The sequence below is a fragment of the Polymorphum gilvum SL003B-26A1 genome, assembly GCF_000192745.1.
GTDB classification, from domain to species: domain Bacteria; phylum Pseudomonadota; class Alphaproteobacteria; order Rhizobiales; family Stappiaceae; genus Polymorphum; species Polymorphum gilvum.
In genome coordinates this window covers 2,093,915-3,009,951 of the sequence record NC_015259.1, presented here as the reverse complement: position 1 = coordinate 3,009,951, position 916,037 = coordinate 2,093,915, and the positions used below count along the sequence as shown (strand labels likewise).

General features: G+C 67.7%; 793 protein-coding genes, 11 tRNA genes, 7 pseudogenes and 1 riboswitch (2 of these 812 running past the window's edge). Of the genes and pseudogenes, 391 read left to right on the top strand and 420 right to left on the bottom strand.

Annotation, left to right across the window (positions count from 1 at the left end):
* Positions 1-1,232, bottom strand: the 5' portion of a protein-coding gene (locus SL003B_RS14105) for an NAD-dependent succinate-semialdehyde dehydrogenase (protein ID WP_013653536.1). 226 nt of this gene lie to the left of the window's left edge; only the first 1,232 of its 1,458 coding nucleotides appear in the window; the start codon lies at positions 1,230-1,232; its stop codon lies off the left edge, out of view.
* 290 nt (positions 1,233-1,522) lie between these two features.
* Between SL003B_RS14105 and SL003B_RS14100 the strand changes: the two genes are divergently transcribed.
* Positions 1,523-2,557 carry an Ldh family oxidoreductase gene (locus tag SL003B_RS14100; protein WP_013653535.1) on the top strand — a complete coding sequence of 345 codons (1,035 nt, stop codon included), beginning with the start codon at positions 1,523-1,525 and terminating at the stop codon, positions 2,555-2,557.
* A gap of 13 nt (positions 2,558-2,570) precedes the next feature.
* Here the strand turns inward: SL003B_RS14100 and SL003B_RS14095 are convergent, their stop codons facing one another.
* The 5 genes from SL003B_RS14095 to SL003B_RS14075 all read right to left on the bottom strand — a co-directional run bounded on the left by SL003B_RS14095 (position 2,571) and on the right by SL003B_RS14075 (position 12,216).
* Positions 2,571-2,966, bottom strand: coding sequence for a helix-turn-helix domain-containing protein (locus SL003B_RS14095; RefSeq protein WP_013653534.1), 396 nt, complete (start codon positions 2,964-2,966; stop codon positions 2,571-2,573).
* 166 nt (positions 2,967-3,132) lie between these two features.
* Entirely contained in the window at positions 3,133-7,485 is a 4,353-nt protein-coding gene (locus SL003B_RS14090; RefSeq protein ID WP_013653533.1) for a translocation/assembly module TamB domain-containing protein, read from the bottom strand.
* 5 nt (positions 7,486-7,490) lie between these two features.
* Entirely contained in the window at positions 7,491-9,530 is a 2,040-nt protein-coding gene (locus tag SL003B_RS14085; protein WP_013653532.1) for an autotransporter assembly complex protein TamA, read from the bottom strand.
* A 510-nt stretch (positions 9,531-10,040) separates the two neighbouring features.
* Positions 10,041-10,952, bottom strand: a complete 912-nt coding sequence (gene folD / locus SL003B_RS14080; protein ID WP_013653531.1) for a bifunctional methylenetetrahydrofolate dehydrogenase/methenyltetrahydrofolate cyclohydrolase FolD — start codon at positions 10,950-10,952, stop codon at positions 10,041-10,043.
* A 40-nt stretch (positions 10,953-10,992) separates the two neighbouring features.
* Positions 10,993-12,216: an AGE family epimerase/isomerase gene (locus tag SL003B_RS14075; RefSeq protein WP_013653530.1), complete on the bottom strand. Its 1,224-nt coding sequence runs from the start codon at positions 12,214-12,216 to the stop codon at positions 10,993-10,995.
* 249 nt (positions 12,217-12,465) lie between these two features.
* Here SL003B_RS14075 and SL003B_RS23995 point away from each other — a divergent pair, with 249 nt between their 5' ends.
* From SL003B_RS23995 to SL003B_RS14050, 5 genes are all read left to right on the top strand, one after another.
* On the top strand, positions 12,466-13,620 hold the full coding sequence (locus SL003B_RS23995; protein WP_013653529.1) for a polysaccharide biosynthesis/export family protein: 1,155 nt from the start codon (positions 12,466-12,468) through the stop codon (positions 13,618-13,620).
* Between the two features lie 93 nt (positions 13,621-13,713).
* On the top strand, positions 13,714-15,075 hold the full coding sequence (locus SL003B_RS14065; RefSeq protein WP_013653528.1) for a capsule biosynthesis protein: 1,362 nt from the start codon (positions 13,714-13,716) through the stop codon (positions 15,073-15,075).
* Positions 15,059-16,387: a capsule biosynthesis protein gene (locus SL003B_RS14060; protein ID WP_013653527.1), complete on the top strand. Its 1,329-nt coding sequence runs from the start codon at positions 15,059-15,061 to the stop codon at positions 16,385-16,387. The genes SL003B_RS14065 and SL003B_RS14060 overlap by 17 nt, the downstream gene beginning before the upstream one ends.
* Complete coding sequence (locus tag SL003B_RS22405; RefSeq protein WP_013653526.1) at positions 16,384-18,303, top strand: capsular polysaccharide export protein, LipB/KpsS family; 1,920 nt, start codon at positions 16,384-16,386, stop codon at positions 18,301-18,303. The genes SL003B_RS14060 and SL003B_RS22405 overlap by 4 nt, the downstream gene beginning before the upstream one ends.
* A 100-nt stretch (positions 18,304-18,403) precedes the next feature.
* Positions 18,404-19,201 carry an SDR family NAD(P)-dependent oxidoreductase gene (locus tag SL003B_RS14050; RefSeq protein WP_013653525.1) on the top strand — a complete coding sequence of 266 codons (798 nt, stop codon included), beginning with the start codon at positions 18,404-18,406 and terminating at the stop codon, positions 19,199-19,201.
* A gap of 4 nt (positions 19,202-19,205) precedes the next feature.
* On the opposite strand, the gene SL003B_RS14045 is transcribed toward SL003B_RS14050, so the two are convergent.
* The 3 genes from SL003B_RS14045 to SL003B_RS14035 form a co-directional block, all read right to left on the bottom strand.
* Entirely contained in the window at positions 19,206-20,591 is a 1,386-nt protein-coding gene (locus tag SL003B_RS14045) for an aminotransferase class I/II-fold pyridoxal phosphate-dependent enzyme (RefSeq protein ID WP_013653524.1), read from the bottom strand.
* Positions 20,588-28,189, bottom strand: a complete 7,602-nt coding sequence (locus SL003B_RS14040; RefSeq protein ID WP_041375551.1) for a type I polyketide synthase — start codon at positions 28,187-28,189, stop codon at positions 20,588-20,590. The genes SL003B_RS14045 and SL003B_RS14040 overlap by 4 nt, the downstream gene beginning before the upstream one ends.
* 485 nt (positions 28,190-28,674) lie before the next feature.
* Positions 28,675-30,216: a trimethylamine methyltransferase family protein gene (locus SL003B_RS14035; protein ID WP_013653522.1), complete on the bottom strand. Its 1,542-nt coding sequence runs from the start codon at positions 30,214-30,216 to the stop codon at positions 28,675-28,677.
* A 258-nt stretch (positions 30,217-30,474) separates the two neighbouring features.
* Here SL003B_RS14035 and SL003B_RS14030 point away from each other — a divergent pair, with 258 nt between their 5' ends.
* A complete protein-coding gene (locus SL003B_RS14030) occupies positions 30,475-32,991 on the top strand; it encodes a GcvT family protein (RefSeq protein WP_013653521.1) in 2,517 nt (838 codons plus the stop codon).
* 77 nt (positions 32,992-33,068) lie between these two features.
* On the opposite strand, the gene SL003B_RS14025 is transcribed toward SL003B_RS14030, so the two are convergent.
* The 14 genes from SL003B_RS14025 to SL003B_RS13960 all read right to left on the bottom strand — a co-directional run bounded on the left by SL003B_RS14025 (position 33,069) and on the right by SL003B_RS13960 (position 47,139).
* Positions 33,069-33,668, bottom strand: coding sequence for a hypothetical protein (locus SL003B_RS14025; protein ID WP_013653520.1), 600 nt, complete (start codon positions 33,666-33,668; stop codon positions 33,069-33,071).
* Between the two features lie 3 nt (positions 33,669-33,671).
* A complete protein-coding gene (locus SL003B_RS14020) occupies positions 33,672-34,277 on the bottom strand; it encodes a hypothetical protein (protein ID WP_013653519.1) in 606 nt (201 codons plus the stop codon).
* A 51-nt stretch (positions 34,278-34,328) separates the two neighbouring features.
* A complete protein-coding gene (locus SL003B_RS14015; RefSeq protein WP_013653518.1) occupies positions 34,329-35,873 on the bottom strand; it encodes an ABC transporter substrate-binding protein in 1,545 nt (514 codons plus the stop codon).
* Position 35,874: 1 nt separating this feature from the next.
* Positions 35,875-36,744, bottom strand: a complete 870-nt coding sequence (locus SL003B_RS14010) for an ABC transporter permease (RefSeq protein WP_013653517.1) — start codon at positions 36,742-36,744, stop codon at positions 35,875-35,877.
* 1 nt (position 36,745) lies between these two features.
* Entirely contained in the window at positions 36,746-37,684 is a 939-nt protein-coding gene (locus SL003B_RS14005; RefSeq protein ID WP_013653516.1) for an ABC transporter permease, read from the bottom strand.
* 236 nt (positions 37,685-37,920) lie between these two features.
* Entirely contained in the window at positions 37,921-39,945 is a 2,025-nt protein-coding gene (locus SL003B_RS14000) for an ASKHA domain-containing protein (protein WP_013653515.1), read from the bottom strand.
* Between the two features lie 11 nt (positions 39,946-39,956).
* On the bottom strand, positions 39,957-40,913 hold the full coding sequence (locus SL003B_RS13995; protein WP_013653514.1) for a methyltetrahydrofolate cobalamin methyltransferase: 957 nt from the start codon (positions 40,911-40,913) through the stop codon (positions 39,957-39,959).
* Positions 40,910-41,806: a methylenetetrahydrofolate reductase gene (locus tag SL003B_RS13990; protein ID WP_013653513.1), complete on the bottom strand. Its 897-nt coding sequence runs from the start codon at positions 41,804-41,806 to the stop codon at positions 40,910-40,912. Before SL003B_RS13990 ends, SL003B_RS13995 begins: the two co-directional genes overlap by 4 nt.
* Positions 41,803-42,102 carry a virulence factor gene (locus tag SL003B_RS13985; RefSeq protein ID WP_013653512.1) on the bottom strand — a complete coding sequence of 100 codons (300 nt, stop codon included), beginning with the start codon at positions 42,100-42,102 and terminating at the stop codon, positions 41,803-41,805. The genes SL003B_RS13990 and SL003B_RS13985 overlap by 4 nt, the downstream gene beginning before the upstream one ends.
* Before the next feature lie 128 nt (positions 42,103-42,230).
* Complete coding sequence (locus SL003B_RS13980; RefSeq protein ID WP_013653511.1) at positions 42,231-42,869, bottom strand: DUF1638 domain-containing protein; 639 nt, start codon at positions 42,867-42,869, stop codon at positions 42,231-42,233.
* Between the two features lie 13 nt (positions 42,870-42,882).
* Entirely contained in the window at positions 42,883-43,584 is a 702-nt protein-coding gene (locus SL003B_RS13975) for a corrinoid protein (RefSeq protein WP_013653510.1), read from the bottom strand.
* A 284-nt stretch (positions 43,585-43,868) separates the two neighbouring features.
* Positions 43,869-45,539: a formate--tetrahydrofolate ligase gene (locus SL003B_RS13970; protein WP_013653509.1), complete on the bottom strand. Its 1,671-nt coding sequence runs from the start codon at positions 45,537-45,539 to the stop codon at positions 43,869-43,871.
* A gap of 256 nt (positions 45,540-45,795) precedes the next feature.
* Positions 45,796-45,999: a YgaP family membrane protein gene (locus SL003B_RS13965; RefSeq protein WP_013653508.1), complete on the bottom strand. Its 204-nt coding sequence runs from the start codon at positions 45,997-45,999 to the stop codon at positions 45,796-45,798.
* A 108-nt stretch (positions 46,000-46,107) separates the two neighbouring features.
* Positions 46,108-47,139 (bottom strand): GlxA family transcriptional regulator, encoded by a 1,032-nt coding sequence (locus tag SL003B_RS13960; RefSeq protein ID WP_013653507.1) that lies wholly within the window; start codon positions 47,137-47,139, stop codon positions 46,108-46,110.
* 368 nt (positions 47,140-47,507) lie between these two features.
* Between SL003B_RS13960 and SL003B_RS13955 the strand changes: the two genes are divergently transcribed.
* From SL003B_RS13955 to SL003B_RS13930, 6 genes are all read left to right on the top strand, one after another.
* Complete coding sequence (locus SL003B_RS13955) at positions 47,508-48,320, top strand: ferredoxin--NADP reductase (RefSeq protein WP_013653506.1); 813 nt, start codon at positions 47,508-47,510, stop codon at positions 48,318-48,320.
* A gap of 581 nt (positions 48,321-48,901) precedes the next feature.
* Complete coding sequence (locus tag SL003B_RS13950) at positions 48,902-49,846, top strand: N-acetylneuraminate synthase family protein (protein WP_013653505.1); 945 nt, start codon at positions 48,902-48,904, stop codon at positions 49,844-49,846.
* 172 nt (positions 49,847-50,018) lie between these two features.
* Complete coding sequence (locus tag SL003B_RS22400; protein ID WP_158306636.1) at positions 50,019-50,717, top strand: class I SAM-dependent methyltransferase; 699 nt, start codon at positions 50,019-50,021, stop codon at positions 50,715-50,717.
* The gene (locus tag SL003B_RS13940) at positions 50,714-51,451 is read left to right on the top strand and encodes a cytidylyltransferase domain-containing protein (RefSeq protein WP_083812094.1); all 738 of its coding nucleotides are present in this window, start codon (positions 50,714-50,716) and stop codon (positions 51,449-51,451) included. The genes SL003B_RS22400 and SL003B_RS13940 overlap by 4 nt, the downstream gene beginning before the upstream one ends.
* Before the next feature lie 9 nt (positions 51,452-51,460).
* Positions 51,461-52,441, top strand: coding sequence for an aminotransferase class IV (locus SL003B_RS13935; RefSeq protein ID WP_013653502.1), 981 nt, complete (start codon positions 51,461-51,463; stop codon positions 52,439-52,441).
* 15 nt (positions 52,442-52,456) lie between these two features.
* Positions 52,457-53,200, top strand: a complete 744-nt coding sequence (locus SL003B_RS13930) for an SDR family NAD(P)-dependent oxidoreductase (protein ID WP_013653501.1) — start codon at positions 52,457-52,459, stop codon at positions 53,198-53,200.
* 12 nt (positions 53,201-53,212) lie between these two features.
* Here the strand turns inward: SL003B_RS13930 and SL003B_RS13925 are convergent, their stop codons facing one another.
* From SL003B_RS13925 to SL003B_RS13910, 4 genes are all read right to left on the bottom strand, one after another.
* Positions 53,213-54,370, bottom strand: a complete 1,158-nt coding sequence (locus tag SL003B_RS13925) for a polysaccharide pyruvyl transferase family protein (RefSeq protein WP_013653500.1) — start codon at positions 54,368-54,370, stop codon at positions 53,213-53,215.
* Between the two features lie 25 nt (positions 54,371-54,395).
* Complete coding sequence (locus SL003B_RS13920; RefSeq protein ID WP_013653499.1) at positions 54,396-56,261, bottom strand: tetratricopeptide repeat protein; 1,866 nt, start codon at positions 56,259-56,261, stop codon at positions 54,396-54,398.
* A 99-nt stretch (positions 56,262-56,360) separates the two neighbouring features.
* Positions 56,361-57,767, bottom strand: a complete 1,407-nt coding sequence (locus SL003B_RS13915; RefSeq protein WP_148259314.1) for a globin-coupled sensor protein — start codon at positions 57,765-57,767, stop codon at positions 56,361-56,363.
* A gap of 394 nt (positions 57,768-58,161) precedes the next feature.
* Positions 58,162-58,236: transfer RNA gene (locus SL003B_RS13910), tRNA-Val, on the bottom strand.
* A gap of 358 nt (positions 58,237-58,594) precedes the next feature.
* On the opposite strand from SL003B_RS13910, the gene SL003B_RS13905 reads away from it, so the two are divergent.
* Positions 58,595-59,425, top strand: coding sequence for an FkbM family methyltransferase (locus SL003B_RS13905; protein ID WP_013653497.1), 831 nt, complete (start codon positions 58,595-58,597; stop codon positions 59,423-59,425).
* 28 nt (positions 59,426-59,453) lie between these two features.
* On the opposite strand, the gene gph is transcribed toward SL003B_RS13905, so the two are convergent.
* Together gph and SL003B_RS13895 are read right to left on the bottom strand one after the other, a co-directional pair.
* Entirely contained in the window at positions 59,454-60,137 is a 684-nt protein-coding gene (gph, locus tag SL003B_RS13900; protein WP_013653496.1) for a phosphoglycolate phosphatase, read from the bottom strand.
* Between the two features lie 117 nt (positions 60,138-60,254).
* Positions 60,255-62,033, bottom strand: a complete 1,779-nt coding sequence (locus SL003B_RS13895; RefSeq protein ID WP_013653495.1) for a methyl-accepting chemotaxis protein — start codon at positions 62,031-62,033, stop codon at positions 60,255-60,257.
* A 236-nt stretch (positions 62,034-62,269) separates the two neighbouring features.
* Between SL003B_RS13895 and rpiA the strand changes: the two genes are divergently transcribed.
* The 3 genes from rpiA to gor all read left to right on the top strand — a co-directional run bounded on the left by rpiA (position 62,270) and on the right by gor (position 65,018).
* Positions 62,270-62,962, top strand: a complete 693-nt coding sequence (rpiA, locus tag SL003B_RS13890; protein WP_041375549.1) for a ribose-5-phosphate isomerase RpiA — start codon at positions 62,270-62,272, stop codon at positions 62,960-62,962.
* Between the two features lie 81 nt (positions 62,963-63,043).
* A complete protein-coding gene (locus SL003B_RS13885; RefSeq protein ID WP_013653493.1) occupies positions 63,044-63,562 on the top strand; it encodes a DUF2059 domain-containing protein in 519 nt (172 codons plus the stop codon).
* A 79-nt stretch (positions 63,563-63,641) separates the two neighbouring features.
* Complete coding sequence (gor, locus tag SL003B_RS13880) at positions 63,642-65,018, top strand: glutathione-disulfide reductase (protein WP_013653492.1); 1,377 nt, start codon at positions 63,642-63,644, stop codon at positions 65,016-65,018.
* 31 nt (positions 65,019-65,049) lie between these two features.
* Here gor and SL003B_RS13875 read toward each other — a convergent pair whose 3' ends face one another.
* The gene (locus SL003B_RS13875) at positions 65,050-66,564 is read right to left on the bottom strand and encodes a diguanylate cyclase domain-containing protein (protein WP_013653491.1); all 1,515 of its coding nucleotides are present in this window, start codon (positions 66,562-66,564) and stop codon (positions 65,050-65,052) included.
* Positions 66,565-66,766: 202 nt separating this feature from the next.
* On the bottom strand, positions 66,767-67,957 hold the full coding sequence (locus SL003B_RS13870) for an aminotransferase class V-fold PLP-dependent enzyme (protein ID WP_013653490.1): 1,191 nt from the start codon (positions 67,955-67,957) through the stop codon (positions 66,767-66,769).
* Between the two features lie 86 nt (positions 67,958-68,043).
* On the opposite strand from SL003B_RS13870, the gene SL003B_RS13865 reads away from it, so the two are divergent.
* Positions 68,044-68,637 carry a hypothetical protein gene (locus tag SL003B_RS13865; protein WP_013653489.1) on the top strand — a complete coding sequence of 198 codons (594 nt, stop codon included), beginning with the start codon at positions 68,044-68,046 and terminating at the stop codon, positions 68,635-68,637.
* Positions 68,638-68,650: 13 nt separating this feature from the next.
* On the opposite strand, the gene SL003B_RS13860 is transcribed toward SL003B_RS13865, so the two are convergent.
* A complete protein-coding gene (locus tag SL003B_RS13860) occupies positions 68,651-69,409 on the bottom strand; it encodes a VIT1/CCC1 transporter family protein (RefSeq protein WP_013653488.1) in 759 nt (252 codons plus the stop codon).
* A gap of 184 nt (positions 69,410-69,593) precedes the next feature.
* Between SL003B_RS13860 and SL003B_RS13855 the strand changes: the two genes are divergently transcribed.
* From SL003B_RS13855 to gltX (SL003B_RS13840), 4 genes are all read left to right on the top strand, one after another.
* On the top strand, positions 69,594-70,976 hold the full coding sequence (locus tag SL003B_RS13855) for a class II 3-deoxy-7-phosphoheptulonate synthase (protein ID WP_013653487.1): 1,383 nt from the start codon (positions 69,594-69,596) through the stop codon (positions 70,974-70,976).
* Between the two features lie 367 nt (positions 70,977-71,343).
* Positions 71,344-71,907, top strand: a complete 564-nt coding sequence (locus SL003B_RS13850; protein ID WP_013653486.1) for a response regulator — start codon at positions 71,344-71,346, stop codon at positions 71,905-71,907.
* A gap of 46 nt (positions 71,908-71,953) precedes the next feature.
* Positions 71,954-73,642 carry an NAD+ synthase gene (locus SL003B_RS13845; protein ID WP_013653485.1) on the top strand — a complete coding sequence of 563 codons (1,689 nt, stop codon included), beginning with the start codon at positions 71,954-71,956 and terminating at the stop codon, positions 73,640-73,642.
* Positions 73,643-73,720: 78 nt separating this feature from the next.
* Positions 73,721-75,082, top strand: coding sequence for a glutamate--tRNA ligase (gene gltX / locus SL003B_RS13840; protein ID WP_013653484.1), 1,362 nt, complete (start codon positions 73,721-73,723; stop codon positions 75,080-75,082).
* On the opposite strand, the gene SL003B_RS13835 is transcribed toward gltX (SL003B_RS13840), so the two are convergent.
* Both SL003B_RS13835 and SL003B_RS13830 read right to left on the bottom strand, forming a co-directional pair.
* Entirely contained in the window at positions 75,045-76,382 is a 1,338-nt protein-coding gene (locus tag SL003B_RS13835) for a DUF2865 domain-containing protein (RefSeq protein ID WP_013653483.1), read from the bottom strand. The genes gltX (SL003B_RS13840) and SL003B_RS13835 overlap by 38 nt on opposite strands.
* 142 nt (positions 76,383-76,524) lie before the next feature.
* Positions 76,525-76,992, bottom strand: coding sequence for a MarR family winged helix-turn-helix transcriptional regulator (locus SL003B_RS13830; RefSeq protein ID WP_013653482.1), 468 nt, complete (start codon positions 76,990-76,992; stop codon positions 76,525-76,527).
* 368 nt (positions 76,993-77,360) lie between these two features.
* Between SL003B_RS13830 and SL003B_RS13825 the strand changes: the two genes are divergently transcribed.
* Both SL003B_RS13825 and SL003B_RS13820 read left to right on the top strand, forming a co-directional pair.
* Positions 77,361-78,353 (top strand): MBL fold metallo-hydrolase, encoded by a 993-nt coding sequence (locus tag SL003B_RS13825; protein ID WP_013653480.1) that lies wholly within the window; start codon positions 77,361-77,363, stop codon positions 78,351-78,353.
* 102 nt (positions 78,354-78,455) lie between these two features.
* Entirely contained in the window at positions 78,456-78,974 is a 519-nt protein-coding gene (locus tag SL003B_RS13820) for a CreA family protein (RefSeq protein WP_013653479.1), read from the top strand.
* Between the two features lie 28 nt (positions 78,975-79,002).
* On the opposite strand, the gene SL003B_RS13815 is transcribed toward SL003B_RS13820, so the two are convergent.
* From SL003B_RS13815 to SL003B_RS13805, 3 genes are all read right to left on the bottom strand, one after another.
* Positions 79,003-79,359 (bottom strand): ArsR/SmtB family transcription factor, encoded by a 357-nt coding sequence (locus SL003B_RS13815; RefSeq protein WP_013653478.1) that lies wholly within the window; start codon positions 79,357-79,359, stop codon positions 79,003-79,005.
* A gap of 40 nt (positions 79,360-79,399) precedes the next feature.
* The gene (locus SL003B_RS13810; RefSeq protein ID WP_041375548.1) at positions 79,400-79,588 is read right to left on the bottom strand and encodes a hypothetical protein; all 189 of its coding nucleotides are present in this window, start codon (positions 79,586-79,588) and stop codon (positions 79,400-79,402) included.
* Between the two features lie 125 nt (positions 79,589-79,713).
* Positions 79,714-81,345, bottom strand: coding sequence for a L,D-transpeptidase family protein (locus SL003B_RS13805; RefSeq protein ID WP_013653477.1), 1,632 nt, complete (start codon positions 81,343-81,345; stop codon positions 79,714-79,716).
* Positions 81,346-81,629: 284 nt separating this feature from the next.
* Between SL003B_RS13805 and cysS the strand changes: the two genes are divergently transcribed.
* The 5 genes from cysS to rarD all read left to right on the top strand — a co-directional run bounded on the left by cysS (position 81,630) and on the right by rarD (position 86,822).
* The gene (gene cysS, locus SL003B_RS13800) at positions 81,630-83,174 is read left to right on the top strand and encodes a cysteine--tRNA ligase (protein ID WP_013653476.1); all 1,545 of its coding nucleotides are present in this window, start codon (positions 81,630-81,632) and stop codon (positions 83,172-83,174) included.
* A 236-nt stretch (positions 83,175-83,410) separates the two neighbouring features.
* On the top strand, positions 83,411-83,782 hold the full coding sequence (locus tag SL003B_RS22805; protein WP_083812179.1) for an endonuclease domain-containing protein: 372 nt from the start codon (positions 83,411-83,413) through the stop codon (positions 83,780-83,782).
* Positions 83,779-84,282, top strand: coding sequence for a GFA family protein (locus SL003B_RS13795; protein ID WP_041375547.1), 504 nt, complete (start codon positions 83,779-83,781; stop codon positions 84,280-84,282). Before SL003B_RS22805 ends, SL003B_RS13795 begins: the two co-directional genes overlap by 4 nt.
* Positions 84,279-85,874, top strand: coding sequence for a citramalate synthase (gene cimA / locus SL003B_RS13790; protein WP_013653473.1), 1,596 nt, complete (start codon positions 84,279-84,281; stop codon positions 85,872-85,874). Before SL003B_RS13795 ends, cimA begins: the two co-directional genes overlap by 4 nt.
* A gap of 30 nt (positions 85,875-85,904) precedes the next feature.
* Positions 85,905-86,822 carry an EamA family transporter RarD gene (rarD, locus tag SL003B_RS13785; protein WP_013653472.1) on the top strand — a complete coding sequence of 306 codons (918 nt, stop codon included), beginning with the start codon at positions 85,905-85,907 and terminating at the stop codon, positions 86,820-86,822.
* A 9-nt stretch (positions 86,823-86,831) separates the two neighbouring features.
* On the opposite strand, the gene SL003B_RS13780 is transcribed toward rarD, so the two are convergent.
* Positions 86,832-87,443 carry an LOG family protein gene (locus tag SL003B_RS13780; protein WP_013653471.1) on the bottom strand — a complete coding sequence of 204 codons (612 nt, stop codon included), beginning with the start codon at positions 87,441-87,443 and terminating at the stop codon, positions 86,832-86,834.
* Positions 87,444-87,653: 210 nt separating this feature from the next.
* Between SL003B_RS13780 and SL003B_RS13775 the strand changes: the two genes are divergently transcribed.
* From SL003B_RS13775 to SL003B_RS13755, 5 genes are all read left to right on the top strand, one after another.
* A complete protein-coding gene (locus tag SL003B_RS13775; protein WP_041375546.1) occupies positions 87,654-89,138 on the top strand; it encodes a LysM peptidoglycan-binding domain-containing protein in 1,485 nt (494 codons plus the stop codon).
* A 189-nt stretch (positions 89,139-89,327) separates the two neighbouring features.
* Positions 89,328-89,711 carry an ArsR/SmtB family transcription factor gene (locus tag SL003B_RS22395; RefSeq protein ID WP_013653469.1) on the top strand — a complete coding sequence of 128 codons (384 nt, stop codon included), beginning with the start codon at positions 89,328-89,330 and terminating at the stop codon, positions 89,709-89,711.
* Complete coding sequence (locus SL003B_RS13765) at positions 89,708-91,654, top strand: ABCB family ABC transporter ATP-binding protein/permease (RefSeq protein ID WP_013653468.1); 1,947 nt, start codon at positions 89,708-89,710, stop codon at positions 91,652-91,654. Before SL003B_RS22395 ends, SL003B_RS13765 begins: the two co-directional genes overlap by 4 nt.
* An 87-nt stretch (positions 91,655-91,741) precedes the next feature.
* The gene (locus SL003B_RS13760; protein ID WP_277914629.1) at positions 91,742-92,554 is read left to right on the top strand and encodes a phosphatidylserine decarboxylase; all 813 of its coding nucleotides are present in this window, start codon (positions 91,742-91,744) and stop codon (positions 92,552-92,554) included.
* A 7-nt stretch (positions 92,555-92,561) separates the two neighbouring features.
* A complete protein-coding gene (locus SL003B_RS13755) occupies positions 92,562-93,449 on the top strand; it encodes a CDP-alcohol phosphatidyltransferase family protein (RefSeq protein WP_013653466.1) in 888 nt (295 codons plus the stop codon).
* A gap of 45 nt (positions 93,450-93,494) precedes the next feature.
* Here SL003B_RS13755 and SL003B_RS13750 read toward each other — a convergent pair whose 3' ends face one another.
* Genes SL003B_RS13750 through SL003B_RS13740 form a run of 3 tightly spaced genes read right to left on the bottom strand, consistent with a single transcriptional unit; the run spans position 93,495 to position 98,707 of the window.
* On the bottom strand, positions 93,495-97,010 hold the full coding sequence (locus SL003B_RS13750; RefSeq protein ID WP_013653465.1) for an efflux RND transporter permease subunit: 3,516 nt from the start codon (positions 97,008-97,010) through the stop codon (positions 93,495-93,497).
* On the bottom strand, positions 97,007-98,110 hold the full coding sequence (locus SL003B_RS13745; protein WP_013653464.1) for an efflux RND transporter periplasmic adaptor subunit: 1,104 nt from the start codon (positions 98,108-98,110) through the stop codon (positions 97,007-97,009). The genes SL003B_RS13750 and SL003B_RS13745 overlap by 4 nt, the downstream gene beginning before the upstream one ends.
* 48 nt (positions 98,111-98,158) lie before the next feature.
* On the bottom strand, positions 98,159-98,707 hold the full coding sequence (locus SL003B_RS13740; RefSeq protein ID WP_041375545.1) for a PadR family transcriptional regulator: 549 nt from the start codon (positions 98,705-98,707) through the stop codon (positions 98,159-98,161).
* A gap of 333 nt (positions 98,708-99,040) precedes the next feature.
* Between SL003B_RS13740 and SL003B_RS13735 the strand changes: the two genes are divergently transcribed.
* Positions 99,041-99,400, top strand: a complete 360-nt coding sequence (locus tag SL003B_RS13735; protein WP_013653462.1) for a hypothetical protein — start codon at positions 99,041-99,043, stop codon at positions 99,398-99,400.
* 49 nt (positions 99,401-99,449) lie between these two features.
* Here SL003B_RS13735 and SL003B_RS23990 read toward each other — a convergent pair whose 3' ends face one another.
* Positions 99,450-99,572: a hypothetical protein gene (locus SL003B_RS23990; protein ID WP_277914604.1), complete on the bottom strand. Its 123-nt coding sequence runs from the start codon at positions 99,570-99,572 to the stop codon at positions 99,450-99,452.
* Positions 99,573-99,769: 197 nt separating this feature from the next.
* Between SL003B_RS23990 and puuE the strand changes: the two are divergent.
* Both puuE and SL003B_RS13725 read left to right on the top strand, forming a co-directional pair.
* Positions 99,770-100,672: pseudogene (gene puuE / locus SL003B_RS13730) on the top strand (allantoinase PuuE); the annotation flags it as partial.
* Between the two features lie 64 nt (positions 100,673-100,736).
* Positions 100,737-101,609: a helix-turn-helix domain-containing protein gene (locus SL003B_RS13725; RefSeq protein ID WP_013653460.1), complete on the top strand. Its 873-nt coding sequence runs from the start codon at positions 100,737-100,739 to the stop codon at positions 101,607-101,609.
* Between the two features lie 48 nt (positions 101,610-101,657).
* Here the strand turns inward: SL003B_RS13725 and pobA are convergent, their stop codons facing one another.
* From pobA to pcaD, 9 genes are all read right to left on the bottom strand, one after another.
* Positions 101,658-102,827 carry a 4-hydroxybenzoate 3-monooxygenase gene (gene pobA / locus SL003B_RS13720; RefSeq protein WP_013653459.1) on the bottom strand — a complete coding sequence of 390 codons (1,170 nt, stop codon included), beginning with the start codon at positions 102,825-102,827 and terminating at the stop codon, positions 101,658-101,660.
* 381 nt (positions 102,828-103,208) lie between these two features.
* Complete coding sequence (gene pcaB / locus SL003B_RS13715) at positions 103,209-104,549, bottom strand: 3-carboxy-cis,cis-muconate cycloisomerase (RefSeq protein ID WP_013653458.1); 1,341 nt, start codon at positions 104,547-104,549, stop codon at positions 103,209-103,211.
* Positions 104,550-104,552: 3 nt separating this feature from the next.
* Positions 104,553-105,758, bottom strand: coding sequence for a 3-oxoadipyl-CoA thiolase (gene pcaF, locus SL003B_RS13710; protein WP_013653457.1), 1,206 nt, complete (start codon positions 105,756-105,758; stop codon positions 104,553-104,555).
* Positions 105,751-106,530, bottom strand: coding sequence for a CoA-transferase subunit beta (locus SL003B_RS13705; protein ID WP_013653456.1), 780 nt, complete (start codon positions 106,528-106,530; stop codon positions 105,751-105,753). Before SL003B_RS13705 ends, pcaF begins: the two co-directional genes overlap by 8 nt.
* A complete protein-coding gene (locus tag SL003B_RS13700; RefSeq protein ID WP_041375544.1) occupies positions 106,527-107,396 on the bottom strand; it encodes a CoA transferase subunit A in 870 nt (289 codons plus the stop codon). Before SL003B_RS13700 ends, SL003B_RS13705 begins: the two co-directional genes overlap by 4 nt.
* Positions 107,397-107,478: 82 nt before the next feature.
* Entirely contained in the window at positions 107,479-108,105 is a 627-nt protein-coding gene (gene pcaG / locus SL003B_RS13695) for a protocatechuate 3,4-dioxygenase subunit alpha (protein ID WP_013653454.1), read from the bottom strand.
* A gap of 4 nt (positions 108,106-108,109) precedes the next feature.
* A complete protein-coding gene (gene pcaH / locus SL003B_RS13690) occupies positions 108,110-108,868 on the bottom strand; it encodes a protocatechuate 3,4-dioxygenase subunit beta (RefSeq protein WP_013653453.1) in 759 nt (252 codons plus the stop codon).
* Positions 108,869-108,919: 51 nt separating this feature from the next.
* Positions 108,920-109,342: a 4-carboxymuconolactone decarboxylase gene (gene pcaC / locus SL003B_RS13685; RefSeq protein WP_041375543.1), complete on the bottom strand. Its 423-nt coding sequence runs from the start codon at positions 109,340-109,342 to the stop codon at positions 108,920-108,922.
* Positions 109,335-110,129 carry a 3-oxoadipate enol-lactonase gene (pcaD, locus tag SL003B_RS13680; RefSeq protein ID WP_013653451.1) on the bottom strand — a complete coding sequence of 265 codons (795 nt, stop codon included), beginning with the start codon at positions 110,127-110,129 and terminating at the stop codon, positions 109,335-109,337. Before pcaD ends, pcaC begins: the two co-directional genes overlap by 8 nt.
* Positions 110,130-110,266: 137 nt before the next feature.
* Here pcaD and pcaQ point away from each other — a divergent pair, with 137 nt between their 5' ends.
* The 6 genes from pcaQ to cysN all read left to right on the top strand — a co-directional run bounded on the left by pcaQ (position 110,267) and on the right by cysN (position 117,451).
* Entirely contained in the window at positions 110,267-111,193 is a 927-nt protein-coding gene (gene pcaQ / locus SL003B_RS13675; protein ID WP_013653450.1) for a pca operon transcription factor PcaQ, read from the top strand.
* Between the two features lie 171 nt (positions 111,194-111,364).
* Positions 111,365-112,393, top strand: a complete 1,029-nt coding sequence (locus tag SL003B_RS13670) for a TRAP transporter substrate-binding protein (protein ID WP_013653449.1) — start codon at positions 111,365-111,367, stop codon at positions 112,391-112,393.
* 75 nt (positions 112,394-112,468) lie between these two features.
* Complete coding sequence (locus tag SL003B_RS13665; protein WP_013653448.1) at positions 112,469-112,966, top strand: TRAP transporter small permease; 498 nt, start codon at positions 112,469-112,471, stop codon at positions 112,964-112,966.
* On the top strand, positions 112,959-114,347 hold the full coding sequence (locus tag SL003B_RS13660; protein WP_013653447.1) for a TRAP transporter large permease: 1,389 nt from the start codon (positions 112,959-112,961) through the stop codon (positions 114,345-114,347). Before SL003B_RS13665 ends, SL003B_RS13660 begins: the two co-directional genes overlap by 8 nt.
* A 237-nt stretch (positions 114,348-114,584) precedes the next feature.
* A complete protein-coding gene (gene cysD, locus SL003B_RS13655) occupies positions 114,585-115,499 on the top strand; it encodes a sulfate adenylyltransferase subunit CysD (protein WP_013653446.1) in 915 nt (304 codons plus the stop codon).
* On the top strand, positions 115,499-117,451 hold the full coding sequence (gene cysN, locus SL003B_RS13650) for a sulfate adenylyltransferase subunit CysN (protein WP_013653445.1): 1,953 nt from the start codon (positions 115,499-115,501) through the stop codon (positions 117,449-117,451). Before cysD ends, cysN begins: the two co-directional genes overlap by 1 nt.
* A gap of 85 nt (positions 117,452-117,536) precedes the next feature.
* Here the strand turns inward: cysN and SL003B_RS13645 are convergent, their stop codons facing one another.
* Positions 117,537-118,610, bottom strand: coding sequence for a zinc ABC transporter substrate-binding protein (locus SL003B_RS13645; RefSeq protein ID WP_013653444.1), 1,074 nt, complete (start codon positions 118,608-118,610; stop codon positions 117,537-117,539).
* 105 nt (positions 118,611-118,715) lie between these two features.
* Between SL003B_RS13645 and SL003B_RS13640 the strand changes: the two genes are divergently transcribed.
* The 3 genes from SL003B_RS13640 to SL003B_RS13630 are packed head-to-tail and all read left to right on the top strand — an operon-like array spanning position 118,716 to position 120,836.
* Entirely contained in the window at positions 118,716-119,591 is an 876-nt protein-coding gene (locus tag SL003B_RS13640; RefSeq protein WP_013653443.1) for an ATP-binding cassette domain-containing protein, read from the top strand.
* Positions 119,584-120,429, top strand: a complete 846-nt coding sequence (locus SL003B_RS13635) for a metal ABC transporter permease (protein ID WP_013653442.1) — start codon at positions 119,584-119,586, stop codon at positions 120,427-120,429. The genes SL003B_RS13640 and SL003B_RS13635 overlap by 8 nt, the downstream gene beginning before the upstream one ends.
* Positions 120,426-120,836 carry a Fur family transcriptional regulator gene (locus SL003B_RS13630; protein WP_013653441.1) on the top strand — a complete coding sequence of 137 codons (411 nt, stop codon included), beginning with the start codon at positions 120,426-120,428 and terminating at the stop codon, positions 120,834-120,836. Before SL003B_RS13635 ends, SL003B_RS13630 begins: the two co-directional genes overlap by 4 nt.
* A gap of 267 nt (positions 120,837-121,103) precedes the next feature.
* Here SL003B_RS13630 and SL003B_RS13625 read toward each other — a convergent pair whose 3' ends face one another.
* From SL003B_RS13625 to SL003B_RS13575, 11 genes are all read right to left on the bottom strand, one after another.
* The gene (locus SL003B_RS13625) at positions 121,104-122,375 is read right to left on the bottom strand and encodes an NAD(P)/FAD-dependent oxidoreductase (RefSeq protein WP_013653440.1); all 1,272 of its coding nucleotides are present in this window, start codon (positions 122,373-122,375) and stop codon (positions 121,104-121,106) included.
* A gap of 23 nt (positions 122,376-122,398) precedes the next feature.
* Positions 122,399-123,148 (bottom strand): c-type cytochrome, encoded by a 750-nt coding sequence (locus SL003B_RS13620; protein ID WP_013653439.1) that lies wholly within the window; start codon positions 123,146-123,148, stop codon positions 122,399-122,401.
* 41 nt (positions 123,149-123,189) lie between these two features.
* The gene (locus tag SL003B_RS13615; protein ID WP_013653438.1) at positions 123,190-123,897 is read right to left on the bottom strand and encodes a c-type cytochrome; all 708 of its coding nucleotides are present in this window, start codon (positions 123,895-123,897) and stop codon (positions 123,190-123,192) included.
* A complete protein-coding gene (gene soxC / locus SL003B_RS13610; protein ID WP_013653437.1) occupies positions 123,881-125,167 on the bottom strand; it encodes a sulfite dehydrogenase in 1,287 nt (428 codons plus the stop codon). Before soxC ends, SL003B_RS13615 begins: the two co-directional genes overlap by 17 nt.
* A 61-nt stretch (positions 125,168-125,228) precedes the next feature.
* Positions 125,229-126,920: a thiosulfohydrolase SoxB gene (gene soxB / locus SL003B_RS13605; protein ID WP_013653436.1), complete on the bottom strand. Its 1,692-nt coding sequence runs from the start codon at positions 126,918-126,920 to the stop codon at positions 125,229-125,231.
* Between the two features lie 151 nt (positions 126,921-127,071).
* Entirely contained in the window at positions 127,072-127,683 is a 612-nt protein-coding gene (gene soxX / locus SL003B_RS13600; protein WP_013653435.1) for a sulfur oxidation c-type cytochrome SoxX, read from the bottom strand.
* A 14-nt stretch (positions 127,684-127,697) separates the two neighbouring features.
* On the bottom strand, positions 127,698-128,522 hold the full coding sequence (soxA, locus tag SL003B_RS13595) for a sulfur oxidation c-type cytochrome SoxA (RefSeq protein WP_013653434.1): 825 nt from the start codon (positions 128,520-128,522) through the stop codon (positions 127,698-127,700).
* A gap of 112 nt (positions 128,523-128,634) precedes the next feature.
* A complete protein-coding gene (gene soxZ / locus SL003B_RS13590) occupies positions 128,635-128,961 on the bottom strand; it encodes a thiosulfate oxidation carrier complex protein SoxZ (RefSeq protein WP_013653433.1) in 327 nt (108 codons plus the stop codon).
* 19 nt (positions 128,962-128,980) lie between these two features.
* The gene (soxY, locus tag SL003B_RS13585) at positions 128,981-129,430 is read right to left on the bottom strand and encodes a thiosulfate oxidation carrier protein SoxY (RefSeq protein ID WP_013653432.1); all 450 of its coding nucleotides are present in this window, start codon (positions 129,428-129,430) and stop codon (positions 128,981-128,983) included.
* A gap of 274 nt (positions 129,431-129,704) precedes the next feature.
* Complete coding sequence (locus tag SL003B_RS13580) at positions 129,705-130,307, bottom strand: SoxW family protein (protein ID WP_013653431.1); 603 nt, start codon at positions 130,305-130,307, stop codon at positions 129,705-129,707.
* A gap of 29 nt (positions 130,308-130,336) precedes the next feature.
* On the bottom strand, positions 130,337-131,071 hold the full coding sequence (locus SL003B_RS13575) for a cytochrome c biogenesis CcdA family protein (protein ID WP_013653430.1): 735 nt from the start codon (positions 131,069-131,071) through the stop codon (positions 130,337-130,339).
* Between the two features lie 153 nt (positions 131,072-131,224).
* Here SL003B_RS13575 and SL003B_RS13570 point away from each other — a divergent pair, with 153 nt between their 5' ends.
* The 3 genes from SL003B_RS13570 (at position 131,225) to SL003B_RS13560 (ending at position 133,265) form a co-directional block, all read left to right on the top strand.
* On the top strand, positions 131,225-131,578 hold the full coding sequence (locus tag SL003B_RS13570) for a thioredoxin domain-containing protein (protein ID WP_041375541.1): 354 nt from the start codon (positions 131,225-131,227) through the stop codon (positions 131,576-131,578).
* 112 nt (positions 131,579-131,690) lie between these two features.
* A complete protein-coding gene (locus SL003B_RS13565; protein WP_013653428.1) occupies positions 131,691-132,041 on the top strand; it encodes an ArsR/SmtB family transcription factor in 351 nt (116 codons plus the stop codon).
* 120 nt (positions 132,042-132,161) lie between these two features.
* A complete protein-coding gene (locus SL003B_RS13560; protein WP_013653427.1) occupies positions 132,162-133,265 on the top strand; it encodes a YeeE/YedE family protein in 1,104 nt (367 codons plus the stop codon).
* Positions 133,266-133,287: 22 nt separating this feature from the next.
* On the opposite strand, the gene SL003B_RS13555 is transcribed toward SL003B_RS13560, so the two are convergent.
* A complete protein-coding gene (locus SL003B_RS13555) occupies positions 133,288-134,232 on the bottom strand; it encodes an MBL fold metallo-hydrolase (RefSeq protein WP_013653426.1) in 945 nt (314 codons plus the stop codon).
* Positions 134,233-134,383: 151 nt separating this feature from the next.
* Here SL003B_RS13555 and SL003B_RS13550 point away from each other — a divergent pair, with 151 nt between their 5' ends.
* Together SL003B_RS13550 and SL003B_RS13545 are read left to right on the top strand one after the other, a co-directional pair.
* Positions 134,384-135,469, top strand: coding sequence for a YeeE/YedE family protein (locus SL003B_RS13550; protein WP_041375540.1), 1,086 nt, complete (start codon positions 134,384-134,386; stop codon positions 135,467-135,469).
* A gap of 74 nt (positions 135,470-135,543) precedes the next feature.
* Positions 135,544-137,145, top strand: a complete 1,602-nt coding sequence (locus SL003B_RS13545) for an MBL fold metallo-hydrolase RNA specificity domain-containing protein (protein ID WP_013653424.1) — start codon at positions 135,544-135,546, stop codon at positions 137,143-137,145.
* Positions 137,146-137,163: 18 nt separating this feature from the next.
* On the opposite strand, the gene SL003B_RS13540 is transcribed toward SL003B_RS13545, so the two are convergent.
* Genes SL003B_RS13540 through SL003B_RS13520 form a run of 5 tightly spaced genes read right to left on the bottom strand, consistent with a single transcriptional unit; the run spans position 137,164 to position 142,661 of the window.
* Positions 137,164-137,925, bottom strand: coding sequence for a polysaccharide deacetylase family protein (locus tag SL003B_RS13540; protein WP_013653423.1), 762 nt, complete (start codon positions 137,923-137,925; stop codon positions 137,164-137,166).
* Positions 137,922-139,082: a glycosyltransferase family protein gene (locus SL003B_RS13535; RefSeq protein ID WP_013653422.1), complete on the bottom strand. Its 1,161-nt coding sequence runs from the start codon at positions 139,080-139,082 to the stop codon at positions 137,922-137,924. Before SL003B_RS13535 ends, SL003B_RS13540 begins: the two co-directional genes overlap by 4 nt.
* On the bottom strand, positions 139,082-140,200 hold the full coding sequence (locus SL003B_RS13530) for a glycosyltransferase family 4 protein (protein WP_013653421.1): 1,119 nt from the start codon (positions 140,198-140,200) through the stop codon (positions 139,082-139,084). The genes SL003B_RS13535 and SL003B_RS13530 overlap by 1 nt, the downstream gene beginning before the upstream one ends.
* Positions 140,201-140,204: 4 nt before the next feature.
* Positions 140,205-141,425, bottom strand: a complete 1,221-nt coding sequence (locus tag SL003B_RS13525) for a glycosyltransferase family 4 protein (protein WP_013653420.1) — start codon at positions 141,423-141,425, stop codon at positions 140,205-140,207.
* A 21-nt stretch (positions 141,426-141,446) separates the two neighbouring features.
* Complete coding sequence (locus SL003B_RS13520) at positions 141,447-142,661, bottom strand: glycosyltransferase family protein (RefSeq protein WP_013653419.1); 1,215 nt, start codon at positions 142,659-142,661, stop codon at positions 141,447-141,449.
* A 195-nt stretch (positions 142,662-142,856) separates the two neighbouring features.
* On the opposite strand from SL003B_RS13520, the gene SL003B_RS13515 reads away from it, so the two are divergent.
* From SL003B_RS13515 to SL003B_RS13495, 5 genes are all read left to right on the top strand, one after another.
* On the top strand, positions 142,857-145,451 hold the full coding sequence (locus tag SL003B_RS13515; protein WP_013653418.1) for an ABC transporter ATP-binding protein: 2,595 nt from the start codon (positions 142,857-142,859) through the stop codon (positions 145,449-145,451).
* A gap of 46 nt (positions 145,452-145,497) precedes the next feature.
* Positions 145,498-145,956, top strand: a complete 459-nt coding sequence (locus SL003B_RS13510; protein ID WP_013653417.1) for a cyclic nucleotide-binding domain-containing protein — start codon at positions 145,498-145,500, stop codon at positions 145,954-145,956.
* 10 nt (positions 145,957-145,966) lie between these two features.
* Positions 145,967-146,791 (top strand): MBL fold metallo-hydrolase, encoded by an 825-nt coding sequence (locus SL003B_RS13505; RefSeq protein WP_013653416.1) that lies wholly within the window; start codon positions 145,967-145,969, stop codon positions 146,789-146,791.
* 131 nt (positions 146,792-146,922) lie between these two features.
* A complete protein-coding gene (locus tag SL003B_RS13500) occupies positions 146,923-148,293 on the top strand; it encodes an adenylate/guanylate cyclase domain-containing protein (RefSeq protein ID WP_013653415.1) in 1,371 nt (456 codons plus the stop codon).
* Between the two features lie 151 nt (positions 148,294-148,444).
* Positions 148,445-149,212: an SDR family NAD(P)-dependent oxidoreductase gene (locus tag SL003B_RS13495; RefSeq protein WP_013653414.1), complete on the top strand. Its 768-nt coding sequence runs from the start codon at positions 148,445-148,447 to the stop codon at positions 149,210-149,212.
* Positions 149,213-149,493: 281 nt separating this feature from the next.
* Here the strand turns inward: SL003B_RS13495 and SL003B_RS13490 are convergent, their stop codons facing one another.
* Positions 149,494-150,708, bottom strand: coding sequence for a lytic murein transglycosylase (locus SL003B_RS13490; RefSeq protein WP_083812093.1), 1,215 nt, complete (start codon positions 150,706-150,708; stop codon positions 149,494-149,496).
* A 108-nt stretch (positions 150,709-150,816) separates the two neighbouring features.
* Positions 150,817-151,245, bottom strand: a complete 429-nt coding sequence (locus tag SL003B_RS13485) for an organic hydroperoxide resistance protein (protein WP_013653412.1) — start codon at positions 151,243-151,245, stop codon at positions 150,817-150,819.
* Between the two features lie 135 nt (positions 151,246-151,380).
* Between SL003B_RS13485 and SL003B_RS13480 the strand changes: the two genes are divergently transcribed.
* Complete coding sequence (locus SL003B_RS13480) at positions 151,381-151,845, top strand: MarR family winged helix-turn-helix transcriptional regulator (protein ID WP_013653411.1); 465 nt, start codon at positions 151,381-151,383, stop codon at positions 151,843-151,845.
* Positions 151,846-151,858: 13 nt separating this feature from the next.
* Here the strand turns inward: SL003B_RS13480 and SL003B_RS13475 are convergent, their stop codons facing one another.
* Positions 151,859-152,314, bottom strand: a complete 456-nt coding sequence (locus SL003B_RS13475; RefSeq protein WP_013653410.1) for a hypothetical protein — start codon at positions 152,312-152,314, stop codon at positions 151,859-151,861.
* A 235-nt stretch (positions 152,315-152,549) separates the two neighbouring features.
* Here SL003B_RS13475 and SL003B_RS13470 point away from each other — a divergent pair, with 235 nt between their 5' ends.
* Both SL003B_RS13470 and SL003B_RS13465 read left to right on the top strand, forming a co-directional pair.
* Complete coding sequence (locus tag SL003B_RS13470) at positions 152,550-153,932, top strand: hypothetical protein (RefSeq protein ID WP_013653409.1); 1,383 nt, start codon at positions 152,550-152,552, stop codon at positions 153,930-153,932.
* Positions 153,933-154,011: 79 nt separating this feature from the next.
* Positions 154,012-154,920, top strand: a complete 909-nt coding sequence (locus tag SL003B_RS13465; protein WP_049792590.1) for a methylenetetrahydrofolate reductase — start codon at positions 154,012-154,014, stop codon at positions 154,918-154,920.
* A 28-nt stretch (positions 154,921-154,948) separates the two neighbouring features.
* Here the strand turns inward: SL003B_RS13465 and SL003B_RS13460 are convergent, their stop codons facing one another.
* Positions 154,949-155,959, bottom strand: a complete 1,011-nt coding sequence (locus SL003B_RS13460) for an LLM class flavin-dependent oxidoreductase (RefSeq protein ID WP_013653407.1) — start codon at positions 155,957-155,959, stop codon at positions 154,949-154,951.
* A 224-nt stretch (positions 155,960-156,183) separates the two neighbouring features.
* Between SL003B_RS13460 and ilvD the strand changes: the two genes are divergently transcribed.
* The 5 genes from ilvD (at position 156,184) to speB (ending at position 161,003) form a co-directional block, all read left to right on the top strand.
* On the top strand, positions 156,184-158,028 hold the full coding sequence (gene ilvD, locus SL003B_RS13455) for a dihydroxy-acid dehydratase (RefSeq protein WP_013653405.1): 1,845 nt from the start codon (positions 156,184-156,186) through the stop codon (positions 158,026-158,028).
* A 159-nt stretch (positions 158,029-158,187) separates the two neighbouring features.
* A complete protein-coding gene (locus SL003B_RS13450; RefSeq protein ID WP_013653404.1) occupies positions 158,188-158,613 on the top strand; it encodes a PaaI family thioesterase in 426 nt (141 codons plus the stop codon).
* Between the two features lie 208 nt (positions 158,614-158,821).
* Positions 158,822-159,286 (top strand): 50S ribosomal protein L13, encoded by a 465-nt coding sequence (gene rplM, locus SL003B_RS13445; RefSeq protein WP_013653403.1) that lies wholly within the window; start codon positions 158,822-158,824, stop codon positions 159,284-159,286.
* A gap of 2 nt (positions 159,287-159,288) precedes the next feature.
* The gene (rpsI, locus tag SL003B_RS13440; protein ID WP_013653402.1) at positions 159,289-159,765 is read left to right on the top strand and encodes a 30S ribosomal protein S9; all 477 of its coding nucleotides are present in this window, start codon (positions 159,289-159,291) and stop codon (positions 159,763-159,765) included.
* A 278-nt stretch (positions 159,766-160,043) separates the two neighbouring features.
* A complete protein-coding gene (gene speB / locus SL003B_RS13435; RefSeq protein WP_013653401.1) occupies positions 160,044-161,003 on the top strand; it encodes an agmatinase in 960 nt (319 codons plus the stop codon).
* On the opposite strand, the gene SL003B_RS13430 is transcribed toward speB, so the two are convergent.
* Together SL003B_RS13430 and SL003B_RS13425 are read right to left on the bottom strand one after the other, a co-directional pair.
* Positions 161,000-161,590: a DUF6653 family protein gene (locus tag SL003B_RS13430; protein ID WP_083812092.1), complete on the bottom strand. Its 591-nt coding sequence runs from the start codon at positions 161,588-161,590 to the stop codon at positions 161,000-161,002. The genes speB and SL003B_RS13430 overlap by 4 nt on opposite strands.
* Positions 161,591-161,629: 39 nt before the next feature.
* Positions 161,630-163,435, bottom strand: a complete 1,806-nt coding sequence (locus SL003B_RS13425; RefSeq protein WP_013653399.1) for a PHA/PHB synthase family protein — start codon at positions 163,433-163,435, stop codon at positions 161,630-161,632.
* A gap of 376 nt (positions 163,436-163,811) precedes the next feature.
* On the opposite strand from SL003B_RS13425, the gene SL003B_RS23560 reads away from it, so the two are divergent.
* From SL003B_RS23560 to SL003B_RS13385, 8 genes are all read left to right on the top strand, one after another.
* On the top strand, positions 163,812-164,261 hold the full coding sequence (locus SL003B_RS23560; RefSeq protein ID WP_013653398.1) for a hypothetical protein: 450 nt from the start codon (positions 163,812-163,814) through the stop codon (positions 164,259-164,261).
* 162 nt (positions 164,262-164,423) lie between these two features.
* Positions 164,424-165,641, top strand: a complete 1,218-nt coding sequence (locus SL003B_RS13415; RefSeq protein ID WP_013653397.1) for an LL-diaminopimelate aminotransferase — start codon at positions 164,424-164,426, stop codon at positions 165,639-165,641.
* A gap of 26 nt (positions 165,642-165,667) precedes the next feature.
* Positions 165,668-166,993 carry a homoserine dehydrogenase gene (locus SL003B_RS13410; RefSeq protein WP_041375537.1) on the top strand — a complete coding sequence of 442 codons (1,326 nt, stop codon included), beginning with the start codon at positions 165,668-165,670 and terminating at the stop codon, positions 166,991-166,993.
* Between the two features lie 44 nt (positions 166,994-167,037).
* A complete protein-coding gene (glpX, locus tag SL003B_RS13405) occupies positions 167,038-168,033 on the top strand; it encodes a class II fructose-bisphosphatase (RefSeq protein WP_013653395.1) in 996 nt (331 codons plus the stop codon).
* 56 nt (positions 168,034-168,089) lie between these two features.
* A complete protein-coding gene (gene recJ, locus SL003B_RS13400) occupies positions 168,090-169,898 on the top strand; it encodes a single-stranded-DNA-specific exonuclease RecJ (RefSeq protein ID WP_013653394.1) in 1,809 nt (602 codons plus the stop codon).
* A gap of 113 nt (positions 169,899-170,011) precedes the next feature.
* Complete coding sequence (locus SL003B_RS13395) at positions 170,012-170,221, top strand: hypothetical protein (protein ID WP_041375536.1); 210 nt, start codon at positions 170,012-170,014, stop codon at positions 170,219-170,221.
* 119 nt (positions 170,222-170,340) lie between these two features.
* Positions 170,341-171,243 (top strand): nitrilase-related carbon-nitrogen hydrolase, encoded by a 903-nt coding sequence (locus tag SL003B_RS13390; protein WP_013653393.1) that lies wholly within the window; start codon positions 170,341-170,343, stop codon positions 171,241-171,243.
* A gap of 157 nt (positions 171,244-171,400) precedes the next feature.
* Positions 171,401-172,438 carry an LLM class flavin-dependent oxidoreductase gene (locus tag SL003B_RS13385; RefSeq protein WP_013653392.1) on the top strand — a complete coding sequence of 346 codons (1,038 nt, stop codon included), beginning with the start codon at positions 171,401-171,403 and terminating at the stop codon, positions 172,436-172,438.
* 45 nt (positions 172,439-172,483) lie between these two features.
* Here the strand turns inward: SL003B_RS13385 and SL003B_RS13380 are convergent, their stop codons facing one another.
* From SL003B_RS13380 to SL003B_RS13365, 4 genes are all read right to left on the bottom strand, one after another.
* The gene (locus SL003B_RS13380) at positions 172,484-172,822 is read right to left on the bottom strand and encodes a hypothetical protein (RefSeq protein WP_013653391.1); all 339 of its coding nucleotides are present in this window, start codon (positions 172,820-172,822) and stop codon (positions 172,484-172,486) included.
* A gap of 50 nt (positions 172,823-172,872) precedes the next feature.
* Positions 172,873-173,394: a hypothetical protein gene (locus tag SL003B_RS23385; protein ID WP_148259311.1), complete on the bottom strand. Its 522-nt coding sequence runs from the start codon at positions 173,392-173,394 to the stop codon at positions 172,873-172,875.
* Between the two features lie 116 nt (positions 173,395-173,510).
* The gene (locus tag SL003B_RS13370; protein ID WP_013653389.1) at positions 173,511-174,407 is read right to left on the bottom strand and encodes an ROK family protein; all 897 of its coding nucleotides are present in this window, start codon (positions 174,405-174,407) and stop codon (positions 173,511-173,513) included.
* 3 nt (positions 174,408-174,410) lie between these two features.
* Positions 174,411-175,124, bottom strand: coding sequence for a class II aldolase/adducin family protein (locus tag SL003B_RS13365; protein ID WP_013653388.1), 714 nt, complete (start codon positions 175,122-175,124; stop codon positions 174,411-174,413).
* A 208-nt stretch (positions 175,125-175,332) separates the two neighbouring features.
* Here SL003B_RS13365 and SL003B_RS13360 point away from each other — a divergent pair, with 208 nt between their 5' ends.
* Positions 175,333-175,923 carry a LysE family translocator gene (locus SL003B_RS13360; RefSeq protein WP_013653387.1) on the top strand — a complete coding sequence of 197 codons (591 nt, stop codon included), beginning with the start codon at positions 175,333-175,335 and terminating at the stop codon, positions 175,921-175,923.
* Positions 175,924-176,158: 235 nt separating this feature from the next.
* On the opposite strand, the gene SL003B_RS13355 is transcribed toward SL003B_RS13360, so the two are convergent.
* From SL003B_RS13355 to SL003B_RS13345, 3 genes are read right to left on the bottom strand one after another with little or no spacing between them, the layout of a single operon-like run.
* Positions 176,159-176,857, bottom strand: a complete 699-nt coding sequence (locus SL003B_RS13355) for a GntR family transcriptional regulator (RefSeq protein WP_013653386.1) — start codon at positions 176,855-176,857, stop codon at positions 176,159-176,161.
* Between the two features lie 8 nt (positions 176,858-176,865).
* Positions 176,866-178,023, bottom strand: a complete 1,158-nt coding sequence (gene argE, locus SL003B_RS13350) for an acetylornithine deacetylase (RefSeq protein ID WP_013653385.1) — start codon at positions 178,021-178,023, stop codon at positions 176,866-176,868.
* A 12-nt stretch (positions 178,024-178,035) separates the two neighbouring features.
* Complete coding sequence (locus SL003B_RS13345; protein WP_013653384.1) at positions 178,036-179,223, bottom strand: M24 family metallopeptidase; 1,188 nt, start codon at positions 179,221-179,223, stop codon at positions 178,036-178,038.
* A 299-nt stretch (positions 179,224-179,522) separates the two neighbouring features.
* Between SL003B_RS13345 and SL003B_RS13340 the strand changes: the two genes are divergently transcribed.
* The 7 genes from SL003B_RS13340 to SL003B_RS13310 all read left to right on the top strand — a co-directional run bounded on the left by SL003B_RS13340 (position 179,523) and on the right by SL003B_RS13310 (position 188,516).
* Positions 179,523-180,899, top strand: coding sequence for an aspartate aminotransferase family protein (locus SL003B_RS13340; RefSeq protein ID WP_013653383.1), 1,377 nt, complete (start codon positions 179,523-179,525; stop codon positions 180,897-180,899).
* 398 nt (positions 180,900-181,297) lie between these two features.
* A complete protein-coding gene (locus SL003B_RS13335; protein WP_013653382.1) occupies positions 181,298-182,392 on the top strand; it encodes an ABC transporter ATP-binding protein in 1,095 nt (364 codons plus the stop codon).
* A gap of 70 nt (positions 182,393-182,462) precedes the next feature.
* Complete coding sequence (locus SL003B_RS13330; RefSeq protein WP_013653381.1) at positions 182,463-183,563, top strand: extracellular solute-binding protein; 1,101 nt, start codon at positions 182,463-182,465, stop codon at positions 183,561-183,563.
* 89 nt (positions 183,564-183,652) lie between these two features.
* Positions 183,653-184,909 (top strand): ABC transporter permease, encoded by a 1,257-nt coding sequence (locus SL003B_RS13325; protein WP_013653380.1) that lies wholly within the window; start codon positions 183,653-183,655, stop codon positions 184,907-184,909.
* Between the two features lie 2 nt (positions 184,910-184,911).
* Complete coding sequence (locus SL003B_RS13320; protein WP_013653379.1) at positions 184,912-185,766, top strand: ABC transporter permease; 855 nt, start codon at positions 184,912-184,914, stop codon at positions 185,764-185,766.
* A gap of 368 nt (positions 185,767-186,134) precedes the next feature.
* Entirely contained in the window at positions 186,135-187,289 is a 1,155-nt protein-coding gene (locus SL003B_RS13315; protein ID WP_206771997.1) for a M24 family metallopeptidase, read from the top strand.
* 180 nt (positions 187,290-187,469) lie between these two features.
* Positions 187,470-188,516, top strand: coding sequence for an IS481 family transposase (locus SL003B_RS13310; protein WP_013653377.1), 1,047 nt, complete (start codon positions 187,470-187,472; stop codon positions 188,514-188,516).
* Positions 188,517-188,538: 22 nt separating this feature from the next.
* On the opposite strand, the gene SL003B_RS13305 is transcribed toward SL003B_RS13310, so the two are convergent.
* On the bottom strand, positions 188,539-189,018 hold the full coding sequence (locus SL003B_RS13305) for a MarR family winged helix-turn-helix transcriptional regulator (protein WP_013653376.1): 480 nt from the start codon (positions 189,016-189,018) through the stop codon (positions 188,539-188,541).
* 85 nt (positions 189,019-189,103) lie between these two features.
* Here SL003B_RS13305 and SL003B_RS13300 point away from each other — a divergent pair, with 85 nt between their 5' ends.
* From SL003B_RS13300 to SL003B_RS13290, 3 genes are read left to right on the top strand one after another with little or no spacing between them, the layout of a single operon-like run.
* A complete protein-coding gene (locus SL003B_RS13300; protein ID WP_013653375.1) occupies positions 189,104-190,879 on the top strand; it encodes an N-acetylglutaminylglutamine amidotransferase in 1,776 nt (591 codons plus the stop codon).
* A gap of 2 nt (positions 190,880-190,881) precedes the next feature.
* Positions 190,882-192,663, top strand: a complete 1,782-nt coding sequence (ngg, locus tag SL003B_RS13295; protein ID WP_041375534.1) for an N-acetylglutaminylglutamine synthetase — start codon at positions 190,882-190,884, stop codon at positions 192,661-192,663.
* Positions 192,660-193,847, top strand: coding sequence for an osmoprotectant NAGGN system M42 family peptidase (locus tag SL003B_RS13290; protein WP_013653373.1), 1,188 nt, complete (start codon positions 192,660-192,662; stop codon positions 193,845-193,847). Before ngg ends, SL003B_RS13290 begins: the two co-directional genes overlap by 4 nt.
* A gap of 9 nt (positions 193,848-193,856) precedes the next feature.
* On the opposite strand, the gene SL003B_RS13285 is transcribed toward SL003B_RS13290, so the two are convergent.
* Complete coding sequence (locus tag SL003B_RS13285; protein ID WP_013653372.1) at positions 193,857-194,324, bottom strand: RrF2 family transcriptional regulator; 468 nt, start codon at positions 194,322-194,324, stop codon at positions 193,857-193,859.
* 423 nt (positions 194,325-194,747) lie between these two features.
* Here SL003B_RS13285 and SL003B_RS13280 point away from each other — a divergent pair, with 423 nt between their 5' ends.
* Genes SL003B_RS13280 through SL003B_RS13265 form a run of 4 tightly spaced genes read left to right on the top strand, consistent with a single transcriptional unit; the run spans position 194,748 to position 199,250 of the window.
* Positions 194,748-196,349 carry a cytochrome ubiquinol oxidase subunit I gene (locus tag SL003B_RS13280; RefSeq protein WP_049792588.1) on the top strand — a complete coding sequence of 534 codons (1,602 nt, stop codon included), beginning with the start codon at positions 194,748-194,750 and terminating at the stop codon, positions 196,347-196,349.
* Between the two features lie 5 nt (positions 196,350-196,354).
* Entirely contained in the window at positions 196,355-197,563 is a 1,209-nt protein-coding gene (gene cydB / locus SL003B_RS13275) for a cytochrome d ubiquinol oxidase subunit II (RefSeq protein ID WP_013653370.1), read from the top strand.
* On the top strand, positions 197,556-198,878 hold the full coding sequence (locus SL003B_RS13270) for an NAD(P)/FAD-dependent oxidoreductase (RefSeq protein WP_013653369.1): 1,323 nt from the start codon (positions 197,556-197,558) through the stop codon (positions 198,876-198,878). Before cydB ends, SL003B_RS13270 begins: the two co-directional genes overlap by 8 nt.
* A 12-nt stretch (positions 198,879-198,890) precedes the next feature.
* Complete coding sequence (locus SL003B_RS13265; protein ID WP_013653368.1) at positions 198,891-199,250, top strand: DUF5368 domain-containing protein; 360 nt, start codon at positions 198,891-198,893, stop codon at positions 199,248-199,250.
* 128 nt (positions 199,251-199,378) lie between these two features.
* On the opposite strand, the gene SL003B_RS13260 is transcribed toward SL003B_RS13265, so the two are convergent.
* The 3 genes from SL003B_RS13260 to SL003B_RS13250 all read right to left on the bottom strand — a co-directional run bounded on the left by SL003B_RS13260 (position 199,379) and on the right by SL003B_RS13250 (position 203,575).
* On the bottom strand, positions 199,379-202,069 hold the full coding sequence (locus SL003B_RS13260) for a cation-translocating P-type ATPase (RefSeq protein WP_013653367.1): 2,691 nt from the start codon (positions 202,067-202,069) through the stop codon (positions 199,379-199,381).
* Between the two features lie 172 nt (positions 202,070-202,241).
* Complete coding sequence (locus SL003B_RS13255; RefSeq protein WP_013653366.1) at positions 202,242-202,916, bottom strand: phosphoribosyltransferase; 675 nt, start codon at positions 202,914-202,916, stop codon at positions 202,242-202,244.
* A complete protein-coding gene (locus SL003B_RS13250; protein WP_049792587.1) occupies positions 202,913-203,575 on the bottom strand; it encodes a dienelactone hydrolase family protein in 663 nt (220 codons plus the stop codon). The genes SL003B_RS13255 and SL003B_RS13250 overlap by 4 nt, the downstream gene beginning before the upstream one ends.
* 143 nt (positions 203,576-203,718) lie before the next feature.
* Between SL003B_RS13250 and SL003B_RS13245 the strand changes: the two genes are divergently transcribed.
* The 4 genes from SL003B_RS13245 (at position 203,719) to SL003B_RS13230 (ending at position 206,154) form a co-directional block, all read left to right on the top strand.
* Positions 203,719-204,063: a c-type cytochrome gene (locus SL003B_RS13245; RefSeq protein WP_013653364.1), complete on the top strand. Its 345-nt coding sequence runs from the start codon at positions 203,719-203,721 to the stop codon at positions 204,061-204,063.
* 126 nt (positions 204,064-204,189) lie between these two features.
* On the top strand, positions 204,190-204,741 hold the full coding sequence (locus tag SL003B_RS13240; RefSeq protein WP_013653363.1) for an HPF/RaiA family ribosome-associated protein: 552 nt from the start codon (positions 204,190-204,192) through the stop codon (positions 204,739-204,741).
* 34 nt (positions 204,742-204,775) lie between these two features.
* Entirely contained in the window at positions 204,776-205,687 is a 912-nt protein-coding gene (locus tag SL003B_RS13235) for a helix-hairpin-helix domain-containing protein (RefSeq protein WP_013653362.1), read from the top strand.
* A 41-nt stretch (positions 205,688-205,728) separates the two neighbouring features.
* Positions 205,729-206,154 (top strand): L,D-transpeptidase, encoded by a 426-nt coding sequence (locus tag SL003B_RS13230; RefSeq protein ID WP_013653361.1) that lies wholly within the window; start codon positions 205,729-205,731, stop codon positions 206,152-206,154.
* A 33-nt stretch (positions 206,155-206,187) separates the two neighbouring features.
* Here the strand turns inward: SL003B_RS13230 and SL003B_RS13225 are convergent, their stop codons facing one another.
* A complete protein-coding gene (locus SL003B_RS13225; protein ID WP_013653360.1) occupies positions 206,188-207,000 on the bottom strand; it encodes a universal stress protein in 813 nt (270 codons plus the stop codon).
* Between the two features lie 185 nt (positions 207,001-207,185).
* On the opposite strand from SL003B_RS13225, the gene SL003B_RS13220 reads away from it, so the two are divergent.
* Together SL003B_RS13220 and SL003B_RS13215 are read left to right on the top strand one after the other, a co-directional pair.
* Positions 207,186-209,672: a Lon protease family protein gene (locus tag SL003B_RS13220; protein ID WP_013653359.1), complete on the top strand. Its 2,487-nt coding sequence runs from the start codon at positions 207,186-207,188 to the stop codon at positions 209,670-209,672.
* Positions 209,673-209,676: 4 nt separating this feature from the next.
* Positions 209,677-210,462, top strand: coding sequence for a hypothetical protein (locus SL003B_RS13215; protein WP_013653358.1), 786 nt, complete (start codon positions 209,677-209,679; stop codon positions 210,460-210,462).
* A gap of 27 nt (positions 210,463-210,489) precedes the next feature.
* Here the strand turns inward: SL003B_RS13215 and SL003B_RS13210 are convergent, their stop codons facing one another.
* Positions 210,490-210,963 carry a YHS domain-containing (seleno)protein gene (locus SL003B_RS13210; protein ID WP_013653357.1) on the bottom strand — a complete coding sequence of 158 codons (474 nt, stop codon included), beginning with the start codon at positions 210,961-210,963 and terminating at the stop codon, positions 210,490-210,492.
* Between the two features lie 140 nt (positions 210,964-211,103).
* Complete coding sequence (locus SL003B_RS23105) at positions 211,104-211,700, bottom strand: TetR/AcrR family transcriptional regulator (RefSeq protein ID WP_013653356.1); 597 nt, start codon at positions 211,698-211,700, stop codon at positions 211,104-211,106.
* Positions 211,701-211,857: 157 nt separating this feature from the next.
* Here SL003B_RS23105 and gatC point away from each other — a divergent pair, with 157 nt between their 5' ends.
* The 6 genes from gatC (at position 211,858) to mdoH (ending at position 218,768) form a co-directional block, all read left to right on the top strand.
* A complete protein-coding gene (gene gatC, locus SL003B_RS13200) occupies positions 211,858-212,145 on the top strand; it encodes an Asp-tRNA(Asn)/Glu-tRNA(Gln) amidotransferase subunit GatC (protein WP_013653355.1) in 288 nt (95 codons plus the stop codon).
* A gap of 21 nt (positions 212,146-212,166) precedes the next feature.
* Positions 212,167-213,642 (top strand): Asp-tRNA(Asn)/Glu-tRNA(Gln) amidotransferase subunit GatA, encoded by a 1,476-nt coding sequence (gene gatA, locus SL003B_RS13195; RefSeq protein ID WP_013653354.1) that lies wholly within the window; start codon positions 212,167-212,169, stop codon positions 213,640-213,642.
* Positions 213,643-213,667: 25 nt separating this feature from the next.
* On the top strand, positions 213,668-214,768 hold the full coding sequence (locus SL003B_RS13190; RefSeq protein ID WP_013653353.1) for an NAD(P)/FAD-dependent oxidoreductase: 1,101 nt from the start codon (positions 213,668-213,670) through the stop codon (positions 214,766-214,768).
* A gap of 247 nt (positions 214,769-215,015) precedes the next feature.
* The gene (locus SL003B_RS13185) at positions 215,016-216,590 is read left to right on the top strand and encodes an OpgD/OpgG family glucan biosynthesis protein (protein ID WP_013653352.1); all 1,575 of its coding nucleotides are present in this window, start codon (positions 215,016-215,018) and stop codon (positions 216,588-216,590) included.
* 32 nt (positions 216,591-216,622) lie between these two features.
* On the top strand, positions 216,623-216,949 hold the full coding sequence (locus SL003B_RS13180) for a hypothetical protein (protein ID WP_041375533.1): 327 nt from the start codon (positions 216,623-216,625) through the stop codon (positions 216,947-216,949).
* Position 216,950: 1 nt separating this feature from the next.
* The gene (gene mdoH, locus SL003B_RS13175) at positions 216,951-218,768 is read left to right on the top strand and encodes a glucans biosynthesis glucosyltransferase MdoH (protein WP_013653350.1); all 1,818 of its coding nucleotides are present in this window, start codon (positions 216,951-216,953) and stop codon (positions 218,766-218,768) included.
* Between the two features lie 41 nt (positions 218,769-218,809).
* Here mdoH and SL003B_RS13170 read toward each other — a convergent pair whose 3' ends face one another.
* Positions 218,810-219,064 carry a hypothetical protein gene (locus SL003B_RS13170; RefSeq protein ID WP_013653349.1) on the bottom strand — a complete coding sequence of 85 codons (255 nt, stop codon included), beginning with the start codon at positions 219,062-219,064 and terminating at the stop codon, positions 218,810-218,812.
* Positions 219,065-219,314: 250 nt separating this feature from the next.
* Between SL003B_RS13170 and SL003B_RS13165 the strand changes: the two genes are divergently transcribed.
* A complete protein-coding gene (locus SL003B_RS13165; protein WP_013653348.1) occupies positions 219,315-219,650 on the top strand; it encodes a hypothetical protein in 336 nt (111 codons plus the stop codon).
* A 1-nt stretch (position 219,651) separates the two neighbouring features.
* On the opposite strand, the gene SL003B_RS13160 is transcribed toward SL003B_RS13165, so the two are convergent.
* Entirely contained in the window at positions 219,652-219,906 is a 255-nt protein-coding gene (locus tag SL003B_RS13160) for a DUF6455 family protein (RefSeq protein ID WP_013653347.1), read from the bottom strand.
* A gap of 188 nt (positions 219,907-220,094) precedes the next feature.
* Here SL003B_RS13160 and fliK point away from each other — a divergent pair, with 188 nt between their 5' ends.
* The 8 genes from fliK (at position 220,095) to SL003B_RS13120 (ending at position 227,867) form a co-directional block, all read left to right on the top strand.
* Positions 220,095-221,366 carry a flagellar hook-length control protein FliK gene (gene fliK, locus SL003B_RS13155; protein ID WP_013653346.1) on the top strand — a complete coding sequence of 424 codons (1,272 nt, stop codon included), beginning with the start codon at positions 220,095-220,097 and terminating at the stop codon, positions 221,364-221,366.
* Positions 221,363-221,680 carry an EscU/YscU/HrcU family type III secretion system export apparatus switch protein gene (locus tag SL003B_RS13150; protein WP_013653345.1) on the top strand — a complete coding sequence of 106 codons (318 nt, stop codon included), beginning with the start codon at positions 221,363-221,365 and terminating at the stop codon, positions 221,678-221,680. The genes fliK and SL003B_RS13150 overlap by 4 nt, the downstream gene beginning before the upstream one ends.
* Before the next feature lie 141 nt (positions 221,681-221,821).
* Positions 221,822-223,303 (top strand): Asp-tRNA(Asn)/Glu-tRNA(Gln) amidotransferase subunit GatB, encoded by a 1,482-nt coding sequence (gene gatB / locus SL003B_RS13145; protein WP_013653344.1) that lies wholly within the window; start codon positions 221,822-221,824, stop codon positions 223,301-223,303.
* A 76-nt stretch (positions 223,304-223,379) separates the two neighbouring features.
* The gene (locus SL003B_RS13140) at positions 223,380-223,688 is read left to right on the top strand and encodes a hypothetical protein (protein ID WP_041375531.1); all 309 of its coding nucleotides are present in this window, start codon (positions 223,380-223,382) and stop codon (positions 223,686-223,688) included.
* A 78-nt stretch (positions 223,689-223,766) separates the two neighbouring features.
* Entirely contained in the window at positions 223,767-224,456 is a 690-nt protein-coding gene (locus SL003B_RS13135; RefSeq protein WP_148259305.1) for a hypothetical protein, read from the top strand.
* 502 nt (positions 224,457-224,958) lie between these two features.
* Positions 224,959-226,533 carry a glycosyltransferase family 39 protein gene (locus tag SL003B_RS13130; RefSeq protein ID WP_013653340.1) on the top strand — a complete coding sequence of 525 codons (1,575 nt, stop codon included), beginning with the start codon at positions 224,959-224,961 and terminating at the stop codon, positions 226,531-226,533.
* Between the two features lie 26 nt (positions 226,534-226,559).
* Positions 226,560-227,033 carry a GNAT family N-acetyltransferase gene (locus tag SL003B_RS13125; protein WP_013653339.1) on the top strand — a complete coding sequence of 158 codons (474 nt, stop codon included), beginning with the start codon at positions 226,560-226,562 and terminating at the stop codon, positions 227,031-227,033.
* A 123-nt stretch (positions 227,034-227,156) separates the two neighbouring features.
* On the top strand, positions 227,157-227,867 hold the full coding sequence (locus SL003B_RS13120) for a glutathione S-transferase N-terminal domain-containing protein (RefSeq protein WP_013653338.1): 711 nt from the start codon (positions 227,157-227,159) through the stop codon (positions 227,865-227,867).
* A 34-nt stretch (positions 227,868-227,901) separates the two neighbouring features.
* Here the strand turns inward: SL003B_RS13120 and SL003B_RS13115 are convergent, their stop codons facing one another.
* Positions 227,902-228,372, bottom strand: coding sequence for a DUF2147 domain-containing protein (locus SL003B_RS13115; protein WP_013653337.1), 471 nt, complete (start codon positions 228,370-228,372; stop codon positions 227,902-227,904).
* A 318-nt stretch (positions 228,373-228,690) separates the two neighbouring features.
* Between SL003B_RS13115 and SL003B_RS13110 the strand changes: the two genes are divergently transcribed.
* Positions 228,691-228,960, top strand: a complete 270-nt coding sequence (locus tag SL003B_RS13110) for a hypothetical protein (RefSeq protein ID WP_013653336.1) — start codon at positions 228,691-228,693, stop codon at positions 228,958-228,960.
* A 537-nt stretch (positions 228,961-229,497) separates the two neighbouring features.
* Here SL003B_RS13110 and SL003B_RS23725 read toward each other — a convergent pair.
* The gene (locus SL003B_RS23725; protein ID WP_013653335.1) at positions 229,498-229,968 is read right to left on the bottom strand and encodes a BA14K family protein; all 471 of its coding nucleotides are present in this window, start codon (positions 229,966-229,968) and stop codon (positions 229,498-229,500) included.
* A gap of 262 nt (positions 229,969-230,230) precedes the next feature.
* Between SL003B_RS23725 and SL003B_RS13100 the strand changes: the two genes are divergently transcribed.
* The 7 genes from SL003B_RS13100 (at position 230,231) to SL003B_RS13070 (ending at position 241,923) form a co-directional block, all read left to right on the top strand.
* Positions 230,231-230,321 (top strand) — tRNA-Ser (locus SL003B_RS13100).
* Positions 230,322-230,714: 393 nt separating this feature from the next.
* A complete protein-coding gene (locus SL003B_RS13095; protein ID WP_013653334.1) occupies positions 230,715-230,897 on the top strand; it encodes a type II toxin-antitoxin system prevent-host-death family antitoxin in 183 nt (60 codons plus the stop codon).
* A 12-nt stretch (positions 230,898-230,909) separates the two neighbouring features.
* The gene (locus SL003B_RS13090) at positions 230,910-232,352 is read left to right on the top strand and encodes a DNA cytosine methyltransferase (RefSeq protein ID WP_013653333.1); all 1,443 of its coding nucleotides are present in this window, start codon (positions 230,910-230,912) and stop codon (positions 232,350-232,352) included.
* Positions 232,353-232,550: 198 nt separating this feature from the next.
* Complete coding sequence (locus SL003B_RS13085; RefSeq protein WP_206771930.1) at positions 232,551-234,464, top strand: hypothetical protein; 1,914 nt, start codon at positions 232,551-232,553, stop codon at positions 234,462-234,464.
* Positions 234,461-235,981, top strand: a complete 1,521-nt coding sequence (locus SL003B_RS13080; protein WP_013653331.1) for a hypothetical protein — start codon at positions 234,461-234,463, stop codon at positions 235,979-235,981. Before SL003B_RS13085 ends, SL003B_RS13080 begins: the two co-directional genes overlap by 4 nt.
* Entirely contained in the window at positions 235,978-241,464 is a 5,487-nt protein-coding gene (locus SL003B_RS13075; RefSeq protein WP_013653330.1) for a hypothetical protein, read from the top strand. Before SL003B_RS13080 ends, SL003B_RS13075 begins: the two co-directional genes overlap by 4 nt.
* Positions 241,465-241,473: 9 nt before the next feature.
* Positions 241,474-241,923, top strand: coding sequence for a very short patch repair endonuclease (locus SL003B_RS13070; RefSeq protein WP_013653329.1), 450 nt, complete (start codon positions 241,474-241,476; stop codon positions 241,921-241,923).
* 40 nt (positions 241,924-241,963) lie between these two features.
* Here the strand turns inward: SL003B_RS13070 and SL003B_RS13065 are convergent, their stop codons facing one another.
* On the bottom strand, positions 241,964-242,260 hold the full coding sequence (locus tag SL003B_RS13065; RefSeq protein ID WP_013653328.1) for a hypothetical protein: 297 nt from the start codon (positions 242,258-242,260) through the stop codon (positions 241,964-241,966).
* A gap of 133 nt (positions 242,261-242,393) precedes the next feature.
* Between SL003B_RS13065 and SL003B_RS13055 the strand changes: the two are divergent.
* The 3 genes and pseudogenes from SL003B_RS13055 to SL003B_RS22795 form a co-directional block, all read left to right on the top strand.
* Positions 242,394-243,373: pseudogene (locus SL003B_RS13055) on the top strand (IS3 family transposase); the annotation flags it as partial.
* 50 nt (positions 243,374-243,423) lie between these two features.
* On the top strand, positions 243,424-244,470 hold the full coding sequence (locus tag SL003B_RS13050; RefSeq protein ID WP_013651429.1) for an IS481 family transposase: 1,047 nt from the start codon (positions 243,424-243,426) through the stop codon (positions 244,468-244,470).
* Positions 244,471-244,478: 8 nt separating this feature from the next.
* Positions 244,479-244,637, top strand: a pseudogene (locus tag SL003B_RS22795) (IS3 family transposase); the annotation flags it as partial.
* Positions 244,638-244,886: 249 nt separating this feature from the next.
* On the opposite strand, the gene SL003B_RS23380 reads toward SL003B_RS22795, so the two are convergent.
* Positions 244,887-245,672 carry a hypothetical protein gene (locus tag SL003B_RS23380; protein ID WP_148259304.1) on the bottom strand — a complete coding sequence of 262 codons (786 nt, stop codon included), beginning with the start codon at positions 245,670-245,672 and terminating at the stop codon, positions 244,887-244,889.
* A 195-nt stretch (positions 245,673-245,867) separates the two neighbouring features.
* A protein-coding gene (locus tag SL003B_RS13045; protein ID WP_148259303.1) for an IS3 family transposase occupies positions 245,868-247,012 on the bottom strand; the annotation gives its coding sequence in 2 pieces (ribosomal slippage) (positions 245,868-246,757 and positions 246,757-247,012; 1,146 coding nt in all).
* 277 nt (positions 247,013-247,289) lie between these two features.
* On the opposite strand from SL003B_RS13045, the gene SL003B_RS22375 reads away from it, so the two are divergent.
* The 4 genes from SL003B_RS22375 to SL003B_RS13020 all read left to right on the top strand — a co-directional run bounded on the left by SL003B_RS22375 (position 247,290) and on the right by SL003B_RS13020 (position 251,294).
* Positions 247,290-247,829: a hypothetical protein gene (locus SL003B_RS22375; protein ID WP_049792586.1), complete on the top strand. Its 540-nt coding sequence runs from the start codon at positions 247,290-247,292 to the stop codon at positions 247,827-247,829.
* The gene (locus SL003B_RS13030; RefSeq protein WP_013653322.1) at positions 247,826-249,190 is read left to right on the top strand and encodes a GAF domain-containing protein; all 1,365 of its coding nucleotides are present in this window, start codon (positions 247,826-247,828) and stop codon (positions 249,188-249,190) included. Before SL003B_RS22375 ends, SL003B_RS13030 begins: the two co-directional genes overlap by 4 nt.
* A gap of 204 nt (positions 249,191-249,394) precedes the next feature.
* Entirely contained in the window at positions 249,395-250,750 is a 1,356-nt protein-coding gene (locus SL003B_RS22370) for an FAD-binding oxidoreductase (protein WP_013653321.1), read from the top strand.
* Between the two features lie 43 nt (positions 250,751-250,793).
* Positions 250,794-251,294, top strand: a complete 501-nt coding sequence (locus SL003B_RS13020) for a c-type cytochrome (RefSeq protein ID WP_013653320.1) — start codon at positions 250,794-250,796, stop codon at positions 251,292-251,294.
* A 203-nt stretch (positions 251,295-251,497) separates the two neighbouring features.
* Here the strand turns inward: SL003B_RS13020 and SL003B_RS13015 are convergent, their stop codons facing one another.
* Positions 251,498-252,871 carry an ATP-binding protein gene (locus SL003B_RS13015; RefSeq protein WP_013653319.1) on the bottom strand — a complete coding sequence of 458 codons (1,374 nt, stop codon included), beginning with the start codon at positions 252,869-252,871 and terminating at the stop codon, positions 251,498-251,500.
* Positions 252,868-253,527, bottom strand: a complete 660-nt coding sequence (locus SL003B_RS13010; protein WP_013653318.1) for a response regulator transcription factor — start codon at positions 253,525-253,527, stop codon at positions 252,868-252,870. Before SL003B_RS13010 ends, SL003B_RS13015 begins: the two co-directional genes overlap by 4 nt.
* 145 nt (positions 253,528-253,672) lie before the next feature.
* Here SL003B_RS13010 and SL003B_RS13005 point away from each other — a divergent pair, with 145 nt between their 5' ends.
* The 6 genes from SL003B_RS13005 (at position 253,673) to SL003B_RS12980 (ending at position 258,869) form a co-directional block, all read left to right on the top strand.
* Positions 253,673-253,993, top strand: a complete 321-nt coding sequence (locus tag SL003B_RS13005) for a PepSY domain-containing protein (RefSeq protein WP_013653317.1) — start codon at positions 253,673-253,675, stop codon at positions 253,991-253,993.
* Positions 253,986-254,648, top strand: coding sequence for a cytochrome b/b6 domain-containing protein (locus SL003B_RS13000; RefSeq protein ID WP_013653316.1), 663 nt, complete (start codon positions 253,986-253,988; stop codon positions 254,646-254,648). The genes SL003B_RS13005 and SL003B_RS13000 overlap by 8 nt, the downstream gene beginning before the upstream one ends.
* Positions 254,649-254,820: 172 nt before the next feature.
* Positions 254,821-255,180: a hypothetical protein gene (locus tag SL003B_RS12995; RefSeq protein ID WP_013653315.1), complete on the top strand. Its 360-nt coding sequence runs from the start codon at positions 254,821-254,823 to the stop codon at positions 255,178-255,180.
* A gap of 37 nt (positions 255,181-255,217) precedes the next feature.
* Positions 255,218-255,688: a DUF2271 domain-containing protein gene (locus SL003B_RS12990; RefSeq protein WP_013653314.1), complete on the top strand. Its 471-nt coding sequence runs from the start codon at positions 255,218-255,220 to the stop codon at positions 255,686-255,688.
* Positions 255,689-255,700: 12 nt separating this feature from the next.
* Positions 255,701-257,908, top strand: a complete 2,208-nt coding sequence (locus tag SL003B_RS12985) for a PepSY domain-containing protein (RefSeq protein ID WP_013653313.1) — start codon at positions 255,701-255,703, stop codon at positions 257,906-257,908.
* The gene (locus tag SL003B_RS12980; protein WP_013653312.1) at positions 257,889-258,869 is read left to right on the top strand and encodes an FAD:protein FMN transferase; all 981 of its coding nucleotides are present in this window, start codon (positions 257,889-257,891) and stop codon (positions 258,867-258,869) included. Before SL003B_RS12985 ends, SL003B_RS12980 begins: the two co-directional genes overlap by 20 nt.
* 323 nt (positions 258,870-259,192) lie before the next feature.
* Here the strand turns inward: SL003B_RS12980 and modC are convergent, their stop codons facing one another.
* From modC to chrA, 5 genes are all read right to left on the bottom strand, one after another.
* Positions 259,193-260,275 (bottom strand): molybdenum ABC transporter ATP-binding protein, encoded by a 1,083-nt coding sequence (gene modC / locus SL003B_RS12975; protein WP_013653311.1) that lies wholly within the window; start codon positions 260,273-260,275, stop codon positions 259,193-259,195.
* A complete protein-coding gene (gene modB / locus SL003B_RS12970; RefSeq protein WP_013653310.1) occupies positions 260,275-260,943 on the bottom strand; it encodes a molybdate ABC transporter permease subunit in 669 nt (222 codons plus the stop codon). Before modB ends, modC begins: the two co-directional genes overlap by 1 nt.
* A 3-nt stretch (positions 260,944-260,946) precedes the next feature.
* On the bottom strand, positions 260,947-261,735 hold the full coding sequence (gene modA / locus SL003B_RS12965; RefSeq protein ID WP_206771929.1) for a molybdate ABC transporter substrate-binding protein: 789 nt from the start codon (positions 261,733-261,735) through the stop codon (positions 260,947-260,949).
* Positions 261,736-261,799: 64 nt separating this feature from the next.
* On the bottom strand, positions 261,800-262,171 hold the full coding sequence (locus SL003B_RS12960) for a winged helix-turn-helix domain-containing protein (RefSeq protein ID WP_013653308.1): 372 nt from the start codon (positions 262,169-262,171) through the stop codon (positions 261,800-261,802).
* 131 nt (positions 262,172-262,302) lie between these two features.
* On the bottom strand, positions 262,303-263,520 hold the full coding sequence (chrA, locus tag SL003B_RS12955; protein ID WP_013653307.1) for a chromate efflux transporter: 1,218 nt from the start codon (positions 263,518-263,520) through the stop codon (positions 262,303-262,305).
* A gap of 332 nt (positions 263,521-263,852) precedes the next feature.
* On the opposite strand from chrA, the gene SL003B_RS22365 reads away from it, so the two are divergent.
* The 3 genes from SL003B_RS22365 to SL003B_RS12940 all read left to right on the top strand — a co-directional run bounded on the left by SL003B_RS22365 (position 263,853) and on the right by SL003B_RS12940 (position 266,645).
* Positions 263,853-264,200, top strand: a complete 348-nt coding sequence (locus tag SL003B_RS22365; RefSeq protein WP_013653306.1) for a hypothetical protein — start codon at positions 263,853-263,855, stop codon at positions 264,198-264,200.
* Positions 264,201-264,468: 268 nt separating this feature from the next.
* Entirely contained in the window at positions 264,469-265,002 is a 534-nt protein-coding gene (locus tag SL003B_RS12945; protein ID WP_013653305.1) for a YcnI family copper-binding membrane protein, read from the top strand.
* Positions 265,003-265,067: 65 nt separating this feature from the next.
* On the top strand, positions 265,068-266,645 hold the full coding sequence (locus SL003B_RS12940) for a copper resistance CopC/CopD family protein (RefSeq protein ID WP_013653304.1): 1,578 nt from the start codon (positions 265,068-265,070) through the stop codon (positions 266,643-266,645).
* 60 nt (positions 266,646-266,705) lie between these two features.
* On the opposite strand, the gene SL003B_RS12935 is transcribed toward SL003B_RS12940, so the two are convergent.
* A complete protein-coding gene (locus tag SL003B_RS12935; protein ID WP_013653303.1) occupies positions 266,706-268,178 on the bottom strand; it encodes a ferredoxin reductase family protein in 1,473 nt (490 codons plus the stop codon).
* A gap of 138 nt (positions 268,179-268,316) precedes the next feature.
* Here SL003B_RS12935 and SL003B_RS12930 point away from each other — a divergent pair, with 138 nt between their 5' ends.
* Entirely contained in the window at positions 268,317-269,432 is a 1,116-nt protein-coding gene (locus SL003B_RS12930; protein ID WP_206771928.1) for a polyheme membrane-associated cytochrome C, read from the top strand.
* A gap of 335 nt (positions 269,433-269,767) precedes the next feature.
* Here SL003B_RS12930 and SL003B_RS12925 read toward each other — a convergent pair whose 3' ends face one another.
* From SL003B_RS12925 to SL003B_RS22790, 3 genes are all read right to left on the bottom strand, one after another.
* Positions 269,768-271,822, bottom strand: coding sequence for a PhoX family protein (locus SL003B_RS12925; protein WP_013653301.1), 2,055 nt, complete (start codon positions 271,820-271,822; stop codon positions 269,768-269,770).
* Between the two features lie 172 nt (positions 271,823-271,994).
* The gene (locus SL003B_RS12920; RefSeq protein WP_013653300.1) at positions 271,995-273,725 is read right to left on the bottom strand and encodes a cation:proton antiporter; all 1,731 of its coding nucleotides are present in this window, start codon (positions 273,723-273,725) and stop codon (positions 271,995-271,997) included.
* On the bottom strand, positions 273,722-273,958 hold the full coding sequence (locus tag SL003B_RS22790; protein ID WP_013653299.1) for a helix-turn-helix domain-containing protein: 237 nt from the start codon (positions 273,956-273,958) through the stop codon (positions 273,722-273,724). The genes SL003B_RS12920 and SL003B_RS22790 overlap by 4 nt, the downstream gene beginning before the upstream one ends.
* Positions 273,959-274,102: 144 nt before the next feature.
* On the opposite strand from SL003B_RS22790, the gene SL003B_RS12910 reads away from it, so the two are divergent.
* Positions 274,103-274,966 carry a universal stress protein gene (locus SL003B_RS12910; protein ID WP_013653298.1) on the top strand — a complete coding sequence of 288 codons (864 nt, stop codon included), beginning with the start codon at positions 274,103-274,105 and terminating at the stop codon, positions 274,964-274,966.
* A gap of 61 nt (positions 274,967-275,027) precedes the next feature.
* Here the strand turns inward: SL003B_RS12910 and SL003B_RS12905 are convergent, their stop codons facing one another.
* The 5 genes from SL003B_RS12905 to gmd all read right to left on the bottom strand — a co-directional run bounded on the left by SL003B_RS12905 (position 275,028) and on the right by gmd (position 283,263).
* Entirely contained in the window at positions 275,028-276,266 is a 1,239-nt protein-coding gene (locus SL003B_RS12905) for a class I SAM-dependent methyltransferase (protein ID WP_013653297.1), read from the bottom strand.
* A 365-nt stretch (positions 276,267-276,631) separates the two neighbouring features.
* Positions 276,632-278,518: a glycosyltransferase gene (locus tag SL003B_RS12900; protein WP_041375527.1), complete on the bottom strand. Its 1,887-nt coding sequence runs from the start codon at positions 278,516-278,518 to the stop codon at positions 276,632-276,634.
* Positions 278,508-281,147: a glycosyltransferase gene (locus tag SL003B_RS12895; protein WP_013653295.1), complete on the bottom strand. Its 2,640-nt coding sequence runs from the start codon at positions 281,145-281,147 to the stop codon at positions 278,508-278,510. Before SL003B_RS12895 ends, SL003B_RS12900 begins: the two co-directional genes overlap by 11 nt.
* A gap of 93 nt (positions 281,148-281,240) precedes the next feature.
* Positions 281,241-282,221: an NAD-dependent epimerase/dehydratase family protein gene (locus SL003B_RS12890; protein ID WP_013653294.1), complete on the bottom strand. Its 981-nt coding sequence runs from the start codon at positions 282,219-282,221 to the stop codon at positions 281,241-281,243.
* Positions 282,222-282,282: 61 nt separating this feature from the next.
* Positions 282,283-283,263 (bottom strand): GDP-mannose 4,6-dehydratase, encoded by a 981-nt coding sequence (gene gmd / locus SL003B_RS12885; protein WP_013653293.1) that lies wholly within the window; start codon positions 283,261-283,263, stop codon positions 282,283-282,285.
* Positions 283,264-283,769: 506 nt separating this feature from the next.
* Here gmd and rfbC point away from each other — a divergent pair.
* The 5 genes from rfbC to SL003B_RS12860 all read left to right on the top strand — a co-directional run bounded on the left by rfbC (position 283,770) and on the right by SL003B_RS12860 (position 288,778).
* Positions 283,770-284,333: a dTDP-4-dehydrorhamnose 3,5-epimerase gene (rfbC, locus tag SL003B_RS12880; RefSeq protein WP_013653292.1), complete on the top strand. Its 564-nt coding sequence runs from the start codon at positions 283,770-283,772 to the stop codon at positions 284,331-284,333.
* A gap of 307 nt (positions 284,334-284,640) precedes the next feature.
* The gene (locus SL003B_RS12875; RefSeq protein WP_206771927.1) at positions 284,641-285,666 is read left to right on the top strand and encodes an NAD-dependent epimerase/dehydratase family protein; all 1,026 of its coding nucleotides are present in this window, start codon (positions 284,641-284,643) and stop codon (positions 285,664-285,666) included.
* A gap of 10 nt (positions 285,667-285,676) precedes the next feature.
* Complete coding sequence (gene rfbD / locus SL003B_RS12870; protein ID WP_013653290.1) at positions 285,677-286,549, top strand: dTDP-4-dehydrorhamnose reductase; 873 nt, start codon at positions 285,677-285,679, stop codon at positions 286,547-286,549.
* Positions 286,550-286,583: 34 nt separating this feature from the next.
* On the top strand, positions 286,584-287,453 hold the full coding sequence (gene rfbA, locus SL003B_RS12865; protein WP_013653289.1) for a glucose-1-phosphate thymidylyltransferase RfbA: 870 nt from the start codon (positions 286,584-286,586) through the stop codon (positions 287,451-287,453).
* Between the two features lie 230 nt (positions 287,454-287,683).
* Entirely contained in the window at positions 287,684-288,778 is a 1,095-nt protein-coding gene (locus SL003B_RS12860; protein ID WP_013653288.1) for a hypothetical protein, read from the top strand.
* 30 nt (positions 288,779-288,808) lie between these two features.
* Here SL003B_RS12860 and SL003B_RS23375 read toward each other — a convergent pair whose 3' ends face one another.
* Complete coding sequence (locus tag SL003B_RS23375; protein ID WP_158306634.1) at positions 288,809-290,635, bottom strand: class I SAM-dependent methyltransferase; 1,827 nt, start codon at positions 290,633-290,635, stop codon at positions 288,809-288,811.
* A 703-nt stretch (positions 290,636-291,338) separates the two neighbouring features.
* Here SL003B_RS23375 and SL003B_RS12850 point away from each other — a divergent pair.
* Genes SL003B_RS12850 through SL003B_RS12835 form a run of 4 tightly spaced genes read left to right on the top strand, consistent with a single transcriptional unit; the run spans position 291,339 to position 295,346 of the window.
* Positions 291,339-292,151: an ABC transporter permease gene (locus SL003B_RS12850; protein ID WP_013653285.1), complete on the top strand. Its 813-nt coding sequence runs from the start codon at positions 291,339-291,341 to the stop codon at positions 292,149-292,151.
* Positions 292,148-292,804 (top strand): ABC transporter ATP-binding protein, encoded by a 657-nt coding sequence (locus tag SL003B_RS12845; protein WP_013653284.1) that lies wholly within the window; start codon positions 292,148-292,150, stop codon positions 292,802-292,804. The genes SL003B_RS12850 and SL003B_RS12845 overlap by 4 nt, the downstream gene beginning before the upstream one ends.
* Positions 292,805-292,814: 10 nt before the next feature.
* Entirely contained in the window at positions 292,815-294,077 is a 1,263-nt protein-coding gene (locus SL003B_RS12840) for a KpsE/RkpR family capsule polysaccharide export protein (protein WP_013653283.1), read from the top strand.
* 6 nt (positions 294,078-294,083) lie between these two features.
* Positions 294,084-295,346, top strand: coding sequence for a KpsE/RkpR family capsule polysaccharide export protein (locus SL003B_RS12835; protein WP_013653282.1), 1,263 nt, complete (start codon positions 294,084-294,086; stop codon positions 295,344-295,346).
* Between the two features lie 43 nt (positions 295,347-295,389).
* Here the strand turns inward: SL003B_RS12835 and SL003B_RS12830 are convergent, their stop codons facing one another.
* The 3 genes from SL003B_RS12830 to SL003B_RS12820 all read right to left on the bottom strand — a co-directional run bounded on the left by SL003B_RS12830 (position 295,390) and on the right by SL003B_RS12820 (position 298,995).
* A complete protein-coding gene (locus SL003B_RS12830; RefSeq protein WP_013653281.1) occupies positions 295,390-296,016 on the bottom strand; it encodes a PRC-barrel domain-containing protein in 627 nt (208 codons plus the stop codon).
* Positions 296,017-296,271: 255 nt separating this feature from the next.
* Positions 296,272-296,472 (bottom strand): hypothetical protein, encoded by a 201-nt coding sequence (locus SL003B_RS12825; RefSeq protein WP_041375526.1) that lies wholly within the window; start codon positions 296,470-296,472, stop codon positions 296,272-296,274.
* 336 nt (positions 296,473-296,808) lie between these two features.
* A complete protein-coding gene (locus tag SL003B_RS12820) occupies positions 296,809-298,995 on the bottom strand; it encodes an anthranilate synthase component I (protein ID WP_013653280.1) in 2,187 nt (728 codons plus the stop codon).
* A gap of 366 nt (positions 298,996-299,361) precedes the next feature.
* Here SL003B_RS12820 and SL003B_RS23985 point away from each other — a divergent pair, with 366 nt between their 5' ends.
* The 3 genes from SL003B_RS23985 to SL003B_RS12805 all read left to right on the top strand — a co-directional run bounded on the left by SL003B_RS23985 (position 299,362) and on the right by SL003B_RS12805 (position 303,311).
* A complete protein-coding gene (locus SL003B_RS23985; protein WP_041375525.1) occupies positions 299,362-300,516 on the top strand; it encodes a polysaccharide biosynthesis/export family protein in 1,155 nt (384 codons plus the stop codon).
* A 93-nt stretch (positions 300,517-300,609) separates the two neighbouring features.
* Positions 300,610-302,010, top strand: coding sequence for a capsule biosynthesis protein (locus SL003B_RS12810; RefSeq protein WP_013653278.1), 1,401 nt, complete (start codon positions 300,610-300,612; stop codon positions 302,008-302,010).
* Complete coding sequence (locus tag SL003B_RS12805) at positions 302,007-303,311, top strand: glycosyltransferase family 4 protein (protein ID WP_013653277.1); 1,305 nt, start codon at positions 302,007-302,009, stop codon at positions 303,309-303,311. The genes SL003B_RS12810 and SL003B_RS12805 overlap by 4 nt, the downstream gene beginning before the upstream one ends.
* A gap of 31 nt (positions 303,312-303,342) precedes the next feature.
* On the opposite strand, the gene SL003B_RS12800 is transcribed toward SL003B_RS12805, so the two are convergent.
* On the bottom strand, positions 303,343-304,152 hold the full coding sequence (locus SL003B_RS12800; RefSeq protein ID WP_013653276.1) for a GntR family transcriptional regulator: 810 nt from the start codon (positions 304,150-304,152) through the stop codon (positions 303,343-303,345).
* Positions 304,153-304,373: 221 nt separating this feature from the next.
* On the opposite strand from SL003B_RS12800, the gene tcuA reads away from it, so the two are divergent.
* The 3 genes from tcuA to SL003B_RS12785 all read left to right on the top strand — a co-directional run bounded on the left by tcuA (position 304,374) and on the right by SL003B_RS12785 (position 307,774).
* The gene (gene tcuA / locus SL003B_RS12795; RefSeq protein ID WP_013653275.1) at positions 304,374-305,771 is read left to right on the top strand and encodes an FAD-dependent tricarballylate dehydrogenase TcuA; all 1,398 of its coding nucleotides are present in this window, start codon (positions 304,374-304,376) and stop codon (positions 305,769-305,771) included.
* Entirely contained in the window at positions 305,758-306,879 is a 1,122-nt protein-coding gene (gene tcuB, locus SL003B_RS12790) for a tricarballylate utilization 4Fe-4S protein TcuB (RefSeq protein WP_013653274.1), read from the top strand. Before tcuA ends, tcuB begins: the two co-directional genes overlap by 14 nt.
* Before the next feature lie 82 nt (positions 306,880-306,961).
* Entirely contained in the window at positions 306,962-307,774 is an 813-nt protein-coding gene (locus SL003B_RS12785) for a sugar phosphate isomerase/epimerase family protein (protein ID WP_013653273.1), read from the top strand.
* Here the strand turns inward: SL003B_RS12785 and SL003B_RS12780 are convergent.
* The 6 genes from SL003B_RS12780 to SL003B_RS12755 all read right to left on the bottom strand — a co-directional run bounded on the left by SL003B_RS12780 (position 307,771) and on the right by SL003B_RS12755 (position 315,639).
* Positions 307,771-308,496 carry a transporter substrate-binding domain-containing protein gene (locus SL003B_RS12780; RefSeq protein ID WP_013653272.1) on the bottom strand — a complete coding sequence of 242 codons (726 nt, stop codon included), beginning with the start codon at positions 308,494-308,496 and terminating at the stop codon, positions 307,771-307,773. The genes SL003B_RS12785 and SL003B_RS12780 overlap by 4 nt on opposite strands.
* 107 nt (positions 308,497-308,603) lie before the next feature.
* Positions 308,604-309,326 carry an SDR family oxidoreductase gene (locus tag SL003B_RS12775; protein ID WP_013653271.1) on the bottom strand — a complete coding sequence of 241 codons (723 nt, stop codon included), beginning with the start codon at positions 309,324-309,326 and terminating at the stop codon, positions 308,604-308,606.
* A 35-nt stretch (positions 309,327-309,361) separates the two neighbouring features.
* Entirely contained in the window at positions 309,362-310,825 is a 1,464-nt protein-coding gene (locus SL003B_RS12770) for an aldehyde dehydrogenase family protein (protein WP_206771926.1), read from the bottom strand.
* A 36-nt stretch (positions 310,826-310,861) separates the two neighbouring features.
* Positions 310,862-313,396, bottom strand: a complete 2,535-nt coding sequence (locus tag SL003B_RS12765) for a branched-chain amino acid ABC transporter ATP-binding protein/permease (protein WP_013653269.1) — start codon at positions 313,394-313,396, stop codon at positions 310,862-310,864.
* Positions 313,396-314,271, bottom strand: coding sequence for a branched-chain amino acid ABC transporter permease (locus SL003B_RS12760; RefSeq protein WP_013653268.1), 876 nt, complete (start codon positions 314,269-314,271; stop codon positions 313,396-313,398). The genes SL003B_RS12765 and SL003B_RS12760 overlap by 1 nt, the downstream gene beginning before the upstream one ends.
* Before the next feature lie 102 nt (positions 314,272-314,373).
* The gene (locus tag SL003B_RS12755) at positions 314,374-315,639 is read right to left on the bottom strand and encodes an ABC transporter substrate-binding protein (RefSeq protein ID WP_013653267.1); all 1,266 of its coding nucleotides are present in this window, start codon (positions 315,637-315,639) and stop codon (positions 314,374-314,376) included.
* A gap of 184 nt (positions 315,640-315,823) precedes the next feature.
* Here SL003B_RS12755 and SL003B_RS12750 point away from each other — a divergent pair, with 184 nt between their 5' ends.
* Positions 315,824-316,801, top strand: coding sequence for a LysR substrate-binding domain-containing protein (locus SL003B_RS12750; protein ID WP_206771925.1), 978 nt, complete (start codon positions 315,824-315,826; stop codon positions 316,799-316,801).
* Positions 316,802-316,865: 64 nt separating this feature from the next.
* Here the strand turns inward: SL003B_RS12750 and SL003B_RS12745 are convergent, their stop codons facing one another.
* From SL003B_RS12745 to SL003B_RS12735, 3 genes are read right to left on the bottom strand one after another with little or no spacing between them, the layout of a single operon-like run.
* Complete coding sequence (locus SL003B_RS12745; protein WP_013653265.1) at positions 316,866-317,234, bottom strand: cupin domain-containing protein; 369 nt, start codon at positions 317,232-317,234, stop codon at positions 316,866-316,868.
* A gap of 32 nt (positions 317,235-317,266) precedes the next feature.
* Positions 317,267-319,057, bottom strand: coding sequence for a thiamine pyrophosphate-binding protein (locus SL003B_RS12740; RefSeq protein ID WP_013653264.1), 1,791 nt, complete (start codon positions 319,055-319,057; stop codon positions 317,267-317,269).
* A gap of 24 nt (positions 319,058-319,081) precedes the next feature.
* On the bottom strand, positions 319,082-320,830 hold the full coding sequence (locus tag SL003B_RS12735) for an FAD-dependent oxidoreductase (protein ID WP_041375524.1): 1,749 nt from the start codon (positions 320,828-320,830) through the stop codon (positions 319,082-319,084).
* 459 nt (positions 320,831-321,289) lie between these two features.
* Here SL003B_RS12735 and SL003B_RS12730 point away from each other — a divergent pair, with 459 nt between their 5' ends.
* From SL003B_RS12730 to SL003B_RS12670, 13 genes are all read left to right on the top strand, one after another.
* A complete protein-coding gene (locus SL003B_RS12730) occupies positions 321,290-322,066 on the top strand; it encodes a FadR/GntR family transcriptional regulator (protein ID WP_013653261.1) in 777 nt (258 codons plus the stop codon).
* 146 nt (positions 322,067-322,212) lie between these two features.
* A complete protein-coding gene (locus SL003B_RS12725) occupies positions 322,213-323,052 on the top strand; it encodes an ABC transporter ATP-binding protein (RefSeq protein WP_013653260.1) in 840 nt (279 codons plus the stop codon).
* Positions 323,052-323,930 carry a branched-chain amino acid ABC transporter permease gene (locus SL003B_RS12720; RefSeq protein ID WP_013653259.1) on the top strand — a complete coding sequence of 293 codons (879 nt, stop codon included), beginning with the start codon at positions 323,052-323,054 and terminating at the stop codon, positions 323,928-323,930. Before SL003B_RS12725 ends, SL003B_RS12720 begins: the two co-directional genes overlap by 1 nt.
* A gap of 1 nt (position 323,931) precedes the next feature.
* Positions 323,932-324,975 (top strand): branched-chain amino acid ABC transporter permease, encoded by a 1,044-nt coding sequence (locus SL003B_RS12715; RefSeq protein WP_013653258.1) that lies wholly within the window; start codon positions 323,932-323,934, stop codon positions 324,973-324,975.
* Positions 324,976-325,008: 33 nt separating this feature from the next.
* Positions 325,009-326,178 (top strand): ABC transporter substrate-binding protein, encoded by a 1,170-nt coding sequence (locus SL003B_RS12710; protein ID WP_013653257.1) that lies wholly within the window; start codon positions 325,009-325,011, stop codon positions 326,176-326,178.
* 5 nt (positions 326,179-326,183) lie between these two features.
* The gene (locus SL003B_RS12705; protein WP_013653256.1) at positions 326,184-326,993 is read left to right on the top strand and encodes an ABC transporter ATP-binding protein; all 810 of its coding nucleotides are present in this window, start codon (positions 326,184-326,186) and stop codon (positions 326,991-326,993) included.
* A 10-nt stretch (positions 326,994-327,003) separates the two neighbouring features.
* Positions 327,004-328,818 (top strand): AMP-dependent synthetase/ligase, encoded by a 1,815-nt coding sequence (locus SL003B_RS12700; RefSeq protein ID WP_013653255.1) that lies wholly within the window; start codon positions 327,004-327,006, stop codon positions 328,816-328,818.
* Positions 328,819-328,886: 68 nt separating this feature from the next.
* Positions 328,887-329,648 (top strand): SDR family NAD(P)-dependent oxidoreductase, encoded by a 762-nt coding sequence (locus tag SL003B_RS12695; protein ID WP_013653254.1) that lies wholly within the window; start codon positions 328,887-328,889, stop codon positions 329,646-329,648.
* Between the two features lie 33 nt (positions 329,649-329,681).
* Entirely contained in the window at positions 329,682-330,890 is a 1,209-nt protein-coding gene (locus SL003B_RS12690) for an acetyl-CoA C-acetyltransferase (protein ID WP_013653253.1), read from the top strand.
* An 11-nt stretch (positions 330,891-330,901) separates the two neighbouring features.
* Complete coding sequence (locus tag SL003B_RS22360) at positions 330,902-332,284, top strand: enoyl-CoA hydratase-related protein (protein ID WP_013653252.1); 1,383 nt, start codon at positions 330,902-330,904, stop codon at positions 332,282-332,284.
* Positions 332,281-333,087 carry an enoyl-CoA hydratase-related protein gene (locus SL003B_RS12680; protein ID WP_013653251.1) on the top strand — a complete coding sequence of 269 codons (807 nt, stop codon included), beginning with the start codon at positions 332,281-332,283 and terminating at the stop codon, positions 333,085-333,087. The genes SL003B_RS22360 and SL003B_RS12680 overlap by 4 nt, the downstream gene beginning before the upstream one ends.
* Positions 333,084-334,226: a CaiB/BaiF CoA transferase family protein gene (locus SL003B_RS12675; RefSeq protein ID WP_013653250.1), complete on the top strand. Its 1,143-nt coding sequence runs from the start codon at positions 333,084-333,086 to the stop codon at positions 334,224-334,226. The genes SL003B_RS12680 and SL003B_RS12675 overlap by 4 nt, the downstream gene beginning before the upstream one ends.
* 48 nt (positions 334,227-334,274) lie before the next feature.
* On the top strand, positions 334,275-335,210 hold the full coding sequence (locus tag SL003B_RS12670; protein WP_013653249.1) for an NAD(P)H-dependent flavin oxidoreductase: 936 nt from the start codon (positions 334,275-334,277) through the stop codon (positions 335,208-335,210).
* Between the two features lie 14 nt (positions 335,211-335,224).
* Here SL003B_RS12670 and SL003B_RS12665 read toward each other — a convergent pair whose 3' ends face one another.
* Together SL003B_RS12665 and SL003B_RS12660 are read right to left on the bottom strand one after the other, a co-directional pair.
* Complete coding sequence (locus SL003B_RS12665; RefSeq protein WP_013653248.1) at positions 335,225-337,384, bottom strand: DUF294 nucleotidyltransferase-like domain-containing protein; 2,160 nt, start codon at positions 337,382-337,384, stop codon at positions 335,225-335,227.
* Positions 337,381-338,007, bottom strand: a complete 627-nt coding sequence (locus SL003B_RS12660; protein WP_013653247.1) for a hypothetical protein — start codon at positions 338,005-338,007, stop codon at positions 337,381-337,383. The genes SL003B_RS12665 and SL003B_RS12660 overlap by 4 nt, the downstream gene beginning before the upstream one ends.
* A gap of 256 nt (positions 338,008-338,263) precedes the next feature.
* On the opposite strand from SL003B_RS12660, the gene SL003B_RS12655 reads away from it, so the two are divergent.
* The 5 genes from SL003B_RS12655 to SL003B_RS12635 all read left to right on the top strand — a co-directional run bounded on the left by SL003B_RS12655 (position 338,264) and on the right by SL003B_RS12635 (position 343,912).
* Positions 338,264-338,530, top strand: a complete 267-nt coding sequence (locus SL003B_RS12655) for a DUF4212 domain-containing protein (protein WP_242390246.1) — start codon at positions 338,264-338,266, stop codon at positions 338,528-338,530.
* 13 nt (positions 338,531-338,543) lie between these two features.
* On the top strand, positions 338,544-340,403 hold the full coding sequence (locus SL003B_RS12650; RefSeq protein WP_013653245.1) for a sodium:solute symporter family protein: 1,860 nt from the start codon (positions 338,544-338,546) through the stop codon (positions 340,401-340,403).
* 70 nt (positions 340,404-340,473) lie between these two features.
* Positions 340,474-340,878 carry a hypothetical protein gene (locus SL003B_RS12645; protein WP_013653244.1) on the top strand — a complete coding sequence of 135 codons (405 nt, stop codon included), beginning with the start codon at positions 340,474-340,476 and terminating at the stop codon, positions 340,876-340,878.
* Between the two features lie 53 nt (positions 340,879-340,931).
* The gene (locus tag SL003B_RS12640; protein ID WP_013653243.1) at positions 340,932-341,852 is read left to right on the top strand and encodes a LysR family transcriptional regulator; all 921 of its coding nucleotides are present in this window, start codon (positions 340,932-340,934) and stop codon (positions 341,850-341,852) included.
* Between the two features lie 143 nt (positions 341,853-341,995).
* Positions 341,996-343,912 carry a bifunctional sugar phosphate isomerase/epimerase/4-hydroxyphenylpyruvate dioxygenase family protein gene (locus SL003B_RS12635; protein WP_013653242.1) on the top strand — a complete coding sequence of 639 codons (1,917 nt, stop codon included), beginning with the start codon at positions 341,996-341,998 and terminating at the stop codon, positions 343,910-343,912.
* 40 nt (positions 343,913-343,952) lie between these two features.
* Here the strand turns inward: SL003B_RS12635 and SL003B_RS12630 are convergent, their stop codons facing one another.
* The 6 genes from SL003B_RS12630 to SL003B_RS12605 all read right to left on the bottom strand — a co-directional run bounded on the left by SL003B_RS12630 (position 343,953) and on the right by SL003B_RS12605 (position 350,759).
* Complete coding sequence (locus tag SL003B_RS12630; protein ID WP_013653241.1) at positions 343,953-345,281, bottom strand: TRAP transporter large permease; 1,329 nt, start codon at positions 345,279-345,281, stop codon at positions 343,953-343,955.
* The gene (locus SL003B_RS12625; protein WP_013653240.1) at positions 345,278-345,835 is read right to left on the bottom strand and encodes a TRAP transporter small permease subunit; all 558 of its coding nucleotides are present in this window, start codon (positions 345,833-345,835) and stop codon (positions 345,278-345,280) included. Before SL003B_RS12625 ends, SL003B_RS12630 begins: the two co-directional genes overlap by 4 nt.
* A gap of 87 nt (positions 345,836-345,922) precedes the next feature.
* On the bottom strand, positions 345,923-346,981 hold the full coding sequence (locus SL003B_RS12620) for a C4-dicarboxylate TRAP transporter substrate-binding protein (protein WP_013653239.1): 1,059 nt from the start codon (positions 346,979-346,981) through the stop codon (positions 345,923-345,925).
* Between the two features lie 46 nt (positions 346,982-347,027).
* On the bottom strand, positions 347,028-349,412 hold the full coding sequence (locus tag SL003B_RS12615) for a xanthine dehydrogenase family protein molybdopterin-binding subunit (RefSeq protein WP_013653238.1): 2,385 nt from the start codon (positions 349,410-349,412) through the stop codon (positions 347,028-347,030).
* Entirely contained in the window at positions 349,409-349,921 is a 513-nt protein-coding gene (locus SL003B_RS12610) for a (2Fe-2S)-binding protein (protein ID WP_013653237.1), read from the bottom strand. Before SL003B_RS12610 ends, SL003B_RS12615 begins: the two co-directional genes overlap by 4 nt.
* A 1-nt stretch (position 349,922) precedes the next feature.
* Positions 349,923-350,759: an FAD binding domain-containing protein gene (locus SL003B_RS12605; protein WP_013653236.1), complete on the bottom strand. Its 837-nt coding sequence runs from the start codon at positions 350,757-350,759 to the stop codon at positions 349,923-349,925.
* Between the two features lie 209 nt (positions 350,760-350,968).
* Between SL003B_RS12605 and SL003B_RS12600 the strand changes: the two genes are divergently transcribed.
* On the top strand, positions 350,969-351,652 hold the full coding sequence (locus SL003B_RS12600) for a TetR/AcrR family transcriptional regulator (protein WP_013653235.1): 684 nt from the start codon (positions 350,969-350,971) through the stop codon (positions 351,650-351,652).
* A gap of 13 nt (positions 351,653-351,665) precedes the next feature.
* Here the strand turns inward: SL003B_RS12600 and uxuA are convergent, their stop codons facing one another.
* The 4 genes from uxuA to SL003B_RS12580 form a co-directional block, all read right to left on the bottom strand.
* Positions 351,666-352,892: a mannonate dehydratase gene (gene uxuA, locus SL003B_RS12595; RefSeq protein ID WP_013653234.1), complete on the bottom strand. Its 1,227-nt coding sequence runs from the start codon at positions 352,890-352,892 to the stop codon at positions 351,666-351,668.
* A 57-nt stretch (positions 352,893-352,949) separates the two neighbouring features.
* Positions 352,950-354,227 (bottom strand): TRAP transporter large permease, encoded by a 1,278-nt coding sequence (locus SL003B_RS12590; RefSeq protein WP_013653233.1) that lies wholly within the window; start codon positions 354,225-354,227, stop codon positions 352,950-352,952.
* The gene (locus SL003B_RS12585; protein WP_013653232.1) at positions 354,224-354,733 is read right to left on the bottom strand and encodes a TRAP transporter small permease; all 510 of its coding nucleotides are present in this window, start codon (positions 354,731-354,733) and stop codon (positions 354,224-354,226) included. The genes SL003B_RS12590 and SL003B_RS12585 overlap by 4 nt, the downstream gene beginning before the upstream one ends.
* Positions 354,734-354,813: 80 nt before the next feature.
* On the bottom strand, positions 354,814-355,788 hold the full coding sequence (locus tag SL003B_RS12580; protein WP_013653231.1) for a C4-dicarboxylate TRAP transporter substrate-binding protein: 975 nt from the start codon (positions 355,786-355,788) through the stop codon (positions 354,814-354,816).
* 92 nt (positions 355,789-355,880) lie between these two features.
* Between SL003B_RS12580 and SL003B_RS12575 the strand changes: the two genes are divergently transcribed.
* Positions 355,881-356,591 carry a GntR family transcriptional regulator gene (locus SL003B_RS12575; protein ID WP_013653230.1) on the top strand — a complete coding sequence of 237 codons (711 nt, stop codon included), beginning with the start codon at positions 355,881-355,883 and terminating at the stop codon, positions 356,589-356,591.
* Positions 356,592-356,597: 6 nt separating this feature from the next.
* Here the strand turns inward: SL003B_RS12575 and qhpR are convergent, their stop codons facing one another.
* Positions 356,598-357,623 carry an AraC-like transcriptional regulator QhpR gene (gene qhpR / locus SL003B_RS12570; protein ID WP_013653229.1) on the bottom strand — a complete coding sequence of 342 codons (1,026 nt, stop codon included), beginning with the start codon at positions 357,621-357,623 and terminating at the stop codon, positions 356,598-356,600.
* A 248-nt stretch (positions 357,624-357,871) separates the two neighbouring features.
* Between qhpR and qhpG the strand changes: the two genes are divergently transcribed.
* From qhpG to SL003B_RS12535, 7 genes are all read left to right on the top strand, one after another.
* The gene (gene qhpG / locus SL003B_RS12565; protein ID WP_148259298.1) at positions 357,872-359,206 is read left to right on the top strand and encodes a flavin-dependent monooxygenase QhpG; all 1,335 of its coding nucleotides are present in this window, start codon (positions 357,872-357,874) and stop codon (positions 359,204-359,206) included.
* Between the two features lie 16 nt (positions 359,207-359,222).
* Positions 359,223-360,788: a quinohemoprotein amine dehydrogenase subunit alpha gene (gene peaA / locus SL003B_RS12560; RefSeq protein WP_013653227.1), complete on the top strand. Its 1,566-nt coding sequence runs from the start codon at positions 359,223-359,225 to the stop codon at positions 360,786-360,788.
* Between the two features lie 11 nt (positions 360,789-360,799).
* Positions 360,800-362,236: a quinohemoprotein amine dehydrogenase maturation protein gene (peaB, locus tag SL003B_RS12555; protein ID WP_013653226.1), complete on the top strand. Its 1,437-nt coding sequence runs from the start codon at positions 360,800-360,802 to the stop codon at positions 362,234-362,236.
* Positions 362,233-362,565, top strand: a complete 333-nt coding sequence (gene qhpC, locus SL003B_RS12550; protein WP_013653225.1) for a quinohemoprotein amine dehydrogenase subunit gamma — start codon at positions 362,233-362,235, stop codon at positions 362,563-362,565. Before peaB ends, qhpC begins: the two co-directional genes overlap by 4 nt.
* A 31-nt stretch (positions 362,566-362,596) precedes the next feature.
* On the top strand, positions 362,597-363,685 hold the full coding sequence (peaD, locus tag SL003B_RS12545; protein ID WP_013653224.1) for a quinohemoprotein amine dehydrogenase subunit beta: 1,089 nt from the start codon (positions 362,597-362,599) through the stop codon (positions 363,683-363,685).
* 227 nt (positions 363,686-363,912) lie between these two features.
* Positions 363,913-365,667 (top strand): ABC transporter ATP-binding protein, encoded by a 1,755-nt coding sequence (locus SL003B_RS12540; RefSeq protein WP_013653223.1) that lies wholly within the window; start codon positions 363,913-363,915, stop codon positions 365,665-365,667.
* Entirely contained in the window at positions 365,664-366,296 is a 633-nt protein-coding gene (locus tag SL003B_RS12535) for a S8/S53 family peptidase (RefSeq protein ID WP_013653222.1), read from the top strand. Before SL003B_RS12540 ends, SL003B_RS12535 begins: the two co-directional genes overlap by 4 nt.
* Before the next feature lie 51 nt (positions 366,297-366,347).
* Here SL003B_RS12535 and SL003B_RS12530 read toward each other — a convergent pair whose 3' ends face one another.
* The 4 genes from SL003B_RS12530 to SL003B_RS12515 form a co-directional block, all read right to left on the bottom strand.
* Positions 366,348-366,968: a nuclear transport factor 2 family protein gene (locus tag SL003B_RS12530; protein ID WP_013653221.1), complete on the bottom strand. Its 621-nt coding sequence runs from the start codon at positions 366,966-366,968 to the stop codon at positions 366,348-366,350.
* A gap of 33 nt (positions 366,969-367,001) precedes the next feature.
* Positions 367,002-367,571: an NADPH-dependent FMN reductase gene (locus SL003B_RS12525; RefSeq protein ID WP_041375522.1), complete on the bottom strand. Its 570-nt coding sequence runs from the start codon at positions 367,569-367,571 to the stop codon at positions 367,002-367,004.
* A gap of 101 nt (positions 367,572-367,672) precedes the next feature.
* Positions 367,673-368,647, bottom strand: coding sequence for a tripartite tricarboxylate transporter substrate binding protein (locus tag SL003B_RS12520; protein WP_013653219.1), 975 nt, complete (start codon positions 368,645-368,647; stop codon positions 367,673-367,675).
* A gap of 190 nt (positions 368,648-368,837) precedes the next feature.
* Positions 368,838-369,605, bottom strand: coding sequence for an IclR family transcriptional regulator (locus tag SL003B_RS12515; protein ID WP_013653218.1), 768 nt, complete (start codon positions 369,603-369,605; stop codon positions 368,838-368,840).
* A gap of 124 nt (positions 369,606-369,729) precedes the next feature.
* Between SL003B_RS12515 and SL003B_RS12510 the strand changes: the two genes are divergently transcribed.
* Both SL003B_RS12510 and SL003B_RS12505 read left to right on the top strand, forming a co-directional pair.
* Positions 369,730-370,179: a tripartite tricarboxylate transporter TctB family protein gene (locus SL003B_RS12510; RefSeq protein WP_206771924.1), complete on the top strand. Its 450-nt coding sequence runs from the start codon at positions 369,730-369,732 to the stop codon at positions 370,177-370,179.
* Positions 370,180-370,184: 5 nt separating this feature from the next.
* A complete protein-coding gene (locus SL003B_RS12505; protein ID WP_013653216.1) occupies positions 370,185-371,684 on the top strand; it encodes a tripartite tricarboxylate transporter permease in 1,500 nt (499 codons plus the stop codon).
* A 70-nt stretch (positions 371,685-371,754) separates the two neighbouring features.
* Here the strand turns inward: SL003B_RS12505 and SL003B_RS12500 are convergent, their stop codons facing one another.
* The 7 genes from SL003B_RS12500 to SL003B_RS12470 are packed head-to-tail and all read right to left on the bottom strand — an operon-like array spanning position 371,755 to position 377,693.
* Positions 371,755-372,297: an NADPH-dependent FMN reductase gene (locus SL003B_RS12500; protein WP_013653215.1), complete on the bottom strand. Its 543-nt coding sequence runs from the start codon at positions 372,295-372,297 to the stop codon at positions 371,755-371,757.
* Positions 372,298-372,315: 18 nt separating this feature from the next.
* Positions 372,316-373,629, bottom strand: coding sequence for a TRAP transporter large permease (locus SL003B_RS12495; protein WP_013653214.1), 1,314 nt, complete (start codon positions 373,627-373,629; stop codon positions 372,316-372,318).
* Complete coding sequence (locus SL003B_RS12490; protein ID WP_013653213.1) at positions 373,626-374,195, bottom strand: TRAP transporter small permease subunit; 570 nt, start codon at positions 374,193-374,195, stop codon at positions 373,626-373,628. Before SL003B_RS12490 ends, SL003B_RS12495 begins: the two co-directional genes overlap by 4 nt.
* Positions 374,196-374,228: 33 nt before the next feature.
* Entirely contained in the window at positions 374,229-375,308 is a 1,080-nt protein-coding gene (locus SL003B_RS12485) for a C4-dicarboxylate TRAP transporter substrate-binding protein (protein ID WP_013653212.1), read from the bottom strand.
* 22 nt (positions 375,309-375,330) lie between these two features.
* Positions 375,331-375,729: a YciI family protein gene (locus SL003B_RS12480; protein WP_013653211.1), complete on the bottom strand. Its 399-nt coding sequence runs from the start codon at positions 375,727-375,729 to the stop codon at positions 375,331-375,333.
* Positions 375,730-375,750: 21 nt separating this feature from the next.
* Entirely contained in the window at positions 375,751-376,896 is a 1,146-nt protein-coding gene (locus SL003B_RS12475; RefSeq protein ID WP_013653210.1) for a CaiB/BaiF CoA transferase family protein, read from the bottom strand.
* Positions 376,896-377,693: a citryl-CoA lyase gene (locus SL003B_RS12470; RefSeq protein WP_013653209.1), complete on the bottom strand. Its 798-nt coding sequence runs from the start codon at positions 377,691-377,693 to the stop codon at positions 376,896-376,898. Before SL003B_RS12470 ends, SL003B_RS12475 begins: the two co-directional genes overlap by 1 nt.
* Before the next feature lie 135 nt (positions 377,694-377,828).
* On the opposite strand from SL003B_RS12470, the gene SL003B_RS12465 reads away from it, so the two are divergent.
* The 3 genes from SL003B_RS12465 to SL003B_RS12455 all read left to right on the top strand — a co-directional run bounded on the left by SL003B_RS12465 (position 377,829) and on the right by SL003B_RS12455 (position 381,073).
* Entirely contained in the window at positions 377,829-378,692 is an 864-nt protein-coding gene (locus tag SL003B_RS12465) for a dioxygenase family protein (protein ID WP_013653208.1), read from the top strand.
* A gap of 24 nt (positions 378,693-378,716) precedes the next feature.
* Complete coding sequence (locus SL003B_RS12460) at positions 378,717-379,520, top strand: IclR family transcriptional regulator domain-containing protein (protein WP_041376100.1); 804 nt, start codon at positions 378,717-378,719, stop codon at positions 379,518-379,520.
* Between the two features lie 98 nt (positions 379,521-379,618).
* The gene (locus SL003B_RS12455) at positions 379,619-381,073 is read left to right on the top strand and encodes an amidohydrolase family protein (RefSeq protein ID WP_013653206.1); all 1,455 of its coding nucleotides are present in this window, start codon (positions 379,619-379,621) and stop codon (positions 381,071-381,073) included.
* Positions 381,074-381,228: 155 nt separating this feature from the next.
* On the opposite strand, the pseudogene SL003B_RS23555 reads toward SL003B_RS12455, so the two are convergent.
* A pseudogene (locus SL003B_RS23555) lies at positions 381,229-381,594 on the bottom strand (TRAP transporter large permease subunit); the annotation flags it as partial.
* Here SL003B_RS23555 and SL003B_RS23550 point away from each other — a divergent pair.
* A complete protein-coding gene (locus SL003B_RS23550) occupies positions 381,541-382,068 on the top strand; it encodes an FCD domain-containing protein (protein WP_049792582.1) in 528 nt (175 codons plus the stop codon). The pseudogene SL003B_RS23555 and the gene SL003B_RS23550 overlap by 54 nt on opposite strands.
* A 175-nt stretch (positions 382,069-382,243) precedes the next feature.
* On the opposite strand, the gene SL003B_RS23370 is transcribed toward SL003B_RS23550, so the two are convergent.
* Entirely contained in the window at positions 382,244-382,468 is a 225-nt protein-coding gene (locus SL003B_RS23370) for a hypothetical protein (RefSeq protein WP_013653204.1), read from the bottom strand.
* Positions 382,469-382,671: 203 nt separating this feature from the next.
* Here SL003B_RS23370 and SL003B_RS12440 point away from each other — a divergent pair, with 203 nt between their 5' ends.
* The 4 genes from SL003B_RS12440 (at position 382,672) to SL003B_RS12425 (ending at position 385,740) form a co-directional block, all read left to right on the top strand.
* Positions 382,672-383,658, top strand: coding sequence for a thiamine pyrophosphate-dependent dehydrogenase E1 component subunit alpha (locus SL003B_RS12440; protein WP_013653203.1), 987 nt, complete (start codon positions 382,672-382,674; stop codon positions 383,656-383,658).
* 36 nt (positions 383,659-383,694) lie between these two features.
* Positions 383,695-384,714 carry an alpha-ketoacid dehydrogenase subunit beta gene (locus SL003B_RS12435; protein ID WP_013653202.1) on the top strand — a complete coding sequence of 340 codons (1,020 nt, stop codon included), beginning with the start codon at positions 383,695-383,697 and terminating at the stop codon, positions 384,712-384,714.
* A gap of 4 nt (positions 384,715-384,718) precedes the next feature.
* The gene (locus SL003B_RS12430) at positions 384,719-384,955 is read left to right on the top strand and encodes a biotin/lipoyl-containing protein (RefSeq protein ID WP_013653201.1); all 237 of its coding nucleotides are present in this window, start codon (positions 384,719-384,721) and stop codon (positions 384,953-384,955) included.
* Between the two features lie 71 nt (positions 384,956-385,026).
* Entirely contained in the window at positions 385,027-385,740 is a 714-nt protein-coding gene (locus tag SL003B_RS12425) for a lipoate--protein ligase family protein (protein WP_148259297.1), read from the top strand.
* Positions 385,741-385,761: 21 nt separating this feature from the next.
* Here the strand turns inward: SL003B_RS12425 and SL003B_RS12420 are convergent, their stop codons facing one another.
* From SL003B_RS12420 to SL003B_RS12365, 12 genes are all read right to left on the bottom strand, one after another.
* Positions 385,762-387,039, bottom strand: coding sequence for an amidohydrolase family protein (locus SL003B_RS12420; protein WP_013653199.1), 1,278 nt, complete (start codon positions 387,037-387,039; stop codon positions 385,762-385,764).
* Positions 387,039-387,986 carry an ABC transporter permease gene (locus tag SL003B_RS12415; RefSeq protein WP_041375520.1) on the bottom strand — a complete coding sequence of 316 codons (948 nt, stop codon included), beginning with the start codon at positions 387,984-387,986 and terminating at the stop codon, positions 387,039-387,041. Before SL003B_RS12415 ends, SL003B_RS12420 begins: the two co-directional genes overlap by 1 nt.
* Positions 387,983-389,032, bottom strand: coding sequence for an ABC transporter permease (locus SL003B_RS12410; RefSeq protein ID WP_013653197.1), 1,050 nt, complete (start codon positions 389,030-389,032; stop codon positions 387,983-387,985). Before SL003B_RS12410 ends, SL003B_RS12415 begins: the two co-directional genes overlap by 4 nt.
* Complete coding sequence (locus SL003B_RS12405) at positions 389,022-390,548, bottom strand: ABC transporter ATP-binding protein (RefSeq protein WP_013653196.1); 1,527 nt, start codon at positions 390,546-390,548, stop codon at positions 389,022-389,024. Before SL003B_RS12405 ends, SL003B_RS12410 begins: the two co-directional genes overlap by 11 nt.
* 12 nt (positions 390,549-390,560) lie before the next feature.
* On the bottom strand, positions 390,561-391,574 hold the full coding sequence (locus SL003B_RS12400) for a BMP family protein (protein WP_013653195.1): 1,014 nt from the start codon (positions 391,572-391,574) through the stop codon (positions 390,561-390,563).
* 251 nt (positions 391,575-391,825) lie between these two features.
* Positions 391,826-393,181 (bottom strand): amidohydrolase family protein, encoded by a 1,356-nt coding sequence (locus SL003B_RS12395; protein WP_013653194.1) that lies wholly within the window; start codon positions 393,179-393,181, stop codon positions 391,826-391,828.
* A 9-nt stretch (positions 393,182-393,190) separates the two neighbouring features.
* The gene (locus SL003B_RS12390; protein ID WP_013653193.1) at positions 393,191-395,146 is read right to left on the bottom strand and encodes a TRAP transporter large permease subunit; all 1,956 of its coding nucleotides are present in this window, start codon (positions 395,144-395,146) and stop codon (positions 393,191-393,193) included.
* Between the two features lie 90 nt (positions 395,147-395,236).
* A complete protein-coding gene (locus SL003B_RS12385) occupies positions 395,237-396,322 on the bottom strand; it encodes a C4-dicarboxylate TRAP transporter substrate-binding protein (RefSeq protein WP_013653192.1) in 1,086 nt (361 codons plus the stop codon).
* A 193-nt stretch (positions 396,323-396,515) separates the two neighbouring features.
* Positions 396,516-397,376 (bottom strand): enoyl-CoA hydratase/isomerase family protein, encoded by an 861-nt coding sequence (locus SL003B_RS12380; protein ID WP_013653191.1) that lies wholly within the window; start codon positions 397,374-397,376, stop codon positions 396,516-396,518.
* 53 nt (positions 397,377-397,429) lie between these two features.
* Positions 397,430-398,380, bottom strand: a complete 951-nt coding sequence (locus SL003B_RS12375; RefSeq protein WP_083812087.1) for an NAD(P)-dependent oxidoreductase — start codon at positions 398,378-398,380, stop codon at positions 397,430-397,432.
* A complete protein-coding gene (locus SL003B_RS12370; protein WP_013653189.1) occupies positions 398,367-399,371 on the bottom strand; it encodes a transketolase family protein in 1,005 nt (334 codons plus the stop codon). The genes SL003B_RS12375 and SL003B_RS12370 overlap by 14 nt, the downstream gene beginning before the upstream one ends.
* Positions 399,364-400,161, bottom strand: coding sequence for a 1-deoxy-D-xylulose-5-phosphate synthase N-terminal domain-containing protein (locus SL003B_RS12365; RefSeq protein ID WP_013653188.1), 798 nt, complete (start codon positions 400,159-400,161; stop codon positions 399,364-399,366). Before SL003B_RS12365 ends, SL003B_RS12370 begins: the two co-directional genes overlap by 8 nt.
* 605 nt (positions 400,162-400,766) lie before the next feature.
* Between SL003B_RS12365 and SL003B_RS12360 the strand changes: the two genes are divergently transcribed.
* Positions 400,767-401,471 (top strand): FadR/GntR family transcriptional regulator, encoded by a 705-nt coding sequence (locus SL003B_RS12360; RefSeq protein ID WP_013653187.1) that lies wholly within the window; start codon positions 400,767-400,769, stop codon positions 401,469-401,471.
* Between the two features lie 631 nt (positions 401,472-402,102).
* Here the strand turns inward: SL003B_RS12360 and SL003B_RS23545 are convergent.
* The gene (locus SL003B_RS23545; protein ID WP_013653186.1) at positions 402,103-402,336 is read right to left on the bottom strand and encodes a hypothetical protein; all 234 of its coding nucleotides are present in this window, start codon (positions 402,334-402,336) and stop codon (positions 402,103-402,105) included.
* 380 nt (positions 402,337-402,716) lie between these two features.
* Between SL003B_RS23545 and SL003B_RS12350 the strand changes: the two genes are divergently transcribed.
* The 5 genes from SL003B_RS12350 to SL003B_RS12330 all read left to right on the top strand — a co-directional run bounded on the left by SL003B_RS12350 (position 402,717) and on the right by SL003B_RS12330 (position 408,352).
* Entirely contained in the window at positions 402,717-404,318 is a 1,602-nt protein-coding gene (locus SL003B_RS12350; protein ID WP_242390245.1) for an ABC transporter substrate-binding protein, read from the top strand.
* Between the two features lie 64 nt (positions 404,319-404,382).
* Complete coding sequence (locus SL003B_RS12345; RefSeq protein WP_013653183.1) at positions 404,383-405,366, top strand: ABC transporter permease; 984 nt, start codon at positions 404,383-404,385, stop codon at positions 405,364-405,366.
* A gap of 93 nt (positions 405,367-405,459) precedes the next feature.
* Positions 405,460-406,374, top strand: a complete 915-nt coding sequence (locus SL003B_RS12340) for an ABC transporter permease (RefSeq protein WP_013653182.1) — start codon at positions 405,460-405,462, stop codon at positions 406,372-406,374.
* A gap of 3 nt (positions 406,375-406,377) precedes the next feature.
* Positions 406,378-407,361: an ABC transporter ATP-binding protein gene (locus SL003B_RS12335; RefSeq protein ID WP_013653181.1), complete on the top strand. Its 984-nt coding sequence runs from the start codon at positions 406,378-406,380 to the stop codon at positions 407,359-407,361.
* Positions 407,354-408,352, top strand: a complete 999-nt coding sequence (locus tag SL003B_RS12330) for an ABC transporter ATP-binding protein (RefSeq protein WP_013653180.1) — start codon at positions 407,354-407,356, stop codon at positions 408,350-408,352. The genes SL003B_RS12335 and SL003B_RS12330 overlap by 8 nt, the downstream gene beginning before the upstream one ends.
* 30 nt (positions 408,353-408,382) lie before the next feature.
* Here SL003B_RS12330 and uxaC read toward each other — a convergent pair whose 3' ends face one another.
* On the bottom strand, positions 408,383-409,789 hold the full coding sequence (gene uxaC / locus SL003B_RS12325; protein WP_013653179.1) for a glucuronate isomerase: 1,407 nt from the start codon (positions 409,787-409,789) through the stop codon (positions 408,383-408,385).
* Between the two features lie 95 nt (positions 409,790-409,884).
* Between uxaC and SL003B_RS12320 the strand changes: the two genes are divergently transcribed.
* A complete protein-coding gene (locus SL003B_RS12320) occupies positions 409,885-410,514 on the top strand; it encodes a GntR family transcriptional regulator (protein ID WP_085997580.1) in 630 nt (209 codons plus the stop codon).
* Here the strand turns inward: SL003B_RS12320 and istB are convergent.
* The 5 genes and pseudogenes from istB to SL003B_RS12300 all read right to left on the bottom strand — a co-directional run bounded on the left by istB (position 410,447) and on the right by SL003B_RS12300 (position 413,731).
* The gene (gene istB / locus SL003B_RS12315; RefSeq protein WP_013650723.1) at positions 410,447-411,217 is read right to left on the bottom strand and encodes an IS21-like element helper ATPase IstB; all 771 of its coding nucleotides are present in this window, start codon (positions 411,215-411,217) and stop codon (positions 410,447-410,449) included. The genes SL003B_RS12320 and istB overlap by 68 nt on opposite strands.
* Positions 411,214-412,710: an IS21 family transposase gene (gene istA / locus SL003B_RS12310; protein WP_013650724.1), complete on the bottom strand. Its 1,497-nt coding sequence runs from the start codon at positions 412,708-412,710 to the stop codon at positions 411,214-411,216. Before istA ends, istB begins: the two co-directional genes overlap by 4 nt.
* Before the next feature lie 58 nt (positions 412,711-412,768).
* Positions 412,769-413,266 (bottom strand): hypothetical protein, encoded by a 498-nt coding sequence (locus SL003B_RS12305; RefSeq protein ID WP_148259295.1) that lies wholly within the window; start codon positions 413,264-413,266, stop codon positions 412,769-412,771.
* A gap of 108 nt (positions 413,267-413,374) precedes the next feature.
* Positions 413,375-413,554 (bottom strand): annotated as a pseudogene (locus SL003B_RS24120) (DUF6538 domain-containing protein); the annotation flags it as partial.
* Between the two features lie 103 nt (positions 413,555-413,657).
* Positions 413,658-413,731 (bottom strand) — tRNA-Gln (locus SL003B_RS12300).
* Between the two features lie 253 nt (positions 413,732-413,984).
* Between SL003B_RS12300 and SL003B_RS22350 the strand changes: the two genes are divergently transcribed.
* From SL003B_RS22350 to SL003B_RS12280, 5 genes are read left to right on the top strand one after another with little or no spacing between them, the layout of a single operon-like run.
* Complete coding sequence (locus SL003B_RS22350) at positions 413,985-415,478, top strand: Ppx/GppA phosphatase family protein (RefSeq protein ID WP_242390244.1); 1,494 nt, start codon at positions 413,985-413,987, stop codon at positions 415,476-415,478.
* Positions 415,475-416,197, top strand: a complete 723-nt coding sequence (locus tag SL003B_RS12290) for an RlmE family RNA methyltransferase (RefSeq protein WP_013653175.1) — start codon at positions 415,475-415,477, stop codon at positions 416,195-416,197. Before SL003B_RS22350 ends, SL003B_RS12290 begins: the two co-directional genes overlap by 4 nt.
* A complete protein-coding gene (locus SL003B_RS23540; RefSeq protein WP_158306633.1) occupies positions 416,197-416,340 on the top strand; it encodes a hypothetical protein in 144 nt (47 codons plus the stop codon). The genes SL003B_RS12290 and SL003B_RS23540 overlap by 1 nt, the downstream gene beginning before the upstream one ends.
* 15 nt (positions 416,341-416,355) lie before the next feature.
* A complete protein-coding gene (guaB, locus tag SL003B_RS12285; RefSeq protein WP_041375518.1) occupies positions 416,356-417,858 on the top strand; it encodes an IMP dehydrogenase in 1,503 nt (500 codons plus the stop codon).
* Between the two features lie 54 nt (positions 417,859-417,912).
* Positions 417,913-419,208, top strand: a complete 1,296-nt coding sequence (locus SL003B_RS12280; RefSeq protein ID WP_013653173.1) for an RsmB/NOP family class I SAM-dependent RNA methyltransferase — start codon at positions 417,913-417,915, stop codon at positions 419,206-419,208.
* A gap of 34 nt (positions 419,209-419,242) precedes the next feature.
* Here the strand turns inward: SL003B_RS12280 and SL003B_RS12275 are convergent, their stop codons facing one another.
* A complete protein-coding gene (locus SL003B_RS12275; protein ID WP_013653172.1) occupies positions 419,243-420,445 on the bottom strand; it encodes a tetratricopeptide repeat protein in 1,203 nt (400 codons plus the stop codon).
* A gap of 424 nt (positions 420,446-420,869) precedes the next feature.
* Here SL003B_RS12275 and SL003B_RS12270 point away from each other — a divergent pair, with 424 nt between their 5' ends.
* The 3 genes from SL003B_RS12270 to SL003B_RS12255 all read left to right on the top strand — a co-directional run bounded on the left by SL003B_RS12270 (position 420,870) and on the right by SL003B_RS12255 (position 424,581).
* Positions 420,870-421,382, top strand: coding sequence for a MarR family winged helix-turn-helix transcriptional regulator (locus SL003B_RS12270; protein WP_013653171.1), 513 nt, complete (start codon positions 420,870-420,872; stop codon positions 421,380-421,382).
* Between the two features lie 37 nt (positions 421,383-421,419).
* Positions 421,420-422,967 carry a glutamine-hydrolyzing GMP synthase gene (guaA, locus tag SL003B_RS12265; RefSeq protein WP_013653170.1) on the top strand — a complete coding sequence of 516 codons (1,548 nt, stop codon included), beginning with the start codon at positions 421,420-421,422 and terminating at the stop codon, positions 422,965-422,967.
* A 948-nt stretch (positions 422,968-423,915) separates the two neighbouring features.
* Complete coding sequence (locus SL003B_RS12255) at positions 423,916-424,581, top strand: TetR/AcrR family transcriptional regulator (RefSeq protein WP_013653169.1); 666 nt, start codon at positions 423,916-423,918, stop codon at positions 424,579-424,581.
* A 9-nt stretch (positions 424,582-424,590) separates the two neighbouring features.
* On the opposite strand, the gene SL003B_RS12250 is transcribed toward SL003B_RS12255, so the two are convergent.
* The gene (locus SL003B_RS12250; RefSeq protein WP_049792580.1) at positions 424,591-425,724 is read right to left on the bottom strand and encodes an ABC transporter ATP-binding protein; all 1,134 of its coding nucleotides are present in this window, start codon (positions 425,722-425,724) and stop codon (positions 424,591-424,593) included.
* A gap of 205 nt (positions 425,725-425,929) precedes the next feature.
* On the opposite strand from SL003B_RS12250, the gene SL003B_RS22345 reads away from it, so the two are divergent.
* The 6 genes from SL003B_RS22345 to SL003B_RS12220 all read left to right on the top strand — a co-directional run bounded on the left by SL003B_RS22345 (position 425,930) and on the right by SL003B_RS12220 (position 432,179).
* Positions 425,930-426,727 carry a tyrosine-protein phosphatase gene (locus SL003B_RS22345; RefSeq protein WP_013653167.1) on the top strand — a complete coding sequence of 266 codons (798 nt, stop codon included), beginning with the start codon at positions 425,930-425,932 and terminating at the stop codon, positions 426,725-426,727.
* Between the two features lie 44 nt (positions 426,728-426,771).
* Positions 426,772-427,629, top strand: coding sequence for a metallophosphoesterase (locus tag SL003B_RS12240; RefSeq protein ID WP_013653166.1), 858 nt, complete (start codon positions 426,772-426,774; stop codon positions 427,627-427,629).
* A 39-nt stretch (positions 427,630-427,668) separates the two neighbouring features.
* Complete coding sequence (locus SL003B_RS12235) at positions 427,669-428,982, top strand: ABC transporter substrate-binding protein (RefSeq protein WP_013653165.1); 1,314 nt, start codon at positions 427,669-427,671, stop codon at positions 428,980-428,982.
* A gap of 61 nt (positions 428,983-429,043) precedes the next feature.
* Positions 429,044-430,342: an ABC transporter substrate-binding protein gene (locus SL003B_RS12230; RefSeq protein ID WP_013653164.1), complete on the top strand. Its 1,299-nt coding sequence runs from the start codon at positions 429,044-429,046 to the stop codon at positions 430,340-430,342.
* A gap of 81 nt (positions 430,343-430,423) precedes the next feature.
* A complete protein-coding gene (locus tag SL003B_RS12225) occupies positions 430,424-431,359 on the top strand; it encodes a carbohydrate ABC transporter permease (RefSeq protein ID WP_013653163.1) in 936 nt (311 codons plus the stop codon).
* A complete protein-coding gene (locus SL003B_RS12220) occupies positions 431,349-432,179 on the top strand; it encodes a carbohydrate ABC transporter permease (protein WP_013653162.1) in 831 nt (276 codons plus the stop codon). The genes SL003B_RS12225 and SL003B_RS12220 overlap by 11 nt, the downstream gene beginning before the upstream one ends.
* 32 nt (positions 432,180-432,211) lie before the next feature.
* Here the strand turns inward: SL003B_RS12220 and SL003B_RS12215 are convergent, their stop codons facing one another.
* On the bottom strand, positions 432,212-432,502 hold the full coding sequence (locus SL003B_RS12215) for a PilZ domain-containing protein (protein ID WP_013653161.1): 291 nt from the start codon (positions 432,500-432,502) through the stop codon (positions 432,212-432,214).
* A gap of 95 nt (positions 432,503-432,597) precedes the next feature.
* Positions 432,598-432,930 carry a TraR/DksA family transcriptional regulator gene (locus tag SL003B_RS12210; RefSeq protein ID WP_013653160.1) on the bottom strand — a complete coding sequence of 111 codons (333 nt, stop codon included), beginning with the start codon at positions 432,928-432,930 and terminating at the stop codon, positions 432,598-432,600.
* Between the two features lie 145 nt (positions 432,931-433,075).
* Here SL003B_RS12210 and SL003B_RS12205 point away from each other — a divergent pair, with 145 nt between their 5' ends.
* From SL003B_RS12205 to der, 4 genes are all read left to right on the top strand, one after another.
* Positions 433,076-433,648: an NnrU family protein gene (locus SL003B_RS12205; protein ID WP_013653159.1), complete on the top strand. Its 573-nt coding sequence runs from the start codon at positions 433,076-433,078 to the stop codon at positions 433,646-433,648.
* 170 nt (positions 433,649-433,818) lie between these two features.
* Positions 433,819-434,508, top strand: a complete 690-nt coding sequence (locus tag SL003B_RS12200; RefSeq protein WP_013653158.1) for a tetratricopeptide repeat protein — start codon at positions 433,819-433,821, stop codon at positions 434,506-434,508.
* Positions 434,509-434,585: 77 nt separating this feature from the next.
* Positions 434,586-435,857: an outer membrane protein assembly factor BamB family protein gene (locus SL003B_RS12195; RefSeq protein WP_013653157.1), complete on the top strand. Its 1,272-nt coding sequence runs from the start codon at positions 434,586-434,588 to the stop codon at positions 435,855-435,857.
* A gap of 31 nt (positions 435,858-435,888) precedes the next feature.
* Positions 435,889-437,307: a ribosome biogenesis GTPase Der gene (gene der / locus SL003B_RS12190; RefSeq protein ID WP_013653156.1), complete on the top strand. Its 1,419-nt coding sequence runs from the start codon at positions 435,889-435,891 to the stop codon at positions 437,305-437,307.
* A gap of 97 nt (positions 437,308-437,404) precedes the next feature.
* On the opposite strand, the gene SL003B_RS12185 is transcribed toward der, so the two are convergent.
* From SL003B_RS12185 to rpsF, 9 genes are all read right to left on the bottom strand, one after another.
* Positions 437,405-438,154, bottom strand: a complete 750-nt coding sequence (locus SL003B_RS12185; RefSeq protein WP_013653155.1) for an SDR family NAD(P)-dependent oxidoreductase — start codon at positions 438,152-438,154, stop codon at positions 437,405-437,407.
* Between the two features lie 6 nt (positions 438,155-438,160).
* Positions 438,161-439,633 (bottom strand): amidophosphoribosyltransferase, encoded by a 1,473-nt coding sequence (purF, locus tag SL003B_RS12180; protein WP_013653154.1) that lies wholly within the window; start codon positions 439,631-439,633, stop codon positions 438,161-438,163.
* Between the two features lie 49 nt (positions 439,634-439,682).
* A complete protein-coding gene (locus SL003B_RS12175) occupies positions 439,683-440,306 on the bottom strand; it encodes a CvpA family protein (protein ID WP_041375515.1) in 624 nt (207 codons plus the stop codon).
* 80 nt (positions 440,307-440,386) lie between these two features.
* Complete coding sequence (radA, locus tag SL003B_RS12170; RefSeq protein ID WP_013653152.1) at positions 440,387-441,781, bottom strand: DNA repair protein RadA; 1,395 nt, start codon at positions 441,779-441,781, stop codon at positions 440,387-440,389.
* Positions 441,781-442,923 (bottom strand): alanine racemase, encoded by a 1,143-nt coding sequence (gene alr / locus SL003B_RS12165; protein ID WP_041375514.1) that lies wholly within the window; start codon positions 442,921-442,923, stop codon positions 441,781-441,783. The genes radA and alr overlap by 1 nt, the downstream gene beginning before the upstream one ends.
* Positions 442,924-443,057: 134 nt before the next feature.
* Positions 443,058-444,542, bottom strand: a complete 1,485-nt coding sequence (locus SL003B_RS12160) for a replicative DNA helicase (RefSeq protein ID WP_013653150.1) — start codon at positions 444,540-444,542, stop codon at positions 443,058-443,060.
* A 229-nt stretch (positions 444,543-444,771) separates the two neighbouring features.
* Positions 444,772-445,341 (bottom strand): 50S ribosomal protein L9, encoded by a 570-nt coding sequence (rplI, locus tag SL003B_RS12155; protein WP_013653149.1) that lies wholly within the window; start codon positions 445,339-445,341, stop codon positions 444,772-444,774.
* Between the two features lie 151 nt (positions 445,342-445,492).
* Positions 445,493-445,741 (bottom strand): 30S ribosomal protein S18, encoded by a 249-nt coding sequence (gene rpsR, locus SL003B_RS12150; protein ID WP_013653148.1) that lies wholly within the window; start codon positions 445,739-445,741, stop codon positions 445,493-445,495.
* Positions 445,742-445,747: 6 nt separating this feature from the next.
* On the bottom strand, positions 445,748-446,209 hold the full coding sequence (rpsF, locus tag SL003B_RS12145) for a 30S ribosomal protein S6 (RefSeq protein ID WP_013653147.1): 462 nt from the start codon (positions 446,207-446,209) through the stop codon (positions 445,748-445,750).
* Positions 446,210-446,689: 480 nt separating this feature from the next.
* On the opposite strand from rpsF, the gene fabD reads away from it, so the two are divergent.
* From fabD to gmk, 7 genes are all read left to right on the top strand, one after another.
* Positions 446,690-447,634 carry an ACP S-malonyltransferase gene (fabD, locus tag SL003B_RS12140; RefSeq protein ID WP_041375513.1) on the top strand — a complete coding sequence of 315 codons (945 nt, stop codon included), beginning with the start codon at positions 446,690-446,692 and terminating at the stop codon, positions 447,632-447,634.
* A gap of 45 nt (positions 447,635-447,679) precedes the next feature.
* The gene (gene fabG, locus SL003B_RS12135) at positions 447,680-448,417 is read left to right on the top strand and encodes a 3-oxoacyl-[acyl-carrier-protein] reductase (protein WP_013653144.1); all 738 of its coding nucleotides are present in this window, start codon (positions 447,680-447,682) and stop codon (positions 448,415-448,417) included.
* A 256-nt stretch (positions 448,418-448,673) separates the two neighbouring features.
* Positions 448,674-448,910, top strand: a complete 237-nt coding sequence (locus SL003B_RS12130; RefSeq protein WP_013653143.1) for an acyl carrier protein — start codon at positions 448,674-448,676, stop codon at positions 448,908-448,910.
* Positions 448,911-448,975: 65 nt separating this feature from the next.
* Positions 448,976-450,241, top strand: a complete 1,266-nt coding sequence (fabF, locus tag SL003B_RS12125; RefSeq protein ID WP_041376088.1) for a beta-ketoacyl-ACP synthase II — start codon at positions 448,976-448,978, stop codon at positions 450,239-450,241.
* Positions 450,242-450,382: 141 nt separating this feature from the next.
* The gene (gene mltG / locus SL003B_RS12120; RefSeq protein ID WP_013653141.1) at positions 450,383-451,504 is read left to right on the top strand and encodes an endolytic transglycosylase MltG; all 1,122 of its coding nucleotides are present in this window, start codon (positions 450,383-450,385) and stop codon (positions 451,502-451,504) included.
* Positions 451,505-451,561: 57 nt separating this feature from the next.
* The gene (locus SL003B_RS12115; RefSeq protein WP_013653140.1) at positions 451,562-452,455 is read left to right on the top strand and encodes a YicC/YloC family endoribonuclease; all 894 of its coding nucleotides are present in this window, start codon (positions 451,562-451,564) and stop codon (positions 452,453-452,455) included.
* Positions 452,456-452,459: 4 nt separating this feature from the next.
* On the top strand, positions 452,460-453,152 hold the full coding sequence (gmk, locus tag SL003B_RS12110; protein ID WP_013653139.1) for a guanylate kinase: 693 nt from the start codon (positions 452,460-452,462) through the stop codon (positions 453,150-453,152).
* 114 nt (positions 453,153-453,266) lie between these two features.
* On the opposite strand, the gene rsmA is transcribed toward gmk, so the two are convergent.
* From rsmA to lptF, 6 genes are all read right to left on the bottom strand, one after another.
* Positions 453,267-454,118 carry a 16S rRNA (adenine(1518)-N(6)/adenine(1519)-N(6))-dimethyltransferase RsmA gene (gene rsmA / locus SL003B_RS12105; RefSeq protein WP_013653138.1) on the bottom strand — a complete coding sequence of 284 codons (852 nt, stop codon included), beginning with the start codon at positions 454,116-454,118 and terminating at the stop codon, positions 453,267-453,269.
* Positions 454,115-455,134 carry a 4-hydroxythreonine-4-phosphate dehydrogenase PdxA gene (gene pdxA / locus SL003B_RS12100; protein WP_041375512.1) on the bottom strand — a complete coding sequence of 340 codons (1,020 nt, stop codon included), beginning with the start codon at positions 455,132-455,134 and terminating at the stop codon, positions 454,115-454,117. The genes rsmA and pdxA overlap by 4 nt, the downstream gene beginning before the upstream one ends.
* A 10-nt stretch (positions 455,135-455,144) precedes the next feature.
* Entirely contained in the window at positions 455,145-456,068 is a 924-nt protein-coding gene (locus SL003B_RS12095) for a peptidylprolyl isomerase (protein WP_013653136.1), read from the bottom strand.
* Between the two features lie 160 nt (positions 456,069-456,228).
* Positions 456,229-458,550, bottom strand: a complete 2,322-nt coding sequence (locus SL003B_RS12090; protein ID WP_242390243.1) for an LPS-assembly protein LptD — start codon at positions 458,548-458,550, stop codon at positions 456,229-456,231.
* 68 nt (positions 458,551-458,618) lie between these two features.
* Complete coding sequence (gene lptG / locus SL003B_RS12085; protein WP_013653134.1) at positions 458,619-459,710, bottom strand: LPS export ABC transporter permease LptG; 1,092 nt, start codon at positions 459,708-459,710, stop codon at positions 458,619-458,621.
* A gap of 5 nt (positions 459,711-459,715) precedes the next feature.
* Entirely contained in the window at positions 459,716-460,903 is a 1,188-nt protein-coding gene (lptF, locus tag SL003B_RS12080; protein ID WP_013653133.1) for an LPS export ABC transporter permease LptF, read from the bottom strand.
* 224 nt (positions 460,904-461,127) lie between these two features.
* On the opposite strand from lptF, the gene SL003B_RS12075 reads away from it, so the two are divergent.
* The 3 genes from SL003B_RS12075 (at position 461,128) to SL003B_RS12065 (ending at position 464,193) form a co-directional block, all read left to right on the top strand.
* Positions 461,128-462,627, top strand: coding sequence for a leucyl aminopeptidase (locus SL003B_RS12075; RefSeq protein ID WP_013653132.1), 1,500 nt, complete (start codon positions 461,128-461,130; stop codon positions 462,625-462,627).
* Between the two features lie 418 nt (positions 462,628-463,045).
* A complete protein-coding gene (locus SL003B_RS12070; RefSeq protein ID WP_013653131.1) occupies positions 463,046-463,498 on the top strand; it encodes a DNA polymerase III subunit chi in 453 nt (150 codons plus the stop codon).
* Positions 463,495-464,193, top strand: a complete 699-nt coding sequence (locus SL003B_RS12065; protein ID WP_013653130.1) for a class I SAM-dependent methyltransferase — start codon at positions 463,495-463,497, stop codon at positions 464,191-464,193. Before SL003B_RS12070 ends, SL003B_RS12065 begins: the two co-directional genes overlap by 4 nt.
* A 167-nt stretch (positions 464,194-464,360) precedes the next feature.
* Here the strand turns inward: SL003B_RS12065 and SL003B_RS12060 are convergent, their stop codons facing one another.
* Positions 464,361-466,232, bottom strand: coding sequence for an ABC-F family ATP-binding cassette domain-containing protein (locus SL003B_RS12060; RefSeq protein WP_013653129.1), 1,872 nt, complete (start codon positions 466,230-466,232; stop codon positions 464,361-464,363).
* An 84-nt stretch (positions 466,233-466,316) separates the two neighbouring features.
* On the bottom strand, positions 466,317-466,829 hold the full coding sequence (locus SL003B_RS12055; RefSeq protein ID WP_013653128.1) for a DinB family protein: 513 nt from the start codon (positions 466,827-466,829) through the stop codon (positions 466,317-466,319).
* A gap of 251 nt (positions 466,830-467,080) precedes the next feature.
* Between SL003B_RS12055 and ndk the strand changes: the two genes are divergently transcribed.
* The gene (gene ndk, locus SL003B_RS12050) at positions 467,081-467,503 is read left to right on the top strand and encodes a nucleoside-diphosphate kinase (protein ID WP_013653127.1); all 423 of its coding nucleotides are present in this window, start codon (positions 467,081-467,083) and stop codon (positions 467,501-467,503) included.
* A 574-nt stretch (positions 467,504-468,077) separates the two neighbouring features.
* Complete coding sequence (locus SL003B_RS12045) at positions 468,078-470,174, top strand: molybdopterin-containing oxidoreductase family protein (RefSeq protein WP_041376085.1); 2,097 nt, start codon at positions 468,078-468,080, stop codon at positions 470,172-470,174.
* Positions 470,175-470,264: 90 nt separating this feature from the next.
* Here the strand turns inward: SL003B_RS12045 and purN are convergent, their stop codons facing one another.
* The gene (gene purN / locus SL003B_RS12040; RefSeq protein ID WP_013653124.1) at positions 470,265-470,921 is read right to left on the bottom strand and encodes a phosphoribosylglycinamide formyltransferase; all 657 of its coding nucleotides are present in this window, start codon (positions 470,919-470,921) and stop codon (positions 470,265-470,267) included.
* Between the two features lie 2 nt (positions 470,922-470,923).
* Positions 470,924-472,000, bottom strand: a complete 1,077-nt coding sequence (gene purM, locus SL003B_RS12035) for a phosphoribosylformylglycinamidine cyclo-ligase (RefSeq protein WP_013653123.1) — start codon at positions 471,998-472,000, stop codon at positions 470,924-470,926.
* A gap of 193 nt (positions 472,001-472,193) precedes the next feature.
* Between purM and SL003B_RS12030 the strand changes: the two genes are divergently transcribed.
* The 4 genes from SL003B_RS12030 to SL003B_RS12015 are packed head-to-tail and all read left to right on the top strand — an operon-like array spanning position 472,194 to position 477,761.
* Positions 472,194-473,276, top strand: coding sequence for an AI-2E family transporter (locus tag SL003B_RS12030; RefSeq protein ID WP_041375510.1), 1,083 nt, complete (start codon positions 472,194-472,196; stop codon positions 473,274-473,276).
* A gap of 12 nt (positions 473,277-473,288) precedes the next feature.
* Entirely contained in the window at positions 473,289-473,972 is a 684-nt protein-coding gene (locus SL003B_RS12025) for an AAA family ATPase (protein ID WP_013653121.1), read from the top strand.
* A 35-nt stretch (positions 473,973-474,007) separates the two neighbouring features.
* A complete protein-coding gene (locus tag SL003B_RS12020) occupies positions 474,008-476,239 on the top strand; it encodes an RNA degradosome polyphosphate kinase (RefSeq protein ID WP_013653120.1) in 2,232 nt (743 codons plus the stop codon).
* Complete coding sequence (locus SL003B_RS12015) at positions 476,232-477,761, top strand: Ppx/GppA family phosphatase (RefSeq protein ID WP_013653119.1); 1,530 nt, start codon at positions 476,232-476,234, stop codon at positions 477,759-477,761. Before SL003B_RS12020 ends, SL003B_RS12015 begins: the two co-directional genes overlap by 8 nt.
* Positions 477,762-477,823: 62 nt before the next feature.
* Here the strand turns inward: SL003B_RS12015 and rnd are convergent, their stop codons facing one another.
* Positions 477,824-479,008, bottom strand: a complete 1,185-nt coding sequence (rnd, locus tag SL003B_RS12010; RefSeq protein WP_013653118.1) for a ribonuclease D — start codon at positions 479,006-479,008, stop codon at positions 477,824-477,826.
* 204 nt (positions 479,009-479,212) lie between these two features.
* Between rnd and aspS the strand changes: the two genes are divergently transcribed.
* A complete protein-coding gene (aspS, locus tag SL003B_RS12005) occupies positions 479,213-480,994 on the top strand; it encodes an aspartate--tRNA ligase (RefSeq protein WP_013653116.1) in 1,782 nt (593 codons plus the stop codon).
* Between the two features lie 133 nt (positions 480,995-481,127).
* A complete protein-coding gene (locus SL003B_RS12000) occupies positions 481,128-482,924 on the top strand; it encodes an ABC transporter ATP-binding protein (protein WP_013653115.1) in 1,797 nt (598 codons plus the stop codon).
* A gap of 12 nt (positions 482,925-482,936) precedes the next feature.
* Here SL003B_RS12000 and SL003B_RS11995 read toward each other — a convergent pair whose 3' ends face one another.
* From SL003B_RS11995 to SL003B_RS11985, 3 genes are all read right to left on the bottom strand, one after another.
* Positions 482,937-485,033, bottom strand: coding sequence for a hypothetical protein (locus SL003B_RS11995; protein ID WP_013653114.1), 2,097 nt, complete (start codon positions 485,031-485,033; stop codon positions 482,937-482,939).
* Between the two features lie 113 nt (positions 485,034-485,146).
* Positions 485,147-486,316 (bottom strand): hypothetical protein, encoded by a 1,170-nt coding sequence (locus tag SL003B_RS11990; protein WP_013653113.1) that lies wholly within the window; start codon positions 486,314-486,316, stop codon positions 485,147-485,149.
* 122 nt (positions 486,317-486,438) lie between these two features.
* The gene (locus SL003B_RS11985) at positions 486,439-487,335 is read right to left on the bottom strand and encodes a sugar kinase (protein ID WP_013653112.1); all 897 of its coding nucleotides are present in this window, start codon (positions 487,333-487,335) and stop codon (positions 486,439-486,441) included.
* A gap of 87 nt (positions 487,336-487,422) precedes the next feature.
* Here SL003B_RS11985 and SL003B_RS11980 point away from each other — a divergent pair, with 87 nt between their 5' ends.
* A complete protein-coding gene (locus SL003B_RS11980; RefSeq protein WP_013653111.1) occupies positions 487,423-489,063 on the top strand; it encodes an EAL domain-containing protein in 1,641 nt (546 codons plus the stop codon).
* Positions 489,064-489,210: 147 nt separating this feature from the next.
* Here the strand turns inward: SL003B_RS11980 and SL003B_RS11975 are convergent, their stop codons facing one another.
* Both SL003B_RS11975 and SL003B_RS11970 read right to left on the bottom strand, forming a co-directional pair.
* Positions 489,211-492,225 carry an adenosylcobalamin-dependent ribonucleoside-diphosphate reductase gene (locus SL003B_RS11975; protein WP_013653110.1) on the bottom strand — a complete coding sequence of 1,005 codons (3,015 nt, stop codon included), beginning with the start codon at positions 492,223-492,225 and terminating at the stop codon, positions 489,211-489,213.
* 446 nt (positions 492,226-492,671) lie between these two features.
* A complete protein-coding gene (locus SL003B_RS11970) occupies positions 492,672-496,361 on the bottom strand; it encodes a vitamin B12-dependent ribonucleotide reductase (RefSeq protein ID WP_013653109.1) in 3,690 nt (1,229 codons plus the stop codon).
* Positions 496,362-497,008: 647 nt separating this feature from the next.
* Here SL003B_RS11970 and SL003B_RS11965 point away from each other — a divergent pair.
* Positions 497,009-497,767 (top strand): response regulator, encoded by a 759-nt coding sequence (locus SL003B_RS11965; RefSeq protein WP_013653107.1) that lies wholly within the window; start codon positions 497,009-497,011, stop codon positions 497,765-497,767.
* 150 nt (positions 497,768-497,917) lie between these two features.
* Positions 497,918-498,304 carry an NADH:ubiquinone oxidoreductase subunit NDUFA12 gene (locus SL003B_RS11960; protein WP_013653106.1) on the top strand — a complete coding sequence of 129 codons (387 nt, stop codon included), beginning with the start codon at positions 497,918-497,920 and terminating at the stop codon, positions 498,302-498,304.
* A 116-nt stretch (positions 498,305-498,420) separates the two neighbouring features.
* Here SL003B_RS11960 and SL003B_RS11955 read toward each other — a convergent pair whose 3' ends face one another.
* Positions 498,421-499,077 carry an alpha/beta hydrolase gene (locus SL003B_RS11955; RefSeq protein ID WP_013653105.1) on the bottom strand — a complete coding sequence of 219 codons (657 nt, stop codon included), beginning with the start codon at positions 499,075-499,077 and terminating at the stop codon, positions 498,421-498,423.
* A 280-nt stretch (positions 499,078-499,357) separates the two neighbouring features.
* Between SL003B_RS11955 and SL003B_RS11950 the strand changes: the two genes are divergently transcribed.
* From SL003B_RS11950 to tenA, 8 genes are all read left to right on the top strand, one after another.
* Positions 499,358-500,527, top strand: a complete 1,170-nt coding sequence (locus SL003B_RS11950; RefSeq protein WP_013653104.1) for a cysteine desulfurase family protein — start codon at positions 499,358-499,360, stop codon at positions 500,525-500,527.
* Positions 500,528-500,648: 121 nt separating this feature from the next.
* Positions 500,649-502,121 carry a Fe-S cluster assembly protein SufB gene (gene sufB / locus SL003B_RS11945; protein ID WP_013653103.1) on the top strand — a complete coding sequence of 491 codons (1,473 nt, stop codon included), beginning with the start codon at positions 500,649-500,651 and terminating at the stop codon, positions 502,119-502,121.
* Positions 502,122-502,196: 75 nt separating this feature from the next.
* Positions 502,197-502,955: a Fe-S cluster assembly ATPase SufC gene (gene sufC / locus SL003B_RS11940; RefSeq protein ID WP_013653102.1), complete on the top strand. Its 759-nt coding sequence runs from the start codon at positions 502,197-502,199 to the stop codon at positions 502,953-502,955.
* 16 nt (positions 502,956-502,971) lie between these two features.
* Positions 502,972-504,294 carry a Fe-S cluster assembly protein SufD gene (gene sufD, locus SL003B_RS11935; protein ID WP_013653101.1) on the top strand — a complete coding sequence of 441 codons (1,323 nt, stop codon included), beginning with the start codon at positions 502,972-502,974 and terminating at the stop codon, positions 504,292-504,294.
* A gap of 9 nt (positions 504,295-504,303) precedes the next feature.
* Positions 504,304-505,560, top strand: coding sequence for a cysteine desulfurase (locus SL003B_RS11930; protein WP_013653100.1), 1,257 nt, complete (start codon positions 504,304-504,306; stop codon positions 505,558-505,560).
* An 11-nt stretch (positions 505,561-505,571) separates the two neighbouring features.
* Positions 505,572-505,967, top strand: coding sequence for an SUF system Fe-S cluster assembly protein (locus SL003B_RS11925; protein WP_013653099.1), 396 nt, complete (start codon positions 505,572-505,574; stop codon positions 505,965-505,967).
* A gap of 85 nt (positions 505,968-506,052) precedes the next feature.
* Entirely contained in the window at positions 506,053-506,430 is a 378-nt protein-coding gene (gene sufA / locus SL003B_RS11920) for a Fe-S cluster assembly scaffold SufA (protein ID WP_013653098.1), read from the top strand.
* Positions 506,431-506,439: 9 nt separating this feature from the next.
* A complete protein-coding gene (gene tenA, locus SL003B_RS11915; protein ID WP_013653097.1) occupies positions 506,440-507,132 on the top strand; it encodes a thiaminase II in 693 nt (230 codons plus the stop codon).
* On the opposite strand, the gene SL003B_RS11910 is transcribed toward tenA, so the two are convergent.
* From SL003B_RS11910 to parE, 5 genes are all read right to left on the bottom strand, one after another.
* The gene (locus tag SL003B_RS11910; RefSeq protein WP_013653096.1) at positions 507,129-508,190 is read right to left on the bottom strand and encodes a GGDEF domain-containing protein; all 1,062 of its coding nucleotides are present in this window, start codon (positions 508,188-508,190) and stop codon (positions 507,129-507,131) included. The two genes, tenA and SL003B_RS11910, sit on opposite strands and share 4 nt — an antisense overlap.
* A 136-nt stretch (positions 508,191-508,326) precedes the next feature.
* Positions 508,327-509,787 (bottom strand): DEAD/DEAH box helicase, encoded by a 1,461-nt coding sequence (locus SL003B_RS11905; protein ID WP_013653095.1) that lies wholly within the window; start codon positions 509,785-509,787, stop codon positions 508,327-508,329.
* Positions 509,788-509,976: 189 nt separating this feature from the next.
* Positions 509,977-510,411 carry a hypothetical protein gene (locus tag SL003B_RS11900; RefSeq protein WP_013653094.1) on the bottom strand — a complete coding sequence of 145 codons (435 nt, stop codon included), beginning with the start codon at positions 510,409-510,411 and terminating at the stop codon, positions 509,977-509,979.
* A 40-nt stretch (positions 510,412-510,451) separates the two neighbouring features.
* Entirely contained in the window at positions 510,452-511,084 is a 633-nt protein-coding gene (locus tag SL003B_RS11895; protein WP_013653093.1) for a sulfotransferase family protein, read from the bottom strand.
* Positions 511,085-511,242: 158 nt separating this feature from the next.
* Positions 511,243-513,306, bottom strand: a complete 2,064-nt coding sequence (gene parE / locus SL003B_RS11890; RefSeq protein WP_041376081.1) for a DNA topoisomerase IV subunit B — start codon at positions 513,304-513,306, stop codon at positions 511,243-511,245.
* A gap of 388 nt (positions 513,307-513,694) precedes the next feature.
* Here parE and SL003B_RS11885 point away from each other — a divergent pair, with 388 nt between their 5' ends.
* Positions 513,695-514,957, top strand: a complete 1,263-nt coding sequence (locus SL003B_RS11885; protein ID WP_242390242.1) for a tetratricopeptide repeat protein — start codon at positions 513,695-513,697, stop codon at positions 514,955-514,957.
* Positions 514,958-515,454: 497 nt separating this feature from the next.
* On the opposite strand, the gene xth is transcribed toward SL003B_RS11885, so the two are convergent.
* Positions 515,455-516,237 (bottom strand): exodeoxyribonuclease III, encoded by a 783-nt coding sequence (gene xth / locus SL003B_RS11880; RefSeq protein ID WP_013653089.1) that lies wholly within the window; start codon positions 516,235-516,237, stop codon positions 515,455-515,457.
* A 104-nt stretch (positions 516,238-516,341) separates the two neighbouring features.
* The gene (gene erpA / locus SL003B_RS11875) at positions 516,342-516,683 is read right to left on the bottom strand and encodes an iron-sulfur cluster insertion protein ErpA (protein ID WP_013653088.1); all 342 of its coding nucleotides are present in this window, start codon (positions 516,681-516,683) and stop codon (positions 516,342-516,344) included.
* A gap of 132 nt (positions 516,684-516,815) precedes the next feature.
* On the opposite strand from erpA, the gene SL003B_RS11870 reads away from it, so the two are divergent.
* From SL003B_RS11870 to SL003B_RS11860, 3 genes are all read left to right on the top strand, one after another.
* Positions 516,816-518,033, top strand: coding sequence for a deoxyguanosinetriphosphate triphosphohydrolase (locus tag SL003B_RS11870; RefSeq protein ID WP_041376079.1), 1,218 nt, complete (start codon positions 516,816-516,818; stop codon positions 518,031-518,033).
* Positions 518,034-518,142: 109 nt separating this feature from the next.
* Positions 518,143-519,912, top strand: a complete 1,770-nt coding sequence (gene argS, locus SL003B_RS11865) for an arginine--tRNA ligase (RefSeq protein WP_013653086.1) — start codon at positions 518,143-518,145, stop codon at positions 519,910-519,912.
* A 76-nt stretch (positions 519,913-519,988) separates the two neighbouring features.
* Positions 519,989-522,640, top strand: coding sequence for an SPOR domain-containing protein (locus tag SL003B_RS11860; protein ID WP_013653085.1), 2,652 nt, complete (start codon positions 519,989-519,991; stop codon positions 522,638-522,640).
* 144 nt (positions 522,641-522,784) lie between these two features.
* On the opposite strand, the gene SL003B_RS11855 is transcribed toward SL003B_RS11860, so the two are convergent.
* Entirely contained in the window at positions 522,785-524,230 is a 1,446-nt protein-coding gene (locus SL003B_RS11855; RefSeq protein ID WP_013653084.1) for an acetamidase/formamidase family protein, read from the bottom strand.
* Positions 524,231-524,583: 353 nt separating this feature from the next.
* Here SL003B_RS11855 and SL003B_RS11850 point away from each other — a divergent pair, with 353 nt between their 5' ends.
* The 3 genes from SL003B_RS11850 to SL003B_RS11840 all read left to right on the top strand — a co-directional run bounded on the left by SL003B_RS11850 (position 524,584) and on the right by SL003B_RS11840 (position 528,819).
* On the top strand, positions 524,584-526,905 hold the full coding sequence (locus SL003B_RS11850) for an acetamidase/formamidase family protein (protein ID WP_013653083.1): 2,322 nt from the start codon (positions 524,584-524,586) through the stop codon (positions 526,903-526,905).
* 229 nt (positions 526,906-527,134) lie between these two features.
* Entirely contained in the window at positions 527,135-528,061 is a 927-nt protein-coding gene (locus SL003B_RS11845; protein ID WP_013653082.1) for a dihydrodipicolinate synthase family protein, read from the top strand.
* Entirely contained in the window at positions 528,061-528,819 is a 759-nt protein-coding gene (locus tag SL003B_RS11840) for an SDR family oxidoreductase (RefSeq protein WP_013653081.1), read from the top strand. The genes SL003B_RS11845 and SL003B_RS11840 overlap by 1 nt, the downstream gene beginning before the upstream one ends.
* Here SL003B_RS11840 and SL003B_RS11835 read toward each other — a convergent pair.
* From SL003B_RS11835 to SL003B_RS11820, 4 genes are all read right to left on the bottom strand, one after another.
* Entirely contained in the window at positions 528,816-529,565 is a 750-nt protein-coding gene (locus SL003B_RS11835; protein ID WP_277914628.1) for an MBL fold metallo-hydrolase, read from the bottom strand. The two genes, SL003B_RS11840 and SL003B_RS11835, sit on opposite strands and share 4 nt — an antisense overlap.
* Positions 529,566-529,723: 158 nt before the next feature.
* Positions 529,724-529,960 carry a thioredoxin family protein gene (locus SL003B_RS11830; protein WP_013653079.1) on the bottom strand — a complete coding sequence of 79 codons (237 nt, stop codon included), beginning with the start codon at positions 529,958-529,960 and terminating at the stop codon, positions 529,724-529,726.
* A 12-nt stretch (positions 529,961-529,972) separates the two neighbouring features.
* Positions 529,973-531,028: a permease gene (locus tag SL003B_RS11825; RefSeq protein ID WP_013653078.1), complete on the bottom strand. Its 1,056-nt coding sequence runs from the start codon at positions 531,026-531,028 to the stop codon at positions 529,973-529,975.
* Positions 531,025-531,324, bottom strand: a complete 300-nt coding sequence (locus tag SL003B_RS11820; protein ID WP_041375508.1) for an ArsR/SmtB family transcription factor — start codon at positions 531,322-531,324, stop codon at positions 531,025-531,027. Before SL003B_RS11820 ends, SL003B_RS11825 begins: the two co-directional genes overlap by 4 nt.
* Positions 531,325-531,565: 241 nt before the next feature.
* On the opposite strand from SL003B_RS11820, the gene SL003B_RS22340 reads away from it, so the two are divergent.
* The 4 genes from SL003B_RS22340 (at position 531,566) to SL003B_RS11800 (ending at position 538,322) form a co-directional block, all read left to right on the top strand.
* Complete coding sequence (locus tag SL003B_RS22340) at positions 531,566-533,845, top strand: PhnD/SsuA/transferrin family substrate-binding protein (protein WP_013653076.1); 2,280 nt, start codon at positions 531,566-531,568, stop codon at positions 533,843-533,845.
* On the top strand, positions 533,835-535,172 hold the full coding sequence (locus SL003B_RS11810) for a sigma-54-dependent transcriptional regulator (RefSeq protein ID WP_013653075.1): 1,338 nt from the start codon (positions 533,835-533,837) through the stop codon (positions 535,170-535,172). The genes SL003B_RS22340 and SL003B_RS11810 overlap by 11 nt, the downstream gene beginning before the upstream one ends.
* Before the next feature lie 149 nt (positions 535,173-535,321).
* Positions 535,322-535,846: an arsenate reductase (azurin) small subunit gene (locus SL003B_RS11805; protein WP_013653074.1), complete on the top strand. Its 525-nt coding sequence runs from the start codon at positions 535,322-535,324 to the stop codon at positions 535,844-535,846.
* A 16-nt stretch (positions 535,847-535,862) separates the two neighbouring features.
* The gene (locus SL003B_RS11800) at positions 535,863-538,322 is read left to right on the top strand and encodes an arsenate reductase (azurin) large subunit (protein WP_013653073.1); all 2,460 of its coding nucleotides are present in this window, start codon (positions 535,863-535,865) and stop codon (positions 538,320-538,322) included.
* Between the two features lie 189 nt (positions 538,323-538,511).
* Here the strand turns inward: SL003B_RS11800 and SL003B_RS11795 are convergent.
* Positions 538,512-538,587 (bottom strand) — tRNA-Lys (locus tag SL003B_RS11795).
* Between the two features lie 369 nt (positions 538,588-538,956).
* Here SL003B_RS11795 and SL003B_RS11790 point away from each other — a divergent pair.
* Positions 538,957-539,256, top strand: a complete 300-nt coding sequence (locus SL003B_RS11790) for a hypothetical protein (RefSeq protein ID WP_013653072.1) — start codon at positions 538,957-538,959, stop codon at positions 539,254-539,256.
* Between the two features lie 299 nt (positions 539,257-539,555).
* Positions 539,556-540,293 carry a cytochrome c biogenesis CcdA family protein gene (locus SL003B_RS11785; RefSeq protein ID WP_013653071.1) on the top strand — a complete coding sequence of 246 codons (738 nt, stop codon included), beginning with the start codon at positions 539,556-539,558 and terminating at the stop codon, positions 540,291-540,293.
* On the opposite strand, the gene SL003B_RS11780 is transcribed toward SL003B_RS11785, so the two are convergent.
* Positions 540,283-541,407, bottom strand: a complete 1,125-nt coding sequence (locus tag SL003B_RS11780; RefSeq protein ID WP_013653070.1) for an SPOR domain-containing protein — start codon at positions 541,405-541,407, stop codon at positions 540,283-540,285. The two genes, SL003B_RS11785 and SL003B_RS11780, sit on opposite strands and share 11 nt — an antisense overlap.
* 176 nt (positions 541,408-541,583) lie before the next feature.
* On the opposite strand from SL003B_RS11780, the gene glmU reads away from it, so the two are divergent.
* Positions 541,584-542,939 carry a bifunctional UDP-N-acetylglucosamine diphosphorylase/glucosamine-1-phosphate N-acetyltransferase GlmU gene (gene glmU / locus SL003B_RS11775; RefSeq protein WP_013653069.1) on the top strand — a complete coding sequence of 452 codons (1,356 nt, stop codon included), beginning with the start codon at positions 541,584-541,586 and terminating at the stop codon, positions 542,937-542,939.
* 106 nt (positions 542,940-543,045) lie between these two features.
* Complete coding sequence (gene glmS / locus SL003B_RS11770; RefSeq protein WP_013653068.1) at positions 543,046-544,872, top strand: glutamine--fructose-6-phosphate transaminase (isomerizing); 1,827 nt, start codon at positions 543,046-543,048, stop codon at positions 544,870-544,872.
* A 20-nt stretch (positions 544,873-544,892) separates the two neighbouring features.
* Here the strand turns inward: glmS and SL003B_RS11765 are convergent, their stop codons facing one another.
* Complete coding sequence (locus SL003B_RS11765; protein ID WP_013653067.1) at positions 544,893-545,258, bottom strand: YbaN family protein; 366 nt, start codon at positions 545,256-545,258, stop codon at positions 544,893-544,895.
* A 214-nt stretch (positions 545,259-545,472) separates the two neighbouring features.
* On the opposite strand from SL003B_RS11765, the gene SL003B_RS11760 reads away from it, so the two are divergent.
* Positions 545,473-546,150 carry a DUF502 domain-containing protein gene (locus SL003B_RS11760; protein WP_169313680.1) on the top strand — a complete coding sequence of 226 codons (678 nt, stop codon included), beginning with the start codon at positions 545,473-545,475 and terminating at the stop codon, positions 546,148-546,150.
* A gap of 25 nt (positions 546,151-546,175) precedes the next feature.
* Here SL003B_RS11760 and recG read toward each other — a convergent pair whose 3' ends face one another.
* On the bottom strand, positions 546,176-548,278 hold the full coding sequence (gene recG, locus SL003B_RS11755; RefSeq protein WP_013653065.1) for an ATP-dependent DNA helicase RecG: 2,103 nt from the start codon (positions 548,276-548,278) through the stop codon (positions 546,176-546,178).
* Between the two features lie 200 nt (positions 548,279-548,478).
* On the opposite strand from recG, the gene SL003B_RS11750 reads away from it, so the two are divergent.
* The 11 genes and pseudogenes from SL003B_RS11750 (at position 548,479) to SL003B_RS11700 (ending at position 560,661) form a co-directional block, all read left to right on the top strand.
* Entirely contained in the window at positions 548,479-548,781 is a 303-nt protein-coding gene (locus SL003B_RS11750) for an FAD assembly factor SdhE (RefSeq protein ID WP_013653064.1), read from the top strand.
* A gap of 51 nt (positions 548,782-548,832) precedes the next feature.
* Positions 548,833-552,333 (top strand): transcription-repair coupling factor, encoded by a 3,501-nt coding sequence (mfd, locus tag SL003B_RS11745; protein WP_013653063.1) that lies wholly within the window; start codon positions 548,833-548,835, stop codon positions 552,331-552,333.
* A 188-nt stretch (positions 552,334-552,521) separates the two neighbouring features.
* Entirely contained in the window at positions 552,522-552,857 is a 336-nt protein-coding gene (locus SL003B_RS11740; RefSeq protein ID WP_013653062.1) for an FtsB family cell division protein, read from the top strand.
* 177 nt (positions 552,858-553,034) lie between these two features.
* Positions 553,035-554,087, top strand: coding sequence for a pyruvate dehydrogenase (acetyl-transferring) E1 component subunit alpha (gene pdhA / locus SL003B_RS11735; RefSeq protein WP_013653061.1), 1,053 nt, complete (start codon positions 553,035-553,037; stop codon positions 554,085-554,087).
* A 14-nt stretch (positions 554,088-554,101) separates the two neighbouring features.
* A complete protein-coding gene (locus SL003B_RS11730) occupies positions 554,102-555,478 on the top strand; it encodes a pyruvate dehydrogenase complex E1 component subunit beta (RefSeq protein WP_013653060.1) in 1,377 nt (458 codons plus the stop codon).
* 16 nt (positions 555,479-555,494) lie between these two features.
* Positions 555,495-556,809: pseudogene (locus tag SL003B_RS11725) on the top strand (pyruvate dehydrogenase complex dihydrolipoamide acetyltransferase).
* 74 nt (positions 556,810-556,883) lie between these two features.
* Complete coding sequence (lpdA, locus tag SL003B_RS11720; RefSeq protein WP_013653058.1) at positions 556,884-558,326, top strand: dihydrolipoyl dehydrogenase; 1,443 nt, start codon at positions 556,884-556,886, stop codon at positions 558,324-558,326.
* A gap of 44 nt (positions 558,327-558,370) precedes the next feature.
* Positions 558,371-558,610, top strand: a complete 240-nt coding sequence (locus tag SL003B_RS11715; RefSeq protein ID WP_013653057.1) for a GlsB/YeaQ/YmgE family stress response membrane protein — start codon at positions 558,371-558,373, stop codon at positions 558,608-558,610.
* Positions 558,611-558,649: 39 nt separating this feature from the next.
* Positions 558,650-559,078 (top strand): acyl-CoA thioesterase, encoded by a 429-nt coding sequence (locus tag SL003B_RS11710; protein WP_013653056.1) that lies wholly within the window; start codon positions 558,650-558,652, stop codon positions 559,076-559,078.
* 64 nt (positions 559,079-559,142) lie between these two features.
* Positions 559,143-560,117: a lipoyl synthase gene (gene lipA / locus SL003B_RS11705; RefSeq protein WP_013653055.1), complete on the top strand. Its 975-nt coding sequence runs from the start codon at positions 559,143-559,145 to the stop codon at positions 560,115-560,117.
* Positions 560,118-560,187: 70 nt separating this feature from the next.
* Positions 560,188-560,661 carry a type II toxin-antitoxin system RatA family toxin gene (locus SL003B_RS11700; RefSeq protein ID WP_013653054.1) on the top strand — a complete coding sequence of 158 codons (474 nt, stop codon included), beginning with the start codon at positions 560,188-560,190 and terminating at the stop codon, positions 560,659-560,661.
* 14 nt (positions 560,662-560,675) lie between these two features.
* Here the strand turns inward: SL003B_RS11700 and SL003B_RS11695 are convergent, their stop codons facing one another.
* From SL003B_RS11695 to SL003B_RS11680, 4 genes are all read right to left on the bottom strand, one after another.
* A complete protein-coding gene (locus SL003B_RS11695; RefSeq protein WP_013653053.1) occupies positions 560,676-561,020 on the bottom strand; it encodes a hypothetical protein in 345 nt (114 codons plus the stop codon).
* A gap of 278 nt (positions 561,021-561,298) precedes the next feature.
* A complete protein-coding gene (locus SL003B_RS11690) occupies positions 561,299-561,769 on the bottom strand; it encodes a hypothetical protein (RefSeq protein WP_013653052.1) in 471 nt (156 codons plus the stop codon).
* An 87-nt stretch (positions 561,770-561,856) separates the two neighbouring features.
* Positions 561,857-562,366, bottom strand: coding sequence for a CinA family protein (locus tag SL003B_RS11685; protein WP_013653051.1), 510 nt, complete (start codon positions 562,364-562,366; stop codon positions 561,857-561,859).
* Complete coding sequence (locus tag SL003B_RS11680; RefSeq protein WP_013653050.1) at positions 562,363-563,595, bottom strand: bifunctional 2-C-methyl-D-erythritol 4-phosphate cytidylyltransferase/2-C-methyl-D-erythritol 2,4-cyclodiphosphate synthase; 1,233 nt, start codon at positions 563,593-563,595, stop codon at positions 562,363-562,365. Before SL003B_RS11680 ends, SL003B_RS11685 begins: the two co-directional genes overlap by 4 nt.
* A gap of 157 nt (positions 563,596-563,752) precedes the next feature.
* Between SL003B_RS11680 and dusB the strand changes: the two genes are divergently transcribed.
* From dusB to ntrC, 3 genes are read left to right on the top strand one after another with little or no spacing between them, the layout of a single operon-like run.
* Positions 563,753-564,769: a tRNA dihydrouridine synthase DusB gene (gene dusB, locus SL003B_RS11675; RefSeq protein WP_083812083.1), complete on the top strand. Its 1,017-nt coding sequence runs from the start codon at positions 563,753-563,755 to the stop codon at positions 564,767-564,769.
* Positions 564,766-565,905, top strand: coding sequence for a two-component system sensor histidine kinase NtrB (locus SL003B_RS11670; protein WP_013653048.1), 1,140 nt, complete (start codon positions 564,766-564,768; stop codon positions 565,903-565,905). Before dusB ends, SL003B_RS11670 begins: the two co-directional genes overlap by 4 nt.
* Before the next feature lies 1 nt (position 565,906).
* A complete protein-coding gene (ntrC, locus tag SL003B_RS11665; RefSeq protein WP_013653047.1) occupies positions 565,907-567,346 on the top strand; it encodes a nitrogen regulation protein NR(I) in 1,440 nt (479 codons plus the stop codon).
* 56 nt (positions 567,347-567,402) lie between these two features.
* Here ntrC and SL003B_RS11660 read toward each other — a convergent pair whose 3' ends face one another.
* From SL003B_RS11660 to SL003B_RS11650, 3 genes are read right to left on the bottom strand one after another with little or no spacing between them, the layout of a single operon-like run.
* Entirely contained in the window at positions 567,403-568,527 is a 1,125-nt protein-coding gene (locus tag SL003B_RS11660) for an ABC transporter permease (protein WP_013653046.1), read from the bottom strand.
* 1 nt (position 568,528) lies between these two features.
* A complete protein-coding gene (rbbA, locus tag SL003B_RS11655) occupies positions 568,529-571,267 on the bottom strand; it encodes a ribosome-associated ATPase/putative transporter RbbA (RefSeq protein ID WP_013653045.1) in 2,739 nt (912 codons plus the stop codon).
* 11 nt (positions 571,268-571,278) lie between these two features.
* Complete coding sequence (locus SL003B_RS11650; RefSeq protein ID WP_013653044.1) at positions 571,279-572,268, bottom strand: HlyD family secretion protein; 990 nt, start codon at positions 572,266-572,268, stop codon at positions 571,279-571,281.
* A gap of 329 nt (positions 572,269-572,597) precedes the next feature.
* Here SL003B_RS11650 and SL003B_RS11645 point away from each other — a divergent pair, with 329 nt between their 5' ends.
* The 6 genes from SL003B_RS11645 (at position 572,598) to hflX (ending at position 580,325) form a co-directional block, all read left to right on the top strand.
* Complete coding sequence (locus tag SL003B_RS11645; RefSeq protein ID WP_013653043.1) at positions 572,598-574,769, top strand: sensor histidine kinase NtrY-like; 2,172 nt, start codon at positions 572,598-572,600, stop codon at positions 574,767-574,769.
* Entirely contained in the window at positions 574,759-576,126 is a 1,368-nt protein-coding gene (gene ntrX / locus SL003B_RS11640; protein ID WP_013653042.1) for a nitrogen assimilation response regulator NtrX, read from the top strand. Before SL003B_RS11645 ends, ntrX begins: the two co-directional genes overlap by 11 nt.
* Positions 576,127-576,162: 36 nt before the next feature.
* On the top strand, positions 576,163-577,539 hold the full coding sequence (gene trkA, locus SL003B_RS11635) for a Trk system potassium transporter TrkA (protein WP_013653041.1): 1,377 nt from the start codon (positions 576,163-576,165) through the stop codon (positions 577,537-577,539).
* Between the two features lie 108 nt (positions 577,540-577,647).
* Positions 577,648-578,511 carry a D-amino-acid transaminase gene (locus tag SL003B_RS11630; protein ID WP_013653040.1) on the top strand — a complete coding sequence of 288 codons (864 nt, stop codon included), beginning with the start codon at positions 577,648-577,650 and terminating at the stop codon, positions 578,509-578,511.
* Between the two features lie 179 nt (positions 578,512-578,690).
* Positions 578,691-578,948, top strand: a complete 258-nt coding sequence (hfq, locus tag SL003B_RS11625; RefSeq protein WP_013653039.1) for an RNA chaperone Hfq — start codon at positions 578,691-578,693, stop codon at positions 578,946-578,948.
* Complete coding sequence (gene hflX, locus SL003B_RS11620) at positions 578,949-580,325, top strand: GTPase HflX (RefSeq protein ID WP_013653038.1); 1,377 nt, start codon at positions 578,949-578,951, stop codon at positions 580,323-580,325.
* Positions 580,326-580,370: 45 nt separating this feature from the next.
* Here hflX and mazG read toward each other — a convergent pair whose 3' ends face one another.
* From mazG to aptA, 9 genes are all read right to left on the bottom strand, one after another.
* Positions 580,371-581,192 (bottom strand): nucleoside triphosphate pyrophosphohydrolase, encoded by an 822-nt coding sequence (gene mazG, locus SL003B_RS11615; protein WP_013653037.1) that lies wholly within the window; start codon positions 581,190-581,192, stop codon positions 580,371-580,373.
* Positions 581,193-581,340: 148 nt separating this feature from the next.
* A complete protein-coding gene (locus tag SL003B_RS11610; protein WP_242390397.1) occupies positions 581,341-582,234 on the bottom strand; it encodes an ABC transporter permease in 894 nt (297 codons plus the stop codon).
* Positions 582,235-582,473: 239 nt separating this feature from the next.
* Positions 582,474-583,343 carry an ABC transporter permease gene (locus tag SL003B_RS11605; RefSeq protein WP_049792665.1) on the bottom strand — a complete coding sequence of 290 codons (870 nt, stop codon included), beginning with the start codon at positions 583,341-583,343 and terminating at the stop codon, positions 582,474-582,476.
* Positions 583,344-583,386: 43 nt separating this feature from the next.
* The gene (locus SL003B_RS11600; RefSeq protein WP_013653034.1) at positions 583,387-584,223 is read right to left on the bottom strand and encodes an ABC transporter ATP-binding protein; all 837 of its coding nucleotides are present in this window, start codon (positions 584,221-584,223) and stop codon (positions 583,387-583,389) included.
* 71 nt (positions 584,224-584,294) lie between these two features.
* Positions 584,295-585,752 carry a dihydropyrimidinase gene (gene hydA / locus SL003B_RS11595; protein ID WP_013653033.1) on the bottom strand — a complete coding sequence of 486 codons (1,458 nt, stop codon included), beginning with the start codon at positions 585,750-585,752 and terminating at the stop codon, positions 584,295-584,297.
* A 382-nt stretch (positions 585,753-586,134) separates the two neighbouring features.
* A complete protein-coding gene (locus SL003B_RS11590) occupies positions 586,135-586,422 on the bottom strand; it encodes a GIY-YIG nuclease family protein (protein ID WP_085997577.1) in 288 nt (95 codons plus the stop codon).
* A 160-nt stretch (positions 586,423-586,582) separates the two neighbouring features.
* A complete protein-coding gene (locus SL003B_RS23365; protein WP_148259293.1) occupies positions 586,583-586,876 on the bottom strand; it encodes a hypothetical protein in 294 nt (97 codons plus the stop codon).
* A gap of 4 nt (positions 586,877-586,880) precedes the next feature.
* Positions 586,881-588,137 carry a Zn-dependent hydrolase gene (locus tag SL003B_RS11585; RefSeq protein ID WP_013653031.1) on the bottom strand — a complete coding sequence of 419 codons (1,257 nt, stop codon included), beginning with the start codon at positions 588,135-588,137 and terminating at the stop codon, positions 586,881-586,883.
* Between the two features lie 97 nt (positions 588,138-588,234).
* Positions 588,235-589,569: an omega-aminotransferase AptA gene (gene aptA, locus SL003B_RS11580; protein WP_013653030.1), complete on the bottom strand. Its 1,335-nt coding sequence runs from the start codon at positions 589,567-589,569 to the stop codon at positions 588,235-588,237.
* A 411-nt stretch (positions 589,570-589,980) separates the two neighbouring features.
* On the opposite strand from aptA, the gene SL003B_RS11575 reads away from it, so the two are divergent.
* Genes SL003B_RS11575 through arfB form a run of 3 tightly spaced genes read left to right on the top strand, consistent with a single transcriptional unit; the run spans position 589,981 to position 591,802 of the window.
* Complete coding sequence (locus tag SL003B_RS11575; RefSeq protein ID WP_013653029.1) at positions 589,981-590,664, top strand: TetR/AcrR family transcriptional regulator; 684 nt, start codon at positions 589,981-589,983, stop codon at positions 590,662-590,664.
* A complete protein-coding gene (locus tag SL003B_RS11570) occupies positions 590,661-591,317 on the top strand; it encodes a TetR family transcriptional regulator C-terminal domain-containing protein (RefSeq protein ID WP_013653028.1) in 657 nt (218 codons plus the stop codon). Before SL003B_RS11575 ends, SL003B_RS11570 begins: the two co-directional genes overlap by 4 nt.
* Before the next feature lie 8 nt (positions 591,318-591,325).
* On the top strand, positions 591,326-591,802 hold the full coding sequence (gene arfB / locus SL003B_RS11565; RefSeq protein ID WP_013653027.1) for an alternative ribosome rescue aminoacyl-tRNA hydrolase ArfB: 477 nt from the start codon (positions 591,326-591,328) through the stop codon (positions 591,800-591,802).
* A gap of 265 nt (positions 591,803-592,067) precedes the next feature.
* Here the strand turns inward: arfB and SL003B_RS11560 are convergent, their stop codons facing one another.
* Positions 592,068-592,622 carry a regulatory protein RecX gene (locus SL003B_RS11560; RefSeq protein ID WP_049792576.1) on the bottom strand — a complete coding sequence of 185 codons (555 nt, stop codon included), beginning with the start codon at positions 592,620-592,622 and terminating at the stop codon, positions 592,068-592,070.
* Between the two features lie 506 nt (positions 592,623-593,128).
* Here SL003B_RS11560 and SL003B_RS11555 point away from each other — a divergent pair.
* On the top strand, positions 593,129-593,809 hold the full coding sequence (locus SL003B_RS11555; RefSeq protein WP_013653025.1) for a TetR/AcrR family transcriptional regulator: 681 nt from the start codon (positions 593,129-593,131) through the stop codon (positions 593,807-593,809).
* On the opposite strand, the gene SL003B_RS11550 is transcribed toward SL003B_RS11555, so the two are convergent.
* The 7 genes from SL003B_RS11550 to SL003B_RS23980 form a co-directional block, all read right to left on the bottom strand.
* Positions 593,806-594,612 carry an MBL fold metallo-hydrolase gene (locus SL003B_RS11550; protein WP_013653024.1) on the bottom strand — a complete coding sequence of 269 codons (807 nt, stop codon included), beginning with the start codon at positions 594,610-594,612 and terminating at the stop codon, positions 593,806-593,808. The genes SL003B_RS11555 and SL003B_RS11550 overlap by 4 nt on opposite strands.
* The gene (locus tag SL003B_RS11545) at positions 594,609-595,394 is read right to left on the bottom strand and encodes a TatD family hydrolase (RefSeq protein ID WP_013653023.1); all 786 of its coding nucleotides are present in this window, start codon (positions 595,392-595,394) and stop codon (positions 594,609-594,611) included. Before SL003B_RS11545 ends, SL003B_RS11550 begins: the two co-directional genes overlap by 4 nt.
* A 59-nt stretch (positions 595,395-595,453) precedes the next feature.
* On the bottom strand, positions 595,454-597,010 hold the full coding sequence (metG, locus tag SL003B_RS11540) for a methionine--tRNA ligase (protein ID WP_013653022.1): 1,557 nt from the start codon (positions 597,008-597,010) through the stop codon (positions 595,454-595,456).
* Positions 597,011-597,110: 100 nt separating this feature from the next.
* On the bottom strand, positions 597,111-598,184 hold the full coding sequence (locus SL003B_RS11535) for a DNA polymerase III subunit delta' (RefSeq protein WP_013653021.1): 1,074 nt from the start codon (positions 598,182-598,184) through the stop codon (positions 597,111-597,113).
* Positions 598,168-598,863 (bottom strand): dTMP kinase, encoded by a 696-nt coding sequence (gene tmk, locus SL003B_RS11530; protein ID WP_013653020.1) that lies wholly within the window; start codon positions 598,861-598,863, stop codon positions 598,168-598,170. Before tmk ends, SL003B_RS11535 begins: the two co-directional genes overlap by 17 nt.
* Before the next feature lie 34 nt (positions 598,864-598,897).
* Positions 598,898-600,079 carry a D-alanyl-D-alanine carboxypeptidase family protein gene (locus tag SL003B_RS11525; protein WP_013653019.1) on the bottom strand — a complete coding sequence of 394 codons (1,182 nt, stop codon included), beginning with the start codon at positions 600,077-600,079 and terminating at the stop codon, positions 598,898-598,900.
* 94 nt (positions 600,080-600,173) lie between these two features.
* Positions 600,174-601,412, bottom strand: a complete 1,239-nt coding sequence (locus SL003B_RS23980; RefSeq protein ID WP_013653018.1) for a septal ring lytic transglycosylase RlpA family protein — start codon at positions 601,410-601,412, stop codon at positions 600,174-600,176.
* Positions 601,413-602,346: 934 nt separating this feature from the next.
* Here SL003B_RS23980 and SL003B_RS11515 point away from each other — a divergent pair.
* Positions 602,347-602,436 (top strand) — tRNA-Ser (locus SL003B_RS11515).
* A gap of 7 nt (positions 602,437-602,443) precedes the next feature.
* Here the strand turns inward: SL003B_RS11515 and SL003B_RS11510 are convergent.
* Both SL003B_RS11510 and SL003B_RS11505 read right to left on the bottom strand, forming a co-directional pair.
* Positions 602,444-604,273: a hypothetical protein gene (locus tag SL003B_RS11510; RefSeq protein ID WP_013653017.1), complete on the bottom strand. Its 1,830-nt coding sequence runs from the start codon at positions 604,271-604,273 to the stop codon at positions 602,444-602,446.
* A 171-nt stretch (positions 604,274-604,444) separates the two neighbouring features.
* A protein-coding gene (locus tag SL003B_RS11505) for an IS3 family transposase (protein WP_085997570.1) occupies positions 604,445-605,574 on the bottom strand; the annotation gives its coding sequence in 2 pieces (ribosomal slippage) (positions 604,445-605,331 and positions 605,331-605,574; 1,131 coding nt in all).
* A 387-nt stretch (positions 605,575-605,961) separates the two neighbouring features.
* Here SL003B_RS11505 and SL003B_RS11495 point away from each other — a divergent pair.
* Positions 605,962-607,008, top strand: coding sequence for an IS481 family transposase (locus tag SL003B_RS11495; RefSeq protein WP_013651429.1), 1,047 nt, complete (start codon positions 605,962-605,964; stop codon positions 607,006-607,008).
* Here SL003B_RS11495 and SL003B_RS11490 read toward each other — a convergent pair.
* Complete coding sequence (locus tag SL003B_RS11490; RefSeq protein WP_013653016.1) at positions 607,005-607,733, bottom strand: hypothetical protein; 729 nt, start codon at positions 607,731-607,733, stop codon at positions 607,005-607,007. The genes SL003B_RS11495 and SL003B_RS11490 overlap by 4 nt on opposite strands.
* Before the next feature lie 81 nt (positions 607,734-607,814).
* On the bottom strand, positions 607,815-609,170 hold the full coding sequence (gene gdhA / locus SL003B_RS11485; RefSeq protein ID WP_013653015.1) for an NADP-specific glutamate dehydrogenase: 1,356 nt from the start codon (positions 609,168-609,170) through the stop codon (positions 607,815-607,817).
* Positions 609,171-609,430: 260 nt separating this feature from the next.
* Between gdhA and SL003B_RS11480 the strand changes: the two genes are divergently transcribed.
* A complete protein-coding gene (locus tag SL003B_RS11480; RefSeq protein WP_013653014.1) occupies positions 609,431-610,570 on the top strand; it encodes a PQQ-dependent sugar dehydrogenase in 1,140 nt (379 codons plus the stop codon).
* 53 nt (positions 610,571-610,623) lie between these two features.
* On the opposite strand, the gene SL003B_RS11475 is transcribed toward SL003B_RS11480, so the two are convergent.
* From SL003B_RS11475 to SL003B_RS11460, 4 genes are read right to left on the bottom strand one after another with little or no spacing between them, the layout of a single operon-like run.
* Positions 610,624-611,427, bottom strand: coding sequence for a heme ABC transporter ATP-binding protein (locus tag SL003B_RS11475; protein WP_013653013.1), 804 nt, complete (start codon positions 611,425-611,427; stop codon positions 610,624-610,626).
* Positions 611,424-612,527: a FecCD family ABC transporter permease gene (locus SL003B_RS11470; protein ID WP_013653012.1), complete on the bottom strand. Its 1,104-nt coding sequence runs from the start codon at positions 612,525-612,527 to the stop codon at positions 611,424-611,426. The genes SL003B_RS11475 and SL003B_RS11470 overlap by 4 nt, the downstream gene beginning before the upstream one ends.
* Before the next feature lie 13 nt (positions 612,528-612,540).
* Positions 612,541-613,440: a heme/hemin ABC transporter substrate-binding protein gene (locus SL003B_RS11465; protein WP_013653011.1), complete on the bottom strand. Its 900-nt coding sequence runs from the start codon at positions 613,438-613,440 to the stop codon at positions 612,541-612,543.
* Positions 613,441-613,455: 15 nt separating this feature from the next.
* Complete coding sequence (locus SL003B_RS11460; protein WP_013653010.1) at positions 613,456-614,517, bottom strand: hemin-degrading factor; 1,062 nt, start codon at positions 614,515-614,517, stop codon at positions 613,456-613,458.
* A 368-nt stretch (positions 614,518-614,885) separates the two neighbouring features.
* On the opposite strand from SL003B_RS11460, the gene SL003B_RS11455 reads away from it, so the two are divergent.
* The 8 genes from SL003B_RS11455 (at position 614,886) to SL003B_RS22325 (ending at position 621,009) form a co-directional block, all read left to right on the top strand.
* The gene (locus tag SL003B_RS11455; protein WP_013653009.1) at positions 614,886-616,979 is read left to right on the top strand and encodes a TonB-dependent hemoglobin/transferrin/lactoferrin family receptor; all 2,094 of its coding nucleotides are present in this window, start codon (positions 614,886-614,888) and stop codon (positions 616,977-616,979) included.
* Between the two features lie 2 nt (positions 616,980-616,981).
* Complete coding sequence (locus SL003B_RS11450) at positions 616,982-617,422, top strand: hypothetical protein (protein ID WP_041375505.1); 441 nt, start codon at positions 616,982-616,984, stop codon at positions 617,420-617,422.
* A 9-nt stretch (positions 617,423-617,431) separates the two neighbouring features.
* On the top strand, positions 617,432-618,151 hold the full coding sequence (locus SL003B_RS11445) for a MotA/TolQ/ExbB proton channel family protein (RefSeq protein WP_013653007.1): 720 nt from the start codon (positions 617,432-617,434) through the stop codon (positions 618,149-618,151).
* The gene (locus SL003B_RS11440) at positions 618,141-618,521 is read left to right on the top strand and encodes a biopolymer transporter ExbD (protein ID WP_013653006.1); all 381 of its coding nucleotides are present in this window, start codon (positions 618,141-618,143) and stop codon (positions 618,519-618,521) included. Before SL003B_RS11445 ends, SL003B_RS11440 begins: the two co-directional genes overlap by 11 nt.
* 20 nt (positions 618,522-618,541) lie before the next feature.
* On the top strand, positions 618,542-618,934 hold the full coding sequence (locus SL003B_RS11435; RefSeq protein WP_013653005.1) for an ExbD/TolR family protein: 393 nt from the start codon (positions 618,542-618,544) through the stop codon (positions 618,932-618,934).
* A complete protein-coding gene (locus tag SL003B_RS22330; RefSeq protein ID WP_013653004.1) occupies positions 618,931-619,989 on the top strand; it encodes an energy transducer TonB in 1,059 nt (352 codons plus the stop codon). Before SL003B_RS11435 ends, SL003B_RS22330 begins: the two co-directional genes overlap by 4 nt.
* A gap of 100 nt (positions 619,990-620,089) precedes the next feature.
* Positions 620,090-620,332 (top strand): DUF1653 domain-containing protein, encoded by a 243-nt coding sequence (locus tag SL003B_RS11425; RefSeq protein WP_013653003.1) that lies wholly within the window; start codon positions 620,090-620,092, stop codon positions 620,330-620,332.
* Between the two features lie 80 nt (positions 620,333-620,412).
* Positions 620,413-621,009 (top strand): DUF1176 domain-containing protein, encoded by a 597-nt coding sequence (locus tag SL003B_RS22325; protein ID WP_013653002.1) that lies wholly within the window; start codon positions 620,413-620,415, stop codon positions 621,007-621,009.
* A gap of 39 nt (positions 621,010-621,048) precedes the next feature.
* On the opposite strand, the gene SL003B_RS11415 is transcribed toward SL003B_RS22325, so the two are convergent.
* From SL003B_RS11415 to SL003B_RS11340, 16 genes are all read right to left on the bottom strand, one after another.
* On the bottom strand, positions 621,049-622,266 hold the full coding sequence (locus SL003B_RS11415) for a M20/M25/M40 family metallo-hydrolase (RefSeq protein ID WP_013653001.1): 1,218 nt from the start codon (positions 622,264-622,266) through the stop codon (positions 621,049-621,051).
* Entirely contained in the window at positions 622,263-623,531 is a 1,269-nt protein-coding gene (locus SL003B_RS11410; protein WP_013653000.1) for an allantoate amidohydrolase, read from the bottom strand. The genes SL003B_RS11415 and SL003B_RS11410 overlap by 4 nt, the downstream gene beginning before the upstream one ends.
* Positions 623,528-624,061 carry a 2-oxo-4-hydroxy-4-carboxy-5-ureidoimidazoline decarboxylase gene (gene uraD / locus SL003B_RS11405; protein ID WP_013652999.1) on the bottom strand — a complete coding sequence of 178 codons (534 nt, stop codon included), beginning with the start codon at positions 624,059-624,061 and terminating at the stop codon, positions 623,528-623,530. The genes SL003B_RS11410 and uraD overlap by 4 nt, the downstream gene beginning before the upstream one ends.
* Positions 624,058-625,251, bottom strand: a complete 1,194-nt coding sequence (locus SL003B_RS11400) for a urate hydroxylase PuuD (RefSeq protein ID WP_013652998.1) — start codon at positions 625,249-625,251, stop codon at positions 624,058-624,060. The genes uraD and SL003B_RS11400 overlap by 4 nt, the downstream gene beginning before the upstream one ends.
* 76 nt (positions 625,252-625,327) lie before the next feature.
* Positions 625,328-626,392, bottom strand: coding sequence for a BMP family ABC transporter substrate-binding protein (locus SL003B_RS11395; RefSeq protein ID WP_013652997.1), 1,065 nt, complete (start codon positions 626,390-626,392; stop codon positions 625,328-625,330).
* A 96-nt stretch (positions 626,393-626,488) separates the two neighbouring features.
* Entirely contained in the window at positions 626,489-627,403 is a 915-nt protein-coding gene (locus SL003B_RS11390) for an ABC transporter permease (protein WP_013652996.1), read from the bottom strand.
* Entirely contained in the window at positions 627,396-628,484 is a 1,089-nt protein-coding gene (locus tag SL003B_RS11385) for an ABC transporter permease (protein ID WP_013652995.1), read from the bottom strand. The genes SL003B_RS11390 and SL003B_RS11385 overlap by 8 nt, the downstream gene beginning before the upstream one ends.
* The gene (locus tag SL003B_RS11380) at positions 628,484-630,067 is read right to left on the bottom strand and encodes an ABC transporter ATP-binding protein (protein ID WP_013652994.1); all 1,584 of its coding nucleotides are present in this window, start codon (positions 630,065-630,067) and stop codon (positions 628,484-628,486) included. The genes SL003B_RS11385 and SL003B_RS11380 overlap by 1 nt, the downstream gene beginning before the upstream one ends.
* A gap of 24 nt (positions 630,068-630,091) precedes the next feature.
* A complete protein-coding gene (xdhC, locus tag SL003B_RS11375) occupies positions 630,092-631,087 on the bottom strand; it encodes a xanthine dehydrogenase accessory protein XdhC (RefSeq protein ID WP_013652993.1) in 996 nt (331 codons plus the stop codon).
* Positions 631,084-633,420, bottom strand: coding sequence for a xanthine dehydrogenase molybdopterin binding subunit (xdhB, locus tag SL003B_RS11370; RefSeq protein ID WP_013652992.1), 2,337 nt, complete (start codon positions 633,418-633,420; stop codon positions 631,084-631,086). Before xdhB ends, xdhC begins: the two co-directional genes overlap by 4 nt.
* Complete coding sequence (xdhA, locus tag SL003B_RS11365) at positions 633,404-634,882, bottom strand: xanthine dehydrogenase small subunit (RefSeq protein WP_013652991.1); 1,479 nt, start codon at positions 634,880-634,882, stop codon at positions 633,404-633,406. The genes xdhB and xdhA overlap by 17 nt, the downstream gene beginning before the upstream one ends.
* Positions 634,883-634,887: 5 nt before the next feature.
* Entirely contained in the window at positions 634,888-635,238 is a 351-nt protein-coding gene (gene uraH, locus SL003B_RS11360) for a hydroxyisourate hydrolase (RefSeq protein WP_041375503.1), read from the bottom strand.
* A gap of 108 nt (positions 635,239-635,346) precedes the next feature.
* Complete coding sequence (locus tag SL003B_RS11355; protein WP_013652989.1) at positions 635,347-636,279, bottom strand: LysR family transcriptional regulator; 933 nt, start codon at positions 636,277-636,279, stop codon at positions 635,347-635,349.
* Positions 636,280-636,295: 16 nt separating this feature from the next.
* Positions 636,296-637,273 (bottom strand): quinone oxidoreductase family protein, encoded by a 978-nt coding sequence (locus SL003B_RS11350; protein WP_013652988.1) that lies wholly within the window; start codon positions 637,271-637,273, stop codon positions 636,296-636,298.
* A gap of 43 nt (positions 637,274-637,316) precedes the next feature.
* Complete coding sequence (locus tag SL003B_RS11345) at positions 637,317-638,033, bottom strand: CDP-alcohol phosphatidyltransferase family protein (RefSeq protein ID WP_013652987.1); 717 nt, start codon at positions 638,031-638,033, stop codon at positions 637,317-637,319.
* 212 nt (positions 638,034-638,245) lie between these two features.
* Entirely contained in the window at positions 638,246-639,148 is a 903-nt protein-coding gene (locus SL003B_RS11340; protein ID WP_242390240.1) for a DUF2182 domain-containing protein, read from the bottom strand.
* A gap of 220 nt (positions 639,149-639,368) precedes the next feature.
* Between SL003B_RS11340 and SL003B_RS11335 the strand changes: the two genes are divergently transcribed.
* A complete protein-coding gene (locus SL003B_RS11335; RefSeq protein ID WP_422613593.1) occupies positions 639,369-640,640 on the top strand; it encodes a UbiH/UbiF family hydroxylase in 1,272 nt (423 codons plus the stop codon).
* A 5-nt stretch (positions 640,641-640,645) separates the two neighbouring features.
* Here SL003B_RS11335 and SL003B_RS11330 read toward each other — a convergent pair whose 3' ends face one another.
* Positions 640,646-641,599 carry an AEC family transporter gene (locus tag SL003B_RS11330; protein WP_013652984.1) on the bottom strand — a complete coding sequence of 318 codons (954 nt, stop codon included), beginning with the start codon at positions 641,597-641,599 and terminating at the stop codon, positions 640,646-640,648.
* A gap of 177 nt (positions 641,600-641,776) precedes the next feature.
* Here SL003B_RS11330 and SL003B_RS11325 point away from each other — a divergent pair, with 177 nt between their 5' ends.
* The 3 genes from SL003B_RS11325 to hspQ all read left to right on the top strand — a co-directional run bounded on the left by SL003B_RS11325 (position 641,777) and on the right by hspQ (position 644,245).
* Entirely contained in the window at positions 641,777-642,664 is an 888-nt protein-coding gene (locus SL003B_RS11325) for a lysophospholipid acyltransferase family protein (protein WP_013652983.1), read from the top strand.
* Between the two features lie 106 nt (positions 642,665-642,770).
* Positions 642,771-643,811 carry an HpcH/HpaI aldolase/citrate lyase family protein gene (locus SL003B_RS11320; protein ID WP_013652982.1) on the top strand — a complete coding sequence of 347 codons (1,041 nt, stop codon included), beginning with the start codon at positions 642,771-642,773 and terminating at the stop codon, positions 643,809-643,811.
* A 110-nt stretch (positions 643,812-643,921) separates the two neighbouring features.
* Positions 643,922-644,245, top strand: coding sequence for a heat shock protein HspQ (gene hspQ, locus SL003B_RS11315; RefSeq protein WP_041375501.1), 324 nt, complete (start codon positions 643,922-643,924; stop codon positions 644,243-644,245).
* A 71-nt stretch (positions 644,246-644,316) separates the two neighbouring features.
* Here the strand turns inward: hspQ and SL003B_RS11310 are convergent, their stop codons facing one another.
* A complete protein-coding gene (locus tag SL003B_RS11310) occupies positions 644,317-644,928 on the bottom strand; it encodes an invasion associated locus B family protein (protein ID WP_013652980.1) in 612 nt (203 codons plus the stop codon).
* A gap of 274 nt (positions 644,929-645,202) precedes the next feature.
* On the opposite strand from SL003B_RS11310, the gene SL003B_RS11305 reads away from it, so the two are divergent.
* The 4 genes from SL003B_RS11305 (at position 645,203) to SL003B_RS11290 (ending at position 650,682) form a co-directional block, all read left to right on the top strand.
* Positions 645,203-647,092 (top strand): extracellular solute-binding protein, encoded by a 1,890-nt coding sequence (locus tag SL003B_RS11305; RefSeq protein WP_242390238.1) that lies wholly within the window; start codon positions 645,203-645,205, stop codon positions 647,090-647,092.
* 24 nt (positions 647,093-647,116) lie between these two features.
* A complete protein-coding gene (locus SL003B_RS11300; RefSeq protein ID WP_013652978.1) occupies positions 647,117-648,748 on the top strand; it encodes an AMP-binding protein in 1,632 nt (543 codons plus the stop codon).
* A 4-nt stretch (positions 648,749-648,752) separates the two neighbouring features.
* Complete coding sequence (locus tag SL003B_RS11295; RefSeq protein ID WP_013652977.1) at positions 648,753-649,916, top strand: hypothetical protein; 1,164 nt, start codon at positions 648,753-648,755, stop codon at positions 649,914-649,916.
* Positions 649,917-650,013: 97 nt separating this feature from the next.
* A complete protein-coding gene (locus tag SL003B_RS11290) occupies positions 650,014-650,682 on the top strand; it encodes a DsbA family oxidoreductase (RefSeq protein ID WP_013652976.1) in 669 nt (222 codons plus the stop codon).
* Positions 650,683-650,760: 78 nt separating this feature from the next.
* Here SL003B_RS11290 and eno read toward each other — a convergent pair whose 3' ends face one another.
* The 3 genes from eno to kdsA all read right to left on the bottom strand — a co-directional run bounded on the left by eno (position 650,761) and on the right by kdsA (position 654,317).
* Positions 650,761-652,035 carry a phosphopyruvate hydratase gene (gene eno, locus SL003B_RS11285; RefSeq protein ID WP_013652975.1) on the bottom strand — a complete coding sequence of 425 codons (1,275 nt, stop codon included), beginning with the start codon at positions 652,033-652,035 and terminating at the stop codon, positions 650,761-650,763.
* A gap of 86 nt (positions 652,036-652,121) precedes the next feature.
* Entirely contained in the window at positions 652,122-653,441 is a 1,320-nt protein-coding gene (locus SL003B_RS11280) for a UDP-glucose dehydrogenase family protein (RefSeq protein WP_013652974.1), read from the bottom strand.
* Positions 653,442-653,477: 36 nt separating this feature from the next.
* A complete protein-coding gene (gene kdsA / locus SL003B_RS11275) occupies positions 653,478-654,317 on the bottom strand; it encodes a 3-deoxy-8-phosphooctulonate synthase (protein WP_041375500.1) in 840 nt (279 codons plus the stop codon).
* Positions 654,318-654,633: 316 nt separating this feature from the next.
* Between kdsA and galU the strand changes: the two genes are divergently transcribed.
* From galU to SL003B_RS11260, 3 genes are all read left to right on the top strand, one after another.
* On the top strand, positions 654,634-655,527 hold the full coding sequence (gene galU, locus SL003B_RS11270; RefSeq protein WP_013652972.1) for a UTP--glucose-1-phosphate uridylyltransferase GalU: 894 nt from the start codon (positions 654,634-654,636) through the stop codon (positions 655,525-655,527).
* A 138-nt stretch (positions 655,528-655,665) separates the two neighbouring features.
* Entirely contained in the window at positions 655,666-656,982 is a 1,317-nt protein-coding gene (locus SL003B_RS11265; RefSeq protein ID WP_013652971.1) for a nucleotide sugar dehydrogenase, read from the top strand.
* A gap of 84 nt (positions 656,983-657,066) precedes the next feature.
* Positions 657,067-657,507: a DUF4864 domain-containing protein gene (locus SL003B_RS11260; protein WP_013652970.1), complete on the top strand. Its 441-nt coding sequence runs from the start codon at positions 657,067-657,069 to the stop codon at positions 657,505-657,507.
* 45 nt (positions 657,508-657,552) lie between these two features.
* Here SL003B_RS11260 and tgt read toward each other — a convergent pair whose 3' ends face one another.
* The 6 genes from tgt to coaD form a co-directional block, all read right to left on the bottom strand.
* On the bottom strand, positions 657,553-658,701 hold the full coding sequence (tgt, locus tag SL003B_RS11255) for a tRNA guanosine(34) transglycosylase Tgt (RefSeq protein ID WP_013652969.1): 1,149 nt from the start codon (positions 658,699-658,701) through the stop codon (positions 657,553-657,555).
* A gap of 1 nt (position 658,702) precedes the next feature.
* Positions 658,703-659,800 (bottom strand): tRNA preQ1(34) S-adenosylmethionine ribosyltransferase-isomerase QueA, encoded by a 1,098-nt coding sequence (gene queA / locus SL003B_RS11250; protein ID WP_013652968.1) that lies wholly within the window; start codon positions 659,798-659,800, stop codon positions 658,703-658,705.
* Positions 659,801-659,852: 52 nt separating this feature from the next.
* Positions 659,853-660,263, bottom strand: coding sequence for a VOC family protein (locus SL003B_RS23360; protein WP_041375499.1), 411 nt, complete (start codon positions 660,261-660,263; stop codon positions 659,853-659,855).
* A gap of 1 nt (position 660,264) precedes the next feature.
* Positions 660,265-660,735, bottom strand: a complete 471-nt coding sequence (locus SL003B_RS11240; protein WP_013652966.1) for a peptidylprolyl isomerase — start codon at positions 660,733-660,735, stop codon at positions 660,265-660,267.
* A 57-nt stretch (positions 660,736-660,792) separates the two neighbouring features.
* A complete protein-coding gene (locus SL003B_RS11235) occupies positions 660,793-661,233 on the bottom strand; it encodes a peptidylprolyl isomerase (RefSeq protein WP_148259439.1) in 441 nt (146 codons plus the stop codon).
* Between the two features lie 149 nt (positions 661,234-661,382).
* A complete protein-coding gene (gene coaD, locus SL003B_RS11230; RefSeq protein ID WP_013652964.1) occupies positions 661,383-661,889 on the bottom strand; it encodes a pantetheine-phosphate adenylyltransferase in 507 nt (168 codons plus the stop codon).
* Positions 661,890-662,023: 134 nt separating this feature from the next.
* On the opposite strand from coaD, the gene SL003B_RS11225 reads away from it, so the two are divergent.
* The gene (locus SL003B_RS11225) at positions 662,024-662,365 is read left to right on the top strand and encodes a hypothetical protein (RefSeq protein WP_148259291.1); all 342 of its coding nucleotides are present in this window, start codon (positions 662,024-662,026) and stop codon (positions 662,363-662,365) included.
* Between the two features lie 210 nt (positions 662,366-662,575).
* On the top strand, positions 662,576-662,938 hold the full coding sequence (locus SL003B_RS22315; RefSeq protein WP_013652962.1) for a hypothetical protein: 363 nt from the start codon (positions 662,576-662,578) through the stop codon (positions 662,936-662,938).
* Between the two features lie 81 nt (positions 662,939-663,019).
* Here SL003B_RS22315 and gyrA read toward each other — a convergent pair whose 3' ends face one another.
* Entirely contained in the window at positions 663,020-665,758 is a 2,739-nt protein-coding gene (gene gyrA, locus SL003B_RS11215) for a DNA gyrase subunit A (protein WP_013652961.1), read from the bottom strand.
* Positions 665,759-665,981: 223 nt separating this feature from the next.
* On the opposite strand from gyrA, the gene SL003B_RS11210 reads away from it, so the two are divergent.
* Positions 665,982-666,617 (top strand): MarC family protein, encoded by a 636-nt coding sequence (locus SL003B_RS11210; RefSeq protein WP_013652960.1) that lies wholly within the window; start codon positions 665,982-665,984, stop codon positions 666,615-666,617.
* Between the two features lie 15 nt (positions 666,618-666,632).
* On the opposite strand, the gene SL003B_RS11205 is transcribed toward SL003B_RS11210, so the two are convergent.
* From SL003B_RS11205 to SL003B_RS11190, 4 genes are all read right to left on the bottom strand, one after another.
* The gene (locus tag SL003B_RS11205; RefSeq protein ID WP_013652959.1) at positions 666,633-669,851 is read right to left on the bottom strand and encodes an efflux RND transporter permease subunit; all 3,219 of its coding nucleotides are present in this window, start codon (positions 669,849-669,851) and stop codon (positions 666,633-666,635) included.
* Positions 669,848-670,849 (bottom strand): efflux RND transporter periplasmic adaptor subunit, encoded by a 1,002-nt coding sequence (locus tag SL003B_RS11200; protein WP_041375498.1) that lies wholly within the window; start codon positions 670,847-670,849, stop codon positions 669,848-669,850. The genes SL003B_RS11205 and SL003B_RS11200 overlap by 4 nt, the downstream gene beginning before the upstream one ends.
* Positions 670,850-671,075: 226 nt before the next feature.
* The gene (locus tag SL003B_RS11195) at positions 671,076-672,995 is read right to left on the bottom strand and encodes a L,D-transpeptidase family protein (protein ID WP_013652957.1); all 1,920 of its coding nucleotides are present in this window, start codon (positions 672,993-672,995) and stop codon (positions 671,076-671,078) included.
* Between the two features lie 374 nt (positions 672,996-673,369).
* Complete coding sequence (locus SL003B_RS11190) at positions 673,370-673,900, bottom strand: single-stranded DNA-binding protein (protein ID WP_013652956.1); 531 nt, start codon at positions 673,898-673,900, stop codon at positions 673,370-673,372.
* A gap of 479 nt (positions 673,901-674,379) precedes the next feature.
* Here SL003B_RS11190 and uvrA point away from each other — a divergent pair, with 479 nt between their 5' ends.
* The 3 genes from uvrA to SL003B_RS22770 all read left to right on the top strand — a co-directional run bounded on the left by uvrA (position 674,380) and on the right by SL003B_RS22770 (position 678,251).
* Positions 674,380-677,334, top strand: coding sequence for an excinuclease ABC subunit UvrA (uvrA, locus tag SL003B_RS11185; RefSeq protein ID WP_013652955.1), 2,955 nt, complete (start codon positions 674,380-674,382; stop codon positions 677,332-677,334).
* A gap of 229 nt (positions 677,335-677,563) precedes the next feature.
* Positions 677,564-677,713 (top strand): DUF1127 domain-containing protein, encoded by a 150-nt coding sequence (locus SL003B_RS22775; RefSeq protein WP_013652954.1) that lies wholly within the window; start codon positions 677,564-677,566, stop codon positions 677,711-677,713.
* Between the two features lie 388 nt (positions 677,714-678,101).
* Positions 678,102-678,251, top strand: a complete 150-nt coding sequence (locus tag SL003B_RS22770; RefSeq protein WP_013652953.1) for a DUF1127 domain-containing protein — start codon at positions 678,102-678,104, stop codon at positions 678,249-678,251.
* A gap of 307 nt (positions 678,252-678,558) precedes the next feature.
* On the opposite strand, the gene SL003B_RS11180 is transcribed toward SL003B_RS22770, so the two are convergent.
* Entirely contained in the window at positions 678,559-679,176 is a 618-nt protein-coding gene (locus tag SL003B_RS11180; protein WP_013652952.1) for a hypothetical protein, read from the bottom strand.
* A 154-nt stretch (positions 679,177-679,330) separates the two neighbouring features.
* Here SL003B_RS11180 and trmFO point away from each other — a divergent pair, with 154 nt between their 5' ends.
* Positions 679,331-680,746 (top strand): methylenetetrahydrofolate--tRNA-(uracil(54)-C(5))-methyltransferase (FADH(2)-oxidizing) TrmFO, encoded by a 1,416-nt coding sequence (gene trmFO / locus SL003B_RS11175; protein WP_041375497.1) that lies wholly within the window; start codon positions 679,331-679,333, stop codon positions 680,744-680,746.
* 12 nt (positions 680,747-680,758) lie between these two features.
* On the opposite strand, the gene SL003B_RS11170 is transcribed toward trmFO, so the two are convergent.
* The 5 genes from SL003B_RS11170 to yajC all read right to left on the bottom strand — a co-directional run bounded on the left by SL003B_RS11170 (position 680,759) and on the right by yajC (position 685,034).
* The gene (locus tag SL003B_RS11170; protein WP_013652950.1) at positions 680,759-681,616 is read right to left on the bottom strand and encodes a phytoene/squalene synthase family protein; all 858 of its coding nucleotides are present in this window, start codon (positions 681,614-681,616) and stop codon (positions 680,759-680,761) included.
* A 27-nt stretch (positions 681,617-681,643) separates the two neighbouring features.
* Positions 681,644-682,021, bottom strand: a complete 378-nt coding sequence (locus tag SL003B_RS11165; protein ID WP_013652949.1) for an Mth938-like domain-containing protein — start codon at positions 682,019-682,021, stop codon at positions 681,644-681,646.
* 16 nt (positions 682,022-682,037) lie between these two features.
* Positions 682,038-682,994 (bottom strand): protein translocase subunit SecF, encoded by a 957-nt coding sequence (secF, locus tag SL003B_RS11160; RefSeq protein WP_013652948.1) that lies wholly within the window; start codon positions 682,992-682,994, stop codon positions 682,038-682,040.
* 18 nt (positions 682,995-683,012) lie between these two features.
* Positions 683,013-684,623 (bottom strand): protein translocase subunit SecD, encoded by a 1,611-nt coding sequence (gene secD / locus SL003B_RS11155; protein ID WP_013652947.1) that lies wholly within the window; start codon positions 684,621-684,623, stop codon positions 683,013-683,015.
* Positions 684,624-684,701: 78 nt separating this feature from the next.
* Complete coding sequence (gene yajC, locus SL003B_RS11150) at positions 684,702-685,034, bottom strand: preprotein translocase subunit YajC (protein ID WP_013652946.1); 333 nt, start codon at positions 685,032-685,034, stop codon at positions 684,702-684,704.
* 253 nt (positions 685,035-685,287) lie between these two features.
* Here yajC and SL003B_RS11145 point away from each other — a divergent pair, with 253 nt between their 5' ends.
* Entirely contained in the window at positions 685,288-686,160 is an 873-nt protein-coding gene (locus SL003B_RS11145; RefSeq protein ID WP_013652945.1) for an ATP-binding protein, read from the top strand.
* 4 nt (positions 686,161-686,164) lie between these two features.
* Here the strand turns inward: SL003B_RS11145 and SL003B_RS11140 are convergent, their stop codons facing one another.
* The 11 genes from SL003B_RS11140 to nagZ form a co-directional block, all read right to left on the bottom strand.
* Positions 686,165-687,445, bottom strand: a complete 1,281-nt coding sequence (locus SL003B_RS11140; protein WP_013652944.1) for a M23 family metallopeptidase — start codon at positions 687,443-687,445, stop codon at positions 686,165-686,167.
* Positions 687,446-687,556: 111 nt separating this feature from the next.
* The gene (locus SL003B_RS11135) at positions 687,557-688,237 is read right to left on the bottom strand and encodes a protein-L-isoaspartate(D-aspartate) O-methyltransferase (protein WP_013652943.1); all 681 of its coding nucleotides are present in this window, start codon (positions 688,235-688,237) and stop codon (positions 687,557-687,559) included.
* Between the two features lie 40 nt (positions 688,238-688,277).
* Complete coding sequence (gene surE, locus SL003B_RS11130; RefSeq protein ID WP_013652942.1) at positions 688,278-689,036, bottom strand: 5'/3'-nucleotidase SurE; 759 nt, start codon at positions 689,034-689,036, stop codon at positions 688,278-688,280.
* A 3-nt stretch (positions 689,037-689,039) separates the two neighbouring features.
* Complete coding sequence (gene serS / locus SL003B_RS11125; protein WP_013652941.1) at positions 689,040-690,320, bottom strand: serine--tRNA ligase; 1,281 nt, start codon at positions 690,318-690,320, stop codon at positions 689,040-689,042.
* Positions 690,321-690,402: 82 nt separating this feature from the next.
* Entirely contained in the window at positions 690,403-691,200 is a 798-nt protein-coding gene (gene tatC, locus SL003B_RS11120; RefSeq protein ID WP_013652940.1) for a twin-arginine translocase subunit TatC, read from the bottom strand.
* Positions 691,197-691,634 carry a Sec-independent protein translocase protein TatB gene (tatB, locus tag SL003B_RS11115; RefSeq protein WP_013652939.1) on the bottom strand — a complete coding sequence of 146 codons (438 nt, stop codon included), beginning with the start codon at positions 691,632-691,634 and terminating at the stop codon, positions 691,197-691,199. The genes tatC and tatB overlap by 4 nt, the downstream gene beginning before the upstream one ends.
* Positions 691,635-691,672: 38 nt before the next feature.
* The gene (locus SL003B_RS11110; protein WP_013652938.1) at positions 691,673-691,912 is read right to left on the bottom strand and encodes a twin-arginine translocase TatA/TatE family subunit; all 240 of its coding nucleotides are present in this window, start codon (positions 691,910-691,912) and stop codon (positions 691,673-691,675) included.
* Positions 691,913-692,023: 111 nt separating this feature from the next.
* Entirely contained in the window at positions 692,024-693,157 is a 1,134-nt protein-coding gene (locus SL003B_RS11105) for an ABC transporter ATP-binding protein (RefSeq protein WP_013652937.1), read from the bottom strand.
* Complete coding sequence (gene scpB / locus SL003B_RS11100; RefSeq protein WP_013652936.1) at positions 693,154-693,861, bottom strand: SMC-Scp complex subunit ScpB; 708 nt, start codon at positions 693,859-693,861, stop codon at positions 693,154-693,156. The genes SL003B_RS11105 and scpB overlap by 4 nt, the downstream gene beginning before the upstream one ends.
* Positions 693,851-694,654, bottom strand: a complete 804-nt coding sequence (locus SL003B_RS11095; protein ID WP_013652935.1) for a segregation and condensation protein A — start codon at positions 694,652-694,654, stop codon at positions 693,851-693,853. The genes scpB and SL003B_RS11095 overlap by 11 nt, the downstream gene beginning before the upstream one ends.
* 2 nt (positions 694,655-694,656) lie before the next feature.
* On the bottom strand, positions 694,657-695,682 hold the full coding sequence (gene nagZ, locus SL003B_RS11090) for a beta-N-acetylhexosaminidase (RefSeq protein ID WP_013652934.1): 1,026 nt from the start codon (positions 695,680-695,682) through the stop codon (positions 694,657-694,659).
* A 144-nt stretch (positions 695,683-695,826) separates the two neighbouring features.
* On the opposite strand from nagZ, the gene SL003B_RS11085 reads away from it, so the two are divergent.
* Positions 695,827-696,834, top strand: coding sequence for an alpha/beta hydrolase (locus SL003B_RS11085; RefSeq protein ID WP_013652933.1), 1,008 nt, complete (start codon positions 695,827-695,829; stop codon positions 696,832-696,834).
* Between the two features lie 250 nt (positions 696,835-697,084).
* Here SL003B_RS11085 and SL003B_RS23355 read toward each other — a convergent pair whose 3' ends face one another.
* The 5 genes from SL003B_RS23355 to tpiA form a co-directional block, all read right to left on the bottom strand.
* Entirely contained in the window at positions 697,085-697,546 is a 462-nt protein-coding gene (locus tag SL003B_RS23355) for a hypothetical protein (protein WP_148259290.1), read from the bottom strand.
* 30 nt (positions 697,547-697,576) lie between these two features.
* On the bottom strand, positions 697,577-698,419 hold the full coding sequence (locus tag SL003B_RS11080) for a VOC family protein (protein WP_013652932.1): 843 nt from the start codon (positions 698,417-698,419) through the stop codon (positions 697,577-697,579).
* Positions 698,420-698,574: 155 nt separating this feature from the next.
* Complete coding sequence (locus SL003B_RS11075) at positions 698,575-700,203, bottom strand: CTP synthase (protein WP_013652931.1); 1,629 nt, start codon at positions 700,201-700,203, stop codon at positions 698,575-698,577.
* Positions 700,204-700,344: 141 nt separating this feature from the next.
* Positions 700,345-700,731, bottom strand: coding sequence for a preprotein translocase subunit SecG (secG, locus tag SL003B_RS11070; RefSeq protein ID WP_013652930.1), 387 nt, complete (start codon positions 700,729-700,731; stop codon positions 700,345-700,347).
* Between the two features lie 85 nt (positions 700,732-700,816).
* Positions 700,817-701,575 (bottom strand): triose-phosphate isomerase, encoded by a 759-nt coding sequence (tpiA, locus tag SL003B_RS11065; protein WP_013652929.1) that lies wholly within the window; start codon positions 701,573-701,575, stop codon positions 700,817-700,819.
* Between the two features lie 241 nt (positions 701,576-701,816).
* On the opposite strand from tpiA, the gene SL003B_RS11060 reads away from it, so the two are divergent.
* The 5 genes from SL003B_RS11060 to SL003B_RS11040 are packed head-to-tail and all read left to right on the top strand — an operon-like array spanning position 701,817 to position 707,310.
* The gene (locus SL003B_RS11060; RefSeq protein WP_013652928.1) at positions 701,817-703,709 is read left to right on the top strand and encodes a SurA N-terminal domain-containing protein; all 1,893 of its coding nucleotides are present in this window, start codon (positions 701,817-701,819) and stop codon (positions 703,707-703,709) included.
* A 40-nt stretch (positions 703,710-703,749) separates the two neighbouring features.
* Positions 703,750-704,763 carry an anthranilate phosphoribosyltransferase gene (gene trpD / locus SL003B_RS11055; protein WP_013652927.1) on the top strand — a complete coding sequence of 338 codons (1,014 nt, stop codon included), beginning with the start codon at positions 703,750-703,752 and terminating at the stop codon, positions 704,761-704,763.
* A 4-nt stretch (positions 704,764-704,767) separates the two neighbouring features.
* Entirely contained in the window at positions 704,768-705,598 is an 831-nt protein-coding gene (gene trpC, locus SL003B_RS11050; RefSeq protein ID WP_013652926.1) for an indole-3-glycerol phosphate synthase TrpC, read from the top strand.
* A gap of 4 nt (positions 705,599-705,602) precedes the next feature.
* On the top strand, positions 705,603-706,106 hold the full coding sequence (moaC, locus tag SL003B_RS11045; RefSeq protein ID WP_013652925.1) for a cyclic pyranopterin monophosphate synthase MoaC: 504 nt from the start codon (positions 705,603-705,605) through the stop codon (positions 706,104-706,106).
* A 1-nt stretch (position 706,107) separates the two neighbouring features.
* A complete protein-coding gene (locus tag SL003B_RS11040; RefSeq protein ID WP_013652924.1) occupies positions 706,108-707,310 on the top strand; it encodes a molybdopterin molybdotransferase MoeA in 1,203 nt (400 codons plus the stop codon).
* A gap of 7 nt (positions 707,311-707,317) precedes the next feature.
* Here the strand turns inward: SL003B_RS11040 and SL003B_RS11035 are convergent, their stop codons facing one another.
* Positions 707,318-708,223, bottom strand: a complete 906-nt coding sequence (locus tag SL003B_RS11035; protein WP_041375496.1) for a LysR substrate-binding domain-containing protein — start codon at positions 708,221-708,223, stop codon at positions 707,318-707,320.
* A gap of 227 nt (positions 708,224-708,450) precedes the next feature.
* Between SL003B_RS11035 and SL003B_RS11030 the strand changes: the two genes are divergently transcribed.
* The 6 genes from SL003B_RS11030 (at position 708,451) to SL003B_RS11005 (ending at position 715,421) form a co-directional block, all read left to right on the top strand.
* Positions 708,451-709,287, top strand: a complete 837-nt coding sequence (locus tag SL003B_RS11030; protein WP_013652922.1) for an HAD-IIA family hydrolase — start codon at positions 708,451-708,453, stop codon at positions 709,285-709,287.
* Complete coding sequence (locus SL003B_RS11025) at positions 709,287-710,213, top strand: ABC transporter permease (RefSeq protein WP_013652921.1); 927 nt, start codon at positions 709,287-709,289, stop codon at positions 710,211-710,213. The genes SL003B_RS11030 and SL003B_RS11025 overlap by 1 nt, the downstream gene beginning before the upstream one ends.
* A gap of 4 nt (positions 710,214-710,217) precedes the next feature.
* Positions 710,218-711,132 carry an ABC transporter permease gene (locus SL003B_RS11020; RefSeq protein WP_013652920.1) on the top strand — a complete coding sequence of 305 codons (915 nt, stop codon included), beginning with the start codon at positions 710,218-710,220 and terminating at the stop codon, positions 711,130-711,132.
* A gap of 62 nt (positions 711,133-711,194) precedes the next feature.
* Positions 711,195-712,742 carry an ABC transporter substrate-binding protein gene (locus tag SL003B_RS11015; protein ID WP_013652919.1) on the top strand — a complete coding sequence of 516 codons (1,548 nt, stop codon included), beginning with the start codon at positions 711,195-711,197 and terminating at the stop codon, positions 712,740-712,742.
* A 67-nt stretch (positions 712,743-712,809) separates the two neighbouring features.
* The gene (locus tag SL003B_RS11010; RefSeq protein WP_013652918.1) at positions 712,810-713,682 is read left to right on the top strand and encodes a metallophosphoesterase family protein; all 873 of its coding nucleotides are present in this window, start codon (positions 712,810-712,812) and stop codon (positions 713,680-713,682) included.
* Complete coding sequence (locus SL003B_RS11005) at positions 713,679-715,421, top strand: ABC transporter ATP-binding protein (RefSeq protein ID WP_013652917.1); 1,743 nt, start codon at positions 713,679-713,681, stop codon at positions 715,419-715,421. The genes SL003B_RS11010 and SL003B_RS11005 overlap by 4 nt, the downstream gene beginning before the upstream one ends.
* 7 nt (positions 715,422-715,428) lie before the next feature.
* Here SL003B_RS11005 and SL003B_RS11000 read toward each other — a convergent pair whose 3' ends face one another.
* From SL003B_RS11000 to SL003B_RS10945, 12 genes are all read right to left on the bottom strand, one after another.
* Positions 715,429-715,962, bottom strand: coding sequence for a permease (locus SL003B_RS11000; protein WP_013652916.1), 534 nt, complete (start codon positions 715,960-715,962; stop codon positions 715,429-715,431).
* The gene (locus tag SL003B_RS10995; RefSeq protein WP_013652915.1) at positions 715,959-716,498 is read right to left on the bottom strand and encodes a permease; all 540 of its coding nucleotides are present in this window, start codon (positions 716,496-716,498) and stop codon (positions 715,959-715,961) included. Before SL003B_RS10995 ends, SL003B_RS11000 begins: the two co-directional genes overlap by 4 nt.
* 162 nt (positions 716,499-716,660) lie before the next feature.
* Positions 716,661-717,602 carry an energy transducer TonB gene (locus tag SL003B_RS22310; protein ID WP_013652914.1) on the bottom strand — a complete coding sequence of 314 codons (942 nt, stop codon included), beginning with the start codon at positions 717,600-717,602 and terminating at the stop codon, positions 716,661-716,663.
* On the bottom strand, positions 717,599-717,997 hold the full coding sequence (locus tag SL003B_RS10985) for an ExbD/TolR family protein (protein WP_013652913.1): 399 nt from the start codon (positions 717,995-717,997) through the stop codon (positions 717,599-717,601). Before SL003B_RS10985 ends, SL003B_RS22310 begins: the two co-directional genes overlap by 4 nt.
* 20 nt (positions 717,998-718,017) lie before the next feature.
* On the bottom strand, positions 718,018-718,401 hold the full coding sequence (locus tag SL003B_RS10980; protein ID WP_013652912.1) for an ExbD/TolR family protein: 384 nt from the start codon (positions 718,399-718,401) through the stop codon (positions 718,018-718,020).
* Positions 718,391-719,110: a MotA/TolQ/ExbB proton channel family protein gene (locus SL003B_RS10975; protein ID WP_013652911.1), complete on the bottom strand. Its 720-nt coding sequence runs from the start codon at positions 719,108-719,110 to the stop codon at positions 718,391-718,393. The genes SL003B_RS10980 and SL003B_RS10975 overlap by 11 nt, the downstream gene beginning before the upstream one ends.
* A gap of 19 nt (positions 719,111-719,129) precedes the next feature.
* Positions 719,130-719,558, bottom strand: a complete 429-nt coding sequence (locus SL003B_RS10970; RefSeq protein ID WP_013652910.1) for a hypothetical protein — start codon at positions 719,556-719,558, stop codon at positions 719,130-719,132.
* A 22-nt stretch (positions 719,559-719,580) separates the two neighbouring features.
* Positions 719,581-720,360: an ABC transporter ATP-binding protein gene (locus tag SL003B_RS10965; RefSeq protein WP_013652909.1), complete on the bottom strand. Its 780-nt coding sequence runs from the start codon at positions 720,358-720,360 to the stop codon at positions 719,581-719,583.
* Entirely contained in the window at positions 720,351-721,415 is a 1,065-nt protein-coding gene (locus SL003B_RS10960; protein ID WP_013652908.1) for a FecCD family ABC transporter permease, read from the bottom strand. The genes SL003B_RS10965 and SL003B_RS10960 overlap by 10 nt, the downstream gene beginning before the upstream one ends.
* The gene (locus SL003B_RS10955) at positions 721,412-722,518 is read right to left on the bottom strand and encodes an ABC transporter substrate-binding protein (RefSeq protein WP_013652907.1); all 1,107 of its coding nucleotides are present in this window, start codon (positions 722,516-722,518) and stop codon (positions 721,412-721,414) included. The genes SL003B_RS10960 and SL003B_RS10955 overlap by 4 nt, the downstream gene beginning before the upstream one ends.
* Positions 722,515-722,916, bottom strand: a complete 402-nt coding sequence (locus tag SL003B_RS10950; RefSeq protein ID WP_242390368.1) for a DUF2218 domain-containing protein — start codon at positions 722,914-722,916, stop codon at positions 722,515-722,517. The genes SL003B_RS10955 and SL003B_RS10950 overlap by 4 nt, the downstream gene beginning before the upstream one ends.
* A gap of 7 nt (positions 722,917-722,923) precedes the next feature.
* Positions 722,924-724,903, bottom strand: coding sequence for a TonB-dependent receptor plug domain-containing protein (locus SL003B_RS10945; RefSeq protein ID WP_013652905.1), 1,980 nt, complete (start codon positions 724,901-724,903; stop codon positions 722,924-722,926).
* A 267-nt stretch (positions 724,904-725,170) separates the two neighbouring features.
* Here SL003B_RS10945 and SL003B_RS10940 point away from each other — a divergent pair, with 267 nt between their 5' ends.
* Complete coding sequence (locus tag SL003B_RS10940; protein WP_158306632.1) at positions 725,171-726,160, top strand: AraC family transcriptional regulator; 990 nt, start codon at positions 725,171-725,173, stop codon at positions 726,158-726,160.
* A 38-nt stretch (positions 726,161-726,198) separates the two neighbouring features.
* Here SL003B_RS10940 and SL003B_RS10935 read toward each other — a convergent pair whose 3' ends face one another.
* The 5 genes from SL003B_RS10935 to SL003B_RS10915 all read right to left on the bottom strand — a co-directional run bounded on the left by SL003B_RS10935 (position 726,199) and on the right by SL003B_RS10915 (position 730,778).
* On the bottom strand, positions 726,199-726,900 hold the full coding sequence (locus SL003B_RS10935) for an ABC transporter ATP-binding protein (RefSeq protein WP_013652903.1): 702 nt from the start codon (positions 726,898-726,900) through the stop codon (positions 726,199-726,201).
* Complete coding sequence (locus SL003B_RS10930) at positions 726,887-727,675, bottom strand: ABC transporter ATP-binding protein (protein ID WP_013652902.1); 789 nt, start codon at positions 727,673-727,675, stop codon at positions 726,887-726,889. Before SL003B_RS10930 ends, SL003B_RS10935 begins: the two co-directional genes overlap by 14 nt.
* Complete coding sequence (locus SL003B_RS10925) at positions 727,672-728,631, bottom strand: branched-chain amino acid ABC transporter permease (protein ID WP_013652901.1); 960 nt, start codon at positions 728,629-728,631, stop codon at positions 727,672-727,674. The genes SL003B_RS10930 and SL003B_RS10925 overlap by 4 nt, the downstream gene beginning before the upstream one ends.
* 3 nt (positions 728,632-728,634) lie before the next feature.
* The gene (locus SL003B_RS10920) at positions 728,635-729,507 is read right to left on the bottom strand and encodes a branched-chain amino acid ABC transporter permease (RefSeq protein WP_013652900.1); all 873 of its coding nucleotides are present in this window, start codon (positions 729,505-729,507) and stop codon (positions 728,635-728,637) included.
* Between the two features lie 116 nt (positions 729,508-729,623).
* On the bottom strand, positions 729,624-730,778 hold the full coding sequence (locus SL003B_RS10915; RefSeq protein ID WP_013652899.1) for an ABC transporter substrate-binding protein: 1,155 nt from the start codon (positions 730,776-730,778) through the stop codon (positions 729,624-729,626).
* 327 nt (positions 730,779-731,105) lie between these two features.
* Between SL003B_RS10915 and paaG the strand changes: the two genes are divergently transcribed.
* From paaG to SL003B_RS10895, 4 genes are all read left to right on the top strand, one after another.
* Positions 731,106-731,900 carry a 2-(1,2-epoxy-1,2-dihydrophenyl)acetyl-CoA isomerase PaaG gene (gene paaG, locus SL003B_RS10910; RefSeq protein WP_206771989.1) on the top strand — a complete coding sequence of 265 codons (795 nt, stop codon included), beginning with the start codon at positions 731,106-731,108 and terminating at the stop codon, positions 731,898-731,900.
* Between the two features lie 14 nt (positions 731,901-731,914).
* Positions 731,915-732,352, top strand: coding sequence for a hydroxyphenylacetyl-CoA thioesterase PaaI (gene paaI / locus SL003B_RS10905; protein WP_041376046.1), 438 nt, complete (start codon positions 731,915-731,917; stop codon positions 732,350-732,352).
* Positions 732,353-732,424: 72 nt separating this feature from the next.
* Positions 732,425-733,735 (top strand): phenylacetate--CoA ligase PaaK, encoded by a 1,311-nt coding sequence (paaK, locus tag SL003B_RS10900; protein ID WP_013652896.1) that lies wholly within the window; start codon positions 732,425-732,427, stop codon positions 733,733-733,735.
* Positions 733,736-733,813: 78 nt separating this feature from the next.
* Entirely contained in the window at positions 733,814-734,410 is a 597-nt protein-coding gene (locus SL003B_RS10895) for a TetR/AcrR family transcriptional regulator (protein ID WP_013652895.1), read from the top strand.
* A 13-nt stretch (positions 734,411-734,423) separates the two neighbouring features.
* Here the strand turns inward: SL003B_RS10895 and paaZ are convergent, their stop codons facing one another.
* The 9 genes from paaZ to SL003B_RS10850 form a co-directional block, all read right to left on the bottom strand.
* On the bottom strand, positions 734,424-736,481 hold the full coding sequence (paaZ, locus tag SL003B_RS10890) for a phenylacetic acid degradation bifunctional protein PaaZ (protein ID WP_013652894.1): 2,058 nt from the start codon (positions 736,479-736,481) through the stop codon (positions 734,424-734,426).
* A gap of 26 nt (positions 736,482-736,507) precedes the next feature.
* Entirely contained in the window at positions 736,508-737,269 is a 762-nt protein-coding gene (locus tag SL003B_RS10885; protein ID WP_013652893.1) for a Phenylacetic acid catabolic protein, read from the bottom strand.
* A 32-nt stretch (positions 737,270-737,301) separates the two neighbouring features.
* Positions 737,302-738,378 (bottom strand): 1,2-phenylacetyl-CoA epoxidase subunit PaaE, encoded by a 1,077-nt coding sequence (paaE, locus tag SL003B_RS10880; RefSeq protein WP_013652892.1) that lies wholly within the window; start codon positions 738,376-738,378, stop codon positions 737,302-737,304.
* A gap of 29 nt (positions 738,379-738,407) precedes the next feature.
* Complete coding sequence (gene paaD / locus SL003B_RS10875) at positions 738,408-738,911, bottom strand: 1,2-phenylacetyl-CoA epoxidase subunit PaaD (RefSeq protein WP_013652891.1); 504 nt, start codon at positions 738,909-738,911, stop codon at positions 738,408-738,410.
* Positions 738,912-738,918: 7 nt separating this feature from the next.
* Positions 738,919-739,674, bottom strand: a complete 756-nt coding sequence (paaC, locus tag SL003B_RS10870) for a 1,2-phenylacetyl-CoA epoxidase subunit PaaC (protein WP_013652890.1) — start codon at positions 739,672-739,674, stop codon at positions 738,919-738,921.
* A complete protein-coding gene (gene paaB, locus SL003B_RS10865) occupies positions 739,674-739,955 on the bottom strand; it encodes a 1,2-phenylacetyl-CoA epoxidase subunit PaaB (RefSeq protein ID WP_013652889.1) in 282 nt (93 codons plus the stop codon). The genes paaC and paaB overlap by 1 nt, the downstream gene beginning before the upstream one ends.
* Before the next feature lie 38 nt (positions 739,956-739,993).
* Positions 739,994-740,992, bottom strand: a complete 999-nt coding sequence (paaA, locus tag SL003B_RS10860; RefSeq protein ID WP_013652888.1) for a 1,2-phenylacetyl-CoA epoxidase subunit PaaA — start codon at positions 740,990-740,992, stop codon at positions 739,994-739,996.
* Positions 740,993-741,248: 256 nt separating this feature from the next.
* Positions 741,249-742,205: a PaaX family transcriptional regulator C-terminal domain-containing protein gene (locus tag SL003B_RS10855; protein ID WP_013652887.1), complete on the bottom strand. Its 957-nt coding sequence runs from the start codon at positions 742,203-742,205 to the stop codon at positions 741,249-741,251.
* A gap of 117 nt (positions 742,206-742,322) precedes the next feature.
* Positions 742,323-742,922: a TetR/AcrR family transcriptional regulator gene (locus SL003B_RS10850; RefSeq protein WP_013652886.1), complete on the bottom strand. Its 600-nt coding sequence runs from the start codon at positions 742,920-742,922 to the stop codon at positions 742,323-742,325.
* Between the two features lie 326 nt (positions 742,923-743,248).
* On the opposite strand from SL003B_RS10850, the gene SL003B_RS10845 reads away from it, so the two are divergent.
* The gene (locus tag SL003B_RS10845) at positions 743,249-744,082 is read left to right on the top strand and encodes an ABC transporter ATP-binding protein (RefSeq protein ID WP_013652885.1); all 834 of its coding nucleotides are present in this window, start codon (positions 743,249-743,251) and stop codon (positions 744,080-744,082) included.
* 6 nt (positions 744,083-744,088) lie between these two features.
* Here SL003B_RS10845 and SL003B_RS23720 read toward each other — a convergent pair whose 3' ends face one another.
* On the bottom strand, positions 744,089-744,337 hold the full coding sequence (locus tag SL003B_RS23720; protein ID WP_206771968.1) for a hypothetical protein: 249 nt from the start codon (positions 744,335-744,337) through the stop codon (positions 744,089-744,091).
* Between the two features lie 52 nt (positions 744,338-744,389).
* Here SL003B_RS23720 and SL003B_RS10840 point away from each other — a divergent pair, with 52 nt between their 5' ends.
* From SL003B_RS10840 to SL003B_RS10795, 10 genes are all read left to right on the top strand, one after another.
* A complete protein-coding gene (locus SL003B_RS10840; RefSeq protein ID WP_013652884.1) occupies positions 744,390-745,361 on the top strand; it encodes an ABC transporter substrate-binding protein in 972 nt (323 codons plus the stop codon).
* Positions 745,358-746,188, top strand: a complete 831-nt coding sequence (locus tag SL003B_RS10835) for an ABC transporter permease (protein ID WP_013652883.1) — start codon at positions 745,358-745,360, stop codon at positions 746,186-746,188. The genes SL003B_RS10840 and SL003B_RS10835 overlap by 4 nt, the downstream gene beginning before the upstream one ends.
* A 43-nt stretch (positions 746,189-746,231) precedes the next feature.
* A complete protein-coding gene (locus SL003B_RS10830) occupies positions 746,232-746,771 on the top strand; it encodes an OsmC family protein (RefSeq protein WP_013652882.1) in 540 nt (179 codons plus the stop codon).
* Positions 746,772-746,875: 104 nt separating this feature from the next.
* The gene (locus SL003B_RS10825; protein ID WP_013652881.1) at positions 746,876-748,042 is read left to right on the top strand and encodes an acyl-CoA dehydrogenase family protein; all 1,167 of its coding nucleotides are present in this window, start codon (positions 746,876-746,878) and stop codon (positions 748,040-748,042) included.
* A 69-nt stretch (positions 748,043-748,111) separates the two neighbouring features.
* Positions 748,112-748,966: a sulfurtransferase gene (locus SL003B_RS10820; protein WP_013652880.1), complete on the top strand. Its 855-nt coding sequence runs from the start codon at positions 748,112-748,114 to the stop codon at positions 748,964-748,966.
* A 71-nt stretch (positions 748,967-749,037) separates the two neighbouring features.
* On the top strand, positions 749,038-750,234 hold the full coding sequence (locus SL003B_RS10815) for an NAD(P)/FAD-dependent oxidoreductase (RefSeq protein WP_013652879.1): 1,197 nt from the start codon (positions 749,038-749,040) through the stop codon (positions 750,232-750,234).
* Positions 750,235-750,267: 33 nt separating this feature from the next.
* Positions 750,268-750,756, top strand: coding sequence for a cyanase (cynS, locus tag SL003B_RS10810; RefSeq protein WP_013652878.1), 489 nt, complete (start codon positions 750,268-750,270; stop codon positions 750,754-750,756).
* A 181-nt stretch (positions 750,757-750,937) separates the two neighbouring features.
* Positions 750,938-752,137, top strand: coding sequence for an amidohydrolase (locus tag SL003B_RS10805; protein ID WP_013652877.1), 1,200 nt, complete (start codon positions 750,938-750,940; stop codon positions 752,135-752,137).
* Between the two features lie 542 nt (positions 752,138-752,679).
* Positions 752,680-753,447: a formate dehydrogenase accessory sulfurtransferase FdhD gene (gene fdhD / locus SL003B_RS10800; protein WP_041376041.1), complete on the top strand. Its 768-nt coding sequence runs from the start codon at positions 752,680-752,682 to the stop codon at positions 753,445-753,447.
* 132 nt (positions 753,448-753,579) lie between these two features.
* Complete coding sequence (locus SL003B_RS10795; protein WP_013652874.1) at positions 753,580-754,176, top strand: DUF2478 domain-containing protein; 597 nt, start codon at positions 753,580-753,582, stop codon at positions 754,174-754,176.
* A 138-nt stretch (positions 754,177-754,314) separates the two neighbouring features.
* Here SL003B_RS10795 and SL003B_RS10790 read toward each other — a convergent pair whose 3' ends face one another.
* From SL003B_RS10790 to SL003B_RS10770, 5 genes are all read right to left on the bottom strand, one after another.
* Positions 754,315-754,542, bottom strand: a complete 228-nt coding sequence (locus tag SL003B_RS10790; RefSeq protein WP_041376039.1) for a formate dehydrogenase subunit delta — start codon at positions 754,540-754,542, stop codon at positions 754,315-754,317.
* 57 nt (positions 754,543-754,599) lie between these two features.
* Complete coding sequence (gene fdhF, locus SL003B_RS10785) at positions 754,600-757,479, bottom strand: formate dehydrogenase subunit alpha (RefSeq protein ID WP_013652872.1); 2,880 nt, start codon at positions 757,477-757,479, stop codon at positions 754,600-754,602.
* A 4-nt stretch (positions 757,480-757,483) separates the two neighbouring features.
* The gene (locus SL003B_RS10780) at positions 757,484-759,061 is read right to left on the bottom strand and encodes a formate dehydrogenase beta subunit (protein WP_013652871.1); all 1,578 of its coding nucleotides are present in this window, start codon (positions 759,059-759,061) and stop codon (positions 757,484-757,486) included.
* Positions 759,058-759,537, bottom strand: coding sequence for a formate dehydrogenase subunit gamma (locus SL003B_RS10775; RefSeq protein WP_041375495.1), 480 nt, complete (start codon positions 759,535-759,537; stop codon positions 759,058-759,060). Before SL003B_RS10775 ends, SL003B_RS10780 begins: the two co-directional genes overlap by 4 nt.
* A gap of 106 nt (positions 759,538-759,643) precedes the next feature.
* Positions 759,644-760,543, bottom strand: coding sequence for a LysR family transcriptional regulator (locus SL003B_RS10770; protein ID WP_013652869.1), 900 nt, complete (start codon positions 760,541-760,543; stop codon positions 759,644-759,646).
* Between the two features lie 221 nt (positions 760,544-760,764).
* Here SL003B_RS10770 and SL003B_RS10765 point away from each other — a divergent pair, with 221 nt between their 5' ends.
* The 4 genes from SL003B_RS10765 (at position 760,765) to SL003B_RS10750 (ending at position 765,036) form a co-directional block, all read left to right on the top strand.
* Positions 760,765-760,986, top strand: a complete 222-nt coding sequence (locus tag SL003B_RS10765) for a hypothetical protein (protein WP_013652868.1) — start codon at positions 760,765-760,767, stop codon at positions 760,984-760,986.
* A gap of 161 nt (positions 760,987-761,147) precedes the next feature.
* The gene (locus SL003B_RS10760; protein WP_013652867.1) at positions 761,148-762,299 is read left to right on the top strand and encodes a patatin-like phospholipase family protein; all 1,152 of its coding nucleotides are present in this window, start codon (positions 761,148-761,150) and stop codon (positions 762,297-762,299) included.
* Positions 762,300-762,427: 128 nt separating this feature from the next.
* Entirely contained in the window at positions 762,428-763,126 is a 699-nt protein-coding gene (locus SL003B_RS10755) for a response regulator (RefSeq protein ID WP_013652866.1), read from the top strand.
* A complete protein-coding gene (locus SL003B_RS10750; RefSeq protein ID WP_041375494.1) occupies positions 763,123-765,036 on the top strand; it encodes a sensor histidine kinase in 1,914 nt (637 codons plus the stop codon). Before SL003B_RS10755 ends, SL003B_RS10750 begins: the two co-directional genes overlap by 4 nt.
* A 28-nt stretch (positions 765,037-765,064) precedes the next feature.
* Here SL003B_RS10750 and SL003B_RS10745 read toward each other — a convergent pair whose 3' ends face one another.
* The gene (locus tag SL003B_RS10745) at positions 765,065-765,349 is read right to left on the bottom strand and encodes a hypothetical protein (RefSeq protein ID WP_013652864.1); all 285 of its coding nucleotides are present in this window, start codon (positions 765,347-765,349) and stop codon (positions 765,065-765,067) included.
* A gap of 772 nt (positions 765,350-766,121) precedes the next feature.
* Here SL003B_RS10745 and SL003B_RS10740 point away from each other — a divergent pair.
* The 6 genes from SL003B_RS10740 to SL003B_RS10715 all read left to right on the top strand — a co-directional run bounded on the left by SL003B_RS10740 (position 766,122) and on the right by SL003B_RS10715 (position 773,362).
* Entirely contained in the window at positions 766,122-766,766 is a 645-nt protein-coding gene (locus SL003B_RS10740) for a DUF5969 family protein (RefSeq protein WP_013652863.1), read from the top strand.
* A gap of 81 nt (positions 766,767-766,847) precedes the next feature.
* Positions 766,848-767,498, top strand: coding sequence for a DUF5969 family protein (locus SL003B_RS10735; protein ID WP_013652862.1), 651 nt, complete (start codon positions 766,848-766,850; stop codon positions 767,496-767,498).
* A 39-nt stretch (positions 767,499-767,537) separates the two neighbouring features.
* Positions 767,538-769,460, top strand: coding sequence for a RiPP maturation radical SAM C-methyltransferase (locus tag SL003B_RS10730; RefSeq protein ID WP_013652861.1), 1,923 nt, complete (start codon positions 767,538-767,540; stop codon positions 769,458-769,460).
* A gap of 16 nt (positions 769,461-769,476) precedes the next feature.
* Positions 769,477-770,562: a radical SAM protein gene (locus tag SL003B_RS22305; protein ID WP_013652860.1), complete on the top strand. Its 1,086-nt coding sequence runs from the start codon at positions 769,477-769,479 to the stop codon at positions 770,560-770,562.
* Positions 770,562-771,659 carry a methyltransferase gene (locus SL003B_RS22300; RefSeq protein ID WP_013652859.1) on the top strand — a complete coding sequence of 366 codons (1,098 nt, stop codon included), beginning with the start codon at positions 770,562-770,564 and terminating at the stop codon, positions 771,657-771,659. Before SL003B_RS22305 ends, SL003B_RS22300 begins: the two co-directional genes overlap by 1 nt.
* A complete protein-coding gene (locus SL003B_RS10715; RefSeq protein ID WP_013652858.1) occupies positions 771,644-773,362 on the top strand; it encodes an alpha/beta hydrolase in 1,719 nt (572 codons plus the stop codon). Before SL003B_RS22300 ends, SL003B_RS10715 begins: the two co-directional genes overlap by 16 nt.
* Here the strand turns inward: SL003B_RS10715 and SL003B_RS10710 are convergent.
* A complete protein-coding gene (locus SL003B_RS10710; RefSeq protein WP_041375493.1) occupies positions 773,252-773,851 on the bottom strand; it encodes an SdpI family protein in 600 nt (199 codons plus the stop codon). The two genes, SL003B_RS10715 and SL003B_RS10710, sit on opposite strands and share 111 nt — an antisense overlap.
* Before the next feature lie 182 nt (positions 773,852-774,033).
* Between SL003B_RS10710 and SL003B_RS10705 the strand changes: the two genes are divergently transcribed.
* From SL003B_RS10705 to lexA, 5 genes are all read left to right on the top strand, one after another.
* Positions 774,034-774,597, top strand: coding sequence for a hypothetical protein (locus SL003B_RS10705; protein ID WP_013652857.1), 564 nt, complete (start codon positions 774,034-774,036; stop codon positions 774,595-774,597).
* Between the two features lie 23 nt (positions 774,598-774,620).
* Positions 774,621-775,193, top strand: coding sequence for a hypothetical protein (locus tag SL003B_RS10700; protein ID WP_013652856.1), 573 nt, complete (start codon positions 774,621-774,623; stop codon positions 775,191-775,193).
* 11 nt (positions 775,194-775,204) lie between these two features.
* Positions 775,205-776,554: a radical SAM/SPASM domain-containing protein gene (locus SL003B_RS10695; protein ID WP_013652855.1), complete on the top strand. Its 1,350-nt coding sequence runs from the start codon at positions 775,205-775,207 to the stop codon at positions 776,552-776,554.
* A gap of 30 nt (positions 776,555-776,584) precedes the next feature.
* Positions 776,585-777,631, top strand: a complete 1,047-nt coding sequence (locus SL003B_RS10690) for a radical SAM protein (RefSeq protein WP_013652854.1) — start codon at positions 776,585-776,587, stop codon at positions 777,629-777,631.
* Positions 777,632-777,836: 205 nt separating this feature from the next.
* The gene (gene lexA, locus SL003B_RS10685) at positions 777,837-778,550 is read left to right on the top strand and encodes a transcriptional repressor LexA (protein ID WP_013652853.1); all 714 of its coding nucleotides are present in this window, start codon (positions 777,837-777,839) and stop codon (positions 778,548-778,550) included.
* Between the two features lie 266 nt (positions 778,551-778,816).
* Here lexA and SL003B_RS10680 read toward each other — a convergent pair whose 3' ends face one another.
* The gene (locus tag SL003B_RS10680) at positions 778,817-781,147 is read right to left on the bottom strand and encodes a ComEC/Rec2 family competence protein (protein ID WP_083812078.1); all 2,331 of its coding nucleotides are present in this window, start codon (positions 781,145-781,147) and stop codon (positions 778,817-778,819) included.
* A 107-nt stretch (positions 781,148-781,254) separates the two neighbouring features.
* On the opposite strand from SL003B_RS10680, the gene gltX (SL003B_RS10675) reads away from it, so the two are divergent.
* Both gltX (SL003B_RS10675) and gltA read left to right on the top strand, forming a co-directional pair.
* Entirely contained in the window at positions 781,255-782,679 is a 1,425-nt protein-coding gene (gene gltX / locus SL003B_RS10675; protein WP_013652851.1) for a glutamate--tRNA ligase, read from the top strand.
* A 234-nt stretch (positions 782,680-782,913) separates the two neighbouring features.
* Positions 782,914-784,206 carry a citrate synthase gene (gene gltA / locus SL003B_RS10670; protein ID WP_013652850.1) on the top strand — a complete coding sequence of 431 codons (1,293 nt, stop codon included), beginning with the start codon at positions 782,914-782,916 and terminating at the stop codon, positions 784,204-784,206.
* Between the two features lie 419 nt (positions 784,207-784,625).
* On the opposite strand, the gene lpxB is transcribed toward gltA, so the two are convergent.
* The 48 genes and pseudogenes from lpxB to SL003B_RS10430 all read right to left on the bottom strand — a co-directional run bounded on the left by lpxB (position 784,626) and on the right by SL003B_RS10430 (position 836,990).
* Positions 784,626-785,822 carry a lipid-A-disaccharide synthase gene (gene lpxB / locus SL003B_RS10665; protein WP_013652849.1) on the bottom strand — a complete coding sequence of 399 codons (1,197 nt, stop codon included), beginning with the start codon at positions 785,820-785,822 and terminating at the stop codon, positions 784,626-784,628.
* Positions 785,819-786,667: an LpxI family protein gene (locus SL003B_RS10660; protein WP_013652848.1), complete on the bottom strand. Its 849-nt coding sequence runs from the start codon at positions 786,665-786,667 to the stop codon at positions 785,819-785,821. The genes lpxB and SL003B_RS10660 overlap by 4 nt, the downstream gene beginning before the upstream one ends.
* Positions 786,668-786,695: 28 nt before the next feature.
* Positions 786,696-787,499, bottom strand: coding sequence for an acyl-ACP--UDP-N-acetylglucosamine O-acyltransferase (gene lpxA, locus SL003B_RS10655; RefSeq protein ID WP_013652847.1), 804 nt, complete (start codon positions 787,497-787,499; stop codon positions 786,696-786,698).
* Between the two features lie 7 nt (positions 787,500-787,506).
* Entirely contained in the window at positions 787,507-787,971 is a 465-nt protein-coding gene (fabZ, locus tag SL003B_RS10650; protein WP_013652846.1) for a 3-hydroxyacyl-ACP dehydratase FabZ, read from the bottom strand.
* Positions 787,972-788,035: 64 nt separating this feature from the next.
* Positions 788,036-789,088 (bottom strand): UDP-3-O-(3-hydroxymyristoyl)glucosamine N-acyltransferase, encoded by a 1,053-nt coding sequence (gene lpxD / locus SL003B_RS10645; protein ID WP_013652845.1) that lies wholly within the window; start codon positions 789,086-789,088, stop codon positions 788,036-788,038.
* Between the two features lie 95 nt (positions 789,089-789,183).
* Positions 789,184-791,472, bottom strand: a complete 2,289-nt coding sequence (gene bamA / locus SL003B_RS10640; protein WP_242390366.1) for an outer membrane protein assembly factor BamA — start codon at positions 791,470-791,472, stop codon at positions 789,184-789,186.
* A gap of 243 nt (positions 791,473-791,715) precedes the next feature.
* Complete coding sequence (gene rseP, locus SL003B_RS10635) at positions 791,716-792,852, bottom strand: RIP metalloprotease RseP (protein ID WP_013652843.1); 1,137 nt, start codon at positions 792,850-792,852, stop codon at positions 791,716-791,718.
* Between the two features lie 144 nt (positions 792,853-792,996).
* On the bottom strand, positions 792,997-794,220 hold the full coding sequence (gene dxr / locus SL003B_RS10630; RefSeq protein ID WP_013652842.1) for a 1-deoxy-D-xylulose-5-phosphate reductoisomerase: 1,224 nt from the start codon (positions 794,218-794,220) through the stop codon (positions 792,997-792,999).
* 21 nt (positions 794,221-794,241) lie between these two features.
* Positions 794,242-795,096: a phosphatidate cytidylyltransferase gene (locus SL003B_RS10625; RefSeq protein WP_013652841.1), complete on the bottom strand. Its 855-nt coding sequence runs from the start codon at positions 795,094-795,096 to the stop codon at positions 794,242-794,244.
* 5 nt (positions 795,097-795,101) lie between these two features.
* Complete coding sequence (locus SL003B_RS10620; RefSeq protein ID WP_041375492.1) at positions 795,102-795,869, bottom strand: isoprenyl transferase; 768 nt, start codon at positions 795,867-795,869, stop codon at positions 795,102-795,104.
* Between the two features lie 30 nt (positions 795,870-795,899).
* Positions 795,900-796,463, bottom strand: coding sequence for a ribosome recycling factor (frr, locus tag SL003B_RS10615; RefSeq protein WP_041375491.1), 564 nt, complete (start codon positions 796,461-796,463; stop codon positions 795,900-795,902).
* Positions 796,464-796,565: 102 nt separating this feature from the next.
* Positions 796,566-797,285 (bottom strand): UMP kinase, encoded by a 720-nt coding sequence (gene pyrH / locus SL003B_RS10610; protein WP_013652838.1) that lies wholly within the window; start codon positions 797,283-797,285, stop codon positions 796,566-796,568.
* Positions 797,286-797,362: 77 nt separating this feature from the next.
* Entirely contained in the window at positions 797,363-798,286 is a 924-nt protein-coding gene (gene tsf / locus SL003B_RS10605) for a translation elongation factor Ts (RefSeq protein WP_013652837.1), read from the bottom strand.
* Between the two features lie 141 nt (positions 798,287-798,427).
* A complete protein-coding gene (rpsB, locus tag SL003B_RS10600) occupies positions 798,428-799,228 on the bottom strand; it encodes a 30S ribosomal protein S2 (RefSeq protein WP_013652836.1) in 801 nt (266 codons plus the stop codon).
* Positions 799,229-799,445: 217 nt separating this feature from the next.
* Positions 799,446-802,886 carry a DNA polymerase III subunit alpha gene (gene dnaE / locus SL003B_RS10595; RefSeq protein ID WP_013652835.1) on the bottom strand — a complete coding sequence of 1,147 codons (3,441 nt, stop codon included), beginning with the start codon at positions 802,884-802,886 and terminating at the stop codon, positions 799,446-799,448.
* Positions 802,887-803,492: 606 nt separating this feature from the next.
* Complete coding sequence (locus SL003B_RS10590; protein ID WP_013652833.1) at positions 803,493-804,227, bottom strand: ABC transporter ATP-binding protein; 735 nt, start codon at positions 804,225-804,227, stop codon at positions 803,493-803,495.
* Positions 804,224-805,528: a lipoprotein-releasing ABC transporter permease subunit gene (locus SL003B_RS10585; protein ID WP_013652832.1), complete on the bottom strand. Its 1,305-nt coding sequence runs from the start codon at positions 805,526-805,528 to the stop codon at positions 804,224-804,226. The genes SL003B_RS10590 and SL003B_RS10585 overlap by 4 nt, the downstream gene beginning before the upstream one ends.
* A gap of 67 nt (positions 805,529-805,595) precedes the next feature.
* Positions 805,596-806,924 carry a proline--tRNA ligase gene (proS, locus tag SL003B_RS10580; protein ID WP_013652831.1) on the bottom strand — a complete coding sequence of 443 codons (1,329 nt, stop codon included), beginning with the start codon at positions 806,922-806,924 and terminating at the stop codon, positions 805,596-805,598.
* Positions 806,925-807,449: 525 nt separating this feature from the next.
* Positions 807,450-807,710 (bottom strand): DUF1467 family protein, encoded by a 261-nt coding sequence (locus SL003B_RS10575; RefSeq protein WP_041376033.1) that lies wholly within the window; start codon positions 807,708-807,710, stop codon positions 807,450-807,452.
* A gap of 13 nt (positions 807,711-807,723) precedes the next feature.
* Positions 807,724-808,128: a methylmalonyl-CoA epimerase gene (gene mce, locus SL003B_RS10570; RefSeq protein WP_013652828.1), complete on the bottom strand. Its 405-nt coding sequence runs from the start codon at positions 808,126-808,128 to the stop codon at positions 807,724-807,726.
* A gap of 59 nt (positions 808,129-808,187) precedes the next feature.
* Positions 808,188-809,855, bottom strand: coding sequence for a ribonuclease J (locus SL003B_RS10565; protein WP_013652827.1), 1,668 nt, complete (start codon positions 809,853-809,855; stop codon positions 808,188-808,190).
* 69 nt (positions 809,856-809,924) lie between these two features.
* Positions 809,925-810,710 (bottom strand): biotin--[acetyl-CoA-carboxylase] ligase, encoded by a 786-nt coding sequence (locus SL003B_RS10560; RefSeq protein ID WP_013652826.1) that lies wholly within the window; start codon positions 810,708-810,710, stop codon positions 809,925-809,927.
* A 4-nt stretch (positions 810,711-810,714) separates the two neighbouring features.
* The gene (gene nuoN / locus SL003B_RS10555) at positions 810,715-812,157 is read right to left on the bottom strand and encodes an NADH-quinone oxidoreductase subunit NuoN (protein ID WP_013652825.1); all 1,443 of its coding nucleotides are present in this window, start codon (positions 812,155-812,157) and stop codon (positions 810,715-810,717) included.
* A 27-nt stretch (positions 812,158-812,184) separates the two neighbouring features.
* Entirely contained in the window at positions 812,185-813,705 is a 1,521-nt protein-coding gene (locus SL003B_RS10550) for an NADH-quinone oxidoreductase subunit M (RefSeq protein ID WP_013652824.1), read from the bottom strand.
* Entirely contained in the window at positions 813,705-815,693 is a 1,989-nt protein-coding gene (gene nuoL, locus SL003B_RS10545; protein ID WP_013652823.1) for an NADH-quinone oxidoreductase subunit L, read from the bottom strand. Before nuoL ends, SL003B_RS10550 begins: the two co-directional genes overlap by 1 nt.
* 5 nt (positions 815,694-815,698) lie before the next feature.
* A complete protein-coding gene (gene nuoK / locus SL003B_RS10540) occupies positions 815,699-816,007 on the bottom strand; it encodes an NADH-quinone oxidoreductase subunit NuoK (protein ID WP_013652822.1) in 309 nt (102 codons plus the stop codon).
* Positions 816,008-816,098: 91 nt separating this feature from the next.
* Complete coding sequence (locus SL003B_RS10535) at positions 816,099-816,713, bottom strand: NADH-quinone oxidoreductase subunit J (RefSeq protein WP_013652821.1); 615 nt, start codon at positions 816,711-816,713, stop codon at positions 816,099-816,101.
* A 122-nt stretch (positions 816,714-816,835) separates the two neighbouring features.
* Positions 816,836-817,324: an NADH-quinone oxidoreductase subunit NuoI gene (nuoI, locus tag SL003B_RS10530; RefSeq protein WP_013652820.1), complete on the bottom strand. Its 489-nt coding sequence runs from the start codon at positions 817,322-817,324 to the stop codon at positions 816,836-816,838.
* Between the two features lie 27 nt (positions 817,325-817,351).
* A complete protein-coding gene (locus SL003B_RS10525) occupies positions 817,352-817,582 on the bottom strand; it encodes a hypothetical protein (protein ID WP_013652819.1) in 231 nt (76 codons plus the stop codon).
* A 4-nt stretch (positions 817,583-817,586) separates the two neighbouring features.
* Positions 817,587-818,636, bottom strand: coding sequence for an NADH-quinone oxidoreductase subunit NuoH (gene nuoH, locus SL003B_RS10520; RefSeq protein ID WP_013652818.1), 1,050 nt, complete (start codon positions 818,634-818,636; stop codon positions 817,587-817,589).
* Between the two features lie 13 nt (positions 818,637-818,649).
* Positions 818,650-820,713: an NADH-quinone oxidoreductase subunit NuoG gene (gene nuoG / locus SL003B_RS10515; RefSeq protein ID WP_013652817.1), complete on the bottom strand. Its 2,064-nt coding sequence runs from the start codon at positions 820,711-820,713 to the stop codon at positions 818,650-818,652.
* 28 nt (positions 820,714-820,741) lie between these two features.
* Positions 820,742-822,043, bottom strand: a complete 1,302-nt coding sequence (gene nuoF, locus SL003B_RS10510; RefSeq protein ID WP_013652816.1) for an NADH-quinone oxidoreductase subunit NuoF — start codon at positions 822,041-822,043, stop codon at positions 820,742-820,744.
* Positions 822,044-822,156: 113 nt separating this feature from the next.
* Entirely contained in the window at positions 822,157-823,293 is a 1,137-nt protein-coding gene (gene nuoE, locus SL003B_RS22295; protein WP_013652815.1) for an NADH-quinone oxidoreductase subunit NuoE, read from the bottom strand.
* Between the two features lie 21 nt (positions 823,294-823,314).
* The gene (locus SL003B_RS10500) at positions 823,315-824,304 is read right to left on the bottom strand and encodes an FkbM family methyltransferase (RefSeq protein WP_041375490.1); all 990 of its coding nucleotides are present in this window, start codon (positions 824,302-824,304) and stop codon (positions 823,315-823,317) included.
* 3 nt (positions 824,305-824,307) lie between these two features.
* Complete coding sequence (locus tag SL003B_RS10495; protein WP_013652813.1) at positions 824,308-825,492, bottom strand: NADH-quinone oxidoreductase subunit D; 1,185 nt, start codon at positions 825,490-825,492, stop codon at positions 824,308-824,310.
* Positions 825,493-825,502: 10 nt separating this feature from the next.
* Positions 825,503-826,108, bottom strand: a complete 606-nt coding sequence (locus SL003B_RS10490; protein WP_013652812.1) for an NADH-quinone oxidoreductase subunit C — start codon at positions 826,106-826,108, stop codon at positions 825,503-825,505.
* A gap of 85 nt (positions 826,109-826,193) precedes the next feature.
* Positions 826,194-826,775, bottom strand: a complete 582-nt coding sequence (locus SL003B_RS10485; RefSeq protein WP_013652811.1) for a NuoB/complex I 20 kDa subunit family protein — start codon at positions 826,773-826,775, stop codon at positions 826,194-826,196.
* Entirely contained in the window at positions 826,766-827,131 is a 366-nt protein-coding gene (locus tag SL003B_RS10480; protein ID WP_013652810.1) for an NADH-quinone oxidoreductase subunit A, read from the bottom strand. Before SL003B_RS10480 ends, SL003B_RS10485 begins: the two co-directional genes overlap by 10 nt.
* A 406-nt stretch (positions 827,132-827,537) precedes the next feature.
* Positions 827,538-827,614 (bottom strand) — tRNA-Asp (locus SL003B_RS10475).
* Between the two features lie 41 nt (positions 827,615-827,655).
* Positions 827,656-827,732, bottom strand: a tRNA-Asp gene (locus SL003B_RS10470).
* 279 nt (positions 827,733-828,011) lie between these two features.
* Positions 828,012-828,087 (bottom strand) — tRNA-Val (locus SL003B_RS10465).
* Positions 828,088-828,269: 182 nt separating this feature from the next.
* Positions 828,270-828,587: pseudogene (locus SL003B_RS10460) on the bottom strand (HU family DNA-binding protein); the annotation flags it as partial.
* A gap of 145 nt (positions 828,588-828,732) precedes the next feature.
* On the bottom strand, positions 828,733-831,138 hold the full coding sequence (lon, locus tag SL003B_RS10455; RefSeq protein WP_422613605.1) for an endopeptidase La: 2,406 nt from the start codon (positions 831,136-831,138) through the stop codon (positions 828,733-828,735).
* 342 nt (positions 831,139-831,480) lie between these two features.
* Positions 831,481-832,746 (bottom strand): ATP-dependent Clp protease ATP-binding subunit ClpX, encoded by a 1,266-nt coding sequence (gene clpX / locus SL003B_RS10450; RefSeq protein WP_013652807.1) that lies wholly within the window; start codon positions 832,744-832,746, stop codon positions 831,481-831,483.
* A 239-nt stretch (positions 832,747-832,985) separates the two neighbouring features.
* A complete protein-coding gene (clpP, locus tag SL003B_RS10445; protein ID WP_013652806.1) occupies positions 832,986-833,621 on the bottom strand; it encodes an ATP-dependent Clp endopeptidase proteolytic subunit ClpP in 636 nt (211 codons plus the stop codon).
* 201 nt (positions 833,622-833,822) lie between these two features.
* A complete protein-coding gene (gene tig / locus SL003B_RS10440; RefSeq protein WP_013652805.1) occupies positions 833,823-835,187 on the bottom strand; it encodes a trigger factor in 1,365 nt (454 codons plus the stop codon).
* A 126-nt stretch (positions 835,188-835,313) separates the two neighbouring features.
* Positions 835,314-835,398, bottom strand: a tRNA-Leu gene (locus SL003B_RS10435).
* Between the two features lie 92 nt (positions 835,399-835,490).
* Complete coding sequence (locus SL003B_RS10430; protein ID WP_013652804.1) at positions 835,491-836,990, bottom strand: NAD(P)H-hydrate dehydratase; 1,500 nt, start codon at positions 836,988-836,990, stop codon at positions 835,491-835,493.
* A 335-nt stretch (positions 836,991-837,325) separates the two neighbouring features.
* On the opposite strand from SL003B_RS10430, the gene SL003B_RS10425 reads away from it, so the two are divergent.
* From SL003B_RS10425 to tyrS, 3 genes are all read left to right on the top strand, one after another.
* Positions 837,326-837,664, top strand: a complete 339-nt coding sequence (locus SL003B_RS10425) for a P-II family nitrogen regulator (RefSeq protein ID WP_013652803.1) — start codon at positions 837,326-837,328, stop codon at positions 837,662-837,664.
* A gap of 131 nt (positions 837,665-837,795) precedes the next feature.
* Positions 837,796-839,205: a type I glutamate--ammonia ligase gene (gene glnA, locus SL003B_RS10420; protein WP_013652802.1), complete on the top strand. Its 1,410-nt coding sequence runs from the start codon at positions 837,796-837,798 to the stop codon at positions 839,203-839,205.
* Positions 839,206-839,357: 152 nt separating this feature from the next.
* A complete protein-coding gene (gene tyrS / locus SL003B_RS10415) occupies positions 839,358-840,614 on the top strand; it encodes a tyrosine--tRNA ligase (RefSeq protein WP_013652801.1) in 1,257 nt (418 codons plus the stop codon).
* A gap of 18 nt (positions 840,615-840,632) precedes the next feature.
* Here the strand turns inward: tyrS and SL003B_RS10410 are convergent, their stop codons facing one another.
* The gene (locus SL003B_RS10410; protein WP_013652800.1) at positions 840,633-843,911 is read right to left on the bottom strand and encodes a YhdP family protein; all 3,279 of its coding nucleotides are present in this window, start codon (positions 843,909-843,911) and stop codon (positions 840,633-840,635) included.
* A gap of 174 nt (positions 843,912-844,085) precedes the next feature.
* Here SL003B_RS10410 and bcp point away from each other — a divergent pair, with 174 nt between their 5' ends.
* The 3 genes from bcp to SL003B_RS10395 all read left to right on the top strand — a co-directional run bounded on the left by bcp (position 844,086) and on the right by SL003B_RS10395 (position 846,868).
* Positions 844,086-844,553 (top strand): thioredoxin-dependent thiol peroxidase, encoded by a 468-nt coding sequence (gene bcp, locus SL003B_RS10405; protein ID WP_013652799.1) that lies wholly within the window; start codon positions 844,086-844,088, stop codon positions 844,551-844,553.
* Between the two features lie 8 nt (positions 844,554-844,561).
* The gene (locus SL003B_RS10400; RefSeq protein ID WP_193371726.1) at positions 844,562-845,398 is read left to right on the top strand and encodes a ferritin-like domain-containing protein; all 837 of its coding nucleotides are present in this window, start codon (positions 844,562-844,564) and stop codon (positions 845,396-845,398) included.
* A gap of 150 nt (positions 845,399-845,548) precedes the next feature.
* Entirely contained in the window at positions 845,549-846,868 is a 1,320-nt protein-coding gene (locus tag SL003B_RS10395) for a M23 family metallopeptidase (RefSeq protein ID WP_013652797.1), read from the top strand.
* Positions 846,869-846,925: 57 nt separating this feature from the next.
* Here the strand turns inward: SL003B_RS10395 and prfB are convergent.
* The 3 genes from prfB to SL003B_RS10380 all read right to left on the bottom strand — a co-directional run bounded on the left by prfB (position 846,926) and on the right by SL003B_RS10380 (position 851,965).
* Positions 846,926-848,060 (bottom strand): peptide chain release factor 2 gene (prfB, locus tag SL003B_RS10390; protein WP_148259288.1). Its coding sequence is split into 2 segments (ribosomal slippage): positions 846,926-847,990 and positions 847,992-848,060, totalling 1,134 coding nucleotides; the frame shifts between segments, so codons are not numbered across the junction.
* Between the two features lie 130 nt (positions 848,061-848,190).
* Positions 848,191-850,638, bottom strand: coding sequence for a penicillin-binding protein 1A (locus SL003B_RS10385; protein ID WP_013652795.1), 2,448 nt, complete (start codon positions 850,636-850,638; stop codon positions 848,191-848,193).
* Between the two features lie 178 nt (positions 850,639-850,816).
* Positions 850,817-851,965 carry an N-acetylmuramoyl-L-alanine amidase gene (locus tag SL003B_RS10380; RefSeq protein ID WP_242390365.1) on the bottom strand — a complete coding sequence of 383 codons (1,149 nt, stop codon included), beginning with the start codon at positions 851,963-851,965 and terminating at the stop codon, positions 850,817-850,819.
* A 789-nt stretch (positions 851,966-852,754) separates the two neighbouring features.
* Here SL003B_RS10380 and SL003B_RS10375 point away from each other — a divergent pair.
* Entirely contained in the window at positions 852,755-855,226 is a 2,472-nt protein-coding gene (locus SL003B_RS10375; protein ID WP_013652793.1) for an Rne/Rng family ribonuclease, read from the top strand.
* A gap of 117 nt (positions 855,227-855,343) precedes the next feature.
* Here SL003B_RS10375 and SL003B_RS10370 read toward each other — a convergent pair whose 3' ends face one another.
* Positions 855,344-856,507 (bottom strand): pyridoxal phosphate-dependent aminotransferase, encoded by a 1,164-nt coding sequence (locus tag SL003B_RS10370; RefSeq protein ID WP_013652792.1) that lies wholly within the window; start codon positions 856,505-856,507, stop codon positions 855,344-855,346.
* Positions 856,508-856,742: 235 nt separating this feature from the next.
* Between SL003B_RS10370 and SL003B_RS10365 the strand changes: the two genes are divergently transcribed.
* The 6 genes from SL003B_RS10365 to aat all read left to right on the top strand — a co-directional run bounded on the left by SL003B_RS10365 (position 856,743) and on the right by aat (position 862,036).
* On the top strand, positions 856,743-858,089 hold the full coding sequence (locus SL003B_RS10365) for a M48 family metalloprotease (RefSeq protein WP_242390364.1): 1,347 nt from the start codon (positions 856,743-856,745) through the stop codon (positions 858,087-858,089).
* A gap of 67 nt (positions 858,090-858,156) precedes the next feature.
* Positions 858,157-858,927: a DsbA family protein gene (locus SL003B_RS10360; protein ID WP_013652790.1), complete on the top strand. Its 771-nt coding sequence runs from the start codon at positions 858,157-858,159 to the stop codon at positions 858,925-858,927.
* 95 nt (positions 858,928-859,022) lie between these two features.
* On the top strand, positions 859,023-859,463 hold the full coding sequence (gene aroQ / locus SL003B_RS10355; protein ID WP_013652789.1) for a type II 3-dehydroquinate dehydratase: 441 nt from the start codon (positions 859,023-859,025) through the stop codon (positions 859,461-859,463).
* A 29-nt stretch (positions 859,464-859,492) separates the two neighbouring features.
* A complete protein-coding gene (accB, locus tag SL003B_RS10350) occupies positions 859,493-859,954 on the top strand; it encodes an acetyl-CoA carboxylase biotin carboxyl carrier protein (RefSeq protein WP_013652788.1) in 462 nt (153 codons plus the stop codon).
* A gap of 12 nt (positions 859,955-859,966) precedes the next feature.
* On the top strand, positions 859,967-861,313 hold the full coding sequence (gene accC / locus SL003B_RS10345; RefSeq protein ID WP_013652787.1) for an acetyl-CoA carboxylase biotin carboxylase subunit: 1,347 nt from the start codon (positions 859,967-859,969) through the stop codon (positions 861,311-861,313).
* A gap of 18 nt (positions 861,314-861,331) precedes the next feature.
* Positions 861,332-862,036: a leucyl/phenylalanyl-tRNA--protein transferase gene (aat, locus tag SL003B_RS10340; protein WP_013652786.1), complete on the top strand. Its 705-nt coding sequence runs from the start codon at positions 861,332-861,334 to the stop codon at positions 862,034-862,036.
* 51 nt (positions 862,037-862,087) lie between these two features.
* Here aat and SL003B_RS10335 read toward each other — a convergent pair whose 3' ends face one another.
* The 5 genes from SL003B_RS10335 to SL003B_RS10315 all read right to left on the bottom strand — a co-directional run bounded on the left by SL003B_RS10335 (position 862,088) and on the right by SL003B_RS10315 (position 868,901).
* The gene (locus SL003B_RS10335; RefSeq protein ID WP_041375488.1) at positions 862,088-862,648 is read right to left on the bottom strand and encodes a DUF2155 domain-containing protein; all 561 of its coding nucleotides are present in this window, start codon (positions 862,646-862,648) and stop codon (positions 862,088-862,090) included.
* A gap of 121 nt (positions 862,649-862,769) precedes the next feature.
* Complete coding sequence (locus SL003B_RS10330; RefSeq protein ID WP_013652784.1) at positions 862,770-865,607, bottom strand: valine--tRNA ligase; 2,838 nt, start codon at positions 865,605-865,607, stop codon at positions 862,770-862,772.
* Positions 865,608-865,766: 159 nt separating this feature from the next.
* Positions 865,767-866,447, bottom strand: coding sequence for a PopZ family protein (locus SL003B_RS24115; RefSeq protein ID WP_041375487.1), 681 nt, complete (start codon positions 866,445-866,447; stop codon positions 865,767-865,769).
* A gap of 236 nt (positions 866,448-866,683) precedes the next feature.
* A complete protein-coding gene (locus SL003B_RS10320; RefSeq protein WP_013652782.1) occupies positions 866,684-868,045 on the bottom strand; it encodes a TolC family outer membrane protein in 1,362 nt (453 codons plus the stop codon).
* A 193-nt stretch (positions 868,046-868,238) separates the two neighbouring features.
* Positions 868,239-868,901 (bottom strand): protein-L-isoaspartate O-methyltransferase family protein, encoded by a 663-nt coding sequence (locus tag SL003B_RS10315; RefSeq protein ID WP_013652781.1) that lies wholly within the window; start codon positions 868,899-868,901, stop codon positions 868,239-868,241.
* Between the two features lie 230 nt (positions 868,902-869,131).
* On the opposite strand from SL003B_RS10315, the gene SL003B_RS10310 reads away from it, so the two are divergent.
* From SL003B_RS10310 to SL003B_RS10295, 4 genes are all read left to right on the top strand, one after another.
* Positions 869,132-869,205: transfer RNA gene (locus SL003B_RS10310), tRNA-Cys, on the top strand.
* Between the two features lie 263 nt (positions 869,206-869,468).
* Entirely contained in the window at positions 869,469-870,470 is a 1,002-nt protein-coding gene (gene cobD, locus SL003B_RS10305) for a threonine-phosphate decarboxylase CobD (RefSeq protein WP_013652780.1), read from the top strand.
* Positions 870,471-870,479: 9 nt separating this feature from the next.
* On the top strand, positions 870,480-871,478 hold the full coding sequence (gene cbiB / locus SL003B_RS10300; RefSeq protein ID WP_013652779.1) for an adenosylcobinamide-phosphate synthase CbiB: 999 nt from the start codon (positions 870,480-870,482) through the stop codon (positions 871,476-871,478).
* Positions 871,479-871,492: 14 nt separating this feature from the next.
* A complete protein-coding gene (locus SL003B_RS10295; RefSeq protein WP_013652778.1) occupies positions 871,493-872,101 on the top strand; it encodes a DUF938 domain-containing protein in 609 nt (202 codons plus the stop codon).
* Between the two features lie 8 nt (positions 872,102-872,109).
* On the opposite strand, the gene SL003B_RS10290 is transcribed toward SL003B_RS10295, so the two are convergent.
* The 6 genes from SL003B_RS10290 to SL003B_RS10265 form a co-directional block, all read right to left on the bottom strand.
* Positions 872,110-873,579 carry a cobyric acid synthase gene (locus tag SL003B_RS10290; RefSeq protein ID WP_013652777.1) on the bottom strand — a complete coding sequence of 490 codons (1,470 nt, stop codon included), beginning with the start codon at positions 873,577-873,579 and terminating at the stop codon, positions 872,110-872,112.
* 123 nt (positions 873,580-873,702) lie between these two features.
* Entirely contained in the window at positions 873,703-874,335 is a 633-nt protein-coding gene (gene cobO, locus SL003B_RS10285; protein WP_013652776.1) for a cob(I)yrinic acid a,c-diamide adenosyltransferase, read from the bottom strand.
* Positions 874,332-878,165, bottom strand: a complete 3,834-nt coding sequence (gene cobN, locus SL003B_RS10280) for a cobaltochelatase subunit CobN (protein ID WP_013652775.1) — start codon at positions 878,163-878,165, stop codon at positions 874,332-874,334. Before cobN ends, cobO begins: the two co-directional genes overlap by 4 nt.
* 193 nt (positions 878,166-878,358) lie before the next feature.
* Complete coding sequence (gene cobW / locus SL003B_RS10275; protein ID WP_013652774.1) at positions 878,359-879,441, bottom strand: cobalamin biosynthesis protein CobW; 1,083 nt, start codon at positions 879,439-879,441, stop codon at positions 878,359-878,361.
* On the bottom strand, positions 879,438-879,995 hold the full coding sequence (gene cobU / locus SL003B_RS10270) for a bifunctional adenosylcobinamide kinase/adenosylcobinamide-phosphate guanylyltransferase (RefSeq protein ID WP_013652773.1): 558 nt from the start codon (positions 879,993-879,995) through the stop codon (positions 879,438-879,440). Before cobU ends, cobW begins: the two co-directional genes overlap by 4 nt.
* Before the next feature lie 4 nt (positions 879,996-879,999).
* On the bottom strand, positions 880,000-880,644 hold the full coding sequence (locus SL003B_RS10265; protein WP_013652772.1) for a HupE/UreJ family protein: 645 nt from the start codon (positions 880,642-880,644) through the stop codon (positions 880,000-880,002).
* 33 nt (positions 880,645-880,677) lie between these two features.
* A riboswitch (cobalamin riboswitch) is annotated at positions 880,678-880,909 on the bottom strand.
* Positions 880,910-881,245: 336 nt separating this feature from the next.
* Here SL003B_RS10265 and SL003B_RS10260 point away from each other — a divergent pair.
* A tRNA-Asn gene (locus SL003B_RS10260) sits at positions 881,246-881,321 on the top strand.
* Positions 881,322-881,568: 247 nt separating this feature from the next.
* On the opposite strand, the gene SL003B_RS10255 is transcribed toward SL003B_RS10260, so the two are convergent.
* Positions 881,569-882,741 (bottom strand): phospholipase D family protein, encoded by a 1,173-nt coding sequence (locus tag SL003B_RS10255; RefSeq protein WP_013652771.1) that lies wholly within the window; start codon positions 882,739-882,741, stop codon positions 881,569-881,571.
* A gap of 396 nt (positions 882,742-883,137) precedes the next feature.
* Here SL003B_RS10255 and SL003B_RS10250 point away from each other — a divergent pair, with 396 nt between their 5' ends.
* The 3 genes from SL003B_RS10250 (at position 883,138) to SL003B_RS22290 (ending at position 887,182) form a co-directional block, all read left to right on the top strand.
* A complete protein-coding gene (locus tag SL003B_RS10250) occupies positions 883,138-884,871 on the top strand; it encodes an ABC transporter permease (RefSeq protein WP_013652769.1) in 1,734 nt (577 codons plus the stop codon).
* Positions 884,872-884,883: 12 nt separating this feature from the next.
* Positions 884,884-886,185 (top strand): ABC transporter ATP-binding protein, encoded by a 1,302-nt coding sequence (locus SL003B_RS10245; RefSeq protein ID WP_013652768.1) that lies wholly within the window; start codon positions 884,884-884,886, stop codon positions 886,183-886,185.
* Positions 886,186-886,300: 115 nt separating this feature from the next.
* The gene (locus SL003B_RS22290; protein WP_013652767.1) at positions 886,301-887,182 is read left to right on the top strand and encodes a universal stress protein; all 882 of its coding nucleotides are present in this window, start codon (positions 886,301-886,303) and stop codon (positions 887,180-887,182) included.
* A gap of 23 nt (positions 887,183-887,205) precedes the next feature.
* Here SL003B_RS22290 and SL003B_RS10235 read toward each other — a convergent pair whose 3' ends face one another.
* Both SL003B_RS10235 and hemA read right to left on the bottom strand, forming a co-directional pair.
* Positions 887,206-887,733 (bottom strand): isopentenyl-diphosphate Delta-isomerase, encoded by a 528-nt coding sequence (locus SL003B_RS10235; RefSeq protein WP_013652766.1) that lies wholly within the window; start codon positions 887,731-887,733, stop codon positions 887,206-887,208.
* Between the two features lie 106 nt (positions 887,734-887,839).
* Positions 887,840-889,057, bottom strand: a complete 1,218-nt coding sequence (hemA, locus tag SL003B_RS10230; RefSeq protein WP_013652765.1) for a 5-aminolevulinate synthase — start codon at positions 889,055-889,057, stop codon at positions 887,840-887,842.
* A gap of 577 nt (positions 889,058-889,634) precedes the next feature.
* Here hemA and SL003B_RS10225 point away from each other — a divergent pair.
* The 4 genes from SL003B_RS10225 to SL003B_RS10210 all read left to right on the top strand — a co-directional run bounded on the left by SL003B_RS10225 (position 889,635) and on the right by SL003B_RS10210 (position 894,090).
* On the top strand, positions 889,635-890,255 hold the full coding sequence (locus SL003B_RS10225; protein ID WP_013652764.1) for a hypothetical protein: 621 nt from the start codon (positions 889,635-889,637) through the stop codon (positions 890,253-890,255).
* 420 nt (positions 890,256-890,675) lie between these two features.
* Positions 890,676-891,977 carry an NAD(P)/FAD-dependent oxidoreductase gene (locus SL003B_RS10220; protein WP_013652763.1) on the top strand — a complete coding sequence of 434 codons (1,302 nt, stop codon included), beginning with the start codon at positions 890,676-890,678 and terminating at the stop codon, positions 891,975-891,977.
* Complete coding sequence (locus SL003B_RS10215; RefSeq protein ID WP_013652762.1) at positions 891,974-892,849, top strand: DUF1365 domain-containing protein; 876 nt, start codon at positions 891,974-891,976, stop codon at positions 892,847-892,849. Before SL003B_RS10220 ends, SL003B_RS10215 begins: the two co-directional genes overlap by 4 nt.
* Before the next feature lie 11 nt (positions 892,850-892,860).
* Positions 892,861-894,090: an SAM-dependent methyltransferase gene (locus SL003B_RS10210; protein WP_013652761.1), complete on the top strand. Its 1,230-nt coding sequence runs from the start codon at positions 892,861-892,863 to the stop codon at positions 894,088-894,090.
* 8 nt (positions 894,091-894,098) lie between these two features.
* Here SL003B_RS10210 and SL003B_RS10205 read toward each other — a convergent pair whose 3' ends face one another.
* Complete coding sequence (locus SL003B_RS10205; protein ID WP_013652760.1) at positions 894,099-894,914, bottom strand: SDR family NAD(P)-dependent oxidoreductase; 816 nt, start codon at positions 894,912-894,914, stop codon at positions 894,099-894,101.
* 53 nt (positions 894,915-894,967) lie between these two features.
* Complete coding sequence (locus tag SL003B_RS10200; protein ID WP_013652759.1) at positions 894,968-895,624, bottom strand: ChrR family anti-sigma-E factor; 657 nt, start codon at positions 895,622-895,624, stop codon at positions 894,968-894,970.
* A gap of 283 nt (positions 895,625-895,907) precedes the next feature.
* On the opposite strand from SL003B_RS10200, the gene SL003B_RS10195 reads away from it, so the two are divergent.
* From SL003B_RS10195 to sseA, 5 genes are all read left to right on the top strand, one after another.
* Positions 895,908-896,942, top strand: a complete 1,035-nt coding sequence (locus tag SL003B_RS10195; RefSeq protein ID WP_013652758.1) for a cysteine synthase A — start codon at positions 895,908-895,910, stop codon at positions 896,940-896,942.
* A gap of 12 nt (positions 896,943-896,954) precedes the next feature.
* Positions 896,955-898,454, top strand: a complete 1,500-nt coding sequence (gene cls / locus SL003B_RS10190) for a cardiolipin synthase (RefSeq protein ID WP_013652757.1) — start codon at positions 896,955-896,957, stop codon at positions 898,452-898,454.
* A gap of 58 nt (positions 898,455-898,512) precedes the next feature.
* A complete protein-coding gene (locus SL003B_RS10185; RefSeq protein WP_013652756.1) occupies positions 898,513-899,184 on the top strand; it encodes a LysE family translocator in 672 nt (223 codons plus the stop codon).
* A gap of 85 nt (positions 899,185-899,269) precedes the next feature.
* A complete protein-coding gene (locus SL003B_RS10180) occupies positions 899,270-899,986 on the top strand; it encodes an alanyl-tRNA editing protein (protein ID WP_013652755.1) in 717 nt (238 codons plus the stop codon).
* Positions 899,987-900,050: 64 nt separating this feature from the next.
* Positions 900,051-900,893 (top strand): 3-mercaptopyruvate sulfurtransferase, encoded by an 843-nt coding sequence (gene sseA / locus SL003B_RS10175; protein WP_013652754.1) that lies wholly within the window; start codon positions 900,051-900,053, stop codon positions 900,891-900,893.
* Between the two features lie 19 nt (positions 900,894-900,912).
* Here the strand turns inward: sseA and SL003B_RS10170 are convergent, their stop codons facing one another.
* The 5 genes from SL003B_RS10170 to SL003B_RS10150 all read right to left on the bottom strand — a co-directional run bounded on the left by SL003B_RS10170 (position 900,913) and on the right by SL003B_RS10150 (position 906,053).
* Positions 900,913-901,353, bottom strand: coding sequence for an META domain-containing protein (locus SL003B_RS10170; protein ID WP_013652753.1), 441 nt, complete (start codon positions 901,351-901,353; stop codon positions 900,913-900,915).
* Between the two features lie 176 nt (positions 901,354-901,529).
* Positions 901,530-902,333: an amino acid ABC transporter ATP-binding protein gene (locus SL003B_RS10165; protein WP_013652752.1), complete on the bottom strand. Its 804-nt coding sequence runs from the start codon at positions 902,331-902,333 to the stop codon at positions 901,530-901,532.
* 78 nt (positions 902,334-902,411) lie between these two features.
* Positions 902,412-903,563, bottom strand: coding sequence for an amino acid ABC transporter permease (locus SL003B_RS10160; protein ID WP_041376018.1), 1,152 nt, complete (start codon positions 903,561-903,563; stop codon positions 902,412-902,414).
* A gap of 21 nt (positions 903,564-903,584) precedes the next feature.
* Positions 903,585-904,802, bottom strand: coding sequence for an amino acid ABC transporter permease (locus tag SL003B_RS10155; RefSeq protein ID WP_041375486.1), 1,218 nt, complete (start codon positions 904,800-904,802; stop codon positions 903,585-903,587).
* 234 nt (positions 904,803-905,036) lie between these two features.
* Entirely contained in the window at positions 905,037-906,053 is a 1,017-nt protein-coding gene (locus SL003B_RS10150) for an amino acid ABC transporter substrate-binding protein (RefSeq protein ID WP_049792572.1), read from the bottom strand.
* Positions 906,054-906,311: 258 nt separating this feature from the next.
* Between SL003B_RS10150 and metC the strand changes: the two genes are divergently transcribed.
* Positions 906,312-907,490: a cystathionine beta-lyase gene (gene metC, locus SL003B_RS10145; protein ID WP_041375485.1), complete on the top strand. Its 1,179-nt coding sequence runs from the start codon at positions 906,312-906,314 to the stop codon at positions 907,488-907,490.
* A 23-nt stretch (positions 907,491-907,513) separates the two neighbouring features.
* Here the strand turns inward: metC and SL003B_RS10140 are convergent, their stop codons facing one another.
* From SL003B_RS10140 to SL003B_RS10125, 4 genes are read right to left on the bottom strand one after another with little or no spacing between them, the layout of a single operon-like run.
* Complete coding sequence (locus SL003B_RS10140; protein WP_013652746.1) at positions 907,514-907,828, bottom strand: lipid-A-disaccharide synthase N-terminal domain-containing protein; 315 nt, start codon at positions 907,826-907,828, stop codon at positions 907,514-907,516.
* A gap of 21 nt (positions 907,829-907,849) precedes the next feature.
* Entirely contained in the window at positions 907,850-908,626 is a 777-nt protein-coding gene (locus SL003B_RS10135) for a glycosyltransferase family 2 protein (protein ID WP_013652745.1), read from the bottom strand.
* A 7-nt stretch (positions 908,627-908,633) separates the two neighbouring features.
* Positions 908,634-909,575: a phosphatase PAP2 family protein gene (locus SL003B_RS10130; RefSeq protein ID WP_242390363.1), complete on the bottom strand. Its 942-nt coding sequence runs from the start codon at positions 909,573-909,575 to the stop codon at positions 908,634-908,636.
* Positions 909,572-911,293, bottom strand: coding sequence for an ArnT family glycosyltransferase (locus SL003B_RS10125; RefSeq protein WP_083812170.1), 1,722 nt, complete (start codon positions 911,291-911,293; stop codon positions 909,572-909,574). Before SL003B_RS10125 ends, SL003B_RS10130 begins: the two co-directional genes overlap by 4 nt.
* Positions 911,294-911,467: 174 nt before the next feature.
* On the opposite strand from SL003B_RS10125, the gene SL003B_RS10120 reads away from it, so the two are divergent.
* Both SL003B_RS10120 and SL003B_RS10115 read left to right on the top strand, forming a co-directional pair.
* Positions 911,468-912,304, top strand: coding sequence for a phosphodiesterase (locus SL003B_RS10120; RefSeq protein ID WP_041376015.1), 837 nt, complete (start codon positions 911,468-911,470; stop codon positions 912,302-912,304).
* A complete protein-coding gene (locus tag SL003B_RS10115; protein ID WP_013652741.1) occupies positions 912,301-912,888 on the top strand; it encodes a CAP domain-containing protein in 588 nt (195 codons plus the stop codon). The genes SL003B_RS10120 and SL003B_RS10115 overlap by 4 nt, the downstream gene beginning before the upstream one ends.
* Before the next feature lie 202 nt (positions 912,889-913,090).
* Here the strand turns inward: SL003B_RS10115 and SL003B_RS10110 are convergent, their stop codons facing one another.
* Complete coding sequence (locus tag SL003B_RS10110) at positions 913,091-914,425, bottom strand: YcaO-like family protein (RefSeq protein WP_013652740.1); 1,335 nt, start codon at positions 914,423-914,425, stop codon at positions 913,091-913,093.
* Positions 914,426-914,921: 496 nt separating this feature from the next.
* Between SL003B_RS10110 and SL003B_RS10105 the strand changes: the two genes are divergently transcribed.
* Complete coding sequence (locus tag SL003B_RS10105; protein ID WP_013652739.1) at positions 914,922-915,224, top strand: hypothetical protein; 303 nt, start codon at positions 914,922-914,924, stop codon at positions 915,222-915,224.
* A gap of 159 nt (positions 915,225-915,383) precedes the next feature.
* Positions 915,384-915,680 (top strand): hypothetical protein, encoded by a 297-nt coding sequence (locus tag SL003B_RS10100; RefSeq protein WP_013652738.1) that lies wholly within the window; start codon positions 915,384-915,386, stop codon positions 915,678-915,680.
* 19 nt (positions 915,681-915,699) lie between these two features.
* Here SL003B_RS10100 and SL003B_RS10095 read toward each other — a convergent pair whose 3' ends face one another.
* A protein-coding gene (locus tag SL003B_RS10095; RefSeq protein ID WP_013652737.1) for an AfsR/SARP family transcriptional regulator crosses the window boundary here: on the bottom strand, positions 915,700-916,037 show its 3' portion. Its footprint extends 1,663 nt past the window's final position; 338 of the gene's 2,001 nt are visible here — the last part of the coding sequence; its start codon lies off the right edge, out of view; it ends in the stop codon at positions 915,700-915,702.

Sequence of the window (916,037 nt, the reverse complement as noted above, 5' to 3'; positions counted from 1 at the left end):
TCGGTCGCGTTGGCGGCCGCGACCGCCTCCTCCTCGGTCTCGAAGCGGAACAGCGGCGCCAGCGGGCCGAAGGTCTCCTCGCGCGCCACCTTCATGGCGGCGGTGGCGTCGGCGACCAGGGTCGGTTTGAAGAACGAGCCGACGTTGCCGGCGCGCTCGCCGCCGGTCAGCACCCGGCCGCCCTTGGCCAGCGCGTCGGCGATGTGCTCCTCGACCTTGGCGATCGCCTTTTCGTCGATCAGCGGACCCTGGGTCGTGCCGGCGGCGCGGCCGTCGCCGACCTTGAGCTGCGCCTCGATCGCCGCCTTCAGCTTCTCGGCGAAGGCGTCGTAGACGCCGGCCTGCACGTAGAGCCGGTTGGCGCACACGCAGGTCTGGCCCGAGTTGCGGAACTTCGAGGCGATCGCCCCGGCCACCGCGGCATCGAGGTCGGCGTCGTCGAAGACGATGAACGGCGCGTTGCCGCCGAGTTCCATCGAGATCTTCTTCATGTGCCGCGTGGCGTTGGAAGCGAGCTTCTTGCCGACCTCGGTCGAGCCGGTGAAGGTGATCTTGCGCAGCAGCGGGTTCTCGCACATCTCGTCGGCGATCTCGCCGGCCGAGCCGGTGACGACGTTGATGACGCCGGCCGGGATGCCGGCCCGCTCGGCCAGCACGCCGTAGACGAGGCCCGAATAGGGCGTCTGGCTCGCCGGCTTGATCACCATGGTGCAGCCGGCGGCGAGCGCCGCGCCGAGCTTGCGCGCGATCATCGAGTTGGGGAAGTTCCACGGGGTGATGGCGCCGACCACGCCGACCGGCTCCTTGGTGACCAGGATCTTCTTGCCCGCCCAGGGAGAGGGGATGATGTCGCCGTAGATGCGCTTGCCCTCCTCGGCGAGGAAGCGGATGTATTTGGCGCTGAGCGTGATCTCGCCCTTGGCCTCGGCCAGCGGCTTGCCCATCTCGGTGGTCAGCAGTTCCGCCAGGCCGTCGAGTTCGGCCATGATCTCGTCGGCGAGCCGGTGCATCAGCGTGGCGCGTTCCTCCGCCGTCTTCGCCTTCCAGTCCTTGAATGCCGCCGCCGCGGCGTCGATCGCGCGCGCCGTCTCGGTTCGCCCGCAGCGCGGCACCGTGCCGATGACCTCGCCGGTGGCCGGATTGTTGACCTCGATGGTGGCGCCGCTGTCGGCGCCGGTCCAGCTGCCGGCGATATGGACCGCCTGCTTCATCAGCTTCGCATCAAGTCTCATGACTGTCTCCCGCTGTTCCTGTTCGTCTGCTTGACCCGGCCCGGCCGGCCCGTCTTAAGGGTGCCGCCGGAACGCCGGCCTGGCCATGCGGCAGGCCGAAGCACCGCCGAGAAGCACCGCCGGCGCGATGGATACTACTTAACACGTTAAATAATATCCGTCCCAGTGAATCCGCCGCCCAGATCTCGCATGCCGCGCGGCGCGGCTCAAGCGGTAGGGCCTCTCGCCAAGTCCGCCCGGGCGTGCTATGCGCCGCCGCACCCGCAGCCCTCCCCATGACGGATTGTTCCATGGCCGAGACCGAAACCCTGTCCCTGACGCAGGCGCACGACCTCGTCGTCGCCGCGCTGGTCGCCAACCGTACGGCGCCCGACAACGCCGCCTGCGTCGCCCGCGCCCTTGTCGCCGCGGAGGCCGACGGCCAGTCCGGCCACGGCTTGTCGCGCGTGCCCTCCTATGCCGCCCAGAGCCGGTCGGGCAAGGTCGACGGCTTCGCCAGGCCGGCGCTGGAGGACGTCACGCCGGCGCTGCTGCGCGTCGACGCCGGCCTTGGCTTCGCCTATCCGGCGCTCGATCTCGCGCTCGCCGTCCTGCCGGCCAAGGCCCGCGCGCTCGGCATCGCCATCGCTGCCGTCCGCCGCTCGCATCATTTCGGCCAGGCCGGCGCCCATTGCGAGAGACTTGCTGAGCAGGGCCTGGTCGCCTTCGTGTTCGGCAACGCGCCGAAGTCGATCGCGCCCTGGGGCGGGCGGACGCCGCTGTTCGGCACCAATCCGATCGCCTTCGCCGCCCCGGTCGCCGCCTCGGTCGACCCCGGCCATGCGCCGCTGGTCATCGATCTCGCCGTCTCGCGCGTCGCCAAGGGCAAGATCATGGCCGCCGAGAAGGCCGGCCGGACGATCCCCGAAGGCTGGGCGCTCGATGCCGACGGCAACCCGACCACCGACGCCTCCGCGGCCATGGCCGGCACCATGATCCCGATCGGCGAGGCCAAGGGTGCGGCGCTCGCCATGATGGTCGAGGTCATGGCTGCCGCGCTGGTCGGCGCCAGCCTCGCCTTCGAGGCCTCCAGCCTGTTTTCCGGAGACGGCGCGCCGCCGAACCTCGGCCAGACGATTATCGCCATCGATCCGGGCCTGACCTCCGCCGGCGCCTATGGCGAGCGCATCGCCGCCCTGGTCGCCGCCGTCGAGACCGAGCCCGGCGCCCGCCTGCCCGGCAGCAGTCGGCTTGCCGCCCGCGCCCGGGCGCGGGCTGAAGGCGTCGCGGTGCCCGCGCCGATCCTCGCCGAGATCCGCGCGCTCGCCGCCTGCCCGAACGGCTGACACAGGCGGACGCTCAGGCGTCGCCGAGGACCTCGAGCCGGCCGAGTGCGGAGTCGATCTGGTCGGTCAGGGCCTGCGCCTGCGCGCGCATGGCGAGGAGGTCCGCTCTCAGCCCGGCCGTTGCGACCGCCGTCTCGTCCGGCTCCATCGGGCCGTCGCCGCGCCCGACCAGCAGCCAGGTCGGGCTGACCCCGAGGACGCCGGCGAGCAGCACCAGCCGGTTTGAGCGCGGTTCCGCGCGGTCGCTTTCCCACGCCTGCAGCGTGGCCGTGCGCACGCCGAGCCGGCGGGCGAGCTGCGCCGTCGACAGTCCCGCGGCGTCGCGGGCAAGGCAGATCCGTTCGCCCAGCGTGCGCTCCGGCCCGCCGCCCCGGAGCGGCGCGAAGATACTCGAACCCTGCATGGTCATTGCGGCGTCTCCTCCTGGCTCTGGTCGTGGCGGCAAGCCTTGCACGGGCGCGCAGGGGTGGGCAACCGCGGGCGGGTCCTGTGCGTGGCCGCTGTCGCGCCGATGTCGCGCCGATGTCGCGCTTGGGCCACGATCGTGTCGCATCCGCGCGCCGGTGCGATCGGGCTCAGTATTCCCGCTCGTAGAAGATGCCGGCCTTGGACGAGCCATCCGCGCCGACCTCGCCGCGCATCTTCAGCCCTTTGGTGATGTCGATGTCGACCGTCACCCGGCTGGAATCGCGGCCCGTGCCCTGTTCGACGCCGAGATAGATGTTGTCGTTGATGTACTTGCCGACCGCCACCGAGGGGCCGCCCTCGACCGCCGCGTTGACGTCGATGGCGTCGAGGCCGAGCGACCGGCGCAGCTGCGCCAGCGGTCCGCGGTCGCTGCCGCCGGTCAGCGTCGCCACTGCGGCGGCGAGCTGGGCAAGCTGCGTCGGCGACAGCGTGCTCATGCTCCGGTCGAACAGCAGCTGCGCCAGGATCTCGTCCTGCGGCAGGCTCGGCACCGAGGTCAGCGCCACCACCGGATCGGCCGCGCTGCCGGTCACCGTCACGTTGACCGTCGTCGTGCCGGCGCTGGTCGTCGCCAGGAAGTCGAGCTCCGGCGTCAGCGAGCCGGAGAAGGTGGCGCTGCCGCGCGAGAAGGCCAGCCGCCGGGTCAGCACGTCGAGCTGGCCGCGCCTGAGTGTGAAGGCACCGATCGCCTGCGGCTCGGCCGTCGTGCCGACCACCCGCAGGCTGCCGGACAGTTCCGCGTCGACGCCGCGGCCGCGCACGAAGATCCGCCCCGGGGCATTCACGGTCACGTCGAGCCGCATCGGCGCCTCGCCGGTACCGCCGCTGCCGCCGCCGCCGTCGGCGCGCAGCTCCGCCATCTGTGCGCGCACCGCCGCCGGCGCGTTGACGTGCTGCACCGCGACCGGCGACACGCCGCCCGGCAGGGTCTCGGGAATGGCGATGTCGGCCCGTTCGACGCTGACGGTTCCCGACATCAGCGCGCCGGTGCGGCTGCCCGCCAGCGGCCCGCTGATGCGGATGTCGGCGTCGGCCACGGCGGTGACGACGCGCCCGTCGCTGTAGCGGCCTTTGTCGACCAGCGCGCGGATGTCGGCGGCCATGTCGCCGCCAAGGCCGACGCTGCCGCTGACCGACAGCGTGCCGCCGCCCGCCACCGCCGCCTTCAGCCCGTTGAGCACGATCCGCTCGCCGTCGATGTCGATGCTGCCCGTCACGTCCTGCAGCGTCAGCCCGGACGACAGTTCGGTCACGCGCACGCCGCTCGGCACCGCCGTCAGCGCAGGACGCGGCGCGGCGACCGTCCCGCCGACGCGGCCGGTCACGCGCATCGCGCCCTCGCCGCGGAAACCCGCTTCGGTCAGCGTCCGCCGCGCCAGCGCCAGCGGCACCGTGCCATCGAGCGCTAGGTCGAGCGCTCGCGCCCCCTCGAGCCCGACCGTGCCCTTGGCCGTCAGCGTCGTGCCGTCCGGCCCGCTTGCCGTCGTGGTCTGGTCGATGCGGTTTCCGGACAACCGCCCGCTGCTCGCCAGGCCGAGCGCGGGCAGGCCGAGGCCGGCGGTCGCCGACGCCGACAGGCCCGTGACGGACAGGTTCCAGGTCGCGACCGGGGCGCCGGCCGCGCCGCTCGCCGTCACCGTGCCGCTCGCGCTGCCGCCGAGCCCGAGCCCGGGCGCCACCGCATTGGCGAGCGCCAGCGGGACGTCGGCGACCCGCGCCGTCAGGTCGAGTCGCTCGCCCGCCGTGCCCGTCACGGTCAGCGTGCCGCTGCCGAGCGCAAGCGCCAGCGCATCGACGTGCAGAACCTCGCCGCGATAGGTGAACCGGGCCGGCTGCGCCAGCGCGGTCGTGAGCCCGGCATAGGCGCCGTCGAGCCGCGTGACGGCAAGGTCGAAGCCGCCGTCGGCGGCGGTCAGCGTGCCCGCTCCGGCCAGCCCGTCGCGTCCGCCCGCCGACGGCAGCCGGGCGTCGAGCGTGAAGTCGGTCCGCATCCCGTCGCTGCTTGCTTCCAGCGCCACCGTGTCGAGCGCGGTTCCCCCGGCCCTGACGCCGGAAGCCCCCAGCGTGCCGTTTGCCCGCGGCACGCCGAACGGGTCGAGCACGCTGGCCTCGGCCGTCAGGCCGGCGACATCGGCGCCCGGCACCGACAGGTCCGCGCCGTTCGCCGTGACGCGCAGCCGCGGCAAGCCGGCTTCGGCGGCGAGCGAGACCTCGGCGTTCAGCCGTCCGGTGATCGGCGTCAGCACCAGCGGCGACAGGTCGGCGAGCTGCGGCGCGTCGACCGAAACCCTGCCGGTCAGCGTCTCCAGCGCTCGGTCCAGGTCGCCGATCTCGGCCGAGCCCGCGATTCGGTTGCCGCCCGCGCGCGCCTCCAGGCGGTCGATCCGGGCGCCGCCGTTTTCGGACACGAGATCCGCGCTGGCCGTCAGCGGCGCGCCGTTCATCGTCCCAGCAAGCGCAAGCGTTCCCGCCGGCGCCTCCGGCGAGGCGGTGCCAGAGATCGTGAGCGTCACCGCCTCGACCGGCGTGCCGGTCAGCACCAGCCGGTCGGAGCGCGCCTCGAGCGCCACCTCTGCTGCCGCGAACGGGCCGCGCGCCGACGCGTTCAGCGCGATCTCGCCCTCCAGCCGCGGGTCGAGCCGGTGCAGGCCGCTCAGCCGGCCCTGCACCTCGGCCTCCAGGCTCCCGGCCGCGAGTGCGGCATCGCCGGCGAGCGCGAGGCCCGGACCGGTCAGCGACAGGCCGGTGACGCGCAGGGTGCCGTCCTCCGCGCGGTCCGCCGTCGCCTCGGCCGTCACCGTGCCGGCAAGCAGGCGATCCGCCTCGGCGCTGCCGGTCTTGAGGTCGCGCCCTTCGAGCGACACCGCCAGCGTGCCGCTTGCGGTTGCGGGCCTGCCGGTCGCCGCGAAGGCGCCCGTGAGCGTGCCGCCGAGCGGCCGGCCGGCCAGGGCGGACAGCGCGCCAAGGTCGGCGAGGTCGATCCGGCCGCGGGCCGAGGCGGCATCGCCGGCGTAGTGGGCTTCCGTCAGCACCAGGCGCCCGGCCGGCGCGCTCAGCTCCGCCGCCTCGATCGTCGCCGCTGCCTGCGCCCCGTCGATGCGGCCGGCGAGCGTCAGCAGCGTGTCGCCGGCGAGTGCCGCCAAGCGTCCATCGGCGGCGGCGACGCCGGCAAGCGCCAGGCGCGCGCGCAGCGGGCTGGTCAGATGCTCGGCGCGCAGGTCCGCGCCGCTGCCTGACGCGTCGAGCGTCAGCCGCTCGACCGCGCCCTCGGGGCCCGACAGCTGCGTCGCCGTCGCCGCCAGCGTCCAGTTGGCCTTGCTCAGTGCGCCGGAGAGCGTCAGCTCCGCGCTCACCGCGCCGAAGGCGACGCGCCGGCCGTCGATGTCGAGCGCGATCAGCGCGCCGCCGCCGGCGCCGACGGACAGCGTGCCCTTGCCCGAAAGCTGCTGGCTCAGCGGATCGAGGCCGCCGTCGGCGTCGAGGCGCACCGTCTGCGTCGTCAGCGATAGTCTGCCGGACAGGAACTCGAAGCTGGCGTTGAGCCGGGCTTCGCCCTTCAGCTCGGTGGAGCCGAGCAGGAATGCCGCGGCGACCGGCGGGGCGAGGGGGGCGAGGTCGCCGTCGAGATCGACCGACAGCATCCGCCCCGCGCCGTCCGTGCCGAGCCGGGCCGTGCCGGTCACGGTCTGCCGTCCGTCCAGCGCGACCGTCAGATCGGCGCCCCAGTCGTCCAGCGGCCCGTCGCCCGCGAGCCGGATGTCGAGGGCGGGCAGGTCGGGGATCTCCATCAGCCGAGCCACCAATCCGCCGCGCGGCTCGGACACGTCGAGGTCGAAGCCGAGCCGGCCGTCGCCGGGCGCGAAGTCGATCCGGGCGCCGATCGTCCCGGCGGTGCCGTCGGCGCGCCGGATGTCGAGCGTGGCCCGCACGATCTGCGGATCGTCGTCGATCCGCGCCGACCCGCTGGCGGTGAGCGTCAGCGGCGTGCCCGCCACCGGCGCCGCTAGCCGGATCTCCGCGACGGCGAGCCGCTCGAGCCGCAGGCGCGGCACCGGCAGGGACAGGGAACCTTCGGAGCGATCGGCGCCGTCGTTCCCGTCGGCGGCAGCCACCGGCCGGCGCGCGACATGGACGGCGCCGGCCGTCAGCGTGTCGACGAAGGCTTCGCCGGCGAGAAGCCGCGACGGCCGCCAGTCGAGCCGCAGGTCGGCGAGCGTCAGCCACGGCCCGGCCGCGTCGGCGACCGTCACCGCGTCGACGCGCAGGTCGCCCGTCCAGCCGATTCCGACGCCGGACACGGTCGTCCGGCCGCCGTCGCCTTCGAGCGCCGCGTTGACGATGCGCTCGATCACGATGCCGCCGAGCGGCGTCGGCAGCAGCGCGCCGAGCGCGACGACGCTCGCGCCGAGGGCAAGAGCGGTATAGGCGAGCCCCTTCAGGACCCGTCGCAGGGGATGCACTGTTCTCAAAAGGCCTGGCTCAAGCCGACATAGAGGGCGAAGTCGGGATCGTCCTTCTCGGGAGAAAGTGGGACCGCGACGTCGAGACGCAAGGGGCCGATGGGCGTGAAATAGCGCAATCCGGCGCCGACGCCGATCTTCAGCGGCCGCGACAGGTCGGGCACGCTGTCGGCATAGGCGTTGCCCGCGTCGACGAAGCCGACGATCCCGATGGTCTCGGTCGCCTTGACGCGCACCTCGCCGGACAGTTCGATCAGGCTCAGCCCGCCGGTGACCTCGCCGTTCAGCCGCGGCCCGACGTTGCGGTAGGCATAGCCGCGGATCGAGCCGCCGCCGCCGGCGATGAAGCGCCGGCTGGCCGGCACGTCCTGGATGCTGGCGCCGAGGATGCTGCCGACGCTCGCCTTGCCGGCCAGCACGAAGCGCGCGGCGTCGTCGAGCGCCGCATAGGTCGAGGCCGTGCCCTTGAGGAACAGCATGTTGCTCTTGCCGCGGATGTCGTAGGCCGGCTCGCCGAACAGGCTGGCGAACACGCCCTCGGTCGGGTTGAGCGGGTCGTCGCGGCTGTCGAAGCTCAGTTCGCCCGGCACGCCGACCAAGAAGTAAGTATGGTTGCCGTAGACGTCCTGCTCGTCGGCGTAATAGGCCTCGACGCCGGCGCGGCCCCTGATCTGGTCGGTGAACTCGCGCCGCAGGTAGGCGTCGGCGGTCACCGAGCGGCTGGTGTAGGCGTCCGGGGTTTCCTGCTTGGCGCCGAGGCTCGTCGTGAAGCGCGTCAGCGGGCCGAACACGCCCGGCTTCTCGAAGGCGATCCGGCCGGCATATTCCATGTCGCCCAGCTCGGTGTTGCCGAGGCGCCCGACCGAGCCCTCGACGCTCAGCAGCTCGCCGCGTCCGAACAGGTTGCGCCGCCGCCAGTAGGCTTCCAGCCCGATGCCTTCCGTGCTCGACCAGGTCGCGCCGGCGCCGATCACGTGTCGCTTGCGCTCGCTCACCTCGATGGTGATCGGCAGCCGGCCGTCGGGGCCGACCGTGTCGCCCTCGACGAAGCGCACGCTGGCGAAGATGCCGAGGTCGTTGAGCCGCTTCTGCGCTCGCGCCAGCACCTCCGGGTCGTAGGTCTCGCCCTCCGGGATCATCGCCTGCACGGCGACGAAGTCGGGATCGGTCACCTCGGTGCCGGCGACCGCCACTGGGCCGAAGCGTGCCTGCTCGCCGGCGGTGGCCGAGAGCGTCACGTCCAGCGTGTTGCTGGCGTGGTCGGCGACGATGACCCGTTCGGCGATGCGCGCCTTGGGATAGCCGCGCCCGCGCAGCAGGGTGACGATCTGCCGCTCGGCGTCGAGGATCTTGACCGAATCGGCTGCGGCGCCCGGCGCCAGGCCCCAGAAGGCCGGATCGGTCGAGATCGCGCCGGCGGCCGCGCCGCGCGTCTCGATGCGCACCGCGCCGAAGCGGAAGATCGGCCCGGCGTCGACCGCGATGGTCACCGGCACCGGCCGCGCGTCCGGGATGTCGCCGCTGTCCAGCGCCCGCTGCAGCGGCACGCCGCCGAGCCTGATGTCGACCGTGCCGCCGTAGCGCCCGGCGGTGTAGAGCCGGGCGACCAGCCGGTCGAGGTCGTTGAGCGCGCGCGAGATCAGCCCGGCCTCGCCCGACGGCGGATTGTCCGTCTCGCCGACCAGCAGCGAGGTCTCCTCCAGCAGCGCCTTGAGGTCGTCGTCGCCGCCGGCGAGCGTCAGCGTCGGCGCATAGGGCAGGGCGTCGGGCACCGTCTCCGCCGGCGTCTCGGCGCCGAACAGCGTGAAGCCGAACAGCTCGAAGCCCTGCGCCGACGCGCTCCAGGTCGCCAGCGCGAGCGCCAGAACGACCGCATGAGGCGCGCGCGCGTATAGCCCGGCCGCGGAAAACCCGCCCGAACTCGCCCCGCCCGAATGCGGCCCGTCCGCGCATACCCCGCCCGTCCGCCGGGCGGCCCCTGTCGGGGCCGGGCGCCGAGGCCGGCCTGCCAGCGGGCGGCCGGAACGGAAGGACGGTAGACGCATCACCTGCTGCCGCCTTGGTGTTTCGGTCAGGGAAGCGCCCCGCGCGGACGCCTCGCCACGCCCTATATGGCACGGCAAGACCGCCAAGGCGAGTTGCCCCGCCGCCGGGTCATTCCCAAGGGTCATCTTCCCAGGGGTGTCGCCAAAGTCGTCCCCCGGGTCGACCCCCGGCGTCATCCCTAACGAAGTCTTAGTCTAGCCGCAGAGGGTTAAGGGAAAGCTGTCAGGCGGCGGCGAGACCCACGGCGTGGTGCAGCTGAGGCTTGGCGCCCATGCTGTTCCGACTTGGCCTGGGTGGTCGGCCGGGCGGGGACTGCCGGCAAGCCGACGCGTGGATCGCCTTCTACCGTCACCAGCGGCCTCATGCTCCCCATGGCCGACAGCAAGGTCGCAGCGGTCTGCTTCAATCCCATCGAAACCGATCGGAACAGGCCCAGGCAATTGCTTGAATCAACCTGAAACCTGTCCAAGGGTCGGGGAGTAGCTCACCCTTCTTTGCCCCCGCCCGGGTCAGAACAGCGGCGGTTCCTCGGCGAGGCCGAGCTGGCGGCGGGCGGCGGTCAGCGTGTTGGCCATCAGCATGGCGATGGTCATCGGCCCGACGCCGCCGGGCACCGGCGTGATCGCGCCGGCGCGCGTGCGCGCCTCGTCGAAGGCGACGTCGCCGACCAGCCGCGTCGCGCCCGCGCCCCTGTCCGGCGCCGGGATGCGGTTGATGCCGACGTCGATCACCGTCGTGCCGGGCTTGATCCAGTCGCCGCGCACCATCTGCGGCCGGCCGACGGCGGCGACCACGATGTCGGCGCGCCGCACCACCGCGGGCAGGTCGCGGGTGCGGCTGTGGGCGATGGTCACCGTGCAGCTTTCGGCCAGCAGCAGGCTCGCCATCGGCTTGCCGACGATGTTGGAGCGCCCGATCACCACTGCCTCCAGCCCGGCCAGCGGGCCGGGAAGCGTGCGCTTCAGCAGCACCAGGCTGCCGGCCGGCGTGCACGGCACCAGCGCGCTGGCGCGCTCGCCCGCCGTCAGCAGGCCGACATTGACCGGATGGAAGCCGTCGACGTCCTTGTCCGGCCGGATCAGCCGCAGCACCGTGCTGGCGTCGATGTGGTCCGGCAGCGGCAGCTGCACCAGGATGCCGTGGATGTCGGCGTCGTCGTTGAGCCGCGCCACCAGGGCGACGAGCTCGGCCTGCGAGGTCGTCGCCGGCAGCGTGTGCTTGACCGAATGGAAGCCGCAGGCCTCCGCCGCCTTGTCCTTGTTGCGGACGTAGACCTCGCTCGCCGGGTCCTCGCCGACCAGCACCACCGCGAGCCCCGGCCGCCGACCGGTCTCGCGCACCAGCCGCGCCGCGCGGGCGGTGATTTCGGCGCGCACGGAGGCGGCGATCGCCTTGCCGTCGATCAGGATGGGCTCGCTCATGGGGAAGGCCTCGTGTCAGGGCGTCTCGTCTGGCGCCCTGTTACAGCCTGCGCGCGTGGGCGTCCAGTTCGCTGAGCGCGCAGACGATATGGTAGAACGAACTCGCCGGCGCCGGCTCGTCGCGGAAGCGCCCGTCGGCCTCCAGCTTGTCGCGCCACAGGCCGGCGAGCGGCACGTCGAGATAGGGGCGCAGCGCCGCCCCGGCGCGCAGCGCCGAGCCGAGATAGGCGCGCCGCGCCGCCGCTCCTTCCGCGATCTCCGCCAGCGCCAGTGCCGCCTTCAGCCATTCGGTCTGCGCCCACAGCCGGGCCACCGGGTCGAGCACGGCGAAGCGCTCGTCGAGCGCCATCATCGCCACCTGCCGGTCGGGGCAGACGCCGTGCTCCTCGCCGATCGCAAACAGCCGCCGTGCGGCGGCCAGCGCGCGCGCCTCGCCGCGCGCCGTGCCCCAGCGCACCAGCAGCCAGGCCCATTCGAACTGGTGCCCCGGCTCCAGGATGCGCCCGCGCGCGTCCGGCATCGGCCGCCAGTCGGCGTCGAAGAACTCGCGCAGGCCGCCGCTCGTCGCGTCGATGAAGCGCTCCAGCGCCAGGCCGGCGATCTCGTCGGCAAGCGCCGTCCAGGCAGGTCCGCCGCCGGCCGCCTCCCAGGCGAGCGCGGCCTCGAACAGGTGCATGTGCGGGTTTGAGCACAGCGGCAGCCGCTCCGGCGCGCCCTCGTGGAAGCCGCCGGCCGGATGGCCGCAGGCCGCCTTCAGGCGGGCGAGCAGCCGCGCCGCCCGTTCGCGGTAGGCCGGCGCCCGCCCGGCGTCCTCCGCGGCCGCATGGGCCAGCGCGAACAGCGCGAAGGCCTGGTTGTAAAGGTCGAAGCCCGGGTCGAGCAGGGCGCCCTCGGCCGACACCAGCGCGCCCACCGTGCCGTCGCCGAGGCCGTAGCGCTCCAGGAACAGGGCGAGCCCTTCGCGCGCCGGCGTGCGCCAGTCGCCGTCCCAGCCCATGCGTCCGGCCTCCAGGAAGCTGTAGACCTGGCGCGGCTGCACGCGCGCCCGGCGCGGCGCGTCGACCGCCGCGCCGGTGGCCACGTCGATGGCCTCGTGGAAGCCGCCGCGCTCCCGGTCGATGCCGGCCGCATGCCAGCGCGGCAGGGCGGCGGCGAACAGCCAGCCGCGCATCTCCTCGGCCATCGCCTTGACGGCGCGGGAAACGTCCCCGGCTTCGTCGGGGGCCGGGGCGTCGCGCGCTGCAGGGGGCTGGTCGATGGTCACGTCGGTCGTCCTCGGGAACGGAGGGAGGGGCGGTGCCGCGCCGCACTATAGGGCGCGTCGGCGGCCCGGAAAAGCGCCGACCGGCACCGACACGCCGGTCGGGCGGTAGCCTTAACGATTTGAATTCGATTGGTGTTGTAAACCGGGCACATAGGGTAACCTCTCTCGTCCCGCCGCCGTCCCGATTCTTGGATGCGGCCGTCCCGGATGCTAGGGAGGGACGGGACAGATCGACGGGATGGGATCGTGATGCGGATATTGGCCGTTCTGGCGCTTTTGGCGGCCCTTTCGGGCTGCGGCGCGCTTCCGGGTGAGGGGCCTTCGGCGATCGGGATCACGTCTGAGGAGATATCGGCGCAGGGGAGTTCGGTTCCGACTGGGTCTGAGTCCTATGCGGTTGTGTCGATCGAGCCGTCGAACATCGATGTGATCAAGGCGTACCGTCCTCTGGCGTTTTCGAACCAGTTCCGCGGGGTTGGCTCCGGCGGCGGGTCGTCGGCGCTTCTGGGGGTCGGCGACAGCCTGCAGGTCAAGATCTTCGAGGCCTCGCGCGAGGGTTTGTTCTCGCCGGGCGATTCGGACAGCACGCTGGTTCCCGCGGTGATCGACGAGACGGGTCACGTGTTCGTGCCCTATGCGGGGCGGATCGCGGCGGCGGGTCTGACGGTGGAGGGTCTGCGGGCGTCGATCGAGCAGAAGCTGGTCGGCAAGGCGGTCGAGCCTCAGGTCCTGGTGGTGGTTGCCGACAAGCAGAGTTCGACGGCGGTGGTGGTGGGTGACGTCGGCAAGCCGGGGGTGTATCCGCTGCCGGTGCGCCAGACGCGGCTTCTGGAGCTTGTCGCGGTGGCCGGCGGACCGCGGGCTGCGACCTACGAGACGGTTGTGACGCTGAAGCGGGGTCCGCGGTCGGGGACGACGCGGCTTGAGCACCTGATCGACTATCCGGAGAACAACGTGCTGGTGGCGCCGGGCGACAACGTGCTGCTGTCGCATCGCCCGCGCACCTTCTCGGCCTTCGGGGCGGTGAAGGCGAACCAGCTGGTGGCGTTCAAGACCAAGAGCGTGACGCTGGCCGAGGCGCTGGCGACGGTGGGCGGTCTGAACGACTACCGGGCGGACGCGGGCGGGATCTTCCTGTTCCGCTTCGAGGACGCGGATCTTGTGCGCGCGCTCAAGCCGGAGCTTGCCGGTCGTCTGTCGGGGGGGGAGCAGGTGCCGCTGGTGTACCGGCTGAGCCTGCGCGATCCGCAGGGCTTCTTCCTGGCGCGCTTCTTCGAGATGCGCGACAAGGACATCCTCTACGTGGCCAACCATCCGACGGCGGAGTTCGGCAAGTTCCTGCAGATCATCGCGCCGCTGATCAGCAACGTGGCGACGGTGAACTCGTCCTTCTTCGACGACTGACGGGACGGATCCGTCTGGAGGATCTGTCTGGAGGATCTGGCAAGGGCGCCCGGGGACGGCCGGGGGCGGGGACGGGGAAAGCGGTAAGGCGGCATGGCGGAGGCGGGAACGGGGTCGGAGCGGGTGTTCGTGTTCCTGCAGGGACCGCCGTCGATCTTCGCGCGCACGCTGGCCGACGAGCTTGAGCTGCTCGGCCACCGCACGCTGCGGGTCAACCTGTGTCCGGGCGACTGGCTGGACTGGCACGACCGGCGCTGCACGTCGTACCGGGGCAGCCTTGCGGGGTTTCCGGCCTGGCTGGAGGGGTTCCTGCGCCGGGTCGGGGCGAGCGACCTGGTCTATTACGCCGACCGCCAGCCCTATCACGTGGCGGCGGCGGAGGTGGCGGGGCGTCTGGGGATCGCCTGCGCGGCCTACGAGTTCGGCTACCTGCGGCCGGACTGGATCACGCTGGAGCGCAACGGCATGTCGGCGCATTCGCTGTTCCCGGACGATCCGGCGCTGATCCTGTCGGCGGCCGCGGGTCTGCCGGCGATCGACCGGCGGCCGCTGTATCCCTATGCGTTCTGGCGCGAGGCGGCGGCGGAGGTGGTCTACAACCTGGCCAACGTGCTGCTGGCTCCGCTGGCCTATCGGCGCTACGTGCGCGACAAGTTCTACCATCCGCTGGCGGAATACCTGCGCATGGCGCCGCGCCTGGCGCTGGCGCGCTGGCGCGACACCAACGCGGAGCACCTGATCGACGATCTGATCGGCACGGGTCTGCCCTATTACGTGTTCCCGCTGCAGCTGCAGAGCGACTACCAGCTGCGCTACAACGCGCCCTACGACCACATCGGCGAGGCGGCGGAGGAGGTGATCCGCTCGTTTGCCAAGGCGGCACCGGTGTCGGCGCGGCTGGTGTTCAAGATCCACCCGCTCGACCAGGGCATCGAGCCGTGGCGGCGGCTGCTGAAGGGGATCGCGCGCCGCTACGGGGTGCGCAAGCGCATCTACGTGATCGACGGCGGCAACCTGAACCGGCTGCTGGAACACGCCAAGGGCGCGCTGACCATCAACAGCACGACCGGCATCCATGCGCTCAGGGTCGGCTGCCCGACCAAGGTGCTGGGCATCGCGCTCTACGACATCGCCGGCCTGACCAGCCAGGGCCCGCTGGACGCGTTCTGGTCGGACCGCACGCGCCCCGATCCGCAGCTGCTGGAGGCGCTGGAGCGGCTGCTGGCGGCGTCGATCCAGGTCAAGGGCAACTTCTACACCGAGCGCGGCCGGCGCGCCGGCGCGCGCGCCATGGCGCTGCGCCTTGCCGCCGGCACCCTCAACCAGCCCGGCGCCCGCGTCGACCCACCCCCCCGCCTCGAAAGGGCTAGGGCCCAGAACATCCCCACAACCTTCGCCGACCAGCTCGCAACCCGCGGCAAGACCGAAAGATGGTCCCGTGCTTGGCGCGGCTGACCTCGACCTCGGCTCGCCGCCGCTGCCGGCAGCCGCCCTGCCGCGCCGCTTCCTGTTCCTGCAGGGGCCGCTCTGTCCGCTGTTCCGTCGCATGGGCGAACTGCTGCGTGCCGCCGGCCACGAGGTGCACCGGGTCAACCTGTGCGCCGGCGACTGGCTGCACTGGCAGGGGCCCGGCTGCCGCTCCTATCGCGGCCGCATCGCCGACTGGCGCGCCCATGTCGGTGCCCTGATGGACGACCTGTCGATCACCGATCTGGTCCTGCATGGCGACCGGCGTGTCTATCACCGCATCGCGGTCGAGTGCGCGGCGGCGCGCGGCATCGCGGTTGCTGCGACCGAACTCGGCTACCTGCGGCCCGGCTGGATGACCATCGAACGCGGCGGCCTGTCGACGCTGAGCCACTTCCCGACCGATCCCGGCCATATTCGGCGCATCGCGGCCGCTGCCGGCGCCATCGATCTGTCGCCCCGCTACCCGACCTCCTTCTTCCTGGAGGCCGCGCCCGACGTGGTCTACAACCTGACCAACGTCGCCCTCTGGTTCCTCTATCCGCACTTCCGCCGCCACACGATCTACCATCCCGTGCTCGAGTATCTGCGCGCCGGCTGGCGCCTGCTCGGCAAGGCCCGGCGCGACCGGCGGGCCGGCGCGCAGATCGCGGAGCTGTTCGCCTCGGCTGCGCCCTTCTTCGTTCTGCCGCTGCAGCTCGAAGGCGATTTCCAGCTGCGCGCCCATTCGCCCTTTGCAAGTTTCGGCGAGGTGATCGACCTGGTACTGGCTTCCTTCGCCGCCCATGCCCCGAACGAGGCCCGTCTCGTCCTCAAGACCCATCCGCTCGACGCCGGCGTCGAGGGCTGGCCGGATCGCGTGCGCCGCACCGGCGAAGCCCTCGGCCTCGACGACCGGATCGTCTTCCTCGACGGCGGCAGCCTCAGGCCGCTGTTCGAGCGCACCGCCGGCGTCGTCACCGTCAACAGCACCGCCGGGCTGGAGGCGCTGCAGGCCAGTCGCCCAGTCAAGACGCTGGTGCCGGCCCATTTCGACATCGTCGGCATGACCCACCAGGGCGACCTCGACGGCTTCTGGCGCGCGCCTCAGCCTCCCGACGCCGGACTGGTCGACGCCTATGTGCGGGCGATCGCCGCCGCCATCCAGGTGCGCGGCTCGATCCACAACCGCGAGGGCCTGGAGGCCGCCGCGCGCAACATGGTCACGCGCCTGCTCGAGCGCAGCCTCAACGAGCCCGACGCCTTCGTCGATCCGCCGCCGCGGCTCGCCCGCGCCCGCGCCATGGGCGTGCCGCTGTGATCCGCGCGGCGCGTCTTGCCGACCCGGCGTTGGCGCCGCTCGCCGCAGCCATTGCGCGTGCGACCGGCTGGCGGCTTCGGGCGCCATGGCTGCCGCGATTCGCGACCGGCGAGGTTCTGCTCTGCGGCCTCGGTGCCGCGGCCTTCGCGGCGGCGCGGCACAAGGCGCTCGCCCGCCGCGCTTCGCTCGTCCTGGTCTTTCCCGGTCCGCTGCCGCAGACGGCAGCGCCCTTTCCCGCCGCGCTCGGGCTGATCGAGCTGTCGCCCGACCGCCTGCGCGACAGCGACAGCCTCGCCGCGGCCCTGCGCGCCGGTCTGGCCGACGGCGCCGCGTCGACGCAGGGAGGCGAGGCCGCGCGCCTGCTCGCGCAGTGGCGGGCCGCACCGCCCGATCCCTGGTACCGGCTCGATCCGCTCGATCCGCAGCAGGCGGGCCTGTCGGGTGCCGTCGTCGCTGCGCAGCGCGTTATCGGTCCTGACGTGCCGATCCCGCCGGAGGCCGGGCAGACCGTTCTGGCGCCGGCGCCGGACGGCGGCTACCGGATCGTCACCGCAGGAACCGGGATCGATGCCGGAGCAGGGGGCAATCCGCTGCCGCTGCTGCGCGGCGCCGCGTCCCTGGTCGCCGACGACGAGACCCTCGCGCTCTATGCCCGCCTGTGCGGCTGGCCGGTCGTCGCGCCGCCGGGCTCGCTCGCAGCGCTGATCGACGGCGACGGTGTCGCGGCCTCTGTCCTGTCGGTCCTGCGCTGGCTCGATCCTTACGACGGCGCGCCGATGGCCGCCCGCGACGCGCTCGACACCGCCGCCCTGTTGGCGAAGAGCTGGGCCGACAACGACCGGCCGTCCTTCTGTATCGGCTCCCAGACCTGGAACCACGCGGCCATCCGCGCCACCTTCACCGGCTGCGGCGGCTCGGTCACCTTCTGCGACGGTCCTGAGGCCGCCCCGACCGCCCTGGCCGCCGCGCAGGCCGCCGGCGGCCGTATCCTGTCCTGGGCCGGTAAGACGCCGCCGGAGCTGGAGATCGCCTGCGCGGCCGCCGGCGTGCCGCTCTTGCGCATCGAGGACGGCTTCCTGCGTTCCGTAGGCCTCGGCGCCGGCCTCGCCCGCGGCGCCTCGCTCGCCGCTGACGACCTCGGCATCTACTACGACCCGTCGCGCCCGAGTCGGCTCGAGGTCCTGCTGGAGACCCGCGAACTGACCGCCGACGAGCGTGCGCGTGCCGCCGCCCTCGGTCGCGCCATCGTCGCCGCCCGCCTGTCGAAATACAATTTCGGCCGCAGCCGGACGCATGCCTTCCCGGCCGACCGCGCGGTCGTGCTGGTGCCCGGCCAGGTCGCCGACGACGCCGCCGTGCGCCGGTCGCAGTCGGCGACCATCGCCTGCGCCAGCACCGACAACGTCAACCTCGACCTGCTGCGTCTCGCGCGCGTCCGCCATCCGGACGCCTTCCTGGTCTACAAGCCCCATCCCGACGTCGAGACCGGCCTGCGCAAGGGCCGCATCGCCGACGCCGATCTCGCCGGCCTCGCCGACCATGTCGCCCGCGACGCCAACATCATCGACCTGATCGAGGCCAGCGACCGGCTGGAGACCTTCTCCTCGCTGTCCGGCTTCGAGGCGCTGCTGCGCGGCAAGCCGGTCACCGTCCACGGCCTGCCCTTCTATGCCGGCTGGGGCCTCAGCGACGACCTGACCCCCTGTCCGCGCCGCACGCGCCGGCGCAGTCTCGACGAACTGGTCTACCTCGCCCTCGTCGTCTACACCCGCACCATCGACCCGGTGTCGCTGCTGCCCTGCCGGCCGGAGTATCTGGTCGGCCGACTCATGCGCCAGCGCGCCAGCCGCTGGCACCGTCTCAGGACTGCCGTCCTGCGCCACGCGTCCTGGCTCGGCCGCCGTCTCGGCATTTGACGGCAGCGGGCCGGCAGGGTATCGGCGACAAGTAGGACACGGATCGGACACGGGCAGGACACGGTCAGTCCTCGCCGGAAGTCCCTGGAGAGCGTGCAAGATGGCGAAATTCGACCCGTCCACCATCGTCCTGACCGGCGCCAGCGGTGGCATCGGCACGGCGCTGGCGCTGGAATACGCCACGCCGGGCCGCCATCTGGTGTTGATCGCCCGCGACCCGCATCGCCTTGACATGCTTGCCGAAAACGTCCGCCGCAAGGGCGCGGAGGCGGAAACGGCAGCGCTCGATATCCGCGACCGCGCGGCGCTGCATGCCTTTCTCGCCGAGGCCGATGCGCGCCGCCCGGTCGACCTGCTGATCGCCAATGCCGGCGTCACCGCCGGCCTCGGCGCCGGCCGCTCGCGCGAGCCCGACGACGCCTCCGACCGCCAGTTCGAGATCAATTTCCGTGGTACTGTCAATACGATAACGGGACTTGTCGAACAGATGCGGGCACGCCGGCGCGGCCATATCGCCCTGGTCGCCTCGCTCGCCGGCCTGCGCGCCCTGCCGGACATGCCGTCCTACAGCGCCTCCAAGGCGGCGGTGATATCCTACGGCCACTCCCTGCGCGGCTGGCTCGCGGCCGACGGCGTCGGCGTCACGATCCTGTGTCCGGGCTTCGTCACCTCGCCCATGTCGGCGCGTCACAAGGGCGCCAAACCCTTTGAAATCACAGCGGAAGACGCTGCGCGCCGGATGCGTCGGGCGATCGAGCGCCAGCGCAGCCTGCACGCCTTTCCGTTCCTGCTGGCGACTGGGATCCGCCTGCAGGGCATCCTGCCGCCGCGGCTATCCGACTATTTCATGAAGCCCTTCGCCGCGGAAATCGAGGACGACCCCCGCTTCCGCGACTGACCGCTCAGCGCGCCGCCTTGATCAACCGGTCGACGGCCGTGCCGTCGGCGCGAATCTGCTTGAGTTCTTCGGCCGTTAGCGCCACTGCACGCTCGATCTGCTCGAACGTGTGCTCGCTGGTGATGAAGAAGCGCAGCCGCGCCGCCTTTTCCGCCACGGCCGGGAAGATGATCGGCAAGGCATTGAGTCCACGGGACAAAAGCCGGTTTGACAGGACCGCCGCGCCGACCGACTCGCCGACGATCACCGGCACCACCGAGTAGCCGGCGCTCGGTCCGGTATCCAGTCTGGCCGCCCTGGCGCAGGCGAGAAAATGCCGGCCGTTCGCCTGCAGCCGTGCCACCCGCTCCGGTTCCCGCTCCATCACCTGGATCGAGGCGATCGCCGCCGCTGCCAGCGCCGGCGCCAGACCGACCGAGAACACGAACCCGGGCGCCGTCGTCTTGAGATAGTCGCACAGCACCCGCGAGCCGGCGATGTAGCCGCCGCAGGACGAGAAGGTCTTGCTGAGCGTTCCCATCCACAACTCGACCTCGTTCGGGTCGATGCCGAAATGCTCGGCGATGCCATGGCCGGTGGCGCCGAGGACGCCGATCGAATGGGCCTCGTCGACCATCAGCCAAGCATCGTACGCCTGCTTGAGGTGAACCAGGCGCTTGAGATCGGGAAAGTCCCCATCCATGGAATAGAGACCTTCGACGACGATCAGCACATGATCGTACTTGTGGCGGTTCTCCGCCAGCAGGCGCTCCAGCGCTTCGAGGTCATCGTGGGGGAAATTGATCCGTGTCGCACCTGACAGCCGCGCGCCTTCGGCGATGCTGTTGTGCACCAGGCTGTCGGTCAGGATCAGGTCGCCCTTGTTCATCAGGTGACCGATGGTCGTCACGTTGGTGGCGTGGCCGCTGACCATGACGATCGATGCCTCCACCCCGTGCACACGCGCCAGGGCATCTTCGAGGTCGCGGTGCAGGGGACGCTCGCCGGCCACGATCCGGCTGGCGGAAACGCTGATGCCGTAGGTCTCGATCGCCGCCTTGGCAGCTGCCGCCACGTCGGGGTGGCCGTTGAGGCCGAGGTAGTTGTAGGAGGCGAAGTTGTCGTGGACCTTGCCGTCGATGACGGTGGTTCCCGCGGCCAGTCCGTCATGGGGGCGGAAGAACGGATTGTCTATGCCCATCATGTCTGCGGCCGCCCGCTGCATCTGCAGCTGCTTGATCTGCGGCAGTTCGGCGAAATCGAAGGCCTTGCGCTTGGGCTCGGGAGCCTGGGCCGACACCGGCGCGGGACGCCGGTCGCGGTTGGCCTTTCGTCCGGCCCGGATACTCTCCATCAGCCGGTCACGGTCGCTGCCGGCGATGCCGCCGAGTTTGGATCGCCGCTCGCTCACAGCAGCGACCTCAGTTCGCGGCTCTTGGCCTCGACCTGTTCGGCGATGTCGGACAGGTCCTCGGTTTCCGTACGGTCGTCGGTCATGTGCTGGCTCGCAAGCTGTCGGGCCTCGCCGGAGACACCATTGTCGGCCTCACCGCCGAGGACGCGGTTCGCGACGCGCGCCGACAGGTCGATAAGGGTGGCACCGTTGGCGAGCGACATCAAGGGGATGTCGATGCCGAGCTGGCGTTCAGCGCTCATCCGCAGTTCGAGCGCCATCAGAGAGTCCATGCCGACCTCCGACAGCGGCTTGTGCGGATCGATCTCCTCCGGCGCGATACGCAGGATCTTGCCGATCTCTCCGGCAAGGAGGTTGGCGACCGTCTGCGCCGCCTTGACCTTGTCCATGCCCTTGAGCATGGCATGCAGGTCGATGGCGCCTTCCACCGGTCCGGAGTCCTCGCCGCTGCCGAGGCCCAGCAGGTCGACCAGCGGCGTGGCAAGCAAGGCGAGGTCGCGACGGGCCGACTGCCAGTCGATGCGCGCATAGCCGACCGCCGCAGTCTCGAGCGAGTCCTGCGGCTCTGCCATCAGCGCGACAAGACCATCGAGGGCCTCGCGCGCGGTCAGCGCATGGCGCCCGAGCTTGCGCGCCAGCAATTCGTTGACGTCGTCGTTGCGGGCCAGATAGCCGGCGTCGGAAATGGCGCCCCAGGCGACCGCAAGGCCGGGCTTGCCCTCGGCGCGCCGCTTGCGGGCGAGTGCTTCCAGATAGCCGTTCGCGGCGACGTAGTTGGCCTGGCCGGGGTTGCCGACCAGCGTGGTCGCGGAGGAATACAGCACGAAATGGTCCAGGGGATCTCCGGCGGTCAGCACGTCGAGCAGTTCAGCGCCGCGGATCTTCGGTGCCAGCACACGGGTCAGGCCGTCGTGGTCGAGGTTCGCGAGAAGGCCGTCGTTCAGCACCATGGCGGTGTGGAAGACACCCCGGATAGGCGGCATCGTGCTCCGGCAGTCGGCCAGCGTCTTGGCCAATGTCGCTTCGTCCGTGAGATCGCAGGCCGGCGCAACGACACGCACGCCACGTGTCTCAAGTTCGGCGGCAACCGCCCTGGCATCGTCGGAATCCGTACCGCGCCGGCTTAGTACGAGCAGGTTCCGCGCGCCGAGATCGGTCATCCGCCGCAGCAGTTCCGCCCCGAAGCCGCCGAAGCCGCCGCCGACGACATAGGTCGCGTCGGGCCTCAGCGCGAGGCTACGGCGGCGCGGTACCGCGGCGGGAACGGCCGGCGGGCGCAGCACGATCTTGCCGATATGGCCGGCCTGCTGCATGAGTCGGAAGGCATCGATCACACCGTCCGCCTCGAACACGCGATAGGGCAGGGGGGCCAGGGTGCCGTTTTCGAACAGGCGGACCAGTTCGATGAACAGGTCCTTGGCCAGTTTCGGCTGCCGGGTCAGCAACTGGTCGGCGTCGATGCCGAAATAGGTCAGGTTCTGCCGGAACGGTCGCAGGCCGATGCGGGTGTTGCCGTAGTAGTCGCGCTTGCCGAGTTCCAGGAAGCGGCCGAACGGCTTCAGCACCTCGATGCTGCGTTCCATCGCCTCGCCGAACAGCGAGTTGAGCACCACGTCGACGCCCTGGCCGTCCGTGGCCTCCATGATGTCGTCGACGAAGGCGAGGCTGCGCGAGTCGAGCACCAGATCGGCTCCGAGCAGCTTGAGGAAGCTGCGCTTTTCCTCCGAACCGGCGGTCGTGATGGTGCGCGCGCCACGCCATTTGGCGATCTGCAGCGCGGCGAGGCCGACGCCACCGGCGCCGCCGTGGATGAGTACCGTCTCCCCTTCGCCGAGTCTGGCCAGATGAACCAGCGCGTAATAGGCCGTCAGGAACGTGACCGGAATGGTCGCAGCCTCTTCCGAGGTGACGGTCGAGGGCATGGGCGCGCACGCCGCCTCGGACACCGTGACATGGCTCGCGAAACAGGCCGGGGCGAAAGTGATGACCCGCTCGCCCGGCTGGAACCGGGTGACGGCAGGACCGACCGAAACGACGGTGCCGCAGCATTCCATGCCCAGGGTCGGCCCGGCGAAACCGTCTTCCAGCGCTTCCTCGGGCAGGAGGCCGAGGGCCCACATGACATCGCGGAAGTTCAGGCCGCTGGCCTCGACGGCGATTTCGATCTCGTCGTCCCTGGGCAGCTGGCGGTCGATTGCGTGCCAGGCAAGCTGATCGAGCGAGCCCTGGCGCAGGATGTCCAGCCGCATGACCGGCTCCGCCGTCTCCGATACGGCGGCCTCCGGTAGAAGCCCTCCCTTGACGATACGCAGACCCGCCCGGCGCCGGCCGTCGATGATGATTTCGCGCTCGTCGCCGCCATTCCGGATCTCGTCCGCGAGCCGCACGGCGGCAACGCCAGGTTCGATCGCGGGGGACAGGTCGATCAGACGGATTCCGGCGTTCGGGAATTCGTTCATGGCCACGCGGCCATAGGCCCAGACGCCGCATTGATCGGGCCGATGGCTCGATCCGCCGGCAATATCCTGAACGCCGCCAGGGGCGACGATCCAAAGCCGCGTGTCGTCGAAGCCGATCGTCTTGAGCAGCTGAGTCAGGCTCCAGGTGCGGCTGTCGGTGACCGCAAGGGCATCACCCTCGGCCGCATAGGCGCCGGCAAGATGCACGATTCCGGCAGCGCACTCCGCGAGCAGAGCTTTCAGCGCGTCGTCCGGCTGGTCCGGGTCGATCGACCAGTCGCCATTTTCATCTGGTCCGGTGCGCTCCCCGATGACCGCGACCGTCACGGCGATCGCCGCTTCGGCGAGAGTCGATTTGAGGGCTTCCGCGACCTTCCGGCTCGCGCCGTCCCGATCGGCAATGACGAGGAGCGTCGACGCCTTCTGCGGCTCTTCCGCGGCTTGTTCCGCATCCGCCTGCACAACCGTCTTGCCGTCGGCGGGAGCCCGGGCTGCAATCAGGATCGCTTCGGCGACGTCGCTGTCGAGATTGGTCGTTTCGACCCGCTCAAGGCCTGCAGCGGCAAGATCCCCTTGCCACTCCTCCGGCGTCCGCAGGCGGGACAGGGGGAATGCGTCCACCGCCGTCTCGCGCCACCAGTCGGCGCCAATGCCGCGGATCAGGTCGGTCAGCGGGGAGGGGAGGAATTCGGCGCTGAACAACAGGCCGTCCCTGGACAGGCAGGCGCCGACGCGGGCGATGTCCTGGTTAGAACTTTCCGACAGGTGGCCGCCCGACAGAATGATGTCGAACGGACCGCGGGCGGCCAGCGCCTCGCCATCCTCGAAATCGACGAAGCGGATGGCGTTGCTGCCGGTCCATTGCCGTTCGGCCCGGCCGAGGGAGGTCGCGACGGGGTCCGTCACCACGACCGACGCGTGCCGCGGATCGATCAACCGGTCGAGCGTGAGCAGCAGATCGGCCGACGTGGCGCCGAAAACCAGGATCTTCAACGCCTGGTCGGACGGCCAGGACGTGATCAGGTCAACCGCGACGCGCTTTACGGCCGCCATCAGGTCGGCGGCTGCGGGCGAGGCGGTCTGGTAGGCGTCGAACAGGCCGCCGGCGAAATAGCCCTGGGCGCGTTCGGCAAGTCCGTCGCGCAGAATGTCCTTCAGCCGCAGCGACAGGCGAGACAGCAGCGCGGCTTCAGCGATGTGGCCGGAGGCTTCGACGGCGATGGTCCTGAGGAGGTCGCTGGCCGTCGGACCCTCGGCGGGGTCTTCGATGCGCCAGCCGTCGTCGGTTTCGGTCGCAAGGTCGCTGTCGGAGAGCCACCCGAGCAGGGAATGCACGAGCGGCAGGGCGGACTGAGCGATCAGCCCCTGTTCGACGAGAGCGTCGAGACGCAACGGCTCTGCGCCGGAAAGCTGCCAGAGCGTGTCATGGGCAATGGTCCGGCCGAGCGCTTCGACCAGCAGCAGGGTATCGCCGGGTTCCGGTGCGTCGTCGCAGGCGACGCCGCAGCGTTCCGCAAAGGCCGCGAAACCGTCCGGCATCACCGCCTGGATCGGGGCGACGCGATCCGCGTCCGGAAGCAGCGTCGCGATCGTGCGGTAGACCAGGTCGCTCTGGCGCGTCTCGCGACCGAGCCGGACCGCCCTGAACCGGGCCTGCGACAACCGGGCGACGACGTCGCCGGCGGCATCGAGATATTCGAAGGTCGCCTCGATGGAGCGCGGCGTGGCTCGGGTGACCCGGATCAGCACCGACGTCGGCGCGACCTCAGGCTGCAGCAGGCGCAAGGAGCCAAGCCGGATCGGCAGGAAGCTGGTCTGCGCCGGGATTTCCTCGACGCCGTCGAGCAGCGCGAACAGGCCGTGGAACCCGGCATCCATCAGCGTCGGACACAGGGCGAACTTGCCCCTGGCAACGGCGTCCGTCTGAGGTTTCAGCAGCACGGTCGCCGTGCGCGCGTCATGGGCAAGGACCTTTTCGGCGCGCTGGAATGCCTCACCGTAGCGCAGACCGAAGGTCTGCGTCAGCGCATAAAGAGCCGCGGTTTCCAGCGTCGTGCCTACATTGTCGGGCACTGACAGGGTGGACTTGCGGGCGTTGCGCACGACGCTGACGAAATGGCCGCGCGCGTTGAGAGACCAGTCGGCGCCCTGAAGCCGCGGGCGTGAAAGAACCTCGACCACGCGGTCGTCCGAGGAAATGCGGACCTGCGTCTCCCAGATCTCCGAACCGTCGAAAACCAGCGGCCGCAGGATGTCGAAATCGCGCAACTCGATCTCGTCGGCTCCCGTCCAGCGGATCGCGGCCCGCAATGCCATTTCGGCGAAGCCTGCCGCCGGGAACACGATCGACTCCTCGACCTTGTGATCGGCAAGCCAGGGCAACAGCGCCGGGTCGACGTGATTGAACCACTCGCCGACGTCCTGGCGCAGGCGATAGCCGAGCAGCGGCCAGGTCGTGCCGAACATGTAGTCGATGCTCTCGGCGGTGGCCTCCGGCTTGTAGTCGACATTCTGCCAGGGATAGCTCGGCAGCCCGACGAAAGCGCGCGGCGGTTCGCCGAAGAACTCCTCGAGATCGACCTCTCCGCCATGGGCGAGGATCCCGGCGGCGGCGGTCTCGACCGGATTGAGCGCGTGCTCGCCGCCCTTGACCGGAGCGTCCAGCGAGGGCAGCACGTCGGTGCGGTGCCCTCCCTCGCGCAGCACGTCATTCATGTAGGTGCCGAGCACCGGCTTCGGGCCGATTTCGACGAAAACGCCGATGGTCTGACCGGCCATGCGCTCGATGGCATCGGCGAACAGGACCGGCTGACGCACGTTGCGCCACCAGTAGTCGGAATCGAGGCGGATCTCTTCCGCGTCCGGGTCGACTGTGGAGAAGAACAGCAGGTCGGCAGCCTTGGGCTCGATGCCGGACAACGCCTCAAGCAGCGGCTCGCGGATCGGCTCGACGAGCGCACAATGGAACGGATAGGCAAGGTTCAGCCGGCGCATTGCCCAGCGCTTCTTGCGGGCGAACTTGGCGAAGGCGTCGAGGCTCTCCACCGGGCCGGAGATCGTCACGCTGCGGGGCGAGTTGATCGCAGCGAGCTCGATGCGAGGGAACCCGGCCTCCGCGATCGCCTCTCTGGCCTTGTCCGCCGGCAGCAGCAGTGCGGCCATGGAGCCGAGATGGCGGATCACCTCCTGCTGAGTCGATCGGGCATGGATGACCTTGACGGCCTGGTCGAGCGTCAGCGCCCCGCAGCACCAGGCGGCGGCTACCTCGCCGACGCTGTGGCCGGCAACGGCGCTCGGCCGGATGCCGCGCCTGGCGAGCGCCTCGACCAGCGCTACCTGAATGCCGAACAGCAGAGGCTGGGCGATCTCGGTGCGCTCGATCTCGGTCTCGAGGTCCTCCGAGAAGAGCATGGTCAACAGCGACCAGCCCCCGACGCCCATGAACTTGCGGTCGACCCGCTCGAAGGCTGCCTGAAAGTCCGGATCCTTCTGATAGGCTTCGCAGCCCATGCCGGCCCACTGAGAGCCGTTGCCCGAGAAGACGAAGGCGATCTTCTGGTTGGCGCGGACGGTTGCCCCCTGCACGATATTGGGCGACTTGCGGTCGGCGAGAAAGTCGTCGAGCGCCTGCCGTTTCTCCTCGGCGCTGGCGCCGAGCACCACCAGCCGGTCGCTGAGCAGGTCGCGCGTATAGGCCGCGGACGCTGAGATCGCGCCTGCCGACGGATCGTCCTTGCCGTCGAGCGCTTCGCGATAGCGTTCCGCCAGCGCCTTCAGCGCCGCCTTGCCCCGGGCGCTCAGAACCAGCGGCGTCGTCGGATCGGATGGCTCGGCGGACACCTCCGGCGCGTCGCCGTCGGCAAGGACGACATGGGCATTGGTGCCGCCGAAGCCGAACGAGTTGACGCCGGCAAGGCGCGGGGATCCGTCCTTTTGCAGCGGCACCGGCTCCGCTGCCACGCGCAGGTTCAGGTCCTCGAACGGAATGTCCGGATTGGGCGTGCGGAAATGCAGCGATTTCGGCAGCAGGTCGTGCTTCAGCGCCAGGATCGACTTGAGCAGGCCGACAAGGCCGGATACCGGCTCCAGATGGCCGACGTTGGTCTTGACCGAGCCGATCGCAAGCGGGGTGCTGCGCTTCTGGCCGATCACCTTGCCGAGTGCGTCTGCCTCGGCCGGGTCGCCGACACGCGTGCCGGTACCGTGCGCCTCGACGAACGCAAGCCGATCAGGGGCGATTTCGAGGCCGCCGTAGATCTCCTCGAGCAGGGCTGCCTGAGCATAGGGCGACGGCAGCGACAGGCCGACCGTGCGCCCGTCGGCGTTGATGCCGGATGCGACGATCCGGCCGTGGACCTTGGTACCCGGCAGGCGGGCGGCGCGGGCCGATTGCAGGATCACGGCGACGCCGCCCTCGGAGCGCACGTAGCCGTCGCCGTTGGCGTCGAAGGCCTGGCACAGGCCGGTCGGCGACAGCATGGACGCGCGCGAGAAGCCGACAAAGGCGAACGGGCTCAGCAGCACGCTGATGCCGCAGACGATGGCGGTGTCGATCTGGCCGGTTTCGAGCGCCGAGACGGCTTCGTGAAGCGCCACCAGGGACGAGGAGCAGGCGGTGTCGACCGTGAAGCTCGGTCCGCGCAGGTCGTAGATGTAGGAGATGCGGTTCGAGACGATCGACAGCGTGTTGCCGGTCATGAACTGCATGTCGGCATTCTGCGGATCGATCACGAAGCGGTGGTGGTAATCGAGCGACGAGGCGCCGACGAAGACGCCGGTCGAACTGCCCGCTAGGGCGCTCGGCGGCAGGCCGGCCTGTTCGAGCGCCTCCCAGACCAGCTGCAGCAGGATCCGCTGCTGCGGGTCCATCTGGAGCGCTTCGCGCGGCGAGATGCCGAAGAATGCTGGATCGAATCCCCAGACGTCATCGAGCTGGCCAGCAGCCCAGGTGTAGGTCTTGCCCGCTGCCGAGCGATCCGGATGCCCGAATCGGGTCAGCGGCCAGCGATCTTCGGAAACACTGGTAACGGTGCAGCGCCCCTCCTTTAGGACCCTCCAGAACTCTTCGGTGGACTGTGCGCCCGGAAGACGGCTTGAGTATCCAATAATTTCAATATTGCTTTTAATTGACGCCATTAGACAAGCCTGCGCTTCGTTTTAGCCCTGCTGCTACAGTCACCTGTTGAGTGTTATCTATCGTTGGCCTGTTGCGAGTGTCATGCCTTGGCGGAAAACGTGAAAATAACTATTTATGACAATCGGTATATGCATTTTTACCTCGTTGTACCCAGCCGGTATCTCTTGGATCTCAACGAGCGGATCCATTCGTGTGAACAGAAAACATCTACGATATGTCGCGCCCCGATGACAATGACCTGCATGCCTCTCCCAGCACGCATTTCCGACGAGGAGCCGAAGCGGCATCCTCGCGAAAACACCTCGTTGCCGATAGCTCCGCAGGAGCCCCGGTGCAAGTCTTATTGATCATTCTCCGCGCCGGATAGCCGCTTGTGCGGCCGTGCCGAGGTGACCAGGGGATAAGGAGAAGGCGCGGCAGGCCGGTCCGCCGCCGTTCGTGCCGGGACTGTACGGCACTGAACGGAACGGAATGGCCTGGTGGCTCAGATGTTGCTGTCTGGAAACGATGCCTTGCGTTGGGCAATGAAGGCAAGCAGGGCCTCGTCGAGGGCCGGATCGAGCTCCGGGCCGCTGTATTCGGCGAGCTGTGTCTTCCAGATGCGGTTGGCCCGTCGGGCAGCGTCGAGTTCGCCGTCAGATAGCCACTGCTCGAAGGAATTGTTGTCGGCGATCTGCGAACGGAAGAAGGCGGATTCGAAATTGCGCTGGGTATGGGCGGCACCCAGGAAATGTCCGCCCGGCCCGACCTCGCGGAGGGCATCCATCGCCAGCGCTTCCTCGGACAGGTCGATTCCCCTGGCCAGGACGTGCATCATGCCGAGTTGGTCGGCATCGAGAATGAACTTTTCGTAGGAGGAGCACAGCCCGCCTTCCAGCCAGCCGGCTGCATGAAGCGCGAAATTGACGCCCGACAAAAGCGTTGCGGTGATCGTCTGCGCCGATTCCTGTGCCGACTGCGCATCGGGCAGTTTGGACGCCGTGAAGGAGCCGCCGGACCGGAAGGGAAGATTGAGACGCCGGGCGAGCTTGGCGGCACCATTGAGAAGCAGAGTGCCCTCGGGGCTGCCGAAGGTCGGCGCTCCCGACTGCATGGAAATGGAACTGACGAAGGCGCCGAACACGACCGGCGCGCCGGGCCGGACAAGCTGTGTCAGGGCGCAGCCAGCCAAGGCCTCGGCCAGTACCTGCGCCAGCGTGCCCGCGACCGTGACCGGGCTCATGGCGCCGGCCAGAATGAACGGCGAGACGATACAGGCCTGGTTGGCTGCGGCATAGACTTTCAAGGCGCCGAGCATCGTGGCGTCGAATACGAGCGGCGAGTTGGCGTTGATGAGCTGGATCATGACGCAATTGCGGTCGACGAACTCCTCGCCGAAGACGATCTGCGCCATCCTAACCGAGTCGCGGGCACGTTCCGGCGCCGTGACCGACCCCATGAAGGGTTTGTCGGAATACCTGATATGGGCATAGACCATATCGAAATGGCGCTTGTTGACCGGCAGGTCGACCGGTTCGCACACCGTCCCGCCGGAGTGGTGCATCCACGGCGACAGGTAGGACAGTTTCACGAAATTGCGGAAGTCCTCGATCGTGCCGTAGCGCCGGCCCTTGTCGAGGTCGGTCACGAAGGGTGGGCCGTAGACGGGGGCAAAGACGAGATTGTTGCCGCCGATCACTACGTTTCGGGCGGGATTGCGGGCATGCTGGACGAACTGCGCCGGCGCGGTCCTGACGATCTCCTTCAGCAGCCCCTTGGGAAAGCGGACCCGTTCGCCGTCGACATCGGCTCCGGCATTCTTCCAGATGTCCAGCACTTCCGTGTCGTCCCGGAACTCGAGTCCGATTTCCTGCAGGATCGTGTCGGCCTGCACCTCGATCAGGTCCGCACCCTCGTCGCTGAGGACGTCATAGATCGGGATGCCCCGGGTGATGTAGGGCAAGCCGAGGCCGAGACCGCCGGCCGTCCGCTGCTCGCGCCGGGCGGAACGGCCACGCCGGACGGTGCGGCTGGAATCGTCTGACATTGGAAGCCTCTTCGTGCGGACTGCGGGAGCATTGACCGCGATACTGCGTCAGCCCGGACCGTTGACGCGTTTCGTTTGCGTCCTGGCGTTTCTCAAAACCGTCATCGGCTTTCCGCCGCGGGCCTTCGCCATGGCGGGTTGACGACACTGGATGTCGGGAGCCCGCATCCTGTGACGCTGCTCTCTTTCTAGGGTTGGGACGTTCCAGCGTCGGCGCAGCCGGCGGCGTGACCGGTGAGCTGTTGGGGGAGACGTGGGATGAAATCGACCGTGCGCGTTGTCGTCATTGGCGGTGGTGTCGTTGGCACCGGAACGCTCTACCACCTGGTGACGAAGGGTTGGTCCGATGTCGTTCTGATCGAACGTAAGGAGCTGACCTCCGGCTCGACCTGGCACGCGGCCGGGCTGCTGCCGCTCTTTAACATGAGCTATTCGGTCGGCCAGATCCACAAATACTCGGTCGCCCTCTACAACCGGCTCGAAGAGGAAACCGGCCAGAACGTTGGCCTGCGCCTCGTCTCCAACATCCGTCTCGCCCGCACGAAGGACCGGTGGGACGAGTTCATGTATTACGCAGGCGTCGCCGAGACCATCGGCGTGAAGGTCAACAAGCTGACGCCGGACCAGGTCAAGGAGATCTGGCCGCTGTGCGAGACGGACGGCATCCTCGGCGCGATCCAGCACCCCGATGACGGTTATGTCCAGCCGGCCGATCTGACGCAGGCCTTTGCCAAGGGCGCGCGTGCAGGCGGGGCGCAGATCTACCGCAACACTACCGTCACCGGCATTCACCAGAAACCGGGCGGCGAATGGGTCGTGACCACCGACAAGGGCGAGATCACGGCCGAGCACGTGGTCTCCGCCACCGGGAACTTTGCCCGCAGGACCGGCGCCATGGTCGGTCTCGACGTCCCCGTCATTCCGGTCGAGCACCAGTACATCGTCACCGAGCCGCATCCGGCCATCGTCGAGCGCCACAGGCAGGGCCTGCCCGAGATGGGCGTGCTGCGCGAGGCGGACAGTTCCTGGTACATGCGCGAGGAAAACGGCGGCCTCATCCTCGGGCCCTACGAGAAGGGCGCGCCCTGCTGCTACATGGAGGGCCCCTCCGATGACAGCGAATACGAGCTGTTCCAGGAAGACATGGACCGGCTGATGCCGCATATCGAGACGGCGATTGCCCGCGTTCCGGTCTTCGGCGAGGTTGGCGTCAAGAAGGTCTACAACGGCGCCATCGCCTACACGCCGGACGGATCGCCGATTATCGGCCCGGCGCCGGGCCTGAAGAATTTCTGGCTCAACGAGGGGCACTCCTTCGGCGTGACTGCGGCCGGCGGCGCCGGCTGGCAGCTGGCGGAATGGATCGTCGAGGGCGAGCCCTCCATCGACATGATGGGCGTCGATCCCCGCCGCTTCGGCCCCTATGCCACCCGTGGCTACCTCAAGACCAAGAACGAGGAAGCCTATGCCAATGTCTTCACGGTCCACTATCCCGATGAGGAACGGCCCGCCGCGCGCCCGCTGAAGACCTCGCCCTGCTATTCCCGCCTCAAGGCGCTGGGTGCGGTGTTCGGCTCGGTCTATGGCTGGGAGCGCGCCAACTGGTTCGCCCCTGCCGGCTATGCTCTCACGGAAGAGGAACTGGACCGGCCAGACGTGCTGCTCAACGAGAACCATTCGCCCGCGCTGGAGGATGGCCGCATCGTCGAGAAATACTCCTTCCGCCGCTCCAACTATTTCGAGCATGTCGGCAACGAGTGCCGCAATGTCACCGAGAGTGTCGGCGTCCTCGACATGACCGCCTTCGCCAAGATGGACGTTTCCGGCCCCGGCGCCCGTGCCTGGCTGGAAAGCATTCTCGCCAATTCCATCCCGAAGAAGCAGGGCCGCATAGCGCTTTGCCACATGCTGACCAAGTCTGGCGGCGTGCGGGCCGAGTTCACGGTCTATGAGTGGAAGCCGGGTGCCTTCTATCTGGTCTCCGCCGGCGCCTTCGAGCGGCACGACCACGATTACCTCAACAAGATGCTGCCCGCTGATGGTTCCGTTACGCTCCGGCCCATCACCCAGCAGTATGGCGTGCTGGTGCTCGCCGGTCCCCGCTCGCGCGAGGTGCTGGCCAAGCTCACGGACACGGACCTGTCGAACAAGGTCTTCCCCTGGCTCAGTGGCAAGGAGATCAGCGTCGCCAACGCCAACGCCACCGCCCATGCGCTGCGCGTCAACTTCGTTGGCGAACTGGGCTGGGAGCTGCACCACCCGATCGAAATGCAGAACGCCATCTTCGACGCCCTGATGGAAGCGGGAGCCGAGTTCGGCATCAAGCCCTTCGGCATCCGCGCCATGGTGTCGATGGCGCTAGAGAAGTCCTACCGCCTGATCCCGCGTGAAATGTCCATCGAGTACAACGCCTATGAATCCGGCCTCGACCGTTTCGTGAAGCCGGAAAAGGGCGAGTTCCTCGGCCGCGAGGGCGTGCTGGCGGGCAAGGACAAGGGCCTGCGCTGGAACTTCGTCACGCTGGAAGTGCTGGGCGTGACTGATGCCGATGCGCGCGGCAGCGAGGCGATCCATAAGGACGACGTTCTCGTCGGCCGCGCCACCTCCGGCGGCTACGGCTGGCGGGTGGGCAAGAGCCTCGCGCTCGCCATGGTCCGCCCCGATCTCGCCGCTCTCGGTACCGAACTCGACATCACCATCTTGGGCAAGCCGCACAAGGCCGTCGTCATCGCCGAGTCCCCCTTCGACCCGGACAACGCCCGCCTCCGGGCCTGACCGGCACGCTCCGGCCCTTTCGGTCGGAGCTTCGGCCGGAGCCGCCCGGGAGCCGCCCCGGAGGCGCCTTGCCCTCGCTAGAGGCTGCGCAGGTAGGGCAGGAAGCCGTCCAGGAACCGTGTCGTCGCCGGCATGAAATGGCTGCCGTGGTGGTACATCGGGTCGAGCGCTGTGATCATCATGCAGCCCGGCGTGCTGACGTGGTCCTCGTAGAGCACGGAGCCGCGTCCGGCCACGTCGATCAGCGACACGGCCCCGTCCGGCACGTCGAAGTGGCCGTGGTGATGCCAGGTCGCGTCCGCGAGCGTGATGTGGCCGAACAGCGGATGGTCGGGGGTCGCGACCTCGAGGCCGAGGCTGCCGCCTTCCTTCCACCACCAGAAATTCGTCGGCGTGTCGTGCCAGACGACATTTGGCAGCCAGGCCGGCTGGCCGGTCGAGCCCATGGCGACCACGGTTCCGCCGCCATCGAGGAAGCGGCGGAACTGGTCCTTGCGCGGGATCAGCACGTAAGGGTCGGTCCGGCAGGACACGAGCACGATGTCGAAGGCCGCCAGATCGGTCCGCTCGAGGTCACGGACATAGACGATCTCGTCGAAAAAGGCCCGGTAGCGGGGCTCGTGAAGCGAACGGTGATGATAGTAGGTGCCGCTGTCGAGCGCTGCGATCGTGGCCATGTCCTAATGCTCCCGTCCGGCCGCCCAGCGGCACAACTGCGGCACGATCCGTGCGGTCGTGTCGCTCGATCCGGCGTACATCCATAGGTCGTTTCCCGCGTGCATCAGGATCCGCCCGCCTTGCGGCCGGTGGTAGACCCAGTCGCAGGGGGCCCGATCGGGTCCGAGGCCATGCAGGGCGACCGCTCCCTCCGGCATCGGATTATGGCCGCGGGCGTAGAAACCGGCGACGCCGCGCCGGAGGGTCAGGTGCTGCGGATCCACGCCCTCGAAGACGGGATGATCGGCGAGCCGATGTACCTGCAACGTGTCGAGGGTCACGCGATCCAGCACCTGGAAGGGCCTGAATTCCGGCAGCATCGGCCAGGCGACATGACCGTTGAAGACCAGGGTTCCGCCTGCGTTCAGGAAGGTGGTGATCTTGCCGGTCAGGGTGCCGAAGAACCTCTGGTCGAGATGGGCGGGCACCAGGAGGGCGCGATAGGCGCCAAGATCGGCAGTCTCCAGATCGTAGTGGTCGATCTGGTCGAGGTCGTCGACGAAGCCGGAAATGTCCGGCAGGTCGCTTCCGGCGCCCTTGATCGGTTTGAGGAAAAGACACGAGGCCACGGCAATCTCCGGCAAGGTTGCGGGACGGCCGGCCCGGCCGTCCCGGGAGCGTCATTTCTTGGTCGCTTCCTTGAAGTTGTAGAAGAAGCCCGACGGGTGGACCCTGTAGCCGTCGAGCGCGGCGCTGGAGGCGGCGACGAACACCTTGTGGACGAGCGGGATGATCGGTGCGTCCGTCTGCAGGATCTGCTGTGCCCGGGCATAGGTGTCCATGGCGTCGGCGCCGGCGTCGAGGGTACGGCCCTTGTCGACCAGGGCATCGAATTCCTCGTTGACCCAGAACTGGTAGTTCAGCCCTGCCTTGGAATGGAACTGTGACTTGAGGTGCAGGTCCGGATGGCCGGTCATTTCCGGCGTCCAGAACACCACGGAGACGTCGTAGTCGCCCTGCTTGACCAGGTCCAGCATGCCCTCCCAGGTGAACATCTGGACCTGCGTCGCGACACCCTGGCCCTGAAGCAGGGTCGCGAGCGTTTCCGTGATCGGGGACATTTCGGCGCGGCTGGAATAGGACAGGATACGCAGGGTCAGCGGCTGGCCGTCCTTCACCCACTTGCCGTCCGTCTTCGCGTATCCGGCCTCGGTCAGAAGGGCTTCGGCGGCTGCAAGGTCGAGCGTGTAGGGCGTCACCGTTTCCGAGACCCAGGGAAAGTCGTCGGGGAAGAACTGCCAGGCCGGCTTGCCGATGCCGTCGAGGGCCGCTTTGACGAGAATGTCCCGGTCCACCATCAGGTTCAGCGCCTGGCGGATGCGGGCATCCTTCAGCACGCTCTTTTCGCCGGCATTGAAGGCACCGTAGTAGAGGCCGGCGCTCGGCTCGACGTAGACCTTGAATGCGGCATCCCTGGACAGGCGCTCCACGTCGGAGGGCAGCAGGTGCTCGACGAAGTCGACCTCGCCGGTCTCCAGCGCCAGGGCGCGCGAGTTGTGGTCGGGGATGTAGCGGTAGACGACCTTTTCCAGCGACGGTGCGGGGCCCCAGTAGCCGTCGAACCGCTCGACGATGGTGCGGTCCTGCTTCTGGTAGTCGACGAAGGCCCAGGGGCCGGTGCCGACCGGCTTCACGAACTTGTCCTCGGCGTCGAAGGACGACCTGGCGTAGATGCCGGTGATCGCATCGGTCAACTGGTTCGGCAGGGCGGCGAAGGGTTCGGTGGTCTCGATCTCGAGTTCCAGCGGTCCCTTGGCATCCATCCGCGCGATGTTGAGCAGGTCGGACGCATAGGGCAGCAGCGCGATTACCCGCTCCAGCGAAAACTTGGCCGCTTCCGCGTCGAAGTCGGAGCCGTCATGGAACTTGACGCCGTCGCGCAGCGTGAAGCGCCAGGTGGTCGGATTGACTCGCTCCCACGACGTCGCAAGGCCGGGGATAAGCTTCATCTGGTAGTCGAGCTTGATCAGCGTGTCGAGGATCTCGCTCTCGTTGAAGAAGCGGCTGCGGCGTGGCGCCATCGACAGCGGCAGGGCTTCCCACATGGTGGCGACGACAAGCGTTCCAGGCTCGCTTGCCGCGACCGGCGGGACCGGTGCGGCGAGCAGGCTGGCGGCAACGGCCGCAACAGCCGCCTTGCGCAGGCGTGAGACGAGGTGGTGCATGCTAACTCCTTGGGTTGAGAAAATTCGTTCGCCCGTGGCGGAGGCGGTCGCCCGTCGCGTCGCCGATCAGGTTGATGGCGATAACGAAGGCCATGATCGTGAAGCCGGGGACCATCACGAGACGTGGGTACTCGCGCAGGTGGCTGCGCGATTCGGCGATCAGCCGTCCCCATTCCGGCGTGCCCGGCTCGACGCCGAGGCCGAGGAAGCTGAGCCCGGCGAAGGACAGGATGACCCACGAAATCGAGTAGGTACCCATGGCAAGCAGCGGGGCGGCGATGTTGGGCAGGAGGTGGCGCCGGATGACGTCGAGGCGCCGGACCCCGAGCGCTTCGGCCGCCATGACGTAGGTCTTGCTGCGCTCGACCATGACGACGTTGCGCACGAGCCGCGCATAATCGGTCCAGTGGACGGCTGCGAGGGCAAGGATCACTGCCTTCAGACCGAGACCCAGGATCCCTGCGATGACGATCGCTATGGCGAGCGCCGGCAGCACCGAAACGCCTTCTGTCAGCCGCATCAGCAGGCGGTCCGGCAGTCCGCCGAAGTAGCCAGAGACGGCGCCAACCAGGATCCCGATTGCTGCGGCGGTAGCGACGACCGACAGGGCGGACAGCGTGGTCAGTTGCGCGCCGTGCAGGAGGCGGGACAGCAGGCACCGTCCCATGGCGTCGGTGCCGAGGGGATAGGTGGCGCTCGGCCCGGCGAGCCGGTTGAGGAAGTCGGCCTGATAGGGATCGTGCGGGGCAACCAGTGGCCCGGCGGCGACCAGCAGGATCAGACCCGAGACCACCCAGAAGGCGAAGCCGGCGGCGGGAAAGGCCGGTCGCGACAGGCGTCGCACGGCTGCGATGGAAAGCGGAGCCGCCATGTCAGACTACGCCCCGCACGCGCGGATCGTAGAGCGTGATCGCATAGTCCACGACGAGGTTGATGAGCACGTAGCTGGCGGCGACGACCAGGAAGCAGGCCTGGATGAGCGGGTAGTCGCGGCTGAGCAGGGAATCGACCAGGAGCCGGCCGATGCCCGGCCAGGCAAACAGGGTTTCGACGATGATCATGCCGTCGAACACCCGGGCGAACTGTAGGCCGGTCAGGGTCAGGACGGCGGGAAACACGTTCGGCGCGGCATGGAACAACAGGACCCGCCGATCGCTCAGCCCCTTTGACCTGGCGGTGCGGACATAGGGTTGCGACAGTTCCTCCAGCAGGCAGCCGCGCACATAGCGGGCCAGCACACCGCTGATCGACGTGCCGATGACGAGGGTCGGCAGCACGGCATGGGCCCAGGTGCCGTGCCCTGTGCTCGGAAGCCATCCGAGCGTGAGGGAAAACAGCAGCGCCAGCATCAGCGCGTACCAGAAGTTGGGGATCGACATCCCGACGACGGCGAGCGTCGCGAAGGTCCGGTCGAGCAGGCTGCCGGGGTAGAAGGCGCACAGGGCGCCCACAGGCAGGGAAATGACAAGGCCGGTTCCGAGTGCGAGGAGCGCCAGGGTCAGGGACTTGCCGAGCCGCAGCGTCACGTCCTCCAGCACCGGGTCGCCGGTGACGAAAGACGTGCCAAGATCCCCCTGCGCGACACGCCAGAGCCAGTCGAGATACTGCACGGGAAGCGGTGCGTCGAAGCCGTTCTCGGCAGAAAACCGTGCCACCGTTTCGGCGTCGGGAAGCGTGCCGTCCATCTGGGACATCAGCAGCACTTCGGCAAAGTCGCCCGGCATGAGGCGCAGCAGGGCGAAGCCGGCAATCGAGACGGCGAGGATCAACAAGCACGCGTAAATCAGCCGCAGGCCGAGCTGGTGAAGCATGTCCCTGTCTCGATCCGGTTGACGATCAGGCGAAATGCCGGCTGTCGTTCAGTATCCGGCGAAAAACATGAGACTGATACTCATAAAATATCGGTCCGTCCATGGGGTTGCGAAAAACTAGAGGGGGATAGTCAGGAAATACGTAATACCCCTTATGATCGAGGGGTGCGGAACGAGCCTGGCTCCCGGGCGCGGATCGAAGCAGGGACCGCAGGGCGCCGGTCGGCGGTGTCGGTTCACCTGCGCCGCCGGCGCCGGCGACCGTTTGCCTCGCCGTCCTCGCCGGGCAGTCCGGAGGGGGGCGGGAGAACTATCTCCGCACGCAGCCGGTCGAACGGATCGACCTTGTTCGGCAGCGCCATGGCGTTGACGAAATGCTCCTGGAAGCGGGGTTCCAGCGCGGTCTCGATCTTCTCGATGCGGCGCACCGTCTCTTCCACCTCGCGCCGATGCTGGCGGTTCAGCAGGGCCATGCGGGCGCCGGTGCCAGCCGCATTGCCGACCCCGCCGACATGGGCGAGGTCGCAGTCTGGAATGAGGCCGATCACCATGGCATAGCGAGGATCGATGTAGCTGCCGAAGGCGCCGGCGAGGCGGATGCGATCGATGCGGTCGAAGCCGAGCCTGTCCTGCAGCAGCTTCACGCCGGCATAGAGGGCTGCCTTGGCGAGCTGGATCGAGCGGATGTCGGTCTGTGTGACCGAGATCGGAATGCCCTCATCGACAAGGACATAAGAGAAGGTGCGGCCGTTGCGGACGATCCGCGGCGTGCGCTCGGCTAGGGCGCCGTCGATGACCCCGTCCTCGGTGATCAGGCCGCAAAGGAACATCTCCGCCACGACCTCGATGATCCCCGAGCCGCAGATGCCGGTCACGCCGACCTGGTCGATCCTGTCGGCAAATCCGGCCTCGTCCGACCAGTCGTCGACGCCGATCACCTTGAAACGCGGTTCCAGGGTTTCCCGGTCGATCCGGACCCGCTCGATGGCACCGGGGGCGGCACGCTGGCCGCAGGAGATTTCGGCCCCCTCGAACGCCGGACCGGTCGGCGAACTCGCCGCGAGAAGTCGGTCGCGGCTACCCAGGACGATCTCGGCGTTGGTGCCGATGTCGACCAGAAGGGTGATCTCGTCGGAGGCGTACGGAGCTTCGGAGAGCGTCGCGGCGGCGGCGTCGGCACCGACATGGCCGGCGATGCAGGGCAGCATGTAGACCCGGCCGCCCAGGCTGATGTCGAGGTCGAGGTCGCGCGTCGGCAACACGAAGGCGTCCGAAACGGCCAGCGCGAAGGGCGCGCCGCCGAGTTCGGTCGGGTCAATGCCGAGAAACAGATGATGCATCACCGGATTGCCGACGAAGGCCGCGTCCAGCACGTCGCTCCGCTGCGCGTCGACGTCGCCGACCAGCTTGCCGATCAGCGCATTGATGGCGTCGCGGACCACGCGGGTGAGCTCGGGCAGGCGCGACGGGTTCATCTGGACATAGGACACACGCGACATCAGGTCTTCGCCGAAGCGGATCTGCGGGTTGGAGGTGCCGGCGGAGGCGACCGTCCGCCCGCTGGCAAGGTCGCACAGATGGGCCGCGATGGTGGTCGAGCCGATATCGACCGCAAGGCCGTAGAGCGGCTTCGGACCGCCGGGCCACAGGTCGATCAGAACGGGCGCGCTGGCGTCCCGATAGACGGCGGCGGTCACCGTCCAGCCGCCCTTGCGCAGGATCGCCTGGACGCGTGGCAGGAGCGGCGGATCGATGCTCAGGTCGGCGAGGCCGGCCGCTGCGGCGACGGCCTCCCGCAGCCGGTCAGCGTCGCCGCGCGGTGTTTCCATGTCGGGCTCCGCCACGCTGACGGTCCATTGCGACACCGCAGGGTCGGGGTCGATCCGCCGCGCCTCCGCGCGCTTGCGCACGATCTGCCGGTTGGTCTGCGCCTCGCTCGGCACGTCGACGACGAGATCCCCGAGGATCCGCGCCTGGCAGCCGAGACGCCGTCTGTCGGCAAGAGGCCGCAAGGCGGCGTAGCGCGCTTCCGCGTCGCTCGCCGGTGCCAGATGATCGGCCGCGCTGGTGAGACCCTCCTTGGCGAAGGTGCCTTCGCAGACGGAGATCTGGCAGCGTCCGCAGATGCCGCGGCCGCCGCAGACGGATTCAACGTAGACCCCGAGTGCACGTGCGGCATCGAGGACCGGCGTGCCGATCGCGAAACTGCCCCGCCGGCCGCTCGGCTGGAAGATGACGCGCGCCTGTCCGCTGTCGGCCATGGGCACTCCGGTCAGCCGGTGATCTGACGCCGCCGTGCCTCGCGCCCGCCGCGCCGGCGCGCGCCGGAAACCGACACGTCGGCGGGGACAGGCGCACCGGCTGCAGCCGGCACGTGGTCGCGATAGGCCATGATCCAGTCCTGGCAATTGGCATCGTGTCCGGCCAGCACGTTGGCGGCGCGGACCATTTCCATTTCCTGCGGCCGGCACGGGTTCATGATCGCGCTGGTCATGCCGGAGGCGATCACCATCGGGATGAAGGCGGCGTTGATGCCGTGCCGGTGCGGCAGCCCGAAGGAGATGTTGGACAGGCCGCAGGTCGTGTTGACCTTCAGTTCCTCGCGCAGGCGGCGGAGCAGGCGGAACACCTGCTGGCCAGCGCTGCCCATGGCGCCGATCGGCATGACCAGCGGATCGACGACGATGTCGCAGGCCGGAATGCCGTAATCGGCGGCGCGTTCGACGATCTTCTTCGCCACGGCGAAGCGCACGTCGGGATCCTCGGAAATGCCGGTCTCGTCGTTGGAGATCGCCACCACCGGCACGTTGTATTTCTTGACCAGCGGCAGGATCGCCTCGAGCTTCTCCTCCTCGCCGGTGACCGAATTGACCAGCGGCCGGCCCTTGGCGACCTGCAGTCCAGCCTCGATGGCGGCGGTCACCGAGGAGTCGATCGACAGCGGAACGTCAACGAGATTCTGAACGATTTCAAGGGTCTGGACGAGGAGTGGCGGCTCCGTCCGGTTTGGGTCGACCGCCGTCACGCCGGCGTTGACGTCGAGCATGGTGGCGCCCGCCGCGACCTGGGCGAGGGCATCCCTGATCACCGTGTCGAAATTGCCCTCGATCATCTCGGCGGCCAGCTTCTTGCGTCCGGTCGGGTTGATGCGCTCGCCGATGACGCAGAACGGCTGGTCGAAGCCGATGACGATCTCTTTCGTGGCCGATGCGACGACGGTCCGGGTCATTGCGCTACCTCTTGAATTTCAACGGGTTTCCTGGCCGGCTGAAAGGACCAGGAGCCGCGTTCGACGAGCCAGGCGGAGGTCTTGGCGACGCCGCCGAACGGATAGACGTGGATCTGCGCGATCTGGGTCGCCGGCATGGACAGGACCCTTGCCTCCAGCGGTGCGACCATCGCTTCGGGATCGTAGCCGGACAGCATCGAAACCACGGCACCGCCGCGTTTCTTTAGGAAGTTCAATGAGTTCTCGATTCCGGCGAAGGCCGCGTACTTGACCAGCGTGGTCATTTTCGCCGGACCGGCGACGCCGACATGGACCGGGAAGCGGTTGCCCCAGGCGACCAGCTCGTCGAGCCAGACGGCGATCCGGTGCGGATCGAAGCCGAACTGCGTGACGATGTGGAAAGCGGCATCGCTGTTCGTTGCAAATTCATGTTTCTTCAGGAGAAATTCGCGGATCACCGGAGTTGGGATGTCGGGCGCGCCATCCGGGTGGCCGGCGACGGCGATGCGGGCGATGCCGAGTCGGTCGAACAGGCCGGTCTGGAGCAGGGCGAGAGACGAGGCGAGCGGGCCGGGGCGGTCGGTCTCGCCGGCGATCGCCAGCACCTCGGTGACGCCGGCCTCCAGCACCAGCCGCTTTATCCGTCGTTCGAAGGCGGCAAGGCTCGGGTAGCGGCGCGCCGCCATGTGGGGGACGGCGACGAGGCCGGCGTCGCGCAATCCCCGCGCGGCCGCAACGATCTGGTCCTCGCTCGCCGTGCCGAGATCGGTCAGGTAGACACGGGTCCCGGCCGGGATCGCGTCGAGGACTTCGGGCTTTTCCAGCACCTGGCGCGGCGACACCTCGGTGGAGGCGGCAAGCCGCCCAAGCGCGTTCAGACGGCGATCGCTCATGCCTCGACTCCTGAGTTCTCCACCAGCGCCAGCAGGCGGGTGCGAGGATAGGTCGCGACGAGCGCGTTCAGCGCCGCATCGGCCTCCGCCTCGATATCCTCGCCGACCTCGATCGGATCGGCGCGCCGCCACGCGGCGAGATAGGCGTCTTCGTCCTTCCTGCCGGCGCGCATGGCGGCGGCGTCGATGGCCTCCAGGAAGGCTGCCGGAAGTTCGCGGCGGGCGCTTTTCCGCTCCGCCCGGACCAGCACCTGGGCGGGGATATCGCGCCAGTAGACGATGATCTTGTGCGCCATGGAGCGCTCCTTTCGAAGTCCATCTTTGGCCGAATGCGGGTGCTGCGGAGCAGCGGAAGGCGACACGCGAAGGCGGAAATACGACGTTGCCCCAAACGCTCCTGTCCATCCTCTGTCCCTGTCGCGGGTCAGGCCGCCGCGGTCAGGAAATCGCCGAGAAGTCCATAGCCGGTCGAGCGTTTCTCGAACGGCAGGCCGAGTTCCGCAGCTGCCGCCCGCGCCGCCTTGTCCAACGCCGGATCGTCGGTCTGAGCGAGATAGACCAGTCGCGTGTAGTGGGCGAAGTAGACCTCGCGAAGCTCGGGATGGCGGTCGAGGCCAAGCGGCTCGATGACCATGGTGCGGAAGTGCCGGGCGAGGAAATCCGTCAGGTAGAACGAGCCGAGTCGCTCCTCCTCAAGGGCCTGGAACGACTCCGGTCCGGCGAAGAAGGCGTAGCAGTGGGCGCCGGGGATGCGGGAGACGCCTTCCTCGGCCAGGACCCTGTCGAGATATCCGCCGGTGCCGCAGTCGGCATAGGCGACGGCGATGCGGCGGTACTTGTCCCGGTTGGCGCGGATCGTGGCGCGCACGGCGGCGGGGATATCCTGCGGGCTGTTGTGCAGCTGCGCCGGCAGGCAGGCGAGGTCGACATGGTCCAACCCGTTGAGCGCCTTGAGCGCCAGCACCTCGCGCGCCAGCGCGCCGCAGGCGACGACGAGCATGCGGGCGGGGATAAGTCCATCGCCGTGCGAAGGGTCGTCCGCGCTGTCCGCCGGCGCCGCCATGGCCGTCTGCCCCTCAGGCCTTGCCGGCAAGCATGTTGTGGCGCCGCGCGATCAGGTCGCGCGCGGTCTCGACGGCGACGGCCGCGTCGCGGCAATATCCATCTGCGCCAACGGCTTGGCCGAATTCCTCGTTGAGCGGCGCGCCGCCGACCAGGACGATGTAGTCGTCGCGGATACCTTTTTCGACCAGCGCGTCGATGACGACCTTCATGTAGGGCATGGTGGTGGTGAGAAGTGCCGACAGGCCGAGGATATCGGGCTTGTGCTCCTCCAGCGCCGCCAGGTAGTTCTCCACCGGGTTGTTGATGCCGATGTCGATGACCTCGAAGCCGGCGCCCTCCATCATCATCGAGACGAGGTTCTTGCCGATGTCGTGGATGTCGCCCTTGACCGTGCCGATGACCATCTTGCCGACCTTGGGCGCATTGGTCTCGGCCAGCAGCGGGCGCAGGATCGCCATCCCGGCCTTCATCGCGTTGGCCGACAGAAGCACTTCGGGAACAAAGAGAATTCCGTCCCGGAAGTCGATACCGACGATGCGCATGCCCTCGACCAGGGCCTTGGTCAGCACGTCGTAGGGCGTCCAGCCGCGTTCGAGCAGGATGGTTACGCCCTCCTCGATCTCCTCCTTGAGGCCGTCGTAGAGGTCGTCGTGCATCTGTTCGACGAGTTCTTGGTCGGAAAGGGCGCCGAGGTCGATTTCGTCGTCCGCCATGGACTATCCCCATGCAATGAGAGGCTGATTGCCTGGGGAAAACTCTGTGGCCGGCGGGGACAAGCGGGTGTCGCCAAAACGACACGCCCCGGCGCACCTGCGACAGGCCGTCGCGCCAGGGGCGTCAGGGATCCGGAAAAAGCAGGGTTTCACGCGCTTTCGGGCGCCCGCAGGTCATCCTGCCCGTGTCTCACATGTGTCCTGCCCGTGTCCGAACCTGCTCCGACGTCCTGCCGGATCGGTGCCGGAGACCTGCAGCGGTCGCCAGAGCCGCGCAAGGCCGGTCAGAACAGGCCGTCGATCAGCCCGTCGTCGGTCAGGCCGATCCGCGTCGCCGCCGGCACCTTCGGCAGGCCCGGCATGGTCATGATCTCGCCGCACAGGGCGACGACGAAGCCGGCGCCGGCGGCCAGGCGCACCTCGCGCACAGGCACGGTGTGGCCGGTCGGCGCGCCGCGCAGGGCCGGATCGGTCGAGAAGGAATATTGCGTCTTGGCCATGCATACCGGCAGCCGACCGTGACCCTCGGCCTCCCAGCGGTGCAGGCGGTCGCGGATCGCCTTGTCGGCGATCACCTCGTCGGCGCGGTAGATGCGCCTGGCCACCGTCTCGATCTTGGCGAACAGGGGCAGGTCGTCGTCGTAGAGCGGGGAGAACTGCGCCGCGCCGCCGTCGGCCAGCGTCGCGACCTTCCCGGCCAGCACCTCCGCTCCCGCGGAGCCGTCGGCGAAATGGGTGGCGACGACCGCCTCGACGCCGTGGTCGGCGCAATAGGCCTCGACCGCGGCGGTCTCGGCCGGCGTGTCGCCGGCAAAATGGTTGACTGCGACGACCAGCGGCACGCCGAACTGCTTCAGGTTCTCGATATGGCGGCCGAGATTGGCGCAGCCCCGGACCACCGCAGAGACGTTCTCCTCGCCGAGGGCCTCCTTGGCGACGCCGCCGTTCATCTTCAGCGCCCGCACGGTCGCCACCAGCACCGCCGCCGCTGGCGACAGTCCGGCCGCGCGGCACTTGATGTCGAAGAACTTCTCGGCACCGAGATCGGCGCCGAAACCGGCCTCGGTGACCACGTAGTCCGCGAGCTTGAGCGCGGCGCGGGTGGCCGCCACAGAGTTGCAGCCGTGGGCGATGTTGGCGAACGGCCCGCCGTGGACGAAGGCAGGCGTACCCTCCAGCGTCTGCACCAGGTTGGGCTTGATCGCGTCCTTGAGCAGTACGGTCATGGCGCCGTCGGCGCCCAGATCGCGCGCGGTCACCGGCGTGCGGTCGCGGCGCGCGCCGACGACGACGGCGCCCAGCCGGCGTTGCAGGTCAGAAAGGTCGTCGGCCAGGCACAGGATCGCCATCACCTCGGAGGCGACGGTGATGTCGAAGCCGGTCTCGCGCGGCACGCCGTTGGCCGGCCCGCCGAGGCCGACGACCAGCTGGCGCAGCGCCCGGTCGTTCATGTCCATCACCCGCCGCCAGGTGATCCGGCGCGGGTCGAGCCCGAGCGCGTTGCCCCAGTAGAGATGGTTGTCGATCAGCGCGGCAAGCAGGTTGTGCGCGGCGGTGACGGCGTGGAAATCGCCGGTGAAATGCAGGTTGATGTCCTCCATCGGCACCACCTGCGCCCGCCCGCCGCCGGCCGCGCCGCCCTTCATGCCGAAGCAGGGGCCGAGCGAGGGTTCACGCAGGCAGATCGCGGTCCTCTTGCCGATGCGCGCGAGCGCGTCGCCAAGTCCGACCGTGGTCGTCGTCTTGCCCTCGCCGGCAGGCGTCGGGTTGATCGCGGTAACCAGGATCAGCCTGCCGTCCGTCCGGTCCTTCAGCGACGCGAGGAAGTCGGCCGAAACCTTCGCCTTGGTCCGCCCGTAGGCCTCAAGCGCCGCGTCGGGAATGCCGAGCTTGGCGCCGATCTCGGCGATCGGCTTCAACGTCGCCGCGCGGGCGATCTCGATGTCGCTGGCCATGGATGATTGCTCCCCGGTGAATCGCGCGTCGGTCCAATGCGCCTTCTGCTTAGCCTGTTTCCACTCGGCTTGTCAGGGCAGGCTAGGAAACGGGGTGGGGCCGGTCTGTCGGAAAACCGGCAGCAAGGGGCGGGGAGGCGACGGGAGGACGCCGCGCATGGCTCGAGACGGGCCTTCGGCCCTCCTCACCATGATGTGGCCGGGAGGAGGGCCGGGAAGAGGGCCGAGAGGGAGGGGCGGAGCGGCCGGACGCTCGTCAGGCGATGCTGCCGCGGGTCTTCAGGCCGAGCTTCTTGAGGATGATGGTCAGCGGGCAGAAGCCGGTGAAGGAGAACTGGATCAGGTTGGCGCCGATGAAGGCGGTGAACCACAGCCAGTTGATATTGTGGTAGATCGCGAGCGCCAGGCTGGCGAGGATCATGCAGCCGACGATGAGCGTAAAGGTGCGTTCCAGGGACATGCGGGCAGCCTTTCAAAATATTCGATAAAGTGAATATAGAGTCCTGCGGCCTGGACGGCAAGCCGTTACGGGCCGGCGTGCGCGGCAGTTCACAGCATGTCGGCGCAATCAGTGCGCCGCGCGGGCGCTGCGCGGCGGCTTGCCGCCCGGACGGCCGTCGCGCGAGGCCCACTGGTAGGCGTTGCGTTCCTCGGTCGGGGTGACGGAATAGCGCTCCCGGTAGCACTTGGTGAAATGCGAGGTCGAGGCGAAGCCGCAGGCGATGGCGACGTCGAGCACGGGGCGCGACGTGCGACGCAGAAGGTCGCGAGCGGTCTCCAGCCGCAGCCTGAGATAGTACTGGCCGGGCGTGCAGTCGAAATGGCGGCGGAACAGGCGCTCGAGCTGGCGCGGCGACAGGTCGACCGTCATCGCCAGTTGCTGGCAGGACAGCGGATCCTCGATGTGCATGTCCATGATCCGGATCGACTCCAGGATCTTGGCGTTGGAGATGCCGGTACGCGCCTCGATGTCGTGGCGCTGGGCGCTCTCGCCCGGGCGCATGTTCTGGTACAGCGCGACCTCGGCGACCTCATGGGCGAGGTTGGCGCCATGCTGGATCGCGATCAACCGCAGCATCATGTCGAGCGAGGCCATGCCGCCGGCGCAGGTGATGCAGTTGCGGTCGATGGCGAACAGGTCGGCGGTGACCTCGACGCCGGGAAACTCCTCGCGGAAGGAGCGCAGGTTTTCCCAGTGCAGCGTGCAGCGCCGGCCCTCGAGCAACTGGTAGCGGGCGAGCAGGTAGGCGCCGGTGCAGATGGCACCGAAGGTGCGTCCGCGCGCATTGAGCCGACGCAGGCGCACGCCGAGTTCGCGGTCGAGCGGCAGGCGCTCGACGTCGATGCCGGTGCACAGCAGCGTGATGTCGGCGTCTTCCAGCGCGCAGACCGGATGCTCGACCCTGATCTCGCAGCCGTTGGAGGCGGTAACCGGGTTGCCGTCGAGCGAATAGGTGCTCCAGCGGTAATAGGGCCGGCCGAGCAGCCGGTTGGCGAGGCGCAGCGGCTCGACCACCGAGGAAAAGGCGATCATCGAGAAGCGATCGAGGACGACCAGGGCGATCGTCTGCCCGTCGGCGTTCGGTCGGTTGATGGACATCGGCCAGCGTCCTTGCCCCAGCGTCCTTGCCCGGAAATCCGGGCCCGAGGGTCCGGAAGGTCTTTATGGTTCAGTATGGGAGCCAGGGAGCTTCGGCTGTCAAATGAATTCGGCCGCTGCGGCGGCCTGGAGCGGCGGCCGGGATTCCTTTGCCGGGAGCCGGCCGCGGAATGGATTTTTTTTGACGCAGACGGGTTTTTAACGGGCGCAAGTTGCTTCATATCAAGGCGGCGGCAATGCTAGGGGATTATGGGAACCAAGCCCGCCGGGCGCGTGCCGCGCGTTTCCGGCCCGCCGACATGCGATGGATCCGCCGGCCCGCCTGCCTCCCGGGCGCGCCGGGCGAGCAGCAGCGAGACCGCAAAGCGATGAACGTACTTGCCACGACCGCCGAACTGGAGGCCGCCGCCGCCTCCGGAGCCTTTGTGCAGGAAGTGACCTCGGTGCAGCACTACACCGACCGGCTGTTCAAGTTCCGCACCACCCGGCCGGCGAGCTTCCGCTTCCGCTCCGGCGAGTTCGTCATGATCGGGCTGCTGATCGACGGCAAGCCGCTCTACCGCGCCTATTCGATCGCCAGCCCGTCCTGGGACGAGGAACTGGAGTTCTTCTCCATCAAGGTGCCGGACGGGCCGCTGACATCGAAGCTGCAGCTGATCCAGCCTGGCAACGCCATCCTGATGAAGAAGAAGCCGACCGGTACGCTGGTCAACGACGCGCTGCTGCCGGGCAAGCGGGTCTACATGTTCTCCACCGGCACCGGCATCGCGCCCTTCGCCAGCCTGATCCGCGACCCGGAGACCTACGAGAAGTTCGACCAGGTGATCCTGACCCACACCTGCCGCGAGGTGGCGGAGTTGAAATACGGCGAGGAGTTGGTCGAGGCGACGAGGAACGACCCGCTGATCGGCGAGTACGCCCGCGACAAGCTGGTGCATTACACCTCGGTGACGCGCGAGCCGTTTGTCCGCACCGGCCGCATCACCGACCTGATCTCGTCGGGCAAGCTGTTTGCCGATCTCGGCGTGCCGCCGCTCGACCCGGCCGTCGACCGCGGCATGATCTGCGGCTCGATGGACATGCTCAAGGACACCAAGACGCTGCTGGAGCAGGCGGGCCTGACCGAGGGCGCCAACAACAAGCCGGGCGAGTTCGTCGTCGAGCGCGCCTTCGTCGGCTGACGGACGGACCGCTGAGGTTGACGGTGAAGCGCCGGATCTCGGCCTCGCCGGTCCATGCCGTGCAAGCGTGAGCGAAGCGCCGATCCGGATCCTAAAGATCAGCCGCGCGTCGCGCGACAATACGGTTTGTTAGGCACTCGCTGGCGCTCGTCCTGATGCGCCGGATCCCGGATCCGCGTTTCGCTGACGCTCAACTTGTCCGGGATGACGACTGAGGGAGTGGTGAGGCCGTGCCCATCCCTCGGCGGTCATCGCCGACTGGATCGGGCCGTCCCGGATCGGGGTCCGGGACGAAAACGGAGGGCTGTCGGCAGCCCGGCGGGCGATGATTCGCCCGCTTTTTTCGTCCGGGGATGCTTGTGCGCCGTGCGTGGCGGTCGGCGGGGCGGTTGCGCGGGGCTGCGGAAAACTGACAGGAATCCGGGAGTTTTCCGGCATTTTTCGTCGCTAGCGGGGGATAGAGCCGGCGTTCCGGCGCGCAAATGTGGACAGCAAGCGTCCCGCGGTGGCATGCAGGTAAGGGTGGAGGAGGGTGAACGAACGGCATCACCCGGCCCCTGTGGCGAACCGAGGCGGCGGATATGGTTCCAGTCATCGCAATGAAGAAGACCCGGACGGGGACGGCCGAGACACACGAGACGCTCGACCGGCTGCGCCAGTTGATGCGGCCGCAGATCGGCGCCTCCCATTGCTACGTGGTCGCCGAGATCGGCATCAACCACAACGGCGATATCGACAAGGCGCTGGACATGATCCGCGCTGCCAAGGCCGCCGGCTGTGACGCCGTCAAGTTCCAGAAGCGCACCGTGGACGTGGTCTACAGCGCGGAAGAACTCGCCCGCCCGCGCGAGAGCGTGTTCGGCTCGACCAACGGTGACCTGAAGCGCGGCCTGGAATTCGGCAAGGAGCAGTACGAGCGCATCGACGCGCTGTGCCGGGAGATCGGCATCGACTGGTTCGCCTCGCCCTGGGACGAGGCCTCGGTCGACTTCCTGATGCAGTTCGACTGTCCGTTCCTGAAGATCGCCTCGGCGATGATCACCGACCGCGACTTCCTGGTCCATTGCGCCAGGACGGGCCGGCCGCTGCTGGTCTCCACCGGCATGTGCGACCTGGAGATGGTGCGCCGGGCGATGGCGGTGATCCGCGACGCCGGCGGCTCCATTGCCTGCCTGTATCACTGCACCGCCACCTATCCGACCGCCGACGAGGACATCAACCTCGGCGGCATCGATACGCTGCGGCGCGAGTTCCCGGACATCCCGGTCGGCTACTCCGGCCACGAGAAGGGCATGCTGCCGAGCATCGCTGCGGTTGCCATGGGCGCGGTGTCGCTGGAGCGGCACGTCACCCTCGACCGCAGCGACTGGGGCTCCGACCAGGCGGCGTCGCTGGAGATGGATGAACTGACCGACCTCGTCTCGCAGTTGCGCCGCTTCGAGACCGTGCGCGGCGACGGCGTGATCCGCATCTGCGACGGCGAGAAGCCGGTCGCGGAAAAGCTGCGGCGCAAGAATACCCTGTGAGCGCCACCGGATCGGTTCCGGGTAACGAATCGTCCACCAATTGGAAAGGTCTTCGGCTTAAAAGAAGTACCGATAGACAGGGCAGCCGGTTGCGCGCTTCACTGCGCGAAACGCCGACGATCCGATTCGCGAAGACGAAAGGTGGATGCTGCCGTTGCATGGACAAGCGCGCGTGACTGTTCCGGACCGTTCGAAAGACTACCACGACTACGTCTTCAAGGACGGAAAGCTCGTCGGCGACTTCGAGGGGATGTACCGCTACAGCGAGGAGGTGCCCTGGCACCAGGACGCGAACGCCTTCGACACCATCGCCGACATCGACATCGCCATCCTCAAGCGCCACCGCTTCGACCGCATCTGCGACGTCGGCTGCGGACTTGGCCATTTTACCGCCCGCATGAAGCGCGAGCTCGTCGGCCCGTGCGGGCAGCCGTCCGAGGTCGTCGGCCTCGACGTGTCGCCGACCGCCGTGGAGCGCGCCGGGGCCCTGCATCCCGACTGCCGCTTCGCCGTCGGCGACCTGCTGTCGCCCGACTGGCCGACCACCCGACCGGCGGTCGCGTCGGGCTACGATCTCGTCGTGATGCGCGGCGTGCTGTGGTACGTGGTCCAGGACCTCGGCACCGCGCTGGCGCGTTTCGCCGGCCTCGCCCGGGACGGCGGCGCCGCACTGGTCACGCTGTCGTTTCCGCCGTCGAGGACCTGGGTCGGGCAGGACACGATCGGTTCGCAGGACGAGCTCCACCGCCACCTGTCGACGGTGATGGACATCGCCTACTGGTGCGTCGAGCGCGACGCCAAGCACGGCGGCGTGCCACTCTGCCATGCCTTCGGCCCGCTGCGTCCGGTTGACGGGAGGCCGAGGCCATGAGCGGTCCGGCTGCCAGGATAGGCTGTGTGTTCCAGGCGCGGATGAGTTCCGTGCGCCTGCCCGGCAAGTCGATGATGCCGCTTGCCGGCGCGCCGCTGGCTGCGCGCGTGGTCGAGCGGGCGAGCCGCGCGACGCGGCCCGACGTGTTCATCCTCGCCATTCCCGACATCGATGCCGACGATCCGCTGGTCGAGGTCGCGCGTGCGACCGGGGTCGAGTTGTTCCGCGGTCCCGAGGCGGACGTGCTGGCGCGCTTCTCCATGGCCGCCGTTGCCTTCGAGCTCGACTATGTCGTGCGCATCCCGGCCGACAACCCGTGCCCGGAGCCGTGGGTGATCGACCTGACCATCGACCATCACCTGCGCACCGGCAACGACCTGACCACCAGTTATCCCGACGTGCTGAACACCGGCTTTCCGGACGGCATCGGCTGCGAGGTCTACCGCGCCGACGCGCTGCACGAGGCGGCGCGGGCCTACACCGCGCCGCGCCACCGCGAACACCCGCACACCTGCTTCTACGACCACGCGGAGCGTTACCGGATCGGCTCGCCGACCTGTCCGGAACGCGTGCGGCGGCCCGACATCGTGCTCGACGTGAACACGGCCGCCGAATTCGACCGGATCTCCCGGCTCTACGACGACCTCTATCCCCGCAACGCCGCGTTCGGGATCGACGACGTGATCGAATGGTGGGATACGCGCGCCGGCGGCAAGGCCGCCGCCAAGGGCTAGGGGCAGGACATGAGCGAACGGGTCGTCTACTGGAACGGCGCCTTCATTCCCGAGACCGAGGCGCGCGTGTCGATCTACGACAGCGCCATGATGTTCGGCGACGCCGTGTTCGAGATGACCCGCTCCTTCGCCGGTCGGCAGTTCAAGCTGCGCGAGCATCTCGAACGTCTCCACGTCGGCCTGCGCATCCTGGAATATCCGGACATCCCCGCGATCGAGGACCTGGAAGCGGCCTGCCACGCGACCATCGAGACCAACGCGCCGGGCTTCGACGCCGACGACGAGCACCGGCTGATGATCACGGTGACGCGCGGCCTGCTCGGCATCTACCGCGACAACGTCGACCTGCCGACCGGGCCGAACGTCATCATCGCCGACTATCCGTTGCGCTGGACCGTGGCCGGCATGGGCGGGTTGTTCGACACCGGCGTCAACGCCGTCGTGCCGCCGCAGCGCGCGATTCCCGCGACCTATCTCGATCCCAAGATCAAGAACCGCAGTCGCATCCACTACCAGGTCGCCAACATCCAGGCAGCGCGCATCAGCGGGCAGAACAACTGGGCGCTGCTGCTCGATGAGCGCGGCTTCCTGTCGGAGGGCACCGGTGCCAACGTCTTCCTGGTCCGCGGCAGCGAGGTGCTGACGCCCAGGGGGCACGACGTCCTGCGCGGCATCAGCCGCGACTACGTCATGAAGGAACTGTGTCCGAAGCTCGGGCTGGTGGCGCGCGAGTGCGACCTGGAGCCCTACGACGTCCACCAGGCCGACGAGGCCTTCATGACGGCGACGCCCTTCTGCATGATCCCGGTCACCGGCTTCGAGGGGCAGCCGGTCGGCAGCGGCCGGCCGGGCCCGGTGTTCGCCCGCCTGATGGCGGCCTGGAGCGAGGCGGTCGGCGTCGACATCATCGCCCAGATCAAGGGCTGGAACCGCAGCCGCGATCTCGGCGACACGCCGACCACCTATGCCTTCCGCAGCGGGCTGCGCTGACGGGCGGAGGACGCCGTGACCAACTCACTGTTTTCCGTCGAGAACCTCGCCGTCATCGTGACCGGGGCGGCGCGCGGCAACGGCCGGGCGATCGCCGAAGGCTTTGCCAGGCACGGCGCGCAGGTGCTCGCCGTCGACCGCCTGGCCTGCGAGGGCGGCGCGCCGGCGGGGGTTCATCCGATGGTCGCCGACCTGACCGAACCGGACGCGGCCGAGTGTATTGCAGAGGCGGCGCTGGCGCGCTTCGCTCGGATCGACGTTCTCGTCAACAACGCCGGCGTCAGCCTGGGCGGCGACGATCCCTATGCCGACGAGATCTGGCGCGCCACCCTGGCGGTCAACCTCGACGCGCCGTTCCGGCTGATTCGGCGCGTCGCGGCCGAGATGGCCGGGCGCGGCGGCGGCGCCATCGTCAACGTCACCAGCCTCGGGGCACATCTCGGCTTTCCGGGCAATCCGGCCTATCAGGCGTCCAAGGCGGCGCTCAGACAGCTGACGCTCGCTGTGGCGCGCGACTTCGGCGCGCGCAACGTGCGGGTCAACAACCTGTGCCCGGGCTACATCCACACCGACATGACGCGGAAGAGCCATGCCGATCCGGCCCTGCATGCCGAACGCCAGGCGCACATGCTGCTGCCGCGCTGGGGATGCTCTGAGGACCTGGTCGGGCCGTGCCTGTTCCTGGCCTCGCCGGCGGCCGCCTATGTCACCGGCATCGACTTGCCGGTCGACGGCGGCTGGCTCGCCAAGGGGCTGTAGGGAGAGGGCGCGTCAGAGCGTCCGCTCGAGCCAGTTGGCCATCGCCTCGTGAAAGGCCTTCAGCGTCGCGCGCTTGGCCGCAACTGCGGTCTGCTGGCGTTGCCTCACCGTCTGAGTGCCGTCGGAGAGGTCGCGCGCCGCGATGGCGCCGGCCGCCTCGACGAGGCCGCGCGCATCGCCCGACACGCAGCGGTCGGCGAGGCCGAGGGCGGCGAAGGCGCCGCCGATCTTGTGGTGGGTGTCGAGGCCGATCGCCGGCACGCCGAGGCCGATCGGCACCAGGTTGGCGTGGAAGCGCATGGCCAGGACAAGGTCGGCCTCGCGGTAGAGATCGAAGCCGGCCGACCAGTGATCGCCCTGGACATAGGGCGCGATGCCGACGCGGGTGCGGCGCTGGCGGTCGTCGAGCGCGGCCAGCGTGTCGGCGACGATGGCGACGTCGCTGTGGATATGCGGCACGAAGACGAGGCCGAGGCCGGGGTCGCGCGCAAGCACGCCGGACAGCATGCCGGCCATCGCCCGGCAGAAGGCGTCCCGGTCGCCGCCGCCTGCGCCGGCGAAGCGCTTGTCGGGCATGTCGCCGGCCAGGTTGACGGCGAGCAGCCGCTCGGTGCCGGCCGGACGTTCCGGGTGCGGACAGGGCTCGGGCCGCGCGAACAAGCCGCCGTCGGGGATGACCGCCATGGCGTCCGCATAGGCGGGGCCGAGATGGGCGCGCACCAGGTCGATCGAGCCGTCGTCGCGCACCGACAGCAGGCGCCGGCGGTCGGCGAGCAGGCCGTCTAGGAAGCTCCGGCAGCGGGTCATGGCGGTTTCGCTGACGCCGCGTGTGGCGTCGACGCCGAGCCCGTAGAAGCAGATCGGGCGTCGGACGCCGGCAAGAAAGTCCGGCGCGCAGTCGAGATAGGTGCCCGTCGGCGTGTCGTCGCGCCAGGTCTGCAGCAGGCTGTCGCCGCCGACGATCACGGCGTCGAAGCCGTTGGCGTAGGACAGGAAGGCGTCGTCGAGGCGGCGCGTCGTCCAGTGGATGAACTCGCGGATCTCCAGCCGCTCGTAAGCGATCTCGAACGGCAGGTCATCGGCACGCGTGCGGCAGGCGCCGTCGTGCATGGCGTTGTCGCCGATGTTGCCGACGAAGGAGGCGAGGTGGAGGACGCGCAGGGTGGCCATGGTCGGTTCCGTTCAGGACGGCCGGTCAGTCGCGGCCGAGGCGGGCGTCGCGGACGCCCGGATCGAAGTGGTCGCGCCAGCCCAGAAGGTCGTGCTGCAGCACCGGCACGATGGCCTCCGACGGTTCCTCGTGCGGCATCCGGTAATAGGTCACGGAGCGGTGCCAAGGCGGGTTCTGCTGGCCGAGCAGGCTGATGCCGTTGGGCGGGCCGAAGCGCCAGCAGGGCACGTCGACCGCGCCGGCGAGGTCGGCGACGCTGGTGTTGGAGGAGATGACCAGATCGACGCAGGCGGTCAGCGCGGCCGCCGCCTCCAGGTCGTCGCGCAGATCGATGTCGTCGAAGGACTGGAAGTCCAGCCCGAGCGCCTCGCGCACCCAACGGATCTCGCGCTCGAGCGCGCCGTACTGCAGGTTGACGAAGACGATGCCCGTTGTCTTCAGGATCGGCGCCATCTGCATGATGTTGAGATACCAGCGGGCGCGCCAAGCATCCAGCTGGCCGGAGCGCCAGGCGACGCCGACGACCGGCATCCTGCCTGCGCCCGGCAGGCGGTCGAAATAGCCGCGCGCGCGCGCGGCGTCGAAGGCCAGCACCGGATGTCGCGCCCTGGCGAAATCGGAAATGTCCCGACGCAGGTGGATGGCGAGGTCGGTCAGGCTGCACTGGACGTCGAAATCCTCGACCGGGGTCCGCAGCGACAGCCGGTCGTGCGACTGCTCGCGGATGGTGATGTCCGGAAAGCTGCGCTGCAACAGCGGCATGAGCTTGTAGGGCGGCTCGAGGATGACCCGGTCGGCCATGGCTTGCAGCTCCGGCAGCATCGAGACGTTGCGCAGCGCGTCGCCGATGCCCTGATCGTTCCACACTAGGATCGTCTTGCCGGAAAGGTCCGAGCCGTCCCACTCGGGCTTGTCGAAGATCCGGCACAGGGTCGACGACAGGCCGGCGCGGAAGCGCGCGCGGTGTAGGTCCCAGCCGGTCTTCAGGTCGCCCATGCCGAGATAGGCGAGCGACATGTTCCATTCGGCGATCGGGATGTCCTCGCGCCAGTTGTCGCGTGCCTTGCGCAGCGCGGCGACGGCCTCGCGGGAACGGCCGAGGCTCTGCAGGATGACGCCGAGCGTGACCTGCCGGTGCACGTTGTCCGGCTCGTCGGCGACGGCGGCCTCCGCATAGGGCAGGCCCTTGTAGGCGTCGCCGATCTTGAACATGAGGCGCGCCATCTCGTGGTTGAGGTCGCCGTGGGCGGGGAAGCGGGCGAGCGCCGCCTCCAGTTCCGGCTGCGAGGCGGCGAAATCGTCAAGCTCGAAGCGGGCGCGCGAGCGCTGGACCAGCGTTTCCGGATTGTCCGGGTCGAGCAGCGCGGCCGCCTCGAAGAAGCGCAGGGCCTCCTTGTGATCGCCGCGGTCGCGCAACAGGACGCCGTAGTTGCGGTGGGCGTCGGCATGGCGCGGATGGGCGGCGATCAGGAAACGGAAGATCTCCTCGGCTTCCGTGTCGCGACCGAGCCTGTTGAGCGCAATCGCCTTCATGTTGTGGGCCTCGGCCAGGCCGGGGTTGAGCGCGACGGCCTTTTCCGCCGCCGCCAGGACCTCCTCGGCGGGCGTGCCGGGAATGTCGGACAGCGTGCGCGCGAGATTGGCGTGGTAGGGCGCGCGGTCGGGTGCCAGCGCGATCGCCTTGCGGATGAAGTCGAGGCCGCGGCGCGGAAAGCCGAGCTGGCGGTAGCTGACGCCGAGCAGATGGTTGGCATCGGGCGAATTGGGGGCCTTCTTCAGCACGGCCTTGTAGATGCGCTGGGCCTTTTCCACCTCGCCGGCCTGCTGCAGGGCGAGTGCCTGCCGCATCTTGTCCATCGGAACGGCCGCTGCCGCCGCCTTGAGCGCCATGTCACCTCCGCTTCGTCTCGATGGCGAGAATCACTGCCTGCAAAGTCTAGCAGGAAACGGCGGCCAAGGGCGGTCGCAGGGGGGGCGTCCCGGCCGCCCTCAGGCGGCGCGGGCGGTGTGGTCGCGCCGGCGCTCCGGGCCGGAATAGGACGGGTCCTGGCCCTTGCGGCGGTCGAGCGGGCCGGTGCGCAGGGCGAGGAAGAATTCGCGCACGTCCTCGGCGATCTGCGCCGAACAGGCCTTCAGGTCCTCGGACGCCGCCAGGAAGCCCTCTGCCGCCCTGCCGGCGGCGGTGATGGTGTCGTTGACACGGGCAACGTTGCCCGACAGGGTCTGCGAGCCGGCCGCCGCGCTCTGGATGTTGGCCGAGATCTCGCGCGTCGCAGCGCCCTGTTCCTCCACCGCGGCGGCGATGGTCGCCGTCACGGTGTCGACTTCCCTGACCGTATCGGAGATGGCGCCGATCGAGCGCACGGCATTGGACGTCGCCGCCTGGATGGCAGCGATCTGGGCGGAAATCTCCTCGGTCGCCCGGGACGTCTGGGTGGCCAGTTCCTTCACTTCCGCGGCCACCACGGCAAAGCCGCGGCCGGCCTCGCCCGCGCGCGCGGCCTCGATGGTGGCGTTGAGCGCGAGCAGGTTGGTCTGTTCGGCGATCGCCTGGATCAGGCTGATGACGTCGCCGATCTTCTGCGCCGAGTCGGACAGGCGGCCGACCTCGACCGCCGTGCTGTCCGCCTCGCCGTTGGCGCGCCGCGCCACGTCGGAGGCGCCCGTGATCTGGCGCGAGATCTCGGCGATCGAGCTGGACAGCTGCTCGGTCGCCGCCGCGATGGTCTGGATGTTGACGGTGGTCTGCTCGGAGGAGGCCGAGGCGGACAGCGATTCCTCCATGGCCGAGTGCGACATCGACGATAGGCCACCGGCCTGGGCGGTCATGTGCTCGGCGCTGCGGTCGACCGTGCCCATCGACATCTCGACCTTGGCCTTGAACACGTCGATGGCCTTGCCGATCTGGCGGGCATGCGCCTCCCGCTGCTCGATCAGCACCTGCTGGTAGGTCGACAGGGCGAAGTCGAGGTCGATCAGCACCGCCTGGTTCAGCGCGCGGACGGCGCGGTGCGCCTTCGACGGCGAGAAGCGGTGGCGCCTGAGCACGAGGCCGACCAGCTCGTTGAGGACATACTGGTAGCCGGCGATGTACCAGCGCGGCTCCAGGCCGATGCGCACATGGGCCCGGCCGATGCGGTCGATGCTGTCGACATAGGCCTGGTCGAAGGCGCCGCCGAACAGGCGCGCCCAGTGGACCTCCTGGGCCTTCTTCAGCATGTCCTGGCGGTCGCCGACGAGGGCGGCGAGGTGGGGTTCGCCCTGGACGTGCCGGTAGAAGTTGGCGAGCACCTGCGGCAGCGCGTCGCGCACCAGCGGCCACAGCTCGTTGAGGATCGCCCGCGTCTGGTCGTCGATCCGCGCAAAGCGCAACCGTACAGTTGTGTCGCCCGTCATGTCCTGCATCGAAGCTCGCCCTCAGTCTTGAAGTGTCGTAGCGTGAGGGTTGGGCATGAGCTTTTAATTTATGTTTAATGTAAGGTTTTTGACGGATGCCGCCATTCGTGAAAAACATTCTTTTTCAAAGAAATAAGTATTTGTGACAATGCTCGGCCGCGTGGTCGTGGCGCGATTGTATCCGAGCGGCTGCGATGGGTCGGGAAAACTGCTGAGACGTCTGACCTGCAATCGTTTCGCACGCCACGGTAGCGTCACTGCGCAGTCGTGGCAGGTCTTGCGCGCAGATCATCTGGAGGCAACCGGCAGGGCGTGAAGATGGACCGCATGCGGAACCGCGATGACGCGGGGATCGGGACGGGTCGTTCGGAGAGGGGCCGGGATCGGGAAGGGATGGTGGGCGATACTGGGATTGAACCAGTGACCTTTCCGGTGTGAACGGAACGCTCTCCCGCTGAGCTAATCGCCCCAAGCCTGTCGGCTGGTGGCGGACGTCTAATGGATCTGCGGCTCGGGTGCAATACCCTTCGCTCATTTTTCGGGGCCGTCGAGGAGCGCGCCTTCCCCACGTATCGGCTGCGTTCGACGACGCGGCCTTCCGTAGGTCCAGCACAAGGAGCTTCGGTTGAGCCACGCCCCGCGGACCCGGGCTGCCGGCCCGATTCTTCACTGCCTCCGGTCCGAACTGCGAGTGCCAACCGGCAGGCATTCGAGACGGTCAAGCCGGTTGATCATCCTTCCTGGAGAGGAATCCAAAGTTGCAAAGATATTAAATTGACAATCGGAAAGAGAGCATCCAAGGTGACCCATGAATTCCGGAGGCCGCTATGGGGCACTACAAGTTTCAAGCTCATGGCTTTGGCCTTTCTGGGCTGTCCGAGAACGATAGCTACGTTCGCCATGTGATCGCCCAACCGGAGCCAGAGCCCCATCTGCTGAACTTCCTGCGTGCGCATTACAAGGCCGACGAATCCTATGTCTTCGCGGATATTGGGGCGAACATCGGGTTTACCGCGCTGCTGATGGCGCGGATGTTTCCCAATGCCGCCATCCATGCCTTCGAACCCGGGCCGAACATCTTCGGGCTTCTGCGAAAAAATACCGCAAGGACCAGGATCGTTCCCGTCAACGCCGCGGTATCCGACCGTCCCGGCAAGGTCGCATTTGTCGAAAGCTCCGCCTACGGACACATGGTACCGGGCAGCAGCAATGCCTCGACCGACATGGTTTCGCTGTCGAGCTATGCCCAGTCCAAGGGAATCGAGAAGTTCGATTTCGTGAAAGTCGATGTCGAAGGCTTCGAGCGAGACGTCTTCCGGGGGCTCAACGGCAAGGCGGACGTCGTGTTCTTCGAATTCAACACGTTCACGCTGGCGGTGCACAGCCGGGTGAACCCGGTCGATTTGCTCGAAGAACTCCACAAGGATTGGGATCTGTATGAGTTCGTGAAGGTCGATTGGCTCGAACCGGTAACCGAGTACGCAGCCGTCATCCAGCGCAACGTGCTGGAGCATTCGGCCGTGACGGACCTGGTTGCGGTTCGGAAGGGGCGTGTCATCCGTCAGGACATCATCGATCCGGCCATCCTGTGGCGGCAGATCGCCGACATGGAGGCATACTGCCAAAGGATCCGGGAACGGCTCAGCGTGATTACCTGAAGACGCGTCCGGCGGTCGCAAAGGACGGTCAGTTTTGCCCCATCGCCACGCCCCGGCTGACCGCGGCGACGGCCTCGGCAAGGCGGTCGTAGTGGGAGATGATCCGGTCGGGGCCGAGGTCGCGGACCGGGATCGCGGTATAGCCGAAATCGACCGCGACCACCGGCAGGCCGGCGGCGCGCGCGGCGTTGATGTCGGTCGCCGAGTCGCCGATCATGACCGAGCCGCGTGCCGCCCCGCCGGCGCGCGCGATGGCGCCGAGCACCGGCTCGGCGTGCGGCTTGGCGCGCTGGAAGGTGTCGCCGCCGACCACAGCCTCGAACAGCCGCGTCAGGTCGAGCGCGTCGAGCAGCGGGCGGGCGAGACGCTCCAGCTTGTTGGTGCACACCGCGCAGCGCCAGCCCTCGGCGCGCAGCGCCTCGATCGCCGCCACGGCGCCGGGAAACGGCCGGCTGAAATCGGCGATATGGGCCTCGTAATGGGCGAGGAATGCCGTGTAGAGCGGATCGATCTCCTCCTCGGCAAGACGCGTCCCCGACAGCGCCAGCCCTTCGCGTAGCATGACGCGCGCGCCCTGGCCGGCGGCCACGCGCATCGTCTCGACCGGCACGGCCGGATGGCCGGCGCCGGTCAGCACGGCATTCAGCGTGGCGGTCAGGTCGGCGATGGTGTCGACCAGCGTGCCGTCGAGATCGAAGACGAGAACGGACATGGCGGCTTCCGGAAGCGTTGCGCTGCCGAAGGCCTGTAGGGCCTCGGAGGGAAAAGGACAAGAGCCCTGCGCCGGCCACCCCGACGACGAGGATGGGGGCGCGCGGCCGGCGGCCTACTACAGCCGGTAGGCCGTGCGGAAGCCGCCCCAGTGGCGGCCGTGGACGACGATCGGCGCGTCGATCTCCTGCATCCACACCACCTTGCCGCCGCCCATGTCGCGGGCGTAGCTCTGGATCAGGAAGGGCCGCGTGTTGCGGCCGGCGCTCAGGCCGGCGCGGTCGTCGAAGATGCGCTTGTTGCGCGCGTTGGCGGCGTTCCAGGCCGGGTCGTCCGGCCGCTGCGGCTTGGAGTATTCCTTGTTGTGCACCGGCAGGTAGCCGTTGCGGTCGACCGCCGCGCAGAAGGCCATGCGGCCGTCCATGACGACGATGCGTTCCTGGATCGGCGGCAGGATCTCCTCGAGCAGGGCGAGCGAGCGCGTCTCGAACTGCTGCGGATTGGTCCCGGGAATCGGGCGGTACTGGGTGTCGAACAGGTCCGTCAGCGACAGCCGGCCGCTGTCCACCAGCTCGGTCATGGCGCGCGAAATCTGGGCGGCGCCGTCCTGGGCGCGGGCGACGGCGGCGGCGTTCTCGTCCTTGATCTTCTGCAGCCGGCGATCGACCGCGTCGCGGACGGCGTCCGACAGGCGGGTGAACTGGCAGTGCAGGCCGTTCTCGGACGCGTTGAGCACCCGGATGCCGATCTCGCCGATCTGGTCCAGGGTCAGCGTCGCGTCGACCGGGCAGGCCGGGGCCGGCAAGTTGTCGCCCGTGACCAGCGCGCCCGAATGCGACAGGTCGCGCGTCTCGACAGGCGAAATCCGGCCGTGAAGAGAGAGACGGCCGCCGATCTTGACCGGCAGCCTGTCCTCCACGCGCCGGTCGCCGAGCGCGCTCTGGCGGATCATCATGGTGAAGCGGTGGCCGAGCGCCCCGACCGCGGCGGCCATCTCGGAACTGGACGAACTGGCCGCCTGGCCGCTGGATTCGGCCTTCACCGTGGCGGCCTCGATGGTCTCGATGCTGGCGGCGACCTCCTCGACGAAGCGGGCGGTCTCGCTCGCCCGCTCGCCGATCGCCGCGGTGGTGGCGACCTGCGTCTGCACGGCGCCCTCGACCTCGGCGAAGCTCGGCCGGATCTCGCCGATGACGTCGATGATCCGGTTGACCGAACTGATGCTGGATTCGGCGGAGTGCTGGAGGCGCTCGATATTGGCGACGATCTCGTCGGTCGCCTTCTGCGTCTCGACGGACAGCGCCTTGACCTCGTTGGCGACCACGGCGAAGCCGCGGCCGGCCTCGCCGGCGCGCGCCGCCTCGATGGTGGCGTTGAGGGCGAGCAGGTTGGTCTGCTTGGCGACGTCGGAAATCAGCCGCACCACATTGGCGATGTCCTGGATCGCCGCCTTCAGTTCGAGCACGCCGGCATTGGCGTCGTCGGCGACGCCGCGCGCTTCGTCGGCAAGGCGGCTGGAGCGCTCGACCTGCTGGCTGATGCGCGTGCTCGAGCCGGCAAGTTCGGTGATCGAGGCCGCGAGTTCGGAGGCGTTTTCGTTGGCGATCGCCGAGCGGCTACGCAGGGCGGCGCCGTCTGCGCGGATGGATTCAAGGACGTCGAGCTGGTCGGCGAGCCGGCCCTGCAGCTCCTTGGCGCGCTGACCGATCGCGTCGGCCGCAACATGCAGGTCGGCCTCTATCGCGTCGAGCGCGTGCGAGAGGCCGGATTTGTCTTCACTTTCAGGAGTTTCACGGTTTTCGTGGTCGTTCCTCGACGGTTCCGAGGTCGGAAAGACATGGGGCGCCTGAGCAGAGTTTGCGTCGTTGTTAAGTCGTTTCCGTAGCAGGAAGGCCATCTTGTTTTTCCGTTCGCAGCGTTTCGTCCCGGCGGTATTTTGAAATACGATGCTGAATGGACTGTTAAACTATACGAAAGTATGATTGTCCGGGATGTCGATTTCCCCTGCCAGTTCACCTTTGCCCTGTCCGGAACGGCATGCTAATCAGCCGGATCTGCCGGCCCGCGGATGCGGCCGGCCGGCCTCAAGTCCGACTTTGCCGGACGCGGCGACCGCAGCAGGACGAGGGAAGCATGAGCGACGCATGGAAGCGCATGGCCGCCGAAAAGGCGCTCGAGGATGTCCGTCCGGGCATGAAGCTCGGCATCGGCACCGGCTCGACGGCCGAGCATTTCATCCGCGCCCTCGGCGCGCGCGTGCGCGACGGCCTTGACGTGGTCGGCGTGCCGACCTCCGAGCGCACGGAGACGCTGGCCCGCAGCGAGGGCATCCAGATGACCACGCTCGACCATCTGCCGAGCCTCGACCTGACCGTCGACGGCGCCGACGAGATCGACCCGCAGATGAACCTGATCAAGGGCGGCGGCGGCGCGCTGCTGCGCGAGAAGATCGTCGCGGCCGCCTCGCAGCGCATGGTCGTGATCGCCGACGCCAGCAAGCTGGTGCCGGTGCTGGGCGGTTTCCCGCTGCCGATCGAGGTGGTCCCGTTCGGCCTCGGCGCGACCTGGCGGGCGGTGGAGAAGGTGTTCGCCGATCTCGGCTTGTCCGGTGCGCTCAGTCTGCGCGGCGGCGACGACCATCCTTTCGTCACAGACAGCGGCCACTACATCCTCGACGCGGCGCTGACCGAGATCCGCGCGCCGGCCGCGCTGGCCGCCGCGCTGGTCGCGATTCCGGGCGTGGCCGAGCACGGGCTGTTCATCGGCCTGGCGAGCAAGGCCTACGTCGCCGGTCCGGACGGCGTCGCGACGGTCACGCGCGCCTGACCGCCCGAAAGGCCGCCGCACCGGATCGACGCACGAAGATCGACGCACGAGATGACAAGCCAAGGGCAACGGAGTTCGAACATGAAACGGAAGCATTTCTTTACGGTCCTGCCGCTGATGGTTGCCGCGATGGTCGCCGGCGGCCTGAGCGTGCCGCAGGCCGTCGCCCAGGAGATCAGCCAATCGCACCTGGCCGCCGCCCGCCGCGCCGTCGTCGGCGCCGGCGCGCTGTCCTCCTTCGACGAGATCCTGCCGATCCTGGCCGACCAGACCAAGACCGTGTTCGTGCGCGCCGATCCGGCGCTGACGCCGATCATCGACGAGGTGACCACCGAGGTCGCGCTCAAGCTGGCCGACCGCCGTTCGGAACTGAACAGGACCGTCTACGAGGTGTGGGCCCGCCGGCTCACCGAAGACGAGCTGAACAAGATCGGCGAATTCTACGAGTCCGACCTTGGAAAGAAGTTGACCAGCATGGCGCCGGAACTGACGGCACTGTCGATCGGCGCGGCGCGCCAGTGGCAGGACCGGCTGTCGACGGAAATGGTCGCCATGGTGCGCGAGGAACTGGAAAAGCGCGGCGCGGCGACCAACCAGTAACGGCGCCGCCGAGCAGGCCGCCGCCGCGCAGGCCGCCGCCGCGCGGCAACCTTCGGTCCAATTGAGCCCAGGGGGCAGCATGAGCGACTTCGACTACGATCTGTTCGTCATCGGAGGCGGCTCCGGCGGCGTGCGCGCGGCGCGCATCGCGGCCGGCCATGGCGCGCGCGTCGGTATCGCCGAGGAATACCGCTACGGCGGCACCTGCGTGATCCGCGGCTGCGTGCCCAAGAAGCTGTTCGTCTATGCCTCGAAATTCTCCGAGGAGTTCGAGGACGCGGCCGGCTTCGGCTGGAACGTCGGCGAGCGCCGCTTCTCCTGGGAGCGGCTGGTCGAGGCCAAGGATCGCGAGATCGCCCGGCTGGAAGGCATCTATCGGCGCAACCTGGAGCGCGCGGGCGTCGAACTGCACGATACACGCGCGGTGATCGAGGATGCGCACACGGTCCGCCTGCTGTCGACCGACAAGACCCTGCGCGCGAAATACATTCTGATCGCGGTCGGAGCCACCCCGAACGTCGACGCCGACCTGCCGGGCGGCGAGCACGTGATCACCTCCAACGAGGCGTTCCATCTTGCCGACCTGCCGCAGCGCGTCGTGGTCGCCGGCGGCGGCTACATCGCGGTCGAGTTCGCCGGCATCTTCAACGGACTGGGCTGCGACACGACGCTGATCTACCGCGGGCCGGAGATCCTGCGCGGCTTCGACATGGACCTGCGCACCGCGGTGCATGAGGAAATGGCGAAGAAGGGCGTCAAGGTTCTGTGCAACGACACCTTCGCGGAGATTTCGAAGGCCCCTGACGGGACGCTGAGCGGGCGCACGAGGGGGGGCGAGACGCTGGTCGCCGACCAGATCCTGTTTGCCATCGGCCGGCGACCGAACATCGCGGGGCTCGGCCTGGACAAGGCCGGCGTCGAGGTCGGCCCCGGCGGAGCGATCAAGGTCGACGCCCGCTCGCAGACTTCGGTGCCGTCGATCTATGCGGTCGGCGACGTCACCGACCGCGCCAACCTGACGCCGGTCGCCATCCGCGAGGGCCATGCCTTCGCCGACACCGTGTTCGGCGGTCGCGACTGGAGCGTCGACCACAGCCTGATCGCGACTGCGGTGTTTTCCCAGCCCGAACTCGGCACCGTCGGCCTGACCCAGGACGAGGCGCTGGCGCGCACGCCCAACCTCGACATCTATAGGACCTCGTTCCGGCCGATGAAGCACACCCTGTCCGGGCGCGACGAGAAGATGCTGATGAAGATGATCGTCGATGCGGACACCGACAAGGTGCTCGGCGTTCACATCATGGGGCCGGACGCGGGCGAACTGGCCCAGGTGCTCGGTATCACGCTGTCGATGGGCGCCACCAAGGCGGACTTCGACCGCACCGTGGCCGTGCACCCGACCGCGGCCGAGGAACTGGTCACGATGCGCGAGCCGAGCGAACGCCTGCGCGGCTGACAAGGCCCCAAGTCGCCCGATCCAGGCGCGGTCAGGCGGCATCCGAGATGCGCGGCGGCGCATGGTCGAGCGGATTGTCGTCGGGGTCCTCGGCGAACACCGCAAGGCCGCGGCCGCGCGCCTTGGCGGCATAGAGGGCCCGGTCGGCGGCCGCCATAAGGCCTTCCCCGGTGGCGGCGCAGCCGGGCGCGCGGGCAATGCCGAGGCTGATGCCGATATCGGCGGCCTTGCCGTCGCCGAGCGTGACGGGTAGGCGCAATCCGGCGAGGATCTGCTGGGCCAGCACCATCAGTCGGGGCCGGTCGGCGAAACCGTGGACGAGGATGACGAATTCGTCGCCGCCGATGCGGCCGACCACGCCCGCAGCGCCGACGGTGGCGGACAGGCGCTCGGCCACGGTGCGGATCACGGCGTCGCCGGCGGCATGGCCGTAGGTGTCGTTGACCGCCTTGAAGCGGTCGAGGTCGCAGGCGATCAGCGCGAAGGGCTGGCGCGGCAGGCCCGCGACGGCCCCGTCCAGGCACGCTGAGAACTGCAGCCGGTTGGCGAGGCCGGTCAGCTGGTCGTGGCGGGCGCGATGGCGGTTGTCGCGCTCGCTTTCCTCCAGTGCGGTCGACAGGGTTCCGATCTTCCAGGCGACGCCGATGGCGGCAGCCGCGATCAGCCCGCCGAGGAGCAGGATGACCGGCACGACGACCGACCAGATATGCTGGCCCGGCGTGTCGCCGGTCCAGCGGAACAGGCCGATCGGCATGCCGTTGGCGGCGACGAGCGCCCGGCCGACGACGCCCTCGGGCAAGCCCCCTGCGCCGGCCGTGAAGGTCATGTCGGGGAAGGACAGTTGGGCGTTGAGCTCTTCGACCAGCGTGTCGTCGATGAACTTCGCCGACATGAGTACGACCGGAGGTCCGTCAGGCAGGACGACTTCGCCGTCGTCGGGCACGATCGGCATGGCGCTGATCAGCGCCGGCTTGCCGTCGACCATGGCATAGGCGAACTCGGCGACCTCGTCGACGCGCGCTCCCTGCACGCTCTTCTGGCCGAAGCCGTCGCCGATCGCGATCCGGTTGGCCAGGTAGTGCGCTGCCGCATTCGTTGCGATGACCTGAAGGGCCCCTCCAGGAGCGAGGATGCGACGGCTGAAGTCGACCTCGTGCTCGCGCGCCTCTGCCAGCAACGAGCCACGCGGATCGACCAGGAAGATGCGGTTGTGGCTGAACTCGTACCACAGCGAATCGACGAATTCGTAGCGCACGAAGCCGGGGTTGAAGCGCAGGGCGATGTTGGCGACCGAGCGGTCCCCGCGCGCGACGGTCAGCTGGTCGCGGGCGAGCAGGAGCATGCGGTCGCGCAGGGCGTTGTCGAACAGGCGCAGTTCGTTGGCGGTGGCCTGGTCGTTGGCCTCGCGCGAGGCGATCTGGCCGACGAAGGCGAGCGACGCGGTGGCCAGCGCGATCAGCAGCGCCGCGAGGCAATAGACCAGGGTCGAGATGCGCAGGGTCCGCCAGCGCGCGGTGGCACGGTCTTGTGCGGCGAGTGTCTTCACCAACTGGGCCCCTCGGCTCGTCCGCGCCGGCGGTTCCGCCTTTTGCAGGCAGTGTCGATCCGCCGGTCGTCCGGAACGTCGGCCACCCTAGCGACCATCGGTTAAAATCCCATGGGAAAGCGTGGCAAACGGAGCCTTAACCGGCACAATCTTTAACGTGCAGGCCGCCGCATCGCTACGCGCTTGGCGGGCGATGCGGCCGTCAGCGGTCGCGCACCGCCTTGAGGAAGCGGTCGACCTCGGCCTCGGTGTTGAAGGCGTGCACCGAGGCGCGCACCAGCGCTTCGAGGCCGCGGTGCGGCAGGTCGATGCGCGAGGAGGAGGCGCTGGTGACCGACACGTTGATCGCCTGGCGGGCAAGCCGCGCCCTGGTCGCTTCCGGATCCTCGCCCTCGACCAGGAAGGTGACGATGCCGCCCTTGCGCCGGCCCTTGTCGTGGACGGAAACGCCGGCAAGCGCGGCGAGGCCGGCGCGCAGCAGGGCGCCGAGGCCGAGGATGCGGGTCTCAAGCCGCTCCATGCCGAGGGCGTTGGCATGGGTGGCGGCGACGCCAAGGCCGATCTGGCCGGCGACGTAGCGCTCCCAGTTTTCGAATCGCCTCGCGCCGGGCACCAGTTCGTACCGGTCGGCGTCGATCCAGGTCGTCGCCTCCAGGTCGACGAACGGCGGCTCGATTGCGTCCAGCGCTTCGCCGGCGACATAGAGGAAGCCGGTGCCGCGCGGGCCGCGCAGGTACTTGCGCCCCGTGCCCGACAGCATGTGGCAGCCGATCGCCCTGACGTCGAGGGCGAGCTGGCCGGCCGACTGGCAGGCGTCGAGCAGGTAGAGCACGCCGTGCCGGCGGGCGATCGCCCCGACCTCCTCGGCCGGGTTGATCAGGCCGCCGTTGGTCGGGACGTGGGTCAGCGCAATCAGCCGCGTGCGCGGCCCGATGGCGGCCTCCAGCGCCTTGAGGTCGATCTGGCCGTCGGCATCGTCCTCGACAAGGTCGATCTCGATGCCCGCGCGCTGCTTCATCTGCAGGAGGGCGACGTAGTTGGAGACATATTCGGCCCGGCCGGTGATCACCCGGTCGCCGGGGCGGAAGGAAATGCCGTAGAACGCCATGTCCCAGGCGCGAGTGGCGTTCTCGACGAAGGCGATCTCGGCCGGCGAGGCGCCTAGCAGGGCGGCGATCTGCGTGTAGAAGGCCTGGCATGCCGGTTCGGCGCGCGCGTGGGCCTCGTAGCCGCCGATCTCGGCCTCCAGGTCGAGGTGGCGCTTGACCGCGTCGAGCACCGGGGCGGGAGCAAGCCCGGTGCCGGCGTTGTTGAAATGGATCAGGCCGGCGCAGCCCGGCGTGTCGGCGCGCAGCCGGTCGACGTCTTCGGCGGTCAGGGACGGCGGGGTCATGACGGCACACTCCATGCTGAGGCGACGCGGGCATCGTCGCGGCGGATCTGGACGCCGCCGGCCGGCGGGGATAGAGAGTCCGGCCTATGACGATGTCTTATTTCGGCTACGGCTCTCTGGTCAACGTGCGCACCCTCGCCCCCGCCGCCAGGGCGCAGCCCGGCTGCCTTTCCGGCTGGGTGCGCGAATGGCGCATCTGGGGCACGGGTGAGCTCGGACGCGGCGTCTGCGCGCTGACCGTCGCGCCTGCCGCCGGCACGACCCTCCGCGGCGTGCGGATCGACGAGCCGGCGCAGGGCCTCGACGCCCTGCTCGCGCGGGAGCGGAAATACGACCGGATCGACGGCATCGGCGCCGCGTTCCGCCACGACGCCGACGCGGCGCCGGGGCCGCAGGACATGTTCCTGTTCCGCTCGCGGCCCGAGCACTACGGCTGGGGCGACGACGACCATCCGATCCTGCAGAGTTATCTCGACTGCGTGCTGGCCGGCTTCCACGCCTTCTGGGGCGAGGCCGGCATCGTGCATTTCCTGCAGACGACCGACGGCTGGCACGTGCCGATCCTGAAGGACCGCGACGCACCGGTGTACCCGCGCGCGATCGCGCTCGACCCGGCCCTGCGCGAGGCGATCGACGACCTGCTGTCGGACCAGCGCGTGCGCTACCTCAGCGCCGGCTGATCGGGCCGCCGTCTCACCCCACGCCGAAGGCGCCGTGCAGGAGATAGCCGACGAGCCAGGCAATGCCAGCGGCCGACATGCCGATGGCGGTGGTCTCCAGGCCCGAGGCGTACCAACTCTGGGTCGACCAGCGTGACTTGGCCGAACCGATGCCGAAGAATGCAGCCGCGGTCATGACCGTGGTCGTCAGGCCGGCCGAGGCGGGGGCGCCGAACAGGAACGGCAGCAGCGGCACGGCGCCGCACAGGACGAAGGCGGCGAAGGTGGAAAGGGCGGCCCTGAGCGGTGAGCGCTGCACCTTCGAGAGGCCGTATTCCTCCAGCATCATGGTCTCGATCCAGGTCCTGTGGCTGGACGTGATCATGGCGACGAGCGCTTCCAGTTCCTCGCCCTCGTAGCCCTTGGCCCGGAAGATCTGGCGGATCTCCTCGCGCTCGCCCTCCGGCTCGAGTTCGATGTGCTTTTCCTCCACCCGCTTCAGTCGCCGGTAGTCGTCGGTTTCCGCCTTGGTGCCGGAGTAGTTGGCGGCGGCCATGGAGAAGCCGTCGGCGAGCAGGTTGGCCAGGCCGAGGATGAGCACGATGGAGGCCGAGAGGTTGGCGCCGAGCGAACCGGCGACGATGGCGAAGGTGGTCACCGCACCGTCGATGCCGCCATAGACCCAGTCGCGCAGGTAGCTGACGGAGGGACCGCCGTCGAGTCTTGCGGCGATGTCGTCGGGCTCGTGGCTGTGCTCCAGTCCGTTGCGGGGCGGGTCCTTCGGGCGCATCATGACGGCATCCTGCTGGCTTTCGGCTCGCGGTGGCTGCAGCGCAGAAGTGTGGTCTTGGCGGCAAGACCCGTGTATAAGGCCGCACGTTTCCTCCACAGGCGATGAAGGGAACGCAAGGACGTTACCCGGGCCGGACGACAGAAGAAACAGGCACGCGCCCGGACCCGTATCAGGAGTGAGTGGTATGGCGGAGAAGTGGACCCCGGACAGCTGGAGATCGAAGCCGATCATGCAGGTGCCGGACTATCCCGACACGGAGGCCCTGGCGGACGTCGAGAAGCGTCTGTCGACCTATCCGCCGCTGGTTTTTGCAGGCGAGGCGCGCGCGCTCAAGCGCCAGCTTGCGGATGTTGCGGCCGGCCGCGGTTTCCTGCTGCAGGGCGGCGACTGCGCGGAGAGCTTCGCCGAGCATCATCCCGACCATATCCGCGACTTCTTCCGCGTGTTCCTCCAGATGGCGGTCGTGCTGACTTATGCGGCGTCGCAGCCGGTGGTCAAGGTTGGCCGCATCGCCGGCCAGTTCGCCAAGCCGCGCTCCGCGCCGACCGAGAAGCAGGGCGACGTCGAATTGCCGAGCTACCGCGGTGACATCGTCAACGACATCGCCTTCACGCCCGAGGGCCGCGCCCCGGATCCGGCACGCCTGTCGATGGCCTATCGCCAGTCGGCGGCGACGCTGAACCTGCTGCGCGCCTTCGCCCAGGGCGGCTTCGCCAACCTCGATCAGGTGCACCGCTGGATGCTTGGCTTCGTCAAGGATAGCCCGCAGGCGCATCGCTATCAGGAACTGGCCGACCGCATCTCGGAATCGCTCGCCTTCATGCGCGCCTGCGGCGTGTCGCCCGACAGCGTGCCGCAACTGCGCTCGACCGATTTCTTCACCAGCCACGAGGCGCTGCTGCTCGGCTACGAGCAGGCGCTGACGCGCGTCGACAGCACGTCGGGCGACTGGTATGCGACCTCCGGCCACATGCTGTGGATCGGCGACCGCACGCGCCAGCCCGACCACGCGCATGTCGAGTTCTTCCGCGGCATCAAGAACCCGATCGGACTGAAATGCGGTCCGTCGCTGTCGCCGGACGGCCTGTTGCAGCTGATCGACATCCTCAACCCGGACAACGAACCGGGCCGGCTGACCCTGATCGCGCGCTTCGGCGCCGACAAGGTTTTCGACCACCTGCCGCAGCTCATCCGGGCTGTGCAGCGCGAAGGCAAGGTCGTGGTCTGGTCCTGCGATCCCATGCACGGCAACACGATCACCGCCGGCGGCTACAAGACGCGGCCGTTCGACCGCATCCTGAAGGAGGTCGAGGCCTTCTTCGCCGTCCACCGGGCGGAAGGCACCCATGCGGGCGGCATCCATGTCGAGATGACCGGGCGCAACGTCACCGAATGCACCGGCGGCGCCCATGCGCTGACCGCCGACCAGCTCGGCGACCGCTACCACACCCATTGCGACCCCAGGCTGAACGCCGACCAGGCGCTGGAACTGGCCTTCCTGCTGGCGGAGAACCTCAAGAAGGAACGCCTCGGCCGGGACCACGAGAAGATCGCCGCGAACGGCTGACCTGCGGCACGCGGACGCATCGGGACACGGGAAGGGGCGGCTTCGGGCCGCCCTGCTTGATGACAAACGTCTGTTCGTCATCCCGCACGCAGCGAAGCGCAGATGCGGGATCGGTGAGCCGGGGCCTCCCGGTCTCCTTCATTGAGATCGTTGACACCGCGGCTCTCCGGTTCCGGCTCGCGCTCCGCTTGGCCGGAAGGACGCCGGAGAGGCTGTCGGTTGTCAGCACTTTCGGGAATGACAAAGGGCGGCTTCGGGCCGCCCTTTGTCATTCCTGCGAGTGTTGGAATTATCGATACATTTTTTAAATCTGCCTTAAGGGAAGATTTGTACTGCCGGAGCGGAGAACACGCGCAACGGGGGACCCATGCGGGCAAGCGCCGACCTTTCGAACCTGTCCTATCTGGTCGTCGACGACAACACGCACATGCGCTCGATCCTGCGCTCGATCCTGGCCGGCTTCGGCGCCCGCCGGATCCACGAGGCCGCCGATGGCGCGGACGCGCTGGAAAGCGTGATCGACCGAATGCCGGACCTGGTGGTCTGCGACTGGGCCATGGCGCCGGTCGGCGGGGCCGACTTCGTCCGCCTGCTGCGCGCGGACGGCGACCGCATGGTGGCGACCACGCCGGTCATCGTCGTCACGGCCCATGCCCGCAGGCCGGTCATCGTCGAGGCGGTCCGCCTCGGCATCCACGGCTTCATCGCCAAGCCTCTGTCGCCCGCCGTGCTGTACGACCGCATCACCGACGTCGTGCTGCGCCAGCAGCGCCTCGGGCGCACCCTCGGCAATTTCGAACTGCGCCATATCCGCCAGACGGCGGCGCAGGACGGGGCATGCAGCCGTACCGCGTCCCACACGCCGGCCGCCCGAACCGGTGCGCCGGCGGAGCGCCCGCAGTTCCTGCCGCAACCGGTCGCCTACCTGTAGGCCGGCGCCGATTGCATGTGGTCCGGCGGCGCGCTACACCAAGACCATGACCGACGCCGCCCCATCGCCCGTGACCGACCGTTTCCGCCTTGCCGTCGCCCAGTTGAATCCGGTCGTCGGCGATGTCGCCGGCAATGCAGAGCTGGTGCGCCAGGCGCGCGCGCGGGCCGCGGCCGAGGGCGCGCATCTGGTGCTGTGTTCGGAACTGGTGCTGGCCGGCTACCCGCCGGAGGATCTCGTTCTCAAGCCGGCCTTCTTGCGCGCCTGCCGGGCTGCGGCCGAGGATCTGGCCAGGGAGACCGCGGACGGCGGCCCGGCACTGATCGTTGGCACGCCCTGGATCGACGACGGCAAGCTGCACAACGCAGTCCTGTTGCTCGATGCCGGCCGCATCCAGGCGGTGCGCTACAAGGTCGACCTGCCCAACTACGGCGTCTTCGACGAAAAGCGCGTCTTCGCGCCGGGTCCGATGCCGGGACCGGTCGACTTCCGCGGCGTGCGCCTCGGTCTTCCGATCTGCGAGGACGCCTGGACCGACGAGGTCTGCGAATGCCTGGCCGAGACCGGTGCCGAGATCCTGCTCGTGCCCAACGGCTCGCCCTACTGGGCGAACAAGGCCGAGGAGCGGCTGCAGGTGATGGTCGCGCGCGTGGTCGAGAGCGGCCTGCCGCTGGTCTACTGCAACCAGCTCGGCGGCCAGGACGAACTGGTCTTCGACGGTGGCTCCTTCGCCCTGCAGGCCGACCGGCGCCTTGCCTTCCAGATGCCGCAGTTCCGCACCGACCTTGCGGTGACCGACTGGCAGCGGGATGCAGACGGCAAATGGGTCTGCGCCGGAGGGCCGCTCGCACGCCTGCCGGAGATCGACGAGGCCAACTGGCTGGCCTGCGTGGTCGGGCTCAGGGACTATGTCGACAAGAGCCGGTTTCCCGGCGTCATCCTCGGCCTGTCCGGCGGCATCGATTCCGCCGTCTGTGCGGCGATGGCGGTCGACGCGCTCGGACCCGAGCGCGTGCACGGGGTGATGATGCCCTACCGCTACACCTCGCGCGCGAGCATCGTCGACGCCGAGGCCTGCGCCCGCAAGCTCGCCATCCGCTACGACACGGTGCCGATCGAGATCCCGGTCGCCGGCTTCACCGAGGTGCTGGGTCCGCTGTTCCACGGCCGCCCCGCCGACACGACCGAGGAGAACCTGCAGTCGCGCAGCCGCGGCGTGGTGCTGATGGCGATCTCCAACAAGTTCGGCTACATGGTCGTGACCACCGGCAACAAGTCGGAAATGTCGGTCGGCTACGCCACGCTCTACGGCGACATGAACGGCGGCTACAACCCGGTCAAGGACCTCTACAAGACGCAGGTCTACCAACTCGCGGCCTGGCGCAACGCGAACCGGCCGGAGGGCGTGCTGGGACCCGCCGGCGAGGTCATCCCGCACAACATCATCGCCAAGGTACCGTCCGCGGAGCTGCGTGAGAACCAGACCGACCAGGACAGCCTGCCGTCCTACGACGTGCTGGACGACATTCTCGCCTGCCTGGTCGAGAACGAGATGGCCGTGTCCGAGATCGAGGCGAGGGGGCACGACCGCGCCACCATCCACCGGGTCGAGAACCTGCTCTATGTCGCCGAATACAAGCGCCGCCAGGCGCCTCCCGGCGTGAAGATCACGCGCCGCAACTTCGGCCGCGACCGCCGCTACCCGATCACCAACCGTTTCCGCGACCGCAGCTGACGTCAGGGCCTCGGACGCGGTGGCGGTCTTGCCGCCATCCCGCTTGCCTCCCGCCGGCTTCCCCGCTACCCAAGGCGTATGACCGTTACCGTCCGCTTCGCCCCGTCCCCGACGGGCCACATCCACATCGGCAACAGCCGCACGGCCCTGTTCAACTGGTTGTTCGCCCGGCGCAGCGGTGGGCGTTTCGTGCTGCGCTTCGACGACACCGACACCGAGCGCTCGCGCGAGGACTTCGCCCGCTCGATCGAGGCGGACCTCGCCTGGCTCGGCATTACGCCGGACCGGATCGAGCGCCAGTCGCAGCGCGTCGCGCTCTATGATGCGGCGGCGCACCGGCTGCGCGACGCCGGGCTGCTCTATCCCTGCTATGAGACGGCGGACGAACTGGAACGCCGCCGCGCCCGCGCCCGCGCGCTCGGCCGTCCGCCGGTCTACGACCGCGCCGCGCTGAAGCTGGGCGAGGCGCAACGCGCCGCGCTGGAGGCCGAGGGCCGCAGGCCGCACTGGCGCTTCCTGCTGCCCAACCACGACGGCGACCCGTTTGCGCCGCACCGCACCGAGGTCGTCTGGGACGACCTGTGCCGGGGCGCGCAGGCGGTCGACCTCGCTTCGCTGTCCGACCCGGTGCTGGTGCGCGAGGACGGCAGCTATCTCTACACCCTGCCGTCCGTGGTCGACGACATCGACATGGCCATCTCCCATGTCATCCGCGGCGAGGACCACGTCGCCAACACGGCGGTGCAGATCGCCATCTTGCGCGCCCTCGGCGCCGCGACGCCGGCCTTCGCCCACCACAACCTGCTGACCACCGCCGATGGCGAGGGGCTGTCCAAGCGCAAGGGCGCGCTGTCGATCGGCTCGTTGCGCGAGGCGGGGCTGGAACCGATGGCGGTCGCCTCGCTCGCCGTGCTGACCGGCACCAGCCATGCGGTCGAGCCGGTCGCGGACCTCGATGCGCTGGCGGAGATGCTGGATCTTGGCGCGGTGTCGCGCTCGGCGGCGAAATTCGACCCGGCAGACCTCATCGGCCTCAATGCCAGGCTGGTGCACGCGCTCTCCTACGAGGCGGTGAGCGACCGACTCTCGGCGCTCGGCGTCGGGGGCGGGGCGGCATTCTGGGAGGCAGTGCGCGAGAACTGCGAGAAGGTCGCCGACGCCGTCCGCTGGTGGACCGTCGTCGCCGGGCCGGTCGAACCGGCGATCGACGCCGCGGACCGGGACTACATAACCGCTGCGCGGGCGTTGCTGCCGGTCGAGCCCTGGGACGAGGCGACCTGGACTGCCTGGACCGATGCGGTGAAGACCGAGACGGGGCGCAAGGGCAGGGCGCTCTTCCTGCCGCTGCGCAAGGCGGTCACCGGGCTCGACCACGGACCGGACATGAAGGCGCTGCTGCCGCTCATTGGTCGGCGAAATACTTCGGACCGACTCGCCTGACGGGACCTTTCGGCGCCTCCGCCGGAGCGGCTGCGGCCGGAGCGTCGGCGATGGTCGGGTTCGCCGCCTTCGGCGCATCGCTGCGGCTGGCTACGGAGGGCCGCAGCTCCAGTGTCGGCCGACCGGGAGCCCCCGGTAGCGGAGCGGTTTCGATCGACGCCGTCACCTCCTCGTCCGGGTCGAAGCCTTCGCCCATGTTGTGCCGGGTATCGGGGTCGGCGTCGGCCGGAATCTGGTCCGGCGCCAGCGGCGTTCGGCTGAAGCGCAGCGCGGGCGCATCCGGCGCGATGGCGGACACCGGCTGCAGGTCGCTGCCGGCAGCGGCGACGCCAGTGTCGTCGCCGCTCGTCGAAAGCGGCGTCATCGCTGCCGTACGCGTCCCCGGCGCGGCGTTGCAGGTGCAGCCCTGGACATATTCGCGCTTGTAGCGGAAGGCATTGGGCAGGTCGGCATAGGGCCCGCCGGCAAGCGAGGTCATCTCCTCCGGGCTGCCGCCTGGATTGCGGTAGACGAACAGCTCGGTCGCGGTCGCCGGGCACATCGAGGTGCACAGCGCGGCGTCGTTGGCGAACTGTTCGCTGGTCGTGGAAAAGCTGATCGGGAAGAAATAGCCGTCGCAGGTGCGCACGCACAGGGTCCGGTAGGTCGGCCCCGCTGGCAAGCCGGCCGACTGGCCCTCTCGACCGACGGACAGGGTGGCGCGCGAACGGGTTTGCTCGAGGCCGGGCCCCTGCGGGCGCGCCTGGATCATCATGCCGCCCGGCACCGGAATGAGCACTCCGTTGGGGGTTGCCGGATCGACCACCGCCGCGCGGCTGCGTCCGAACAGACGGGCGAATACGCCCGGGCCGGAGTCCTCCGGCGCAACAGCCTGTGCCGGACGGTTCGCAGGCGCGGCGCAGCGATTGTCGGCGAGCGCCTTTTCCAGCCGGCGCCGTTCGGCAGAGGCATCCGTGCGTCGGCCCGGGCTGCGGTCGCGCTGGCGTTCGATCCGGGCGAGGTTTGCGCGCATGCGGTCGATCTTGGAGAGAAGCCCGGCGCATTTCGGTGTTCCGGGCTGGGCGGAGCACTGGAAATACCGGGCATCGCGCTCGGCGGCTGAGATTGCGGCGGCCTGCTGGCGGGCCGCTTCGGCCCATTTGCGGGCGGTCGGATCGCCCGGCTCGGATGCCGCGCCGAGACGCGCGAGCTGGCGTTCCAGTCCGTCGCAGGCTGGCGTGCGCGCGTGCGCGCTCGTGCCGGCGAGCGACAGGCTCGCAGCGGTGAGCAATGCCAGCAGAGTGACCCTCGACGCGGTCATGCTGTCCCGACCGGTGTCCCATGCGGCGGCGCGGAATGCACCGCCTCCCGAATTTCCCCAAGGGGCACTATCCCGTTCCCGGACCGGTTTTTCAACGTCGGGTCGCAATCGGGGTTAACCGTGCGTAAGCGGATCGGGTCCGTCAGCGCGCCAGGGTTTCGGCCGCGTCCTGGAGCCGGGTCAGGATGTCTTCGAGGTCAGCCTGGCGCTGCGGCGGCAAGGTGCGCAGCAGGGCGTCCGAGAAGGCGCGCGCCTCGGGAACCAGTTCGCGGTACATCGCCTGGCCGCTCGGCGTCAGCGTCAGGATGCTCTCGCGCATGTCGCGTTCGTTGGGGGTGCGCGCCACGTAGCCGAGCTTCTCCAACGCTGCCACGGCGCGGCTGACCTTGGTCTTGTGCATGTGGGCGTGCGTCCCGACGTCCTTAGCCGTGATCGGGCCGTACTGGCCGATGGTCGCCACCACCCGCCATTCGGGGATGGCGATGCCGAACCGGTCGGCGTAGATGCGCGACAGCGACCGGCTGACGATCTCGGCGAGGAGGCTGAGCCGGTAGGGCAGGAACTGCTCAAGGCGCAGCGTGTCATCGGGGGTGGCGCTGTCGTGCGTCATGATCCTCTCTTGGCCGATGGCTGCGGCCGCCCTTGCAGGTTATGCGATAATGCCTTCGATGCCTGCCGCCGGAAAGCCCGCACGGTCGAGGCCCGTATCGTCCCTTCGACCGATCCCGAGTGTCATGCACGGGACGGTGCCGTCCAGCCGGTGCGATCGGGTCTCGAAATTTGGTAGCTGATGCCAAGTCGCATTCAAGGTGTTGATAAGCCGGGAAAGCTGCCATGATTTCCCGGCATTCGTTTGCGAATCGGTGCCCGCCACGGTGATCGTGGGGCACCGGAAGGCTCGCGATCGGCATCCGCGTCGGGACCGCCACCCCGGCGAAGGCGACCGGGGGCCGACAACCGAGACTGGGAGGACAGCCCATGAGCAAGGAGTTCGCCTCCGTCGGTGATACCAAGGACAAGACCGTGTCCTTCACCGAGATCGGCCGCGGCTGCTACGCCTATACGGCGGAAGGCGATCCGAACACGGGCGTCATCGTCGGCGACGACAGCGTGCTCGTGGTCGACGCCCAGGCGACGCCGGACATGGCGCAGAGCGTCATCGAGAAGATCCGTACCGTTACCGACAAGCCGATCAAGCATGTCGTGCTCACCCACTACCACGCCGTCCGCGTGCTCGGCGCCTCGGCCTACCAGGCGAGCGAGATCCTGGCCTCGGACCTGACCCGACGGCTGATCGAGGAGCGCGGCCGGCAGGACTGGGACAGCGAATACGCCCGCTTTCCCCGCCTGTTCCGCGGCGCAGAAAGCATTCCGGGCCTGACATGGCCGACACTTACTTTTGCCTCCTCGGTGACGTTGCGGCTCGGCCGGCGCGAGGTCCGGCTGATGCACCTGGGGCGCGGCCACACCATGGGCGACATCGTCGTGTGGGTACCGGATGCCAATGTGATGTACACCGGGGATCTGGTCGAGGACCGCTCGGCCTGCTATTGCGGCGATGCTCATCTCGCCGACTGGCCGCGCACGCTCGAACGTATTCGCGCCTTCCGCGCGACCGCGCTGATGCCGGGCCGGGGCGGCGCCCTGATCGGCGCCCACAATGTCAACGCGGCACTCGACCGGACCAGGGAGTTCCTGGAGACTCTGCGCGACACCGCGGCGGCCTGCGTCGACGAGGGCCTCGACCTCAAGGCGACGTTCGACGCGGTGCGCGCCGCCATGGACCCGAAGTTCGGTTCCTACGCCATCTACGAACACTGCCTGCCGTTCAACGTCGCCCGCGCCTTCGACGAGGCGCAGGGCATCGACCACCCGCGCATCTGGACCGCGGCGCGCGACCGGGAGGTCTGGGACGCCCTGCAGGGCGGGGAGGACGACGACGGTGCGCAGGAGGCTGAGACCGAGGCCTGAGGGCGGCGCGGACCTGAGTCGGCGAGCGTTTTACGGGGGTGGACAAAAGGTCGTCGCCCCCCCACATCGACCGAGTCGACGCTCAAGCACGGAAATCCAATCATGCGCCTGATCCCCGCGGCCTCGGCCGGCCTTTTGCTCGTCCTGTCGCTGGCCTGTTCCGCTGCCCTGGCCGCGGAGGAGCCAGATCTGATCTTCAAGAAGTCGACGGTGTGGAAGTTCCTTACGCCCGACCACAAGCTGGCGACCTATGCCATCGACGATCCGCTTGTCGAGGGCGTCGCCTGTCATTTCACCGTGCCGGAAAAGGGGGGCGTCTCGGGATGGATCGGCGTCGCCGAGGAGGTATCCGACATCTCGCTCGCCTGCCGTCAGGTCGGGCCGATCGCGTTCAAGCAGAAGTTCGAGCAGGGCGAGGAAATGTTCCGCCAACGGCGATCGTTCCTGTTCAAGAAGATGCGCATCGTGCGCGGTTGTGACGCTAAGCGCAACGTTCTGGTCTATCTCGTCTATTCCGACAAGATCATCGAAGGCAGCCCGAAGAACTCGACGTCGACGGTGCCGATCATGCCGTGGGGCGATACGCCGGCCGAGCGCTGCGGGAACTGGCTGAGCAGGTAGGCGGTGGCGGCGCGGCGCCGGGGCGGCGTTACTGCGCCGCGTCCTTGATTGCCTCGTCCGCGACCAGTCGGGGATCGGCGCCGGCCATGGTGTCGGAACAGAAATGGCGGAACAGCACGTCCATCACATCGCGCGCCGCATCGCTGTTGAGGCGGTAATAGATCGTCGTGCCGTCGCGACGCGTGTTGACCAGGCCCTGGGCGCGCAGCAGGCTGAGCTGCTGAGACACGGTGGGCATGCGCATGCCTGTGCGCTCGGCGAGTTCGCCGACGCTGCATTCCCGCTCGGCCATGTGACACAGGAGCAGGAGTCGCGGCGGAGACGCGATCATTTTCAGGAACTGCGCGGCATCTTCCGCTTTGGCTTCGAGAGCTTCCACTTGCATGCGGGCAAAATGCCAAAGATGGATCTGCTGTGCAACTTAATTACATGCGGCCGAGTGCGGGCAGCAGGATGTGGCCGGCGCCGCAGCCGACGCCCGAGGTCATGCACAGGCTCTTCTGCATCGACACTGCGGGGGTGACCGAGGAGGCCGAGGCGAGCGCCGCAAGGCCGGCGATCGGCGAGGCGAGGACGGTGAAGACGAACAAAACGGACAGCAGACGCGGGAACATGACAGGCTCCGACAGGGTTCGTCCGGCCCGCCGTGGACCGGATGAACGCACCCTGCGCCTGTCGCGCTGAACCCGTGCTGAGGCGTGCCTTTAGCCGCCGTTCAGCTTCGTAAACGGAGTGTCGGTCAGAGGTTGTCCGTCATCGCCCGGGCCAGCGCCTTCTGCAGCACCTCGTCGCGGCCGTAGATGTCCTTGCGGAAGTGGGTCGAGCCGTCCTTGTTCATCCAGGCGGTGAGGTAGGTCAGGTGAACGGGGATGGGCCGGCGTAGCGTGATCACCTGCCGGTCGCCCGACGCCTTGGCGCGGTCGAGTGCGGCCCGGTCGAGCCCCTGGTCGGCAAGCAGCACCTCGGCGAGCGCGAAGGGATCGGACACGCGGATGCAGCCGTGACTAAACGACCTCTGGGCGCGCTCGAACAGCGCCCTGGACGGCGTATCGTGGATGTAGATGTTGAATTCGTTCGGGAACATGAACTTGATGCGCCCCAGGGCGTTGCCGTCGCCCGGGTCCTGACGCAGCTTGAAGGGGAACGGGCCACCCGAATAGGACGCCCAGGCGATCTGGTGCGGGCTGACTTCCGCGTCGCCGGAGAATACCCGGATGTTCTGGCCGTCGAGCGCGCGCGGGTTGCTGATCAGCTTGGGCAGGTATTCGTTGGTCGCGATCGACGGCGGCACGTTCCAGTACGGGTTGACCTCGACATAGGTCATGTCCTTCGAGAACACCGGCGTCGCGTGATAGGGCTTGCCGACCACCACGCGGGCGGTGTGCACCGTCTTGCCGTCGCGCACCACCTTGAGGTTCTGGTCGGCCAGGTTGACGAAGACATAGGCCTCGCCGAGGTCGTCCGGCATCCAGCGCCGGCGCTCCATGTTGAGTTCCATCTGGATCAGGCGCCGGCCGATCGGCACGTTCATCTCCGCCAGCGTGTCCTTGCCGACCACGCCGTCGACGGCAAGGCCGTGGTAGTCCTGGAAGGTCTTCACCGCCTCGACCAGGGCACCGTCGTAGACGTCGCCGGCATGGGCGCCGGGCGCGAGATAGTCCTGCTGTTCCATGCGCCGGCGCAGGACGTCGAGGCGCGGGTCGCTCATGCCCGGCTTGAGCACCGCGCCGTCGGGGACGGGCGTGAAGCCGCCGGCCGCCGCTTTGGCCCGGTAGGCGGCGAGTGCCTGTTTCAGCCGCGCGTAGTTCGGCGTGTTCGGCGACAGACCGTCGAGGAAGGCGCCGAAGTCCGGTGCTTCGGCGACCGCCTCCAGCAGGTCGCCGGCATCGGGCACGTGCGGGAAGATGTTCAGCGCCTTGTTGACTGCGTTCGGCTGCACCCGGCCCGAGACAAGGTGCGTGGCGTAGCGCACGTAGGCGCGCGACAGGTCGACGTCGAGCGCGGCAAGCGCCTCCGGCGTCGTGGCCGCCTCGGCCCGGGCGGCAAGCTCGAGCGGATGGTAGTTCAACGGATTGAGCGCGTGGTCGTTGGCCGCCGCGAAGGCGGCGATCGCCAGGCGGCCCTGCTCGCCCAGCCGCTCGCCGGCGATCCACACCGGCGCATGGCCGGTTGCGGCATAGTGCCCGGCGACGGCGTCGGAGCTGCCCTGCAGCAGCGACGCGAGCGCGGGCGCCAGCGGGTCGGCGGGCAGGGCGCTGGCGCTGGATGCCGGAACCGGGTTTTGCGCCCGCGCGGTGGGCAGATCCGAGACGAGCAGCGCCGCCGCGAGCGCAGCCGTCAGGGCGAAAGCGGTGATCGTCGTCTTGCGCATGCCGGTGTCCCCCACGGCCGAATCCATCCGCAAAACAGCCTAGCCGCTTTGCGCTGCCTGTCCAGCGCCGGCGCGGCCATGCGGGCATCTGCGCACTTGACCCGGGCTGCGAAAGCGGTCACAACCTCATGCCATGACCACGGCCACCCGGACCCTCATTCCGATTGCCATTATTTGCAGCTAGCGACCCCGCTGGCTGTGGCCGTTCCCTTCTGCACATGATCCTGTGAGACGGAGGTCCCCGGCCAGCCGGCCCGGTGGCGGCGTGCCAGGAGACACGTGCGATGAGCGATGCCAAGCCCGGCTTCAAGGGCCTTCGCCTCTACAACACCCTGACGCGGGCGAAGCAGGACTTCGTTCCGATCGATCCCGCCAACGTGCGCATGTATGTCTGCGGGCCGACGGTCTACGACTTCGCCCATATCGGCAACGCCCGGCCGGCGATCGTCTTCGACGTGCTCTATCGCCTGCTGCGTCACCTCTACGGCGCCGACCGCGTCACCTATGTGCGCAACATCACCGACGTCGACGACAAGATCAACGCGCGCGCCCTGCGCGACTTCGGGCCGGAGATCGAGGCCGGCCGGATGAGCCTCAACGACGCCATCGCCCGCGTGACGGAAAAGACCGCCGACCAGTACCACAGCGATGTCTCCGCGCTCGGCTGCCTGCCGCCGACGCACGAGCCGCGCGCGACCGAGCACATCGAAGGCATGATCGTCATGATCGGCACGCTGATCGAGCGCGGCCATGCCTATGAGGCGGCGGGCGAGGTGCTGTTCGACGTCGCCTCCATGCCCGCCTACGGCGGCCTGTCGAAGCGCAATCTCGACGAGCAGATCGCCGGCGCGCGCGTCGCCGTCGACAGCCACAAGAAGAACCCGGGCGACTTCGTGCTGTGGAAGCAGTCGTCGGCGGAAGAGCCCGGCTGGGGGAGCCCCTGGGGCCGCGGCCGGCCGGGCTGGCACATCGAGTGCTCGGTGATGAGCGAGCATCACCTCGGAAAGGTGTTCGACATCCACGGCGGTGGGCTCGACCTGATCTTCCCGCACCACGAGAACGAGATCGCCCAGTCCTGCTGCGCCCACGGCACGGACAAGATGGCCAACTACTGGCTGCACAACGGCTTCGTCCAGGTGGAGGGCCGGAAGATGTCCAAGTCGGAGGGCAACTTCGTCACCATCCACGACCTGCTGCACACCGACACATTCGGTGGCCGCAAGTGGCCGGGCGAGGTGCTGCGCCTGGCGATGCTGATGACCCACTACCGCGAGCCGATCGATTTTTCGGTGAAGCGCTTGGAGGAGGCAAATGCAAATCTGACAAATTGGCTTCGTCAGATTGATGAGCATGTGTTGTCGCGAAATTCACCGACAGCGTATAGCGCAATTCTCGATGCGGCTCAGAATAATGATCAAAATGACAATCTTGCTATATCCGTCGAAGTACTAAGCGATGATTTGGCGATGCCAAACGTAATCGCGCAACTTCACGGGATGAGTACTGACATAAGTTTGGGAGTGAGAAGTCCAAGATCCCTTGCATGGGACATGATGGGTATTCTTGGCTTTCTTGGAATTATCGACGCCGAAGTGCTTCGCAGGCAAAAGGTAGAGCCTGAAGGTTTGTCGCAACGTATTGCCGAACGCCTCGCCATCCAGGACGCCGCCGATGCGGCGAAGGCGGCCGGCGACAAGGACCTGATGAAGCAGAAGTTCGCCGAAGCCGACCGAATCCGCGCCGACCTGGCAGCCGAAGGCATCCTGCTCAAGGACGGCAAGGATCCGCAGACCGGCCAGCGCGTCACCACCTGGGAGGTCAAGCGGTGAGGCACGTGCCCTACTCTCCATTCTCCCCCCTTGAGGGGGAGATATCGGCGATAGCCGACAGAGGGGGGTATAGTGCCGTCCGGCATACCTGGCGTTTGGAGCGATCTTCCGTCACCCCCCTCTGTCTCCTGCGGAGACATCTCCCCCTCAAGGGGGGAGAGGGGCGTGCGCGGTACCTTCGGGTTTCGTTACTGAAGTTCCGTTTTAATAAGCGGCTTAAAATGGGGGAGTTCGGGATGCCCCACCATGACGTTGCTAAATCGCTACGCGGCAATGCGAAGACGCTGCGCAGAAATATGACCGAGGCCGAGAAGAAACTTTGGCAAGCGCTAAGGGGACATCGGTTGGAGGGAATATCCTTTCGCCGTCAAATGCCGATTGCAGGTTATATTGTCGATTTCGCTGCTCCAGCCTGCAAGGTGATCGTGGAACTGGACGGTTCGCAGCACGGTGAAGGGCCTGGAATGAAAGCGGGCATCGAGCGTGACAGTCGCCTGTTCGAACTTGGCTGGAAGGTCCTTCGCTTCTGGAATCCTGACGTCATGAACGAACTCGACGGTGTTTGCCGCAGAGTCCTGGAAGCTTGTGGCCGGGAGGATCGGGCATGACTAGCTTGGTATCCCACTCCGGCGGCTGCCAGTGCGGCGCCGTGCGGTTCAGGGTAGAGGGGCCGCTCGGCCAGGCCTCGATCTGCCATTGCCGCATGTGCCAGAAGGCCTTCGGCGCCTTCTACGCGCCGCTGGTCTCCGTGCGCGCCGGCACGCTTGCCTGGACGCGTGGCGAGCCGGCGAGGTTCCGCAGTTCCAACCACGTCAGCCGCGGGTTCTGCCGCGCCTGCGGCACGCCGCTGACCTACGAGGCCCCGGACGGCGTGGCGCTCGCCATCGGCGCCTTCGACCATCCAGAGGCGATCGCCCCGGCGATCCAGTACGGCGTCGAGGCGAAGCTGTCCTACACCGACACGCTGCACGCGCTGCCGGTGCGCCGCACCGAGGAGGATGCGGCCGCGCTCGCGTTCCTGAACAGCCTCGTCGGCTTCCAGCATCCCGATCACGACACGCAAGCCTGGCCGCCCGAAACGGGCGGCGCGCAAGGACACCGAGAATGACCCGCGAACGCCTCTATCTTTTCGACACCACGCTCAGGGACGGTGCCCAGACCAGCGGCATCGACTTCTCGGTAACCGAGAAGATCGCCATCGCGGAACTGCTCGACCGGCTCGGTGTCGATTATGTCGAGGGCGGCTATCCGGGCGCCAATCCGACCGACACGGAATTCTTCCGGGAAAAGCGCACGAAGCGGGCGACCTTCACCGCCTTCGGCATGACCAAGCGGGCGGGCCGGTCGGTTGCCAACGACCCGGGCGTGCAGATGCTGCTCGATGCCGCGGCCGACGCCATCTGCTTCGTCGCCAAGGCCTGGGACTACCACGTGCGGGTCGCGCTCGGCTGCAGCAACGAGGAGAACCTGGACGCCATCCGCGACAGCGTCGAGGCGGCGGTCGCCGCCGGCCGCGAGGCGATGGTCGACTGCGAGCACTTCTTCGACGGCTACAAGGCCAATCCCGACTACGCGCTCGCCTGCGCCCGCACGGCCCACGAGGCCGGGGCGCGCTGGGTCGTGCTGTGCGACACCAACGGCGGCACGCTGCCGGGCGAGGTGGAGGCGATCGTGCGCGCGGTGACCGCCGTGGTGCCCGGCGCCAACCTCGGCATCCATGCTCACGATGACACCGGCCAAGCGGTGGCCAATTCGCTCGCCGCCGTCAACGCCGGCGCGCGCCAGATCCAGGGCACGCTTAACGGCATCGGCGAGCGCTGCGGCAACGCCAACCTGATCACCCTGATCCCGACGCTGATGCTCAAGACGCCCTACAGGGACCGGCTCGAACTCGGCATCGACGCGGCACGGCTGACGGAGATCACGGCGATCTCGCACGCCTTCGACGAGATGCTGAACCGCGCGCCGAACCGGCATGCGCCCTATGTCGGCGAAAGCGCCTTCGCCACCAAGGCTGGCATCCACGCCTCGGCGATCCTCAAGGAGCCGCAGACCTACGAGCACGTACCGCCGGAAGTGGTCGGCAACAAGCGCAAGGTGCTGGTCTCCGACCAGGCCGGCAAGAGCAACCTGCTCGGCGAACTGGCGCGCCTCGGCGTTGAGGTCGACAAGGCGGACCCGCGCCTCGACCGGCTGCTCGCCGAGGTCAAGGAGCGCGAGGCGGCGGGCTATGCCTACGAGGCGGCCGACGCCTCGTTCGAACTGCTCGCCCGCAAGGCGCTCGGCAAGGTGCCGCGCTTCTTCGACGTCAAGTCGTTCCGCGTCATGGTCGAACGGCGTCACAACGCGCTCGGCCAGCTGGTCAGCGTCTCCGAGGCGGTGGTCAAGGTCGACGTCGACGGAGAGACGCGCATGAACGTGTCGGAGGGCAACGGCCCGGTCAACGCCCTCGACGGGGCGCTCAGAAAGGATCTGGGCAAGTACCAGTCGGCCATTGAGGGGCTGGAACTGGTGGACTACAAGGTGCGTATCCTCGACGGCGGCACCGGCGCGGTCACGCGGGTTCTGATCGAGAGCCACGACAAGACCACCCACCGGCGCTGGTTCACCATCGGGGTCTCCAGCAACATCGTCGACGCCTCGTTCCAGGCGCTGGTCGATTCCATTACCTACGCGCTGCTTAAGGCGGACGTCGCCTGACGCGGGCATCCGTGCGAAGGAAACACCGCCATGGCCGAGGCGAGCCCGGCAACGCGCGCGCAAAGCGAGCTGCGCACCGGCGTTCTGTTCGCGCTCGCCGCTTACGGGCTGTGGGGCGTGCTGCCGGCCTATTTCAAGCTGATCGGCAGCATCTCCGCCGACGTCATCGTCGCCCACCGGGTGATCTGGTCGATGGTCTTCGTCGGCGGCTACCTGGCCTATCAGGGCAGGCTCCGCGAGATCCTCGCGATCCTGCGCACGCCGCGCCTCGTCGGCCTGCTGCTGTGTTCGGCGCTGATCATCGGCGGCAACTGGCTGGTGTTCGTCTGGGCGATCGGTGAGAACCGGGTGCTCGACATCTCCCTCGGCTATTTCATCAACCCGCTGGTCAGCGTGGTGATCGGCCTCGTCGTGCTCGGCGAACGGCTGAGCCGCATCCAGACCATTGCGGTCGGTCTGGCGATCGCGGCGGTGATGATCAAGACGGTGCTGTTCGGCGGCCTGCCCTGGGTCGGCCTGGTGCTCGCCGTCAGCTTTGCCGCCTACGGCTACCTGCGCAAAGTGACGCCGGTCGGCGCCACGGCCGGCATGCTGGTCGAGATCCTGCTGCTGTTGCCTCTGGCCGTCCTCTACATCGCGCTTGTCGTGCCGGAGAGCGTCGATCCGGCCAACCTGGAAAGCCCGTGGCTGATGCCGGCGCTCGCCGGCGCGGGCCTGGTTACCGCAGTGCCGCTGATCTTCTTTTCCGCCGCCGCCCGGCGCCTGCCGCTGGTGATCATGGGCCTGCTGCAGTATCTCGCCCCGTCGCTGCAGTTCCTGCAGGCGGTGTTCGTCTGGGGCGAGCCGCTGGATCCGGCCCAGCTCGGCACCTTCGCCATGATCTGGGCTGCACTGGCCCTTGTCAGCGCCGAGTCCTGGCGCCGTATGCGCGCCGGCCGCGGGTTGTGACGGAAAGAGTTAAAGCTTGTCGTAGGGCGCCCTGGCCACGTCGACCTTGACCTTGTCGTGCGGCGCGGCTTCGACGGCCGCGAACAGCATCGGCAGCACGTCGTCGATTCGGTCGGCGACCAGGTAGGGGACCTCGGTCTCCGCGCGGATGAAGGCTTCCTTGCGCATGTGGTCGAGCAGCTCCAGCAGCGGCGACCAGAAGCCGTCGATGTTGGCGAGCAGCACCGGCTTGCGGTGTTGGCCGAGCTGTGCCCAGGTCATCATCTCGACGACCTCCTCCAGCGTGCCGATGCCGCCGGGCAGGGCAACGAAGGCGTCGGAGCGCTGGAACATCAGCCGCTTGCGCTCGTGCATGTCCTCGGTGACGATCAGGTCGCTCACGTCCCGGAGCATGACCTCGCGTTTTTCGAGAAAATGAGGGATAATGCCGGTGACCGAGCCGCCACTGGCTAGGGTGGCCTTGGCCACCGTGCCCATCAGGCCGACGGACCCGCCGCCGTAGACGAGGGCGACGCCCGCATCCGCCAGGGCTGTTCCGAAATCGGAGGCGGCGCGCTTGTAGGCCGGGTTCTCGCCGGTCCCGGAGCCGCAATAGACGCAAACGCTTTTCAAGACTGCCATGAGCGATGTGTGGCATTGGAGCGGCGCCCGGGTCAAGCGGAGCGTCCGGTGGCGCTTGCTTGCCGCTGTGCGAAAAGACGTATATCCATGCTTGGCAGCGGCAGGCACGAGGAAATCCGTAGCCATGTCCGTGACATGGCGTGAAGAAACGCTTTGCCGGATCGGGGCGCGCGACCGCGCCGTCCGGCCGGCAAGGGATGGGGTCGGGTGATGACGCGAATCGGAGTGATCTGGAGTCTTGTCGTGGCGGTTGTCGTCGGCGCTGCGGCGGTGACGACCGGGTACATCTATACCCGCGACAAGGAGCCGGCGCCGCAGACGGCGACGGGCACGCCCTCCGCGCCCGACCAGGCCGCAACGACGCAAACGGGGGAAGCCCAGAGCGAGGATGCGGCGGCTCCCGAGTCTACCGGCGTCGCGCCGACCTTCGATGTCGTCGGCATCGAGCCCGGCGGCGAGACCGTGGTCGCCGGCCGATCCGAGCCCGGCGCAATCGTCGCGCTGCTCGCCAACGGCGAGGTGGTCGGCAAGGGCGTCGCCAACGCCGAGGGCGAATGGACGATCATTCTCGACACGCCGCTGCCTGCCGGAGACTACGACATCGCCCTGCGCGCAGAGTCGGCCGACGGAATGCTTCTGGCCGACTCCGAGCAGCGCCTGACCGTATCCTTGCCCGAAGGCGGCAGAGACAGGCCGCTCATCGTGCTGAACGCCCCGGATGCCGCGTCGACGGTGCTGCAGGCGCCGGAAGTCGAGGTTGCGGCGGCTGAAACGGCCCCTGAAACGGCATTGGCCGGTGCCCAGCCGGCCCCTGCCGAGACCGCCGCCGGCACGCAGCCAGCGTCCCCGGCTGCCGTCGAAACGGCTGCCGGTCCGGAGCCGGAAACCTCTGCATCTCCTACCGGAGAAGTGCCGGCCGGCGAAGCCTCGGGCGAGACGGCGACGGCGCAGGCCCCGGCCGGCCAGCCTGAACCTGCGGCGGAGACCGGCGCAGGACCGACACCGCAGCCGGACGCGGCCGCTCCGGCCGCCGTCGCGGAGGCGGAGGTCCGGCCGACCGCGCCCGATGCTCCGGTCGATGGTCCGGCCGATACCGCTCCGCAGCCGGCGACTACGGTAGCCGAGGACGCCGGCACTGCGGCCGCCCAGAACGGTCTCGCCGTGACCGTCGAGGCGGTCGAATCGGAAAACGGCACGCTCTACGTCGCCGGGCGCGCCGAACCCAACGCGACCGTCCGCGTCTATGTCGATGGCGCGCATGTCGGCGATGCGGTCGCCAACGATACCGGCCGTTGGCTGCTGCAGGGCGAGCGCCAGGTCGAGGCCGGCGAGGTCGAGGTGCGCGTCGATCAGGTCGAGAGCACGGCTGCGAGCGTCGTCGCGCGGGCGGCGGTCACCTTCGAGAAGGGTGCGGATGCGGTGGTGCTGACCCGGGTGAGTGCGGAAGGAACCGCGGGCGGCCCGACCGGCGCCTCGGGCGAGGCGGGCAGCCGCGCGTTGCCCAACGTGATCATCCGCAAGGGCGACAATCTGTGGAACATCTCTCGCCGCCTCTATGGCGAGGGGATGCGCTACACCACCATCTACCAGGCCAACAAGGGCCAGATCCGCAACCCGGACCTGATCTATCCCGGCCAGGTTTTCCTGACGCCGGAAGGCGATCTCGGCTGGACGCCCGAGCCCGGAACGAACTGATCCGTACGCGTTCGCCGGCCGGGGTCCCGGACGGACGGGGTCCCGGACGGATCCGGCCGCTCGGACGCTGTGCCATTTCGGCTGCGGTCGAGTTTAAATCCCGGTGCCCCCTTGTCCCGGCCGCAATTGATCGTATATCGACGATAGAAGGCGCGTCCTGTTGGGACGCAAACGAGGAAACCCACCGCCATGGCCGATCCGGACACCGACCCGGGCCAGGGTCCCGGCGGCGCGGACATCGACGATCTGGCCGCGGTTTACCGGGCGCTCGGCCATCCTGCCAGGCTGCGGATCCTCACGGAACTGGCCGCCCGCTCGCAGGCCTGCTGCGGCGAAATCGTCGACGTTCTGCCGCTGGCCCAGTCCACCGTGTCGCAGCACCTGCAGGTGCTCAAGGACGCCGGCCTGCTGACCTGCGACGTCCGCGGCCGTACCTGCTGCTACCGCTTGAGCGAAACGGCGATCACGCGGGCCGAGGGCCTCTCGGCCGACTTGATGCAGCGGCTCGCGTCGAGCGCAGGGGTCGGTTGCCGCAAGGGCATCGAGGGCAAGTCCATGGAGACCAGCGAATGACCGACCAGACAGCTGCGACCGACCCGGACGCTCCGGCCCGGGCGAATGGCGCGGCGCGGGCGGCTCGGCAAAGGCTGGTCAGCGCCGACGAGGGGTCGACCTTCGTGACCCTGGCCAACTTGTGGCCCTACATCTGGCCGTCCGGCCGCCCCGACCTGAAGATGCGGGTGGTGCTCGCCATCGTGGCGCTGGTGATTGCCAAGGTGGTCACGGTGCTGTCGCCCTATTTCTTCGCCTGGGCGTCCGATGCGCTGACCGGCGAGGCCGCCGGCCTGCCGGCGTTTCTCGTCGCGCCGGTGATGCTGGTCCTCGCCTACAACGCCGCGCGGGTGCTGGCCGTCGCCTTCAACCAGATGCGCGACGCGCTGTTCGCGCGTGTCGGCCAGCACGCGGTGCGCCAACTCGCCATCATCACGTTCCGCCACATGCACCAGTTGTCGCTGCGCTTCCACCTGGCGCGCCGCACCGGGGGGCTGAGCCGGGTCATCGAGCGCGGCGTCAAGGGCATCGAGGCGATCGTCCGCTTCACCATCCTGAACGGTGTTCCGACCCTGATGGAATTCGCCCTCATGGCTGGTGTGATTTGGTACCAGTTCGGCTTCCACTACGTCGTCATCGTGGCGGTGATGATCGTCGCCTATGTGTGGTTTTCGGTGAAGACTTCCAACTGGCGCATATCGATCCGCCGGGAGATGAACGACAGCGACACCGAGGCCAATTCCAAGGCCATCGACAGCCTGCTCAACTTCGAGACGGTGAAGTATTTCGGCAACGAGAAGATGGAAGCCGACCGTTTCGACGTCTCCATGGCCGCCTACGAGAAGGCGGCGACGCGCACCTGGACGTCGCTTGCGTGGCTCAACTTCGGCCAAGCCGTCATCCTGGGCATCGGCACAGCGGCCTGTATGGTGCTGTCCGCCCGGTCGGTGATGGCCGGCACCCAGACCATCGGCGAGTTCGTGCTGATCAACGCGCTGCTGATGCAGATCTCGATCCCATTGAACTTCATCGGTTTCCTGTACCGCGAGATCCGCCAGGGCCTGGCCGACATCGAAGCCATGTTCACCCTGCTCGGCGTGCCGGCCGAGATCACCGACAGGCCCGGCGCCCAGCCGTTGAAGGCCGTGGAGGGCGCGATCCGCTTCGAGGACGTCCGCTTCCACTACGATGCCGAGCGGGAAATCCTGAAGGGCATCAGCTTCGACGTGCCCGCCGGGCACACGATCGCCATCGTCGGACCGTCGGGCGCCGGCAAGTCGACCATCTCGCGCCTGCTGTTCCGCTTCTACGACGTCAGCGGGGGACGCATCCTGATCGACGGCCAGGACGTGCGCGACGTCACCCAGGAAAGCCTGCGCCACGCCATCGGCATGGTGCCGCAGGACACGGTGCTGTTCAACGACACCATCGCCTACAACATCCGCTACGGCCGGCCCGACGCCACGGAAGAGGAAGTCCGCGCGGCGGCGAGCATGGCCCAGATCGACCGCTTCATCGAGACCCTGCCGCAGGGCTTCGCCACCGAGGTCGGCGAGCGCGGGCTCAAGCTGTCGGGCGGCGAGAAGCAGCGCGTCGCCATCGCCCGTACCATCCTGAAGGCGCCGCCGATCCTGATCCTCGACGAGGCGACCTCTGCGCTCGACACCCACACCGAGCGCGAGATCCAGGCGGCGCTCGACCAGGTGTCGCGCAATCGCACGACGCTGGTCATCGCCCACCGCCTGTCGACGGTCGTCAATGCCGACCTGATCCTGGTGCTGGAAGCCGGGCGCATCGTCGAGCGTGGCACCCATGGCGACCTGCTCGCCAGCAAGGGACTCTATGCCTCCATGTGGGACCGCCAGCGCGAGGCGGACGAGGCGGAAGAGCGCCTGCGCGCCGCCAAGGCGGCCGACGATCTCGGTGTCGTGGTGCGCGGCCCTCGGGCGGGAGAGCCGCTCTGACGCATCGCCGCGCGCTGCAGAGGGCGTGCGCAAGGCCGTTTTCCGGTTCAATTGCACGCCGAAACACTCTAGAAATCACCGGCAGTCCTGGGCGCTCCCAGGACCGTCCAAGACTGCGTTCCGGATTGCGGACCGCCACCCGAACCGGGCTGGCAGGCGGCAGCCGGCTCCCGCCGAAAGGATCGGACCTCGCTCATGTCGCTCGTTGATTCCGTCACTCGCGCCTTCGTTCCCATCCACCGGGAGGGCTGGCCGTTCATCGCCATCGGCCTGGTCGCGAGCGTCGTGCTCGGCTGGTTCGTCGGACCGCTGTTCTGGATCGGCCTGATTCTGACCGGCTGGGTCACCTATTTCTTCCGCGATCCGCCGCGGGTGACGCCGGTGACCGAAGGCCTCGTCATCTCGCCCGCCGACGGCGTGGTCAGCCAGGTGGGCCCGGCCCGTCCGCCCGCGGAGCTCGATCTCGGCGCCGAGCCGATGATGCGCGTGTCGGTGTTCATGAACGTTTTCAACTGCCACGTGAACCGCGCGCCGATCGGCGGCCGCATCGTGCGCATTGCCTACCGGGCCGGCCGCTTCATCAACGCCGAACTGGACAAGGCCAGCGAGCACAACGAGCGCAACGGCCTTGTCATTGAGTCCGGCGACACGCGCATCGGCGTCGTGCAGATCGCCGGCCTGGTGGCGCGCCGGATCGTCTGCTTCGTGCGCGAGGGCGAGAACGTCGCCACCGGCGAGCGCTTCGGCCTGATCCGCTTCGGCTCGCGCCTCGACGTCTACATGCCGATCGGCACGGTGCCCAGGGTCGCCATAGGCCAGACGATGATCGCGGGCGAGACCGTGCTGGCGGACCTGCGCGACGAGCGCGCCGTCGGCCAGCCGCTCACCCGCATGAGCTGAGGTCCCCGTGTCCGCGCCCTTCGCCCCCTTCGATCCCGGCGGCACCGACCGCACCGGCCGCCGCACGCCCCGCTTCCGGCGCGTGCCGATGCGCCTGATCCTGCCCAACATGGTGACGCTGCTGGCGCTGTGCTCGGGCCTGACGGCGATCCGCATGGCCTTCGAGGGGCGCTGGGACTATGCGGTCGGCGCCGTCCTGATCGCCGCCGTGCTCGACGCGCTCGACGGCCGCGTCGCGCGGCTGCTGAAGGGCACGTCGCGGTTCGGCGCGGAACTCGATTCGCTTGCCGATTTCGTCAATTTCGGCGTCACGCCGGCGTTGATGCTCTATGTCTGGCTGCTCAAGGAGGTCCAGTCGCTCGGCTGGATCGCCGCGCTTGCCTTTGCCATCTCGACCGCGCTCCGTCTGGCCCGCTTCAACGTGTCGCTGGACGATCCCGACAAGCCGGCCTGGGCGGTGAACTTCTTCACCGGCGTGCCCGCGCCGGCCGGCGCGCTCACGGTGCTGATGCCGATCTACTTGGAGTTCGTCGGCGTGCTGCCGCACTGGCCGGAATTCGCGCCGGGCGTCGCGCTCTACACCATGTTCATCGGCTTCCTGATGATCAGCCGCCTGCCGACCTATTCGGGCAAGAAGATCGGCACTCGGATCCGCCGCGACCTGGTCCTGCCGTTGTTCGTCCTCGCCGTGTTGCTGGTGGCGCTGACGGTCAGCTATCCGTTCCAGATGCTTACCCTGGCCGCCAGCGCCTATCTCGTCTCCATTCCCTTGGCCTGGCGCAGCCACCGCGCCTATGCCTTGACCGGCGACGCTCCGGTGCCGGACGACGACGGCGACTGCGCCGACACCGACCTCGACCACCTCGGCGACAAGGACAAGAGCGACTCGGCCTGAGCTCAGCGCCGCGGCGTGCGGGACCTCCGGGACCTGCTGCCCGCACTACTCCGCCGCGTGCGGCAGGCCGTCGAGGCGGCTGCGGGCCGGCTCCGGCCGCTCCAGGCTCACCACGCCGGCGCCGGCGTGCGCCGGAGCGGCTTCGGCGACCGCCGCGGCAGTCCCGGCCGCGGCCGGGGCGGATCGGTCGCCGGTCGCCCGGTTCCACAGGCGCCGGGCCGATGCCGTCCAAACGCCCGGCGCGGCGATCATGGTCGGGATCAGGATCAGCGTCAGGATGGTCGAGAAGCCGAGGCCGAAGATCACCGCCGTCGACAGCTGGATCCACCAGATCGCGGTGATGCTGCCGACCGCGGTCACCTGGTTGAAGAAGTCGAAGTTGACCTGGGTCGCCATCGGGATCAGGCCGGCGATGGTGGTGATCGTGGTCAGCATGATCGGCCGGATCCGCTGCGCCGAGGTCTTCAGGATCGCGTCGAGCGACTCCATGCCGTCCTCGCGGAAGCGGTTGTAGGTGTCGAGCAGCACGATGGCGTTGTTCACCACGATGCCCGCCAGCGCCACGATGCCGGTGCCGGTCATGATGATCGAGAACTTCTGGCCGGTGATCAGCATGCCGAGCAGCACGCCCATGACCGACATGACCACCGTCGAGAGGGTCAGGAAGGTCTGGTAGAACGAGTTGAACTGGGTCAGCAGGATCACGAACATCAGGAACAGCGAGGCGACCATGGCCCTCATCAGGAACTCGCCGGATTCCTTCTGGTCCTCGTCGGCGCCGCGGAACTTCAGGTAGACGTTGGTCGGCCAGGTCTGGCCCTTCAGCCAGGCGTCGAGTTCCCGGACCTTGTCGTCGGCGAGCACCCCGGCGTCCTTGTCGACACCGGCCTTCAGCATCATGGAATAGAGCCCATCGCGGCGCGTGATCGAGGACACCTTCTGGGCCGGTGCGCGCTCGACGAAATTGGCCAGCGGCACCAGGCCGAGCGGCGTCTGCAGGCGCAACTGGTCGAAGCGGTCGAGGGTGCGCTCGTCCTGCGGCAGGCGCACGCGGATGTCGACCTCGTCCTCTGAATCCGTCGGCCGGTACTTGCCGATCAGCACGCCGTTTGTGACCAGCTGCACCATGCTGCCGACCGAGACGATGCCGGCCTGATAGCGGCCGGCCTGCTCGCGGTCGATGGTCAGCTGCCATTCGATGCCGGGCAGGGGGCGGTCGTCCTCCTGGTCGAGCAGGCCGGGCATGGTGTCCATGTGGGCGCGGATGCGCGCGACGGTCGCGGTCAGCGTGGCGTAGTCGGTCGACTTGACTTCCAGCTGGACGTCCTTGCCCGACGGCGGGCCCATCTCGATCTTGCGCGTCTCGACCTTGATGCCGGGCAGGAACGCGGTCCTCTCACGGATTTCCCTGAAGATCTCCGCAGCCTTGCGCCGGCAGCAATAGTCGGCGAACTCGATCTGCAGCTCGCCGACCGTGTCGGCCGGCTTGTCCTGTACACCGCCGAGAATCTTGCCGCCGCCGCCGCCGCCAGGGGCATAGGCTGCGGTGACGACGTTCTCGATGCCCTCGATGCGCAGCACGACGTCTTCCACCTCGCCGACCAGGTCGCGCGCCTCCGCCGCCGACAGGTTGCCGCGGGCGGACACCAGCACGATCGCCTGTTCGGGTTCCTCCTCGACGAAGAATTCGACGCCGGCGTTGTTGGCGCCGAAGGCGACGAAGATCGCCGCGCACAGGCCGACCACCGCGACGACGGTCACGACATTGCCGACCGGGTTGCCGGCGAGCAGCTTCAGGATGCGGACATAGAGGCCGGTGGCGCCGCGGATCTCGCGCACGTCGAAGGCCTGGGCGCCGGACAGCAGCGCGGCCGCGGCGCGGTCCTCCTCCGCCCGCCGGGCCGCACGTGCCCGCGACCAGGCGACGAGCGGGCGCAGCAGCCGGTAGGCGACGAGGCCGGCGCCGAGGAAGCCGGCGGCCGCCAGCGCCTGTCGTAAGCCGTCGGCGAGCGGCGCCGACAGCAGCGCGCCGGCGGTGGCGAGCGCAAAGGCGAAGGCGAGCACGCCCGTCGCGTGGCGGCCGGTCCAGTGCGACACGGCGGCGAAGATGCCGCCGGTGACCGGCAGGAACACCATCGCCGTCAGCAGCGAGGCGGTCAGCACGATGATGACCATGATCGGCAGGTAGCTCATGAACTCGCCGGCCACGCCCGGCCACAGCAGCATGGGCAGGAAGGCGGCCAGCGTCGTCGCCGTCGACGAGACGATCGGCCAGAACATCAGCTTGGCGGCGCGGATGTAGGCCTCGCGGTCCTCCATGCCCTCGGCGATCTTGCGGTCGGCGTATTCGACCATGACGATGGCGCCGTCGACCAGCATGCCGACGGTCAGCACCAGGCCGAACATGACCATGGTGTTCACCGTGTAGCCGAGGCCGGACAGGATCAGAAAGCCGACCATGAACGAGGTCGGGATGGCGAGGCCGACCAGCAGCGCCGAGCGCAGTCCGAGCGAGGCGACCACCAGGACCATGACCAGGAAGATGGCGGTCAGGATCGACGACTGCAGCGAGCCGAGTACTTCGTAGATGTTGGCCGACTGGTCGAGCATGATGTCGACCCGGATGGTCTCCGGCCAGTCGGCAGCGGCCGCCTGAACGACGGAGCGGACGGCGTCGTTGTTCTCGATGACGTTGGTGCCGATGCGCTTGGTCACCTGCAGCGCGATCGCCGGGCGGCCGTTGACGCGGGTGTAGGAGGTCGCGTCCTTGAAGGTGCGCCGGATCTCGGCGACGTCGCCGAGGGTGACCAGGCCCTCGCCGCTCTGCTTGAGCGGCAGGGCGTAGACGTCCTGCGCGGTTTCGACGAGGCCCGGCACCTTGACGTTGAAGCGACCCTTGCCGCTGTCGAGGAAGCCGGCGGGAACCAGCTGGTTGTTCTGGGTCAGCGAGGTGATCAGCTCTTCCTGGGTGATCGAATAGGATTCCAGCTTGCGCGTGTCGATCAGCACCTCGAGCAGTTCTTCCCGGTGCCCGGACAGATCGGCGGAGCGGACCGTGTCGATGGCCTCGATCTCGGCCTTGAGCCGGCGCGCGTGCTGGTAGAGCGTGCGCTCGGGCACGTTGCCCGACAGCGTCACCGTGATGGTCGGCAGCAGGGCGAAGTTGGTTTCCGAGATGGTCGGCTCGTCGGCTTCGGCCGGCAGCTTGGACTTCGCCTGGTCGACCTTGTCGCGCACGTCGGCGAGCGCCTCGTCCTTGTCGAAGGAGATGTCGAATTCCAGGATGATGGCGGCATGGCCTTCGGAGGCGATCGCGGTGATCTCCTTCAAGCCGTCGAGGCCGCGCAGCTCGGTCTCCATCGGGCGCACGAGCAGGCGCTCGGCGTCCTCGGGCGAGATGCCTTGCTGCGACACCGAGATGTAGAACACCGGCACGTCGATGTCCGGGGTGTCCTCCTTGGGGATGGCGAAATAGGCCGTGACGCCGGCGACGACGAGCGCCAGCATCAGCACGAACACCGTCTTGGGACGGCGCAGGACGCTTTCGAGCATCGCGATCATCGCCCGGCCTCCACGGTCTCGAACACCGGTTCGACGGCCTCGCCGTCGCCGACATAGTCCTGGCCGACGACGATGACGTCGGCCATTTCCGGCAGGCCCGAGAGCCATACGCCGTCCGCCTCGCCGCCGAGAACCCTGACCGGCACGAACCGCGCCCGGTTGTCGGCGTCGACGGTGCGCACGCCGACGCGCCCGGCGTCGTCAAGCGTCAGGATCGCCGGCGACACCTTGTGCGCCTTCTCCGCCGCCAGCGGCAGGCGGGTGAGGGCGGTCGTGCCGTCGCGGGCGCGTCCGTCCGGATTGGGCAGTTCGACCTCGATGCGAAAGGTACGCGTGTCCGGATTGGCGGACGGCGCGATGTAGCGCACGCTGCCGGACAGCGTGGTGCCGTCGACCAGGTCGACCTCGGCCGGCATGCCGGGCGCGATCAGGCCGATGCTGAGTTCGGACACCTGGCCGATGGCGATCATCGGATCGCTGTCGACCACGGTTCCGCACGGGTCGCCGATCTTCAGGTGATCGCCGACATAGGCCATCGGGCTTTCGACGATGCCGCCGATCGGCGCCCGGATGATCGTGCGCTCCAGTTCAAGTTCCGCCTCGTGCAGGCGCGCCTTGGTGGCGTCGTGGGCGGCCCTGAGTGCGGCGACGCGGGTCTCGGCGGCAAATCCCTTGGCGTTCAGTTGGCGTGCGGCCTCGTAGTCGAGGCGCGCCTGGGCTTCCGCGGCCGTTGCTTCGAGGACGCCCGCCTCGCGGGCGCCCCTGTCGAGCACGCACAGCGTGTCGCCGGCCGCCACCCGGGCACCTTCGCGAACCGGCCGCTCTGCGACCCGGCCCGCGGTTTCGGCCCGCACCGCCACCTTCGCCTCGGCCTGCGTGCTGCCGCGCACCGTGAGCACGGAGTTGCGCTCCTCCGCGACGAGCCGTGCGACCTTGACGCGGAACGGCCTGTCGCCGGCCTGCTCCTGGCGTTCGGCCGGCGGCGGCGTCGCCTCGGCGCTGTCGCCGCGCCCGCCGATGACTACCGTGCCGGTCCACATCCACATGCCGATGGCGCCGGCAAGGCCGATGGCGAGAAAATAGGAGGCTTTCAGTCGCATTCTCAAAAAACTCCGGATGGGAGCGCCGGTCGCGCTATGCCGGCCGCGCTATTCGGCAGCCGCGGGCAGGTCGGTGTCGCCCTCGGCGATGCGCAGCAGGCGATCGCGGTGCGTCTCCAGGAAATTCAGCGTGTTGGTCATGCAGGAAATGCCGTAGTGCATGGTCCACAGCGAACTGGCGTGGCGGCAGCCCTCGGCCATCGCCTTCATTTGCTCCAGTTCGGCGCGGACCTGTTCGATCTGGCGGTCGATGGCGCGGCGCACCACGGTACTGCCGAGCATGTCCGCGTACATCGACACCAGCAGGAACGGCGAGCGGAAGGTGTCGGGGGCCAGCGGCTCGGACAGGGCCCGCCTCAGTTCCTCGCGCCCGGCCTCGGTGATCGAATAGACCTTGCGCGCGGGCTTGCCCTGCTGGGCTTCGCGGCGCACGGTCACGAGCCCTTCCACCTCCAGGCGCGCCAGGGTCGGATAGATCGAGCCGAAGCTCGCATCCTCGAAATAGCTGAACTTGCCTTCCGTGGATTCCTTGCGGATCTCATATCCCGTCGCGTCTCCGAAGCTGAGGATAGCAAGGCACAGGCTGCGTACGCTCATGAAGCGGTCCCGGGTCTGGCTGGATCCGGGCACCGTCCCGCCGCTGCCGCGTTGATCCGGGAGCCCCGCACCACGCGTAGAATCGGCGATCAGACATCCGGATCTGGCGATTTGGACAGTGTCGTTTTCGCCACTGCCCCTATATCGGATCTATATATTGGATCGATATAGGGATGCGTCAACGGGGCCGGTCGGAAAAACCGCCGGAAAACCGCCGGAAAAAACCGCCAGGACGAACGGGGCGAAGCGGGGGCGAAAAGGTCGCAGAATTGGCAATTGCCAGACCGGCGCGTTCTTCGGCACAGTCAAAAAAGCAATGGTGAGGAAGGATACATGACGCATCGCTCGACATCGCGTTCGCCTGCAGGTCTGCTGCCGCGCAATCCGCTGTTCCGCCTGCTGGTGGTCAACTGGCTGGTCGGCTTCGCCGTTGCGCTGGTCGTGCTTGGCGGATTGTTTGCCACCAACACCGGCTCGCTGCGCGACCTGGTGGCCAATGCGCAGGATCCGGTCGTGCCGATCGTCATGCTTGGCTTCGGCCTGATCATCACGCTGTGCTCGGCGGCCATGGGCACGGCGATCATGATGCTGCCGTCGGTCGAGGGGGGGCGCGGCGGCGGACATCGAAGGCGGCCGCAGCCGGTTCAGGAGGGCTTGACGCCGGTTCGGGTGGTCGCCTCCGCGCGGCGCTGACCGGCGCACAGCCGGCAAGGAACGGGGCGACGCGGTGCGCGCGCCCTTGCTACTGCGCCTTGCGCGCGGTGACGATCGAGGCGGCATCCGCGCGCTGCGGATCGAGGTCGATCGCCAGCATCATGGCTCCTGCGGCGAAGATCATAAGCAAACCTGCGGTAGCGAGTTTCATTGTGGCAACTCCTGTCCCGTCACGCTCCTGTCATAATCGCGGAGACGCTAAGGGCGCGCCAACCCGACCGTTAAACTTTGAACCATCCGTCGAATTGTCAGGCAGGACGGCGCGCGCCCGGCCGCTTTTGTGATCTTGCAACGCAGCGCCGCATGGGTTTTGCTGGTCGCGAGATTTTCAATCGGGATTCCAGAGACATGACCTCTTCCTATCCGCGCGACATGGTCGGCTACGGACGAAATGCGCCGGACCCGCAGTGGCCGGGTGGAGCCAACGTGGCGGTGCAGTTCGTCGTCAACTACGAGGAAGGCGGCGAGAACAACGTCCTCCACGGCGACGCCGCCTCGGAAGCCTTCCTATCGGAGATCGTCGGCGCCCAGCCCTGGCCGGGCAAGCGCCACTGGAACATGGAATCGATCTACGAATACGGCTCGCGCGCCGGCTTCTGGCGCCTGTGGCGTCTGTTCACCGCGCGCGCCATCCCGGTCACCGTCTATGGCGTCGCCACCGCGCTCGCCCGCAATCCCGAGGCGGTGGCGGCGATGAAGGAGGCCGACTGGGAGATCGCCTCCCACGGCCTGAAGTGGATCGACTATGCCGACATGCCCGAGGCGGAGGAGCGCGCCCAGATGCTGGAGGCGATCCGCATCCACGAGGAGGTCACCGGCTCGCGCCCGATGGGCTGGTACACCGGGCGCTGCTCCATGCAGACCCGCCGGCTGGTCATGGAGACCGGCGGCTTCCTCTACGATTCCGACAGCTACGCCGACGACCTGCCCTACTGGGTCGACGGCGCCTCGGGGCCGCACCTGGTCATTCCCTACACGCTCGATGCCAACGACATGCGCTTCGCCACGCCGCAGGGCTTCAACAGCGGCGACCAGTTCTTCGCCTACCTGAAGGACAGCTTCGACACGCTCTATGCCGAGGGCGAGGCCGGCGCGCCGAAGATGATGAACGTCGGCCTGCACTGCCGCCTGGTCGGCCGGCCGGGCCGGGCCGCCGCACTCGCGCGCTTCCTCGACTACGTCGCCGGCCACGACAAGGTCTGGCTCGCCCGCCGCATCGACATCGCCTGGCACTGGCACGCCCACCACCCGGCAGGGTGAGGACAGGACACGGCCCGCCGTTGCCTTGTCGCCGGCTTCGCTGGCATGATGCGTCATGGCCAGGCCCCAACCCATTCCCCGCTACCATCTCTACGGCGAGAGCGATCCGGCGACGGATTTCGACTTCTTCCACATCGAGACCATCCGTGCGCGGTCGAAGCCGCTCGGCTGGTCGCTGGAGCCGCACAGCCACGCTCATCTGCTGCAGTGCCTGCTGATCACCCGCGGCGGCGGGCGGCTGGTCGACGACGCCGGCGAACGCGCGATCGGGCCGGGCGGGATCGCCTTCAACCCGGCCGGCGTCATGCACGGCTGGACCTTCACGCCGGAGACCGAGGGCTACGTGATCTCGTTCACGCCCGACTACCTGGCCGGGCCAGAGGACGAGCACACGGAGGCCGAGCGCGCGGCCCTGCGCGCCGACCGCAACCTGCTGATTCCGACCGAGGGTAGGGCGCTCGACCGGCTGGTGTTCTATTTCTCGGAGATGGCGGACGAATTCGACCACGGTGCGCGCCGGCGCGCCTTGTTCCGCCCGCTGGTCGCGCTGACGCTGCTGGCGATCTTTCCCGGCGACACGGCCGAGGCGGAGATCGACCGCACGCCGGGCTTTTCCCTGTTCCGCTTCCGCTCGCTGGTCGAGGAGCATTTCCGCACCGAGCGGGCGACCGAGTTTTATGCCGGCGAGATGGGGCTGACGGTGCAGCGCCTCAACCGCTACTGCCGCATCTTCACCGGCCGCACGGCAGCCCAGGCCCTGCGCGACCGGGTCATCCTGGAGGCCAAGCGCCTGCTCGCCTTCTCCGGCCTGTCGGTGTCGCAGGTTGCCTACGACCTCGGCTTCGAGGATCCGGCCTATTTCTCGCGCGTGTTCCGCAAGGAGACCGGCGAGAGCCCGGTCGACTTCCGCGCCCGCCAGAAGGACTGAGCTGCCGGGAGCGAGGCCGGAGCCGGCAGGGCTCCGGCCGTCCGGGCCTCAGAACGGCAGGCCGACGTAGTTCTCGGCGAGGCTGGTCTGCGCGGCCGTGGACGAGGCGAGATAGTCCATGTCCGCCTGCTGCATCTTGGCGTTGAAGGCGCCGAGGTCGGGGAACTTGTGCAGCAGCATGGTCATCCACCAGGAGAAGCGCTCGGCCTTCCAGATGCGCGCCAGCGCCTTCTGCGAATAGGCGTCGATGCCGGCCGCCGACTTGTCGGCGTAATACTCGATCAGGCCGGTCGACAGGTAGTGGATGTCGGAGGCGGCGAGGTTGAGGCCCTTGGCGCCGGTCGGCGGCACGATGTGGCCGGCGTCCCCCGCCAGCATCATGCGGCCGAAGCGGAGCGGCTCGACCACGAAGCTGCGCAGCGGCGCGATGCTCTTCTCGATCGACGGGCCGGTCTCCATGCTGGCCGCCGCCTCCTCGCCGAGGCGGATCTTGAGCTCGTCCCAGATCGCCTCGTCCGACCAGGCCTCGACCGGGCTGTCGAGCGGCACCTGGATGTAGTAGCGGCTGAGCGTGTGCGAGCGCATCGAGGCGAGCGCGAAGCCGCGGTCGTGGTTGGCGTAGATCAACTCGTGACTGACCGGCCTGACGTGGGACAGGATGCCGAGCCAGCCAACCGGATAGACCTTCTCGAACTCGGTGATCGCGCCCTCGGGCACGGACTTGCGGCAGACGCCGTGGAAGCCGTCGCAGCCGCAGATGAAGTCGCAGGCGATCTCGTGGGTGACGCCGTCCTTGACGTAGGTGACGCGCGGATGGTCGGTGTCGAAGTCGAGCGGCGTGACGGCCTCCGCCTCGTAGATCACCTTGGCGTCGCGCGCCGCATGGGCATCCATCAGGTCCCTGGTCACCTCGGTCTGGCCGTAGACCATGACGCTGCTGCCGGTCAGGCCCTTGAGGTCCATGCGCAGGCGCGTGTCGCCGACCGCCATGGTGAAGCCGTCGTGGAGGAGCCCCTCCTTGTGCATGCGGGCGCCGACGCCGGCCCGGTCGATCATGTCGACCATGCCCTGTTCGAGCACGCCGGCTCGGATGCGCGACAGCACGTAGTCGCCGCTGCGCTGTTCCAGCACGACACAGTCGATGCCGGCCAGATGCAGCAGCTGCGACAGGAGCAGGCCGGACGGTCCGGCTCCGATGATGGCGACCTGGGTACGCATGGGGTATCCTCCTTCGACGGCTTCGCCGGCGGCTCGGTTCCGTCTCGGCCGCCGGCATCTCGACCGTCACCCTAGCGGTCCGGCCGGCAGAGGGAATGGATGATCCGGTCGAAGACTTGGACGATTTGCGCGGGCGCCCGGCCATCGGGCGCCGGCGGGCCGCGCTCGTCCTGCCCGTCTTGAATCAAGATCTGAAGTCAGCGTTGAATCGATTTCTGAACGCCAGCTTGAATCACCGTCTCAAGTCCCGCTGAATCGATCTGTGAACCAGATGACTCAAGGATGTCAGAGACTTGGCGCAACGCGTTGAATCGGACGGAGGGCCTCGAACCGATCCGCGTCCGCGCGGGGCGAGTTGGCAGCGTTTGCGGAATCGATCTGTCAGCGTTGCCGCGCAAGGGCCTGATGGGACTCGAGAACCCGGTCGATCATTGCGTCCGCGGCGCCCATGTGGCGGGCGGGATCCTTGAGCGCCTGCCAGTCGACCGGCGCGGGCGCGCGTTTTGCCAGCACGTCGAACAGGTGGATGTCGAAGGCGAGCGCTTCCCTGCAGGCGTCCTTGACCAACGCCTGCGCCTCCGGTCGCGGCATGTGTGCGGCCAGCGCGAAGCTTGCCGCCTCCGCCAGCATCAACCCGTTCGAGACCTCGATGGTCGCCCGCATCCGATCCGCATTGACGACCAGGCCCGACAGCATCGCCGCCGCCTCGGCCAGCGCCTTGCCGGTCGCGAGTGCCATCTGCGGCAGGGCGAGCCATTCCAGCAGCCAGCCCGAACCGCTGCGCTCGTGTTCGTGCAGCGCCGCCTGGTGCAGGGTGCCGATCAGGCCGGCGTTGCTGCGCGCCAGGCTGATCAGCACCTCGGCGCCGATCGGGTTGACTTTGTTGGGCATGGTCGAGGAGCCGCCGCCCGCCCCGGGGCGCAGCTCGGCGACCTCGTTCTGGGCGAGCAGGGCAACGTCGGTGCCGATCTTGCCGAGCGTGCCGGTTACCAGCGACAGCCAGTTGGCATAGTCGATCAGCCCGTCGCGCGCCGTATGCCAGGGCGCTGGAGGGACGCCGAGCCCGAGCCGGCGGGCGAGGTGGCCCTCGACGTCGAGCGCCGCGTCGCCGAGCGCGGAGAGGTTGCCGGCCGCGCCGCCGAAGGAGACCAGCAGCAGCCGGTCGCGGATTGTCGGCAGCCGCTCGATATGGCGCAGCAGCGGCGCGAGCCAGGCCGCGACCTTCAACCCGAAGCTGGTCGGCGTCGCCTGCTGGGTGCGCGTGCGCGCGGCGATCGGCGTCGCCCGGTATGTTTCGGCCATGGCGGCGAGCAGGTCGCACAGGGCGCGCAGGCGCGTCTCGTGCAGGTCGAGGGCCTGCTTCAGCCGCAGCACTAGGCCGGTGTCGACGATGTCCTGGCTGGTCGCGCCCCAGTGGACGAAATGGGCGTCCGCCTCGTTCGTCGCCTTGCGCAGCAGGGCAACGAGGGCCGGCACGGGCACCCCGTCCTGCGCCGTGCCGTCGCGCAGCGCCGCCGGATCGACGGCAAGCCGGCCGGCGGCGGCCGCGATCCGCTTCGCCGCGTCGCGCGGAATGAGGCAGCAGTCGGCCTCAGCCAGCGCCAGCGCGCCCTCGACCTCCAGCATCGCCCGGATCACGGCCTCTTCGTCGAAGAGGGCCGCGGTCTCGGGGTCGGAAAACAGTCCCGACAGGATAGCGGAGTCGACGGCGGTGGCAGCCATGGCTCACACCGCCTCGACCGCGACGGCGATGCCCTGGCCGACGCCGATGCACATGGTCGCCAGCGCCAGCCTGGCGCCGCGTTCCCTGAGCTCCAGCGCCGCCGTGCCGGTGATGCGCGCGCCCGAGGCGCCGAGCGGATGGCCGAGGGCGATGGCGCCGCCGTTCGGGTTGACGTGCTCGCCGTCGTCGGCAAGGCCGAGGTCGCGCAGCACCGCGAGGCCCTGGGCGGCAAACGCCTCGTTCAGCTCGATCACGTCGAAGGAGGCGGGCGACAGGCCGAGGCGGGCGCACAGCTTGCGCGTCGCCGGCGCCGGGCCGATGCCCATGATGCGCGGCGGCACGCCGGCGGTGGCGCCGCCGAGAATACGCGCGATCGGCGTCAGGCCGTATTTTTTCGCCGCCTCGGCGGAGGCGATGATCAGCGCCGCCGCGCCGTCGTTCACGCCCGAGGCGTTGCCGGCCGTCACCGAGCCGCCCTCGCGGAACGGCGCCTTCAGCTTGGCCAGGCCTTCGAGCGTGGTGTCGCCGCGCGGGTGCTCGTCCGTGTCGACGGTGACCGGGTCGCCGCGACGCTGCTTGATGGTGACCGGAACGATCTCCTTCGCCAGCCGGCCGTTCTTCTGGGCGGCGACCGCGCGCTGCTGGCTGCGCAGCGCGAAGGCGTCCTGGTCGGCGCGCGAGATCGTGAAGTCCTCGGCGACGTTCTCGGCCGTCTCCGGCATGGAATCAACGCCGTACTGCTTCTTCATCAGCGGGTTGACGAAGCGCCAGCCGATGGTCGTGTCGTGCACCGCGTTGTGGCGCGAGAAGGCGCTTTCCGCCTTGGGCATGACGAAGGGCGCGCGCGACATGCTCTCTACGCCGCCGGCGATGATCAGGTCCGCCTCGCCGCACTTGATGGCGCGGGCGGCGGTGATCACCGCATCCATGCCCGAGCCGCACAGCCGGTTCATGGTCGTGCCCGGCACCGTGTCGGGCAGGCCGGCAAGCAGCAGTGCCATGCGCGCCACGTTGCGGTTGTCCTCGCCCGCCTGGTTGGCGCAGCCGTAGATGACCTCGTCGACCGCCTGCCAGTCGACGTCCTTGTTGCGCTCCATCAGCGCCTCGATGGGGATCGCCGCCAGGTCGTCGGCACGTACCGACGACAGACTGCCGGCGAACCGGCCGATCGGGGTGCGAATGTAGTCGCAGATATAGGCTTCACGCATCCGAGCCTCCTCCATGTGCCGCCTTCGTCCGGGCGTGCAGGTCTCGCAGGACCTCGAGTTCTTCCTTCGTCGGCGCCGGAGTTTCGGCGACCGCGTCGGCGAATCGGGCTGTCCAGCCGACCGTACCGGCGACCATCTCGCGCGTCACGCCCGGATGCAGGGAGGTGACGGTGAACTCCTTCGTCTCCGGGTCCGGTTCCCACACCGCCAGGTCGGTGATCAGCCGGGTCGGGCCCTTGGTGGCGACGCCGTGCGCGGCCCGGTCGTTGCCGCCCTTGCCGTGGCCGAGCGAGGTGACGAAGTCGAGCTTCTCGACGAAGCCGCGCAGGCTCTGCTTCATGGTGATGAAGATCTCGCCGCAGGAGATGGCGATCTCCGGCGCGCCGCCGCCGCCGGGCAGGCGGACCTTCGGCTTGTGGTAGTCGCCGACCACGGTGGTGTTGATGTTGCCGTACTTGTCGAGCTGCGCGCCGCCCAGGAATCCGACGGTGATGCGCCCGCCCTGCAGCCAGTAGCGGAACATTTCGGGCACCGACACGGTGCACAGCGCGGTCTCGCACAGCTCGCCGTCGCCGATCGACAGCGGCAGCACGTTCGGCGCCGTGCCGATGGTGCCGCTCTCGTAGATCAGCGTGATGTCGGGCGCGTGGGTGAGGCGGGCGAGGTTGCAGGCCGCCGACGGGGCACCGATGCCGACGAAGCACACGTCGTCGTTCCGCAGCGCGCGGGCCGCCGCGATCGTCATCATTTCGGTCGGGGTGAAATCGCTCATGCTGCCGCTCCCTTGGCGCCGACAAGATGCTTTACCCGGTCCGCAAAGATCTCCGGGCCGACTTTCAGGACGTTTTCCTCCATCCAGGCGAGGAAGGTCTCGCGCTCGCTCGCCACCTTGTCCCACTCGATGTAGGCGGCGTTGTCGCGCGCATAGACGCCCTGCACGTAGGACGGATGGGCGCCGCCGGGGACGTGCGCCACCGCGGTGACGGTCCAGCCCGGCAGGATGCAGGCGTTGGGGCTGGCGCCCTCGAAGTCGTCGACGATCTCCTCGACCGTGACGATCGAACGCCTTGCGGCCAAAACCGCCTCCTTCTGCACGCCGAGGATGCCCTCGATCAGGATGTCGCCCTTGCGGCTCGCCTTGTGGGCGTGGATGATCGCCACGTCCGGCTTCAGCGCCGGCACCGCGGCGAGCGTCTCGCCGGTGAACGGGCAGGTGACGGTCTTGATGTTCGGATTGACCCGCGTCAGTTCGGCGCCGCGGTAGCCGCGGAAGATCGCGCAGGGCAGGCCGGCCGCGCCCGCCTCGTAGGCGTTGGCCATGGCCGCGTGGCTGTGCTCCTCGATCTCGATCGCATGCGGCCAGCCGTTCTCGACCGCGTCGCGCAGGCGCCGGAGCAGGCCGACGCCGGGGTTGCCGGCGAAGGAAAAGATCAGCTTCTTCACGCAGCCCATGCCGATCAGCTGGTCGTAGATGATGTCCGGCGTCATGCGCATCACCGTCAGGTCCTTGCGGCCCTGGCGGATGACTTCATGCGCGGCGGCATGGGGAATGAGATGCGTGAAGCCCTCGAAGGCGATGCTGTCGCCATCCTTCACGTTGTCTGCGACCGCCTGGGCCAGAGACTGGAAAGTCGCCATATCTCGCACTCGCTCGTTTGCAGGAAGCGGCGGCGCGCCGGCGCGCGCCGCCAGGAGGAAACCGGAAATCGGACAGGGCGGCTCAGACGTCGAAGAAGACGGTCTCGTCGTCGCCCTGCAGGTGGATGTCGAAGCTGTAGACGACCTTGCCGTCGCGCTCTGCGCGCTGGGCGATCAGCGTCTTGCGGCGCTCCTCCTGCTCGATCAGGTTGAGCACCGGATCGGCGGCGTTGGCGGCCGCCTCGTCGGAGAAGTAGAGCCGCGTCTGCAGGCCGATGTTGATGCCGCGGGCGACGATCCACAGGCTGATGTGGGGCGCCTGGACCTTGCCGTTGCGGCCCGGCACCGGTCCCGGCTTGATCGTCTGGATCGTGTAGACGCCGGTCTCGAAGTCCGAGCAGATCCGGCCCCAGCCACGGAAGTCGTCGTCGACGGGCTTCTGCTGGAAATCCTCGGGATGGTTGTACTTGCCGTCGGCACTTGCCTGCCAGCTTTCCAGCAGCACGTCGCGTACCGGCGTGCCGGTGCCGTCGAAGACGCGGCCCTCGATGACGATGTGTTCGCCCCGGGTGTTGGGGCCGGCCACCACGTTGGTGAAGTTCTTCTCGAAGATGTGGAAGCCCGCCATCGCCGGCGCCAGGCCGATATGGACGTAGGGACCGGCGGTCTGGGAGGCGGTTTCCTTGAGATAGTCGAGCGGCTGGGTCATCGCATCAGTTCCCTTCCAGGCGGTTTTCGAACAGCGTCGAGCGCCGGCCGCGCACCACGATGTCGAACTTGTAGGCGCGGCAGTCGAGCGGAATGCTGGCGTTGAGGTCGAGCGGGGCGATCAGCCGCCTGATCGCGTCTTTGTCGGGGATCGTGTTGACGATCGGGCAGATGTCGATCAGCGGATCGCCCTCGAAATACATCTGCGTGATCAGCCGCTGGGTGAACGACGGGCCGAAGATCGACAGGTGGATGTGCGCCGGCCGCCAGCTGTTGATGTAGTTGCGCCAGGGGTAGGGACCCGGCTTGATGGTGCGGAAGAAGTAGTAGCCGTCCTCGTCCGTCAGGCAGCGGCCGCAGCCGCCGAAATTCGGGTCGATCGGGGCCAGATAGGTATCCTTCTTGTGGCGGTAGCGGCCGCCGGCGTTGGCCTGCCAGGCCTCGACCAGCGTGTTCGGCACGCCCCTGCCGGTCTCGTCCATGACCCGGCCGTGCACGATGATGCGCTGGCCGATCGGCTCGCCGTCCTGGGCGTAGTTGAGGATCATGTCGTGGTCGAGCGGGCCGATGTCGTTATGGTTGAACATCGGTCCGGTCAGTTCGGACAGCGACTGCTCGATCGACAGCAGCGCCTTCTGCGGCGAGCGCGTCACCGAGGTCTTGTAGATCGGCGTGTAGGCGGGCGGATGCATTGCCCGGTCGCGCTGGAAATATTCGCCGGCGTAGCGGACCCGCCGGTCGATGTTGTTGCCAGTGGTCTTCATGGGTTTCTCCGGTTCGGTCCGGCCCGCTGTCGGGCCGATCACTTTTGCGTCTCAGGCCGACTTCTTGGCCGCCTGGGGGGTATCGATCCGGTCGGCGCTGGCCAGTGTTTCCTTGGCGATCTTGAACGCCGTGTTGGCGGCCGGCACGCCGCCGTAGATCGCCACATGCAGCAGCGTCTCGCGGATGGCGTCCGGCTCGGCACCGGTGTTGGCTGTGGCACGCACGTGCATGGCCAGTTCCTCGTGATGGCCGAGGGCGGCCAGCAGCGCGATGGTGATCAGGCTGCGCTCGCGTCGGGTCAGCGTGTCATCGGCCCACACTGTGCCCCAGGCGCTCTCCACGATCAGCGTCTGGAAGTCGGCGTCGAAGGCCGTCGTGTTGGCGGTGGCACGGTCGACATGGGCGTCCCCGAGGACCGAACGGCGCGTGGCCATCCCCGTAGCGTGGCGTGAGCCCGGTTTGCGGTCAGACAAGCTTGTTCTCCTTGATGAAGCCGACGAGTTCGGCGCACAGCCGATCGGGGTCCTCGATGCAGGGCAGGTGTCCGGCGCCGTCGACGAGGACGAAGCGGGCGCCAGGAATGAGATCGGCTGTCGCGCGTACCAGGTCGGGCGGCGTTGCGCCATCTTCCGAGCCGCACAGGCACAGAACCGGCAGGGCGAGCCGGCGCGCCTTCTCGGTGTAGTCGGCGTCGCGGATCGCCGCGCAGGTGCCGAGATAGCCCTCGATCGGCGTGCGTGTCAGCATGGCGCGCCAGCCGGCCAGTTCCTCGGGCCGCTCGGTGCGGAAGCGGGCAGAGAACCAGCGCTCCAGGATCGGCTCGGCCAGCGCCGCGATGCCGCCGCGCTCGATCGTCGCGATGCGCTGGTCCCACATCTCCGCAGTGCCGATCCGGGCGGCCGTGTCGCACAGCATGAGCGCGCGCACCAGGTCGGGACGGGTGGCGGCGAGGCCCTGGGCGATCAGGCCGCCGACCGACAGGCCGACGAGGATCACCTTGTCCAGGGCGAGCGCGTCCAGCAGCGCGGCCAGGTCGGCGACGTGGTCGGCGATCCGATAGGGGGCGGGCGGCGCCTCCGACAGGCCGTGGCCGCGCTTGTCGTAGCGTACCAGCCGGAAGCGACCGGCCAGGCGCTGCGCGACGCGGTCCCACGAGCGCAGGTCGGTGCCGAGCGAATTGGCGAACACGATCGGCGGCAGCTCGCGCTCGCCGGTGTCCTGCACGTGGAGGCAAAGGCCATTGGCCCGGAGCATGTGCATGGTGCGTTTCCCGTCCGTTGCCCGCACCGGATCCTCCTCCCATGCGGACCTGTCGTTTCTCGGCTTATATTTTACCGGCAAAACGGTTATGTAAAATGAGAAATTGGGAAATAAAAATAACCTGAAGGAATGGCGTTTTGATCGACCATCGGGTCAAGTACCGGCATATCCAGTGTTTTCTCGAGGTCGCCCGGCGCCGCAGCCTGGTCAAGGCGGCCAATGCGCTCGCCGTCACCCAGCCGGCGGTCTCCAAGACCCTGCGCGAGCTTGAGGACATCCTCGAGGTGCGTCTGTTCGAGCGATCGCGCAAGGGGGTCGTGTTGACCCAGTTCGGCGAGGTGTTGCTGCATTATGCCGGCGCCAGCCTGGCGGCACTGAAGCAGGGCCTCGACAGCGTCGCCCAGGCGCGCATGTCCGGCGAGTCCTATCTCAACGTCGGTGTGCTGCCGAGCGTCGCCGCGCGCATCGTGCCGGTCGCCGTCGAACGCTTCCAGGCCGAGAGCGTTGAAACGACCCTGACGTTGATCACCGGCCCGAACACCTTCCTGCTCAGCCGCCTGCGCGTCGGCGAACTCGACCTCGTGGTCGGGCGCCTCGCCGACCCTGAGCAGATGGCCGGCCTGTCCTTCACCCATCTCTATTCGGAGCGGGTCGCCTTCGTGGTTCGCCGCGGACACCCGCTGCTGAAGGAACCGAATCTCGACCTGCGCCGGATCGCCGAATTTCCCGTGCTCTATCCGACCCGCGAGGCGATCATCCGGCCCTATGTCGAGCGTCTGCTGATCGCCCAGGGCGTGACCCGCCTGCCCAAGCGGGTGGAGACCATCTCGAACACCTTCGGCCGCAGCTACACGCTCGACACCGATGCCGTCTGGATCATTTCCAGCGGCGTTGTGTCGCGTGACGTTGCCGCGGGAGACCTTGTTGAACTACCCTTGGAAACGTCGGAAACGACCGGCCCGGTCGGCCTGACCACCCGGGCCGACGCCGCGCCGACGCCGGCTCTGCTCATGTTCCAGAGCTGCCTGCGCTACGCGGCGGGAAAGGCGGCCCTCCGCTTATGACCGGTGCCGTTAAACAAATAACCATTGGTAATCGTGACCTGATAAATGTTCATTTTACATAACAAATGCGAACGGATAGCGTTGCGCGACAAGTGGGTTTGCCGGTGGGCAGGAATGGGAACTTGAGCTTGCCGGCGTCACGCGTGGACTGTCTCGAATGGGAGGACTGAAATGAAACGTATTCTCGGATTGGCGACGGGGCTGGTGACGGCCTCGATGATGGTTGCCTCGGCGGCCGCGCAGGAGGTCACGCTGACCCTGCACCACCTGCTCGGCCCCAAGTCGCCGGCGCAGACCCAGATGCTCGAGCCCTGGGCCAAGAGCGTCGAGGAAGCCTCCGGTGGGCGCATCAAGGTCGAGATCTACCCGGCGATGTCGCTCGGCGGCAAGCCGCCGGAGCTGTACCGTCAGGCCCGCGACGGCGTCGTCGACATCGTCTGGACCGTGCTCGGCTACACTCCGGGCGTGTTCCCGCGCTCCGAGGTGTTCGAGCTTCCGACCGTGCACCGCGGCTCCGCCCGCGAGACCACCGTCGCCATGGCCGAGGCCTACGACCTGATCGCGGAAGACTTCAAGGACATCAAGCCGATCCTGCTGCACACCCACGGTGGCCAGGCCATCCACATGGTCAGCAAGGAAGTCCGCTCGCCGGACGACCTCACCGGCATGAAGCTGCGCACGCCGTCGCGCACCGGCGGCTGGACCATCGAGGCCTACGGCGCCGAGCCGGTGGGCATGCCGGTTCCGGACCTGCCGCAGGCGCTGTCCAAGGGCGTCGTCGACGGCACGCTGGTTCCGTTCGAGATCTTCCTGGCGCTGAAGCTGCAGGAATTGACCGCGGTCTCCACCGTCGGCGCCGGCGGCGCCCGCTTCGGCACCTCGACCTTCATGATCGGCATGAACAAGGACCGCTACGAGAGCCTGCCGGACGACCTCAAAAAGGTCATCGACGACCACTCCATGGGCAACATCGCCGAGACATACGGCGCCGTGTGGGATGGCATCGAGGAGGGCGGCCTCAAGCTGCGCAAGGAGACCGGCAAGCTGGTCGAGCTGACCGCCGAGGAAACCAAGGCGTTCGACGACCGCGCCCAGATCGTGATCGATCGCTGGATCGCCGAGGCCAACGGCAACGGCATGGACGGCGCCGGCATGGTCGAGAAGGCCAAGGCTGCCGTTGCGAAGGCCGGCGGCCAGTAATCGCCGGCGTCAGGCCGTAAAACGGGGCGGACGACGTCAGGCGACGGCGTCCGCCCTTCTTCAAGGGGAAGGGAAATGACCTTATTGCTGCGACGGATGTCGTCCGCCTGGGCCATGGTGGGCGGCATCCTTGTCCTGCTGATCGTGCTCGTGACGGCCGTCAACGTCAGCGCCTTCATCGCCAACCGCATCACCGCGCCGTTCGGCGTCTTCGTGCCGGCGCTGCCGGGATACGAGGATTTCGTCCGCCTGGCGGTCAGCGTGGCCGCCCTGGCCTTCATTCCCTTCTGCCAGTACCGCCGCGGCCATGTCGCCGTGGATCTCTTCGTCCAGCATTTCCCGCCCATGCTGCGCGGCGCGCTCGACCGGCTGTGGCTGCTCGGAACGGCGGCGGTGGCGATCTTCCTGGGCTACTGGCTGACCATCGGCATGATCGAGACGCGTGCCGACGACGCGCGCACCGCCGTGCTCGGCTGGTCCGAATGGCCGTGGTACGCGCCCGGCATCGTGTCGATGGGCCTGTGGGCCCTGGTGTCTGTCGTTCAAGCGTTCGAGGGCAAGGTCGATGGGTGAGTTGGAACTGATCGGCCTGGCCGGTCTCGGGGTACTGTTCATCCTGCTCATGCTGCGCATGCCGGTCGGCTTGGCGATGGTGGTCGTCGGCATCGGCGGCACCTATGCGCTCAGCCTTGCGGCCCCCTTCGTCCGCTTCGAGCCCTATCTGAAGCAGTTCAAGACGCTGCTGTGGGGCAACGTCGCCAGCTACGACCTGTCGGTCGTGCCGCTGTTCGTCTTCATGGGCTACCTCGCCAGCCATGCCAATCTCAGTCGAGACCTGTTCCACGGCATGAATGCCGTGATGGGCCGCTACCGCGGCGGCGTCGCCATGTCGGCGATCGGCGCCTGCGCCGGCTTCGGCGCGGTCTGCGGCTCGTCGCTGGCGACCGCCTCGACCATGGGCCGAGTCGCCCTGCCGGAACTGGCGCGGCTGAAATATTCCCCGCGCCTGGCCACCGGCACGCTGGCCGCCGGCGGCACGCTCGGCATCCTGATCCCACCGTCGGTGGCGCTGGTCATCTACGCGGTCATCGTCGAGGCCTCGATCATCGACATGTTCCGCGCCGCGATCATTCCCGGGCTGATCGCGGTGGTGTTCTTCATCACGGCGATCGCCGTGCTGGTGCGCGTCTTCCCCGACTGGGCCCCCGAGGCGGTGTCGATGCCGGCGGACGAGCGCCGGCGCGCGCTCTGGCGCCTGCTGCCGGTGGTGGCGATCTTCGGCTCGATCATCATCGGCCTGGGCATCGGCCTGTTCACGCCGACCCCCGCCGCCGGCGTCGGCGTGTTCCTGATCCTGGTCTACGGCTTCGCCCAGCGGTTATGGTCGGACGAGGGCCTGCGCATCAAGGACGTCTTCAACGCGCTGCTGGAGACCGCCGTGACCAGCGGCATGATCTATTTCATCCTGTTCGGCGCCGAGGTCGTGAAGACCTTCTTCACCCGCGCCGGCCTGCCCTCGGCGCTGGCCGAATGGGCCGGAGCCAGCGGCCTCGATCCCTGGCTGGTGCTGATCGCCATCCTGGTCATCTTCGTCATCCTCGGCTGCTTCATGGAGAGCCTGGCCATGATCCTGGTCATGGTGCCGTTCTTCTGGCCGGTGCTGGTCGACATCAACGGTGGCGACTATGTCACCGCGGCGACCGCCACCTTCGGCATGACCGCCGATCAGCTGAAGATCTGGTTCGGCATCCTGTCTCTGATTGTCGTCGAGCTCGGCCTGATCACGCCGCCGGTCGGGCTCAACGTGTTCATCATCAACGCGCTGGCGCGCGACGTGCCGATGAGCGAGACCTTCAAGGGCGTCATGCCGTTCTTCGGCATGGAGATCATCCGCGTCGCCCTGCTCATCCTCGTGCCGGGCATCGTGCTGTTCGTACCGACGATGCTGCGGTAGCGGTCCCGGTCCCGCCGCTGCGATCCGCACCCTGGGCCCGCCGCATGCCCTGCGGCGGGCCTTTTCGTCTCCGGCTCTTGCCGAAGCCCATTCTCTTTCGGCCCGCCGAATGAGATCGGAAAAGCCCGGCGCGGGCTTGCGCGGGAATGGCGTTGCTTAACCGACGCGGAGGGCTTGTGTAGTGTCTGCGCGCATCGGGGCCGCGCCTGCGGCCCGGTCCCGCAGGAAGAGACGCGCATGCACGCACCCGTCGATCGTTTGAGCAATCTTCGCCGTCTTGAGGCGGAGAGCATTCACATTCTCCGTGAGGTTGCGGCGGAGTTCCGCAATCCGGTGATGCTGTATTCGATCGGCAAGGATTCTGGGGTGATGCTTCATCTTGCGATGAAGGCGTTCGCGCCGGGCAAGCCGCCGTTTCCGCTGTTGCATGTCGACACGACGTGGAAGTTCAAGGAGATGATTTCGTTCCGCGACGAGACGGCGCGGCGTCTGGGTCTGGACCTGATCGTGCACACCAACCCGGAGGGGCTGGCGGCGGGGATCAACCCGTTCGAGCACGGGTCTTCGGTGCACACGCATGTGATGAAGACGGAGGCGCTGAAGCAGGCGCTGAGCAAGTACGGCTTCGACGCGGCCTTTGGCGGGGCGCGGCGCGACGAGGAGAAGAGCCGGGCCAAGGAGCGGGTGTTCTCGTTCAGGACCGCCAATCACGGCTGGGACCCGAAGACGCAGCGCCCGGAGCTTTGGAACCTGTACAACGCGCGCATCGCGAAGGGCGAGTCGATCCGGGCGTTCCCGCTGTCGAACTGGACCGAGCTGGACATCTGGCAATACATCCTGACCGAGAACATCCCGATGGTGCCGCTGTATTTTGCGGCGCGCCGGCCGGTGGTGCGGCGCGACGGCATGCTGATCATGGTCGACGACGCGCGGCTGACGCTCCAGCCGGGCGAGGTGGTGGAGGAGCGCATGGTGCGCTTCCGCACGCTCGGCTGCTACCCGCTGACCGGGGCGATCGAGTCGGAGGCCGACAGCCTGGCGGCGATCGTGCGCGAGATGCTGATCGCGCGCACCTCGGAGCGCTCGGGCCGGCTGATCGACCACGACGAGGGCGCCTCGATGGAGAAGAAGAAGCGCGAGGGGTATTTCTGATGGCCGAGACCGAGACCGTGGCCGCGACCGTGGCCGAGACCGTGGCCGAGACCCTTGCCGACACCCTGGCGGCGCCGGCGGCGGTGGCCGACTACATCCGGGCGCAGGAGGGCAAGGACCAGCTGCGGTTTTTGACCTGCGGCTCGGTCGACGACGGCAAGTCGACGCTGATCGGCCGGCTTTTGTACGACACCAAGCTGATCTTCGAGGACCAGTTGGCCGCACTCGAGAAGGAGTCGCGCCGCCACGGCACGGTCGGCGACGACATCGACCTGGCGCTGCTGGTCGACGGGCTTGAGGCGGAGCGCGAGCAGGGCATCACCATCGACGTCGCCTACCGCTTCTTCGCCACCGACAAGCGCAAGTTCATCGTCGCCGACACGCCGGGCCACGAGCAGTACACGCGCAACATGGCGACCGGGGCGTCGACGGCGGATCTCGCCGTGCTGCTGGTCGACGCGCGCCACGGGCTGATGGTGCAGACGCGCCGGCACGCCTTCATCGCCTCGCTTCTGGGCATCCGCCACGTGGTGCTGGCGGTCAACAAGATCGACCTGGTCGGCTTCGACCGGGCGCGCTTCGAGGCGATCGAGGCCGACTTCCGCAGCTTCGCGGCCGGCTTCGACTTCGAGAGCCTGGTGGCGATCCCGCTGTCGGCGCGCTACGGCGACAACGTCACGGCGCGCAGCGAGGCGATGGCCTGGTACGGCGGGCCGACGCTGCTGGAGCACCTGGAGACGGTCGACGTCGGCAGCGACGCCGGCGAGCGGCCGTTCCGCCTGCCGGTGCAGTGGGTGAACCGGCCGAACCTCGACTTCCGCGGCTTTTCCGGCACGATCGCGGGCGGCCGCATCGCGGTCGGCGACCCGCTGGTGGTCGCCGGCTCGGGCAAGGGCTCGACGGTGGCGCGCATCCTGACGCCGGCGGGCGAGGCGCGCGCGGCGGGCGCCGGCCAGGCGGTGACGGTGACGCTCGCCGACGAGATCGACATCTCGCGCGGTGACGTGCTGTGCGCGCCCGAGGCGCGTCCCGACGTCGCCGACCAGATGGCGGCGCATGTCATCTGGATGGCCGAGGAGGCGCTGCTGCCGGGCCGCTCGTACCTGATGAAGATCGGCACCAAGACGGTGACGGCGACGGTGACGGAGATCAAGCACAAGATCAACGTCACCTCGTTCGAGCACGTGGCGGCCAAGACGCTGGGGCTGAACGAGATCGCCTTCTGCAACTTGGGCCTCGCCGCGCCGGTCGCCTTCGACCCCTACGAGGCCAACCGGACGACCGGCGCCTTCATCCTGATCGACCGGCTGACCAACGCCACGGTGGGGGCGGGCATGGTGTGGTTCGCGCTCAGACGGGCGAGCAACATCCACTGGCAGGCGCTCGACGTCGACAGGCAGGCGCGCGCCGAGGCGCTCGGCCAGAAGCCGGCGGTGCTGTGGTTCACCGGCCTGTCGGGCTCGGGCAAGTCGACCGTCGCCTCGATCGTGGAGAAGAAGCTGCACGCCGAGGGCCGGCACACCTACACGCTCGACGGCGACAACATCCGCCACGGCCTCAACCGCGACCTCGGCTTCACCGACGCCGACCGGGTCGAGAACATCCGCCGGGTCGCCGAGGTGGCCAGGCTGTTCGCCGACGCCGGGCTGATCACGCTGGTGTCCTTCATCTCGCCGTTCCGCTCCGAGCGGCAGATGGCACGCGCGCTGCTGCCCGACGGCGCCTTCGTCGAGATCTTCGTCGACACCCCGATCGCCGAATGCAGGAGGCGCGACCCCAAGGGCCTCTACGCCAAGGCCGACCGCGGCGAGATCGCCAACTTCACCGGCATCGACAGCCCCTACGAGCCCCCCGAGGCCGCCGAACTCGTCCTGAACACCGTCGGCCGCGACCCCGAAGCCGTCGCCGACGACGTCATCGCCTACCTCAAGGCTCAAACCATCATCGCATGACCGCTCGGCCCGGCAAGAAAACGCCCGGACCGAAGGGCCCGGGCGTGCTCCGGCCGGATGCGCCTGCTTGAGGCGGGGAGGGGGCTCAGGAGCCGGACAGGCAGTCCTTAACGGACGCCGCCAGGCCGCGGATCAGGTCGAAATAGAGCTCGGGCCCGTCGGCGAGGTCCGCGCCGAGCGGATCGAGCACGCCGGCGCGCGCCTGGGTTCCTTCGACCAGCACCGACACCAGCTTCGGCTGGAACTGCGGTTCGGAGAACACGCAGGCGACCTTGAGGTCCTTGATCTTGGCGCGCAGGTCGGCGACCCGTTCCGCGCCCGGCATCACCTCCGGGCTGACCGTGATCGAGCCGGCGGCGGCGAGGCCGAAGCGTGCCTCGAAATACTGGTAGGCGTCGTGGAAGACGACGAAGGAGCGGTCCTTGACCGGCGCCAGCTCTGCGGCGATCTCGGCGGTCAGCGCGTCGAGGCGCGCCTCGACCGCCTCGGCATTGGCCTTGTAGCGCTCCGCGTTGGCCGGATCGGCCTCGCTCAGCGCTTCCTCGATCTCGTGCACCATCGCCTTGGCGTTCATCGGGTCGAGCCAGATGTGGCTGTCCATACCGTCGTGATCGTGGCCCCCGTGGTCGCGGCTCTCCTGATCGGCATGGGCGTGGCCGTCGTGATCCTTGGCCGCTTCGCCATGCGCATGAGTGTCGTGGGGCTGCGCGGCCTCGCGATGGCCGTGCTCATCCCCGTCGTCGTCTTCGTCGTCGTGCGAATGGCGTTCGAAGGCGCCGCCGGCGCGCACCGGCAGCAGCGTCAGGTCGTGCGCCTCGCCGAGTTCGATCGAGCGGGCACCGGCCCCGAGCGTCTCCAGCGGCTTGACCAGGAAGGTCTCCAGCCGCGGCCCGACCCAGAAGATCAACTCCGCCTTCTCCAGCACCCGCGCCGTCGATGGCTTCAGGGCATAGGTGTGCGGCGACGCCGCGCCGTCGACGATGATCCCGGGTGCGCCGACGCCATCCATGACCGCGGCGACGAGCGAATGCACCGGCTTGATCGATGCGGCGACGGCGACCGCCTCGCCGGCGCCGGCCGACGGAGCGAGGCCCGCCGCCAGCACCAGGGCGAGGGCGCTCGAGCGCAGGGCGGACCTCAGGGAAGGTAGGGTTTTCATCGTGACAGCTCCAAGGATGAAATGTTATGTTATTACATGATTTGCGTTACCCTATAACGTGTGACATAAAGCCCTGCAAGTGCCTATTTCGAACGGATGCCCTTCTTGACCGACGCGTCCTCAACGCTTGTCCGGCTGTCCAATGCCGGCATTTCCCGCGACGGCCGCTGGCTCGTGCGCGGCGTCGACCTTGCCGTGACGCGCGGCGAGATCGTCACCCTGATCGGGCCCAACGGCTCCGGCAAGTCGACCACGGCGCGCATGGCGCTCGGCATCTGGCGGCCCGATGAGGGCCATGCCGAGCGGCTTGCGGATCTGCGCGTCGGCTACGTGCCGCAGAAGATCGCCGTCGACTGGAGCCTGCCGCTGACCGTCGAGCGCTTCATGCGCCTGACCGGGCCGCTGTCGGCAGCCGACTGCTGCGAGGCGCTGGCCGGCACCGGCATCGACCACCTCGCCCGCGCCGAACTGCGCCACCTGTCGGGCGGCGAGATGCAGCGCGCCCTGCTGGCGCGCGCCATCGCCCGCAAGCCGGACCTGCTGGTGCTCGACGAGCCGGTCCAGGGTGTCGACTTCAACGGCGAGATCGTGCTCTACGACCTGATCACCCGCCTGCGCGACCGGCTCGGCTGCGGCATCCTGATGATCTCCCACGACCTCCACGTGGTCATGGCCGCGACCGACCAGGTCGTGTGCCTGAACGGTCACGTCTGCTGCCGCGGCACGCCGGTCAGCGTCGCGCAGAGCCCGGCCTACCGCCAGCTGTTCGGTCCGCGCGCCGCCGGTGCGCTCGCCGTCTACGAGCACCAGCACGACCACGTGCACCTGCCCGACGGACGCGTGCGCCATGCCGACGGCTCGGTCACCGACAGCTGCCATCCGGGCGACGGCTATCACGACCACGACCACGGTCACGGCCATGTCCATCGCCTCGTCCAGGCCGACGGCCGGCCGGCCCGGCCGGAGACAGGCCATGCTTGACGACTTCTTCACCCGCGCTCTGGTCGCCGGCATCGGCGTCGCCCTGGTCGCCGGCCCGCTCGGCTGCTTCATCGTCTGGCGTCGCCTCGCCTATTTCGGCGACACCCTGTCCCATGCCGCGCTGCTCGGTGTCGCGCTCGCCTTCCTGCTGCAGGTCGACATCACCTTTGCCGTCTTCGTCGTCTGCGCCCTGGTCTCGCTGCTGCTGCTGGTGCTGCAGCGGCGCGGCACCCTGTCCTCCGACGCGCTGCTCGGCCTGCTCGCCCATTCCTCGCTGGCGCTCGGCCTCGTCTGCCTTGCCTTCATGACCTGGGTGCGCATGGACCTGATGGGCTTCCTGTTCGGCGACATCCTGTCGGTGTCGCGCCTGGACATCACGGTCATCTACCTCGGCGGAGCGGCCGTGCTCGGCGTCCTCGCCTGGATCTGGCGGCCGCTGTTCGCCGCCACCGTCAGCGTCGAACTGGCCGAGGCCGAGGGCATGAATCCGCGCCGCGCCAACCTGGTGTTCATGCTGCTGATGGCCGGCGTGATCGCCATCGCCATGAAGATCGTCGGCGTGCTGCTGATCACCGCGCTGCTGATCATCCCCGCCGCCACCGCCCGCCGCCTGTCGTCGGGGCCCGAACAGATGGCTGCCCTGGCCGCCCTGGCCGGCGCCACGGCCGTCGGCGCCGGCCTCTACGGGTCGCTCGCGTTCGACACGCCCTCGGGCCCGTCCATCGTGGTGGCGGCGATGGGGCTTTTTGGTGTAAGCCTGACGCCGTTGGCGGGCCTGGCGCTGTGGGCTGCGCGCCGCCGTTCCGACCGTCCCGAAGCTGGAGCCGACCGCCCGTGACCGCCCACTCGCATCACCGCTCCGACCTGACCCGGAACCAGGCGCTCGTCTATGGCGCCCTGTCGGACGCCGGCGGCCCGCTGACCGCCTACACCATCCTCGACCGCCTGCGCGACGACGGCTTCCGCGCGCCGCTGCAGGTCTACCGGGCGCTCGACAAGCTGGTCGAGTTCGGCCTCGTGCACCGGCTGGAAAGCCTCAACGCCTTCGTTGCCTGCCGGCATCCCGACTGCGAGGAACACGAGACCATCGCTTTCGCCATCTGCGAAAAATGCGGCGGCGTGATCGAGTTCGCCGACGACAGGATCACGGCCAACCTCAAGGCCTGGGCGAAGCAGGAAGGCTTCGCTCTCGCCAAGACGACGATCGAGCTGCGCGGCCTCTGCCGCGCCTGCCAGGCTGCCTGAAACCGGTCTCCGCCCCGGGACGGGCCCGGGCCTTCAGACTGCTCACGACCCTCCAAACGCGTCATCCCGCACGCAGCGAAGCGCAGATGCGGGATCGATGAGCCGGGGTCCTGTCGGTCTCCTTTGTTGAAACCATCGACACCGTGGCTCTCCGGTTCCGTCTCGCGCTCCGCTTGGCCGCAATGACAGCGGAGAGGCTGCGGGTGTGTCGACACGCTGAAGGCCCGGGACGGGCCCGGGCCTTCGCTGTCGGTGTTGCCGGCCGTGCTACGAGCCGAAGATGTCCGCCGTGATGCCGGAGTACCAGCCGATCGATTCCTCATAGGTCGTCTTGCGCAGCGCGGCATCCTCGCCGGTCTGGCTGATGAAGCTCGAGGTCGAGGCGATCTTCTCGTCGTTCGGCTCGTACTGGGCGCCGACCTTCACGCCGTCGTCGGTCTCGATCAGGCTCCAGCAGGTGTTGGAGTAGCGCGCCGGGAACACCTTGGAGCCGGTCAGCTCGCCGCGGATCGCCATTGCCGCGACCTTGGCCTGGCTGTTGGCCGAGAAGGCCGACTTCGGCATGTCGCCGGCGATCGAGGCGTCGCCGATGACATAGATCGTCTCGTCCGCCTTGGAGCGCATCGTGAAGGGGTCGATCGGGCAGAACCCGCCCTCGTTGGTCAGCCCGGCAGAAGCGGCGATCGTGCCCGCCTTCTGGGCCGGAATGACGTTGACCAGGGCACCCTTGAAGGTGTCGAGGTCGGTCTCGACCTCGCCCGTGTCCGGATCGACGCTCTTCAGCCCGCCGTGCACGTCCGGGCCGTACCATTCGACCATGCCGGGATAGTGCTTCTCCCAGCCTTCCTGGAACAGGGCCTGCTTCGAGAAGGTCTGCTTCGGGTCGATGATGATGATCTTGTTGTCGGTGAAGCCCTTGGCCTTGAGGACGTGGGCGAACATGGAGATCCGTTCGTAGGGTCCGGGCGGGCAGCGGTAGGGGTTGGGCGGAGCCACCATGACGATCTGCTGGCCCTTCTCGATCGCGTCGAGCTTGGCCTTCAGCAGCTGCGTCTGCGGGCCGGCCTTCCAGGCATGCGGCATCTTTTCGGCCGCCGCTTCAGAATAGCCGGGCACGCTGTCCCAGATCATGTCGATGCCGGGCGCCACGATGAGCCGGTCGTAGGGCACCTTGGAGCCGTCGGCCATGGCCACCGTCTTGGCCTCGCGGTCGATCGTCTGGGCATAGCCGTTGACGACCGTGATGCCGTAGTTGGAGGCCAGCGTGTCGTAGCCGTGCGTGATCGAGTCGAAGCTGCGGAAGTCGCCGATGTAGAGGTTGGAGAAGAAGCAGGTGACGTATTGCGGATTGGCCTCGATCAGGGTCACGTTGATCGCGTCGCCGGCATCCTTGGCGATGTAGCGCGCGGCCGTGGCGCCGCCGGCGCCGCCGCCGATGACGACCACCCTGGGTGCGCCCTGGGCGCGGGCGTAGTAGGGCATCGCCAGCGTGGCGGCCGAGGCGCCCGCCAGCAGCCCGAACGTACGACGTGTTAGCATGCTCATCGCTTCCTCCCTGTTGTCTACTTCGGCTCGATCGAGCCGAAATATGCGGCCAGCGCCGCGATCTCCTCGTTGCCGAGATTGACGGTCATGTTCTTCATGACCTGGTGCGAGCGCACGTTGGTCTTGTATTCGAACAGCGCGCGGATGAACGCCTCCTTCGGCCAGCCGATGATGGAGGGAATTCCGTCCGCTCGTCCAGTGATCTGATGGCAGGTGACGCATTCGCTGGACAGGTATTCGCCATAGGCGGGATCGCCTGCGAGTGCCATCGCCGCCGCTCCCATTTCGGGTCGGGCGGGCGCCGGGTTGTCGCCGTTGGCGCTCGGCTCGCCCGCCGAGGCAGCCTTCAGGTAGGCGATCAGGTCGGCTCGGTCGTGCTCCGCCTGCATGCCGCGGAACGACATGCGGGTGCCGGGCACGAGCGCCTGCGGCTTGGCCAGATAGGCGTCGAGCGTTGCCTCGTCCCAGGCCAGGCCGGCCGCGCCCTTGGCCTTCATCGCGCTGGAATATTTGAAGCCGTCGAGCGAGCCGGCGACGCGCCCGAACAGCGCGTCGAGATGCGGGCCGACGCCGTTGCGGGCGCCGTCGCCGATCTGGTGGCAGGTCTTGCAGGCCTTGTAGAGGGTTTCGCCGCGTGCGGCATCCGCCTCGCCGGCAAGGACCGGCGAGGCGCTGAGCAGCGTGAGGATGGCGGCGATCGGCCCCGGCCGCAGCGAGCTGCGTCGTGCATGGCGTCGCGCAGCCGCGCCTGCCGCGAGGTTTCTCATGATCGCCTCCCAACGATCGGTGAAGAGAACCCGGCCAGCGGTCAGTCGACCGCTCCCGCACCGGCGCCGTCGTCGTCCGCGGATCCGGGCGTGACGTCCAGGATGCGCGCCCGCATGACCACCTCTGCCACGCCGGCCTTGCAGTCCGTCATGCAGGGCTCGGCCTTGTTGGCGTAATGCGGTTCGTCGTAGCGGTCGTCCGGGATGAAATTGTCTTCGTTCGGCAGCCTGATTTCAACGAAGTTCTTGTCCGACAACTCGAACTCCTCGTCGGTGACGACGTCGTTGAGATACAGCAGGTAGGCCGTGATGGCATAGACATCGTCGTCGCTGAGCGAACGCGCGTTGCCGTAGGGCATGGCTCGACGCACGTAGTCGTAGACGGTCGACAGATAGGGCCAGAACGAGCCGATGGTCTTTTCCGGCCGCTCGTCGGTCAGGCTGTCCTGACCGCCGGCGAGCACAGGCCAGCGGCCGACGCCCTCGCCGAAATCGCCATGGCAGACGGCGCAGTTGTCCGTATAGAGGACCTCGCCCTCCGCCACCGTGCCGGAGCCGACCGGCAGGCCGAGCCCGTCCGGGCGGATATCGATGTCCCAGGCGGCGACCTCCGCCGGTGTCGCTTCGCGGCCCAGGCCGAACGGCCCGTCGGTGCGCACGCTGGAGGCGGCGAGGGCGGGCAGGGCGAAGGCGCCGGTCAGCGCCGCTGCCTGGGCCGCAACGGTCAGGCGCTTAAGAAATTTCGACATTTTCAACCGTCCCATCCGTTTTGACATGCCAGGTCTGGATACCGTTGTTGTGGTAGATGGAGTTCTCGCCGCGCGACACGCGCAGTTCCTCCTTCGTCGGCTGCACGTAGCCCATCTCGTCGATGGCGCGCGACTGCAGCAGCAGGTCCGAACCGTCCCAGTCGATGTCGAGATAGAAGCGGTGCATGGCCTTCGGCAGGCTCGGCCCGTCGATGCGCGCCGTGTGCCAGTTGCGGCCGCCGTCGATCGAGACGTCGACGCGGGTCACCCGCCCGTTGCCGGACCAGGCGACGCCGGAGATGACCAGCGGTCCCTTGCCGTGGGTGACCGGCGCCTGCGGGCTCGGGTTGGTGATCACCGACTTGACGTCCATCACCCAGGTGAATCGGCGCGACTTGCCGTTGGCGAGCAGGTCGGTGTACTTCGACGTCTCCTCGCGGTGATGCCAGGGCTCGTCGCCGACTTCGATGCGGCGCAGCCACTTGACCCACATGTTGCCTTCCCAGCCCGGCACGACCAGACGCAGCGGGTAGCCCTGTTCCGGACGCAGCGCCTCGCCGTTCATCTTGAACGCCACCAGGCAGTCGTCGAGGGCCTTCTCGATCGGCACGGAGCGGGTCATCGCCGCTGCATCCGCGCCCTCGGGCAGGATCCACTTGCCGTTGGTCTTCACGCCGGCTTCCTGCAGGAGGTACTTCAGCGGCACGCCGGTATAGACGACGCAGTGGATCATGCCGTGGGTGTACTGGCAGCCGTTGAGCTGCGCGCCGCGCCACTCCATGCCCGAGTTCGCCGCGCATTCCAGGAAGTAGACCCTGTTCTCGCGCGGGAAGCGCTTGAGGTCCTCCATGGTGAACACGAGCTGCTTGTCGACCAGGCCGTTGATCATCAGCCGGTGGTTGGCCGGGTCGATCTCGGCGATGCCGCCGTGATGGCGCTCGAAGCACAGGCCGTTCGGCGTGATGATGCCTTCCAGCTCGTGCAGCGGCGTGAAGTTGACCGAGCTTTCGGTCGAGGCGGTCAGCCATTCCACGTCTCGGCGCACGACATGCGCCTCGAATTCGGACGGCACGCCGTAGGGCCGCGCCTGAACGCCGTCGCCCAGGTAGCGGTTCCAGTCCTGGATCTCGGTGATCAGCGGATCGCCGTCGGCGCGCGCCGTGCCGGTGAGGGCGCCGCCCGCGACCGCGGCGGTGCCCGTGGCGAGACCGGCTTTCAGAAGCGTCCGCCGGTTGATCGGGGAGGTACCCGAAACCTTGGTGTTGCTCATCCTCTTCCCCTGGTTCTGGGATTGATCATCTGCATGTCTCGTCTCGCGTCTGCCGGCGGCCTCAGCCGATGACCCTGACCGAGGTGTTCTCGGTCAGCTCGACGACAGGATTGCTCTTCAGGTGGTTCTCAACGACGTCCCAGATCGCGGGACCCTCGGTGCCCTCGTTGACCGAGGCCCAGCCCGCGACCGTGTAGTCCTTGGCCGGATCGATCGCCTCGCCGGTGGCCAGCAGCGTCATCCCGGAGATGCGCTCGCCGATGGCCTTGGAGGGATCGATCGTGTAGCCCATGCCGCCGACGCGGACCATGTCGCCGCCCTGCTGGTAATAGGGATCGGGGTTGAACAGGTTGTCGGCGACGTCCTCCAGGATGTCCTTCAGCATCTGACCCGACATCGCGTTGCGATAGGCTGCCGGATAGGTCATGGCGCAGGCGTTGTGCAGATCCTCGACCGTGATCGCCTGGCCCGGCAGCAGCGACGTGCCCCAGCGGAAGCCGGGCGACAGCGCGATCTGGGCGTCGCGCTCGGACAGCAGCGCCTGGCAGATCAGGTCGTCGAACGTGCCGTTGAAGTTGCCGCGCCGGTAGAGCAATGACTGCGTAGTGCCGATCTCGCGGGCAAGCTCGGCCGCGTAGGGCGCCCGCACCTGGTCGATCAGCGCCGCCATTTCGGCGTCCGGCGTGATCACGTCGGAGAACACCGGGATCAGCCGGTAGCCGTAGCCCTGCACCTTGCCTTCGCGCACGTCTAGATCGATGCGCGACACGAACTTGCCGTTCGAGCCCGAGGCGATCACCAGCGTGCTGCCGACGATCACCGGTTCGGGCAGGGCGTCGTGGGTGTGGCCGGTCAGGATCACGTCGATGCCCGGCACGCGCGAGGCGAGCTTGCGGTCGACATCGAAACCGTTGTGCGACAGCAGAACGACCACCTCGGCACCCTCGTCGCGGGCTTCGGTGACGTGCTTGGCGATGTCCTCCTCGCGGATGCCGAACGACCAGCCGGGCATCATCCAGCGCGGGTTGGCGATCGGCGTGTAGGGGAACGCCTGGCCGATGACGGCGATCTTGACGCCGCCGCGCTCGAACATCTTCCAGGCCTCGAAGGCCGGTTCGTCCCATTCCGCGTCGTAGATGTTGGAGCCGAGGAAGGCGAAGGGCAGGGACTCGATGGCTTCCTTGACCCGCTCCTCGCCGTAGGTGAACTCCCAGTGGCCGGTCATGGCGTCCGGCTGGAGCAGGTTCATGACCGTGATCATGTCCTCGCCGAGGGTCTGCTGCGCCGTGTAGCTGCCCTGCCAGGTGTCGCCGCCGTCCAGCAGCAGCACGCCGTCGCCGCGTTCGGCGCGGATGCGCTTGACGATCGTCGCCACCCGGTCGAGGCCGCCCATCTTGCCGTAGGTCCCGGCCAGCGCGACGAAGTCCTCGCTGGTCAGCGCATAGGCCTCGGGCGTTCCCGGCTGGATGTTGTAGAGCTTGAGGAAGTCGGCGCCGGTCACGTGCGGCGGCAGCCCGGCGACCTCGCCGACGCCCAGGTTGATCGACGGCTCGCGGAAATACAGCGGCTTGAGCTGCGCGTGAATGTCCGTGATGTGCACCAGCGTGACGGTGCCGACCGGATCCATCCCCAGCAGTCCGTCTTCGGTCAGGCTCTGCTGCGCGGCCGCCCGCGACCAGCGGCCGGCGAAAGACGGACCGGCGATCGCGGAGGCGGCCACAGCGGCCATCAGGAATTCGCGGCGTGAGAACATCGGTGCCTCTCCGGACAAAATGAGACCATGCGGTCCGAAACGGACCGTCGTATTCCGTTGGATTGTCTTGTGTTTGCCGCGGCCGGCGACGGTAGGTCCGTCGTCCGGACGCGGGGTCCGTCCGGGTCCGCGCTGGCGAACCCGGACGTTTCTACTTGTTCACCGGGCTGTCCGGATGGAGCAGCATGGCGACATAGTCGCGGATCTGTTCCGGCGTCAGGAAGCCGGTCGCGCCGAACCGGGGCATCTGCGAGCAGGGCAGCACCGACTGGGAACTGTAGATCTTGTCGTAGGTCGCCTTGATCAGCGCGTCGTCGACCTCGACGCCCTTGCCATAGCCGGTCAGGCTCGGCCCGAGGTTGCCGTAGGCGACTTCGGACGGGGCCAACTGGTGACAGGCGTAGCAGTTGCCGCCGATGACCCTGTTCGGATCGTCACGCATGCGCCAGCCGTAGCCATTGTTGGCCTCCTTCATGGCGACCTGCCAGTCGCCCATCAGGACGCCGTCGGCAGGATAGACGATGTTCGCCTGCTCGCGCGCCAGGATCGCATCCGCGACGTCGCTCGGCGGATTGTCCCGGTGGATGGAACAGGCCGCCTGCGTCTCGTCCATGTCGACCCGCTTCTGCAGGTCCGGCGGCAGGTCCTTGAATGCGGCTGCGACCGCCTCCTCGACCTTGGCCGGATCCATGTCCTGCGCCTGCGCCGGCACGGCGACGACCGCCAGAAGCACCGGCAGCGCGAGTTTCCACATGCTTTTCATCGCTCTGCTCCCCCTCAGCGCTTCAGGCCCGGCGAGGCCATTTCGGCCCCTTCGGCGACCTTGGTCATGTACGCGATCAGCGCGACCGTGACGTCGGACCCGTAGGCGACGTCCGGCATGCGCATCTGCCAGTAGCAGTCCCACATGCGATGCTGCATGGTGCGCACGCTCTCGTGGCTGACCCGGTAGGTCGGCCAGGAGGTCATGGCGCTTGCCGCGCCCTCGTGATCGGTCAGGTTCGGCAGGTCCTGCAGGCGGATGCGCGCGCCGTCGATGCTGTGACAGGTCGAGCAGGAATAGTCGAGGACCGACGAGCGGCGGTAGAACAGCGCCTCGCCGAGGGCCAGCGCCTCCTGCTCCTTCTCGTGGGTCATCGGCACCGTGATCGGCATCCCCTCCGACTTGGAGGCGACATAGACCACGAGCTGCTCCATCTGCGACTTGGCGCCACGCTTGGAAAAGGCCGACTTGGCGGTCTCGGCGAACGGGATGCCCTGCAGTTCCTCGCGGCACCAGGCGATGCGCGTCTCCACGTCCATGACGCGGTCGACGTCCGCGAAATAGCGCGGCAATTGCGCATAGGCTCCCTCCACGACGCCGGCGCCCAGGCCGAGGTCGCACTGCTCCAGCGTGGCGTTCTTCGGCCCCGACGGCGTGTTCCAGAGCGCTTCGCCCTCGTCGGCGTAGAGCCAGCCGGGGTTGGCGAACGGGTCGGCAAGCATCCGCTTGTATTCTTCGAGCTCGTCGGCACCGCTGCCGGTCGTCGCCGCCGCAATCAGGGCGAGCGCACCCGCGACGGCCCCCAGCCGCTTCGGGTGCGATGGTCTGCATTGAGTCATGTAATCCTCCCAGCTTGACCTGCCGCGCCGGGCGAGTGCGTCGCGCCGGGTCGAGGCCAGGCCACTTACATGGTTCCCCCCGCCGTCCACAGGGGCAGACGGGCGGTCTGCGTCAGGACACCTCGATCTTTTCTTCCGTCGTGATGACCTTGCCGAGGTCGTCCGTCCAGCTGAACGTGAACGTGCCGCTTTCCTCCACCTTGGCCGTGAACTCCATGTACGGGTTCGCCGAGATGGCCGGGTCTAGATCGCAGCCGAACACGGGCTGGCCGTTGAACTCGCAGGTGAACTTGTTGATGATCTCGCGCGGGATCACGTTGCCGGCGCTGTCCTTGCGCTGGCCGGATTCCATCGGGTGGCTGATCAGCGTCTTGATCGTGACGACTTCGCCCTTGCTGGCGGTTTTCGGCACCTTGATGCGCGGTTTCGGGTCTGCCATGGGTATCTCCTTGCCTGCCTCAGCCGCCGCAGCCGCCGATGGTGACCTTGACTTCTTTCCGGTCGATGTAGGTGCTTCCGTCGCTCATCTTGGCAACGGCGATGACGTTCTGCGTCCGGGCGAGACGGATGCGGGTGGTTGCGGTCGCCATGCCGCTCAGGGCGGTGAAGTGGAAGGTGGCGACATCCGGGTTCGGGTTGCCCTCGGCCAGCACCAGAACCGATGCGACATGATCGTCGGCGGTCATCGGGCTGTCGACGGACACCGAGATCGGAACCGAGTTGCCGTTTTCGGCGATTTCCGGTGCGGTGAGGGTGATCTTTCCGCTTTGCGGCGCAGCGCCGCCGGTGAATTCCGAAATGGCCTTTTCGGCGTCCTCGGCACTCGCGAAAGCCATTCGGCTCGCGGTGGCCAGGAACGCCGCCGCCCCTGCGGTGAGGGCGAGCGCTTCACGTCTGGTCAGGGTCATTCCCTTCCTCCTGGTTTGAGAGCGGCGCTTGAGTGAAGAGCCTGCCGCACCGTCGCCGCAGTGGCGGCGCCGGCCGTCGCGGTCATGAGCGCCATGCGGCTGTTCGCAGGCTCCGGGTCATCTGCTGGTCTTCCTCCTCCCTCTGGGGCTGGTCCTGCGGGCCTTCGGCCGCATGGTCTCCTCCTCGGACCTAGTCACGTATGCACAAATATAATTTTTTGAATGTTTTGCCAATACGTCTTTTCGGTGATGGCATAAGTTATTGATTATGTTATCATTCTCCGCTCAGGCGGCCGGCTGCGCGCAGTTCCTCGATGATTCGGGCGTGATATTTCTGGAAGTGTTCCTCGCCCGCGTAGCCCTCCTCGTGCACCCAGCGGAACATGTTCAGGAACGTCCACTTGCCGAACGCACCCGGCATCACGGCAACCGCCGCCTGGGCCGCGCTGACGCCGTCGGGCGCCTCTTCCGGCAGGAACAGGATCGTCGGTGTGAAGACGAAGCCCCACTTGCGTGCCGCGGTCTTCTCCGTGAGCTGCTCGCCGTCCAGGTCAACGACCTCCTCGTCGCCGAACATGTTGTACTGGACCACCATGAAATGCGCCTTGATGAAGTCGGCCACTTCCGGATCCGACAGCAACTCCTCGTGCATCTTGCGGCAGTAGATGCAGCCGCGCTGTTCGAACACGATGGCCAGCCGCTTGCCGGCTGCCCTGGCCGCGGCGATGTCCTCATGCAGGTCGCGGAAGGTGATGGCGAACCAGTCCTGCTTGTGCAGTCCGTCCTCGCCGACGGTCGCCGCTCCGGCCGGCGCGGCGATGAGGGCCGGTACGGCGATGAGAAGGGCCAGCAGGACCGTGCAGAGCGTCTTGAACATGCAATCCTCCCTCAGATGGTGTGTCGTGCTCATCCGATCTGCGAAAAGATCGGAAAGGTTTCCAGCAGCCAGTAGGCGATCGCCGACATCTGGCCGGTGACGAACAGGACGCCGGTCAGCACCAGCAGCGCGCCCATCGCCTTCTCCACCGTACCCATGTGGCGGCGGAAGCGCGCCGCCCAACTCAGGAACCGGCTGGCGAAGGCGGCTGCCAGGATGAACGGCAGGCCGATGCCGAGCGAATAGGTCGCCAGCAGCAGGCTGCCGCGCAGGACCGTATCGGTCGAGCCGGCGACGAACAGGATCGCCGCCAGCACGGGCCCGACGCAAGGGGTCCAGCCGAAAGCGAAGGCGAGTCCCATGACGAAGGCGCCTGCAAGGCCCGCCGGCTGCCGGTCGACATGCACGCGCGCCTCGCGGAACAGCAGCGCGATGCGGAAAACGCCGAGGAAATGCAGGCCCATGACGATGATGATGATCCCGGCGACGATCGCCAGCGTATCGAAGTAGCGCGCGATCGACTGGCCGATCACGCTCGCGGTCGCGCCGAGACCGACGAATACGGCCGAGAAGCCGAGCACGAAGGCGATTGCCGACAGGAGCACGCGCCGTCCGGTGCCCGGCTCGACCGTGTCGCCCTTGAACTGGTCGACGCTCACTCCCGCCAGGTAGCACAGGTAGGGCGGCACGATCGGCAGCACGCAGGGGGAAATGAAGGACAGCAGACCGGCCAGAAAGGCGGCGCCGAAAGAGACGTCGAGCATGGATCCTCCCGCGGCGGACGCAGCCCTCCTGCGGCATCCGTTCCGATTGTCAAAATATGCGAAATTTGCTATGTGTGGCAACAGCAGACTTCGGACCGACGGCCGGATGCGGGTTCGAAGCAGGCGGTCGCGAGCAAAACGCGAGGAAAGAACGTGCGAATCCTGGTCTCCCTGTTGGCCTTGGCGCTGATGGCCGGCCCGCTCCAGGCGGCCGAACTGGTCATGCTCGAGCAGCCCGGCTGCGTCTGGTGCGCGCGCTGGCACGAGGAGGTCGGCGCCGCCTATCCGAACACGCCGGAGGGGCAGGTTGCCCCCCTGCGGGCGGTCGACATCACCGGGCCCTGGCCTGAGGATCTCGACGACATCGCCCGCGAGCGCTTGACCCCGACCTTCGTCCTGGTGGAGAACGGCGTCGAACTGGCTAGGCTGCGCGGCTATCCGGGGGCTCATTTCTTCTGGCCTTTGCTGGCGGAAATGCTCGGCAAGCTGGAAAAGGCGACGAACTGACGCGGCTCATTGCTGAACCTCAAGGTCAGGAAAGCTTGAGGCCTGCGAGTTCCAGTGCGAGATTTGAAATAGCGCAACATTCGAACACGAGACGACGAAGAGTCCCTTGACCATGATCCTGCCAGTCCTCAAGCCCACGACCGATCCGAGCGAGTTCGAAGCGCTCGTCGAACAGGCGCGCAAGGCCAGCGATCTCCTCAAGGCGCTGTCCCACGAGGTGCGGTTGCTGATGCTGTGCCTGCTGTCTGAAGGCGAGAAGTCGGTGTCCGAACTGGAGGAGATCCTGACCATGCCGCAGGCGGCTGTGTCCCAGCAGCTTGCCCGTCTGCGCATGGAAGGCCTCGTCACCTCGCGCCGCGACGGCCGCATGATCTACTACAGCCTGGTCGACGACGAGGTTCGCTCGATCATCGGCGCCCTCTACAACCTGTTCTGCAGGGAAGTTCGCGAGCCGCAGGATTGACGCCGGCGATCGCCGGACGGGGCGCAGGGTGCGCCGCGGCATGGCCTCGCGTTGCCGGCCGCGGCTCTGATTGATAAGCTTCCCTCCAAACCGCCGCAGCGCGGTGAGAAGGGAGAGCCCATGGAGACTGCGGACCTGACCGGCCTCGTGCCCGTTCTCGGCATTTGCGCCGGGGTGGTGCTTGGCTTCGCCGCCCGCACCGGACATTTCTGCACGCTCTCCGCGCTCGAGCGGTTCTGGTACGCTGGCGATTCCACCGGCCTGCGCACCTGGGGTCTGGCCGCCGCTTCGGCGCTCGTCGCCGTGCAGCTTATGGCCATGTTCGGTCTCGTCGACCTGTCGGAATCGTTCTATCTCTCCGAGCGGTTCAGTCCGTCCGGGGCAATTCTCGGCGGCATCCTGTTCGGCATCGGCATGGCCTTCGTCGGCACCTGCGGCTTCGGCGCCCTGGTGCGGCTCGGCGGCGGCAGCCTGCGCGCGCTGGTCGTGCTGGTCGTGCTCGGCCTGTCGGCGCTCGCCGCCCAGCGCGGCCTCGTCGCCCAACTGCGTATCCATATTGTCGACAACCTGGCGCTCGACCTGTCCTTTGCCGGCGACCAGTCGATCGGCAGCCTCGTCTCCGCACTGGCCGGCATGGACCTGCGCATGGCCGTTGCCGGCGCCATGGCGCTCGCCCTGCTGGCCTGGATCTTCTCCAGCCGCACCTATCGTCGCAACAGCGGCGCCATCGTCACCGGCGTGGTCATCGGCCTTGTCATCGCCTTCGGGTTCTTCGCCACCAGTTTCCTCGCCGAGCGCTCGTTCGATCCGGTCCAGATCGAGGCCGGGTCCTTCGTGGTGCCGGTCGGCGACACCCTTCTGCAGATCGTCACCTTCACCGGCACCATCCCCGACTATGGCGTCGGGCTGGTGCTCGGCACGTTCCTGGGCGCCGTCCTCGGCGCCTGGCGCCGGCGCGATATGCGCTGGGAGGCCTGCGACGACGCCCGCGAACTCGGCCGCCACTTGTTCGGCGCCACGCTGATGGGCGTGGGCGGCGTGTTCGCCATGGGCTGCACCATCGGGCAGGGCGTGTCGGCCTTCTCGACCATGGCCGTGTCCGCGCCGATCGTGCTCGTCTCGATCGCCTTCGGCGCCCGCCTCGGTCTCGCCTGGCTGTTCGAGGGCTCGCTGCGCGCCGCCTTCCAGCGCAACCAGGGCTCTGCGCCGACGGCCGCGGAGTAGGCGTCCCTCGGCGAAGCCGCCGTCAACCCATCGCGACGAAGCGGTAGCCGGCGCCCGCCGCCTCTACCGCACCGAGGCCCGGGTAGGGCAGGTGGAAGCCGATCATGCGCGCCTTGTCGGCAACCAACCGATCGAGCAGCGCCCGCCGCGTTGCCGCGCCCGCCACTCGGTCGTGATCGGTGCCCGAATGCCAGTCCGGCCGCTCGAACGAGATCACCAGGTTGGAGATGGCGTCGCCCACCACCAGCACGCTCTCGCCGCCGCCGTGCAGCATGTAGGACATGTGCCCGGGCGTGTGGCCGTTGGTGGCGACCGCCTCCACGCCCGGCAGCACCTCCGCCCCCGGCCTGACCGCGGTCACCCGCTCCTCGATGGCCGCAAGGCGGGCCTGCGCCCCGACGACGAAGCTCTTGCGCTCCTCCGGTGTGCTGTCGAGCGTGCCCTCGGCGCGCCAGTAGTTCCATTCGGCCTCCGGCACCCAGTAGCGCGCCTCGCCGAACACCGGCTCGTCGAAGTCGTCGAGCACGCCCCACAGGTGGTCCGGATGGCCGTGGGTGAACACCACGTCGGTGATTTCGGCCGGATCGATGCCCGCCGCCTCCAGGTTGGCCGTCAGCTTGCCTGCCGTCGGCTGGAAGTTCGCGCCCGCGCCGGCGTCGAACAGAACCACTCGGTCGCCCGTACGCAGCAGCGTGATGTTGCAGTCGGGCCTCAGCGCATCGGTCGCCATCCCGTGCGGGGCGAACAGCGCCGCGATCTCTTCGGCGCTCTGCTCGGGCAGGACGAAGGCGAGCGGCAGCACGAGGCCGCCGTCGGACAGCACGTCGAGGCGCGCCTCGCCGAGCGTCAGCGTCGGCATCGCCAGCGCGATGCGCGGTGCCAGGCCCGCCAGCGCGCCGGCGCCGAGGGCGCTGGCGGCGAGCATGAACCGGCGTCTGGTCAGCGGGAGCAGGTCTTCTGGGCGCATGGCATCCACCACATATGCGTTTTTTTGAATTTATGGCGTCGCTTTTGACCGACGTCAATGCGTCGCCGGGGGCTCGGGCGCCCTGTCAGGACGAGGTGCGTGCGTGCCGTCCGCCCGCGCCGCTTCGGCCGACAGACCCGGACTCCCGGACATGCCCTTGGATTTTCTTCTCGAACGCTTCCCCGAACCCTGGATCCTCGCCGTCGGCGGGCTGCTGGTCGGCATGACCTTCGGCGCCTTCGCCCAGCAGAGCCGCTTCTGCCTGCGCGCTGCCGCGCTCGAGTTCGCCCATCGCAGCTTCGGTGTGCGCCTGTCGGTCTGGCTGCTGGCCTTCTCCGCCGCCGTCATCGGCACCCAGCTGCTGGCCGATGTCGGCGAGGTCGCCGCCGGGGAGGCGCGCCAGCTCGCCTCGCCTCAGAGCGTCAGCGGCGGCGCCCTCGGCGGACTGATGTTCGGCGCCGGCATGGTGCTCGCGCGCGGCTGCGCCAGCCGTCTGCTGGTCCTGTCCGCCACCGGCAACCTGCGCGCCCTTCTGTCCGGCCTCGTCTTCGCCGTCGTCGCCCAGGCCAGCCTGCGCGGCATCCTGCGGCCGCTGCGCGAGGAAATGGCCGGCTGGCTGACCACTGCCGACATCGGCGGCAACGACCTCATGGTGTTCCTGAACACCTCGCCGCTGCAGGCGATTCTGTTCGCCGCCGCCTGGATGGTGGCCGGCATCCTCATCGCCCTGCGCGCGAAAACGCCGCCGTGGCAGGCTTTCGCGGCCGTCGTGACCGGCCTCGCCGTGCCGCTTGCCTGGTGGTTCACCTCCTCCATGTCCCGCCAGGCCTTCGATCCGGTGCTGGTCGAGGGCATCACCTTCACCGGTCCGTCGGCCGACACGCTCATGCTGTTCCTGTCGCCGCCCGGCTCGGCGCTCGATTTCGGCATCGGCCTCGTGCCCGGCGTGTTCCTCGGCTCCTTCCTCGCCGCCCTGGTCACGCGCGAACTGGTGCTGCAGGGTTTCCAGGACGGTCGCTCCATGCGTCGCTACCTGCTCGGCGCTGCCTTGATGGGCTTCGGCGGCATGCTCGCCGGCGGGTGCGCCGTCGGTGCCGGCATCACCGGCGCCTCCGTCTTTGCGCTTACCGCCTGGATCACGCTCGGCGCCATCTGGCTCGCCGCGGCGATCACCGACCGCCTGGTCGACCGACCGGTCCGCGACGCGCCTCGCCTGGCAGCGGGGTCGCCGGCCTGAGCGGAATCCTTGCGCTGGCGTCCCCCACCATGTCCTATGCGAGGCTCCAGACGCGAGATTCGAAAGGCTCGGCAATGGCTGTACGACTGACGTTCTGCGGCGCGGCCCGCATGGTGACCGGTTCCTGCTATCTGCTCGACATAGGCGCCACGCGCCTGCTGGTCGACTGCGGCCTGTTCCAGGGCTCCAAGACGGTCAAGGAACTCAACTACCGGCCGTTTCCCTTCGCCGCCGACAGCATCGACGTCGTGCTGCTGACCCACGCCCACATCGACCACGCCGGCCTTGTCCCCAAGCTCTGGCGCGCCGGCTTCCGCGGCCCCGTCCACATGACCGAGGGCACGCGCGACCTTCTGTCCTTCATGCTGCCCGACAGCGGCCACATCCAGCAGTACGAGGTGGAAAACCTCAACCGCCGCAACCTGCGCCGCGGCAAGCAGACCGTGACGCCGATCTATACCCAGGCCGACGCCTACGCCTGCCAGGAGACGTTCCAGGCTCACGACTACGACGTCTGGGTCGATGTCGCGCCGGGCGTGCGCGCCCGTTTCTGGAACGCCGGCCACATCCTCGGCTCGGCCTCGGTCGAACTGGAGATCGCGCCCAGCCAGGCGGGTGCCGACGAACCGCTGCGGCTGCTGTTTTCTGGCGACATCGGCCCCGAGCACAAGGCGTTCCATCCCGACCCCGAAGCCGCCAGCGGCATCGACCACCTGATCTGCGAATCCACCTACGGCGGACGCGAGCGCGAGCATGTCACGGACGAGCAGCGGCGCCTGGTGCTCGCCCGCGAGGTGCGCAGCGCCCTCGACAGCGGCGGCGTGCTGCTGATCCCGGCCTTCGCCGTCGAGCGCACCCAGGAACTGATCTTCGACCTGATGACGCTGATGGAGAGCGGCGGCCTCAACCGCGTTCCGGTGTTCCTCGACTCGCCCCTGGCGATCAAGGCGACCGAGACCTTCAACGCTCATGCCGACGACCTGGAGCATCTGTCCGACCGGCCGCATCTGCTCGACAACCGCTGGATCAGCTATTCCGAGACGGTCGAGGACAGCAAGGCCCTCAACCGCATCGGCGGCGGTGCCATCATCATCGCCGCCAGCGGCATGTGCGACGCCGGCCGCATCCGCCACCACCTGAAGAACCGGCTGTGGCGGCCGAACACGACCGTCCTGCTGGTCGGCTACCAGGCCCCGGCGACCCTCGGCGCCATCCTCAGGGACGGCGCGCAGTCCGTCCGCATCATGGGCGAGGAGGTCAAGGTGCGCGCCGACATCCGCTCCATCGATGTCTATTCCGGCCATGCCGCGCGCGACGACCTGCTCGACTGGGTCGAGGAGCGCAAGCCGGTGCGCGGCTCCATCTTTCTCACCCATGGCGAGGAGAGCCAGTCGGTCGCCATGCGCGACGCCCTGGTCGGCCACGGCTTTGCCGCCGACAACGTCGTCATCCCGGATCTTGATGCGGTCTACGACCTTCTTCCCGGCCGGGCGATCCAGCGCCGCGACGCCGCCCCGCCGCGCGCCATGCCCGACATCGCCGAGCGGCGCGACTGGCACAACGACTACGCCGAACTCATTCTCGACATCCAGGCCCAGGTCGACGCCGCCGCCGACGAGCGCGCCCGCGCCGTCCTCATCCGCCGCCTCCGCCGCGCCTTGGAGGAGCGGGAGTAGGGGAGGCGGGCTCCCGCTTCACTCGGCGAACAGGTCCTTCACCTTCGGCCAGGTCGCGCCGGGATGACGGGCTGCGACGGCGAGGAAGGCATCGAGGAAGTCGAAGCAGGCCTCGTCGTGGACGAGATGGTGGCTGAGCAGGCCGACCGGCTCGTCCGGGTTGGTGCGCCGCCGGCACAGCTGCAGGTCGAAGCGGTCGCCCGCGCTCTTCCAGCCGATGAAACGCCGCTCGCCCTTCCATTTCAGGATGTCGACATGCGCCTGCACCTGATGCGGGCGCGGCGCCCGATGGAAGGTGAAGGTCGACAGGCCGGCGAGACCGATCTCGGGCAGACGGCGGGCGACCGCCGGATCGATGCGGTTCCACGGCGGTACCAGGGCGGCGACGAAGCGCTCGCCGAACAGTGCTTCGAGCCGGGCACGGCCCTGCGCCAGGTCGCCGAGCACCTCGTCGACGGCGCGCCGGCTGCCCAGTTCCGCTGCCTTCTCGCCGAGATCTTTCCTCTGGAAGTTCCTGTGCTGCCAGCCGTGCTGCAGCACCACCGCATGCGGCTCGCCGGCGAGCCGCGCGGCGAGCGCTTCGGTCGCCTCCTTCGGGATGACGGCGAGCGCCAGGTCGACGCCGTGGCATTCGGCAAGCGCCAGCATCCGGTCGAGGGCCGCACTTGGCGCCACCGCGTCGTCGTCGCGCCACCAGAAGCGGGCCTTGCGCCCACGCACGGCGAACCAGTCGAGATGCTCGGACAGCCGGGCCTGGAAGGTCGCGCGCGTGTCGCTCATGACGGCCGTCCCGGGCTGCGCGCCGCCAGGTCGGCGAGCAGGATCTCCGCGCTCGCCTGCGCCCCGCCGAGCCGAACCTCGGTTGTCGCATGGGGCAGGGCGAGGGCGTCGTCGACGGCCGCCGCCAGCCGCTCCGGCGTCAGGCCCTTCTCGGGCACCACCACGGCGCGGCCGTGGCGGGCCAGCGCCTCGGCGCGCTGGGCCTGCTCGGTCTCGCGCACCTGAGCGAAGGGCACGAATACCGCCGGCACGCCGGCGATCAGGATGTCGAGCACGGTGTTGTAGCCGGCTTGGCTGACCGACAGCCGCGCCCGTTTCAGTAGGCCCGGGAAGTCGCGCCGCGCCCGCTCCACGATCATGCCGCTGGGCGCGCGGCGCCGGTAGGCTTCGAAGGCGGCGTCCGGCACGTCGTGGCCGATCAGCAGCCGCCAGGGCGCGTCGGCGGCCCGGCGGGAGAGGGGGGCGGCGTCGAGCGCGGCCTCGATCAGGGCTTGCGCGACCGCGCCGCCGCCGCAGGAGACGATCACCTCGTCCTCGCCGTCGCCCACCGGCGGCTCGGGCCGCGCGCCGCCGCCGACATAGCCGGTGTAGCGCACCAGATGCGCGACGCGCTCGGCGAAGGGGAAGCTGTCGGCCAGTTCGACGAACTCCGGATCGGCGTGGACCAGGATGCGGTCGTAGTGGGCGAGCGCCTGCCCCGCCATCCATTCCTCCTTCCAAAGCTGCTGCTTGCGCACCAGGATGTCGCGGATCGAGGTGGCGATCAGCGGCCGGCGCGCCGCCGTCTTCGCCGTCTCCACCAGGGGGGCGAGCTCGAACTCGAACTGGCGCCGCCCGAACGGATAGGTCTCGGTCAGCAGCAGGTCGACCGGACAGCGGGTGAAGGCGTCGAGCGTCGCCTTGCGCCGGCGCGCCATCCAGGCGTCGTCGATGGTGCGCCCGTCCGGCGTCACCAGCCGGTCGAACACCGCGTCGGGACTTTTCACCGGCGGCAGCGCGACCACGTCCAGCCCGCTCGTGTCGAGCGTCGGCGGCAGGGTGTTGCCGGTGGCGAGCGTCACCGCCGCGCCGCGCGCGGCCAGCGCCTGGCCGATCGCCGCCGCGCGCACCGCGTGGCCGGTGCCGAGCAGGTGCTGGACGTGGATGAAGGCGTGCATCAGCGCTCTCCCTGTCCCCTGCCGGACTTGAACCGCGCCAGGGCCGTCGTCAGCAGGCACTCGACCCGCCGCGCGCCGGCGTCCAGGTCGTGGGCCTCGGCGATGTGACGCGCCGCCGCGAGCCCCATGGTCCGGCGCAGCGCGCCGTCGGATATCAGTCGTCGCAGGCTCGCCGCGAAAGCGGCGACATCCCCTTCGGGCGACAGCAGCCCGGTGACGCCGTCTCGGACGATGTCGGGCACGCCGAAGGTTGCACCGCCGGCGACCGCCAGTCCGGCCGCCTGCGCTTCCAGGAAGACGAAGCCGAAAGCCTCTCGGATCGCCGGCCAGGCGAGGAGGTCGTGACCGGCATAAACGGCAGGCAGCGCCTCCGGCGCCAGGGCACCGAGCCATCGGACCCTTTCAGGAGGGAAGTGGGACAGGATCGGGTCTCGCGCAGGGCCGTCGCCGACGAGCGTGATTGTCCAGTCCAGATCCATGATTTCCTTCAAGGAATCGGCCAGGACGCGGTACGAGTGCTGCTTGTCGCCGGCGCGCATCATGCCGACCGCCAGAAGCCGCGCCGGTCCGCCCGAAGCCCTGTCGGCGGTCGCCGCCTGCCGGAACGGCGCCGCGTCGAGGAATGGCGGCAGCACCTGCAGCCGGTCCTGCGGCAGCACTTCCGCGAGGCATTCGGCGTCCGCCCGGTGCAGCGCGGCGACCGCATCGGCACGCATCAGCGCCGCGTCGGCCTCGGCGAACCCGAACGCCCACGGGCCGGTTCGACGCTTCGGCGCGCGGCTCGCCTCGATGATCGCGTAGGGAATGTCGAAGTGATCGCAAAGGCTTGGGCCGACCCAGTCGGGTGCCTTGTGGTAGAGATGATAGGTGAGGAACAGGTCCGGCCGGTAGTCCTCCGCCTGCCAGGCCGCGGCAATCCGCTCGGCTTCCGCGCGGGCGACATCCCTGGCTGCCGGCAGCTCGGCGCCGTCCTGCCGCCAGGCGCGGAAGCGCGAGGCGATTCGAACGTCGTGGCCGCGGGCCTCCAGCGCACGCACGATCAGCCGGCCCATCGTGCGGTCGCCGGACGGCACCGGATCGTCGAGCGGCTTCATCGGTGCTGTGAAGGCGATTTTCACGATATCACAAGACCTTGCGGAATTTTTCTGCCAGTCGGTCGAGCCCCGGCTCGGTCGAGAACCGCGCCCGCACACGGGTCGACGCCGCCCGCCCCAGCCGGTCTCGCTCCGCTGGCGACCGGATCAGCCGCTCCAGTTCCCTTGCCAGCGCGGGCACGTCTGCCGGCGGCACCAGCACGCCGGTGGCGCCGTCCTCGATCAGCTCGGGGATGGCCGAAACCCGTGTCGACAAGCAGCACAATCCCATCGCCTGCGCTTCCATCAACACGTTCGGCAGGCCGTCCCGGTCGCCGCTTCTGGCGAGCTTCGACGACAGCACGAACAGGTCGCTGTCCCGGCAGGCGCGGATGACCTCCTCGCGCGGCCGGGGTCCGAGCCAGGTGATCTTGTCGTTTATTTTCAGACGGTTGGCCCGCTCCTTCAGATCCTCGGCGAGGTCGCCGCCGCCGATGTGAGTGAAGCTCCAGGCAACCTCGTCCGGCAGCAGCGCCAGCGCGGCGAGCAGATCGTCGTAGCCTTTCTTCTCCACCGCGCGCCCGACCGAGACCAGGCGCACCGGTTCGCCCCGTCCGTCGCGCCCGGACGGCCTGTCGTCGGGCAGGGGAAAGCCGGAGAAATCGAGTCCGTGATAGACCAGCTCGATCTTGTCCGGGTCCGAAGTGAGGCTCTTCAGGTAGTCGACGTTGACTCGTGTGCAGGTCACCCCCCAGGCGGCGTCGTCCAGCTTGGTCCGCAGGTCCCACTCCGGACTGGTCCAGATGTCCTTGGCATGGGCGGAAAAGGACCAGCGCCGCCCCGACAGATGGGCCGCATAGCGCGCCACCGAACAGGGCGTGTGCAGGTAGTGGGTGTGGATCCAGGTGACGTCGTCCGGCAACTCGTGTGCGAACACGCAGGCCTGGCCCCAGCGCCGCTGCCGTCCGGCGTTGCCCTCCCGCGCGAAGTCGGCCTCGAACAGCGCGCGTGCCGCCGCGTAGGTCGGCTGCCGCTTCGCCCAGGCGCGTGCGCGCCGGACCCGCGCCGGATCGTCCTTCAGGTACTCGGGCAGATACAGCACCTCGGCGGCGATCTGCCGGTGCAGGTCGTGGACGAAGGGGTCGTAGGGCCGGCGCAGGGCGACGATCAGCTGGCCGATGCCGCGCCACTCCAGGCCCAGGATCTCCTGGGCGATGAAGGTCTCGGACAGGCGCGGGTAGCCTTTGACCACGACGGCGATGCGGGACATGGCGGTTCTTCTCGCGGGCGCTCAGATGATGGCGCGACGGCGGATCTTCGGCCGCCCGGCATCCTCCAGGATCTCCCCCACACGGCTTTCGATCACGTCCAGGCCTCCGAGGAGGTTGGCGACGCCCGATTCGGACGGCGGCGGCGAATCCGGCAGGTCGACCAGTGCGTCGATCATCAGTTCGACATCCGGATAGTGCTCGATCGGCAGCACCTTGAGCAGGCCCGAGGACTCTGCCCGTGCCGCGCGGATCGCCTGTTCGCGCCGCGGCACGATGCGCGGCACCAGCAGCGTCGGCTTGTCGAACGACAGGATCTCGCAGAAGGTGTTGTAGCCGCCCATGCCGACGATCGCCGTCGCTGCCTGCAGGTAGGGCTCGATCTGCGGCGTGAAGCGCATGATGTGCACGTCGCGCAGGTGTTCGGCGCGCGCCATGAAGCTGGCGACCGAGGCCGCCGGCATGAACGGGCCGAGCACGATCAGGGCGGGAAACAGCGGCCGCGCTCGCGCCTCGTAGGCACGCATCACCCAGTCGACCATCTCGACCCCGTCGCCGCCGCCGCCGGGCGTGACCAGGATGAACGGCTCCTCGCCGAACGGCAGCGGCTCGGACAGGCGCGCGCCCTTGGGCATGTCGCGGCGCAGGTAGCCGGTGAACAGGCTCTTGTCGAGTATCGACTGCGGCAGGTCGAGGCCCTGAAGCGGATCGTAGATCTCGCGCGGGCCGTAGATCCAGATCTCGTCGTACAGGGTCTCCAGCGCCGGGCGGACGTTCTTGCGCTGCCATTCCTGTTGCAGGATCGCCGGGTCGTCCATCACGTCCCGGATGCCCAGAACCAGCCGGGTGCCGGCCTTCTTGAGCTGCTCCAGCGTCGGCAGCACCTCGCCGCGCAGGCCGAGCGGCTCCTTGTCGACGATGAAGATGTCGGGCGCGAACACCTGCGCGGTATGTTCGATGATCGACGAGCGGATCTCCAGCGTGTGATCGATGTTTAAATGCAGCGAAAGCGGCGTGTATTCGCCGTTGCGCAGCTTGATCACGCCCGGAATGCGCACGAAATCGACGCGCGAGCGGAACTCGAAGCTGCCGATGATCGGCGAGCCGGACAGAATCAGGACCGACAGCGTGTCGAACGCGCCGACCAGCGCCTGGGCGATCGCCCGGCAGCGGCGCAGGTGTCCGAGCCCGAACGAGTCGTGGCTGTAGATGAGGATTCTAGGCGTTTCCGACCGCATGATGCCCCATAGTCTGCCTTCGGCCCGTTCGGGCGCTGTCTTGTCTGCATGCCCCGCAACCTGCGCAAGACCGTCGCTTCTGTGGCGATCCTCACGGCCAGGAAGCCCCTCTATGGCACATCCGGCGTTGCGAGTTAATACGCAACGTCCTACGACTACGCGAATGGCGTTCGGTTTGCCTGGCTGGACTTTGACATGGAAAAAAGCCTCTTTCGCTTCATCTGGAAGTTCAGCGCGCGCCAGCAGTTCTTCATTCTGCTCATCACCGTCCTGTCCTACCCGATCAGCTATGTCCTGTTGGAACTGCCCAAGCTGATCGTCAATGATGCCATCCAGGGCGATGGCTTTCCCCGCGAACTGGCCGGGCTGGAATTCGATCAGATCTCCTACCTGTTCCTTCTGTGCCTGACGTTCCTTGGCCTGGTCATCGTCAGCAACGGCTTGAAGCTGTTCATCAACGTCTACAAGGGTCGGCTCGGCGAGCGCATGCTGCGGCGGCTGCGCTTCGAACTGTTCCAGCGGGTCCTGCGCTTCCGCCTGCCACATTTTCGCAAGGTGAGTTCGGGCGAAATCATCCCGATGATCACCTCCGAGGTCGAGGATGTCGGCGGCTTCATCGGTGAGGCGATCGCGCTGCCAGCCTACCAGGGCGGCCTGCTCGTGGTCCAGCTCGGCTTCATCTTCATGCAGGATCCGCTACTCGGCCTGGCTGCCGTCAGCTCCTATCCGATCCAGGGCTACGTCATCCCCAAGCTGCAGCGTAAGGTCGTGCTGCTGTCGCGCGAGCGGGTTAAGAACATCCGCGTCGTCGCCGACAAGGTCGGCGAAGCAATCACCGGCGTGCCGGAAATTCACGCCAACGACGCCTCGGCCTGGCATTCCGCCGAGGTCGGCGACCGGCTCTACTCCAATTTCAAGATCCGCTACGAGATCTACAACCGAAAATATTTCATCAAGTTCCTGAACAATTTCATGAACCAGCTGACGCCGCTCTTCTTCTACCTGATCGGCGGCTACCTGGTCATCGAGGGCAACCTCAGCATCGGCGCGCTGCTCGCCGTCATCGCCGCCTACAAGGATCTCGCCGGCCCCTGGAAGGAGTTGCTCGCCTACTACCAGCTCGTCGCCGACGTCGACGTCAAGTACCAGACGGTGGTCGAGAACTTCGATCCGGCAGACATCTATCCCGTCGACCGGCTGGTCGTGGACACGAGCGAGAAGCTGTCCGGTCCGCTGGTGATGAGCAGCGTCTCGTTCTCGGGCGGGGCGGCCGGCCAGGAGGTGTTAAACGTTTCGATCGAGGTACCCGAAGGCGGCGAATGCGCCGTCCTCGGCCCCGACGGTTCGGGGCGCTCGGAAGTGCTGCAGCTCGCCGCCGGCCTGATCAGCCCTTCGTCCGGACGGGTCGAGATCGGCGGCTTGGATCTGGACAAGCTGAGCGAGGCGACGCTCGGGCGGCAGATCGCCTATGTCGGCGGTGCGGTGCATGTCTGGACCGGCACCATCCGCGACAATCTCTATTACGGCATCCGCCACCGTCCGGTGCAGCCGCGCGAACGGACGGGGGAGGATCTCGAGGAATACCGCCGGGCGCAGCGCGAGGCCAGGGAGACCCGCAATCCGACGCACGACGTTCAGGCGGTCTGGGAGGATCTCGAAGCGGCCGGCGTCGACTCGATTGAGGCGCTCGACCGGCGTGCGCTCGCCCTGCTTTCGGCGGTGGGCCTAGAAGCGGATGTCTACCGGCTCGGCCTGCAGTCGCGCTTCGATCCGAGGATCGACGACCGGCTGGCCGAGCGGATCCTGGCCGTGCGGACCGAGATCGGCAATCGCATTGCAGCCGATCAGCGCCTCGCAGGGCTGGTCGAACTTTGGGACATCGCCACCTTCAACCAGAGCGCCTCGCTGGCCGAGAACCTGTTCTTCGCCGTGCCGACCGATCCGAACGTCACCATGGACATGGTGCCCGCGATGCCGGAGGTCCGGGCCTTCCTGACCGAAACCGACCTCGACAGGGATCTGCAGGGCATCGGCTTGAAGGTGGCGGAGACCATGGTCGAGCTGTTCGCCAACGTTACAGGCGATTCAGGCCTGCTCGGCACCTATTCCTTCATCACCCAGGAGGATCTGCCGGAGTTCGAGCGGATCGTGCGCGCGTCGCGCTCCGACAGCCAGCGCTCCGGCATCACGGACGCGGACCGCGCGCGCCTGGTCGCGCTCGCCTTCAAGCTGGTTCCCGCCCGCCATCGTCTGGGCGTGCTCGATGATGCGATGCGCGACAAGGTCGTGGCGGCCAGGCGCGATTTCCACGACAGGGTGGTCGCCAGGAGCGATGCCTTCGTCGCCTTCGATCCTCAGCTCTATCTGCCGCCGCTGACCATAGAGGACAATCTCCTGTTCGGTCGCGCCCGCCTCGACCGGCGCGACGCCCGCCAACGTATCGATGCGGTCATCGGCTCCGTCGTCGAGGAAACCGGCCTGCGCGAGCCAGTCGTGTTCGCCGGCTTCGGCTACCACGTCGGCGTCAGCGGTTCGCGCCTGTCGGCAAGCCAGCGGCGCCGGCTCGCGCTCGTGCGCGCGCTGCTGAAGAACGCTCCGATCACGATCCTCGACGACGTCGCGGCCGGCACTGCGGAGGACGACCGAGCGCTGCGAACCACGCTGCGCGACCTCCTGAAGGGCCGCATGCTGCTTTTCGGCACGCCGCATTTGATCGTGGCAGAAGAATTTGACCATAGTGTCGTCATGGAGCAGGGGCGCATCGCCCGTCAGGACGATGATACCGCATGAAGACCGATCGACGCCGACGGCCACGTGCCGGGCGAAGGAGGGAAGGGTGACACTGGAATCAGAAGTCGGTGCCCTGCGAAAGGTTCCCTTGTTCCGGGGGATCGACGAGACCAAGTTGCGGTTGCTCGCCTTCATCAGCGACCGCATGCAGTACCAGCCGGGTGAGCACCTGTGCGAGCAGGGCGAGGAAGGCGACACGGCCTTCATCATCCTGAAGGGCGAGGCGGACGTTCTGGTCCGGACCCCTGCCGGCGACCGCTCTGTCGCCCGGGCGAAAGAGCACACGATCGTCGGCGAGATCGCCATCCTGTGCGACGTGCCGCGCACCGCGACGCTGGTCGCGCTGACCGAGATGGACGTCCTGACCGTCTCCAAGGACGATTTCCTCAAGCTGCTGAAGGAGTTTCCGGACATGTCCCTGGAAGTCATGCGGACCCTGGCCCAGCGCCTGGAGCGCACCACGCGCGATCTCGCCGCCGCCCGGTCCGGCGGCGCGGCAGCCTGAGGGGGAACGCGTGGCGGAAGACTTCCTGCTCCGGATCTGGGGCGCGCGCGGGTCGACGCCGACACCGGGTCACAGCACCCTGCGCTACGGCGGCGAGACCACTTGTCTCGAGATCCGGGCCGGCGATGCCCTGGTTCTGGTCGACTGCGGCTCCGGAGCGCGCAACCTCGGCGGCCGGCTGGTCGAGGAGGGGCCGCGTGCCTTCGACCTGCTGTTCACCCACACCCACCTCGATCACATCTGCGGCATGCCGTTCTTCAAGCCCGCCTACGTGCCGGGATTCGGCATCGATGCCTGGGCCGGCCACTTCCAGGACCGGACAGAACTCGTCGACATCATCTGCCGGATCATGTCGCCGCCGATTTTCCCCGTCGCCGCGACGACGCTGAAGGCGGTGTCGTTCCGCAAGTTCCAGGCTGGCGACGTGGTGCCGCGCAACGATGGCCTCGTGATCCGCACCGTCCGCCTCAACCATCCGGGCGGCGCCTGCGGCTACCGCTTCGACCATGCCGGCAAGTCGATCTGCATCATCACCGACCATGAGCACGGCGATCCCGCCATCGACGCGGCCGTGCGTGCGTTCGTCGTCGGCGCCGATGTCATGATCTACGACGCCATGTTCACCGACGCCGAATACGAGACTTATCGCGGCTGGGGGCACTCGACCTGGCAGAAGGGGGTCGAACTGGCGCTCGCCGCCGGCGTCAGGACCCCGGTGCTGTTCCACCACGATCCGCGCCGGACCGACGACGACCTGGACGCCATCGGCCGTGAGGCCCGTCTCGTCCATCCGGGCGTCGTGGTTGCCGCCGAAGGCATGGTCCTGCGTCCGTAACGGAACGCTCGCGCGCAATCACGAGGCCGCGCGCCCTGTTGCTCCCGGCGGCTTTCCGGCGCAGCCTTGGCATGTCCGCTGCCGGGGCGCTCCTCGGGCCGGCAGCGGCGGACAACCGGAACGGGGACTCGATGGCAGAAGACAAGCGCGCGCGCCGGCTTCGGGGCTTGCTCGACGGAGTGATCCGTGGCGGCCCGTCGGAGGAAGGCATTCCTCAGCGTGTCCTCGCCGAGATCCGGCTGCGCGAAGCGTCGGCCGAACGCCTGATCGGCTGGGTGCAGCTCGCCATTGTGCTGTTCTTCGCCACGCTCTACGCCATCGCCCCGCGGGCGGAAGGCAGTTCCGGCTTCAACTTCGTGCCGCTGGCGCTCGGCGCCTATTTCCTGTTCACGGTCGTCCGCCTGGCGCTGTCCTACCGCGTCGAACTGCCGAACTGGTACCTGCTGGTCTCCATCGGCGTCGACATGGCGCTGCTGGTCGGCCTGATCTTCTCCTTCCACATCCAGTACGGCCAGCATCCGACCTTCTACCTGAAGGCACCGACGCTGATGTACGTGTTCATCTTCATCGCCCTGCGCGCGCTGCGCTTTGATCCGCGCTTCGTGCTGACCACTGGCCTGGTCGCGGTCGCCGGCTGGCTGGCGCTGGTCGCCTATGCGGTGCTCGCCGACATGGGCGGCATGCGGGTGACGCGCAACTATGTCGAATACCTGACCGGCAACGCGATCCTGATCGGCGCGGAACTCGACAAGACCATGGTCATCCTGACCGTCACGCTCGTGCTCGCCGTCGCCCTGTACCGGGGCCGAGAAGTGCTCTACAGCGCCATCCGCGAACGGTCGGCCGCCGCCGACCTGCGCCGCTTCTTCGCTCCCGAGGCGGCCGCCTCGATCACCGGCGCCGACACGGTGCTGCGTGCCGGCGAGGGCCATGCCCGCGAGGCGGCGGTGCTCTATGTCGACGTGCGCGGCTTCACGCGCACCGCCGCCGGCCTGCCGCCGCAGGTGGTCATGCGGGTCCTTGGCCTCTACCAGGAGCGCGCCGTGCGCGCGATCGAGGCGCGCGGCGGTCGCGTCGACAAGTTCCTCGGCGACGGCATCCTCGCCACCTTCGGCGCGCTGGTGCCCTCCGCCCGCTTCGCCGCCGATGCCGTCGAGGCGGCGCGCGCGGTCGTCGACGGCCTCGACACCGACCAGCCCGCCTTCGCCGCCGCCGGCTGGCCGGAGGCGTTCCGCGTCGGCGTGGCGCTCGCCTGCGGGCCGGTCACCGTCGGCGTCGTCGGCGCCGCCGACCGGCTCGAGTTCACGGTCATCGGCGACGCCGTCAACCGCGCCGCCAAGCTGGAGGATGCCAACAAGGTCGAGCGCAGCCGGGCGCTGACCGACCGTGCCTCCTTCGAGCTCGCCCTCGGCCAGGGCTATGCCGGACCGCCCGGCGAGCACCGCCCGGCGCGCGCCGTCGCCGGCCTGTCCGGTCCGCTCGACCTCGTCGTGCTCGCCTGAGCGCACGCCGCCGTCCGCAGCACCCTCCCTTGACCGGCGGACGGATTCGCTCCACTGTGCGCCAGAAGCTGACGTTTTCGTCAATAAGAACGGATAATATCGATTTAAAACATAGACTTGGAAAAGAGTCTGTCCGGCAAGGGAGTGCATCATGCAACTGACTTCTGGCCTGTCCGCGGTGGTGACCGGCGGCGCTTCGGGACTGGGTGCTGCGACCGCCCGCATGCTGGCGGCCGCCGGCGTCAAGGTCGCCGTGTTCGACCGCAACGTCGAGCAGGGCGAAACGGTAGCGCGCGAGATCGGCGGTCGCTTCATCGCCGTCGATGTCACCAGAGAGGACAGCGTTGTCGCGGGCTTTGCCGCCGCGCGCGCCGCGCACGGGCCGGAGCGCATCCTGGTCAACTGCGCCGGCATCGCGCCGGTCGCGCGCACCACCTCGCGCGGCCAGCCGCATCCGATGGACATGTTCGAGACGGTGATCGCCGTCAACCTGGTCGGCACCTTCCGCTGCATCGCCCATGCCGCGACCGCGATGGCCGCGCTCGATCCCGTCGACGCCGACGGCGAGCGCGGCGTCATCGTCTCGACCGCCTCGGTCGCCGCCTTCGACGGCCAGATCGGCCAGGTCGCCTATGCCGCCTCCAAGGCCGGCATCGCCGGCATGACGCTGCCCGTCGCCCGCGACCTGTCGAAATCCGGCATCCGCGTCATGACCATCGCGCCGGGCATCTTCGAGACGCCGATGCTCCTGGGCCTGTCCCAGGAGGTCCAGGACAGCCTCGGCCAGCAGGTGCCGTTCCCCTCGCGCCTCGGCAAGGCCACCGAATACGCCTGGCTGGTCAAGGCGATCTGCGAGAATCCGATGCTCAACGGCGAGACCATCCGCCTGGACGGCGCCATCCGCATGGCGCCGCGGTAGGAAGGACTGTCGAAGTCCTCCGCCGTCGTCCCGGGCGAGTGCGGATTCCAAGACCTGGCGCTGCCGCCTGATCTGCAGACAAAAGCCCTCAAGGCTGTCACCCCGGGGCTCGCGCTGCGCTTGGCCGGGGTGACGTCGGAGCGAGACGGGGTCGGCGGACACGCCCGCGCATCCCGGCTCGATCCGGCACCGACCGGAGGCTGACGCTCAAGGCCTTGCCATACCCGCTTGTCGTCCCTGCGCAGGCAGGGATGACAAGGAGCAGGTTTTGGGTCAGCCCCTTAAAGCCGCCCGAGCAGGGCGGCGGTCGGCCAGCCGTCGGCGGGCAGGCCGAGGCGCAACTGTTCGGCGCGTACCGCCGCGCGCGTGCCGGAGCCAAGGATGCCGTCGATCTTGCCGACGTCGTGGCCGCGCGCCTGGAGCTTCTGCTGCAGCAGCCGCATCTCGGCGTCGGCGAGGCCCGGCTCGGGCGACCCGGCGTCATAGGGCGCGGCCCCGGCGAGCCGGGTGGCGAGATAGGCCGCGCTGGTTGTGTAGACGAACGACTGGTTCCATTTCAGGTATACGGCGAAGTTCGGATAGGCGAGGAACTTCGGCCCCTTGCGCCCCTGCGGCAGGATCAGCGAGGCGGCGAGCGCGCCCGGAGGCAGCGATCCGGCGCGGGCGGTGACGCCGAGCCGCGCCCACTCGCCGACCGGTCGCGTCGTGGCAAGGCCGCTCTCGGCCCAGGGGAAGTCGGCCGGAACGCTGACTTCCTGCAGCCAAGGCTCGCCGCGTCGCCAGCCGAGGCTCTGGATGAAGCGGGCCGCGGTCAGGATCGCGTCGGGCGCGGAAGCCTTCAGGTCGACATGGGCGTCGCCGTCGCCGTCGACGCCGTAGCGGATGATGTCCTCGGGCAGCATCTGCACCTGGCCGATCTCGCCCGCCCAGGCGCCCGTGGTGCGCGCCGGGTCGAGGTCGCCGTTCTGCACCATGTGGATGGCGGCGATCAACTGCGGGCGGAACAGGTGCGGTCGGCGGCAGTCGTGGGCGAGGGTGGCGAGCGCGTTGACGGTGTTGAAATCGCCCTGCACGGCGCCGAAATCGGTCTCCAGCGCCCAGAAGGCTGTGATTACCGCGGCCGGCACGCCGTAGTTCGCCTCGGCGCGCGCAAACACCGACGCGTATTTCGTCATGTTGGCCGCGCCGTGCTTGAGTCGGTAGCTGTTGACCGAGCGCTTGGAGAACTCCAGGAAGGTCTGCTTGAACACGCCCTGGGCGCGGTCGCGGCTCAGCACCGTCTTGTCGATCCGGGCGTTGGCAAGCGTGGCGTCCGCCGCCTGTGCCGACAGGCCCGCGGCGACCGCCTCGGCCTTCACGCCGGCCAGGAAGGCGCGGAAATCGCCGCCGCATTGCGCCGCCGGGGCGGGGCTCGCGAGCAACAGGCCGCCGGCGAGAGCGAGGCATGGGGCGAGCCACGGGGCGAGGCACGGGGCAAGAAGGGCGCGGCGCGTCATGGTCACTCCGTCGATCTGTCTGGAGACGACAGTTGACGGTGCCCGGTGCCGCGAAGTCAACCACGCGGCACCGCTTTTTCGCATCGGGCGTCCCGAGCCCACGCCTGCCTAGCGGGCGAGCGTCAGGCCGACGTCGATGTTGCCGCGCGTCGCGTTGGAATAGGGGCAGACCTCGTGTGCCCGGGCGACCAGCGCCTCGGCCGCGTCGGCGTCGAGGCCGGGCAGCGCGATCTCCAGCGCCACGGTCAGGCCGAAGCCGCCCGCAGATCGCGGACCGATGCCGACGCTGGCGGTGACGGCCGCGTCGGCCGGCACCCGGATGCCGTCCTGGCCGGCGACAAACTTCAGCGCGCTCAGGAAGCAGGCGGCATAGCCGGCGGCGAACAGCTGCTCGGGATTGGCGCCGTCGCCGCCCGCACCGCCAAGTTCCTTCGGTGTCGACAGTCGCACGTCGAGCGTGCCGTCGAGGCTCCTGGCGGCGCCGTCGCGGCCGCCGGTTGCACGCGCCGAAGTGGTGTAGAGGACGGAAACGGTCATGGTAGGCTCCTTGAATAAGTATCGCACACGATTTAATCGCATAGCCTATATCTGCTTACGGTCCGGCCATGTCAAGCGCTTGCGATTGGATCGCGTGCGATTTATTTTCCGGGAAGCGCCATTGACGAGACCGACATGTCCGACACCCTGCCGCCATCCGCCGACGTCCTGAAACTCGGCAATTTCCTGTGCTTCGCGATCTATTCGGCGGGACATGCCTTCAACCGGGCCTACAAGCCGCTGCTCGACCGGCTCGGCCTGACCTATCCGCAATTCCTGGTCATGGTCGCGCTATGGGAGCAGGATGGCCAGACCGTCGGCGGGCTCGGCGCGCGGCTGCATCTGGAATCGAGCACGCTGACACCGCTGATCAAGCGGCTGGAGGCGATGGGCCACGTCCGCCGCGCCCGCGATCCGAAGGACGAGCGCCAGGTGCGCGTCAGCCTGACCGGCATGGGCCGGGCGCTGAAGGATCAGGCGAAGGACATCCCGGCCTGTCTGGTCGCCGCCATGGGTCTGAGTGTTGCCGACATCGTTCGCCTTCAGGGCGAGATCGCCCGCTTGCGCGACGCCCTGGAAGCCGCCGCCACGCCGACCTGAGCGCGGCTGCCGTCTACCGGCAGTCGCCGCCGCCCGAGCGCGTCGACACCGTTCCGCTCGAGCCCGACGATACGGTCGCGCTCGACCGGCAGCCGGACGCCGACGTTCCGCCCGATCCGCCGGCGGCCCTCTGCTGCGCGAGGCAGGACTGGTAGGCGGTGTCGTAGAGCCCCTGCCAGACGCGCGGGTCGGCGCCCATCGTGCCGAGCACCCCGAGGGCTGCACCGGTGCGCGCGCCGCGCCGCGCGCCGCCGGGCCCCGCCCACGATCCGCCGGCGACCGCCCCCTCCATGCCGCCCTCGATCGCCGCGCCGACGGTATCGCCGTCGCCGGTGAAGCGGTCGGCGTGGTCCATCGCGTAGGCGTGGCAGTCGACCGGCTGCGCCAGCGCGCCCCGACTTGCGCCGCCGGATCCGCCGGCCGCGGCGGCCAGCGCCATGGCAAGGCCCGTGAGCGTCTTCCCGATCATGGTCGGCCCTTTCCGTTGAGGCACCGCGGCGGGCATCGCGTGGCGCGCCTGGATCGCGGCCAGTCTAGCGCAGGCGCGGTGCCGAGGCGTTAACGTCCGCCCGCGGCGGATAGGGCAAGAATCCCACTAAAAATCCCACGAAGGGCAATGGGATGTTTTATGGTTTGTAAGGCTGTGCCAGGCCCCTAGTGTTCGGTTGGGACGGCACGACAATAGCGCATGGGCAGGGCGCGGCATGGAACGATCCCGCATACTGGAGGAGATAGCCGGCTATTGCCGGGCGGCGGGCATGGCCGAGACGACCTTCGGCCGACTGGCGGTCAACGACGGCAAGCTGGTCGGGCGCATCCGCAACGGCGGCCGCATCAGCGCGCGCACGCTCGAGCGCATCGATGCCTTCATCGCCGCCCACCCGTCGACCGACCCGGCCGCGCGCTCGGTCCTGCTCGGCACCCGCGCCGCTGCGGCTCCCGTCGCCGGGGCGGGCGAGGCGGCCGACCTCGACACCAACTTCCGCTTCTTCGACAACCGGCAGAAATACCTGCTGTTCGTCAACACCTGCGGCGAAAAGCAGGTCGCCGCCGACCGGGTCGCGCTGGAACTGGCCAACATCCATCCGCGTCCGCCGGCGGTGCGCCTGTTCGACGCCGGCGTCGGCGACGGCACCCTGCTGTCGCGCGTCATGCGTGCCATGCACCACCGCTTCGCCACCATGCCGTTCTACATCGTCGGCAAGGAGATCAGCCTGGAGGACGTGCGCCTGACGCTCGACAAGATGCCGGACCGCTTCTTCGAGCATCCGGCTACCGTGCTGGTGCTGACCAACCTCTATTATTCCGAGGCGCCCTGGCTGACGACGCGCTCGGCGCGGGCCGCCGGCAGCTTCGTGTGGAAGGAATGCGTCCTGCGCGGCGACTCCTCCCACGATTTCCAGCGCCAGATCGCCGACCTGGAACCGTTTCTGGCCGACAACTGGCAGGCGCGCATCTCCAGGTCCGGCAATCCGATCTACGACCGGCCGGTCGTGCTGGTGCTCTACCGCGAGGATCATCGGTTCCTGCTCGACCCGGTCATCCCGAAGCTCGGCGCGGCGCGCGCAGACTACGACCTCGTCGTCGCCTCGCAGCCCTACCGGGCGCGCGCCTCGGCCGGGTTCAAGGCCGCCAAGGTGGTCGCCCCGCTGGCGCGCGCGCTCGGCCCCGGCGGCCGGCTGATCGGCATCCATTCCTACGGCCACGATCCAGGCATGGAGATCGTGCGCCGGGTCTGGCCCGAGGACGACCCGTTCCGCACCGACCGCCACGACATCCTGCGCGCGGTCAAGGCCGATCTCGGTCCCGACGCCCGCCATTTCAACTTCAACGCCTATTCCGACAAGCGCTCGATCTTCCGCTACGACATGCACACGCTGCCCAGCGAGGTCGGCAGCTCGATCGGCACGTCCACGCTGTTCGCCGCCTGGAACGCCGCCGTCTATGTCGCGCAGGTCGAGGACGAGCGGCTCGAGGAGGCCACCCGCGACGGCCGCTATCTGGACGCCACCCGCGCGGTGCTGCGCGACCACGGCGGCCTGTGGTTCTTCGACGAATCCTACGCGATCTCGCGCCGCAGGGACTGAACCGGAGAGGCTGCCGCCCGGAACTGACCGCCGGGATGGAACGCACGGGGCGGGGACGCGGCAAGGACAACAGGGAGGGATGCCGGTGACCGAAATCCGCAGCCGGACGATCGACGAGGTCCAGAGCGCCTGCGCGCCGCTGCGCGGCCCGCTCTGGTTGGCGCCCTGGTCGCTGGAGGCGACCGCGCCGACTGCGGCCGACATCGCCGCCCTGGCGCCGCTGGTCCCGCCCGGCACGGATGTCTTGCTCAGCGCCCTGCCGCGCATCCCGCACGACGAACAGATCGCCGCCGCCCGTCTGGTCCGCGCGGCCGGCCTCGAGCCGGTGCTGCACCTGTCGGCGCGCAAGTTCGCCAGCGAGGCGGAACTCGGCCATCTGCTCGAGACCGCCTGCCGCGACATCGGCCTGCGCAAGGTGCTGGTCATCGCCGGCGACATCGATGCCGCCCGCGGCCCCTTCGCCTCCAGCCTCGATCTGATCGAAAGCGCGCCGTTCCGTGCCGCGCCGCTTCAGTCGGTCGGCATCGGGGGCTATCCCGAGGGCCATCCTTTCGTCGCCGACGCGGATCTGGAGCGGTCCCTGCGCAGCCGTCTCGACGCCATCCGCGACGCCGGCCGCGCGCCCTTCCTGGTCAGCCAGTTCTGCTTCGATGCCGAGCGCATCCTGCGCTGGCTCGACGGCCTGCGCCGCCTCGAACCGGCGCTGCCGGTGCGCATCGGCCTGGCTGGCCCGGCCAGCGCGGCGACCCTGATGAAGGTCGCCCTGCGCTGCTGGGTCGACCTGCCCATGCGCCACGCCCGCACCGCCACGCGGCTGCTTTCGTCGGGCACGCCCGACCCGATCGTCGCCGGTCTCGACGCCGGCTTGCGTCCGCACCACCGCAGCGGCCCGCTGCAGATCCACGTCTACGGCTTCGGCGGTCTGGTCAAGGCCGCCGCCTGGGCGGGCGAGGCGGCGCGCACCGCGCGCGCCGGCTGGACGGCCTGACCCTGGATAGGCAGCGATCAGGCAGCGATCAGGCAGCGATCAGGCGGGCGAACTCCGCCGACGACAGGATCTCGGCCACGATCCCGAAGGATCGCTTGCGCGCCGCGTGGTCGTGGATCTGCCCGGTCAGGATCACCTCGTCGGGCCGGTAGCGGGCGATCAGCGCGACGAGCTTCTGCCGCACCGTTGCGGGCGCACCCGTCGCCGATACGCTCAGCGCCTCCTCCACCATCGCCAGCAGCATTGGGTCGAGCACCGAGCCGATGTCTGCGACCGGACGGGGCAGGGGACCCGGCCGTCCGGTCCTGAGGTTGGCGAAGGCCTGCTGCATCGAGCTCTTGAGATGAAGCGCCTCGGCGTCGCTCTCTCCGGCGAAGACGTTGATCGCCATCATGAACTGCGGCCGGTCGAGATGCGTGGAAGGCTGGAACCGGGCCCGGTAGAGCGCAACCGCCTGGTCGAGCGCCTGCGGCGCGAAATGCGAGGCGAAGGCGTAGGGCAGGCCGAGATGGGCGGCAAGCTGCGCGCCGTAGAGGCTGGAGCCGAGGATCCACACCGGCACCCTGGTGCCCGTGCCCGGCACCGCGCGGATGCGGGCGTCTGGCGCCGCGTCGCCGAGATAACCGATCAGTTCGGCCACGTCGGCGGGAAAGTCGTCGCTCGCTTCGAGGCTGCGCCGCAGCGCGCGCGCCGTCGCCATGTCGGTCCCCGGTGCCCGCCCGAGACCGAGGTCGATGCGCCCCGGATGGAGAGTCGCCAGCGTGCCGAACTGTTCCGCGATCACCAGTGGCGCGTGGTTGGGCAGCATGATGCCGCCGGCGCCGACCCGGATGGTCTTCGTGCCCGCCGCCACGTGGCCGATCACGACCGCCGTCGCCGCGCTGGCGATGCCGGGCATGTTGTGGTGCTCGGCCAGCCAGTAGCGCCGGAACCCCAGGCTTTCGGCGTGGCGGGCGAGATCGAGCGTGTTGGCGAGCGCGTCGGCGGCGGTAAAGCCTTCCGGGATCGGCGACAGGTCGAGGACGGAAAACGGGATCATGGCATTTCGCTGGATGAGGACGGTCGAGGATCAACATAAGGCTCGGCAACGGGAAGGGAAGCCGACATCTCCGGCAAAACCGTACCGCAGCGTACTCTTTTCCCGCAAACCGCCCTTTCGCCCGGTTTCAAAACCTGCCACATCCTGACTATCATCGCACGTATCCGCACGATGCGACGGCGGGCGGACGCGCCGGCCGAGAACAGACTTGAGGGAGTCGGACAATGCCCCCGTATCGTTCCAGAACCTCCACCCATGGCCGCAACATGGCCGGCGCGCGCGGCCTGTGGCGCGCCACCGGCATGAAGGACGGCGACTTCGGCAAGCCGATCATCGCCATCGCCAATTCCTTCACCCAGTTCGTGCCCGGCCACGTGCACCTGAAGGACCTTGGCCAGCTGGTCGCCCGCGAGGTCGAGAAAGCCGGCGGCGTCGCCAAGGAATTCAACACCATCGCGGTCGACGACGGCATCGCCATGGGCCATGACGGCATGCTCTATTCTCTGCCCTCGCGCGAGATCATCGCCGACAGCGTCGAGTACATGGTCAATGCCCATTGCGCCGATGCTATGGTCTGCATCTCCAATTGCGACAAGATCACGCCCGGCATGCTCAACGCTGCCATGCGGCTCAACATCCCGGTCGTCTTCGTCTCCGGTGGCCCGATGGAGGCCGGCAAGGTGGTGCTGTCGACCGGCGAGACCAAGGCGGTCGACCTGATCGACGCCATGATCGCCGCCGCCGACGACACGGTCACCGACGCCGACGTGCTGACCTATGAGCAGAACGCCTGCCCGACCTGCGGCTCCTGCTCGGGCATGTTCACCGCCAACTCGATGAACTGCCTGACCGAGGCGCTGGGCCTGGCGCTGCCGGGCAACGGCTCGACGCTCGCCACCCACGCCGACCGCGAGCGCCTGTTCGTCGAGGCCGGCCACCTGATCGTCGATCTGGCCAGGCGCTACTACGAGCAGGGCGACGACAGCGTCCTGCCGCGCAACATCGCGAGCTTCAAGGCGTTCGAGAATGCCATGACGCTGGACATTTCCATGGGCGGCTCGACCAACACGGTCCTGCACCTGCTCGCCGCCTCCTTCGAGGGCGAGGTCGGCTTCACCATCGCCGACATCGACCGGCTGTCGCGCCAGGTGCCGGTGCTGTGCAAGGTCGCACCCGCGGTCGCCAACATCCACATGGAGGACGTCCACCGCGCCGGCGGCATCTTCGGCATCCTCGGCGAACTCGACCGCGCCGGCCTGCTCGACACCTCGGTGCCGACTATCCATTCCGCCTCGATGCAGGAGGCGCTGGCGCGCTGGGACGTCAAGCAGACCAATTCCGACAGCGTGCACGAATTCTACCGCGCCGCGCCGGGCGGCGTGCCGACGCAGACCGCCTTCTCGCAGGCGCGCCGCTGGGACGATCTCGACCTCGATCGCGCCAAGGGCGTCATCCGCGACAAGGACCATGCCTATTCGAAGGACGGCGGTCTGGCGGTGCTGTTCGGCAACATCGCCGAGGACGGCTGCATCGTGAAGACGGCCGGCGTCGACGAGTCGATCCTGACCTTCTCCGGCCCGGCGCGCATCTTCGAGAGCCAGGATTCGGCCGTCTCCGCGATCCTGACCGGCAAGATCAAGCCGGGCGACGTGGTGCTGATCCGCTACGAGGGCCCGCGCGGCGGTCCGGGCATGCAGGAAATGCTCTACCCGACCAGCTACCTGAAGTCGAAGGGGCTCGGCAGGGCCTGCGCGCTGATCACCGACGGCCGCTTCTCCGGCGGCTCCTCGGGCCTGTCGATCGGCCACATCTCGCCGGAAGCCGCCGAGGGCGGCGCCATCGGCCTGGTCGAGGAAGGCGATACCATCGTCATCGACATCCCCAACCGGGTGATGAAGGTCGATCTGTCCGACGACGAACTCGCCCGGCGCCGCGCCGCCATGGAGGCGAAGGGCGCCGACGCCTGGAAGCCCGCCGAGAAGCGGACCCGCAAGGTCACCGCGGCCTTGCGCGCCTACGCGGCCATGACCACCTCGGCCTCCAAGGGCGCGGTGCGCGAGGTCAAGTGAGGCGCGGTCCTTTCTGATACGCGAGGCCTCGAGCGGCGGGAGCGATCCCGCCGCTTTTCGCGTCCGCCTGGCCTTGCGCTGGTGGGCGTTTGCCGTTTACGTAAGCGGAAGAAGGGTGGGTCCGAGCGGGCCCGCTGCGGGGAAAAGGGGAGGGCGCGCATGCAGCCGGTGATGACGGTCGACGAGGTGACGGCGTTTCTGGACCGGGAGTTCCCGCAGATCCACGACGGCGGCCGGGTCTACGCGGTCGAGCGCATCGCGCCCGGCGAGGCGGTCGTGCGCCTGTCCGCCTCCGAGCGCCACCTGCGCCCCGGCGGCACCGTCTCCGGGCCCTCGATGATGGCGCTCGCCGACCTCGCCGCCTATGTCGTCATCCTCGCCCACATCGGTCCCGTCGCGCTGGCGGTGACCACCAACCTCGCCATCAACTTCCTCAGGAAGCCGGAGCCCGGCGACCTGATCGGCACCTGCCGGCTTCTCAAGCTCGGCAAGCGCCTGGCGGTCACCGAATGCGGCATCGCCGGCGAGGGCGAGATCGACCTCGTCGCCCACGCCACCGCGACCTATTCCGTTCCGCCGCGGTGAAAAGCCCTACTGTTTTGCGGTAATATGATACCGTTTTTATAAACAATTGAAATCCTTGAATTATTTTTGACGTTGCGCGAACGAATTGCCTTGACGGTGCGTGCGCAAGCGCGTATCACCCCATCCGAACGCGCGGCACGGGGCGCGGCGCTTTGCCGTCCCACCCTGCGCCGTCCAGTTTTCACCTGACCAGTCACGGATCAGCATCATGAAGACCTATTCTGCCAAGCCGGCGGAGGTCGAGAAGAAGTGGATCTTGATCGACGCGGAAGGCATGGTCGTGGGGCGTCTCGCCGCCTACATCGCCAACCATCTGCGCGGCAAGCACTTGCCGACCTTCACGCCGCATGTCGACTGCGGTGACAACATCATCGTCGTCAACGCCGACAAGGTGGTTCTCACCGGCCGCAAGTACGAGAACAAGAAGTACTACTGGCACACCGGCTATCCCGGCGGCATCAAGGAGCGCACCGCGCGCGCCATCATCGAGGGCCGCTTCCCCGAGCGCGTCCTGGAGAAGGCCGTCCAGCGCATGATGCCGGGCGGTCCGCTGTCCCGCAAGCAGCTGAAGAACCTCAAGGTCTACGCCGGTCCGACCCATCCCCACGAGGCCCAGACGCCGACCCTGGTCGACGTCAAGAGCTTCAACGAAAAGAACGCCAGGAGGGCTTGAGCATGGCTGAGCTGCAATCCCTGGAACAGCTGGGCGGCGCCGTCGCTCCGGCCGCTCCCGAAGCGCCCGTGCATGTCCAGAAGCTGGACAGCCAGGGCCGTGCCTATGCCACCGGCAAGCGCAAGGACGCCATCGCGCGCGTCTGGGTCAAGCCCGGCACCGGCCGCATCATGGTCAACAAGAAGGACTTCACCGAGTACTTCGCTCGTCCGGTGCTGCAGATGATCCTGCGCCAGCCGGTCATGCTGACCAACCGCGACGGCCAGTACGACATCGTCGCCACCGTCACCGGCGGCGGCCTGTCCGGCCAGGCCGGCGCCCTGCGCCACGGCATCTCCAAGGCGCTGACCTATTACGAGCCGGAGCTGCGCGCCATCCTGAAGAAGGAAGGCTTCCTGACCCGCGACAGCCGCGTCGTCGAGCGCAAGAAGTTCGGCAGGCGCAAGGCGCGCCGGAGTTTCCAGTTCTCCAAGCGCTGATCCTTCGGTCTCGGCCGAAATCAAGACCCGCCGGAGCGATCCGGCGGGTTCTTTCGTTGTGACGGGACCGGCAGCGGAGGCGCGAAACGGATTGCCGGGACATCGGAACCCTTAAGGCTTTGCGCATGCAGGGCGATAGCATGCGACAAGGCGACGGTGAAGGACACGCGTGACGAGGATGTCTTCACGCTCTTCGGCAGCGAAGAAGGCTTGATGGAAACGCCGGCGTATCGTCATCTGGTGCGACCAGACGTCTAGAGCCCATCGCGAGGAGCCCCATGTCCCCGATCCGTCCGCGCCCGACCGACGAGGCGATCCACAAGAAGCAGCTGAAGGGCGGCGCCCATGAGCCGACCTATGGCGGCGTGCTGTCCTTCATGCGCCGACGCTACACGCGCGATCTCGCCGGCGTCGACGCCGCGGTCTGGGGCATTCCCTTCGACGCCTCGGTGTCGAACCGTCCCGGCGCCCGCTTCGGCCCGCAGGGCGTGCGCCGCGCCTCGGCGATCTTCGACGGCGACCCGCAATATCCCTTCCACACCGACCCGTTCGAGCATCTCGCCGTGGTCGACTACGGCGACTGCTCCTTCGACTATGGCCGCCACACCGAGATCCCCGGCCAGATCGAGGCCCAGGCGCGCGAGATCCTCGACGCCGGCGTGCATCTGTTTTCCATCGGCGGCGACCATTTCGTCACCTATCCGCTGCTCAGGGCCCATGCCGCCCGTTTCGGGCCGCTGGCGCTGGTCCAGTTCGATGCCCACCAGGACACCTGGAACGACGAGGGCGACCGCATCGACCACGGCACCTTCGTCGGCCGCGCCGTGCGCGAGGGGTTGATCGACCCGTACCGCTCGATCCAGATCGGCATCCGCACCCATGCGCCGGAGACCTGCGGCCTGGAGATCGTCTTCGGCGAGGAGGTGCACGACCTCGGCGTTGCCGGCGTCGTCGCGCGCATCCGCCACCGGGTCGGCGACGCCCCGGCCTACATGACCTTCGACATCGATTGCCTCGACCCCGCCTTTGCGCCCGGTACCGGCACGCCGGTCGCCGGCGGGCTCAGCTCGCGCGAGGCGCTGATGATCCTGCGTCGGCTCGGCACCGTCGGCTTCGTCGGCGGCGACGTGGTCGAGGTCGCGCCGGCCTACGACCACGCCGACATCACCTCGATCGCCGGCGCGACCATCGCCCAGCACTATCTCGGCCTGCTGGCGGAGCGGAAGGGGAAAGCCTAGCGGCGCGTGCCGCCGCGCCGGTTGTCGTTGACCGGCACCTGGGACCAGGCCTTGTACAGTGGGTGGGCGGTCTTCATCGTCTCGTAGAGCCGCACCATGCGGTCGAGGAAGGCGAGCTTGCCGACATAGGTGACGACGAGCCCGGTCGCGGTCGTCAGCAGGTTGGTCTCCGCCGCGCCCCACACGGCGGCGAGGAACCCGGCGCCGGTGACCAGCGACAGCGCCAGCGCCGCCCTGGCCTCGGCCGGCGGGATCGGCACGGCCATCCGGTTCAGCCACACCCGCTCGCCGAAGGTGGCGCGCACGTGCCAGCGGTCGGTGCGCCGGGGCGGCGGGAACAGACGCGGGTTGAGCCACAGCCAGACGGCGACGGCGGCGACCGCCGTGACCGCCCCGGCGGTACCGATCCACACGTGGCTCCAGATCGCCGCGAGGAGGAAGGGCAGGGTGGCGAAACGCGTCCACACGCTCCAGCCGCTGGCGTGGCGCTGCCACACCCGTGCGGTCATGCCGAGCCAGCGCATCTGCGCCGGCGGCGTCACCGCCGGCGCCGGGGCGTCGTGCCTGAGGGGTCGTGCGTTCTGCATGCGGGATCCGCGTTGCGGCCGTCCTCCCTGCGGCGGCCGCTAGGCCCGCATCTTAACGTAAGATCCGGGCGCGTCGCCAAGAATCTTCACCCGGTTGGCGCCGGGCTTGCGCGCCTTGACCCGGGTGTCGTCCTGGGCGCGGATCCATTGGTCCCAGTGCGGCCACCAGGAGCCCGGATGCTCCTGCGCGCGCGCCATCCAGTCCTCCAGCGCGCCCTCCGGCTTGCCGTCGGTCCAGTACTGGTACTTGCCGCGGTCCGGGTGGTTGACCACGCCGGCGATGTGGCCCGAGCCCGACAGCACGTAGTCCACCGGCCCGCCGAAGCACGAGCAGCCGACGAACACCGAGCGCGGCGGCGCGATGTGGTCCTCGCGGGTGGCCAGGTTGTAGACCGGGATGGTCACCTTCTTCAGGTCCAGCGTCTGCCCGGCGATCGCCATCTCGCCCTTGGCCAGCCGGTTATCCAGGTAGCAGTTGCGCAGGTAGAAGGAGTGGTTCGCCGCCGGCATGCGGGTGGAATCGGAATTCCAGTAGAGCAGGTCGAACGGGAACGGCCCCTTGCCCTTCAGGTAGTTGTTGACGACATAGGGCCAGATCAGGTCGTTGGAGCGCAGCAGATTGAAGGCCGCCGCCATCTTGGTGCCGTCCAGGTAACCGCGCTCGGCCATCTTGCGCTCAATGATCGCGATCTGCTCCTCGTCGACGAACACCTTCAGGTCGCCGGCATGGGTGAAGTCGACCTGGGTGGTGAAGAAGGTCGCAGACCTGATCCGCTCGTCGCCGGTCGCCGCCATGTAGGCCAGCGTCACGGCGAGCAGCGTGCCGCCGACGCAGTAGCCGATGGCGTTGACCTCCTCCTGGCGCGTCGCCCGCTTGATCGTGTCGAGCGCGTTGAGGATGCCTTCGCGCATGTAGTGCTCGAAGCTCTTCTGCGCCTGCCGCTCGTCCGGATTGACCCACGAGATCACGAACACCGTGTGGCCCTGGTCGACGGCCCACTTGATGAAGGATTTGTCCGGCGTCAGGTCCAGGATGTAGAATTTGTTGATCCACGGCGGCACGATCAGCAGCGGCCGCTTCAGCACCGTCTCGGTGGTCGGCGTGTACTGGATCAGCTGGCAGACGTCGTTCTCGGCGATCACCTTGCCCGGCGTCAGCGCGAGGTTGCGGCCGACCTCGAAGTGGGTCGGATCGGTCTGGCGGATCTTGATGTCGCCGCGTCCGGCCTTGATGTCCTCGACCAGGAACTGCATGCCGCGCACCAGGTTCTCGCCGTTGGATTCCAGCGTCACCCGCAGCAGTTCCGGATTGGTCAGCACGAAGTTGGACGGCGACAGCGCGTTGGCGATCTGTTTGACGTAGAAATCCGCCTTGTGGCGCGTGTGATCGTCCAGGCTCTCGGCCTCGCTGACCATGTCGGCGGCCCAATTGCTGGTGATCAGGTAGAGCTGCTTGATGAAGTCGAAGAACTGGTTTTCCTTCCAGTCCGGGTCCTCGAAGCGCCGATCGCGCGGCGGCGGCGCCACCGCGGGGTCCGCGGGCTCGCCCATCATGCGCCGCAGCGACGAGTTCCACAGCGTGATGTAGCCCGACCACAGCCGCGACTGGGCCTCGACCGCGCGCTTGGGGTCGGAGATCCAGTATTCGCCGACCTGCGCCAGCGTCTTGACGATGTTGGTCAGTTCGTCGGCGCTGTCCTGCTTGACCTCGCCCTTCTCGCGCGGTTCCAGATAGGCGGCGATGGCCTTGCCGGACTGCTCCAGCACTTTCGCCAGGTTCTGCGCAAAGGCTTCCGGATTGTTGACGATATACTGCAACAGGGGGTTCTGGCGATCCTCGGCCATGTTGGTTGCGTCCCCTCCAGACTTCTTCGTTGGCGCGCGTATGGACCCGTAGCGTCGCACTTTTATGACACAGGTTCTTGCTGCAGGTCGAATGGCAAATCCAGACCGGCGACGACTGGCGCAATGGTTTGCCGCCGTCCCGCGCAATCGTTGCTTGCCCGCTCCCGCCGGGCTGCGACGCAAAAGCCGGTGGCTCTTTTGTCGCGGGTTCTTATATAGTTGCCGGCGGGATCGTTGCCATCGGCCAAGCGCCGCACGGCGCGAAACGGGTCTGCAGGCACGGTGCCGGGCCAAACGCTGAACGAGGCCTTTGGCCGAACGCGGAGCGGGAGCCGCCGCCGAAGGCTGCATCGAAGTCGGGACGAGGGATCTGGACGTGAAGGGACTTGGAGCACTGGCGATCGCCGTGATGCTGGCCGGCTGCGCGCTCGGCCCCGAGGTGCCGCTGCTCGAAGCGCTTGGCGATCCGGCCCTGCAGGCGCAGGCCGGCCAGACGACGTCGGCCCAGACGATGCCTGCCCAGACGATGCCGACCCAGACCACCCCGGCGCGCCCGACACCGGCCGTCGCCGCCACAGTAGCGGGCTCGCCGTCGCCGCTGGCCTTTGCCGAGGCGGTCGGGCAGGGTGGACTGGCGCCTGTCGACGAACGGCAGGACACGCTGATGAACGAGGACGAGCGCGCCGCCGCGCTCGCGCGCCTGCAGGCGCTGTCCGAAAGCCGCCGCGGTGCCGCCGCGCCGGCGGTCAGCGCGACGGCCCGCGACCTGGCCCGCATCGGCGCCACCCACGGCCAGGCGGCCCTGTCGGAGATCGAGGCCGACTAGCCGCCGAAATTTCGGTCTCAATGCTGCCAAAGACTCGTGCGGAATTGCCGCTGGGCTGCTAAAAGGGCGCCAGTCGGCGCCGGGCGGACGAGCATCGGGCGGACGAGCATCAGGCAGACCAACTGACCGACAGACAAGCAGAAGGATCGCGAGGCCCGCGCCATGGAAGACTTTCACAAGACCCGGAGATTGCCGCCCTACGTGTTCGAGCAGGTCAACCGGCTGAAGGCGGCGGCACGGGCACAGGGCGCGGATATCATCGACCTCGGCATGGGCAATCCCGATCTGCCCACGCCGAAGCACATCGTCGACAAGTTGACCGAGGTCATCCAGGACCCGCGCACGCACCGCTATTCCGCCTCCAAGGGCATCGCTGGCCTGCGCCGGGCCCAGGCCAACTACTACGGCCGCCGCTTCGGCGTGAAGCTCAATCCGGACACCCAGGTCGTCGCCACGCTCGGCTCCAAGGAAGGCTTCGCCAACATGGCCCAGGCGATCACCGCGCCGGGCGACGTGGTGCTCAGCCCCAACCCGAGCTACCCGATCCACACCTTCGGCTTCCTGATGGCCGGCGCCGCGATCCGCTCCATCCCGGCCGAGCCCGGACCGGAGGTGTTCCGCGCGCTGGAGCGGGCGGTCATCCATTCGGTACCGAAGCCGATCGCGGTCATCATGTGCTATCCGGCCAACCCGACCGCCTATTGCGCCGACATCGACTTCTACAAGGACGTCGTCGCCTTCGCGCGCAAGCACGAGATCTTCATCCTCTCCGATCTCGCCTATTCGGAGATCTATTTCGGCGACACGCCGCCGCCGTCCATGCTCCAGGTGCCGGGCGCGATGGAAGTGACAGCCGAATTCACGTCGCTGTCGAAGACCTTCTCCATGCCCGGCTGGCGCATGGGCTTTGCGGTCGGCAACGAGCGGCTGATCGCGGCGCTGACCCGCGTCAAGTCCTACCTCGACTACGGTGCCTTCACGCCGATCCAGGTCGCCGCCACCGCCGCGCTCAATGGTCCCGACGACTGCATCGCCGCCACCCGCGCCGTGTACAAGCGCCGCCGCGACGTGCTGGTCGAGTCTTTCGGCAAGGCCGGCTGGGCCATTCCGGCGCCGGAGGCGAGCATGTTCGCCTGGGCGCCGATTCCGGACAAGTTTAAGGCGCTGGGCAGCCTCGAGTTTTCCAAGCTGCTGCTTGAGAAGGCTGAGATTGCCGTCTCTCCCGGCATCGGCTTCGGCGAGTATGGCGACGACTACGTCCGCATCGGCCTGGTGGAAAACGAGCAGCGCTTGCGCCAGGCCGCACGCAACCTGCGTCGCTTCCTTGAAAGCGCGGACGAAACGTTGCACAACGTGGTCCCGATCGGCGCGTCGCGCTGATGACTCGCAATTGGATTCCATGAAGTATGGCTGCTGCTTTGAGACTTGGTGTGGCGGGCCTTGGCACGGTCGGCGCCTCCGTCGTCCGACTCCTCGCCAGGCATGGGGAGGCCCTTGCGCGCAAGTGCGGCCGGGGGCTTGAGGTCCGCGCCGTCTGCGCGCGCGATCCCTCGCGCGACCGCGGCATCGACCTGAGCGGGACGACCTGGTACGCCGATCCGGCCGAGATGGCGCGTGCCTCCGACATCGACGTCGTCGTCGAACTGATCGGCGGCGACAGCGGACCGGCTGAGGCCTGCGTGCGTGTGGCGCTGTCGAGCGGCAAGCATGTCGTCACCGCCAACAAGGCGCTGCTCGCCCGCCATGGCGTCGAGCTCGCCGCTCTCGCCGAGAAGAACGGCGTCTGCCTCAACTACGAGGCGGCGGTCGCCGGCGGCATTCCGATCGTCAAGACCCTGCGCGAGGCCATGGCCGGCAACGCGGTCAGCCGCGTCTACGGCATCCTGAACGGCACCTGCAACTACATCCTGACCCGGATGGAGAAGGACGACCTGTCCTTCGCCGAGTGCCTCGCCGATGCCCAGCGTTTGGGCTATGCGGAGGCCGATCCGACCTTCGACATCGAGGGCAACGACACCGCCCACAAGCTGGCGATCCTGACCAGCCTGGCCTTCGGCTGCAAGATCAGCGCCGAAGACGTCTATCTCGAAGGCATCACCTCGATCACCACCGCCGACATCGAGGCGGCGGACGAGCTCGGCTACCGCATCAAGCTGCTCGGCGTCGCCCAGAAGACCGACAGCGGCATCGAGCAGCGTGTCCATCCGACCATGGTGCCCAAGTCCTCCGCCATCGCCCGCATCGACGGCGTGCTGAACGCGGTCGCCGTCGACGGCGACTTCGTCGGCGAGGTGGTGCTGGTCGGGCCCGGGGCAGGAGGCAATGCCACAGCCTCTTCCGTCGTTTCCGACCTTGCCGACATCGCTCGCGGCGACGTCGCGCCGGTGCTCGGCACGCCGGCGACGGATCTGGTCGACTACGCCCGCGCCGGCATGCGCCTGCACGAGGGCGGCTACTACATCCGCCTGTCGGTCTATGATCGCCCGGGCGCCTTCGCGACCATCGCGCGCTGCATGGCGGACGCGGACATTTCGCTGGAATCCATCGTCCAGCGCCGGCGCGCGGCCCGCGGCGACGCGCCCGGCGCCTCGACGCCAGCCGATCCGCAGCCGGTCATCCTGATCACCTATGAAACCACGGAAGCTGCGGTCAAGCAGGCGCTGGAGGCGGTCGTCTCCAAGGGCGTCGTCGCGGACGCGCCGCAGATGATCCGTATCGAGAAACTGGCCTAGACGCATCCCGCCCGGATGCCCAATGATCTGATCGGGGGATTTCGATGTCCAAGAAGCAAGCCGCGCCCTCCAGCGCCCTTGACCGCATTCTCACGCTGGAACTGGCCCGCGTCACCGAGCGCGCGGCCGTCGCGGCGGCTCGCCTGCGCGGCCACGGCGACGAGATGGCGGCCGACCAGGCAGCCGTCGACGCCATGCGCCGCGAACTCAACCGCCTGCCGATCGACGGCACCGTGGTGATCGGCGAAGGCGAGCGTGACGAGGCCCCGATGCTCTATATCGGCGAAAGCGTCGGCACCAAGCAGGGCGCCAAGGTCGACATCGCCCTCGATCCGCTCGAGGGCACCACGATCTGCGCCAAGAACCTGCCCAACTCGCTCGCCGTCATCGCCATGGCGCCGGCCGGCGGTCTGCTCAACGCGCCTGACAGCTACATGGAAAAGATCGCCATCGGCCCGGGCTATCCGGCCGGAACTGTCGATCTCGACGCGCCGATCGCCGAGAACATGGCCAATGTCGCGAAGGCCAAAGGCGTCAAGATCTCCGAGATCACCGCCTGCGTGCTCGACCGGCCGCGCCACGCGCGCCTGATCGAGGACATCCGCGCCACCGGCGCCGCCATCCGCCTGATCGGCGACGGCGACGTCGCCGGCGTCATCCACACGACCGATCCCGAGGAGACCGGCATCGACCTTTACGCCGGCATCGGCGGCGCGCCCGAGGGCGTGCTGGCTGCGGCTGCGCTGCGCTGCATCGGCGGTCAGATGCAGGGCCGGCTGGTGATCACCCGCGAGGAGCAGGTCGAGCGCGCCCACCGCATGGGCATTTCCGACATCAAGCGCAAGTACACGCTGGAGGAGATGGCCTGCGAGGACGTCCTGTTCGCCGCCACCGGCGTCACCGACGGCAACTTCCTGCAGGGCGTGCGCTTCGGCCGCAGCCACATCACCACCCACACGGTCGTGATGCGCTCCTCCACGGGCACGGTACGCTACATCAAGGCGCAGCACACCCAGATAGAGAAGTTCCATCTCGACTAGGACATCATGCCGGTGACGACGCCCGAGCCGGCGGCCGGCCCGCAGGAGACAGGGTCATGAGCGGACCGGAGACCGCCCGTCCGGTCTTGGGCGTGACCCGCTCCGCCTCCGGCCAGGTCTGGCGCGAGCGCCAGACGCCGGCCCAGGGCCTCGCCGCTCTCGCCATCGCCCAGCGGCTCGACCTTCCCGACGTGCTCGCGCGCGTGCTCGCCGCGCGCGACGTCACCGCTGCCGACGCCGAAGGCTTCCTCGATCCGACCCTCAAGGCCCTGATGCCCGATCCGTCGCGCCTGGTCGACATGGACCGGGCCGTCGCCCGCGTCGCCGATGCGGTCGAGGCCGGTACGCGGATCGCCATCTTCGGCGACTACGACGTCGACGGCGCCACCTCTTCGGCCGTGCTGGCGCGCTACCTGCGCCGCCTCGGCCTCGACCCGGCGATCCACATCCCCGACCGCATCATCGAGGGTTACGGACCCAACGGCCCGGCCATTGAGGCGCTGCGCGCCGCAGGCGCCGGCCTGCTGGTCACCGTCGACTGCGGCAGCACCTCCTTCGAGGCCTTCGACGTTGCTCGCCGTCTCGGCCTCGACGTCGTCGTCATCGACCACCACCAGTGCGGCGTCGAACTGCCCGCCGTATCCGCCCTGGTCAATCCGAACCGCCAGGACGACCTGTCGGGGCAGGGGCATCTGGCCGCCGTCGGCGTCACCTTCCTGTTCCTGGTCGGCCTCAACCGCGAACTGCGCCGGCGCGGTACGTTCCGGCGCGGCGGCGAGCCGGATCTGCTTGGCCTGCTCGATCTCGTCGCGCTCGGCACGGTCTGCGACGTGGTGCCGCTCAAGGGCCTCAACCGCGCCTATGTCGCCAAGGGCCTGATCGCCATGCACGGTCGCCTCAACCCGGGCCTCGCAAGCCTCGCCGACGTCGCCCGCGTCGGCGGCAAGCCGGCCGCCTATCACCTCGGCTTCCTGCTCGGCCCGCGCATCAACGCCGGCGGGCGCATCGGCGACGCCGCCCTCGGCGCCCGCCTGCTCACCTGCGACGACCCGCAGGAGGCGCGCGGCCTTGCCGAGACCCTCGACCGGCTCAACGCCGAGCGCCAGGCGATGGAGGCGGTCATGCTGGAGGAGGGCGACGCCCAGGCCGTGGTCCAGATCGACACGCACGATCCGGCCGTGCTGGTCACCGGCTCGCCCGGCTGGCACCCCGGCATTGTCGGCCTGATCGCCTCGCGGCTGAAGGAGGCCCACCGCCGGCCGGCCTTCGCCATCGCCTATGACGAGACCGGCAAGGGCACCGGCTCGGGCCGGTCTATCTCCGGCGTCGACCTCGGCCGTGCCGTGCGCCGCGCGGTCGACGAGGGTCTGCTGGAAAAGGGCGGCGGCCACGCCATGGCCGCCGGCCTGACCGTGCGCAGGGAGCGTGAGGCCGACCTCGTCGCCTACTTCAACGAGACCCTGAAGGACGACGTCGAAGTGGCGAGCGCGACTCGCGAATTGAAGATCGACGCGGCCCTGACGGCGGCCGGCGCGACGCTCGAGCTGATGAGCCTGCTCGACAAGGCCGGCCCCTACGGCGCCGGCCATCCCGAGCCCGTGTTCGTGTTCCCGGCGCATCGCATTTCCTATGCCGACGTGGTCGGCAAGGGCCATGTCCGGGCCACCATCGCCGCCCCCGACGGCTCCAGCCTCAAGGGCATCTCGTTCAAGGCCGCCGAACGCCCGCACGGCGAGGCGTTGCTCGCCGCCCGCGGCCGGCCGATGCACGTCGCCGGCAGCCTGTCGGTCGATACCTGGCAGGGCGCCCCGCGCGTCCAGCTGCGCATCCTCGACGTCGCCGATCCGCAGAAGAGCCGCATCTGACGCGGCGTCGCGGGCCGCCGTCGACCTCGGCAATTGTGCTTAATCGCCGTTAACCTTTCGGCAACCGCCGGCACCTATGCTGGTTGCGGCTGAAGGAATCGGCGGGGCACCCCATGAACGCTCAGGACGAGCTGAAGACGCTGTTCGCGGACCTGGATCTGGCGACCGACCGGGCGCTCGCCGGTCTCAACCGGGTGCGCGCCGACGCACTCGCCGACCGTCCCGCCTTGCCCTGGATCGGCATTCCCTTCCTCGCCGAGCTCGGCCTCTATTCCGCCTTCGTCGCGCTTCTTGCGCGCATGGCCGGCGACCGCCTCGGCTGAGCGGCCCTTTACGCCCCGGCGAAAATCGTCCATTCAACCCGGACCGGCCCTGCGCCGGTTCTTGTCGTTCCTGACCGGCGCCAGGCCGGTCCGTGTCGTTTCAAGCCCTGCGGTGCGCCATGACCGATTTCCCGATCGCCCTGTGGTCCATGAACCTCGGCTTCGCGCCTGCAAGCCCGGAGGCCTTCGTCGCCCGCGTCGAGGCGCGCATGGCCGAGGCCGCGCAGGCCGGCGCCCGCCTGCTGATGCTGCCCGAATATGCCGTCGAGTCCTGCCTTGCCTTCAAGCCCGCGGGCCTGCCCGAGACCGGCGAGATCGCCTTTCTCGCCGGTGTCGCCGAGACGCTGGTGCCGGCGCTCGCCGCGCTGCCGGCGAAACACGGCCTGTCGCTGCTCGCCGGCTCCATGCCCTGGCGCGTGGAGGCGGGCGGCCGGGCCGGCTTCGTCAACCGCGCCTTCCTGTTCGCCGCCGACGGCCGCACCCTCGTCCACGACAAGCTGTCGCTCACTCCGGCCGAACAGGATGACGACGCCTGGCGGCTGCAGCCGGGTTCGACGCTGACCGTGTTCGAGCTGGAAGGCCTGCGTATGGCCATGCTGATCTGCCTTGACGTCGAGATGCCGGCGCTGTCCTGCCTGCTGGCAAAGGAGAATCTTGACCTGCTGCTGGTGCCCTCGATGACCGAGATGCGCTCCGGCTTTCACCGCGTCTACGACTGCGCCAAGGCGCGCGCCGTCGAGCTGATGACCACTGTCGCCGTTTGCGGCTGCGTCGGTGCGGCGAAGGGCACCACCCAGAACCCGACCAACGTCTCCGGTGCGGCGCTGTTCACCCCCTGCGAACCCGAGCTCGACTTCGACGGGCGCCCCGTCTTTCTGCCGCCGACCGGCGGCGAGGCCGGCGAGGAGCCCTTCGTCGTCGTCCGCCTGCCGGTCGACGCGGTGCGCGCGCTCAAGGCCGGCGGTGCCGAGGTCTGGCCCGGCGCCTGGACCGCCGACCACGTCCGCGTCGCGCGGGTCTGACCGGCGGCGGTCTCCTCGGCAGGTCGAGCAGGGCCGGGGAACACAGCGTTCACCGCATGGCGGCCAATGCCGGCTTCCGGGTTCGCGCGGGAATCCCTAAGGTCTGGGCGCTGCCCGCGACGCTTCGCCGGGCCATCGTGAACGAGCGGAGATCCTGATGACCACTGCCCTCGAACTCGGCCTCGACACCTTCGGCGACGTCACGGTGGACGACGCCGGCGTCCCGCTGCACGAGGGCCGGGTGCTGCGCGATGTCGTCGAGCAGGCGGTCGCCGCCGACGCGCTTGGCGTCGACTTCATCGGCCTGGGCGAACATCACCGCGCCGACTTCGCCATTTCCGCACCGGAGATCGTGCTCGCCCACATCGCCGCGAAGACGATGCGCATCAAGCTCGGCACCTCGGTGACGGTGCTGTCCTCCGACGACCCGATCCGCGTCTTCCAGCGCTTTTCGACGCTGAATGCACTGTCGAACGGCCGCGCCGAGGTGACGCTCGGCCGCGGGTCCTTCACCGAGAGCTTCCCGCTGTTCGGCTTCGACCTCAACCAGTACGAGACCCTGTTCGAGGAAAAGCTCGACCTGTTCTCTGTGCTGCTCGCCAGCGAGGAGGTTACCTGGCAGGGCAGCCTGCGCCCGCCGCTGAGGAACCAGAAGGTGTTCCCGCGCCTCGGTCCCGACGGCCTGACCTGCTGGATCGGCGTCGGAGGCAGTCCGCAGTCGGTGGTCCGTGCCGTTCACTACGACATGCGCATGATGCTGGCGATCATCGGCGGCGACCCGGCCCGCTTCCGCCCCTATGTCGACCTCTACCACAAGGCCTGCGCTCAGATGGGCCGTCCGGTACGCCCGCTCGGCGTCCATTCGCCAGGCCACCTGGCGGCGACCGACGAGGAGGCGCTCGACCAGCTCTGGCCGCATTACAAGGCGTTCCACGACCGCCTGGCGCGCGAGCGCGGCTGGTCACCGATGGATCGTGACGGCTTCGTCGCCGAAGCCCGCCACGGCGCGCTCTATTGCGGTTCGCCGGAGACCGTCGCGGCCAGGATCGCCCGCACCGCCAGGACCCTCGGCCTTTCCCGCTTCGACCTCAAATACGCCACCGGCACCATGCCCCATGCCCGGCTGATGGCGAGCATCGAACTCTACGGCACGCGGGTCATCCCGCTGGTGCGCGAGATGATGGAAGGCTCCTAAAGCATATTCTTGCCGATCAAGCGGTTCCGCTTGATCGGCAAGCACCTAGGAGGCGCCGGCTAGGCGCTGGCGCGGCTCTGCGAAGAGATGCGTGCCCGTATCGTCCGGAAGTTCGGAAAGAAACGCCGAGAGGCGTTCGGGATCGACTTCGTGCACATCAACATGTAGGCCCGATCGGCAAGCACGATCGAGAACGCCCGAGCGGGATAACTGTCGCGCCGTGACCGCCACGAGATCCCGCTCCGCCTCGTCGTCGTCGACGAGCGGCGGCCGCAGGAAGGTGATGAGGGCAACCCGAAACTCTGCTTGTCCGTCTGCAGTATCGATCAGCGTCGGCAGGCGGCTCAGGTCCGAAGGTTTCAGGGTTCTGAGATTGAGGGCCATTGAGTTTCGCCAGTTCTGTCTGGGTCGGGCCGATATGGAAGCTCCGGCCGTTATATGTAGTAGACGTCGAAAACGAGCCCATAGTTCCCGAACCGGGCTGCGACGTTGTCCAGATGTTCCTTTCGCCGATCCGGCGAGGTGCCGTAGCGTCCGGAGCTGTTGCTCAGCACCCAGCCCTTTTCGCCGAAAAGCGGATCATAGACGATCTCCCCGCCGATGCGAGCGTGTTTGGCGCTGTTCTCGAGCAAGGACGGATGGCCGAGCTTGCGATGCGTCGAGGCCAGCGGCACGGCACGCGGGGCGGGAAACTCGCTTCGACCGGTCTCCAGGTTCAACGCCTCTTCCATGGCAAACCATATGTCGCCATCTTCGTCCATGAGCCACAATATAATCAGCGTATTGTGGTTAAAAGCAGGTAAACTCAACCCGGATATTGCGGTTCTCATGTAGTTGAGGAGAAGGATTGCTGTCTTGTCGTTGAGCTTTTGTCTGCTCTCCGGAAAGCTCAACGCCTCATGCCAGCCTATCCGCCCAGGCGGAAAGGCCGCGCCAAACACGTCGTCCAGTAACACTTTGCCGCCCCCGTTCCCCATGCACGCAAAGTACGTCTCTTTCGTGAGATCGTCTGTTTTCTTACCTTATAGGCGTATTCTTAGGAACGGCAACCGGAAGAATGTTGGTTGCTCCTTCACCCGCCCCATAGCCAGGCCGCGCCGCGCACGCCCGAGCTGTCGCCATGCCGCGCCCTGCGGATCGGCACCGAATAGGCGTCGGAGAAGATGTAGGGCGCCATGGCTGCGGGCAGGTCTTGGTAGAGTTCGTCGACGTTCGACAGGCCGCCGCCGAGCACGAACACGTCCGGGTCGATCAGGTTGGCGGCCATCGCCATGGCGCGGCCGAGGCGCGACACGTAGCGCCGATAGGAGGCGGAGGCCTCGGGATTGCCGGCGCGCATCGCCGCGACGATGTCGTGGCCAGACAGGCGCTCGCCGGTCGCCCGCTCGTGGTCGATCTGCAGCCCGGTGCCCGAGCACCAGCGGTCGATGGTGCCCCTGTGGCCGGTCCAGCACTCCGGGCCGGGGAATTCCTCGGCGCTCATCCACGGCACCGGGATGTTGCCCCATTCGCCGGCGATGCCGTTGGCGCCGCGGTGCGCCCGGCCGTTGATCGCGATGCCCGAGCCGCAGCCCGTGCCGATGATGATCGCATGGACGATCGCCGCGCCTGCGCCGGCGCCGTCCGTCGCCTCGGAGACCGCCAGGCAGTTGGCGTCGTTCTCGATGCGCACGGGCCGGCCGAGCCGTTCCTCCAGGTCCCGGTCGAGCGGCTTGCCGTTCATCCAGGTCGAATTGGCGTTCTTGACCAGCCCGGTGGCGGGCGAGATCGAGCCGGGAATGCCGAGGCCGAGCGTGCCGGTCCGCCCGGTCGCCGCTTCCGCCCGCGCGACCAGGCCGGCGACCGCCTCGATGCAGGCGGCATAGTCGTCGCGTGGCGTCGCGATCCGCTCGCGGTGAAGTTCAGCCCCCGCGGCGTCGAGCGCGACGATCTCCATCTTGGTGCCGCCCCAGTCGATGCCGAGCCGCATCGCTCAGTCCCGCCGCACGGGCAGTTCGAAGGCCGGTCCGGCATCGGGGTCGAGGTCGTCCGGCTGGCGGCCGTAGCTTCTGAACTTCCTCAGGATTTCCGCCATCTCCGCCGCGTCGAGGACGGTCGGCTCGCCCACCGAGAGCGCCGACAGATACTGGTCGGAAAGTTCCTCGACGCCTTCCGCGATCGACAGTGCCTTCGCCAGGCTCGCCCCGCAGGCGATCTGGCCGTGGTTGGCGAGCAGGCAGGCGTTGCGCGCTCCGAGCGCGGCGAGCATCGCCTCCGACAGTGCCCGGGTGCCGAAGGTGGCGTAGGCGGCGCAGTCGATGCGATCGCCGCCGGCGAGCGCCACCATGTAGTGGAAGGCCGGAATGCCGCGCCGCAGGCACGACAGCGCGGTGGCCCGCGGCGAATGGCAGTGCACCACCGCGCCGGCCTCCGGCTTGGCCAGGTAGATGTCCAGATGCATGCGCCATTCCGACGAGGGCAGCGTGTCGCCCCGGTAGCCGCCGTCGAGGTCCATGGCGACGATGAGATCGACCGTCAGAGCGGCATAGGGAATGCCCGACGGGGTGATCAGCAGGCCGTTGGACGTGCGCACGCTGACGTTGCCCGAGGTGCCTCTGGTCAGCCCGCGCTCGGGCAGCGCCCGCGCGGTCGCTATCACCGCTTCGCGCAGGGCCGTGCTGTCTGGCGGGAAACCCGGTGCCGTCATGCTGTTGTCTCCTTGCCGCCCGGGGCGCGATCCGCCCGCCGCCTCGTCCTTGGGCATGTAAGCGGCGGTGCCGCGCCTTGGCAAGCGCCGGCTCCGGCACCGGGCGGGCGTCGCGCCGCAGGCCCGGGTCGTGATCGTCTGTGCGAACGATTGCTTACGCATAATCCCGCCATTGCCGGCTGTTCCGATCCGGCCTAACAAGAAAGCCATGCTGACCTTTCTCGCTGCCGTCTTCATCCTGCTGATCACCCCCGGACCCGGGGTGCTGTCGACTGCCGGGGTCGGTGCCGGCTTCGGCTTCAGCCCCGGCCTGCGCTACGTCGCCGGCCTGTGGCTGGGCACCAATCTGGTCGTGCTGGCGGTGATCACCGGCATGGTGGCGCTGGCCCTGTCGATGCCGGTGATGCGCGTCGTCCTGCTCGTCGCCTCGGCTGCCTACCTGCTCTACATGGCGGCCAGGATCGCGTTCTCCGGCCGCCGGGTCGCCTTCATCCACGCCGAGCGCCCGCCCGGCTTTGCCGGCGGCCTGCTGCTGCAGATCGTCAATCCCAAGGCCTATGTGGTCGTGACGACTCTGTTTTCCGGCTTCGCCTTCCTGCATGACGATCTCCTCGTCGAAACGGTCCTGAAGTTCGTCATGATCAACGGCGTCTGGATCCCCGTCCATCTCCTGTGGCTCGGCGCCGGGGTCGGGCTGCACCGGCTGGACCTGTCGCCGAAGGCCCATTCGATCGTCAACGCGACCATGGCGATGGCGATGCTGGCGGTGGTCGTGCTCGCGGTCCTGGCCCCGCGCTAGGTTCGGCCAGTCTCCGGCCAGTCTCCGGCCAGTCTCCGGCCAGTCTCCAGCGCATCTCCGGCGGGTTTTGGGGCATTCTTAGCAGACGATTGGATTAGGCCGATAAATGCCAATAAAATCAATAAATATCAATACTTTAACAGATTTTTATCAACCCGAAGCCAATGCTCGGGCTAGGGTAGGGGCATCGCCGGCGAGGCCCATTTGTGGGGGATAAGGCGGGCATGAACCCGGCTCAGCCGGCCTGCGCGACGCGTTTCAGCCGCGTGAAGCTCATCGAGATGTGCGAGCGCCGGATATGGCCAGCCGCCTCCAGGTCGCCCAGTTCGGCGGCCGCCAGGATGTCGGCGATCTCGCGCGAGAACACCTCGACTTCCGCCGCTGTATCCATTTTAGGCAGATATTTCAGCCAGATACGCGAAGTCTGATAGAACAGTCGCTCGGAGATGTCGCGCAGCGGCGCATTGTCGGTGAGCCGCATCACGGCGTGGAAGAAGTCGATGTTGAGTTCGGCGAAGGCGCGCGGGCGCGGATCGGCGGCCAGATCGCGGCTGCGCCGGTGCAGCGCGCGCAGCCGCTCGAGCGTCTCGGCGTTCGGCGGCACCGGGGATAACCGGCCGATGAGCTCGTTGAGTTCCATCCGCAACTGGTAGACCTGCGCCAGCGCATCCAGGTCGACATCCGTCACGATCGTGCCAACCCCTTGGATTGATTGAAGAAGTCCGTCAGATTCGAGCCGCGCCAGAACCTTCCTCAGCGGTGTCCTGCTGACCCCGAATTCCGCCGCGAGTCCCTCCTCGCCAAGCCGCATGCCCGGGGGATAATCCAGCAGGCAGATGCGTCGGCGCAGGATCTCGTAGAGCCGTTCGAAGCGCTCGCGGGCAGGCCCGCCGCGTTTCTCCCGGCGGGGGATAAGGGTATCGCTATTCACCATCGGCCCGTTCACGCTTCAAGGTGCCGGCCGAGCCGGGAGAGCATGGCCAGGCACGCCTCGAGCTGGTCGACGGCGAGATATTCGTCCGGCTTGTGTGCCTGTTCGATCGAGCCCGGCCCGCACACCACCACCGACAGGCCGAGCCCCTGGTAGAGGCCGGCTTCCGTGCCGAACGGCACGACGTCGAAGCTGTTGGCGCCGGTCAGCGACGCGACCAGATCGCGCGCCGGGTTGTCCGACCGGGCGTCGAGCGCCTCGACTTCGCCGATGACGGTCGTCTCGATGCCGGCGTCGGCGGCGACGGCGCGCATGCGCGGCAGCAGGTCGCGCGCGCAATAGGCGGCGAGCGCGGCCTTGACGAACGTGGCGTCGGCCTCCTGAACGGGTCGGATCTCCCAGTCGATCTCGCAATGACGAGGAATGACGTTGCGCGCCGTGCCGCCGCCGATGCGCCCGACCTGCACCGTCGTCCAGGGCGGATGGAACCGCGATCCGGCCGGCGCGCGCGCCTTAAGATCCTCGCCGATCTCCATCAGGCGCGAGATGAACTTCGCCGCATAGGTGATTGCATTGACTCCGCTATCCGGGTCCGAGCCATGGCCGTCGAGGCCGCTGAAACGGGTCGTGTATTCATAGCTGCCCTTGTGGCCCTCGATGATGCGCATCATCGTCGGCTCGCCGATGATGGCCATCGACGGCAGCATCTCGTGGCCGGCAAGGTCGGCGACCAACTGACGCGCCCCGAAGCAGCCGACCTCCTCGTCGTAGGTGAGGGCCAGATGCACCGGGTGCCTCAGGTCGAGGGCGGCGTAGCGCGGCGCCATCGCCAGCATGGCGGCCAGGAACCCCTTCATGTCGCAGCTGCCCCGGCCGTAGAGCCGACCACCCGCCTCGCGCAGCGTGAACGGATCGGAAGTCCAATCGTCGCCGGCCGGCACCACGTCGGTATGGGCGGCCAGCACGACGCCGCCGGCCGTCTCCGGCCCGAGGCTGGCGTAGAGATTGGCCTTCTGGCCGGTCTCGTCGCGCGTCAGCGCCAGTCGAGCGCCGCAGGCCGACAGCCGCTCGCCGGCATAGGCGATCAGGTCGAGGTTGCTGTCCGTCGACACGGTCGGGAAGGCGATCAGGTCGGCGAGGATGGCCTTGGTTTCGTCGAGCACCGTCATAGCCGGTCAGGCCTATCGTTTGACGATCAGCTGGCGCGGGCGGTCGCACAGGCATTCCGCCGGCCCGTGCTCTTGTATCAGGATGCTCTCGGTGATCTCCAGTCCCCAGTTATCCATCCACAGCCCGGGCATAAAGTGGAAGGTCATGCCCGGCTCCAGCACGGTCTCGTCGCCGTCGCGGATCGAGATCGTCCGCTCGCCCCAGTCCGGGGGATAGGACAGGCCGATCGGATAGCCGGCGCGCGCCCCGGCGCGGTCGATGCCCGCCCTTTCCAGCGGTCCCGCCAGCGCCCTTGCCACATCCTGCGCCCTGTTCCCCGCCCGCGCGGCCTCGAGGCCGAGTCCCAGTCCCTCGACCAGGGCGGATTCGGCGTCCCTGAGGTATTGCGGCGGCTCGCCGAGGAACACGGTGCGGCAGAAGGGGGCGTGGTAGCGGCGGTAGCAGCCGGATATTTCGAAGAAGGTCGCCTCGCCGGCGGCGAGCGGGCGGCCGTCCCAGGTCAGGTGGGGGGCAGCCGCGTCGGCGCCGCTCGGCAGCAGCGGCACGATCGCCGGGTAATCCCCCCAGTCCTCGCCGACGCCGCGGATGGCGTCGGCATAGATATCCGCCACTAGGTCGACCTTGCGCAGGCCCGGCTCGGCGCGCTCGACGATGCCGTCGATGACCTTCTCCGAGATGCGTGCCGCCTTGCGCATGAAGGCGATCTCCTCCGCCGACTTGACCGCCCGCTGCCAGTTCACGAGCGCCGTCGCATCGACGAAGGAGGCCTCCGGCATCTCGGCCTGCAGCGTCAGGTAAGCCTTTGCCGAGAAATAATAATTCTCGAGCTCAACACCGATGCGGTCGGACCCGTAGCCGCGCTCGCGCAAGAGTGCTGCGAGCGTCTGCATCGGGTGGCGCACGGTCGACTGGACATAGTGGTCGGCATAGGCGGCGACCCGCTCGTCGCCCATCCAGACGGTGCGCAGCGCGCCGTTGGCATCCTGGGAGCGGCCCCACCAGAGCGGGTCCTCGTCGTGAAAGACGATCACCCCCTGATGCACGTAGAACGACCAGCCGTCGTAACCGGTTATCCACGCCATGTTGGAGGGATCCTCGACGAACAGGACGTGGATATCCCGCTCCGCCATGGCCTTGCGGACCTTGGCCAGACGACGGGCGTATTCGGCGCGGCTGAAGGGCAGGAACTTGGCGGGCATGGAACCTCCAGCGGTAAAATCCGGATTGATGTGTACAATAGTACGCAAAGACACGCGTTGAAAGCGGGAAAATTACCGAATTCTGTTGACATGGTCCGTCAAAAGGATTTGCCTGTACACAAATGGTAAGATCCGGTGCCGTGGCGGCGAGCGTCCCGAGACTGCCCGGATCGAGTCCGGAAACCGTCCGACTTTCCGCCGGAGTCATGCCGAAACCCTGCCGGAAAACTGCCGGAGAACTGCCGGCCGCCCGTCGTCCGGCCCGGCCGCGGGCCGGAAGAGGCCAGGAAAGGTCAGCGATGCTGAAAAACGATCAACTCGACGCCTGGGACCGGGCGTACTTCCTCCACCCGTCGACCCACCTTGCCCAGCACGCCCGCGGCGAGAGCCCGAACCGGATCGTCGCCGGCGGGTCGGGTGTGTTCATCGAGGATCGCGACGGCAACCGGCTGCTCGATGCCTTCGCCGGTCTCTACTGCGTCAACGTCGGCTACGGGCGGACCGAGATCGCCGAGGCGATCGCCGCCCAGGCGCGCGAACTCGCCTACTACCACGCCTATGTCGGCCACGGCACCGAAGCCTCGATCACGCTGGCCAAGATGGTGCTGGAGCGCGCGCCGAAGACCATGTCCAAGGTCTATTTCGGCCTCGGCGGGTCGGATGCCAACGAGACCAACATCAAGCTGGTCTGGTACTACAACAACATCCTCGGCCGGCCGCGGAAGAAGAAGATCATCTCGCGCTGGCGCGGCTATCACGGCTCCGGGCTGATGACCGGCTCGCTGACCGGCCTGGAGCTGTTCCACAGGAAGTTCGACCTGCCGTTCGACACGGTGCTGCACACGCTGGCGCCGGACTATTTCCGCCGCGCCGACCTCGCCCTGAGCGAGGCCGAGTTCGTCGCCCTGTGCGCGGCGGAACTGGAGGCGCTGATCGAGCGGGAAGGGGCCGACACCGTCGCCGCCTTCATCGGCGAACCGGTGTTGGGCACCGGCGGCATCGTGCCGCCGCCCGCCGGCTACTGGGCGGCGATTCAGCCGATCCTGAAGAAACACGACATTCTTTTCATTGCCGATGAAGTGGTGACCGGCTTCGGCCGGCTCGGCTCGATGTTCGGCTCGGCGCATTACGACCTGGAGCCGGACTTCATCACCATCGCCAAGGGCCTGACCTCGGCCTATGCGCCGCTGTCGGGCTCGATCGTCTCGGAGCGTGTGTGGAAGGTACTGGAGCGCGGCACCGACGAGACCGGACCGATCGGCCACGGCTGGACCTATTCCGCCCATCCGATCGGCGCCGCGGCCGGCGTCGCCAACCTCGAGCTGATCGACAGGCTCGGCCTGGTGCGCAACGCCGCCGAAACCGGCGCGTACCTGCGCAAGGCGGTCGTCGAGGCGCTCGGGCGCCATCCCAACGTCGGCGACATCCGCGGCGAGGGCATGCTGTGCGCGGTCGAGTTCGTCGAGACGCGCGACGGCCGCCGCTTCTTCGATCCGGCGCGCAAGATCGGGCCCCAGGTGGCGGCCGCGCTGCTGAGGCGCGGGGTGATCGGCCGGGCGATGCCGCAGGGCGACATCCTCGGCTTTGCGCCGCCGCTGTGCCTGTCCAGGGCGGAGGCCGAGCGGATCGCCGAAGCCACGGCGGATGCCGTTGCCGAAGTATTGGGCAACGGCTGAACGAGGTCGTTTTCAGGGCGTTCGATGCCGCATCCGCGCCCGGACCGGCGTCGGCGTCCTAGCTAAAGTACGGCGGGATCAGGTCGATGGTGCCGGCCCCTGCGCCGCGATCGCAGCGGCAAGACCCCGAGAATCCGGTTGCGGATTGCCCGGGCAGGGCGTTTGCGCAGTAATACTGAACCTCGCTCCGCCGCACCGCAAATTATCCAGGCGCCGTTGACCAAAAAACATTCAAAAAGAACAGGTTTCCCCCTTTCGCTCGCTGTCGAATTTTGCTTTCCTTAAGCGTCCGCCGCCGGAGCATCGGCCATGTGACGGCGGCAGTTTCGTCGGGATACTGAGTTATAGTGTTCCGGCCAAAACGAAAACGAAAACAAAGACGAAAACTCGGGGAACATATGGCGAGCAGCAGGGGCGCGTCCGTCCGTTACGAGAATGTCCAGAAAAGCTACGACGGCGAAACGCTGGTCGTCAAAAATCTGAACCTGGACATCCCTCCGGGAGAGTTCCTGACCATGCTCGGACCCTCCGGATCCGGGAAAACCACCTGCCTGATGATGCTTGCCGGGTTCGAGCCGGCGACCCACGGCGAGATCTTCCTCAACGACCGGCCGATCAACAACGTGCCGCCGCACAAGCGCGGCATCGGTATGGTGTTCCAGAACTACGCGCTGTTTCCCCACATGACCGTGGCGGAAAACCTCGCCTTTCCCTTGCAGGTGCGCAGGATCGGCAAGGCCGAGCAGGAGGCCAAGGTCAAGCGGGCGCTGGAAATGGTCGAACTCGGCGGTTTCGGCGCGCGCCGGCCGGCGCAACTGTCCGGCGGCCAGCAGCAGCGCGTCGCCGTGGCCCGCGCGCTGGTGTTCGATCCCGAACTGGTGCTGATGGACGAGCCGCTTGGTGCGCTCGACAAGCAGCTGCGCGAGCAGATGCAGTACGAGATCAAGCACATCCACGAGAATCTGGGCGTCACGGTGGTCTACGTCACGCACGACCAGACCGAGGCGCTGACCATGTCCGACCGTGTCGCGGTGTTCAACGACGGTGTCATCCAGCAGCTGTCCTCGCCCGACGTGCTCTATGAGGATCCCCAGAATTCCTTCGTCGCCCAGTTCATCGGCGAGAACAACAAGCTCAACGGCACGGTCGTCGCGGTGAACGGCAGCTCCTGCGAGGTCGAGCTCGGCGACGGCACGCGGCTGAAGGCCGACAAGGTCAATGTCGGCGGGGTCGGCGACCGCACGACGCTGTCGCTGCGCCCCGAACGGGTCGAGTTCGAACCCGACAAGCCGATGGACAACATGCTGCAGGGCCGCATCGAGGAACTGATCTACCTGGGCGACCACATCCGCGTGCGCATGACCGTGTGTGGCAACGACGCGTTCATCGTCAAGGTGCGCAACCGGGGCGAGCGGCGCAAGCTGGAAGAGGGGGCGACCGTGCCGATCGGCTGGTCGCTGAAGGATTGCAAGGCACTCGATGCCGTTGCGTAATGGGTGCGGGCGAAACCGTCCGTGAAATCGACCGGCCCGACCGGTCAACACCTGAAAAAGGGGAGCAGTCATGAAAATCGTGAAAACACTTCTGGCCTCGGCGGCGATGGCGGCGACGGCCACCTCCGCCTTCGCGGTCGACCTGACGATCGTGTCCTGGGGCGGAGCCTATTCCGCGTCGCAGAACAACGCCTACCACAAGCCCTTCATGGAGATGAGGAAGGACGTCACCATCATCAACGACGAGTCGTCCAACGAGGCGGTCGCCAAGCTGCGCGCGATGAGCGAGGCGGGCAACATCACCTGGGACATCGTCGACGTGGAAGGCCCGGACAGCCAGCGGCTGTGCGACGAGGGCCTGGCCATGGAGATCGACTTCGACGAGTGGCTGGCGCCGGCCCCGGACGGCTCGCCGGCGACCAAGGACTTCGGCGACAGCCTGATCAATGCCTGCTTCATCCCGCAGATCGTGTTCTCGACCACCTTCGGCTACCGCACCGACGTGGCGGCCTGGAACGGCGCTACGCCGACCAGCCTGTGCGACATCTTCGACCTGGAGAAGTTCCCCGGCAAGCGCAGCCTGGAGAAGCGGCCGAAGAAGAACGTCGAGTGGGCGCTGCTGTGCGACGGGGTCACCAAGGACGAACTCTATGACGTGCTGTCCACGCCGGCGGGCGTCGAGCGCGCGCTCGCCAAGCTCGACACCATCAAGAAGGACGTCATCTGGTGGTCGGCCGGCGCCGAGACGCCGCAGCGGCTCGCCGATGGCGAAGCCGTGATCGGCTCGACCTACAACGGCCGCCTGTTCTCCGTCATCGTCGAGCAGAAGCAGCCGGTTGCCATGCTGTGGGACTGGCAGGTGTTCGACTTCGACGGCTGGATCATCCCGGCCGGCGTGTCCGAGGACAAGCTGCCGCTGATCAAGGAATACATCCGGTTCGCCACCGACACCCAGCGGCTCGCCGACCAGGCCAAGTTCATCTCCTACGGCCCGGCCCGCGCCTCGTCGCAGCCGCTGGTCGGCCAGCACGCCGAACTCGGCATCGACATGGCGCCGCACATGCCGACCAACCCGGCCAACCAGACCAACTACCTGGTCAACAACATCGAATGGTGGGCTGACCACCAGGACGACGTTGAGGCGACGTTCCAGGCCTGGCTGGCCAGGTAAGCCTACCGGTTTGCGGGCGGGGCCGCGTGGCCCCGCCCGGGACTTCAGTCGCCAACTGTCAGCCGTTGCTGTCCGGAAGAAGCCGTTCCATGACCCAGACCCACGCGCCGGTGCTGACCCAGGACGGAAGGCCGCTCAAGGCGAGCCTCGCTCGCGCCCTGCGCCGCGACAAGCTGCGCGCCTTCCTGCTGATCGCCCCGCTGCTCGCCTTCGTCCTGCTGACCTTCGCCGCGCCGATCGCCGACATGCTGTTCCGCTCGGTGGAGAACGGCATCGTCGCCGACACGCTGCCGCGGACGGTGGCTGCCCTGGAGGGCTGGGAGCCGGCCACCGGCGAACTGCCCGACGAGCCGGTCTATGCCGCGCTGGTCGAAGACCTGAAGGAGGCGGTGGCGGCCAAGACCCACACCCGCCTCGGCACGCGGCTAAACTACGAACTGTCGGGCATGTCGAGCCTGTTCCGCAAGGCGGGCCGCTCCGTCCAGAAGATCGAGGGCGACGACGTCAAGGCCCAGATGATCGCGGAGGATGCGGGCTGGGGCGACATCCAGGTGTGGAGCACCGTCAAGCGCCTGTCGCCGCGCTACACGCCGAGCTATTTCCTCGCCGCCGTCGACGCCAAGCAGACCGAGGCGGGCGTCGCGTTCCTGCCCGAGCGCGAACGCATCTACCTGATGCTGTTCGGACGCACCCTGTCGATGAGCATCGTCATCACGCTCGCCTGCCTGGTGCTCGGCTATCCGGTCGCCTTCCTGCTCGCGCATCTGCCGCTGAGGACGTCGAACCTGCTGATGATCCTGGTGCTGCTGCCGTTCTGGACCAGCCTGCTGGTGCGCACCTCGGCCTGGAAGGTGCTGCTGCAGCAGCAGGGCGTGATCAACGACATCCTGGTGTGGATCGGCCTGATCGGCGACAACGCGCGCCTGGTCATGATGAACAACCAGACCGGCACCATCATCGCCATGACGCATATCCTGCTGCCGTTCATGATCCTGCCGCTCTATTCGGTGATGAAGACCATCTCGCCGTCCTACGTGCGCGCGGCCAAGAGCCTCGGCGCAAACGACTGGACTGCGTTCTGGCGGGTCTACTTCCCGCAGTCCGTGCCCGGCATCGGCGCCGGCGCGGTGCTCGTCTTCATCCTCGCCATCGGCTACTACATCACGCCGGAACTGGTCGGCGGCACGTCGGGCATCTTCATCTCCAACCGGATCGCCTTCCACATCTCCAGCTCGCTCAACTGGGGCCTGGCCGCGGCCCTCGGCACGCTGCTGCTGCTGGCGGTGATGATCCTGTTCGTCGTCTACGACAAGATCGTGGGCATCGACAACGTCAAGCTGGGCTAGCCATGACCAACCTGCCTCCCTACGCTTCGACCGGCCAGCGGCTGTGGCACTACGGCTTCCTCGCCATCTGCGTGGCGATCTTCTTCTTCCTGATCTTCCCGATCCTGGTGATCGTGCCGCTCAGCTTCAACGCGGAGGACTTCTTCACCTTCACCCGCAAGATGCTGGCGCTCGACCCCGACGGCTATTCCTTCAAGCACTACAGGGACTTCTTCACCAATCCGGACTGGCAGCAGGCGCTCACCAACTCGTTCCTGATCGCGCCGGTGGCGACCCTTCTGGCGACCGGGCTCGGCACCGTGGCGGCGGTCGGCCTGTCGCAGAGCCATGTGCCCTATCGTGGGGCGATCATGGCGATCCTGATCTCGCCGATGATCGTGCCGCTGATCATCTCCGCCGCCGGCATGTATTTCTTCTATTCGCGCATCGGCCTGCAGGGCACCTACTGGGGCGTCGTGCTCGCCCATGCCGTGCTCGGCACGCCCTTCGTCATCATCACCGTGACGGCGACGCTGGTCGGCTTCGACAGGAGCCTGGTGCGCGCGGCTGCCAGCATGGGCGCCAATCCGCTGACCACCTTCTTCAAGGTGCAGATGCCGCTGATCCTGCCGGGCGTGGTGTCGGGCGCGCTGTTCGCCTTCATCACCTCCTTCGACGAGGTCGTGGTGGTGCTGTTCCTCGGCTCGGCGGCGCAAAAGACGCTGCCTTGGCAGATGTTCACCGGCCTGCGCGAGCAGATCTCGCCGACCATCCTGGCGGTCGCCTCGATCATGGTGGCGCTGTCGATCCTGCTGCTGAGCGTGCTGGAGCTGCTGCGCCGCCGCTCGGAGCGGCTGCGCGGCATGACGCCGGGCTGAGCGGGGAGGGGACCAAGACCACGGCGCGCGCGAGCGCGCGGGCAAGACAACGCGACATCCGTTGCTCCCGCAAGGGCCCGGGGCGGTACGCCAGTTTCCGGGCGGCGGCGACAGGGCCGATCCGGCAGCGGGGATCGCACCGACCAACGGGCCTGGCGGGCCGGCTTCCCTTGCGGAGGCCGGCCCGTCGCGGTTTCGGACAGGGGGCGGACAGGGCGGCACGGCCGCCGGCAACGCGAAAGGCGACGACGATGAGCGACACGACGACGACCGGCAAGACGGGGACCGGGGAAACGGGCGGCGAGCTGGCCCGGCTGCAGCATCTGGACAATGGCGACAAGGCCTGGCTGCCGTTTTCGAAGGCGGAGATGGACGGCCGGCAGGACGGCCTCAGGGCGCTGATGGCGGAGATGCGGCTCGACGCCTGTCTGTTCACCTCCTACCACAACGTCTGCTACTTCTCCGGCTTCCTCTACTGTTCCTTTGGCCGCCGGTACGGCTTCGTGGTCGACGCCCACACCGCCACAACGATCGCCGCCGGCATCGACGGTGGCCAGCCCTGGCGGCGCAGCCACGGCGACGCGCTGACCTACACCGACTGGCGCCGGGACAACTTTTTCTTCGCCCTGCAGCAGGTGCTCGCCAGGGCGCCGGGCAGCGTGCGCCGGCTCGGCATCGAGGCCGACCACGTGACGCTGGTGCTGATGGACCAGTTGCGCGCAGCGCTGCCCGGCGTCGAGATGGTCGATGTCGCCGACGCCGTCATGCGCCGGCGCACGATCAAGAGCGCGGAGGAGCACGCGCTGATCCGCGAGGGCGCGCGCATCGCCGACCTCGGCGGCGCAGCTGTGGTCGAGACGGTCGCCGCCGGCGTGCCCGAGCACGAGGTGGCGATCGCCTCGACCAGCGCGATGACGCGCGAGATCGCCCGCTCGTTCCCCTTCGTCGAGCTGATGGACACCTGGACCTGGTTCCAGTCCGGCATCAACACCGACGGCGCCCACAACCCGGTCACCAACCGCGTGATCCGTTCCGGCGACATCCTGTCGCTCAACTGCTTTCCGATGATCTTCGGCTACTACACCGCGCTGGAGCGCACGCTGTTCTGCGACCATGCCTCCGACGCGCATCTGCGGCTGTGGGAGATCAACTGCGCCGTGCACCGCGCCGGCCTCGAGCTGATCCGCCCCGGCGCGCGCTGCTGCGACATCGCCGCCGAACTCAACGCCATCTACCGCAGCCACGGCCTGCTGAAGTACCGCAGCTTCGGCTACGGTCATTCCTTCGGCGTGCTGTCGCACTACTACGGCCGCGAGGCGGCGGTCGAGCTGCGCGAGGACATCGACACGGTGCTCGAGCCGGGCATGGTCGTGTCCATGGAGCCGATGATCATGATCCCCGAAGGCGAGCCGGGCGCCGGCGGCTACCGCGAGCACGACATCCTGATCGTCACTGAGGACGGCGCGGAGAACATCACCAGGTTCCCGTTCGGACCGCCGTTCAACATCGTCGGCAAGGGGTAGGGCGGCGTCCGTTTCGCCCCGGCCGCACCGATTGCCAGGAAGGCCAATCGCGAACTTGACGAGCTCAGCGCCGGCCTGCCACATGAAAGGGACGGAGGCGTGCGATGGCGTATGGGCAGGACTATTCGAATGTGCACTTAACCTTCTTTCCGTGCTATCGTTGGAAAGGAGGAAGATCCCATGGGACAATCATCAACAGCAAGGCAGGCCTCGCCTCGTGATGCCGCCAGCAAGGTGGCGCAGCAGCGTTTGAGCGTGCTTGAGCTGGCGAGGGAACTCGGCAACGTCGCCGAGGCCTGCCGTCAGCGAGGCATGGACCGGACCAGCTTCTACGAGTGGAAGCGCCGGTCTCAGACGCAAGGGTTCGACGGGCTGAAGGACCTGCCGCCGATCCACAAGAGCCATCCGCAGACGACGGCGCCCGAGGTGGTGGACAGGATCAAGGAGCTTGCGCTGGCGCATCCCGCCTATGGCTGTAATCGGCACGAGGCGATGCTGGCGCTGGAAGGTGTCCGGGTGTCGTCGATCACCATCCAGAAGATCCTCAACGAAAGCGGCCTCGGCACCAAGGTCGAGCGCTGGCTGGCGCTGGAGGCACAGAACGCCGAGACGGCCATCGAGATCACGCCCGAACAGGCCGCCTTCCTGGAGAAGCTGAACCCCTGCTTCCGGGAAAGGCACGTGGAATCAAGCGCGCCGGGCGAGCTCCTGTCGGCCGACACGTTCTTCGTGGGCAGTCTCAAGGGCGTCGGCAAGGTCTATCTGCACGCCGTGGTCGATACCTTCGGCAGCTACGCCTTCGGCTTCCTGCACGTCTCCAAGCAGCCCGAGGCGGCGGTCGCAGTACTGCACAACGACGTGCTGCCCTTCTACCGCCATCTCGATTTGCCGGTGAAAGCCGTGCTGACCGACAATGGCCGCGAGTTCTGCGGGACGGACCGGCATCCTTACGAGCTCTATCTCGACCTCAATGGCATCGAGCACCGCCGCACGAAGGTGAAGACGCCAAAGACCAACGGCTTCGTCGAGCGCTTCAACGGCACGGTGCTGGACGAGTTCTTCCGGGTGAAGATGCGCGAGACTTTCTACGAGACCGTCGAAGCCCTGCAGGCCGATCTCGACGCCTGGCTCGTCCACTACAACACAGAGCGCCCGCATCTGGGCTACCGCAACCAAGGCAGACGGCCTGTCGAAACCGTCATGTCATTCGTTAGCCAAGAAGGTTAAGTGGACACGTCAGGCTCTATCTCTAAGAGCTAGACGCCCCTTTCTCCACCCCAGCATCCACCCGGCCCATCATCCTGGCAAGCGCCTCCATCGCATCGGCCAGTGCGACCTGTCGTGCCGGCGGGAGAGCTTCGAGTTGGCGCCGGAATTCGGCTTGCAGCAGAGGCGGCACGTTGTGGAGAACGTCGTGCCCCACCGCGGTCAGGCGGGTGTGCACGATCCTCCGGTCGACGGCGGAACGATAGCGCTCGACCAGGCGTTTCTCCTCCAGCTTGTCGAGGATGGTGACGACGGTCGCCGCACTGAGGTCGGCGTGGGCGGACAGCGCCCGGGTGGTCACCTCGCCGAGGTCGCGCACGCCCTGCAGCACGACGATCTGCGGGATCGTCAGCCCGGTAGCGCGCGACACCTCGCGCGAGCGCAGGTCGACCGCGCGCACGATGCGCCGGATCGCCTTGAAGATGCGCGCCGCCTGGTCGGGCTTGGGCCTGGGGTCCGGCATGTTTTTCACCCTTATGGTTTGAACTCTGACGATTAGAGCCCTATGTAATGCCGGTCAAACGGATTTCAAAGGAGGTCGGCAGCCCATGTGCGGCATTTGCGGAGAAGTGGTGTTCGGCGAGGAAAGCGCGGACGCGTCCCGGGTCGAGCGGATGGCCAAGGCAATGGCGGCGCGCGGGCCGGACGGCATGGGCGTGACGGCCTACGGCCGCGTGGCGCTCGGTCACCGGCGGCTCAGGATCATCGACCTCAGCGACCGGGGCGCGCAGCCGATGCGCGATCCGGCCGCCGGCGTGTCGCTGGTCTTCAACGGCTGCATCTACAACTACCAGGAACTGCGCGGCGAGCTGGTCGCGCTCGGCCACCGCTTCGCCTCCGGCAGCGACACCGAGGTGATTCTGCGCGCCTGGATCGAGTGGGGCCCGGACTGCGTGGCGCGCTTCCACGGCATGTTCGCCTTCGCCGTGCACGAGGCCGACAGCGGCCGGGTGAGCCTGGTGCGCGACCGCTTCGGCATCAAGCCGCTGTACCTGAGCGAGGCGTCGGGCCGGCTCGCCTTCGCCTCCACACTGCCGGCGCTGCTCGCCGGCGGCGGCATCGACACGTCGATCGACCGGATCGCTCTCCACCATTACATGACCTGGCACGCGGTGGTGCCGGCGCCGCGGACCATCCTTGCCGGCGTGCGCAAGCTGCCGGCGGCGACGATCCGCACCTACGAGGCCGACGGCCGCTTCTCCGACCGCACCTACTGGGAGCCGCGGTTCGACAAGACGGCCGAGGACCTTGTCCGCCCCGCCGGGGAGTGGCGCGACATGGTGCTCGACGCCCTGCGCACGGCGGTGCGCCGGCGCATGGTCGCCGACGTGCCGGTCGGCGTACTGCTGTCGGGCGGGGTCGATTCCTCGCTGATCGTCGGCCTGCTCGCCGAGGAAGGCCAGCGCGACCTTGCCACTTTCTCCATCGGCTTCGAGTCCGCCTTCGGCGAGACCGGCGACGAGTTCAGCTATTCGGACCTGATCGCCGAGCGCTTCGGGACCAGCCATCACAAGATCTTCATCCCGTCCTCGGAGATGCTCGACGCCCTGCCGGACGCGATCGCGGCGATGTCCGAGCCGATGGTCTCCTACGACAACATCGGCTTCTATCTGCTGTCGCGCGAGGTCTCCAAGCACATCAAGGTGGTGCAGTCGGGCCAGGGGGCCGACGAGGTGTTCGCCGGCTACCACTGGTATCCGCCGCTGGTCGGCTCCAACACGCCGGCCGCCGACTACGCCGCCGCCTTCTTCGACCGCACGCAGGAGCGGCTGCGCGAGCATCTCGCGCCGGAGTATCTGAGCGAGCGCGACGAGAGCCTGGCCTTCGTCGAGGCGCATTTCGCGCAAGCCGGCGCCGACGACCCGGTCGACAAGGCGCTCCGGCTCGACACCCACGTCATGCTCATCGACGATCCGGTCAAGCGGGTCGACAACCACACCATGGCCTGGGGGCTGGAGGCGCGCGTTCCGTTCCTCGACCACGAACTGGTCGAGCTGTCCGGCCGCATCCCGGCCGAGCACAAGCTCGCCCAGGGCGGCAAGGGCGTGCTCAAGGATGCCGCGCGCAAGGTGATCCCGTCCGCGGTGATCGACCGGCCGAAGGGCTATTTCCCGGTGCCGGCGCTGAAATACCTTGAGGGCGAGCGCCTCGACATGGTGCGGAGCGCGCTGACCAACGACGCCGCCCGGGCGCGCGGCCTGTTCCGGCAGGACTATCTCGACCGGTTGTTCGCCGATCCGACCGCCCACATCACCAAGCTGCGCGGCTCCGAACTGTGGCAGGTCGCACTGCTGGAACTGTGGCTGCAGGCGCAGGGGGTGTGACCATGGCAGAACAGACCCGCCGCCGCGCCAGGCACGCCTACGACCACCGTCTGCGCCGCATGCGCGGCCAGGCCCTGAAGCCGGAGAACCCGGGCGCGGCCGAGGCGGGCCAGCGTGACGTCGCGGTCGACTGCGGCTGGGGCCGGCTGATCTTCGGCACCACCTTCGACGAACCGGGCGCCCTGGTCGCCGCCTTGCAGGAGGAGCGGCCGGACCGGCGCGACATCGCCTTCTACGTGCGTGATCCGCACGTGCTGCTGGCGGCAGCCCCCCAGGAGCTGTTCCTCGATCCCTCGCACACCTACCGGCTCGACCTCGCCACTTACCGGGCTGCGCGCAGCCGGCGCAAGGGCTTCACGATCCGCCGCGTCTCCTCCAAGGGCGACGCGGAGGCGGTCAACTGCCTTTACACCAGTCGCGGCATGGTGCCGGTGCCGGTCGAGTTCTTCTGGACCCGGCTCGATCCGCGCACCATCACCGTGCTGGTCGCCGAGGAGGAGGAGAGCGGCGAGATCGTCGGCACGGCGATGGGCGTCGACCATCAGCGCTGCACCGGCGGCGCCGACGGCGGCGCCTCGCTGTGGTGCCTGGCGGTGTCGCCGCAGGCGCGCTTTCCCGGTGTCGGCGAGGCGCTGGTGCGCCGGCTCGCAGAACTCTACAAGGGGCGCGGCCGGCCGCACCTCGACCTGTCGGTGATGCACGACAACGCCCAGGCGATTGCGCTCTACGAGAAGCTCGGCTTCGCGCGCGTGCCCTTCTTCACGGTGAAGAAGAAGAACACCATCAACGAGGCGCTCTATGCCGGTCCGCCGGTCGAGGAAGCGCTCAACCCCTATGCCGCAATCATCGTCAACGAGGCGCGCCGGCGCGGCATCCAGGCGCAGATTATCGACGCCGACGGTGGCTTCTTCCGCCTGTCCTACGGTGGGCGCTCGGTCAAGTGCCGGGAATCCTTGAGCGAATTCACCTCCGGCGTGGCCATGTCGATCTGCGACGACAAGGCGGTGACGCGCCGCGTCGTCGAGCGCGCCGGGCTGAGCGTGCCCGAGCAGATCGCGGCCGGCGACGAGGCCGCCCTGGCGGCGTTCCTGGACCGCCACGGCTCGGTGGTGGTCAAGCCGGCGCGCGGCGAACAGGGCCGTGGCATCGCGGTCGGCCTGACCGGCCTGGAAGAGACGCTGGCCGCGATCGAGGCGGCGCGCGCCTTCTGCAACGAGGTGCTGGTCGAGCAATGCGTCGCGGGCCAGGACCTGCGCCTGGTCGTGATCGACTACAAGGTGGTGGCGGCGGCGATCCGACGGCCGGCACAGGTGATCGGCGACGGGCGCAGCAGCATCCGCGACCTGATCGCGGTGCAGTCGCGCCGGCGCGCGGCGGCGACCGGCGGCGAATCGACCATTCCCCTGGACGCCGAGACCGAGCGCTGCGTGGCCTCGGCCGGCTTCAGTCTCGACGACGTGCCGCAGGCCGGCACGGCGATCTGCGTGCGTAAGACGGCCAACCTGCACACAGGCGGCACCATCCACGACGTCACCGGCGAGACCCACGGCGCGCTGATCGAGGCGGCGGTGTCGGCGGCGCGCGCGATCGAGATCCCGGTCACCGGCATCGATCTGATGGTCAGGAGCCCGCGCGAGCCCGGCTACTGGTTCATCGAGGCCAACGAGCGCCCGGGCCTTGCCAACCACGAGCCGCAGCCGACCGCCGAGCGCTTCGTCGACTTCCTGTTCCCGCTGTCGATGCCGCAACCGGTGCGCAGCGCCTGGCGCAGGGAGGCTGAATGAGCCTGCTCGCCATCGACCTCGACTATCTGGCCGGCGCGCTGGAGGCGCTGCTCGCGATCCCGAGCCCGACCGGCTATACCGACGCCATCGCCCGCCACGTCTGCCTGGAGCTGGAACGGCTCGGCGTCGCCTACGAGGTGACCCGGCGCGGCGCGATCCGGGCGCGGCTGCCCGGCGCCGTGACGCGCCCGGCGCGTGCCTTCGTCTCGCATGTCGACACGCTCGGCGCCCAGGTGAAGGCGCTGAAGGACAACGGCCGGCTAGAACTGGTGCCGATCGGCCACTGGTCGGCGCGCTTCGCCGAAGGCGCGCGCACGACGGTGTTCACGGAGGAAGGCGCCTATACCGGCACGATCCTGCCGCTGCGCGCCTCCGGCCACACCTTCAACACCGGCGTCGACGAATTGCCGATCGGCTGGGACCATGTCGAACTCAGGATCGACGCCTACGCCAGGTCGAAGGCCGACCTGAACCGGCTCGGCGTCGACGTCGGCGACATCGTTGCCATCCATCCCTGCCCGGAATTCCTCGACAACGGCTTCATCGTCTCGCGCCACCTCGACAACAAGGCCGGCGTCGCCGTCATGCTGGCGGCGCTCAAGGCGCTGGTCGAGGCGAAGGCGCAGCCGACGGTCGACGTGTTCTGGCTGTTCACCATCGCCGAGGAAACCGGCCACGGCGCGGCATCCATCCTGACGCCGGAGATCGCGTCGCTGGTCGCTATCGACAACGGCACCACGGCGCCCGGCCAGAACTCCGACGAGTTCGGCGTGACCATTTCCATGGCCGACCAGACCGGGCCGTTCGACTACCACCTGACCCGCAAGCTGGCGCATCTGTGCCGGGACAACGACATCAAGTGGCAGAAGGACGTGTTCCGCTTCTACCGCTCCGATGCGGCCTCCGCGGTCGAGGCGGGGGCGGACGTGCGCACCGCGCTGGTCACCTTCGGCGTCGATGCCAGCCACGGCTACGAGCGCATCCACATGCACGCCCTGCGTTCGCTGGCCGAACTGGCGGTGTGCTATGCGACGAGCCCGGTGGAGATCACCCGCGACGCCACCGAGTTCGGCAGCCTGAAGGGCTTCACGACCCAGCCGACGCGCGACGCGGAGCAGAGCCTGCATCCGGACACGCGCCGCCCGGAACGGCCGGAGGATGATTCAGGGCCGGAGCACGGGTGACACGTCACCTCAGGCGGGTTCGAGGGCGGGGCCGTCGCACAGCACGGGAGGGGTCAGGATCCTGTGCAGTTCCCTGTTGCCGGCGACCAGATCGGCGAGCGACAGGCCGTCTAGCGCGGCATAGAAGGCGCCGACCGCGCCGACGATGGCGATCCGCAGCCGGCAGGCGGCGGTGAGCGGGCAGCGGTTGTCGACGCCCTGGAAACACTCGGCGAAGGGCACGTCCGCCTCGAACGAGCGGAACACCGTGCCGACGTTGATCTCCTCCATCGCCATGCCGAGCCGGATGCCGCCGTTGCGTCCGCGCGTGGTCCGCAGGTAGCCCTTCTGGCTGAGCAGGTGGATCACCTGGGCAATGTGGTTCTCCGAGGCGTTGCAGGCCCTGGCAATCTCGGCCTTGCGCACCGTGCGCGCGCTGTTGACGGCACAGAACATCAGCGTCCGCATGGCCAGGTTCGTTCGCATCGTCAGGCGCATGGGCATTTCCGTTCTTGAACATTTATATTCGGCTAATCTATTCCACCCGGCGCGCCGCGGACAAGGCTGCAAATGAGGCCTCAGCCGGAGGTCCGTAAGAACACTTATGACTCGGCCTGCATTCGTCTCCACAGATTCGAGACTGTCCAAGGTATCAATGGGGTCATGCCTTGTCGGAAAAAGGCGAAATTATAGAGAAAGTCAGGTAGTCTCAACTGCGCCGTGCCCGGATCATCCGGCCCTTGCGCCGGCCCTTGCGCATGAGGCTCATTGTCAGGGCGGGGCGGCCACCTTATAAATTCAAGGATACGAATATAATCAACTTATGATTAGTGTCGCTGCGACGATGTGGCTGATAGGGGAGGGTGTGGAAAAGATATATCTGTGATTTATCATTTTCGCCCTTCTCAAGGAGCGGTCAGAATGGACCTGGACATTGTAGAACTGTCGCGTCTGCAGTTTGCGCTGACAGCGATGTATCACTTCCTGTTCGTCCCCCTCACGCTGGGCCTGTCGATCATCATCGCCATCATGGAGACCGTCTATGTCATGACGGGACGCCCGATCTGGCGGCAGATGACCAAGTTCTGGGGCTCGCTGTTCGGCATCAACTTCGTGCTCGGTGTGGCGACCGGCATCACGATGGAGTTCCAGTTCGGCATGAACTGGAGCTACTACAGCCACTATGTCGGCGACATCTTCGGTGCGCCGCTGGCGATCGAGGGCCTGATGGCCTTCTTCCTGGAAGCGACCTTCGTCGGCCTGTTCTTCTTCGGCTGGGACAAGCTGTCCAGGGTCGGCCACCTCGTGGTCACCTGGCTGGTCGCCGTCGGCTCCAACTTCTCCGCCCTGTGGATCCTGATCGCCAACGGCTGGATGCAGAACCCGGTCGGGTCGCAGTTCAATCCGATGACCATGCGCATGGAGATGACCAGCTTCTTCGACGTCATGTTCAACGAGGTCGCCCAGGCCAAGTTCGTGCATACGGTATCCGCCGGCTACGTCACCGCCGCCGTCTTCGTGCTCGGCGTGTCGGCCTGGTATCTGCTGAAGGACCGTCACGTCGAACTGGCGCGCCGGTCGATCGCGGTCGCAGCCAGCTTCGGCCTCGCCTCGGCGCTGTCGGTGGTCGTGCTCGGCGACGAGTCCGGCTATTCGGTCACCCATTCGCAAAAGATGAAGCTCGCCGCTATCGAGGCGATGTGGGACACCGAGCCGGCGCCGGCGGCCTTCACCGCCTTCGGCTTCCCCGACCAGGAGGCGCGCGAGACGCACTATGCCATCCACATTCCCTTCGCCATGGGCCTGATCGGCACGCGCTCGCTGACCCAGCAAATCCCCGGCATCAACGAGCTCGAGCAGCAGGCGGAGGAGCGCATCCGCTCCGGCATCCTCGCCTATGACGCGCTGATGACCCTGCGCAGCGAGAAGGAGGCCGCCCCGGAGGCGGTCAAGGCCACCTTCGAGCGCCACAGCGCCGACCTCGGCTTCGCGCTGCTGCTCAAGCGCTACATCGACGACCCGCGCGAGGCGAGCGAGGAGCAGATCGTGAAGGCCGCTTACGACACCGTGCCGCGCGTCTGGCCGCTGTTCTGGGCGTTCCGGATCATGGTCGGCCTCGGCTTCGCCTTCATCGGGGTGATGGCCTACTTCTTCTATCGGGCGAGCTTCTGCGGCATGCGCTTTCCACGCGCCGCGCTGTGGCTGGCGGTGGTGACGATCCCGGCGCCCTGGATCGCCGCAGAACTCGGCTGGTTCGTGGCCGAATACGGCCGCCAGCCCTGGACGGTCGACGGCGTCCTGCCGACCGCCCTGTCCGTCTCGCACCTCAGCATCGGCGAGGTCGCCTTCACGCTCGCGGGCTTCGTGCTGTTCTATTCGGTCCTGTTCATCATCGAGATGGGGCTGATGCTCAAGTACATCCGCAAAGGCCCGTACTTTGACGTTTCCGAAACAACTGCTTGGATGGAGGAGCGGGCTGCACGCAACCCGCGGTCCGGTACGGCGGCGCAGCCTGCGGAGTGAGGGTCATGATCCTGCATCAACTCATCGATTTCGAGACGCTCCGCGTCATCTGGTGGGGACTGCTCGGCGTGCTGCTGATCGGATTCGCGCTGACCGACGGATTCGACATGGGCGTCGGCGCGCTGCTGCCCTTCGTTGCGCGCACGGACGTCGAGCGACGGGTCGCCATCAACACCATCGGACCGGTTTGGGAAGGCAACCAGGTTTGGTTCATCCTCGGCGGCGGCGCCATCTTCGCCGCCTGGCCGCCGCTCTACGCGGTCAGCTTCTCCGGCTTCTATCTGGCCATGTTTCTGGTCCTGGCGGCGCTCATCCTGCGGCCGGTCGCCTTCACGTACCGGTCCAAGCGGATCGATCCGCGCTGGCGGGAAGCCTGGGACTGGGCCCTGTTCGTGGGCGGCGCCGTACCAGCGCTGATCTTCGGCGTCGCCGTCGGCAACGTCCTGCAGGGCGTGCCGTTCCGCCTGACGGAAGACCTGATGCCCCTCTACGAGGGGTCCTTCATCGGCCTGCTCAATCCCTTCGCGCTCCTGTGCGGACTGACCTCCGTCGCCATGCTGGTCATGCACGGCGGCGCCTGGCTGTCGCTGAAGGCGTCGGGGCCGGTGGCCCTGCGCGCCCGCCGCTACGGGGAAGGCGCGGCGCTGGTCGCGGTGGCGGGCTACGCGTTCGCCGGCGTCTGGCTGGCGGTCGGCATCGACAGCTTCGCCTTCGCAGGTCCGGTGGCGACCGACGGCCCGTCCAATCCGCTGCTGAGCGAGGTCCTGCATGGCGGCAGTTGGCTCAATGCCTACGCCGAGCGGCCGTGGATCGCGATCGCGCCGCTGCTCGGCTTTGCCGGCGCCCTGCTGGCGTGGGCGGGGCTGCGCGCCGGACGGGAGGTCAGCACGTTGCTGGCGTCGAAACTCGCGATCTTCGGCATGATCTCGTCGGTCGGCCTGACGATGTTTCCGTTCATCCTGCCCTCGACCGTCGATCCGGCCTCGTCGCTGACGGTCTGGGACAGCTCCTCGTCGCATCTGACCCTGTTCGTCATGCTGGTGGCGACAGTCGTCTTCATGCCGCTGATCCTCATGTACACCGCCTGGATGCTCGGCCTGTTCGCGGCCGCCATCTTTGCTGTCATGAGCGCCATGTGGCTGGAGATGCAGGAGGACGACCTGCTGTTCGCAAAATCCGGCCAGACCGCCAAGGGGAAGGCAGACGATGTTTGACACGATCCAGTCGGGACTGATCGACCGACGTAAGTTCCTGGCCTTCGCGGCCGGCTCGACTGCGCTGGTCGCCGCAGCGCCGGCAGCACGAGCGGCCAAGGTGAAGACCTCGGCGCGCATCGTGATCCTCGGCGCCGGTGCGGCCGGGACGGCGCTGGCAAATCGCCTGGTCGATCGACTGGACGGTGCCAGGATCACCCTGGTCGATCCGCGCAAGCAGCATCTCTACCAGCCGGGCTTCACGCTCATCGCCGCCGGACTGAAGCCGGCGAGCTACTCGGTGTCGGACACCGGCCACTGGTTGCCGGGCGGGATCGACTGGATCCAGGAGGCAGCAGCCGAGATCGACCCCGAAGCCAAGAAGGTGGTCACCTCGGGCGGCAGGACGCTCGAGTACGACTATCTCGTCGTCGCCGCCGGCCTGTCGCTGGACTACGGCGCGATCGAGGGCATGTCGCTCGACCTGATCGGGACCAACGGCATCGGCTCCGTCTACGCCGGGCCCGACTATGCCGCCAAGACCTGGCAGGAGATGGACCGCTTCACCGACAAGGGCGGCGTCGCCCTGTTCACCCGGCCGGCGACCGAAATGAAATGCGCCGGCGCACCGCTGAAATACACCTTCCTGACCGACGACTACGCGGTGCGCAAGGGAACCCGGGGCAAGACGAAGATCGTCTACGCGGCCCATGCCAAGGCGCTGTTCTCGGTGCCGATCGTCAACGAGAAGGTGCGCATGCTGTTCGGCGAGCGCGGCTTCGACGTGGTCCACGATCACGTCATGACGGCGATCGACTCGGGCCGCAAGATCGCCACCTTCAACACTCCGGACGGCCCGAAGGAGATCGGCTACGACTTCACCAACGTCATCCCGCCGATGAAGGCGCCGGATGTGGTGAGAAACAGCCCGCTGCCGTGGACGACCGGTCCCTGGAGCGACCAGGGATGGGTCGAGGTCGACCGGCACAGCATGCGCCATGTCCGCTATCCGGAGGTTTTCGCCGTCGGCGATATCGCCGGCGTGCCGAAAGGCAAGACGGCGGCCAGCGTCAAGTGGCAGGTGCCGGTGGTCGAGGAGCAGCTCGTCGCCCAGATCGAGGGCAAGACCAGCGATGCGCGCTATGACGGCTACACCTCCTGCCCGCTGATCACGCGCGTCGGGCGGGCGATGCTGATCGAGTTCGACTACAAGGACAACCTGACCCCGTCCTTCCCCGGCGTGATCGCGCCGCTGGAGGAGTTGTGGGTGTCCTGGCTGATGAAAGAAATCGCCCTCAAGGCGACCTACAACGCCATGCTGCGCGGCCGCGCCTGAGGAGGAAACGCCATGAAGGAACTCACATTCGGCATGCTGCTGGCGGTCTTCGAGGAAATGTTCGGGCCGCTGCTGTTCTGGCTCATGGTCGCGGCAGCCGCGCTGATCACGCTTGCCTTCGTCTATGTGGTCATCCGTGACCGGAGTCTGGAGAGCACCCGGCTGGTGCGCGCCGAACTGCTGGCACCGGTCGGGGCGATCGCGGCGATCCTGTTCGTCCAGTTCATCACCAACTCCGGCTTCAAGGACATCGGCGGACCGATCGACGTCATCGCCCTGATCCTGATTGGCGTCGCCGGGGCGGTCGGACTGACCTTCCTCGCCTATGTCGCGCAGGCGGTTCTGGGCGGCAAGGCGAAGCGCACCGGATAGCCTGGGCGGTCGGCCTCGCGCCGTATATCGGCGCGGACGGTGTCAGAAAACGGGTTTGCCACGATGCCGCGCGGCCTTCCGCCGCGCGGCATCGTCCGTTCCGGATCCGCCACATCTTGCCGTCATCGTCAGCGTGGCGCGGCGATCCTGATCAGGACCGCAGAAACGGCATGGTTGACGAGCAGCGGCGCGGCGCTGAAGACCAGGATGAGCAGCCACATGCTGCGGTCCGGCGGCACCAGCTGCATCACCTCGGCGAGCGCGGGAACGTGGGGCGGGACCGCGAGCAGGCCCGTGCACAAGGCGAGGGCGGCCCACACCCATGGATTGCCGGTCACTTCGTTGCGCAGGACCGCCGAGGTGTGATGGCGCATGGCGAAGACGTGCCACAGCTGCGCGAAGGCCAGGGTGAGGAAACTGACCGTGACCAGCGCGTCGCCGTCCAGCTCGAGCCATGCCTCTGCGGCCAGCAACGCCGCGAGCGTGCCCGCAGTCAGCGCCACGCCATGCGCGACGATCCCCGACCATTGCAGCGGGCCGAGGATCGGCTCGCCCGGCGGGCGCGGCGGGCGCGCCATGACGTTCCTTTCGCCCTCGCCCATGGCCAGGGCGAAGGCGGGGAAGACATCGGTCACGAGGTTGAGATAGAGGATCTGCAGCGGCAGCAGCGGCAGGGGCAGGGCGAACAGAATGGCGAGCCCGACCACCAGCACCTCGCTAAGGTTGCACGAAAGCAGGTAGGCGGCGAAACGCCGGATGTTGCCGAAGATGATCCTGCCTTCGCGGATCGCCTTCACGATGGAGGGAAACGCATCGTCGAGCAGGACCATGGCGGCGGCCTCGCGGGCGACATCGGTGCCGCGCAGGCCCATGGCGATGCCAATGTCAGCCTGGCGCAGGGCCGGGGCGTCGTTGACGCCGTCGCCGGTCATGGCGACGACCGCGCCGGCCTTCTGGTAGGCGCGCACCAGGCCGAGCTTCTCGGCCGGACTGACCCGGGCGAAGATGCCGGCCTGGAGCAGGCTGGCGTCCTGCCGGGCGTGCAGGTCGGCAAGGTCCGGTCCCTCGATCGCGCCGATGCCGTTTTCCTCCAGCCCGACCATGCGGCCTATGCTGCGCGCGGTCACGGCATGGTCGCCGGTCACCATGACGACCTTGATGCCCGCCTGCCGGCAGGCGGCGATCGCCTCCGGAACGTCCACGCGGGCAGGATCCTCCAGGCCGACCAGGCCGAGGAAGGTCAGGTCGCGATAAGGGTCCTGTTCCGGGTCCGGTGCCCTCCGGCATGCGATGGCAAGGACGCGCAGACCCCGCTGGCCGAACTGGTCGACCCGGCGCAGCCAGTCCGCCCGCTCGTCGTCGCCGAAGGCGACGTCGCCCGTGTCCCCCTCGCGGCGCACGCACCGCTCCAGCACGGCTTCCGGTGCACCCTTGACGGCATAGAGGCAGCCGTCGGCCTCCCGGTGCACCGTCGCCATCATCCGGGTGGCCGTGTCGAAGGCGTGTTCGCGCAGTTCCGGCCGTTCGGCGAGCAGTGTCGCGCGCCGCAGGTCGGCCTTCCGACCGGCACGCAGCAGGGCGAGTTCCATGGGGTCGCCGCTATCCTGGTCGCGGCCGGTTCCGTCGTCAGCGCCGAGGCTGGCGTTGTTGCACAGGACGGCGACCTCCAGAAGGCGGCGGAGCTGCGGCTCGTCCCTCAGGGCCTCTGCCCGCGTGCCCGGGTGTGCGCCTTCGTAGGCAAGGTCGATTTCGCCCGACGGTATCCAGATTCGGCGCACCGTCATCCGGTTTTCGGTCAGGGTGCCGGTCTTGTCGGTCAGGATCACGGTCGTCGCGCCGAGGGTCTCCACCGCCGGAAGCCGCTCGATGAGGGCGTTCTGACGCGCCATGCGCCACATGCCGCGCGCCAAGGTGAGGGTGGCGACAACCGGAAGGCCCTCCGGGATCGCAGCGACGGCGAGCGCGATGGCCGCTTCGACCATCAGCAGGGCGTCTTCGCCCTTGGCCAGACCGATGCCGGCGATGACCGCAGTCAGTGCCAGCGTCGCCCAGACCAACTGGCCGGACAAGCGGGCGAGGTCTCGCTCGAGCGGCGTGCGCTCGGGCGAGGCTTCCGCGACCAGAAGGGCGATGCGCCCGAGTTCGGTATCGACGCCTGTGCCGACGACGACACCGAGCCCGCTGCCCTGGGTGACCGAGGTACCCTTGAACAGCATGGAGGCGCGGTCGCCGAGGCGTGCGCCGGCGGCGACCGGCTCGTGGCCCTTGTCGACGGGCACCGATTCGCCGGTAAGGGTGGATTCGTCGGCGGCGAGGTTCGCGGCCTCGATCAGGCGCAGGTCGGCGGAAATGCCGTCGCCGCCTTCGACCAGCACGATGTCGCCGGGGACCAACTGTTCGGCCGGCACCATGCGGACGTGCCCGGCACGACGCACCCTGGCTGACTGGGTGCCGAGCGCGCGCAGCGCCTCGATCGAGCGCGCCGCCTTGCGCTCGGTCAGGAAGCCGATCAGGCCGTTGAGCGCCAGCACGACCAGGATGGCGATGCCCTCGTTCCACTCGCCGAAGGCGAGGGCGAGAGCGGCCGCGGTGGCAAGAAGATAGACGACGGGGCTGCTGACCTGATGCGCCAGCAGGGCGAGGACCCCGATCGTCGCGCGCCGTTCGAGCTGGTTCGGGCCGAAGCGGGCAAGGCGTGCCTCGACCTCGGCGTCATCAAGACCAGTCCGGGCGTCGACGGAGAGGCGGGCGAGGACCTCGTCCGCAGTCAGGCCGTGGCTATCCTCCGGCGGGGTAACGGGCCGTGTAGCCGTGTGCATGTCGGTTGTCGTGGCTCCCCGGACTGCTGCGCTGCGATGGCTCCTGCAGCCAGCGACGCCTTGTAGCATGCCGCGCGCCCATGCCCATGCCCATAACCATAACCATAACCATGACCATGACAGAGTTCATGGCCTGGCTCATGCCCGGCCGCGCGCCGCAGTGCCGGGGACGTCAGTCCGCCTGTTGACGGGCTGCGGGCGGCCTGCCATGGCGGGCCAGCAGGTCGATGACCTCATCGTCATCGACCTGGGTGAAATCCAGATAGTAGAAGCCGATCGCATAGAACGGTGCGGGGGTTTCCAGGCAGACCGTCTCGTCGACTTCGGGCCGCAGGCGGGCGAGCGTGTCGGCGGGCGCGACCGGAACGGCGAGGATGAGACGCGCGGGCTTCTGCCGGCGCAGGCCCTTGAGCGCGGCGCGCACGGTCGCGCCGGTCGCGATGCCGTCGTCGACCACGATCACCGTCCTGCCCTCGACCGGCACCTTGGCGCGGCCCGCGAGGTAGAGCGTGCGCCGGCGCTCGATCTCGGCAAGCTGCCGCGCCTTCATCGCCTCCAGTTCTGCATCCGAGACGCCGGTGTAGCGGCGCACGTCCTCGTTGACGACCAACTGCGGCTCGTCGCCGTCGACCACTGCGGCGAGCGCCAGTTCCGGCTGGCCGGGCGTGCCGATCTTGCGCACCAGAACGAGGTCGAGAGGCGCGTTGAGGGCATCGGCGATCACCGCGGCGACGGGCACGCCGCCGCGCGGCAGGGCGAGCACGACCGGATCGACGTAGCCGCGGCGCACGAGCCGGTCGGCCAGCGCCTTGCCCGCCTCATGCCGGTTGGCGAAGATATGGCTCATGATCCTTCTCCGAGCAGATGGCGGGCGAACCAGTCGCCGGCCTGGCGGATGACCTCGTCCAGCGTGCCGGGTTCCTCGAACAGATGCGAGGCGCCGGGAACGACGACCAGCGCCTTTTCGCAGGTCAGGCGCGCATAGGCCTGCTCGTTGAGGCCGATCACCATGTCGTCGTCGCCGCCGACGATGAGTAGCGTTGGGGCGCGCACCCGTGCGAGGTACGAGGCGGCGAGGTCCGGCCGGCCGCCGCGCGAGACCACAGCGGCGACCGTCTCGGGCACGGCCGCGGCGGCGACGAGGGCTGCCGCGGCACCCGTGCTGGCGCCGAACAGGCCGAGGGGGAGATCGCGCGTCGCCGGCTCGTCCTGGGTCCAGAACACCGTTTCCATCACCCGTTCGCCGAGCAGGGGGATGTCGAACACGTTGGCGCGATCGCGCGCCTCCGCCTCGGTCAGGAGGTCGAACAGCAGCGTGGCGAGGCCGCGGTCGTTGAGGGCTTCGGCGACGTGGGCGTTGCGCGGGCTGAGCCGACTGGAACCGCTGCCGTGGGCGAACAGGACAAGGCCCCGGGCGCCGTCCGGGACGACGAGCCGGCCGGCCAGCCGCTTGCCGCCGATTGTCACCTCCTGCGCCGTTGACCTGACCGATGATCGAAACGACATGCCGACCCCCCCATGTTGCCGAGACGGTCGCACCAAGATAGCGGTCCCGACGGCACGATCATTGACGCGGCTCAAGGCTGACGGCATTTGTTGGCCGACACGGGTCGGCCCGGGCGGCGGCCGGCGACGCAGGGGAGAGTGGCATGGCCGGAGGGATCGCAGCGCTCGTGGCGGGTTCGCTCGCCTTGCTGGTCGTCGCAGCGCCGGCCGGCGCCGACGAGGCGGCCCGGCGTGGCGAGGCGGTCGTCGAGCAATGGTGCCGGATGTGCCATCTGCGCGCGGATCAGGAGCCGGATCCGGACTTGGCGCCGCCCTACGAGGACATCGTCATGATCCCCGGCCGCGACCGCGCCTATTTCGAGCGTTTCCTGGAGGAAGACCACTTCCCGATGACGACCTTCCGCCTGTTCGATCACGAGAAGGCCGACGTGGTCGCCTATCTGCTGGCGCTGCAGGAACGGGAGAGGAGGCGGCAGTCGGCGCGCTGATCGATTTCGGGGCTTGATACCGGTCAATGTGGTCCTGGCCGCATGGGGGCACATTTGTCCACAAAGGGGCGCCACGCATCGCGGGATGCTGCCCCGCGACATGGGCCAACCGCAGGGAGGACACACATGCAGTCGCCGCCGAACATCACCTTTCGCCATCTGGAGCGCACGCCGGAAGTGGAGGAACACATCCATCGCCGGATCGAGGAACTGCAGAAGTACCATCCGCGCATCGTCAGCTGCGACGTGGTCATCGACGCGCCGCAGAAGACGCATGTCACCGGGCGCGAGTTCAAGGTCCACCTGACGGTGCATGTGCCCGGGCCGGACATCCACGTGTCGCGCAGCCTCGGCCGCAGCGAAGCGGCTGAAGACCTCAATCTGGCGATCCACAAGGTCTTCGACGCCGCCCGGCGCGAGCTGAAGGAGCAGGAGCGCAAGATGGGTGCGGTCGAGGTCAAGCACCATGCGCCGGTCCTGCACGGCACCATCGACCGCCTGTTCGAGGGCGAGGGCTACGGCTTCATCCGTGCCGACGACGGCCGCGAAGTCTATTTCGGCCGCGATTCGATGACCGCAGGAGACTGGACCGCGCTCAAGGTCGACACGAAGGTGCGCTTCCGCGAGGAGAGCGGCGACAAGGGCCCCTACGCGGCGAGCGTTGCGGTCGTCGGCTGAGGCGCCGCACAGGAGGGAAGGCGAGGGCGACGCGATGCCTCGGGCGGGCACACAGGGCCGGGACGACGGTGCCGAGCGGCCAGACGGCCGGGGGCGTGAGGTAGTCGCGGGCAACCTGGCGGTCGCGGCGAAGCTGCGTGCCTATGCCGACCTGCTCGAACAGCAGGGTGCCGACGGCTTTCGCGAGAAGGCCTACCGGCGCGCGGCCGACACGGTCGCAGCCCTCGACCGTCCGGTCGGGGAGATCCTCGACGAGGAAGGCCGCGCCGGCCTGATCGCCCTGCCGGGCGTCGGCAAGGGTATCGCCGGTGCCATCGCCGAGATGGTCGCGAGCGGGCGCTGGGCGCAGTTGGAGCGGCTGTCGGGCGAGCTGTCGCCCGAAAAGTTGTTCCAGACCATCCCGGGCATCGGTCCGAAGCTGGCCGAACGTCTGGCCGGCGAGTTGCACCTGGAGACGCTGGAGGACCTGGAGGCGGCGCTGCACCTTGAAGCTGCGCCGCTGAAGGGGCTCGGGCCGCGGCGGCGCGAGGCGATCACCGCCATCCTCGCCGAACGGCTGGGCCGGCCGGCGCTACGCAGCCAGGGGGGCGATGTGCCGCAGCCGAACGTCGGACTCCTGCTGCAGGTGGACGACATGTACCGCACGCGCGCGGCGGCCGGGACGCTGCGCAAGATCGCCCCGAAGCGGTTCAACCCGACCGGCGAGGCCTGGCTGCCGGTGCTGCACGCGCGCCACGACGACTGGCACTTCACCGCGCTGTATTCCAACACCAAGCTTGCCCATCAACTCGACAGGACCCACGATTGGGTGGTGATCTATTTTCAGCAGGAAGGGCATGGGGAAGGCAGATGCACGGTGGTAACGGAATCGCACGGACCGATGAAGGGCAGGCGGGTGGTGCGCGGCCGCGAACGGGACTGCCAGGAAGCGGCGGGCCTTGCCTGAAGGCTGTCGGCCCCGCGCGGGGCCTTCGCCGGCGGGTCGCCATGGCGGTCTGGCTCATCGCTGCCGTCATGCTGATGGCTACCGTCGCGCCGATGCGGGCGCTGGCGGCCTCGGTGCTGGTGCACATCGACCTGTCCGACCAGGAAATGCAGGTCAGCGTCGGCGGTCGCCTGGTTCACACCTGGCCGGTGTCGACGGCGCGCCGCGGCTACCGCACGCCGACCGGTCGCTACCGGCCGACGCGCCTGGCGCGGGTCTGGTACTCGACCATCTACGACTACGCGCCGATGCCCTATTCGATTTTCTTCAAGGGCGGCTACGCGATCCACGGCACGACGGAAATCCGCAACCTCGGCCGGCCGGCCTCGCACGGCTGCGTACGGCTGCATCCGGACAATGCGCGCGCCCTGTTCGAACTGATCGAGGCCAACGGCAAGGCCTCGACCGAGATCGTCATCGTCCCTTAGCCGCCGGCTGCTCGCTGGCCCGCCGCGCTTCGTTCAGCCCATCATCAGCCGGTTGAGACGGTCGTCGTCGAGCAGCGTGCGGGTAAAGCCGCCGAAGGCCCATTCGCGCAGGCGGCTATGGCCGTAGGCGCCGCTGACTATCAGGTCGGCGCCTTCGCGCAGGGCGAGTTCGACCAGTTCCTCCTCCGGCGCGTCCGCCTCGCCGACGGCCTTCGCCTCGGCCCTGACGCCGTGCCGCATCAGCAGGCGGACGACGTCGGAGAGGCTGTCAGGGTCGCCGGTGCCGACGGCGGCGACGAGTACTCGTTCGGCCGGCCGCAGGCAGGGCAGGGCGGCCGAGACGGCTCGGCGGGCCTCGATCGTGTCCTTCCACGCGACCACGGCGGTCTTCGGCCGCCGGTAGACGGCGCCCTCGGCGGCGAACAGTACTGGCCGGCCCGTGCCGAGGACAAGGCTGCCGGGATCGGCACGGCGGAAGACGTCGGAAACCGAGGCGCCTTGCGGTGTGCCCGACACGACCAGGTCGGCCGCCGCCGCGGCACGGGCGAGGCCGACGCCGGGACCTGCGAGGTCCTGGCGCCAGGAAGCCTCGAAGCCGCCGCTGGCTACCGACAGGAACAGCTCCCGGGCCTGGTGCAGCGCGGCCTCGACCTCCTCGCGCATCTGCTGCCAGTAGACGCCGTCGATCGGATACATGCCGTCGCCGGTGATCACGGGCTGGACCCCGGCGCCGGCAAAGCCGATGAGGCTGGCATCGTGGTCCCTGGCCATGGCGGCGGCGAACTCGAGGCGCGAGCGGGCGTTCGCGTCCGTCTCGACATGGACGAGGATGGTGGTAATCGACATGGAATGGACCCCTCCGGTGTGTCGGTGCAACCATCGGCCGCGGGGCGCACCGTTTCATTGACGCCGATCAATCCGGAGCCCGCAGGGCCTTGGCGCGGCTATGCAAAACTTCGTATGACGCGTCCCGGCGCAGTTGCTACCGTAGGCGCTGCCCGACCTGCTGTCGAACCGAAAGGATGGGACCCTTGCCCGAGACCGACCTGCCGCTCGCCGGCCTGCCGTCCGCCGGTCATCCCGAGCAGCCGGCACTGCCTGCTCCGGTCGCCGCCGCAGAGCTGCGCCGGCCGGCGGACCTGTCGGGCCTGGCGTTCGACACCACGGACGATCTGGAGCCGCTGGAGGGCCTTGTCGGCCAGCGCCGGGCGCTCGACGCGCTCGAGGTCGCCACGCGGCTGGAGCGGACCGGCTTCAACCTGTTCGTCGTCGGCTCGAACGAGCGGATCGCCCGCGAGGCGGTGATCTCGACGCTGAAGAGCGCCGCCCGCGAACGCGCCAAGCCGGTCGACTGGATCTACGTCAACAATTTCAAGGAGCCGCACAAGCCGATCGCCATCGCGCTGCCGGCCGGCCGGGCGCCGGCCTTCCAGGGCGCGATGCGCACGCTGGTCGAGGATCTCAAGGCGGCGCTGCCGGCCGTGTTCCAGAGCGAGGAATACCAGGCGCAGCGCGCGGCCATCGACGAGGCCTACCAGCAGAAGCAGGCCGAGCTGTTCTCCAACCTGCAGAAGAAGGCGACGGCCCAGAACATCGCCCTGCTGCGTACGCCGATGGGCTTCGCCCTGGTGCCGGCGCGCGAGGGCAAGGTCGTGCCGCCGGACGAATTCAACGCACTGCCGCAGGAGGAGCGCGAGGCGATCCAGAAGGTCGTCAAGCAGCTGGAGGAGGAACTGGAGCGAATCGTGCGCCAAATCCCGCGCTGGGAAAAGGACAGGCGCGACGAGATCAAGCGCCTCAACGGCGACACGACGCAGGCGACGGTCGATCCGCAGATCAACGAGGTGCTGGCCGACTATTCCGACCTGCCGCAGATCGTCGACTACATGGAAGCGGTGCGCGCCGATCTGGTCGACAACGTCGCCATCTTCATCCTCAAGGACGAGGAGGCGTCGAGCGAGAGCGAGCCGATGATGCCGGGCAGCGCCTACGATCGCTACCGGGTCAACCTGTTCGTGTCCCAGGCCGAACACGACGGCGCCGCGCCGGTGATCGAGGAACTGCATCCGACGCTGAGCAACCTGACCGGCCGCGTCGAGCACATCGCCAGCCAAGGCGTGCTAGTGACCAATTTCGGCCTGATCAAGGCCGGCGCACTGCACCGCGCCAACGGCGGTTTCCTCGTTCTGGACGCCCGCGCGCTGCTGAGCGAAGCCTTCAGCTGGACGGCCCTGAAGCGGGCCCTGCGGCGCGGCACCATCGTCATAGAGGACATCAACCGCCTGATCGGTCTGACCAGCACGATCTCGCTCGAGCCGGCGCCGATCCCGCTCGACCTGAAGGTGATCCTGTTTGGCGATAGGCTGATCCACTTCCTGCTCGCCATGCTCGATCCCGAACTGGAGGAGCATTTCAAGATCGTTGCCGACTTCGAGGACGACATGGAGCGCAGCGCCGACAGCGAGGCGCTGCTCGTCCGCCTGTTCGCCACCATCCTCAGGCGCGAGAAGTTGCGGACGATGGAGCGCGATGCGGCTGCGCTGCTGATCGAGCAGGCCGCCCGCATGGCCGAGAACGCCCGCAAGCTGTCCCTGTCTGCCGACCAGCTGCGCGACATCCTGGCCGAGGCGGATCACTATGCCGGCCTGGGCGGGCGGACAGCGATCACGCGCGCGGACCTGCAGAAGGCGCTCGACCAGCGCATCGACCGTGCCTCGCGCATCCGCGAGCGGCTGCAGGAGCAAATCCTGCGCGAAGTGGCTCTGATCGACACGGACGGCGCCTGCGTCGGCCAGATCAACGGCCTCAGCGTGCTGCAGCTGGCCGGCCAGTCCTTCGGCCGTCCGTCGCGCATCACCTGCAGCGTGCGTCCCGGCGCCGGCAAGGTCGTCGACATCGAGCGCGAGGTCGAACTGGGCGGGCCGCTGCATTCAAAGGGCGTGATGATCCTGTCCGGCTTCCTCGCCGGTCGCTTTGCCCTCGATGCGCCGATGTCGCTGCAGGCGAGCCTGGTTTTTGAGCAGTCCTATGCGGGTGTGGAGGGCGACAGCGCCTCGTCGGCGGAACTCTACGCGCTGCTGTCGGCCATCGCCGGGGTGCCGCTGCGCCAGGACCTGGCGGTGACCGGATCGGTCAACCAGCACGGCGAGGTGCAGGCGATCGGCGGCGTCAACGACAAGATCGAGGGCTTCTTCGACGTCTGCGCCGCGCGCGGCCTGACCGGCCGTCAGGGCGTGCTGATTCCGAAGTCCAACGTCCAGCACCTGATGCTGCGCCAGGACGTCGTCGAGGCCTGCGCGGCGGGGGGGTTCGCCGTCTATCCGGTCGCCAGCATCGACCAGGGTCTCGCCCTGCTGACGGGCCTGCCGGCGGGCGGGCGCGGCGCCGACGGCGCCTATCCGGAAGGCTCCGTCTACCGGCTGGTGGAGGACCGTCTGCGGGCCTTCGCCGAGATCAGGCGCAGCCTCGCACGCCAGGACAGCCTGAGCAGCCCGAACGACAAGAATGGGGAGAGCTGATGCCATGACCGTGTCCGTCGGCTTCACCCGGATTTTCGTCGGCTGCCACCGAACGGCCTTTCGAACGCAGACGATCCGACAGGCGGCGGAACTGGCCGGCCTGATGAAACTCGACCTGCACGGACTGTTTCTCGAGGACGAGGGGCTGATGGCCGCGGCGCTGCTGCCGGGCCTGCGCGAGTTCCGCATGGCCGGTCGCACATGGCAGCCGATGGAGGCAGATGCGGTCCGACGGTCGATGCAGCGGGAGGCGCAACTGGCCGAGAAGCTGTTTTCCGAGACGGCCCAGGCGATGCGCGTGGCCTGCCGCTTCGAGATCGCGCGCGAGCGGATCGAGGAGGCGGTGCGGCTGCGCTTCGGCCGCACCGACATCGTGCTGGTCGCCGAGCCGAAAACGCCGGCCGACCGGGCCGGGGAGGCGTTTCGGTCCTGGTTCGCGGCTGCCTCGCGCTCCGCCTCGACGGTGCTCTATCTGCCGCAGCGCCCGGTGCGCAGCCGCGGCCCGGTCCTGGCGCTGGCCGCCTCGCCGGACGACCCGAGCCTGGCGGTGGCGCGTGCCATCGCCGCGGCGGTCGGCGAGGAGTTCCAGGCAGAGTCGCTGGCGGTCTCCGATCCGGTCTCGGCCCTTGCCGTCCTGCCGTCGCACCGCGAACGGATGCTCGTGATCAGCCGACCTGTCGAGGCGTTGGGCGAGGCATTGGGCGAGAGCGGCGAGGGCGAGCTGACCCGCCTCGCCCTGGCCCGTCGGGTTCCGGTGCTGCTGGTCCCCGGGCCGGGCGAGGCATCTTGACCGTGCGCGAAGGAAGGCTCTGCACCGTCACAACTTGTCGGCGGGCGTCTCGCGGATCTTGGGCCAGTTCTCGTCGGCGCTTCTGATGACGTTGGCGGTGTCGCTCTTGAAGCGTTGCTGCGCGCCGTCGTGGGCGTTGAGGTAGAGCTTGCCGTCGACGATCTGCCATTTGGCCGGATCGATCGGGATCTTGACTCCGAAGCTGGCGCCGGTCGCGCACCAGCCGCCGTACTGGGGCGCGTATTTCTGCGGGTCGGCGGCGAAGGCGTCGCGGTTTTCGGCTGTGGCGAACGTCCAGGTCACATCGTCATAGGTGAAGGTGTGGGCCTCCGACCCCTGGACCGGCTTGCCTTGCGTGAAATAGGCGACCGGATCGGTGCCGCCGAGGGCGGCGCCGTCCTTGACGTAGGTCGTGATGTCGTCGGCGAGCGCGGGCAGGCCGGCGAGAGTCAGGGCGAGGGCGACGCTGCCAGGCAGGATGCGGCGAACCAGGGTGCTCATAGATGATTTCCTTCGCGGATGCGGGCGGGGCGGGACTGCCGCGACCGGTAAGCGAGACTTGCACCCGGCGCGGCGGATGCGCCAATCAAGCCTGTTCACGCCCGCGCCACGCTTCGGCGAGCCGCCGTGATCGGTACGGATCACCTACAGCCGGGCGGTCGGCGCGGCGGCATCAGGCCGAGCACCAGGTGCACCGCCGTCTCGATCTCCACGTCGGACGGTCTGCGCTCCGCGACGAGGCACCGGTGGACATAGCCGAGGACGAGGTCGATGCGGGTCTCCATGCCCGCCTCGAAAGCGGTGCCGACCAGCATCTGGCGCAGGGTCAGCCGCCAGTCCTCCTCCACGCCGTCGAGAACGGCCTTTACCTGCGGCCGGGAGGCGAGGGCCTGGACGAATGCCGGCCCGAGCGAGGTGGCCGTCAGCACCTCGATCCGGCCGCGCACGAAGCGGTCGAGGTCGGCGGCGGCGGACAGGCGTTGCGCCGGGTCCGGCCGGCTACCGGCAAAGGCGTGGTCGAGTGCGGCGGAAAACAGCGTCGTCTTGTCCGGCCAACGACGATAGATCGCCTGCTTGCTGGTGCGCGCGGTGCGGGCGATCGTCTCGATGCGGGCACCATCGAGGCCGTGCCGGGCAAATTCCGCCAGGGCGGCCGAAAGCAGCGCGTCGGTGACGCGGCGCTGGCGGGGGCGCCCGGCTGCGGGGGCGGCGGGACGGAAAGACGGGGAGACGGACATGACGGGTTCGCCGTTACGGTACTGATGCGAACCGTAACGGTGCGAATCCGTTCGCGCAACGCACGACGGGTGCTTGCGGTCGCGGCGTTGGTGGGCAATACAGGGCGCAATCGGCGCCGCCCGCGCCGTCCGCAACCAGATAGACTGAGGAACAGCCATGTCCGTCGACATCGACACGGTCAAGCGCGTCGCGCGGCTCGCGCGCATCAAGGTCAGCGAGGGCGATGCCGAGCGCATGACCGGCGAACTGAACGCCATCCTCGGCTTCGTCGAGCAACTCGACGAGGTCGACATCGCCGGCGTCGAACCGCTGACCTCGGTGGTCGAGCAGACCATGAAGAAGCGCGCCGACGGCGTCACCGATGGCGGTTATCCGGAGAAGGTCGTCGCCAACGCGCCGGCGAGCGAGGACGATTTCTTCGTCGTGCCGAAAGTCGTCGAGTAAGCCGGAGCCGAGGGATACATCATGACCGATCTGACCAGACAGACCCTGGCCGAGGCCCGCGACGGGCTGCGCCGCAAGGACTTCACCGCACTGGAACTGACCGAAGCGTTCCTGTCGGCCATCGAGACCGCCAACCCGGCGCTCAACGCCTATGTCGCGGTGACCGGCGACACGGCGCGGGAGATGGCCCGGGTATCCGATGCGCGCCTCGCCCGGGGCGAGGCCGGCGCCCTGGAGGGCATTCCGCTCGGCATCAAGGATCTGTTCGCCACCAAGGGCGTGCACACGCAGGCCTGCAGCCACATCCTCGACGGCTTCAAGCCGGAGTACGAATCGACCGTCACCGCCAACCTGTGGGCCGATGGTGCCGTCATGCTGGGCAAGCTGAACATGGACGAGTTCGCCATGGGCTCGTCCAACGAGACGTCCTACTACGGCACCGTGGTCAATCCCTGGCGCAAGCGCGGCTCCAACGCCGCCCTGGTGCCCGGCGGCTCCTCCGGCGGCTCGGCCGCCGCGGTTGCGGCCAGCCTGTGCCTCGGCGCCACCGCGACCGATACCGGCGGCTCGATCCGCCAGCCGGCGGCCTTTACCGGCACGGTCGGCATCAAGCCGACCTACGGGCGCTGTTCGCGCTGGGGCGTGGTCGCCTTCGCCTCCTCGCTCGACCAGGCCGGGCCGATCGCCAAGACCGTGCGCGACTGCGCCATCCTGCTGAAGTCGATGGCCTCGGTCGACGCCAAGGACACCACCTCGGTCGATCGGCCGGTGCCCGACTACGAGGCCTCGGTCGGCCGCTCGGTGACGGGGCTGAAGATCGGCATCCCGAAGGAATACCGGGTCGACGGCATGCCGGCCGAGATCGAGGCGCTGTGGCAGCAGGGCATCGCCTGGCTGAAGGATGCCGGCGCCGAGATCGTCGACATCTCCCTGCCGCACACCAGATACGCCCTGCCGGCCTACTACATCGTCGCGCCGGCGGAGGCCTCGTCGAACCTCGCCCGCTACGACGGCGTGCGCTACGGCCTGCGCGTGCCCGGCGACGACATCATCGACATGTACGAGAAGACCCGCGCCGCAGGGTTCGGCGCCGAGGTGCAGCGGCGCATCCTGATCGGCACCTACGTGCTGTCGGCCGGCTACTACGATGCCTACTACCTCAAGGCGCAGAAGGTGCGCACGCTGATCAAGCGCGACTTCGACCTCGCCTGGGCGGCCGGCGTCGACGCCATCCTGACCCCGACCACGCCCGATGCGGCCTTCGCGCCGGGCGAGATCACCGATCCTGTGACCATGTATCTCAACGACATCTTCACGGTGACGGTGAACATGGCCGGCCTGCCGGGTATCTCCGTGCCGGCCGGACTTTCCGCCTCCGGCCTCCCGCTCGGCCTGCAGCTGATCGGCAGACCGTTCGACGAGGAGACCCTGTTCCAGGTCGGCTCGGCGATCGAGCAGGCGGCCGGACGGTTCCAGGCGGAGACCTGGTGGGCGTAGCGGGCGAGGAGGCCGGGCCGCGGCCATGAGCGACGTCGAAACCATCGTCATCGGCGCCGGCGCCGTCGGGCTGGCCTGCGCCCGGGCGCTGGCGCTGGTCGGGCAGGAGGTCATGGTGCTGGAGCGTCACGACCTGATCGGCTCGGAGACCAGCGCGCGCAACAGCGAGGTCATCCACGCGGGCATCTACTATCCGAAGGACAGCCTCAAGGCACGCTTCTGCGTCGCCGGACGCGAAATGCTCTATGCTTTCTGCGCAACGCGCGGCGTCGCCCATAACCGCATCGGCAAGCTGATCGTCGCCACGGATCCTGGACAGGTGGCGACGCTGGACGAGATCCGGAATAAAGCCGCGGCCAACGGCGTCGTCGACCTCCGCCTGCTGTCGCGCGACGAGGCGCGCGCGCTCGAACCGGCGCTGGCCTGCCATGCGGCGCTGCTGTCGCCCTCGACCGGCATTCTCGACAGCCACGGTTACATGCTCGCCCTGCAGGGGGACCTGGAAGCCCATGGCGGCCAGGTGGTGCTCGAAACGCAGGTGACGCGCATCGCGGCTCATCCGGAGGGCGGCTACGCCGTCACCGTCGCGGCGGACGGCGGCTACACCGTGTCCTGTCGCAACCTCGTCGTCTCCGCCGGTCTGCATGCCTCGACGCTGATGGGGACGCTTGAGGGCTACGAGCCACCGCCGACCTATTTCGCCAAGGGCAACTATTTCCGCCTGGCCGGCTGCGCACCGTTCTCGCGGCTGATCTATCCGGTGCCCGAGCCGGGCGGCCTCGGCGTGCATCTGACGCTCGATCTGGGCGGCCAGGCGCGCTTCGGCCCGGACGTCGAATGGGTCGAGGCCATCGACTATTCCGTCGATGCCCGACGGTCGGAACGGTTCTACGCTTCGATCCGCCGCTATTGGCCCGACCTCGCCGACGCGAGCCTTGCCGCCGACTATTGCGGCATCCGACCGAAGCTGGAGAATTCCGGCAAGACGGCGGCGGATTTCCGGATCGACGGTCCAGCGGTGCACGGCCGGCCGGGACTGGTCGTGCTCTATGGCATCGAATCCCCCGGACTGACCTCCTCGCTGGCGCTCGGGGCACATGTCGCGACGGTGCTCGCAGGGGCGTGAAGGGCGCGCCCGCGACGACGCCATTCGATCAAGATCCGCTTTTTTCCGGGTGCTGAGGCAACCAGCCGGCGCTTTGGGCGTTTGTGTTCAGCATGTCGCGAAGAATCTTTCACGAGGAGGTGCCGCAATGCAGCATTTCTATGGACGAGAGCCCTAAGTTACTCATATTATTGCCACATAGCCTTGCTTTATGTGCGACCGGCAAGGCCCCCCTACATCGCTAGCGACTTTCCATCGGGCAGCAGACGTGATCGACCGACGCAAGTTCCTTGTAAGCAGTGCCCTGTGTCTGGGCGGCGTCGTCTTGAGCGATGCGACCGCCCCGGTCCCGGCCGCCTGGGCGTCCGACGGGCCCGACGCGGCCGCGTTCAGTTTCGACGACCTCGTAGCTCGCATGAAGGCGCGGGCGGGCCAGCCCTACGAGGCGCCGCCGAAGGTGCTGCCTGATCAACTGTCCGACCTCAGCTACGACGAGCACCGGGCGATCCGCTACGTGCCCGAACGCGCACTCTGGCGTGGTGCCGGGCTCGAATACGAGATGCAGGCGTTCCATCCGGGCTGGCTGTTCGACACGCCCGTCGAGATCGTCGAGGTGTCCGGGGGAGCGGCGCGTCCCCTGCATTTCACCGGCGCCGATTTCGAGTACCGGGCGCCGCTCGACGCGGCGGCGATGCAGACCATCGACCTGCCGGGCGTGGCGGGCTTCCGCCTGCACTACCCGATCAACCGGCCCGACTACTTCGACGAACTGCTGGCCTTTCTCGGCGCCAGCTACTTCCGGGCGCTGGGCAGGGGCAACATCTACGGCCTGTCGGCGCGCGGCCTCGCCATCGACACAGCCGCGGGGCGTCCGGAGGAATTCCCGCGCTTCTCGCGCTTCTATCTGGAACGGCCGGAGCCGGGGCAGAAACACATCCGCCTGTGGGCGGAACTGGACAGCGAGCGGGTGGCTGGAGCCTATGCGTTCACGGTCATGCCGGGCGTCAACACGGAGATCGAGGTCGACGCCCGCATCTTCTTTCGCGACCGGGTCGAACGGCTCGGCATCGCGCCGCTGACCTCCATGTACCTGTTCGGCGAGAACGACCGCACCGGTTTCGACGACTATCGTCCGGAGGTCCACGACAGCGACGGCCTGATGATGCTGCGCAGGTCCGGCGAGCGGCTGTGGCGACCGCTGCTCAACCCGAGGGCGCTTGGCCTGTCCTTCTTCTACGAGGAAAGCCTGCTCGGCTTCGGCCTGATGCAACGGGACCGCGACTTCGACAGTTATCAGGATACGGAAGCCCACTACGAGCGCCGGCCCTCGCTCTGGATAGAGCCGCTCGACGATTGGGGGGCGGGCCACGTCATGCTGGCGGAGATCCCCTCGGACCGCGAGATCCACGACAACATCGCGGCCTTCTGGATTCCTGCAACGCAGCCGGAGGCCGGCTCGGATCTGCGGTTCCGCTACCGCATGGTCTGGGGCAGCGAGCCGGAACCCGGCTTCGACCTGGCGAGCGTGCTGCGGACGCGCACCGGGCATGCAGGCACGGCGGCGTCGAACATCGATCCGTCTCAGCGCAAGTTCGTGGTCGAGTTCCAGGGCGAGCAACTGGCCAGGGCCGGTGGCGACGCGCCTGTCGAGCCGAAGTTCTGGTGCCAGAACGCGCACCTTCTCACCCAGCAACTGCAATGGCTGGACACCGGTGTCTGGCGTTTCATCTTCGATCTCCAGCGCGAGGACGACGCCAAGCCGGTCGAAATGACCCTCGCCCTGACCCTGAACGGCAGGACGATCACGGAAACCTGGATGTACCAATGGAACCAAATGGTTTGAGAGACCTTTCCTCCGAGGCCCAGAAGGGCGGAATGATCGACGGAGCCGGTACGATGACGATGGATGCGATCAGGGAGCGGCTCGGCCGTCCCGATCTCGACGACGCAACCCTGCTGACCTGCATGGCCGAGGCGATCGCCGCGCTCGGACTGGACGTGTCTGCGGAGGACCTCGCGGCGCGACCCTGGGACGACCAGGGCAGGCGCCTTGTCGTATCCTGTCTGGCGTTGCCGCAGCCGCGCCGGGAACTGGCGATGCCCGAGCACCATCTGGCGGTGGGGCCGCTGCATCTCGGCGATCGCCTGCGCAGCGCCTGGCGTTCGCTGCTCGGCGCCCGCTCGACGCTGGGGGAATCGTGACATGAATCCGATCGTGGCGGGTCTCGGCGAGGGCCGGCTGGCGGTTGCGCTGCGCCGTGTCGGGGCGCTCGTGCTCGCCGTGACGCTGACGGTCGCCGCGGCATCGATGTTCGGCACGGTCGTGCAGGCCGACGGCTTCGACTGGGTCGACGTGCTGCGCATCGCGCTGATCGTGCTGGCGGCCTTCTGGCTCGCCTGGGGCGCTTGTACGGCGGTGCTCGGGGTGCTGTTTGTCCCTGCTCCGGTCGGCGCCGTCCCGGGCCGGCCGACCGGGCGCACCGCGATCCTGGTGCCGGTCTACAACGAATCGACCGGACCGGTGTTCGCCCGCATCGAGGCAATGTACCGCTCGGTCGAGCGCACCGGCATGGCCGACCTGTTCGACTTCCATGTCCTGTCGGATTCGACCAAGTCGCAGTCCGTCGCCGACGAGACGGCGGCCTACCGGCGGCTGCTGGTTCGCCTGCGCGCCGGCGGACGCCTGTACTACCGGCACCGGCCGGAGAACATCGGCCGCAAGGCCGGCAACATCGCCGATTTCGTGCGCACCTCGGGCGGCGCCTATGACTACATGCTGGTGCTGGACGCCGACAGTCTGATGCGGGGCGAGACGATCGTCGAGATGGTCCGCCGGATGGAGGCCGAACCGCGCTTGGGCCTGTTGCAGACCCTGCCGCAGGTGATCGGCCTCAACACTCTGTTCGGCCGCGTGCTGCAGTTCTCCGCCGCCTTCTACGCGCCCGTCTTCGCCCGTGGCGTCGCCGCCCTGCAAGGCGGCGAGGGGCCGTTCTGGGGCCATAACGCGCTGATCCGTGTTCGCGCCTTCGCCGAATCCTGCGGCATGGCGGCGCTCAGCGGCAAGCCGCCGTTCGGCGGCCACGTGCTCAGCCACGATACCGTCGAGGCGGCCATGCTCGCCCGCGACGGCTGGCGGGTGCGTCTCGACCCCGATCTCGGCGGCTCGTTCGAGGAGGCGCCGGCGAACGTGATCGGCTATGCCAAGCGCGACCGGCGCTGGTGCCAGGGCAACCTGCAGCACAGCCGGATCATCGGCGCGCCGCGCTTCCGCCTGTGGAGCCGGATCTCGATCCTGCAGGGGATCTTCGCCTACCTGTCGTCGCCGATCTGGCTGCTGTTCCTGATCGCCAGCCTGGCGGCGCCCCGGTTCGCCCCGCCGCCGGTCTATTTCGACGGCCGCTCGCTGTTTCCGGTGTTCCCCCATCCCGAGACCACGACGGCGCTGGCCCTGCTGTTCGGTGTCGTGGCGCTGCTGATCCTGCCCAAGGCGATCCTGCTGGTGCGCGCCCTGCTGCACGGCGACAGCCGCTATTTCGGCGGCGCCGCCACGGTCACGGCGAGCGCCGTGCTCGAACTGGTGCTGACCTCGCTGCTGGCGCCGATTCACATGATGTTCCAGAGCCGGTCGGTCGCTCAGGTGGTGTTCGGCGGCGATTCCGGCTGGCCGGCCGCGGACCGTGAGGACGGTTCGCTGTCCTTCGCCTCCAGCCTGCAGGCGACATGGTGGATGTCGGCGGGCGGGCTCGCGGCGCTGATTTTCGCCTATTTTTACACGCCGGACCTGCTCTTGTGGCTGTCGCCGATCGCGGTGCCGCTCGTGTTCGCGCCGGTGCTGGTCCATCTCACCTCGTCGACAGCCATCGGCGCGGCATGCCGCAAGTTCGACCTGTTTCTGACGCCTTACGAGATCCACGAAGAACAGGTGATCGCCGATATGCGGGAGGCGCTGCGCGCAAGCGGCGGGTCCGGCAAACCGGCCGGGGCCGCGCCGACGGTTCCGGCCGGCATCCTGCCCGTCTGAAGGGGACGGTCGTCCGGGAAACGGCCTGCGGTCGGCTTCGCTCAGCTGCGCTCGGCCGGCCAGTGTCCGGTCGTCGAGCACCGCGCCACGGCGGCGGTCAGCACGTCGGGCGAGCCGCAGCGGGCACAGCGCAGCGCCAGCGCGATGGCGGTTACCGTGACGGTGTCGGGAAACCGCGCGTCCTTCATGTAGCGAAAACGGCTGCAACCGGTGCAGGTCAGGCCGAGACGGCGCCCATTCCGTCTCAGGTCGCCGATCGTCTCGGCTGGGGCAATGCCGCCCCGATCCAGGCTCATGGGTCTGTTTTCAATCCCTTGTCCGACACACGGCCGACCGATTGGCCCGCCTGCAGCGCTGTAGAATGAATGCTCAGTTCAAGATCGTTCTAGATTCGAAACTTTGCAACCATTGCATCCATCCGGGCCGACGGCAAGGCGCGGGATTCACGCCTCATGCGGGCGACGGGCGATCCCCCGAAGCGAACGACATCGCCTGGAAACCCGATCCGGGCTCGCCAAACCGCCGGAGCCGGTATAGACAGGCGTCATGACTGGATTGTCTGAAACTTGGGACAGCCTGTTCGGCCTTGCCGGGCTGGCCAATCCCGTTGCCTTCCTGATCGGCTGCGGCCTCGGCTGGTATGCCGATCAGAAGGTGAAGATCGCCATCGCCGCCTTCGCCGCGGCAGTACTGTCGCTGTTCTTCGATGCGGCCGTACGTTCGTCGGGCATGACGGCTCTGGCGCCCTACGATGTCGGGGCGCTGGCCGCCTTCCCGTTCCGCCTCCTTGCCGGGGCGATCGGCGCAAGCCTGCTCTATCTCCTACGGCACCGCATCCTGCGTCGCGGCGGAGAGAAAAACGGCTCTAGATCAGAGCCTTAGATCAGAGCCTTGTCTTCCAGTCGGCGAACAGGGCGGCGTTCGGACACAGGTCCGGCGCGGCGTCCGCACCGCCGGCGTGAGTGTCGAGCCAGGACAGGCACTCCTCTGCCTGCCTGCAGTTGAGGCAACGGTGGGCGGCCAGCCGCAATTCCGAGGCAGCCAGCATTCCGTGCGGGGCGGCGTTTAAGGCGCCGATGGTTTCCATCATGCGTCCCATCAGTTCGGCGCGCTCGTTGAGCCTGTCTATCCAGCGCATGGCGTGGTCTCCGAGTTCATTTGCCGGTAAACATATCCCACGTGCCGGGCCGCGCCTTGACCGGGATCAAGCCGCGCCGGCGCGACGCGAAATCGCTGCCTGCCCAGGTCCTTGCCGGCGCGAGGCGGCGGCTTTTCGTGCTATCCTGCCGCACCGTTGTCCCCGTTGCGCGCCGGAGGGTCCGCCCGTTGCAAGCTCATCTTGTCACCCTGCAGTCGCCGGCAGGGCAGATGTCGGGTCAGGCTTCGGTCGGCTCGCCGCCGGAGCTTCTTCCCGGCGCGACGCTGACCGGCCGCGTGAGTGCCGTGCTGGGGGATAACGGCCTGCGCCTCGTCCTCGGCGGCACGATGCTGGATGTCCGCTCGCCGGTATCGCTGGTGCCCGGAACGGCGGTGACGGTGCGCGTCGAGGCCGGCGGAACGGCGCCGAAACTGCTCCTCACCGTCCTAGATACATCAGCGATATCAACAGGTTATCAGGTTCGACCCGAGTCGGCCGCAGGCCCGGCGGCCGCGCCGCGCGAAGGCCTTGGTGCACGCGCCGAAAGCCCGGCGGCGGCCGTGGCGCTGTTCTCCAGCCTGTCGGATATCGTGCGCGCCGGCGACCCGGCGGTGCCGGCGCCGGTGCGCGCGCTGGCCGGCCAGATCCTCGGCCTGCGGCTTGCCGCCGACGCGCCGATTACTGCGGACAAGGTGCGGGCGGCGGTTGAAAACGCAGGCAATTTCCGCGCTCCGACGGGGACAGCGCCGCCGTCGCCGGGGGCTGCCGCGGCCGGCGACCTCAAGACGCTGCTGCTGTCGTTGACCGGGCTTCTGCGCGGGCTCGGTGCCGTCCCGATTCTGTCCGGAAAAGCACCGGAAACCCTCCGGCCTGCCGCCGGACTTCCGCCGGAGCCTGGCCGCGGCCCGGCGCCAGCCCCGGGTGGCGGCGGTGGCGGGGCCGCCGCTGTCACTGCCGGGCTGCTCGCCCGTCTGGCCGGCGAGGCGGAGGACGCCCTGGCGCGCATGGCCCTCAACCGTCTCGCCACCGGCGGGGAGGGGACGACTGGCGAAGCCTCCCGGACGACGGCCGGTCGGCAGTCGGAGATCGCCCTCGACCTGCCGCTGGCGCTCGGCGCCGAGACGGCGGTGATCGAGATGCGCATCGCCCGCGACGGCGGCGGCCGGGCCGGGGACGATGCCGGGGCGCTCGGATGGCAGCTGCGCTTCGCGCTGAGCCTGACTTCGACCGGGCCGGTCGAGGCGGCGATCGGCCTGCGCGGCGGGACGGGCTTCGTCACCCTGCGCGCCGAGTGGCCGGAGACCGTCGCCGATTTTTCGGCACGCCGGCAGGAGATCGTCGACGGCTTCCGCGACGCGGGGCTGGACCTGGAGGACCTGCGCATCGTGCAGGGCACGGCGGCGGGCCGCGCCGCGCGCTGGTCGTCCGGGGCGGCTGCGACGGTGGACCGGGAGACATGAGCGGCGACGGGGACCGGCCGGACGCCGGACAGGAGGAGCCGGCGGCCGACGACCGGCGGCGGCTGGCGGTGGCGCTGCATTACGACAAGGCCGGCGCGCCGACGGTGACCGCCAAGGGCCGCGGCGCCGTCGCCCGGCGCATCGAGGAGACGGCGCGTGCCCACGGCGTTCCGATCGAGGCCGATCCGCTGCTTGCCGAGGCGCTGGCGCAGATCGAGATCGATCAGGAAATCCCCGTCGAACTCTACCAGGCGGTCGCGGTGCTGATCGGTTTCATCCTGCGCACCGGCACGGCACCGCACGCGCCGCGCTGATTTGTCCAAAGGCCGGCGCGCCCTCTTGCGGGGCGGCCAATTCCCGTCTAGGCAACAGGTCTGCGATCAAGGCGCGCCGCCCGAGCCCCACGGGCCGTTTTCGGCCGGGCGCGCCGGCCTATGAACAGGATTCGAGACCAGATGACGATTGTCGAGGCACGCAAGCCCGATCCGAAGAAATTCATCAAGGGCGCCACCGGCGACTGGGAAGTCGTGATCGGCATGGAGGTCCATGCCCAGGTGACCTCCGAGGCCAAGCTGTTTTCCGGCGCGTCGACCGAATTCGGCAAGGACCCCAACGCCAACGTCAGCTTCGTCGATGCGGCGATGCCGGGCATGCTGCCGGTCATCAACGAGGAATGCGTGCGCCAGGCGATCCGCACCGGCCTCGGCCTGAAGGCGCGGATCAACCTGAAATCCGTGTTCGACCGCAAGAACTACTTCTATCCGGACCTGCCGCAGGGCTACCAGATCTCCCAGTTCAAGCAGCCGATCGTCGGCGAGGGCACGATCGTGCTCGACATGCCCGACGAACGGGTCGAGATTGGCGTCGAGCGCCTGCACCTCGAACAGGACGCCGGCAAGTCGCTGCACGACCAGCACCCGACCATGTCCTTCGTGGACCTCAACCGCTCGGGCGTCGCGTTGATGGAGATCGTCTCCAAGCCGGACCTGCGCTCGTCCGACGAGGCCAAGGCCTATCTGACCAAGCTGCGCACCATCCTGCGCTATCTCGGCACCTGCGACGGCAACATGGACCAGGGCTCCATGCGCGCCGACGTCAACGTCTCCGTGCGCCGGCCGGGCGAGCCCTTCGGCACCCGCTGCGAGATCAAGAACGTCAACTCCATCCGCTTCGTCGGCCAGGCGATCGAATACGAGGCGCGGCGCCAGATCGGCATCCTGGAAGACGGCGGCACCATCGACCAGGAGACCCGCCTGTTCGACGCGGTCAAGGGCGAGACGCGCTCAATGCGCTCCAAGGAAGAGGCGCACGACTACCGTTACTTCCCCGATCCCGACCTGCTGCCGCTGGAATTCACGCAAGCCTATGTCGACGATCTGGCCGCGCATCTGCCGGAACTGCCCGACGACAAGAAGGGCCGCTTCGTCGCCGACTACGGCCTGACTGCCTATGATGCCGACGTGCTGGTCGCCGAGAAGGTCTCGGCCGACTTCTTCGAGCAGGTGGCACAGGGCCGCGACGCCAAGGTGGCGGCCAACTGGGTGATCAACGAGCTGTTCGGCCGGCTGAACAAGGAGGGCCTCGACGTGTCGACCAGCCCGGTGTCGGCGGCCCAGCTCGGCGCCATCATCGACCTGATCCGGGCCGGCACCATCTCCGGCAAGATCGCCAAGGATCTGTTCGAGATCGTCTGGAGCGAGGGCGGCGACCCGGCGGCCATCGTCGAGGCGCGCGGCATGAAGCAGGTCACCGACCTCGGCGCGATCGAGAAGGTGGTCGACGAGATCATCGCCGCCAACCCGGACAAGGTCGCCCAGGCGAAGGAGAAGCCGACGCTGCTCGGCTGGTTCGTCGGCCAGGTCATGAAGGCCTCCCAGGGCAAGGCCAACCCGCAGGCGGTCAACGACCTGCTGAAGGCGAAGATCGGCATCGAGTAGGGATTTCGCGACATCTTCGCGGCACCCTGTTGAACGCGGCCCATGCCGGGCCTATGTTGTCGGCAAGGTGAATGTCATGCGATACGTGCAACTCCTGGATGTCGTGCCGATGCCGCTGCGGGTCTGGCTGACCTTGTGGGATCTGCAGGACCAGCAACAGATTTCGATCGAACTCGCCGAGGCGCGCGACGATCTCGAGCCGGGAATGCTGTTCCGGTTCGACCAGGACGCGGCTCCGCACCAACCCATGCTGGTCCAGATCGATGCCGGGCAATTGCCGGCCGGCGTCGTTCCGGCGCTCGGCGTGGCTGAAGACGGCGCACCGTCGGGCAAGTCGGGGCACCATGAGGCAGGCATAACGATATCTGCTTCAATGTACGCCTGATTTTCGTTGCGGGCGCAGCCAAGGGTTGCTTAACCTCGGGCCGGTCAGACAGAACGAGCCGACGTTGCAGAGACACGAATGGCTGAGCCATCCGAGAACGGTCCCTTCCTTCTCCCGCATGATGCCCTTGAACACCTGTCTCCGTCGGAGTTTCGAGTCGCCCGCCCGCCCGCGACGGTGACGTGCGCCGTTGCGACGCCCTTTGGCGCCTGCATCCCTAACGTTTTCGACTGGTCGCCGGGCGACGCCCTGCTGTTTGCCAATCCGTCCACGCCTCAGACCGAGGCAGTTTTCTGGGTGCAGCGCGCGCTCGGATTTGCGTTCGAACAGGCCATCTGGACGCATGCGGCGGTCCTCGATGCGACGCTACGTGTCTGGGATGCCATGCCGGGCAAGCACGTCTGCGTCTGTTCGCTCGCCGAGACGCTGAGCGAGCGGCGACAGCTCGTGTCCGTCCGCAGGGTCAAAGGCAAGGCGGTCGATCCGGACGCGCTGCAGGAGTCGCTGGAGCTTTTTTCGGGCAACCAGTACCGGATCTTCAACATCAGCACCGCCAACCTGTTGCTGAACCGTCTCGGCGGTCGCTCGCCGATCTATGCCGAGCGGCCCGACGACACCCAGGTCATTTGTTCTTCCTTCGTCCAGAAGGTTCTGGTGCGCAGCCTGCAGATGCCACTCGTGAAGGATCAGTTCATTCCGGTTCCTGCCGATCTCTTTGCCCATGCGGATTTTTTCGGGGTGCCGGCCTACTGGTGCCGGGCGGTCTGAGCGTGGTACCGCGGTCCCGTTTCCTGTCTTCGCGGTTCGCACGGCGCGACCAGACAAGGGTGAGGCGGGGCGAGGGCAGGGCACCGGCCCCGCCACACCACTGTCGTCACCCAGGGCGAGCAGAGCGAGACCCGGGGGCACTCGGTCGCAGAGCGGCGGATGCAGGAATCGGGTCGCCCCGGCGCGCCTCTTCGAGGCTGCGGCAGGCGGCACTGCGAGTGGGTCCCGGATCTCCGCTGCGCTGCGTCCGGGGTGACGGGGAGGCGGTGAGGCACGGCCCGGCCACACCACTGTCGCCGCCCCACCGCCGCGCTCCTCCGCCGCCGCATCGGGACGAGGCTGGGAACGAGGCTGGGCACGAGGCTGGGAACGAGGCTGGGCACGAGGCTGGGACGTGAACGGGGTCGTGAACGGCGGACGGCGAAAAAGGGCGGTGCCACGCGGGAGCGGAATCCTGTAGGAAGAGCCAACCGTTTCCAGCAGCGCAGGGCCGCGTGACGTCATGACCTTGCCCCATCCCGACACTGGCGCCGACACCCCCTCCGGCGCCCGTTCCGACGGGCTTCCGCCCTATGCCGGCGCGGCCGGCGTCGTCGCAGTCGTCGCCGCCTGGGGCCTGGCGCACACGCTGCTGCGCGGGCTGGCCTCGCCGGTGCTCGGCACCGACGACATGCTCGAAAACGTCTTCGTGCAGTCGCTGGAGGCCGGCTACCTGCTGCGCCAGCCGCCGCTCTACGAATGGCTGCTGTGGACCCTGCAGCAGGCGCTCGGGCCGACGATCTGGAGCTTCCTGCTGCTCAAGTACGCCCTGCTGACGGTGGCGGCGCTGTTCCTGTTCCTCGTTGCCCGGCGGGCCATCGACGACCCGAGGGTCGCCGGCCTGTGCGTGCTGTCCTATTCGCTGCTCTACCAGTTCGGCTGGAACCTGCACGAGGGCGTCACCCACACGCTGGTACTGACGGCGGCCTGCGCGGCGAGCGCCTGGGCGCTGCTGCGGGCGATGGAGAGCGGCCGGCTCGCCGCCTATGTGCCGGTCGGCCTGGCGGTCGGGGCCGGGCTGCTCGCCAAGCATTCCTATCCGCTGTTCCTGTCCGCCCTGCTCGCCGCCGCCGTCAGCGACCGCGCCTGGCGTCCGCGCCTGCGCGTCGCCGGGCTCGCGCTCGCCCTTGCCGTTGCGGCCGCCGTCTACGCGCCCTATCTGGCGTGGACGCTCGGCCAGGGCCACGGCATCGTCACGGAAAGCGCCGGCGTGATGGGCACGGCGGCACCGGCACCGCACCTGCAGCGCGCCGGCACCGGCCTTGCCCTGCTGGCCTGGAGCCTCACCGGCTTCTCCATGCCGTTCCTGGCCATCGTCGTCGCGCTGTTCTGGCCGCAGGTGCGGGCGGTCGGCACAGGCGCCGTGCCGCGGGCCAACGACGTCGCCCGGCTGTGCGGCCGCGCCACGGTCGTCGCCGTCGCCGTCACGGCGCTGCTGATCGTCGCGACCGGGGCGACCTACGTCAAGGAGCGGCACATGCACGCCGTGCTGCTGCTGCTGCCGATCTGGCTGTTCGCGCGCATCGCGGCGGCGCCGGGCGCCAAGCGCTGGCGCGCGCTCGGCCTCACGATCGCCGCCGTCGCCGCCGTGGCGCTGGTGGCGCGCGTGCCGGGGCTCGTCATCCCGGAGCGGCTCGCCTGCGGCGGCAAATGCCGCCCGCTGACGCCCTATGCGGAGATCCGCGACGACCTTGCCGCGCTCGGCGCCGGGCAGGCGACGCTGGTCGGCGACGACGCCTATACCGCGGGGAACCTGCGCGTGCTGTTTCCGACCGCGCGCGTCGCGATCCCCGCGTGGCGGCCGCCGCTGCCGCCGCGCGCCGCCTGCCTCTATGTCTGGGACGCCGGCGAGGCGCCGCCCGCGGCGGCGGCCGCGGACGCCTTCGTGGCGCTTTTTTCCGGTGGCCGGCTGCCGGTGCGTGCCGGCGAGGCGCGCTATCTCGCCGGAGCCTGGTCGCATCCCTGGAAGCCGGAGGGGTTCAGGGTCACCCATTGGGGCGTGCAGCCGCTCGACGCCGCCGATCCGCTGTGCCAATGAAGGACGCCGTCTTTCGGGGAGGAATCATGTCCGACGCATCCGCCGACACCGTTGCCATCGTGCCCGCGCGGCGCGAGCATCTGCCCGCCATCGTGGGCCTGATGAACGCCAGCGCGGTCGGCGCGCGCGCCGGGGCGGAGAGCGAGGACCTGGCGCCCTACGCCCGCGCCTTCGAGGAGATCCTGGCCGCGCCGGAGACCGATCTCTACGTCGCGCTCGACGCCGGCGGCACGGTGGTGGCGACCTACCAGATCACCTATTGCAAGGGCCTTGCCTTCCGGGGCCGGCCGCGGGCGACGGTGGAGAGCGTGCACACGCGCGCGGACCTGCGCGGGCGCGGCATCGGGGCGAAGATGATGCGCCATGCGGTGGACCTCGCCCGGGCGCGCGACTGCTGCATGGTGCAGCTGACCTCGAACAAGCTGCGCCCCGACGCGCACCGCTTCTACCTGCGTCTCGGCTTCGACCAGAGTCATCTCGGTTTCAAGCTGATGCTGTGACCGTCGGCGGCTTTTTTGTCGCCGGACGCTTGCCCCGCGGCGGCGGAGGCTCTAAATCCATCGGTATTCGCCGATGAATTTGCGATCCTTCGCAAGCAGGGCCGTGCACCGCAGGAGGGCATCATGACCGTTACCCAGACCCAGCCGATCGAACTGCACTACTGGCCGACGCCGAACGGCTGGAAGGTATCGATCATGCTGGAGGAACTCGGCGTTCCCTACGACCTGAAGCTGGTCAACATCGGCAAGGGCGACCAGTTCAGGCCCGAGTTCCTGGCGATAGCGCCCAACAACCGCATGCCGGCGATCGTCGATCCGCAGGGACCGGACGGGAAGCCGATCTCGGTGTTCGAATCCGGCGCCATCCTGATGTATCTCGGCCGCAAGTTCGGCCGGTTCTACCCGACCGACGAGCGCACCCGCGTGCAGGTCGAGGAATGGCTGATGTGGCAGATGGGCGGCTTCGGCCCGATGCTCGGCCAGAATCACCACTTCCGCCTCTACGCGCCGGAAAAGATCCCTTATGCCATGGAACGCTACCTGAACGAGACGCACCGGCTCTACGGCGTGCTGAACAGGCGCCTGGAGGGACGCGACTTCGTCGCTGGCGCCTATTCCATCGCCGACATGGCGATCATCGGCTGGGCGCAGGGCTGGCAGAACCAGGGCATGGACCTCGACGAGTTCGCCAACGTGAAGGCCTGGAAGGCGCGCGTCGAGGAGCGTCCCGCCGTGGTCCGTGGCCTCGCCGTCGGCCGCGCGGAGCGCGAGAAATTGCAGCTGGCGGAGAACAAGGACGCCCAGAGCGTGCTGTTCGGCCAGCGCGCCCGCTGAGCCCGCAGCCCGGACGATCCGGGGGGCGCCTGCCCTAGCGCAGGCGCGTCCAGGTCTCGCTCTCGCACAGTTCGACCAGCACGCGCACGCAGCCCCTGACCGTCAGCCGCCCGCGGTCGGCGGCGGTCAGCGTTGCGACGGCGGAAAAGCCGCGGCGCGGGTCGTAGGTTCGCCCGCGCCAGATGTCGCCGGCGGGGGCGAGCTGCCACAGCACGGTCAGGCCGAGCACCTTGCGCGCGCGTTTCGACGCGTCGCGGTTGTTGGCGTCGCGCGTCGTCTCCATGGTCAGGCCCGGCGGCGGGCGGAAGCGCACCAGCCGGCCGCAGGGCGCGCCGCCGCAGGCCTCGATGCGCACCACCGCGCCCTCCGGCGTCAGCCAGTCGCCGGCGATGTCGGGCGCGGCGCGCGCGGGCGTGGCCGCCGACGCGACCAGCACGCCGAGGCCGAGGGCGAGGGCGAGCGCGAGCGCTAGGGCGGACGAAATCCCCGCCGCCGTCATCGACATGCCCGTCGCGGGTGGGCGAGAAACCGCATGGCGCTGCTCCGCAATTTCGATCGTGGTGAACGAAGCGTGACGCAGCGAGGATAGCGATTGTGCGGCACGGTCTGTTTTTGCTGCGCGAATCCGCTTCGCGTGCTTAGCGAAAGGTGAACTTTACCCAAGCTTAAAGCCTTGTTTGTCTTGCATTAATTTAAAAGTTTAACGCCCCTTTCAACGCCTCGCGGCAGTATTTTTCGCAGAAAGCGCGGCAATTGTTGGGTGTCATGCGCTTTCGGGGACCGCCGCCCGCAGCGGGCGGCCAACAGGGAAGGGGAGAGCGCTATGGCTCGCTTTGACATGCAGTCGGCCGACATGGCCATCATGGGCGAACAGCCCGCAACGGCCGAGATCCTGTTCCAGCTCGGCCTGGACAGCGCCTGCGGGCGCAGCGGCCGCACGGACCTGGTCGCCGCGCACAAGTGGTTCAACCTGGCCGCCATGAAGGGCAGCCGCGAGGCGGTGCTCTACCGCAAGGAAGTCTCCGGCGAGATGAGCGCCGCCGAGATCGCCGAGGCACAGCGCTCGGCGCGCGAATGGCTGAGCCTGCATTGAACCGGGCACGCCGGAACCGGTCCGGCCAGCCCCGCTTGTGCCGTCGGGCGACGGCGCGCGCCGTATCGACGCGCCGTCGCTGGCCCTGAGCGCTGGCCCTGAACGTTGCCCGATGCGCGCCTGATGGGCGCCTGAGCGACCCGTAGGCTTGCCCCGGAGTTCGCCTCGGATGGTGCCGGAGCGTCCCGCCCCGGAGGCTCGCTCGCGTTCCAGATCAAATCCAGACTGACGATCTTGGCCGCCGCATCCGGCGACCGCCGGTCATCGAGCCGGCCAGCGCCGACGCGTGCGCCGACAGGGCAGGGACCAGTGCGGCACATCCGGCGCGGCCCGTGTCCCGTTCGCCGTGACGGGTTTTTCCAACGTCGATCAACCGGCTCCTTGCCCAGGCAAGGCGCATGCGACGCGCGAGCGGACCCGATCCCGCGTCCGAGTCGCGCGTCCGGCCGAAAGCCGGCAAGACCGGGCCCGAAGGCCCGGCCGCAGAGTGCTCCGCAAGGAACGCCCGCACCGAACGTCCCTAGGATCGCCGCGCCGTCAGCGATAGGGGCTGCGGCAGTAGTGATAGCGGCCGTCGAAGCCGAGATACATGTCCGTCGCCGGGTTGTAGGACCGGTAGCGGTTGAGGCACCAGCGCACATGGGCGCTGCGGCTGTAGCCCGGAGGCGGCGGGGGCGGGCGGCCCCAGACCGGCGGCGGGGGCGGCGGCGGGCGGCCCCAGCCGGGCGGTGGCGGCGGCGGGCGGCCCCAGCCGGGCGGTGGCGGTGGCGGTGGCGGGCGGCCCCAGCCTGGAGGCGGCGCCGGACCGCCCCAGCCCCAGCCGGGCGGCGGCGGCACAGGCTGCGCCAGGCGGATGTGGTCGTCCGTCGCCTGCGGCCCGGCCGCAGCGGTCGGACCGGCGGCGGCGGACAGGTCGCCGGCCGGAGCGGTGGCGGCGCCGGCCGCGGTGGCGGCAAGCCCGAGCGGGGCTGCCAGCATCAGGCCGAACACCAGTGTCTTCAAGGTCATGCGTACCTCCTCGGTCTTCGGCGTGCCCAGCCTTCGGCCGGCACGCCCGGCTCAGGGTGGTCGGGGAACGAGCCGGCCACCGTGATCCGCGACACAGTGTGGACCGGTTCCGCTCGGTTCCGACAGTCGGAAAACTCCGGATGGCAAACAAAGGATGCACGGTCCCTGCCGGGCCGGCCGCGGGGACCGCGGCACGATCCACAGGAGCGTAAGCGCAAATCCCTTGCAATCGCGGCGATATCCTTTATCAGAAGCAGCTACCGGAGAGGTGGCCGAGTGGTCGAAGGCGCTCCCCTGCTAAGGGAGTAGGCGTCAAAAGCGTCTCGTGGGTTCGAATCCCATCCTCTCCGCCACTTGCCCCTGCGAAAGCGTTCTCCCGATCCGGCTGCGGCCGGATTTTTCCGTTGTTTTCGAGGGTTATGCGGGTGGGACTGAGCACTGGCCCCGGTGCCAAGAGGCCCGGAAGCGGTCTCTCAGGGCCGATATTCTCCGGACCTCATGACTGCGCCGATTTGGTGAATTCTCTTCAAAGCACTGGAAAGACAACAATAATAGAGCGTCGCGGCTATGCACTTCGATGTCAGGGGCGTTCACCAAAAGCTCCTGAGATCCAAAGCCCGTTCACTGCAACTTGGCGCATCAAAGTATCCTTTGTCCGTCGCAGCAATGGTCGTCGATCCCAACGACTTCCTGATTGTGATATCGGACTCTTTTGTTCATTGTGACCCAAAGCGGGGAGCAATGCCATGAAGGCCATGTCCGCACGGGACGCGAAGCATCAGTTCGGCCTGCTCATCGACACCGCCCGAGCCGAACCGGTGGTGATCGAGAAACACGGCCGCCCGGTTGTGGTGGTCGTGGCCGTGGAAGAATTCGAACGGCTGACGGCGCTGAGTGACGCAGCGACTGTCGAGCCTCGGGAAAGTTGAGGGTAAGAGGCAATGGCCAGGCGGGCGCAAAAGGATGTATTGCTGGCTGACCTGACCGGGCTTTGGGGCTCGGCTGGCGGCAGGACGCTGCGCGAAGCGCTCGGCAAGGCTGCAGGCGAGTTTGACGAGGTCAAGCAGGCGCGAAAGTTTGTGGACTTGTTTTCTGGCTGTGGAGGGCTGTCTCTCGGGCTTTCTCTGGCGGGGATGCGTGGCCTCTTTGCAATAGAGCGCGACGATATGGCATTTGAGACGTTCTCCACCAATTTCATTGGGGATGACTCGCCAGAAGCATACCGCTTCATGTGGCCGTCCTGGCTGGACCAGCGGGCGTGGGGTATCGATGAGGTCCTCGGAGAGCACAAGGAACAACTCGAGCAACTGCGCGGCGAGGTCGAGGTTCTAGCCGGTGGCCCCCCCTGTCAGGGATTTAGCTTCGCGGGACGGAGAATAGAGGACGATCCCCGGAACCTACTCTTCAACAAGTATGTTGAAGTCGTTGAAGCTCTGCAGCCGAACGTGCTGGTCCTAGAAAACGTCCCGGGCATGCAGGTAGCCCATAAGAGTGGAGCCGTGGTTGACCTGCAATCGGGGCGCTCGCCGCGAAAGCAATCCTTTTACGAGAGGTTGGCTGATAGTCTCGATACCGCAGGTTATGTGGTGAAAGCCGAACTCTTGGATGCGTCCCGCTTCGGAGTACCGCAGAAGCGTTCCAGGCTTATCGCCATCGGCATACGAAAAGGTCTTTTGCCATTTCTTGCTGGCGGCATCGATCGCGTCTTTGCTTTGCTAGAAGAAGCACGGTGTCAGCAGCTGCGGGAACTCGGGGTAGGCGAGGTCATATCTGCCGCAGATGCGATCTCCGACCTGGAGATTGGAGATCGCCCAATGGTGCCCTGCACCGATGCCCAATCGCCGCGTGGTTTTTTCGAGGCCACGCCCCGCTCAGCTATGACGACCTACCAAGAGCTCATGCGTCAGGGCGCCTCGGGCACGCCTAACAGCATGCGGCTAGCGCGTCACCGAGATGAAGTTCGCCAAAGGTTTGCCCGGATACTCCTGGAATGTCGCAAGGGCGTCCGGATGAACGACGAGGCGCGCCTCGGATATGGTCTCAAGAAGCACCGAATATACCCCATGTCTCCAACTGAGCCGGCGCCAACGATTACGACTCTGCCTGACGATGTACTGCATTATTCAGAGCCAAGGATCCTTACGGTCCGAGAAAGTGCGCGCATTCAGTCGTTCCCTGATTGGTTTTTGTTTAAGGGCAAATACACAACAGGGGGCGACCGGCGGACACGCGAGTGCCCGCGGTATACTCAAGTCGGCAATGCCGTACCACCGTATCTGGCGCGTGTAATCGGGATGGCAGTATCGCAGGCGCTGAAGGAAATTGAGCTTGCGCAAGCGGACTTTGCAACAAGTGAGCTGCGCACCGTAGCGGCAGCGGAGTAGCGTGTGACTGAAGGTATGCTTGCACCGCGGTTTCCCGCGCAGCTTCTTGACTGGGCCGGCAACCGGTCAGGAGGCGTGCGCCGTCCCTTCGATGAGTCAAGTGGCCGGCCGGGAGAACGAGTTTTTAAGACGAACCTTCTGGCCAAGCTCGATCGGTGGTGCGCCGAAGTTGGCAGGGGGATCCCAGAGGCACCACGCGTGGTCCTGCTCGTAGGCGGTCCCGGCAACGGGAAGACCGAGGCGATCGAAACGACTATGGGATGGCTTGATGCCTCGCTTAACTGCGGGGGTGCCCTGTTAGGGGAACTCGCGAGCAGATTTAGTCCTACAGAAGGCAAGGTGCCTCGTTTAGTCTCCGTCGACGCCGGTCGACTAGCTCGGCCCCCACGCGGAGACATTGCACTGTCGATCGTGCAAGATGCCTCCGTTGTTGCCGGCGCCACGGGCAAGTCAGCAGCTGAGCTTTTGCTTCAGGAACTCGGTAGCGCGCTCGCCGACGGCGCGACCGGGCTGTATCTTTGCTGCGTAAACCGCGGTGTGCTAGACGACGCGCTTATATTGGCCGCGGAAACAGATCAGCCCGCATTGCGCACATTGCTGGAAAGGGTAACCCGGGCGGTCAGCCTTCTTCCCGACGCGCCGTCGTGCTGGCCCCTTGGGGGACACCCGGATATCGCCGTCTGGCCGATGGACATGGAGTCTCTGCTGGTTTCCACGGAAGACGGGGATCCGCCACCAGCTGAGCAGGTCCTCCGGCAAGCGATCCAAACGAGCTTGTGGCCCGCTTATGGCGAGTGCGAGGCTGGTCAGCGGTGCCCGTTCTGCACCAGCCGAGAACAGCTCTCGCACCCCCGCGAGCAAACAGGATTGCTCGCAATGTTGCGCTGGTATGAACTTGGTAGCGGAAAGCGCTGGAGCTTCCGTGAACTCTTTTCGCTGTTCTCGTATCTGCTCGCAGGCCACCGCCACGAGACGCGCGAGTCTGACCTCATGCCATGCGCCTGGGCCGCGAACTTGTCCGTTGCGGACGAGCAGGCCGTCCGCAAGGCCAAGCCGTCGTCGAGGACATCCTCGGCTATCTTCGAGCTAGTTGCTGCCCAGTACCATCATGCGCTGTTCCACCTTTGGGACCGAGAGGCCGGGCCGTCTTTGCTTAAGGACATCAAGGAGCTTGGGCTTCAAGACAACAACACCGCAATGGGATTGCACTGGTTCTTGAGCTCCAGACGATCTCCTTACCTGCCTACTATGATCGAAGGGGTATTGGACAGCTTCTCGGGCCTTCTCGACCCAGCTCTCGCTTCCCCCGACACCACTGTCGAGGTCAGTCGCAATACGAGCTACCGGCTCCGCGACATCGATACGCGCTTTAGCCGCTCAGTCGCCGAGGGCTTAGAGCATGTTCGCAAGTCACGAATCCTAACGGCGCTTGAGGTCGAGCTCCTGCGCCGACTGGCCGAGCTGGATACCTTTCTTTCTCGGCAGGATGTTCGCAAGAAGCGCCCCGTGACCGCGACCCGGATCCAAAGGATGGTGCGCGACTTCTCCTGCCGGCTGGTGCGTAGGTCAATCGGGGCTCGCACAATGACCGTTCTTGATGCCTCCGTCCTGCGTGAATTTCAGGCAGTCGTGGAAGACAAAAAAGACGACAGCCTGTTCGAAGTAGCACGTGAGATTGAGCTGTTGCTCAACAAAAACCAGGAGTTTGAGGTTTCCCTGACCACAACCTTTGGCCAGCCGCTTCCTCCTTCGAACGTGCAGGCATTGCTCGTCGTGCCGAGGCGGCATGTGCAGCCCGCTCACGCCGCCGCGGACGGGCGACCAGCGGCTCCATTGCGCTTTCTCGAGGTGGGAGAGGGTAATTCGGCGCAAGACGTTGCCTTGACCTATGACTTGTTCAAGGCGGTCAAGGATATCGAGCGAGGCATGTCCTATGCCTCCCTCCCGCGTTCAGTTCTCGCGCTACTCGACACCACAGGAGCACGCCTCGCTGGCCCAATCGTTCGGGATGTAAATGTTCTCCGTCGTGCCGAAATCCGGTTAGGCAGCGGCGTAACGATTGAGAAAAGGCGCTTAGGATTCGGTATGGTCGGCAGGAGCAACCGCCCATGAGCCTTGCGGACTTCCGGGACGCTCCTTGGGGCAAGTCGCATGCTGCTTATGGCAAAGGCGCGCTGGCAATGTCGCCAGCCCCGGAGTATGCGACGTCCGAAGTGGTCCTGTCATCTCTCTATCGGGTGATCGGGCTGCCCGGGGTAAACGAGCGTTCCGTGCCCCCGCAAGGCACCTGGCTGCAAGCGCGGATCAGGAACGCTCGCGAAAAGGCATCCAAACCATCCAACGGGACGCTCGATCCGGACGCTTTTGACACCCTGCTGAACGCGGTACTCGAGAGTCCCAAACGGTCGAACCAGTCCGCCAAACGCTTCCTGCAAGTCACACCTCTAGTGCCACAGCTGGCCCTGTTTTCAGGCTCGCCAAGGCTAGCAGGTAACCCGTGGACTCCCGGAACTCTGGTCCGACGAATGATCTGGCTGGGTTCACCAAACCGATCAGCAGCGGAAGAGACGTGGAAGTATTTGTTCGGAGCGCTTGCAGTCTGCGAGGATGACGACATCTTCGCCCGCTTCATTCAATCGGAGGTGGAGGCATGGCTGCCGGAGCCCAACTGGGAATTCGTGCCGGCTCCGCCTGAAGCGATGCCAGACTGCCCGGATGTAGGCGGCGGGGCGTTTCCTGCACGCCAGTTTGTGCAAGATCTCAATTCAGTCATCGCGGCAAAGGACCTCCTGACCCGGCGGCAGTGGACAAGCCTCCTTGAGGCCGTACTGCGCCTCGGAACAGTGGCACACGTCGTATGGCTCTGCGAGGTGCACTCGCGCGTCTGGACGTGCCTTTCTGAAGCGCTGAATGGTACTGGACCAAGATCCGCGGCCGACGCCCGTGCACGCATGTATCCTGATCGGTTTTCGTTTTTGCCGCTTTCGAACAAGCCGCTACCCGGAATCCGGGACAGCATCTCCCGTTACCTCACGGCCAGACTAGGAATCAACGCGACCCTTTGGGCTCTGGAGGAAGTCGGGGCGGCGCCAGCCAATGTGCTAGGATCTGCCAATGGACTAGCAGAGGTATGCGATCAGGTTCGTAGCTTTTGCACGGGCGCTCGCTCCTCGGAAATCCGCGATACGGTTGATGATCTTGTCGACCGTGAGACTAGAACGCTCCTATGCCGCAAGGGCATAGGGTCGAACATAAACGAGTTTGTCACCTACAGCCTTCAACAGCGCCAGACAGCCAACCCACGCCTCAGAGGCTATGATCAGGGATACCTGCTGCGCAAGCAAGGACCACACACAAATAGCCCATGGATTGTCTCGCCCGGCCCGGTCGCGATTATTGCCCTCGTTCATTGCTCGCTCGCTGGCGTCGCGGGTCCACGCTCGGTGCATAGGCTGGCGCAACACCTAGCCGAGTACGGCGTCGCGATGGACCATCGCGACATCCCCCAGAACGAGCTTGGCCACCAACTCCGGATGCTAGGTTTGGTTCTGGATAGCCCCGACGCTGAGAGCGGCATGCTGCTGGTCCCGCCATTCCGCCCAAACACCATTAAAGGGGCCACCGAATGAACAGGTTAGCATCGGCACTGGCAGATCGCATCCGATCGCGGATCGGTGCTAGCGCAACCAACGAAGACGCCCGCGAAATACGCCTGATATTCCTTGGGCCGCCGCACGAACTGATGTTTCAAGTTTTCGAAGATCTTACCAGGCAGCCGGATAGCATAGCGTTGAAAGACTTGCCGTTTCTCTTGCAAGTCCCGCGCGAAGAGCTTCCGGAGGGCAATCCAGCCGTTGGGGTATCTGGCTGGTGCGACGAGGATCACCTTCTTGATCTTCGCAACTTGCCAAGGTCAGCGAGCTTCGTCGCGCTCATACCCCCTGGCGAGCACAGCATCCTGTCGGTCGGCAGCACCACAGACAAGTTCGGCGTTGCTGAAAGCAACAACGGCGGGAACACGACTTTTGAAGCTTGGTGGGACGACAGCTTCATCCAAAGCCTTGTAGTGCAAGCGTTATCCCAGGCTGGCGTACCCGACGCGCTTGTCGAGGACGGCAGGCGGCTAGTGGAGGCTGCAGCGCGGGCTGCCGATGAAGTAGAAGCCGGGAACTCACCCCGCGAGGGCGCATGGCGGGTACTTTCGCGTCTGTTTTCCATCGATGCCGCCTCAGGTCTCCAGCCTGGCGTGGCCATCAGCCTTGCATGCGGCTTCCCGCCGATGCGCAACGGCGTGCTTGCTGCCAGGGAACAGATCGGAACACTCAAAAGTATTGCCGAGGCAATGTCAGAGGGCTTTCGAAGGAGCGTCGAGCGGCTGTCAGACGGCGCGAGTGATGAGGACCAGAGACATCTTGCGGCTTATCTGGACCACGTCCGCTCAGGTTGTGAGGTTGCCACTACGTTCGAACGGGCAACGCCTGCCTACTACCGCCCCGCAGGACAACTTGCCTTGCCGGCGGCGCCTGATTGGTGGGTCGCTCTCGACGTCGAGAAATGGACTGAATTGTTGGCAGAGGGATCGCCTGACGGCGATCCTGACGGTGACATCGCCATGATCTGCAGCAATTCGCTGGCGGCGCTAGGCAAGTCCATGCCCGTGATCGTGTCTGGTCAGGTAGATCTGCAGATAGAGACAAACGGCGGCGATCCAAATGGTGGTCGGATCGGGGTTAACCGTACGCCTGCTGCAGGCTATGGATTGATCGGGGACGTGGCCTCAGGCAGCGTCGAAACTCTATCCGACCCGACACCGCCAACCCACAAGCTGCCACTGACCTACAGGGCGATGGCGCAGGGCTTTAAGCCCGCGTCAATCAAAGTTGTTTCGCTCGCCACATGGCAACCAGGAATTGTTGTGGCCTGCCGGCTTGCCCGCAAGTTTTCACCACCTCGCAAACCCGCGAAGCGTGGCAGAGGCGCGGGAGCTGACTGGGAGGCAGGCCTCAGCGTGCCGGGACCTGGGCGGTACGAGTTGCTCGTTTTTGTTTCTCCTGGCGTTACTGTCGATGTGTCTGCCCGTGTCTCGGCCGATCAGGGAGATGGGAATGCAAGCACACCAACACTTGTCACCCTCCGGCAGGCAACGCCCGAAGTATACCGGTCGGAAATCGAAGCCGATGGCAACTGTCAGCTTGACCTGCATTTCTCGCGCCTTGGGAAAGATGGCAAACTCGCGCGCGAGATCTGCCGCACATTTATCACTTGTGATGATGTCCCAGAGGTGGGCTGCCGAAGCGAGTTCGAACGCCTAATCAAGGTTAACCGGCGCCAGTTGGAAGGCTTCGATGCCAAGGCTGTTATCACCGTGAACCGTGCCGTCAGATCAACGATGCTTCAAGACTGGATTCTTTCCCCTGAAGCGATCCGGTCGTCATACCAGCCGATTGTTCTGGCGGAAGACTATGGAGAGCACTGGTCGCCGCCCAACTGGAACACCGGCAGCGAACCAATACTCTCTCGCGGAGCGTTCATTCAAGACTCCCGTCCGGCGCCAGTTGAATTCAACCCTCCACCCGAATTTCTGGATGCCCGTGAGGAGATTGCGGAATACATTCGCGGCGACGGAGACCAGTCGGGAGTGTTCGAGACTGCACGATTGGGCGAGTGGGCGCTGCGTGACGATCAGTTTGCATCGGCAGTCGAAAAATACGTGGATGCCTACCATAGGTGGATCGCGTCAGATCCAGGGGTTGCTTGCTGGGCAGACGTCATAGCAATATCGAGTTTGGACCCCAGTGGGCGGAGCCTCGCGCGCGAACCGGTCGCAATCTTGCTCTCGCCCATGCATCCAATGCGCGTTGGCTGGCATGTCGCGGCCCAGCGCATCCTCGTCGAGGCGGACGAGGCTGGGAAACCTTGCCCAGCTGCAAGCGTCCTAGATCCCGATTGCGTGCCAGATATTCTGTCTCTCCACCTTCGGTCGCCCGCCGGTGTTGACCAGGTAAACTTTTTAGCGGTCGAGAACGGCACTGACTACTGGTCTGTTCTTTGGAACGGGCGAGAGCTAGAGAAGCTGCCGGAGCGCTCGCTGGCAGCACCTTTCGGCGATGTCTTCGGCATCAAAGTCGGGGGAATCTCTGTTGGGTTCAGTGCCGCGCAAGTCATGCGCGCCCTCGACGACGTGTCCGACTTGCTTTCGGCGAAGCCTGTCGTAGCAGTTGCAGTTTCAAGCGCGGGCGGAACTACGGATGCGTGCAATGAAGGGCTGGTGGAATGGTGCGCCTTCCGGTTTCAGGAGGATTCCCGGAGGCCAAGGAGTAGGGCCGTCGGCCCCAGGTTCGTAGAGGTGTTTGACGACCGCCCGCAAGGTTCACGGCCAGATGAGGCGACGCTCTCGAACCTGTCGGAGGACACCGGCAATAGTGTCCGGTGGTATTCCGGCCAACCCGAGGGCGCAGTACCGGACCTTGGCATCATCGCCCAGTTGGATATGTCTGAGCCCCGTTCAGAGAGCATGGACGGCCGTACGCCTCTCAGCGCTGGGGGGATGATAAGGCATCGCGTCAGAAGGCAACTGCCGGGTGCGTTCCTCGCCGAATCTCGTCAGTCAACTACATCCGAACCCACTGGCGATATTCTGCTCGACAAGGTGGCAGCCCTGCTTTCCGCGGTTGAGAACCTAGGGTCAATCCGTACGGGCTTGCAGTTCGCGCCAAACGTTCACGAGATCCAGCATATGCTCAGGGAGCGCCGTACCGACTTCGTCGCAGTGTCATCGGCGGCAATCGACCCAGCTTGCTTCCTCGGTGGCTGGCTCGAGGGTGCCTATCTTTGGGACTTCGACCTACCATCTTACTCCCATAGAGCGGGTGACACGAATGGCTACTACCTTTTGTCCCAGGTTACCGACGCGGACCGGGACTCGCTGTCGCTCGCGCTTGCGCGGCTACCTGGCTGCGACAAACTGGACCCAGAGAAAGTGCAGGACGTCCTTTTGGAGGTCGCGCGGCGCGGCATCCCGACCATAAAGGGCCTCGCGGGCGACGACAGCGGGGCAACGGGGGACCTCGGAATATTCGTGGGCGTGCGTCTCCTTCAGGACCGCTTCCGAGGCAACCCTCACACAGGCGACGGACTCTTACCTGTAATTGGGGGAACGGCCGAGGACGCCACCATTGCGATTGTCGTGCCCGTCGATCCGTTTCGCGGATACATTGGGGACCTTTGCCGGGCTCTCGGAAAGGAACGGGGCGACCTAACGCAACTTCGGCCAGACCTTGTCGTTGTTGGCATTGATCTCTCGGGCGGAAATGTCCGGGTTAAGGTCACGCCGATCGAAGTAAAATGCCGTCCAACTTCCCGTTTCAGCGCCAACGAGGCAGTCGAGGCGCTCGACCAAGCAAAAGCGCTGTCACACCTCCTGTCCGCAATGCAGCGCCACGACGAACAGCCCCGGCTGTGGGCCATTGCTTACCAGCACTTGCTTCTTTCGATGATCGGTTTTGGGCTGCGCGTGTACAGTCAACATCCTGACGTCGTCGGCCACACTGCACGATGGTCCGAGTTCCACGAGCGAATTGCCCGCGCAATCCTCGACGGAAGCAACTGCGTGGAGGTCGATACTCGCGGGCGACTGATCATTCTGGACGATAACCCCTCGAGCAAGCCGCAGGACTTCGACAACGATGGCTTTGAGGAGACCATAGTAATCGGTCGCGGGGACGCCGGTGAGGTAGTGGCTGGCGACCCGGCTGCGTTCTACGATACGGTTCGAGCGCGTCTGGACGACTGGCAGCTAATGCCAGGCTCAGGGCCCGAAGCTGAAACTAGGGCCGCCGCAGATGCTCCCGAGGAGGCAGCGCCTGCCGGGATTCAAGATAAGGTCGGGGTGACTAGTGAGGATCTCGAGGTCATGCCTTCGCCCGCCGAACCATTGCGCGGAGAAGGCGACCAACGCCCCCCAGAGCCCGTGAGCAAGGGTGTCATACTTGATGTCGGGAAGACGATCGATGGCTTTCGCCCCCGCGACCTCGAGCTGAACATATCGGACACTCGCCTCAACCAGCTCAACATCGGTGTAGTGGGCGACCTCGGCACTGGCAAAACACAGCTGCTGAAATCCCTGATCGCCCAAATCGCGTCGTCGGGTCCAGAGAACCGCGGGCATCCACCGAGATTCCTCATCTTCGACTACAAGCGGGACTACAGTAGCGACGACTTCGTCGCCGCCACTGGCGCCCGCGTCGTCCGGCCGCACCGCATACCCCTGAATCTATTCGACACTCGTACTAGCGGCGACGTCCCTGCACCGTGGTTTGATCGGTTCCGGTTCTTTGCCGATGTGCTCGGAAAGATCTATTCTGGGATTGGCACTGTGCAGCGTGACAAGCTGAAGCGTGCGGTCAAGGAAGCCTATGATGGAGCAGCTCCGGGCACTCCACCTACACTGCGCGAGGTGCACACCGCCTACCACGAAATTGTCGACGGTAAGCCCGACTCCCCGATGTCGATCATCGGCGACATGCTCGACATGGAGATTTTCGAGGAAGATCAATCAAAAACTGTACAGTTCGACACTTTCCTCGACGGAGTCGTCGTTATCGCGCTTGATGCTCTTGGTCAGGACGACCACAGCAAAAACATGCTCGTCGCCGTACTGCTGAACATGTTCTATGAGAACATGCTCCGGACCCCAAAGCGGCCCTTTCTTGGTAAGGATCCGCAGCTGCGAGCAATCGATTCCTACTTACTTGTCGACGAAGCCGACAACATCATGCGCTATGAGTTTGACGTGCTGAGAAAGCTACTGCTTCAGGGGCGTGAATTCGGGACCGGCGTCATCTTGGCCTCCCAGTACCTTCGGCATTTCAAGTCTGGTGGCACCGACTACCGGGAGCCACTGCTTACTTGGTTCATTCATAAAGTACCTAACGTAACGACCGCCGAACTGTCGGCTTTGGGCCTAACGGCTACCGCGGCCGAAATGGCGGAGCGCATAAAGGGACTGGGAAACCACCAATGCCTCTACAAGTCTTTCGATGGCCCAGGCGAATTCATAAGGGGCTACCCATTCTTCGAGCTCATACGGACCCGGGAAGCTGCTGAGCAGTAGGAAGACGCGGTGGTCGATTTCCTGAGCCCTTCGGAGCGATCGGAGCGCATGTCGCGGATCCGCTCGTCGAACACTGCGCCGGAAGTTGCGCTACGTCGCGCTATGCACGCCCTCGGCTTCAGGTTCAGGCTTCACAGCAAGGGCTTGCCAGGCAAGCCTGATATCGTCCTGCCGCGCTATAAGACTGTCATCTTCGTCCACGGCTGTTTCTGGCACCGCCATCGAGGCTGCAAGGTCGCCACCACGCCAAAGACCAATACTGAGTTTTGGGTAGAGAAGTTCGACCGAAATGTCGCGCGCGATGCGCGGACTAGGGAACAGCTCGAAAGGTTGGGATGGAGGGTAATCGTCGTCTGGGAGTGCGAGTTGAGGTCCGCAAATCAGGTGGCTGGGGCTGTGCGCAGAGTCGCGGATGAAATTTGCCCTGAACGATTCGTGGGAGCTCCGGCGGGAAACTAAGCCGTATCCATCTGAATGGCCCCTGAACCCCGGGCCTCGGCTAGGCGCGGGCCGCTCGCTGCTCCCACCAGTCCAATGGAAACGGTTCCAACATCCGTGCTAGCGTCACGTTCGGTCCTTTCCTACCGTCCAGAATCGCCTCGACGATGTCGGGCGCAAGAAGCGTCAGCCGCAAGACGCGGGTCATGTAAGATGGCGCAATCCCCTCGTGCTCGGCCAGTTCGGCGATGCTAGCGAACTCACCTGACCCGAGCATCCGCTTCCAGCGGAACGCGCGGGCCAACGCCTTGACCAGCGTGCTGTCTGTCCGCCGCGGTTGCGTGGCGCCCTCGGGCATCTGCATCTCCTTCCGCCCGCCACGCTTTACGATCCTGAATGGGACGTGGAGCGTGACAATCTCCGGGATCGGAGCCCTGAATAGCCCCTAGATTTCTGGACGCCTTCTTCCCTAATTTTGAGGCAAGGAGGCCATGATGGGGACCGGCAGTTTCAGTGACGATTTCAAGCGCGATGCAGTGGCGCAGATCACCGAGCGGGGTTACCCGGTTGCGGAGGTGTCGAAGCGGCTGGGTGTGAGCCAGCACTCGCTCTACGCATGGAAGAGGAAGTTCTCGAAGCCATCCGGTTCAACTGATGGCGATCAGGCGGCAGAGATCCGTCGCCTGAAGAAGGAGCTGGCGCGCGTCACCGAGGAGCGTGACATCCTAAAAAAAGCCACCGCGTATTTCGCCAGGGATGCAAAGTGAGATACGCGTTCGTTGCCGAGCATCGCCAGCAGTTCACGGTTCGGGCGATGTGTCGTTGCCTGTGCATCCAGCCCAGCGGTTTCTACGCCTGGCTGAAGACCCCCCTGAGCAGGCGAACTCGGGAAGACGCACGTCAGACCGAGCTTCTCAGCAAGGCCTGGAAGGAGAGCGGCAGGGTCTACGGCTATCGCAAGCTGCACGACGACCTTCTCGATCAGGGAGAGACCAGTTGCGCCAACCGCATCGCTCGTCTGGCAAAACTGGCCGGGATCAAGGCGCAGATCGGCTACAAGCGCCGGCCTGGCTCCTATGGCGGCAAGCCGTCGGTCGTCGTCGACAACACCCTTGCCCGGCAGTTCGATGTCGAAGCGCCGGACAGGGCGTGGGTGACTGACATCACCTACATCCGGACCCAGGAGGGCTTTGCCTATCTGGCGGTGGTGATCGATCTGTTTTCACGCCGCGTCATCGGCTGGTCACTGCAGAGCCGCCAGACCACCGATGTCGTGTTGCAGGCATTGCTGATGGCGGTGTGGCGTCGAAAGCCCAAGAGCAGGGTTCTGGTCCATTCCGATCAGGGATCGCAGTTCACCAGCATGGACTGGGCAGCGTTCCTGAAGCACCACAATCTTGAGCACTCGATGAGCCGTCGCGGCAACTGCCACGACAATGCCGTGGCGGAGAGCTTCTTCAATCTCCTCAAGTGTGCACTTAACCTTCTTTCCGTGCTATCGTTGGAAAGGAGGAAGATCCCATGGGACAATCATCAACAGCAAGGCAGGCCTCGCCTCGTGATGCCGCCAGCAAGGTGGCGCAGCAGCGTTTGAGCGTGCTTGAGCTGGCGAGGGAACTCGGCAACGTCGCCGAGGCCTGCCGTCAGCGAGGCATGGACCGGACCAGCTTCTACGAGTGGAAGCGCCGGTTTCAGACGCAAGGGTTCGACGGGCTGAAGGACCTGCCGCCGATCCACAAGAGCCATCCGCAGACGACGGCGCCCGAGGTGGTGGACAGGATCAAGGAGCTTGCGCTGGCGCATCCCGCCTATGGCTGTAATCGGCACGAGGCGATGCTGGCGCTGGAAGGTGTCCGGGTGTCGTCGATCACCATCCAGAAGATCCTCAACGAAAGCGGCCTCGGCACCAAGGTCGAGCGCTGGCTGGCGCTGGAGGCACAGAACGCCGAGACGGCCATCGAGATCACGCCCGAACAGGCCGCCTTCCTGGAGAAGCTGAACCCCTGCTTCCGGGAAAGGCACGTGGAATCAAGCGCGCCGGGCGAGCTCCTGTCGGCCGACACGTTCTTCGTGGGCAGTCTCAAGGGCGTCGGCAAGGTCTATCTGCACGCCGTGGTCGATACCTTCGGCAGCTACGCCTTCGGCTTCCTGCACGTCTCCAAGCAGCCCGAGGCGGCGGTCGCAGTACTGCACAACGACGTGCTGCCCTTCTACCGCCATCTCGATTTGCCGGTGAAAGCCGTGCTGACCGACAATGGCCGCGAGTTCTGCGGGACGGACCGGCATCCTTACGAGCTCTATCTCGACCTCAATGGCATCGAGCACCGCCGCACGAAGGTGAAGACGCCAAAGACCAACGGCTTCGTCGAGCGCTTCAACGGCACGGTGCTGGACGAGTTCTTCCGGGTGAAGATGCGCGAGACTTTCTACGAGACCGTCGAAGCCCTGCAGGCCGATCTCGACGCCTGGCTCGTCCACTACAACACAGAGCGCCCGCATCTGGGCTACCGCAACCAAGGCAGACGGCCTGTCGAAACCGTCATGTCATTCGTTAGCCAAGAAGGTTAAGTGGACAGCTCAAGCGCGAGCGGATACGGCGCAGGACCTACCGAACACGCGAGGAGGCAAGGCAGGACGTGTTCGACTACATCGAGATGTTCTACAATCCAAAGCGAAAGCACGTCAGGAACGGGATGCTGTCACCCGTCGAGTTCGAACGGCAGCACGAAATGTAACCCGAGGGTGTCCACAAAAGTCGGGGCTATTCACTCCTTTCCGACGATAGCACGGAAAGAAGGTTAAGTGCACACCTCAATCAAGTTAGTGCACCTTGAGCGCAGCTTGCTCCCCGAGACCGTTTTCGATCCCGACACGAATGCCATTATCGCAAAGCGTCCTAAGGAATATGATCCACCGCCACGCTAACCCGCTACCAGGCGGATGAGCCACGCCGGACGTATGCAAACCTTTCCACGTTTCTGCTACTATCTTAGCCTGATTTGACCTTCGGCTGCCCTCTCTCGTTCAAGCCGTTTAGCTCTTTCGGCTTGCTCTAAGCGAGCACTCCATTCGTTATGCGCGACCGGATCACTTAGAATAATTTTAAGTCCGCTGACCCGATTTCCATCGAGGTTGACGAAAACACGTAGGAGCGGTTGCGTTAGCCCGATTTGACCTACGTTAGGAGCGACAGATAACAGGCTATTTCTCTTTGATGGGTCGATATTACTAATTTCGGGCGTCCAAATAAACAAGGGCAGAGGGCTAAAGGGCGGGATCTCTACCTGCATACCATCGGGCCATTTGCTTGGCGCACCCACTCGAGAAATAGAAGATTTTTCAATATTAAAATTATATATAGGATTCATAATCTTTGCAGAAGGCTCACCAAAATTCTTTATCAGCAAATTTTCGATTACACTAATGTCAATTGACGTTTCAAAAAATTGATCAAGTGTAATAGATATAGAATGAAACGTCGAACCTTTAGACATAAGAAAGGCCGAGTATCGCGTACATACCCGGCCGTGCTCTTTGAACCTCAAGGCTTCGCATTCAGCGGTTCCTGCCGATACTCTCACATAAGGAATGGGCGATTCGCCCAATGCCCCCAAAAGTCGGCGTTCGGCGGTCGGCCTTAGATCATCAGGAAGCGCGCTGATTATCTCTGCATCGGTCATTCCAAGTTTTGTGTTTGTAACGGAAAAATCGGCTGCTGCAGCGGAGATCGGAGTCAGCGCCAGTAAGATGATGGCTAATCCTTTGAGCACGCGAACCTCGAAACGGAGATGAAGTTCTCAACTGCTACCAAATCCCGGGTCTCATTGGAATGAAGGCCGACCTCATGAATGGCGATTTTGGTTCACATCAGTAGCCTTTCCCCGCATAGCATGCTGGTGGCTTCGCTAATTTGCCAATCTGTCGGCTGAGCTACTCCCCGTCTCTTGGACAGATTTTCGGGTGATTTAAGCTACTGCCTGCACCTGCTGATCGGTTTCGATGGTGTTGAAGTAAACCACGGCGGGCGGCTGTCCGCTATGGGCGGTGTGAGGCCGCTGGTGATTGTAGAAGGTGATCCAGCGGCCGATGCCAGCCTTTGCCTGAGAGCCGGTCTCCCAAGCGTGCAGATAGACGCATTCATACTTCAGGGATCGCCACAGGCGCTCGATGACGATGTTGTCGAGGCAGCGCCCCTTGCCATCCATCGAGATCCGGGTGCCGACCCGTTTCAGCCGATCGGTCCAAGCGAAGGACGTGAACTGGCTGCCCTGATCCGTGTTCATGATCTCGGGTAGGCCAAACTTGTGGATTGCTTCGTTCAGCGCTTCGACGCAGAAGTCGGCCTCCAGCGTGTTCGAGATGCGCCAGGCCAGCACCTTGCGCGTGAACCAGTCCATGACGGCCACCAGATAGAGAAAGCCCCGGCGCATGGGCAGATAGGTGATGTCGGCGCACCAGACATGATTAGGCCGCTCCACCCGCAGCCCGCCCAGCAGATAGGGATAGGTTTTGTGCCCCTTCGCGGGCCGGCTGGTATCGGGCTTCTGGTAGATCGGCATCAGGCGCATGAGCCGCATCAGCCGCCGGATGCGCTTCTGATTCACGGCATGGCCCTCGTTCTGCAGGTGCCAGGTCATCTGCCGAACGCCGTAGAACGGGGTTTCGAGGAACTGCTGATCGATCACCCGCATCAGGGCGAGGTTCATCGCCGTCTCGCCCTGCGGTTCGTAGTAGAACGACGAGCGCGAGATCGACAGCAGGCGGCATTGCGCGCCCACCGACAAGGCAGGATGGTTCTTCTCGATCATCCCGCGCCTCACTTGCCGGTCCAGGGCTTGAGCTTTCGTGACAAAAGATCGTTGGCCACAGCCAGCTCCCCAATCTTTGCGTGCAGCGCCCGCACCGTATCCTCATCAACCTCAGGGGCCTTCTTGCCGCCCCGCTCGAAGATGTCCGCCGCGCCGTCCAGCAACGCCTTCTTCCACTGGTGGATCATCGTCGGATGTACACCGTATTCGGCGGCTAGTTCCGATACCGTGCGCTCGCCCTTCAAGGCCTCCAGCGCCACGCGGGCCTTGAACCCCGCATCATGGTTCCTGCGTTTCTTCATATCCTGATCTCCTCGCTCTTGGAGACCAGCAGACGTCAGATCGTAGCTTCCGTCACTGTCCGATTTTTGGGGAGCAGCTCACTACGCCTGGAAGAAAAAGGTCTCCAAGCCATCAGGGGATGGCGATCAGGCGGGCAGAGTCCGTCGTCTGAAGAAAGAGCGACACGCGTCGCCGAGAACCGTTCTGCGCGAACCGGAATGTTTGTGCTATGGGACAATGGAACCGACAACGCCATGATGCAGGCACCGGCGTCAACCCGATCCCCTGTCCCCGACGATGACCGCACCGACCTATGCCACCCCGACCGACGACCAGGTGAGCTGGCGGGATTCCACGCCACAACCGGGGCGGCTGCCGGTTCATCTCGTGGCCTTCGTCCAGAGCGGTGTCGCGCCGATCCTCGGCGTGAAGGGCATCGACGACCGTCCGCTGGTCGGGTCGGGCGTTGCCTGCCGGGTGCGCGAGATGAGTGTGGTGCGGCTGTTCCTGGACTGCGCCCGCAACGCCCCGCTTCTGGCCGCGGTGGAGGCCGGCAGCGCCGTTGCCGCGACCTTCTCTAGCGCGCGCGATCACCGGTCGATCCAGATCAAGGCCGCCTCCGCCCGTCTTGACTCGCCCGAGTCCGAAGACCTGTCGGAGATTGCCCGGCAATGCGCGATCCTGCGGCACGAACTGGTCACGCTGAGCTATACCCCGGGACAGGCCCGCGACTACACCGCCTACGATCCGGGCGGGTTGGCGGTTGTGGAGTTCAGGCCCGAGCGCGTTTTTACCCAGACGCCTGGTCCCGGCGCCGGGGCGGAGTTGCGGCGATGAGCCCCTGTGGCTTGCGCGCCCTGCGCGGCGCGATGGAGGGGGTCGCGGCCTCGCTCCTGTGCACCTGCGATGCCGAGGGGCAGCCCAATGTCTCGATGATCAGCCAGGTGTACTGGGTGGATGACGACCACGTGGCCCTGTCCTGGCAGTTCTTCAACAAGACGCGGACGAACCTGCTGGCCACCGGAAAGGCTTGTGTCGAGATCTTCGATCCCCTGACCCATGCCCGCCACCGCCTGCATCTCGATCATGTCGAGACGCGCACGGAAGGCCCGCTGTTCGAGATGATGAAGTCGCGACTGGCGGGCATTGCCTCCCATCACGGGCTCGAGGGCGTCTTCCGGCTGCTCGGGGCCGATGTCTTCCGCGTGGCGGGGATCGAACAGCTGACGGCGCCTGCCGTGCCGGCCGAGCAGCCTGCGCGGCCCCTGCTTTCGGCCGCCCGCTCCTGCATCGAAGATCTCGCGCGCTGCCGAGACTTCGACGAACTGGCCGACAGGGTGCTGGATGGCGTGGTCCGGCATCTGCACATCGAGCACACGATCCTGCTGATGGCCGAGGGCGACGGGCGGCTGTTCGCCATTGGTTCGCGCGGCTATGCCGCCTCCGGCGTTGGAGCCGAGATCCTGCGAGGCGAAGGGGTGATCGGCGTTGCCGCGCGCGAAGCGGTGCCGATCCGCATCGGCCATCTGAGCGCGGACTACCGCTATGGTGCAGCGCTCGGGGCGGCGGCGCGGCAGGCGGGCCTGATCGCCGGGGAACCGCACGGCGTTCCGTTTCCCGGCCTCGGCGATCCGCACAGTCAGATCGCCGTGCCGATCCTGTCGGCGGGCCGTGTGCTGGGCGTGCTGTTCTGCGAATCGCCCGAGATCATGCGGTTCGACCATGAGGACGAGGACGCGCTGGTCCTGCTTGCGAGCTACTTCGGGGCACAGGCGAGCCTGCTCGGCGAGGAGGAGGCCGGGTCGCCCGATGGGCCGACCCCATCCCCGGCCGCATCCCCGGCCGCACCGGCGAGCTGTGTCACCGTGCGCCGCTACCCGCGCGACGACAGCCTGTTCCTCGACGATGACTATCTCATCAAGGGCGTCGCGGGGGCGATCCTCTGGCGACTTCTGCGCCAGAACGCAGAGACCGGGCGCACCGAATTCTCCACGCGCGAGCTGCGGCTCGACCGGTCGCTGAAGCTGCCCGACCATGCCGAGAACCTGGATGCCCGGCTCGTCCTGTTGCGCCGGAGGCTGGAGGAGCGCGGCGCCTGCCTGCGGATCGAGAGAAGCGGCCGCGGCCGGTTCCGGCTGGTCGCCACCTGCGGGATCGCGCTGATGGACATGGATCACGAGGGCTCCCCCGCGGCCTGAGAGCCGCTCGGTTTAGCAATCTTTTACGATTTCCTGCCGGGAGACTTAGCAAGCCCGTCCCCGTCGGATCGTCTATCAGTCCGTCCAGGCCAGATCCGGCAGCTCAGCTCTGTCCGGAAACGCCGCACAACCCACGCCAGAGTCAGTGCCGCGCGCACCGCAGGCAAGAGGATCGGGCCGGACACCCGCCGGGACAGGACAAACATGACCATTGACGCTCTGAAGCGCCGGATCTCCGGCGCCGTCGTTACCGCCATCGAACCCGGCTTCGGCGCCGAACACGACGCGCTGATCTGGAACGGTCGCAAGCCTGCGCCACGCGCCCGGCTGATCGTGCGCGCCGCTTCGGCCGCCGACGTGCAGGAGGCCGTGGGCTTCGCCGCCGCCCACGGCCTGACGGTTTCGCCGCGCGGCGGCGGACATCATCTCACCGGCATCGCGGCAAGGGCCGACATGGTGATCGACCTGGGCGCGCTGAAGGGACTCCAGATCGACACCGCCGCCCGCAGCGCACGGGTCGAGCCGGCGGTCACCAACGTCGAGATGGCGACCGCCCTGGACCAGAAGGGGCTGGCCTTTCCGCTCGGCCATTGCGGCAGCGTGCCGATGAGCGGCTATTTGCTCGGCGGCGGCGTCGGCTGGAACGGCGGCGCCTGGGGCTTTGCCTGCGGCCTCGTCACCTCGGCCGAGGTCGTGCTGGTCGACGGCCGCCGCGTCACCGCCTCGGCAACCGAAAACCCGGAGGTCTTCTGGGCTCTGCGGGGCGCGGGGCCTGGCTTCTTCGGGATCGTCACCGCCTACCGGCTCGACCTGATGCCCGCGCCCGCCGTGATCGAGACCGTGATCCGCGTGTATCCCGGGGCGATGGCCGCCGAGATCGCCTCCTGGGCCGAGACCATGATGGCCAAGGTGCCCGCCTCGGTCGAGTTCACCGCCAAGGTGGCGACCGGTCCCGCCGGCCCGATGGTCGCCGCCATCGCCACCGCCTTTGCCGACAGTGCCGATGCCGCGCGTGCCGTGCATGAGGGCCTTGCGGTCGGCGCGCCGTCCGCGCTCGACGTGATCGGGCCGATGCAGGCGCCGATGGCGGGGCTTTATCAGGCCACCGATCCCTCGGTGCCCGTCGGCCGGCGCTACCGGGTGGATTCGGTCTGGTCCGACGCTGACCTCGGCGCGATCCTCGCTCGCACGGTCGACGCGATGGCGCATGCCCCGTCGGCCGAGACTTTCGCGGTCCTCACCCTGAGGCCGAACGCTGTGCCGATGCCGTCCGACGCCGCGCTTTCCCGGTCTGGACGGATCTTCGGTGCCGTCTATGGCCTGTGGCCGGACGCGGCCGACGACGAGCGGAACGCGGTCTGGCTGCATGGGCTGATCGGGGACCTCTCGCCGCTCTGCAGCGGCACCTATGTCGGCCTGTGCGACCTGGACCGTCCCGGCGGCCATCTTCCCACTCACTCCGATGCGGCTGCGCGCCGGCTTGCGGATCTGCGCAGGCGCTTCGACCCCCGTACCCTGTTCACCCCCGCCCGGGCGGCGTCGGCGCTGGCCGCCGAATGACCCGCGGGCCAAAGGGGGACTTCCCCCGGAAAGGACGATCACGATGAAATCCGAAGTATTCCCGCTCCTTATGCTTGCAAGCCTCGCCACTGCACCCGCGCTGGCTGGGGATCCCTCCACCGATCTGATCGAGCGCGGGAAATACCTTGCCACCATCATGGATTGCGCCGGATGCCACATGCCGCGGGGCAACGATGGCACACCGGTCGTGGAGGCGGGCCTGTCCGGCGGCACGGTCGGCTTCGAGATCCCCGGCCTCGGCATTTTCTGGCCACCGAACCTGACGCCCGACCCCTCGGGCCTCGGCGGCTGGACCGATGCCGAGATCGCTGCGGCGATCACCGGCGGCGTCGCCCGCGACGGACGCATGCTGGCGCCGGCCATGCCCTGGCCGTCCTATGCCGCGCTCGCACCGGAAGACCTGCACGCTCTGGTCGCCTACCTGCGCGCGCTTCCGCCTGTCAAGACGCCCCGGCTCGACCCGGTCACCGAAGCCGCGGCGGCACCGGCCCCCTTCTACCGGGTGGCCCTGCCGCAGAACTGATCACGCAGAGCGGCCCCGATGCGTCCCGGCATGCCTGACCGCCTCGCCGGCTCTGCGACATCGTCGAAACCGACGAGGACGGTCGGCCCCCAAAGGCCCGCGTTTGAAAGGCACGCAAACGCCGGCTCGGGACGGCTGCGCCAGCTGGAAAGCCAGGCCGTCTCGGGCCAGTTCCCGTCGCGCAAGGGGCTTTGGAGCCCCGATCACAGGCCCGCCCCAGGGGGAGGCGAGGTCGCCGGTCTGTCGACCGGAGAAACAGGAAGTCTCAAGCGCGCCTCGAAACCCGACGTCTGGCCGGGGCGGGGCGATGTCAGGATCAGACGACTGCCGATGCGCGCCGCTATGGCCGCGACGATGGCGAGCCCGAGGCCGCTGCCGTCCGTGTCCGTCCCCGCGCGCTCGAAACGGCCTGTCAGGCGCGAGAGCGTCCCCTCGCGCACGATCGGCCCAGCATTGGCCACGGTGAACATCCCGTCCTCGGACAAGGACACGTCGACAGGGGCGCTCTTCAGGCCGTGCCGCAGCGCGTTCTCCACCAGGTTCCGGCACAGGATGCCGAAAGCGTCGGGATCGAGATCGGACATCACCGGACCCTCCGGCACCGTCAAGACGATGCGGTCCGTCCCGGTCGTGCGCGCCAGGTCCTCGGTGACGATGCGCGCCGCGGTTCGCAGGTCCGATGTCCAATCCAGCCTCAGACGCCCGCCTTCGGCGCGTGCGAGTTGCATGAGGCGTTCGGAGAGCCGCGTGAGCCGCCTCAGCGTGGCCTCGATGTCGGCCGCCCGCGACCTGGCCGCCGGATCGCCGGTTTCCGACCTGAGGCGCTGTGCCTGAGCGATGGCGCCGGCGAGCGGCGTACGCAGCTCGTGCGCCGCGTTGGCGGCAAAGCTGCGTTCGGCCTCGAACGTCGCCTTCAGGCGGTCGAGCAGTCCGTTCAGGGTGACCGCGACAGGCGCGATCTCCGACGGGATGCCTTCGGCCGGAACCGGCGACAGATCCTGAGCGTTGCGGGCGTCAAGCCGGTCGCGAAAGCGTCGCAGCGGAGCGAAGCTCGCCCTTACGGCGAGAACGATCGACAGCAGCGCAAGAGGCATTACGATCAGCAGGGGGAGCCCCAGACCCATCTGAATCTCGCGCGCGACCGCCGCGCGCCGGTCCAGCGGCTCGGCCACCGTGATCCGGATGGTGCCCTGCAGCGCATCGTCGTTGAACAGCCGGTGTGTCGCGGTTTGGCGGAAGCCCAGTCCGTCATAGTCGGGGAAAACAGAAGGGTCGGCAGCGTGAGACTGCAGCAGGATGCGCCCGTCGGCGTCGCGAACAATGTAGGTGAAGAACTCGTCGTGCGTGCGGATCGCGCCAAGCCGTTGGGTGACGCCATCGTCCTCGCGTCCGACCACGTCCACGACGGCCAATGGAAGCAACCGCTGCGCGGTTTCCTGCAACGCGGAATCGAAGACTTCGTCCATCTCGTTTCGCACGATCACGGCCGTCACGGAGGCGGCCGCGATCCACAGCACGGTCAGCAGGACGCCGAGCGTGAGCCCCAGCCGGGCCTGCAGGCTTCGGGGCAGTCTCATGGCTTTCCCAACCGGTAGCCGAGCCCGCGTTCAGTCTCTATGACCTGCGGCCCCAGCTTCTTGCGCAGGCGGCTGACATGGACTTCGATGGTGTTGCTCTCCACCTCCGCGTCGAAGGCGTAGAGCTTTTCCTCAAGCTGCGTCTTGGACAGAAGCTGGCCCGGGCGAGACACGAACGCCTCGAACAGCGCCCATTCCCGCGCGGTCAACTGGACCGGTTTGCCGTCACGACGGATGCTTCGCGCGGCCAGGTCGATCTCCAGCGGGCCATGGGTGACGATCGGGTTGGGGTTGCCGCTGTAACGCCGCGCGACCGAGCCGATCCGGGCTGAGAGTTCGGCGAGGTCGAAGGGCTTCACGAGGTAGTCGTCCGCGCCGGCGTTCAGCCCCTCGATCCGGTCCGACACTTGGTCGAGCGCGGTGAGGATCATGACCGGCGTCACGTCGCCACGCGCGCGGAGACTCTTCAGAAAGCCGATGCCGCGGCCGTCCGGCAGCATCAGATCCAGCAGGATGAGATCGTAGGCCGTGCCGATCATCGCATCGCCGGCCGCATCCAGGCGGGTGACCCAGTCCACCGAATGGCCGTCAGCCGCGACCTGGTCCCGCACCGCGGCTCCCAGTACCGTGTCGTCCTCGATCAGCAAGATGCGCATGGCCGTCCCCGTTCACACTCAGATGACCGTCCATGATCCCTTCGGCTGACACAAAGCTGACGTTGCCCGGTCCAAGGCTTCAGGCTCCCGTCAGCTTCGCTGCGCATGAATTGCATCAAGATGGCCGCATCGGGGAGTTTGGCCCATGAAAATGACACTGACAATTCTCGGCTTTCTGGCGCTCCTTCCGGCCGGAACCGCGCTCGCCGACGACGACTGCTTCGTGCCCATGGCGGACTGGCAGCCGCGGGATGCCGTTGCGCGGCTGGCGGAACAGAACGGCTGGACCGTGCGCCGCATCAAGATCGACGATGGCTGCTATGAGATCGACGGCCGCGATGCCAATGGTCGCCGGATCGAGGTGACGGTTCATCCCGGAACGCTTCAGGTGATCAAGGTCGACTACGAGGACGAAGACGACGATCGCCGTCGCACCGGCGGTCGGGGAGGTCGAGGCGGTGACTGAGGCGCGCGTGCATGACACGGCACCGCCGGAGGCCGGGACGCGCACGGTGCGCGTCTGGGATCCTCTGGTGCGCGTCTTTCACTGGGCGCTGGTGGCAGCTTTCGCGACGGCATGGCTCACCGCCGACGAACTCCAGCCGGTGCACGAGATCGCCGGCTATGCGGTTGCGGGGCTCGTGACCTTTCGCCTCATCTGGGGTGTCGTCGGCAGCCGCTATGCGCGGTTCGCCCAGTTCCTGAAAGGTCCCCGAGACACCCTCGCGTATCTCGGCGCCATGGCACGAGGACGGGAACCGCGCTATCTCGGCCACAATCCGGCAGGTGCCGCGATGGTCGTTGCGCTGCTCGTCACCCTTTCCGGCACCGCCTTCACCGGCTGGTTGATGGAAGAGCCGGGCCGCGTGGCGATGTCCCGGGCCATGCCGCAGATCATGGCACCGGCATGGGCCGACGAGGACGGCGAGGAATACGGAGAGCGCGGCGAAGTGGAAGGTCCGTTGAAGGAGATCCACGAGACGTTGGCAAACCTGATGCTGCTCCTCGCCGTGCTGCATGTGGGGGGCGTGGTGCTCGCGTCCTTCCGCCATCGCGAAAACCTGGCCCGTGCCATGATCACCGGAGACAAACGCGCGCTCGGACCCGGCGATATCCCCTGACCACGCCAGATCGGTCTCCCAAGGCCGACTGTCCCTTCGGCTCGATCGGCCCCGCCTCCGTGGCGGGGCTTTTCGTTCCTGACGGCAAGCTGAAGCGGGAAACGTTGCCCCGTCAGGTAGCCCTCAGGTTGCCGCTCCAAAGTGGCGGAAGCAGACCAAAGGAGACCCTGCCATGAGAAAGACTCTCGCCCTTCTTGTTGCGTCCACAGCCCTGACCGCTGCCATCGGCGTGCCGGCCTGGAGCGCGATGCGTGCACCCGTCAATGGGGAGGCTCGGCCTTTCGCCGTGCTCTTCGAAGACGTGGCGCAATCGCTGCCGATCATTCTGGCCAGCAACGATGACGACGATGATGACCGCCGCTACCGGAAGACATCGCGGCGCGGCCATGACGACGACGACGACGACGATGACGACGATGACGACCACGACCGCCGGCGCGGCGCTCGCAATCCGGCGCCTGCCGGCACGGTCGCACCGCCGCAGAACGGGTTGTTCGGGAACGGCAGCCGACCGCAGGTCAAGGTCAACTGAATCCCGTCGGCCGCACCTCCAACGAAGGATCCTTCCGATGAAATCAATTCTCGCAGCGCTTGCGCTGACGACGGCGCTTACGCTTCCCGGTGTCGCGATGGCGCGCCCCGTCACGCTTACGACCATGCTCACCCCTTATGGCGGCGACGGCGCCTATCTGGCGCTCTACGTCACCGACGCCTCCGGGACCTACGTGGGCAGCCTCTGGATGGCCGGTGGCAAGTCGAAATACTACGAGCACCTGACCGACTGGTACCGTGCCACGGGCGGCGACCCGGCGCAGATCAACGGCATCACCGGTGCCAGCGTCGGGGCAGGTCGGACGCTTGAGATCACGCTCGATCTCGCCGATGCGCTGTTCGACGCCGGCTATACGCTGCACATCGACGCCGCCGTCGAGAACATGCGCGACAGTCCGAACGAGGTCGCCGTGCCGCTGACGACGGACGGCGCGGGCACTCCTGTGAAGGGGCGCCGTTACGTCGCCAGTTTCACCTACGACATGTAAGGAGGCAGGGTCATGATCCGCGCTCTTCATCGCTGGCCGGGGATCGTGGCCCTGGCTTTCGTCACCGTCCTGACGCTGAGCGGAGCCGTGCTGTCGGTCTTCCCGGCGGCCGAGCGTCTCGCTGCGCCGCAGGCCGATGCAGGGCTGAGCGTGGTCGAACTGGCCACGCGCATCCAGTCCGCCTATCCCGGCGTCGAGCAGATCCGCCGCGCGCCCTCGGGGCGGATCACCGCCTACTGGTTCGATCAGGGCGCGCCCGGCGCCGCCGTGATCGACCCGGCGACCGGGCAGGGCATTACCTCGGCCGACCCCAATCCGGTCGAACGCTGGTTCACCAATCTGCACCGCTCGCTGTTCCTCGGCGACAGCGGGCGCATCGCCATGGCAGCGGGCGCGGCCGCAATGCTGATGCTGTCGTTCTCGGGCGCGGCGCTGATCGCCCGGCGGGCGGGCGGCTGGCGGCGCTGGTTCGCCCCCCTGCGCGGGCCACTGACAGGCCGACTGCATGTCGAGATTGCGAGGATGGCGTTTCTGGGCCTCGTTCTTTCCTCGGGCACTGCCTTGTGGATGACAGCCTCCACCTTCGACCTGCTGCCCGCCGGCGCGGCCAAGCCGTCCTTTCCGGCCACGGTCAGCGGCGAGACCGGCGTCGCGCTCGCCGAGATGGCGATGCTTAACGACATCCCGGTGGCAGACCTGCGCGAACTGAGCTTCCCCTATCCCGGCGACAGAACCGACGTCTTCACGCTGAAGACCGACCGGGGCAGCGGCTATCTCGACCAGGGCACCGGGGCGCTGCTGGCTTGGACCGACCTGAGCGCGTGGGAGCGCGTCTCGGAAACCATCTACATGCTGCACACCGGACAGGGCGCCGCCGTGCTGGGGCTGGTCCTGGGGCTCATGGCGCTCGCTGTGCCGGCGATGGGCGCAACGGGTGTGCTGATTTGGCTTGCGGGACGGCGCGGTCGGCCGGGCATCCGCGGCAACCAGCCGGCCGATCGCGCCGAGACGATTCTGCTCGTCGGCAGCGAGGGCGGCACCACCTGGGGCTTTGCTGCGACGCTGCATGGCGCCCTGACCAAGGCCGGGCGGAGCGTCCACGCCGCGCCGATGTCGGCCTTCGCGCCCGATCGCTATGTGCGTGCGCAACGGATCATCGTGCTGGCCGCCACCTATGGCGCCGGCGACGCACCGGCGTCTGCCAGAGGATTCCTCGAACGACTGGCGACACTCGACCGCGCGCCCGCCGCGCCCCTGGTCGTGCTCGGCTTCGGCGACCGCAGCTTTCCGGCCTACTGCGCCTTCGCCAGGGATGTCGCGGCAGCGGCCGAGGCGAAGGGCTGGCCCGAGCTCATGCCTTTCGACACCATCGACCGCCAGTCGCCGCAGGATTTCGCCCGCTGGGGCCGCGCGCTCGGCGAGGCGCTTGGGATCCCCCTGGAATTGTCGCACCAGCCTGTCCTGCCGAAAACCGAAACGCTGACCCTCGTCTCGCGCCGGGACTACGGCGCCGAGGTGCAGGCCCCGACCGCGATCCTCCGTTTCGCCCTGCCACGCGCGACGCTTTGGCCGCGGCTGGCCGGGACGGGCTTTGCCCGCTTCGACGCGGGCGACCTGATAGGCGTCCTGCCCGAGGGGTCGCCGGTTCCGCGCCTCTACTCGCTCGCCTCGGCACGCCGGGACGGGTTCATCGAGATCGTGGTGAAGAAGCATCCGGGCGGGCTGTGTTCCGGCCGGCTCACCGCGCTCGAGCCTGGCGACACTGTTGCCGCCTTCCTGCGCCGCAATCCGGATTTCCAGCCGGGGCGGGGACGGGCGCCGCTCATCCTGATCGGCGCGGGCACCGGCATCGGTCCGCTCGCCGGCTTCGTGCGCGGCAATGCCCGGCGGCGCCCGATCCATCTCTTCTTCGGGATGCGCCATCCCGACAGCGATTTTCTCTACGGCGAGGAGATGCCGGGCTGGCAGGCCGACGGTCGCCTTTCCGGGCTCGCCACGGCGGTGTCGCGCGGGGCGCAGCCCCATTACGTGCAGGATGCGCTGCGGGCCGAAGCCGCTCTGGTCGCCCGGTTGATCCGTGACGGTGCCCGCGTCATGGTCTGTGGTGGGCGCGACATGGCCGCCGGCGTCGCCGATGCGCTGGCCGAGATCCTCGCTCCGGCTGGCCTAACGCCCGCGGTGCTGAAGACGCAGGGGCGCTATGTCGAAGATGTCTACTGACCTGGTGCGCCACACCCTGAACGGCCCGACCATGGGCACCCGCTGGTCGGCGTTGGTCTTCGTGCCAGCGGACTTCGATCCGCTGCCTGTCCGTGCCGCCTTGCAGGGAGCCGTCGACGAGGTCGATGCGCAGATGTCCACCTGGAACCCCGGCAGCGACCTGATGAACCTCAACGCGGCGCCCGTGGGCGAATGGGTGGCGGTGCCGGATCGGCTGAGGCACGTTTTGCGGCTCGGCCTTGAGATCGGGCGCGCTTCGGGCGGCGCCTTCGATGTCGGGTTGGGCGACGCAGTCACTGCATGGGGCTTCGGCTCGGAGGCCGCCGTGCCGGACCGTATCCGCAGCGCGATGGCGGCGCCGCGCAGACCGGCACATGAGATACTGGAGATCGGGGAGGCGCGTGTCCGAAAGACAGCTCCCCTCACGCTCGACTTGAACGGTATCGCCAAGGGATATGGGGTGGATCGGCTGGCCGAGACACTCGCCGATCACGGTATCGAGGCGGGCCTTGTCGGCATCGACGGCGAGATGCGCGCGCTCGGGCTCAGGCCCGACGGGGAGCCATGGACGATTGCGGTGGAAGCGCCCGATCCGAAGCGCCGCGCGCCCCAATCCATCCTCGCTCTCGAGGACGCCGCCGTGGCGACGTCGGGCGACTACCGCCATTGGGTCGAGATGCAAGGCCGCCGCCTGTCGCACACCATGGACCCGCGGAGGGGTACGCCGCTGCTGTCCTCGCCCGCCTCGGTCACCGTCGTTGCACCCAGCTGCACAGAGGCCGACGCGTGGGCGACCGCCTTCATGGTTCTCGGGCCCGCACAGGGGTGTGCGCTTGTGAGGAAGCACGGATTCGGCGCCCTTTTTCTTCTGCGTGACGGTGATGGGAGTACAAGGAACGTTGCGGTCGGCCGACCTTTTTCGGAAGAGCCAGCGGTGGCCGGCTCGGCCGCCGGGCGTTGAGCGGCGTGGAAACGCCGGAATGAACCGTTCGGAGACGGCAGTGTCGCTTCTCGCGCCAGCCGCACCGGTCGCGGGGCTCGGCCCTCAGGTTGCAGGCACCATCATCCCTATCGGCGATGGCGCATGCGGTCCATCATGCAGGGATAGGCCAGCACAGCGGGCGGGATCGATCCTTGGTGCCACAGCTGGCCGGTCCTCGATAGCCACGTGTCCAGGCCTCCAGGCCGGCAGCCCATGATGCGCAGCGGATACCGCGCATGGTCGCGCCGCTTGCTAGGGCGCTTTGCGATCAAGCGGAACGGCTTGATCGACAAGAATATGCTTTAGACGCGCGCGCGGGCGACATGATCACGGGCGACCGACAACGACTTGACAATGGCATGGACCTGATCGCCCGGCTGTAGCCGCAGCTGATCGGCGGCGCGCCGGGTGATACGGGCGAGGATCTCGTCGTCGCCGATGCCGACATGCACGATCACGCCCGGTCCCGCACCGGGAACGATCCGGACGACCTTGCCCGGGAGTATGTTCTGCGCGGAAAGCCCCTCGGGGCGCCCTCGCGCGAGGATGACCTCGTGCGCCATGATCCGCACCCGCACCCGCGTCCCCGGCGCGCCTTCGATGCTGGGCAGGAACAGCGGCCCGGTGGCGGCGTCGAGCCGGGTCAGCCCGTCATGGTCGTGCGAGACGATCATCGCCGGCAGCATGACCGCAGCCTCGCGGATGCCCATGGCGCGCAGGGCGTCCGGATCGGCCATCACCTCGGCCGCGGTGCCCTCGCACACCACCTTTCCCGTCTCGATCACCACCATCCGGTCGGCCAGCAATTGGGCCTCGTTCATGTCGTGGGTGACCAGCACTATCGGCATCTTGAGATGCGCACGCAGCGCGACGATCTCGCCATGGAGCTTCTCGCGGGTGGCTCGGTCAACGGCGGAGAACGGCTCGTCGAGCAGGAGCGCCTGCGGGCGGCGGGCCAGTGCACGCGCCACCGCCACGCGCTGCTGTTGTCCGCCCGACAGTTGCGCCGGCTTGCGGTTGGCGAGACCGTGAAGATTGACCAGTTCAAGGATGCGCAGGGCCTCGGCGCGGTCAGTCCGGTCCATTGCGGCCATGACGTTCTGCTCCGCCGTCATGTGCGGGAACAGGGCGTAGTTCTGGAACACGATCCCGACCCGGCGGCGGTAGGTCGGCAGATCGATCCGCGCGGCGGTATCGAGCCATGGCGTGCCGCCTACCGCGACCCGCGCCATGTCCGGCCGCCAGAGTCCGGCGACGGTGCGCAGCAGCGTCGTCTTACCGGACCCCGAATGCCCGACCAGCGCAAGAAGTTCGCCTGGCTCGACCCGGAAGGAAACATCGAGCGGAATAGGCGTCGCGGCCTTCGCCATCACTTCGAGCGCCATCAGGACAGCCTCCGTCCGACGCGCGCCGACAGCCAGTAGGTGAGGGCGATGGTGACAAGCGAGATCGCCACCAGCACCGCCGACATGATCGCTGCGGACCGGTCGTCGAAGCCCTGTACCCGATCGTAGATGGCAATGGCGATGGTCCTGGTCTCGCCCGGGATGGAGCCGCCCACCATCAGCACGATGCCGAATTCCCCGAGCGTATGGGCGAAGGTCAGCACCATCGCCGTCATCAGCCCCGGCCAGGCGAGCGGCAGTTCGACCTTATACAGCGAGCGCAGGGGCGACATTCCGCAGCAACTGGCGGCTTCCCGTACTTCGACCGGGATCGCCTCGAAGCCGCGCTGCGCGGGCTGGATGGCGAAGGGCAGGTTGAAGATGACCGAGGCCAATACCAGTCCCTCGAAGGTGAATACAAGCTGGTGGCCGAAGCTCGCCTGCCAGAACGCGCCGATGGGCGAGTTCCGCCCGAAGGCCACAAGCAGGTAGAAGCCGAAGACCGTCGGCGGCAGCACCAACGGCAGCATCACCAGCGCCTCGACCAGCCCCTTGCCGGCGAAGGAGCGATAGGCGAGGAACCGCCCCATGAGCATCGAAACGGGCAGCAGGATCGCAACCGTCCAGGCGGCGAGTTTCAGCGACAGCGAGAGGGCGGTCCAGTCCATGACTCACTCGTTCGGCAGGACGAAGCCGTATCGTTCCATGATTTGGCGGGCACTGGCCGACTGCATGTAATCGTAGAAGGCCTCTGCCACGGGGCCGGCATTCTTCAGAAGCACCATGCGCTGGCGCAGCGGATTGTGCCAGTCGGCCGGAATCAGGTCATGGCTGCCCTTGACCGCCAGATCCGGCGACAGCGCCAGCGAGTAGGCGATGATGCCGCCTTCGGCATTGCCCGAGAGCGCGAATTGCGCCGCCTGACTGACATTTTCGCCCAGAACGAGGAAAGGCTGCAGCGGCTCCCACAGGCCCGCGTGAATCAAGGCTTCCCTAGCCCGCATGCCGTAGGGGGCGTGGTCGGGGTTGGCGATGGCGAAACGCGTGATCTTTCCTTCGGCCAGTGCCTTCCGCAGGCTTTCGAGGCTGCCGTCGGCCATGAGCATCGAGCCGGTCGGGACCTTCACCACGATCCGGCCGATGGCGTAGAGGTCGCCCTCGTTCCGGGTGAAGCCGTCGCGGTGCAACTCGGCGATGAATTTTTCGTCGGCCGCCATGAAGATCTGGAACGGCGCGCCCTCGCGGATCTGCCGGGCGAAGTTGCCGGTCGATCCCATCGACAGGCGCACCTCCTTGCCCGTCTCGACCTTGAATGCCTCGGCGATCTCGGCCACGGCGAATTGCAGGTCCGAGGCCGCGGCCACGACCGGAGCCTGATTCTGGGCGGAAAGCTGGGTCGCCGACAGGGCGATGGCCGCGAAGGCCGCGACGACCGAACGGCGCGTGATGGACATCCTCATAAGCATCTCCCGTCTGATATGTTCCGAGAAACATATCGCAGGGAGCCTGCTGTCAGAGCAAGCGTTATTTTCCATGGGGAATATCGCGAAGTAAGGCCAGCAGCGCGTCAAGATGCGGCGCGCCGGCCTCAACCGCGTCCGCCTCGAAGGCGCGGTAGAGTTCCAGCACGCGCCGTCCCGTTCCGGTCAACACCGCGCCGCCGCCACCCGGCCCGCCACGGGAGCTTTCGACGACCGGTTCGCTGAACATGTCGTTCAGGGTTTCGATCAGCATCCAGGCGCGCTTGTAGCTCATGCCCATCTGACGTCCCGCCGCGGCGATGGAACCGGTTGCGTCGATTCGCTCCAGCAGTTCGGCCTTGCCGGGCCCCATCATTTCATTGTCGCCGAAAACGATGCGGATGCGCAGACGGGGACATCGGGTTTCTCTGATCATGCCAGAAAATTTGCTCCATTCACGGACCGGTCGCAAGGCGGGTGATGTCCTGGCGCCGTCATGGAGGCTTGCGCGACTGCAGAACAGCCATGCGCCGGCTCTGGCATTGCCAGCCGAATAGCGCGGTCACCTCAGGCAATCAGCGCCAGGCCCGCGCCGCCGAGGACGGCGACACCCACCACGACCCAGGGCGGCGCCTTCCATGCCAACAGGAGCACGAAGCATCCGAGGGTGAGGGTGAAGGATTTCATGTCGGTGACCGCGCCGGTGAAGACCGGCGAATAAAGTGCCGCGCCGAGGATGCCGACCACGGCGGCGTTGGCGCCCCGCATGAGGGACCGAGCGCCGGCCATCGCGCGGAACCGGTCCCAGAACGGCAGCACGCCGACGAGCAGCAGGAAGCCGGGCAGGAACACCGAGAGCAGGGCGATGAGCGCGCCGGCGACGCCGTTCGGCTCCGGTCCCAGCGCCGCACCGAGATAGGCGGCGAAGGTGAACAGGGGGCCAGGCACGGCCTGCGCCGCGCCGTAGCCGGCCAGGAAGGCGTCCGGGGTCACCCAGCCCGGCTGCACGACCTCGGCCTGCAGCAGCGGCAGGACGACATGACCACCGCCGAACACCAGCGCGCCGGCCCGGTAGAAGCTGTCGATCACGGCCAGCGCCTGCGACTGACCGGCGACGAGCGGCAGGATCGCGAGCAGCCCAAAGAACAGCGTGACGGAAACAAGCGCCATCGCGCGCGACACCGGCATGGCGACATGGCCACCGACCGGCTTGTCCGTGCTGCCTCCGAGAACCAGGCCGGCCAAACCGCCGATCAGGATCGCCCCGACCATGCCGTAGGCGCCCGGCAGGAAGGCCAGCAGCGCGACCGCGGCCAGCGCGATGGTTGCCCGCTGCCGGTCGGGGCAGAGCGCCTTCGCCATGCCCCAGACGGCCTGGGCGACGATCGCAACGGCGACGATCTTCAGCCCGTTCAGCGCGCCGGTTCCGATCGGTCCGGCGATGGCGGTGGCGGTCGTGGCAAAGACGAGCAGGATCAGCGCCGAGGGCAGGGTGAAGGCGGTGAAGGCGGCGAGCGCACCCAGCCATCCGGCCCGCATCAGGCCCAGCGCGAAGCCGACCTGGCTGGACGCCGGGCCGGGCAGGAACTGGCACAGCGCAACCAGATCCGCATATGCGGCATCGCCGAGCCAGCGCCGCCGCGTCACCAGTTCGTCGCGGAAATAGCCCAGATGCGCGATGGGGCCGCCAAAGCTCGTCAGGCCGAGCTTGAGGAAGACGGCAAAGACCTCTGCGGGGCTGCCGCGCTGCGCCGCGGTTTCGGCATCTGCCGACTGGTCCGTCATGTCGTCTCTTCCCAGATCATTCGGCCGGCGGCCGGTCGCCGTCGCGGGTGACGCCGGATCTGCATCCGGACCAGACCGGACAGCCGCCCAGGCGCTGCATGAAGCCGGCCATGCCGGTCCTCTGCCGGTTCCGTCGTCGATAAAGCAGCGCTGGCCTGCAGCGTCAACGGTTCGCTTGCGCCGGCCTCCGGTCATGGAGCCTGCGTCCCCACGTCCGAGCGCCTCCGCCCTTCGTTCACCGTCCGCAAAGCCGCGAGGGCTTGCAGGCGGCATCGCCGCGTCGTACACAGTCAGGCATGGGGCGGATCCGCAATTTTGCCGAGAGACGGGTCGTGCCGGTGCTGTGCGCACTGGCGCTGACTTTGGTCGCCTTCGCGCACCGGCCCGTATCGGTCGAACCGCCTTCACTCGACGCCGATCTTGCCGCCTATCTCATGCTCGGCGGGTCGCTGGACGACCTGTGCCGACCGGGCGCCGACGGCGACGGACCGGTCGCCTATGACCACTGTCCCGCCTGTACGCTCGCCAAGGCGTTCGGACTGGCAACGGCAGCCGTCGGCGTCGTTTCGGACGTTGTCTGGACCGTCGAACGCCCGTCATTCGGAACCACATCGGCCATCTCCCAGCATGGCCCACGCGCTCCGCCGGCCCGCGGTCCGCCTCCTCTCCGCATGATCTGAAGCACGTGCGGCCCACTTCGGGCCGCTAACGTCCGCTTGGCGGGCCTTTCGATCCTGTGGACTCCCTGACGTGAAAACGAGTCTTCTCGCGGCCTGCGCACCTGCGCCGTCCGCCATTCGGCCGCGACCGCTGGCCTCCTCACCATTTCCGACAGTCTGACGGACGAGGGCTTCCTCGCCGGTCCGGCTGTCACGGATCCCTGGCCGGAGGGGCACCCGGCCGGGGCGACCAGAACCATGCCCATCACTTGAAAAGGACGGAGAACCGATGAAGAAATCGATCCTGACGCTTGCCGCCTTGGCGCTGCCGATCATGGCGGCGTCCGAGGTGTCCGCGCATGCGACCTTCGAGCAGAAGGAGGTCGTGCAGGGCGCGACGGCAAAGCTTACGCTGCGGGTGCCGCACGGTTGCGGCGGCGAGGCGACCCTGAAGGTGCGCGTGCAGATCCCCGAGGGCGTGATCGCGGTCAAGCCGATGCCCAAGGCCGGCTGGACGCTGGAGACCGTCACCGGTGCCTACCAGAACAGCTACGACTATCACGGCCGGACCCTGACGGAGGGTGTGCGCGAGATCGTCTGGACCGGCGAACTGCCGGACGCGTTCTACGACGAGTTCGTGTTCCGCGGGATGATCACCGACAAGATCGCGGCCGGCGAAATGCTCTACATTCCGGCGGTGCAGGAATGCGCCAACGGCGCGGAACGCTGGATCGAGATCCCGGCCGCGGGGCAGGACAGCCACGACCTGGACGACCCGGCGCCCGGCGTCAAGGTCGTGCCGGCCAAGGGTCACGCTCACTAGCAGCCCGGACGGACCGCGCCGCCTCGGCGGCGGTGCGGCCCGTCCCCGTCCCGGACCGCACCACCATGCTTGCTCGCCTTCGTTTCGCCGTTCTCGGCCTTCTGCTGCTCGTGCCGGAGCTGTCCCTTGCCCATGCACAGCTGCGCGCCTCGACCCCCGCGGCCGGCAGCGTCATCGCGCATCCGCCCGAGGCGGTGACGCTCGATTTCAACGAGCCGGTCGCACCGGTCGTGCTGCGCTGGATCGCGCCGGGTGGCGGTGAGAGCCAGGTTGCCGGAACGGCCGCGAACGCTCGTGTCACCGTGATCCCGCCGGATGGTCTTGGCGAGGGAACGCACTTGCTGTCCTGGCGCGTGGTCTCCGCCGATGGCCATCCGGTCGGCGGCACGCTGTCCTTTTCGATCGGTACGCCGTCGGCGACGCAGGCTGCACCGGCAGACCGCGCCGGCGGTGCGGCGTGGGCGGTCGTTGCCGCGCGCTTTTTCCTGACGCTTGCCCTTGTGGCGGCGGTCGGAATGGCGGCGTTCTCGGCCGTGGTCACGCGCGCGCCGCCGACACGCAGCATGCGCCGCACCGCGATCGCTGCGGCGCTGCTGGCGCTGCCTTCCAGCCTGGCGCTCATCGCCGCCCAGGGGTTCGACCTCCTGTCGTTGCCGCCGGCGGCGCTGCTGACCGCCGCACCCTGGCAGGCCGCGCGCACCGCGCCGCTCGTTGTCACGACGGCGCTGTCTGTTCTTGCCGTGCTTCTCGCCGTGCTGGCGCTGGTCGAGCCGGCAGCCCGCCGCCGCGCGCACCGGCCGCTTGCGTTCGCTGCGTGGGGCGTCGCCGCGCTGTCCTTTGCGGCTTCCGGCCACGCTGCGACCGCCGAGCCGCGCTGGATTGCCGCGCCGGCCGTCGCGCTGCACGCGCTCGCCTTGGTGTTCTGGACGGGCACGCTGGTGCCGTTGCTCTCGGCATTCCGACGGCCCGGCGGGGAAGCCGTTCTCGCCCGCTTCGCGTCGCTCGCCCTGCCGCTGGTCATGCTTCTGGTCGCCAGCGGTGCGCTTCTGACCGCAATTCAGGCCGGCAGCGTTGCGTCGCTTGCCGGCTCCGCCTACGGACAGGTTCTGACGGTCAAGCTGGCGCTGGTCGCTGGCATGCTCGCGCTGGCGCTGCGCAACCGCCTGCGGCTGGTCCCGCGGCTTGCTGCGGGCGAACCGTCCGCCGGCCCGGCGTTATCCCGCGCGATCCGCGCCGAGATCGCCCTCGGCCTGGTCGTGCTGGCGCTCGCGGCGGGATTCCGCCTGACGCCGCCGCCGCGCGCCCTGGTCGCGACCGTGCCGCCGCTCCAGGTCCATGTCCACGCCGACTACGCCATGGCCGACCTGCGGCTGGCTCCCGGTCGCGCGGGTCCGGTCGACGTTGCGCTCGCCGTCCACACCGGCGGTTTCCAGCCGCTCGTGCCGCTTGAGGCCGAGATGGCCTTCGCCATGCCCGGGCGCGGGATCGAGCCGATCCGGATCCGTCTGCGGGCCGGCGACGACGGCCTCTGGCACGGCTCGACGGATTTGCCCGTGGCGGGCGACTGGGACGTGACGATCCGCCTGCTCGTCACCGAGTTCGAGCGGGCGACGCTGCAGGCGACGGTCACCCTGGCGCCTTGAGCGGACGATGGCATGGCGGCGGGCGCTTGGCGGCCGCCTGCTTCCCGGTGCGCCGCGGCGTCAGGCGACGAGGCGCACGAACAGGAGAATGCCGAGCGACAGCAGCGCGCCGACGCCGACAAAGCTGAGCCTGCGGCGGTGGTCCTGGCGTGAGGCGCCGCCCGAATAGTCGAAACGTTCGTAGACCACCTTGCGCATCGGTATGCCCAGATCGAGCAGCGCGTCGGAGACGGCAGTGACCATGGGGCCCGGGCCGCAGATCAGCGCCACGCTGCGGGCAGGGTCGAGACCGGCGAGCATCTGGCCCAGCCGCTCGCGGTCGAGCCGGCCGACGAGGCCCCGCCAGCCCGGAGCGTCATCCTCGCTCACCAGGAACGTCTGCAGGTCGAGATGCTGTCTTGCCGCCTCGATCTCGTCCAGACAGGCGAAATTGTCGGGCCGGCCGGCCGCATAGGCGAGTCGGACCGGCCGGGGATCGCGTCGGGCGACGAGATCGCGCAGCAGGCCCATGATCGGAGCGATGCCGACGCCACCGGCGAGCAGGAGCACGCTGTCGCCACGATGGGCGTCGAGCGTGAAGTCGCCGTAAGGGCCGTCGATGCCGATCGGCGTACCAGGGGCAAGCGTACCGATTCGGCTGGTGAAGTCGCCAGCCTCCTTGACGATCAGGCTCAGGCCCGGGCGCAACGGGCTGTCGGCGATGGAGAACGGATGATCGAACAGCGGGAAGCGGCGCGCGCCCTCCGTCATCCAGACGAACTGGCCGGCCTGGTAGCGCAACGCCGGGGTGCCCGGGGCGGGCTGGATGTCCAGTTCCCACAGGCGGTCGGCGCGCCGGGTCACCGACTGGAGCTGCCAGGGTCGAAGATGCAGCCGCAGCCAGCGCCAGCCGTAGAGCACCGCCATCGCGCCAGCGACAGCCGCGCCGACGGCCCACCAGTAGGCCTGCACGCTTCCAAGCGCGCTGAACCGCCCGGCGGCGACAGCATGGTGCAGGCCGGCAGAGAGCGCGGTCAGCGCGAGGATCACGTGGCTGGCGCGCCAGACCTCGTAGCGCCAGGGCAGCCGGTCGCGCAGCACGGAACTGGCGACCAGCAGGACGAGGGCTGCCAGCGCAACCACGCCGCTACGGTAGTGCGGCAGGGTCAGATAGGCCGTCAGGCGCTCGGCGCCGAGTGCGCGGTCGTCAAGCCAGGTGGGCAGGACGTAGGCCAGCGGATGCAGAAGCAGCGCCAGCAGCACCCACCACGCCGCGATCTTGTGGAAGGCCATGATCTTGTCGATGCCGAGGTGCCCTGACACCCGCTCGAACCGCCCTGAGGTGACGACCTGGACCGCCATTGCGGCAAGCGCGACCAGTCCAAACGCCGCCGCCGCCAGTTCCCAAGGATCGGCCGGGGCGACGCTGCGCGTGAGGGCGAGCGCCAGCGGCAGCAGGCAGACGGTCAGATAGAGGGCGGCGAGGGCGGCTGCCGGCAGGCGCAGCACATGGTCTCCGCCGGAGGCTGGGCTTCGGCTTTCGGCCTTGGGCATGAGAGGGCTCCCCGTCGGTGCGATGCTTCCCGAGGTTTTCAGCATACCTCGCTCGTGACCTTGATCTGTATCATGGATAGGGTTTCCGCGGCGGGCTAGCCTTTGTTGGATGGCACCTGACAGTAGAGGAGACTGCCGATGCCTTTCCTCCGGGGACTTAGAATGCTCGGCGCGCTCGCTGCTCACGTTCTGGCCGCCCCGATTCTGGCCGCCCCGATTCTGGCGGCATCCCCCGCCACGGCGCTGGACAAGAACCTGACCGATCTGATCGAGGCCTGGCTCGCGTCGCCGCACGGCGACTATCAGTCACCTTCTTTCACCTACTGGAACAAGGACGGCGAAGTGCCGCCGGCCTGTGCTGCCTGCCATTCCGAGCCGGGCTTCATCGACTATCTGGGTGCCGACGGCAGCACGCCCCTGAAGGTGGATCGTCCGGCCGCGATCAATTCGCCGATCGGCTGCGCCTCCTGCCACACGGCGGCCGCCCATGCGCTCGACAGCGTTCCGTTTCCCTCAGGCGTGACGGTCGACGGCCTCGGCTCCTCGGCGGTCTGCACCGTCTGCCATCAGGGGCGCCAGTCCGGCGATGCCGTAACGGCCGCGACCCAGGGCCGCGACGAGGATGCCGTGTCGTCCGAGCTGGCGTTCCTCAATGTCCACTATGGCGTGGCCGCCGCGGTCATGCACGGCGCCGAGGTGCGCGGCGGCTACCAGTATCCGGGGCGTCGCTATGCCGGCCGCTTCGCCCACGTGCCGAGCGCCAACACCTGCACTGCCTGCCACGACGCCCATACGACCGAGGTCACCAGCGACGGCTGCGTCGCCTGCCACAGGGGCGTCGATGACCTGCGCGCCATCCGTACCCGTCATGCGGATTTCGACGGCGACGGCAAGACCGATGCCGGCATCCATGCCGAGATCGTCGGGCTGCACGGCATGCTCGGCAGGGCGATCCAGACCTATGCCGCCGAGGTGGCCGGAACGCCGATCGGATACGCCAAGGGGCGATTCCCCTACTTCTTCACCGACAGCGACGGCGATGGCCGCATCGGCGACGAGGAAGCCGTGCCGGCCAACCGCTATGCCAGCTGGACGCCGCGACTGCTGAAGGCGGCCTACAACTACCAGGTCGTGGCCAAGGATGCCGGCGCCTATGTGCACAATCCGGCTTATGCCCTGCAACTGCTCTATGACAGTCTCGAAAGCCTGTCGGAACGCATTGACCTTGATATGAGTGGGCTGCATCGCCCCTGAGCCTCGTGCAGGCCGCGACCGGCACGAGGAATTTCGGTCGCTCTTAACCGCACGCGCCAGGGGCGCCCCGCGTTCGCGGGGCGCCCTCCAGACTGCCGACACACCTCCAAACGCGTCATCCCGCACGCAGCGAAGCGCAGATGCGGGATCGATGAGCCGGGGTCCTGTCGGTCTCCGTCATTGACACCATCGACACCGCGGCTCTCCGGTTCCGGCTCGCGCTCCGCTTGGCCGGAATGACAGCGGAGAGGCTGCACGGTTGTCGACAAGCTGAAGGGCGCCCCGCGTTCGCGGGGCGCCCCTTTTTCCATTTGCCGCCGGTTCGGGGCGTCGGCTCAGGCGCCGATGACGCCGCCGTCCTCGCGGGTGATGACAATCGTGAACGAGCGCGGCACGGAGCCCGGGCCGTCAGGCCACTGGCTGCCCATATCGCCCGCCGCGAACCGCTCCGCGGTCGCCGTGGCGCCGGGGTGCTGAAAGTTCACGAACATCGCCTTGCCGTCCGGTGTCGAGATCACGCCGGTCACTTCCTGTCCGTTCGGACCAGTCAGGAAGCGCCGGATTTCGCCGGTGCGCGGGTCGGCCGCGAGCATTGCGTTCTGCCCCATCGACGCTGTCGGTCCCTTGAGCTGGGCATCTTCACCAATGTCGGTCTGGATCCACAGGCGCGAGTTCTGGTCGCACCAGATGCCGTCCGGACAGGCGAACGTGTTGTCGTCGGTCAGGGTCTGCCCGGCGAAGGTGGCCGACTGGCGCGGCGTGCCGGCGATGACGAACAGATCCCATTCGAAGGCGTTCTTCGTGTGGTCGCCGTTGGCATAGCGCCAGCGGACGATCTGGCCATAGTTGTTCTCGGCGCGCGGATTGACTGCATCGACCTGCGCCTGGGTGCGGCGCGAGTTGTTGGTCAGCGTGAAGTAGACCTCGCTGGAGTTCGGGTCGATCGTGCCCCACTCGGGACGGTCCATCTTGGTCGCGCCGACGAAGTCGGCGGCAAGACGGGTGTTGACCAGGATGTCGGCCAGATCGGCGAAGCCATTCGCGGGCGTCAGTCCGTTGCGGCCGGGTGCGAGCGCCAGCCACTCACCGGTGCCGTCGTCGTTGAACTTGGCGACGTAGAGCGTGCCGGTGTCCAGAATCGAGCCGTCGGTCTGAGCCAGTATGAAGACGCCGTCCGAGACGAACTTGTAGATATACTCGAAACGGGCGTCGTCGCCAGAGTAGCAGACGACGGGAGCACCCTCGACTGCCGGGGCGAAGACGACGCCCTCATGCGCGAAACGGCCGAGCGCGGTGCGCTTCACCGGCATGGAGTTCGGGTCGAACGGATCGATCTCGACCATCCAGCCGAAGGTGTTCGGCTCGTTCCTGTAGTCCTCGGTCGCCGAGGCGCCCTTCGTCGAGGCGTCGAAACGGGCGTACTCGTCGGCACCCGACCTGGCCAGATGCCAGCCGTAGCGGCCGCCGCGCGGATCGGTCGACACGCCGTAGCGGGCATGTTCGCGCGGCAGGTCCGGCTTCTGGTCGATCTTGTCGGTGTTGGCGAAATAGCCGGCCCAGTTCTCCTCGGCCGCCATGTAGGTGTTCCACGGCGTCACGCCGTGGGCGCAGTTGTTGAGCGTGCCGCGTGTCTTCGTCCCGTCGGGCGAGAACTTCGTCACGACATGGGCCGATCCGCGCACGGGACCGCCGATCTCCATTTCGGTCAGACCGTGGATACGGCGGTTGCGCGGATCGGCGACGATGGCCCACGTGCCGTCGGGCTGCTTCGAGGTGCGGTAGATCGAGACGCCATGTGCCGCGACCTCCTTCAGCACGTCGTCGTCGTCGCGCTTTCCATCGGCGTCGTATACCACCGCCGAGGAGTCGAGTTCCAGGCCCTTGTACTTCTCCGCGTGGAGGAAGCGCGGCTCGATGTATTCGTGGTTGACCGCGATCAGGCCGTCCTCGGACGAGCCGTCGAGCGGGAAGAAGTGGATGCCGTCGTGGTGCATGCCGATCTGCATCGCCTGCTCGGCGCCGGTGTTGGCGCCGGGTCGGAAGGCAGGCATGTCGCCAGCAATCGGCTCGCCCCAGGCGCCGAGTACCTGGAACCTGTAGCCTTCAGGCACGACGACGGTGTCGCCCGTGCTGACCGGCACCGGCTTGAAGCCGAGCAGGCTGTCGATGGCGGTCGATTGCGCCAGCGCGTCCTTCACGCTCATCCCGGCGCCGAACAGGCCGGCCGCGATGCTGGCCAGTCCGCCCATCATGAAGCCGCGGCGGCCGATCCGGGCGTCCATCACCTCGTAGAAGTTGGGGTTGTCAGAGGTGTTGCACTGCGGCTCGTCGCCATGCTCGAAATAGGGGGCAAGGGTATGATCGGGGTAGTCGCGTTCCAGATCTTTCATCGGAATCTCCCTCGGTTCCGGTGACCGGTCGCCCGGCATGCCGGCGTCTCTGCCCCTTCGTGCTAGACGGATTTCGTGACAGCCTTGCGAAGCGCGGCGCAAGGTACGGGGATGCCGGCCGATGATCGGGGCAGTCTTCCGCGGTCCGCGGTTCGCGGTTCCGGTCTGGCACTCAGGCCGGCGTCGGCTCTTCGCTCGCGATCGCCGGGATCTCGGTGCGCTCCTGCTGCTCGGCACCGCAAAACAGGTCTACGGCCCGGTCGGCAGCGTCCTGGAACGGTTCGAGCACGATGTCGGCGCCTGCGGCGAACAGGTCCTCGGTCTCCCTGGAACTGTGCGAAGTCAGCGCGACGCGGCCCCCAAACCCGGCGGTGCGCGTCAACTGGATGAGGGTCGTGCGCGCGTCCTCGTAGCTGAGTCCGGTCGGATGGGTGGGCACCGTTGAGGCGATCCATTCGGCGTGAGCGAGCGGCAGTTCGGCGATGAATTCCGGATCGGTGGCATCGCCGTACTCGGCTTTGAGACCGAGTTCGCGCCAGCGCCGGACAGCACCGGGGTTGAAGTCGACGCCGAGCACGCGGATGCCGCGTTTCTTCAGCCGCATCCCGATCGCCGTGCCGTAGCGTCCCAGCCCGAACAGCAGGATCTTGTAGCCGTCTGCGGCATGCACGCCGGTATCGCCCGCCTCGCGCGGCGTGCCCTTGCGTTCGAACAGGCCGAGATACGGCTCGAAGACGGCATAAAGCTGATGCGAGTAGGTGATCATGTAGGTCGAAGCAGCGATGGTGACCAGGCCGACCATGGTGACGAGGCCGAGGGCATCCTCCCGGACATGGCCGATCGAAACGCCCATGGCGACGAAGATCAGAGAGAATTCGCTGATCTGGGCGACCGTCAAGCCGGCGAGAAAGCCGGTGCGTTTGCGATAGCCCAGGGCGCCCATGATCGCGAGCACGATCAGCGGGTTGCCGATCAGGACGAACAGCGAGAAAACGATCGCGCCGGTGACATGGGCACCGAGCAGCGAGAGGTCGAGGGTCGCGCCGAGCGCGATGAAGAAGAACAGCAGCAGGAAGTCGCGCAGCGGAGCGAGCCGGGCCGCGATCGTCTCCCGATAGGGGGTCGAGGCCAGCGACACGCCGGCCAGGAGGCCGCCGACCTCCTGGCCGAGGCCGACGAAATCGGCGATTGCGGCGAACATGGCTGCCTGGGCGATGGCGAAGATGACCAGCAGTTCCGGTGCGCGCGCCAGCCGTTCGGTCAACGGGTCGGCCACGTAGCGGACGAACAGGACGACCAGAACGACCATGGCGGCGCCGGAGGCGAGCACCGTGACGGCCGATCCGCCGCCATGGTCGCCATGACCGTCTGCCGCGCCGATGCCGATCGCCGACAGCACGATCATGGCGAGCACGACGACAAGATCCTGCACGATCAGGAAGCCGAGGGCGATCTGGCCGTGCAGCGAATCGATCTCGCGCTTGTCCGACAGCAGCTTTACGATAATGATGGTCGAGGAAAAGGTCAGCGCTACGGCGACATAGAGGCTGGTGACGTGGCCGAGCCCGAGGGCGAGGCCGATCAGGTAGCCGAAGAACGAGGTGAATGCGACCTGGCCGAGACCGGTCATCAGGGACACGGCGCCGAGCAAGCGGATCAGCTTCACGTCGAGCTTGATGCCGACGAGGAACAGCAGCACCGCGATCCCGAGTTCAGACAGCAGGTCGATCTGCTCGTCCGAATGCACCAGGTCGAAGGCAGACGGCCCCGCGACGAGGCCGACGGCGATGAAGCTGACGATCAGCGGCTGGCGCAGGATGAGTCCGAGGAATCCGATCGCTGCGGCCAGGACCAGAAGCACCGCGACCTCGCCGAAGGCGGACTGTACGACCGACTCCATCATGTCTGCGGTGCGCCTCCCTGCTGGTGCCCCGTTCCATCCGATGATTCAGACAGCGGAGGCCGGGTCGCATGGCAGCGCAGGAACGCGTCGAGGTCGCTGGCGGCGATCCGCCATTCGCGGCCCAGGTCGATGGCACGCAACTCGCCGTCCCGGATCCATCGCCGCACCGTCGCTTCGCCGACCTTAAGGAGGTCGGCAACTTCCCTGACCGTCTGGTAGCGATCTGAATGCATGTCCAATATCTTTCAGTCTTGTTCGGAATAAAATATCATACTTCATGATAGGATGACGACGTTGAACGGGGTTGAGCGCGTTTTCGCGCAAACGTCCCTGTCGAGCCGGGGCCTGGATGCGGAAACGACAGGGAGGCGAGACCGATGAAGACAATCCTGGTGGCGACCGATTTTTCGGAACGTTCGGATCGCGCCCTGCGCCGGGCGACGCTGCTCGCCAGGCAGACCGGCGCGGCGCTGACGCTTGTCCATGCGGTCGATGACGACCAGCCGGCGCGCCTCGTCGCCGCGGCCAGGGACGCAGCCATTCTGCAACTCAGAGACCAGGGCGCGACATTGCGCGACGTCGACGGTCTGGCCTGCGAGACGCGGGTCACCCTGGGGGCGCCTTTCGAAGCGACCCTGAGAACCGCGGACGAAATGCGGCCCGATCTCCTCGTCATCGGCCCGCATCGCCGGCAGGCCCTGTGGGACGTCTTCGTCGGCACCACGGCCGAGCGCATCATCCGCGCCAGCCGCGTCCCGGTGCTGATGGTCAATGCGCCGCCTCTGGTCGCTTATCGACACGCCCTGTTCGCAACCGATCTCTCGGAGGGATCGCGGCAGGCGCTGGAGACACTGCTTGGCCTCGGCCTGATCGAGGCGGTCAGGCTGTCGATCTACCATGCCTATCACGCGCCGGCGCTGCGGCTGGCCATGGGCCACACGCTCGGCAAGGAGGGGCGGGAGGACTATCTCAAGGAAGCGGAGAAGGACGCCGCGCGTCGTCTGGCCGACTTCCTCGGCGGCCTCGACGTCGGCCGCGCCTCGCGGGTGGTGCGGCTGGAAACGTCGACTGCCGCCGCCGAGATCGTCGCCGCGGCGAAGGAGCTTGCGGCCGATCTCGTCGTCGTTTCGACCAGCGGCCGGACCGGCCTCGCCAAGGCGGTCCTCGGCAGCGTCGCCGAGGAGGTCCTGCGCACCGCGGACCGCGACATCCTGGCGGTGCCGCCGCGAGGCGCTGAGTAGGCGGGCGGCCGCCGAAGGAATGCCGAGACGAGAACGCCGCCCCGTGGGGCGGCGTCCGATATCAGACGATCTCGATTTCCGGGAACGGAAAGATGAATTTGCCGCCGCTGTTGAGGAACTCCTTCTCGCGGCGCAGAATGCCGTCCTTGAAGTGCCAGGGCAGGACCAGGAAATAGTCCGGCTTCATGGCGCGCGCCTCGGTTTCCGAAATGATCGGGATATGGGTACCCGGCGTGACCCGGCCGAACTTCTCCTCGTTCACCTCGGCGATAAACGGGATCTCGGCTGCGGTCAGCTTGCAGAACTGCAGCACTACGTTGCCCTTGGTCGAGGCGCCGTAGCCGAACACCTTCTTGCCGTCGGCGACCAGCGACTTGATCAGCCGCGTCAGGTCCTGGCCGTGCCGGAATACGCGCTCCTCGAACTCCCGGTAGGGGCGGGGCGTGTTGAGCCCCATGCGATCCTCCTGTCCGAGCAGCCAGTCGATGACGGCCGAATTGGGCTTCAGCGTCGTGTTGTCCTCGCGCGCAGCGGTGACGGCGAAGCTGCCGCCGTTGACGGCGTTCATGGCCACGTCGATCAGCTTGAGGCCGGCCGCCTTGAGGATGAACTGGACCGCGCCCAGGGAATAGTATTCCAGGTGCTCGTGACAGATCGTATCGTAAGAGTTCAATCGCAGCATCGAGGGCATGTAGCTCTGCTCGAAGTGCCAGACGCCCTTTTTCGACAGGATGCTGGCGATCTCGCGGGCGAAGCTGATCGGATCCTCAAGATCGTAGAACATTGCGATTGAGGTGACGATGTCGGCGTCCTTGTCGGTCGCCGAGCGGAACGCCTTCGCGCTGAAGAAGTCGGGGACGAGCTTCACCTCGGGGGGGTAGAAACTCGCAAACTTGGCACCGGTCGGGTCGATACCGATGCGGTTGATGCCGGCCGTCCGATAAGCCTTCAGGCTGGTGCAGTCGTTGCTGCCGATGTCGAGCACGGTCGCACCCGGCTGAAGGTCCGTCATGCGCTCAAGGTAGTGGATCTTTGCTGTCAGGTGATCGACCATCGACTGGTTCAGACCCGAACGGTAGCCGTAGTTCTCGCCGTACATTTCCGACGGATCGAACGAGTGGCGCAACTGCAGCAGGCCGCTGTCGGGGCACCAGACCAGTTCAAGCGGCCCTTCGGTAACCGGAACGTCCGCTGAGGTCGGAAACACGCCGGTCAGCGCCTGCTTGCCCAGATTGAGCACCGAGACCAGGTTGTTCGTTCCGCCGATCCGACATTTCTCAATTGCTCTGTAAGTGCTCATAAGGGACCTTCCCGAGTGAAACGCACCATGTCTCTGGCTCGCGACAAACCCCGACGATCTGACGGGAACCTGGACGTTGAATTCGAGGCCCGACCCGGTCGGGCCCGCTGGATGTCATGTCTGGCAGCAGAGCAGCCGACGCCTCACCGAAAGGCGAGACTTCGCCGGCTGTGCATGGCCTGCATCGGCGCGACAGCGCCCGATGCCGTCGCAAAACAAATGCTAGCCACCGCAAGGGCGATCGCCGTGACCGTTTCGACAGGTCGTAAACACATTGCCCATGTTTCGCAATACTCCCCTCGCTTCCGAAAAGCCCCGGTTCGTGGCCCCAACGGCGCGCCTGGCTTGGCGTCGCGCAAGTCCCTTCAGGTTCTGAGCGTCCTCAGGCTCTCGTCCTGATAGCTGATGGCCGGCGAGAACCACGGATCGCGGTAGATGGTGTCGCCCCAGCGCTTCATGAAGCGCTGATGTTCGTTGCCGCGCTGCTCAAGCACGCGGTCGGAGAACTTTTGTTCCAGGATGGTAATCGATTCCATATGCACGGCCCGCGCGCCGGGCTGGTAGACGACGCGCCAGCTGTTGGCGCCGAAACGCAGGCACAGGTCGACGTCCTGGATGTAGTGGGCGAGTTGCTCGTCGAAGCCGTTGACTGAGCGGAACTTGGCATGGTCGACCATGAGCGCGGCGCCCGTCACTGTCGACACCTGCCGCGGCGCGATGCCGAGAAAACCGTAGTCGCCTTCCGGGAGCGTCGCGTGACGCAGAAGATGACCGGCGCAGTTGTGGAAGCCGAGGAACATGCCGGCGTGCTGTACGGACTCGTTCGGATAGAGCAGCAGCATTCCCGCAGCGGCGGTGGTCGCGTCGTCGAACGGCTTGAGCAGTTCGTCCAGCCAGTCGTCGCGCAGCAGCACGATGTCGTCGTTGAGGAACAGAACATAGGGCGTGTCGCACAGGCTGGCGCCGATGTTGTTCATCCGCGAGAAATTGAACGGTTGGTCGTAGCGAACGACCTCAACCTGCTCCTGCGCCGCCGCCCAGTTCAGGGTCGAGATCGTCGCCAGGTTCTCGACGCCGTTGGCGATGATGACGACCTTGCCGACGACCGGATTGCGGATCAGTCCGTCGACCAGCGCGCGCAGCAGGTTGCCACGGCTCTTGGTGGCGATGACGACCGAGACGCTGCCCAGCTTGTCGCTGGCGCCGCGGGCCGTGCCCGTCGCGAACGGAAAACCGAAAGGCCTCCCCCCCAACGCGACCGCACGCCTCTCGCGCGCGAGCCGGTCCGGCAGATCGTGAATCTCGACAAGGGTGACCGGAAGGTGGACGAAGTCGCGCTCCCGACCCGTCTCGATCAGGCTGCGAGCGATGCGCCGCAGGATCCGGTAGGGCATGGGAAGCGCCGCGTCGCCCTCGTCCGTGCATCGGGAGATCGCCGCCTTGAGCGTCGAGCCACGGACGGCGAAGCGCGAGTACAGGCAGTCGCAGTTGTAGAGATGCACAAGGTCGGCGGCGAGCTGCAGCGCCAGGCGGTAGAGGTTGTCCGGGCCGAGCCAGTAGCCGTCGAAGCCGACGAGCTTGGCCGACCAGGCGTCGGCGTCGTCGAGCACCGTTAAGGCCGTTCCGTAGAGCGTGTCGCCGGCAAACAGGTGCAGCACGCGATCATCGTCGTCGAGCCGGGCGGCGAGCGCGTCGAAATCCTCGAGGCCTTCGACGGCGCCGTCGAGGGCACTGGGCACGTCGGCGAGCGCGGCATCGACAGCGGCGGCCGGAGCGAGCACCGCGACCCGGACGCGTCGGCGATTCAGGTCGTCGAGACGCCCGATGGCGCCGAGCGTGGCGGCAAGCCGTGCGGCGGTCTGCTCGTCGGCCTCGGCACTGACGACGAAGGTGAGGTCGGGTAACGCCTCGGGAACGGCATCGCCCTTACCCCCGCGCTTGCTGGTCGCCTTGTGCCAGCGCGCGATATGGGCGCCGAGGCCGGCGAGGTCGAGGACGAAACCGGCCGGTGCACTCTGCGGGGAAGCCGACTTCGGCAGGTGTCCCTGCGGTGCCCCGACGTTCGGCGGTCGCGACAGGCCGGACTGTTCGGCCATGTAGCGCCCGATGCCGGCTTCCAGCTTGTTGGATGTGAGGTTCGACCAGAGGAAGCGGACGACTTCCCGCACGCCGTGCTTACGTAGGGCAGGGACCAGGAGACGGGCGGCGCCGAGCCAGAAGGAAATTTTCTTGCGCACCGGATCACTTGTCATTTGAGCCCCACCAGTCGATCAGTTGCCGCGTGTCCTTGAACCGTCGCACCGTGTCCGGAATCGCGAGTTGCGTTCCGAACACCCTTAGCGGCACCTCGAGGTCCTCCTCGTCGAGATGCACCAGAAGGTCGGAAGCCTGAGCAATGCCGATCGCCTCGTCATACAGGCGGACGTGCACCTTCGACCAATCGTGCAGGATGCGCGCGTCGACGCCGACGTCGCGGGCCAGTTCCAGCACCTGCGGCATGATCAGTCCGTGCCAGCGCGGCCGGTGCCGGGTCCAGCTGTTGTGGGCGTTGCCCACGGTTCCCATGTCGGCGAACCAGGCCGCCTCGACGAAGGAATAGGACTCCAGCAACTGCTTCGTCGTCGGCACGCATTCGACGAGATCGGCGAAGGGAATGCCGGTGAAGGGGTAGTTGAAGCACGCCGCGAGGATGTCGGACCGCCAGACGATCGGATAGACAGCGGTGAACAGGTTGTCGTGCTGCTCGGCGATCGTTCGTACCCAATAGCGGCCGTCCGGGAGACATTTCGGCGCGAGCAGCGTCGCCTCCTTGGCGTAGTTCTCCGGCTTGTCGAATTCGCCCGGCTGGAAGCGGTGGTAGACACCGAAATTGGTGATGGCGACCGGCAGTTCGGGATCGGCCTTCACCGCCGCGAGCACTTTGGCAAGGACGTCGGGCTGGATGAAGTCATCATCGCCCGTGATCCACACATGGCGCGCCTCCTCCAGTTGCGAGCAGACGTTTAGGTTGCCCAGCATGCCCGTATTTGCGTTGTTGCGCCGGACCTGGAGATGCGGATTGCCCGCAAAACGCTGCAGCCGGTCCAACGTATCGTCTGTCGAGGCGTTGTCGATCACGATGACGCGTATGTCGTCGCCGTGCGGAGCGGTGATTTCCAGCAGCCATTCGACGTTCATGGCGACGAAGGCTGCCCGGTTGTAGGTCGAGATGACGATCGCCAGTGCCGGCTTGCGCGGCGCGAGGGGCGCTGTCAGCGTGCGGCCGAGTTGGCCGAACATGGCCTCGCGTGCCGCGATCATGCGCAAGCGTGCAATATCGCCTGCGCGGTCGACCAGCGTGCGGGCAAGCTGTTCACGCAACGCCGCCGCGACCGACGTCTCGGGCACCAGGATTCGGGGCGGCAGCATTCCGGCCGCATCCTGGCCCCAGGCCCGATACAGGCCATCGCGGATCTCGGCGGAGGCGACAGCGCAGCTGTCATAGCCGGCAATTCCTGCGACCGCATCGGTCGGGGGTATGGTGTCGAGCAGGACGCCGCGCACGAGTCCGGCGGCGAGGTCGGGCGTGGCTGCCGCATCCGGACGGCAAACGATCGCCGTGTCGAGCTCCACGTTGATGCCGGTCGCCGTGCGCGCGCGCGTTTCGGTGCACAGTGCGCGCACGCAGCGTTCGCGGTCGGCATCGCGCGCCGCGTTGAGAGCTTCGAGCCGATCGAGCACCGCCCTCGCATAGTCGGTCCAGGTGACCGCATGCCGTCCGGCTGCTTCGTCGCGCAGCCGGCCACGGTAGTCGGCATCCTCGGCAAGTTTCAGGAGGCCGGCAGCGATCGCCTCGTCGCGGGTGACGTCGACCATGTGACAGCCGCCGCCCTCGGCGACCTCCGCCATGGCGCCGAAGTCGGCGCACAGGCATGGCACGCCGTTACGCAGGCTCTCCACGATCGGAAGCCCGAAGCCCTCGCTCTTGGAGACGAAGAACGAGAAGTCGGCTGATGCGTAACAGTCCCGGATTTCGCTGTCGGTCGAATAGCCGTGATGCACGATGTTGCGGTTGGCGGCGACCGCAGCGGAGAGATCGGCAGCGCAGGCCGGATGCAGCGATCCGAACAGGTCGACCCTGGCCTCGCGCAGGCGCGGATGGCGGGTGGCGAGCTCGTTCAGCACGCGCAGAAAGCGGGTCTGTTGCTTGCGCGGTTCGATCGTGCCGACCGAGATGATGCGTAGCGGCGCGCCGTCATCGGCAGCCACCCGCCGCGTCAGCGGTCGCAGGTCCTCGGCCCGGATCTCGCCCAGGCGGACCGGATGGATCGCGGCCCGCAGAGCGGCCTCAGCGTCGGTTGCAATGGCCTTTTCCTGCCGCAGCCAGTCGATCAGCGTCTCGCCCGAATAGGTGGAAATCGGCAGGATGGCGTCGCTGCCGCACAGGTATTTGACGTACTCGGTGTGGGCCTGGCGGATGTCGTCGTATCCCGGCTCCGAGATCGGGATGACGTCATAGAGGACCGAGGCGACGGGAATGCGGTAGTCCCTGCATTGTGCCAGAATGCGGGAATAGCGCTCGTTGCCGTTGTCGGTGTGGTAGGCGATTTCCGGATACAGAAGCCAAGTCGCCCCAGGATTCGCCACCGTCTCTCCGAACCGGTACGAGACCCGGCCCGCATTGGGATTGACCTTCAGCGAGGCGACGAAGTCGGTATCGACGAACACGGCCTGCAAGTCGTGCTCGTTCGCATAGCGCAATTGCCCCTGCAGGTCGTCCCACACCACGAAATCGACATCCGCCATGCCCTCAAGCGCACGACCGGCTTCCACGATGACGCGATGGATTCCGGAGCGGGCCTTCGAGCGACGGGTCGCATCGCAGTAGTAGAGCAGCTTCATTGTGGCAAACCTTCCCAGCAGGAGGATCGGTGTGGAGGAGGTCGGATAGGTGCGAGAGCGTCGGCCATCGGCGACTCCCACCGGCAGCGGGGATCACTGCATTCGTTGTGTGGGGTCCTCCTGTCCAACGGGGGGAATGCGGTTTCTCCAGTAGTCGAGGATCTCGATCAGCGTTTCGTCGATGTTGACGCGCGGACTCCAGTCGATCACAGCGCGGATTTTCTCGGAGTTTCCGCAGGAAACCGGAATGTTGATGTCGCGCAGGCGGTCGGGGTCGACCTCGCGCGTGATCGGCACGGAACTTAAGGCAATCATCTTGTCCAGAAGTTCGCTGATCTCGCGGGGTTTGCCGGACGATACATTGAAGAGCTGGTAGCCGGCAGGGGCTTGCAGCAGGTCCAGGACACGGCGGTATACCTCGATCACGTCGACCACGTCGAGGAAGTCGCGTTTGGCAGACAGGTTTCCAACCTTGATGACAGGCGTCGAGGCGCCCTTTTCGATGCGCGCTATCTGCGCTGCGAAGGCGGGCAGGGCAAAGCGTTCGTCTTGTCCAGGTCCGACGTGGTTGAACAGGCGCAGCGCGACGACAGGAGAAACCTGTGCCAGCGTCGCCTCGAGCATGAGTTCGGCCGCGAGCTTGGATTTCGCATAGGCACTCTCGGGAGCGACCGGATCGGTTTCGCGTTTGGGCTGGCCGTCCCTAAGGCTGGCGCCATACACCTCGGCGGACGAGGCGAAGATCAGCCCGGCGCCGGGAACATGGCGACGGAGGGCGGCCGCGAGCGCCGCAGTGCCCTCGTAGTTGACCCGCCAGACCCGCTCCGATGTGCCGTCGGTCAGATAGGCGGTCGAGATTGCCGCCAGATGAATCACCGCATCGGGTCGGCTTGCCGCAACGGCGGCTTCGACGCTGGCCGGATTCTCGAGGTCGAAGGCGAGAGAAGCATCGACCGGCATCTTGGCCGTCCGGATAACCTCGAAGGCCCCTGCGCCGGGTCCCGACTCCAGCCGCCTGCAAAGATGCCTGCCGACGAAGCCGTCTGCTCCGGTCACGAGTATCTTACGCACCATGATGCCCCGCGGTCATTGGCGATCCATCCTCGGCGTCGGTCTCCGTCCCGTCCGTTCCTGCCTATCCGTTCTGGGTATGACGTTTGAGATCGGCTTCGACCATCTCGATGATCAGCTGCTCAAGGGTCGTCTCGGGCTCCCAGCCGAGCCTTTGCTTCGCCTTCGACGGATCGCCGAGCAGGATATCGACTTCGGCGGGACGGAAGAAGGCGGGATTGATGACGACATGGTCGTCGGGATTTAAGCCGACGTGACCAAACGCGATGTCGATCATGTCGCGCACAGTGGCGGTGCGGCCGGTGGCGATCACGTAGTCGTCCGCGACCTCCTGCTGCAGCATCAACCACATGGCCTTGACATAATCGCGCGCATGACCCCAGTCGCGCTTGGCGTTGAGATTGCCCATCTCCAGCGTCTTCGCCTTGCCCAGCTTAATCCGGGCGACGCCGTCGGTGACCTTCCGGGTGACGAACTCAAGCCCGCGCAGCGGCGACTCATGATTGAACAGGATGCCGCTGACACCGAAAATATCGAAGCTTTCTCGATAGTTGACGGTAAGCCAGTGACCGTAGAGCTTCGCCACGGCGTAGGGCGAACGCGGGTAGAAGGGGGTGGTTTCCGATTGCCGTTCCTGCTGGATGAGGCCGTACATTTCGGACGAGCTCGCCTGGTAGAATCGCGCCTGCGGTGCTTCCAGGCGGACAGCCTCCAGCATGTTCGCGACACCGATGCCGGTCACTTCGCCGGTCAGGATCGGTTGTTGCCAGGACGACTTCACGAAAGACTGGGCGCCGAGGTTGTACACCTCGTCGGGCTTGGATGTCCGGACCGCCCGGATCAGGCTCGACAGGTCGCACAGATCGCCGTCGATGTATTCGACCTCGTTCTCGACACCGAGCCAGCGCAGGCGATGGTCGTTTACGCCGAAATGGCTGGACCGTCGCACGAGGCCGTAAACCTTGTAGTTCTTCTCGAGCAAGAATTTGACCAGATAAGCCCCATCCTGACCGGTAATGCCAGTAATAAGTGCGACCTTGTTCATTTTTGGTTTCCCGCTGAAAGACGATGAGGATCCGGTGTGTCAGAACGGTATAAAATGCATATACTATGTAAGGTAGTGGCTTGAAAACATTTCGCGCATAAGAAAGAGAATTGAATTCATTTATTTACTTAGTATTAGATGCTTAACAGGCTCGATTCGTGAGTAGCAATAGTCCATCGTATCTGCAGGCGCAATGCTCTTCTTGAGCGCCGATACCGACAGGGCCGCCGATATCGTGCGTGGCGTACGAGGAGCGGACGCCCAAGATACCTCGGCCGCGGGCGCGTCTCGGCCGCACTGCGGCAGATTACTCGTATGGCCGATATCCCAATCTCACGGAGCGTTTTTGCACAGCACAAGCGGGAAGTGCTGCTGGCGGGACGACTGCGAAGCGCCGCGCGATCGGTGAGAATGTCGTTGCCTCGGCCCGTCAAACACGATAGCCGGATTTCCTGCTGCCTTTCCGTGCGACCGCCTGACGGGAAATCCGGGACAGAGGGGACCCCATGTCGAACCTGAAGATCACGCCGCTTGCCATTCCCGACGTTCTGGTCATCGAGCCGAAGAAATTCGGCGATCATCGCGGCTTTTTCTCCGAGACCTACAACGCCCGTGCCTTTGCCGATGCCGGAATCGATCTTCGGTTCGTTCAGGACAATCATTCCTACTCGGCGGAACCCGGCACCTTGCGCGGGTTGCACTATCAGGGGGCGCCGCATGCCCAGGACAAGCTCGTCCGGGTCTTGCGTGGTCGAATCCTCGACGTCGCCGTGGACCTGCGCCGTTCCTCGCCGACCTTCGGCAAATGGGTTTCGGCCGAGATATCGGCGGAGGCATGGAACCAGATCCTGGTCCCGGCCGGCTTCGCCCACGCCATCCTCACCCTGGAGCCGCACACCGAACTGCTCTACAAGGTGTCGAACTACTATGCGCCCAGCCACGACTTCGGTATTCGCTGGAACGACCCGGAACTTGCCATCGACTGGCCGATCTCTGAAGACAAGGTGATCCTGTCCGACAAGGACGCGAAGCAGCCGTTCCTCAAGGATGTCGCAGACCTGTTCGACTGAATCCCGGGCGCGGGCCGCAGAAGCGCCGAACAGACTTTGATCTTGGCGCATGCGACACCTCCCGGGGCCGTCAAACATCTCGAATTCGAGCCGGCCTGTGGTCATGGGCTTGCCTCTGGACGGCGTTGCCAAAGACCGTTATCACGATGCGTCATTCGCTGTGGCAGGCTTGCTTCTGGCAGAGTAATCGAGAGCAGCGCGACACCGGCGAACAATTCTGCGGCTTGGGCATTCTTCTGCTTCGAGCGTTTCTTCTGCGATCGCCGCCCGTCATTGCCTGTCGGGTTTCGAACGCGAGTGGAGTGCAATGATGAAAAAGGTTCTCGTAACCGGAGCGGGCGGCTACATCGGCACGACGCTGGTTCCCATGCTGCTGGAAGAGGGTTATCAGGTTCGCGCCGTCGACCGTTACTTCTTCGGCAAAGAGTTGCTTTGCGCGCATCCGAACCTGGAAATGGTTCAGACCGATACCCGTCTGATCGGCGAAAACCTGTTGGACGGCATCGACTATGTGATCGATCTCGTGGCCATTTCGAACGATCCGTCAGGCGAGGAATTCCGCGACGAGACCTACGCAATCAACCACGAGTCGCGTGTCGCCACCGCGATCCTTGCGAAGAAATGCGGCGTGAAACGCTACATCCTGCCGTCCTCCTGCAGCCTCTATGGCTTCCAGGAACCGGGGGTGATCGCGGATGAAACCACGCCGACCAATCCGCTGACAACCTATGCCAAGGCGAACGAGATGGCCGAGCACGGTGTGCTGCCGCTGGCCAGCGACGATTTCGTCGTGGTGGTGCTGCGCCAGGCGACCGTCTATGGCTATAGTCCGCGCATGCGCTTCGATCTGGCGATCAACGGCATGGTCTACGGCGCATGGAAGACCGGGGTCCTGCCGCTGATGCGCGACGGAACCCAGTGGCGGCCGATGGTGCATGTCAAGGACACGGCCCGCGCGCAGATCTTCATGCTCACGGCGCCGGCCGACAAGGTCAACGGCGAGATCTTCAACGTCGGCTCCGACGAGAACAACTATCAGCTCGGCCCGCTGGCGCAGATCGTCGCCGATACGCTGCCCAACGACGTCAGGATCGAATGGTACGGCGACCCCGACCATCGTTCCTACCGGGTGGCCTTCGACAAGATCGAGAAGCTCGGCTTCAAGGCCATGTATACAGCCGTCGACGGAGCGCGCGACGTCTATGAGGCCCTGTCCAGCGGTAAGATCGACCGCACGCCCAAGACCATTACCCTCGAATGGTACAAAGAGCTTGTCGCCTGGCACAAACGCATCCGCGAGCTGGAACTTAACGACGGCATCCTGCGGATTTGAGATCCGAACCATGAAAGCGATCCTGCTCGGGCCGAACGGCCAACTCGGAACAGACATCGTGCGTGCCAATACGGCCCTCGGAGCGCCCTTGGACCTGCACCCGCTCGACCGTCAGGCGCTCGACCTGACCGATTTCGAGACGGTGCGCACCGTTCTGGGCAGCGCCGACTTCGACGTCCTGATCAATTGTTCGAGCTATCACAAGACCGACGATGTCGAGCAGAACGCCCAGCTCGGCGTCACCGTCAACGCCCATCTGGTCCAGCTTCTGGCAAGGCTGTGCGAGCAGCGTGCCGCCCGCTTCGTTCACGTTTCAACCGATTATGTCTTTGGGGGGCAGTCCAAGCGGACGCCTCTGTCGGAGGACGATCCGACAGCGCCCGTCAACGTCTACGGCGCCTCCAAGGCGATGGGCGAGACGCTCGCGACCCTTGCCTGCGCTCGAACGACGGTCCTTCGGGTCGCCTCGTTGTTTGGCATCGCCGGTGCCAGCGGCAAGGGCGGGAACTTCGTCGAGACAATGATCCGTTTCGGACGTGAGAAGGGCGCCTTGCGGGTCGTCGCCGACCAGCACATGTCGCCGACGTCGACATATGACATCGCCACGACGCTGATCGACATGCTCAAGGCTGATGTCGAGCCCGGCATCTGGCATGTCGTCAATAGCGGCGATGCGACCTGGCATGCGTTCGCCGAGGAAATCATCCGCCAGACGGGCATCGCGGCGACCGTCGAGCCGATCACCTCGGCAGAGTTCCCGACGCCGGCCATGCGTCCGCCTTACAGCGTGCTGTCGAATGCCAAGGTCGCCGCCGTCGTCGGCGAACGGCGCCACTGGACCGTCGCGCTTCGGGACTACCTGAGGGACAAGGGGCATATCTGACGGAACCGCTCCGACAAGGAAGAAGGATGCCGCAATGAAGGGAATCGTTCTTGCCGGGGGATCAGGAACGCGGCTGTTTCCGCTGACCATTGCGACGAGCAAGCAGATCCTGCCCGTCTACGACAAGCCGATGATCTATTATCCGCTGTCGATCCTCATGCTGTCGGGCATCCGGGAAATCTTGATCATCTCGACGCCTCGCGATCTGCCGACCTTCCGTCAACTCCTCGGCGACGGCGGCAAGTGGGGAATCCGCCTGGACTATGCGGAACAGCCGGAACCGCGTGGTCTCGCGGAAGCCTTCATCATCGGCGAATCCTTCCTGGCCGGGTCTCCAGCGGCGCTGATTCTCGGCGACAACATCTTCTTCGGCCACGGTCTGTCCGGTTTGCTGAAGCGGGCCGTCTCGACGCTCGACGGCAGCACCGTGTTCGCCTATCGCGTGCTCGATCCGGAACGCTATGGCGTTGTCGAGTTCGACGCCGACAACCGAGCGGTTTCGATCGAGGAAAAGCCGAAGAATCCCAAGTCCGATTGGGCCGTCACAGGGCTCTATTTCTACGATTCGGATGTGGTCGAGATCGCCAAACAGGTCCGCCCGTCGCATCGCGGCGAACTCGAGATCACCGATGTCAACCGAACCTATCTGGAGCGCGGCAAGCTGAGCGTCGAGCAGATGGGGCGCGGCTATGCCTGGCTCGACACCGGTACGCACGATTCGCTGATCGAGGCCGGGGAGTTTGTTCGTGCCATCGAGAACCGGCAGGGTCTGAAGATTGCCTGCCTCGAGGAAATCGCCCACCTGCAAGGCTGGATAGACAGCGAACAGGTTCTGCAACTGGCCGGGGAACTCGACAAGACAGCCTATGGCGCCTATCTGAGGCGCATCGTGGGCGAGCGGTGAACGCCAGGATCCCGGCTTTGACGGCATTCAGCCAGCGGGCGGGCAGACCGTCGTGGAAAGACAGCGTTGGCGCCCTGCGCTATGCTTGCCGCAAATGTACCGCGAAGGGCAACTTGTCCGGTATCCATGAGGTTGCGCATTTGGTGCGGACCAGATTGTCCATCGGTCAGACGCGTCGGCCAACCGCCGCATCGCCCGCCAGCCCATCGCCCCAGCCGTAGCGTTTCAGCATGCAGTTCTCGATCGATGTCGATGCAGGTACCGTGATCTCTGGCTGGGTGGTTCTGGAAAACCCCGGCGAGATCCCGACGATCATTGTCGAGGCGGGCGACAATCCGCCGTTCGAACTGCCGGCCAACGTCAACCGGCCCGATCTCAAGGACGTAGGACTTCATGCCACCGGCATGGCTGGGTTCCAGATCGACGGCAGCATCGTCCCGAATGTCGAAAGCCTGAAGTCGATCTGCCTTCGCGAGAAGATCAGCAATATCGAGATCTATCGCCGGTTCGACATAAAGAAGAATCTTGAGAGGCGTGTATTCGTCTATACGTTCTCAAGCCTGTCCCAGCGCGAGATGATCCGCAGCATCACGCGCAAGTTCAGTTCATCCTATCTCAATATCGAGCGTTACCCCTACGAGACGATCAATGCGATCCTCAACTCCCCGACCTTCCGCTCCGTGGTGTGCATCGGCAGGCCGAGCTACATGCGCTATGCCGGTGCGCTGGCCGCGCAGGGGTTCTTCAAGTCAGCGCTGCTGAGAGACCCATTCGAGGAGTTGGCCGAACGGCTGCTGCTTCTGCGGCTTGCATCCAGGACGCAGAATCCGACCCTCGTCGAACAGCAGCTGTCCGGCTTCATGCAGCTTCGCCCATTCGTGGACAGACTGGATTTCAACAGCGACCGGGACCTGCGCTTTGCCTTCCGGGCCCTGACCATGGAGCAGAAGGCCTGCATCTCGAACCCGGTGACACGCATTCTTGCCTGCGAGATCGGCGAGATGGCTGAGCGCCGACATGTCGGCCTTGCGCTCGATCACCTGTCGAAAATGGAACTGGTCGGCACAATGACCCAATTCGAGGCGTTTCGGACGATGTTCAACAGCCTGCTCGGAGAGGAGATCATCCTGCATGCCGAGCATCAGGATGTGAAGCCGGTCTCCGAACTGGCCAAGCGACTGTCCGGTATCAATACCGTCGTCCAGCTGATCGAACACGACCTGGCCCTCTATTCCTACGCCGAAGAGGCCGTATTGGAGGGGGTCAGTACATGGAATGCCGATATCGGCCAGAAGAACGGTGGGTCGGCGTTTCCCGACGCCTGAGAACGCTACGGTCCAGATGCTGTCCTGTCGCTAGAACCGGGTCGGCTTGCCGATGAGCGTCCGGCAGAGATTCTTGATCATGAACTTGGGGCTTTTCAATGCGCGATTGACCTGATCGAGCGTTCCCTTGAGGGCATCTCCTTCCGAACGTGCCTGTTCGAGTTGTAGCTCGAGCGCATGGATGCGGGCGCGATGCTCCGGCTCTAGCCGACCCGCGGCGACAAGGCGGGCAACATCGTCCGCTTCGAGGAATCGCCGGCCCTGGGCCTGGCCGAAGGCCGTGACGACGTCTTGCGACTGGCCTCCAGCGTCGGCGGCATGGGCAGCGAAGCGCCGCCATGCGTTGCCGGCGCCGTAGTCGAAATGCTCGGCATCCCAGTAGAAGCGGTTGCCGTGCATCTTCTCGATCACGAGCGAGGCGAAGTTGTAGTCGACGCCTTCGTAGGTGAAGTCCGGCTGCGCGCCTTCCCAGGAGCCTTCGTTGAAAAGCCGGCAGTCCGGGAGGCAGCCCATGATGTCGGCCCGGAACATGTGGCCGGTGTAGAGCCGATGGTCGACCGACGGTTTTGGATCGCCGTCCGTGTAGCTATCCTTGAAGTCGACGGTCAGCACGAGGACACCGCCGGGCTGCAGCAGGTCCGCGCACTGGCGGACGAACTGGATATGGTCGTCGACATGTTCGAGCACCGAGGTGGACAGGATGAGGTCGAAGCTTTCGAGCGCGGTCGATTCCAGCAGATAGAAGTCGTTGAGGCTGAGATCGAGTACGGGATCGATCGCGGTCACCCGGTAGCCGTTCCGCTTGAGTACCTCGCAGGCGGTATCCTCGAACGCGCCGACTGCCAGAATGCGCGGGCAGGTGTACCGGGTCGCAAGGCGCCGCACAGCGTCCAGAACGAAAGCCTGCTGGACATTTGCCTCAGCGATCTTGCGTTCCATGATCTCGGGAACGGCGTCCCACATCTCCTGGATGACGGGCGCGTAGGCTTCGCGCGACTGGTCGTCCAGAACCTTGTTGAAGCTCGGCCGGTCGGGCACGGACGCAAGCAGCGCCTTGCGGTCGACGGCGTCGAGGATGGCATCGACCCAGCGCGCCGAGGCATAGAGCGGATGAAGCTCGCGCCGGGCGATCCGGAAAGCCTGCGGGTCGGTTTCCATCCCCTTGCGCAGCGTGGTCTGCGACAGCCGGACGGTCGGCTGGTACTGGTGCATGTGCCGGAACATCACCGAATCGCTGACCAGGAACGGCCGGCCCGAGGCGAGCAGGATGTCGGCGCAACTGGATATGCCGCGGTCGTTGTCGCCGGTATAGGCAAGGATGTTCAGGTGGTTCTCTGCGCAGAAGGCAAGCAGGCCCTCGTCGTCGAAGAAATGCTCGGAAACATCGAGTTCGATCGCGGTGCCTTCGAGCGCCTGCCGGCATTTTTCGATGATGGCGTTGCGCGCGTCTTCCGTGACAATGGCCGGATCGTCATGATGGGGGATGTTGATCCGAATCCGTGCCCGCTCGAATTCCGTGGCGACGCGGCTGCACAGGACGTCGAAACCCTTGTTCTCGGTTGCGAAGCCGAACGATCCGAAGGTCGGGATGTCGAATGCGGGTTCGGCGGCTTCGTTCACCGCCGGCGCGAAGCGGGGCACCGGTACGACCTGGGCGTTGTAGGGCACCATGATCGGATCGGCGCAGAGGTAGAAGTCGTATCCTTCGATGAACAGATGGTTGGCCTGCCGGTTCGTGAGTTCGTGCACGACGATGAACTTGGTCGCCGTCACCTCCTTCAGGACATCGGGCGTCAGCCACGGCATCGTCGACGGATAGAAGTTGACGATCAGGATGTCCGGGCGGAGTTTCGACACTCCGTCGCGGAATTCTTCGACGCCGGCGCATGGAAGATGCTTAACCTTGATCCGCCGGTCATGTGCCAGAAGGTTGGCAATGTTCCTGCCGAACTGGAAGACGCCGCAACGCAGACCGTGATGATTGATGACCGCGACGGAAGGGATCGATCGCTTGCGTGTCGTGGTCTTGGGGGATTTTCCGGTCTTCGGCCTTGTTTTCCGGATTTGCTGGTTCATATGTGGGCCTGGTTTTTCTACGCTACCGTTTGGATTTCTTGTTATTGGCGGAAACCTGCGGGCCTCTGGAAAGCCGATAAGTTCGAAATCGCGCTATTGTTTGTTCCTGTCCAAGAAAATCAGGATAGACCGATACCGTGGACATTTGGAACTGAAATCCTGTACGTATCCCCGGTCGATCAGGCAAGAGATGCGCCCGTCGTGGCACCGATCGGCGCCGAGGTGCGAAGCCGGTCCGTGCCACCCAAGGGGCAAGCGCGGCAAAACCGACAGGCCATCCGAGGTCGCTTTGCAAGCCGGTTGGAGGCGGGTATTGTGCGGCCAGCTTCGACCGGGAGTCGCCGTGTCGAGGGGCCCCCGGTTCGGACTGGTCACGGGAGAGGCATGGGACGCGGGAAACTCCAGTGTCGGCAGATCAGGGGCGCGCGTGCCTGTTTCGGGCATGCAGTCAACGCCGACCTCAACGCCGATTTGATGTTTCGCCATGGCTGACCACCTCTTCCGGGCAGACGACAGCAGAGCGACCATTGCCGATGCGCTGAAGGTCCAGGCACGCGTGATCTATGCGCTGATCCTGCGTGACATGCGCACGCGTTTCGGGCGGTCCCACTTCGGCTATCTCATCCAGATCGCCTGGCCGCTGTTTCACCTGTTCCTCCTGATTGCCATCCCGCACCTGCTCGCGCGTGTACCGCCGATCGGAACGGACCTGACGATCTATCTGGTGACCGCGTTTCTGCCCTATGTGCTGCTGTTCTACCCGGCCCGTCTGATGTGCCTTGCAATCATCGTTGCGCGCCCGCTGTTGCTGTTCCCGATCGTCAAGTCGAGCGACATTCTCATCGCCCGGGCCCTGCTTGAGGGACTGACGTCCTATGTGGTGACCCTGATTGCGATCGCCTGCCTGGCCTTGATGGGCAAGGACGTCATGCCTGACGACCTGATCGAGGCCGTGTTCGCGATCCTGGCCATCATCTTCGTCGGCATCGGCTACGGCAGCCTGAATGCGGTCATCACGACGATGTTTCCGCCCTGGAATATCGTCGCGGTGCTGACGATGGTGCTCATGTATGCGACCGCCATGCCCTGGGTTCTGCCGACCTTCCTGACGCCCGAGATCCAGTACTGGCTGTCCTGGAACCCGCTTTTCCAATGCGCGGATTGGCTGAAGACCGCGTATTTTGCAGGCTACCAGTCGGGCCTGCTGGACCGCACCTATCTGATCGGTACCGGGGTCCTTACTTTCTTCTCTGCCTTTCTGATCGAGCGCGCCATCCGCGGGAGGCTGCTCGAATGATGATTGCGCTGGACCGCATCTTCAAATTCTACAAGACCTACGGCGTCACCAAGGTCGTGCTCGATCACGTCTCGATGACCTTCGAGTTCGGTAACAGCTACGGCGTGCTCGGCATCAACGGCGCCGGCAAGTCGACGCTGATGCGCCTGCTTGCCGGGACGGAACTGCCCAACGACGGCAAAATCACTCGAAGCGTGCGGGTCTCCTGGCCACTCGGCTTTGCCGGCGGCCTGCATCCCAAGATGACCGGTCGCGAGAACGTCGTCTTCGTCGCCCGCATCTATGGGCACGATACGATCAAGACGCTTAATTTTGTCGAGGATTTCGCCGAGATCGGCAGTTATATCGACGTTCCCGTCCAGTCCTATTCGTCGGGCATGCTGCAACGCCTGGCCTTTGGGCTGTCCATGGCCATCGATTTCGATTGCTACCTGATCGACGAGGTCACAGCCGTCGGTGACGCACGGTTCCAGGCGCGTTGTCAGCAGGAGTTCAACAAGAGGCGCCAATATTCGGACATAGTTATGATTTCTCATGATATGAATACGTTGAAACAGTATTGCAATCGGGGGGTTGTGCTTGCTGATGGGAAGCTCCATCTCTTCCGGGATTTGGAGGACGCCATCGCCCTTTACCGAAAACTGAACCGGTAGAAGGGGTGCGATGTCCTACGAACTAAGACTGCAGGACGAGCCGAAGCTTCCGGCCAGGGCCGCCGATAGCGTCGCGGTCATATCGGCAGCACTGAGGCGCGCGGCGCGCCAGTCGCGTGTACCGGTATCCATCGTCAGCGGTGGCGGCGGCTTCAAGGCGCGTCGGATCGACCGCATCGTCATCCGAATTGTCGTATCGGCCTTCGTCGTCCTGTTCCTGCTGCCGACCCTTCTGTCGGGGCTGTATCTCTTCGCGATCGCATCCGACATTTACGAGACCGAAGTTCGTTTCGTCGTCCGCAACGGCGAGAAATCGCCCATAGACTCGCTCGGCATGCTGTCGAGCCTGGCGCAGGCGGGGCAGTTCAAGGATGCCTATGTTATCGCCAAATACATCAAGAGCCACAGCATCATCGCAGACCTCGAAAAGCGGATCGGCCTGCGCGAGCGGTTCACCGGCCGGGACGGCATCGATTTCCTCTCGCGTCTGCGCGAAGACGCGACGATCGAAGAGTTCCACGACTACTGGCAACGGCGGGTCGCCGTGGAGGTGGACAACCGGTCCGGCTCGGTAATTCTTCAAGTTTACGCCTTCACCGCCCAGGATGCTCATGACATCGCCGCGGCCATCGTCGATCTCAGCGAGGAACTGGTCAACAATCTGACCAACCGGGCCCGCAACGAGGCGCTGGAAAACTCGAAGAAAGAACTGGATCGCGCCCAGGTCAGGGTCGCGGAGATCACGGCGCAGTTCCAGGCCGCTCGCAATACCCTTGGGATCCTTGACGCGGATACCGAAGCCGAGGCGGCCGTCAAGCTGGGGGGGGAGATCCGCTCGCAACTGGTCGAGTACCGCCAGAGCTACGATATTCTGAAGGATACACTTGCCGACGACGCGCCGACGGTGAGGATCCTCAGGGCGCAGATCTCCAGCCTCGAAAAGCAACTCCAGGACCTGCAGAACTCGATCGGCGGCTACGTGCCGGACGGCGTCACGCTCGCCGATGCCAAGCAAAGGTTCGACCAGATCAGCATCGAGCAGAAGGTCGCGCGGGAGATCTACGTTTCGGCCTTCGCCAAGTACGAGGCGGCGCGGGCAAAACTGGACATCACGCAGGTCTATCTCGACGTCTTCCTCGAGCCGATGGTGCCCCAATCGGCGCTCTATCCGCGGCGCTTTCTGATCTGGAGCGCGATCCTGATCGGAAGTCTCGCCGTGTGGGGAGGCGTGTTCGGCGGCGTCGTCCTCGTGCGCGATCACTGGGCGCGGTAGCGGGCCATGAACAGCATCATCAAACATGCAAGGACATTGTCCGGCCGCCTGCAGCGCAGGCCCGTGGAGGGAGGCGGCCGGCCCAATGCCCTCGTCGCCAATCCCGCGCGCGTGCCGGGCTTTCCGGCAGGCACGCCGGACAACGATACCGGCGGCGGCAAGAGCATGCGACGGGTCCTGGTCAGTCTGGCGGCTTTCGTTGTGATGCCGACGCTGATGGTCGCCTTCTATTTCCTTTTCGTGGCGGCGGACCGCTATGTCTCGGAGAGCCATTTCGTCGTCCGCAACGCCGAGCGGCTCGAAGTGTTCGAGCCCAGCGGGATGACCATGAATCTGGTGCGCTCCTTTACCGGCGGCGGGGTGTCGACGTCGATGCAGGACGCCTATGTCATCGTCGACTACATCCGCAGTCGCAGCATCGTCACGGACGTGATGAAGCGCATCGACCTGATTTCGGTTTTCGGCGGCGACAACGGCGACCTTCTGACCCGGCTGAAGGACGAGCCCTCGCTCGAGGAATTGTGGGAATACTGGCAGAAGCGGGTGTCGACCTATGTCGACATCAATTCTGGCATTGTCCAACTGCGGGTCGAGGCGTTTGCGCCCGACCGGGCCAGGGAAATCTCTGAGGTCGTTATCGAGCTCAGCGAGGAACTGGTCAACAGGCTCTCCGACCGCAGCCAGAACGATGCCCTGAAGCGGGTCACGTCCGAGATGCAAAAGGCCTGGTCCGACTACCAGATGGCCGAGAACCGGCTGAACGCGTTCCGCACCGCCTCAAGCGTGATCGATCCGGTCGAGACGGCCGGGGCCGTCGGCAAGGTCATGCTCGAGCTCTACGGCGAACGCGCCAAGCTGCAGGCATCGCTCGACACCATCGCGGGCGAGATCGACGACGACGCGCCGACCGCGCGGATTCTCAGACGCAAGCTCGAAGCGCTCAACAGGCAGATTGACGAACTCGACAACGAACTGACCGGCAAGGAGAACGCCGCAGCCCTGTCGGTCAAGCTCGCTGAGTTCGAACAGCTTCAGCTCGACGTCCTGTTCAAGAAGAATCTGTACGAACTGACTGCGACGTCACTGGAAAAGGCGCGTGTAAACGCCGAGCAGCAAAGCCTGTTCCTGAACGTGGTCGTGCCGCCCAATGTGCCGGAGGAGGCGCTCTATCCGCAGCGTCTCTTCAACATCTTTTTCGCCTTCCTGTCGGCAAACATCTTCTGGGCGATCGGATCGCTGATGGTCGCAGCGGTTCGAGACCACATGTGACCCATGACGAAGGCCGCCCGGAGGCGGCCTTCGGAAGGAACGGCTATCGTGCCTCGACGCGGCCTTCGGCCGTTCCGTCGAGGGAGACGCCGGGCCTGTCGAGCGCCTTAATCTCGGCCTTCGTCATCGCCACCACGACGGCATCGGTCATCAAGGTCAGCCGGTCGGCGGGGATGGTCACCGTCTGCGCACCGATGCCCAGGAAACCGCCGATCTCGGTTTCCACCGCGAGCACCTGACCGCCCGGATTGGACAGCACGCGCGAGACCTCTCCGATCGTTTCGCCATCGCGGGTGACGATGTCCTTGCCGGCCAGAGCTTCGGCCGTGACCTCCAGGCTGCGATCGGGATTGGCCTGCGGTGCCACGGCGTCCTTGTCCTCAACTGCCGGGTCCGCCTGTCGTACCCCGGCCCCGGTTGCGTCCTGCGCCGTCCCCATCTGCGCCGTGACGCCAAGCTCGCTCGAGGCGTCCGCCCCGCTCCCGGACGCACCGGCCTGCCCGGATCCCTGCGCTCCGGCGGCAAGGCCGCCGAGGCCGCTCGTTCCGGCTCCGACCGAAACGCCGGCTTCACCGGATGCGGACCCGCCGAGGCCGCCAGCCTGTGCCGTGGTGACGGTCAGAAGCGTCGTTGCCAGAATTGCCGAGAGCGTGTTCACGGTGTTTCGCATGTCCTATCTCCTTTGGGTCGTGACATGACAGGTCGCCGGCCTCTCGGCGCAAGGTTCAGGCCGTGCGCCGGCTGCCGACGCCTGTGAAGGTGGGTCGGACAATCGGGCATTCCCGTGAATGTTACGTACTGTTACGTAGACGTGACCGGAATCACGAAATGACTCGGAAATCTCCGAAAAAACACCGGCATTTCGCCCAATACGCGGCAGGATGGAGAAGGGACAGGCGGTCAGCTGCAGCCGGTGAGATGCCGCTCAGTAGCCGACGTCGTTCATGAACGGCTTCTTGACCTCGGGCCGGGTCAACAGGCTGTACAGCCGTTCGCCGAGGATCGTGAAGCTGGCTGTCGCCAGGATGCCGAGCAGGATGCCCCACTTGAGGACAAGGGACAGCAGAATTCCCAAGCCGAATCCAGCAATCATGCAGACGAGTTCCAGGTAATTGTTCTTTCTCATTCCCGCGCCCATCCTGAATGCGGGATCAGAATGGGTTTGAATTGTTAAAAAACCGATAGGAGCTTTGCCACGTCCAGTCATGACCCATACGTGCCTGTGCTTTGCTTTGTGTATCGTACGGGCGTTGGCCTCCAATATCGGATCAAGCCTATGAACGAAAAGAGAAAATAGAATTGAACTGGGGTTCTGTGATCTTGTCGACCCCCTGTCAGAAAAGACAGTATTCGTGTCCACGTTTCGTAGGTCCCGTCCTCACATGGTATGCGGCAAGCCCCTCCGGCCGCGATGCAGCCGGAGCGGGAAGGGCGAAGCGAGCCACGCCGCGCGGGACGGCGGTCAGGCCGGCTGGCGCCGCAGCGCCGGTCGGCGGGCGGCGAGCCGGACCACCACGTTCTCGATGATCCTGTGGCCGGCGTCCTGGTCGAGAGACATGATGCTTTCGGGGTGGAACTGGACGGCGGCGATCGGCTCGTGCGCGTGTTCGATTGCCATGACCACGCCGTCCTCGGTCTCAGCCGTCACCCTGAGCTCCGACGGCAACGTCTCGCGCCGGGCGTGGAGCGAGTGGTAGCGCCCGACGATCACCGGCCCCTGGAGGCGCTCGAACAGCATCGAATTGCCGGCGATGCTGATCGGCGAGGGCTTGCCGTGTATCGGCACGTCGAGCTGGGCCAGTTCGCCACCGAAGGATTCGGCCAGCGCCTGCAGCCCGAGGCAGACGCCAAAGATCGGCAGGCCGCGCGCTCGTGCCCGGCCGATCGTCGCCGCGCAGTTGAAGTCCTTCGGGTTGCCCGGTCCTGGCGACAGCACCACGAGGTCCGGATCGACATCGTGGAAGATGTGGTCGGCGATCGGCGTGCGGTAGGTGACGACCGCCGCGCCGGTCTGGCGGAAGTAGTTCGCCAGCGTGTGAACGAAACTGTCTTCGTGGTCGACGAGCAGGATCTTCAGCCCTGCACCCGGTTGGGTCGCCGTCGCCTTCTCGACAGCCTTTGCCGCAAGGCCGGCTTCGCGCACGGCGGCGCGCATGGCCTCGGCCTTCAATTCGGTCTCGGCCTCCTCGTCCTCCGGCACGCTGTCGTAGAGCAGGGTGGCGCCGGCACGGATCTGCGCGACGCCGTCCTTGATGCGCACGGTCCTGAGCGTCAGGCCGGTGTTCATGTCGCCATTGAAGAGGATGGCGCCGATCGCTCCGCCGTACCAGGCGCGCGGGCTCTTCTCGTGGGTCTCGATGAACTCCATCGCCCAGCGTTTCGGCGCCCCGGTCACCGTCACCGCCCAGGTGTGGGAGAGGAACGCGTCGAGCGCATCCATGTCCTCACGCAGGATGCCCTCGATGTGGTCGACGGTGTGGATCAGACGCGAATACATCTCGATCTGGCGCCGGCCGATGACCTTGACCGAACCGGGGATGCACACGCGGCTCTTGTCGTTGCGGTCGACGTCCGAGCACATGGTCAGCTCCGCCTCGTCCTTGGCCGAGTTCAGGAGCTTGCGGATCTGCGCTTCGTCCTCAATGGCGTTCCTGCCGCGCCGGATGGTGCCGGAGATCGGGCAGGTCTCGACCCGGCGGCCGCCGGTGACGCGCACATACATCTCCGGCGAGGCGCCGACGAGATACTCGGCGTTGCCGAGGTTGAAGAAGAACGAATAGGGCGACGGGTTGATCTGCTGCAACCGGCGGGAAACCGCCGACGGCGGGTTGGGGCAACGCTCGTAGAAGGTCTGGCCCGGCACCGTTTCGAACAGATCTCCGCGGCGGAAATAGTCCTTCGCGGTGCGTACGATCTCGGCATATTCGCCCGGCGCGTGGTCGCCCCGGCCGGGATCCTCATTGGCCGGCACGTAGGGCGCCTTGTCGCCGTCGCGGGGCAAGCCCCTGGTCGAGTGTCCGTCGACCTCGAAGTCGTATTCCAGCACATAGGCGCGCTTGCCGTGGTGGTCGACGATCAGGATCTCGTCGGGCAGGAACAGCACCATGTCACGCTGGTCGGAGGGGCGAGCGAGCTTCAGGTCGATCGGCTCGAACTGGAAGGCCAGATCGTAGCCGAAGGCGCCATAGAGGCCGAGCTGTTCGTCGTCGCAGGCAAACAGTTCCTTGATAGCCCGGACGATGGAGAAGGTCGACGGCTGGCGCGAGCGCTCTTCTTCCTGGAACACCCGGTCGGGCTTTTTCACCGTGAGATGGATCCGTTCGCCGTCGGCAGCGAAGCGCCCCACGTCGGCATGGCCCTCGAGCCTCCTCGCGATCGCCGGGATCAGGATCCGGCCGCGGTCGTTGAGCGCCCGGATCTCGACATTTCGGTCTGCGGCCTCCAGGACGAGCGGCGGGTTGACCAGCGCCATGTCCCAGCGGGTGTAACGGCCCGGATACTCGTAGGAGGAGGCGAGCACCGCGCCGCGCTCGGCATCGAGGCGGTCGATCCAGGCCGAAGTGCCGGCCGCGTACTCGGAGGGACGCGAGGAGCGGGTCACGGCGATCCCGCCGGGGGTCTGATAGGTCTGCTGCGCCGGTCCCGGCATCTGTCGTCCTCCGTTGGAGCCGCATTCCAGCCCCCTGAACGACCAAAGGCCGCCTGCGGGGCTTCCGCGGCGGCCTTTGGTCGAGTTCGATCCCGTCAGGGCATGCACGATCGCTGGCCGCCTAGAAAGCGCCCCGCCACCACCATGCCTGAGAAATCGTCTGCGTGTTCATGGCCATCTGATTAGCGGATGCGACGCGGCGAGGCAATGGGGATTCGCTCCGTTGCTGCGAACGCTTCGGCCGTCTCGCAAGTTGCGAAAGGGCCATAGGATGCTGCTCGCATGCTGCCCATCGACAAACCGGCTTGGACATCCGGTTCGGGGGTGCTAACAGGGGCGCAGGGTCATTGGTCCGGCGGAGCGGGGATGCGGACGACTGTTTGGGGTGCGCTACTGCTGTTTCTTTCGGGCTGCGGCGCGCTTCCGGGTGAGGGGCCTTCGGCGATTGGGATCACGTCTGAGGAGATATCGGCGCAGGGGAGTTCGGTTCCGACTGGGTCTGAGTCCTATGCGGTTGTGTCGATCGAGCCGTCGAACATCGATGTGATCAAGGCGTACCGTCCTCTGGCGTTTTCGAACCAGTTCCGCGGGGTTGGCTCCGGCGGCGGGTCGTCGGCGCTTCTGGGGGTCGGCGACAGCCTGCAGGTCAAGATCTTCGAGGCCTCGCGCGAGGGTTTGTTCTCGCCGGGCGATTCGGACAGCACGCTGGTTCCCGCGGTGATCGACGAGACGGGTCACGTGTTCGTGCCCTATGCGGGGCGGATCGCGGCGGCGGGTCTGACGGTGGAGGGTCTGCGGGCGTCGATCGAGCAGAAGCTGGTCGGCAAGGCGGTCGAGCCTCAGGTCCTGGTGGTGGTTGCCGACAAGCAGAGTTCGACGGCGGTGGTGGTGGGTGACGTCGGCAAGCCGGGGGTGTATCCGCTGCCGGTGCGCCAGACGCGGCTTCTGGAGCTTGTCGCGGTGGCCGGCGGACCGCGGGCTGCGACCTACGAGACGGTTGTGACGCTGAAGCGGGGTCCGCGGTCGGGGACGACGCGGCTTGAGCACCTGATCGACTATCCGGAGAACAACGTGCTGGTGGCGCCGGGCGACAACGTGCTGCTGTCGCATCGCCCGCGCACCTTCTCGGCCTTCGGGGCGGTGAAGGCGAACCAGCTGGTGGCGTTCAAGACCAAGAGCGTGACGCTGGCCGAGGCGCTGGCGACGGTGGGCGGTCTGAACGACTACCGGGCGGACGCGGGCGGGATCTTCCTGTTCCGCTTCGAGGACGCGGATCTTGTGCGCGCGCTCAAGCCGGAGCTTGCCGGTCGTCTGTCGGGGGGGGAGCAGGTGCCGCTGGTGTACCGGCTGAGCCTGCGCGATCCGCAGGGCTTCTTCCTGGCGCGCTTCTTCGAGATGCGCGACAAGGACATCCTCTACGTGGCCAACCATCCGACGGCGGAGTTCGGCAAGTTCCTGCAGATCATCGCGCCGCTGATCAGCAACGTGGCGACGGTGAACTCGTCCTTCTTCGACGACTGACGGGACGGATCCGTCTGGAGGATCTGTCTGGAGGATCTGGCAAGGGCGCCCGGGGACGGCCGGGGGCGGGGACGGGGAAAGCGGTAAGGCGGCATGGCGGAGGCGGGAACGGGGTCGGAGCGGGTGTTCGTGTTCCTGCAGGGACCGCCGTCGATCTTCGCGCGCACGCTGGCCGACGAGCTTGAGCTGCTCGGCCACCGCACGCTGCGGGTCAACCTGTGTCCGGGCGACTGGCTGGACTGGCACGACCGGCGCTGCACGTCGTACCGGGGCAGCCTTGCGGGGTTTCCGGCCTGGCTGGAGGGGTTCCTGCGCCGGGTCGGGGCGAGCGACCTGGTCTATTACGCCGACCGCCAGCCCTATCACGTGGCGGCGGCGGAGGTGGCGGGGCGTCTGGGGATCGCCTGCGCGGCCTACGAGTTCGGCTACCTGCGGCCGGACTGGATCACGCCGGAGCGCAACGGCATGTCGGCGCATTCGCTGTTCCCGGACGATCCGGCGCTGATCCTGTCGGCGGCCGCGGGTCTGCCGGCGATCGACCGGCGGCCGCTGTATCCCTATGCGTTCTGGCGCGAGGCGGCGGCGGAGGTGGTCTACAACCTGGCCAACGTGCTGCTGGCTCCGCTGGCCTATCGGCGCTACGTGCGCGACAAGTTCTACCATCCGCTGGCGGAATACCTGCGCATGGCGCCGCGCCTGGCGCTGGCGCGCTGGCGCGACACCAACGCGGAGCACCTGATCGACGATCTGATCGGCACGGGTCTGCCCTATTACGTGTTCCCGCTGCAGCTGCAGAGCGACTACCAGCTGCGCTACAACGCGCCCTACGACCACATCGGCGAGGCGGCGGAGGAGGTGATCCGCTCGTTTGCCAAGGCGGCACCGGTGTCGGCGCGGCTGGTGTTCAAGATCCACCCGCTCGACCAGGGCATCGAGCCGTGGCGGCGGCTGCTGAAGGGGATCGCGCGCCGCTACGGGGTGCGCAAGCGCATCTACGTGATCGACGGCGGCAACCTGAACCGGCTGCTGGAACACGCCAAGGGCGCGCTGACCATCAACAGCACGACCGGCATCCATGCGCTCAGGGTCGGCTGCCCGACCAAGGTGCTGGGCATCGCGCTCTACGACATCGCCGGCCTGACCAGCCAGGGCCCGCTGGACGCGTTCTGGTCGGACCGCACGCGCCCCGATCCGCAGCTGCTGGAGGCGCTGGAGCGGCTGCTGGCGGCGTCGATCCAGGTCAAGGGCAACTTCTACACCGAGCGCGGCCGGCGCGCCGGCGCGCGCGCCATGGCGCTGCGCCTTGCCGCCGGCACCCTCAACCAGCCCGGCGCCCGCGTCGACCCACCCCCCCGCCTCGAAAGGGCTAGGGCCCAGAACATCCCCACAACCTTCGCCGACCAGCTCGCAACCCGCGGCAAGACCGAAAGATGGTCCCGTGCTTGGACGCGAACACGCCCGACCGCCGCGGGCCGCACGGAGACGCGCGCATGACGCTTGCCGTCATCCTCGACATCACGCGGTTGATGAGCCGTGGCCTCAGGGCTTCGCCGACCGGCATCGACCGGGTCGAACTCGCCTACCTCGATCATCTTCTGGAGCGCGCGGACATCGATCTGCGTTTCGTCAAGGCGACACGGTTCGGCGTTCGACTGCTCGATCGCAGGGTCGGCGAGGCGGTGTTGGCGCGCACGGTCGCCAGCTGGGGTCTGCAGGCCCGAGCCAGCAGCGCCGGCTATCGCCGTGCGCTCGCCTTCGTCCATGCCGACACCGAGGGGTGGGACGGCGCGCAGGCGTCGGAGCCGAGGGTCGAAGCCGACGTGTCGGTCCTCCGCGCGGCTGCAAGCTATGTCGGGGAAGCCATGTCGGCGCTCGTCTCCTCCGCGGCCGTGTCGCCCGCAGCCGTCTATATCAACGTCGCGCACAGCAACCTCGGCGCTCCGGCGCTTCGGCACTGGCTGGAGCGGACCGGCGTGCGGTCGGTTTTCCTCGTCCATGACCTGATTCCCATCACTCATCCTGAATACTGCCGGCCCGGCCACGCAGACCTGCATCGCCAGCGCATGGAGACGGTCGCCCTGCACGGCGCGGTGGTGATCGCCAATTCCGCCATGACCCGCGATGTGTTTCTGGAGTTTTGCCGGCGCAGCGGCCTGCCGCAGCCGCGCACCGTCGTCGGCCTGCTCGGAATCGAGCCGGTGTTCCGTTCCCCGGAGGCGCTTCCCCTATTTCGGGCAAGCGACCCGTATTTCGTCGTGCTCGGCACGATCGAACCGCGCAAGAACCATCTCCTGTTGCTGCAGATCTGGCGTGACATGGTCGAACGCGATTCGGCAGGCACCCCGCGCCTGATCGTCATAGGCCGGCGCGGCTGGGAGAACGAGAACATCCTGGATTTCCTGGAGCGCTGTGCGGCGCTCAAGGATCACGTGATGGAAGCGTCCGGTCTGACCGACGTCGAGATCGCCGCGCTGATGCGCAACGCCAGAGGCGTCCTGGTCCCCTCCTTCGTCGAGGGCTTCAGTCTGCCGGTCGTCGAAGCCGAGGCCGTCGGCGTGCCGGTGCTCGCCTCCGACATTCCGGTCCACCGGGAAGTCGGCGGACCGCATACGCAGTTCCTGTCGCCACTCGACGGCCTCGGCTGGCAGGAGGCGATCGAGCAGCTTGCAGCCTGCAAACCGGAACTCGGGCCGGGCGGCGAGGTCTTGGCCGACAAGGCCTGGCCAGGGCATTTCGAGGTCCTCGACCGATTGCTGGCGGAGTTCGGACGGCGTGCAAGGCCTCCGTCGGTCTGAGCCGAGCACGCCGAAGCAGAGCCGGCGTGGGTCAGGAAAACAGGAGAATCAGGCGCGCCTCGAGCGCCTTCTGGATATGTCCGCGCGCGGCGGCTTCCGCACCGTCGGCGTCGCGTGCCTCGATCGCCGCGACCACCGCACCGTGTTCGCCGACCGCCGCGCTGCTGCGTCCGGCGACGGAAAAGGTGGTGTCGGGCAGGAGCGCGAGGGAATCGTTGAGGTCCGCGAGCATGCGCTGCAGGTAGCGGTTGTGCGCGGCCTCGTAGATGGCCTCGTGGAAGCTGGCGTTGAGGGTGGCAAGCCCTGCCGGATCGTCTGCCGCATTCCCCGTCATGACGGCTGAAAACAGCCCGGCGATGTGCTTCAGGCCGGCGATCTCGCCGGGCGACGCGTTCTCGGCGGCAAAGCGCGCGGCGGCCCCTTCCAGCACGGCGCGCAGCGCATAGAGTTCCATGATCTGCGGCCGGCTGAGCTCGACCACCGTCCAGCCGCCGCCGGTGCTCTCGACTAGGCCGCGGGCCTGTAGGCGGGCGAGCGCCTCGCGCACCGGCGTGCGGCTGACGGCGAGTTCCCTGGCGAGGTCGTCCTCGCGCATGCGCGTGCCGGGCACCAGCTCGCCCGAGCGCATGCGCGCCAGAAGCGCCTCGTAGACCTTGGCGCCGCGCGAGTCGGCACCGCGGCCGCGTTCCGTCCCGCCGCGCGGTGCCGCGCCGCCGCCCGTACCAGTGTCCCGGTCAGTGTCCCGGCCAGTGTCCCGGCCACTGTCCGGGCCAGTGCCCTTGCTGGGGCCGGCCTGCCGCCGAGCGCCCGTCCGTTCCCGTGCCGTTGCCTTGTCCGCCACGCTGTCGATGCCTCCCGGGCTGCCGGCGGGCGCCCGTCGCGTCCGCGATGCCGCGATGATTGCGCGATCGCGGCGCAAAAGACCAGTGCCGCAGAAAATTTGCGGGTTCTAGTATACAACAGTATGCAAGGATGTGCTATGGCAGGCGCGACAGGGCGATGGCTGCGTGCCGGTCGGCCCCTGACCCCATGCATGACGCGCGCGAGGGAGAGGAGAGTCCCATGAAGTGCGAAAGACTGGACACCGACGTGCTGGTCGTCGGCGGCGGCAACGCGGCGCTGTGTGCGGCCATAGCTGCCCGGCGCAAGGGCGCGCGGGTGCTCGTCGTCGAGGCGGCGCCCAAGTTCTACCGCGGCGGCAACACCCGCCACACGCGCAACATGCGCTGCGCCCACGACACGGCGACCGAGACGCTGACCGGGCCCTATACCGAAGAGGAGTTCTGGGACGACCTCTTGCGCGTCACCGAGGGCAACACCGACGAGGCGCTGGCCAAGCACATGATTGCGGCCTCCAAGGAGATGCTGACCTGGATCACCGAGCAGGGCGTGCGCTTCCAGCCCTCGCTCGGCGGCACGCTCAGCCTCGGGCGGACCAACTCCTTCTTCCTCGGCGGCGGCCGGGCGATGCTGAATGCGCTGTATCTCACCGCGGAGAAGCTCGGCGTCGACGTGCTCTACGACGCGCCGGTCACCGCACTGGAGATCGACGGCGGCAGCTTCCGCGCCGCCATCGCCCGGATCGGCGGCAGGGACGTCAGGATCGCCGCGAAATCCCTTGTCGCCGCCGCCGGCGGTTTCGAGGCCAACATCGACTGGCTCAAGGAGGGCTGGGGCGAGCGAGCCGAGAACTTCCTCATCCGCGGCACGCCCTGCAACCGCGGCGACGTGCTGAAGATGCTGCTTGCAAACGGCGTCGAGGCGATCGGCGACCCGACCCAGTGCCATGCGGTCGCCATCGATGCGCGGGCGCCGAAATTCGACGGCGGCATCATCACCCGCCTCGACTGCGTCGTGTTCGGCATCGTCGTCAACAGGCACGCCGAGCGCTTCTACGACGAGGGCGAGGACTTCTGGCCCAAGCGCTACGCCATCTGGGGCCGTCTGGTCGCCGCCCAGCCGGACCAGATCGCCTACATCATCTTCGACGCCAAGTCGCTGAAGCTGTTCATGCCCTCGCTGTTCCCGCCGATTTCGGCCGACAGCATCGGCGAGCTGGCACACAAGCTGGACCTGCCGGTCGAGGCGCTGGAGACGACGGTCGGCACCTTCAACGCGGCGGTCCAGCCGGGCAGCTTCGACCATACCGTGTTCGACGACTGCCGCACGCGCGGCCTCGCCATCGAGAAGACCCACTGGGCGCGCCGGCTCGAGGATCCCCCCTTCTACGCCTATCCGGTGCGTCCCGGCATTACCTTCACCTATCTCGGCACCCGCGTCGACCGGGAGGCGCGCATGCAGCTCGCCGCCGGCGGGGCGACCGGGAACATGTTCTCCGCCGGCGAGATCATGGCCGGCAACGTGCTCGGCAAGGGCTACGCCGCCGGTGTCGGCATGACCATCGGCAGTGTTTTCGGCCGCATCGCCGGCGAGGGAGCTGCGAACCATGCATGCAACTGATCATCTGAACGAGGCGGACCGTCTGATGACGGTCTGCAATTCCTGCCGCTATTGCGAGGGCCTGTGCGCGGTATTCCCGGCGATGGAACTGCGGCGCAGCTTCGCCGACGGCGATCTGAACTATCTCGCCAACCTCTGCCACGCCTGCGGCGCCTGCTACGTCGACTGCCAGTTCTCGCCGCCGCACGAGTTCCAGGTCAACGTGCCGCAGACCATGGCCAAGGTGCGCACCGACAGCTACCGCCACTATGCCTGGCCGAAGGCATTCCAGCCGATGTTCGAGAGGAACGGCCTCGCCATCGCAATCGTCGCCGCGCTTTCCGTCGCCGGCTTCATCCTCGGCTTCGCGCTGTGGCACGATCCTTCGGTGCTGACCGGCACGAGCGGCGAGTTCTACCGGCTGATGCCGCACAACGTCATGGCCGGCCTGTTCGGCGCCGTCGCGCTCTATGCGCTGCTGGCGATCGTCATGGGCTTCCTCAACTTCTGGAGGGACATCGGCGCCGGCAGCGTTTCAGCCGCCTCCGGCCTGTCGATCTGGCAGGCCGTCAAGGACGTGGCAAGCCTGCGCTATCTCGATGGCGGCGGGGTCGGCTGCTACAACGCGGACGAGAAGCCGACCGACAACCGGCGGCTCTACCATCATCTGACCTTCTACGGCTTCCTGCTGTGCTTCGCGGCGACCTCGACGGGCACGATCTATCACTACGTGTTCGACTGGCCGGCGCCCTACGGCTGGACCTCGCTGCCCAAGCTGTTCGGCATTCCCGGCGGCATCGGCCTGGTGGTCGGCCCGGTCGGCCTGTTCCTTGCCAAGCTGAAGCGTCAGGACGATCTGGTCGACAAGGCCAAGTTCGGCATGGAGACGGCGTTCCTGGCGATGATGTTCGCGACCGGACTGACCGGGTTGGTCCTGATGGTCCTGCGCGAGACGTCGGCCATGGGGATTGCCCTGGCGGTCCATCTCGGCGTTGTGTTCGCCCTGTTCCTGACCATGCCCTACGGCAAGTTCGTGCACGGCTTCTACCGCTTCGGCGCGCTGATGCTCTATGCGGCCGAACGCAAGGCCGACCGACCGGCGACCGTGCCCACCACGGCGAAGGCCTGAAGCGTGAGCGCCGGCAAGTGACTTGCCGGGCGCGGCTCTTGGAAGCCGCACCGGAAACACCGGGATCGGGGAGGAGACCGGAATGCAGATCGGCAGCCGCTTCGGCGTCAACACCTATTCCTACACCCAGATGATGACCGCCGGCGCCTGTCTGCGCCATCTGGGCGGTCTCGGCGTCGCCGAGGTGGAACTCATGCTCTATCCCGGCCATCTGTGGATCGGCGACGGCCGGGATGCGATCGCGGATGTCCGGCGTGCGCTGCAGGAGGCCGGCATCCGCCCGCTGACGGTCAACACGCCCAACATCGATCTCAACATCGCCGCCGCGGCGGCCGAGGCCAGGACCTGCAGCCTCGACCTGAACGCCGGCTTCCTGCGCCTTGCCGGCGAGATCGGCGCGCAGGCGATGATCCTCGGGCCGGGCAAGCCGAACCAGCTCTTCCCCCTGCCCAAGCACGTTCTGGAAGGGCACTTCTTCCGTGCGCTCGACGCGCTGCTGCCAATCGCGCAAGGCTGCGGCGTCGAGATCTGGGTCGAGAACATGCCCTTCGCCTTCCTGCCTGGCGCTGCGGACCTGATGGCGTCGCTCGCCCGCTACGGAGCGGAGGAGCTGAGGGTCTGCTACGACGTCGCCAACGCCCATTTCGTTGCGGAGGATCCGGTCGATGGCCTCGCGACGGTGGCGTCGCGTCTGGCTCTGGTGCATCTCTCCGACACCACCCGCAGCGCCTTCCGCCACGACGCGGTCGGCCAAGGCGATCTCGACTTCGCCCGCCTGCCGGAGGCGATCCGGGCGGCCGGCTACACACGGCCCTGCATGCTCGAAGTCATCTCGCGCACGCCGGATCGGGATCTGCCGGCCTCGGTCGACGCCCTTCTGGCGGCGGGCTTCTAGTCTCCGACCGGCACGCTCAGTCCGTCGACCCGATGCCTGTCGATCAACCGGGCGATCAGGCCCGAGGCCTTCGCCTCGCCGACGAACTCGGTCAGCCACGCGGCCGCTTGCATGTTCGTCCGCGCCGTTCCGATCGCCTGCTGGACCGCGGTGAACTTGCCGTCGAGGATCCGGGCCCCTTCCATCCTGCCTGCCGCCTTGGACAGTTGCGTCCGCAGGCCGGCGAGCGCGTCCAGCCCATCGCGGACGAAGACGTCGAAGGCGTCGGTCGTCGGCGGCACGAGGATGAGATCGGCATGGCGGATGGTACGCTCGAGCCAGAGGGTGTAGGCCGCGCGGGCCTTGGTGGCGATCCGGCGCCCCGCGACATCCATCTCCGCCAGACTGCGGATCGGTGAGTTCGGCGGCACCAGACAGGTCGCCTCGATCTCGCAATAGGCCGGGGTGAACAGGATCGCCTCGGCGCGCTGGGGCTCGGCGCCGATGTTGGCGATGTCCCAGGCGTCGTTTCCGACATCATCTGCGACCTCGCCGGGCGAGGCATATTTGACGTAGCGGACCGGTACCCCGAGCCGGGCGGCGATCTCGCGCCCGACGTCGGCGGAGACGCCGACCGGATCGCCGTTTGCGTCCGTGCCGGAGACGAGCAAGGTGTTGGCCATGTTGACGCCAACCCGAAGGACCCCGTGCGGCGCCAGTTCATCGATCACTTTTCTGTCCATGGCATCCCTTTACGCCTTTCCTGCCCGAGCAGGCAATCGAACGAGGAGGCCCGGCCGTTGCGGCCGGGCCTCTTGTGCTCTCGGTCTTGCCGGGTGGACGAAGGACTTCAGATCAGGCCGCCGTTGGGCTGTACGACCTGACCAAGCACCCAGGACGCCTTGTCGGAGGCCAGGAAGGCCACGACGGCGGCGACTTCTTCCGGCTGACCGACCCGGTTGAGCGGGCTCATGGCGGCGGAACGCTTCAGCGCCTCCTCGTTCTTGCCCGCCCGGAACAGATCGGTGTCGATGGGGCCGGGAGCAACTGCATTGACCCGGACGCCGCGTCCGGCCAACTCCCTGGCCATGGAGCGGACCAGGCACTCGACGGCTGCCTTGGTGGCGCTGTAGGGGCCGACGCCGGGCACCGCGTGGCGCACCAGCGACGTCGTGGTGGCGATGATGGCGCCGTTGTCGGCGACCTGGCGCGCGGCTTCCGCCAGGATGTTGAAGGCTCCGACGATGTTGACCTCGACCAGGCGGCGGAAGTTGTCCTGATCGAACTGGGCCATCGGTGCGGGCGGCACGTTGATGCCGGCGTTGGCGACGACACAGCTCGGCGCGCCGCCGAAGTCCCGGGCAACGTCGGCGAACGCCCCGGCGACCTCGGCCGGAGAACCGATGTCGACCTTGTAGGCCCGGATGACCGTGCCGGGGGCGGCGGCGATCGGCTCGGGCGGGTTGCTGACATAGGTCAGGGCGACGTCGAAGCCGTCTTCGTTCAGCGCCTTGACGCATGCTGCGCCGATACCGCGCGAGCCGCCGAATACCAGTGCGATTTTCTTGCTCATGGTTCGTCCTTGTTTTGGGGAGGGGATGGCACGGGTCACTTCGTCGAGATGGTGACGACCCGCTCCTCCGTCATTTCGTGGATGGCGTAGCGGGGCCCCTCGCGGCCGAAGCCGCTGTCCTTGGAGCCGCCGTAGGGCATCATGTCGACGCGCGAGCTCGACGTTTCGTTGATGTGCACGCCACCGACCTCAAGTCGCTGGGCCGCCGCGAGAGCGTCCTGCAGCCGGTTGGTGAAGATACCCGAGGCGAGGCCGAAGGGTGTTGCGTTGACCCGGTCGATGGCCTCGTCCAGCGACGCATAGGGCATCAGGCAAACGACCGGCCCAAAGATCTCGCAGCATCCGACCTGCATCGACGGGTCGATGTCGGTCAGCAGCGTCGGGGGAATGACGGCGCCCCGCCGTTCGCCACCGACCAGACGCCTCGCGCCCTTGCCGATCGCCTCCGCAATCCAGCTCTCGACGCGGATCGCCTCCTTCTCGGCAATCATCGGGCCGACCACCGTGTCGGCGGCATAGGGGTCGCCGTAGGGCAGGGCGGCGACCAGGGCGGTTAGTCGGGCGGTAACCGTGTCGAGAATGCGGTCCTGAACCAGTAGGATCTGGACCGATGTGCAGACCTGGCCTGCCTTGCGGTAGCCGGCATTGACGATTCGCGGCAGCGCCCGGTCGAGATCGGCGTCGTCGGCGAGGATGGTGAAGGCGATCGAGCCGAGCTCCATCTGTGTGCGGCGCAGGCCTGCCGCACGCTGGATGCTGCGGCCGACTTCGGTGCTGCCGGTGAAGGCGAAGAAGCGCACCCGCTCGTCCTCCAGGAGCCCGCGGGCGACATCGCCGCCACCCTGGACGAGCGACAGGAAGCCCCGCGGCATACCGGCCTCGACCAGCACCTCGACCAGCTTCCGTCCGGTGATCGGCGTGTTGCTGGAGGGCTTGAGGATGACCGCATTGCCTGCCGCGAACGCCGGCGCGACCTTGTGGGTGACGGTGTTCAGTGGCGAGTTGAACGGCGTGATCGCGGCGATGACGCCAAGCGGCACGCGCAGCGTGAAGGCGAGTCGGCCCTCCTGGTTCGGTGCGCCGGCGAGCGGGATCACCTCGCCCGCGAGCCGGCGCGCTTCCTCCGCGGATAGCCGCAGCGTCTGGACGCAGCGGCCGACCTCGCCGCCGGCATCCGTCGCCGTGAACCCGGCCTCGGCCTGCATGGTGCGGATGAAGTCGGCGCGGCGCGCCTCGACCAGGGCTGCGGCGCGGTCGAGGATCGCGCCGCGCTCGTGGGGCGACGGGGCGCCGGCACGGAAGGCCGCGTGGGCGGTTTCCACGCAGCGGGTCACCTGGGCCGAGCTGGCCGTGGCGATGGTCGCAAGAGGCTGCAGGGAGTATTTCTCCAGCAGATCGAAGCTGGCCCCCTCTCCGGCAACCCAGTCTCCACCGATCAGCAGCAGGTGCGCATCGGCCGACCCCGGCTGGATCGTTTCATTGGCATTGATGGTGGTCACGATGCCGTCCTTTCTTGCTGGCACAATCTTGCCGGGTCAGAGCCAGAGGATTTGCTTGCGGTAGTCGATGTCGGTCAGCAGCGCCTCGGCCGGACCTTCGTGGAACACCGCGCCGCGTTCGAGGGCGAACACCCGGTCGGCCAGGGCCAGCACCAGATCGAGGTTGTGTTCCACGATCAGGATCGGCAGCTGCCTGCGCAACTGGTCGAACACGGTGAACAGCTCCTCGACGATCGCCGGCGCCAGACCCTCGAACGGCTCGTCCAGCAAGAGCAGGCGGACGTTGCCGGACAGGGCGCGGGCGACCGCGAGCATCTGCTGCTCGCCGCCCGACAGGTAGTCGGCCGGAGTGTGGAAGCGTTCCTTCAGGCGCGGGAACATCTCCAGGATGCGCTCCTCGCTCCACACCACGCCGGTGCTGCCGTCGGTGGCGCGCGCCAGGCGGCCGAGCGACAGGTTCTCCGCTACGCTCATGCCGGCGAAGATGCCGCGCCCCTGCGGGACGTAGCCGACGCCGAGCCGGGCGATGTCGGGCGCCGCCATGCCGGCCAGGTCCCGTCCGGCGAAGCGGATGCTGCCCGAAGCGGCCGGCACCAGGCCGGCCAGCGACTTCAGCAGCGTCGACTTGCCGGCGCCGTTGCGGCCGAGCAGGGCGACGATCTCGCCCTCGCGGACCGACAGCGAAGCGTCGTTGAGGATGTGGCTCTTGCCGTAGAAGGTGTTGAGGCCCTGGACCTGCAGCAGCGGCGCGGCCGAGGTGTCGCCGCCCGCCATCCGGCCCGTGACCGGCGGCGTGCCGGTGCCGGTATAGACCTCCTGCACCCGCCGGTCGGCGCGCACGGCGTCGGGCGCGCCGGTCATCAGCACCTCGCCCTGGTTCATGACCGTCACGTCATGCGACAGCGACAGGACGCGATCCAGATCGTGCTCGACGATCAGCACCGGGATGTTTTCCGCCATGCGGCGCACGAGGCTGGTAACGCGCTCCCGTTCGGCGGCCGCAAGGCCGGCCAGCGGTTCGTCAAGCAGCAGGATCTGCGGCTTGCAGGCGAGCGCGATGCCGAGGTCGACGAGACGCTGGCCGCCGTAGGACAGGTCGCCGCCCTGGATGTCGTCGATGCCCTCCAGGCCGAGGAACTTCATCAACTCGGCGGTCTGGTCGTGCATGTCCGGAAAGCTGTCGATGTCGCGCCACAGGTTGAAGCGGGATGGGTGCTTGGCCTGCACCGACAGGCGCAGGTTCTCGTAGATGCTCAGGCCCTCGAACAGGTTGGTGATCTGGAACGAGCGCGCGAGGCCAAGCTCCGTGATCCGGTTGGCCGGCAATCCGTGGACCGGCGTGCCGTTGAGGTGGATCGTCCCGGCGTCGGGGGGGAACATGCCGGAGATCAGGTTGAAGGTCGTCGTCTTGCCGGCGCCGTTGGGACCGATCAGCGCATGGATCTGGCCGCTGTCGACCTGCAGGCTGACGTCCTTGACCGCGGCGAAGCCGCCGAAGGTCTTGACGATGCCGGAGACCTCCAGCACGGGCCCCCGGGCGGGGTCGGGGCGCAGGAAGCCCGGCAGCGGCAGGCCGTCGTAGATCTTGCGCCGGCTCATGGCTGCGGATTCTTCGGGAGCCGGCTTCCAGCGCCGCCTGATCTGGGCCCAGATGCCGACCAGGCCGCCGGGCGAGAAGATCACGAAGCCGACGAAGACGATGCCGAACCACAGCAGCCAGTTCGTCGTCCAGATCGAGAACAGTTCGCGGAACAGGATGTAGAAGACGACGCCGATCGCCGGGCCGAGGATGTTGTGCATGCCGCCGATGACGACCATGGCCAGCATTTCGCCGGACAGGGCGATCGACGTCGATTCCGCCGACACCATGTAGTGCTGGAAGCCGGACAGCGCGCCGGCCAGCCCGGTCATCACCGCGGAGATGACGAAGGAGGCCAGCTTGTAGCGGTCGATATTGTAGCCCTGGAACGTCGCCCGCAGCTGGTTCTCGCGGATCGCGACCAGGACATGGCCGAAGGGAGAACGCTCCAGCCGCAGCATGAAGAACAGCACGGCCAGACCGATCACGGCGACGAGGTAGTAGTAGTTGGTGCTGTTATCGAGGCTGATCGGGCCGAGGCTGCCGCGCTGCAGTCCGCCGAGGCCGTCCTCGCCGCCGGTCACTTCTGTCCAGCGGAAGGCGACAGTGTAGCTCAGCGCCACCAGGGCGAGGGTCAACAGGGCGAAATAGACGCCGCGCCGGCGCAGGATCAGGGCGCCGATGACCAGCGAGACGACCGCGACGAAGGCCATCGAGACGAGGATCGGCAGGCCGATCTGGCCGGCGAACCAGTGCGTCTGGGCAAGGCCGGCGGCATAGGCGCCGATCCCGAACCACATGCTGTGGCCGAAGGAATGCAGGCCCGTGTAGCCGACCAGCAGGTTGAGCCCCATCGTCGCGATCGCGAGGATGACGATGACGGACGCCGTGTTCACGGTCAGGCCGATCACCGGCATGATCAGCGGCAGCGCGATCAGCGCCGCCATGCCGATCCACAGGGGCCGGTACTTGGTGAGAAGGGTCGTTGTCATTATTCGAATTTCTCTATGCGTTCACCGAACAGGCCGCGCGGCCGGAGCATCAGCACCAGGAACATCAGGAGGTACATGGACGCGGCACCGGCGGCCGGGACGAAGTGGATGGTCACGCCGCGCACCACGCCGACCATCAGCGCGGCGACGATGACCCCCCAGAAGCTGCCGAGCCCGCCGATGACCACCACCACGAAGGCGACGGTGAGGATCTCCGCACCCATGGCGGGGTGGACGATGGTGATCGGCGCAAACAGCGCACCGCCGAGCGCGGCAAGGCCGACGCCGAGCACGATCACCGCGGTCATGTAGGGCTGCAGGCGAATGCCGAGGGCCGCGACCATGTCGGGCTTCTGGATCCCGGCGCGCACGACGCGGCCGAAGGCTGTCTTGTTGAGGAGGAACCAGATGCCGGCGAGGATGACGACGACGACCGCGAGCAGGAACAGGCGGTAGCGCGAGAACAGGAAGTCGCCGACCATCACCGGACCCTTCATCGCCGCGGGCATCGATACAGGGATCGGCGCTGCACCCCACAGGATGCGGATCAGCTGCTCGCCGATCATGGCGAAGCCGAAGGTCACCAGCAGGGAAAGGATCGGGTCGGCGGTATAGAAGCGTCGCAGGATGAAGCGTTCGAACAGGATGCCGAGCAGGCCGACGATCACGGGCGAGAGGATGGCACCGCCGGCGAAGCCAAGATATTTGGCGATCTCGATCGAGACATAGGCGCCGAGCGCGTAGAACGCGCCGTGCGACAGGTTGACGATGCCGCCGACGCTAAAGATCAGCGACAGGCCGAGCGCGATGAGCAGGTAGTAGCCTCCGAGCACGAGGCCGTTCACCACCTGCTCCATCAGGAAGACGAACTGCATGGTCATGTCCAAGGTGAGGGGAGCGTGGCCGGTCCGGCTTGAGCGCCGCGGCCGCGCCGAATGGCGGGCGCCGGTTCGGCGCCCGCCCTCGATCCGGCAGCCTCAGAGGCTGCAGGGGTTCTGTTCTCGGGTCGGATAGATGACCTCGAGCGATTCGTCGGCGCCCGGCACCGCGGCGCCCAGTTCCATCATGTCGATGACGTCGGTCGCGTCCGCCTTGACGCTGAAGGGATAGGCTTCCTGGATCAGCTGGTGGTCCCAGGACCGGAAGTAGGCCTTGCGGTCCTTGAGGATGTCGAACTCGGCGCCCTTCTCCAGGTAGTCGACCAGGGCCTCGCTGTCGGTCGACTTGGTCTCCTCCATGGCCTGGGCCATCATCTTGAGCGAGACATATTCGATCCAGGCATGGTTTTCCGGGATCTTGCCGTATTTGGTCTTGAAGGCCTCGACGAAGGCCAGCGACGCAGGATTGTCGAGCGTGTGATACCACACGGTCGGCCAGGTCCCGGCCAGGTTGCCGAGTCCGGCGGCCCAGGCGTCGGCCGTGTTCAGGTTGAAGCCGACGGTCGGGAACGGCAGGCCGTATTCGGCATACTGCTTGACGAAGTTGGTCACCTGGTTGCCGGCCAGGTTGAGGCAGACGACGTCCGGCTGCGCCTGGCGGATCTTAAGCAGGTACGGGCTGAAGTCGGTGACGTCGGTCGCGACCAGGTCGTCGGACACGATGTTGCCGCCATGGGTGTCGAAGAAGGCCTTTGCGGCGCGCAGCAGGTCATGGCCGAACACGTAGTCCGAAGTGACCGCGGCAAACTTCTTGCCCTTGACCATGTTGTCGCGCATCAGCGAACTGCCGACGGCGTTGACCATTACCGTATTCGGGATGTCGGTGCAGAACATGTAGCGGTTGCAGCTCTTGCCGCGCAGCGTGTCGGAGCGTGGGCCGAGCGCCATGAACAGGCGCTTGTTGCGCGCCGCCACCTGCGAGATCGCCAGTGCCGAGGCCGAGCTGATCTCGCCCATCAGGAATGCGACGCCGTCGCGTTCCAGCATGCGCTGGGCCTTGGTCGCGGCGGTGTCGGGGTTGATCGAATCTTCCGAGGCGACCTCCAGCTTGCGGCCCATGACGCCGCCGGCGGCGTTGATCTCCTCCGCGGCCATCTGGATGCCCTGCACCGCCCATTCGCCGAGCACGCCGAGAAAGCCGGTCATCGGGGTGAGATGACCGATCTTGATGGCGTCGGCCTGCGCCCGCACGATCGCCGGCATGGACAGCATCGAGCCGGCGGCAAGGCCAGCGGCTCCGAACTTCAGGGCCGACCGCCTGGTCACCAGGCTACCGCCGCCGATTTCAAACATACGCTTCGTCATGATAGTTCCTCCCGTTGTGCACATGTTCAGCAAGGTTCTTGTTGTTCTGACGGACCGGTCGCGCGCGGACTGATCCCGGTCGATGTCGGGAGAATTTAAAAAACGCGCGGAAGGATCGGAAATACTAAATAGAGAGATGGGGTATAACGTGGACTTATGACGAGAACTGGTGTTAGGTGAAAGAATGTTGGATACACGGCAACTCCGCTATTTCGTGCAGATCGTAGAGAGTGGCAGCCTGTCAAAGGCGTCGCGCCAGTTGCACATCGCGCAGCCCGCGCTGTCCCAGCAACTGGCCAAACTCGAGGACGAGGTCGGCAAGCCGCTTCTGCATCGCTCGTCCAAGGGCATTTCGCCGACCGAGAACGGCCTTGCGCTCTATCATCATGCCCGCTTCATGCTGCGCCAGCTTGAGCAGGCGCTGTCGATCGCCCGCAGCGAGACCGGTGCGGTGCAAGGCATGGTCTCCGTCGGCCTGCCTGCGACGACCGTGTCGGCCATCGGGCTGCGGCTGGTGAAGAAGATTCGCGAGCGCTACCCGAGCATCCTGCTCAACGTGGTGGAAGGCATGAGCGGCCACATCGGCCACCTGATGCGGCTCGGCCAGCTCGACCTTTCGGTGTTGTTCAGCGCCGATATCGCCCCCGATCTGACCATCGAGCCGCTTCTCGTTGAGGAATTGTTCGTAATGGTGCCCGAGCACAGCCGGCTGGTGCCGCCGGGTCGTACCTCGATCACCATCGCCGAGGCCTCCCGGATCCCGCTGATCCTGCCGACCGGATCGCACGGCCTGCGCCAGCGTATCGCGGCCGAGTTCGAGAACCGCGGCCTGCCGACCAATGTCGTCGCCGAGATCGATTCGCTGTCGCTGCTGATGAACTGCGTCTACGACGACATCGGCGCGACCATCAAGCCGATGGGTGCGGTGATGCAGGAGGGGGCGCGCGGGCGCAAGTGGCGCTGCCTGCCGATTTCCGACGCCCGCTTCCGCCGGCGCAACTTCCTCTATTCGCTGCCGCCCGAACGCCTGACCACGGCCGCCGCCGTCGTCGCCAACGAACTGAAGGAGACGGCACGCGAACTGGTCGACGGCGAGGCGTGGGACGGCTTCGAGGACATCTCGGTGCTGCGCGCCCTGGAAGCCTCCAGCGTGATGATCTGAGCCGGGCGGTTCGCCCGCCGGGCTCGATCAGGATCGCCGCCTGCCCGGGCGGCGTTGGGTCGGGTTAGTCGTCCTTGACGGGCGCCGTCACGACAATGAAGGTCAGGTCGCCCAGCCCGGTATTCTGGATCGAATGCCAGACTCCCGGCCGCAGGAAGATGACGTCGTGCTTGCGCACCACCCGCTTTTCGTCGCCGACCTCCATGATGCCCTCGCCCTCGAGGACATGGTAGACCTGCTCCTGCACCTTGTGCACGTGGCGTTCGACATAGGCCATCGGCTGGTAGGTGGAGATGCGGTAGTCGAGTTGCGTCGAGCCGGTGGTGTCGGGATGCACCAGCGCCTTGGACAGGGCGCCGCCGAAGTGCCCCGGAAACTGCTGCCAGGGTTCCTCGGCGATGTTGCGGATCGTGATCGCGTCTTTGCCGGTCATCGGATATCTCCAGATTTCTCTTTGTGTTCCAGTCAGTTGGTGTCGCCCGGCCGCCACGGGCGGCCATAAACCGGCGGCTTCGGGACGATCGGCGGCAGTTCCCAGGCGCCGGTCGCAGGCGGGCGGATGTCGGCGTCGACATGGACGTCGATGAGTGCCGGGCGGTTGGCGGCGATGGCCTGCTCCAGCACCCCGGCGAAGTCCTGCGACCGGGTCACCGTGTAGCCGTCGACGCCGGACGCGCGCGCCCAGGCGGCGAAGTCGGGGTTGTAGGGTTCTCGGTTGGGGCCCTGGTAGAAGGCGGTGCCGTATTCGCGGCCACCGAAATAGGCATATTGCAGGTCGCGGATGGCGCCCCAGGCGAAGTTGTTCCAGACCACCCAGACAACCGGGATGTCGTATTCGACCGCGGTGCACAGGACATGGGGCACCATGGTGAAGCCGCCGTCGCCGCAGACCGACACGACGGGCCTGTCGGGCGCGGCGAGCTTGGCGCCAAGGGCTGCGCTCGGGCCGAAGCCCATGCCCGAATAGCCCCATGTATTCAACATGCTCTGCGGCCGGCGTGCCTGCCAGAACTGCATGAACCAGTTGTGGTGGATGCCCGAATCGAGCGTCAGGATGCCGTCGTCGGGCAGCACCTTGCGCACGTCGGCGACGATCCGCTCTGGTCGGATCGGGCGCGCGTGGGTCTCGAAGCCGGGCTGCACGAAGGTCTCCCATTCGGCCTTCCAGCCCTTGATTTCATTGAGCCATTTCTCGTTGCGCGAACCTCGGCCGACGCTCCGGCGGTCGAGTTCGGCGAGCACCTGACGCAGGAACGCCTGGGCGTCGGCGAGGATGCCGAGGTCGGGCGGGTAGTTGCGGCCGATCTCGGCGTGGTCGACATCGACGTGGACGAGGCGCGTGTGGGGGAAATTCCACGAGTAGCCGGGCATCCAGGACGACGCCGAGCGGTCGTCGAAACGGGCGCCGACGGCCAGCACGAGGTCGGCGTGGCGGCCCGCCTGGTTGGCTTGGTAGGCGCCGTTTCTGCCGATGAATCCGAGGGATAGCTCATGGCGCATGTCGATGCAGCCCATCCCGTTGGGCGAGCTGATGACCGGGATCGACAGCCGCTCGGCGAGCGCGACTAGTTCGCTGCCGGCCTCGGATAACGTCACGCCGTGGCCGATGAACAGCACCGGGCGCTCGGCCGCGAGCAGCCAGTCGCAGACGGTCGAAACGTCGGCGTCACTCGCCCCCGAGCGGCGGAGATTGAACCCGGCCCAGGCAGATTCCTCTTTGACGTCAGCGCTTTCCAGGAAGAGGTTGTAGGGTATGTCGAGATTGACCGGGCCGGGGCGGCCGGTGGTCATGGTCTGGGCCGCCTGGCGCATGGCGAGCGGCAGCATCTCGACCCGCGTCGGCTGGAAGCTGCGTTTGACTACAGGCTTGATGACATTGTTGAAATCGGCCTGGTGGTGCTGGTTGAGCTCCTGGAACGGACCGCGGTTGAACTGCGATGTCGGCACGTTGGCGGTGATGGACAGGATCGCCGAGGAATCCGTCTGCGCCACGGCCAAGCCCATGATCAGATTGGCGGATCCCGGCCCGGTCGAGGTCAGCGTGGCGGCCGGGCTGTGGGACACGCGGAAGAAGCCGTCGGCCATGTGGGCGGCGGTCTGCTCGTGGCGCGGCGAGACCAGCTTGACCTCGTCCCTCACGTCATAGAGGGAATCCAGCAGGCCGACGTTGCCGTGGCCGCAAATCCCGAAAACATAAGGGATTTTTTCTTTTACCAGAAACTCGGCGATGAGGTCGCCACCCTTGCGTACTGCCATTATCTCGCTCGCTTGGCTTGTGTCCTACTTCTGTCCTGAACCTGTCCGGCCCGACTCCGACGCCCCGTCCCGGCGCGTCGCGTGTCGGGCGGCATGGCGCGCCGCCAGCCAGGCGAAGGCCATCGCCTGGCCGAGCTGGGCGCCGGCGCCGGGATATTCGCCGCCAAAGGCGGACTGCATGTCGTTGCCGCAGACATAGAGGCCGGGGATCGGATCGCCGGCCGCGTCGAGGACGCGGGCGTCGGTGTCGGCGACCAGCCCCCGGCTGGTGCCGAGCGGCGTCGGCCAGACGGCGACGGCGTAGAAAGGCGGCTGCGCGATCGGGCCGAGGCAGGGGTTGGGGGCGACCGTCGGGTCGCCGTTGCTGCGGTCGTAGACCGTCCCGCCCTTGCCGAAGTCGCGGTCGACGCCGTCGGCGGAAAAGCCGTTGTAGCGCGCGACGGTCGCCACCAGTTCGTCCGCCGGCAGGCCGATCGTCCGGGCGAGGTCGGCGACCGTGTTCCCCTCGTGGAGGTAGCCGCTGTCGACCCAGGATCTCAGGCTCGGCGTGCGCGGACGGATCAGGCCCAGGCCGTAGCGACGGATGAAGGCCCGGTCGACGACGAGCCAGGCCGGGATCGCCGGGCGGCTGGCGTCGGCGGCATACATGGCGCGCACGAACTCGTGGTAGGACACCGCCTCGTTGGCGAAGCGGCGCCCGCAGGCGTCGACGGCGATCAGGCCGGGCTTCGACCGGTCCAGCACGATGTGCGGATAGACGGCGGTCGTTCCATCCCTGCGCCGGGCGACCGAACTTGGAAACCACAACGCGTTGTCGCGGCCCGGCGGTCCGAGCACGGCGCCGGCTGCGAGGGCGAGGTCGAGCGTGCGGCCGACACAGCCGGGCGCGGCGGGCGTATGGTCGGCGACCGGGGCCGGCAGGTGCCGGGCGCGCTTGTCTGGATCGGCGGGGAAGCCGCCGCCGGCGAGCACTACGCCGCAGCGCGCCTCGATCGCCAGCGCCCGCCCGTCCCGGACCGCCTCGACGCCGCAGACGCGGCCGTCGCGCAGGATCAGGCGGTCGGTCGCAGCTCCGGTCAGCACCGGCACCTTGCGATCCTGCAGGGCTTTCAGCAGGTGTCCGACCAGGGCGTTGCCGAGCACCAGGCGCAGGCCGCGCGGATGGCGCAGGCGCTCGACCAGATAGCGCGCCACCAGCTTCAGGCCGAGCCACAGCGCGCCGGGGTCCTTCTCGGCATGGACCAGCCGCGCGGCCTCGGCGCGGGTGATCATCATGCCGCCGAACAGCATCAGTTCGGGCAGCGGGGAGGCGAGGCGGGCGAAATCCTCGCCGAGGTCGCGGCCGTCGAAGGGCAGCGGTTCCAGCGGACGGCCGCCGGCAGCCGCACCGGGCTTGTCCTGGCGGTAGTCGGGCGCGGCGAGATAGGGGCGGAAGCCGAGGCCGGCGCGGTCCTCGAGGTCAGCCAGCATGAGCGGCGCGGCATCGAGGAACGCCCGCCACATCGCCGGCCGTTCGCGCTCGCCGACCAGGGCGGCGAGATAGGTTTCCGCCATCGCCCGGTCGCCGGTCATGCCGTGGGCGCGCATGTGGCGGTTGTCCGGCACCCAGACCGTGCCGGAGGAGCGGGCACTGGTGCCGCCGATGACCGGCTCGTGCTCGAGCACGATCACGTCGAGCCCTTCGAGCGCGGCGGTCAGCGCGGCGGTCAGGCCGCCCGCACCGCTGCCGAGCACGACGAGATCGCAGCGACGGATGCCGCCCGTCCCTGCCACTGGAGCCGATCGTGTCCTCACCCTGTCCAGCGCCTCCCGCGCCCGGCCGCCCGACCGGCGACTCTGGTTCAAATGGTCGTCCTCCCTGCCGGCCCGGGACGACATCCGGGTGTGCCGGCACGCATCCGCCGCCGACCCGTGCCGGCCGGTTCCGTGATCCGCATGCGGGGCAGTGTAGGCGCCCGGCGCGACGGCGGGAAAATACGAAATAACGAAGTGGATATAAGCGGACCTTATGGCGGTAGCCGGACGGCATCGGCGCGACCAGGCGCGGCACGGGTCTCGAGCGATCATCGACCGATTGTCGGACAAATGTCCCTGAGAAGGATGTTTCTACCTTTGTACACCTAGCCTTTCGGCGGATGGGCGTGCCGTTGCGACACGGGGTTGACGGCGTTCGACGGGTAGTGGTTAGCTTTGTCCGACAAATGGACAAGGGACTGGGAGGACCCGAGACGCATGGCCGACGCGGACGTCGCCCGATTCGAACGCATCAAGGTGCCCTCGGCCTACCAGATGGTCGCGGAAGCAATCGAGCGCGAGATCATGGCCGGCCGCCTGCGCCCGGGCGACGAGATCGGCACCGAGGCGGAACTGGTGCGCCAGTTCGGCGTCAACCGCTCGACGGTGCGCGAAGGCATCCGCCTGCTCGAACAGGGCGGGCTGGTGCAGCGCGAGGCCGGCCGCAAGCTGTTCGTCTGCCTGCCGCAATACCGGAACCTGTCGACCCGCATGAGCCGCGCGCTCGTGCTGCACCAGGTCACCTTCCGCGAGGTCTACGACACCGCGATCGTGCTGGAGGTCGCCTCGGTGGAGGCGGCAGTAGACCATGCCGGCGAGGCCGACATCGCAGCGCTGGAGGACACCCAGGCGCGGCTGGAGCTCGCGGTCGGCGATCCGATCCGCCTCGCCCAGATCGACACGGAGTTTCACGCGCTGCTGGCGCGCGCCTCGGGCAACCGGGTGCTCGAACTGGCCCGCGAGCCGGCGGCGCTGCTGTTCTTTCCGACGTCGGAGCTGATCGTCCGGCGCGTGCCGCAGGGCGCCAGCCGGATGGTCGCCGCGCACCGGCACATCATTGATGCGCTGAAGGCGCGCGACAAGGAACAGGCGATCGCCTGGATCAGGCGTCACGTCGCCGACTGGAAGAAGGGGTTCGAACGCGCCGGGCGCGACATCGACGAGCCCGTCGAGCGGGTCGTCGAGCGGCTGTCGCCCGGAGGTCTTTTCTCGTGAGGTGATTGCTCCGGCCAAGGAGGCGGCCGGGTGCAGATCGGGGAGGAACATGTCTGGTTTTTCGTCCACACGGCCGGCCGCGGTCGCAATGCCGCGCGTCGTGTCGGTCATCCCGCCGGCGGTGCCGATGACAGGGGAGTCGAGCGATGCAGGCTAGGGCAGGGGCACAGGGCGCCGCGCGCCTCAAGGTCGAAGGCCTGTCGCTGTCCTTCGGCGGCCTGAAGGCCCTGCGCGACGTTTCCTTCGAGGTCGAGCCGGGCTCGATCACCGCGCTGATCGGGCCGAACGGCGCCGGCAAGACGTCGATGTTCAACTGCATCTCCGGCTTCTACAAGCCGCAGGCGGGCCGCATCGTCTACGACGGTGCGGACGTCACCCGCACCCATCCGCCGGAGCGGGCGAAGATGGGCTTCGCCCGCACGTTCCAGAACATCGCGCTGTTCCGCGGCATGACCGTGCTCGACAACATCAAGCTCGGCCGGCACGCCTACATGAAGACCAACCTTTTGCAGGCGCTCGCCTACTGGGGCCCGGCCGCGCGCGAGGAAATGGAGCTGCGCGCCGAGGTCGAGCAGCGCATCATCGATTTCCTCGAGATCAACCACATCCGCAACATGCCGGTCGCGGCGCTGTCCTACGGCCTGCAGAAGCGGGTGGAGCTTGCCCGCGCGCTGGCCATGCGCCCGCGCATCCTGCTGCTCGACGAGCCCGTGGCCGGCATGAACCGCGAGGAGACCGAGGACATGGCCCGCTTCATCCTCGACGTGAAGGAGGAGTGGGGCACCACCATCCTGATGGTCGAGCACGACATGAGCATGGTCATGGATATCTCCGACCACGTCGTCGTGCTGAACTTCGGCGAGGTGATCTCCAGCGGCCTGCCGCACGAGGTGCAGGCCGATCCGCATGTCGCCGAAGCCTATCTGGGCAGCGGCGACCCGGCCGCGCTGATGGCGCGGCTGAAAGCCGAAGCGGGAGCCGCGTGATGGATGTGCTGTTCTTCATCGAAGTGTCCCTGGCGGGTCTCGGCTCGGGCGCGCTGCTGTCGCTGACGGCGCTCGCCTTCGTGCTGATCTACAAGGCGACGCGGGTCATCAACCTGGCGGTCGGCGAGGTGCTGATGCTCGGCGCCTACCTGTTCTTCGCCTTCGCCTCCGGCCTCGGCATGCCGGCGTGGGCGGCGATCCCGCTGGCGATCGCCGGCGGCGGCGCGATCGGTGCGGTGGTCGAGCGCGGCATGATCCGCCCGATGCTCGGTGAGAACCCGATCGCGGTGTTCATGGTCACCATCGGGCTCGGCTCGGTGCTGGTCGGGCTGGTCGAACTGACCTGGGGCACCGACCCGCGCGCGCTGCCGGCCTTCATGGGCAACGCGCCGATCTTCCTCGGCGAGGCCTATGTGTCGCGCAAGATTGCCATCGCCTTCGTCGTCGCGGCGCTCGTCATCGCGCTGTTCCTGGCCCTGTTCCGGTTCTGGCGCGGCGGCGTCGCCCTGCGCGCCACGGCGACCGACCAGGCAGCGGCCTATTCCTGCGGCATCAACGTGCCGGGGGTGTTCTCGCTGGCCTGGATCATCGGCTGCGGCACGGCCGCAGGCGCGGGCGTCCTGCTCGGCGCCATCGGCGGCATCTCGCCGGCCATGGGCGTGTTCGGGCTGTCGGCGCTGGTCGTGGTCATCGTCGGCGGCCTCGACTCGGTTGCCGGCGCGCTGCTCGGCGGCCTCGCCATCGGCCTCATCGAAGCCTGGGCCGGCACCTATCTCGGCGGCGAGTACAAGCTCGTCACCACCTTCGGCCTTCTCATCGTCGCGCTGATGATCCGTCCCTACGGCCTCTTCGGCACCCGCGAAATCGAGCGTCTGTGACATGCTGATCGGAACCGCCAAACACAGCTACCGCGCCGACGAGGCCCTGCTGACCACCCGTCCGCAGCGCATCTGGATGGGCGTCCTGGCCGTCGGCCTCGCGCTCGCCCCGCTCGTCCTCGACAACTACTGGCTCTATCTCGCCTGTTTCGTCGCCATCAACGTGGCGAGCGCGACCGGCCTCAACATCCTGACCGGCTTCACCGGCCTCGTCAGCCTGGGCCAGGCGGCCTTCATGGCGGTCGGCGCCTACACGGTCGCGGTGCTGGAGATCAGGATCGGCACGCCGTTCCTGCTCAACCTGGTCGCCGCCGGCGCGGTCGCCGCGCTGATCGGCGTGGTCGTCGGCCTGCCGAGCCTGCGCGTCAAGGGGCTGTATCTCGCCATCGCCACCATCGCCGCCTCGTTCATCCTGCATTTCGTCTTCGTCAACTGGCAGACGGTGACCAACGGCAACAGCGGCCTCAGCGTGCCGCCGGCGACCTTCCTCGGCACGCCGCTGACCGACTACGTCCAGCTCTACTACGTCTTCGTGCCGATCACGGCGCTGATGGTGCTGGGCGCGGCCAACCTGTTCCGCACCCGCATCGGCCGCGCCTTCATCGCCATCCGCGACCGCGACATCTCGGCCGAGGTGCTCGGCATCTCGCTGCTGCGCTACAAGCTGATGAGCTTCGCCGTGTCGTCCTTCTACGCCGGTCTGGCCGGCGGCATGTGGGCCTATTTCTTCCGCGTGGTGACGCCGGAGAGCTTTCCCTTCGTCTATTCGATCTTCTTCCTGGCGGCGATCATCGTCGGCGGCATGGGGACCATCCTCGGCGGCATCCTCGGCGCGGTGTTCATGACGCTAGTGCCCGAACTGCTGCGCTTCGTCGTCGACATCCTGTCGCCCGTCCTGCCCAACGCGGGCACGCTGCTGTCGCCCGTCAGGACCATCGTTTTCGGCGCGCTGATCATCGGCTTCCTGGTCTTCGAGCCCAAGGGTCTCGCCGAAATCGTCCAGAGACTGCGGAGGTTCTTCCATCTCTGGCCCTTCAAGAAATAGACCGCAACAGGCATCCAAGTGGAGGAAATCGGAATGTTGAAACTGACCAGAAGAACGGCTCTCGCCCTGTCGACGGCGCTGGCCCTGAGCGCCGCCGTGCCGGCCTTCGCGGCCGACGAGATCGTCATCGGCGGCTCGATCCCGCTGACCGGCGTGTTCGCCTTCGCCGGCGTCGGCGTCGAGGCCGGCATGCAGGACTACATCAAGATCGTCAACGAGGCCGGCGGCATCGCCGGGCGCAAGCTGCGCCTCGCCTACGAAGACACCGGCTACAAGGTCGACGCGTCGGTCGCCGCCTTTAACAAGCTGACCAGCCAGGAGACGATCAACCTCTACTACGGCGACTCGACCGGCTTCGCCAAGACGATCAACCCCGAGATCGACCGCATGGGCTCGATCCTGATGGCCGGCGCCTCCTTCGCCACCGAGCTGAACGATCCCAAGGCGTTCCCGCACCAGTTCATGGCCGGGCCGGACTATTCGGAGATGACCGGCATCCTGCTCGAGTACATCGCCAAGGAGAAGCCGGGCGCCAAGATCGTACTGGTCAACTCCGACACCGAGTTCGGCCGCGACCCGATCGCCGCCACCAAGGCGCGCGCCAAGGAACTCGGCCTGGAGGTGGTCGAGGAGATCATCACCCCGCCGACCGCCGTCGACGTCTCGACGGAGGTGCTCAAGCTGCGCCGCGCGCGGCCGGACTACACCATCTTTCACGGCTACGTGCTGGCGCCGCTGCCGGAGTTCATGACCCAGGCCAAGCAGCTCGGCCTGGAGACCAAGTTCATGGGCACCTTCTGGTCGATGGATTCGAGCATCTGGGACAAGGTCGGCGAGGTGGCGGACGGCTTCATGGGCGTCATGCCCTACCGTTACTACTATGACGAGGCCGAGGACGCGCCGATGCTCAAGCGCATCCGCGAGATGCGCCCGACCTACCAGTCGACGCCCTACATGCAGGGCTTCCTGACCGCCATGCTGTTCGCCGAGGCGGCCAAGCGCACGCTGGAGGCCGGCAAGGACCTGACCGGCGCCAACCTGAAGGCGGCGCTGAACTCGATCCAGGACTTCGATACCGGCGGCCTGATCGGCATGCCGATCTCGATCCCCGGCAACTCGATCCCGGTCGGCCGGATCTACCAGTACAACGCCGCCGCCAAGAAGATGGAACCGGCGTCCGACTGGATCAGCGTTCAGGAGTAAGGCGCATGGCCGCGGACACCATCCTCGACATCAACAACATCGAGGTCGTCTACAACAAGACGATCCAGGTCCTCCGCGGCCTGTCGCTGTCGGTCGAGCGAGGCAGGATCGTCACCCTGCTCGGCTCGAACGGCGCCGGGAAGTCGACCACGCTGAAGGCTGTCTCCAGCCTGCTGACGCTGGAGAACGGCGCCGTCACCTCCGGCTCGATCCGCTTCGACGGCGAGGACATCGCCCGCGCCACGCCGCACGGACTGGTGCGGCGCGGGCTGTTCCACGTCATGGAGGGCCGGCGCATCTTCGAGGACCTGACGGTGGAGGAGAACCTGACGGCGGCGACCTTCGCCCTGTCCGGGCGCGGGCTGAAGCCGACCGCCTTCGACCTCGTCTACCAGTATTTCCCGCGCCTCTACGAGCGCCGCCAGGGCCGCGCCGGCTACCTGTCGGGCGGCGAGCAGCAGATGCTGGCGATCGGCCGGGCGCTGATCGCCCAGCCGTCGCTGATCCTGCTCGACGAGCCCTCGCTCGGCCTGTCGCCGATCCTGGTCGAGGAGATCTTCTCGATCATCGCCTCGATCAACCGCGACACCGGCGTGTCCATGCTGCTGGTCGAGCAGAACGCCGCGGTCGCCTTCGCCGTCGCCCACTACGGCTACATCATGGAGTCGGGCAAGATCGTGCTCGACGGCCCGACCGAACGCCTCGTCCGCGACGAGGACGTGCGCGAGTTCTACCTCGGCATGAGCGGCGGCGAGCACGCCAAGAGCTACCGCGACATCAAGCATTACAAGCGCCGCAAGCGCTGGCTGTCCTGAGACTGCGATCATGACCCTGACCCTGACCCTCCCCGACCTGACCCTGCCGCAGATGCTACGCGCCCAGGCCGACAGCCGGCCCGAGCGGATCGCCGTCCTGCAGAAGGACTTCGGCATCTGGAACCCCGTCACCTGGCGCGACTATTTCGAGCGCGCCTGCAATGTCGGCCACGGCCTCGTCGCCCGCGGCCTCGACAGGGGCGGCCATGTCGCCGTGCTGTCGGAAAACCGCGTCGAATGGGTGCTCGCCCAGCTCGGCGCCGGCTGCGTCGGCGCGGTGACGATCGGCGTCTACCCGACCAGCCCGGCCAACGAGGTCGCCTATGTGCTCGCCCATTCCGACAGCGAGATCATCGTCTGCGAGGACCAGGAGCAGCTCGACAAGGTGATCGAGGTGCGCGACGAGCTGCCCCGGCTGCGCTGCGTCGTGGTCATGGAGACCAAGGGCCTGCGCACCTATCCGGCCGACTTCGTGGTCGCCTTCGAGGCGCTGGAGGCCGAGGGCAGGGCACACCGCGCGGCGCATCCGGGCCTGGTCGACGAGCGGCTTTCCGCGCAGGGCCTCGATGACATCGCGCTGATGATCTACACCTCGGGCTCGACCGGCAAGCCGAAGGGCGCGATGCTGTCCTACCGCAACATCCGCGCCCAGGCGATCGCCTTTGCCGATCGCATCCAGGTGACGGCGGACAGCACGCACCTGTCCTACCTGCCGCTGTGCCACGTTGCCGAGCAGATCTGCACGGTCATGGGACCGGTCTATCTCGGCTCGCAGATCGCCTTCGGCGAGTCGATCCGCACCGTGCAGGAGGACCTGCGCGAGGTGGCGCCGTCGATGTTCCTCGGCGTGCCGCGCATCTGGGAGAAGCTGCATTCCTCCATCTACATCCGCATGCTGGAGGCCGGCGGCTACCGCAAGGCGCTGTTCGACTGGGCCTACCGGGCCTGCGAGCCCTTCGCCGAGACGCCGCGCGCGCGCCGGTCCCTGCGCCAGCGGCTGACCTTCGCGCTGTGCTACCTGCTGGTGTTCCGCGCCCTGCAGAACTACATCGGCCTGCGCCGCGCGCGCATCGCCATGACCGGCGCGGCGCCGATCTCGCCCAAGATCGTGCGCTTCTTCCGCACCCTCGGCGTGCCGCTGGTCGAGGTCTACGGCGCCACGGAATCGAGCGGCATCGCGCTTGGCCAGACGCTCGACCGGCTGATCCCGGGTTCGGTCGGTCCGGTGGTCGCCGACGTCGAGGCGAGGATCGGCGAGCACGGCGAGCTGCTGCTCAAGGGCGACACGGTGTTCGTCGGCTACTACAAGAACGACGGCGCCACCGCGGGGGCGCTGAAGGACGGCTGGCTGCACACCGGCGACGTGGTCCAGGCCGAGGACGGCCAGTTCCGCATCGTCGACCGGCTGAAGGACATCATGATCACCGCCGGCGGCAAGAACCTCAGCCCCTCGGAGATCGAGAACACGGTCAAGAGCAGCCCCTACATCAAGGAGTGCATCGTCATCGGCGAGGGACGCAAATACGTCTCCGCGCTGATCCAGATCGACTTCGAGACGGTCGGCAAGTGGGCGGAGGAGCATCGCATCTCCTTCACCAACTTCCGCAACCTGGCGGAGAACCCGGCCGTGCGCGAACTGGTCGACGCGGAGATCAAGGCCGCCAACAGCCAACTGGCCCAGGTCGCCCACATCCGCCGCTTCCACTTGCTGACCAAGGAACTCGACCACGACGACGACGAGGTCACGGCGACCATGAAGGTGCGCCGCTCCAACATCCAGACCAAATACGCCACCGAGATCGCCGGCCTCTATTCCGCCGCCTGATCCCGGCCGCACGCCCCGGCGGGTGCGCCTGGGTGCCTCATCAGCCCAAGAAAAACAAGGGAAACGTCATGAAGCTCAAGGACATGTCCGCCATCGTCACCGGCGGCGGATCGGGTCTCGGTGCCGCCACGGCGCGCGCGCTGACCGCCGGCGGGGCGAAGGTCGCGATCTTCGATTTCAACGAGGAGGCTGCCCGGGCGGTCGCCGCCGAGATCGGCGGGATCGCGGTCGGCTGCGACGTCGCCAACGCCGACACCGTCGAAGCCGCGATGGCCGAAGCGGCGAAGGCGCACGGCCCAGCCCGCATCCTGGTCAACTGCGCCGGCGTCGGCCCGGCCAAGAAGGTGCTGAGCAAGGCCGGCGTCATGCCGCTCGACGAGTATCGCCGGGTGATCGAGGTCAACCTGATCGGCACCTTCAACTGCCTGCGCCTGTTCGCCGCCGCGGCGAGCGCGCTCGACCCGCTGGAGACCGGCGAGCGCGGCGTTATCGTCAACACCGCCTCGGTCGCCGCCTACGAGGGCCAGATCGGCCAGACCGCCTATGCCTCGTCCAAGGCCGGTGTCGTTGGCCTGACCCTGCCGGCGGCGCGCGAGTTCGCCGCCTCCGGCATCCGGGTGTGCACCATCGCGCCGGGCATCTTCGAGACGGCCATGCTGAAGGCGCTTCCCGAGGCGGCGCAGCAGAGCCTGGGCGCGGCCGTGCCGTTCCCCTCGCGGCTCGGCGAGCCGGCCGAGTTTGCCAAGCTGGTCACGCACATCGTCGACAACGTCATGCTCAACGGCGAGACAATCCGCATCGACGGCGCGCTGCGCCTGGCGCCGCGCTGAGCCGCGCTGCCGCCCCCAAGCAAGGACGCGAGAATGGCCGACGCCTTCATCTATGATCATGTGCGCACGCCGCGCGGCAAGGGCAAGCCGGACGGGGCCCTGCACGAAGTGACGCCGATCCGGCTGGCAACGACCGTGCTGGACGCGGTGCGCGACCGCAACGGGCTCGATACCGCGCTCGTCGACGACGTGGTGATGGGCATCGTCATGCCCGTCGGCGAGCAGGGCCAGTGCCTGCCGCGCGTCGCCGCCGTCGCCGCCGGCTATGCCGAGCAGACGGCGGGCGTGCAGGTGAACCGCTTCTGCGCCTCGGGCCTGGAGGCCTGCAACATCGGCGCAGCCAAGGTGATGGCGGGTCAGGCCGACATGGTGGTGACCGGCGGCGTGGAATCCATGTCGCGCGTGCCGATCCTGTCCGACGGCGGCGCCTGGGGCGCCGATCCGCAGATTGCCTTCGGAACCTATTTCGTCCCGCAGGGCATTTCCGCCGACCTGATCGCCACCAGATGGGGCTACGACCGCGAGCGGCTCGACGCCTTCGCCGTCGAAAGCCATCGCCGGGCGGCGCGGGCCTGGTCGGAAGGCCGCTTCGACCGCAGCGTGGTTGCCGTCCACGACCGGGTCGGCGACATCCTGCTCGCCCGCGACGAGACCATCCGCGGCAATTCCACCCTTGAGGACCTGGCCCGGCTGAAGCCGTCCTTCGCCGCCATGGGCGAGGCCGGCGGCTTCGACCGCATCGCGCTCGAACGCTATCCGGACCTGGCGGAGATCCACCACGTCCATCATGCCGGCAACTCCTCGGGCATCGTCGACGGTGCGGCGGCCGTGCTGATCGGTACCCGCGAGGCCGGGTCGGCCGCGGGTCTGCGTCCGCGCGCGCGCATCCGCGCCTTCGCCGAGATCGGCTCGGAGCCGACCATCATGCTGACGGCGCCGTCCTTCGCCGCCGAGAAGGCGCTGAAGCGGGCCGGCATGAGCGCGAAGGATATCGACCTCTACGAGATCAACGAGGCCTTCGCCTCGGTGGCGATCCGCTTCATCGAGGCGATGGACGCCGATCCGGACGCCGTCAACGTCAACGGCGGCGCGATCGCCATGGGCCACCCGCTGGGCGCAACCGGCGCGATCATCCTCGGCACGGCGCTGGACGAACTGGAGCGGACCGGCAAGGCGACCGCCCTGGTCACCCTGTGCGTCGGCGCCGGCATGGGTGTCGCCACCATCATCGAACGGGTCTGAGGAGGAGCGCCATGCTGACAACCGACATCGACCAGGACGGCATCGCGCTCGTCACTATCGACATGCCCGGCCGGTCGATGAACGTCATCGACTGGCCGCTCGCCGACGCGCTGCGCGCCGAGATCGCCCGGCTCGCCGGCGATCCGGCCGTCACCGGCATCGTCTTCGCCTCCGGCAAGTCGAGCTTCATCGCCGGCGCGGATCTCGCCATCATGGCCGATTTCGTCGGTCCCGGCACCTCGCCCAAGACGGCCGCCGACATGATCGGCCGCCTGTCCGAGGGCTTCCGCGCGCTCGAGACCTGCGGCAAGCCGGTGGTCGCGGCGGCCAGCGGCACGGCGCTCGGCGGCGGGCTGGAACTGATGCTCGCCTGCCACTACCGGATCGCGGCGCGGAACGACAAGGCGGTCTTCGGCCTGCCGGAGGTCAAGCTCGGGCTGCTGCCCGGCGGCGGCGGCACCCAGCGCCTGCCGCGCCTGACCGGCGTCGCCTATGCGCTGCCGCTGTTGCTGGAAGGCAAGGGCGTGTCGGCCGAGGAGGCCCTCAAGGCCGGCTTCCTCGACGAGGTGGTCGAGCCGGACGACCTGGTCGCGGCGGCCAGGCGCGCGCTGAAGGAGGGCCGCGTGCCTTCGATCGCCCGCTGGGACCAGAAGGGCTTCGCGCTGCCGGGACCGGCGGCCAACTCGACTGCGGTCGGCGACACGTTCCTGGTCGCCAACGCCCAGGCGCATGCGCGCGGGCGCGGCAACTATCCGGCGCTGAAGGCGATCCTGTCCTGCGTCTACGAGGGCATCCGCCTGCCGACCGACAAGGCGCTGAAGATCGAGCGGCATTATTTCGGCCATCTGGTCCACGGCGACGTTGCCCAGGCGATGATCCGCACGCTGTTCTTCGCCCGCCAGCGGCTGGCCAAGACCGGACGCGGCAAGGCCGATCCGGGCGGCGCCTATGCCGCCGCGCTGCGCGCGGCCTTCGTGCGGGAGGCTCAGCGGCTGGTCGGCGGCGGGCTGAGCCCTGCCTTCGTGCAGAATGCGGCCCTCGTCGCAGGCTTCGCCGCCGGGCCGTTCGAAACGGTCGAAGCGGCGCCGGCGCGCGGGACCGACCGCGCCACGCTGCGCCCGACCGGCGAGCGCCTGCTGCGCGCCGTCGCGCTTGCCGCCGTTGCCGCGCTCGACGCCGGGCTTGTTGGGGATGCCGACGAGGCCGACGTCCATGCCATCGACGTCGCCGGCTATCCGGCCTGGACCGGCGGCCCGCTCACCCTGATCGACCGCATCGGCGCGGCCGCCATGGTGCTCGACGCCACCGGCGAAGGCCAGGACGTGCCGGAGCGGCTGGCCGCGCTGGCGCGCAGCGGCGGCAGCTTCCACAGCCCGGGGGAGGCGGCGGCATGAACGGCGAGCGCAACGACGACCTGGTCCTGACCCGGGTCGAGGCGGACAGCGGCATCGCGACGATCACGCTCAACCGGCCGAAGCTGCTCAACGCCGTCGACGGTCCGACCGCCTGGGCGTTCCTCGATGCCGTGCGCGCGGTCACGGCGCGCGACGACGTGCGCTGCATCGTGCTGACCGGGGCGGGGCGCGCCTTCGTCGCCGGCGGCGACATCTCTGCCTTCGGCGCCGATCCCGGAAGCTCCGCCGGCGTCGTCCATGACATCCTCGACGCGCTGCATCCCGCACTGCTGGCGCTGCGCGCCGGCCCCGCGCCGGTGATCGCCGCCGTGCGCGGCGTCGCCGCCGGCGCCGGCCTCAGCCTGGCGCTCGCCGCCGACCTGGTGGTGGCGGAGGAGGGCGCCCGCTTCGTCGTCGCCTACGACCGCATCGGCACCTCGCCGGACTGCGGCGCGACCTGGTTCCTGCCGCGCAAGGTCGGCCGGGCCAGGGCGATGGAACTGATGCTGCTGTCGCAGACCCTCGACGCCGAGGCCGCCTGCGCGGCCGGCATCGTCAGCACGGTGGTGGCGCCGGAGGATTTCGAGGCGACGGTGGCGGAGATCGCGGCCAAGGTCGCGCGCGGGCCGACGCGGGCGTTCGGCGCCTATCGCAGCCTGGTCGACGCCGCCTGCGATCGTCCGCTCGCCGCTCATCTGGAGGCCGAGCGCGCGTCCTTCGTGGCGATGACCGCGACCGACGACTTCCGCGAGGGCGTCGCGGCCTTCCTCGCCAAGCGGGCGCCGGAGTTCAAGGGCCGATGAGCGGGCCGCTGACCGGGCTGCGTCTGATCGAGATGGTCGGCCTCGGGCCGGCGCCGTTCTGCGCCATGATGCTTTCCGACATGGGGGCGGAGGTGGTGCGCGTGCATGCCAAGGGCGCCCGCCCAGCGGTGCCGCTGATCGACACCGAGTTCGACGTGCTGGCGCGCGGACGCCGCTCGCTCGCCATCGACCTCAAGGTGGCGGGCGCGCGCGAGGCGCTGCTCGACCTGGTGGAAAAGGCCGACGGCCTTGTCGAGGGCTTCCGGCCGGGCGTCATGGAACGCCTCGGGCTCGGCCCGGACGTCTGTCTCGCCTGCAACCCGCGCCTCGTCTACGGCCGCATGACCGGCTGGGGCCAGGACGGACCGCTGGCGCCGACTGCCGGCCACGACATCACCTACATCGCGCTTGCCGGCGTCCTGCACGCCATCGGCCCGAAGGACCGCCCGCCGGCGGTGCCGCTCAACCTGGTCGGCGACTTCGGCGGCGGCGGGCTGCTGCTCGCCTTCGGCATGGTCTGCGCGCTGCTGGAGACGGCGCGCTCGGGCCAGGGCCAGGTGATCGACGCGGCGATGACCGACGGCGCGGCGCTGCTCGGCGCCATGATGTCCGGCTTCAAGGCCGGCGGCGGCTGGTCGAACGCGCGCGAGGCCAACTTGCTCGACGGCGCGGCGCATTTCTACGGCACCTATGCCTGCAAGGACGGCCGCTACCTCGCCGTCGGCGCCATCGAGCCGAAGTTCTACCGCCTGTTCCTGGACATGCTCGGGCTCGACCCGGCCGCCTTCGAGCCGCAGAACGACCCGGCGCGCTGGCCCGAGTTTCGGCAGCGGCTCGCGGCGGTGTTCGCGCAAGAGCCGCGCGACCACTGGGCGGCGCTGTTTGCCGGCAGCGACGCCTGCGTGGCGCCGGTGCTCGACTGGGACGAGGCGATGGCGCATCCGCACAACGCCGCGCGCGGCACCTATGTGACGGTCGCCGGCGTGCCGCAGCCGGCGCCCGCGCCGCGCTTCAGCCGCACCGTGCCGGACCGGCCGGCGCCGCCGCCGCAACCCGGCGCCGACACGCTGGCCGTGCTCGCCGACTGGGGCCTCGACGCCGCGCGCATCGCCGCGCTGACGGCGTCCGGGGCGATCTGATACCAACAGGGCGGGTAACCGGATCCGCCGAAACCGAGGAGACCGCTGATGGGCATGCCGAAGTCGTTCCAGGGCCGCTTGCAGGTGCCGGCCATCGCCTCGCCGATGTTCCTCGCCTCCGGGCCCGACCTGGTGGTCGAGACCTGCCGGGCGGGTGTCGTCGGGACCTTTCCCGCGCTCAACCAGCGCAGCTCCGAGGGCTATCGCGACTGGCTCGGCGAGATCGAGGCAAGGCTGGCGGACGGCGCGGCGGCGCCCTATGGCGTCAACCTGATTGTCCACAAGTCGAACAAGAGGTTGGAGGCGGATCTTCAGGTGACGGTGGAGCAGAAGGTGCCGCTGGTGATCACCTCGCTCGGCGCCGTCAGGGACGTCATCGAGGCGGTCCATTCCTACGGCGGGCTGGTGTTCCACGACGTCATTAACGCCCGCCACGCGCGCAAGGCGGCCGAGGCCGGGGTCGACGGCATCATCGCCGTCTGCGCGGGGGCGGGCGGGCATGCCGGCACGCTGAGCCCGTTCGCGCTCGCCGCCGAGATCCGCGCCTTCTACGACGGCACGCTGGTGCTTGCCGGCGCCATCAACACCGGTGCGCAGATCCTCGCCGCGCGCGCCATGGGCGCCGACCTCGCCTACATGGGCACGCGCTTCCTGGCCACCAAGGAGGCGACGATCGTCGACGACTACAAGCAGATGATCCTCGACGCGAGCGCCGCCGACATCCTCTACACGCCGGCGATCAGCGGCGTGAACGCCAACTTCCTGCGCCCGAGCCTCGAGCGCGCCGGCCTTGATCCGGACAACCTCGCCCATGCCGGGGCCCTCGACATGGCCAGCGAGGCGAAGGTGTGGAAGACCATCTGGTCGGCCGGCCACGGCACTGGCACCATCGCCGACGTGCCGGCGGCCGGCGATCTGTGCCGGCGGCTGGCCGCGGAATACCGCGCCGCCCTGGCCGCGCTCGCCGCCGATCCCTTCGCCTGAGGCCGGCGGTCCCGTCAGATCCCCTGCAGCAGGTCGCGCAGGATGTCGCGGATCAGCTCGATGCGGCCGAGCGCGTCGCGCAACTGGTCGTGGTCCTGGTGGCCGAGCCGGTTGACGTCGATCCGGTTGCTCGGCTTCACGCCGGCCTCGATGTCGGCGATCTGCTGGGTCAGGATCAGCCGCATCAGGAAGCCGTGGATGTCGGCGAGCAGCTCCGCATCGGCCTGCGAGCGGCCGGCCTTGTGCGACGCCTGCAGGATGCGCTCGGGCGTTGCCAGCGCCAGCACTCCGTGGCGCAGCGCGATCGCCCGCGCGCCGGCGACGAGCGGCAGCAGGCCGCCGCCCTTGAGGTCGACCCGGCCGGCGTCGTCCTTGCGGATGCGGCCGAACATGCCGAGCGGCGGGCTGTGCGAGCCGGCGCTTTCGCCCATGGTGCGCAGCATCGACAGCGAGCCGCGGGCGATCTCGACCGCCTCCGTGCGCAGCGTCTCGGCGAGTTCGGCGCCGGCCTGGGACGACACATGCGCCGGGGTGAAGTCGTAGAAGATGTCGACGTTGAGCAGGGCCTGCGGCGTCGGCTTGTGCGTCCAGCCACGGACCTGGTCGAGCCATTCCGGCAGCGTCCGGCGCCAGGCCCGGTTCTTCGCCATGACGCCGCCCTTGCAGTAGGGGATGCCGGCGCGGTCGAGGATCTCGTTGACGCGGGTCGCGAAGCGCACGAACCAGTCCTCGGGCGAATCGAGGTCGCCGGCATAGTCGCCGGCGATGATTAGGGCGTTGTCCTGGTCGGGAGCAAGCAGGCTCTCGCCGCGCCCGCCCGAACCGAGCACCAGCAGGGCATAGTCGGCCGGCGGCGGGCCGTAGCCGGCCCTGGCCAGTTCGCCTTCCGCGATCTCGGCGGCGCGCGCGGTCATGGCGCGGCCCTCGGCGGCGATGATGCCGGCGACGGCGCGCGCGTCGAGCCCGTCGGCGAGCAGGCCGCTGGCGAGCGAGGGCAGGGCGGCCTGCACCCGGGCCAGCTCGCGCGGGCGGGTCGCCTCGGCGATCTCGTCGCCGACGGTCAGCGTGGCCAGCGCGCGCTCGCGCAGCAGGGTGCGCAGGGTGAAGATGCCGGCGAGCCGGCCGCCAGCGTCGGTGACGCCGAGATAGCGCAGGTTGCGCCGCGCCATCAGGCCGAGGGCACGGTAGAGATAGGTGTCGGCCGGGGCCGTGATCACCGGTGCGCTCATGATGTCGCGCACGATCACGCCGCTGGCCTCGGGTCCCTTGTCGGCCATCACCGCCAGCACGTCGCGCTCGGTCACGATGCCCGGCGCGCCGCCGGTGCCGTCGACGATCACGCAGCCGATGCCGCGGGCGGCCATCAGCCGGGTCGCCTCGTGCAGGGTCGCGTCGGCACCGATCGCGATCGGCGGGCTGCTCATAACGTCGACGAGGCGCTGGCGGTAGAGGTAGCTGTCGATCGCCCGCTGGCTGCCGGTGCGCAGCACGGCGAGGGCGAAGTCGGGCCGCTCGCTCGGCCGGGCGAACCAGCCGGCGTCCTCCTGGCGGGCGATCAGCCCGGTCGCGCGCCGGCACAGCGTTTCTGTCTCGCCCAGCGTGCGCACGCCGCCGACGAGCAGCTTCGGCTGCAGCGCGGCATAGACCCGGGCGGTGGCAAGCGCGTCGCCGAGCGCCGTGTGGCGGCCGGTGATCGTCACCCCGAGGCCGAGGGCGAGGCTGTCGAGCGAGGTGTCGACCAGTTCCCGGTCGAGCCCGGCGGCCATCAGCGCCACGTCGAGCGCGCGCGGCTCTTTCCAGACGAAGCCGTGGCGCTCCGCTTCGTGGCGCAGCACCGCCATGTCGAAATGGATCGAATGGCCGACGACCACTGCATCGCCGATGAAGGCGACCAGATCCGGCATCACCGCCGCCAGGCCGGGCTTGCCGGCGACGTCGGCGTCGGCGAGGCCGTGGATGCGGCTCGCCACCTCGGGAATCGGGATGCCCGGGTCGACGGTGACCTCGAACACCGCGGTTTCGTCGATCTCCGCGCCGTGCATGCGCACCGCGCCGATCTGGACGATGCGGTCGTGGCGCACGTCGAGGCCGGTCGTCTCGGTGTCGAGGACGACGACGTCAAGCGCGATCAGCGGCGCCGCGGCACTGGTGCCGGCGACGGGCCCGCGCCTCACCGCTCACCCTCCATCCGCTTCGTGAGGTCGCGGGCGAAGGCGTCGAGGTCGATCCGCTTGCGCAGCGCCGCCTGGTAGTCGATGAAGCGGAAGGCGACGTTGTTGACCACCATCATCTTGTCGGCCTCGCGCACGCTGTCCTCGATCGGGGCGTGCTCCAGGATGGCCAGTGCGGTGGCGATGGAGATCGCATCCGGCTTCAGCGGCGGCTTGTCCATGTAGACGGCCAGCCGCTCGTCGAAGGCGGTGATGACGTCGTCCCAACCCGTGTCGGCGCGATGCTCGGGCACTGTCTCGCTGGCCAGCACCTCGCGGTAGAGCGCGGCAAGGCCGCGGGCGCGGGCCGCCGGATCGGCGGGCAGCGCCGGGCGCAGGTCCGCCTCCAGGATCAGGATCAGGTCCTGCACGGCGATGGCGAAGGCCTCCCACTTGCAGATCTGCAACGCAAAGCCGAAATCGGGGTCCTGAAACAGCTTCGGGCCGGCGAGCAGGGTGCGGGCGCGCAGGTACGAATAGCTGGCGCCCTGCGCCAGGAAGGCGGCGCCGGCGCGGATTGCCTCCACGGCCGACGGCCAGTCCGACGTGCGCCGTTTCGGCAGCAGCGTTCCAATCAGGTCGAGCAAGAAACAGCCTCCCGGTCGGGGTTTGGTCCCCGGAATTCGAAATTAGTCTTTAGGATAAAGACCCTTGTCTACATTTGACAGAATATTCCCGCTGCGCAAGTATCCCTTCGAAGCAGTATCCATGAATCTCGCACCTGCAAAAACGGCCCGTTTTTCCGTGTTGCAGCATGAGCATGGTTTGCTGTTCGGGGGAATGGGAGGGTGATGCGTCGCGGGCGCTTTCGCCTCCCTGAATTCAGCATCGGGAGGATCGATCTTGACTGACAAATTGCCACCCGAAGTGGCAGAGGCGCACTGGACCAAGACGCGGAACCTCATGTGGGTCACGCTCGCGGTCTGGGCGATCTTCAGCTTCTTCATCCACTTTTTCGTTTCGGCGTTGAACAACGTCGTCATCCTGGGCTTCCCGCTCGGCTTCTACATGGCCGCGCAGGGCTCGCTCATCATCTTCGTGATCCTGATCTTCTGGTTCTCGCACCGGCAGAACGCGATCGACGAGGAATTCGGCGTGGCCGAGGACTGAGGGGAGACCACCAATGGCTTTGTCTATGAAAGGTGATTTCACCGACAACCTCGGCAAGATCTACGGCATTTATGTCGGAGGCTTTGCCGGCTTCGTCGTCCTCATGGCGATCCTGTCCATGCTGGGCATTCCCGATCGCTTCATCCTGTGGGCCTACATGGCCGCGACGATCGGCATCTATGCCTTCATCGGCATCATGTCGCGCACGGCCCAGGTGTCGGAATACTACGTCGCGGGACGCTCGGTTCCAGCCGTCTACAACGGCATGGCGACCGGCGCGGACTGGATGTCCGGTGCAAGCTTCGTCGGCATGGCCGGCACGCTGTTCGTGCTCGGCTACGACGGCCTCGCCTTCGTGCTCGGCTGGACCGGCGGTTACGTGCTGGTGGCGGTGCTGCTCGCCCCGTACCTGCGCAAGTTCGGCGCCTACACGGTGCCCGACTTCCTCGGCACCCGCTACAGCGGCAATGCCGCGCGTCTGGTCGGTATCGTCGTGCTGTTCTGCTGCTCCTTCACCTATATTACCGCGCAGGTCTATGCCTCGGGCATCATCGCCTCGCAGTTCCTCGGCATTGCCTTCGAATGGGCGGTGTTCGCGGGTCTGGCGGGCATCCTGGTGTGCTCGATGCTCGGCGGCATGAAGGCGGTGACCTGGACGCAGGTGGCGCAGTACATCGTTCTGATCGTCGCCTACCTGCTGCCGGCGATCTGGATGTCGACCGTGCAGTTCGGCATTCCGATCCCGCAGTTGACCTACGGCGGCGCGCTGAGCCAGATCGCCGAGTACGAAAGACTGCTGAACGTCGCCAAGAGCCACGTCCAGCCGTTCACCACCTACTCGCCGCGCGACTACTTCTTCCTGATCTTCTGCCTGATGGTCGGCACCGCATCGCTGCCGCACATCCTGATGCGCTTCTTCACGACCCCGACGGTTCGTGAGGCGCGCAAGTCGGTCGGCTGGTCGCTGTTCTTCATCTTCCTGCTGTACTTCACGGCGCCGGCCTATGCCGCGTTCTCGAAGTTCAACCTGATGGGTCTGTTCGTCGCCTCCGGCGCCGACACCAGCTACCAGCTTGCCTTCTCTGCGATCCCGCAGTGGATGCTGGACTGGGGTTCGATCGCCGGCCACCAGCTGGTGACGATCTGCGGCGTCAAGGCCGAGACGCTCGCCGCCATCCAGGCGGCCTGCGAGGCGAAGGGACTGACGGGCGGCTTCCCGTACAACGAACTGCGGCTCAACAACGACATGATCGTGCTGTCGACCCCGTCGATCGCCGGCATGCCGATCTGGGTCGTGGGCCTCGTCGGCGCGGGCGGTTTCGCCGCGGCGCTGTCGACCGCGGACGGCCTGCTGCTCGCCATCGCCAACGCCCTGTCGCACGACGTCTACTACAAGATGATCGACCCCAAGGCCGACGCCAAGCGCCGTCTGATGGTTGCGAAGATCCTGCTCGTCGTCGTGGCGCTCGCCGCCGCGTTCCTGGCGCGCACCAAGCCGTCGGACATCCTGTCGATGGTGGCTTGGGCGTTCTCGATCGCCGCGGCCGGCCTGTTCGCGCCGCTGGTGATGGGCGTCTGGTGGAAGCGTACGACCACGCTCGGGGGCATCCTCGGCATGGCCGCCGGCTTCGCCACGACCATGTACTACCTGATCGGCAACGTGTACGGCTTCGACTTCGTCAAGGGCACCGGCGACGAGATCTCGTGGTTCGGCGTGGCGTCGATCTCCGCCGGCGTGTTCGGCGTCCCGGTCGCCTTCGTCGTCACCTACGTGGTGTCGCTGGTGACCCCGGCGCCCAGCCAGGAGATGCAGGACTTCGTCGACCGTCTGCGTCTGCCGAAAGGCGGCACGATGATGGTGGCGGGTCACTGACGATCGACCTATAAGCGACGACGCAGGGCCTCCGGGCCCTGCGTTTCTTTTGTGACGGATGGATCCAACGATGCACCAGGCGTCTGCCCTCAGCGGCCTCCTCCTTCTTGCCGCGACCTACCTGCTTGCGGTCGTGACCTTCATCCTGGGCGGTGCGCCCGGCACGGTGGCGGTCTATCTCGGCGGCACCTATGCGCTGACCGCGCTGGCCGCCTTCCTGTTCTCGCGCGGGGTGCTGGAGTTCGTCGTCGGAGCGGACCGCAACATCACGTTCTTCGTGGTGCTGCGCAAGCTGACCGACCCGCTGCTGGCCCTGGTCGCGCCGATCACGCCGGGCTTCCTGCTGCCCTTCGCCGTCTCGCTCTACGGCGCCTTCCTGTTCTTCTTCCTCAAGCTGTTCCTGTTCGGCGACGCCTATCTCGGCGTGCCGCCGCTGTTCATCCTGCTCTACCTGTTCGTCATGTCGCTGATATAGGCGCGCCGTCGCCCGGGAGGACACGCGGCCGCGACCCGGTGTAGGCTGGCGCCATGCTGACCAAGTTCACGCTCACCCTGCGCCAGATCGAGATCCTGCGCGCGATCATGATCACCGGCTCGATCACCGGCGCGGCGCGCTTCCTCGGCGTCGCCCAACCCGGCGTCAGCCGCATGCTCAAGCACATGGAGGCGGGGCTCGGCATCAACCTGTTCGTCCGCCAGGCCGGGCGGCTGGTGCCCGCGCCCGAAGCCAAGGACATCTTCGCCCAGGTGCAGGAGGTCTACCGCGGCCTGGAGAACCTCAACCACACGGTCGAGCAGTTCCGGCGCGGCCAGGACGTCGAGCTGTCGCTCGGCTCGGTGCCGAGCATCGCCCAGGCGATGGTGCCGCGCGCCATCACGCGCCTGAAGGCGCGCTTTCCCGACATCCGGGTCAACATCGAGCTGCTCAAGGTCGAGGAGGCGGTCGACTTCCTGATGCTGCGCAAGGGCGAGCTCGTGTGCATGAGCTACCGCTTCGACCATCCCTCAATCGCCTTCCTGCCGCTGGCGCGCGGCGAGTTGGTCTGCCTCGCCCACAAGGACCACCCGATCGCGGCGCAGGCTGCGGTCAGCGCCGCGGACATCGCCCGCTACCCGCTGATCGGCATCGATCCCAAGGATCCCTACGGCGGCATCCTCGCCGGCTTGCTGGACAGCCGGGGGCTCGCCTACGACATCGTCATCCGCGCCCGCTTCGGCGTCACGGTGATCGGGCTGGTGCGCCAGAACCTCGGCATCGCCGTGCTGGACAGCTTCACCACCCAGGACCTTCAGGACGACAGCGACGGTCTGGTCGTGCTGCCGATCGACGAGCCGACGCCGTTCCAGACCTATGTCGCCATCCGCAACGACATCGAGCCGTCCGGCTTCTCGTCCGCCTTCATCGACTGCCTGCGTCGGGAGATGATGCAGACGGAAGCTGGGAAATAACGCGAAGTTATAGAATAGAGAATAATCGGTATTTGCGTTATTTCAGCAAGCCGGCGACAGTGGCGTCGATCCGGCCCGCGGGCCCCGCCGGGCCGCCGCGACGGCCGGCCGATCCGGATCGTTTCGGGAGAGGGGCCGCAGCCATGAAGACCGCGATCGCAACCGTGTCGATCTCCGGCGACCTGAGGGAGAAGCTGGCCGCCATCGCCGCCGCCGGCTTCGACGGCGTGGAGATCTTCGAGGCCGACTTCCTCGCCTACGACCGGCCGCCGCGCCAGGTCGGCGCGATGGTGCGCGACCATGGCCTGGAGGTCATGCTGTTCCAGCCGTTCCGCGATTTCGAGGGCCTGCCCGAGCCGCAGCGCGCGCGCGCCTTCGACCGCGCCGAGCGCAAATTCGACCTGATGCAGGAGCTCGGTACCGACCTGGTGCTGGTCTGCTCCAACGTCTCGCCGCTGGCGCTCGGCGGCATCGACCGGGCGGCGGAGGATCTGCGCGCCCTCGGCGAGCGTGCGGCGCGGCGCGGCTTGCGCATCGGCTACGAGGCGCTGGCCTGGGGCCGGCACGTCAGCGACCACCGCGACGCCTGGGAGATCGTCCGGCGCGCCGGCCATCCCAATGTCGGCCTGATCCTCGACAGCTTCCACACCTTGGCGCGCCGGCTCGACCCGCAGTCCATCCGCGCCATTCCCGGCGAGCGGATCTTCTTCGTCCAGCTCGCCGACGCGCCGATGATCGAGATGGACCTGCTCTACTGGTCGCGCCACTTCCGCACCATGCCGGGCGAGGGCGACCTGCCGGTCACCGACTTCATGCGCGCCGTCGCCGCCACCGGCTACGCCGGGCCGCTGTCGCTGGAGATCTTCAACGACCAGTTCCGCGGCGGCAGCCCGCGGTCGATCGCGCTGGACGGCCACCGCTCGCTGCTCAACCTGATGGACGTTGTGCGCCGCCAGGAGCCGGACATCCGCATCGAGGTGCCGGCCATGCCGGCGCGCGCGCGGGCCCTCGGCGTCGAATTCGTCGAATTCACCGCCGACGAGGACGAGGCCGAGACGCTCGGCGCCCTGCTGTCGACCCTCGGTTTCCGCAAGGCCGGCCGCCACATCGCCAAGGACGTCACGCTCTGGCGCCAGGGCGGCATCAACATTGTCGTCAACACCGAGCGCGAAGGCTTCGCCCATTCCGCCTACGTGCTGCACGGCACCTCGGTGTGCGACATCGGCATAAGGGTCGAGGATGCCAGGGCGACGGTCGCGCGCGCCACCGCGCTCGACGCGCAGCCGTTCGGCCAGCCGATCGGACCCGGCGAACTGGAGATCCCGGCGATCCGCGGCGTCGGCGGCGGGCTGATCCATGTCGTCGACGATGCCGGTGACCTCGCCCGCGTGTGGGAGATCGAGTTCGAGCCGCTCGCCGATGCGCTCGCCGATACGGGCACCGAGACGGGCGCGGCGGCGGAGGCCGGGCTGGAACGCATCGACCATCTCGCCCAGACCATGAACTACGAGGAGATGCTGACCTGGCTGCTGTTCTACACGGCGATCTTCGAGACGCGGAAGCTGCCGATGGTCGACGTCATCGACCCGGCCGGCGTCGTGCGCAGCCAGGCGATCGAGAACGCCGAGGGCACGCTGCGGCTGACCCTCAACGGGGCGGAGAACCGGCGCACGCTCGCCGGCCATTTCATCGCCGAAAGCTTCGGTTCGGCGGTGCAGCACGTCGCCTTTTCCTGCCGCGACATCTTCGCCGCCGCAGCCGCACTGGCAACGAACGGCTTCGACCCGCTGCCGATCTCGCCCAACTACTACGACGACCTCGACGCCCGCTTCGCCCTTGACGGCGACCTTCTGCAGCGCCTGCGCGCGGCCTGCATCCTCTATGACCGCGATGAGCACGGCGAGTATTTCCAGCTCTACAGCCGTCCCTATGGCGAGGGCTTCTTCTTCGAGATCGTCGAACGGCGCGGCGGCTACCGCGGCTATGGTGCCGCCAACGCGCCGTTCCGCATCGCCGCACAGAAGCGCATCATGCGGCCGAGCGGCATGCCGAGGGCGTGAGGCGCCGGGATGGGGGCCGCCGGCGCGCGGCGGCGTCGGCTCACAACAGCGCGAGTGTCAGCGCGGGAAACAGGGCGATCGCCAAAAGCGCCGCCAGCATCACCAGGATGAACGGCGCGGTGCCGAGGAACACCTGCTCGACGCCGACGTTGCGGTCGGCCAGCGTGTTGTGCACGGTGAACACCGAGATGCCGAACGGCGGCGTCAGTAGGCCGATCTCGACTGCAATCACCGTGACGATGCCGAAATGGATCAGGTCGAAGCCCATCGACTGGGCGATCGGCGCCGCGATCGGCACCATGATCAGCAGGATCGAGCTGCTGTCGAGGATCATGCCGAGCAGCAGCAGCAACACCGCATAGAGCAGCAGGAAGCCATAGGGGCCGATGCCGCCCATGCGCACCAGATCGCCGATGGCGTTGGGGATGCCGGCGACCGACAGCATGCGGCTGTAGAAGCCGGCCGCGATCAGCAGGATCAGGATGGCAACCGAGACGGTCCCGGTCTGGCGCAGCACTTCCCAGATCCGGTTGCGGTCGAGCTTGCGTCGCGCGAGCGCGATCAGGAAGGCGCCGAAAGCGCCGACGCCGCCGGCCTCCGTCGGCGTGAAGAAGCCGCTGTAGAGACCGCCGAGCACGAGCGCGACCAGGAGCAGGATCGGCACCAGCTTGACCGCGATCTCGCGCGTGCCGAGCGCCGGGATATCCGCAGCGGCCGGCGCACTCTCGGCGCGCCCCGCCTGGTCGAACACGAAGCCGGGCCGCAGGCGGGCCATCAGCACGATCATGGTCACGAAGCCGAAGGCGAGGATCAGGCCGGGAATGACGCCGGCGACGAACATCTGGCCGATCGAGACCTCGGCCAGCACGCCGTAGATGATCAGCAGCAGGCTCGGCGGGATCAGCATGCCGAGCACCGAGCTGCCTGCCACCGTGCCGGCCGCGAAGCCGGCGCGGTAGCCGTGGCGGCGCATTTCGGGCACCGCGACGCGGGTGAATACGGCGGCCGAGGCGATCGACACGCCGGTGACGGCGGCGAACACCGTGTTGGCGGCGACGGTCGCGACGCCGAGGCCGCCGGCCAGGCGGCGCAGCAACTGCTCGGCCACCTCGAACGTGTCTCGGCCGACGTTGGAGATGCTGACCAGCAGCCCCATCAGCACGAACAGCGGGATGGTCGCGAACAGGTAGTCGGCGATGCCGTTGTAGGCGGTGATCGACAACAGCCGCATGGCCAGGTCGAAGTTGTCGCGGATGATCCACACGCCGGCGAAGGCGACGGCGAACAGGGCGACGGCGATCTCCATCCCGATCAGGACGAGGAGCACCAGCGCGGCGATCAGCAGGGCACCGACGGTGAGGGCGGTCATGCGGGCAGGGTCCGGTCGCGCAGGAGGGAGGCGGCGGCGGCGATCAGGTAGGCGAGGGCGGCGAAGCCCGCGCCGATCACGATGATCGCCCGGAACGGCAGCGTCGGGATGGTGAACACGCCCTGGACGCCGAAATACTCGCCGCTGCGCCAGGCTTCGGCCGTGTCGGGCCAGGCGGCCAGGAGGATGGCGACGTAGACGGCGACGCCGGCAAGCGCGAACAGCGCCTCCATGACGCGCGTCAGGCCCGGGAATCGGCGGCTGACCGGGCGGATCAGGAAGTCGGCGCGGGTCATGCGTCCGGCGAGCACCGCCGAGGCGATTTGCAGGAACACGATGGCGACGACCGAGCGGGCGCAGACCTCCGCCACGCCGGTGATCGGGGCATCGAACAGGTTGCGGCCGGCGACGTCTGCGACGATGACCAGCATCATCAGGAAGATCCAGACGGTGCCGATGGCGGCCAGAGCGTTCGCCGCAAGGGCGAACGGGCCGCCACCGCGCCGGGCGGGCGGTGCGTCCACCACGCTGTCGAGGTTGGTCTCGTCGCTCACTGTCCTCGCCCTCCCGTCGCGCCGGCCCGCGCTGCGATTAAACCCTTCCCGGACCGGGTCCGGGAAGGGCAAGAGTGCAGGAAAGGCTCAAAGGCCGGCGTCCCAGGCCCGCAGCGGCTCGATGCCGCTGGCGCGCAGGGCGGCGAAATAGGCCTTGAGCACGGTCCGGGCCGGCTCGCCGCCGCTCTGCAGCCAGGGCTCGACGATGTTCGGCAGGTTGTTCACCCACTTCTGCTTCTCCTCGGCGGGCAGCTCGGTGATCTTCAGCCCGGCCGCCTCCATGGCGGTGATGGCGCTGGTCGCCTTTTCCGTCACATAGGCGCCGTGGCGCTTGGAGGTCTCCTTGCCGGCGGCGCGGAACGCCGTCTGCACGTCCTCCGGCAGCTTGTCGAAGAAGCTCTTGTTGACCGCGATGCCGCCGAAATACATCGCGCCGATACCGACGCGGGTCAGGTGCGGCGCGACCTCGTAGACGCGGGTCGGCAGGATGCCGGAGGCGAAGGACAGCGCGCCCTCGGACACGCCGGTCTGGATGTTGGTGTAGTAGGTGGTCAGCGCGCCGTCGATCGGCGTCGCCCCGGTGTCGCGCAGCCAGTTGGCCGAAGTACCCGGCGCGTTGATCTTGCGGTTCTGCAGGTCGGCGAGCGTCTTGACCTCGAAATTGGCGTAGATGTCGTAGCTGTCGGTGATCAGAGACGACAGGTGCACCATGTTCTGAGCCGCCCAGCTGTCGCGCAGTTCCGGCAGTTCGTCGGTCAGCTTGTCGAAGATGTCGATCAGCAACTCGTGGTTCGACGTGGCGAAGGGCGTGAAATAGGTGACGTTCTGCAGCGGCATGCTGGCGCCTTCCCACACCGTGCCGACCATGCCGACGTCGACGATGCCGTCCTTCACCGCGGCGCGGGTGTCGGTGAACTTGTAGAGCGTGCCGCCGTAGGACTCGACCCAGTTGATCTTGTAGGCGCCGGTCTGGGCCAGCAGCCGGTCGACCTCCGGCTGGAAGGCGTTCTTCATCGCCCACACCCAGATGTTGGCCTCCGGATGGCTGGAGCCGATGTTGACGGTGATGGCCTGCTGCGCCGAGACCGGGGCGGCGAGGGTCGTGCCGGCCAGGGCCGCCGCGACGAACAGATGCTTCAAATACATGTCTTTCCTCCCAGAGCGTGGCCCCTTCGGGGCCGATCGGCCTGTCTCAGGCCTTCCCCACGACGCCGAGCGCGGCCAGGATCCGTGCCGGCGTGAAGGGCATTTCGGTGACCCGCCCGCCGAACGGGCGAAGCGCGTCGTTGATGGCGTTCATGACGGCGGCCGGCGCACCGGCGGTGCCGGCCTCGCCGGCGCCCTTGGCGCCGAGCAGCGATTCCCGCGTTGGCGTCTCGATGTGCCCGATCGCCATGTCCGGCATTTCGGCCGCCATCGGCACCAGGTAGTCGGCCATGTTGGCGTTGAGCAGCTGGCCGTCGGCGTCGTAGAGGCATTCCTCGTAGAGCGCGCCGCCGAGGCCCTGGACGATGCCGCCGCGGATCTGTTCGTCTACCAGTTGCGGATTGATCACCCGCCCGCAGTCCTCCACGCACCAGTGCTTCAGCAGCCTGACGAAGCCGGTCTCGACGTCGACCTCCAGGTAGCTCGCCTGGACGCCGTTGGTGAAGGCGAAGGGGTAGTCCGAGGTGATGAAATGGCGGGTCTGCACCAGCTCGCGCGGCAGGCCCTTGGGCAGGGTGTCGCCGCGGAAATAGACGATCCGGCCGAGTTCCTCCAGCGGCATTCGCGCCTCGCCGCCGGCGCGGTCGATGACTGTGCCTTCGACCACGTCGAGGCTGTCCGGCGGACATTGCAGCATGGCGCCGGCGACGGTCAGGATGCTGTCCTTCAAGGCCAGGCCCGCCTGCAGCGCGGCCTCGCCGCCGATGCCGGCGCCGCGCGAGGCCCAGGTGCCGCCGCCATAGGGGGTGACCTGCGTGTCGCCGGTAATCACCCGCACGCGGGTGACCGGCACGCCGACCGCCTCGGCGACCACCTGCGCCAGCATCGCCTCCGTGCCCTGGCCCTGTTCGGTCACGCCCGACAGGGCGACGACGCTGCCGTCCGGGTCCATGCGCACGGTGCAGCCGTCCTGCGCCGAGATGCGCGCGCCGCCGATACCGTACATGAACGGGCTCGGATTGGTCAGCTCGATGAAGCTCGCCAGGCCGATGCCGCGGTGGATGCCTTGCGCGCGCAACCGCGCCTGTTCGGCGCGCAGCCCGTCGTAGTCCATCATCTCCAGCAGCTTGGCGAGCGAGGCCTGGTGCGACAGGCCCTCGAAGCGCATGTTGGCCGGCGAGGTGTAGGGATAGGCGTCGTCGGCGATCAGGTTGCGCCGGCGCATCTCGGCCGGGTCGAGGCCGAGCGCCTCGGCGGCGAAGTCGACCAGGCCCTCGGTCACCGCGGCGGCGATCGGGTGGCCGACGGCGCGATACTGGCAGGTCGGCGTCTTGTTCTGCAGCACCACCGTGGTGCGGGCGCGATAGTGGGCGAAATGGTAGGGGCCGCCGCACAGGTTGACGACCTGGTTGCCCTCGATCGCCGAGGTGCGCGGATAGACCGAATAGGGGCCGATGCCGGTGTAGTCGTCGATGTCGATGGCGAGGATGCGGCCGTCGGCATCCACAGCGATGCGGCCGTCGATCTCGTGGTCTCGGGCGTGGATGTCGGTGGCGAAGCTCTCCAGCCGGTCGGCAATGAACTTCACCGGGCGGCCCATGACTTTGGAGATGGCGACGGTCGCCATCTCGTCGGGATAGACGTGCACCTTGATGCCGTAGGAGCCGCCGACGTCGCCGCACACCACGCGCACCCGGCCCTCGGGCAGGTCGAGATGCTTGGCGATGACCGTCTGCATCATGTGCGGCGCCTGGGTCGAATGATAGACCGTGAGCTGATCCTCGGCGCGGTTGTAGTCGGCCAGAATCGAGCGCGGCTCGACGCACACGCCGGTGTGGCGGCCGGTCTTGAACGACGCCGAGACGACCTTGTGCGCGCCGGCGAAGGCAGCCTCGACGTCGCCCTGCTCGTGCAGCCGGCGGAAGGTCAGGTTGTCGCCGAGCTCGGGATGGATCAGCGGCGTGTCGGGATCGAGCGCCGTGCGCATGTCGGTGACCACCGCCAGCGGCTCGTAGCCGACCTCGACCAGGGCGGCGCCGTCCTCGGCGGCCGCCCGGCTGTCCGCGACCACCGCCGCCACCGCCTCGCCGGTCCAGGTCGCCCGGTCGACCGCGATCGCGTGCTGGGGCGCCGACTTCAGGCCCTTGAGATGCGCCAGCACGGCGACCCACGGCGTGCAATGGGCGGCAAGCTCGGCGCCGGTGAAGATCCGCCGTACGCCCGGCACCGCCCTGGCGGCCTCGGTGTCGATCGACAGGATGCGGGCATGGGCGTGCGGGCTGCGCACGAAGGCGACATGCAGCATGCGCGGCAGCACGATGTCGTCGACGTAGCGGCCGCGGCCCTCGACCAGCCGGCGCGCGTTGGGGCGCGGCACGGTGCGGCCGATGTAGCTGTTGGGACGGTCGGGATTGCCGAAATCGATGCTCATGCCGCCGCCTCCGTGCCGGCGCGCGCGCGGGCGACGGTCTCGATCGCGTCGACGATCGCCTCGTAGCCCGTGCAGCGGCAGTAGTTGCCCGAGATGTGCTCGCGGATCTCGGCCCGGCTCGGCACGCCGCCGTCGGCCAGCAGGTCGGCGGCGGCGACCAGCATGCCGGGCGTGCAGAAGCCGCATTGCAGCGCGTTGCGCGCCACGAAGGCGTCCTGCAGGTCGGCCAGCGCGCCGCTGTCGGTCAGGCCCTCGACGGTCCATACCTCGGCGCCGTCGAGCTGGGCGGCGAGAACCAGGCAGCCACGCACGATGTCGCCGTCGACCTTCAGGGTGCAGGCGCCGCATACGCCGTGCTCGCAGCCGGCATGGGCGCCGGTCAGGCCGAGGTCGAGGCGCAGGAAGTCGACCAGGTGCCGGCCGGCGTCGACGCGGGCCTCGACCGTCTCGCCGTTGACGGTCAGGCGGATGTCGACCTTGCGCGCAAAGTCGGGGGGCATGTCGGTCATCTCAGGCGTCTCCGGTCTGTGTGGCGGCCAGCGCGCGGCGCAGCAGAACGCGCGCCAGGTGCAGGCGCACGGCGGCGGGGGCGTGGACGTCGTCCGGCGGATCGAGGTCGCGATCGAGGACGGCCGCGGCCGCCTCGCCGTCGCCGCCCGAGGCCAGCACCGCCATGGCGCTGCGCGCCAGCCGGGCGGTCGGCCCGACGCCGAAGAAGGCGATCCGCGGTCCGTCGGCCTTGCGCGCCAGCACGATGCCGGCGAGCGCGTAGTCGCCCGACCGGCGCGCCAGCTCCAACGTCGCCTGGCGCTCGCCGGGCTCCGCGAACGGCACCTCGACGGCGGTGATCATCTCGTCCTCGGCCAGCGCCGTGGTGAACAGGTCGACGAAGAAGTCCTCCGCCGCCACCCGCCGCAGGCCCTGCGGCCCGGCGACGACGATGGTGGCGCCGAGCGCCAGCATGCAGGCCGGCAGTTCGGCGGCCGGATCGGCATAGGCGAGCGAGCCGCCGATGGTGCCCCGGGTGCGGATCGCGGCATGGGCGATCAGCGGCGCGGCCTGGGCGATCGCCGGCGCCAGCGAGGCGACCAGCGGCGAGGTCGCCAGCTCCCGGTGGCGCGTCAGCGCGCCGATGCGCAGCACCGCGCCGTCGGCGGTGATGCCGCCAAGCTCGGAAAGGCCGTTGATGTCGATCAGGGCGGTCTCGCCCGCCAGCCTGAGGTTCATCGCCGCCACCAGGCTCTGGCCGCCGGCGAGCAGGCGCGCCTGGCCCTTCGAGGCGGCGAGCAGTGTGACGGCATGGGAAAGAGATGTCGCCCGGACGTATCCGGCCGTTGCGGCTTTCATTGACGATGTCCTCCCTCTCGCAAGACGCCGGTCCGCTCCGCTCCTCCGGCGGTCCTGCGGGGCAGGGGACTGTGTCTCGCGCTTATTGATCAAATGATCTATTGCAGATCGCAAAATTGCAAGCGCATTCTTGTCCATGCCACGCGCGTCGCTGCGCGGGCTGTAAGAAAAGGGTTTTCCGGGGCGCGCGAATGCGGCAGACAGGGGCCATGACGACACGGGACACATCGCCCGGCGACCGCAGGCGCCTGTCGCCGGAGGAGCGCCGGGCCCTCATCATCGCCGGCGCGACCGCCTATTTCTCGGAGGTCGGGCTGGACGGCAACACGCGCGAGCTGTCCAAGCGCCTCGGCGTCACCCAATCCCTGATCTTCAACTATTTCGCCACCAAGACCGATCTCCTGGAAGCGGTCTACCGCAGCGTCTACCTGGACCGGATCTCGCCCGACTGGCCGGGCGTGATCGCCGACCGCGCCCGCCCGATCCGCGAGCGCGCGCTCACCTTCTATCGCGAGTACACCGGCGCGATCTTCAGCTACGAGTGGATGCGCATCTTCATGTTCTCGGGCCTCGCCGGCGCGGAACTGAACCGGCGCTACCTCCAGCACGTCAGCACGCTGCTGCTGAAGCCGCTGCTGCAGGAGTTCCGCCACGAGGCCCGCGCCGCACGCAAGCCGGAGATGGAGGACCTGTGGAATCTGCACGGCGGCATCGTCTACATTGGCATCCGCCGCTACGTCTATCAGATGCCTTGTCCGGACGACTCCGGCCCGGCGATCGCCGCCGCCATCGACCGCTTCCTCGACGCGTTCGAGATTGGCGCCCGGCCCGCCGTCGCCTGCGCCCAGGCCGAGGCGCTGCCTGCCGCTGGCGCGGCCCTGCCGGCCGGCTGACGCGGTTTTCGCGTCACAGCGTGCCGACGCGGGCGAGGGTGCGTTCGACCGCCAGCAGTTCGGCGAGGCCCTTCATGCGGCCGATGGTCGGATAGCCGGGCTGGGCGTCGCGGTTGAGGTCGTCCAGCATGTCCTGGCCGTGATCGGGCCGCATCGGGATCTCCGCATCGGCGCGGCACTCAGCGCGCCGGCGCGCCTCCTCCCGCCCGACCGCCGCGATCAGCGCGATCATGTCGGTGTTGCCCGACAGATGCTCGCTCTCGTGAAAGGAATGCAGGCGCCGCGTCTCGTCGGCGGTGAGGCCCGGATCGCTCTGCACGTTGCGCAGGTGCAGGAAATGCACCCGCGGCCCGAGCCGTTCCATCATGCCAGGCAGGTCGTTGTCGGAGCGCACGCCAAGTGAGCCCGAGCACAGCGTCACGCCGTTCGCCGGGCTGTCGACGGCCGCCAGCACGGCGCGGCAGTCGGCCTCCGTCGACATGATGCGCGGCAGGCCGAGCAGCGGGAAGGGCGGATCGTCTGGGTGGCAGCACAGCCGCAGGCCGAGCTCTTCGGCAACCGGCACGACTTCCTCCAGGAAGGCGACGAAATGCGCCCGCAGCCGCTCCGCCGAGATGCCGTCGTATTGCGCCAGCAGCGCCTTGACGTCGTCGAGCGAGGGCACGCTCGCCGCCCCCGGCAGGCCGCAGGTGATGTTGGCGGCGAGCCGCGCCCGCTCGGCGTCGGCCATGCCGGCGAAGCGCCGTTCGGCGGCCGCAAGCACCGCTTCGGGAAAGGCCTCGCGCGCCGCCGCCCGGCCGACCAGGTGCACGTCGAAGACGACGAAGTCGGTCAGGTCGAAGCGCATGCAGGTGACGCCGCTCGCCAGCCGCCATTTCAACTCGGTGCGCGTCCAGTCGAGCACCGGCATGAAGTTGTAGCAGACGACCTGAATGCCGCAGCCGGCGAGATGGCGCAGGCTGGTCTTGTAGGCCTCGACATGCGCCCGCCAGTCGCCTTTCTGTTGCTTGATCGCCTCCGACACCGGCAGGCTCTCGACCACCTCCCAGGCGAGCCCGCTCGGCGAGCCGTCGGCGGTCTGTTCCACGTCCTGCTGGCGCTTGCGGATCTCCTCCACGCTCCACACCGTGCCGTCGGGCACGTGATGCAGCGCCGTGACGACGCCGGTGGCGCCGGCCTGGCGGACGTCGGAGATCGAGACACGGTCGGACGGACCGAACCAGCGCCAGGTGGCTTTCATGCGTTGGGCTCCAGGACGGGAAGGGGGGTAGGGCAGGTCATCGGCGCGGGCCTTTCCTCAGAAGGCGAGGTTCGGCAGGAACAGCGACAGCTGCGGCACGAACAGCAACAGCGCGACCAGCACCACGATGGCGACGAGGAAGGGGATAGACTCGCGGATGTAGTCCTCGACCCGGCAGTCGATCAGGCTGCACACGGTGTACATCGCGACGCCGACCGGCGGCGTCATCGAGCCGAGCGTGACGATGGTCATCATCAGGATGCCGAAATGTACCGGGTCGAAGCCGATCTTCTGGATGATCGGCACGAAGATCGGCGTCAGCAGCAGCACCAGCACGGTGCTCTCGACGAACAGGCCGGCGACGAACAGCATCGCCAGGATCGCGGCGACGATCATCTGCGGCTGCGACAGGCCGCCGAGCAGGGTTCCGGCGATCGCCTGCGGCACCTGGTCGAAGATGATGGCGAAGCCGATCATGCCCGACATCAGGATGATTAGCATGATCATGCCGATGTCCTCGACCGCGTGGCCCGCCGCCCGCAGCATCTTTGCGGGCGTCAGGGCGCGGTGGGCGAACAGGCCGACGAGGACCGCGTAGACGACCGCGAAGGCGCCGACCTCGGAAGGCGTGAACACGCCGCCGCGGATCGAGACGACCAGCAGGATCGGGAAGGCGATGGCCCATTTGGCGTCGAGCGTCGCCGAGAAGAGCGCGCGCGCCGTCGGCCGCTTGGCCGCCGCGTCGACATAGCCGCGCCGCCTGGCGACGACATAGGCGGCCACCATCAGGAAGACCATCATCAGCAGGCCGGGCACGATGCCGGCGAGGAACAGCCGGCCGATCGACACGTTGCCGACATAGCCGTACAGGATCAGCCCCAGGCTCGGCGGGATGGTCGCGGTGATCAGCGAGCTCAGCGCGATGACGGCGGCCGAATAGCCGCGCGAATAGCCCTTCTCGATCATGGTCGGTCCGAGCACGCGCGCCTCCATGGCCGCGTCGGCGACCGCCGAGCCGGACACGCCGCCCATCAGCGTCGACAGGATGATCGACACCTGGGCGAGCCCGCCGGCCATCCACGACACGGCGACGTGCGAGAAGCGGAACAGCCGCTCGGTGATGCCGCTCTCGTTCATCAGGTGGCCGGCAAGCACGAAGAACGGTACTGCCAGCAGCGGGAAGCTCTGCGATACGCTGGCGATCTTCTGCACGCCGATCGAGGTCGGCATGACGTCGGACAGCACGAAGAACAGGAAGCCGGAGATGCCGATGGCGAAGGCGACCGGCATGCCGAGTAGCAGGAAGGCGAGGAAGACGAGGCTGATGGTGATCACAGGCCGTCTCCCGCCTGGCCGTTGCCCGTGCGCGTGAATACCAGCAGGCCTTTGTCGCGCCCGCACCACGCCTCGACCATGTTGGCGAGGATCGAGGCCGCGAGTAGCAGGCTGCCGACCGGCACCGCCACCGTGACATAGGCGTAGGACAACCCGCTGTCGCCGAACAGACGCTGGCGGTTGAGCAGCGTCAGGTCGATGCCCTCGACGAACAGCACCGCCAGGAAGGCGAGGCAGCACGCGGCCAGTGCGAATTCGAGCGCTTGCCGGCGCCGGGCCGGAAGGTGGCGGACGATCAGGTCGACGCCCAGATGGGCGCGTGACCGCAGGGCGCGGGCCGCGCCAAGGAAGCACAGCCAGATGAACAGCAGCTGCGCCAGGTCGACCGACCAGATCAGCGGCCGGCCGAAGAACCGCATCAGCGCGGCGGCGAAGACGAGGACGACGATGGCGGCCAGCAGGGCCACCGCGACACAGAGTTCCAGTCGGGCGAGGCGCGCGGTCATGGGCTGTCCTGGACAGGTTCCGGGGTCGGCGGACGAAAAACGGGCGCGGCGAGGCCGCGCCCGTCAGTGTCGCACGGGCATCACTGCGCGGCGATGCCCCTCAGCGTGTCGCGCAGGTCGCCGTAGCCGAGCATGTCGTAGACCGGTGCCGTCGCCTCGCGGAACACGGTCGTGTCGATCTCGGCGATGGTGACGCCGTTCTCGGTCAGCTTGGCCTCGATGCTGGAGAGCGCGTCCTGGGTGCCGTAGGAGGCGATGTCGCCGGCCTTCAACGCTTCCTCGCTGACGATCTGGCGCAGGTCCTCCGGCAGGCTGTCGTACCAGGCGGCTCCCGCGACCAGGCCGGTGATCAGGTTGATGTGGCCGGTCTTGGTGATGTGGGTGATGACCTCGTCCAGCTTGGCGCCGAGCGTTGCGGGATGCTGCGCTTCGGCGGCGTCGATGACGCCTTGCTGCAGCGCGCTGTAGACCTCGGTCCAGCCCATCGGCGTCGGCGTCGCGCCCATCGCGCGGATCGTCTCCATCCAGACCGGCGCGCCGGGGGTGCGCATGCGCACGCCGGCGAGGTCTGCCGGCGAGGCGACCGGCTTCTTGGTCAGCAGGTGGCGTTCGCCCTGCCACCAGTTGAACGACAGCACCTGCAGGCCGGCGGTGTCGTGCAGCTGCTTGACCCAGTCGGCGAACAGGTCGGAGGTGACGACCTTGCGGATGCCGTCGTAGCCGCTCGCGAGGAACGGCGCGCCGAGGGCGCCGAATTCCTTCTGGAACACGGCGAGCCGCCCGCCGTCGACGACGACCGCGACCGGCGCGCCGGCGCGCGCCTGTTCCAGCACGTCCTCGTCCTTGCCGAGCTGCGAGCTGGGGAAGATGCGGATCTCGACCTTGCCGTCGGTGCGCGCGGCGACAGTGTCGCGGAACGCCTCCAGGCCCTTGAACAGCGGGTCTTCGGGCGTCAGCGCGGTGTTCACATTGAGGGTGTAGTCGGCGGCAATCGCCTGTAGGCTGGCGGTCGCGGCGAAAAGGCCCGCGGCCAGGATCGTACGAAAGCGTTTCACGATGGTCTCCTCCCGGTCAGCCAGAAGCGACCCTCCATCCCGGTCACTTCTGCATTGTCGGGAGACTAGTATGGTAGTATTCTTGAGTCAACATGAAGATCGAACTCGACCTTGAAACCCTGACCGAGGATCCGGCGTCGCGGCGCCAGGCGTCCTTCGGCAATCGCGTCTACCGGACCCTGAAGCAGGCGATCGTGCAGTTGCAGCTGCGCCCCGGAAATTCGCTGTCGGAGGCCGACGTGGCGAGGAAGCTCGGCGTGTCGCGCCAGCCGGTGCGCGAGGCCTTCATCAAGCTTGCCGACGTCGGCCTGGTCCAGGTCCGCCCCCAGCGCGGCACGTTCGTGGAACTGATCTCGCGCAAGGAGGTGGAGAACGCCCGTTTCATCCGCGAGGCGATCGAGGTCGCGCTGGTGCGCAAGGCCGCGCTCGAGGCCTCGCCGGCCAGCATCGACGCCTTCAAGGGGCTGCTGCGCCGCCAGGAGGCCGCGGCCGCCGCCGGCCAGCATTCGGAGTTCCTCCAGCTCGACGAGCGCTTCCACGAGGCGATCGCCGACAGCGTCGACTGCCGGCGCGCCTGGCTGGTGGTGGAGGATCTGAAGGTTCAGATGGACCGGGTGCGCTTCCTCAGCCTGCCGGCGGCGACCCCGATGGCGACGCTGGTCGCCCAGCACGCCGACATTGTCGCCGCTATCGAGGCGCACGACCCGGACGCCGCTGCCGCCGCCATGAGCGGCCATCTGCGCGAGATCCTCACCTCGCTGCCCCGGATCGCCGAGGACTTCTCCGACCTGTTCGACGACTGACGCCGCCTACGAGTGGGGCGGCCGGCCGAACGCCTTGCGGTACTGGCGTGGCGTCAGGCCGGTGTGGCGCTTGAACGCCCGCTCGAAGGCGGTCTGGTCCGAATAGTTCAGTTCCAGCGCGATCTGCGTCAGCGGATGCGCCGTGTCGGCCAGCGCGTGGCGGGCGACGCGGAACCGGCAGTCCTCCAGCAGGGCCGAGAAGCGCGTGCCTTCCTCGCTCAGGTGCCGGTGCAGGCTGCGTCGCGACAGGCCGAGGTCGCGCGCGATCGTCTCCTGGTCGACCGTGCCCTGCCCGAGGCCGGCATAGATCGCCATGCGGATCCGGCCCGACAGCGAGCGGGCGCGGGTCGAGGCGACCAGCCGGTGCGTCAGCGCGTCCAGCGCCGAGCGGTGCAGCCCGGCGTCCTCGCGCGCCATCGGACAGTCGAGCAGCGTGTCGGAGAAGCTCATCCAGTTGGTCTCGCAGTCGAACAGGCAGGGCGCGCCGACCGCCTCGCGCCAGTGGCGCGCCGGGCGTGCCGCGGCGTGTTCGAAACAGACCAGGTCAGGGCTCCAGTCGGGCCCGGCGCCGCGGCGGATCAGGGCAGCCAGCACCGACAGGGTGAATTCCGCGTCCTGCCGGCGCGGCCAGATGTCCGGATTGAGGATCCGGTAGCTCAGCATGGCGACGCCGTCCTCGACCTCTAGGCGCATGTCCGTCTCGCTCTGGACGAAGCCGATGAAGCGCACGAAGGTCTTCAGCGCCTGGCCGACGGTCGGCGCCGACAGGATGGCGGTGCCGAGGTCGCCGAGATCGGCAAGGTCGAGCAGCGGCCCGGACTGCCAGCCGAGACCCGGCAGGGCGAGGCGGTCGGCGCCCTGTTCGTAGAGCGCCACGAAGGAGGTCAGCGGGATCTGCGTGCGCGCATTGGACCATGCGCCGGCGGGCACGCCGCTCTGCCGGCCGAGGTCGGCCGGCTCGAGGCCGCGGTCGGCCAGCACGTGCTGAAGCCCGGCGAGGGCCCCCGAAACGATTGTTGCGCCTGTCGGCATGGCCGTCGATCCCGACCGGGTGCGCCGGGCCGGCCCGCGGCCGGCAGCCCCGCGATAAAGTGTCGCTCCCTTTCGAAGCAAAGCAAAACCGGCGTACCGGCGCAATCCGTCTGCGCCCTGATTTTACGCATGGCGCAAGTTTGGCCAAAAATGTCGAGAAGCCGCGTCGGCCGGCTTTCTTAATGGACGGCACAGAGACAGCCGGAGCCGCACCGTGAACACACGGGCGTCCGGCGGAGGGGAAAGACGTGGCCGTACCTTGGGACGTGGCCGTCGCCGGCGGGGGACCCGCCGGGGCGTTTGCTGCGCGAGAGCTCGCGCAGGCCGGCTTCAGTGTGGTTCTGATCGATCCGGGCACGACCCGTCCGCGGCTCGAAGGCCTCGGCGAGCGCGTCGCCGGCCTGCTCGCCGCGAAGGGGCTTGATGCCGCGCTCGCCGCCGCCGGCCCGCGCCTGCCGCGCACGGTGCGCTGGGCGGGCCTGACCGGCAGCGAGAACGGCGAGCGGCTGGTGCGTCGCGACGCCTTCGACGCCGCGCTGCGCGCCGCCGCGCAGGCGGCCGGCGCCTGTCTCCTGACCGCCCGCGTCAGCCGCATCGACGACGCCGATGTCGCCCGCGGCGTCGCCCTGCGCCTGTCCGACGGAACGGCGCTTCGCGCCCGGCTGATGCTCGACGCCCGCGGCCGCCACGCCCATTCGCATGCTCGCGCGCTGAGGCGGGCAAGGGGACCCGCGACGCTCGCCGTCGCCGGGCGCGTTGCCGGCCTGCCGGTCGAGCCCGGTATCCGCGTCGCGGCGACGCCGCAGGGCTGGTTGTGGGATGCCTGCGATCCCGGCTTCGGCCGCTGGATCCAGATCTGCATCGACGCCGGAGATCTGTCGGGCGATCTGTCGGGCGAATTGCCCGGCAGCGGCCCGGCGGCGCTCGCTGCCCGTCTGGCCGGCTTCCTCGCCCAGCCGTGTCTCGACGGCCGCTACGCCGGCGCCGTCGCAGATGGGCAGCCCGTCGCGCGCCATTGCGCGCTGACGCTCTCCGCCCCCGACCTGGCGCCGCCGCTCGTGCCGGTCGGCGATGCCGCCGCCGCCATCGATCCCTTGTCCGGCCACGGCCTGTTCTGGGCACTGTCCTCCGCGCTCGCCGCCGCGCCGATGGTGCGCACGCTGCTCGATGATCCCGGGCAGGGAGCCGGGCGCGCCGCACGCTTTCACCGCGACCGCGTCGTCGGAACCTTCTGGCGCCAGGCGCGCATCGGCCGCGACTTCTACCGCCTGGAGCGCGGCCTCGCCGAGTATCCGTTCTGGGCCGCCCGCGCCGCCTGGCCCGACGATCGCCCCGCCCATGCCGCGCCGACCGAGACCCGGCTTGAGCGCCGCGTCGTCGTCGACGGCGACCGGCTGGCCGAGCGCGACGTGCTGGTCACGCCGCGCGATCCCGACGGCGTCGCCTTCGTCGCCGGCCTGCCGGTCGCCGACCTGCTCGCCCGCCTGCGCGACGGGGCGGGCAGCGTTCCCGATCCGGCCGCCGGCTGGCTCGCCAGCCGTGGGCTTGCTCGCCCGCCGCCGGCCACCCGACCACTGTCATGACAACGAGGGAAACAGCATGATGAAACGACTGCGAAAGGGGTCTCTCGCCGGTCTCGCCGGAGGGCTTCTGCTGACCGCCGCCCCGGCCGCGGCGCAGGACGGCGCCGCCCTTCTGGAGGCCAATTGCGCCGGCTGCCACGAGGCCGACGCCTCCGGCGCGCTGAGCCGCGTCGCCGGCCAGCGCAAGACGCCCGAGGGCTGGCTGATGACCATCGTGCGCATGCGCCTGTTCCACGGCATGCCGATCGAGGCCGATGCGCAGGCCCAACTGGTGCGCTATCTCGCCGACACCCAGGGCCTCGCCCCCTCGGAGGCGGCAGAGTTCCGCTACGCGCTCGAACGCGAGCCGAACACGGTCGAAGCGGCGGAGGCCCCGCTCGGCGAAATGTGCGCGCGCTGCCACACGCTCGCCCGCGTCGGCCTGCAGCGCCGCACGCAGGAGGAATGGAACCTGCACGTCGACTTCCACGTCGGCCAGTGGCCGACGCTGGAATATCAGGCGCTCGCCCGCGACCGCGAATGGCTGAAGCTCGCCCGCGAGGAGGTCGTGCCGCTGCTCGCCGAGCGCTATCCCTTCGAGACCGACGCCTGGACCGCCTGGCAGGAGGCCGCCAAGCCGACGGCGCTCGGCGACTGGACCTTCGTCACCCGCCTGCCTGGCAAGGGCGAAGCCTACGGCACCCTGACCGTTTCCGGCGACGCCCAGCCCTATGCGGTCGCCGGCACGCTGAAGACCGCCGCCGGCGAGGAGCTCGCCGTCTCCGGCCGGCTCAATCTCTACACCGGCTACGAATGGCGCGCCAACCTGACCGTCGGCGACACGCTCTACCGCCAGGTGCTGGCCCTCGCCGAGGACGGCGCCACCGTCGCCGGCCGTCAGTTCCTGCATGCCGAGGACAGTCTCGGCGCCCCCTTCCGGGCGGTCAGGGCCGGCGGCGCGCCGGCGATCGCCGGCGTCGTGCCCTCGACGCTCGTCGCTGGGTCGCCGGCCACGGTTCAGGTCGTCGGCACCGGTCTTGAAAGCGCCAGCCTGTCGGGCACGCTTCAGGCCTCCGGCGGCACCGCCAACGCCTTCGGCATCGCCCTGGACGTCAGTCCGGCCGCCGGCGCCGACGGCCCGGTCGCGGTCGCCTCGGGCCCGGCCACGGCCGACGCCGCGCTCGCCGTCTACAGCCGCATCGACAGCCTCAGGGTCGAGCCGGCCTATGCCGTCGCCCGCGTCGGCGGCGGCGGCGGTTCGGCCGGCAAGGTGCCGGCCCGCTTCGAGGCGATCGGCTACTGGAACGGCCCGGACGGCGAACCCGGCACCGACGACGACGTGCGCATCGGCGCGGTCCCGGCGTCGTGGTCGGTCGAACCCTTCAACGAGGAGGCCGAGACCCTGAAGGACGTCGAACACGCCGGCGCGATGGATGAGACGAGCGGCATCTTCATGCCGGCGGTCGCCGGGCCGAACCCCGACCGGCCGTTCTCCACCAACAACGCGGGCAACCTGAAGGTGCTGGCCAGGAGCGGCGAGGCGGCGGGCGAGGCACAGCTCATCGTCACCGTCCAGCGCTGGAACGATCCCCCGATCCGCTGAAGGAGCGCACCATGGGTTATCTCTTCTACCAGCCGCACAACGCGCATCGGGTCGAGGTCGACGGACGCCAGCTGCTGTTCCACGTGCCGACCACCGCGCTGTTCGAGATCGACCGCCTCGACACCGACGTCCTCGACCTGTTCGCCGATCGCCGGCAGGTCAGCGCGGCGGACGTGCGCGACCGCTTCGAGGGCCGGGTCGACCCCGACCTTGTCACCGAGCGCATCCGCGCCCTGCTCGACCTCGACATCGTCACCGACGGCCGCCCGCCCAGGGCGGAACGGCCGCCGGTTCGCATCGAGACCTTCCCGCTGACGACGATGGTTCTCAACGTCAACACCGGCTGCAACCTGTCCTGCACCTACTGCTACAAGGAGGATCTCGACACGCCGTCGAAGGGCCGGCGCATGGAGCTGGAGACGGCGAAACGCTCGATCGAGCTGCTGCTCGCCGAAAGCCCGGACCGCGACAGCTACAACATCGTGTTCTTCGGCGGCGAGCCGCTGAGCAACCTGGCGCTGATCCGCGACGTGGTCGCCTATGCCGAGGACCGGTTCGGCGCGCTCGGCAAGCGCGTCGACTTCACGCTGACCACCAACGCGACGCTGCTCACCGAGGAGATCGTCGACTGGCTCAATGCCCATCGCTTCGGCCTGACCGTGTCGATGGACGGGCCCAGGGCGCTGCACGACAGGAACCGCAGGACCGTCGGCGGCAAGGGCACCTATGACGTCGTCGCCGCCAAGGCCAGGATGCTGCTGGAGCGCTACACCGCGCGGCCTGTCGGCGGGCGGGTGACGCTGACTAGGGGCGTCACCGCGGTCACCGAGATCTGGGATCACCTGAAGAACGACATCGGTTTCCACGAGGTCGGCTTCGCGCCGGTGACCTCCGGTCCGGTCGCCCCCTTCAACCTGACCGGCGACGATCTGGCGACGGTGTTCGACGAGATGAAGCGGCTCGGCAGGTACTACCGCGACGAGGCGCTCAACGGCCGCAACATCGGCTTTTCCAACATGCACCAGCTGATGACCGACCTCCACGAGGGGCGCTCCAAGGCGCTGCCCTGCGGGGCCGGCCTCGGCATGCTGGCGGTCGATCACGAAGGCGGCCTCAACCTCTGCCACCGCTTCACCGGCTCCGGCATGGACACCTACGGCACGGTCGACACGGGGATCGAGAAGGCGAAGCTCGCCCGCTTCATCGAGGACCGCGCCGACCGCACCGACAAGGGCTGCTCGACCTGCCGCATCCGCAACCTCTGCGCCGGCGGCTGCTACCACGAGAGCTACGCCCATTTCTCCGACCCGATGAAGCCGACCTATCACTACTGCGACCTCATGCGCGACTGGGTCGACTTCGGCATCGGCGTCTACGGCGACCTCATCGCCGGCGCGCCGGCCTTCTTCACCGATCACATCATGCCGCGGAGGGCATACGGCAAATGAGACACCTGAAACCCCTGAACCAGAAGGCCGACCGTGTCGTCAGCGCGGTCGAGACCGACGCCATGGACGAGGTCCGCGCCATGCAGACTATCGTCGCCGGCTGCACCTCGACGCTCGATCCGGGCTGGGAGGTCGATCCCTTCGGCGGCGTCGCCGCCCTGTGCCAGCCGATGGAGGCCGATCTCTACGGCTGCTCCGACCCGTGCTGGTGGCCGGCCCAAGTGCCGGACACGATCAACTCGTACAAGGACTGGAACGCCGGCGCCGACAACGCGGGCAAGGACTGGCGCTCGCTCGGCACCGTGTTCCCGTCCGACAGCGAAACCTGAGCGGCGCGCCCGCCTGTTCAAGGAGACACCGATGCGCAACCTGATCGCAGCAACGGCGGCCCTGTGCGTGGGCCTTGGCGCCCTGCCGGCGCTGGCCAAGGACCTGATCGTCACCGTCGCCAAGCCCGACCGGCTCTATGTCATCGACGCGGCCGCCCGCACCGTCCAGACCGACTGCAAGCTCGACTTCAACCTCATCCCCGGCGTCATCGCCATGTCGCCGGACAATGCGATCGCCTACGTGCTCGCCAACCGCTGGGAGGACGTCTTCGGCATCGAACTCGCCACCTGCCGGACGGTCTTTTCCGCCCATCAGTCGGAAGGCGACATCCGCCGCAAGACCATCGCCTCGCTCGCCGTGTCCAAGGACGGCACGGAGGTCTACACGGTGCGCAATCCGGTGCGCATCCTGCCCGACCGCTACGAGGTGCTGGAGCCGGAGTTTGCCGTCTACGAGGCGGCCGCGGGCCTTGACGCGAAACCGGCGCGCACCTTCCCGGCGCCGCGTCGCATGACCGTCATGGCGACCGACCGCTCCGGCATGGTTTATGCCGGCGGCCACGAGGTCTACGCCATCGACCCGAAGACCGGCGAGGTCTCGATCAAGATCGCCAACGCCTCCTGGGACCGGCCGACCTATTCCGGCCCTGACGTGCTCGCCTTCTGGCCGATCGGCAGTCAGGCCGACGAGTTCCTGCTGCTCTATTCGGCGGCGGTGTTCACCGACGCCAGCCAGAGCGAACTGGCCGATTTCGTCTGGGGCTACCAGACGGTCGACCTGACCACCGGCCAGGCGAAGATCGAGGATTTCGCCAGCTTCGAGGTGATCATGTTCTCCGCCGTGCGCGATCCCAACGACAAGTCGAAGCTCTACGGCGTCTACACCCAGCTGTCCAAGCACAACGTCGACACCAAGGAACTGATCAAGCGGGTCGACCTGCCGCACACCTACTACTGCATCAACATCTCCTCCGACGGCAGGGAGCTCTACGTCGGCGGCACCAACGACGACATCGGCGTCTATGACTCCGAGACGCTGGAGCGCATCGGCGAGATCCTTCTGCCGTCCGGCGGCGACATGGCCGCCGGCACCATGCACGTGATCAACACGGGGAGCTAGGCAGCCATGACGACAGGATGGGGCAGGGGCCTTGCCGCCCCCGCCACACCCACCGCCGTCACCCCGGGCAAGCATCGCGAGACCCGGTGCCCACTCGCTTGCAGAGCGCCGGTTGCAGGGCTCGCCGCGCCTCGCCGCGCTCCTGCGCCCCTCGGCGCCCCCTTCGCCCCGGGGCAGAGGGGGCCGTTTCTTTCGACCCGGGATGTCGAACACGGAAGCAGGCACGCATGAGACCGGCGACGACAACGGCTGAACCGCAGCCGACGAGAGCGGTCACCCCGCCGCGGCGCCCTCTGCTGCGCGCGCTCATCGTCCGCCTGGTCGGCGCGCGCGAGGCCGGCTGGCTGGCGCCGCTGCTTGCGCCCTACCGCCGGCCGCTCGCCGCGCTGTTTGCCCTGTCGCTCGTCGCCGCCGCCGCCGCTCTGGTGCCGCCCTGGCTGACCAAGCTGGTCATCGACCGCGGCCTGATGGCCGGCGACCGCCACGCCCTTGTCGGCTTCGTCCTGCTGCTGTTCGCCGTCGGCCTCGGAGCGCTGGCGCTGGGCGCGGCCAATTCCCTGCTGCACCTGCGTTTCTCGGCCCGGCTGCTGGCCGACCTGCGCCGTGCCGCGGTCGACCGCATCCTCGCCCAGTCGCCGCGCTGGCAGGCGCGCCAGAAGACCGGCGAGCTGATGAGCCGGCTCGACGGCGACGCCGGCGAGGTGCAGCAGTTCGCCTTCGCGGCCCTGGTCAGCGGCGGCGGCAGCCTCTTCAGGCTCGCCGGCGGCACGGCCATGCTGTTCGTGCTCGACCCCCTGCTGGCGCTGCTGGCGCTGGCGCTGGCGCCGGTCGAACTCGCCTTCTTCGCCCGCGCCCGGCCGGTCACGCACGACAAGGCGCGGGACGTGCGCACCGCCCGCGGCCGGCTCGCAGCTACCCTCGCAGAGACCGTCGCCGGCCTCGGCGCGCTGCGGGCGCTGGGGGCCGGCGCCGTTGCGGCCGGCGAGATCGAGCGCCGCCAGCAAGGCCTGGTCGGCGCGCTCCTGGCGGCGCAGGTCTGGACCGAGGTCACCCGCGCCGTGCCGCTGATGCTGACCGCGATCCTGCGCGGCGCGGTGTTCCTGGTCGGCGGGTTCGCCGTCATCGACGGCCGCATGCCGCTCGGCTCGCTGATCGCCTTCACCGCCTATCTCGGTTTCCTGATCGGGCCGATGCAGTCGCTGATCGCGCTGTGGCACGGCCAGGCCCGCATGCGCGCCGCGCTCGACCGGCTCGACGAGGTCATGAGCGCCGCCCCCGAGGTCAGCGACCCCGTCCGTCCGCTCGCCCTGCCGGCCGGCGGCGGCGCGCTGGCGCTGTCCGGCGTCGGCTTCGGCCCGGTCCCCGGCCGGCCGTTGTTCGAGGGGCTGGAGGCGACCGTCCCGGCCGGCGCCAAGGTCCGGCTCGCCGGCCCGTCCGGCATCGGCAAGTCGTCGCTGCTGGCGCTGCTCCAGCGCCACATGGATCCCGACGCCGGCACCATCCGCCTCGACGGCATCGACCTGCGCCGCCTCGCCCTGGCCGACCTGCGCCGCGCCGTCGCCCTGGTGCCGCAGAAGGGCCACGTCTTCTCCGGCACGCTGGCCGACAACCTCCGTCTCGCCGCCCCCGAGGCGGGCGAGGCCGACATGCTGGAGGTGCTGCGCCTTGTCGAGCTTGATGGCCGCTTCGCCGCCGACGGCCTCGCCGCCCGTCTCGGCGAGGGCGGGCTGGAGCTTTCCGGCGGCGAGCGCCAGCGGCTCTGCCTTGCCCGGGCCTTGCTCGCCCCGTTCCGCGTCCTGCTGCTCGACGAAAGCCTGTCGGAGGTCGATGCGGAGCGCACGGCGCGCATCATGGCTGCCCTCGACGCCCGCTTCGCCGGCCGCACCCGCCTCGTCGTCACCCATGGCGAGGCGGGCCGCTACGGCGGCTTCGACGCCGAGATCGATCTTGCCCGCTTCGCCGTCCGGGAGCCGCCGGCATGATCCGCCTCGCGCTCCTCGACGGCGCCCTGGCCGCGGACGCGTCCGGCCTTGCCGCGCAGGCCTGGTTCTGCCGTGACGACGGATCGGCAGCGGCCCGGCGCCATGCCGGAGCCTTGTCGGCGACCATCCGGCACTTTTCCGGCGCCGTGCGTGTCGTCAACGCAGTGGTGTTTCCCGGCCGTCTGTCGACCACGGTCGAGGCGCTGGCGGACGCCCTCGACTGGTTGCGCGAGGAGCCGCCGCAGATCGTCCACTGCTCCTTCGGACTGGCCCGGCCATCGGCCGAAATCGCTTTGAGGATCAGGATCTTACAGGAGGCCGGTAGCCTCGTCGTCGCTTCCGCGCCGGCGCGCGGCGGGCCGGTCTTTCCGGCAGCCTTGGCCGACGTCGTGTCGGTCCAGGGCGACGCCCGCTGCGGCCCCGGAGAGCTGTCGCGCCTCGACCTGCCGCAGGCCGCCTGGGGCGCCTGTCCGGTCGCGCTCGGCCATCCGCAGGTGCGCGGCGCCAGCGCCGCCGCAGCCCACCTGAGCGGCCTGCTCGCCGCCCGCTGGTCCGGCTCCGCCGCCGAAGCGCTCGACGCGCTATCCCCGGCGGTGCGTTATCTCGGGCGCGAGCGGTGCGGTGCCTGACTCCTTGAAAACTCGGGCGGAATGCCTTGCGTCCCGCCCGCCCTCGATGCCTCAGCTGGCGATCTTGTCCACCGCCTCGCCGGCGAGCCAGGCCGCGCCGCGCCGGTACAGCGCCTCGACCGCCGGCCCCTTCAGGCCGGGCATGTCGCGCTTCACCGTGAAACCGAGCTTGGTCTGGATATAGGCCAGATGCCGGTAGCCCTCCGGGAAGGTGGCCAGCAGCTCCCGGTCGAGCTTCAGCTCCGCCGCCGGGTCGAGCGGATCGAGCCGGTCCTTCTCGTAGATCGGCTGGCGCAGCACGACGCCCCATGTGCCCTGGCGCTTTTCCAGGAAGTCGTAGAAGCGCCCGGTGCAGACGACGTCACACATCACCCCGTCGACCGGCCCGCGCTGCGAGATGGTCATCTTGGTCTGCGCGATCGCCCGCGTGCCGGCGAGGTCGATCGAGGTGCCGCCGAGGAAGTGCAGGATGCTCACCCCCTTGTCGAAGCCCTCGCGGCTGACCCGGATGAAGTCGTCGGCGACGCCCTGGAACCAGGTCGCCTGCATGACGCCGTCGTCGTGCCAGACGGTGCGGAAACGCTCCCAGTCGCCGGCGTCGCGCCAGACGGCCCAGTTCTCGACCAGATCGCGGATGGCGAGGCGGTCGAGCAGGTCTGCAGATAGGCTCATGATCTGGAATTCTCCTGGAAAGAGGGGAGGCGCTCAGGCGGCGCCGACGCGGTGGACGAACCTGGCGAAGCCGGCGAGCTGGGCGGAAATCACCTTGCGCGCGTCCTCGTCGGTCAGGCGCCCGGCGGCGGCATCGACCTTCTGGCCGGCGAAGGAGACGAACACCTCCGGCTTGGTGAACACGAGCGCGTCGAGGAACACCATGATCTGGCGCATGTGATACTGAGCGCGCGCGCCGCCGAGCATGCCGGTCGCCGCCGACTGCAGCGCCACCGGCCTGTCCTTGAACGGCTGGTCGGGCACGCGCGACACCCAGTCGATGGCGTTCTTGAGCACGCCCGGCACCGAGAAATTGTATTCCGGCGACACGATCACGACGCCGTCGGCCGCACGCACCGCCTCGGCGAGGTCGGTGACCGCCTGCGGGAAGCCGTCCCTGGTCTGGACGTCCGCGTTGTAGAGCGGGATGGCGCCGATCGGCGGTGCGGGGCGGATGGTCACTCCGTCGGGGGCGAGATCGGGCAGCGTGTCGGCGATCATGCGGTTGAACGATCCCTGCCGCAGGCTGCCGCAGAGGCTGAGAAAGGTGAGGGGTCTGGACATTGTCACCGTGTGGGTAGCGCGCTCGGGCGCGGTTCGACGGGGAGGGGAGGGCCGCCCGGCGGCGGAAACGTCCGCAAGGCGTCCGCGCGGCCCCGGCGAGGTCAGCGGGTCTCGATGCCGGCCTTTTCGCGCACCGCGCGCCAGCGCTCCGTTTCGGAGGCGATCTTGGCGGTGAAGTCGGCCGGGCTCGAGGCGCCGGTCACATAGCCGGATTCGACCAGCTTGGCGGTGACGGCATCGTCCTTCAGCGCCTCCTGGACGGCAGCCGAGACCTTGTCGACCAGCGCCGCTTCGGCGCCGCTCGGCATGGCGATGCCGTACCAGGTCGCCACGTCGTAGTCCGCGTAGCCGGCTTCGGCGACGGTGCCGACGTCCGGCAGCTTGGGGTGGCGCTCGGCGCTGGTCACCGTGATCGCCTTGATCTCGCCGCTGGCGATCTGGCCGAGCATCGGCGCCAGCACCTCGACCAGCAGGTCGACCTCGCCCGACAGCACGGCGGCGAGCGCTTCCGGCGTCTTCTGGTAGGGAATGTGGACCATCTCGATGCCTGCGGTCTCGGCCAGCAGCGCACCGGCGAAATGCTGCGACGAGCCGACGCCGATGCTGGCGAAATCCAGCTCGCCGGGCTGCTTCTTGGCCAGCTCGACCAGTTCGGCGAAGGTATTCGCCGGGAAGTCCGGACGCGCGATCACTACCAGCGGCATGGACGCGACCTCGGAAATGCCCTGGAAGTCGGCGACCGTGTCGTAGGGCAGGCTGGCATACATGGCGCCGGCGACCGTGTGACCGTTGGCCATCATGTAGAGCGTGTGGCCGTCGGGGGACGCCTTGGCGGCCGCGTCGGCGCCGATGGTGCCGCCGGCACCGGGCCGGTTCTCGACCACGACCGGCTGGCCGATCACCCGCGAAAGCGGGTCGGCGACGATCCGCGCCAGCGTGTCGGTGCCGCCGCCGGCGCCATAGGCGACGATCATCGAGACCGGGCGTTCCGGCCAGCTCTGGGCCTGCGCCGCGGCGCCGGCCGCCATCAACGCCAGGCCGCAAAGCCCGGCCACCAGGGTCGTCCGCTGTGTCATCTTCGAGTTTCCTCCTCTTGCCGCGGGCAGTGTCGTCCCGCCCTCCCAGGTGCAGCGCAGTTTCATTAGATGAATAATTTTCATCCGTGAACAGGAAGCATGGCAAAATGCGCCTTGTCAACCCGCTGTGCGTGCCGACGGGAACGTGGCGCGCAGGGCGCGGGGCGGGTGGGAGGTCCGGTGGGGGGAATCATCTCAGGCGCGCGATCAGCGCTTCGGCGCGGCTGACCGCGCCACGCAGCTGCTGGCGGATCTGGGACGCTTTCTGGCTGTCGAAGCGCGGGCTCGGCACGGCGACATTGAGGGCGCCGACCACACTGTCGCCCTGCCGTACCGCCGCCGCGATGCCGACGATCCCATGGGTGAATTCCTCCTCGACGAAGCCGAAGCCCTCGACCCGGGCGCGCTCGATCTCGCGCAGCAGCCGTTCGTGCGACTGGATCGTGTTGGGGGTGAACTTCTCGAACCGGACCCGCTTCAGGTAGCCGTCGAGCCAGGCCTGATCCTTGTAGGCGAGCATGATCTTGCCGCCCGAGACCGCATAGAGCGGGGCGAGGTCGCCGACCTGCATGGTGTAGGTCAGCGCCTGCCGTCCGGCCCGGGTTGCGACCACCTCGACGTCGTCGCCGCGTTGGACGTTGAAGGCGCAGCTCTCGTTGATTGCCGCGCACAACTCCTCGAGCACTGGCTCGACCAGTCGTGCCAGGTGGCGGTCGGGTTCCACGCCGCGCGCCAGCTCGGCGATCATCGGGCCGAGCCGGTAGGCCTTGCCGTCGACAAGCGTCAGGTAACGGCGTTCGGTCAGCGTGCCGACCAGGTGGAACAGGCTGCTCTTCGGGATGCCGAGGGCGTCTGACAGGGCTGCCGCGCTCATCGCTGCCGGCGCGTGGGCGAGCAGTTCGAGCAGGTCGAGCGTGCGATCGGCGGACTTGACTTTTCGGACGGAGGTCTTTTTCATGAGATAAACTTGTTCACACTTGTGAACGACATATTTAGCACATCAGAACCGGCGCGCAACAGTCATCTTGCCGCGGGGACGGGTCGGGACGGGGACCTGGGGAGGCACCGGCAGGATCATGCACATGCCAAGACTTTCACGCGGTTCGCTGATGGCCGGCGGCTCGGCGCTCGCCGTCGGCCTGATCGCCCTGTGGGAATCGACCGCCTATCCGTTCGGGACGGCGCGCCAGATCGGTCCGGCGATCTTCCCGCTCGGATTATCGCTTCTGATGATCCTCGCCGGTCTCGCCATTCTTGTCGAGGACCTTCGCGCCCCGGCGACCGACGAGCCGTTGCCGCGCGTGCCGCTGGCCAGCATCGCCGCAGTCGCCGGCGGGCCGCTCGCCTTCGCGCTGCTGGTCGAACGCTTCGGCCTGGCGCCGGCGATCGTCGCCAGCGTCGTCATCTCCAGCCTGGCCGACCGCTCGCTCGCCCCGCGCACCGTGCTGGTGCTCGCCGTCGGCCTCGCCGTCGCCTGCACGCTGATCTTCGTCACCTTCCTCAAGCTGCCGCTCGCGCCCATCGTCTGGTGAGTTCCATGGATCTGATCTCCAACCTGACGCTCGGCTTCTCGGTCGCGCTCAGCCTGTCGGCCCTGATGTATTGCGGCCTCGGCGTGACGCTCGGCATGCTGATCGGCGTGCTGCCGGGCATCGGCCCGCTGGCCACGGTCGGCATGCTCCTGCCGCTGACCTTCTACGCCGCGCCGACCGACGCCATCATCATGCTGGCCGGCATCTACTACGGCTCGATGTATGGCGGCTCGACCGCCTCGATCCTGCTCAACCTGCCCGGTACCGCCGGCGCGGCGGTCGCCTGCATCGACGGCTATCCGATGGCTCGCCAGGGTCGCGCCGGCGTCGCCCTGTTCATGACCACCATCGCCTCCTTCTTCGGCGGCATTGTCGGCATCGTCATCCTCGCCGCCTTCGCGCCGGCGCTGGCCAGGGTCGCGCTCAGCTTCGGCTCGCCGGAATATTTCTCGCTGATGGTGGTCGGGCTGCTCGCCGCCGCGCTGGTCGGCGACGGCTCGCCGTCGCGCTCGCTTGCCATGGTCGTGCTCGGCCTGCTGCTCGGCATCGTCGGCACCGACGTCAACAGCGGCGTGCGCCGCTTCACCGGCGGCCTGCCGGAACTCAGCGACGGGGTCAACCTGGTCATCCTGACCACCGGCCTGTTCGGCATTTCCGAGGTCATCCTCAACGCCGGCCGGATCAAGCGCGGCTCGGTCAGGCCGGTCGACGTCAGCTGGCGCTCGATGCTGCCGACCGCCGACGACTGGCGGCGCTCGGTCCTGCCGTCGCTGCGCGGCGTCAGCGTCGGCTCGGTACTCGGCATCCTGCCCGGCACCGGCGCGGCCCTGTCCACCTTCGTCGCCTACGCCCTGGAAAAGCGCGTCGCCAGGGATCCCTCGCGCTTCGGCAAGGGCGCCATCGAGGGCGTCGTCGCGCCCGAGGCGGCCAACAACGCCGCCGCCCAGGCCGCCTTCATCCCCACACTTAGCCTCGGCATTCCCGGCGATGCCATCGTTGCCATCATGCTCGGCGCGCTGATCATCCACGGCATCGTGCCGGGTCCGCGCCTGGTCGTCGACCAGCCCGAGCTGTTCTGGGGCCTGACCGTCAGCTTCTTCATCGGCAACGTGATGCTGCTGATCCTGAACCTGCCGCTGATCGGGCTGTGGGTGCGCATCCTGTCGATCCCCTACGGCCTGCTCTATCCGGCGATCCTGGTGTTCATCTGCATCGGCGTCTACTCGATCAACAACTCGGCGTTCGACGTGCTGATGGCGCTCGTCTTCGGCGTCGCCGGCTTCGCCATGCGCCTGATGCGCTTCTCGCCGGCGCCGCTCCTGCTCGGCCTGGTGCTCGGGCCTCTGATCGAGACCAACCTGCGCCGCTCGCTGCTCCTGTCGCGCGGCGATCCGGCGGTGTTCGTCGAGCGGCCGCTGAGCGCGGCGATCCTCGCCATCGGCCTGGCGATCGTCGTCTGGGTCGTCGTTTCTGCCCTGCGCCGGCGCAAGCCGGCGCAAACCTGATATCGCGCCGGCGCAAGCCGGCGCAGGTCTGACCCGCCTGCCGGCGCGCCGGCGGTCCGGGGCCTGTGCCTCAGCGCCCCCGCGTCGCCGCGATGCGGGCCAGGAAGCCATCGAGCGCGGCGCCGGCGAAGTCGAGCACGGCGGCGTCGGCGAACACCCCGTCGACGATCTTGGCCGGTGCCTGCGGCACGACGACCTCCTGGCACGGATAGACCTCGGCCAGCACGGCGTTGAGCACGTATTTCAGGTGCGCCTGCGCCCGCGCGCCGCCGATCAGCCCGCCCGACACGGTCGCCACGAAGGCCGGCTTGCCCTTCAGCACCGACTGGTAGGCCGGCCGCGATGCCCAGTCGATGGCGTTCTTCAGCACGCCCGGGACCGAGTAGTTGTATTCCGGGGTGACGAACACGAGCCCGTCGGCCCGCTCGATCGCCGCCAGCAGGGCGGCAACCGCGGCTCCGCCGTCGTGGTCGGCGTTGTAGTGCGGCAGGCTGGCGATGTCGGCGATCTCGACCTCCGCCTTGCCCTCGAGCCGCGCGATCAGCGCGCGCAGCAGGGCGGTGGCCGACGAGGCGGCCCTGAGGCTGCCGGAGAAACCGAGGAGATGGGGCATGGAGACGTCCGTTGGTCGTTACAGTCTGGCGAGCCAGGTCGTGATGGCGGGGAAGGCGATGAGGATGGCGAGCGTCAGCATCATCGCCGCGACGAAGGGCAGGGCGCCGCGGAAGATGTCGCTGACGCGCAGGGTCGGGTCGGCCATGGCCGACTTGATGGTGTAGACCGACAGGCCGAAGGGCGGGGTCAACAGGCCGATCTCGACCGCGATCACCGTCAGCACGCCGAACCAGATCAGGTCGAAGCCGGCGGCGGTTGCCACCGGCAGCGCGATCGGCAGCAGGATCAGCATGATCGAGATGGAATCGATGATGCAGCCGAGCACGATCACCAGCGCCAGGAACAGCACCAGGAAGCCCATCGGCCCGATCGGTCCCGACAGCAGCAGGTCGGCCAGGGCCGTCGGCAGCCCCGACATCGCCAGCATGCGGCTGAAATAGGTCGCGGCCATGATCAGGATCAGCACCGACACGGTGATCTGGCCGGTCTCCACCATCAGCCGCCACAGCGAGCGGCCGGTCAGCGACCGCCGCATGGCGGCGACCGCCAGCGCACCGAGCGCGCCGACCGCGCCCGCTTCGGTCGGATTGAGGAAGCCGCCGTAGAGGCCGCCGAGCACCAGCAGCATCAGCGTCGCGATCGGCACCGCCTTGGCCGCCAGCCGGCCGAGGCCGAAGCTCTCGAAGGCTGCGCCGTCGACCGGCGTGTCGAACACGAAGCGCCGGTTGAAGGTCGCCAGCAGGAAGATCGTCAGCGAGAACACGCCGGCGAGCAGCAGGCCGGGCAGCACGCCGGCGAGGAACATGCGCCCGACCGATTCCTCGGCCAGCACCGCATAGACGATCATCAGCAGCGATGGCGGGATCAGCATGCCGAGCACCGAGCTGCCGGCGACCACGCCGGTGGCGAACGTCTTGGTGTAGCCATGGCGGGTCATCTCCGGCACGGCGACCCGGCTGAACACCGAGGCCGAGGCGATCGAGATGCCGGTGATCGAGGCGAACACCGCGTTGGCGAACACGGTCGCCACGCCGAGGCCGGCGCGCAGCCGCCGCAGCGCCTGCTGGAACACGTCGAATGTGTCCTTGCCGACCCCCGACACGGTGACCAGCAGACCCATCAGCACGAACAGCGGCACCACCGCGAACAGGTACTCGCGCAAGGAATCGTTGGCCACCGCGCCGGCCATGCGGAAGGCGACCGCCTCGTTGCGGATCGCCGCGACGCCGGCGTAGGAGACGACCAGCATGCCGAGGCCGATCGGCAGGCCGATGTAGATCAGCACGATCAGGCCGACCACGGCCAGTGCCCCGATTTCGATGCCGGTCATGTCCGGGCCCCCTTGCCTCGGGCAGCGGCGCGCAGGTTCTTCGCCGCCATCACCAGGAACTGCACCGCCGAGACGCTCATGCCGAGGATGATCAGGGCGCGGAACGGCCAGGTCGGCAGCGTCATGACGCCGGTCACGCCGATGAACTGGCCGGACGACAGGTCGCGCTCGATGATGCCGACGGTCGACCAGGCGATGGCGGCGAGCGCCACGGCGCCGGTCAGGTCGAACAGGCAAGCGAGCACCGCGCCGGCGCGCGGCAGCCGTTCGCGGAAACCGGTGAAGAACAGTTCGGTGCGCGCCAGCCGGTCGTGGCGCACGGTGGTGGCGAGCTGGAGGTAGACGATCATCACCAGCGTCAGCGCGCCGAGCTCCGACACCAGCGGCAGCGAGGCGCCCATCAGGTTGCGGGCGACGACGTCGGCGCAGATGATCGCCATCAGCACGCCGATCATCAGGGTTCCGAGCGCCGCCAGGCCGTCGACCAGCAGCGTCCAGCCTCGGTCGAGGCCGGCAAGGAGCTGCCCCGCGGGCGGGGCAGCTCTCGAGTTGGCGTCCTTGGCCATGTCAGCTCCGGGCGCGTGCGGTCGCTCGGCCGGTCATTCGGCCTTGTCCCAGGCGCGTGCCGGGGTCTCGCCGCGCTTGCGCAGCCCGTCCATGTAGGCGGAGAGGAAGGCCTTGCCGGGCAGACCCTTTGCCTCTGCCGCCGCCGCCCATTCGCCGGCGAGGTCCGGCAGCGCGTCGACCCAGCGCTGGCGCTCCTCGGCCGGCAGTTCGGACAGGACGACGGGCGGCGTCTGCGACGCGCCGGTCTCGACGATCTTGGCGATCGCCATCTCGTGGCGTTCCAGCAGGTCCTTGCCGTGGGCCTCCGTGTAGAAGGCGCCGGCCGCGGTCATGGCCTCCTGTACCTCGGCCGGCAGGCCGTCCCAACTGTCGCGGTTGATGGCGACCGCCCCCGAGAAGGCGACGCCCATGCGCACACGCGTCAGGTAGGGGGCGACCTCGTAGAGCTTGGCCGGCAGCACGCCGAGGGCGAGCGACAGCACGCCGTCGGACACGCCGGTCTGGATGTCGGTGTAGAAGCTGGTCAGCGAGCCGTCGACCGCGTTGGCGCCGGTGCCGCGCAGCCAGGTGCCGAGCACGCCGGGAGCAGAGATCTTCATGCCGTTGAGGTCGTCGAGCTTGGTGATCGGCGTCTTGGTGTAGAGGTCGTAGCCGTCGGTTCCCGTCAGCCCGAGCACGACGAGATTGTACTGCTCCCATTCCTTGCGGAACTCGGGCACGGCGTCCAGCAACTCAGCCATGGTGGCGAGCTGGGCCGGCGGGTTCGAGGTGGTGAACGGCGTGTAGGTGCTGACCTGGCTCAGCGGCAGTTTGGCGCCCTCCAGGAACGAGAACACCCAGCCGACGTCGGTGACGCCCTGCTCGACCGACGTCAGCGTCGCGTTGGCCTTGTACAGCGTGCCGCCGAAGGCCTCCTGCCACTCGATCTTGTAATTGCCCTTTTCCGCCAGGATGCGGTCGGTCTCGGCCATGAAATGGCTCTTGATCATGCCGACCCAGGGGATCGTCGTCGGGTGGCTCGACGCCACCGTCAGCTTGATCGTTTCCTGGGCATGGGCGGCGAGCGGCAGGGCGATGGCCCCCGCTGCCAGTAGTCCGAACAGGATCCTCATGTGTTCCTCCTCCCTTGAAGTCCTATACGACCACGAAGCGCTGGCTCGACAGGTCGAGCCGGACGGTCATGGTTCCCTCGTTGATCATCCACGGCCGTACCCGGAAGGTGCGGGCGCCGGATGCATGCATGGGATCGCGGACGGCGATGGCTTCCGCCTCCGCCCTCGATCCGGCGCGCACGACGACGAGGCCTTCGCCGTGCCAGTCCCGTTCGTCGTCGCTCCACATCGGCCCGGCGGCGAACAGGATGCCGTCGCGCTCCAGGGCGACCTGGAACGCGAGGTGGTCCTCCATCTGCGCCAGCACCGGTCCGAGCCCGGCCACCGGCGTCGTGAAGATCGCGTAGAGCTGCTTCTGCAGCATCTGCCTGCTCGCCTCGATCACGGCAGCGACGGGCAGGGCGGTCGGTGCGTCGGTCATCGTTTCCTCCCGGATGCCCGCTCAGCCGGTCTTGCGGCGCGCCAGCTCGGCGCGGATTTCGGCGCCGTGCTCGTCGAGCATCGGCGGCGGCAGCAGGTCGCGGTCGGCTTCGCCGTCGAAGCTGTAGGGCGCGCGCACGGTGGTGAACTGGCCCATCGTCGCGTGCGGCACGCTTACGGCGATGCCGAGGTGTTTTGCCTGCGGATCCTCGAGTGCCTCGTCGGAATCGTAGGCCGGCGAATAGGGCACCTCGTGGGTCTCGAAGCGGGCGCACCAGTCGTCCCTCGGCGCGGTCTTGAACACCGGCGTCAGGATCTCGATCAGCTCGTCCTGGTGCTGGATCCGCTCCAGCCGCTCGGCGAAGCGCGGATCGCGCGCCAGTTGCTCCTGGCCGGTCGCCGCCAGCAGCCCGTCCCAGAACTTGGCCGGCGACGACAGGTGGAAAGCGATCCATTTGTCGTCGGCGCATTCGAACGTGTAGCTCTGCGACACCACCGGCCGCGACAGCGGGCCCATCACCTCGTCGACGCTGTAGTAGTGCGTGAAGCTGTCCAGGTTGAAATGGCACATGGCTTCCAGCATCGAGATGTCGAGCCGGGCCCCCTTGCCGGTGACGCCCCGCTGCACCAGCGCGGCGAGGATGCCGGTGGCGGCGTAGTGACCGGTTACCGCGTCGGCGATCGCTGGGCCGATGACCCGAGGCTTGACCGGAGGCGTGACCAGCCGCAGGAAGCCCGATGCGGCCTGGGCGACGGTGTCGTAGGCCGGGCGGTCGCGCGCCGGACCTGAGGTGCCGAAGCCGGAGATGGCGCAGTAGATCAGGCGCGGGTTGAGCCGGCGCAGGTCGTCCTCGCCGGCGCCGAGCTTCTCGGCGACGCCGGGCCGGAAGTTCTGGATGAACACGTCCGCCCCGGCGATCAGTTCCCTGAACACTGCCAGGTCGTCCGGATTGCGGGTGTCGAGCGCGATCGAGCGCTTGTTGCGGTTGTAGGTCTGGAAATGCGGCGAATAGAGCCCGCCCTTGAAGGCGCGGAACGGGTCGCCTTCGCCCGGCCGCTCGACCTTGATCACGTCGGCGCCGAGGTCGGCGAGTTGCATCGCCGCCGCCGGGCCCGTGATGTAGGTGCCCATCTCGACCACGCGGATGCTGCTGAGGAGCTTGGCCATCACTCGGCTCCCTTGGCTGCCGGCGCGCCGTCATAGGCGATGGCGAGATCGGCCTTGTGCGACAGGATGAAGCCGATCGGCCGCTGCGATTCCTCGTGGAGATGTGCCGCCAGGCCGGCGGCGCGCGCCAGCAGCGGCACCGCCTTCAGCGCTTCCAGCGGCCAGCCGGCGTCCAGGATCACGGCCGGAATGGCGCCCGACACGTTGATCGGCAGCGGCCGGTTCATGATGCGCGGGGCATGGCTGCCGAGATGGCGCAGCGCGGCGATATGCGTGCCGGCGATGCCGAGTTCGTCGGCGATGGCAAGCAGCCGGTCGGCGCGCGGGTCGCCGCCGCTGTGCTGCGGATGGCCGAGGCCGGGAACCTTGCGGCGGGCCGCCTTCAGCCGCTCCAGCGACCGGATCGCCGCCTGTTCCAGGTCGCCGTCGCCGGCCTCCTCGATCACCTCGGCCAGATAGCGCCCGGCAACCTCGGAACTGCCGGCGACGACCGTGCCCATGCCGAGCAGACCGGCGGCCATCGCGCCCTGCCAGGCTTCCGGGGCCGCGGCCAGCGTCATGCGGGCGGCCTGCACGCTCGGCACCAGGCCGTGCTCGGCAATGGCGACGAGACAGGAATTCATCGCCGCCAGCTGGGCCGGGCTCGGCCGCATGCCGGTGACCAGCAGCCAGAAATAGTCGGTGAAGTCGATCTTGCCGATCAGGTCGCGGCACAGGTCGTGGCCGCGCACCGTGATGCTGTGTTCGTCCGATGTGGCGATCGCCGTGAAAGCACCGTCCTGCTTTCCGATGCGCATGCGCGCCTCCTTTTCGCATAACGAAAAATTTTTCACTTGCCGGAATCTACGGCGCGTTTTAGCTTCTCGTCAACCGTCATTTTGGGCCGAAGGGATGACGAGAGGCTTCGGTCACAGGTTAAAGCGGAGGAAACCATGCGCGATATCAATCAGTTCAGCCTGACGGAGGCGGTCAAGCAGTCGTTCCGCACACAAGAGGGCAGCCGTTTCAAGTTCCTGCTGGAAACATTCATCGACCACCTGCACGACTACACGCGCGAGGTGAACCTGACCCACGACGAGTGGATGGGGATCCTGAATTTCCTCTACGACTGCGGCAAGATTTCCACGCCGGAGCGCCACGAGTTCATCCTCTTGTCGGACGTGCTCGGCTTCTCGGCCCTGGTCGACATGATCAACACCCGCGGCGGCGCGACCGAGGGGTCGAATCTCGGGCCGTTCTACCTCGACAACGCGCCCGAACTCGCCCTCGGCGGCCATCTCGCCAAGGACCGCGACGGCGCCACCGTGCTGGTGCACGGCATCGTCCGCGACACGCTCGGCAACGCGCTTCCCGGCGCCATCGTCGACACCTGGCAGGCGGACGCCTCCGGCACCTATCCGATCCAGGAACAGGCCAGCGGTCAGGACAAGTACGACCTGCGCGGCAAGCTGACCGCCAACGACAAGGGCGAGTACTGGTACACCACCGTCCTGCCCAAGCCCTACACGGTTCCCTACGACGGCCCGGTCGGCGCGCTGCTGCGCGCCGGCAACCGCCATGCCTGGCGCGCCGCCCATCTGCACTACATCGTTCGCGCGCCGGGCATGCGCGCCATCACCACCGAGCTGTTCTTCGACAACACGGAATACATCGACAACGACGCCGTTTTCGGTGTGCGAAAATCGTTGATCACCAAGCTCGAACCTGTGAAGAAGGCGGACGATCTCGGCTTCCCGGTCGAAAAGCGCCCCGATGCCCGATGCCGCTTCGACTTCGTGCTCGCACCGGAAGGCTGAGCCTTGCTTGCACAGGAGGTCCTCTTGCCCGACACGCCGCGCCCGGCAGAATTCGTGGAGGCCCTGGCGAAGGGTCTCGCCGTGCTCGAATGCTTCGACGCGACGCATCCCGAGATGACGCTGAGCGAGATCGCGCGGCGGGTCGGCCTGTCGCCGGCCGCCGCCCGGCGCAGCCTGATCACGCTGGCGACCCTCGGCTATGTCGGCCAGACCGCCAAGCGCTTCCACCTCAAGCCCAAGGTGATGACGCTCGGCTCCGGGTTCTATTTCGCCGCGCGCATCGACGAACTGCTGCTGCCCGAATTGCGCCAGATCGTCGACAAGCACGGCGACGCGGCCTCCGTCGCCACCCTCGACGGCCATGACGTCATCTACATCGCCCACCACTCGACCCAGCGCGCGCGCCGGGCGAGCGCGGTCGTCGGCGCGCGCTATCCCGCCCACGCCACCTCGCTCGGCCGCGTCCTGCTCGCCGGCCTGGCCGACGAGGCGCTCGACCGCTATTTCGAGACCGTCGAGCCGGTCGCGCTGACCGCGCGCACCGTCACCTCGAAGGAGGAGTTGCGGCGCATCGTCTGGAAGGTGCGCGAACTCGGCTACGCCACCACCGTCGACCAGCTCGACTACGGCATCACCGCGCTCGCCGTGCCCGTGCGCACGCCCGACGGGCGCACGCTCGCGGCGCTGAACTCCTCGGGCTATTCGGGCCTGGTCACTGCCGACCAGATGGTCGCCGAACGACTCCAGGACCTGCGCATGGCCGCGACGCGCATCGCGGCCGCCTCGGCGCGGGTGCCGGCGCTCGCCGCCGTCCTCGGCTCCGACTGAACGATCCGCCCCCACTCGCGCGGCTGCGAGTGGGGGTCTTTTTCTTTAACGCAAATGCGAAGAAAATTTCGCAGTGCGAAATTAGGGGAGGAAGACCGATGTGCAGATTCTGTGATGCGCTGCTTCGCGCACCGGCCGGATCGGGGGGCGGCGGCTTTGCCGCCACGCCCGCGCCGCACAAGGGACCCATGCCTGCCGGCATCGGCGAGCCCGGCCGCCGGACCCTGATCCGCGGCGGTGCCGTGCTGTCGGTAGACGACGCCGTCGGCAACTTCGCCGAGGGCGACGTGCTGCTGGAGGGCCGCCGCATCCTGGAGGTCGGGGCCCGCATTGACGCCGGCGACGCCGCGGTGATCGAGGCCGCCGGCATGATCGTCATGCCCGGCTTCGTCGATACCCATCACCACCAGTTCGAGACGGCGCTCAGAAGCTTCCTCGCCGACGGCATCCTGATCAACGACGGCCGTCCGGAAAGCGTCTACAATTACTACGAGGCGATCCTGCAGAAGTTCTCGCTCGTCTACCGGCCCGAGGACGTCTACATCAACGAGCTTTACGGCTCGATCGCCCAGATCGACGCCGGCGTCACCACGGTGATGGACGTCAGCCAGATCCATCATTCGCCGGAGCATTCCGACGCCGCGCTCTCCGCCCTGCGCGATGCCGGCCGGCGCGCCGCCTTCGGCTATTTCGAGGGCTGGGGCGAGCGCTCGAAATACCCGCAGGACGCCCGCCGCATCCGCGACCAGTGGTTCGCCAGCGACGACCAGCTGCTGACCATGGTCATGGGCGGCGAGATCTACCTGCCGGGCTACGAGGCCGCCTGGGACGTCGGCCGCGAGCTCGCCATCCCGATCGCGCTGCATGTCGTCGGCACCTTCGGCATGCAGCCGACCTTCGACGCGCTTGGCGCCGCCGGCCGCTTCGGCCCCGACAACATCTTCATCCACATGACCGGCATGAGCGAGGAGGGCTGGAAATACGCCGCCGACGCCGGTGCCCACATCTCGCTCTCCGTGCCGATCGAGATGCAGATGCGCCACGGCATGCCGCCGATCCAGAAGGCGCTCGACCACGGCCTCAGGCCGTCGCTGTCGACCGACGTCGAATGCACGATGACCGCCGACATGTTCACCCAGATGCGCAGCGCGGTTACCTTGCAGCGCAGCATCGCCAACGAGATGGCGCTGCGCGGCGAGGACTATCCCAAGCTCCTGAGCGCCATGGACGCGATCCGCTTCGCCACAATCGAGGGCGCCCGCGGGCTCAGGCTCGACGCGCGCACCGGCTCGCTGACCCCCGGCAAGGACGCCGACATCATCCTGCTCGACGCCACGGCGCTCAACGTCGCCCCGCTCAACCACGTGCCCGGCGCGGTGGTGACGCTGATGGAGCGTTCCAACGTCGACACGGTGCTGGTCGCCGGCAAGGTGAAGAAGTGGCAGGGCAGCGTCCTCGGCTTCGACCTCGACCGGCTGCGCGCCGAGCTGGAGGCGAGCCGCGACCACCTGTTTGCGGCCGCCGCCATCGAGCGCGACCTGTTCCGCGCCTGAGACGCCCTGAGACGCCCTGAGACGCCCTGCGACGGCCCGCAGCACCTGCCGCGGGCCGTCAGCCGAACAAGGAGGTTGGGCAGGAACAGCGCCGCCTGCGGCAGGAATACCAGCGCCAGCGTGACGATCGCCACCGCCAGCATCAGCGGCACGGACTCGTGTGCATAGTCACCGATGCCGGTCTTCAGGATCGAGCACACCGCATACATGGCCGCGCCGACCGGCGGCGTGAAGTTGCCGATCGTCGCGGCGATGATGAACACCACGCCGAAATGCACCGGATCGCCGCCGAGGCTGCGGATCAGCGGCAGGAAGATCGGCGTCAGCATGATGATCAGCACCGTCGCGTCGATGACCAGGCCCGCCGCCAGCACCAGCAGTGCAATCAGCACCATGACCAGCGACACGTTGCCGGTCAGCCCGCCGATCCAGCCGGCGATCGCCTCCGGCTCCAGCAAAAGGGTCTGGTGCGCAAGGATGACGCCGGCCGCTGGGTCGCGCCGGCCCTGACCCCCGATCATATCGGCGAGCTCTACGAATTGCGCTGGCTGCTGGAGCCGCCGGCCCTGGTCAAGGCCTGTGCGAACCTTCCGGCCGGCTTCCTCGCCGGCATGCGCGCGGATCTGGAGGCCGCGATGGCCGAGGCGGCACCGGATGCCGGCGGTGTGCTCGATCGTCTGGAGCACCAGATGCACGTCGAGCTTCTCGCCCATTGCCGCAACGAGACGCTGATGCAGGCCATCACCCTGCACCAGTCGCTGCTCATCGCGCACCGATTCCTGTACAGGTGGACGCCACGGCTGTTCGCGACCGAACCGTTCCTCGCCGAGCATCTGGTCATCGTCGCCCTGCTCGAAGGCGGTCGCGTCCGCGACGCGGCCGACGCGTTGGAACTCCACCTGCGCGACTCGCGTGAGCGCGCCATCGCGCGCGTTGAGCTCATCCGCCAGGAATACCGGGTCGAGGATACCGCCTATCTGACCCGCGGCCCCTGACCCGCAGCCCCTGACTGCGGGCCTGTCGTGAGGCGACGGTCGGCGCGCCGGGATCTCCCGGCGCGCCTCCATCAGATTTTGGCACTCGTCCGGCAGGTTTCCGACAGGAGTTCGACAGGTCTCCGGAGGGAAGCAGGAGGGAAGCCGGAGGGAAGCCGGACACGCTCCGGTGTCGTCAGCCGTCCGCCTTTCCGGGCTTCGACGGGATGGTCACCGACACCGGATCGCTGGCCGGGAAGCTGTCTTCCAGGCCTTCCTCGAGCGCCTCCTCGGCCTTGTCCTCCTCGCGCTTGTCCTCCGCCGCACGCGCCTTGGCGCGGTCGTCGTCCGCTCGCCGGGTCGTGTCGGCGTCACTGTTCTTGCGATTGGAATCGTTCACTTTCTTCAGAACTGCGGGCATAGCATCAGTCTCCTTTGCCTACCCTCCACCAACGCGGTCGCGGGCGGTTTGTTCCCCGCGCCGGTGGTGGGAGGTCACGCACCAGCCGAGCAATTCGCCTGCAGATTGCGCTCGGTCAAACCGGCTCGCAGAGGATTGCGGCACACTCACCCTGGAAGAAATCGGGAGGTCGTCAACGGCCCCCGCATCAAGGAGGACACGCCATGACGCCCGGCAAGGATCAGCTCATCTGGATGTATGACAAGATGGTCGAGGCCCGTTATTACGAGGACAGCCTTGCCGCCATCTACATGGAGGGGAAGACGCCGAAGTTCGACATCGGCTCGGGGCCGGTACCCGGGGAAATGCACCTTGCGGCGGGCCAGGAACCCTGTGCCGCCGGCGTCTGCGTGCACCTGCGCGCCGACGACACGGTGACCGCCACCCATCGCCCGCACCACGCCGCGATCGCCAAGGGTGTCGACCTCAACCGCATGACGGCGGAGATTTTCGGCAAGAAGACGGGCCTTGCAGGAGGCCGCGGCGGCCACATGCATCTGCTTGATCCGGCTGTCAATTTTGCCTGTTCGGGGATCATCGCCCAGGGCACCGGGCCGGCCGTGGGCGCTGCCCTTGCCGCCCGCCTGCAGGGGCGGGACTCCGTCGCCGTCTCCTATGTCGGCGACGGTGCGGCCAACCAGGGCGCATTTCACGAGGCGCTCAACCTCGCCGCGCTGTGGAAGCTCGGCGTCGTGTTCGTGATCGAGGATAACGCTTGGGGCATCTCGGTGCCGAAGGCGAAGTCTACTGCCGTCCGCGACAACGCCGTGCGTGCCGCCGCCTACGGCATCCCCGGCGTCCATGTGGCGGATAACGACACGCTGGAGGTGTTCAAGGCCGCCGGCGAAGCGGTCGCCCGCGCCCGCCGCGGCGACGGCCCGACCCTGATCGAGATCGAGACCTACCGCTACTACGGCCACTTCCAGGGCGACCCGGAACTCTATCGTCCGGCCGGCGAAGTCGCCGCGCTGAAGGCGAAGGACCCGATCGACCGGCTGACGAAACACATGCTGGAGAGCGGCGCGGCGACGCGTGCCGATCTCGACGCAGTCGCCGCGAAGGCGAGGCAACGTGTTGATGCGGCAATAAAATTTGCCCGAGACAGCGACTATCCGGCGCCTGAAGAGGCGCTCGAGCATGTCTTCGCCTGACCGATCCCGACGACTTTCGCCCGAGGAGGCACCACGATGAAAAGCAATCGCGAACTCACCGTTTCGCGGGCCATGGCGGAGGCCATCGCCCAGGAAATGCGCACCGACCCGTCCGTTTTCGTCATGGGCGAGGACATCGGCACCTACGGCGGCATCTTCGGCGCCACCGCCGGCCTGCTCGACGAGTTCGGGGAAGAGCGGGTGCGCGACACCCCGATCTCGGAGACCGGATTCATCGGCGCCGCCGTCGGCGCCGCGATGGCCGGCATGCGGCCGATCGCCGAACTGATGTTCGTCGACTTCTATGGCGTGTGCATGGACTCCATCTCCAATCTGGCCGCAAAAAACATCTATTTTTCAGGCGGTAACTGCAAGGTGCCGATGGTGCTGATGACCGCCACGGGCGGCGGCTACAACGACGCCGGCCAGCATTCGCAGGCCCTGCACGCGACCTTCGCCCACCTGCCGGGCCTGAAGGTTGTCGCGCCCTCCAACGCCTACGATGCCAAGGGATTGATGATCTCGGCGATCCGCGACGACAGCCCGGTGATCTACATGTTCCACAAGGGGCTTCAGGGCCTTGCCTGGATGAACTGGCCGCAGTCGGCGGCCGCGATCGTGCCGGAGGACGCCTATGCGATTCCCTTCGGCGAGGCCAAGGTGCTGCGCGAGGGCAGGGACGTCACCATCGTCGCGATCTCGATGATGGTGCACAGGGCGATGGAGGCGGCCGAGGCGCTCGCCGCCGACGGCATCGATGCGGAGGTGATCGACCTGCGCACGCTGGTGCCGCTCGACCGCAAGACGGTGGTGGAGTCGGTACGCAAGACCGGGCGCCTGGTCGTCGTCGACGAGGATTACTCCAGCTACGGCCTGACCGCCGAGGTGATCGCCTCGGTCGTGGAGACCGACATATCCCTGCTCAAGGCAGCACCCCGTCGGGTCGCCTATCCGGATATCCCTATCCCCTACAGCCGGCCGATGGAAGACTTCGCCCTGCCCAATGCGGACAAGATCGGCGCGGCCGTCCGCCAAACGCTCGGAAAGGCGGCGTAGGATCATGGTCGATATCGTCATTCCGCCCGGCCTGTGGGACACGGGCAAGACGCCGGAAGGCATCGTCGCCAACTGGTTCTACCGATCGGGCAGCGCGGTGGAGGAAGGCGACACCGTGGCCGAGCTGATGGTCGAGAAGACCAGCTACGACATCGTCGCCCCGGCGTCCGGCACGCTGACCGTCACGGTTCCCAAGGACGGCGTGGTGACGCCGGGATCGGTGATCGGGACGGTCGGCTAGGACGAACAGGGAGCCGAAGGGGCCCGATGGAGACGACGGCAAGAAGGTTGCACCGGCCGGAGGTCGGCGCGGTGCCGGCCCCTATCCTGGTCGAGACGGAGCCCCTCGACGCCAGACGGAGGTTCGACGACCTGTCCGTCTTGTCCGAAACCGTCGCGCAGGGTAGTCAGTCGCCCTGCGTCGTGCTGTGGCGGACGGCACAGGCGCTGTCGGTCACCCGGTCGGAGGCTCGTCTGCCCGCATTTGCCGAGGCCCTGGAACGGCTTGACCTCGCGGGCTGGCCCATCGTCGTGCGGCGCGGCGGCGGCAGCGCCTTTCCGATCGGACCGGGCACGCTGCAGGTCTCGCTGCTGACCCGCAAGGGCGTGCCGGACGTCGATTTCGACCGGCTCTACGATCGTCTCGCCGGCCTGGTCCGGCAGGGGCTGGCGAATCTGGGCATGCCGTCGCGGGTCGGCGAGATCGCGAACGCCTTCTGCCGGGGACGCTACGACATTTCGGTCGACGGACGGAAAGTCGCCGGCCTGTCCCAGGCCTGGGGCGGTAAGGGTGCGGTCGTTGCGGAAGCTTCGATCCTGATCGCTGCGGACGTCCGCGGCGGCGCCGAGGCGGTCAATCGGTTCCACGCGCTGGCTGGGTCCGACCTGCGCTGCGATCCGCAGGCGTCAGCTTCTCTCGTGCAGCTGGCCGGGATCGCTGCGGAGACCGCCGTGGATGCCTTGCTCGCGGCGGCCAAGCCGATTGCCGAGGACTGGGCAGCGGACCTGGCGCTGCCGAATCGTTAGGAGATCCAGCCGGTCGCCCGTTCAGGCGGGTCGATGGCGGCGGCGGACCCGCGCGTCGCGGCCGGGCAGGGCGAGCGCCGCATCGCCGCGCGGCGCGCGTGCGACCACCTTGCCTGCGGACACGACGGCAAGGCGGGCGGGGCGCAGGCGCAGGGCCTCGACGGGGTCGCCTGCGTCCAGAACCACCAGCGAGGCCCTGTCGCCGGGCGCAAGGCCGTAACCGTCCAGGCCGAGGATGCGGGCGTTGTCGAGCGTCACCATGTCGAAGCAGCGGCGCATCTCGGCCGGATGGGTCATCTGGGCGACGTGCAGGCCCATGAAGGCGACGTCCAGCATGTCGGCGGTGCCGAGCGAGTACCACGGATCCAAAACGCAGTCCTGGCCCCAGCCGACCGTGATGCCGTGGGCCTGCATCTCCTTCACCCGCGTCAGGCCGCGCCGCTTCGGATAGGTGTCGTGCCGGCCCTGAAGCGTGATGTTGATCAGCGGGTTCGGGATCGCCGCCACCTCCGCCTCGGCGATCAGGGGCAGCAGCTTGGAGACATAGTAGTTGTCCATCGAGTGCATCGAGGTCAGGTGACTGCCGGCGGCTCGACCCTGCAGCCCGAGTCGCTGCACCTCGAAGGCCAGCGTCTCGACGTGCCGGCTGAGAGGGTCGTCGGTCTCGTCGCAATGCAGGTCGATGCGTAGGCCCCGCTCGGCGGCGATCTCGCACAGGTCGCGCACGGAGGCGCGGCCCTCCTCCATCGTGCGTTCGAAATGCGGGATGCCGCCGACCACGTCGACGCCTCTGTCGAGCGCCCGGATCAGGTTCGCCCGTCCGGTCGGCGTGCGGTAGAGGCCGTCCTGGGGGAAGGCGACCAATTGCAGGTCGAGATAGGGTGCGACGCGGCGCTTCACCTCCAGCAGGGCCTCGACCCCGCGCAGATGGTCGGGCGTAGTGTCGACATGGCTGCGGATGGCGAGCAGGCCCATGCTGACGGCCCAGTCGCAATAGGCCAGGGCGCGTTCGACCAGGTCGTCGACCGTCGCGAGCTCGCGCAACTCGCCCCACAGCGCAATGCCCTCCAGCAGCGTTCCCGATGCATTGACGCGCGGGGTGCCGTAGCTCAGCACCGCATCCATGTGAAAATGCGGATCGACGAACGGCGGGCTGACGAGATCGCCCGCGGCGTCGATCACCTCGCCGGCCTCGGCGCCGTCGAGGCGCCCGACCGCCGCGATGCGCTCGCCCCGGATGCCGATGTCGGCGACGGTGCCATCGGGCAGCGTGCCGCCGCGGACGAGAAGATCGAACATCACCGCTCTCCCTTGTTGAATGGCACCATCAGGGCCGCCGGCACCTCGGCCCGGCGCGACATCAGGATGAGTGCGAGAATCGAAAGCAGGAACGGCAGCATCAGGAAGATCTGGTAGGGGATGCCGGCGCCGATGGCGGTCTGCTGCAGGCGGATCTGGAACGCGTCGAAGGCGGCGAACAGCAACGCGCCGAGCGCTGCCTTGCCTGGCCGCCAGGCGCCGAAGACGACCAGCGCGATGCAGATCCAGCCGCGCCCGTTGACCATCTCGAAGAAGAAGGAATTGAACGCGCTCATGGTCAGGAAGGCGCCGCCGACGGCCATCAGGCCGGACCCGACGACGACGGCGCCGAGGCGAAGCCCGGTCACCGACAGGCCCTGGGCCGCCACTGCGGCCGGGTTCTCGCCCGCCGCGCGCAAGGCGAGGCCGAGCGGCGTGCGATAGAGCACCAGCGACACCAGAGCGGCGCAGGCAAAGGCGAGATAGGTCAGCGGCGTCTGTGCGAACAGGGCAGGGCCGACGAGCGGGATCTCGGACAGCAGCGGAACGGGCAACGGCGCGAAGGGGTCGATCTTCGGCGGTGTCGTCACCCGCGGCAGCGCGAGCCGGTAGGCGAAATAGGTCGCGGACGTGGCCAGCAGCGTGATGCCGAGGCCGACGACATGCTGCGACAGGCCGAAGGGGACGGTCAGCACGCCGTGCAGCAGGCCGAACGCCATGCCGGCCAGCATGGCCACCGCGACGCCGGTCCACAGGTCGGCGCCGGACCAGACCGCGATCCAGCCGGCGAAGGCGCCGACGACCATGATGCCCTCGATGCCGAGGTTGAGCACGCCCGCCCGTTCGCAGATGAGTTCGCCCATGGTGGCAAACAAAAGCGGCGAGGCGATGCGCACCACCGCGACCCAGAAGCTGGCCGAAAGCAGGATATCGACTATCTCGGTCATCGCCACTTCACCCGCATCCTGGTCAGTCCGATCGCGAGAACCATCGTCAGCAGCGCCACGGCAAGCAGGATGTCGGCGATGTAGGTCGGCACGCCGGCGGCCCGGCTCATCGAATCGGAGCCGACGAAGACACCCGCCACGAACAACGCGGCAGCAACGACTCCGAGCGGGTGGAGCAGGGCCAGCATGGCGACGATGACGCCTGTGTAACCGAAGCCGGGCGACAGGTTGAGCGTCAGGTTGCCCTTGAGGCCGGAAACCTCGGAAAATCCAGCGAGGGCGGCAAGACCTCCCGACAGCAGCGCCGTCTTGACGATCACGCGGTTGACCGGGATGCCGGCGAATTCCGCCGCCCGCCGGTTCAGCCCGACCGCGCGCATCTCGTAGCCGAGCGTCGTGCGCGCCTGGATCAGCCATACCGTTGCCGCGGCGATTAGGGCAAGGGCGAAGCCCCAATGCAGACGTAGCTCCTCGACGATGCGTGGCAGGCGCGCCTCCGCAACCAACCGCCTGGATTGCGGCCAGCCCATGCCCATTGGATCCTTGAGCGGCCCTTCCAGCAGCAGCGAGACAATCAGCAGCACGACGAAATTGAGCAGCAGTGTCGTCACCACCTCGTCGACGCCGAGCCGGATCTTCAAAAGCGCGGGGCCGAGCAGGACAAGCGCGCCGGCCAGCATGGCCGAAATACCCATGGCCGGAAGCAGCAGCGGCATCGGCCAGGCGAGGAGGCCGGTGCCGAGCACGACCGCCATGACAGCGCCGGCGTAGAGCTGGGCTTCGGCACCGATGTTCCAAAGCTTGGCGCGGAAGGCGACCGCGACGGCGAGCCCGGTGAAGATCAGCGGCGTCGCACGGTTCAGGGTTTCCAGCAGAGCGAAGCGAGACCCGAAGGCGCCCTTGACGATGAGGCCGAGGGTGGCGAAGGGATCTGCCCCCGCGGCCATCGCGAGCGCGGAGCCGATCGCCACGGTAGCGGCGAGCGCGAGCGCGGGCAGACCCAGGCGTCGTGCGAGCGAGGGATTGGCGATCGGCTCAAGCCGCATGCTCGAACCCTTCTCCCGCCATCCAGCGGCCGAGGTCGGCCGGGCTCATGGTGCCGCGGGAAAATGCCGGCGACAGGCGCCCCTCGCTGATGACGTGGATGACGTCGGACAAGGCCATGATCTCGTCCAGGTCTTCCGAAATGAGCAGGACGGCGGCGCCCATCGCCCGCGCGGCGAGCAGTCGTTCCTGGATATAGGTGACCGCACCGATGTCGAGGCCGCGCACGGGCTGGTTGGCGAGGATGATCCTGGGATGGGGCGCCAGCACGCGGCCGAGGATCAGCTTCTGCATGTTGCCGCCCGACAGCAGGCGGATGCGGATGTCCGGTCCGGGGCAGCGCACGTCGAACTCCGCGATCAGCCGGTGCGCGAAGGCGTCGGCCGCGCCATGGTTCATCCAGCCGCGCCGCGAGAAGGGAGGCTTGTCGTAGGCCTCCAGGATGGCGTTCTCGGCCAGGGTGAAATCGGCGATGGTGCCCGTCTTGTGGCGGTCTTCCGGGATGCGCCCGATGCCCATGGCGAGCGCGGTCCGCGGCGTCCATTCGCCGTCGACGCCGCGGATGTGGCCGGAGGAAGGGCGCAGCACGCCCGAAACCAGGTCCGCCAGCGGGGACTGGCCGTTGCCGGCCACGCCGGCGAGGCCGGTGATCTGGCCCGCCCGAAGCTCCAGGGAAAGGCCTTTCAGGCCGACGGCTGTGCCTTTTGCTTGGGTGTAGACGTCCTCGAGCGCCAGAAGCACCTCGCCCGGCGCCTGGGGCGCGACGGCCGGAGCGACGATCTCGGCCCCGACCATCATCTCGGCGAGACGGTGGCGGTCGGTGTCGGCGGTCGGACAGGCGCCGGTGACGCGGCCATGGCGCAGCACGACGACCCGGTCCGCCACCGCCATGACCTCGTGCAGCTTGTGGGTGATGAAGATCACCGCCAGGCCGCGCGCGATCGCCTGCTTGAGCGTGGCGAACAGAGCAGCGGATTCCTGTGGCGTCAGAACCGCCGTCGGCTCGTCGAGGATCAGGATGCGCGCGTCGCGATAGAGCGCCTTGAGGATCTCGACCCGCTGGCGCTCGCCGACCGTCAGGCTGCCGACCGGCGCATGGAGATGCACCGCGAGGCCGAAATCGCGTGACAACGCGGCGATCCTGGCATGCGCCTGTGCGCGTGCCAGGCCCGGCCGCCAGAGCGGCACCGTGCCGAGCAGGATGTTCTCGGCGACGGTCAGGCTGTCGGCCAGCGTGAAATGCTGGTGCACCATGCCGACGCCGGCGGCCAGCGCCACACGCGGATTGCCGGGCGGCAGGGCGCGACCGAACACCTCGACGGAGCCGGAATCGGCCGTGTACTGGCCGAAGAGGATGTTCATCAGTGTCGTCTTGCCGGCGCCGTTCTCGCCGAGAAGCGCCACCACCTCGCCGGCACGCAGCGTCAGGCTGATGTCGTCGTTGGCAAGAACGGGACCGAAACGCTTGGTGATGCCGTCGAGGCGCAGGACGACCTGCGCCTCCTGGTGTTCGGTCATGGCCGCGGTCCGTCAGGAGGACTTGGGCTCGTCGTCGTTGATCGCGACCACGAAGCTTCCGCTGCGGATGGCGGCTTCGCGTTCGGCGACGAGTTTCAGCGCCGCTTCGGGCACCTTGCCCTCGAAGGTACCGAGCGGCGCCAGCGAGCAGCCGCCGTGAATCATTTGCGAATAGACGCCGTAGTCCTCGGCCTTGAAGGTGCCGGCCTTGACCGCGGCGACGGCGCGGTCGAGCGTCGGTTCGAAATGCCACAGCGCAGAGGCGACCACCGTGTCGGGATAGTCCGCCTGGGTGTCGATGACGTTGCCGATCGCCAGCACGCCCTTTTCCTTGGCTGCATCCGAGACGCCGAAACGCTCAGCATACATGACGTCGGCACCCGCTTCGATCATGCCGAAGGCGGTTTCCTTGGCGCGCGGGGGATCGAACCAGGAGCCGATGAAGCTGACCTGGAAACGGATGTCCGGCCGGATCTCGCGCGCGCCGGCCATGAAGGCGTGCATCAGACGGTTGACCTCGGGAATCGGAAAGCCGCCGACCATGCCGATGCTTCCGGATTTCGTCATGGCGCCAGCAATGATTCCAGAGAGATAGGCGGCGTCCTGGATGTAGTTGTCGAAGACGGAGAAATTGGCGAGCGCCGGATCCTCCTTGAACGACGAGCCCATCAGCATGGCCACGTTGGGATATTCGGCAGCGACCTCGCGCGCCTCCTGTTCGACGCCGAACACCTCGCCGACGAGCATCTGCACGCCGCCTTCGGCGTATTCGCGCATGACGCGGGCGTAGTCGGTGTTCGAGACGTTCTCCGAGAAGGTGTATTCGATCTCGCCGCGCGCGACCGCCGCCTCCGCCGCCTTGTGGATCCGGCTGACCCACTGCTGCTCGACCGGCACCGTGTAGATGCCGGCGACCTTGAGCGGCTCCGCGGCCAGGAGGCGGCTCGGCGCCAGGCCGGCAACCAGGGCTGCGGCGGCGCCGCTGGCAAGCAGGCGCCGGCGGCTTACTGGGCAGGTCTTGATCATGCTGGAGGTCCCCGTTGCTGAAGGTTTTATCAATTGGTCAAAAGTTGCCATGCTTCCATGGAAACGCAAAGCGTTTCGTCGCCACTAAGCAGAAGCCATGCCAACTTTCCGGGGAGTTCGGTTGCTGGAGGTGAGCGGATCGTCTCCGGCGATCCGGTCCAACGGCCTTTCGTCCAGGCGACATCGATCCCACCCGGTCAGGACGGACCTGTCTGAATCACCGGACCGGAAATCACGGACGGACTCGGCGGTCAGGACTGGGCCTTGGCGAAGTCGTCCAGGATGCGGCGGCCGGAGCGGGCGAGGGCGGCCAGTTCGGCCGGCTGCGGCGCGTCGACGAGCTCGCCGCCGCGCTTGCGCGGCCTGCCGGCGATCAGCACGGTGTCGACATTGACCACCCCGGCGTGGAACAGGATCGAGGCGGCGGGATCGACGACAGGGTGCATGTTGAGCTTGCGGCTGTCGAGCAGGACGATGTCGGCCTGCTTGCCCGGACTGAGCGAGCCGATCCGGTCGTCGAGGCCCAGCATACGCGCGCCCTCGATCGTCGACCAGCGCAGCGCCTCCCGGCTCGGTACGGTGATGCTGTCAGGGCAACTGCCCCTGTCGTGCAGCGACACAAGGTTGTCCGCGTGGCGGGCCGCCTGCAGGGCGACGCGGGTGACGGCGAACATGTCGCCGGCCATCGAACTCTCGATGTCCGAACCGAGCGAGAGCCGCCCGCCGATCTTGCGCAGCCGCGTGGTCAGCGGATCGCCGAAACCCATCTGTAGCTCGACTTCGGGCGTCAGGGTGAAGCTGACGTCGTGGTCGACCAGCAGTTTCAACCGGTCATCGTCGAGCACATTGCCATGGACGACGTTGATGCGTGGACCGAGCAGGCCGAGCGCGGCAAGGCGCTCGAAGCCGTCCTCGGTCAGCAGCTTGCCGCTGACATGCATGGAGGCGGTCAGGTCCAGGTCGCGGGCGAGACGAAAGTCCGCGTCGCAGACGTCCCACACGCTGAGCTGCGGCCCGAGGATCGCGAGGCCCAGGGTCACCAGCGCGTCGTCGGAGGCGAGGCGCCCGCCGCGCAGGCGGTGTACCTCGCCGGCCGGCATCGGCACTTGCGAGAAATGCTTCTGTCCCGGTTTCGGATCGGGCTTCGGCGAGCCGTGCAGGAAGACGGCCCTGATGCCGGCGTCGGTCAGTCCGTCGATCGCCGCGTCGGTATGGTCCGGCGTCGGGTTGTTGTGGCACCAGTCGGCGATGGTCGTGGTGCCGGAGGCGATCTGGTTGAGCGCGCCGAAATAATTGGCGACGCGGATGTCGTCGGGGCGGAAGTGGCCGGCGAGACCGGCGTGCATCGCGCGCAGGTATTGCGCGATGGTCCAGTCGGCGGCGATGCCGCGCAATGCCGTCTGCCAGGTGTGGATGTGGGCATTGACGAAGCCGGGCATCGCCAGCATGCCGGCGCCTTCGATCACCTCGGCACCCTCTGGCGCCGCGATATCGGGCGCGACCGCCGCGATCCGGTCGTTCTCGATCAGGACGGATCCGCGCTGCAGGTCGCCGATCCGTTCATCCATGGTCACGACGATCGCATCGCGGATCAGGGTCGTCGACATGCGGCCTCCTCACAACAGCATGAGCGCGATCCCGGGCATCAGGATCAGCAGAATGGTGAACAGGGTCATGGTCAGCACATAGGGCGCGACGCCGGCGAAGATGTCGCCGAGCGTCGCGTAGCCGTCGGGCAAGGATCCCTTGACGACGAACACCGAAAGGCCAAAGGGCGGCGTTAAGAGGCCGATCTCGACGGCGATGATGGTGACGATGCCGAACCAGACCGGATCGCCGCCGAACGCGGTGACGACCGGCAAGGCGATCGGGATGACGATCAGCAGGATCGAGACGGAATCGAGGATCATCCCGAGCAGAATGACCAGCAGCATGTACGCGAGGCAGAAGCCGATCAGCGACAGGTCGAGCGAGCCGATGAACAGGGTCATATGATTGGGGATCGACGACAACGCCAGCATGCGCGAGTAGAGGCTTGCCGCGACAATCAGGAACAGGATGCTGGCGGTTATGTAGCCTGTCTCCAGCACGACGGTCTTCGTCATGGCCCAGTTCAGCTTGCGCCGCGCAGCGGCGATAGCGAAGGCGCCGAGGGCGCCGATGGCCCCGGCTTCCGTCGGGCTGAAGACGCCGCCGTAGATGCCGCCCATGACGAGCAGGATCAGGAAAGCGACGGGTGTCAAACTGCGAGCAATCTCGCGTCCCGTCATCCTCTCGCCCGCCAGGTCGGGCTGCGGGTTGCCGACGAAATCCTTCGCAAAGGTGACCAGGGTTGCGTTCAGGATTCCGAAGCAGACTGCCAGTAGCACGCCCGGCACGATGGCGGCGATGAACAGCGCTCCAACCGATGTCTCGGCGATGAGCCCGTAGATGATCAGCAGGAGGCTCGGCGGTATGAGCATTCCGAGAACCGACGAGCCCGCGACGACGCCGACGGCGAAACGGCGGCTGTAGCCGGCGTCCACCATCGGCGGCACGGCGATGCGGCTGAACACGGCCGCCGAGGCGATCGAGGATCCGGTGATAGCGGCGAAGATGGCGTTGGCCGCGACGGTCGCGTTGGCAAGGCCGCCGCGCACCCGCTGCAGCAGGTGGACGGCGACCCGGAAGGAATCGCGGCCCACGTCGGCGCGGTCGAGGATCAGCCCCATCATGACGAACAGCGGCACGACCCCGAATTCGAACGATCGCACCGTGCCGGAGGCGGCCAGACCCATCGCGTTGTCGGCGATGGAGAAGTTGCTGCGGATGGCCCAGATCGCCACGAAGGACATGCCAATCAGCGCGAAGGCGACCGGCATGCCGCAGGCAACCAGCGTGAAGAGGCCAGCAAAGGCAAGGAAGCCGATCTGGACGCGGGTCAACTCGCCATGGGTGAGAACGAGCGCGAAGGCGATGGCGACGAGCAGGAACAGCGCCAGGCCTATCAGGCCGTTCCGGCGCAGGGCTCCCCTCGAAAGCACCCGCACCAGGGTCGCGGCATGCAGGGCCAGGACCCGGAGGGCTTCCGCAAGGGCCACAAGCGCGCCTACGGCAGTCACCACCTTGAACGGCCACAGCGGCATCTGGAACGCCCCGACTGCGCCCGTGTATTCTGACCCGGTCCATGCCTTCATCGCATCCCTTGAGAGCCAGTTCAGGATGCCGAGCAGCAGCAGCACGGCCAAAGCGAAGAAGAACACCTTGGCCCCTTCGGCCAGGATGGGACGCTCGCGCTCCCATCCGCCCATGACGAAGTCGGTGGCGATCATCTTGCCTTTGCGGATTGCCGCGCCAAGCTGGCAGAAGATGCAGGCCACGATCGAATAGGCGACGAACTCCGAAACGCCGTTGAGCGGCAGTGAGAAGAACTTGCGCAGCATGACGTCGGCGAAGATGAGCAGCATGAAGCTTGCCACCACCGTCGACGCGGCGGCCGTCAGGCCGAAGGAACAGGCCGCAAGGATGCGGTCGGTCCCGTTCCAGAAGCGGCGTGCGCCCGAAACGGCGGGGGTCTCAGCATTGGTCGTCATGGAAGGTGCGCATGGGTCCGGGGGCCTGAGTTCAGTAAGACGTCGTGCCCCCGGCGCTTTGTCCGGGGGCACGACGGATGGTATCCGGCCCTAGAGGTTGGCAGCCCAGTCGCGCAGCGGCTCGGCGCCTTCGGCCCGAACCGTTTCCATGAACGCCTTCATGATCTCGCGAGCGGGTGCGCCCGTCGCTTCGGTCGCCTCGGCCCAGATGGCGCCGAGGTCGGGCAGGCGGTCCACCCATTCCTGCTTCTGCGCCTGGGGCATGTCGGTGACCGTCGCGCCCTCCTTGGCGAAGGCCTCGAACACCTGCTTCTCCCGCTCGACGATGAGGCGGGCGTTTTCCGTCGAGTATTCGGCGCCCAGTTCGGCGATCACCTGCTGCACGTCCTCCGGAAGCGACTCGAAGGTGGTGGTGTTGATGCCGAAGCCGCCGAAGGTGAGGGGGCCGGTGTCGACGCGCGTGACGTAGGGCGCTACCTCATGAAGTTTGAGCGGATAGGCGCCGGTCGCGATCAGCAGGACACCGTCGCCGACGCCGGTCTGGGTCTGGCTGTACATCTGCGGGATGCCGGTGGCGACCAGCGAGGCACCAAGCGGTTCGATCCACGGAGCCAGGGTCGCGCCGCCGAGAATCTTCAGGCCCTGCAGGTCGGCAAGCGACTCGATCGGTTTCTTCGTGAACAGGCTGTAGCCGTCTGATACGCAGGAGCCGAAGAAGGTGATGTTGTAACGCGACCATTCCTCCTTCATGGCGGGCTGTTCTGCGTTCAGCTTGTTCATCGTGTTGATCGCTTGCGCGACCGTCTGGGTCGCAAAGGGCGTCATGTACATGATGTTCTGCAGCGGCAGGGACGCCGGCTCGAACAGCGAACCGATCCAGCCCATGTCGGTAAGCTGGCTGGTCACGGCTTCCAGCGTTTCATTGAAGTTGTAGAGCGTTCCGCCGAACGCCTCGGTCCAGTCGATGCGGAATTCCGAGCCGCGTTGCTCCAGCAGCGCATTGGACTTGTCGACGATCACGGTCTTCAGCGGCGACACCCAGGGAATGGTCAGGGGGTGGCTCGATGCAATCGTCAGGGGTATGGTCTTCTGTGCGAATGCCCGCCCGGCGCCCAGGATGGGAAGCGCGGTCGCGGATATGATCGCTGAGACAGCGGTTCTCCGGCTAATCATCATGTGAAGTTCCTCCCAGAAGGTGTAGTTTCATCTTCCTCCGCAGATGTGCCAATGCTCCTCGCCCTGAATTGGCTAATCCACTATGAGGGTGTCTAGCAACTCCGTCAAGTTCGCTCGTTCCGCTTCGTGCGGCGATCATGGCCGCCTCATCCGCGCCGCGGCAGCGGCGCGGATGAGGCGGACCGAGACCGGGTCAATCGAAATTGTTCGGCCTGCCTTTGCGCACATAGTCCACGACTGAGGCGATGCCCTTACGGGTGTGGATCGCCTTCTTCTTGGCGACGTGGCCGAACATCTGGATTCCGAAGCCGCCGTCGAGGTCGTTGACGATCCGCTGCTTCCACGGGCGACGGACGATCTGGGTGGTGAGGCGGCGCGTCGTGCGCGGCTGGGTCATGATGTGATCGGCGATCTTGTAGGCCCGGGCGATGAGTTGATCGCGCGGCAGAACCTCGTTGACCATGCCCCATTCCAGAGCCTGCTGCGGCGTGATGGCCTGGCCGGTCAGCAGCGCATAGGCGGCGCGCTTCACGCCGAGCAGTTCCTGGAAGCAGTTGTGAATGCCGTCGGCGGGGCACGAGCCGATGTCGTAGTGCAGGTCGAAGATGGTCGCGTCGTCGGCCGCCAGCGAGATGTCGCACATCAGCACGATCTCGGAATGGAAGCCGGGACCGTTCATGATGCCGATCGTCGGAATCTCCAGATCGTTGATCAGTGAGCTGACGTTGATCCGCCCGTCCTTGTAGGCATATTCGTACGCCCAGTACTCCATGTCCTCTTCCTCGAGGGCAAAGCCATCGGGGTCGGAATCCATCATGAACTCCTCGCCGGAGCCGGTCAGGATCAGGATCTCGTTTTCCGGGTCCGCGCCGATGACCTTGAGCATCTGGCCGAGCGCCCGGTGGTTCTCGACGCTGAGCTGGATCGGGCCGCCGAGCGTATGGGCCTCGACGAGCAGCACGCCGTCGTCGCGCCGGGTCATCTTGAAGAAGTCCTGGAAGGTCTCCTTGTAGTCTTCGAACTTGGGAGTGGGGACGAACTTCTGAAGGGACACTGTTTCCTCCTGTTGTCGATAGGGCTGCCGGATTCCTGGCCGAACCGGCCCGTTTACTGCGGTTTGATCTCCATCCCGGCAGACTCCGCCTGAACCTGGAACAGGGACAGGAAGTCGTCGTCGCGGTGGCCGCGGCCGATGGCGTTCTGGATGAGCTGCATTACGCTGGCACCGAGCGGCATGGGCATCTCCTGCTGGCGGGCGATCGCCAGGCCGAGGTCGAAATCCTTGCGCAACAGTTCCGTCGTGAACGTCGGCGTCCAGTCGAGCGAGAGCATGTCCGGGGTACGCTTGCGCACCCAGTCGGTTGCCAGCACCGTGTTGTTGAGGAAGTCGAGGAACGCCGCGCGCGGCACGCCGGATTTTTCGGCAAGTGCTGTCACTTCGCTCAGGGACTGCACGAGCATGCCGAGATAGAGATTGTGGCAGATCTTGACCACGCGCGCCTGCTCGGCCTCGCCGACCCAGACGGAGGTCTTGCCGATGGTGTCGAGATAGGGCCGGACCGTGTCGTAGGTCGCCTTCGGACCCGAAGCCATCAGGATCGACAGGCCCTCGGCGACGACGTGCGGGTTGCCGCTGATCGGCGAGGCGAGGAAGCCGACGCCCTTCGCCTCGACCGCCTGACGGACCTTGGCCGAGGCTTCGGCGCTGACCGAGGAGCAATCGACGATGATTCGCGGCAGCGTCGACGCGGATAGCAGCCCGCCGTCGCCGGTGACGACCTGCTCCAGATCCTTCGGCGTCGACACCATGATGAAGACGATGTCGACTGCGGCGAGGCCGTGGATGGTGTCGGCGACCCTGGCGCCGGCCGCAGCCAGGTCGTCCGTCTTGGAGCGGGTGCGGTTCCAGACAGTGACCGGATGGCCGGCATCGATCAGGCGGCGCGCCATCGCGGAGCCCATCCGTCCGGTGCCGAGCCAGCCGAGGGAAAGCGTCGAGGTCATCTCAGGTATCCTTTGTCGCTGTTGATCTGTCAGCCAAGGGTCAGACGGGCGCATATTCGCCGGGCGCGACCTCGAGGGAAGGGGCCTGTGGGGCCGGATCCGCCTGGCCGAGACCGGACCAGACGGCGTCGATGATGTGCTGCGTGCTGAGCCCGTACTTGCGGAACAGCGGCGGCGCGGTCCGCGCGCCTTCGGCGAAGGTGTCGCGCAGCCCGATGCGGCGCAGCGGACAACCGACGCCCGCCTCGGCCATCGCTTCGGCCACCGCCGACCCCAGGCCGCCGATGATCGAATGGTTCTCAGCGGTCACGACCAGCCGCGCTGCGCGTGCGGCCTCAAGGACGGTCGCCTGGTCGAGCGGCTTGATCACCGGGACGTTGACCACCCTGGTCCCGATCCCGCAGGCCTCGAGCACCTCGGCGGCGGCGAGCGCGGACGACAGCATCATGCCATTGGCGATCAGCGCGACGTCCCGGCCGCCGGTCAGCACCTGCGCCTTGTCCAGCGAGAAGGTGTGGTCCTCGTCGAAGATGACCGGAATCTCGCCCCGCTTGAGCCGGAGATAGACGGGGCCGGGGATATCCACGAGGACCGGCAGAGCCTTGCGGATCTCGACCGCATCCGCGACATCGATCACCGTCATGTTCGGAATCGCCCGCATCAGGGCAACATCCTCGATCGCCTGATGGCTGGGGCCGCCCGGGCTGGAGACGCCCGGCATGAAGCCGACGATGCGCACCGGCAGGTTGGGATAGGCGACGGAATTTACGATCTGGTCGAGCGGCCGACGGGTCGAGAACACGCCGAACGAATGCACGAAGGGGATGTGGCCGCAGCGCGCCAGCGCGCCGGCCATCGAGACCATGTTGGCCTCGGCCATGCCGGCATGGATGAAGCGGTCGGGGAAGGTGTCCTGGAACAGGTCGATCTCGCACTGGCGCGTCAGGTCGCCGGTGATGCAGACGATCTCCCTGCGCTCGGCAGCGAGATCGACCAGCGCCTGGCCGTAGGGCTTGAGAACGGTCGGATAGGGGCGGTTACGCAAGGCGAGCCTCCAGTTCCGCAATGGCCGCTTCGGCGAGGTCGGCGGGCAGCTTGATGAAATGGCCGTCGGCGGCTTCGGGTAGCACCGACAGGCCGTGGACGGTGGAGGTTCGGCCGATCACGACAGCGGGCCTGTCTGCCGCGATCGCCTGGGCGAGGGCCGCGTCGACGGCTTCCGCGTCATGGCCGTCGACGTCGAACGCCGCCCAGCCGAAACTTTCCCACTTTGCCGCGATCGGCTCGATGGTGGTGATCGAGGATACCGGTCCGTCAACCTGGGAATCGTTGGCGTCCAGCAGCACGACGATATTGTCGAGCCGGTTGTGCGCGGCAAACATGGCCGCCTCCCAAAGCTGGCCTTCCTGCAGCTCGCCGTCGCTGACGAGCACGAACACATTGGCTTTCGGCTCGTTGCGAAGCCGCTGCGACAGGGCGAAACCGAGCGCACCGGACAGGCCCATGCCGAGCGATCCGCCGGTCAGATCGACCGCAGGCGACTTTTCGGTGCCGATTGCCTCCAGGACTGAGCCGTCGTGGCCGTAGGTTTCAAGGGCCGCTTCGTCGAGTAGGCCGACTTCTGCGGCCGCTGCGAAAGCTGCGATGATATAATGGCCTGGGGAGATGACGATCCTGTCGGTTCCGGGCCGATAATGGCTGGCATAGAGAGCAGCGAACAGTTCCGCCGAGGACAGGACCTGGCCGAGATAGCCGAAGCCGTGCGGAGCGACCATCCTGACGGCGCGCAGCCGCAACCGGTCCGCGAGGCGGCCGAGGGTCGTATTCGGAATCATGATGTCCTCCCAGACAAAGTGGACTAGCCACTTTGGAATTTGATACCGGTAGCACCCACGTCTGTCAATCCAATTCAATCGGTATAGGGCCCTGTCGGGAGGACCGTATCGGCGTGGCGCCCCCTGTTTCTCGCGCTACCTGCGATATATTTTCGAAACTTTTGATTTTATGAAGCAGAGCAGTAACATTCAAACCAGTCAGGTGAGGGTAGTTTGTCCGTATTGGCGGTAATCGTGTGAAGCGGATACGAATAATGCCAATAATTAATTTTGATTAGTTGGCTGTTTGGTGAAAATACAGGGGCACCTGAGTGGAGAGGTGCATCCGGCCGAAGATCTGATTTCAAAATGTACCGGCGAGACGGTGTTCTGGGTGTCGCGCGAAGATCCGAAAGGACGAGCGGTCGGCTCATCTGGGAGGGATGATGCGTTTCGGCGCCGTTTCCTGCGCCGGAAGCCGGATTGACAGGGTTCGGGACAGGACTGTAGGCACGATCATTGCGGAGAAAGTTACGTCGAGGTTTTACATGGCACGCTCCAAGTTGCTGTCAGATACGTGTGTCTGGAACTCCCTGGCCGAAATCCCGTTGGAACGGACCGGGAGTGTGCCGCTCGTAGCCGAGGACGTCGCTTCCCAGATCCAGGACTTCATCATCGCCCAGAACCTGTCGGAGGGCAGCCGTCTGCCGTCCGAACGCGATCTGGCTAAGATACTTAGCACCAGTCGGCCGACCGTCAGCCAGGCGATCCGAATCCTCGTGGTCAAGGGCCTGATCCAGTCCCGGCGCGGGTCGGGGAGTTATGTGACCCGGCGGCCGCAGGAAAGCCTCGCCGCTTCCGTGAACCTGATGCTCGATCTTGACCGGGACTCCGTTCACCACCTGAACGACCTGCGTCTGTGGCTGGAGACGATGGGGATCGTCCAGGCCATCGAACGGGGTACGGACGCGGAAATCGCCGAAGGCGAGGCGGCGCTGGAGGTCCTCAAGGACAGCATTGGCGACATTTCGGCCTGGATGAGCGCGGACACCCATTTCCACGCGACCCTCGTACGCGCGTCGCACAACCCCTATCTGGCGTCGATCTTCGAAAGCGTGCACGCAACGCTGATCGAGTACGAGTACCGGGCCTGGGTCGACAAGGGCACGGTGCCGAAATGGCTCCGCAAGACCGAGGCCGCCGCCGTGACCGCCCTGCATGAGCCCATTCTCCAGGCGTTCAAGGAGCGCAACGAGGAGGCCGGGCGCATCGCCGTCCTGCACCACCACTATGTCATGGCCCAGCACCTGATCGCCAGCCACGCACAATAGACCGCTTCCGTAACCCTCCATACCGCCTGCCGAGACGCGTAGGCCGCGTGGAGAAATTCGTCGACGCGCTGATGTGGACGTTGATACCGGTCTTCGTGGTCGCCAAGGGCGCGAACCTTCTCGAGATCGGCTGCGGGGATGGCGCCCTGGCGACGCGTCTCGCCTGCGAAGGCGCGCTTGGTTACGGGGCTGGACGTCTCGCCCGTCATGCTCGCCGCCGCCCGGAGCCGCGCCGACGCTGCCAGTGTCGATCTCGCTCCGGTCGAGGGCACCATTCAGCCGCCGGACCAAGCGGTCGAACGTGGCGCAGAGCGTGAACTGTCCGACGGAACAGACGCGCACCGTTAGCGCTGACGGTGCGCCGATTTCAGCCGCAATGAGACACTCGCGGTCTCTCGTTTATCGACGTCAGAGCCAGGAGGAAAGCCGGTACGGCACGGCCGTGTTCGTTTGCATCGCAAATCCCTGTCGCGGTGCTATTGCGCGGCGCCGTCCGGAGTGGGCTCTTCTCGTCACAGGAGCCGCTGGTGGCCACACCCATCTCCATCTCCATCGGCCGCTCGACGGCAAAGCCGATCCTCTCGCGCAGAAGATCAGCCTCGGGCGTCTCCCCCACGAGCGCGCAGGTTCATCATGTTTCGGCTATCGGTGATCCTTCGAATGAGGAGTTGGTCTCGGCAGCCGGACCCTGCCAGAAAGCACCGATGACCACCGCGTAACCTAGCTTCATCACCACAACGACAACCACCACCACCATCACTACCGCAACCACCACCGCGGGAGACCATCGGTCGGCAGGACGAATCGGAATCTCAGCCAATCGGCGCAAGGGCTTGACCTGGCACCTGAAGCGCTTGTCGATCACGCCGATTTGATCGTCCCCTCCGGGGAGCAGCAAGACGGGCGCCGCGAAACGACGGCATGCTTGAACGTGAGCCCAGCTGCGGGGCGATCCCGCATCCGACGACGCCGGAGGCAGGCTTGCGGAGCAGCAATTCGCCCGCTTTATCAAGTGTCTCGACACGTGCATGGGTCCTAGGAAACGCGTCTGCGGGTCGCTTTGAAGCTTGCACGCACCAGATACATAAGTAATATTTCACTCGCCTGGTCGGATCTTAGGACAGATTGAAGATTCAGGTCGGCATGAGAGGAATAATAATTCCTCCATAGCCATTTTGGGGAACAAAAAATCAAGGCAAGCCGGTCGAAATGGCCGGCTCCAACAGTAAACGAAGGAGTTTTTCGATGACCCTTGGCTTCATGCGGTCCGGCCGACTGCGTCGTACCACAGCTGCTCTGCTGGCCAGCGCTGCTCTTGCTCTGACCCTTGTTCCGGCGGAAGCCAAAACTTTGCGTTGGGCGCGCGTGGGCGACGCACTCACCCTTGACCCGCATTCCGCCAACGAGGGCCCGACGTCCACCCTGCTGCACCATATCTATGAAACGCTGGTGACCCGCGCCAACGACGGCAGTCTGGAGCCCGGCTTGGCGACCGAGTGGTCGATCCATCCGGACGATCCGAGCGTCTGGGTGTTCAAGCTGCGCGAGGGCGTGAAGTTCCACGACGGCGCCGACTTTACCGCCGAGGACGTGGTCTTCTCGATGGAACGCGTGCGCAAGGAAAGCTCCGACTTCAAGGGCCTGCATTCGGCCGTCGTCGGAGCCGAGGTCGTCGACAATTATACTGTCCACATCAAGATGAGCGGGCCGTCGCCGCTTTACGTCCAGAACCTCACCAACTTCTTCATCATGGACAAGGGCTGGGCAGAGGCCAACGGTGTGGAGACCCCGCAGGACTTCAAGGCCGGCGAGGAAAAATATACCGTCCGTAACACCAACGGCACGGGCCCCTATACGCTCGTGTCGCGCGACCCGGAAGTGCGCACGGTGCTGGCGCTCAACCCGAACCACTGGGCCCAGCCGCCGCAGGTGACGGAGATCATCTATACCCCGATCAAGGAAGCCGCGACGCGCGTTGCCGCGCTGCTGTCGGGCGAGGTCGACTTCGTCCAGGACGTGCCCGTTCAGGACATCTCCCGCCTGGAGCAGACCGCCGGCGTGAAGGTCACCACAGGGCCCGAAAACCGCTCGATCTTCTTCGCCTATGACATGGGATCGGACACGCTGAAATCGGTCAGCACCGGCGACAACCCGTTCAAGAAGGCCGAGGTCCGCGAGGCCTTCGCCCTGGCGCTCGATCGTGACGCGATCATGAAGGTCGTCATGCGCGGCCAGTCCCAGCCCTCGGGCGTGGCCATGCCGCCGTTCGTCAACGGCTGGACCGAGGCGCTCCATGCCTATGGAGATCCGGACTACGACAAGGCCAAGGGCCTGCTGGCCGAAGCCGGCTATCCGGACGGCTTCTCGGTCGATTTTCACTGCCCGAACGACCGCTATCTCAACGACGAGGCGATCTGCCAGGCCTATGTCGGCATGCTCGGCCGCATCGGCGTGAAGGCCAACCTGGTGTCGCAGTCGCGTACCATCCACTTCCCGGCGATCCAGAACCGCGAAGTGGACTTCTACCTGCTCGGTTGGGGCGTGCCGACCTTCGATTCGGCCTATGTGTTCGACTTCTTGGTGCATTCGCAGGAAGACGCGCGCGGCGGCTGGAACGGGTCGCGCTACAACAACCCGGAGGTCGATGCGATGATCAAGTCGCTGGCGACCGAGACCGATCTCGAGAAGCGCAATGCCACGATTGCGGCGATCTGGGACAAGGTTCAGGCGGACCGCGTCCTGCTGGCCGTGCACAACCAGTTGCTGGCCTATGCGGTGAAGGACGGCATCAGCCTGGACGTCCATCCGGAGAACCAGCCGAAGATGACCACGGTCACCTTCGACTGAGCCCGTCCAGATCGATCGCCGGAGGCCCTGACGAGGGGCCTCCGGCCTTGCCGGATATGCCTGCATGATTGCCTACATCCTTCGGCGGCTGGCCCAGTCCGTGCTGGTCATGCTGGTCGTCGCGCTCGTGTCTTTCTCACTATTCCGCTACGTCGGCGACCCGGTCGCGACCATGATGGGCCAGGAGGCCAGCGTTGCCGACCGCGAGGCGTTGCGCGAGCGACTGGGTCTGAACGACCCGGTGATCGTCCAGTTCGGCACATTCATCGTGCGCGCCGCCCAGGGCAATTTCGGCGTCTCCTATCGGCTGCAGCAGCCGGTCCTGGAACTGATCCTGTCGCGCCTGCCGGCAACGCTGGAACTGGCTTTGATTTCAGGTGGGATCGCCTTCGTGTTCGGCGTCGCACTCGGCGTCTACACGGCCCTCAACCGACGCGGCTGGCTGTCGAACGTGATCATGACCACCTCCCTGATCGGCGTCTCCCTGCCAACGTTCCTGATCGGCGTGCTGCTGATCTGGATCTTCGCGGTCGAGCTGCAGTGGCTGCCGAGTTTCGGCAGGGGCGAGACTGTCGATATCGGGCCTTGGCGGACGGGCTTGCTGACGGCCTCCGGGCGCGCATCGCTGGTGTTGCCGGCAATCACGCTCGGCCTTTACCAGATGACGCTGATCATGCGTCTGGTCCGCGCCGAGATGCTGGAGGTCCTTCGCACCGATTACATCAAGTTCGCCCGGGCGCGTGGGCTGCCCAACCGCATGGTGAATTTCGGGCATGCCCTGAAGAACACCCTGGTTCCGGTGATCACCATCACCGGTCTGCAGCTCGGCTCGATCATTGCGTTCGCCATCATCACCGAGACGGTGTTCCAGTGGCCGGGCGTCGGGGCGCTGTTCATCAATTCGGTCCAGTTCGTCGACGTGCCGGTGATGGCCGCCTACCTGATGTTGATCGCGCTGATCTTCGTGCTGATCAACCTGATCGTCGACCTGCTTTATTACGCCGTCGACCCGCGCCTGCGCGTCGACCGTGCCGGCGCGAGGCACTGAGCCGATGCCGGCCGCCGCCGCCCGTTGCCGCCGTCTGCCGTTCGCCGCGCGTCGCGCGTCGGGTCGGGCACGGCCGCTGACTGGAGACAGACCATGACGCGCCTTGCCCGCCTGTGGGACAGCGACATCGCCTATTCCTTCCGCCATTCGCCGGTCGCCGTCGTCGCCGCGCTGGTAGCAATAGTGATCATTCTGGCCGCAGCCCTGGCGCCCTGGATCGCGCCCTACAACCCCTTCGATCCCGCCAGCCTGAACCTGATGGACGGTTTCACGCCGCCGGGACAGCCCAACCAGTTTACCGGCAACATCTATCTACTCGGCACCGACAACCAGGGCCGCGACATCCTGTCGACCATCCTCTACGGAGCGCGGATCTCGCTGTTCGTCGGCTTTGCCTCGGTGCTGTTCGCCATGGTCCTCGGCATCGGTTTCGGCCTGGCCGCCGGATGGCGCGGCGGCTGGGTCGACAGCCTGCTGATGCGCATCGCCGACGTACAGCTGTCGTTTCCCTCCATCCTGATCGCGCTGCTGATCTTCGGTGTCGCCCGCGGCTTCATCCCGCCGAGCATGCGGGAGGAAGTGGCGATCTGGGTTCTCATCGTTTCCATAGGCCTGTCCGACTGGGTCCAGTACGCTCGTGTCGTGCGCGGCGCGGCAATGGTGGAGAAGAACAAGGAATACGTCCAGGCGGCGCGCGTCATCGGCGTTCATCCCGGCCGGATCGTGCTGACCCATATCCTGCCGAACGTGCTGGGGCCGGTCTTGGTGATCGCCACCATCGGCCTGGCGCTGGCCATCATTGCCGAGGCGACGCTGTCCTTCCTCGGCGTCGGCGTGCCGCCGACGCAGCCCTCTCTCGGCACCCTGATTCGCATCGGGCAGGGCTTCCTGTTCTCCGGCGAGTGGTGGATCCTGCTGTTTCCCGCCATCGCCCTGCTGGCGCTGGCGCTGTCGGTCAACCTCTTGGGCGACTGGCTGCGCGACGCCCTCAACCCGCGTCTGAGGTAAGCCATGGCCGAGGTGCTGCTGTCCGTCCGCGACCTCGTGGTGGAGTTTCCCACCCGGCGGGGCACTCTGACCGCCATCGATCGGGTTTCGTTCGACATCCATGCCGGCGAAGTACTCGGCGTAGTTGGTGAATCGGGCGCGGGCAAGTCCCTGACCGGCGCGGCCATCATCGGCCTGCTGGAGCCTCCCGGGCGCATCGCCGGCGGCGAGGTCCGCCTGCGCGGCGAACGCATCGACACGCTGTCGCCCGAGGCGATGCGGCGTATTCGCGGCCGGCGCATCGGCATGGTGTTCCAGGATCCACTTACTAGCCTCAATCCGCTCTACACGATTTCCCGGCAACTGACCGAGACCATCCTGGCGCATCTCGATGTCAGCAAGGCGGAGGCCCGAAGCCGGGCCATCGTGCTGCTCGAAAGGGTCGGCATTCCTGCAGCGGCCCGGCGCATCGACGATTATCCGCATCACTTCTCCGGCGGCATGCGCCAGCGCGTGGTGATCGCGCTTGCGCTCGCAGCCGAACCCGAGCTGGTCATCGCCGACGAGCCGACAACGGCGCTCGACGTCTCCGTGCAGGCCCAGATCATCGACCTCATCAAGGAGATATGCGCGGAGCGGGGCGCTGCGGTCATGTTGATCACCCACGACATGGGCGTGATCGCCGAGACCGCTGACCGGGTCGCGGTCCTCTATGCCGGGCGCCTGGCCGAGATCGGGCCAGTCCATGACGTGATCATGCGGGCCGAGCATCCCTATACCCGCGGCCTGATGGGATCCATCCCGACCCTGACGCAGGATGCCGAGCGCCTGGTCCAGATCCCCGGCGCCATGCCCCGGCTGACCGCGATTCCGCCCGGCTGTGCCTTCAATCCCCGATGCGTCGAGGCATTCGAGCGCTGCCGAGTGGACCGACCCGATCCGATCGAGCGCGGCCACGGCCGGCAGGTCGCCTGCTGGCTCTACGACAAGGAGACAGTCGATGGCTGAGCCGCTCGTGCGGGTGGAAAACCTGTGGCGCCGCTTCGACGTGTCGAAGCCCTGGCTGAACCGTGTGATCGAGGGTGAGCCACGCCAGCATCTCACTGCCGTCGCAGGTGTGACCTTCGAGATCAACCGCGGCGAGACCTTCGCCTTGGTGGGCGAATCCGGATCGGGCAAGTCGACCATCGCCAAGATGGTGGTCGGCCTGATCCCGGCCTCGGAGGGACACATCTACTGCGAGGGTCACGAGATGGTCGGCACCAGCGGCGCCGCCATGCGGGCGCTGCGCCGACGCTTCCAGATGATCTTCCAGGATCCGTTCGCCAGTCTCAATCCGCGCTGGCGGGTTGGCGACATCATCGCCGAACCGATCCGGACCTTCGGCCTGGCATCGGGGGCGGAGGTCACGAAGCGGGTCGGCGACCTTCTCGACACGGTCGGCCTGTCGGCAAGGGATGCGGAGAAGTTCCCGCACGAATTCTCCGGCGGCCAGCGCCAGCGCATTGCCATCGCCCGGGCGCTGTCGTCAAGGCCGGAATTCATCGTCTGCGACGAGCCGACCTCGGCTCTCGACGTTTCGGTCCAGGCGCAGATCCTCAATCTGATGCGCGACCTTCAGGACGAACTGGGGCTGACCTATCTCTTCATCAGCCATGACCTGTCGGTGGTGCGCCACATGGCCAACCGGATCGGCGTCCTCTATCTCGGGCGCCTGGTCGAGGTGTCGGAGGGCAAGGCCCTGTTCCGTACTCCGCAGCATCCCTACACGCGCATGCTGCTGGAAGCGGTGCCCGATCTGGCGATGTCCGGGCGCCGACGCAAGCCCGTCGAGGGGGAGATCCCCAATCCGATCAATCCGCCGCCGGGCTGCGCCTTCCATCCGCGCTGTCCGATCGCGGTGGAGCGGTGCAGGCTCGAGATGCCGCCGGAGATCCGCACTCCGATCGGCCGGGCGGCCTGCTTCCAACTGGAAGACCTGCACGCCGAACCGGCGTGAACGCAACGGACGCTTGAGCAGGGCCGCGCCTCAGAGCCTGTAGGCCTGTTTCGCAAGCCGGTAGGCGAGGTCTTCGGCGACGTCAAAGGCCTCGTCTTCATGAAGCCGTCCGGTGTCGACCAGCGTGGCGAGATAGGCGCAGTCCACCCGCCGCGCCACGTCGTGGCGGGCCGGGATGGAACAGAAGGCGCGGGTGTCGTCGTTGAAGCCGACGGTGTTGTAGAAGCCGGCGGTCTCCGTGGTCATCTCCCGGAACCGGCGCATGCCCTCGGGGCTGTCGTGGAACCACCAGGCCGGACCGAGTTTCAGGGCTGGATAGACGCCGGCGAGCGGGGCGAGTTCGCGGGCGTATGTTGTTTCGTCGAGCGTGAAGACGATGATCGTCAACTCGCGTTCCAGGCCGACGGCGTCGAGCAGCGGCTTCAGGGCGCGGACATAGTCGGTGCGCGTCGGGATGTCGAAGCCCTTGTCTCGCCCGAAGGTGGCCATGATCGGGTCGGAGTGGTTGCGGAAGCTGCCCGGGTGGATCTGCAGCACGAGGCCGTCCTCGAGGCTCATGCGCGCCATCTCGGTCAGCATGTGTCCCCGGAAGGCGTCGGCTTCCTCCGCAGAGCAGGTTCCTCGCAGGGCTTTGTGGAAGAGAGCGGCGGCCTCGCCCTGCGGCAGATTCTCCGTGCGGGCGGTGGCATGGCCGTGATCGCTGGAGGTCGCCCCGAATTCTTTGAAATAGGCGCGCCGGATGCGGTGGGCCAGGAGATAGCCTTCCCAGGTGGTGGCGTCTTCGCCGGTCAGGGCACCGAGCCGTTCGACGTTCTGAGCGAATCCGGCAACCTCAGGATCGATCACGGCATCCGGGCGATAGGCCGTGATCACGCGGCCGTGCCAGCCGCTGTCGCGGATCATGCGATGCCAGCGCAGGTCGTCGAGCGGGCTTTCCGTCGTGGCGATGACCTCGATGTTGAAGCGCTCGAACAGCGCACGCGGGGTGAAGTCCGGTTTCGTCAGGCAGTCGGCGATGTGGTCGTAGGTGTCATCCGCAGTCGCCGCCGAAATCCGGGTCGTCAGGCCGAACACGGTCTCGAAGGCATGATCGAGCCACAGGCGGGACGGAGTGGCGCGGAAGAGGTGGTAGTTCTCCGCAAACAGGCGCCAGATCGTGCGGCCGTCGGTCTCGACACGGCCGCCGTCGGCGCGCGTCACGCCGAGGCTTTCCAGGGTGATTCCCTGGGAAAACAGCATCCGGAACACGTAATGGTCCGGGGTGATGAAGAGCTGGGCAGGGTCGGAGAACGGCTCGTTCTCCGCGTACCAGCGCGGATCGGTGTGACCGTGCGGGCTGACGATCGGCAGGCCCGCAACGGTCTGATACAGCGCGCGGGCAATGTCGCGCGTCCGCGGATCAGTGGGAAACAGCCTGTCAGGGGTCAGCAAAGCCACGACGAACCTCCCCAAATGTCGATTGGCGATTGGTCTTCCAATTGCCGCGCCCGCGTAATATTCTAGCATACGATTTAAGTCAACGGAGCCGAACCATGGCCGGATCGAGCCCTCTGCGGCTCCTGGAGCCGCCGAACAGGCCTTCGGTGGCGGACGCCGTATTCGACGAACTGCACAGGCAGATTCTGTCGCTCGACCTGCCGCCGGGAACAAGGGTGTCGGAAGCCGACGTCGCCAGGGCACTCGGCGTGTCCCGCCAGCCAGTGCGCGACGCCTTCTACCGCTTGTCCAAGCTCGGCTTTCTTTTGATCCGGCCGCAGCGGTCGACCACCGTCGCGCGAATTTCCGAAACCGCGGTGATGCAGGCCCGCTTCATCCGCAGCGCGATCGAGGCGGAAACGGTCCGCACGGCTTGCGAGACGTTGACTGCGCCGGACCACGAAGCGCTCGACGCGCTGCTGGAGCGCCAGAAAGCCGCGGTCGAGGCAGCGGATCCGCTGGCGTTCCATGAGCTGGACGACCTGTCAACGGCGGAGCAAAAGTCGTCCATTGGGCGGCGTAAAAGTAGGCCACCTGACGCCGCACGCGGGGAACGTCGGGAGGGCGTAGCCCGACCAGAGTTTCCCGCGTGCGGCGTTGGCGACTTTTTGAGGGGCTTCAGCCTGCCCTTCGGGCGCGGCTTTGAGCGAGACGATAGCTGTCGCCGTTCATCTCGAGGATGTTGACGTGGTGGGTCAGCCGGTCGAGCAGTGCGCCGGTCAGCCGTTCCGATCCCAGCGTCTCGGTCCATTCGTCGAATGGCAGATTGCTGGTGATCAGGGTGGCACCGCGTTCGTAGCGTTGCGCGATCAGCTCGAACAGCAATTCCGCCCCGGTCTTTGACAATGGCACGAAGCCCAGTTCGTCGATGATCAGGAGCTTGTAGGCTGCCATCTGCTTCTGGAAACGCAGCAGACGTCGCTCGTCGCGCGCCTCCATCATCTCGCTGACCAGGGCAGCGGCGGTCGTGAAGCCGACGGACAAGCCCTTCTGGCAGGCGGCCAGACCGAGACCGAGCGCCACATGGGTCTTGCCCGTGCCGCTGGGGCCAAGCGCGATGACGTTCTCGCGCCGCTCGACCCATTCGCAGCGGGCCAGCTCCAGCACCTGCATCTTGTTGAGCTTCGGGATAGCGGCGAAGTCGAAGCTGTCGAGGCTTTTGACGACCGGGAACCTCGCCGCCTTGATGCGGCGTTCGACCTTGCGGCGATCCCGTTCGATCATCTCCTGCTCAGCAAGCCGAGTGAGGTATCCGACATGGTCCACGCCCTGTGTGGCGCAGAGCCGGGCCAGCTTCTGATACTCGCGCTGGAAGGTCGGCAGCTTGAGGGTCTTGAGCGTGTGGGAGAGCAGGATCGCAGGGGGATTGTCTGACGCTTGGGTGCTCATGCGGCATCTCCCGCATGCGTCGACAGAAGCCGCATATAGGCCTTTGCCGATGTCTTCTCGACGGTGGCTCTTGGCAGGTACGGGTAGATGGACAGGTCCAGTCTCGGCGGCCGCCGCTCCACCTGGCACAGGAGAAGATGCTTGACGGCATCGAAGCCGATGGCCCCGATCTGGAGGGCCTGCTTCACCGCCACATGCAGATCGGCAAGCTCGAAGCTTTCCAGCAGCCGCAGCACCTGCACATACTCGCGCCGGCCATGCTTTGCCATGCGCGCTTCCATCAGGCGGCGCAGCGTGGCGAACGCCTCGGGCAGATCCCAGCCCTGAAGAGGAGCGGCCTGATCCAGCGCGTTGATCTTCTGTTCGATCAGCGGCAGGTAATGCAGCGGGTCGAACACAACGTCTTCCCGTTCCCAGCTTCGAGGATGACGAGCGATGATCTCGCCACGGCAGCCGATCACCACCTCGTCGACATAGCCCCGGATCCATACATCCTGATGGCCGAAGGCGACCGGGACGGAGTAGTCGTTGGTCCTGTAGCGCACCAGCGCCTGGGAAGAGACCCGACCGCTGGCCTGATCGCAGGCCTCAAAAGGCGAAGCTGGCAGCGGCCGCATCGCCGCAAGATCGCGCTGCAGCCGTTCTGCGATCGTCTCGCTCTCGCCGCGCAGCCTGTCGCGCTGGCGCTTGCGGCATTGCTCTTCCAGCCAGGCGTTGAACTCATCCCACGTCGCAAAGCGCGGGATCGGCACCATGAAGTTGCGACGGGCATAGCCGACGAGGCCTTCGACGCTTCCCTTGTCATTACCCTTGCCGGGGCGGCCATAGCGATCCCGGATCAGGTAGTGGGACAGGAAGCCGCTGAACAGCACTGTCCGCTTGCGCGTGCCATCGGCCAGGATCTTCGACACCAGGCAGCGGTCGTTGTCATAGACGATCGATTGTGGCACCGCCCCGAAGAAGGCGAACGCATGGACGTGGCCATCAATCCAGGCCTCTGACACCGCCGCCGGATAGGCCCGCACATAGCAGGCGTCGCTGTGCGGCAGGTCGAGCACAAAGAAGTGCGCCTTCTGCTCCACGCCGCCGATGACAACCACAGCCTCGCCAAAGTCAGCCTGCGCGTGGCCCGGCGGATGCGATAACGGCACGAACACTTCCTGCCGGCGCTGCTCCCGCTCGCGCATGTAGTCCTTGATGATCGTATAGCCGCCGGTGAACCCGCACTCAGCCCGCAACCGGTCGAACACACGCTTGGCCGTGTGGCGCTGCTTGCGCGGTACCTTCAGGTCTTCGTCCAGCCAATGATCAATGGTCGAAACAAAGGCGTCCAGCTTCGGCCGACGCACCGGGGCCTGACGGCGATAGCCCGGAGGCGTCGAATACGACAGCATCTTGGAAACGCTGTCGCGTGAGATATTGAAATGCTTCGCTGCCTGACGTCGGCTCATCCCCTCCGAGACCGCCAGACGCACCTTCAGATATAAGTCCACGGTGTAGATCCCCTGACCCTCCTGCACATGTTGCAGAAGGAAAATAGGTGGACGACTTTTACGCCGCCCGCGGCAGGACTATCCCGCCGCTACCGTGGCCGAATTTTGCACCGCCGCTCTCATGTGCCTGGTTGCCCGTCTGCTGACGCCATTCGCCGCGCCGAATCTGGCCTTCGATGTAGCTCGGATAGACCTTGGAAAATAGCGGCTCTGTCTGTGCCTCCGGTTGCTGTTGCTGAACGGGAGCGACAGCAGGGGCAACCTCTAACAAGGCTTGGTGAAGCAGCTTGCTCTTGGGCTCGAACTCGAAGTCGCCTTCATATCGGGCTTTCAGCGCTTCTGCGAGGTCAATACCGGCCCGGTGAACGACTTCCTTACATTGATGCCGTTCTGCTTCGTCAAGATCCCTCCAGGTCAGCCCGACCATCCGCGCCGTCATCTGCGCGGTGGTGATGCCGTGATCCAGCATATTGCCACCAAGCGACTTCTTCGTCTCCTGGGCGACGCCACCCCAGTACCTCGCGCGGGCGGCTCGACCGTCTTCGGTGAGATACATGCCAGATGCTCGCACAGTGCGTTCTCGCTCCAGGACGTGGTTGTAGAAACTCTGGGCGAGAAGGGCGAGTTGATCCTGAGTAAGCATGGGGTTTGCGCGGGCCGTTTCGAAAAGTTGTTCGGAGAGCCAGTATAGCTCATCCGCTCGTAGCCGCGCGACCTTCGGTCCGCAAGCACCAAGGCTGCGAACCAGTTCGCGCCGCTTCAGCCTTTCGCGCAAATCTGCCGGAACCGCTCGTCGGAAATGAAATATGCGTCCGCGTCGAACGATATTGGAAGGAGCTGCCACTTCGCTTTGCTCGCTCTTTGTAGCAGCGGTTTGTAGCAAAACGCTTCATCCCGCCTGGGGTGGCGCGAGGCACTTTAACGATTTCAGCTAGTTAGGAGGAAAGTGGCTGGGGAACCTGGATTCGAACCAGGACTAACGGAGTCAGAGTCCGTGGGTCTACCGTTAACCTATTCCCCAGTAGAGCCCGCCGGCGGAACGGGCCGCCTCGACGTGGGCTGCCTTATACAGCCAAGCGGACAAAGGATGCAACAGGGGCGGGGCGATTTCTTTGCGCCCGCCTGTGGATGGTGAGCAGGGCACATGTTTGCGCGGCCCTGCGGCACCGGCAATCTGTCCGCTTTGCGCCCACCGAACAACCTGTTACAGTTCGCCCAACGATATTCTGTTGCGCGCGCGCCGCACCGGCGTGCCAGCGCAGAGAGGCATTGAAGTGGAAAACTCGGGTCAGGAGCCGCCCAGGGCCGGGCGGAGTGTCCCTGACGCGGCAAGGTCCCCGGTCTCTTCGGAGCAGCGCCTGCAGACGCGGGCGAAACGCAAGCGCCGGCGGCGCAAGGCGCCCGGCTCCAAGGGGACCCAGACAGGTGCTCCGGCACCCCGGCCGCAGGCGGAAACGTCTTCGGAGCCGCGTCCGGACCAGGGCAAACGCAACAAGCGTGGCCGCGGCGGGCGGCCGAACCGGGCCGAGCGCCGGGCGGGGCTCCATGCGCGCGACAGCGCACAGAAGCCGTCCTCGGTACAACCAGGACCGGCCCGGATCGTCCCCGGACAGGGGACTCCCGCCAAGTCGGTCGCCGGCCAGGCGACGCTCCGGCAGGCTCTGCCCCGAGCGGCCGCCGCAACTGCACGGACCGAATCGGGGCTGGCGGCTCCGGCCGTAATCGGCCGGGAGCAGGCCGCACCGCTCTATGCCGCCCTCGACCTCGGCACCAACAATTGCCGTCTGCTCGTCGCCCGTCCGGAGGGGCGCGGGTTCCGCGTCGTTGACGCCTATTCTCGCATCGTCCGGCTCGGCGAAGGCGTCGGTCTGAACCGCCGACTCAGCGTGCCGGCCATGGAGCGGGCCATAGAGGCGCTGGAGAGCTGCCGCCGCAAGCTGTCCGAACGGGGTGTCCAGCGCTCGCGCCTGATCGCCACGGAGGCATGCAGGGCAGCGGAAAACGGTCCCGACTTCATCGAGCGCGTGCAGCGCGAGACCGGACTGGCGCTGGAGATCGTCAACCGGGAAACCGAGGCGCGGCTCGCCGTCGCCGGCTGCGCCTCGCTGGTCGACCGCGATGCCGACGGAGTGCTGCTGTTCGACATCGGCGGCGGATCGTCGGAGATCGTGTGGCTCGACCTGCGCAACCGCTGCGGCGCACGCGGCTATGCGCTCACCCGCTTCATCCGGGCGTGGATCTCCCTGCCGGTCGGCGTCGTCAACCTGGCCGAGCGCCATGGCGGCATGCATGTCACCCACGCAACCTTCGAGGCTATGGTCGAGGATGTTTCCGACCACCTCCAGCAATTCGCGTTCGGATCCGCGCTCAGCGAGGCGATTTCGTCCGGCGCGGTGCACATGCTCGGCACCTCCGGCACCGTGACGACCCTGGCCGGCGTCCACTTCGGACTCAGGCGCTACGACCGGCGCCGGGTCGACGGGGCCTGGTTGGCGGACGAGGACGTCTCGGCGATGATCGAAAAACTGCGGTCGATGCCCTATGAGGAGCGCGTCGGTAATCCCTGCATCGGCGCCGACCGTGCGGATCTCGTGCTCGCCGGCTGCGCGATCCTCGAGGCGATCCGCCGGCGCTGGAGCTGCAGCCGCCTGCGCGTCGCCGACCGGGGCTTGCGCGAGGGCATCCTCACCGAACTGATGTCCGCCGACGGCGTCTGGAAGACCGGCCCGGCCCGTCGCGGCGGCACACGCCAGAAAGGAACCAAATGAGCGGCTCGAAACGCGGCTCCGGCGACCGCGGCCTGCATGTGCGGGTCAAGACCGCGGCCAAGCGCAAGGAATCCTCGACCCGCTGGCTCGAGCGCCAGCTGAACGATCCCTACGTCCGCCGCGCCAAGATGGAAGGCTACCGCTCGCGCGCGGCCTACAAGCTGATCGAGATCGACGACAAGCATAGGCTGCTCAAGCCCGGACAGCGCGTCGTCGACCTCGGCGCCGCACCCGGCGGCTGGTGCCAGGTCGCGGTCGAGCGGGTCGGCTCGACCCCGGAAAATCCGCTCGTCGTCGGCATCGACTATCTCGACATGGACCACATTCCCGGCGTCGTCTTTCTCAGGAAGGACTTCCTTGACGACGACGCGCCGGCCGCGCTGATGGCCGCCCTCGGTGGACACAGGCCCGACGTCGTGCTGTCCGATATGGCCGCGCCGACCACGGGCCACCGCCAGACCGACCACCTTCGCACGACGCATCTGTTCGAGGTGGCGATCCTGTTCGCCCGCGAGAACCTGGCGCCGGGCGGTTCGTTTCTGGCCAAGGTCTTCCGCGGCGGAACGGAGAACGCACTGCTCGCCGACCTCAAGCGCGACTTCGAGACGGTCGTCCACGTCAAGCCGCCGGCAAGCCGCAAGGAGAGCCCCGAGCTCTACGTGGTCGCCAAGGGCTTCCGGGGACAAGGGCGGGACAGGGATTCGGACGTCGAAGCCTGATGGAGAAGCGCGACCGGACGCCGCTTTCGCCTTTTCATATCGTCACCCGCATGGTATTCACCCGCGCCAACTTCTCCGGCAATGCCGAAGCGCTCATGCTGCCGCAGCCCGTCTCGGTGCTCGCGGGTCGACCGCCTATTTGAACAGGGGATTTGGCCATGGCCTCATTTTTCGTACCGGCAACCGGCGCCGAGGCGCTGACCTTCGACGACGTCCTTTTGATGCCGGGTCATTCGGAGGTCATGCCGGCCCAGACCGACCTGCGCACAAGGGTGACCAAGGGCATCGAGCTCAACCTGCCGATCCTGTCCTCGGCCATGGATACGGTCACCGAATCGCGTCTCGCCATCGCCATGGCCCAGGCGGGGGGCATGGGCGTCGTCCACCGCAACCTCGGCCTCGACCAGCAGGCCGAACAGGTCCGCCAGGTGAAGAAGTTCGAATCCGGCATGGTGGTGAACCCGGTCGTGATCGGGCCCGACGCGACGCTGAAGGACGCGCTCGACCTCATGGGCCAGTACGGCATTTCCGGCATTCCGGTGGTCGAGAACGGCGGCACCGGCGGCCAACATACCGGGCGCCTGGTCGGCGTGCTGACCAACCGCGACGTCCGCTTCGCCTCCAATCCCGAGCAGCGCGTCTATGAACTGATGACGCGGGAAAACCTGGTCACCGTACGCGACACGGTCAGCCAGGAGGAGGCCAAGCGCCTGCTGCACCAGCACCGCATCGAGAAGCTGCTGGTGGTCGACGAGAAGTATAACTGCGTCGGCCTCGTCACGGTCAAGGACATCGAGAAGGCGCAACTCAATCCCAACGCGTCCAAGGACGACCAGGGCCGCCTGCGCGTCGCCGCGGCGACCAGCGTCGGCAACGAGGGGCTTGAGCGGGCGGAACGCCTGATCGACGCCGGTGTCGATCTCTTGGTGGTCGATACGGCGCACGGCCATTCCGCCCGGGTGCTCGAAATGGTCGCCAGCGTCAAGGCGATGTCCAATTCCGTGCAGGTGCTGGCCGGCAACGTCGCGACGCGCGAGGCGACCAAGGCGCTGATCGATGCCGGCGCCGACGCGGTCAAGGTCGGCATCGGCCCCGGATCGATCTGCACCACGCGCATCGTCGCCGGCGTCGGCGTGCCGCAACTGACCGCCATCATGGAAAGCTGCGACGAGGCCGCCAAGCAGGGCATCCCGATCATCGCCGACGGCGGCATCAAGTATTCGGGCGATCTGGCCAAGGCGCTGGCCGCCGGTGCCTCGGCGGCGATGATCGGCTCGCTGCTGGCCGGCACCGAGGAAAGCCCCGGCGAGGTCTATCTGCATCAGGGCCGCTCCTACAAGGCCTACCGCGGCATGGGTTCCGTCGGCGCCATGGCGCGCGGCTCCGCCGACCGCTACTTCCAGGCCGAGGTTCGCGACACGCTGAAGCTGGTTCCGGAAGGCATCGAAGGTCAGGTGCCCTACAAGGGGCCCTTGTCCAGCGTGCTGCACCAACTCGCTGGCGGCCTCAGGGCTGCGATGGGCTACGTCGGCGCCAGCACCATCACGGAACTGCAGGAAAGGGCCCGCTTCGTGCGCATTTCCGGCGCGGGCCTGCGCGAAAGTCATGCCCACGACGTGACCATCACGCGCGAGAGCCCGAACTACCCGACGAACATTTGAGCCGTCGGGCCGGCGTCAGCCGACGCCGGCCGGGAACGGGCCTGGAGTGATACGATGAAGGACGGCGGGCGTCTTGCCGCGGCAATCGAGATTCTGACCGAGGTGGACGAGCGCCACCGGCCGGTCCAGGAGGCGCTGAAGGACTGGGGCAACGCCCACCGCTTCGCCGGTTCCGGCGACCGGACGATCATCGGCAACCTCGTCTTCGATGCCCTCCGCCACAAGCGCAGCCTCGGCTGGCGGATGCGTTCGGACACGCCGCGGGCGATCGTTCTTGCCACCTATGCGCTGTCCTGGGCCCTCGGCCCCGATCGCCTTCAGGCCGTCCTTGCCGAGGACCGCCATGCGCCGGAGGCAGTCTCGGCGGACGAGGCTGCGGCACTGCAGATGGAACCGGCGGAGCGAGCTCCCGATGCGGTGGCGGCGGATGTGCCGGACTGGCTGTGGCCGGTCTTCGCCGGCTCGCTCGGTGCCGGTGCTGTGCGGGAAGGGCAGGAATTGGCGGCGCGCGCGCCGATCGATATGCGCGTCAACACCTTGAAGGCGACGCGGGAAAAGGTCGCGAGGCGGCTGCAGCACATCGGCGTGCGCGAGACGCCGCTGTCGCCGGTCGGCCTCAGGGTCGAGCCGAGGCCGGGGCCGGCGCGCCTGCCGCATGTGCAGGCCGAGGAGGGCTATCGCAAGGGCTGGTTCGAGCTGCAGGACGAGGCGAGCCAGCTGGTCGCCCTGGTCGCAGGCGCTCAGCCGGGCCGGCAGGTGCTCGACTTCTGTGCCGGCGGCGGCGGCAAGACCCTGGCTCTGGCGGCCCGCATGGAAAACCGCGGCCAGATCTATGCCTTTGATTCCGATAGGATAAGGCTCGCGCCGATCCACGAGCGGCTGGCCCGCGCCGGCGCCCGCAACGTCCAGGTCCGCCCGCCGCATGAGGGCGCTCTCGACGACCTTGCCGGCCACATGGACCTCGTCTTCGTCGACGCGCCGTGCACCGGCACCGGCGTGTGGCGCCGGCGGCCGGATTCCAAGTGGCGGCTGACCGAACGGGCGCTGGCCGAGCGGGTCGAGGACCAGGCGCGCGTGCTTGAAGCCGCCGCCCGCTTCGTGCGTCCGGGCGGCTTGCTTGCCTATGTGACCTGCTCCGTTCTGGTGCCGGAAAACCGCCAGCAAGTCGCCGGATTCCTGTCGACCCATTGCGATTTCGAGACACTGTCCGCGGCCGAGGCCTGGACCGCCGCTCTGCCGGGCGCGCCTCTGCCCGCTCATGTCTCGCCGGAGGGGCATCTGACCCTGACCCCGGCGACGACCGGCACCGACGGCTTCTTCATCGCGCTGCTGCGCCGCAAGCCCGCCTGACGGCCCGACTGACGGCCCCTGGCGGGGAACGGGGTCAGGCGGGATTCTGCTTTGGCGGATCCCCGGGCGCCTTGGTGGCCGACCCTTGCGCCGCATTGCCATCGTCGTCTGCGGTTGGGTCGTCTGCGGCTGGCGCCGGAGCGCCGGTTTCGCGCGCTGCTTCCGGGTCCGGTTCAACAGGTGCCGGCTCGCCGGTCGCGGGCAGGGCGACCGCGCGCAGGGCCTCGATCACGTCGCGAATGCGGTCGGGCGCCGGCTGGCCGGCTGCAACCGCCGTGAGCACGGTGCGCGCTGCCGTACGCTCGCCTAAGGCGGCGAGGGCGGCGCCGACGGCATTGCCGGCGTCGCGGTGGTCGGGCCGCTCGCTCCAGGCATCGTCGGCGTGGCGCAGCGCCGCCTTGAGGTCGCCGGCGCGCCGGGCGACCGTGCTCAGCTTGACCTTGACGTCTGGATCCGCCGGGTCCCGGTCGAGCGCCGCCTCGTAGGCGTCGCGCGCAGGCCCGAGCGCGTCCTGTGCGGCGAGCACGTCGCCGAGCATGGCATAGGCTGCCGTCGAGCCGGAGCCGATGCCGACCGCCCGCTCCGCCAGCTCCTTCGCTTCGTCGAGCCGCTGGCGCCTGAGCAGCGCCCGGGCGAGGCCGAGCAAGGCCGGCTGGTAGACCGGGTCGAGGCGCAGGGCGGCGCGATAGGCGGCGATCGCCGTGCCCGGGCGCGGATCGCCCGCGCAGGCGTCGGCGAGAAGGGTCAGCGCCGGGGCGTTGTCGGGCAGGAGCCCGACGAGGCGCTGCGCGGCCTCCAGCGCCGCTTCAGGCCGGCCCTGGCGGATCAGGATCGTCGCCAGGCCGTAAAGCGCGTTGTGGTTGTCGGGCATGGCGTCCAGAACGGCGCGGAACGAGGCTTCCGCGTTGGCGAGGTCGCCGAGCAGCAACTGGCAGTTGCCGAGATTGGCGCGGGCGCGCAGATGGTCGGGCCGGGCGAACACGATCTTGCGCAGCAACGCCGCCGCCTCGTCGAGGCGCCCCGAGCGCAGCAGCGCGGTGGCGGCCCGGTAGGCGGCGTCGACGTCCTCCGGCGCCCGCGCATGGGCGTCCAGATAGGCGGTGACATCCGGCCCCGACCCAACCGGGATGGAACCGACCGGGGAGGCGCCATCCGCGTAGGCGCTGGCCGGGCGCGCGTCCGCCGCCGCTGCCGGGGTCTGCTGGGGGGAGGGCCGGGCGTCTTCCGGGTTGCTCATGGCCTGTGATCGCTTCCGCAGTCCGGGTCCGGTGCGAAGCGACGTCGCCGGCCCGTTGTCCTTGATGATCCCCGAGTGCCCGGCCTCGCCGGTTTCGAATCGGCATCGGCCCGCAACCTGAAGCTTACGCATACCCGCGCGGCCGGGTCAAAATGAAGGCAGGGGGTGTTGACAAGGTCCTTTCAAGCGAAACGAAAAGATTGGGCGCCGGTCCTGTGATCGGCTGTTTCGTTGCTGATGACGCGATATCGGCCGGCGCCGCGCGGCCTCGTTTCGGTGGCAACAAAAAGGGTCGTGGATATCCCCGCAAAGATCGTGTCGTCGGCAACGAAACTGCTGTAACAGGCGGCAAAATCGACCAGAACAGCCCACGCCGGCGGCGTTGCCAGAAGGCGCTGCCGTCGACGCCCGGAGGCGAGATCCGATGAAATCCGTACCGGACGGCCCGATCCATCAGGCCGGCCTCTTCGACGCCGAGCCGCCCGTCGGCCTCGACAATTTCCTGCCCCTGAAGCTTATCGCCGCCGCGCGGCTGGTGGAGCGCCGCCTGGCGCGCGCCCTGCAGGCCGACCACGGTCTGGCGCTCGCCGAATGGCAGGTGCTGGCCGCCCTGATCGAGGTGGAGGACCTGTCGGTGCGCGACCTCGGGCCGCGGACCGGCCTCGACGCCGTCGCCATCAGCCGGGCGGCGATGCGCCTGACCGACCGCAAGCTGGTGAAGAAGGCCGAGAACCGCAAGGACCGGCGGCTGGTCGTGCTCAGGCCGACGCGCGCCGGCCGACAGCTCGGTGCCGGCATCGCCGCGCGGCTCGCGCCGCTGGAGGCGGAGATCCTGCGGGGCGTTGGCGTCTCCGACCGGATCCGGCTGTCGAACCTGCTCGGCGCGCTCCAGCTCCGCGAGCCGGTCGTGCAGGCGCGGCCGCGCAGCGCAAATTGAAGTTCAAATCCGGCCGGCGACAGGCTAGAAGCACGTCATGACAGACAGCATTCTCATTATCGACTTCGGTTCCCAGGTCACCCAGCTGATCGCCCGGCGCGTGCGCGAGGCTGGCGTCTACTCGGAAATCGTGCCGTTCCAGTCGGCAGAGGCCGCCTTCGAGCGGATGCGGCCGAAGGGCGTAATCCTGTCCGGCGGCCCGGCCTCGGTGCTCGACCAGAGCGCGCCGCTGGCGCCGATGTCGGTGTTTGCGGCGGGCGTGCCGGTGCTCGGCATCTGCTACGGCGAACAGGTCATGGCCCACCAGTTGGGCGGGCGGGTCGAGGGCGAGCACCACCGCGAGTTCGGTCGCGCCTTCGTCGAGGTGACCAGGCCCTGCGCGCTGACCGAGGGCGTGTGGGAGGCCGGCAGCCGCCATCAGGTGTGGATGAGCCACGGCGACCGCGTCACGGCGCTGCCCGACGGCTTCGAGGTCGTCGCCGTCTCCGAGAACGCGCCCTATGCCATGATCGCCGACGAGGCGCGCCGCTTCTACGCCACCCAGTTCCACATGGAGGTGGTGCACACGCCCGACGGGGCGAAGCTTCTGTCCAATTTCGTCCACAAGATCGCCGGCTGCGCCGGCGACTGGACCATGGCGCATTTCCGCACCGACGCGATCGCGCGCATCCGCGCGCAGGTCGGCAGCGGCAGGGTGATCTGCGGCCTGTCCGGCGGCGTCGACAGTTCGGTCGCCGCCGTGCTCATCCACGAGGCGATCGGCGACCAGCTGACCTGCATCTTTGTCGACCACGGCCTGATGCGCAAGGGCGAGGCGAAGGAGGTGGTGTCGCTGTTCCGCGGCCACTACAACATCCCGCTCGTCCATGTCGACGCGGCCGATACCTTCATCGACGCGCTCGAGGGCGAGAGCGATCCGGAGGTCAAGCGCAAGACCATCGGCCGGCTGTTCATCGAGGTGTTCGAGGCCGAGGCGACGAAGCTCGGCGGCGCCGACTTCCTCGCCCAGGGCACGCTCTATCCCGACGTGATCGAGAGCGTCTCCTTCACCGGCGGCCCGTCGGTGACCATCAAGTCGCACCACAATGTCGGCGGCCTGCCCGAGCGCATGAAGATGAAGCTGGTAGAGCCGCTGCGCGAGCTGTTCAAGGACGAGGTGCGCGCGCTCGGGCGCGAGCTCGGCCTGCCCGACGCCTTCGTCGGCCGCCATCCGTTCCCGGGCCCGGGCCTCGCCATCCGCTGCCCCGGCGGCGTGACGCGCGACAAGCTGAAGATCCTGCGCGAGGCCGACGCGATCTATCTCGACGAGATCCGCAAGGCCGGGCTCTACGACGCCATCTGGCAGGCCTTCTCGGTGCTGCTGCCGGTGCAGACCGTCGGCGTCATGGGCGACGGGCGCACCTACGAATACGTGCTGGCGCTGCGCGCCGTCACCTCGGTCGACGGCATGACCGCCGACTTCTACCACTTCGACATGGAGTTCCTCGGCCGCGCCGCGACCCGCATCATCAACGAGGTCAAGGGCGTCAACCGCGTCGTCTACGACGTCACCTCCAAGCCGCCGGGGACGATCGAGTGGGAATGACGGGGACTAGCTAGCCCTCGCGTGTCGGTACGTCGTTTTTCGTCGGAAAAGCGACGGTCTGCGGCTCGTCTCCCTGTCATCCGCCTTCTGGTCTCTGCGGTCGCCGAAAGTCCCGCCATGGCAACCCAGGCCCGGGTCGATCAGGGTACCGTCCCGCCTGCGGCACCTGGTCCGGCATGGCGGCGTCGATCAGCGGCATTGTGATGCCGTGCACGACCTTTTCCTGTGGCGGTGGAGAGGGCGTACCGGCCTTCGCTCGTCCTTCCGCTGCCCCGAAACCGCGCATAAAGCGGCCGGGACGCCGCAAGGGGCAGCCTGCGCCGTCGCCTGGTTACGCGACTGCTCGGGCTTGCCCGGTGCGTCGCGGGCCATCGCCGCGCCGATCGCTGCCCGTTGCGGCCATGCCCGTCGTCCCCCGTCCGCCAGCAGGGGCTTTCCGAGCGAACCGACGCCATGGGGCCGCCCCGAGCGGCCGGCAGCGGCTCCCTCGCGCAGTGCTGGCGCCCCGACAAACAAGCATCGGCGAGACGCAGGTCGCGTCAGCAGCGTGCGCAGCGTGATCGGTTCTGCCCCTGCCGCTCCATCCGGTCATCGCTTCAACGGGCGGCGCCTACGCAGGCGACGGACCTTGCTGCGATGCCCCGGGTCGTTCGAAGGTTCATGAGCGTCGGCTATGGTTGGACCGTCATGTCTCATCACCATGCCTCAACACCCTGTTTCATGGTCGGCTGACGCCGAATTGCCCGCAGGAAGCGCAACTGCGGCCTTCATCACCGTGTCATCGACGGCCGGGACAATGGCACAAATCCTTAGCCCGGCAAGTATCTGGTTCCCCCGGCGGGCCCTGGTCTCCCCAGAGGACAGAGGGCATGGGTCAGAGGATATGGGTCAGACGACATGGGTCAGACGACATGGGTCGCATGACAGGGGTCAGATGACGTGGGTCACATGATTGGCGTCCCGCATCCGACCGCCGATCGCCTCGTCGGCGCCTATTGCCAGTTGGTCGAGGAGGGGGTGGCGGCCGCGCAGATCACCACGCGCATGGTCGCGGATCGGGCGGGAACCAGCGTCTCGGCGGTCGCGTTCCATTTCGGCTCGCTGGACGAGCTGATCGCCGCCGTGGGCATGGGCGCCTACAACCGCCTCAACAGGGAGAGGTTGCAGATTCTGCAGACCGCGATCTTTGCACACCGTCCCGAGCCGCCGCCCGTGCGCAGCGTGCTCGATGCGCTGATCCGCCCGCCCGTGCTCTGGCATCTGCGCGGGGACGGGGCCTACGGCGTCCTCATGCACATCAGCACGCTGCTGTCGACCTGCCGCGATCCGGGGCGGTTCCGGGCGCTGGAGGCAAGCATGCAGCCGCATCGCGTCATCATGGCGCAGCTGCGGGCGCACGCCCCTTGGCTCAGCGAGGCCGAGATCGGCTGGCGGGTGAGCGCCATCCTGGGGATCCGCTCGCAGGTGCTGCGCAGGCGCTACCGCTGCGACGCCTTCACCGGCGGCCGTCTCGACCTCGACGACCCGGAAGCCGTCATCGAAGCGATCCTCGACCTGGCGGTGCCGATGTTCGCGGCCCCCGATGCGGCCAGCGCACCGCGGCACCGCTTCTGAGGGAAGCCGTCAGGCTCCCGCCGCTCTGAGCGGTCGCTCGCACCGGGCCGGCCAAGGCAGGTCGACGGCAAGGCCGGCCTCGTCGAACAGATGGAAGGCGTCGCGCGCCACGGACAGCGTGACCGGGCGACCGCGCTCGAAGGCATGGGTGCCCGGCAGGCGCGCGACGAACTCGGCACCGGTCAGGCCGGCAAACTCGAAGCGGACCAGGGTTTCGGCGCCGAGGCACTCGACGTGCAGGGCGGTGGCCTGCAGGGTCGCGTCCTCGCCGGCGCCGTCCGGTGCTGCCCGGATGCTCTCCGGGCGGATGCCGAGGGTTGCCGGGCCGCCCGCGCAGGCAGCGTCGCGCGGCAGCGCAAGCCGCAGCCCGTCGGCGACGAACTCCGCCCCGGCTTCGCTCCGCTGCAGCACGCCGGGGACGAGGTTCATCGCCGGCGCGCCGAGGAACGCGGCCACGAACAGGTCGCGCGGCCGCTGGTAGAGCTCCATCGGTGTGCCGGTCTGGCGGATCCGTCCGCCGTCCATGAGCACGACCCGGTCGGCCATGGTCATCGCCTCGACCTGGTCATGGGTGACATACAGCGTGGTGATGCCGAGCCCCTTCTGCAGCCGGGCGATCTCGACCCGTGCGGAGCCGCGCAGCTTGGCGTCCAGGTTCGACAGCGGCTCGTCGAACAGGAAGGCGGCCGGCTCGCGCACGATGCAGCGGGCGACGGCGACGCGCTGGCGCTGGCCGCCCGACAGCTCCCTGGGACGGCGGTGCAGCAGATGCGCGATGCTCATGCGCTCGGCCGCTTCGCGCACCCTGACCTCGATCTCCGCCTTGGGCAGGCCCTTCAGGCTGAGCGCGAAGCCGATGTTCTCGGCCGCCGTCATGTGCGGATAGAGCGCGTAGGACTGGAACACCATGGCGAGGTTGCGGTCGCGCGAGGCGAGCTGCGTGACGTCCCTGCCGCCGACCCGGATCCGGCCGTCCGTCACTTCCTCGAGCCCTGCCAGCATGCGCAGCGTGGTGGTCTTGCCGCACCCGGACGGGCCGACCAGGGCGACGAATTCGCCCTCGGCTACGGTGAGGTCGAACCGGTCGACCGCGACAACATCGTCAAATCGCTTGGTGACAGTCTCGAATGCAAGTCCGTGCATGTCGGCAGGCCTTCTTTCTTGCGCCATTGTCCCTGCCTCGCAGAGTGCGGACCGAAGGACACAGTTCGACGACCGTGGCGAAAACTTTTCGTGGCGGTTGTCGAACGCCGTTCGACAGATTTCATCCCGGCGACAACGCTCGGGCAAAAAAGCTTCATGTCCGCCTGCCAAGGTCGCCGCCGAGCGGGGCAGGCAGGAGACAGGGATGCAACAGGACATCGCGGCAACCAAGAGGACGGTCGGCAACGCATTGCCGCCGCTGCAGTCGCCAGTGCAGTCGCCACTTCTGGCCGCCCACCCGAATTTCCGCGCCCTGGACGGGGTGGCAGCGGACGGCCGGCGCGTCCGCCCAGCGGCCTTCCTGCGCGGTCCCGCGCTTCACGATCTGGCCGAGACCGACTGGCTGGCGGCGCCTCTGTCGGGCCTCGACCTGATCGTCGACTTCCGGCGCCACGAGGAAAGCACGCACCGCCCGAACCGGCTGCCGGCCGCCCTGCGCGACCGCATGCTGGCACTGCCGATCTGCACCGGGGCGACGGCGACGCTCGTGTCGGACGCGGGATCGGTGCCGGTCGACCATGACCGGGCGTGCGCGGCGATGACTGCCGCCTACCGCGACTTCGTGCGCGTCAACGGCGCCGTCTTCGCCGCCTTTCTGTCGGCCGTGGAGCGGATCGAACGCGGCCCGGTGTTCTTTCACTGCACCGCCGGCAAGGACAGGACCGGCTTCGCAGCCGCGCTGATCCAGCTCGCGCTCGGGGTTGGCCGCGACCAGGTGATGCACGACTTCCTGGCGACCGGCGGCCTGTGGGCGCCCGACCCGGCCCTGGCTGAACGCATTCCGGAGCCGGCGCGGGCGGCGGTGTTCGGCGTGCAGCCCGATTACCTGAACGCTGCGCTCGACGAACTCGACGCGGTCCATGGCGGGGCCGTGGCCTTCGCGACAGCCGCGATGGGCGGCGAGGAGCGGTTCCGCCGATGGGTGGAACGCAGCCTCGTCTGAGCCGATCCGGACATCTGATTTGACGACATGCAAGGGAACACGACATGACCGGAAAGACCAGTTTCGTGCACATCACCGACCTGCACATCAGCGCTCCGGAGCTGGAGGACACCCGGCTGCGTTCGGACACGACCGCGACGCTGAAGGCCGTGCGCGCCATGATCGAGGGCCTGGCCAGCCGGCCGGCCTTCGTCATCGCCAGCGGCGACCTGACCAACCACGGCGACGAGGCCTCCTACCGCGCGCTCGCCGACCTGATGCACGGCTTCGACGTGCCGGTGGTCTGGGCCCTGGGCAACCACGACACGCGCGCGGGCTTCTATCGCGGCCTGCTCGGCCGGACCGACGATCTCGACGCACCCCATGACGAACACCGGGTCATCGACGGCGTCCACCTGGTCACCCTGGACACGTCCGTGCCGGGCAAGATCGGCGGCGATCTGGAGGACGCGCAGTTCGCCTTTCTCGAGGCGGCGCTCCGCAGCCACACGGAGCTGCCCAAGGTCCTCGTCATGCACCACGCTCCGGCGCTGGACCGGGATCCCGACTGGGAGTGGGAGGGGCTGTCCTTTGCGGCCACCGACCGGCTCGCCGCGGCCCTCGACGGACACCGCATCGCGGGCATCTTCTCGGGCCATATCCATCAGGATCGCTTCTCGCACTGGCACGGCATCCCGCTGGTCGTCGGCATGGGGCAGCACTGCGCCCTCGACCCGCTCCATTCCGGCGACAGCATCCGCTCGGTCAGCGGCGCGTCCTTCTCGGTGTGCGTGCTGCGCGACAGCGGTTTGACGGTTACCTGCGCACCGCTGCCGTCCGACCGCGTCGAACTCGCCCGTACCACCCTGGACCAGCTCCGTGCCTACGAGGACTCGCTCGCCAACCGCGCGACCGCGGCCTGACCGGGGCACGCCATCTCTTCTTTTACAAGGACCCCACCCATGCAGATCCTGAGAAGTCTCGCCCGTTCGGCCGGCGTCGCCCTGGCGCTCGCGGCCGTGAGCGGCGGCGCTGTTGCCCAGAGCATGTCCGCCAGCATCGATACGCCGGTGACGATCAAGTTCTACAATTACAATCTCGGCTCGGCCGGCATCGGCCGCGAGGCCACGCTGGAGATGATCGACGCGTTCCAGGCGGCCAATCCCATGATCACCGTCGAGGGCGTGGCGGTGTCCTCCGCGGAGGTGATGAGCCGCGTCCAGGCGGACGTGATCGCCGGGCAGGGGCCCGACATCGCCCAGATCATCTTCGCCGACCTCGGCTACGTGGTCGACAACTTCGGCGTTCCGGCGCTCGAGGACGTCGTGCCGGCGGCGGACCTGTCCCAGCATCTCGACGGCCTGTTCCCGCGCGGCGTCGAACTCGGCCGGCTCGACGGCAGGACCTACGGGCTGGCCTATGTCTTCTCCACACCGGTGCTGTTCTACAACGCGGACCTGTTCCGCAAGGCCGGGCTCGATCCCGATGCGCCGCCGCGCACATGGGAGGAGGTCGCCGCCGCCGCCAAGGCGATCACGGCCAGCACCGGCCAGGCCGGCCTCCTGACCGGCATCTTCGGTCCGTCTGCCTACGACTGGCTCTACCAGGGCTTCATCCGCTCGAACGGCGGTAGGGTCATGTCCGAGGACCGCACGACCATGATGTTCGGCGCCCCCGAGGCGGTCGAGGCGCTCGGCGTGCTGCGCGACATCGCCAAGGCCGGCGCGATGCCCAACCTGCCCTCGACCTCGGCCATCGAGACCATGTCGAGCGGCAATGCCGGCATGTACCTGCAGACCAGCGCCGTCCAGGGCCGGATGCTGAAGGGAGCAGAAGGCACTTTCGAGCTGCGCGCCGCGCCCATGCCGACCTTCGGCGACAAGCCCGCGACGCCGACGAACTCCGGCTCGGCCCTGGTGATCATGACGCGCGATCCGCTCAAGCAGCGCGCCGCCTGGGAGCTGATGAAGCACCTTACCTCTGATTACGGCTACACGATTATCACGTCCAAGATCGGCTACGTGCCCCTGCGCGAGAACGCGGTCAGGAGCGAGGAGCATCTCGCCGGCTTCCTGCGCGAGAACCCGGTCGTGCAGCCGAATATCGACCAGTTGCAGTCCCTGGTTCCCTGGGTGCCGCTGCCGGGCCCGAACTACCGCCAGATCCTGACCGTCATGATGAACGCCTCCGAGCAGGCCGTATTCGGAGCGCAGGACGACATCGCCGCGATCATGGCGGACGCACAGGCGCGCGCGCAGGCCTTGGTGCCGCGCTGAATCGATCGAAGGACCGCGGCGCCGCCGCGGTCCCGTCGCCAACCTTCATGGAGTGATACCGATGCTGCACCGCACTTTCCTGGGCATGGCGACGGCCGTCGCCATCCTGTCCGCACCGCTTGCCGCGCTCGCACAGAGCATGGCCCCGGCCTCCGACGCGCCCGTCACCATCCGTTTCTACAACTACAACCTCGCCTCCGCCGGGATCGGACGGGATGCGACGGTGGAGATGCTGGATAGCTTTGCCGAGGCACATCCGACGATCAAGGTCGAGGGGGTCGCGGTGCCATCCGCCGATGTCATGAGCCGGGTCCAGGCCGACGTCGTCGCGGGGCAGGGCCCGGACATCGCCCAGATCGTCTTTTCCGACCTCGACTACGTGGTGACCAATTTCGGCGCGCCAGCGCTCGAGGACATCGTCCCGGCCGGGGAACTTGAGGCGCATCTCGCCGGCATCTTCCCCAATGGGGTCGAACTCGGCCGGCTCGACGGCAAGACCTATGGGCTGGCCTATGTTTTCTCGACACCCGTGCTGTTCTACAACGCGGATGTCTTCCGCGCCGCCGGACTGAATCCGGATGCGCCGCCGCGCACCTGGGACGAGGTGAAGTCGGCCGCGCTTGCGATCAGGTCCAGCACCGGCAAGACCGGCCTGATCGCCGGCATCTTCTCGCCCTTCGACTGGATGTTCCAGGGCCTGATCCGCTCGAACGGCGGCCGCGTGCTCTCGGAAGACCGCAAGCAGCTGATGTTCGCCGAGCCGGAAGCGGTCGAGGCGCTCGCCATCCTGCGCGACATGGCCAAGAGCGGCGCCATGGAGAATGCGACGACCGCCAACGGTATCGAGGCGATGTCGTCGGGTCAGGTCGGCATGTATCTCACCACCAGCGTGGTGCAGGCGTCCCTGCTCAAGGGCGCTGCCGGCAAGTGGGAACTGCGTGCGGCGGCCATGCCGGCGTTCGGCGACCGCCCCGCCGTGCCGACCAATTCCGGTTCGGCGCTGGTGGTGTTCACGCAGGATCCGCTCAAGCAGCGCGCCGCCTGGGAATTGATGAAGCACCTGACCTCTGACTATGCCTACACGATCATCACCTCGAAGATCGGCTACCTGCCGCTGCGCCAGTCGACCATCGACGGCGAGGCTCATCTGGCGCCCTGGCTGCGGGAAAACCCGTTGGCGCTGCCGAACATCCAGCAGCTGTCGCGAATGGAGCCGTGGGTGCCGCATCCGGGTCCGAACTACCGGCAGATCGTCACGACCATGATGAATGCCGCCGAGCAGGCGGTGTTCGGCGAGGGCGATCCGGCCACGATCCTGGCCGAGGCGCAGAAGCGGGCCCAGGCGCTGATGCCGCGCTGAACGACGTCAAGCGGCGCGGTGACCGGACGGCACCGCGCCCGCGACACCGACCAACAGGGGTTTTGCAGGGATCATGCAGCCATGACCGAGACCGCCACAATCGCACCGCCGCTGCGAGGCGTCCTGTCGCACTGGCTGCGGCGTCAGCCGCTGGCGCCCTGGCTCTATCTCGCACCGGCCGCCGCCGCCCTGATCGTCTGGATCTATGCCCCGCTCGGCTATGCCCTGTGGCTCAGCTTCCACGAATGGAACATGCTTCCGTTCGCGTCCATCCGCTCCGTCGGGACACAGAACTACGAGCGTCTGCTGGAGCTTCCGGAGATGGGCCAGGCGCTCCGCAACACGCTGGTCTATCTGGTCGGCCTGCTGCCTCTGACGGTGGTCCTGCCTGTCGCCGCCGCGATCCTGACGCACGAGTTGAAGGGGCGCTGGCGCAACATCTATCGCGGGCTGATCTTCGTGCCGCTGATCATCGCGCCGGTCGCGGCCGCGGCGGTGTGGCGCTGGATCCTCGATCCGGACTTCGGGCTGCTCAACACCGGCCTGAAGGCGCTCGGGCTGGAGCCCTTGCGCTTCCTCCAGGATCCGGATCTGACGATCTGGTCGATCATCTGGATCACCGGATGGAAACTGATCGGCTTCTCCACCCTGATCGTCTCGGCAAGCCTTGCCAACATCAACCCGTCCCTGATCGAGGCGGCGCGGATGGACGGCGCCAGCGAATGGCAGGTGACGCGCCGCATCCGCCTGCCGCTGCTGTCGCCGGTCATCTTCCTTCTGATCCTGCTGACCATCCTGCTCGGAGCGCAGTGGAGCTTCACCTACATCCACGTGCTCACCCAGGGCGGACCGCTCGGCACCTCGAACAACATCTACTACCTGCTCTGGCAGTTCGGCTTCGGCGGCCTGGCTGCGGGCTGGGCGTCCGCCGCCGGGATCATCCTCTTCGCCGGATTCGGACTGGTCGCCGTCGCGCTTCTCTGGCTCATGAACAAGGTGACGTTCCATGACAACTGATGTCGCGGCGCATCGTCCGGCCGCAGGCTGGCTCGCCCATGCGGTGATGATGCCGCTGGCCTTCGTCTCGATCTTTCCTGTCTGGTGGATGTTCGTGACGTCGCTGCGGCCGGAGAACGACATCTACAGCAGACTGCCGTGGCCGTCCGCGCCAACGCTCGACAACTATGCCTATGCGATCCAGGCCATTCCCGTCTGGGCGATGCTCTGGAACACGCTGGTCTACTCGGCGCTGGCCACGGCCGCGCAGCTGCTGACGGCGATCCTGGCCGCCTATGCCTTCGCCCGCTGGCGATTCCTGTTCGACAGGGCGCTGTTCGCGCTGATCGCCCTGACCTGGCTGGTGCCGTTCCAGGTGGTGATGATCCCCAACTACGTGCTGGTCTCGCAGATGGGGCTGATCGACACGATCGCCGCCCTGGTCGTCCCGAACCTCGCCTCCGCCTTCGCCATCCTGCTACTTGTCCAGTCCATGCGCTCGTTTCCCTCCGAGGTGATCGAGGCCGCGCACATGGACGGTGCCGGCCACTGGCGCATCCTGTGGCGGATCCTGGTGCCGAACCTGCGCGCGCCGCTGGCCGCGCTTGCCATCCTGCTGTTCATCTCGTCGTGGAACGATTATTTCTGGCCGCTGCTGCTGACGCGTTCCGAACGATCAACGGTGATCCAGATCGGTATCCAGATGTTCCTGACCGAGGAAGGCAACCAGTGGGGACCGCTGATGGCGATCTCGTCGCTCGCCTGCCTGCCCGTGCTGGCCCTATACGCCGTGCTGCAGAGGCAGGTGATCGACAGCTTCGTGAAGGCCGGACTGAAGTGAGGGAAGGGACGACCGGCGACCTTCGGACCTGATCAGCCGCCCTTCTTCAGCGTGCTCTCGGCCGGGCCGGTGAACCTGACGCCGATCTGGTCTTCCGTGCGCCAGACGGCGCGGGCCGGGCGGCGGATGTGGTCGGCGTCGATATAGAGCAGGAATTCTTCGGGAATCGCCAGCGTATCGGACACCTTGAGCAGCACGCCCTCGTCGCTGGCGTTGCGGATGATGCAGTCAAAGACCTGCGAGAGATTGCCGAACACGATCCGCGCTGACTTCAGCGTGCGATGACGCGGCAGTTTCCTTCGCTCGTCCCTTTGCTCGTCCATGACAAGAACTCCCGGTGCAGGACCATGTGCGGCGAGGTTAAGGCGTGCAGGTGAAGGATTGCTTGCCGTGATCGCGAACCCGGCGGCGCTGCCGCCTATGTCGCGCACCGTACGCACAGCGCCGCGGCCGGATCGATGGCGAGGCGCCGGTCGGGGATCTCCTCGCCACACTCGAGGCAATAGCCGTAGTCGCCGTCCGTCAGGCGGCGCAGCGCCGAGTCGAGCCTGGCGCGTTCGGCCCGGCGTTGGCGCTCGGCGGCCTGCGCCATGGCCTGCATCTGCAGCGCGTCCATGCGCGACAGCCGTCCGACGGCCTGCTGGTCGAGCTCGACCGGCGCCCGGTTGGCCGCGGACAGGGCGCTCAGGGCTTCAAGTTCGGCCTTGCGGGCGGCAAGCCGCGTGCGGGCCAGATCAAGATCCACGGTCATGATCGAATTCTGCCCCAGGCCGGGTGGGCCGGCAAGACCCGAAGCCGCGGGCGGCGCAAGGCCATCGCGTTGCGCGCCGATTGCGGGCTGATCTTGCCTGCGCGATGGGCTATGGAAGAGGCGGTCAGGCAAGGGGAGAGGCGCAATGATCCAGCTTCTGGCAGGTCTCGTGGTGTTCCTGGGCGTGCACAGTATTCCGATGCTGCCGGCATTCAGGCGCGCTCTGATGGCACGGTTCGGCGACGGGCCCTACCGGCTCGTCTTCAGCGTCGTCGCCCTCGTCGGGCTGGTACTGATCATCCACGGCTACGGCGCCGCCCGCATGGCCGGCCCGCCGCAGCTCTACGATCCGCCGCTGTGGACGCGCCATCTGGCACTGCTGTTGATGGTGCCGGTGTTCATCCTGCTGATCGCAGCCTATCTGCCGGGGCGGCTGAAGCGGATGCTGCGCCATCCGATGCTGCTTGCAATCAAGATCTGGGCGTTTTCCCACCTTCTTTCCAACGGCGACCTCGCCTCGGTGCTGCTGTTCGGCAGCTTTCTCGCCTGGGCGGTCGCCGACCGGATCTCCGTCAAGCGGCGCGGCCTGAACGGCCAGGGCCCGCTTTCCGAGCGCGCCGGACGCAACGAGACCATCGCGATCATCGGCGGCCTCGCGCTCTACGCCGCCTTCGTCGTCAAGCTGCACGAGGTGCTGATCGGTGTGCCGCCGATCTGATCGCGGCCTCTGCCTCACTTGCGCCATCAAGCCATTGAAAACAGCCGGGACGGGCGTTTGCCACGACGGATGCGACAGTTTATTGTGGCGCCGCTTCGGCACGGCGCAGAACGGGGCGCCAGGCCCGCAGGGGCTGCCAAGCCCGGGAAGACCGCAGGAACCAGGTACGAATGTCCGACATTTTTCGTGAAGTCGACGAAGATATCCGCCAGGAGAAATACCGTCGCTTGTGGGACCGGTTCGGTCTCTGGATCATCGTTCTGGCGGTTGTGATCGTCGCCGGTACCGGCGGCTACCGCGGCTGGAGCTACTGGCAGCAGACCAAGGCGCGCGAGGCGGGCGACATGTTCCTGCGCGCGGTCGCCCTCGCCGAGAGCGGGCAGCATCTCGAAGCTCAGGAGCTGTTCGGTCGGCTGGAGACTGCCACCGGCGGCTATCCGGTGCTGGCCCGCCTGCGCGGCGCCACCGACCTTGCCGTTGCCGGCAATCCGGAGGAGGCGATTGCGCGCTTCGACGCCATCGCCGCCGACCGTTCCGTCGATTCGCTGATGCGCGACCTGGCCAGCCTGCGCGCCGGCTATCTGGCGCTGGACAGTCTGGACCATGCGGCCGTGCAGGATCGCCTCGAGGGTGTCGCCGGGGACGCCAACCCGTGGCGCTTCGCCGCCCGCGAGATTCTGGCCTTCAGCGCCTGGAAGGCTGGCGACACCGCTGCCGCCCGCGACTGGATCGACCGTATCGTCGACGATGCAGCGGCGCCCGCAGACGTGTCGGGCCGGGTCGGCATCCTCAACGAGTTGATCCGGGCCGCCGAAGGCGCGGCCGGATCAGCAGCCGGCAACGAAGGGGCCAGCCAGTGATGCGTACCGCGCGAAAGACGATGCGGACGGCCGCATCCCTGGCGCTCGTCTCGGCTCTCGTAGCCGGATGCAGCGCCGTGTCCGAGTTCACCGACCCGATCAATCCTTTCTCGAAGAAGGAGAAGATCCTGCCCGGAGAGCGCCAGCCGCTGTTCGCGGGCGCCGATCCTCTGGCGCAGGCGAGCGGGCAGGCCGCCAGTCTCGGTCCGGCCAGCGGCGGCCAGGACTGGCCGCAGTCGGGCGGCCCGGAGACCAACGACCCGGGCAACGTAGCCGTGTCGGTCGCCGGCGCGCGGGTCTGGCGCGCGTCGATCGGCAGCAGTGGCGGCGGCCTGACTACCTCGGCCCTGCGCACGGCAGCCCGTCCCGTCTCCCAGGGCGGCCGGCTCTATGTCTACAAGCCGACCGGCGAGGTCGTGTCGCTGAGCACGGGCGGCGCACGCGGCTGGACGCGGTCGCTGCGTCCCGAGGGCGAGCGGGATTCCGCAGCTGGCGGTGGTGTGGCGGTGTCGGGAGGACGCGTGTTCGCCGCCACCGGCTATCGCCAGCTGGCAGCCCTCGACGCCGGCTCCGGCCAGGTGCTGTGGACAGCGGATCTGGGTGCGCCGGCGCGCGGTGCGCCAGCGGTCGGCGCGGGTCACGTCTTCGTGGTGACGCAGACCAACGAGGTCTATGCCGTCAAGCAGGACGACGGCACCGTCGCCTGGACCTATTCCGGCATTTCGGAATCCGCCGGTCTGCTGTCGGCGGCGAGCCCTGCGGTTTCGGGCAACACGGTGGTCGTTCCGTTCTCCTCCGGAGAGATCATGGCGCTCGACATTAAGACCGGCGAGCCGAAGTGGGTCGATGCGGTCGCGCGCTCGTTCCGCACCCTTGCGGTGTCCGGGCTTGCCGACGTTGCGGCGAGCCCGGTGGTTTCCGGCGGTACCGTCTATGCGACCGGCGTCGCCGGCCGCACCATCGCCGCCTCGCTGTCCAGCGGCGAGCGGCTGTGGGAGCAGGACATCGGTAGCGTCCACACGCCGGTCGTGTCCGGCAACGCCCTGTTCATGGTCACCCTCGACGACCGCATGGTGGCGCTCGACCGCAAGACCGGCAGGCCGCTGTGGTCGGCCGACCTGCCGCAGATTGAGAGCCGAAAGCAGCGCCGCAATTGGGCCGGCCCCGCTCTGGCCAATGGTACCCTGGTCGCATTTTCCAACGACGGACGCCTTGCGCAGGTCGATGCGGTGTCCGGCAAGGTGCTGTCGGCGCGCGACGTGCAGACCAAGGTGTTCGTGACGCCGATCATCGCCGGCGGGCGCGTGATCGTGCTCGAGGGCGACAGCGGCATCGCGGCGTTCAACTGACAAGACCGCCGCGCGGCAAGGAGTACCTGAGGTGGGCGCAACCGTCGCCATCATCGGCCGGCCGAACGTCGGCAAGTCGACTCTGTTCAACCGTCTGGTCGGCAAGCGGCTGGCGCTGGTCGACGACACGCCCGGCGTGACCCGCGATCGTCGCCCCGGCGAGGCGCGTCTTGGCGACCTGCGCTTCACGGTGATCGACACCGCCGGCCTGGAGGACGCGGACGCCACCAGCCTGGAAGGGCGCATGCGCGCCCAGACCGAGGAGGCGATCGCTGAAGCCGACGTGGTGCTGTTCGTCATCGATGCGCGCTCTGGCGTGACGCCGCTCGACAGCCATTTCGCCGAGGTCGCCCGGCGCAGCGACCGGCCGGTCATCCTGCTCGCCAACAAGGCGGAAGGGCGGGCCGGAGAAGGCGGTCTCTATGACGCCTTCGCCCTCGGCCTCGGCGATCCGGTCGCCATCTCGGCCGAGCACGGCGAGGGCCTGGCCGACCTCTACGAGGCGCTGCTGCCCTATGTGGAACGCGTCGAGGAGGAGGAAGCGGCCCGGGATGAGGCACGCATCGGCATCGACCTCGACGAGAGCGGCGAGGCGATCGAACCCGAGACGCCGGCCGGCACGCGCGAGCGGCCGCTCAGGGTGGCGATCGTCGGCCGGCCGAACGCCGGCAAATCGACGCTGATCAACCGCATGATCGGCGAGGAACGCATGCTGACCGGTCCGGAGGCCGGTATCACCCGCGATTCCATCTCGGTCGACTGGCTCTGGCGCGACCATCACGTCAAGCTGTTCGACACCGCCGGCATCCGCCGCAAGGCGCGGGTACAGGAGAAGCTGGAAAAGCTGTCGGTCGCCGACGCGTTGCGCGCGATCAAGTTCGCCGAGGTGGTGGTGGTCACGCTGGATGCGACAAACGCCTTCGAGAAGCAGGATCTTCAGATCATCGACCTGGTGGCGCGCGAAGGCCGCGCCCTGGTCATCGCCATCAACAAGTGGGATCTGGTCGAGGACCGCGAGGCGGCCTGGCAGGCGATCCGCGACGCCCAGGACCGCTATCTAAACCAGATCCGGGGTGTGCAGATTGCCACCATTTCCGGTATCCAGGGCCAGGGGATCGACCGGCTGATGGAAGCGGTGTTCACCGCCTACGACGTCTGGAACACGCGTATTTCCACGGCCCGGCTCAACCGCTGGCTCGACGGCGTGCTGGCGCATCATCCGCCCCCCGCGGTCCAGGGCCGGCGGGTGCGGCTGCGTTACATGACCCAGGCCAAGACCCGGCCGCCGCATTTCGTGGTGTTCTGCTCGCGGCCGGAGGAACTGCCGGAAAGCTACACCCGCTATCTGGTCAACACCCTGCGCGACAAGTTCGACATGCCCGGCACGCCGATCCGCCTTAGCTACCGCAAGGGCGAAAACCCCTACGCCGGCAAGGCCAAGAAACGCTGAGGCTACGCCCCGGAGGCGCGGCGCAGGCTCGGAGAAGAAAAAGGCCTCCGGAGGATCCTCCGGAGGCCTTTTTGATAGGAAGCCGGACCGGATGGGCTCAGGAGCAGATCGGGAGGAACTCGCGGATCTCGCGCGACGGATGGTCGTAGAGCTTGCCCGTGACGGTGCAGGCGGGGGCCGACAGATCGAGGATTGCTGAGGCGATCTCGGAGGGATGCGGCAGCGTCTCGGGATCCTCGCCCGGCATGGCCTTGGCACGCATGGCGGTGCGCATCGGACCCGGATTGACCAGGTTGGCCTTGATCGGCGTCTGCAGCGTCTCGGCGGCATAGGTGCGCACGAGGGCTTCCACCGCGGCCTTGGAAACGGAGTAGGGGCCCCAGTAGGCCTTGCACTTCTGCGCCGCGCCCGAGGACAGGAACACGGCGCGGCCGGCGTCCGACCGGCGCAGCAGCGGATCGAGCGAGCGGATCAGGCGCCAGTTGGCGGTGACGTTGATCGCCATCACCTGGTCCCAGGTCTTGATGTCGACGTGGCCGAGCGGCGACAACGTGCCGAGGATGCCGGCGTTGCCGATCAGGACGTCGAGCCTGCCGAAGCGCTCGTAGAGCGCCGCGCCGAGTCTGTCGATCCCATCGTAATCGGTCAGGTCGAGCGGCACCAGTGTCGGCGCCGGACCGCCCGCGGCGCGGATCTCGTCGTCGAGTTCCTCCAGGCCGCCGACCGTGCGCGCGAGCGCGACGACATGGGCGCCGGCGGCGCCGAGCGCCCTGGCGACGAAATAGCCGATGCCGCGGGAGGCTCCGGTGACGACGGCGATGCGGTTTTCGAAAGCGGGATCGGACATGCCGGACTATCGTACCTCGACCAGACGCGGGGGGTGACGGAACTCCGCGTCTCCGGACAGGTCGGTGAGCGGGGTCGGGTAATCGCCGGTGAAGCAGTGATCGGTGAACTGCGGGTTCTCGTCGTCGCGCCCGTCGTAGCCCATGGCGCGGTAGATGCCCTCGACCGACAGGAAGGCGAGCGTGTCGGCGCCGATATAGGCCCGCATCTCCTCCAGGCTATAGCGGGCGGCGAGCAGCTTCTCGCGCACCGGCGTATCGATGCCGTAATAATCCGAGTAGCGGATCGGCGGGCTGGCGAGGCGGAAGTGGACTTCCCGAGCGCCCGCGTCGCGGATCATCTGGACGATCTTGACCGAGGTCGTGCCGCGCACGAGGCTGTCGTCGATCAGCGTGACGCGCTTGCCGGCGATCTGGCTGCGGTTGGCCGAATGCTTCAGCTTGACGCCGAGGGTGCGGATCGACTGGGTCGGCTCGATGAAGGTGCGCCCGACATAGTGGTTGCGGATGATGCCGAGCTCGAAGGGAATGCCCGATTCCTGACTGTAGCCGATGGCGGCCGGCACGCCGCTGTCGGGCACCGGCACGACGACATCCGCTTCGACCTGAGATTCGATCGCGAGCTGGCGGCCCATCTCGCGCCGCACGTCGTAGACGCTGCGGCCGCCGAGGATGGAATCCGGTCGCGAGAAGTAGATGTATTCGAAGATGCAGGGACGCGCCTTGCGCCTACCGAAGGGGAAGAACGATTCGATACCGCCGGTGCTGCAGACGATGACCTCGCCGTTCTCGATCTCGCGGATGAACCGGGCGCCGATGATGTCGAGGGCACAGGTCTCCGACGCCAGGATCGGCGCGCCGTTGAGGTCGCCGAGGACGAGCGGGCGGATGCCGAGAGGATCGCGCGCGCCGATCAGCTTCTTGCCGGTGAGGGCGACCAGCGAATAGGCGCCTTCCATCTGCTTGATCGCCTCGATGAAGCGGTCGACGATCTTGGGCTGGCGGCTGCGGGCGAGGAGCTGCAGGACGACCTCGGAATCGGAGGTCGACTGGCAGATCGCGCCGTCGCGAATGAGCTGGCGGCGCAGCGTCAGGGCGTTGGTGAAGTTGCCGTTGTGGCAGATCGCGATGCCGCCGCCGTCGAGTTCGGCAAACAGCGGCTGCACGTTGCGCAGGATGGTCTCGCCGGTAGTCGAATAGCGCACATGGCCGATGGCGGCAGAGCCGGACAGGCGGGCAATCGTGTCGGCGTCGGAGAAATGATCGCCGACCAGCCCGAGGTGCCGCTCGGCCCGGAACTGATCGTTGTCCAGCGTCACGATCCCGGCGGCCTCCTGGCCGCGGTGCTGCAGGGCATGAAGACCAAGGGCTGTCAGGGCCGCGGCATCCTCGTGACCGAGCACACCGAAGACGCCGCATTCTTCCCGCAAGGTGTCGCCGTCCAGGTCCAGGTCGAACTCGAAATCGGTCTCGCCGTTCATGGCGATACTCCTCATTGTCCTGTAACCGGATCGAAGCTCCGGCTGTCGTTCAGTTGCCGCTGCCGCCACGTGTCAGCTGGTCCAGTCCCTGGCGCTCGGACGGGCTGTAGCCTGTGTCCTCTCCGTCCTGGTCGTCCGTGACAGCGCCTGCGCCGGCGCGGCCAGAGCGGATACGGTCCATGATTGCCTGCTCCGGATCTTCCGGCAATGCGGCGATCAGCCTGTCGCCGATGGAAACCAGCACCGGACGGGACTTGGCCCCGGCGACCCACTGCGGCTGGCGTTCGGCCGGCACGAACCAGTTGAAGAACAGCATCGCGACCACGACGAGCAGCAGCCCGCGCGCGGCGCCGAACACGAACCCGAGCGTGCGGTCGAGCGCGCCGATGCGGCTGTCGAGTACGAAGTCGGAGATGCGCATGGTGATGTAGCTGACGATGATCAGCGTGATCAGGAACACGCCGGCGACCGCGGCGCCGAGGGCGACGTATTCGTTCGAGATGTACTGCCTGGCGAAGGGCAGAACCTCACCATAGAGCAGATAGGCCGCGACGGCGGCGGCGACCCACGAGGCGATCGACAGCACCTCGCGGACGAAGCCGCGGATCATCGCCAGTACGGCCGAGATGAGCATGATGACGAGAAGGATTCCGTCCAGTAGCGTGATCGGCATTGCTCGGTTTTACCCTCTTGTCCCGCGTCGGCCGCTTCCGTTGCACCTGTCGTGTTGCCGGTGCAGGCGAAGATCCTGCGTCAATCGCGGGTCTGGACGCCGGTTCGGGCCGAAATCCTGGCGATGAATTCTCCAAGTTCCTGGAGCCCCTCGGCCGCGATATCCGGTCCGGCGCCGTCCTTCACGTTGCCCTGCGGGCAAATGGCCCGGTCGAAGCCCAGTTTCTGCGCTTCCTTCAGCCGTGCCTGACCCTGGGCCACGGGCCGGATGGCGCCCGACAGGCTGACTTCGCCGAAATAGACGCAATTCGCCGGAAGGGCAAGCCCGCTGAGCGAGGACACGAGCGCGGCGGCGACCGCAAGGTCTGCGCCCGGTTCGTTGATGCGTAGGCCGCCAGCGACGTTGAGATAGACGTCGTGCTGGGAGAAACGCACGCCGCACCGGGCCTCCAGCACGGCGAGGATCATCGACAGGCGCGCGCTGTCCCAGCCGATCACGGCGCGCCGGGGCGTGCCGAGCGGCGACGGTGCGACCAGCGCCTGGATCTCGATCAGCAGCGGACGGGAGCCCTCCAGACCGGCGAACACGGCCGATCCGGGCGCATTCATCGACCGCTCGCCGAGGAACAGCGCCGACGGATTGGCGACCTCCTGCAGGCCGGCGCCGGTCATCTCGAACACGCCGATCTCGTCGGTGGCGCCGAAGCGGTTCTTGACCGAGCGCAGGATCCGGTACTGGTGGGCGCCGTCGCCCTCGAAATACAGCACCGCGTCGACCATGTGCTCGACCACCCGCGGGCCGGCGATCTGGCCGTCCTTGGTGACATGGCCGACGAGCACCATCGCGGTGCCGGACTTCTTGGCGTAGCGCACCATCGCCTGGGCCGAGGCGCGCACCTGGGTGACCGTGCCGGGCGGAGAATCGACCACGTCGGTCCACAGCGTCTGCACCGAATCCAGGATCAGCAGCGCTGGGGGCGGACTGGCGTCCAGGGTGGCGAGGATGTCCTCGACGCTGGTTTCCGCAGCGAGCGCCACGGGTGCGTCGGCAAGGCCGAGCCGTTCGGCGCGCAGGCGCACCTGATCGATCGCTTCCTCGCCCGAGATATAGACCGATTTCAGCCCGCCGCGGGCGAGGGCGGCTGCAGCCTGGATCAGCAGCGTCGACTTGCCGATGCCCGGATCGCCGCCGACCAGTAGCGCCGAGCCGCGCACGAAACCGCCGCCGGTCACGCGATCCAGTTCCTTGATGCCGCTCAGGAATCTGGGCGCCTCCCGGGTCTCGCCGGACAGGCCGACCAGCGGCACGACCCGCCCGCGCCCCGGCTTGGCGCGACCCGGGCCGCCGCCGATGCCGCTGCCGGTCTGCTCCTCGACGATCGAGTTCCACTCGCCGCAGGAATCGCAGCGGCCGGCCCATTTCGAGCTGACGGCGCCGCAGGACTGGCAGACGAAGGAGGACGAACGGCGGGCCATCAGCCGGCAACCTCTGCCAGGGGCGCGTAGCGGCGGTGGAAGCGGCGGCCGAGCGCGGTGAGATATTCATAGTCGATGGTGTCGGCCACGGCCGCCAGTTCGCTCGCCGCGACATGCGGACCGATCAGTTCGACCATCGCGCCCCGGCGCAGCAGGGCGGCGGGAACATCAGTCACATCAAGGGCTTGCATGTCCATCGAGATGCGCCCGAAAACCGGCACCCGGTGCCCGACGATCCAGCCGTGGCCGCCAGGACGGTCGTCGCTGCCGCCGGCGCGGCGCAGCAGTCCATCGGCATAGCCGGCCGCGACGACGGCCAGACGGGTGTCGCGGCGCACCGTCTGGGCGAGGCCGTAGCCGACGCCCTCGCCGGCCCGCACGGTGCGCAGCTGCAGGATCCGCGCCTCCACCCTGGCCACGGGCCGCATCGGATTGTCAAAGGAATCCAAGGCCTTGCCGCCGTAGAGCGCGATCCCCGGGCGGACCAGGTCGAAATGGTAGTCGGCGCCGAGGAAGATACCGGCGGAATTGGCCAGCGACCTGACGGCGTCCGGAAAGTGTCCTGAAAGTGTCCTGAACCGCTCCAACTGCTGCCTGTTGAGCGGATGTCCGGGCTCGGCGCCGCAGGCGAGGTGGCTGATGACCAGAGCCAGAGCGAAGGAGTCGAGCAGGTCGCGGTCGCCGGCGAGCCGCTCGGCTTCCTGCTCGGTCAGGCCGAGCCGGTTCATGCCGGTGTCGACATGCACCGCCGCCTCGAGCCGGACCTTGCGGCTGCGGCAGAACAGCGCCCATTCCTCCAGCTCGGGGAGCGAGCCGAGCACCGGGCGCAGGCGCGCCTCGGCATAGGCCGGTGCCGTGCCGGGAAACAGACCGTCGAGAACGTAGATCGTCGCTCCCGGAGCGGCCTCGCGAACGGCGATTCCCTCGGCGGGAAGGGCGACGAAGAACGTGTCGCAGCCGCTGGCGGCAAGCGCGCGCACGGTCGCCGGAATGCCGCAACCGTAGGCGTCGGCCTTGACGGTCGCGGCGCAGCGCGCGCCCGGCCCGAGTTGGCCGGCGAGTGCGCGCCAGTTGTCGGCGATCGCCGCAGTGTCGACGGTCAGCACGCCGCCGGCGAGGGCTTCTGGGGATACGGAACTCATCGGCAGGACCCATGCCCCGGCATTGGTTCGAAATCGAGGCGAATCGCGCGCAGTCGCGAGACAAATCCAATCATAGCCGATGCGAAGCCGCTGTGGCCGAGACATGCTCGCACCGCGCGGGGCAGGCATGCGCGTCAGTCGTGCCGTTCGGGCAGGTATTCGTCCTGGGCGAGATCGGAGAAGCGGGTGAACTCGCCCTGGAAGTGCAGGTTGACGGTACCGGTCGGGCCGTGACGCTGCTTGGCGATGATGACTTCCGCCTTGCCCCTGACCCGGTCGAACTTGTCGCGCCAGACCTCGTATTCGCTGGTGCCTTCCTCGGGCTCGGTCTTGGACAGGTAGTACTCCTCGCGGAACACGAACAGAACGACGTCGGCGTCCTGCTCGATCGAGCCCGATTCGCGCAGGTCGGAGAGCTGCGGGCGCTTGTCGTCGCGGCTTTCGACCTGGCGCGAGAGCTGGGACAGCGCGATGATCGGAACGTGCAGCTCCTTGGCCAGAGCCTTCAGGCCGGTGGTGATCTCGGTGATCTCCTGGACGCGATTGGCGTTGGTCTTCTGCGAGCCCGACAACAGCTGGATGTAGTCGACGATCAGGAGGTCGAGGCCGCGCTGGCGCTTGAGCCGACGGGCGCGGGCGACGAGGGCAGCGATCGAGATGCCGCCGGTCTGGTCGACGTGCAGCGGCACCGTCTGCATGTGCTGGGCGGCGGCCGCGAGCTTCTCGAAGTCGGCCTCGGAGATGTCGCCGCGCCGGATCTTGGAGGAGGAGATCTCGGTCTGTTCGGAAATGATGCGGGTGGCGAGTTGTTCGGCCGACATTTCCAGCGAGAAGAAGCCGACGACGCCGCCATTGACGGTCTTCAGCGTGCCGTCCGGCTGTTCCTCGGCCTGGTAGGCCTGGGCGATGTTGTAGGCGATGTTGGTCGCCAGCGAGGTCTTGCCCATGCCCGGACGGCCGGCAAGCACGATCAGGTCGGACGACTGCAGGCCACCCATGACCCGGTCGAGGTCGTGCAGGCCGGTGGAGATGCCCGACAGCGCGCCTTCGCGGTTGTAGGCGGCGTGAGCCATCTGGATCGTCTGGGTCAGGGCGTCGCCGAAGGAGACGAAGCCGCCGTCGCCGCGCCCGGTCTCGGCCAGATCGAACAGGCGCCGCTCGGCGTCGTCGATCTGCTGCGACGGTGGCATGTCGATCGGTGCGTCATAGGCGATGTTGACCATGTCCTCGCCGATGCGGATCAGGTTGCGCCGCAGGGCGAGGTCGTAGATCGCGCGGCCGTAGTCCTCGGCATTGATGATCGAGGCCGCATCGGCGGCCAGCCGGAGCAGGTACTGGGTAGCGGACAGGTCGGCGATCCGGGTGTCCGCGGGATAGAAGGTCTTCAGCGTGATCGGCGAGGCGGTCTTGCCGGCGCGGATCAGCTGGCCGATCTTCTCGTAGATGTCCTGGTGCGGCGGGACGAAGAAGTGGTGCGGCTCGAGGAAGTCGGAGACCCGATAGTAGGTCTCGTTGTTGACCAGGATCGCGCCGAGCAACTGGCGCTCGGCCTCCGCGTTATGCGGGGCGATGCGCAGCGTTTCGGCCGCCGCCTCGATCTTCTGAATCGTCCCTTTCATGCCGTCCCCCGTTGGCCCTGCAAGGTTTCGTTTACCGGCAGGAGGTGGCGAGGAAAAGGCGACAATGGTCGAGATCGCCGCGTGCCGGCAAAGAAAAAAATCATCGGGGACAAACCATCGAACGCGCTTGACGGCCCCATGGCCGGCAGCCTTCCGCGACCATCCGGACGGCCAAAAGAAAACGGCGCCACGAGGGGCGCCGTCCGGGTCGGGATCAGGGGCAGTCGCCTTACTCGGCTTCCTGCTCGCCCTCGACTTCCTCTTCCTCGCCTTCTTCTTCTTCTTCCTCGAATTCGAAGACGTCCTGGTCGCGAGTCGTCAGATCCTCGCCGGCGGCCTGGCGTTCGGCCTCGTCGGCCGAGCGGGCGACGTTGACGGCCACCGCGACCTCGACTTCCGGATGCAGGGCGATCAGGACGCTGTGCAGGCCGATGGTCTTGATCGGCGTGTTGAGGCGGACCTGATTGCGGGCAACGGTGAAGCCGCCGGCGGTCGCCACTTCCGCGATGTCGCGGGTCGACACGGAGCCGTAGAGCTGGCCGGTCTCGCCTGCGGAGCGGATGACGACGAAGGACTGGCCGTCCAGCTTGGCGGCAACGCCCTGGGCTTCCTGGCGGCGCTCGAGATTGCGGGCCTCAAGCTGGGCGCGCTCGGCCTCGAAACGGGCGAGGTTCGCCTTGTTGGCGCGCAGCGCCTTGCCCTGCGGCAGCAGGAAATTGCGCGCGTAGCCGTCGCGCACGCGCACCTTGTCGCCCATCTGGCCAAGCTTGGCGATGCGCTCGAGAAGAATGACTTCCATGTCTGTCTCCAAACGGTCTGTCCCGCAGCCAGCAGGCGGCGGTTAGAGGCCGATCCACTTCGGAACCCGTCGGCCCCAATCCGGGATGCCGGGCCGGCCCGGCGACGATCCGGGGCGGGGCCCCGGACCGGAACTGGTCGCGTGCTGCGGCTTACTTGATCACGAAGGGCAGCAGGCCGAGCAGGCGGGCACGCTTGATGGCGCGGGCGAGCTCGCGCTGCTTCTTCGCGGAGACCGCGGTGATGCGGCTCGGCACGATCTTGCCGCGCTCCGAGATGTAGCGCTGCAGCAGGCGGATGTCCTTGTAGTCGATCGCCGGGGCGCCGGCGCCGGAGAACGGGCAGGTCTTGCGCCGGCGGAAGAACGGACGGCGGCTCGGGATCTGGGCGATATCAACCATTGTCACTTACTCCGCTTCTGCACGACGCGGAGCGCGTTCGCCCCGCTCACCCCGGCCACCGCGATCGCCCCGGTCGCCCCGATCCCCACGCTCGCTGCGTTCGCCGCCGCCGAAGCGGTCGTCGCGACGCCGGCGATCGTCGCGATCGCGCTTCTGCATCATCGCGGAGGGTTCGTCGTCGTGTGCCTCGACCTTGATGGTCATGAAGCGCAGGATGTCTTCGTTGAGGCCCATCTGGCGCTCCATCTCGGCGATCGCAGCGTGCGGCGCATCGATGTTCATCAGCGTGTAGTGAGCCTTGCGGTTCTTCTTGATGCGATAGGCCAGGGAGCGAAGTCCCCAGTTCTCGATCTTGCCGACGGTGCCACCGCCGGACTCGATCAGGCCCTTGAACTGGTCGACGAGTTGTTCGACCTGCTGGGTCGAAACGTCCTGGCGCGCCAGGAACACGTGCTCATAAAGCGGCATGTGCGAGTGCCTTTCACTGCTTCTACAATCGGGAACCGGCGCAAAGCCTCAACGTGCCCTTGGGAAAGGTTACGCAAAGTCCTACGAGAGCGGAGACACGGGAAGTCAGGTCTCTTGCCGACCCTGGTGGCGGACGATCGCTCGACCGGCACCCTTCCGTTCAGCCCCCGGCCAAGTCCCGGATGGAAGTGCGCTGTATAGCCGACTGTTTCGAAAATGCAAGCGATGAAAGCCGGCCAATTCCGCCAAGCCGCCGATGGCGGCGGCGCGGGGTATTCTGTAGGGTATCGCGGCGCAGGTCGACGTCGTCGAGGCGGATGGTGCCGGCGTCGGCGGCTGCGCGACCCTGTCCGGGCCTTGACACGATGATGCGCATCGGACCATAGCGGCGCGTCGGGATTGCGGCGGACCATGGATCCGGCCTGCGATCCGGCAGGGACAACAGCGGAAGTACACGAGGCAGCGGAGGCCTTGCGCACAATGAGCGTCGCATTCCTTTTCCCCGGTCAGGGCAGCCAGGTGGTCGGCATGGGCAAGGTGTTCGCCGAAACCTGCCCAGAAGCGCGGGCGGTGTTCGCAGAGGTGGACGAGGCGCTCGGCGAATCCCTCAGCGAGATCATGTGGAACGGTCCGGAGGACAGCCTGACGCTGACGGCCAACGCCCAGCCGGCGCTGATGGCGGTGAGCCTGGCCTCCATGCGCGTGCTTGAGGCGCGCGGCGTCGAACTGAAGGCGTCAGCATCCTTCGTCGCTGGCCATTCGCTCGGCGAATATTCTGCGCTCGCGGCCGCCGGCAGTCTGAAGATCGCCGATGCGGCGCGCCTGCTGCGCATCCGCGGCGAGGCCATGCAGGCCGCCGTGCCGGTCGGGCAGGGCGCCATGGCGGCACTGCTCGGTCTGGACTTCGAAGCGGCCCGCGACGTCGCCGCCGAAGCGGCGCAGGGCGAGGTCTGCGAAGCGGCCAACGACAACGCGCCGGGCCAGGTCGTCGTCTCCGGCCATCGCGCCGCAGTCGAGCGGGCGGTAGAAATCGCCAAGGGCAGGGGCGCCCGCCGCGCTGTGCTGCTGCCGGTGAGCGCACCGTTCCATTGTTCCCTGATGGCGCCGGCGGCCGACGCCATGGCCGAGGCGCTGGCGAAGGTCGAGATCGTTCCGCCGGCGGTGCCGCTGGTCTGCAACGTGCTGGCCGCGCCGATCACCGATCCGGACGAGATCCGCAAGCGTCTGGTCGAACAGGTCACCGGAACCGTGCGCTGGCGTGAATCCGTCGGCTGGCTCGCCGGCCAGGGCGTAGACACCTTCGTCGAGATCGGCGCCGGCAAGGTGCTGACCGGCATGGTCAAGCGCATCGCCGCAGATGGCACCGGCCTTGCCGTCAACGCACCGGCGGACGTCGATGCGCTGCTCGAGCGCCTGAACGGCTGATAGCGAAGGCCCGAGACCAAGATCCAGACCAGGAAGGAAAGACCCATGTTCAGCCTGAACGACAGGACGGCGCTGGTGACCGGCGCCACCGGCGGGATCGGCGAGGCGATCGCGCGCGCGCTGCACGCGCAGGGCGCGACCGTCGCGCTGTCCGGCACGCGTGCCGGCAAGCTGGAGGAACTGGCCGTCGACCTCGGCGACCGCGTCCACGTGGTGCCGGCAAACCTGTCCGACCGCGCCGCGGTCGACGCGCTGGTGCCGGCTGCCGAGGCGGCCATGGGCCGTATCGACATCCTGGTCAACAACGCCGGCATCACCCGCGACAACCTGTTCATGCGCATGAAGGACGAGGAGTGGGACCAGGTTCTGGAAGTGAACCTGACCTCCGGCTTCCATATCTGCCGCGCGGCCATCAAGGGCATGATGAAGCGCCGCCACGGCCGCATCATCGGCATCACTTCGGTCGTCGGCGTGACCGGCAATCCGGGTCAGGCGAACTACGCCGCCGCCAAGGCCGGCATGATCGGCATGTACAAGTCGCTGGCCCGCGAGATCGCCAGCCGCAACATCACAGTCAACACGGTGGCGCCCGGCTTCATCGAGACCGCCATGACCGACGTGCTGAACGACAAGCAGAAGGAATCGATCCTGCAGACCGTTCCTGCCGGGCGGCTCGGATCGGCCATGGAAATCGCTGCGGCGGCAGTCTATCTTGCCAGCGACGAGGCGGCCTACATCACCGGCCAGACGCTGCATGTGAATGGCGGCATGGCCATGATTTAAAAGCAAGAATCAGAACGCGGACACAACTGTCCGCAGGCGCTTCCAAGCGGTTTCCCGGCGGCTGGCCATTCCCAATAAAGTATGATACCTAGCCGCCGATTATTGAGAAATGGTCAGCGTGAAGATCGGTTATCCGGTCTAAGCGTCGGTCCGACTGGAGCACTCGCGCGCAAGGCACTTGTGAAAACCGAGGTTTTCTTCAAAGTGTTCGCTCTCGGGCGTCCGGAACATACCAAAACCATCGAGGTAGTAGAAAATGAGCGATATCGCGGATCGGGTTAAGAAAATCGTCGTCGAACACCTGGGCGTCGACGCCGACAAGGTCGTCGAGGGCGCGTCCTTCATCGACGATCTGGGCGCGGACAGCCTGGACACCGTCGAACTGGTCATGGCGTTCGAGGAAGAGTTCGGCGTCGAGATCCCGGACGATGCGGCCGAGACGATCCTGACCGTCGGCGACGCCGTCAAGTTCCTGGAAAAGAACGCCGGCTGACCGCCGGTCCCTCTCGACCCGACGGGTCCAGGGGAGTACCTGCGGCCCGGAGTATGTGCAGGATGATGAGACGAGTCGTCGTTACCGGATTGGGCATGGTGTCTCCGCTCGGATGCGGAGTCGACGTGTCGTGGAAGAAGATTCTCGACGGAAAGAGCGGGGCCCGGCGGGTCACGAACTTCCAGGTTGACGATCTGGCCTGCCAGATTGCCTGCCAGATCCCGCGCGATCCTTCGGAAGAAGGGGCTTTCAATCCGGACGACTGGATGGACGCCAAGGAACAGCGCAAGGTCGACGACTTCATCATCTATGCGATGGCCGCCGCCGACCAGGCGCTGGCCGACGCCAACTGGAAGCCGGCGAGCTACGAGGAGCAGATCCGCTCCGGCGTGCTCATCGGCTCCGGCATCGGCGGCCTGCAGGGCATCGAGGAAGGCGCCCTCATCCTGAAGGAGAAGGGCCCGCGCCGCGTCAGCCCGTTCTTCATCCCCGGTCGCCTGATCAACCTTGCCGGCGGCTATGTCTCGATCCGCCACGGCCTCAAGGGTCCGAACCACGCGGTGGTCACCGCCTGTTCGACCGGTGCCCATGCCATCGGCGACGCGTCGCGGCTGATCGCGCTCGGCGATGCCGACGTGATGGTCGCCGGCGGCACCGAATCGCCGGTCTGCCGGCTGGCGCTGGCCGGCTTCGCCGCCTGCCGCGCGCTGTCGACTGCCTACAACGACACGCCGGAAAAGGCCTCGCGTCCCTATGACAAGGGCCGCGACGGCTTTGTCATGGGCGAAGGCGCCGGCATTGTCGTGCTCGAGGAATACGAGCATGCCGTGCGCCGCGGCGCCCGCATCTATGCCGAGATCATCGGCTACGGCCTGTCGGGCGACGCCTATCACATCACGGCGCCGTCCGCCGATGGGGACGGGGCCTATCGCTGCATGGACGCCGCGCTGCGCCGCGCCGGCGTCACCGCCTCCGAGGTCGACTACGTCAACGCCCACGGCACCTCGACGCCGCTCGGCGACGAGATCGAGCTCGGCGCCGTCACCCGGCTCGCCGGCAACGCCGCCAACCGGCTGACCATGTCGTCGACCAAGTCGTCGACCGGCCACCTGCTTGGTGCCGCCGGCGCGGTCGAGGCGATCTTCTCCGTGCTGGCGATCCGCGACGGCGTCGCGCCGCCGACGATCAACCTCGACGATCCGTCGGTCGAGACCGAGATCGACCTGGTCGCCAAGGCGGCCAAGCCGATGACCATCGACATCGCCCTGTCGAATTCGTTCGGATTCGGCGGCACGAATGCCTCGCTGGTGTTCCGCAAGGTCGCGGCCTGACCGGGCCGTCGCTGATTTCGCCCGATTCGTCGCGTTTAACGGAGACGGCGGGCGGAACGGCCGGACGGCGCCTGGAGGGCGCCGCCGCGGTTCGCGGCCCGGACCCGAGTGACGCCGAGATTGCCGGAGGTGCGCCCAGTCATGCGTATTAAGCCGAAGAGCCCGCGCGAAGCGATTCAGCCGGACCGGGCGCCCGAGCCTCCCGCGCGCTCGCGCCATGCCCGCAACCCGATCGTCATCCTGATCAATCTGGTGCTGTCCTCGGCCGTGCTCGCCGTGCTGGCGATCGGTGCCGGCCTGTACTGGGGCAAGGCCGAATTCGAGGCCCCCGGACCGCTCAAGACCGACACGACGGTGATCATCGCCTCCGGCTCCGGCCTGTCGATCATTTCCGACACGCTCGAGGCAAACGACGTCATCGACAACGCCTGGGTGTTCTCGCTCGGTGTGCGCGCCTACAAGAACGCCGGACGGCTCAAGGCCGGCGAATATGCCTTCACGGCCGGCACCAGCATGCGCCAGGTGATGACCGACCTGGTCGAAGGCAACGCCGTCACCCATGCGGTGACGGTCCCCGAAGGCTGGACCGTCGCCCAGACGGTGGCGCGGCTGCGCGAGAACCCGATCCTCGTCGGCGACCTCACCGACATCCCGCCGGAGGGCGCGATCCTGCCCGAGACCTACACGTTCACGCGCGGCACGTCGCGCCAGCAGATCCTCGACCAGATGAAGGCGGCGCAGGAGAAGCTTCTGGGCGAGATCTGGCAACGGCGCAGCGAAGGCCTGCCGATCGAGACGCCCGAGCAACTGGTCATCCTCGCCTCGATCGTCGAGAAGGAAACCGCGCGTGCCGACGAGCGCACCCGCGTCGCGGGCGTGTTCGTCAATCGGCTGAACCGCAACATGCCGCTGCAGTCGGACCCGACCATCCTTTACGGTCTCTACGGCGGCGAGGCTTGGACGCGCGACCGTTCGGCGATCACCCGCTCCGAACTCGACCGCCAGACGCCTTACAACACCTACCAGATCCGCGGCCTGCCGCCCGGGCCGATCGGCAACCCGGGGCGCGCGGCGATGGAGGCGGTGGCCAATCCCTCGCGCACCAAGGACCTCTATTTCGTCGCCGACGGCACCGGCGGGCACGTGTTCGCCGAGACCTACGAGCAGCATCAGGCCAATGTGCGCAAGTGGCGCGAGATCGAGCGGACCCTGCGTGAGGCGGAGAGGGCGAACGGCAACGGCGCCGCGGCCACCGCCAACTGAGGGTTCCGGGCGGGCGGGCCGGTGCCGGCCGGCGCGCCGGCAACAGCGGAGAACGACATGGCTCTGGCCAGCATGACCGGGTTCGCCCGGGTGGAGGGAAGTTCCGGACCGGTGCGCTGGACGTGGGAACTGCGTTCGGTGAACGGCAAGAACCTCGATGTGCGCATGCGCATTCCGACCGGCCTGGAAGAGCTCGAACCGCTGATCCGGGAAAAATGCGCCGCCGCGCTGCGGCGCGGAAACGTGTCCATCGGCCTGTCGATGCAGCGCGACCAGGGCGAGGCCTCGCTGACCGTCAACGAGCATGCGTTGGAAGCGGTGCTGAAGGCGATCCAGGTGCTGCATCGGCGCCTGCCGGACGCCGCGCCGCCGACGCTGGACGGCATCCTGGCTCACAAGGGCGTGCTGGAACTCAAGGAACCCGAGGATGACGAGGCGACACGCGCCGCACTGGTCGCCGAACTGGTGCGCAGTCTCGACGAGGCGCTCGACGGGCTCCTCGCCATGCGCCGCCGCGAGGGCGAGGCGATCGGCCGGATCCTCGGCCGCCAGATCGACACCGTCGCCGCGCTGACGGGGCGGGCGGAGGCCCTGCCCGGACGCAGCCTGGCGACGATCAAGGCCCGCCTTGCCGCCCAGGTCGCGGAGCTTCTGGACGCCTCGGTCGGGGCCCTGGACCCGCAGCGGCTGCATCAGGAGGCGGCGCTGCTGGCGACCCGCGCCGACATCCGCGAGGAACTGGACCGGCTTGCCGCCCATGTCGCGGCCGCGCGCGACCTGCTTTCGACGGGCGGTGCGGTCGGACGCAAGCTGGATTTCCTGGCGCAGGAATTCAACCGCGAGACCAACACGCTGTGTTCGAAGTCGAACGATGTGGAGCTCACCGCCATCGGTCTGGAGCTGAAAGCCATCATCGACCAGATGCGCGAGCAGATCCAGAATCTGGAGTAACGCCATGCCGGACGCGACCAAGGGAGCCATGATGACATCGGCGAGTGCGGAGGCGCAGCGGCGCGGCCTCATGCTCGTGCTGTCCTCGCCGTCGGGTGCCGGCAAGTCGACCATCGCCCGCCTTCTGCTCGAGAAGGAAGACACCATCGAATTGTCGATCTCGGTGACGACGCGGCCGCGCCGGTCGAGCGAGATCGACGGCGTCCACTATCATTTCGTCTCGCCCGAGCGCTTCGACCAGATGCGCGAGCGCGGCGAACTGCTGGAATGGGCCGAGGTGCACGGTAATTTCTACGCCACGCCGCGCGATCCGGTCGAAACGGCGCTGAAGGCGGGCCGCGACGTGCTGTTCGACATCGACATTCAGGGCACGTTCCAGCTTTATGAGCGCATGCGCGAGGACGTCGTCTCGGTGTTCATCCTGCCGCCGTCGATCGCCGAGATGAAGTCGCGCCTGCACCGGCGGGCAGAGGATACCGAAGAGGTGATCCTGCGCCGCCTGAAGACCGCGGTCGGCGAGATGCGCCACTGGGCCGAGTACGATTACGTCGTCGTCAACGACGATCTCGGCCGGGCCTACGAGGGCGTGCGGGCGATCCTCAGGGCCGAGCGCCTGAAGCAGTCCCGGTCGCCGGCGATCGGGGGCTTCATCGACGGCATGCTGGCCGACCTGCGCCAGGAACTCGGCGAGGTCTGAGGGCGCGAGAGCATATTCCGACCGGATCGAATCGACCCGGTCGATAAGACTATGCTCCGGTGAACAAGCTGGAGCGATTTCTTGTCGATCAAGCGGTTCCGCTTGACGGAAAGTTCACATCAAGCGACCGCCGGCGAATCGCTCGGCGAGGGCGACGAAGCCCGCGATATCGATTTCCTCCGCCCGTGCAGTCGGGATGAGACCGGCTTCCTCGATCAGACGCTCGGCCTGCGGATCGAGCGTCTTGAGGCTGGCGCGCAGCATCTTGCGGCGCTGACCGAAGGCGGCCGCGGTGACCCGTTCCAGCGCCTTCAGGCTGCAGGGCAGGGGCTCGACGCGTGGCACCAACTGGACCACGGCAGAGGTCACCTTCGGCGGCGGCGTGAAGGCCTGGGGGGAGATATCGAACAGGATCCTCGCCTGCGTGCGCCAGCCGGCGAGCACGCCGAGCCGGCCATAGGCCTTGTCGCCGGGCGCCGCCACGATGCGCTCGGCGACCTCGCGCTGGAACATCAGCGTCAGCGAGGACCAGAACGGCGGCCAGCCGGGAGTGGTGATCCAGTTGATCAGAAGCTGGGTGCCGACGTTGTAGGGCAGGTTGGCGACGATCTTGACCGGCTCGCCGGCGGCGAGCGTGGCCGCGTCGATCTCCAGCGCGTCGCCCTCGACCACCGTCAGCCTTCCCGGATAGCGGTCTGCGATCTCCGCCAGCGCCGGCAGGCAGCGGCGGTCCTTCTCGATCGCGATCACCCGCCCGGCGCCGGCGGCGAGCAGGGCACGCGTCAGCCCGCCCGGACCGGGGCCGATCTCGACCACCGTGCAGGCGTCGAGCGGCGCGGCCGCGCGCGCGATGCGCGAGGTCAGGTTGAGGTCGAGCAGGAAGTTCTGGCCGAGCGACTTGCGCGCGTCGAGGCCATGCGCGCGGATCACCTCGCGCAGCGGCGGCAGATCGTCGATCCGGCTCATGTCAGGACGCTGGGATCGCCAAGCGCGGCGGCAAGCCGGACGCTGGCCGCGAAACTGTCCGGACGGGCGGTGCCGGTTCCGGCGATCGGGAAGGCGGTGCCGTGATCGGGCGAGGTGCGCACGAAGGGCAGCCCGAGCGTGACGTTGACGGTCTCGTCGAAGGCAATCGTCTTGACCGGGATCAGGGCCTGGTCGTGATACATGCCGAGCACGCAGTCGTATTCCCTGCGCGCAGCCGGATGGAAGAGCGTGTCGGCCGGGAAGGGACCGCGCGCGTCGATGCCCTCGGCGCGCAACCGGGCGACGGCCGGGGCGACGACCGTCTCGTCCTCGATGCCCATGGTGCCGCCTTCGCCGGCATGCGGATTGAGGCCGGCCACGGACAGGCGCGGGGCGGCGATGCCGAAGCGGACCTTCAGGTCGCGCGCCACGATGTGCCCGGTCTCGACGATGAGATCGGTGGTGAGCACGTCGGGGACGCGGCGCAGGGCGATGTGGGTGGTGACCGGGACCACCATCAGGCTCGGCCCGGCGAGCATCATCACCGGCCGCCACGGACCAGGCCCCCACTGTTCGGCGAGGACGCCGAGGAATTCGGTGTGGCCGGGATGGCGGAAGCCGGCGTCGTAGAGAACCTTCTTGTGGATCGGGTTGGTGACGACGGCGGTCGCCACACCCTGGCGCACGTCGGCGACGGCGGCCTCGATCGACGAAATGACGGCCGCGCCGGTATCGGCCTGGGCTTCGCCCGGCCGGTCCGCAACCGGCGCGCCGGTCGGCACCACCGGGAGGGCCTCGGCGAAGGCATCGAGCGTCTGGCCGGGTTCGACGGTGCGGATCGGCACGGACAGGCCAAGACGCGCCGCGCGGTCTGCAAGGAATTGCGGATCGGCGCGCATGTAGAACGCTGGCAAACCGAGTTCATCGCGCCGGCTCCAGGCCATCAGCGCTATGTCGGGACCGATACCCGCCGGTTCTCCGCAGGTCACGACCAGGGGATGGTGAGCCGAACGCATTGCCGATACGCTAGCGGTATTCGATGGTGGCGCGGCGGCGAAGCTCCTGAAGGTAGCGGCGCGACATCTGTTCGCCTTCCTTCTGGCGCAGTTCGTCCTCGATGGCGGTGCGCGCGGCGATGTCCGACTGGATTTCCCGCTTGCCGCAAACGGCGATCATCTCGAGGCCGCGGCTGGTCTGCTCGGGTGGCGTCAGGCGGCCAACCTCGGTCTTGACGATGGTATCGCGCAGGGCCGGCGGCAGTTCGGTCTCAAGCCGGTGCCCGATGGCCCGGACGACCACCTCGTTCAGGGTCCTTGCCTGGGCGGCCCCGGTCTCGCAGGAGGTGAACTCCTTGCGGAACTGGTCTGCCTCACGCTTGCGCTGCGCCTTCAAGCCACTGGACGCCTTCTGCGGCACGACGAAGATCACCTGGCGCAGTTCGAACTCGATGCTGAGGTTCTTGTTCTTGTCCTCGGATTTCTGAAGGGCGGCGATGACGTCGGAATCGGACACCTTGACCTGGGCGCGGAAGCGTTGGCCGACCGCGCGCGACCACGCGACTTCCGCACGCAGGCGGGCACGCAACGTATCCGGATCGACGCCGCTCTGGCGCAGGGCGGCGGCGAGGTTTGCCGGGGACATCTTGACGCGCTGCGCGATGCTGGCGAAGGCGTCGTCGACGTCGCCCTTGGACACCGAGATGCCGATGCGCTGCGCTTCCTTGAGCTTGAGCACGTCGTCGACCAGTTCCTCCTGCGCCATGCGCCGGGCCGTTTCGCCTGACTTGCGCTGGGTGAGCGTGATCAGCCGCGCCCTCTGGGCGATGTCGTAGCTGGTGATGGCCTGCTCGTTGACGACGACCTTGATGGAGGTCTGCGCCATCGCGCCCGCGCCGAGACCCGCCAGCAGCAACAGCGACAGGAATAGGATCTGAATAGGCTGTCTCATCATCCGTCTTGTCCGGAGCCTTTCGCCCGGCGCCCCCCACATTGGCCTACTGTCATGGATCACGATGTCGCACAGTCCGGCGCAGATTTCAAAGTCTACAGTCCGAATGGCCGGTAACAGTGGCCAAATTTGGGTGCGATCCTAATGCCTGTAGCGTCTAGACCTAGCGGTTGACGCCGCTCGACACCTGCGTGTTGCCGATGGTGCGCAGCCCGACGCGCAGATAGACCATGCGGTCGACCGGATCGCCGTTGTTGCGGCTGCGATCCTCCTGGTAGGACAGCGAGACGGAGAAGCCCTCGTCGTCGTAGCCGATGCCGACGCCGTCCTGGACGATGTTTTCGTTTTCCAGGTCGTAGCGCAGCGAGCCGAAAACACGCCAGTTCTGGATCAGCCGCAGGCTGGCGGAGCCGAGGATCTCCTCGCGCGGCCGGTCGATGCCGAGATCGGGCTGCTCGCTCAGGAACGCATAGGCGAGGCTGCTGACCACGGGTCCATAGGTGGCGGTCGCCTGAGCCTGGACGCGTCGGACCGAGAAGTCGGTGCCGTCGAAGCGTGTCTGCGCGCCGACCTTGACGCCGTAGCGCGTATCGAAATAGAGGCTGCTGACATAGTCGGAACGCGCCGTCTCCAGGCCCGAATCCCGCGTTGCGCCGAGCACGTCCGTGTAGGCGTAAGAATTGCGGCCGGCGAGGTGGAACGAGCGGCCGAACAGCACGCTCATGTATTGGCCGCTGTCGAACTGGAGCTTGTAGTTCAGCCCGACGTTGGCGCGCGTGCCGCCTTCGGCACGGTCGAAGCCGGAGAACTTGTCGTAGTCGAAAAGGGTCGTTGCGTCGAACACGATGCTCTGCGCGTCGTCGTTCGGCAACTGTCCGATGCGCTGCTCGTCGGGACGGACGATGACCTGGGCGATGGGCTCGATGATCTGGTTGCCGCCGTCGAAGGTGGCGACGAAGGGATAGCGGTATTCCAGACCTGCGGCCGGGACGGCGCGGCCGACGAAAGCGTCGTCGGTCAGCGTCGTGACGTTCTTGTCGGCCGAGGCGAGGAAGAACAGGTCGCCACGGACATAGGCGAAGGGCGTGAACACCTGGCCGAGCGGATCGATCAGGGTGCGCCGCCACTCGCTCATGACGCTCCAGCGTGAGAAGGTGCCGTCGACGCCGCGGTAGCGGTTGACGCCGCCGACGGCGAAGGCGTCGGTCTTGGCGCGGGTCAGGCTGGTGAAGTTGCTGGTCAGCGACAGCTCGCCGCCGGCGACCGGGTCGTCGAACACGTAGTCGTAGTCGACCACCGGCAGGACGAAGGGCTGCTTGTCCTGCAGGTCGCTGCCGACCGGCGAGAACGGGCCGACCGGGTCATGACCGGCGGCCGCCGAATTGTAGTCCTCCTGCGTGATGGAAAACGCGTAGGCCCTGACGCTGAGCGCGTTGCGGCGCGTCTCGCCGGACAGATAGATCTGCGAGATCTCGTCCTTGCCCGAGAAGCTGACGGCGCTGTAGTCCTCCAGGAAGGCGCGGTCCGTCTTGTAGGTCAGGTCCCAGCCCCACTTCCAGTTGCGCGAGATGCGGAACTCGCCGTCGGTGTGGATCGCCCCGCGCCAGCGCCGATCGCCGCTGGAGCCGGCGAACTCGTTCGGGCGCGCCTGGAACAGGCCCGCTGCGGCCACGGTGTAGGAGCCCGACATCAGCCGGTGCCGCCAGGACACCTCGCCGAGCGCGCCCTGCTTGGACATCGGCGTCGCGGCGACGGTGAGGTCGAAATGCGGGTCGAGCGCCCAGTAATAGGGAACCGTGACGCCGACGCCGAGGCGGTCGGAATAGACGCCCGACGGCATCAGGAACCCGGACTTGCGCTTCACCGTCGGGTCCGGCATCGACAGGTAGGGCAGGTACGCGACCGGCTGGCCGAAGAATTCCAGCGCCGCGTCCTCGTAGTAGATTACCCGTTCCTGCTGGTTGTGGATGATCCTGGCGGCGCGCAGGCGCCACAGCGGCGGCTTGCCGGGCGGCGTCGTCGGGCGGGTGTAGACGGTGTAGACGCCGTTCTCGAAGGTGGTCACGTTGCCGCCGCTGCGCGTCGCGGTCTCGGCGACGAAACGGGTGCGTTCGGGCGTGTCGAGCTGTAGCGAGCGCGCGAAGCCGTCGGCGAAATCGTCCGACAGTTCCATTTCCTCGCCGCTCAGCACGTTGCCGTCCGGTTCGGTCATGCGCACGGCGCCGCGCGCTGTCAGCCGACCGTTGCGGCGATCGTAGCTGACCTGCCGCGCCTCGAGCGTGTAGCCGTCGTAATAGATCTGCACCGTGCCGGATGCGGACACGACGTCCCGGTCGAAATCGTAATTGAGGCTGTCGGCCTCGAGCATCATCTGGGCGGCGGGATCGACCCGCGTGGCGAGCGCCTCCTGCAGGGACTGCTGGGCCTCGGCTGGACCGGCGGCGGCGAGGCTGCAGGCAAAACCGAGCGCAAGCCCGCGGAGCAAGCCTCCGCGCGCCGGGCGCACAGCGCCTTCGACCGGAAAGAGGGACCGCGAGGGCAGCCTGGCCGCCATCATCCGTCTTCCCGGTTCAGCAGGATCGTCAGTCCCATGAGCACTCCAAACGCACCCGGAGCCCAGGCCGCGACGAGTGGCGGCACGATGCCGGCACCGCCGAAGTCGCGACCGAGCTCCGACAGAACGTAAAGCACGAAGCCGGCGATGATTCCACCCAGAATCATGCCGCCCAGACCGCCGAAGCGCGAAACCCGAAGGGAAACCGCCGCAGCGATCAGCACCATCGCCAGCAGAAGCAGCGGCCGGGCCAGAAGACTATGATATTGAAGGGTGTATCGGTAGGCTGGCAGACCCGCCCGGCTGGCCAGTTCGATGAAGCGCGGCAGGTTCCAGAACGAAATCGATTCGGGCGCGCCAATGCTCTCGCGCACCTCGGTCGGGGTCAGGTAGGTGCTGACCTCGTAGGTGCCATAGCGCTGAGGGTCGCTCTCGGTGGTGTAGACGATGACGTCCTTGAGGTGCCAGAACTGGTTGCGCAGCCGCGCCTCGCGGGCCTCGATGCGCTCCTGGAACGAGCCGGCGCGGTCGAAGGTGAAGATCGTCACGCCGAGCAGGCGTTCGCCGTGGTCGAGCAACTGTTCGGCGTTCAGCACGGATTCGCCGTCGAGGCCGTCCTGGCGGATCCAGACGGCGTTGGTCGTTTGCAGCAGGAATGTCTCCTCCGTGCCGAAGATGCCGGCGGCGACCTCGTTGGAGCGTTCCTGCATCCACACGGCCATCGGGTTGTAGAGCGTTACCGACACGAGGCCGATGATCAGGGCAACGAGCACCGCCGGTGCGCCGAACTGCCACACGGAGATGCCTGCCGCGCGCGCGACGACCAGTTCCAGCGCCCGGCTAAGGGTGACGAAGGCCCAGATCGCGCCGAACAGGACGGCGAAGGGAAGGACCTGTTCGAGCAGAAGCGGCACGCGCAGAAGCGAGATCAGGGTGATGCGCAGGACGGAGAAATCGCCGCGCTCGCCAGCCCGGCGTAGCAGTTCCAGCACGTCGAACAGGAAGATCAGAACCGCCGCCAGCAGGAACAGGCCAAGGATCGCCTTGAGAAAGCGGCGGGAGAAATAGAGGGTGAGCGTCGGGCCGAGCATGGTGGTCACGCGGCTCCGCCTATGCCGCGCCGGGCAAGGCGGGCCTGCAGTCGATCGGCCGCCTCGGCGAGCCGGTCGCCCATGTGAGCGAGCCAGGCCGGGGCGCCGCGCCCGCTGTCGTTCAGGATCGTCCAGAGGGCGACGCCGATGCCGATGAGCGGTACGAGATAGTAGCCGAGGGTCAGCGAGGCCTGGCCGGAGATCAGCGTGCTGACGCCGAAGCCTGCCGTGCGCAGTCCGATGCAGGCGACCAGCGCGCCGAGCATGGCCATGCCGCGGCCCTGGCGGGTGGTACGGGCCTGGCCCAGGAAGGCGAAGACGATAAGGCCGAAGGCGAGCGGGTAGAGCGGCTGGCTCAGTCGGTCGTGCAACTCGGCGCGCAGCCGATCGGCGTTCTGGCGCGCGTAGTCATCCTGATGCGTGCCGAGCAGGAGGGCGAGCGTCGGACGCTCGCTCGCCTTGTAGATCGGAGTGGACGTCTCGGGGATCAGAGCCGACAGGTCGAAGGCATAGGACTGGAAGCGGACGATGGAGATGTCGCCGTCGGTCTTCGGCCGGCGCTGGATGGTTCCGTCCTGCATCAACAGCAGCGTGCGGTCCGCCGCCTCGACGATGCGCCCGACGTCGGCCTGGTAGGTGAAGACGGTCTGCGGATCGCGCCTATCATGCAGCAGCAGCCCGTCCAGGCTGCCGTCGCCCCTGCGGTTGCGGATGTGGAAGGTCAGGCCGTCCTCGACCGTGATGAAGCGCCCCGGCCGGACGATGTTGGCGACGAGGTCGACGCGCACGCGGGCGATCTCGTCGCGCAGCTGCGCCAGTCCGAGTGGAGCGACGTAGAGCGACAAGGTCGCGCTGAGCAGCATTATCGCGGCGCTGAACAGGACGACAGGACGCAGCACCAGGAAGCGCGAGCCGCCGCTGGCGTTGATGACGATCAGTTCGCTGTCGCTGGACAGCGCGTTGAGCACCAGGATGAGCGCGATCATCAGCGCGAAAGGGGCGACGACGAGGACCAGGAACGGCATCGCCAGCATGGTGATGCCGACGAACTGGACGATGGTCTGGCCCTTTGAGGTGACGAGATCGAGCTGACGCAGGGCCTGGGTCGCCCACACCACGCCGGTCATGGCGGCGAGCGTCATGACGAAGGCGATGCCCGCCCGCCGGACGATGTATCGTTCAAGCGTCTTCATCGGGTCCTCGCGCCGGCACCCCTGCGCCAGCCGAATCCTTGCTCCACGTCCCAACCGTTCAACGGATTAGCATGGTTCCTGGTGAACGGCACGACAACAAGATTGGTTAATTTGTATTTATTTCCGCAAGGCTTGCCGGCTCGCGCGAGGCGCGCCATGCTGGAGCCGAATTGAAATCGCGCGGTGCGATCCGCCCGTGACCGCAAGAGTATCCGGAAGGTCTCATGTCCAAACTCGCCAGCATCTCCTTTGCCAAGCCAGCAGTACCCGCGACCGGCATCGCGGTCGTCTTCGCGACAGAGGATCTGAAGGCAGGCCCGCTCGGCTCGCCCCTTCTGGACGCCCTGACCAGCGGCTTCGAGAAGGTCGCCAAGGCGGGTGGTTTTGCCGGCAAGCGGCTGTCGAAGCTGGACCTGATTGCCCCGGCCGGGCTCGAACTCGACCGGCTGATCGTGATCGGCGTGGGCAAGCCCGACGATCTCGGCGAACAGGACTGGCTGAAGCTCGGCGGCACCGCGCAAGCAGCGCTCGCCGCCGCCAAGGCGTCGCAGGCGACCGTCGTGCTCGACCTGCCGGACGGGGGCGAGGTGTCGCCCGAGGCGGCCGCGACGCTGGCGACGGGCGTCAGACTCCGCTCCTATCGCTTCGATGTCTACAAGACCAAGAAGGACGATGACAATGGTGCGCCGGACCTCGACCTCGACATCGTCGGCCCGGATCCGAAGGCCGCGAAGAAGGCCTGGGCAGTGACCGCAGGGCTTGCCGACGGTGTGTGCCTTGCCCGAGACCTCGTCAATGAGCCGCCCAACGCGCTCGGTCCGGTCGAATTCGCCGAGCGCGCGGCGAAGCTGGAAAAGTTGGGTGTCGAGGTCGAAATCCTGACCGAGAAGGAGATGAAGAAGCTCAAGATGGCAGCCCTGCTCGGCGTCGCGCAGGGCTCGCGGCGGCCGCCGCGGCTAGCAATCATGCGCTGGAACGGCGGCAGGAAGGACGACGCGCCGCTCGCCTTCGTCGGCAAGGGCGTCGTGTTCGACACAGGCGGCATCTCGATCAAGCCGGCCGCCGGCATGGAGGAAATGAAGGGCGACATGGGTGGCGCTGCTGCCGTCGTCGGCCTCATGCATGCGCTCGCCGCGCGTAAGGCCAAGGCCAACGTGGTCGGGGTCATCGGCCTGGTCGAGAACATGCCGGACGGCAACGCGCAACGGCCGGGCGACATCGTGCGGGCGATGTCGGGCACGACCATCGAGATCCTGAACACGGACGCCGAGGGCCGACTCGTGCTGGCCGACGCGCTCTGGTACACCCAGGAGCGCTACAAGCCGGCCTTCATGATCGATCTCGCCACGCTCACCGGCGCGGTCATCGTCGCGCTCGGCAACCACAACGCCGGCCTTTACAGCAACAATGACGACCTCGCCGAGCATCTGTCGGAGGCCGGCGAGCAGACCGGCGAATGGGTCTGGCGCATGCCGCTCGGCAAGCACTACGACAAGCTGATCGACACGCCCAACGCGGACGTCAAGAACACCGGCGGCCGGTTCGCCGGCTCGATCACCGCCGCGCAGTTCCTGCAACGCTTCACCAACGACCTGCCCTGGGCACATCTCGACATCGCCGGCACCGCCTTCGGCCAGCCGAAGGACGAGATCAACCAGGGTTGGGCTTCCGGCTACGGCGTAAGGCTGCTCGACCGGCTGGTGCGCAACCACTACGAAAAGTGAGGTAGAGGGCCGGAAAAAGAAAAACCCGCCGGAAGCGGCGGGTTTTCATGGCGGGCAGGGTGTCCTGACAGGATGGCTCAGCACGCCTTGTAGGACTGGCAGGCAGTCGCGGTTTCGGTGACGACGAGGCCGAGAGCCGCGGTCGCGCCCGCCAGGCCGGCAACCAGGGTGAAGAATAACGCAACGCGAACCAGCATGCAGGATCCCCAAGTGCTTTCGGGCGCGCGGCCCGGATTCTATTGGACAAGGTGCGAGTCGCGACCTGTCCGCCCCGACGGTTAGAAGTAAGGGCTCGGAATTTGCGAAGGGTTAATGATACGAGTCGCGCCGCCTGTCCACCGGCGGACCTGACGCAGCGGACGATCGGTCGGGCGGTGTTGCCCTGCAGCATCACCGCGACCGGTGCGGGGAGCGAGCGGTGAGCGCCGAAGCCCTTTTCTACCATCTCCAGCACCAGCCGCTCGAGGCGATGTTGCCGGGGCTGCTCATGAAGTGCCTCGACCGTGACTGGCGGGTGGTTGTGCAGACCGGTTCACCGGAGCGCTGCGCGGCGCTCGACGCGCATCTGTGGACCTTCGCCGACGACGCGTTCCTGCCGCACGGAACCGCCGCCGACGGCCATGCCGAGGACCAGCCGATCTTTCTGACCGCCGCCGGCGACAACCCGAACCGGGCAACCGTCCGCTTCCTGGTCGACCGGGCGCAACCGCCGCCGCTGGCCGGCTACGAGCGTGTCGTCTATGTCTTCGACGGCAGGGACCCGGAGGCCGTCGCGGAGGCGCGGCTGCGCTGGAAGGAGGCGAAGGAGCAAGGCTTTACGGTAACCTACTGGCAACAAGGCGAAAACGGCGGCTGGGAGCGCAAGGCATGACGGCGAATGACGACGATTTTCTCGGCCGACGCGAGGCCGCGCGCACGCGGCTGGACGGACTGGCCGGCGCCAGGGACGGAGACCCGGCTGAGCGCGGCGCCTGGTTCCAGGCCGTTTACGACAGCGCCGGCGACGATCCGGCGGCCGTGCCCTGGGCGGACCTGGCACCCAAGGACGTTCTCGTCGACTGGCTGGTACGGCATCCGGGCGAGGGGCGCCGGGCGCTCGACATCGGCTGCGGGCTCGGCGACAACGCCGAGGCGATCGCTGCGGCAGGCTACCGCACCAGCGCCTTCGACCTGGCGCCGGGGGCGATCGAGTGGGCGCGCAAGCGCTTTCCCGACAGCCCGGTCGACTATCGTGTCGGCGACCTGTTCGCGCTGCCGACGGACTGGGTGGGGAACTTCGGCCTGGTCCACGAATGCTATACGATTCAAGCGCTTGACGATCCCCTGCGGTCCCAGGCCTTTGCCGCCATCGCGGCGCTGCTCGCCCCCGGCGGAACGCTGCTGGTGATCACGCGAACGCGCGCGGAGGGCTGTGCGGCGGACGGTCCGCCCTGGCCGCTGATGCCGTCCGAACTGGTGCGCTTCGAGGCGCTCGGGCTGGAACGGGTGAGCGCCACGCCCTACACGGTCGAGCGGCCGGGACGGCGTATCCCGCACGTTCTGGCGGAATTCCGCCGTCCGGGCTGAGCCTGTCAGCCCAGCCGGAAACCCGCCGGATACCTGCCGAAGTCTTGTCGGAAACCATCCCGATCGCTGCTCAAAATTGCGGCAGACAGGAGACGGCGATCTCGCGCTCCCGGTCGCGGAACGTGTCGTCGACGTCGAAGCCGATGGTCGTCGGATGAGAAGACCGCTTACGCCTCTTCCAGTTCGGCGGCGAGCTGCAGCCATTCCTCTTCCGTCGCCGCCAGCTTCTTCTCGATGAAGGCGCGTTCGCGGGCGAACTTGGCGGCGCGTTCGGGATCGCGCAGGAAGAAGTCGGGGTCGGCCATGGTCTGGTCGAGCATGACGATCTTGTCCTGCAGGCGGGCCATCTCCTTTTCCGCCGCCTCGATCTTCTTGCGCAGGGGGGCGAGGCGTGCGCGCTTCTCGGCCGCCTCGCGGCGCTTGTCCTGCGAGGAAGCCGCCTTGTCGGCGTCGTCCTGCGCCTTGCGGGCGCCGTCCGGGCCCTGCAGGATCAGCCGGCGGTAGTCCTCCATGTCGCCGTCGAAGGGCGCGACGGAGCCGTTGCCGACCAGCCACAGGCGGTCGGCGCAGGCCTCGACCAGGTGTCGGTCGTGGGAGATCAATACCACGGCGCCCTGGAACTCGTTGAGCGCCAGCACCAGCGCCTCGCGGCTATCGATGTCGAGATGGTTGGTCGGCTCGTCGAGGATGATCAGGTTCGGCCCGTCGAAGGTGGAAAGTCCCAGGAGCAGGCGCGCCTTCTCGCCGCCCGACAGGTCCCTGGCCGGCGTGTCCATGCGGTCGGTCGGCAGGCCGAAGCGTGCGACGCGGGCGCGCACCTGGGCCTCCGGCGCCTGCGGCATGAGGGAGCGGACATGGGCGACAGCGCTGTCGGCCGGCCGCAACTCGTCGAGCTGGTGCTGGGCGAAGAAGGCGATCTTCAGCTTCGGCGCGCGCACGATCTCGCCCGACAGAGGGGCGAGGCGCCCGGAGATCAGTTTGGCGAAGGTCGACTTGCCGTTGCCGTTGGCGCCGAGCAGCGCGATGCGGTCGTCGGTGTCGATGTTGAGCGACAACCGCGACAGCACCGGCCGGCCGTCGTAGCCGGCCGAGACGTTCTCCAGCTTGAGGATCGGCGGCGCGAGCCGGCCCTGCGGATCGGGGAAATGGATCGGCCGGGCGCTCTCTTCCGTCAGCGCCGCGATCGGCTCCATCTTCTCCAGCATCTTCAGCCGCGACTGCGCCTGGCGCGCCTTGGTCGCCTTGGCCCGGAAGCGGTCGACGAAGGCCTGCAGGTGCTTGCGCTGCGCATCCTGCTTCTCCTTGGCCTTGGCCTGCAGGATCATGGTCTCGCGGCGCTGGCGGTCGAAGCTGTCGTAGCCGCCGCGGTAGAAGGTCAGCTTGCCCTGGTCGAGGTGGACGATGCTGTCGACCGCCTTGTTGAGCAGGTCGCGGTCGTGGGAGATCAGCAGCACCTGGTGGGGATAGCGCGCGACGTAGCTTTCCAGCCACAGCGTGCCTTCGAGGTCGAGATAGTTGGTCGGCTCGTCGAGCAACAGCAAATCCGGCTCGGAGAACAGCACGGCGGCGAGCGCGACGCGCATGCGCCAGCCGCCGGAGAAGGAGGCGCAGGGACGCTGCTGCGCCTCGGCATCGAAGCCGAGGCCGGACAGGATGGCGCCGGCGCGCGCCTCGGCCGTATGGCTGCCGATGTCGGCAAGGCGGGTGTGAATCTCGGCGATGCGGTTCGGGTCGCTGGCGCGCTCGGCCTCGGCCAGCAGCGCGCTGCGCTCGGTGTCGGCGGCCAGCACGACCTCCATGAGGCTCTGCTGCGTGCCCGGCGCCTCCTGGGCGACCTGGCCGATACGCGCGCTTTTCGGCACCTGGATCGAGCCGGATTCGGGCGACAGGTCGCCGGTGATCAGCTTGAACAGCGTCGACTTTCCGGCGCCGTTGCGCCCGACCAGACCGGTCTTGGTGCGCGCGGGCAGGGTCACGCTGGCATGGTCGATGAGGAGCCGGCCGCCGATGCGGTAGGTGAGGTCGGTGATCTGCAACATGGGGCGGATCTTTGGGCCAGCGTCCGCCGCGATGCAAGTCCCGATCGATGGTCCGACCGGACCCGGTCGGGCCGCCCGCCGCGCTCAGGCCGCCATGCCGAGGCCGCTTTCGCGCTGGAAGTGGATCAGGTCGAGCGCGCGCGGCTTCCTGCCGAGCATGGTCAGGAAGGCGTGCACCTGGCCGCGGTGGTGGGTCTGGTGGTTGAAGACATGCACCAGGGCGGCGCCGATCGGCTGCTGGATGACCACCGGGTTGAGGATCGTGCGGTAGCGGATCGGCTGCAGCAGCTCACCCTCGGTGACCTGGTCGATGTAGGCGATCAGGCGCGCGTCGAGGATGTCGCGCTCCGCCTTCAGGGACGCCAGATCCTCGGTCAGGGTCATGTCGAAGGTATCGAAGGCCTCGCCCTCGCCGTAGAGGCGCACCAGCCAGATCATGTCCGCGAGCAGCAGGTGATCGAGGGTGCCGTGGATCGAGCGGTAGTAGGCGGCGAGGTTGCGGTGGTACTCCTCGTCGCTGAGGCCGGTGCAGTCCTCGAGGAGGCGCGTGTTCGCCCAGTGATTGTAACCCGCCATCATCCGCATGTAGGCCTTCATGGTAACGCCCTCCAGGAGTCTCGGGAACCCGAGTGTGGCGAACTCGCGGCACGGCGGCCTTGAGCAGAATCAACTGCGGCGCAGCAGGGGCACGCCTCGCCCCTTGCGGCACGCCTTGGGCAAAGCTATAGGAACGCGGACTTTTCAGGTCCGGTCGGGCAGCCGCCCGCCGGACGATGCGGATGCCGGAGGCGCCGCGTCCTCAAACCAGGCCGGCACCACCAGGCCACCTAACCGGGAAAGCAGACCAAATGGCGATCGAACGCACCTTCTCCATGATCAAGCCGGACGCGACCAAGCGCAACCTGACCGGCGCCATCACCGCCATGCTCGAGGAGGCCGGCCTGCGCGTCGTCGCCTCCAAGCGCGTGTGGATGTCGCAGCGCCAGGCCGAGGCCTTCTACGCCGTGCACAAGGACCGCCCGTTCTTCGGCGAACTGACCGAGTTCATGAGCTCCGGCCCGACCGTCGTACAGGTTCTGGAAGGCGAGAACGCCATCGCCAGGAACCGCGAGGTGATGGGCGCGACCAACCCGGCCAATGCCGAGGAGGGCACGATCCGCAAGAAATATGCCCTGTCGATCGGCGAGAACTCTGTGCACGGTTCCGACGCGGCGGACACGGCGGCCGAGGAAATCGCCTTCTGGTTCTCCGGCTCCGAGATCGTCGGCTGAGACCAGCCTTCGACGGACTTTCGAAGGGCCGGCTCCGAAAGGGGCCGGCCCTCAGCGTGTTGACACACCCGCAGCCTCTCCGGTGTCATTCCGGCCAAGCGGAGCGCGAGCCGGAACCGGAGAGTCACAGCCCTTCCATTTCGACAAGACCCGCACGGGCGACACCTCGGCTCGCCGATCCTGCCTCTCCGCTTCGCTGCGTGCGGGATGACGAAAGCAGAGATTTGTCAGCAGTCTGAGGGTCGGTTCCGAAAGGGGGGCGGCCCTTCCGACTTCTGACGGGGACTACCGCGCCGCCGACTCCCGGCCGCAGGGGCGAAGGAATACGACGGCGTGGACCGGACCAATAACCACCGCTCTGCGAACGAGTGGGCCCCGGGCCTCGCGCTGCTCGCCCGGGGTGACCGCTGTGGGTGTGGCAGAGCCGTGCCATGCGCTCCCTCGGGATGAGCCCGGACGGTCTTTTGCGTCGGCTCGGCTTGACAGGGGCGGGGCGCGCGCCGAAAGCTTGCTGCTCTGCCCGGCGTTCCAGCCGGGCTGGCCGCGCCGCGCGCCGACGATCCAGAGCCGACCGATGACCAAGCCGCTTCCCGCCAAGGCCGTTTCCGCCTGTCCGCACGACTGCCCGTCGACCTGCGCGCTCGATGTCGAGATCCTGCCCGACGGCCGCATCGGGCGGCTGCGGGGCGCGCCCGACAACGCCTATACGGCCGGCGTCGTCTGCGCCAAGGTCGCCCGCTATGCGGAGCGGCTCTATCATCCGGACCGCCTGACCAGACCGCTGCGCCGCGTCGGTGCCAAGGGCGAGGGGCGGTTCGAGGAGATTTCCTGGGACGCCGCGCTCGACCTGGTGGCGGAGCGGTTCCTCGCCGCCGAGGCGGAATGCGGCGCCGAGAGCGTCTGGCCCTACCACTATGCCGGCACAATGGGCCTGGTGCAGCGCGACAGCATCCACCGCTTCCGCCACGCCAAGGGCTATTCGCGCCAGTTCGACAGCTTCTGCACCAACATGGCCTGGACCGGCTACGTCGCCGGCACGGGTCGCCTCGCCGGGCCGGATCCGCGCGAGATGGCGCATGCCGACCAGATCGTCATCTGGGGCACCAATCCGGTCGCCACCCAAGTCAACGTGATGACCCACGCGGTGGCGGCACGCAAGATCCGTGGCGCGCGCATCGTCGTGGTCGACGTCTACCGCACCGAGACGATGAGGCAGGCCGACGTCGGCCTCGTCATCCAGCCGGGCAGTGACGCCGCGCTCGCCTGCGCGATCATGCACGTGCTGTTCCGCGACGGCCTCGCCGACAGGGATTATCTGGACAAGTACACCGACTGTCCGGCGGAGCTCGATGCGCATCTTTCGACCCGCACACCGGAGTGGGCGGCGGCGATCACGGGACTCGACGCGGGCGCAATCGAGGCGGTCGCCCGCCAGATCGGTACGGTCAAGCGGACCTATTTCCGGCTCGGCTACGGTTTCACCCGCTCGCGCAACGGCGCCGTCTCCATGCACGCGGCCACCTCGATTGCCGCCGTCACGGGCTGCTGGCAGTACGAGGGCGGCGGCGCCTTCCACAACAACGGCGCCATCTACGAACTCGACAAGACGATGATCGAGGCGCCGGAGCTGCGCCGGCCTGGCATCCGGGCGCTCGACCAGAGCCAGATCGGTCGCATCCTGACCGGCGACGCCGCCGCGCTCAACGGCGGGCCGCCGGTCAAGGCGATGCTGATCCAGAACACCAATCCGGTCTCGGTCTGCCCGGAACAGGCGCTGGTCAAGCGGGGCTTTTGCCGCGAGGACCTGTTCGTCTGCGTGCACGAGCAGTTCATGACCGAGACCGCGCGGATGGCCGACCTGGTGCTGCCGGCGACGCAGTTCCTCGAGCACGACGACATCTACAAGGGCGGCGGCCACCAATACCTCCTGTTCGGCCCAAAGCTGACCGAGGCGCCGGGCGAGGCGCGCGAGAACCTGTTCGTGCTCAACGAACTGGCGCGCAGGCTGGGCGCTGCCGACCATCCCGGCTTCCACATGACGGCCCGCGAGCATGTCGACTGGATGCTGCGCAACTCCGGCTACGGCACTCTGGCCGAGCTTGAGGCGGGGCGCTGGAAGGACCTGCAGCCCGACTTCCGCACCGCGCATTACCTCGACGGTTTCGGCCATCGCGACGGCCGCTATCATTTCCGCGTCGACTGGGGCCGCGACCCGGCGCCGAACAAGCCCGAGGGCGAGCCGATGGGACCGTGGCGGTCGATGCCGTCGCTGCCCGACTACTGGCCGAGCGTCGAGGCGGCGGATGCCGAGCATCCGTTCCGCCTGGTGACGGCGCCGGCGCGCTCGTTCCTGAACTCGTCCTTCACCGAATCGGAGATCGGACGGCGGAAGGAGGGTCGGCCGGAGGTCTGGCTGACGGTAGCGGATGCGGCAAGGGCCGGCGTCAGCGACGGCGACAGGGTCAGGATGGGCAACCGGCGCGGCACCGTGACGCTACACGCCCGCGTCGTCGACGGACCGACGCCCGGCACCGTGATCTCGGAAGGGATCTGGCCGAACGACGCCTTCGAGGACGGCCAGGGCATCAACACGCTGACCGGCGCGGACCCGGTCGCGCCCTACGGCGGCGCGGCCTATCACGACACGGCGGTGTGGATCCGACCGGCCTGAGCGGGCGAATCCGTTTCAGATGAAACGAAATGGCTGGCTGCCGGAGCTCTTTCCGGTCAAGCGGAACCGCTTGATCGACAAGAATGCGCTCTAGAACGCCGGCGCGATCAGGCTGCCCGGCGCGGCCGGGCCGTCGGCGACCGACACGGTGCGCCCGGCGAGGCGCGCGCGGCCCGAGGCGACGAGGTCGAGCGCATGCGGGTAGAGGCGGTGCTCCAGCTCCAGCACCCGGGCGCCGAGGCTGTCGGGCGTGTCGGCATCGAGCACCGGCACCGCACCCTGGGCGATGATCGGACCGGCATCCATTTCGCTTGAAACGAAATGGACCGTCGCACCGTGCAGCTTGACGCCTTCGGCGAGCGCGCGCTCGTGCGTGTCGAGGCCCTTGAAGGCGGGCAGCAGGGCCGGGTGGATGTTGACCAGCCGGCCGAACCAGCGCTCGACGAACCACGGCGTCAGCAGGCGCATGAAGCCGGCCAGCGCGACGAGGTCGGCGCCGGCGGCGGCGAGACGGGCGTCGAGCGCGCGCTCGAACGCCTCGCGGTCGCGGCCGTAGGCCTTGTGGTCGATGACGGCGGTGGCGATGCCGTAGCCTTCGGCGCGCGCCAAGCCGGCGGCGTCCGGACGGTTGGAGACGACCAGCACGATCTCGGCCGGATAGTCCGGCGCACGCGCCGCCTCGATCAGCGACACCATGTTGCTGCCGCGCCCCGAAATCAGCACCGCGACCCTACGCCGCTCCGTCATGGTCACAGGTCCAGGGCGTTGTCGAAGACGACCGGGGCGCTGCCGCCGGCCTCGATGCGGCCGATGTCGGCGACCGTCTCACCGGCGGCCTCCAGCGCGGCACGCACGGCGCCGGCCTCGGCGGCGGCGACGACCACGACCATGCCGACGCCGCAATTGAAGGTGCGCAACATCTCGCGCTCGGCGACGCCGCCGGTGCGGGCGAGCCAGCGGAACACCTCGGGCACGGCGACGGCGGCGAGGTCGATGCGCGCGGTCGCGCCCGCGGGCAGTACGCGCGGCAGGTTCTCCGGCAGGCCGCCGCCGGTGATGTGGGCGAGCGCCTTGATGCCGGTGGTCTCGTTGAGCGCGGCGAGCAGCGGGCGGACGTAGATGCGCGTCGGCTCCATCAGCGCCTGACCGAGCGAGAGGGACGGCGCGAAGGGCGCGGCGTCGGCATAGCCGAGGCCGGAGCGCTCGACGATCTTGCGCACCAGCGAGAAGCCGTTGGAATGGACGCCGGAAGAGGCGAGCGCCAGCAGAACGTCGCCCGCGGCGACGTCGGCGCGCGGCAGCAGCCGGTCGCGGTCGACGGCGCCGACCGCGAAGCCGGCGAGGTCGTAGTCGTCCCTGGCGTACATGCCCGGCATCTCGGCGGTCTCGCCGCCGATCAGCGCGCAGCCGGCGATCCGGCAGCCCTCGGCGATGCCGCCGACGACGTCGGTCGCAGCGTCGACGTCGAGTGCGCCGCAGGCGTAGTAGTCGAGGAAGAACAGCGGCTCGGCGCCCTGCACGACGAGGTCGTTGACGCACATGGCGACCAGGTCGATGCCGACCGTCTTGTGCAGGCCGGTGTCGATGGCGACCTTGAGCTTGGTGCCGACGCCGTCGTTGGCGGCGACCAGCAGCGGGTCGCTGTAGCCGGCTGCCTTGAGGTCGAACAGGCCGCCGAAGCCGCCGATGGCGCCGTCGGCGCCGGGCCGGGCGGTCGCCTTGACCAGCGGCGCGATGCGCTTGACCAGCGCGTTGCCGGCATCGATGTCGACGCCGGATTGGGAATAGGTCAGGCCGTTGTCGCGGTCGCGTTGGCCAGCGCTCATGGGCGGGTCTCCGATGCCGGTGCTGATGCTGTGGCAGGGCAATGCCTCATTTTGCGCGGCTATGCAATCGGGCCGGGCAAAATGCCCCCGCCGGCGCGCCGCTGCGCCGCACAAGCGTCTTGACCGGCTCGCGCGCCTGGACCTATCTGGGACCTATCTGCTGGAGCGGACCCCGCACCTTGGAGACGACCGGATGACCCTGCGCCGCCAGATCCAGTTCTGGATGCTCTCGCTGCTCGCCTTCATCGTCTTCATGCTAGTGTTCAGCGCCGTGCTGCTGCCCTTCGTTGCCGGCATGGCGCTCGCCTACCTGCTCGATCCGGTCGCCGACCGGCTGGAACGGGTCGGCATGAGCCGGCTGTGGGCGACGCTGACCATCCTTCTGGTGTTCGTTCTGCTGTTCGCGCTGTTCCTGCTGCTGCTCGTGCCGGTGCTCGGAAACCAGCTGCTCGGCTTCCTCGACCGGCTGCCCGGCCTCGTGCGCGCCCTGCACACGCTGGTGACCGAGACGTTCGGCGACCGTCTGTCGACGCTTGCCGGACTGGACATCAAGGACCTGCAGTCCTCGCTCGGTGACATCATGAGCAAGGCGGCGTCCTGGCTCGGGGGGCTGATGCAGTCGGTGTGGAGCGGCGGCCAGGCGCTGGTGTCGATCCTGTCGCTGTTCGTGGTCACACCGGTGGTCGCCTTCTACCTGCTGCTCGACTGGGACCGGATGGTCGCGCGCATCGACGGCTGGCTGCCGCGCCCGCATGTCGAGACGATCCGCCGGCTGGCGCGCGAGATGGACGCGGCGGTCGCCGGCTTCGTGCGCGGACAGGTATCGGTCTGCGTCCTGCTCGGCCTGTTCTACGCCATCGGCCTGATGCTGGTCGGGCTCAACTTCGGCCTGCTGATCGGCATCGGCGCCGGCCTCGTCAGCTTCATTCCCTTCGTCGGCGCGATCCTCGGCTTCGTCGTGTCCATGGCCGTGGCGCTGGTGCAGTTCTGGCCCGACTGGCCGCTGATCGCCGCGGTGGCGGCGGTGTTCGCGGTCGGCCAGTTTCTGGAGGGCAACATCCTGCAACCCAAGCTGGTCGGCGACAGCGTCGGCCTGCATCCGGTCTGGCTGATGTTCGCCCTGTTCGCCTTCGGCTCCCTGTTCGGCTTCGTCGGCATGCTGGTCGCCGTGCCGGCGGCGGCCATGGTCGGCGTGCTTGCGCGCTTCGCGCTGACGCAGTACCTAGCAAGTCCCTTGTACAGGGGCACCGGCCGACCGGCGGCCGACGACGAGTAGGGCCCACGCGCCATGGCGGAGCGACCGCGCCAGCTTCCCTTGATCCTGCCGCACGAGCAGGCGCTCGGCCGCGACGACTACCTGGTCGGCGCATCCAACCGGGCCGCCTTCGAGTTGATCGACAGCTGGCCCGACTGGCCGTCTGCCGTGGTGGTCCTCGCCGGCCCGGTCGGCTCGGGCAAGAGCCATCTAGTACAGATCTGGCACGAGCGATCCGGCGCCGCGGTGATCGAGGCCGGCGACCTGACCGAAGGCCGGGTCGAGGAACTGGTCTCGGCCGGCGCGGTGGCGGTGGAGAACGCCCATCGGGGCGTCGACGAGCGAGCGCTGTTCCACCTGCTCAACGCCGCGCGCCAGGCCGGCGCCAGCATGCTGATCACCAGCCGGACCTGGCCGGCGGCCTGGCCGCTGGCGCTGGCGGACCTTGTGTCGCGGCTTCGGGCCGCGACACCTGTGGAAATCCTGGAGCCGGACGACGATCTTTTGCGCCGCGTTCTTGTTAAGCTGTTCGCCGACCGCCAGCTCGCGGTCGAACCGGCCGTGGTCGACTATCTGGTGGTACGCATGGAGCGCTCGCTCGGCGTTGCCGGGCGGGTGGTCGAGGCGATCGACCGCGAGGCGCTGGCCAACGGCAGCAGGATCACGCGGCCGCTTGCCGGCAAGGTGCTCGAACAGATCCAGGCCGGCGAGGGCTAGGGTCGCGGCGCGTGCGGCGCGTGGTGGAGGAAAGAATGGACGAGACGTTGGATCCTGCGGCCGCCGAGCCGGTGCTGCGCCAGGACGAGGGTTCCGCTGCGGCCGGTGCAACACCGGTGCGCGCCGATACGGTGGCCGAGCTGATGGCGTCTCCGGCGCGCTTCATGAACCGGGAACTGTCCTGGCTGCAGTTCAATCACCGGGTGCTCGAGGAGTCGGTCAACCGCGACCATCCGCTGCTGGAGCGGCTGCGCTTCCTGTCCATTTCCGCCAACAACCTCGACGAGTTCTTCATGGTGCGCGTCGCCGGCCTGCGCGGCCAGCAGCGCGCCGACGTCACCCTGCGCTCCGACGACGGCCTGACGCCGACCGAGCAGCTGGAACGCATCGGCGCGGCCTGCCAGACGCTGCAGAGCGAGCAGCAGCGGCTGTGGCGACAGCTGCGCTCGGAACTGGCGGAAAGCGGCATCAAGATCCTGGTCGGCCAGGACCTGAGCGACGCCGACCGGGCCTGGCTGGAGGAGCATTTCCTCGCCCACATCTTCCCGGTGCTGACGCCGCTGGCGATCGACCCGGCGCATCCGTTCCCGTTCATCCCCAATTTGGGCTTCTCTCTGGTGTTCGAACTGGCGCCGGTCAAGGGCGGGCGCGGCATGACGGCGCTGCTGCGCGTGCCCGGCCATGTCGAGCGCTTCATCCGCCTGCCGGACAGCGAACCGGGCTCGGCGCGCTTCATCACCGTCGAGAAGGTCATCGGCCTGTTCATCGCGCGTCTGTTCCCCGGCTACGAGATCCGCGGCAAGGGCACCTTCCGCGTCATCCGCGACAGCGACCTGGAAATCGAGGAGGAGGCGGAGGATCTGGTCCGCCTGTTCGAGTCGGCTCTCAAGCGCCGCCGCCGCGGTTCGGTGATCCGGCTGGAGATCGACGCCAACGCGCCGGCCTCGCTGCGCGCCTTCGTCGCCGACGCGCTCGGCGTGACGGAGAACGAGACCTTCCTGGTCGACGGATTGCTCGCCCTCGACAACCTGTCGCAGCTGGTCGCGCTCGACCGCGAAGACCTCAAGTTCGAGCCCTACAGCGCGCGCTTCCCCGAGCGCATCCGCGAGCACGGCGGCGACTGCCTGGCGGCGATCCAGCAGAAGGACATCGTCGTCCACCATCCCTACGAGTCCTTCGACGTCGTGGTCCAGTACCTGCGCCAGGCGGCGCAGGATCCGGACGTGGTCGCGATCAAGCAGACGCTGTACCGGACCTCGAAGGACTCGCCGATCGTCAAGGCGCTGGCGGAAGCCGCCGAAGCCGGCAAGTCGGTGACCGCGCTGGTCGAGCTCAAGGCCCGATTCGACGAGGAGGCGAACATCCGCTGGGCGCGCGACCTGGAGCGCGCCGGCGTGCAGGTCGTGTTCGGCTTCCTGGAGCTGAAGACCCACGCCAAGCTGTCGATGGTGGTGCGCCGCGAGCATGGCGAGCTGAAGACCTATGTCCATATCGGCACCGGCAACTATCATCCGATCACCGCGCGCATCTATACCGACCTGTCCTATTTCACCGACGATCCGGACATCGCCCAGGACGCGGCGCGGGTGTTCAACTACATCACCGGCTATGCCGAGCCGGCCGAACTGAAGCGCCTTGCCGTCTCGCCGGTCAACCTGCGCCGGCGCATCCTCGACCTGACCGAGGCCGAGATCGAGCACGCCAGGGCGGGCCGGCCGGCGCAGATCTGGATGAAGATGAATTCTCTCGTCGACGCCGGCGTGATCGACGCGCTGTACCGGGCGAGCCAGGCCGGCGTGCAGATCGATCTGGTGGTGCGCGGCATCTGCTGCCTGCGCCCCGGCATTCCCGGCCTGTCCGACAACATCCGCGCCAAGTCGATCGTCGGCCGGTTCCTCGAGCACAGCCGCATCTTCTGCTTCGGCAACGGCCACGGCCTGCCGTCGCCGCAGGCGTATGTCTACATCGGCTCGGCCGATATGATGCCACGCAACATCGACCGGCGGGTGGAGGTTCTGGCGCCGCTGCTGACACCGACCGTGCACGAACAGGTGCTCGACCAGATCATGGTCGCCAACCTGAAGGACAACCAGCAGAGCTGGCGGATCCTGCCGGACGGCGGCCACGAGCGCATCGTACCGGGACCCGGTGAGGCGCCGTTCAACGCCCACCGCTATTTCATGACCAATCCCTCCCTTTCGGGGCGCGGAAAATCGCTCAACAGCGACCGGCCCAGACCCTTCATGGAGCGACAACCGCGTGGATGACGCACACGCCAAGCATGCGCCGGCCCGCGGCCGGCTGAACGGAACAGGACCCGTCGCGGTCATCGACATCGGATCGAACTCGGTTCGTCTCGTGGTCTACGAGCGCCAGTCGCGGACGCCGACGGTGCTGTTCAACGAGAAGGTGCTGGCGGGCCTCGGTCGGGGCCTGGTGTCGACCGGCCGGCTGGCGCAGGACTCGATCGGCGCGGCGCTCGCCGCCCTGCATCGCTTCCGCTGCCTGTGCGACCATATCGGCGTTCAGAGCGTGCACGTGCTGGCGACCGCGGCGGCGCGCGACGCCACCAACGGTGGCCAGTTCGTCGCCGAGGTCGAGCGGCTGACCGGCGTGCCTGTGCGCATCCTCAACGGCCACGAGGAGGCCTATTATTCGGCGCTCGGCATCGTGTCCGGGTTCTGGAAGCCGCAGGGCGTCGTCGGCGACCTCGGCGGCGGCAGCCTGGAACTGGTCGACGTCGGTCCGAAGGGGGTCGGGCGCGGCCAGACCTTCCCGCTCGGCGGCCTGCGCCTGCAGGAGGCGTCGGGCGGCAAGATGGTTCGCGCGCAGAAGATCGCCGACGACTGCATGGAAAAGGCGGTCTGGCCATCGGCCGCGGAACGGCAGACCTTCTATGCCGTCGGCGGCACCTGGCGCTCGCTGGCGCGCCTGCACCTGTTCCAGGCCGGCTATCCGCTCCACGTCATGCACCATTACGCGATCCCGGCGGGCGAGGCGATCGAGTTCTGCCGCGTCGTCGCCCAGCGTGACATCAACAGCCTCGACTTCATCGAAGCCATTTCCAAGCAGCGGCGCGCGCTGCTGCCCTATGGCGCAGTGGTGCTGGAACGGGTGCTGCGGGCCATGAACGCCGAACGCCTGGTCATGTCGGCGACCGGCGTGCGCGAGGGGCTGCTCTACGAAATGTTGCCGGAAGAGCTGAAGGCCCAGGACCCGCTGCTGGAGGCAGCGCGCGAGCTTTCGCTGCTGCGGGCGCGCTCGCCCGAGCATGCCGAGGAACTGGTGCAGTGGACCGACCGGCTGTTCCCGGTCATCGGCCTGGAGGAGACGGAGGAGGAGCGCCGGCTGCGGCGGGCCGCCTGCCTGCTGTCCGACATCGGCTGGCGCGCGCACCCGGACTATCGCGGCGAGCAGAGCCTCAACATCATCTCCAACGCCGGCTTCATCGGCCTCGACCACCCGGGTCGGGCCTATCTGGCCATGTCGGTGTTCTACCGCCATGCCGGACTGATCGACGACGCCCTGTCGCCGCGCCTGCGCGAACTGGCGCCGACGCGGCTGAAGGAACGCGCACGCATCCTGGGTGCGGCGCTGCGCGTCGCCTCGCTGGTCAGCGCCTCGATGGCCGGCGTGCTGCTGGAGACGTCCTTCGTGCTCGACGAGGACACGCTGATCCTCAAGCTGCCGGCCCGCCACGCCCACATGGACGGCGAGCGGCTGCGCAAGCGGGTGGGGCAATTCGCCAAGCTGATCGGCGCCAAGGGGATCGTCCTGCCGCTGCCGTGAGGCGCCGCGCAAGGCCCGCTGAGCCGGCCTTCAGGGACGCAGCGGAACGGCGGGTGCGGCGGTTATTCGGCGGCGATCGGGTCGCCGGCCTTGCGCGGCGGCTGGTCGAGAGCGACGATCTGGCGGCCGTCGAAGGCGAGCGCGATCTCGCCGCGCTTCAGCTTGAGGGCGGCCTCGCCGAACAGGTCCATGCGCCAGCCCTTGAGCGCCGGCACGTCGGCATCGTCGTCGGCGGCGATCCGCTCCAGATCCTCGACCGTGGCGATCACCTTGGCGGCGACGCCGTGGGCCTCGCTGACGAGCTTAAGCAGCACCTTCAGCAAATCGACCGCGGCGGCAGAGCCGTCCGGCGCCTGGCGGCCCTTGGGCAGCTTCGGCAGCCTGTCCTTCGGTAGGGCCACGGCCGTGCGCACCGCCTTGAGGATGTCCTCGGCCGAGCGCGAGCGCTCGAAGCCGCGCGGGATCGTACGCAGCCGGCTGAGCGCCTCTGCGGTCTGCGGCTGCTGCGCGGCGATCTCGTAGATGGCGTCGTCCTTGAGTACGCGCGAGCGCGGCACGTCGCGGCTCTGCGCCTCGATTTCCCGCCAGGCGGCGACCTCCATCAGCACGGCGAGTTCGACCGGCTTGCGCACGCGCATCTTGAGGCGCTGCCAGGCGTTGACCGGCTCGGTGCGGTAGGTGCCCTCGGAGGTGAGGATTTCCATCTCATCCTCGACCCAGTGGCTGCGGTCCTGCTCGGCGAGGTTGGCCTTCAGGAAGCGGTAGACGTCGCGCAGGTAGGTAACGTCGGCAAGCGCATAGTCGAGCTGCTTCTGGGTCAGCGGCCGGCGCGCCCAGTCGGTGAAGCGCGACGACTTGTCGATCCGCGCGCCGGTGATACGCTGGACCAGCTGATCGTAGGAAATGGAATCGCCGAAACCGCAGACCATCGCCGCGACCTGGGTGTCGAACAGCGGATGGGGAATGAGGCCGCCGAGATGGTAGACGATCTCGATGTCCTGGCGTGCGGCGTGAAAGACCTTGGTGACGCGCTCGTTGCGCATCAGGTCCAGGAATGGCGCCAGGTCCAGGCCATCCGCCAGCGCGTCGACGATGACCGCGTCGTCGGGACCGGCCATCTGGATCACGCACAGCTTGGGCCAGAAGGTGGTTTCCCGCAGGAACTCGGTGTCCACGGTGACATAGTCATGGGAGGCGAGACGGGAACAGGCGTCAGCGAGGGCGTCGGTGGTCGTTATCACAGTCATGGCAAGGGCGAGCTATACCGCAGTCTCGCCATCTTGTCGCCACGAAATGAGTCGGCGTTGCGCGTGGCGACGGCGCATTGGCGGTCCGCCCGCGCTCCAGCCCGCGACTTGACTTTGCCGGCGCGACGTGGCTTGTCCAGCGCGCACGGAGCGCGCGCCGCCCGGGCGCCCTGATCCTGTTTCGAGATGACTGTCGAGGACTGCATGCACCGCTACCGTAGCCATACTTGCGGCGATCTGCGCGCGAGCCACGCAGGGGAAACCGCCCGACTGTCGGGCTGGGTTCACCGCGTCCGCGACCACGGCGGGCTGCTTTTCATCGATCTGCGCGACCACTACGGCATCACGCAATGCGTCGTCGATCCTGATTCCGCCGCCTTCAAGGCGGCCGAGACGGTGCGCTCGGAGTGGTGCATCCGCATCGACGGCGAGGTGAAGCGACGCAGCGCCGAGACGGTCAACCCGAACCTGCCGACCGGCGAGATCGAGCTGTTCATCCGAGATCTGGAAGTGCTCGGCCCGGCGCGCGAGCTGCCGTTGCCGGTGTTCGGCGAGCCGGAGTATCCGGAAGACGTGCGCCTGACCTACCGTTTCCTCGACCTGCGCCGCGAGACCCTGCACCGCAACATCATGACCCGCACGAAGGTCATCGCCGATATCCGCCGGCGCATGGGCGAGATCGGCTTCGCCGAGTTCCAGACGCCGATCCTGACCGCCTCCTCGCCGGAGGGTGCGCGCGACTTCCTGGTCCCCTCGCGGCTGCATCCAGGCAAGTTCTACGCCCTGCCGCAGGCGCCGCAGCAGTTCAAGCAGCTGCTGATGGTGTCCGGCTTCGACCGCTATTTCCAGATCGCGCCGTGCTTCCGCGACGAGGATCCGCGCGCCGACCGCCTGCCGGGCGAGTTCTACCAGCTCGACCTGGAGATGAGCTTCGTCACCCAGGACGATCTGTTCGCCACCATGGAGCCGGTCATCCGCGGCCTGTTCGAGACCTTCTCCGAGGGCAAGCCGGTCACCCAGGCGTTCCCGCGCATTCCCTATGCCGAGGCGATCGCCAAGTACGGCACCGACAAGCCCGACCTGCGCAACCCGATCGTCATGCAGGATGTCAGCGCGCAGTTCGCGGACTCCGGCTTCAAGATCTTCGCACGCATGCTGGAGGATCCGAAGAACCGGGTGTGGGCGATCCCCGCGCCCAAGGGCGGCAGCCGCGCCTTCTGCGACCGGATGAATTCCTGGGCGCAGGGCGAGGGCCAGCCGGGCCTCGGCTACATCTTCTGGCGGCGAGAGGGCGATGTGCTCGAGGGCGCCGGCCCGGTCGCCAAGAACATCGGCCACGAACGCAGCGAGGCGATCCGTGCCCAACTCGGCCTCGACGAGGGCGATGCCGTGTTCTTCACCGCCGGCGACCCGAAGAAGTTCGCCGACTTCGCCGGCAAGGCACGCACGCGTGTCGGCGAGGAGCTGGACCTCATCGACCAGAACCGCTTCGAGCTGGCCTGGATCGTCGATTTCCCGATGTACGAATGGGACGAGGACGAGAAGAAGGTCGAGTTCAGCCATAACCCGTTCTCCATGCCGCAGGGCGGCCTGGAAGGGCTGGAGACGACAGATCCGCTCGAGCTCAACGCCTATCAGTACGACATGGTCTGCAACGGCTACGAGATCGCCTCGGGCGCTATCCGCAACCACAATCCGGAGATCATGAAGAAGGCCTTCGCGATCGCCGGCTACGACGAGACGGTGCTTGAGGAACGCTTCGGCGGCATGTACCGGGCGTTCCAATACGGCGCGCCGCCGCACGGCGGCATGGCCTTCGGCATCGACCGTATCGTCATGCTGTTCGTCGGCGCCAAGAACCTGCGCGAGGTGACGCTGTTTCCGATGAACCAGCAGGCCAACGACCTGCTGATGGGCGCACCGTCCGAGCCGACGACCAAGCAGCTGCGCGAGTTGCACATCCGGCTGAACCTGCCGCAGGCCTGAGGCCGGCTTGGGTCTGGGCCTGGGTCTGTGCCTGGGCTTGCGCGCGCCGCGCGGGCGCGGATAATCGCGCGGGGGCGGCCGGCGGATCGCGGGGCCCCTCGCATCGGCCGGCGCAGTTGCGACGAAAGGCGAGATGGCGGTGATCAAGGCAATCGCGGGGCGGCTCTTCCAGGACCCTGACGGCACGCTGTCGCTGCTGCGGCGCCTCGTGTCGGAAAACGCCCGCGCCCACCTGCCGCGCTACGCTATCGCCTTCGTGTTCATGGCCCTCGTCGCCGCCTCGACGGCGGCGAGCGCCTGGATCATGCGCGACGTCATCAACGAGGTGTTCATCAACCGCGATCCGACCATGATCGTGGCGATCGCGCTGGCCGTGATGGCGATCTTCACCGTCAAGGGCGCGGCGACTTACGGCCAGATCGTGGTGCTGAGCCGCATCGGCAACGCCATCGTGGCGGACTGCCAGCGCCGCCTATTCGACACCGTCACGCGGCAGGATCTCGCCTTCTTCGACCGCACCGCGCTCGGCGACCTGGCGACGCGCCTGTCGCACAACACCCAGGCGGCGCGCGCGGTGCTCGACATGGTCGTCACCTCGATCGGCCGCGACCTTTTGACCATCGTCGGACTGGTGACGGTCATGGTGGTGCAGGATCCGGGCCTCAGCATTATCGCGCTGCTGATCATGCCGCCAGCGGTGATCGGCGTGTCGATGCTGGTGCGCCGGGTGCGCAAGCACGCCAGGTCCCAGTTCGTGTCGATGACCAGAATCGTCTCGGCGGTGCAGGAGACGGCGATCGGCATCCGCGTGGTCAAGGCCTTCGGCGTCGAGGCGCGCATGCGCCGGGAGATGAACCGGGCGGTCGAGGACGTCGAACACCGGGCCAACCGGATCGCATCGCTGAGCGCGCGCACCTCGCCGCTGATGGAGACGCTCGGCGGCTTCGCCGTCGCGCTGGTCATCCTCTACGGCGGCTACAGCGTCGTCGAGCTGGACCAGGACCCAGGCGGGTTCTTCGCCTTCATCACGGCGCTGCTACTGGCCTACGACCCGGCCAAGCGGCTGGCGCGGCTGCACGTCAACCTGAGCAGCGGCCTGGTCGGCGTGCGGCTGATGTACGAGCTGCTCGACCAGCCGCCGTCCTTCGTCGACCGGGACGGGACCGGCACGCTGGCGGTCGGAACCGGCGAGATCCGGTTCAAGGACGTCACCTTCGGCTACGGCGAGGCGCAGGCCCTGCGCGGTCTGACCATGGTCGCGGAGGCGGGCAAGGTGACGGCGCTGGTCGGAGCCTCGGGGGCCGGTAAGTCGACCACCTTCAGCCTGATCGAGCGCTTCTACGACGTGACCGGCGGGCGCATCCTGATCGACGGCCAGGACATCCGCACCGTATCGGTCGCCTCGCTGCGCGGCCAGATCGCGCTGGTGACGCAGGACACCTTCCTGTTCGACCTGTCGATCCGCGACAACATCGCCCTCGGGCGGCCGGGCGCTGGCGACGCGGAGATCATCCGCGCGGCCATGGATGCCAATGCCCACGAGTTCATCCTGGAACTGGACCAGGGCTACGACACGCCGGCGGGCGAGGGCGGCACCCGTCTGTCGGGCGGCCAGCGCCAGAGGGTCGCGATCGCGCGGGCGATGCTGCGCAACGCGCCGATCCTGCTGCTCGACGAGGCGACCTCGGCACTCGACGCCGAATCGGAGGCTAAGGTGCAGGGCGCCCTCAAGCGGCTGATGAAGGGCCGCACGACGCTGGTCATCGCCCATCGGCTGGCGACCGTGCGCGATGCCGACATGATCCATGTCCTCGACCGCGGCCAGGTGGCGGAAAGCGGCTCGCATGCCGACCTGTTCGCCCGCGACGGCCTATACCGGCGCCTGTACGACCTGCAGTTCCGGCCGGCCGACCGCTCCGCCGCCGAATAGGCCCGGCCGCCGCTATCTGGCCGACACGCGTGCGCCGAGCAGGTCCGGCAGGCCGGCCGGCGCGGTCGCGGCCATGCCGAGCACCTGTGTCAGCGGTACCGGCGCGGCGGGGGCGAGTTCGACCACGATCTCCCGCGGATCGACCAGGAAGGTCCGGGCGGCGGCGACCAGGTCCTCGCCGAAACGGGTTCCGGCGAGCGGGCCCAGTTCCTCGCGCAGGTAGTCGGCAAGACCGAGCGCCATGGTGTCGGGGGACAGTCCCGCCTCGCGGGCCTGGTGGTCGATGAAGACGCGCACCAGGTCGGCGTCGGTGATCCGCATCCGGGCGGACTTCAGGGTCGCCAGGGCAAGCGCCATCTGGGCCGTTTCCGGCGCCTCGAACAGGTTCGCCTGGACGCTGCCGAGCGTCAGCGTCAGGCGGGCGCTTGCACCGTCCCTCAGCGTCAGCGACAGGTCGTGCAGGGTCAGGTCGCCGGTTGCCGCGTTCCAGTCGATGCGCAGCCGCTGGTCGATCTCGATCTCTTCCAGACCGAGGCCGTCCAGCAGCGCCTGCGCTTGCGGGTCATCGATCACGGCGGTCGGGAAGCGCAGACCGCGAGTCGTGAGCGCGATGTCGGTCGGGATCCGGTTGACGTGGCCGCGCTGGCTCACCCGGTGCTCGTCGATCGTGAAGCGGCCGCCGAGTTCGGCGCTTTCGAGTGCGAAGCCGACGATCTCGAACAGGCCGACCAGCGGGCTGACCTTGAGGATCTCCGCCATCGTAGGCTCGCCTTCCTGTTCTCCGAGCGCGACGAAGGCGGCGAGCGAGGGAAAGCCGACGTCGGCGACGGCCAGTCGGTCGAGGCGCAGGCTGCCCAGGTCTCCGGCCTCGCCGACGATGCCTTCGACGGCGAATTCGCCCAGACCATCGCCGTCGAGCCGGCGCAGGTTCATGCGCCGGATTGCGCCGGAGCCCTGCGGCGAAGACACGCGCAGCGTGTCGAGGTCGAACCGGTCGATGCGCAACAGCCCCGGCAGTTTCAGGATGGCCTGGACCGCGTCGTCGTCGCTTGGACCCTGGTCGAGCGCCGCCTGATCCAGGTAGCCCACGATCTGCGGCGTTTCCGCCCGGGTGAGGCCGACACCCTCGGCGGCGACGCCGGCGACGCTGACGGTGACATCGGCAGCGCTCATCTCGATGTCGCGGGTTTCCTGCCAGTGGACCACGGTCAGGCGCGTCGGGTCGGTGCCCTGGCCGAGCAAGGTCAGGATCGGCATGGCATCGAAACCGCGCAGCGTGCTGCGGCCTGCCGTGACCGTGACGGTCACCGGCTCGCCGCTGCCGTCCAGCGCCGGGGCGGTTTCGGTCTGCTCCATGCCAGCGACAACCTGCTCGGCGATCCGGCCGTCGGCCAGGTCGCGGATCAGCCAGTCCTCGTAACGCACGTTTGACGAGACGCCTTCATCCATTTCCATCGAGAACTCGATGACCGGGGCGAACGCCCGCTCGGCCTTGAGGGCCAGGATCGCTCCGGCGAGCTCGAAATGGCGCGTCACAGGCCGCTGCGGATCACTCGAAAGCTCGGGCAGGCGCGGCCAGGCGACGCTTGTCGCCTCGAAGTCGCTGTGAACGAAGGAGACGGTCATGGTGCGCTCGGCGTCCGGCGAGTCATCCGCCAACCCCGACGGATCGCTGCCGGTGCGCGGCCGTTTCGGCGCGCCGCCCTCGCTCGGCCCGGTCTCTGCCGACGGCGCGAACGGAAATGTGACGGTGACGACCAGGTCGCCGGGGATGCGGACCGATTCGGCCGAATAGCCTTGGGCGGTTTCCGCCAGGCCTTCGTAGACCGTCTCGTCGAAGGTGATGCGGACGGTGGCTTCGTCCTCGCCGTTGGGCAGGGACATGGAAAAGACCACCTCACCATCCAGGACCCTGACGTCGCCGTCACCGACGCCCGCCTCAATGTGGCCGTAGCGCGCGATCCCGGCTCCTCTGGTCGCCAACTCCGCGAACCAGCGGCTGACGATGTCCTCGGCGGAGTTGGCCGCCGCCCGACCGGGAACGCCGATCAGCAGCACCAGTACGGCGCCGCGTGCGAGGGTGCCGAGCCAAGCGTTCCGTCCGGTCATGGGCCATCTCCATGGCATGTGTGCGGGCGGCGGCGTAATACCGCACCGCGTCGGGAATGCGGCGCAGGACCGGCCGCCGCACGCTCGCGGCGGGCGCGGCCGATCCGGCGCGGTCAGTTGCCGTTGGCGCTCACGCTGACGCCGAGGACCTGCGGCAGGCTTTGCGGTGCCATCATGGCGGTGCCCATGATCTGGGCGACGGTAACCGGCGCGGCCGGCTTGGCCTCGGCGTGCAGGGACACCGGATCCTGCAGGAAGGTCGTGACCGCGCGCATCACCATGTCCTGGAACGCCTGGTTCTGCAGGATGGTGAGCAGCATCGGCAGGCCAGCCTGGAGCTGGGCCACGAAGGTGTCGCGATCGACGCCGGCTTCCTTGGCCTGGCTGTCGAGCAGGCGCTCGACGACCGAATCGTTGTCGAAGCGGATCGACAGGCCAGCCACCGAGACGCCCTGCAGCAGGGCGAGCGCCTGGTCGGAATCCTCTCGGCTCTCGTTGAGCCTGGTCACCACCTCGCGGGTGAGGCCGGCGAGCTGGACCTTGAGCGCCAGCGCTCCGACCTCCGCACCGGACAGGTCCAGCCGGGACAGGTCGAGAACACCGGTCTGCGGATCCCAGGCGAAGGCCGCATCGACGTCGAGCGTCAGGCTGTCGTAGCCGAGGTCGGTCAGGCTCTTCTTGCCGTCCTCGTCGAGGTTCTCCGCCTCGACGAGCAGTCCGGACAGGGCAAGACGCCCGGCGGTCGGCAGGTCGCCGTCCATGGCGTCGACCGCCACGAAGAGCTTGTCGAGCGCAACCTCGTTGCCGTCCTCGGTGATCACGGTCACGCCGAAGGTCTCGATCGTGCGATAGGACGGGCCGACGACCGGCTCGCCGCCGCCGGCGGCGATTTCCGCGGCCGACGGCAGCACCAGGTCGGTGGCGCGGAAGGCGGTGAACGAGACTTCGGTGTCGTCGGCGTCGAGCGTCACGTCGTCGAGGGCGAGCGCCGCCATCTTGAGGCGGCCGTCGGCGAGGACCTCTCCGCCGGTGATGACCACCTTGGCGATCTCCGCCGAGGTGCCCGGCTCGTCGGTGCCGTCCAGCACGATCTCGCGAATCTCGATCTGGTCGCCGTGCCCGCTGACCGCGCCGACGGAGGCGACCCGGGCCTTGCCGGCCTCAATGAGCCCGAGGAAGGCATCCGCGGTCGCATTGCCGGTCGGCTCGAAGGCGAGCGCGCTCCTGGCCAGGGCGAGAGCAACGACGGCGACGGCGGTACCGCGCAGGAGAAAAGTCCGCATCAAGTCACTCCGATTTATACCAACCCACGACCTTCCCGCCGGCCAAGATGCGTCAACGCCTCGGTGCTGGCAAGCAGATTGACGCCGGCGGGCGGGCCGAGTCGCCGTCCTGGCGAACCTGCTCAGGCAGTTCTTTCCGGGTAGAGGCGCATCGCTTCGGCGACGTCGGCCTGCGAGGGCAGGCTAGCCTCGTTGCCCAGGTGCTGGATCGAATGGGCCGAGGCGGCGCGGGCGAAGCGGAAGTGCTGCTCCCATGACGCCGTCGGGTCGCCGAGCCAGGAGGCGATGTAGGCGCCGTGGAACATGTCTCCGGCGCCGTTGGTGTCGACCACCTTCTCCATCGGAACGTCCAGGGCGGGCTGGTGGCGGATGTCTCCAGCGCCCTCGTACCAGTACATGCCGCGCTCGCCGATGGTGACGCCACCGACCTTGCAGCCCTTGGCGCGAAGATAGTCGAGGGTGCCCTCGATGCTGAGGCCGAGATGGTCGCAGAAGCGTTCCGAGACCACGGCCACGTCGATGAAATGCAGCAGGTCGGCGGTGTTCTCGCGCACCGCGCCGCCGTCCAGCGAGGTCAGGATGCCGGCCTCGCGACAGGCGCGCGCATAGTGGATGGCGGCATCGGGCATGTGTCCGTCGAGATGCAGCGCGCGGCAGCCGTTGAGGTTGAGCGGCGGGAAGGGGTGCAGGAAGTCGTTGTCGCGGCAGCGCACGATGGCGCGCTTGCCGTCCTTGGGCATGATGAAAGACAGCGAGGATTCGCGCACCTTGCGGCCGTGCACGGAGATGCCGTAGATCGCCGCCATGTCGAGGAACATGCGCGCCAGCCAATCGTCGGCCTGCGAGCACATCAGGTCCGGCGCATGGCCGAGCCGGGCGCAGCAGAAGGCCGCGGTGACCGCGTTACCGCCGAAGGAGACGGCGTAGTCCCGGGCGATGGTCTTCTCGTCGCCGGTCGGCAGGTAGTCGGTCAGGAACGTGACGTCGATATAGGCTTGGCCGATGAACAGTGCCTTCATGGCATCCTCCCGCGATTGATTGACTGGCGGCCCGCCGCGCGGCCCGAAAGGTGAACGTCGTTCAGGCGTTGTTTACGACTGTGGCCCATGGTCGCAAAGGCATTTCTCTATTCAGGCCGCGCCGTGTCCCGTCGCTACATGATCTTCATCAGGGCCGTATGTGTGGCGATCGTGCTCGCCGTCGCGCCCCTGATCGCGGCCAACTTCATTCTCGACAACTATGCCCTGACCCACGCCCAAACCGAAATGCGGGCCATGGCCGAACGCTACATCGTGCGCGGCGAGAACGCGATCAGCGGCGCGGTCGCAGTCCTGCAGCGCCTGCACCGCGACCAGGTGATGACCTGCGCCCGCGAGGATCGGCTGGCGTTCCAGGCGGCGATCACGGATCTCGGCTTCGTCGAGCGCATCGGCCTCGTCGACCGCAACGGGGTGCGCATGTGCATCGTTCCCGACGGCGAGATGTCCGGCGAGGCGATCCTGCCGGCCCTGAAGCCGGACGCGCCACTGGTCGGCATCGGCATGCTGGACAAGCAGTTCATGGGCGCCAACGTCGCCGTGGTGAGCTGGCATCTCGGCAATTCCAGCCGCCTGTTCGCCGAGATCTCGCCGCTGGCGATCGCCGTCGATCCCGGGCCGGACTACCTGCGCGCCTTCCGCCGCGCGGAACTGCGGCTCGGCAACGACGTCGCCTGGATGACCGCCGGCGGGTTCGGCTCGGAGGGCGGTCCGGCCGACCAGATGCTGACGGTCGACGTGCCCTCGGCCCGCTATCCGCTCAAGGCCCATGTCACCGCGCCGCGCTCGGCCGCGATCCATCTCGTGCACGACCTGAAGATGATCGTCGCGATCGCCTGCGCCGGCTTCGCCATCCTGTTCGTCGCCATCGGCGTGTGGTTCTCCTGGCGCCCGGACAGCGAGGCGGACGACGAGTTCGTCGCCGCCATCCGGCGCAAGGAATTCATTCCCTATTACCAGCCGGTGATGGACATCGAGACCGGCCGCCTGCGCGGCTGCGAGGTGCTGATGCGCTGGCGGCGCGCCGACGGCACCATGGTCTCGCCCGGCCAGTTCATGCCCTATGCGGAATCGACCGGCCACATTTTCGAGATGACCCGCCAGCTGATGCGCCAGACCGCGACCGAGGTCGGCGCGCTCTATCGCGACCATCCGGACCTGAAGCTGTCGGTCAACCTGTTCGCAGGACACTTCAACGACCGGCAGATCGTGGAGGACATCAAGGAGATCTACGGCAGTTCCGACATCGCGTTCCAGCAGATCGTGGTCGAGGTGACCGAGCGCCATCCGCTGCAGGACATGGACCTTGCGCGCAAGATCATCGCCGAACTGCAGGCGCTTGGCGTGCGCGTGGCGCTGGACGACGTCGGCACCGGCCACGGCGGCATGGCCTACCTGCAGAAGCTCGGCATCGACATCATCAAGATCGACAAGATGTTCGTCGACGCGCTCGGCACCGACGACAGTTCGACCACGATCGTCGACTCCATGGTGGAACTCGCCGACAATCTGGGCATGGGCATCATCGCCGAAGGCGTCGAACGGATGGAGCAGATCGAGCGGCTGCGCGAACTCGGCGTCACCGCGGCCCAGGGCTACATCTTCGCGCCGCCGCTGCCCGGCAAACTCTACATCGAACTCGCCGAGGCGCTGGCCAACGGGCCGGCACCGGATCTGGACCTCGACGAGGACGAGGAAGCTGTGGCTTGAGCAGTGCTTGAACGAGCACTCCCATCCAACTGGAATCTCAGAACAAGTCCTGAACAGGAGAGCGCCTCTCTCCGGGGGCAGCCGGTTCCGGTGAATCGTTAAGAATTCCATAATCCGGCCTGAGCCTGAGCCTGAGCCTGAGCCAGGTCAGCCGCCGATCGTGCTGCCGCCGGGGTCGGGTCGTTCGGTCGTGTCGGCGCGGCGCGCCCGGGCGAACTCGCGCAGGCTCCGCGCCATGCGCCAGCGCCGCATCCGCGGCGTCGCCGTGCCGGCCGCAGCCTGGGTCCCGGCCTGGACCGGGATGTCGACGGGAGCATCAAAGGGGGGCGACTCGTCTGCGGGCCCCTCGGCCGCGTCCTCTTCCTGGGCGTCGTCGTCCTCGCGCAGGCGCAGGTTGAGGGGCTGGCTCAGCTTGGAGCCGTCGCGATAGAGCGCATTGGCCTTCAGACCGAGGCGCCAGGACAGGCCGTAGGCGGTCTTGCAGTCCTCGACGCTGGCCTTGTTCGGCATGTTGACCGTCTTGGATATGGCGCCGGACACGAACGGCTGGGCCGCCGCCATCATGCGGATGTGGCTGTCGACCGGCAGGAAGCGGGTGCCTTTCGATCCGCACGGATTGGCGCAGTCGAACACCGGATAGTGCTCGAGGCGCAGATGCGGGGCGCCCTCGAGGCTCATCGTGCCGCAGACATGCGCGTTGGCGGCCTCGATCTGGGCACGCGTGAAGCCGAGCTGGCGCAGCAGATCGGAGCGGGCGCGGCCCAGCGCGGCCTCGGGGATTGCGAGCTCGCGACGCAGGACGTCGTCGCCGACGATCCACGGGCCGAACGCGTCCTTGATGTGGGAGGCACTCTTCAGCGCGTCCTCGATGCGGTCGAGCACGGCTTCGCTCATGCCGAGCGCGGCGAGCCGGGCCCGGTTGACGAACGGCGCAAGCTCCAGCGAGCCGTGGCCGACGGCATGGGCGACGATGTCGCGCACCTCGTGCTCGGCATAGCCGAGGCGGCGCAGGGCGGTCGGCACCATGCCGTTGATGATCTTGAAGAAGCCGCCGCCGGCGAGCTTCTTGAACTTGACCAGGGCGAAATCGGGCTCGATGCCGGTCGTGGCGCAGTCCATGACCAGGCCGATGGTTCCGGTCGGCGCGATCACAGAGGCCTGGGCGTTGCGATAGCCGTGGCGTTCGCCGAGGGCGAGCGCCTGGTCCCAGGCCTCGACCGCGGCGGCATGCAGCGGCGCGTCGGGGCAGGCGCTGGCGCCGAGCGGCACGGGCGGCGTCGCCAGACCCTCGTAGGCGCTGACCTGCGTTGTGCCGTGGGCGGCGCGGCGGTGGTTGCGGATCACCCTGAGCATGTGGGCGGCGTTGGCGCGGTAGCCCTCGAACGGCCCCTGTTCGGCGGCGAGTTCCGCCGAGGTCCGGTAGGTCCAGCCGGTCAGCAGCGCGGTCACCGCGGCACAGTAGGCGCGGCCGGCATCGCTGTCGTAGGGGATGCCGAGCGACATCAGCAGGCCGCCGAGATTGGCGTAGCCGAGGCCGATCGGCCGGTAGCGCGCGGTGCGGCGCGCGGTCGCGCGTGACGGGTATTGGGCCATCGAGATGGAGATGTCGAGGCTGAGTGTCCACAGCCGCACCGCATGGCGGAAGTCGTCGACGCGAAAGCCGCCGTCGGCGTCGCGGAAGGCCATCAGGTTGAGCGAGGCGAGGGGGCAGGCGGTGTCGTCGAGGAACATGAACTCCGAGCAGGAGTTCGACCCGTTGATGCGCCCCGAGCGCGGGCAGGTGTGCCAGGCGTTGATGGTGGTGTCGAACTGCACGCCCGGATCGGCCGACGCCCAGGCCGCGCCGGCGACCTTGTGCCACAACGCGCGGGCATCGACCTCGCGCCCCTTGCGCGGGTCGGTGCGCTGCACCAGCCGCCACGGCGCGCCGCGCTCGACCGCTTCGAGGAAGGCGTCCGGCACGCGCACCGAGTTGTTGGCGTTCTGGCCCGAGACCGTGCGGTAGGCGTCGCTGTCCCAGTCGACGTCGTAGGTGCGGAATTCGAGCCCGCCGTGCCCCTGCTCGGCGAAATGGATCACCCGTTCGATGTAGCCGTCGGGAATGAGGGCGGCGCGCGCTTCCTCAATGGCCCGGTCCAGCTCGCGCTTGTAGGCGTTGTCGCGGTAGCGGTGATGTTCGACCGCGTCGACGATCTCCAGGATCCGCGACAGCCGGCGGGCGGCCATCTTGGAGCCGGCGACGATGGCGGCGACCTTCTCCTCCTCCTTGACCTTCCAGTCGATGAAGTCCTCGATGTCGGGATGGTCGATGTCGACCACGACCATCTTGGCGGCGGCCCGCGTCGTACCGCCGGAGCGCAGCGAGCCGGCGGCGGCGTCGCCGACCTTCAGGAACGACAGCAGCCCGGCCGACTTGCCGCCGTGGTCGAGCGGCTCGCCGGCGCCGCGGATCGCCGAGAAGTTGGTGCCGGTACCCGAGCCGTACTTGAACAGGCGCGCCTCGCGCACCCACAGGTCCATGATGCCGTTGTCGCCGACCAGATCGTCCTTGACCGACAGGATGATGCTGGCGTGGACCTGCGGCCGTTCGTAGGCGCTGGTCGAGGCGACCGCCTCGCCGCTGGCGAGGTCGACATGCCAGTGGCCCTGGGCGACCCCGGCGATGCCGTAGGCCCAGTGCAGACCGGTGTTGAACCACTGCGGCGAATTCGGCGCCGCCATCTGCAGTGCCAGCATGTGGCGCATCTCGTCGAAGAAGGTGCGCGCGTCGCCCTCCGTGTCGAAATGGCCGCAGCGCCAGCCCCAGTAGGTCCAGGCGCCGGCGAGCCGGTCAAACACCTGGCGGGCCGAGGTCTCGCCGCCAAAGCGCGCCGATTCCGGAAGGGCGGCGAGCGCGTCTTCGTCGGGCTCCGATCGCTGCAGCCAGACAGGCACGCCGGGCTCGTCGACCCTGCGCAGCGCGGCCGGCACGCCTTTGCGGCGGAAATACTTCTGCGACAGGATGTCGGCGGCGATCTGGGAGAACTGCGCCGGCACCTCGATATCGGCCTGGCGCGACAGGAGCCGCCCGTCGCTTGACCGCATTTCGGTCGTGTGGCGTCGAAAGCTGATGCTGGCGTAGGGAGACGCCCCCTCGGTCGTGAACCGACGATCAATCCGCATGTTCCGCCCCTTACTCGAGACCAGGACCAAGGCGGCGTGCGCCGCTGCTGCCGACGAATGGTAACGGTTCGTTAACGAATATCAAGAGTTGTCAGTTTTTCGCGGAATAACCATAAGGCGAGTTTCGGGTTGTGTCGTCGCGGCAGCCTCCGCCAAGCCGCCCCGGCAAGACCATGGAAAGCCGTACCTTTTTGCGCGCGTAAACCATGTTTCGCTTTTTTTGCGCGCGATGGAAAAGGGCGGGGAGCGGATCGCCCAGGCCGCGCGGCGCGCCGATTGTGCCGGCCGCCTCGCGATTCTGCCGCGCACCGGCAATGCGGCATGTTCGTCTCAAGGGTACTGCTCATGCCGAGCACGGAAAGACCCGCCCCGGTTTCCCGTGGGCGGGTCTTTGTCGCGTCAGGGCAGGCAGGCGGGGTGTCGCTGAGGAACCCCGCCTCACGCCGTCACGAGCAGCCGCTGGTCGAGCCGCAGGTGTCGCACTTCAGGCACGTGCCGTTGCGCACCATGGTGAAGTTGCCGCATTCCGAGCAGCTTTCGCCCTCGTAGCCCTTCATGCGCGCCTCGGCGATTCGCTCGGCGGCGGAGGACAGGGCCGGGGCGGCGGCCGTCTCCAGCTTGACCGCCACTTCCGTGTTACCGGCGCGGGCGAAGGCGGTGGCGACCGCCGAGGTCTGCGCGACAGGCGCCGACACCGGCTTCGCCGCGACTGCGGTGCCGAGCGCGCCGGCCGGTTCGCCGCGGCCGGAAACCAGGCGGAAGCGCTCGGTCTGGCCGCGCACCAGGCCGTGGGAGACCACCGCCGGCTCGCTGGCGCCGCCGCGGCCCTCGTTCGGGCCGGCGCTCATGGCGGTGTTGCCGATCGCCTCCGGCGGCACATGGGCGAGGTCGTGGCGGCCGAGGTAGGACACGGCCAGTTCGCGGAAGATGTAGTCGAGGATCGACGTGGCGTTCTTGATCGCCTCGTTGCCCTGCACCATGCCCGCCGGCTCGAAACGGGTGAAGGTGAAGGCGTCGACATATTCCTCCAGCGGCACGCCGTACTGCAGGCCGAGCGAGATGGCGATGGCGAAGTTGTTCATCAGCGAACGGAAGGCGGCCCCTTCCTTGTGCATGTCGATGAAGATCTCGCCGAGCCGGCCGTCCTCGTATTCGCCGGTGGTCAGGTACACCTTGTGGCCGCCGACGCGCGCCTTCTGGGTGTAGCCCTTGCGCCGGTCGGGCATCTTCTCGCGCTCGCGCACGGTGCGCTCGATGATGCGCTCGACGATCCGCTCGGCGATCATCTCGGCCTTGGCCGCGGCCGGCTTGGCGGCGATGGCCTCGGCGGCCTCGTCCGCATCTTCGTCCTCGTCGGCGATGAGCTGGGCGTTGAGCGGCTGGCTGAGCTTGGAGCCGTCGCGGTAGAGCGCATTGGCCTTCAGCGCCAGGCGCCAGGACAGCATGTAGGCTTCCTTGCAGTCCTCGACGGTCGCCTCGTTGGGCATGTTGATCGTCTTGGAGATGGCGCCGGAGATGAACGGCTGGGCCGCCGCCATCATGCGGATGTGGCTGTCCACCGACAGGAAGCGCTTGCCGATCTTGCCGCACGGGTTGGCGCAGTCGAACACCGGATAGTGTTCCTGCTTCAGGTGCGGCGCGCCTTCCAGCGTCATCGCCCCGCAGACATGCGTGTTGGCCGCCTCGATCTCTGCCTTGGTGAAGCCGATGTGCGTCAGCAGGTCGAAGGCTGGGTCGGAGAGCTTCTCTTCCGGGATCTCCAGCGCCGCCATCTGCTCGTCGCCGACCGTCCAGCGGTTGAACACGAACTTGATGTCGAAGGCCGCCTTCAGCGACGCCTTGATCTTGTCGATCGTCGCCTCGGTGAAGCCCTTGGCCCTGAGCGCCGTCGGGTTGATGCCGGGCGACTGATCGATCGAGCCATGGCCGACGGCATAGGCCTCGATCTCGGCGATCTGGCTCTCGCTGTAGCCGAGCACGCGCAGCGCCTCGGGCACCGCGCGGTTGATGATCTTGAAGTAGCCGCCGCCGGCGAGCTTCTTGAACTTGACCAGGGCGAAGTCGGGCTCGATGCCGGTGGTGTCGCAGTCCATGACCAGGCCGATGGTGCCGGTCGGGGCGATCACGGTCGACTGCGCGTTGCGGTAGCCGTGCTTCTCGCCGAGTTCCAGGGCGCGGTCCCAGGCGGCGCGGGCGCGTTCGATCAACACCTTGTCCGGGCAGGAGGCATGGTCGAGCGGCACCGGGTTGGTGTGCAGCTTCTCGTAGCCGTCGACCTCGCCATAGGCGGCGCGGCGGTGGTTGCGCATGACGCGCAGCATGTGCTCGGCGTTCTCGGCATAGCCGGGGAAGGCGCCGAGCTCGCCGGCCATCTCGGCCGAGGTGGCATAGGCGACGCCGGTCATGATGGCGGTCAGGGCGCCGCAGATGGCGCGACCCTCGGCGCTGTCATAGGGAATGCCCGAGGTCATCAGCAGGCCGCCGATGTTGGCGTAGCCGAGGCCGAGGGTGCGGAACCTGTAGGACAGCTCCGCGATCTCCCTGGACGGGAACTGCGCCATCAGCACCGAGATCTCCAGCACGATGGTCCACAGCCGGGTGGCGTGCTCGTAGGCCTCGACGTCGAAGGAGCGGTCGGCGCGGCGGAACTGCAGCAGGTTCAGGGACGCCAGGTTGCAGGCCGTGTCGTCCAGGAACATGTATTCCGAGCACGGATTGGAGGCGCGGATCTCGCCCGACGCCGGGCAGGTGTGCCAGTCGTTGATGGTGGTGTGGTACTGGATGCCGGGATCGGCCGAGGCCCAGGCGGCATAGCCGATCTGTTCCCACAGCTCGCGCGCCTTGATGGTCTTCATCACCTTGCCGTCGCGGCGGGCGGTCAGGTCCCAGCTGCCGTCGGTGACGACCGCCGACAGGAAACCGTCGGTGACGCGCACCGAGTTGTTGGAGTTCTGGCCGGAGACGGTCAGATAGGCCTCGGAGTCCCAGTCGGTGTCGTAGGTCGGGAACTCGATCGCGGTGTAGCCCTGGCGGGCGAACTGGATGACGCGGCGGATGTAGTTCTCCGGCACCATCATCTTCTTGGCCGCCCGAATCTCCCGCTTCAGGGCCGGGTTCTTGGCCGGGTCGAAACAGTCGTCGTTGTCGGCCTGGCAGTTGACGCAGGCCTTCATGATCGCCGACAGGTGCTTCTGGCAGATGCGCGAGCCGGTGACCAGCGCGGCGACCTTCTGCTCCTCCTTCACCTTCCAGTTGATGTAGGATTCGATGTCGGGGTGATCGACGTCGACGACGACCATCTTGGCCGCACGCCGGGTGGTGCCGCCGGACTTGATCGCGCCCGCGGCGCGGTCGCCGATCTTCAGGAAGCTCATCAGGCCGGACGACTTGCCGCCGCCCGACAGCCGCTCGCCTTCGCCGCGCAGGCGCGAGAAGTTGGAGCCGGTGCCCGAGCCGTACTTGAACAGACGCGCCTCGCGCACCCACAGGTCCATGATGCCGTTCTCGTTGACGAGATCGTCCTCGACCGACTGGATGAAGCAGGCGTGCGGCTGCGGATGCTCGTAGGCGGAGGCCGACTTGGTCAGTTCGCCGGTCTGGAAGTCGACGTAGTAGTGGCCCTGGCTCGGCCCGTCGATGCCGTAGGCCCAGTGCAGGCCGGTGTTGAACCACTGCGGACTGTTCGGCGCCACCTTCTGCGTCGCCAGCATGTAGCGCAGCTCGTCATAAAAGGCGCGCGCATCGGCTTCGGCGTCGAAATAGCCGCCCTTCCAGCCCCAGTAGGTCCATGTGCCGGCAAGGCGGTCGAACACCTGACGGCTGTCGGTCTCCGAACCATAGCGCTCGTCTTCGGGAAGATCGGCCAAGGCGGCGGTGTCGGCCTCGCGGCGCCACAGCCAGGAGGGAACGGTGTTTTCCTCGACGGGCTTCAGGCGGGCGGGGACGCCGGCCTTGCGGAAATACTTCTGGGCGAGGATGTCCGACGCCACCTGCGAGAACTGGGCGGGGACGTAAATGTTCTCAAGGCGAAACACCACCGAGCCGTCCGGATTGCGGATCTCGCTGGTGGTGGTCGCGAACTCGATGTCAGCGTAGGGCGACTGGCCTTCCTTGGTGTAGCGCCGCTCAATCCGCATTCCATGCCCCCTTCGTCAAGCTCGGGCCGTATCGGCCGCCGTCAGGCAATCAAATTGGCAACATTGCCGTTCTCCGGATGCGTCCGCACCCGGAAGCCGAATCTGCCGCCACCCTGTCATGGACCCCGTTCCGCAGCGGGGTCCGTCATTTTGTGGAGTTCCGGAATGCCTAATCCATATATAGGACTTCCGGGCCGTCTTGTCGCGATGTCCGCCTTTCGGGCGCACGACAGCTCATCCCGCCGTCAACGACCTGCGGGCCTTGCCACCTTGCAGTTTCTACTGATGGAGGTCGGAGGAAAAGGCCGGCCCCGGGATACGCACACCGTGATGATCGAACACTAGTGTGAATCGTTCGTTACCGTCAAGCTGACGCGGCCTAGCTGTTGTGTGGATAAGCGAAGATCTCCCTAAATATAGTGGCTTCTGTGGAAATCGGGGAGAGTGATGTCCGGCAGCGCGGCGGCGGTCGGCCAAGGCCGGGAACGGTCGGCGCGCGGACCGGGTGGTACCGCCTGACCGCCGTCCGGCCGGTGCGGACGAGGTGCGGACAATTTGATGCAAATCGCCCGGGCGCGCTTCAAGCCGATTTAAAAGGCGCCGTGCGACAAGGGAGACGGTGAGGACTGCATCGGACCCGTGACCCCATGAAACATCATGCCGCCTACGGATTGCCCATCGAAGCGCTCGACGCGGTGGTGATCGAGGATTCCAAACCGATGCAGACGATCCTGCGCTCGACGCTGCTGAGCTTCAAGGTAGACCGGGTGCGGGTGTTCGATTCGGTCGACGAGGCGCTGCAGGCGATGCTGACCGAGCCGCCGAACCTGATCCTGACCGACTGGCGCATGGAACCGGCAAGCGGCTACCAGATGCTGCGTCTGATCCGCCACAAGAACATGGATCCCCTGTGCTTCGTGCCGGTGCTTTTCGTCACCGCCCACGGCACTCGGGCGCTGGTCGAAAAGGCGCTCAGGGCCGGCGCCCATCATCTGCTCGTCAAGCCGGTGTCGCCCTCGACGCTCTACAATCGCCTGCGCTGGCTGGTGGCCGACGACCGGCCGTTTGTGCCGGACCGCCACGGCTTCTACACGATCAAGGGCGTCGACAAGCTGCTCGACGAGCAGGCCGCCAAGATGCAGACCCTAGACAACGCGCGCGCCTATCACGAGCGGGCGCACCGCCGCTATGCCGAGGTCCAGGAGGCCGTCGACCAGGTGTTCAGCACCGAGGACCAGGCGCACGGCGCCGACGAGCTGGAGCACCGGCTCGCGTCCCAGAAGACCGCGGCGCGCAAGGCGCTGGCGCGCGAGGAGCAGGACCGCAAGGAAGCGCTGCGCGCGCGGCCCTTCTCCAGGCGGCGCCGACCCGAATCCTTCGCCGCCCTGCGCAATCACGTCTCCTAGGCGGGGCCCTCCCGCCGTGCCGCAGCGCAGCGCATTTGTGCCGCCGGCTACTGGACACGGGCGCCGCAGCGCGGCATAGTCCGGGCCAAAACAGGCTGGCATCCGGCAACCGCCGTGCCGCCGACCGCTTGGCCCCGGAGTCCCGCGCTTATGAAAACCCTTCTGCTCGAACTCTTCACCTGGTGGAACGGCCAGACCATGGGCACGCGTTTCTTCACCTGGCGCAAGGGCGAGTTCGTCGGCGAGGACGAGTTCGGCAACAAGTACTACCGCGAGCGCGGCGGCAAGAAGCGCTGGGTCATCTACAACGGCCTTGCCGAGGCCTCTGCCATTCCTCCGGGCTGGCATGGCTGGATGCATCACCGCGTCGACACGCCGCCGACCGAGGAAAGCTACCACGCAAAGTCCTGGCAGAAGCCGCATCATCCGAACCTGACCGGAACGCCGGCGGCCTACCGGCCCAGGGGCTCGATCCTGACCCCGGAAAAACGGCCCGAGGTGACCGGCGACTACCAGGCCTGGACCCCGGGCAGCTGAGGGCAGGCGCCGCGCAGCCGACCCGGCAGCGCAGCAAGGCAGGCACAGGACAGCAAAAGACGAAGGCCCGGCGCGAGCCGGGCCTTCGTCTTTCGATTATCGGAACGCGTCGCCGGTCAGGCCACTTCGCTGGTCAGCCCGAGGCGCTTGTCGAGATAGGTGCCGCAGCGCAGCATCAGCTCGTCGATGTCGTTCTCGAAGAAGTGGTTGGCACCCGGGATCGTTTCCTGGTCGATGACGATTCCCTTCTGGGTTTTCAGCTTGTCGACCAGGGTCTGGACGTCCTTGGCCGGCACGACCTTGTCCTGGTCGCCGTGGACGATCAGGCCGGAAGACGGGCAGGGCGCGAGGAAGGAGAAGTCATGCAGGTTCGCCGGCGGGGCGACCGAGATGAAGCCTTCCACCTCGGGACGGCGCATCAGCAACTGCATGCCGATCCAGGCGCCAAAGGAAAAGCCGGCGATCCAGCAGGCACGGGCGTCCGGATGCACGGTCTGGACCCAGTCAAGCGCGGCGGCGGCATCCGAAAGCTCACCCTGGCCGTGGTCGAAGGAGCCCTGCGAGCGGCCGACGCCGCGGAAGTTGAACCGCAGCACCGCGAAGCCGCGTTGCGCAAACATGTAATAGAGCTGATAGACGATCTGGTTGTTCATCGTGCCGCCGAACTGCGGGTGCAGGTGCAGCACGAGCGCGATCGGCGCGTTCCGTTTCTTGGCGGGATGGAAACGGCCTTCCAGGCGACCGGCAGGGCCGTTGAAAATCACCTCGGGCATGAAGCGCGGTATCCTTTTGTGGTTCCCGTCGCCCGGACGGGAAAGTTTGCGGGCCTAGTACGTGAAAACCCTGAGTCCAAACTTGACTCCGAGGCTCCATGTTTCTAGAACCTTGTTTAGAATAATTCGAAAGTCCCTCCGGGCCGGACAGGCTCCGGTATGCGGACGGAAGATCGACAGCTTGGGCCACGTTATCGTCATCGCGGCGGGAAATTTCAAGTTTTCCGTCATCCGGGCGTAAAACGGGGCGCCGGGCATCAAGCAGGAACACAGCCGGGTCATGACGTCGGATCGGCCGCACCTCTATCTGGACTACAATGCCGGCGCACCGCTGCGCCCGCAGGTCCGCGCGTGCGTCATCGACTGCCTCCAGGAAACCGGCAACGCCTCGTCCGTCCATGCGCCGGGCCGGCGGGCGAGGGGCCGGATCGAGGATGCCCGCGAGGCGGTGGCGCGGCTGTGCGGCACCTCCGCACGCGGGGTCATCTTCACCAGCGGCGGCACCGAGGCCAACGTCACCGCCCTGACGCCGGAGTGGCAGGGCGGCGACGGTCCGCTCTACCTGAACCGCCTGCTGTGCACGGCGACCGAGCATCCGTCGGTGCTTGCCGGCGGTCGCTTCCCGGCCAGCCAGGTCGCGACGGTCCCCGTCGATGCCGACGGCGTCGTGCGGCTCGACGCGCTTGAGGCGCTGCTCGCCGAGGGCGGGCCGGCGCTGGTGTCGGTCATGGCGGCGAACAACGAGACCGGCGTACTGCAGCCGCTGGAGCAGATTGGCGCCCTGGTCAAGGCTGCCGGAGGGATCTTCCATGTCGACGCCGTGCAGGCGGCGGGCCGCATCGCTCTCGACCTCGCTACCTGGCAGGTGGATGCGATCAGCCTGTCGGCGCACAAGCTCGGCGGCCCGCAGGGCGCCGGCGCGCTGGTGCTGAAACGGGCGGGCGTGGCGCCGAAGCCGCTGCTGACCGGCGGCGGACAGGAGGGCCGACGCCGGGCTGGAACCGAAAACGTCGCCGCGCTCGCCGGATTCGGCGTTGCTGCGACGAGTGCTGCGGCCGACCTGGTCGACATGGATCGGCTGCGCGACCTGACAGGGCTTCTCGAAACCGGACTGCGCCATATATGTCCGCAGACCGTGGTGTTTTCGCAGCGCGCGCGGCGGCTGGCCAACACGACCTGCTTCGCCCTGCCGGGCGTTGCCGCGGAAACGGCGCTGATCGCGTGCGACCTCGCCGGGGCCTCCGTGTCGTCCGGCGCAGCCTGTTCGTCGGGCAAGGTGGCCGCCTCGCATGTGCTGACGGCCATGGGCGTCGACGAGGAGACCGCTCGCTGCGCGCTGCGCATTAGCCTCGGCTGGGGCAGCGACCGTGCGGACGTGACACGGTTCCTGGAGATCTTTGCGGACCTGGCAGGACGCCTCGTTCCGCGGTCGCGGGGCTGCGCCGCCTGACGAGGGCGCGGGCTTGCGGGCCCGCCGCCCAAAGGACCGCCGGCGGCCAGGAGCCGCCCTGCACGTGGTCCGCAAGACGAATACAATGCCGGCCCATGGGCCGAGACGAACGGAGAAGAAGATGCCCGCTGTGCAGGAGACGATCGATCGGGTCAAGGCGATCGATGTTGACCAGTATAAGTACGGTTTCGTCACCGACATCGAATCCGAGAGGGGCGCCAAGGGGCTGTCCGACGAGACGGTCCGCTTCCTGTCGGCCAAGAAGAACGAGCCGGAATGGATGACCGAGTGGCGCCTCGACGCGCTGCGGCGGTTCAAGGCCATGGACGAGCCGACCTGGGCGCGGGTGTCCTATCCGAAGATCGATTTCGATGACCTCTACTACTATGCGGCGCCGAAGAGCGTCGAGGGGCCGAAGAGCATCGACGAGGTCGACCCGGAACTGCTGGCGACCTACGAGAAGCTCGGCATTCCGCTGCGCGAGCAGGAGATCCTGGCCGGCATCGCGCCGCAGAACCGGGTCGCCGTCGACGCCGTGTTCGATTCGGTCTCGGTGGTGACCACCTTCAAGGAAGAGCTGAAGAAGGCCGGTGTCATCTTCTGCTCGATCTCCGAGGCCGTGCGCGAATATCCGGATCTGGTCAAAAAGTATCTCGGTTCGGTCGTTCCGGTGACCGACAACTATTACGCCACGCTGAACTCGGCGGTGTTCTCCGACGGCTCGTTCGTCTACGTGCCGGAAGGCGTGCGCTGCCCCATGGAGCTGTCGACCTACTTCCGCATCAACGAGCAGAAGACCGGACAGTTCGAGCGCACGCTGATCATCGCCGACAAGGGCGCCTACGTGTCCTACCTTGAAGGCTGCACGGCACCGCAGCGCGACGAGAACCAGCTGCATGCCGCTGTGGTCGAACTGATCGCGCTCGATGACGCCGAGATCAAGTACTCGACCGTGCAGAACTGGTATCCGGGCGACAAGGACGGCAAGGGCGGCATCTACAACTTCGTCACCAAGCGCGGCGACTGCCGGGGCCGGAACTCCAAGATTTCCTGGACCCAGGTCGAGACCGGCTCGGCGATCACCTGGAAGTATCCGTCCTGCATCCTGCGCGGCGACAACTCGCGCGGAGAGTTCTACTCGATCGCGGTGTCGAACGGCCACCAGCAGATCGACTCGGGCACCAAGATGATCCATCTCGGCAAGAACACCTCGAGCCGGATCATCTCCAAGGGCATCGCGGCGGGCAAGTCGGAGAACACCTACCGCGGCCTTGTCTCGGCGCATCGCAAGGCCACCAACGCGCGCAACTTCACCCAGTGCGACAGCCTGCTTATCGGCCAGGACTGCGGCGCGCACACGGTGCCCTACATCGAATCGAAGAACGCCACCGCCGTCTTCGAGCACGAGGCGACGACATCGAAGATCTCCGACGATCAGATGTTCTACTGCCTGCAGCGCGGGCTGTCGGAAGAGGAGGCGGTGGCGCTGATCGTCAACGGCTTCGTCAAGGATGTCATCCAGCAGTTGCCGATGGAATTCGCGGTCGAGGCCCAGAAGCTGATCTCGATCAGCCTGGAGGGTTCGGTCGGCTGAGCTGCTTCGCAACAAGACCCCTGACTGATGATGGCGCAGTTCTGTTGCGCCGCTGACTGAATGAGGATTGCCTCAATGCTTGAGATCAAGAACCTGCACGCCCGCATCGCCGACGACGGCGCCGAGATCCTGCGCGGCATCGACCTCGTGGTGAAACCGGGCGAAGTGCATGCCATCATGGGCCCGAACGGCTCGGGCAAGTCGACCCTGTCCTATGTTCTCGCCGGCAAGGAGGACTACGAGGTCACCGAGGGCGAGATCCTGTTCAACGGCGAGAATCTGCTCGATATGGAGCCGGATGAGCGCGCCGCCGCCGGCGTGTTCCTCGCCTTCCAGTATCCGATCGAGATCCCGGGCGTGGCCACGATGGAGTTCCTCAAGACCGCGCTCAACGCGCAGCGCAAGGCGCGCGGCGAGCCGGAACTGACGATCCCGGCCTTCCTGAAACTGGTCAAGGAGAAGGCGGCCGATCTCAACGTGACCATGGATATGCTCAAGCGTCCGCTCAACGTCGGCTTCTCGGGCGGAGAGAAGAAGCGCTCGGAGATCCTGCAGATGGCCCTGCTCGAACCCAGCCTGTGCGTGCTCGACGAGACGGATTCCGGCCTCGACATCGACGCCCTGCGCATCGTCTCCGACGGCGTCAACAAGCTGCGCTCGCCCGACCGCGCCATGATCGTCATCACCCACTACCAGCGCCTGCTCGACCACATCGTCCCCGACGTCGTCCATGTCCTGTCGAAGGGCAGGATCGTGAGGACCGGTGGGCCGGACCTGGCGCTGGAACTGGAGAAGAACGGCTATGCCGACTATGTCGGCGAAGAAGCGGCCTGAGGGCAGGGAGCAGACCATGAACGCCAGCATTCGCGTCGTGCGCACCCAGGCCGAAACGGACCTCGCCGAGCAGTTCGAGCGCAGCCGGACGTCGCTGGCGGGCGGCGCCGAAATCGCCGCCCTGCGCAACGCCGCCTTCGATCGGTTCAGCCAGACGGGTCTGCCGCACCGGCGCGTCGAGGAGTGGAAATACACCGACCTGCGCGCCTACATGAAGGGTGCCGCGCCGCTCGCGGACCCGGTGACCGCGCAGGCAGCCGGGCCTGCCCTCGAGGCGGCGGACGCCTACGGCGGCCTCGAGCGCTTTCGCCTGGTGCTCGCCAACGGCCGGCTGGTCGCAGAGCTGTCGGACCTAAACGCCCTCGACGCGGCAGGGGTGACGGTCCGCGACATCAACGACGGGCTCGCCAACAGCGATGCCGCCAAGCTGCTGCAGTGTCCGGCGATCGCCCAGGGCAACGCGCTGGTCGATCTCAACACCGCGCTGGTCCAGGGCGGCGTGACCGTCGCGGTCGAGGCGGGCAGGCGCGTCGACAAGCCGGTCGAGATCGTCCACCTGACGGTCGGCGCCGGCGCCAGCTTCAGCCGCTGCCGCATCGCCCTCGGCGAGGGCGCCGAGTTGACCCTGCTGGAGAGCTTCGCGTCGGTGGGCGCCGGCGGCGAGACCAACGCCGTGTCGGACTACGACCTGGGCAAGGGCGCGATACTGGCGAGCGTGCGGCTGATGTCCGGCGCCGGCAGCCACGCCCATGTCTCGACATCCTTCGCGCGGCTTGCCGGCGACGCGCATCTGAAGACGCTCGGCTTCGTCGTCGGCACCGCCTTCGCCCGCAACCAGTCCTTCGTCTCCTTCGCCGGCGAAGGCGCCCGCGCCGACCTGTTCGGCGTCACCATGGTGCGCGGCGACCAGCTTGCCGACCAGACCCTGGTCGTCGATCATGCCGTGCCGCATTGCGACAGCCGCGAATATTTCAAGTCGGTGATCGACGGCCGGGCCAAGGCGGTCTATCAGGGCAAGATCATCGTTCGCCCGCATGCCCAGAAGACCGATGGGCGGATGATGACTCAGGCTCTGCTTCTGTCGGAGGAAGCGGAGATGGCCAACAAGCCGGAGCTGGAGATCTTCGCCGACGACGTGCAGTGCGCCCATGGCGCGACCAGCGGCCAGATCGACGAGGACCTGCTGTTCTACCTGCGCGCCCGTGGAATTCCCGAGGCCGAGGCGCGCACCCTGTTGGTCCTCGCCTTCCTGTCGGAAGCGATCGAGGAATTCGGCAGCGAGAGCGTGACCGAGCCGCTGGAACAGCGCGTGCGCGACTGGCTGGCCGTCGGCGGCTGAGGAGACATCATGACGAGCGCATCGGCACAGGCAACAACGGGTCCGGCACCCTACGACGTCGAGGCGGTGCGCCGCGACTTCCCGATCCTGTCGCGCACGGTCTACGGCAAGCCGCTGGTCTATCTGGACAACGGCGCCTCGGCCCAGAAGCCGCAGGCGGTGATCGACGCGGTGACCAGGGCCTATTCGTTCGAATATGCCAACGTCCACCGAGGCCTTCACTACCTGTCGAACACGGCGACGGAGAACTACGAGGCGGCGCGCGAGACCGTGCGCCGGTTCCTCAATGCGCCGTCCGTCGACGAGATCGTGTTCACCCGCTCGACCACCGAGGCGATCAACCTCGTCTCCTATGGGCTGGGGCCGGAGACCTTCGGGCCGGGCGACGAGATCGTGCTGTCGATCATGGAGCACCATTCCAACATCGTCCCTTGGCATTTCCACCGGGAACGCCATGGAGCGGTGCTGAAATGGGTCTATGTCCGCGAGGACGGATCGTTTGATCTCGACGCCTTTGCCGACGCGCTGTCCGATCGCACCAGGCTGGTCGCGATCACCCACATGTCGAACGTGCTCGGCACGGTGGTGCCGGTGAAGGAAGTGTGCCGGATCGCCCATGAGCGCGGCATTCCCGTGCTCGTCGACGGCAGTCAGGCGGCCGTTCACCTGCCCGTGGACGTCCAGGACATCGGCTGCGACTACTACGCCTTCACCGGCCACAAGGTCTACGGGCCGACCGGCATCGGCGTCCTGTGGGCGAAGATGGACCGGCTCAAGGCGATGCGGCCGTTCTGCGGCGGCGGCGAGATGATCGCCGACGTGACCGAATCGCTCGTTACCTATGCCGATCCGCCGCACCGGTTCGAGGCCGGCACGCCGCCGATCGTCCAGGCGATCGGCCTCGGCGCCGCGCTCGACTACATGGAGGCGCTTGGGCGCGACAACATTGCCCGCCACGAGGCGGCGCTGTGCGCCTATGCCCATCAGCGCCTCGGCGAGATCAACTCGCTGCGCATCTTCGGGACGGCGCCGGGCAAGGGCGCGATCGTCTCGTTCGAGATGCAGGGTGCCCATGCCCACGACGTGTCGACGATCATCGACCGGTCGGGCGTCGCGGTGCGCGCCGGCACCCATTGCGCCCAGCCGCTGCTGGCGCGCTATGGCGTGACCTCGACCTGCCGCGCCAGCTTCGGCCTCTACAACACGATGGAAGAGGTCGACGTCCTGGCCGAAGCGCTGATCAAGGCGCACAAGTTCTTTGCGTGAGGAAGCAAGCGATGGAAAACAGTCCCGCTGCACGGGCCCTCGAGACGGTCGCGGCCGACAGCCCGATCCAGACCTCTGCATCTGCGATTCCGCCCGAGGAACTGGACCGGCTGACCGCAGACATCATCGCGGCGCTGAAGACGGTCTACGATCCCGAGATCCCCTGCGACATCTACGAACTCGGTCTCATCTACAAGGTCGACATCGAGGATGACCGCAGCGTCAAGGTTGACATGACGCTGACCGCACCGGGGTGTCCGGTCGCCGGCGAAATGCCGGGCTGGGTCGAGAATGCCATCGCCGCGGTGCCCGGGGTCGGCGCCGTCGATGTCTCCATGGTGTTCGATCCGCCCTGGACGCCCGACCGCATGTCGGAAGAGGCCCGGGTCGCGCTGAACTGGTATTGACGCCTTTATCTCCCGCACGGAAACCTTATATCTGCGGGGGAGGGATCGGGCAGACGGCGCCGCAGCGCCGCAAGGAGCATCGGCTATGGCAACGGCACGCAGGTTTCAGGTGATGACGCTGACGAAGGCGGCTGCCGAACGCGTGCGCGATCTCATCGACAATGCCGACCGGGCGGTCCTCGGCCTGCGCGTCGGCATCAAGAAGGGGGGCTGCGCCGGAATGGAATACACCATGAGCCTGGTGGAGCAGGCCGATCCCCGCGACGACGTGATCGACGACCAGGGCGCCCGCATTTATGTCGATCCCTCGGCGGTACTGTTCCTGCTCGGCACGGAGATGGATTTCGAGACCACCAAGTTCCGCTCCGGCTTCGTGTTCCGCAATCCCAACGAGGTCTCGGCCTGCGGCTGTGGCGAGTCGGTATCGCTCAAGCCCGCCGATACGGCAGCGCTCGCCCGCTAGGGACCTTCCATGCAGCTTTTCTCGCGGCTGAAACAGGCTGCCGGTCCCGACTGGACCGGCTATGTCGAGCACGAGTTCGTTCGCTGTCTCGGCGACGGCAGTCTGCCGGAGGCGGCGTTCCGCCGCTATCTCGTTCAGGACTATCTGTTCCTCGTACAGTTTGCGCGCGCCTATGCCTTGGCGCTCTACAAGAGCCCGACGCTTGTGGACATGCACAACGCTCTGGATGGCGTCAAGGCGATCCTCGACGTCGAAATGGACCTCCACGTCGGTCTCTGCGCGGGCTGGGGGCTGAGCAGGGCGGATCTCGATGCCGCGCGCGAGGAACGGGCGACGACGGCCTATACCCGCTTCGTGCTGGACGCGGGGATGCAGGGCGATCTGCTCGACCTTCAGGTCGCCCTGGCGCCCTGCATCATGGGCTATGCCGAGATCGGCGCCCGTCTCGCGTCGAGCGCGCCGATGGCCCGGCACGCGGATCATCCCTATGGCCGCTGGATCGGGGAATATGCCGGGACAGCTTATCAGGAGGTTGCTGCCGCGTTCGCCGGATGGATGGATCGCGTTGCCGCCATTTACGCCAATGATCCGCGTCTGCCGAGGCTGGAGGCTCTGTTCCGGCAGGCATCGCTTCTGGAAGCCGATTTCTGGCAGATGGGCCTTGAGGCTGCTGGTCCGGACCGGTCGGTTGTACGTCCCTAGGCGACCTGGCTGCCGATCTGGTCGACTTCCGGATCGGTCTCGCACTTGACCAGATTGCGACCGCTGCGCTTGGCAGCATAGAGCGCGGCATCGGCGCGGGCGATGATGGATTGGGTCGTGTCGCCGGCTCTGTACAGAGCCACGCCGATCGACATCGTGATGCGACCGAGGTTCTCGCCTGTCGAGCGCTTGACCAGTTCCTTCGACAGCACCGACTTGCGGATGTTCTCGGCGACTGCGATGGCGTCGCGAAGGGAGGTGTTCGGCAGGATGACGGCGAACTCCTCGCCGCCGTAGCGGCAAGCCGTGTCCTGACCCTTGATGTTCTGCTTGACCGCCAGAGCGACGAGGCGGAGCACCTGATCGCCGGTTTGATGGCCGTAATTGTCGTTGAATTTCTTGAAATGATCGATGTCAGTCAGGAGTAATGCGAACGGTTCTTCGTTCGCGGCGGCCATCTTCACCGCGTTGTCGATCGACAAATCGAAATGCCTGCGGTTGTTCAGTGTGGTCAGTTCGTCGGTCAGCGATTCGTAACGGATCGATTCCAAGCTTTCCTGCAGGCTCTCGATCTGGCGGCGCGAGTCAAGCAGCTGGTTCTCCAGATTCTTGTTGGCCGCCACGGCGGCATGCGTGGACTTGATCATGTGGGCTACGACGGCTCGCAGCTTGTTGGTGTCGGTCAGGCCTTTCAGCTTGGCACTGGCTTTCTCCAGTGCCAAGCCGTAGTCGGAAGTCGCGTCCGTGCTGATCCGGATGGCCTCGACAAGGTCATTGACCTCGTCGGAGACCTTGGCTCCGACCTCGTCAATGCGATCGCTTAGGCGGTTGGGCGAGAGGAAACGCGCGTAGACCTTCTGGACTTCCTCCGGGGAGATCCGCCCCTTGACGGTGAGGATATCGTTGATCGCGCGATTCAGCCCATGATTGAATCCGGCCGAATAAGTGTACCAGAGTTCGTAATTGCGCGGATAGGCAGGCAAGGTGTTGCGCTTGATGTAGGAGAGGGCGGATTCTCCGTAGACGATCGTGCGCTTGAAATCCTCCTCTTCCGCCATCTCTCATCCCACGCATTGAAGGAATTAATACTTCTCTATACCCCGAGCGCTCGTCACGCGGAACTATGGTTCCGTAACGTTTAAATTCCAGTTAACCTTGGGTTTTCATGACGGAGGCGGCCACGCCGCCCGGTCGTCAGCTCGCGCCTTTAGGCCTCGGTTCACGCAGCAGGAACGCCGGAACGTGGCTGCCGAGACCGATCACGGGCTCGTCCGTCTCGTGTGAGCGGTCGCGTCTCGGTTCGCTCCGGTCTCGAGCCGGCTTTGCATCGCGCGCCGAGGAGGCGCGTGTGCGCTCGCGTTTCGGTGCCCCGCCTTCGTCCTTGTCCAGCGCCCTTCTCGGCTCACCGGCCCGGGACTTCTGAGGCTTCTCGCCCGGTTCGCGCTTTTCGGCACCGCCGCGCGCCGTCCTGCCGGTGCCCTTGCCGGCACGGCGGCGCTCCTTGCGTTCGGCTTCGGCCGCCTCGAAGTCCAGCGGCTCGCCGAGCCAGGTGATGGACTTGTTGATCAGCTTCTCGATCGCCGAGAGATACTTGGAGTCTTCTCCGGTCACCAGGGTGTAGGACACGCCGGACCGGCCGGCGCGGCCGGTCCGGCCGATGCGATGGACATAGTCTTCGGCGTGAATCGGCACGTCGAAGTTGAACACATGGCTGACGTCGGGAATGTCGAGGCCGCGTGCGGCGACGTCGCTGGCCACGAGCAGGGTCAGCGTCCCCTTGCGGAAGCTTTCGAGCGTCTGCATGCGGGTGCGCTGATCCATGTCGCCGTGCAGGCAACCGACGTTGAAGCCGTGGCGCTCGAGGGAGCGGAACAGCGTCGTCACGTCGCGCTTGCGGTTGCAGAACACGATCGCATTCTTCAGGTCCTCCGCCTCACCCAGAAGCTCGCGCAGCTTGGCGCGCTTTTCGAAGTCGACGCTGCCGGCGGCGACGATATACTGGGTGACGTTTTCCGCAGTCGAGGAGCGAGGGGCGACCTCGATCTTGGCCGGGTTCTGCAGGAAAGTCTCAGTCAGACGCTGGATCTCGGGCGGCATGGTGGCCGAGAAGAACAGAGTCTGGCGGGTGAACGGGATCAGCTTGCAGATCCGCTCGATGTCGGGAATGAAGCCCATGTCGAGCATCCGGTCGGCCTCGTCGATGACAAGGATTTCGACCCCCTGCAGCATCAGCTTGCCGCGTTCCACGTGGTCGAGCAGGCGGCCGGGCGTCGCGATCAGCACGTCGGCGCCCCGGTCGATCTTGCGGTCCTGGTCGGCGAAGGACACGCCGCCGATCAGCAGGGCGACGTTGAGCTTGTGGTTGACGCCGTATTTCTCGAAGTTCTCTTCGACCTGGGCGGCCAGTTCGCGGGTCGGCTCGAGGATCAGCGTCCGCGGCATGCGCGCACGGGCTCGGCCTTTCTCCAGTAGCGTCAGCATCGGCAGGGTGAAGGAGGCGGTCTTGCCCGTTCCGGTCTGGGCGATGCCGAGCACGTCGCGGCGCTCCAGAACCTGCGGAATCGCTCCCGCCTGGATCGCGGTGGGTTCGGTATAGCCGGCGGCCTTGACCGCCGAGAGGACCTTCTCGCTTAAGCCGAGAGAATCGAAGGACATAGAGTCTTGCGTCCGGGTCTGGGGGTGTGAACAACAGCGGTCGCGTCGCCGGGAAACCCCTGGCGAAATCGCGCACACCCTACATCCGTGCCGCCGTGTGTCAACGTTTTCCTCGGCTGCCGGCAGTTTTTCGGCGCCGTTAATCCTAATCCCGCATGTATTGACGGCAGCGGCGGGCCGGTTCGCGGTTCAATTCGACGCCGGCTGAAAAAGATACGGCGGATCGCTGCGCTCGGACATGAACAGTTCGTAGGTTTCCGGATCGCCATCGCCGGCAGCGAACTCGACGAAAGCGATCAGCCCCTCGGAGTCGACCTCGCCGGTGATGTCGCCGACGCGGCGCGCCATGGTCATTATTTCCTCGATTTCCGTACTGGTATCGACGTCTCCGGCCTTGGTCAGCTTCTGCACGAACAGCCTGTCCGCGGCTGCAAGGCGCAGAAGGACGAAACGGTAGTCGGGTGCCGCGGCAAGGCGGATCACGCCGCTTTGCAGCACCTCGTCCGGGATGGTGCGGGCGAAGTCGGCGAGGTCGTCTGCGCGCGCGCCGGCCCCTGCGAGCAAAAAGCCCGCCAGCGCCAGGGCGCAAGGCCCACCGTTCCGGAACGATCGATTGCGTGCCATCGCTGCTCCCTTCCGTCCTGCCGGTTCGAGCCCAGGCGGCTCATTCGGGCTTGGCGTCGAAGAACGTCCTGTAGTCGTTATGATAGCGGCGAAGCAGGCGGGAGAAAAGATGACCGGCACGCAGGCGCTCGACCAGCCCGTCCTCGGCCGGTGCGCCAAGCGCGGGGGCAGGGCCGACGTCGCGGCCGCTGCGGTCGGCGATCGCCGTCCTGAGTGCGGGCCAGTCGGCGTCGAGGCTGCCGGCGCGCACGACCAGTTCGGGAACGAGGCGTTTCTTGTAGGACAGGATGTTGGCCTGGCTGCGGAAATGGTTCTCTGCCCGCAGGTCGCCGATCAGGCAGATCCGCTCGACAAAGGCGTCAAGATCCATGGTCTTGTCGAAGCCACGCCGCGAATAGAAGGTGGGCAGCGGCGCCTCGCAGGCGATGAGGTCGCGATAGCAGTCTGCGATCCGTTCGGCAGGATCCTGAACGATGGCGAAGACGAAGGCAGCCGGATAGCGACGGATCAGCTCGCGGGCGGTCAGCAGTTCGACCTCGTCGATCCACGTCGCGTCGGCCAGGGTGTCCGGATCGGCGCAGCCGGAGGCGAGTGCCCGCAGCCCGCGGCTGGCGATGCGGTTCGGCATGCCGGGGATGCGTGCATAGGCGACGCCGGCGTCGGCGAAGACCATGTAGTGATGGTTCCGGAGCGGCCGGCGGGCCCTGTCATAGACTGAATAGACCGCCTGAAGCATCGACCCACTGCGCCTCTTTGCCCGCGCCCCTCCGGAACGCGGCGTATATGATCCGCCGGCGCAGGTCAATCGCGGCAGCGATCGGCGGGTTTGCCTCAGATGTCGAGATCGTGGGCGAACTCGGCGTGCTCCTGGATGAAGCTGAACCGTGCCTCCGGCTTGTTGCCCATGAGCCGCTCGACCGCCGAGCGGGTTTCCGCCTCGTCCTCCTCCTCGACCATGACCCGCATCAGGGTCCGCTTGTCCGGGGCCATCGTGGTTTCCTTGAGCTGAGCGGGCATCATCTCGCCGAGGCCCTTGAAGCGGCCGATCTCGATCTTGGAGCGTCCCTTGAACACGCTGGCGAGCAGTTCGTCCTTGTGGGCGTCGTCGCGCGCGTAGACGGTGGTGCCACCCTGACTCAGCCGGTACAGCGGCGGCACGGCCAGGAACAGGTGGCTGTTGCGGATCAGTTCCGGCATTTCCCGGTAGAAGAAGGTGATCAGCAGCGAGGCGATATGCGCGCCGTCGACGTCGGCGTCGGTCATGATGATGACCTTCTCGTAGCGCAGGTCGGTGTCGCGGTACTGGCTGCGCGTGCCGCAGCCGAGCGCCTGCACCAGGTCGGCGATCTGCTGGTTGGCCGCGAGCTTGTCGCGCCCGGCATTGGCGACGTTGAGAATCTTGCCGCGCAGCGGCAGCACCGCCTGGTTGGAGCGATTGCGCGCCTGCTTGGCGGATCCGCCGGCCGAGTCGCCCTCGACGATGAACAGTTCCGTGCCTTCGGACTGGTTGGCGGAACAGTCCGCCAGCTTGCCCGGCAGGCGCAGCTTGCGGACGGCCGTCTTGCGCGCGACGTCTTTTTCCTGCCGCCGCCTCAGCCGTTCCTCGGCCCGGTCGATGACCCACTCGAGCAGCCGGTTGGCCTGGTTGGGCGAGGCTGTGAGCCAATGGTCGAAAGCGTCGCGGATGGCGTTCTCGGTGATCCGCGTCGCCTCGTTGGTTGCCAGCTTGTCCTTGGTCTGACCGACGAATTCCGGCTCGCGGATGAACACCGACAGCATGCCGCCGGCCGAGGTCATGACGTCGTCGCCGGTGATCAACCCGCCCTTCTTGTTGCCGACCAGATCGGCATAGGCCTTGAGGCCGCGCAGCAGGGCGTAGCGCAGCCCGGCCTCGTGGGTGCCGCCCTCGGGCGTCGGCACGGTGTTGCAGTAGGAATTCAGGAAACCGTCGCCGGCGAACCAGGTCACCGCCCATTCCACCGAGCCGTGGCTGCCGGCCTTGTCGGTGCGCCCGGCGAACAGGTCCTCGACCACCCGCCGCTCGCCGGCGAGCCGCTCGGTGAGGAAATCGCGCAGGCCACCGGGGAAATGGAACACGGCCTCCGCCGGCGTCTGGTCCTGCTCGGCGATGAGCGCGGGATCGCAATGCCAGCGGATTTCCACGCCGCCGAACAGATAGGCCTTCGAGCGGGCCATTTTCAGCAGTCGGGACGGCGTGAACCGGGCGCCGGGCCCGAAGATCTGGGGATCCGGCCGGAACCGGACCATTGTCCCGCGCCGGTTCTGGGTGTCGCCGATCAGTTCCAGCGGACCGACCGGGTGGCCGCGGCGGAAGGTTTGGCGGTAGAGCTTGCGTGCCCGCGCAACCTCGACGACCAGTTCCTCCGACAGCGCGTTGACCACGGACACGCCGACGCCGTGCAGGCCGCCCGAGGTTTCGTAGACCTTGGAGTCGAACTTGCCGCCGGCATGCAGGGTGGTCATGATGACTTCCAGCGCGGACTTGTCCTTGAACTTCGGGTGCGGATCGACCGGGATGCCGCGCCCGTTGTCGGTCACGGTCAGGTAGCCGTCGGCGTCGAGCGCCACATCGATCCAGGTCGCGTGTCCAGCGACCGCCTCGTCCATCGAGTTGTCGACCACCTCGGCAAAGAGATGATGCAGCGCCTTCTCGTCGGTACCGCCGATGTACATGCCCGGACGACGGCGGACGGGTTCCAGCCCCTCCAGCACCTCGATGTCGGCAGCGGTATAGTCTTCGCCACCGGGCGATGCGACCGCAACCGGCCGGGCCGGCCGCGGGCGGGCCGGCTCGGCCGAAGCCGGTGCCGCGACGGGCTTGGGGGCGGGCGCGACGTCTTCCGCCCGGGCAAACAGATCTTTGTTTCCGCTCATGCGCTCGTTCGCTTGGCCGTCGTCGTGGAAATCGACGGGGCAGGACACAGGGTCGAATCACACGAGATTGTCTCAGGACAAAGGCGGAACGGCAAAGCCATGCCGCCGCGTTCCGACGCTCGCCTGTGCAAAACGGTGCTTTTGAAATATCCGCGAAACCGAATGTCAACCTGGATCTGATCTGATGCTGCAGGGAAGGCAGGACATCGAAGCCGGCCGGGGAGCCAGGGGGCGATCATGAACCATCATCTCACAAGACGGAACGTGCGCGCACAGGTCGATCTCGCCTGCGCGGTGGCGCTCGGCATCTGCGCTGCTTGCGTCATGCTGGTCGGCTGAGCGGTCGACCGCAATCTGTGGCGCAGCGGCAACACACAGGCGTGATGTGTTGCGCTATGACTCGTCCGTCCGGGTATTGCCGCGGTTCGGCCATGATTGGCGATCACCGGATATGGGTGCGGCGGGTCGAAAACTCGGCTGGCCGCGCGGACAGGGCGGGAGCGCTCCCAACAGGATCGGCACTGCTAACGGACAGGAGCAGGGTTTGTGCGTCTCGGGCGAACCATCTGAGGTGAAGGCGTCGCATTTCGCCGAGGAAATATCGCCGTGCCGCCATATTTGCCCGGAACAGGGCCCCACTCTGGCCGGATTGGCTGGCTACCATCATCGAACGGAAGGCATCCACGCCTCCGATCGGTCGGGCCGACCAGACGGCGCAGCGCTCTGCACCCGATACGCCCGCCCTAGCGGCACGGCTTCCTCCTCTTGCGAGGCCGTGCGCGCATCGCGAGAAACGAAGAGTACCGAGTTGAAGAAGGTCGCCATGCGGTCGGTCCGGTATCTGGTCAACGTCCTGGGATTGAATCTGGCACTGATGCTGCCGGCCTATGCGTTCGACGGTACGCCGGCGGGCAACGGACAGATTACGCCCGACCATATGACGGCCAGCGAGGCACTTCGCAACGGCGCGCGCCAGTACTATTCGGGCGACAAGGAAGCGGCCGTTTCGTCGTTGCGCTACGCTGCGGAGAACGGTCAGCCGATGGCCGCCTGGAAGCTCGGCCAGATGTATGCCAAGGGTGACGGCGTCAAGGAAGACGACCTGAAGGCGTTCGAATATTACAGCCAGGTGGTCCGCCTGCATGGCGAGGACAGCCCGACGTCCCCCCAGGCGCCCTTTGTCGCCAGCGCCTTCGTGGCGCTCGGCACCTATTACCTGAACGGTATCAGCAATTCGTCGGTTAAGCCGAACGCGGCGCGCGCCAAGCAGATCTTCACCCACGCCGCATCCTATTTCGGCGATGCAGAGGCGCAATACGAATTGGGTCGCCTGTACCGGGACAACAACGACCTCCTTGCCGTGCGCTGGTTCAATCTGGCCGCGATCAAGGGTCATATCGGCGCTCAGGCCCTTCTCGGCGAGACGCTGTTCAATCTGGGCACGTCCGAAAGCAACAAGGCGCGGGGCTTGATGTGGCTCATTCTCGCCCGCAACCACGTCAAGCAGGACGGGGCGATGAACTGGGTGATCGACCTGCAGGAACGGTACTTCGCCCTCGCCGATGAATCCGTCCGACGCAGTGCCGCGGCCATGGCCGACGACTGGATCGCGCACAACGCGCCGGCGACGACGGCTGCTGCGGTCCGGTAGTGCGCTTCGTCAAGCCGTGATCCGAAGGCTTTCTGCCAGCATCAGCTGCCGGCGGGCAGGGCGGGAGCGTTCGCTTGCGACTTTTCGGGGGAGTGCGAGGCGGGTGGTGTCAGGGCCAGCGGACAGGGCGCGTCCAGAAACTGCCAGGACGTGTTGTTGAGGGCCATGGAACATTGTGCAAGGCGCGGTCCGTCAGGGCTCTTGAGGCAGACGATGTCGCCGAGATGGAAGTCCTGGCCGCGGTAGCGGCATGTGCAATCGATCTCCGGACCCGCCCGCGCCGGTAGGATCAGTGCGGCGAAACAAATGCCGCTCAAGGTTGTGCCGCGTATTACCCCATTTTTTTAGATTAACACGAAATTTACCCCCGAAGAACGGGAGATTTCTCCTGCCGCCGGCCGGCCGTTGACGCGCAGCCACCGGTCGCAGCCGGGTTCGGGGCGGCCGGCCAGGGAGCGAGCATGGCCGGGTTTCGCGGGACGGAGGCGACGCCGTTCCTAAGCTGCCAGTTCGACCCACACGGGCACATGGTCGGAGGGCTTTTCCCAGGCCCGCACGTGCTTGTCGATACCGCAAGAGGCGAGCAGGTCGCCTGCCTGCGGCGATAGTAGTACGTGATCGATGCGAATGCCGTTGTTCTTCTGCCAGGCGCCGGCCTGATAGTCCCAGAAGGTGTAGGTATCGGCGGCATCGGTGCAGGCGCGCACCGCTTCGGTGAAGCCGAGATTGACCAGGGCTCGGAAGTGCTGGCGGCTTTCCGGCTGGAACAGGGCGTCGCCGAGCCAGTCCTGCGGGTTCCTGGCGTCCTTCGGCTCGGGAATGACGTTGTAGTCGCCGAGCAGCAGGAAGGGCTGTTCTTCGGCAAGGCGGAGCGCCGCGTGCCGGCGCAGGCGGTCCATCCACGCGAGCTTGTAGGGGAACTTGTCCGTGCCGAGCGGATTGCCGTTGGGCAGATAGAGACAGCCTACCCGGACGGCGCCCCGGTCCGTCGACACGCAGGCTTCGATGTAGCGGGCCTGTTCGTCGCCATCGTCGCCGGGAAGGCCGCGCCGGACGTCCTCGAGCGGGCGTTTCGACAGCAGGGCGACGCCGTTGAAGCCCTTCTGGCCGTGGGTCGCGACGTTGTAGCCGAGATCCTCGAACGGCTGGCAGGGAAAAGCCTCGTCAACGGACTTGATCTCCTGCAGGCAGGCGACGTCGGGTCGGGCTTCCTGCAGCCACGCCAGCACCGTGTCGATGCGTGCCTTGACGCCGTTGATGTTCCAGGTCGCGATCTTCATGCCGGCTCCCTCGCTGATTCCGCCCGCCTGTGATAGCACGCCATGCCGCTCCGGGCGCCCCCGGCGGGGCGGAGATCGCGGAGCCGCCGAAAAGGGCGGGAGAATCAGATCGTGAAGCTGGTGCCGCAGCCGCAACCGGCGACCGCGTTTGGGTTCCTGATCTGGAACGACTGGCCGATCAGGTCGTCGACGAAATCGATCTCCGATCCCGTCATGTATTGCAGCGAGACCGCATCGACGAGCACCGTCACGCCGTCGCGCTCGATGGCCAGATCGTCGGATTCGCGTTCGTTCACAACGTCGTACTTGTATTGCAGGCCCGAGCACCCGCCGCCCTCGACGCTGACGCGCAGCATCGATCCGGCCGGCTCGCCGGCAAGGATGCGGGCGATGCGCCGGGCGGCCCGGTCGCTGACGGTGACGGTTGGAGCGGTGCTGTCGGTCATGTCCTGGCCATTGATCCGGAATGGACGGCTGTCGCGCAGCTTTCGCGGTTGCGCGGCATCTTGGCAAATAGGTATGTACCGGAGGGCCGCGCGTCAATGCGCGGTTCGCGGATCGGCGGAAGGATCGCTGGCATGATGACGAGCCTCGGCTATGGCGCGCAGGAGCGGGCAGTCTATTCGGAAGACCCGGCCGCCAGCCGCGGACGGCTGCACCGCGAACCCGAAAGCCCGACCCGCACGCCGTTCCAGCGCGACCGCGATCGGATCATCCATTCGACCGCCTTCCGCCGGCTCAAGCACAAGACCCAGGTGTTCGTCTACCACGAGGGCGACCACTATCGGACGCGGCTGACCCACACCATCGAAGTATCTCAAATCGCTCGCTCTTTGGCGCGCGCGCTGCGCCTCGACGAGGATCTGGCCGAATGTCTGGCGCTCGCTCACGACCTCGGCCACACGCCGTTCGGCCACGAGGGCGAGGACGTCATGCACGAGTGCATGGCGCCCTACGGCGGCTTCGACCACAACGCCCAGTCGCTGCGGGTGGTGACGGCGCTGGAGCACCGCTACGCGGAGTTCGACGGACTGAACCTGTCCTGGGAGACCCTGGAGGGTCTGGTCAAGCACAACGGGCCGCTGACGGACGCTGCGGGGCGTCCGGTCGGCAAGTTCGCCGGGACGGTTCTTCCTTATGCGGTAAGGACTTATGCAGAACGGCAGGACCTCCGCCTGGACACCTGGCCGAGCGCTGAGGCGCAGGCGGCGGCGATCGCCGACGACATCGCCTACGATGCTCACGATCTGGATGATGGTTTGCGCGCAAGGCTTTTCAGAATCGAGGAAATCCGTGACGTCCCCTTCCTGCGCTCGATCCTCGAGGAGGTCGACGGGCGCTATCCGGGCCTGGAGGAGCAGAGGCGGATCCACGAGATCGTGCGGCGTTCGATCACCCGTATGGTCGAGGACGTGATCGCGAACTCGCTGCGCGGACTGATAGAACTTGCGCCGAAATGCGCCGACGACATACGGTCGGCCGGAAGGTGTATGGTCGGATTTTCGGAAGGTATGGCGCATGCGGAGAAGGAGGTTAAGACATTTCTCTTCTCGCATATGTACAGGCATGCGGACGTTCTTGCCGTACGCAAGCTTGTCGCGCGCATCGTCAGGGAGTTGTTTGCACGTTACATGGAGCGGCCGGAGGAGTTGCCGCGAGAATGGCGTCAAGGACTGGATGGCGCCGATAAGGCGAGGCGTGCCCGGCGGGTGTGCGACTTCATCGCCGGCATGACCGACCGCTACGCGATCGAGGAACACCGCCGGCTGTTTGACGATACGCCGGAATTGGGCTAGGCCCGCCCGTCATGAAGTCCTGAGAGTGTCCGGCTTCGCGCCGGAAACCCACCGGAAACCCACCGGAAACCCGCCGGGCGTCCGTTCCACCGTTTGAGTTGGCCGACCGATGAACATCTTTGTAGAATTTACCGCCCGCGTGCAGGCCGCCGTCGCCGGTCTGGAGGCCGTCGCCGCCGCTGGTCCGGACCTCGACCTGTCGCGCATAACGGTCGAGTCGCCCCGCGATCCGGCCCACGGGGACCTCGCCACCAACGCAGCGATGATACTCGCCAAGCCGCTGGGGATGAAGCCGCGTGACCTGGCCGAGCAAATCGCCGCCGCGCTCGGCCGCGACGACGAGGTCGCCGAGGTCTCGGTTGCCGGACCCGGTTTCATCAACCTCAAGGTGGCGCCGGCGGTGTGGGAGCGGGTGCTGCGCGCGGCCGTCACCGAGGGCTCGGACTTCGGCCGTTCGCGCCTCGGCGCGGGGACGAAGGTCAACGTCGAATACGTCTCGGCCAACCCGACCGGGCCGATGCATGTCGGCCACACCCGCGGCGCGGTGTTCGGCGACGCGTTGGCGAATCTTCTCGCCTATGCCGGCTACGAGGTCACGCGCGAATACTACATCAACGATGCCGGCTCGCAGATCGAGACCCTGGCCCGCAGCGCCTTCCTGCGCTACCGCGAGGCGCTCGGCGAGGACATCGGCGAGATCCCGGCCGGGCTCTATCCGGGCGACTACCTGAAGCCGGTCGGCGCGGCGCTGGCCGCCGCCCACGGCCAGGCGTTGTTGTCCATGAACGAGGCCGGCTGGCTGCCGATCGTCAAGGACGCGGCGATCACCGGCATGATGGACCTGATCCGCGCCGACCTCGAGCTGCTCAATGTCCATCACGACGTGTTCTTTTCCGAGCGGACCCTGCACGAGCGCTCAGACGGCACGCCGTCGCAGATCGACCTGATGCTGGACCGGTTGCGCAGCCGCGGCCTCGTCTACGAGGGCACGCTGCCGCCGCCCAAGGGCCAGTTGCCGGAGGACTGGGAGGACCGCGAGCAGACGCTGTTCCGGGCCACCGACTTCGGCGACGACATCGACCGGCCGTTGAAGAAGTCGGACGGCACCTACACCTATTTCGCCGCCGACGTCGCCTATTTCCTGTCCAAGTACCAGCGCGGTTTCGAGGAGATGGTCTATGTGCTGGGCGCCGACCACGGCGGCTACGTCAAGCGGCTGGAGGCTGTCGGCAAGGCGATCTCCGGCGGCGAGGCGACGGTCATCGTGCGCCTGTGCCAGCTGGTCAAGTTGTTCCGTGCCGGCGAGCCGGTGCGCATGTCCAAGCGTTCCGGCGACTTCATCACCCTGCGCGACGTCGTCGAGGAAGTCGGCCGCGATCCTGTCCGCTTCATGATGCTGTTCCGCAAGAACGACGCGCCACTCGACTTCGACTTCCAGAAGGTGACCGAACAGTCGAAGGACAATCCGGTATTCTACGTCCAGTATGGCCATGCGCGCTGCTGCTCGGTATTGCGCCAGGCCGGCGAGGAGCTTCCGGATCTCGACCTGTCCGATGCGGCGCTGTCGGCGGCGGACCTGTCCCATCTGCGCGACGTCGGCGAACTGGACCTGATCGCCAAGCTGGCCCTGTGGCCGAAGATGGTCGACGCGGCGGCCGAGGCGCACGAGCCGCACCGGATCGCCTTTTTCCTGCACGATCTGGCGAGTTCCTTGCATGCGCACTGGAACCGTGGCAAGGAAATGCCGCAATTACGCTTTATTAACACTGAAAATACAGGATCGACGTTAGCGCGTCTTGCCCTGGTGCGGGCAGTATCTTTGGTTCTTGCTTCGGGTCTTGCGGTTCTGGGTGTGGATGCGCCGCCGGAGATGCGCTGAGGCAAGGTGAAGCGTTCGGCCGGGGCGCTACGGGCATTCCGGGCGGGGCGTCATTCGTTTGGAACACAACAGGCTTATGTCTCATCGCTCCGACTATCCGAAATCCGACCCCTATCGCCCGGCGGATGCCGCCGGTCGGCATCAGGGGGACTCGTCGGGCGGTGAAGACCCCCTTGTCGAGCTGGCCCGCATCGTGAACCGCAACCGTCAGGCCCAGACGGCCGACCGGGTGCAGACCACCGACTATTTCGCCGGCCTGGAAGAGAGCGAGCTTCTCGAGACGGCTTCGGCCGGACGCGGCGAGCTCGTAGGCGGCAGCGAGGCGCAGCGCCTCGAACCGAACTGGCCGGAACTGCCGTCGCTGGATGAACTGGCGGCGACCGCGCCGAAGGCGCTCGAGCGGACACCGGACCTTTTCGGCGGCTGGCAGGCGCCGTCTGAGGCCCCGGAACAGGTCTATGAACAGGTCGGGCAGCCGGTCCGGGCGCCGTCGCTCGACGACAGCCTGTCGGCGGACCTGGAACAGAGCCTGACGGCCGAGCTCGAGGACGAGTTGCTCGGCGCCTTGCAGGCCTCGTTCGAGCCGCAGCGCACCCAACCGGACGTGGCGCAGGGGGAAGCCGGCTACGACCAGCTCGCGCAATCCGTCTGGCCGGCCCATGGCGAGGCTTACGGCGAACCCGGTCACGACCAAGTGGGTCATGCCAAATCCGATTATGTCGAGACCGGTTATGTCGAGGCCGACTTTGCCGAGCTCGATCATGTCGAAGCCGGCTATGACGCGGGCGATCATGACGAAGGCGTGTCTGGCGTTCCGCGCCGCGCTGACGCGGAGCAGAACAAAGCGGCCTGGTCGCCGCAGGCTCATGACGAGATCCGTCGGTGGGCGCCGCGCGGCGGCGTTGCCGCAGCGGCAGACGCGCCCGGCCAGACGGTCCCTGACGAGCCCGCATACGAGGAACCCGCATACGAGGAACCCGCATACGAGGAACCCGCATACCGGGAGGCTGCCTACGAGGAGGCTACCTACGAGGAGCCTGCCTACGAGGAGGCTGCGTATGAGGACACCGCGTATGAGGAGCCCCTCCACGCAGCACCGGCCTATCGGGAGCCGTCCTACCGCGAACCGGCGGCCCGCGAGGCCGTCTTCGACGATTGGGACCTGGACGCGCCGGTGGCGCCGCGCCAGCCCCACGAGGCACCGGACATCGCACAGCAGCCGGTCGCAACGCGGCATCCGACCGAGCCGACCCGCGGCGCGGCGGCGGATGCCTTCGCAGATCTGGACGACATCGTCGGTTCGCTGTTCGAGGACGAGCAGATCCCGGCGCGGCCAGCTGTTCAGCAGGCCTTCAAGCACGGTGCGACATCGATCGAGCCGACCGTTGCCCGCGTCACGCCCGAGCCGGAGCGAGCGCCGGCAGCGCCGCTGCGCGGCCGGATCGAACCGGACATCGACGACATGGCCTGGCCTGCTGCTGCAGGAGCGTTGCCGGAGGACGCCTTTGCCGACGAGATCGGCGAGGACGAAGATCTGCCGCCGCCCGAAGGCTACGACCTCGACGCGGTCGCGCGCGCCATGCACGAAAGCGATCCGACCCTTGCCGGAGCCGGCGTGCTGCCGCCGCATTCCGCGATCGAGCAGTCCGCCGCACCTCACGGCACAGGGTCGCGCAAGGGCCTGTATGCCGCTGCCGCCGTGCTCGGCCTGGCGGTCGTCGGCGGCGCCACCTTCGCGCTGATGGATTTCAGCTCGGTCGATGTGCCCTCCGGGCCGCCGCCGGTGATTTCCGGCATCGAGGAACCGCTCAAGGTCTTTCCCGACGAGACCCCCGTCGAAGGTGCGGACCGGCCGTCCAAGCTGATCTACGACCGCGTCGGCGGCACGCCGCAGCCGCAGGAGGAGCGGCTCGTGCTGCAGGACACGCCGGCCCCGGCCGCGTTGCCGCCCGCGCCGGCCCCGGCGGCGACCGACGAGGTGCCTGTCGCCGGGCCGAAGCGTGTGCGCACGCTGGTCGTACGCCCGGACGGCACGATCATTTCCGGCGGCGAGGACGAGGGGCCCGCCGAGAACGGTGTCCGCACGATCGATACTGCGCGCGTTCAGCCACAGACGGTTCCTGCACCGGTCCAGGAAGCGCCCGTGGCGCAGCCGGATGTGGCAGCGCCGGCACCTACCGTCGCCGCGCCGCCTGAGTCTCTCACGCCCGCGCCCGCTGCGCCCGGGCCTGCGCTTGCGCCTGCCGTGCCCGCTCTCGTGGCCGATGGCGCACCGGCCGAAACCGCCGACGTGCCGTCCGTGCTGCCGCGCCGCAAGCCGGACGAGGGACCGACCCGTGTCGCCGCCGCACCGGCCGCACCCGCACCGGCCGTGCCTGTCGGCAACGCGCCGCTGAATCTCACCCAGCCGCAGGCGGCCGCACCGGCCGCACCTGCCCCCGTTGCGCCGGCACCCGCGGCGAGCGGGCCGTCGGTGGCGCCGGGCACCTATATGGTCCAGATCACCTCGCAGCGCAGCGAAGACCAGGCGCGCGCGGCCTACGAGGGCTTGCAACGGCGCTTCCCGTCGATCCTCGGCGGCCAGACGCCGGTGATCCAGGCGGCGGTGCTCGACGACCGCGGCACCTTCTACCGGGTGCGCATCCCGGCCGGCTCCAAGGAGGCCGCCGACGCCCTGTGCGAGAGCCTCAAGGCCGCCGGCGGCGACTGTTTCGTCCGTCGCAACTGACCGGCGCCTCCTCGCCAGGGCTCAGGTCGAGTCGGCGCGGCGGGCTCGGTGCGCCCCCATCCTTCGAGACGACCGCTTCCCGGTTTTTCCGGAACGGGACAGGAGAGGCCCGACGACGGTGATCGTCGGGCCCGCGAGCCGGGCTCAGGCCCGGCCGGCGAAGATGTCCTTGCGGATGATGGCGTGAACGCCCCAGTTGCCGTCGACGACCTGGGTGATGCCGAAGTCTGCGCTGACGGTGATCAGAGAGATCGCCTCGTCCTCGGTCAGGCCCTGGGTGGTCATCAGGAAGTGGCGCATCTTGCGGAAGGCGTCGCGCAGGGCGAGATCCACCGACGACTTGTCGTAGATCGCCGACTGGGCGTCGCCGCCGAGCTCCTCCAGATAGTTGGCGTAGCTGAAGCCGTGCACGAGCCACTCGTTCTGCGTCTCCAGCATGGGATGCTCCAGGCCTTCGAGGGCAGTGCCGGGCAGGTCGGCCTTCTTGTGCAGGATGATCTGGAAGGTGCCGGTCAGCGAGCATTCGATCGCCGTGCCGCACAGTTCCGAATCGCCCTGGGAGGCGTGCGGATCGCCGACCGACAGCAGGGCGCCGTCGACCGCGACCGGATAGTACATGGTCGCGCCCTTGCCGATGCGCCAGTTGTCGATGTTGCCGCCGGTGTAGCTGGGCGGGATCGAATCGACCATGTCCGCCTCCTTCGGCGCCAGGCCTATGACGCCGAAATGCGGCCGCACCGGAACCCGGATGCCCTTGAGCACGTCATGATTCTCGACCACGGTGGAATGGTCGACCGGCACGCCCGGGTAATCGATCGTCGGGTGGACGACGCCGAACGGGTCGGTCTGCGGCGTCCAGCGGAAGTTGTAGACGGCCTGGGCCCAGTTGCGCTCGCCGGTGGCGTCGATCTCGTAGATGGTAATCACCTCGCGTGTCTTCGGCTCGGTGATCAGATCCTTGTAGTGAAAGCCCCACCAGGCGGCGGCGTTGCTGCCGAAGGCCTTGCCGGCAAAGGCGGGATTGGCGCAGGGACGGGGGACGACGTCGAGGATGCGCACCTCCAGCACGTCGCCGGGCTCGGCGCCGCGCACGTAGACCGGGCCGGTGCAGATGTGCACGCCGAGACCCTCGCCGGCGCCTCGGCCGAACAGCGAGGCATCCTCGGGGCCCGCGCCGCGCCGGTTCACGCCCTTCCTGTCCTTGGTCCACAGGTAGACGCTCTCCGCGCCGGGATCGCCCTTGACCATGCGCTCCATGTCGTCGGCGGCGTGATGGGTCAGCGCCTCGATGGTGACGAGATCGCCGGAGTTGATCTCGATCTTCGGCTTCAGCGTCTTGCTGAAGTAGCCCCAGTGGACTGTCTCGTCGGTGGCGGGCAGGTAGTGGAAGGCGCGCTGCGCCGGCTGGTGCGCCGCCGAGACCTGGGCGAGGGCAGGGCCGACCAGCGACGAGGCGCCGAAGCCGGCGGCGCCGCCGGCCGTCAGCAGCGCCGATTTCAGGAACGTCCGGCGGTCGGCGCCGAGGTTTTCGAGAAATTTCTGCCTGTGTTGCTCGAAATCCGGGCAATTATGATCATCACCTGCACACATTCTGATCTCCTTCCAGTTTTGCTCGGGAAAGACTTTGAGCGCCTCGAAGGCTTGCAGAGAATGTGCAGCGCAGCAACATGCCGGAGTCGGTGCAGACCGGATCTGACGGGTTAAAGAGAGAGGCGCAAGAGGAAATAAAGTCGTTATATAACATATGGATAGAAAAATAGATGCGGTCGCTGGCGCGAATCCGTCCTAGCCGGGACGACAAGTTTTTGGGCGCGGACGGTCAAATTGGAATCTAGTTCGTACCGTGATTTCGTGGATACTGGCGCCAAGGGTTAAAGTATATCTGCCGCCGGACCAGGCGGCCGAAGCGCTGCGCTGCAGCGCACGCGTGCGAGGGAGACGGCATGTCCGCCACCGAAGACACGATCCGGGTCGACACCTATCCTGCCGGCGACCGCGAGCGGGCGTGGCAGGAGGCGCTGGCGCGTCTGTCGCTGACCAGCCGGCCGAGCGCGGTATCGCCGTTCCGCTCCGGCGACCTGGCGGTGAAGCCGTCGTCGACGGGGGCGCGGCTTGTCCGCCTCGGCGCGAGCGCGCAGAAGATCGTCGGCCTGCGCGCGGGCGCCGACGCGCCGACGATGATCGTGTTCCACGCCGCCGGACGGGGCCAGATCTTCGCCGACCGGCGCGAGCTGGAGTTCGCCGACGGCGACCTGTCGGTGTGCGACATGGCTGCGGACTGGAGCATGGACCTGCGCGGCGACTTCCAGCTGCTGGCGCTGGAGCTGCCGCGCGCGCGCCTGCTGGCGCGCCTCGGCCACGGGCGGGTCCGCCTGCCGGTTGTCCTCGGCGCGTCCGTGTCGGCGGCGGCGGTCCGGCCGGTCATGAACGCGCTGGCCGGTCGCTTCGATCTGCTCGGCGACGACGAGCTTGGCGGCATCGAGATTGCCGTGACCGAACTGGTCGGCGCGGCCCTGGCGATCGAGAGCAAGTCGGCTGGCGACGAGACGACCCAGGTGCAGGCGGCGCATTTCCGCCGCGTCTGCACGGCGATCGAGGCCCGCCTGTCGGCGCCGGACCTGTCGCTCGCCGATATCGCGGCGCAGGAGAACCTGTCCCAGCGTTATGCCCAGCGGCTGTTCGAGCGCGAGGGCGTGACGTTTTCGGACTACCTGCGCCAGCGCCGGCTCGAGCGCTGCCGCGCCGACCTGGTCGATCCGAAGTACCGCGACCACGGCATCGCCGAGATCTGCTGCCGCTGGGGCTTCCGCGACCAGGCGCATTTCAGCCGGACCTTCAGCCTCGCCTATGGCATGTCGCCGCGCGCCCTGCGCAGGACCGCCGCGGAGGCCGCGCCCGCCTATCCATATCGCGGGCGACCGCAGGCGCGCGTCGCCGCCTCCGCTCCGACGCGCGCCGCCGCTGGAGCCGGCGTGGGTGCGCCGGCGGGCGCTGCGCCCGCACCGCCGGCGCAGGACGGGATCCGTCACCACCTGGCAGTCGGCCGCGACACGGTGCATTGGGGCTATCTCAGCCGGACGATCCCGCCGGCACTGTTCGTCGAGCCGGGCAGCCTGGTCACCATCGAGACGCTGACGCAGCACGCCTTCGACGACCACGACCGGATGATCAAGGGCGACGCCGGCGCGGAGGACGTGTTTCACTGGACGGCGCAGGGCAAGTCGGTCGACCGGCGTGGGGCCGGGCCGATGAACGCCTCGATCTTCGGGCGCGGCGCAGGCGAGGGATTCGGGGTGCATATCTGCACCGGGCCGGTCTATGTGCGCGGCGCCGAACCCGGCGACGTGCTGGAGATCGAGATCCTCGACATCCGCCCGCGACCGAGCGGCAATCCGGACCATGCCGGGCGCTGCTTCGGCAGCAACGCCGCCGCCTGGTGGGGCTACCAGTACCACGACCTGATCGAGCCGCCGCGCCCGCGCGAGGTGATCACCATCTACGAACTGGACGCCAAGCAGGCGGTCGCCCGCGCGCTCTACAGCTACCGCTGGACGCCGCAGACCGATCCGTTCGGCGTGTGCCACGAGATCATGGACTATCCGGGCGTGCCGGTCGATCACGCGACGGTCGAGCACCGGCACGGGGTGCTGCGCGACGTCGTCGTGCCGATCCGGCCGCATTTCGGCTTCATCGGCGTCGCTCCGCGCGAGGCCGACATGGTCGATTCGATCCCGCCCGGCTATTTCGGCGGCAATGTCGACAACTGGCGTGCCGGCAAGGGTGCGAGGATCTACCTGCCCGTGGCGGTCCCCGGCGCCCTGCTGTCGGTGGGCGACCCGCATCTTGCCCAGGGCGACGGCGAGATCAACGGCACGGCGCTGGAATGCTCCCTGACCGGCGATTTCCGCCTCGCCCTGCACAAGCGCGACAGCCTGGCGGAAAGGCCGTTCCTGGACGGGCTGACCTATCCGCTGGTGGAGACGCCGCAGGCCTGGGTGCTGCACGGCTTCAGCTACCAGAACTACCTGAAGGAACTGGGACGCAACGCGCAATCGGAAATCTACCGCAAGTCGTCCGTCGATCTCGCCCTGCGCAGCGCCTTCCGCACCACGCGCAAGTTTCTGATGGATCGCTACCGGCTGGACGAGGACGAGGCGGTGTCGCTGATGTCGGTCGCCGTCGACTTCAGCATCACCCAGGTCGCCGACGGCAACTGGGGTGTTCATGCGGTCATCCGGAAGGAGATCTTCGCCGGCCGCGCGTGAGGCCGTGCCTGCCGCCGATCGAGGAGCCGGCGACGATTTTCGCCGGCACGGGCGCGCCGCGCACCCGGCGTCCGCATGCCTTCCTGCCGTGGATGAAAAAACCGCCGCCGATCTCGACGCAGGCTGTGCAAAGCACATGCTGAGGCACTAGAAGACAGGGAGGCTCCGACCGACTCTGTGGGGCGGGCGTTCGATCGTTTCCCTGGTCCGAGGCATAATGGAGTAGACAGTGCCGCTCATCACCGCGAACACCAAAGGCGTCTTCGTCATCGCCGTCACGCCGTTCAGGGACGACGGCGCGATCGATCACGCCAGCGTCGACAGCATGGTCGACTTTTATTTCGACAAGGGCGCCGACGGCCTGACCATCCTCGGCATCATGGGCGAGGCGCCCAAGCTGACCCAGTCCGAGGCGATCGAGGTGACGCGGCGCACGCTCGCCCGCGCGGGCGGCAGGCCCGTCGTGGTCGGCGTGTCCGCGCCCGGACTCGCCGCGATCGGCGAACTCACCAAGGCGGTCATGGACCTCGGCGCGGCCGGCGTCATGGTCGCGCCGCCGTCGTCGCTCAGGACCGACGACCAGATCGCCGGCTATTACCGCACCGTGGTCGAGACGATCGGCACCGAGGTGCCGCTGGTGCTGCAGGACTATCCGCTGACCACCGGCGTGCAGATCGCGCCGAAGACGCTCGGCGCGATCTTCGAGGCGCATCCGAGCATCGTCATGCTGAAGCACGAGGACTGGCCGGGCCTGCAGAAGATCTCGGACCTGCGCGACGCCGAGGCGAGGGGGCGCCGCCGGGTCTCGATCCTGTGCGGCAACGGTGGCCTGTTCCTGGTCGAGGAACTGCGCCGCGGCGCGGACGGCGCCATGACCGGCTTCGCCTATCCGGAGATGATGGTCGGGGTCTGCCGGCTCAGCGCCGAGGGCGCACACGATGCCGCCCAGGACCTGTTCGACGCCTATCTGCCGCTGATGCGCTACGAACAGCAGCCCGGCGCCGGGCTCGCCGTGCGCAAATACGTGCTCGCCAGGCGCGGCGCCATCGCCAGCGTGGCCCAGCGCCGGCCGGCGGTACCCCTCAATGCCGCGGCGATCGCCGAGGTCGAATTCCTGATCGCGCGCCAGCAGCGCAAACTGGAGGCACTGGGCTGATGGACCTCGGGATTTCGGGCAAGAAGGCGCTGGTGCTCGGTGCCAGCCGGGGGCTCGGCGCTTCCATTGCCCGCGGCCTGGCCGCGGAAGGCGTGCAGGTGCTGGCGGCGGCCCGCTCGGCCGTCACGATCGCCGCGTCGGCCGGCATCGAGCCGGTCGCCGTGGATCTTGCCGAACGGACGTCGGTCGCCGCGCTGATCGAGCGGCTCAAGGCCGACGGCGGCGTCGACATCCTGGTCAACAACTCCGGCGGCCCCAAGGCCGGTCCGGCCATGGGCCAGTCGCGGGAAAGCTGGCTCGCCGCCTTCGAGGCGATGGCAACCCCGATCTTCGAGATCACCGACGCCGCGTTGGAGGGTATGATCGCGCGCAGGTGGGGGCGGATCATCACGGTCGGCTCGTCGGGCATCGAGCAGCCGATCCCGAACCTGGCGCTGTCGAACGGCGTCCGTTCGGCGATTGCGGGCTGGTCCAAGACGCTGGCCGCCGAGGTCGCGCCCCAGGGCGTCACCGTCAACATGGTGCTGCCCGGCCGCATCGACACCGACCGGGTGCGCGAACTGGACGGCCTGAAGGCCCGCCAGAGCGGCACGCCGATCGAAACGGTCCAGGACGCCTCGCGCCGCGACATCCCGGTCGGGCGCTACGGCCGGCCGGAGGAGTTCGCCGCCGTCTGCGTGTTCCTGGCCAGCGACCAGGCGAGCTACGTCACCGGATCCTCGATCCGCGTCGATGGTGGCATGATCCGCGGCCGCTAGTCCCATTCCATCTGCTGGAACGCGGTTTGCGCGTTGCGTCGCGCGAGGCTGTCGAACTGTTCGAGATGAACAAAGGCCGACTGGTCGACCTCCACCGAACCGAGGATGTCGCCGCCGTTTTCGATGTGTTCGGCGATCCTGTCCCGCAGGTTGACCAGATAGTCGTAGGTGTCGGCCCGGGCCCGGGCCATGGTGGTCGCATGACCATGACCGGGCACGACATGGCCGGCGCCGGTCCGCTCCACCGCCTCGAAGGTCGAAGGCCACTCCTTGATCGAGCTTTGCTCGCTCACGCCCAGAATGCGTTCCACGTAGACGATGTCGCCGGTGAAGACGACGCCTTTCGCCGGCAGCAGGACGAAGCTGTCGCCGGGCGTATGCGCGGGGCCGGGGTGAAAGATCTCGAGCCGGATGCCGCCGGTTTCGAGGTCGTATCGATCCTCGAAGACGATATCCGCGTACACCGGCTCGGTGCCGGCGAGCCGGTCGTCGATGAGCTGGCGAAGCGCCGTCATCTGCAGGCTGCCGCGCGCCTTCTGGTCGTCGACGGCAGGCCGCGAGGCGACGATCCGCGCCCCTTGCGCCTTCCAATAGCCGTTGCCAAGCCAGCGGTGATCCTGACCGCCGGTGTCGATGACATGGGTCACCGGCTTGACGGTCAGCGTTTTCAGGACCTCGTGGATCGCTTCGGCGCCCTTCCACGAGCCGCCCGGATTGACCAGAACGACGCCGTCGGCAGTCTCGATGACCCCGAGGGTGGCATTGTTGGCGAGGTTTTCCGGACTGCGCTGTTCCTTTTCGCCGACCAGTGCCTAAACACCGTCGGTCACCGGCTGGATTTCGAGCGCTCCCGCTGCAGTCAACGACGGCAGGAAGAGCGTTGCAGCGGCAACCAGACGACCGATCATGCCGAAAGCCACTCGTTCAGTCGGGCCGCGTCGGGCAGTCCGCCCGCGTGCACCAGCTTGCCATCGACGGAGATGCCTGGCGTCGACATGACCCCCGCCATGGCGATGGATCTCGGGTCGGTCACCTTCTCGACTTCGACCTCGATGCCGAGGCGCTCGGCGGCGGCCTTGACCATGGTTTCGGCGGTCTCGCAGCGCTTGCAGCCGGGACCGTAGACCTTGACGGATTTCATCGTGCTTCTCTCTTACAGGATTGCGTTGAACAGGAAGCCGGTGGCGAGGATGCCGGCGCCGACCACGGCGATGAAGATGGCGATCAGGCGCAGGGTCAGCACCTGCCTGAGGATGATCATCTCGGGCAGGCTGAGCGCGATGACCGACATCATGAAGGCAAGGACCGTGCCCAGGGCGGCGCCCTTGCCGAGCAGAGCCTCGACGATCGGGATGACGCCGGCGGCGTTGGTGTACATCGGCACGCCCACGACGACGGCGGCCGGCACGGACCACCAGGCGTCACCGCCCATGATCGCCAGCATCATCGCCTCGGGCACGTAGCCGTGGATCAGCGCGCCGATGGAAATGCCCACGACGACCCAGATCCAGACCTTGCCGACGATCTCGCGCACCTGATCGACGCCGATCTTCAGCCGGTCGACAAGGGTCAGGCGCTGATCGGGCAGGTCGACGACGGCACCGGCGTTCAACTCGCGCACCCAGTCCTGCAGATACCGCTCCAGCCGGAACCGCCCCAGCACCCAGCCCGCCACCGTGGCGATGGTGAAGCCGAAGACGAGGTAGATCGTGGCGACCTGCCAGCCGACGAGGCCATAGAGCAGACCGAGCCCGACCGGCCCGACCATCGGCCCGGCGATCAAGAAGGAGAAGGTGACGCCCAGCGGAATCCCCGCCGAGACGAAGCCGATGAACAGCGGTACCGACGAGCAGGAGCAGAAGGGCGTCAGCACGCCCAGCAAAGCGGCCAGCGGGTAGCCCCAGATCGCGCGCCGCCCGGCCAGGATGGCGCGGGTCCGTTCCGGACTGAACCAGCTGCGCAAGACGCCGGTGACAAAGACGATCAGCGTCAGCAGCAGGAGCACCTTGGGCACGTCGTAAACGAAAAAGGCGATCGCTTCGCCGGTGTGGCTGTCACGCGCGACGGGGAGCAGCGACGTCACCCCTTCCGAAAACGGGATCAGGTTGTCATAGGCAAGCCACCAGACGACAGCTGCGACGGGAACGCCCGCATACCAGAGCCAGTCGGGCAGCGCGCGGGGGGCGGGCGTGTCGGTCTCGGCGGTCATGCAGCCCTCCTTTCCTCGTTGGCGGCGCGGACGGCGGCTTGAACCGCCTCCACGATGCGCAGGATTTCCGGCGTGGCATCGAGGTTCAGACGGTAGCGCACCCATTGGGCATCGCGGCGGTCGACCACGAGTCCGGCCTGCTTGAGCACCTGCATGTGCCGCGACATCCGGCTCTGCGTCGCGTCGAGCCTCTTCATGAGCTCGCAGACGCAATGCTCGCTTCCGTCCGACAGGAGGCCGATAGCGGCGAGTCGGGTGGGTTCGGCGAGGGCAGCCAGGACGGCGACAATATCCATGACCTTCTTTCCTATCGCTCATGCGTATATGCGCATTTGCATATTTATTCGTAGTTCCGAGCGCTGTAAATGCGCAGTTTCACGCAGGTTTCGCCGTCTGCCGGACGGCGCGGAACGACTCGATTGAAAACGGCGCGCCCGGGCCGCTACTCTGGTGTCAAAGGGGAGGAGTATCGTGCCGGATTGTCGCCGGGCGTCTGCACGTCGCCGGATATCGCGGCGGCAAGTGATATTGGGCGGGTTGGCTGCAACTGTCTCGCACAATCCGAAATCGATTCTGGCTGCCGAGCGCCAGACGCTCCGTTTCGGCCTGACGCCTGTCTTCCTGAGCAACGATCTTCAGATCCTGGCTGCGCTGCGATCCTATCTTGCGGCCTCGACCGGTCATGAGGTCGAACTGGTCACCCGCCGGACCTACCAGGAAGTCACGTCGCTGCTGATTTCCGGACAGCTCGACGCGGCGTGGATTTGCGGCTACCCCTTCATCCAGTACCGCAGCGACCTCGATCTGGTCGCCATCCCGGAATGGAATGGCAGGCCGCTCTATCAATCCTATCTGATCGTAACCAGGGAGCGTCAGGGCGAAACCATTCGTGACCTGCGCGGCGACGTCCACGCCTTTTCCGATCCGGATTCGAACTCCGGCTATCTGGTCACGCGCACCCTCATGCACGAAGAGGGCCTCGACCCGGAAACCTTCTTCCGCAAGACCCTGTTCACCTACGGGCACCGAAACGTCATCCGGGCCGTCGCCGCGAACCTGGCGCAGTCCGGAAGCGTCGACGGCTATGTCTGGGAAGTGATGCGGGACCTGGAGCCGGAGCTTGTCGGCAGGACAAGGATCCTGAGAAAATCAGAGTGGCTCGGCTTTCCGCCGATCGCGACAAGCGCTAGACGCGCGGGCACGCCGGTGATCAGGGCCCTGGCGAAGGCGTTGCTGGACATGACCCGCTCGGACCAGGGGCGCAAGGTGCTCGACATGCTCAGGCTCAGCGGCTTCGGCGCACCGCAGGATCATCTCTTCGATGGAATCGCCGCAAAGGTGGCCTTGCTGAGGGGGGGGCTTGTGAGCATCGGTGCCCGACTGAACCGGCTGCCCCTGACCTGGCGCGTGCCGCTCGCGGTCACGCTCCTGATGATCGCGGTGTCCGTGATCATCACCGAGCGCGTTCTCGATCGCCTCGGGTCGATGCAGGAGGCCTATCTTCAGCGTGCAGCGACCTCCTATCTGGACGGCGTGACCGCCTCGATCTCTCCCTCCGTCCTGCGGGAGGATGCCTGGGAGATCTTCGACGCCCTCGAGCGCCTGCATCCGGTGAACACCGACATCCTGCCGGCGGAGACGATCGTCACGACCCCTGTCGACGTTGTGCTGGCGGCGACGAATCCCGCCAGCCACCCGAGCCTGGAACCGATCTTCGGGGGGCTCCGAGACCGCTTTTCCGGGACGACGATCCGCGTGGATCCGATGCGCGGGCTGGCCTATCTCAAGCGCGACATCGTCTATCAGGACCAGGCGATCGGACGAATTTACACCGTTTTCGACGCGGCGCCGCTGTTGCGCGAACGGCGGGAGGTTCTGGTCACGCTGGTCCTGACAAATACGGTACTGACCGGCCTGCTGTCCCTGACCGGCTTCCTGACCGTGCGACGGATGATCCGGCCGATGCAGGTGCTCGAGAGCCACATGATCGAGGCGGCAGACGGCCATCCCAGACGAATCGACGCGGCGGACACGTTCGGCACCAGCGCCGAAACGCGACGGCTCTACGCGGCGTTCAACTCGCTTCTGCAGTCCGACGACGAACGGCGGGCCTTGTCGCGAAAACTCGCGGAAGAGGAGAAGCTCGCAAGCCTCGGACGCCTGTCGTCCGTCATGGCCCATGAGATCAACAACCCCCTCGGGGGACTGCTGACCGCAGTCGACACGCTTCGCGCTCACGGGGAGAAGCCCGACGTTCGCAACGCCTCGCTCGACCTTCTGCAACGAGGCCTCGAAGGCATTGCCGGCGTCGTGCACGCAGCCCTTGCCACTTACCGTCCAGAGCGGCATTCCAGACCGATCGCCCGCAGCGACTTCGAGGATGCGAAGGTGCTGCTCATGCCCGAGCTTCGGCGGCGGGGCCAGCATCTGGATTGCCAGATCGCTCTGCCGGACGGCATGTCCTGCGCTTGTCCGTCGGGGCCGATCCGGCAAGCGACCATCAACCTGCTGCTCAACGCCAGCGCCGCGACGCCGGACGGCGGCGTCGTCGGCATGACGGTCGCGCTCGAACGGGGGCGACTCGTCGTGGAAGTGCGCGATCAGGGCGGCGGGCTGCCGCGACACGCCCGTAGGATCCTGGTCGGAGAACCCGACGGTTCCCTGCCCACCGGATCCGGGCTGGGTCTCTGGATCGTACGCCAGATCGCCGACGAGATCGGCGCAGCGATCGAGATCGCGGATCGCGAACCGGTCGGGAGCGCCGTTCGCATCTCGCTGCTGGCCAATGCAGACAAGGGGATTGATCATGCAGCCTGAACCGCTCAGGGTCGGACTGATCGAGGACGACACGATCATGGGAGAGGCAATCGTCCAGCGCCTCGCCCTGGAGGGTTGTTCGGTCGACTGGTGGACGAGCGGACGGGAGGCACTCGGGTCCGCCGCGCTGGACACCGCCGACATCGTGGTCTGCGACATCCGCCTGCCCGACATGACCGGCGAGGACATCTACCGCGAAAAGCTCGATGCCGGGCATGCGCCGCCGTTCCTCTTCGTCACGGGCTTCGGCGAGATCGACCAGGCCGTGCGCCTGATGCGCCTCGGCGCGTCCGACTACCTGCTCAAACCCTTCGTCTTCGACGAATTCCTGCTGCGAGTGCGCGACAACGCCAGGAAGAGCCGGGACGGCGAGCCGTCGGGATTGCTCCGCCTCGGCGTGTCGGCGCAGATGAGGGCCGCAGAACGACTTCTCGACCGGTATGCGCCGAACGATCTGCCGGTCCTGATCACCGGGGAAACCGGTGTTGGCAAGGAGGTGACCGCAAGGCTCCTGCACAAGCGGTCGCCTTTCGCGCAAGGGCCGTTCGTGGCCGTTAACTGCGCGGCGATCCCGGCGGATCTGCTCGAAAGCGAGATCTTCGGCCACGAACGCGGCGCATTCACCGGCGCCGAGCGTCAGCATCTCGGCTATGCGGAACGCACACAAGGAGGAACGCTGTTTCTCGACGAGATCGGCGACATGCCCCTTGCTCTCCAGGCCAAGATCCTGCGCCTGGTCGAAGACCGCAGCTTCTATCGGATCGGCGGCGAACGACCGATTCCCTTCCGGGGACGGATCGTGGCCGCAACGCATCGCGACCTGATCGAGGCGAGCCGGGCAAGGGACTTCCGCGAGGATCTGTACTATCGCCTTGCGGTGCTGACGCTCGAGCTTCCCCCGCTGAGGAAGCGTCCCGAAGACATCGTCCGGTTCATGGGACTGTTTCTCGAGGAAGCCTGCAGGAGCCAGAACCGCACGTTCAAGGGCTTTTCCAGCATGGCGGAGGAATTGGCCCTGGGTCATCCGTGGCGGGGCAACCTCAGGGAATTGCGCAATCGCGTCGAGCGTGCGGTGGCCGTCGGCAATCAGGAGCGGATCCTGCCGCAGGACATGTTTCCCGACCGCGCCGAACCATCGCCGGTCGCGGAGGGGTTCGTCCCCCTGTCGGGGGTGCGCGACGAGGCGGAACGCCGGCATATCGAACGCGCCCTGGATGCCAGCGGCGGGCAGGTCACGGAAGCCGCGCGGCTTCTCGGCATTTCCAGAACGACGTTGTGGGAGAAGATGACCAGACTCGGCATTCCGTCGCCGCGTTCGGAATCCTGAACCCTCGGCGGCGCATCATGTCCGGAAATCCGAACAGGTTGGCCGAAGAGTCCACGTTTTTAAGCGCAAGTTATTGAAAAATATGAAAACATCGAATTGGCAGGGGACTTGCTAAGCCTTCGGGGCCTACAGCCTTTTGGGAGGAAAGCATGTCACGTTGTTCGAGGATGGTCGATCTCGGCCGCCGCCGGTTCCTGCGGGGCGGCGCCGTTGCCGCCGCCGGCGCGGCCTCCGCCGCAGTCATGTCGCCACGCTCTGCAGACGCCGCTGCGGGGAGCGCCCTGCTCGAGTATCCGGAGAACCGGCTCGGCAACGTCGCCGATCTCACGGTCAACGAACCGCTCGACATCGCGTATCCGGATGCCGACAGCCCGGGCGTGCTGCTCAAGCTCGGCCAGCCGGTCGAGGGCGGCGTCGGTCCCGATGGCGACATCGTCGCCTATTCCGTGCTCTGCCCGCACAAGGGCTGGCTGATGGCCTACAACGCCGCCGACAGGACGCTCAACTGCCCCGGGCACTTCTCGCGGTTCGACTGCGAGGCCGGCGGCCAGCAGATCTGGGGCCACGCCACGCAGAACCTGCCGCAGTTCACGCTGCGGGTCGACGACAAGGGCGACATCTATGCGGACGGCGCGAGCGACCTGATCTTCGGTCGGCCGTCCAACGTGCTGTAACGGGAGGGGCAGGGAAATGGCTTACAAGCGACAAATCGACCGGCTTCCGATCCCGCCGAAGGACGCCACGGTCCACAACGTGACCTGTCACTACTGCATCGTCGGCTGCGGCTACAAGGCCTACACCTGGCCGCGCAACAAGCAGGGCACGCCCAAGGAAAACGCATTTGGCATCGACCTTTCCGAACAGCAGCCGGCGGACGGCACCTGGATCGCGCCGTCGATGTACAACGTCGTGCGCCAGAACGGCAAGGACGTCCATCTCGTGGTCGTTCCCGACCATGACTGCGTCGTCAACTCCGGCCTCGGCTCGATCCGGGGTGCCCGCATGGCGGAAAACCGGCCGTCCTACGTGACCGGCACGCAGCAGCAGCGTCTCGGCGACCCGATGGTCTGGCGCAACGGCGTCTGGCAGCCGACGAGTTGGGACGACGCGCTCGACCTCGTCGCCCGCGTCACGGCACGCGTGGTCACGCAGGGCTCGGAGGACGATCTCGTCGTTTCCATGTTCGACCACGGCGGATCGGCCGGCGGCTACGAGAACACCTGGGCGACCGGCAAGCTCTACTTCGAGAGCATGAAGATCAAGAACTGCCGCATTCACAACCGTCCAGCCTACAATTCCGAGGTGCACTCCTCGCGCGACATGGGCGTGGACGAACTCAACTATGCCTACAAGGATTACGAAGTCACCGACACGATCTTCGTCGTCGGCGCCAACCCGCTCGAGACCCAGACGAACCTGTTCCTGAACCACATGGTTCCGGGCATGCGCAACGGCGCGAAATTCATCATGGTCGACCCGCGCCGCACGGTGACGATCAACGCGGCCGAACAGGTTGCCGGCAAGGACAATGTCCTGCATCTGGCGATCAACGAGGGCACCGACATGGTGGTCCTCAACGCCATCCTGACGCAGATCGTCGACAACGGCTGGATCGACAGGGAATACGTCGCCAACAACACCTTTCAGAACGGCGAGGCCCAGCCGCTGGACGACGGTCATCCGGCCGGCCTCGGCAGCCTCGACTACGCGATGGAGAGCTGCCGGACGACGCTTGCCCAGGCGGCGGAGATCTGCGGCGTCGCGGAGGCCGACATCGCCAAGGCGGCCGAGTGGATCGCCAAGCCGAAGGAAGACGGCACCCGCCGCAAATGCGTCAGCGCTTATGAAAAGGGCATCATCTGGGGCAACGACAACTACCGTACCATCGGCGCCATGGTGAACATTTCGCTCGCCACCGGCAACATCGGGCGCGAGGGCGGCGGCTGTTGCCGGCTCGGCGGCCACCAGGAAGGCTATTACCGCCCCTCCGACGCGCATGTCGGCCGGCCGGCGCAATACATCGACCAGATGCTGATCCGAGGCGGCGGCAAGGTGCACCACGTGTGGGCCTGCGACCATCACAAGACGACGCTGAACGCGTCCGAGTTCAAGCGCGTTCACAAGCGCCGCGCGGACATGGTCAAGGACGCGATGGACGCGGCGGCCGGCGGCAGCCGGGAGCAACTGGTCGACGCCATCGTCGGCGCCGTCAATGCCGGCGGCCTGTTCGTGGTCGACGTGGACATCATCCACAGCCAGATCGGCCAGAACGCGCACGTCATCCTGCCGGCCTGCGAAGCCAACGAGATGAACCTCACCTCGATGAACGGGGAACGGCGCCTGCGGCTGTCCGAGCGCTACATGGACCCTTACGGCAATTCGAAGCCGGACTGCCTGATCGCGGCCGGCATCGCCCAGAAGATGGAGCGCGTGCTGAGGGAGATGGGCAGGGACGCCTATGCCGACCAGTTCAAGGGCTACGACTGGGAAACCGAGGAAGACGCCTTCATGGACGGCTACCACAAAGGCAATCCCGACGTCACTTATGAGCGCCTGCGCGCCATGGGCAACAACGGTGTCCAGGAACCGGTCGTCGGCTTCTCAGGCGGCAAGCTGATCGGCGTGGAACGCCTGTACACGGACGGCCAGTTCACCCGTCACGGCCGCGAGGACAAGAAGGCGCTGTTCTGCGCCGCCGGATGGCGGGGCTGGCAGGCTCCGGGCAAGGCCCGCGAGAAGGCCAACCACCGATTCTGGATCAACAACGTTCGTGCCAACATCTTCTGGCAGAACCAGTTCCTCGACCAGGAGAACGATTTCGTTCAGGATCGCTTCCCCTATCCGTTCATCGAGATGAATGCCGACGACATGGCGGAACTCGGCATCGGCGCCGGCGACCTCGTCGAGATCGCCAACGAGAACGGCGCCACCCAGGGCATGGCCTATCCGACCGACACGGCCAAACGCGGCCATGTCGCCATGGTGTTCGGCTCGCCGGCCGGCAGCCAGGGCAACGTGGTCAATCCAGGGGTGAACGAACTGGTGCTGCCCGACTACAAGCATACCTGGGGCAACATCCGCAAGATCGCCAACGCGACGCCGCGGGTGAAGTCGGTGACCTTCAAGTCGAAAGAGTACAAACCGGCCTGACCCTTCCAGAGATCACCCCGCTGCGATCCGTCGCAGCGGGCCTTTCGATGATGGGTTTCCTCAGATATTTGGCGGCCGTGCGACGCGGGCGACCAAGCGACCGGTCGCACGAAAAGGCGCGCGGCTGCGTTCCGTCTCGGTTCACGCCTCGACAAATCAGTCATACAACGGAAATCAAACGGAAAAATGTGGTGAGCGAGCAGGGGCTCGAACCCTGGACCTACTGATTAAAAGTCAGTTGCTCTACCAACTGAGCTACTCGCTCCCGAAAGGGCGGCCGCAGGAGCAAGTCCGCGGCTGGCGCCGTGTTTAGGACGACACGGCGCGCAGCGCAACCCTCAAATTCCGCTTGCCGGCTGTTGCCCCCAGTCGCCCCCAGCTCCCCTTCGGCAGCGCAGGGGAGCGTAGAGGGAGCGCAACGAAAGCCGCGACTTGGCGCGCTCGGATACGTGAAATGCCGTAGAAATCAGACGTTCAACCGGGCGAAATTTACTGTATATTCGCGTGTACGGGTTTTTTCATAGCCTATTCGTACGCATTTCCATTAGTCTTGATGCAGGCGCAATGCGGGATCCGCCATGCGGGGCGCACCCGGGGCATGCAGCACAGACCTTGACGACGATGGCGGATTCCAATGCCGGACAACCAGCCTGACACGCATATCAGCAGCGCGGAATACGACTTCGTCAAGGGTCACATCGCCGCGACCATGACGCTGATCCACGCCCTGATCGACCAGGGGGCCGTCGACCGCAGGTCTCTGGACGCCTTCTTCGCCGGTTTCATGGGCGAACTGCCGCACACCCGCCAGACGCTGCCGCTGCGCCTGGTGCTTGACCAGTGGCGCCAGGGCCTCAGGGACGGGGCCGACGACGCGCAGCTGATGCGCAGGCTGTTCGAGGTCGTCGACGGCGGCACATCGGGCGGGGTCTGAGGCTGGCGGTTCTGGCGGCTTCGGCGGTCGGGATCGCGGATTTCGGAACTGCCCGGCTCACGGCCGCCGAACGCGGCGACCAGCGTCGGCCGAACGCTGTATCCGGGTTCGATCGCAGCACCGGTCGGGCTACTCGCGGGGTCCTGACGTTCCGATCCGCATTGACCGGCATCACCCGCTTTTTCCCCGCCGGCGCTGCGCCCTCGCGCAAAGGTGACGGGGGCGTGGCCATTTGGCCACTTCAAATCCGCGCGCCGATCGGCTCTAAAGGCAGCCGACACCGATCGGGACCCGAGTACATGCTTCAGGACGTCACCCTGCTCGGCGCGCTGTTCGCCGGCATCCTGTCCTTCATTTCTCCCTGCGTGCTGCCGCTGGTGCCGCCCTACCTAGGGTTCCTGGCCGGCACGAGCCTGGAGGAACTGACCGGCGAGGGCGGCGAGAGCGAGGCCGGCCGGCGCGTGTTCCTGTCCGCGCTCGCCTTCGTCGCCGGGTTCTCGACCGTCTTCGTCCTGCTCGGCGCCAGCGCTTCGCTGATCGGCCAGTTCGTCACCCAGCACATCCAGTTCCTCGGCTATGTCGCCGGCGTCATGATCATCGTCATGGGGCTGCATTTCCTCGGCGTGTTCCGCATCGGTCTGCTGTATCGCGAGGCACGCGTGCACGTGGCGCGCAAGCCGGCCGGCCTCGCCGGCGCCTACCTGATCGGGCTCGCCTTCGCCTTCGGCTGGACGCCCTGCGTCGGGCCGATCCTGGCCGCGATCCTGTTCGTCGCCGGGTCGGAGGAGACGGTCGCCCAGGGCGCGCTGCTGCTGAGCGCCTATGCGCTCGGCCTCGGCATCCCGTTCCTCGCCGCAGCCCTGTTCGCCGGGCCGTTCCTGGCCTTCATGAAGCGGTTCCGCCGGCACATGGGTGCGGTCGAGAAGGCCATGGGCGTCGTGCTGGTGGCGACCGGCGTGATGTTCCTGACCGGCCAGATGGCGGTCCTGTCCTACTGGCTGCTGGAGACCTTCCCCCAGTTCGCCGTCATCGGCTGACCGTCTCGGCCGGGTCGTCGGGCGGCAGCGGATCGCCGAGGAAGAAGGCCGGCCGGCAGGGGCGCGCGTCGGCGCTGAGGCGCAGGCAGGCGACCGCGGCGCCGGCGGCATTGGCGAACGGGCCAGCCAACAGGCGCAGGCGCGCGCCGTCGCCCTCGACCGGAGCGACGAGCGCGCGCAGACCCGCCATGCGGTCGCCGAAGCGCGCCTCGAATTCAGACCATGCCGCACCGGCATCGGCCAGGCCGTGGTAGGTGCCGATCTCGATGGCGAAATCGGTGCGCCCGACCGAGCCCGCGCCGCCCTGGATGCGTCCGGCCGGGTCTAGCGGCCGGATGACCAGCGGCAGGTTCTCGTCGGGTATGCGGGCCAGATCCTTGGCCAGATCCGTGGCCAGATCCCTGGCCTGATCCGCCGAGGGGGCAGGGCCGGCGCCGATGGCGGCCGGGTCGATGGAGCCTGTGGTTTCCGGCGCCCGGTCGGGCCTGGGCAGTTCGACGATGCGCACCGGCGCTGGCGGCGGAACCGGAGGCTCGGGTCGGGCGATGCGGGCCGAGCGGGACGACGTCTCCGGTGCCGGCAGGGTCTCGACCGAGGACGGGGCAGGGGCAGGAACCGGCGTTACGGCATCCGGGTTTCCGCCGCCAGCGGGAGCCTGGAAAGCGTCATCGGGCAGCGGAATGGGCCTGCCCGCCTCCAGCGCGGCGAGGCGGTCGGAATAGGCCCGGTTCTGTTCGGCCAGGACGCTGAGCCGCCGGCGCAGGGCGACGATCTCGAGCCGGAGCGTGTCGATCTGGCTTTCCAGCAGCCGGTTGGCCTCGGCATTGGCGACGCCGCCGGCGGACGGCAGGATGCCGACGCTCAGCGTCTCGCCGTCGGTGGCGATGGTCCCGGTGGAGATGGTGCCGGTGGCGCCGACCGGTCCCTGCGGCGGCAGCACGATGCCGGCAAGTCGGTCGGCGACCGACCCGGGGCCGGGGGCGAAGCGCACGGCCGACAGGCCGACGACGGCGCACAGGATGGCCGCGAACGCCCAGGCAGCGGCGGAGAAGCGTGCCCGGCTGACTGCGTCCGTCTTGTCGTTCCGCCGATCGCTCTGCTGGCGGTTGCGCACCTGTCCCTGTCCCGCACCCTGACGAATCTGTCGCTATCATCGCCCATCTGACTGCAATTAGGGTTAACGGACAAGAAACCGCGCCACGCCGGCGGGTTCGCTCCCGATTGACCTGTGGATCGCGGCATGCGAACGCTGCCGCGTCCCGATCGCGTGTGTCCGAAGACAGGTGTTTCATGTCCGACCGAAGCCTTCTCGCCATCATTCTTGCCGCCGGCCTGGGTACCAGGATGCGCTCCGATCTGCCCAAGGTGATGCATCCGATCGGCAACCTGCCGATGCTCGGCCATGTGCTGAAGGCGCTCGACGATGGCTCGCGCAAGCGCATCGCCGTGGTGGTCGGTCCCGGCATGGAGCGCCTGGAGGCGCTGGTCGCGGCGCTGGCGCCGGGGGCGACGTGCCACCTGCAGCAGGAACGGCTCGGCACGGCGCATGCGGTGCTGGCCGCGCGCGCAGCCCTCCAGGATCCGGCCGACGACGTACTGGTGCTGTTCGGCGACACACCGCTGGTGACGCCGGCGGCGATCGCCCGGGTGCGTGCGGCGCTGGCGCGCGGCGCCGACATGGCCGTGCTCGGATTCCATGCCCGCGCGCCGCAGGGTTACGGCCGGCTCCTGATGGAGGGCGAGAGGCTGGTCGCCATCCGCGAGGAGAAGGACGCGAGCGACGCGGAGCGGGCGGTGACCTTTTGCAACTCCGGCATCATGGGCTTTCGCGGCGCCATCGCCGAGGACCTGATCGGATCGATCGGCAAGGCCAACGCCCAGGGCGAATACTATCTCACCGACGCGGTGGAACTGGCCAACGCACGCCGTCTTGCCGTGGTCGCCGAGACGGCGGACGAGGACGAGGTGCAGGGAATCAACACGCGCGCGCAACTGGCGGCCTGCGAGGCGGTGTTCCAGGCGCGCATGCGCCGCGCGGCGATGGACGCCGGCGTCACGCTGCAGGCGCCGGAGATGGTGTTCTTCTCGCACGATACGGTGCTCGAGGCGGATGTCTTCGTCGAGCCGAACGTGGTGTTCGGGCCGGGCGTCCATGTCGAGGGCGGGACGCGGATCCGCGCCTTCAGCCACCTGGAGGGCGCACATGTCGGGCGCGATGCCACGGTCGGCCCGTTCGCGCGGCTGCGGCCGGGCGCCGAACTCGCCGCCGATACCCACATCGGCAACTTTGTCGAGATCAAGAACGCGACTGTGGCCGAGGGCGCCAAGGTCAACCACCTGACCTACATCGGCGATGCCGACATTGGCGCCAAGAGTAACATCGGCGCCGGCACCATCACCTGCAACTACGACGGCTACCTGAAGCACCGCACGACCATCGGTGCGGGCTGCTTCGTCGGCTCCAACGCCACGCTGGTGGCGCCGGTGGCGCTCGGCGACGGCGCCTATGTGGCGGCCGGCAGCGTGGTCACCGATGCGGTGCCGGCGGACGCTCTCGCCATCGGCCGCGGCCGGCAGGAGGTCAAGCCGGGGCGGGCGAGGGCCCTGCGCGAGCGGCTGGCAGCCGAAAAGGCGCGACGCGGCTGAACGGCACGCCGGCTCTGTCACGGACTGAAACAGGGTTTGATTTCGAAGATTTAACCGCTTTCGTCTACACGGAGGCGTCCTTCAGCCGTTGCGGAGCAAATCATTCATGTGCGGGATTGTCGGTATCGTCGGCACGTCGGAGGTCGCCTCGCGCCTCGTCGATGCACTCAAGCGCCTCGAATACCGGGGCTACGATTCGGCCGGGGTGGCGACGCTGGAAGGCGGCGTGCTGACGCGCCGGCGCGCAGAGGGCAAGCTGCGCAACCTTGAGGCGCTGCTGCACAAGAGCCCGCTCGCGGGCACCATCGGCATCGGCCACACCCGCTGGGCGACGCATGGGGCGCCGACCGTCGACAACGCCCATCCGCATGCCAGCGGCGGCGTGGCGGTGGTGCACAACGGCATCATCGAGAACTACCTCGCCCTGCGCGAGGAGGCGGTCGCCCGGGGACTTCATCCCGTCACCGAGACCGACACGGAGGTGGCCGCGCTGCTGGTGGCGGCGGAACTCGCCGACGGCCTCAGCCCGCAGGAGGCGGTCGGCAGGGTGCTGCCGCGGCTGCGCGGCGCCTTCGCGCTGGTGTTCCTGTTCGACGGCCACGACGAGCTTCTGATCGGCGCGCGCCGCGGCTCGCCGCTCGCGGTCGGCCACGGCAGCGGCGAGATGTTCCTCGGCTCCGACGCCATCGCGCTGTCGCCGTTCACCGACCGGATCACCTATCTCGACGAGGGCGACTGGGTGGTGGTGACGCGCACGGGCGCGCAGGTCTACGACCGCGACAACAGGCCGGTGACGCGCGCCGAAAGCAGGTCCACCGTCGGCGCAGTCATGATCGACAAGGGCAACTACCGTCATTACATGGCCAAGGAGATCCACGAGCAGCCCGAGGTGATCGGCCACACGCTGTCGCGCTACCTTGATCTCGGCGCCAAGAAGGCGAAGCTGCCGGACGGTGCCGCGATCGACTTCTCCAAGCTGACCCGTCTGGTCATTTCGGCCTGCGGCACGGCGTTCTACGCCGGCCTGATCGGCAAGTACTGGTTCGAACGCTACGCGCGCCTGCCCGTCGAAATCGACATCGCCTCGGAGTTCCGCTACCGCGAACTGCCGGTCTCGGAAGGCGAACTGGCGCTGTTCATCTCGCAGTCGGGCGAAACCGCCGACACGCTGGCCTCGCTGCGCTACTGCAGGCAGCACGGCCTGACCATCGGCGCGGTGGTCAACGTGCCGGAATCGACCATCGCGCGCGAGGCCGACGTGGTGTTCCCGACCATCGCCGGGCCGGAGATCGGCGTCGCCTCGACCAAGGCCTTCACCTGCCAGCTGGCGGTGCTGGCGTCGCTGGCGATCCTCGCCGGCCGCCAGCGCGGACATCTCAGCGACGCCCAGGAGGCGGAACTCGTCGGCGCCCTGGCCGAGGCGCCGGGGCGGGCGGTGCAGGCGCTCAAGCTGGAGGCGCAGATCGAGCGCCTGGCGCCGAGCCTCGCGCGCGCCAAGGACCTGCTCTACCTGGGACGCAGCACCAACTATCCACTGGCGCTGGAAGGCGCGCTCAAGCTCAAGGAACTGTCCTACATCCACGCCGAAGGCTATGCGGCGGGAGAACTGAAGCACGGGCCGATCGCGCTGATCGAGGAAAATATTCCTGTCATCGTCATTGCGCCGCACGATTCGATCTACGAGAAGACCGTCTCCAACATGCAGGAGGTCGCCGCGCGGGGCGGCAGGATCCTGCTGGTCACCGACGACAAGGGGGGCGAGGCGTCGGGCCTGGGCCACAAGGACCGCATCGTCCTGCCGGAGATGCCGGAGATCCTGTCGCCGATCGTCTATGCGATTCCGATCCAGCTGATCGCCTATCACACGGCGGTGTTCATGGGCACGGACGTCGACCAGCCGCGCAACCTGGCCAAGTCGGTGACTGTCGAGTAGCGCGCGGCCCAGCCCCGTGCTCAGCCGGGCCGCGAGGGGCGGCTGAGCACATAGGCGGCGCTGGCGAGCATGAACACGGCGACCGCAGCGGCAAGGAGCGGGCCGGCGCCGGAACCGACCAGAAAGATGGCATAGCCCATGGTCATGCCGAGGATCGCGAAGGCCTTGGCGCGCGGCGGAATGACGCCATGCTCACGCCAGGCCCGCACCGGCGGGCCGAACTGCGGATGGTCGAGAATGCGCGCCTCCAGTTCCGGCGACGAGCGGGCGAAGAAGCCTGCGGCCAGGATGAAGAAGATCGTCGTCGGCAGCAGCGGCAGGAAAGCGCCGACGATGCCCAGTCCGACGCATCCGAATCCTGCCAGCCTGTAGGCGGTCCGCCGCACCCAGAGAGCCTCCTGCTTGCGGTCCTGTCGTTCCGGCCGCCGAAAAATATTCCGGAGTGACGGATACCGTTTTTGTGCAATGCCCCTTATTTAGGAACGACGCAAGAGTTTGCGACGCTGTTTCGTCTGGTCCGGGACAAGCAACATGACTGGCGCTGCCGATCCGCAACCGTCCGAAGACCCCATCAGGGTGAAGCCGCACCGAATCGGATTCATGACACGGTTAAGGAATTATTTCCTAACAGGCCTTGTGATCGCCGGCCCGATCGGCATCACCCTGTGGCTGACCTGGTCGTTCATCCAGTGGGTGGACGGCTGGGTGAAACCGTTCGTGCCCAAGGGCTACAATCCGGACACCTACCTGCCGTTCCCGGTGCCCGGCTTCGGCCTGATCGTCGCCTTCATCGTGCTGTCGGTGCTCGGCTTCCTGGCCGCCAACATCGCCGGCCGGACACTGATCTCCTACGGCGAATTCCTTGTCGGGCGGATGCCGCTGGTGCGCAACCTCTACAACGGCCTGAAGCAGATCTTCCAGACCGTGCTCGACGAACGGGGCAGCAGCTTCAAGAAGGCGGCGATCATCGAATATCCGCGCAGGGGCATGTGGGCGATCGTGTTCGTCTCGACCTCGCCCAAGGGCGAAGTCGCCGACCGGCTGTCCGACTTCGCCGAGACCATCGCCGTGTTCCTGCCGACGACGCCGAACCCGACCTCGGGCTTCCTGCTCTACGTGCCGAAGAGCGACGTCATCGAACTCGCGATGTCGGTGGAGGATGCGGCCAAGCTGGTGATCTCGGCCGGCCTCGTCAGTCCGGACTATCCCAAGGCGGTTCAGGACGCGATCGCGGCGGACAGGCGCGCCAGAGCGGCCCGGCTCGCCGGCGACGCCTGAGGCCGCCCGTTTCGAGACCGAACCGTCAGCCCGCCCGCAGCAGCCGGATCGCCTCGTCGCGGGAGAAGAGATAGAGCAGGCAGCGCAGGGCCGCGCCGCGCGGTCCCTTGAGGTCGGGGTCGGTCTCCAGCACCAGCCGGGCGTCGTCGCGGGCGATCTCCATCAGGTCGCCGTGGGCCTCAAGCCGCGCGAGGCGGAAGCCGGGCGTGCCGGACTGGCGCGTGCCGAGGATCTCGCCCTCGCCGCGCAGGCGCAGGTCCTCCTCGGCGATCAGGAACCCGTCGTTGGTCTCGCGCATCACCGACAGCCGCGCGGCGGCGGTTTCGCCGAGCGGTCCCTTGTACAGCAGGACGCAGGACGACGGCCGGTCGCCGCGCCCGACCCGGCCGCGAAGCTGGTGTAACTGGGCGAGGCCGAAACGTTCCGCGTGCTCTATGACGATGATCGTCGCGTCCGGCACGTCGACGCCGACCTCAATCACCGTGGTGGCGACCAGGACGCGGGCGGCACCGTCCTTGAAGGCGGTCATCGCCGCGTCCTTTTCCTCGCCGCTCATGCGGCCGTGCACGAGCGCGACGGGCACCTTCAGTTCCTGCGACAGGTGCCGGTGCCGGTCCTCGACGGCGGCGAGGTCGGTCTTTTCCGATTCCTCGACCAGCGGGCAGACCCAGTAGACCTTCTGGCCCTCGGCGACGGCAGCCTTGATGCGCGCGACCATCTCGCCCATGCGGTCAAGCGAGACGGATACCGTGGTGACCGGCTTGCGGCCGGCCGGTTTCTCGGTCAGGCGCGAGACGTCCATGTCGCCGAAGCAGGTCAGCACCAGGGTGCGCGGGATCGGCGTGGCGGTCATCACGAGGACATCGACGCCGCGGCCCTTGGCGGACAGGGCGAGGCGCTGGTGGACGCCGAAGCGGTGCTGCTCGTCGACCACGGCGATGCCGAGATTGCGGAAGGCGACGCTGCCCTGGAACAGCGCATGGGTGCCGACGACCAGGTCGATTGTGCCGGACTGCAGGGCATCCTGGGTGTCCCGGCGCGTCTTCGCGCTGTCGCGGCCGGTCAGCACCGCGATGCGGATGCCGGCGGCGCGGCAGAGCGGTTCCATCGAGGCGAAATGCTGGCGGGCGAGGATCTCGGTCGGCGCCATCAGCACGGCCTGGGCGCCCGTTTCGATCACCGCGGCCATGGCGAGCAGGGCGACCACGGTCTTGCCCGCGCCGACGTCGCCCTGCAGCAGGCGCAGCATGCGGTGCGGGCTCCTCAGATCGGCCTCGATCTCGCGCACGGCCTGCTGCTGTCCGGCGGTCAGCGCATAGGGCAGGGCGGCGAGGATCCTCGCCGTCAGCCGGCCGTCGGGGCGCCGCGCCTCGCCGCCGAGCTGGCGCATGTTGGCGCGTACCAGCGCGAGCGCCAGCTGGTTGGCGAGGTATTCGTCATAGGCCAGCCGGCGCAGGGTGGCGCCCGTCGGGACAAGGTCGTTCGCCTCGCGCGGACGGTGCGCGAAGCGCAGCGCCTGGTCGAAATCCGGCCAGCCTTGGCGCGCCTTGAAGGCGGGATCAAGCCATTCGGGCAGCAGCGGCAGGCGCTCCAGCGCCCCGAGCACGGCCTTCTGCAGCGTCTTCGGCGCCAGCCCGGCGGTCATCGGATAGACAGGCTCGACGGCGCGCATCGCCTCGGCTTCCTCGGCCGTCAGGATGTAGTCCGGGTGGACCATCTGGGGCCGCTCGGAGAACCATTCGACCTTGCCGGAGACGATCCGACGCGCGCCCTCGGGCAGCACCGTCTCGAGCCAGTCGCGGCGAGGATGGAAGAACACCAGCGCGATGGTGCCGGTCGCATCCGACGCCAGCACGCGGTAGGGTGCCTTGCCGTGGCGCGGCGACGGCAGGTGGCGCTCGACGACCAGGTCGAGGGTGACGACGTCGCCGTTCTCGCAGCGCGCGACACCGGGCCGCTTGCGCCGGTCGATGACCGAATGCGGCAGGTGGAACAGGAGGTCGGCGACCGTCGGCTCCCGGCCCGGTGTATCGGCGAGCAGCGTGGCGAACAGCCTGGCGATCTTCGGTCCGACGCCCGGCAGGACGGACACGGGAGCGAAGAGCGGATCGAGAACCGACGGGCGCATGGACTTCCACCTGTGAACGTGCCGCCGGTTTTGGCACGCCAGCGCGGGCGGATGCAATGGCGGGCACCGACCCGCTGACAGACGCGGCCGGCGGGTCTATATAGCGCGGGACGACACGCGGACGAACGGCCAGCCGGTCCAGCCGCCCTGAGGGCGGCGCGGGGGCGGCGTGGGGTTCCAGCAAGCGGAAAGACGGAACGATGAAGGCAGAGGAAGGGCAGGGCACGCACGATCCCCTCGCCGCCGACGCGGTGCGCAGGAAACGGATCCTGTTCCGCTGCTGGCACCGCGGCATGAAGGAGATGGACCTGCTGCTCGGCGGATTTGCCCAGGCGCAGATCGAGACGCTGACTACCGCGGAACTGGACGAGTTGGAGGACCTGCTCGACATCAACGACCAGGACCTGTTCTCCTGGATGACCGGCCGCACGCCCGTGCCAGCGGAACGAGACCGTCCCCTCTACCGGCGCATCCTCGCCTTCCACGCCGACAAGCCCTTCTGAGACGGACCGGGCGCCGCCCGTCCCGCACCGGACCAAAGGAAGAAAACCGCCGTGTTCGAAAGCCTGCTGCAGCATCGGGGCAACATCACGCTCGCCGGCGTGCCGGACGGGGCGGAAGCCTATGCGCTCGCCAAGGTGCTGGCCGAATCGGACCGCGCCGGCCTGGCGCTGGTGTTCGTGGCGCGCGACGCCGCGCGCATGCAGATGATCGCCGACGCGCTGGCCTTCTTCTCGCCCGCGACGGACGTCCTGCAGCTGCCGGCCTGGGACTGCCTGCCCTACGACCGGGTGTCGCCGACGCCGGCGGTCAGCGCGCGCCGGCTGCTGGTGCTCGGCGCATTGGCGCGCGGTCTGGCGCAGAACAGCCAGACCGTCCTGCTGACCACCTGCAATGCTGCCGTGCAGCGCATGCCGGCGCGCGACTGGATGGCGCATCAGACATTCTCGCTGGCGCCGGGCAACCGGATCGATCTGTCGCGGATCGCGGCCTGGCTCGATCTCAACGGCTTCTCGCGCACGCCGACTGTGCGCGAGACCGGCGAATACGCCGTGCGCGGCGGCATCGTCGACCTGTATGCGCCCGGCTCCGACGAGCCGGTGCGGCTGGACTTCTTCGGCGACACGCTGGAATCGATCCGCGCGTTCGACCCCGAAACCCAGCGAACGACGCGCCAGCTCAGGCGGCACGACCTCGTGCCGATGAGCGAGGTCGTGCTCACGGAGGAGGCCGTCTCGCGCTTTCGCCGTGCCTATCTCGCACGCTTCGGCGCCGCGCGCCGCGACGATGTGCTCTATCAGTCGATCAGCGAGGGGCGCCGCTACCCCGGCATGGAGCACTGGCTGCCGCTGTTCCACGAACGTCTCGAAACGCTGTTCGATTTTATCGGCGATACGCCGCTTATCTTCGATTCGGCCGCTGCGGACGTGGCCCGCGAGCGGTTCGATCAGGTCGACGAGCACTATGCCGCGCGCAAGGATGCGCTGGACAACGGACATCTCGCGGGCGCGGTGCCCTATCTGCCGGTCGAGCCGGACGGGCTCTATCTTGGCAGGGATGAGTGGACCGCGGCGGTCGCCGACGCGGCGAGCTCCCTGCTCGATCCCTTCACGCCGCCGCCGGGGCAGGGAAGGCAGACGATCGAACTGGGCGGCCGCCAGGGCCGCACCTTCGCCGCCGAACGGGTCGCCGGCGACGTCAACATCTTCGACGCGCTGATCAGGCACGTGCGGGCCTTGCAGAAGGAGAGGAAGACGGTCGTCATCGCCTGCTGGAGCGACGGCTCGCGCGACCGCCTCGGCCAGATTCTCGGCGATCACGGACTGGGTCAGGCCGTACCGGTGGAGAGCCAGGCGGACATCGCCGGCCTCGACGCGCGCACGACCGGTCTTGCCGTCCTCGGCCTCGAGCACGGCTTCGAGATCGCCGACCTGGCGTTCATCGCCGAGCAGGACATCCTCGGCGACCGGCTGGTGCGCAAGGGACGGCGCAAGGCCAAGGGTGCCAATGTCCTGACCGAGGCGACCGCCCTTTCGGAAGGCGACCTGGTCGTGCATGTCGACCACGGCATCGGCCGGTTCGTCGGGCTGAAGACGATCGAGGCGGTGGGAGCGCCGCACGACTGCCTGGAACTGCAATATGCCGGCGGCGACAAGCTGTACCTGCCGGTCGAGAACATCGAACTACTGACCCGTTACGGCTCGGAGGAGACCGAGGCGCAGCTGGACAGGCTGGGCGGCGGGGCCTGGCAGGCGCGCAAGGCGCGCATGAAGAAGCGCATCCTGGAGATCGCCGACGGACTGATCAGGACCGCGGCGGCACGGGCGCTGAAGACGGCGCCGGTGGTGGAGACGCCCGAGGGAGCCTACGACGAATTCGCCACCCGCTTTCCCTACGAGGAGACGGAGGACCAGCTCAACGCCATTGATGCCGTGTTCGCCGATCTCGCCTCGGGGCGGCCGATGGACCGGCTGGTGTGCGGCGACGTCGGCTTCGGCAAGACCGAGGTGGCGCTGCGCGCTGCCTTCGTCGCCGCCCTGTCCGGCCGGCAGGTGGCGGTGGTGGTGCCGACCACGCTGCTCGCCCGCCAGCACTACAAGACCTTTGCCGAGCGCTTCCACGGCCTGCCGGTGCGCGTCGCCCAGGCCTCGCGCCTGGTCGGCGCCAAGGACCTGGCCGAGACCAGGAAAGGCCTCGTCGACGGTTCGGTCGACATCGTCATCGGTACGCACGCGCTGCTCGGCAAGGGCATCGGCTTCCGCGACCTGGGGCTGCTGATCATCGACGAGGAACAGCATTTCGGCGTCAAGCACAAGGAGCGGCTGAAGGAACTGAAGGCCGACGTGCATGTGCTGACGCTGTCCGCGACGCCGATCCCGCGCACGCTGCAGCTGGCGCTGACGGGGGTGCGCGAACTGTCGCTGATCGCGACGCCGCCGGTCGACCGGCTGGCGGTCAGGACCTTCGTGTCGCCATTCGATCCGATCGTCGTGCGCGAGGCTCTGCTGCGCGAGCACTACCGCGGCGGCCAGAGCTTCTACGTCTGTCCGCGCGTATCCGACCTGGCCGAGACGGCCGAGTTCCTCGCCGAGAGCGTGCCGGAGGTGAAGGTGGCCGTCGCCCACGGCCAGATGGCGCCGGGCCAGCTCGACGATGTCATGAATGCTTTCTACGAGGGAAAGTACGACGTTCTGCTGTCGACCACGATCGTCGAGTCGGGCCTCGACATCCCGACCGCCAACACGCTGATCGTGCACCGGGCGGACATGTTCGGCCTGGCCCAGCTCTACCAGCTGCGCGGGCGCGTCGGACGGTCCAAGGTGCGCGCCTATGCGCTGTTCACCGTGCCGGCCAACAAGACGCTGACCGCGACCGCCGAGCGGCGGCTGAAGGTGCTGCAGTCGCTGGACACGCTCGGCGCCGGCTTCCAACTGGCGAGCCACGACCTCGACATCCGCGGCGCCGGCAACCTGCTCGGCGAGGAACAGTCCGGCCATATCCGGGAGGTCGGCTTCGAGCTCTACCAGCAGATGCTTGAGGAGGCGGTGGCGAGCCTGAAGGACGGCGGCGCGGAGGCCGGCGAGGAGCACTGGTCGCCGCAGATCAACGTCGGCACGCCGGTGCTGATCCCCGAGGCCTACGTGCCCGACCTGCAGTTGCGGCTGTCGCTCTACCGGCGGCTCGCGGACCTTGCCGAAGCGCAGGAGATCGACGCCTTCGGCGCCGAACTGATCGACCGCTTCGGACCGCTGCCCGAGGAGGTCGGCCACCTGCTCAAGATCGTCTTCATCAAGGGCCTCTGCCGAAAGGCCAACGTCGAGAAGGTCGACACCGGGCCGAAGGGCATGGTGATCAGCTTCCGCAACAACGAATTCGCCAACCCAGCTGCCCTGGTCGGCTACATCGCCGAGCAGGGCGTGCTAGCCAAGATCCGGCCCGACCAGAAGGTCGTGTTCACCCGCGACTGGGCCAGCGCCGACGAGCGGCTGAAAGGCACGGCGACGATCATGACCAAGCTGGCTCGTCTGGCGGGCGCGGACAAGGCGGCGGCCTGACGAAAAAGTTCATTTTACAAGGGGTTGTCGGACCGTGCCGTGCACGCCGCCGGCCTGTTCCACAGACGCCCCGGACGCCGCCGCGCGTCGAAGCCGCCCGGCAATAACGCGGCTGCGAAACGCTCTGTTAAGGGTGACTCGGCACACTATGCGCCAGTGAGACCCCTCGTTTCGTGTAGGTCCCGGCCGTGCCCGCCACCACCCGCCAGCGCAAGAAGTCCGTCCTCCGCCGCCTCGTCATTCCCTTCGCCGCCCTAGCGGTACTCGGCTATTTCGGCTTCCATGCCCTCAACGGCGAGTTCGGCCTGGTCGGGCGCGCCCGCATCGAGCACCAGGTGCGCGACCTGGAAGCGGAACTGGCCGTCGTCGTCACCGAGCGCGAAGAACTCTTTGCCCGCGTCAGTCTGCTGCGGCCGGAAAGCCTCGATCCCGACATGATCGACGAGCGCGCACGGCTCAACCTGAACCTCGTCCATGCCGACGAGGTGGCCATCTTGCGGCCCGGATATGGGCACGGACGATAACTTAAAAACAGCTAACAAGGCAGGATAAACCGATATCCAGTTAACTAAGATAAATTCTTTTGAAAACAATAATTTGCATCAAATATGGAGCCGTCGTTCCGCCTCTTGGATTGACAATGTCGGCAGGTTACTCTCCGCTTGCTTTCCTAGGGGAAACGCCACGCTGAGACGAGGGACATGGCCGCTACCAAAAAGACACCCGCCGGCACGCGCTCCAAGGCAGCGCCCCGGCCCCGCGGCGCCGCCAAATCGGCCGCGCCTGCGATCGCCGAGTTCTCCAGGGACGAGGAACTCCATGCCTATCGCGAGATGCTGCTGATCCGCCGCTTCGAGGAGAAGGCCGGCCAGCTCTACGGCATGGGCCTGATCGGCGGCTTCTGCCATCTCTACATCGGCCAGGAGGCCGTCGTCGTCGGCATGCAGATGGCCAAGACCGACGGCGACCAGATGATCACCGGCTACCGCGACCACGGCCACATGTTGGCCATGGATCTCGACCCCAAGGGCGTCATGGCGGAACTGACCGGACGCAGGGGCGGCCTGTCCAAGGGCAAGGGCGGCTCCATGCACATGTTCTCCAAGGAGAAGCACTTCTACGGCGGCCACGGCATCGTCGGCGCGCAGGTGTCGCTCGGCACCGGCATCGCCTTCGCCAACCAGTACACCGGCAACGGCAACGTCGCGATGACCTTCTTCGGCGACGGCGCCTCCAACCAGGGCCAGGTCTACGAGAGCTTCAACATGGCCCAACTGTGGAAGCTGCCGGTCATCTACGTGATCGAGAACAACAAGTACGGCATGGGCACGAGCGTCGAGCGCGCCTCGTCGACCACCGACCTGTCGCAGCGCGGTGCCTCCTTCGGCATTCCGGGCGAGCAGGTCGACGGCATGGACGTGCGCGCCGTTAAGGCGGCGTCCGACAAGGCGCTGGCCTGGTGCCGGGAGGGCAACGGCCCCTACATCCTGGAGATGGTCACCTACCGCTACCGCGGCCATTCCATGTCCGACCCGGCGAAGTACCGCTCCAAGGACGAGGTGCAGAAGATGCGCACCGAGCGCGATCCGATCGAGCAGGTGCGGGCGCGGCTGATCGAGAACGACTGGGCGAGCGAAGACGATCTGAAGGCGATCGACAAGGACGTGCGCGCACTGGTCGCCGAGGCGGCGGAGTTCGCGCAGACCGATCCGGAGCCGGATCCGTCCGAACTCTACACCGACATTCTGCTCTGAGGCCGGGGGATACCATGCCGATCGACATTCTGATGCCGGCCCTGTCTCCGACCATGGAGGAGGGCAAGCTCGCCAAGTGGCTCAAGGCCGAGGGCGAGACCGTTTCCGCCGGCGACGTGATCGCCGAGATCGAGACCGACAAGGCAACCATGGAGGTGGAAGCCGTCGACGAGGGCGTGCTCGGCAAGATCCTGGTGCCGGCGGGCACCGAGAACGTCAAGGTCAACGAGCGCATCGCTGTGCTGCTCGCCGAGGGCGAGGACGCTGCGGCGGCCGAGGCGCCGGCGGCCGCGGCGGCCCCGGCCGCAGCCGAACCGGCGCCCGCTACGGCAGGCGCGACCCCCGTGCCGGCCGCACCGGCGCAGGCGAAGCCCGCCGAGGACCCAGAGATCCCGGCCGGCACCGAGACGGTGTCGATGACCGTGCGTGAGGCACTGCGCGACGCCATGGCCGAGGAGATGCGCCGCGACGAGCGCGTCTTCGTCATGGGCGAGGAGGTTGCCGAGTACCAGGGCGCCTACAAGATCACGCAGGGGCTGCTCGACGAGTTCGGCTCCAAGCGGGTGATCGACACGCCGATCACCGAGCACGGCTTCGCCGGCCTCGGCGTCGGCGCGGCGATGGCCGGGCTGAAGCCGATCGTCGAGTTCATGACCTTCAACTTCGCCATGCAGGCGATCGACCAGATCATCAACTCGGCCGCCAAGACGCTGTACATGTCCGGCGGCCAGATGGGCGCGCCGATCGTGTTCCGCGGCCCGAACGGCGCGGCCGCGCGCGTCGCCGCCCAGCACAGCCAGGACTATGCCTCCTGGTACGCCCACATCCCGGGCCTGAAGGTGATCCAGCCGTGGTCGGCAACCGACGCCAAGGGGCTGCTCAAGGCGGCGATCCGCGACCCCAACCCGGTCGTGTTCCTGGAGAACGAGATCCTCTATGGCCAGTCCTTCGAGGTACCCAAGGTCGATGATCTGGTGCTGCCGATCGGCAAGGCGAAGGTCGAGCGCGCCGGCACCGATGTTACCATCGTGTCCTGGGGCATCGGCATGACCTACGTGATGAAGGCGGTCGAGGAACTGGCCGGCATGGGCATCTCGGCGGAGGTGGTGAACCTGCGCTCGATCCGGCCGCTCGACATCGACACGGTGCTCGCCTCGGTCAGGAAGACCGGACGCTGCGTGACGGTGGAGGAAGCCTTCCCGGTCTGCTCGGTATCGTCGGAAATCGGCTACCAGGTGCAGGAGAAGGCCTTCGACTATCTCGATGCGCCGATCCTGCGCGTGACCGGCAAGGACGTGCCGATGCCCTATGCGGCCAACCTGGAGAAGCTGGCGCTGCCGTCGGTGAAGGACGTCATCGACGCGGTCAAAGCCGTGACCTACACGGCCTGAGGCGAGGGAGGCTGAGATGCCGATTGAAATCACCATGCCGGCGCTGTCCCCGACCATGGAGGAGGGGACCCTGGCCAAGTGGCTGGTCAAGGAAGGCGACACGGTGTCAGCCGGCGACGTGATCGCCGAGATCGAGACCGACAAGGCGACCATGGAAGTGGAAGCCGTCGACGAGGGCACGGTCGCCAGGATCCTGGTGCCGGCCGGCACGGCCGGCGTCAAGGTCAACGCACCGATCGCGGTGCTCGCCGGCGAGGGCGAGGACGCGGGGGCCGCGATCTGGCGCTGCACCGGCGCCCCGGCCTGCCCCCCAGTCCGGCGAGGCAGCGGCAGCCGGCTCGACCGCCGCGCCGGCGACGGCACCCGCTCCGACGCCGGCGCCCAGGGCGGCCGACGGCGCGCGCGTGTTCGCCTCGCCGCTGGCGCGCCGGCTGGCGGCGCAGAACAATCTCGACCTCAAGGCGCTCGCCGGCACCGGCCCGCACGGGCGCGTCGTGCAGCGCGACATCGAGACGGCGCTAAAGGCCGGCACCGGCAAGGCTACCCCCGCCGACGCCCCGGCGCCCAAGGCCGCGCCCGCGCTCGCCGCCGGGGCGTCCGACGAGCAAGTGCTCAAGCTCTACGAGGAAGGCTCCTACGAGCTAGTGCCGCACGACGGCATGAGGAAGACGATCGCCAGGCGGCTCACCGAGTCCAAGCAGACCATCCCGCATTTCTACGTGTCGGTCGACTGCGAACTCGACGCGCTGCTCGCCCTGCGGACCCAGATCAATGACGCGGCGCCCAAGAAGGGCGACCAGCCGGCCTACAAGCTGTCGGTCAACGACATGGTGATCAAGGCGCTGGCCCTGGCACTGCGCGACGTGCCGGACGCCAACGTGTCCTGGACCGAGCAGGCGATGGTCAGACACAAGCATTCGGACGTCGGCGTCGCGGTGGCGATCCCCGGCGGCCTGATCACGCCGATCATCCGCCAGGCCGAGCAGAAACCGCTTTCGGTCATTTCCAACGAAATGAAGGATCTCGGCAAGCGGGCCAAGGACCGCAAGCTCAAGCCCGAGGAATACCAGGGCGGCACGACCGCGGTTTCCAACATGGGCATGATGGGCGTCAAGGACTTCGCCGCCGTGGTCAACCCGCCGCACGCGACCATTCTGGCCGTCGGTTCGGGCGAGCGCCGGCCGGTGGTCAAGAACGACGCGCTGGCGATCGCGACCGTCATGACGGTGACGCTGTCGACCGACCACCGGGCCGTCGACGGCGCGCTCGGCGCGGAACTGATCGGCGCCTTCAAGCGCTACATCGAGAACCCGATGGCGATGCTCGTCTGAGCACGGCGCCGGCATACGGCGCGGCTCGTGGGGCCGTGCCGTATGCCTCCCTACGACTTTCCGAGGAAACGACCATGGCCGACACCGCTTACGACGTCATCATCATCGGCTCGGGGCCGGGCGGCTACGTGACCGCGATCCGCGCCGCGCAGCTCGGCTTCAAGACGGCGATCGTCGAGCGCGAGCACCTGGGCGGCATCTGCCTCAACTGGGGCTGCATCCCGACCAAGGCGCTGCTGCGCTCGGCCGAGATCTACCATTACATGAAGCACGCCAAGGACTACGGCCTGTCGGCCGACAACGTCTCGTTCGATCCGGCAGCGGTGGTCAAGCGCTCGCGCGGCGTGTCGGGGCAGCTGAACGGCGGCGTCGGCTTCCTGATGAAGAAGAACAAGGTCGACGTCCTCTGGGGCGAGGGCAAGATCACCAAGCCGGGCGAGGTCACCGTCGCCAAGCCGACCAAGAAGGCCGCCGAACCGCAGCACCCGGCGCCCAAGGGCACCCGGGGCGAGGGCGTCTACAAGGCCAAGCACATCATCGTTGCGACCGGCGCGCGCCCGCGCGTCATCCCCGGCATCGAGCCGGACGGCAAGGACATCTGGACCTATTTCGAGGCCATGGTGCCGCCGGCGATGCCCAAGTCGCTGATCGTCATGGGTTCCGGCGCCATCGGCATCGAGTTCGCGTCCTTCTACCGGACCATGGGCGCCGAAGTGACGGTGATCGAGATGATGCCGACCATCATGCCGGTCGAGGATCCGGAGATCTCCGCCCTGGCCCGCAAGCAGATGGAAAAGCAGGGTCTGAAGTTTATCACCGAGGCGAAGGTGTCGGCGGTGAAGAAGGGCGGCGGCAAGGTCGTCGCCACGGTCGAGACTAAGGACGGCAAGATGCAGGAGCTGACGGCGGAGAAGATGATCTCGGCGGTCGGCGTGGTCGGCAACATCGAGAACCTCGGCCTCGAGGCGCTCGGCGTGAAGACCGACCGCGGTTGCGTCGTCACCGACGGCTACGGCCGCACCAGCGTGCCCGGCATCTACGCCATCGGCGACGTCGCCGGCCCGCCGATGCTCGCGCACAAGGCGGAGCACGAGGGCGTCATCTGCATCGAGAAGATCAAGGGCCTCAACGTCCACGCCATGAACAAGGCGATGATCCCCGGCTGCACCTACTGCCATCCGCAGGTCGCCTCGGTCGGCCTGACCGAGCCCAGGGCCAAAGAGGCGGGCTACGAGATCCGGGTCGGCCGTTTCCCGTTCATGGGCAACGGCAAGGCGATCGCCCTCGGCGAGCCGGACGGGCTGGTCAAGACCATCTTCGACGCCAAGACCGGCCAGCTGCTCGGCGCGCACATGGTCGGGGCGGAGGTTACCGAACTCATCCAGGGCTTCGTCGTCGCCATGAACCTGGAGACGACCGAGGAAGACCTGATGCACACCGTCTTCCCGCATCCAACGCTGTCGGAGATGATGAAAGAAAGCGTGCTGGACGCCTACGGCCGGGTGCTCAATCTCTGAGCGGGCCAGCGGGTGTTCTTTTCGCCAATGAGGAGACGGGGCCAATGAGCATAGTCTACTGGATCGTCGTCGGCCTGATTGCCGGCGCAGTGGCGCACCGGGTGCTCGACAGCCGGGGTGGTTTCCTCGGCAGCCTGGTGGTCGGCCTGATCGGCGCCCTGGTCGGCGGCAAGCTGGCCGAGATCCTGCGCCTCAACATTACCGGCGGCTTCGTCGACCAGCTCGTGCTGGCGACCGTCGGCGCGGTCGTGTTCCTGTTCCTGTGGCGCAAGATCCGGCGCTAGACTTGCCGCGCCAGAATCAGCCGCGGAAAGGACCAGCCCATGCCGATTGCCGTGCCGACGCCGTCCGAGTTCACCGTCTGGGCGACCGACAAACTGCGCTACGGCGACACCGACCGTCAGGGCCACGTCAACAACGCGGCGTTCGCGACCTTTCTGGAGACCGGCCGGGTCGAGATCCTGCACGACAGCGACCGGCCGCTGACGGAAAAGGGCGCCGCCTTCGTCATCGCGCGGCTGGAACTCGACTTCCTGTCGGAGATCCTGTGGCCGGGCACAGTCGATATCGGCACTCGGGTGACGCGGGTCGGCAGCAGCTCGGTCACCCTCGAGCAGGCGATCTTCCAGGACGGACGCTGCGCGGCACGGGCGACCACGGTCATCGTGCAGATGGACGAGACGACGCGTCGCTCCCGGCCGCTGTCGGCGGCGACGGCAGCACGGCTCGCCGCCCTGTCGGGGCCTGTGTGAAATGCAGGGCGGTGCGGCGAACTGAAGGCTTGACGTCCCGCCCCAACAGGGACATGTGAGATCCATGGTCACCATCGTCGACACGCTCACGCGCACCGAACCGGCCGACAAGGCCAAGCCGAGGCACCCGGAAAAGGCGCATCGCCCGGACAATCCGGTGCAGCGCAAGCCGGCCTGGATCCGCGTCAAGGCGCCGACCTCGCCCGTCTATCGCGAGACCCAGGAGGTTGTGCGCCAGAACAAGCTGGTGACCGTCTGCGAGGAGGCCGGCTGTCCGAACATCGGCGAATGCTGGTCGAAGAAGCATGCGAGCTTCATGATCCTCGGCGACACCTGCACCCGCGCCTGCGCCTTCTGCAACGTGCGCACCGGCATGCCGGGTCCGGTCGATCCCAACGAGCCGGAGGGCATCGCGCGCGCGGTCGCCAGCATGGGGCTCGACCACGTGGTGATCACCTCGGTCGATCGCGACGACCTTGAAGACGGCGGCGCGCGCCATTTCGCCGAGGTCATCGCCGCGATCCGCGCCGGCGCGCCGAAGACAACCATCGAGGTGCTGACGCCCGACTTCCTGCGCAAGGAGGGCGCGCTGGAAATCGTCGTGGCGGCCAAGCCGGACGTGTTCAACCACAACCTGGAAACGGTGCCGTCGAAATATCTCAAGGTCCGGCCCGGCGCGCGCTACTTCCACTCCATCAGGTTGCTGCAGCGGGTCAAGGAGCTCGATCCGACCATGTTCACCAAGTCGGGCATCATGGTTGGCCTCGGTGAGGAGCGCAACGAGGTGCTTCAGCTGATGGACGACCTGAGGACGGCGGACGTCGATTTCCTGACCATCGGCCAGTATCTGCAGCCGTCGAAAAAGCATCATCCGGTCATGGGCTTCGTCACGCCGGAGGAATTCAAGGCCTACGAGACGATCGCCTATGCCAAGGGGTTCCTGAAGGTCTCTGCCAGCCCGTTGACGCGCTCGTCGCATCACGCCGGCGAGGACTTCGCCGATCTCAGGGCCGCGCGCGCGGCCAGGCTCGGTCGGTGAGGGGATCGCTGACAGGGCGACATGGCGGCGCGCCGAGCGCTCGCGTCAGCAGGTAAGGGCGCAGTCTTCCATGCCGTCTTTCCACACCATCCACGAAGTTGCGCACAGCGCCAGGAACATGTTCGCCCTGGTGGCGGACGTGGAGAAATACCCGCAGTTCGTGCCGCTGTGCCGCAGCCTCGTCATTCGCGGCCGCAAGCCGTTCGACGACGGTCGGGAGGTTCTCGTCGCCGACATGACCGTGGCCTACAAGATGTTCCGCGAAACCTTCACCAGCCGGGTGCAGCTCGATCCCGAAAAGGGCGAAATCCTGGTCGAGTATCTCGACGGGCCGTTCACGCATCTGGAGAACCGCTGGACCTTCGTCCCGGCCGGACCGGAGTCGTGCCAGGTCGGTTTCTTCATCTCCTACGATTTCAGGAGCCGGACCCTGGCGGCGCTGATGGGGGCGATGTTCGATCTCGCCTTCCGCAAGTTCGTCTCGGCCTTCGAGGCGCGCGCCGACGAGGTCTACGGGTGCAAGGACGCGCGCGCCGCCAGATAGGTGGGCGGGGTGGTTCACCTCGGGTTGAACGCCCGGCGGATCGTTGTCAGCCGGTTCTGGCGTCCGGACGACGGATCGAGGCCGGAGAGGGTCATCTGCTCGGCGGCCTTGCCGAGGCCGAGGTCGGTGAGCCTGACCTGGGTCTGCGGCGACTCGCACAGCGGAACCCAGCCGCGACCGCGGCTGAATTCCACCCGCAGCGTGTATCCGCGAGCAGCTTCCTTCTCGGCCCATGCCACGGTACGCGGCAGGACCCAGTATTCCTGATCGCAGTAGCGGACCCTGTAGTAGCCCGCTTGAGCAGCCTTCAGGATCTGATGGCTGCCGCGGAAGCGCGAACCATTTTCCCGGGAAATCACGTGATATTCTCCTGCCACCGGCTGGGGCTGAGCCGCAACCGGTTCCATCGAAAGCAGCAGGAGGAGCGGCACGCCGCACACGTATCTCACTGGATCGCCATCTTCTTGACCCTCGGATTCGAGGGATATGGGAACGATGACTTCGATAGTGAAGAAGAATTATCAGCTAAACCTTGCCAGATCCTCTAAATATTTACTAGAGGTTGCCGGTTCAGGTGTCCATATGGATACTTTTTGCGATGAAATTTTATTCAATATCGAATGGATAAAGCAGTCCGTTACCGACTGTGATAGGTCGGCCGCTGCGGCGGTGCGATGGTGATATCGGAAAAGGAGCGGCGAATGGCCGAGAAGCGGTTTTCCGACTGGACCGTTGTCTCACCCAGGCGGAGGATGTCGAACGGATCGCCGATTATGCCGATATCAGCGAGGGTTACCTGCTTTTCCGGGTTCGCGCAGATCGGCAGCCAGCCGCGCCCCTCGTTGAATTCGAGGGTCACTTCGCGGTTGTTCTGCGCCTCCACCTGGGTCCAGGCGACGGTCAGCGGCCGGACCCAGAACGAACGGCCGCAATAGCGGACTTCGCGGAAGTCGGCATGAGCCTCGGACAGAACCTTGTGGCTTGCGTGAAACTTGCCGTCCGGCAACCGGGCAATCAGAAAAAAGTCTCCCGGGTTCGGGAGGGACTGCGACCACGCCCGATCGCTCGCGAGCGCCAGAAGCAGAAGTGCAGCCAGATACTTCCTCATGAGACCCCCAGGGGCGGTGCGCAACCTCCGACCGGCGCAGGCCTGCACCTGGAGCTTGTGCGAAGCTGAACCCTAGCGCCTCCGGTTTTAGAATTGCTTCAGGCAAAAGATTGCATTTGAAACAAGTTCCAGCGCGTGCCGGATGGCGTCCCGACGGATGCCGGCCCGGCCGGCGTTGTCGAACAGGCGCGCGCTGTGTTCGGCCGTTCCGGAGCGTGTCGCGAGCGCGAAATGGACCGTGCCGACCGGCTTGTCCGCGCTGCCGCCGCCCGGACCGGCAATGCCCGTGATCGAGACGGCGATATCGGCCCGTGAGCGCGCGAGCGCGCCGGTCGCCATGGCGAGGGCGACCTCCCGGCTGACGGCTCCGTGCCGCTCGATGAGGTCGGCCGGAACGCCGAGCATGTCCGCCTTGGCCTCGTTCGAATAGGTGACGAAGCCGCGGTCGAGAACCGCGGAAGCGCCGGAGACTTCCGTCAGCAGGCCGCACAGCAAGCCGCCGGTGCAGGATTCGGCGGCGGCGAGCATCACTCCCCGGGTGCGGCAGGCAGCGACGAGCTTTTCCGCTTCGGGCAGCAGAGACGCTATGTCGGTCATTCAGGTTCCTCCTCGTCGGGCGGGGGAAGACGCACGGTCGCCGTTGCCAGGGCCGCAATGCCTTCCTTGCGACCGGTGAAGCCGAGCCGTTCCGAGGTGGTCGCCTTGACGGAGACACGGCCGACCGGCAGGCGGCAGATGCTTGCGATGCGGGTGCGCATGGCTTCGCGAACCGGGCCGATCTTCGGCACTTCGCACACCACGGTGACGTCGAGATGGGCGATCCGGCCGCCGCGGGCGCGCACCAGATCGACCGCGTGGACCAGGAAGCGGTCGGACGCGACCCCCTTCCATTGCGGATCCGAGGGCGGAAAATGGGCGCCGATGTCCTGCTCGGCGATGGCGCCGAGAATGGCGTCGGTCAGGGCGTGCAGAACGACGTCGGCGTCGGAATGGCCGGCCAGCCTGCGCTCATGGGGAACGGAAATGCCGCCGAGGACGACGGCGTCGCCAGCCTCGAAGGCATGGACGTCGTAACCGGTGCCGACCCTGATGTCGGACAAGGCGTTCCAATCGGTCATCGGCAGGCTCCGTCTCGCGCGCTCCAGGTCGCCCCTGGACGTGATCTTGTAGTTGCCGGCGTCGCCTTCGATCAAGTGCACCGCCATGCCGGCCCATTCGGCAACCGCCGTGTCGTCGGTGAAGCCGTCCATGCTGGCGGACACCGCCGCCCGGTGGGCGTCGAGGATGGCGCGGTAGCGGAAGCCCTGCGGCGTTTGCGCCGCCCACAGCCCCGTGCGGTCGACGGTGTCCTCGACGAACAGCCCGCCGCGCGACCGCTTGAGCGTGTCGACGACCGGCACGGCGGCGAGGACGGCATCCGCGCCGTCGGCAAGTCCTGCGACAACCCGGGCGATCAGGTCGGCGCCGACGAACGGGCGGGCGGCGTCGTGCACCAACACGAAGTCGGGTGTGCGGGCTTCGAGCGCCTCCAACCCGGCGCGGACAGAGGCCTGACGCGTGGCGCCGCCTTGCGCCGGCGCCAGCAGGCGCGCGCGCTCGGCGGCAGAAAACGGCTTGACGGCGCGATCGTAAAGGTCGCGGTCGTCGGGGTGGATGACGACGAGGACACAGTCGATACCGGGGGCGGAGAGGACCGCGGCCAGGGTATGGCTCAGGATCGGGCGGCCGCCGATGGCGACATACTGCTTGGGCAGCCCGTCCGCTGCATCGGCCAGGCGCGAACCGCGGCCTGCGGCGACGATCAGGACCGCGACCGAATTGGGCATGGGGCGTCTCCCTGGCGCGGAGCGTCGCGGCGCGGCGATCCGCTCGTTGCAGTTGCCTTTTCCCTTCTCAACCATATTGTCGGCGCCCCGACAACTTCCCCCTTGCCGCAATGCAAAATGTGGCTATTGTGTAGGCAATTCGGTTAGTGCACACGATATGAGCAAATCAACGCATAGTCCCGGTTGCGACGGCCTGCGTATTGGCCCGCTGGTGATAGCCAATCGCGCCCTCCTGGCCCCGATGTCCGGCGTGTCGGACCTGCCCTTCCGCCGGCTGGCGTCCCGTTTTGGCGCCGGCGTTGTGGTGTCGGAGATGGTCGCCAGCGAATCCCTCGTTCAGGGCGACGTGGAGATGCGGACACGGGCCGAGGGGAAGGGCATCGGACTGCACGTGGTGCAGCTGGCAGGCCGCGAGGCCCGTTGGATGGCGGAGGCGGCACGAATCGCCGAAGGCGCCGGGGCCTCGATCATCGACATCAACATGGGCTGTCCGGCCAAGCGCGTGACCACCGGCTATTCGGGGTCGGCGCTGATGCGCGACCTCGACCACGCGCTCGGCCTGATCGAGGCGACGGTCGGCGCGGTCAGCGTGCCGGTGACGGTCAAGATGCGGCTCGGCTGGGACGCCCAGTCGATCAACGCGCCGGAGCTGGCGCGGCGGGCGCAGGCGGCCGGCGTGCAGCTCGTAACGGTACATGGGCGGACCCGGAACCAGTTCTACAAGGGCGCGGCCGACTGGGCCGCGATCCGGGCCGTTGTCGAGGCAGTCGACATTCCCGTGATCGCCAACGGCGACTGCCTGTCCTTCGACGATGCCGACCGCATGCTGGCGCTGTCGGGGGCGGCCGGCGTGATGATCGGGCGCGGCGCCTACGGGCGTCCCTGGCTTGTGGGCCACGTTGGCGCCTATCTGCAGACGGGCGAGCGGCAGGCTGAACCGTCGGGTTCCACCCTCTGCGACATCGTCCTGGAACATTACGAGGATCTGTTGAGCCATTACGGACTGGACCTCGGGCGCCGCATCGCCCGCAAGCATCTCGGCTGGTATCTCGACCTGACCGACAACGTTCCGGCGTCCGTGCGGGCCGGACTGATGACCGCCGACGACCCCAGGCAGGTGCTCGCCCTCGCCCGGTCCTGGTTCGCCGGCCAACCCTCCCGGAGCGCCGCATGATGTCCGCCGCCTCTTACGAAGGACGCACGGCTGCGCTGGCCAGCGACGGTCCGACCATCCTCGATTCCCTGCCGCATCCGGTGCTGCTCGTCGCGCCCGACGGCGTCATCGAGGCGGCCAACATCGCCGCCGAGATCTTCCTGCGCTCCAGCGTCTCGGTGCTGCGCCGCCATCCGATCGACTATTTCGTCCCGTTCGGCAGCCCGCTGCTGACCCTGATCGAGCAGGTGCGGGAGCGCGGCGCGCCGGTCAACGAATACAAGGTCGACATCGGCTCGCCGCGCATCGGCCCGGACCGCGTCGTCGACATCCACGCCGCACCGGTGGTCGAGCGTCCCGGGGCCGTCGTGCTGATGTTCCTCGAACGAGGCATGGCGGAGAAGATCGACCGCCAGCTGACCTCGCGCGGCGCGGCGCGGACGGTGACCGGGCTCGCCGCGATGCTCGCCCACGAGATCAAGAACCCGCTGTCGGGCATCCGCGGCGCGGCGCAACTGCTCGAGCAGTCGGCGAGCGAGGAGGACCGGGCGCTGACCCGGCTGATCATGGACGAAGCCGACCGCATCGTGAAGCTGGTCGACCGGATGGAAGTGTTCTCGGACGAGCGGCCGATCGAGCGCGAGCCGGTCAACATCCACGTGGTGCTCGATCACGTCAAAAGGCTGGCGGATTCTGGGTTCGCCCGCGGCAAGCGGATCGTCGAGGACTACGATCCGTCGCTGCCGCCGGTCCACGCCAATCGGGACCAGCTGATCCAGGTTTTCCTGAACCTGGTGAAGAACGCCAGCGAGGCGATCGGCGACGATCCGGACGGCGAGATCCGGATCACGACGGCGTTCCGCCCCGGCGTGCGCCTGTCGGTGCCCGGCACGACCGAAAAGGTTAGCCTGCCGCTGGAGTTCTGCGTCAGGGACAACGGCCCTGGCGTGCCCGAGGACCTGCTGCCGCACCTGTTCGAACCGTTCATCACCACCAAGCCCAACGGATCGGGACTCGGCCTGGCGCTGGTCGCCAAGATCATCGGTGACCATGGAGGGGTCATCGAATGCGACAGCCAGCCGCGCAAGACGACGTTCCGGATCCTCATGCCCGCCTTCACAGAGCCTGAGGCTTCCTCCAGCGACAGGACCGACTGACATGCCGACCGGCACCATTCTCGTTGCAGACGACGACGCGGCGATCCGCACCGTGCTCAATCAGGCCCTGTCCCGGGCCGGCTACACCGTCCGCCTGACCTCCAACGCCGCAACGCTGTGGCGCTGGGTCAGCTCGGGCGACGGCGATCTGGTGGTCACCGACGTGGTGATGCCGGACGAGAACATCTTCGACGTGCTGCCACGCATCAAGAAACTCCGCCCGGACCTGCCGGTGATCGTGATGAGCGCGCAGAACACGTTCATGACCGCGATCCGGGCCTCCGAGAAGGGCGCCTACGAATACCTGCCGAAGCCGTTCGACCTGAAGGAACTGACTGGCATCATCAGCCGGGCACTCGAGGAGCCGAAGGCGCGCCGTCCGATCGAGATGGACGACATGGGCGAGGCGATCCCGCTGGTCGGTCGCTCGCCGGCCATGCAGGAGATCTACCGGGTGCTCGCCCGGCTGATGCAGACCGACCTGACCGTCATGATCAACGGCGAGAGCGGCACCGGCAAGGAACTGGTCGCGCGCGCACTGCACGACTACGGCAAGCGCCGCAACGGCCCCTTCGTCGCCATCAACATGGCCGCGATCCCGCGCGACCTGATCGAGGCCGAACTGTTCGGCCACGAGAAGGGCGCCTTCACTGGCGCCCAGGCCCGCTCCTCGGGCCGGTTCGAGCAGGCCGACGGCGGCACCCTGTTCCTCGACGAGATCGGCGACATGCCGATGGAGGCGCAGACCCGCCTGCTGCGCGTGCTGCAGCAGGGCGAATACACGACCGTTGGCGGGCGCACCCCGATCAAGACCGACGTGCGCATCGTGGCGGCGACCAACAAGGACCTGCGCCAGCTGATCAACCAGGGCCTGTTCCGCGAGGACCTGTTCTTCCGCCTCAACGTGGTGCCGATCCGCCTGCCGCCGCTGCGCGAACGCGTCGAGGACATCCCCGACCTGGTGCGCCATTTCTTCGCGCTGGCCGAGAAGGAGGGGCTGCCGCCCAAGCAGATCGACCAAGGGGCACTCAACCTGCTGCGTCGCTACCGCTGGCCCGGCAACGTGCGCGAACTGGAGAACCTCGTCCGGCGTCTCGCCGCGCTCTACCCGCAGGACGTCATCGGCGAGGCGCTGCTGGAGCAGGAACTGAGCCAGCCGACCGTGTCGCCCCTGGAAGGCGACGGCGCGCAGGAAATCAATCTCGGCGCCTCGGTCGAGCGCTATCTCGGCACCTATTTCGACACCTTCGGCGATGCGTTGCCGCCTCCGGGTCTCTATCACCGCATCCTGCGCGAGGTCGAATATCCGCTGATCAGCGCCGCGCTGGCGGCGACGCGCGGCAACCAGATCAAGGCGGCGGAACTGCTCGGCGTCAACCGCAACACCCTGCGCAAGAAGATCCGCGACCTCGACATCCAGGTGCTGCGCTCGACGCGCTGACGTCGATCCGGGGAGCAAGGCGTATCAAGCCGCGGGCGCCCAGCCCGCGGGATCTTTCATTTGCTGGTCGCGATGGAACGCCGGAACCGCAGCGCCGCGAAGGCGAACAGGGCGATGCCGACGACCGTCACCGCCAGGAACTGGGGCCAGACGATGTCGAAGCCGGCGCCGCGGTAGAGGATCGCCTGGGCGAAGGAGACGAATTGGGTCGACGGCACCAGGCGCATGAACGACTGCAGCAGGACCGGCTGGCTTTCCAGTGGCGTCTGGGCTCCCGAAAGCAGCATCATCGGCAGGATGATCAGAATGAACAGAAGCGCGAACTGCGGCATCGAGCGGGTCACGGTCGCCAGCAGGATGCCCAGGGCGGATGCGAAGAACAGGTAGAGCGTCGCACCGGCCAGAAACAGCGGCACCGAACCGGCTATCGGTACGGCAAGCAATTGCTCGACCACGATCCAGAGGGAAAACGCCACCGCGATGATGATCACGAAGCCGTTCGCCCAGACCTTGGCCATCATGATCTCGAACGGCGACAGCGGCATGACCAGCAGATGCTCGAGCGTGCCATGCTCGCGCTCGCGAATGACGGCGGCGCCGGTGAGAATGATGGTGAGCATGGTGACGTTGTTGATGATCTCCATGACGCTGCCGAACCACATGCCGTCGAGGTTGGGATTGAAGGCGTAGCGAGTGACCAAGTTGAGCGGTTGACTGGTCGTTTCGCCACGCTCGGCCGAGAAGCGCCGGATCTCCTGGGTCAGCACATTGGCGATGAAATTGGCTCCCGTGCCGGCCTGCATGATGGTGGTGGCGTCGATGTTGACCTGGATCTGCGGCTGCAGCCCCGCGCGCAGATCCGCTTCGAAGCGGGCCGGTATCACCAGCACAAAGCTATACTTGCGCGTGTCGAGTCCAGCATCGATATCGCGGAAGGAAATGATCTCGGGTTCCTTGAAGTCGGGCGGCAGGAAGGCCTGAAGGATGCGTGCCGAAAGCTGCGACCGATCTTCGTCGACGATGGCGATCGAGGTGTTGTGGAGATCGGCGGAGCGTCCGACGGCGGCGACATAAATCCCTGCGCTGAAGGCCCAGCCGATCAGGATCAACAGCACGAGGTCGCGCTTCAGGCTGTAGAGTTCCTTGACGCCGAGGCGGAAGATGTTCTTGAGCCGGCGCATCCTAGGCCTCCTGTTTCTGTAGCAGCAGGACGCTGAGGCCGATCAGCAGCGGGCCGGCCGGGGCGAGGGCGAGGAAGCTCGCGGTCAGGTCTGAGAATTCGAGCCCCTTGGTGAAGGTGCCGACGCTGATGGTGAGGAAATGGGCGGTCGGATAGATCCTGCCGATCAGCGCCCCCAGACCCTCGAGCGTGGACACGGGATGAAGCAGGCCGGAGAACTGCACGGCGGGCAGCATCGTGCCGATGGCCGTGCCGGCCAGTGCCGCGACCTGGGTCTTCGTGAAGGTGGAGAACAGCAGGCCGAAAGCGGTCGTGGCGAAAACGTAAAGGGCCCCACCGGCAACCAGCGTCAGGACGCTGCCCTTGATCGGCACCCCGAAGACGAGGATCGCCATCGAAACCAGAATGAAGAAATTGACCAGGGCGATGACGAGATAGGGGAGTTGCTTGCCAACCAGGAACTCGAAGCGCGTCACCGGCGTCACGTAGAGATTGGTGATCGAACCGAGTTCCTTCTCGCGCACGACGCTGACGGCGGTCAGGATTGCCGGAATGAACACCAGCAGCAGCGCGATCACCGACGGCACCATGGCGAACATGCTCTTGAAGTCCTGATTGTAGCGGAAGCGCGGTTCGATGTCCGCCGCGAGCAGGGATGGCCGTTCGCCGAACGTCCGAGCATACTGGTCGAGAATGTAGGTTCGGTGCATGCCCTGCACGTAGCCGGAAATGGTCTGGGCACGGTTCGGCATGGCACCGTCGATGGTCGCGGCGACTTCAGGGACCTCGCCGCGCAGCAGGGCGCGACCGAAGCCCGGAGGGATCTCGACGGTGAGGGAAACCTCACCGGCACGCAGACGCTGCTCCATATCGGCATGATCGACAAGGGGCGGCTTCTCGGTGAAATAGCGCGATCCCGAAAGGGCCTCCAAATATTGGCGGCTTTCCAGAGACCGGTCCTGATCGAGCACCGCGTAGTTGAGGTTCTCGACGTCGGTGGTGATGCCGAAGCCGAACACCAGCATCAGCAGCATGGTACCGAGCAGGGCGACCGCCAGCCGCACGGGATCGCGCCGCAGTTCCTTGCTTTCCCGCACACTGTAGGCGCGCAGGCGGCGCCAGGAGAAGGCGGGAGTCTGATGGTGTGTCGCGGACGACCCGATCATGTCCGCCGTCGCCGGTTCGGCTGCGGGCTGTTCGGCATCGTCGCCGATGGCGGCCTCGAGGCAGGCGACGAAGGCATCCTCGAGGTTCTGCGCGCCGTGCTGCTCGACAAGGCGCGCCGGCGTATCGCAGGCCAGGACCTTGCCCGCATGCATGAGCGAGATGCGGTCGCAGCGCTCGCCCTCGTTCATGAAATGGGTGCTGATGAAGATCGTCACGCCCTCGTTGCGCGACAGGTCGACGAGCAGACTCCAGAATCCGTCGCGAGCGACCGGATCGACGCCCGACGTCGGTTCGTCGAGGATGAGGATTTCCGGGCGGTGGACGATGGCGACGGCCAGCGACAGGCGCTGGCGCATGCCAAGCGGCAGCTTGTCGGGCAGGTCGTCGGCATAGGCGTCGAGACCGAAGCGGGCGATCAGCTCCTTGGTGCGCGGCGCGATCTCGTCGGCCGGCATATGAAACAGCTGGGCGTGCAGCGTCAGGTTCTGGCGTACCGTCAGTTCGCCATAGAGCGAGAAGGCCTGCGACATGTAGCCGACGCGCCGGCGGGTCTCCAGGCTCCTGCCGTCGACCTTCTCGCCGAACAGCCACGCTTCGCCCTCCGTCGGCGCCAGGAGGCCGGTCAGCATCTTCATGGTCGTCGTCTTGCCGCAACCGTTGGACCCCAGGAAGCCGAAGATCTCGCCGCGTTCGATCTCGAAACTGACGTTGTCGACGGCGGTGAAGCTGCCGAAGCGCTGGGTCAGGCCGTGCGCAACGATGGCTGGCCCGTCGCCCGTCTGCGAACGCGGCGGCACGACCAGCGCCTTGTGGCCGTCCGGTCCGACATCCGGCAGAAGGTTGACGAAGGCCTCCTCGAGCGTCCGGCTGCCGCCCGCGGCCTTCAGGTCGTCCGCCGTGCCGGTCGCCAGGATGCGGCCGGCGTTCATCGCAACCAGCCAGTCGAAGCGCTCGGCCTCGTCCATGTAGGCGGTGGCGACCATGATGCTCATGCCGGCGCGCTCGGCGCGGATGTGCTCGATCAGGGTCCAGAACTGGCGCCGCGACAGGGGATCGACGCCGGTGGTCGGCTCGTCGAGGATGAGCAGATCGGGATCGTGGATCAGCGCGCAGCACAGGCCGAGCTTCTGCTTCATGCCGCCGGACAGCTTGCCCGCGGGGCGGTCGAGGAACGGCCGCAGGCCGGTGGCGCGGGTGAGGGCATCGATTCGGGCGGCGCGCTCGGCCCTGTCCTGGCCGAACAGGCGGCCGAAGAACTCCAGGTTCTCGGCGATGGTCAGGTCCATGTAGAGGTTCTTGCCGAGTCCCTGCGGCATGTAGGCGATGCGGGGCAGGACCGAGCGGCGATGCCGGCCATCGGCCATGGCGCTGCCGAGCGCCTCGACACGCCCCGTCTGGATGCGTCGGGCGCCGGACAGAAGGGCGAGCAGGGTCGACTTGCCGACGCCGTCGGGGCCGATCAGGCCGACCATGCGGCCGGCCGGGATATCCAGGCTGACGTCGTTCAGAGCGATCGCCCTGCCGTAGCGATGACTGACCCGGTCGAGCCGGGCAATGGGCGCGGGCATCGCCATCGCCGCGCTTCCTAGGACTGCGGCGGGAGGCGCACGGCCAGACGGTCGGGCCAGTCCTCCCCGGGCGCCATCATGACATAGGCCTCGCCGGGAAGGCCTGTGCGCACCTTGTCCAGATGCTCGCGCAGAAGGTCGGGCGCAACCCGGATCTTGACGCGGAACATCAGCTTCTCGCGTTCGCTGCGGGTCTCCACCTCGCGCGGGGTGAACTGGGCGTCGGGGGCGACGAAGGAGACGACGGCGGGAATGACGTATTGTGGAGCGGCATCGAGGACGATGCGGGCCTCCGCCCCGACGAAGACGCGCCCCACGCTGGCGGTCGGCAGGAAGATGGTCATGTAGACGTCGGCGAGGTTGAGCAGCGTGACGACGCGCCCGCCGGCGCCCAGCACCTCGCCGGGTTCGGCCAGACGATACTGCACCCGGCCAGCGATCGGCGCCTTGAGTTCCGCCTCGGCGATCACCGTGCCGATGCGCAGTACCTCGGCCCGCGCGGCGTCGACGCTGCGCTCGGCATTGGCCAACTGGGCGCGGACCGCAGCCAGTGCGGCTTCGGCGGTGTCGCGGGCGGTCTGGCGCTGGTCGACCTCCTGCCGGGAGATGTGGCCGCGTTCCAGCAGCGCCGTCGCCCGCTGCAGCGCCTGGTCGGCGTAGCGAAGCTCGCTTTCGCGCTGCGCGATCTGGGCCGTGACCGAGGCAGCCGTGTCCTTGGCGGCGGCGACCCTGGCTTCCGCCCCGGCGAGCGAGGCCTCCAGTTCCTCCGTGTCGAGCCGAGCGAGCACCTGACCGGCTTCGACGAAATCGCCCTCGCCGACCAGCACCTCGACGACCCGGCCACCGGTTCTGGTCGCCACATGGATGGTCTCCGCCTCGATCCGTCCGTTGCCGGAGGCGATGGTCTGGGGCAGACGGCTGTTCTGCGTCTGCCACCACCCATAGCCGGCCCCGGCGGCGGCGAGCAGGACGACGATGACGATGATGGCGGGTTTCGAGAATTTCATTACACAGACCTGTTTCCGGGATCGCCTGTCAGCCTAAACGCCTGACGAAGGCTTGCCGGCTGCAGGCGAACTATGGACCGGTCCCGGGTGTTTCGCAATGCAGCAAGGAGCGGTCAAACCCCAAAGTCTCGTTCTGTTACGGCCGCTCTACCGTGCAAGCATGTCGCAATTCCGCAACAAAGTGTGTTAAAGATGCCGCGATTCTGCGATCCGCATCGTCCATCCGCCCAGAGACGAAACGAGGAACGATGATACTGGGGACAGATCCACGGCCAGACGGGGATCAGGGCTCCCACGGCCGCTTCGGCCGGAGGGTCGGGCTCGCGGTTATGATCGTCTCCCTCGCCGCGATCGCGGTGACCTTCGTCGTGCTCACCGGGCTGACGCCGATCCCCCCGACGCGGGAGGTCGTGTGGTCGGCAATGGCGATCAACGGCGTGCTCGCCACCGCACTCGTCGGCGCGATCCTGGTCGAGGTCGTCAAGCTCTTGAACGCCCGCCGGCGCGGCCGCGCCGCCGCCCGGCTGCACGTGCGCATCGTCGCCTGGTTCAGCTTCATCGCGGCGGTGCCGGCCATCCTGATGGCCGTCGTGGCGGCCATTACGCTCGACCGCGGCCTCGACCGCTGGTTCGAGCAGAGGACCCGCCAGATCATCGACAACGCGCTGACCGTCGCGCAGGCCTATCTGCAGGAACATGCCCGCGTGCTGCGCGGCGACCTGATCGCAATGACCAACGACGTCGACCGGGCACGCACCGTCTACGATTTCGAGCCGACCCGCTTCGATTCCTTCTTTTCCGCCCAGGCGTCCCTGCGCGGCCTTCTGGCGGCGTTCATCATGAAGGGCGACGGCACCGTGGTGACGCGCGTCGTCCTCGACCCGCAGGCGAACATTCTGCTGCCGCCGAAGGAAACCTACGGCAAGGCCGAAGACGGCGAGCCGGTCCTGATCGCGCCGGGCACCTCCAATCTGGTCGGCGGCGTGATGAAGCTGTCGGCCTTCGACGGCTACTATCTCTACGTGACGCGGGCGATGGATCCGCGGGTCGTCGACTACCTACGCCTGGCGGAGGAGGGCGCCAGCGAATACCGGGATCTGGAAACCAGCCGCTTCGGCGTCCAGGTCGCCTTCGCGCTGGTCTATCTGGGCGTGGCGCTGATCCTGCTGCTGTCGGCGATCTGGATCGGCTTCGGCTTCTCCAATCGTCTGGTATCGCCGATCCGGCGACTGATCTCTGCAGCCGACCAGGTGTCCAAGGGCAATCTCTACGTCGAGGTGACGACCGAGAAGTCGGAAGGCGACCTCGCCAATCTGGGCGCGTCGTTCAACAACATGACGGGACAGCTGCGAGGCCAACGCGACGCGCTGCTGGCCGCCAACGAGCAGATCGACCGGCGCCGGCGCTTCACCGAGGCGGTGCTGTCCGGCGTGACCACCGGCGTCGTCGGCATCGACGACGAGGGCGCCATCACGCTGGTCAACCGTTCGGCGCGCGCGCTCCTGACCATCGACGAGACCGACGCGCTCGATCGCCCGATCGGCGAGGTCATTCCGGAACTGGCGGAGTTCGTCGCCACGGCGCTGGAACGCGAGAGCGAACGCTTCCAGGAGACGCAGATCACGCTGGCGCGCGGAGGTCGCGAGCGGACGGTCAACGTGCGCATCACCACCGAACAGTCGACGCGCCGAGAGCACGGCTATGTCGTCACCATAGACGACATCACGGACCTCGTTTCAGCGCAGCGCAATTCGGCCTGGGCCGACGTCGCGCGGCGCATCGCGCACGAGATCAAGAACCCGCTGACGCCGATCCAGCTGTCGGCGGAACGCATCCGCCGGCGCTACGGCAAGAAGGTCGAGGACGACCGGTCGGTGTTCGACCAGTGTATCGACACCATCATCCGCCAGGTCGGCGACATCGGCCAGATGGTCGACGAGTTTTCGTCCTTCGCCCGCATGCGCAAGCCCGCCAAGGGCATGGCGGACCTGCGCAACACGGTGCGCGAGGCGGTGTTCATGCAAAGCGTCGGCAATCCGGATATCGATATCAGGACGGACCTGCCCGAGACGCCGGTAAACGCCTATTACGACAGCCGGCTGATCGGCCAGGCGCTGACCAACGTGATCAAGAATGCGGCGGAAGCCATTGCCGGGCGCTGTGGCGAGGACCTGCCGAAGGGACAGATCCGGATCCGGCTGCGCGAGGAGGCGGAGGGGCAGGCGATCGAGGTCATCGACAACGGCGTCGGCCTTCCGCAGGAAAACCGGCAGCGCCTGCTGGAGCCTTACATGACGACCCGCGAGAAGGGCACCGGCCTCGGCCTTGCCATCGTGCGCAAGATCATGGAGGACCATGGCGGGAGCATCGAATTGCTCGATGCGCCGGATCTCGAGGTCGGAAAGACCGGCGCCATGGTCCGGCTGCGGATCGCCACGGAAGACGTTTCTGACATTCAACCCATTGATGAAAAAGTAAAAGTGGCCGCAGATGGCATATGATATCCTGATTGTTGACGACGAGACCGACATCCGCGAGATGATCGCGGGCATTCTCGACGACGAGGGCTATGGCACCCGCACGGCCGCTGACAGCGACAGCGCGCTGACGGCGATCAAGGAGCGGCGGCCCTCGCTGGTGATCCTGGACATCTGGCTGCAGGGCAGCCGACTCGACGGCCTGGCGCTGCTCGACGTCATCCGGGAACAGGATCCGGACCTGCCGGTGGTCATCATCTCGGGCCACGGCAACATCGAGACCGCCGTCTCGGCAATCAAGCGCGGCGCCTACGACTATATCGAGAAGCCGTTCAAGGCCGACCGGCTGATTCTGATCACCGACCGGGCACTGGAAGCGTCCAAGTTGAAGCGCGAGATCCGCGAGCTCAAGCAGCGCTCGGGCGACACAATGCGGCTGGTCGGCGAATCGAGCGCGATCAACCAGTTGCGCCAAACGATCGAACGGGTTGCGGCGACCAACAGCCGGATCCTGATCTCTGGCCCTTCGGGATCGGGCAAGGAACTGGCCGCGCGCATGATCCACGACCTGTCGCCCCGCGCACGCGGCCCCTTCGTCGCGATCAACGCCGCCACCATCACGCCCGAACGCATGGAAGATGAACTGTTCGGCATCGAGGACGCCAGCGGCGGCCTGCGGAAGGTCGGCGCGCTTGAGGAGGCGCACGGCGGAACTCTGTATCTCGACGAGGTCGCCGACATGCCGCGCGAGACCCAGGGCAAGATTCTCCGCGTGCTGGTCGACCAGACCTTTACCCGCGTCGGCGGCGCGACCAGGGTGCAGGTCGACATCCGCATCCTGTCCTCGACGGCCAAGGACCTGGAGCGTGCGATTGCGGAAGGCGCCTTCCGCGAGGATCTCTATCATCGCCTCGGCGTCGTGCCGCTGCGCGTGCCTGGCCTGGCCGAGCGACGCGAGGACGTGCCGATCCTGGTCCGCCACTTCATGGAACAGATTTCTGCCGCCTCGGGCCTGCCGATGCGCCGGATCGGCGACGACGCGATGGCTGTCCTGCAGACGCATGACTGGCCGGGAAACATCCGGCAGCTGCGCAACAACGTCGAGCGGCTGATGATCCTGACCCGCGGCGACCCGGAGTCGACCATCACCGCGGATCTGTTGCCCGCGGAAGTCGGCGCCATGGTACCGAACCTGCCGACGACCGGCGGCGGCGAGCATCTGATGTCGATGCCGCTGCGCGATGCGCGCGAGATCTTCGAACGCGACTATCTCCAGGCGCAGATCAAGCGATTCGGCGGCAACATTTCGCGGACGGCGGAGTTCGTGGGCATGGAGCGATCCGCCTTGCATCGCAAACTGAAGACTTTGGGTTTATCCTGACGCCGCAGCAGCGCCGAGAAGCATGAGGGCAGATCGATGAAGGTCGTAATCTGTGGGGCTGGCCAGGTCGGCTACGGGATCGCGGAACGGCTCGCGGCCGAGCAGAATGACGTTTCGGTGATCGATTCCTCGCCGAAGCTCGTTAATGCCATCGGCGACCAGCTCGACGTGCGCGGTTTCGTCGGCAACGGCGCTCATCCCGACGTGCTGGCCCAGGCCGGCGCGGACCAGGCCGACATGATCATCGCCGTGACCCTCTACGACGAGGTCAACATGGTGGCCTGTCAGGTCGCCCATTCCCTGTTCAATGTGCCGACCAAGGTGGCGCGCGTGCGGGCGCAGAGCTACCTGCAGGGGCGCTGGCAGAGTCTGTTCTCGCGCGAGCACATGCCGATCGACGTGATCATCTCGCCTGAGATCGAGGTCGGCGACATGGTGCTGCGCCGTCTGGCGCTGCCGGGCGCGGTCGAGACGGTACGCTTTGCCGATGACCATGTGGTCGTGGTCGGCATCATGTGCGAGGAGGACTGCCCGGTCGTCGACACGCCGCTGCGCCAGCTTACCGACCTGTTTCCCGATCTCGGTGCCGTCGTCGTCGGCGTCGTGCGGGGCGGCAAGCTGTTCGTGCCCAAGAGCAGCGACGCGCTTCTGGTCGGCGATCTTGCCTATGTGGTGGCACGGCGCGACCAGGTGCGCCGGACACTCGGCCTGTTCGGCCACGAGGAGCCCGAAGCCAACCGGGTTGTCATCGCCGGTGGCGGCAACATCGGTCTCTACGTCGCCCAGTCGCTGGAGCAGCGTCAGTCCAAGACCCGCATCAAGGTGATCGAATCCTCGCGCGAGCGGGCCGTGCACATCGCCGACGACCTGAAGCGGGCCGTGGTGCTGCACGGCAGTGCGCTCGACCAGGCGATCCTGGAGGAGGCCGACGTCGCCGACGCGGACACGATGGTCACGCTGACCAACGACGACGAGGTGAACATTCTCGCCTGCGTCATGGCCAAGAAGATGGGCTGCCGGCGCAACCTGTCGCTGCTGAACAATCCGAGCTATCCGGCGTTTGCCAATGCGCTCGGCATCGACGCCTTCATCAATCCGCGTGCGGTGACCATCTCGCGCATCCTACAGCACGTGCGGCGCGGGCGCATACGCGGTGTCCATTCCCTGCAGAACGGCGCGGCCGAGGTCATCGAGGCCGAGGCGCTGGAGACGTCGCCGCTTGTCGGACGTCCGCTGCGCGACATCGACCTGCCGTCCGGCATCCGCATCGGCGCGGTGTACCGGGCCGGCAAGGTGATCACGCCCAACGGCAGCCTCCAGATCCAGGCGCGCGACCGGATCGTCATCTTCGCGCTGGCCAACCGGGTACGCCAGGTCGAGCAGATGTTCCGGGTGAGCCTGGAATTCTTCTGAGCGGCCTGTGGGTTGTGCGCCCGCTCCCGACGGGAGCGCTATCCATCTGGAGCCGTTTTCTGATAGGGCTTTACGGCCCAGCCGCATCGCTTTCCAGACGGAGTCCGCATGAGCCGCATCGCCTATGTCAACGGTCGCTATGTTCCCCATGCGCAGGCCGCGGTCCATATCGAGGATCGGGGCTACCAGTTCGCCGACGGCGTCTATGAAGTGTGCGAGATCTGGGGCGGCAAGATCGTCGACGCACCGCGCCACCTCGACCGGCTCGACCGCTCCCTGCGCGAATTGCGTATTCGCCAACCCATGGCGCGGGCCGCGCTGCTGTTCGTGCTCAAGCAGGTGGCGCGGCGCAACCTGGTGCGCAACGGTCTCGTCTATCTTCAGGTGACCCGCGGCGTGGCAAGACGCGACCATGTCTTCCCCGCTGCCGACGTGCCGCCGACCGTAGTCGTGACCGCCAAGTCGACCAATCCGGCAGCCGGCGACGCCCAGGCCGAAGCCGGCATCGCCGTTGTCAGCTACACGGAGAACCGCTGGCCGCGGGTCGACATCAAGACGGTCGCCCTGCTGCCCAACGTGCTGGCCAAGCAATACGCGCGGGAGAATGGCGCCAAGGAAGCGTGGTATGTCGACGACAACGGGTTCGTGACCGAGGGCGGCTCGACCAACGCCTGGATCGTCACCAGGGACGGCGTTCTGGTTACCCGCCCGGCGGAAACGGGTATCCTGCGCGGGGTGACGCGCAGCGTGGTGCTCGACCTCGTCGTCCGCGAGGGCCTGGCCTTCGAGGAGCGGCCGTTCTCGCTGGAAGAGGCCAAGACCGCGCGCGAAGCCTTCGTCACCGCAGCCTCGACCCTGGTCATGCCGGTGGTCCGCATCGACGACACGCCGGTCGGCAACGGTCACCCGGGATCTGTCGCGGGGCAATTGCGTCGGGCGTTCCATACTGCTAGTCATTTGGAGGATATCTAGGCGCACCCCTGAAATGTCGGGGGGTGTTCCGGCGAATTTAGGTATATTATTGAATTGGCGACTCCGGTAATGCCGGCAGAGGCGGCGGCGTTTGTGTTTAGGGCCTCGCGAGTCGACCACGATAAGCGGAATCGCCACATGCCCCGGCCGCGTGTGGGTGAAACGGGATAAAAAGACTCATGGCTGAGCGTGCGCAGAACCTTCAAGATACCTTTCTCAATCACGTCCGAAAGCAGAAAACACCGCTGACCATCTTCCTGATCAACGGCGTCAAGCTGCAGGGTGTCGTCACATGGTTCGACAATTTCTGCGTCCTGCTGCGTCGCGACGGTCATTCGCAGCTGGTCTACAAGCATGCGATCTCGACCATCATGCCGAACGCTCCAGTGCAGCTGTTCGAACCGGGCGAGGACGCGCCGGAAAAAGCGGGTCAGTGATTGGCACAAGGCTCTCGCAAGGGCGACCCCTCCAGCGCGCCTGACGACGGCGCGCCGACCGGCGACGAGGGAGGGGGTGCCCGCGCCCTGGTCGTCGAGCCCGTGCTGCCGGACCGACCGGCGCGGACCCACGAGCCGGAGATCCTCGTCGGCCGCAGCCCTGAGGCGCGGCTGGAAGAAGCGATCGGCCTGTGCGCGGCGATCGACCTGACGATTGTCGCCGCGTTGATCGTCAAGATCAGCGCGCCGCGCCCGGCGACCCTGCTGGGGACCGGCAAGGTCGAGGATCTCGCCGCCCAGGTCGAGGCTGAGGAGGTCGACGTCGTGGTCGTCGACCATGCGCTGACGCCGATCCAGCAGCGCAATCTGGAACGCGCGTTGAAGACCAAGGTGATCGACCGTACCGGCCTGATCCTGGAGATCTTCGGCGCCCGCGCCCGCACCAAGGAGGGCCGGCTGCAGGTCGACCTCGCGCATCTGACCTGGCAGAAGAGCCGACTGGTGCGCTCCTGGACCCACCTTGAACGCCAGCGCGGCGGCGTCGGCTTCATGGGCGGCCCCGGCGAGACCCAGATCGAGGCCGACCGGCGCCAGATCCAAGACAAGATCATGCGCCTGGAAAAGGAGCTGGACCAGGTCCGGCGCACGCGCGACCTACACCGCAAGAAGCGCAAGAAGATCCCCCAGCCGGTTGTGGCGCTGGTCGGCTATACCAACGCCGGCAAGTCGACGCTGTTCAACCGCCTGACCGAGGCCCAGGTGCTCGCCAAGGACCTGCTGTTCGCCACCCTCGACCCGACGTTGCGGCGCATCAAGCTGCCGCACGGGCGCGAGGTGATCCTGTCCGACACTGTGGGCTTCATTTCCGAGTTGCCGACGCATCTGGTCGCGGCCTTCCGGGCAACTCTGGAGGAGGTGCTGGAGGCCGATCTCATCCTGCATGTACGCGACATCGCCCATCCCGACACCGATGCCCAGGCGGCCGATGTCGCCAGGACGCTGGAGGACCTCGGCGTCGGCCCGACGACCGGCGCGCCGATCGTCGAGGTGTGGAACAAGATCGACTGCCTGGACGCCGAGCGACGCGCACGCCTGCTGGCCGGCCAGACGGACAGCGGACCGGTGGCGCTGTCGGCTCTGACGGGGGAGGGGATCGGCGCCCTTCTCGCCCGCATCGAAGCCTTCATGGCGCAGGGCGACGACACCTTCGAGTTGGCCCTGCCGGTCGAGGAGGGCGAACTTCTCGCCGGCCTTTATCAGATCGGCGAGGTGCTCGCCCGCGAAGATGGCGAGACGGGGATCATCCTGAGGGTGCGCGTCTCGGACAAGCAGAAGGGCCCGTTCCGGGAGAGGTACAAGGCCTTCATCGACGGGTAGGCCGGACGCCAGTGTCCGTCCGGACGCTGGCGTGCCGGTTGCCGCTCACTTTCCCTTCGCCGCCTGCCAGGCCGCTTCCATCTCGTCGAGAGTCATGGCCTCGAGCGTCGTGCCGCGGTCGCGGGCAGCCGCCTCGATGGCGGCAAAGCGGCTGCGGAACTTGCCGTTGGTGCGCCGCAGGGCGGCTTCCGGATCGATGCCGAGGTGGCGGGCGAGGTTGGCGACGGCGAACAGAACGTCGCCGAGTTCGTCCTCCATGGCCGGGGTGGTATCGCCATCGGCTAGGATCTCGACCTCCAGTTCGTCCAGTTCCTCGCGGATCTTGGCCATGACGGGGCGAGCGTCGCCCCAGTCGAAACCGACACGAGCGGCCAGGCGCTGGAGCTTCTCCGCCTCGACCAGGGCGGGGAAGACGGCAGGAACGGCGTCGAGATGACCGGGTTCGGGATCGGGAAGTCCGAGGGCGGCGCGGCGCGCCTTGCGCTCGGCCTTCTCCTCGGCCTTGATCCTGTCCCACATGCCCTTGGCCATGCCGGCCGAACGGGCGTCTTCGTCGCCGAAGACATGGGGGTGGCGGCGGATCATCTTGGTCGTCACGGCCTCGACGACATCGGCGAAGGCGAACTTGTCCGCCTCCTCGGCCATGCGGGTATGGTAGACAACCTGCAGGAGAAGGTCGCCGAGTTCCTCGCGCAGGTCGTCCAGATCGCCACGCCGGATCGCGTCGGCAACCTCGTAGGCCTCCTCGACCGTGTAGGGCGCGATGGTCGAGAAATCCTGCTCCAGATCCCAGGGACAGCCGGTCCCGGGCGTGCGCAGCGCAGCCATGATGTCGATCAGGCGCTGGATGTCGCGGCCGGGCTTCATGCTTTTTTCCTGTGGGGCTTGTCATCCCAGCGGAGGCTGGGAACCAGTAATCACGAACGCACCGTCTATGCCACAAAGGATATGCAGTGTGTACTGGATCCCGGACAAAGCCTTGCGGCTTTTCCGGGATGACAACAGAAGTTGCCTGTCACCCGCGCACCGAGGGATGCCAGAAGGTGAATACGCGCTCGGCCAGGGTGATCAGACCGTAGAACAGCGAGCCGGCGAGGGCGGCGACGGCAATCTCCGCCCAGACCATGTCGACGTTCATGCGGCCGACCTCGGTGGAGATGCGGAAGCCCATGCCGACGATCGGCGTGCCGAAAAACTCCGCCACGATGGCGCCGATGAGGGCGAGCGTGGAGTTGATCTTGAGCGCGTTGAAGATGAACGGCAGTGCCATCGGCAGGCGCAGCTTGACGAGCGTCTGCCCGTAGCTGGCGGCATAGGTGTGCATCAGGTCGCGCTGCATGCGGTCGGCGCTCGCCAAGCCGGTGACGGTGTTCACCAGCATCGGGAAGAAGGTCATGATGATGACCACGGCGGCCTTGGACGGCCAGTCGAAGCCGAACCACATGACCATGATCGGCGCCACACCGATGATCGGCAGGGCGGAGACGAGGTTGCCGATCGGCAGCAGGCCGCGACGCAGGAACGGCACGCGATCGACCAGAACGGCGACCAGGAAGCCGGCTCCGCAACCGATCGCGTAGCCGACGAGCACGGCCTTGAGGAAGGTCTGGCGGAAATCGGCCCACAGCACCGGCCCGGAGGAGATGAGCCGATCCCAGATCGCGCTCGGTGCCGGCAGCAGCACCTTGGGGATGCCGAAGCCGACGACGGCCAATTCCCACAGCACGAGCACCCAGACGCCGAACAGCAGCGGAATGGCGAGGGAGACCGCACGGCGCGCCACCGGGGCGGACGGGCGCCAGGCGGCGAGCCGTTCGACAAAGAGCCATGCGGCGAGCCAGGCGGCGACGGTGAGCGCCCAGAAGCCGGCCTCGGCAGCGCCCGGGTGGCGGGCCGAGGTGGCGAGCAGGGCTGCGGCGGCGAAGGCGGCGGTGGCCCCCACGACAAGATCGCCGAAGGGGCCGCGCAGAAAGCCGAGCAGCACGAGCACCGCGGCCACGGCGAGCAGCGAGGTGGCGATCGCCAGCCGCACCATCGACACGACGGTGAAGGTGCCGCCGAAGGCGCTGCCGGTCAGGGCCAGCACGCAGAAGACCAGAATGCCGGCGGCAAGAATGCCGGACATGCCGAAGCGGAGCGAGGATGCGGTCATTGGCTCATCCCCATGCGGCGCAGGGTCGCCCGCTCGACAACGCCGACCAGCGTGACCAGCAGTCCGGCGAGCACGGCGGCGGTGATCAGCGCCGACCAGATCTGCACCGTCTGGCCGTAGTAGGAGCCGGCGAGCAGGCGCGCGCCGAGGCCGGCGACGGCGCCGGTCGGCAGCTCCCCGACGATGGCGCCGACGAGGCTCGCCGCGATGCCGACCTTCATGGACGTGAACAGATAGGGCACCGCGTAGGGGAAGCGCAGCTTCCAGAAGGTCTGGCCGCGCGAGGCGCTGTATGTGCGCATCAGGTCGAGGTGGATGAGTTCCGGCGAGCGCAGACCCTTGACCATGCCGACGGTGACAGGGAAGAACGAAAGATAGGTGGAGATCATCGCCTTGGGCAGCAGGCCGGAGATACCGATCGCGTTGAGGACTACGATGATCATCGGCGCGATGGCGAGGATGGGGATCGTCTGGGAAGAGATGACCCAGGGCATCAGGCTCTTGTCGAGCACCCGGCTGTGGACGATGCCGACGGCGAGCAGGATGCCGAGCGCCGTGCCGATGACGAACCCGAGCAGGGTCGAGGACAGGGTGATGCCGGCGTGGTAGACGAGGCTGCGCCTCGAGGTGACCGCCTTGTTGACCGTCGTATCCCAGATCTCGACGATGACCTGATGCGGCGCCGGCAGCACGGGCCGCTCCTGCGCCAGGGTGTCGGAGACCAGCCGGCTGAACGGGATGCCGTCCTGACCGGCGCGGGCATAGGTGTCGCGCTGGAACGGCGCGTTGAGGGCGACGGCGGTGACATACCAGAGTGCCAGAATCGCGAGCACGACGACCAGCACGGGGCCGGCGGTGCCGGCCATCAGCGCTGCGAAGGGCGACCGGGCAGGCGAGGCCAGGGCGGCGTCAGTCATCGTAGCTGTGCCCCGCCCTCAGGCCCTCGCGGACGCGATGGGCGATCTTCAGGAACTCCGGCGTCTCGCGGATGTCGAGGCTGCGCTCGCGCGGCAGGTCGCTTTCGATGACGTCGTAGATGCGGCCGGGGCGCGGGCACAGCACGACGATCCTGGTCGACAGGAACACCGCCTCCGGAATCGAGTGGGTGACGAAGACCACGGTCTTCCGCGTCTTGGCCCACAGCTGCAGCAGCTGTTCGTTGAGATGGTCGCGGACGATCTCGTCGAGTGCGCCGAACGGCTCGTCCATCAGGAGCAGGCGCGGTTCGACGGCCAGCGCGCGCGCGATCGAGGCGCGCTGCTGCATGCCGCCGGACAGCTGCCATGGGAATTTTTTCTCAAATCCGCTCAGGTTGACTAGGTCGAGGTTCTTGCGGATGCGCGCCTCCTGCTCGGCTCTGGGGAGTCCCATGATCTCCAGCGGCAGGGCGACGTTGGCGGCGATGGTGCGCCAGGGATAGAGCGCGGCGGCCTGGAACACGTAGCCGTAGGCGCGGGCGAGACGCGCCTGCTCGGGCGAGACGCCGTTGACGGTGATCGAGCCTGCGGTCGGCTGTTCCAGGTCGGCGATGACGCGCAGCAGCGTGGTCTTGCCGCAGCCGGACGGGCCGATGAGCGAGACGAAGTCGCCTTCGTCAATCGTCAGGCCGATGTCCGACAGCGCATGCACCGGACCGTCGCCGGTCTGGAAGGTGAGCGACAGATTCTGAATGTCGATGACGGGGCTGCCCCGCGTCCCTTCTGAGGAGGGGGCCGCGATGCTTTCGAGTGCCGATGTATTCACCATGTCGCCCCAAGTTCTCGCATGATCTGGTTCAGATAACCTTCAAGTATGTCAGCGAGGCCGCCCGGCATGCCTCACACTCCGCTCGCCGGAATGCCGGTTCGCTCGATCTTGCGGGGCGCGGTCAGTTCCTTCCAGGTCGACAGCGCTGTGTTGACGGCCTGGAACGGCTCGCGCCTGACGAACTGGCCGTGACCTTCCTGCGGCGTCACCGTGCCTTCCTCGACGGCGACGCGACCGCGGGTCAGCGTGTAGCGTGGCAGGCCCTTGACCACCTTGCCCTCGAACACGTTGTAGTCGATCGCCGACTGCTGGCTGGCGGCCGAGATGGTCTTGGTCCGTTCCGGATCCCACACGACGATGTCGGCGTCGGCGCCGACCAGGATCGCGCCCTTCTTCGGGTACATGTTCATGATCTTGGCGATGTTGGTCGAGGTGACCGCGACGAATTCGTTCGGAGTCAGGCGACCGGTGTTGACGCCATAGGTCCACAGCATCGGCATGCGATCCTCAAGGCCGCCGGTGCCGTTCGGGATCTTGGTGAAATCGCCGACGCCATAACGCTTCTGCTCGGTGGTGAAGGCGCAGTGGTCGGTGGCGACCACCTGCAGCGAGCCGCTCGCCAAACCCGCCCACAGGCTGTCCTGGTGCTTCTTGTCGCGGAACGGCGGCGACATGACGCGCCGTGCCGCGTGATCCCAATCGGCATGCCGGTATTCGCTGTCGTCGAGCGTCAGGTGCTGGATCAGCGGCTCGCCATAGGCGCGGATGCCGTTCTGGCGTGCCCGGCGGATCGCCTCATGTGCCTGTTCCGACGAGGTATGGACGATATAGACCGGCACGCCGGCCATGTCGGCGATCATGATGGCGCGGTTGGTGGCTTCGCCCTCGACTTCCGGCGGACGCGAATAGGCGTGGGCCTCGGGCCCGGTGTTGCCTTCGGCCAGAAGCTTTGCCTGCAGCGAGGCGACGACGTCGCCGTTTTCGGCATGGACGAGGGGCAGGGCGCCGAGTTCCGCGCAGCGCTGGAACGAGGCGAACATCTCGTCGTCGTTGACCATCAGCGCGCCCTTGTAGGCCATGAAATGCTTGAAGGTGTTGATGCCCTTGTCGCGGACGACGGTCTCCATCTCGTTGAAGACCTGCTCGCCCCACCAGGTGATTGCCATGTGAAAGGAATAGTCGCAATGGGCGCGGGTCGACTTGTTGTCCCACATCTGCAGCGCCTCGAGCAGCGACTGGCCTGGGGCGGGCAGGGCGAAATCCACCACCATGGTGGTGCCGCCGGCAAGGGCCGCGCGGGTGCCTGAATCGAAATCATCGGAGGAATAGGTGCCCATGAAGGGCATTTCCAGGTGTGTGTGCGGATCGATGCCGCCCGGCATGACATAGCAGCCGGTCGCGTCGAGCGTCTCGTCGCCGGACAGGTTCGGGCCGATCTCGACGATCCGGCCGCCTTCGATCTTCACATCCGCCTTGTAGGTCAGGTCGGCGGTGACGATCGTTCCGCCCTTGATCACCTTCGTTGCCATCACTGTTCCCCTTGTTGCGTTTTCTGGCTTCAGGACCGCTCGAAACAGTCCTAGTCGTGTCCGGAGCAGCGCCGGAGTCCTGCTTGTCTCTTGCGAAGATGTGCGCAGCGGATGCCGAAGTGTCGCTCAGGCGTCCTGAAGGATGCGTTCGAGCCGGTCACCACAGTTCCCCTTGCCGTCCCGTGTTCGGACCGTCTGGAACCGACCGGATGCGCCCCGGCGCTCCGATCCCGGATCTCGCTACGCGCGTCCGGGATGACGAAGGGGAGGCTTTTCGATCTGCCGAACCGCGAAACCTGTCCATCTGTTCGAACCTCTCCATGGTCATCCCGGCCGCAGGCGAAGCCGGAGAGCCGGGATCGGCGGGTCGAGACCGTTGCCTTCATCGATTCAGATCCTGATACAAGTCTCGCCACTCCGGATTGGCCTTTTCGATCAGCTCGAACTTCCATTGCCTGCGCCAGCGTTTGATTTGTTTTTCCTTTTCGATCGCATCCCGCACACCCGGATATTCCTCGTACCAGACCAACGATTTGACGCTGTATTTCTCGGTGAAGCCCTCGACTAGCCCTTCCCGATGTTCGTATATCCTTCTGGGCAGATCGCTGGTTACTCCCACGTAGAGCGTTTGAAATGGTTTTGAGGCCATGATGTAGACCCACGCAGGCACTGTTTTTTATTCCTTTCCCGAGGCACTCGGCTCTCCGATCCCGGGTCTCGTTTCACTCGCCCGGAATGACAACCGAGAGGCTAAAGATCTTTTCCAAGCGGATAACCTTTCCTTTGTCATCCCGGACAAGCGCAGCGCAGATCCGGGATCGGGGAGGCAATTACTCTCCCTTCTTTTTGGGAGCCTCGAAGAAGATTGGGACCGAGAAACTGATCTTATTGGTGTGCTCGGATGCTCCCGAAGCTTTTAAATCGGCTGTCGACCAAACCTCAATTCCGGCGCCTCCTTCTTTATTAATTTTTGTATTTATCTCAAAGGTCACTAATTGAGCCGATGCAACTCTCTTCCCATCCACATATCCGGGCGCTATCCAAACTTCAGAAGCCTCTTTTGCTTCGGAAACGCCGGCGCAGATATCCAATAGTGTTTGTTTTACGTAATCTTTCAGCTTCATAGCTTCACTCCACGATCTCCGCCGTTTCCAACACCGCGTGCAGGAGCACGTCGGCGCCGGCCTTGGCCCAGTCGCGGGTGATTTCTTCCGCCTCGTTGTGGGAGAGGCCATCGACGCAGGGGCACATGATCATCGCGGTGGGGGCGACCTTGTTGATCCAGCAGGCATCGTGGCCGGCACCGGAGATGATGTCGCGGTGCGAGTAACCGAGGCGTTCGGCGGCGTTGCGGATCGCGGTGACGCAGCCCTCGTCGAATTTGACCGGATCGAAGCCGCCGACCTTCTCCAGTTCCAGGCCGAGCCCCATGTCGTCGCAGATCGTCTTCGCGCCGATGGCGAGCCGCTGTTCCATGTCGCGGATGACGGCGATGTCCGGGGAGCGGAAGTCGACGGTGAACACCACCTTGCCCGGGATCACGTTGCGCGAGTTCGGATAGACGTCGATGTGGCCGGCCGCCCCCACCGCATGCGGCTTGTGCGACCAGGCGATCTCGTCGACGAGCTCGAGGATGCGCGCCATGCCGAGCCCGGCGTTCCGGCGCATCGGCATCGGCGTCGAGCCGGTGTGGGCATCCTTGCCGGTGACAGTGACCTGAGTCCAGGACAGGCCCTGGCCGTGGGTGACGACGCCGATGTCCTTGCCTTCGGCTTCCAGGATCGGACCCTGCTCGATATGCAGCTCGAACATGGCGTGGATCTTGTCCGCGCGCGCACCGACTGCCTCGTCGCCGACCCAGCCGATCCGCTTAAGCTCGTCGCCGAATTTCAGCCCCTTGGCGTCGGCGCGGTCATAGGCCCAGTCCTGGGTGTGGATGCCGGCGAAGACGCCGGAAGCGAGCATGGCCGGCGCGAAGCGGGTGCCTTCCTCATTGGTCCAGTTGGCGATGACGATCGGATGCCTCGTCTTGATACCGAGGTCGTTCATCGAGCGGACTACCTCGAGCCCACCGAGCACGCCGAGCACGCCGTCGTACTTGCCGCCCGTGGGCTGGGTGTCGAGGTGCGAGCCCATATAAACGGGCAGGGCGTCCGGATCGGTGCCCGGCCGGGTCATGAACATGTTGCCCATGGTGTCGACGGCCATGGTCATGCCGGCCGCCTCGCACCAGGACTGGAACAGCCGCCGGCCCTCGGCATCCTCGTCGGTGAGCGTCTGGCGGTTGTTGCCGCCGGCGACGCCTGGGCCCACCTTCGCCATCTCCATCAGGCTGTCCCACAGCCGGTCGCCGTTGATCCTGAGGTTCTCGCCGGGTGCTGCCATTCTTCAGTTCCCCTCGTCGGTCAGATCGTTACGGACAGATGCGGCCTGGCTGCATCTGTCCGGAAGGACGGTTGCGTCCTGTCGTCCACCGCTTGCCTCAGTCGATGGCGTGCAGGACGGCGCGCAGCGTGCCGAACAACTCGTCGATCTGCGCCTTCGAGATGATCAGCGGCGGCGACAGGGCGATGATGTCGCCGGTGGTGCGGATCAGCAGGCCGTCGTCATAGGCCTTCAGGAAGGCCGAGAAGGCGCGCTTGGTCGGCTCGCCGGCGATGGGCTCCAGTTCCACCGCGCCGATCAGGCCGAGATTGCGGATATCGATGACGTGCGGGCAGTCCTTCAGCGCGTGCAGGCCGTCTTCCCAGTAGCGGGACAGGTCGGCCGCCCGGGTGAGCAGGCCTTCCTCCTCGTAGGTGTCGAGGGTGGCCAGCGCCGCGGCGCAGGCGAGCGGATGGGCGGAATAGGTGTAGCCGTGGAACAGCTCGATCATGTGGTCCGGGCCGGTCATGAAGGCGTCGTAGATGGCCTTGGTGCAGAACACCGCGCCCATCGGCACGACGCCGGAGGTGATGCCCTTGGCGGTGGTGACGAGGTCCGGCGTGACGCCGAAATAGTCGGCAGCAAACGGCGTGCCGAGGCGGCCGAAGCCGGTGATGACCTCGTCGAAAATCAGCAGGATGCCGTGCTGGTCGCAGATCTCGCGCAGGCGCTTGAGATAGCCCTTCGGCGGGATCAGCACGCCGGTGGAGCCGGCGACCGGTTCGACGATGACAGCGGCGATGGTCGAGGGATCGTGGAGCTGGATGACCTTGATCAGGTCGTCGGCGAACTCCGCGCCGTGCTCCGGCTCGCCGCGGGTGAAGGCGTTGCGCGCCGGGTCGTGCGTGTGGCGGATGTGGTCGACGCCGGTCAGCATGGTGCCGAAGGTGCGCCGGTTGGCGACGATGCCGCCGACCGAGATGCCGCCGAAGCCGACGCCGTGGTAGCCGCGCTCGCGGCCGATCAGGCGCGTGCGGGTGCCCTGGCCGATGGCGCGCTGGTAGGCGAGTGCGATCTTCAGCGCCGTGTCGACGCTTTCCGAGCCGGAGTTGGTGAAGAACACATGGTCGAGCGGCGAGGGCAGCATGGCCGCAAGCCGTGCGGCCAGTTCGAAGGCCTTGGGGTGGCCCATCTGGAAGGCGGGCGCGTAGTCGAGCTCCGCGATCTGCTTCTGCACCGCCTCGACGATCCGCGGCCGGCCATGGCCGGCGTTGCAGCACCACAGGCCGGCGGTGCCGTCGAGCACCTGGCGGCCCTCGGCGGTGGTGTAGTGCATGTCCTTTGCGCCGACGAACATGCGCGGCGCCTTCTTGAACTGCCGGTTCGCGGTGAACGGCATCCAGAAGGCTTCCAGATTGTTGGGTATGGCGGCAGCAGCGGCCTTGTCAGACATGTTTCCTCCTTCCCGGGCGATCCCTGGCGGCGCCTCGGTGCTGGCAGATCGAACGGCACGCGTACGGCGATGCGGACGCGGTCGGGCGCAGCCTAGCAGCGCCGACGCGGCTTGTCCGTGTCCGTGTTGCGGATGATCATTCGTGCGGTTCCCACTTGGCCGGACTCGCGCGGACCTGTCGCCCGCATGCACGCCGCGCCTGTTGTTCTCTGGAATGCGACTCTCTTCGTTGGAGAGTCCGCGTTTTGTCTTGCGCCAGCCGATCCCGTCCTTGCGCCCGGTGCCCGCCGTTGCTAGGCATGGGGAAGGGGGACGAAATCTGACCAAACGGTCAAATCGAGCGTATGAACACTTGACCAAACGGTCAAGATGATAATTTGATCGGCAAGATGATTTTGTGATCACGAACCCATGGACCGCAGGCCGTCCTCCAAGAGCGCGACGCGCGCCGAAAACGAACGCCTCATCCTGGAGGCGGCGGAGACCGTATTCGCCGAGCACGGCTTCCGCGGCGCGACGACCGGCATGATCGCGGAACGGGCCGGCATCCCCAAGGCCAACCTGCACTACTATTTTCCGACCAAGGAGACGCTGTATCGCCAGGTCGTGGAGAACATCTTCACCATCTGGCTGGACGCGGCCAATTCCTTCGACGAATGCGCCGACCCGCAAGAGGCGCTGACACGCTACATCACGACCAAGATGGATATCTCGCGCCAGCACCCGATGGGCTCCAAGGTGTGGGCGAACGAGATCCTGCACCGGGCGCCGGTGATCCAGGACTATCTGGAGACGACGCTGCGCGAGTGGACGGCGACGCGTATCGCCGTCATCGACCGCTGGATTGCAGAGGGCAAGATGGCGCCGGTCGACGCGCGCACGCTGCTCTACATGATCTGGGCGACGACCCAGCACTACGCGGATTTCAACCACCAGATCGACACGCTGAACGGCGGCCGGCCGCTGAGCGACGCGCAGTTTGACGCGATGAAGGACACCGTGGTGCGCATCATCCTGACCGGCGTCGGGATCCGCCCGGCCCGCACGGCAGGCGAGGCCGGGCCGGTGGCCGTTGCCGGGAGTGCAGGCTCTTGACCGCCGCGCCCGAGCGCATCACCCGGCCGCCACGCCCCTCGCGCATCCAGGAGCGCAACCGGGCCAAGATCCTCGAGGCGGCGCTGGCCGAATTCTCGCGGCTCGGATTCGGCGGCGCGACGATCGACCGGATCGCGGCCGGGGCGGGGATGTCGAAATCCAACCTGCTCTACTATTACGCTTCCAAGGAGGCCATGTACGAGGCGGTGCTGGCGCATATCCTGGACATCTGGCTGGCGCCGCTGCGCACGCTCGACCCGGCCGGCGATCCGGCGCAGGAACTCGCCGCCTACATCAGGCAAAAGATAAAGATATCGGCAGAACAGCCTGAGGCATCGAGGCTTTTTGCAAACGAAGTGATGCAGGGAGCGCCGCGCATCATGACCGTCCTGGAAGGCAGCTTAAAGGACCTGGTCGACGAGAAGAGCCAGGTCATCCGCGGCTGGATCGCGGCCGGGGCGATCCGTCCGGTGGAGCCGGTGCACCTGATCTTCACCATCTGGGCGACGACCCAGCACTATGCCGATTTCGAGGCGCAGATCCGGGCCCTGACCGGCAAGACGCTGAAGGACCGGCATTTCCGCGCCGAGGCGGAACGCTCGCTGGTCGACCTGCTTCTGCATGGACTGATCCGGACGTCCGGCCATGATTGAGGGTGGCCATGACTGACGGCGGCTCCGGGGAGAAAGCGCGTCCGCCGACGCCGCCGACACGGCGGATCGCGGTGACCGGCCGGCTGTACATTTCCGAGGACGACCTGCACGAGGATTTCGTGCGCGCGTCGGGACCGGGCGGACAGAACGTGAACAAGGTCTCCACGGCGGTGCAGCTGCGCTTCGACCTGGCCGGCAACGCGACGCTGCCCGACGACGTCAAGGCGCGCGCGGCGAGGCTTGCCGGCAGCCGGCTGACGCAGGGTGGCGAGATCGTCCTGCAGGCAGACCGGTTCCGCAGCCGCGAGCGTAACCGCGAGGACGCGCTGGCGCGGCTCATCGAACTGCTGGCGAGCGCGGCGGTACGCGAGAAGCCGCGCAGGCCGACGCGGCCGACGCTGGCGTCGAAGAAGCGGCGAGTGAGCGAGAAGAAGCAGCGCGGCGGCATCAAGAAGCTGCGCACGGGCAAGCCGGATATCGACTGAGCGCTGGGGACTGAGCGCGGGGACTGAGCGGGCGCAACCCGAAGCGGGGCGAACCACAAAGGGGCACCGGCATCGTAGCTCATAAAAATCGGATAAGATATATTATGGAACTTTATTGAGGCACTTGAAAAACCGGCGGGCCCTCCGGCTGGTGCGCGCCGAAGCGCCGGCCGACGGGCGGACTCGCCGCGCCGTACCGCAGACGTGAGTTTGCCACGAGAATTCCATCCGATGCCGGAGCCGCTGGCGTGGCACATCGGCGGCCTCACGCCGTCGCGGTCCCGTCGTCTCCGTCGTCCTCGGCGTCGCCGTCAATCACCCGGCGCGCCACGTCGAAACCGAAGCCGGCGCGGCACAGCGCGGCCAGATCCCGGTCGCGGAAGTCGGCGCGCGCACCGCGCGTGCGCCACGGACCGAGCCGGCGGCGGCGCGCAAGCCGGCGGGCGGCATCGCCGTCGTCTGTGTCGTCGCGCGCCAGCACGGCCTCGATGACGGACTTGTCGACACCCTTGGCGGCAAGCCCGGCGGCGATCTGGCGCGTCGAACGGCCACGGCGGCGTTGGCTCGCAACCCGGGTCTCGGCGAAGGCCGTGTCGTCGACGAGACCCGCACGCAGGCAGCGCGCGACGACGGCGTCGATCAGGGCGGCGAACTCCGCCGGATCGCGGTCGTGGGCGCGTGCCGCGCGGGTGACCTTGCGCGCGAGCACCCGGCGCAGGTTTTCCGCCGAGCTCGCGTAGCGCTCCAGATAGGCCAGTGCCGAGCGCGCCAGACGCTCCTCGGTCGGCAGTTTCCAGGTCTTCGGGGTGCTGGTACGCATGGCGCAAGGATAGCGGGATTCGGCGAGACCTCCCAATTCGCGGCGATTTGCCAGCCGCAGCGCGCCGGTCACCGAACCGAGGGCAGCACTGAGCCGAGCAGACCTGCCCCTGCCCTCCGGACGCCTTGCGGCGGGCGGCGGAGCGCAGTGGATTTTCCGGGCACGGGTGGGGGGGATGTGTCCGGAGATGGGTCTGCAGTCCGCCGCCCGCCCTTCCCGTCTCCGGGAAGCGTGTGCGATCGCGCGCTCCGTCCGGCCTTGGCCCGGGAACGGCCTCGGGTCATCTCTGCTGACTGCACGAGACAACTCGTCCGAAGAGCCGGCCGGTGGTGGGATCAAAATGACTGAACGGTTCGGTCATTTCTGATATAAGGCGGAAGACCTGCCGCGCGCAAGAGGTCCGGGTCATTTTTCCCCGCAAGGGCCACACACCGGCCGGACAGGCGGGATTTGACAGGCCGGCGCGTGCGACATAGGAACCGGAAAACAACGGGGCGGAACGAACCATGGTGACGGACAGGGCGGCGCGGGACTCCCTCCCCGCTGCGGCGGCGGAGAGCGAAGCGAAGACCGACAACGCCAAGCGGCGGCAGATCCTGGACGGCGCGCGCACCGTGTTCCGCGCCCGCGGCTTCGACGGCGCCAGCATGGAGACCATCGCCCGGCAGGCGGGCGTGTCCAAGGGCACGCTCTACGTCTATTTCGACAGCAAGGAGGCGCTGTTCAGGGCCCTCATCCTGGAAGAGCGGATGGAGCAGCCCGAGACCTGCCTGGAACTCGCCGGCTGCCCGGGCGACATCGCCGCTGACCTCAAGCGGATCGGCACCGCCTATCTGGAGAAGATGTCGATGCCGGAGCGCATCTCGACGCTGCGCATGGTGGTCGGCGCCGTCGAGCAGTTCCCCGAATTCGGCGCCCTGCTCGACGCGGAAGGGCCGCGGCGGGGCATCGAGAACCTCGGGGCGTTCCTGCAGGCGCGCATCGCGCGCGGCGACCTGAAGCCCTGCGACACCGAGGTGGCGGCCAGCCATTTCTTCGGCCTGTGCACCGCACGCGCGCTGCGCCGCGTGCTGTTCAACGTCGGCAGCGTGCCGAGCGAAGACGAGATCCGCAGCACCGTCGAGGCGGCGGTGGCGGTCTTTCTTGCCGCCTATGGCGGCGAGCCTTGCCGAGAGGGCAAGGGTTAGAGCGGCAGCTCGATGATCATGCCGTCGTGGGCCGGCTCGACGCCGGCCGGCAGGTCGCGCACCAGCGCGGCATAGTCCATGTCGTTGTGCATGTTGGTCAGCACCGCGCGTCGGGGCGCAAGGTCGGCGATCCAGGTCAGCGCGTCGGTCAGGCAAAAATGGCTCGGATGCGGCTTGTGCCGCAGCGCGTCGACGATCCACAGCCTCAGCCCGGCGAACTGAGTCACCGCGACCTCCGGAATCTCGGACACGTCGGGCAGGTAGGCGACGTCCTCGAAGCGGAAGCCGAGGGCGTCGATCTCGCCGTGGTTGACCTCGATCGGCAGGAAGGACAGCGCCCCCCCCGCCCCGTCGATCACCGCCGGCACGCCGGCGGTCAGCCGCACCTCGTCGAGGATCGGCGGATAGGACGAGCCCGGCGGCGTGGCGAAGCAGTAGCCGAAGGCCGCATGGGCGCGTCGGGAGGTCTTCTCGTCCATGTAGACCGGCACCCGCCGGCGGTGGCGGATGGCCAGCATGCGCAGGTCGTCGATGCCGTGCAGGTGATCGGCGTGGGCATGGGTGTAGAGCACCGCGTCGAGATCCTCGACGTCGGCGTCGAGGAGCTGTTGGCGCATGTCGGGGCCGGTGTCGACGAGGACCGTCGTCGCCCCCCCCGCTCCGAGGCGTCGGACCAGGATCGAGCAACGCAGGCGCCGGTTCCTCGGCTCGGCCGGGTCGCAGTCGCCCCAGTCGTTGCCGAGCCGCGGCACCCCGCCCGACGAGCCGCAGCCCAGGATGGTGATCTCGAGCCGTGCGCTCATGCCGCCGGCCTCGGCACCTTGGAAAACAGGCGGAAGAAGTTCTCCGTCGTCTGCTCAGCGATTTCCTCGACCGACACGCCGCGCGTCTCGGCCAGCACCGCCGCCGTATAGGCGGTATAGGCGGGCTCGTTGCGCTTGCCGCGTTTGGGCTGCGGCGCGAGATAGGGCGCGTCGGTCTCGACCAGCAGGCGGTCGGCTGGCAGCTCGCGCGCGACGGCGCGGATGTCCTCGGAGTTGCGGAAGGTCAGGATGCCGGAAAAGGACACGTAGAGCCCGAGCTCGACGCCCTTCAGCGCCAGATCGCGGCCCGAGGAGAAGCAGTGCAGGACGGCCGGAAAGGCCCCCTTCCCCATCTCCTCCTCCAGGATCGCCGCCATGTCCTCGTCGGCCGATCGGGCATGGATGACCAGCGGCAGGCCGGTCGCGCGGGCCGCCGCAATGTGGGTGCGAAACCCCTGGGCCTGGGCGGCGCGCGGCGCCTTGTCGTAGAAATAGTCGAGCCCCGCCTCGCCGATCGCGACCACCTTGGGATGGGCCGACAGCCGCACCAGGTCCTCGACCGTGACGTCGAGCTCCTCGTCGGCATTGTGCGGATGGGTACCGACCGAACAATAGACGCTGTCGTGGGCCTCGGCGACGGCAAGCACCTGGTCGAACTTCCGCACCCGTGTGCAGATGGTGACCATGACGCCGATGCCGGCTTCGTGGGCACGCGCGACGAGCGCGTCGCGCTCGCCGTCGAAGTCGGGGAAGTCGAGATGGCAGTGGCTGTCTACGAGCATCTGTGGTCCGGGTCCGTTGCCGGGCGGGTTGAAGGGCGTCGCCGGTCAGGTGCAGACGGTCAGGCGTCGCCCGATTCCGGCTCGACGTAGCGCGGGAACGCCGGGACGGGCTTCGGGATGGCAACGCCCGCGGCCAGGCGGCCTGCCGCCCCGAGTCGGGCGAAGACGCGATTGTCCGCGGCCACGCCGAGATTGTCGAGCAGCAGGGCGGCCGCGTTCGGCGTCACCGGCTGGGCCAGGATGGCGATCTGGCGGATCACCTCGGCGGTGACGTAGAGCACGGTGCCCATGCGGGCCGGATCGCTCTTGCGCAGCGCCCACGGCTCCTGCGCAGCGAAATAGCGGTTGGCTTCCGCCACGCAGGCCCATACGCAGGCGAGCGCCTGGTGGATCTCCTGGCGGGCGAAGGCCGCGCGGCAGGTGTCTAGCATGACGTCGGCCTGGCCGAGGATCGCCTCGTCCTCGGGCGTGAGGGCGCCGGGTGCCGGCAGCACGCCGTCGCAGTTCTTGGCGATCATCGACAGCGAGCGCTGCGCCAGATTGCCGAGGTCGTTGGCGAGATCGGCGTTGATGCGCCCGACGATCGCCTCGTGGCTGTAGTTGCCGTCCTGGCCGAAGGGCACCTCGCGCAGGAAGAAGTAGCGCGTCTGGTCGAGGCCGTAGTGCTCGATCAGGTTGAACGGGTCGATGACGTTGCCGACCGACTTGGACATCTTCTCGCCGCGGTTGAACAGGAAGCCGTGGGCGAAGACGCGCTTCGGCAGCGGAATTCCGGCCGACATCAGGAACGCCGGCCAGTAGACGGCGTGGAAGCGGATGATGTCCTTGCCGATGATGTGGGCGTCGGCCGGCCAGTAGGACCACAGCGGATCGTCCTCGTCGGGAAAGCCGACGCCGGTGATGTAGTTGGTCAGGGCGTCGACCCAGACATACATGACATGCGCCTCGTCCCCCGGCACGGGGATGCCCCAGTCGAAGGTGGTGCGCGAGACGGACAGGTCCTTGAGGCCGCGCTTGACGAAGCTGACGATCTCGTTGCGCCGCTCGGCCGGCCCGATGAAGTCGGGATTGGCCTCGTAATGGGCGAGCAGCCGGTCCTGATAGGCGGACAGGCGGAAGAAGTAGCTCTCCTCCTCGACCCATTCGACCGGCGAGCCCTGCGGGCCGTAGCGCACGCCGTCGGCGCGCAGCTCCGTCTCGCCTTCCTGGTAATAGGCCTCGTCGCGCACCGAGTACCAGCCCGAGTAGCTGTCCTTGTAGATGTCGCCGTTCGCGGCCATCCGGCGCCAGATCTCCTGGCTGGAGCGGTGGTGGCGGGGTTCGCTGGTGCGGATGAAGTCGTCGTTGGTACAGCCGAGGGCGGCGACCATGTCGCGGAAGCGGGCCGAATTGCGGTCGGCGAGCTCGCGCACGGAAATGCCTTCCTTCTTCGCCGTCTGCAGCATCTTCTGGCCGTGCTCGTCGGTGCCGGTCAGGAAATAGACGTCCTTGCCGTCGAGGCGCTGGAACCGCGCCATGGCGTCGGTCGCGATCGCCTCGTAGGCGTGGCCGATGTGCGGCGCGCCGTTCGGGTAGGAAATGGCGGTGGTGATGTAGTACTTCGGTCTGGCGGTCATATCGGTCCTGGAACATTCAGGCGCAGGGCGGTCGAGGGCGGACGACGGGCGGACAAAAAGAGGCCGGGCTCGCGGTGCGGCACGGCCCTTCCACAGGGCTTCACGCCGGCATTCGCATGACCTCCGAAAGGTTCCGGAATACGTCGAGGACAACCTGTTTTCTGTCGAGATTGAGCGCCTCGGCATCGGCCGCGGCGCGGCCCATCTTTTCCCATACCTCCGTCCACCTGACAAGCCGGGAGGCGGACTGGCCTGCATCCGCGACCAGGCGCCGGTGCAGCCAGTCGCGCGCGACATGCAGGAACGCCTCCCAGTTGTCGGTCTGGCCGCGGGCGGCCACCAGATCCGCGAAGGCGTGCAGGGCGGCGACGTCGATGCGCGGCAGCCGGTCGGCCAGCGCGAGGAAGCCGCGGTTGACGGCGAGCCCCTCGCCCGACAGCAGCAGCAGCGCGGCGCGCAGGCTGCCGTCGGCAAAGCGCGTGACGTCGGCGAGCGTGGCGGCGTCCGGCGCCTCGTCGAGGACGCCGGGCAGGCCGGCGGCGATCTCTTCGGCCGACAGCGGCGCGAGGTCCAAACGCCGGCAGCGCGAGCGGATGGTCGGCAGCAGCCGGCCCGGCGTGTGCGACAGCAGCAGGAACAGCGAGTTGGCCGGCGGCTCCTCCAGGATCTTGAGCAGCGCGTTGGCCGAGCTGACGTTCATTTCGTCGGCGGAATCAACGATGCAGATGCGCCAGCCGCTGCCGGAGGCGGTGGTGCCGAAGAAGGAGACGGTGCGGCGCACTTCCTCGACCGGAAGTTCGGTCCTGAAGCGCTTGCGCTTGTCGTCCCAGGGACGGCGCAGGTGCAGGAGGTTCGGGTGAGTGCCGGCGGCGACCTGGCGGGCGACTACATGGTCGGCGGAGACGGCAAGATCGCGCGCGGCCGCGATCAAGGCGGCGAAGCGGTCGGGATGGGCGAGCGCGAAGCGCGCGAAGCGGAAGGCGAGCGTCGCCTTGCCGATGCCCTTCGGCCCGCCGAGGATCCAGGCATGATGGAAGCGGCGCGAGCCATAGGCTTCGAGCAATTCCCGTTCGGCCTCGCGGTGGCCGATCAGGGCCGTGCGCTCGCGCGGCAGCGGCACGCCCGGGATCTCGTCGACCTCGGGCGCGGCGTCGAGATCAGCCGCGCGCGCCATCGGCGGCCTCCCGGCGCTTTCGGCGCGGCGCCGACCGTTCGAGGCCGAAACGTTCGCTGACCGCTGCCCAGACGGCCGCCTCGACCTCGGCGGCGTCGCCCGAGCCGTCGACGATGCGGATTCGCTCCGGCTCGTCGCGAGCAAGCTCCAGGAACAGCGCACGGCGGCGTTCGTGCACGCCAAGAGCCTCGTCCTCGAAGCGGTCGGGACCGCGGTCTGCACCCGCGTTGCGGCTGCGCGCGGCGACCCGCTTCAGCCCGACGTCCGCCGGCACGTCGATCAGGACGGTCAGGTCCGGGCGCAGGTCGAGGGTGGCGGCGGTCTCCAGCAGGCCGAGCAGGTGGGCGTCGACGCCGGCCTCACCCTGGTAGACGCGGGTGGAATCGGCAAAGCGGTCGCACAGCACCCATTTGCCGGCCTCGAGCGCCGGGCGGATGGTGGCGTCGACGTGGTCGGCGCGGGCGGCGGCGAACAGCATCGCCTCGCCGCGCGGGCCGAGGCCGCGCGCCCCGCCGCTCAAGAGGAGATCGCGGATGAACTCCGCGCCGGGAGAGCCGCCCGGCTCGCGGGTGACGACGACATCGATCCCGAGCGCGGCCAGCCGATCGTGCAGGCGACGGATCTGGGTCGATTTTCCGGCCCCCTCGCCGCCCTCAAATGTGATGAACCGCCCCTGCACCCGGGACCTCCTGCAAACCCGCGCCGCGCGGCGCTCAGAACCAGCCGAACAGCAGCTCCACCACACCGTCGAGCGAGCGGCGCGACAAGGTGCCGCGCGCGACCTCGGCGCCGGTGACCAGCGGTGCGCTGTAGACCACGCTGTTGTCGGCGGCCAGCACGCGCAACTCGCCGGCCGGCGCGCCGGCGACCACTGGCGCGACGAACGGCCCCGAATAGACCGCCCGCAGGCGGTAGTCGCGGTTGCCGCCGACGGGCAGCAGTACCGCGATCGGGTCCTTCGCCACAAGAGGCACGGAGCCGGTCTCGCCGCCGTAGACGCGCGCGCTGGCTACCGGCTCGCCCCGTCCGAACAGGATCTGCACCTGGAACGCCTCCCAGGCGCCCTCGACGAGGTCGCGCAGGGCCGCAAGGCGCATCTTGTCGGTGTCGAGGCCGGCGATCACGGCGATGACGCGCCGGCCGTCGCGCTCGACCGAGGCGAGGCCGGAATAGCCATCGGCCTGGGACAGGCCGGCGCCGAGGCCGTCGAGGCCACGGATCTCGCCGAGGAGCGGGTTCTTGTTGCGCTGGAAGATCCTGTTCCAGGTGAATTCGGGCAGCGAAAAGAGCTCGTATCGGGTGCGGTGGGTGTCGAGGATGTAGGCCGCCAGCCGCGCCATGTCGCGCGCCGTGGTGCGGTTGCCCGGATCCTCGAAGCCGGTCGGATTGGCGAAGCGGCTGGAGATCATGCCGATCCGGGTCGCGAGCGCGGTCATACGCTGCGCGAACGCCGTCTCGCTGCCGGCAAGGCCCTCGGCCAGCACGATCGCCGCGTCGTTGGCGTTGTGCACGAGCAGGCCGCGCAGCAGGTCGGCGACCGGAATTTCCGACCGGACGGCGGCGAACATAGTCGAGGTGCGCGACGGCGCGCCGCCGGTGCGCCAGGCGTGCTCGCTGACCTTGAACAGCGTCTCCTCGAACACCTCGCCCGATTTCAGCGCGTCGAACACCACCGCGGCGGTCATCACCTTGGCGAGCGAGCCGGGCGCGAAGGCCTCGTCCGGCGCCTTGGCGTAGAGCACCGTGCGGCTGGAATGGTCGATCAGGAAGGCCGAGCGCGCGCGCGTTTCCAGCACGTCGGCGGCCGCGGCGAAGGCCGGCAGGACGACAAGCGCAAGGACCAGCAGGGCGCCCGCAAGACGGCCTCGTCCCCTTACCTGGTTCGTTTCGGTCATGCCCTGCCCCGGACTCGCGCCTGCCTGCCGCATGGCACGGAGAATAGCCCGGGCCCGGGCCGGCGCAAGGGGGCGACGACCGTCAGCGACGACGTCAGCGGCCTGCGGACTGCGGGCCGGCAAGCAGCGCCAGCGGTAGCGAACTGTCGCCGAAGGTCTCGAAGGCGCCGAAGGCGTCATGCGCGGCGGCGATGCGCGTGTGCGCGGCATAGGAGGAAATCGCGCCGCCCATCAAGAGGTTGCGCGGACCGTTGGTCGCCGCCGGCAGCGTGCCGAGCACGCCGGCGGGCGCCGGCGGCGCATAGGCGGCGGGCTGGACACCCGGCTGGCTTGCCGGCCCTGTCAACGGTCCCGTCAAAGGCCCGGGCGACGGCAGGGTCCCGAGCGGCTGCGGCGCGGCGCCGAGGGACACCGGTTGTGCCGAGGCCTGGGGCTGCGGCGCAGCGGCGGGCGTGAAGGTATTGAGCGAGGCGACCACGATGGTCTGCTGGCCGGTCTCGAAGGCGAGCGCCGGATCGTAGGCGAGCCGGTAGGCCGGGTCGGCGGCCGCAGCCGCCGGCGCGCCGGACGCGGCGGCGGCAAGCAGTACCGGGGCGTCGAGCGGCCGCGGCGCCGGCGCGCGGCTCGGCGCGTAGCCGGTGGCGGACGGAGCTGACGCCATGTCGAGCGGCGCCGGCGGCGCCGCCTGGGCGATCATCGTGCCCGGCATGGTGCCGCCCGGCGTGACCGCGTCCGGACCGGTGTAGGAGGCCATCAGGTAGGCCTCGTCCTGGCCGTCGAGCCGGGCCGGGCCGACATACTGGACGCGGACCTTGCCGATGCCGGCGGCCTTGGTATCGAGCATGGTGGCGACGCGTTCCGACAGGTCGATGACCCGGTTGCCGTGGAACGGGCCGCGGTCGTTGATGCGCACGACCATCGAGCGGCCGTTCTCCAGGTTGGTCACCCGCGCATAGGACGGCAGCGGCAGCGTGGGATGGGCCGCGGTCAGGCCCTTGCGGTCGTAGATCTCGCCGTTGGCGGTCTTGCGACCGTGGAAGGCGGAGCCGTACCAGGAGGCGTTGCCGCTCTTGTCGTAGTTCGGATCTTCCTTGGGATGGTACCAGCGGCCGGCGACCTTGTATTTCTGGCCGACGTGATAGCGCCCGCCACCCTTGGGCACCGGCTTGCCGTCGGCAACCACGCGCGGGCTGGCCTTCACGCCGTATTTCGATTCGGGGAAATATTCCGACGAGCGCTTCGGCTTGGGTGCCGATTCGCAGCCCGCCAGCGCGACGGCGGCGGCGAGCACCACCGCTGCGACCTTCAACGCGCCGAGGCGGTCGCGCCTCATCGAATCGGCTTCAGTCGTCGACGAACCTCGGCCTGCGCCCAATCCCTGCATCCTGCCGTCCCACTCACCACGCGTTCGGCGGCCCCATGCACACGCGTCTTGCCTGCCGGACGCTGTCCGGCCTTGCCTTGCAGCGGAGCGCGGCAAGCGCTGCCGCCACGATCCGTCCTGGCCCGCCGCGCCCCCGCACGGACAAACCAGATTGCAGTAAACCGGAGATTTCTTACCCGATCGTGAAGGGTGCGTCGAGCGCCCGTGCGTCGGGCGGGGCAATTTGTCCGCTCCGGCGGTCTGCCGTCCCTTGGCGCTGCCCCTTCCCCCGGCCTTCTCCGCCCTTCCCTTCCCTTCCCGCTCAGGTCCCGGTCCGGCGACCGGCGGCGTGCCGACCGTCCTGTGACGCCCGTCACAGAAGCCGTGCCGCCTTTCTCCTAGACCAAAGGCCTGCCGCGGCCGCCCCGCCGCGGCGCAGGACGGGACGCCCGGTCCCTTCCGGCCGCCGGTCCGACCCCCTGCCCACGACACCGGACCGGCGGCCCCTGCCTTTGGTGCCGCTCCATACCCGTCGCCCCGAACCTGTCGTCCGGCCCCGGCCTATCGTGTCCCGGCCTTTTCCGGTTCCGGGCCGGCATGGCGACACGCGCGCCGCCGCGTCGATGCGGCCTGCGTGCAGCCTCCATGCAGCACCGCTCCCCGGGCCGGCCTCAGGAGCGACCTCCAGGCCGATCCCCGCGCTTGACAAGCGCCGCGCCAGCCCCGAAACGGAAGGCACGGAAGAGTGGCCGAGTGGTTGAAGGCAGCGGTCTTGAAAGCTGGCGGGGGTGAAGGCTACCGCCGCATGAATAGGGAGTTTTTGCAGGGGGTTAGTGGTAGGTCGGCTTCGGGGGCAAAACGGTCCATAAGCCAATCGTAAGCAGCTAAGCCCGTGAATCGGTATGGAAGAGTGTCCGAGTGGTTTAAGGAACTGGTCTTGAAAACCAGCGAGCGGGCAACCGCTCCGTGGGTTCGAATCCCACCTCTTCCGCCAACCGCCGCTATGCGAACGCGGCTTCGGCGTCCTCAGAGTCCTCCGGGCCTTTCGCAGCGCCAAGGCGGCGGCTGATGCTTCGATATGCCGTGCTCACCGCGTCACGCCAGCCATCCGCAGCCAAGCTGAGGCTCTCCGGCTCAAGCGCCTTCTTCACGTCGTCGGGGGTCCATTCGCGGATGAGCTGCTTCGCCTGTGCGTACACGACCGCATAACCGACCCGGCCCATCACCAGACGTTCCGCCCACTGGCGCGCCAACTCCCGGACGATCTCGGGTTCCCCGTAGGTCGCATACCGCAGGCCAAGGTCTTCCTGCGCCGCACCGACTGCCGAATAGGTGAGGTTCACGAAAAGCTGGTTCGTCTCCCGCACATAGCGCGCTGCCTTCCCAGTGATGCCCTTCTCTTCCACCAGCTCGGGGTCGCGCAGGGGAATGATCTCGGGGGCCTGCTCCAAGTTCTTGGAGATGTCGGCACGCTTGGCGCCGCCGGGATTGAAGATCAGGTCGGTCGGGCTGATCGGCGTCCTGTCGCTATCACCGCCGGAACCATCCTTGTGGTCAGGACGCGCGCCCCTCGCCCCGCCATCGTCCACGAGGTGAAGCCCGGTCTCAGTCTCGCGCGGGCTCTTGGTCTTGACGCGAAGCTGGTTGAGCAAGTCTTGCAGTTCCTTCCGTAGGTCGTCCGTGGACGCCGAGGACTTGGGGGCAAGCGAGTTGATGATTTCGATCAGCCATTCGGGCCGATTGCGAAACACGAGTTCGGCAAAGTCTTCAACGACCACTTGGCGCTGATCGCCGCCGCTAAGCTGCACGAAGCGGCGGTACGGTTCGTGCCGCACAGGGAAGTTGTCGGGCAGTTCGACATGGACGGAGATATGGCGAGCGCCGAACGGGATGCCGAACGCCGGGGCGTCGGCCGCCCACTTCCGACCCTTGCGGACGTCGTACATCTCATCGCGGAACACGATGGCAGTCGTGCTCACCGATGAAGTCAGGGAACCCGAAATCGACTTGTTATGGCCGCCGTCCTGATACGCCGGATCGTACAGGTAGTGGATGCGGACACCCTCACCGACATCGACGGCCTCGACGCGACCGAATGCGTCGGCGCGTTCGGGGATCGGCTTGAACTGCCGACGTCCATCGCGGGGGTGCGTGCCCTCATGCATATACACCTCGACGCCTTCGGGAAGGCCGTAGAAGCGGTGATAGAGGTAGGTCGTGATCCACTGGCGATCCTGCTTCGGGTCGCCATCGTAGGGATCGGCCACAGTGTCTTGATCGGCCCGGTTGCCGTACAGGACGACCTCGGTCCAATCCTCGTCCAGTCGGTATTCGGCCTCGTCGCGGACCTGATCGGTGACATCGACCACTTCCTCGAACGAGTCTTCGACCCGAATCCACACCTTGCCGTAGATGCCTTCGCGCTTGCCGAGAACAACTTGGCTGACCACACCGTCACGGCAGGAGCGATAGCGCATACCGAGCGTGTTGGACGGAAGCGAAGCGACCTTCGCGCCCATGCCGAAGTTGCCTTCAAGCGCCATGTCCTTACCGAGCGAAGCTGCGAGATCGCAGATGTGGTCAAGCTCAGAACTGCTCATGCCGGGGCCGGTGTTCCAGATCGTGAGCTTGCGGGTGTCGCCGCATTCAGGGATCGCCTTGCCCTTGATGTCCACGATCCGCCGTCCAGCGGGTGCCTTCGCCGCAGCCTCAATGGCATTCATCGCCAGTTCCCGTAGCATCATCGTCTTCGGGCACTGCTCGATCTGGCGGGAAACAGTGAAGTCGATGTCCGCGATCTTGATCGGCGTAACTTGCTTGATGTGGCTCACGACTGACCCCCGCCTTACAGCTTGAACTCGCCGCCGCCGCGGCCCGGTGTCTTGCTGAAACGCGCCTCCACCTCGGAAACCGCGTCCCGCAGCGCCTTCACGATCTTCCGCACCTCGGCGTCCTCGTAAATGTAGGTCTGAATAGCCCCGAGTTTTGTGGACACCCTCGGGTTACATTTCGTGCTGCCGTTCGAACTCGACGGGTGACAGCATCCCGTTCCTGACGTGCTTTCGCTTTGGATTGTAGAACATCTCGATGTAGTCGAACACGTCCTGCCTTGCCTCCTCGCGTGTTCGGTAGGTCCTGCGCCGTATCCGCTCGCGCTTGAGGAGATTGAAGAAGCTCTCCGCCACGGCATTGTCGTGGCAGTTGCCGCGACGGCTCATCGAGTGCTCAAGATTGTGGTGCTTCAGGAACGCTGCCCAGTCCATGCTGGTGAACTGCGATCCCTGATCGGAATGGACCAGAACCCTGCTCTTGGGCTTTCGACGCCACACCGCCATCAGCAATGCCTGCAACACGACATCGGTGGTCTGGCGGCTCTGCAGTGACCAGCCGATGACGCGGCGTGAAAACAGATCGATCACCACCGCCAGATAGGCAAAGCCCTCCTGGGTCCGGATGTAGGTGATGTCAGTCACCCACGCCCTGTCCGGCGCTTCGACATCGAACTGCCGGGCAAGGGTGTTGTCGACGACGACCGACGGCTTGCCGCCATAGGAGCCAGGCCGGCGCTTGTAGCCGATCTGCGCCTTGATCCCGGCCAGTTTTGCCAGACGAGCGATGCGGTTGGCGCAACTGGTCTCTCCCTGATCGAGAAGGTCGTCGTGCAGCTTGCGATAGCCGTAGACCCTGCCGCTCTCCTTCCAGGCCTTGCTGAGAAGCTCGGTCTGACGTGCGTCTTCCCGAGTTCGCCTGCTCAGGGGGGTCTTCAGCCAGGCGTAGAAACCGCTGGGCTGGATGCACAGGCAACGACACATCGCCCGAACCGTGAACTGCTGGCGATGCTCGGCAACGAACGCGTATCTCACTTTGCATCCCTGGCGAAATACGCGGTGGCTTTTTTTAGGATGTCACGCTCCTCGGTGACGCGCGCCAGCTCCTTCTTCAGGCGACGGATCTCTGCCGCCTGATCGCCATCAGTTGAACCGGATGGCTTCGAGAACTTCCTCTTCCATGCGTAGAGCGAGTGCTGGCTCACACCCAGCCGCTTCGACACCTCCGCAACCGGGTAACCCCGCTCGGTGATCTGCGCCACTGCATCGCGCTTGAAATCGTCACTGAAACTGCCGGTCCCCATCATGGCCTCCTTGCCTCAAAATTAGGGAAGAAGGCGTCCAGAAATCTAGGGGCTATTCACTTGCATTCCTGACAGCTACAGGAGGCCAGATCGTGAGAGTGGGAGTTCCGAGTGAAAAGGCATTGCAAGCGCTCCGGCTGGCTTCCGACAAACGGAGAATGTCAGCCAAGCTTGACCAATTCCACATTAGCTGGAGCGGTCGAGACTTCGAAGTGAAGGAGCTGGTGATTGAGGATTCGTCTGTGAAAGGACCCAGTGATCTTTTTGGAGGCAGCAAGAAGTAGGGTGTTCTCATTGATTTGTGGTTGCGTTTCGATCAGTGCCGCGTTGCCCTACCTGTGCACTTAACCTTCTTTCCGTGCTATCGTCGGAAAGGAGGAAGATCCCATGGGACAATCATCAACAGCAAGGCAGGCCTCGCCTCGTGATGCCGCCAGCAAGGTGGCGCAGCAGCGTTTGAGCGTGCTTGAGCTGGCGAGGGAACTCGGCAACGTCGCCGAGGCCTGCCGTCAGCGAGGCATGGACCGGACCAGCTTCTACGAGTGGAAGCGCCGGTTTCAGACGCAAGGGTTCGACGGGCTGAAGGACCTGCCGCCGATCCACAAGAGCCATCCGCAGACGACGGCGCCCGAGGTGGTGGACAGGATCAAGGAGCTTGCGCTGGCGCATCCCGCCTATGGCTGTAATCGGCACGAGGCGATGCTGGCGCTGGAAGGTGTCCGGGTGTCGTCGATCACCATCCAGAAGATCCTCAACGAAAGCGGCCTCGGCACCAAGGTCGAGCGCTGGCTGGCGCTGGAGGCACAGAACGCCGAGACGGCCATCGAGATCACGCCCGAACAGGCCGCCTTCCTGGAGAAGCTGAACCCCTGCTTCCGGGAAAGGCACGTGGAATCAAGCGCGCCGGGCGAGCTCCTGTCGGCCGACACGTTCTTCGTGGGCAGTCTCAAGGGCGTCGGCAAGGTCTATCTGCACGCCGTGGTCGATACCTTCGGCAGCTACGCCTTCGGCTTCCTGCACGTCTCCAAGCAGCCCGAGGCGGCGGTCGCAGTACTGCACAACGACGTGCTGCCCTTCTACCGCCATCTCGATTTGCCGGTGAAAGCCGTGCTGACCGACAATGGCCGCGAGTTCTGCGGGACGGACCGGCATCCTTACGAGCTCTATCTCGACCTCAATGGCATCGAGCACCGCCGCACGAAGGTGAAGACGCCAAAGACCAACGGCTTCGTCGAGCGCTTCAACGGCACGGTGCTGGACGAGTTCTTCCGGGTGAAGATGCGCGAGACTTTCTACGAGACCGTCGAAGCCCTGCAGGCCGATCTCGACGCCTGGCTCGTCCACTACAACACAGAGCGCCCGCATCTGGGCTACCGCAACCAAGGCAGACGGCCTGTCGAAACCGTCATGTCATTCGTTAGCCAAGAAGGTTAAGTGGACACCCTACCAATCATCCCATCGGTCTCAAGCCGCAGCGCCGCCCGCCACAGCGGGGTCTTCATGAACACCGCGTCCTCGAACCGATAGCTGGGCGCTGCTCGCTCCTGCTGCAGAAGTCCCGACCAGCAAAGCGGACGCAGCACCTGGATGTAGAGCTGGCCCATCACCTCGTCGTAGCGCGGCAACGGCCCCTTCTCGGGTTCTCCGAAGAACACGCGGCGGAGGTGCGCGCCGGTGGCGCCGTCCTCGGTCTCGACGTTGAGCACGTTCAGGAACACGTCCCAGTTGCCCAGGATCGGCGCGTCGTCGAACCGCGACATGCTGGCGTGGATGATCCGGAACAGGAAGAACGGGACGACCGTGCCGAAGATCCGACCGGGATGGCCCGCCAGCACCTCGCCTGCCTTTGTCAGGCGGAACTCGCCCTTGTAGTGCCGGCCGAGCTTCATCGCGATCATCAGGTCGTGCAGAACCATGAGCGGGGCGAAGTCGGGCTCGTTCAGCACCTTATTGACGGCGAAGAGGTCCGCCTCGGTGTGGCCGGGCCAGTCGAACGCGGCCGCGGCCCAGTGCACGAACACCCGCTTGAACGCCCTGGACGGCGTCAGGGGGATGCCGCCATGCTCGCCGATCCAGGCGAAGGTCTTCTCCACCCCGCGCACCAGCGGTGAGTGCGCCAGCGCCGGATCGGCATCGTCGATCTCCTGGAACGCGATCATCTCAGATCTCCCGCGCGACCCAGCGGATGCGGCCGACGACGTGGATCTCGTCGGCCGGTCCTTCGTGTTCGGCCCAGGCCGTCAGATGACGCCCAGCATGCGCATCGCTTCGGCCACGCGCACGAAGCCGGCGATGTTGGCGCCCAGGACATAATCGCCCGGCGCGCCGTATTCCTCGGCGGTCTGGTGGCAGGTGTCGTGGATGTTGCGCATGATGACGGCGAGACGCGCCTCGGTCTGCTCGAAGCTCCAGCTGTCGCGGCTGGCGTTCTGCTGCATCTCCAGGGCCGAGGTCGCCACGCCGCCCGCATTCGCCGCCTTGCCGGGGGCGAACAGAACGCCAGCATCGCGGAACACCTTCACCGCCTCGGGGGTGGAGGGCATGTTCGCGCCTTCGCCGACCGCGATCACGCCGTTCTTGACCAGCGCGCGTGCGTCCTTGCCGGACAGCTCGTTCTGCGTCGCGGACGGCATCGCGACATCGCACGGCACCTCCCAGATCGAACTCTTGTCGCAAGCGATGAAATGCGCGCCGACGCCGCGGCGCCGGGCATATTCCGATATCCGCTCGCGGCGCACGGTCTTGACCTCCTTCAACAGAGCCAGATCGACGCCGGCTTCGTCGAGGACGTAGCCGCTGGAGTCCGAGACGGCGATGACCTGTCCGCCGAAGGATTGGACCTTCTCGATCGTGTAGATCGCCACGTTGCCCGAGCCCGAAACGACGACCTTCTTGCCCTCGAAATCGGTGCCGCGGGTCTGCAGCATCGCCTGCACGAAATAGGTGCTGCCATAGCCGGTCGCCTCGGTGCGGGCGCGCGACCCGCCGTAGGCGAGCGCCTTGCCGGTGAAGACGCCGGCCTCGAACCGGTTGGTCAGGCGCTTGTACTGGCCGAACATGTAGCCGATCTCGCGCCCGCCCACGCCGATGTCGCCCGCCGGCACATCGGTCTGGTCGCCGAGGTGACGGTGCAGTTCGGTCATCAGCGACTGGCAGAAGCGCATGATCTCGGCATCGGACCTGCCCTTGGGGTCGAAGTCGGACCCGCCCTTGCCGCCGCCGATGGGCATGCCCGTCAGCGCGTTCTTGAAGGTCTGCTCGAAGCCCAGGAACTTGATGATCCCGACATTCACCGAGGGATGGAAGCGCATTCCCCCCTTGTAGGGCCCAAGCGCGGAGTTGAACTGGACCCGGAAGCCGCGGTTGATCTGGACCTGGCCCTTATCGTCGGTCCACGGGATGCGGAAAATGATCTGGCGTTCTGGTTCGCAGATCCGCTCGATCAGCGCGAGGTCGAGGTAATGCGGATGCTTGGCGACGACGCGGCCCAGGCTCTCCAGCACCTCGTGAACGGCCTGATGGAACTCCGGTTCGCCGGCGTTGCGCCGGATCACCTCGGCAAGGATTGGCTGCAGTTTCTCGTCGATCGATTTCATCTGTCTGCTTTCGTGTCCGGAATCGCCGGCTGCCTAGTTTTCGGACGCTTAGATCAATTCGTGGGCAGATTGAACAGCGTTTCGCGCCCTTGCCATGCGACAAGAACACGCCGACCCGCTGGAGCGGAGCGCCGCCATGGTGTGGGCGGCAAACGCCGCCCCGCCGGTTGCCGCGCCCCGCCGGCGCCCCATATGGCCCGGAGATCGTCCAGCCAAGGGATCGTCCAGCCAAGGATCGTCCAGCTAGGGGAGGTGTCGCCGTGTTCCGTGTCCGCCGTTTCTGCCGCCGTCCGCTCGCCGCGCTCGCAGCCGCCGTCCTCGGCCTGTCCGTCCTGCCCGGCGCGGCGCAGGAGGTCGTGCGCTCGCAGCAGGCGGCGTTCCGCGTCGAGGTGCTCACCGACCGGCTGGAAAACCCCTGGGCGCTGGCGTTCCTGCCCGACGGGCGCATGCTCGTCACCGAACGGCCAGGGCGCATGCGCGTCGTCGAGGCCGACGGCACGGTCGGCGCACCGCTTGCCGGCGTGCCGGAGGTCTATGACCGCGGCCAGGGCGGCCTGCTCGACGTTGTGCTCGACCCGGACTTTTCCTCGAACCGACTGATCTATTTCACCTATGCGGCGCCGGTCGAGGGCGGCGCGACCACCCGCCTGGCGCGGGCGCGGCTCGGCGAGACGGCGCTGGAGGATCTCGCCGTGCTGTTCACGGCGAAGACGCCCGGCTCGACCTCGCGCCACTTCGGCTCGCGCCTCGCCTTCGGGCCGGACGGGCTCCTCTACGTCACGGTCGGCGACCGCGGCCGCGACGACACCGCGCAGGACCTCGCCTGGCATTCAGGTAAGGTGCTGCGGCTGACCCGCGACGGCGCGCCGGCGCCGGACAATCCGTTCGCCGGGCGGCCGGGCGCCCTGCCCGAGATCTTCACCTACGGCAACCGCAACCCGCAGGGGCTGGCGGTGACGCCTTGGGGCGCGATCTGGGCCCACGAGCACGGTCCGCGCGGCGGCGACGAGGTCAACGTTATTTCGGCGGGCAGCAACTTCGGCTGGCCGCTGGTCACCCATGGGCGCGCCTATTCGGGCCTGCCGATCGGCGAAGGCCAGGAAAAGCCCGGCACCGAGCAGCCGATCCACGTCTGGGTGCCGTCGATCGCGCCGTCGGGCATGACCTTCTACGACGGCGACCTGTTCCCCGCCTGGCGGGGCGATCTGTTCCTCGGCGCGTTGGCGCTGACCCATCTCAACCGGCTGGAGATCGAGGACGGCCGCATCGTCGGCGAGGAGCGGCTGCTGGAGGCGTTCGGCTGGCGCATCCGCGACGTCAGGAGCGGGCCGGACGGCATGCTCTACCTGCTGACCGACGAGGACGACGGCAAGCTGGTGCGGCTCGCGCCGGCCGATTGACCGGCGCCGCCCCGTCCGCCCTCTGCCGGGACCGGGGTGCACCTCCCCTGCCCTCAGCCGTAGCTGAGCGCGCCGAGGTCGACCGAATGGGGCAGCACGAAGGGCTCCCCCCGTTGCGGCGCCGCGCCGACGGTCAGCGCACAGCTGAACACATGCGACAGCACCGGCGTGGTCAGGGTTTCGGCCGGGGTGCCGGCGGCGGCGAGGCGGCCGTTCTTCATCGCCAGCACGTGGCCGGCGAACATGGCGGTCAGGTTGAGGTCGTGCATTACCGCGACGACGCCGCCGCCGGCCCTGGCGTAGCCGGCCGCAAGCTGCATGACCAGCAGCTGGTGGTGGATGTCGAGGCTCGACACCGGTTCATCGAGGAGCAGCCAGCGCGGCTCGCCGTCGGCCACCGGCTCCCAGATCTGGCACAGCACCCGGGCGAGTTGGACGCGTTGCTGCTCGCCGCCCGACAGGTCATAGTACATGCGTCCGCCGAAACCTGCCAGGCCGACGAGGTCCAGCGCCTGGCGGAGGCGGGCCGGCTCGACCATCTCGCCGCCCAGGCGCACGACCTCGGTCACCGTCAGCGGGAAGTTGATCGCCGACTGCTGCGGTAGAACGGCACGCCGGCGCGCCATGTCGGCGGGAGGGCTGGCGGCGATGCAACGGCCGTTGAGGCGGGCGCTGCCGGCAAACGGCAGCTCGCTCGACAGCGCCTTGAGCAGCGTCGACTTGCCCGAGCCGTTGGGGCCGACGATGGCGGTCAGCGTGCCGGCGCGGGCGGTCAGGTCGATGTCGTGCAGGATGCGCTTGCCGTGGATGGACACGGACAGGCGCGCGGTCTCGAGCAGGCCGGCATCACGGGTCATGCGATCGACAGTCCCTTGCGCTTGAGCAGGATCCACAGGAAGAACGGCGCCCCGGCGATGGCGGTCAGGATGCCGATCGGCAGTTCGGCCGGCGCCACGATGGTGCGCGCCACCGTGTCGGCGAGGATCAACAGGCTCGCCCCGAGCAGCGCGCAGGCCGGCAGCAGGTAGCGGTGATCCGGGCCGATGGTGAGCCGCAGCAGATGCGGCACGACGATGCCGACGAAGCCGATGCCGCCGCTGACCGCGACGCCCGCGCCGGTCGCCGCGGCCACCGCGACGATGGCGAGCCCCTTCAGCCGCTGCACACGGATGCCGAGGTGGCCGGCGACCGCCTCGCCGAGCACCAGGGCGTTGAGCCCGCGCGCCATGGTCGGCACCACGACGAGCACGACGGCGATGATCGGCCCGGCGGCGAGCACCTTCTCCCAGGTCGCGCCGGCGAGCGAGCCGAGCCCCCAGAAGGTCAGGTCGCGCAGTTGCTGGTCGTTGGCGACGAACACCAGCAGGCCGGTCAGCGCTCCCGACAGGGCTCCGAGCGCGATGCCCGCGAGCAGCATGGTGGCGATCGACGTATAGCCGCCGCGGGTACCGATCCGGTAGAGCACGAGCGTCGTCGCCAGACCGCCGAGGAAGGCGGCGAGCGGCAGGGCGAAGATGCCGGCGACGGCAAGCAGCGGACTGAACACCGTCCCGCCGAGCACGATCAGGCCCGCAGCGCCGAGCGCTGCCCCTGCCGACACCCCGACGATTCCCGGATCGGCGAGCGGATTGCGGAACAGGCCCTGCATGACCGCACCCGAGACCGCCAGCGAAGCGCCGACCAGCGCGCCAAGCACGACGCGCGGCAAACGGATCTCGCCGAGGATGATGCGGTCGCGCAGCGCTTCCGGCCCGGCCGCAGCCTCGGTCCCGAGGCCGAGCCAGCCGGCCACGACGTCGACGACCGACAGGCTGATCGCGCCGGTGGTCAGGGAGAACGCCATCACCGCCAGCAGCAGCACCGCGAGCGCGGCGATGACGAGGCGCGCGCGCGGGCCGCGATCGCCGTCGAGAACCGTCCGGGCCGGCGCCGGGACGCCGAGAACCTGGTCCGCCATGACCCGACCCCGCCTAGCTGTCGCTGGCCAGGGCGCGGGCGAGATCGCGCGCCGCCGCTGCCGTACGCGGGCCGAAGCCGAGCAGGTAGAGCCCGTCCATGCGCACCACGCGCCGGTTCTGCCCGGCCGGGGTGAGCGCGATCGCCGGATGGGCGAACAGCTGATCGACGCTGGCGTCGTGCTCGCCGCCGCGGTCCATCATCAGGATGACGTCGGGCCGCGCCTCGGTGATCGCCTCGTCGGTGAGCTGCTTGTAGCCCTCGAAACCGGTGACCGCGTTGACGGCGCCGGCGAGCGCGATCATGCCGTCGGCGGCGGTCCCCGAACCGGAGGCCAGTACGCGACCGCCGTTCATCGACAGAACGAACAGCACGCGCGGGCGCTCCGGGTGCCCCCGGACGGCCTCGGCCGTTGCCGTGAGATCGGCTTCGAGTGCGGCTGCGAGCGCCTCCGCCTTGTCCACCACGCCGAGCGCCGCGCCGACGGCACGCACCTTGGCGAGGATGCCCTCGGCCGTAAACGCCTCGGGCACGAACACGATCGGCAGGCCGGCCTGCCTGAGCAGGCCGATGGTCTCCGGCGGACCGCTGCCTTCGAGCGACAGGATGGCGTCGGGCCCGACCGACAGCACGCCCTCCGGCGACAGGGCGCGGAAGTAGCCGGCGTCCGGAAGGGAGACCGCCTCGGGCGGATAGGTGCTGGTGCTGTCGCGGGCGACCAGACGGTCCTGCTCGCCAAGGGCATAGACGATCTCCGTCAGCGAACCGCCGAGAGCGACGATGCGACCGGCCTCCGACAGGTCGGCCGACTCGGCCAGCGCCGCCGGCGCTCCAGCGAGCAGGGCGGACAGGGCGACAACCGCCGCCTTGCGGCGGACCCTGTCGAGAGCGGAGAAGAGAAGGGTGCATGTCATGGAACCGCTCCGCCGTCAGACTGCCTGGAGCTCAGTCATGCGCGGCAGCTTCTCGACCAGCGAGCGCCAGTCGGCGCGCTCGTGGTTGCCCTCCCCGCGCACGCCGAAGAACTGGATGATGTGGTTGCCGTCGCCGTCGAAGGCCTCGACCGAGGTGACGTGGCCCTTGTCGGCGCCCTTGCGCACGGCCCACACGTCCTTGATGTGGTCCATGCGCAGGTGCAGATGGAAGGTCGGGTCGAGGACGTTCATCCACGGCCCCATCTCCTTCAGCGCCGCGATCGGGCCGGAATGGATCTGGATGCAGCCGCGGTTGCCGACGAAGCACATGATCGGGATCTGTTCGGCGGCCGCATGGCGCATCATCGCCAGCACCGCGTCGCCGTCGAGCCGCCAGGCGTAGTCGTCGCCGGCAAGCTCCAGCGCGTTCAGCCGCGGCAGGTCGAGATCGCGCAGGATGCCGAAGAACTGGTGCGGATCGTTCATGGCGCCCCAGCGCTCGCGCAGCGGCGCCTGCTTGGACGGATCGAGCGGCTGACGGGCCGTGCGTTCGGCCGGCTTCGGCGCCTCGACCAGACCCGCGGTCTGGTCCTCGACCGTCAGGCTGCCGATCAGGGCGTTCCAGGCGTCGAGGTTGGAGGCCGGACGCAGATGGATCTTGAACACGGCGTCGCCATGGCGGTCGAAGATCTGCAGGCTGCGGCGCGGACCGTGTTCGGTCTGCTTCTCGACCGCAAAGCCGTGCACCCATTCGCCGGGGAACATCCGGGTGTCGATGTTGGCGCCGAGCATGAGCCCTGCCCGGCTGCCGTCGACGAACTTCTCGAATACGCCGATCTTCTCGTGCACGGCGCTGTCGTTGCGGGTCAGGATCATGACCTCGCCGACCGGCGCCATTGCCGAGCAGATGGCGCTCATCGAGGGCGTGACACGGGTGACGCCCTTGCCGCAGAAGGCGGCGACCAGTTCGGCCTCGGAAATGCCGAGGTCGCGCGCGAGGTCGCGCTCGCGCCGTTCGGGATGATCGGCCCGGGCACGGCGGATGGCGTTGGGGGTGGGTCTGCTGTCGGCTGTCATGTCGCTATATGGTCCCAAGTCTGTCGCTGCGTCGCGCAGCCCGATCCCTTCGCAGGGAACGGTGCCGCGAGCCATCGCTGCTGGGCCAGCCAACCGTCCTGAAGCTGGGGTTGAACCTGGCGGGAACGCTCTGTCGTGCGCATGACCCGGTCAGCGCCCTCCACCGGAGGGAAACCCGACCGGCGCCGCCTTCCGGCCGGCCGCCGTCTCGGCAGCCGACCGGCGCGATGCCGATCGATTGTTGACTCAATAATTCATATTTCGTATCCAACGCAATACCTGATACAGATACTCAGGTTAATCAGACAATTCGTGTTCCGCAAGCAAGCGCGCGCCAGCCAGCGAACCACCGTGAAAGGATGAAGAGCATGGGGCTGGCGCACAGGAATGCGGCCGCGTTGATGAGCGGCGTCGCACTCGGAATTCTGGCATTATCCCAGGCGGCACGTGCCGAGGATGAAGAGACATCGGCGACGCGGGTCGCCACCACCGCGCTGCAGCGCATCGTTGTCGGTGCCGGCGTCGAGAAGGTGGCGATCGACACGCCGCAGGCGGTGACGGTCATCGACCAGGAAGAGATCGACAGCGCCCAGGCGACCACCATCGCCGACATCTTCCGCCAGACTCCGGGCGTAACGATGGTCGGCTCGGATCGTGTCGGCGGCCAGTCGTTCAACATCCGCGGCATCGGCGAACTGGGCGCCCCGGACGAATCGAAGATCATCGTCAGCGTCGACGGCGCGGTGAAGTTCTTCGAGCAGTACCGCATGGGATCGTTCTTTTCCGATCCCGAACTGTACAAGCAGGTCGAGGTGCTGCGCGGACCGGCCTCGTCCACCCTCTACGGCGCGGGCGCCCTCGGCGGCGTCATCAACTTCACGACCAAGGACGCCAGCGACTTCCTCGACGAGGGCGAAACCGTCGCGGTACGCCTGAAGAGCATGTACGATTCCAACAAGGATGGCGTGCTCGCCTCCGGCATCGTCGCGGTCAGGCTGTCGCCGCAGACCGAGGCGCTGCTGAGCGGCAACTTCCGCCGCGCCGACGACTACAAGACCGGCAACGGCACGGTCATTGCCGGGTCGGCCTTCGAGGCGCTGTCGGGCCTGGCCAAGGTCACCCACCGCTTCGGCGAGGACAACGAGCAGACGGTGCGCCTGTCCTACGAACGCTGGCAAAGCGATGCCGACGACACCGAATACTCGCAGACCGGCACCTTCGCCTTCGGCACGATCGACCGCGAGATCACCGACCAGACCGTGGTGTTCGCCTACGAGAACCCGGCATCGGGCAATCCGCTCCTCGACTTCAAGCTGAACCTATCATTCTCCGACACGTCGGTGCACCAGGACAACGCCTCGATGCGCCGGTTCTCGACCTCGCCGCTGTTCCTGGATTCCGACTACGCCTACCGGACCTGGCAGGCCAAGGCGCAGAACACGTTCGAGATGAGCAGCGACACGTTCCAGAACTACCTGACCGTCGGGTCGCAGGTCAGCCACCAGCAGCGCATCGGCAGCACCACTGCGGGCTATGTCGATTTCCATCCGGAAGGCACGGACACCAAGGTCGGCTTCTTCGTCCAGGACGAGTTCATCTGGAACGAACGCCTGACCATCATCCCCGGCGCCCGCGTCGATTTCGTCAGCCTGGCGCCGGACGCGAGCGTCCCGGGCGCCAACAGCAGCAACGACATCGCCTTCTCGCCAAAGATCGCGGCGATGTACAAGTTCACCGACAGCTTCTCGGTGTTCGGCTCGATCGCCCATACCGAACGCCTGCCGACGCTGGACGAGATGTTCTCCGCCTCCGCGGCGACGGCAACCTATCCGGGCGGCAGGACGTTCAACCCGAACCTGAAGAAGGAAAAGTCGAACAACTTTGAGGCTGGCTTCGCCATTTCCCACAATGACGTCCTGCAGGACGCCGACAGCATCCAACTGAAGACGACGGCCTTCTACAACGACCTGACCGACCTGATCGCCTCCGGCCAGAATCAGGGCCAGGCCCGACCGGTGCCCTATTTCGTTAACGTCCACAGGGCCCACATCTATGGCGTCGAGGTCGAGGCGGCCTACGAGTCGCGCTACGTCTTCGCCAACCTCGCCTACACCTCGGTGCGCGGCGAGAACGAGACGACCGGCCAGGACCTGACCTCGATCCCATCGGACAAGGTTGCTGTCACGCTCGGCGGACGCCTGCCGGACTACGGCGTCGATTTCGGCTGGCGGGCGCTGTTCGCCAGCTCGATCGACACCGGCGCAACCACCGGGCCGTTCGCCGGCTACGCGGTCCACGACGCCTTCGTCAACTGGAAGCTGGACGAGGGCCAGTTCAAGGGCCTGGAGCTGCGCGCCTCGGTTGAGAACATCTTCGACAAGCGCTACCGCGACAACCTGGCCGGCGACGACGGCAAGGGCCGGACGTTCAAGCTGTCGCTCGCCAAGAAGTTCGGGTGGTGACGATGCGGGCCGTGCGCAAGCTCGAACTGGTCGCAGCCGCGATGCTGACGGTTACCGCCCTGTCCGCCGGATGGGCGCGTGCCGAGGAGCCGGCGCGCGGTCTCGCTCTCGAACTGAACCGGACAGCCGCCACGGACGGCGGCTGTCTGCTCACCTTCGTCGCCCTCAACCGCAGCGCCGAGGCGCTGGACAAGGCCGCCTACGAATTCGTGCTGTTCAACAGCGACGGGCTCGTCGACCAGATGACCGTGTTCGACTTCGGCAGCCTGCCGGCGGGCAAGACGGTCGTCCGCCAGTTCCAGCTCGCCGGCCTCGCCTGCGAGGCGATCGGCTCGATCCTGGTCAACGGCGCCGCCGGCTGCGGCGGTGCTTCGGCCGCCCCCCCGGCCTGCACGGTGTCGCTGGAGACCGCCAGCCGCACCGCCGTCCCCTTCATGCAATAGGAGTGCGCAATGGACGCCCCGAGCCTTCTCGATCCCGTGGTTTCCCTGCTGGCTCTCGGCGGCCCTGTGGTTGCCCTGATCGCGGTGATATCGGTCCTGGCCCTGGCGCTGGTGCTGCTGAAGCTGGTGCAGTTTGCCCGCACCCGCACCGGCCGAACGGGCCGCGCCGCCTCCGCTGCCGCCCTGTGGCGCGCCGGTCGGCGTCGCGAAGCGCTGGGATCGATCGAGGCGCCCGTCAGTGCGGCCGAGGAGGCCGTTGCCACCGCGATGCGCTTGAGGCTGGTCGGATCCGTCTCCCGGAGCGACATCGAGGACGAGATCGGCCGTCTCGCCGTCATACGGCTGCACAGCCTGCAGGGCGGCCTGAAGGCGCTCGACGCGATCGGCCAGCTGGCACCCCTGCTTGGTCTGTTCGGCACCGTGCTCGGCATGATCGCGGCCTTCCAGGAACTCCAGAGCGCGGGCAATTCCGTCGACCCGTCGGCGCTCGCCGGCGGCATCTGGGTGGCGCTGCTGACCACCGCCGCAGGCCTCGCCGTCGCCATGCCGGTGTCCATCGTGCTGACTTTCTTCGAATCGCGGATAGAATGCGAGCGGGTCGCCATCGAAACCCTTGCCGCCGAGGTCCTGGTCACCCTGCCGGGCAATGCCGGCGAGGACACCGCCGGCGCCTATGCGGCGGGACCGGCCCCCGTGCCCGCCTACGCCCTGGCCGGCCATGCGCATTGACAGTCCGGCACCACGCGCAAGGCGGCTGTCGCTGACGTCGTTGATCGACGTGATCTTCCTGCTGCTGCTGTTCTTCATGCTGTCGTCGACCTTCACCCGCTTCGGCGCGGTCGAAATCGGCGCGGCGAGCAAGGGCGGCGCGGGCGGAGCGGCACCCGACATCCTGGTCTTCCTGGATGGTTCCGGCTGGCGCATCAACGGCATCGCCGCCGCAGCGGACGATGCGCCGCAGATCATGTCCGGGCTCGAGGCCAAAGGCGCCAAGTCGGTGCTGGTGGTTGCCCGCGAGGACGCCACCGCGCAGATGCTGGTCGAGGCCCTGGAGACCCTGCGCCGCAGCGCCGGGTTCACCGTGACGGTCGCCCGCTAGCCAGAAGAGACGGACAGGCCATGAAGACGCTGCGCCGCGGCCCCCAGGGCCGGAAGACGGAGACGACGATTTCCCTGATCAACATTGTGTTCCTGATGCTGATCTTCTTCCTGATCGCCGGCCAGTTGGCGCCGCCGGCCGATCCCGAAGTCGACCTGGTGACGTCGAGCGAGGCGGAGCCCCTGCCCCCGCCCGACGCCCTGTTCGCCCGCGCCGACGGCAGTCTCGTCTATCGCGGTGCGCCGATCAGCCCGCAGGACTACATCGCCGACCATGCTGGCGGCGCGGAGACACCTGTCCGGCTCGGGGCCGACCAGAACCTGCCCGCCATCAAGCTGATCGACCTGGTCGACGCGCTGCACGCGACCGGCGCCGCCCGGGTCGAGGTGGTGACGCGGAGGCCACAGCAATGACCCCGCGTCCGTGGCACTGGGGCATCGCCATCGGCGCGTCTCTTGCCATTCACATGGCGGCTGCGGCGCTGTCGCTGTCCGGGCGCGATGAGGTCCAGATCGCCGGCGGCAGCCTCACGCCGGCGGCGACGCTCGGCGAAGCCTTCCTCAGCACGTTGACCGCCGGGGCTGCGACCGACACGCCGCCCCAGGAGGCGGTCGAGCCGGAGGTCACCGATGCCGTCGAGGCGGTGGACCCGATCGAGACGCTGCGTCCTGTCGAGACCCCGCCCCTTCAGGCGGCGCCCGTTCACGCCGCGCCGGTCGAGCCTGTCGCTCCGGCACAGCCGGCGCCGGTCCAGCCGTCCGATCTGGTCCTGAGCGAAGCGGGTCAGATGCCCGTGGCGGCACGCGCCGACGCCGGCAAGGTCGAGGCCGTCGAGGCGGCACGCCCCGAACAGGTCGCCGTTGCCGAACCGGTCCCGACCGCGGTCAGGCCGGTCGAGGCGACCCTGGTACCGGCCCAGGTTTCGGCCCAGGTTTCGGCCGCCGAAGCCGTGCCCGTCCCGACGGCCCGGCCCGAACGCCCGCGGCAGACCGTCGCGGCGAAGGCGCCCGAGAGGCCGGTCGAATCCCGGCCGGAAAAGCCGGCCCGCCCCACCCGCAAGGCCGAGACCGCGGCGCACGAGCGCAAGCCAAGTCGGCCTGCGCCCGGTGCCGGCGGACAGGCGCAGCAGACCGTGCAGCAGGGCGGCGCGACCGCGCGGGGCGCGAGCAACGCCGAGGGCAACGCCGAGATTTCCAACTACCCCGGCAAGGTTGCCGGCAAGCTGCGCCGGGCGCTGCGCTACCCGGCCAGCGCCAAGCGCAAGCGGATCACCGGCGAGGCGCTGGTCGGCTTCGTCGTCACCCGCTCCGGCGCCGCGCAGCAGGTCCGCATCGTGCGCAGTTCCGGTTCGGCGGAACTGGACGAGGCCGCGCTGCAGACCGTCCACCGCGCCGCGCCCTTCCCCCCGATCCCGGCCGGGTCGAATCGCGACAGCTGGCCGTTCACCGTGCCGCTCGCCTTCCGCTGACCGCCGCTGAGCGATCCGTCGGCCCAAGCGGAGGGTTTGCGCGGACCCGGCCGGTCGGTCTAGAAGGGAAAACAGACCGTCCGAACGTTGGAGGCGCAGCATGGATCAGGCCGAGATACCGTCCGCCGGCGGAGGCGACACGATGGCGGCCCGCGATGGGCTGGATCCGTCGCTGCGCGCCAGCCGCTGGCGCCACAGGAAGACCGGGGGCACCTACACCATCATCGGGCAATGCCGGATCGAGGCGACCGGCGCCGACGCGTTCCTCTACCAGGGCACGGACGGCACGATCTGGGCGCGCCCGAAGGAGGAGTTCCTCGACGGCCGTTTCGAGCGCCTCTGAGGCCCGTGCCCCAAGGCAAGTTCCGCTGGCGGGGACCAAGGCGCACGGCTAGGCTGGTTGGCCGAAGGAAGAGGTTGGGCATGGCGTCGATCACACGGAATTCCATCGCGGCAGCGCTCGGCCTGCTCGTGTCGACGGTCGCGGGCACTGCGGGCGCGGGCGACGACCGCCTCGTCCGGATCGTCGCGCGGACCGAGGTCTCAACCCTCGAGCAGATCCCCGAGCGGGTGCGCGAGGCGGCGCAGGACGGCCCCGACTGCATGCTGGAGACCACCGTCGAGATGCTGGGGGCCGTCCGGTTCACCATCAACGACGATTGGTCAATCTGGCAGCTGCCCTGCTATCTGGCCGCCTACCAGGCGTCGCACGTCCACGTCCAGGCGGTCATGCTCGACGGCGATCTGAACGCCGCGCTGATGGTCTTTCCCGGTTCCCCCTCCAGCGATCCGGCCGAGGAGGTCGAGATTGTCAATCCGGAGGTCGACATCGCCACCTCCACCCTCACCTCCTTTGCCCTCGGACGCGGCCTCGGCGATTGCGGCCGCTATGCCCGCTACGAACTCGTCCGCGGCGAGGGAGAAAGCATCGACTGGGAACTGGTCGAACTGCGCGAGAAGGACGACTGCAACGGCGTCGAGGACGATCCGACCGCCTATCCGCTGATCTGGCAGCGATAGCCGGCCTGCAGTCCCCTCCGCCGTTGCGGATGGCGCGGCTCAGGCGCGCAGCAGGTCGCGCAGCGTGAGCGCAACGATCTCGGTTGCGGCTCTCAGGTCCGACAGGCGCAGGTGCTCGTCGGCGCCATGGGCGTTGGCCTCCAGGATCGAGCGCGGCCCGGCGCCGTAGAGGATGGTCGGAATGCCGGCTTCGGAATAGTGCCGCGCGTCAGTGTAGAGCGGCACGCCGGTTGCCTTGACCTCGGCCACCCCGAGGATGCCGGGCGCATGCGCCTGGATCGCTGCGACCAGCCTGTCGACGCCCTCGACCGGCCGCAGCGGCTCGGCCAGCATGATGCGCCGGCATTCGACCTCGGCCGGGATGTGTTTCGGTGCCGCAGCCTCGATCAGCCGGATCAGTTCCGCCTCGACCGCCTCGCCGTTCTCCTCGGGGATCAGCCTGCGGTCGATCCTGAGCGTCACACGGTCGGGCACCACGTTGGTGTTGATGCCGCCCGAGATAAGACCGACGGTCAGCTTGGCGCTGTCGATGCCGGGTTGCGCGCTCTTCACCGCGTTCAGGCGGTGCCGTTCTTCGTAGAGCGCGGCCAGGATCGTCGTCGCCGCTTCCAGCGCGTCGATCCCGGTCTCGGGCATCGCGGCATGGGCCTGGCGGCCGCGCACGACCACTTCCAGATGCAGGCAGCCGTTGTGGGCTGTGGTGATGGCATAGGAGAAGCCAGCCGATATGGCGTAGTCCGGCCTGGTCAGGTCCTGTTCGAGCAGCCACTTGGGGCCGACGAAACCGCCTGCCTCCTCGTCATAGGTCAGGTGCAGTTCGACCGTGCCGTTGAGGTCGTCCGGATCGGCCATCAGCGCGCGCAGGGCGAAGGCATAGGTGGCGAAGTCCGACTTGGACACGGCGACGCCGCGGCCGTAGATAGCCCCGCTGCGCTCCTCGGCGCCGTAGGGATCGGTGGTCCAGCCGTCACCCGGAGGCACCACGTCGCCGTGGGCGTTGAGCGCGATCACCGGGCCGGTGCCCTCGCCGAAGGTCTGCCGGACGATCAGGTTGACCACGCTCTTCATGCCGTTCTGCTTTACGAACGGCTCCGGCACCGGGTGTCGGGCGACGGCGAAGCCCATGGCTTCGAGCAGCCGCGCCGCCGCCTCGGCATGCGGCGCCGTATCGCCCGGCGGGTTGTCGCTCGGCACGCGCACCAGCGCCTTCAGGAACGCGACCTCTTCGTCCCAAAGGGCGTCGATCTCGGCTTTCATCTCTCCGTCCTCTCGTAGCTGGCCAGATGCTCTATCCAGCGCACCAGCGCTTCCACGGCAAGGCCCATATCCGCGTCGGAGACGCTTTCCAAGGGATTGTGGCTGATTCCACCCCGGCAGCGGACGAACATCATGCCGATGTCGCACAGCGCCGCCATCGCCTGGCCGTCGTGGCCGGCGCCCGACATCAGCCGGAGCGGCTCGAGGCCGAGCTCCTGCAACGCGGCGGCAGCAGTGTCCTGCAGGTGGGGCGCACACGGGCGCGTGCCGACGTCGTGATACTGCTCCAGGGCGAAGACGCAGCCGCGGCGGGCGCCGATCCGGCGCGCCTCCTCGCGCAGTGCCGCGATCGCCTCCAGCCGCGGCGCGTCGGCCGCGGCGCGGATGTCGAGGGTCATGTGCACCTCGCCGGGGATGACGTTGACCGCGCCGGGTCGGGCCTCGATCCGCCCGACGGTGGCGACCAAGCTGTCGGCCGCGTCCGCCCGCGCGATCGTCTCGACCGCCTGGATGAATTCGGCGGCAGCGGCGAGCGCGTCGTGGCGCAACTCCATCGGTACCGTGCCGGCATGGCCCGCCTCGCCGCGCACCGTGACGTTGAACCGGCTCGCGCCGGCGATCGAGGTGACGACGCCGAGCGGCAGGCCGCGGCTTTCGAGCACCGGTCCCTGCTCGATATGGACCTCCAGATAGCCGGCGACCTCGCCCGGGCTGAGTGCACAAGCGCCGATGCCGTCCGGATTGCCGCCGAAAGCGCGCAGGGCGTCGGCAATGCTTATGCCCGCCGCGTCGCGCACCTCGAGCGCCTGCGCATCGAGGCTGCCGGCGACGGCAGCCGAAGACAGCAGCGTCTTGGGAAACCTCACCCCCTCCTCGTCGCCGAACGCGAGGATCTCGATGGCGAAAGGCGTCGCCAGACCGCGCCGGCGTATCTCGCGGGCGGCCAGGATGGCGCAGACGACGCCGAGGGTGCCGTCGTACCGGCCGGCGTCGACGACCGTGTCGATGTGGGACCCGATCAGCAGACGGCGGTTGCCGCCGCCCGCGGTCTGTGGCGGCAGCGTGCCGCGTACCGTGCCCATGGCATCCTCGCGGACCTCCAGACCCGCCTCGCGCATCCAGCCGGCGACGGCGTCCGCAGCGGCGCGATGCTCGGGGGTCAGGAACAGGCGGGTCACCTTGCCGGGCACTGCGGTGAACGCCGCCAGCGCCTCGATCATCGCCGCGGCCTCCCCGCCGAGCGCCCGGACGGAGACGGCGGTCATCGGCCGGCCTCCGACGCAGGATCCGCACGCACCCGGTCCTCCAGGCGGAAGCGGAAAATGCGGGCGATCTGGGCCAGCGCGGTCTCGAACTCCGCGGCGCCGGCGTTTCCGATCCTCCGCTCGAAGGCATCGAGGATCATGTGCTTGTCCGCGCCCTTGACAGCGAAGATGAAGGGAAAGCCGAAGCGCGCCCTATAGGCGTCGTTCAGCCGCGTGAAGCGGGCGAATTCCTCCACCGTTAGCCGGTCAAGGCCGGCGCCGGCCTGCTCCTTCCGGGAGTCCTCGGCCAGGTCGCCGGCGATCGCGGCCTTGCCGGCCAAGTCCGGATGGGCGCGGATCAGCGCGAGTTGCGTGTCCTTCGGAGCGGCGCGCATGGCCGCCTCGAACGCCGCGATCAGCGCCTCGCGGTCGGCGAACGGCGCCGCATCGAAGGTCCTTTCGGCCACCCAGGGAGAGTGTTCGGCGACGTCGCCGAACGCGGCGACGAACCGGTCCCGGCCCCAACGATTGATCTCGCCGATCGTCGTCATCGCGCCATCCGCACCTGCTGCACGATCCAGGCACCGAGCGTCGCCCGCTCGGCCTCGGTCATGCCGGTCTCGTTGCCGAGCGGCATGGCATCGGACTGGACCGCCTGGGCCATGATCAGATCCGCATAGCGCCTCAGATCCTCGATGGTTTCCAGACGGACTTCCTTCGGCGCCTCGTCGAAACCCTCGTGCGCCGGGCGCGCGGCGTGGCACATGACGCAATGGGCCTGCGACAGGGCCAAGACCTCGGCGTCGGCGACCGCGGCCGCGCCGCTGAAGTCCTTCGGCGCGGTCATCACCACGGCGGCGGCCAGGCCGAGGCCGGCGACCGGCAGCGACCACCAGAACCGGCTCAGCGGATCGCCGGCGTCGTGCCGGTTGAGGAAGTGGCGCACGCTGGCGCCGATGACCAGCACCAGGGCGACCAGCAGCCAGGACTGCGGATGGCCGGTCAGCATCGGGTAGTGGTTGGACACCATCATCAGCAGGACCGGCAGCGTCAGGTAGTTGTTGTGGACCGAGCGCTGCTTGCCCATGGCGCCGAGTTTCGGGTCGGGCTTTTCGCCAGCCATCAGGCTGGCGGCGATCTTCTTCTGGTTCGGGATGATCACGCCGAACACGTTGACCGCCATGATCGTGCCTATGAAGGCGCCGACATGGATCAGCGCGCCGCGGCCGGAATAGACATGGGTGAACAGCCAGGTCGCCAGCAGAATCAGAGCGAAGACGCACAGCGCGAGCAGCGGCGTGTTGGTCCCGAGCGGCGAGCGGCACAAGCCGTCATAGACCAGCCAGCCGATGGCGAGCGAGGCGACCGAAATCCCGACCGCCATCATCGGCGACATCATGTAGATCGATGGATCAATGAGGTAGACCGATGCATTGAAGTAATACTGCACGATCAGCAGGCCGAAACCGGTGACCCACGTGAGATAGGCCTCCCACTTGTACCAGATCAGGTCACTCGGCAGATGCGCCGGGGCGACCAGGTATTTCTCGACGTGGTAGAAGCCGCCGCCGTGCACCTCCCAGGCGGTTCCGGCCACCCCCTCGCGCATCTGCTCGCGCTTCTTCAGCGACAGGTCGAGGGCGATGAAATAGAAGGATGTGCCGATCCAGCCGATCCCGACCACCAGATGTGCCCAGCGGAGCAGCAGGTTCAGCCAGTCGGCGGCGAAAGTCATCGTCATCAGGGATGTGTCCGTCGGGAGGAACTGGATGCGGCATCCGGGCGGACGCCCGGATGCCGGTGAGCGAAGGGCCCGCTTACTGGGGCAGCTTGTCGTCGATGCCCTTGACGTACCAGTTCATGCCGAGGATCTCGCCGTCGTCGAGCGCCACGCCCGCAGCGGCCGCCTCGCTGCCGTCCTGCTTGGTGATCGGGCCGGTGAAGGGCTCGAAGCCGGCGACGATCTTGGCCTCGGTCTCCCTGGCCATGGCGACGACATCGTCCGGCAGGTTGGTGTAGGGCGCCATCACCACATGGCCTTCCTTCAGGCCGTCCCAGGTCTGCTCGCTCTTCCAGGTGCCGTCGAGCACGGCCTGGACGCGGTGAATGTAGTAGGGTCCCCACTCGTCGACGATCGAGGTCAGTTGCGCGTTGGGCGCGAAGGCGATCATGTCGGAGGCCTGTCCGAAGCCTTTCACCCCGCGTTCTTCGGCAACCTGCAGCGGCGCGGTGGAATCGGTGTGCTGGGAAATGATGTCGGCGCCCTGGTCGATCAGCGCCTTGGCCGCGTCGGCTTCCTTTGCCGGGTCGAACCAGGAGTTGACCCAGATGATCTTGACCTTGAAGTCGGGGTTGACGGTCTGCGCGCCGAGCAGGAAGGCATTGATGCCGGAGACGACCTCCGGGATCGGGAACGAACCGATGTAACCGGCGGTGCCGGTCTTCGACATCCTGGCGGCGATCTGGCCGATGATGTAGCGGCCCTGGTGGAACTTGGAATTGTAGGTGGCGACGTTGTCGGCGGTCTTGTAGCCGGTGGCGTGCTCGAACTTCACGTCCGGATACTTCTGGGCCACCTTGAGCGTCGGGTTCATGTAGCCGAACGAGGTGGTGAAGATGATGCCGCAGCCCTCGCGCGCGAAGCGCTCGATGGCGCGCTCTGCGTCCGGTCCCTCCGGCACGCTCTCCAGGTAGGCGGTCTCGACCTTGTCGCCGAAATGCGCCTCGACCGCTTTGCGGCCCTGGTCGTGCTGGTAGGACCAGCCGAAGTCGCCGACCGGACCGACGTAGATGAAGCAGGCCTTCAGGTCCGCAGCCGAAGCGGCGGAGGCGGAAACGGCGAAGGCGATCGCCACGACGGTGGTTTTCAGGATGGTTTTCATGTCGACACTTCCCCTGGAACAATCGGTTGTCGATACGGTCGTGAGAGGATCTTCACCGGGGCCGGACCGTCTCGGTCCCGGCGGCTGACGAGCCGGTCAGCGATCGGGTACGAACGGCTTGCCGAGGCAAGCCGGGGTATTGACCAGCGTCAGGCGCCGGTTGGAGGAAATCAGAACCAGGACGACGATGGTGGCAAGATAGGGCAGGCTTGACAGCAGTTGCGAGGGCACGCCGATGCCGAGGGCCTGGGCATGGAAGGTGAGCACGGTTACCGCGCCGAACAGATAGGCACCGGCGACGACCCGCCACGGCAGCCAGGACGCAAAGACGACCAGCGCAAGTGCGATCCAGCCGCGACCGGCGGTCATGTTCTCGACCCATTGCGGTGTGTAGGCGAGCGACATATAGGCCCCGGCCAGGCCAGCGCAGCCGCCGCCGAAAAGCACCGCCAGATAGCGGACCTTCTGTACCGAGTAGCCGAGCGCATGCGCCGAGGCATGGTTGTCGCCGACGGCGCGCAGCACCAGCCCGACGCGGGTGCGGAACAGCACGAAGGCGACCAGAATGACCAGCGCGAGCGCGAGATAGACAACGGCATCCTGGCCGAACAGCACCGGACCGACGAACGGCAGGTCGCTGAGGCCCGGCACCTCGAGCCTGGGCAGGCGCTGGCCGGGAACGCCGATGAAGCCCTCGCCGATCAGCCCCGACAGGCCGAGGCCGAGCAGCGTCAGGGCAAGGCCGGTGGCGACCTGGTTGGTGACCAGCGAGATGACCAGGAAGCCGAACAGCGCAGACATGGCCATGCCGGCACCGATCGCGGCAAGGACGCCGAGGGAGCCGGAACCGGTGACGTTGGCGATGGCGAAGCCCGTGACGGCGCCCATGATCATCATGCCTTCGACGCCGAGGTTGAGCACGCCCGAGCGTTCGACCACGAGTTCGCCGAGCGCGGCGATGAGAAGCGGCGTCGCGGCGGTGATGACGGTGAGCAGGATGGCTTCAAGCACGGCGCTCCTCCCCGCTTGCCGCAGGACCGCGCACCAGGCGGATGCGGTAGAGGATCAGCGTGTCGCAGGCGAGCACGAAGAACAGCAGCATGCCCTGCATGACGTCGGCGATCTTGTCGGACATGCCCATCGACGCCTGTACCGCTTCGCCGCCGAGGTAGGACAGGGCGAGTACCAGGCCGGCGACGAGGATGGCCAGCGGATTGAGCCGGCCGAGGAAGGCGACGATGATCGCCGTGAAGCCGTAGCCTGGCGAGATCGTCGGCAGCAGCTGCCCGATCGAGCCCGACACCTCCATGATGCCTGCGAGCCCGGCCAGCGCGCCCGAAAGCGCGAAGGCGAACACGGTCATGCGCCGCGCCGAGAAGCCGGCGAAGCTGCCGGCGCGCGGGCTTTCGCCGATGACGCGGATCTCGAAACCCTTGATCGTGCGCGACAGCAGCACCGCGAGGGCGACGACGACGGCGACGGCAACCAGCGCCGACACGCTCATGCGGCCGTCGCCGAGCACGGGCATCGTCGCGGCGGCGGAGAACATCCGCGACTCGGGGAAGTTGTAGCCGCCCGGATCGCGCCAGGGGCCGCGGACGAGATAATCGAGGGCGAGTCCCGCGACATAGACCAGCATCAGGCTGCTCAGGATCTCGTTGGTGTTGAAGCGGGTCTTCAGCAGCGCCGGAACCAGCGCGTAGAGCGCGCCGCCAAGCGCGCCCATCAGCAGCATCAGCGGCAGCGTCAGCCAGGACTGGAAGCCGGGAACCATGACCGGCAGCACCGAGCCGAGGATTGCGCCGGCGACGAACTGGCCTTCGGCGCCGATGTTCCAGGTGTTGGACAGGTAGCAGACCGACAAGCCGCAGGCGATCAGCACCAGCGGCGTCGCCTTGACCACCAGTTCCTGCAGCGACCAGGTGTCGGTCAGCGGCTCGATGAAGAACTTGTAGAGGGCGAGCAGCGGATCGTGGCCGGCCGCCGCGAACAGGATGCCGCCGGCGAACATGGTCAGCATCACCGCGACGACCGGCGACAGTCCGGCCATCAGGGCGCTGTGCTCGGCCCGCTTGACGAGTTCAAGCCGCATCAGTGCCCCCCTCCGGCGGTTTCGGCGCCCCCGGCCATCAGCAGGCCGATGCGCTCGCGCGTCATCGCAGCCACCGGCTCGGGCGGCGACAGCAGCCCGCGCGAGATGACCGCGATACGGTCGGCGATCTCGTAGATCTCGTCGAGATCCTGGCTGATGACCAGAACCGCGGCACCCCGGCGCGCCATGTCCACCAGCGCCTGGCGGATCAGCGCGGCCGCCCCCGCGTCGACGCCCCAGGTCGGCTGGTTGACGACGAGCACGCCGGGATTGCGGTGCAACTCCCGGCCGACCACGAATTTCTGCAGGTTGCCGCCCGACAGCGCGCGCGCCTCCGGGTCGTCGTGGGACATGCGCACGTCGTAGACCTGCTTGATGCGCTGTTCCAGCGCGCGCGCCCGTGAAAATGCGACGAAGCCGGCAGCGACCAGGTCGGGATCGGTGGCATGGCGGGTGAGCAGGATGTTGCTGGACAGGCGGAAGCCAGGCACGGCGCCGTGGCCGAGGCGCTCCTCGGGCACGAAGGCAGCGCCCCGCCGGCGCCGCACGGACACGCCCTCCGCACCGCAGGGCACCCCGTCGAGAACCACCATGTCCGCCGCGACAGGCCTCTCGCCGGACAGGGCGTCGAACAGTTCGCCCTGGCCGTTGCCGGCAACGCCCGCGATGGCGACCACCTCGCCGGCCCGCACGTCGAGCGAAACCCCGCTCAGTGGCACGGCGAAGGGCGAGGCCGAGGGCAAGTCGAGCTCGACCGCCGCCAGCCGCACCGGCGCATCGGCCGCCGGTCCCGAGGCGGCGGAGACATGGGCTATGTCGGCGCCGACCATCATCCGCGCCAGCGAGGCGGCGGTCTCCAGGGTCGGATCGCATTCGGCGACCACTTTGCCGTGGCGCAGGATCGTGGCGTGGTGGCAGATGCGCTGGACCTCCTCCAGCCGGTGGCTGATGTAGAGCACGGCGCAGCCCTCCGCGGCGAGGCGTGCAAGGGTGCGGAACAGGTCGTCGGCCTCCTGCGGCGTCAGCACCGACGTCGGCTCGTCCATGATGATCAGCTGCGGCTCCTGCAGCAGGCAGCGGACGATCTCGATGCGCTGGCGGATGCCGACCGGCAGGTCCGCGACGATCGCCCGGGGATCGAGCGGCAGGCCGTAGTCGCGTGAGACCGATTCGATCCGGCGGGCGAGCGCCGCCATGGCGCCGGGCTTGGGCAGGGCGAGCGCAATGTTCTCCGCCACGCTGAGTGCCTCGAACAGGGAGAAATGCTGGAACACCATGCCGATGCCGAGCGTGCGCGCCGCAGCCGGGTTGCGCACCAAGACCGGCCGGCCCTGCCACAGGATGGTGCCGGAGTCCGGTTCCAGGGCGCCGTAGAGAGTCTTGACCAGGGTCGATTTGCCGGCGCCGTTTTCGCCGAGCAGGGCATGGATCTCGCCCTTGTTGATGACGAGATCGATGCGGTCGTTGGCGAGGATGTCGCCGAAGCGCTTGGTCAGGCCGCGCGCCTCGATCAGCACGTCGCCACCGGCCCGTCGCCCGGCCCGCCGTTGTCCGTCCTCCTGTACCGATGTCTCGTGGTTCACCGCGCTCGCCCCCTGCTGGCCGCCTTATGGACCGACCCTTGCGCTTCGCGCAAGAACCCGATCCCGATGGCCTTTCGCCCTCGCCGCCTCGTCCGCCTCGAGCAGTTCGACGGCGACGCAGGCGGCGATCGCGGCCGGCAGCTTGGAGCGCACCCCGGCACTGCCGATCGGGCAGACGAGCGCCACGGTCGCGCTGCCGGCAAGGCCGCGCTTGGCGAGCCGGGACAGGAAGCGCGCGCGCTTGGTCGCGCTGCCGATCAGCCCGACATAGGAGAACCGTCCGGCCCTGAGGGCAGCAGCGACGATGTCCTCGTCGAGGGCATGGCTGTGGGTCATGACGAGCACGAACGCGCCCACCGGGGCCTCGGCGAGCGCCTCGGCCGGCCGATCGAGGACAACGCAGCGCACGTCGCCCGGCATGGCAGCCGGAAACAGGTCCGGACGGCTGTCGATCCAGGTGACGGAAAAGGGCAGCGGCGCAAGCGCCAGAACCGTGGCGCGTCCAACGTGGCCGGCGCCGAACAGGTAGAGCGGTCGCCGGTCGCTTCCGAACCGTTCGACGACAACGCCGTCCTGCAGCACGAACGGCGGCGCGCCGTCCGCTGGCGCGACGAGGTCGCGGACCAGCGGACGGCCGGGCTCGATCTGGGCGCGGGTCGAGAACGCCTCGCCGCGTCGTTCCAGCGCGGCGAACCGCTCCGCCTCCTGCCGCTGTTCCTTGCCGAGGACCTCGATGGCGAGGCCGACCTGGCCACCGCAGCACTGGCCGAGATCCGGACCCAGCGACACGCTGCGCTTCACGAGGCCCCGATGATCGGCGGCAAGGGCCTCTCGCGCCCAGCGGATCGCCTCGTATTCCAGCGTGCCACCGCCGATGGTGCCCGCGACGCTGCCGTCGGCACGCACCAGCATGCGCGCGCCCTGCTCGCGCGGTGCCGAGCCGCGGACGCACGCGACCGTGACCAGGGCGCAGGCCCCGCTCGCGCCGATCGCCTCCAGGATCCGGCACCAGGGGGTCATGCCGGCGCCTCCTGGGCCTTCATCGCGTGCACCGCGCGCATGATCGCCTCGGGCGTGGCCGGCGCGTCGAGCGGCGGCAGTCGTCCCGGACGCAGGCTGGCGAGCGCATCGGTGATGGCGCAGAACACGGCATTGGCCAGCATCACGGGCGGCTCGCCGACCGCCTTGGAGCGGTAGATCGTCTCTTCCGGATTGCCGGGAGAATCGTACAGCGCGACGCGGAAATCCTCCGGCACGTCGGAAGCGGTCGGGATCTTGTAGGTCGACGGCGCATGGGTGCGCAGCCGGCCGTGCTCGTCCCAGACCAGCTCTTCGGTGGTCAGCCAGCCCATACCCTGAACGAAGCCGCCTTCGATCTGCCCGATGTCGATGGCCGGATTGAGCGACTTGCCGACGTCGTGGAGGATGTCGACCCGGTCCACGACCATCTCGCCGGTCATGGTGTCGACCGTGACCTCGGCGCAAGCTGCGCCATAAGCGAAATAGAGGAATGGCCGCCCGCTGGCGCTGTCGCGGTCCCAGGTGATCTTCGGGCTGGCGTAGAAACCCGCATCCGACAGGTGGATGCGGGCCAGGTGGGCGGCGCGCGCGACCTCCGCAAGCGGCACCTCGCGGCTGCCGACGCGCACCCGATTGTCGTGGAAGGCGATCTGCTTCGGATCGCACTGGTAGCGCTCCGCGGCGAAGGCGATCAGCCGGTCCTTGATCGTACGCGCGGCGTTGAGGGCCGCCATGGCGTTCAGGTCGGTGCCGGACGAGGCTGCCGTCGGGCCGGTGTTGGGCACCTTCGACGTATTGGTCGCCGTGATGTGGACCTTGTCGAGCGTGACGCCGAGTTCATCGGCGACGACCTGGGCCACCTTCTGGTAGAGTCCCTGCCCCATCTCCGTGCCGCCGTGGTTCAGCTGGACCGAGCCGTCGGTGTAGAGGTGGACCAGTGCCCCGGCTTGGTTCAGATGCTTGAGCGTGAAGGAGATGCCGAATTTCACGGGCGTCAGCGCCAGTCCCTTCTTGAGCACGTGATTGCGAGCGTTGTAGCCGCGCACCGCCTCGCGTCGGTCCCAGTAGGTCGAATCCTTTTCCAGTTGTGCGACGATCGCATGCAGCGTGCGCCATTCCTCCACCGGCATGCCGTAGGGGGTCAGGTTGCGCGCCTCGTCGTAGAAGTTGCGCTTGCGCACTTCCAGCGGGTCGAGGCCGAGCGAGATCGCGATGGCGTCGATCATCCGCTCGGCGGCGAGCATGCCCTGGGGCCCGCCGAAGCCGCGGAAAGCGGTGTTGGAGCAGGTGTCGGTGCGCAGCCGCCGCGAGCGGATCGCCGCGTCCGGATAGAAATAGCTGCTGTCGGCGTGGAACATGGTGCGGTCGACGACGCCGAGCGACAGGTCGGCCGAATAACCGCAGCGCGCGAACAGGTCCATGTCGACGACGCGGATGCGGCCGGTCTCGTTGTGGCCGACCGACCATTCGACCCGAAAGTCGTGGCGCTTGCCGGTCATGATCATGTCGTCGTCGCGGTCGAGCCGGATCTTGCACGGCCGCTTCGTCGCCCGCGCCGCGAGGGCGGCGAGCGCGGCCCACTGGTTGGCCTGGCTCTCCTTGCCGCCGAAGCCGCCGCCCATGCGCCGGACCTCGACGGTGACGGCGGCGTCGGGAACCGCGAGCACCTTGCCGAGGATGTGCTGGACCTCGCTCGGGTGCTGCGTGGAGGAATGCACCAGCATGGCGCCGTCCTCGCCGGGCACCGCAAGCGCGGCCTGGCCTTCCAGGTAGAAATGCTCCTGGCCGCCGATGTGGAACACGCCGGACAAACAGCGTTCGGCGGTCGCCATGCCGGTCTCGGGCGAGCCGCGGCGGAACTGATAGTCCGGCAGCACGGTGATGTCGGCGGCGATGGCGTCCTCGACCGAAACGATCGGCGTCTGCGGCTCGACCTCGATGCGCGCCAGGCGGGCCGCCTTGCGGGCGGCCGCGCGGGTCTCGGCGATGACGGCGAACACAACCTGGCCGTGGAACAGGATCTCGCCATCGGCCAGCACGGGATCCCCGCCGATCGACGGCGAGCAGTCGTTGTGGCCCGGAATGTCTTCGGCCGTCAGCACCGCGACAACGCCGGGCGCGGCGCGAACCGGATCGAAATCCATCGAGCGGATGCGCCCGCGCACGGCCTCGCGCGCCCAACCGGGAACCACATGCAGCGTACCGATGGGCTCCAGGATGTCGTCGATATAGACCGCCGTGCCGGTGACGTGCTTGCCAGCGCTGTCATGGGGCAGGCTCTTGCGCACGTGGCGCAGATCGGCACCCGCGTGCGGATCAAGCGGCGCGGTCATCGACACTCCCTTCCGGCTGGCGCAGGCGGATCTGCTCCGGTGCGCCGCTCGCCTCCATCAGGGCCTTGGCCAGCAGGGCACGGGCGGTCTCCATGCGGTAATCGGCGCTGGCGCGCATGTCGGAAATCGGCCTGTAGTCCGCGGTCAGCGCCCGCATGGCCGGTCCCCAGGTGCTCGGATCGTCGAGCGAGGCGCCGATCAGGGCGGTCTCCGCACCGGCAGCGCGCCTGGGTGTCGCCGCCATGCCGCCGAAGGCGATGCGCGCCTCCGTGATGGTGGTGTCGGCGAGCGTGAAGCGGAACGCGCCCATCACCGCCGAGATGTCCTGGTCGAAGCGCTTGGATACCTTGTAGCAGCGGAACACCTGGTTGGGGTCGAGGGTCGGCACGAACAGGCCGGTGACGAATTCGCCGGCCGCACGGTCCTGCCGACCGTAGTCGAGGAAATAATGCTCCAGGTCCAGGGTCCGCGATGCGTCGCCCTTCTGCAGTTCCAGCGTCGCGCCGAGCGCGATCAGGGCCGGCGGACTGTCGCCGATCGGCGAGCCGTTGGCAATGTTGCCGCCGACTGTGCCCGACGCCCGCACCTGCTTCGAGCCGATGCGGCGCCACAGCTCGCCGAGGTCGGGGGCGAGCCGTGCCATGGCTGCCTCGGTGGCGGCGAAGGTGGCGGTCGCCCCGATCAGGACGCCGGCGGCACTCTGCTCGACCCGGTCGAGGCCGGCGATCCGCCCGAGCCAGATAACCTTTGGAAGGTCCATCAGTGCCTTGGTAATCCACAGGCCGACGTCGGTAGCACCGGCGACCAGGGTGGCGTCCGGATGCTCGCCATAGAGCGCGCCCAGACCCTCGACGCTCGCCGGGGCAGCGAAGAATTCGTCGCCGTCACCGATAAAGACGTCGCGCGAATCGACGATCCGGCGCAGCGCCTCCCGGGTTTCGGCCGCGCGCCAGGAGAAGCTGTCGTCGGCGGCATCGAAACAGCTGTCCAGCGCGGCGTCGACGATCGGCCGGTAACCGGTGCAGCGGCACAGGTTGCCGGCAAGCCAGTCGGTGACCGTCTTGCGGCGCTTCTCCTTGCCGTGCGCATGGTAGAGCGTGAACAGGCTCATGACGAAGCCCGACGTGCAGAAGCCGCATTGCGAGCCGTGCAGGTCGCGCAGCGCCAGTTGGACCGGATGCAGGCGGCCGTCGGCGGCGAGATCCTCGACCGTGACCAGTTCCGCGCCGTCGATCATGCCGAGCAGCAAGATGCAGGCGTTGACCGGCTGATAGACCAGCCTGCCGTCGACGATCCGGCCGAGCGCGACGGTGCAGGCGCCGCAGTCGCCCTCGCCGCAGCCTTCCTTGGTGCCGGTCGAGCCCTCGCGCAGGCGCAGGTAGTCGAGCACGGTCTCGGTCGGACCGACGTCGATCAGTTCGACAGGCTTGCCGCGACGCAGGAAACGGATGGTCTCGCGCATCGCCGTCAGCTCCCGCGATAGGTCGAGTAGCCGTAGGGGGACAGCAGCAGCGGCACATGGTAGTGCTCGCGCGCCGAGGCGATGCCGAAGCGGATCGGAATGACGTCGAGGAACGGCGGTTCGGGCAGATCGACGCCCGATGCCTTCAGATAGGCACCGGCGAAGAAGCGCAGTTCATAGACGCCCGGACCGAATTCGGAGCCTTCCAGGATCGGCCCGTCGACGCGGCCGTCGGCATTGGTGACGACCGTGCGCAGGCGTGAGGCCTTTGGCTCGACCGCCCACAACTCGATGGTCAGACCCGCAGCCGGCCGCCCCGATGCGGTGTCGAGCACATGCGTCGTCAAACGCCCCATTCTCTCCCCTCTTTCGTCTGCCGGCGGCCGAAGGCACTTCGCCACCTCACTACAGGTTGCCCGAAAACGTCGAGTGACAATAGAACCGATTCCTGCGCGCTTCGATGCCTAAATGGCATCAATAACGGGCAGATGTTCCCGCAAGGCGCTCACGGCATGATCGAAGAACATGCCGGGCGCGAGGGCCAGCGCGCGCATCGACGAGGTCACGACGCTGAGCCGGTCGTGCTGCAGCGGCGCGTCGGACAGCGGCTTGAACACCAGCGACCCGCGCACAAGGTCCGGCTCCAGGCCGATCTTGGTCTGGAAGCCGATGGCGATGTCGCCGCGGGCGAGCGCGCGCAGGAAGCTCAGCGAATTGGCCTCGACATAGGTGCGCAGCTTGCCGGGAATGCGCGCCAGTGCGGCGTCGAGCCGGGTGCGCAGCGACAGCCCCTCGGCCGGCAGCACCACCGGATAGCGCAGGCAGTCGGCGAGCGTCAGGTCGTCCTTGGCCGCGAGCGGATGGCCCGGCGCCATCACCGCGCCGATCACCAGCTCGTGGCGGAAGGCGACCGTCAGCGCCGAGGTCTGCGGCGGATCGAAGGTGAAGCCGACGTCCGCCTCGCCGGCCTCGACCATGGCGGCAGCCCTGGCTGAACTGGTCACCGTGACCGAGACATGGATGCCGGGGTAGGACTTGCGGAACGAACCGATCACCGCCGGCAGGATCGCCTCGGCAACGCTTTCCACCGTGGCGATGGCGACCGTGCCGCGGCGCAGGCCCTTCAGCGCGTCGAGTTCGGCGATGGTGCCCTCGAAGTCGGAATAGGTGCGCCGGACATGGGCGAGCAGGATCTCGCCCGCTTCCGACAGGCGCAGGCGCCGGCCGACGCGCTCGAACAGCTGCAGCTCGAGCGCCTCCTCCAGCCACAGGATCTGGCGGTTCACCGCCGAGGAGGCGACATTGAGGCTGCGCGCCGCTGCGCGGATCGATCCCGCCTCGGCGACGGCCGAAAAGTAGCGCATGGCCGGCGCATAGAGGTTGCGAGCCCTGTCCACGCCACCCCCCTCGCTCCTAGGGCAGCAGCACGGTGGTGCCGGTGGTCTTGCGCCCCTCCAGGTCGCGGTGCGCCTGAGCGGCATCGGCCAGGCGGTACTCTTGGTTGACCTCGATTGTCACGGCGCCGGAACCGACCACGTCGAACAGGTCCCCCGCCGTCTCCTCCAGGTCGGAACGCGCGGCGATGTAGGTGAACAGCGTCGGTCGCGTGGCGAACAGCGACCCCTTCTGAGCGAGAAGCGCCAGGTTGAAGTCGGTGATCGGGCCGGAGGACTGGCCGAAGGATACCCACATGCCGAGCGGCTTCAGGCAGTCGAGCGAGCCCGGATAGGTGTCCTTGCCGACCGAATCGTAGACCACGTCGCAGCCCTTGCCATCGGTGATCTCCTTCACCCGCTCGACGAAGTTCTCGCTGCGGTAGTTGATGACATGGGCGTAGCCGTGCGCCCTGGCGAGCTCGGCCTTGTCGTCGGAGCCGACCGTGCCGATCACCGTCGCGCCCAGATGGGCCGCCCACTGGCCGGCGATCAGGCCGACGCCGCCGGCTGCGGCATGAAACAGCAGCGTCGTCTCCGCCGTCACCTTGAAGGTCCGCCGCAGCAGGTAGCGCGCGGTCATGCCCTTCAGCATCATGCCGGCCGCCGTCTTGTCGTCGATGCCGTCGGGCACCTTGACCAGCCGGTCCGCCGGGATCAGCCGCTCCTGGGCATAGGCTCCGAGCGGACCGACATAGGCGACCCGGTCGCCGGGCGCGACATGGCTGATGCCTGGCCCGACCGACAGCACCACGCCGGCGCCCTCGTTGCCGGGAATCAGCGGCAGGCCATTCGGCGCGGGATAGAGGCCGGTGCGGTAGTAGGTGTCGAGAAAGTTCAGTCCGATCGCGGTGTGTCGGATGCGTGCCTCGCCCGGGCCGGGCTCGCCGAGTTCCACCTGTTCCCATTGCAGCACGTCCGGGCCGCCGGTGCGGTGGATGCGAATTGCCTGGATCATGTCGTCTGTCTCCCGATGGTCTGTTCCGGCCGCTTGTCTGCGCTCAGATGTAGCGCTCCAGCGCCTGATGAATGGCCGATACTGTCAGAAGATAGAAGCTGGACAAGGCCAGAATCCATGCGGAGAGGCCGGAAAGAACCATGCCGTCGATTACCGCTGTGGCCGCCGCGACGAACCAGGCCGCCGTCACCGCGAGCGTGAGCGGACGCCAGCGGACGACGCGGACCGGATGCACGAACCGGACCGGCAGGAAGGTGAACAGGCAGCACAGCAGAACGAAGCCGATGGTGAAGCCCTGCGACGGCGACAGCACCATCAGGCCGAACACGACCATGTTCCATCCGGCCGGAAAGCCCTTGAATGCGCCGTCAGGCGTCTTCATGCCGTTGTCGGCGAAATAGAGTGCGCCGGTGAACACCACCAGGCCGCCGCAAATCCAGTTCCACGGCTGGTCCAGCATGGTGCTGGCGGACAGGGCAAAGGCCGGCAGGAACACGTAGGTCGCGTAGTCGATGACGAAATCGAGCGAGGCGCCCGACCATCGCGGCAGGCGCTTGGCGATCTGGAACCGGCGGGCGAGCGGACCGTCGATGCCGTCGACCACCAGGGCGAGCCCCAGCCAAGCGAACAGTTCCGCCCAGTTGCCGCGCGCGCCCGCCAGCAGCGCGATCAGAGCGATCGGCGCGCCGGAGGCGGTCAGGACATGGATGAGGAACAGGGCCGGTTCGGGAACGTCCTTGTCGGGGGTGATGTCGGTCAAGACTGCGGTTCCCTGTTCGTCGGGCAAGAAACGACGTCGCATGCCGGAGCGGGCTGGAAAACGGCCGGTTCCGCGCAAATCGAACGGCCTCCCGCGCCGGGCGCCACAGGCCCGTCCGGCACGCCCGATCATGCGGCAGCTCCGCCGACAGCCCGGTATTATTTCAATTTCGCGACTGTGGGAACAGGGTCTTTTTGACCCCTGGCGCCGCGTCAGCCGAGCATGCCGGTGGCAACCGCGATCAGGAACCCGCCCCAGACGAGAAGAAAGACGCCTATTGCTCTGTAAAGCAAGCTACTTGGAATATTTTTCTCAACTATCATGATAATACCGAGCAGCGCGATCCAGACGATGTTCATGACGCCGACGGCGAACATCACGGTCATCAGCGCCCAACAGCAACCGAAGCAGGCGAGCCCCTGGGCGACGCCCTCGCCATACAGGGAAACGAAGGTCGGCCGACCGGAGCCCGCTATCTGCCAGCGCGGCACCCAGCAGCGCACAAGGCAGGCCTGCTTGGCCGGCGTGAACTGGTAGAGACCGGCGGCGACCAGCGTCGTCCCCGACAGCACCAGACTCGCCGGCGCCATCATCGGCGACATCATGCCGGCGAGCGTGAGGCCCCACTGCGCCAGGGTGGCGACCAGCGCATAGGCGGCCCACACCGACAGATAGCCGGCAATCAGGAACGCGGCGGTCGACAGCACTGCGCCGGACCGCGCCGATGCGCCGGTGCGGGAGACGAATGCGTCGATCACCGGCACCGCGCTGGGCAGCATCATGGCCAGCGTCATCATCAGCCACATCAGGAAGACAATACCGAAATCCGACGCGCCCCAGGTCTCGGCCGGCATGCCGAAGGTCGCCACCTCGCCCGGCAGGCACAGGACGGCGAGCGCCGCCCGTGCCTCGGCGGACAGGCCGGCGAACAGGTTGAACGCGTTGAACAGCCCCATTCCGGGTCCCGCCTCGGTCATGTCCATGACCGGAACCATGTCGGCAACCATGGCCGCCAGGTAGGCCCAGCCGACGAGCGCGAGGCTACCGGCCAGCAGGATGACCAGAACCCGTGCCTTCCGGCTGGATGCGGGCAGTGCTCCGCTGTCGGGGTTCACGGGGGCGGTTTCCGTTTTCGAGATCGCGGTCATGCCGGTTCAATCGCTTCCCATGGAGCTTCCAGAAGACTCGCCGCCAGCGCAACACCCTTGTACGCCCAAACAGCTGCAAGCGCGCTCTTTGCGGCGCCGCGAAGGCCGCGACCTGTGGCCGCACAGCGCTACTACGGCCGTCGGGCGGCGGCATTGCGGCAGGTCAAAGCCTTGCAAATACGCACGGATGCCCCATTGTCAGCGCCAACAGGAAACCAGTCACGGCCCAAAGACCATGTCCCCAGCCTCCTCCGCCCCCACTCGTTTCGATGTCGCCGTCATCGGCGCCGGGCCCGCCGGCATGACCGCCGCCCTCCTGTTCGCGCGACGCGGGTTCGCGACCGCACTGGTCGCTCCGCAGGTCAACCTTCAGGACGCCCGCACGACCGCGCTGCTGGAGGCTTCCGTCCGGTTGCTGCGCTCGCTCGACCTGTGGGACGCGCTGGAGCCCCGCTCGGCCCCGCTTGCGCACATGCGCCTGATCGACGACACCGGCCGGCTGATCCGGGCGCCCGAGGTCACCTTCGACGCCGCCGAACTCGGCCTGGAGGCCTTCGGCTACAATATCCTCAACCGGGATCTCAACGCCGTGCTGATGGCCGCGGTCGAGGCCGAATCGGGGCTGACCTGGCTTCAGGACACTGCCGCCTCAGTCCGCCCCGGCGCCGACCGGGTCGACCTGTCGCTCGCCTCCGGCACCGCCGTCGCCGCCCGCTTGGTGGTGGGGGCCGACGGACGCGAATCGCTGGTGCGCGAGGCCGCCGGCATCGCGACGCGGCGCTGGACCTATCCGCAGAAGGCGCTGGTGCTCAATCTCGACCATAGCCGCCCGCACAGCACCATCTCGACCGAATTCCACACCCCGACGGGCCCGTTCACGCTGGTGCCCCTGCCCGGCTGCATGTCGTCGCTGGTCTGCGTGGTCGAACCGGAAACCGCAGACCGGCTCGCCGCGCTCGACGACGCGGCGCTGGCGCGGGAGTTGGAGCGCCGTGCCCACTCGATCCTGGGGGCGTTCACGATCGCCGGCACGCGCCAACTCTATCCCCTGTCCGGCCTCGTCGCGACGTCTGTGGCCTCAGCCCGCTGCGCGCTGGTCGGCGAGGCCGCGCACGTGTTTCCGCCGATCGGCGCCCAAGGCCTCAACCTCGGCCTGCGCGACGTCGCGGATCTGGTGGAAACAGTGGATCGGGCACGTCGGCGCGGCGAGGACATCGGAGGCGCCGCCGTGCTCGCCCGCTACGAGGCCACCCGGCGCAGCGACATCGCCAGCCGCACGGCCGCGGTCGACCTGCTGAACCGTTCGCTGCTGTCCGGCTTTCTGCCCGTGCAGGCGCTGCGCAGCGTCGGGCTCTATCTCGCCGGCCGGATCGGCCCGCTGCGGCGCCTGCTGATGCGCGAGGGCATCACGCCGCGGGCCGCGCGGCTGGCCCCGCCGGTGTGGCGCGCGGCCGGCTAGCGTATTTACCCGGCCGGCAGATAGCCGTGGGTGATTGCCCAGATGAATCCGGTCACGGTCACGACCGAGGCCATGGTGCCGATCATCACGAAGGTGGACGCCCGGCTCATGTAGACCTGGTACTGCTGGGCGATGACGAAGACGTTGGTCGCCGGCGGCAGGCAGGCCATCAGCACCGCGGTCGCCACCCAGACCGGATCGAAGCCGCCGATCCAGCGCAACATCAGGTAGACCAGCACCGGGTGGACGATCAGCTTGACCACCAAGATCGCCGGCAGTTCCACCGGGATCTTGCCGACCGGGCGCTGGGCGACGGTGACCCCCATGGCGAACAGCGCACAGGGCGCGGCCGCATTGCTGAGGAACCGCAGCATGGTGGCGATTCCCTCCGGCGGCTCGAATTCGATCGCAGCGGCGAAGATGCCGGCGATGGTGGCAAGGATGAAGGGATGCAGGATCACCCGCAGCACCGCCGTGCGGATGGTCTCCAGCAGCGGCTTCCTGTCGGTACCGCCGATCGCCATCATCAGCGGCGCCAGGATGAACATCAGCGTGTTGTCGAAACACAGCACGAAGGCGGTCGGCACGGTCGCAGCCGGACCGAGCACGGCGAGCGTCAGCCCCGGTCCCATGTAACCGATGTTCGAATAGGATCCCGCGAAGGCGAGGATGGTCGATTCGGGAATCGCGCCGCGCGTCGCCAGCACGCCGATGCAGAAGGAGATGGCGAACACCGTGTAGGTGGTGAAGGTCGTCGTCGCCACGTAGGTGAGGTCGGTCAGTTGCTCGATCGGCGTTTCCGACAGCAGCCGGAAGAACAGCGCCGGCAACGCGATATAGATGATGAAGAAATTCATCCACTCCATGCCGGCTGCCGGGATCTTGCGGATCTTGCCCGCCGCGAAACCGAGGAAGATCAGGCCGAAGAACGGAAACGCGAGCGAGATGACGTCTTGCATGGATGGGTCCGTGGCCGGCGGCTTCAGGCGTGTCCGGGATGGCAGAGGTTGCTTGCATCGCGGCATAGGCTTGGGTAATGACGCCTAACCTGTTCTCTGGACACGGTCAATTGTACGGCTGTCGCGCCGGCGCCGTACCCTGGCACGTCACAGCTCACCGAACGGATCCGGACCGGCATGCCTCCTCGCTCCCTTCTTGCTGCCGTGCGCCACCGCATCGAATGGCTGGCCCTGATCGCGGTGGTGACCCTGTTCAGGCTGATACCGGTCGACGCCGCCTCCGCGGCCATGGGCTTCCTGTGGCGCAGCCTGGCGCCATTCAACAAGCGCCACAAGCGTGCACTTAAGCATCTGAAAGTGGCCTTTCCCGAAAAAAGTGACGTGGAGTGCGAGGCGATCGCGCGCGGCATGTGGAGCAACCTCGGCAGGGTCGCCGCAGAGACTTTCCACATCGACCGCCTGCTCGTCCAGGACGCGCGCTTCGAGGCAGTTCCGGACCCCGAAACCGAACGCATCCTCGCCTCCGGCTCGGGCTGCATCTTCGTGTCGCTGCACACCGGCAACTGGGAACTGTGCGTGCAGCCGGCGGTGCGCCAGGGGCTTGCGATCGCCGGCGTGTACCAGGCGCTGACCAATCCCCGCTCCGACGCGCTGTTGCGGAGCATGCGCAGGGATCTCTACAAGGCCGGCCTCTACTCCAAGGGCCACCAAACCGCTCGCAAGCTCATCGCCATCCTGCGTCAGGGCGGCATCGTGGCACTGATGGGCGACCTGCGCGAAGTACGCGGCATCCAGGTGCCCTTCTTCGGCCGGCCAGCCTATGCGACACCCGTGCCGGCCAGCCTTGCCCGCTCGGTCGGCGTGCCGATCATCGTCGGCCGCGTGGTGCGCACGCGCGGCGTCCGCTTCCGCGTCGAGGGCCGTTGCCTGCATGTGCCCGTCACCGACGATCGCCAGGACGACATCGTCCAGGCGACCGCCGCGATCCACGCCCTCTTCGAGGAATGGATCCGCGAGCACCCGGACCAGTGGATGTGGATCCACCGCAAATGGGCGACCGGCTGAGCCTGCCCTGCACCTTTCGGGGAATGGTTGCAGCGCAGCGAAAGCGCTATAGGCTTGCCCGATGCGCAGTCCGGCAGGTCCGCCGGTACTTGGACAGGGAGAGCACATGAAAACGCCCCGCGCCTTTTATTCGCCGCTCGCCATCGGCGCTCCGGCGCCGTTCCGCGACCTGCCCGTGCGCCTGGAGCGCATGATCCATTTCGTGCCGCCGCACATCGAGAAGATGCGCGCCAAGGTGCCGGACCTGATCGCCCAGGTCGACGTGGTGCTCGGCAACCTGGAGGACGCGATTCCCGCCGACGCCAAGCTCGACGCCCGTCGCGGCTTCATCAGGATGGCCGAGGACAACGACTTCGCGCAGACCGGCCTGTGGACCCGCGTCAACTGCCTCAACAGCCCCTGGTTCCTCGACGACATGCTGGAGATCGTGCCCGCGGTCGGCAACAAGCTCGACGTCGTCATGCTGCCGAAGGTGGAAGGCCCCTGGGACATCCACTATCTCGATCAGCTGCTCGCCCAGCTCGAGGCACGCGCCGGCATTTCCCGGCCGATCATGATCCACGCCATCCTGGAGACGGCGGAAGGGGTGAAGAACGTCGAGGCCATCGCCACCGCCTCACCGCGTATGCACGGCATGAGCCTCGGCCCCGCCGACCTCGCCGCCTCGCGCGGCATGAAGACCACTCGCGTCGGCGGCGGCCATCCCGACTACGCCGTGCTGTCCGACGCCGGCGAGGGCGGCGCGCGCACCGCCTATCAGCAGGACCTGTGGCACTATACGGTCGGCAAGATGGTCGACGCCTGTCTGTCGGCCGGCTTGAAGCCCTTCTACGGTCCGTTCGGCGACTTCTCCGACCCGCTCGCCTGCGAGGCCCAGTTCCGCAACGCCTTCCTGATGGGCTGCCTCGGCGCCTGGTCGCTTCATCCGACCCAGATCGACATCGCCAAGCGCGTGTTCAGCCCCGATCCGTCCGAAGTGGCCTTCGCCCGCAAGATCCTCGACGCCATGCCCGACGGCACCGGCGCGGTGATGATCGACGGCAAGATGCAGGACGACGCGACCTGGAAACAGGCCAAGGTGATCGTCGACCTCGCACGCCTGGTGGCGTCCAAGGATCCGGCGCTTGCCGAGGTTTACGGTCTCTAGACAGTCACCTATTATGATCGCCTGACTGCGGCCGGATCCCTCCGGCCCGAGCGATGACTTCCACGGGCCCCCGCCGGCGACGTGCGGGGGTCTTGGGCACGGTGACCGGAATGCGTACCGCCAAGTTCAAGATCGGCCAGGTCGTGCGCCATCGGATCTATCCCTTCCGCGGCGTCATCTTCGACGTCGATCCGACCTTCAACAACACCGAGGAATGGTGGAACGCCATTCCCGAGGACGTGCGGCCCTCGCGCGACCAGCCATTCTACCACCTGCTCGCGGAGAACGAGGAGACCGAGTACGTCGCCTACGTTTCCGAGCAGAACCTCGTGCCCGACGAGACCGGAGACCCGATCCGCCATCCCCAGGTCGACGAGATCTTCGAGGAACAGTCGGACGGCTCCTACCTGCCGCGCACCGTCGACCTGCACTGACCTCTGCGACCCGCAACGAAAAACGCCGCATCCGGGGGATGCGGCGTTTTTCGTGGTTCGAAAGGCCGGACTCAGTTGGCCTGCTGCTGCTTCTCGATCAGCTTCTGGCGCGCCTCGTCCGCACGCTTCTGCAGTTCGTCCTGGAGTTGCTGCTGCTTCTTTTGCACTTCGGCGACATCCATCGGCGCGCCGTCATAGACCTTGGTGAAGCCCGCCAGCGTCAGCTCCAGCGGCACCGGCTTGGCCTGCTGGTTGAGCGTGGTCAGGATCAGCTTGCCGCCCTTCTTAAGCGAGGCGACGAAGGCATCGTCGATGACCAGTTCCGAATAGCAGGCGTTGGGGAAGCAGATGCCGTACTTGGCTTCGGTCTGCTTGCCTCCGTCGATCTGCACGCGCAGGCCCGGCTGGATCAGCATGCCGGTCGGAACGGCGATCAGCAGCGTCTTGCGCGCCTCGCCGGAAATCTCACGGACCGCGACCGAGGACAGGAACTGGCCCGTGTTGGTGCGCAGTTCCTGGGTGATCAGGCAGATCTCCTTGTTCACGTTCGGGTCGGTGTTGCACACCTTGACCCAGGGGGATTCCTCTTCCGCGCCCTGTGCCTGGACCACGGCGACAGACCCGAGGACCGCCAGCGCGGCGACCGCGCAACCCGCCAGTCCCCTGTTGAAAAAACTCTTCATTCGAAACATCCTCGATTGTGCGTTCGCAGTCCTGAGGGAACCCCTCGCCTCTCACGTTCCATGCCTCGGCCAAGGCAGGCCTCGTCCCTCCATGGAAACACCCGTTGCACAATGAATGCGGCAAGAGGGTGGCCCGGATCGCGCGCGCCCATGTTTAACTGCATCGCCAGAGAATTTCCAGCGCTGCCGGCGCGAGACGGGACGCCTGTGCGGAAGCGGTGTGATAGCATTCGCCAGAGAATCAAGACCAGCGAAGCAAGGGCCCTGCCGAGACATGACGATGCGCCTGTTCCCGTCCTGCCGTCGACGCGCGCCAGCCTTGCGCCGCCGGCTGGCGGCGGGCTGCGTCGCGCTCGGGCTGGCCTGCGTCCTGGCCCTGGACGGCCACGGCCTGCAGGCCCAGGAAGACGAGGTGCCGGCCGTCCATGCGATCGCCATGCACGGCGAGCCGGCGCTGCCGGCGGACTTCACCGCTTTTCCCTACGCCAATCCGGACGCCCCCAAGGGCGGCACTCTGCGGCTCGGCGTGCAGGGCACCTTCGACAGTCTCAATCCCTTCATCGTCCAGGGCGGCTGGACCAGCGCGCGCGGCATGAAGGAGCGCCAGTTCGGCGAGAACGTTCTTGAAAGCCTGATGATCCGCTCCAACGCGGAGCCGTTCACGCTCTATGGTCACCTGGCCGAACGCGTGCGCCTGCCCGACAGCCGCGAGTGGATCGAGTTCATCCTCAATCCGAAAGCCCGGTTTTCCGACGGTAGCCCGGTCACCGTCGACGACGTGATTTTCTCCCTCGAGATCGTGCGCGACAAGGGCCGGCCGCCGTTCCGCAACTGGTATGCCGAGATCGTGCGAACCGAAGTCACCGGCGAGCGGTCGGTAAAGTTCCATTTCCGCGACGGCGAGAACCGGGAACTGCCGCTGCTGATCGCGCTGGCGCCGATCTTTTCCAGGACGGCGACCGACCCCGACACCTTCGACCGGTCGACGCTGAAGCCGCCGCTCGGCACCGGGCCTTATGTCTTCGCCGAGATCGACCCCGGCCGCCGGGTGGTGTACCGGCGCAATCCCGACTACTGGGGGCGCGATCTGCCGGCCAAGCGCGGCTTCGACAACTTCGACGAGATCCGCGTCGAGTACTATCGCGACGAGACGACGCTGAACGAGGCCTTCCGCAAGGGACTGATCGACGTGCTGGGCTTCAACAACCCGGCGCGTTGGCTCAACGGCTTCGACTTTCCGGCCGCGCGCGAGGGCAAGGTCGTCCGCAAGGAGATCGCCAAGGGCACGCCGGCCAACATGCAGGGCATGGCCTTCAACACGCGGCGCGCGCTGTTCTCCGATGTCCGGGTACGCCGCGCCCTGGCCATGCTGTTCGATTTCGAATGGGTCAACCGCAATCTCTACTCCGGCCTGTACCGGCGCACCGCCGGCTACTGGGACAATTCGGACCTGTCCTCGATCGGCCGGCCGGCGGATGCGCGCGAACGCGAACTGCTGGCGCCGTTCCCCGACGCCGTCGATGCGGACGTACTGGAGGGATCCTGGCGACCGGCGGAGACGGACGGTTCCGGCCGGGACCGCAAGGTGCTGCGCGCCGCGCTGTCGCTGCTGCAGTCGGCCGGCTTCGCGCTCAAGGACGGCATCCTCGCCGACGCCGCCGGCACGCCGCTCGCCTTCGAGATCCTGACCAAGAACGAGGACGAGGAAAAGCTGGCGCTCGTCTATGCCCGCAGCCTCGACCTGATCGGCATCAAGGTTCTGGTCCGCACGGTCGATCCGTCCCAGTTCGAGGACCGGCGCATCAAGTTCGACTTCGACATGGTGTTCAACACCTGGCAGGCCTCCCTGTCGCCCGGCGGCGAGCAGTACGGGCGCTGGTCGACGAGTGCCGCCGACACGCCCGGCTCGTTCAACATCACGGGCGCGAAGAACCCGGCGGTCGACGCCCTGATCGACGCCATGGTCGGCGCGCGCACCCGGGAAGACTTCGTCTCCGCCGTGCGCGCCTTCGACCGGGTGCTGGTGTCCGGCGCCTATGCGGTGCCGCTGTTCCATCCGCCGGGCGAATGGCTGGGGCACTGGACCCGCATCGCCGCACCCGACACCTTCCCGCTCTACGGCTACCAGTTCGACACCTGGTGGTCTGCCGAGGCGGCCGACTGAGGCTCGCGCCAACGGATATGTCCCATGATAGTCACCCCTGCTGAAACGATCGATCGACACAGGACCAACGGTCTGTGGGGGCGGGTCACGCTGGACGCCCTGTTCCGTAAGACCGCGCAGGCTCATCCCGGCCGGATCGCCATCGTCGACGCGCCGGACCGCTCCGAGTGGACCGGCGGCGAGCCGCGGAGCCTGACCTATGCCGAGGCCGAGCAGGAGATCGAGCGCCTCGCCGGCTTCTATGCGGCGGTCGGACTGGCCACCGATCATGTCGTCGGCCTTCACGCACCCAACACGGTCGACGCCGTGATCGCCTTCCTCGCCGCCCTGCGCGCCGGGCTGATCGTCACGCCGCTGCCGCTGCACTGGCGCCAGAAGGACGTCCTGGAGGCGCTCAACCGCATCGGCGCCAAGGGTCTGGTCGCGGCCGACCGGCTCGAAACGCGCCAGATGGGCCATGCCGCCCGCGACGTGGCGGCGGAACTGTTCAGCCTGCGCTTCGTATTCGGTCTCGGCAAGGAGATCCCGGACGGGCTGATCGAGCTCGGTCCGATGCTGGCCGAAATGGGCGACGGCTTGATGGCCCCCGACCTGAAGCGGCCGGATGCCGCCGAACATACCGCGACGATCACCTGGTCGCGCGGCGGTCGGACGCCGATGCCGGTGACGCGCAGCCACAACCAGTGGATCGCCGCCGGCTTCATGCCGTTCCTGGAAACGCGGCTCGACGAGGGCGCCCATATCCTCGTGCCCTATGCGCTCAGCGGCCTGACCGGCATCGGCGCCGGCCTGCTGCCCTGGCTTCTGTCCAGCGGCACGCTGCACCTGCACCACCCCACCGCGCTGTCGCGGCTTGCCGCCCATGCCGACGCGGTCGAGGCCGACTACGTCCTGCTGCCCGGTCCGCTGGCCCAGACCCTGGACGCCAGGCTCGCCTGCAGGAAGACCACCGTGGTCGCCGCCTGGAGCATATCCGCCCCCCAGGCCGCGACCTTCGTGCCCAGTCACACGCTGGTCGATCTTCATGTTGCCGACGAATATGCCCTGGTCGCGCGCCTGCGCGGCAAGTCGGCGCGCATCCATCCGACCGCGCTCGGCGCCGCCAGCGCGCCGTCCGGGTCCGAGAACGCTCCTGCGCTGGTCGAACTGAAGGCGGAAGATGGCGAGGACGGCCGGCCGCCGGTCCTGTCGGTGCGCGGACCGATGGTGCCTGAGACCGGCTGGACGGCAGGCGGACGCAATGACGGAGGTCTGGCACTCGATGCCAGCGGCTTTCTTCGAACGGGCATTTCGGTGACCAGGGTCGACGGCGGCATTGCCGGTTTCGGCATCCCGGGCGAAAACGCCCCCGGTGCCGGAGACCTCGAGGCACTCGATCTGCTTTACCAGGCCTATCCGGAGGTGCGCGAAGCGGCGGCATTCCTGGTCGAGGATCCGGTCCTGGGCGCTCGGCTGTACGCGGCTCTGGTACCCAACCCCGGTGCGACGCCTGACGCCAGGGCCTTCTTCGCCTATCTGGATGCCGAACGCGTCGACCTCGCCAAGATCCCGCTCAGGGTGCTGATGCTGCAGGTGTTGCCGCGCCACGAGGACGGAACGATCGACCGTGCCCGTCTGGCCCTGCGCGTCCAGCGCCTGGCCGCGGCCGTGGCGTGAGGCGGTGAGCGAGCCCGATCCCGACGGCGACAGCGCCCTGCTCTGGCAGGGGCCGCTCTGGCGCGCCGGCGGGGTACCCTCGCCCACCGCCGTCCCGGGCTGGCCGCAGGAGGTCGACGCGGCGGCCGAGGACTTCGCTGCCGGCGCCGGCCCCCTGCCCTGCGCGGTGGTGATCGATCTGACTGCCTACCTGCCGGACGCCGGCCTGGCGCGGATCGGGGCGCGCATCGCAGGCCTTGCCGGCGAAGTTCCCGTCGTGGTCCTGTGCGCGGGCGATTCGCCGCTCGCAGGCCTGCCCAGGGCGCATGCCATCGTCGAGGCGGCAATCCCGCCGGACGCGCTGTTCAGAATGCTGTGCGCGCTGCAGCGTGCCATCCTGCGCGCCGAGGAAGCGCGCATCCGCCGCATCGTGTTCGGCCGCCTGCCCGACTACGGCAGCGCGCCGCATCATCAGGGCACCTCGGGCCTCCTCGTCGTCGGTCTGGGCCGCCGCTTCGCTGACCTTGACGACGCCCGCCGGCGCAACGTCGAGATCGTCGGCGCCTTCACTGCCGACATGGCCGAGACCTACCTGTCGCAGCGCGCCTTCGACGCCGCCATCCTCGACACCTCGGCGGACGAGGCTGCCTATCTGATCGAGCGCATCCTCCGCGACCCGCGCTTCGCCCGCCTGCCGATCCTCGCCTTCTGCGATGCCTGGGACGACATCGCCGGCCTGTTCCGGGCCGGGGCGAACGACGTCTTCCACGGCGCCATGACACGCGAAACGCTGGCCGGCCGCCTTGCCGCCGCCATCCGACTCGGCAAGCGTCGGCGGCTCGCGGATCGGCTTCTGGCCGAAAGCCGGATCTGGCTGCTGCGCAAGGCCGCAGCCGGCGGAATTTCGCAGTCGCTCTATGACGCCTATCTCGCCCGGGCTCGGCAGGCGGTCGTCGCGCGCGGCCTCGACCTCGCCGAGATGCGCCTGACGACGGAGGCCGTCGAGGCGGCATCCCTGGCCGGCGACCTCGCCGGCACGATCCTGTCGATCGCCGATGCGACCAGCCGCGAGGAGGATCTGGTCTGCGCCGTAGAAGGACGCGGACCGGTGGCGGTGTTCAAGAACGAGCAGGCCGGCCACAGGCTGCGGGCCCGAATCGATGCCATACTCGGCCGCACCGCCCTGTGACCCCGGCGCGCCGGCAAAGTTGCCCCGGCGTGGCGCCGGCGGCGCAAACGCGCTATGTGTCAAGGCTGTTGCCTTTCCGACCAGCGGAGCCTGCGCGATGTCCGACAAATCCCCCCTCGTCGTCGACGTGATCTCCGACGTCATGTGTCCGTGGTGCTTCATCGGCAAGCGCCGGCTGGAGGCCGCGATCCGCGCCGTGCCGGATCTCGCCATCGAGGTGCGCTGGCATCCCTACCAGCTCGACCCGTCCCTGCCCAAGGAAGGCAAGGATCGGAAGACCTATCTCGACGAGAAGTTCGGCGGTCCTCAGCGCGCCGAGGCTGCCTACGAGCGGGTCCGGCAGGCTGGGCGGGACGAAGGCATCCCCTTCGCCTTTGAGAAGATCTCCGTCTCGCCCAACACGCTCGACAGCCACCGACTGATCCTGTGGTCGCGCGCCGACAACCTCCAGAATGAGGTCGTCGAGCGCCTGTTCCAGGTCTATTTCGTCGAGGGCGGCGACCTGTCGAAATCCGAGACTCTGGTCGAGGTCGCGCGCGACACGGGCATGGAATCGGACCTTGTCGAACAGCTGCTGGAGACGGACTCCGACCTCGACAAGATGCAGCGTCAGATCGCCCAGGCCGGCGAGATGGGCGTCACCGGCGTGCCCTGCTTCATCATTGACGGGCGTTTCGCCATCATCGGCGCGGAACCGGCGGACACCATCGCCGCCGCCCTGCGCCACGCCGACGAAACCCGCGCCGAAAGCCCGGCCGAAGCGTAGACGCCGGTCATGAAAAACCCTCCGCCGAAGCGGCGGAGGGCTTGCGGTTCGGGAGCGGCCGGCTTCGGCCCGCGCCGGTCAGGCCTTCAGGATCGAGCGGCCGGCGTAGCGCGCCTGCGGGCCGAGCTCCTGTTCGATGCGGATCAGCTGGTTGTACTTGGCCAGCCGGTCGGAGCGCGCGAGCGAGCCGGTCTTGATCTGACCGCAGTTGGTGGCGACCGCCAGGTCGGCGATGGTCGCGTCCTCGGTCTCGCCCGAGCGGTGCGACATGACGGCCGTGTAGGCGGCCTTGTGTGCCGTCTCGACCGCGTCGAGGGTCTCCGTCAGCGAGCCGATCTGGTTGACCTTGACCAGGATCGAGTTGGCGACGCCCCGGGCGATGCCCTCGCGCAAGCGCGCCGAGTTGGTGACGAACAGGTCGTCGCCGACCAGCTGGCACTTGGTGCCGATGAGGTCGGTCGCCGCCTTCCAGCCGTCCCAGTCGTCCTCGGCCAGGCCGTCCTCGATCGAGATGATCGGGTAGCGGGCGACCAGGTCTTCCAGGTAGCGCGCCATCTGCTCCGGAGCCAGCGTCTTGCCCTCGCCGGCAAGCACGTACTTGCCGTCCTTGAAGAACTCGGTCGAGGCGGCATCGAGGGCGAGATGGATGTCCTCGCCCGGCGTGTAGCCGGCCTTCTCGATCGCCTTCATGACGAAGCCGATGGCCGCATCGGTCGATTCCAGATTCGGCGCGAAGCCGCCCTCGTCGCCGACGTTGGTGTTGTGGCCGGCGTCGTGCAGCGCTTTCTTGAGCGTGTGGAAGACTTCCGCGCCCATGCGCACGGCTTCGGCCAGCGAGCTCGCGCCGACCGGCATGATCATGAATTCCTGGAAGTCGATCGGGTTGTCGGCATGGGCACCGCCGTTGATGATGTTCATCATCGGCACCGGCAGCAGCCGGGCCGAGGTGCCGCCGACGTAGCGATACAGCGGCAGGCCGGCCGACTGGGCCGCCGCCTTGGCGACCGCGAGCGACACGCCCAGGATGGCGTTGGCACCGAGGCGCGCCTTGTTGGGCGTGCCGTCGAGGTCGATCATCGCCTGGTCGATCTGGATCTGGTCCTCTGCGTCGAGGCCGCCGACCGTGTCGAAGATCTCGCCGTTGACGGCGTCGACCGCCTTCTGCACGCCCTTGCCGAGATAGCGCGCCCCGCCGTCGCGCAGCTCAACGGCCTCGTGGGCGCCGGTCGAGGCGCCGGAGGGCACGGCGGCGCGGCCGAAGGCACCGTCTTCCAGAAGGACGTCGACCTCGACGGTCGGATTGCCGCGGCTGTCGAGGATTTCCCGGGCGGTGATGTCGACGATGGCCGTCATGTTCTACTCCCTGTGGGTCCGGCGCGCTCCGGCGCGGGACATGGTGGCGGTCCGGAGGCCCAAGGCGCCCCGGCGGGTCGAAAGGATCAGGCGTCGCCGGCAGGCGGCTTGCCGATGCCGATGTGGCGCAGCCCCGCGGCTGCGGCCTCCTCAGGCCGATAGATGTTGCGCATGTCGACCACCATCCGGCCGGCCATGCACTCCTTCAGCTTGCCGAGATCAAGTCCCCGGTAGACGTTCCATTCCGTCAGCACGGCGACCGCGTCGGCGCCCTCGGCGGCCTCGTAGGGCCCCTCGCACCAGACCACGCCGGGCAGGAGCGGCTCGGCCTGGGCGCGCCCTTCCGGATCGTGCGCCCTGACGGTGACGCCGGCCTTCTGCAGTTCGGGAATGATGACCAGCGACGGCGCGTCGCGCACGTCGTCGGTATTGGGCTTGAAGGCGACGCCGAACACGGCGACGATCCTGCCCGCCGTCTGCGGCCCGAGCGCGGCGAGCACGCGCTGTGCCATCGCCTTCTTGCGCGCCTCGTTGACCTCGATGGTGGTTTCGATCAGGCGCAGCGGCGCGCCCAGCTTGCGTGCGGTGGCAGCGATCGCCGTGGTGTCCTTGGGGAAGCAGGACCCGCCGTAGCCGGGCCCGGCATGCAGGAACTTCGAGCCGATGCGGTTGTCGAGGCCGATGCCGGTCGCAACCCTCTGCACGTCGCCACCGACCTTCTCGCACAGGTCGGCGATCTCGTTGATGAAGGTGATCTTCATCGCCAGGAAGGCGTTGGCCGCGTATTTGGTCAACTCGGCGTTTTCCAGCGACGAGACCACCAGCGGCGCCTCGCGCAGGTTGAGCGGCCGATACAGCCGGCGCAGGGCCGCCTCGCCGCGCTCGTCCTCGACCCCCGCGATGACCCGGTCGGGCCGCATGAAGTCCTCGATCGCCGAGCCCTCGCGCAGGAACTCGGGGTTGGAGGCAATGGAAAAGTCGACGTCGGGTCGCTCGGCGGCAATGATTTCCTTCACCTTGCGGCAGGTGCCGACGACGACCGTCGACTTGATCACCACCACCGCGCCGGGCTTCATGGCGCGCGCGATGCGCCGGGCGGCATCGAACACATACGTCAGGTCCGCCTCGCCGTCGCCGCGCCGCGACGGCGTACCGACCGCGATGAAGACCACGTCGGAACTCGCCACCGCCGCGTCGAAATCCGTCGTGAAGGTCAGCCGGCCCGCGGCGTGGTTGCGGGCGAGCACCTCGTCGAGGCCCGGCTCGTAGATCGGCACCTCCAGCCGGTTGAGCCGCTCGATCTTGGCCGCGTCGATGTCGACGCAGGTGACGTCGAAGCCGAACTCGGCGAAGCACACGCCGGAGACCAGTCCGACGTAGCCCGTTCCGATCATCGAAATCTTCATGGTTCGCTATCCCCGCGACCGCGGCGCCGGCTTGGCCTAGGCGCCGGCCGCCTTGATCACCGCATCGATGTCCTTGAGCTGGCGCAGCAGGCCCGCGAGGTCCTTCAGCGGCACCATGTTGGGGCCGTCGGAAGGGGCATTGTCCGGATCGTCGTGTGTCTCGATGAACAGGCCCGCGACGCCGACCGCGACGGCGGCACGCGCCAGCACCGGGACGAAGCTGCGGTCGCCGCCCGTGGACGCGCCCTGCCCGCCCGGCTGCTGCACCGAATGGGTGGCGTCGAAGATCACCGGGGCGCCGGTCGCCGCCATGATCGGCAGCGCACGCATGTCGGTGACCAGCGTGTTGTAGCCGAAGCTCACGCCGCGCTCGGTCAGCAGCACGTTCGGATTGCCCGATTCGACCACCTTCGCGAGCACGTTCTTCATGTCCCAGGGCGCCAGGAACTGGCCCTTCTTGACGTTGACGACCCGCCCGGTGCGCGCCGCAGCGACCAGGAGGTCGGTCTGCCGGCACAGGAACGCGGGGATCTGCAGCACGTCGACCACCTCGGCGACCGCGGCGCATTGCTCCGCCGCATGCACGTCGGTGAGCACCGGCAGGCCGAGCGTGTCGCGGATCTCGGCGAAGACCGGCAGCGCATCGACCAGCCCGATGCCGCGCCTGCCGTTGAGCGAGGTGCGGTTGGCCTTGTCGAACGAACTCTTGAACACCACGCCGATGCCGAGGGAGCCGGCGATCTCCTTGACCGCGGCGGCCATCTCCAGCGCGTGGGCGCGGCTTTCCATCTGGCACGGGCCGGCGATCAGGCTGAACGGTGCGTCGTTGCTGAAGAAGACGGACCCGACCGGAACCGTCGAACTGGGCTGCGCCATCGAGAGACTTCCTTGCCTGCTGCACCCCGCGTCCGGCGATCGCGGACGACGCGCCGTTGCATACCCGCCTTTTGCCCGCACCGCAACATTCCTCGCCATCCGCGGCGCGGCAAATCGCCCGCCGGCGGCGAGGATCGCCCCGTCGACATAAACCACGTCGCGGAATCCTTCGGCCGGACTTCCTCTCTCCGGTTTCGCCTCCACCGGAATTTCGCTATGAAGATGGGGCCGGATCCTCTGACGCCCCCTGCGGAACTCCCCCTCCTTCCGGGAGTTGACCCGGGGCGCCCGGCGCCGATTTCAGGAGATATTTTTGATGATGAGACCCATTCGCAAGGCTGTCCTGCCCGTTGCAGGCCTTGGAACGCGCTTTCTGCCGGCCACCAAGGCCGTGCCCAAGGAAATGCTGACCATCGTCGACCGGCCGATCATCCAGTACGTGGTCGACGAGGCGCGCGCGGCCGGCATCGAGCACATCGTCTTCGTCACCGGCCGCAACAAGCACGTCATCGAGGACCATTTCGACATCGCCTACGAACTGGAGGACACGCTGCGCGCCCGCTCCAAGACGGCGGCGCTCGACCTCCTGGACAAGATCCGTCCCCATCCGGGTACGACCAGCTTCACCCGCCAGCAGGAGCCGCTCGGCCTTGGCCACGCCATCTGGTGCGCCCGCGACATCATCGGCGACGAGCCCTTCGCCATCCTGCTGCCGGACGTCATCGTCAAGGCGGAGAAGGGCTGCCTCGCGCAAATGGTCGACGTCTATCGGGAGCGCGGCGGCAACGTCATCGCGGTCGAGGAGGTGCCCGAGGACCAGACGCACCAGTACGGCATCGTCAAGCTGGCCGAGGGACCGCGCAGCCGGGCGATGACCATCACCGGCATGGTCGAGAAGCCTGCTCCCGGCACGGCGCCGAGCAACCTGATGATCACCGGCCGCTACATCCTGCAGCCGCAGATCTTCGACCTGCTGTCGCGCCAGGAAACGGGTGCCGGCGGCGAGATCCAGCTCACCGACAGCATGAAGACGCTGATGCAGACGCAGACCTTCACGTCGGTGCAGTTCGAGGGGCGCAGCTACGACTGCGGCTCCAAGGTCGGCTTCCTGTGCGCGAACATCGCCTTCGCCCTGGAACAGCCGGAGCTTGCGGCCGAACTGATGCCGCATCTGAGCGACCTGACCGGCCTGCCCAAGGCCGCCGAATAGGCTCTGCCCGCGCCGCGATCGCTCTTGCATCCGGGCGCGTCCAGCCACTAAGACAAGGCCGGTCCCGGCACGATCCGGGCCGGTCTTTTCCTTTCCGGTCGCGCGGATGCGCCGACCGGCTCGCAGCGGGACAGCCTCATGACAGCGGCAGCACCAGGCGCCAGGCCAACCGGGGACAGGATCGCCGTCGTCGGCCTCGGCTATGTCGGCCTGCCGGTCGCCTGCGCCTTCGCCGCGGCCGGCTATCGCGTCACAGGCTTCGACATAGATGCGGCGCGCCTCGGAGAGCTTGAGCGCGGCCACGACCGCACCGGATCGGTGCCGGCCGAGGCCCTGCGCCTGCCCGGCCTTGCCCTGACGAGCGTCGAAACCGCCCTTGCCGACGCCGATGTCATCATCGTCGCGGTGCCGACGCCGGTCGACCGGGCGAAGCGGCCCGATCTCACCCCCTTCGTCGCCGCGGCGCGCAACGCCGGCCGGGCGATGAAGCCCGGCGCCATCGTCGTGTTCGAGTCGACCGTCTATCCCGGCGCCACCGAGGAGGTCGCCGTGCCTGTCCTGGAGGCCGAATCCGGGCTGCGCCTGAACGAGGGCTTCTTCGTCGGCTACTCGCCCGAGCGTATCAACCCGGGCGACACCACCCGGGGGTTCTCCGACATCACCAAGATCGTCTCGGCGAGCACGGACGCCGCCTGCGACCGGCTTTGCGCCCTCTATGGCTCGGTCGTCACGGCCGGCATCCACCGGGCGCCGTCGATCCGCGTCGCCGAGGCCGCCAAGGTGATCGAGAACACCCAGCGCGACCTCAACATCGCGCTGATGAACGAGCTGTCGATCCTGTTCCATGCCATGGGCATCGATACCCGCGACGTCCTCGCCGGCGCCGCCACGAAATGGAACTTCCTGCCGTTCCAGCCTGGTCTCGTCGGCGGCCACTGCATCGGCGTCGATCCCTACTACCTGACCCACAAGGCCCACGAGATCGGGCTGACACCGCAGGTGATCCTGGCCGGACGCGGTACCAACGAGGCGATGCCCGCCTTCGTCGCCGGCAAGGTTATCCAGGCCTGCGTGCGCCTCGGGCGCCGGATGCCGCCGAAGATCGCCGTGCTCGGCGTCACCTACAAGGCGAACGTGCCGGACATCCGCAATTCCAAGGTCGTCGACCTCGTCCGCGAACTGGCCGAGTTCGGCGCCGAGGTGAAGGTCTTCGATCCGCTCGCCGACGCCCGCGAGACCCGGGCGGAATACGGCCTCGACCTGTCGGGCGAGAACGACCTTGCCGGCGCCGACGCGGTCGTGCTGGCCGTGCCGCACGACGCCTTCCTGGCCGGCGGCGATGCCTGGCCTCTGGTCCGCCGCCTGCTCGCAGACGGTGCCGGTCTCGTCGCCGACCTGCCCGCTATTCTTGACAGATCGCTTAAGCCTGATGGCGTAACCCTCTGGCGTCTTTGATCGGCAAGAAGTGATCGTCGACGGCCGATTCCGACCGTCGAATCGCGCGTATACTGCTCTGTGCAGCAATGAAGGAGACGGACCATGCGGTTTGCGGCCTTTGTGTTCGTGTGGGTGGCGTTCGGCGCGCTTGGCGCCCTGACGATGCCGGCGGCCGTCGCCGCCGAGAGCGAGACGATCGACGGCGCCGCGTTCCGCCGCATCGTCCAGGACCAGATGGCCGCCTTCCGCCGCAACGACGCGGCCGGAGCCTATGCCTTGGCCACCCCGGGCCTGCAGCGGGAGTTCCACACGCCCGAGATCTTCATGGCCATGGTCAGGCAGGGCTACATGCCGGTCTACCGGCCGAAAAGCGTCAGCTTCGGCCGCGCGCGCATGACGCCGCACGGGCCGGTGCAGGAGGTGTTTGTGGTCGGACCCGACGGCGAGGCCTGGCTCGCGCTCTACTCCTTCGCCCGCCAGGACGACGGCGTCTGGCGCATCTCCGGCTGCATCCTGCGCAAGGACAAGGGGTTCCAGACCTGAATGCGGCCCGATGCAAGCTGATCCAGCCTGAAGCGGGCCCGTCGATCAGCCGAGCGGGGCGATGTCGCCGCGCACCCAGTCGGCCTTCACGGCGGCGCGGAAGTCCTGGAACGTCCCGGCCTCGATGGCGTCGCGCATGCCCTGCATGAGATGCTGGTAGTAGGCGAGGTTGTTCCAGGTCAGCAGCATGGCCGCCAGGCCCTCGCCGGCCTTGACCAGGTGATGCAGGTAGGCGCGGCTGTAGTCGCGCGCCGCCGGGCAGTCGGAGGTCTCGTCGAGCGGTCGCGGATCGTCGGCGTGGCGGGCGTTCTTCAGGTTGACCTTGCCGTAGCGGGTATAGGCGAGGCCGTGGCGCCCGGCGCGGGTCGGCATCACGCAGTCGAACTGGTCGATGCCGCGTGTAACGCTCTCCAGGATGTCCTCCGGCGTGCCCACGCCCATCAGGTAGCGCGGCTTGTCCACCGGCATCGCCGGCGTGGTGATCTCAAGCATCTTCAGCATCACGTCCTGCGGCTCGCCGACCGCCAGGCCGCCGACCGAATAGCCCTCGAAGGGCATGTCGGCCAGAGCGCGCGCCGACGCGATGCGCAGCTCCGCCACGTCGCCGCCCTGGACGATGCCGTAGAGCCCCTGCCCCTTGGCCGGCCCGCCCATGGCCTCAAACTGCGCCCGCGAGCGCTCGGCCCAGCGAAGCGACAGCTCCATCGCCCGCTGCGCCTCCTCGCGCGGGGCCGGCAGGCCGATGCACTCATCGAGCTGCATCTGGATGTCGGAGCCGAGCAGGCCCTGGATCTCGATCGAGCGTTCCGGCGTCAGGTGGTATTTCTGGCCGTCGATGTGGCTCTGGAAGCGGACGCCGGTCTCGTCCAGCTTCCTGAGCTGGGCCAGCGACATGACCTGGAAGCCGCCCGAATCGGTCAGGATCGTGTGCGGCCAGTTCATGAATCTGTGCAACCCGCCGAGCCGCGCCACCCGCTCGGCGGTCGGGCGCAGCATCAGGTGATAGGTGTTGCCGAGCACCACGTCGGAGCCGAGCGCGCGAACCTGGTCCGGATACATCGCCTTGACCGTCGCCTGGGTGCCGACCGGCATGAAGGCCGGTGTGCGCACCAGCCCGTGCGGCGTCTCGATCTCGCCGCGCCGGGCGGCGCCGTCGGTTGCGATCAGGCGGAAGGAGAACGGCTTGGCGGTCATGTCAGGCATCCGGGTCGGGCTGCGGCGCGGGAAACAGCAGGCAGGCGTCGCCGTAGCTGTAGAACCGGTAGCCGCTCGCGATCGCGTGGGCATAGGCGCGGCGCATCGTCTGCAAGCCGGAAAAGGCGGAAACGAGCATGAACAGGGTCGAGCGCGGCAGGTGAAAATTGGTCATCAGGACATCCACGGCGCGAAACCGGTAGCCGGGCGTGATGAAGATCGAGGTCTCGCCGGAAAAGGCCGTCAGCCCGTCTGCGCCCTGCGCCGCGCTTTCCAGGATGCGCAGCGACGTGGTGCCGACGGCCACGACCCGGTTGCCGCGCGCGCGCACCGCCTTGAGCGCAGCCGCCGTCGCGGCACTCACCTTGCCCCATTCCGCATGCATTCGGTGGTCGGCGGTGTCCTCAGCCTTGACCGGCAGGAAGGTGCCGGCGCCGACATGCAGCGTCACGGTGTGGCGCTCGATGCCGCGCGCGTCCAGCGCCTCGATCAGCGCGGGCGTGAAATGCAGGCCGGCAGTCGGTGCGGCGACGGCGCCGTCCTTGTCGGCGAACATAGTCTGGTAGTCGGAGCGATCCTGCTCGTCCTCGCCGCGCCGAGCCGCGATATAGGGCGGCAGCGGAATGTGGCCCACGGCGGCGATCGCCTGGTCGAGGTCGGGGCCGGCGAGGTCGAAGGCCAGGAGCACCTCGCCGCTGTCGCGCTTGTCGGCGACGGTGGCGTCGAGCGTGCCGAGCAGGCACGCCCTGCCCTCGCCGCCGAAGCGTACCCGGTCGCCGACGGCAAGCTTCTTGGCCGGCCGCACGAAGGCCCACCAGCGGTCGGCGCCGGCGCGCAGATGCAGCGTCGCGCCGATCCCGGCGACCGCCTCGCCGCGCGTGCGCGTGCCCTCCAACTGGGCCGGGATCACGCGCGTGTCGTTGAACACCAGCGCGTCACCGGGCTCCAGTTCGCGGGCTAGGTCGCGCACGCCGCAGTCGGCGAGTTCAGGGCTCTGGCCGGGTCGCACGACCAGCAGACGCGCGGCATCGCGCGGCCGCGCCGGGCGCAGCGCGATCCGCTCGGGCGGCAGATCGAAGTCGAAAACGTCAACGCGCATGGGTGCGGGATCCTGGGATACGAATGCCTGTCCAGGGGATGCGGCGTGACGGTCAGAGGTTCCAGCTGCGGTTCTGGAACACCAGCCGGTGCCCGTCGGGGTCCTCGAATGTCATGCCCGCTTCGGCCCAGTAGGGATTTTCCGACGGCACTGGCTGATAGCCGCTTGCCCGCATCCGGTCAACGCTGGCGCGCCAAACGGCCCGTTCAGGAAGATACAGCACGAGCAGGCTTTCACGGTCCGTGCAGCGCGGCACCGTCAGTCCGTCACGCACGAACAAGGCAAGGTGCCAGGGGGCATGGCTGGCGCCTGCAATCAGACCGCTGTACCCCGCATTCCCGGCAAACCGGGACAGAACGGAAAGCCCCGCAGCCTCGCAGTAGAAATGTTCGAGGGCAGCAAGGTTCCTTGCTGCCCTCGCAACTCTCAGCACCGGATGCCGGATTGCCGGTGCACCGGTCATGTCAGGCGTCTGCCGCGACCTTCACCGACAAGATCTTGTCCGGATCGCGCACCGGCTCGCCGCGCTTGATCTTGTCGACGTTGTCCATGCCCTCGATCACCTCACCCCAGACCGTGTACTGGCCGTCGAGCCAGGGCGCGTCGGCGAAGCAGATAAAGAACTGGCTGTCGCCCGAGTTCGGGTCCATGGCGCGCGCCATCGAGCAGGTGCCGCGCTTGTGCTTCTCCTGGGTGAACTCGGCGCGCAGCTTCTTGCCCGAGCCGCCGGTGCCCGTACCGTGCGGGCAGCCGGTCTGGGCCATGAAGCCGTCGATCACGCGGTGGAAGACAATGCCGTCGTAGAAGCCGTCGCGCACCAGTTCCTTGATCCGTGCGACATGGTTGGGGGCCAGGTCGGGACGCATCTCGATCACCACCGGACCCTGCGTCGTTTCCATCAGCAGCGTGTTTTCGCCGTTGTTGTCGTCAGCCACTTGTCTCTCCACTTCTGTCTTGCCTGCGGGCCTGAGCCCGTCCTTGCGAAAGGGCCGTCAGCCGGCGTCGGCGGCGACCTGCATCTTGAGGATCCTGTCCGGGTTCGCCGGCGGCTCGCCCTTGGCGATCATGTCGATGAACTCCATGCCGTCGACCACTTCGCCCCACACCGTGTAGTTCCGGGTCAGCCAGGGCGCGGCGGCGAACATGATGAAGAACTGCGAGTTGGCGCTGTCCGGGCTCTGCGCCCGCGCCATGCCGAGCACGCCGCGCTCGAACGGCCGCGGCGAGAATTCCGCCTTCAGGTCCGGTTCCTCCGAGCCGCCCATGCCGGTGCCTGTCGGATCGCCGGTCTGGGCCATGAAGCCGTCGATGACGCGGTGGAAGGTCAGCCCGTCGTAGAACCCCTTGCGGGTCAGCATCTTGATCCGCTCGACGTGGGCCGGAGCGAGATCCGGGCGCAGGCGGATGGTGACGCGACCGTCCTTGAGATCCATGTAGAGGGTGTTTTCCGGGTCGAGGGTCTGCGCCTGGCCGGCGGCCGGCAGCAGCAAGACCGGCACAATCAACGCAAGCACTGCAAGTAGTCGGGACACGATCGTCTCCTTGTAACGGGCGGTCGGGCTGGTCGCACGCGCCTGGGCGCTCACTCCAGACCCTGCGCCCTGGCTTTCAGGCGCCCGGCGACCGGGCCGGGCACGAAGGCGGTGATGTCGCCGCCCATCTTGGCGATCTGGCGCACGAGCGTGGCGGTGATGTGGCGGACCTCCGGCGAGGCCGGCATGAACACGGTGCGGATGTCGGGGGCAAGCGTCGCGTTCATGCCCGCCATCTGCATCTCGTAGTCGAGATCAGTGCCGTCGCGCAGGCCGCGCACCAGATAACGCGCGCCGAGCCGCCGCGCCGTCTCGACGACCAGGTTGTCGAACGAGATCACGGAAATGCGCTCCGAATCGGCCTCGCCGAAGGCATCGCGTGCCGAGGCGTGGATCATCTCGACCCTTTCCTCGAAGCCGAACATCGGCGACTTTCCCGGATGGATGCCGATCGCCACCACGACCCGGTCCGCCAGGGCCAGGGACTGGTGCAGGATGTCGAGATGACCGTTTGTGACGGGGTCGAAGGACCCCGGATAGAGCGCGGTTCGGATCATGAATTTCTCCATACCCCGCAACGTTGCTGCCCACAAGCGCGGATGCCCCGCCCGCCCCTGCGGAACCGCCGCCACCTTCGGCGTCCATCCGACGCCCGTTCACCGGCGCCTGACGCATCGTTTACCGCCAGGCCATGGACAAGGGGCACCCCAGACGCCATGTCCCGCCCATGATGAAACGACCCGGATCCCTCTCCGACCTGTTGCCGGTCGGCGCCTGGCTCGGCGGATGCGCAGCCTTTGCTCTGCTGACCGGGCTCGCCACGGTCCATCTCGAGGCCCTCCATCCCGCCCTCCCGGTGCCCGCCAGCGCGCATGCGGCCGCGCCCGACCCGGACGGCTGCGGCGACCTCGTGTTCCGAGACGAGGACGAGGCTTGCCGCTTCGCGCCGTCCGCGGCAGGCGTATCCGCGCCTGTCGAAACCGGATTGCATCCATCGTCCCCGGCTGACGACGCGACTTCGCCCTCGATCTGACCACCTCCCTCGCCCCGCCGAGATTTACGCAAGATCTGCGCAAGCTTCGTCTTCGACCAAGCGAATAAGCGCCAGGTCGCGCCGGAAGTGAATCCGGCGCGGAACCTGCGTCCCGATCCCGCGTTATTGTGACGAGCATCACGGCGTCCGGACGCTGTTCATGGCCTTCTGCAGGGGCAAGCCTGACAACCCAGGCAGGGAGACACGACAATGACCACTTTCGAGACCATCGGCCTTGGCGCCGCACGGACCGACGGGCAGAGCCGCTCCGAGTTCAACCGTCTGGTCTGGATCTCGGCCGCCTTCGCCGCCGCCATCCTCGCTGTCATCGCCTCCGCGGCTCTGGCCTTCCCGCCCTCGGCCTCGGCCGGCGACGCGGCGGCCAAGGCCAACCGCCTCGACGGCGCTCTTCCGGCAAGCTGCTCCGGACAGGCTTGGGGCGCGTGGTCGCCCGACTGCCTCGCCGCCCTGACCGGCAACACCTCGTTGCGGCCTGTCGGAACCGTGACGGTCGAGCAGCGCCCGGCCGGCGAGAACGTTTCGGTCCTGATGCGCCTTCCGGCGAACGGCTAGGCCTCTGGTTCAACCACCTGTTTCAGGCCCCTTTTCCGGCGCGGATCGCGCCGGCTGACCGACAACGGCGGTCCGAAGCCCTCAGGCTTCGCCGCCGTTTTCGCTTTCGGCTCCCGTGTCGCCGTCCTCGTCCTCGCTGACGCGCTCCACGGCCACGACCTTCTCGTCCTCGGCCGTGTTGAACACGATGACGCCCTGGGTCGCGCGTCCGGCGACGCGGATTCCGTCGACCGGACAGCGAATCAGCTGGCCGCCGTCGGTGACCAGCATGATCTGGTCGCTGTCCTCGACCGGGAACGCGGCGACCAGCGGGCCGTTGCGCCTGGTCACGGCCATGGCGGTGATGCCCTTGCCGCCGCGACCGGTGACCCGGTACTCGAAGGACGAGGTGCGCTTGCCGTAGCCGTTTTCCGACACGGTCAGGATGATCTGCTCCGCCGCGCTCATTTCGGCGTAGCGCTCCAGGCTCAGATGGCCTTCTGCACCCGCCTCTTCCGCCTCGTCCTCCACGCCGGCGTCTTCGGTCTCGCCCCGCATCAGGCGGCGGCGCTTCAGGTAGGTCACCCGCTCCTCGGCATCCGCCTCGAAGTGACGCAGGATCGACATGGAGATGAGATGATCGTCCTCGGCCAGATTGATGCCGCGCACGCCGACCGAATTGCGTCCGGCGAAGACGCGAACGTCCGTGACCGGGAAGCGGATGCACTGGCCGGCGGCCGTAGTCAGCAGCACGTCGTCGTTTTCCGTGCAGGTGTAGACGCCGATGATGCCATCGCCCTCGTCGAGCTTCATGGCGATCTTGCCGTTGCGGTTGACCTGGGTGAAGTCGGACAGCTTGTTGCGCCGGACCGTGCCGCGGGTAGTGGCGAACATGACATCGAGGTCGGCCCAGCTGTCCTCGTTCTCCGGCAGCGGCATGATCGAGGAGATCTGCTCGCCCGCTTCCAGCGGCAGCAGGTTGACCAGCGCCTTGCCGCGCGAGGTCGGGCCGCCGAGCGGCAGGCGCCACACCTTCATCTTGTAGACGATGCCGCGCGAGGAGAAGAACAGCACCGGCGTATGGGTATTGGCGACGAACAGGCGGGTGACGAAATCCTCGTCCTTGGTCGCCATGCCGGAGCGGCCCTTGCCGCCGCGCCGCTGCGCCCGGTAGGTCGCCAGCGGCACCCGCTTGATGTAGCCGGTGTGGCTGACCGTCACCACCATGTCCTCGCGCTGGATGAGGTCCTCGTCCTCCAGGTCCGCTCCGCCCTCGACGATCTCGGTCTTGCGCGGGGTGGCGAATTCGTTGCGGATCTCCAGCAGTTCCTCGCGGATGATCTGCTGGATGCGGGGGCGCGAGCGCAGGATTTCCAGGTAGTCGGCGATCTCCTCGCCGAGCTTGTTCAGTTCGTCGCCGATCTCGTCGCGGCCGAGCGCGGTCAGCCGCTGCAGGCGCAGGTCGAGAATGGCGCGCGCCTGTTCCTCGGACAGCCGGTAGGTGCCGTCCTCGTTGACCGTGTGGCGCGGATCGTCGATCAGGAGGATCAGCGGCGCGACGTCCATCGCCGGCCAGTTGCGCTGCATCAGCTGGGCACGCGCGGTGGCCGGATCCGGCGCGGTGCGGATCAGGTGGATGACCTCGTCGATGTTGGCGACCGCGATGGCGAGGCCGACCAGGACATGGGCGCGGTCGCGCGCCTTGGCGAGCAGGAAGCGCGTGCGCCGGCCGATCACCTCCTCGCGGAAAGCGATGAAGGCCTTCAGCATGTCCGACAGCAGCATCTGTTCCGGTCGGCCGCCGTTCAGCGCCACCATGTTGCAGCCGAAGCTCGTCTGCAGGGCCGAGAACCGGTACAGCTGGTTCAGGATGACGTCGGCGACGGCGTCCTTCTTCAGCTCGATGACGACGCGCATGCCGAGCCGGTCGCTCTCGTCGCGGATGTCGGAGATGCCCTCGATGCGTTTCTCGCGCACCAGTTCGGCGATCTTCTCGATCATCGTCGCCTTGTTGACCTGATAGGGGATCTCGCTGACGATCAGCGCCTCCCGGCCGGCGCGGATCTCCTCGACCTCGACCTTGCCGCGCATGACGACGGAGCCGCGGCCGGTCTCGTAGGCCGAGCGGATGCCGGAACGGCCGAGGATGATGCCGCCGGTCGGGAAATCCGGACCCGGGATGATCTCCAACAGCTCGTTGAGGGTCATCGCCGGGTTTTCCATCATGGCGATGGCCGCGTCGATCACCTCACCGAGATTGTGCGGCGGGATGTTGGTCGCCATGCCGACGGCAATGCCGCCGGCGCCGTTGACCAGCAGGTTCGGGAACTTGGCCGGCAGGACGACGGGCTCGCTTTCGGAGTTGTCGTAGTTGTCCTGGAAATCGACCGTGTCCTTGTCGATGTCGTCGAGCAGCTTGTGCGCCACCTTCTGCAGGCGGCACTCGGTGTAGCGCATGGCCGCCGCCGGGTCGCCGTCGACCGAGCCGAAGTTGCCCTGGCCGTCGATCAGCGGCAGGCGCAGCGAGAAGTTCTGCGCCATGCGCACGAGGGCGTCGTAGATCGCGCTGTCGCCGTGCGGGTGATACTTACCCATGACGTCGCCGACCACGCGGGCGGACTTGCGATAGGGCTTGTTCCACTCGTAGCCGTTTTCGTGCATCGAGTAGAGGATGCGCCGATGCACCGGCTTCAGCCCGTCCCGCACATCGGGCAGCGCACGGCTCACGATCACGCTCATGGCGTAATCGAGATAGCTGCGCTTCATCTCGTCGGTGATCGAAACGGGGCGGATGTCGGAGGGCAGTCCGCCGCCCGATACGCTGGAATCCTGGTCGGCCAAGGATGGGTCTCTTATGCTTCGTTTTCGCTGCCCCGCTTATAGCCGATTCCACGGTGGGGGCCAAATCGCGCGCGTCCCGGGCTGGGTATTTTTCCTATTTTATTTCAAAGGCTTACATCGATTGTTCACAGGCCTATGAAAAGATTCGGGCCAAAAGGCGGCAGGGCGGACGGCCGGTCTGCTATATCTGCGGCTCAAGGCACTGAAAAAGGGGGCGCACCGCATGGCCGACTACATCATCAACGCCTTCGCCATGCTGTTCGTCACCATCGATCCGGTCGGCCTCGCGCCGATGTTTCTCGCACTGACCGCGGGCGTTTCCGCCGCCGATCGCAAGCGCATCGCGATCCGCGCGACGCTGATCGCCGGCGCCATCCTGTTCGTCTTCCTGGTCGCCGGCCAGTCGGTCCTGACGGTGCTGGGCATCTCGGTGCCGGCGTTCCGCGTCGCCGGCGGCATCTTGCTGTTCCTGATCGCCGTCGAGATGGTGTTCGACAAGCGCCGCAAGCGCAAGGAGGCGGCCGCCGAGCAGGCGGTCGAGCATCACCATCCCGCCGACCTGCACGACCTCGCCATCTTCCCGCTGGCCATCCCGCTGATCGCCGGCCCGGCGGCGATCAGCGCCGTCATCCTGCTTGCCGGCCAGGCGCCCGGCAACGTCGCCTACGCCGGCCTTGCCGGCGTTATCCTGACCATCCTGGCCAGTTGCCTGCTCGCCTTCCTGCTCGCCGACAGGATCGAGCGCATGCTCGGCGACACGGTCCAGCTCGTCGTCACGCGCCTGCTCGGCGTGCTTCTGGCCGCCTTGTCGGTACAGTTCATCGCCGATGGCGTGCTGGCCTTCCTGCGCGCCTCCTGACCGTGCAACTCCGCCTCACGCCATCGGCCGGCCGTCGTCGCGCAGAACGACGTAGATCGCCGGGATCACCAGCACGGTGAGCAGCGTCGACGACGCCAGGCCGAACAGCAGCGAGATCGCGAGCCCCTGGAAGATCGGATCGGCCAGGATCACCGCCGCGCCGATCATGGCCGCCAGCGCCGTCAGCAGGATCGGCTTGAAGCGGATCGAGCCGGCCTCCAGCAGCACGTCCTTGAGCGACCGTTCGGCGGTGCGGGCATGACGAATGAAGTCGACCAGCAGGATCGAGTTGCGCACGATGATGCCAGCGAGCGCGATGAAGCCGATCATCGAGGTCGCCGAGAACGGCGCCTTGAACAGCCAGTGGCCGATCATGATGCCGATCAGCGTCAGCGGCACCGGCGTCAGGATCACCAGCGGCAGGGCGAAGGATCGGAACTGGGCGACGACCAGGAAGTAGATCCCGAGCAGGGCGACCATGAAGGCGGCGCCCATGTCGCGGAAGGTCACCCAGGTCACCTCCCATTCGCCGTCCCACAGGATCGCCGTCGCCGCATCGCTGACCGGCTGACCGTGCAGCAGCACCTGCGGCTTGTCGAGGTCGCCCCAGTCGGCGGCGTCGATCCGCTCCTGCACCGCCAGCATGCCGTAGACCGGCGCCTCGAATGCGCCAGCGAGATCCGCCAGCACCATCTCCACCGGCCGGGCGTTGTGGCGGAAGATCAGGTAGGACGCCTGTTCCTCCTCGATGCGCACCACGTCGCCGAGTTCGACCACCGACCGGTTGCCCGGCAGCGCATTGGCCGGCACCGGCGTCGCCAGCAGCCGTTCGCCGACCACCCGCTCGCCCTTGGGCAGCGCGACGGCGATCTCGACCGGCCGCCGGCCCTCGCCGCGATGGGAATAGCCGACCGTGGTCGAGCCGAGCAGCGACTGGATCGTATTGTAGACGTCCGCCTCCGACACGCCGTGGTACTCGAGGTTGTCCTGATCGATGGCGAAACGCAGGCGCCGGGTCGGCTGGCCGTGGCTGACGTCGGCGTCGACGATGAACGGCACTTCCTGGAAGATCTCCAGCAGTTTTCCGGCGACTTTTCGGCGGGTTTCCGGATCCGGTCCGTAGACCTCGGCGAGCAGCGTCGACAGCACCGGCGGGCCGGGCGGCACCTCGACCACCTTGATCGACGTGCCCTCGGGCACGACGAGGTCGGCCAGCAGCGTGCGCAACTCGAGCGCGATCGCGTGGCTGGTCCGATCCCGTTCGCCCTTAGCGGCCAGATTGACCGCCAGGTCGCCCTGCTCCTGCGCCGAGCGCAGGAAATAGTGCCGCACCAAGCCGTTGAAATTGAACGGTGCAGAGGTGCCCGCATGACTCTGGATCGAGACGATCTCGGGCACGGCGAACAGCCGGCGCCCGGCCTCGTCGAGGATCCGGTCGGTCTCCTCCAGCACCGTGCCCTCGGGCAGGTCGAACACCACCTGGATCTCCGACTTGTTGTCGAAGGGCAGCAGCTTGACCGTCACGTCCTTGGTGTAGATCAGCGCCATCGAGCCGAGCGTTGCCACCCCGACCAGCAGCAGGAACACCCAGCTGCGCGCCTTCGAGCGCAGCACCGGCCGCGCCGCACCGCGATAGAGGCGCCCCAACAGGCCGCCCGCGTCGCCGCCATGGCCTTCGCCGTGACCGCCGTGGACAGGCGCCTTGCCGGCGGTCTTCAGCATCAGCCAGGGCGTCAGCACCACGGCGACGAAGAATGAGAACAGCATCGCCGCCGAGGCGACCGCCGGGATCGGGCTCATGTAGGGGCCCATCATGCCGGACACGAACATCATCGGCAGCAAGGCCGCGACCACCGTCAACGTCGCCACGATGGTCGGGTTGCCGACCTCGGCGACCGCCTCGATCGCCGCCTGGACCCGGCTGCGGCCGTCCTTCATCGCCCAGTGGCGCGAGATGTTCTCGATGACGACAATGGCGTCGTCGACCAGGATGCCGATGGCAAAGATCAGCGCGAACAGGCTGACCCGATTGATCGTGTAGCCCATCATCTGGGCGGCGAACAGCGTCAGCAGGATCGTCGTCGGGATGACGATCAGCACCACCACGCCGTCGCGCCAGCCGATCGCGACGCCGACCAGCAGGACGATCGACACGGTCGCCAGAGCCAGGTGGAACAGCAGCTCGTTGGCCTTCTCGTTGGCCGTCTCGCCGTAGTCTCGGGTGATGTGGACCTCGATGCCGTCGGGGATCAGCCGTCCCTTCAGGTCGTCGAGGTGGTGCATGATCTCCTCGCCGATGACCACGGCGTTGGCGCCGGCACGCTTGGCGAGCGCGACCGAAACCGCCGGGAGCCGGCTCACCGTGTCGCCGTCCCGGCGCTGCAGGTGCCAGACGCGGGCCTCGACCGGCCGGCCGTCGACGGCGACCTCCGCCACGTCCTTGACGTAGACCGGATTGCCGTCGCGGGTGGTCACCAGCAGCAGGCCGATGTCCGGAATGCCGGTCAGCGTCTGGCCGGCGACGACGGCGACGTTCTGTCCGCCGTCCCGCACTGCGCCGGCAACGAAGGAGCGGTTGGCCGCCTGCAGCTTCCCGACCAGTTGGTCGAGGGTGACGCCGTGCAGCGCCAGCTTCTCCGGATCCGGTTCGACGCGGATCTGTTCCGGCCGGCCGCCGACCAGATAGGTCAGGCCGACGTCGTCGAGGCGGGCCAGTTCGGTGCGCAGTTCGTCGGCCAGCGCATAAAGCTGCTTGTCGCTCCAGCGCTCGGCCGCCTCCGGCTTCGGCGTCAGCGTCGCGACGACGATGGCGACGTCGTCGATACCGCGGCCGATGACCAGCGGCTCGCCGATGCCGGACGGGATGCGGTCCATGTTGGCGCGGATCTTCTCGTGCACGCGCAGGATCGCGTCGTCCGAACTCGTGCCGGTGAAGAAGCGCGCGGTGACCATGACCTGGTCGTCGACGGTCTGGCTGTAGACGTGCTCGACGCCGTTGATCGCCTTGACGATGGTCTCCAGCGGTTCGGTCACCAGCTTGACCGCGTCGGGCGCCTTCAGTCCGTCGGCCCTGACCAGGATGTCGACCATGGGCACGGAGATCTGCGGCTCCTCCTCGCGCGGCAGGGTCAAGAGCGAGATCGTGCCGAGCACGAGCGCGGCGAACAGCAGCAGCGGCGTCAGCGGCGAGGCGATGAACGCCCGCGTCAGATGGCCGGACAGTCCGAGACTCATGGCCGCACCAGCCGGTCGCCGGCATGCAGGCCGCTCAACACCTCGACGCCGTCGCTGCCGTCGCCGCCGTCGAGCGGATGCGGCGCGCCGAGTTCGACGACCACCTCGAGCGGCGCGTCGCCGTCGCGCTCGACCCTGACGAAATCGAGACCGAAGCGGGTGTCGACATAATTCCTCGGAATGACCAGCGCCTGCCGCTCGCCGACAGAGATCGACACGGGAACCCGTTCGCCGACGAAGAAGTCGCCGAGACCCTCGACCCTGGCGTCGGCGACCACCCTGCCTTGCCGGATCTGCGGGTAGATCTTGACGATCTCGCCCGTCGACGTCTCGCCCCCGCGTGCCCCCAGCGTGACCGAATCGCCGGTCTTCATGAAGCGCGCATGGCGTTCGGGCACCTCGATGCGCAGCAAATAGCCGTCGATGGCGACCGTGGCGATCACCTCGCCGGCCATGACCACGGACCCGGCCGTCACCGGCACGCTGAGCACGCGCCCGCCGGCCGGCGCCAGCACGTCGCCTTCGCTGACCTGCTGCTCCAGCACCGCGCGCTGCGCCTCGGCGGCCTTGAGCGTGTTGCGGGCGACCGTCAGCTGCGTCTCGAGCTGATCGAGTCGCGACCTCGCGACCGTGCCGCGTTCGAACAGCTGGCGCGCCCGGTCGTATTCGAGCTGGACGTTGGCGACCTCCGAGTTGGCGGCGGCAATCTGCGCATCGAGCGCGCGTCGCTGCAGCGCCAGCTTCTCGTCGACGATGCGAGCGACCACCTCGCCGCGCGTCACGGCACTGCCGTCGTCGACGGACAAGGTCTCCAGGGTGCCGCCGATGCGTGCCCGCGCCGGCACCTCGACCGCTGCCTGGACGGTGGCATACACCGCCTTGGTGTCCGTTACCTTGCGCGCGTCGACTGCATAGGTCTCGGCGAGCGTCGGGCCGATGCCGGCCCATGCAAGCGCCGCCAGCACTGTTGCAAGTCTCGCTGCTGCGTCGGAAGCCATCCGGATAATCCTTATTTTCAATTTTTCGAACATATAAATAGACGCAACGCGTCCGACTTTCCAGACGCTTGATGGTACACGGCTCCACCCCGAAGTTTTTGATCTGGCGCAGGCCGGGCGGGCGGTACGGATGCGAGTGCCTATCCCTGTCCGGCTCAAGCTGCGTGCCGCATCCTGTCCGGCACGGCCGCAGCTTGAGCTGGCTCCCTCCGGGGGGCCGCCGCCGTCAGCCGCGCGCCTGCAGGCGGGTCTTGCGCGTCGCCTCGAGGGCGCGGGTCAGGTACATGTCGCGGTCGTAGACGTCGCCATAGTAGCCGATCGTGCCGTCGGTTTCCGGCCAGGCCGTGAAATAGGCGACATAGACCGGGATAACACCGGTCACGTCTTCGGACTCGTTCTTGCCGCCGGCGATGCGCGAGGCGACATAGTCCTTCGACTTGCCGAGCACGGCGGCCGCCATGGCACGCGGATCCGACAGGCGCACGCAGCCGTGGCTGAAAGCCCGCACGTCCTTGTTGAACAGCGACTTCGACGGCGTGTCGTGCATGTAGATGGCGTGCTTGTTTGGAAACAGGATCTTCAGTTCGCCGAGCGCGTTGTCGGAACCGGGGCGCTGGCGCACGTTGACCGACAGCTTCTTGGTCGCGACCGCGTGCCAATCGACCGACGCCGAGGGGATCGGCTTGCCGGACGCGGTGGTCACCTCGTAGCCGATCTTGTCGAGATAGCCCGGATCGGCAGCGAGCTTGGGCAGCTTCTCGTTGACGATGATCGAATAGGGCACGCCCCAGTAGGGATTGTACTCCACGGTCTCGATCTGGTCGTAGAAGAAGCTGGTCTGGTTGGCCTTCGTGCCGACCACGACGCGCATCGCCAGCGGCGCCTTGCCGGACTCGACATAGGTCGCGGTGAAAGCGGGCTGGTTGATGAACACGCGACGGGAGCCGAGGTCCTCGGGCAGCCAGCGGCTGCGCTCCAGTGCCAGTTCCAGCTTGGCGATCTTGTCGGCGTTGCTGTCGCCGACGAGCGCCCGGATGGTCGCCTTGCCGACGATCCCGTCCGGGGTCAGCCTGTTTTCCTTCTGGAACGCCTTGACCAGATCGACGAGTTCCGGCCCGTAGAGCGTGCCGCCGTCATAGGCGGAAAGGATCGCGGCGTGATCGGCCTTAAGCGCCTCGGAGCCGTTCTTGCGGATCGCGGCGACGATGTTCGCCAGTTCCGCGCTGTCGGTGCCGGGCTTGAGCAGCGTCGCCAGCGAGATCTGGATCCGCTCGCCCTCCTGGGCGCCACGCAGCGCGGCGAGTTCGGCGACCAGGGCCTTGAAATGCTCGCCCTGCGGCTGCCGGCTTTCGAGGAACGCCTCGACGTTCCCGGCAGCCTGCAAGCCATGTATCTGGGCAACGAGATCGATCTTCCGGCGCGGCAGGTCGTGGTAGCCGGAGATGCGGTTGGGATCGACCCGGCCGCGCCCGGCGTCCAGCATGTAGGTCAGCACGGCCGCCGACAGCCGCATCTCGAAGTCCATCAGCGCCTTGGCCCGCGCATCGGTCTCAAGTCCGATGGTCGCCGGCAGGCCGACCGCATAGTCGGACGGATCGAGGCCGAAGGCGGCGGCACCGGCCAGTGTCTGGCGCGCCGCAGCGGCCCGCGCGTTCGGCGCGTCCTCCGACACCCACAAGAACGCGGGGCTCTCGCGATAATGCGCCTCAAGGGCCTCGGCGACCTCGGGCAGCACCGTCAGGCGGATCTCCTTCAGCGCCGGCCGCGCGACGTCGAACGGCGACAGCGGCGTTGCCGGCACCTCGCCCGCCCCGGCCGGCGCCGCGGCGGTCTTGACCTCCGCGAGCGCCGCCAATGATACCGTCTTCAGCGCATCTGGCTGATAGGTGAAGTACTTCGGCGCCGACACGCGCAAGGCGGCAACCGCCTGCTTGTCGAGCCGGGCCTGCGGCTCCAGTTCCTGCATGCGCTGGTATTTCGGATTGAACAGGCGGTCGAGCAGCGACTGGGCCTGGGCCGGCCCGGTCAGGCTGACCATCGCGGCGCCGGCGAGCAGCAGGGCAAGCGTCTTGCCGCACCTGACAGGCGCACCGGCTGTGCCCGGCAGGATCTCGGATCGTCTGGAAAAGATGCCGTTGCTGCGCATTGCCTCGATTGCCTCACTGCTTCCGCTCGGCGGCGGCCCGCGCCACACCGGCCTGTCGTTGGCCCTGTCGTTGGCCCTGTCGTTGGCCTGTCGTTCCGTCCCCGGCCCGCGCCGGGCGTGTCCTGCGGGCAATCCTGCGACCGGCCCGCTAACCCGGACAGGGCCCGGACGGGGCCGCTCGGTGGCGAGTTCCTGCCTGTCTGGACCCGGAACCCGGTCCGCGCCCCCGCCAATGCCCGAACGGACAGGATAATACATCAAGAAACCGGCGTCGGTTAACAACGCTCCGATTGCAGGAACCAGCCTTCACGTTGCTGTCATCGTTCCGCACCATCGCTTTCCTGCGCGAAGCGGAGTCTGGCCGTCGCCCGTCCTCAGAACGGGATCTCGTCGTCCATCGGTCCACCGCCGCCATAGCCGCCGCCGGACCCACCGCCGTAGCCGCCGCCCGATCCGCCGCCGTAGCCGCCACCCGATCCGCCCGAGCCGCCGCCGTAGCCATCATTGCCGGACGAGCCGTAATCCGATATCGCGCCCTGGCCGCCGCCCTCGCCGCGGCCATCGAGCATGGTCAGCGCCGAATTGAAGCCCTGCAGCACGACTTCGGTCGAATAGCGGTCCTGGCCGCTCTGGTCCTGCCACTTGCGGGTCTGCAACTGGCCTTCGATATAGACCTTGGCGCCCTTGCGCAGATACTGCTCGGCGATCTTGCACAGGCCCTCGTTGAAGATCACCACTCGGTGCCATTCGGTCCGCTCGCGCCGCTCGCCGGTGTTGCGGTCGCGCCAGGATTCGGAGGTCGCGATGCGCAGGTTAGCGATCGGCTTACCGTCCTGGGTGCGCCGGATTTCCGGGTCGGCCCCGAGGTTGCCGACCAAAATGACCTTGTTGACGCTTCCCGCCATCGCACGCACTCCTTGTCCATTGCTTCGATCCGGACACGCCCAGGCGGCCCGTCCGACGGTTGTTTCGCCGACCCTATCGTCAATGACCCGCCCGTGCCGGGTGTTTTCCCCGCCCACCGCGCTTTTCCACAAAGCGATCGGACGCGACGGGGCGCACCGGCGGCGCCATCCGACAATATGTTCCCTTTCCGTTCCCTTTATAGCAGCATCGTCGGCGTGTAGGCAATTCGGCCCGAGCAGCAGGAACACCCTTGATTGCCGCCGCCTGTTCCTCTTATGTTCCTGTCGGGCCGCCCGTCGCGGGGGCGAGTCGCCACTTTGGGACATCGGGCCGGATTTTTCTTGTGCCGCGCTGGCCATCCGGCCGCGGCGTCCTACATTTCGCTGGTCGACCGCTTCCCGGTTGAGCCGAGCGCCCCGACGGGTATAACAGCGCACTCTCGACCGCCTTCCGCGCGGCAGTATCAGGGACACGACACATGGCCGAGAAAGACAGGGCCAGGACCGCTGCCGGCGATCCGGGAAAGATGCTCTCCATCCGCGGCGCGCGCGAGCACAACCTGAAGAACGTCGATCTCGACCTGCCGCGCGACAGACTGATCGTGATGACGGGCCTGTCGGGGTCCGGCAAGTCCTCACTCGCCTTCGATACCATCTATGCCGAAGGCCAGCGCCGCTACGTGGAGAGCCTGTCGGCCTATGCCCGCCAGTTCCTGGAGATGATGCAGAAGCCGGACGTCGATCAGATCGACGGTCTGTCGCCGGCCATCTCCATCGAGCAGAAGACGACCTCCAGAAACCCGCGCTCGACGGTGGGCACCGTCACCGAGATCTACGACTACATGCGCCTGCTGTTCGCGCGCGTCGGCGTACCCTATTCGCCGGCGACAGGCCTGCCGATCGAGAGCCAGACCGTCAGCCAGATGGTCGACCGCCTCCTGGAGCTCGAGGAGGGCACGCGCCTCTACCTCCTCGCGCCGATCGTGCGCGGGCGCAAGGGCGAGTATCGCAAGGAACTCGCCGATCTGATGAAGAAGGGCTTCCAGCGCGTCAAGATTGACGGTGCCTTCCACGAAATCGCCGAGGCGCCGGCGCTCGACAAGAAGTTCAAGCACGACATCGACGTGGTCGTCGACCGCATCGTGGTGCGCGACGACATCGCCGGCCGCCTCGCCGATTCCTTGGAGACCGCGCTCAGGCTCGCCGACGGCATCGCCGTTGCCGAATTCGCCGACCGGCCACTGCCCGCCGCCGGTGCCGACGCGGTGCTGCAGAACCTCAACGAGACCCACGAGCGCATCGTCTTCTCGGAGAAGTTCGCCTGCCCGGTGTCCGGCTTCACCATTCCCGAGATCGAACCGCGTCTCTTCTCCTTCAACAATCCCTTCGGCGCCTGCCCGGCCTGCGACGGCCTCGGCACCACCCTCGCCTTCGAGGCGGAACTGGTCGTGCCCGACACCGGCCTGTCGCTGCGCGGCGGCGCGGTGCTGCCCTGGGCCAAGACCGGCGCAACGTCGCCCTACTACACCCAGACGCTGGAGGCGATCTGCCGCCAGTACAAGGTGTCGATGGCGACGCCCTGGAAGGACCTGCCGACCGAGGTCCAGGACGTCATCCTCAACGGCTCCGGCAAGACTCCGATCGAGTTCGTCTATGACGACGGCGTGCGCAGCTACAAGGCGTCGAAGCCGTTCGAGGGCGTCATCGGCAATATCGAGCGGCGCTGGCGCGAGACCGAGTCCGCCTGGGTGCGCGAGGAACTGTCCCGCTTCCAGTCCGACCATCCCTGCCCCGCCTGCCAGGGCTTCCGCCTCAAGCCGGAGGCGCTGGCGGTCAGGATCGCGGACAGGCACATCGGCCAGGTCTCGGAGATGTCGATTCGCACTGCCGGCGCCTGGTTCGACGCCCTGCCGGAGAAGCTCAGCGCCAAGCAGGCCGAGATCGCCGGACGAATCCTCAAGGAGATCCGCGAACGGCTGAAGTTCCTCAACGACGTCGGCCTCGACTACCTGACGCTGTCGCGCAATTCCGGCACCCTGTCGGGCGGCGAGAGCCAGCGCATCCGGCTCGCCTCGCAGATCGGCTCCGGTCTCACTGGCGTGCTCTACGTGCTCGACGAGCCGTCGATCGGCCTGCACCAGCGCGACAACGCCCGTCTGATCGACACGCTCAAGCACCTGCGCGACCTCGGCAACACCGTGATCGTCGTCGAGCATGACGAGGACGCGGTGCTGGCCGCCGACCATGTCGTCGACGTCGGCCCCGGCGCCGGCGTCCATGGCGGACAGATCATCGCCACCGGCACGCCGGCCGAGATCATGGCCAACCCGGAGTCCCTCACCGGCCAGTACCTGTCGGGCGCGCGCATGATCCCGCTGCCGGCCGAGCGGCGCAAGATCAACAAGCGGCGCCAGATCAGGGTCGTCGGCGCGCGCGGCAACAACCTCAAGGACGTAAGCGCCGCCATCCCGCTCGGGACCTTCACCTGCATCAGCGGCGTCTCCGGCGGTGGCAAGTCGACCTTCCTAATCGACACCCTGTTCAAGGCGGCCGCCCGCCGGCTCAACGGCGCGCGCGAGAACCCGGCGCCGCACGACCGCATCGAGGGACTGGAACACCTCGACAAGGTCATCGACATCGACCAGTCGCCGATCGGGCGCACGCCGCGCTCCAACCCGGCCACCTACACCGGCGCCTTCACCCCGATCCGCGAGTGGTTCTCCGGCATGCCCGAGGCCAAGGCGCGCGGCTACGCGCCCGGCCGCTTCTCGTTCAACGTCAAGGGCGGGCGCTGCGAGGCCTGCCAGGGCGACGGCGTCATCAAGATCGAGATGCACTTCCTCCCCGACATCTATGTCACCTGCGACGTCTGCAAGGGCCACCGCTACAACCGCGAGACGCTGGAGGTGCAGTTCAAGGGCAAGTCGATCGCCGACGTGCTCGACATGACCGTCGAGGAAGCGGCCGAGTTCTTTGCCGCGGTGCCCGCGGTGCGCGACAAGATGCAGACCTTGGCCCGCGTCGGTCTCGGTTACATCAAGGTCGGCCAGCAGGCGACCACCCTGTCGGGCGGCGAGGCACAGCGCGTCAAGCTCGCCAAGGAGCTGTCGCGCCGCTCGACCGGGCGCACGCTCTACATCCTCGACGAACCGACCACCGGCCTGCACTTCCACGACGTCGCCAAGCTGCTGGAGGTGCTGCACGAACTGGTCGACCAGGGCAACACCGTGCTCGTCATCGAGCACAACCTCGAGGTCATCAAGACCGCCGACTGGGTCATCGACCTCGGCCCCGAGGGCGGCGACGGCGGCGGTACCGTGGTCGCCGAGGGCCGGCCGGAGGACGTCGCCGCCGTCGAGGCGAGCTACACCGGCCGCTTCCTGCGCGAACTGCTCGCCCGCCGGCCGCAGCGGCCGTCCGCCGCGGCGGAATGACGCCGTCCCGCACAAGCCCTTAAGTCCGCTCGCAGATCCGGATTGCGCCCGGAGCCGCCGAAAGCGGAGTCGGTCAGTCATGTTGCGTTGCGAAATTCGCATGACTGACATGCAACCTCGGATCTTCTCGCATGGGTCGGGGACGACTATCTAGGCGTCATGACAGCGTCGCTGCACCGCACAAAAGCGGCTGAGGCGACACCGTCCGCTAGATTCAAGGATAAGAACGATGTTCGACACTGTGGTTCGCAAGTACAATGCCTGGGTCAATTACCGTCGCACCGTCGACGAGTTGTCCCGCCTGTCCACCCGTGAACTGAACGATCTCGGCATCGGCCGCAGCGATATCCCCTTCATCGCGCGCCGCGCCAGCCGCTGATTTAAGGAATCGCGTTCCACGGGGCTCTCCTCCTCCCAAGCCTCGTGAGCGTGCAACGCCGGCGGGACCTCCTCCTCCCAATCCCGCCAGCTCCAACGACGCCCGCCAGTACCTCCTCCCACTGGCGGGCGTTCGTGTGTCTGCAGCCTCCCCCGCGGGCGCCCGTCGCCGCGCTGCGGACCGCCTCCGGCGCTCCCGCCATCGCTCCCGCCCCTTCCCGATCGCGGCCCTGCCAGCCACGCTGCATTGCGGAAGACGCAGACCAGACATGCCGGAACGGCTCTGGCGGTTCTTTGGGCAGTTGCCTATTTCCACTGCACAAACAGTGCGGATCGCCTCCTGCGGCCGGGTCCGGCTGGACAGATCAGAACGCCAAAGGATGAAACCGATGTTGAACGAACTCGTGACCAAGTATCGCGCCTGGAAGAAGTACCGCGCCACCTATGACGAACTGTCGCGCCTGTCCACGCGCGAGCTGAACGACCTCGGCATTTCCCGCGCCGACATCGGCACGATCGCGCGTGACGCCATGCGCTGACACGCGAGGGTCATTGTGCTCTGCAGCAAATTCACACCTGCCATGCACAATTGTGCATGGTGCTGCGACCCCGGGCACCGTATCTATTGATCAACACGAACCGGCGCTTTGTCGGTTCAGCTTTCCTGAGGTGCAGGTTCCTCCTCCCACTCTGCACCTCGGATCCGACCGGTCCTCCTCCTCCCGGACCGGTCTTCTGTAAGAAGCGCTCGCCGAATCCTCCTCCCATCGGCGAGCGCTTTTTCTTTTCCCCACGCCCTTTTCCCCGCAGGCCGCATGTGTGCCGTACCGGCGCGCGGTGTCCCCGTCAGGACGGATAGTCGTTGAACCAGGCCGCCAGCGGCTTGATATGCGGCTCGACGCCGTTCGCTTCCGGCCAGCTGTCGACCGCAAAGGCGGTACCGCTTGCCGTCTCGCGCACCACCGCCGTCGCGTGCGGATAGCGCCCGTCGAGGAAGAAGCCGCGCGCCACCGGCGATTCGACCCGGTGATGCCTGAGCAGGCCGCGGGCTTCGGCGACCAGCAGCAGGCTGGTCGTGTTGCTGGCCTCGTCGATGCAGTCCATCTGGCCGGGCACCCCGGCATTCTGCATGTCCAGCCCGCCGACGTCCTTGTCCGAGCCGACGATCTTGCCGACCCTGCGCTCCTGCCATTGCACCGCCTTGGCGATCGCCCTGCGTTCGGCCGCCGGCGAGCCTCGTCCTTCGGCTAGGATGCGTCGCAACGCGGCGATGTCGCGGCCCGCGAAATCGACCGGCGTCTTGAGGGCACAACCGAAGGCATGGCAGATGTAGATCCGGTCGCCGCGCGGCGGAATCGCGTCGCGCCCGTCGTACCAGGCGCTCGCCGCCGAGCCGCTCTGGCCGACGCAGCCGGCGAGACCGGCCAGCATGGCGAGGGTCAGAGCTGTCGAGAGTGCCTTCATCGAGCCTCCTTCCGCGCCGAATCACTCGGAAACGCTGCGTCATGCTATGCCCGCCGTTGCATCCTGCCCACCGAAACGATAATCAGGCGCCAGCTTTCCACGCTTGGCGCGTGGACCGGGCGGCAGGACCGGACGCAGAAACCCAGGAAGAGCGATGACCCCCATACACGTGATCGGCGGCGGCCTGGCCGGATCCGAGGCAGCCTGGCAGATCGCCCGCCGCGGCATCCCTGTGGTGTTGCACGAGATGCGCCCCGTCCGCGCGACGGATGCCCACAGAACCGATGGCCTTGCCGAATTGGTGTGCTCCAACTCGTTCCGCTCCGACGACGCGGACCACAACGCGGTCGGCCTGCTGCATGCGGAACTGCGCCGGGCGGGCTCGCTGATCATGGCCAGCGGCGACGCCAACCAGGTGCCGGCCGGCAGCGCGCTCGCCGTCGACCGCGACGGCTTCTCGGCTGCCGTCACCCGCGCGCTCGAAGGCCATCCGCTGATCGAGATCCGGCGCGAGGAGATCGCCGGCCTGCCGCCCGCAGACTGGGACAGCGTCGTCGTCGCCACCGGCCCGCTGACCTCACCGGCGCTGTCGCAGGCGATCCTGGCACGCACGGGCGAGGATTCGCTCGCCTTTTTCGACGCCATCGCCCCGATCGTCCATTTCGACTCGATCGACATGGATGTCGCCTGGTTCCAGTCGCGCTACGACAAGGTCGGGCCGGGCGGCACCGGCAAGGACTACATCAACTGCCCGCTCGACAAGGCGCAGTACGAGGCCTTCATCGACGCCCTGCTGGCCGGCGACAAGACCGAGTTCCGGGACTGGGAGGCGAACACGCCCTACTTCGACGGCTGCCTGCCGATCGAGGTGATGGCCGAGCGCGGACGCGAGACCCTGCGCCATGGCCCGATGAAGCCCATGGGCCTGACCAATGCGCACAGTCCGTCTGTGAAACCTTACGCGGTGGTCCAGCTGCGCCAGGACAACGCGCTCGGCACGCTTTACAACATCGTCGGTTTCCAGACCAAGCTGAGATACGGCGCCCAGGCGGAGATCTTCCGCATGATCCCGGGGCTGGAACACGCCGAGTTCGCTCGCCTCGGCGGCCTGCACCGCAACACCTTCCTCAATTCGCCGAAGCTGCTCGACGCCACGCTGCGACTCAAGGCGGAGTCGCGGCTGCGCTTCGCCGGCCAGATCACCGGCTGCGAGGGCTACGTCGAATCGGCCGCCATCGGCTGCCTGGCCGGACTGTTCGCGGTGCAGGAGCGTCTCGGCCGACCGTTGACCCCGCCGCCGGCGACCACGGCGATGGGCGCCCTGCTCGCCCACATCACCGGCGGCCACATCGCCCGAGACCACGACGGCGGCGGCCCGCGCTCGTTCCAGCCGATGAACGTCAATTTCGGCCTGTTCCCGCCGGTCGAGGCGCCGGAGCGCAGCACTGACGGCAAGCGGTTGCGCGGCGCCGACAAGGCGCGGGCGCGCAAGCTGGCGCTTACCGCCCGCGCACGCGCCGATTTCGATGCCTGGATGACCGCGCTCGCCCTCGAGCCCGCCTCCGCCTGACGCCGACGCCGGTTAGCCCGCCAGGGCGCAGCCGGCCCGCCGCGCGGCGCGCCAGATGATCCACTGCCGGCGCAGCTGCGACAGGTCGCGCGGGGAATGCAGCGGATCGAAGCCTGGCCGCTCCATCTGCTTCAGGAACGGCTCGACCAGGCAGACCGGCAGGAAGGCCGGCGCCACCGTCGGCGAGACCCGGCCGACCAGTCCCCGCACACGGCCGAGATGATGGCGGACATGGCCGTGCAACTCGGCCAGGGCGGCCTTGAGCTCCGGTGTCGTGACGCCGCGAAACAAGCTTTCACGGTCGACCCCATGCCGATCCAGCAGATCGGCGGGCAGGTAGAGCTGCCGGCGCGCGGCATGCCAGGGCAGCGCCCGCATCAGGCCCGTCAGGGCATAGGCGACGCCGGCGTGGCCGGCCACGTCGCAGGTCCCCGGTTCCTCCCCGTCGGCCAACACGATCGCCGCCAGCTGGATCAGCGCCGAGGCGGTCTCGCCCGCATAGCCCTCCAGGTCGTTGAGCGTCGGCATCGGGTCGTCGTAGAGGTCGAATACGCGCGCGTCGATCAGGCCGATCAGCGCCTCGACCGGCAGCCGGTAGCGTTCGATCGTGCGCGCCAGTGCGGCGGCCACCGGATTCGCCGACCCGTCGCCGTGGGCGGTTCCGGCGAGGAAGTCGCGCCACCACTGCAGGCGCACCTCTCCCGGCAGCGGATCGCTGACCAGTTCGCGCACGCGCGCGATCTCCAGGTTGAAGGCATAGAGCGCCATCAGGCCCGGGCGGTGCTCGGCGGGCGCGAACAGTGCGCACAGGTAGCGGTCCCGGTCGTGGCGGTAGACGAGATCCTGCGCGTAGTCGAAATCGGAAGACATGGGAGCGCAGATAGGCCTTTTTCGCGTTCAGTCCACGGCAATCAGCGCCGCAGCCACGGCCCGGTCCTCAGACAGCAGGACATTGAAGGTACGCACGGCAGCCCCCGTGGACATTGGCTCGGCCAGCATGCCGGCGTCGCGGAACGCCGCTTTCCAGTCGGCCCGCAGCGGACGCAGGTCCCGACCCGTTCCCACCAGCAGCACTTCGATCTCGCCGGCTTCTGCCAGAACCCTCGCGAAGGCTTCGAGGTCGAGCGAATCGTAGTCGACCGCCTCCCAGCCGTGGATGCCGCTCGGCAGGCACAGGATGGATCCGCGGTGCGACATGCCGGCGAAGCGGAAACCGCCGTCGCCATAGGCGTCTACCGGCGCCCGGCCCGGAAAATGCGCCTTGCGGACCTCCATGGGCCGGCCTCCGTGCCTAGGCCGTTCCCGGCTCGGGTCCGGCATCCTTTGCGCCAGTCTCGGCATCGCCCGGTGCCGAGCCGCCGGAGCGCAGATTGAACAGGATCAGGAACGGCGCCGCCAGGAAGATCGACGAATAGGTGCCGATCACGATGCCGAAGATCATCGCCAGGGTGAACGACCGGATCACCTCGCCGCCGAAGATGTAGAGCGCGAACAGCGCCAGCAGCGTGGTCACCGAGGTCATCGTCGTGCGCGCCAGCGTCTCGTTGATCGAGCGGTCGAGCAGGTCCGGCAGCGACAGTTTCTTGTAGCGGCGCAGATTCTCGCGGATGCGGTCGTAGACCACCACCGTGTCGTTCAGCGAATAGCCGATGATGGTCAGCACCGCAGCGATGCTAGACAGGCTGAAATCGAGCTGCAGCAGCACGAAGAGGCCGACAGTGACCAGCACGTCGTTGAAGGTGGTCAGGATCGCGCCGATGGCGAACTGCCATTCGAAGCGGAACCAGATGTAGAACAGGATCGCAACCAGGGCCGCCGCGACACCGATCGAGCCGGCACGCGCCAACTCTCCCGATACGCGTGGCCCGACGATCTCGACTCGGCGGAATTCGACCTCGCCCTCGAATGCGGTGCGGATGGTGGCGATCACCGCCTGCTGGGCGAGTTCGCCGCCCTCCTGCTGTTCGACGCGGATCAGCACCTCGTCCGGCGCGCCGAACTCCTGCACCTGCACCTCGCCGAGGTTCAGCGCGCCGAGCCGCGAGCGGACCGCCCCGATGTCCGCCGGGCCGTCGGTCTTCATCTCGATCAGCGTGCCGCCCTTGAAGTCGATGCCGTAGTTCAGCCCGACCGTGAAGAACAGCGCCAGCGACGCGACGGCGACCAGCGCCGAGAACGGGAAACTGTACTTCCGCAGCCACATGAAGCGGAGTTTCGTGTTGTCCGGAATCAGTCGGAGCAAGGCCATGTCGTGAACTCTCCCGGATCAGATCGGCAGGCGCGTCGGCCGGCGGTAGCGCACCCACAGGGCGACCATCAGCCGGGTGAAGGTGAACGCCGTGAACACCGTCGTGAAGATGCCGATCGCCAGCGTGACGGCAAAGCCGCGCACCGGGCCGGACCCGAGCTGGAACAGGATCAGCGCCGCGATCAGCGTGGTGATGTTGGCGTCGAGGATCGTGCTGATCGCCCGGCTGAAGCCGGCGTCGATGGCGCTGATGGCGGAGCGCCCGGCGCGCACCTCCTCTCGGATACGCTCGAAGATCAGCACGTTGGCGTCGACCGCCATGCCGATGGTCAGCACGATGCCGGCGATGCCCGGCAGCGTCAGCGTCGCCTGCAGGAAGGTCAGCGCGCCGAAGATCAGCATGATGTTGCTCAACAGCGCGATGTCGGCGATCAGGCCGAAGCGGCCGTAGGCGAGCACCATGAACACGATCACCGCGGCCGTGCCGATCAGCGACGCGATCTTTCCGGCCTCGACCGAATCGGCGCCCAGGCCCGGACCGATGGCGCGTTCTTCCAGCACCGTCAGCTTGGCCGGCAGCGCGCCGGCGCGCAGCAGCACGGCGAGGTCGTTGGCGCCCTCGACGGTGAAGCTGCCGGAGATCTGCCCGGAGCCGCCGGTAATCGGTTCGCGGATGACCGGCGCCGAGATGACCTCGTCATCGAGCACGATGGCGAACGGCCGGCCGACGTTCTGCTGGGTGATCACGGAGAACTTGCGCGCGCCCGAGGTGTTGAAGCGGAAGTTGACCACCGGTTCGTTGGTGCGCTGGTCGAAGCTGACCTGCGCGTCGACCAGGTCCTCGCCGCCGAGCAGCGGCGATTCCTCGAGCAGGTAGGGGATCGGCGGGTCGTCAACCGAGTAGAGCACCATGGTGCCGGCCGGCGGCCGGCCCTGCAGCGCCTCCTCCCCCGACATCGACATGTCGACCATGTGGAAGGTCAGCTGCGCGGTCTGACCGATCAGGCCCTTCAGGCGCTCCGGATCCTGTTCGCCGGGAGCCTCGACCAGGATGCGGTCGCTGCCCTGACGCTGGATGCTCGGTTCGGTGGTGCCCAGTTCGTCGACGCGCCGGCGGATCACCTCGATCGCCTGCTGGACGATGGAGGTCATGCGCTGGTCGAGGCCGTCTTCGGTGAAGGCGAATCGGATCAACCCGTCCGCCGACACGGTCATCGCGAATTCGTTCACCGGCTGGCCGCCGAACAGGGACGACACCAGCGGGTTCTCCAGTTCGCGCAGGCGCCTTTCGGCATCCGACAGGCGCTCCAGGTCGCGGATGCGCACCTGCGCCGTCTCGCCCTGCACGCCGAGGCCGGTGTAGCCGATGCGCGGATCCTCGCGCAGCTTGCGTCGGATCTCGCCGACCAGCGTCGTCAGGCTCTTCTGGATGTAGTCCTGCTTGTCGACTTCATAGAGCAGATAGGCGCCGCCCTGCAGGTCGAGGCCGAGCACCATCTGGCGCTTGGGCAGCCAGTCGGGCCAGGACCGGAGCGTCTCCGCGGAGAAGAAGTTCGGCAGTGTCGAGGCGATGCCGGAGAGGATCACCAGAACGATCAGCGCGATCTTCCAACGGGCGAAATACAGCATGAGGCGGAGCCTGTCTTGAGCGTGCCCGGTCGGCCGGGGCCGGTGCGTCGGGCTGGAATGGTCGGACGGTCAGGCGCCTCAGGCGCCTTCCTTCACCGGTTCACCCTTGGACCGCACTTCCTGGATCATGCCGCGCACCATCCGCGCCTTGACGCCCTCGGCCAGTTCGACCTGGACCTCGCTGTCGTCGACGACCTTGGTCACCTTGACGATCAGGCCGCCCGTGGTCACCACCGTGTCGCCGCGACGCAGGTTGGTGACCATTTCCTGGTGCTGCTTCATGCGCTGGCGCTGGGGACGGATGATCAGGAAGTACATGATCGCGAAGATCAGCACGAACGGCAGCAGCGACATCAGGAAATCCGGACCGGCGACGCCGCCGGCCTGGGCGTATGCGGGGGTGATGAACATCGATCTCTCCTCGGAGATGGGCGTTGGACACAGGGCCCGGGCCGCGGGCTGCGGCCATGAGGGCTGTGCGCGCCTCTTTCAGGTTGCGCGGACTATAACGGCGGCGCGCCGCATTTCAAGTCGGCCGATCGCCCGCAGGCGTACCGATCCGGTCCGAAGCGGCGTTTGCGTGGTCCCGGCGACGTGCTAAGCCTTCCGCCCGGACGCCTCCCGGCGATATGGGGTCGCCGCCCCGCCCGTTGCAACCTGGACCATGACCGACCCTCGAGACCTCCATATCCTCGCCGAAAAGCTCGACACGCTGATCGCTCTTGTCGCCCGCGCCGTGCCGCCCCTGCCCGTGCCGCCGCGCTTCGAGGCCGCAGACGCCTTCGTCTGGGTGCCCCAGCCCGGCGACCTGCAGCCGGTGGCGCAGGTCAACCGGGTCGACCTGTCGCTGCTGTGCGCCGTCGCGCGCGTGCGCGACCTGCTCCTGGACAACACCCGCCGCTTCGCCGCCGGCCTGCCGGCCAACAACGCGCTGCTGTGGGGCGCGCGCGGCATGGGCAAGTCGTCTCTGGTCAAGGCCGTGCATGCCGCCGTCAATGCGGAGCCGGCGGCCCCGGCGCTCAAGCTGGTCGAGATCCACCGCGAGGACATCGAGAGCCTGCCGGCGCTGATGAGCCTGGTGAAGGGCGCGCCGCACCGCTTCCTGGTGTTCTGCGACGACCTGTCCTTCGACCACGACGACACCTCCTACAAGTCGCTCAAGGCGGTGCTGGAGGGCGGCATCGAGGGGCGGCCTGCCAACGTTCTGTTCTACGCCACGTCGAACCGCCGCCACCTGCTGCCGCGCGACATGATCGAGAACGAACGCTCGACCGCTATCAACCCGGCCGAGGCGGTCGAGGAAAAGGTGTCTCTGTCGGACCGATTCGGCCTGTGGCTCGGCTTCCACAAGTGCAGCCAGGACGACTATCTGGAGATGGTCGACGGCTATGTCCGCCACTACGGACTGGAGATCGATCCGGGGGTGCTGCGCGCCGAGGCGCTGGAATGGGCGACGACGCGCGGCAGCCGTTCGGGGCGCGTCGCCTTCCAGTTTCTCCAGGACCTCGCCGGGCGGCTCGGTCGCCGCCTCGACTGAGCGCTCAGTCCTTAGGCAGGTACTTCAACGGATCGACCGGCTTGTTGCCCTGACGCAGTTCGAAATGCACCTGCGGCTGGCTGACCGAGCCGGTGGCGCCCGCCTTGGCCACGACCTGGCCGCGCTGCACCGTGTCGCCGCGCTTGACGCTGAGCTCGCTGTTGTGGGCATAGGCCGACACCCAACCGTCCGAGTGGCGGATCAGCACCAGGTTGCCGTAGCCCTTGAGCTCGTTGCCGGCATAGATGACAGACCCGTCGCCCGCCGCCTTGACCGGCGTGCCCTCGGGCACGGCGAGGTTGATGCCGTCGTTGCGCGTGCCGCCCGGCTTGGTGCCGAAATCGGAAATGATTCGCCCGCGCACCGGCCAGCGGAACATCGGTCCGCCCGCCGCGTCGGCCGGCTCGACCGCCGCGACCTGCACGGGCCCACTGGCTGCTGCCGGCTCGACCGATGCGGTCGCCGCCGGCACGCCCGGCACGGTGCGTGTCGCGCCGTTGCCGGCCGCCCGCTGGGGCGAGAGGTCTGCCACCGGCGCAGGAGCGGCACGGACCGCGTCGCTGCGCGTGGCAGGCGACTGCACGGCGGCCACGCGGGTCGCGCTGGTCGGCTTGCGGGCCGGCACGGCGGCGGTCCTGAGGCCGGCCGGCGCCTGCTGCGGCGCGATCGAACCGGTCGCCACCGGAGCCCCGCCTGCCGGCGGCAGGCGCACGGGCTGGCTCGAGTCGGATGCCGCGACATAGGTGGGAATCACGACCGACTGGCCGGGCCGCAGCACCGTGGCGCCATCGAAGCCGTTGGCGGCAAGCACCGCCTGCTCGGGCACGCCATAGCGATGCGCCATGGTCTTGACCGTGTCGCCGTCGCGGGCCTGCACGCGCGTGCCGCCGGCTGCGCTCCAGCCGCGCCAGGAATTCTCGCCGCCTGCTGCCGTCACGGTTGCCGGGACCGGAGCCGGGGCGCTGGCCGCCTGCACCGGCGGCAGCGCCGTCGCGCTGACGTCGCGGCGCGACGGAGCGGTCACCGACCCGGTCGTGCGCGGCTGGCTGCCGGCCGGCGGCAGGGCCGCAACCGTGCCGCCGGGACCTCTGAGGATGTCGTCGTAGGTCGGCTGGCCGGTCCGACCCTGACCGAGGATGGTGCGCTGGTTGCTGGTCCCGCCGGTATAGACCGGACCGTCGGCAAACCGCTCGAGATCCGCGCTGCACCCGGCAGCAACCCCGGCCGCCGCCGCGATGGCCGCAACCTGGGAAAGCAAGGTCTTGCGGAAACTGCGCTTGCGCATGATCGTCGCCCTACTCGAACCGTTCACAAAGGCTGTCATGGTTAAGAGTAGAACTCAGTAACGTTGACAAAGCCTAAACGGCGCAGGGAATTGCCCCAGCGGAAGCAACGGTCACAAATGCAGCGCGATGCCGCTGCGCAGGGATACGAGGCGCACCTCGCACAGCGTCTCGCGGCGCTCGCCCGTCTCGTCGCGCAGCAGGCGGACAAGAGCTTGCGGCGCCCCCGCCGGACCGAGCGGCAGCACGATGCGGCCGCCGGGGGCAAGCTGCGCGCGCAGGGCCTCGGGAACCTCCGCGACCGCGCCGGTGACGATAATGCGGTCGAACGGTGCTCGCTCCTTCAGGCCGAGCAGGCCGTCGGCGTGCTGGATCTCGGCATTGCCGATTCGCAGCGCCGCCAGGCGCTGGCGCGCCAGCGTCACCAGGCTCGCATAGCGGTCGACGCTGTAGACCTGACGGGCGAGATGCGTGAGCACGGCAGTCTGGTAGCCCGACCCGGTGCCGACCTCTAGCACCGTGCTGTCCGGCTGCACGTCGAGCGCCTCGACCATCGCCGCCACCAGCGACGGCGCCGAGACGACCTGGCCGCATTCGATCGGCAGCAGCGAATCCTCGTAGGCGAGCTTGTGGTGGGCGGCGGCGAGGAACAGGCGACGCGGCACGCGCTCGATCGCCGACAGCACGCGCCGGTCGCTGATGCCGCGCCGGCGCAGGCCGAGCACCAGCGCCGCGCGCGCCTCGATCTCGTCGCGCGACACGGTCGGGATCGTGTCGCTGTCCCCGTCCGCCATCGCCCGCCTCCCGCCGTTCAGGGATCTTGCGATCCCGGGCTCAGTCCAGCTTTTCCTGCAGCAGGCCGACCAGGTCGTGTGCCGTCAGGTCGAGGCGCAGCGGCGTCACCGAGATGTGTCCGGCTTCGACCGCATTGAGGTCGCTGTTGCCGACAGGATCGTGCGAGCGCGCCTGGAAGGCCAGCCAGAAATATGGATAGCCGCGCCCGTCGCGCCGTTCGTCGATGATCAGTCCTGCCTGCTGGTGATGGCCCTGCACCGTCACCTTCACGCCGGCGACCTCCTCGGCCCGGCAGGCCGGGAAGTTGATGTTGAGCAGCGTGTAGCGCGGCAGGTCGAACTCCATCAGCCGGCGGAACAGCGCCGGGCCATGGGTTTCTGCCGGACCGTAGTCCGGCTCCGTGTCGCGGGCGAAGCTGTAGGCCTGCGAGATGGCGAACGACGGGATGCCGAGAATGGCGCCTTCCATCGCGCCGGCGACGGTGCCCGAATAGGTCACGTCGTCGGCCATGTTCTGGCCCTTGTTGATGCCCGACAGGATCAGGTCCGGCGGCTCGGGCAGGACCTTGCGCACGCCCATGATGACGCAGTCGGTCGGCGTGCCGCGCAGGGCGAAATGGCGCTCCGACACCCGCCGCAGACGCAACGGGTCGCTCAGCGTCAGCGAATGGGCGACGCCGCTCTGGTCGGTTTCCGGGGCAACGACCCACACGTCGTCGGACAGGGTTCTGGCGATGCGCTCCAGCGCGTGCAGGCCCGGCGAATGGATGCCGTCGTCGTTGGTGATCAGGATGCGCATGGGTCAGCCGATCCGCTCGATGCCGTTCATGTAGGGACGCAATGCCTCCGGCACGGTCACCGACCCGTCGGCGTTCTGGTAGTTCTCCATGACCGCGATCATGGCGCGGCCGACGGCGACGCCCGAGCCGTTCAGCGTGTGGACATGGCGCAGCGCCTTGCCGTCGGTCAGCCGGTAGCGGGCGTTCATCCGCCGTGCCTGGAAGTCGCCGCACACCGAGCAGGACGAGATCTCGCGATAGGCGTTCTGGCCCGGCAGCCAGACCTCGATGTCGTAGGTCTTCTGCGAGGCGAAGCCCATGTCGCCGGTGCACAGCGTCACCACGCGGTAATGCAGGCCGAGCTTCTGCAGCACCGTTTCGGCGCAGCCGAGCATGCGCTCCAGTTCGGACAGCGAGTCCTCGGGCCTGGTCACCGACACCAGCTCGCACTTGACGAACTGGTGCTGGCGCAGCATGCCGCGCACGTCGCGCCCGGCCGAGCCGGCCTCGGAGCGGAAGCAGTGGGTCAGCGCGGAGACGCGCAGCGGCAGGTCGCCCTCGCCCAGGATCTCGCCGGCGACCATGTTGGTCAGCGGCACCTCGGCGGTCGGCACCAGGTAATGGTCGGAGGAGGTCTTGAACAGGTCCTCCTCGAACTTCGGCAGCTGCGAGGTGCCGTAGAGCGCGTCCGCGCGCACCAGCAGCGGCGGCGCCACCTCCGTGTAGCCGTGTTCGCCGGTGTGCAGGTCGAGCATGAACTGGCCGAGCGCCCGTTCGAGCCGGGCGAGCTGGCCCTTCAGCAGCACGAAGCGCGAGCCCGACAGCTTGGCCGCGGTGGCGAAGTCCATGTCCGCCTCGGCGGCGGCCAGCTCGAAATGCTCCTTCGGGGCATGATCGAAGTCGAACGCCAGCTTCTCGCCCCAGACGTGATGCACCACGTTGCCGGTCTCGTCGGCCCCGTCCGGCACCTCGTCGAGCGGCAGGTTGGGAATCACCGCGAGCGCGGCGTCGACCGCGGCAACCAGCCGGCGTTCCTCCTCCTCGCCCTGCTGGATGAACGACTTGATCTTGGCGACCTCGTCGATCAGCGCCTGCGCGGCCGCTTCGTCTCCGGAAGCCTTGGCCTTGCCGACCTCCTTGGAGGCGGCGTTGCGGCGCTCCTGCGCCTCCTGCAGGCGGGCAATGTGGGCGCGGCGCGCGTCGTCGAGCGAAAGCAGCCGCTCGGCGGCCGACTCGTGTCCGCGGCGGGCGAGCGCCCGGTCGAAGGCATCGGCGTTGTCCCTGATCCACTTGATATCGAACATCTGGTTTCCCGGAAGGCGGTGGTGGAGGCACGGCATCGACCGCCGGCGGCCAGCCGGGACGCACGCGCGGAAACCGGCTCGCTCAGGCCTCCGCTTCGGCCTCCGCTTCCCGCTCCCGCTCGGCGCGCTTGCGCTCGATCAGTCTTACCGAAACGATGGAGACTTCGTAGAGAAGCAGGGTCGGCAGCGCAAGACCGATCTGGCTGATCGGATCGGGCGGCGTCAGGACGGCGGCGGCGACGAAAGCGACGACGATCGCGTACTTGCGCTTCTCCTTCAGCGTCTGGGACGACACCAGTCCCGCGCGGCCGAGCAGGGTCAGCACCACGGGCAGCTGGAAGACGAGGCCGAAGGCGAAGATCAGGATCATGATCAGACCGAGGTACTCGCTCACCTTGGCCAGGTGGTGGATCGCCACCTTGCCCTCGCCGCCGGCCTGCTCCATCGACAGGAAGAAGGCCATCGCCATCGGCATGACCAGGAAATAGACCAGGCAGGCGCCGATCAGGAACAGGATCGGGGTCGCGACCAGGAACGGCAGGAAGGCGCCGCGCTCGTTCTTGTAGAGCCCCGGCGCGACGAACATGTAGACCTGCGAGGCAATGATCGGGAAGGCCAGGAACAGGGCCCCGAACAGCGCCAGCTTCAGCTGGGTGAAGAACCATTCCTGCGGCGCGGTGAAGATCATCTCCACCGTCCGGGTGTCGCCGGCGGCGCGCAGGTACGGCAGGGTCAGGATGTTGTAGATGTCGGAGGCGAAGTAGAAGCAGACCACGAACATGATCGCGACCGCGATCACCGACTTCAGCAGCCGCTGGCGCAGTTCGATCAGGTGCTCGATCAGCGGCGCCTTCGAGGCGTCAATGTCTTCCTGGCTCATGCCTTGGTCTCTTCAGCGGAAGACGGGGCGCCGGATGGGGCCGCTGCCGGGGCCGCTGCCGGGGCCGCCGGAAAAGTGGCCGGCGCCGCTGTCGTGTCCGCCGGATCGCTCTGCGCCGCCTTGGTCTCGCCCGCCTCCGCCGGTGGCGGCGGCGCCGGCTTGGCCGGATCCGCGGCGATCGATTTCTTCAGGTCGCCGAGCGGATCGAAATTGGCAGCCGCCTCGACCTTCTTGCGCATGTCGGCGAGATCGACCTCGCGCTCCGCCTCGCGGATGGCGTCGTTGAACGTCGACTGGAACTCGCGCGCCATGCGCCGCACCTTGCCCATGGTCTGGCCGAACGTCCGCAGCATGCGCGGCAGGTCTTTCGGACCGACCACGATGATCGCCACGCAGGCGACCACGAGCAACTCAGTCCATCCGATATCGAACATGGAAATCCGCCATGTCTAGCGAGAACGCGGGGCGGGTTTCAGCTCGCCTTGGACTGGTCTTCGGTCTTCTGGGCCGAAACGGTGTCCGCCGGCTTGTGATCGATCGTCTTCGGAGACTGGGACTGGGACGCGTCGGCCGTGTCGTCCTCGGCCATGCCCTTCTTGAAGCTCTTGATGCCCTTGGCGACGTCACCCATCAGATCGGAGATCTTGCCGCGCCCAAACAGCAGAATGACGATCACGGCGATGATCAGGATCTGCCAGAAACTAATGCCCATTACGCCAAACTCCCACTCGTCCGGCCTGTCCCGCCGGCGCGCCACTATCGCAAAAACCCCAGAGGGCCGCAACCGAACCCACTTGCATCTGGGGATGCCTCGCGTCCCCTTCTAGTCCGCCGTCGGCGATTTGGCAAAGATTAGTACGTCGCGCGGATCGAGGCCGACGCCGACGTCCATGCCGACAGCGAATCGCTCGCCGTCGCGCACCCGCACCTGCAGCGGTCGCTCCAGCCCGTCCACCGCCACCGTCAGCAGGTCGACGACGCCGATGAAGCGGCGGGAGAGGATGCGTCCGGCCCGGCCGCAGCCGCCGGGGTCGAGCACGACGCCCTGCGGGCGCACGCAGACGTCGACGCGCTGGCCCGCTGAAAAGCGGCGGTCGTCGAGCCGGCCGAGCGCGCAGTCGACCGCCGCGCCGGTGCCGACGCCGTCGATCTGGTTGATCTCGGAAAAGAACCGCGCCGCGAAGACGTCCGCCGGCCTACGGTAGAGATCCTCGGCGGTGCCGTGCTGGACCAGTCGGCCGGCGCGCATCAGGGCGATCTTGTCACCCATGCGCATCGCCTCTTCCGGATCGTGGGTGACGATGATGCAGGTCGCCCGGGTCTCGCGCAGGATCGCCAACGTTTCCTCGCGCACGTCGTCGCGCAGGCGCCGGTCAAGGCCGGAAAACGGTTCGTCCATCAGCAGCACGCCGGGCCGCGGCGCGATCGCGCGCGCCAGCGCCACGCGCTGCTGCTCGCCGCCCGACAGCGAATGCGGATAGTCGTCGGCATAGGCCGCCAGCCCGACGCGGGCGAGCATCTGGTCTGCGACCGTCAGCGCCTGGGAGCGCGCCAGCCTGGTCAGCCCGAACATGACGTTCTCGCGGTTGGTCAGGTGCGGGAACAGGGCGTAGTCCTGGAACATCAGCCCGACGCCGCGTCGCTCCGGCGCGACGAAGCACGACGGTCCGGCGACCTCCTCGTCGTTGATCAGCACGCGGCCCGCGGACTGCACCTCGACGCCGGCAGCGATGCGCATCAGGGTCGTCTTGCCGCAGCCCGAGTGGCCGAGCAGGCACAGGATCTCGCCCGGCTCGATCCTCAGCGACAGGTCGTGCACCGTCGGCAGGTCGCCATAGGCGTGGGAGACATGCTCGAACGCCAGCCCGGCGGCAATGGTGGCGCCGGCGGTGCCGCGCGTGCCCCAGCGCCGAGCGTCGGCGCCCTGCGCTGAAACGGAGGTCTTGGCTGCGCTCATGCGTCCTCTTCCGCCATTCCGTCGTCCCGGCCGTCGTCCCGGCCGTCGTCCCGACCATCCTCCCGGCCGGCTTCCGCCGCGTCGAACAGTTCGTCCTCGTCGAGCGGATCCTCGTCATCGCGCAGGACCGCGCTGTCGTTCGGCGCCGGCACGCTGAACGACGCCGGTACCGCGCTGTCGAGCAGCCCGGCGCCCTTCAGTTCCTCCAGCCCCGGCAGGTCCGTGATCGCCTCCAGGGCGAAATGCTCCAGGAAGCCGTCGGTGGTGCCGTAGGTGACCGGGCGTCCCGGCGACCGGCGCCGCCCGCGCATGCGCACCCAGCCGGTCTCCAGCAGCACGTCGAGCGTGCCCTTGGAGGTCGACACGCCGCGGATCTCCTCGACCTCGGCGCGCGTCACCGGCTGGTGATAGGCGATGATGGCGAGCGTTTCCAGCGCCGCGCGCGACAGCTTGCGCTGCTCGACCGTCTCGCGCCGCATCAGGTAGGCCAGGTCCTCGGCCGTGCGGAAGGCCCATTTGCCGGCGACCCGCACCAGGTTGACGCCGCGTGGCGCGTAGAGCCGCTGCAGCGCCTCGATCAGCGCCGGCACGTCCGTGCCCTCCGGCAGGCGCGCCCCCAGCTCCTCGGTGCTCAGCGGCTCGGCCGAGGCGAACAGCAGCGCCTCGACCATGCGCAGGCCGGCAAGGTCGATGTCAGCGTCCATCGCTGTCTCCGCTCGGCCGGCGCCGCACATAGACGGGCGAGAAGGGTTCGGACTGACGCACTTCGATCTGTCCCTCGCGGACCATCTCCAGACTGGCCGAGAAGGTGCTGGCGATCACCGTCGCCCGGTCCGCCTCGTCGGCCAGATAGTCTTTAAGGAAACCGGTGATCGGCGTCCATTCCGCGATGCTGCCGACCAGCCGCGTCAGCAGTTCGCGCGCCTCCTGCAGCGACCACACCGTGCGCCGGCGCACCCGCACCGAGGTCACCGACTGGCGCTGGCGCTGCGCCGCATAGGCGGTCAGCAGGTCGTAGATGGTCGCCTCCCAGACGCTGGTGCGCGTCACCGAGGTGGTCTCCGGCGCGCCGCGCGCGAAGATGTCGCGCCCCAGCCGGCTGCGGTCCATCAGCCGCGCCGCGGCGGTGCGCATCGCCTCCAGCCGCTGCAGGCGGAAGGCGAGTGCCGCGGCCAGTTCCTCGCCGGTCGGCTCGTCCTCGTCCTTCTGCTCGGGGATCAGCAGGCGCGACTTCAGGTAGGCGAGCCAGGCCGCCATGACCAGGTAGTCGGCGGCCAGTTCCAGCCTGAGCCGGCGCGCCTCGGCGACGAAGGCGAGATACTGCTCGACCAGCGCCAGGATCGAGATCCGCGTCAGGTCGACCTTCTGCCCACGCGCCAGCGTCAAAAGCAGGTCGAGCGGCCCCTCGAAGCCGTCGACGTCGACGACCAGCAGCGGATCGGTGCTGGCACGGTCCTCGCGCCCGCCACTGTCGAGGAAGTCCGCCTGCTCGGCCATGCTCACGCCTCCCCCCCGGGAGCCGACAGCAGCGCGTCGAGTTCGGCGCGCGCCGCCGCCCGATCGAAGCCGGCGACCGGGTCGCTGCGCCGCGCCAGTGCCGCCTCGCAGCGCGCGCGCGCCGCGCCTGTGAGCACCGGCGCCGCCTCCGCCACCGCCGCCATCTCGGCGAGGTCGCCGTTGCAGTGCAGCACCAGGTCGCAGCCGGCGGAAAACGCCAGCGCGGCCCGCTCGGCGATGCTACCGCCGAGCGCCTGCATGGAAATGTCGTCGCTCATCAGGCAGCCGGAAAACCCGGCCGCGCCGCGGATCAGCCCGCCGATCACCGCCTTCGACTGGGTCGCCGGGTGGTCCGGGTCGATTGCCTCGTAGAGCAGATGCGCGGTCATCGCCAGCGGCAGGTCGGCGAGCGCGCGGAACGGCGCGAGGTCGACCGCCTCGATCTCGGCGCGCGCAGCGTCCACGCGCGGCAGGACGAGATGGCTGTCGACGCGGGCGCGGCCATGGCCGGGAATGTGCTTCATCACCGGCAGCACCCCGCCCGCCATCAGCCCGTCGCAGGTCGCCCGCCCGAGTGCGGCCACTGCAGCCGGATCGGGCGAATAGGCCCGGTCGCCGATGGCATCGACCGTCTCCGGCCGGCCGACGTCGAGCAGCGGCAGGCAGTCGACCGTGATGCCCAGGTCATGGAGGTCGTCGGCGATCAGTCGCGCGCCCAGGAAGGCGGCGCGCAGGCCCGCCCGCGGGTCGCGCGCGTGCAGCGTGCCGAAGCGGCCAGGCGGCGGGTAGTCCGGCCAGTGCGGCGGCTTGAGCCGCTGCACGCGCCCGCCCTCCTGGTCGATCAGCACCGGCGCGTTGCCGCGCCCGACGGCTCCTCGGAAGGCGCGCACCAGCGCGCGCACCTGGTCGGGATCGACGCAGTTGCGGCGGAACAGGATCAGGCCCCAGGGCTTTTCGGCGGCGAAGAACGCCGCCTCCTCGTCGCTGAGGAGCGCTCCCGCGCAGCCGCTGATGAACGCCTTGGTCATGGAACGCCCTTAGGTCATGGCGCCTGACCGGTCAAGCGTGCGCACGCCATCGGTCCCGCTTTCCCGTGCCTCCTGCCAACGGCGGGTTTGCGCGTCGCGCCGGCCTGACCCATAAAGGACGTCCGACCCAACCCGGAGTCCGCCATGCGCAAGCGCCCCGACCTGCCCGCCGGCAGCCTGCACGGCCTCGTTCTCGACAGCGCCCTGCTCGGCGACAACCTGCTCGGCGACCCGACCCGGCGCGAGACGCTGGTCTACGTCCCCGCCGGCCACGACGGCGCCGGCCTGCCGCTGCTGGTCGACCTCGCCGGCTTCACCGGTTCCGGTCTCAAGCATGCCGCCTGGCAGAATTTCGGCGAGAACCTGCCCGAGCGGCTCGACCGGCTGATCGGCGAGGGCGCGATGCCGCCGGCGGTCGTCGCCATGCCCGACTGCTTCACGCGCCTGGGCGGCAACCAGTATGTCGATTCCGCCGCCATGGGCCCGTGGACGCGCTATCTGGCCGACGAGCTGGTGCCGGCGATCGAGGCGCGCTTCGGCTGCGGCGGCAGCGGCCGGCGCGGCCTGTTCGGCAAGTCGTCGGGCGGCTACGGCGCGCTGGTCAACGCGATGCTGCGCCCCGAGGTCTGGGCCGCCGCCGCCTGCCTGTCCGGCGACATGGCCTTCGACCTGTGCTACCTGCCCGACATGCCCGGCGCCCTGCGCGCCCTCACCCGCAAGGACGGCTCGATCGAGCGCTTCGTCACCGACTTCGAGGCCGGCCCGAAATACCCCGGCGGCGACATGCACGCGCTGATGACGCTCGCCATGGCCGCCACCTACGATCCCGACCCGTCCGCCTTCTGCGGCATCCGCCTGCCGGTCGATCCCGAAACCTGCGAGCTCCTGCCCGAGCGCTGGGAGGCCTGGCTCGCCTGGGATCCGCTCACGCTCGCCCCGTCGCGCCTTGGCGCGCTTTCCGGGCTGAAGCTGCTGTGGCTCGAATGCGGTCGCGCCGACCAATACAACCTGCTCTACGGCGCCCGCCGCCTGCACCGGCTGCTCGACGGCAGGGGCGTCCGCCACGTCTACGAGGAATTCGACGACAGCCATTCCTCGCTCGACTACCGCCTCGACCGCAGCCTCCCCGCCCTCGCCCGCGCCCTCGCCTGACCGCCTCGCCACACCCTCGCAGGTCACACCGGGCGAGCGCAGCGAGACCCGGGACCTACTCGCTGCCAGAGCGCTGGCTGCAGGGCTCGCCCCACACAGGTTCGCCCCTATAGCAAGAAGTAGTCACGAAGAAGTGTTCGCTATCACCTTAAAACAATAAGCAGAATTAGCTGTAACTCTACAACTAAATTTAAATAAGAAATTACCAATACTATTAACTATAAATAATTAATGATCAATAATATTTGATTTATAAATTTTCTATATATTCACAATGATCCATGAGTTGGTGGTAAATATTATGAAGCTCTTCGTGTAATTTCCCAAAAAGATCACGAAGGCTATTATTTTGTGAATATTTATCTTTTAAAAAATTTTCCGCATCAGGATGGGGAATTATATTGTCGTTCTCATCCCTGCTCCACATCTGATGAACCGCAACGTTTCTTCGATTAGAGACGTAACCGAGCTTTTCGACGACTTCTATTATTTCTTGCTTTCTTTCGCCATCAATCCAATCACAAGATTCTAATGAAGAGATTGCTAACTCTCTCTGCAAATAATCTTGCCGTATCTTAAAAAATATTCGCCTTGCTGCCTCGTCTGTAAAACCCGAGGTAAGCTTGAATATCAAGAAAACATTAGAATGACAGGCCGTCCAGGCGAGGGAGCAATGGCCGATTACGCGCGCAAATTCATCACTGTCTTGCATCTCTCACCCCCGCGTATCGTCACGGCCCCCTCACCGCCCCGCCCGGACCCGGCCGGTGCCGTCGAGCACCAGGGTCACGCCGAACAGCTCCGATCCCGGCACCACCTGGCGCTCGGTGCCCTCGTCGCCCTCCACGGCGATGGCGCTGATCGCCGGCAGGCGTGCGGGCAGCGCGTCGGCGGCGGCGTCGCCGAACATCAGCCGGAAGCCGACCGGCGTGAAGATCGAGATCCAGCCGCGCGCAGTCTCGACCTCGATGCCGAGGCTGGTCGCACGCAGCTCGCGCCGGCCGGCGAAGGCCTCTAGGAAGATGTGGTGGTCGGCCGGATCCTCGGCGACCAGGACGACGTCGGCGAGCCGGCGCGCGCCGTTGGCGTGGCGCTGGTAGTCGGCCTTCCAGAAATTCTCCGGATAGCGGTTGCGGCAGGTGAAGAAGCCGATGCCTGGGGCCTGCGGGTCGGCGGTGAAGGTCAGGTCGAAGCCGACCCGGGCGCTGCCGCCGTCCGGCGCCGCCGCCGTCCGCTCGAAGGCGAAGGGCTCGAACACCGGCAGGCCGGCGGCCGCGAAGGCGGCCCGGTCGGCCGCCGGGTCGGTGCTGTCCACCACCAGCATCGAGGCACCCACCCGTGCGGCGAGGAAATCCCGGTTGAAGGCCGCGAAGGAGAAGGCGCCCGGCGCGGGGTCGGCGATCGACGCTGCATCCTCGACCGCCAGCAGTTCGATGAAGGCGCCGTCGAGCTGGATCAGCCGGTTGGCCGTGCCGAACGGATGGCGCGCCTTCGGCGTCAGCGTGAAGCCGAGCGCCTGCCAGACGGCGGCCGCCGCCTCCAGGTCGCGCACGGCGACGACGACATGATCGAGACCCCGCGACATCCCGCGTCCTCCCCCTGTCCCGGCCTGTGTCCGGGCCTGTGTCCGACTTGTCGCCCGGGCTTGTGTCCGACTTGTCGCCCGGGCTTGTGCCCCGCAGATGGTTCGCCGCGTCCGCGCCGGGCCGCACCGGTCATTTCAGATCAGATCAGGCCGAATCAGACCAGGCGGCTGCGCTTGACCGCTGCCGCGATGAACGAGGCGAACAGCGGATGCGGTTCGAACGGCCGTGACTTCAGCTCGGGATGGTACTGCACGCCGATGAACCACGGGTGGTCGTCGATCTCCACGGTTTCCGGCAGCACACCGTCGGGCGACGTGCCGGCGAAGTTCAGGCCGCAGGCCTCCAGCTGATCGCGATAGCCGATGTTGACCTCGTAGCGGTGGCGGTGGCGTTCCGAGATCGTCGTCGTGCCGTAGATCTCGGCGATCTTCGAGCCGGCCTTCAGCCGTGCCGGATAGGCGCCAAGGCGCATGGTGCCGCCGAGGTCGTCGCCGGCGACGCGCACTTCCTTCTCGTTGCCGCGCGTCCATTCCGTCATCAGGCCGACCACCGGCTCCTCGGCCGGGCCGAATTCGGTGGAACTCGCCTTGCCGATGCCGGCGAGGTTGCGCGCCGCCTCCAGCACCGCCATCTGCATGCCGAAGCAGATGCCGAAATAGGGCACGTTGCGCGTGCGGGCGAAATGGGCGGCGGCGATCTTGCCTTCCGCGCCGCGCTCGCCGAAGCCGCCTGGCACCAGGATGCCGGCGACGCCCTCAAGATAGGGGCTCGGGTCCTCCTTCTCGAAGGTCTCCGATTCGATCCAGTCCAGGTTGACCTTGACATTGTTGGCGATGCCGCCGTGCACCAGCGCCTCGATCAGCGACTTGTAGGCGTCCTTCAGCACGGTGTACTTGCCGACGATGGCGATGGTCACCTCGCCTTCCGGATTGTCGACCCGGCGCGAGATCTCCTCCCAGCGCTCCAGCACCGGCGCCGGCGCGCCGGTGATGCCGAAGGCGCGCAGCACCTCCTCGTCGAGGCCCTCGCGGTGATAGGCGATCGGCACGTCGTAGATCGACTTGACGTCATAGGCCGGAATGACCGCGCTTTCGCGCACGTTGCAGAACAACGACAGCTTGCGCCGCTCGTTGTCCGGGATCGGCCGGTCGCAGCGCACCATCAGGATGTCCGGCTGGATGCCGATGGAGCGCAGTTCCTTCACCGAGTGCTGGGTCGGCTTGGTCTTCATCTCGCCCGCGCTCGGCAGATAGGGCATCAGCGTCAAGTGGATGTAGACCGCATCGCCGCGCGGCAGGTCGTTGCCGAGCTGGCGGATCGCCTCGAAGAACGGCAGGCCCTCGATGTCGCCGACCGTGCCGCCGATTTCGACCAGCACGAAGTCGACGTCGTCGTTGCCGTCCAGCACGAAGGCCTTGATCGCGTCGGTGACGTGCGGGATCACCTGCACCGTGCCGCCGAGATAGTCGCCGCGGCGCTCCTTGGCGATGATCTCCTGGTAGATGCGCCCCGTCGTGATGTTGTCTTTCTTGCTCGCCGGCCGGCCGGTGAAGCGCTCGTAGTGACCGAGGTCGAGGTCGGTCTCGGCGCCGTCGTCAGTGACGAATACCTCGCCGTGCTGGTAGGGGCTCATGGTCCCCGGATCGACGTTGAGATAGGGGTCGAGCTTGCGCAGCCGCACCTTGTAGCCGCGTGCCTGGAGCAGCGCTCCCAGAGCCGCCGAGGCCAGACCTTTGCCAAGCGAGGAGACCACGCCGCCAGTGATGAAAACGTATCGCGCCATGGAGCAATACCATATCGTTGCCGGGGCCGATTCGGCCACTCGGTCGTTGTGGTTAGACACAATAAAAATGCCCTGCCGCCGCCAGCGCAGGGCATTTTTGCCAGGGGCCGGCCAGCGCCGGAAAGGCTCCGGCGTGGCCGCTTACTGCGCCGCCGGAACCTGCGGGCCGGTCGGCTGGCTCTGCTGGCGCAGCGCGTCGAGGATGCCGCCGCCAGCCGGCGCCTCGCCGCCCGGGGCCGCCGGCACAGCCGGCGCGCTCTCGCCCGCCGTCGGCACCGCGTCGAGGATCGACGACGGCCGGTCGCCGGTCTTGGCGATCAGGCTGAGCGCGATCGAGGTTGCGAAAAACACCACGGCCAGCACCGCCGTCGCCCGGGTCAGCACGTTGGCCGTGCCGCGGCTGGACATGAAGCCGCCGCCGCTGCCGCCGCCCATGCCGAGCGCACCGCCTTCGGAGCGCTGAAGGAGGACGACCAGCACGAGGGCCAGCACGACCATCAGGTGAATTACGATAACTACCGTTTCCATGGTGGGCCGATGTGTTGTTGAGCTTTGCCGGCCTTCTACACCAGTCTCCGCCCGCTTTCCACCCTAGAAGCCGCCCGGCGCGCCGTCAGCGGTAGGCGGCCAGGATGCCGAGGAAGTCCGCCGCCTTCAGGCTCGCGCCGCCGACCAGCGCGCCGTTGACATCGGCCACCGCCATCAGTTCGGCGGCGTTGGCGGGCTTCACCGAGCCGCCGTAGAGCAGCCGCATCGCCGCGCCCTCGGCGCCGAAGCGCGCCGTCAGCGCGGCGCGGATCGCGCCGTGCACCTCGGCGACGTCGGCCGCCGTCGGCGTCAGCCCGGTGCCGATCGCCCACACCGGCTCGTAGGCGACGACGCAGGTCGCCGCGCGCGCGCCGTCCGGCACCGAGCCGGCGACCTGCGCGCCGACCACCGCCAGCGTTTCGCCGGCGCGCCGCTGCGCCTCCGTCTCGCCGACACAGACGATCGCCGTCAGCCCGGCGCGCCAGGCCGCCTGCGCCTTCGCCCGCACCAGGGCGTCGCTCTCGTTATGGTCGGTGCGCCGCTCCGAATGACCGACGATCACCGCGCTGGCACCGGCATCGGCCAGCATCTCGGCAGAGACGTCGCCCGTATGGGCGCCCGAGGCCGCCGCGTGGCAGTCCTGGCCGCCGACCGCGACCGCCGTGCCGGCGGCCGCCTCGGCCAGCCGCGCCACCAGCGTCGCCGGCGGGCAGATCATGGTGTCGACCCGGGTCGCCAGGGCGGCGTCGATGCCGCCCGCGATCGCGGCGAACTCCGCCACGCTGGCGCCGAGGCCGTTCATCTTCCAGTTGCCGGCCACCAGCGGCCTGATCGTCGCAGTCATGGTTCGCTACGCCCCCACGCGGTTCGAAGGTTGCTTTGCCGCCTTGGCTAGCAGATGCGGCGCAAAGCGCAAGACCGCCCTGTGCCGCAGCCGCTGCAGGCTTTGCCGCGCCGGCGCCATTTTCGCCCCGCGACGCGCCTTGCTCCCCCGCCGCCCGCTCTCTATTATCCGCCCGCCTCGACGAGGCCATGCAAGCCGGGCGCACGCCCGCGCAGACCTATAAGGACGGACGGGAGACATCATGCTCGACGCGCTGCGCAAGGGCGCCGGCACCTTCGTTGCCAAGATCTTCATCGCCCTGCTCATCCTGAGCTTCGCGGTCTGGGGGATCGCCGACATCTTCCAGGGCTTCGGCCGCAACGTCGCCGCCAGGGTCGGCGACACCGAGATCTCCCTGCAGAGCTTCGACCAGGCCTACCGGCGCGAGCTGTCCGCCCTGTCGCGCCAGATCGGCCGGCCGCTGTCGACCACCGAGGGTGCTCAGATCGGCCTGCCCCAGCAGGTGCTCGGCCGCCTGGTCGCCGAAGCCGCCCTCGACGACGACGCGCGCGCCATGACCCTCGGCATCTCCGACGCCGAGCTGATCCGGGTGATCCAGGCCGACCCGGTGTTCCAGCGTCCCGGCGGCGGCTTCGACCGCGCCCGCCTCGCCCAGTTGCTGCGCGCCAACGGCATCTCCGAGGACGACTATGTCGTCGAGCGCCGCCGTCTGGCCGAGCGCCAGCAGATCGCCGAGGCGCTGAGCGGCAGCCTGATCTCGCCGCAGGTCCTGCTCGAGGCCTTCAACGCCTACCAGAACGAGACCCGCACGGTCCGCTACCTGCTGCTGACCCCGGCCGCCGTCGGTTCCATCGCCGAGCCGGACGACGCCGCGCTGGAGGCCTATTTCGACGACAACAGGGCCGCCTTCCGCGCGCCCGAATACCGCCGCCTCGCCCTCCTCGAGCTGACCCCCGACGCCGTCGCCCGGCCGGACGAGGTCACCGACGCCGACGCCCGCTCCGCCTATGAGCGCGCCGGCAGCCGCTTCTCCGAGGACGAGCGCCGCCGCGTCCGCCAGATGCCGTTCCCCGACGCGGACGCCGCCCGTGCGGCCGCCGAACGCCTTGCCTCCGGCGCGAGCTTCGCCGAGCTGATGGCCGAGCGCAATCTCGCCGAGGCCGACGTCGACCTCGGCCTGATGCGCAAGTCCGACTTCCTCGATCCGGCCATCGCCGAGGCCGCCTTCGCGCTTGACGAGGGCGCCGTCAGCGGCGCCGTCGAGGGCCGCTTCGCCACCGTCATCCTCGAGGCCGCCGAGATCCGCCCCGCAGCGACCCGCCCGTTCGAGGAGGTCCGCGACGAGCTCAAGCAGGAGATCGCCCGCGAGCGTGCCGAACGCGAGGTGCTCGACATCCACGACGAGATCGAGGACGCCCGCGCCGGCGGCGCCGCGCTCGCCGAGATTGCCGAGCGCTTCAAGCTCGCCCTCGCCACGCCGCCGGCGCTCGACGCCACGGGCAAGGCCGAGACCGGCGCGACGGTTTCCTTGCCGGACGGCGACGGCCTGCTGCGCGAGGCCTTCGACAGCGACGTTGGCATCGAGAACGACCCGCTGCCGCTCGGCGAGCGCGGCTTCGTCTGGTACGAGGTCGCCGAGGTGATTCCCGCCCGCGACCGCCCACTCGACGAGGTGCGCCCGTCCGTGGTCATCGCCTGGGGCGCTGCCGAACGCATCAAGCGCCTGGCCGATCTTTCTGCCGGCACCGCCGACCGGCTGAAGGCCGGCGAGAGCCTGGACGTCGTTGCCGCCGACCTTGGCCTGGAGGTGAAGACCTCCGCGCCGCTCAAGCGCGCCACCGACTCGGGCGACTTCACGGCCGCGGCCGCCGGCAGCGCCTTCTCCGGCCCGGCCGGCACCGTCGCCGAGGCCGCCGGCAAGGACGGCAACCGGATCGTCATGATGGTCGACGCCATCTCCAGCCCGGCCTTCTTCATGGAAGCCGACGAGGTCAAGGCGATCGACGAGCAGGTTGCGCGCCAGCTGCAGGATTCCCTGCTCAACCAGTATGTTTCGGAAATCGAACGCACCCGCGGCGTCGAGGTGAACCAGGCCGCGATCGCCCAGGTCCTCGGCCTCGGCGGCGGCAGCTAGCGGCCGGAGCCCGGACGCGGCGCGGAGGAAACGAACGACCATGAGCACGTTCAAGGGCTTCATCGCCAGAATCGCCGGCGGCGGCACGCTGAGCCTGTCGGAGGCACGAGAGGCCTTCGACATCATCCTGTCCGGCGAGGCGACGCCGTCCCAGCTCGGCGGCTTCCTGATGGCCCTGCGCATGCGCGGCGAGACCGTCGAAGAGGTCACCGGCGCGGTCGCCTCCATGCGCGCGCGCATGCTGACCGTCAAGGCGCCGGACGATGCCGTCGACATCGTCGGCACCGGCGGCGACGCCACCGGCAGCTACAACATCTCGACCTGCGCGGCGCTGGTCGTCGCCGGCTGCGGCGTGCCGGTCGCCAAGCACGGCAACCGCTCGCTGTCGTCGAAGTCCGGCGCCGCCGAGGCGCTCGCCCAGCTCGGCGTCAATATCGACATCGACCCCGAGCGCATCGCCGACTGCATCGACCGCGCCGGCATCGGCTTCATGTTCGCCCCCCTCCACCACGCGGCGATGAAGCACGTCGGCCCGACCCGCATCGAACTCGGCACCCGCACGATCTTCAACCTGCTCGGTCCGCTGTCCAATCCGGCCGGCGTCCGCCGCCAGATGACCGGCGTCTTCGCGCCCGAATGGGTCGAGCCGCTCGCCCATGTGCTGAGGAACCTCGGCTCCGAGCACGTCTGGGTCGTGCACGGCTCCGACGGCATGGACGAAATCACCACCACCGGCCCGACCCGGGTCGCCGAGCTCAAGGACGGCAGTGTCCGCTGTTTCGAGGTCACCCCGGAGGACGCCGGCCTGCCGCGCACCGATTTCGAGCAGCTCAGGGGCGGCACGCCGGAGGAGAACGCGGCCGCCCTGCGCTCCGTGCTCGCCGGCACGAAGAATGCCTACCGCGACGTGGTGCTGTTCAACGCCGCCGCCTCGCTGATCGTCGCCGGCCGGGTCGCAACGCTGAAGGACGGTGTCGCGATGGCAGCCGCCTCGATCGACAACGGCGACGCCCTCGACCGGCTCGAGCGGCTGGTCGCGATTTCGGACGGATAGCGCCATGGCCGACATCCTGCAGAAGATCGAGGCCTACAAGCGCGCGGAGATCGCCGCGGCCAAGGCCGCCGTGCCGCTGGCCGAGCTTGCCGCCCGCATCGCCGACGCCGGGCCGCCGCGCGGTTTCCTGCGCGCCATCGAGGCGAAACTCGCCGCCGGCGCCTATGCCCTCATCGCCGAGATCAAGAAGGCGAGCCCGTCCCGCGGCCTGATTCGCGCCGACTTCGACCCGCCGGCCCTCGCCCGCGCCTACCAGGCCGGCGGCGCCGCCTGCCTGTCGGTGCTGACCGACACGCCGTCGTTCCAGGGCCGGCCGGAATACCTCGGCGCCGCGCGCGCCGCCGTCTCCCTGCCGGCCCTGCGCAAGGACTTTCTCTACGACACCTACCAGGTCCACGAGGCGCGCGCCTGGGGCGCCGACTGCATCCTGATCATCCTCGCCGGCGTCGACGACGCCACGGCGAAGGCGCTCGAGGACACCGCCTTCGAACTCGGCATGGACGTGCTGCTCGAGGTCCACGACGAGGCCGAGCTGGAGCGCGCGCTGCGCCTGTCGTCGCGCCTCGTCGGCATCAACAACCGCAACCTGAAGACCTTCGAGACCCGGCTGGAAACGAGCGAACGGCTCGCCCCGATGGTGCCGGCCGACCGCATCGTCGTCGGCGAATCGGGCCTGTTCACGCCCGCCGACCTTGCCCGCATGAACGCCGTCGGCATCTCCACCTTCCTGATCGGCGAAAGCCTGATGCGCCAGGACGACGTCGAGGCTGCCACCCGCGCGCTGCTGGCGCGTCCTCAGTCCGCGACCGGCGCCGCGGCGATGACGGCGGGATGACGGCATGAGCGCGCGCGGCGACCAGTCCCACCTGACCCATCTGGACGCCCGGGGCGCGGCGCATATGGTCGACGTCTCCGACAAGGCGGTCACCAGCCGGATCGCCGTCGTCACCGGCACGGTCACCATGGCGCCCGAGACGCTTGATCTCATCGTCGCGGGCAACGCGAAGAAGGGCGACGTCCTCGGCACCGCGCGCATCGCCGGCATCATGGCGGCCAAGCGCACGCATGAGCTCATTCCGCTGTGCCATCCGCTCGCCCTGTCCAAGGTCACCGTCGACATCGAGCCCGATCCGGCCCTGCCCGGCCTCAGGGTGCGCGCCATGGCCAAGGTGACCGGCCAGACCGGCGTCGAGATGGAGGCGATGACGGCCTGTTCCGTCGCCTGCCTGACCATCTACGACATGGCCAAGGCCGTCGACCGCGGCATGGTCATCGGCGACATTCGCCTGGAGGAAAAGTCCGGCGGCCGCTCTGGCCACTGGCGTACCGAGGGAGCCGACTGACATGAGCCTGATGCCGGTTGCCGAAGCGCGCGCCCGCCTGCTCGACGGCGTGGCGCCACTCGGGACGGAACAGGTGCCGCTGGCCCAGGCGAACGGCCGCGTGCTCGCCGAAGATCTCGCCGCGACCCGGACCCAGCCGCCGTTCCCGGCCTCCGCCATGGACGGCTATGCGGTCCGCCTCTCCGATCTCGAAACCCTGCCCGCGACGCTTGAGGTCGTCGGCGAGGCGCCGGCCGGCCACGGCTTTGCCGGCGCGCTCGCCCCGGGCCAGGCGGTGCGCATCTTCACCGGCGCGCCCGTTCCCGAGGGCGCTGACGCGATCCTGATCCAGGAGGACGCCCGCCGCGACGGCGACACCGTCACCGCGCTGGAACGGCCCGCGCCCGGCCAGTTCATCCGCCCCGCCGGCCTCGACTTCCGCAAGGACGAGGCCCTGATCCATGCCGGCGCCCGGCTCGACTACCGCACGCTTGCTCTCGCCGCCGCCATGAACCACGCGAGGCTGCCGGTCCGCCGGCGTCCGCTCGTCGCCATCGTCGCCACCGGCGACGAACTGGTGCCCCCCGGCGCCGAACCCGGCCCGGACCAGATCATCGCCTCCAACCACGCCGGCGTCGCCGCGCTGGTGGAGGACTGCGGCGGCACGCCGCTCGACCTCGGCATCGCCCCCGACGACCAGACCGCCATCGCCGCCAAGGTCCGCGAGGCGTTGCAGGCCGGCGCCGACATTCTCGTCACGCTCGGCGGCGCCTCGGTCGGCGACCACGACCTCGTCCAGGAAGTGCTCGGCGGCGAGGGCATGGACCTCGCCTTCTGGAAGATCGCCATGCGCCCGGGCAAGCCGCTGATGGCCGGCCGGCTCGGGTCCATGAAGGTGCTCGGCCTGCCCGGCAATCCGGTCTCCAGCCTGGTCTGCGCGCTGCTGTTCCTGCGGCCGCTGATTGCTGCGATGCTCGGCCGCAGCCCCGACCTGTTCGAGGAAACCGCTGTGCTCGGCGGTCCGGTGGCCGAGAACGACCGCCGCCAGGACTATCTGCGCGCGACGCTGTCGCGCCACGACGACGGCACCCTCGTCGTCCATCCCTTTGACCGGCAGGACAGCTCCATGCTGGCGCTGCTGGCGAAGTCCGGCGCCCTCATCGTCCGCGCCCCCTTCGCCCCGCCCCTCCACGCCGGCACCCCGGTGCCGATCCTGCGCCTCTGAGGCGGCCTCAGCACGGCGCCTCCCGGCCGTCCGGGCCTTCCTGCTCGGCCCGGAACGCGCGCACCGTCGCGAAGAAGGCGTCGTGCAGCAGGCTTTTCTCGTCAGCGAGCGCGAAGGCGGACTCCTCGTATTCCTTGACCATCTCGGGCACCGTCAGACGGCGCACCACGTCGGTGCGCGCCGTCCCGTGGCGCCACATGAAGCCGACGCCGAGACCGTTGACCACCGCCTCGTAGACCGCGTCGCGCGTGTCCAGCGTCAGCAGCGGCACCGGATCGAAGCCGGCTGCCCGGAACGCCCGGTCGACCACGCGCTGGGTCGACGAGCCACGCGTGCGGAAGATCAGCGGCTCGCGCACCAGCCGGGCGCAGCTGACCTCCCGCGCGGCGGCAAGCGGAGTGTCGGGATGGACGATGGCGACCACGTTCTGGCGCATCAGCAGCTCGCGCCGGAACCGTCCGTCGCGGGGCACGTCCGGCAGCACGCCGATGTCGACCTCGCGCGTCAGCACCGCCCGCGTGACGTCCTCGTGCGATCCGGTCTCGACCGCGATCTCGATGCTCGGGTGGCGCTTGTGGAAGGCTGCGATCAGCGCCATGCCGGGCATCGAGTTGCCGAGCCCGACCGTCAGCCGGCCGTTCAGCAGCGTGTTGTGCCGGGTCAGGATCCGGGTTGCCACGCGCTCCGCCTCGGCCATCCGCTCGGCCACGTCGCACAACTCGCTGCACACCGGCGTCGGCAGCAGGACGCCGTTCTTGCGGTCGAACAACCGCACCCCGTATTCCGTTTCCAGCTCTCGCACCTGGCGTGACACCGCCGGCTGGGAAATGCGCAAGGCGCGCGCCGCCGCCGCGAAAGAGCCGCTGGCAGCGACCGCATTGACCGCCCTGATCCTGGAAAGCGTCACCGACATCGTCCGACGGACCCCTTTTTCGCGCCAGCCAAAGCAAAGGTTTGGCCGGCTCGTACTTTAGGGTTGGTCTGTTACGGCCACGTCACAGTCGCACGACAGTTTGCTCTCGTTCGCAGCGCCCGGCCCTCCCTCCCGACGCCCGGCCGAGCGGACATCCGAGACCCCGGCCACCCGATGGCCATCGAACGCCGGCGCGGGCCCTTGCCTGTGCCCGCGGGAAAGACGCAATGCTGGCAAGAACGACAAGACATGTCCCGGCCCTCGATCCGGCCCTGGTCGCCGGGTATGATGCGGTGCTGTGCGACCTCGACGGCTGCCTCGTCTCCGACGGTCGCCTCCTCGACGGCGCCGCCGGTTTCGCCGCCGCCGCCGCCGACCGTCTGTGGCTCGTCTCCAACAATTCTTCCGACACCGCCGACAGCCTGTCCGCGCGCCTCGCCGGCATGGGGCTTGTGATCGCACCCGGGCGGATCCTGCTCGCCGGCGAACAGGCCGTGCGCGTGCTCGCCGCCGAGCGTCCCGGCGCCCGCCTGTCGCTGCATGCCGAGGAACCGATCCGCCTCCTGGCCGACGGCCTCGGCCTCGACCTCTCACCCGACCGGCCCGACGTCGTGCTGCTCGCCCGCGACAGCCGCTTCGCCATCGCCGGCCTGACATCGCTGCTTCGGGCGGTCCGCGCCGGCGCCGACCTCTGGGTCACCAACCTGGACCGCACCCACCCCGGAGCCGACGGCGAGCCTGTGCCCGAGACCGGCGCCCTTCTGGCGGCGGTCCGGGCCTGCTGGCCGGAGGTCCGCTACCGCGCCTTCGGCAAGCCCGAGCGCGCCCTGGTCGACCTCGCCCTCGCCCGCGCCGGCGTACCGGCCGACCGCTCGGTCTTCGTCGGCGACAACGCCGAGACCGACGGCGCGGCCGCCGCCGCCGCGGGGATCGACTTCCTCCACGTCGCCGCTCCCACGCTCGCACCCGGCACCGCCGCTGGCCGCAGCACCTCCCCGGCAGCGGGTCGGCCGGAGTCCGGCGGCGATCCGGTGCCTTTCCGGACACATGTAGGAGCCTTGTGATGCTGGCCTTCGCGCTCCGCACCCTGGTCAAGATGGCCGTTACCCTGTTCGTCATCGTGACGCTGGTGTTCTTCGCCACGCGCCTGTCCGGCAACCCCATTGATTTCGTCATCGGTGAAGGTATCACACAGGAAGACCGCGCCCTGCTGATCGCCTACTACGGCCTCGACGGCTCGGTCTGGACCCAGTACTGGCGCTACCTGGCCGCCATCGCCGATGGCCGGTTCGGCCTTTCCTTCCTTGAGCGCAGGCCCGTCGCGGAGATCGTCGCGGAGCGGATCTGGCCTTCGTTTCAATTGCTTGTCAGCGCCGTCGGGTTCACCCTGCTGGTCTCCCTGCCGCTTGGCGTGCTGGCCGCGCTATACCGCAAGTCCTGGCTCGGCAGCGCCGTCATGGTGGTCGCCTTCCTCGGCTATGCGGTGCCCAACTTCGTCATCGCGACCCTGCTGGTGCTGGTGTTTTCCTACACCCTCAACTGGCTGCCGGTCGTCGGCAACGGCACGCCGTGGCACTTCCTGATGCCCACGCTGGCGCTCTCCGGCGTCCTCGTCGCCGCCCTCACCCGCTTCACCCGCAACGCCATGCTCGACGTCCTGAGCCAGGACTACATGCGCACCGCGCGGGCAAAAGGCCTTTCCGAACAGACGGTTATCCTGAAGCACGGGCTCCGCAACGCGGCCATCACGATCCTCTCCGTGATCGGCCTCCAGGTCGCCGGCCTCGCCGCTGCCGGCAGCGTCGTCATCGAAGCGATCTTCGCCTGGCCGGGCATCGGCCACCTGCTCGTGCGCTCGGCCCTGCTGCGCGACTACCCGGTCCTGCAGTTCGGCGTGCTGACGGTCGCCGTCGCCGTCGTCGTCATCAACGCGCTGGTGGATATCGCCTATGCCTACGCCGACCCGCGCATCCGCTTGGCCAAAGGATAAACCCATGACGGACCTCGCTTCCTCGCTCTCGCCCGCGGTTCGAGTCCGGCGCCTGCCGGCGTGGATAGAGCCGCTGGCGTCCCTGTGGACCCAGGCCAACTGGATCCAGCGCGCGGCCCTGCTGACCGCCCTTCTGCTGGTTGTCGTCGCCCTCGCCGCCCCCCTCGTCGCCCCCTTCGACCCCAACGCCCAGAGCCTGATCTCGCGCCTGCGCCCGCCCCTCGGCTTCGAGCGCTACAAGGCCGGCTTCCTGCTCGGCACCGACGAACTCGGCCGCGACATCTTCTCCCGCTGCCTCTACGGCCTGCGCCTGACCTTCGCCCTGGCCCTGATGGGAGCGATGCTGGGCCTCGCGATCGGCGGATTTCTGGGACTTCTGGCCGGTCTCGTCGGCGGCCTGTTCGAGGATTTCGTGATGGGGCTGGTCGACGCCCAGATCGCCATTCCCTTCACCCTCGTCGCCCTGCTCATCCTGGCCCTCTTCGGCAGCAGTCTGGAGATCATGATCCTCGTGCTCGGTCTCTACGGCTGGGAGCAATACGCCCGCATCGTCCGCGCAGAGGTGCGCAAGCTGGTGCAGATGCCCTTCATCGAGGCCGCCCGCGCCGCCGGCGCCGCGCCGCACCGGATCGCCTTCCGCCACATCCTGCCCAACATCGCCTCGCCGCTGGTGGTGCAGTTCACCCTCAGCTTTTCCAATATCGTGCTGTTGGAATCGACGCTGTCCTTCCTCGGCCTCGGCGTCCAGCCGCCGACCGCGACGCTCGGCTCCATGGTCGGCATCGGCCGCGACTACCTGCCGACGGCACCGTGGATCGTCGTCGCCCCGGCCGTGATGATCCTGTTCCTCACCTTCGCCGTGCAGATCCTCGGCGACTGGCTGCGCGACCGCGCCGACGTGCGCCTTCGCGCTCGCTGAAATCCAAGAACAGAAGCCGCAAAGGCCGCAGATTCCCTCTCAACAAGCCTTGGAGGCTTACGATGAAGAAACTTCTGGCAACCACTGCCCTCGCCTCGGTGCTCGCCACCGGCGCCTTCTCCGCCGAACTGACCGTCGGCGCCGCCAACGTCTCCAGCTACCTGGATCCGGGCCGCGACCATTCCAACGTCGGCTCGCAGTTCTACTACAACGTCTTCGACACGCTCATCGGCCGCAACCACGACACCACCGAAACCGAATGGGTTCCGGCGCTGGCGACGTCCTGGACGCTGATCGAACCGACCGTCATGGAACTCAAGCTGCGCGAAGGCGTGACGTTCCACAACGGCGAGGCCATGACCGCCGACGACGTGGTGTTCTCGCTCAACCGCATGTTCCAGGCCGAGTTTCCGCCCTACCAGGTGCGCTCGCGCGACCGGCTGAACAATTTCGACCGGGCCGAGAAGGTCGACGACTACACCGTGCGCGTCCACGCCAAGCGCGCCGAGCCGCTGTGGGAGACGCTGCTGAATCTGCAGCAGGTCATGATCGTTCCCGAGGACTACACCAAGTCGCTCGCCGGCGATCCGAACGCGATCGAGAACGACGACTACGAGGCCTTCTCGCTCAAGCCGGTCGGCACTGGCCCCTATCGCGTCGCCGAGTTCGTTCCGGGTGAACGCATCGTCTGGGAGCGCTTCGACGGCTTCTGGGGCGAGAAGGCGCCGCTCGACCGGGTGACGGTCAAGCACATGCCGGAAACCGCCTCGCGCATCACCGCGCTGAAGACCGGCGAGGCCGACATCGTCACCAACATCGCGCCCGACCAGCTCGCCCTGATCGACAGCGATCCGGCGATCAAGGCCGCCGGCGCTCCGACCGCGCTGTTCCACGTCATGATCATGAACCAGAACCATCCCAAGCTGAAGGATGCGCGCATCCGCCGGGCGCTGTCGCTGGCGATCGACCGCGACACCCTCAACGAGGCGCTCTGGCTCGGCAAGGCGGTGGTGCCCTCCACCCACACGATGGAGGAATTCGGCCAGCTCTACATGCCCGAGCTGACCACCTTCGAATACGATCCCGAACAGGCGAAGGCACTGCTCAAGGAGGCCGGCTACGACGGCTTCGAGATTACCTTCGACACTGCCGCCGGCTACTACACCAACGGCCTGCTCGCCGCCCAGGCGATCATGGAGATGTGGGCCGAGGTCGGCGTCAAGGGCAAGGTCAACGTCGGCGACAAGTGGACCGGAAACTCGCCGGACCTGATGGTCCGCAACTGGTCCAACCCGATGTATTTTGCCGATCCGTTCGGCAGCTTCGGCGTCATGTGGGCGCCCGGCGGTCCGTCGCAATCCGAAGGCCGGTTCAACACCGACGCCGACTATGCCGAGATCTGGGACCGCTTCCGCTTCTCAGGCGACGTCGAACTGCGCCGCGCCGCCTACGCCGAACTGATGGAGAAGATCAAGAACGATCCCCCGGTCCTGCCGCTTTACCGCCCCTATGAGTCCTGGGCGATGAAGGCGGGCATCGACTGGGCGCCCAAGCCGGGCCACATCCCCTACGTGCTCGATTTCCGCGCCGGCTCGATCTCTTTCAACTGACATGAAACGAGGACGCCGCCGGTCGGCGGCGTCCTCTCCTCCCCATTCTGCCAAGGAAGATCTGCCCGTGTCCGTCCGCATCTGCATCGTCACCGACATCCATCACGGCGCGCCGTCCGCCACCAAGCGCGGCGACACCGCCCTCGACCTGATGGGGGAATTCGCCCGCTTCGCCAACGACGCCCGCCCCGACTTCGTCCTTGATCTCGGTGACCGGATTTCCGACGTCGACCGCGACGCGGACCTCGCGCTTCAACGCGAGGTCGCCGAAGCCTTCAAGGCGGTCGACGCCCCGATCCATCATCTCAATGGCAACCACGACCGGGATTATCTCGAGGTCGAGGACAACGAGGAGATCCTCGGCCAGCCGATGGGCAATACCGTGATCGATGCCGGCGACTGGCGCATCGCGCTGTGGCGCGCCGATGCGAAAATCCTGCGCACGGCCGACCATTCGGGCTTCGTGCTGCGAGAGGCCGACCTGCTCTGGCTGTCGCGCCTCGCCCAGACGGCGAACCGGCCGCTGCTGGTCGTCAGCCACGTGCCGGTGTCCGGACACGCTCAGACCGGCAACTACTATTTCGAAAGGAACCCCTCCGCCTCGACCTATCCGATGGCCGAGCGCGCCCGCGCCGCGCTGGCCCAGGCCAGGGTGCCAGTCGCCTGCATCGCCGGGCACGTCCACTGGAACACGGTGACGACGGTCGACGGCATCACGCACCTGACCCAGCAGTCCCTGACGGAAAGCTTCACGACCCGCGGCGAACCGGCCGGCGCCTTCGGCATGCTGGAACTCGACGACACCATCCACTGGCAGGTGCACGGGCGCGATCCGTTCCGCTTCAGCTTCAGGCCCACCGCGGAGCGCTGGACCCCGCCCCTGCCCGATTTCGCCGCCCATCCCGAATTCTCCGCGCGCCGCAAGGGATTGCTCAAATGACGCATCCGGTGATCAGCGTCGAGGACCTGTGTGTCCGCTTCGGCAGCCATGACGCGGTGAAGGGCCTGTCCTTCGCCATCGCGCCGCGCGAGACCCTGGCGCTGGTCGGCGAGTCGGGGTCGGGCAAATCCGCCACCGCACTGTCGATCCTGCGCCTGATCGAACGCGAAGGCGGCCGGATCGCGTCCGGCCGCATCCTGCTGCGCGACGGCGACGCCGAGATCGACCTGACCGCCCTGTCTGACGCGGATCTGACCACGGTGCGCGGCAACCACATCTCCATGGTGTTCCAGGAACCCATGACATCGCTCAATCCGGTGCTGACCATCGGCGACCAGGTCGGCGAGGTGTTCATCCGCCATCGGGGCATGGGCGCGCGTCAGGCGCTCGCCGCCGCCCGCGACGCCCTCGACCAGGTCCGCATCCCGGAGCCTGCGCGCCGGCTCGCCCAGTATCCGCACGAGTTGTCGGGCGGACTGCGCCAGCGCGTCATGATCGCGATGGCGCTAGCCTGCCGTCCGCGTCTCCTGATCGCGGACGAGCCGTCGACCGCGCTCGACGTCACGACGCAGGCCGAAATCCTCGATCTCATCCGCAGCCTGCAGGAGGAGATCGGCATGGCTATCCTTTTCATTACACATGATATGGGCGTCGTCGCCGAAATCGCCGATCGCGTGGCTGTGCTGCGCAACGGCGTCAAGGTCGAGGAAGCGCCCGTGCACGCCCTCTTCGCCGCCCCGAAGGCCGCATATTCAAGGCAGCTGATGGCGGCGACGCCGAAGCTCGGCTCGGGAACCTGCGCCAAGCCGGCCGGATCCGGATGCGTGCTCGAGGTGAAGGACCTGTCGACGCGGTTCCCGCTCCGCTCCGGACTGCTGAAGAGAGTGCAGGCGGAGATCCACGCGGTCAGCAACGTCTCCTTTTCGCTTGCCGAGGGCGAAACCCTCGGCCTGGTCGGAGAATCCGGCTGCGGCAAGTCGACCCTCGCCCGCTCCGTCCTGCGCCTGATCGAACCGGCCGCAGGCACGGTGCGACTCGCCGGACAGACGCTGACCGGCCTGTCCGCGGACCGGCTGCGCCCTGCCCGCCGCCATGCCCAGATGATCTTCCAGGATCCCTTCGCCAGCCTCAACCCGCGCCTGCCGGTCCACGAGCTGGTTACCGAACCGGCGCGCATCCATGGCCTGGTGACGGCCCGCGATCAACGCGACCTCGCGGTCTCGCTGATCGAAAAGGTTGGCCTTGAGGCGGATGCCATCCACCGCTATCCGCACCAGTTCTCCGGCGGCCAGCGTCAGCGCCTGTGCATAGCCCGCGCACTCTCGGTGAAGCCGAAACTCATCGTCGCGGACGAGGCGGTCTCGGCTCTCGACGTCTCGATCGCCCGGCAGGTCACCGACCTGATGCTCGACCTGCAGGAGCAGGAAGGACTGGCCTTTCTTTTCATTTCACATGACATGGCTGTGGTCGAGCGCCTCAGCCACAGGATCGCAGTGATGTACGGCGGCCGGATCGTGGAAATGGGACCGAGCGCCGAAATCCTCGCCAATCCGCGCCACAGCTACACCAAGCGGCTTCTGGCCGCCGTTCCGACGCCCGATCCCGAACGCAGGCGGCAGGACCGCTCGCCTGTCGCCCTGTCCGCGCCGGTGATCGTCCGCCCTCGCGGCGAAACGGTTCCCGAACTGCCGCTCCAAGAAATCGTCCCGGGCCATTTCGTACGGACGGAAGCGGCCTGATCCGCATTCACTGCGCCGGGGGAAGCGGCGCGGCACCCTCTCCGAGCCAGGCGAGCAGGCCGGCGGCGATCAGTCCGGCCAGCGGCGGCATCATGAACGTCGACAGCAGGCGGATCGCCGCGAAACGCCAGCCGAGCAGCGGCAGTTCGTAGGCGATCACGCGATGGAAGGCGAACACCGACCAGCCGACCAGGAGCGCGACCATCTGCGGCACGCCGGCGCCGAACTGCCACAGGAACACGGCGATCGGGAAGGACGACATCGGCCCGCCGGGCAACAGGCCGCCGGCAACCGAGGCAATCAGGATGCCGGTCGTGCCGCTGTCGCGACCAATCGCCGAGACGATCCACTCGGCCGGGATGAGCTTCGATAGGAACGACGCCGCCAGCAGCGCGAAGACCAGCCGCGGCACGATCGACAGGCCGGTCTTGAGGGCGAAGTCGCCTGCCCCTCGCAGGGCCGGCACACCGCCTTTGCGTACGGCGGCGCCGCCCAGGACGACGACGATGCCCCACAGCAGGGCGACGATGGCGACGGTCATTCGGAGCTCCCGCCCTTGAGTTTCAGACTCGTATGCTCGACGATAAGACGGGCGAAAATGCCGGCCAGAAGCGGCAGCGGCAGGCAGACCACGAACCGCAACAGTGCGAATTCTGGCCCCATGAACGGCAGTTCCCAGACGACGATGCGGTGCAGGCCGATCAGGGCCCAGGACACCAGATAGGCGACCAGCGCGCCGACGTCGGCGCCGGAGGTCCACAGCGCATAGACGAGCGGAAACGAGGTGAACGGTCCCCCGGGCGTGACGATGCCGGCGACGGTGGCGACGAGGAGACCGCGCAGGCCCGACTCCGCTCCCAGATACTCCGCGGCCGTATCCTTGCTGATCAAGGCCTGTGCAAACCCGCCGATCAGCAGGCCGGCAGCGATCTGCGGCAGGACCATGACCAGCAGGCTCGCGGCTTCGATCGTCGCCTGCCAGGCGGCGTCGCCACCCTCCAGAGCGTAGCAGGCAAGACCCGACCCTGCCGCGAGAGCCATGAAGATGCCGGTCGCCTTGTCGAGCTTGAGGGTCATGTCCTGAACCGTTTCCGCGCCGCTCAGTCCCGCTCCCGGGAACCGGACCGCAAGCGTGCAGGCGGGAGGGCTCCCGCCGCTCCGAAGGGGTGCCGCCACAGCCTAGTCGATTCGGTCGCCGCATGCCGTCTCGCGGACGACCCGTGGCCGACCCTTCCGGCCTCAGCGGCTGGAATATTGCACCGGCACGCTGAAGCTGAGCGTCGCGGAACGGATCTCCGGCGGAAACGCCGGCATGGGGGACGCCCGGCGCATGAGCTCGAGCGTCGCCTGGTCGAAAACCGGATGGCCAGAGGACTTCGCGATCGCGACGCCGCTGACGCTGCCGTCCCGCGCCACGGTGAAGCGCAGGACAACGACGCCGGAGATGCCGGCGCGGCTGGCTTCGCGCGGATACTGCTTTGCCCGTCGCAGCCTGGACAGGACCTTGCCCTTGTAGTTCGACGTCGCCGCCAGTCCCTGATCGCCGACCGAGGCGTCCGCACGCCCGATCGCGTTCGAGCCCCCGTCCGCCGAGGTCACGCGTTCGCCACCCCGGCGCGCGGCCGTTTCCGCGCCGCGCGGTTTCGGCGCCGTCCTGGGCTTTTCCCGCGCCGGCGGCGTCTTCGCGACGACGGGCTTCTGCGTTGGAGCCGGCGGCACCGCCTGCGCTTCCGGTGGCCGGACCGGTTCCATGGCCTGCATGGGGACCTGGTCCACCACCGTCGCGGTTGCGGGCGGCTCCAGAGACGCCTCGAGGGGCGTCGCCTGCGTCGGCTCGACCGCCGTCTCCACCGTGACCGTATCCGTCACCCCCGCCTGCACTGGCGTCACCTGAACCGGTGTGACGGCCGCCGCCCCTTGCATCGGCCTGACCGTTTCCACCGGCCGCAGCGGTGCGACGACCGCCTCGTTCACCGGCTGGAGCGGTTCGGCGTCGGGTTCGACGGCCTCGGCATCCGTGCCGACGACCAGATCGTGCAGCGAGCCGACGACGGAGACCGCGCCGCCGAGCGAGGCTTCGACCTGCGCGCCGTCGTCGCGCGCATTCATCACGGCCGACCCGGCGGCATGCAGGCCGGCCGACAGCACCAGACCGAACGCGAGGAGGCGCGACAGGTTCACTTCTGGACCTTTCTCGTGATCAGGACCACCTCTTTCGCTCCGCTCCCGGCAAGCTGTGCCAACACCTCTTCCAGCCGGTCTGCCGGCAGGCCACCGTCCGCGGCGATGCGCAGGCTCCCTGCGCCGGTCTCGGCAGCCGCCTGCGTCGCAAGATAGTCTTCAAGGGTGACCTCCGCGTCGCCGAGAAACAGGCGTCCCTCGCTGTCGATCACGAGGGCGCCGGTCGAGCGGACGTTCTCGTCCTCGCTGATGTTGGCCGGTGGCTCGATCCTGCGGGCGTCGTCGCGCGCGACGGAGCCGGCAAACAGGAAGAAGATCAGCATCAGGAACACGATGTTGATCAGCGGGATCGTGTTGTCCGGCACCGCCCGGCGGCTGGGAACCTTCAGTCGCATGTCGCTTCTTCCGTCCGCGTTCAGTTCCTGTCGGTGAGCAGGACCGTATCAAGGCCCACGGCCCGCGCCTCGACGATGACGTCGATGACGTCCTGCACGCTTGCCGCGGGCCCCGACCAGACCGCCACGGTCCTCGCCTCGTCCTCTCCGAGACTGCGCAGGCGTTCCGCCATCTCGTCCTTCGCCAGCGGCAAGCCGTTCAGATCCATGCTGTCGGCGGCATGGATCCGCAGCAGCGCCGGGCGGATCTTGGCGCCGCCCCCCGAGGCGCCGCCGGCAACCGGCACCAGCTGGTATTTCGTGAAGGACGAGGCCAGCATGAAGAACAGCAGCAGCAGGAAGATCACGTCGATCAGCGACGTCAGGCCGACGGCCTTGCGCCGCGCCCTTAGCCTAGAGCGCATGGCGGGGTCCCAGGGCCTGCGGCTCCATGGCGACGACCTTGCCGGCCGGCCGTTCGGCCGCCGCCCCGGTGAAGAACGCCGTCACTAGCGCCTCCATTTCGTTCTGCTCGCGTTCGATGATGCCGTCGAACCAGCCGACCACGGCGGACACCGGGATGGCGATCGACAGTCCGACGGCGGTGGTCAGCAGCGCGACCCAGATGCCGCCGGCCAGCACCGAGGGGTCCACTGCGGCGCCGGCGCCCTGCATGGCCCTGAACGCCTCGATCATGCCGAGCACCGTTCCGAGCAGGCCGATCAGCGGCGCGGTCTGGGAAATCATGTCCAGCGGCCGCAGATAGGCGCGCAGGGCCGCCAGTTGGCCGAGACAGACGCGCTCGATGTCCTCGCGCAGCAGCTCGCTCCTGGTGCCCTGCTGGGCGCGGCCGTGGATGAGCTTGAGCAGGATCCCGTTCTGGACCGACCGGCCCGCCCGCACCAACTTGACCGCCTCCTGCTCGCGTCCGTCGAGGACCAGGCCGAGCGCCTTGCGCGCGTCCGCGTACCGGCCGACACCAGCAAGGGAGAACTGCAGCAGCTTCGCGATGACGAGACCGACGGCCACAACCGACATCACCAGCAGGATGAGCACCACCGGCCCGCCGGACTCGACCAGATCGGCCAGGGGGCGGGCGAAGGACGGCACATGCGCGCCTAGATCGGACAGCATGGAAAACTCTCTTGATTGGCTACAGGATCAGGTCGATGGGCAGTCGGGATTTTAGCCGCAGCCTGCCGAGGCAGGAGCCGGGCGCGACGGCGACACCGTCGCAGGTGCGCACGTCGTTGACCAGAAGCCGGGATACCTCTTCGCACGGCGATTTCGCGACATCGTACTGCTGGACGCGGGTCTTTCCGGCGGGCAGCGCGCCGAGGTCGACCCCGGCATAGCCGGACACGCCCTCGTCCTTGTCGAACACGACGAGATCGACGGCAAGGGCCGTGAGCGGCTCGCTCATGTCGTTGCGCACCAGCAGCGTGACCCGGCACGCGCCGCCGACGGTCTCGGCCTTGTTCAGTTCCAGGACCAGCCCTCCGCCCTCCTGCCCCGCCGCGGTCGCGAAGGCCGGCGCGCACAGCAGGACCGCAACGGCCAGGATTCGAAGCGAACGGATCATGCGGAAGCTCCTTTGTTGGCCTTCAGGCCGGGATCGGCTCGTCGGAAATCAGGATCGGATAGCCGGCGCTGCAGCGTTCCATGCGTGCCGACACGCCGTACACGTATGCGATCAGATCCGGTGTCACGACCTCGGCCGGCGTGCCGCAGGCCGCCACGCGGCCGTCGCGCAGCACGATCAGAAGGTCGCAGAAGCGCAGCGCCAGGTTAATGTCGTGGACGGCGATGATCGCGATCGCCTGCGCGGCCTCGACATAGGAGCGGCTCAGCCGTACCGCCGCCAGCTGCCAACGCAGGTCCAGTGCGCTGGTCGGCTCGTCCAGCAACAGCAGCTGCGGTTCGCGCATCAGTGCCAGGCACAAGCCGACAAGCTGGCGCTTGCCGCCGGACAGTTCCTGCAGCGGGCGATGCGCCTCCGCCAGCAGCCCGAGATCGCGCAGCAGGTCGGCCATGCGCCGGTCGAGCTCGACATCCGACAGGGGCAGGTCCATGGCCCTCGCATAGCTGCGCATGAGTTCGAACGGCGACAAGGCCGAGCCCTGCGGCGGCGACTGCGGCATCAGCGCGATCACCCCGCTGCGGTCCCTCGCCTTCATGGCCCGGACATCCCTGCCGTCGCAGGTGATCGTACCGCCGAAGTCGCTGCCGATGGCGATCGTGCGCAAGAGGGTCGACTTGCCGGACGCGTTCGGACCGATCAGGCCGACGACCTGTCCAGGCACGAGATCAGGGACCGTCACGCCGTGAAGGATCTGGCGGCTGCCGATCCGCACCGAAACGTCCGTGAGCGAAATCACCGCCATCCCGCGTCTCCGCGCCTGATGGCGATCAGCGCGAGGAACACCGGCACGCCGACGATGGCCGTGATGATGCCGACCGGTACGATCGCGCCGGGAATCACCGACTTCGACAGGCAAGAGGCGAGCGACAGCACGGCCGCGCCAGTCAGGCACGCACCTGGCACCAGAAAGCGATGATCCTCGCCCAGCAGCATGCGGGCGATATGCGGACCGACCAGCCCCACGAATCCGATCGTGCCGACGAAACATACAGCCACCGCGGCCAGCACGGAAACGCGCAGCATGACCAGAAGGCGGATGGTGCGGATCGCGAAGCCGGCACTGCGCGCCTGGTCCTCGCCGCCGCGCAGGACCGTCAGCACCCAGACATCACGCAGGCTGATCGGCAGGATCAGGAGAAACACCGCCGAGACGACAGCGACCTCAAGCCAGCCCGCCCGGGTTAGGTTGCCGATGCTCCAGAACACGATCTGCTGGATGGCATCGTCGCTTGCCACATATTGAAGGCCTGCCGTCAGCGCTTCGCAGAGAAACACCAGCGCGATGCCGTAGAGAACGACCGTTCCCGTTGATCCGCCCTGCAGGCTCGCAAGGCTCAGGATCGTCAGGGCCGCCGCAAGCGCGAAGAAAAAGGCGAAGCCGGGCAGCAGGAACGCAGATCCGATGAAACCGGGATTGGGCTGCAGCACGATGAAGAACGACGCCCCGAGTGTCGCCGCCGAGGATATGCCGAGGGTGAAGGGGCTGGCGAGGGGATTGTTGAGCGTCGTCTGGGTCTCAACTCCGGCGAGCCCCAGAGCGGCACCCACGGCCAGCGCGATGAGCGCATCCGGCATGCGGACCTGCCAGATCACGATCTGCATGCGCGGTTCGAGGCTGTCGGGCCGGATCAGGCTGAGCAGGATGTCGCCCAGGCCGAGATCGGCCGGACCCGCCGAAAGGTCAGCCAGAAAGGCGGCAACCGTCAGCATCCCCAGTCCGACCAGGATCGCTGTCCGCCGCAGGGCGATACTCCGATAGGCGGCAAACAATCCGTCGGCTGGCGCGGAAACCATCATTCGTCGACACTCACGGCATAGAGGCCGGGCGACTCCAGCGGAAAGAACCGCCTGTGGATCTCCTGCATCGTCGCCTCGGGGTCAAGATCGGCGAACAGGTCCGGATGGATCCACTTGGCGAAGCTTTCGAGCGCATAGATGTTGAACGGGGAATTGTAGAAGCCGTGCCAGATCGCATGGGCACGGCCGGTCGTGACCGCCGAGAGGGACTCGATGCCCGCGGCGGGAACGGCCGCCCTCGCCGCCTTGCGCGCCAGCGCCTCGTCGACGCCCAGACCCAGCACCATGACCGGCATCCCGCCGTCCAGTTCGGCGACCGAGCCTGATGCCGTGCCGATCCAGACGTCGGGATTTTCCGTCAGCAGGAACTCCAGCGTATGCCGGCCAACCGGCCCGGGCGCGACGCGCGCGGATATGTTCTCGCCGCCCGCCACGCCGACGAAGGGTCCGAGCATGCCGCTCGCCATGCCGACGCAGCAGGGCATGCGCCCGACATGCGCCTGCAGGAACACCGTCGGCCGCCTGGCGTCCATGCCGGCGACGCGCTCCTCGATAAGCGCCTTGCGCGCGTCGTAGAAGCGGATGTACTCGTCCGCTTCCGCGCTGCGTCCCAACACCTCGCCCATGAGGCGGATCGACGCCGTCGTATTGTTGAGCGGATCCATGCGGAAATCGATGAACACGACGGGAATGCCGGCCGCCTCAAGCTGAGAGACGAACTCCTTGTCCTCGACGCTGGGTCCGTGCCCGCTCATCGACAGGATCGCCACATCCGGACCGAGCGCGATGATGGCTTCGGCGGAAGCGCCCGTCTCTGTGCCGACCACCATCGGGATGTCCGCCGTCTCCGGGAACCTGGCCTTCAGGTGGGAGAGCATGTCCGGATCCGTGCGACCGAGGTCGGACAGGATGTATTTCACGCGCGCCACCGGATTGTCGCGGTCGAGCAACGCAAGGGCGGTCAGGACCCGGCCGTCGCCGAGGACAATGGTTTCGGACGGCCCGTCAAGGGTGACGGTCCGACCGGCGACATCGGTCACTTCCAGCGCGACAACACGCGAGGCGAAGACGAGCCCTAGGGCGACAACGAGCAGTCTGATCATGATCTGGGTATCCGTTGCCGGACCGGCGCGCTTGCCTGCGGCTGCAGGCTCTCCTGCCAGGTCAGCTTGAGTTGCTCGCGCCAGGCGAAGCGTTCCAGGTGATCGTCGATGACGCCTTTCAGTCGCGGCAGGTTCTCGCGCGACGGCGTCTCGCACAGAATGGTCAGCATCCCGTCACGCGCTTCCATCCGGCAAGAGCCGAACGGGAAATCGACCGTGCCGGTTTCCGGCGTCCAGTTTGCTGGAACCTTGTGCGCAAAATGCTTGCACAGCTGCTGGAGGTATTTCGAGGCTGAGGCTGTCTCTGCGCTTGTCGAGAGGAGATACATGGCCTTGGCTATCCGCTGGTTCTGACAATGAAACGAGCCGGTTTCGCCGGCTCGACCGTCGATGGGCAATCCGGCTTCAGAACTTTGCCGACGCCGACAGGTAGAAGGTTCGGCCCGGCGAGTTGACCGGCGTCACCGTTGCGGTCTGGTTGTAGGTACCGCGGCTGTAATAGGTCTCGTCGAAGAGATTGTTTACTTCCGCGCGCAGCGTAAATTCGGTCTTGTCGACCTTCTTTTTCCACTCGCCGAAGATGTCGACGACTCCATAACCCGGAATGGGATTGACGTATCCGTTCCGCGCCAGGTCCGCGTTGGAATATTCGAAGGCGATTTCCGCATTGGCGCCGATGGTCACGTTGTAGTCGGTGAAGGTATAGCCGGCACCCAGGTTCAGCATGTCGCCGACCGGAACACCGTTGTTGTAGTCGCCGGCCAGCGCGATGCGGTTGCCATACTTGACGTCGGCATGGGTGAAGGCGGCCGACACGTAGGCGTTGGTCCAATCATAGCGGGCCGACAGGTCGAAGCCCTGCGACACCAGGTCGTCGCCGTTGATGCGCTGGCGCGGCGTCGAGGTGAAGTTGTAGCCGACCGGATTCAGCATCTTGATGTAAAACAGCTTGGCGCCGAGGGTCAGCCCGCCCAGCTCGTATTCGAGACCGAGCTTGGCGTTATGCGCCCAGGTCGGCTTCAGGTTGCTGGCATAGACATAGTTCGCCGCGTGGAACAGCGCCGCCTCGGACTGTTCGATGCCACCAAAGACATAGGCATAGCCGCCCCTCAGCGTGAGGCCCTCGACGACCTCGTAACCGAGGTCAATGTTCGGCGACAGACCGAAATTGTCGAAGGTCTGACCGTCCACGGCGTCGTAGCTCTGGAAATCGGCGCGCAGACCCGTCGAGACGTCGAACCGCTCGAAGGGCGTGAGCCGTGCCTGGACATAGGCGCCGACGTTGCTGATGCTTTCGGAGACGTCGTTCGCGAAGTGGAACCGCTCGACGTCGATTTCGTCCTTATAGAAATCGAAGCCGGCGGTGATGTCGCCGAAGCCGAAATGGAACGTGTTCTGGGCCAGGCCGCCGACCGACCGCACCTCCGAATTGAAGTCGCCGGAGGCGCGCGCGTAGCCCGCCTTGTTCGGCCGTTCCAGCGCGTTCTTGTTGTAGTAGATCCGGACCTTCGGATCGAACAGGCCGTCGGCGTTTTCGTTGGTGTAGGTGAATACCGCCGTCAGACGTTCATAAAGGTTGTCGTTCATCGCCGCGTTGACGAACCCCATGTTCGTGCGCAGGCGCCGGTAGCCGTCGTCCCGGTAATATTCGCCCGAAACCTCGAACCGGTGGCCCTCGCCGCTCTGATAGGCGACCTTGCCGAGACCGTTCCACAGATCCGCGGCGGTACCCGGTTCCTGCCGCCCGTCGCCGTCCGAGTAGTCCTGTCCTTCAGAACGGGTCAGCGCGGCGAGCATCTCGAAGCCGTGCGCCATGCCGTAGGCGGCGTTGGTCAGCTTGATGGTTTCGGAATTCGTGTCGTAGCCGACGCTGACATAGGCCCCGAAGGTCTGGCCGTCGTCCAGCATGTCGCGGGCGCTCACGGTCTCGAACAGCACCGCACCGCCGAGGGCGCCGGGGCCGTAGTCGGCGGGGGCAACGCCCTCGTTGATGGCGATCGATTTCAGGAAGATCGGGTCGATCCCGGTGTTGCCGTTGTGGTGCCAGACGTTGTTCTTCTGCCGCGCGCCGTCGATCGTGACATTGAGCTTGGATTCGTCGATGCCGTGGACGTAGAACTTCTGCGAGGCCGTGCTGCCGCCGGCAACCGTGACGGAAGGCATCGCGCTGAACAGCTGCTTCAGGTCCGTCGGCTGCGTGCGGGCGATGTCCTCCCGGTCGATGATCACGTCCTTGTCCAGGCTGTCGCTCGTCTTGGCGGCCTCGTCGACGACGACGACGGGTTCGAGCGTTTCAAGCGTCTGCGCCATCGACGCGCCCGCACCAAGAGTCAGGACGCTGGCCGATCCCAACAGCCGCACCAGACGGCGATACCCACGAGACATCCGTTTCCCCATTCCCTATCGGCCGCGCGCAACCGCGCCGCCTTGGCCCAACAATCGATGCTCTGCCGGCCAAAACTTGACCGGCAAATTCATATATTGAATAAAGGCAGGTAGAGCTGCGGAGCAATCGGCATGGCCTTTGCGAGAGCGCCAATCTCGTTTGCGGAACGCCGCTTGGGCCAGCGCGATGTCTTCGCGGCATGCCCTTCGGGGCGCCCGGCCCAGGCCCCCTGCCGGGCAGCGTGTCATGGTATGAGCAACATGCAGATGAGCCCGACGACCACCTTCGTGACCAAGGCCGACCTGAGACGACCCGATATCGACCGTCCGGTGCTTTCGCTCACGCCCGACCTGGAATCGGAAGACCGCGTCCTCCGGGGCCGAATCGCATTTCTCGATCTCGGCGGCGGAATTTCCGTGCATTTCTCGAATGCCGAGGACCTGCACGACCTGAAGACGGTTGCCGAATCCCGGCCGCGCCTGAGCGTCTCGATCTTCCTGGAGGGTTCGGTCGAGGCCAGCGTCGGCCCCATGCCGATCCCGATGCCGCGCTATCTCGAAAAGAAAGCCCATTGGCAGCCGGTCGCGACGATCTTCGCCCAGGCGCGGACGGAACGCTTCGTCCGCCAGGCGCACAAGGGACGCCGGCTCAAGAAGGTCACCATCACCCTCGAGCCCCATTGGCTCGAGCAGATGGGACAGCCCGACGCCCCCGACCTGCGGGCCATCCGGGACTTCGCGGGCTGCCACCTCGCCTGCCGCTCATGGACGCCGAGCGCCCATGCCGTTTCGCTGGCCGAACAGATCATCGGATCCCCGGCGCTGTCGCCGTTCCTTCTGAGGCTTTATGTCCAGAGCCGCGTCCTGGGCATTCTGGAAGAGGCCTTCGCTCAGGTCGCCGGCCAGGGGGCGGTCGAGCACCCGGGGCCGGTTCGCGCCGCCGATCGCCTGAAGCTTCAGGGCATCGACGCCTATCTCGAGCAGCATCTCGGCGAGCCGGTCACCGCCGACCTCCTCGCCCGCGAATTCGGCATGAGTCTTGCCACGCTGCAGCGCCTGTTCGCTGCCGCCTACGGCACCTCGGTGTCGCGCTACATCCGACAGTTCAAGCTCGAGCGGGCGCGCCGGGCCCTGGAGCGCGATGCCGTCAGCGTCGCCGAAGCGGCCTATCTGGTCGGCTACGGCAGCCCGGCGAACTTCTCGACCGCCTTCAAGCGCTGTTTCGGCATGTCGCCGCGCACCGTCCAGGAGCGCTGAGGCTCTCCCGGAAACAGGAGACGACGGCTCGGGCGCCGTTACAAGCCGAGGTAGGCTTCGCGCACGCGCGGATCCGCGATCAGCTCTCCCGCCGGTCCGGCCATGGTGATCCGCCCCGTCTCCATGACATAGGCACGGTCGGCGATCGACAGCGCGGCGAAGGCGTTCTGCTCGACCAGCAGCACCGTCACGTCGAGGCCGCGCAAGGTCCTGACCACGTCGAGGATCTGGTCGACCAGGATCGGCGCCAGCCCCATGCTCGGCTCGTCGAGCAGCAGGCAGTTTGGCCGGCCCATCAGCGCCCGCGCGATCGCCAGCATCTGCTGCTGGCCGCCCGACAGGCCGCCGGCCGACAGGTTGCGCTTCTCCCTCAGCACCGGGAACATCGCGTAGGCATCCGCCATGTCCTTGTCGACGCGCGCGTCCGAAAACAGATAGGCGCCCAGCCGCAAGTTCTCCTCGACCGTCAGGTTGGTGAAGATCTGGCGGCCTTCCGGCGACTGCGACAGGCCCAGGCCAACGCGCCGGTGCGCCGGCAGCCGCGAGATGTCGTCGCCGCGAAACAGCACCTTGCCTGCCGAAGCCGGCTGCACGCCCGACAGGCAGCGCAGCAGGGTCGTCTTGCCGGCCCCGTTGGCGCCGATCACGGTGACGATCTCTCCCGAGTGGACTTCAAGGTCGATGCCGTGCAGCACCTCGATGCGCCCGTACTTGCTGCGCAGGCCTTCAACGGAGAGCATCGGCCGCCTCCTTGCCGCCGTGCGCGCCGAGATAGGCCTCGATCACCCGCGGATCGCGCGCGACGTCCTGCGGCGCGCCCTCGGTGATCTTCTCGCCGTGGTCGAGCACGACGATGTGCTTGGATATCTTCATGACCAGTTTCATATCGTGCTCGACGAGGAGCACGGCGATGCCTTCCTCGGCGACCTGTGCGATCAGCCGGTCGATCTCCTCGGTCTCCACCGCGTTGCATCCGGCGGCCGGCTCGTCGAGCAGCAGCAGGCGCGGCCGGCAGGCGAGCGCGCGCGCGATCTCCAGCCGCTTGAGCGCACCGTAGGACAGCGACGAGGCGACCTGCTCGGCGCCGCGTTCGAGCCCGACTCGCGCCAGCAACGCGCGGGCCGCTTCCTCGGTTTCCCGGTTGCGCCGGCGCGAGGCCGGCAGGGCGAACAGATCGGCCAGCGTGTGGCGGCCTTCGGCGAGATGCCGGCCGGCCATGACGTTTTCCAGCACGCTCATCTGCAGGAACACCTGCAGGTTCTGGAACGTGCGCGACAGTCCGCGCGCGGCAAGGTCCTGCGGCGCCAGCCCGGTCACGTCCTCGCCGGCCAGCACGACCTGGCCGCGGGCCGGCATGTAGACGCCGGAAATCATGTTGAACAGCGTCGTCTTGCCGGCACCGTTGGGCCCGATCACGGACACGATCTCGCCCGGGCCGACCCGGAAGCCGACGTCGTCGACAGCCTTCAGGCCGCCGAAGTCGATGCCGAGTCCCTCGACAGACAGAAGCGTCATCTCTCCCTCCGTCCGAACAGCTTGGCGAGGCTCGGCACCAGCCCTTCGCGCAGGAAGATCATCACCAGCATCATGATCAGGCCGAGCACGATGTGCTCGTAATCGTGGAAGACGGTCAGCACCTGCGGCAGCGCGGTCAGGATCGATGCGCCGGTCACCGCGCCGAGCACGGTGCCCGCGCCGCCGAGTACGGTCATGGTCACCATCTGGATCGAATGCAGGAACCCGGCGATGTCGGGCGACACGAACCGGTTCATCATCGCCAGCAGCGAGCCGGCAACGGAAGCATAGACGGCCGAGATAACGAAGGCCGTCAGCTTGTAGCGCGCGACGTCGACGCCGACGGTGCGCGCCGCAATTTCCGAATCGTGCAGCGAGCGCAGCGCGCGCCCGGTCGGGCTGTCCTGCAGGTTGAGCACGAGCCACGCCCCGGCGAGCAGCACCAGGCCCGAGAACCAGTACCACAGCTCCGGTGCCCTGACCGAGATCCCGATCTCCCGCAGCGCCGCGCGCAGGCCGAGATCCTCGACCGCCATGCCGTCCGGTCCGCCGGTCAGATGCGCCTCGTTGGTCAGCACCATCGATACGAGGATGCCGAAGCCGAGCGTCGCGACCGCCAGGTAATGTCCCTTCAGCCGCAGGATCGGCCGGCCGACAAGCCAGGCGATGCCCCCCGACAGGACTGCGCCGAACACGAGACTGGCGGCCGGCGGCAGGCCCAGATGCAGCGGGCCGAGCGCGCAGGCATAGGCGCCGATGCCCGAAAAGCCCGCATGGCCGAGACTGATCTGGCCGGCGTAGCCGATCAGCACCACGAGCCCGGTCACCGCGAGGCCGTTGATGAACATCAGCGTGCCGACCCGGTAGTAGAACGCACTGGGGAAGAACAGCGGGGCGACGGCGATCAGGACCACCAGCGCCAGCAGGGTGATGTGCTTCCGCTTGAGGCTGCGCATGGCCTACACCCGATTGACCGAGGTCTTGCCGAACATGCCGTTGGGCATGACGAACAGGACCGCCAGGATGACGATGAAGGCGGCTGCATCCTTGTAGCTCGAACTGATGTAGCCCGCGGTCATCGCCTCGATCAGGCCGACCGCCAGCCCGCCGACCAGCGCGCCGAACGGATTGCCCATGCCCCCGAGCATGGCCGCCGCGAAGCCCTTGAGCGCGAGCGTGATGCCGATATCGTAGCTGGTCAGCGTGATCGGTGTCACCAGAACGCCGGCCACCGCGCCGATCGCCGCCGACAGGGCGAAGCTCAGCGTCATGACGAAATTGGTGTTCACGCCGACCAGCTTGGCGGCCAGTCGGTTATTGGCGGTCGCCAGCACGGCCTTGCCAGTCAGCGTGCGCGTGAAAAAGCCATAGAGTCCGAGGAAGACGACAGCGGCGCCGAACACCACCCACAGGCTCTGCGGCAGGATCGTCGCGCCGGCGACGACGAACGGCGCGTCGCCGGAAAAGCTCGGGAAGCGGTGCAGCTGCTTGTCGAACACGATCTGCGCCACGCCGCGCAGGAAGATCGATGCGCCGATGGTGATGATGATCAGGGTGACCACGGAAGCGTTGCGCGCCGGTTCGATCGCCAGCTTGTTCAGCGCGATGCCGACGGCAGCCGCGATCACGACGGCGAGGATCGCCGCGGCCGCGAGCGGCAGCCCGGCCGCATGCAGGAAGACCGTCGTCATGCCCCCCAGCATGACGAACTCCCCTTGGGAGAAATTCACCACGTCGGAGGCGTTGTAGATGATCGTGAAGCCGAGTGCGACGAGCGCGTAGACGGCGCCGACGGTCACCCCGGAAAAGACGAATTGCAGCAGTTCGGACATGTCGTTTGGTTCCGCACCGGCGCCGACCGGCCGAAAGGACCGTAGGGTCCCGAAAGCCGGGAAACAAGACGTCGTCCGGTCCGCCTCGGTCGAGGCGGACCGGACACAGACCGCCGTCAGTCGACGATGGTCCAGTCGCCGTTGCGGATCTCCAGCATGCGGAATGCCGACAGGTCGAGTCCCATGTGGTCCTCGGCCGACATGTTCACCACGCCGGCGGTGCCGACGAAGCCCTTGGTGTTCTCGATCTCGTCGCGGATCGCCGCCGGGTCGGCCGAACCGGCCCGCTCGATCGCCTCGACCAGGATCATGAACGCGTCATAAGCGTGACCGCCGAAGGTCGACACCGGCTTGCCGGTCGCCTTCTCGTAGGCATCGCGATAGCCGACGACGACCGCCTTCTGCGGATCGCTGCCGTCGAGCTTGTCGGCGACCAGAAGCGCCGCTGCCGGCAGGCGCACGCCTTCGGCCGCGTCCCCGGCGAGCTCGATGAAGCTCTTGGAAGCGACGCCGTGCGACTGGTAAAGCGGCACCTGGAGGTTGAGCTGCTTGAAGTTGCGCGTGACGATCGCCGGACCCTGGCCGAAGCCCGGATTGAGCACCGCCTGCAGGCCGGCGGTATTGCCGATCTTGGTCAGCTGCGGCGTCATGTCCGCATCCTTGGGACCATAGCTCTCGTCGGCGACGATCTCGATGCCGTACTCGCCGGCAAGCGCGAGGCACTGCTCGCGCATGGAGGTCTCGAAGCCACCCGACCCGGAGATCAGGCCGACCTTGGTCAGCCCGCGCGCCTTCATGTCTCCGTAGATCTTGCCGCAGGCCATCTTGTCGGTGTGCGGGGTCTTGAACACCCACTTCTTCACCGGCTCGACGATCACGACCGCGCCGGCAAGCGAAATGAACGGGATCTCGGCTTCCTCGAACACCGGGATCATGGCCATGGTCGTGCCGGTCGTGGTGCCGCCGATCACGGCAACGACCTCGTCGTCCTCGACCAGGCGGGTGGCAAAGGTGCGGCCGTTGTTCGGGTCGCCGCCGTCGTCATAAAGGATCAGCTGGACCTTTTCGCCCTTGATGCCGCCCTTCTCGTTGATCTCGTCGACCAGCATCTGAAGCGTCTTGGCTTCCGGATCGCCGAGGAACGACGCGGGCCCCGTCTGCGACAGGGACGCGCCGATTTTGATGTCTGCGACAGCCGGCACACCGGATGCCGACACCGCCGCAACGGCCAGGACGGCGACCGTTGCCTTAAAAGAATCGAGCAGTTTCATTGAGTTCCTCCCACTGCGTTTGGCCCGCTGCGTTTTGCAAGGCTGCCCTCAGGTAGAGTGCCTGCGCACAAGGCGCCGCTCCCGATCACGCCGGTCCTCTTCCGGCGCGTTCGGCTCCCCCGAACTCCCCTCGCATCGGCCGACGCCGCCAGACAGCCTCCCGCCCTCCTCGGCGGTTCAGAGGCTGCCGGCACAGTCGCGGCGCAACGGTTATATTGACCGTCCGGTCGGTTTATGCAACATCTTTCTTCCATCGGGCACCCGATGCGGGCAGGCTGGCCACAGTCGGCGACCGCAAGGCGCCCGGGGAGGAGATAACGCATGGATATGCAGGACACCGTCCTGGTCGACGTATCGGCCGGGGTCGCACGGCTGACGCTCAATCGGCCCGATAAGCTGAATGCTTTCAACGATGCCCAGCACCGCGCGCTCCGCGACGCGTTGCAGGCGGCGGCCGGCGACGGTTCGGTCCGCGCCATTCTGCTGACCGGAGCCGGCCGGGCGTTCTGCGCCGGCCAGGATCTCGGCGACCGGGACCCGTCCAAGATGTCCGGCACGCCCGATCTCGGCGACACGCTGGAGCGGTTCTACAACCCGCTGGTGCGCCTGATCCGATCGATCGAGAAGCCGGTCGTGTGCGCCGTCAACGGCGTTGCCGCCGGCGCGGGGGCCAACATCGCGCTTGCCTGCGACATCGTGCTGGCGGCGCGGTCGGCGCGGTTCATCCAGGCCTTCAGCAAGATCGGCCTCATTCCCGATTCCGGCGGCACCTGGTCGCTGGCGCGCCTCGTCGGCGAGGCGCGCGCCAAGGGGCTTGCCCTGACCGGGATGCCGCTCAGCGCCGAACAGGCCGCCGACTGGGGCCTGATCTGGAAAGCCGTCGACGACGACGCCCTGATGAGCGAAGCCGAGAGCCTCGCCGCCGGCTTTGCCGGTGGCCCGACCATCGGTCTCGGCCTAACCAAGCAGGCGATCCAGGCGGCTGCCACCAATTCGCTCGATGCCCAGCTCGACCTCGAACGCGATCTGCAGCGCGAGGCCGGCGCCACCTCGGACTACGCCGAGGGCGTCGCCGCGTTCCTGGCCAAGCGCCCGCCCGCCTTCACCGGGAGGCGCTCGTGACGCCGGTCGACCGGATGAGCCCTCAGGAACTCGCCGAGGCGAGTGCACGGGCCATGTGGGCAGACGACACCGCCACACAGGAACTCGGCATCAGCCTCGACCGGATCGGCCCCGGCACGGCGACGCTGTCCATGACCGTGACGCCGGCCATGACCAACGGTCACAAGACCGGCCATGGCGGCTTCATCTTCGCCCTCGCCGATTCCGCCTTCGCCTTCGCCTGCAACAGCTACAACCAGCGTACCGTCGCCCAGCACTGCTCGATCACCTACCTGGCCCCCGCGCGCGCCGGCGACCGACTCACCGCAATCGCCACCGAAACAGCACGCGGCGGCCGCAGCGGTCTCTACGACGTCCGGGTGATCAACCAGAACGGCGACCACGTGGCCGAATTTCGCGGCCATTCGCGCACCGTCAAGGGCACCCATCTGCCGGGACCGACCATCGACTAGGCAACCGCCCCGGACGTCTGACACGCGCGTCCTTCGGCACGAACAAGAAGCGTCATCCTCGGGAGGAGACCAATGGAAGACCTTGCCCCCAGGCCCGGCGACCTGGACCCCATCGAGACCGCCTCGCGCGACGAGATCGAGGCGCTGCAGCTGGCGCGGCTCAAGGCAACGCTTGCCCATGCCTATGCCAATTCGCCCTTCTACCGCGCCCGCTTCGATGCCGCCGGCGTCCATCCGGACGACCTCAGGACCCTGTCCGACCTGTCGAAATTCCCGTTTACCGTGAAGACCGACCTGCGCGACACCTACCCCTTTGGCATGTTCGCCGTCCCGCGTGAGCAGATCGTCCGCCTGCACGCCTCCTCCGGCACAACCGGCAAGCCGACGGTGGTCGGCTACACCCGGCGCGACATCGACACCTGGGCCGACGTGGTCGCCCGCTCGATTCGCGCCTCGGGCGGCCGGCCCGGCGACATCGTCCACGTCGCCTACGGCTACGGCCTGTTCACCGGCGGGCTCGGCGCCCACTACGGCGCCGAGAAGCTCGGCTGCACGGTGGTGCCGATCTCCGGCGGCATGACCGAGCGACAGGTCACGCTGATCGCGGACTTCCGGCCGCGCATCATCATGGTCACGCCCTCCTACATGCTGTCGATCCTCGACGAGTTCCGCCGGCAAGGCATCGACCCGCGCGAAACCTCGCTCGCCGTCGGCATCTTCGGCGCCGAACCCTGGACCAACGCCATGCGCACCGAGATCGAGCAGGCCTTCGACATGCACGCCGTCGACATCTACGGCCTGTCGGAGGTGATCGGGCCCGGCGTCGCCAACGAATGCGTCGAGACCAAGGACGGCCTGCACATCTGGGAAGACCACTTCTATCCCGAGATCATCGATCCGGTTACCGGCGAGGTGCTACCCGACGGCTCGGAGGGCGAACTGGTGTTCACCTCGCTGACCAAGGAGGCCCTGCCGATCATCCGCTACCGCACGCGCGACCTGACCCGCCTGCTGCCCGGCACGGCGCGCTCGATGCGCCGCATGGAAAAAATCACCGGCCGCTCCGACGACATGATCATCCTGCGCGGCGTCAACGTCTTCCCGACTCAGATCGAGGAGCTGATCCTCAAGTGCCGTGGCCTGGCGCCGCATTTCCAGATCGAACTGACGCGCGACGGCCGGCTCGACATGATGACGGTGAATGTCGAGGCGACGCCGGCACAGGCCTCCGCCGAGGCGCGCGCGGCCTCCGCAAGGGAACTCGCCCACCACATCAAGAGCGTGATCGGCGTCAGCACCAAGATCCAGGTGAACGACCCCGGCAAGGTGGAACGGTCGCTCGGCAAGGCCCGGCGCGTCGTCGATCACCGACCCAAATCATAGCTCCGGAACGGGCCGCCGACGGCTGAGACCGCCCGGCCCCGACGGGACCGCCACCCGCCCCAAGGACGAAGGCTCGCCATGGCCCGCACCCGCGCTGCCGACTACGACGACAAACGCAACGCCATCCTCAACCGCTCGGCGGCGCTGTTCGCCGCAAAGGGCATCGACCGCGCCGCCATGTCGGAGGTCGCGCGCGCCTGCGGCGTGTCCAAGGCGCTGCTCTACCACTATTACGCCAGCAAGGAAGACCTGGTCTTCGACATCATCCACGCCCACCTGTCGGAGCTCGACGAGGCGATCGCAGAGGCCGACGCGCCCGACCTCGCCCCCGACCAGCGCCTGCGCGCCCTGGTGCGCCGAACGCTCGAGGCCTATCGCGACGCCAACGACAAGCACAAGGTCCAGCTCGCCGGCGTGCCCGCCCTGCCCGCCGACAAGGCAGAGGCGATCAAGGCCATCGAGCGGCGCATCGTGCGCCGCTATTCCGACGCCCTCCTCGCCGTCAACCCCGACCTCAACCGCGACCGCCCGCTGCTGCGCCCGGTCACCATGAGCCTGCTCGGCATGCTCAACTGGGTCTACATGTGGTTCCGGCCCGACGGACCCATCTCGCGCGAGGACTACGCCGACATCGCCGCAACCCTCGTCCTCGAAGGCGTCAAGGCCGTCCGCTGAGGAAACGGCCCGCTCAGGGCCATGTCTTGGCGACCAACGTCAGCACGTCGTATTGCGCCACCACCGCGCCGTTCTGGTTGGTCACCGTGGCGTCCCAGCGCACCTCGCCGTAGTCGGCCCCCTCGCGCGGATTGATCTCCTTGCAGGTCAGCGCGACCTGCAGCGTGTCGCCCGGATAGACCGGCGTCAGGAAGCGCAGATTGTCGACGCCGTAGTTGGCCAGCACCGGCCCCGGGTCCGGCTGCACGAACAGGCCGGCCGCCACCGAAACGACGAAATAGCCGTGCGCCACCCGCCCGTCGAAGAACGGATTGGCCTTCGCCGCCGCCTCGTCCATATGGGCATAGAAGGTGTCGCCGGTGAACTCGGCGAAATGCTCGATATCCTCCAGCGTCACGGTGCGCGTGCCCGTGATCAGCTGGTCGCCGATCTCAATCTCCGCCAGCGACTTGCGGAACGGATGCACGCCGTCGCTGCGCGTCGCGGCACCCCGGATCCAGCGTCCGGCGACCGCCGTCACGAGGTCCGGTGCACCCTGGACCGCGCAGCGCTGCAGGAAATGGGTGACCCCGCGCACGCCGCCCATCTCCTCGCCGCCGCCGGCCCGACCCGGGCCGCCGTGGATGAGCACCGGCAGCGGCGAACCATGGCCGGTCGAGGTCTTCGCGCTGGCCCGGTTGCCGATCATCACCCGTCCGTGCCAGGGCGCAAGGCCGGCGACCGCCTCGCGAGCGACCGTCGCATCGTTGGTGAACACGGAGGCGACGAGGCTGCCGCCGCCGCGCCGGGCCAGTTCGACCGCCTCCTCCAGCGTGTCGTAGGGAAGGACGGTGGCGACCGGCCCGAAGGCTTCGACCTCGTGAACCGTCGTGCTCGACGCCGGCTTATCGCAATAGAGCAGCACCGGATTGAGGAACGCGCCGCGGTCCGGGTCGCCCGACACGACCGCGACCTTGTCCGGATGGCCGTAGGCGAGTTCGGCCTCGGTGCGCAGCAGCGCGATGCGCGCGCGCACCTCCTCGCGCTGGGTCAGGCTCGCCAGCGGCCCCATGCGCACACCCTCCTCGGCCGGGTTGCCGAGGCTGGTCTTGCCGAGCCGAGCGCCGAGCGCCGAGATCACCGCCTCGCATGCGCCACGCGGCACCAGCACGCGCCGGATCGCGGTGCATTTCTGCCCCGCCTTGACGGTCATCTCGCGGACCACCTCCCGCACGAACAGGTCGAACTCCTCGCTGCCCGGTCCCGCGTCGGGACCGAGGATCGCGGCGTTGAGGGAATCGGCCTCCATCGTGAAGCGGACCGAGGCGTCGACGATGCGCTGATGCGTGCGCAACCGCCGTCCGGTCGCCGCCGAGCCGGTGAAGGTGACCACGTCCTGGCAGGTGACGTGATCGAGCAGATCGCCGACCGAGCCGCACACCAGTTGCAGCGCCCCTTCCGGCAGAATGCCGCTATCGATGATATGCCGGACCATCAGCTCGGTCAGATAGGCGGTCTGGCTCGCAGGCTTGACCAGCGCCGGCATGCCGGCGAGCAGCGTCGGCGCGAGCTTTTCCAGCATGCCCCAGCACGGGAAATTGAACGCGTTGATATGGACGGCGGCGCCTTCCAGCGGCGCCAGGATGTGCTGGCCCGCGAAGCTGCCGTCCTTGGCCAGGCTCTCCGGGTCGCCGTCGATCAGCAGATGCGTGTTCGGCAGTTGCCGGCGGCCGAGCGAGGAATAGGCGAACAGCGTGCCGATGCCGCCTTCGATGTCGATCCAGCCGTCGGTGCGGGTCGCACCGGTTGCCGAGGACAGCGCATAGAACTCCTCCTTGGCGTCCATCAGCAGCTTGGCGAGATCCTTCAGCAGCCCGGCGCGCTGGTGGAAGGTCATGGCGCGCAGCGCAGGCCCGCCCTTGGTGCGGCCATGCGCGAGCACCTCGGCGAAATCGATGCCGGAGGCATCGATGCGCGCGACAGCCGCACCGGTCGCAGCGTCGCGCAGCACCTGGCCGCTGCCGGCGCCGCGCACCCACTGGCCGCGGACATAGCTTTCAAGAGGACGCAGGTCTGCGGTTCCAAGGCTCATGGGATCGTCTCGCTTGCTGAATGGGGTCAAAGGGCCGGCAGGCCCAGGTCGGACAGGATGCCGGCGACGTCGGCGCGCCAGCGTTCCTGCAGGATTTCGTTAGGCGTGCTGCGCAGGCCGAGGCGACGCAGTGCCTCGAAGCGCTGCGACTGCGCGCTGCCGAAGGTCGCGGCGACCTTCGGATGCCAGTAGGCCAGCGCCGCACGCACTGGCGCGACCGCCGCCGGATCCTCGAGGATCTTGCGCAGTCCTTCGACGCCGAGGTCGGCGTGCCGGGTCTCCACCGGCAGGATCGCGCGGAACGCCTCGGTGAGCGGCTGATAGGACACCCCGCACAGCTCCTGGAGCTGGAGCACCGTCGCACGGCCCATCAGGACGTTCATGGCGACGGCATCCGTCCAGCCCTCGAGCGGATAGTGGAACACGCTGAGCCGCATGTCGCCGGCGACGCGGCTCGCGCCGATGTCGGCCGTCCGCGCCAGCCGCGACGTCCATGGATGGTGGGTGGCATAGCGCGCGGTATCGGCGCCGAAGTCACCCATGATCGTCAACACCTTCTCCGCATGATCCAGCTTTTCCAGCACGATGCGCGCGGCGGCGATGCGTTCCTTGATGCCGGGCCCGGAGTTGATGACGTCGGCGAAGCCCGCCGATCCGGCCATCTCGCTGTCCACGAAACTCGCCATCAGCCGCATCAGCTCGGCGCGGTAGCGCGGCGGGACGTTGGCCGGCGAGGTCAGCTTGCCGCCTCCCGCCAGGTAGTCCGCCATGGTCATGTCGTCGCTCATTGCGCCCCTCCCCGGCGTCTCGTTCCGGCCCGTCACCGGTCGTAGTCGACCACGACCCTGTCGGTGACCGGATAGCACTGGCAGGTCAGCACGTAGCCGCGCCGCACCTCGTAGTCCTCAAGCGCATAGTTCGCTTCCATCTCGACCTCGCCCTCCACCACCATGGCCCGGCAGGTCGAGCAGATGCCGGCCTTGCAGGCATAGGGCGCGTCGAGATCGGCGCCGAGCGCGGCCTCCAGCAGCGACTGGCCATGCTTGGGCATCTCCACCACCCGTGTGGCCCCGTCGACCGTGATGGTCGCGGTGCAGACGTCACCCTTTTCCGCCTCGCCGGTCGCGGCGGCGCGCCGGCGCGCGCGCCCCGGCTGACCGCTGGCGAACAGTTCGAACTTGACCCGGTTCTCCGGCATGCCATGCGCCCTAAGCGCCGCGGAAACCGCCAGCATCATCGGTTCGGGACCGCAGATGAAGGCCTGGTCCGCCTTCTCGACCTGGATCCAGGATCCGAACAGCGCCGCGCATTTGTCCGCGTCGACCCGTCCGGCGAACAGATCGATGTCCTGCGCCTCGCTCTCCAGCACGTGAATGACGTTGAGGCGACCGAGATAGAGGTTCTTCAGGTCCTCCAGTTCCTCGCGGAACATGATCGCGTTGATCGAGCGGTTGCCGTAGACCAGCGTGAAATCGGACTTCGGTTCGGCCGTGAGAACCGTCTTGATGATGCTGAGCAGCGGCGTGATGCCGCTGCCGCCGGCAAAGCCGAGGTAGGTCTTCGCCCGCTCCGGCTCCAGTGCGCTGTGGAACGACCCCATCGGCGGCATCGCCTCCAGCACGTCGCCAACTTTCAGGTCCTCGTTGGCCCAGGTCGAAAAGCAACCGCCGTCGACGCGCTTGATGCCGACCTTCAGGGCCGGTTCGCCGCGCGCCGCGCAGATCGAATAGGACCGGCGCAGTTCCTCACCGTCGAACAGGCGCCGGAAGGTCAGGTATTGGCCCTGGATGAAGTCGAAGACCGGCCGGTCCTCGTCGCGCGGCATGAGCGTCACCACGACGGCGTCGCGGGTCTCGCGCCGGACATCGGCAACGCTCAGGGGATAGAACTGCGCCATGGTGGGTCTCTCGCGTCCGTGTGTCCTGGTCAGATGCACTTGAAGTAGTCGAACGGCTCCAGGCAGGCATTGCATCGGTAGGCCGCCTTGCAGGGGGTCGAGCCGAACCGGCTGACCTGGGCCGTGTCGGTCGAGCCGCAGCGCGGACAGGCGACGACCGGATCCGCTTGGCCGCCGCTGCCGCAGACGGCCGTCCCGGCGACCGGCGGCGCGATGCCATAGGCGCGCAGCTTCTCGCGCCCGCTCTCGCTGATCCAGTCGGTTGTCCAGGCCGGCGACAGCTGCCGTTCGAGCACAAGGTCCGTTATACCGTGGTCGCGCAGCGCCTTCTCGATCTCGAAATTGATGACGCTGGTCGCCGGGCAGCCCGAATAGGTCGGCGTCACCTTGACCACCAGCCGGCCGCCGTCCCAGCCAATGGACCGGATGACGCCGAGGTCGACGAGAGACAGGACCGGAATTTCCGGATCCGGCACCTCCTCCAGCCAGCCCCAGATGTCCTCGACGCTCGGCAGGCGAGCCGCGGCCGTCATCGCCGCCTCACCAGGTCGCGCCGGGATAGGCGCGCTGGAGAAACTGCATCTCGGCCAGGATGTAGCCGAGATGTTCGCTGTGCACGCCGCGCTTGCCGCCGCGGTGCATGTGGCCGGGCGGCGGGCGGCGAAGCGTCGCCTTGTCGAGCGTGTCGGCGACATGCGCGGTCCACTCGGCAGCAATCGTTTCGAGCGCCGGCGCGATGCCGGCGGCGGCCAGCGTGTCGTCGACCTCGTCCTGGGTCAGCATCTCGCCCGTGTAGGGCCACAGCTCGTCGAGCGCGGCCTGCATGCGCCGGTGGCTTTCGTCCGTGCCGTCGCCGAGCGAGATCACCAGATCGGTGCTGCGCGCCAGATGATAGGAAACCTCCTTCAGCGCCTTCTCGGCGATCTCGGCGACGCGGCGCTCGGCAGACCGCGTCAGCCCCTTCAGCAGGGCGTGATGCCAGGCGTCGAACAGGAACTGGCGCATGATCGTCTGGCCGAAATCGCCGTTCGGCAGCTCGACCAGCAGCAGGTTGCGGAACGCGCCGGCGTCGCGCCGGTAGGCCAGGTCGTCGGCGCTGCGGCCCCTGCCCTCCAGCTCGCCGGCGAGACCGAGCCACAGTTGCGTCTGGCCGACCATGTCCAGCGCCACGTTGGCGAGGCCGATGTCTTCTTCGAGAACCGGCGCATGGCCGATCCATTCGGACGTCCGTTGCGCCAGGATCAGGCAGTTGTCGCCGAGCCGCAGCGCGAACTGGCAGAGGGCGTCGGCTGTCATCACATCGCTCCCGCTTCGTCGGGAATGTCGAAGAAGGTCGGATGGCGGTAGACCTTGCTGTTCGACGGCTCGAACAGCGGCCCCTTGTCTCCCGGCGCGCTGGCGGCGATGTGGCGCGCCTCGACCACCCAGATGCTGACACCCTCGTTGCGGCGGGTATAGACGTCGCGGGCGTTCATGATCGCCTTTTCGGCGTCCGGGGCATGCAGGCTGCCGACGTGGCGGTGCGACAGGCCGTGCTGACCGCGGATGAAGACCTCCCAGAGCGGCCACTCGTTCATCGTTCTCTCCCTGAATTCGTCTGGTGCCGCGGCGCGGCTCAGGCCGCGGCAGCCGACCGGCGTTCCGCCTTCTTGCGCGCATGGGCCATCAGCCCGTCGCGATACCACTGCCCATCCTCCCAGGCCTTCACGCGGTCCGACAGGCGCTGCTTGTTGCAGGGGCCGTTGCCGGCGATTACCTGATAGAACTCGTCCCAGTCGATCTCGCCGAAGTCGTAGCCTCCCTTCTCCTCGTTCCACTTCAGATCGGGATCGGGGATCTTGAGGCCCAGATAGTCTGCCTGCGGCACGGTCTGGTCGACGAATTTCTGGCGCAACTCGTCGTTGGTGTTGATCTTGATCTTCCAGGCCATGGACTGCGCCGAATGGACCGACTGGGCGTCGGACGGCCCGAACATCATCAGCGCCGGCCACCACCAGCGATTGATCGAATCCTGCGCCATCTCCTTCTGCTCCGGTGTGCCGTGCAGGCACATCTTGACCAGCGCGTCGTACCCCTGGCGCTGATGGAAGCTCTCTTCCTTGCAGATGCGGATCATCGCCCGGCTGTAGGGCCCGTAGGAGCAGCGCTGCAGCGGCACCTGGTTCATGATCGCGGCGCCGTCGACCAGCCAGCCGATCATGCCGACGTCCGCCCAGTTGAGCGTCGGGTAGTTGAAGATGGAAGAATATTTCGCCTTGCCGCTGTGCAGCTGGGCGAGCAACTGGTCGCGCGAGACGCCGAGCGTCTCGGCGGCGCAATAGAGATAGAGCCCATGACCGGCCTCGTCCTGGACCTTGGCGAGAAGGATCGCCTTGCGCTCCAGCGTCGGCGCGCGGGTGATCCAGTTCGCTTCCGGCAGCTGGCCGACGATCTCGGAATGGGCGTGCTGGGAGATCTGCCGGATCAACGTCTTGCGGTAGCCCTCCGGCATCCAGTCCTTCGGCTCGATCTTGATGTCGGCCTCGATGCGAGTCTGGAACGCCCGTTCGTTGGCGTCCATCTCGTCGGGCCTCTTCACCCGGTCCGCATCGGTCTTCACCATCTGAGCGTACATGTCATCCTCCCGGCGCGTTTGGTCGGCGCGGAGCGTATGGCACCAAGCTGGATCCCAGCGCCTTGGCGCGCCCGATCGCGACCGCTTCCGCCCTGCTCTTTCCGCCGGTGACCTCCCAACTCCAATTCACCGACCGTGCGGTCACCATATCGCGAAAGACGTCACAGAACAATCGATTTTTTGCGCATTTGTGTGACATGTTGCAGCGCGGGAATGCCGGCCGCTCCGATATCCGGCTCCGATCGGGTCGGGGAGTTCAGAGCGCAGAAAGCGCGTAAAGTCGGGCGTCCATCACCGTCCGGTCGAGGACAAGCGGGCCGTCGCGGCCGACGAACCGGCCGCAAGCATAGGCATCCGCCGCGCCTGCAAGGGCACGATAGAGGTCGGCGAACAGGCGACGGGCGGCGGCGCCAGCCCAGTCCGGCGGCAGGGCTTCGGCGGGCAGGCCGGGATCGCGCAGGGCGACGGCGCGGAACTCGTGCACCAGCAGCAGCCGCCCGACCAGGGAGGCCACGCCTTGCGGCGCCAGCGCTCCGGCAAGGGCGTCCCGCAGCGGCGCGAACCAGGCCAGGAACGACTCGTAGTCGGCCGACAGGGTGTCGAGGTCCCAGGTCGAGCGGGCGAAGGCGCGCAGTCCGTCCGTGCCGCCGCATGCTTCGGAAACGCCGTTGATGACGAGGGCGCCGGCAGCCGCGGCACCCGCAAGGACCGCCCGTCCGGCATCGGTCGGCGCGCCCGCACGGACCGCCGCATTCGTTCCGACCGCGGCGAATCCGGCGCGCAGGAGGCTTTCGGAAAAGGTCGGACGCGCCTCACTAGCGGTCATAAGAACAACTGTAAATCCAGTGTTTTGTAGCGACTTCTTCGAAAAATGATAGAGGGTATCCGAGGCTGCGGCGAACTCCGCCCGGGCCGCCGGGGTCAGCGCATAGAAGCTCCTCCGGCCGTCGCGTACCCCGTCCAGCCGCCCGGCCGCAACGAGCCGCGATACGGCGGTGCGCACCAGGGTTTCGCTGATGCCGACCTCGGCGCAGGTTTCGATCACATTGCCGATCCAGACGGCGCCGCCGCGGGGGACGATCAGGTCGCCATAGAGGGTGACGATGAAGGCGCCGGCGCGGATCGGCCGGCGGGCGGCGAAGTCGTCGACGAGGGCGCGGATCGCGGATTCGGCTGGAGTTTCCATGGGTTCGTCCGGAGCGGCGGTGGACATGCGGCGCTTCCCTGCATAGACGCTCCGCCCGCCCGCGTCCACGGGCACGCCCGTTTCGGCCGCGCGACCGACTCCGACATTCCTGCTACATCAGACCGGAAAGGCTCCGATAACCCTTCACTTCATCAGCACGCGCGCGGCGGCGTTGCGGGCATGGTCGGCGACGCCGGGATCGCGGGTAATCAGCGCGGCGACGATCGCCCCGTCGATCAGCAGTCCCAGTTCGTGGGTCAGGCCTTCGGGATCGTTCGGGCGGGCGTCGCGGGCGAGTTCGCGGATCTTGTCGAGCACCACCGCCTTGTGGCGCAGCGCGATCGCGCGCAGCCGGTCGTCGCCCTTGTCGTGCTCGCCGACGGCGTTGATGAACGGGCAGCCGAAGAAGCTCTCCTCGGCAAACCACGTCTTCAGCACGTCGAACAGGTTGACCAGCTTGTTGGAAGCGTCACCCGGGATCTTGTCGACCTCGGCGATGAACCAGTCGCGCCAGGTCTGGCCCTCGCGCTCCAGGACCGCCTCGACGAGGCCCTCCTTGGAGCCGAAGGCCTTGTACAGCGTCGTCTTGGCGGTGCCGGCGGCGGCAACCACGGCGTCGACGCCGGTGGCGTTGATTCCGTAGCGGCAGAACAGGTCACAGGCAGCCAGCAGCAGGCGCTCGCGCGCGCCGGCGCGCTCGCCGCCGAGCGGCTGGACGGTGGACGAGGCATGGGGAAAGGACACGGGGCACCTATCGAGGAAACGGACCGATCTGTTTCATGTTCTGATAGCGCAACCGCGCCCGCCGATCAATCCGGCCGCCAGCCATGCCGTCAGCCATGCCGCCGGGGCGGTGCAGGAGGCCGTGCACTTCAGGTCCGCATGGCTAGGAATTGGGCGGACATTCCAGGCATTCGACGGATTCTTACGCAGTGCAGCATGCCGCCCGATGCGGCGCAGCCATCCCTGTTTCGGAAAGACAAGCGAAATTCGCCATCGGCTCCGGTTGGCACGACTCCTGCTTGAGAGAAAACAGAACGGTATGTTTCTTTTTCCAGAGGAGGTCCGGAGTGAAGGGTGCCCATATAGCGGTCGACGCGGTGACCCACACCTATCGCCGGACCGGCAAGGCCGCCGTCGCCGACATCAGCTTCGAGGTCCGCCCCGGCGAGGCGCTTGCCCTGGTCGGACGCTCCGGATGCGGCAAGTCTACGCTGCTGCACATTATGGCGGGACTGATCATTCCGTCGCAGGGCGGCGTTCTGGTTGACGGCCTGCGCGTCGGCGCGCCGTCGCCGAAATGGGTGGTGATGTTCCAGCAGCCGTCGCTCTACCCGTGGATGAGCGTGGCGCAGAACGTCGCCCTCGGCCTGCGCTTCACAGGTAGAAGGCGCGAGATCGCCGCGCGCGTGCCGGAGCTGCTGCGCCTGGTCGAGCTGTCCGACTATGCCGACCGCAACGTCCAGGACCTGTCCGGCGGCCAGCAGCAGCGCGTCGCGCTCGCCCGCTCGCTGGCGCCGAGCCCCGAGGTGCTGATGCTGGACGAGCCCTTCTCCGCCCTCGACGCCTTCACCCGCGGCACGCTGCAGCGCGACGTCCGGCGCATCGCCAAGGATCTTGGCATCACGCTGGTACTGGTCACCCACGACCTCGCCGAAGCCGTGGTCATGGCCGACCGCGCCGCGGTGCTCAGCGCCAATCCGGGCCGGTTGTGCGAGATGGTGCCGATCGATCTGGCCGACCGCGACAACCTGCGCTCGCCCGAATACGCGGACGCCCGCAACCGCCTCGCCGCCGCCTACGAAAAGGCCGCCGGACGCGAACTGACGCGCTTCGCCGACCCGGCCGGCGAGGACCATCCCCTGCCTTCCTCCCCGCTCGCCAAGCCGGCTTCCGCCACCTGACCCCGATTACGGAAAGGAACCCCGATGTGCCAGTACTGTGACGGTCTTCACCTCGACACCGCCGACGACCAGGCGCCTGCGTCCGCGGGCCTGACCCGCCGCCAGACCCTCGACAGGATAGCGGCAGGCGGCCTGTTCGCCGCCATGTCCAGCCTGTTCGGCGGCCTGCCCGCGCCAGTGCTGGCCGCCGACGATGAGGTCGTGCGCATCGGCTACCTGCCGATCACCGATGCCACCGCCCTGCTCGTCGCCCACGGCATGGGCTTCTTCAAGGACGAGGGGCCTCGAGGCCGAGCGCCCGACCCTGATGCGCGGCTGGTCGCCGCTGGTCGAGGGCTTCGCCGCCGGCAAGTTCAACCTCGTCCACCTGCTCAAGCCGATCCCGGTGTGGATGCGTTACAACAACAGGTTCCCGGTCAAGATCATGGCCTGGGCGCACACCAACGGCTCCGGCCTTGTCGTCGGCAAGCACACCGACGTGACCGACTTCTCCGGCCTTGGCGGCAAGCAGATCGCGGTGCCGTTCTGGTACTCGATGCACAACATCCTGCTGCAGTACGCCCTGCGCAGGTCGGGCCTGACCCCGGTCATCAAGGGCGAAGGCGAGGCGATCGCCGCGAACGAGGTGAACCTGCGCGTCATGGGGCCGCCGGAAATGCCGCCGGCGCTCGCCGCCGCCAAGATCGACGCCTACATCGTCGCCGAACCGTTCAATGCGCTGGGCGAACTCAAGGCCGGCGCGCGCATGCTGCGCTTCACCGGAGACATCTGGAAGAACCACCCCTGCTGCGTCGTCTGCATGAACGAAGACCTCACCTCAACCAGGAAGGAATGGACGCAGAAGGTGATGAACGCGGTCGTGCGCGCCGCGATCTACGCCTCCCAGAACAAGAAGGAGGTCGCCAGGCTGCTGTCCAAGGACGGCGAGGGCTACCTGCCGGTAACGGAGGATGTCGTGGAACGGGCCATGACCCATTACGACGTCGCCGACTATGGTGCGTCGAAGGCGATCCAGCACGCCGACTGGGGCAACGGCCGCATCGACTTCCAGCCGTGGCCCTATCCGTCGGCAACCAAGCTCATTGTCGAAGCGATGAACGAGACGGTGGTGTCCGGCGACACCACCTTCCTCTCCGGCCTCGATCCGGATTTCGTCGCCAAGGACTTGGTCGACTACGACTACGTCAAGGCCGCGCTGGAGAAGTATCCGGAGTGGAAGAACGACCCGAGCGTCAACCCCGGCGATCCCTTCGCCCGTGAAGAGGTGCTGGCGCTGTGAGCCTCGAGGGCGCCGCAGGCGACATCCCGGCCCTGGCCGGCCCCGCCCGGGCCAGCCAGGGCAAGACGCTGCGCAGCCTCGGCTTCGCCGGGTTGGGCATGGTCCTGCTGATGGTCCTGTGGTGGGTCGGCGGCGTTCTCGTCGAACGCAACCCGAACACCGTTGCCTTCGCCGGTTTCGCGCCCGTGCCGGCTCTGAGCCGTCTCGCCGACATGGTGGCGAGCGGCGAAGCCTGGGCGATGATCGTGCCGAGCCTGGAGCGGGTGCTCGGCGGCCTCGCGGTCGCCATCGCCATCGGCGTGCCGCTCGGCATCCTCGTCGGACGGGTGCCGATGCTGCGGGAGATCACCAACATCCCGTTCCAGTTCCTGCGGATGATCTCGCCGCTGTCCTGGATGCCGATCGCGGTGATGGCGTTTCCGACCTGGGACGGGGCGATCGTGTTCCTGATCGCCATCGCCGCGCTCTGGCCGGTGCTGTTCGCCACCGCCGCGGGCCTGAAGCGGGTCGATCCGGCCTGGTTCAAGGTCGCCCGCAATCTCGGCGCCCGGCCCTGGCACATGCTGTTCTTGATCATCCTGCCGGCGATCTCGCAGGACATCCTGACCGGCATCCGGCTCGCCCTCGGCGTCGCCTGGATCGTCCTGGTGCCGGCGGAATACCTCGGCGTCACCTCGGGCCTCGGCTACGCCATCAACGATGCCCGCGACACCCTCGAATACGACCGCCTCGCCGCCACCGTCGTCATCATCGGCGCGATCGGCTTCGGCCTCGATTTCCTCTGCCAGCAGGCCATCGCCCGGCTGAGTTGGCACCGCGAGGACTAACCCCCGGCCGCGGAACGCCGTGGCCCCAACACAGGAGAGAGAAATGTCCAGTCAACCCGCGACCGCGCTGACCGGTTGCCTCGCCCCGATCGACAAGGACGGGCTCAACGACCTGATCGCCAAGGGCAAGGAGAACCCCAAGGCCGTCAAGACGCTGAAGTGCAAGACCGTCGCCAAGGGCCGGTTCCGCCACGCCAACTACATCCGCGACCTCGACCCCTACATCGTCGACGAGCCGCCGGGGCTGCTCGGCGACGACACCGCCCCGAACCCGTCCGAGGCCTCGCTCGCCGCGCTGGGCTCGTGCATCGCCGTCGGCCTGCACGCCAACGCCATCCACCGCGGCATCACCATCCGCTCGCTCGAACTGGAACTGGAGGGCGACCTCAACATCACCGCCGTGTGGGGCACGGGCGACGTCAGCGACAAGCCGGTCGGCTTCACCGACGTGCGCATTACCGTGCACATGGACGCCGATGCGCCGCAGGAGACGATCGACGAGCTGATCGCCCACGTCACCCGCTGGTCGCCGGTGTTCAACACCTTCTCGCGCCCCGTGAACATGGTGGCGACCTCCACCTGATCGGCGCCTGACCGGCGCCTGATCAGCGACCTCACCGGCATCGCCGGCTGCGAGGACGGGGAGCGGGCCCGTCCTCGCGCTTCACCTCGAAGGAAGGAAAGACCATGACCCCTCACGTCCAGACCGTGGCCCAGACCCAGACCCCTGCTCCGGCGCTCATGGAAAGCCTGCCGTCTTCCGACGGTCCCGCCGCCATGATCGACCGGGTCGCCCGCATCGCCCGCAGCGATCTCGCCCCGCTCGTCCATGACATCGACCTCAAGGGCGTCTATCCGGAATCGGTGATGCGTGCGCTCGGCGCGGCCGGCGCCTATGCCCATCACGCCCCGATGACCGGCGTGGGGTCCTTTGACCTCGAGACCGCCATCCGGGCCATGTCGACGGTCGGAGAACAGTGCCTGTCGACCGCCTTCTGCGTCTGGTGCCAGGACGCGCTCGCCTGGTACGTCGCCAACAGCGCCAACGACACGCTCAAGGCGACGCTCGGTCCGAAGCTGCTGACGGGCGAGGCGCTGGGCGGCACGGGCCTGTCCAACCCGATGAAGACGCTGTTCGGCATCGAGAAGCTGCGCCTGAAGGGCGAGCGGGTTGCGGGCGGATTCTCGGTGACCGGCATGCTGCCCTGGGTCTCCAACCTCGGCGAGGACCACCATTTCGGCATGATCTTCTCCCTGCCCGGCGAGGGAGACCGCATGGTCATGGCCGTGACCGACTGCGCCGGCGACGGGGTCAGGATCGTCGCCAACGACGAATTCGTCGCCCTCGACGGCACGCGCACCTTCGCCGTGCAGCTGCGCAACGCCTTCATTCCCGACAGCGCCGTGCTCGCCGATCCGATCGACGACTACATCCCGCGCATCCGGGCCGGTTTCATCCTGCTGCAGGCGGGCATGGCCTTCGGCCTGATCAGGAACTGCATCGATCTGATGGACCAGGCCGGCGCCTCGCTCGGCCACGTCAACTGCTTCCTGCCCGACCAGCCGGGCGACTTCCGCGAGCAGCTGGACGCCTTCGAGACGGAGGTCTACGCGCTGTGCCGGACGCCGTTCGAGACCTCGACGGACTATTTCGTCCGCGTCGTCAAGGCGCGGCTCGCCGCCGGCGACGCCTCGGTCGCAGCCGCCCACAACGCCATGCTGCATTGCGGCGCGCGCGGCTACGTCAAGCGCGGCGCGGCCCAGCGGCGCCTGCGCGAGGCCTATTTCGTCGCCATCGTCACCCCCGCCACCAAGCAGTTGCGGAAGATGCTGGCCGATCTCGGCGCGGCCTGACCGGCCGCTCCGCAACACCAGAGGGGACCGGCCCTTCCCCGGTCGCACGCAGTGGAAAGGAACATCAGCATGACCGACAGGAGCCTGATTTCACCTGCCGACCTCGACGCGCTCATGACGAGTGAGCCCTGCGTCGTAATCGACACGCGCGCCCCCGACAGCTACGCCGCCGGCCACATCCCCGGCGCGGTCAACCTGCACGACATCTTCACCTATCTCGCCACCTCCACGCCGGAGGGGCTTGCGGAACTGGCCGACAAGTTCGCCGAGGAGTTCGGCGCCGCCGGCCTGTCGGGCGCGGAGACCGCGGTCCTCTACGAGCAGTCGATGAACACCGGTTTCGGCCAGTCCTGCCGCGGCTTCTTCCTGCTCAAGTATCTCGGCTACCCGAAGGTGAAGGTGCTGCACGGCGGCTTCCAGGCCTGGACGATGGAAGGCTTCCCGGCCTCCACCGACGCGGTCTCGCCCGAACCGAAGACCTTCCCGGTCTCCGACGCCGGCAAGGACCTGATGATCGACGCCGCGACCATGCTCGAGGCGGTCAAGTCCGATGCCATCGTCAAGCTCGACGTGCGCGACATCGACGAGTGGATCGCGGAAAGTTCCTCGCCCTACGGCAAGGACTTCTGCCCGCGCAAGGGCCGCATCCCGGGCGCCCGGTGGATCGAATGGTACCGGATGATGAAGCCGGGCGCCGAGGGCCCGATGATCAAGAGCAAGGAGGAGATCCTGGCCGAATGCGCCACCGTCGGCATCACGCCCGAGACGCCGGTCTATCTCTACTGCTTCAAGGGCGCGCGCGCCTCCAACACCTTCCTGGCGCTGAAGGAAGCCGGCGTGAAGGACGTCAAGATCTACTTCGGCTCCTGGAACGAGTGGTCGCGCGATCCCTCGCTGCCGATCGAGGACGGCCTGCCCTACTGAGGCCTGACCGGCCGCAGATCCCGTGCCGGGGCGTGCGCGCTCCGGCCCCCATCCAGCGACAAGACGAGACGATGACAGCGCCATTTCTCATCATCGGTGCCGGCCAAGCCGGGCTCAAGGCCGCCGAGACCTTGCGCCATGCCGGCTACGACGGCGACCTCGTGCTCATCGGTGACGAGCCGCAGCTGCCCTACCAGCGCCCGCCGCTGTCCAAGGCCTACCTGAAGGGCGAGATGGACGACGAACGGCTGCTGCTGCGCCCGCAGGCCTATTTCGACACCGCGTCGATCGAGGTGCGTGCCGGCACGTGCGCCGTGCGGATCGATCCGGCTGCGCACCGGGTCGAGCTGGCCGACGGCAGCCGGCTCGCCTATCGGCGCCTGCTGCTGGCGACCGGGACGCGGGCACGGCAGCTGCCGATCGCGGGCGCCGACCGCGCCGGCGTGCTGACGCTGCGCACCATCGCCGACATCGCCCCGATCCGCGCCGCGCTCGATGCGGTCGAAGACGTGGCGATCATCGGCGGCGGCTACATCGGCATGGAATTCGCCGCCGTGGCCGCCGACTTCGGCCGCCGGGTCACCGTCATCGAGGCGCGCCCGCGCGTGCTGGAGCGCTCGGTGGCGCCGCAGATCTCCGCCTGGTTCGAGGCCCTGCACCGTGCCCGCGGCGTGCGCCTGGCGCTCGGCACCGGCGTCGCCCGCATCCTCGGCGACCCGGCGGCGACCGGCGTCGAACTGGCCGACGGCACGATTATCCCGGCCGGGCTGGTGCTGGTCGCCGTCGGCGCCGAGCCGGTCACCGGGCTCGCCGCCGGGGCGGGACTTGCCGTCGACGACGGCATCGCGGTCGACGCCTGCTGCCGGACCGCGGCACCCGACATTTACGCAGCCGGCGACTGCGCCTCCTTCCCCTCGGCGCGCTACGGCCGCAGGCTGCGGCTGGAAAGCGTCCAGAACGCCGTCGATCAGGCCAGGGCGGCGGCTGCCGCCATGGTCGGAGACGCCGTCGCCTACGATCCGGTGCCGTGGTTCTGGTCCGACCAGTACGATGCCAAGCTGCAGATCGCCGGCCTGTCGACCGGTTACGATCGCACCGAGATCGACGGCGATCCGGACTCGGGCAGCTTCGCACTCGCCTATTACGCCGGCGACCGCCTGCTCGCCGTCGACGCCGTCAACGCGCCGCGCGCCCACATGCTGGCGCGCCGGACGCTGGCGGCAGACGCCCCCGCTTCCGGCCCCGCCTCCCTGGCGCGGGCCGGCTGATCCCTCCCCCAAGCATCCCGACAAGGAGACCCCATGACCCGTGAGCAACTGACCGAGAAGATCCTCGACATCAAGCGCGAGAAGGGCTGGACCTGGAAACACATCACAGACGCGATCGGCGGCATGAGCCCGGTGCTCGTCGTCGGCGCGCTGCTCGGCCAGCACAAGCTGGTCAAGCCGCTGGCCAGGACCGCGGCCGCGCTGTTCGGCCTCAGCCCGGCCGAGGAACGCATGCTCAACGAAGTGCCGATGCGCGGCACCGGCACGCCGATGCCGCCGACCGACCCGCTGATCTACCGCTTCTACGAACTGGTGATGATCAACGGCCCGGCCTGGAAGGCGCTGATCGAGGAGGAATTCGGCGACGGCATCATGTCGGCGATCGACTTCGACTTCGAAATGGAGCGCCAGGCCGACCCCAAGGGCGACCGCGTGGCGATCAGGATGTCGGGCAAGTTCCTGCCCTACAAGTATTTCGGCGCCGAACAGGGCATCCCGCCGCTCGGCTACAGGGAAGACTGATCCGGCCCGGCCGGGCGCGCTGTCTGTCCAGACAGCACCGGCCGCCGCACCGGCCCACCCCGGGGCGGCGGTCGGGAAAGTCGCGTCCCGATGCCGACCTGTTCGCCGGGTCAGCGCGCCGCTATGCTGGTGCCAGACATCGTGCCAGACATCGCGCCAGACATCGCAAGACCGGGACGCCATGACCGACCAGACCCCTTCGGCCGCCCCGCCGGCCCTCACCAACCGCGACGTCGCCGACCTCACAGACCTGCGCCGGCGCCTGCACCGGCGGCCGGAGGTCTCGCGCGCGGAGGCAGAGACCGCGGCGGCCATCCGCGCCGAACTGGCCGGGACACGGCCAGACCGGATCCTGACCGGCCTCGGCGGCCACGGCGTTGCCGCCGTCTACGACGGCTCCGAGCCGGGACCGACGATGCTGGTCCGCTGCGAGCTGGACGGCCTGCCGATCGAGGAGCAGTCGAGCCGTCCCCACCGCTCCGAGATGCCCGGCAGGGGCCACCTGTGCGGCCATGACGGCCACATGGCGATCCTTGTCGGCCTCGCCCGCCTCGTCGGCCGGCGCCGGCCGCAGCGCGGCCGCCTCGTGCTGCTGTTCCAGCCAGCCGAGGAGGACGGCTCCGGCGCCGCCGCCGTGATCGCCGACCCGCGCTTCGCCGCGATCGCCCCCGACTACGCCTTCGCGCTCCACAACCTGCCCGGCCGGCCGTTCGGCCATGCCGACATCGTCACGGGGCCGGTCAACTGCGCCTCGCGCGGCTTGCGCCTCCGCCTCACCGGGCGCACCGCCCATGCCTCGCAGCCGGACCGGGGCATATCGCCGATGGCCGCCGTCGCCCGGCTGATGCCGGCGCTGACCGCACTGTCCGACGCCCCGGCCGCGACCGAGCCGCCCGGCCCGGACTTTCGCCTGGTAACGGTCACCCATGCCCGCATGGGCGAGCCGGCCTTCGGCATCGCGCCCGGCGAGGCCGAGATCTGGGCGACGCTGCGCACCCTCGTCGACACGCGCATGGAGGCCCTGTGCACCGACGCCGAGGCGCTGGCGCGCGACGCGGCCGCCGCCGGCGACCTGGGCCTTTCGATCGCCTACGACGACGTCTTCCACCATTGCGAGAACGATCCGGACGCCGTCGCCCTGATCCGGGCGGCGCTGGCAGCCGAAGCGATCCCGTCGTCCGAAGGCCACTTGCCGATGCGCGGCTCGGAGGACTTCGGCCGCTTCGGCCTGCGGGCGAAAGCGGCGATGGTTTTCCTCGGCGCCGGTGCCGACGTCGCCGGCCTGCACAACCCCGACTACGACTTTTCCGACGACCTGATCCCGATCGGGGTGCGCTTGTTCGCCCGCCTCGCCGACGGCCTGGTCGGCTTTCGCGGATAACATGAGCCGGCTAATCTTACGCATCCGGCGTGCTGGGCAATGGCGGTTAGCTGCGCGAATCAGAGCTTATAAGCCGGCTAATTGAGTTCGAGCGATCCGTTTCTGAGCCACGCCCCGCCACACCCACTACCGTCACCCCGGGGAGCGCGCGAAACCCGGGACGCACCCGGCCCCAGAACGGTGGGTGCAGACGTCAGTCCGCGCCGCCTTGCCCCTTCTGCCCCCGCGGCGGGCGGCTCCGCGAGCAGGCCCCGGCTCTCCGCTACGCTGCGGCCGGGGTGGCCGAGGGGGTGGCGCAAGGGCCGGTCGGCGCCGACCGGAGGGTCTTGCAGGCCAGATCGGCCTTTGACCCTGGGACGGACTGTGGTGTTATGCTGATCGGCCGCCAGAACGGCACCAGAACGGCATCGGAACGGCCTCGACACGATTGACGCGACCTGATGACACAGACCAAGGCCAGCCCCACGCCTGCAGCCCCCAAGCACGCGCCTGACGACGCCCACGGCGCCGCCCCTGGCACCCCGTTGCGCCGCGTCGAGCCGATGTGCTGGACCGCGGCGGCGACCGCCACTGCCGAGCGGTTCATCCCTGAAGAGACTCCGGTCGCCCTCACCTACAACGGCACCACCCATGCCGTGATGATGGCCTCGCCGTCGGATCTGGAGGATTTCGCCTACGGCTTCAGCCTCACAGAAGGCCAGATCGAGCGTCCCGAGCAAATCCGTTCGCTCGATGTCGAAATCCTCGATGAGGGGATCGATCTGCGCATCTGGCTCGAGACCGACGCCGCCGCCCGCTTCCTCGACCGGCGGCGCCGCCTGTCCGGCCCGACCGGCTGCGGCCTGTGCGGCATCGAGAGCCTGGAGGCGGCCGTGCCGACGGCGGCCCGGGTGGCCGTCGGCGGCCGTTTCGACGCGACCTCGATCGGCGCAGCGCAGCGCAGCATGATCGACGACCAGGTGCTGTATCAGCAGACCCGCGCCGTCCACGCCGCGGCGCTGTGGACGCCCGCAGAAGGCCTCGTCGCCCTGCGCGAGGACGTCGGCCGCCACAACGCCCTCGACAAGCTTGCCGGCGCGCTGCTGCGCTCCGGCCGGACCGCCGCCGGAGCCCTGCTCCTGCTGACCAGCCGCGTGTCGGTCGAGATGGTCCAGAAGGCAGCCGTCCTCGGCGCCCCTGTCCTCGTCGCCGTCTCCGCGCCGACCGCCCTTGCGGTGCGCACCGCCGAGGCCGCCGGCATCACCCTGGTCGCAAGCGCACGCGACGGCCGTTTCGACGTGCACACCCATGCCGAGCGAATCCTGGTCTGACATGGCGCACCGGGTCGCCAACAGGGGCTGGATGTGGTCTGGCGTCCATGGGCGTGCTACCCATGGGACGGACGGCGGCCCATCCAGACAGGCCCGCGAACCCGAACGGCAGGATGGCGGACGAGTGATGCCATGGACATGACGGCAGAAGCCAACACCGCGGGCTCCGACGGAACCGCAGAGGACGGTGCCGAGCACGCTGTCGGCCACCTCGCCGGCATCGTCTTCGACCGCAAGTTTCCAATCGACGCCCTGCTGCGGCAAGTCGCAGGGCAGTTGCGGTCCGACGGGCTGGACCTTGCCGGGGTGATCCAGACCACCGGCACCGACGCCGATTGCCTGGACCGCAGCGTGTGCCTCGAAGGCCTGCGCGAGCGCTGGCAGGTTCCCGTGCTCCAGGATCGCGGTCGCTTCGCCAGCGGCTGCCGGCTCGACCCGGGCGCCATCGCCGATGTCGCCGGACGCCTCGAGGCCGACTGCGCGCGCGGCGCCGACCTGCTGGTCGTCAACCGCTTCGGCCGCGCCGAATCCGAAGGCCACGGGCTGCGCACGGTCCTGGAAAGGGCGCTGTGTGCCGGCATACCGGTGTTGATCGGCGTGCGCGCCGACTATGCCGAAGCCTTCGAAGCCTTCCACGGCGGCATCGGCCGGACGCTCCCGCCCGATGCCGACGCTGTGCTCGCCTGGTGCCGCGCCGCCTGCCGAAACCACCGCTCTGCGAACGAGTAGGCCCCGGGTCTCGCGCTGCTCGCCCGGGATGACCTTCGGCGAGTATGGCCGGGCCGTGGACGCGCAGGGGCGACGGTGGCGAGACGACGGTCGGAACCGGGACGATGGGACGATGCGATCGCGGCAAGGCGGCCGGCATCAGCCCTGCGCGACGGCCGGCCGGCGGATCTTCGGCAGGGCCTCGCGCACCAGCGGCGACAGACCGGCGTCGCCCGCCTCGGCCAGCGCGAACAGCTGGGCGCGCATGCGCGGTTCCCAGAAGCTGTTGATGTGCTCCGCCACGCCGGCACTCGCCTCCTCGGGCGGCATGCTGGCGAAGAAGGTCGCGATCTGGTTGGCCATGTAGACGAGCTTGTCAGGCGCCATGACCATCCCCCTGAACGCCGGTCCGCAGCGGCCCGCCGCCGCTCCCCCCAGCCGCCCTCATTCCGCTGCCTCCAGCGGCGTCGCAATCCGCCGCGACAGCCGCGCGTGTTCCTCGTAGTCGACCTGCCAGTCGGTCGGTCCGTTCGAGGGCGACACCTGGACCGCGGTCACCTTGTACTCCGGACAGTTGGTCGCCCAGTCCGAATAGTCGGTGGTGATCACGTTGGCCTGGGTCGCCGGATGGTGGAAGGTGGTGTAGACCACGCCCGGCGCCACGCGGTCGGTAATCAGCGCGCGCAGCGTCGTCTCGCCGGAGCGGCTGGAAAGCCGCACCCAGGCGCCGTCCTTGATGCCGCGCTGCTCGGCGTCGTGGGGATGGATCTCCAGCCGGTCCTCCTCGTGCCAGACGACGTTGGCCGTGCGCCGGGTCTGGGCACCGACGTTGTATTGGCTGAGAATGCGGCCGGTGGTCAGCAGCAGCGGAAAGCGCGGGCCGGTCTTCTCGTCGGTGGCGACATATTCGGTCAGGATGAACCGGCCCTTGCCGCGCACGAAGCCGTCGATGTGCATCACCGGCGTGCCGAGCGGAGCCGTCTCGTTGCACGGCCACTGCACCGACCCCGCCCGGTCCAGCAGCGCATAGGAGACGCCGGCGAAGCTCGGCGTCGTGGCGGCGATCTCGTCCATGATCTCGGACGGGTCGGCATAGCTCCAGCCGGCGCCCATGGCGTTGGCGAGGGCCTGCGTCACCTGCCAGTCGGCGAGGCCGTTCTTCGGCGTCATCACCTTGCGCACCCGATTGATCCGCCGCTCGGCGTTGGTGAAGGTGCCGTCTTTTTCCAGGAAGGTCGAGCCCGGCAGGAACACATGCGCGTAATTGGCGGTCTCGTTCAGGAACAGGTCGTGCACGACGACGCATTCCATCGCCGCCAGGCCGGCCGCGACATGTTTCGTGTCCGGGTCGGACTGCAGGATGTCCTCGCCCTGGACGTAGAGTCCCTTGAAGCTGCCGTCGACGGCGGCGTCGAGCATGTTGGGGATGCGCAGGCCCGGCTCGTCGTCGATGGCCGTGCCCCACAGCCGTTCGAACACCGCCCGCGTCGCGTCATCCGACACGTGCCGGTAGCCGGGCAGTTCGTGCGGGAACGAGCCCATGTCGCAGGAGCCCTGGACGTTGTTCTGGCCGCGCAGCGGATTGACCCCGACACCGGGTCGGCCGATGTTGCCGGTCGCCATCGCCAGGTTGGCGATCGCCATCACGGTGGTCGAGCCCTGGCTGTGCTCGGTGACACCGAGGCCGTAGTAGATCGAGCCGTTGCCGCCGGTGGCGAACAGGCGCGCGGCGGAGCGGAGGGTTTCGGGTGCGACTCCGGTCACCTGCGAGACGGATTCAGGACTGTGGCGCGGCTCGGACACGAACGCCGCCCAGTCCTGGAAGGCGTCCCAGTCGCAGCGCTCGCGCACGAAGGCCTCGTCGACAAGGCCTTCCGTGACGATGACATGAGCCATGGCGGTGAGCACGGCGACGTTGGTCCCCGGCCGCAGGGCAAGATGATGCGCCGCCTCCACATGCGGCGAGCGGACCAGGTCGATACGCCTGGGATCGACCACGATCAGCTTCGCCCCGGCGCGCAGCCGCTTCTTCAGCCGGGAGGCGAATACCGGGTGGCCGTCGGTCGGATTGGCACCGATCAGCAGCACCACGTCGGTGTGCTCGACGCTGTCGAAGTCCTGCGTTCCGGCCGAGGTGCCGTAGGTCGTCTTCAGGCCATAGCCGGTCGGCGAGTGGCACACGCGCGCGCAGGTGTCGACGTTGTTGTTGCCGAACACCGAGCGGATCAGCTTCTGGACCAGGTAGGTTTCCTCGTTGGTGCAGCGCGACGAAGTGATGCCGCCGACCGCGCTGCGGCCATGCTGGTACTGGATGCGGCGGAACTCGCTTGCCGCATAGGCCAGCGCCTCGTCCCAGGACACTTCCTGCCAGGGATCGGAAATGGACTTGCGGATCATCGGCTTGAGGATGCGGTCACGGTGATTGGCATAGCCGTAGGCGAACCGGCCCTTGACGCAGGAATGGCCCCGGTTGGCCTTGCCGTCCTTGTAGGGCACCATGCGCACCAGTTCCTCGCCGCGCATCTCGGCCTTGAACGAGCAGCCGACGCCGCAATAGGCGCAGGTCGTCACCCGCGAATGCTCCGGCAAGCCGATCTCGATCACCGACTTTTCCTGCAGCGTGGCGGTCGGGCAGGCCTGCACGCAGGCGCCGCAGGACACGCATTCGGAGGCGACGAACGGCTCCGCCAGACCCGCCGCGACGCGCGAGCCGAAACCGCGCCCCTCGATGGTCAGCGCGAAGGTGCCCTGGACCTCCTCGCAGGCGCGCACGCAGCGCGAACAGACGATGCACTTGGACGGGTCGTAGGTGAAATAGGGATTGCTCTCGTCCTTGGGCAGCCATTGCGGATTAGCGTCGCCGCCGGTCCGGCGCGGCCGGAAGTGGGTGTCGACCGCCTCGTAGCGCACCTCGCGCAGGCCGACCGCGCCGGCCATATCCTGCAGCTCGCAGTCGCCGTTGGCCGCGCAGGTCAGACAGTCCAGCGGGTGGTCGGAGATGTAAAGCTCCATCACGCCCCGGCGCAGGTCCTTCAGCCGCCCGGTCTGGGTGTGCACGACCATGCCCTGCGCCGCCGGCGTGGTGCAGGAGGCCGGCGTTCCGGCCCGCCCCTCGATCTCGACCAGACACAGTCGGCAGGAGCCGAACGCGTCGACCATGTCGGTGGCGCACAGCTTGGGCACCTTGATGCCGATCTCCATCGCCGCGCGCATAAGCGAGGTGCCTTCCGGCACGCTCACCTCGAAGCCGTCGATGGTCAGCGTGACGGTCTTTTGCGAACGGGACGGCGGCGTGCCGTAGTCGGTTTCCCGGATAAGCTCCATGGGGTCACTCCGCGGCTTCGGCATGGGAACGGGGGGAACGGGGCTGGAAATCCTGCCGGAAATGCGTCAGCGCGCTCATCACCGGATAGGGCGTGAAGCCGCCCAGGGCGCACAGCGAGCCGTGTTTCATCGTGGTGCAGAGATCGGCGATCAGCGCGATCTGCGCCTCCGGGTCCTGCCCGGCGGCGATCCTGTCGGCGACCTCGACGCCGCGCACGGCGCCGATGCGGCACGGCGTGCACTTGCCGCAGCTCTCGACCGCGCAGAACTCGAAGGCGAAGCGCGCCTGACTGAGCATGTCGACGCTGTCGTCGAAGACGACCACGCCGGCATGGCCGATCAGCCCGTCGCGGCGGGCGAACTCCTCGTAGTCGAACGGCGTGTCGAACAGGGCGCGCGGGAAATAGGCGCCGAGCGGCCCGCCGACCTGAACCGCCTTGACCGGGCGGCCGCTGGCCGTGCCGCCGGCGATGTCGTCGACGATCTCGCCGAGGGTCAACCCGAAGGCGGTCTCGAACAGGCCGCCGTACCGGACGTTGCCGGCGATCTGGATCGGTATCGTGCCGCGCGAGCGGCCCATGCCGAAATCGCGGTAGAACGCCGCCCCGCGGTCGAGGATGATCGGCACGCTGGCGAGCGAGATGACGTTGTTGACCACGGTCGGCCGGCCGAGGAAGCCGTGGTGGGCGGGCAGCGGCGGCTTGGCACGCACCACGCCGCGCTTGCCTTCCAGGCTGTTCAGCAGCGCGGTCTCCTCGCCGCAGACATAGGCCCCGGCCCCGACCCGGATCTCCATGTCGAAGGCATGCGGCGAGCCGAGCACGCGCGGGCCGAGCACGCCGTGCCGGCGCGCGCGGTCGACCGCCTCGCGCATCACGGCGATCGCGTCGGGATATTCGGAGCGCAGATAGACGTAGCCCCTGGTCGCGCCGGTGGCGATGCCGGCGATGGCCATCCCCTCGATCAGCACGAAGGGATCGCCCTCCATGATCATGCGGTCGGCGAAGGTGCCGCTGTCGCCCTCGTCGGCGTTGCAGACGATGTATTTCTGCGGCCCGGCTGCCTCCAGAACGGTCTTCCACTTGATCCCGGTCGGAAAGCCCGCGCCGCCGCGCCCGCGCAGGCCCGAGGCGGTGACCGTCTCGACGATCTCGGCCGGCGGCATCGCAACCGCCTTCTGCAGTCCGGCCAGTCCGCCCAACGCCCGGTAGTCGTCGAGCGACAGCGGGTCCGTGATGCCGCAGCGCGCGAAGGTCAGCCGTGTCTGGCGGGCCAGGAACGGGATCCGTTCCGTCAGGCCGAGGGCCAGGGGATGCGGTGCACCGGTGCTGAAGTCCGTGACGAAGCCGGCGTCGAACAGGCCGGCGACGTCGGCAGCCATCACCGGTCCGTAGGCGACGCGCCCGGCCGGCGTCGCGACCTCGACCATCGGCTCGAGCCAGTACAGGCCGCGCGATCCGTTGCGCACCACCGTCACATCGATGCCGCGCCCGCGCGCCTGGGCGTCGATCGCCCGCGCGACCGCATCCGCTCCGACGGCGCGGGCGCCGGAATCGTGCGGCACATAGACGACGACGCTCATGTGCGCACCTCCGCCAGGATCCGCGCGAAGCGGTCGGCATCGAGACGGCCCTCGAGCCGGTCGTCGACCATCGCCGCCGGGGCGCAGGCGCACAGCCCGAGGCAGTAGACAGGCTCCAGCGTCACCGAGCCGTCGGCCGCGGTCTCGTGCCAGTCGAGGCCGAGTTCGGCGCGCGCCCGCTCGGCGATGCGCTCACCGCCCATCGCCTGGCAGGCCTCTGCGCGGCAGATCTTCAGCCGGTGGCGCCCGGCCGGTTCCGTGCGGAAATCGTGATAGAAGGTCGCCACGCCGTGAACTTCGGCACGGCCGAGGTTCAGCCCCTCGGCAATCGTCCTCAGCGCGGCGGGCGGCAACCAGCCGAACTCCTCCTGCACCTCATGCAGGATCGGCAACAGCGGTCCCTCCGTTGTCGCGTGTCGTTCGACGACGAGACGCGTCTGCTCGGCAATCCGCGCGTCCTGATCCTGCACTGGCATACGGCCTCTCCCAAAGCATGCGCCTGCCGAAGAAAAAGCCTGAAAAAGCAGGAGGAAATCAATATCGCTGTCTCGTTGGGCGATTGCACATTTCTATCGACGGGACCTAACGATCGATGCCGGGATCGCGCGCGAGGCCGCCTGCGAGCGCCAGCAGCGCCGCGATCGCCGGACGGTGCGGCTCGCGCCGCGCGACCACCAGCCCCACCAGATGGCCCGGCCCCGGATCGACGATGGGCACCGATTTCAGCCCGTCCGCTGCGCCGAAGATCTCGATCAGGGATTCCGGCATCACGCTCGCCCAGCGGCCGGTACGCACATGCGCCATCAGCGTGATGAGCGAATCGGACTCGAGGATCGGCGTGCCGCCCGCTCCGGTACCGGCGAGTCGGGCATCGAGGATCCGCCGGTTCTGCATGTCCTGGGTCAGCAGGCACAGCGGCAGCGAGCCGACCTCGTCCCAGCCGACCGGATCGCCGGGACTGTCCGGGAACCCGGCCGCCATGACCAGACGGTAGCGTTCGCGATACAGCGGCATCCGCGCGACGCGGCCGAGCGGCTCGTTGTCGAGATAGGTGATGCCGACGTCGATCTCCAGGTTCTCCAGCATGGACAGGATCTCGATGGACGTCCGCGAACTGACCGTGACCGTCACCTGCGGGTTCTGGTCGCAGAACGGCCGCGTCAGCAGCGGCACGACCGCCATGGCGGTCGGGATCGCCGCGATGTGCACATGGCCGGTCAGCCCGTGCCGTGCCGCCTTGAGTTCCTCCTGCATCGCCCGCGCGTCGCCGACGATGCGCCGGGCCCAGTCGAGCACGCGCAGCCCCTCGGCCGTGAAGCCCTGGAACCGCGACCCGCGCAGCACCAGCAGTGCGCCAAGCTGGTCCTCGAGCTGCTTGATCGCCGCCGACAGCGTCGGCTGGGTGACGCCGCATTCCTCCGCCGCACGGCCGAAATGGCGTTCGCGCGCCAGGGCCAGGAACATCTCCAGCTTCTCGATCATGCCTTGTCTCTCCCGCCGGCGAGCGCAGGTCATTCCCGCCGGCCCGCGCGAGTTTAGAGAACGCCGGCCGCCGACATAAGTCCGACCATGGGATCGATCGTACCGCCCTGCCCTTGCCGATCGTTTCCTACCCCATGTTCATGGCGTTGAGTTGGCGCGACCAGCGGGCGAATGATCGCCTGCTTGACTAATCACTTTTCCCGAGGATCGAGGAGGACTCCATGAAGACATTTCTCGCCGCAGCCGGCATTCTTGTCGCCGTCGCCAGCCACGCTGTGGCGCAGCAGGCCAACCAGCAGGCGCAGGCCGCCTGCCGGGGCGACGCCCAGAAGCTGTGCTCGCAGCACCTGCCCGACCGGGCGCGCGTCCGCGGCTGCCTGATCGAGAAGATCGATCAGGTCTCGAGCGGCTGCAGGGCCGCCATCGCCGCCGCCACCCAGTAGCGGCACGACCGGCGCGCGGGCGGCTGTCGTTACCCGCGGCGGCCCCTCCCGCCGGCAGCAGGAGCGCTTCCATGCCAGACCATGTGTCGGAGCGTCGCGCGGCCGGACCTCGGCGCGTCGAGACACGGTCCCGCAGATGGACCAGACCCGGCAGTCTGGTCATGGCGGTCGCACTCCTGGCGGCCTGTGCGAGCGTGCCGCAGCGCGCGACCTATGACGAGACGCAGCAGGCGGTCGCGACCATCGACGGGTTCGACGATATCCGCTTCTATGCCGACGACGACGGCAGCGCGTTCCGGAACCGCATGATCGAACGCGTCCTCGCCGAGGTCGCGGCCAAGGGACCCGACGTGCTGAAGCGGGGCAGCGCCGAGTGGCTGATGATCTCCGGCGGCGGCGAGGACGGCGCCTTCGGAGCCGGCCTGCTCGTCGGCCTGACGGATGCCGGCCAGCGGCCACAGTACGAGCTGGTATCCGGCGTGTCGACCGGCGCGCTCATGGCGCCGTTCGCCTTCCTCGGCCCGCACTACGACGAGCAGTTGCGCAGGATCTTCACCGACATCGGCAAGGAGAGCGTGTTCAAGTTCGCCGGACTTCCCAGCCTGGTCGGCGGTGCGGCAGCCATGGACACCACGCCGCTGCGCAGGACGATCGACGCACAGCTGACCGACCGGATGCTCGACGAGATCGCCGCCGCGCACAGGAACGGCCGCCGGCTCTACATCGTCACGACCAACCTGGACGCCCAGCGCCCGGTCGTCTGGGATATGGGCAAGATCGCTGCGACGCCCTCCCCGCGCCGGCGCGCCCTGTTCCTCGACGTGCTGCTCGCCTCGGCCAGCATTCCCGGCCTGTTCCCGCCCGTGTTCATCAAGGCCGAGGCCAACGGCGTGACCATCGAGGAAATGCATGTCGACGGCGGCACGACCATGCAGGTGCTGACGTTGCCGACCACCATCTCTCCCGGCACCGCCAGACGGCCGAGCGTCGACCGGCGCAAACGCACGCTCTACATGCTGATGAACAACAGCATGCAGCCGCGCTTCGACGCCACGCGCAGCCGCACCTTCGCGATCGCCGGCCGTTCGCTGTCGACGATCATCAAGGCGCACGGCGTCCAGTCGATCCAGATCATGTACGACCTGGCAAGGAAGCACGGCGCCGCGTTCAACGTCGCCTACATCGAAAGCGACTTCACCAAGAAGCTGCCGGCGCCCTTCGACGAGGCCTACATGGAGGCGCTGTTCGACTACGGCTACCGGCGGGCACTGGAAGGCCGTGCCTGGCGCGACGCACCGCCGGGCACGCATTAGGACGCGGGCGCGGGCAGCCATGAACCTGGGGTGGGAGCAGGTGCGGTTTTGGGACATACTGAGCGGATCGTCCGGCGGCCGGCGCTCGCACGCACCATGCACGCCGCGTCGGGCACTGCGGAGCGCCCATGACAGGCATCGATGACACGGCCACGCCGCGTGCCGGCGGCGCCAATCCTGCAGGCGCGCCGGTTCGCGTGCTCCTGATCGAGGACGACGCTCCGACGCGCGCGCATATTCTGGCCGCCCTCGACGGCGACGCTGGCTTCACGGTCAAGGAGGGCGGCACCTTGAGCGAGGGGCTGGCCGGTCTCGACTGGCAGCCGCGCGTGATCCTGTGCGACCTGAACCTGCCCGACGGAACCGGTATCGCGCTGATCCGCGAGGCGCGCCGGCGCCTGCCGGAGGTCGACATCATGGTCGTCTCCGTGATGGCGGACGAGGCAAGCGTTCTGTCGGCCATCCGCGTCGGGGCGATGGGCTACATCCTGAAGGACGCGTTCCCGAACGACATCGCCGCGGCGGTGCACGACCTGGTCCGCGGCCATTCGCCGATCTCGGCGTCGATCGCGCGCTATATCGTGCGCAACGCCCAGCTGCCGGCCGGCGACGAACCCTGCGAACCGGCGATCCGCCTGACGCCGCGCGAAGCCGATATCCTATGGGGCATCGCCAAGGGCTATCGCTATGCCGAGATCGCCGCCCAGTTGGGCATCTCGCCCCAGACCGTCACCGGCTACATCAAGACGATCTACCGCAAGCTCCACGTCACCAACCGCGGCGAAGCCGTGTTCGAGGCGGTTCAACAGGGGCTGATCAAGCTGTGAACTCGCCGCCTGTCCCCCTGGCTCCGGACGTGGTGGAGGGGCGGCCGCAACGGCTCACCGTCATCGTCCTGCTCACCGCCCTGGTGCTGCTGGTGACGTGGATCCTCACCGGGGTGGACTTCCCCTTGCCCGAGGGCGCCTGGCACGCCCGCGAGGCGGCGTTCCGCATGGCGAGCGACCCTCCACAAACCGCGCTGACCGTCACCCTGCCCCACAACTGGAACAGGCGGCCGCAATCCCAGGAGACCGGCGTCTACCGCTTCCTCCTGCCTGCCGACCTCGCGGCCCGGTCGGGCAATCTCGCCGTTTTCGTTCCCCGCTTCACCGGCCGCATCGAGCTTCGCGTCGACGGCACCCGAATCGCCGGCGACCTTGGCTTTTCCAGCGCGCAGCCGCCGGCGCGCAACACCAGTCTGCTGGCAACCGTTCCCGACGCGCTGCTGGCATCCACGCCTGTCGAGATGACCGTTCTGCTGGCCTCGCCCGGCTACCTCAGCGGTTATCTGGAGACCGTCTATGTCGGTGCGGAGCAACCGCTACGGCGGGCGCACGAACAGCGCACGCTGCTGTTCTTCCTGCTGCCGGGCGCGATCGCGATCGTCAATCTCGCCCTCGGCGCCCTGCTGTTCCTGTTCTGGTTCCAGCAGAAGACCGACGACGGCTCCGGCCTGTTGGCCCTCAGCCTCACGCTCGGTGCCGTCTACACCCTCGCAACGGTGCCCAACACGCTAACCTTCTCGCCCTCCGTCTACCGCGCCCTGCACGGGCTGCCGCTGCTTGAGGTCGCACTGGCGGTGCTTGCAATCGCCAGACACCTCGGCGTCAGGATGCCCAAGGCGTCGATGCTCATCCTGCTGCCGGGCACCGCCGCCGTCGTCACCGGACTGGTCTCGGACGATTTCACCATGGCCGTGCTGATGCTCGTTCCGGGCGCGCTGTTGGCGGGCCTGTGCATGCTGGTCGGAGCCGTCCTCAGCGCCCGCGCCTACGTCGTCGACCATAACGAAACCGGACTCGTCTTTTCGCTTGCCCTCACGGTCCTGGGGGCTCTCGCCGCGCACGACATCATGGTCCTGGGCGACATCCTGAGTGACCGGCGCATCCTTCTGGTGCGCCTCTACACCCCGCTGTTCTCCATCGCCGTCGGCGGTATCGTCGCCCTGCGCCTGGTGCGCGCACTCGCCGCTGCCGAGCTGTTCGCCCGCCAGCTGAAGCAGCGGGTCGAAGAGGCGGAGGCGGCGCTGCGGGCAAGCTTCCAGCGCGAACGCCATCATCTGCGCGCCAGCGCCCTCATGGAGGAACGCGCAAGGCTGATGCGCGACCTTCACGACGGCGTCGGCGGCCAGCTGGTGTCGATCGTCTCGCTCGCCCGGCAGAAGGACCAGGACGCGGCCGCGATCGGTGAGGCCGCCCGCACGGCGTTGCAGGATCTCCGCCTGGTCGTCGACGCCATGGACGACATTCAGGGCGACCTTATGCTTGTCCTGGCGACGTGGCGAGACCGGATGGAGGGCCGGCTGCGGGCCGGCAACGTCGCCCTCGACTGGAAGATCGACACCCAGCCCGGCCTGCCGATCCTCGACGACCTGCGCCCGTCCCACGTGCTCAACATCCTGCGCATCCTTGACGAGGCGGTGACCAACGCGCTGAAGCACTCCGCCGCCGGAACCGTGCGGGTGCGGCTGCAAACCGTTACCGTACCGGACGGAAAGGCATTCGGCCGCATCGCCGTGGAAGACGACGGCGACGGCGGAGCCTCGGTCTCCTCGACCGGCCGGGGGCTCGGCAACATGCAGGAGCGCGCCGCCCGGATCGGCGCCCGCCTGACCGTCGCCTCGGACGCATCCGGCACGCGGGTTCAACTGGACCTGCCGGCGGTACTGCCGGGCGGGACGGTGCTGCCGCCCTGACCCGGCTGACCCGGACGTCTTGCCCCTCTCAGCGCACGCCCCGGCGGTTGACCGGCCCGCCGAGGTTGACAGCCGCACCGGGCCGCACCCCGACGCCGGGGGCGCCTACTCCCGGCGTCACCGCACGCACCGCCGGCGCGCCCGGCACCACGACGACCGGCGGCGGCACCACGACGACCGGCGCCGGTCGGACGACGCAGCCCCTGGGCACCCCCACGGCCGTGCAATAGACCACGGCCTGCGCGGAACCGGCCGCGCCGGCCAGGAAAAGCCCTACGGCAAGCCCACTCGTGCGCATCAGTGTACGGACCATGGAACGCCCTCCTCTTCGCTCAGTCCCGATCGGACCTCGACGGACACGCTAGGCAAGCGGGCGGCACGGCGCCATCCCATGAACGGGGGGCCATGAAGAAGGGGATGAAGGACCGCGGCAGGAGCGGGAGGCCAAGGCCGCGCCCTCGTGCCTCCACAGCCTGACACCGGCCGCGATAGCCTTGCAACCCGAACAAACGTCCGAAGAACGCCCCCCCTACGGCAACCTGAGGAGGAGAACAAGAAACTCCACCTGCTCAGGAACGAGCACTCCGCGCTCATCACTCCGCATGAAAGCGCCGATGATCTCAATGAAAAACCAGACACAACCAGAATCATACGTCCGCTTCTTTACGCAACAATACGACGATCAAAAAATAAGATACCGACAATTACAAATAAAATAATGAGTTAAACATATTATCACTTTTAGTAAATGAAAAATCATCAGAATATAAAATATTTATACATGGAGGCGGGTCGGTGGTGCGGCACCATACCGCAGAGGTAGGGCAATTTCGATTGACTCCTCCTCCTAATCCCTGTTTAATGTAATCGTTATCTCAATAAAGAAAAAAGAATATATTATTCGTATCCGGATGCGTTTCGGATGTGATGAGCTGATTATTTTTAATCAAGAAGAAATGCCCTGAAAACTTAGGATCTGCTGAGCGGTCTTCGGGCCGTTTGCGCCGCATTGCGTCTTGCGCCCTCTTTCGTTGCGGTCCGGCAAGGCGTTCAACCAGGCGCTCCATTCAACCAGGGAGGCGGTCATGGCCGACGAAGAAGAACTCTGGATTGCCATCCGATCGATCAACGACAAGATCAAGAACGACGCCAAGTTCGCCGAGGCGTTCGACAAGAGCCCGGCCCGCGCCCTGCGCGGCAGCAACCTGGACGTCATGGTTCCGGCGACGCCCAATTCGCGCTCCTCGCGCCTGTCGACCCTGCTCGGTCGCATGACCGACATCGAGCGGCGGGCGACCATCGACGCGGTGGTCGGCTCGCGGCTCGAGGGTCCCGGCAATGTCGCGCTCGCCACGCCGGTCGCCAACGCCAATGTCGGCGCCAATGCCAATGCGGTGGCCAACGCCAACGCCAATGCCAATGCCAACACCAATACCAACGGCTTCGCCGCCGTCGACATCGCCGGCGACCTCGTCCGGGTCAGCCTCGACCAGTCCTTCGCACGCTCGGACCTGGCCAAGCGGCTCGGAGCGCTGCAACTCACCGAAGCCCGCCAGCAAGCGCTGATCAAATCCGTCTTCGCCGACGGCTCCAGCGTCGTCGACAAGAAGGCGAGCGCCCTCGGCGAGGTCCAGAAGGCCGTCGGATCCTTCCGGGGGGTCAGCTTCGAGGTCGAGGCGCTGGTCAGCGGCGCCGACATCCATGTCACCGGCGGGCGCGTCCTCAAGTAGCGCCGGCATCCGTTTCCCGGTCGTTTTTCCTGCCTCGCCCGCACGGGCGGGCGACGAGGCACCGCAAGATGGGAGGCCGACATGGCCGACGAAAAGGAACTTTGGTCCAAGCTCCAGGAAATCAGCGAGAAGCTCAAGGCAGACAGCCGCTTCGCGGTCGAGTTCGACGAGAATCCGGCGAAGGCGCTGGCCGCGCGCAAGCTCGACATCGAGGTCCCGGCGACGAAGGTCAGCCCGGCGACGAAGATCTCCGACCTGTTCGGCAAGATGACCGAGGTGGAGCGGCGGGCGACGCTCGAATCCGTGCTCGGCGGCCGGTTCGGGCCGGGCACTGTCGCCATCGCGACGCCGATCGCCAACGCCAATGCCGGAGCCAATGCGAACGCCGGCGCCAATGCCAATGCGCTCGCCAACGCCAACGCCAATGCTAACGCGAACACCAACACCAACGGCTTCTCGGCCAGCGACCTCGCCGGCGACCTGGTCCGCGTGCGGCTCGACCCGGCGTTCCGGGGCACCGAGCTCGGCAAGGCGCTGGATGCCGCCAGGCTCAGCGAGGCGCGCCAGGCGGCGCTGTTCAAGGCGGTGTTCGCCGACCAGTCGACGCTTGCCGAGACGACCCGCGGCGGCATGCGCAAGGCGACCGGCGCCTTCCGCGGCCTGAGCTTCGACGTCGAGGCCGAGATGCAGGCCGGCGAGCTGGTCATCCGCAAGGGCGCGCTCAAGCACTGAGGCGCCCGCGGACCGCGACAGGCAGACGGGGAGACGAGGATGGGCACGCGACGGAACGGGACGGCGCCGGCCGAGGCGAGCGGCAGGCGGGGCAGCCCCCGCGTCCTGCTCGTGCACATGCCGATGGCCGACCCGATCCTGCCCAACCTCGGCATCGAGATCCTGAGCGAATGCCTGCGCGCGACGGGCATCGCCTGCGATGTCTTCTATGGCACCCTGCGCCTGCCGCCGGTGGTCTCGCCCGGGCTGACCCACGGGCTGCTCGGACAGGCGCTCTACACGCCCCTCTACCACGACCTCGACATCGACGCCTTCGTCGAGGGGGTGGCGGCGGTCGCGCTGGAGACCAGCCGCCGCGACGGCCGCGAGCGGGTGACGGCGGAACTGCACAAGGGCGTGATGGCCGCGGAGATGAACCTCGAGCGCTGCCTCGCCGAGATCCCTGCCGGCGCCTATGACGTGGTCGGCTTCTCGATCATCTTCGACACGCAGAAGCTGCCCTCGGCCGCCCTGGCGCGGCTGCTCAAACGGCGCGAGCCGGGGCTGAAGGTGCTGTTCGGCGGCACCGGCTGCGACGGCGACATGGCCGCGGCCCTGCTCGAGGCCTTTCCCGAGGTCGACGCGGTGATGACGGGGGACGCCGACCGCACCATCGCCGCCGGCGTGCGCCACCTCGCCGGCGAACCCGTGCCGGCGCCGGCGAACCTGCTCACCCGCGCCGCGCAGCACACGACACCCGCGCAGATCCATATTGACGCCGCCGAGCTGGAGGCACGCGCGCGGCCCCGCTACGACGGCTACATCGCCCAGCGCGCCGCCTCGCCCTACGCCCATACCCACGACCTGACGCTGCTGTTCGAAGGCTCGCGCGGCTGCTGGTGGGGCGACAAGCGCCACTGCAAGTTCTGCGGTATCCGCACGGTCCAGGAGGGTTTCCGCCAGCGTTCGCCGCAAGCCGTGCTGGACGAGATCGTGGCGCTCTACGACGCCCACCGGCCCTACCTGCTCTACGCCACCGACGCGATCCTGTCGCGCGAGCACATGTTCGCCCTGCTGCCCGAACTCGCGCGCCTGCGTCGGGAGACCGGTCGCGCCATCAAGCTGTTCTTCGAGGTGAAGTCGAACCTCACCCGGGCCGACGTCGCCCTGCTCGCCGATGCCGGCGTCGTCGCCGTACAGCCGGGGATCGAATCCTTCTCCGACGCCATGCTGAGGCGCACCGACAAGGGCGCCTCGGGTATCCGCCAACTCGCGGCTCTGAAATGGCTGTGCGCCTACGGCATCGACACGATCTACGGCCTGCTGGTCGGCACGCCCGGCGAGACGCCCGACGATCTGCGTGCGCTGATTGCGCTGTGCGGACGCATCCGCCACCTGCAGCCGCCGGTCAGCGTCAATGCCCTCGGCCTGCACCGGTTCAGCCCCTATTTCGACGCCCCCGAGGCCCACGGCATCACCAACGTGCGCCCCTTCCGCCTGTCGGAAGCCGCCTATCGCGTGCCGGCCCCGCTGCTCATGCGGCTGAGCTACGAGCTCGACTACGACCTTCCGGCCCGCACGGATCCCGAGCACATCGCCCTGACGGAAGAGTTGCGGACAGCGGTCACCGAATGGACCGTCGCCCATGCCGGCGGCGAGCGGCTGACCGTCAGCGAGGGACCGCGCGCCTCGATCGTCATGCGCCGGCGCGACACCCGCCTTGCGGTCGAGACGCTGGAAGGCGCCGATGCGCGCCTGTATCGGGCGATCGCCGCCCCGGTGGGCACGGCACGGGCGGCCGAACTGGCGGGGTTGACCGTCGACGAGACGGCCCGACGCCTCGCCCGCTTCGACGACCTGGACCTGGCTGTCGAACTCGACGGCGCCTGGCTGGCGCTGGCGGTGCCGGTCAATGTCGATGCCGAGCGGGACGCCGCGCCCCGCACCGTCGCCCGGCGCAATCTCGCCGAAACGACCGCCTGATCGGAGGAGGATCCGCATGGCCCTGCTGCAACCCCGCCAGCTGACCGTTCTGACCACCAGCCAGTGCACGGCCGCCTGCGACCACTGTTCGATGAATTCCGCGCCCGACCGGCGCGAGCGGCTGGATTTCGCCACCATCCGCGACACCATCGACGCCCTGCACGACGCCCAGCCGCTCGGCGTGGTGATCTTCGCCGGCGGCGAACCGACGCTGCTCGGCGAAACCCTGCTCGACGCCATCGCCCATGCCGACGGCCTCGGCATCACCACACGCATCGTCACCAACGCCTCCTGGGCCATCACGCCGACCAAGGCACGTGCCAAGATCACCGAACTGCGCCAGGCCGGCCTGGCGGAACTCAACATCAGCGCCGACGACTACCACCTGCCGTGGATCCCATTCGCCAACGTCGCCCATGCCTGGCGCGAGGCGAAGGGGCGCGGCTTCTCCTCCGTCGTCATCGCCAACTGTTACGGGCCGAACAGTCTGGTCACGCCCGACTGGATCATGGAACAACTCGGCGAGCGCCTGCCGATGCGCTTCGATGCGGACGGCACGCCGCTCGGCATCCCGCCGCCGGCCGCCGACGGGACGGCCTACCTGATGTCCAATTCCTATCTGCAGATGCTCGGCCGGGCGCACGGACGCATCGATCCGGCCGACGTGATCTTCCCGGCCGACCCGACCGAGCTGAACGGCGGCTGCCCGTGGGCGGTGCGCAGCGCCGCGCTGTCGCCGCGCGGCCGCCTCGTGGCCTGCTGCGGCATGGAGGCCGAAGACAACGCCGTGCTCGATTTCGGCGCCGTGCGCGACGCCGGCGCCCAGGCGCTGGTCGAGAAGGCCGACCGCAGCGCGATCATGAACGCCATCGCCCTGCTCGGCCCCGCCTGGGTGCAGGACTTCGTGCGCCGGCGCCGGCCAGACATCGCGTTCCGGCCGCGCTACGCCACGGTCTGCGAGATCTGCGAAGACATCGTCTCGCGCCGCGAGGTGGTCGAGGCGCTCAAGGCCAACCTCGGCGCGCTGGAGCCGGCGGTCGTCTTCGCCCGGCTCGGCGCCGGCGCCAGCGTCGAACGGATCGAAACGGAGGATGCCGCCTGATGCTTGCCCTGACATCCGGAACGGCGCTGCAAAGCGTCTGCCAGTCGCTCGAGCGCGCCGGCCTGCGCGACCTGTTCGCCTGCGGCGATCCCTTGCATCCGCGCTACGAGCGCTGGCTGCACGCCCGTGCCAACGCGCCCGAACGCCTGCGCCCGCTGGTCGACGTGTTCCTGCTCGGCCGGGCGGCGCCCCGCGCGGATCTCGGCGCGCTCAGGGCCGACGCGCTCGACGCGCTGCTGCAAAGCGGCGTGCTGAAGGCGACCGACGGCGGCGCCCTGCACCTCGGCGGCCTGTGCCTGCTGCCGACGCTCGGCGTATGGCTGCTGTGCCAGGTGCCGCAGCCCGGACCGACGCTCTACTACGGCGACGACTCGGTCGGCCTCGCCTGGCGGCTGAGCGCCAAGCCCGGCGACCGGGCGCTCGACCTGTGCGCCGGCCCGGGCATCCAGGCGCTCAGGCTCGCCGCCATGGGCGCCGAGGTGGTCGCGGTCGAGATCAACCCGGTCGCCGCCTCGCTGGCCCAGCTCAACGCCGCCGCCAACGGGCTCGGCGAGCGGATCTCGGTGCGCATCGGCAGCCTCTACCAGGCGGTCGGGGCGCGCGAGCGCTTCGACCTGGTCAGCGCCAACCCGCCGCTGCTGCCGGTCCCCGACAACGTGCCCTATCCGTTCGTCGGCCACGGCGGACCGGACGGGCTGAGCATCACCCGACGCATCCTCGACGGCCTGCCCGGCGTGCTGTCGGAACGCGGTGTCGCCCGGCTGCTGGGCACAACGCTCAGCGACGGCTACCTGCCACTCTGCCTGGAGGAGATGGAGACATGGGCACGCACGCATGCGATGGACATGATCATGTTCGTCACCTCCCATTTCGGCCTTGCGGCGGGCGACGCCTATCTGGAAGGCCTGGCGCAGACCTCGGCGGCGACCGGGCGGATCTCCCTGGACGAGGCGCGCGCGCGCTATCTCGCCTGTTTCGCCGCCCGCGGCGCGAGCCACATGTGCGCCTATTTCTTCCACATCGTCCCGGGTCGTGGCAGCTTCGACCTGGCGGACCTCGCCGAGGAGCCACCGAGAGACATATGGTTCGCGCACTGATCGCGCAGGGATGGGATGCGGTTCCGGTCGGAACCGCGAGCGCCTTCGAGACGGTCGTCGGCGGACGCATCGTCGTGCGCTCCTGGGCAAGACGGGAGCCCGATCCCGGGCGCGGCCTGCGCCGGATCGTCGTCTGGCAGGAGGTCGACCTCGTCGCGCTCAACCGCCCCGGCGGGCGCGTGCGGGCCGTCTTCGACATCGCCTGCCGGCCCGATCTGGCGCCCCGGCGAGTGACGATCCGCAGCCGTGCCGGCGAGGCCGTGCTGACCATTTCCGCAACCGGCGCCGAGGCCCGCCTGGTCGACGGCTCGCGGCTGAAACTCGACGACGGGCGCTACGGCCTGATCCTGCCCGACAACGTTCCAGCCCTCGCCGATCTGCATCTGCGCCTGCTGAGCGCGCAGAAGCGACTGCCTTTCGCCTGTCGCGCGCTGGTCACCGGCACGCTGCAGGGCCTCGACTACCGGATCGAGCCGGACGGCGCGCTGCTGCGCTCCAACATCGGCGAATGGTTCCGCCTGGATGACGACGGCCGCCTCGCCGCGATCCTGTCGGAACCCGGCGGACCGGAGGTCGCCCGCCGCGTCGAGGCCCGCGTGCCACGTTGGCGCGGCCTCGAGCGCAGCGAAGGCGGCACGCGGCGCGCCGGCGCCGACCGGGCCGCAACCGAGGTCCCGGCCACCCCCGCAGGGGTGCGGGAGCGCGACGTGTCGCTGGCCTTCGACGGCCGGAAGGTCTGGGGTAGACTGCTCCGGCCACAGGGCCGCATCCGCGCCGCCGCCCTGCTGCTCGGCGGCTCGGGACACCACGACCGCTTCGGGCGCGCCGGCACGATCGACCTCGGTTACCGCGACCTGGCGCTGGATCTTGTCGCCAGGGGCATCGCCGTGCTGCAGGTCGACAAGCCCGGCGCCGGGCGCACCCACCTCGACCCGGCCTTCCTCAAGCCCCGCTTCACCCGCACCATCGCCCTTGCCCGCGCCTGGCGGGAGCGCCTGACGCGCCTCGTGCCGGCCGGCACGCCGATCGTCCTGATCGGCCACAGCGAGGGCGGCCAGGTCGCCACCGCGCTTGCCGCCGAGGATCCCTCTCTCGCCGGCCTGTGCGTCATCGCGACCGCCTATGCCGACATCGACCGGGTGCTCGAGGATCAGGTCAACGCGGAGTCGGAGGATCTCGGGCTGGGCGAGACGGAAGCCGAACGCCGGCTCGCCGACACGCGCGCCTTCTTCGCCTGGGTGCGCGGCGGCGACGGCGGCGAGCCGCCGGCGCGCATGAAACCCCTCGCCCATCTCGCCGACTGGTACCGCGACCTTCTGGCGACCACGCCCGAGCGCCTGCTGCCCGGCGTGTCGGTGCCGGTCCTCGTCCTGCACGGCGGCGCCGACATCCAGGTCCCGGCCGAGGACGCGGCGCGGATCGCCGCGGCGGTGCGCACGGCCGGCGGGACCGTGCGCCAGCGCATCTTCTCCGACCTCGACCACCTGATGAAGCGCACGGCGCCGGCAACCAACATCGCCCGCTACGGCGACCGGCGCCGGCGGGTGGCGAAGCCCGTGACCAACACGATCGCCGACTGGCTGGCGGAAGTGCTAGCGCGGCGCCCGGCGGTCGCTGACCAGGAAGGCGACGGCGACGACGAAGGCGGGCAAAAGCGCGATGGCCGGCCCCCAGCCGCCGCCGGCGAACAGGCCCAGAAGTGAGGCAGGCGAAAGCAGCATGAGCGCCCGCCCGAAGCGTTGATTGGCGGCGCGCCAGGCGGCGTCGTCGGCGAGGGTGCGCGGGGTGCGGAAGCCGACGAAGCGGTTGCGGCCGATGCCGGCGGAGACCCAGCCGAGGCAGAAGACGAGAAGGGCAAGCGCGATGACAGTCCACCGTCCGGCCGGCGCCGACCAGACGCCCCCGCCCACCGCCAGGGCGTACTGGCTGGCGGCGAAGACGAGGCCGATGGCGACGAGCATCGCATCGAACCGCAGCGCTACCGGCGCAACCGCCGCCCGGCCCAGGCGCAGCGCCCACAGGCGCAGGGCGACGACGATGGCGATGCCGGTCGCGGCGAGCACGCCGAGCGACGCGGCGATCTCGCCGTCACCCTCCCCGCCCGGTCCGACGCCGGCAGAAGGAAGAAAGGCTCCGGCGAGGATCGCCAGGACGGCGACGGCGGTGGACAGCCAGGCGGATGCGGCACTCATCGGGGGCCCTCCGGGGTCGGTCGGAATCCGGAAACGGTCCCCTAGTCGATAGCAGATCGGGGCCCGCCCGTCACCCGCAGCCGCCCCGCACCGAGGCAGAGGACCGGGACGGAACCGAAGCCGGGCCAGAAAAAGGGGCAGGGAAATCGAGCCAAGAGAAACGGACGAGAGGAGAGGAAACCATGAGCGGCCTACGGTTCGAGGAATTCGTGCAACGCTTCTGGTCGGACGAGCGCTTCCGGCGCGCCTTCGCCAAGGATCCCCGGCGCAAGCTGAAGGAATACGGCTTCGATCCGGACCTGTTCGACATCCCGGAGCAGTTCGACATGGCGGACCTCGAGGCCCATCTCGAGCGCCGTCGCGCGGCGGCCGAACATCCGCCCGCAGGCCTCGACAGGATGACGGCGGCAGAGGCCTGGCGCGCCGCCACCATGCTGCCCCTCGCTCGCGACGTCGCCGAACTGGCCCAGAGCATGAACATGGCGGTGGTCACCACGCAGTCCTCCAGCGTGACGACCGCCCTCGTCTACGGCACCACCGCCACCACCCAGACCCAGGTGGCCCTCACGTCGACGGGCACCGGGGCCGGGCTCAAGGCCGAGACCCTGGCACGGCTGCAGGCCTTGCGCGCCCTTGCTCGCCGCCCGGCCGCCGATCTCACCGTCTCGGTGCGGCTCGCCGACGGACGGACGGTCGACGGCCTGAGCGTCGACGCCGCCCGGGCGCTGATCGAACGCAGGCGCTGAGGCCAATTCAAGGAGAAACCGAGATGACCAAGGTGCAATTCAGCGACCTGCTGCGCGACCTCGCCGCCGATCCGGGCTTCCGCAAGACCTTCGCCGACAGTCCGGCCAAGGCCCTGCGCGCCCGCGGCTTCGATCCGGACCTCCTGGCGCTGCCCGAGCGCATCGACCTCGCCGCGCTGGAAAGGCGACTGGCGGCGATGCAGGCCGGGCGCGAGATCCCCCGGGTGAAGCCGGGCGAGAAGATCGACGACCTCAAGCCGCAGGATGCCTGGGACCGCTTCCTGATGATCGGCCTCAAGGAAGGGCTGGCGGCAAGCACCACCGTCAACGCGACCGCCAATCTCACCGCCGTTGTCATCTACGGCAGTTCTGCCGCGACCAGCACGTCAACCACGTCGACCACGACGACCACGGCCGCGGCGGGACGCGTTGCCGGCCCCCTCAGCCCGGGCGAACTCAACCGGCTGACGCTGCTGCGCGAGATCGCCCGCGCCGATCCGGCCGGGCTCACCTTCACGGTGCGCGGCCCCGACGGGACGGTCGTCGACGGTCTCGACGTCAATGCGACCCGTGCCCTGCTCGGACGGCTGAAGTGACGGAGGCGGCGATGGACGAGACCGTGCGGCTGGCCCGGCTCTACGACGGCGATCCGGCGAAGCTGCTGCGCACCTGGGCCGGCGACAGCCCGCCGAGGATCGTGGTGTGGGAACTGACGCTCGCCTGCGACCTCGGCTGCCGCCACTGCGGCTCGCGCGCCGGCAAGGCGCGCCGCGACGAGCTCGACACGCAGGAGGCGCTCGACGTCGTCCGCCAGCTCGCCGACCTCGGCGTCGCCGAGGTCATCCTGATCGGCGGCGAGGTCTACCTGCGCGACGACTGGTTCCTCATCGCCGCCGCGGTCACCCAGGCCGGCATGACCTGCAGCCTGGTCACCGGCGGGCGCGGCTTCGATGCCGGCGTGGTCGACGAGGCGCTTGCGGCCGGCGTGCGCATCGTCGGCGTGTCGATCGACGGCCTGCCGGCGACCCACGACCGGCTGCGCGGCGTACCCGGCTCCTACGAGGCTGCCATCGCCACCGCACGGCGCATCGCGGCGACCGGACGCCTGACGCTGTCCGTCAACACTCAGATCAACCGCCTGTCGCTGCCTGAACTGCGCGCCGTCGCCGAGCGGGTCGTCGAGCTCGGCGCCGTCGCCTGGCAGATCCAGCTCACCGTCGCGCTCGGGCGCGCCGCCGACCGGCCGGACCTGCTGCTGCAGCCCTGGCACCTGCTGGAACTGTTTCCCCAGCTCGTCGCCATCAAGAAGGAGATCCTCGAGCCCGGCGGGGTGCAGCTCTTCCCCGGCAACAACATCGGCTATTTCGGCCCCTTCGAGGCGGAGCTGCGCTATGGCGGCGACGCCGGCCACACCTGGATGGGCTGCGGCGCCGGCCGCGCCGCCCTCGGCCTGGAGGCCGACGGCAAGCTGAAGGGTTGCCCGTCGCTGCCGACGGTGCCCTACACGGGCGGCAACGTGCGCGACACGCCGATCGCCGAGCTGTGGGCCCACGCGCCCGAGATCTCGGCCCTCGGCCGGCGCACCACCGACGACCTGTGGGGCTTCTGCGGCACCTGCCGGCACGCGGCCGTGTGCAAGGCGGGCTGCACCTGGACGGCGCATGCGCTGTTCGGGCGGCCGGGCAACAACCCCTATTGCCACCATCGCGCCTGGAGCCTCGCGCAGACCGGCCTGCGCGAGCGGGTCGTGCTCGTCGAGAAGGCACCCGGCCGCCCCTTCGACCACGGCCGCTACGAGATCGTCGTCGAACCGCTCGACGCCGAGACACCGGACGAGGAGCGCCTCGCGCCGGTGCCGCGAGCGCGCGCGGCGGCGCTGTTCGGGCTGCGCGCCGACGCGCCGAGCGCCTGGTCCGGGGAGGATCTCGTCGAGGCGACCCGCAGCGCGCGACGCTGACTTGCTACGATCGGCACAGGGAGGCCGCGGATGACAACCGACATCGAGGAACGTCCGTTCGAACTCGGGCTGATGTACTCGCACCGCTGCAACATCGAATGCCGCCACTGCGGCATCGAATCGGGGCCGCGCAACCGGGCGCGCATGACGCTCGAACTGGCCCGCGACGTCATCCAGCAGGCGGCGGAGCTCGACCCGCCGGCGACGACCATCGCCTTCACCGGCGGCGAGCCCCTGCTCTACCCGCGCGAGACCGAAGCCCTGCTCGACCTCGCCCACGGCCTCGGCCTGTCGACGCGCATCGTCACCAACGGCTTCTGGGGCCGGAACCGCAGCCGCGGCCTGCAGCTCCTTTACCGGCTGCGCTTCGCCGGGCTCGACACGATCAACTTCAGCGCCGATGCCTATCACCTGGAGTATCTGAATGCCGCGATCCTGCGTCAGGCGATCGACATCGCCGAGGAGGTCGGCTTCATCGTCATCGTCAACATGACGGTGAACGCGGCCGTGTCGCCGGTCGACGCCTTCTCCCGCCTCTACGGCATCGCGCGCGAACGGCTGGTCGGTTTCGACGAGACCGTGTTCCGAGCGGAGCTGCGCGCCGGCGCGGACCTTTCCCGCTATGACGGGCGCATTCTCGTCTCAGGCGGCCGGCTGATCGGCCTCGGCCGGGCCGCGCTCTATCCGGAGGAGCATTTCCTGTCGCCGCTGGAGACCTTTGCCAGGACGCCCTGTTCGGAGATCGTCAATCGTCCCGTGGTCTATCCGGACGGCGCACTGATGGCCTGCTGCTGCGCCGGCGGCAAGATCGCCGCCTTTCGCGTCGGCAACCTGCACAGCCAGCCGCTGGCCGACCTGGTCGAGGCCATGCGACGGCGCACCCACTTCCGCTTCATCAACGACCTGGGTCCACGCGTCCTCTACGAGGCCCTCGCCGAGATGCGCCCGCGCGCCGGCGACGAGCGGCCGCACGCCTCGATCTGCGACGTCTGCGTGGCGGCGACGCGCGGCCGCGCGCCCGACGAGGTCGACAGGCTGCTGGAGCACTGGCTGGTGCGCCGGCTGGTCGAGGCCTGAAACGGACCGCTTGGGACGGACGGCCTGAGACGGACAACCTGACCGCTGCTGCGTTCCGGTGACCGCCGCCCCGTTGTCAGCCACCGCGCATCTTCCGCTAACCGGACGTTAAGGCTTGTAGAACACAGTGAGAACAGGTAGGGTACGTTCATGATTTGTACCGATTCCGACGCCTGACGGCGGCCGGTCACAACGAGGGTGGGCCATGTTGACGCGCAAGCAGTACGAACTTCTGATGTTCATCCACGAACGTCTGAAGGAAACCGGCGTGCCGCCCTCCTTCGATGAGATGAAGGATGCCCTCGACTTGCGCTCCAAGTCGGGCATCCACCGCCTTATCACGGCCCTGGAGGAACGCGGCTTCATCCGCCGACTGCCCAATCGCGCGCGTGCCATGGAGGTGGTGCGTCTGCCCGAATCGATCGCTCCCGGCCTCGGCTCGCCGCGCTCGCGCGGCTTCTCGCCCTCGATCATCGAGGGATCGCTCGGCCGTGCCCCGGCTCAGGCCGGACGGACCGAGGCCGGCGATCCGGCCGGCATGGCGACGATCCCGGTCATGGGCCGGATCGCCGCCGGCGTGCCGATCGAGGCGATCCAGACCCACAGCCATTCGATCTCGGTTCCGCCGGAGCTGCTCGGCCGCGGCGAGCACTATGCCTTGGAGGTGCGCGGCGATTCGATGATCGAGGCCGGCATCCTCGACGGCGATACGGTGCTCATCCGCAAGACCGACAGCGCCGAAAGCGGCGACATCGTCGTCGCCCTCGTCGACGACGAGGAAGCGACGCTGAAGCGCCTGCGCAAGAAGGGCCCGTCCATTGCCCTCGAGGCGGCCAACCCGGCCTATGAGACCCGCATCTTCGGCCCCGGCCGGGTCCGCATCCAGGGCCGTCTGGTCGCCCTGTTCCGCCAGTACTGAGCCGCCGCGCGCCGGCGCAGCACACCGGCGCGACATCGATGAACCGGCCGTGCGCTTCGAGGCGGCAAGTGTCTGCCCGCGCGCATGCTCCCTGACGGGCTCGGGGTACCTCAGCCGGACATGCCGACGCGTGGGCCGATACGCGCCTGGCGGTGAGCGCGGCAATGAGCGCGGCAGTGCGGACGACTTGATCGCTTCCGCGCGTGCCCAGGTACGACCAAATCGGGGCCCGGTCACGGGCCGGTCGCAGGCCGGTCACGGGTAGGTCATGGACTGTCCGGCATGGGCCGGCGCCAGGGCCGCCGCGGCTGGCTGTTGCCCCGTTCGAGGCGCACGATCCGCGTCCGCCCCTCCTCCGCGACGAGCCACAGCGCCAGGGCGCCGGTCGTCGCGCGCGTGACGGCATCGACGACCAGTTGACCGCCGCAACCTTCCGGCGCCTGCAGTTGGGTGATCACGACGTCGGCGCGGACGCAATCCGTGGGCAGCGCGCGCCGGTCGCGGACAAGGGCGATGGTCAGCGGTGCGGTCCGCGGTCCTCTCGCCGATTCCGCGTCGCTCCCGGGGGCCGAAGGCGCATGAGCCAGGACGACGCAACCCGCCGCGTCGCAGCGCTGCTGCTCTTCCGTCATCCGCCGCGACGGGAAGGCCGAGGGCGCAACCGCCTCCGCGCGCAACCAGCCCTCGGAAGCGAATCCCGGCCGGCGCGCCGACACGCGCAGGGTTCCTGAGCCGTCACGCGCGGCAAGCCCTACGCCGCGGTCAGGAATGTGGACGTCGGCGGGCCGGTGCGCGAGCGCAAGCGCCAGCCCGAGGCCGAGCGGCGCCAGCGCGGCGAGACGCATCCGGCCGGCCGCCAGGACCATCGCGAACAGCCCGCCGATCAGCAGGCATGCCGCGGACGCCGGCAGGCTGCCGACGACGCCCTCGTTGGGCGTCAGCGCCTGGGTCCAGCGCGCCGCCGCCAGCATTGCCTCGATGCCGCGTCCCATGATCCACAGCGGCCCAGCCGCCACCCCGAACGGCAGCAGCGCCAGCGCGAGGACGCCGGCCGGCATGACCACGAAGGACACCACCGGCATGGCGAGCAGATTGCCTATCAGCCCGTAGGGCGAGGCCCGCTCGAAGTGGTAGACGCCGACGATGCCGGTCGCCACCCCCGCGACCAGCGACGTGACGACGAGGCCCGTCAGCCACAGCCCGGCGCGGCGCAGCATCCGCTCGGCCGCGCCCGCCGCCCGGCGCCGCTCGAAGCCCGCCGCACGCGGGCGCCGCGCCCAGGCGCCGTAGACGGCAATCAGACAGAGGACGGCGGCGAAGGACATCTGGAAGCCCGGCGCGAACAGGCTTTCCGGCGACCAGGCGAGGATCGCGAGCCCTGCAAGCGCCAGGCTGCGCATGGTCAGCCCGCGCCGGCCGGCGAGGATGCCGGCGAACACCAGCGCGATCATCAGATAGGAGCGCTGGGTCGCCACCGACGCCCCCGACAGCACCAGATAGGCGCTTGCCGCGATCAGGGCGAGCGCAGCCGCCCAGCGGTGGATGGCAAAGCGCAGGGTGACCCGCTCGAACACGGCCAGCACCGCCAGCACGGCGGCATAGACGCCGCCCGAAAACAGGGCCATGTGCAACCCGGAAATCGCCAGCACATGCGCCAGCCCCGCCTGACGCAGGCTGTCCTGCGCCTCGGCGGAGATCCCGCCGCGCAGGCCGACCAGCAGGGCCACAGCGATCGCGCCGGCATCGCCGTCGCCGAGCTGGCGGCGGATGCGCTCGCCGAGACCGTCGCGGACCAAGGCCACCTGACGGCGAATCTCGAGCGCCGCCGGACGCGGACCGAGATCGACCGGCTGGACCGCGCCGAAGGCGAAGCCTGTCGCCCCGATGCCCTGATAGAAGGCGCGGAAGGCGAAATCGTAACCGCCCGGCCGCACCGGCCCGGACGGCGGGAACAGGCGCGCGCGCAAGGCGACGGCGTCGCCCGCGGCCAGCCCGTCGGCGCCGTCGCCACGCACCAACACGCGCACCCGCCGCGGCAGGGCGTCCTCGGCCAGGCCGGACAGCAGCACCGGGGCGAGCACAACCTGCGCGCCGCCGCCGTCCCGGTCGATCGCCTCGATGAAGCCGGAAATTTCGACGGTGCGCTCGCTGCCGAGTACCGGCGCAGCGACCAGTGCCGTGCGCAACGTGCCGGCGAGAAAGCCGAGCAGCGCCCACCAGGCGAGCAGCAGCGGCCGCCGGAGCCGGCCGTGGCTATGCGCCGCCGCGACCGCCGGAGCAAGCGCCAGGGCGAGCAGCGCGACGGGCCACGGCGACGGCTCGTCCGACAGGGCGAAATACGCCCAGATCCCGCCTGCGAAGGCGAAGGCGCACCACAAGAGACCATGGTCGGGAGGTGGCGCGGGTCTGGTCCCCGAGCGGGACGAGCCGGTCTGCGCCGCCCGGCCGCCCGGAGCGCGCAGCCGGTCGAGAAGCGCCTGCGCCAGGCGCGCCGCCGAGGCGGAATAAAACCCGCGGGCCGGTGTCGTCGGCGCGCCGGGCCCGTGGCCCGACGGCAAGGTCTTCGTGGCTTCCCCGGTTCCGTCCCGGTTCCCCACACGCCCTCCACCGGCTATTTTGCCTGTCCGCCGGCTATGCTACACAGCCCGCGACCGAGCGGCGCCGCCGCCTTCTTTCATTCTGGCAGAGAACAAGCATCCCGACCATGGCCGACCAGATCGTTACCCGCTTTGCGCCTTCGCCCACCGGCTACCTCCACATCGGCGGCGCGCGCACCGCGCTGTTCAACTGGCTGTTCGCGCGCCATCACGGCGGCAGGATGCTGCTGAGGATCGAGGATACCGATCGCGCCCGCTCGACCCGGGAGGCGGTCGACGCCATCCTCGACGGCCTGAGCTGGCTCGGCCTCGACTGGGACAGCGAACCGATCTCGCAGTTCGCGCGGGTCGAGCGCCACCGCGAGGTGGTCGAGCAGATGCTCGCAAACGGCACCGCCTACCGCTGCTACGCCACGCCCGAGGAGCTGGAGACGATGCGCGAGACGGCGCGCGCCGAGGGCCGGCCGCCGCGCTACGACGGCCGCTGGCGCGACCGCGACCCCTCCGAGGCGCCCGCTGGCGTCGCTCCAGCCATCCGCCTCAAGGCGCCGCAGGAGGGCGAGACGGTGGTCGACGACCAGGTGCAGGGCCGCGTCGTGTTCCCCAACAAGGACCTCGACGACCTCGTGCTGATGCGTTCCGACGGCGTGCCGACCTACATGCTGGCGGTCGTCGTCGACGACCATGACATGGGCGTCACCCACATCATCCGTGGCGACGACCACCTGACCAACGCCGCCCGCCAGACGCTGATCTTCCAGGCCATGGGCTGGCGGGTGCCGGTCATGGCCCACATCCCGCTCATCCACGGCCCGGACGGTGCCAAGCTGTCCAAGCGCCACGGCGCCCTCGGTGCCGAGGCCTATCGCGCCATGGGCTACCTGCCGGCGGCCATGCGCAATTATCTCGCCCGGCTCGGCTGGAGCCACGGCGACGACGAAATCATGTCGACCGAGGACATGATCGCCTGGTTCGGCCTGGACGCGGTCGGCAAGTCGCCGGCCCGCTTCGACTTCAAGAAGCTGGAGAATCTCAACGGCCACTACATGCGCGCCACGCCCGACGCTGAGCTGCTCGGCCACTGGCGCGCCTGCCTCGCCCATGTCGACGGCGGCGCCGAAGTGCTCGCCTGGCTCGATGCGCCGGGCAACACCGACAAGGCGCTCGCCGCCCTGCCCGGCCTCAAGGAACGCGCAAAGACCCTGGTCGAACTGACCGACGGCGCCTCCTACTTGTGGCGCAACCGCCCGCTCGATCTCGATGACAAGGCGGGCCAGATCCTCGATGCGGACGCCCGTGCGATCCTGGCCGACCTGCTGCCGTGCCTCGATGCGGATGCGGTCTGGAGCCTGGAAAGCACCGAGACGATCGTCAAGGCCTATGCCGAGGAACGCGGCCTCAAGCTCGGCAAGGTCGCACAGCCGCTGCGCGCCGCGCTGACCGGTCGCGGCACCTCGCCGGGCATCTACGACGTGCTGGTCGTTCTGGGCAAGGAGGAAGCCCTCGGACGCATCGCCGACCAGGCGGCGTGATCCCCGGTTCCGGGGCGGGAGGCCGCGGCCGATCCTGCCCCGGAGACCTGCTCTCCCGGGGCCGTTCGGAGCACCTGCGCGCTGCAGCATCCGGCTTGCGGGCCTTGCGCAAATGGGCTACGCAGTCGTCAGCTCTTTCTCCCGCCGCACCAGGCATCCAGCAGGTTTCGACGAAACTGCGGTGCTCCGCGAGCCACGATGCCGCGGCATGTTCCAGAAAAGGGGGTTACCTGAATGGGCGACACGAAAGCCAAGCTCACCATCGGTGGCGACACGCAGGACTATGACGTGCGCAAGGGCACGATCGGCCCTTCGGTCGTGGACATCTCGTCCCTGTACAAGGACACGGGCATGTTCACCTACGATCCGGGATTCACGTCGACCGCGTCCTGCGAATCCAAGATCACCTACATCGATGGCGACGAAGGGACCCTGCTCTACCGCGGCTATCCCATCGAGCAGCTCGCCGACCATGGTGACTTCCTGGAATCCTGCTACCTGCTGCTGTACGGCGAGCTGCCGACCCGCGCCCAGAAGGACGACTTCGTGCAGCGTGTGACCTATCACACGATGATCCACGAGCAGATGTCGCGCTTCTTCACCGGCTTCCGCCGCGACGCCCATCCGATGGCGGTCATGGTCGGCGTGGTCGGTGCCCTGTCGGCCTTCTATCACGACTCCACCGACATCTCCGATCCGCACCAGCGCATGGTCGCTTCACTGCGCATGATCGCCAAGATGCCGACCATCGCGGCCATGGCCTTCAAGTATCACATCGGCCAGCCGTTCGTGTATCCGCGCAACGACCTCGACTACGCCGCCAACTTCCTGCACATGTGCTTCGCGGTGCCCTGCGAGGAGTACAAGGTGAACCCGGTACTGGCCCGCGCCATGGACCGCATCTTCATCCTGCATGCCGACCACGAGCAGAATGCCTCGACTTCGACCGTGCGTCTGGCCGGCTCCTCGGGCGCCAACCCGTTCGCCTGCATCGCCGCCGGCATCGCCTGCCTGTGGGGACCGGCGCATGGCGGTGCCAACGAGGCCGCGCTCAACATGCTCTCCGAGATCGGCTCCGTCGACCGCATCCCCGAGTTCGTCGCCCGCGCTAAGGACAAGAACGATCCGTTCCGCCTTATGGGCTTCGGCCACCGGGTCTACAAGAACTACGACCCGCGCGCCCGCATCATGCAGAAGACCACCCATGAGGTGCTCGGCGAACTCGGCATCAAGGACGACCCTCTGCTCGAAGTGGCGATCGAACTGGAGCGGATCGCGCTCAGCGACGAGTATTTCATCGAGAAGAAGCTCTATCCGAACATCGACTTCTACTCGGGCATCACGCTGCGCGCACTCGGCTTCCCGACCAACATGTTCACTGTGCTGTTCGCGCTCGCCCGCACCGTCGGCTGGATCGCCCAGTGGAAGGAAATGGTCGAGGATCCGTCCCAGCGCATCGGCCGTCCGCGCCAACTCTACACCGGAGCGCCCCTGCGCGACTACCTGCCGATCGAGCAGCGCCGCTGATCCCTTTCTTGCCTGACCCTGCTGAAGGCCGCCTGCGGGCGGCCTTCAGACTGCTGCCCCCCTCCAAACGCGTCATCCCGCACGCAGCGAAGCGCAGATGCGGGATCGGTGAGCCGGGGCCTCTCGGTCTCCGTCATTGACACCATCGACACCGCGGCTCTCCGGTTCCGGCTCGCGCTCCGCTTGGCCGGAATGACACTGGAGAGGCTGAAAGTTTGTCAACACGCTGAAGGCCGCCCCTGGCGGCCGTCGTGCTTTCAGGCAGAGATCGGCAGGCAAGGCAGGCGCCGATCGCCCTTGCCGCCCGGCGAACGCCTCAAGGCAGCGCAACCGTCATCTCGGTCTGCTGAGGTGGTCGGGACGGTTCCGATGGCCACGCGAAAGCGCCGGAGCCGGCACCGACGGGCACGGTCGACGGATCAGGTCGGGGCGAGCAGGTCCAGCACGAGCCTGGCTGCGGCTTCGCTCTGCGGGCGTCCGTCCGGAAGGCGCATGATCTCGTCGAGTTCCTTGAACGCGTCGACCTGGTCGGCGCGCGCGGGGCCTTCACTCAGCAGCCCCTCGAGCACTGGCACCAGGCGGCCGGGCGTCACCTCCTCGTCGAGGAATTCCGGCACGATGTTGCGCCCGAGAATGATGTTGGGCAGTACCATGGACGACACGCTGGCGATCGGCACGATGCTGTGGATCTGCTTCACGCGGCGGTAGAACCAGTCCAGCTTGTAGCAGATCGCCATAGGCACGCCCGAGGCGGCGAGTTCCAGCGACACGGTGCCCGAGGCGGCAAGCGCGGCATGAGCGCGGCGGAAGGCGGCATGCTTGGCCGCCTCGCCGAGGACGACCTGGGGCTTGACCGGCCAGGACGCCACCCGCTCGGCGATCCGCTCGGCCAGGTGCGGCACCGCCGGCAGCAGTACCTCCAGTCCGGGAAACGCGGCCGCCAGGCGCTCCACCGTTGCGCCGAAGTCCTCGAGCAGCAGGCTGACCTCACTGCCCCGGCTGCCCGGCAGGACCAGCAGCACGGGAGCGCCGTCCGACAGCGGCCGCCGCTCGCCCGGCGCTGGTCTCAGTTCCGCCGCCTTCTCGATCAGCGGGTGGCCGACATAGAAGGTCGGTGGACCGCCGAGACGCCGGTGCGCCTCCGGCTCGAACGGCAGCAGAGCCAGCAGCCGGTCGACATAGACGCTCATCTTCCTGGCCCGGCCCGGTCTCCATGCCCAGACCGAAGGTGAGACATAGTCGACGATCGGAATGTGGGGTGCACGCTTGCGTACCCGCTTGGCGACATTGTGGGTGAAGTCCGGGCTGTCGATGATCACCATCACGTCGGGATCGGCCGCAACCGCCGCATCGACGGTTTGGTGGACCCGCCGGACGATGGTCGGCAGGCGCGCCAGCACGGCGGTCAGCCCCATGACGGCGATATCCGATAGCGGAAACAGGCTGGTCAGCCCTTCCGCCGCCATGCGTCCGCCGCCGACGCCGAGAAAGCGGACCGGGCCGCCATACTGCACCTTCAGCGCCCGCATCAGGTTGCTGCCGAGCAGGTCGCCGGACTCCTCCCCCGCGACGAGAAAGACCGTCAAGGGCCTGTCGGCCGGGACGCCGCCGCTCATGCCACCTCTCCCCCGTTCAGCCCGTAGAGAAACAGCCCGGCCGCCTCCGCGCGCGCCACGGTCTCGTCCTGTTGCGCGATCAGGGAGCGTCCCGCCTCGATGGCGATGCCGGCAAGCTGTGCGGCGACGGCCAGGTCAATGGTCCGCGGCCCGATGGTGGGCAGGTCGACCCGAAGGTCCTGGCCGGGCTTGGCTGCCTTGACCAGCACGCCGGCGCGCCCCTTTGCGCGCACCCGGCCGCTGGCGCGCAGACCGGCGCAGCGTTCGAGCATCGCATCGGTGCCCTCGGCACCTTCAAGGGCGATGACCCGCCCGCCGAGCGCCACAGCGGCCTGGCCGATGTCGAGTTCGCCGAGGCGAGCAACCGCCTTGTGGGCGAGTCGAAGATCGCGTAGCGCGCCATCGGCCGGCTCCCGTCCGCAGATCCGCCCCGCCGGAGCCAGCAGCGAGGGGGCCACGTCGGGCACACCGACGACCCGGAGGCCGTCGGCCTCGAACAGGCCGATCACCCGCGTCAGCAGGCTGTCGTCGCCGCCGATCAGCGCCTTCAGGATCGTCGGCAGGCGTCGCATGGTGCCGAGGTCGCCAACCACGGAGGCGAAATCCGGCCTTCGGCTGACGGCGCCGATCAGCAGCACGCGGTCGCAGCCGCCCCTCTTCAGGGTCTTGAACAATTGTCCGATCTGGCCCCAGCCGAGTTCTGCATCCGCAGTGGCCGCAAGTTCTGGCGCCGCCTCATCCCGGATCGCCACCACCAGGACAGGTTCGCCGCGCGCCCGCAGGTCTGCGACGATCTGGACCGGCAGCGCACCGCCTCCTGCGATGATTCCGATCGGCTGCTTCATGGGCGGCGTCTCCACGACCGCGGCGGGATCAGTCGTCCGAGCCGCTGCGTGGCGTGCAGAACCGCCGATCGCCCTCGACGAGGATGAAATCCGTCACCATCCTGACCAGCGGTTCGTCAGTCTGCTCCTCAGCGAGCCGCCGCGCCCGCTCGCGCAGCGTGCCCTCCTCGGTCTCGAACAGGGCCCGGTAGGCCGCCCTGAGGGCGTGGATCTGCTCGCGCGGGAAGCCGCGCCGCTTGAGTCCGACCAGATTGAGCCCGGCCAGACGCGCCCGGTCGCCGATCACGGACCCGAACGGGATGACGTCGAACTCGACGCCGGTCATGCCGCCGACGATGGCGTGAGCGCCGATCCGGCTCCACTGGCGCACGGCGCTCAAACCGCCGAGGATGGCGAAGTCGTCCACCTCGACATGGCCGGCCAGCGTCGCGTTGTTGGCGAAGATGGCGCTGTTGCCGACCCGGCAGTCGTGGCCGACATGGCTGCCGACCATGAACAGGCAGCGGTCGCCGACGCGCGTCAGCCCCCCGCCGCCTTCGGTGCCCGGGTTCATCGTCACGTGTTCGCGGATCTGGTTGTCCGCGCCGATCTCCAGCGCCGTGTCCTCGCCGGCATACTTGAGGTCCTGCGGCCGATGGCCGAGGCTGGCGAAGGGATAGACATGAGTGCGCGGCCCGATCGTGGTACAGCCGGCGATCACGACATGCGATTCCAGCACGACGCCGGCGCCCAGCGTCACCCTGCTGCCGATCGTGCAATACGGTCCGACCCGCACGTCGTCGGCCAGGACGGCACCGTCTTCGATGACGGCGGTGGGATGGATCGAGGCCATTGGCTCCTCAGGCGTCCACGAGCATCGCGCTGATCTCGGCCTCGGCGACCTTGACGCCGTCGACCTTGGCGATTGCATCGAATTTCCAGATGTTCGACCGCTGCTTGATCTTGTTGACGTGGAATTCGACCCGGTCGCCCGGTCCGACCGGCTTGCGGAACTTGGCCTTGTCGATGGTCATGAAATAGACCAGTTGCGGCGTGTGATCCGCGCCGAGCGAGTTCACGCACAAGGCGCCGGCGGTCTGGGCCATGGCCTCGATCAGCAGCACCCCCGGCATGACCGGGCGGCTCGGGAAGTGGCCCTGGAAATGCGGCTCGTTGATGGTGACATTCTTGATGCCGATGCAGGACTGGTCGCCATCCATCTCAATGATCTTGTCGACCAGCAGGAACGGATACCTGTGCGGCAGCAATTCCATCAGCCGCATGATGTCGGCCGACCCCAGGGTCGCCTTGTCTTTTTCTTCCATCTCTGCCTCGCCCCTCGTTGAGCGGAACGTTCCTGGCTCTACATAACCGAGCTTGGGAGCCCTGTCAGGCATCCCCGCCGCGTTCGGCCAGTTTTTTCAGCGCCGTGACCTCACGGAACCACTGCTTGACCGGCTTGGCTGGCACGCCGCCGTAGCGCCCGCCCGCGGGAACCGTGTCGTTGACGACGCTGACCGCCGCGATCTGCGCACCCATGCCGATCTCGACGTGGCCGGCGACGCCGGTCTGCCCGCCAATCGCGACATAGTCGCCGAGCGTGCAACTGCCCGACAGGCCGACCTGGGACACGATCACGCAATGCCGGCCGATGATCACGTTGTGACCGACCTGCACCTGATTGTCGATCTTGGTGCCCTCGCCGATCACCGTGTCGCGGTTGGCGCCGCGGTCGACGGTCGTGTTGGCGCCGATCTCGACGTCGTCCTGGATGATCACCCGGCCAACCTGCGGCACCTTGACGTGTCCGCCGGCGCCCATCGAATAGCCGAAACCGTCCTGGCCGATGGCCACACCCGGATGCAGGATGACGCGGTTGCCGATCAGGGCATGCTGAACCGTGGCATTGGCGCCGACGGCGCAGTCGCGGCCGATGCGGACGCTCTGCCCGATCACGGCGTTGGCGCCGATCACGGTGCCGGCGCCGATTTCCGCCCCGGCGCCGATCACCGCCCCGGGCTCGACCACCACGCCGTCCTCCAGCACCGCCTGCGGGTGCACCACGGCACGCTCGCTCACGCGAGCATCGCCATGGATCGGGCCATAGACCGGCGCTGGCCGCAGCGCGTCGGGATAGAGTCTGGCGAGCACCAGCGCCCAGGACCGGTACGGATCCTTGCAGACCAGCGCGGCGACGCCCTCGGGCACCTTCGTCAGGTGCCGCTGCGCCACCAGGCAGGCCGCTGCCTGGGTTTCCGCAAGCCGGTCGAGGTACTTGACGTTATCGAAGAAGACCAGCATTCCCGCCCGCGCATCCTCCAGCGGCGCGACCCCGGCGATCGGCAGGTCGGGATCGCCGCGGACGATCTCCGCCTGGGCGAAGGCCGCGATCTCGGCCAGAGACGTCTGCGGAGGGGGAGAAAAGAAGATCGGATCCGACATCGGCTCTGTCCGCGCCATGGGTCTGCAACAGGGGTATGCAACAGCAAACGGCCGCCGGCGATGCGGCGGCCGCAAGCGTGTCTCGGGGTCGCGCCTTAGAACTTGGTGCCGCCGCTCAGACGGAACCACTGCGTCTTGTCGCTATCTTCCTTCATCACCGGCCAGGCGAAGTCGACCCGCAGCGGACCGAACGGCGAGCGCCAGCGAATGCCCGCGCCAACCGAAGCGCGCAGTTCGAAGCCGTTCGAGGCGACGTTGTTGGCACCCACGATGTTGACCAGGTCCTTGTCGGCATCCCACAGAGATCCGGCATCGGCGAACAGGGCGCCGCTCAGGCCGAATTCCTCCGGAATGACCGGGAACGGGAAGGTCGTCTCGACGCTGCCGGCGACGTAGAAGCGGCCGCCGAGCGCATCCCGGTTGGTCGTCGACATGTCGCGCGGGCCGATGCCCTGGTTCTCGAAGCCGCGCACCAGGTCGCCGCCGAACATGAACTGGTCGGACACGCGCAGGCGCTTGCTGCCGATGGCCTGGATGTGGCCGCCGCGCAGCGCCACGCTGCCGACCAGGCCCATGTCGGGCAGCACTTCACGGTAGGCACGGGCCTCGGCCGTCGTGCGGATGAACTGCGCGTCGCCACCCAGCCCGGCGAATTCCTGCTGGAATTTCGCGAAGATGCCTTCCGACGGATCGATGTTGTTGTCCAGCGTGTTGTAGAACAGCGCGTAGCCGGCAAGCGAGGTCAGCGAGGAGCCGAGCGAATCGCAGACCGCGTTCGACAGGCCGCTGCCGGGGCAGGTCGCGAGGTTCTTGGCGATCCCCTTCGGATCCGAGATCTTGGTCTCGTAGATGTTGTAGAACACCTTCAGGGCAAGCTCGTCCTCGCGCAGCGGCAGGGTAAAGCCGATGCCGCCGCCGGTCGTCTCCTCGTCGTAGCTGCGGTAATCGTTGGCATCGTACACGCGGCGATAGACCTCGAGGTCGAGCGCGATCCGGCGGCCCATGAAGAACGGCTCGCGGAAGACGAACTCGTAGCTCTGGGTGTCGGTGCCGCCGCCGGCGCCGATCTTCACGTACTGGCCGCGGCCGAGGAAGTTCTTCTCGCTCAGCGACACGTCGCCGATGATGCCGTCCGTGGTCGAGTAGCCGACGCCGAAGGAGATCTCGCCGGTCGGCTGCTCCTCGACGGTGACGTTGATGATCACGCGGTCGGGCGCACTGCCACGCTCGGTGGTGACGCGGACCTCCTTGAAGAAGCCGAGATTGCGCAACCGGCGCTCGGCCTTGTCCAGCAGCACGCGATTGAAGGCATCACCCTCGGCGAGGTCGAACTCGCGGCGGATGACATACTCGCGCGTGCGGTCGTTGCCGCGCACGTTGATCCGCTCGACATAAGCCCGCGGCCCTTCCTCGATGTTGTAGACGAGGGAGATGGTCCGGTTCTCGTAGTCGCGCAGGGCGCGCGGACGCACTTCCGCGAAGGCATACCCTTCTTCCGACACCTGCAGGGTGAGATCCTCCAGGGTCTGCTCGACGCGCTTGGAATTGTAGGTGTCGCCGCTCTTGGTGCGCAGGTAGCGGCGCAGCGCCTCCGGATCGACGGTGGACAGCGAGGTCTGCACCTCGACGTCGCCGATCTTGTACTTCTCGCCCTCGTCGAGCGTGAAGGTCACGTAGAAGACGTTCTGCTCGCGGTCGAGATCGGCGCTCACGGCGACGATGCGGAAGTCGGCATAGCCGTGCTGGTAGTAGAACTGACGCAGCAACTCCTGGTCGGCGTTCAGCCGGTCCGGATCGTAGGTATCGGTCGTCCGCAGCCAGCTCAGCAGTCCGCTCTGGCGCGTGCGGATGACCTCGCGCAGCCGGCGGTCGCTGAAGTTGTTGTTGCCGATGAAGGTGATCCGTTCGACGCCGGTCTTGTCGCCCTCGTTGATCTCGAACACGAGATCGACGCGGTTGTTGCCGCGGTCGATGATCTTCGGATCGACGGAAGCGCGGTAGCGGCCCGTGCGGCGATAGGCTTCCAGAATGTTCTGAACGTCTGTCTCCACCTTCGAGCGGGTCAGCATCGAGCGCTCGGTCGTGCGCACCACGCCTTTCAGGGTCTCGTCGGAAACGCGCTTGTTACCCTCGAACGAGATGCGGCTGATGACCGGGTTCTCGGTCACCGTGACAACCAGGGTCCCGCCCTGCGTCGTGATGCGGACATCCTCGAACAGCCCGGTCGCGAACAGCGCCTTCAGCGACTCGTCGACGTCGGCGGCCGAATAGGACCGCCCCCGCGAGATGGTCAGATAACTAATGACGGTCTCGTCCTCGATGCGGGCGTTGCCGCGCACGACGATCGCACTGGCGACGGCTGCCTCTGCCGTCGAAACGGCCAAGGGCCCGAACGGCTCGGGAAGCCCCCCGCCGGTCACGAGGATCGATGCCGCCAGAAAAACGGCGCAGGAGAGTTTCCGCAATCGCTGCATATTCGAGCTATGCCTTTTTCAAGGGCCCCCGGGGGGCCTCGTCAGATTCTCAGCATTCGAAGTGGTTTTACATCCTTTTCCCGAATACGCAACCACAGGCGCGCGGGGAAAGGGATTTCATTTGAATGCGTTGCGGTCATGCCACGAAACCGCCTAAAGGTCCGTCAACCGCAGCACGTCGTTCCACGTCGCGAAGATCATCAGCATCAGCACCAGGGCGATGCCGATCCGGAAGCCGAAATCCTGGACACGCTCGCTGAGCGGTTTGCCGCGCACGGCCTCGGCGAAATAGTAGACTAGGTGGCCGCCGTCGAGCATCGGGATCGGCATCAGGTTTAACAGGCCGATGCTGACCGACAGCACGGCGGCAAGGCTGAGCAGCGGCACGAAGCCGAGTGTGGCGACCTGGCCGGAGACCTGGGCGACCCGGATCGGTCCGCCGAGTTGATCGGCCGATTCCCGGCCGGTCAGCACGCCGCCGAGATAGCCGAGTGTGCGCTCGACGACGAAATAGGTCTCCCGCGCCCCCTCCGCCAGCGCCTCCAACGGCCCGTAGTGGATCACCGTCAGGTCCTCGGGCTTGGGGCTTCGGGTGACACCAAGCAGGCCGATGCGCTGGGTGTTGCCGAACGAATCGGTCACCTCCCGGTGTTGCGGCGTGACCTCGATGCGCAGCACCTCGCCCTTGCGGTCGATGTCGAGTTGCAGCGGCACGTCGGCGCTGACGGTGACGATGCGCTGCAGTTCGGAGAAGGTGGTTATCGGCTTGCCGTCCACGGCCAGGACAAGGTCCCCCGGCTGCAGGTTGGCCTGCTCGGCGGCGCTTTCGGGCTGCACCTTCTCGATCAGCGGCGACGTCACCACGCGGCCGAAGGCGGCGAACACGAACGCGAAGATCACGATGGCGAGCAGAAAGTTGGCGATCGGACCGGCCGCGACCACGGCGGCGCGTTGCCAGACCGGCTTGGCGACGAAGGCGCTGCGACGTTCCTCCGCACTCATTGCCGCGATGCGCTCGCGGTCAGGCATGCTGGAGGCGTTCTCGTCGCCGGCGAACTTCACATAGCCGCCGAGCGGGATCGCAGACAGGCGCCAGCGGGTGCCTTTCCTGTCGGTGAATCCGGCCAGTTCCGTTCCGAATCCGACTGAGAAGGCGTCCACCTTCACTCCGCACCAGCGGGCCACCAGGAAATGGCCGAGTTCGTGGAAGAACACCACGACCGTCAGCACGAACAGGAACGGCAGCGCGTAGCCGACGAGGACGGAAAACAGCGAGGAGAAAAGATCCATGATATCATCCTGCCACAGGAGCCCGTGGCCCGGCAAAGCCCGCGCGGTCACCCGCATCGATTGCCGCCACCGCCCACCAGCCGGTAGCGTCTGTCAAGATCGTGGCCAATTCATGGGCCGAGCGGTGCTCCGGCGCAAGCGCTTTCAGCGCTGGCGCCGCGCAATCGCCTCGCGCGCCGCGGCCCGCGCCGCGCGGTCGACGTCGAGCGCCACCGGGATCGACTCGGGCCGGCCGAGTTGCCCCTGCCCCTCGAGCCGTCCGAGCACCTCCTCCACCACCGCGGCGATGTCGAGGAAACCGAGCCGGCCGGCGAGGAAGGCGGCCACCGCCTCCTCGTCAGCTGCGTTGAGCGCTGCCGGGGCGCCGCCCCCTGCCCGCATCGCCTCCAGCGCGAGCCGCAGAGCCGGAAAGCGGGCCGTATCCGGGCGCTCGAAGGTCAGCGTTCCAAGACTTGCGAGATCGAGGCGCCGCACCGGCACGGCCATGCGCTGCGGAAAGGCGAGGCAGTGAGCGATCGGCGTGCGCATGTCCGGGGCGCCCATCTGCGCGAGCAGAGAGCCGTCTCGGTACTGCACCAGGCCATGTACGACCGACTGCGGGTGAACGAGAACCTCCAGTTGGTCGTGGCGGACTGGGAACAGATGCGACGCTTCGATGACCTCCAGGCCCTTGTTCATCAAGGTAGCACTGTCGATGCTGATCCTGCTGCCCATGTCCCAGTTGGGATGCTTGAGCGCCTGCTCAGCCGTGACCGTGCGCATCGCCTCCAGGGACAGGCGCCGGAACGGTCCGCCAGAGGCCGTCAGGATGATCTTTTCGACCTCTGCGGCATTATGGGTCTCCAGCACCTGGAAGATGGCGTTGTGCTCCGAATCAACCGGCAGCACTGTCGCGCCGGTGCGCCGCGCCTCGCCCATGAACAGCTCGCCGGCGCATACCAGGCACTCCTTGTTGGCGAGCGCCACCGTGCGGCCGGCGGCGACTGCCGCGAAGGTCGGCGTCAGCCCGGCCGAGCCGACGATCGCGGCAACGACCATGTCGGCCGGCCGCAACACCGCGTCGAGGACCGCCCCTGCCCCTGCCCCACAGGCGATGCCGCTGCCAGCGAGCGCGGCGGCAAGTTCCGCCCCCCTGTCCTCGCTGGCCAGCGCGGCGAAGCCGGCCCTGACCGAGCGCGCAAGGCCGGCGAGTGCCGCCGCGTTGCGGTCTGCAACCAGAGCGACGACCTCGAAACGCTCCGGCTCGCGTGCGACGATGTCCAGCGTGCTGCGCCCGATCGAGCCGGTCGCCCCGAGTATGACGAGCCGCAGCGGCCGGTCAGCCGGTGAAGCGGAAGCCTGCGTGTTGTTCAGCGTCGTATGGTCCATCTGCCGCTTGGTGTCGTTGTCTCAGGTGAGGCCGATGCCGGCGATCGGGTCCGCCGGCGCACCGCCCAGAAGCAGGCCGAGCACTGCGGCGGCGATGGCGGCGGCGACCAGTCCGTCGACCCGGTCCATAAGGCCGCCGTGGCCGGGGATCAGCGCGCCGGAATCCTTGACGCCAAAACGGCGCTTGACGGCCGATTCCAGCAAATCCCCGCCCTGTGACACCGCCGACAGGAAAACCGCCAGCGCCAGCCAGTGGAGGATGTCCGCGCGCCCGAAGACGAGCGCGAGCCCGGCCCCCGCGCCGGCGCCCAGCACCAGGCCGCCGATGGCGCCCGCCCAGGTCTTCTTCGGCGACACTCGCGGCCACAGCCGCGGCCCGCCGACGCTGCGGCCGACGAAATAGGCCGCGATGTCGGTCGTCCAGACCACGGCAATCAGGTAGAGCACAAAGAAGTCGCCCTGCACGCCCTGGCGCTCGACAATCAGGGCGACGACGGCAAGACCGGCATAGAGCAGGCCTTCCGCGCTCCAGCGTCCGAGCGGGCGCACCCCTGACAGGCCATAGAGCAGCAGGCCCGCGGCGAGGGTGACGGCCACAGCCGCCACTGCCTCGCCGTAGTAGGCCAGAACGGCCGTCGCCGCCACCACCGCATAGCCGGCAAGCGCGGCCCGTCCAGCCGGCGTTTCGCCAACGATTACCAGCCATTCGCGCAGAAACAGGATGCCACCGGCGAGCACCAGCGCCGCGAAGATCGGCCCTCCGAGATAGGCGATGGCGAGCGCCGCCGGCCCGAGCACCAGCGCCGAGAGGACGCGCAGCCGCAGGTCCGACGCGGGCCGGCCAGCGGGTTCGGGACTGGTCTGGTCGCCGGCCATGGCGGTCAGCGGATCTTGGCCGACAGGCCACCGTACCTGCGATCCCGCTCGGCGAAGGCCGTCAGAGCGTCGTCGAAAGCGGCGGCGTCAAAATCGGGCCACAGCACCGGCGAGAAGTAGAATTCGGTGTAGGCTGCCTGCCACAGCAGGAAATTGGACAGGCGCAGCTCACCGCTGGTGCGGATGATCAGGTCCGGATCGGGGATCCCGGCCGTGTCGAGTCGGCGGGAAATGTCATCCTCGGTGATCGCCTCCGGCCTGAGCCGGCCCTGGGCGACGTCCTCGGCCAGCGCCTTCACCGCGCGCACCAGTTCGTCGCGTCCGCCATAGTTGAAGGCAACCACTAGCGTCATGCCGGTGTTGGCGCGCGTCAGGGTCTCGGCCTCCTCGAGCAGGCCGCGGATTCCGGGTTCGAGCCCTTCGCGCGCGCCGATGACGCGCACGCGGATGTTGGCCTGGTGGATCTCGGACAGGTCGCGCTGCACGAAGCGGCGCAGCAGCCCCATCAGATAGCTCACCTCGCCGTCCGGCCGCGCCCAGTTTTCCGACGAGAAGCTGAACACCGTGACGTAGTCGATGCCGACCTCTGCGGCTCGGCGGATGGTGGCGCGCAGCGCCTCCAGTCCGTGCCGGTGCCCTTCCGTGCGCGGCAGGCCGCGCGCCTGCGCCCAACGGCCGTTGCCGTCCATGATCAGCGCCACGTGCCGGGGACGGCCGGCGGGCCGCGCGCAGCCCTCCGGCGTCTCTGAGCTAAGATCGGGGCGAACTGTCATGAAAACCCTCAAAGCCGCCGGTGGGCGGCCTCAGACCTGGGAAATTTCCTGCTGCTTCTTCTCCAGCATGGAATCGACCTCGGCAATCTCTCGGTCGGTCAGCTTCTGCACGTCGTCGGCGGCAACCCGGCTGTCGTCCTGGCTGATGGCGCCGTCCTTCTCCAGCTTCTTGATCATGTCCATGCCGTCGCGGCGCACGTGCCGGATCGCGACTTTCGCCTGTTCGGCGTATTTGTGCGCGACCTTGATCAGTTCCTGCCGCCGCTCCTGGTTCAGCTCGGGGATCGGCAGGCGCAGCAGTTGGCCGTCGACCACCGGATTGAGGCCGAGGTTCGACTCGCGGATCGCCCTCTCGACGGCTCCGACCATACTCTTGTCCCACACCTGCACCGCGACCATGCGCGGCTCTGGCACGCTGACCGTCGCGACCTGGTTGATTGGCATGGACTGGCCGTAGGCGTTGACCACGATGGCGTCCATCATGCTCGACGAGGCCCGGCCCGTGCGCAGGCCGGCGAGTTCGGTCTTCAGCACGCTGAGCGCGCCCTGCATGCGGCGCTCGAGATCTCCAAGGTCGACACCATCTACCGGCATGTTGTCCTCGCTTTGTTGTTCATTGGTGCCGCGGCCCGGCGGAACCGCGCTGCAACCATGGCATAGTCTTTTTCCAAGACAAGAGAAACCCGGGTTTTCGGCTCAATCGCTGACCAGGGTATACCGGCCCCGCTGCTGCAGCACGTCGACCAGGGCGCCGGGCGTGTGAATCGAGAACACGATTATCGGGATCGAGTTGTCGCGGGCAAGCGCGATGGCCGTGGTATCCATCACTTTCAGGTTCCGCTGGATGACCTCCTCGAAGCTGAGCTGGGTGTAGCGCTCGGCGTCCGGGTTGATCTTCGGGTCTTCCGAATAGACGCCGTCGACCTGGGTTCCCTTCAGGAACGCGTCGCACTGCATCTCGGCGGCGCGCAATGCGGCGCCCGAATCGGTGGTGAAGAACGGGTTGCCCGTGCCGCCTGCGAACACGATGACGTCGCCGTCCTCCATGTAGCGGTCGGCCCCACGCTGGGTGAAGGTCTCGCAGATCGACGGCACCGGAACCGCCGACAGCACGCGCGCCGGCACGCCGCGCCGGCGCAGCGCATCGGCCAGCGTCAGGCTGTTCATCACCGTCGCCAGCATGCCCATGTGGTCGCCGGTGACCCGGTTGCCGCCCTTGGCCGCTACCGCAACGCCGCGAAAGATGTTGCCGCCGCCGACCACCACCCCGACCTGCGCACCGAGCTTGACCGCGTCGGCGATCTCCACCGAGATCCGCTCGACCACCGCCGGATCGATGCCGAACGGCTGCGATCCCATCAGCGCTTCGCCGGACAGTTTCAGGAGGATGCGTCGCCAGCGGAGGGGTTCGGTCATGGTCGCGCCTTTTCGAACTGAGGAAACCGTATCTACAAAAAGGGCGCCGGAAGTTCCGGCGCCCTCTTTCCTGGACCTTACTGGCCGGTGGCTGCTGCCACCTCGGCCGCGAAGTCCGTTTCCTCCTTCTCGATCCCCTCGCCGAGGGCGAAGCGAACGAAGCCGACCAGCTTGACCGGCGTGCCGAGTTCCTTCGCCAGCGCCTCGACCGCCTGCTCGACGGTCTTGTCCGGATCGATGACGAAGGCCTGCTTCACCAGCGTCACTTCCTCGTAGAACTTGCGGATGCGGCCTTCGACCATCTTCTCGATGATGTTGTCCGGCTTGCCCGACTCGCGCGCCTGCTCGGTGAACACCGAACGCTCGCGCTCGACCACGGCCGGATCCAGCTCGTCGACGTTGAGCGCCAGAGGGCTGGTCGCGGCGATGTGCATGGCGATCTGCCTGCCGAGGCCGTTCAGCTTGTCCGCATCGCCGGAGGATTCCAGCGCGACCAGGACGCCGATCTTGCCCAGGCCCTCGGAGACGGCGCTGTGCACGTAGGTGGCGACGACGCCGGCCGACACCGACAGCGCAGCGGCGCGACGCAGGGTCATGTTCTCGCCGATGGTCGCGATCGCGTCCTTGATCGCCTCGTCGACGGTCTTTCCGCTGCCCGGGTAGGGTGCTGAGGCGAGCGCGTCGAGGCCACCTTCGCTCGACACCGCCACGGAGGCGACGTCGCGCACGAGCTTCTGGAAGCCCTCGTTGCGGGCGACGAAGTCGGTCTCGGAGTTCAGCTCGATGACCGCCGCCTTGCTGCCTTCAGAAGCGACGCCGACCAGGCCCTCGGCCGCCACGCGGCCGGCCTTCTTGGCCGCCTTGGCAAGACCCTTGGTGCGCAGCCAGTCGATCGCCGCCTCCATGTCGCCGCCGGTCTCGCTGAGGGCGGTCTTGCAGTCCATCATGCCCGCGCCGGTCTTCTCGCGGAGGTCCTTTACCATCGCTGCGGTGATGCTCATCGATAGCCTCGTGGATGGGAGTTACGGATGCGCGCGGTCTACCCTAAGGCTGCCGCACGCGTATGACGGTTGCCGACCCTGGCCGGTCACCGTCAGCGACTGGAAGAGAATGCGGCGGGCTGGCCGCCGCATTCATGGAAATCAGGCATCTGTGGCAGTTTCTTCAGACGCGACTTCAGCGCCTTCGTCCGCCAGGACGGTTTCGACCGGCGCCACTTCCGACGCGCCGATGTCCATGCCCATGTTGCCCTGGGCGCGCGAGATGCCGTCGATGGCGGCGCGGGCGATCAGGTCGCAGTACAGCGTGATCGCGCGGCCGGCATCGTCGTTGCCCGGCACCGGATAGGTGATGCCGTCCGGATCGCAGTTGGAGTCGAGGATCGCCGCGACCGGGATGCCGAGACGGCGCGCTTCCTGGATGGCGATCGCCTCGCGGTTGGTGTCGATCACGAAGATCAGGTCAGGCAGGCCGCCCATGTCCTTGATGCCGCCCAGGTTCCGCTCGAGCTTCTCGCGCTCGCGGTCCATGAACAGCCGCTCCTTCTTGGTCAGCAGGCCGGCCGCGTCGGTGCTGAGGGTTTCCTCCAGCTTGCGCAGGCGCTGGATCGACCCGGAAATGGTCTTCCAGTTGGTCAGCATGCCGCCGAGCCAGCGGGCGTTGACGAAATACTGCGCGGAATTGCGTGCCGCCCCGGCCACCGACTCCTGCGCCTGGCGCTTGGTGCCGACCAGGAGCACGCGCCCGCCGCCGGCGACGGTGTCGCTCACCGCCTTCAGCGCCTGGTGCAGAAGCGGCACCGTCTGGGCGAGGTCGATGATGTGGATGTCGTTGCGCACGCCGAAGATGTACGGCGCCATGCGCGGGTTCCAGCGGTGCTTCTGGTGGCCGAAGTGGACGCCGGCCTCGAGCAGCTGACGCATGGTGAAATCGGGCAATGCCATGGCCCTTGAACTCCTGCTTTTCCGGTTTTGACCTCCGCGAGGGTCTGCGGCGGGGGCAGCTGCCGTCCCGCCACCGGATGGACTCCGGCCTTGCCGGTGCCCGCCCTCGCGTGTGGAATGCGCGCCTTATAGTGGGCGGGGGCGGCGAATTCAAGCCTGCAGCGGCGCTTTGTGGGCTGGCCGCACCAGTCGGGCCCGATGCCGGCGCGACGCCGCGTCAGGACAGCTGAACGTCGGTCACGCCAGGTACGGCCTTGAGCGCCCCGGCGATTTCCGGCGACAGCCGGTAGCGGCCGGGCAGCTTGACCTCGACCTCGCGCCGGCCGCCGTCGAGCAGCACGACCACATTGACCTCGCCGTCGCCCCGCCCGCCCAGTTGGCGCGCCAGGCTCTTCAGCGGCCGCTCGTCGCGCAGGAACACCCTCAGGCTCTTCTGCACCCGCGTCGCCACCGCCTCGATCGGATCGACCTGCTCCACGCGCAGGCTCGGCTCGTCGTCGCGCATGTCGGCGCTGACCAGGATCACCACCGACCGGCCGGGCTCGAGCTGGTCGCGGAACTGGTTGAGCTTTTCGGAAAACAGCAGCGCCTCGAACTGGCCAGAGGCGTCCGACAGCCGCACGATGCCCATGCGGTTGCCGGACTTGGTCTTCCGCTCCTGGCGCGAGATCACCGTGCCGGCGAGCCGGCCGGCCGAGGCGCCGCGCTTGACCGCTTCGGAAAACTGCGCCCAGGACTGCACCCGCATCCGCTCCAGCAGCGGCTGGTACTCGTCCAGCGGATGCGACGACAGGTAGAAGCCGATCGCCGCATGCTCGCGCTGCAGCCGCTCGGCCGGCATCCAGGCGGCGACCTCGGGCAGGTGCAGGTCCTCCTCCTCGCCGCCGCCGCCGAACAGCTCGTTCTGGCCGAGGACGCTGTTTTCCTCCGTGCGCTGCGCGATGCCGATGATCCGGTCGAGCCCTTCCAGGACCCGCGCCCGGTTCGGCTCCAGGTCGTCGAAGGCGCCCGCCGCGGCGAGGCTCTCCAGCGTCCGCTTGTTGAGGAAGCGCGGCGACACCCGGCGCGCGAAGTCGCCGAGGCTCCGGAACGGCTGCGTGCCGCGCGCCTCGACGATGTGCTGCACCGCCTGCTCGCCGACGCCCTTGATGGCGCCGAGAGCGTAGACGATCCTGCCGTCGTCGACGTCGAAAGGATGCATGGAACGGTTGATCGACGGCGGCACGATCGCGATGCCCATGCGGCGCGCCTCCTGTCGGAAGTCGCCGAGCTTGTCGGTGTTGCCGAGGTCAAGCGTCATCGATGCCGCCATGAACTCGACCGGGTGGTTCGCCTTCAGCCAGGCCGTGTGGTAGGAAACCAGCGCATAGGCAGCCGCGTGCGACTTGTTGAAGCCGTAGTTGGCGAACTTGGCGACGAGGTCGAAGATCGTGCCGGCCTGGTCGCGGTCGACGCCGCGCTCGACCGCGCCGTCGACGAAGCGGGCCCGTTGCACCTCCATCTCCGCGGCGATCTTCTTGCCCATGGCGCGGCGCAAGAGGTCGGCCTCGCCGAGCGAGTAGCCCGACAGCACCTGGGCGATCTGCATCACCTGTTCCTGGTAGACGATGATGCCGTTGGTCTCCTTCAGGATCGGCTCCAGCAACGGGTGCAGGTAGTCGGCCTCCTGCTCGCCGTGCTTGACGGCATTGTAGACCGGGATGTTCTCCATCGGGCCCGGCCGGTACAGCGCCACCAGCGCGATGATGTCCTCGAAGCGGTCGGGCTTCATGCCGGCGATCGCCCGGCGCATGCCCTGGCTTTCCAGCTGGAACACGCCGACCGTCTCGCCTCTGGCCAGCAGCTGGTAGGTCCTGGCATCGTCGAGTGGTACCGAGGCCATGTCGACGGTGACCCCCTTGCGGGCGATCAGCTTGACGGCCGTGTCGATCACCGTCAGCGTCTTCAGGCCGAGGAAGTCGAACTTCACCAGGCCCGCGTCCTCGACCATCTTCATGTTGAACTGGGCGACCGGCATGTCGGAGCGCGGATCGCGGTAGAGCGGCACCAGCTGTTCCAGCGGCCGGTCGCCGATGACCACGCCGGCGGCGTGGGTCGAGGCGTGGCGGTAGAGTCCTTCCAGCTTCTGCGCCATGGTCAGCAGCCGGTCGACGATCTCCTCCTCGCGTGCCGCCTCGCGCAGCCGCGGCTCGTCGCCGATCGCCTGGGCGAGCGTGACCGGGTTGGCCGGGTTGGCCGGCACCAGCTTGCACAGCCGGTCGACCTGGCCATAGGGCATCTGCAACACCCGGCCGACGTCGCGCAGCACCGCGCGCGCCTGAAGCGAGCCGAAGGTGATGATCTGCGCCACCTGCCGACGGCCGTATTTTTCCTGCACGTAGCGGATCACCTCCTCGCGCCGGTACTGGCAGAAGTCGATGTCGAAGTCGGGCATCGACACGCGCTCGGGATTGAGGAAGCGCTCGAACAGCAGCGAGAAGCGCATCGGGTCTAGGTCGGTGATGGTCAGCGCCCAGGCGACCACCGAGCCGGCACCGGAGCCGCGGCCCGGACCGACCGGAATGTCGTGCGCCTTGGCCCATTTGATGAAGTCGGCGACGATCAGGAAGTAGCCTGGAAACTTCATCCGCTCGATGACGCCGAGTTCGTAGTCGAGCCGGTCCCAGTAGTCCTGCTGGCCCAGGCCAGGAGCGAGGCCATGGGCCTCGAGCCGCGCCTTCAGGCCGTCGCGCGCCTGGCGCCGGAGTTCCTCCGCTTCCGCCTTTTCCGCCGCCTCCGGATCGGCGTCCGCGCCGGCGAAGCGCGGCAGGATCGGATCGCGCCGGAGCGGCCGGTAGTGGCAGCGCCGGGCGATCTCGACCGTGTTGGCGGTCGCTTCCGGCAGATCGCAGAACAGCTCCAGCATCTCCGCGCGGGACTTGAAATAGTGCTCGGGCGTCAGCTTGCGCCGATCCTCCTCGATCAGCACCCGGCCCTCGGCGATGCAGATCAGCGCGTCATGCGCCTCGTAGTCCTCGCGCTTGGGGAAGAATGCCTCGTTGGTGGCGACCAGCGGCAGGCCGAGTTCGTAGGCAAGCTCGAGGAAGCCCGGTTCGCAGCGTCGCTCCTCGGCCATGCCGTGGCGCTGCAGTTCGACATAGGTGCGGTTGGGGAAGGCTGCGGCGAGCCGCTTCAGCCGCGCCTCGGCCAGTGTCCGGTTGCCGGCGAGCAGCGCCCGCCCGATCGGGCCGTTGACGCCGCCGGTGAGCAGGATCAGCCCGCCGGACTTTTCCTCCAGCAGTGCCGCCGGCACATGCGGCTTCAGGCCCGTCGCCGTGTCGAGATAGGCCCGGCTCGACAGTTCCATAAGGTTGCCGTAGCCCGCCTCGCTTGCCGCCAGCAGCACGACGTCCAACAGCGGCGGCTCGCCGCGCCGATCCTCGCCGCCGCCGTCGTCGAAGGCGACGGCAAGCTGGCAGCCGATGATCGGCTGGATGCCGGCCCCCCAGGCCTTGCCGGAGAACTCCTGCGCCCCGAACAGGTTGCCGGTATCGGTAATCGCCAGCGCCGGCTGCGCATCGGCCTTGGCGAGGTCGAGCAGCTTCTTGATCGGCAGCGCGCCTTCCAGCAGCGACAGGGCGGAATGCACCCTCAGGTGCACGAATCCGGCATCGATCATGGCATCACCTTTCAGTGCACGAATCCGGCATCGGTCATCGCATCACCTCTCAGCACCCGACGTTCCGGCGCGTATCGGGCGCGATGCCGAAGCGATCCGGGGGCGATCCGGGGGCGATCCGGCACGGATCCCTCCGCGGCGGGCGGGAATCGCCGTCAAGTGAAGCCGATGCGGCCGTCCCTGTCGAGCGCACCGCGGCCTTGCCGCCGATCCGGATCGCCGCCGCTGTGGACGACCGCCCGAGATCGGCGTGCGATCGGGCGGGCGATCGGTCGCGCCGGCGCGGCCACCTGCGGACGGGGTGGACTTCAGTTCAGCGCCAGCAGCACCTCGCCCCACACGGCGATGGTGGCGCAGAACACGACCAGCGACCCGAAAGCGGCGACATCGCGAGCGAAATAGGTCATGTCTTCCTCCTGTCAGTGTCCGATACAGTCGATAGAGACAGGATGTTCTCTTTTTGTTCCATTGACAACCCGAAAAATGCACCGACCCGCGACCATGCCCGATATTCTCCCACGATGGTGAACAAAATACGAACAAGATCGCGGAACCTCGGTCAGGCGGCAGCCGGCGCCGCCCCGGAGCGGCAGGCGGGCTGCGCGCTCACAGGTCGAGCACCAGCCCGTCGCGCAGGGTGATCACCCGGTCCATGCGGGCCGCCAGCTCCATGTTGTGGGTGGCGAACAGCGCGCCGACGCCGGAGGCGCGCACCAGTGCCTGCACGGCGTCGAAGACATAGCCGGCGGTATGCGGATCGAGGTTGCCGGTCGGCTCGTCGAGCAGCAGCAGCCGCGGCGCGTTGGCGACCGCGCGCGCGATGGCGACGCGCTGCTGTTCGCCGCCGGACAGTTCCGACGGCCGGTGGCTGGCCCGCGCGCCGAGACGCATGTAGGCGAGCAGTTCCTGCGCCCGCTCGCCCGCCACGGGCTTGGGCAGGCCGGCGATCATCTGCGGCATCATGACGTTCTCCAGCGCCGTGAACTCGGGCAGCAGATGGTGGAACTGATAGACGAAGCCGATGTCGTTGCGGCGGATCGCCGTGCGCGCGTCGTCCGACAGGCCGCTGCAGGCCTGGCCGGCGACATGGACCTCGCCGGCGTCGGGCCGTTCCAGCAGGCCGGCGATGTGCAGCAGGGTCGACTTGCCGGTTCCCGACGGCGCCACCAGCGCGACCATCTCGCCGGCGCCGATCGACAGGTCGGCGCCCTTGAGGATGTCGAGCCGGCCCTCGGCCTCGGCGAAGGAGCGGCGGATGCCGGTAAGCCGCAGCACCGGCGGCCGGGCGGCAGCGCCCTTCGGCCCGCGGGCCGTCTGCGGGGAGGAAGCCGTCGCCGTCATTCGTATCTGAGCGCCTCGACCGGATCGAGCCTGGCCGCCCGCCAGGCCGGGTAGAGCGTCGCCAGCAGCGACAGCCCCATGGCCATCGCCAGCACCATGACGGTCTCGCCGCTGTCCATGTCGGCCGGCATGCGCGACAGGAAATACAGCGTCGGGTCGAACAGCTGCGTGCGCGTCAGCCAGGAGATGAACTGGCGGATGCTCTCGATGTTGAGGCACACGACCAGCCCGAGCAGGAAGCCGGCGAGCGTCCCGACGATGCCGATGCTCGCTCCCGTGATGACGAAGACGCGCATCACCGCCCCGCGCGTCGCGCCCATGGTGCGCAGGATGGCGATGTCGCGCCCCTTGTCCTTCACCAGCATGGTCAGGCCGGAGATGATGTTCAGCGCCGCGACCACGACGATCAGCGTCAGGATCAGGAACATGACGTTGCGCTCCACCTCCAGGGCGGAGAAGAAGGTCACGTTGCGCTGGCGCCAGTCGGTGACGAAGGCCGGCCGCGCCGCGCCGTCCTCGACGCTGGCGCGCATTGCCCCGACCTTGTCCGGATCCTCGACATAGACCTCGACGCCGGTCGCCTTGCCCTCCATGCGGAAATAGACCTGGGCCTCCTCCAGCGGCATGAACAGGATTGTGCTGTCGTATTCCGACATGCCGATCTCGAACACCGCCAGGATCGGATAGGACTTGAGGCGCGGCGTCACGCCCATCGGCGTCACCGCGCCGCGCGGCGAGATGATGGTCACGTTGTCGCCGACGGCGAGGCCGAGCTGCTGGGCCATGCGCGTGCCGATGGCAACGCCCCCGCCCTCGTCGAAGCCGTCGAGGCTGCCGGCGCGCACGTTTCCGGCGACCAGCGGCAGGCGGCGGATGTCGGCTTCCCACAGGCCGCGCACCAGCGCCCCGAAGTTGCCGGCCGGCCCCGACACCATCGCCTGGCCCTCGACGAAGGGCATCGCGGCGACGACGCCGGAAACGCCTTCCAGGCGCGCCGCCACCGCGTCGTAGTCGGTCAGCGGCTGGTCGATCGGCTGCACCAGCATGTGGCCGTTGATGCCGAGGATCTTGGTCAGCAGCTCGCTGCGGAAGCCGTTCATCACCGCCATGACGATGATCAGCGTCGCCACCCCGAGCATGATGCCGACGAAGGAGAAGCCGGCGATCACCGAGATGAACGCCTCGCGCCGGCGCGAGCGCAGGTAGCGGCCGGCGATCATCCATTCGAAGGCGGCGAAGGGCCGCGGGCCCTTGGCCCGCTCCGCTCCGGCCGCGGCCGTGGTCGTCTTGCGTTCCGTCATGCTCCGCCCTGTCCGGCCGCGCCCCGAATCCTCGCTGAATACCCGCTGGCAGGATCGACGAGCCGGCTCAGGCCGTCAATGCTTCGCGCACCCGGTTGAAGGCCGCCTCCAGCGACAGGCTCTCGCGCTGTCCGCTCGCCCGTTCCTTCACCTCGACCACGCCATCCTTCAGGCCGCGCGGGCCGGCGATGATCTGGAACGGCAGGCCGATCAGGTCCATGGTCGCGAACTTGGCGCCGGCGCGGGTGTCGACATCGTCGTACAGCACCTCGACCCCGACCGCCTCCAGCCTGGCGTAGAGCCCGGCGCAGGCAGAATCGGTGTCGGCGTCGCCCGGCTTCAGGTTGATCAGGCCGACATGGAACGGCGCCACCGAAGCGGGCCAGATGATGCCGTCGTCGTCGTGGTTGGCCTCGATCAGCGCGCCCAGCAGGCGCGACACGCCGACGCCGTAGGAGCCCATGTGCACCGGCACCTCGGTGCCCTCTGCGGTCATCACCCTGGCGCCCATCGGCTCGGAATACTTGGTGCCGAAATAGAAGATGTGGCCGACCTCGATGCCGCGCGCCGACACGCGCTCCGCCTCCGGCAGCGCGGCGAAGGTCGTCTCGTCATGCATCTCGTCGGTCGCCGCATAGGGCGTCGTCCAGGCCTCGACGATCGGCGACAGGTCGGACAGGAAGTCCGTGTCCTCGCCCGGCGTCGGCAGGTCGAGCAGGCTCCTGTCGCAGAACACCGCGCTCTCGCCGGTCGAGGCGAGGATGATGAACTCGTGGCTCATGTCGCCGCCGATCGGGCCGGTGTCGGCGCGCATCGGGATCGCCTTCAGCCCCATGCGGGCGAAGGTGCGCAGATAGGCGACGAACATGCGGTTGTAGGCGTGGCGCGCCGCCTCCTTGTCGATGTCGAAGGAATAGGCGTCCTTCATCAGGAACTCGCGGCCGCGCATGATGCCGAAGCGCGGGCGCACCTCGTCGCGGAACTTCCACTGGATGTGGTAGAGATTGAGCGGCAGGTCCTTGTAGGAGCGCACGTAGGAGCGGAAGATCTCGGTGATCATCTCCTCGTTGGTCGGCCCGTACAGCATCTCGCGCTCGTGACGGTCCGTGATGCGCAGCATCTCCTTGCCGTAGGCGTCGTAGCGCCCGCTTTCGCGCCACAGGTCGGCCGGCTGGATGGTCGGCATCAGCAACTGCACCGCGCCGGCGCGCGCCTGTTCCTCCTCGACGATCTTCTCGATCTTGCGCAGCACCCGGAACCCCAGCGGCAGCCACGAATAGATGCCTGCCGACTGCTGGCGAATCATGCCCGCGCGCAGCATCAGCCGGTGCGAGACGATTTCCGCCTCCTTGGGCGTTTCCTTCAGGATGGGCAGGAAGAAGCGGGACAGGCGCATGGTCACTCTCGGGTCTGGATGCGGCTCGGGCCGAACGAGCCGCAGTCAAACCGCAAGCACCGGAAAAACACAAGACCCTTGCGCCGCGGTACCCGGTTATCCGGCGCTTTTGCCGCCGCCGTGCAGCGCCCTGCCCGCTCGATGCCGACTCGTTCGGCGCGTCCGCTTTCTGGGCAAGCAAAAATTTTGGGCGCCGCCGCTCAAAATGGTGACAAGTATGTGTCAATGCGCTAAGGTCCCAGCGCATAAGAAAAAGGTAACGATCGGAGACGATCGTATCCTTGCACAAGAGGCATCGCGGTCTGAGTCTTGGGAGGAAGATCCCTCGGGCGCACCTTCGGGTTCGCAGCCGACCCGGCGAAACCCCTTCGGGGTCGTCGGAGTAAAGAGGGAGTTTTAGACGCGGAACTAAAAAAGCAGGGCTCCCGCCCTGCTTTTTCTTTTCACACGATCCAAAGCGGATCAGAGCCAAAGCGGATCAGAGCCAAAGCGGCGCCCTTGCCCGGCACGCCCCACACCGCCCTCTCAGCGCGGGCCCGGCAGCGGGATGTCGTCGAGCGTGATGCCGGACGCCCGCAGCCACACGAAGCTCGCGAACACCGCCGACGCGACCACGGTCGTCCACAGCGCCTTGCGCAGCAAAAGCGGCCGGCTCGGCGCGCTCGGCACCGAGCCCGGGGTCACCGCGCCATCTTCCTCCTGGGTGCGCACGCCGAACGGCAGGATCGCGAACAGCACGATCCACCAGATCATGAAATAGACGGCCAGCGCGAAGGGGATCGACATGCCGAACACGGGTTCACGCCTCTTCGAGTTCGGTCAGCGTGCCTAGGAAGTCCTTCGGATGCAGGAACAGCACCGGCTTGCCATGCGCGCCGATCTTGGGCTCGCCGTCGCCGAGCACGCGCGCGCCCCGCGCCATCAGCTGGTCGCGCGCCGCGCGGATGTCGTCGACCTCGTAGCAGACATGATGGATGCCGCCCGACGGGTTGCGCTCGAGGAACTTGGCGATCGGCGAAGTGTCGCCCAGCGGCTCCAGCAGCTCGATCTTGGTGTTCGGCAGCGTGATGAACACGGTCGTCACACCATGGTCGGGCTGCTCGACCTTGCCCGACACCTCGGCACCCAGCGTGTCGCGATAGACCGCTGTCGCCGCGTCGATGTCCGATACCGCGATGGCCACGTGGTTGAGCCGACCGATCATCCCCTGTCTCCCGTCAAGTGACCCTGGCCGCAGCGGGTGCGCCGCGGTCCTTTGCTCCGTCATACACGGCTGACCAGCACTTTGCAGAGTGTCTTTTTGCCCCAGATGTCGGCAACCGCCGACCGCGCCGCCCGCCGCGCCGCCTCGCCGACGAGGTCGGCATCCTTGCGCCGTGCCTTCGGGATGCTGCCGATCGCCCCGTTGACCGCCTTGAGCACCAGCGCCTCCATGCTCTCGCCGTCGTTGTCGGTCTCCGGCAGGCCGAACAGCGCCAGCGCCGGATCGTCGACCAGGTCGCCACTGCGGTTGAGCACCAGCGCGACGACCACGGCGCCGGCGAAGGACAGCTTGCGCCGCTCCTTGACGCCGGTCAGCTCCGGCTCGTTCACGATCTTGCCGTCGACCAAGGTCAGGCCGAACGGCGCCTCGTCGATGACTTCGGCCGGACCGGGGCCGAGCCGGACGATGTCGCCGTTGCCGGCCACCACCACGGTCTTGATCTTCTTGGCACGGGCGAATTCGGCATGGGCGGCCAGATGAAACGGCTCGCCGTGGACCGGCACCAGCACCTTGGGCTTCAGCAGCTTGTAGATCTGTTCCAGCTCGCCCCGGCGCGGATGACCGGACACGTGGATCAGGGCGTCCCGGTCGGTCATGATCTCGATCTGGGCCTTGGCGAGGCCGTTGACGACCGCGTTGACGTCCTTCTCGTTGCCTGGGATCGTGCGCGCCGAGAAGATCACCAGGTCGCCGCGCGTCAGGGCGATGTTGCGATGCTCTCCGGACGCGATGCGCGCCAGCGCCGCTCGCGGCTCGCCCTGCGAACCCGTGCACAGCAGAACCGCCTTGTCGCGCGGCAGGTAGCCGAAGGCATCCTCGTCGTGGAAGGGCGGCAGGCCGTCCAGGTAGCCGAGTTCGCCGGCGACGTCGATCACCCGGCGCATCGAGCGGCCGACCACCACCACGTCGCGCTCCGCTGCCGCCGCCGCCTCGGCCACCGCGCGGATGCGCGCCACATTGGACGAGAAGGTCGTCACCGCGACCCGGTGCTTGGCGGCGCCGATCACGCGCTTGAGTTCGGTCGCGACGTCGGCCTCGCTCGGGCTGATGCCCTCCCGGTAGGCGTTGGTCGAATCGCAGACGAGCGCCAGCACCCCTTCCCGGCCGATCGCCGCCAACCGATCCATGTCGATCGGCTTGCCGAGCCCCGGCGTCGGGTCGATCTTCCAGTCGCCGGAATGCACCACCAGCCCCTCCGGGAACCGCAGCGCCAGCGCGCATGGCTCGGGGATGGAATGCGACATGGCGACGATCTCGACGTCGAACGGGCCGATGTTCAGCCGGTCGCCCTGGTTGACGATGGTCACCGGTATCTCCGGCGCATGCGGCTCGCTTTCCGCCTTGGCCGCCAGCAGCCCGGCGGTGAACGGCGTCGCGTAGACCGGCGCGCGCAGGTGCGGCCACAGATGCAGCAGCGCGCCGTAGTGGTCCTCGTGCGCATGGGTGATGACGATGCCGGCGATGCGGTCGCGCTCGCCTTCCAGGAAGCGGATGTCGGGCAACACCAGGTCGACGCCCGGCAGTTCCGGGCCGGCGAAGGTCACGCCGCAATCCACCACGAGCCAGGTGCGGTCGCCGTCCGGGCCATAGCCGTAAAGGCCCAGGTTCATTCCGATTTCGCCCACGCCGCCGAGGGGCAGGAAGACGATTTCGTTGGCATCCGCCATCCACAGTGCTCCTTGCTTGTTCATGCTGCTCGCGCGGAACCCTCGGTTCCCTGCCCTGCAGTGTTCTGTCTATGTCAGCCGGCCGAAGAACACGTCCCCGGCGGAAATGGTCCTGATCGTGCCGTCGTCAAGCTGCAGCACCAGCTGCCCGCGGCCGTCGATCTCGCAGAACCGGCCAGTCAGGTCGGCCGCGGACTCAGTGCCCGTCCGCACCGTGATCGTCTCGCCAAGCCGGAGCGCCCGCCCCATCCAGGCCCGGCGTACGACGTCGAAGCCGTTGTCGGCGGACCAGGTGTCGAGCCAGGCGCCGAATGTCGCAGCCAGCCGGTCGAACAGCAGGCCGGCGCCGATCCGGTAGCCGAGTGCCGCCAGATCCGTCGCCTTGTAGCCGTCCGGCTCGGGATGGGAAACACAATTCACGCCGAAGCCGCACACGACCGCCAGCCGGCCGTCGGCCAGCGTCTCCGCTTCCAGCAGGATGCCGGACAGCTTGGCGCCCTCGACCAGCAGGTCGTTCGGCCATTTCAGCCCGACCAGGCCGTGGGCGCCGGCGGCCCGCTCCACCGCCTCGGCCAGCGCCACCGCCGCGACCAGCGGCAGTTCGGCGATGCGCGCCTTCGGCTGCGGATCGATCAGCAGCACGCTGGCGAACAGGTTGCCGCGCGACGAGGCCCAGGCGCGCCCGCGCCGACCGCGTCCCGCGGTCTGCTCGTGAGCGAGTATCCACAGCCGGCCCGCATCGCCCGCGCGTGCCGCCGCCATGGCCAGCGAGTTGGTCGACGGGACGCTGTCATGGAACTCGACCCGGAAACCCGTCGCGCTCGGCGCCGGACCGGTCGTCAGCGGCTCCGCCATACCGTCAGAACAGGCTCTTGGCCGCAGCGCCCGCCGCCTCGACCACCGGCCCCGGCACGGCGGCGAAGAAGATCACGAACAGGCTCGACAGGCCGAGCACGACGCGCAGCTCCATCGGCATGGCCTCGAACTTCTCCGCCGGCTCGTCGAAGAACATCACCTTGATGACGCGCAGGTAGTAGTAGGCGCCGACCACCGAGGCGAGCACGCCGATGATGGCGAGCGGATAGAGCCCGGCCTCGACCGCGGCCGAGAACACGAACCACTTGCCGAAGAAGCCAATGAACGGCGGAATTCCGGCGAGCGACCACAGCAGGATCGCCAGCAGGATCGCCATCGGCAGGTTGGTGCGCGACAGGCCCGCCAGTTCGCTGATCTCCTCGACCATGCCGTCCTTGCGGCGCATCGACAGGATGCAGGCAAAGGTGCCGAGCGTCATGGCCAGATAGGCGGTCATGTAGAACAGCACGCCCTCGACGCCGGCCACCGTGCCGGCCGCCAGGCCGACCAGCGCATAGCCCATGTGGCCGATCGAGGAATAGGCCATCAGGCGCTTGATGTTGGTCTGGCCGATGGCGGCGAAGGCGCCGAGCAGCATCGAGGCGATTGCCACGAAGACGATGATCTGCTGCCAGTCGGCGGTCACCGGCTGGAACGCGTCGATGACCACGCGCACGGTCAGGCCCATGGCCGCGACCTTTGGCGCGGCGGCCAGGAACGCCGTGACCGGTGTCGGCGCGCCCTCGTAGACGTCCGGCGTCCACATGTGGAACGGCACCGCGGAGATCTTGAAGGCGAGGCCGGCGAGCACGAAGACGAGGCCGAACACGAGGCCGAGCGAGGCGCCCTCGCGCGTCAGCACCTCGGCGATCTGCGGGAAGCCGACCTGGCCGGAGAAGCCGTAGACCAGCGACATGCCGTAGAGCAGCATGCCCGAGGACAGCGAGCCGAGCACGAAGTACTTCAGGCCCGATTCGGTCGAGCGCACGCTGTCGCGGTTGATCGCCGCCACCACGTAGAGCGCCAGGCTCTGCAGTTCCAGGCCGAGATAGAGCGCGATCATGTCGTTGGCCGACAGCATCAGCAGCATGCCGAGCGTCGCCAGCACGATCAGCACCGGATACTCGAACCGGTCGAAGGCCTGGCTCTTGGCATAGGCCCAGGACATGGCGATGGCGAAGAACGACCCCGTCAGCACCAGCAGCTTCATGTAGTAGGCGAAGCCGTCGAGCAGGAACGCGCCGCCGAAGGTCTCGCCCAGCTGCGCGCCGAACGGCAGCACGAACAGGCCCGTTGCCGCGATCAGCCCCATCGACATGCCGTTGACCAGGAAGCCGATGCGCGGCCCGCCGAACACGCCGATCATCAGCAGCACCAGCGCGCCGACGGCGAGGAAGATCTCCGGCAGCACGGGCAGAAGATCGGGCAATTGGGTAACGTCGGTCATTGCTCGCGTCTCTCGTCCTGTCGCAGGTCAGTGGGCGGTCGCAGCGGCGTGCTGCACCTGTCCCGCCGCGTCCAGCGCGGCCTGGTAGTTGGTGATCAGCGCGTCCACCGAGGCCTGGGTGACATCGAGGATCGGCGCCGGATAGAAGCCGAACAGCACGGTCAGCACAATCATCGGCACCAGGATCGCCTGCTCGCGGAAGCTGAGGTCGGTGATCGACTTCAGGCTCTCCTTGTCGAGCGCGCCGAACACCACGCGCCGGTAGAGGAAGAGCGCATAGGCCGCCGACAGGATCACGCCGGTGGTCGCGATCAGCGCCACCCAGGTGTTGACCTCGAAGGCCCCCATCAGCGTCAGGAACTCGCCAACGAAGCCGCTCGTGCCGGGCAGGCCGACGTTGGCCATGGTGAAGATCAGGAACGCCACCGCGTAGAACGGCATGCGGTTGACCAGGCCTCCGTAGGCCGAGATCTCGCGCGTGTGCATGCGGTCGTAGATGACGCCGACGCACAGGAAAAGCGCGCCCGAGACGATGCCGTGCGACAGCATCTGGAACAGCCCGCCCTGCACGCCCTGCGGCGTCATGGTGAAGATGCCCATGGTCACGTAGCCCATGTGCGCGACCGAGGAATAGGCGATCAGCTTCTTGATGTCCTCCTGCGCCAGCGCCACCAGCGAGGTGTAGACGATCGCCACCACCGACAGGGTGAACACCAGCGGCGCGAACATGTCGCTCGCCAGCGGGAACATCGGCAGCGAGAAGCGCAGGAAGCCGTAGCCGCCCATTTTCAGCAGGATGCCGGCCAGGATCACCGACCCCGCCGTCGGCGCCTCGACGTGGGCGTCGGGAAGCCAGGTATGCACCGGCCACATCGGCATCTTGACCGCGAAGGAGGCGAAGAAGGCCAGCCACAGCCAGGTCTGCATGCTCTCGCCGAACGGATGGCGCAGGAGCACGGTGATGTCGGTCGTGCCCGCCTCCCAGTACATCGCCATGACGGCGATCAGCATCAGCACCGAGCCGAGCAGCGTGTACAGGAAGAACTTGTAGGACGCGTAGACGCGCCGCTTGCCGCCCCACACGCCGATGATCAGGAACATCGGCAGCAGCCCCGCCTCGAAGAAGACGTAGAACACCACCAGGTCGAGCGCGCAGAACACGCCGATCATCAGCGTTTCCAGGATCAGGAACGCGATCATGTATTCCTTGACCCGCTTCTGCACGCTCTCCCAGGAGGCCAGGATGCAGAACGGCATCAGGAACGTGGTCAGGATCACGAACAGCATCGAGATGCCGTCGACGCCCATCTTGTAGGTGATCGTGCCCGACAGCCAGTCGCGGCTCTCGACCATCTGGAAGCCCGGGTTGTCGTAGTCGAACGCACCCCAGATGAACAGCGACAGCACGAAGGTGAACAGCGTCGTCACCAGCGCGACCATGCGGATGTTGCGCTTGGCGCCCTCGTCGTCGCCCGGCACCAGCAGGATGGCCAGCACGCCCGCCAGCGGCAGGAAGGTCGTGGTCGTAAGGATCGGCCAGTCGATCATCAGTGCGCTCCCCCGCCGGAGATCACTCCGGTGAACATCGACCAGGTGACGAGCGCCGCCACGCCGATCAGCATCGCAAAGGCATAATGGTAGAGATAGCCGGTCTGCAGCCGCACGACCCAGCTGGTGACGCTCTGGACGCGGGCGGCGACGCCGTCCGGCCCGAGGCCGTCGATGACCGCGCCGTCGCCCTTCTTCCACAGCGCGCGGCCGAGCCACAGCGCCGGGCGGACGAAGATCCGGTCATAGAGTTCGTCGAAGTACCACTTGTTGAGCAGGAACTGGTACAGGCCTTGATGCTCCTCGGCCAGCCGCTTGGGCGTTTCCGGCGAGCGGATGTAGAAGTGCCAGGCGACCAGCAGTCCGCCGAGCATCATCACGAACGGCGACACCTTCACCCAGGTCGGCACCTCGTGCATGTCGTGCAGCACGTGGTTGTCCGCGCCGGTGAACAGCGCCCCCTTCCAGAACCCGTCGTAGCCGTGGCCGATGAAGGCCTCCTTGAAGACCATGCCGGCGAGCACCGAGCCGACCGCCAGCAGCAGCAAGGGCACCAGCATCACCCAGGGGCTCTCGTGCACGTGCTTCATCACGTCGACGGGTGCGCGCGGCTTGCCGTGGAAGGTCATGAAGGTCAGCCGCCAGGAGTAGAACGAGGTCAGGCCCGCGGCCACCACCGTCAGCCAGAAGCCGTAATGCGCCATGGCGTTGTGGCCGGCATAGGCGGCCTCGATCACCGCGTCCTTGGAGATGAAGCCCGCGAAGCCGATGGCCGTCAGCGGAATGCCGACGCCGGTCAACGCCAGCGTGCCGATCATCATCGTCCAATAGGTGATCGGGATGTGCTTGCGCAGCCCGCCCATCTTGCGGATGTCCTGCTCGTCGGACACGGCATGGATCACCGAACCGGCGCACAGGAACAGCAGCGCCTTGAAGAACGCGTGCGTGAACAGGTGGAAGATGCCGACCGAATAGGCGCCGACGCCGAGCGCGACGAACATGTAGCCTAGCTGCGAGCAGGTCGAATAGGCGATCACGCGCTTGATGTCGTTCTGCACCAGACCGACGGTCGCGGCGAAGAAGGCCGTGGTCGCCCCGAAGAAGGTGACCACCGTCAGCGCCGTGTGCGACAGCTCGAACAGCGGCGACAGCCGGGCGACCATGAACACGCCCGCCGTCACCATCGTCGCGGCGTGGATGAGCGCAGACACAGGCGTCGGGCCCTCCATCGCGTCCGGCAGCCATGTGTGCAGCAGGAACTGCGCCGACTTGCCCATCGCGCCCATGAACAAGAGCAGGCACACCACGGTCATCGCCGCATGCGGGTCGAGGGCGTAGCCGAGGAAGGTCATCGCCTCGCCGTGGCCCTCGATGAAGGCCGGCGCGTTGGCGAACACCGTCGACAGGTTGATGCTGTCGAACAGGTAGAAGATGCCGAAGATGCCGAGCGCGAAGCCGAAGTCGCCGACGCGGTTGACGACGAAGGCCTTCATCGCCGCCGCGTTGGCCGACGGCTTCTGGTACCAGAAGCCGATCAGCAGGTAGGAGGCGAGGCCGACGCCCTCCCAGCCGAAGAACATCTGCAGCAGGTTGTCGGAGGTCACCAGCGACAGCATGGCGAAGGTGAACAGCGACAGGTAGGCGAAGAAGCGCGGCCGGTGCGGATCGTGGTGCATGTAGCCGATCGAATAGACATGCACGAGCGCCGACACGCTGTTGACGACCACCAGCATGACCACCGTCAGCGTGTCGATTCTGAGCGACCAGGACACGTCCAGCGCGCCCGAGGTGATCCAGCGCAGCACCTCGATCTGGTAGAGCGCGGTCTCGCCGTAGCCGACCGAGAAGAAGGCGACCCACGACAGCAGCGCGGCGACGATGACCAGGCCCGTGGTGATGTATTCGCTCGCCTTGGCGCCCAGATAGCGGCCGAACAGGCCGGCGATCAGGAAGCCGATCAGGGGCAGGAAAACGATTGCCGAGTACATTCGTCTTACCCCTTCATCATGTTGATGTCTTCCACGGCGATAGAGCCGCGGTTGCGGTGGTAGACCACCAGGATCGCCAGGCCGATCGCCGCCTCGGCGGCGGCCACCGTCAGCACCAGCATGGTGAAGATCTGGCCCATGAGGTCGCCGAGGTGGGAGGAGAAGGCGACGAAGTTGATGTTCACCGACAAGAGCAACAGCTCGATCGACATCAGGATGACGATCACGTTTTTCCTGTTCAGGAAGATCCCGAAGATCCCGATCGTGAACAGGATGGCCGCGACCGACAGGTAGTGCGACAGACCGATTTCCATGGGCGCCTCGCCGTGCTCCCTCGTTTGACCCCATCCGGCCCTGGCGGGTTCAGGCCCCGCCGGCCGGCTTCGAAAGACCGCGCAGCGCGCGTCAGATTCCCTTGCCCGACTCCACCTTGCGGATCTCGATCGCGCTCTTCTTGTTGCGCGCGACCTGGGTCGGAATGTCCTGGCGCTTGACCCCTTCCTTGTGGCGCAGGGTCAGCACGATGGCGCCGACCATGGCGACCAGCAGCACGAGACCCGCGACCTGGAAGAAGAAGACGTATTTGGTGTACAGCACCTGGCCGATCGCCTCGACGTTGGACATCTGGTCCAGCGGCGGGATCGGCTGCGATCCGTGGGCGATCACCTCGGGCGCGATCGCCCAGGCGCCGACGACGAGAAGCAGTTCGACCATCAGGATCACCCCGACCAGCGCGCCGACCGGCAGGTACTGCAGGAAGCCCTGGCGCAGCTCGACGAAGTCGACGTCGAGCATCATCACCACGAACAGGAACAGCACCGCCACCGCGCCGACGTAGACCACGACCAGCAGCATGGCGAGATACTCGGCGCCGAGCAGGACGAACAGGCCCGCGGAGTTGACGAAGGCGAGGATCAGAAACAGCACCGAGTGAACCGGGTTACGCGAGGCGATGACCATGAAGGCCGACGCCACCGTCACCCCGGCGAACAGATAGAAGAAAAGCGCTTTCAGGATCATGTCAGACCTGCCCGTCTCTGGCCTTGCTCTGGCTCTTGCCGTGCTTTGGCGGTGCGGCCGTTTCCGGCTTCTTGGGCGCCGTCCCCTTGCGGGCGGCGGCGCCGCGATTGTCCCCTTGCCCCCTAGCGGTAGGGAGCGTCCATCTCGATGTTGCGCGCGATCTCGCGTTCCCAGCGGTCGCCGTTCGCCAGCAGCTTCTCCTTGGAGTAGTAGAGCTCCTCGCGGGTTTCCGTGGCGAACTCGAAGTTCGGCCCTTCCACGATCGCATCCACCGGGCAGGCTTCCTGGCAGAAGCCGCAGTAGATGCACTTGACCATATCGATGTCGTAGCGGGTCGTGCGCCGCGTGCCGTCGTTGCGGCGCGGGCCCGCCTCGATGGTGATCGCCTGCGCCGGGCAGATCGCCTCGCACAGCTTGCACGCGATGCAGCGCTCCTCGCCGTTCGGATAGCGGCGCAGCGCGTGCTCGCCGCGGAAGCGCGGGCTTACCGGTCCCTTCTCGAAGGGATAGTTGAGCGTCGGCTTAGGCTTGAAGAAATAGCGCATCGCGAGAAAGAACGCGGACACGAACTCCTTCAAGAAGAGCGATTTAGCGGCCTGATCGAGTCCCATCGCCTTGTTGCCTTCCTGTCACGCCGCTCAGCCCACCAGCTGCTTTGCGGCCAGATACCCGATCACCGGAAACCCGGCGATCGGGAGGATGAATACCAGTTTGCGCAGGACGGGCTCGTGCCGCACGGCAAAGCCGCCGCCCTTGCGCTTGTTCTTCTCCACCGCGGCCGACAGCAGCCCGTTTAGGATGCCGTAGTCGAGCCAGCCGATGTACAGCCCGATGGCAGCCCCGATCAGTCCCGCGACCGAGACGTCCACAGCCTTACGGCGCCCAGCCGGTCAGCTGCAGCACGCCCGCCACGATCACCACCATCGCCAGCGACAGCGGCAGGAACACCTTCCAGCCCAGCCGCATCAACTGGTCGTAGCGGTAGCGCGGCACCATCGCCTTGACCATCGCGAACATGAAGAACACCGCGAGCGCCTTGACCAGGAACCAGACGATTCCCGGCACCCAGGTGAACGGCGCGAAGTCCAGCGGCGGCAGCCAGCCGCCCATGAACAGGATGGTCATCAGCGCACACATCAGCGCGATCGCGACATACTCGCCGAGCATGAACATCATGTACGGGGTCGAGCCGTACTCGACCATGAAGCCCGCAACCAGCTCCGATTCCGCTTCCGCGAGGTCGAACGGCGGCCGGTTCGTCTCGGCCAGCGCCGAGATGAAGAACACCACGAACATCGGCAGCAGCGGCAGCCAGTACCAGTTCAGGAACGCCAGCCACGGCACGCCGAGATAGCTGGCCAGGCCGGTCTTCTGCGCGTTGACGATCTCCGTCAGGTTCAGCGAGCCGGCGCACAGCAGCACCGTCACGATGACGAAGCCGATCGACACCTCGTAGGACACCATCTGCGCCGCCGAGCGCAGCGCCGACAGGAACGGGTATTTCGAGTTCGACGCCCAGCCGCCCATGATGATGCCGTAGACGCCGAGCGAGGAGATCGCGAAGATGTAGAGGATGCCGACGTTGATGTCGGCGATCACCCAGCCGTCGGCCACCGGCACCACGGCCCAGGCCGACAGCGCCAGCAGCACCGAGACCAGCGGCGCGAGCAGGAACAGGCCCTTGTTGGAGCCCGCCGGGATCACCGGTTCCTTCAGCACGAACTTGAGAAGGTCCGCGAAGGACTGGAACAGGCCCCAGGGGCCGACCACGTTCGGGCCGCGCCGGATCTGCACCGCCGCCCAGATCTTGCGGTCGGCGTAGAGGATGTAGGCGACGATGACCAGCAGCACCACGAGCAGCAGCACGCTCTGGAACACCATCCAAAGCGCCGGGATGCCATAGGTCGTCATGAAATCCGACATGATGCCGAGCCCCCTATTCGGCTGCTTCCGCCGTCCGGGCATGGGCGAGAGCGGAGCATTCCGCCATCACCGCCGAAGCCCTGGCGATCGGGTTGGTCAGGTAGAAATCCGTCACCGCGCTGCGGAAGGCGGCGCTGTCGGTCTTGCCGCCGAGGCCGGCGAGCGCCTCGACCTGCGCGATCGAGCCCGGCTCGACCGCGTCGATCGCCGCCATGTGCGGATGGTCGGCGAACAGCGCGGCGCGTAGATCGCCGAGCGAATCGTAGGGCAGCGTCTTGCCGAGCGCGCCAGACAGCGCGCGCAGGATCGCCCAGTCCTCGCGGGCCTCACCCGGCGGGAACCCCGCCCGGTCGGCCATCTGCACGCGGCCTTCCGTGTTGACGTAGAGCGCCGACTTCTCGGTGTAGGCCGCGCCCGGCAGGATCACGTCGGCGCGATGCGCGCCGCGGTCGCCGTGGGTGCCCTGGTAGACGACGAAGGCGCCCTCCGGCACGTCGACCTCGTCGACGCCGAGCAGGAACAGCACGTCGAGGGCGCCGGGGGCGAGCATCTCGCCCGTCGCAAGGCCGCCCTCGCCCGGCACGAAGCCGATGTCGAGCGCGCCAACCTGCGCGGCTTCCGTGTGCAGGATGTTGAAGCCGTTCCAGCCGTCCCTGATCACGCCGAGCGCCTTGGCGGCCCTGGCGGCGAGCGCCAGCACGGCGGCGCCGTCCGGCCGGTTCAGCGCGCCCTGGCCGAGGATCATCATCGGCCGCGCCGACTTGGCCGGCGCATGCTCGGCAAGGCCCTGCAGCGTGTCCGGCCCGGCGCCCAGGTAGGTCGCCGGATAGGTCAGGTCGGCGGCCTCGCCGATCAGCCCGACGCTCACGCCGCCCTTCAGGTGGCGCTTGCGGATGCGCGCGTTGAGCACCGGTGCTTCCTTGCGCGGGTTGGTGCCGATCAGCAGGATCGCGTCCGCCTCGTCGATGCCGGCGACGGTCGAGTTGAACAGGTAGCTGGCGCGGCCGTTCCTGGGATCGAGCGGCGAGCCGGGATAGCGGCTGTCGAGGTTCTTCACGCCGAGGCCATCCATCAGGCCCTTCAGCGCGAACATCTCCTCGACGCCCGACAGCTGGCCGGCCAGCGCGCCGATGCGCTCCGGCCGGCTCGCCCGGACCTTGTCGGCGATGATGGCAAAGGCCTCGGACCAGGACACCGGCTGCAGCTTGCCGCCCTTGCGGGCATAGGGCCGGTCGAGTCGCTGGGTCTTCAGCCCGTCCCAGATGTAGCGGCTCTTGTCGGAGATCCACTCCTCGTTCACCGCCTCGTTGAGACGCGGCATGATGCGCATCACCTCGCGGCCGCGGGTGTCGACGCGGATCGCCGAGCCGAGCGCGTCCATGACGTCGACGCTCTCGGTCTTGACCAGTTCCCAGGGACGCGCCTTGAACTCGTAGGGCTTGTGGGTCAGAGCGCCGACCGGACACAGGTCGGCGACATTGCCCTGCATCTCGGACGACAGCGCCGCTTCCAGATAGGTGGTGATCTCGGCGTCCTCGCCGCGGCCGATCAGGCCCATGTCGGCGACGCCGCACACCTCGGTGGTGAAGCGGACGCAGCGCGTGCAGTGGATGCAGCGCGTCATGATCGTCTTGATCAGCGGGCCGATGTCCTTGTTCTCGACGGCGCGCTTGTTCTCGTGGAAGCGCGAGCCGTCGACGCCATAGGCCATCGCCTGGTCCTGCAGGTCGCATTCGCCGCCCTGGTCGCAGATCGGGCAGTCGAGCGGGTGGTTGATGAGCAGGAACTCCATCACACCTTCGCGTGCCTTCTTGACCATCGGGCTCTTGGTCAGCACCACCGGCGGCTCGCCGTTGGGGCCGGGCCTGAGGTCCTTGACCGACATGGCGCAGGAGGCGGTCGGCTTGGGCGGCCCGCCCTTCACCTCGACCAGGCACATGCGGCAGTTGCCGGCGATCGACAGGCGGTCGTGGTAGCAGAAGCGCGGCACTTCCGCGCCCGCCTCCTCGCACGCCTGCAGCAGGGTGAAGTCCGCCGGGACGTCTACCTCAGTGCCGTCGATGATCAGCTTTGTCATCGCTTGAGCTCTCCGATTCCGTTCCCGGTCATTCCGCCGCGGCCAGCGCCCTGGGCGCCCTGGTCTTGGCGACATAGTCGTCGATGCGTTCTTCGATTACGTGCCGGAAGTTCTTGATCAGGCCCTGGATCGGCCAGGCCGCCGCGTCGCCGAGCGCGCAGATCGTGTGCCCCTCGACCTGCTTGGTGACGGTGAACAGCATGTCGATTTCTTCCTTGGACGCGTTGCCCTGGACCATGCGATCCATGACCCGCCACATCCACCCTGTGCCCTCGCGGCACGGCGTGCACTGGCCGCAACTCTCGTGCTTGTAGAAGTAGCTCAGCCGGGCGATCGCCTTGATGATGTCGGTCGACTTGTCCATGACGATCACCGCCGCCGTGCCGAGGCCCGAGCCGAGGCCGCGCAGCGTGTCGAAGTCCATCGGCACGTCCTTGACCTGGTCGGCCGTCAGGCACGGCACCGACGAACCGCCGGGGATCACGGCGAGCAGGTTGTCCCAGCCGCCGCGGATGCCGCCGCAGTGCCGGTCGATCAGCTCGCGGAACGGGATGCCCAGCTCCTCCTCGACCGTGCACGGCCTGTTGACGTGACCGGAGATGCAGAACAGCTTGGTGCCGGTGTTGTTCGGCTTGCCGAGGCCGGCGAACCACGCTCCGCCCCGGCGCAGGATGGTCGGCGCCACAGCGATCGACTCGACGTTGTTGACCGTCGTCGGACAGCCGTACAGGCCGACGTTGGCCGGGAATGGCGGCTTCAGCCGCGGCTGGCCCTTCTTGCCCTCCAGGCTTTCCAGCAGCGCCGTCTCCTCGCCGCAGATATAGGCGCCGGCGCCGTGGTGGACGTAGATGTCGAAGTCGTAGCCGTTCTTGTTGTTCCTGCCGATCAGCCCGGCGTCGTAGGCTTGGTCGATCGCCGCCTGCAGGCGCTCGCGCTCGCGGATGAACTCGCCGCGCACGTAGATGTAGGCCGCGATCGCGCCCATGGCGAAGCCGGCGACCAGGCAGCCCTCGACCAGCGTGTGCGGGTCATGGCGCAGGATCTCGCGGTCCTTGCAGGTACCAGGCTCCGATTCGTCGGCGTTGACGACCAGATAGGCCGGCCGGCCGTCGCTCGCCTTGGGCATGAACGACCACTTCAGGCCGGTCGGGAAGCCCGCGCCGCCGCGGCCGCGCAGGCCCGACGACTTCATCTCCTCGACGATCCAGTCGCGGCCCTTGTCGATCAGCGCCTTGGTGTTGTCCCAGTGGCCGCGCTTGCGTGCGCCCTCCAGGCCCCAGTCGTGCAGGCCGTAGATATTGGTGAAGATCCGATCCTGATCCTTCAGCATCCCGTTCGCCTCACCCTTCGGTCTTGCTGGTCGGCACGTCGCCGTGGTCGACGCGCCTGGAGAACTCGGTCTCGCCGCCGCCGGCGAGCAGTTTGGCCTGCGCGATCCAGTCCTCACGCTCGATCCGGCCCTTGAACTTCAGCCTGGTCTCGACCCAGGCCTTGTTCGCCTCGGTCCATCCCGCGATCTGGTCGTAGTGGTAGACGCCCAGCTCGTGCAGGATGCCCTCGATCTTCGGGCCGATGCCCCTGATCCGTTTCAGGTCGTCGGCGCTGCCCGCACGCGGTGCGCTCAGCAGTTCCGGTTCCTTCTCGTGGTCGAGCAGCGGCAGCTCGGCCGGCTTTTCCAGCGCCGGCAGTTCGACCGCGGGCTTCGCCGGTCCGGGGGTCTCCGCCTTCTCCGCGGGTTTGGCCGGCGCGGCGGGCGCGGTCGGCGTGGCCACCGGCGCGGTCGCTGGCCTTGGCCGCCTCGGCCGCCTTGCGCGCCACGACCTCGTCCTTCACCCGCGCCACCGCCGCCTCGGCCGGCACCGGCACGCCGTCGTAGTCCTGGCCGCCGCCATTGATCGAGGCGCCGGCGAAGGCATGCGAGGCCTTTTCCGCGCCGTCGACCAAATGGGCCATCGGCAGCGCGCCGGCGGTGTCGTCCTCGATCTCGGTCAGGCTGGTCGCCCCGCCCTCGGGCATGGAGAAACGCCGGCCGTTCTGCGGTCCTGGCGTCACCTCTCGGCCCGCGGCGATGTCCTCGATCAACTTTTCCAGGCTTTCAGGGGTCAGGTCCTCGTAGGTGTCCTTGAAGATCTGGACCATCGGCGCGTTGACGCAGGCGCCCAGGCACTCGACCTCTTCCCAGGAGAAGTCGCCGTCGGCCGACAGGTCGTGGGCATGGGCGGCGATCTTCGACTTGCACACCCGGATCAGGTCTTCCGCGCCGCGCAGCTGGCACGGCGTCGTGCCGCACACCTGGATGTGCGCCTTCTTTCCGACCGGCTGCAGCTGGAACATGGTGTAGAAGGTCGCCACCTCCAGCACGCGAATATGCGGCATGCCGAGCATGTCCGCGATGTAACGGATCGCCGGCTCGCAAACCCAGCCGTCGTTCTGCTCCTGCGCGCGCCACAGCAGCGGGATCACCGCGGACGCCTGACGGCCGGCCGGATAGCGGTCGATCACCTTCTTCGCCCAGGCGAGATTGTCCGCCGTGAAGGCGAAGTGGTCCGGTTGTTCAGCGGCAAGTCTGCGAACCGCCATGGTCTTGTCCTCGTTCCGTGCCTAGGCCGCCGCCGCCGGGTTCCGGACGCCGCCGCCCTGCGCCGTAGATAGCGCGCAGAGACGGTCGAGCCAGAACGGGCTGCGGGTCGCGAAGAAGTCGTAGCCCCTCCGCGGGTTGGTCTTGAGGCGGGTCAGTTGGTCGACCGACCCGAGTTCGAAAAACGTCTTGTCGACATGGCCGAACAGGCGCATGCCGCAGTCGTCGCGCAGGTAGCGCGACACCGAATGCGCCCTGTCGGAGCCGTGCTCCTCGTAGACGATCAGCACGTCGCGCATCAGCAGCGCCGTCCCACCCTTGAGCGCCTGCACCTCGACGCCCTCGACGTCGAGCTTGAGCACCACCGGCCCCTCGTCCGGCACGTGGCCGTCCTCGACCAGTCGGTCGAGCGTGATCGACAGCACCTCGCCGCGCACGCCGCCCGTCGCGTCGGGCACGACGCTGCGCGCCTCGTGCTTGGCGCCGTAGAACTTCAGCACGTCGTCGTCGCTGTCGGAGATCGCCCGGTGCAGGCAGGTGAAGCGGTTGCCGTTGGCGGCCGCGTTGCGCTCCAGGATGGCGAAGCTCTCAGGGTCGAGCTCGATCGCCACCGCCTTGTGGCGGCCGAAGCCGGCGCTCGTCACCAGCACCGACCAATAGCCGAAGTTGGCGCCGCAATCGACGAAGGCATAGTCGACGTCCCTGATTGCTCTCAGGATCGCCTCGACCTCCTCCTCGTAGACGTCGCGCGGGTCGAGCAGCAGGCTCCAGTAGCCGTCGCCGTAGGGGAAGGAGAAGCGCGCGTCGTCGGCGAAGTCCACGGTCACCATGCGCCGGCTCGGCAGGACCGAGCGCACCAGCTTCGAGGCGATCGAGAAGCCGAAGTCGTCGAGCGGACGCAGGCCGACGGCGGCAAGGCGCATGGCCGTCAGGCCGGTGCGCTCGCGCATCGAGGCGTTGCGGATCGCGCCGCTCGCCTTGTCGACATGAATGGTCGCGTCCACCCCGGTCATCGCCTAGCGGTCCACCTCTCCGAACACGATGTCGAGCGATCCGAGGATGGCCGAGACGTCAGCCAGCATGTGGCCGCGGCACAGGAAGTCCATTGCCTGCAGGTGCGAATAGCCCGGCGCCTTGATCTTGCAGCGGTACGGCTTGTTGGTGCCGTCGGCGACCAGGTAGACGCCGAACTCGCCCTTGGGCGCCTCGACGGCGGCATAGACCTCGCCGGCCGGGACGTGATAGCCCTCGGTGTAGAGCTTGAAGTGGTGGATCAGCGCTTCCATCGAGCGCTTCATCTCGCCGCGCTTGGGCGGCACGATCTTGCCGTCCGTCGTCGACACCGGGCCGGTCTCGACGGTCAGCTTTTCCAGGCACTGCTTCATGATCCGTACCGACTGGCGCATCTCTTCCATGCGGATCAGGTAGCGGTCGTAGCAGTCGCCGTTCTTGCCGATCGGAATGTCGAAGTCGAGCTCCGCGTAGCACTCGTAGGGCTGCGCCTTGCGCAGGTCCCACGGCGCTCCCGAGCCGCGCACCATGACGCCCGAGAACCCCCAGGCCCAGGCCTCTTCCAGCTTGACCACGCCGATGTCGACGTTGCGCTGCTTGAAGATGCGGTTGTCGGTGAGCAGGCCCTCGATGTCGTCCAGCGTCTGCAGGAACGGATCGCAGAAGTCCCAGATGTCGTCGAGCAGCTGCCGCGGCAGGTCCTGGTGCACGCCACCTGGACGGACGTAGGCGGCATGCATGCGGGCGCCGCAGGCGCGCTCGTAGAACACCATAAGCTCTTCGCGCGGCTCGAAGCCCCACAGCGGCGGCGTCAGCGCGCCGACGTCCATCGCCTGTGTGGTGACGTTGAGCAGGTGCGACAGCAGCCGGCCGATCTCGGAATAGAGCACGCGGATGAGCTGGCCGCGCTTTGGCACCGTGACGCCGAGCAGGCGTTCGACGGCAAGCGCGAAGGCATGTTCCTGGTTCATCGGCGCGACGTAGTCGAGCCGGTCGAAATACGGCACCGCCTGCAGGTAGGTCTTCTGTTCGATCAGCTTCTCCGTGCCGCGATGCAGGAGACCGATGTGCGGATCGACGCGGGTGACCACCTCGCCGTCCAGCTCCAGCACGAGGCGCAACACGCCATGCGCCGCCGGATGCTGCGGACCGAAGTTGATGTTGAAGTTTCGAACCTGAGCCTCGGCCATCAGACCCGCCTTAATTCGTCGTTGCTTTTTCGTCGCCCGGCAGCACGTAGTCCGTGCCTTCCCAAGGCGAGAGGAAGTCGAAGTTGCGGAATTCCTGCGTCAGGCGCACCGGTTCGTAGACGACGCGCTTCTTGTCGTCGTCGTAGCGCACCTCGACGAAGCCCGTGACCGGGAAGTCCTTGCGCAGCGGATGGCCGTCGAAGCCGTAGTCGGTCAGGATCCGCCGAAGGTCCGGATGGCCCGAGAACAGGATGCCGTACATGTCGTAGGCCTCGCGCTCGAACCACTCCGCGCCGGGGAACAGGGGCGTCAGCGAGGGCACAGGCGTGTCCTCGTCGGTCGAAAGCTTGACCCGGATGCGCTGGTTCTGCACCGGCGACAGGAAGTGGTAGACGACGTCGAAGCGCCGATCGCGCGCGGGATAGTCGACGCCGCAGATGTCGGTCAGGTTGACGAACTTGCAGCTCGCATCGTCGCGCAGGAAACGCACCACGTCGAGAATCGCCGGAGCGCTGACCGTTAGAGTCAGTTCGCCGTAAGCGACCTTCCAGGACAGGAGAGAGTCTTTGAGCGCGAGTTCGATGTGCTCGCCGAGTTCCCTGAGCGTCTCGTCCATGTCTTTGACCTCGTCGACCCTTTCGGACCATGCGCGCGGGACGGCCGCCCCGCTGGTGTGATCGGCGCCCCCGGGCGCCTGCCGCTCAGCGTTCGATCGTGCCCGTGCGGCGGATTTTCTTCTGCAGCATCAGCACGCCGTACAGCAGCGCCTCCGCTGTCGGCGGGCAGCCGGGCACGTAGATGTCGACCGGCACGACACGGTCGCAGCCACGCACGACCGAATAGGAATAGTGGTAGTAGCCGCCGCCGTTGGCGCACGAGCCCATCGAGATGACGTAGCGCGGTTCCGGCATCTGGTCGTAGACCTTGCGCAGCGCCGGCGCCATCTTGTTGGTCAGCGTGCCCGCCACGATCATCACGTCGGACTGGCGTGGGCTGGCACGCGGGGCGAAGCCGAAGCGTTCCGCGTCGTAGCGCGGCATCGACATCTGCATCATTTCCACCGCGCAGCAGGCCAGGCCGAACGTCATCCACATCAGCGAGCCGGTGCGGGCCCACTGGATCAGGTTGTCGGTGGTGGTGACGAGGAAGCCCTTGTCGGCCAGTTCGTCGTTCATGCCCATGAAGAACGGGTCGTTGGCGCCGACCGGCTTGCCGGTGTTCGGGTCGATGATGCCCCTGGGGGCCGGCGCGACGAGCGGGCCCTTTGTCGTGGTCAATCCCATTCCAGCGCCCCCTTCTTCCATTCGTAGATGAATCCGACGGTCAGGACGCCGAGGAAGACCATCATGGACCAGAAGCCGAACCAGCCGAGGTCGCCGAACACCACTGCCCAGGGGAACAGGAAGGCGACTTCGAGGTCGAAGATGATGAACAGGATCGACACCAGGTAGAACCGCACGTCGAACTTCATGCGCGCATCGTCGAAGGCGTTGAAGCCGCACTCGTAGGCGGACAGCTTTTCCGGATCGGGCTTGGAATAGGCCAGCAGAAACGGCGACACCAGGAGCGCCAGTCCGATGACCAGCGAAATGCCGATAAAGACGGCGATCGGGAGGTAGTCCCGCAGGAGATCTTCCATGTCTTACGCGTCCTTGCATTTGGCCGGACGGATCGGGAGGAGATCCGGCCGATCAGGGCTTTGTCGCACTGTTGTGCAGGCGACTCAAGCGGCCCTTCTTCGGCCCCGGTTTCACCAACATGCGAGCGCACGCTTAGCCCACGTCCATGGGCAACGCAAGACCCGTGACCGGCCAAAACCGTAGGCCATTCGTCACGGCTTTCGCGACGCACAGCGCGAAAGCGCCAAAGCCGACGCATTTTCGACGTTTTTCCGCCTTCGGGTTTTTTCGCCGTCGCAGGTCCCCGACCGCCAGGCCGGCCCAGGCCGACTCATGCTCCGCCGCGGGCGCGGTAGGCAGACTCACGGCACGGACACCGTGCAGCGATCTGTCGATGGCGATAGGGAGAATGTCTTTAACCGTGAGTGGCGCGAGTGACGGGGCTCGAACCCGCGACCTCCGGCGTGACAGGCCGGCACTCTAACCAACTGAGCTACACCCGCACACTTCACGGACAATCGCCATCCTCCCTCGCAAGGAAAGATGGCGCGAGTGACGGGGCTCGAACCCGCGACCTCCGGCGTGACAGGCCGGCACTCTAACCAACTGAGCTACACCCGCTTCGATCTTGCCGGCGCGGAGCCGACCCGAAGTGGGCGTGATGTACGGCGGCACGCCGTGGAAGTCAAGCACCGCATCCGGACCCGCATGACGTTTTTGCGAAAGGCCGCGAAAGCCGCCATGCCCAGTGCCGACCCGTCCTGCCGCATCTGTGGATAACGCAGCCGCCGCCGCGCGGCGGCGGAGGGTCGCAGGGGGCCGGACGGTTTCCGGACGGTTTGCGGAGGGTTTCAGGACACGGATGACAGTGCGCTTCGGAGCGATCCGCAGACACGGCACTGGTGGGCGGTGAGAGACTCGAACTCCCGACATCCTCGGTGTAAACGAGGCGCTCTACCAACTGAGCTAACCGCCCTGACCGTGAGGGAAGCCGTTTTCTAGGCGCTTGCGCGGCGCTTGGCAAGGGGGATAGGCTTTCCCGCCCTTGCGCCCGCCCGGACACCGGAATGGCCCTTCCGCGCGGCTTTGCCGCCATGAAAAACCCCGCGCGCCGGACGGCACGCGGGGATAGCGCCGACAGCGGCGCCGGAAACCGGATCAACCGTTGACGGCGTCCTTGAGGCCCTTGCCGGCCTTGAACTTCGGCGTCTTGGACGCCGGGATCTTGATCGTCTCGCCGGTGCGCGGGTTGCGACCCTCGGTCGCGGCGCGCTCGGAAACGGAAAAATTGCCAAAGCCGATAATGCGGACTTCATCGCCGGCCTTCAGGGTTGCGGTGACGGCGTCGAAGGTCGCGTCGACGGCTTCCCCGGCCTGTGCCTTCGTCAGCCCGGTCTTCTCAGCAACGGCTGCGATCAGATCGTTTTTGTTCATAGCAGTCCCTTTCTTGAAAACGGCGGAAAGCCGGCGATTCTCGCCAGCGCCGTTGGCGGAAAGTCATGCGAAACAAGCCGCAACGCAAGCCATTTTTTCGCAGAAAACCGCCATTTTCGCCCAATTATCAAAAGAAAAGCCCCGGCCATGCCGGGGCTTTCCTGGTTTCGGGGCGTTTTGCCGCGCCTCAGTGGGCCAGCAGACCCGAGCCTTCCTCGTCGCCGACCAGGGTTTCCTTGGCCGGCTCGGCACTCTTCTCGTCCCACTCGATGGGCTCGGGCAGACGCACCAGCCCGGTCTTGAGGACCTCCTCCATGCTCGACACCGGAATGATCTCCAGCGCGTTCTTCACCGAGGCCGGAATGTCCGCCAGATCCTTGGCGTTGTCTTCCGGGATCATGACCGTCTTGATGCCGCCACGCAGCGCTGCGAGCAGCTTCTCCTTCAGCCCGCCGATGGGCAGGATCCGGCCGCGCAGGGTGATCTCGCCCGTCATCGCAACGTCGCGGCGCACGGGGATGCCCGTCATCACCGAGATGACCGCCGTCGCCATGGCGATGCCCGCCGACGGACCGTCCTTCGGGGTCGCCCCCTCGGGAACGTGCACGTGGATGTCCCGCTTGTCGAACAGCGGCGGCTCGATGCCGAAGTCGATCGACCGCGAGCGCACATAGGACGCCGCCGCCGAGATGGACTCCTTCATCACGTCTCGCAGGTTGCCGGTGACCGTCATCTTGCCCTTGCCGGGCATCATGACGCCCTCGATAGTCAGCAGTTCGCCGCCTACCTCGGTCCAGGCCAAGCCCGTGACGACGCCGACCTGGTCCTCCAGTTCGGCCTGACCGTAGCGGTAGCGCGGCACGCCGAGATACTTCTCGACGACATCCCCGGTCACCGTGACGGTCGTCTTATCGCCCATCAGGATATCCTTGACCGCCTTGCGCGCAAGCGTCGCCAGTTCGCGCTCGAGGTTGCGCACGCCCGCCTCGCGGGTGTAGCGCCGGATGACCAGCCGCAGCGCCTCGTCCTCGATCGAGAACTCGCCCTCCTTCAGGCCGTGGTCCTTTTCCGTCTTCGGTATCAAGTGGCGACGCGAGATTTCGACCTTTTCGTCCTCGGTGTAGCCCGCGATTCGGATGATCTCCATGCGGTCCATCAGGGGCGCCGGGATGTTCAGCGTGTTCGCGGTGGTCACGAACATCACGTCCGAAAGGTCGTATTCGACCTCCAGATAGTGGTCCATGAACGACGAGTTCTGCTCCGGATCGAGCACTTCCAGCAGGGCCGAAGACGGATCGCCGCGGAAGTCCATGCCCATCTTGTCGATCTCGTCGAGCAGGAACAGCGGGTTGGACTTCTTGGCCTTCTTCATCGACTGGATGACCTTGCCGGGCATCGAACCGATGTAGGTCCGCCGGTGGCCGCGGATCTCGGCCTCGTCGCGTACGCCGCCGAGCGACATGCGCACGAACTCGCGCCCCGTGGCCTTGGCGATCGACTTGCCGAGCGAGGTCTTGCCGACACCCGGAGGGCCGACCAGGCACAGGATCGGACCCTTGAGCTTGTTTGCCCGCGCCTGGACGGCCAGGTACTCGACGATCCGCTCCTTGACCTTGTCGAGGCCGTAGTGGTCCGCGTCCAACACCTTTTCTGCCAGCGCGAGGTCATGCTTGACCTTGCTCTTCTTGCCCCAGGGAATACCCAGCAGCCAGTCGAGATAGTTGCGCACGACCGTGGCTTCGGCCGACATCGGGCTCATCTGCTTGAGCTTCTTCAGCTCCGCGTTGGCACGCTCGCGCGCTTCCTTGCTGAGCCTGGTCTTCTTGATGCGCTCTTCCAGTTCGGCGACCTCGTCCCGGCCGTCCTCGCCGTCGCCGAGTTCCTTCTGGATCGCCTTCATCTGCTCGTTCAGATAGTATTCGCGCTGCGTCTTCTCCATCTGGCGCTTGACGCGCGAGCGGATGCGCTTTTCCACCTGAAGCACGGAGATTTCGCTCTCCATCATGCCGAGCACGCGTTCGAGCCGCTCGGACACGGAAACGATGCCGAGGATTTCCTGCTTCTCGGGGATCTTGATCGCCAGATGTGAGGCGATCGTGTCGGCCAGTTTCGAGTAGTCCTCGATCTGGTTGACGGCACCGAGAACCTCCGGCGAGACCTTCTTGTTGAGCTTCACATAGTTCTCGAACTCGGCCACCACCGAGCGGGCCAGTGCCTCGACCTCGATATTCTCGCCATCGCGCTCGGGCATCACCAGCGCTTCCGCCTCGTAGAACTCCTCGCGGTCGGAATAGCGGGTGATCCTGGCGCGCGCCCCGCCTTCGACCAGCACCTTGACGGTGTTGTCCGGCAGTTTCAGCAATTGCAGCACCGTCGCCAGCGTGCCGACCTCGTAGATCTGGTCGGGTGCGGGGTCGTCGTCAGCCGCGTTGATCTGGGTGGCGAGCAGGATGTGCTTGTCGGAAGTCATCACCTCCTCAAGCGCACGGATCGACTTTTCACGGCCGACGAAAAGCGGAACGATCATGTGCGGGAACACAACGATGTCACGCAGGGGCAGCACCGGGTACACAGTCTTACCGGCCTCTTCGATGGAGCGCGTTTCGGATTCGCTCATGTCCATTCCTTTCTGCGGGCCTGCGAGCGTCCGGGAGGAGGTCTGCCGCAGGCACTTCTTGGATGGTGTCCCGATCCGGGGAGGGTCGGGGAACAGCCGGTTCGAACCGCCCCTCTTGGGCACGTTTCGAACCGCCGGACCATCGGTTGACCTATTAGGTGGACACCGGGGCTACGAGTGTCAAGGCGGACGGACACATAGCACCCGCCTCACCTGTTGACAGGCGGCAAGGCCCGCGCCGGAACAGCGCCGTGAATGCAAAATGCCGCCCTCACGGGCGGCATTCATGCATTCGTCACGGTTGGGCTAAAAGCCGCATCACGCAGTCGACACTGAGCTTTCGACGCGGTCCTCGTAAATGTAGAGCGGTCGCGCCTTGCCTTCGACCACCTCAGGCGAGATGACCACTTCCTTCACGCCCTTGAGACCGGGCAGTTCGTACATGGTGTCGAGCAGGATCGCCTCCAGGATCGAGCGCAAGCCGCGGGCGCCGGTCTTGCGTTCGATCGCGCGCCGCGCGACCGCCTTCAGGGCCTCCTCGTGGAAGGACAGGTCGACGTTCTCCATCTCGAACAGCCGCTGGTACTGCTTGACCAGCGCGTTCTTGGGTTCGGTCAGGATCGTGACCAGCGCTTCCTCGTCGAGGTCCTCCAGCGTGGCGATCACCGGCAGGCGGCCGACGAACTCCGGAATGAGGCCGAACTTCAGCAGGTCTTCCGGTTCCAGTTCGGAGAACAGTTCACCGATGCGGCGATCCTCCGGCCCCACGACATTGGCCTTGAAGCCGATCGAGGTCTTGCGGCCGCGGTCCGAAATGATCTTGTCGAGGCCGGCAAAGGCGCCGCCGCAGATGAACAGGATGTTGGTCGTGTCCACCTGCAGGAATTCCTGCTGCGGATGCTTGCGCCCGCCCTGCGGCGGTACCGATGCGACGGTGCCTTCCATGATCTTCAGCAGCGCCTGCTGCACGCCTTCGCCCGACACGTCGCGGGTGATCGACGGGTTGTCGGCCTTGCGGCTGATCTTGTCGACCTCGTCGATGTAGACGATGCCGCGCTGGGCGCGCTCGACGTTGTAGTCGGCCGCCTGCAGCAGCTTCAGGATGATGTTCTCGACGTCCTCGCCGACATAGCCCGCCTCCGTCAGCGTCGTCGCATCGGCCATGGTGAACGGCACGTCGAGGATGCGCGCCAGCGTCTGCGCCAGCAGAGTCTTGCCGCAGCCGGTCGGGCCGACGAGCAGGATGTTCGACTTGGCCAGTTCCACGTCGTTGTTCTTGGACGCGTGGTTGAGGCGCTTGTAGTGGTTGTGGACGGCGACCGACAGAACCTTCTTGGCACTGTTCTGGCCGATCACGTAGTCGTCGAGGACGTGGCGAATCTCCTGCGGGGTGGGAATACCATCGCGCGATTTCACCAGCGAGGACTTGTTCTCCTCGCGTATGATGTCCATGCACAGCTCGACACATTCATCGCAGATGAAAACAGTCGGGCCGGCGATCAGCTTGCGCACTTCATGTTGGCTCTTGCCACAGAACGAGCAGTAGAGCGTGTTCTTGGAGTCGCTGCCGCTGGCCTTTGTCATGTATCAACCCCGCACTTTCCGGAAGGGCTGACGCCCTCCACTCTCGGTAATGCCGGGACGCGCCGTTGCGCCTGCCCGGCTGCCGGTCCCGGACCGCTGAGTGCGACTTCCATGGACCGGGATGCTTTCATGCTTCGCCCTTAAAGATCAACATTCGCTTAAGGCGACGGCGGAATTCCAGCGGCATTGACCGCCAAGGGACTTCCGCAGGCAATTGCGTCACGAATGCGGCGAAAGCGTCACGATTGCCCTTCTGTGCCCAGACTTGCGCGATCGGAGATCACGCTATCGACAATGCCGAAGCCCTTCGCCATGTCGGCCGTCATGAAATTATCGCGCTCCAGCGCTTCTTCAACCGAATCGAGGCTCTGGCCGGTGTGCTTGACGTAGATATCGTTCAGGCGACGCTTCAGCTTGAGGATTTCCTGGGCATGCAGCATGATATCGGCAGCCTGTCCGCGGAAACCGCCAGACGGCTGGTGCACCATGACGCGCGCGTTCGGCAGCGAGAAGCGCATGCCCTTCTGGCCGGCCGCCAGCAGCAGCGAGCCCATTGACGCGGCCTGGCCGATGCACAGCGTGGACACTTCCGGGCGGATGAACTGCATGGTGTCGTAGATCGCCAGGCCCGACGTCACCAGCCCGCCGGGCGAGTTGATGTAGAGCGCGATTTCCTTGTTCGGATTTTCCGCCTCGAGATACAGCAACTGGGCACAGACCAGGGTCGCGAGCTGATCCTCGATCGGACCGGTCAGGAAAATGATCCGCTCCTTCAGGAGACGGGAATAGATATCGAAGGCCCGCTCGCCCCGGTTCGTCTGCTCGACGACCATCGGCACGAGAGTGTTCGTGAAGAGTTCGACAGGATCCTTCATACCTCATCCATGTGCTGGCCCAAGCCCCTTGCGCGCATGGCCGGCGCCGGTTGGCAGGCGGTGGAACGCATCGGTCCGACCTTGAGTCGAAAAGAGCGACACCCATACATAATGGATGTCGCCCGCATCGCAAGGAGGTTTGCCGGTGCGGCATGAAGGCAAGGTTAAAACCCACAGCGCCGCCCGGCATATTGCCCCGGATCAGCCCGCGGTCGCCTCGTCCTCGTCTTCGGCGGCGAGCTTCTCCAACTCTTCCTTGGTGACCGTCTTGTCGGTGACCTTGGCGAGCTCCAGGATGTAGTCGACGACCTTCTCCTCGTAGATCGGCGCACGCAGGCTGGCGAGCGCCTGCGGATTGCTCTTGTAGAACTCGAACACCTGCCGCTCCTGGCCCGGGAACTGCCGCACGCGGTCGTAGAGCGCGCGCTGGACTTCCTCGTCGGTGACCTGGATGTTGTTCTTCTCCCCGATCTCGGACAGCACCAGGCCGAGCCGGACGCGCCGTTCGGCAATCTTGCGGTAGTCGCTCCTGGCCGCTTCCTCAGTCGTCCCCTCGTCCTCGAAGGTCTTGCCGCTGCGCTGCATGTCCATCTCGACCTGGTTCCAGATGTTCTGGAACTCCGTCTCCAGCAGCTTGCCGGGCAGGTCGAAGGAGTAGACTTCATCGAGTTTGTCGAGCAGCTGGCGCTTGACCCGCTGGCGCGTCAGCGCACCGAACTGGCTCTCGATCTGGCCGCGCACGATATCCTTGAGCTGATCCAGCGATTCCAGGCCGAGGGACTTGGCGAAGTCGTCGTCGAGCTTCAATTCGCCCGGCGCGGCAACGTCCTTCAGCACGATGTCGAAGGTCGCTTCCTTACCGGCGAGATGCGGTGCGGGATAGTCGTCCGGGAACTTGACCGTGATGACCTTTTCTTCGCCGGCCTTCATGCCGAGGATGCCATCCTCGAAGCCGGGGATGAACTGGCCCGAGCCGAGCACGAGCTGACCGTTCTCGTCGGCACCACCCTCGAACGGCTCGCCGTCGATCTTGCCGAGGTAGGACATGGTCACCCGGTCGCCGGCCTCGGCAACGGCGCCCTCACCCTTGGACTCGAACGGGCGGTTGTTGGCGGCGATCGCCTCGACCTGCTCCATGACGCCGGCGTCGGAGATCTCGACGACCGGCCGTTCGATCTCGATGCCCGAGAAGTCGACAACCTCGAACTCGGGCAGCAAGTCGTAGCTGATCTTGAAGGCGAGGTCCGCGCTGCCGTCCAGGATCGCCTCCGCCTCGTCGTCCGGCAGGTCGATGTCAGGCTGCAGGGCCGGACGCTCGGAGCGGTCCTCAATCGCCTTCTGGCTGGTCTCCTGAATCATCGTGTTCAGGATCTCCGCCATGGCCTGGCGGCCATACAGGCGCTTCAAGTGGGCCGTCGGCACCTTGCCCGGCCGAAAGCCGTTGATGCGCACCTTGGACTTCAGGTCGTCGAGATAGGACTCGAGCCTGCTCGCCAGATCGGTAGCCGGAATGACGACTTTCAGTTCGCGCTTGAGGCCCTCGGAAAGGGTTTCGGTCACCTGCATGGTATTGTGCTTCGTCCTCGGAATGGACCCAGACGGTCCACCATCGTGTTTGTGATTAGCCTTTGCCGGATCTCGATCGGCATCGGCCGCAACGGCCGGAACCGGCAAACCCGGAGCCCTAGGACATGGTGCGGGCGGAGGGACTTGAACCCCCACGGCTTGCGCCACCAGAACCTAAATCTGGCGTGTCTACCAGTTCCACCACGCCCGCAACGGCCTGCAACGCCCGAAGCCAGGGCGCGGCCTCTATAACACCGGCCCTCGCTCCATCAAAGAGAAAATGCCGGTCGGCGGGTGAATGAATCAGCGGTCCTCCTCGCCGGCAAGCCCGGCGACCACCAGCTTGAGTGCCGGCAAAAGATCCTCCGAGATCAGCCCCGCGCCCGCGACGCGTCCCGCCTCGCCGTGCATCCACACCGCCATCGCCGCCGCCTCGAAGGCAGGCAGCCCCTGCGCCAGCAGCCCGGTCACGATGCCCGCCAGCACGTCGCCCGTGCCCGCCGTCGCGAGCCAGGGACTGGCGTTGTCGTTGATCGCCGCCCGTCCCTGCGGGTCGGCGATGACCGTGTCGGCGCCCTTCAGCACCACCACCGCCCCGCATTCGCGCGCCGCCGCGCGCGCCGCCGACAGCCGGTCCAGCCCGGCGAAGGCCGGAAACAGGCGCTGGAACTCGCCATCATGCGGCGTGAGCACCAGCGGTCCGCGCGCCGCGCGCGACAGCGCGAGGAAGTGCTCCCGTGCGTCCCCGAAACTGGTCAGGGCGTCCGCGTCCAGCACGACCGCCCGCTCCGCGTCGAGCAGCCGTTTGACGACCGAACGCGCCCCTTCCCCGACGCCCGCGCCCGGCCCGAACAGCACGGCGTTGAGCCGGCGGTCGGCAAGCATCTCGCCAAGGCCGTCCACGCCGCGGACCGGACGCACCATCACCGCGGTCAGATGCGCGGCATGGACGATCAGCGCCGACGGGTCGCAGGCGACCGTGACCAGCCCGGCGCCTGCGCGCAGCGCCGCCGAAGCCGCCAGCCGCGCCGCCCCCGTCGTCGCCAGCGGACCGGACACGACGACGGCATGGCCGCGGTCGTACTTGTGCCCCTCAGGCGCCGGCGGATGCCAAGAGGCACGCCACAGGCCGGGCGCATTGGCGAAACAAGTCGGCTCCAACGACGCCACCGTGGCATCGGCGATGCCGATGTCGACGACCTCGGTCGTGCCGCACAGGCACCGTCCGGGCTGAAGCAGATGGCCCGGCTTGCGCCGGCAGAAGGTCACCGTGTGCCGCGCCCTGACGGCGGCACCGAGCATCCTCCCGTCGGCGCCGTTCAGCCCCGACGGCAGGTCGACCGCAACGACCGGCGCGCCGGCCTCGTTGAGCGCCTCGATACAGGCACGCGCCAGTCCCTCGAGCGGCCGGTCGAGGCCGGCGCCGAACAGGGCGTCGACGAACAGCACCCGTCCGGCCGGCGCCGAACGCACGAAATCGAGGCTCAGGGCCTCCCAGCCGCCGCCCATGGCTTCGAACGCAGACCGGGCGTCGCTTCTCAGCTGTGACGGATCGCCGAGCACGGCAACACGGACCGGTCTCCCCTGCCTCCTCAGCAGCCTGGCGGCCACGAAGCCGTCGCCGCCATTGTTGCCCGGCCCGCACAGGATCCGGATTTCCGCATCCGCGCCGGCTTCCCTGAGCACGGCGTTCGAAACCCCCTGCCCTGCCCGCTCCATGAGCACGATGCCTGCGGTGCCGGCCGCAATCGTGAGCGCGTCCGCGGTAGCCATTTCGGCGGGCGTCAACAATTCGATACTCACCTGATTGCTCCCGGCACGCGGCCGGCGCGGCGGCCGGCTCAGGCGCACTTCAACCGAAATGCAGGACCGTGGCAAGACAAGCCGGAATCGGGGCAATCGGTCAGGCTTCGGAGCCCCGGCGCCGGTATATGCCTACTTTCTAATCAAACCGCCTATTTTTCGTCCAGACCTTTGCGCGACTTGTGGTTCGGATTGATGGCTCAGCCCTCTTCATGCTCCTTTTTTCGGCGTTTTTCGCGCGACGGGACAATTGGCACGCAGTATGCTTTATCGCAGAGACACCGCGATCCGGCAGGCCGGATCCCTGCCACAGACATGGAGAGAGACCGAAGGCCATGAAAAAGATCGAGGCGATCATCAAGCCCTTCAAGTTGGACGAGGTGAAGGAAGCTCTCCAGGAGGTCGGCCTCCAGGGCATCACCGTCACGGAGGCCAAGGGGTTCGGGCGCCAGAAGGGCCATACGGAACTCTACCGCGGCGCGGAATACGTCGTCGACTTCCTGCCGAAGGTAAAGGTCGAGATTGTTCTGGCCGATGAAATGGTCGAAAAGGCCGTCGATGCCATCCGCACCGCGGCCCAGACGGGCCGCATCGGTGACGGGAAGATCTTCGTGTCCAACATCGAGGAGGCCGTTCGCATCCGTACCGGCGAGTCCGGAGTGGACGCGATCTAGCAGAGACAGCCGGGACCTGTCTGGTCCCGACCGAATCTGGGTGTGCCGCTTCCGGCCGTTGGCCACTTGGGAACCGGGCGCCCGGGAATGAACACAACCTGACGAAACCAAAACACATAGGGAAGTTCGTAATGACCACTGCTTCGGATGTCCTGAAGGAAATCAAGGACAAGGACGTCAAGTTCGTCGACCTGCGGTTCACCGACCCGCGCGGCAAGATGCAGCACGTCACCATGGATTCCGGCCTTGTCGACGAAGACATGTTCGCCGAAGGCGTCGCCTTCGACGGCTCGTCCATCGCCGGCTGGAAGGCGATCAACGAGTCCGACATGACTCTCATCCTCGACCCGGAATCGGCTCACATGGATCCGTTCTTCGCCCAGTCGACGATGGTCATCATCTGCGACGTCGTCGATCCGGTCACCGGCGAGGCCTATAACCGCGATCCGCGCATGACCGCCAAGAAGGCCGAGGCCTATGTCAAGGCCACCGGCATCGGCGACACCATCTACTTCGGTCCGGAAGCCGAATTCTTCATCTTCGACGACGTGCGCTTCACCTCCGACCCCTACAACACCGGCTTCAAACTCGACAGCTCCGAGTTGCCGATCAACATGGGCTCGGAATACGAGGCCGGCAACCTCGGCCACCGTCCGCGCACCAAGGGCGGCTACTTCCCGGTCCCGCCGATCGACAGCTGCCAGGACATCCGCTCCGAGATGCTGTCCGTCATGGCGGAGATGGGCGTCGGCGTCGAGAAGCACCACCATGAGGTGGCCGCGGCTCAGCACGAACTCGGCATGAAGTTCAGCACGCTGACCCGCACCGCCGACCACATGCAGATCTACAAGTACGTCGTGCACCAGGTCGCCCATGCCTACGGCAAGACCGCGACCTTCATGCCCAAGCCGATCTTCGGCGACAACGGCACCGGCATGCACTGCCACCAGTCGATCTGGAAGGACGGCAAGCCGGTCTTCGCCGGCAACCTCTATGCCGACCTCAGCGAGACGTGCCTGTTCTACATCGGCGGCATCCTGAAGCACGCCAAGGCGCTCAACGCCTTCACCAACCCGTCGACCAACTCCTACAAGCGTCTGGTTCCGGGCTACGAGGCGCCGGTGCTGCTGGCCTATTCGTCGCGCAACCGCTCGGCGTCCTGCCGCATCCCGTTCACGACCTCGCCGAAGGCCAAGCGCATCGAGGTCCGCTTCCCGGATCCGGCCGCGAACCCGTACCTCGCCTTCGCCGCCCAGCTGATGGCCGGCCTCGACGGCATCAAGAACAAGCTCCATCCGGGCGACGCGATGGACAAGAACCTCTACGACCTGCCGCCGGAAGAACTGGCCGAGATCCCGACCGTCTGCGGCTCGCTGCGCGAAGCCCTGCAGTCGCTGGATGCCGACCGCGACTTCCTCAAGGCCGGCGGCGTGTTCGACGACGACCAGATCGACGCCTACATCGAACTGAAGATGGAAGAGGTGATGCGCTTCGAAATGACGCCGCATCCGGTCGAGTTCGACATGTACTACTCCGTCTAAGCCTCCCAAGGCACAGACAGGAAAGGCCGGGCCCCGCCCGGCCTTTTCTTTTTCTTCGTCGCCCCGGTGAAATCCGGCCCCGCATCCGCTATAGAGCGGACCGCGCCCCTCCGGCGGGCGCCCAGCCAGACAAGACGACGGAATTGAGCGCGATGACCGAATTCAAGTCGGAGTTCCTGAAGACACTCGGCGACCGGGGCTTCATTCACCAGATCTCGGATCCCAAGGGTCTCGACAAGCTGTGCGCCTCCGAGACGGTCACCGCCTATATCGGCTTCGACTGCACCGCGCCGAGCCTGCATGTCGGCTCGCTGGTCCAGATCATGATGCTCTACTGGCTGCAGCAGACCGGCCATCGGCCGATTGCGCTGATGGGCGGCGGGACCACGCGCGTCGGCGATCCGTCCGGCAAGGACGAGAGCCGCCAGCTGCTGACGCCCGAAACGATCGAGGCCAACAAGGCCGGCATCCGAAAGGTTTTCGAAAGGCTGCTGGTATTCGGCGACGGGCCGACCGATGCCCTGATGATGGACAACGCCGACTGGCTGCTGAAGCTGAACTACGTCGACTTCCTGCGCGAAGTCGGCCGCCATTTCTCGGTCAACCAGATGATCCAGCGCGACTCGGTGCGTTTGCGCCTCGAGCGCGAACATCACCTGTCTTTCCTAGAATTCAACTACATGCTGCTGCAGGGCTACGACTACCTGGAGATCTACCGGCGCACGGGCTGCCGGCTGCAGATGGGCGGCTCGGACCAGTGGGGCAACATCCTGTCCGGCGTCGACCTGACCCGGCGCATGGAGGGCACCGAGACCTTCGCCCTCACCTCGCCGCTGCTGACCACCGCCTCAGGCGCCAAGATGGGCAAGACCGCCGCCGGCGCCGTCTGGCTGAACGAGGACCAGCTGTCCAGCTACGACTACTGGCAGTACTGGCGCAACACCGAGGATGCCGACGTCGAGCGCTTCCTCAAGCTGTTCACCACCTTGCCACTCGACGAGATCGCCCGCCTTGCCGCACTCGAGGGGGCGGAGATCAACGAGGCCAAGAAGACCCTGGCCACCGAGGCGACGGCCCTGGTGCATGGCCGCGCGGCGGCCGAGGCAGCTGCCGAAACGGCCCGCAAGGCCTTCGAGGAAGGCGAGACGGACGCCGGCCTGCCGACGGTCGACCTGCCGGCGGCCCAGCTCGATGCCGGGCTGGGCATCCTGAACGCCTTCGTGGCCGCCGGCCTGTGCGCCTCCAACGGCGAGGTCCGCCGCAACATCAAGGGCGGCGCGGTGCGCGTCAACGACGCCGTCGTCGCCGACGACACGCTCCAGCTCACCGGCGCCGATGTGACGGCACAAGGCGTCATCAAGCTGTCGCTCGGCAAGAAGAAGCACGTCCTGCTCAGGCCGGCGGACTGAGGCGGCGCGCTCCGCCGGTCAGCGGAACTCGAACATCTTGCGGAAGATTCCGGGCGCGATGGCCGAGACCGGATTGACGCTCAGGACGGGATCGTTCATCGGGCCCGACAGCCGGTAGGTGACGCCGATCAGGCCTTCCTCGCTGCCGCCGCCGAGCGCGAAGCCGAGGAGCGGGATTTTGGCGAACAGGTTGTTGAGCGCAAAGATCGGCACGAAGGTTCCGGTCAGCGCGAGCGAGCGCGAAGCCAGGTTGACCGTCCCGCCGATGGTGCCGCCGACGACCGCGCCCTGCAGCGTGCCGCGCTGCACGGTCAACATGTCGCCCCGTCGGTCGAATACGATCTGCATGGTATCGAACGAGGCTTCGCCGTTTCGGACAGACCCGGCATTGAGGATCGGCCGACCGTCGCGCCCCCCTGTCGCCGCCTGAATCTCGCTGAGCTTTCGGATCGCCGGGTCCTCGGCGATCGACAGATCGCGCACGGTGATGCTTCCGACCCATTCGTCGCCCGACGGCATCGCGACGCTCAATTGTCCCCGACCGCCCCGCATGCGCTCGTAGAGATCAAGGAAGCGAAGGATCGCGCCGGTATCGGCCAGCTCCGCCGTTGCCGTACGCGCCCCGTTCTGACTCTCGATCCTGAACTGGAACGTGGAGCGGTTGTTCGTCTGGCCCGCAATGACAGCGTTCTTCACACCGACGCCGTTGCCTTCGATGGTCGCCGCAAAGCCCGTCGCGACCACTCCGCCGAAGCCTTGAAGGCGATCGATCTGCGCCGTGACGACATATCCGGCCGACAATGCCGCTTCGTTCTCGGACCGGGATTGGTCGCGCAGGCGGGCAATCAGGCCTCTGCCGTCGAAATCCCTCCCCTTGAGGACCATCCGGTAGCGCCCGCCGTTGTCCCTGCCGACCTTCAACGAGGCCGTGTCGCCGGGACGGATCTGGAACCGGTCGAAAGAGGCCTCACGGAATTCGCCGGTGGCCGACAGCGTCACCGAGCCGGCAACGTCGACGCCATCCGATTGAAGCCTGAAGTCGCGAAGAACCCTGTCGCCGCTGCCGGTGACGAGCAGGAACGATGCCCGAGACAACACGCCCGGTGCCTTCTCCCATCCCAGCGGCTCCAACGTGACCGCCGCATCGGTCAGGTCGATGTCGAAGCGCTGATGGCCCTCCGCATCGCTCAGCTCGAGCACCATTGGGCCCTTGACCAGCGAGCTTAGATCGATCCCGCGTTCCGCCAGTTCCTTTGCGGTCACCTTCAGCACGACGCCCTGGCGCGCGGCAACGTCACTGCCGCCCAGCGGCATCTGGATGTCGATGTCGGCCTTCAGCCCGTCCAGGCGGCCGTTGCCCTTGATCGTCACCTTCGACGGATCGGCAACGACGGTAACATCGGCGTCCCTCACTAGATGGCCCTTGATCGGATCTTTCGAGGAAAAATCGTCGAGCACCGCTTGCGCCGACCAGGCTACCGCGTCGAGATCGACCGACAGTCTGAGAGGAAAGCGGGCATCCACCCGCATCTCGCCTGACCCGGACAGGGCCTGCGCCGAAAGTCCGGTCCGTTCCAGGACCTGGAACGGCTTGCTGTCGACGATCGCGCCGAGGTCCGCCGCGGCGCCGTCGAGCTTGACGTCCAGCACGCCGACCTTGTCGTTGCGCTCGCGCAACTGCTCGATCCGGAAGGTTGCCTCCGGCACGTTCACGGCGTTTCCGCTGGCGAGACGTGCCTGGCCTCCGCGCGCGGCGATCGTGAGAACCTCGTTGTCGATCGACACCGTTGCCGTCAGCCCCTCGATCGTCGGCAGGCTGCCGAGCGGTGCAACGCTGACGTCAGCCATCCTGAGGTCCATTTTCAGGTCGTCGCCGGACCAGCCGGGATCGGGATGGGAGACGTCGAATGCCGGCGGGCGGATCGCAACGTCGATCTGCCCGGCGTCGATGCGTCCGCCGCGCATGTGATCGATGATCCAGCGCCTTGCCGGCGGCGTCAGGGTGATCGGCCAGACCTGCTTGAGCAGGGACACGCCGACATCCGCCGCATTGAAGGCAAGAGCGACATAGGGTCCGTCCCCCCGCAGTTCGACGGAACCCACGCCCTGCAGACTGGACGGGCCGGCCTGAAGTGCGAAGCGGTCGACGAAGATCATGCGGCTTTGAGGATCCAGATGCGCCTCGGCCTGTATCACGTCGACCTGTTGCGGCGGTTCGGGCACGTCACCGGATCCGAACTGTGCCTGGTCGGACATGAGCGCAAGGTGCCATGCGGTTTCACCGGTCTGAGGCGGCATGAGATTGCCACTGAAGAACAGATGCGTATTGCCGCGGATCACATGGGACTTGCTCACCAGGATCCCGGGCGTGCCTTCGATCCAGGACAGCGACAAGGCGACATCATCGAACTGGATCGTGGTCGGGCCCATCTGAAACCATCCGTTCACAGAGCGCCCGACAAGATTCGCTGCCTCGAACTTGCCGGTATCCGAGAGATTCGCATTGAACCGGACCTGCATAGGCAATCCGAAGCCACGGCCGGCCACGACGCTTTCGTCGGACGAAAACAACTCGGCGAGCGTCAGATCACGCGCCACCAGGCCGATGTGGCGGGCGCCATTCTCACTCACCAAGGTCCGGCGCATGACCAGGTTCCAGGTTCCCATCCGGCCGGCAACCTCCGCCTCCGCGATCAGACCTTCACGGGCATCGCGGCGGATTTCGGCATCGATGCCGGTCAGCCGCCGAGGCACTGCGCCCTCGATGTCGATCCGGCCGTTGGCGATCGTGACATCCGCCAGGGCGCGCCGGTCGAACTCCGCCACGACGACCGCGGCGACCCGGTCGATCGCCTCCATGACGTGAGCCATATCGGGAATCTCGTCCGGCGACCCGGCCATGCCGAGCACAAGGCGCGGCCGGTCGACTGCGAGCGTGGCAAACCGAATGACACCGGACCACAGCGGAGCGATCTGCACCGGAGCTTCGATGCGCGGCAGGAACAGGTCGACGGGAGCGGCCCCCTCCACTCTCAGATGGGCGTCGCTGATGACCACCTGTACACCATCGTCGGCGAACAGATCGATCGAGACGCTGCCGATCGTCAGGCGGGTCGGGCCATTCGAAGCCCGCTCCTCCATCAGGTCGGCAAGAAGCGGTGCGACAATCGCCCCGCTCGCCAGCCGGTAGGCTGCCGCCGCCACGCCGACGAGGGCGACCGCCAGAAGTACCAGCACAAGGCGCCGCCTGCGCGATCCGGACGGTCTCGGCGAGCGTATGCGGGTCGTGCCGTTCATGGGCTTGGTATCGTTCAGCGTTTGACGCCCTTCATCGGTCGGCCGGTGGTCGAGTCGGATGCGAATGTATGATACCTGCGGTCCGAACGGAAAGCTGAGCCGGCCATGGACGATTTTCGCTTGGCAGGCCGTTATCCAGCATTAACCGACCGAGTTTGACGGAAGGAAGGCAACATGAGCGAATTGAAGATCGGCGACCCGGCCCCTGATTTCAATCTGGCCGCCGATGGCGGCAGGACCATCAAGCTTTCCGATTGCCGGGGCAAGGCCGTCGTCGTCTATTTCTATCCCAAGGACGACACGCCCGGCTGCACCACCGAGGCCCAGTCCTTCAGCGCCCTGAAGCCCGAATTCGACGCGCTCGGCGTGCGCATCATCGGAATCTCGCCCGACACCGCCGCCAAGCACGACCGGTTCAAGGCGAAGCACGGCCTTGCCGTCGACCTCGCCGCTGACACCGATTCGGCGACATGCGCCGCCTACGGCGTGTGGGCGGAGAAATCGATGTACGGCAAGACCTACATGGGCGTCGAGCGCTCCACGTTCCTGATCAAGGCGGACGGCACGATCGCGCAGATCTGGCGCAAGGTGAAGGTGCCCGGCCATGCGGAGGCCATCCTGGAAGCGGCCCGCGGACTGTGAGGCAGCCGGTGACCGAAGAACAGGCCCCGCTGCAGGGCGACACGCTGGTCGCGCGCGCGAACGCCATCGTGCGCGCACCGGCGACCGCCGACAAGGTGGCGCTGGCCTACGAGACGGCAAAGGCCTGGTTCCAGCGCCGGCTCGCCCTCGGCAGCCCGTCGCGCGAGGGCGGCATGCCGGACCGGCCCGGACGTCCCGACCGTCCGGTCCTTCTGGCGCCGCGGGACATGCCCAAGCGTGCCCTCGGCGGCGAGGCCGGCCGCATCGCCCTGCTGCATTCGCTCGCCCACATCGAACTGAACGCGGTGGACCTGACGTGGGACCTGATCGGACGGTTCGCCCACGTCCGCCTGCCGCGCTCCTATTACGACGACTGGGTCCGAGTCGGCCTGGAGGAGGCGAAGCACTTCTCGCTCCTCGAGGCGCGGCTGGCCGATCTCCGCGCGGCCTACGGCGACCTGCCGGCCCATGACGGCCTATGGCAGGCCGCCCAGGACACCGGTCATGATCTGGCCGCCCGGCTGGCGGTCATTCCCCTTGTGCTCGAGGCGCGCGGGCTCGACATCACCCCGTCGATGATCGCCAAGGCCGAATCGCTCGGCGACGAGGCGACCGCCAGGATTCTCGCCATCATCTACCGCGACGAGAAGACCCATGTCGCCTTCGGTGCCAAATGGTTCCGCTTCCTGTGCGATCGCACAGGAACCAGGCCGGAGCCGCGGTTCCACGATCTGGTCCGAACCCATTTCAAGGGTACGCTGAAGCCGCCGTTCAACGACCGCGCCCGATCGGAGGCTGGTCTGACGCCCGGCTTCTACCGCCCTCTCGCCCGCCTCGTCGGATAGCTCCCCCGGGTCTGCGGAGATCCAGCCGGCTCCGCCACCACATTCCGCAACGGGCGCTCCCCAGAATGAGGGTTTGTTAACCTTACCGTTTTCTAATCAGCGTCGAACATCACGGCTCTCGGCCTGCCAACGGGATCAAGACGCGTGCCCATGTCTGACAACACCTCGTCCCCGAGGAAATCATTCGGCAAACGCGGTGGTTTCCACCATGTCACGATCACCCGTGGCAACACGTCGCGAACATTCGTCATCCGGCCCTGGATCATGGGCACCGCCGCGGTCGTCCTCATCCTGTTCCTCGGCGGCTATCTGTCGGCCGCAGCCTATCTCTTCCTGCGCGACGACCTGCTCGGCGCCCGGGCCGCGCAGCAGGCCGAGATCGAGAGCGCCTACCAGGCGCGCATCGCCCATCTGCGCGCGGAAATCGACCGACTGACCAGCCGCCAGATCGTCGACCGGGCATCGGTCGAAACCCTGGTCGAAAGCCTCATCGCCCGTCAGGACGCCCTGAGCGACCGCCACTCCAAGGTGGCCAGCCTGGTCGAACGGGCCGCCCGCAGCGGCCTGCGCGTGGCGATTGACAACCCGGTGCCGCCCAGCAAACCGGTCTTCGCGCAAGGAACGCTGCAAAACCCCGCTGCCGGCGATGCCTCGGCGATCGGCGGCGAGCCCGCCCCGATCGCGAATCCGCTGCCGGCCCTCGGCCTGCGCGGAACGTCGTCCGTCGTGCCCTTGGACCACGCGCCTTCCGCTGCCACGACGGTGGATGAGGGCAAGCTGTCCCAAGTGGAAGACACGCTCAAGCGCATGTATTCGGAAAGCGCAGCCGCCCTCGACGCGCTCGCGGTCGCAGCCGAACAGCACATCGACACGATAGTCGAGGCCACGGCACCGCTCGGGATCCGCCTGCCCGCCCTGTCCGACGCTTCGGTCGGCGCCAATGTCGGCGGTCCCTACATTCCCCTCCCGGCCTTCACCTTCGACGAACGGATCCAGCGGGCGGAGCGGGCCCTCGCCGCGCTGGAGTCCTTGAAGACGGCCGCGCGCCGACTGCCCCTCACCCGCCCGATCGCCAACGTCGAAGTCTCCAGCGACTATGGGCCGCGTCTGGATCCGTTCCTGCGCACCCTAGCCATGCACACCGGCATTGATTTCAAGGCCAACTACGGCACCGCGGTACGTGCCGCGGCCGGCGGCACGGTCATTGCCGCCGATCGCCAGGGCGGCTACGGCAAGATGGTCGAGATCCGCCACGCGGGCGACGTCGTTACGCGCTATGCTCATTTGAGTCAGATCAAGGTCGGCGAAGGAGATGTGGTCGAGCCCGGAGACATCGTCGGCTTGGTCGGCAGCACGGGACGGTCCACGGGCCCGCATCTCCACTACGAGATTCGGCTGGACGGCGAGGCCGTGGATCCGTTCGACTTCGTCGTCGCGGGCGACCATCTCGCACCGATCCTCGCAAACTGAAAGACCCGCGCGTCCTTCCGGCCGCGCGGGTCCTGTTTGCCTGCCAGGTCGACCGGATCAGTCGACGTCTTCCAGAACGAGATCCTTTTCGCCCCCGAAGACCCGCTGGGCGAGCGCCGCTTCCATGAACGGATCCAGGTCGCCGTTCAGGACATCGTCGGGCGACGAGCTTTCGACGCCGGTGCGCAGGTCCTTCACCATCTGGTAGGGCTGCAGGACATAAGAGCGGATCTGGTGTCCCCAGCCGATCGAGGTCTTGGACGCCGCTTCGGCGCTCGCGGCCTCTTCGCGCTTCTGCAGTTCGGCCTCGTACATGCGCGCCTTGAGCATCGCCCAGGCGGTCGCCCGGTTCTTGTGCTGAGAGCGTTCGCTCTGGCACTGGACGACGATGCCCGTCGGGATGTGCGTGATACGCACGGCCGAATCAGTCGTGTTGACGTGCTGGCCGCCGGCACCGGATGCCCGATAGGTATCGATCCGACAGTCGCTTTCGTTGATGTCGATCTCGATCGAATCGTCCACCACCGGATAGACCCAGGCGCTGGCGAAACTGGTGTGACGGCGCGCCTGGCTATCGTAGGGCGAAATCCGCACCAGGCGATGGACGCCCGATTCGGTCTTCAGCCAGCCGTACGCGTTTTCGCCCTTGATCAGGAGCGTCGCCGACTTGATGCCAGCCTCCTCGCCGTCATGAACTTCGAGAAGTTCGACCTTGTAGCCGCGCTTTTCGGCCCAGCGGCGGTACATGCGCAGCAGCATGCTCGCCCAGTCCTGGCTCTCGGTACCGCCAGCACCGGCGTTGATTTCCAGATAGGTGTCGTTACCGTCGGCCTCGCCGGAAAGCAGCGACGCCATCTGCAGCTTGAGCACCTCGTCCTTGAGCCCGCGCAACGCCTCCTCGGCCTCGTTCACGACCGACTTGTCGCCTTCGAGGTCGCCGAGCTCGATCAGTTCGATGTTGTCGGACAGCTCGGATTCCAGGCGGCGGACGCCCGTAATGCCTTCGTCGAGCTGCTGGCGCTCGCGCATCAGCTTCTGTGCTCGCGCGGGATCATTCCAAAGCGCAGGATCCTCGGAAAGGGCGTTCAGTTCGTCCAGTCTGACCAGGGCATGATCCCAGTCAAAGATGCCTCCTCAGCAGGCTTATGGCCTGCTTGATTTCGTCGACGATGGCCTCCATTTCGGCGCGCATCGGGTACCTCTCAGTCTCGTTCCGTCTTGAAAACACCGGCAACTGCGGATGTCTGACCGGCATATGGGGTCGGGCGCGGACAATATCGAGACGGTCCACGCCTGTAAACCGACTGTCCGGAGCGTCGCAGTCAGTAAAGGCCGCCGGTTCCCGACAGCACGGCCTGCCCGGCCTCGGGAGAAACGGTCCTCGGCACGCCCATATCATCCTGGAAGCCGATGATCGAGTAGCTGTCGGGCGGCGCCGTGCCCGGCTTGAACGCTTCGAGAATGGTCCCCGGAGCGCCCGCCGCCGTACGCAGACCGGTCCGCTGGTTGATCGGGATGAGCTGCAGGCCCTTGGGCACCCGGAACTCCACCGGCGGCGTCTTGGCGAGCGCCGCCTTCATGAACTCGGTGAAGATCGGCGCCGCGACCTGGCCGCCTGTGGCACCTCGCCCCATCGGCCTGGGATTGTCGTAGCCGACGAACACGCCGACGGTCAGATCGGGTGTGTAGCCGATGAACCAGGCGTCCTTCTCCTCGTTCGTCGTGCCGGTCTTGCCGGCGACCGGCCGACCGACCTCCCGCACCTTCGTCGCCGTGCCGCGCAGCACGACGCCTTCCATCATCGACGTGATCTGGTAGGCCGTCATGGGGTCGAGGACCTGCTCACGGTCGTCGATCAGTTCCGGCTCGTCCTGCCCCTGCCACTGCGGATCGGAACAGGCTTCGCAGATGCGGCTGTCATGCTTGTAGATCGTGCGGCCATAGCGGTCCTGAATCCGGTCGATCAGGGTCGGCGTCACCTTGCGGCCGCCATTGGCGATGATCGAATAGGCCGTCACCATGCGCAGAACCGTGGTCTCCCCGGCGCCCAGCGACATCGACAGCACCGGCAGCATGTTGTCGTAGATGCCGAACCGCTTGGAGTATTCGGCGACCAGCGGCATGCCCATATCCTGCGCCAGACGCACGGTCATCACGTTGCGCGACAGTTCGATGCCGGTCCGCAAGGTCGACGGTCCGTAGAACTTGCCGCCGTAGTTCTGCGGGCGCCAGGCCCCAAGTCCCGGCCCCTGGTTGATTTCCAGCGGCGCGTCCATGACCACGCTCGAGGGCGTGTAGCCGTTGTCGAGCGCCGCGGCATAGAGGAACGGCTTGAAGGAAGAGCCGGGCTGACGGTAGGCCTGTGTCGCCCGATTGAACTCGCTCTGCGCGAAGCTGAACCCTCCGACCAGTGCCAGAACGCGTCCCGTGAAGGGATCCATGGCAACCAGCGCTCCCGAAACCTTCGGGATCTGACGCAACTCGTAGCCGCCGGACGCCGTGGCCTCGACATAGACCACGTCCCCCGGCGCGAGCACGTCGGTGACAGCATTGGGGGCACGTCCAGACACCCGGGCCCATTTCATGCCCTCGATCGTCAGGACCGCCGTGTTGCGGTCGGGCGACAGGGTGCCGCTCACCAACTTGCGCGGCTGGAGGCCGATTTCTGCGCGTCCCTGTGCCGCCGACAGGACGACCGCAAGCTGCCATTCGGGCACGTCGCTCAGGGCCTCGACCTTGGCCAGTTCGGCTCCCCAGTCGCCGCCAAGGTCTATCCGTGCCACCGGACCGCGCCAGCCGCCGCGCTTCTGGTCGAAATCCAGAAGGCCGTCCATCAGCGCCTTGCGCGCCTGCATCTGCATCGTCGGGTCGAGCGTCGAGCGGACGGAAAGGCCGCCCTCGTAAAGACTGTTCTCGCCATAGATGGAGGCGACGACGCGGCGCACCTCCTCGGTGAAGTACTCGGCTGCAAACAGCTGCGACCCGGTCTCGCGCGGCTTCACGTCGAGCGGATCCGCCTTGGCCTGCTCTCCTGCGGCGGCGGTGACGTAGCCGTTCTCGACCATGCGGTCGATGACCCAGTTGCGCCGCTCGATCGCCCGCTCGGGGAAGCGATAGGGATGGTAGTTGTTCGGCGCCTTCGGCAGGGCCGCGAGATAGGCGATCTCGGCAAGGCTGAGCTCATGCACAGACTTGTCGAAATAGACCAGGGACGCGGCCGCCACGCCATAGGCACCGAGGCCGAGGTAGATCTCGTTCAGGTAGAGTTCGAGAATCTCGTCCTTCGTGTAGGCCTGCTCGATACGCAGCGACAGGATCGCTTCCTTGACCTTGCGCTCGACCGAGACCTCGTTGGTCAGCAGGAAGTTCTTGGCGACCTGCTGGGTAATGGTCGATGCGCCCTCGGGCCGGCGGCCGGAGCCGTAGTTCTGGACGAAGCGGACGGCGGCACGGGCAATGCCTTCCGGATCGATGCCGATATGCTGATAGAAATTCTTGTCTTCGGCGGACAGATACGCCTGCTTCACCGCGTCCGGAATGGCCTGGATCGGCAGGAACAGCCGCCGTTCGCGCGCATATTCCGCCATCAGGCTGCCATCGGCCGCGTGGACGCGCGTCATCACCGGCGGCTCATAGTTCTTCAGTGCGGTGTAATCCGGCAGATCGTTGGAGACCTGATCGAGATAGACCCACACGCCACCTGCCACCAACAGCACCATGACGGTGCCGATGCCGAAAAAGTAGCCGAAGAGTTTGATCAGAAATTTCATGTGTCGGGCTCGTCTCTACCCCGGCCAGATCGTTCGTTGGCGCCCCCTACCACACTCCGGGCGTGGCGGCACCGGATTTCGCTGCGGGTGCACCCTGTCCTCAGCCGTCTTACTCAAGGACCAATATGGCGATGCTGAGGCATCGGCCCAACTTGGCCGCCCCTAGCCCGTTTTCCGTTCACTTCGGCAGCGCCGACTTTTCCATGGCGAACCGGGGCATGAAAAACGCGCCGATCGCCTCGGTAACGGCGTTCGCGGTCCGCTCGCGCCAGGCTTCGGACACCAGAAGCTTTTCATCATGCTCATTCGACAGGTAGCCGAGTTCGAGCAGCACGGACGGCACGTCGTGAGCCTTCAGGACGACGAAGCCCCCGGAACGATGCGGATTGTTGATCAGCTTCACAGCGCTGCGCAATTCGCTCACCAGCGTGCGGGCGAAATGGGTGGAGAAATTCTTGGTCTCGCGCCGGGCGAGGTCGATAAGGATATCGGTCACATCCGCCGGCTCTTCTGCCAGTTCGACGCCGGCGATCACGTCCGACAGGTTCTCCGATTCGGCGACCTGCGCCGCGAGGTCGTCCGACGCCTTTTCCGACAGCGTGTAGACGGTCGCTCCCCGCACGGCGTCACGGGAATGACGCACGGAGTCCGCATGAATCGACACGAACAGGTCAGCCTTCATCTCGCGGCCAAACTTCACCCGCTTGCGCAGCGGCACGAACGTATCGCTCTCGCGGGTGAGGTGCACGGTGTAGCGCCCAGTCTCCTCGAGCTTCCTCTTCAGCACGCTGGCGAAATCCAGCACGACGGCCTTTTCCAGCGTTCCGGCGACACCCACCGCTCCGGTGTCGATGCCACCGTGCCCCGGATCCAGAACGATAACCGGCTTGCCGGGTACGGTGCGCACATCAAGGCGATCGCCTTTGGGCGCCGCCAACTTCGGCGCGCTCTCCTCGACCGCGAGCCGCGTTTTGCGCACCTCTTCGAGAAACGCTTCGCGCGTCGTGCGTACGAGGTCGATGACCAGCCGCGCCGGCTGGTCATCGACTGCGGGCAGGACAAATGTCTTGTCGACCTCGACCGGACCGGTCGCATCGAGCACGATTCGGGACTTGCCCGGCGCAAACATCCCGTAGCGCCAGGTCCTGATCAGGCCGCGCCCCTCGCGGCCGGAATCAGCGGGAAGCTTGAAATCCGTCGCAGGCAGGTCGATGACCAGCCGGTAGGGATCGGCAAGGGTGGAGACGGAAAATGGAATCTGGCCGTCGAGGTCGAGAACGAATCGCGTCCTGACGTCGTCGCCGGCGATGCGCGCGTCGATCGCCACCGCGACCGCAGCCGTCTCCCCATGGGCCGGCAGGACCGCCTGTCCCGGGCTCGCGAACACGAGCAGGAGCGCGGCAACCGCCATCGCGATCCGATGTCCAAGGGGCAAGGGCCGTCCGTTCACTGCAGTTGGCTCCCGCAAGCAGCGCTTCTGCGTCGATTGGCACAAACCTGACCGGTCACAGTTAACCTTTCGTTGACGCTCGCCGTCGGCATCGGATCCGTGCCATAGCCGATTTCCATTGCTTGCCAACGCGCGCATCCGACCGTAAAAGAACACTACGGATTTCGGTTTGCAATCGATACCACCCCGGATGACGGAAATGCATGGCTTTCCACAAGTCATCGCGTTCCGTCCGGATTAAGCAGCTCTGGACGAGGCCATCTGTCCGACGCGGCGATCCGGCCGGGACGATGCCGGGGTATCGCATTGCGGGCTCACCGGGCTAGCCCCGCCCACTCAGAAGTGAATGGTCACCGGGAATGCGGCCCCCGGATCCGGTCGAACGGGAATGTCGACGCAGCGGCGATGCCGCAGCTTCGGTCATTCGCATTGTAGTAACATTGGCTTAAGCAAGGGCAGGCGTTGCCTTGACGGATCGCGCGATGCAAGCGGACACAGCAGTGCCGGCAGGCTCCCACAGGAGTGCTGCCCGGAGCGCTGGCACCCACGCGCGCCCCCCTGCCCCATTCATCCATCCTGAAGACAACAGAACGGACCGCGTCGCCCAACGACCAGGAACGCGCCTTTCGCGCCCCGGCCGCGCGGCTTCCGTGGAGAACACCATCTATGGCAAACAAGATGCTGATCGACGCGGCGCACCCGGAAGAGACCCGGGTCGTCGTCGTCCGCGGCAATCGAGTTGAAGAATTCGACTTCGAGGCAGCAAACCGGAAACAGCTTCGCGGCAATATCTATCTGGCAAAGGTGACGCGGGTCGAACCCTCGCTCCAAGCCGCCTTTGTCGAATACGGCGGCAACAGGCACGGCTTCCTAGCCTTCAGCGAAATCCACCCGGACTACTACCAGATTCCGGTCGCCGACCGGCAGGCGCTGCTCGACGACGAGCGCGACGAGGAGGAACGCCAGGAGGCCGCCGAGGCCAAAGCCGCCGCCAGGCGCAAGGTATCCGCTCCCAAAGCCGACGCCGGCGAGAATGGCGACAACGGCGAGAATGGCGAGAATGGCGACGAGGAGGACGACGACGAGGATCATGTCGAATCGGTCGGTGCCGAAGACGCGATGGAGGAAGTGCCCGAGCGCCGTCCCCGTCAGCGCCGCCAGTACAAGATCCAGGAAGTCATCAAGCGCCGCCAGGTGCTTCTGGTTCAGGTCGTCAAGGAGGAACGCGGCAACAAGGGCGCGGCTCTGACGACCTACCTGTCGCTCGCCGGACGCTACTCGGTGCTCATGCCGAACACTGGCCGCGGCGGCGGCATCTCGCGCAAGATCACCCAGCCCACCGACCGCAAGCGACTGAAGAAGATCGCCTCCGAGCTGGAGGTGCCCGATGGAATGGGCGTGATCCTGCGCACGGCCGGCGCCAGCCGCACCAAGGCGGAGATCAAGCGCGACTTCGAGTACCTGATGCGCTTGTGGGAGAACGTGCGCGACCTGACGCTGAAATCGAGCGCCCCCTGCCTCGTCTACGAGGAAGGCAGCCTGATCAAGCGCTCGATCCGCGACCTTTACAACAAGGACATCGACGAGGTGCTGGTCGCCGGTGACGAAGGCTATCGCGAGGCCAAGGACTTCATGCGCATGCTCATGCCGAGCCATGCCAAGAACGTCCAGCCCTACCGCGACGCCACGCCGATCTTCACGAAGTTTGGGGTCGAGCCGCAGCTCGACGCGATGTTCTCGCCCCATGTCACGCTGAAGTCCGGCGGCTACATCGTCATCAACCAGACCGAAGCGCTGGTGTCGATCGACGTCAACTCGGGCAAGTCGACGCGCGAGCACAACATCGAGGACACCGCCCTCCAGACCAACCTTGAGGCCGCCGAAGAAGTCACTCGTCAGCTTCGCCTGCGCGACCTCGCGGGGCTGATCGTGATCGACTTCATCGACATGGAGGAGAACAAGAACAACCGGACGGTCGAGCGCAAGCTGAAGGACTGCCTGAAGAACGACCGGGCCCGCATCCAGGTCGGCCGCATCTCGCACTTCGGCCTGCTGGAGATGTCGCGTCAGCGCATCCGTACCGGCGTTCTGGAAAGCTCGACCAGCGTCTGCCCGCATTGCCACGGCTCGGGCATGATCCGCTCGGTCGAATCGGTCGCCCTGCACGTGCTGCGGTCGCTGGAGGACTTCCTGCTCAAGGGCGTCACCCACAACGTCATCGTCCGAACGACGACGGCGGCCGCCCTCTACATCCTCAATCAGAAGCGCCGCAATCTCGCCGACCTCGAGGCCCGGTTCGGACTCGAGATCGCCGTCCAGGCCGACGAGATGCTCAACGGCCAGCACTATGTGCTGGAGCGCTCGTCGCTCATCGACCGCGACAAGGTCCCTGCCCCCGCCATCGTGCAGCCGGATACGGTCGTCCTCGAGGAAATCGAGGAAGTCGAGGAAGTCGAGGAAGTCGACGAGGAAGGTGATGCGGAGGAGCGCGCGCAGGACGAAGGCGAACGCCGCCGCCGCCGGCGGCGCAAGCGCAAGCGCACGCCGGACGGAGCGGGAAGCACGGAACGCGCCGCCCAGGCCGTCGGGGGATCGGACGCAGAACAGGCATCCGGGGCCGAGGACGACGACGAGACCGACGAGGAGACCTCCGAGCAGGCTGGCGAGGAGCCCAAGCGCAAGCGCCGGCGCGGCCGCCGCGGCGGCCGGCGCGGCCGCCGCGGCGACGAAGCTGCGGGTGAAATCCGAGACGGCGAAGATGCCGAGGGCGAGCCGGAGATGAGCGCGCCTGCCGAAGCCGGCGAGGCTGCGGCCGCGGAAGGCCCCGCGGAGCCGGAGGCGGTCACGGAAGCGGAGGCAGTCGAAGCCCCAACTCCGACCGAGCCGGCCCCGGAACCTGCAGAACCGGAACCTGCAGAAATGGCGGGCGAAGCGGTCGTTGCGGAAACCGAAGCCGCGCCCGCAGCTGAGGCGGTGGCTGAGGAAGAGGTCGTCGAGGCGGCGCCGGCCGCGCCGGCTCGGCCCGCAGCCCCCGTGACCCCGGTCGTCACCAGCGAGCGCAGCGGTAGCGAGCCGGCCGAAGGCGACGACAGCAAGCCCAAGCGGTCCGGGTGGTGGCAGCGTCGCTCGTTCTTCTGAGCGTCGAGCATCGCTTCGTCGGCTGACGGATTGTTTTCTGAATGGAAAAGGCGACCCACAGGGCCGCCTTTTTTGATCGCGTGCAGCTTTCGGCGCGCAGTCCGTCCGAGCCCCAGGTCAGACGAGCCAGGTCTGCAACCGCGTCATCGCCTCCTCCATGTCGGCGCCGGTCCCCGCGAAGGAGAACCGAATATAGCCGTTGCCCCGCTGATGGTCGAAATCCGGTCCGGGCGTCGCCGCGACGCCCGCTTCGACCAGCATGCGCCGGGAGAAGTCGAGGGCGTCATTGCTGAATCTGCGAATGCTGGCATAGACATAGAATGCACCGTCGACCGGCAGCAGTTCGTCGAAGCCGATCGCCGGCAAACGGTGCAGCAGCAGGGCCCGGTTGGCCGCATAGCCCGCCTTGACCCGGTCGAGTTCGTCCGTGGCGTCGAAGGCGGCGATGGCTGCGCGCTGGGACAGGTCCGGCGGCGAGATGTAGAGGCTCTGCGCAATGCGCTCCATAGGCCGCACGAGCACCTCGGGCGCGATCATCCAGCCGATCCTCCAGCCGGTCATGCAGTAGTACTTGGAGAAGCTGTTGATTACGATGACATCGTCGGAAAACGTGAGCGCCGTCTCCTGCCGGCCTTGATAGACCAGTCCATGGTAGATCTCGTCGGAGATGAACCAGAGGCCAAGGGCGCGGCTGGCCTCGACCAGAGCACCCAGGGCCTCGGGCGTCATCATCGTGCCGGTCGGATTGCCCGGACTGGCAACCAGCACGCCCTTGAGCGGTCGCTGCCGGTGCGCAGCCTCGACGTGATCGGGCGTCAGCGCCCACCGGGTCTCGGGACCGACAGGGATTTCCACCGCCTCCAGGCCGAGAGCGGTCAGGATGTTGCGGTAGGCCGGATAGCCGGGCGCCGCGAGCGCGATCCGGTCGCCGGGATCGAAGGCGGCCAGGAAAGTCAGGTTGAAGGCGGCCGACGATCCCGTCGTGGCCAGCACCCGTGCTTCGGGAACCTCGACGCCGTAGGTGTCGGCATAGTGGCGGCTGATCCGGCGGCGGAAGCGCTCCAGCCCGCGCGCCTCCGTATACCCGAGTCGGCCGTCGGCGAGCGCCTCGCGCGCGGCGTCCAGAACGCGGGTCGGCGCGGGTGCCCCTGGCTGACCGACCTCCATGTGGATGATCGACCGGCCAGCCGCTTCCAGAGCCCTGGCCGAGGACAGCACATCCATGGCGAGAAACGGTTCGACTGCACTGCGTTTCGACGGCGACAGGCTGGGCAACGACATTCCGACACTCTCCGCTAGCGAACCGGCTGTGACAGGCGTCCCTGACGTCGCGGTTCAGCCTCATTCCCGCGCTTCACTAGCCGCTCGATGTTGACCAGCGCAAGGCTGGTCTCCTAGGGTCTGTCCAACCAACGGTTTCGGGAAACAGCCATTGCAGATGATTGCGCAGCCAACAAGCTCCTGTTGCGAGCGGTCGCGAAGGACGCCGCTCGGCACCTTCCGTCGTCTTCTCGCGTTGGCCAGCGCCGGCCTGGCGGCTCTTCCGCTCGCCATGCCGCAGGTTCACGCCCAGACCGGAAAGCTTCCGCTGGTCCGCGATGCCGAAGCGGAGGCGCTGCTGCGCGACTATGCCGCCCCCATCTATCGCGCGGCCGGCCTGCCCCAGTCGCAGGTCGAGATCATCCTCGTCAACGACAAGGGCTTCAACGCGTTCGTGCCCGATTCCCGGCGCATGTTCGTCAACCTCGGCGTGCTGATGGATGCGGAGACGCCGGGCGAGGTGATCGGCGTGATCGCGCACGAGACCGGCCATATCGCCGGCCGCCATCTGGTTCGCCTGCGCCAGGCAGCCACCAACGCCCAGATCATGTCCGTGATCGGACTGGTGCTCGGGGTCGGCGCGATGGCCGCAGGCGCCTCCTCCGGCGCAGGCGGCGTGGCGCAGGGCGGTGCAGCCATGGCTCTGGGCGCCGGATCCGTCGGCCAGCGATCCCTGCTCGCCTACCAGCGCGGCGAGGAGGCGGCTGCGGACAAGGCTGCCCTGAGGTACCTAGAGGCGACCGGCCAGTCGGCCAAGGGCATGCTCAAGACCTTCGAGCGCTTCGCCGATCAGCAGATATTTTCGTCCCGCTACGCCGATCCCTACGCCCTCAGCCATCCGATGGCCCGCGAGCGCTACAACGCCCTTGAGGCCGAGGCGCGCAAGAGCCGCTATTTCGACACGCCTGCGCCGACCGCGCTGCAGGCGCGCCACGACATGGTGCGCGCGAAACTGCTGGCCTTCACCAGCCATCCCAACGCGGTCGCCCGCGCCTATCCGCGTTCGGACACGAGTCTCGCGGCCCAGTATGCTCGGGCCATCGCGACCATGAACACCCGCAGCCGCGATGCGGTGAAGGCGATCGACGCGCTCATCGCGCAGCAGCCTAACAATCCCTATTTCCAAGAACTGAAGGGCCAGGCGCTGCTCGAATCGGGCAATCCGCGCGAAGCTGTCGCGCCGTTCCGCAAGGCGGTTGCCCTGCAGCCGAACGAGGGCCAGTTCCTGATCTGGCTCGGCTATGCCCTGGTCGGCGCGAACGATCCGACGCTGCTGCCGGAGGCCGAGCGGGTGCTCAAGAGCGGCATCCAGCGGGATCCCAACTCGGGCATCGCCTACAGCCAGCTGGCGATCGCCCTGGCGCGCCAGGGCAAGCAGCCGGAGGCCGATGTCGCCACCGCGCAAGGCCTGATGATGGCCGGCGACTTCCAGGGCGCGAAGCGCTACGCGGCGCGCGCTCAAAAGAATTTGAAGCCAGGAACACCGTCATGGCTACAGGCCGACGACATCGTGTCCTATAAGCCTCCATCATTCGGGCAGTAGTGGGCATCGCCCCCTGCCCGATCAGGCAATCCGCAACGGCCGCCGCCGGCAGGCCAAGGAGACAATCATGGTCCGCAAGTCCTGCGTGCGCGCATTCTCGGCCGCCCTCTCGCTTCTCGCGCTGTTGACCGTCGCAGTTCCGGCCCCGGCCGTCTCGCAAGAACTCGACCGCTCGAAGGTCGAACAGATCGTGCGCGAATACCTGCTCGCCAATCCGGAAGTGGTCCGCGACGCCATCATCGAACTCGACCGGCGGGAAAAGGAAGCCGAAGCTGCAGCCCGGCAGGCCGCCGTTTCCGACGCTGCCGGCATCCTGTACAACTCGACCCGGCAGGCCGTGCTCGGCAATCCCGACGGCGGCGTCACCATGGTGGAGTTCTTCGACTACAACTGCGGCTACTGCAAGCGCGCCCTGGGCGACATGGACCGCCTGATCGCGGAAGACCCCAATCTGCGGGTGGTGCTGAAGGAATTCCCGGTGCTCGGCCAGGGCTCGATGGAAGCGGCCCAAGTCGCCATCGCCGTCAACACCGTGGCGCCGGAGAAATACGGCGACTTCCACGCCGCCCTTCTGAACCACCGCGGCCAGGCCAACAAGGCCAGCGCGCTCGAGATCGCCGCCTCCATCGGTCTGTCCGGCGCAGATCTGGAAGCGGCCCTGGCGAGCCCGGAAGTCGGCGCGACGGTCGAGGAGGTCTACACGCTGGCCAACCGCCTCGGCCTCACCGGCACGCCCTCCTACGTGATCGGCACCGAGGTCATCATGGGTGCTGTCGGCTACAACGAGCTGAGGCAGAAGATCGAGGCGATGCGCGCCTGCGACAGCACAACCTGCTGAGCGCCGGGGACAGGGAGCCCGCGGGACCATTCAGGGCTTTTCCTGACCCCGGCAAATCCCTATAAGGAGGCGGAATTCGCGGCGATGGAGTATCGATGCCCGCCTCCATATTCATCCTGAACGGCCCAAATCTCAACCGGCTCGGCACCCGCGAACCGGAGACCTACGGCCGCACGACGCTGGCCGACATCGAAGCGCAGTGCCGCGCCACGGGACAGCGGCTTGGCTTCGACATCGTGTTCCGCCAGTCGAATGCCGAAGGCACCCTCGTCGACTGGATCCAGGAAGCCGGCGACGAAGCGCAGGGCCTGGTGATCAATCCTGCCGCCTATACCCACACCTCGGTCGCGATCCACGACGCGATCCGCACGGCCGCGATTCCGACCGTGGAGGTCCACCTGTCGAATGTCTTCTCCAGGGAACCGTTCCGCCATCATTCCTACGTGTCGCCGGTTGCAGCCGGCGTGATCTGCGGCTTCGGCGCCAAGGGCTACGACCTCGCGCTGGAAGCGCTTGCCGGCATGGTCCGCGCGTGACCCGACACCAAACCGAAAGCACATCCGAGATGTCCAAAGAAAACAAGACGTTTGACAAAGAACTGATCCGAGAACTCGCCCTCCTGCTGGACGAGACCAATCTCTCGGAGATCGAGCTGGAGCAGAAGGACTTCCGGGTCCGCGTCGCCCGCCAGCTGACCGTCGAGGCCGCCGTCGCCGCGCCGGCCGCTCCCGCCGCCGTGGTGCCGGCTGCCGCCGCAGTGGTCGCCGCGACCGCCGCCGATCCGTCCAGCCATCCGGGCGTCGTCACGTCGCCGATGGTCGGCACCGCCTACCTGGCTCCCGAGCCCGGCGCCCGCGTCTTCGTCGAGGTAGGCGACCGGGTCAGCGAAGGCCAGACGATCCTGATCGTCGAAGCCATGAAGACGATGAACCAGATCCCGGCGCCGCGCAGTGGCACCGTCAAGCAGATCCTCGTCGAGGACGCCCAGCCGGTCGAATACGGCGAGCCGCTGTTCATCGTCGAATAAGGGCGGGCGGTAATGTTCTCCAAGATCCTGATCGCAAATCGGGGCGAGATCGCCCTCCGGGTCCTCAGGGCCTGCAAGGAGCTGGGCATCTCGACGGTCGCGGTGCATTCCACGGCCGACGCCGACGCGATGCACGTTCGCCTCGCCGACGAGAGCGTGTGCATCGGACCGCCGCCGGCGCGCGACAGCTATCTCAACATTCCCCAGCTTCTGGCCGCCTGCGAAATCACCGGCGCCGATGCCGTCCACCCTGGCTACGGCTTCCTGTCCGAAAACGCCCGCTTCGCGGAGATCCTCGAGGCCCACGGCATCACCTTCATCGGCCCGACGTCCGAGCACATCCGCATCATGGGCGACAAGATCGAGGCCAAGCAGACCGCCAAGCGCCTTGGTATTCCGGTCGTCCCGGGGTCCGACGGCGCCGTCACGCCGAAGGACGACGCCCATGCGATCGCCCGCGAGATCGGCTACCCTGTGCTGGTCAAGGCCGCTGCCGGCGGCGGCGGTCGCGGCATGAAGGTGGCCATGACCGAGGCCCATCTCGACAACGCCCTGTCAACGGCGCGGTCCGAAGCCAAGGCGGCGTTCGGCGACGATGCCCTGTACATGGAAAAATACCTCGCCAGGCCGCGCCACATCGAGATCCAGGTGCTCGGCGACGGCCAGGGCAACGCCATTCATCTCGGCGAGCGCGACTGTTCGCTGCAGCGCCGGCACCAGAAGGTACTCGAGGAAGCCCCCTCGCCGGCGCTCAACGCCAGCCAGCGGATGGAAATCGGCGAGATCGTCGCCGACGCGATGCGCAAGCTGAAGTACCGCGGTGCCGGCACGGTCGAGTTCCTCTACGAGGACGGCGAGTTCTATTTCATCGAGATGAACACGCGCCTGCAGGTCGAGCATCCGGTCACCGAGATGATCACCGGCATCGACCTCGTCAACGAACAGATCCGCATTGCCGCCGGCGGCACGCTATCGCTGCGCCAGGAGGACGTGCTGTTCGAGGGCCACGCCATCGAATGCCGCATCAACGCCGAGAACCCGCGCACCTTCGCCCCATCGCCCGGCCAGATCACCTACTATCATCCGCCCGGCGGGCTCGGCGTTCGGGTCGATTCCGGCGTCTATCAGGGCTACCGCATCCCGCCCTATTACGATAGCCTGATCGGCAAGCTGATTGTCCACGGACGCAACCGCGTCGAGTGCATGATGCGGCTCAGGCGCTGCCTGGACGAGTTCGTCGTCGACGGCATCCAGTCGACCGTGCCGCTGTTCCGCGACCTCGTCGACAACCAGGACATCGCCAACGGCCAGTACGATATTCATTGGCTCGAGAAGTACCTGTCCGGGCACGGAAGCTGAGCCAAAAGGCACGCCGCCATGGCCGGTCAGAAGGATGACATCGTTCTGGAGATCACGCCGCAGGTGCTGCTTAAGGCCTATGCCTGCGGCATTTTCCCCATGGCTGAGTCCGCGGACGACCCGGGCCTGTTCTGGATCGAGCCGGAACAGCGCGGAATTCTGCCTCTCGACGGCTTCCACCTGCCGAAGCGCCTGCGCCGTACCGTCCGCGCGGACGACTTCGAGATCCGCATCGACACGGATTTCCAGGCCGTCGTCGACGGCTGCGCGGCGCCTGCGCCGGGACGGCGCAAGACCTGGATCAACCGGCAGATCCGCCGCCTCTACGGCGAGCTCTACGACCTCGGCTACTGCCATACGGTCGAGGCCTGGCGCGACGGCCGCCTCGTCGGCGGCCTCTACGGCGTCAGCCTTGCCGGCGCCTTCTTCGGTGAGAGCATGTTCACGCACGAACGCGACGCGTCGAAGGTGTGCCTGACCCATCTGGTCGCGCGCCTGATCGCCGGCGGCTACACGTTGCTCGACACCCAGTTCGTCACCGAGCACCTGAGCCGCTTCGGCACGATCGAGGTCCCCAAGGCCGCCTATGACCGCCTGCTGCGGGACGCCCTCAAGGTCGAGGGAGATTTCCACGCGCTGCGTGCCGACGCGAGCGGGGCCGACGTCCTGTCCGTCCTGGACGCCTGGACGGCGTCCCTGGCTGATGCCGACAGCGCATCCTGACTGGACTCGCCGTCCAGACTGTCGACCTTTTCTGCTCCGGCAGCGCCCGACCTAGAATGCCGGCTTGGGCCGCGGCAGACCCGGTACGCCCATATCGATGCCGGATCCGGCGCCCGGGCCAGCCAGCCCGTCCTCGCCTTCCGGCACGCTCGCAGCGACCGGCGGTCCGGAGTAGCCTTCAGGCGGCGGCACGGAAGAGGTCATCCTGCAATCGGTCAACCAGACGTCGTAGACGGCATGTTCGACCGCATGCAGGCCCGGGCTGGCCGCGAACATCCAGCCGGAGAATATGCGCCGGACCTCATTGTTGAGCGTGATCTCGTCGACCTGGACGAAGGCGTCGGTCTGCGGCGTCTCGGTCTGCGGGCGTGAATAGCACACCCGCGGCGTCACCTGCAGCGCACCGAACTGAACCGTCTCGCCGATGTAGACGTCGAAGGAAATGATGCGGCCGGTGATCTTGTCGAGGCCGGAGAACACGGCGACCGGATTCTCGATCTTGTCGGCATGCGCCGGCCCTGCGGTCACGATCCCCGCCGCCAGGGCCACAAGGCCGCTCAGCGCTGCGGCGCGGCTGCCGAAACGGGCGATGGTCTTGTTCAAGTGCCGCATGATGTCCTTCTGGAAAGACTGGCTGGCGAGACTGGCTGTCGGGGCGGATGTAGCATCGGATTGCGGCTCCGAAAAGGCTTCGCGCGCCGCAGGACCGTTCGGCCGGCGACGCGCGCCCGCGTCATGCGGCCGCCGACAGGCGTTGCAACGCCGCGCGCATCTGCTCCTTGCGGGCGGCGAATTCGGCCAGCTTCTCCCTTTCGCCCTCGACCACCTCTTCCGGCGCCCGCTCGACGAAGCTCGGATTGGAGAGCTTCTTCTCGATCCGTACGATCTCGCCATCGAGCTTGTCGAGCTCCTTTTCGAGCCGTGCCCGCTCGGCATCGAGATCGATGACGCCCTCCAGCGGCAGGCAGACCGTGGCATCGCCGATGATGATCTGCGCGGCCCCCTTGGGCAGGACGTCGGCAAGGGCGATGCTATCGGCTCGGGCGAGACGCAGGATGGCCGCCTCGTGGGTCCGGATGCGCGACAGCGTCGTCTCGCCGGCACCGACGATGACGATCGGCACCTGCGCGCCGGCCGGAACGTTCATCTCTGCCCGCACCGAGCGGATTTCCGAGATCAGCTCGACCAGCCAGTTGATCTCGTCCGCCGATGCCGCGTCGGCCATGGTCGCCGTGGGCCACGGCGTCAGCATCAGCAGCCGGCCGCCGGGAAGCTCGGCGCCGTCGCCGAGGCGCGCCCACAGTTCCTCGGTCAGGAACGGCATGAACGGATGCAGGATCTTGAGGATCTCGTCGAGCGCCCAGGCCGCAGTCGCCCGGGTCTCGGCCTTGACCGCCTCGTCCGAGCCGTTGAAGACGGGCTTGGCCAGTTCCAGGAACCAGTCGCAATAGGTGTTCCAGACGAAGCGGTAGACCACGTTTGCCGCGTCGTTGAACCGGTAGCTTTCCAGCGCCGCGGTCACTTCCTCCGCGCAGCGTCCGGTCTCGGTCGCGATCCAGCGGTTGAGCGTATGTGTGACACCGTTCGGATCGAAACCGGCGACCCGCCGGCAGCCGTTCATCTCGGCGAAGCGGGCGGCGTTCCACAGCTTGGTGGCGAAGTTGCGGTAGCCGCCGACGCGGCTGGTCGCCAGCTTGATGTCGCGCCCCTGCGCCGCCATGGCCGTCAGCGTGAAGCGCAGCGCATCGGCGCCGAACTCCTCGACCAGCGACAGCGGGTCGATGACGTTGCCCTTCGACTTCGACATCTTCTGCCCCTTCTCGTCGCGCACGAGGGCATGGATGTAGACCGTCTCGAACGGCTCGGTCTTCATGAAGTGCAGCGACATCATCATCATCCGGGCGACCCAGAAGAAGATGATGTCGAAGCCGGTGATCAGCACCGAGGTCGGAAAATAGCGGGCGAGTTCCGGCGTCTTGTCCGGCCAGCCGAGCGTCGAGAACGGCCACAGCGCCGACGAGAACCAGGTGTCGAGCACGTCCTCGTCGCGGTAGAGGAGCGTCTCTGTCGTCGCCGTGCCTTTCTCCCAGGCGGCGAGCGCCTGCTCCATCGCGACGACACGCACCGGCGTGCCGTAATGCGCCTGCGCAGCGGCCAGGGCCGTTGCCTCGTCCTTTTCCACGAACAGGTGGCCGTCTGGTCCGTACCAGGCCGGAATCTGGTGGCCCCACCACAGCTGGCGCGAGATGCACCAGGGCTGGATGTTCTCCATCCACTCGAAATAGGTCTTTTCCCAGTTCTTCGGCACGAAGCTGGTGCGACCCTCGCGCACCGACGCGATGGCCGGCTTCGCCAGGGTCGCGGCGTCGACGTACCACTGGTCTGTCAGCAGCGGCTCGATCGGCACGCCGCCGCGGTCGCCGTGCGGGACCATGTGGACATGGTCCTCGATGCGGTCGAGGCAGCCGGCCGCCTCCATGCGTTCGACCAGGCGCTTGCGGGCGGCGAAGCGGTCGAGGCCGTCGAAGGCGGCGATGGTCTCGTCGAGCATCGCGCCCTTGGCGACGCCGGCGAGGAACTCCGCGTTGTCCTTCAGGATCACCCGGGCCTCGCGGTCGAGCACGCTGATCATCGGCAGATCATGCCGCTTGCCGACCTCGAAGTCGTTGAAATCATGGGCAGGCGTGATCTTGACTGCGCCCGAACCGGCGGTCGGGTCGGCGTAGTCGTCGCCGACGATCGGGATGCGCCGGCCGACCAGCGGCAGGATCACGTGCCGGCCGATCAGGTCCCGGTAGCGCGGATCCTCCGGGTTCACGGCCACCGCCGTGTCGCCGAGCATGGTCTCCGGACGGGTCGTCGCCACGACGATGTAGTCGCGGATCTCGAACTCGGTCGGGGTGCCATCCTCGTCGAAGGCGACCGGGTGGCGATAGGTCAGACCGTCTTCCAGCGGATAGCGGAAGTGCCACAGGTTGCCCTTGAGCTCGACCTGCTGGACCTCCAGGTCGGAAATCGCGGTCAGGAGCTTCGGATCCCAGTTGACCAGCCGCTTATCCTTGTAGATCAGGCCGTCCCTGTAGAGCGAGACGAACACTTCGAGAACCGCCGCCGACAGGCCCTCGTCCATGGTGAAGCGTTCGCGGCTCCAGTCGCAGGAGGCGCCCAGGCGCTTGAGCTGGTTGAGGATCATGCCGCCGGATTCGGCCTTCCATTCCCACACCCGCTGGACGAAGGCGTCGCGGCCCATGTCGCGCCGGCCCGGTTCCTGGCGCTCCATGAGCTGGCGCTCGACCACCATCTGGGTCGCGATGCCGGCATGGTCCATACCCGGCTGCCACAGCACGTCCTTGCCGCGCATGCGCTCGAAGCGCACCAGTACGTCCTGCAGCGTGTTGTTGAGCGCGTGCCCCATGTGCAGCGAGCCGGTGACGTTCGGCGGCGGGATCACGATGGTGTAGGAGGGCGAACCTGCGCCCGCGCCGGCACCGGCGCTGAAGGCTTCGGCCTTTTCCCAGGTGTCGTAGATCCGCGGCTCGACGGACGCGGCGTCGTAGGTCTTTTCCAGCATGGACGCACTCGAAAGCTTGAACTGTCGCAAGGGTGTAAATCGGATGGGGCCCGGCAAGTCAACAGCCGACGCACCGCCAGGCGGCCGGCAACGGCCCGGCAGCAACGAAAAACGCCGCCCGACGGCGGCGTTGTCTCGACGTCCCGAACGGTCCGACCGTCAGCGCTTGCGGGTTACCCGCTCGATTTCCTGGCGCACCAGTCGCTCGACCATGCCGGGCAGGTTCTGGTCGAGCCAGGCCTTGAGCATCGGCCGCAGCATGTCCTTGACCAGATCCTCAAGGGTGCGGGCATTGGCATTCAGGACGGTGGTCGACAGGTTCTCGAACGCCGCATGCACGGCCGCTCCGGTCATGTCCGAAGTCAGCGGCGCCTCGTCCTCCAGGGGCTCCAGGCTGTCGAGATCGATGCTGGAGGTCATGACCGGAGCCGGGCGCGCCTTCGCCGGTTCGATCGGCAGCACGTCGTCGTCGACGAAGGCGATGTCGCCATCATCGACGACGGCTTCGACATCGATGGCGAACGGATCCTCGCCGGAGCCCTCCTCGTCGTCGTCGACCGCCAGTTCCTCGGTCAGTTCGAGCACGTCGTCGGCGTCTTCCTCGTCGAACGCCGCCATGTCCGCATCGCCGGACGAATCATCGGAATCGAACAGCTTGTCGAGATCGTCCTGGGACATCTCGACGTCGTCGCCACCCGCTGCACCGAACGAATCGAGGACGTCCGCATCGCCCTCGCCTTCCTTGCCGCCTGCCGGGCTTTCCTCATCCGAAATGATCCGGCGTATCGACGCAAGGATCTCCTCCATCGAGGGTTCTTGGGCCTGACTCGCCTTGGACATGAGTTCCCCCAGCACTGAATCGCCTACGCACCGTCGCACAGCCCAACTGTTACGATTCGGTTAATCCAAGTATGACGCGAGGCTTTGGCAGCGAAAAGCTGACCCAGCGGCGCAAACGCCCTTATCCCCTCCTAATGCAGGGGAAACAGGCGGTTTGCGGATGCTTGACGCTTCCTCGGAAAGAAACCCGCCCTGCGGGGACAACGCGTTGCGGCGATTCGCCCGCCGCGGCCAGCTCAGCGGCCGTCCGGCGTGCGCAGGCCGAACCACTTGTCGCGCACCTTTTCGTAGTGCTGGGTCGGCTCGTAGCGGGCGACCGGCAGGCCGAGGAATTCGGCGTCCAGCCGGCCGATCGCGGAAACGAGCTGGTAGCCGCCGACGATCCGGTTGCGCTGCGCCGTCACCAGGTTGACCCGCTGGTTGACCAGTTCGCGCTGGGCGTCGAGCACGTCCAGCGTCGTCCGCTGGCCGACACGCTGTTCCTCGATGACGCCTTCCAGCGCCAGCTGCTGCGCCGAGACCGCCGCCTGGGCCGCGCTGATCGAGGCTTCGGCGGCCTGGTACTGGCCCCAAGCAGAGATCACGTTGGCGCGAATGCGGTCACGCACGACATCGAGCTGGATCTGCGCCTGGCCGAGTTCCTCCTTGGCCTGGCGCACCCGCGAGTGGACGGCGCCGCCCTGGTAGATCGGGATGCTAACGCGCCCGAAGACGGAGGCGCTGTTGCTGGTGCTGACCGACGACGACGGGTTCCACTGCCGTTCGATCGATCCTTCCAGCGACACGGTGGGCAGCAGTTCGCCCTCGATAGTCTTGACGCTGAATGTGGCGGCATCCACCAGGTGCTGGGCCTGCCTGATCAAAGGCTGCATCTGGTCGCCGATGCGCATGGCCTCGTCCATCGACTTCGGCACGAACCGGCTGATCGCCGTGCTGGCCGAGAGGTTGCGCGCCTCGACGCCGACGATCTGGCGATAGACCGCCCGGCTGGAGGTCAGATTGGCGATGGCGGAGTTCAGGTTGGCCTGGGCCTCGGCATAGCGTGCTTCGGCCTGGGAGACGTCGGTGCGCGTCCCTTCCCCGACCTCGAACCGGTCGCGCGCGGCGCGGACCTGTTCGCCGAGGAACTCAAGATCGCTGCGCTGGAGCGAGACGAGGGCGGTGTCGCGGATCACGTCGACATAAGCCTGGGCCGCCGACAGGAGGACGTCCTGCTCGGTCGCGTTCAGGCTTTCGCGCTGCGCGCGCACGATCGCCTCGGCCTGGCGCGTCGAGTTGACGGTCCGAAAGCCGCGGAACAGCGCCTGCTGCACGCTCAGCGAGATCGACGCGTTGTTGCGGTAGGTCTCGCGGCCCGCGGCGCTGGAGCGGATGCCGCCGACGCCGGCGCCCGCCGTGACCGTCGGCCGCCAGCCCGACAGCGCCTGGGGCACGTTCTCGTCGACGCCGCGCAGTTGGGCGCGCGCCGCGTTGAGCGTCGGATTGTTCGCGTAAGCCAGGGCGAGCGCTTCGGTAATCGTTTCCGCGGTCGCCAGGGAGGTTGCGGACAGGACGGCGAGGCCTGTGAAGGCGGCGGTCAGTGAGACGCGAAAAAGCACTTAAGTCAGCCCCTTATGCCACGGACCCCCACCCGTGCTCGATAGTCCGGAGCAGTATAGCCTCGCGCTCCAGTCTGCAAACCCAGCCCGGCGATTTTAACCGAACATTCATTGCACCTGCGGCACGCGCGCAACAGGTGCCCTTGGGCAGCGCGGCATGTGGCCGCTGCGAGCCGTTCCGGCCGGGTCGCCTTCAGAACTGGAATTCCCGGGCCTTTTCAAAGCCCGGAAGGACATGCGCGGACGCATTGAAGGCGAAGCGCGCGCCGATCGATTCGCCCGAATCCTGATAGAGCTTCGCGATGCCGGCGCCGCCGCGCCCCTCGATCGCGACCATGCGACCGCCGCGCTTCAACTGGCCGGCGAGCCGCTCGGGCAGCACCTCGATGGCGCCATCGAAGACGATGACGTCGTAGGGCCCTTCGCTGGCGCAGCCGTCGGTCAGCTTGCCCTCGATCACCGCCGCGTTCTCGATGCCCTGCTCCACCAGGATCTCGCTCGCCATCGCGGCAAGATCCGGATTCTCCTCCACGGCCACGACCATGCCGGCCAGCTTGGCCAGGACGGCGGCGCTGTAGCCGGAGCCGGCGCCGACGACCAGGACAACGTCCTCGGGCCTGACCGCGGCGAGCTGGATCAGCTTGGCGAAGACATGCGGCTTCATCAGGTAGCGGCCGGGTGCCGCGTCGGAAATGGCGATGTCCTCGTCGATATAGGCGATCGGCCGTCTGGAGGCGGCGACAAACAGCTCGCGCGGAACGCTTTCCATCGCATCGAGGATCCGATGGTCGGTGACGTCGTTCGTCCTCAGCTGGGTGTTCACCATCCGCGTGCGGGATTGCGCATAGTCAGCCATCGCGAGCCTCTTCTGCCTGCCGGATGCCCCTTGACGCCCCTTGGCCGGACGATCCTCGACCGGTTCCTTACCGAGGCCCGGCGGGCCTGACAAGGGTTAGATGCGGACCGGGCCTGCCCTGCTCGTTCTACCCCGGAACAAATAGCTGTGGAACGCCCATTGAGGTTTGCTACCGGCTCTGCTAATGAACGCCGCCATCGGACGCGCTCAGGGCGCGCCGGATGTCTTTCGGCCTCGTGGCGGAGTGGTGACGCAGCGGATTGCAAATCCGTGTACCCCGGTTCGATTCCGGGCGAGGCCTCCAGACCTTCCAATTTCCTGAAATCGTTTCCCTTTGCCGAACCGGCGCCCTGTCGGGCGGTCGGCTGCCCCCCTGTTTGCGCCCGGCATCGTGACGTGCCCCTGCGCCGACATGTCGCATATCGGCCAGAAATGCGCGCATCCCGTCGCAGCATCGCCGCACAGGCCCGGGTAACACTTGAACCGCGCGGAAAAAGCGGGCAACCGGAGGGACTTGCGTCCGGACCCGACCGGGCGCACGGCAGTCATGGCGGGAGGCCGACAGGAATGAAGCATGGCGGCGACCTGGCCGAGGCCTGCGAACGCTACGGCGGACGGACCGGGGACTGGCTCGACCTGTCGACCGGCATCAATCCGCATGCCTATCCCGTCCCGGCCGCGCTGCCGACGGACTGCTGGACGCAGTTGCCGACCCAGGCGGCGCTCGACCGGCTGCTCGGCGCCGCGCGCAAGGCCTATCGCTGTCCACCGGCAACCGGCCTCGTCGCCGCGCCGGGAACCCAGGCGATCCTGGCCTGGCTACCGCTGATCCTGCCGGACGGCGACGTCGCCGTCGTCTCGCCGACCTATTCGAGCCATGCCGAGGCCTGGCGCCGGGCCGGGCGACAGGTCACGGAAATCGGCCATCCCTTTGCCGCGCCAGCGCAAACCCGGATCGTCGTGCTGGTCAATCCGAACAATCCGGACGGCCGCCTCAGCGACCCGAAATCCCTCCTCGACCTCGCCCGCCAGATGGCGGCACGCGGCGGCTGGCTGGTCGTCGACGAGGCCTTCGCGGATGTCGTGCCCGGCGCCAGCCTGCTGCCGCACCTCGCCGACGAGCCGGTTCTGGTACTGCGCTCCTTCGGCAAGTTCTTCGGCCTCGCCGGCCTGCGGCTCGGCTTCCTGGCCGGCCCACCGGAGGCGACCGACCGGCTTGCCGGACAGCTGGACAGCTGGGCCGTCAGCGGCCCGGCGCTGGCGATCGGCCGCATCGCCCTGGCCGACGAACCCTGGCAGGAGGCAATGCGCAACCGGCTGGCCGACGAGATGGCCGACCTCACGCTGGCGCTGTCGGAGGCCGGCCTGACGGTGTTCGGTGGCACGACGCTCTATGCCCTCGCCGCCCACGGCAACGCCCACGGCCTGCACCGGGCGCTGGCGCGCCGGCGCATCTGGACCCGGGTCTTCGACTACGCGCCGACCTGGCTGCGCGTCGGCCTGCCGCCGGATCCGGTCGCCCGCGCCCGCCTGACGGCGGCATTGGCAGAGGCCGAAAAGGAGCTGTAGCGTCGCACCATGCTCCTGTTTCCCGACTGCCTCTGGCTGCTGCTCCTCGCCCTTGTCCTCGACGGACTGATCGGCGACCCGGCTCCGCTGTGGCGCCGCCTGCCCCACCCCGTGACCTGGATTGCTGCCGGAATAGGCTTGTGCGACAGGCACTTGAACAAGGAGGCCATGACCCCTGAGCGCCGTCGCGCAGCCGGTGTCGCGACCCTCGTCCTGCTGGTCGGCATGAGTCTTATCCTCGGCTGGATCGTTCAGGCTATGCTCTCGGCCATGACCTACGGATGGATCCTGATCGGCCTGATCGCCTCGGTGCTGATCGCGCAGAAAAGCCTCTACCAGCACGTCGCCGCCGTCGCCGCGGGGCTGACGCGCGACGGCCTTGCCAGCGGCCGGCGCGCCGTGGCGATGATCGTCGGGCGAGATCCGGAGCGGCTGGACGAAGCGGGCGTGGCGCGGGCGGCGATCGAATCGGCGGCGGAGAACTTCTCCGACGGCGTGGTCGCGCCGGCGCTGTGGTTCGCCCTGCTCGGCCTGCCCGGCCTGGTCGCATACAAGGCGGTCAACACCGCGGATTCGATGATCGGCCACAAGACCGACCGCCACCGCGATTTCGGCTGGGCGGCGGCGCGCTTCGACGACCTGGTCAACCTGCCGGCCTCGCGTCTGTCGGGCCTGCTGATCGCGCTGGTCGCGCCGATCGCCGGCGGCAGCGCAACGGCAGCGCTGGCGAGCGTGCGCCGCGACGCGGCCAAGCACCGCTCGCCCAACGCCGGCTGGCCCGAGGCGGCGATGGCCGGGGCGCTCGGCATCGCGCTCGCCGGCCCGCGCGCCTATGCCGGCTACACGGTCGACGACCCGTTCCTGAACGCCGCCGGGCGCCGGGACCTGACGGCACGAGACATCCACCGGGCGCTTGCGACCATGGCAGGGGCTTGCGTCCTGCTCGCTTTGCTGGTCTTGATTGCTGCAACGGGTTTCACCTTAGCCGCCACAGTTCCGAGCGCCTGACCAGATCGACGCACATGCTGCCCTTCTCCGCTGCCGCAGAAAACAACAAGCACCCGATCCTCGCCGTCCTGAAGGACGCCTTCCGCTCCAGCCGGCGGGTCCTGGAAATCGCCAGCGGAACCGGCCAGCACGCCGTCCATTTCGCCGCCAACCTGCCGCCCCTGACCTGGCAGCCGAGCGATCTGCCCGAACATCTCGACGCGCTGGAACAGCGAATCGCGGAAACTGACCTCGACAACCTGCTGTCGCCGATCGAGCTCGATGCCGGCGACCTGCCCTGGCCGGTGCCGGCCCGCGACGCGCCCGACGCCTTCGACGCGATCTTCACCGCCAACAGCCTGCACATCATGTCCTGGGACCACGTGCAGCGCTTCTTCGCCGGCGTCGAGGAAGCACTCGCCGACGGCGGCACGCTGTGCGTCTACGGCGCCTTCAAGTACGACGGCGCCTTCACCACGCCGAGCAACGAGGCCTTCGACGCCAGCCTGCGCGAGCGCGATCCGCTGAGCGGGCTGCGCGACTTCGAGGCGGTCGACGCGCTCGCCCGCGCCGCCGGGCTGATGCTGGTCGCCGACAACAGCCTGCCGGCCAACAACCAGCTGGTGACCTGGCGCCGCGGCTGAACCGACTGTCACCGGCTTCGGGCGATGTCCAGAACGCGATCGATGTCGACCGCCGCCTGCAGATGGGCGGCGAGGCGGTCGAGCACGGCGTCGGTGCCGGCGTCATAGGCAAGCGTCGAGGCCGCGCCGAAGCCGGCAAGCCAGGCCCCGCGGAAGGCGTCGGACCCGAACAACCCGTGCAGATAGGTGCCGGCGACGCGACCGTCGGCGGAGAGTGCGCCGTCGGGCCGGCCGTCGAGGTCGACCAGCGGCCGGGCGCAGTCGGGCCCGACGGTGCGGCCGATGTGGATCTCGTAGCCGGACACCGGCACGCCGGTCGGCCGGTGCAGGCCATGCGCCTCGACCAGGGTCTTGTCCGGCGTCAGCACCGTGTCGACCTCGAGGAGCCCGAGACCCTCGACAGTTCCCGCCGGCCCCTCGATGCCGTGCGGGTCGGACACCGTGCGGCCGAGCATCTGGTAGCCGCCGCACAGGCCGAGGATGCGGCCGCCGCGCCGGCGATGGGCGGCAAGATCGATGTCCCAGCCCTGGGCGCGCAGGAAGGCGAGGTCGCCGACGGTCGACTTGGTGCCGGGCAGCAGCACGACGTCGGCATCGCCCGGCAACGCTTCGCCCGGCTGCACGAGGACGAGCGTCACCGCCTCTTCCTGGCGTAACGGGTTGAGGTCGTCGAAATTGGCGATCCGCGCGAGGACCGGCACGGCGACCTTGACCGGTCCCGATCCCTGGCCTTCGGCGAGGCCGAGGGCATCTTCCGCCGGCAATCTTGCGGCCTCGGCAAACCACGGCACGACGCCGGCGGAGGTCCAGCCGGTGCGCGCGGCGATCTCGGCGAGGCCCCGGTCGAACAGCGCGACCTCGCCGCGGAAGCGGTTGATCAGGAACGCCTTGATGCGCCGGCGCTCGGCCTCCTCCAGCACCGCGTGGGTACCGACCAGCGAGGCGATGACGCCGCCGCGGTCGATGTCGCCGACCAGCAGGACCGGCAGATCGGCAGCCTCGGCGAAGCCCATGTTGGCGATGTCGCCGGCCCGCAGGTTGATCTCCGCCGGGCTGCCGGCGCCTTCGACCAGAACCAGGTCGGCGCCGGATTCGATTTCTGAAAAACTCTCCAGAACCTTCGGCAGGAGTTCGGCTTTCCGGCTGCCGTAGTCGCGCGCCCTGAGCGTCGCGACGCGCCGGCCCTGGACGATCACCTGGGCGCCGGTATCGGTCTCGGGCTTCAGCAGCACCGGGTTCATGTGCACGCTCGGGGCCAGCCGGCAGGCGCGCGCCTGCAGCGCCTGGGCGCGGCCGATCTCGCCGCCGTCGGCGGTCACCGCGGCGTTGTTCGACATGTTCTGCGGCTTGAACGGGCGAACCTTCAGCCCGCGATCGGCAAACAGCCGGGCGAGGCCCGCCACGATCAGGCTCTTGCCGACGTTGGAGCCGGTGCCCTGGATCATCAGGGCGGGAGTGCGCGTACCCTCAGCGGTCATTCGGTGCGTCCCGATCGTCCCCTACTCCCGTCCCGAACCCCTCCGACGCGGCGCCGGAGAGTCGCCGGAGAGTCACCGGAGAGTCGCCGAAAACCTGCCGGTGGCAGGCGGCGAGCGGCAGGCTCAGAACTCGATTCCTTCCTGCGGCTTCACGCCGGAGCGGAACGGGTGCTTGACCTGCTCCATCTCGGTGACGAGGTCGGCGATCTCGATCAACTCGTCCCGGGCGTTGCGGCCGGTGATGACGACATGGACGTCGGCCGGCTTTTCGTCCTTCAGGAACGCAACCACCTCCTCGACCGGCAGGTAATCGTAGCGCAGCACGATGTTGAGTTCGTCGCACAGGACCAGGCGGTAGTCGCCGGAGCGGATCATCGCCTTGGCCGCCTCCCAGGCGGCGCGGGCGGCGTCGATGTCGCGCTGGCGATCCTGGGTCTCCCAGGTGAAGCCCTCGCCCATGCGCTTGACCGTGACCAGGTCGGAGAAGCGCTCCAGCGCCAGCCGTTCGCCGGTTTCGATGCGGCCCTTGACGAACTGCACCACGCCGACCCTGTGGCCATGGCCGAGCGAGCGGAACACCATGCCGAAGCCGGCGGTCGACTTGCCCTTGCCCTTGCCGGTGTGGACGATGACCAGGCCCTTCTCGATGGTCTTGGTGGCCATGATCTTGTCGCGCGCCGCCTTCTTCTTGCGCATCTTCTCCGCATGGCGGGCGTTGAGTTCCTCTTGCGAAAGGTCGCCGGTCTTGTCGCTCACGTCGGGTCCTCGGTCTTGCCGATCAGGTCGGTCAGTCTAGCATGGGTGCTGTTGCGGCGCGGCGTCCACAGCCCGCGCCGCAGCGCCTCGGAAAAGCGCGCCAGGATCTCGCCATAGGCGGCGGGGTTTTCCGCCTGCAGGAAGGCGCGCACCTCGGCGTCCTCCAGGTAGGCGTCGAACAGCTGGTCGAAGTGATGGTCGCCGACCGCGCGCGTCGTCGCCGCAAAGGCGAACAGGTAGTCGAGTGTGGCGGCGATCTCGAAGGCGCCCTTGTAGCCGTGGCGCATGACTCCGGCGATCCATTTCGGATTGGCCGCCCGGCCGCGCACGACGCGGCCGATCTCCTCCGACAGCGCACGCACCACGGGGCGCTCGGGCCGCGAATGGTCGGTGTGGTAGACGCGCGGCGGCGCCCCCTTCAGCGTCTCGACGGTGGCGGCGAGCCCGCCCTCGAACTGGTAGTAGTCGTCGCTGTCGAGCAGGTCGTGCTCGCGGTTGTCCTGGTTATGCAGGACGACGTCGACGGCCGCTAGCCTCGTCTCGAGGTCGGCACGGGCCTGCGCGCCGCCGGCGCCGCCGCCATAGGCGTAGCCGCCCCAGGCGAGGAAGGCGTCTGCGAAATCCGCGCGCTCGGCCCACAGCCCCTCGTCGATCAGCGCCTGCAGCCCGGCACCATACGCGCCCGGCTTGGAGCCGAAAACGCGGAAGGCGGCGCGCCGGGCTGACTCTTCACCATCAAGGTCCTGGCGCTCGAACTTGATTCGATCCATGAGCACGCGCGCGGCGATCGGATTGGCCGCCTCGGGCTCGTTAAGGCCGGCGACGGCACGCACCGCGCTGTCGAACAGGTCGATCTGGTGCGGGAAGGCGTCGCGGAAGAAGCCGGAGACGCGCAGCGTCACGTCGATGCGCGGGCGGCCGAGTGCGGCGAGCGGCAGGATCTCGAAGCCGGTGACGCGGCCGGAGCCCGGCTCCCAGACCGGACGGGCGCCGATCAGGGCCAGCGCCTGGGCGATGTCGTCGCCGCCGGTGCGCATGTTGGCGGTGCCCCAGCAGGTCAGCGCCAGCGCCTTCGGCCACTCGCCCTCCTCCTGGAAATAGCGCTCGGCGACGAGGGCGGCGGATTTCTCGCCGATACGCCAGGCGGTCTCGGTCGGCACCGCGCGCACGTCGACGGAATAGAAGTTGCGGCCCGTCGGCAGCACGTCGGGCCGCCCGCGCGTCGGCGCTCCGGAGGGTCCGGGCGCGACGAAGCGGCCGGCAAGCGCGGCGAGAACGGCCGCCGTCTCGGCCGGGCCGCAGGCGCGCACGGCGGGCCTGAGGCGCGTCTCGATCTCGTCGAGGACAGCCCGGGTCGCGCTCCAGCGTTCATCCGGCTTCGCCTCGCCAGAGACCAGCTTCTGCGCCAACAGCTCGATCCGTTCCACCGTGTCGCCGGCCGAGCGCCAGGGATCGGCGGAAAGCGCGGCCAGCAGGTCAGGCTTCGGCCCGCTCCAGGGTGCGGAAAAATCGCAGTCGAGCGGGTCGAACATTGCGCTCTCCATCGGCATCCCGGACGGTGCGTCAGAAGAGATCCGGGATGACGATGGAGAGGTTGAATTCGAAACGTCTCCGCCCAGCCCCAGATCGCGGGCGATGGCGCGCTGCAGGCTGTCGTCGCCGGGGCGCGACCCGCGCGGCACGCGCACGAGCGCGACGAGGAGGTCGGCGAGCAGGTCGCCGTCCGGGCTCTGCCCCAGGATGTGCAGGCCGTCGCGGATCTGCAGTTCCTTGAGATCGCACAGATGGGCGTCGAGCCGGGCGAGCCGCGTCGCCTCGTCCATGGCGTCATCGAGGCCGATGTCGGCGTCGAGGCCGGCGCGGGCGGCAAGGTCGAGGATGTCGCGGGTGAGCACCTTGAGCCGGCGCGGGTCGACGCCGGCGGCAAGGTAGTATTCGTCGAGCAGGGTCTCCAGTTCGCCGGCGACGCCATGATTTTCGGCGCGCGTCAGCGGCGGCGTCAGGTGATCGACGATGACGGCGGCCGTGCGTCGCTTGGCCTGGGCGCCCTCGCCCGGATCGTTGACGATGAACGGATAGACGTTCGGCAGCGGGCCGAGCACGGCCTCCGGATAGCAGGTCTCGCTCAGCGCCAGCGCCTTGCCCGGCAGCCATTCGAGGTTGCCGTGCTTGCCGAGATGGACGACCGCCTGGGCACCGAACACGCGCCTGAGCCAGACGTAGAAGGCGAAATAGTGGTGCGGCGGCACCAGGTCCGGATCGTGGTAGGTCGCCTTGGGATCGATGTTGTAGCCGCGCGCCGGCTGGATGCCGACCACGGCGTTGCCGAAGCGGTGCAGCGCGAGGCGGAAGGCGCCGCCGGCGACATGGGGATCGGCCTCGGGCCGGCCCCAGCGCGCCGTGACCGCATCCCGGACCGCCTCAGGCAGGGTGTCGAAGGCGGCCGCATAGTCGGCAAGCGGCAGGGTCTCGCAGAGCCGCCGCGCGTCGCGGCCGACGAGCGCGTTGGTCACCCCCTGCCCGAGACGCGCCATCAACGCGGCACCGTCCGCCGGCACGCTCTCGAGCGCGTAGCCGGCAGCGGCGAGCGCGGTCAGCAGGGCGGCGCAGGACGCCGGCGTGTCGAGGCCGACGCCGTTGGCGAGCCGCCCGTCGCGGTTGGGATAGTTGGCGAGCACCAGCGCGACCCGGCGCCCGGCGGCCGGCGTGCGCGCGAGCCGGGCCCAGGCGGCGGCGAACTCGGCGACGAAGGCCGTGCGGCCGGCGTCGCCGACGAAGCGCATCGGCGCCGACTGGGTCGCCGGGTCGAAGGCACCCTCCTCCTTGAAGGAGACGGCGCGGGTGGTGAGCCGGCCGTCGACCTCGGGCAGCACGACATGCATGGCGAGGTCGCGCACCGACAGGCCCTGGTCGCTGTCCGCCCAGCCCTCGCGCGAGGACGACGAGAACACCACCTGCAGCACCGGCCGACCCGGCGCGTCGAGCGGCGTGGTCGCGTGCACGGCACCCGCCTTGCCGACGGCGAAGGCGGTGGCGTTGAGCACCACGTCGGGCGGCGCGGCGGCCATGAGGCCGGCGAGCACGGCGGCGGATTCGGCCTCCTTGAGCGAGGCGACGAACACCGGCAGCGCGTTGACGCCGGCCGCGTCGAGCGCGGCGACCAGCGCGTCGACCGGCGCCGTCTCGCCGCCCTGGACGAGCGCGCGGTAGAACACCACCGCCGCCAGCGGCCGGGCCGGATCGCGCCAGGTGGCGGCGAGGTCGTCGAGGCCGGGCGCCCCATGGCCGGGCAGGTAGAGCCCGGCGCGCGGCAGCGGCGCGGGCGGCGGCGGCGCGTCGCCAAGGCCGATCAGATGGGCGGCATGGCGCAGCGCGTTGGCGTGGTTTTCCGCCCCGCCCTCGACGCAGTAGCGCCAGAAGCGGCGCGCCGCCTCGACCGGTACGCTGGAGCGCCGCGCCAGCGCCTCGTCCCAGCCGTCGTCGCCCGGTACCACCAGCAGGGCGACGCCGGAGCGGCGCGCCTCCTCCTCCAGCCGCTCCAGGCCGTAGGCGAAATAGGCCGCGCCGCCGAGCAGGCGCAGCACGACGAGCTTCGAGCCGGCGACCGTCTTCTCGGCGTAGAGGTCGACCGAATAGGGATGGGCGAGCGCCATCAGGCTGGCAAGCCGCAGGCTGGCCGCTCCCGGTCCGAGCCGGCGCTGCGCGGCGGCGAAGGCGGCGAGTTCCGTGTCAGCGGCCGTCAGCAGCACGATGTCGGCCGGATCCTGGCCGAGGTCGACCGCCTCGCCGCCGTCATCGATCCGCCCCGTCCGGCTGGCCAGGATGTGCATCAGCGGATTCCTTGCGCAAGGCTGCGGACGGCGCCCGCCGGCCGGCCCGCGATCCTGTCGGCCCAGCGCCCCCCACCGCCCGGCAGCGGAACGGGCGCGGCGGTGCCCCATCCTCCACCCGGGAGAGCGCCGCGGAGATCCGGGGTGACGGGGCAAGGCAAGGTCATGTCTCGGCCAAGCGTTGTCTCGGGGCTCAGGCCGCCGCAGCAGCGAGGGCGGATTCGACGCCGGCGCGGTCGAGCCCCTTGAGGCCGATGACGACCAGGCGGCCGGGAGCGGCCGCGCCGGCGGCGAACCAGGCCTCGACGCGCGGGCCGACGGCCTGGACCATGGCCGGCGCGGGCTTGCCGGCGACCGCCACCGCGCCCTTGATGCGGAGCACGCCGGGCCGCGCTATGGCGGCGAGCACGCGCGCCTCGGCGTCCTTCAGCGAGACGAAGGACGCGACGTCGAGGATGAAGCTCTCGAAATCGTCATGGTGGTGATGGTCATGGTCATGGTCGTCGTCGTGGTCGTCGTCATGGTCGTCGTCGTCGTGGTCGTGATGGTGGTGGTGGGCGTGGCGCGCGGCCAGATCGTCCTCGGCCGCCGCGCCGCGCCCGAGCAGCACGTCGACGGGCAGGAAGCCCTTTTCCGCCGCCACGACATGCACCGTCGGGCGCACGTCGCCGGCGATGTGGGCGCGCACGCGCTCCAGCGCCTCGTCGCCGACCAGGTCGGCCTTGTTGAGCACGACCAGGTCGGCGCAGGCGAGTTGGTCGTGGAACAGCTCCTCGACCGGGCTGTCGTGGTCGAGCGCCGCGTCGGCGGCGCGCTGGGCGGCAAGCGCCGCCTCGTCGAGCGCGATGCGGCCCTCGGCGAGGGCTGCGGCGTCGAGCACGGTGATGACGCCATCGACGGTGACGCGGGTCTTCACGCCCGGCCAGGAGAAGGCGCGCACCAGCGGCTGCGGCAGCGCCAGGCCGGAGGTCTCGATGACGATGTGGTCGGGCGGCGTGTCGCGGTCCAGCAGCTTCTCCATGGTCGGCAGGAAGTCGTCGGCGACGGTGCAGCAGATGCAGCCGTTGGTCAGCTCGACCACCTCGTCGGCGGCGCAGGCCGGATCGGCGCAGCCGTCGAGCAGCGCGCCGTCGAAGCCCATGTCGCCGAATTCGTTGACGATCAGCGCGATGCGCCGGCCGCCGGCATGGGCGATGAGGTTGCGGATGAGGGTCGTCTTGCCGGCCCCGAGGAAGCCGGTGACGATGGTGGCGGGGATCTTGGAAGCCGTGGTCATAGGCGCATGTCCGCTGCGGGAGTGGGTTTGAGAAGGACCGGCAGGCCGCAGGCGACGAGGACGACGCGCCCGCAGACCCGTGCGAGGTCCTGGTTGAGCCGCCCCTGCGCGTCGCGGAAGGCGCGCGCCAGGGCGTTGTCGGGGACGATGCCGAGGCCGACCTCGTTGGTGACGAAGACGACCGGGCCGGCGAGCCGGGGCACCAGCGCGCACAGCGCGGCGACCTCGGCCGGCACGTCGCGGCCGGCCAGCATCAGGTTGGAGAGCCACAGGGTCAGGCAGTCGACCAGCACGGCACACTGCGGCCGCGCCTCGGCGGCAAGCGTCGCGGCAAGCTCGAGCCCCTCCTCGACCGTGGTCCACCCCGGCCCGCGACGGGCGCGGTGATCGGCAATGCGCTCGCCCATCTCGCCGTCGCCGGCTGCGCCGGTGGCGAGATAGACCGGCGCAAGGCCGCTCGCCAGGACCAGATCTTCGGCGAACCGGCTCTTGCCCGAGCGCGCGCCGCCGGTGACGAGGACGGCCGGGGCGGCTGCCCCGGCACCGCTCGGCATCGGCTCAGCCGAACAGCTGCGCGCTCAGGGCCGACAGGCCGACGCCGACGACGCCGGCGCCGACCAGCCGCGGCATCAGCGCTCCCGCCTGACCGGCCGCGCGCGGCGCGGTCAGCAGCATGGCGAGCGAGGCGATGGCGGTCTGGATGACGGCGAAGCCGAGGAAATAGGCGTAGAGCGGCGCCGGCTCGGCGCCGACGATGGACTCGCCGTAGGCATAGCCGTGGAACAGACCGGCGAGCGCGAACAGCGCCGCCCAGCCCGCGCGCGGCAGCGCGGTGCCGGTGACGATAAGGGCGCCCACGGCGAGCACCGAGGCGGCGATGACCAGTTCGGCGAGCGGCAGGTCGACGGACTGGAGATGCACGACGACGCCGGCGACGGTCGCGACGACGAAGGCCGCCGGCAGCAGCAGGCTGCGGCCGAGCAGCCCGGCGGCGATGCCGACGGCGACGACGAAGGCGAGATGGTCAATGCCGATGACCGGATGGCCGAGGCCCGACAGCAGTCCCTGGACGAAGGTCTGCGGCATCTCGCCGTCCATCATGTGATGGGCGGAGGCCGGCGCCGCGGCGAGCGTGGCTAGGACGAGGGCGCCGAGGCGCGCCAGCGGAGTGGCGAAGAGACGGGTCTTGACGAAAGCGGTCATGGGATCCTCCGGCCGTCCACCCGACGGCGGCTTGGGTTGCGTCGCGTCGCGGCCGGTCTCCTGGCTCGCGGGTCGTCGCCCTTCGCCGCGCCTTCCCGGCGCCTCGCGTTCAAAGGCGCCAGTGGCATGCTGCGGCAGGGCTCGCCGCTGACAGTTGCGGGGGCAGCTGCGGACTTGGGACCTCGGGGTGAGTCGTCCCGCACCGCATTCCCGTTTCATCCCCTGGGCTTTGCCCGTGCGGGGAACCGTGACGGTTCTGTTGTAGCCGCAACCGGACGGGCCGACAAGGACGCCTTGGGGCGGATCCCGGAGCGATCGCACGGGAAACACGCGCGGCCGGATGGATCCCCGCGCGGGGCGGGGACGACCCAAGCCGGGCACGGCGACACGGGCCGTCCGCCCCTCCTCGGCTCCCCGGTGTGGCCGGACGGCGCCCGGAAGCGTCCCGCAGGCGCGCCAAATCCGGCCCGTGATCCGACCCCGACACAGACCCGGCGCCTCGCCTTGTGGAAAACTTCGTGCAGAAAGGGCTTGGCAAAGCCGTTGCGGCTTTGTTATACGCTCGCCACCGACGGCGGCCGACAGGCGCGCCCCATGGTGATCCGCGATAGCTCAGTTGGTAGAGCGTTCGACTGTTAATCGAATGGTCGCAGGTTCGAGTCCTGCTCGCGGAGCCATCCTCTTCCAAGCCATTGTCCGCAAGTTGTTTTCGTGCAATCGCGACCGATCGGCGTTTTGCTCCGGTGAGCAAACCCAAGACGATCGTCCGCTATTCCATCGGTTTCAGCATCGGGTCTCACGCCGATAGCGCGGTCGTGACTTGCGCGTGGACGTGAAATTCCGAAGACGGGTATGGTTGGGGCGCGGTAGGCGGTCTCGAGAATAGCTGCTTAGCGGCTCAAGCGACTCTCCGCTTGAGCGACCTCATGCCCCGTGCGACCAGTCCAGTGCTTCGAGATCGGCTTTCGGGATGATCCCGTGAGTCTCCAAAGCGGCCTGAAACCGCTCGTCGAGCCACGCTCGACCTTCAGCCGACACCTCGACAGCCGGTTGCTGGCGATAGGCCCTGCGCGGATCGGTGTTCCCGCTTCCCCGGGAAACATTGCGCTTTGTCGGCGCGAAGGAGTTCGGGCCTAAGTGATCCATCAGGTCATTCAGAGAAATGCCGTTCGCAAGCGATCCCGCCAGGATCTCTGCATGATGCACGCGAACGAACCTCGGCCAAGTCGCCAGCCAAGGCTGACGCGCGATCTCCTTATCGGTCGCATCGTCGCGTCCCGGTTCATGCCGCACCGCAATAGCCCGGCCGAACACGTGTATGTCGTTTTTGCCGTTCGGATCGCGCGTCAACCGGCCGATGTACATGACCGCGCCCTCTCGAACGCCCGTAGGCCGCTTTGCCGCCGGATAAGCCAAAAGGCGATGACAGTTCGCCCGTCGGACCAGTTCGGCGGTCGGATAAGACAGCGCAAACCGGTCGCTGCTGACACCAAGGAATTTCACGAATGCCTGGGCGGCCTCGGCGACGAGCGGCAAGGTCGCCCAAGCCAGAGGACTCGCAAACCCTACGTCGACGCCGAAATCTGCAAGCTTCTCCTGGCGGATTGGCTGTCCGTGTGACAGGCGATGCCGGCTCATGATAGGCTCCCATCGCTCCAGCATCCCGGCGGTCAGATCAGGTCCGCAGCGCGCCCAAAGATCGTCGAAATACGCCCTGCAGGTTTCCAGGACACCGGCATCCGCGGACACGAAGCCGAATTCCAGATTCCGGCTCAGCGCGGCTTCGGTCAGATTGGCCGACGTGACGATTGCCCGGTCTGCAAAGACATAGAGCTTGGCATGCAGGTTACGGACGCCACGCACAGACACGCCGGCTTCCAGTAGGGCACGAAGGGCGGCGATGTCGCTGACCCCTTCCGCGAAATCCGCGAGATTGAACCGCGTGATCACCCTGGCGACGCCCGGAGCCGCCAGCGGCAGGCGATAAAGCACCCCGGCCTTGATGAAGGGGGAGACGATCCGCAGGTCGCCGCCGCCCTTGGCAGCCGCCTCGGCGAATTCGCGTGCCCAGTCCTTGTCGACCAGCCGGATCGTCATCCTGCACCGTCCCGCATCACGTTCATAAATATTAAGGCGGAGGCCGGAAAAGACAATCTGTCCGGGCAGCGATCCCGGTCCCGATCTTGGCGATCCGCTGCCGGCTTGCCGACGCGTCCTGATGCAGCTAAGAGATCGGCCGGACCATGGTTATCGGGATCTTCTCCGACCGACCGACGAGGACAGCAATGAACGACGGCAGTCGATCTCACATCAGGCAGGGTGCCGACCGGACATAGGCCGTTCCTCCGGAGTCCGGCACGTCCTGCGGCACGAGGCGGGGACGGACATGGCCACCGACGCGTTCAAATCCTTCGACCGGTTTCCTTCGCTCCGCGCGGCGGGCGTCCCTGCGGTCGCCGTCGCTGCCCGGCACGAACCGAACGGTGCCGCGCGATGACTGGCCGGCACCGGCAGACGAGCCTCGCCCATGGCCGCAGGTCCACGAGCCTCTGGGACCTGATCGCGATCCTTCTGGTCCTCGGCGCCCTGGTCTTCCTTGCCGAGGCGAGCCGTGGCCTCATGCAGCCGCTGCCCGCTGCCGACGAGAACGTCATCGTACTCGATCCCGCCGCGCTGCCCGGCTACGCCGCGCACACGACCCTGCGCATGCTGGCAGCGATGGTGCTGTCGCTCGTCTTCACCTTCACCTATGCCACCTGGGCCGCCAAGAGCCACCGCGCAGAACGCGTGCTGATCCCGCTCCTCGACATCCTCCAGTCGGTTCCCATTCTCGGCTTCATCTCGGTAACGGTCGTCTTCTTCCTGTCGCTGGCGCCCGGGATGATGCTGGGCGCCGAGCTGGCCGCCGTCTTCGCCATCTTCACCAGCCAGGCCTGGAACATGGCGTTCAGCTTCTACCAGTCGCTGCGCACCGTGCCGGCGGAACTCGCCGAAGCCGCCCGTTCCTTTCGTCTCTCGCCCTGGATGCGGTTCTGGCGCCTCGAAGTGCCGTTCGCCATGCCGGCGCTGGTCTGGAACATGATGATGTCGATGTCGGGCGGCTGGTTTTTCGTCGTTGCCGCCGAAGCGATCAGCGTCGGCGGCACGACGGTCACCTTGCCAGGCATCGGCTCCTATATCGCGCTCGCCATCGCCGAGCGCGATCTCGGCGCGATCGGCTGGGCGATCGGCACCATGCTGCTCGTCATCCTGATCTACGACCAGTTGCTGTTCCGGCCACTGGTCGCCTGGGCCGACCGGTTCCGTTTCGAGCAGGAAACCGGCGTCGCGCCGCCCCGTTCCTGGGTGCTGATGACGCTCCGCCGATCCCGGCTCGTCGCCCGCGCGACCGCGTCGCTCGGGGCGGCATGGCGATGGTCGTACCGTGCGCTCCCGAAACCGGGCGCCGGCAGCGCGTCCGCCGCCCATCCCGGACGCGGCGCCCGCTGGCTCGATCGACTCCTGCTTGGGTCCGTCGCTGTCGTTGCGCTGCTCGGCGTCGTGAAGGCGGCGCAGTTCCTCACCGCCGGGGTCGGCCTCGCTGACGTAGCGACAGCCGTCCTTCTCGGGTTTGCGACAATGATCCGCGTGTTCGTGCTGATCGCGATCGCCAGCATCATCTGGGTTCCGGTCGGAGTGTGGATCGGCCTGCGTCCGGGCGCGGCACGGATCGCCCAGCCGGTGGCCCAGTTCATGGCTGCCTTCCCGGCGAACCTCCTGTTTCCGCTGGCGGTCTCCGTCATCGTCGGATTCCGCCTCGATCCCGACATCTGGCTCAGTCCCCTGATGATCCTCGGCACGCAGTGGTACATCCTGTTCAACGTCGTCGCCGGCGCCTCGACCATCCCGAGCGAGCTGCGCGACATCGGAGCCAGCCTGCGCGTGCGCGGCTGGTTGTGGTGGCAACGGATCGCCTTGCCGGCGGTCTTCCCCTTCTACGTCACTGGCGCGATCACCGCGTCGGGCGGCTCCTGGAACGCCAGCATCGTCGCAGAGGTCGCAAGCTGGGGTCAGGACCGGTTGCAGGCGCACGGACTGGGTGCCTTCATCGCCGACGCGACCGAAGCCGGCGACTTTCACCGCATTGTCCTCGGCATTGCCGTGATGAGCGCGTTCGTCGTCGTCATCAACCGGATCTTCTGGCGTCCGCTCTACGCGTTCGCCGAACGCAAGTACCGACTTGGCTGAAGGAAGCACGCAATGGATTCTGAATCCCTGCTGGATGTGCGCTCCGTTCGCAAGACCTTCCCGAGGCCGGACGGCGGCGAACTGCTGGTTCTCGACGGGATCGACCTGACGGTGCGGGACGGCGAGATCATCGGCCTGCTCGGACGCTCGGGCTCGGGCAAGTCGACTCTGCTCAGGCTGATCGCCGGGCTCTCGACGCCGACCGCCGGATCGATAGGCTACCTGGGACGGACGGTGACGGCGCCCCCGCCCGGCATCGCCATGGTGTTTCAAGGCTTCGCCCTGTTCCCTTGGCTCACGGTGCTCGGCAATGTAGAGCTGGGTCTTGAGGCCCTCGGCCTGCCGCGCAACGAGATCCGGCGGCGAGCGATCGAAGCGATCGACCTCATCGGGCTCGACGGCTTCGAATCCGCCTATCCGCGCGAGCTGTCCGGCGGCATGCGCCAGCGTGTCGGCTTCGCCCGCGCGCTCGTGGTTCATCCCACCATCCTCCTGATGGACGAGCCGTTCTCAGCGCTGGACGTCCTGACGGCCGAAACGCTGCGCACCGATTTCCTCGACCTCTGGTCGGAGGGCCAGCTGCCGATCAGGGGCGTGATCCTGGTCACCCACAACATTGAGGAAGCGGTTCTCATGTGCGACCGGATCCTCGTCTTCGGCAGCAATCCAGGCCGAATCCTCAAGGACATCGCGGTCGACCTGCCGCACCCGCGCGACCGCCTCGATCCCGCCTTCCGCGCTCTGGTCGAACGCATCTATGTGGAGATGACGGCGAAACGCGGCGTCGACCGCGCCGGAGCGCGAAGCGAGCGGTTTCCCGGGACCGGGATCAGCACCATCCTGCCGCGCGTCTCCTCTAACCTGCTGTCAGGCCTGCTGGAAACCGTCGCCGGAGCGCCCTATGAAGGCGAAGCCGACCTTCCGGTCATCGCGACCTCGCTGCACATGGAAATCGACGATCTGTTCCCGGTCGCGGAGACCCTGCAGATGCTCAGGTTCGCCGAGGTCGAAGGCGGCGACATCAAGCTCACGCCCGAAGGCCGGCGTTTTGCCGAAACCGACACGAACGAGCGCAAGCATCTGTTTGCGCATCACCTCCTGACCCATGTCGCGCTCGCGGCCCACATCCGGCGCGTCCTCGACGAACGGCCGAGCCATCGCGCGCCCTGGAGCCGCTTCTCCGACGAACTCGAGGACCACATGGCGGCGGACGACGCCGAACAGACCCTGCGCGCTGTGATCAGCTGGGGTCGCTACGCCGAGGTTTTCGCCTATGACGATCGCACGCACATGTTCAGCCTGGAGAACCCTTGAGTTCCGGCGACGATCCGTGCAACGTCCTGCCAACGGCACCGGACGGGACCGGGCGACCGACGCCGAGCAAGACGGCGCCTGACTGGCGGGACCGACAGGATGCGAGGAGGCAGCGATGAAAACGATCGTCGTCGCGCTCGATCTGGACACGGGAAGCGAGGCCGTCCTGGCCCGGGCGGTTCAGCTGGCCGCGGCCCATGGGGCCCGGCTCGCGGCGATCCACGTCATCGAGGCAGACTGGCTGTCGCAGGCAGCCGCCGGATCAGACCTCAGCGAAAGCGAGCTGCGCGGCGACCTCGCCCGGACGGCGCTGGCCTCGATGGAGACGGCGCTGGCCGACCATGGGCGCACGCGGCGGAGCCTGGCGCGGGTCGAGTTCGGATCGCCGCACGACGCCCTCGCCCGGGTGGCGGAGGAGATGTCTGCCGACCTTGTCATCGTCGGGCCGCACCGGGGCCGGTCGCTGAAGGGGAAGATCCTCGGCTCGACCGCCGACAGGATCGTCAGAACCTCGTGCGCGCCCGTTCTCGTGGTCCGGCGCCCGCCTGAGGAACCGTATCGGCACGTGGTCGTCGCCGTCGATTTCTCGCCCCAGTCCGCAGCCGCCGCGCGGGCGGCGCGCGAGTTGGCGCCGCAGGCGACGCTGCGGCTGGTTCACGTCACCGGCCTGCCGCCCACGTTCGAGCAGGCGCTGCTGCGGGCTGGCAGGTCGCCTGCCGAAGTGGACCGGTACCGCTCGGCAAGAGCCGCCAAGGCGCGCGAGAACCTGTCCGCCTTTACGCAAGACGTCGCCGGACCGGGCAAGACCGTCCTGCGGCTTGCCGAAGGAGATCCGGGACGCACCCTCGTGCGCTTGGCGCGCAGCCGCCGGGTCGACCTGATGGTCCTCGGACCGCACGGGCGCGGGGTCGTCCTGCGGGCACTTCTCGGCAGCGTCACGCAGCGGGTGCTCGCAACGGCCACATGCGACGTCCTGATCGCGAGCACCCGGCACTGAGGGAGCATGCTCCCCCCTCCCGCTCAGAAGACGAAGCCGGGGAAGCGCTCGGCGTAGAGGCGGAACCAGGGGGCGAAGATCTTGGGGCTCGAGGCCAATTCGCGCCGGAGCGTGTCGGGAGTGACCCAGCGGGTCGCCATCACCTCGGCCGGATCGGGCGCCAGGGCGAGGCGCGCGCGCTCGGCGTCGGCGACGAAGAAGCTGACCCGCTCGTGCTCGCACAGCCCGCCGCCGACCTCGGCGAAATAGTCGGTGCCGCCGGCCGGGCGCAGCGCGAGCGAGACGCCGAGTTCCTCCTTCAGGCGGCGCGCGGCGCAGGCCGCCGGACTCTCGTCCCAGTGCGGATGCGAGCAGCAGGCATTCGCCCACAGCCCGCCGCAGTGGTACTTGGACAGCGCACGTTGCTGCAGCAGCAGGGCGTCGCCGTCGAACACGAACACCGATACGGCGAGATGCAGCAGCGCCTCGCGATGGGCGCGCAGCTTGCCGACCGGAAACAGCGAGCCGTCGGCGGCGATGGCGGGTATCAGGATCTCGTCGGCGTCGGCCATGAACCGCTTCCTTAACGCAAACGGGAGGGGCAGCCCCCTCCCGCGTCACTCTCTCAATCGTTCTCTCCTGAGCCGGCGGGATCATCGCCTCCGCCGGCTGCGCCCGTCAGGCGACGGCGCGCGACAGCGCGCACTGAGACCACAGGTCGTTGAGCGCGCCAACCAGATGATCGATGTCGGCGTCCGTGTGCAACGGCGAGGGCGTGATGCGCAGCCGTTCGGTGCCCTTCGGCACGGTCGGATAGTTGATCGGCTGGACGTAGATGCCGTAGTTGTCGAGCAGCAGGTCGGACAGCCACTTGCACTTGGTCGCGTTGCCGACCATCACCGGCACGATGTGGCTCGGGTTGTCCATGTGCGGGATGCCGCGCCGGTCGAGCAGCGCGCGCAGGCGCCTGACACGGTCCTGGTGCAGGCGCCGCTCGTCCTGGCTCTGCTTGAGATGGCGGATCGAGGCGGTCGCCCCGGCGGCCAGCGCCGGCGGCAGCGCCGTGGTGAAGATGAAACCGGAAGCGAAGGAGCGCACGAAGTCGCACAGCTCGCGCGAGCCGGTGATGTAGCCGCCCATGACGCCGAAGGCCTTGCCGAGCGTGCCCTCGATCACGGTGAGCCGGTCCATCAGGCCCTCGCGCTCGGCGATGCCGCCGCCGCGCGGACCGTAGAGGCCGACCGCATGAACCTCGTCGAGATAGGTCATCGCGCCGTGCCGTTCGGCGACGTCGCAGATCTCCCTGATCGGCGCGATGTCGCCGTCCATGGAATAGACGCTCTCGAAGGCGACCAGCTTGGGCCGGGACGGATCGTCAGCCGACAGCAGCCGGTCGAGGTCTTCCGGCGAATTGTGCTTCCACACCCGCTTGTCGGCGCGGCTGTGGCGGATGCCCTCGATCATCGAGGCGTGGTTCAGCGCATCGGAATAGACGATGCAGCCGGGGATCTTCGAGGCCAGCGTGCCGAGCGCGGCCCAGTTGGAGACGTAGCCCGAGGTGAAGATCAGCGCCGCGTCCTTGCCGTGCAGGTCGGCGAGTTCGCGCTCCAGCTCGACATGGTAGTGGTTGGTGCCGGAGATGTTGCGCGTGCCGCCGGCGCCGGCGCCGCAGCGGTCGATCGCCTCCTTCATGGCCGCGGTGACGGTCTCGTTCTGGCCCATGCCGAGATAGTCGTTGGAGCACCACACGGTGACCTCGTGGGTCGAACCGTCGTCGCGGTAGCGGGTCGCGCGCGGAAACGCGCCGGACTGACGTTCAAGGTCGGCGAACACGCGGTAGTTGCCCGCCTCGCGCAAGCCGTCGAGCGCCTGCTTGAAGAAGCTGTCGAAATCCATGGCGTGTTCCCTCTCGTCTTCTCTCCGCACGCGCCGTTCCCGTCCGCGGATGTCCGGTTCGCCGTTCCGGCCTGCCGGGTCGCGTCCGACCGTCCCGGCATCCCTGCTTAGCGGGCTCGTCCCGTCTTTCCCATAGTGTAAAACGCCGCAGCTTGTCATTCTTCTAATTCTCATCTTTCATATTCAATTCTTTGAATACGTTTTGCAAGCCCCTTGCCGTACGGGCCTCGGTACGGGCCTCGGTCGCCGTCGCGGCCGCAACTGCCCCCGGTCACGGGAACTTGAACGGACGCGCCGACGCCCGGAGGAGGACGTCCGATCAGGGATTTAGCTGACGAATCAGATTGCTACCTTGCGAAAAGTCAAATCGGGCATCGCAAGTATTAACGAGGCGTCGCGCAGAACACGGGAATTTGTGATCTACGCTACAGGATTTTTAGCGATTGTGGTGCAATGATGGTCAAATGATGATCGATACACCGGACCGGATCGATTAACAAAACCTTTCCCGACACGGGAACAAAAGCCGGCCGACGATCGTTCATTCAGACAAGATGTCATGCCGTGGGAGGCATCAATGACTGGTCGTCTGTATTCCGCCGCCGCGACGGCGGCCATTTTCGCATTCCTTCTTGCGCCCAGCGCCGCGCAGGCCGCCGCCGCCGGCGAGCCGCACGGCCGGTCCGTGCCGACGAGCGAGATCCATGCCCTGCCCGAGGACAACCTGCTGGTCACCCTGGCCCGTCCCGAGGCAGCAGTAACCGAGGACGACGCCCTGTCCATCTGGGTCGGCGCCGTCGAACTCGACGGCCGCTCCGCCATCTGGGTCGAACTGATCGACGGCCACGGCGAGGTCGTCTACGATTCCGAGGTGGCGCCGAACGAGACCCACCTGCTGCCGGACGGGCGCGCCATCGTGGTCCGCTCGGCCGATCCGCAGACCGCGGTCGCCAAGGCCGACGAGTCGCGCATCGTTCCCGACGCCGGCCAGATCGTCACCCGCCGCGTCGTCGAGACCGGCGACGACAGGACCGCGATCGAGTTCATCGAGGACGTCCGCGCGGCGCCCGACGAGCCGATGATCGAGATGGCCCGCGCCGGCGAAAGCATCTGGGACGCGATCCTCGCGTTCTTCTCCAGCGCCGCCCAGAAGGTCCGCATCGCCTGGTCGTGGCTGGTCGGCACGCTGCCGGCCTGATCCCCCCCCTTTCCCCCCGCGAAGACCGGCCGGCCGGGCCTATGCCCGGCCGGTTTTTCCTGCGTTCCTTGGCCGGGCCTATGCCCGGCCGGTTTTTCCTGCGTTCCTTGGCCGGGCCTATGCCCGGCCGGTTTTTCCTGCGTTCCTTGGCCGGGCCTATGCCCGGCCGGTTTTTCCTGCGTTCCTTGGCCGGGCCTATGCCCGGCCGGTGCCTTGCGCTCGCCCAGGGCCGCGGAACGACCGCGATTGAGGAGCGCGAGGCGGCGGCGGGTCGTTCGATCGCTCGGCCGAGCACCGGCTGCAAAATCTGCAAGCGTACTGATCCGCGGCAGGCGCGGTCTCGTAAGACACGGCAACAAAACAAAAATCCCGCCCGGTCCCGGCGCTCGCCCGGACCCCTGCCGAACCGAAGGAAGACGAATGCGGATTGCAGTGATCGGCTCCGGCATTGCCGGCAACAGTGCCGCCTGGGCCCTGTGCGACCGGCACGAGGTCGTGCTCTACGAAAAACGGCTGCGCCCCGGCGGTCACAGCGCCACGGTCGACATCGACTACGACGGCGTACCGATCGCCGTCGATACCGGCTTCATCGTCTACAACGAGCTCAACTACCCCAACCTGACCGCGCTATTCGCCCATCTCGGCGTCCGCACCGAGGCGAGCGACATGAGCTTCGCCCTGTCGGTCGACGGCGGGGCGCGCGAATGGGCCGGCACCAGCCTCGACACCATCTTCGCCCAACGCCGCAACCTCGCCTCGCCGCGCTTCCTGTGGATGCTGCGCGAGATCCTGCGCTTCAACCGGCAATGCATCGCCGACCGCGCCGCCGGCCTGCTCGCTCCCCTGTCGCTCGGCGAATACCTGGCACTGCGCCGCTTCTCGCGTGCCTTCGTCGACGACTACCTGGTACCGATGGGCGCGGCAATCTGGTCGACGCCGGCCTCCGAGATGTTCGCCTTCCCGGCCGAGTCCTTCGTCGCCTTCTTCGAGAACCACCGCCTGGTGCATGCCGACCGGCCGGTCTGGCGCACGGTCTCCGGCGGCAGCCGCACCTATGTCCAGCGCCTGCTCGATCCGCTGAAGGGCCAGATCCGGCTCGGTACCCCGGTGACGGCGATCCGCCGCGAGAGCGGCCAGGTGCGCGTGCGTGACGCCTCCGGCAACGAGGACGCGTTCGATCACGCGATCCTGGCCAGCCACACGGACCAGACGCTGGCCATGCTCGCCGACCCGAGCGAGGACGAGGCTCGGCTGCTGTCGGCGATCCGCTATCGGCCGAACGAGGTCTACCTGCATCGCGACCCGGCGCTGATGCCCAAGCGCCGCCGCGTTTGGTCGTCCTGGAACTACATGGCGCGCTCGGACGCCGCCGCCGGAACCGACGTCTCCGTCAGCTACTGGATGAACCGCCTGCAGAACATCGACCCCGCCCGACCTCTGTTCGTCAGCCTGAACCCGGCCGAACCGCCCAGGCCCGAACTCACCTTCGCCCGCTTCACCTACGACCATCTCCAGTTCGACACTGCCGCTCTCGCCGCCCAACGGCAGATCGGCACGATCCAGGGCCGGCGCAACACCTGGTACTGCGGCGCCTGGTGCGGCCACGGCTTCCACGAGGACGGGCTCGCCTCGGGCCTTGCGGTCGCCCGCGCCTTCGGGGCAGTGTTGCCCTGGGACATCGGGGCAGAGGGGCCGGTCCCCGTCGCGGAAGCCGCCGAATGACGACACGCGCAACCACAGCCATGGCCGAAAACGGCGCGCCGCCGCAGGAACCGGCGACGCTCTATGCCGGAACGGTCATGCATGCGCGCATGAAGCCGGTGGCGCACCGCTTCTCCTACAAGGTGTTCTCGCTCCTGCTCGACCTCGACCGGCTCGACGAGGCCGAAGCCGGCTGCGCGCTGTTCTCGGTCGGACGCTTCAACCTCGCAGGCTTCGATCCGCGCGACCACGGCCCGCGCGACGGCACGCCGCTGCGCGCCCATGTCGACGCCCTGCTGCGCAAGGCGGGTCTCGCCCGGGCGGCGCGCGTGCTGCTTCTCGCCTATCCGCGCATCCTCGGCTACGTGTTCAACCCGCTCAGCGTCTACTACGCCTACGACGACGCGGGCACGCTGACCGCAGTCGTCTACGAGGTACGCAACACCTTCGGCGACCTGCACACCTATGTGGCGCCGGTGCGCGTCGGCCAGCTGAGCGCGGCCGGCCTGCGCCAGGAGCAGGACAAGACGTTTCACGTCTCGCCGTTCCTCGACATGGACCAGCGCTACCGCTTCCGCCTGCTGCCGCCTGGGCGCAGCCTGCGCATCCGCATCCTGGAGTGCGATGCCGACGGCCCCGTGCTGGCCGCCACGTTCCAAGGAACCGCACGGCCGATGACCGACGCGGCGCTCGCCGCCGCCTGCGCACGGGTGCCGCTGCTGACGCTCAAGGTGATCGCCGGCATCCACTGGCAGGCCTTTAAACTCTGGCTGAAAGGTGTACGCTTCTATCCGCGCCCGATCGGAGGAGGAAAGCCGGGCGCTCCCGCGACGGCCCGCGACGACGCCCTTGCCGGCACGCCCGGCGCGTCCTACGGCCACGGGAAAGTCTGACGGAGGCTTCAATGTCCGACCCAGTCGTCCTGACCCACGAGAACGCCCGGCAGGTGCTTGCCGGCCTGCCCCGCTTCGTGCGCATGGGCATGCGCATCGTCCTGCGCCTGCACTACGGTTCGCTGACCGTCACGCTGCCCGACGGGCGCCGCTTCCGCATCGACGGCAAGGCGCCCGGCCCGGTCGCCGACCTGACCGTCCACGACTGGCGCTTCGTGCGCCTGGCCGTCGAGGGCGCCGACGTCGGCGTCGGCGAAGCCTTCATGGCCGGCTACTGGTCGAGTTCGGACGTGACCACCTTCCTGGAGCTGTTCTGCGTCAACCGCGACGCGACCATGGCCGACCTGCAGGGCCGGCCGCTGTTCCGCCTCGCAGTGACCCTGCGCCACTGGTTCAACCGCAACACGCGGCGCGGCTCGCGGCGCAACATCTCGGCCCACTACGACCTCGGCAACGCCTTCTACCGGGAATGGCTCGACCCCTCGATGACCTATTCCTCGGCGCTGTTCGAGGGCAACGCCAACAGCCTGGAGCAGGCGCAGGCGTCCAAGTACCGCTCGCTGGCGACCGCCGCCGACATCCGCCCCGGCCACGAGGTGCTGGAGATCGGATGCGGCTGGGGCGGCTTCGCCGAATTCGCCGCGCGCGAGATCGGCGCCAGCGTGCGCGCTCTGACCATCTCGAAGGAGCAGTTCGACTACGCCAGCGAGCGCATCTTCAAGGCCGGCCTCGCCGACCGGGTGAAAGTGGTGTTCCAGGACTATCGCGACGAGCGCGGCGTCTACGACCGCATCGCATCGATCGAGATGTTCGAGGCGGTCGGCCAGCGCTACTGGCCGACCTATTTCCAGACGCTGTCGGCCTGCCTGAGGCCGGGCGGCATGGCCGGGCTGCAGATCATCACCATCCAGGACGACATGTTCCAGGACTACGCGCGCCGGCCGGACTTCATCCAGCGCTACATCTTCCCCGGCGGCATGCTGCCGCCGCCGGGGAAGCTGGAGGAGATCGGCCGCAGGCTCGGGCTCGACCTGAAGGCGCAGAAGATCTTCGGCCAGGACTATGCCCGCACGCTGTCGGAATGGCGCCAGCGCTTTCGCGACGCCTGGCCGCGCATCTCGCCGATGGGTTTCGACGAACGCTTCAAGCGGCTGTGGGAGTTCTACTTCCACTACTGCGAGGCCGGCTTCCGCACCGGCAACATCGACGTGCGCCAGATGGTCTATGTCAAGACCGGCTGACGCCCGCGTCACGGGCCGGCCTGGGTCGCCGGCCCCTTGCCCGTCCAGCCCGTGACGCGGGCGACGAGCGGGAAATAGAGGCGGTAGGGCAGCAGCCGCAGCAGCTTCAGCTGCAGCGCGAAGCGGCGCGGGAAGGCGATCTCGAAGCCGGTCGGGCGGGTCAGGCCGGCGACGATGCGCTCCGCCGCCGCCTGAGCATCCATCAGATGGGGCATCGGGAACGGATTGTCCCTGGTTGCCGGCGTGTCGACGAAGCCGGGCGAGACGACCTGGATGCGGATGCCCGCGCGGTCGAGGTCGAACTTCAGCGCCTCGGCCATGTTGATCAAGCCGGCCTTGGTGGCGCCGTAGGCGGCCGAGGTCGGCAGGCCTCGGTAGCCGGCGACCGAGGCGACCACCGCGATCTGGCCGCGGCCGCGCGCCTTCATGGCCTCGATCACCGGGGCGAGAACGTGGACAGTGCCCTTGAGATTGACGTCGATGCTGGTCGAGAAGGCCGCTATGTCGGGCGCCAGCCCGCCCTGGGGCAGATAGACGCCGGCATTGGCGACCAGCAGCGCGACCGGGCCGGCCTCGCCCTCGATCCGCCGCGCCGTCTCGGCCATCGCCGCCGCGTCGGTGACATCGCCGGGAAACGGCACGATCATGCCAGAAAAGCTCTCGGCCTCGTCGGCCAGCGCCTGCAGAGCGTCGGCGCTGCGGGCGGTGACGGCGACACTCCAGCCGGCGCGGGCGAGCCGCAGCGCCAGCGCCCGTCCGATGCCGGAACTCGCGCCGGTGATCCAGGCCGAGCCGTGGCGCGGCGATGCAACGTAATCGGTCAAGGCGTCCTCCTGAACTGCGTTCCCGATACGCGTTCAGGCTGCCGTCGGATCGCTCAGCCGCGCACGAAGGGCGCGAAGAAGCGCCCTACCGGCCCGGTCAGGCGCAGATGGCCCTCGGTGACGGCGAAGCAGATGCAGTCCTCGCCCTCGTCGGCGATCGGCTTGTGGTCGATGTCGTCGTCGGCGATGGCGATATCGCCGCGTTCGTAGTGGCCGTCGCAGTCGGAAAAGCCGCCCTGAAGCACGAGCGTCAATTCGCGGCCCTCATGGGTATGCGAGGGCACGGCGCGCCCGGCGCGGATCCACAGCAATGAGGCGGAACAACCGTCGATCTCGCCAAGCCGGCACTCCTTGACGCCCGGCATGCGGGAGCGCCAGGGCAACGCATCAAGGCTGCGACCGCCGATCAGCCGGCGCAGGCTGGCTGGAATGCGCGGGTCGACGGAGGGTTCCCGCACGGGCCTTTCGGACGCCGCCGGGGAGGCTTCGGGCGCGGCGAAGATCGCCTCGAGCCGGCCGTCGCGGTCTTCGAGCGAAACCGGCGGCGCGTCCTCGAGCGACATCCCGCCCAGCGCCTCGAGCGAGCGGACGTAGTCCCGGTTGCGCGACGACAGTTCGAGATGGGAATCGACGAGCACCCGGGCAGGTTCGGCCAGCGTTCCGGCAACGAACCCGGCCAGCAGCTCATCCAGGCCAGTCGTGTGTTCCATTCAGGTGCCCAAAAGTCATTCAGGTGATCGCGGATTGTGCTCTCACACTGTCTTTTCGTGATCCTACGCAAGCGCCGCCGCATCGGATCACGCCGTTTCCCGCACATGCAGACATGCGGGTAAAGAAAGCTATATCTCCGCACAAGGGCAGGAAAGCGTTTTCCCGCATGCCGGCATCGGCGGCCGCAGGCGTCTTGATCCGGGCGCCGAGGACCAGTAGCGTCCAGCCTTCTGGCCGCGCGGCGCGCGTCCTGCACCGAGACCCACAGAGAATGGATCCGACATGAGCCTGTACACGTCCGTCGTCGATGCCATCGGCAACACGCCCCTGATCCGCCTGAACCGGATTTCCGACGAGACGGGCTGCGACATCTACGGCAAGGCGGAATTCATGAACCCGGGCCAATCGGTCAAGGACCGCGCCGGCCGGCACATGATCCTGGAGGCAGAGAAGCGCGGCGACCTGAAGCCCGGCGGCCTGATCGTCGAGGGCACCGCCGGCAATACCGGCATCGGTCTCGCCCTTGTAGCGAGCGCGCGCGGCTACCGCACCGTGATCGTGATTCCGGACACGCAGAGCCAGGAGAAGAAGGACATGCTGCGCCTCGCCGGCGCGCAGCTGGTGGAGGTGCCGGTGAGGCCCTATTCCGACCCCAACAACTACCAGCATGTCGCCCGCCGTCTCGCCGAGCGACTGGCCGAGAGCGAACCGAACGGCGTGCTGTTCGCCGATCAGTGGAACAACCTCGACAACCTGCGGGCGCACTACGAGACGACCGGACCCGAGATCTGGCGCGACACCGCCGGCAAGGTCGACGCCTTCATCTGCGCGGTCGGCACCGGCGGCACGCTGGCCGGCGTGTCCCGGTACCTGCGCGAGCAGAAGACGGACATCGCCATCGGCTGCGCCGACCCGCTCGGCGCGGCCATGTACAGCCTGTTCTCGACCGGCGAGGCCGTCGCCTCGGAGGGCGGCTCGGTCGCCGAGGGCATCGGCCTCGGCCGCGTCACGCCGATCGTCGCCGACGTGCGGGCAGAGCATCCCTACATGATCCCCGACGCGGAGGCTCTGCCCCTGCTGTTCGATCTCGCCGAGCACGAGGGCCTGCTGCTCGGCGGCTCGAGCGCCATCAACGTCGCCGGCGCGCTGCGTCTCGCCCGCGATCTCGGCCGCGGCCACACCATCGTGACCATCCTGTGCGACCACGGCTCGCGCTACCAGTCCAAGCTCTACAACCCCGACTTCCTGCGCTCCAAAGCCTTGCCCGTGCCTGCCTGGCTGGAGCGCGGCACGCGGATCGAGGCGCCCTTCGTATAAGGAATCCCGCCCATGGAGGGCGCTTCGTCGCAGCAGGGGGGGCCGGACCTCGCCCAGGAACTCATCCACGACGCGAGCGTCGCCGACCTGTTCCTGAACAACCTCGGCATCATCGCGGCGGTCACGGCCGCGCTCTATGCCCTCGCCGCGGTGTGCGCGGTGCGCGAGATCATGAACAGCCGCTCCGCGCAGGGCTCGGTCGCCTGGCTGCTGTCGCTGTTCTTCCTACCGTTCCCGACCGCCCTGCTCTACCTGGTGTTTGGCTGGAAGCAGTTCGACGACTATGCCGCCGTGCAGCGCAAGATGGGCCGCTTCGAGCGCGCCGCCCGCGCCGAAGATCTCGGCCTCGGCCACGCCGAGGCGACCACCGACTGGCCTGTGCTGGCCAAGGTCGCCAACCTGCCGTTCCTGGCCGGCAACGCCTGCGAGCTGCTGATCGACGGCGAAGCGACCTTCGACTCGATCCTCGACGGCATCGCCGCCGCCCGCCAGACCATCCTGGTGCAGTTCTTCATCGTGCGCGACGACGCCATCGGCCGGCGCCTCGCCGACCTGCTGATCGAGCGCGCCAGGGCCGGCGTACGGGTCTATTTCCTCTATGACGAGATCGGCTGCAAGAGCTTGGCGAAATCCTACCTGCGGCGGCTGAAGGACAACGGCATCCGGGTGTCCGGCTTCAACGAGACCCACCGCTATCTGCGCATGACCGGGCCGATGCGCATCAACTACCGCAATCACCGCAAGGTCGTGGTGGTCGACAACACCCACGCCTGGGTCGGCGGCCACAACGTCGGCGACGAATATCTCGGCCGCGACCCCGATTTCGGCCACTGGCGCGACACCCACGTCAAGGTCTCCGGTCCGGCGGCACTCGGCTGCACGCTGTCCTTCGCCGAGGACTGGCACTGGGCCAACGGCACTGTGCTCGACATCGGCCCGGCCGGCCCGGTCGAGCAGCTCGGCGACGAACCGGTGCTGGTCATGCCGACCGGTCCGGCCGATCCGATGGAAGATTGCGCCATCGCCTTTTCCGAAGCGATCTCCCGGGCGCGACGGCGGCTGTGGATCGTCAGCCCCTATTTCGTGCCGGGACCCGAAATCCAGACCGGGCTCTATGCCGCCGCGCTGCGCGGCGTCGACGTGCGCGTGCTTCTGCCGGAAAAGGCCGACCATCGGCTGGTCTGGCTGGCGAGCCACGCCCATGCCGACGACCTCGTGTCCCAAGGCATCAAGGTCTACCGCTACCAGAAGGGCTTCCTGCACCAGAAGGTGGTGCTGGTCGACGACCAGCTGACCTCGATCGGCACGGCCAACTTCGACAACCGTTCCTTCCGTATCAACTTCGAGATCACCCTGTGGTTCACCCATCCGCGCATGATCGAGAAGGTCGCCGCGATGCTGGAAACCGATTTCGCTGACGCACGCCAGACCGGGCCGGACGACCTGGAACAGCGCGCCTATCTGTTCCGACTGCTCGCCCAGAGCGCCAAGCTGTTCTCACCCGTTCTGTAACAAGCCGACACGCGATTCGATTTGGCGCGCGCACGTCGGCGCGCTAGCGTGGCATCGCATGTTCTCGCTCATGGGGCCCGCCTTGTCCTTCCTGCCCGATCTAGCCGTCATCGCCACCTTCACGGTCGCCGCGCTGATCCTCATCGTCACGCCCGGACCGGACATGACGCTGTTCCTGTCCAAGACCCTGACCCAGGGCCGCGCCGCCGGCTATGCCGCTGTCGGCGGGGCCCTGTTCGGCTGCGTGCTGCATTCGCTGCTGGCCGCGATCGGCATCTCGGCCCTGCTGGCGGCATCCGAGACCGCCTTCCTGGTGCTCAAGGTGGCGGGCGCCGCCTATCTGGTGTGGCTCGCGGTCCAGGCGCTCCGGCACGGATCGGCACTCTCCCTTGACGAGGTCGCCGCCCCGCGCCGGCCGCTGCTGGCGACCTGGGGCCAGGCGCTCGCCACCAACTTGCTCAATCCGAAGGTGGTGCTGTTCTTCGTCACCTTCCTGCCCCAGTTCGTCAGCGCCTCGGATCCGCACGCGACCGGCAAGCTGCTGTTCCTCGGCTTCTATTTCGTCGCCCTGAGCATCCCGATCGGCCTCGGTCTGGTCGCCGGCGCCGGCGCCTTCGCGCGCATGCTGAAGACCTCGCCGCGGGCGCTGCGCGCCTTCGACTGGGCTTTCGCCGGCATCATGGGCACCTTCGCGCTGAAGCTGCTGACCGCCCGCGCGGCGATGGGCTGAGCCGACCGGCGCCGCACCGGATTGCGCCGCGGGCTGCGCGTGGTAACAATGCGCTCCCTGCCCGCTGGCAACCGGAGACCCCGCCATGACCGAGCCGCTGTTTCGCGTTGACGCCTATCTGCGCAGCTGCGAGGCGCACGTAATCGGCGTCAACGACCGCGGCGGCATCGTTCTCGACCGGACCGTGTTCTACGCCAGCGGCGGCGGCCAGCCGGGCGACAGCGGTTATCTGGAACGCGAGGACGGCTCGCGGATCGCGATCACCACCACCGTCTACGACAACGACAGGACCACGATCGTGCACGTGCCGGCGGACGGCGAGGCGATGCCCGCGCCTGGCGAGACGGTCGTCGCCCATCTCGACTGGGCCAGGCGCTACCGGCTGATGCGCATGCACACCGCGCTGCACCTGCTGTCGGTGGTGCTGCCCTATCCCGTCACCGGCGGCCAGATCGGCGACCCCGAAGGCCGGCTCGACTTCGACATCCCCGAGGCGGATTTCGACCGGGACGCGCTGACCGCGCGCCTCAACGCGCTCGCCGCCGGCGACCACGCCGTCACCACCGAATGGATCACCGACGCGGAGCTCGACGCCAATCCGGGCCTGGTCAAGACCATGTCGGTCAAGCCGCCGCGCGGCTCCGGGCGGGTGCGGCTGGTGCGCATCGGCACGGACGTCGACCTGCAGCCCTGCGGCGGCACCCATGTCTCGCGCACGTCCGAGATCGGGCCGCTGTCGATCGGCAAGATCGAGAAGAAGGGCCGCCAGAACCGCCGCGTGCGCCTGCGGCTGGACGACTGAGCCACCCCGAGCAACTGCGGCGCGCCGCGCCCGCAATCCAAGAATGATCTTCCGGAGGACTCCCATGCCCGCTTTCCCCCTCGTCAGCACCGCCTGGCTCGCCGACCACCTGGAGGCGCCGGACGTTGTCGTCGTCGACGCCTCCTACCATCTGCCGACCGCCGGGCGCGATGCCGACGCGGAATATCGGGCGGAGCACATCCCCGGAGCGGTGCGCTTCGACATCGACGCCGTCAGCGATCCGGCCTCCGACCTGCCCCACATGCTGCCGCAGCCGCATGTGTTTTCCTCCAGGATGCGCAAGCTCGGCATCGGCGACGGCCAGACCATCGTCGTCTACGACAGCGTCGGATGCTTCTCCGCGCCGCGCGCCTGGTGGATGTTCAAGGTCATGGGCGTCGGGCCGGTGTTCGTGCTCGACGGCGGCCTGCCGAAGTGGAAGGCCGAGGGCCGGCCCGTCGACGACGCCGTCGTCGCCCGCCCGGACCGCCATTTCACCGCCCGGCTGGACCATGGCGCCGTTGCCGATCTCGCCGCCATGCGCAGGATCGTCGCCGACGGCAACTGCCAGGTCGTCGACGCCAGGCCGGCCGGCCGCTTCGCCGGCACCGATCCCGAACCGCGGCCGGGCCTGCGCGGCGGCCACATGCCCGGCGCGTTCAACATGCCGAGCGCCGTCTTCACCGCCGAGGACGGTACGTTCCTGCCGCCCGAGCAACTGCGCGCGGTGTTCGCCGGGGCCGGCGTCGACCTGGACCGGCCCGTGACGACCAGCTGCGGCTCGGGCGTCACCGCGGCGGTGATCACCCTCGCCCTGACCGTGCTCGGCCACCGCGATCACAATCTCTACGACGGGTCATGGACCGAATGGGGCGGACGGCAGGATACCGAGGTGGTGACGGACTGACGGCGGGCGCCGACGCCGCTCAGGGGCGCAGCGACAGGCGCATGACGGCGCCGCCTGCCGCGCTCAGCAGCACCAGGGCGCCGTCCTCCTTGCGGTAGTCGGCAACGGCACCGATTACCTCGAGCAGCTTGCGTTCCTGCTCCATGACCGCGGGCGGACAGGCCTTGCGGGTGACTGCCAGCGGTCCGATCTTGAGCACGCCGCCCGAAACCTTGACCTGGCCGAACATCGTGTTGCAGCCGGTCGAGCCGCCGGCCGTACCGCCCGAACTGAGATCGAGCTGCACGTCGACGCCGTCGAGGACGGGTGTGCCGTCGATCTCCTCTACCTGCCAGTTGCCGGCGAGATCGAAGGGCAGATCCTGCGCATGGCCGGCGCCGGCTGCGAGGGTCAGGGAGAGGCCCGCGGCGAGGCCGAGAAACGGCGGCCGGAACCAGGCCGCGATGCGTGCACGGATCATCAGGATACTCCGATCGCTGTCTGTGCCGGACTTTGTCGCGGCAGACTGGCATCGACCGGCTAACGTAGCGTAAAAAAACGACGTCCCTACCCCGAAAAGGCGCGCGCGCCCCAAGGCGGTGGGGGCGGCGGGTATCGCGCCGCTCGCCCGGGCGATGGCGGAGGATCGCTGCGGCCTCAGTGATGCAGGATCTGGCTGAGGAACAGTCTGGTGCGCTCGTGCTGCGGGTTGGTGAAGAACTGCTCCGGCTCGTTCTGTTCCACGATCTGGCCGGCGTCCATGAAGATCACCCGGTTGGCGACCTTGCGCGCGAAGCCCATCTCGTGGGTGACGCACAGCATGGTCATGCCCTCCTCGGCGAGGTTGACCATAACGTCGAGCACTTCCTTGATCATTTCCGGGTCGAGCGCCGACGTCGGCTCGTCGAACAGCATGATCTTCGGACTCATGCACAGCGAGCGAGCGATGGCCACGCGCTGCTGCTGGCCGCCGGACAGCTGGCCGGGATACTTGTGCGCCTGCTCGGGGATCTTGACCCGCTCCAGATAGTGCATGGCGACCTCCTCGGCCCGCTTCTTTGGCATCTTGCGCACCCAGATCGGCGCCAGCGTGCAGTTCTCCAGGATGGTCAGGTGCGGAAACAGGTTGAAGTGTTGGAAGCACATGCCGACCTCGCGGCGGATCTCGTCGATCTTCTTCAGGTCGTCGGTCAGCTCGATGCCGTCGACGATGATCCGGCCCTTCTGGTGCTCCTCCAGGCGATTGATGCAGCGGATCATGGTCGACTTGCCGGAACCGGACGGGCCGCAGATGACGATCCGCTCGCCGCGCATGACCTTGAGGTTGATGTCGCGTAGGACATGGAAGTCGCCGTACCACTTGTTCATGTTGATGATCTCGACGGCCACGTCCGTCTCGGAGATCTGCATCTTGGTGCGGTCGACGGAAATCTCGCTGTCGAGGACTGCGTTCTCGGTCATGGGATACTCTCCAGTAAACAGGTCCCGGTGACGGGCGTCTGAGCGGGCGTGGCCGCGCGCCGGCGCGCGGTCGCCGGTCTAGCGTTTGTGGCCGGTATTCAGCCGCTTCTCCATGAAGATGGAATAGCGTGACATGCCGAAGCAGAAGATCCAGAACACCATGCCGGCGAACAGGTAGCCGGTGTGGCCCTGGGTCGGCGACGACCAGGTCGGATCCGAGAACGACGACTGGATCTGGCCGAGCAGGTCGAACATGCCGACGATGAGCACCAGGGTCGTGTCCTTGAACAGGCCGATGAAGGTGTTGACGATGCCCGGGATGACCAGCTTGAGCGCCTGCGGCAGGATGATCAGGCCCATCATCTGCCAGTAGCGCAGTCCGAGCGCCATGGCGCCCTCGTACTGGCCCTTCGGGATCGCCTGCAGGCCGCCGCGCACCACCTCGGCCATGTAGGCGGCCGAGAACAGCGTCACGCCGATGAGCACGCGCAGCAGCTTGTTGAAGGTGACGCCTTCGGGCAGGAACAGCGGCAGCATCACCGAGGACATGAACAGCACGGTGATCAGCGGCACGCCACGCCAGAACTCGATGAAGATCACCGACACCAGTCGCACCACCGGCATCTGCGACCGTCGCCCGAGAGCCAGCAGCACGCCGAGCGGCAGCGAGGCGACGATGCCGGTGACCGCGATCACCAACGTCACCAGCAGCCCACCCCACACCGAGGTCTCGACGATCGGCAGTATCACCCTGCCGTTGACGATGAGGCCGGTCAGCAGGAAATAGGCGACGACCGGGAACGCCACCAGGAACAGCACCGCGTTGGTGCGCTTGAACGGCACGCTGGGGATGGCGAGCGGGATCAGCAGCGCGGCGAACAGGGCGAACACGACGTTCACCCGCCAGACCTCGGCGACCGGATAGCGGCCGTAGATGAACTGCGGGAAATAGGCCTTCACATAGGCCCAGCAGGCCCCGACGTGGCCGCCGTCCTGGGGCGCGCAGGCGGCGCGGTTGTCGCCCGTCCACACCGCATCGATGAAGGCGAAGCGGATGAAGGGGGCGATCAGCCAGTAGGCGAGCAGCAGGCCGACAAGCGTCAGCAGCGTGTTGCTCCAGGAGGAGAACAGGTTGGCCCGCATCCAGCCGACGACGCCGGTGGTGGAGACCGGCGCCGGCAGCAACGGCGCCTCCTCCTTGCGGATCTGGAACAGTTCAGCGTTTGCCATGGTCATGTCCGTTCCCCCGCCTTACCGCTCGACCAGCGCCATGCGCCGGTTGTACCAGTTCATGAAGGCCGAGGTGGCGAGGCTCAGCGACAGGTAGACGATCATCCAGATGGCGATGATCTCGATCGCCTGGCCGGTCTGGTTGAGCACGATGCCGCCCACCGACACGAGATCGGGGAAGGCGACCGCGACCGCCAGCGAGGAATTCTTGGTCAGGTTGAGGAACTGGCTCGTCAGCGGCGGGATGATCACCCGCATCGCCTGGGGAATGACCACCAGGCGCAGCGTCTGGCCGTTGCGCAGGCCGAGCGCATGGGCTGCCTCGGTCTGGCCGTGGCTGACCGCCTGGATGCCGGCGCGCACGATCTCGGCGATGAACGAGGCGGTGTAGATCGACAGCGCCAGGGTCAGGGCGAGCAGTTCGGGAATGAGGTTCATGCCCGAGCCGAGGGTGAAGCCGCGGCGCAGGATCGGTCCCTCCTCGACGAACACCGGATGGCTGAGATGGAGCGGCATGCCGGCGGCGAGGAACACCACCAGCGGCAGGCCGACGATCAGCCCGAGGGCGGTCAAGATGACCGGGAACTGCTTTCCGGTCGCCTCCTGGCGCCGGCGGGCCCAGATCCGCATCGCGATCGCCGCCGCGACGCCGACCAGCAGCGCGACGCCGACCGCCGAGCTTCCCGGCTCCAGCTCCGGCCGGGGCAGCCACAGGCCGGCGATGTTGAGATGCACGGTGTCGAACAGGAACGACCATCTGTCGCGCTTGTCCGGCACGGCGCGCAGCACGGCGAAATACCAGAAGAAGATCTGCAGCAGCAGCGGGATGTTGCGGATCAGCTCGACATAGGCATAGGCCAACCGCGAAATCACCCAGTTGTTCGACAGCCGCGCGATACCGACGACGAAACCGAGCACGGTGGCAAAGACGATGCCGATCACCGCCACCAGCAGCGTGTTGAAGAATCCGACGACGAGCGCCTGGCCGTAACTGGACGTTTCCGCGTAGGGAACCAGCGCCTGAATGATGCCGAAACCGGCCGTGTTGCCGAGGAAGCCGAAGCCCGACGCGATGTTCTGGCGCGCCAGGTTGTCGATCGTGTTGGACACGATGCTCCAGCCGACAAAGACAAGCACCGCGATCAGGAGCACCTGATAGAACAGGCCTCGCACCTTCGGATCGTTCACGAGCGAGGCCCGTGCCGACACCTCCCCCGTGTCCTGGTCCACTGTTGACATGTGACCTCGCCCTGCATGCGCCGCAGGCCGTGCGAATCGGACGCACGGACCTGTTCAGCGGCGGGCCGTTCCGTTCACCCCGTCGACGCGGAACGGCGCTGTTCCCCTCGGTGCCGGCGGCTTTGCGCCTTGGCTCGGCACCCTTCCGGATGGTCGTCCGGCCGATTCCCCGACCGGCCGGAACGCAATCGGCGAACCCGGCCGCCAAACCCGGCCGGGCCGCCCGATGTCACCTCAGCGGATGGGCGGAGCGTAGAGGATGCCACCCTTCGACCACAGGGCGTTCAGGCCGCGGGCGATGCCGAGCGGGGTGTCCGGACCGACGTTGCGGTCGAAGGCCTCGCCGTAGTTGCCGACCTGCTTGATGATGTTGTAGGCCCAGTCGTTGGACAGCGAGACGCCCTCGCCGAAGGCGCCCTCGATGCCGAGCAGGCGCTTGATTTCCGGGTTCTCCGAAGACTTCATCTCGTCGACGTTGGCGGAGGTCACGCCCAGTTCCTCGGCGTTGATCATCGCGTTCAGCGTCCAGCGGGCGATATTGAACCACTGGTCGTCACCCTGGCGCACGACCGGGCCGAGAGGTTCCTTGGAAATGATCTCCGGCAGGACCATGTGGTCGCCCGGGTTGGACAGCTTCAGACGCTCGGCATAGAGGCCGGAAGCGTCGGTGGTGAACACGTCGCAGCGGCCGGCGTCATAGGCCTGGACCACTTCGTCCGACTTCTCGAAGGCGACGATCTCGTAGGGCATGTTGTTGGTGCGGAAGTAGTCCGCGACGTTGAGCTCGGTGGTCGTGCCGGTGTTGGTGCACACGCTGGCGCCCGACAGTTCGAGCGCCGAGGTCACGCCGAGCGCCTTGCGGACCATGAAGCCCTGGCCGTCGTAATAGGTCACGCCGGCGAAATTCAGGCCGAGCGAGGTATCGCGCGACATGGTCCAGGTGGTGTTTCGCGACAAGATGTCGATCTCGCCGGACTGCAGTGCGGTGAAGCGCTCCTTGGCCGACAGCGGCGTGAACTTCACAGCCGAGGCATCGCCGAAAACGGCTGCCGCGACGGCGCGGCAGACATCGACGTCGAGACCGGTCCAGTTGCCCTGGGCGTCCGGATTGGAGAAGCCCGGCAGGCCTTGGCTCACGCCGCACTGGACGAAGCCCTTTGCCTTGACGTCATCGAGAGTTGCAGCATTCGCTGCAGTCGCGGCAGCGCCCATCGCGGTGCCGAGCACGATCGGAATGAGTTTCGTTTTCATGGATTTGCAGCCTTTATTGTTACCCATCTGTACTTTTTTCATCGGAACCGGCGAATCAACCGCGTAAGTCCCGCCGTTCATCCTCGTCCCGAAGGTCGGGCAGGCCCCGGAGGCTCCGGCGCGTCGTCGATCGACATTCCAATGACTGCCATTCGATGGCATTTGACGGGACGGGTCAAGGGGTTGCAGGGTGGCCTTCGGAATATTTCGGGCCGGCCCGCACCGCGCTGACTGCCGCCGAATGCACAGAAGGTGAACATGAGCAAAAACGCGCCGACGACAGATCAAAAAACAGACACCCGCCTCACCCACGCCGGCCGCGATCCGGCGTCCTTCCACGGCTTCGTCAATCCCCCGGTGGTGCATGCCTCGACGGTGCTGTTCCCCGACACCGCCAGCATGGCGCCCGGAGCGAGCCGATACGTCTACGGCCGCAGGGGCACGCCGACAACGGAAGCCCTCGAGGATGCCGTCAGCGAGCTGGAAGGCGCGGCCGGTACCAAGCTGGCCACCTCCGGTCTCAACGCGATCACGCTTGCCTGCCTGTCGTGCCTGAAGGCGGGTGACCATTTTCTTGTCGTCGACACTGCCTACGGCCCGACCCGCCACCTGTGCGAGACGCTGCTCGCCCGGCTCAGGGTGGAGACCGAATACTACGACCCGACGCTGAACGGCGACATCCGCCGCCTGTTCCGCGACACCACCGCCGCCGTGTTCACCGAGGCGCCCGGATCGCTGAGCTTCGAAATGCAGGACATCCCGGCCGTTGCCGCCGCAGCGCGCGAGATCGGCGCCATGGTGCTGATGGACAACACCTGGGCGACGCCGGTCTATTTCCGGCCGCTCGACCACGGCGTCGACTTGTCGATCCAGGCCGGCACGAAATACATCGTCGGCCATTCGGACGTCATGATCGGCACGGTCGCCGCCAGCGAGCGGGCCTGGCCGCAGCTTCAGGACACCCACGGCGCGATGGGTCTCCATGTCGGCCCCGACGACGTCTATCTCGCCCTGCGCGGCCTGCGCACCCTGTCGGTGCGGCTGGAGCGCCACGCCAGCAACGCGCTCGCCGTCGCCGACTGGCTCGCCGAACGCCCGCAGGTCGCCGCGATCCGCTATCCGGCGCGCGCGGACGATCCCGGCCACGCGTTGTGGAAGCGCGACTTTTCCGGCGCCAGCGGCCTGTTCGCCTTCGACTTCGTGCCGTCGGTCACCAAGGCTCAGGCGCTCGCCTTCCTCGATGCGCTGAAGCTGTTCGGACTCGGCTACTCCTGGGGCGGCTTCGAGAGCCTGGCGATCCCGGTCAGGCTGCAAGGCATCCGCACGGCGACGGCGCCCGACAACACGCGGCAGAGCGTGCGCCTGCACATCGGCCTGGAAGACCCGCGCGACATCATCGCCGACCTAGCCCAGGCGCTGGAGACCGCGCTCGGATAAGGCGCGGCGCGGCGCGGCCGGCGTCAGCTCACCGGGTCGCGCCGCTTCTCCTTGACGATCAGCCAGACGTTGCGGAAATAGATCAGCAGGCCGAGCGCCTGGCCGGCGATGAACACCGGATCCTGGCGCTGGATCGAATAGATCAGCAGCAGCACGCCGCCGGCGATGGAGAAGAACCAGAACGCCACCGGCACGATCGACCGGCCGACCCGTTCGGATGCGATCCACTGGATGACGAAGCGCATCATGAACATGGCCTGGGCGATGAAGCCGAGCACGATCCAGAAGTTGAACTGTTCGACGAAGACGGCGTGCAGCCAGTCGAGAAGTGCGCTCATCTGCTTCGCTTTCCTTGATCCTCAGTCGCGCCGTCCAGCCGCGATGGCGCTGACCTGCGGCACCCTGCGACGGCGGCGGCGCAGCCACCACACGCCGAGCAGGTCGGAGACGCCGATCAGAGCGCGGTCGAAGATGCCATATTTCGACGTGCCGTGGCGCCGGTGCCGGTCGATCACGTCGACATGGACGATGTCATAGCCCTCGCGGATGACCAGCGCCGGCAGGAAGCGGTGCCAGCTGTCGAAATAGGGTAACCGCAGGAACACCTCCCGGCGCACTGCCTTCAGGCCGCAGCCCGAATCGCGCGTGCGGTCCTGCAACATCCAGCCGCGCAGCCGGTTGGCGAACCGCGAGGCGTAGCGCTTGGCGAGGCTCGCCTTGCGGCCGAGGCGCTGCCCGGCGGCCAGCGCGACGCCCGGTCCGCCGCGCTCGAGCGCGTCGAGAAGCTGCGGGATGTAGGCCGGATCGTTCTCGCCGTCGCCGTCGATGGTTGCCACCACGGCGCCGCGAGCGTTGAGCACGCCGGTGCGCACCGCGCAGCTCTGGCCGCAGGAGGCCGCATGCCGGAACGGCCGCAGCCAGGGATGGCCGGCGGCATAGTCGGCGAGCACCGCGTCGGTGCCGTCGCCCGAGCCGTCGTCAACGACGATGACCTCGAAGCGCCGGCCGTCGAGCGCCGCCGCAATCTCGTCGAGCAGGATCGGCAGGTTGTCCCGTTCGTCCTTGGCCGGCACGACCACCGTCACCTCGAGACACTCGGACGCGGGCTGGAAGATGCCTTCGCCTGTCTTGGTCATCGATCCCTTACTCCGATTCGCGATGGTGGCCGGCGCCAGAGGAGGGCGCACGGCGCGCCCCGCGGCGGCCGAGCGCGGCATGCCAGATCGCCCGCGCGCAGGCCGCCGCCGAGCGCCGGCTCATCACCGGCTCGACGCTGCCGTTGGCCGACAGGCGGAAGCCGAGCCGGCGGCGCGCCATCCAGCGCGCGCAGAACAGCGTCACCGTAGCGCCGAGCAGCGTGCCGGCGATGACGTCGCTCGGATAGTGCGCGCCGACCATGATACGGCTGAAGGCGATCCAGAACGCCGCCACGATGATCAGCCAGCGCCAGCTCGGGAAGATCAGCGCCAGAGCCGTGGCCAGCGCCGCCACCGTCGTCGAGTGGCCGGAGGGAAAGCTGGTGTAGGAGCCGTGGAAGGCGAACAGGTCGAACTCGACCGGACCGACCGTCTCGTAAAGCTTCGGCCGGGCGCGCCCGAGCGTCCACTTGAAGAGGATCGCCAGGATGCCCGTCGAGGCCACCGAAAAGAATACGAAGGCGGCGTAGGTCCAGGCCATGGACAGGCCCATGCGCACGCGCCAGGTCAGCCGGTCGATATCGGCGAAGGCGAGACAGGCAAGACAGAACAGGCCCGTCGACCACAGGATCCAGTGGGCCTTGCCGAGATCGGTCAGGACGACAAAAGGCGCGCGCGTGGCATGCGGCAGCGTCTGCAGCCAGGGATAGGTCGGGATGTCGGCGATCACCAGGGCAATACCGACCGTCAGCATCAGGATGGCAAGCACGTCCTGCGGGCGCTGGCCGGCCGGCAACGGGTCGTGGGTGCGCAGCGCCCGCTCGCGGCGGCCGCGGACGATGGCCGCGATGCGGCGCGCATTGGCCCTGAAGCGTTCCTTCACGGCGCGCAGCCGCAGCCCGAAGGATGCCTTGTCCGGTCCCGGGGTCGTTTCCTCGCCCATAGTCATTGCGCACCAGTCCCCGCAAGATAGAGGCCGAGATCCAGCCTGCGTCCGCCGTTGATGTTCAGGCCGTCTACCCTGTCGGCAGCCACCGGCACAAGACCCAAGCCCTGGGCAGCGGCCAGGAAGGCCTGTTCCTGCCGGCTTTCCACGATCGCCACCCGGCACGCGCCCTCCGCTTCGGCGAGGAACGCGGCTGCGGCCTCCGGTCCGATCAGGCGCGTGCCGGTGCCCTGCAGGAAGACGAAGCTCGGCTCGTTGAATCCGGTGCTGGCGACCTCGGGCTCGGCACAGGGGGCGACCGTCTCGACGGCCGTGACGAGGCGCGGGCTGACCCAGATCGGCGTCAGCGCCGGACCGGCGAAGGCCCAGACGGCGACTGCGATCAGGATGCCGGCGCCTGCCGCCCGCGGCACGGCGGCAAGCACCTCGCCGCGGGCCAGACGTTCCGCGCCCCACACGCCAAGCACCGCCGCCAGAACGCCGAGCACGGCGGCCGGCGGCGACGGCCAGACACCGAGGGCGACCGGACCGGCGAGCGTGGCGGCGGCGAGGCCGACCGCCGGCAGCGCCAGCAGCACCGCGGCGAGGAGCCGCAGCGCGCGCGGCGCCGAGCGTGCGCCGTCGAGAACGGCCATGGCGGTCGCCAGGGCGAGCGCCGGCAACAGCGGCATGGTGTAATGCGGCAGCTTGGTCGCCACCAGTTCGAACACCACCCAGGACGGCAGGAACCAGGCGGCGCAGAACTGCACCAGCCCGGTCGTGCGCCCGGCCCAGATGCGCGGCGCGGCCAGAACCGCGAAGGCCGGCAGCGGCCAGAACACGGCGAACATGACGGCGAGGTGGGTCAGCGGCGGCGCGCCGTGGCTTTCCTGTCCCGTGGCGACCTTGCCGAGCATGTCCTGGCCGACCGCCTCCCGGAAGAAGGTGCCGTCGGTGGCGATCCAGATGGCGACGAACCAGGGCATCACCAGCAGCAGCATCCACGGCGCCCCGACCAGCGGCACGGACGCCTTCATCCAGGCGAAGCGCCGGCGGAAGGCGAACAGGGCCAGCACTGTCAGCCCGACCACCATCGGCGCGACCGGCCCCTTGACGAGGATGCCGGCGGCGAGCGCGGTCCAGAACACGAAGGCAAGGCCCCAGCGCGGGCGCCTGCTGTCGGCCATCCAGAAGCGCGCCAGCGCGCCCTGGGCGGCCAGAATCGAGGCGAACAGGGTAGCGTCGGTCTTGGCCAACCGCGCCTCGACGCCGAGGATGATCGACAGGGCGACGAACAGGGCGGCGACCAGCGCCGCCGGCGGCCCGGTGAAGGCGCGCGCGGTCCAGTAGGCGAGCAGCACGACGAGCACCGCGGCAACGAGCGACGGCAGGCGGTAGACCCACAGCGGCGCCTCGGCGCCGAAGCCGCTCGCCTTGGCCGTGGCAGCCTGCAGCCAGTAGATGCCGACCGGCTTCTTGTGGCGGGCCTCGTCCTGGAAGCGGATGTCGACGTAGTCGCCGCTCTCCAGCATCTGCTTGGTCGCCTGGGTGAAGCGCGGTTCGTCGCGATCGAGCGGCGGCACCGACCACTGGCCCGGCACGAACAGCGCCAGGGCCAGCACCAGAAGCACCAGAGACGCGGTCACGTCGTGTCCGGCGAGACGCAGCCAGAACGGAGGCGGTCCTGAGCGGGGCGCATCCAGGTGGCTTGCCGTGTCGGCCGGTCTGATCGGTTCGGTCATGGTGGGTCCGGTCGTGCGCCTTGCTGTGATCGGGGTGCCGCCCATCCGGCGGACTTTTGTCCAGCGCTTCCTACAGGAGCGCGCGGAAAAGGGAAACAGGGTGGGTTGCGGGCGGCGACGATTGGGCTATCGTCGCCCGCCAGCGGGATACCCGCCTTGAATTGGGATTATTTCATGACGATTCTCGCCCAGATCACGGATCTTCACCTGCGTCCGCGCGGCCTGACCTGCTACCGCGTCAGCGACACCAACAATCTGGCCGAACGCGCGATCCGTGCCCTGCTGGCGCTGTCGCCGCGCCCCGACGCGGTTGTCGTCACCGGCGACATCACCGATGGCGCCGACGCACGCGAATATGCGCTGGCCCGCCACATCCTCGGGCGCCTGCCGATGCCGGTCTACGTCCTGCCCGGCAACCACGACAGTTCCGACACCCTGCGCGCCGCCTTTTCCGACTATCCCGGCATCCGCGACGCGCCGACGGCGAGCGGCAAGCTGCACTACACCGCCGATGTCGGCGGCCTGCGCCTGGTGGCGCTCGATTCCAGCGTCGCAGGAAAGCCGTTCGGGCTGCTTGGCGCCGAGCAGCTGGCCTGGCTCGATCGGGTCCTGGCCGAAGACGACAGGCCGGCCGTCGTCGCCGTGCACCACCCGCCGATGGCGACCGGCATCCAACACATGGACAGCATCGCCCTGCACGACACCGACGCCTTCGCCGCGGTCCTGTCGAGGCATGCCCATGTCGAACGGTTGATCTGCGGCCACGTGCACCGGCCCATCGTCGCCGGCTTCGCCGGCACGGTGATGACGCTGGCGCCCAGCACGGCGCATCAGCTGGTGCTCGACTTCGACGACAAGGCGCCGGTCGACTTCAATTTCGAGCCGCCGGCCTATTTCCTCCACTGCCACCTGCCCGGCTCGGGTCTGGTCTCGCACCTGGCCTATGTCGAGAACTTCCCCGGCCCCTATCCGTTCTGGGCGGACGAAGGCGTCCGCTGGCCGGGCGAATGAGCCCCGCGCCCGGTCCTGCCACCGACGCCCGGCCCGCCCGGACGCGCCGTCTGCTCGCCCCGCTGCGCGTCCTGGTCTGCTGCGCGCTGGCCGCTGCCGCCGCCGCCTGCGGCGCGCTCGACCGTGGCGACGAGATCGAAACCACCGTGATCCAGGCCGTACCGGTCGACCAGGACGCCATGCTCGCCCAGTTGAACGGCTACCGCGCCCGCAGTGGCCTGCCCGCACTGGCGCACGACCCGCGGCTCGACGCCGTCTCGGCCGACATGGCGTTGCTGATCGCCGAAAAGGACAGCATGGATACCTGGGCTCACAGCGGCTTCGGTCTCGCGCGGCGGCTCGATGCGGCCGGCTACGACCACTATGCCGGCGCGGAGAACCTCGGCGCCGGTTACGCCAGTCTGGAAGCGGCCTTCGCCGGCTGGCGGGGGTCTGCAGGCCACGACCGCAACCTGCTCAATCCGCATGTCAGCCGGGTCGGCATCGCCCGCGTCGCACGCTCGGACGGCAAGTGGCGGCACTTCTGGGTGATGACCCTCGCGCGCCCCCAGGAGGATGGCCGGCCGCCGCTGGCCCGGCCCTGACGCGGCCCGCTTCGGCCGGCCGCAGAAAAAAGAGGCGGACCACGGGGCCCGCCTTGAAGTGAGTTTCCAGAGACCCCCTGAGGGGAACCGGCCAAAGCCAGTGAGAACGACGCCCCAGAAACTGGAGTATTATTCTCAGGTATTTTTCTAGCCGCCTCGGCCGATGCTGTCAACGCCGGATCCGCCCGCGCCGACGGTCGGCCTAGAAGGGGAACGGGCGCAGCGCGAAATCGCCCTCCTCGCCCGGGGCCTCGCGCAGGCCGAGCGCGACCGGCAGGTCGTAGAGGCGCCCGGGCGCGAAGCGCGCCCGCCAGTCGCACAGCTGCGCGCTGACCGCCTTGACGCAGGACAGCCCGATGTCGGCGCGGCTGCAGTCAGCCAGCCAGACCTCGATCCCCTTCGCCGCCAGGCCCTCCTCCAGGGCGCCCGGACCGAAGTCCCGCTCCAGCGCCGCGAGGTCGGCCCGCGGCGCGGCGTCGAGGCGCAGGTCGGCGCGGATGTCGGTCGTGCCCGAATAGGCCAGCATCGGCGGAAGCGGCTGGCCGCTCGCTCCGCTGCGCGCCAACGCCCGCGCCGACAGGTCGAGCGACAGCTCGCACTGGAGCATTTCCGTAACGGCAGACAACAGCGCCCGCGGCGCCGACGCCGCAGCGGCGACGCCAAGCGCCCCGGCACGACCGTTCGCGTCATGCGCGATCGCAGCCAGGACATGCACGTCAAGATCGGTGGGAAGCGCAAGGAAGCGGGTGATGCGCGGACGCTCGCGCAGGAAGGCTGCACAAATATTCGGCAGCATACCCTCGGCCAGCGGCCCGGGAATCGCACTTATCCCCAGGCGGTTGTACCACCAGGCCCCGGCCGCGTCGCGTTCGGCCAGTTCCAGAACCGCCCGGCGGGTGGCCTCCGCCGCATCCGTCCACACCGCCGCCCCGCTGGTCGAGGCAAGCCCGAGAGCGTCCAACCCGAACGTGCGCTGCTCGCCGAGCAGGATCCCGAGCGCCGGCGTCATGGCACGGCGACCGCCGGAGAGGCTGCACAGTTCGATCCGGCGCGGCGACAGCGCGTTCCAGTCGATACGCCCCTGTCCGGCCACAGCCGCAAGAACGGGAAACCGGCCGCACAGCTCCGCCTCCTGCCTGGCGCTGAAGCGCAGGAACGCCCCGGCCGGCAGGTCCGGCAGGGCCCTGAACGCCCCGTCGAAGACGAGCGTGTCCGCCGTCCCCCGCGACAACAGGCTGAGACGCTCGGCCATCTCGCCAAGGCAGGCCAGCGCCGCCCGGGCCCGGTCCATGCCCTGCCCGCCGGTGACGATCCGTTCGCCAGCGCCGCCGCCCGCCGGCGCCGCCTCGGCGAAGCCGGCGAAGAAATGCAGCGGACAGTCGGAGAGTTGCACCTCGACCAGATGTGCGCGAAAGCGGTCGAGCAGCGGCACGAAGGGTGCCAGTGCCGGCGCATCGACGCCCGGCGCAGGCACGATCCGCCCGCCGCTTGTCTCGGCCAGCCCCCACCGGCACAGGAGGGCGACCGCCTTAGCCACATCCGCCTCCGGCGGCGGCAGGCCATCGTCCCCACCCTCGTGCGGGAGGCCGAAGGCGCGCCGGACCGCCGCCGCGAACGCCCCCCGAGCCAGCGATTCGTTATCCACAACCAAAGACCACCTCTAGTTGACAGCAGGACGTAGTATGCGCCGCCTCTTGCCCAAAGCCGCCACCGCGGCGAAGATTTTGATCCAAGGAAGTATTTCGAATGAACTTCAGATCATTCCGAACACCCTTTAGAAGTATTCTATAGGGTTAATGTGCGATTTCGTCTGCAAAAATGCAGACGATCTCTGCAACAGGAAAGATCTGAGCTCCTTTCGAAGTCGAATTGCCGCAGGCAGTTTGCGGCAACCCTGGCCGTGCCGAACGGCCGAGCCAAAACAAACCGGACCAGGCGCCGTCGAGATCCGCGGATGAAAGCATACCGCCCTCGCCTGCCCGCCTGAACCGGAGCGACGTCAACCAGGTGAGACAACAGGAAAGAGGCCAGTCATGAACCAGGAAATCACCCGCGACACCATGCTCGCCCTTGGCGCCACCGTCGCCCGGATCGTCGGCAAGGCCGACACGCGCGCCGAACGCCTCGAGGACACCCGCGCCGCCCTGAGCGATGCCGGCGTGTCGGCCGAGACCCTCGGCCGGATCGAAGTCTGCGCCGACGCCGCCGACTTGGTTCATCTCGTTGTTCCCGCCTCGGTCGACACCGCGAAGATCGCTGCCGGCGACGAGGCATACCTGGAAGAGCTCGGCCGCAAGGCGCTCGGCTCCTGCTTCTACGACGTGCTGCCGGAATAATCCGAGCCGCTGCGCCCGCTCCCCACGCGGGCGCAGCCACGATCCGCAAGCCCGCGTCTGCCTCCCGTCCGCGTCCACATGGTGCGGTAGCGGGGCGTCGTGGCCGCGTTCCCGGAGGGCCGGCCGGAACTGCCGTCCCCCACAAGCCGGAGTGCCGACATGGCGCGTTTTCCCTATCGGCCTGCCGACGTGCAGGCGCTCGGCCGTCTGCTCGGCGAGGCCGCGATCGACGCCGCCAAGCGCCAGGCCCTGATCGACGACCCGAAGGGATGCCTGAGGCGAGCAGGCCTGTCCGATGACACGATCGCGCTGATCGATTTCAAGGTCGTCTCCGACAGCGCGGCGAAGACCCATGTCGTGCTGCCCTACCGCCTCAACGCACGGAGGGTGGAGGCAGGCGATGCAGACTACCTGTCGGGCTTGGCGCGGAGCCTGGTGCCCCAGGCGCTCAACTGATCCGGGACGCAGCGCCCGCTCACGGATAGCGGCCATGCAACGTGTTCGAGATCACGTCAAAGGCGTTCTGGAAACTGCGATGCGCCTCCGGGTGGCTGAACAGGTTCACGCGCTTGAGCCAGGCCTGGATCTCGCCGGACGCGTACTGCGGTCGCGACCCGAACTGCTGTTCGAAACGCGCCAGCAGGCGGGACAGGGCGAACTCCGCCTCCTCGGGCCGGTTGGTGCAGGTCAGAGCAGCGACACGCGTCACGAGGCTCGGCATGCTGTCGATCGGCGCCCGTTCGAGGAAGGTGACGCACTGGTCGTAGTCCCCGGCAGCGAACTGGATGTTGGCCAGATAGTCGTAGAGGATGC

Coding starts and splice junctions, on each gene's coding strand:
- SL003B_RS14100 (WP_013653535.1), top strand. CDS start 1,523: ATGGCCGAGACCGAAACCCTGTCCCTGACGCAGGCGCACGACCTCGTC.
- SL003B_RS14095 (WP_013653534.1), bottom strand. CDS start 2,966: ATGACCATGCAGGGTTCGAGTATCTTCGCGCCGCTCCGGGGCGGCGGG.
- SL003B_RS14085 (WP_013653532.1), bottom strand. CDS start 9,530: ATGCGTCTACCGTCCTTCCGTTCCGGCCGCCCGCTGGCAGGCCGGCCT.
- folD (WP_013653531.1), bottom strand. CDS start 10,952: ATGAGCGAGCCCATCCTGATCGACGGCAAGGCGATCGCCGCCTCCGTG.
- SL003B_RS23995 (WP_013653529.1), top strand. CDS start 12,466: ATGCGGATATTGGCCGTTCTGGCGCTTTTGGCGGCCCTTTCGGGCTGC.
- SL003B_RS14065 (WP_013653528.1), top strand. CDS start 13,714: ATGGCGGAGGCGGGAACGGGGTCGGAGCGGGTGTTCGTGTTCCTGCAG.
- SL003B_RS14050 (WP_013653525.1), top strand. CDS start 18,404: ATGGCGAAATTCGACCCGTCCACCATCGTCCTGACCGGCGCCAGCGGT.
- SL003B_RS14040 (WP_041375551.1), bottom strand. CDS start 28,189: ATGGCGTCAATTAAAAGCAATATTGAAATTATTGGATACTCAAGCCGT.
- SL003B_RS14035 (WP_013653522.1), bottom strand. CDS start 30,216: ATGTCAGACGATTCCAGCCGCACCGTCCGGCGTGGCCGTTCCGCCCGG.
- SL003B_RS14030 (WP_013653521.1), top strand. CDS start 30,475: ATGAAATCGACCGTGCGCGTTGTCGTCATTGGCGGTGGTGTCGTTGGC.
- SL003B_RS14025 (WP_013653520.1), bottom strand. CDS start 33,668: ATGGCCACGATCGCAGCGCTCGACAGCGGCACCTACTATCATCACCGT.
- SL003B_RS14015 (WP_013653518.1), bottom strand. CDS start 35,873: ATGCACCACCTCGTCTCACGCCTGCGCAAGGCGGCTGTTGCGGCCGTT.
- SL003B_RS14010 (WP_013653517.1), bottom strand. CDS start 36,744: ATGGCGGCTCCGCTTTCCATCGCAGCCGTGCGACGCCTGTCGCGACCG.
- SL003B_RS14005 (WP_013653516.1), bottom strand. CDS start 37,684: ATGCTTCACCAGCTCGGCCTGCGGCTGATTTACGCGTGCTTGTTGATC.
- SL003B_RS14000 (WP_013653515.1), bottom strand. CDS start 39,945: ATGGCCGACAGCGGACAGGCGCGCGTCATCTTCCAGCCGAGCGGCCGG.
- SL003B_RS13995 (WP_013653514.1), bottom strand. CDS start 40,913: ATGACCCGGACCGTCGTCGCATCGGCCACGAAAGAGATCGTCATCGGC.
- SL003B_RS13990 (WP_013653513.1), bottom strand. CDS start 41,806: ATGAGCGATCGCCGTCTGAACGCGCTTGGGCGGCTTGCCGCCTCCACC.
- SL003B_RS13985 (WP_013653512.1), bottom strand. CDS start 42,102: ATGGCGCACAAGATCATCGTCTACTGGCGCGATATCCCCGCCCAGGTG.
- SL003B_RS13980 (WP_013653511.1), bottom strand. CDS start 42,869: ATGGCGGCGCCGGCGGACAGCGCGGACGACCCTTCGCACGGCGATGGA.
- SL003B_RS13975 (WP_013653510.1), bottom strand. CDS start 43,584: ATGGCGGACGACGAAATCGACCTCGGCGCCCTTTCCGACCAAGAACTC.
- SL003B_RS13970 (WP_013653509.1), bottom strand. CDS start 45,539: ATGGCCAGCGACATCGAGATCGCCCGCGCGGCGACGTTGAAGCCGATC.
- SL003B_RS13965 (WP_013653508.1), bottom strand. CDS start 45,999: ATGTCCCTGGAACGCACCTTTACGCTCATCGTCGGCTGCATGATCCTC.
- SL003B_RS13960 (WP_013653507.1), bottom strand. CDS start 47,139: ATGTCCATCAACCGACCGAACGCCGACGGGCAGACGATCGCCCTGGTC.
- SL003B_RS13955 (WP_013653506.1), top strand. CDS start 47,508: ATGAACGTACTTGCCACGACCGCCGAACTGGAGGCCGCCGCCGCCTCC.
- SL003B_RS13950 (WP_013653505.1), top strand. CDS start 48,902: ATGGTTCCAGTCATCGCAATGAAGAAGACCCGGACGGGGACGGCCGAG.
- SL003B_RS13940 (WP_083812094.1), top strand. CDS start 50,714: ATGAGCGGTCCGGCTGCCAGGATAGGCTGTGTGTTCCAGGCGCGGATG.
- SL003B_RS13935 (WP_013653502.1), top strand. CDS start 51,461: ATGAGCGAACGGGTCGTCTACTGGAACGGCGCCTTCATTCCCGAGACC.
- SL003B_RS13925 (WP_013653500.1), bottom strand. CDS start 54,370: ATGGCCACCCTGCGCGTCCTCCACCTCGCCTCCTTCGTCGGCAACATC.
- SL003B_RS13920 (WP_013653499.1), bottom strand. CDS start 56,261: ATGGCGCTCAAGGCGGCGGCAGCGGCCGTTCCGATGGACAAGATGCGG.
- SL003B_RS13915 (WP_148259314.1), bottom strand. CDS start 57,767: ATGACGGGCGACACAACTGTACGGTTGCGCTTTGCGCGGATCGACGAC.
- SL003B_RS13905 (WP_013653497.1), top strand. CDS start 58,595: ATGGGGCACTACAAGTTTCAAGCTCATGGCTTTGGCCTTTCTGGGCTG.
- gph (WP_013653496.1), bottom strand. CDS start 60,137: ATGTCCGTTCTCGTCTTCGATCTCGACGGCACGCTGGTCGACACCATC.
- SL003B_RS13895 (WP_013653495.1), bottom strand. CDS start 62,033: ATGGCCTTCCTGCTACGGAAACGACTTAACAACGACGCAAACTCTGCT.
- rpiA (WP_041375549.1), top strand. CDS start 62,270: ATGAGCGACGCATGGAAGCGCATGGCCGCCGAAAAGGCGCTCGAGGAT.
- SL003B_RS13885 (WP_013653493.1), top strand. CDS start 63,044: ATGAAACGGAAGCATTTCTTTACGGTCCTGCCGCTGATGGTTGCCGCG.
- gor (WP_013653492.1), top strand. CDS start 63,642: ATGAGCGACTTCGACTACGATCTGTTCGTCATCGGAGGCGGCTCCGGC.
- SL003B_RS13870 (WP_013653490.1), bottom strand. CDS start 67,957: ATGACCCCGCCGTCCCTGACCGCCGAAGACGTCGACCGGCTGCGCGCC.
- SL003B_RS13865 (WP_013653489.1), top strand. CDS start 68,044: ATGACGATGTCTTATTTCGGCTACGGCTCTCTGGTCAACGTGCGCACC.
- SL003B_RS13860 (WP_013653488.1), bottom strand. CDS start 69,409: ATGATGCGCCCGAAGGACCCGCCCCGCAACGGACTGGAGCACAGCCAC.
- SL003B_RS13855 (WP_013653487.1), top strand. CDS start 69,594: ATGGCGGAGAAGTGGACCCCGGACAGCTGGAGATCGAAGCCGATCATG.
- SL003B_RS13850 (WP_013653486.1), top strand. CDS start 71,344: ATGCGGGCAAGCGCCGACCTTTCGAACCTGTCCTATCTGGTCGTCGAC.
- SL003B_RS13845 (WP_013653485.1), top strand. CDS start 71,954: ATGACCGACGCCGCCCCATCGCCCGTGACCGACCGTTTCCGCCTTGCC.
- gltX (WP_013653484.1), top strand. CDS start 73,721: ATGACCGTTACCGTCCGCTTCGCCCCGTCCCCGACGGGCCACATCCAC.
- SL003B_RS13835 (WP_013653483.1), bottom strand. CDS start 76,382: ATGACCGCGTCGAGGGTCACTCTGCTGGCATTGCTCACCGCTGCGAGC.
- SL003B_RS13830 (WP_013653482.1), bottom strand. CDS start 76,992: ATGACGCACGACAGCGCCACCCCCGATGACACGCTGCGCCTTGAGCAG.
- SL003B_RS13825 (WP_013653480.1), top strand. CDS start 77,361: ATGAGCAAGGAGTTCGCCTCCGTCGGTGATACCAAGGACAAGACCGTG.
- SL003B_RS13820 (WP_013653479.1), top strand. CDS start 78,456: ATGCGCCTGATCCCCGCGGCCTCGGCCGGCCTTTTGCTCGTCCTGTCG.
- SL003B_RS13815 (WP_013653478.1), bottom strand. CDS start 79,359: ATGCAAGTGGAAGCTCTCGAAGCCAAAGCGGAAGATGCCGCGCAGTTC.
- SL003B_RS13810 (WP_041375548.1), bottom strand. CDS start 79,588: ATGTTCCCGCGTCTGCTGTCCGTTTTGTTCGTCTTCACCGTCCTCGCC.
- SL003B_RS13805 (WP_013653477.1), bottom strand. CDS start 81,345: ATGCGCAAGACGACGATCACCGCTTTCGCCCTGACGGCTGCGCTCGCG.
- cysS (WP_013653476.1), top strand. CDS start 81,630: ATGAGCGATGCCAAGCCCGGCTTCAAGGGCCTTCGCCTCTACAACACC.
- SL003B_RS22805 (WP_083812179.1), top strand. CDS start 83,411: ATGCCCCACCATGACGTTGCTAAATCGCTACGCGGCAATGCGAAGACG.
- SL003B_RS13795 (WP_041375547.1), top strand. CDS start 83,779: ATGACTAGCTTGGTATCCCACTCCGGCGGCTGCCAGTGCGGCGCCGTG.
- cimA (WP_013653473.1), top strand. CDS start 84,279: ATGACCCGCGAACGCCTCTATCTTTTCGACACCACGCTCAGGGACGGT.
- rarD (WP_013653472.1), top strand. CDS start 85,905: ATGGCCGAGGCGAGCCCGGCAACGCGCGCGCAAAGCGAGCTGCGCACC.
- SL003B_RS13780 (WP_013653471.1), bottom strand. CDS start 87,443: ATGGCAGTCTTGAAAAGCGTTTGCGTCTATTGCGGCTCCGGGACCGGC.
- SL003B_RS13775 (WP_041375546.1), top strand. CDS start 87,654: ATGACGCGAATCGGAGTGATCTGGAGTCTTGTCGTGGCGGTTGTCGTC.
- SL003B_RS22395 (WP_013653469.1), top strand. CDS start 89,328: ATGGCCGATCCGGACACCGACCCGGGCCAGGGTCCCGGCGGCGCGGAC.
- SL003B_RS13765 (WP_013653468.1), top strand. CDS start 89,708: ATGACCGACCAGACAGCTGCGACCGACCCGGACGCTCCGGCCCGGGCG.
- SL003B_RS13750 (WP_013653465.1), bottom strand. CDS start 97,010: ATGATCGCGATGCTCGAAAGCGTCCTGCGCCGTCCCAAGACGGTGTTC.
- SL003B_RS13745 (WP_013653464.1), bottom strand. CDS start 98,110: ATGCGACTGAAAGCCTCCTATTTTCTCGCCATCGGCCTTGCCGGCGCC.
- SL003B_RS13740 (WP_041375545.1), bottom strand. CDS start 98,707: ATGAGCGTACGCAGCCTGTGCCTTGCTATCCTCAGCTTCGGAGACGCG.
- SL003B_RS13735 (WP_013653462.1), top strand. CDS start 99,041: ATGACGCATCGCTCGACATCGCGTTCGCCTGCAGGTCTGCTGCCGCGC.
- SL003B_RS23990 (WP_277914604.1), bottom strand. CDS start 99,572: ATGAAACTCGCTACCGCAGGTTTGCTTATGATCTTCGCCGCAGGAGCC.
- SL003B_RS13725 (WP_013653460.1), top strand. CDS start 100,737: ATGGCCAGGCCCCAACCCATTCCCCGCTACCATCTCTACGGCGAGAGC.
- pobA (WP_013653459.1), bottom strand. CDS start 102,827: ATGCGTACCCAGGTCGCCATCATCGGAGCCGGACCGTCCGGCCTGCTC.
- pcaB (WP_013653458.1), bottom strand. CDS start 104,549: ATGGCTGCCACCGCCGTCGACTCCGCTATCCTGTCGGGACTGTTTTCC.
- pcaF (WP_013653457.1), bottom strand. CDS start 105,758: ATGCGTGAAGCCTATATCTGCGACTACATTCGCACCCCGATCGGCCGG.
- SL003B_RS13705 (WP_013653456.1), bottom strand. CDS start 106,530: ATGAGCGATTTCACCCCGACCGAAATGATGACGATCGCGGCGGCCCGC.
- SL003B_RS13700 (WP_041375544.1), bottom strand. CDS start 107,396: ATGGCGACTTTCCAGTCTCTGGCCCAGGCGGTCGCAGACAACGTGAAG.
- pcaG (WP_013653454.1), bottom strand. CDS start 108,105: ATGACCCAGCCGCTCGACTATCTCAAGGAAACCGCCTCCCAGACCGCC.
- pcaH (WP_013653453.1), bottom strand. CDS start 108,868: ATGAAGACCACTGGCAACAACATCGACCGGCGGGTCCGCTACGCCGGC.
- pcaD (WP_013653451.1), bottom strand. CDS start 110,129: ATGCACATGCTCCGGGCCAATGGCCTTTGCCTCCACGTGCAGGACACC.
- SL003B_RS13670 (WP_013653449.1), top strand. CDS start 111,365: ATGAAACGTATTCTCGGATTGGCGACGGGGCTGGTGACGGCCTCGATG.
- SL003B_RS13665 (WP_013653448.1), top strand. CDS start 112,469: ATGACCTTATTGCTGCGACGGATGTCGTCCGCCTGGGCCATGGTGGGC.
- SL003B_RS13660 (WP_013653447.1), top strand. CDS start 112,959: ATGGGTGAGTTGGAACTGATCGGCCTGGCCGGTCTCGGGGTACTGTTC.
- cysD (WP_013653446.1), top strand. CDS start 114,585: ATGCACGCACCCGTCGATCGTTTGAGCAATCTTCGCCGTCTTGAGGCG.
- cysN (WP_013653445.1), top strand. CDS start 115,499: ATGGCCGAGACCGAGACCGTGGCCGCGACCGTGGCCGAGACCGTGGCC.
- SL003B_RS13645 (WP_013653444.1), bottom strand. CDS start 118,610: ATGAAAACCCTACCTTCCCTGAGGTCCGCCCTGCGCTCGAGCGCCCTC.
- SL003B_RS13635 (WP_013653442.1), top strand. CDS start 119,584: ATGCTTGACGACTTCTTCACCCGCGCTCTGGTCGCCGGCATCGGCGTC.
- SL003B_RS13625 (WP_013653440.1), bottom strand. CDS start 122,375: ATGCTAACACGTCGTACGTTCGGGCTGCTGGCGGGCGCCTCGGCCGCC.
- SL003B_RS13620 (WP_013653439.1), bottom strand. CDS start 123,148: ATGAGAAACCTCGCGGCAGGCGCGGCTGCGCGACGCCATGCACGACGC.
- SL003B_RS13615 (WP_013653438.1), bottom strand. CDS start 123,897: ATGTCGAAATTTCTTAAGCGCCTGACCGTTGCGGCCCAGGCAGCGGCG.
- soxC (WP_013653437.1), bottom strand. CDS start 125,167: ATGAGCAACACCAAGGTTTCGGGTACCTCCCCGATCAACCGGCGGACG.
- soxB (WP_013653436.1), bottom strand. CDS start 126,920: ATGTTCTCACGCCGCGAATTCCTGATGGCCGCTGTGGCCGCCTCCGCG.
- soxX (WP_013653435.1), bottom strand. CDS start 127,683: ATGAAAAGCATGTGGAAACTCGCGCTGCCGGTGCTTCTGGCGGTCGTC.
- soxA (WP_013653434.1), bottom strand. CDS start 128,522: ATGACTCAATGCAGACCATCGCACCCGAAGCGGCTGGGGGCCGTCGCG.
- soxZ (WP_013653433.1), bottom strand. CDS start 128,961: ATGGCAGACCCGAAACCGCGCATCAAGGTGCCGAAAACCGCCAGCAAG.
- soxY (WP_013653432.1), bottom strand. CDS start 129,430: ATGACCCTGACCAGACGTGAAGCGCTCGCCCTCACCGCAGGGGCGGCG.
- SL003B_RS13580 (WP_013653431.1), bottom strand. CDS start 130,307: ATGTTCAAGACGCTCTGCACGGTCCTGCTGGCCCTTCTCATCGCCGTA.
- SL003B_RS13575 (WP_013653430.1), bottom strand. CDS start 131,071: ATGCTCGACGTCTCTTTCGGCGCCGCCTTTCTGGCCGGTCTGCTGTCC.
- SL003B_RS13565 (WP_013653428.1), top strand. CDS start 131,691: ATGATCCTGCCAGTCCTCAAGCCCACGACCGATCCGAGCGAGTTCGAA.
- SL003B_RS13560 (WP_013653427.1), top strand. CDS start 132,162: ATGGAGACTGCGGACCTGACCGGCCTCGTGCCCGTTCTCGGCATTTGC.
- SL003B_RS13555 (WP_013653426.1), bottom strand. CDS start 134,232: ATGCGCCCAGAAGACCTGCTCCCGCTGACCAGACGCCGGTTCATGCTC.
- SL003B_RS13550 (WP_041375540.1), top strand. CDS start 134,384: ATGCCCTTGGATTTTCTTCTCGAACGCTTCCCCGAACCCTGGATCCTC.
- SL003B_RS13545 (WP_013653424.1), top strand. CDS start 135,544: ATGGCTGTACGACTGACGTTCTGCGGCGCGGCCCGCATGGTGACCGGT.
- SL003B_RS13540 (WP_013653423.1), bottom strand. CDS start 137,925: ATGAGCGACACGCGCGCGACCTTCCAGGCCCGGCTGTCCGAGCATCTC.
- SL003B_RS13535 (WP_013653422.1), bottom strand. CDS start 139,082: ATGCACGCCTTCATCCACGTCCAGCACCTGCTCGGCACCGGCCACGCG.
- SL003B_RS13525 (WP_013653420.1), bottom strand. CDS start 141,425: ATGTCCCGCATCGCCGTCGTGGTCAAAGGCTACCCGCGCCTGTCCGAG.
- SL003B_RS13520 (WP_013653419.1), bottom strand. CDS start 142,661: ATGCGGTCGGAAACGCCTAGAATCCTCATCTACAGCCACGACTCGTTC.
- SL003B_RS13515 (WP_013653418.1), top strand. CDS start 142,857: ATGGAAAAAAGCCTCTTTCGCTTCATCTGGAAGTTCAGCGCGCGCCAG.
- SL003B_RS13500 (WP_013653415.1), top strand. CDS start 146,923: ATGGCAGAAGACAAGCGCGCGCGCCGGCTTCGGGGCTTGCTCGACGGA.
- SL003B_RS13495 (WP_013653414.1), top strand. CDS start 148,445: ATGCAACTGACTTCTGGCCTGTCCGCGGTGGTGACCGGCGGCGCTTCG.
- SL003B_RS13490 (WP_083812093.1), bottom strand. CDS start 150,708: ATGACGCGCCGCGCCCTTCTTGCCCCGTGCCTCGCCCCGTGGCTCGCC.
- SL003B_RS13485 (WP_013653412.1), bottom strand. CDS start 151,245: ATGACCGTTTCCGTCCTCTACACCACTTCGGCGCGTGCAACCGGCGGC.
- SL003B_RS13480 (WP_013653411.1), top strand. CDS start 151,381: ATGTCCGACACCCTGCCGCCATCCGCCGACGTCCTGAAACTCGGCAAT.
- SL003B_RS13475 (WP_013653410.1), bottom strand. CDS start 152,314: ATGATCGGGAAGACGCTCACGGGCCTTGCCATGGCGCTGGCCGCCGCG.
- SL003B_RS13470 (WP_013653409.1), top strand. CDS start 152,550: ATGGAACGATCCCGCATACTGGAGGAGATAGCCGGCTATTGCCGGGCG.
- SL003B_RS13465 (WP_049792590.1), top strand. CDS start 154,012: ATGCCGGTGACCGAAATCCGCAGCCGGACGATCGACGAGGTCCAGAGC.
- SL003B_RS13460 (WP_013653407.1), bottom strand. CDS start 155,959: ATGATCCCGTTTTCCGTCCTCGACCTGTCGCCGATCCCGGAAGGCTTT.
- ilvD (WP_013653405.1), top strand. CDS start 156,184: ATGCCCCCGTATCGTTCCAGAACCTCCACCCATGGCCGCAACATGGCC.
- SL003B_RS13450 (WP_013653404.1), top strand. CDS start 158,188: ATGCAGCCGGTGATGACGGTCGACGAGGTGACGGCGTTTCTGGACCGG.
- rplM (WP_013653403.1), top strand. CDS start 158,822: ATGAAGACCTATTCTGCCAAGCCGGCGGAGGTCGAGAAGAAGTGGATC.
- rpsI (WP_013653402.1), top strand. CDS start 159,289: ATGGCTGAGCTGCAATCCCTGGAACAGCTGGGCGGCGCCGTCGCTCCG.
- speB (WP_013653401.1), top strand. CDS start 160,044: ATGTCCCCGATCCGTCCGCGCCCGACCGACGAGGCGATCCACAAGAAG.
- SL003B_RS13430 (WP_083812092.1), bottom strand. CDS start 161,590: ATGCAGAACGCACGACCCCTCAGGCACGACGCCCCGGCGCCGGCGGTG.
- SL003B_RS13425 (WP_013653399.1), bottom strand. CDS start 163,435: ATGGCCGAGGATCGCCAGAACCCCCTGTTGCAGTATATCGTCAACAAT.
- SL003B_RS13415 (WP_013653397.1), top strand. CDS start 164,424: ATGGAAGACTTTCACAAGACCCGGAGATTGCCGCCCTACGTGTTCGAG.
- SL003B_RS13410 (WP_041375537.1), top strand. CDS start 165,668: ATGGCTGCTGCTTTGAGACTTGGTGTGGCGGGCCTTGGCACGGTCGGC.
- glpX (WP_013653395.1), top strand. CDS start 167,038: ATGTCCAAGAAGCAAGCCGCGCCCTCCAGCGCCCTTGACCGCATTCTC.
- recJ (WP_013653394.1), top strand. CDS start 168,090: ATGAGCGGACCGGAGACCGCCCGTCCGGTCTTGGGCGTGACCCGCTCC.
- SL003B_RS13395 (WP_041375536.1), top strand. CDS start 170,012: ATGAACGCTCAGGACGAGCTGAAGACGCTGTTCGCGGACCTGGATCTG.
- SL003B_RS13390 (WP_013653393.1), top strand. CDS start 170,341: ATGACCGATTTCCCGATCGCCCTGTGGTCCATGAACCTCGGCTTCGCG.
- SL003B_RS13385 (WP_013653392.1), top strand. CDS start 171,401: ATGACCACTGCCCTCGAACTCGGCCTCGACACCTTCGGCGACGTCACG.
- SL003B_RS13380 (WP_013653391.1), bottom strand. CDS start 172,822: ATGGCCCTCAATCTCAGAACCCTGAAACCTTCGGACCTGAGCCGCCTG.
- SL003B_RS13370 (WP_013653389.1), bottom strand. CDS start 174,407: ATGCGGCTCGGCATCGACTGGGGCGGCACCAAGATGGAGATCGTCGCG.
- SL003B_RS13365 (WP_013653388.1), bottom strand. CDS start 175,124: ATGACGGCACCGGGTTTCCCGCCAGACAGCACGGCCCTGCGCGAAGCG.
- SL003B_RS13360 (WP_013653387.1), top strand. CDS start 175,333: ATGCTGACCTTTCTCGCTGCCGTCTTCATCCTGCTGATCACCCCCGGA.
- SL003B_RS13355 (WP_013653386.1), bottom strand. CDS start 176,857: ATGGTGAATAGCGATACCCTTATCCCCCGCCGGGAGAAACGCGGCGGG.
- argE (WP_013653385.1), bottom strand. CDS start 178,023: ATGACGGTGCTCGACGAAACCAAGGCCATCCTCGCCGACCTGATCGCC.
- SL003B_RS13345 (WP_013653384.1), bottom strand. CDS start 179,223: ATGCCCGCCAAGTTCCTGCCCTTCAGCCGCGCCGAATACGCCCGTCGT.
- SL003B_RS13340 (WP_013653383.1), top strand. CDS start 179,523: ATGCTGAAAAACGATCAACTCGACGCCTGGGACCGGGCGTACTTCCTC.
- SL003B_RS13335 (WP_013653382.1), top strand. CDS start 181,298: ATGGCGAGCAGCAGGGGCGCGTCCGTCCGTTACGAGAATGTCCAGAAA.
- SL003B_RS13330 (WP_013653381.1), top strand. CDS start 182,463: ATGAAAATCGTGAAAACACTTCTGGCCTCGGCGGCGATGGCGGCGACG.
- SL003B_RS13325 (WP_013653380.1), top strand. CDS start 183,653: ATGACCCAGACCCACGCGCCGGTGCTGACCCAGGACGGAAGGCCGCTC.
- SL003B_RS13320 (WP_013653379.1), top strand. CDS start 184,912: ATGACCAACCTGCCTCCCTACGCTTCGACCGGCCAGCGGCTGTGGCAC.
- SL003B_RS13315 (WP_206771997.1), top strand. CDS start 186,135: ATGGACGGCCGGCAGGACGGCCTCAGGGCGCTGATGGCGGAGATGCGG.
- SL003B_RS13310 (WP_013653377.1), top strand. CDS start 187,470: ATGGGACAATCATCAACAGCAAGGCAGGCCTCGCCTCGTGATGCCGCC.
- SL003B_RS13305 (WP_013653376.1), bottom strand. CDS start 189,018: ATGCCGGACCCCAGGCCCAAGCCCGACCAGGCGGCGCGCATCTTCAAG.
- SL003B_RS13300 (WP_013653375.1), top strand. CDS start 189,104: ATGTGCGGCATTTGCGGAGAAGTGGTGTTCGGCGAGGAAAGCGCGGAC.
- ngg (WP_041375534.1), top strand. CDS start 190,882: ATGGCAGAACAGACCCGCCGCCGCGCCAGGCACGCCTACGACCACCGT.
- SL003B_RS13290 (WP_013653373.1), top strand. CDS start 192,660: ATGAGCCTGCTCGCCATCGACCTCGACTATCTGGCCGGCGCGCTGGAG.
- SL003B_RS13285 (WP_013653372.1), bottom strand. CDS start 194,324: ATGCGCCTGACGATGCGAACGAACCTGGCCATGCGGACGCTGATGTTC.
- SL003B_RS13280 (WP_049792588.1), top strand. CDS start 194,748: ATGGACCTGGACATTGTAGAACTGTCGCGTCTGCAGTTTGCGCTGACA.
- cydB (WP_013653370.1), top strand. CDS start 196,355: ATGATCCTGCATCAACTCATCGATTTCGAGACGCTCCGCGTCATCTGG.
- SL003B_RS13270 (WP_013653369.1), top strand. CDS start 197,556: ATGTTTGACACGATCCAGTCGGGACTGATCGACCGACGTAAGTTCCTG.
- SL003B_RS13265 (WP_013653368.1), top strand. CDS start 198,891: ATGAAGGAACTCACATTCGGCATGCTGCTGGCGGTCTTCGAGGAAATG.
- SL003B_RS13260 (WP_013653367.1), bottom strand. CDS start 202,069: ATGCACACGGCTACACGGCCCGTTACCCCGCCGGAGGATAGCCACGGC.
- SL003B_RS13255 (WP_013653366.1), bottom strand. CDS start 202,916: ATGAGCCATATCTTCGCCAACCGGCATGAGGCGGGCAAGGCGCTGGCC.
- SL003B_RS13250 (WP_049792587.1), bottom strand. CDS start 203,575: ATGTCGTTTCGATCATCGGTCAGGTCAACGGCGCAGGAGGTGACAATC.
- SL003B_RS13245 (WP_013653364.1), top strand. CDS start 203,719: ATGGCCGGAGGGATCGCAGCGCTCGTGGCGGGTTCGCTCGCCTTGCTG.
- SL003B_RS13240 (WP_013653363.1), top strand. CDS start 204,190: ATGCAGTCGCCGCCGAACATCACCTTTCGCCATCTGGAGCGCACGCCG.
- SL003B_RS13235 (WP_013653362.1), top strand. CDS start 204,776: ATGCCTCGGGCGGGCACACAGGGCCGGGACGACGGTGCCGAGCGGCCA.
- SL003B_RS13230 (WP_013653361.1), top strand. CDS start 205,729: ATGGCGGTCTGGCTCATCGCTGCCGTCATGCTGATGGCTACCGTCGCG.
- SL003B_RS13225 (WP_013653360.1), bottom strand. CDS start 207,000: ATGTCGATTACCACCATCCTCGTCCATGTCGAGACGGACGCGAACGCC.
- SL003B_RS13215 (WP_013653358.1), top strand. CDS start 209,677: ATGACCGTGTCCGTCGGCTTCACCCGGATTTTCGTCGGCTGCCACCGA.
- SL003B_RS13210 (WP_013653357.1), bottom strand. CDS start 210,963: ATGAGCACCCTGGTTCGCCGCATCCTGCCTGGCAGCGTCGCCCTCGCC.
- SL003B_RS23105 (WP_013653356.1), bottom strand. CDS start 211,700: ATGTCCGTCTCCCCGTCTTTCCGTCCCGCCGCCCCCGCAGCCGGGCGC.
- gatC (WP_013653355.1), top strand. CDS start 211,858: ATGTCCGTCGACATCGACACGGTCAAGCGCGTCGCGCGGCTCGCGCGC.
- gatA (WP_013653354.1), top strand. CDS start 212,167: ATGACCGATCTGACCAGACAGACCCTGGCCGAGGCCCGCGACGGGCTG.
- SL003B_RS13190 (WP_013653353.1), top strand. CDS start 213,668: ATGAGCGACGTCGAAACCATCGTCATCGGCGCCGGCGCCGTCGGGCTG.
- SL003B_RS13180 (WP_041375533.1), top strand. CDS start 216,623: ATGATCGACGGAGCCGGTACGATGACGATGGATGCGATCAGGGAGCGG.
- mdoH (WP_013653350.1), top strand. CDS start 216,951: ATGAATCCGATCGTGGCGGGTCTCGGCGAGGGCCGGCTGGCGGTTGCG.
- SL003B_RS13170 (WP_013653349.1), bottom strand. CDS start 219,064: ATGAGCCTGGATCGGGGCGGCATTGCCCCAGCCGAGACGATCGGCGAC.
- SL003B_RS13165 (WP_013653348.1), top strand. CDS start 219,315: ATGACTGGATTGTCTGAAACTTGGGACAGCCTGTTCGGCCTTGCCGGG.
- SL003B_RS13160 (WP_013653347.1), bottom strand. CDS start 219,906: ATGCGCTGGATAGACAGGCTCAACGAGCGCGCCGAACTGATGGGACGC.
- SL003B_RS13150 (WP_013653345.1), top strand. CDS start 221,363: ATGAGCGGCGACGGGGACCGGCCGGACGCCGGACAGGAGGAGCCGGCG.
- gatB (WP_013653344.1), top strand. CDS start 221,822: ATGACGATTGTCGAGGCACGCAAGCCCGATCCGAAGAAATTCATCAAG.
- SL003B_RS13140 (WP_041375531.1), top strand. CDS start 223,380: ATGCGATACGTGCAACTCCTGGATGTCGTGCCGATGCCGCTGCGGGTC.
- SL003B_RS13135 (WP_148259305.1), top strand. CDS start 223,767: ATGGCTGAGCCATCCGAGAACGGTCCCTTCCTTCTCCCGCATGATGCC.
- SL003B_RS13130 (WP_013653340.1), top strand. CDS start 224,959: ATGACCTTGCCCCATCCCGACACTGGCGCCGACACCCCCTCCGGCGCC.
- SL003B_RS13125 (WP_013653339.1), top strand. CDS start 226,560: ATGTCCGACGCATCCGCCGACACCGTTGCCATCGTGCCCGCGCGGCGC.
- SL003B_RS13120 (WP_013653338.1), top strand. CDS start 227,157: ATGACCGTTACCCAGACCCAGCCGATCGAACTGCACTACTGGCCGACG.
- SL003B_RS13115 (WP_013653337.1), bottom strand. CDS start 228,372: ATGTCGATGACGGCGGCGGGGATTTCGTCCGCCCTAGCGCTCGCGCTC.
- SL003B_RS13110 (WP_013653336.1), top strand. CDS start 228,691: ATGGCTCGCTTTGACATGCAGTCGGCCGACATGGCCATCATGGGCGAA.
- SL003B_RS23725 (WP_013653335.1), bottom strand. CDS start 229,968: ATGACCTTGAAGACACTGGTGTTCGGCCTGATGCTGGCAGCCCCGCTC.
- SL003B_RS13095 (WP_013653334.1), top strand. CDS start 230,715: ATGAAGGCCATGTCCGCACGGGACGCGAAGCATCAGTTCGGCCTGCTC.
- SL003B_RS13090 (WP_013653333.1), top strand. CDS start 230,910: ATGGCCAGGCGGGCGCAAAAGGATGTATTGCTGGCTGACCTGACCGGG.
- SL003B_RS13080 (WP_013653331.1), top strand. CDS start 234,461: ATGAGCCTTGCGGACTTCCGGGACGCTCCTTGGGGCAAGTCGCATGCT.
- SL003B_RS13075 (WP_013653330.1), top strand. CDS start 235,978: ATGAACAGGTTAGCATCGGCACTGGCAGATCGCATCCGATCGCGGATC.
- SL003B_RS13065 (WP_013653328.1), bottom strand. CDS start 242,260: ATGCCCGAGGGCGCCACGCAACCGCGGCGGACAGACAGCACGCTGGTC.
- SL003B_RS13050 (WP_013651429.1), top strand. CDS start 243,424: ATGGGACAATCATCAACAGCAAGGCAGGCCTCGCCTCGTGATGCCGCC.
- SL003B_RS22375 (WP_049792586.1), top strand. CDS start 247,290: ATGACCGCACCGACCTATGCCACCCCGACCGACGACCAGGTGAGCTGG.
- SL003B_RS13030 (WP_013653322.1), top strand. CDS start 247,826: ATGAGCCCCTGTGGCTTGCGCGCCCTGCGCGGCGCGATGGAGGGGGTC.
- SL003B_RS22370 (WP_013653321.1), top strand. CDS start 249,395: ATGACCATTGACGCTCTGAAGCGCCGGATCTCCGGCGCCGTCGTTACC.
- SL003B_RS13020 (WP_013653320.1), top strand. CDS start 250,794: ATGAAATCCGAAGTATTCCCGCTCCTTATGCTTGCAAGCCTCGCCACT.
- SL003B_RS13015 (WP_013653319.1), bottom strand. CDS start 252,871: ATGAGACTGCCCCGAAGCCTGCAGGCCCGGCTGGGGCTCACGCTCGGC.
- SL003B_RS13010 (WP_013653318.1), bottom strand. CDS start 253,527: ATGCGCATCTTGCTGATCGAGGACGACACGGTACTGGGAGCCGCGGTG.
- SL003B_RS13005 (WP_013653317.1), top strand. CDS start 253,673: ATGAAAATGACACTGACAATTCTCGGCTTTCTGGCGCTCCTTCCGGCC.
- SL003B_RS12995 (WP_013653315.1), top strand. CDS start 254,821: ATGAGAAAGACTCTCGCCCTTCTTGTTGCGTCCACAGCCCTGACCGCT.
- SL003B_RS12990 (WP_013653314.1), top strand. CDS start 255,218: ATGAAATCAATTCTCGCAGCGCTTGCGCTGACGACGGCGCTTACGCTT.
- SL003B_RS12985 (WP_013653313.1), top strand. CDS start 255,701: ATGATCCGCGCTCTTCATCGCTGGCCGGGGATCGTGGCCCTGGCTTTC.
- SL003B_RS12980 (WP_013653312.1), top strand. CDS start 257,889: ATGTCGAAGATGTCTACTGACCTGGTGCGCCACACCCTGAACGGCCCG.
- modC (WP_013653311.1), bottom strand. CDS start 260,275: ATGGCGCTCGAAGTGATGGCGAAGGCCGCGACGCCTATTCCGCTCGAT.
- modB (WP_013653310.1), bottom strand. CDS start 260,943: ATGGACTGGACCGCCCTCTCGCTGTCGCTGAAACTCGCCGCCTGGACG.
- modA (WP_206771929.1), bottom strand. CDS start 261,735: ATGAGGATGTCCATCACGCGCCGTTCGGTCGTCGCGGCCTTCGCGGCC.
- SL003B_RS12960 (WP_013653308.1), bottom strand. CDS start 262,171: ATGATCAGAGAAACCCGATGTCCCCGTCTGCGCATCCGCATCGTTTTC.
- chrA (WP_013653307.1), bottom strand. CDS start 263,520: ATGACGGACCAGTCGGCAGATGCCGAAACCGCGGCGCAGCGCGGCAGC.
- SL003B_RS12945 (WP_013653305.1), top strand. CDS start 264,469: ATGAAGAAATCGATCCTGACGCTTGCCGCCTTGGCGCTGCCGATCATG.
- SL003B_RS12940 (WP_013653304.1), top strand. CDS start 265,068: ATGCTTGCTCGCCTTCGTTTCGCCGTTCTCGGCCTTCTGCTGCTCGTG.
- SL003B_RS12935 (WP_013653303.1), bottom strand. CDS start 268,178: ATGCCCAAGGCCGAAAGCCGAAGCCCAGCCTCCGGCGGAGACCATGTG.
- SL003B_RS12930 (WP_206771928.1), top strand. CDS start 268,317: ATGCCTTTCCTCCGGGGACTTAGAATGCTCGGCGCGCTCGCTGCTCAC.
- SL003B_RS12925 (WP_013653301.1), bottom strand. CDS start 271,822: ATGAAAGATCTGGAACGCGACTACCCCGATCATACCCTTGCCCCCTAT.
- SL003B_RS12920 (WP_013653300.1), bottom strand. CDS start 273,725: ATGATGGAGTCGGTCGTACAGTCCGCCTTCGGCGAGGTCGCGGTGCTT.
- SL003B_RS22790 (WP_013653299.1), bottom strand. CDS start 273,958: ATGCATTCAGATCGCTACCAGACGGTCAGGGAAGTTGCCGACCTCCTT.
- SL003B_RS12910 (WP_013653298.1), top strand. CDS start 274,103: ATGAAGACAATCCTGGTGGCGACCGATTTTTCGGAACGTTCGGATCGC.
- SL003B_RS12905 (WP_013653297.1), bottom strand. CDS start 276,266: ATGAGCACTTACAGAGCAATTGAGAAATGTCGGATCGGCGGAACGAAC.
- SL003B_RS12900 (WP_041375527.1), bottom strand. CDS start 278,518: ATGACAAGTGATCCGGTGCGCAAGAAAATTTCCTTCTGGCTCGGCGCC.
- SL003B_RS12895 (WP_013653295.1), bottom strand. CDS start 281,147: ATGAAGCTGCTCTACTACTGCGATGCGACCCGTCGCTCGAAGGCCCGC.
- SL003B_RS12890 (WP_013653294.1), bottom strand. CDS start 282,221: ATGGTGCGTAAGATACTCGTGACCGGAGCAGACGGCTTCGTCGGCAGG.
- gmd (WP_013653293.1), bottom strand. CDS start 283,263: ATGAACAAGGTCGCACTTATTACTGGCATTACCGGTCAGGATGGGGCT.
- rfbC (WP_013653292.1), top strand. CDS start 283,770: ATGTCGAACCTGAAGATCACGCCGCTTGCCATTCCCGACGTTCTGGTC.
- SL003B_RS12875 (WP_206771927.1), top strand. CDS start 284,641: ATGATGAAAAAGGTTCTCGTAACCGGAGCGGGCGGCTACATCGGCACG.
- rfbD (WP_013653290.1), top strand. CDS start 285,677: ATGAAAGCGATCCTGCTCGGGCCGAACGGCCAACTCGGAACAGACATC.
- rfbA (WP_013653289.1), top strand. CDS start 286,584: ATGAAGGGAATCGTTCTTGCCGGGGGATCAGGAACGCGGCTGTTTCCG.
- SL003B_RS12860 (WP_013653288.1), top strand. CDS start 287,684: ATGCAGTTCTCGATCGATGTCGATGCAGGTACCGTGATCTCTGGCTGG.
- SL003B_RS12850 (WP_013653285.1), top strand. CDS start 291,339: ATGGCTGACCACCTCTTCCGGGCAGACGACAGCAGAGCGACCATTGCC.
- SL003B_RS12845 (WP_013653284.1), top strand. CDS start 292,148: ATGATGATTGCGCTGGACCGCATCTTCAAATTCTACAAGACCTACGGC.
- SL003B_RS12840 (WP_013653283.1), top strand. CDS start 292,815: ATGTCCTACGAACTAAGACTGCAGGACGAGCCGAAGCTTCCGGCCAGG.
- SL003B_RS12835 (WP_013653282.1), top strand. CDS start 294,084: ATGAACAGCATCATCAAACATGCAAGGACATTGTCCGGCCGCCTGCAG.
- SL003B_RS12830 (WP_013653281.1), bottom strand. CDS start 296,016: ATGCGAAACACCGTGAACACGCTCTCGGCAATTCTGGCAACGACGCTT.
- SL003B_RS12825 (WP_041375526.1), bottom strand. CDS start 296,472: ATGAGAAAGAACAATTACCTGGAACTCGTCTGCATGATTGCTGGATTC.
- SL003B_RS12820 (WP_013653280.1), bottom strand. CDS start 298,995: ATGCCGGGACCGGCGCAGCAGACCTATCAGACCCCCGGCGGGATCGCC.
- SL003B_RS23985 (WP_041375525.1), top strand. CDS start 299,362: ATGCGGACGACTGTTTGGGGTGCGCTACTGCTGTTTCTTTCGGGCTGC.
- SL003B_RS12810 (WP_013653278.1), top strand. CDS start 300,610: ATGGCGGAGGCGGGAACGGGGTCGGAGCGGGTGTTCGTGTTCCTGCAG.
- SL003B_RS12805 (WP_013653277.1), top strand. CDS start 302,007: ATGACGCTTGCCGTCATCCTCGACATCACGCGGTTGATGAGCCGTGGC.
- tcuA (WP_013653275.1), top strand. CDS start 304,374: ATGAAGTGCGAAAGACTGGACACCGACGTGCTGGTCGTCGGCGGCGGC.
- tcuB (WP_013653274.1), top strand. CDS start 305,758: ATGCATGCAACTGATCATCTGAACGAGGCGGACCGTCTGATGACGGTC.
- SL003B_RS12785 (WP_013653273.1), top strand. CDS start 306,962: ATGCAGATCGGCAGCCGCTTCGGCGTCAACACCTATTCCTACACCCAG.
- SL003B_RS12780 (WP_013653272.1), bottom strand. CDS start 308,496: ATGGACAGAAAAGTGATCGATGAACTGGCGCCGCACGGGGTCCTTCGG.
- SL003B_RS12775 (WP_013653271.1), bottom strand. CDS start 309,326: ATGAGCAAGAAAATCGCACTGGTATTCGGCGGCTCGCGCGGTATCGGC.
- SL003B_RS12765 (WP_013653269.1), bottom strand. CDS start 313,396: ATGACAACGACCCTTCTCACCAAGTACCGGCCCCTGTGGATCGGCATG.
- SL003B_RS12760 (WP_013653268.1), bottom strand. CDS start 314,271: ATGCAGTTCGTCTTCCTGATGGAGCAGGTGGTGAACGGCCTCGTGCTC.
- SL003B_RS12755 (WP_013653267.1), bottom strand. CDS start 315,639: ATGACGAAGCGTATGTTTGAAATCGGCGGCGGTAGCCTGGTGACCAGG.
- SL003B_RS12750 (WP_206771925.1), top strand. CDS start 315,824: ATGTTGGATACACGGCAACTCCGCTATTTCGTGCAGATCGTAGAGAGT.
- SL003B_RS12745 (WP_013653265.1), bottom strand. CDS start 317,234: ATGACCGGCAAAGACGCGATCACGATCCGCAACATCGCCGAGGAACCC.
- SL003B_RS12740 (WP_013653264.1), bottom strand. CDS start 319,057: ATGGCAGTACGCAAGGGTGGCGACCTCATCGCCGAGTTTCTGGTAAAA.
- SL003B_RS12730 (WP_013653261.1), top strand. CDS start 321,290: ATGGCCGACGCGGACGTCGCCCGATTCGAACGCATCAAGGTGCCCTCG.
- SL003B_RS12725 (WP_013653260.1), top strand. CDS start 322,213: ATGCAGGCTAGGGCAGGGGCACAGGGCGCCGCGCGCCTCAAGGTCGAA.
- SL003B_RS12720 (WP_013653259.1), top strand. CDS start 323,052: ATGGATGTGCTGTTCTTCATCGAAGTGTCCCTGGCGGGTCTCGGCTCG.
- SL003B_RS12715 (WP_013653258.1), top strand. CDS start 323,932: ATGCTGATCGGAACCGCCAAACACAGCTACCGCGCCGACGAGGCCCTG.
- SL003B_RS12710 (WP_013653257.1), top strand. CDS start 325,009: ATGTTGAAACTGACCAGAAGAACGGCTCTCGCCCTGTCGACGGCGCTG.
- SL003B_RS12705 (WP_013653256.1), top strand. CDS start 326,184: ATGGCCGCGGACACCATCCTCGACATCAACAACATCGAGGTCGTCTAC.
- SL003B_RS12700 (WP_013653255.1), top strand. CDS start 327,004: ATGACCCTGACCCTGACCCTCCCCGACCTGACCCTGCCGCAGATGCTA.
- SL003B_RS12695 (WP_013653254.1), top strand. CDS start 328,887: ATGAAGCTCAAGGACATGTCCGCCATCGTCACCGGCGGCGGATCGGGT.
- SL003B_RS12690 (WP_013653253.1), top strand. CDS start 329,682: ATGGCCGACGCCTTCATCTATGATCATGTGCGCACGCCGCGCGGCAAG.
- SL003B_RS22360 (WP_013653252.1), top strand. CDS start 330,902: ATGCTGACAACCGACATCGACCAGGACGGCATCGCGCTCGTCACTATC.
- SL003B_RS12680 (WP_013653251.1), top strand. CDS start 332,281: ATGAACGGCGAGCGCAACGACGACCTGGTCCTGACCCGGGTCGAGGCG.
- SL003B_RS12675 (WP_013653250.1), top strand. CDS start 333,084: ATGAGCGGGCCGCTGACCGGGCTGCGTCTGATCGAGATGGTCGGCCTC.
- SL003B_RS12670 (WP_013653249.1), top strand. CDS start 334,275: ATGGGCATGCCGAAGTCGTTCCAGGGCCGCTTGCAGGTGCCGGCCATC.
- SL003B_RS12650 (WP_013653245.1), top strand. CDS start 338,544: ATGGCTTTGTCTATGAAAGGTGATTTCACCGACAACCTCGGCAAGATC.
- SL003B_RS12645 (WP_013653244.1), top strand. CDS start 340,474: ATGCACCAGGCGTCTGCCCTCAGCGGCCTCCTCCTTCTTGCCGCGACC.
- SL003B_RS12640 (WP_013653243.1), top strand. CDS start 340,932: ATGCTGACCAAGTTCACGCTCACCCTGCGCCAGATCGAGATCCTGCGC.
- SL003B_RS12635 (WP_013653242.1), top strand. CDS start 341,996: ATGAAGACCGCGATCGCAACCGTGTCGATCTCCGGCGACCTGAGGGAG.
- SL003B_RS12630 (WP_013653241.1), bottom strand. CDS start 345,281: ATGACCGCCCTCACCGTCGGTGCCCTGCTGATCGCCGCGCTGGTGCTC.
- SL003B_RS12620 (WP_013653239.1), bottom strand. CDS start 346,981: ATGTATTTGAAGCATCTGTTCGTCGCGGCGGCCCTGGCCGGCACGACC.
- SL003B_RS12615 (WP_013653238.1), bottom strand. CDS start 349,412: ATGAGCATCGATTTCGGCAATCCCGACCGTCCCAACAGCTACATCGGC.
- SL003B_RS12610 (WP_013653237.1), bottom strand. CDS start 349,921: ATGACCGACATGCCCCCCGACTTTGCGCGCAAGGTCGACATCCGCCTG.
- SL003B_RS12605 (WP_013653236.1), bottom strand. CDS start 350,759: ATGAAAGCCGCAACGGCCGGATACGTCCGGGCGACATCTCTTTCCCAT.
- SL003B_RS12600 (WP_013653235.1), top strand. CDS start 350,969: ATGACGACACGGGACACATCGCCCGGCGACCGCAGGCGCCTGTCGCCG.
- uxuA (WP_013653234.1), bottom strand. CDS start 352,892: ATGAAAGCCACCTGGCGCTGGTTCGGTCCGTCCGACCGTGTCTCGATC.
- SL003B_RS12585 (WP_013653232.1), bottom strand. CDS start 354,733: ATGACCGCGCGCCTCGCCCGACTGGAACTCTGTGTCGCGGTGGCCCTG.
- SL003B_RS12575 (WP_013653230.1), top strand. CDS start 355,881: ATGAAGATCGAACTCGACCTTGAAACCCTGACCGAGGATCCGGCGTCG.
- qhpR (WP_013653229.1), bottom strand. CDS start 357,623: ATGCCGACAGGCGCAACAATCGTTTCGGGGGCCCTCGCCGGGCTTCAG.
- peaA (WP_013653227.1), top strand. CDS start 359,223: ATGATGAAACGACTGCGAAAGGGGTCTCTCGCCGGTCTCGCCGGAGGG.
- peaB (WP_013653226.1), top strand. CDS start 360,800: ATGGGTTATCTCTTCTACCAGCCGCACAACGCGCATCGGGTCGAGGTC.
- qhpC (WP_013653225.1), top strand. CDS start 362,233: ATGAGACACCTGAAACCCCTGAACCAGAAGGCCGACCGTGTCGTCAGC.
- peaD (WP_013653224.1), top strand. CDS start 362,597: ATGCGCAACCTGATCGCAGCAACGGCGGCCCTGTGCGTGGGCCTTGGC.
- SL003B_RS12540 (WP_013653223.1), top strand. CDS start 363,913: ATGAGACCGGCGACGACAACGGCTGAACCGCAGCCGACGAGAGCGGTC.
- SL003B_RS12535 (WP_013653222.1), top strand. CDS start 365,664: ATGATCCGCCTCGCGCTCCTCGACGGCGCCCTGGCCGCGGACGCGTCC.
- SL003B_RS12530 (WP_013653221.1), bottom strand. CDS start 366,968: ATGAGCCTATCTGCAGACCTGCTCGACCGCCTCGCCATCCGCGATCTG.
- SL003B_RS12525 (WP_041375522.1), bottom strand. CDS start 367,571: ATGTCCAGACCCCTCACCTTTCTCAGCCTCTGCGGCAGCCTGCGGCAG.
- SL003B_RS12520 (WP_013653219.1), bottom strand. CDS start 368,647: ATGACACAGCGGACGACCCTGGTGGCCGGGCTTTGCGGCCTGGCGTTG.
- SL003B_RS12515 (WP_013653218.1), bottom strand. CDS start 369,605: ATGAAAAAGACCTCCGTCCGAAAAGTCAAGTCCGCCGATCGCACGCTC.
- SL003B_RS12510 (WP_206771924.1), top strand. CDS start 369,730: ATGCCAAGACTTTCACGCGGTTCGCTGATGGCCGGCGGCTCGGCGCTC.
- SL003B_RS12505 (WP_013653216.1), top strand. CDS start 370,185: ATGGATCTGATCTCCAACCTGACGCTCGGCTTCTCGGTCGCGCTCAGC.
- SL003B_RS12500 (WP_013653215.1), bottom strand. CDS start 372,297: ATGCCCCATCTCCTCGGTTTCTCCGGCAGCCTCAGGGCCGCCTCGTCG.
- SL003B_RS12495 (WP_013653214.1), bottom strand. CDS start 373,629: ATGACCGGCATCGAAATCGGGGCACTGGCCGTGGTCGGCCTGATCGTG.
- SL003B_RS12490 (WP_013653213.1), bottom strand. CDS start 374,195: ATGGCCAAGGACGCCAACTCGAGAGCTGCCCCGCCCGCGGGGCAGCTC.
- SL003B_RS12485 (WP_013653212.1), bottom strand. CDS start 375,308: ATGAGGATCCTGTTCGGACTACTGGCAGCGGGGGCCATCGCCCTGCCG.
- SL003B_RS12480 (WP_013653211.1), bottom strand. CDS start 375,729: ATGACCGACGCACCGACCGCCCTGCCCGTCGCTGCCGTGATCGAGGCG.
- SL003B_RS12475 (WP_013653210.1), bottom strand. CDS start 376,896: ATGGCCAAGCTCCTCAGCAGCATCCGCGTGGTCGAGATGGGCACCTAC.
- SL003B_RS12470 (WP_013653209.1), bottom strand. CDS start 377,693: ATGCGCATCGGAAAGCAGGACGGTGCTTTCACGGCGATCGCCACATCG.
- SL003B_RS12465 (WP_013653208.1), top strand. CDS start 377,829: ATGCGCGATATCAATCAGTTCAGCCTGACGGAGGCGGTCAAGCAGTCG.
- SL003B_RS12455 (WP_013653206.1), top strand. CDS start 379,619: ATGTGCAGATTCTGTGATGCGCTGCTTCGCGCACCGGCCGGATCGGGG.
- SL003B_RS23370 (WP_013653204.1), bottom strand. CDS start 382,468: ATGCCCGCAGTTCTGAAGAAAGTGAACGATTCCAATCGCAAGAACAGT.
- SL003B_RS12440 (WP_013653203.1), top strand. CDS start 382,672: ATGACGCCCGGCAAGGATCAGCTCATCTGGATGTATGACAAGATGGTC.
- SL003B_RS12435 (WP_013653202.1), top strand. CDS start 383,695: ATGAAAAGCAATCGCGAACTCACCGTTTCGCGGGCCATGGCGGAGGCC.
- SL003B_RS12430 (WP_013653201.1), top strand. CDS start 384,719: ATGGTCGATATCGTCATTCCGCCCGGCCTGTGGGACACGGGCAAGACG.
- SL003B_RS12420 (WP_013653199.1), bottom strand. CDS start 387,039: ATGTTCGATCTTCTCGTCCGCGGCGGCACGCTGCCCGATGGCACCGTC.
- SL003B_RS12415 (WP_041375520.1), bottom strand. CDS start 387,986: ATGACCGAGATAGTCGATATCCTGCTTTCGGCCAGCTTCTGGGTCGCG.
- SL003B_RS12410 (WP_013653197.1), bottom strand. CDS start 389,032: ATGCGGCTTGAGCCGATCGCCAATCCCTCGCTCGCACGACGCCTGGGT.
- SL003B_RS12405 (WP_013653196.1), bottom strand. CDS start 390,548: ATGACCGAACACCAGGAGGCGCAGGTCGTCCTGCGCCTCGACGGCATC.
- SL003B_RS12400 (WP_013653195.1), bottom strand. CDS start 391,574: ATGATCAAGACCTGCCCAGTAAGCCGCCGGCGCCTGCTTGCCAGCGGC.
- SL003B_RS12395 (WP_013653194.1), bottom strand. CDS start 393,181: ATGTCGACGACCCTGATCCGCGATGCGATCGTCGTGACCATGGATGAA.
- SL003B_RS12390 (WP_013653193.1), bottom strand. CDS start 395,146: ATGACGACCAATGCTGAGACCCCCGCCGTTTCGGGCGCACGCCGCTTC.
- SL003B_RS12385 (WP_013653192.1), bottom strand. CDS start 396,322: ATGATGATTAGCCGGAGAACCGCTGTCTCAGCGATCATATCCGCGACC.
- SL003B_RS12375 (WP_083812087.1), bottom strand. CDS start 398,380: ATGCGCCCGTCTGACCCTTGGCTGACAGATCAACAGCGACAAAGGATA.
- SL003B_RS12365 (WP_013653188.1), bottom strand. CDS start 400,161: ATGATTCCGAATACGACCCTCGGCCGCCTCGCGGACCGGTTGCGGCTG.
- SL003B_RS12350 (WP_242390245.1), top strand. CDS start 402,717: ATGACCCTTGGCTTCATGCGGTCCGGCCGACTGCGTCGTACCACAGCT.
- SL003B_RS12345 (WP_013653183.1), top strand. CDS start 404,383: ATGATTGCCTACATCCTTCGGCGGCTGGCCCAGTCCGTGCTGGTCATG.
- SL003B_RS12340 (WP_013653182.1), top strand. CDS start 405,460: ATGACGCGCCTTGCCCGCCTGTGGGACAGCGACATCGCCTATTCCTTC.
- SL003B_RS12335 (WP_013653181.1), top strand. CDS start 406,378: ATGGCCGAGGTGCTGCTGTCCGTCCGCGACCTCGTGGTGGAGTTTCCC.
- SL003B_RS12330 (WP_013653180.1), top strand. CDS start 407,354: ATGGCTGAGCCGCTCGTGCGGGTGGAAAACCTGTGGCGCCGCTTCGAC.
- SL003B_RS12320 (WP_085997580.1), top strand. CDS start 409,885: ATGGCCGGATCGAGCCCTCTGCGGCTCCTGGAGCCGCCGAACAGGCCT.
- istB (WP_013650723.1), bottom strand. CDS start 411,217: ATGAGCACCCAAGCGTCAGACAATCCCCCTGCGATCCTGCTCTCCCAC.
- SL003B_RS12305 (WP_148259295.1), bottom strand. CDS start 413,266: ATGTATCTCACCGAAGACGGTCGAGCCGCCCGCGCGAGGTACTGGGGT.
- SL003B_RS12290 (WP_013653175.1), top strand. CDS start 415,475: ATGAGCGGCTCGAAACGCGGCTCCGGCGACCGCGGCCTGCATGTGCGG.
- SL003B_RS23540 (WP_158306633.1), top strand. CDS start 416,197: ATGGAGAAGCGCGACCGGACGCCGCTTTCGCCTTTTCATATCGTCACC.
- guaB (WP_041375518.1), top strand. CDS start 416,356: ATGGCCTCATTTTTCGTACCGGCAACCGGCGCCGAGGCGCTGACCTTC.
- SL003B_RS12280 (WP_013653173.1), top strand. CDS start 417,913: ATGAAGGACGGCGGGCGTCTTGCCGCGGCAATCGAGATTCTGACCGAG.
- SL003B_RS12275 (WP_013653172.1), bottom strand. CDS start 420,445: ATGAGCAACCCGGAAGACGCCCGGCCCTCCCCCCAGCAGACCCCGGCA.
- SL003B_RS12270 (WP_013653171.1), top strand. CDS start 420,870: ATGAAATCCGTACCGGACGGCCCGATCCATCAGGCCGGCCTCTTCGAC.
- guaA (WP_013653170.1), top strand. CDS start 421,420: ATGACAGACAGCATTCTCATTATCGACTTCGGTTCCCAGGTCACCCAG.
- SL003B_RS12255 (WP_013653169.1), top strand. CDS start 423,916: ATGATTGGCGTCCCGCATCCGACCGCCGATCGCCTCGTCGGCGCCTAT.
- SL003B_RS12250 (WP_049792580.1), bottom strand. CDS start 425,724: ATGCACGGACTTGCATTCGAGACTGTCACCAAGCGATTTGACGATGTT.
- SL003B_RS22345 (WP_013653167.1), top strand. CDS start 425,930: ATGCAACAGGACATCGCGGCAACCAAGAGGACGGTCGGCAACGCATTG.
- SL003B_RS12240 (WP_013653166.1), top strand. CDS start 426,772: ATGACCGGAAAGACCAGTTTCGTGCACATCACCGACCTGCACATCAGC.
- SL003B_RS12235 (WP_013653165.1), top strand. CDS start 427,669: ATGCAGATCCTGAGAAGTCTCGCCCGTTCGGCCGGCGTCGCCCTGGCG.
- SL003B_RS12230 (WP_013653164.1), top strand. CDS start 429,044: ATGCTGCACCGCACTTTCCTGGGCATGGCGACGGCCGTCGCCATCCTG.
- SL003B_RS12225 (WP_013653163.1), top strand. CDS start 430,424: ATGACCGAGACCGCCACAATCGCACCGCCGCTGCGAGGCGTCCTGTCG.
- SL003B_RS12220 (WP_013653162.1), top strand. CDS start 431,349: ATGACAACTGATGTCGCGGCGCATCGTCCGGCCGCAGGCTGGCTCGCC.
- SL003B_RS12215 (WP_013653161.1), bottom strand. CDS start 432,502: ATGGACGAGCAAAGGGACGAGCGAAGGAAACTGCCGCGTCATCGCACG.
- SL003B_RS12210 (WP_013653160.1), bottom strand. CDS start 432,930: ATGACCGTGGATCTTGATCTGGCCCGCACGCGGCTTGCCGCCCGCAAG.
- SL003B_RS12205 (WP_013653159.1), top strand. CDS start 433,076: ATGATCCAGCTTCTGGCAGGTCTCGTGGTGTTCCTGGGCGTGCACAGT.
- SL003B_RS12200 (WP_013653158.1), top strand. CDS start 433,819: ATGTCCGACATTTTTCGTGAAGTCGACGAAGATATCCGCCAGGAGAAA.
- SL003B_RS12185 (WP_013653155.1), bottom strand. CDS start 438,154: ATGTCCGATCCCGCTTTCGAAAACCGCATCGCCGTCGTCACCGGAGCC.
- purF (WP_013653154.1), bottom strand. CDS start 439,633: ATGAACGGCGAGACCGATTTCGAGTTCGACCTGGACCTGGACGGCGAC.
- SL003B_RS12175 (WP_041375515.1), bottom strand. CDS start 440,306: ATGCCGATCACGCTACTGGACGGAATCCTTCTCGTCATCATGCTCATC.
- radA (WP_013653152.1), bottom strand. CDS start 441,781: ATGGCCCGCCGTTCGTCCTCCTTCGTCTGCCAGTCCTGCGGCGCCGTC.
- alr (WP_041375514.1), bottom strand. CDS start 442,923: ATGAGTTCCGTATCCCCAGAAGCCCTCGCCGGCGGCGTGCTGACCGTC.
- SL003B_RS12160 (WP_013653150.1), bottom strand. CDS start 444,542: ATGAAAGGGACGATTCAGAAGATCGAGGCGGCGGCCGAAACGCTGCGC.
- rplI (WP_013653149.1), bottom strand. CDS start 445,341: ATGGAAGTCATTCTTCTCGAGCGCATCGCCAAGCTTGGCCAGATGGGC.
- rpsR (WP_013653148.1), bottom strand. CDS start 445,741: ATGGTTGATATCGCCCAGATCCCGAGCCGCCGTCCGTTCTTCCGCCGG.
- rpsF (WP_013653147.1), bottom strand. CDS start 446,209: ATGCCGCTTTATGAGCACGTGTTCCTGGCGCGCCAGGACGTTTCGACC.
- fabD (WP_041375513.1), top strand. CDS start 446,690: ATGAGCGTCGCATTCCTTTTCCCCGGTCAGGGCAGCCAGGTGGTCGGC.
- fabG (WP_013653144.1), top strand. CDS start 447,680: ATGTTCAGCCTGAACGACAGGACGGCGCTGGTGACCGGCGCCACCGGC.
- SL003B_RS12130 (WP_013653143.1), top strand. CDS start 448,674: ATGAGCGATATCGCGGATCGGGTTAAGAAAATCGTCGTCGAACACCTG.
- fabF (WP_041376088.1), top strand. CDS start 448,976: ATGAGACGAGTCGTCGTTACCGGATTGGGCATGGTGTCTCCGCTCGGA.
- mltG (WP_013653141.1), top strand. CDS start 450,383: ATGCGTATTAAGCCGAAGAGCCCGCGCGAAGCGATTCAGCCGGACCGG.
- SL003B_RS12115 (WP_013653140.1), top strand. CDS start 451,562: ATGGCTCTGGCCAGCATGACCGGGTTCGCCCGGGTGGAGGGAAGTTCC.
- gmk (WP_013653139.1), top strand. CDS start 452,460: ATGCCGGACGCGACCAAGGGAGCCATGATGACATCGGCGAGTGCGGAG.
- rsmA (WP_013653138.1), bottom strand. CDS start 454,118: ATGAGCCGGATCGACGATCTGCCGCCGCTGCGCGAGGTGATCCGCGCG.
- pdxA (WP_041375512.1), bottom strand. CDS start 455,134: ATGCGTTCGGCTCACCATCCCCTGGTCGTGACCTGCGGAGAACCGGCG.
- SL003B_RS12095 (WP_013653136.1), bottom strand. CDS start 456,068: ATGATGAGACAGCCTATTCAGATCCTATTCCTGTCGCTGTTGCTGCTG.
- lptG (WP_013653134.1), bottom strand. CDS start 459,710: ATGCTCGGCCCGACGCTCACCCTCTATTTCTCCCGCCGCTTTCTCAAG.
- lptF (WP_013653133.1), bottom strand. CDS start 460,903: ATGAAGACGCTTGAACGATACATCGTCCGGCGGGCGGGCATCGCCTTC.
- SL003B_RS12075 (WP_013653132.1), top strand. CDS start 461,128: ATGTCCAAACTCGCCAGCATCTCCTTTGCCAAGCCAGCAGTACCCGCG.
- SL003B_RS12065 (WP_013653130.1), top strand. CDS start 463,495: ATGACGGCGAATGACGACGATTTTCTCGGCCGACGCGAGGCCGCGCGC.
- SL003B_RS12060 (WP_013653129.1), bottom strand. CDS start 466,232: ATGTTGCAGATCACCGACCTCACCTACCGCATCGGCGGCCGGCTCCTC.
- SL003B_RS12055 (WP_013653128.1), bottom strand. CDS start 466,829: ATGAAGGCCTACATGCGGATGATGGCGGGTTACAATCACTGGGCGAAC.
- ndk (WP_013653127.1), top strand. CDS start 467,081: ATGGCGATCGAACGCACCTTCTCCATGATCAAGCCGGACGCGACCAAG.
- SL003B_RS12045 (WP_041376085.1), top strand. CDS start 468,078: ATGACCAAGCCGCTTCCCGCCAAGGCCGTTTCCGCCTGTCCGCACGAC.
- purN (WP_013653124.1), bottom strand. CDS start 470,921: ATGACGGAGCGGCGTAGGGTCGCGGTGCTGATTTCGGGGCGCGGCAGC.
- purM (WP_013653123.1), bottom strand. CDS start 472,000: ATGAGCGCTGGCCAACGCGACCGCGACAACGGCCTGACCTATTCCCAA.
- SL003B_RS12030 (WP_041375510.1), top strand. CDS start 472,194: ATGACCCTGCGCCGCCAGATCCAGTTCTGGATGCTCTCGCTGCTCGCC.
- SL003B_RS12025 (WP_013653121.1), top strand. CDS start 473,289: ATGGCGGAGCGACCGCGCCAGCTTCCCTTGATCCTGCCGCACGAGCAG.
- SL003B_RS12020 (WP_013653120.1), top strand. CDS start 474,008: ATGGACGAGACGTTGGATCCTGCGGCCGCCGAGCCGGTGCTGCGCCAG.
- rnd (WP_013653118.1), bottom strand. CDS start 479,008: ATGACTGTGATAACGACCACCGACGCCCTCGCTGACGCCTGTTCCCGT.
- aspS (WP_013653116.1), top strand. CDS start 479,213: ATGCACCGCTACCGTAGCCATACTTGCGGCGATCTGCGCGCGAGCCAC.
- SL003B_RS12000 (WP_013653115.1), top strand. CDS start 481,128: ATGGCGGTGATCAAGGCAATCGCGGGGCGGCTCTTCCAGGACCCTGAC.
- SL003B_RS11995 (WP_013653114.1), bottom strand. CDS start 485,033: ATGACCGGACGGAACGCTTGGCTCGGCACCCTCGCACGCGGCGCCGTA.
- SL003B_RS11990 (WP_013653113.1), bottom strand. CDS start 486,316: ATGCGGACTTTTCTCCTGCGCGGTACCGCCGTCGCCGTCGTTGCTCTC.
- SL003B_RS11985 (WP_013653112.1), bottom strand. CDS start 487,335: ATGAAGGCACTGTTCATCGGCCAAGCCTATATCGACGTCACGTTCCTG.
- SL003B_RS11980 (WP_013653111.1), top strand. CDS start 487,423: ATGGTCGCAAAGGCATTTCTCTATTCAGGCCGCGCCGTGTCCCGTCGC.
- SL003B_RS11975 (WP_013653110.1), bottom strand. CDS start 492,225: ATGCGGATTGATCGTCGGTTCACGACCGAGGGGGCGTCTCCCTACGCC.
- SL003B_RS11970 (WP_013653109.1), bottom strand. CDS start 496,361: ATGCGGATTGAGCGGCGCTACACCAAGGAAGGCCAGTCGCCCTACGCT.
- SL003B_RS11965 (WP_013653107.1), top strand. CDS start 497,009: ATGAAACATCATGCCGCCTACGGATTGCCCATCGAAGCGCTCGACGCG.
- SL003B_RS11960 (WP_013653106.1), top strand. CDS start 497,918: ATGAAAACCCTTCTGCTCGAACTCTTCACCTGGTGGAACGGCCAGACC.
- SL003B_RS11955 (WP_013653105.1), bottom strand. CDS start 499,077: ATGCCCGAGGTGATTTTCAACGGCCCTGCCGGTCGCCTGGAAGGCCGT.
- SL003B_RS11950 (WP_013653104.1), top strand. CDS start 499,358: ATGACGTCGGATCGGCCGCACCTCTATCTGGACTACAATGCCGGCGCA.
- sufB (WP_013653103.1), top strand. CDS start 500,649: ATGCCCGCTGTGCAGGAGACGATCGATCGGGTCAAGGCGATCGATGTT.
- sufC (WP_013653102.1), top strand. CDS start 502,197: ATGCTTGAGATCAAGAACCTGCACGCCCGCATCGCCGACGACGGCGCC.
- sufD (WP_013653101.1), top strand. CDS start 502,972: ATGAACGCCAGCATTCGCGTCGTGCGCACCCAGGCCGAAACGGACCTC.
- SL003B_RS11930 (WP_013653100.1), top strand. CDS start 504,304: ATGACGAGCGCATCGGCACAGGCAACAACGGGTCCGGCACCCTACGAC.
- SL003B_RS11925 (WP_013653099.1), top strand. CDS start 505,572: ATGGAAAACAGTCCCGCTGCACGGGCCCTCGAGACGGTCGCGGCCGAC.
- sufA (WP_013653098.1), top strand. CDS start 506,053: ATGGCAACGGCACGCAGGTTTCAGGTGATGACGCTGACGAAGGCGGCT.
- tenA (WP_013653097.1), top strand. CDS start 506,440: ATGCAGCTTTTCTCGCGGCTGAAACAGGCTGCCGGTCCCGACTGGACC.
- SL003B_RS11910 (WP_013653096.1), bottom strand. CDS start 508,190: ATGGCGGAAGAGGAGGATTTCAAGCGCACGATCGTCTACGGAGAATCC.
- SL003B_RS11905 (WP_013653095.1), bottom strand. CDS start 509,787: ATGTCCTTCGATTCTCTCGGCTTAAGCGAGAAGGTCCTCTCGGCGGTC.
- SL003B_RS11900 (WP_013653094.1), bottom strand. CDS start 510,411: ATGGCACGCAATCGATCGTTCCGGAACGGTGGGCCTTGCGCCCTGGCG.
- SL003B_RS11895 (WP_013653093.1), bottom strand. CDS start 511,084: ATGGTCTTCGCCGACGCCGGCGTCGCCTATGCACGCATCCCCGGCATG.
- parE (WP_041376081.1), bottom strand. CDS start 513,306: ATGAGCGGAAACAAAGATCTGTTTGCCCGGGCGGAAGACGTCGCGCCC.
- xth (WP_013653089.1), bottom strand. CDS start 516,237: ATGAAGATCGCGACCTGGAACATCAACGGCGTCAAGGCACGCATCGAC.
- erpA (WP_013653088.1), bottom strand. CDS start 516,683: ATGACCGACAGCACCGCTCCAACCGTCACCGTCAGCGACCGGGCCGCC.
- SL003B_RS11870 (WP_041376079.1), top strand. CDS start 516,816: ATGATGACGAGCCTCGGCTATGGCGCGCAGGAGCGGGCAGTCTATTCG.
- argS (WP_013653086.1), top strand. CDS start 518,143: ATGAACATCTTTGTAGAATTTACCGCCCGCGTGCAGGCCGCCGTCGCC.
- SL003B_RS11860 (WP_013653085.1), top strand. CDS start 519,989: ATGTCTCATCGCTCCGACTATCCGAAATCCGACCCCTATCGCCCGGCG.
- SL003B_RS11855 (WP_013653084.1), bottom strand. CDS start 524,230: ATGTGTGCAGGTGATGATCATAATTGCCCGGATTTCGAGCAACACAGG.
- SL003B_RS11850 (WP_013653083.1), top strand. CDS start 524,584: ATGTCCGCCACCGAAGACACGATCCGGGTCGACACCTATCCTGCCGGC.
- SL003B_RS11840 (WP_013653081.1), top strand. CDS start 528,061: ATGGACCTCGGGATTTCGGGCAAGAAGGCGCTGGTGCTCGGTGCCAGC.
- SL003B_RS11830 (WP_013653079.1), bottom strand. CDS start 529,960: ATGAAATCCGTCAAGGTCTACGGTCCCGGCTGCAAGCGCTGCGAGACC.
- SL003B_RS11825 (WP_013653078.1), bottom strand. CDS start 531,028: ATGACCGCCGAGACCGACACGCCCGCCCCCCGCGCGCTGCCCGACTGG.
- SL003B_RS11820 (WP_041375508.1), bottom strand. CDS start 531,324: ATGGATATTGTCGCCGTCCTGGCTGCCCTCGCCGAACCCACCCGACTC.
- SL003B_RS11810 (WP_013653075.1), top strand. CDS start 533,835: ATGCAGCCTGAACCGCTCAGGGTCGGACTGATCGAGGACGACACGATC.
- SL003B_RS11805 (WP_013653074.1), top strand. CDS start 535,322: ATGTCACGTTGTTCGAGGATGGTCGATCTCGGCCGCCGCCGGTTCCTG.
- SL003B_RS11800 (WP_013653073.1), top strand. CDS start 535,863: ATGGCTTACAAGCGACAAATCGACCGGCTTCCGATCCCGCCGAAGGAC.
- SL003B_RS11790 (WP_013653072.1), top strand. CDS start 538,957: ATGCCGGACAACCAGCCTGACACGCATATCAGCAGCGCGGAATACGAC.
- SL003B_RS11785 (WP_013653071.1), top strand. CDS start 539,556: ATGCTTCAGGACGTCACCCTGCTCGGCGCGCTGTTCGCCGGCATCCTG.
- glmU (WP_013653069.1), top strand. CDS start 541,584: ATGTCCGACCGAAGCCTTCTCGCCATCATTCTTGCCGCCGGCCTGGGT.
- glmS (WP_013653068.1), top strand. CDS start 543,046: ATGTGCGGGATTGTCGGTATCGTCGGCACGTCGGAGGTCGCCTCGCGC.
- SL003B_RS11760 (WP_169313680.1), top strand. CDS start 545,473: ATGACACGGTTAAGGAATTATTTCCTAACAGGCCTTGTGATCGCCGGC.
- recG (WP_013653065.1), bottom strand. CDS start 548,278: ATGCGCCCGTCGGTTCTCGATCCGCTCTTCGCTCCCGTGTCCGTCCTG.
- SL003B_RS11750 (WP_013653064.1), top strand. CDS start 548,479: ATGAAGGCAGAGGAAGGGCAGGGCACGCACGATCCCCTCGCCGCCGAC.
- pdhA (WP_013653061.1), top strand. CDS start 553,035: ATGGCCGCTACCAAAAAGACACCCGCCGGCACGCGCTCCAAGGCAGCG.
- SL003B_RS11730 (WP_013653060.1), top strand. CDS start 554,102: ATGCCGATCGACATTCTGATGCCGGCCCTGTCTCCGACCATGGAGGAG.
- lpdA (WP_013653058.1), top strand. CDS start 556,884: ATGGCCGACACCGCTTACGACGTCATCATCATCGGCTCGGGGCCGGGC.
- SL003B_RS11715 (WP_013653057.1), top strand. CDS start 558,371: ATGAGCATAGTCTACTGGATCGTCGTCGGCCTGATTGCCGGCGCAGTG.
- SL003B_RS11710 (WP_013653056.1), top strand. CDS start 558,650: ATGCCGATTGCCGTGCCGACGCCGTCCGAGTTCACCGTCTGGGCGACC.
- lipA (WP_013653055.1), top strand. CDS start 559,143: ATGGTCACCATCGTCGACACGCTCACGCGCACCGAACCGGCCGACAAG.
- SL003B_RS11700 (WP_013653054.1), top strand. CDS start 560,188: ATGCCGTCTTTCCACACCATCCACGAAGTTGCGCACAGCGCCAGGAAC.
- SL003B_RS11690 (WP_013653052.1), bottom strand. CDS start 561,769: ATGAGGAAGTATCTGGCTGCACTTCTGCTTCTGGCGCTCGCGAGCGAT.
- SL003B_RS11685 (WP_013653051.1), bottom strand. CDS start 562,366: ATGACCGACATAGCGTCTCTGCTGCCCGAAGCGGAAAAGCTCGTCGCT.
- SL003B_RS11680 (WP_013653050.1), bottom strand. CDS start 563,595: ATGCCCAATTCGGTCGCGGTCCTGATCGTCGCCGCAGGCCGCGGTTCG.
- dusB (WP_083812083.1), top strand. CDS start 563,753: ATGAGCAAATCAACGCATAGTCCCGGTTGCGACGGCCTGCGTATTGGC.
- SL003B_RS11670 (WP_013653048.1), top strand. CDS start 564,766: ATGATGTCCGCCGCCTCTTACGAAGGACGCACGGCTGCGCTGGCCAGC.
- ntrC (WP_013653047.1), top strand. CDS start 565,907: ATGCCGACCGGCACCATTCTCGTTGCAGACGACGACGCGGCGATCCGC.
- SL003B_RS11660 (WP_013653046.1), bottom strand. CDS start 568,527: ATGCGCCGGCTCAAGAACATCTTCCGCCTCGGCGTCAAGGAACTCTAC.
- rbbA (WP_013653045.1), bottom strand. CDS start 571,267: ATGGCGATGCCCGCGCCCATTGCCCGGCTCGACCGGGTCAGTCATCGC.
- SL003B_RS11650 (WP_013653044.1), bottom strand. CDS start 572,268: ATGAAATTCTCGAAACCCGCCATCATCGTCATCGTCGTCCTGCTCGCC.
- SL003B_RS11645 (WP_013653043.1), top strand. CDS start 572,598: ATGATCGTCTCCCTCGCCGCGATCGCGGTGACCTTCGTCGTGCTCACC.
- ntrX (WP_013653042.1), top strand. CDS start 574,759: ATGGCATATGATATCCTGATTGTTGACGACGAGACCGACATCCGCGAG.
- trkA (WP_013653041.1), top strand. CDS start 576,163: ATGAAGGTCGTAATCTGTGGGGCTGGCCAGGTCGGCTACGGGATCGCG.
- SL003B_RS11630 (WP_013653040.1), top strand. CDS start 577,648: ATGAGCCGCATCGCCTATGTCAACGGTCGCTATGTTCCCCATGCGCAG.
- hfq (WP_013653039.1), top strand. CDS start 578,691: ATGGCTGAGCGTGCGCAGAACCTTCAAGATACCTTTCTCAATCACGTC.
- mazG (WP_013653037.1), bottom strand. CDS start 581,192: ATGAAGCCCGGCCGCGACATCCAGCGCCTGATCGACATCATGGCTGCG.
- SL003B_RS11605 (WP_049792665.1), bottom strand. CDS start 583,343: ATGGCCGGCACCGCCGGCCCCGTGCTGGTCGTCGTGCTCGCGATTCTG.
- SL003B_RS11600 (WP_013653034.1), bottom strand. CDS start 584,223: ATGGTGAATACATCGGCACTCGAAAGCATCGCGGCCCCCTCCTCAGAA.
- hydA (WP_013653033.1), bottom strand. CDS start 585,752: ATGGCAACGAAGGTGATCAAGGGCGGAACGATCGTCACCGCCGACCTG.
- SL003B_RS23365 (WP_148259293.1), bottom strand. CDS start 586,876: ATGAAGCTGAAAGATTACGTAAAACAAACACTATTGGATATCTGCGCC.
- SL003B_RS11585 (WP_013653031.1), bottom strand. CDS start 588,137: ATGGCAGCACCCGGCGAGAACCTCAGGATCAACGGCGACCGGCTGTGG.
- aptA (WP_013653030.1), bottom strand. CDS start 589,569: ATGTCTGACAAGGCCGCTGCTGCCGCCATACCCAACAATCTGGAAGCC.
- SL003B_RS11575 (WP_013653029.1), top strand. CDS start 589,981: ATGGACCGCAGGCCGTCCTCCAAGAGCGCGACGCGCGCCGAAAACGAA.
- arfB (WP_013653027.1), top strand. CDS start 591,326: ATGACTGACGGCGGCTCCGGGGAGAAAGCGCGTCCGCCGACGCCGCCG.
- SL003B_RS11560 (WP_049792576.1), bottom strand. CDS start 592,622: ATGCGTACCAGCACCCCGAAGACCTGGAAACTGCCGACCGAGGAGCGT.
- SL003B_RS11555 (WP_013653025.1), top strand. CDS start 593,129: ATGGTGACGGACAGGGCGGCGCGGGACTCCCTCCCCGCTGCGGCGGCG.
- SL003B_RS11550 (WP_013653024.1), bottom strand. CDS start 594,612: ATGAGCGCACGGCTCGAGATCACCATCCTGGGCTGCGGCTCGTCGGGC.
- SL003B_RS11545 (WP_013653023.1), bottom strand. CDS start 595,394: ATGCTCGTAGACAGCCACTGCCATCTCGACTTCCCCGACTTCGACGGC.
- metG (WP_013653022.1), bottom strand. CDS start 597,010: ATGACCGCCAGACCGAAGTACTACATCACCACCGCCATTTCCTACCCG.
- SL003B_RS11535 (WP_013653021.1), bottom strand. CDS start 598,184: ATGGCGCGCGCGGCTGATCTCGACGCCGCGCCCGAGGTCGACGAGATC.
- SL003B_RS11525 (WP_013653019.1), bottom strand. CDS start 600,079: ATGACCGAAACGAACCAGGTAAGGGGACGAGGCCGTCTTGCGGGCGCC.
- SL003B_RS23980 (WP_013653018.1), bottom strand. CDS start 601,412: ATGAGGCGCGACCGCCTCGGCGCGTTGAAGGTCGCAGCGGTGGTGCTC.
- SL003B_RS11495 (WP_013651429.1), top strand. CDS start 605,962: ATGGGACAATCATCAACAGCAAGGCAGGCCTCGCCTCGTGATGCCGCC.
- SL003B_RS11490 (WP_013653016.1), bottom strand. CDS start 607,733: ATGATCGCGTTCCAGGAGATCGACGATGCCGATCCGGCGCTGGCGCAC.
- gdhA (WP_013653015.1), bottom strand. CDS start 609,170: ATGAAATCGATCGACGAGAAACTGCAGCCAATCCTTGCCGAGGTGATC.
- SL003B_RS11475 (WP_013653013.1), bottom strand. CDS start 611,427: ATGACCCGTGATGCCGGCCTGCTCGAGACCGCGCGCCTGTCCGTGTCC.
- SL003B_RS11470 (WP_013653012.1), bottom strand. CDS start 612,527: ATGGCGGACCAGGTTCTCGGCGTCCCGGCGCCGGCCCGGACGGTTCTC.
- SL003B_RS11465 (WP_013653011.1), bottom strand. CDS start 613,440: ATGACATGCACCCTTCTCTTCTCCGCTCTCGACAGGGTCCGCCGCAAG.
- SL003B_RS11460 (WP_013653010.1), bottom strand. CDS start 614,517: ATGACAGCCGACAGCAGACCCACCCCCAACGCCATCCGCCGTGCCCGG.
- SL003B_RS11455 (WP_013653009.1), top strand. CDS start 614,886: ATGGGGCTGGCGCACAGGAATGCGGCCGCGTTGATGAGCGGCGTCGCA.
- SL003B_RS11450 (WP_041375505.1), top strand. CDS start 616,982: ATGCGGGCCGTGCGCAAGCTCGAACTGGTCGCAGCCGCGATGCTGACG.
- SL003B_RS11445 (WP_013653007.1), top strand. CDS start 617,432: ATGGACGCCCCGAGCCTTCTCGATCCCGTGGTTTCCCTGCTGGCTCTC.
- SL003B_RS11440 (WP_013653006.1), top strand. CDS start 618,141: ATGCGCATTGACAGTCCGGCACCACGCGCAAGGCGGCTGTCGCTGACG.
- SL003B_RS11435 (WP_013653005.1), top strand. CDS start 618,542: ATGAAGACGCTGCGCCGCGGCCCCCAGGGCCGGAAGACGGAGACGACG.
- SL003B_RS22330 (WP_013653004.1), top strand. CDS start 618,931: ATGACCCCGCGTCCGTGGCACTGGGGCATCGCCATCGGCGCGTCTCTT.
- SL003B_RS11425 (WP_013653003.1), top strand. CDS start 620,090: ATGGATCAGGCCGAGATACCGTCCGCCGGCGGAGGCGACACGATGGCG.
- SL003B_RS22325 (WP_013653002.1), top strand. CDS start 620,413: ATGGCGTCGATCACACGGAATTCCATCGCGGCAGCGCTCGGCCTGCTC.
- SL003B_RS11415 (WP_013653001.1), bottom strand. CDS start 622,266: ATGAAAGCCGAGATCGACGCCCTTTGGGACGAAGAGGTCGCGTTCCTG.
- SL003B_RS11410 (WP_013653000.1), bottom strand. CDS start 623,531: ATGACCGCCGTCTCCGTCCGGGCGCTCGGCGGGGAGGCCGCGGCGATG.
- uraD (WP_013652999.1), bottom strand. CDS start 624,061: ATGACGACGATCGGCGAGATCAATCGTTGGGGCCGGGACCGGTTCGTC.
- SL003B_RS11400 (WP_013652998.1), bottom strand. CDS start 625,251: ATGACGATGACTTTCGCCGCCGACTGGCTGAACCTGCTGCTCCGCTGG.
- SL003B_RS11395 (WP_013652997.1), bottom strand. CDS start 626,392: ATGAAAACCATCCTGAAAACCACCGTCGTGGCGATCGCCTTCGCCGTT.
- SL003B_RS11385 (WP_013652995.1), bottom strand. CDS start 628,484: ATGCGGCTTGAACTCGTCAAGCGGGCCGAGCACAGCGCCCTGATGGCC.
- xdhC (WP_013652993.1), bottom strand. CDS start 631,087: ATGACCCCCTGGTGCCGGATCCTGGAGGCGATCGGCGCGAGCGGGGCC.
- xdhB (WP_013652992.1), bottom strand. CDS start 633,420: ATGACCGCGCCGCTTGATCCGCACGCGGGTGCCGATCTGCGCCACGTG.
- xdhA (WP_013652991.1), bottom strand. CDS start 634,882: ATGCGCGAGACCATCCGTTTCCTGCGTCGCGGCAAGCCTGTCGAACTG.
- uraH (WP_041375503.1), bottom strand. CDS start 635,238: ATGGGGCGTTTGACGACGCATGTGCTCGACACCGCATCGGGGCGGCCG.
- SL003B_RS11350 (WP_013652988.1), bottom strand. CDS start 637,273: ATGATCCAGGCAATTCGCATCCACCGCACCGGCGGCCCGGACGTGCTG.
- SL003B_RS11335 (WP_422613593.1), top strand. CDS start 639,369: ATGCCCCATTGTCAGCGCCAACAGGAAACCAGTCACGGCCCAAAGACC.
- SL003B_RS11330 (WP_013652984.1), bottom strand. CDS start 641,599: ATGCAAGACGTCATCTCGCTCGCGTTTCCGTTCTTCGGCCTGATCTTC.
- SL003B_RS11325 (WP_013652983.1), top strand. CDS start 641,777: ATGCCTCCTCGCTCCCTTCTTGCTGCCGTGCGCCACCGCATCGAATGG.
- SL003B_RS11320 (WP_013652982.1), top strand. CDS start 642,771: ATGAAAACGCCCCGCGCCTTTTATTCGCCGCTCGCCATCGGCGCTCCG.
- hspQ (WP_041375501.1), top strand. CDS start 643,922: ATGCGTACCGCCAAGTTCAAGATCGGCCAGGTCGTGCGCCATCGGATC.
- SL003B_RS11310 (WP_013652980.1), bottom strand. CDS start 644,928: ATGAAGAGTTTTTTCAACAGGGGACTGGCGGGTTGCGCGGTCGCCGCG.
- SL003B_RS11305 (WP_242390238.1), top strand. CDS start 645,203: ATGACGATGCGCCTGTTCCCGTCCTGCCGTCGACGCGCGCCAGCCTTG.
- SL003B_RS11300 (WP_013652978.1), top strand. CDS start 647,117: ATGATAGTCACCCCTGCTGAAACGATCGATCGACACAGGACCAACGGT.
- SL003B_RS11290 (WP_013652976.1), top strand. CDS start 650,014: ATGTCCGACAAATCCCCCCTCGTCGTCGACGTGATCTCCGACGTCATG.
- eno (WP_013652975.1), bottom strand. CDS start 652,035: ATGACGGCCATCGTCGACATCACCGCCCGGGAAATCCTCGACAGCCGC.
- SL003B_RS11280 (WP_013652974.1), bottom strand. CDS start 653,441: ATGAAGATTTCGATGATCGGAACGGGCTACGTCGGACTGGTCTCCGGC.
- kdsA (WP_041375500.1), bottom strand. CDS start 654,317: ATGGCGCAGCCCAGTTCGACGGTTCCGGTCGGGTCCGTCTTCTTCAGC.
- galU (WP_013652972.1), top strand. CDS start 654,634: ATGATGAGACCCATTCGCAAGGCTGTCCTGCCCGTTGCAGGCCTTGGA.
- SL003B_RS11265 (WP_013652971.1), top strand. CDS start 655,666: ATGACAGCGGCAGCACCAGGCGCCAGGCCAACCGGGGACAGGATCGCC.
- SL003B_RS11260 (WP_013652970.1), top strand. CDS start 657,067: ATGCGGTTTGCGGCCTTTGTGTTCGTGTGGGTGGCGTTCGGCGCGCTT.
- tgt (WP_013652969.1), bottom strand. CDS start 658,701: ATGACCGCCAAGCCGTTCTCCTTCCGCCTGATCGCAACCGACGGCGCC.
- queA (WP_013652968.1), bottom strand. CDS start 659,800: ATGCGCGTTGACGTTTTCGACTTCGATCTGCCGCCCGAGCGGATCGCG.
- SL003B_RS23360 (WP_041375499.1), bottom strand. CDS start 660,263: ATGACCGGTGCACCGGCAATCCGGCATCCGGTGCTGAGAGTTGCGAGG.
- SL003B_RS11235 (WP_148259439.1), bottom strand. CDS start 661,233: ATGGATCTCAAGGACGGTCGCGTCACCATCCGCCTGCGCCCGGATCTC.
- coaD (WP_013652964.1), bottom strand. CDS start 661,889: ATGATCCGAACCGCGCTCTATCCGGGGTCCTTCGACCCCGTCACAAAC.
- SL003B_RS11225 (WP_148259291.1), top strand. CDS start 662,024: ATGGACAAGGGGCACCCCAGACGCCATGTCCCGCCCATGATGAAACGA.
- SL003B_RS22315 (WP_013652962.1), top strand. CDS start 662,576: ATGACCACTTTCGAGACCATCGGCCTTGGCGCCGCACGGACCGACGGG.
- SL003B_RS11210 (WP_013652960.1), top strand. CDS start 665,982: ATGGCCGACTACATCATCAACGCCTTCGCCATGCTGTTCGTCACCATC.
- SL003B_RS11205 (WP_013652959.1), bottom strand. CDS start 669,851: ATGAGTCTCGGACTGTCCGGCCATCTGACGCGGGCGTTCATCGCCTCG.
- SL003B_RS11200 (WP_041375498.1), bottom strand. CDS start 670,849: ATGGCTTCCGACGCAGCAGCGAGACTTGCAACAGTGCTGGCGGCGCTT.
- SL003B_RS11195 (WP_013652957.1), bottom strand. CDS start 672,995: ATGCGCAGCAACGGCATCTTTTCCAGACGATCCGAGATCCTGCCGGGC.
- SL003B_RS11190 (WP_013652956.1), bottom strand. CDS start 673,900: ATGGCGGGAAGCGTCAACAAGGTCATTTTGGTCGGCAACCTCGGGGCC.
- uvrA (WP_013652955.1), top strand. CDS start 674,380: ATGGCCGAGAAAGACAGGGCCAGGACCGCTGCCGGCGATCCGGGAAAG.
- SL003B_RS22775 (WP_013652954.1), top strand. CDS start 677,564: ATGTTCGACACTGTGGTTCGCAAGTACAATGCCTGGGTCAATTACCGT.
- SL003B_RS22770 (WP_013652953.1), top strand. CDS start 678,102: ATGTTGAACGAACTCGTGACCAAGTATCGCGCCTGGAAGAAGTACCGC.
- SL003B_RS11180 (WP_013652952.1), bottom strand. CDS start 679,176: ATGAAGGCACTCTCGACAGCTCTGACCCTCGCCATGCTGGCCGGTCTC.
- trmFO (WP_041375497.1), top strand. CDS start 679,331: ATGACCCCCATACACGTGATCGGCGGCGGCCTGGCCGGATCCGAGGCA.
- SL003B_RS11170 (WP_013652950.1), bottom strand. CDS start 681,616: ATGTCTTCCGATTTCGACTACGCGCAGGATCTCGTCTACCGCCACGAC.
- SL003B_RS11165 (WP_013652949.1), bottom strand. CDS start 682,021: ATGGAGGTCCGCAAGGCGCATTTTCCGGGCCGGGCGCCGGTAGACGCC.
- secF (WP_013652948.1), bottom strand. CDS start 682,994: ATGGCCTTGCTCCGACTGATTCCGGACAACACGAAACTCCGCTTCATG.
- secD (WP_013652947.1), bottom strand. CDS start 684,623: ATGCTGTATTTCGCCCGTTGGAAGATCGCGCTGATCGTTCTGGTGATC.
- yajC (WP_013652946.1), bottom strand. CDS start 685,034: ATGTTCATCACCCCCGCATACGCCCAGGCCGGCGGCGTCGCCGGTCCG.
- SL003B_RS11145 (WP_013652945.1), top strand. CDS start 685,288: ATGACCGACCCTCGAGACCTCCATATCCTCGCCGAAAAGCTCGACACG.
- SL003B_RS11140 (WP_013652944.1), bottom strand. CDS start 687,445: ATGCGCAAGCGCAGTTTCCGCAAGACCTTGCTTTCCCAGGTTGCGGCC.
- SL003B_RS11135 (WP_013652943.1), bottom strand. CDS start 688,237: ATGGCGGACGGGGACAGCGACACGATCCCGACCGTGTCGCGCGACGAG.
- surE (WP_013652942.1), bottom strand. CDS start 689,036: ATGCGCATCCTGATCACCAACGACGACGGCATCCATTCGCCGGGCCTG.
- serS (WP_013652941.1), bottom strand. CDS start 690,320: ATGTTCGATATCAAGTGGATCAGGGACAACGCCGATGCCTTCGACCGG.
- tatC (WP_013652940.1), bottom strand. CDS start 691,200: ATGAGCCAGGAAGACATTGACGCCTCGAAGGCGCCGCTGATCGAGCAC.
- tatB (WP_013652939.1), bottom strand. CDS start 691,634: ATGTTCGATATCGGATGGACTGAGTTGCTCGTGGTCGCCTGCGTGGCG.
- SL003B_RS11110 (WP_013652938.1), bottom strand. CDS start 691,912: ATGGGCATTAGTTTCTGGCAGATCCTGATCATCGCCGTGATCGTCATT.
- SL003B_RS11105 (WP_013652937.1), bottom strand. CDS start 693,157: ATGAGCGCAGCCAAGACCTCCGTTTCAGCGCAGGGCGCCGACGCTCGG.
- scpB (WP_013652936.1), bottom strand. CDS start 693,861: ATGGACGCTGACATCGACCTTGCCGGCCTGCGCATGGTCGAGGCGCTG.
- SL003B_RS11095 (WP_013652935.1), bottom strand. CDS start 694,654: ATGGCCGAGCAGGCGGACTTCCTCGACAGTGGCGGGCGCGAGGACCGT.
- nagZ (WP_013652934.1), bottom strand. CDS start 695,682: ATGACCAAGGCGTTCATCAGCGGCTGCGCGGGAGCGCTCCTCAGCGAC.
- SL003B_RS11085 (WP_013652933.1), top strand. CDS start 695,827: ATGCGCAAGCGCCCCGACCTGCCCGCCGGCAGCCTGCACGGCCTCGTT.
- SL003B_RS23355 (WP_148259290.1), bottom strand. CDS start 697,546: ATGCAAGACAGTGATGAATTTGCGCGCGTAATCGGCCATTGCTCCCTC.
- SL003B_RS11080 (WP_013652932.1), bottom strand. CDS start 698,419: ATGTCGCGGGGTCTCGATCATGTCGTCGTCGCCGTGCGCGACCTGGAG.
- SL003B_RS11075 (WP_013652931.1), bottom strand. CDS start 700,203: ATGGCGCGATACGTTTTCATCACTGGCGGCGTGGTCTCCTCGCTTGGC.
- secG (WP_013652930.1), bottom strand. CDS start 700,731: ATGGAAACGGTAGTTATCGTAATTCACCTGATGGTCGTGCTGGCCCTC.
- tpiA (WP_013652929.1), bottom strand. CDS start 701,575: ATGACTGCGACGATCAGGCCGCTGGTGGCCGGCAACTGGAAGATGAAC.
- SL003B_RS11060 (WP_013652928.1), top strand. CDS start 701,817: ATGCTCGACGCGCTGCGCAAGGGCGCCGGCACCTTCGTTGCCAAGATC.
- trpD (WP_013652927.1), top strand. CDS start 703,750: ATGAGCACGTTCAAGGGCTTCATCGCCAGAATCGCCGGCGGCGGCACG.
- trpC (WP_013652926.1), top strand. CDS start 704,768: ATGGCCGACATCCTGCAGAAGATCGAGGCCTACAAGCGCGCGGAGATC.
- moaC (WP_013652925.1), top strand. CDS start 705,603: ATGAGCGCGCGCGGCGACCAGTCCCACCTGACCCATCTGGACGCCCGG.
- SL003B_RS11040 (WP_013652924.1), top strand. CDS start 706,108: ATGAGCCTGATGCCGGTTGCCGAAGCGCGCGCCCGCCTGCTCGACGGC.
- SL003B_RS11035 (WP_041375496.1), bottom strand. CDS start 708,223: ATGTCGGTGACGCTTTCCAGGATCAGGGCGGTCAATGCGGTCGCTGCC.
- SL003B_RS11030 (WP_013652922.1), top strand. CDS start 708,451: ATGCTGGCAAGAACGACAAGACATGTCCCGGCCCTCGATCCGGCCCTG.
- SL003B_RS11025 (WP_013652921.1), top strand. CDS start 709,287: ATGCTGGCCTTCGCGCTCCGCACCCTGGTCAAGATGGCCGTTACCCTG.
- SL003B_RS11020 (WP_013652920.1), top strand. CDS start 710,218: ATGACGGACCTCGCTTCCTCGCTCTCGCCCGCGGTTCGAGTCCGGCGC.
- SL003B_RS11015 (WP_013652919.1), top strand. CDS start 711,195: ATGAAGAAACTTCTGGCAACCACTGCCCTCGCCTCGGTGCTCGCCACC.
- SL003B_RS11005 (WP_013652917.1), top strand. CDS start 713,679: ATGACGCATCCGGTGATCAGCGTCGAGGACCTGTGTGTCCGCTTCGGC.
- SL003B_RS11000 (WP_013652916.1), bottom strand. CDS start 715,962: ATGACCGTCGCCATCGTCGCCCTGCTGTGGGGCATCGTCGTCGTCCTG.
- SL003B_RS10995 (WP_013652915.1), bottom strand. CDS start 716,498: ATGACCCTCAAGCTCGACAAGGCGACCGGCATCTTCATGGCTCTCGCG.
- SL003B_RS10985 (WP_013652913.1), bottom strand. CDS start 717,997: ATGCGACTGAAGGTTCCCAGCCGCCGGGCGGTGCCGGACAACACGATC.
- SL003B_RS10980 (WP_013652912.1), bottom strand. CDS start 718,401: ATGCGCTCTAGGCTAAGGGCGCGGCGCAAGGCCGTCGGCCTGACGTCG.
- SL003B_RS10975 (WP_013652911.1), bottom strand. CDS start 719,110: ATGCTGTCCGATCTAGGCGCGCATGTGCCGTCCTTCGCCCGCCCCCTG.
- SL003B_RS10970 (WP_013652910.1), bottom strand. CDS start 719,558: ATGATCCGTTCGCTTCGAATCCTGGCCGTTGCGGTCCTGCTGTGCGCG.
- SL003B_RS10965 (WP_013652909.1), bottom strand. CDS start 720,360: ATGGCGGTGATTTCGCTCACGGACGTTTCGGTGCGGATCGGCAGCCGC.
- SL003B_RS10960 (WP_013652908.1), bottom strand. CDS start 721,415: ATGATGGTTTCCGCGCCAGCCGACGGATTGTTTGCCGCCTATCGGAGT.
- SL003B_RS10955 (WP_013652907.1), bottom strand. CDS start 722,518: ATGATCAGACTGCTCGTTGTCGCCCTAGGGCTCGTCTTCGCCTCGCGT.
- SL003B_RS10945 (WP_013652905.1), bottom strand. CDS start 724,903: ATGTCTCGTGGGTATCGCCGTCTGGTGCGGCTGTTGGGATCGGCCAGC.
- SL003B_RS10940 (WP_158306632.1), top strand. CDS start 725,171: ATGAGCCCGACGACCACCTTCGTGACCAAGGCCGACCTGAGACGACCC.
- SL003B_RS10935 (WP_013652903.1), bottom strand. CDS start 726,900: ATGCTCTCCGTTGAAGGCCTGCGCAGCAAGTACGGGCGCATCGAGGTG.
- SL003B_RS10930 (WP_013652902.1), bottom strand. CDS start 727,675: ATGACGCTTCTGTCTGTCGAGGGACTCGGCATCGACTTCGGCGGCCTG.
- SL003B_RS10925 (WP_013652901.1), bottom strand. CDS start 728,631: ATGCGCAGCCTCAAGCGGAAGCACATCACCCTGCTGGCGCTGGTGGTC.
- SL003B_RS10920 (WP_013652900.1), bottom strand. CDS start 729,507: ATGTCCGAACTGCTGCAATTCGTCTTTTCCGGGGTGACCGTCGGCGCC.
- SL003B_RS10915 (WP_013652899.1), bottom strand. CDS start 730,778: ATGAAACTGCTCGATTCTTTTAAGGCAACGGTCGCCGTCCTGGCCGTT.
- paaG (WP_206771989.1), top strand. CDS start 731,106: ATGCAGGACACCGTCCTGGTCGACGTATCGGCCGGGGTCGCACGGCTG.
- paaI (WP_041376046.1), top strand. CDS start 731,915: ATGAGCCCTCAGGAACTCGCCGAGGCGAGTGCACGGGCCATGTGGGCA.
- paaK (WP_013652896.1), top strand. CDS start 732,425: ATGGAAGACCTTGCCCCCAGGCCCGGCGACCTGGACCCCATCGAGACC.
- SL003B_RS10895 (WP_013652895.1), top strand. CDS start 733,814: ATGGCCCGCACCCGCGCTGCCGACTACGACGACAAACGCAACGCCATC.
- paaZ (WP_013652894.1), bottom strand. CDS start 736,481: ATGAGCCTTGGAACCGCAGACCTGCGTCCTCTTGAAAGCTATGTCCGC.
- SL003B_RS10885 (WP_013652893.1), bottom strand. CDS start 737,269: ATGAGCGACGACATGACCATGGCGGACTACCTGGCGGGAGGCGGCAAG.
- paaE (WP_013652892.1), bottom strand. CDS start 738,378: ATGGCGCAGTTCTATCCCCTGAGCGTTGCCGATGTCCGGCGCGAGACC.
- paaD (WP_013652891.1), bottom strand. CDS start 738,911: ATGACGGCCGCGGCTCGCCTGCCGAGCGTCGAGGACATCTGGGGCTGG.
- paaC (WP_013652890.1), bottom strand. CDS start 739,674: ATGACAGCCGACGCCCTCTGCCAGTTCGCGCTGCGGCTCGGCGACAAC.
- paaB (WP_013652889.1), bottom strand. CDS start 739,955: ATGAACGAGTGGCCGCTCTGGGAGGTCTTCATCCGCGGTCAGCACGGC.
- paaA (WP_013652888.1), bottom strand. CDS start 740,992: ATGTACGCTCAGATGGTGAAGACCGATGCGGACCGGGTGAAGAGGCCC.
- SL003B_RS10855 (WP_013652887.1), bottom strand. CDS start 742,205: ATGTCCACCGCCGCTCCGGACGAACCCATGGAAACTCCAGCCGAATCC.
- SL003B_RS10840 (WP_013652884.1), top strand. CDS start 744,390: ATGCGCGGCTGGTCGCCGCTGGTCGAGGGCTTCGCCGCCGGCAAGTTC.
- SL003B_RS10830 (WP_013652882.1), top strand. CDS start 746,232: ATGTCCAGTCAACCCGCGACCGCGCTGACCGGTTGCCTCGCCCCGATC.
- SL003B_RS10825 (WP_013652881.1), top strand. CDS start 746,876: ATGACCCCTCACGTCCAGACCGTGGCCCAGACCCAGACCCCTGCTCCG.
- SL003B_RS10820 (WP_013652880.1), top strand. CDS start 748,112: ATGACCGACAGGAGCCTGATTTCACCTGCCGACCTCGACGCGCTCATG.
- SL003B_RS10815 (WP_013652879.1), top strand. CDS start 749,038: ATGACAGCGCCATTTCTCATCATCGGTGCCGGCCAAGCCGGGCTCAAG.
- cynS (WP_013652878.1), top strand. CDS start 750,268: ATGACCCGTGAGCAACTGACCGAGAAGATCCTCGACATCAAGCGCGAG.
- SL003B_RS10805 (WP_013652877.1), top strand. CDS start 750,938: ATGACCGACCAGACCCCTTCGGCCGCCCCGCCGGCCCTCACCAACCGC.
- fdhD (WP_041376041.1), top strand. CDS start 752,680: ATGTGCTGGACCGCGGCGGCGACCGCCACTGCCGAGCGGTTCATCCCT.
- SL003B_RS10795 (WP_013652874.1), top strand. CDS start 753,580: ATGGACATGACGGCAGAAGCCAACACCGCGGGCTCCGACGGAACCGCA.
- SL003B_RS10790 (WP_041376039.1), bottom strand. CDS start 754,542: ATGGCGCCTGACAAGCTCGTCTACATGGCCAACCAGATCGCGACCTTC.
- fdhF (WP_013652872.1), bottom strand. CDS start 757,479: ATGGAGCTTATCCGGGAAACCGACTACGGCACGCCGCCGTCCCGTTCG.
- SL003B_RS10780 (WP_013652871.1), bottom strand. CDS start 759,061: ATGAGCGTCGTCGTCTATGTGCCGCACGATTCCGGCGCCCGCGCCGTC.
- SL003B_RS10775 (WP_041375495.1), bottom strand. CDS start 759,537: ATGCCAGTGCAGGATCAGGACGCGCGGATTGCCGAGCAGACGCGTCTC.
- SL003B_RS10770 (WP_013652869.1), bottom strand. CDS start 760,543: ATGATCGAGAAGCTGGAGATGTTCCTGGCCCTGGCGCGCGAACGCCAT.
- SL003B_RS10765 (WP_013652868.1), top strand. CDS start 760,765: ATGAAGACATTTCTCGCCGCAGCCGGCATTCTTGTCGCCGTCGCCAGC.
- SL003B_RS10760 (WP_013652867.1), top strand. CDS start 761,148: ATGGCGGTCGCACTCCTGGCGGCCTGTGCGAGCGTGCCGCAGCGCGCG.
- SL003B_RS10755 (WP_013652866.1), top strand. CDS start 762,428: ATGACAGGCATCGATGACACGGCCACGCCGCGTGCCGGCGGCGCCAAT.
- SL003B_RS10745 (WP_013652864.1), bottom strand. CDS start 765,349: ATGGTCCGTACACTGATGCGCACGAGTGGGCTTGCCGTAGGGCTTTTC.
- SL003B_RS10740 (WP_013652863.1), top strand. CDS start 766,122: ATGGCCGACGAAGAAGAACTCTGGATTGCCATCCGATCGATCAACGAC.
- SL003B_RS10735 (WP_013652862.1), top strand. CDS start 766,848: ATGGCCGACGAAAAGGAACTTTGGTCCAAGCTCCAGGAAATCAGCGAG.
- SL003B_RS10730 (WP_013652861.1), top strand. CDS start 767,538: ATGGGCACGCGACGGAACGGGACGGCGCCGGCCGAGGCGAGCGGCAGG.
- SL003B_RS22305 (WP_013652860.1), top strand. CDS start 769,477: ATGGCCCTGCTGCAACCCCGCCAGCTGACCGTTCTGACCACCAGCCAG.
- SL003B_RS22300 (WP_013652859.1), top strand. CDS start 770,562: ATGCTTGCCCTGACATCCGGAACGGCGCTGCAAAGCGTCTGCCAGTCG.
- SL003B_RS10715 (WP_013652858.1), top strand. CDS start 771,644: ATGGTTCGCGCACTGATCGCGCAGGGATGGGATGCGGTTCCGGTCGGA.
- SL003B_RS10710 (WP_041375493.1), bottom strand. CDS start 773,851: ATGAGTGCCGCATCCGCCTGGCTGTCCACCGCCGTCGCCGTCCTGGCG.
- SL003B_RS10705 (WP_013652857.1), top strand. CDS start 774,034: ATGAGCGGCCTACGGTTCGAGGAATTCGTGCAACGCTTCTGGTCGGAC.
- SL003B_RS10700 (WP_013652856.1), top strand. CDS start 774,621: ATGACCAAGGTGCAATTCAGCGACCTGCTGCGCGACCTCGCCGCCGAT.
- SL003B_RS10695 (WP_013652855.1), top strand. CDS start 775,205: ATGGACGAGACCGTGCGGCTGGCCCGGCTCTACGACGGCGATCCGGCG.
- SL003B_RS10690 (WP_013652854.1), top strand. CDS start 776,585: ATGACAACCGACATCGAGGAACGTCCGTTCGAACTCGGGCTGATGTAC.
- lexA (WP_013652853.1), top strand. CDS start 777,837: ATGTTGACGCGCAAGCAGTACGAACTTCTGATGTTCATCCACGAACGT.
- gltX (WP_013652851.1), top strand. CDS start 781,255: ATGGCCGACCAGATCGTTACCCGCTTTGCGCCTTCGCCCACCGGCTAC.
- gltA (WP_013652850.1), top strand. CDS start 782,914: ATGGGCGACACGAAAGCCAAGCTCACCATCGGTGGCGACACGCAGGAC.
- lpxB (WP_013652849.1), bottom strand. CDS start 785,822: ATGAGCGGCGGCGTCCCGGCCGACAGGCCCTTGACGGTCTTTCTCGTC.
- SL003B_RS10660 (WP_013652848.1), bottom strand. CDS start 786,667: ATGAAGCAGCCGATCGGAATCATCGCAGGAGGCGGTGCGCTGCCGGTC.
- lpxA (WP_013652847.1), bottom strand. CDS start 787,499: ATGGCCTCGATCCATCCCACCGCCGTCATCGAAGACGGTGCCGTCCTG.
- fabZ (WP_013652846.1), bottom strand. CDS start 787,971: ATGGAAGAAAAAGACAAGGCGACCCTGGGGTCGGCCGACATCATGCGG.
- lpxD (WP_013652845.1), bottom strand. CDS start 789,088: ATGTCGGATCCGATCTTCTTTTCTCCCCCTCCGCAGACGTCTCTGGCC.
- rseP (WP_013652843.1), bottom strand. CDS start 792,852: ATGGATCTTTTCTCCTCGCTGTTTTCCGTCCTCGTCGGCTACGCGCTG.
- dxr (WP_013652842.1), bottom strand. CDS start 794,220: ATGGACCATACGACGCTGAACAACACGCAGGCTTCCGCTTCACCGGCT.
- SL003B_RS10625 (WP_013652841.1), bottom strand. CDS start 795,096: ATGGCCGGCGACCAGACCAGTCCCGAACCCGCTGGCCGGCCCGCGTCG.
- SL003B_RS10620 (WP_041375492.1), bottom strand. CDS start 795,869: ATGACAGTTCGCCCCGATCTTAGCTCAGAGACGCCGGAGGGCTGCGCG.
- frr (WP_041375491.1), bottom strand. CDS start 796,463: ATGCCGGTAGATGGTGTCGACCTTGGAGATCTCGAGCGCCGCATGCAG.
- pyrH (WP_013652838.1), bottom strand. CDS start 797,285: ATGACCGAACCCCTCCGCTGGCGACGCATCCTCCTGAAACTGTCCGGC.
- tsf (WP_013652837.1), bottom strand. CDS start 798,286: ATGAGCATCACCGCAGCGATGGTAAAGGACCTCCGCGAGAAGACCGGC.
- rpsB (WP_013652836.1), bottom strand. CDS start 799,228: ATGGCATTGCCCGATTTCACCATGCGTCAGCTGCTCGAGGCCGGCGTC.
- dnaE (WP_013652835.1), bottom strand. CDS start 802,886: ATGATCGATGCCGGATTCGTGCACCTGAGGGTGCATTCCGCCCTGTCG.
- SL003B_RS10590 (WP_013652833.1), bottom strand. CDS start 804,227: ATGACGGCGACGGCTTCCTCCCCGCAGACGGCCCGCGGGCCGAAGGGC.
- SL003B_RS10585 (WP_013652832.1), bottom strand. CDS start 805,528: ATGACGGAACGCAAGACGACCACGGCCGCGGCCGGAGCGGAGCGGGCC.
- proS (WP_013652831.1), bottom strand. CDS start 806,924: ATGCGCCTGTCCCGCTTCTTCCTGCCCATCCTGAAGGAAACGCCCAAG.
- SL003B_RS10575 (WP_041376033.1), bottom strand. CDS start 807,710: ATGTCGATCCCCTTCGCGCTGGCCGTCTATTTCATGATCTGGTGGATC.
- mce (WP_013652828.1), bottom strand. CDS start 808,128: ATGATCGGTCGGCTCAACCACGTGGCCATCGCGGTATCGGACATCGAC.
- SL003B_RS10565 (WP_013652827.1), bottom strand. CDS start 809,855: ATGGCGGATGCCAACGAAATCGTCTTCCTGCCCCTCGGCGGCGTGGGC.
- SL003B_RS10560 (WP_013652826.1), bottom strand. CDS start 810,710: ATGGCGGAGCCGCTGACGACCGGTCCGGCGCCGAGCGCGACGGGTTTC.
- nuoN (WP_013652825.1), bottom strand. CDS start 812,157: ATGACCGACGTTACCCAATTGCCCGATCTTCTGCCCGTGCTGCCGGAG.
- SL003B_RS10550 (WP_013652824.1), bottom strand. CDS start 813,705: ATGATCGACTGGCCGATCCTTACGACCACGACCTTCCTGCCGCTGGCG.
- nuoL (WP_013652823.1), bottom strand. CDS start 815,693: ATGTACTCGGCAATCGTTTTCCTGCCCCTGATCGGCTTCCTGATCGCC.
- nuoK (WP_013652822.1), bottom strand. CDS start 816,007: ATGGAAATCGGTCTGTCGCACTACCTGTCGGTCGCGGCCATCCTGTTC.
- SL003B_RS10535 (WP_013652821.1), bottom strand. CDS start 816,713: ATGATCCTGAAAGCGCTTTTCTTCTATCTGTTCGCCGGGGTGACGGTG.
- nuoI (WP_013652820.1), bottom strand. CDS start 817,324: ATGGGACTCGATCAGGCCGCTAAATCGCTCTTCTTGAAGGAGTTCGTG.
- nuoH (WP_013652818.1), bottom strand. CDS start 818,636: ATGTCGGATTTCATGACGACCTATGGCATCCCGGCGCTTTGGATGGTG.
- nuoG (WP_013652817.1), bottom strand. CDS start 820,713: ATGACAAAGCTGATCATCGACGGCACTGAGGTAGACGTCCCGGCGGAC.
- nuoF (WP_013652816.1), bottom strand. CDS start 822,043: ATGCTGAAGGATCAGGATCGGATCTTCACCAATATCTACGGCCTGCAC.
- nuoE (WP_013652815.1), bottom strand. CDS start 823,293: ATGGCGGTTCGCAGACTTGCCGCTGAACAACCGGACCACTTCGCCTTC.
- SL003B_RS10500 (WP_041375490.1), bottom strand. CDS start 824,304: ATGACCGGGGTGGACGCGACCATTCATGTCGACAAGGCGAGCGGCGCG.
- SL003B_RS10495 (WP_013652813.1), bottom strand. CDS start 825,492: ATGGCCGAGGCTCAGGTTCGAAACTTCAACATCAACTTCGGTCCGCAG.
- SL003B_RS10490 (WP_013652812.1), bottom strand. CDS start 826,108: ATGGACGAGACGCTCAGGGAACTCGGCGAGCACATCGAACTCGCGCTC.
- SL003B_RS10485 (WP_013652811.1), bottom strand. CDS start 826,775: ATGGGATTGACCACGACAAAGGGCCCGCTCGTCGCGCCGGCCCCCAGG.
- SL003B_RS10480 (WP_013652810.1), bottom strand. CDS start 827,131: ATGGAAGATCTCCTGCGGGACTACCTCCCGATCGCCGTCTTTATCGGC.
- clpX (WP_013652807.1), bottom strand. CDS start 832,746: ATGACAAAGGCCAGCGGCAGCGACTCCAAGAACACGCTCTACTGCTCG.
- clpP (WP_013652806.1), bottom strand. CDS start 833,621: ATGAAGGATCCTGTCGAACTCTTCACGAACACTCTCGTGCCGATGGTC.
- tig (WP_013652805.1), bottom strand. CDS start 835,187: ATGCAGGTGACCGAAACCCTTTCCGAGGGCCTCAAGCGCGAACTGAAA.
- SL003B_RS10425 (WP_013652803.1), top strand. CDS start 837,326: ATGAAAAAGATCGAGGCGATCATCAAGCCCTTCAAGTTGGACGAGGTG.
- glnA (WP_013652802.1), top strand. CDS start 837,796: ATGACCACTGCTTCGGATGTCCTGAAGGAAATCAAGGACAAGGACGTC.
- tyrS (WP_013652801.1), top strand. CDS start 839,358: ATGACCGAATTCAAGTCGGAGTTCCTGAAGACACTCGGCGACCGGGGC.
- SL003B_RS10410 (WP_013652800.1), bottom strand. CDS start 843,911: ATGAACGGCACGACCCGCATACGCTCGCCGAGACCGTCCGGATCGCGC.
- bcp (WP_013652799.1), top strand. CDS start 844,086: ATGAGCGAATTGAAGATCGGCGACCCGGCCCCTGATTTCAATCTGGCC.
- SL003B_RS10395 (WP_013652797.1), top strand. CDS start 845,549: ATGTCTGACAACACCTCGTCCCCGAGGAAATCATTCGGCAAACGCGGT.
- SL003B_RS10385 (WP_013652795.1), bottom strand. CDS start 850,638: ATGAAATTTCTGATCAAACTCTTCGGCTACTTTTTCGGCATCGGCACC.
- SL003B_RS10375 (WP_013652793.1), top strand. CDS start 852,755: ATGGCAAACAAGATGCTGATCGACGCGGCGCACCCGGAAGAGACCCGG.
- SL003B_RS10370 (WP_013652792.1), bottom strand. CDS start 856,507: ATGTCGTTGCCCAGCCTGTCGCCGTCGAAACGCAGTGCAGTCGAACCG.
- SL003B_RS10360 (WP_013652790.1), top strand. CDS start 858,157: ATGGTCCGCAAGTCCTGCGTGCGCGCATTCTCGGCCGCCCTCTCGCTT.
- aroQ (WP_013652789.1), top strand. CDS start 859,023: ATGCCCGCCTCCATATTCATCCTGAACGGCCCAAATCTCAACCGGCTC.
- accB (WP_013652788.1), top strand. CDS start 859,493: ATGTCCAAAGAAAACAAGACGTTTGACAAAGAACTGATCCGAGAACTC.
- accC (WP_013652787.1), top strand. CDS start 859,967: ATGTTCTCCAAGATCCTGATCGCAAATCGGGGCGAGATCGCCCTCCGG.
- aat (WP_013652786.1), top strand. CDS start 861,332: ATGGCCGGTCAGAAGGATGACATCGTTCTGGAGATCACGCCGCAGGTG.
- SL003B_RS10335 (WP_041375488.1), bottom strand. CDS start 862,648: ATGCGGCACTTGAACAAGACCATCGCCCGTTTCGGCAGCCGCGCCGCA.
- SL003B_RS10330 (WP_013652784.1), bottom strand. CDS start 865,607: ATGCTGGAAAAGACCTACGACGCCGCGTCCGTCGAGCCGCGGATCTAC.
- SL003B_RS24115 (WP_041375487.1), bottom strand. CDS start 866,447: ATGTCCAAGGCGAGTCAGGCCCAAGAACCCTCGATGGAGGAGATCCTT.
- SL003B_RS10315 (WP_013652781.1), bottom strand. CDS start 868,901: ATGGCTGACTATGCGCAATCCCGCACGCGGATGGTGAACACCCAGCTG.
- cobD (WP_013652780.1), top strand. CDS start 869,469: ATGAAGCATGGCGGCGACCTGGCCGAGGCCTGCGAACGCTACGGCGGA.
- cbiB (WP_013652779.1), top strand. CDS start 870,480: ATGCTCCTGTTTCCCGACTGCCTCTGGCTGCTGCTCCTCGCCCTTGTC.
- SL003B_RS10295 (WP_013652778.1), top strand. CDS start 871,493: ATGCTGCCCTTCTCCGCTGCCGCAGAAAACAACAAGCACCCGATCCTC.
- SL003B_RS10290 (WP_013652777.1), bottom strand. CDS start 873,579: ATGACCGCTGAGGGTACGCGCACTCCCGCCCTGATGATCCAGGGCACC.
- cobN (WP_013652775.1), bottom strand. CDS start 878,165: ATGCACATCCTGGCCAGCCGGACGGGGCGGATCGATGACGGCGGCGAG.
- cobW (WP_013652774.1), bottom strand. CDS start 879,441: ATGACCACGGCTTCCAAGATCCCCGCCACCATCGTCACCGGCTTCCTC.
- cobU (WP_013652773.1), bottom strand. CDS start 879,995: ATGCCGAGCGGTGCCGGGGCAGCCGCCCCGGCCGTCCTCGTCACCGGC.
- SL003B_RS10265 (WP_013652772.1), bottom strand. CDS start 880,644: ATGACCGCTTTCGTCAAGACCCGTCTCTTCGCCACTCCGCTGGCGCGC.
- SL003B_RS10255 (WP_013652771.1), bottom strand. CDS start 882,741: ATGACGATCCGGCTGGTCGACAAGGACTGGGCACGCGAATTCGCCGAG.
- SL003B_RS10250 (WP_013652769.1), top strand. CDS start 883,138: ATGACTGGCCGGCACCGGCAGACGAGCCTCGCCCATGGCCGCAGGTCC.
- SL003B_RS10245 (WP_013652768.1), top strand. CDS start 884,884: ATGGATTCTGAATCCCTGCTGGATGTGCGCTCCGTTCGCAAGACCTTC.
- SL003B_RS22290 (WP_013652767.1), top strand. CDS start 886,301: ATGAAAACGATCGTCGTCGCGCTCGATCTGGACACGGGAAGCGAGGCC.
- SL003B_RS10235 (WP_013652766.1), bottom strand. CDS start 887,733: ATGGCCGACGCCGACGAGATCCTGATACCCGCCATCGCCGCCGACGGC.
- hemA (WP_013652765.1), bottom strand. CDS start 889,057: ATGGATTTCGACAGCTTCTTCAAGCAGGCGCTCGACGGCTTGCGCGAG.
- SL003B_RS10225 (WP_013652764.1), top strand. CDS start 889,635: ATGACTGGTCGTCTGTATTCCGCCGCCGCGACGGCGGCCATTTTCGCA.
- SL003B_RS10220 (WP_013652763.1), top strand. CDS start 890,676: ATGCGGATTGCAGTGATCGGCTCCGGCATTGCCGGCAACAGTGCCGCC.
- SL003B_RS10215 (WP_013652762.1), top strand. CDS start 891,974: ATGACGACACGCGCAACCACAGCCATGGCCGAAAACGGCGCGCCGCCG.
- SL003B_RS10210 (WP_013652761.1), top strand. CDS start 892,861: ATGTCCGACCCAGTCGTCCTGACCCACGAGAACGCCCGGCAGGTGCTT.
- SL003B_RS10200 (WP_013652759.1), bottom strand. CDS start 895,624: ATGGAACACACGACTGGCCTGGATGAGCTGCTGGCCGGGTTCGTTGCC.
- SL003B_RS10195 (WP_013652758.1), top strand. CDS start 895,908: ATGAGCCTGTACACGTCCGTCGTCGATGCCATCGGCAACACGCCCCTG.
- cls (WP_013652757.1), top strand. CDS start 896,955: ATGGAGGGCGCTTCGTCGCAGCAGGGGGGGCCGGACCTCGCCCAGGAA.
- SL003B_RS10185 (WP_013652756.1), top strand. CDS start 898,513: ATGTTCTCGCTCATGGGGCCCGCCTTGTCCTTCCTGCCCGATCTAGCC.
- SL003B_RS10180 (WP_013652755.1), top strand. CDS start 899,270: ATGACCGAGCCGCTGTTTCGCGTTGACGCCTATCTGCGCAGCTGCGAG.
- sseA (WP_013652754.1), top strand. CDS start 900,051: ATGCCCGCTTTCCCCCTCGTCAGCACCGCCTGGCTCGCCGACCACCTG.
- SL003B_RS10170 (WP_013652753.1), bottom strand. CDS start 901,353: ATGATCCGTGCACGCATCGCGGCCTGGTTCCGGCCGCCGTTTCTCGGC.
- SL003B_RS10165 (WP_013652752.1), bottom strand. CDS start 902,333: ATGACCGAGAACGCAGTCCTCGACAGCGAGATTTCCGTCGACCGCACC.
- SL003B_RS10160 (WP_041376018.1), bottom strand. CDS start 903,563: ATGGCAAACGCTGAACTGTTCCAGATCCGCAAGGAGGAGGCGCCGTTG.
- SL003B_RS10155 (WP_041375486.1), bottom strand. CDS start 904,802: ATGTCAACAGTGGACCAGGACACGGGGGAGGTGTCGGCACGGGCCTCG.
- SL003B_RS10150 (WP_049792572.1), bottom strand. CDS start 906,053: ATGAAAACGAAACTCATTCCGATCGTGCTCGGCACCGCGATGGGCGCT.
- metC (WP_041375485.1), top strand. CDS start 906,312: ATGAGCAAAAACGCGCCGACGACAGATCAAAAAACAGACACCCGCCTC.
- SL003B_RS10140 (WP_013652746.1), bottom strand. CDS start 907,828: ATGAGCGCACTTCTCGACTGGCTGCACGCCGTCTTCGTCGAACAGTTC.
- SL003B_RS10135 (WP_013652745.1), bottom strand. CDS start 908,626: ATGACCAAGACAGGCGAAGGCATCTTCCAGCCCGCGTCCGAGTGTCTC.
- SL003B_RS10130 (WP_242390363.1), bottom strand. CDS start 909,575: ATGACTATGGGCGAGGAAACGACCCCGGGACCGGACAAGGCATCCTTC.
- SL003B_RS10125 (WP_083812170.1), bottom strand. CDS start 911,293: ATGACCGAACCGATCAGACCGGCCGACACGGCAAGCCACCTGGATGCG.
- SL003B_RS10120 (WP_041376015.1), top strand. CDS start 911,468: ATGACGATTCTCGCCCAGATCACGGATCTTCACCTGCGTCCGCGCGGC.
- SL003B_RS10115 (WP_013652741.1), top strand. CDS start 912,301: ATGAGCCCCGCGCCCGGTCCTGCCACCGACGCCCGGCCCGCCCGGACG.
- SL003B_RS10105 (WP_013652739.1), top strand. CDS start 914,922: ATGAACCAGGAAATCACCCGCGACACCATGCTCGCCCTTGGCGCCACC.
- SL003B_RS10100 (WP_013652738.1), top strand. CDS start 915,384: ATGGCGCGTTTTCCCTATCGGCCTGCCGACGTGCAGGCGCTCGGCCGT.